We start from the raw sequence: 825,772 nt of genomic DNA, 5'->3' as shown, positions 1-825,772 counted from the left end.
GAAGTCTATTCCATGAACCGTCAAAAGCCCGAAAGCTCTCTCAGATCCGCGCAACATCCGCCGCCCACGTTTCTCTTTCTCATCTTCAATTGTCAAAAAACCGACACAACCCATCAGGTCCGTCACAGCGCGAAATGATCAAAGCTTGAAGCCAAAATCACCGCAAAATCTTCCCCACAAGAGCCTCAAGCTGTTTTGCCTGAGACCGCCAAGTCGCTACAAAGTCAAGAAACTTCAGAGCGAGTTCGTCGGTCGCCAGCAGCGCCGCCGCCCTCGTTGGTGTGCGGTTTATAGATCCGGGGAAGAGCGTTCGTCAACAGCCCCCGTTCGAAAAACTTCATAAAAGTGACAAGTCACTGTTATGTTTAGCAAATTCTGACCGCAGGCCATCCCGGCCCGATTCCGTAAACGAAAACGACGCCCGGAGCAGCGGCTCGGGCGTCGTCGAAGGCATATGCGATAACGGCATCGGGCAGCGGCGCCCGGAACGAAAACGGCGCGGCTGCGATCGTGTCGCGGCCGCGCCGATGGGGAGAGCCTTGCCGGTCTCAGGCCGCCTGTTTGGTGGCGTCCAGCGGGATCTCGACGTCGATCTCCAGGATCGACATATGTTCGTCGCGGTCCATCTTCACATGGACCTTGTCGCTGTCGATCTGCACGTGCTTGGCGATGACCGCGAGGATTTCCTCGCGCAGGATGGCGACGAGGTCGGAGCCGGCGGCACCGCGTTCATGCGCCAGCAGAACCTGCAGCCGCTCGCGCGCCATCGGCGCGGACCTCTGTTTGGTGAAAAGGCGGAAAATGCTCATGCAGCCCTCCGTGCGAAGATCTTGCCGAACAGGCTGCGCTTTTCGCCGGGGATCGTGACCGGCAGGGTTTCGCCGGCGAGGCGACGGGCAGCGTCGAAATAGGCCATGGCGGGCGGGCAACGCACGTCTGCGAGCGTGACCGGTGCACCGATGTTGGAGGCGCGAAGCACATCCATGCTTTCCGGGATGATGCCGAGCAGCGGGATGGACAGGATTTCCAGCACGTCCTCGACCTTCAGCATGTCGCCACGCTCGGCGCGGATCGGGTCGTAGCGGGTCAGCAGCAGGTGCTTTTCCATGCGCTCGCCGTTTTCGGCCTTCAGCGTCTTGGAATCGAGCAGGCCGATGATGCGATCGCTGTCCCGCACGGAGGAGACTTCCGGATTGGTGACGACGACGGCGACGTCGGCATGGCGCATGGCGAGCGTTGCGCCACGCTCGATGCCGGCAGGGCTGTCGCAGATGATCCAGTCGAAATGCTGCTTCAGCTCGGCGATGACGCGCTCGACGCCCTCTTCCGTCAAGTTGTCCTTGTCGCGGGTCTGCGACGCGGGCAGCAGGAACAGGGTTTCGAGCCGCTTGTCGCGGATCAGCGCCTGCGGCAGCTTGGCGTCGCCCTGGATGACATTGATCAGATCGTAGACGACGCGGCGTTCCGCCCCCATCACCAGATCGAGATTGCGCAGCCCGACATCGAAATCGACCACGACGACCTTTTCATTCCTCTGAGCCAGGGCGGCACCGAGGGCGGCCGTGGACGTGGTCTTGCCGACCCCACCCTTGCCTGACGTAACGACGATGACTTTCCCCATCTTGCTCTCCTGTTTTGGCCGTGTCCGGCTCACTTGAGTTTCTCTGCCATGATCGCATCGTCCTCCAGCCACAGCTGGACGGGTTGTCCGCGGAGGCCGGGGGCCATGTCTTCGGCCATTTTGTAGACGCCATCGATCGCGACCAGTTCGGCCTCGAGCTTCCGGCAGAAGATTCGTGCGGTGGCGTTGCCGACGGCGCCCGCCATGGCGCGGCCGCGCAGCGCGCCGTAGATGTGGATCGACCCGCCCGCGATGATCTCGGCGCCCGAGGCGACCGAGCCGACCACGGTGACGTCGCCTTCCGTAAAGACGACGGATTGCCCGGACCTGACCGGCTCGCGGATGACGAGCGACTGGAGCGCCGGGCGGGGTTCTTCCGCGCGGACCGCGCCGGCCTCGGGGGCCGCATCGGTCGCCGTCGCCGCATCCGCCGGATCGCTGGTCGTCACCTCGAAATCGGAGGCCGGACGCCCACCCTTCAGCGCCGGGGGCATTCCGGGCGCGATCGCGGAGGGACGCGCGCCCTCGATGCCCATGATGCTGACATTGCGGCGGGTCAGTTCGTCGACCAGTTCCTTCAGCTGCGTCCGGTCGAGCTTCAGGTCGGCGACGTCCAGAACGGCCGGGCGGCCGAAGAAGAAGCCGGCCGAGCGCGCGGCGAGATCGTCCAGCCGGATCAGCCACGCATCGAGCGGCAGGTCCGGCGAGAGAACGACCGCGAGAAAGGAGCGGCCCTTGATACGGATCGAGCGGGCGTCTGTTGTCACTTTGTTCATCGAGGTTAAGGATTCGTTTACAATATCTATCGCGAGGACGGTTAACGAAAGGTTAACAGGAACGGCCTTGCCCAAGGCTTGCGAAACCGTCGAAAGAGGCCATTTTCCTGCCATTTCCGGGGTTTCCTTGGCAGCCGGCAACGGCCGGCTGGAACATCCGCGACAGCGATACGTTGCCAACCCACTGCAGATGAAGGGATCGATGATTGATGGCTACGTCAAAGACTGCGACACAGGATCAGGCGGCCGGGCCCCTGACGAACGGAGCCCTCGACCTACCAGCCCTCATCATCGACGATTACAACATCGAGATCCGCGACAAGGACGGCTTCATCGGCGACAAGGCCACGAAGGGAGAGTTCCGCGAGAAGCTGCAGCACTGGCGCAAGGTCATGCGCGAGGTGGATATCGATCCGATCGGCAAGGTGCCGACCGCCGATCTTCCCAAGCGCGACATCGATGCCCTGCTGAAGAGCAAGGATGCGCAGGCGGCCGCTCTCGTGTGGAGCGCGATCGAGGATTTTTCCCAGGAGTTCGCCGATGTGGTCGCGCGTTTCCTGAAGCAGAAGCACTGGGCCGGCACGGAGCGGATCGCGGTCGGCGGCGGCTTTCGCCAGAGCCGGTCCGGCGAACTCACCATCGCGCGCACGGAGATGCTGCTGGCCGAGCGGGGCGTGCGCGTCCATCTGGTCCCGGTCGTTCACCACCCTGATGATGCCGGGCTGATCGGCTCGGTACACCTGATGCCCGCATGGATGCTGAAGGGGCACAAGGCGATCTTCGCCGTCGATATCGGCGGCACGAACATTCGCGCCGGCGTCGTGGATCTCGGCAAGGCGAAGAGCGACGACAAGCATTATCTGGAGGAGGCCGCCGTCTGGCAGTCGGAGATCTGGCGGCATTCCGACGATCGACCGAGCCGCGGCGCCGCCGTCGAGCGCATGATCGCGATGCTGAAAGACCTGATCGCCCGCGCTGAGAAGGAGAAGCTCGCGCCCGCGCCGCTGATCGGAATCGGCTGCCCGGGCATCATCCAGGCGGACGGCTCGATCGAACGCGGCGGGCAGAATCTCCCCGGCGGCAACTGGGAAAGCGACAGCTTCAACCTGCCGGCCGCCATCAAGAAGGCCATCCCCGAGATCGGCGGGCACGAGACCTTCGTGATGATGCACAATGATGCCGTCGTGCAGGGGCTGTCGCAGATCCCCTTCATGCACGACGTCTCGAAATGGGCGGTGCTGACCATCGGCACCGGCCTCGGCAATGCCCATTTCGTCAACAAGGAGAAGACGCAGGCATAAGGACCGCGCCTGACGGTGCCGGACTTGTGAAGCGACGTTCGTCCCGTTCCGCTCTACCTTCGGCCGCGACAGGATGAGAGGAGAGTGTGCGATGACGCGTCTGACGGCTCGGGATTTCCACCCGGAACTGCTCGAACTCTACGATTATTATGCCCATGGAAAGATCTCCAAGCGCGAGTTCCTCGACCGGGCGGGCAAGTTTGCCATCGGCGGACTGACGGCGGCGGCGATCCTGTCGTCCATGAGCCCCGATTATGCCTTGGCGCAGCAGGTCGCCTTCACCGATCCCGACATCGTCGCGGAGTACATCACCTACCCCTCCCCCAAGGGCCACGGCGAGGTCCGCGGCTATCTCGTGCGCCCGGCAAAGGCACAGGGCAAGACGGCCGCCGTGGTGGTCGTGCATGAGAATCGCGGTCTCAATCCCTATATCGAAGACGTCGCACGCCGCGTGGCGAAGGCCGGCTTCATTGCGCTCGCGCCCGATGGGCTGAGCTCCGTCGGCGGCTATCCGGGCAATGACGAGAAAGGGCGCGAACTCCAGAAAAGCGTCGATCCGACGAAGCTGATGAACGACTTCTTCGCCGCCGTCGAATTCATGATGGCGCATGACGCCGCAACCGGGAAGGTCGGCATGACCGGCTTCTGCTACGGCGGCGGAGTCTCCAATGCGACGGCGGTCGCCTATCCGGAGCTTGCGGCCGCCGTGCCCTTCTACGGCCGGCAGCCGAAGGCCGAGGATGTGCCGCGCATCAAGGCGCCGTTGCTGCTGCATTACGGCGAGCTGGACACAGGGGTCAACGAGGGCTGGCCGGCGTACGAAACGGCCCTGAAGGCGGCGGGGACGACCTATGAGGCCTATATCTACCCCGGCGCCAATCACGGCTTCCACAACGACTCGACCCCGCGCTATGACGAGGCTGCGGCCAAGCTCGCCTGGGACCGGACGATCGCCTGGTTCAACAGATATCTGGCGTGACACGCTGACGCCGGCGCCAGGACGCCGGCGTCCTGCCGACGGCCCCGATCGTCAGGCACCCTCGGCAGCCGGCGCCTGCAGGCGGCGGTAGCGGCTGTCGGGCGTCGCGAGCAGCTGGGCATGCGTGCCCTGTTCGGCGATCCGTCCATCCTCCACCACCATGATGCGGTCTGCATTGGCGATCGTCGCCAGCCGATGCGCGATCACGAGGGTCGTGCGCCCTTCCGCAAGCTCGCTGAGGGACTGCTGGATGGCACGCTCGGTTTCCGTGTCGAGCGCGGATGTGGCCTCGTCGAGAATGAGGATCGGCGGGTTCTTGAGAAAGATGCGCGCGATCGCGAGCCGCTGTTTCTGCCCGCCGGACAGTTTCACGCCGCGTTCCCCGATGACCGTCTCCAGCCCCTCCGGCAGTGCCGCGATGACCGCGTCGAGCCGGGCTCGCCGGGCGGCGGCGAGAATGTCCGCCTCCGAGGCCCCCAGGCGCCCATAGGCGATGTTCTCCCGGATCGTTCCGGCAAAGAGGAAGACATCCTGCTGGACGATGCCGATATTGGAGCGCAGCGATTTCAGCGTCATGTCGCGAATGTCCATGCCGTCGATGGTGATCGTCCCCTCGGTGACGTCGTAGAACCGCGGCAGCAGCGAACAGATGGTGGTCTTGCCGGCGCCGGACGGCCCGACGAAGGCGACGGTCTCGCCGGCGCGCACCGAGAGGTCGAGATCGCGCAGGATCGGACGGCCGCCCTGATAGCCGAAGCCGGCACCGCGATAGACGATATCGCCTCTCAGACGATCAACCGGCACCGCATCGGCGCGGTCGGCAATGTCAGGTTCGGTCTGCAGGAACTGCTGGTAGCGCTGGAAGCCGGCGATACCTTTGGGATAGGTCTCGATGACGGAGTTGATCTTGTCGATCGGCCGGAAGAACACGCCGACGAGGAGCAGGAAACCGACGAAGCCGCCGGCCGTGAGCTCCCCGCGCACGACGAACCAGGCGCCTGCCAGCATCACCGCCACCTGCACGAGGCGCATCGAGAGATAGGAGAGCGAGGTCGATGCCGCCATGAACTTGTAGGCTTCGAGCTTGGTGCGCTGGTATCCGGCATTGTTCTGGGCAAACAGCGCGCGCTCGTGATCCTCGTTGGCAAAGGCCTGGACGACGCGGATGCCGCCGACATTCTCCTCGATGCGCGCGTTGAACTCGGCGACCTTGCCATAGAGCGCATGCGAGTTGACCGTCATCCGCGTTCCATAGCGTGTGGTGACGAAAGCGGCGAGCGGCACGATGAGCGCGGTGATCAGCGCAAGCGGCACATGCACGAACATCATCAGGACGAAAGCGCCGACGAGCGTCATGACGGCGATGAAGACGTCCTCGGGCCCGTGATGGGCCACCTCGCCGATCTCGTCGAGATCCTTCGTCAGCCGCGCGACGAGATGGCCGGTCTTCTGGTTGTCGAAATAGCCGAAGGACAGTTTCTGCAGATGGTCGAAGGCCTTGCGCCGCATCTCCGTCTCGATGCGGATGCCCAACATATGTCCCCAATAGGTGACCACGACCTGAAGGCCGGCATTGACGACGTAGATGACGAGCAGGCCGAGCGCGGCGAGACCGATCAGGCCGAACTGGTTGGTCGGCAGCAGCCGGTCGATGAAGAGCTTGACGGCAAGGGGAAAGACCAGTTCGAGCAGACCGGCCGAGATGGCGCAGGAGAAATCCAGCAGGAACAAGCGGCGGTGCGGGCGGTAGTAGGCGGCAAACCGCCTGAGAAGATCATTCATGCCGTGGCTCTTGATATGCGGGGCGGCTCGACCGGATGCCGATGCGGCCTTCGGGCGCAGCCGCCCGAAACTGTGCTGCGGATGTTCATGCCCGCCATGCGTCGCCCGAAACCTAGAGCAAAGATGCCACAAGCTGAAAACGATATGCGGGCAAGCTGGTGGCTTGCCCGCATCTTGGCTCTCCATTGTGACATCGAAGGCACGCCGGAAACGAGGATGGACGGTCCGAACCTTCGGCTCAGAACTTCTGCGTCAGGGAAATCTTGAAGGTGCGTCCGGCTTCCGAATAAAGCTCGGAGGCATTGGCGATATCCTTGACCTCGAGCGCGTCGAAATAGGTCTTGTCGAAGAGGTTGTAGACGCCGCCCTGGATGCGCAGGCCCTTGGCCTGTTCCGGCTCCCACCAGCCGGTGAGGTTGACGATGCCATAGCCGCCGGGCTTGGTTCCCGCGATGGAATCGTCGTCCACGGCCGCCGCGGTGACGAGGCTGAGATCCGTTCCCCAGACCTCGGTGTTGTAGCCGACGCCGACGATCGCCTTCAGCGGTGCGACGGATGCGAGCAGTTCATCCGTGTCGAGATCGGTGCCGCGGGCATAGGCCAGCGAGCCATGCAGGTCGATACCGGACGAGAAGGTCTTCTGCGCGCGGGCCTCGATGCCGGAAATCCGGACGCGGTCACGGTTGAAGTATTCGATCGTCCCCAGTCGGTAGCCTGCCTCGGGCGTCGTTTCGCTGTCGATGAAGTTCTTGTAGCGCGTCGTATAGGCCGCAATCCGCCCGCCGAAGTCCTCGTCGCCGAAGTTCGCGCCCGCCTCGAAGCCGTAGCTCGTTTCCGGGTCGAGATCCGGATTGCCGATGGACCGGTAGAGCGGCGCGTTGTCATAATTGGTATAGAGCTGCGTCACGTTCGGCGCCTTGAAGCCGGTGGTGACCTGCGCGAACAGCTCGACATCCGAATGAATTTGCCAGGCGGCGCGGAGCTTTGGAGAAAGCCGGACATCGCTTTGCCCTTCGGGAAGATCCGGGCTGTTGCCGATGCTGGTATAGGTCGAGGTTTCCTGCGGATCGTGGCGGTACCAGTCGAGGCGCAGGCCGGGGGTCAGGGACACCCCGCTATTGCCGAACCCGATCTTGTTCTCCGCAAAGAGGCCGACCATCAGGCTGTCGGTGTCGGGCATGTCGGATCGGTTGTTGTGGTAGTTGGCGCAGGTCGGAACGTAGAATTCGTCGCAGCTGTCGTCACCCTTCTGGTACTGGCTCGTCCGGGTAAAGTCGATATTGCCGCCAAACGTGACCTGATGATGGAGCAGGCCGGTGTCGAAGCTGGAATTGGCATAGCCGCTTGCGCCGTAGGAACGGGCTTCGTTATCGCTGGAACGCATGTAGTAGCCCCGCGGCGGCGTCAGGCGCGTGCCGTGCGTGCCTTCGATGCGCTCGGCCCTCTGGAAATAGACGGTCGCAAAGGCGCTGTCGATCCAGCTGTCGCCGCTCGTCGCATCAAAGAAGTAATCCAGCGACACGCGGTCGCGCTTCTTGTCGGAATCCCGGTCGTAATCGTCGGGCTGATAGGTCAAACCCTGCGTCGCGCGCAGGTCGGTGGTCGTGTTCTGGCCGTAATGCTCGGCGGTCAGGCCGATCGTGTGGCCGCCCTCCAGCGACTGGCGCACCTTGAAGAGGATGTTGCGGCGGTTGAGATCCATCGGCTCGGCCTCCGTGCGCGTCGCACCGTAACCACCGACATCCCCGCCCGTCTCGTCTTCATGTCCGTATTTGTAGGAGCTCTGGAAGAGCACGGAGGTGTTGTCAAAGCGCTTGGCGATGGCCGCGGCACCGGTCAGCGAGCGGTCGGAGCCGTCATAGCCGAGCTTGGCGACGCCGCCGACCGTTGCACCGTCCGCAATCAGGTCGTCCGGCTCCAGCGTGCGCAGGATGATGGCGCCGCCGAGAGCGCCCGAACCCGCACGGCTGGAATCCGCGCCCCGCAGGATATCGACCGTGCCGAGGGACGCAAAATCATAGGTGTCGACGCCGCCCTGCGAGTTGCGCACGCCGTCCGACAGGTACGGGATCGGAATGCCGTCGATCGTCGTCAGCACGCGGTCGGCTTCCAGGCCACGGATGTTGACGCTCTTCGTGGCGGAGACGAAGCTGACGCCGGGCTCCGTCGTGTCGCCCAGGTCGTCGAGATCGTCGATGTCCTTCTCGGCGATCTGTTCGGCGGTGGTGCGGGTGGCAAGCGGCGTATCCTCCGGCGCGCCCTGCCGGACGCGATTGCCCTTGACGATGATCGTCGGCAGCGCCGTCTGCTCCTGGGTCGAAGCGGTGCCCTGCGCGGGCGGTGTTTCCTGCGCAAAGGCCGGCAACGTCACGGGCGCGAACGCGCCGACGACCATGAGAGATGAGCAGGCAAGGAGGATGGACCGCAAGCCCCGGGATACCATGTTGTTTCCTTTCAGCGGGCACACGAAAGCCTTTCGCCGCAGGGTCCCGCGGAGATGACATGACGTGGCCGACACAATGAACTGACAGACGAATGCCTGCCCCCGACACGACAGCTATAAAACATGAGTATTTGTGTCAATATTAAAAATCGGCGTTTCGGAGGATCCGTCGCGCGGCGTCGCGGCGACGAAAACCGGCGACGACATGGACAAGATTGCGGCCGCTTCTAGTTGGTACGGGATGCGCATCCGCAATCGCCGGAGCACGCCGGACAGGACGACGAGGAAGGACCGATCGTGGAAAAGACCGTGATCTCGAAAATCACCTGGAGACTGATGCCGTTCCTCGGCATCCTCTACCTGATCGCCTATATCGACCGTCAGAACGTGAGTTATGCCAAGCTCGACATGGTCGGCGCGCTCGGCATGAGCGAATATGCCTATGGCCTCGGCGCCTCGCTGTTCTTCATCGGCTATTTCCTGTTCGAGGTGCCGAGCAACCTCTTCCTGGAACGGTTCGGCGCGCGAAAATGGTTCGCGCGCATCCTCGTCACCTGGGGGATGGTCACGGTCGCGCTCGCCTATACGACTGGCCCGACGATGTTCTACATCCTGCGCTTCCTGCTCGGCGTCTGCGAGGCGGGCTTCTTCCCGGGCGTGCTCTACCTGCTGACGCTCTGGTTTCCGTCATCCTACCGCGCCCGCATGGTCGGCCTGTTCATGATCTTCAGCGCCATCGCCAATGCCATCGGCGCGCCGCTCGGGGGCATCCTGCTCGATCTCGACGGCATGCTCGGCTATGCCGGCTGGGAATGGGTCTTCCTTGCTACCGGCATCCCTGCCATCATCGCCGGCGTCGTCACGCTGTTCTATCTGGTCGATCGCCCGGAAAAGGCGACCTTCCTCTCCGCGGAGGAAAAGGCGTGGCTGCGCGATACGCTGGCCGCGGAAAATGCGGGGATGTCCGATCAAGCCGGCAACGGGTTCAAGGCGCTGGTCAATCCGCAGGTTCTGCTGATGGCCCTCTGCTACATCGGCTTTCCGCTCGCCGCCTATGGCCTCAGCTACTGGCTGCCGACCATCGTGCGGGAGTTCGGCGTCAGCAACACGGTCAACGGCTTCATCAACATCATCCCGTGGCTGCTCGTCGCCATCTCGCTCTGGGCGGTGCCGGCCATGGCCGACAAGGCGGCGTCCAAGACGCCCTATATCGTCATTCCCGCCTTCGTCGGCGCGGCCTGCCTTGTCCTCTCCGCCGTCGTTCCCAATCACGCCTTGCAGTTCGCCTTCCTCTGCGTCGCCGCGGCCGGCATTTTCTCCGGCCAGCCCGTCTTCTGGAGCCTGCCGTCACGGTTTCTCAAAGGTGCCGGCGCGGCCGCCGGTCTCGCCGCGATCAACTCGGTCGGCAATCTCGGCGGGTTCATCGCCCAGAACGTCGTGCCCTGGATCAAGGATGCGACCGGCAGCACCATCGCGCCGATGTTCTTTCTGGCGGCCTGCCTGACCGCGGCGGGCCTGCTCGTCATCATGACCGCGCGGATCACGGCCCGGCGCATCGCCCGGGACGGAACGAGCCTCGCATGAGCAGGACGCGGTCAGACACGTCGATCGGATGGTCATGCTCCTCACTCTAGACGACGTGTCGAAGAGCTACCGGACGGCGGAAGGGCCGCTGGCCGTCCTGCAGGGCATCGACCTTTCCCTCGGTGCCGGCGAGAGTCTGGCGCTGACCGGCGAATCCGGCAGCGGCAAGAGCACGCTCCTCCATCTGGTCGCGGGTCTCGATCATCCCGATGGCGGACGGATCACGGTCGACGGGCGGGAGATCGGCGGGCTTGACGACAAAGGGCGAGCCGCCCTCCGTCGCTCGACGGTGGGGCTGATCTTCCAGCAGTTCAACCTCATTCCCTCGCTGACCGTGGCGGCCAACCTTGCCTTCCACGCACGCCTTGCCGGTCGTCTCGATGCCGACTGGCAGCAGCAGCTGACCGCAAGGCTCGGGCTCGACCCGCTGCTCGCCCGGTATCCCGAGCAGTTGTCGGGCGGTCAGCAGCAGCGTGTCGCCATCGGGCGGACGCTGGCCGCGCGGCCGAAACTCGTGCTGGCGGACGAGCCGACGGGCAATCTGGACGAGGCCACGGGCGATGCCGTGATGGCGCTGATGCTCTCGCTCGTCGCGGAAACCGGATCCTCGCTGCTGATGGTCACGCACTCCCAGCGCCTTGCCGGGCAACTCGACCGCCGCATCCATCTGCGCTCGGGCCGGATCGACCGGACCGTGGACCGGCCCGCATGATGCGCCGCACGGCGATGACCGCGCTCCTGTCGCACTGGCGGCGCCGACCGCTGCAGCTGGTCATGCTGCTCCTCGGCCTGTCCCTGGCGACGGCCCTCTGGTCCGGCGTGCAGGCGATCAATGCCGAGGCGCGCGCGAGCTACGATCGCGCCGCCGCGACGCTCGGGCAGGACCGCCTCGACCGCATCGTCAGCGGCACCGGCGCGCCGGTCGCGCAATCCGACTACGTCGCGCTCCGCCGGGCCGGCTGGCTGGTTTCCCCGGTCATCGAGGGAACGCTGCGCCGCGGCCCGACGCGCCTGCACCTCATCGGCATCGATCCTCTGACCATGCCGGACGAGGGGCGGGCGGGCGATATCGGTGCGACAGGCGATCTCCTCGCCTTCCTCACACCGCCCGGCCTGCTCTACGTGTCCGCGGAGACGGCGGAGAAGCTGTCCGGACAATCCCTGCCACCGCTGAAGGTCGCCTCGTCGCTCCTTGCCGGCATCGGCATGACGGATATCGGCACCGCCCAGCAGCTCCTCGGCAAGCCCGGGGAGATCAGCCAGCTGATCGTGGCGCCCGGGCAGCGGCAGGGCCTTGCCCCCGTCGAGCAGATCGCTCCGGGGCTGGTCGTCAAGGCGCCGGATGCGCAGGGCGATCTGGCGCGCCTCACCGACAGCTTCCATCTCAACCTCACCGCCTTCGGGTTTCTCGCCTTCGCCGTCGGTCTCTTCATCGTCTATTCCGCCATCGGGCTCGCCTTCGAGCAGCGTCGGGCCACCTTTCGCACGCTGCGCTCGCTCGGCCTGCCGGCCACGACGCTGACCGGCCTGCTTCTCGCGGAGCTCGTCGGCTTCGCGATCATCGCCGGCATCGCGGGGGTCCTGCTCGGCTATCTCGTGGGATCGGTGCTCCTGCCCGGCGTCGCCGCAACCCTGCAGGGGCTCTACGGGGCCAGCGTTCCCGGCACTCTCACGCTGCGGCCGCAATGGTGGGCGTCCGGTCTGGCGATCGCGCTTTTCGGAACGCTGGCCGCAGCCGCGCAGAGCCTCTGGCGGGTCTGGCGCATGCCGCTTCTGGCACCGGCCCAGCCGCGGGCCTGGGCGCGGTCCTCGGAGTCCGGGCTTCGGCTGCAGGCGGCCGTGGCCGTTGCGCTGTTTGCCGCGACGATCGCGCTTGCCGCTTTCGGCTCGGGCCTCGTCGTCGGCTTCTCGGTCCTGGGCGGCCTGCTTCTCGGGGCCGCGCTGCTGCTGCCGGTGCTTCTCGCGCTGTTCCTCGCGCTCATGCAGCGCCTGACGCGACGGCCGGTCGCCGAATGGTTCTGGGCGGATACCCGCCAGCAACTGCCGGGCCTGTCGCTCGCCCTGATGGCCCTGCTGCTTGCCCTCTCCGCCAATATCGGCGTGGGCACCATGGTCTCCAGCTTCCGCCTGACCTTCACCGGCTGGCTCGACCAGAGGCTCGCCGCCGAACTCTACGTCACCGCCCGCGACGAGGCCCAGGCTGCGGATCTGCGGGCCTGGCTGCCCGGCCGTGTCGATGCCGTCCTGCCGATCTGGAGCGTTTCCGGAGACGTGCGGGGCGCGCCGGCGGAGATCTTCGGCGTCGCCGACGATCCGACCTACCGCGACAACTGGCCTCTGCTCGCAAGGACATCGGACACCTGGGATCAGGTGGCGGCAGGAACCGGTGCGCTGATCAACGAGCAATTGTCGCGACGCGATCGGCTCGTCATCGGCGACAGGCTCGACCTTCCCGGGGGATGGACGACCACGGTGGCCGGCGTCTACTCGGATTACGGCAACCCCCTCCCCCAGGTGATGATCGGCCTCGACGCGCTGACGACGCACTATCCGGATGTCGCCCGCCTGCGCTACGGTCTGCGCCTGCCGCCCACGCACGTCGCCGCGCTCTCCGAGGCGCTGCGCGCACGCTTCGATCTGCCGCCGGAAAATCTCATCGATCAGGCGAGCCTCAAACGCCGGTCGCTCGACATCTTCGAGCAGACCTTTTCGGTCACCGCCGCGCTCAACGTCCTCACCCTCGGCGTCGCCGGCCTCGCCATGTTCGCCAGCCTCATGACGCTGTCCGCCATGCGCCTGCCGCAACTCGCGCCGATCTGGGCCATGGGTCTGACCCGTCGCCAGCTCGTTCTTCTGGAGCTCGCCAGGACCCTCGTGCTGGCCGCCATCACGCTGCTTGCGGCCCTTCCCGTCGGGCTCGGACTTGCCTGGGTGCTGCTCTCCGTCGTCAATGTCGAGGCTTTCGGCTGGCAGCTTCCCATGCATGTTTTCCCCGCCGACTGGCTGCGTCTCGCAGCGCTCGCCCTCGGCGCCAGCCTGCTCTCCGCATTCATCCCCCTGCGCCAGCTTGCAGCGGTCGCACCGTCGGATCTCCTGAAAGTCTTTGCCAATGAACGGTAGGCCCATGACCGCTCGCCCCCTCCTGTCGCTGCTCCTGTGGCTCCTTGTCGGCCTGTGCCAGCCGCTGGCCGCAGCGGCGCAGGGCTTTGCAGGGCTCGGCACGACCGCGGAGGGGTTCGCCGTGCCGCAGCCCGGCAGAGCCTTCGCCTTTCCGCGCGATCACGGCGCCCATCCCGACTTCCGCATCGAGTGGTGGTACATCACGGCCAATCTCACCGGCGCCGACGGCAAGGCCTATGGCGTTCAATGGACGCTCTTCCGCTCGGCCCTCCAGCCGGGCGAGCGCGCAGGCTGGAGCAGCCCGCAGATCTGGATGGGGCACGCGGCCGTGACGACACCGGAGCGGCATTTCGTGGCCGAACGCCTCGCCCGCGGCGGCATCGGGCAGGCCGGCGTGACGGCGGAGCCGTTCGATGCCTGGATCGACGACTGGCGGATGCAGGCGACGGCGCCGACGGCAGGTCGCGACGCGGTGGCCGAGGTGCAGCTGACGGCATCGGGGCAGGATTTCCGCTATGCGCTCGACCTCACGGCCAAGGGCCCGATCGTCCGTCAGGGGCAAGAGGGCTACTCGGTCAAATCGGCGGCCGGGCAGGCGAGCTATTACTATTCGCAGCCCTTCTACGACGTGCGGGGCACGCTCTCCCTTCCCGGCGGCGAGGTCGCCGTTACCGGACAGGCCTGGCTCGATCGCGAATGGTCCTCGCAGCCGCTGGCGGCCGACCAGACCGGCTGGGACTGGTTTTCGCTGCATTTCGACAGTGGCGAAAAGCTGATGGGCTTTCGCCTGCGCGACAGCGGCGCGGGCTACACGTCGGCGACCTGGATCGCGGCCGACGGCACCCCCTCCCCTCTGGCGCCGGGCGCGCTGTCCGTCTCACCCTTGGCGACGGCCGCGGTCGCCAGGCGAACGGTGCCGGTCGGCTGGCACCTTACCCTCCCCGCCCGCGGTCTCGACATCACCACGACGGCCATCAATCCGCGGGCCTGGATGGCGACCCGAACGCCCTATTGGGAGGGCCCGATCACCTTCGGCGGCAGTCATGCCGGACGCGGCTATCTGGAGATGACGGGGTATTGATGGCGGATGTTTCGGACTTTGATAGAAGAGCGTATTCGGAGCGGCCTTGACGCTGATTTGACCGCCGCTTTCCACGAATAGGATTAGACGTTTCACAACGTAAGAGATAATTTGCAGACAACGACCGCAGCGATTTCCGTCGAAAACAGAGCAGAGCCGAATTTTCGTTCTCAGGACGCAGCAGATAAAATAGACGACGGTGCGTGCGCCGCCGAGGAACGGAAAAGACGATGACCAAAGACTTGGGTTCGATGGCCCTGATCGGTGTGAAAGGCCTCGATGACGTGCTGGCCGGCGGATTGTCCCGCCGCCACGTGTTTCTGCTGGAGGGGTCGCCCGGCACCGGCAAGACGACGATCTCCCTGCAATTTCTGCTGGAAGGTGCTGCGAACGGCGAACGGTGCCTGTACATCACCCTGTCCGAAACGGAAGACGAACTGCGCAACAGCGCCGCGTCGCACGGCATGGTGATCGGCGACGACATCACCATCTTCGAACTGGTGCCGCCGGAAAGCCTGCTGGATTCCGAGCAGCAGCAGAGCCTGCTCTATTCGTCCGACCTCGAACTGGGCGAAACCACCAAGCTGATCTTCGAGGCGTTCGAGCGCGTCCGCCCCAGCCGCGTCGTCATCGACAGCCTGTCGGAAATCCGCCTTCTGGCGCAGAGTTCGCTGCGGTACCGGCGCCAGATCCTGGCGATGAAGCACTATTTCTCGAAATCCGGCGCGACCGTCCTCCTTCTCGACGACCTCACGGCCGACGTTCTCGACAAGACCGTCCACAGCGTCGTGCACGGCGTCATCCATCTCGAGGAACTGGCGCCGAACTACGGTGCCGAGCGCCGTCGCATGCGCGTCATCAAATATCGCGGCAAGGCTTATCGCGGCGGGTATCATGATTACATCATCGAGACCGGCGGCGTGGTGGTCTTCCCGCGTCTGCGCGCCACCGAGCATCGTACGGATTTCGATCGGGCGGTGCTGAGCAGCGGCATCCCCGCGCTCGACGGTCTTCTGGGCGGCGGCATCTCGCGCGGATCGAGCACGCTCCTCATCGGCCCCGCCGGCACCGGCAAGAGCCTGTTCGGGCTCCAGTTCGTCGCCGCGGCCGTCAAGCGCGGCGAAACCGCGGCCATCTTCGTCTTCGACGAGGAACTGGGCCTTCTCTTCGCCCGCACCAAGAGCATGGGCATGGACCTCGAGGCCATGCGCGATGCGGGACGACTGTATATCGAGCAGCTGGATGCGGCCGAACTCTCCCCCGGCGAGTTCGCCCAGCGCGTCCGCGAGAGCGTGACCCGCTCCAATGCGAAGACGGTTCTGATCGACAGTGTCAACGGCTATCAGGCCGCGATGCCCGAGGAAAACGCACTGATCCTCCACATCCACGAGCTGCTGCAATACCTCAACCGGCAGGGGGCCAATACCTTCCTGACCGTTGCCCAGCACGGCCTTGTGGGCGACATGAAATCGCCGGTCGACGTTACCTATCTCGCCGACACGGTCATTCTGCTGCGCTATTTCGAAGCCATGGGCACCGTGCGGCGGGCCGTCTCCGTCATCAAGAAGCGGACGGGGCGGCATGAGGATACGATTCGCGAATACCGCATCGGCTCCGACGGCCTCAACCTCGGCGAGCCGCTTGCCGGCTTCCAGGGCGTGCTTCGCGGCGTACCGGTGCTCACCTCCAGCGCCCAGACGCTGATGCCGCTTGCCGATGGGAGTGGCGACAATTTCTGATCGCGTTGCGACCGTTCTCGTTCTCGCCCCGGCCGGGCGCGATGCCCAGATTGCCGCCGCCCTGCTTGTCGAAGCCGGGATGGCATCCGTGTCGGCGGAAACCATGGTCCAGTTCGTCGAGAAGCTCGGCGAGGAGGTGGCATTCGGCGTCATCACCGAAGAGGCGCTTCGCTCCGCCGATCTGAAGGCCCTCTCCGGCTGGATCTCCACGCAGCCGAGCTGGTCGGACCTGCCCTTCATCGTGCTGACGCAGCGCGGCGGCGGGCCCGAACGCAACCCCGCGGCCGCGCGTCTCTCGGAAGTGCTCGGAAACGTCAGCTTCATCGAGCGGCCCTTCCATGCCACGACCTTCGTCAGCGTCGCGCGCACGGCCATGCGCGGCAGACGACGCCAGTTCGAGGCCCGGCTGCGCATGCAGGCGCTGGACGATGGCGAACGGCGGCTGGCGACGGCGCTCGAAGCCGGACGGCTGGGCGCCTGGGAACTCGACCTCGAGACGAAGACGCTGACCACCTCGGTCATGTGCCGCTCCATCTTCGGCCGCGGCGCGTCGGAAACGCTGAGCTATGAGGAGCTGATCGCGAGTATTCACCCCGAAGATCGGGCGCGGATGCTGGACGCCGTCGGCAAGACCATCGAGACGGGGCAGGACTATTCGATCGAATACAAGGTCGTCTGGCCGGATGGAACGCTGCACTGGGCCGAGATCCGCGCGCAGGTCTATCGGGACCGGACCGGACGCCCGGTGAAGCTGGTCGGCGTCTCCGCCGACATCACCGAGCGCCGCCGGGTGGAGGATCAGCAGCGGCAGATCAACGAGACGCTGGAAGAGCGCGTGACGAAGCGCACGGCCGAGCTGGAGGAGGCCCACGCCGTCGTCATGAGCGAGGTCGCCCAGCGCGAAAAGGCCGAGGAACAGCTGCGCCAGGCCCTGAAAATGGAGGCCATCGGGCAGCTCACCGGCGGTGTGGCGCACGATTTCAACAACCTCCTGATGGCCGTGCTCGGCAATCTGGAACTGCTGCGCAAGCATGTCGACGGCGATGCCAAGGCGGTCCGGCTGATCGACGGCGCCGTTCAGGGCGCGCGTCGCGGCGCCTCGCTGACCCAGCGGTTGCTCGCCTTTGCCCGCCGGCAGGATCTTCAGGTCGGTCCCGTCGATCTGCGCAAGCTGGTGAGCGAGATGGAGGACCTGCTGCGCCGCTCGGTCGGTTCCGCCATCACCCTGCAGAGCGAGATCGCCGACGACCTGCCGCCGGCAGAAGCCGACAGCAACCAGCTGGAACTGGCGCTGCTCAACCTCGTCGTCAACGCGCGCGACGCGATGCCCGACGGCGGAACGATCACCATTCGCCTCGACGTGGAAGACCGCCCCACAGCCACGGACGTGCTGTCCGCCGGTCGTTACCTCATGCTTTCGGTCACCGATACCGGCATCGGCATGGAGCCGGAAACGCTGCGGAAGGCCATCGATCCCTTCTTTTCGACCAAGGAGCTGGGCAAGGGGACCGGTCTCGGACTGTCGATGATCCACGGGCTCGCCATTCAGCTGAAGGGCGCATTGCAGCTGTCGAGCCGCCCGGGACACGGCACCACAGCGGTGCTGCGCCTGCCCGTCGCGCGCGCGAGCGATATCGCCGAAAAGGCGCCCCCGCCGGAGGTTCCGACCATCGAAAAATCGGAAAGATCCGAAGCCCTTCGCATTCTCATGGTCGATGACGACGCCCTGATCGCGATGAGCACCGTGGATATGCTGGAGGATCTCGGTCACAGCGTCGTGGAGGCCAATTCCGGACGGCAAGCCCTGGGCGTGCTGGAAGGTGGCGATGCCTTCGATCTCATGATCACAGACTTTTCCATGCCCGGCATGAACGGAGCGGAACTCGCCCGGCAGGCGCTTGCCCTGCGGCCCGATCTCAGGATCCTGATCGCAACCGGCTATGCCGAGCTGCCGGCCGGCACCGAGTTGAACATTCCAAGGCTCGGCAAACCCTATTCGCAGGACCAATTGGCAACCGAGATCGCCAAGATCGTCTGCCAGCCCTGAACCCGGCCCCTCATCAGCGCTTGATCCGGAGGATCGTCTCGATCTCGACCGTCATGCCGTTGGGGAGGGACCCCATGCCGATGGCGGAGCGCGCATGGCGGCCGTCTTCGCCCATGACCTCGATCAGGAGGTCCGAGAAACCATTGATGACGAACGGGTGCTCGGTGAAGTCCGGCACGGCATTGACCATGCCGAACACCTTGACGACATCGACGGCATCGAGATCGCCCACCGCATGCTGCACGGTCGACAAGACCTGCAGCGCAACGATGCGGGCATGAGCGCGCGCCTCCTCGATCGAGACATCCCGGCCGACCTTGCCCGTATGCCATCCCCCCTCCGCACGCGCCGCGCCCTGCCCTGCCAGATAGAGCATGTCACCGGCTCTCTTAGCCGGCACATAGTTGCCGCCGGGTGCCAGTGGCACCGGCAGGACCAGACCCAGTTCCTCGAGCCGCCGATAGACGCTCATCGCTTCCCCTCCCCTCTCCTAAACGCTGCTGAGAAGCAGGCTTGTCTCGCTGTTGGCGACGCCCTCGATCGTCCGCACCTCGCGCAGCACACGGTCGAAATCGGACAATGTCGCCGAGCGCATGTTGGCGACGAGGTCCCAATTGCCGTTGGTCGTATGGAGCGCATAGATCTCGGGAATGCCGCGCAGGCGGCGAATGACCTGCGTCGTCGATTTCCCCACGACCTCGATCATCATGACCGCGTGAATGGTCTGCGCATCGAAATCCTCGCGCACCCGCACCGTAAAGCCGAGCAGCGTTCCCGTTTCCAGAAGGCGATCGAGACGATTCTGCACGGTGCCGCGGGCCACGCCCAGCGCGTCCGAAAGCTTCGACAGCGACGCTCGGCCATCGACCCGGAGATGGGCGATGATGCGCCTGTCGAGGTCATCGGGGACATAGGTCGCGGATGTGGCATTTCGGGTATATTTCACAGCGCAGCATTCCGTTTGTCCCATCGTCTGACGGATTTAACACTGCTTCTTGCAGTTTGTCATCTCGGTGGCGGAACGGGACATGCCAATGCCGCCGAACCTGACGTTCGGCGGCATGCTGTCGCGGACGTGTCTGCGATCCGCTACTCCGCCGGCACCAGATGCGTCTCGTGCGCGTCCGCGGAGATCTTCAGCGGCCGGTTTCCGGCCAGCTTGCGCACCAGCACGTAGAAGACCGGCGTCATGAAGATGCCGAAGAAGGTCACCCCGATCATGCCGGAGAAGACGGCGATTCCCATGGCGGCGCGCATCTCGGCCCCTGCCCCGGTCGAGATGACCAACGGCACGACGCCCATGATGAAGGCCATCGAGGTCATCAGGATCGGGCGCAGACGCAGCCGGCTCGCCTCGACGGCCGCCTGAACCGGCGTGCGCCCGTCGAACTCAAGCTCGCGGGCGAACTCCACGATCAGGATCGCGTTCTTCGCCGACAACCCGACAAGGACTACGAGGCCGATCTGGGTAAAGATGTTGTTGTCGCCCCCCGTCAGCCAGACCCCGGTCAGGGCCGCGAGCACGCCCATCGGCACGATCATGATGATGGCGATCGGCAGCGTCAGGCTCTCATACTGTGCCGCAAGCACGAGATAGACGAGCAGCAAGGCGAGCGGAAAGACGAGGAAGCCGGAGCTTCCCGCCAGGATCTGCTGATAGGTCAGATCCGTCCATTCGAAGTCGATGCCCGACGGCAGGGTCTCCCGGGCGATCTGCTCGATGGCGGCCTGGGCCTGGCCGGACGAGAAGCCCGGTGCCGGTGCGCCGTTCACATCGGCCGCAAGGAAGCCGTTGTAGCGTGTCGTGCGCTCGGGCCCTGTGGTCGCATCCACCTTCAGGAGCGCCGAGAGCGGGATCATCTGACCCGTCTGCGAGCGAACCTTCAGCTGTCCGATATCCTCGGGCTTTGCCCGATACTTCGCATCCGCCTGCACCCGGACACTGTAGGTGCGGCCGAAGGCATTGAAATCGTTGACATAGAGCGAGCCGAGATAGATCTGCAACGCATCGAAGACATCGGTGACGGACACGCCGAGCTGTTCGGCCTTGGTCCGGTCGAGGTCGGCGAAGAGCTGCGGCACGTTGATCTGGAAGCTCGAGAAGATGCCCGCGAGTTCCGGCGTCTGGTAGGCCTTGGCGATGAACGCCTTCGTCGCTTCATCCAGGGCCTGATAGCCGAAACCGGCCCGATCCTCGATCTGCAGCTTGAAGCCGCCCGTGGACCCGAGACCGTTGACCGGCGGCGGCGGGAACATGGCGATGAAGGCATCCTGAATGCCGGCATATTTCTGGTTCAGCTGCATGGCGATGGCGCCGCCCGACAGCTCGGGCGTCGTGCGCTTCTCGAAATCGTCGAGGATGGCGAAGACGATGCCGGCGTTCGAGCCGATCGTGAAACCGTTGATCGACAGGCCGGGGAAGGCGATCGCGTTCTTCACGCCCGGCTGCTGCAGGGCGATATCGCTCATCCGTTTGATGACGCTTTCCGTCCGATCGAGCGTCGCACCGTCCGGAAGCTGTGCAAAACCAATGAGATACTGCTTGTCCTGCGCTGGCACGAAGCCGCCCGGTACCGCATTGAACATGCCGTAGGTGGCGCCAGCGAGCGCGAGATAGACCACCATCACCACGCTCTTGCGCGACAGGAGCCCGCCAATGCTGCGACCGTAGCCGTTGGACGCGGCTCCGAAGGCGCGGTTGAACCCACGGAAGAACCAGCCCAAGGCCTTATCCATGACGATCGTCAGCCTGTCCTTCTTGGCGTGGTGGCCCTTGAGCAGAAGGGCTGCCAGCGCCGGCGACAGCGTCAGCGAATTGATCGCGGAAATGACGGTGGAAATCGCGATGGTCAGGGCAAACTGCCGATAGAACTGCCCGGAAAGCCCGGTGATGAACGCCAGCGGCACGAACACGGCGACGAGAACCAGCGCGATCGCGATGATCGGCCCGGAGACCTCCTGCATCGCGCGATAGGTCGCCTCGCGGGGCGCAAGCCCGTTCTCGATGTTGCGCTCCACATTCTCCACCACCACGATCGCGTCGTCCACGACGATACCGATCGCAAGGACGAGACCGAACAGCGTCAGCGCGTTCACCGAGAAGCCGAAGACATACATGACGGCGAAGGTGCCGATGATCGAGACGGGAACCGCGATCAGGGGAATGATCGACGCCCGCCAGGTTTGCAGGAACACGATGACCACGATCACGACCAGCGCGATCGCTTCCAGCAGCGTATCGATGACCTTCTCGATGGAGGCCCGAACGAATTCGGTGGTGTCGTAGACGATCTCGAAGGTGACACCTTCCGGCATGGCTTTCGACAGTTCCGCCATGGTGGCGCGCACATCGTCGGAGATCGCGATGGCATTGGAGCCCGGCGCCTGGAAGACGGGCACGGCCACGGCCGGCTCGCCATCGAGAAGGGAGCGCAGCGTGTAGTCGGCGGCCCCCATTTCGATGCTCGCGACGTCGCGTAGCCGGGTTATCTCGCCGTTCGCACCGCTCTTCACGATGATATTGCCGAACTCTTCCGGCGTCTGCAGGCGGCCTTGCGCGTTGACCGAGAGTTGCAGATCGACGCCGGGCAGTGTCGGCGACGCGCCGATGATGCCGGCGGCAGCCTGGACGTTTTGCTGGCGAATGGCCGTGGTGATATCGCTCGCGGCGAGCGCATATTCCGCAGCTTTCTGGGGGTCGATCCAGACGCGCATGGAATAATCCCCGGCGCCGAAGACCTGCACCTGGCCGACACCTTCGATGCGCGCCAGCCGGTCCTTGATGTTCAGAACGGCATAGTTGCGCAGATAGGTCAGATCGTAACGCCCGCCGGCAGAAACGAGGTTGACGACCATCATCAGGTCGGGGGAGCTTTTGACTGTGGTCACCCCGAGCGCCCGCACCTCCGCCGGCAGACGCGGCTCGGCTTGCGATACGCGGTTCTGGACGAGCTGCTGGGCCTTGTCGGGGTCCGTTCCCAGCTTGAACGTCACCGTCAGCGTCAGCACGCCATCGGCCGTCGCCTGGCTCGACATATAGAGCATGTCCTCGACGCCGTTGATGGACTCCTCGAGCGGTGTTGCCACCGTTTCCGCGATGACCTTCGGGTTGGCGCCCGGGTAGGTGCCGCGCACGACGATGGATGGCGGCACGACATCGGGATATTCGGAAATCGGCAAAGCGCGCATGCCGATCAGGCCGGCAACGACGATTAGGACCGACAGGACGCCGGCAAAGACCGGCCTGTCGATGAAGAATCGGGAAATATTCATGTCATAACCCCTCTCCGGGAATGATCAGAAGACGAAAGGCCACGGCGCGCGGCGGTTCGACCGCGCGTTCCGGCATATGGATGGATGCGAGTGCGGCGCAGGTCCCGGGTCGGACCGACGCTGTGATGGTCTTTGCGCGGAAGAGAGGTGCCTCGGTCTCGTGAGGCACCCACTGATCGTGGCTATTCCGGTCCGACGCCTACTGTTGCGCGACCTTGGCTTCCGTCTGCGGATCGACCAGCGCGCCGGGACGAATGCGCTGCAAGCCGTTGACGACGATGCGATCGCCGGCGTTCAGACCCTTTTCGACGATCCGCAGGCCATCGACGGCGCTGCCGAGCTGGATCTGCCGATAGGCGACCGTGTTCTGGGGATCGACGACGAAGACGAATTTCTTGTCCTGATCGGTCCCGACGGCCTTTTCGCTGATCATCAGGTGGTTTTCGGCCGTCGGGTCGCCCATGCGAATGCGCACGAACTGGCCCGGAAGCAGATGCCCGCCCGGATTGTCGAAGACGGCGCGAACCCGCACCGTGCCGCTCTGCCCGTTGACCTCGTTATCGATCAACTGCAGCTTTCCGCGAATGGCCGCCCCCTCCCCTGCCCCGGTCGCGAGTTCCACCGGCACGAGAGCCAGATCCGGCGCGTCCGTTCCGCTTCCGCCGAGCTGCGCGAGTGTCCGGCCGATGAGATCCTCGTTGACGTCGAAGCTGGCATAGATCGGATCGACCGACACCAGGGTCGTCAACACAGGCGAGCCGGACCCTGCGGCGACGAGATTGCCCTCGGTGATCTCACGGCGACCGACCCGGCCCGAAATGGGTGCGCGAACCTCGGTGTAGCCGAGGTCCAGCCCCGCGACACGCAGGGCAGCTCTGGCGGATTGCACGGCGGCGACAGCTTCCGCCTTGGCGCTGCGCCGCTGGGCAAGGTCGCTGTCGGAAAGGACGTTCTTGGAGGTGAGCCGCTCGCCGCGTTCAAGCTCGGTGCAGGCATAATCCAGGCGCGCCTCGGCGGATGCGACCTGCCCTTCCGCCTGGGCCACGGCCGCCTTGAAAGGCTCGGGATCGATCGTGACGAGAAGATCGCCCGCCTTGACCAGCGCACCCTCGCGAAATTCGATCGACTGGATCGCGCCGGCGACCCGCGGACGGATCTGCACCCGGCCGACCGCCTCCAGGCGACCGGAAAACGCCTGCCAGGTCGCAACGTTTCGTGTTTCCACGGCCGCGACGGTCACGGGAATAGCCTGTGGCGCGGCCGCCGCGGCCGGTTCGGCCGCCACTGCCCCTTCCGTTCTCTCGAAGTAGAACGCTGCCCCCGCAACGGACGCAGCAATGCTCAGGCCGGCGCCCATCAGGGCCCAGCGGTTGGTCTTTGCTGTCATGGTCAACTCCTTGGCTCTCAGCGAGCCGATGTTTAAGCTCTTGCCCGATCTCCCGATCGGAGTTCATCGACAAAGGCCGAGAATCCGGCGCCGATCGCCTCGATCCACGGACCCATGTGGTCCCTGTAGATGCCCGTCCATCCGAAGCTCGCGGGCAGGATCTGTTCCCGGACACGAACGCCGGCCTCCCGGAGGCGCACGGCATAGGACTGTGCTTCGTCCCGCAGAGGATCGTCGTCCGACGTCACCAGAAGCGCCGGCGCAACCCCGGTCAGGCGCGAGCATTCGCAGGGCGCCGCATAGGGATGCTGTCCGCCGCAAACCGCCCGCATATAGTGCCGCCAACCGTCGGCCCAGCGCTCGCGCAGACGGATGTCGGCCTCGCGCATCGAGATCGAGGACATGCGCGGGTCGATCAGCGGTGACAGAAGCATCTGCCCGGACAAACGACCGGGAAACCGGTCGCGTGCCTTGAGAGCGACGCCGGCTGCGATATTGCCGCCAGCCTCGTTGCCGACCACGAAAATCGGGGATTTCGCCGTTCCGCCCAGGTGCTTGCGCTGCTCGTCGACAAAACGAAGCGCGCAAGAGGCATGGTCGAGAACCTGAGGGAAGCAGAAATCCGAGAGTGCGCCGTAGTCCGCTTCCACCACCACGGCACCGGCATCCGCGATTGCCCTTGGAATAGGGCGATCAGCCTCCGGACGCGCGGCACCGAGAAAAGCACCGCCATGAAGATAGAGAACGAGCGGGACGGGCCGTTGCGCCGTCTTGCCTTTGTAGACGCGGACAGCCAAAGTCCGGGCGGGCTCTGCCGAGATATCGATTGTCTGCCAAACCGCATTCATGTCGATCGTTCCGTGTGTCGAGCGCCTTGCTCATCGTTGCTGTTATCTAGTATTATTCCTGCCAGCTTCACAAGCGCGCGGTATTCGGGATCAATGTTCCGAAAATTCGAACAATCGGCGCTAAGCGTAGGGATAGGCCGGATGGATCAGCTTTCCGCCATGCGTGTTTTCGTCCGTGTCGTGGAAACCGGCAATTTCACCCGCGCTGCCGCGACATTGGGAATGCCCAAGACAACGGTGACCAACCTCGTGCAAAGCCTTGAGGCGCGCCTGAAGACGACGCTTTTGAACCGTACGACGCGGCGGGTGATCGTGACGACCGACGGCGCTCTTTACTACGAGCGTGCGATCCAGATCCTGTCCGAGTTGGATGAACTCGACAACAGCCTGAGCAATTCCCAATCCCAACCGAGCGGACGACTGCGGGTCGAAATGGCTGGCGCTTTTGCCGATCTTATCGTCATCCCTGCCCTGTGCGACTTCTACCAGCGTTATCCGCAGATCAAACTCGATATCGGTGTTGGAGACAGGCTTGTCGATTACGTCGCGGAGAATGTCGATTGCGCCCTTCGCGGCGGTACGCCGACCGACCAGACGCTCATTGCACGCAAGGTCGGCGAGATGTCTATGAAAGCGTGTGCCGCCCCGTTTTACATCGAGAAGTACGGTGTGCCGGGCGAGCCCGAGGATCTTGCGCGCGATCATGTCGCCGTGGGCTATCTGATGGCGCAATCCGGCCGCGTTCTCGACCTGGCGTTCACACATGGCGCCCGAAGAGCCGAGGTCATTCCGAACTACATTCTTTCCGTCAATGATGCCCGCTCTTATGTGAACGCTGCAATCGGCGGTCTCGGCATCGCGGTCGCACCCGGTTTCATGATCAATGGCGCTCTCGAACGTGGTGCCCTCATCGAGGTCCTGCCCGGCTGGACGGTCGAACCGGTTCCGCTCTACATCGTCTATCCGCAGCGCCGGCACTTGAGCAACAAGGTCCGCGTCTTTGTCGATTGGCTCGCCAAGCTCATGCAAACCTTGCCAGCTGACAGGGTTTGAGGTCCATCGCCGGGTATGAGGCTCGAAACGCCGCCATCGCATATCAATGCCGCACTCGGGTGGTTTCGGTCTCACCCCGCGTCTTCATCAGCCCCATCAACATTTGAGCCGCCGAAAACGAGCCGGCCTGAGATTGCCGGGTGAGGTGCCTCAGATAGCCTCCTGGTGATTGGATATGCTCACTACGCTCGAGAATGCAGCTGACGGCAACGGCGGTGGGAATGATGCCCATGGTCGCGCAGGCCGCTTGATAGGCCGATGGGCTGATGCCGAACATCCGACCGACGACATTCGCCGCCGCCGCTAAATCCCGCCAATCGCGAATGGCTTGAGCTGGCGCATAGTCCGCGATCGCCGGGCAGACGGTCAGAACGAGGGAGAGCGTTACAGCTGGTTCCCGTGTCGAGACCGCTGCACTCTCCTCCCCACGATGATCCGCGATGTTCGATGTGGGTTCCGGTTCAGAATCAAAGGAAGAATGGGATTCTGATTTCTGTATGTGCCGCTCATTCTGGGAGGGATTGGCGCTCGGATTTTGTGAATCTCTCCAATTTTCCAGCATGTTGATGATGAGACCGCGAAGCGCGCGAAGGTCGTGCAGGGCCGCCGTCACGATCGCGATATCGGGGTTGCGCGGAATGCCGTCGATGATGTCGCGAAAGGTCGCGTAATGGTCCCGCCACGCGCCCGGAGCCTTTTCGGTCTCGGCCATCGCGATAAACTTGGCGATATCCCGGCGGCAGATGGTGAGGCTTTCGCGCACATTTTGCAGATGGATGCGCTCGGCGATGACATCGCGGGCCATCGCTTCGATTTCGCACGAACGCGCGAGCAGTGGTGCAAGCGAGAAACCGAAGGCTTCACGAACCGCGCCATCACCGTGACGACGGCTGTAACGCTTGCCGTTGGCGCTGTCCTTGCGGGCAATCAGCCCCGCATTCACGAGCAGCGCGAGGTGTCGGCGAATGGTCTGCTCGGCCATGCCATTCGCGCGGAGGGAAAGCTGCTGGTTGGACGGAAATACGACGAGGCCGGTCTCGGAGGAGAGTTCCGTCTTCGGGTAGAAAGAGAGAAGGGCGTTGAGCAACGCCAATGTGCGGTCCGAAATGCCAAGGCGCCCCCGCGCTTCGCACAGTGCGCGGTAGAGCTTCCATTTATCGATCGACTGCGTTGCGTCGACGTCGCGTGCCTTGCTCTGTCCCGTGAGCATGGCAGGCGTCATCGGCCGCCGCCCAAAGGGCGTCGTCACAAAATCCGTGTCCATTTTCGTTGCCTCCAAGCGTAGGGCAAACGATTCCGGTCACCAAAGCGGCGTTCTCACGTTGACAAGTGATTCGAAGGGAGCTATTCGTTTCTCTGCTACAAGACAACAAAGGCTCTCAGGTGGTCCGCCGCTTGGGGGCCTTTCGTTTAACCGATACAGCATCCTTTCCTGTTCATCGTTTCATGGGCCCCTAAAACGGGGAAACCCTGTCATTTGACAGGGTTTTTAGTCGTCCGCGTCATCCCGGCGCTCGAATTTCTCCACCAATCGCGGCATTTCAGCCTGCAGAAAAGCGGAAAAGGCAGCGCCTTTCGGTCCGACATGGACAATGCGTAATTCTTTCGACGATACCTTCACCCGGGCGATATCCTGCCCGTCCGGGTCCCGGAGAGCCAGAATATCAGCCTCGGTATCGTCCGGGCGTGATTTCGGGGCCTTCAGCGCGGCGAGAGCCAGCCGAAAACGATCGTCCGAGCCCGCCGCAGATTTGCCGTCGCCCTGAAGTGTCTTGCTCAGGATTGCCGACGCATCGTGCGCGGCCGAGAAGAGCTTTGCAAAATCGCCCCAACGCGGACGGCCGACCTTCGGGGCCCGCCCGATCGCTTCGATGACATCCAGCGGCACGGCCCGATAGACACCCCGCATGCGGGCAAGCTCCGCGTCGTCGATGGCGAGCGCCGCCTTGATGTCGCGCGGCTTGATCTGCGCCTCGTCCATCCGGGCAGCAAAGAGCGCGCGTTCGATCCAGGTGAGGTCCTGACGCGCTGCATTCTCGATGCCTTGCGAGACGACGAGGTCCCGATCCGACATTTCCACCACCAGCGCGCGCACCGGCAGACCGAGTTCCTTAGCCGCCTTAAGACGACGGTGCCCGTAGATCACCTGATACCGGCCGATATGGTCCGGATGCGGCCGGACCTGTATCGGAATCTTTTGGCCTTCGGCCTCGAAGGTCGCTTTGAAAGCCGCAAAATCGGCATCATTGTCGTCGGCTAGGCGATCGGGAAAGGGAGAGGGGTCGATGAGGGCCGCTTCGAGTTCCAGGCTCGCGCCGGAGCCCGACTCGACAAGCGCCTTCAGGCGGTCACGCTCGTCCCGCAGCTCGCCGATCGAGCGCTGCGCCGCCCCGATGACGCCGGCGCCGACGCGCGGCAGGGCAGGCGTCGCCGGCGGTGGTGCGCCGGTCGCTTGCTCGATCGGTCGCGGATCGGCATCGACGGCCGCGGAGAGAAGACCGAAATTGGCGATGATGGATTTTTTCGTCTTGCTCATGTCCTGCCCCAACTGTCGCGGACGAGCTCCAGAATGCTCTCGTTGACGGCATCCATCGCCTCGCGCGCGCGTCGATGCGTGTCGCGCCCCACCTGCCCGATTTCAAGCTCGTAGAGACTGCGTTTCGCAAGCCCGGCCGCTTCCACCGCCGTGCTTTCCACGGCGGTCGCAAGCAGAACGTCCGATCCGAAAAGATGCCGGAGCATCGCGACGACCTGTGATTGCGGCTGGTCGTTCGGGTCGTGCCGCGTGATCAGGTAGCGGAAGAAATCTTGGTTCAGCTCGGCACCGTTTTCGTTGAGAACCTGGATCAAATCGCCCATCATCAGGAGAAACTGGCTCATGGACGCGACATCCAGCATGGCCGGATGCACCGTCACGATCATGCCTGTCGCGGCATAGATGGCGCCGAGCGTGAGAAAGCCGAGCGACGGCGGCGTATCGAGGACGACGACGTCGTAATCGGCCTCGACTTCAAGAAGCGCCATTTTCAGCCGCTCGAAGAAGATCCCGCCCGTACCGCCACCGCGCTGCGCCAGCACGCGGGGCGTATCGTGCTCGTATTCCATGACCTCGAGATTGCCCGGAATGAGGTCGATCCCGTCGAAATAGGTTTTGCGGATGATGTCGCGGATCGGCCGGCGCTGCTCGTCGTAGCGCAGCGCCGCATAGATCGTTTCGTTCGGACCGACATCCACTTCGGGCTGCGCGCCGAACATGGCGGACAGCGACGCCTGGGGGTCGAGATCGATCGCCAGAACGCGGTAGCCGTGCAGCGCCAGAAAATGGGCGAGATGCACGCTGGTCGTCGTCTTGGCGCTTCCGCCCTTGAAGTTCGAGATCGCGAGGACCTGCAGATGCTCTCTCCCGCGCCGATGCGGCAGGAAGCGCTGTGCCTCTGCGGGCTTTTGCTCCGCGAAGAAATTGCGCAACTCGTTGATCTGGTTCAAGGTATAGGCGCGATGGTTGTTTTCGAGACGGCTCGGCACCGGACCGCGGCCTTCGATCGACAGCAGCTTCAGCGTCGAATCGGGAATGGATGTGAGCTTGGAGACCTCGTTGGTCAGAAAGAAACGCAGGTTCTTCTCGGCCTTCGGCGGATACATGCGTGCGCGCAACTGCTGCAGCTGGTTGGACAGCATTCCGGCGTGCCGCATGATCTTCGCGGCGGCATCTTCTTGCCCGGCGGTGTCCCGCCGCAGGTCATCTCTTAGCGCCATTTATCCCTCTTGTCGGCCAGCATGCGTTTTAGCGGCCATTCATCGCTAAGCTACGCCACGATTCTCGCGCGGCGTCCAGCAAAATAGCGAGATCGCCTCCACGCCGGCTAAGGAAAACCTCCGATGCCATCGGCGATAGTCTATCGTTAACAACGCGTTAACGTGAAACGCGGTGAAATGCGCCTCTGCCCTCGTTCCGCCTTGATCATGCCGCGAAGGAAGGCCGCGGACGGCGCGGTTTCGGGGTGTGCCCGGTCGTCGTGAGAATCGCGCCCGGTCGCTGCCCGATTCTGAGCGGTGAGAATCCAGGCGTCCCCCATATCCATTTCATGGTAGCTAACATAAAACGACGCTGTCGACCTGAACGCCTTTCTCGCCGAGCTTCCTATGCAATGGACATGATATCGATGAGCCACGCGACCGTCTCTCCCGCCGTCCTCCAGATGAACCGCGAACTCGCCGCTGCCGACCCGGCCCTCGTCGGCAATGCCGATCTCCTCGCGGCCGTGTTCTCCGGCTCCGGAGACTGCATCAAGATCCTCGATCTCGACGGGCATCTCCAGTTCATGAGCGATGGCGGCAAGCGGGTCATGGAGGTGGACGACTTCAGCCGCGTCCAAGGCTGCCCCTGGCCGGATTTCTGGCAAGGGGAGGGGAACGAGGTTGCCAAAGCCGCGATCCTTTCGGCAAAGGCGGGCATTGCCGCACGGTTTTCCGGCTCCGCGGTCACTTTGAAGGGCAATCCGCGATACTGGGATGTGCAGGTCCTCCCCGTTCCCGGCCCCGACGGCAAGCCGACGCATCTCCTGTCGATCTCCAGGGATATCACGGAGTCGAAGCTTGCCCGGGAAGAGGCGAAACAGCTGGCGATCGACCTTCGGAATGCGGCCCTGCGGGAGGCCGACACCATGCGCCGCCTGTTCGAGAGCGCACCGAGCTTTCTCTGCACGCTGGAGGGGCCGCATCACGTCGTCACGATCGCCAACACCGCCTTCTCGCACCTCATCGGCCCGCGCGCGATGGTCGGTCGTCCGTTTCGGTCCGTTCTCCCGGAGCTCGAGCGCCAGCAGGTCCTCACGCTTCTCGATCGCGTCTACGCCACGGGCGAGGCGCTGACGGGTCGCGGCGCGTTGATCCGGCTGACGCGCGTCGAGGGGGAAGGGGAGGAGGATGTCTTTCTCAACTTCGTCATCCAGCCTGTTCGCGACCGTCAAGGCCGGGTGACCGGCCTCTTCATCGAAGGGCATGACGTGACCGACCTGAAGCGCGCCGAAATCGCGCTGCGCCGCAGGGAATTGCAGCTGCAGCTGGCGCTCGACTCGGCTGAAATGGGCGTCTGGGAGGCCGTTCTGGTGCATGGACGCGTCGTCTCGACGTCGGAGGATGCGCGGACGTCGTTCCTGCTCGGCCGCCCGGCCGATCAGCAGCCCTCCTTCGAAACCTTCGTCAGCCGCGTGCATCCGGATGATCGACCCGCGATCGGCCGCGCCGTCGAGCAGGCCATGGATCCGCTCGGCGAAGGACATCTCGATGTCGAATATCGGGTTCTGTCCGGCGAGAACAGGCCGGAGCGCTGGATTCATGCGAGAGCCCGCGTCGTGGAAGGTGCGGATGACACGCGTCTCGTCGGCACCGTCCGCGATATCACAGCCATCAAGGATGCCGAGAGCCAGTATGCCCTGTTGAATGGCGAGCTGCAGCACCGGATCAAGAACACGCTCGCCATGGTCAGTGCCATCGCCTCCCAGACGCTGAAGGGCGAAGCGATCGTGAAGCAGCGCGACATCTTCAATGCCCGCCTCCACACACTGGCGCATGCGCACGATCTTCTGATGGGGGAGGCGCAGGAGAAGGGCAGCATTCGCGAGGTCATCGAAACGGCCCTCGCACCGCATCGCGCCGGTGCAGCGCAGTTCGATATTTCCGGTCCCGACCTCCCGCTCTCGCCGAAACAGACGCTGTCGCTCGCCCTTGCCATGCATGAGCTTGCCACCAATGCCGCGAAATACGGTGCGCTCTCGTCTCCGAGCGGGAAGATCGCGATCCGCTGGGATCAGAACGCCAATGGTTCTGCGGCGCAGGCCTTCGCGCTGCGGTGGGAGGAGAAGAACGGTCCGCCCGTCGTCGAGCCGACCCGGTCGGGGTTCGGCTCCCGGCTGATCACGCGCGTTCTGGCGGCCGATTTCAGGGGGCAGGTGAAGCTCGACTATGTCCCGGGTGGACTCGTTTGCACGCTCGTGTCGCGCTTTCCGGTCGAGGTCGGCGGGTAGCGGACGCGGAAAAGCCGCCAGACAGTCGTCTGGCGGCCTCCATGTCTGGATATCGTTAGCCGGATTTAGACGGTGCGGACGTCGTCCAGATCGCGCTTGGTGCCGGCAACGCCGCCGAACCAGGCCGCAATCGCGCCGAGAACGAGAGCGATGAAGCCGAGGATCGCGCCGGTGGAGACGGCAGCGGTTGCGGTCTGTGCGGCTTCGATGGTCTTCTGCTTGGCAGCTTCCATATTCTGGCGATAGGTCTGCTCGTACTGCTGAACCTGCGTGCGAGCCTGATCGACCGGAATGTTCTGGGCGCGGGCCAGAGCTTCGGCGGCACGGGTGCGGGCTTCTTCGGCGCTGGCTTCGTCACCGGTCACGACGGCCTGGATAGCGGAGACGGCGGCGTTCTGCAGGGCCTGCGGGTCATTGCCCGTGGTGTTGCGGATCTGCTGCTCGATGCCGGCCATCGGGTTGGTGACGTCGGCAAGAGCCGGCGCTGCCGTGGTGGCCGCCGTGGCGGCCGTGCGGCCGACACCACCGACAACGCTCGAGATGCCGCTGAAGGCACCGCCGACGATCGCGCCGACCGAGGTGGTCAGGAGATAGAGAACGACGAGGGCGGTCACGGCCCAGGCGGTCACGCCATGATAGCCACCGGTGGACTTGCTCGCGCGGCCCGAGAGACGGCTTGCGACATAGCCGCCGACAAAGGAGGCGATGATGCCGGAGACCACGAACCAGGCGCCACCGGCGATCGAGAACGTGCTGGCCTCGGGATTATCGTATTGTGCCGGATCGATCACGGCAGCGCCGATGCCGACGCCGAGGAGATTGAGGAGAAACTGGACGGCGAGAGCGAGCGCAACGCCGGCGAAGATGGAACCCCAGGATACTTTGTGCAATGACGCAGTGACTGAAGGCACGCCACCGTAGACGGTTTCGGTCGGACGATAGGAAGAAGCTGGGATTGTCATGATGATCGGGTCCTTTAGATCATATCGCATACGTGCGAGCGGTCTGAGAACGCAAGATTTCGCAACAAGTTCCAGACATTAGAAAAACATGAAGCTATGTTGCGTTTTTGACCGTGCCGGAGACGCAGGTCGGCGCGATCGACACCATCCAGCGACCCGGAGTGACGGTATGCGCACTTTTCGATCCGGCAGGCTTTTTCTGTCCGCACTGTGCCTGATCGCGGCGTCTGCCGCGCATGCCGAGGACATCGATCACGGCCGCCGGATCTTCCAGACCTGTGCCTCCTGTCACGTGCCGGATGCCGAGACGAACAAGTATGGCCCGTACCTGAAGGGCGTCTTCGGGCGAAAGGCGGGCACGGTGCCGGAGTTCCGGTATTCGCAGGCGATGACGGAGGCCGGTGGCGCAGGTCTCGTCTGGGACGACGAGACGCTGGCCGCCTTTCTCTATAGCCCGAAGAAGAAGGTGCCGGGCACGACCATGCGCTTCTGGGGCCTGTGGAGCGAGGCGGAGATCCGCGACGTCATCGCCTATCTGAAGACCTTTCCCTGACGAACGCGGCCGCTCCAGGCCGCCGCGTTTGCTTCGTCACTCCGCCGCAAGGGCGGGCATGTCCTTGTGATCGTCCGGGCTTTCTTCGGCCGTGTCGTCGGGGGCCGGCCTGGCCTGCTTCGGATCGCGGCCGAAGAACAGGGCATAGGCGGCCGGCAGCACGAAGATGGTCAGAACCGTCGCGACGAGGATCCCGCCCATCATGGCGTAAGCGAGGGGGCCCCAGAACACACCGCGCGAGATCGGGATCAGCGCGAGAACCGCCGTCAGCGCCGTCAGCATGATCGGCCGGAAACGCAGCACGGCACCGCCGATGATCGCATCCGTCCGGTTCACGCCCGCCGCGATGTCCTGATCGATCTGGTCGATCAGGATGATCGAGTTTCGGATGATGATACCGAGCAGCGCGATGACGCCGAGAATGGCGACGAAGCCGAAGGGCGCGCCGCTGATCAGCAGCGCCGCGCTGGCGCCGATGATGCCGAGCGGGCCCGTTGCGAGCACCAGCATGGCCTTGCCGAAGTGCTGCAGCTGGATCATCAGCAGGATGACGATGATCATCAGCATGATCGGCGCCTTGGCCGCGATCGAGGCCTGGCTTTCCGCCGCATCCTCGGCACCGCCCTGGATCTCCACCTTGTAGCCGGGCGCAAGGCCGTCGCGCAGATCCTGCATGCCGGCATACATCTGCATCACCGCATCGTTCGGCTGCACGCCGTCGGGCAGGGTGCCGCGCACGGTGATGGTGGGCAGCCGGTCGCGCCGCCAGACGACGCCCTGTTCAAGCACCGGCACGACCTTGGCGATCTGCGAGAGCGGGATGAAGCCGCCGAAATCGGTCGGGATATAGACGGAGTTCACGGCCGACAGCAGTTTCCGGTTCTCGTCCGGTTCGCGCGCGACGATGGAAATGGTTTCCTCGCCGTCGCGGAAATCGCCGAGCGGTGCGCCATTCGTGGTCGTCTGCAACATCTGGCGGATGCGCTGGGAGGTGACGCCAAGGGCGCGGGCGCGATCCTGATCGACGATCAGGCGCATGGCGGGCACGGGCTCCAGCCAGTCGTCATGCACGGCACCCAGCATCGGATTGTTCTGGAACCGCGCCTTCACCTCGTCCGCGATGCGGCGCACCTCGGCCCGGTCCGAGCCGCTGACGCGCATCTGAACGGGCCATCCGGTCGGTGGGCCGAGGAACAGACGGTCGACCTTGGAGCGGATTGCGGGGAAGTCGCTGGCCAGAATGTCGCGCAGCTTCAGGATCAGGCGTTCGCGCGCCGGCTCGTCCTTGGCCATGACGAGGAGCTGGGCGAAGTTCGGATTGCGCAGCTGCTGGTCGAGCGGCAGGAAGAAGCGTGGCGCACCTTCCCCGATATAGCTTGCCACGAACCGCTTGTCCGGATCGTCCATGATGCGGGCTTCCAGCGCTTTTGTCTGGGCCTCGACATCCTTGATGCTCGTGCCTTCCGGCAGCCAGAGATCGACCATGATTTCCGGGCGGGAGGATTGCGGAAAGAAGTTCTGCGGGATGAACTGGAACGCCCACAGGCTTGTCACGAAGGTGCCGAGCGTGAGCGCGATGACGATCAGGCGATGGCGGACGCTCCAGCCGACGGTGGCGCGCAGGCGCCGGTAGAACCGCGTATCGAAGACGTCGTGATGCCCGCCGGCGTGGCTTCGCTGCTTGAGGATCATGTAGCCGAGCCAGGGCGTGAAATAGACCGCCACGAACCAGGACACCACCAGCGCGATGCCGACGACATAGAAGAGCGAACGGACGTATTCGCCGGCCGTCGAGGCGGCAAACCCGACAGGAATGAAGCCTGCCGTGGTGATCAGCGTGCCCGTCAGCATGGGAAAGGCGGTCGAGGAATAGGCGAAGCTTGCCGCCTCGATCTTGACGAGCCCCTCGTCCAGCTTGCGTTCCATCAGCTCGACGACGATCATGGCGTCGTCCACCAGCAGCCCGAGGGCAATGATGAGGGCGCCCAGCGAGATGCGCTGCAGATCGATGCCGATCTCGTACATGATGGCAAAGGTGGCGGCGAGGACAAGCGGAATGGCGATGGCGATGACCAGGCCCGAGCGCCAGCCGATGGAGAGGAACGACACCACGAGGACGATGATCAGGGCTTCCGCCAGCGCCTTCATGAACTCTCCGACGGCCTCGTTCACGACCTCCGGCTGGTTGGAAATCTGCTCGATCTCGACGCCGTAGGGCAGCGACGACTCGAAGCGCGCATAGGTCGCCTCCACGGCCTTGCCGACGTCGATGACGTTGAAGCCCTTGGCCATGACCACGCCCAGCTGAACGCTGTCCTGCCCGTTGACGCGGTACTTGCGGGCGAAGGGGTCCTCCAGACCCGACGTCACCGTGGCGATATCGCCCAGACGCGTGACCTGATCGCCGGACCGCAGGCGCAGGTTCTGGATATCCTCAACCTTGCGAACGTCGCCCTCGACGGAAATGCGCACGGAGCGGTCGCCGGTATCGACGTTTCCGGCCGGATCGATCGCGTTTTGTCCCGCCAGCGTATCCCGCAGGTCGTTCAGCGTCAGCCCGCGTTCGGCCAGCGCCTTGGACGAGACGTCGATGAAGATCTTTTCCGGCTGGTCGCCGATGATGACGGCCTTCTCGACGCCCGGCGTGGAGAGAAGCATGTCGCGCGCCTTGATGGCGTAGCTCTTCAGCTCGGGAAAGCTGTAGCCATTGCCCATCAGGGCATGAAGCGTGATGAAGGTGTCGCCGAACTCGTCGTTGAAGAAGGGGCCGACGATGCCGGACGGCAGTTCGGAGCGGATGTCGCCGACCTTCTTGCGCACCTGATAGAACGCGTCGGCAACCTGCTGGGCATTCGTGTCACCCTTCACCTGCAGCGTGATGATGGTGCTGCCCGCACGGCTGTAGGAGCGCACGAAGTCGAGATGCGGGGTTTCCTGCAGCTTGCGCTCGATCTTGTTGACCACCTGGTCCTGCATGTCCTCGATCGAAGCGCCGGGCCACAGGGCCTGGATGACCATGACGCGGAAGGTGAAATCCGGGTCTTCCTTCTGGCCCATGTTCATCAGGCCGAACACGCCGGAGAGGATGATCAGCCCGAACAGGAAGCGGGCGATGCTCGGATGGCCGATGGCCCAGCGCGAGAGATTGAACCGTTGGCGACCGGTCGCACCGGACGAAAGCGGGTCGTCGGAAACGCTCGGGGAGCCGTTCTTCGGGCCGGAGAAGGGACCTTTGGACATCATGACGTCGTTCCGTTGTCGGTTGCCAGCGCGCAGGGGGAGGCGAGGCCAGGCGTTTCGGCTGGGTGTGTGAGGCTCGATGCGGTCGTGCGAAGGCGATTAGCGGGTGGCCGATGCCTCGGCACGGGCCTGATGGGGGAATGCGTCGTCGGGCAGTTTCACCTTCAGATCCTCGCGCATGAACTGCGTGCCGGCCGTCACCACGATATCGCCCGGTTTCAGCCCATCGGCGATGCGGACGGAAACGCCACTGTAATCGGCGACCGAGACCGGTCGTGCATGCACCGTTTCCTTCTGCGCATCCACCATCCAGACGAGCGTCCGCTCGCCGTCCTTGGCGAGCGTGCTCAACGGAACGGAGACGAGGGCAGGGCCGTTTTCCTGTGTCGCCGTTACGGATGCGGTCATGCCGAGGCGGACGCGCTCGTTTTCCGGCAGGCTGACGCGGACCGCGAAGGTGCGCGAACGGGCATCGGCGCTGCCGGCGACCTCGCGGACCTTGCCCGGCAGCGTCAGGCCGGCGCTTGACCACAGGGTGACGTCGACCGTCTTGCCCGGCGTGAAGGCGAAGATGTCCGTCTCGGGCACGCCGACCAGAACCTCCTTCTCGCCATCGGCCGCAACGGTCAGGACCGGCGTTCCCGCCGCAACCACCTGTCCGACCTCGGCGCTGACCGCCGTGACGATGCCGTCGCGGTCGGCCGGCAGGGCGCCGTAGGACACCTGATTTTGCGCCTGCTCAAGCGCCGAGCGCGCGGAATCGCGGGTGGAAACCGCCTGATTGTAGCTCAGCTGCGCCTGTTCCAGCTGCGACTTGGGCGCGACCTGCGCTGCAAACAGGTCCTCTGCGCGCTTGCGCGAGAGCTGCGCGGTCTCGACTTGCCGTTCGGCGGCCGAGAGATTGGCTTCGGCCGCGCGCACGGAGAGGGCGTAATCCGTCGTGTCGAGGCGGGCGAGGATCTCGCCCTTCCGGACGTGGTCGCCGATATCCACGAGGCGCTCCGTCACCTTGCCGGCCACGCGGAAGCCCAGGGCGGTTTCGGTGCGGGCGCGGACCGAGCCGGAATAGTCCAGCGTCCGGCTGGTCTGGTTCTGTGCGACCGTCATCACCCGCACCGGCCGCACGACCTCCGGCTTCACCTCCGCCTTCTCCTCGGAACATCCCGCAAGAAGCAGACCCGTCGCTGCGAACAGAGCGATCAAGGCCGCGGGGCGGGCTGCGGGGGCGAATGGTTTCGACATGGCCGTAATCCTGTTGCGTGTGGCGCGCGCGGTCGGGTGTTCCGCGGCGGCGTGGTCCTGAGTAGTGCTCATGCTTTCAGCGCCTGGATGGCGAAATCGACCAGATCTTCCGGCTGGGCGCGATTTTCCTTGGCGGCGCATTGCGCGACCATCTGCGGATGACAGAGCGTCACGGTGGCGGCGCTGAAGCACTTCGCGGCGACGAGCGGGTCCTGATTGCGGAATTCGCCGGCTGCGATGCCTTCGGCGATGATCTGCGTGATCAGATCGTTGACGCGGTCGATGTGGCGTTCGATGACATGCCAGTCCCGCTCGATGGCCACGACGACCATTTCATGGACCTTCTCCTCGTCCAGCATCGTGTCCACCGTGAGGCCAAACTGTTCGAGCGTGTAGCGGCGCAGCCGCTCGCCGGCGCTCAGCGGCAGGGCGGCGATGCGCTGGGCCAGATCGTAGCTGGCCCCCAGCATGCGACTGCAGAGCGCCTGATGGATTTCCACTTTCGACGCGAAGAAGCGATAGATATTGGCCGTGGACATGCCGAGCTCGCGGGCGATGTCGGCGACGTTGGTTTTGCCATAGCCGTAATGCCGGAATAGCTTCTCGGCGGCATCGAGAATGCGCATGACGGTCTCCTGCCGCGCGCTGTCGATCTCGATCGTTTCCGTGCTCATGTTGGTGAAACCTTACGACTGACGAATTTTGTATTTCGTCAGTCGTAAGACATAATTCCGCAACCGTCAAGCCTCAGCGCGATCGCGCGCCGGGCACCGCGGGCGGTTCCGTCAACAATGGAGGCGTCGATGTTGCCCGTCGATGAACCGTGACGGCGTGGAGGTACGGCGAAGGCGCGCGTGTCTCACCGCCGTCCGAAGGCCATCAACGGGCGTGGTCAGTCGATCGAGCCGATGGCGGTGCCGGCGTTCAGATACGTACCCTGTTCGACGGTGATCCGCAGACGGCCCGCGCGATGGGCGGTGACCTGGGTTTCCATCTTCATGGCCTCGAGAACGGCGATCAACTCGCCCTCCTCGACTTGCGCGCCGTCGGCGGCCTTCCACACCTGCAAGGTTCCGGAGATCGGGGCGGCGACGGTTGCGAGGTCGGTTTCGGCCGGTGCCGTCGCCGGGCTGCCTCCGGTCGCGCCGATGCCCGGGCCGAAGCTTGCCAGCAGCGTCATGGGCAGGCCGACGGCGTGAAGGCGGCCGTCGATCTCGATCTGCGTGCGGACCAGCCCCGCCGGTACAGGCGGGAGAGGGCGGGGGGCGGCGGGAAGGGCGGCGAAATCCGTTTCGATCCAGCGGGTATGCACCTTGAAACCGTCGTCGCCCCGGAAGTCGGCGGTATCGATGGCGGCGCGATGGAAGGGGAGGACGGTCGCGATGCCTTCGATGCGGAACTCCGCCAGTGCCCGCCGGGCGCGCGCCAGCGCCTGCTCGCGCGTGGCGCCGGTCACGATCAGCTTCGACGTCAGGGAATCGAAGGTGCCGGGCACGGTCGAGCCCGTGACGACGCCGCTGTCGAGACGGATGCCGGGGCCGGAGGGCGCGTCGAACAGGGTGATGACGCCCGGGGTCGGCAGAAAGCCGCGGCCGGGGTCTTCCGCGTTGATGCGGAACTCGATCGAATGGCCCCGCGGCTCCGGCGTTTCGGTAAATGCAAGGGGCAGGCCGTCGGCGATCCGCAGCTGTTCGACGACGAGGTCGATGCCGGTCGTCTCCTCCGTCACCGGATGCTCGACCTGCAGGCGCGTGTTGACCTCCAGAAACGAGATCGTGCCATCGACACCCAGCAGGAACTCGACGGTGCCCGCACCGGTATAGCCGGCAGCCTTGCAGATCTTGGCCGCAGACTGGTGGATCTCGGCGCGCTGCGCCTCGCTGAGGAAGGGGGCCGGGGCCTCTTCGACCAGTTTCTGGTTGCGGCGCTGAAGCGAGCAGTCGCGGGTGCCGAGCACGACGACATGGCCGTGGCGGTCGGCGAGCACCTGCGCCTCGATGTGGCGCGGCCGGTCGAGGAAGCGCTCCAGAAAACATTCGCCGCGTCCGAAGGCGGCGGTCGCTTCGCGCACGGCGGAGTCGTAGAGATCGGCGATCTCCTCGCGTTTCCAGGCGACCTTGAGCCCGCGCCCGCCGCCGCCATGGGCTGCCTTGATCGCGACCGGAAGACCGTGCGCATCGGCAAAGGCGATGACCTCGGCCGCGGTTTCCACCGGGCCGTCGCTGCCGGCCACGAGCGGCGCGCCGACGCTGGTCGCAATGCGCCGCGCCTCGACCTTGTCGCCCAGCGCCTCGATGACCGCCGGATCGGGGCCGATCCAGATGAGGCCGGCCTGCTGAACGGCGCGCGCGAACTCGGCGCGTTCCGAGAGGAAGCCGTAGCCCGGATGCACGGCGTCCGCGCCCGAGCGCTCGGCGATCGCGATCAGCTTGTCGATGTCGAGATAGCTGTCGGCAGGGCGATCGCCGTCGAGGCCATAGGCCTCGTCTGCGAGACGCACATGCAGCGCATCGATATCGCAATCGGCATAGACGGCGACGGAGCCGACGCCGTAGTCGCGGCAGGCGCGGATGATCCGGACGGCGATTTCGCCACGGTTGGCGATCAGAACTTTTTTCATGACAATCCTCCCTCTGAGGTGGGCCTTGCCCGTTGCACAAACAGGCGCATCAGGCCTTGGCCGGCACGATGTCTGCGAACGGCGCGATCGGCCGGAAACGGATGTGAGCGTTGACCGGGATCTGTCCGGCGAGATCGAGGTGATAGTCTGCGACCGTCGCGATGACGGGGTAGCCGCCCGTCAGCGGGTGGTCGGCCAGGAACAGCACCGGCTGGCCGCTGTGCGGCACCTGTATCGCGCCGGTCGCCGTGCCTTCGCTCGGCAGTTCCGCCTTGTCCCTGCGTTCCAGCGGGATGTCGCCGGCAAGGCGGATGCCGACCCTGTTGGATTGCGGCGTCATCCGGAAAAGCTGGGACGACAGCGTGTCGAGGCCCGCCTGCGTGAACCAGTCGCTGCGCGGCCCCATGACGACGTCCAGCGTCACGATGTCGTCGGCACCGGGATGCGCGAAGGCCGGCGTCTCCGCGAGCGATACGGCCGTCAGGCCGTGGGCCTCGGAATGGACTTCGAGCACGGCACCCTTGGTGACGGGATCGGGCCCGACCACGGCCAGCGTGTCGGTGGAGGTGCTGCCGAGAACGGGTGCGACATCGAAGCCGCCGCGCACGGCGAGATAGCTGCGCATGCCTTTCGGGGCCTGACCCAGCGTGACGACATCGCCGGGCTCGAGCGATATCGGCCGGTAGGTTTCGGCTTTCTCGACGCGGCCCTGGGCATCGCGGATCTCGAGGGGGCAGGGCGCGCCGGTGACGCCGATGACCGTGCGGCCGGACGCTGCGACCGAGAAGCCGCCAAGCGTGATCTCGAGACAGGTGGCACCCGGCGGGTTGCCGACGATGCGGTTGGCCGCATGGAACGCACCCTGGTCGAGCGCGCCCGCCGAGGAGACGCCCTGACCGGTCTGGCCGAAGCGGCCTGCATCCTGAAACAGAGCGGGCATGGGGGCGGCCAGAACGGTGAAGGAGACGCCGCCCGATGCCTGCGCCGGTGCGACGCCGGTTGCCGGTGAGACCGGTGCGGCGGCGGCGGCGGCGGCGGCGCGCTTTGCCAGATCGTAGAAGCGCACCCGGTATCCCGGCTGAAAGAGGGCCGGCGGATCGCGGGAGAGGTCCCACATCTTCTCCGGCGTCACGCCGATGATCTGCCAGCCGCCGGGACTTTCCTGCGGATAGACGCCGCTGAAGGCGCCGGCGAGCGCCACGGCGCCCGCCGGGATGCGGGTGCGCGGGCTCTGGCGGCGCGGCACCTGCAAGGCGGGGTCTCCGCCCACGAGGTAGCCGAAGCCGGGCGCAAAGCCGCAGAAGGCCACAGTGAACTCGCTCTCCACATGCCGGCGCACGACCTCCTCGACCGACAGGCCGGTGAGGGCCGCGACGTCGGCGAGATCCTCGCCGTCATAGCGCACGGGGATCTCGACCAGCTTGTCGGACGGCGCGATCCGCGCGGACAGGTCGCGCGTCGCCACCTCGCGCGCCAGGGCCTCCGGCGTCGTCGCGCCGGCATGAAAGCGGATCATCAGCGTGCGCGCAGCCGGCACCATGTCGGCAATGCCGGGCACCGGATCGACCTCCAGCGAGGCGAACAGCGCCAGCGTTTCCTGGAGGTCGGCAAGCTCGACGAGCAGTGTGGTCAGGCTGACGGGGAGAAAGCGCATCGTGAACCTCAGGCGTGGTAGGCCGAATCCGGAATGTCGGTGATGAACATGTGCCCCGGCGCGTGGGTGATGGCAAAGGGGACGCCGGATGCCATGACGGCGGCCTGCGGGGTGACGCCACAGGCCCAGAAGACGGGCACTTCGCCCGGCTCGATCCGCACCGCATCGCCGAAGTCCGGCTTCCCGAGATCGGCGATACCGATCTCGTCGGGCGCGCCGATATGGACGGGGGCGCCGTGGACAGCCGGAAAACGACCGGAAATGGTCGCTGCGTCCGCCACGCGGCCGGGCGCGATGGGGCGCATGGACACGACGAGATTGCCGTGCAGGCGCCCGGCCGGGCGGCAGGGCCTGTCGGTCAGGTACATCGGCACGTTGGACCCGTCGGTGATGTGGCGGATCTCGATGCCGGCTTCGGCCATCGGCGTCTCGAAGGTGAAGCTGCAGCCGATGAGGAAGCTTACGAGATCGGGATGTTCGGCCCAGGCGGCCCGGGCATCGGCGGTCTCTTCGGCCAGCTTTCCCTCCCGCCAGATGCGGTAGAGCGGCAGGTCGGTGCGCAGATCGGCGCCGGGTGCGAGCAGCGTCGCGTGGGAACCGGGGTCCGACACGTCGAGAACCGGGCAAGCCTTCGGGTTGCGCTGGGCGTAAAGCAGAAAGTCGAACGCCCAGTCGCGCGGCAGGACGATCATGTTGGCCTGTGTGAAGCCGGGTGCGACGCCGGACGTCGGCGCGACGCTGCCGGCGCGATACCGCTCGCGTGCCGCTCGCGCAGGCGCGGCGTCGACATGGCGGAGATGCTCGATGGCGATCATGACAGTCCCCTTGCGATTATCGGTTGTCGAGGAAGGACGCGACGCGCAATCCGTCCGCTTCGAAGGCGCGCCGGATTTCGCGGGCGATCGACACGGCACCCGGGCTGTCGCCGTGGACGCAGATCGACTGGGCCGCAATGCGGATGGTGGAGCCGTCGATGGCCGTGAGCGTGCCGTCGCGGGCGAGCTGGACCATGCGCTGTGCGATGGCTTGCGGATCGTGCAGAACGGCGCCCGCTTCGCGGCGGGAGACGAGCTGGCCGTCCGGCGTGTAGGCGCGATCGGCAAACGCCTCGGCGACGACGGCAAGGCCGGCGCGCCGGGCAAGATCGAGGATCGGGGTGCCGGCAAGGCCCATCAGCACCAGCGACGCATCGACCGCCTTGATGCCGTCGATGACGGCCTGACCCTGTTTCGGATCGTTGGCGATCCGGTTGTAGAGGGCACCGTGCGGCTTGACGTAGCGCACCGTGGTGCCTGCGGCCGCGGCAATGCCCTTCACCGCGCCGATCTGGTAGATGACATCGGCGATCAGCTCGTCCGGGGTCACGTCCATGTCGCGCCGGCCGAAGCCGACGCGGTCGGGATAGGAGACATGGGCACCGATCGCGACGTTCTTCTCGGCGGCGGCCCTGACGGTTTTCAGGATGCCGGCGGGGTCGCCGGCATGAAAGCCGCAGGCGACGTTGGCACTGGAGACGATGGCCAGCATCGCCGTATCGTCGCCCATGCCCCAGGCGCCGTAGCTTTCGCCGAGGTCGCTGTTGAGATCGATGGCTTTCATGTCCGTCTCTCCCTTTCCCGGATCAGGCCGTCAGCATCGCGAAGATCGCGCCGACCGACTTGTACGCCATAAACCACGTCAGGCCGCAGGTCAGCACGCCGAGGCCGATCAGCCAGCGCGGGTAGTGATAGCCGTGCATCAGGTCGGCGCGCTTCCAGGCGGCATACATGAAGATCGACAGGCCGATGGGCAGTACCAGGCCGTTGAGCCCGCCGACGAAGACCAGCATGGCGGCCGGCGGCGTCGTGATGAGCATGTAGGCGAAGAGCGAGAAGGCGATGAAGCCGACGGTCGCATTGTTGCGCTGCCGCTCTGTCATGTCCGGCTTGAAGGCGGTGAGGAACGAGACCGAGGTATAGGCCGCGCCGATGATGCTGGTCATGGCGGAGGCGAGGAAGACCGCGCCGAACAGGCGGTAGCCGATATCGCCGGCCGCGGCATGGAACGCCTGGCCCGCCGGGTTCGCGCCCTTGCCGGAGAGATCGATGACGACGCCGCTCGCCACGACACCGAGGATGGCAAGGAACAGGATGTAGCGCAGGACGCCGGTGATCGCGATGCCGCTGAGTGCCGCACGGTTGACCGCGCCGATGTTCTCGACGCCGACCGTTCCCTTGTCCAGCAGGCGGTGTGCGCCGGCATAGGTGATGTAGCCGCCGACCGTTCCGCCGACGATGGTGGTGATGGTGAAGAAGTCGATGTTGGATGGCAGCACGGTCTCGTAAAGCGCCTGTGCGACCGGAGGACCGGACACGAATGCCGCGTAGAGGATCAGCGCCAGCTTGATGAAGGCGGCGACGTACACCACGCGGTCCATGGCGACGCCGGCGCGGCGCGACAGGAAGATGGCGATGGCGGCAATGGCCGCGGCGGCGCCGCCGATCTTCGGATCGAGATCGATCATGGCGTTGAGGCCGAGGCCGGCGCCACCGATATTGCCGATGTTGAAGAACAGGCCGCCGATGATGACGAGGACGGCGAGCAGATAGCCCGAACCGGGAATGGCGGCATTGGCAATAGCCGGAGCGCGCATGCGCGTCACGGTGACGATCCGCCAGACATTGGCCTGCACGACGAAATCGATGATGACCGAGGCGAGGATGGCGAACGCGAAGGCTGCGCCATGCTTGACGGTGAAGGTCGCGGTCTGGGTGATGAAGCCGGGACCGACGGCCGACATCGACATCAGGAAGATGGCGGCGATGAGCGCTGCCCGGCGCGATTTGGCCGACATGCGTTCGGGTGCTGGACTGCCTTGGGACGTCGATGCGGGGGATGCCGATGTATCTGCCATGTTGCCCTCTTTGTTGGCCGCGCCGGCTGCACATCCGGCAGTGGGCGGTTGTTATGCGGGCAGCGTCTCCCTGTTTCACAATCCTGTCAATATCGTTCAACGATTTTAATGTATCGTTCTACCAGTCTGTTCAAACCTGCGGCAGCCTGCTGTGAGAACGAGCAGAAAATCGGCGCTTTCGCGCATCTTTTAGGCGATCCAGAACGGCATTCCGGGGCCGGACGACGGCCTGCTTCCGCCGGCATTCCGGACCCTGTTGCCGGACGCGGTCGAAAACGACGGCAAGGCGCCTCGCAAATGTCATGGGGAGGTTTCCCTCCCGCGTGATCCGCGATATCGCTGCGGCCTTGGCGCGCCCGAACGGAGGGGCGCTTGGGGGGCCGAGTTTTTCGATGGCAGAACAGGACACGATATCGGCGCTGGCGCCACGTCTGGCGGAGGAGATCCGGGGTCGGGTGATCGCCGGCGAGCTGAAGCCGGGGCAGAGGTTGTCGGAAGCGGCGCTCAGCACGGATTTTTCCGTGTCGCGCAATTCGCTGCGGGAGGCCTTCCGGCTCCTGACGAAGGAAGGCCTGCTGCGCCACGAGCCCAATCGGGGCATGTTCGTCGCCACGCCGAGCATGGCCTCGATCATCGATATCTACCGTGTCCGGCGGATCATCGAATGTCAGGCGCTGGCCAAGGCCTATCCGCACCACCCCGCCGTCGCCCGCATGCGGAGCGCGGTGGAAGCTGCGCGCACCGCGCGCGCGGGAAAGCACTGGGGCTTGGTCGGCAGCCAGAACATGGTGTTCCATGCCGCCATCGTCGAGCTGGCCGACAGCCAGCGGCTGAACGCCTTCTATGCCCAGATCGCCGCCGAACTGCGGTTGAGCTTCGGCCTGCTGGCCGATCCCGAGCTTCTGCACGCGCCCTATGTGGATCTGAACGCCGCCATTCTGGAACATCTGGAAGCCGGCCGGCCGCAGGAGGCCGCAACCATGCTGGAGGGCTACCTGACGCAGTCGGAGCGAACCGTCCTCGCCGCCTTCTCCCGGATCGGCTGAGACGGGTCAGCCGTCCGTGCGGCGGCCGGCGGCGTCGAACAGATGCAGCGCCTGCCGGCTGGCGGCGACGGGCACGATATCGTCCATGAGGATGCGGGAGCGCCCGGCGACGCGAAAGATGATCGGCTGACCATCGGCGAGATGGCCATGGACATAGCTTTCCGCACCGACCAGCTCGACGGCGGCGACCTTCACGTCGGCCCGGAACGCGGCCGCGGTCTCGCGGCCCTCCGCCGGGTGCAGGTCCTCCGGACGGATGCCGAGCGTGGCGGTTTCCCGCGGCAGGGCCGCATCCGGCGCGAGGCTCCAGGCAGCGCTTGACAGACCGGGCAGGAGGTTCATGGAGGGCGAGCCGATGAAGGTCGCGACGAAGGTGGTCGCGGGCTTTTCGTAGAGCTCGATCGGCGTGCCCACCTGCTCGATGACGCCGCCGTTCAGAACGACGAGCCGGTCCGCGAGCGTCATCGCCTCCATCTGGTCGTGCGTGACATAGACGCTCGTCGTCTGCAGCGATTTCTGCAGCCGCTTGATCTCGACGCGCATCTGCACGCGCAGCTTGGCATCGAGGTTGGAGAGCGGCTCGTCGAACAGGAAGGCAGCAGGTTCGCGCACGATGGCCCGGCCCATGGCGACGCGCTGACGCTGCCCGCCGGACAGCTGGCGGGGCTTGCGCTCCAGAAAGGTCTCGATCTCCAGCGCCGTCGCGGCCTCCGAAATCCGCCGGTCGATCTCGGCTTGCGGCGTGTTGCGGTTCTTCAGGCCGTAGGCGAGGTTCTGGCGCACCGTCATATGCGGATAGAGCGCGTAGTTCTGGAACACCATGGCGATGTCGCGCTCGGACGGCTCCAGCGTGTTGACGACGCGGCCGCCGATGGAGATCTCGCCGCCGGTGATGCTTTCGAGCCCAGCGATCATGCGCAGCAGCGTCGATTTTCCGCAGCCCGAGGGGCCGACGAGGACGAGGAATTCGCCGTCGGCGATATCGAGCGAGATGCCCTTGATGGCATCGACCGTGCCGTATTTCTTGCGGACGTCGTTGAGGACGATGTTGGCCATTATTTCTCCGTCTCCACGAGACCTTTGACGAACCAGCGCTGCATGAGCACCACGACGAGGATGGGGGGAATGATCGCGAGGATCGCCGTGACCATGACATAGTTCCACGGCGTCGAGGCATCGGTGAAATCCACCATGCGCCGCAGCCCGATGATGATGGTGTTCATCTTCGCGTCATTGGTGACGAGCAGGGGCCAGAGATATTGCGTCCAGCCGTAGATGAACAGGATGACGAACAGGGCGGCGATGTTGGTGCTCGACAGCGGCAGCAGGATATCGCGCATGAAGCGGAACGGGCCGGCATTGTCGATACGCGCGGCCTCCACCAGCTCGCCGGGAATGGTCAGGAAGAACTGGCGGAAGAGGAAGGTGGCCGTCGCCGAGGCCATCAGCGGCAGGGTCAGCCCGGCATAGGTATCGATCAGGCCGAGATCGACGATGACCTTGTAGGTCGGCAGGATGCGGACCTCGACCGGCAGCATCAGGGTGACGAAGATCATCCAGAAGAAGGCCATGCGGAACGGAAAGCGGAAGAAGACGATGGCGAAGGCCGACAGGAACGAGATGACGATCTTGCCGACCGCGATCGCCACGGCGACGACGAAGGAGTTGAACAGCAGCCGCTCCAGGCTGACGCCGACGACGCGCTCGACGCCGCCGGTCATGGCCTGCGTGTAGTTCTCGACGAAATGACCGCCGGGCAGCAGCGACATGGGCGGCCGGATGATCGCCTCCGACGTCGCCGTGGAGGCGATGAACGTGTAATAGATCGGGAAGGCGACGACGATGATCCCGAGGATCAGGATAAAGTGGCCGACGAGATTGGCGACGGGGCGTTTTTCGATCATCTCCGGGCCTCAACCATAATGCACGCGCTTCTCGACGAAGCGGAACTGGAACGCCGTGAGCGCGATCACGATGACCATGAGGATGACGGACTGGGCGGCCGAGGAGCCGAGGTTGAGATTGACGAAGCCGTCATTGTAGACCTTGTAGACCAGTGTTTCCGTGGCCTTCGCCGGTCCGCCGCCGGTGACGGAATGGATGATGCCGAACGTATCGAAGAAGGCGTAGACGGTGTTGACGACCAGCAGGAAGAAGGTCGTCGGCGCCAGCAGCGGGAAGACGATCGTCCAGAACCGCCGCGCGCCGCGCGCCCCGTCGATGGACGCCGCTTCGATCAGCGATTTCGGAATGGCCTGAAGGCCCGCGACGAAGAACAGGAAATTGTAGCTGATCTGCTTCCAGGCGGCCGCGACGACGACGAGCCCCATGGCCTGATCGCCGTTCAACAGCGGATCCCATCCGAAGCCGTTCCGGCGCAGCAGATAGGCGAAGGTGCCCATGGCCGGGTTGAACATGAAGAGCCAGAGCATGCCGGCCACCGCCGGCGCCACGGCATAAGGCCAGATCAGCAGGGTGCGATAGAAGGTCTGTCCGCGCACCACCTTGTCGGCCGCCGTCGCCAGCAGCAGCGCCACGCCCATGGAGACGAGCGCCGTGAGGATGCTGAAGACCACGGTGACCTGCAGCGCGTGGATATAGTTCGGATCCGACAGAACGGCGCGGAAATTGGCAAGGCCGACGAAGCCGCTCTTCAGGCCGAACGGGTCCTCGCGCATGACGGACTGGTAGAGCGCCTGGCTGGCCGGCCAGAAAAAGAAGATGACCGTCAGGACGATCTGCGGGGCGACCAGCAGATAGGGCAATATCTTGTTGGGAAAGGCAACGTTGTGCACCGGGGGCTCCTCGGGACGGCAGGCAGGCGTATCGCCGACCCGTGGATCGGGGCCGGCGATACGGTCAGCTGCGGATCAGTTGCCGATGGCTTCCGCGATCGCCGCATTGCCGCGCTCGACGGCCTTGTCGAGGGCAGCCTTCGCGTCCTGCTTGCCGGCGAGCATCGACTCGAACTCCTCGTTCATGATGTCGCGAACCTGCGGCAGGTTGACGAGGCGGACACCCTTGGAGTTCTCGGTCGGCGCCTTGCCCATCATCTGCAGGATCGGGGTCTCCCGGCCCGGATTCCTGTCGTAGAAGCCGGATGCCTTGGTATCCTCGTAGGCCGCGTTGGTCACCGGCATATAGCCGGACACCTGATGCAGCCGCGCCTGGATCTTGGTCTGCGACAGGAAGTTGAAGAACTGGGCGATGCCCGCATATTCCGCATCGCTCTTGCCGCCGAAGACCCAGAGGCTCGCGCCGCCGGGGATCGTGTTCTGCGGCCCGTGGCCCTCGTAATAGGGCAATTGTCCGATGCCGTATTTCACGCCCGACTTGACGATATCGCCGAGACCGCCGGAGGACTCCGTCAGGATCGCGCATTCGCCCGACATGAACAGCTGCTTGGCTTCGGAGGTGCGACCGCCATAGCGGAAGGTGCCGTCCTTCGCGAGGTCGGCAATGGCCTGGAAATGCTCGACGAAGAGCGGCGCGTTGAATTCCAGCTTCACGTCGCTGCCGCCGAGGCCGTTTTCGTTGGTGCCATAGGCGACGTTGTTCCAGGCCGCGAGATTTTCGGTCTGGATCCAGGTGAGCCAGGTCGAGGTGAAGCCGCAGGATGCGGCGCCGCTCGCCTTGATCTTCTTTGCGGCCTCGAAGACGTCGGGCCAGGTCTTCGGCGGCGCCTCGGCGTCGAGGCCGGCTTTGGCGAACAGGTCCTTGTTGTAGTAGAGGATCGGCGAGGACGAGTTGTAGGGGAAGGACAGCATCGTGCCGTCGGGCTTGGAGTAATACGCCACGATGCCGGCGAGATACTGCGACTTGTCGAAGGTGAATCCGCCCTTCTGCAACACCTCCGCTGCCGGCATGATCGCGCCTTCGGCGCCCATCATCACGCCGCTGCCGGCGTCGAAGACCTGAATGATCGCGGGCGGCTGCTTGGAGCGGAAGGCAGCGATGCCGGCGTTCAGCGTTTCCGGATAGGTGCCCTTGAAGACGGGCGTGATGGTGTATTCGCTCTGGCTTTCGTTGAATTCCTTGGCGAGCTGGTTGACGACCTCGTTGTTCGCGCCGGTCATCGCATGCCACCACTGCAGATCGGTCGCCGCGGAGGCGGCCAGAGGTCCGGTAGCCGACAAAGCAAGCGCGGCGGCCGTCGCCCGCAGGGTCGATGCCTTCAGGATTGTCTTGAACATGAACGTCCTCCCGGTTTGGCGAAGCCGGACAGGCCGCTTCGCGCGATCAGAGCGACGATCCTCCTCGATCGTCACAAGACGGCTACATATGCCGGGCTTTTCTCCGCGCGGCAACCGCCAATCGCCCCTCTCTCACAGCCATGTGACAGCGCCGGCATGTAGTACAATTTGCGGAGCGTAAGTCATTCTCTCAATTAATACTTTGTTAACGAATAGGATATTGTTCGACTTTGAATAAAATCCGGAACAAAAATGCGCGTTCGCCATTTCATCTGCAGTCTCAACGTCGAATGGGTATAGCGTCATGACCGAGAACACAGTCCGCCGGTGGCAGAGCCGTCCGATCATCGACTATCCCGTCGTGATCATTGAGGATCACCTCCTCCTCGCGCTCGACCTCGAAGATGCCGTTTCGGCTGCCGGGCTGAATGCCGGCGTCGTCGGCTTCGCCAGCCGCAAGAAGCACGCGCTGCAGATCGGCAGCCTTGCCGCCATCGCCTTCGTCGATGTGAACCTCGCCGACGGGCCGAGCGGTCCGGAAATCGGGCGCATCCTGGCCGAAGAGCACGACGTCACCGTCATCTTCACAACGTCGGATCCCGATCTGCTCGGAACCGGCGTACCCGGCACCCTGGGCGTCATCCGCAAGCCCGTCAGCCCGGATGCCGTGCGCGGCGCACTGACCTACGCGATTGCCCGCAGGCGCGGCGATCTGGCGATCGTGCCGCCTGAACTGACGCTTTTTGCCGGCTGAAGACTTAACGTCTCCGCGCTATCCTTCCGACGACGGTCGAGCTTTTCGAAGCCCGGCCTTTGTCGAATCCGTCTCTCCGCCCTCCGTTCCATCGATGTCACCTCAGACAGAGGCGCCCTGCGCCTGTCCAACTTCAAGGCTCCCTCCACGATGACGACCATCGTTTCGCTTTCGCGCCGGCGCTTTCTCGGATGCGCGGGTGTCGCTTCCGCGGCCTTTCTCACAGGATGTTCCACGCAGGGCATCGGCACGTTCTTCGAACCCGTCGTCAACGTGATCGCGCCGAAGACCTATGACGGCGAACAGCCCGATCCCGCCGTCATCTACGCGGCCAGGACGGATGAAGGCTTCAGCCTGCCGGCCATCCCCTACAAGAACATCCCGCAGCGTTTCTACCGTCAGCGCGTCATCGATCCCACGGGCGAAACGCCCGGCACCGTCGTCGTCGATACCAAGGCGCGTTATCTCTATCTGGTGGAGAAGGGCGGGACCGCGATGCGCTACGGCGTCAGCATCGGCAAGGACGGCTTTGCGTGGCAGGGCGAGGGCGTCATCCAGTGGCGGAAGAAATGGCCACGCTGGACGCCGCCCGACGAGATGGTCGCCCGTCAGCCGAAGCTTGCCCGCTATTCCATCGGCAATGGCGGTCAGGCGCCGGGGATCACCAATCCGCTGGGTGCCCGCGCGCTCTACATCTTCCAGAACGGTCAGGATACGCTTTACCGGCTGCACGGAAATCCGGACTGGCGCTCGATCGGCAAGGCGCAATCCTCCGGCTGCGTGCGCTTCATCAATCAGGATATCATCGATCTCTACGACCGCGTGCCGGAAGGTGCCCGGATCGTCGTCCGGCAATAAGACAGGGATCTGCTGCATCGTCTCGATGCAGGAATCGCCGAAGGCCTCGGGACTGTGCCCCGAGGCCTTCGGTGAAACGCGTCACGTTTCTGCCGCGCCCCCTCAGTCCTTCGTCGCGATGGCGGACGGCGTGGCCGCCCGTGCGTTGGCGAGACCGCGAATGGCGTCCTGATTGCCCGTTGCCGCCAGCGTCTCGAAAGTGCGGATCGCCTGACCGTAACGGTTGAGCCCGAGAAGGGCGTAACCGCGCAGCACCATCAGGTCGATGCGTTCGGGCGCCAGCTGGGCGCGGCGATCGAGGAGGATCAGGGCCTCGGAGAACCGCTTCTGGTCGAAAGCGATCAAGGCGCGGTTGGAGAGGAGAGCGATCTGCAGTTCCGTCGCCTTCTGCGCATCCATCGGTCCACGCGTCGCGGCAACGGAGGCCTTGTCGGTCAGACCCTGGCGGAGATAGGCAAGGCTCTGACCATAGGCAGCTTCGCTGCGGATGCGCGTGTCGCCGGTGCGGATGGCAGCGTCGAAATGGCGAACGGCTTCGAGCGGACGGTTCAGCTCCATCAGGCACCAGCCGCGCCGCAGCGCCTCGCCGGATGACAGGCCCGACGGGTCGGTGGAGGTGCTGCAGCCGCGGGTGGAGGCCGGCGCGGCATTGCGACCGGCCGCGGCAACACGCGGCGCGCGCTGGCGGACGGGGGCTGCGGGCTCCGCGCTCATCTGCGCCGACATGGTGCGCGAGGGCCGGCGTGCGATCGACCTCGATGGCTCGCGAACCGGTCGGTCGGCCAGCATTCCGGCCTCTGCCATGCGCTGCGACGGGTCGAGGTTTTCCTCCTCGCCGAGCATGGCGATCCGGGCGGAGCGTCCTGCCCATTGTCTCTGGATCCGGGCGACATCGTTCGCCATGCCGAGCTGGTTCGCGGTGATCGCAAGACCATAGGCCGAGGCTTCGGTGTCGGGCTTCCAGGTGAGCGAGGTCGAGAACCATTGCAGCGCGAGCTGCGGCTGCTCGAACGCGCGGGCATACCAGCCGAACTGCTGGGCGACATCGGCATTGCGGGCGCGCATCGCCTCCTGCGCCATGCGTTGCAGCACGTCCGCTGCGATGACGATGGGCGGGTCGAGGGCCAGAAGGTTGGAGGCGGCCGCGAGATAGGTATCGCGCGTGTCGTCGGACGTATCCCGCCAGGGGTAGAGAACGGCTTCGGCTTCGCCCGGATTTTTCCGCGCGATCAGCGTCAGAGCGAGGCCCTGCGAGGCCGCTGCGGAATCTTCCTCCGTCCGTGCGCGGCGAAACCAGGCCTCGGCCTGTTCGGCACCGTTGCGGCGCACATAGTACCAGCCGAGCAACAGGGCGTCGGAGGCCTTGCCGCCCGCCTCGGCAACGCGCTCGAGCCGGGTCAGATAGGCAGGGGGAACGGTGAGCTTCGGGTCTTCACCGGCGGCGGCGACGAACTGGCGGGCCAGATCGTCCTTCACGGGCTCGAATTCGCCCTTGCCGGACGGGTCGGTCTTTTCCTGCGTCAGCAGCTGCTCGACCATCGGGCGCGGCAGGAGGGACGCCGCCTTCTGCAGGGTCGCCAGCCGGTCCGGCCCCTCGGTGCAGTTGGAGAGGATATAGCTATAGGCATCCAGCGCCCGCTGCTGCCGGTCGGTTTTCGCGAAGGCCTCGGCGAGACGCCAGAGAATGTCGATCTCGCTGCAAACGAGCAGCTGCGGCGTCTCCGCGGCGACATCGACGACGGTGGGAAACTGCTGAAGGTTGGAGGCGTTGACGAGACGCTGGCGGGCTTCACCGAGCGCCAGCATCGACAGAAGGTTTTCCGGCGGCTGCCAGCCGGGTTCGCGCGCCTGTCGGTCGGCGATGGCCTTGCGCACTTCCACATAGCGGGTCTGCCCATAGAGCGCCCACATGGCTTCCAGCTGCGTATCGACATTCTGCGGCACGGCGAGCGGATCGGCCGGCGGTTCCCAGTCGGGATAAAGCGTGCGCAGGCGCGCGATTTCGGCCTGCAGGCGCACGGTATCGCCCAGGCGCGCGAAGTAGCGGAGCGCGCCCTCGTCGACGGTCGGCTTCGGCGGAGCGGCCGCTGCAGGCGGCGTGGGCGGGCTCTGTGCGGGAGCGGGTGACGACGCCGGCGGCGGCGCCTGCAACTGCGCCTTGATCACCGGTTCCGCGTCTTGCGGCTCCGGCGCCTCGCCGGATGCCGCAGGTGCGGCGGGCTCGGTGCCGCTCGCGGTCTCCGCGGCGGGAATTTCGGGCGGCAGCGCCTGCGACAGATCGGCCGGACGCCGGTCGCCTCGGCGCACGGTGGGGCTCGGCGGAATCAGGCTCAGCCGGTTGCCCTTCTCGTCGACGGCGGGCGGGGCGGCGATCGTACCGGTCGTCAGCTCTCTCTCGGGCAACAGAGCGGGGCCGTAGTAGACCGCCGTTGCGGTTGCTGCGGCCAGCGTCGAGATCAGCAGGATGCGGGCGGTTGTCATGGGAACTCCCGGTAAACAGTCCGAGGAAGAGAGGACGCCCGGGGGGCGCGCGTCGAGAGAGAGCCCGGCAGGGCGTGCGTGCGCGGGCTCCGGCCGCGCGCCGTCCTCATCGGCTGCGTCCCAGAAGGCGCAGCATCAGCGTGGTGATGATGCCGAGAAGGGCGAAGCCGGCGATGAACATCACGGCGAAGAAGAGGATGTTGGTCGACAGCCAGTTGGCCGCGATCAGGCGCCAGTTGGCAATCGAGAAGGGTTGCGTCGGGTTCAGATGCAGGTCGTGCACCGGCACCATCGCGACGTTTCCGGTCGTCTCCTCGAACGTCGTGATCCGGCCCTCGATGCCATTCCAGCGGGCTTCCTGCACCATGGCGCTCATGCCGGTCTGGAGACTTGCCGGCGTCGGGCCGGTCGCGAGCGTCCATGTCCCGGCACCGGACGGACTGCGCCCCTGGGCAATCATGAAGCTGACGTCGTCCGCCGGGGAGAAGTCCTCCTCCTTGCCGGGCAGGAAGCGCAGCGAGTCCATCGACAGGTCGAGATCGCTCTTCAGCCAGGCTTCGAGGCGGGATCCCTGGCCGAGCCAGCTGCCGCCGGACACCTTGTGCCGCCATTCCTCGAACAGCGTGCCGCTGTCGCCGTTCGGCGGGCCGCCGGCATGGTGCGTTCCCCAGTTTGCGGGGGCTGCACCGATCTGCATCTGGGTCAGGAGGGGTGGGGGAAGCTGCGACAGCGTGCCGACGATCAGCGCGTTGCGGTCGCCGAGAGCGGCCGGAGAGGCCACGGTGTCCAGGGCCAGCGGGTTGCCGGCGGCAACCGCAAGGCGCCCGACGAGGGTGGCCGCGGCCGAGAGCGTCTCCGGATCGAGGCGGTCGAGATAGATCGCTGTCGGCTGTTCGGCCCGACGATAGGGCTGGCCGGTCGAGGATGTCGCCGCAAGGCTGGGGCTGCTGTCGATCCGCGCGAAATCCGGCATGTGGAATTCGGTGGTGTCGAAGAGTGCGAAGCGCGGCGTGGTCTGCGCCGGCGTGCCCGTCGCGCAGGCTTCGTCGTCGTTCGTCAGGAGCACGGCCTCGATCGAGATGCGATTCACCCCGGGCACGAAGTGGCGCAGCGTCACGGTGATGGGAAGGTGGCTGAGAATGCCGCCGCCGGACGTGGAGAGCGGCGTGGTCGTGGCGATATTGCCGTTGACATAGACGTCGATGCGGCTGCCCGGCAGGACGGAGGCGGCATAGCCGGCGTCAAGCAGGATGACCGCGTCGCCATAGGCGCTGGCGTAGAAATCCGCGGGAACGCCGAGCATGAACTCCGTGCGGAACCGGCGACCGGCAAATTCGCTGGTGGTGATGCCGAGCTGCGAAAGCGGCATGCGTGTGTCGCCGACCAGGATGGGCGCGTCGGGCGTATTCCACGCCTTGGTGGAGAAGGTGGTGCGCGACGTGCCCGGCGCGGCATCGAGCGGGCCGGCAAGGGTTTCCACCGCCTGCCGGAGCGCTTCCGCCGTGGGGCCGGTGACGACGAGGGTGCTCAGGCCGGGTATCGCGGCCGGCGCGAAGGTCACGGTCGGACCGACCGCCGTGCCGGCCGGCAGGGCCGGGATCAGGCCCTCGATCTCGAGCTGCGTGCCGACCAGCACCGTCAGCGTGCCGGCGACCGGTGCCGCGGGCATGGTCGCGTGAAAGGCAACCGTCTGGTTCGGCATCTGGACGCGCAGGGCCAGCGCCTGCGCGAGACGCAGCAGCATGTTCGACCGGCTCGGGTTCGTCAGAGCCGGTGCGACGATGTCGATGGTCGTCGCCCCCGTGGCGTCGAGGCCGACGGCCGGGATGTCGTCGATGCTGGAGAAGCGATTGCCGACCGGCGCGTTGAAGCTCAGATAGGTCCGGCTCGGGTCGATATTGGTCCAGAGGTCGTAGGTCGACTGGATGCTGCAATCGGTGCGGTGGCGCTGCTGGGTGGCGAGGCGCACGACATTGGCGCCGGCCTGCAGCGCGCCGGCCGGAAGGGGCAGCACGAGATCGCTGACCGCATCCGCCGAGGCGACGGGGACCTGCCCGATGACGCTGCCGTTGAGCTCCACGGAGAAGGTGGAGGCTTCCGGCGCGACGACGATGGAGTTCTGGTAACCGATGGTGATGGCCGTGGCGGCACTCGCCTGCTCGGGCGTCACATAGATCGTCCAGGTCCGCCGGTCGGCTTCGCCCGACAGGCTGAGCTTGCCGAATGGCAGGATGTAGCGGCGGCGCGCGTCCGTGTCGGACGGTGCCTGGGCGCGGGGCTTTGCCACGGCCGGCGGGACCGCAGGCTGGGTGGCCGGCGTCGCTTGTGCCGGCGGTGCTGCCGGGCGTGCCGGCGCGCCGGGCGAGACCTCGAAGGGTGCCGGCTGGGTCGCGGGTTGCTGCGCGCGTGGCTCCGGCGACACGGCCGGTGGCTGTGCCTGCGGCGGCATCGGGGCCGAGGGCTGGGCCGGGACGGGCGACGGTGCCTGCGGGGCAGGCGCTGCCGGACGCTCGCGCGACATGTCGAAGGGGGTGGCCTGGGCGAGGAGCTGCGACGGTGCGAGGAGAGCCAGCGTGCAGACGATGACGAAGGGCTTCATGGTCTCGCTGCCTCCTTCTTGACGGGGGCCGCTGCTTCCTTCGCACCGCCAAGGCTGCGGAAGAAGTAGAAGAGGCCGCGATTGGTCTGGTAGAGCGCGATGGCGAAGAAGCTGATCGTGCCACGGATGAGGCCGGGATTGCGGCGTCGTCCCATCTGGAACTCCGTCCACTGCGCGGAATTCGCGAAGATGATATCGGCAAGCAGCCGCCGCTCCTGCGGTTCGCGCGGGGCGAAGGTGCAGCCGACGAGCACGAAGCCATCGCCTCGGCCGCTGCGCACGATCTTGACCGGGATGGACGACGGCGCGCCGGGGCTGAACGTCTCCACGCGGATCTCCTCCATCGCGCCCACTGTCAGCGGCTGCATGGAGCGATCGTAGACGTGAACGAGCAGACCGTTGACCGAGACGTTTTCGATGACGCCCGGGAACCACTGGTCGCCCACCCGGAATTCGCACCGCCGCTTGACGTTGACCCGCCGGGACGACGACTTCTCGCGCCGTTCCGACACCACGCCCAGCGCGCAGCCGGCGAAGAGCAGGTTGAGCAGGTTCCAGCCGGCGACGACCAGCGTCACGTCGGATTTGTAGGGCTCGGCATAGATCTTGTAGAACGACATGGCGGTGGCGATGAGCAGCACGCCGAAGATGACGAAGAACGGCCGGCTGATCTCCGAAAGCCGGTTGTCGCTGATCGACTCGTCCTTCGCCGTCACCTTGAAGGTCGGCTTCGACGGGTTGAAGATGACGGAGATGACGGCGGGCAGCAGGTGCACCGTCTGCACATATTCGTAGAGCTCCGAGATCCACGGCCAGCGGAAGCGGCCGTAGAGATAGTTCTGCATCAGCAGGTTCACGAGCATGTAGGTGGTCGTGTAGGCGAGGAACTCGCCGCCCGAGCCGACGAAGATTTCGAGATCGAAGAAGATGTAAAACAGCGGCGCGAACAGGAACACCGTGCGCGGGAACGGGAACAGCCAGAAGAGCGTCGAGGACATATAGCAAAGACGCTGCGGCATGCTCAGTCCGCGCTTGAACAGCGGCATGCGGAACATGAGGATCTGCATCATGCCCTGCGCCCATCGGCTGCGCTGGCCGATGAAGCTGGCGAAGGTGGCGGGCTGGAGCCCGGCGATCAGCGGCTTGTCCACATAGACGCTGTTCCAGCCGCGCGCGTGCAGCGCCAGCGCCGTCTCGCAGTCCTCGGTGATGCTGATGCCGCTGAAGCCGTTGGTGTCCTCGAGCGCGCGCCGATTCAGCACCGCGGCCGAACCGCAGAAGAACGCGGCGTTCCACTTGTCGAGGCCGCGCTGGATGATGCCGTAGAACATCTCGTTCTCGCTCGGCATCTTGTTGAAGGTCTTCAGATTGCGCTCGATCGGGTCGGGATTGAGGAAGAAGTGCGGCGTCTGCACGAGGAAGAGGCGCGGATCCTCCTCGAAATACCCGACGGTCTCGCGCAGGAAGTCGCGGGCCGGCGCATGGTCCGCGTCGAAGACAGTGATGAGGTCGCCCTGGGACTGGCGCATGCCGTTGTTCAGGTTGCCGGCCTTGGCGTGTTCGTTGCGGTCGCGCGTGAGATAATTGGCATCGAGGTTGCGGCAGAGCTCCTTCAGCTCCTCGTGGCGGCGCTGGGCGACCTGCGCGTCGGGAATGCTGGCCGCGTTCCGCTTCTGCAGGGTGCCGCCATCGTCCAGAAGCCACACGGTCAGCTTTTCCGGGGGATAGTCCATGTTCTTGGCGGCGGCGAGCGTGTTGGCCAGCATGTCCGCGTCTTCGTTGTACGTCGGGATGAAGACGTCGACCGTCGGCGCGTAATCCGCCGAGCCCGGGCGGGGCCGGTTCGGCGGAAGCGGCATGGAGACGATGAAGAGGCTGAGCGCCAGCATGGCGACGCTGTACATTTCCGCGAGATAGAGCAGGAAGCCGGGAATGAAGTTCTCGAGCTGGTTGACCGGCGGCAGCGTGCTGGTGGTCCGCCAGTAGACATAGCGCAGAACGATGGCCGTGCCGAAGCCGAGCCCGATCAGACGCCAGTTGCCTTCCGCCTTCAGCACCTTCAACACGGCCAGCAGCGCCATGCAGAGGAAGGCGGCAACCAGATGCGTCTGGAGGCTGACCGGCAGGGTCGTGATCGCCACGATGACGATCGACATGCAGATCCATGCAATGACGATGAGCGCCTTGACCATGATCCTAGTTTCCTTGTCCGAAATGCAGCTGGATACGGCTCATGGTTAAAGGTCTCCCGCGCAGGAACTGGTGGGCGAGATCGTGCAGGGGACGGCCGGAATGATGGGGCGGGCCTGCAGCGGGGAAGCGCTGGACATACGGGTCAGGCCCTGCTGCTGCAGCTGGCTCGTCGGCCTTGGTGCCTGCGGCGTTTCCGATCCGCCTGCCGGCGGCATCGCCGGCGTCGCGGTCGGTCCCGGCAATTGCGGCGCGCGTGGGGGCGTCTGCGGTTCCGGTTCAGCCGCTGCCGGCAGGCCGGTTCTTGCCAGAGGCGAGCGCGTGACCATGCTCGGCGCGGGGATGGCGACGGCGGGCACGATCGGCCTCACGGGCTCGATGCGCCGGACCGCGGGCCGCGTGTTCTGGCTTTCGAGGCTGCGAAGGACGGGGCGAACCGGTGTTGCGACCGGAGCGGGCATCGGCGGCTGAAGACGGGCACCGGCGCCGGCGGCATAGATCGGCCGGCCGAGCTGCCCGACGGCGGGGTCGAGAGGCGGAATGTTGCCATAGGGGTTCCAGCCGACGCTGTCGAAGGCGCCTGTCAGCGTGTAGTGATACATCATCGACAGAAGCGCATCGCGAGACGCACCGGTCTGGCAGAAGCGGACGCGGGTCTGGATTCTGCCGAGATAGTGGAAGGTGCGCACCGCGTTGTCCGGCGCCTTGATCTGCTGCCAACCGTAGAGGCAGGCGTCTCCCGATCCCGGATTGGTCCCGTAGGCATAGGCGAAGGCGCCGTAATTGTTCTGGACGAAGCTCGGCGAGATGCTCATGCGGATGGTCGGAAATTCCGATCGCATCTCGCCGACCGCCTGCGCCGTGGTCATCATTCCCGTCGAAAGGCGCGATGCGCCGGCAAAGGGTGTGGACGCGGGGCCGAAATAGCGCACCTGGATATAGTTCTGGCCGCGGCTGCGGGCATCGGTGCTCAGAATGATATCCTGCTGGACCGCGTTGGAGAAGGTACGCTCGATCACGCTGACGATGGCGGGTCCGCCCGGCGGCGGGAAGGCCAGCGCCTTTTCGGCCGCGACTTCCGTCGGCGCCGAGGTCAGTTTCAGACCGCCCGTCTGCGTGCAACCGGAGAGGGCCGAGGCACCCAAAGCCAGAAACGCGCCCTGCATGGCCGTTCGTCCTGCAATTGCGAGAGCTGTATGAAACATGGGCGGCGTGCATCCGGTGATGGAATCAGGGTTCTTCCACCTCATTTCTCGCTCGCATGGTTAACGGACGGTTAATCTTCGCTAACACTTTCCTATTCGTGCGCTGGAGTTGACGATTTACGCCATTTTCGTGGCTCCGACGACGCGCTCGGCGTTCGTTGCCGCTGGCAAAAGCCCACCCGGACGCGTCAGCCGTCGCGAATCACTTTCGCAGATCGCCGGCGCGCTGGCGACCGCTCCAGGCTTTGGGGACTAACGCGCCGCGCTGCGCTGGATCGGACAGTGGCGACTGTCTGCATGAGGACGCGTTACGGCGTACCTGTCGTCGGTCCGGGATTGTTCGGCGTCACCGGCGTCTGCACGGGTGCCGTGCCCGCCGTCCCTCCGGCCGGGTCGTTCTGCGACGGGCTCATCACCAGCCAGCCAATCGCGAACATGATGACGAGAAGGATGGCGATGCTCAGGGCTGTGCGGTTCAACGCCATGGACTCTCACTCTCTTTCAGCTTTTGCCGGGCGCCAGCATGCTCGCCTTCGGATCGATCCGGCCCGATTCATCCTCGACGCGCGTCGATGCCGCATAGACGAACAGGACGCAGAGAAGGGAGACGATAACGACCACGATGACGGATTGGTTTCCGGTGCGAACTTTCATGTCGCCTAAAGACGTCTGCGGGTTGTAAGTTCCGCTCAACCCTCGAGTTTGGCCGGGGCGGCAGCCTTCGTGCGTTAAGCATGTTGCGCATTTATCGCAGAACGGAGGACATCGGGCTCCTCGCAGATGCATCGCGGGTCGATTTCCGCATCCTTTTCGTGTAAGAGGAGATCAACCCACAGCAGTGATAGCGCGCCGCCCATGGCCATGACGTTTCTGACCAAGAACACGAAGACGAGTGTCGGCTTTACGGACGCCGACACCACGCTGGTGCTCGTCAAGGACGTGACAATCTCCACAACCGAAAGCGGTATCGTTGCGTCCGGGCTCGCGGCGGGCCGCGCCGTCGTGGTCGATGGAACGATCTCGGCCGGTGCGTCTGGTGTGACGTTCGGAGCGGCCAATGCCGGCGATCTCGACGGGTCCGTCGTCGTTTCCGAAACCGGATCGATCGTCGCGGGTGCGTCCGGCATATCGGCGACGGCCGTCGACATGGATATCGTCAATCGCGGTGGTGTTTCCGGCAAGCAGGCCGGCATCTCCGTGGTCGGCGCCCGGGCGAATGTCGCCAATGAGGGCACGGTCTCGTCCTCTCTCGGCAGCGCCGTCTCGGTGACGGGTGCGGCGGGCATGGTGGTCAACAATGGCCGGATGGCCGGACAGACGGATGCCGTGAAGCTTTCCGGCGACCGCATGGCCATGACGAACAACAAGGACGTCTCGTCGGCCACGGCCGCCGGCATCGTGATCGATGGTCTTGGCGCGACCGTGACCAACAATGGCTCGATCGGCGCCCGCGGCAACGGCATCGTTGCAAACGGCATCTCCGAGATCATCACCAATAACGGCACGGTCGGCAGCGGCGCCAGCGCCATCGTCGCCAAGGGCAAGGGCGCCATCGTCACGAACTCCGGCGCGCTGCAGGCGAGCGTCGACGGCATCGCGCTCTCCGGCGCCAACGGCACGGTGACGAACAGCAAGACGATCGCGGTCGGCGGCACGGCCATCAACGTCATGGCCGGTGGCGCGATCGTCAACAATCTGGGCACGATGAGCGGTGCGATCGGGATCGCGGTCGCCGGCGACGCGGCCCGAGGCGCCAATAGCGGGACCATTTCCGCCTCAAAGGGCGCGGCGGTGGATTTCACCAAGGCGGATCACGCCAGCCTCAACAATAGCGGCCTGCTGTCTTCGGCATCCGGCATTGCCGTCCAGGGCGGCGATGGCCAGCAGTCGCTGACGAACAGCGGCACGATCAAGGGCGACGTGCTGCTGGGCGGCGGCGACGACTATTTCGATGGTCGTGGCGGGACCGTCATGGGCAAGGTCGCGGGTGGCGCGGGCCACGACACGTATGTCATCGACAACGCCCGTACGTTGCTGGTCGAGGGCAAGAATGCCGGAAACGATCTCGTCATTTCCAGCGTCAGCTATACGCTCGCGGACAATTTCGAGTTTCTGACGCTGGGTGGCACGGCGGCGGCGAATGCGACCGGCAATGCGCTCGCCAACAAGATTCACGGCAATGGCGCCGACAACCGGATCGACGGCAAGGCCGGCAACGACATGCTCTGGGGGCATGGTGGCGCGGATATCCTGACGGGCGGTGCCGGCATCGACCAGTTCGTCTTTGCCACCGGCGACGGCCGCGACGTCATCACGGATTTCGTCGCCAGCGGCAAGGCCCACGATATCCTCGACCTGACCGGCGTGAAGGCGATCACCAGCTTCACCGATCTGATGGCAAACCATGCCCGGCAGGTCGGCAGCGACGTCCTGATCGATGCCACGGGCGGCGACAGCATCCTGCTCAAGGGCGTGAAGCTCGCCCATCTCGACAAGGGCGACTTCTTCTTCTGACGTCCGGGCGCGGTGCCGACCGTTCAGGCTGCGGCGCGCTGGAGCATGCCGAAAAGGTCGCGCGGATCGTCGGGGTCGGCGATGATGTCGATCTGCTGAAAGAAATCCGTCCCCGCCAGCGCCGCGCGCACATAGCGAAGAGCCGAAAAATCCTCCACCGCGAAGCCGACGCTGTCGAACAGCGTGATCTGCCGCGCGTCGCGCCGGCCGAGTTTCTCGCCGCGCACGACCTTCCAGAGCTCCGTGACCGGGTAATCCGGCGCCATCTGCTGGATCTCGCCCTCGATGCGGGTCTGCGGCGGGTATTCGACAAAAGTGTCGGCGCGCAGCAGGATATCGCGGTGCAGCTCCGTCTTTCCCGGGCAATCCCCGCCGATCGCGTTGATATGGACGCCGCTGCCGATCATGTTGTCGGTCAGGATCGTTGCATATTGCTTGTCCGCCGTGCAGGTGGTGATGATACCGGCGCCCTCGATCGCCTGTTCGGCGCTTTCGCAGGCCTGCAGGGCAAGGCCGCAGCCGGCGAGATTGCGGAGGGTCTTTTCGGTCGCGCGGCGGTCGATGTCGTAGAGCCGGATTTCCGTGATGCCGAGAACGGCCTTCATCGCCAAGGCCTGGAACTCGGCCTGCGCGCCGTTGCCGATCATGGCCATGACGCGCGTCCCTTCCGGCGCCAGATGGCGGGCCGCCATGGCGGATGTCGCGGCCGTGCGCAGCGCCGTCAGCAGCGTCATTTCCGTCAGCAGCACGGGATAGCCCGTCGCGACATCGGCCAGAAGCCCGAAGGCGGTTACCGTCTGGAGGCCGGCCGCCATGTTCTTCGGGTGGCCGTTCACATATTTGAAGCCGTAGATCTCGCCGTCCGAGGTCGGCATCAGCTCGATCACGCCGTCGCGCGAATGCGAGGCGATCCGGGACGTCTTGTCGAAGCTCTCCCAGCGCCGGAAGTCATCCTCGATCGTGTCCGTCAGCTCGGAGAGGACGCGCTCGATGCCCAGATGATGCACGAGCCGCATCATATTCTCGACGCTGACGAAGGGGATCAGGGCCTTTGCGGATGGCAGGGCGGACATGGGGAGGTTCCTCGTTGCAGAGGCGGATGGTAGCAATCGGACATGTTCACCGAAACGGCAGATGATTGCCATATCCCGTGCCGAATCGAGCAGATTGGCAGGCCGATTGCGCAAACTGCGGGATTAGCGCGAGAGGAGATATTGGCGCGGCGGGCTGCCCATCATGCGGCGGAACATGGTGGTGAAGGCGGCGATGTTCTCGTAGCCCGCATCGAGCGCGACGCTGGTGATCGAATGCCCGGCGGCAAGCCGCGGCAGCGACGCGAAAAGGCAGGCCTGCTGTCGCCATGTCACGAAGCTCACGCCGGTCTGCGCGCGAAAGAAGCGCGTGAAGCTGCGCCGGCTCATGGCGAGCGTCGCCGCCCAATCGTCGATGCTCGCAACCGCGCGCGGCGCCTCCAGAAAGGCCCGGCAGGCCGCGGCAAGCCGCGGATCGTTCGGAAACGGCAGGCCGAGCGGGACTTCGGGCAATTGCTGCATCTCGTCCAGCAGCAGATCCATGATCAGCTCCCGCCGCCGCGGATTGGGGAAGGGCGGCGCATCGCGCACCAGCTCGTCCATCAGGTTCGCGGCCAGCGTGGTGACATTGACCACTTTCGGCCGCTCGACCAGGGCCAGCTGCGTATCGACATAGACCGACAGCATTTCGACCGGGCTCATCGTCTCCGATGCGTGCTCCAGCCCGGCGGGAATGATGAGGCCGTGGCCGGGCGGGATCATCCAGCGACGATCGGTCGTGCCGACCACGACCACACCGCGCCGGGCGTGCCAGAGCTGCGTCTTGCGGTGCGAATGCAGGGGGCTGCGCATGCCGGCCTTGTAGGTCCGGCCGATCGCGTAGAGCGGCTCCTGCGCCGCATCGATCCGGTTCAGGCTCTTGCGATGTTCGTCGAGATCGACATCCCTGGTCGGAAAATCCACAATACGCATTTGGCCCACTCACGAAAGAAGTGGACCAGAGCGCAAAGGCAGGCCAGCGTCAAGGCCTGTAGGAGGAGCGAACGGCGCGTATCGTGCCGAAACGGAGGGGGAGGCCGATCATGGCGAGCGTAACCACACCAGGCGGGGTCCGGGCGGACACCATGGCCTTTTCGATCATCGCAGCGGCCAGCTTCTGCCACATGCTCAACGACATCATGCAGTCGCTGCTGACCTCGCTCTATCCCCTGATCAAGGCGAATTATGCGCTGGACTTCGTCCAGATCGGGCTTCTGACCTTCGCATTCCAGGTCACGGCATCGCTGCTGCAGCCGGTGGTGGGCGTGGTGACGGATCGCTGGCCGATGCCCTTCTCGCTGCCGGCGGCAATGCTCGCCACCTGCGCCGGGCTGTTCACACTGGCATTCGCGCACAGTTTCGAGGTGCTGGTCGTCGGCGCCTGCCTCATCGGCGTCGGTTCCGCCGTCTTCCATCCGGAAGCCTCGCGCGTCGCGCGGCTCGCCTCCGGCGGGCGGCACGGGCTTGCGCAATCCTTCTTCCAGGTCGGCGGCAATGCCGGAACGGCCATCGGGCCGCTGCTGGCGGCGTTCGTGGTCATTCCACGCGGACAGCAGACGCTTGGCTGGTTCTCGATCATCGCGATCGTCGGCTTCATCGTGCTGTCCTTCGTCAGCACATGGTATCTGCGCCACCGCCGTGCGACGGCGGGCCGGCCGATGCTCGATCGTGCCCTGCCGCTGCCGCGCAATCAGGTGCTGTGGACGCTGGCGGTCCTGACGGTGCTGACCGCCACGAAGAATGCCTATCTCGCGAGCCTCTCCAGCTACTTCACCTTCTTCGCGATCGAGAAGTTCGGCGTCGGCGTGCAGGATGCGCAGGTCATGCTGTTCCTGTTTCTGGGCGCGTCCGCGGCCGGCGTGTTCTTCGGCGGGCCGATCGGCGACCGCTTCGGTGCGCGGGTCGTCATCTGGTTCTCGATCCTCGGCGTCATCCCGTTCGCGCTGATGCTGCCCTATGCCAATCTGTTCTGGACCTCGGCGCTGGTCATCATCATCGGCTTCATCTTCTCCTCCGCGTTCTCCGCCATCGTGGTCTTCGCGCAGGAGCTGGTGCCGGGCCGGGTGGGGCTGATCGCCGGCATGTTCTTCGGCTTCGCCTTCGGGTTCGGCGGCATCGGCGCGGCCGTCCTCGGCCTCTTTGCCGACCGCTACGGCATCGAGTTCGTCTACCGCCTCTGCTCGTATCTGCCGCTGCTCGGCCTGCTCACGGTCCTGCTGCCGAAACTGCCCGGGCGCAAGCGCGCCTGAGCCAGCCGTCTGCGGCTCAGTCGCAGACGGCCTCGGCCTCGATCTCGACCGCGTAGTCGCCGATCAGATCGCCCGCCTCCACCATCGTGTTGGCGGGCAGGACGGTGCCGAACACGCGGCCGTGGGCGCGGGAGACCGGCTCCCACTGGCTGGCGTCACGCAGATAGACCCGTGTCCGCACGACATCCTCCATCGACCCGCCAAGCGCGGTGATCGACGCGGCGATCTTGTCGAGAATATAGGTGGCCTGCGCCCCCGCATCGCCCGGCGCGACACAGCGGTCGGCCGCATGCGTGGCCGTCGTGCCGGAGACGTGGATGCGGTCGCCCACCCGGACGGCGCGGCTGTAGCCGGCGATCGGCTCCCAGATGCTGCCGGAGGAGACGCGGCTGCGTCCCGGCCGGCCCGGCACCGGCTCGGCGGTATAGACCGAGGGAATGGCGCTCAGGTGGTGGCTGAGATCGCCGGATGCGGTGAGGAACGGCGGCTTGCGATATTCATCGCCGCAATCGCCGGGAATGGGCTGCGTCGCGGCGAAGGCCGCATCGAGATCCGCATGGTCCTGCGCGTCGAGCGAAAAACCGAAGACCTTCAGATTGTCGCCGCGATGCTCGTTTTCGCCGAGCCGGGCGCCGATGATGGTGGCGGCGACGGCCGGATGCTCCAGCACCCAGCGGCTGGCGACGTTCGACAGCGAGACCTGGTGGCGCCTGGCGATCCGCGATGCGGCTTCGAGGATGCCCTGAAACGCGGCCCAGCCGCCGGCCGTGTCGATGAAGCGCTTGTATTTCGAGCGGCTCCAGTCGGGGATTGCGTCCGGTTCCGGTTTGCCGCGCCATGTCTCCGACAGAAACCCGCCGCACAGCGTCCCGTAGGCGAGCAGCTTGACGCCGCGCCTGGCGCACAGGTCCGACAGCGCGCCGGCGGCGCGGCGATCGACCAGCGAAAACGACACCTGATTGGTCGCGATCTCGATGCCGTCGGACAGCGCCAGCCCCAGATGGCCTGCGTCGAAATTCGTCAGGCCCAGTGCGCCGATCAGGCCTTCGTCCTTCAGCCGCTGCATCTCGTGCAGCGCATCCAGCCAGGCCGGGTGCTCGAACGTCCACCAATGGAACTGCAGAAGGTCGATCCGCTCGACGCCGAGACGCGTCAGGCGCTCCTCGATGCCGCGCCGCACGATTTCCCGCGTCATCGGCCCCGGTTCCGGGCACCACTTCGTGAAGGCGACGGGGCGCGGCTCATGGCGGTACCGCGACAGGAGGCGGCCGGTGATCAGCTCGGCCGAGCCGTAGTGATCGGCCATGTCGAACGTGTCGAAGCCGTCACGGGCATAGGCCTGCAGGGCATCGGCGCCCTTGTCCGGGTCGATCGTGGTGCCATTCTTCTCGATATCGGCGACCTGCCAGAGGCCGCAGACAAGACGGCTGATCTCCAGCTCCGGGGTGAGGCGAATACGGTCAGGGCGCTCGGTCATCAGGACGTCTCCCGGGCCTGCGCCCGTGTTTTCCGCGGGGGCCGAGCGCGCTGCGCTCGCCCAGAATGCCGCGGGGCCGAAGAAGAAGGATGGCGCACAGGCCGACGCCGATCGCGACGATCTGCAGCGCGGCGGCGCGCGCCTGCTGTTCCGGCGGAACGAAGGCGGACACGGCTGCGGCCGAGAGAGCCCACAGGCCCCAGACGAGGATCGCCCCGAGAATGGCGCCGCGATTGTTGCCCGAGCCGCCGACGATCAGCATGGCCCAGACCTGAAAGGTCAGCACCGGCAGATAGTTGTCGGGCGCGATGAAGCCGATGAAATGGCCTTGGGCCGCGCCCGCGAGCCCCATGATGGCGCCGCCGATGGTGAAGGCCTGCAGCCGGAAGCGGATCGGCCGCTTGCCGAGCGCCTGCGCCGCCGTCTCGTCCTCGCGGATCGCCCGGAGCACGCGGCCCCAGGGGCTTCGCGCCAGATGCTCGAGGGCGAGATAGAGAACCGCCACGAGGCCCGCCATCAAGGCGAGATTGGCAAGGCCGAAGGCGAGCGCATTGCCCGCGAGCGGCGAGAAGGGGCGGGGAATGAAGCCGATGCCGAAGGCGCCGCCGGTCAGGCTCTGCAGATTGAGCACGCAGAGCTGCACGCAGACGGCCACGCCGAAGGTCGCGATGGCGAGATAATCGGATCGCAACCGGATGGTGAGCGCGCCGACGAGCCATGCGGCAAGGCCGGCCGCCGCCGCACCCCCCAGCCAGCCGATAAGGATCGGCAGGTCGAAGCCGCCGAACCGGTCCGGCGTGGGCGGCGTGGTCAGGAGCGCCGAGACATAGGCGCCGATGGCGACGAACGCGGCGATGCCGACATTGAAGAGGCCCGTCTGCCCCCATTGCAGGTTCAGCCCGAGGCACATGACGGCATAGGTCAGCGCCATCGTCAGGAAGAAGGCGGCGTAGGCGAGGAGATCGAGGCTCATGCCGACCTCCCGAACAGGCCGCGCGGGCGAATGAGGAGCACCGCGACCAGAATGACGAAGGAGACGGCCGCGCGCCATTCGGCGCCGACGAGCTGCACCGCTGCGGCTTCCGACAGGCCGACGATGAGGCCGGCGAGCATGGCGCCGGGCACGCTGCCGATGCCGCCGAGGATGGCGGCGGCAAACAGCGGCAGCAGCAGGTCGTGGCCGAGATAGGGCCGGATCTGCACGAGCAGGCCGGTCATGATGCCGGCAAGGCAGGCAAGGCCCGCGCCGAGCATCCAGACCACGCGAATGACGCGGCGCACATCGACACCGGCAATGCCGGCCAGGGCCGGATTCTCGCTGACGGCCCGCATGGAGCGACCGATATCCGTCCGCGTCATCAGAAGGTGCACGGCGAGCACGGCGAGAAGGCCGACGCCGAGCGACAGGAGCTGGTCCGGCGTTGCCCGCAGTCCCGCGCCCACGGGCATGGCGATCTGCAGCGCTTTGGTGAAGTAAGCGGGTTTCGAGGTGAACAGGAATTCAAGGAGACTGCGGAGGGCCAGCGATGCGCCGAAACTCGCCATAACGAGAATGATCACCGCACTTCCCCGCGCCCGAAGCCGGCCGAACAGAACGGCATCCACCGCGAGCGCCAGAAGGCCGGTCAGGAGAATGGCGACGACCGCGGCGAGCGGCAGCGACCAGCCGAAGGAGAACGGGCCGATCGGCCGGGTGAGCGATGCCGAGACGAAACCCAGCCCGCCACTCACGGCGAGCGCGAGGTAGGCGCCCCAGGACAGGAGTTCGCCATGGCCGAAATTGGCAAAGCGGAGAATGGAATAGGTCAGCGTCACGCCGATGGCGCCGAGGCCGATCATCGCGCCGGCGATGAGGCCGTCCATGAGAAATTGCGGGTTCATGGCGCTCCAGTCTCTCCTGCGTGGGATCCGCCGAGATAAAGGCGGGCGAGCAGGGGGTCGCCGAACAGCCCGTCCGCCGGGCCCTCGTGCCGGATCCGCCCCTCGACCAGAACGACCGCACGCCGCGCAATCGCGAGTGCCGCCTTCACATTCTGCTCCACGAGCACGATGGTGATGCCATCGGCATTGATGTCCTGCAGCATGGCGAAGACCTCCCCGACGATCTTCGGCGACAGGCCGGCCGAGGGCTCGTCGAGGATGAGGACGGAGGGATCGACGATCAGGGCGCGGGCGACGGCGAGCATCTGCCGCTGCCCGCCCGAAAGGGCGCCGGCCATCCGCGAGGGCTGGCGGGCAAGGTCGGGAAAGCGCCGGTAAAGCCCGTCGATCCGGCCGGCACGATCGCGCTTCGGCAGGATGGCGGCGGCGAGCTGCAGGTTCTCGTGGATGGACAGCGTCGCGAAGATATTTTCGGTCTGCGGCACGAAGGCGAGGCCGCGCGCGATCTTGCGATGCGCGGGAACGCTGGTGATATCCTGGCCTGCGAGCAACACCGCCCCGGCATGGATCGGCACCACGCCGGCGATCGCCTTGACCAGTGTCGATTTTCCTGCCCCGTTCGGGCCGAGCAGTACGACGAAATCGCCTTCGGGAATGACGAGGTCGACGCCCCGGACGATCGGCAGGTCCGGCTCGTAGCCGGCGACGAGCGCGTGAAGATCGAGCGCCGGACGGAGCGGCGACGCGGGGACGTCGCTCATGCCATGGCTCCGAGATAGGCTTCGATCACGGCGGGGTCGCGCGCGACCTCGGCCGGCGTGCCCTCGGCGAGCGGCTTGCCCAGCGCCATGGCGACGACCCGCGAGCAGAGGCGCGAGACCATGTCCATGTTGTGTTCGATCAGGAGGATGGAGGTGCCCTCGGCGTTCAGGTGCGTCACGCGCTCGATGATCGTTTCCAGCAGCGCCGGATTGACGCCGGCGGCGGGTTCGTCGAGCAGGATGGCGGTCGGATCCGCCATCAGGATGCGCGCCAGCTCCAGCAGCTTGCGCTGCCCGCCGGAGAGAACCCGTGCCGGCTGGTGCTCGAGATCGGACAGGGTGACAAAGGCCAGCAGGGCGCGCGCCTTCTCGATCGCTGCCTTTTCCTGCCGGCGAACATGGGCGAGGCGCAGGAAGTTGGCGAGCAGGCTCTCGCCATCCTGATGCTGCGCCCCCGCGAGCACATTCTCGAGCACGGTCATTTCGAGGAAGGGCTTGGGGATCTGGAACGTCCGACCGATGCCGAGCCCGATCCGTTGTTCGGGCCGGTCCTGCGACGCGTCGCGCCCGCCGATCCGGATCTCGCCCGAGGTCGGCTTCAGCGTTCCTGCAATGAGATTGAACAGTGTCGTCTTGCCGGCCCCGTTCGGCCCGATCAGCCCGACCATCTCGCCCCGGGCCAGCCGCAGCGACATCCCGTCGACCGCCGTCATGCCGTCGAACCGCTTGACGAGATCGCGCGCATCGATAACGGGGCTTTCGGTCGTCTGCGTCGTCGAGGCGATCTGGAATGGCAAGCGAACGGTTCCAAGGCTGCAATGAATTCAGTGGCTTACGCGTGGTAAACGGTTTCCGAACGGCCAGAAACGCTTTTCAGAATGCCGGGTTACCCCAACATGCTGATAACACTTAAAAAATTTTGCAGCTAGGTCGGCCCGCACGGGTGTGCCGGAACGTCGGTTTTACACTGACGGTGTTGCAGACTTTCGACAGTTCGAGCGGCATCCCCGCCCAAGGGCGGGAACGTCGCTACACGAGCCGGTGCAGCGGAATTATGCCGCGAACAGCAATTCCGCTTCGCTTCTGTTGAACATCCGATCGAGGTTCAGGAAGCAGATCATGCCGGTCGGCTGGACGATGATGCCGTCGGAGAAGGCCGTTGCGCCGGACGACGTGATGTCCGGAACGGGCTGGAGAAGGTCGGCCGGGACCATGAGGATATCCGAGACCTGATCCACGAGAAGGCCCATGACCATGCCGTGAACCTCCGTGACGACGATCGCGCTGCGCTCGGTCGGCTCGGCGCCATACATGCCGAGCTTGAGCGCGAGGTTGATCACCGGAATGACCGTGCCGCGAAGGTTCATGACGCCGAGAACGTCCGGCGGCGCCTGGGGAATGGGCGTCACGGGCGCCCATCCGCGAATTTCGCGGATGGTCACGGTGCGGACGCAGAACTCCTGATCGTGGAGCCGAAAGGCGATAATTTCCAGCATTGCCGAGTTTGCCGCATGGTGCATCAGAATTCCCTCCATCCGTCGTTGACTGCGGTGTTTCCGCCCGATGCTCCGGCGACCTTGCGGGGACGCGCGGCCGGCTGTGCAGGGGTATATCGGGGCGCGTTCGCGGCCTTCATGGTGGCAGCCGCCTGACGCAGTGCCGAGGATTGCGTGCCGGTGTCGCCGAGCACGAACTGCCCGATCAGGTGACGCAGATTGCTGCTTTCACTGGCAAGGGTCACGCCGGCGGCACTGGTTTCCTCCACCATCGCCGCGTTCTGCTGGGTTACCTGATCCATCTGGTTGACGGCGATGTTGACTTCGCTGAGGCCGACGGACTGCTCCCGGGCGGAGGTGGCGATGGAGTCCATGTGCTGGTTGATGGTGATGATGTAGCCCTCGATCGTCTGCAGGGCCACGCCGGTTTCGCTGACCAGCTGAACGCCGTTCTGGACCTCGACGGAGGAGTTGCGAATAAGCTCCTTGATTTCCTTGGCCGCCTTGGCGGAGCGCTGCGCCAGTTCGCGGACTTCCTGGGCAACGACCGCAAAGCCCTTGCCAGCATCGCCCGCACGCGCCGCCTCGACTCCGGCGTTGAGCGCCAGAAGGTTGGTCTGGAACGCGATCTCGTCGATGACGCCGATGATGTTCGTGACCTCGTTCGAGGAGGCCTCGATCTTGCCCATGGCTTCGACGGCCTGGGCGACCACCTTGCCCGACTGGCTGGCGCTCGCATTGGCCTGCACGGCGACCGCGCGCGCTTCATCGGCCCGCTTGGACGAGTTCGAGACGTTGGCCGTGATCTGGTCGAGGGCGGCGGCGGTCTCTTCGAGCGATGCGGCCTGCTGTTCCGTGCGCTTGGACAGGTCGTCGGCACCGCGGCTGATTTCCTGCGAGCCGCCGTCGATCGAACCCGCGGCCTGCGCCACGGAGCGAAGCGTCTGGCCGAGCTGGCTTACGGCATTGTTGAGATCGTGGCGCAGAGCCTCGAAATCGGGCGAGAACGGCTCGTTCAGCTGGAAGGTCAGGTCGCCGGCGGCCAGGCGCTTCAGGCCGCTCGCAAGGCCGGATGTCGCCTCGTTCAGACGCTGCTGGGCGGCTGCTTCGGCTTCCGCCGTCAGGCGAACGCGGTCGGCTTCGGCCTGCCGACGGGCGGCTTCCGCTTCCTGTTCCAGCTGGTGGTTGACGATGGCGGCCTGACGGAACACCTCGACGGCGCCGGACATCTCGCCGACTTCATCGGCACGCCCGCTGCCCGGGATCGTGATGTCGGTTCGTCCCGCGGCCAGATGGCGCATGGCATCGTTCATGCCGCGCACGGGACGAACGAGAGCGACGTTCAAAACGATCAGAGCGAGAAGGGAGACCAGCAGCATGGCGGCGCCGCCGGCGATATTGTTGAAGCGGCCGGATGCGGCTGCAGCTTCGGCCGCCTCGGCACGAACGCCCAGCAGGCCGGCCTCGACCTCGATCATTTCCGCAACCGTCGCGCGGATGCCATCCATCGCGGCCTTGCCGCTCCCGCTGATCTCGATGGCGCGCGCCTGATCGCGCGTCGCCGGGTTTGCCATGAAGGCGAGCTCCGGCTTGGAGACCTTCTCGTGCCAGGTTGCGACGAAGGCTTCCAGGGCATCCAGACGTTTCTGTTGCGCCGGATTGTCGGAGGTGAGGGTTCGAACGTTCTTGAGATCCGCTTCATAGGCGGCGACACCGGCCTTCTGCGGCGCGAGGAAGGCCTCGTCGGCCGATACGAGATAGCCGCGCATGCCGGTTTCCTGATCGACCATGCCGGCGGTGATGCCGTTCAGGGCGTTGATGACTTTATACGTATGGTCCGTCATCGCCGCCGTCTGCTCAAGCTTGGAGAGGGACGCATAGCTGGAGTAGCTGACTCCCATGCTGATCAGGATCAGCATGCCGAGGGTCGCGGCGATCTTTGTGAGAATGTGGAGGTTGTTGAGGAAGGACATCATGGGCTCGCTGATTTTTATGTCTTGCCGGAGACGGTTATTGAGACAGACGATTGAGCAACTTCGCGGGAGAACACCATCAGGCAGAGGGGAGGAATGGCCTGCTGTTCGCGCCGAATATTCTAAATGACGAAAACAGAATAAGAATGGGTAAAGAATACGATAGGGAAAACGGGGGGCCGGCTGTGCGCGCCGGTCGAGACCAGGCGCCCGACGCGAGAAAGCGTGCCGTCTGTGCCGGAGAGACGGCTGTCTTCCCTGTCACGATGTCGTGAGGCCGGTGTGAGCGGTGACCGCGCAGGGTCGATGGTCGCTTAGAGACGCGTGAGCGGGACCGGACGGATCTCGCGGCGCGCGTCTATCCTCGGGCAGGTCGGGACGCGCGATTCCCCGAATATCGCTTGTCTCTTCGGGATAACCGGAGTCCGTGTATCCCTGACAAGCTTCAGAACGCCGCCTTCAGCTGCGCACCGACGTTCCATTCCGGGTCGTCATACTGGCGGATGGTGGCGGCGACGGAGGTGTCGAGGCGCCAGACATCATCGAGACGAACGCCGATACGGCCGCCGGCGGAGGCGAAGGTCTGGTCGCGGGCGCGGCCGGAGACATCGCCGACCCAATCGACGGATGCACGGACGGCCTTGTCGTCGGCGAAGATGCGGCCGACGGCGCCGGACAGCGTGTAGTCCAGCCGGCCTTCGGTCTGGTGGCTCCAGGCGACCTCGGCGCTGACGATGTTCTCGCTCGACGTGCCGCCGTGGACGGTTGCCGCGAAGAGATTGCGATCCGTTGCCGTCTCGCTATAGCCGTCGAGGTCGAGCCAGGCCTTGGTAAAGCGTGCCGAAAGCACGATCTCGTTGGCCTGGTCGGGCGCAAAGACCGCGCCGATCCGTCCGTAGGAGCTGAGAAGCGAACCGTCCGCCGTGCCGCCGGCCGAAACGATGTTGTCGACGTTCAGATAGCTGCGCGAGAGGTTCGCCGTCACGTTCGGCGAGCCCCAGACGCCCGCTTCGCCGAAGGCGCGCCAAGTCGCCTGCGGCGTCGTGTAGCGCAGCGCGCCGGCAAGCAGCGCCAGCGTATCGACCGAGACATTGTCGTCGTCGGGATGGACGATCGCCGCACCGCCGAGGACGGTGATGCCGCTTCCGGCTTCCCAGCGGCCCTTGAAGCCGGCGGCAGCGCTCGATGTTCCGAAGAGGCTGATCGCGCTGCCGGCATCGAAGCGTTCGCCCTCGCCCAGAAGCCCCTGCGCCGTGCCGATGAGGTTTGCCGCAATGGCCTGTCGCTGGCGCGCCAGCTGGTCCGCCGAGGCCGTGACCGATGACAGCGTGGTGAATCCGAGGCGGGTGATATCGACCGTGTCGAGGAGCAGGCTGGCGTCGGGCATGTCGGGGTCGACCGGCGCCGTCGCCTCGACGACGACCGTCAGGCCGAGCGTGTCGGAGCCGGAAACGCCGACCTTGCCGCCCGTGGCGACATCGTCCTCAAGCGGTCCCGCGACCTCGTATTTCAAAACCTGCCGCCCGTCCTGCAGGGTGACGATCCGAGCCGTCTGTCCGTCTTGCGTCGTGACGAAGCCGCGATAGTCGACGCCGTAGACGCTGAAGCCGTCGGGTCGGGTCACGGGGATGGCCAGCTGGCAGGTGCTCGTTGCGCGCGCTGTGCCGGCACCGCCGCCGGCGCTTGCCGAAAAGTCGTCGAAGAGCACGCTGGTCGCGTTGCCGTCCGGCGAGGTGACGCTGGAGACCGTCCCGTCCGCACATCCGTCGGCGGCGTCGGCCCGGCCGGGCGCCGTTGCCGCGATGCTCAGGAGACAGAGGGCGAACGATGTGCTGTGGCGCATGGACGGTTCTCACGGGCAGGGAGGCAGGCGATCAACGGGCGGTCGTCAGCGCGGGCGGCAGTCTCCTGCCACCCGCGCCGGTTTCTGTTAGCGGCAGGTCTTCCACTGCAGCTGATAGACGATCGCGGCCTTCACGTCCTGCGTGTCGACGGTCGCCATGGCCTCCTGGCCGCGCGTCGTGTTCACGCGGATGCTGGAGTTGGTCCGCAGGTTGACGTCTTCGCCGCAGGCCGACCAGATCATCGAGTCCGCAACGATCTTGTTGGAGATCAGGTAGTCCTGTTCGCTGGGGCCGGAGAAGGTCTTGACGAAGGTCGGTCCGCGCGTTCCCGCGAAGAAGTATTCGACGTTGAACTGCGAGCGCGCGCCGCGCGGCAGCTGGTTGAAGCCGCGATAGTCGACCGCCAGAACCGAAACGCTGCGGCCCTGGGGCACGTGCACCGGAATGGCCACGTTGCAGGTCTTGCGGTCCATGTTCTTGCCGGTGTCGCCGCCGGCCTGCACGATATAGTTGTCAAACAGCAGGCTGAGCGCCTTGCCGTCCGGGCTGATCGTGGCGGAGACGCTGTCCGACGGGCAGCCGCTACCGCCATAGCCGGGAACGCCGAGGGAAATGTCGTCGGCATAGGCCGCGGACGAGATGAACAGCGACGCCAGCAGGAGACCAAATCTCTTCATTGAACTTCCTCGTTTAGATGTGAGCATCAAGCCCTGGCAGGAAAATAGATGTGCCAATATGAACCGCTGCTGACCAATCCGTTCGGCTGCAATTCACATCGGAAGGTGTTAGAACTAGAACGGCGTGATTAAGGGAGTTTTAATCAAACGCGTTCGAAATCGCGCCATTTAGTGGCAGCATCATGTCCGTCGGCGCGCACCGTGCCGAAACTGCCTGCTTACGAGGACAAAGGCCCGATGCGGACGGGAGTGGGAGACCTGCGGTGAAAACACGAACGTTCCGGGCAAGCACGACCATCCTCCTGGCTGTCGGCGCCCTGCTGTGCGGCTGCGCGACGCCGCAGCCGGCAGCGACGGTCCCGGCCGGCCAAACCCGGTCCGCGCAGGCTCTGGAGGATCACCAGCGAAGGCAGGCGATCCGCGCCCGGGAGGGCGGTTACGAACGTCTCTACCGGCCCAGGGTCTGCCGTTCGATTGTCGGTCCCTGCGCGCGCTGACGCAGGACATTGTCCGACATGAATCCGTGACGGCTGAGGGCGTTTAACGCAGGTCGTCGATCGCCTTCAGCACGTCTTGCGGAATGTCGATGCCCTGTTCGGCCGCCTGACGGCGGAGACCGAGGCCGCGGCGGCCGGGCAGGCGGACGCCGTCCTCGCGGCCCATCTCCTGCGCCAGTTGCGCGATCCGGCCGGAGGTGCCGCCGCCGGTCGCGCCGTCGGGATCGATGGCGATGATCATGTGGCCGAGCGCGGGCGGCGGGCCTTTCTCATCGAAGAGCGAGCTTGCCTGGTAGGAGAAGGTGGCGCCGGTCAGGCCGGCGGCGAGCACTTCGACCATCAGCGCGAGGGCGGCGCCCTTCGCGTCGCCGGCGGGCGCCATCGTGCCCTTCATGGCTGCGTCGGCATCGGTCGTCGGCCGGCCCTCGACATCGAACGCCCAGTCGGCCGGGATATCGACATTCTTCTGCGCCGCCGCCATCACCTTGCCGCGCGCGACCTTGGACAGCGCGAGGTCGATGACGAGAGGATCGCCGCCAGCCACCGGTACGGCAAAGGCAATCGGATTGGTGCCGTACAGCGGCTTGCGCCCGCCCCAGGGCGCCATCGCGGCCGGCGCATTGGCAAACATCATCGCGACGAGGCCCTGTTCCGCGAAGCGCTCGACCGTCAGTGCCATGACGCCGGCATGATGCGAGCGGTGGATGGCGGCCAGCGCGATGCCCTGCGTGCGAACAATCTCCGGCAGCCGTTCCACGGTGAGATCGAGCGCGGGATAGGCGAACCCATGGCGGGCGTCGATCGCCAGGACGCCGGGCTTTGCCAGCGTCGCCACGGGTTTCGCGCGTCCATCGACCTTGCCGGTCCGCACCTGCTTGACATAGGCCGGAACCCGCCGCAGGCCGTGACCGGATTGCCCGGCGGCTTCCGCCTGCACCAGCGCATGGGCAACGGACGCGGCGACGGCGGCATCGACCCCGTTGTCCGCAAAGGTCGAGGCGACGAGGTGTTCGGCATCCGCCAGAGAAAGGATCATCGGCTCATCCTGTTTCGATGCGCCGAGGGTTAGCAAGTGCGGCGCGCGGGCGCCAGCACCCTGCCGAGATTTCCGGCGATCAGCGTCTCACGTCGGCGCCACCGAAGACCACCTGGTTGCGCACTGCCGGCTGGAAGAGCTGGTAGAGGAACGGCGCTCCGCCGCTGACCTCCTCCAGCGCGGCCAGATGGTCGGGCGCGATCGCGAGGTCAAGCGCACCGACATTGTCGCGCACCTGCTCCGCACGGCTGACGCCCATCAGCGTGGAGGCGACGCCGGGGCGGCCGACCACCCAGGCAAGGGCGATGCGGGCCGGGGTCTCGCCGGCCTCGTGTGCAACGCGTTTCAGGACATCGACGATCGCCCAGTTGCGCTCCGTGAAGAGCGTGTCGCCGAACGGGTTGTTGCCGTCGAGGCGCTTGTCCTCGTCCGGCCGTGCCGCCTCGGTGGACCCGCCCTCGTTCGGCACGCCACCCGTTCGCGCCGGTGCGGCCTCCACCGTCGCGCGATCGTATTTTCCGGTCAGAAGCCCATAGGCAAGCGGGCTCCACGGCACGAGGCCCATGCCGAAGGCCTGCGCGAGCGGAACATGCTCGGCCTCGACGCCGCGTTCGACAAGCGCGTAGAAATATTGAAGGCCGATGGGTGCCGGCAGACCGCGGGCGGATGCGAGCGTCGCGAGTTCCGCAGCATACCAGGCCGGCGTGTTGGACAGTCCCCAATAGCGGATCTTTCCGGATTGGACGAGCGCGGCCATCGTCTGCAGCAGCTCCGCCGCGGGCGTGATGCCGTCCCAGATGTGGATCCAGTAGAGGTCGATGACATCCGTCTGCAGGCGCCGCAGCGACGCCTCCACGGACGTCCGGATATGGCGCGACCCGTTGCCGCCGCCATGAACGCCGCGGCCGTTGGAAAAGCCCGACTTCGTCGCGATCACCATGCGGTCGCGAAGGCCATGATCCCGCACGAAGGCGCCGACCATCTCTTCCGAACGCCCGCCGGAATAGACGTCCGCTGTATCGATGAAATTGCCGCCGAGGTCGACATAGCGGTCGAACACGGCGCGGCTTCCCGCCTCGCCGGAGCCCCAGCGGGGCGTGCCGAAGGTCATGGTGCCGAGCGCCAGCGGGCTGACGAGAAGGCCCGAGCGGCCGAGCGGACGATAGGTTTCAAGATTCATGATGCGGCGTTCCTGTTGGATCATGCTTCGTCATATGGACGGCGACGGCAGGGCGGACTAGACCTCTGTTTCGGCACGGGTTGCTGAAAGGAATTCATCAATGGACCGCGATCTCTGGTCCGGACTTGCGGTCTTCGCCGACATCGCAGAGGCCGGCAGCTTCACCAAGGCGGCCGCGCGGCTCGGGCAATCCCCGTCGTCGCTCAGTCATGCCATGCGCGTGCTCGAAACCCGTCTCGGAATCCGCCTTCTCGACCGGACGACGCGCTCGGTCGCGCCGACGAGCGCCGGGGAGGCCCTTCTCGAACGGCTCCGCCCGGCCCTGGATTCGGTCGATCTGGCGCTCGGTGCGCTGGATACGGCACGCGACCGTCCGGCGGGACGCATCCGGATCAACGCCCACAGGACGGCGGCGTTGCACGTCGTGCTGCCGAAGCTTGCCGGTTTCGCGCGGGATTGTCCGGAGGTCGCGGTGGAGCTCGTCGTCAATGACGGGCTTGTCGATATCGTCGCGGAGCGCTTCGACTGCGGCGTGCGCCACGAGGGCGAGCTGCAACGTGACATGATCTCGGTGGCGATCAGCCCGCCCGTGCCGCTCGTCTTCGCGGCGACGAAGACTTATGTCGCGGCGCACGGTCTGCCGGAGACGCCGGACGATCTCGGTCGGCACCGGTGCATCTGTTATCGCTACACGTCTTCCGGCACCATCCATGTCTGGGAATTCGAGAGGGATGGCCGGCGCATCGAGCGGGCGATCCCCGGCTCGTTCGTGACCAACGATGTCGATGTCATGCGCGACGCGGCCCTGAACGGCCTGGGTGTGGTCTGCCTGCCCCGCGCGCATGCCGATCCGCATCTCGCATCCGGGACGCTGGTTGAGGTGCTCGACGGCTGGGCGCCGACCCTGCCGCCCAACCATCTCTACTACCCCAGCCGCCGGCAGCCGAGTGCTGCCTTCCGGGCGTTTCTCGATGCGATGCGCGGCGACAGCATCTCCAGCCGAAGCGGGATCACTCCGGCGTCGGACAACTAACGGATCGTCCTGTCGGCGATCTCACCGAAACAGGGACTTGAGGACATTCCCGCCCTTCAGCAGATCGATGATCTCGTCGCCGCGTCCGTTCAGCACGGCCTGCATGCCCCAGAGGCCGAAGCCCTTGACCTCGTCGGCGGTGACGACCGGCGGCATGGAAAGTTCCTGCGGGTTGGTGACGACATCGAGCAGGGCCGGGCCGGGATGGGCCAGCACGCTGGCGACGGCGTCTTCGAGCTGCGCCGGATCCTCCACGCGGATCGCGTGAATGCCCATGGCCTGCGCCATCAGGGCAAAGTTCGGATTCTTCAGATCGGTTCCGAACTCGAGGAAGCCGCCGCCCTTCATCTCCAGCGCCACGAAGCCGAGCGAGCCATTGTTGTAGATCACGACCTTGACCGGCAGGTTCTGCTGCGCGAGCGTGAGGAAATCGCCCATCAGCATCGTGAAACCGCCGTCGCCGGAAAGACTGATGACCTGCCGGCCGGGGAAGGCCGCCTGCGCGCCGATCGCCTGCGGCATCGCGTTGGCCATCGATCCATGGGCGAGAGAACTAAGCAGGCGCCGGCGCCCGTTCATCTTGAGGTATCGCGCCGCCCAGACCGTGACGGTGCCGACGTCGAAGGTGAAGACCGCATCGTCCGATGCCTGCTCGCTGATGACCTTGGTGAGGTATTGCGGATGGATCGGCTTGCGCCCCGGCGTTCCGGTTGCCAGATCATCGAGCCCCTTGCGCGCCTTCTTGTAGTTGGCAAGGCTCTTGCTCAGAAAGCTGTCGTCTGTCTTGCGGGTCAGCCGGGGCAGAAGTCCCTCGATCGTCGCGCCGATATCGCCGACGACGCCCAGCGCCAGCGGCGTCCGCCGACCGATATTTTCCGGGCGAAGATCGACCTGCGCGATCGTCGCGGTCTTGGGGAAGAACTGGCGATAGGGAAAGTCCGTACCGAGCATCAGCAACGTGTCGCAGTCCATCAGCGCCTGATAGCCGGACTTGAAACCGATGAGACCGGTCATGCCGACGTCGTAGGGGTTGTCCCACTCCACATGTTCCTTGCCGCCCAGCGCATGGACGACCGGCGCCTTCAGGGCTTCGGCAAGCTGCACGACGCGATCATGCGCGCCGGCGCAGCCGCGGCCGCAGAAGAGCGTCACCCGCTCGCCCTTGTTCAGAAGGTCGGCAAGTGCCCCGAGCTCGCTGGCGCCGGGCGTGACCACGGGGGCTGCAAGCCGCAGGCCGGCGGCGGCGGAGATCGGAGCCTTGTAGGCCGAAAGCGCGATGTCGCCCGGGATGACCACCACCGAGACGCTGCGGTTTCCCAGCGCGCTGCGGATGGCGGTTTCGAGGATGCCGGGCAGCTGCTCGGGATGGGAGACCAGCTCGCAATAATCCGAGCAGGCGCGAAACAGCTCTTCGGGCCTCGTCTCCTGAAAATAGTTGCGGCCGATTTCCTGCGAGGGGATCTGCGCGGCGATGGCGAGCACCGGAACGCGGCTGCGATGGCAGTCGAACAGCCCGTTGATCAGATGGGTGTTGCCCGGCCCGCAGGAGCCGGCGCAGACGGCGAGGTCGCCGGTGAGCGCGGCTTCCGCCCCCGCGGCGAAGGCTGCCACCTCCTCGTGGCGAACATGGACCCAGTCTATATCGCCGCGCTTGCGCAGCGATTCCGTCATGGCGTTCAGGCTGTCGCCGACAAGCCCGTAGATGCGGCGGACGCCGGCCTGATGAAGAACCTCTGTCACGAGATCGGCTGCGGTCTTTGCCATGGCGGGGGCTCCTAAAGGCTGTGTAACGGGGGCGATCGCAAGGCGGATCGCCCGCGGGGTCCTGCCGGGAGATCTATGGCGGCGCGCTCCACAGTCGAGGTGACCGCGGCGCATCGGAGACCGTGCGCCCCAAAAAAAGGGTGTGCGCTGCACTCGACCTTGCTGCATCGCATCTTATATGCCGAGAAGCTGACGTTCAGCAGGTCTCAAAGGAGCACCCGAATGGTTCTGCCGGAATCGGCTCGTTTCCACCAGATGCTCGGCTATATCGGCTGGCCGCTCGCCTTGCTGTTCGTCTGGGACATCATCGTGACGCTCGCCTATGTCTATCTGCCGCATCCCTGGCTCGATCTTCCGACCTTGCCGATGGCGCTGCTCGGCTCGGCGCTGGCGCTGTTTCTCGGGTTCCGCAACAACAATGCCTATCACCGCTGGTGGGAGGCGCGCACGCTCTGGGGCTCGATGGTCAATGCATCCCGATCCTTCGGGCGCGAGGTCTGGCATCTGATCGACAGCCGCGACGGCAGCGAGGCGTTTCGCCGCGAACTCGTGCGCCGGCAGATCGCCTATGTCCACGCCCTGCGATGCCACCTGCGCCGTCAGCCCAATGCCGACGAGATCCGGCCGTATCTGGGCGAGGCGGAGATCCAGTCGCTGCAAAATGTCGGCAATGCGCCGAACGCCATTCTGAACCGGACGGCGGGCATGGTGGCGGAGGCGCGCCGCAACGGATGGACGGACTCCATTCGCAATGTGCAGATCGAGACGCTGCTGGTGGACATGAGCAATGCGCAGGGCGGTATGGAGCGGATCAAGAACACGCCGTTGCCGCGCGAATATGATTATTATCCGACGCTGTTCGTGCACATCTTCTGCATCCTGCTGCCCGTCGGGCTGGTGGACAGCCTCACGATCTACACCCCGCTCGCCTCGACCATCGTCGGCTTCATGCTGCTCGCCATGGATCGCATCGGCGCCGATCTGCAGGATCCGTTCGAAAACCGCGAACACGACGTGCCGCTCACGTCGATCTGCCGGACGATCCAGATCGATCTCGAACATCTGTCCGGTGCCGGCGGTCGATCCAAGCCCGTCCAGCCCGTCGAGCACGTTCTCTGGTAGGCAGAGGCGCTACAACGTCTTCAACAGGCGCAGAAGCGCGAGGATTTCGAGCGGGGTGCGGCGCTTGAAGCCGATGTAAGTGGGGATTTCCTCGCCATGGAAGCGCCGCTTGAAGGCGGCCTGGCCTTGCAGGTTGAAGATCCGCGCGTTGATCCTCTTCGATCGATAGGCGCGCTCGAACAGGTTTCGCCAGATCCGGCTTTCCGCAAAACCGCTTTCGGCGATCGCTGCGAGCGGCGACAGGCCGAAGGTGACGATGTCGCGGCCTTCGGCCGTGAAGCGGTCCGTTGCGAACTTGGTGAGGCCGATCTCGGCGTGGGGCGTCGTTCCCGCCAGCTTGCGCTTGAACGCCACGGTGTAGCCGACGACATCGCCTGCCCGGAAGATCGGGTCGAAATCGAGCACGGCAACCGGATGGCCGGCGGGATCGATGATGAGGAACCGGCGCATGTGCGGCGCCAGTTCGACGCTGAAGGGGCGGTTGAGAAACCGCATCTCCCGGCGGCTGACGATGCGGCCGCTGCGCCAGTTCGACGAGATTTCCCGCACCTTCTGCGCGTCGGCAATGCTGCCGTCGCATTCGATCAGCCGGTAGTTCTTCTTCAGGAGCCAGCGCTCGGAATAGCGGACCGTCTCGTTTCGCTTGCCCGCGAAGGAATGGGTGTCGAGCGTCAGCCGGGTATCGACGCCCATATGGTTGATGCGATAGCCGAGCGTTTGGAGGACGGCCGCGGTCTCACGCGAGGTCTGCACGAAGCAGGGCGCATTCGAGGCTGCGACGAAGCGCCGGATATAATCGGCCCGGCGTGCGGGATCGGCAACCGGATCGCCCAGCACGAAGGTGTGCCCCATCTTGGTCGCATAGGCGATATAGCCGTCCGCATCACCGAAATACTGCAGATCGGGCTGGGCATAGGTCGAATAGGCCAGCGAGAAATCACCATGTTTCTGCAGGAGGTCGAGACGTGCCCGTGTATCGAGCCCGGCAGCGGGCAGCTTGGGAAGGCGCGCATCCAGAAACGCGTCCATCCTCTTGCGTAGGCTTGGCATTCGGCTTGGCTCCGGAACCGCTATCGGGCAAATGAGAAGACGGTCATGCCAGACGCAAATCTGCGCTTACCTAACCGCTTCGGACATTGCCAGCTTGTCGCCGCCGCGCACAGTCCCTAGACTAACGAAAGCGTTGGAAAGAAGCTGATTTTGTCGACAAATGTCCATGACGTGGTGATCATCGGCGCGGGGCTTGCAGGCCTCACCGCCGCCTATGTTCTGCGCCGGCACGGGATCTCCGCCGTCATCCTCGAGCGGGAGCCCGAGATCGGCGCTTCCTGGCTGCGCCGTCACCCGCAATTGACGCTCAACACTCACCGCGATCTCTCCGCGCTTCCCGGCGCCCGGTACCCCGAGGGAACCGGTGCCTTTCCCAAGCGCGATGCCGTCGTGCGGCACCTTCAGGCGTTTGCGCAGGAGCACGCCTTCGACATTCGGCATGGCGTCACGGTGTCTTCTGTCACGCGGGACGACGGCGGCTCTTTCAGGATCGTCTCCGAGGACGGCGTGCTGCACGCCGCGCATGTCATCATGGCGGTGGGGCGCGACACGGAGAGGCGGCTTCCGGCCTGGGCGGGGCTGGAGGACTATGAGGGCGACATTCGGCATGCCGCCGATTTCGGGCACGCGTCGGACTATGCCGGGCGATCCGTGCTGGTCGTCGGCGGCGGAAACTCAGGCTTCGACATCCTCAATCATATTAGCCGGATAAAGACCGGACCGGTCTGGTTTTCCGTGCGGCGCGGCCCTTCGGTTCTGCCGAAGCGACTGTTTCGCTTTGCCGTGCATCGTCTGTCTCCCGTCATGCAGGCGCTTCCGACGCCGCTTGTCGATCGCATGATCGCGGCGACGCAGTATCTGGCGTTCGGCCATCTGTCTCGACTGGGATTTCCCGAGGGGGCGCACGATGCCGCCACGCGGCTCGTCCGCGACAAGATCGCCATTCCCGTGGATGACGGCGCGATGGCCGCGATCCGGAGCGAGCAGATCCGGGTCGTTCGCGGCGTGCGCGCCTTCGAACGCAACGCTGTCCTCCTGGAGGATGACAGCCGCCTGACGCCGGACAGTGTGATCGTTGCGACCGGCTACGGCACGTCCGCCCTGGCGGATGATGAGGGGCGCGGCACTCCCGGTCTATGGCACATGGGTCTGACCCCCAGCCTGACTTCCTTCTTTCGCCAGACCGAGCGCGAAGCGACGGACATCGCGCGCGCGATCGCGGCCACACCGGGCCGGTCACCGGTCAACTCAGGCGCGAGCGAGCACTGAAAGGTCAGTTGCAGTTTTGTGTCGTTAAACGGTACATAATCTAACAAACCGCGCAAATTTGAAATATTTTTTACGAATTTGCCGCTTCACAATATCTAATCAATATACAATATTCATATTCTGCAACTTGAGGCGTCTCATTGCGGTTATTTCGCCGATAAAAAGGCGATGTCGGACGAGAGTGGTCTCTCTGGAATCGTAGCGTTCGAGACCACGCCGGAATGGCCGTGCACATATGTCCTGCAATCCTGCCGTTTCGTCGCGCTCAACGCGGTCGGCCGGGGTTTGCCAGACAGGGCGCCGTTTTGAGGAGAGGCGCAATCGAGCAGGAAATGCCGAACGGCAGAAGCGCTCGACGCCAAAGATTTCGAGATGGAAACGTGTTTAGACATATCGGCATATTGAACGATGGGAACCAGGGCACGGGTTTGCCCGGAGACAATTCCCCAAAGCTGCCCTTGCTCGCTTTCTCGGGAGACGCGGTCTCGGTGTCGGGATATCGTCTGGATATCGATGACATCCTGATCGAATGTCGCAGCCTTCAGGGTCATCTCGAGATTACGGCTCATCCGCAGTCCGAAAGGAAGATCTTTCTTTTTTGCTACACCGACAGCTTCGTGCGGCTGGTGCCCGACGGCACGGACGAAGCCTACAGCTTCGTCGCTCTGCCGGGGGAGCAGCCGGAAACATTGCGGATCGACGATCCCTGCGAATATGTCTCGGTCAGCATCCCCACCGCCCTCTTTCAGAAGCGTCTTTCCGTCCTCCTGGACAGGCCGGTGGAGCGCAGCCTCGAATTCGTCAGCTTTCCGGACGGCAAACTGGAGATTCTCGACATCCTGCGCGACCAGTTGCAGGTTCTGCCGGCGACGCCGATCCTGCGGACGAAAATGCTCGTCGCCTCGCGCAACGAGAGCCTCAGAAACCTGCTGGTCGATTGTTTTCTTCAGCTTTTTCCCAACAATTACCTGGGCGTGCTCAGCGACGACCTGCCGACGATCGCCCCGCGGCACGTCAAGCGGGCCCTCAGCCATATTCACGGAAACCCGCATCGCCACATCGCGCCGCAAGTGCTCGCGGACCTCAGCTCCGTCAGCAAACGAACGCTCCAATATGCCTTCCAGTCGGTCACCGGACAGACCATCACGGACTATCAGCGGCTGCTTCGCCTGAGCGGCGCGCACGAGATGGTGGTTTCCCAGGTCGAAATTCCCCTCAAGGCCGTTGCCGAAATATGGGGTTTCGGGTCGTATGCGGCCTTCGGCCAGAGCTTCAAGAAAGCCTACGGCGTCTCGCCTGCCGAGGCGCGGCGTGGCCGGGAACTCGGGGTAAAAGGCTCTCATCGCGAGCCGCCGGCGTCGGGCGGGACCCAGCCCTGAGGCAAGCGGCTGCCTCGTAGCCTGTCGGAGTGAGTCGGCACCGTACCCGGCTGCTTACCGGCAGGGCATTTCGGCCGGTTCGGTCACATGCCCGTGCGCAACAATACATCGCAAGTGCAGGAAACCCATCCGCAGGCTGCGAATATAAGCAATCATCAATCATTGAAACGCATCACTGGCTATCATTCGCCGGCGGTTGTGCCGGTTGGCACGGGCTCCACCTCGCATCTGCGGATCTGCTGGAGAGCCGTTCCGTGCTCAGAGACGAGATCGACCAGGAGACGACCCGATGAAGCCTATTCTGCTTGTTGACGATTCAACCACGATGCTTGCCAGCCTTTCCAGCATTCTGACGAAAGCGGGTCTTGCCTTCAAAACGGCGGCGCATGGTCAGGAAGCGATCGACAGCGTCACGCGCGGGCTGGCGCCTTCGCTGATCATCACCGACTACCATATGCCGGGCATGCACGGTGTCGAGCTCATCTCCCGCCTGCGCAAACTCCCCGCGACCCGCTTCACGCCCATGCTCGTTCTGACCACGGATTCCCAGCAGGACAAGCGGGCGGCCGCGAAGGCGGCGGGCGCGACCGGCTGGCTGGTCAAGCCCGTCGATCCGGCTGCCCTGCTGCAGGTCGTTCGTCAGGTCATGGTTGCCTGAGGCCGCGCCTCGCCCGTCGCCGCGTTCACGCCAGCCGGAAGTTTTCCCGAATGATGCCCTTTCGATCAAAACGCAGAACAGCGGTTCTCGCAGCGCTTGCCGCAACGCTTGCCGCGAGCGTCTCCCTGTCTGCGCAGACGCCTCTGCCCCTGCTGGCCTTCGCCATCGGCCTCTTCTTCGTCGCAGCCTTCCGTCTCGGCCATGTGGCCGGAGGTCGCGCCGCATGGGCGAAGGGAAGCGCGGATGCCGCCGCCTCACGCGCGCCGGACGAGAGTGCGGAGGACGGCGAGATGCATCGGGTTCAGGCGCTGCAGGCGCGGGATGATGACGCCGGCAATGTGATCGATTTCGAAAAGGCCGTGGCCGGGCGGCGCGGCATCGTGGAGCCGTCGGCGGACGACATCCGTCGGCTCGTCGCACAGCTCAGCGAGTACCCCGCTTATGTCGATCTGCTCAAGCGGCAGCTTCATTCCGTCACGACCGTCAGCCAGGACGCCGCGGAAAGCCTTCTGAAAAGCCTCCTCGACGTCGACCAGCGTGTGACCACGCTGATGGGATTTCTGCAGAGTGCGGGGTCGAGCGACAGTTCTGAACGCATTCTCGGGCGCATCGAGGATCAGCTGTCCGGCTGTCGACAGCATCTGGTCAATCTCGGCGAAGAGCAGAAACAGTCCTCGCTGGATGCCGTCGCGTTCCAGGCCAAGCTCGCTGCGGAGACAGACAGCGTTCTGAAAGTCCTCGACGGCGTGCAGCAGATCGCGCGCCAGACGACCATGCTGTCTCTCAACGTCTCGATCGAGGCGGCACGCGTCGGCGATCTCGGCAAGGGCTTTTCGGTCATCGCCCATGAAATCCGGTCTCTGGCCAGCGAGGTGCAGCATCTCGCCGACAACGTCCATGAACGTGTTTCCGGGCTGATGCTGTCCGTCGGCGCGGATCTGAAGGAACAGTCCCAGAAGCGGCAGGATACCGAGACGCTCGCCATGAGCAAGGTTACGGATGCGCTGGGTCTGCTCACCACCAATCTCGTGCTCCTGCTGCAGCACCAGCGCGAGGTGCTCTGCCGGGTGAAGTCCGAGAACGAGGACATCGCCCAGCCGATCCTCTCGATGATGGGAAACATCCAGTTCCAGGATATCGTGCGCCAGCAGATCGAGCAGATCACGTCGATGGCGCAGGAGGTCGATGCGCATATCGGCGATGTGCGCGACAGTCTGGCAACGCCGGCGACCATCCTGCAGATGGACATGCTGACGGACAGGCTCGACAGGCTTTCCTCGTCCTATGTCATGCGGGCGCAGCGCGACATCCACAGCACCGTGCTCGGAAACGGCGGCCCGGCGGCAGACCCTGTCGACAGCATCGAACTCTTCTGATCGACGACGAACGTTCGTCCGCAGCCGCAGCCACCTTTCTCCGAGGGAAAAGCCTCGAAAGTGGCGGCGGGCTATTCCTCAGGTGAACATGTATTGCCAGAACGCAAGATAAGAACAGCGGCCCGCGCGAGGGGGGTCTAAATCCAATCTCGCGCAAGCTCTAATATAAAACCTCCGCCTGCCTTTGATAGATTTACACCGGCGGAGATTTTTATGACACTCGTTAAGAAATACCAGAAGCAGATCAGCGATGCGATGGCCGGCCCGGCGCCGACGCGCGCCGGCAGCGCCTCCACCTCCCGCGATGCGGACCAGCAGCGCAAGCGCGCCCGCACCCTTGCCAAGCAGCAGCAGGCGGCGGAGCGCATCGCCGCGGCGACGGCCGAGATCGCGGCCGGCATCAATGAAGCGGCGTCCGCTGCCGAAGAGCTCAAGCGGGCGTCCGACCAGATCGCGGCCGGCGCCACCGAAGCCTCCAATGCGGCGCAGGAATCGCTCGTTGCCTGCCGCCAGATGGGCGACTCCATCACGCGTCAGATGCGCGCCTCCGAAGTCGGCCAGACCAAGATGGAGAGCACGCAGGCGATCGTCCAGCGGACGAGCAACGAGGTCGGCGCGCTGATCGCCAATGTCGGCGTCGCCGCCACGCGGCAGAAGGCGTCCGTCGAACTGATCGCCGAGCTTGAGAAGCAGGCGGCCAACATCGGCGATATCGTCAAGGCCGTCGGTCGCATCGCCGACCAGACCAACCTTCTCGCCCTCAACGCCGCCATCGAGGCCGCCCGCGCCGGCAAGCATGGCAAGGGCTTCGCGGTCGTCGCAGACGAAGTCCGCACGCTCGCCGAAACGTCCGAGAAGTCGGCCAAGCAGATCGCCGATCTCGTCGGCCAGATCCAGGTCGATGTGAAGAGCATCACCGCCGGCATCAACGCGTCCGCCGAGGCGATCAACGACGAAATCGAGAAGAGCAAGCTCGTGACCGAACAGCTGGAACAGATCCGGCTCGACGCGGTCCAGGTCGTCACCGGCATCCGCGAGATCGCAGCCGGCGCCGTCCAGTCGAACGCCGCCGCCCTGCAGGCACTCAAGGGCTCCGAAGAGATCGCCGCCGCCGCCGAGGAACAGTCGGCCGCCGCCGAGGAATCGGCAAAATCGGTGCAGGAACAGTCGCAGGCGCTGGCGCAGTGCGAGCAGACCGCACAGGTTCTGACCGAGCTGGCCGAGGACCTGAAAAACTCGACCGATATTTCCAAGAGCTCGGAAGAAATGGCCTCGTCGTCCGAGGAACTGTCCTCCGCCATCCAGGAGATCAACCGCTCCGCAAGCCAGGTGCAGACCGCGCTGGACGAGATCCGCCGCGGCTCGCAGGCTTCGGCATCGGCGACCGCCGAGTCGGCCGCGGCCATGGGCCAGATCGAGCGCGGGCTCGAAATCGCACAGGGGCGCGCGACGGAAAGCGTCGACCGGCTGACGGCCATGAAGACCCTGCTCGAGCGCAACAAGACCTCGGTCGACGCGCTCATCGGCGGCATCCAGAACTCGGCCACATCGACCCGCATCAGCATCGGTCAGGTCAAGGACCTCGCCGTCGTCTCCCGCCGCATCGACAAGATCGTCGAAGCGATCGCCACCGTCTCGGTGCAGACGAACATGCTGGCCGTCAACGGTTCGATCGAAGCCGCGCGGGCCGGCGAGTTCGGCAAGGGCTTTGCCGTCGTCGCCACCGACATCCGCAATCTCGCCCGTGACTCGGCCGAGAATGCCGACCGGATCAAGGACCTCGTCAAGGCGGTGCAGGACCAGATCCACGCCGTGAGCCGCGATCTGGACGAGATGGTCGAGGCCGCGCTCGGCGAGGTCGAGAAGGCCAAGACCACGACGGCCAACCTGATCACCATCGAGGTCGAGGTCGCGGACGTGCAGAACGGCGCAACGGAAATTCTCGCCAGCGCCAACGAGATCGCCGCCGCCATCGCCCAGACCAAGCTGGGGATCGACCAGATTTCGGCCGCTGCCCAGCAGTCCGAACGGGCGGCCGACGAGGCATCGACGGCGGCACGCCAGCAGTCCCAGGGTGCGGAAGAACTCGTCCGGGCCGTCGAGGAAATCGCCTCGCTCGCCGACGAACTTCAGACCGCAGCCTGATCGGATCGCACGATGTCATTCGATCAAGCCGTCTCGGACATGGAAGACACGCCCGAGATCGAGACGAACAGCAATCAGTTCGTCACGTTCTCGGTGGAAGGAGAGATCTTCGCGGCGCCCATGGCGCCCGTGCAGGAGATCATCCGCGTGCCCACTCTGGCGCAGGTTCCCCTTGCGCCCCCTTCGCTGCTCGGTCTCGCAAATCTGCGCGGTCGAATTCTGCCGATCGTCAATCTCCGCCGGATCTTCGGACTGCCGGATATCGGCGACACGGATGCCACGCGCGCGCTCGTCATCAATCTCGGCACGCCGCTCGGCTTCGTGGTCGATCGGGTCGCGAGCGTGATCGCGGTCGATGAGGCCGACATCGAGCCGGCCGCCTCGATCGGCGCCAGCGTGGATGCCCGTCTCCTGACCGGGGTCGTCAAGATGGCGAGCGGCGAGATCGTCATGATCCTCGACTTCGCCCAGCTGATCGCCCGGGAATTCGTGGGAACGCCGATGGACGGCCGCAAGGCGGATCTGGCCATTGCGGGCGACGTGGCGGCGACGGCCATCGACGACGAGGACGAGGTCGATGCCGACGAGATCCAGCTCGTGTCCTTCACGGTCGAGGGACAGGAATATGCGGCCGATATCGCCACGGTTCAGGAAATCGTCCAGATGCCGGAACGGGTGGTGGCGATTCCCAACGCGCCGTTGCATGTGCTCGGCCTGATGACGCTGCGGGAGAGGCTTCTGCCGCTCGTGTCGCTGCGGGTCCTGCTCGGTCTTCCGGAAAAGCACGAGGACGAGGCCCAGCGCATCATCGTGCTCGGCCTCGGCGAAGGCCAGGCCGTGGGTGTCGTCGCCGACAGCGTGGACGAGGTTCTGCGCGTGCCGCGCGGTCAGGCCGAAACGCTTCCCGCCATCCTTTCCAGCCGCGGCGGGCTCGAAGAAATCTCGGCTGTCTGCCGTCTCGACGGTGGCAAGCGGCTGGTCTCGATCCTCGATACCGACCGGATGTTCGCCAATGCGGCGATGAGATCGGCACTGGCCAAGGCAAGCGCGATGGAGACGGACATGACCGATGCCGACAGCGATATGGACGAGCATGACATCGCCGAGGACGAGGAACAGGTCGTCGTGTTCCGCCTCGGCAGCGAGGAGTTCGGGGTTCCGATCGCCGCCGTGCACGAGATCGTGCGGATTCCCGAAAGCCTGACGCGGGTTCCCACGGCACCCGCCTTCGTGGAAGGCGTCATCAACCTTCGCGGTGCCGTTCTCCCGGTCATCGACCAGCGTCGGCGGCTGAACCTCGAGGACATCGAGCGGAACGACCGCCAGCGCATCATGGTCTATGCGCTGAACGGACGGCGGACCGGTTTCATCGTCGATAGCGTGACGGAGGTCCTGAAGATCCCCAGAAACGCGATCGAACGCTCGCCCCGGCTCTCGTCCGACCAGCACCGCATCCTCGGACGCGTGGCCAATCTCGAGAAGCAGAAGCGCATGATCATGCTGATGGATCCCGATGCTCTCCTGTCGGAGACGGAACGCGCGGATCTGGAGGCATAGTCGAGCAGATGCCATTGAAGGTTCTTGTCGTGGATGATTCCGCGCTGATGCGAAAGCATCTGACGACGCTGCTCAAAGCGGAAGGTTTCGAGGTGCAGATCGCCCGGACCGGGCGGGAGGCCTTGACGGAATTGTCCTTCTTCAAGCCCGATGTCGTGACGCTCGATATCAACATGCCGGAAATGGACGGGCTGACGGCGCTTGCGCACATCATGACGGAACGGCCGACGCCGACCGTCATGGTGTCGTCCCTGACGGAACGGGGTGCGCTGGCAACGCTGGAGGCTCTGGCCCTCGGCGCCGTCGATTACATCGCCAAGCCCGGCGGAACGATCTCGCTGTCGATCGACGCGATCTCCAGCAGTATCGTCCAGAAGGTGAGGGCGGCGTCCGAGGCGCGTATCCGGGGACGTGCGGGGCGGGGCGACCGCGCGGCGGCGGCAATGCCGGCCGCTCTGTCGGCCTCGGCCTCGGCAGCGGCTTCCGCGCGGGCGTCTCTCGTCAGGGAGGCGGCACCGCGCAGGCGGACCTATCCGGTCAGCGGCAGTCCGTTCGGCCTCGTCCTGATCGGCGTATCCACCGGCGGCCCCCGCACGCTCGAGGAGGTGCTGCCGTTTCTGCCGGCAAACCTGCCTTGGCCCGTTCTGGTCGCCCAGCACATGCCACCTTCGTTCACCGCATCGCTGGCCGCGCGGCTGAACGGGCTCTGCCCGCTCGAGGTTCGCGAAGGGGCGAGCATGGAAGAGCTGCAGCCCGGACGCATCTACATCGCGCGGGGCGGCTGCGACATGGTCGTCGCGCAGCGCGGCAGCAAGCTGGTGATCGTCAACCGGCCAGAGTCTCCGGCCCACACCTGGCATCCCTCCGTGGAGCTGCTGGTGCAATCGGCGGCCGAGCTGGTTCCGGCGGAAAAGCTCATCGCGGTCCAGCTCACCGGCATGGGGCACGACGGCGCGCAGGCGATGACGGAGCTGCGGAAGGCCGGCGGACGGACGATCGCCGAAAGCGACGAGACCGCCGTCATCTTCGGCATGCCGGCGGAGCTGATCAAGCGCGGCGGTGCCGAATGCATCCTGCCCAGCGGAAAGATCGCACAACAGATACGGCAATGGATCGGCCGAGCCTCATGAACCGGAAAGGATAGATCGCCATGCCGATCATGAAACCGAAGACACGCGACCTGGCCGAGACCGACGCGCCCCTGAACGGGCAGCGCCCCTTCGCGGAGCTGGTCGATGCGCTGGCGAGCCGCGATCACGCCACGCGCCTGAGCGCGATCCGCAGCCTCGGCACCCAGGGCGGCGCGCCGGCCATCGATGTTCTGTGCCGGCATCTTATCGCCGACGACGATCGCGCGACCCGGGACGTCATCGCCGTCGAACTCGCCCGTCTCGGGGGAGAGGCGGTCGTGGAGGGGCTGATGCCGCTGCTGCGGTCCGACGATGCCGCCTTGCGCAACATCGCCATCGACATTCTGAAGGAACTGCCGACGGACGTCGCCCCGCGCATGGAAGCGCTGCTCGACGATCCCGACCCGGATGTCCGCATCTTCCTGGTCAACGTGCTGGAAGCCCTGCGCCATCCGGCCGTCGAGGACTGGCTCGTTGCCGTCATCACCATGGACGCCAATGTCAACGTGGTCGGCACGGCGCTCGATCTCCTCAACGAGGTCGGTTCCGCCGCATGCGTTCCAGCCCTTCGCGCGGCCATCGCCCGGTTCCCGGACGAGCCTTTCGTCACGTTCTCGGCCGAAAACGCCCTGCGTCGGATCGGATCTGCTTCATGAGTGCGGTCAAAGCCATCACCTCCGACGATTTCGCGCGCTTCTCAGAATATTTCTATCGGAAGACGGGCATCCATTTCGACGACAGCAAGCGCTACTTCGTCGATCGTCGGCTGACGGACCGGATCTCGGCCACCGACAGCCACGATTTCAACACCTATTTCCGTCTGCTCCGCCTCAATCCGTCCGGCAGCGAGACGCAGGTGCTGACCAATCTCATGACGGTCAACGAGACCTATTTCTTTCGCGAGGCCTACCAGTTCGATTGCCTGACGGACTTCATCCTGGCGGAAGTTGTGCGTTACAAGCGGGCGGGCGACCCGATCCGCGTCTGGTCCATGCCGTGCTCCTCGGGCGAGGAGCCGTATTCCATCGCCATCCATCTGATGGAGAAGTGGGCGCAGATCGACCGCTACGAGGTCGAGATCTTCGGGTCCGACATCGATACGACCATCCTCGCCAGCGCGCAGACGGGCATCTATTCGCCGCGCTCGGTGCAGGGCGTCCCGCCGAACCAGATGAAGAAGTACTTCACCAAGCTCAGGGACGGAAACTGGCAGATCTGCCAGGACCTGCGGGACTCCGTCGAGTTCGTGCGCACCAATCTCAACGAGCCCGCCGACCTGTCGCGGTTCAGCCGGATTGACGTCATCTTCTGCCGCAACTTGCTGATCTACTTCGACGACATGTCGCGGCGCGCGGCGGCCGAAGCCTTCTATGAAACGATGAGCCCCGGGGCCTTCATCTGCCTCGGGCACTCGGAATCGATGAGCCGCATTTCCAGCCTGTTCAAGGTGCGCCGCTTCGGCAGCACCATCGTCTACCAAAAGCCGTTGCCGGGAGAAGCCTCCGCATGAAACACGTCCTGATCATCGATGATGCGACGACGGTGCGCATGTACCACCGCCAGATCCTGTCGGAGGCCGGCTTTGCGGTCGACGAGAGCATCAATGGCGTCGAGGCGCTCGAGAAGGCGCTGACGAAGCGCTACGACCTCTTCGTCGTGGACGTCAACATGCCGAAGATGGACGGTTACCGGTTTCTGCGCGAACTGCGCTCGAACGCCGACCTCCACCAGGCGCCGGCCGTCATGGTCTCGACCGAGGCCGAGGCCAAGGATCGCGATGCCGCCTGGGCCGCGGGCGCCAACTACTACATGACGAAGCCGACCAAGCCGGGTGCGCTGACGCGTGTCGCCCAGCTTCTGACAGGAGAAGCCCGATGAGCCCTCTTCTCGAACAATTCCTGATCGAAGGCCGCGATTTCCTCGAGCAGATCGGCCAGAAGCTCCTGTCGCTGGAGGAGGACCCCGGCAACGAGGACATCATCGGCGAGATCTTCCGGGCCGTTCACACGCTGAAGGGCAATTCCGGGCTGTTCGACATGCCGAGCCTGACGAGCGTCGTGCACGCCGCCGAGGATCTTCTGGACCGGGTGCGCGACCGCACGATGGAGATGACGCCGGAGCTGACGGACGCGCTTCTCGACGCCATGGACTTCGTCAATCGCCTCTTCGAGGATGTGGAAAGCCGGGGCGCGATCCGGCCGGACTATTCGGCCCAGTCGGCCGACATCGCCGTGCGGCTGCGCAATCTGCTGCCGCCTCGCGCGCCGCAGGCCGTCGGCCTGTTCGAGGAGGAGGAAGCGTCCCGTGTCGAGCCGCCGGCCGACTGGTCCTGGCTCGGCCGCGTTCCCGACGCGGAGCGGCTTGCCGCCTTCGCGTCCCTCTCGGCGGCAGCTTCCGTTTTCGTCGTTCGCTACAGGCCGGAGGCGGAATGCTTCTTCAAGGGCGAGGACCCGATGCTTCTCGTGCGAACGGCTCCCGGCATTCTTCTGTTCGACATCACCACGCCGGAGCCGTGGCCCGAGGCGGCTTCGCTGGACGTCTACCGCTGCAATCTGCAATTCGATCTCGTCAGTTCGGCGAGCGCCGAGGAGGTCGAGCACCATTTCCGCTATGTCCGGGATCAGGCCGCGTTCTACACGGTCCCGGCGGTCGCACTTGCTCTGCCGTCCGGCGAAAGCGGGGCGAAGGCAGGCGGCGCGGTGGATGATGCCATGATCGCGCCGATCTTTCTGGAACAGGCGCGCGACAGGCTGGAAGCGGGTGATCTGGACGGCCTGCTCGCCGTTACCGGCACCGCGCTCGACATGATCAACCCCGCACTCCAGGTCGCGTCCGCCCTTCGCTGGGTGAAACGGCTCGTGGAGGCGGGGGCCGGCATCGGGCCCGTGACCTTCCTGATCGATGCCCTCTCCCGCAACGCACGGCCGGACTGGTCGTCCTATGCCGGCCCGATGGAGGGTCCGCAGGCTGTCGCGACCGCCCCGTCCCGGCCGGAATCCGTCGCGGAGCCGGCATTCGCGCTGCCGATCGGCGATCCGGAACAGGCACGCGTTTCGGATGATCTCGTCCGAACCCAGATCGTCATGCTCCAGCAGCCGAGCCGCCCGGTCGAGCTTGCCGGACGTATCCGCTCGGTGCGCAACGTCGTCGCCAACCTCCTGGGTGCGATGGGCGAAACCTATGCCCTCGTCGCGCTCGAGGAAGCCACGCGCACCGCACTCGACGGTGCCGACGCCGCCCCGCTGATCGCTTTCCTCGACACGATCGCTTTCTCCGGAGAGATGGCCCGCGACCGTATCGAGGTTCCTGCCCTGGAGCCGCCTCTGGCCCTGATGGAAATCGCACCCCGCGAAACCGTTCTCGAAGGTGCGTCGCGTTCGGCCATGCCTGCCGCTCCACCACCACCGCCGCCGGCGCCGCGCGCCGCGCTGCCGGATCCCGAGGCCGGCGATCCGGGCAGGCGGGCGGGCGAGGCGCCCGGCGCCGACCGCGGCGTCCGGGTTCTCAAAGTGTCGCAGGAAAAGGTCGATCGCCTCATGGATCTCATCGGCGAGATGGTCGTTGCCAAGAACGCGCTGCCCTATCTTGCCGCCCGGGCGGAGGATCATTTCGGCTCGCGGGATCTCAGCCGCGAGATCAAGTCGCAATATGCGATCATCAACCGGATCGCGGAGGAAATGCAGGACGGCATCATGCAGGTGCGCATGCTGCCGGTCGGGGCCGTCTTCCAGCGCTTCCCGCGGCTCGTGCGCGACGTGTCCCGCCAGCTCGGTAAGCTGGTGCGGCTGGTGGTCGAGGGCGAGGACACCGAGGCCGACAAGAACATCGTGGAATCGCTGGCCGATCCGATGATCCATATCCTGCGCAATAGCCTCGATCACGGGCTGGAAACGCCGGACGTGCGCAGGGCCCAGAACAAGCCGGAAGAGGGGCGCCTGACCGTGCGCGCCAGCCAGGAAGGCGACCGGGTTCTGATCGAGATCGAGGATGACGGCAAGGGAATCGATCCCGACGTCATCAAGCGCAAGGCCTTCGAAAAGGGCCTGATCGACGAGCAGCGGCTGGAAACGCTGAGCGATGCCGAAGCGGTGCAGCTCGTCTTTGCCGCCGGCTTTTCGACCGCGGACCAGATCTCCAACCTGTCCGGTCGGGGCGTCGGCATGGATGTCGTCAAGTCGAGCCTCGAGAAGGTCGGCGGACAAGTGCAGCTGACCAGCGTCAAGGGCAAGGGAACGCGCATTCTCCTGTCGCTGCCGCTGTCGATGAGCGTGTCCAACGTGATGATGGTGCACATCGCCGGCCAGCAATACGGCGTGCCGATGGAAAACGTGGTGGAAACGGTGCGCGTCGCCGGCAAGGACATTCACGTCTTCAAGGAGCAGAGAACCGCGGTTCTGCGAGGCCGGATCGTGCCTCTTTACGATGCCAATCGCCTGCTTTCCCGCGACAGCGCGCCCCAGCCGAACGCCGACGGCGAATATGCCGTTCTCGTCGTGCGCATCGGCGGCCAGACCGTCGGCATCATCGTCGACGGCTTCGCCCAGACGATCGACGTCATTCTCAAGCCCCTCGAGGGACCGCTGGCCTGCATCTCCGGCTTCAGCGGCAGTGCCCTGCTCGGCGACGGCAGCGTCCTGCTCGTGCTCAATCTGAAGGAACTCCTCTGATGACCATCCGATTTCTGAAGACGAAGGCCGTTCTGTCGGGCAACTGCACGGTGGAAGAAGCCGAGGACCTCGTGCAATGGCTCGTCAACCATCCGAAGGCCGAGGTGAACATGCGCGAGGTGACGCATCTGCACACGGCGTCGCTGCAGGCCATCGCCGCGGCGGGCAATCGCATCTCGGCATTGCCGGACGATCCGTTCTGCGCGCAGGCGCTGCAACGTCTCGGGCGTGCCTGATGCCGGAGAGAACCATCATGACCTGCGGACGCGGCAGATGAGCGAGGTCAGGGACGGGCCGAAGGTCGAGGCCAGAGACGAGGACACGTCGGGCCCCTTCGTCATTGCCGTCGCCAACCGGAAGGGCGGCACGGGAAAGACGACGACGGCAGTCAATCTGGCCGCCGGCCTTGCCCGTCGCGGCCTGCGCACGCTGCTGATCGATTTCGACAGCCAGGGCCATGCCGGGCTGGCATTCGGCGCTGTCGCGGGACGGGACGAGCCGACGGCGCATGCGGTGTTTTCGCATGGCCCGGAGGCGCTCGAACGCGCCATCATCCCGGCGGCGGAGAAGACGGGGTGGCCGGACCTCGCGCTGGCGGACACGAGGTCGCCGCACCCCGGCGGGATCGTGGCACCGGACCTGCTGGTGCGCGCGCTCGACGGACAGGGCATCCGCCAGCGCTACGACGTCGTGGTGATCGACACGCCGCCCTCGCTCGATGCGCTGATGGTGACCGCGCTGACGGCGGCCCACGCGGCGCTCGTGCCCTTCGTGCCGCACCCGCTGTCCATCGAAGGCGTGCGGCAGTTCAGTCGCGTCTTTTTCTCCGTGCGGCTGGGCACAAAGCCGCGTCTGCGGCATGTCGCCCTGCTGCCGGTCATGGCCAGTCCGCATGTTCTCGTGCACCGGCGGATGATCGAGTCCCTCCGCCTGGAGTTCGGCGATGACCGCATTCTCGATCCGATCCGGTCGGACATCCGCCTTGCCGAAGCCTTCGCAGCCCATCAGCCGATTTTCGGCTACATGCCGTCCGGGCGTGGCGCGCATGATTATGCGGCGCTGACAGCCTCCATCGCGACGCGCTGGAAACTCGGATCGTGATTTTCCTCGTTCACCGGACGCTCCGTTCTTTCAAATCGAAATCTAAATTAGTAGATAAAAACGAGTTCTGTTAGAACCGGGCGTCGTCCGTGTCGCCGGTCCCGGGAAGTCCTCGCGGTTCCGCGCATCGGGGCGGCATACCTCTCATCGTTCCCCCGCGGCATTCGCCCCGGCCACGATCGAATAGAAACGAGAACGGCATGACCCAACACTCCAAAGGCGCCTCCGGCAAGGCGGCGACGGGCATCATAGGCCTCGACGAGGTGATGCAAGGCGGCCTTCCGAAAGGGCGGACGACCCTGATCGAGGGCGGACCCGGCTGCGGCAAGACGGTCCTTGCCCTGCAGATGCTGGTCAATGGCGCCAAGCTGTCCGGCGAGCCCGGAATCTTCGTCGCCTTCGAGGAAAGTTCGCAGCGCATCGTCCAGAATGCGGGCACGTTCGGCTGGGATCTCGAAAGCCTGCAGCGCGACAACCTGTTCTTCATCGATGCTCAGCCGAGCTACGATCTGCTCCAGTCCGGCCCGTTCGACCTCGGCGGCATGCTTGCGGCCCTCGATGTCAAGGTCAAGGAGATGGGCGCCAAGCGCGTCGTCTTCGACGCGCTCGACATGGTCCTCGATCTCTTCGATCACCGCCGGGCCGCCCGGAACGAGACCTACCGGCTGCACCAGTGGCTGACCGAGCGCGGGCTGACGGCGGTGATCACGGCCAAGGCCAGCCCGCTGCTCAACGGCGGAACGTCGGAGGCGCTGGAGTTTCTGCAGTTCATGGTCGATTGCTCGATCTTCCTGCGCCATGACATGGTCGAGGGCACGTCCCAGAGAAGCGTCCGCGTCGGCAAGTTCCGAGGCTCGCCCTTCGAGGAGAACGCGACGCCCTTCGGGATCGGGCCGCGCGGAATCGAGGTCGCCTATGGCCGCAATGCCGACGATACGAAGCGCAAGGCATCGACCGAACGTCTGTCGAGCGGCGTCCGACGGCTGGATACGATGCTCGACGGTGGCTACTACCGGGGTGCCGGCATCCTGTTGACCGGCTCGCCCGGCACGGCGAAGACGACGCTGGCCGGCGCGTTCGCGGTCGCCTCCTGCGAGCGCGGCGACAGGACGCTGTTTGTCACGCTGGATTCCCCGGAAGAGGAAATTCTGCGCAATCTCAAGGTCGTCGGCGTCGATCTCGCGCCGCATGTGGCATCCGGCAAGCTGCTCTTCAAGACGATCCGATCGACGACGGCGAGTGCCGAAATTCATCTGATGCGGATCCGCGATATCGCCCGGTCTCACGGTGCGCGCTGTCTCGTCATCGACCCGGTCTCGGCGCTGTCGAAGTCCGGCAACCTCGGCACCGCACGGAACGTGGTCGAGCGCTTGATCGACTGGTCGAAGGCGCAGGAGATCACACTGCTCTGCACGAGCCTTCTGGAGGGGGACAATCCGCTCGCCGAGAGCACGGCCGTGCAGATCTCGACGCTCGCCGACACGTGGATCCACCTCAATTATCTCGTCCATGCCGGCGAACGCAATCGCGCGATCTCGATCATCAAGTCGCGTGGCAGCAACCATTCCAATCAGGTCCGCGAGCTGATCCTCAGTGCTTCGGGCATCTCGCTTGCCGACGTCTTCACCGCGGGCGGCGAGGTTCTCATGGGCGCCATGCGCTGGGAAAGGGAGCGGGCTGCGCAGCAGGAGCAGGCCGAGCGCGAGGCGCAACTGAAGCGCCGGCGGACGGAGCTTTCGGCGGAGGCCACGGCGCTTCAGGGCCGCATCGACGCCTTGCAGCAGGAGCTTTCCGAAAAGCGCAAGGATGTCGATCGCCTGAGCGCCGGCATCGCCGAGAGCGGTGCGGCCGCGATCGACAGTCTGGCCACGTTGCGCGAATTGCGCCGGGGAGACGTCAACGACACCGTATCGCAAGGCGAGCCCTGATGTCCGCGCCTGTGCATTTTCGTCTTTATGTCGCAGGCACCGCCCCGCACTCGCAGCGGGCCGCAGCCAATCTGCGCGCGTTCTGCGCGGCGCATCTCGGCGATCGCCATGAGATCGAGGTCATCGATCTCTTCGGCGATCCGCTCCGCGCTCTGACCGACAAGGTTCTCCTGACGCCGACGCTCGTCGTCAACAATGCCGGGTCGATCCGGCGGATCGTCGGCGATCTCAGCGAAACCTCCATGTTGCTGGACTTCGTCGGGGGCGGAGCGACGTGAGCCCGCGGGAGGCGGTCGTCGAAAGTGGAACAGACGAGCTCACGCTGCTGATCGAGCTGTTGCAGGAGACGCAGCAGCGCATCATGACCCTGACGGACGGCCTGGTCGATGCCGTCGTGCCCGCCTCCGGACACCTTCTGCTCCTGCCGGAAACCCAGACCCACTTCCGCGATCAGGCGATCGTCTATCAGGCCTTCGCCGCCGAGCGCACCGCCATTCTCGATGCCCTGCCGGCCCATGTCGCGCTTCTGAGCGCCACCGGCGAAATCCGCACGGTCAACGCCGTCTGGCTGGACTTCGCCGAACGGATTTCGACCATGCCGGGACTGGCCGTCGGCACGGCCTATGCCGATTTCTGGCGCGTGCCCGATGCCTTCGGCACCCTCGACACGCAGGCTGTCCGCGCATCCGTCGCCGCGGTTCTCGGCCGGGAGCGCAGGCTTTACGATGTCGAATATTGCCTGCACCTTTCCCCGTCGAAGCCGTGGTTCCGGCTCGTCGTCGCCTCGCTCGCCGATGATGCGGAACGGGGCGCCGTCGTCATGCACATCGACATCACCGAGCAGAAGGCGAACGAGGAAAAGGTGCGGCAGATGCAGCGGCTCGACGCGCTCGGCCAGCTGACGGGCGGCGTCGCGCATGATTTCAACAATCTGCTGATGGTCATCATGGGAAACGGCGAGGCGCTTCTCAACAGTCTTTCGGACGACGAACAGCGACGCGACTGGGCCGAACTGATCGTCCTTGCCTCCGAGAAAGGCGCAGCACTGACCAATCGCCTGCTGGCGTTCGCACGGCGTCAAGCGCTCGTGCCGGAAACGATCGACCTTTCGGCCCTGCTCGCGGGCATCGTCCAGCTCCTCCACCGCACGATCGGGGAGCATATCGCGATCACGGTTCCCACCATCGACGGACCCCGTCACGTTGACGCGGACCGGTCCCAGCTCGAAAACGCGGTCATCAATCTTTGCCTCAATGCCCGGGACGCCATGCCGCAAGGCGGCGCCATCACGCTGAGCCTGACGGACCGCGCCATCCATCCCGGCGACAGACCGCCTGCGGTCGACCTGCCTCCGGGTTCCTACGTTATGCTGACGGTGTCCGACACGGGTTGCGGCATGGATGCCGCAACCTTGATGCGCTCCTGCGAACCCTTTTTCACGACGAAGGCGATGGGAAAGGGCACCGGGCTCGGTCTCAGCGTCGTCTACGGCTTCATCAAGCAGTCGAACGGCGCGATCTCCATCGACTCGACCGTGGGAGCGGGCACCGACGTTCACCTCTGGCTGCCGCGGGTGTCGCAACCGGCTGCCAGGGCGGATGTCGGCGCGATGGTGACGGACGCGGCCAAGGGCCGGCGCATCCTGCTTGCGGAGGACGATCCTCTGGTCGCCCGCTCCGTTCGCCAGCAGCTCATCGGCTTCGGCTACGAGGTCGTGAGCGTTTCGAACGGTCACGAGGCGCTCGGCTATCTGGCGCGGGACGCGGCATTCGACCTCGTCTTTACCGACATCGTGATGTCGGGTGGCGTCAGCGGGCTGGAGCTGGTCCGCGATGCCGGGCGCCTCTATCCGCATCTCAAATTCCTGCTGACGTCAGGCTATGCCGATGCGCTGGACGATGCCTTGCGGGCGCGTCTCGCCGGCAACCTTCTCGCCAAACCCTACAAGCGATCCGCCCTGGCGGAAAAACTCGACGCCGTGCTCCGGCCATGACCGGCAGGGCGCCGGGCCGTCGACGCCGATGCGCATGCACGACACCCGACCGCAGAGAGAAAGCAGCATGACCTGATATGGATATTCTGATCATCGAAGACGACATCCTCATTGCAAAGACAATGAAAAGCACGTGGCCGGTCGCCGGCGACACGCTGCAGGTCGTCTCGACCTATGCGCAGTCCCTCAGCCTGATCACCGGGCCGGAACTGATGCTGTTCGATGCCGTCGTGCTCGACATTCATCTTCCGGATGGCGACGGCCTCGGCATCCTGCGCACGATCCGCACGCATTCGACGGTGCCGATCGTGATGATCTCGGGCACGGGCACGCCGGATACGCGCGCCGGTGTGTTCGACGTCGGGGCGGACGACTACCTGATGAAGCCCTTTTCCGTGCGCGAGCTTCAGGCGCGGGTGGCGCGGCTCGTGACGGTGCGCAGGGCGGCCCGGCCGGAGGCACCCGCGGCGAGCTTCCTGGTCGATCGGGTCGCGTGCGATCTCCAGGTCCGGCACCTCAGTCTCGGGGCGGCCGTCGCGCCGTTGACGGATGCGGAGGCGCGCATCCTCGGCTACCTCTACGCCAATGCCGGCCGGACCTGCAGCAAGTCCGCCATCTACAAGCACGCCTTCTTCCGCGCCTACAATCCTGCGGACAAGACGCTCGACGTCTATGTCGGACGGATCCGGCGGAAACTGTCCACGCTCGATGCGCAGAGCGCACTGCAATTGCAGACGGCGCGCGGTATCGGCTACCGGCTGGAGGTCTCGCAACGCTGACAGCGGGTCGTGACAGACCGTGTTGTGCGGACTATGCAGCGGCGTATGCCGGGAAAGCCGACGCCGAGGTCATCGACGGGGGAAGGCGCCTTTCGATTCGGATGTCGGCTTCGGCCCGGGGCGCGCCCGACGACCGGCGGACCTGAAGGCGCAGGCCGAGCGCTTCGAGCGCCTTGAGCTGCCCGATCTGATCGGGCGACAGGCCTGCATGATGATCTTCCGAATGCGTGACCTGAATGCGCTCGAACAGGTCCGGCGTGTGCTGCGCGATGATGCGCAATTCGCCGCCCAGCGTCGCCAGCGCACCGGCGTTCACCGGGATATTGAACCGCACGCTCGGCCCCTCAGACGACATGTCCCGCAGCTTTTCCTGAACCAGAGAGAGATTGCAGAGGAACAGCGTCCGCGCCTGTTCGATGTTCAGCGCGGCCATAAGATCGGCCGGGGCGACGGTTCCCAGACTGCGATGCTGCAGAGTGTTGACCAGCCGCAGCGAGGCCGGGCTGGCGCCGCTGGCGCTCTGGGGCGCAAAGGACATGGACAGGGCGCCGCTCCAGACAGCGTCGAAAATATCGATCCGCTGCAGCGTGATCATGGCATCCCGATCCAGCCGCGCGGGAAGGCCCCGGTGGGGCATGCCTGCCGTCACGTCGCGACTCCGGGAAAGATCGATCTCTGATGCGATAGCCTGGCCAATCATTGTCATGCTCCATGTGCAACGTGGCGTGATCATGCAGCGGGCGGCTTAACCGACTCTCTTGGAATCGTAAAAAACAGTAAACCGGTGCCGGGCGCGCCGGCCCGAAGCCCGGGTCTTCGGTCGCCAGCGGCGGTCACGCAGATCTGAACGGCGTGATCCCGAAGGCTTGGTCTGCGTATAACATATTTGAAAGACGGGCATCTCTCGTCCTTCGAATATTGGCGGTTGCCGATCGAGCGAGGGAATGCAAGATGCGGCGCGAGACTGGAGGTTGCATATGCGCAAGCGATCATGCACCTGCGGACGTTGCAAGACGAAGAGGGTTCGGCGGTGCTGATCCGCGCGGACAATGAGGAGAGAGAGATGGCTGACGGACGCAAGGCAGGGCCGCAACAACCACCGGCCGGCGGGTGGGGCGCACTGAATGCGGTCGAGCAGCATCTGAGCAAGCAGCAGATTCTCCTGAAGGGCAATCGCGCGCTTTTGTCGATGAACAAGCCCGGCGGCTTCGATTGCCCGAGCTGCGCCTGGCCGGATCCGGAAAAGCCGCATTTTGCCGAATATTGCGAGAATGGCGCCAAGGCCGTCGCCTGGGAGGCGACGAAGAAGCGGACGGGACCGGATTTCTTCGCCGCGAACCGGGTCGAGGACCTGAAGGCCTGGAGCGATCACGAGCTGGAGGCGCATGGCCGCCTGACACATCCGATGCGCTACGACGCCGCGACGGACACCTACCAACCGGTGGACTGGTCGGTTGCCCTCGCCGAAATCGGAGCCACGCTGCGCAACCTCGATCCGAAGCGCGTCGCGTTCTACACATCCGGGCGGGCCTCCAACGAGGCGGCCTTCCTCTGGCAGCTGCACGGCCGGCTGTTCGGCACGAACAATTTTCCCGATTGCTCGGATATGTGCCATGCGACGACGACGGTCGCGCTGCCGGAGAGCATCGGCATCGGCAAGGGCACGGTGACGCTGGAGGACTGGGAGCACTGCGACGCGCTCTTCATCATCGGCCAGAACCCCGGCACGAACAGCCCGCGGATGATGACCTATCTGCACGACATGGCCAAGCGCGGCGTGCCGATCGTCACCTTCAATCCGCTGAAGGAGCGGGCGCTTCTCCGGTTTACCGACCCGCAGAGCCCGGTTGAGATGTTGACGGGCCGGGGGCAGACGATCAGCTCGAACTATTTCCAGCTGCGCACCGGCGGCGACATCATGGCCATGCAGGGCATCTGCAAGGCGGTGATCGCGGCCGACGATGCGGCGCTTGCGTCGGGTGCCCCGCGCATTCTCGATACAGCGTTTCTGGACGAGCATACGGCGGGCTTTGCCGCTTTCGCCGCCTTCATCCGGGGCCTTGGCTGGGATGAGATCGAGCACTACACCGCTCTGCGGCGCGACCAGCTCGAGCAAGCCGCAGAGATCTATATGAAGGCCGAGCGGGTCATCGCCTGCTGGGGCATGGGCATCACCCAGCACAAGCACGGCGGCGATGCCCTGCAGCAGATCCTCAACCTGTTGTTCCTGCGCGGCAATATCGGCCGTCTCGGCGCCGGCGCGTGCCCGATCCGCGGGCATTCGAACGTTCAGGGCGACCGCACGGTCGGGATCAACAAGACGCCGACGGAGGATTTTCTCGCCCAGCTGGATGCGGCCTTCGGTTTTGTCAGCCCGCGCGAGCACGGTCACGATACGGCCGAGTGCTGCGAGGCGATCCTTGACGGCGAGGTCGATGCGTTTCTGGCGCTGGGCGGAAATTTCTTCCGCGCGATCCCGGATATCGAGCGGATCGCGGAGAAGGTGCCGGCGATCGGCCTGACGGTGCAGATCGCGACCAAGCTCAACCGCAGCCACCTCATCCACGGTAAGCAGGCCTATATTCTGCCGGCTCTCGGGCGGACGGAGCTCGATCTCCAGCACGGTGTCGCCCAGACGGTGACGGTCGAGGACAGTTTTTCGATGGTGCATGGCTCCACGGGGCGTCTGGCGCCGGCCAGCGAACACTGCCGCTCGGAGCCATGGATCGTCGCCAACCTTGCCAAGGCCACCGTCGCGGATCGCGCCGCCATCGACTGGGACGGCCTCGTTGCCGATTACGACCGTATCCGCGACAAGATCGAAGAGGTCCTGCCCGAGCAGTTCCGCGATTACAACATCCGCATCGGCAAGCCCGGCGGCTTCCGCCTGCCGAACGGCGCGAGCGAGCGGCGCTGGGCGACGCCGACCGGCAAGGCGAACTTTCTCTTCAATCCCGACCTGAAGGACCAGAAGGACGAGGCGCCGCAAAAGCCGCATCTCCAGCTGATGACGCTGCGCAGCCACGACCAGTTCAACACGACGATCTACTCCAACAACGACCGCTACCGCGGCATATCCGGAGACCGCATGGTGGTCTTCATGAACGAGACCGATATGGCGGCGCTCGGTGTGCCGGAAGGAACGGTCGTCGATTTCGCGGCCGTGGCTGCCGATGGCATCGAGCGGCGGGCCGGCGGCTTCAAGGTCGTGGCCTACGACGTGCCGCAGGGCTGCTGTGCCGCCTACTATCCCGAGACGAACGGCCTTCTGTCCCTGGCGCATCGCGACACGCGCAGCAACACGCCGGCGGCCAAATCCGTGCCCGTGGTCATCACCCGCACGCAGCCGGCCATGCCCGCCTGATCCCTCTTGCACCGGTGCCGCCGCTCCCGCGCACAGGCTGCGAAGCCGGTTGGAGCCATGCTTGCCGGGAAGGGCGGGTGCATGTTGTTCGAGACACCGTCGACCAGGGCGGGCGCGGTCAATGACCGCGCCGACCAAGTTTCGATCATCGAAACCTGCTATTAATCTCGCCTCGGTAGTTTCCATCTCCGAAGAGCAACCGCGTCTCTTGCCCGGCCGCATGATGCGTGCCGGCATTCGCCGGAAACGGCATGTCCCATCTCTGCAGCCGGAAGCCCCGTCACGCCCGTCGCCACATCGACAGGTTGCGTCGGCGCCCGCACTGCCCGAAAATTCTGCCTCGCGATTGCGCCTGACGATCTAGGAAATCCTCCCGTGACCAAGACATCCAACCTCATGACGCGCATTCTGGTGGCTGCGTCGGTGGTCGTTGCCGCCGCCTTTGCCGGCTTCTCCTTCTATATCGACACACTGCAGCGGAACACGACGACGCATGCCGTCGAGGAGAATATCGCCTTCTCCGGCAAGCAGGCCGCGCAGAGCGTGGCGAACTGGCTGAACGGCCGCGTGACCCTGACGGCGATGGTGGCCGATGCCGCCGCCAATGCCCCCGACAAGGACGCTCTCCTGACCGTTCTCAAGAACGATGTCCTCGTGAAGGAGTTCATGAGCACCTATATCGGCGACCAGGCCGGCACCTTCACCTCATGGCCCGTTACCAACCTGCCGGCCGGTTACGATCCGCGCCAGCGTCCCTGGTACCAGGATGCGGTGAAGGCGAAGGGCGACGTTCTTACCGACCCCTATATTGACGCCTCCACCGGCGACCTGATCATCAGCGCGGCCGTGCCGGTGATGAAGAACGGGACCCTCATGGGCGTTGCCGGCAGCGATTTCACGCTGAAGACACTGGTTTCGATGATCCGCTCGATCGATGCCGGGGCCGGCGGCTTTGCCTTCCTCGTCAACAAGTCGGGCCAGATCCTCGTGCATCCCGATGCGAAGCTCGTGACGAAGACGCTGGCTGACGCCTTTCCGGCCGCGACACCCACGATCGGCAGCGGCATCATGGAGACGGAAACGAACGGCAAGCCGATGCTCGTGAGCTTCGTGCCCGTCGCAGGCCTGCCCACGGTCGAGTGGTATGTCGGCTTTGCCGTCGATGCCGATCAGGTCTATTCCGCCATCGGGCATTTCCGCATCGCCGCGACCATCGCCACGCTTCTGGCCGTCGGCGCCATGATCGTCTTCCTGGCGAGCCTTCTCAGCCGCCTCGTCATCCGTCCGGTCACCGACATGACCCGCGCCATGGAAAAGCTGGCGTCGGGCGATCTGAAGACCGAGATTCCGGGACAGGAGCGCCGCGACCAGATCGGTTCCATGGCCGCGGCCGTCGCCGTGTTCCGCACCAATGCCATCGACCGGATCCGCCTGGAAACCGAAGCCGAGAGCGGGCGTTCGCTGTCGGAGCGCGAGCAGCGCGAACGCGAGGCCGCCAAGGCCCGTGAGACGGCGGACATCCAGCATGCCGTCGAGGCGCTCGCCACCGGCCTCGGCCGTCTTGCGGACGGTGACCTCGGTTACCGCATCTCCACACCCTTCGTCCTCGATCTCGACCGGCTGCGCGCCGACTTCAACCATGCGGTTTCCAGGCTGCATGACGCGATGCGGGCCGTGGGCAGCAATGCGCGCGCCATCGATGCCGGTGCCAGCGAAATCCGCCACGCGGCGGACGATCTTGCCCGTCGCACGGAGCAGCAGGCGGCCTCCGTCGAGGAAACCGCGGCAGCGCTGGAAGAGATTACCACCACGGTGCGCGACAGTGCGCGCCGGGCCGAGGAAGTCGGCCAGCTCGTCGCCCGCGCCCGTGCCGGTGCGGAAACCTCCGGCGAGATCGTCGGCAAGGCCGTCAGCGCCATGCAGGGCATCGAGACATCCTCCAACGAGATCGGCAACATCATCGGCGTGATCGACGACATCGCCTTCCAGACGAACCTGCTCGCCCTCAACGCAGGCGTCGAGGCGGCGCGTGCCGGCGAGGCGGGCAAGGGCTTTGCCGTGGTGGCGCAGGAAGTGCGCGAACTGGCACAGCGCTCCGCGAAGGCGGCCAAGGAGATCAAGGCGCTCATCAACACCTCCAGCGGGCAGGTCCGTGCCGGCGTGTCGCTGGTCGGCGAAACCGGCCAGTCGCTTCAGGCGATCGCCGGGCAGGTGCAGGAGATCAACGCGCATATCGCGGCGATCGTCACGGCAAGCCGCGAGCAATCGACCGGCCTTCAGGAGATCAACACGGCCGTCAATACCATGGACCAGGGCACGCAGCAGAACGCCGCCATGGTCGAGGAGCAGACGGCGGCGAGCCATGGCCTTGCCGGCGAAGCGGCCGCGCTGAACGCGCTGCTCGCGCAGTTCGATCTGGGTGAAGGCAGCGGCGCGGCGCGGTACCAGCCGGCCTCGCGCCGGGCTGCCTGATCAGACGCAGACGGTCGCAGCGCGCGCCCGGAGCGGATGCGCGCTGCGAAGACCTTGTCGGCTCCGTCGATCTATCGCCGGACGATCACGCTGCCGGGGTCGCCGCGCTGCTCCCAACCCGCCCGCTCCAGGGCCGGCGTGTCGTCCTCGGCGGTGGGGTAGCCGAGGCAGAAGTAGCCGATGAAGTGCCAGCTTTCGGGCACGGCAAGCGCGGCCACGACCTCGGCCGGATCGAGGATCGACAGCCAGCCGAGCCCGAGACCTTCGGCACGGGCGGCCAGCCACAGCGTGTGGACCGCGAGCACCACGGAATAATCGAGCGTTTCCGGCATGGTCGCGCGCCCGAGCCCGTGACCCTGCAGAACCGAGCGATCGCAAAAGACCGCGAACTGGCAGGGGGCCGCGTCGAGGCCCGCGAGCTTCAACCGTGCATACCGCTCGGCCCTTTCACCGGAATAGCCGGCAAGCGCCGTGGCATTGCACGCCTCGAACACCTGGCGCACCGTCGCCCGTCGCCCGGCATCCTCCACGAAGACGAAGCGCCAAGGCTGGCTGAGGCCGACGGAGGGGGCAAGGCCGGCCGCTTGCACCAGCCGCTCGATCGTCCCCGCCGGGAGCGGATCGGTGCGAAACTGGCGCACGTCGCGGCGCCAGGTCAGAAGCTGCGTCAGCTCCGCGCGGAAAGCGGCGTCGAATGTCTTCTTCGGCGGCATCGGCCACATTCCTTCGGCTTGGCGCGGGCATGGGCACGCGGCGGACTGCCGGCTGCATAGCAGGCGACGGGCAGCGAGCGCCAGACGATGAGTTCCGTCTTTCTGAGGAAACGCTTATGGGCGGTGCGATGCGCCGTCCGCCGGTGTCGGGGACATGCCGCTACCCCGCAGGCGCTCGCCCGTGCGGCGTGCGCGATACGGGATAGAGTGCGGTGAACCGCGTTCCGGGTACGGGCAGGGGATGACAGTCCACGCCATAGACCTCCGAGATCGTTGCGGGGTCCATGACCGTCTCCGTCGGGCCCGATATGTGCACGCGGCCGTCTTTCAGCAGGAGAACCTCGTCGGCATAGCGTGTGGCGAGGTTGAGGTCGTGCAGCACGGCGAGGGTCACCACCGCGTGGCTGCGCGTGTGCTCGGCCACGGCATCGAGGATCTGCAGCTGATTGGACAGATCGAGCGCGGAGGTCGGCTCGTCGAGGAGAAGCAGGCGCGGCCGGCGCACGAGCGCCAGCGCGAGACCGATCATCTGCCGTTCTCCGCCGGAAAGCTGGCCGGGGCGGCAGCGGGCAAAGCGCGACAGGCCGAGCGTCTCCAGCGTCTCCTCCGCGCGGCGAAACGCTTCGGGCGGTGCTCGCCAGGAGCGTCGTCCCCCGCTCTGGGCGAGAAGCAGCAGTTCGAACACATCCAGGGCGACATCGAGCTGCGCCAGATCCTGAGCGACATAGCCGACCTGTCGCGCCCGGTCGAGCGGGCGCATGGCGAGGAGATCGGCCTGATCGAGCCGGACGCGGCCGTCGCCGCGCCGCATGCCGCAGAAGCCCTTCAGCAGCGTCGATTTGCCGGCGCCGTTCGGCCCGAGGACGGCGAGCATCCGGCCGGGTCTGGCGTCGAAGGACACGGTCTGCACCACGCGCCGCGCGCCGATGGTGACGCTGTAGTTTTCGACGGAGAAGCTCATGCGCCCGGGCTCCGCGACTGACGCAGCACGAGAAAGATGAAGAAGGGCAGGCCGGTCAGCGACGTCACCATGCTGAGCGGGAGCACCGCGCCCGGCACGATGACCTTGGTCGCGAGAGAGGCGAGAACGGCAAAGACGCCGCCGACGGCCACCGTCGCGGCAATCGTGAAGCGATGATCCTCGCCCACCAGCAGCCTTGCCACATGCGGGCCGACGAGCCCGATGAAGCCGATGATGCCGACGACGGCGGTGACGGCACCGGCAAGCAGCGCCGAGATGGTCAGCATGAGGATCCTCAGCGCCCGGACGCGCACGCCGAAGACGATCGCCTCTTCGCCGAAGGAACGGATGGTCGTCAGCGCCCAGGCGTTCAGAAGGACGATGGGCAGCGCTACGGCGCAGAGCCCGCCCGCGATCGAAACCTTCAGCCAGGTCGCGCGCTGCAGGGAGCCCATCAGCCAGAAGACGATGCTCTGCAGCTGATCGACGCTCGCCATGTACTGGACGAGCGACAGGAGCGAGGAAAAGACGAAGTGGAGGGCGATGCCGAGCAGCGTGATCGCCTGAACGCTCGTGCCGCCGCGCGTGAGGGCAAGGACGAGCCCGGTTGCCAGAAGCCCGAACAGGAAGGCGTTTGCGGCCGTCAGCAGTTCGGGCGGCATCCACGGCATGGCGGAGGTCAGCGAAACGGAAAAGCCGAGCGACAACGCCGCGCCGAAACCGGCGGCGGAGGACACGCCGAGCGTGAAGGGCTCTGCCAGCGGATTGTCGAGAATCGTCTGCATCAGAAGCCCGGAGAGCGACAGCGCGATCCCCGTCACCAGCGCCATGAGGGTCATCGGCATGCGCAGTTCCCAGACGACGAACAGATGGCTGGCATCCGCCGTCGATGGCGACAGCAGCACGGCCGCGACCTCGGCAGGCGAGAGCGTGCCCGAGCCGATGGCGATATCGGCGATGAAGGCGCAGGCGAGCACGACGAGGAGCGCGGCGATGATCAGCACGCGCCGCATCACCGAAGCGTCGTAATGCGCCTCGGCGCTCGCCGGCGCTGTGGTTTCCGTCAGGGGTAATGCCAAATCGTTCTCTGCCTATCTCGGCCCGTGCGCCCGTCGACCCATGGACCGTCTCACATGATGACGGGCCGCGTGGGCGGCCCGTCGGCAATGATGATGTTTCGCAGCCGGTTACTTGGCCGGCGCGGCTTTTGCCCCATAGACCGTCGTCAGGCCCTTGGGAAGACCCGTGAAGCTGCCGATGATGGTCGCGAGATCGGCATCGGGGTCGAGTTCGGCAAAGCGTTCGGGATAGAAGGCCTTGGCGAGATATTCGACGGCGTAGATATTCCAGGCGCTGGCATAGAGCTGGTGGTAGAGGCCGACGACGCGGTTCTCTTCGACGGCCTTGATGTAGGAGAAGCCCTTGCGCGCCGACAGCGTGCGAAGCGAGGCCTCGACGGCAGCCTTGTCGGCATTCAGGCCGAAGGCGGGGGAGACCGAGCCTTCGTTCGAGAACGGCGAGCCCGTCATCACGAAGACATCCGGCTTTTCGGCCATCAGCGTTTCCGTCGTCACGTCTCCGGTGCGGCCCTTGACCAGCTGGGTGCCGATGTTGATGCCGCCGGCATCCGCGACCAGCTTGCCCCAGTAGACATCGCCATGCGTGAAGCAGCAGGAGTCGAGACCCTTCTGCCCGGCCTTGGCTTCCACGAAGACCTTCGGCTTTTCGGCACCGGCAAAGCCGGCCTGCACCTTGGCAAGGCGTTCGGCATAGAAATCGGTGAATGCCTTGGCTTCCGTCTCGCGGTTCAGCACCTTGCCGAGGAGGTTGACGGTCTTGGGAGCGTTGACGGTCGGTTCGAGCTCGGTATCGATGAGGACGATCGGAATGCCGAGCTTTGCCAGCCGGTTGAAGAGATCCGCATCGTCGAGCGCCTGCCGCACACGCGTCTGGAAGACGAGCAGGTCGGGCTTGGTGGCGGCGACCTGTTCGAGATTGACCTGGCCTTCGTCATCGAACTTCATGTCGATCGGCTTGGCCGAGCTTTCCGGCCATTGCTTCTGGAAGACGGCCCAGGATGCCGGGTCGGAGCGGGAGAGAATGTTGTTCCAGGCGACGACGCGTGCGAAGGGATCGGCACGATCGAGCAGCGCCAGCGCAAAGAGATCGCGGCCATCCTGCACGACGATGCGCTTCGGCTCCGCCGGAATCGTGATCTCGCGGCCCGAGAGGTCCTTGATGACGAGGGGATAATCGGTGGCGCCGGCCGTGCCGGCGGAAAGGAGCGTCCAGGCGGATGCGACAAAGGCCGCCGTCAAAACGGCTGATCTGAGGAGGCGCATGGGTATGAATTCCTTCGAAAAACGGTTGCTCTAGCCGCCTTCCTCCCGCATGCACTCCCTGCCACGCCCCGACCAATTGGCTGTTCATGGTCGATGCGCAGTTGCTAAAGGATAAAGATGAGCGCGTCAATCAAGTATGATCACGTTTTCGTCTTGTCGATGTGCTGATCAGGTGCGAGCCGAGGCGCGGGCAGCCGTTTCGCCGGTCCACAGCGGGATCTTCAGATCGCGCGATACCTGAGGATCGGCGGTGAAAAGCGGCCGACCTTCGGCGAGCAGCTGCTCGATGATCGTCTTGTCCATCTGCACATGCGCGCGGGCGAGACCGGTCTGGTTGTAGGAATGGCCGGTGGAATTCGGGTTGATCCCCGTGATGATGACCTGCGGCGCGCCGTGATAGAGCGCGAACAGCACCGCATTGACCCCGTTCGAACACTTGTCCTCGGTTCGCACTTCGGTGTTCCTGCGTCCGGTCATGTGCTCGAGCAGGGACATGCGCTCGTAACGATCGACGATGACGAGGTCGTCATAGCCGTAACCGAAAGCCTTCAGCCCATCCACAAGACGCTGCCGCGCGTTCTTGCGCCAGAGCAGGACGTAGAGGCTGCGAACCCGCTGCCCGGACAGCACGCGGCGCACCTCCACGGCGTTGGTGTTGGTACCCTCGACCTGATTGAACATCATGAAGGCGATATCGGGCACATCGACGCCCCAGGCACGAATGGCCGATTGCGATCCGTTGATCGTGATGACGCTGACATCCGCGCTCCATCCCTCCGGCTTATGGATGACAGGTGCGGATCCGACGACGACGACCGGCCCCTTGAACACATGGGTGCAGGCCGGCGGCAGGGGGCGGTTCAGCCGGTACTTCAACGATCTGTGCAGCCGCTGGCGCGTCTGGGTCAGCCACTTGCGTACGGTCGTCATCGGAGCGCCTTCCTGCTGCTGGCCACGGGCAGATGCGTTATCGCTTCTTCAGGAAGCTGGGGCGGAGATTGCGCAGGAACAGGTCGGCCGACTTCAAAACACCGGTGAGGGAAATGAGCTTGTCCACCTGCGCATCGGTATTCCCGAGGCGTTGGGACAGAACGTCGGCAACCGTGAAGGAAATATCGCCGGGCGGGATCTCCGGAAAACGCGCGGCGAGCTTCGCATAGGGATTGGCGAGGCCCGCCTCATGAAGCGAGAGTTTGCCGGCCTGCGCGAAGACCTTCAGGCAGACCTGCTCGAACGTCCAGTCGTGCACCGCCACGACCCGCCATGTCTCGCTTCTCTTGGCGGAAAAACCCGCAAGCACGACCTCGACCGGCACGCGTTGTTCCAGCAGCCAGTAAGCCAGCGCGAAACCGGAGGTCGGGAGCTTGTCGGCGGGATAGATATCCCGGCAAAGTTCGGTGAGATCCAGATGACCGGTCGCGGCGCCACCGTAGTCGGCTTGCGTGTTCGGCGTTTCGGTATCGGCAAGGCGAATGTTGGCGATGCCGCAGAACGTCGACGGAGCGAAAAGCCCGAGGACCTGATCGACCTCGCCGCGATAGACGATGTTCGCGCCACGCGGCTGTGCCCGCGACACGAGTATGCAATGACCGGTGAACGGTTGCCGCAGAATTTTGTAAGCCTTGTTGAAGAAGACGAAGAGAGAGTCCGCCGGATAGGCGCGCTGCAGCGCGGGCACATCGACCTGTTCGCTGTTGGCGACCAGGATGATGCGGGGAAACCGCGAGAAGAATGCGCGCCAGTCCTGTTCGGATGTCAGGCCCGATGTCGTGGCGGCGACAGACGCTGCATCATGATCCCCGGGAAAATCCATAAAATCAGCCACTTTCAGACGATGTCCGGTGAAACTTGGTTCATCGGAACGGACGCTGTTGAATTACGGCCCGCGATGATAGTAAGGCCATGTGAACGGGGTCGGCGCAAGTTTCGGCCCGGTCCTGTTGTTGTCGGGTTCTTACAATATGTTCGGATGGAAGAGCAAACGGAGTTTCACGCGGGAACTCGTCATCGTGCCACCGGTGCCGCATGCCGATCGGCGCGGCATCGCCATCATGGCCTGCGTCAAGAACGAGGCACCTTATATCGAGGAGTGGGTCCGTTTCCACCGGGCGATCGGCGTGCGGCATTTTCACATTTACGACGACGGCTCGACGGACGGGACGATGGACATCCTCCGCGCGCTCTTGCCTGCAAAGGTCCTGACGATCGTTCCCTGGATCATGCGCATGCGCGACGAGGGGACGTCGGTGGTGCTGAACGGCCAGGCCATCGCCTTCGCCCATGCCCTGCTCAACTTCGGCGGGCGCTACGACTGGATGGCCTTCATCGATGTCGATGAATTTCTCCTGCCGCGGCGGGACAAGACGCTCGAAGACGCGTTGCGGCACGCCAAGGGCTTTCCGAATATCTCGCTGCCCTGGCATATGTTCGGGCATGGTGGGCACCGTGCGAGACCCAACAGGCCGGTTTGCCTCAGCTACACGGCGCGGGTTGCACACCCGGAGCGGCAGGACGCGAATGCGAGCAATTTCAAATGCATCGTCGATCCGACGCGCGTGACCGGCGTCGGCGTCCACCGCTTTCGGACGAAAGAGTTTGGCGACCGGACAGCCAATGATGCCGGATGGGTCTCCTCCGTGCGCGACCGAAAGGCGGAGGCCTTCTATTCGGCGGACTACCTGCAGCTCAACCACTATTATCTGAAGTCGGAAGAGGAGCTTGCCGAAAAGGTGGCGCGCGGCTGGTCGTTCGACGACACCACGGAGAAATACATCCGCAAGGTCGCGCAGACCGCGCGCTACATCGAGGGCGATGTGATCGAGGACCGCAGCATGGTCGCCTTCGTCGAGCAGAACAGGATCGATCTCGGGCCGTCTGCGACCCCGATCGGCGGAGCAGACGCATGAGCGACCATCCCGAGCGCGCGCGAAATGCGCAAGGCGTGCCCAAGGCCTGGGCCGTCACGGAGGAGAAGGCGGGCACGCTGACGCAGTGCCTTGGTATCGCCAAGCAGATCGACCCCGGTCCCGTCGTCAAGATCGTGACGCGACCGCGCGGCTGGCGCAAGTGGTTTCGCCCGCGCCTCTTCTCGGTGCGGGAGAGCGAGCCTGCCTTCATGGTCTCCTGTGGCTTTCGGGCGGAAGAGCCCGTGCTCGCCATCAAGCGTGCCTTCGGCGGCCGGCCGTTCGCCGTGCATCTGCAGCGCCCGCGCGTGGATGGCTACGATCTCGTCTTCGTCTCGCGCCATGACTGGGTCCCCGAACTCGACGGTATCGACCATGTGCACAAGATGGTCGGCGTTCCGCATCAGATCACGCCGGACAGACTGGCAGAGCATGCCGGGAGGAGGGCGAGGTACGCCGACCCCGAGGATCGGGTCGCCGCCGTTTTCCTCGGTGGCTCCAACGGCGCCTATCTCTATGACGACCGATGCCATCTGGCGATCGGAGAGGCCGTGCGGGGTCTGGAGGCTGCGGGTTGGAAGATCGTGATCTCCGTATCGCGACGATCGAGCGATGAGACGCTGCAGGCGGCCTTGACGTTGCGCTCCGCGAACGTCACGGTCTGGGACCGGACGGGGGACAATCCTTACCTCGCCTTCATGGCCGCTGCGGACGCGTTCCTGATCGGCAAGGATTCGATCACCATGCCCTGTGAGGCGCTGGTGACGGGAAAGCCCGTCTATACGCTCGATCTCACGCCTATTCCCGGCGAGCGGCTCTCGAAATTCGAGACCTATCATCGCGACCTTCGCGAGACCCTGACGCTCACCCGGGCCTTTGCAGGCGATCTCGCACCCTATGCCTACGAACCGCTGAACGAGACGAAGCGCATCGGCAGCATCGTGGCCGAGGCCCTGTCAGACCGGCAGACCCATGGCGTGCGCCGTCCGATCGTCAGCGTGAAGCGGACGATCTGAAGGGTCGCGGTTTCAAGCTCTTCGGAGGGATCGGGATGCCTATTCCCGCCAATGGTCGCCGACCCACAGGGCGGGCTTGATATAGTGTCGCAGGTCGCTGAAGAGGGAGTGCCGGCGTATTTTGCCCGTCACGACCGCCTTGAAATAGGCGGCCGGCTTCATCTTCGGCTGCTTTTCCCCATATTTGCCTTCGAAAGCGTGCTGGGGAAGCAGGCCGCGCGGAAAGATCACGACGCGGGCCGAGGTCGGCAGCTTTGGCGGCAGGACATAATTCAGCGGAAACGGTCGCCGGCAATCCTGGCGGAAGTGGAGCACCCAGCGTCTCGGGAAAAATTTGACGCCGCCCGGCGCGTTTTTGGTGACAAAGCGCTGTTCATAACGATATTCGTCGGCCACCTTCTGCGGGTTCGCGCGAAACGTGTCCTGGATCGGCAACAGCTTGCCGACGGGATAGCGAAACAGGGAGGTCTGTCCCAGCCGCTCGAAGGGCGTGGTCTGGTTCTTCGCCATCACGATATCGTCGGGTCCTCCGACCGTGAAGAAATCGTCGAGCGACGACACGATGACGAGATCGAGATCGAGGAACAGCACCGCGCCCTTCAGGTTGCCGAGCGTCTTGCTCCACAGCCGCGCCTTCGGCCAGATCCCGCGCGAATTGACCGGCATCACGACGTCGAGCTCGGGAAGATCCTCGCAGGCGACTTCCGGGCGGATGCCGTCACGGCTGTCGGTGAAACAGGTGAAGGTGAAGGGCGGGGTGATGTTGCGCTCCACCATGGCATAGAGCCGGTTGATGAAGGGCGGGCCGTACTTCGTGCCCCAATTGATGCAGATGATCTGCTTCACGCCACCGCTGGCTTCCAGAACTTTCGACGTCATATTTCGACCCCTTGCGGACCCTGCAGCGCGGCGACCTTGCGTCCGTCGAGCGGCTCATGCGCCACTCCCTACAGCAATCGCGGCCTATCTTTAAGGGGGGTGCGGAAATGACCTGCATCGCGGCCGATGTCGGGTCCGGCAGGCCACATGCGCGGCCTGCCGGATGAACGGATCAGCGCTGCTGGACGTGAAGCATGCGTTCGCGTGTCGCAAACCACTCTTCCGCGTAGTCGTCGTTCTTGTACTCCTCGAAGTAGGGGCCACCATCGGTGAAGTGGACGAGAGAGGCATCGTCGCTGTGCTCGTACTCGTTGACCAGCCAGTTCCAGGCCGGCGGCAGTTCGCCGATGAGCTCTTCGGACTCCAGCCACTTGAACTGGTGCAGCTCCAGCCCCGTCGCCGTGTTGACGTAGTCGAGATCCAGTTTGCGGCACTTCGCGTTGTTGAACAGGATGACGCTCGACCAGTTCTTCTTCTCGTATTTCGTCTGGACCTGACCGAGGAACTTCGTCTCGACCTTCGGCACGTAGTCGTGCTTGACGCACATGGCCGCGTAACGGTCGTCCTTCAGTTCCCACAGCTTGGCGATGTCGGTGCGCATCAGCATGTCGCAATCGGCAAAGAGCGACCAACCTTCGAAATTGCTGAGGTACGGCACGAGGAAGCGCGAGAACGAGAATTCGGTCGATTGCAGCGCGTTGCGCTCACGCGTGAAAATGTTGCCGACATTGCTCAGCACGATCGGCGTGAATGCGACGGGGATCGAGCTCTTCTCCAGAATGCTCTGGCAAAGCACGTGATACGCGGCAACTTCCTTGGTGTCGAAACCGATGAAGACATTGGCAATTTCGGTCATATCTCTCTCATTCCTCAGGTGGGTTTCCCATCACGCTGCAGGACGTGGCGCCCGGACGATGCCGGCGATCCTGCGGCGTATTCCCTGCACACCGTCGGTCCCCTTCTGGGGTTTCGCCGGGCGGCACGGTTCGTCTTGTCCGTCGGGATGGGATAGCAGCGGCTTTGTTAAGTCGCAACCCTGTGACGGTCTTCGACATCAAAGCCTTCCGGTCAGCACCTATGAACTGTCAGCGCCCGGTGTTTTCAAGAATGTCCTCGAGGCGCGACACGTGGCGGATGCCGGTGGAGTCCGACAGGCCCTGTTCCGTCGTGAAGACATCGGCACGGTCGCGAAGTTTCGACAGAACATAGGCGTCTTCGGCGATCTGGCGCCGCGTGCTGCCCTTCTCGTTGTAGGAGTGGCCCATGACCGTGAGCGAGAAGCCGGCGAGCGTCACGGAGGGCGCGCCCACGAAAAGCGCGTAGCAGAGGGCGGCGACGCCGTTCGTCACATGCCCGGTTTCACCGATATCCGCCGGCAGGCCGCCGCACATATGCTCGACGATCGCCTCGCGCTCCTCCTTGGTCGCCCGCATCAGGCTGCGATAGCGAACGCTGGGTTTCATCAGCAATTTCAGGCGCATGACCCAGAGCGGTCGCGTGTGCAGCCACAAAAGGCCGCGCGTGCGCACGTCGGGATGTTCTTCCCAGGACTTCTTGCGCTTGCGGAAGGTGACGTCCGCCGCGGGGAGTCCGAGCATGTTTGCCGTCTTGCCCGCATTGTTCACGTCCATGCGGGCACACTGCGCGACGATGTCTTGCGGCAGCGTCGGATGGGGCGCGGATCCGAGAACCAGCCAGGGCTTGTCGAGAATCTTGAGCTTTGCGAGCCAGCGACGATGGGTTTCTCTCAGTGCCTGCAGCTGTTCGGTGTCCATCGTGCCTTACCCGGGAAGCCGTGGTCCATTCGAGCCGCACCACGATAAAGTCTCATTTTGCCGCTCTTCCCTCTGCGGGAACATTCGTCGGCATCCGTTATGGCGAGGGAACATAGCACACGGATGCGCCTTGGACAGAGCCGGAGGTCAGGCTGTTTTTTTGTAAGCAGGTATCGACAGCAAAGTGCGGGGGCCGCTATGGGGCGGCTCGAAAGATGACGATGGGCTCGGTAGGGGCCGGTTTCTCTCGTCGTTTCGTGCAGGAAGCGCGGACGGCGTGGCAAGGGACAAGACCATGACCGCGTCGGTCGGATCGGAACGTGTAATGAGTACCAGGCATCTCGACTATCGGCCCGACCTCGACGGTCTGCGCGCCCTCGCCATCCTGCCCGTTCTGTTTTTCCACGCCGATGTGTCCGTCTTCCGCGGTGGCTTCGTCGGGGTGGACGTGTTCTTCGTCCTCTCCGGTTACTTCATGGCGAGGATCATCCTGTCCGATCTCGTCGCAGGCACGTTCTCCTTCCCCGCCTTCTACATTCGCCGCATCCGGCGGATTCTCCCGGCCCTCTTCACGATGATGGCCGTCACATCCGTCGTCGCATGGTTCCGGCTGATGCCGGAGGAGTTCCGCTATTTCGGCGACAGCGTGCGGGCCGCCGCCCTCTTCACGGCCAATATCCTCTTCCGGCAGGAGAGTGGCTATTTCGATATCTCCGCCGAGATGAAGCCGCTGCTGCACACATGGTCTCTGTCCATGGAGGAGCAGTTCTACATCCTCTTCCCGATCTCGCTGTTTCTCGCCTTCACCTTCGCCCGCCGGTTCATCCTCCACATCACCGGTGGCCTCATCGTCGTCTCGTTCGTGGCCTGCCTGTGGGCGACCGGCCATTCGCCCGAAAAAGCCTTCTTCCTCCTGCATTTCCGCGTCTGGGAATTGCTGATCGGTGCGCTGGTCGCTTTCGCTCCCCGGCCGAACTACAGAGCGGGAATGTCCGCCACGCTCGGCACCGTCGGGCTTGCCGCCATTCTCGCCGCGATCTTTCTCTATTCCGATTCCACGCCGTTTCCCGGACCTTTTGCCGCCGTTCCCGTGCTCGGTGCAGCCCTCGTCATCCATGCAGGTTCGCAAAGCCGGTTTCCCGCGCGTTTGCTGACGAATGGCCTGTCGGTTTTCATCGGCCGCATCTCCTATTCGCTCTATCTCTGGCACTGGCCGGTCATCGTCTTCTACCGGTACGAGACCGGGCATGGTCTGACGCTGGCCGACACCCTCATCGTCATCGCCCTGTCCTTCGTCTGCGCCATCCTGTCATGGCGCGTCATCGAGCAGCCCGCCCGCTATGCCGCCGCCTTCCGGTCACGTCGGCTCGTTCTGTCGTTGATGGCGGGCTCGATGGCTGCGGCGGCGGTGTTCGGTTTTGTCGTCACGCGCTATGACGGGCTGCCGCAGCGTCTGCCGGACGACGTCTACGCCGTTTATGCCGCAACCTACGACCAGAGCCCGTTCTTCTCGCCGAAGTGCTTTACCGATACCAATGGCGAGGGATTGCAGGCGCAATCCATCCGGGACGGTGCCGTCTGCCCGATGGGCGGTCCTGCGGCCGGGGCGCCTCGCTTTATCGTCTGGGGGGATTCCCATGCGGCGGCGATGGCGCCGGCGATCGACGCCGCGGCGCGCGAGGCCGGTGTCTCCGGTCTCTTCGTCGCGCGCGCATCCTGCCCGCCGATCCCCGACGCCGTGTTCGGGCCGGAGCATATTGTTACCCGCTGCCGCGAAACGCTGGCGGCAGCCGTTGATCTGATCGAGCGCCAGAAGATCCCCTATGTCTTCATGGTCGGCTACTGGCCGAAATATGTACACCGCGCCGAACTGCCGGGAGAAGGCGTGTTCTTCAACACATCCGAAGCGCTCGTTCTGCCCGACTGGTCCGCACCGGTGCGCGACAGCCTGAAGGCGACGATCGGCGCGTTCGCAAAACAGGGAACCCGCGTCGTTCTCGTTCAGGACGTGCCGGAAATGGGCGTGAAGGTGCCGGAGGCGCTGGCACGGGCGAAGATGACAGGAGAAAACGAGGATCCGGGCCTGCCGCTTGGCTACACGATGCAGCGGCAGAAACTCGCCCGGGACACGCTGTTCACCGTTGCTCGGGAAACCGGCGCCACGACCGTCGATCCGTTGACCGCACTCTGCGACCAGACGCGCTGCCATCCTGTCTCCAGCGCTGGCATCCTCTACCGCGACAGCGATCATCTCACGCTCACAGGGGCAAACTCTCTCGCGCCGCTTTTCAAGGACGCGATGGCGATGATCGCGAGGTCTCGTAGCGACACGTCCCAGTCTTCCACCGATCGATGGAGTATGGCGCTGCCGCGCCAATAAACACCGCGCAAACCTGCGCCATGGATGTCAGGTCGGGAAGACGGCAGACAGGAGCTCGACGCGGGACGCGCGTTTCTGAACGAGCGGCACGCTCGATATGGCGTGCCGTCGCCGGTCGCTCAGGCGACCTTGTTCAGCGCTGCCGTTTCGGGCTGGCTCGGCGTTGCCTGCTGCGCGGTTGCGGTGCCGCCATGGGCGGCATTGAGGCAGCGGGCGACGAGATCGTGGTGGATCCAGCGAACCGGACCCGACGGTGCCGAGGTCGCTCCGAAGATGAGCCGGCCGGTCGCCTCGACCACCAGCGTGCTCAGAAGGTCGCTGATCAGCGCCTTGCCGTCGCGATGCATCGCGGTGATATCGTTGGATGTGCCGATGGTAAGGTCTGCCTGGGCCTGGCTGTTGGGCATCGGCCAGGCGTTGAAGTCGTAGAACGGCACCATGACGTCGCTTGCCTGAAGGGCTGTGATCCGGCGCAGGACATCCGTCACCGTGTGGCCGTCCGCAAGCAGGGCCTCGCACGCCGCCCACTGTTCGTCCGCCCACTGTCCGCCATTCTCTTTCTTGAGCGCGAGCAGAAGCGGGATCAGCGGAAGCTCGATGCCGGTGAAGACGTCGGAGGAATTGGTGCGAATTTCCGGGCAGTTGTAGACGGTCGCCGTCACGCCGGCATCCCAGGCTTCGGAGGCGATGGCCTCGAGCCGCATCTTGGCGTAGCCCTGCGTGTAATTCGTATAGGTCTGCCAGCGATATGCGTCGCCGATCAGAATGCCGGTGCCGTGATAGCCATAGGCTGTGTAGCGCACCGCGCTGCCGGATGCCTCGACCCGCGCGCGGATCTCGGCACTGGCGTCGATGAGATGGCGGAAGGTGTTGGCCGAGACTTCGTCGAAGTTCTGGAGAATCAGCTTGCCCATGTCGCTGTCGAGCAGTGTCTGCGACGACATATGGCGGGTGCCGGTGCCCTTGTAGATGCGGTTGGCGACGACCAGCAGGACCTTCGCCTTGGGAATGCCGCCAGCCATCGTGTGTGCGAAGAACACGTTGCGACCGTCGGGGATCATGCCGTCCAGCGTTGCCATGACCTGCGCCAGCGCGGTCTTGAACCGGTCCGTCGCAATGGTCTTGCAGGTCTCGATATGGTCCCAGTCGATCCTGGCATCCTGCCAGGTCTGAAGCGTCAGCTCGGCCAGCAGGTCCGTCGGCGTCGGGCCGCCCTCCGGGCCGTCGAGGTCGAAGCCCGCCATTAGCGGTACATTGATGATCCTGCCCCCGAGACGCTCTTCGGCGGCCGAAAGCTCTTCCTGCGTCAGAGGCCGCAGTGCGTTGTTCTCGTCCCGCCGGCCGACGGTGATGCCGACGATCTGCATGCCGGCTTTGCGTGCCTGATCCAGAAGCCCGGTCGCATAGCCGCGCCCGAACAGCTCTCCGAAGAGAACGAAGATATCGCCCTTCCGAAACAGCGTGTTCTCGGCGATGCTTTCCAGTGCGATCGGCTTTTCCATGGTCATGTCTTCAGGTCGTGGGTCGTCGCGCGCAGGTCGCAACAGTCGTTGATGATCCCATGAACGGAGTTGGCGGCAATGGAAAGTCATTTAACGTGACGGATTATATCGAAACGTGAACCGAAGGCGCCATTGACGACCGATCCGGTGGGGCCGTGCGCCTGCCAACGGGCGAGATCCGGCTTCAGACGGATGACCAGCCTGTCAATTCCGGTGTCCAGACCCGGTGCGGATGCCATGTGAGATCGCAATTCGATAGAATATCAAAGCAGTGACCTCCAGAAATCGGGTATCTCCTAAAAATAAAGAATTGGAATATCTGAATATTCATCATTTCGAATAGAGATGATATCTTATATGCCGAATTTCCTGGAAATATTTCTTTTGGTTTTTGCGCGATATCCGTCGCGGTAGACTTTGGATAACTTGATTTTTCGCATCCGAGGCCGATCTCATTCTTTATGACGACGGAGGTCGATATGGATGACATGACGAAGACGCGCCGCACGCGGGGATCAGGTGCTCTCGGCGATATCACGGCAACGAAACAGGCGGTGATGGAAATGCAGCGCCGACAGGATGAAGCGCGGCGACAGAAGACGGAGCGGCTGCGCGCGCAGCGACTTGGCGTCGCCGATATCGAGCGTTTCGACGCTGACGGCTCATGACCTGCTTGATCGTCTCCGCCCGGCCTCATGTCCGCGCAGCTCTGCGTCTGAGATCACGAAGCGAGACACGGTGATGGACGCTTCGGAGGAAAATGCGGAGTCTCGCCTTGCCCTGTTCGATTTCGCCTTTCGCCATGCGCCCATCGGCATGGCGCTGGTGGATCGGCAGGGCCGTATTGTGCGGGGAAACAGGGCGTTCTCCCGGATGATCGGGATATCGCCCGAGAATTTAGGCGGCGTCGCGTTCGCGGATTTCACCCATCCCGACGATCTCGACGCCGATATGCGGCTTTTCAACGAGGTCCTCGCCCGGCGCCGCGACGGCTATACGATCGAGAAACGATACATCCGGCCGGACCGGGCACCGCTCCATGTCCGCATCCACGTCGCCGCCATGCGCGACGGCAAGGGAGAGGTCGTCCGGTTCATCACGCAGGTGGAGGACATCACGGCGGCGAAGGATGCGGAGCGGCAGCTTGCCGAGCGGGCTGCCCAGCTGGAGCTGGCGCTGGAGGCCATCAGGGGCGGGTTCTGGCAGCTCGATATCCCCGCGCGGACCTTCGAAACGTCCGAGCGCCTTGCGCAGTATATCGACGGCCCGGATGCCGTGCAGCTCGATCTCGATGCGTATCTCGGCAAGATCAGTCTTGCGGACAGGTCCGCCGCCGACCTGACGCCCTTGATTCGCGGTGCGATCGACCAGAACGTCGCCGAATACCGGCTGGAGACCATCGCCGGTGAACGGTGGATGCGCTGCGACCGTCGCCTGTTGCGGGACGCGGATGGCCGGCCGCTGAAGATCGTGGGCATGGCGATCGATTTTACCGAGGAACATCGCCAGATCGAACGCCTGCAGCGCAACGCGCAGACGGACAGTCTGACGGGGCTGTTGAATCGTCGCGGTCTGGAGGCCCGCTTTCCGCAGATGACCTCCGCGTCCGGCTATGCCGTGCTGGTCATCGACCTCGATGGCTTCAAGCAGGTGAACGACCGGTACCACCATGCGGCCGGCGACGCCATTCTGCAGGAGGCCGCGAACCGGCTGACGTCCTGCGTGCGGGGCGAGGACCTCGTCTGCCGGGTCGGCGGGGACGAATTCGTCGTCGTCGTCGCCGGCAACAGGGAAACCGGCGTCGCGGTCGCCAACCGCATGGTGGGCATGATGCGGACACCCTTTTCCGTGCGCGACCCCGGCACAGACGCGGATGTTCTGGTCGATGTGCGCGCCAGCGTCGGCGGCGTATGGGCGGTGGCCAACACCGAACTCGACGGCATGATCGCGCATGCGGATACGTTTCTGTACCGCGTCAAAGCATCGGGAAAGGACGGGGTCGGATTCGACCGCCAGGCCTTCTCCCTGCAGGTGCCCCTTAACGAAAGCGCCGCGCGTCGGGACTGACGCACGGCGCTTTAGGATCGGCCGGATGTCGGACGGTCTCGGTCAGGCCAGAACGGGCAACGTTCCCACGATGCGCAGCGCCAGGCCCTCATAGGGCTCCAGATTGATCGTCAGCGCGCCGTCTTCCTGAAGGTCGCCCTCGATCGTTTCGCCGATCATGTCGACCACCGGCCCGGGTGTGACGTTGGGCAGCACGATCACCTCTTCCAGCGCCGTGTCGCCGAAATTCAGCGCGGTCACCTGCGTGCCGCGGCCGTCGGGCAGCTCGTGAACCATGACGAGGAGTCCCGGCGTGGTCGTATCGGGGATCATCACCTGGCGGCTGGCGGCAAAGCCGTAGGCTTCCCGGACGGCAAGGAGCCGCTTCAGCTGGCTGGCAAAGGAGTCCGGTTGGGTCAGCTGCTCCGTCACCGGGCCGTAGAGCGCCCGGGCGCGCGGAACGCCTTCGGCCGATTGCCCGGCATCCGACTGGCCCGTGAGGTCGTAGGCGCCGCGCTCGATCCACCGTGTGTCGCCATCGCCCATGAGATGTTGCACGGCGTCCGCGCTGACCGGCAGCGCGCCGACCAGATCCCAGCCGGACAGCGCGAAGATGCCGGGCTGGAACGCATTGTACATGACCAGCAGCAGATGGATCTTGCGGATGAGCTTCACCGTCTCGTCATCGATCGCGTCGAGATCGGCGATGCCGAGGGCGGCGGTGATGACGCTGGCCGTGGTGCAGGCGATGCCGTTGGTGACGAAGGGCAGATTGTAGGGCGCATTGGCGCCGGACAGGCGCTCGCGGATCACATCGCGAAGATGCATGCGCAGCGTCCGGCCCTGCCAGGTCTGGCCGCTGAAACTGTAGATGTCGTCCGCATGCAGCGTCCAGAAATGCACGAGTTCCGTCGTCAGTTCGTCGTGATTCTGGAGCGCGTGGATCAGCGATGCGGGATCGATGCCGAACTCGTGCACGGTGCGCAGCATCATGCGCAGCCACTCGGTGTTTCCGGTCAGAAGCGCATGGTGATAGGCCGGGCGGGTGATGAAGTCGTAGGAGAGATCGGCGCCGCCCTTCGACATCGCGGCGATATCGTCGACCGTCAGGTTCAGCTCCTGAAAGGAGAAGCCGCCGGCCTTTCGCACCATGCCGGCAAGCAGCGCATTGCCGGTCAGCGACAGCGGATGGCTCTCCGACCAGGCCGGGCCTTCCAGCCGGCGCTCGACGCCGAGGAAGCCGTTGGCATCCAGACGGAGACCGCGGGCGCCAAGCTGGTCGATGGAGTGCAGGGCGTCGCCGATGATCATCTGCTGGGCTGCGAAGGTCGGATCGAGCCAGTTAAGGCTCGGCTGCCCCTCCTTGAAATAATGCAGGTAGACCCAGCGGCGCAGCTTCCCGTCCACGCCCTCGACCGGTGCCGTGGCGCTCCAGTCGGTCTCCTTCACGCCCGGCTCGAAGAAGATGACGCGCTGGAGCTGGCCGACGATGAAGCCCTTTTCCTTGAGATAGTCGACCGCCTCCGTGCCCAGGTTCACAGCGTCGCGGCCCTCCGGCACGTCGGGCAGATGCGGCCACTCCTCCTCGGGGATCTCCACCATGTGGTAAAGGCCGGGATACGAACCAACCTTCATCTCGGCAAGGCGAAAATCCGCACCCTTGCCGGTATGCGAGGGGATGACGTCGTCGATGACGATGGCGTTGAAGGCGGCGGCCATGCGGCTGATCGCGACGAATTCTTCGGTCGTTCCGAAGGCCGGGTCGATGTCGAAGCCGATGCGGTCGAAATTGCCGTCGATGGTGGGCGTGTAGGCGCCGTCCTTCAGGCCACCCGATCGCTTCGTCGGGCCGACATGGATGCCGCGCACGCCGATGGAGGAGAGCGCCGACCAGAGCTGCGGGTCGCCCAGCGTTTTCAGCACCGAGTCGCCGTCCCGCGTGATGACGGAAGGCGGGTAGGCGGTAAACCAGACCGAGGCGATGGCAGAGGCCGAGCGGGGCCGCGGCTCGGCGTAAGGCCGCTGCCAGAAACGTCCCTGCCCACCGTAATTCTCGGCAAACTGTCGCGCCTGGTGCAGCATGGACGAGGACACGAGGTCCTCGATGTGGTCTTTTGTCGGTGATGTCATTTCAGGTTCTGATCCCGCGCCGGTTCCAGAGCATTTCCGGCGAACACGGGTTCACCGGAAATGCTCTCGTCTATTGTTTTGCCGCATTCTCCGACGCCGAAGCGATTCCGCTTCGGCTGGAAAGGCTCTGGTCGTGCCTCTGGTCCACGCTCTTCGATGTAGGCGCCGCGCGGCGAAAGGGAACCGCAGGGCCGAACTTCCGTCGAGGGTGAGGCGCCGGTAAGGATGACGATGTTGTGCGTGAAGAGCGGAGATGGCGCCGCAAAGGCGATGTGCGGGCAGCGCCGAGGCGTCCGGCCCGGAGATGGCGCCACGGGCGGAAACGCCCTGACATGCCGGACGCCGGTCTTGCGAGGTTCTGATGCCTCGATCGCAACCGGCGTGGCAAGATGGTAAGCGGCCGCTTGCGAGTGAAGCGGCCGCTCTGAAAGATCAGTTTGCCGGCGGCGTTGCGGGTGCCGGAGCCGGCGTGGTGGTGGCCGGCGGTGTCGTGGTCGGGGCGGGAGCCGGGGTCGAGGCAGCCGGCGGCGTGGCGGGCGGGACCGGTGCCGGCTCAGGCGTGCGCAGAACGCTCCAGAGAACGATGACGACGATGACAGCGACGACGGCTGCGATAATGGTGTTGCGGTTCAATTTTGCCTCCTTGGTTAGCCAGACTAACCTATCCGCGAAAGCAGAATTGTCCAAGCTTTTCATAAAAGAAGCCGATTGCCGCAGCCGTCGTGCCCAGACGACGCCCGCTTGCCTATGCCGCGAGGAAGGCCAGCGCGCGTGCAACGAACGCTTCGTGATACTGGAAAATGCCGCCATGCCCGGCATCGTCATAGATCACGAGGTCGGCCTTGGGGATGCGCCGAGCGAGGTCGGTGGAGTTGACGGTGGGCACCATCTTGTCCTGATCGCCATTGGCGACGAGCACGGGCTGGTGGATCGCGCCGAGATTCTGCGGTGCCTGCAGGCCCCATGCCTTGATCGCCTTCAGTTGGCGCAGAAACGCACCCATGGCGATCGGCTTGTCGCGATCCGCCTTGCGCTCCTTCAGCCGGCCGAGAAACGCGCGTGCCGCGCTGCGGCCGTTCGCGGTCGAGGTGAAGAACAGATAGTATTTCGGATCGCGAAACGTCAGCAGCCCCTTCAATATCGGGATCCGCGAGACGGCGCCGACCTTGCTGATACCTACTCCGCCGGCCGGGCCCGTGCCGGTCAGAATGAGCTTGCGGACGAGATGCGGCGCCTTCAGTGTCAGGTCCTGCGCGACGAAGCCGCCGAGCGAGAAGCCGAGAACATCGACGGTGCCGAGACCCAGCGCGCGGATGAAGGCGATGCCATCGTCCGCCATCTCGCCGACCGTCAGCGGCGCCTTGCCGCCGGAAGCGCCGACGCCACGGTAGTTATAGGCGATCACGGTGCGCGTCGCGGCAAGGCCATCGACGATGCGGGGATCGAAATTGTCGAGGGTCGCACCCCAGTGATTGAACATGACCAGGGGCACCTCGCTTCCGCCCCCGAGCTGCCGGTAGACGAAGCTGGTGCCCGCGATATCGACGCTCTTTGTCGGTGCGTCCTTCCAGGAGGTCTTGATCATGCGTAACGGGCGGGCTTCGGTCATGTGCGGCTCTCGACTTCTGATCGGTGGCGTTCGCGACGGCGGAGACATCCCCGTCGATGATGCTGACATAAACATGATGCTCATCATGATTTAAGTTTTTATATTACGATCGTAATCTAAATGTCAATCCGCGTGTGCGAATATTCAGGACGACGGCTGGCGGGCACGACGCTTGTCTTGTTCGTTTAAATCTGACAAAAACCGTCAGCTTAACGTCCGGTCCGGTGGCGTGGCGCGTTCTGCGATCCGCGCGTCGATAAGCGGGCTCAAGCAAGCGGGCATGTCATCATGGGCTTCTGGCATACGATGTCGTGGAGGACGGACGGGATCACCGTGTCTGCGCCGGTTCAGTGGCGGCAGCTGGATGGCATGGTGACGGTGCTCTGGGAGGCGGAAAGCCAGGCCGGGGCCAGCGGATATTATCTCGCGGACGATCCGCGCATCATGTTCTTCTTCAACGACGTTTCGCCGAATGTGCGCATTTCCAATCGCAGCGACGATTTCACCCGCAATGCACGCGCGATGCCGCGCGCGGTCTATGTGCCCGCCGGCATGCCGATGTGGACCACGAGCCGGAGCGCCCACCGCTTCAGCCATCTCAATCTTCACCTTCACAAGGACCGGATTCTGCGCTACCTCGCGCCGTCGGTCGGCAGTTCCTGCGCGCAGGCGGCGCTGCGCCGCCCCGCAGAATTGCACGACATCGCGGGGATCGACGCGCTCGCACGCTTGCTTGCGACCGAGATCCGGTCGCCGACCAAACACGCCGTCTATGCCGAGAGCCTCGTCGGCAGCATCGTGTCGGGGCTGCTCGATATTCCACCCGAACCCGACCCGCGGGCCGGGGGCAGGCTGACGCAGGCGCAGATGAACAAGCTGCTCGTGCATATCGACAGGGTCGGCGGTTACCGCATGTCGGTGGCCGATATGGCCGCAGCCGTCGGGCTCTCGGAAAGCTGGTTCTCGACCGTCTTCAAGACGACGACCGGCCAGACGCCGCTGCAATGGCAGCTTTGCAAGCGCATCGAACAGGCCAAGCAGATGCTCGGCCAGGGCGACCTGCCGGTCGCCAGTATTGCCGCCCAGCTCGGGTTTTCCGATCAGGCGCATCTGACGAAGGTGTTCCGGCAGGTGGAGGGCGAGACGCCGGCGGCGTGGCGGCGTCTGCAACGGGTTCGCGCCTCGTAACGCCCGCCCCCGTGCCTGGGGCGGGTTTCGGTGTGCGGGTCATCAGCTCACCATGTCTGGCGAAGCGTCGCCATCAGCTTTCGGCCGGGATTGTAATAGACGGCGCCTGAATCCGTGCTCGCGATGTGCTTCTCGTCGAAGACATTGTTGACGTTCAGCTGGAATGTCGTGTTTTCCTGGATCTTGTAGGTGTAGGCCACGTCGAACACGACGGCACTTTCCGACGACTTCGTGTTGCCGATGTCGGTATAGTAGGAATCGAGATAGCGGGCGCCCACGCCGAAGGTCATGTCGCCGCGCGCGCCTTGGCCCGCCAGCGTGTAGGTGCCCCAGATCGAGGCGAGGTGCTTGGGCACGCGCATCAGCCGGTTGCCGTCATTGGCGCCGTCCGGCTCGTCGATCTTGGAGTCGATATAGCTGTAGGCCGCGATGATATCGATCTGGTCCGTCACCTCCGCCTTGGCTTCCAGCTCGAAGCCACGATGCCGCACCTTCTCCACCGACTGCGGCAGGTAGGTCACCTGATCGTAGACGGTGATGTTGCCCTTGGTCAGGTCGTAGACGGATGCGGTGATGAGGGCGGGAAAGGCTTCGGGACGGTATTTGATGCCGAGTTCGTACTGCTTGCCGGTCGTCGGATCGGCGCCGGAGGCCGGCGGTGCCGCGGATTCCGCGTAGCTGATGTACGGCGCCAGTTCCTCGGTGATCTTGTAGCTCGCACCGATGCGCTTGGTGAATTCGCTATGGTTGCCTGACGCCGTGGAGCCGGCGAGGCGATCCGTTTCGCTGAGATCCAGCCAGTCGTTGCGCAGACCGACGCTAACGGTCAGCTTGTCGAAGAAGGTGAGGTCCTGCTGCAGATAGACGGCGGCCGTCTTCTGGTCGTTGTTGACGCTGGAATAAGGCGAGAGGCTGCCCGGGCCGCCGGAATAGATCGGGTTCTCCCAGTCGATCGACGGCGCCGATGTGTAGCAATTGTCGGTGTCGGACTCGAATTTATTATACTCGGTGCCCAACAGCGTCCGGCTCTCGACCGTGTCGGTGCGGGTTTCGTAGACGAGGTTCGCGTCGATGATGAACTGCTCGGACGACTTGTCGCTGCCGAAGAAGTAGCGGCTCGCCGTGGTCGAGCCGTCGGTCGGCGTTCCCCCGATATAGGCGCTGCCGAATCCGTCATTGAGGTTGCTGTAGCGCGCGTTGGAGCCGAAGCTCAGCCCGTTGCCGAAGTCATGGTCGAACATGACGCTGGTGCTGTTGCGGTTCGTTTCGCTGAAATAATAATCCGGCTCGCCGAAGAACGTGTCCCGGTCGAAATTCGTCCCCAGCGGATGGCCGCCGCTGCCGGGAACGCCATCCTTGTCGAGATGGTCGAACACGACGGTCAGGTTCGTGGCCGCATCCGGGCGCCACGTTACGCCGCCCATGAGGAAGTTCTCGTCGTCCTGCGAATAGTCATACTCGGCATCAGCGCGCTGGAACTTGCCCGTGAGGCGGTAGGACAGGGTGTCGTCGCCGGTCAGATTGTCGCCGAAGTCAAAGCCGAGTTCCTTGTGGGCGAACGAGCCGCCCGTGCCGTAAACCTCGCCGAAGCGCTCGCGCTTGGGGGTCTTCGTCACGTAATTAACCGATCCGCCCGGCTCGGCCGCGCCGAAGCCGGAGGAACTGGCACCCTTCAGCACCTCGATCCGCTCGTAGGCGTAAGGTTCCTCCCGCGTGCCGGCGAAGGTCCGGCCGATCGCCAGGCCATCGCGGTAGGTGTAGGGTGTGAAGCCGCGTATGTCGAAATAGTCGTAGCGGTCGTCCGAGCCGTAAAAATCGGTGACCACGCCGGCCGTGTACTGCACCACCTGCTCGACCGTATCGGCGGCGCGCTGCTCGATCTCCTTGGAGGTGATGACGGAGACAGCGGCCGGCGCCTTGAGAATGTCGGTCGGCAGCTTGCCGGTGGCGGTCGTTTCCGTGGCGACGATGGACTGCGAATCATTGTCCGTATCGAGCACGGTTCCGCTCGGTCCGCCCCGGACGACGATGGTTTCGAGCGCCGTCGCGCCCGCTGCCGCATCCTGGGCAGATGCGATCGCCGGTGACAGGGCCGCCAGCGCGGTGCAGCCGAGGAGGATGGCGCTCCGGCGGGAAAGCGGCGCGAGCCTCCGGTGGGGGCGTGTTCTATCGATGATCATAGGCAGTATCCAGATTGGCGTGACGCAAGGGCGGCCGGCAGGCCCGGTCGGTATGTCCTGAGTGGGTTCGCACCGCGCGTCTGCGTGATGTCCCGGCGTCCATGTCGCCCGACTGCGTGTTCGTCCCCGCTTTTCGTATAACTGGAGCCATTTTATCGAGTATTGTCGAATCCACCGGTTTTGTAGAATCCGATGGCTAACTATCCCCACTTTCCGGACTGCCGCGCCTTTGCCGTTGACGCCACAAGATGAAGCTGAGAGGGAAACTCAACTTATGTCTATCGAAGGGATCGGGAGATGAGATTTTTCCGCTTCGCCACGCAGATCGCCATGGCTGTCTGGCTGCTCGCGCAGGGTCCTGCGCTGGCGGCCGAAGGCGATGCCTATCCGATCACCCTCCATCATGCCTTCGGCACGACCGTCATTGCGAAGAAGCCGGAGCGTGTGGCGGCCGTCGCCTGGGCGAACCATGAAGTCCCGCTCGCGCTCGGCATCGTCCCCGTCGGCATGGCGCGCGCCAATTTCGGCGACGACGACGGCGACGGCATCCTTCCCTGGGTGAAGGCACGTCTGGACGAACTGGGTGGCGAGACGCCGGTGCTCTTCGACGAAGGCGACGGCATCGATTTCGAATCGGTCGCGGCGACCCGTCCGGATGTAATCCTTGCGGCCTATTCCGGCATCAGCCAGTCCGACTACGACACGCTGAGCCAGATCGCGCCCGTCGTCGCCTATCCGCAGGCGCCCTGGTCCACCGACTGGCGCGAGACGATCCGGCTCGACAGCGCGGGGCTCGGCATGGCGACGGAGGGCGAGGCGCTGATCGCCGGAATCGAGGCCGACATCGCCGGTACACTCGCCGGGCATCCGGAGCTGACCGGCAAATCGGCGATGTTCATCACGCATCTGAGCGCGTCAGACCTCAGCATCATCAATTTCTACACGACCAACGACACGCGCGTGAAGTTCTTCGGCGATCTCGGGCTGGCCTCGCCGAAGAGCGTTCTCAAGGCCTCGCAGCCGGGGAAATATTCCGGGTCCATAAGCGCCGAGCAGATCGATGCCTTCGACGATGTCGATATTCTCGTGACATACGGGGATCAGGCGCTGTTCGATTCGCTGAAGGCCAATCCGCTGACGCGGCACATGCCGGCGGTGGCGAACGGAGCGCTTGTCATGCTCGGCAACGATCCTGTCGGCAACGCCGCCAACCCGACGCCGCTTTCGATCCGCTGGGTGCTGAAGGACTATGTGGCCCGGCTCGGCGCGGCGGCCAAGACGCAGAAATGACGGCGACTTCGATCCAATCTCCCGTGCGCGCCCACAGCGTTGCCGCCCGCTCCAACCGGACGCGCGGCCTCTGGCTTCTCGCGCTCGTCGGCATGCTCGGCCTGCTCGCGGCGCTGTCGGTCACCACCGGCACGCGCGATGTCGCCTGGGGCGAGATCGCGGCAGCGCTTGGCGGCGGGCAGGAGACGATCGGGCAGGCGGCCGTCGCGCTGCGCATGCCCCGCACGCTGCTCGCCGTGCTTTCGGGGGCGGCACTCGGGCTTGCCGGTGCGATCATGCAGGGCGTCACGCGCAATCCGCTCGCCGATCCCGGCATTCTCGGTGTCAATATGGGAGCTTCGCTGGCCGTCGTCATCGGCGTCGCCTGGTTCGGAATCACCTCGGCACAGGCCTATATCTGGACGGCGATCCTCGGTGCGGGCGGGGCTGCGGTCTTCGTCTATACGATCGGGTCGCTCGGCCGGGGCGGGGCGACGCCGCTGAAGCTGGCGCTGGCGGGCGCCGCCACCTCCGTCGCCTTCGCCTCGCTCGTCATCGCGATCGTTCTGCCCCGTGGCGATATCGCGGGCGGCATCCAGGCCTGGCAGATCGGCGGCGTCGGCGGCGCGACCTACGATCGCGTCGTTCCCGTTCTGCCGTTTCTGGGCGTCGGCTTTGCCATCAGCCTTCTTTCCGCGCGCAAGCTCAATTCGCTGGCTCTTGGCGACGATGTGGCGGCCGGTCTCGGCGAGCATGTGGCGACTGCCCGCGCCGTCGCCTCGCTCGGCGCGATCCTGCTGTGCGGCGCGACCACGGCCGTCTGCGGCCCCATCGGCTTTCTCGGCCTCGTGGTGCCGCATCTCTGCCGCACGCTGATCGGCGTCGATCACCGCTGGCAGCTGCCGTTTGCGGCCGTCGGCGGCGCGGCCCTGCTGCTCGCCGCCGATATTCTCGGGCGCATCGTCGCGCGGCCGGGCGAAATCGATGTCGGCATCATTACCGCGCTTATCGGCGCGCCGTTCTTCATCTGGATCGTGCGGCGGCAGCGGGTGCGGGAACTGTGAGCGTGCCGTCGCCGACCATCGATCGCCTCGCCGTCAATCGCCGGCGCCGGGCGCGCCGCCATTCGATTGCGCTCGGGCTCCTGCTCGCGCTGGTCGTCCTCGTCTTCGGCTTCACCCTTTCCGTCGGCCAGAGCATCGTCGCGCCGATGGAGGTCCTCCGGGTGCTGTCGGGCGAGCCCATTCCCGGCACGGCCTTCACTGTTAACCAATTGCGCCTGCCGCGTGCGGTGCTGTCGGTTCTCGCAGGGGTCTGCTTCGGCCTCGGCGGCGTCGCCTTCCAGATCATGCTGCGCAATCCGCTGGCGAGCCCCGATATCATCGGGATTACGTCCGGTGCGGGTGCGGCCGCCGTGTTCGCCATCGTCGTTCTTCAGATGTCGGGGCCGGTGGTGTCGCTTCTGGCGGTCGGCGCCGGGCTCGGGGTCGCGCTGCTGGTCTACGGCCTGTCGTTCCGCAACGGCGTCGGCGGCACGCGCCTGATCCTGGTCGGCATCGGCGTTTCCGCCATGCTGCAAAGCGTTATCGCCTACATCCTTTCCACCGCACCCTCCTGGAGCCTGCAGGAGGCGATGCGCTGGCTGACGGGCAGCGTCAACGGCGCGCAGCTGCCGCAGGCGCTGCCGCTTCTTCTCGCGCTCGCCGTCTTCGGCGGTGTTCTCCTTAGCCGCACGCGGGATCTCGAAGCGCTCAGGCTGGGCGACGACATGGCGTCGGCCCTTGGCGTTCGCGTGGCGCAAACGCGCATGCTGGTCATCGTTTCGGCCGTCGGCATGATCGCGGCGGCGACCGCCGTCACCGGGCCCATCGCCTTCGTCGCCTTCCTCGCGGGGCCGATCGCGGCGCGCATCGTGCGTTCGAACGGATCGCTGCTTCTCCCCGCGGCGCTCGTCGGGGCCTTGCTCGTGCTTCTCGGCGATTATGTCGGACAGGTGCTGCTCCCCAGCCGCTACCCTGTCGGCGTCATCACCGGCGCGCTCGGCGCGCCCTACCTGATTTTCCTGATCGTCCGCGTCAACCGGACCGGAGGCGCGCTGTGACCGATCATTCTCTCGTCGCGACCGAACTTTCCGCCGGCTATGACGGCAAGGCGATCCTCGACGGGCTGGACCTGGCGATCCCCTCCGGCCGGATCACCGCGATCGTCGGCGCCAATGCCTGCGGAAAGTCCACGTTCCTGCGCACGCTGTCGCGGCTGCTGACGCCGACGAAAGGCCATGTCCTGCTCGACGGCACATCGATCCATCGTATGCCGGCGCGCGAGCTTGCCCGGACGCTCGGCCTGCTGCCGCAGGCGCCGATCGCGCCGGAGGGCATTACCGTTGCCGATCTCGTCAGCCGCGGCCGTCATCCGCACAAGAGCCTGTTCTCCCGCTGGACGCGCAAGGACGACGAGGCCGTGGACGGCGCGCTGGCCGCAACGAAAACGTTCGATCTTGCCGAAAGGCCCGTCGACGAGCTTTCCGGCGGCCAGCGCCAGCGCGTCTGGATCGCCATGGCACTGGCGCAGGAAACCGACATCCTGCTGCTGGACGAACCCACGACCTTCCTCGACATCAACCACCAGATCGAGGTGCTCGATCTTCTGACCGACCTCAACCGCGCGCGCGGCACGACGGTGGTGATGGTGCTGCACGATCTCAATCTCGCGGCCCGCTATGCCGACGATCTCGTGGCGATGGCCGGGGGAAAGATCCATGCGTTCGGCGCCCCGGACGCGGTGCTGACGGACGAGATGGTGCGCGAGGTCTTCGGCCTTGAGAGCCGCATCATCGAAGATCCTGTGTCGGGGCGTCCGATGATGCTGCCGATCGGACGTCACGGATCGGCTGGTGCGGGGGCGAACCGCCGCTGAACGGCCCGATGTCGTCCACGCTCGCGTGTTGATCTCTAGCGGGGCTCGGTGCTAGGCCGGATGGCATTCGCGCATCTTGAAGGAGACGGGCCCATGACCACCACGGATTACACGGCATTCGTATCCGCGCTCGCCGGCGAGGGGCAGCCGATGGCGGCCTATGCGGCGCTGGAAGCGCTGACGCAGGCACTGGTCGGGGTGAAGCTTTTCACCATCATGACGAGCGACACGACGACCCGCGTGGCCGAGCGGGTCTATTCCAATATGCCGGAGCAATATCCGGTCTCCGGCACGAAGCCCTATAACGAGACGCACTGGTCCGACATCACGCTGACGCAGCAGAAGACCTTCGTGGCGAATACGATCGAGGAGATCGCTGAGGTGTTCGGCGACTACGAACTCATCGATTCCCTCGGCTGCCAGTCGGTGATCAACGTGCCGATCGTCGTCGGGGGAACCGTGATCGGCACCATCAATTGCCTGCACGAGGCGGGTTTCTATACGCCCGAACGCGTTGCGGCCGCCGAGGCGCTGAAGATGCCCGGCGCCGTCTGCATGCTGCTCGCCGCGGGCGGGGGAAGCGACAGCGAGAACATCGCGGTCGTTTGAGCCGGGCGTTACCCTGTTCTCCGTTCAGGCGTCCGGCTGCTGGATCGATTGCAGCAGCGTCTCGCGCGCCGAGCGCAGGTGCTGCCGGCAGGCGTGCGCGACCGTTGCGGGGTCGCGGGTTTTCAGTGCCGCGATGTAGTCCAGATGTTCTTCCACCGCCCGTGCATTGCGCTCGCGGTCATTGGCCTTGTTCCACTGGTAGTGATAGTGGAAGACGATGGTGATGATGTCGTAGAAATCGATGATGAAGCGATTGCTCGACGAGCGATGCACCAGAAGATGGAAGCGTTCGTCGAGCTCGGAGAAATCGCGATAGCGCGTGTCGATGTTCGCCAGCATGTCGCGATGAAGCACCTCCATCTCGTCGAGATCCCGCCAGGCCGGATGATCCCCGGGCAAGGCCGCGAAGCCGGCGGCGGAGCGAAGCTCGAACATCTCGCGGATCTCGGTCAGTTCCAGCGCGAAGTCGCGGGTGAAGCCTTTCAGCACCCAATGGCTGTTCGGCCGCTTTTCGATCAGCCCGAAACGGCTGAAGCGGATGAGGAATTCGCGCACGCTGGTCGTACCCGTGCCGATGTCGCGGGCAAGCTCCAGCTCGTTGATCTGCATGCCGGGCTCGGCACCACCGGCCAGAATCCGCCGCATGAAGCTCCGCTCGATGATCTCCGCGAGTGAACTCGTTTCTTCCGCGGAGAAGAAATCGGACGGCTGCGGCGCGCGCAGCATGGCCTTGGTGCGTTTGTCCCAGGCGATGATCTCCAGCTCTTTCAGGCGCGCGAGAATGGCCCGCACGGTCGTGCGGCTGACGCCCAGCGACGTGCCGAGTTCGAGCTCCGAGGGCAGCGCCTCTGTCTCCGCGATGAGGGTCAGACACCGGTTGAAGGCGTCCTTGAAGACGGTATTCTGTTTCGCCATTCGCATCCCCGGGGACGCTGGGCAGGCCTGTCCCTGCCGGCCGTCGCCCTGTCCTCCCGCTCGCATAATACAAGTTGACGGAAAACTGTCTATTGTAGATAAAATGACAAACAGCGGATCCGATAGACGCGTAATCACATTACCGGAACGGCGCGGTCTCGATCCCGACAGCAGACAGTCAGACGGAAGATGATGCGATGAAGACGCGTAAGATCGGCACGACAGACCTCGCCGTCACGGAATACAGCTTCGGCACCGCGCCGCTGGGCGGAATGTATCGCACCTGCCCGCGCGAGACGGCGATGGAGACGCTGGAAGCGGCCTGGGATTCCGGCATGCGCTTTTTCGATACGGCACCCTGGTACGGCTTTGGCCTGGCCGAGCGGCGGGTCGGCGATTTCCTGCGCGACAAGCCGTCCGGCAGCTATGTCCTGTCCACCAAGGTCGGCCGGCTGCTGCGTCCGGTCGCCGACGACAAGGTTCCCGATTTCGGCTTCATCGATCCACTGCCCTTCGAGACGGATTACGACTATTCCTATGACGGCATCATGCGCTCGGTGGAGTTCAGCTACGCCCGAACCGGCCTCAACCGGCTCGATATCCTGTTCGTTCACGATATCGGCGTTTACACCCACGGTGCGGAACGCAACGCGGTCTACCTCCGGCAATTGCTCGATAGCGGCCTGAAAGCGCTGGATGCGTTGAAATCGAGCGGCGCCATCACCGCCTATGGTCTCGGGGTCAACGAGGTTCCCGTCTGCCTCGACGTGATGCGTGCGGCAGACCTCGACTGCATTCTCCTGGCCGGGCGCTATACGCTGCTCGACCGGACGGCCGTTTCCGAGCTGCTGCCGCTGTGCGCCGAGAAAAAGACATCGCTGGTCGTGGGCGGCGTCTTCAACTCCGGCATCCTCGCGACGGGGGCCGTCGAGGGCGCGCATTTCGATTACGGGCCGGCATCGCCGGAGGTCCTCGAAAAGGTGGCAGCCATGGAGACGATCGCCGCATCGCAAGGTGTGCCGATCGCGGCGCCGGCCATGCAGTTTCCGCTGCAGAACCCTCTGGTCGCCTCCGTGCTGCTCGGTACCGCCAAGCCTTCCAGCCTGACGCGCAACATGGCACTGGAAGCCCACCGGTTGCAGCCCGAGGACTTCGCGCCCTACGACGCGCAGACGCTCGTCGCACCGCCGCTGGGCACGGAAGCCGTTCGCGTTTGATGGGCGATCGACAGGGCTGGGGAGGGCTCCGTCTGCCGTGAGGATGCCGGTTGCAACTTGATCGGTCTTGGGTTAGCGTCCAGACCATAATATGTTTTTTATAGATAAAGATCGTATCGCCGCGTCTTCGGTACGGTTGGAGGAGAACGGAACAAGACGTTGTTGGAGGAGAACAACACCATGACACTGCTGAACCATATTCTGTCGCGTCGCGCCTTTGCGCGCCGGTCGCTGGCAAGCGTTGCCGGCGCGGCCGTCATCGCCACGATGATGCCGATGGGCGCCTTTGCCCAGGATGTCACCATTCCGATCATCGTCAAGGACACGACCTCGTTCTACTGGCAGATCGTTCTCGCCGGCGCGCGTGCTGCCGGCAAGGACCTCGGCGTCAACGTGCCCGAGCTCGGCGCACAGGCCGAGACCGACGTGAACGGCCAGATCAGCATTCTGGAGAATGCCGTTGCCGGCAGCCCCGCTGCGATCGTCATTTCGCCGACGGAGTTCAAGGCGCTCGGTAAGCCGGTCGACGAGGCCGCCAAGGCGGTTCCGATCATCGGCATCGATTCCGGCGCGGATTCCAAGGCCTTCAGCTCGTTCCTGACCACCGACAACGTTCAGGGCGGGCGGATCGCCGCCGATGGCCTGGCGGCGGCCATCAAGGAAGCGACCGGCAAGGACGAGGGCGAGATCGCCATCATCACCAACACGCCCGGCGCCGGCTCGCTGGAGCAGCGCAAGGAAGGCTTCCTCGACCAGATCAAGTCCAAATATCCGGGCCTCAAGGTCGTTGCCGACAAATATGCCGACGGGCAGGCCTCGACCGGTCTCAACATCATGACCGACCTCATCACCGCCAATCCGAACCTCGTCGGCGTCTTCGCCTCCAACCTGATCATGGCGCAGGGCGTCGGCCAGGCGATTGCCGAAAACAAGCTGGGCGAGAAGGTGAAGGTCATCGGCTTCGACAGCGACGAGAAGACCGTCGGCTTCCTGAAGGAAGGCGTGCTTGCCGGTCTGGTGGTTCAGGACCCCTATCGCATGGGCTATGACGGCATCAAGACCGCGCTCGCCGTCTCCAAGAAGGAGAAGGTCGAGGCGACTGTCGATACCGGCGCGAACCTCGTCACCAAGGCCAACATGGCCGATCCGAAGATCGACGCCCTTCTCAATCCCAAGATCAACTGACGATCAGGGGCGGCAGGTCGCGGCGAAAGCGGAACCCTGCCGTCCATCGACCGACATGGTCGCGGCGCTCCTCGTTTGCGCGAGGGCGCCGCGCCCCTGCGCGACCTTTGGAGGAAAGCCGAATGACCGGATTGAACGATGTGAGCCACCGGCATGACGCGGAGGTCGAGGCGCTTTCGGGCGGGCCGGTCGCCAAGGGCGCACCCATCCTCGAACTGCGCGGCCTGCACAAGCGGTATGGGACGGTGGAAGCGCTGCGGCCGGCATCCATCACCTTTCTGTCCGGCGAAATTCACGCCATCGTCGGCGAGAACGGCGCCGGCAAATCGACGCTGATCAAGCTCCTGACCGGCGTCATCCGGCGCACGTCCGGCGACATCGTGTGGTGCGGCCAGCCCGTGCCGCTGTCCGACCCGAACGAAGCCATTTCGCGCGGCATCAATGCCGTGCACCAGGAGGTCGTGCTCTGCCCGCATCTGACGGTCGCGGCCAATATGTTCCTCGGCGACGAGATGAACCGGCGCGGTCTGATGCGCAAGCGCGCGATGACGGATGCCGCCCAGGCGGTGCTAAACGATCTCGGCTTCAACCTGCCGGCCGGCGCGCTGCTCTCGGATCTCACGATCGGCCAGCAGCAGCTGGTCGCCACCGCCCGCGCCGCCATGCGGGGGACCCAATTCCTCATCTTCGACGAGCCGACCGCCTATCTCACGCGCCAGGAATCGGCGCAGCTCTTCCGACTGATCCGCCGCCTGCAGGCGCAGGGCGTCACCATCGTCTATATCAGCCACCGCATGGAGGAAGTGTTCGAGCTGGCCGACCGCGTATCGGTGCTGCGCGACGGCACCCATGTCGGCACGCGCCTGATCGGCGAGACGAACGATGCCGAGCTGATCTCCATGATGATCAACCGCTCGATCGAGCAGATCTACCACAAGGAAACGCTGCCGATCGGCAAGCCGATCGTGGAAACGCGCGGCCTGTCCGGCCCGGGCTTCCAGGATATCTCGCTGACGGTGCGCGCCGGCGAAATCGTCGGTCTCTACGGGCTGATCGGCGCCGGGCGCAGCGAGTTCGCGCTCGGTCTCTACGGGCGCGAGAAGGTCACGGCCGGCGAGATCCTGTTCGAGGGGAAGACGGTCGATATCCGCAACGAGCGCGTCGCGATGGATCTCGGCATCGCGCTCGCGCCCGAAAGCCGCCGCGACCAGGGCCTCTGCCTCAACCTGCCGATCGGCCTCAACATCAACCTGCCGGTGTTCGACCGGCTGTCGAGCGGCCTGACGATCAATCGCAAACGCGAGATCGCCAATGCCGACAAGCAGATCGGCGACCTGAAGATCAAGACGCCGACGCGGCGGGTTCTCGCATCGGCCATGTCCGGCGGCAACCAGCAGAAGATCGTCATTGGCAAGTGGCTGAGCCATGGGGCCAAGCTGTTCATCTTCGATGAACCGACCGTCGGCGTGGATGTCGGCACGAAGGCCGAGATCTACCGGCTGTTTTCGAAGCTTCTGGAAGAGGGCGCGGGCATCATCCTGATCTCGTCCTATTTGCCGGAAGTCTACGAACTCGCCGATACGCTGCACGTGTTCCGACAGGGCCGGCTGGTGGCGAGCCACGCCTATCGCACCGCGTCCCACGAGGATGTGCTGACGCAGGCGATCGGCGTCTAACCAAGATAAGGACCGGAAATGACGATGGGTGGAGGACAATCATGAGCGTAGAGACCACGACCGAGGCGGCACCGGTGCCGAAGAAGGGCATGAACATCCTGTTCGGCCTGACGCTTCTCGGGCTCCTCCTGTTTCTCTGGCTTCTTCTGGGCCTGTCGACCAACAGCTTCTGGACATCCAACAATATTAGCAACCTGCTGCGGCAGGGTGCCATGACGGCCATTCTCGCGGTCGGGCAGACCTTCGTCATCATCACCGCCGGCATCGATCTCTCGGTCGGCGCGGTTGTCGGCTTTTCCAGCGTGACCATTGCGTGGCTGTTGGCGCATGGCGTGCCGCTCTGGCCCGCGATCGGTATCACGCTTCTCGTCGGCGTTTTCATCGGTGCCTTCCACGCCTTCGGCATCGTGCGCATGGGCCTGCCCGCTTTCATCATCACGCTCGCGACCCTGACGTCGCTGCGCGGCATCGGCCTGCTGATCACCAACGGCTCGACCATCTCCATCACGGACGAGAGCTTCGCCAACTTCTCCCGTGCGGATTTTCTCGGCGTGCCCAGTCTCTTCTGGATGGTGATCGTAGTGGCGATCCCGGCCTTCGTCTTCCTGCATCTCAGCCGCTGGGGGCGCTATCTCTTCGCCGTCGGGTCCAACCGGGAAGCGGCCCGCCTCTCGGGCGTCAATGTCGAGCGCACGATCTACCTCGCCTATATCCTGTCTTCGACCTGCGCGGCCTTCGTCGGCATTCTGCTCGCCTCACGCATCGGCATCGGCAATGCCACGCAGGCGGAGGGCTGGGAGCTGCAGGCGATCGCCTCCTCCGTCATCGGCGGCACCAGCCTTTTCGGGGCGGTCGGTTCCGTCCACGGGCCGCTGCTCGGCGCCTTCATTCTGGCGACCATCAACAATGGCGCGAACCTGTTGAACCTCAATTCGTTCTGGCAGCGGATCATCACCGGCGCCCTGATCATCATCATCGTCTATTTCGACCAGTTGCGCCGCTGCGGCTCGCGTTGAGCCACGCCGGCCTGTTACCTCTCCGCCTCCGCGATTCGCGCGAGCAGCATGGCGGCGGCGGACGCGATGGGGGCGATGACCGGCGCCGAGACGTGCCGCTGCAGCGCGGAGGCCGCGCGGCCGAGGGGACCGCCACCGATGATGACGGCCTCCGCGCCGTCCTGATCCAGCGACTGGCGGACCGCAATCGCCAGCGCCGCGTATAGTCGGTCCGGATCGCTGGTGAGATGCAGCGGATCCCCGGGCGTCAGCCGCGTCCCCGTGAAGCGATCGGCCAGGCCGAGCGCTGCGGCCTTGTCCGCGAAGCTCCCGACGAGATCGGGCGTCACCGTGGCGATACCGAACCTGCGGCCGCCGGCTGCGGCCTCCAGCATGCTCGCCTCGCAGATACCGACCACGGGAATGTCGATCCGGGAGCGCAGCGCGTCGAGACCGGGATCGCCGAAAGCGCAGACGATCAGGCCATCCGCGGTCTTAGCCGCTGATAGGCCCATCTCCACGACACCGGCGACCGAGGCTTCGAGCTGCACCGGATCGACGATCATCGGCACGCCAATGCTCGCGGTGATGCCTTCCACGCTCACATGAGATGGAAGCGCGGCGCGAACGAGATCCGTCATCATGACCGTGGTGGCGGCCGACGTGTTGGGATTGATGACGACGATATGCTTCATGCTTGGGTCGATCGTCTCTATTCTGTTGTCGCCTCAATCATAGAGCAGGCAGGCAACCTGCCCGGCACGTTCGGACGTTCCCGCGGCCCCGACCAGCGGCGGCACCACGGCTCGACAGGGCGCCATGACATCTGCGCAGCGCGGCGCAAACGCGCAGCCCGGGGGCATGTCGGCGAGATCCGGCGGTGCGCCGGGGATGGTGATCAGCCGGTCGCGGCCATCGGCAAGCTCGACGCGCGCACCGAGCAGGCCTTTCGTATAGGGATGCTTCGGGTTGCGGATGATATCGCTCGCCGTGCCTTCCTCGACGATACGCCCGGCATACATGACCGCGATCCGGTCCGCGACCTCGGCGGCAACGCCGATATCGTGGGTGACGAAGATCACCGACAGGCCGTATTCCTTCTGCAACTCGCGGATCAGCAGCAGGATCTGGATCTGTACGGTCGCGTCCAGCGCCGTCGTCGGCTCGTCGGCCAGCAGCACCTTCGGATTGCAGGCGAGCGCCATGGCGATCATCGCGCGCTGCAGCATGCCGCCGGACATTTCGTGCGGATAGTTCTGCAGGCGTCGCTGCGGCGAGGGAATGCGGACCTTCTCGAACAGCGCCAGCGCCCGTGCGGCGGCTTGCGCTCTCGAAACCCGCTCGTGGCGCATGATCGTCTCCTCGATCTGGCGGCCGAGCGTGTAGACCGGATCGAGTGCCAGGCGCGGTTCCTGAAACACCATGGACACGACGACGCCCCGCAGATTGCCGAGGTCCCGCGTCGAGAGCCCCGTCACATCGCGACCGGCCACCGACATCGAGCCTTCGATGGTGGTGCCCTTGGGGTGCATGCGCAGCAGCGAGCGCATGGTCACGCTCTTGCCGGAACCGGACTCGCCGAGCAGGGCCACCACCTCGCCGGCCCGGACCTTCAGGCTCACGCCGTTCACGGCCTTGACCGGCTTGCGGCCACGATGGAACGTGACGGAAAGATTGTCGATGTCGATCATGGTGTCGGGCATCGTATCGGTCATGCCAATGTCTCCCCGAGGCTGGGCGCACGGCTGTGGCCGGAGCCGGGAACGGCCATGAGACAGGCCGCGGATTGCTCGGCGGACAGGCTGGCGAGCGGCGGCATCGTGCGGCTGCAGACGTCTTCCACGAACTGGCAGCGCGTGTGGAACCGACAGCCGCTCGGCGGGTCGATCGGGTTTGGCGGATCGCCGGACAGCGGTGGTTCCGTCGTCCGCTCGGACGGGTCCATCTTCGGCATGGAGGCGAGAAGCGCTGCGGAATAGGGATGGCGCGCCTCGCCGAAAATGGCCGCGCGCGTGCCGATCTCCGCCACCTTGCCGAGATACATCACCATCACCCGGTCGCACATGAACTTCACGACGTTGAGGTCGTGGGAGATGAAGAGATAGGTCAGCCCGAAATCCCGCTTCAGGTCGAGCAGCAGGTTGAGAACCTGCGCCTCCACCGATTTGTCGAGCGCCGAAACGGCCTCGTCGAGAATGATCAGCCGCGGCTCGAGCGCGAGCGCGCGGGCGATGTTCACGCGCTGGCGCTGGCCGCCGGACAGCTCGTGCGGATAGCGGCCGGCAAAGCGGCCGGGCTCAAGCCCCACGCGGAACAGAAGGTCGTGGGCGCGGGCGATCGCCTTGGCCGCGGGCACGCCGTGCACCTGCGGAGCGAAGGCGATCGATTCCTCGATCGTCAGGCGCGGATTGAGCGAGGCATAGCTGTCCTGAAACACCATCTGCACCTGCCGGCGATATTGCGCGAGCGGCAGGGTTTCGCCCACCGTCTCGCCGTCGAACAGGAGATCGCCCTTGTCCCGGACGATGAGGTTCATGAGCAGGCGCGCCGTGGTGGACTTGCCGCAGCCGCTTTCGCCGACGACGCCCAGCGTCTCGCCCTTCAGAATGTCGAAATCGACGCCATCGACGGCCCGCACGACCTTCTTCGGCCCGAAGAAGCCGCTGCTCTTCACCGGGAAATGCTTCAGCAGGCCGCGCGCCGAGATCAGCGGCTGGGCCGGCCCGCCGCGCTCGCCGACGCCCGGATCCTGATTGTAGGGGGATACGACGGCACTCATGATTTCACATCCATGGCGGTGCGCAGACCGTCCGAGAAGAGGTTGAAGCAGACCGAGGTGATGAAGATCATCAGGCCCGGCAGGGCCGCGACGAGGGGATTGTTGTAGATCGCGGTTCTCAGCGTGTTCAGCATCAGGCCCCATTCCGCATCCGGCGGGCGCACGCCGAGGCCGAGGAAGGAAAGACCGGAGGCGAGGATCATGGAGACGGAAATGAGGCTGGTGGCAAAGACGAAGATGGGGCTGAGCACGTTGCCGAGGATGTGCACCCGGATGATCGTGCGCGCGGGCGCGCCGGAGGCGCGGGCGGCATCGACATAGTCGAGCTTGCGCACCTGCGTCGTCACGCTTTCGGCGACGCGCGCGATCTGCGGGATGAAGACGACGGTGAGCGACACCAGTGCATTGGTGAGCCCGGAGCCGAGCGCGCCGGACAGGGCGACCGCGAGGAGGACAGAGGGGAAGGCGTAGAACACGTCGATCGTGCGCATGATCAGCGTGTTCACGATGCCGCCGGCGTAACCGGCGATGATGCCGATGGCCGAGCCGATGACGAAGGCGATGGGTACCGGGATGACGCCCATGGTCAGCGACAGGCGCGCGCCATAGATCAGCCGGGAGAGCATGTCCCGTCCGAGTTCGTCCGTGCCGAGGATATAGCCGGGCGTGCCGATCGGCTTCAGGCGGCGGATGACGCTGCCTTTCGAGGGATCGTACGGCGCGATATAGGGCGCAAAGATCGCGATCAGCACGAGAAGGAGGACGACGGCCAGGGCCGTGAGCGCCACGGGATCACGACAGAGCCGGCGGACGACGCCGCTCCAGAAGCCGGGCGATTTGAGAATGAGCGACGCGGGCGCGACCATGTCTGCGGTGATGACGGCCATGGATCAGCTCCTCTGGATGCGCGGATCGATCGCGCTTTGCAGCACGTCCACGATGAGGTTGAGGAAGACGAAGAACAAGGCGAGCACCAGGATCGTGCCCTGCAGGATGGGCAGGTCACGGGTGAAGATCGCGCCGTTGAGGAGAAAGCCGGTGCCGGGCCAGGAAAACACCGTCTCGATCAGGATCGAGCCGCCGAGGAGATAGCCGAGCTGCAGGCCCATGACCGAGATGGCGGTGGGCGCGGCATTGCGGATGACGTGGCGCAGGATCTGTCCCGACATCAGGCCCTTGGCGGCCAGTGCCTGGGTGAAATCCTGCGACAGGATGTCGGCCACAAGCGAGCGGATGGTGCGCGCGATGATGCCCATAGGGATGACCGACATGGTGACCGCCGGCAGGATGAGATACTGCACATAGTCCCAGCTGAAGGCCCGCCCGTCGGAGCCGCCGGGGCCGCCGCCCATCGCCGGCAGCCAGCCGAGCGTGACCGAGAAGGCGATGACGAGCACCATCCCGAGCCAGTAGTGGGGAACGCTGACGCCGAGCATGGCGATCGCGGAGGCCAGCCGGTCGATCCAGCCGCCCCGGAAGACGCCGGCGACGAAGCCGAGCACCGAGCCGATGGTAAAGCCGATCAGCGTCGCGGCGACCGCGAGGATGATCGAATTGACAGAGGCATCGAGGATCTCGCTGAGGACCGGCCGGCCCGTGGCAATGGAGACGCCGAGGTCGCCATGCAGCGTGCGCCAGGCCCAGAGCCCGTATTGTACCGGCAGGGGTTGGTCGAGCCCGTAGAAGACGCGCATCTGCATCTGCTGTTCGGCCGAGGCGTCAGACGGCAGAATGGCGGCCAGCGGATCGCCCGGCGCGATATGGATCAGGAGGAAGCAGACGATACTCACGCCGATCGCAACGGGAATGACGTGCAGCAGTCTCTTCAGGGCATAAGCCAGCATGCTGTTCTCGATATGCTAAGGTCTCGTGATATCCGGCTGCGCGAGCCGACCGGTCGCGCAGCCGTGTTCAGATGACGGGTGTCAGGGATCGACGCTGATGGTCGAGAAATCCTGGAACCAGTTCTGCGCCTGCACGAAACCCTTGACCTTCTCCGTCATCGCCCGCGGATTGACGTCGTGCGTGACCATCAGGAACAGGGCTTCGTTGACGTATTTCTCGTGGATCTGCTGCAGCACCTTGTTCTGTTCGGCGGGATCGAACGTGGTGCGCACCTTGGCGAACAGGTCGTCCATCTCGGGATCGCAATAATAGCCCCAGTTGGTGCCGGCCGGCGGCGCGAGGTTGCACTGCGACTGGCGGATGAGCGCCGTGAAGGGGTCCTGAATGAAGTAGCTGTAGTTGACCGCGGTCGCGCCCTTGGCGCTCGGATCCTTGGCGCCGGCGCGCCAGATGTTGATGACCGTGTTCCAGTCGGCGACTTCGAACTCAATATTGATGCCGATCTCGGCGAGCGTCTGCTGGATGTATTCGTTCATCTGCAGCGGCAGCATCTGTCCGGAGCCGGACGAGGAGATGACGACCTTGGTCGTGATCGGCTTGTCGGGACCGTAGCCCGCTTCCGCCATCAGCTTCTTGGCTTCCTCGACATTGTAGCTCAGCTTGAAGGTCGGATTGCCGAACCAGGGGCTGCCGGGCGGCAGGTAGCCCTGCGCCGGGATCGACAGGCCGCCCAGAAGCTCGTTCAGGCCCTCGCGATCGACGGCAAGGTTTGCCGCCTTGCGCACGCGGATGTCATTCCAGGGGGAGCCCTCGACGCGCGAAAGGTGCCAGGTCCAGTTGTGCGGATAGGAGTTCGTGACGATCTTGAAGCCGGCATCCCGCAGGGATGCGACGGAGTCGGGCGCCGGCGCCTCGATCCAGTCGACTTGGCCCGAGCGCAGCGCCGCCACGCGGGTGTTGGGCTCGGGCAGCGGGATCAGCACGAGCTTGTCGAGCTTGGGAATTCGCGCCTTGTCCCAGTAGGCGGCATTCGGCGTCAGCTCGGCGCGCTCGCGCGGCGTGAAGCCGTTTTCGAGCTTCCAGGGGCCGGTGCCGGACGGCTTCTGCGCCACCGCATCCCAGTTCTTGCCCTGCGCTTCCCAGTTGGCGGGCGAGGACATCAGGATCCAGCTGATCTGGTAGGGAAGCGTCGCATCCGGCGTCTTGGTGACGATCTCGACGGTCAGGGGATCGATCACCTTGTAGGAAGCGACGGCCGGGATGCGCGACTTGCCCTGCGCGGACTGGCGCTTGTCGAACTGCGGCGCATCCGTCTTCAGAAGCTTGTCAAGGTTCCAGACGACGGCGTCGGCATCGAAGCTGCTGCCATCGTGGAATTTCACGCCGTCGCGCAGCTTGAACGTCCACTTGGTCTTGTCGTTCGCATCGACGTCCCAGGAGGTCGCAAGGCTCGGAATAAGCGTCGCAGCCTTGTCGGCGCTCGAAAGGTCCCATTCGATCAACGCGTTGTAGAGCGTGTAGCCCATGACGCGCTGGCCTTCGCCGCCCTGGTCCGTCTGCCCCGTCGTCAGCGGAATGTCCGACGCGGTCATGCCGATGCGCAGGGTACCGGCGGCCCAGGCGCTGCCGGCCGATGCGGCTGCCAGCGCCAGTGCGGCGGACCCGGCGATCATCGCGCTCCGGACGCTTTCAAGGATCGGACGGCTGCGGAAGATGGATCTGGAATTCGACGTCATTCTGTTCCCTCATTTGCGATTCCGAGCATTTGCTCAGTCGAGGGAGGTAAAGCAGGTTTCGTGCCAGATACGCTGACGCGTCCGTCTTCCCGTCATCCGTGAGCAGGTTTGGACGAGGAGCGGGGGGTCGGCTCTGACGGGATGGAATCTCCGCGCGCATCGCGATCCGAAGCGTGCCGCCGTGCGGGACGGTTCGTCATGATGAATTAAGAGGCAACTGCACGGCGAGACAACCCCGCTGTGGCTGCGGCGGGGTTGTCTCGTCTTTGCTCATCCGTGCGATGTCTTCAGGAGGCCGAGCGCAGATAGTCCACCAGTGTCCTCGGCTTGCTCGAGACCGACTTGTCGCGCATCTTGGGGGTGCGCTTGGCGACGTAGCGGGGGCGGTAGACCTTGAAATCCTGCAGGGCGGTGAAGGTCTTGCCGTAGTTGACCTTCAGCGCGCTCAGCGCGCGACCGTTCTTCGCGCGGGCTGCGAGAACGGCAAGCCCGACCACACCGCCTTCCGTCGGCTGCCACTCGACCGAGTCCGCAAACCATGTCTTCGCCGCCGCCTTGTCATTGCCGGCAAGGTACTTCCAGCCGAGCGCCTGCGCGCCGAGCGCGGACTTCTGCGACGTCACCGTCTCCTCAAACAGGGCATTCTCGGTTTCGCCGAGCGCGAGGGCCGGCTTGTCGGCGGTCAGGACGCTCGACACGATCTCGATATACTGGCGCGCGACATCCGGCGACATCTTGATGTAGTGGCGGGCAAGCTTCAGGGCATCCTCGGTCTTGTCCATCTGCCGCAGTGTCAGGATCAGGCCTTCGATGCTCTTCGGGTCGCGCTTGAACTTGGTTGCCTGCAGGAACCAGGCATTCGCCGTCGTCCATTCCTTCTGCGAATAGAAGTACCAGCCGACGAGGTTCGCGTCCTCGACGGAGGCATTGCGCTGGATGAAATCGACGAAGCGCGTGATTTCCTCGTTTGCCGGCATCTCGGAGAAGTCGCCATGCTCGATGAACGCGCCGATCTGGCGGCGGATGCCGTCGAAGCCGAGGTTCTCGAACTCGGGATGGCCATCCTGCGTGGTGCGCCCGAGGGCCAGAAGCGAGGTGAAGCCGACCGGCGGGATGAGGAGGGATGCCTTCTGCACCGTGGACAGGCGCATGATGGGGTCGTCGCAGCTCGACAGGATGTAGCGGTAAACGTCGAAGGCGTCGGCGTAGTTGCGCAGGCGCGCAAAGGCTTCCGCGACGTTCCACTGCACCTGCATCTCGCCGCAGACCATGAGGGAGGGCAGGCCCTGCGCGGTCGAGATCACATCCTTCCAACGGCTCTGCGCCATGGCGCTGTCGATGAGGCTGCGCGCTTCGCCCAGTTGCAGCTTGGTCATCAGGTCTTCGGACGGCTGCCATTTCGGATTGACGCTCTGGGCGCGGGCGATGCCGGCGCGCACGGCGGCATAGTTGCCGGTGGCGTAGATGTTCCACAATGGCTGCTCATCCACCTGGGAGACCGGCGTGAACAGGTCCTTCGGCGGCTGCCAGTCGGGATAGAGATCCTTCAGACGGCGCAGCTCGGCACCGACGCGCTTCAGGTCGCGCGTCGAGGCGTAGTAGCGCAGGGCGGAGATATCCACCGATGTGGCGGAGGCCGGCTGTGCCGACGCCGCTTCGGCTGCAGGCCCGGTAGCGGCCGCGAAGGGATTTGCGACCGCCGGGGTGGACGCGCCGCGGGGCTCGGCAGCCGGCAGAGCGGCGGGGAGCGCGACGGCGACGCTTGTCGCCACCGGCGCAGACGCGGCCTGACGCAGGAACGGGTTGTCGCCGGGCGCAGCCTGAGGGTTGACGGCCACACGGTCGGCGGCCGGTGCGATGCTCGCCGCCGGCGGCGCGAAAGCTGCGTTTGCAGCCGATACGGCGGAAGACGAGACCGCGCCCGGAACCGGCGCCAGCAGCGGATCGCTCGCATCGCGTTTCGACGCGTCGTTTGCGGGTGCCGTCAGCGCCCACGACATTTCCTGCGCCTGCAGCTCCGAATCGCCGTTCTGGAACGTCTTCGAAACGAGGCCGGGGTTCAGCAGGAGCACGGCGGTTGCTGCGAGCAGCGAGAACTTCAGTTTTGACTTGGAAGACATGATGCATACCTCTCGGAGATGGCGATGATGCTCAGGAGATGGAGCGTGGATGGGTAATATTCGGTCGGCTCGAAGGGCGGCAGGCTGAAAGCCGGGCCCGCTCTGCCGAGACCGCAGGACAGAAGCGCGCTGACGGCGCGGTAACCGGGGTCCGGCATGGCCGTCATGGCGGTGGCCGTTGCCAGATCCATGACATGCATGACGTTCTCGCCGTTCTCGTTCCAGCGCTGCTGCACGCCCGTCAGGAGCGACAGCGGCGCGCCGCCGGACCAGGCCGTGTAGAGCGGAACCCGAACCGCCTCGTAGCCGAAGGTGGCGGCGAAGGCCGGCGCCGGCTGCGGGTGCTCCCCCCGGAGCGAGAGCCAGTCGGCGGGCAGATGACTGCTGCCGAAGCGGCCCTTTTCGAGCAGCGCCCTGCCGCTGGCGACGAGGTCTGTCGCCGGGAACGACGGATCGATGCGCCCCAGCTCCTCGATCGCAGGGAAGATCCAGTAGGACAGGTTGACGACGATGCCCGGCTGCTCGGTGCTGCCGCCAAAGCCCTGTGCGGCGGGAAGCAGAAGCGTTCCGTAGGTCGAATCCGTGACCGTCGCCTTTCTGGTCAGATCCTTCAGGATCCGGCGCGCATCGACGGCAAAGGCCGGCTCGCGCCACCGCGTGGCGGCCCGCGACAGCGCCCAGGCGATCAGCAGGTCGCCGTCGGAGGCATTGTTCGTATCGGCGACCGGCAATGCCGTGTCCGGGCTCCAGCGCCAGGCCGAGAGCGCATCGCCGCGGACCTGCAGGTGTTCCTTCGTCCAGGCCCAGAGCGCGTCGAAGGCTTCGCGGTCGTCCGCGGCGACGGCGATCAGCATGCCGTAGCCCTGGCCTTCGCTGTGCGAGACGTTGCCGTTCGACCGATCGATGACGCGCCCGTTTTCCACGAAGACGGATTTGTAGAGCCACCAGGCGCCGGCGATGTAGTCGGCGGGGAGGATGGCTGTCGCCGCTTTGATGCGGCTGGTCTTGCCCGCCGCCAGGCCGCTCGATGGCAGCAGGGCGGAGAGCAGGACGGTCATGGCGGCCGTCAGGCTCCATGTGACCAGGGCGAGCGGCTTAGCCATGATTGCGGCGTCCGGTCGTCAGAACCATGTAGGTGCCGAGGCCGAGAAGGATGGCCGCCGTCAGCAGCGCGAAGATGTAGACGGTGGCATTGTTGGCCAGCCAGCTCGCCGTCACCAGGCGCATGTTGGACAAGCTGAACGGCTGCGTCTGGTAGAGCGTCTGGTTGGTTGCCAGCTGCTGGTCGAGCCTGATCCCCGTTTCGGAAAACGCCTGGACCGATCCGCCGAGCGTATTCCAGACGTTCAGATCCGTCAGCACGTCCGTGCCCGCCACGATGCCGCTCGCACTCTTGGACGCGACCACCGTCCACAGCCCGCCGTTGCCGCCGGCATTCTGCGCGATCACCAGCGTGGTCTGCGCCGTGGGGGCAAACGCTTCCGGCTTGATCTCGTCACCCAGAATGGCGCGCAGCGGCGCGAGGTTTAGCTTGGAAAGCTCGGAGGCGGCCTTGCTGCGGATGGCCTGCAGCATCTCCGCCGAGCGTTCGACCGGGGCGGCAAGGAAGCTGCCGGCCGTCTGCGAGAGGTCTACCGCCGTGCCGACGACGCTCGTCGTCATCTGGCGCTGCATGTCGCTCTGCGGCCCGAAATTCTCCAGCGCCGCGACTTCGTATGGCGAGGCTGCCGCCCCTGCCATGTTGCGGATGTTGACGAAATCGAGGTTCATGCGGCTGACGAGTTCGGAAGGCAGCGTGTCGTATCCGCCGAACGCGATGAGGTTGGCCGTGTCCATGGCCGGCAGCAGCGAGGTGTACTGCATCGGCTTCACCTGGCCGGATGCGTAGGCCATCTTGGCGACGAAGGTCGCTGCGGCATCCATGCTCTGGGCATTGTAGTTCGGCACGAGCAGCGTGGTCGCAGCGCCCGTATCGCCTTCCACCGGGGCGGGAAGGCCCGAGGTCAGGGCGGCGATATCCGGATAGCGGCCGACGCGGGCATAGTTCGGAATATCGAGGTAGGAATTGCCGTCGAGGGAGAGGCGCGCCGTCGATGTTGCCTTGTCGACGGACTCGCAGGCGGCGTCCAGCTTGGAGGGCAGGCGCGCCTCGATCTGCAGCGTGTTCTGGCCCGGACGCAGCGCCGTGAACGGGATCGGCAGGCGCTGGTCGCGAATGGCGCCGCCGAGCGGCGAGCTCAGCGGGATATTGGCCACGACCTTGTCGTTCGCCTTGACGGTCAGCACCGCATCCGGCGACAGCCCGCCGACATAGAGCGCATTGAGGTGGAAGCTCATGCTCGAATAGGCGCCGGGATAGAAGTCCGACGGCATGGTGAAATTGACCTTCGACTGCATGAACCGGCCGTCGAACGGCTTGGCCGTCAGGCCGAGATCCGACAGTGTGACCTTTTCACCGGGAACGAGAAGCCGGCCTTTCATATTCGTCAGCGCGGCCAGCCCCTCGGGTGTGCCGACGGGACGTTCGCGTGTCGCCTGCTGGACGAACTGCTGCGTCTTCGCGTCGAGATCGGCAGTGTCGAGGCCGGAAATGATCAGGCGCTTGCGCTCGGGCGTCGCACCGGCCGCGACGATGGCCGCCTCGCCGGAGGTGAGACCCTGTGCGCCGGCGCCGAGCAGGGCGGCGATATCCTTGAAGACGCCGACATAGATGTCGATGCCGGCACCCGTGCCGGGCGTTGCGCCGAATTCGACCTGGGGATGATTGAGGTTGCCGGCGATGGCGAGCGCCTGCACCACGTTCAGCGCGCGGTCATAGTCCGCCATCTGCGCGCCCTTGGGCAGGATGACGCGCAGGTTGGTGCGGCCTTCCCGGGTGCCGGCAAGCGGCATCAGGTCGATCATGGTGAGGTTGCCCGCCTCGGACGAGGGGAAGACGAAGCCGCTCTGCGCCGGATCAATCTTGGTCCAGAGCTCGTAGGTCGCCTCGACGCTGCAATCGACACGATGCCGGTGGCTGGCGGCGATGGCGACCGCATTGTAGCCCGGCTGGATGATGCCGGCCGGTATGTCGAAGGTGACCCGGCGCGGATCCCCGGCCGTGAGGCTTGTGGCACCGATCTCCCGGCCATTGATCTGGATGGTGAGGTTCGACCGCTCCGGCGCGGCGGAAATGGCGGTCTGGAGCGTCAGCACCAGGCGCGATGCGCTCGACGCCTCGTCGGGCCGGGCGAAGAAGGAAAGCTTGCGGCTCGCAAATTCGCCGTCGAAGAACAGGTCGTAGGGGCTCGCCGCAATCTTGCGCAGCGTGCCGCCGACATCGGCAAGCGGCGCCGGCGCTGTGGCCGTTGACGGCGTGTTGAAGCGGAAGGGCGCAGGTGCCGCCGCCGGCTGGCCCGGTGCCTGCCCGAGCGTCTGGGCAAGGGCCGTGCTGGAGAGGCCGGCCAGGAGAAGGGACGGAAGGAGCGCGAGGGCGAGCGTGGATGACTTGAACATGATGTTTTCCTCTGGCTTTCCGGTCACGCGGCTTCGACGACAGGTTGCGGCTTTTCGGCAGTCGGACGGCGGCGGCGGCTTGTCCTCTCCGACGTCGATTTCGACGACAGACCGGCCGTGATGGCGAGGAAGGGGCTGAAGATGGCCCAGCGGATCAGCGTCAGCAGAGCGACGGGGTAGGACCGGCGCTTCTGGCGCCCGTCGCGCAGGGCGCGCGGCAGGTCGAGATCGGCGAGCATGAGGCTGGCAATGGCCGGGAAGTGGCAGGCTTCCGCGTCGAGTTCGATCACGAAGCTGCGGTGATCGCTGCCGGACGGCTTGCCGATGAAGACGGGCACCGAGGGCAGGATGACGTGTGCAGGGGGATCGACGAGAAGCAGGCGACCATAGTCTCCGGCCCGCAGCGGGGTCGACATGCTCTTCTTCAGTTCGACGATCGCCTTTTCCGAGGAGATCTGGCGGATGGTGACGGGCACGGTCTGGTTGCCCACTTCCAGCTCCGCGGTCCGGGCCGAGGGAAGGCTGATGCCGTCCGCGTCGTTCGGCTGTTCGGTGACGATGCCGAGGGCAGCGCCGGCGATGATCAGGTTGAGCAGGTTCCAGGCGCCGGTGATGATGATCAGGTCGCCGAGCGCCGGCTCCGTCTGGTAGCGGTAGATCGCATAGGACAGGACCATGCCGAGACCGGCGAAGATGGCGAAGAACGGCCAGGCGAGGTTGGACAGCTGGCGCTGGTTCAGCGACACGCCCTTGTCGGTCACGTTGAAGGTCGGCTTGCGCGGATTGAAGATGACGCTGACGATGGCCCGGACCAGGAAGACGGACTGGACATATTCGTAGAGCTCGGAAATCCAGGGCCAACGCATCTGGCCGTAGAGGTAGTTGCGCAGGATCTCGGACGCGATCAGGTAGGTGACCGTATAGGCCAGGAAGTCTTCGGCCGACGCGTTAAAGATCTTCAGGTTGAACAGGATGAAGAGAATGGGTGCGACGAGGAAGGCGGTGCGCACGAAGGGGAAGAGCCAGAAGAAACAGCTCGACATGTAGCTCAGGCGCTGGGGAAGCGTCAGTCCCTGCTTGAAGAGCGGATTCTTCAGGATGAGGATCTGGATCATGCCCCGGCACCAGCGCGAGCGCTGTCCGATGAAGCTGGCGAAGGTCTCCGGCTGCAGCCCGGTGATGAGCGGCTTGTCGACATAGAGGCTGTTCCAGCCGCGCGAGTGCAGCTCCAGCGCCGTCTCGCAATCCTCGGTGATCGTGATCCCGGAGAAGCCGCCGACCTCATCGAGCGCTTCGCGCCGAAGGACGGCTGCGGAGCCGCAGAAGAAGGAGGCGTTCCAGCGATCCAGACCCTTCTGGATCATGGTGTAGAACATCTCGTTCTCGGCCGGCATGTGCTTGTAGGTGCCGAGATTGCGCTCGACCGGGTCCGGATTGGCGAAGAAATGCGGTGTCTGGACCAGGAAGAGATCCGGATCGTCGCTGAAATGGCCGACGGTTTCGCGCAGGAAGGCACGTTCGGGTGCGTGGTCGGCATCGAAGACGGCGATCAGATCGCCGGAGGTGCGTTCCATCCCGGCATTCAGGTTGCCGGCCTTGGCATGCACGTTCTGGGCCCGCGTCATGTAGTGAACGCCGAGATCGAGACAGAGCGTCCGCAGCGCCTGACCGCGGTCGATGGCGGCCTGGGCGGTTTCCGGATCGCTGCTGTTGCGCTTCTGGTCGGTGCCGCCGTCGTCGAGCAGGTAGACGGTGAACTTGTCGGACGGGTAATCCATGCCTGCGGCTGCAGCGAGCGTCAGCGAGAGGATCTCGGCGCTTTCGTTGTAGGAGGGCACGAACACGTCGACGGTCGGGAGTTCCTCGTCTGACAGCTGGCGAGCGCGGGGGCGCTCGACCGGATCGGCGACGACGAACACGCTGATGAAGAACATGAAGATGCAGAACATCTCGGCGACGTAAAGCAGCATTCCGGGAATGAACGACATCAGGTCGTCGATCGGCGGAAGCGTGCTGGTCGTGCGCCAGTATGCGTAACGCAGGACGATGATGCTTGCGGTCGCCAGCGCAATATAGCGCAGCGGCCCTGCTTTATTGAAGCGCGTAATAACGAATAGAAAGCCGATCGTCAGGGCGGAGACAAGCAATTGTACGTCAGCGCCGACTGGCTGAAGCACAAATGCAAATATTGCCGCCGCGGACGTGATCCATATGAAGAGAGATAATATACGCATGACAATAACATCCTCTGGTTTACAAATTAGTAAGTAAGTTATGACTAAAAACGGGTCAATATTTAAAAATTGATTCAATGTTTCATCTGTGACAACTTTAGTAAGTAAACTGAACATTAATTGTCTGTTTACCCTCGATTTTCGTGGTTATCCGAGAGATGCAGCATTTTATGGTTGTGTTTCGTTATTACAATCCCGCAAAGCGGGAGAATGAATGTTAGAGTTCAGTAAATATGCATGGTTAAAAACAGCGGGATTTCGGCACGATTTCCCGTTTCCAGGCCGCTGAACGGCGCGTCGGGAAAGGCTTGGCCGATGACGGCGTTCTTGGCCGCAGGACGGGGTGTGTTGCCGGCGGTTTCGCGGGCACTCTTGCAAGCCGTAGCGCGCGCGGAGAGAGGCGGCGTATCCCTGGCTTGAGGCGGTTCGTTTTACGGCAGCAGCATCCGCTGACCGCATTGGGATGGATGTCGCCCGAGGGCGATGCCCAGACAGCATCGTGCAACCGCATCGCTCGGTTCGAACGGACCCTGTGCGACTGACGGCTTCCCTGTCAAAACATGTGACGCCCCACTCATGGCGGGGCGCTCCGGGCCGGTGGCGGCCTGATCGGGTCGATGCGGGCCGGGCGCTGCGCCCGGCCGGTCGCTCAGCCGTGTGCGATCATGATGTGGCGCACGGCGGTGTAATCTTCGAGCGCATAGACCGAGAGATCCTTGCCATAGCCCGACTGCTTGAGGCCGCCATGCGGCATCTCGTTGACGAGTGCGAAGTGGGTATTGATCCAGGTGCAGCCGTATTGCAGCCGGCCGGCGGTCTGCATCGCGCGCGAAATATCCTTCGACCAGACGGAGGAGGCGAGGCCGTAATCGCTGTCGTTCGCCCAGGTCACCGCCTGTTCGGGCTCCTTGAAGCGGGTGACGGAGACGACCGGGCCGAACACCTCGCGACGAACGATCTCGTCGTCCTGCAGCGCCCCTGCGATGACGGTCGGCTGGAAGAAGAAGCCGTCGCCCGGTCCGCGCCCGCCGCCGGTCGTGACCTCCATATGCCGTGCCTCGTTGGTGCGCTCGACGAAGCTCGACACACGGTCGCGCTGGCGGGCGGAAATCAGCGGGCCGATCTCGTTGTCCGCATCTGTTTCCGAGCCGAAGGTGATGCTGGAGACGGCGGCGGTGAGGTCGGCGACCAGCTTGTCGTAAATGCCGTCCTGCGCATAGATGCGGCAGGCGGCCGTGCAGTCCTGCCCGGCATTGTAGAAGCCGAAGGTGCGGATACCGGCGACGACGGCCTCGAGGTCCGCATCGTCATAGACGATGACGGGCGCCTTGCCGCCGAGTTCCAGATGCGTCCGCTTGACGGTCTTGGCCGCCGCGGTCAGCACTTTCTTGCCGGTCGCGATATCGCCGGTGATCGAGACCATCGCGATCTTCGGATGGTTGATCAGCGCATTGCCGACGGTGTCGCCGCGGCCGAGGATGATGTTGACGACGCCTTCCGGCAGGATGTCGGCCAGCAGCCGCGCCATCTTCAGCGCGGTCAGCGGCGTCTGTTCGGAGGGCTTGAAGACGACGGTGTTGCCGCCTGCCAGCGCCGGCGCGAGCTTCCAGGCCATCATCATCAGCGGGTAGTTCCAGGGTGCGATGGAGCCGACGACGCCGATCGCATCGCGCCGGATCATCGAGGTGTGACCGGGCAGATATTCGCCGGCCACGGGGCCGTTGAGCATACGGATGGCGCCGGCGAAGAAGCGCCAGCAGTCCACGATCGCCGGGATCTCGTCGTTGCGCACGGCGTGCAGCGGCTTGCCGCAGTTCAGCGCTTCGAGGCTTGCGAAACCGTCCGCGTCCCGCTCGATCGCATCGGCAATGCGCAGCAGATAGGTCGAGCGCTCGGCCGGCGTCGTGCGCGACCATGTGGCGAAGGCGCGTTCGGCGGCCTCCACGGCCGCATCGATCTGCCCGTGCGACGCCTCGGCGAGCCCGAGGATCTTCGCCCCGGTCTTCGGGTTGAGGATCTGCTCTTCCGCCTCGGTGCCGGGCTCGAAGCGGGCGCCGATCAAAAGGTCCGTGTCCATGGTCGATCTCCTGTTCAGGTTCGGGTCATTTGCCGGCGCCGGCGATACGGTCGCCGTCGCGGGTGAGGAAGTATGCGGCAAGGATCGGCAGAAGCGTCACCAGCACGACGACCATGGCGACCACATTGGTCACCGGCCGCTGCCGCGGGCGGATCAGCTCCTCCAGCATCCAGATCGGCAAGGTGGACTGCTGGCCGGCGGTGAAGGTCGTGACGATCACCTCGTCGAAGGACAGCGCGAAGGCGAGCATGCCGCCGGCCAGAAGCGCCGTCGCGATGTTCGGCAGGATGACGTAGCGAAACGTCTGGAAACCATCCGCCCCGAGATCCATCGAGGCCTCCACGAGCGAGCCGGACAGGCGGCGGAAGCGGGCGACCGCATTGTTGTAAACGACGACGATGCAGAAGGTGGCATGGCCGAGCACGATGGTGAAGAACGAGAAGGGGATATCCGCCATCGAGAAGGCCGACCGCAGCGCGATGCCGGTGATGATGCCGGGGAGCGCGATGGGCAGGATGACGAGCAGCGACACCGCCTCGCGTCCGAAGAAGGCCGAGCGGGAGACGGCGGCGGCACAGAGCGTGCCGAGCACGAGGGCGATGGCGGTCGAAAGGCTCGCGACCTTCACCGACAGCGTCAGCGCCGCCCAGACGTCCGGCCGGTTCCAGGTGACGGCGAACCATTGCAGCGTCAGCCCGGGCGGCGGAAAGCGGTAGCTCTTTTCTTCAGTCGTGAAGGCATAGAGGAAGATGAGCAGGATCGGCAGATGCAGGAACAACAGGCCGAGACAGGCGGAGATCTTCAGGGGCAGCGGCGCCCGGTCGAGACGGTCAGAGCGCATCGAAAGCTCCCATGCGACGGGCGGCCCAGAGGTAGACGCCCATGATGACGATGGGCACCAGCGTGAAGGCGGCGGCGAGCGGCAGATTGCCGGCGGTGCCCTGCTGCGCATAGACGGCCTGCCCGATGAACAGGCGCGAGGAGCCGATGATCTGCGGAATGATGTAGTCTCCGAGCGTCAGCGAAAAGGTGAAGATGGAGCCGGCAACGATGCCCGGCAGGGCGAGCGGCAACAGCACATGGCGGAAGGTCTGGCGCGGATGGGCGCCGAGATCGGCCGAGGCCTCGACAAGGCTGCCGGACACGCGTTCGAGCGCTGCCTGGATCGGCAGGATCATGAAGGGCAGCCATACATAGACGAAGACGAGGAAGGTGCCGGTGTAGCTGACCGACAGCGAGTTGCCGCCGATGACCGGGATCGCGAGCCAGGCATCGAGCAGCCACAGGAGATGCAACTGGCTGAACAGCCAGGTGAGAATGCCCTCCTTCGCGAGGATCAGCTTCCAGGCGTAGATCTTGACGAGGTAGCTCGACCAGAGCGGCAGCATCACCCCGAGATAGAACACCGCCTTCCAGACCCCTTGGGCATAGCGCGCGGCGTAATAGGCGATGGGAAAGGCGATGACGATCGACGCCAGCGTCACGCTCGCGGCCATCAGCACGGTGCGCAGGATGATGTCGAAATTCGCATCCGAGAACAGCTGCCGGTAGGTGGCCAGCGTCGGCTCGTAGGTCACGAGACCGGAGAAATCGTCAATGGCGAACAGGCTCTGGGCGAGGAAGACCGCAAGCGAACCGAGATAGACGACGCCGAGCCAGAGGAGCGGCAGACCGAGAAGCAGCGCCAGAAACAGCTTCGGATTCCGCCAGAAGACGTCCGAGAGGCGAGCCGAGCACGTCCCGGCCGGGGGCACCGTTGCATTTTCCCGGTGAGCCTGCGTCACGGTCGCCATCAGGCCTCCTCCATCACGTGGAGATCCTGCCGGTTGAAGGCGAAGGTGACGGGCTCGCCGGCGGCGGGCACGGGCGTGCCGGCCGGAAGCGCGGCGACGATGCGTTCGCCGCCGCAGTCGAGCGTCAGCCGGTTGATCGGTCCGAGGAAACTCGCGGCGATCGGCACGCCGGTGAGGCCGAGTTGACCGTCGGCGGGTGTGCCGAGCAGGATCGATTCCGGGCGCAGGCTCGCCGCGGGGGCGTCAAAGCCGAGCCGCGCGCATTGTTCGCGGGAGAGAACATTGGAGGAGCCGACGAAATCCGCGACGAAACGCGTCTTCGGACGGCGGTAGATCTCCTCCGGCGTGCCCACCTGCCGCACCTTGCCCTCATGGAACACGGCGACCCGGTCGGCCATGGACAGGGCTTCGCTCTGGTCGTGGGTGACGAAGATGAAGGTGAGGCCGAGCGTCTTCTGCAGGGTCTTCAGCTCGTCCTGCATCTGCTCGCGCAGCTTCAGGTCCAGCGCGCCCAGGGGTTCGTCGAGCAGCAGCACGCGGGGCCGGTTGACGAGCGCGCGGGCGAGGGCGACGCGCTGGCGTTGACCGCCGGAGAGCTGGCCGGGCTTGCGCGCGCCGTAGCCGGGCAGGGCGACCATCGCCAGCGCCTCTTCCGCCGCCCGCCGCCGCGCGGTTTTGCCCATGCCCTTGACCATCAGCCCGTAGGCGACATTGTCGAGGATCGAGAGATGCGGAAACAGCGCGTAGTCCTGGAACACCGTGTTGACGTTGCGCCGGTAGGGCGGCACGCCTTCCGCGGTCTCGCCGAAGATTTCGATATGGCCGGATGTCGGCTGTTCGAAGCCCGCGACGAGCCGCAGGCAGGTCGTCTTGCCGGAGCCGGAGGGGCCGAGCATGGCGAAGAACTCGCCTTCCGCAACCGCGAGATCGACGCCATCGACGGCGCGAACGCTGCCGAAATGGCGCGAGACGTTTTCGAAGAGGATGGCGGTCATAGGAAGTCCTGTTGGGGCTGGGAATGTCAGCTCGTACCCGGAGGCGCCCCTCATCCGGCTGCCGCCACCTTCTCCCCGCCCGCGGGGAGAAGGAACTTGTGGCACCGCTTTCGCCAAACATTACAGCGTCGGGCAGGCCACGTCCCCTCTCCCCGCGAGCGGGGAGAGGGTTAGGGTGAGGGGCTAGGGAACCCGCTCAGGCTTATGGAAACAGTGTTTGAAAACGCCGCGACCTACCGCCCGCCGATGACGCCGATATAGTCCGAGACCCAGCGGTGATAGGGCACGCACTCGCTCTGGCTGGCGCATTTGGCAACCGGCGTCTTCCAGAACTTCACCTTCTCGAAATTCTCGTAGCCATTGGTCTTGCAGCCTTCGTCCGTCAGCAGCGCATTGCCCTTGCAGGCTGCGCCGACGGAGGGGTTGGCGCCGAACCAGGCGGACACGTCGCCCTGCACCTTGGGCGAAAGCGAATGCTCCATCCACAGATAGGCGCAGTTCGGGTGGGCGCTTTCGGACGAGAGCATCGTCGTGTCGGCCCAGCCGGTCGTGCCTTCCTCGGGGAAGACGGCGGCGATCGGCTGTTTTTCCGCGGTGAGCAGGTTCACCTGGAACGGCCAGGAACCCGAGGCGACGACGCCTTCGTTTTTGAAGTCGTCGATCTGGATCATGGCATCGTGCCAGTAGCGGCCGACCAAGGTGCGCTGGACCCGCAGGATGTCGAGGGCCGCCTTGTACTGCGCCTCGTTGAGCTCGTAAGGGTCCTTGATGCCGAGTTCCGGCTTGTGCGCCATCAGATAGTTGGCGGCGTCCGCCACATGGATCGGCCCGTCATAGGCCTGAACCCGGCCCTTGTTGGACTTGCCGTCGGGCAGGGTCATCTCCTCGAAGACGACCTTCCAGCTCTTCGGCGCCTCGCCCTTGAAGGCTTCGGTGTTGTACATCAGCACGTTCGGCCCCCAGACATACGGCGTGCCGTAGTGGACGCCCTTGACCGTGTGCCACGGGGCATCCTGCATGCGTGCGTCCAGCGTCTTCCAGCTGGGAATGAGGTCGGTGTTGATCGGCTGCACGCGCTTGCCGGCCACGAGCCGGAGCGACGCGTCGCCCGATGCGGTGACGAGGTCGAAGCCGCCCTCGTTCATCAGCGCGACCATCTCATCGGACGTCGCGGCAGTCTTTACCGAGACCTTGCAGCCGCTCGACTTTTCGAAGTCGGTGACCCAGTCATAGGCCTTGTCGGTCTCGCCCCGCTCGATATAGCCGGCCCAGGCCACGATCGACAATTCGCCCTCGCCCGTGCCGAGCGCCTTCAACGGCTCCTGTGCAATGGCGGAGGTGGCGACGGCAAGCGAGAGGGCGAGGGTGGTGCAGGACTTCAGAATCTTGATCATCTGTGGTCTCCCGGTTCGGCCGTTGTTCGGCTCGTCTGTTCCCGCAGAGAAAGGTGCCGCGCTTCCGCCGCATTCGCAAATTCATTAAACAGATAGCCGGTATCGGTTTTTCCGAACGCTAGCTCCGCCCGCGGCTGCTGCGCAGGGTTTCCACCACGCCGATGAAATCGCGCGCCGATTGCGGCAGGCTGGAGCCCTTGCGCCAGACCATGCCGACCTGCACCACCGGCAGGGCGCCGGATACGTCGCGGCTCTCGATCCGGTCGCCTTCCAGCGACCAGGGCCGGTAGACGAGATCGGGCAGGAGGGCGATGCCGGCGCCGGTCGCAACGAGGCTGCGCACGGCTTCCACCGAGCGGGTGCGAAAGGCGACATGCGGGCGCGCGCCGAGGGCGGCGAGCAGCTTGCCCGTGTTTTCCTCGATCTCGTCCACCGTCAGCATGATCAGCGGCTCCTGCGCCACATCCGATATGGAAATGATGTCCGCCGAGACGAGCCGGTGGCCGAGCGGCAGCCACAGCCGGTAGGGCGACGTCTCGATGATCTCCGCTTGCAGCGCCATGCGATCGCGCAGGTTGGAAATGACCATGACGGCGACATCGAGTTCGCCGCCGACGAGAAGGTGCTCGAGATAGGAGCCGTTGTCCTCGATGGCGCTGACGTCGACCGAGGGGAAGGCCCGCCGATACCGCGCCAGAAGATCCGACAGGACATAGCCCGCCACCAGCGACGTGACGCCGAGATTGAGCTTGCCGCTGCCGGTTTCCGGCGCATGGGCGAAAGAGCGGCGGGCATCCTGAACGCCGGCCAGGATCTTGGTCGCATGGCGCAGGAACTGGTGTCCGTTATGGGTGATGTGCAGGCCGCGCGGATGCCGGTCGAAGAGCGCGACGCCGAGATCGCTTTCGAGCTCCTTGATCGCTTCGGTGATCGACGATTGCGAGATCGACAGGTTCTGCGCCGCCCGGGTGACGGATCCCTGTTCGGCAACGGCGACGAAGAACTGAAGCTGGCGGAGCGTGAAGGCCATGCTGTTCTTATCCGGATGTGGCTGCGGGTTGGCAAGTCCCGCAATGGCCGGGACGCCTGCCGCGCACCGGCCTCACGGCGGGCCGCTTGACAGGGCGCATCCGCGCCACAGGTTCCCGCTTATGAAGGAACCGCGCTACACAAAATCCAACCTTCCGACGAAGATCTGTGCCGCCTGCGGCAGGCCGTTTGCGTGGCGGAAGAAGTGGGTGCGGGACTGGGAGAACGTCAAGACATGCTCCGAACGGTGCAAGGGTGACGTGCGACGAAAGGCATCGACGGGGCCGGAAAATCGGTAAAAGCGGCGCTTGAGAGAAAGAAGTCGCCGTGTCGAATGCCTGACGAGACATGGAGACGGTAAGAGGAAAGCATCGTTTCGTCTTGTCTTTGTTGCGATGCACAAGGAAAATTCGGAGCGCCAAGGGCGCGGATGATGAAAATTTCCGCCGTTCCATTAGCGCCATGTTCAGGATTTTCGGACAGACTGTAAGAGCTCCTGCACAGACAGTAGAAACGATATCCGGATTGCCAGCGTGATTTTCGCAGAAAGTAAAAATTCTGATATCGCCAGGAATATCCATGCACTGGATGAGGCGTGGCAGCTCGGATGCTCGGGACGATCCAGCAGTGCTCTCGAGATATCGCTCTCCGTTCATGAACTGTCTTTGCAGCGGGGCAATTCACCGGAGACGGCACGCAGCGCGCAGGACACCGCCTGGTACTGCTTCCAGCTCGGCAAGCCCGAAATGGGCCTTCGCTACGTCGCGCAGGCGGTGGCGATCTGGCACGATCTCGATCAGCCGGCCTTCGAGGCGCAGGCCTTGAGCATTCAAGCCTGGCTCCATCTGGAGTTGGGCCAGCTGGAGGAGGCCGTCGCGCTGGCGGCGGAGGCGCTCGACATTGCCGATCAGAGCGGCGATCCGCGCACGCGCTCGCTGGCTATCAATGTCACCGGCGTCATCTTCTGGATGTCCCGGCAACCGCCGTTGGCCATCGACTATTGCGGCCGGGCCGTGGCGCTGGCGCGGGAGGCCGGCGATGCGAGCTTCGAGTGCTGGTGGCTGATCAATCTCGGCGGCTCGCATGCCGAGGCCGCCTATCTCGCTCTGGACGCGGGCGACCGCGCATCTTTCGATGCCGCCATGGGACCGGCGATCGACGTAACCCGGAGCGCCTATGCCCTTGCCCAGTCCCTCGGAGACGGGTGGGCCGAGCGTCTCTGTCTCGGCAATCTCGCCGAATATTTCAACGCGGCCGAGGACTTCATCGGCGCGGAGCAGTTTCTTGCCCGTTTTCGCGCCATCACCAGCGAGGACGATGCGCGCGGCGAGGGGCACTATCTCGATATTCTCGGGCGGACGCTCGTTTCGCTGAAGCGCTATGAGGAAGCGCTGGTGCCGCTGCAGCATGCCCATGCGCTGGCGAGCATCAACGGCAATGTCGAGACGCTGATGTTCGCCTGCCTGTACCTTTCCAAGGCGCACGAGCATCTTCGCGCCTTCGAACCGGCGCTCGACTTCCACAAGCGCTATCACAGTCTTCACCAGCAGTTCACGGCCGAGCGCGCCCAGCGCAATGCGCGCCTTGCCGATATCCGCTACGAGACCAAGAAGCTGAGGATGTTGCTCGACACGGAAGCCGTGCGGACGGCCGAGATCGCCCGGTCGTTCGAGGCGCTCCAACAGCAGACGACCCTGCTGACGGAGGCGGCGAACACCGATCCGCTCACCGGCCTTGGCAATCGCCGCCGTCTGGAAGCCGTGCTGGACGCGGTGGATGCCGCCGGCGAAGGCTATGCGCTGGCGGTGCTCGACGTCGATCATTTCAAGGCGATCAACGACACCCATTCGCACATCATCGGCGATCGCGTCTTGATCGGGCTCGGCGGGTTGATCAAAGGCTCCTTGCGGGGGGCGGACCTTGCCGTTCGCTTCGGCGGCGAGGAGTTCGTGGTGCTGATGGCCGGCGTCACCTGCGCGCAGGCCAAACGCGCCTGCGAGCGCATGCGCCTGACGGTCGCCCGGCATGACTGGTCGGCGGTGGCAGCCGGGCTTACGGTGACCGTCAGCATCGGCATCGGCGTGTCCGTCGAAGGCCCTGACGCACGCGACATCCTCGAGATCGCCGATCGCAATCTCTATCGCGCCAAGCAGGGCGGCCGCAACAGGGTCATCGTCTCTCCCCGGCCCGCGCCCCCGCGCCTACGCTGATCGGTCCGCGACCTCAGAATGCGTCTGCAGAGGGCTTCCTCGCACTATACTCCCCGGCTGTCTCGTCTATAGAGTCCATGATGAAGGCGCTTCTGTTCGCGCCGGCACGGGAATGACACGGCGGGGATGGCAAGATGACGGCGATGACGATGGACGAGGCTCTGGATCGCGCCGGCACGGGCCGGTTCCAGCGCAGGCTGCTCGGTGTGTTCGGTCTCGTGTGGACGGCCGACGCCATGCAGGTGCTGGCCGTCGGTTTCACCGCCGCCTCCATCGCGGCAAGCTTCGGGCTAACCGTGCCCCAGGCATTGCAGACGGGGACCTTGTTCTTCCTCGGAATGTTGATCGGCGCCGTCGTCTTCGGGCGGCTCGCGGACCGCTGGGGCCGCCGGCGCGTGCTTCTGCTCACCGTCGCCTGCGATGCGGTCTTCGGGGCGCTGTCGGTTTTTGCGCCGGATTTCACCAGCCTGCTCGCCTTGCGCTTTCTCACCGGCATTGCCGTCGGGGGCACGCTGCCGGTCGATTACGCCATGATGGCGGAGTTTCTGCCGGCGCGAAACCGCGGCCGCTGGCTCGTCATGCTCGAAGGGTTCTGGGCCGTGGGCACGCTGGCGATCGCGCTTGCCGCCTGGGCGGCAAGCGTCGCCGGCGTGGCGGATGCGTGGCGCTACATCTTCGCCGTCACGGCGCTGCCGGCGATCATCGGCATCGGCCTGCGCGTCTTCGTGCCGGAGTCACCCTATTATCTTCTGCGCGCAGGTCGCGGCGAGGAAGCCAAAGCCATCGTCAACCGCATGCTGGTCATGCACGGCAAGCCGGCTCTGACGGCCGGCGAACCTCTGGTCGCGGCGCCGAGAACGGCGGGCGAAGGCGTGTTCTCGCCGGCTTTGCGCCGCCGCAGCCTGCTGATCCTGACCGTCTGGTTTCTGGTGTCCGTCTCCTATTACGGCATCTTCACCTGGATGCCGGCGCGTCTCGCGAGCGAGGGTTTCGGCTTCGTGCGCGGCTATGGCTTTCTGGTGTTCGTGGCGCTGGCGCAGATCCCCGGCTACGCGCTTGCCGCCTTCGGCGTGGAGCGGTGGGGACGCCGCCCGACGCTGATCGGCTTCTGCCTTCTCTCTGCGCTCGGCTGCCTGCTCTTCGTCCTGTCTCCGGACGACCTGCTGATCGGCGCGTCGCTGCTCTTGATGAGCTTCGCGCTGTTGGGAACATGGGGTGCGCTCTATGCCTTCACGCCCGAACTCTACCCTACGGCCTCCCGCGCGACCGGCATGGGGGCCGCAGGCGCGGTCGCGCGGCTTGGCGGGCTCATCGCCCCGACGCTGATGACGGTCGTCGTGACCTTCGGCGTCGGAGTGGCGGTCGGGCTGTTTGCAGCCCTTCTCGTCTGCGCCGCGTTTGCCGCCCGCATGATCGACGCGGAAACGCGGCAGGCATCCCTCGCCTGAGGCGAATTCGGCGAAGCGCTGCCGTCAGGATGCCGCGGGTTCGGCGCTCCCTTCGCTCTCTCCCCTGATCCAGGCGCGGGTTTCCCGCAGCACCTCGTCGGACAGGTCGGGATCGACGATGGCGCGGGAGAGGATAATGGCGCCGACCATGGCAGCCCAGCTGCCGATGACGGCCCGCCGCATCTCAGGGCTCGTGTCGCCATCCGGCGTCCGGCTCATGCGCGCGATCTGCGTCTGCAGGCCTTGCGTAATGGCGGCCCGCGCGGCTTCGCCCTGATGGCGGCTTTCGGCGCTGAGGCCGGCGATGGGGCAGCCATTGCCCGGATTGTCGCGATGACGCGGGGTGAGATACTGGTCGAGATAGGCGGCGATGTCCTGCGTATCCTCCGCCCGCGCCCGGAACGTGCTGGCCAGGGCCTGTGCCACCAGATCGTCCTTCGACGTGAAGTGCCCGTAGAAGCCGCCATGGGTGAGGCCTGCGGCCTTCATCACCTCGGAAACCGTCACCGCTTCGAACCCTTTCTCGCGAAACAGCCTGCTGGCCGCATCCAGAATACGGAGACGGTTTTCCGCCATCTGTTCCCGACTGACTTTCATGCCGATCGTCTCCCAAGCCTTCGCCGCACAGGACAGTGCCGGCGACATTCATGATCACGGTCATCATTGTAGAGGGTGCAACCTGCCAAGGCAATGGCTGGCCGACGATGCGTTCTGCCGCGGGCCCGGCCGTGCTCGCTGTCCGCCCGGTTGCCGCCGAAAGATTTGCCGAACAAAGCCATTGACAGTTTCATGATAGTCATCATAAATATAGCAATGATGATAGTCGTCATCATTAGAATCTGTTCGTAAAGCGAGAGTGCATCGTGTCCAAACTCCCAGCAGTTCTCATCACCGGTGCGTCGACCGGTATCGGCGAAGTCTATGCCGAGCGTTTTGCCCGCCGCGGGCATGACCTCGTTCTCGTCGCCCGCAACAAGGCCCGGCTCGATGCCGTCGCGGCGCGGCTGATCCAGGAAACCGGTGTCTCCATCGACATCATCCAGGCCGACCTCACCCGCGTCGCCGATCTCGACATCGTCGAAGCGCGCCTGCGCGAGGATGCGGCGATCGGCGTGCTGATCAACAATGCCGGCGGCAATCTGCGCGGCGGCTTCCTCACCCAGACGCCCGACGACGTGGCCCGTCTGGTCGCCCTGAACACCACCGCCGTCGTGCGTCTTGCCAGCGCCGTCGCACCGCGCTTTGCCGAAGCCGGCACCGGTGCCATCGTCAACATCTCGTCGGTCGTCGGTCTCGCGCCCGAATTCGCCCTGTCCGTCTATGGCGCCACCAAGGCTTTCGTCACCTTCCTCTCGCAGAGCCTCAGCGTCGAGCTCGGTCCGAAGGGCGTGTATGTCCAGGCCGTGCTTCCCGCCGCCACCCGAACCGAGATCTGGGAACACTCCGGCATCGACGTCAACACGATGAGCGGCGTCATGGAGGTTGCCGAACTGGTCGATGCCGCGCTTGTCGGCTATGATCGCCGCGAAGCCGTGACGATCCCGCCGCTGCCCGATGCGGCCCAGTGGGAAACCTATCAGGCGGCACGCCAGGCGATGCTTCCGAACACCCGGCAGGAGCACGCCGCCGAGCGCTACCGCACGGCCGGATAAGACGCGCGCCGCCCTTGTCTTCAACAGGAAAACCAGAATGACGTTCAAAGCCCTGCTCACCGCCAAGGATGGCGATGCGTTTTCCACGAAGCTCGTCGACCTGACCGAAGCCGACCTGATGGACGGCAACGTGACGGTGGACGTGGATTACTCCACCGTGAACTACAAGGACGGGATGGCCATCACCGGTCGCGTCCCGGTCATCGAGCGCTTTCCGCTCGTGCCGGGCATCGACCTTGCCGGAACGGTCTCGGCGTCCTCGCATCCCGATTTTAAGGTCGGCGATCGCGTGGTCGCCAATGGCTGGGGCCTGAGCCAGAGCCATCATGGCGGTTTTGCCCAGAAAGCCCGGCTGAGCGGCGACTGGCTCGTCAAGCTTCCCGACACGCTGTCAACAAAGGACGCGATGGCCATCGGCACGGCGGGCTACACGGCCATGCTCTCCGTGCTCGCGCTCGAACATGGCGGGATCACGCCCGACAAGGGCGATATCCTCGTGACCGGCGCCAATGGCGGCGTCGGATCGGTGGCCATCTCGCTTCTCTCCGGCCTCGGTTATCGCGTCGTCGCCTCGACCGGACGTCTCGGGGAGGCAGCCTATCTCCGCGAGCTCGGTGCGGCCGATGTCATCGACCGCAAGACGCTGTCGGAGCCGGGTGCGCCCATCACGACGCCGCGCTGGGCCGGGGCGATCGACAGTGTCGGCAGCCATACGCTCGTGAACGTGCTGGCGCAGACCCGGTACCGTGGCGTCGTCACCGCATGTGGCCTCGCCCAGGGGCGCGACCTTCCGGCGACGGTGCTGCCGTTCATCCTGCGCAACATCACGCTGGCCGGCATCGACTCGGTCAACGCCCCGCAGGCCGTGCGCCTTCAGGCGTGGGCGTGTCTCGGGCGCGATCTTGATCTGAAGAAGCTTGCGCGGACGACGACGGTCATCGGCCTCGAGCAGGTGCCGGCGGTGGCCGAGAGCATTCTGGGCGGGCATGTTCAGGGCCGGACGGTCGTGGACGTCAATCTCTGAAGGCGACCGCCGGCCTTTTGCAGGCCGGTACCCCGAAAGCCGAAGGCCGCGTGTCCATGACGACGCGCGGCCTTTGTTCGTACAGGGGCGTTCGGCGATTTCACGGCATCGGGCGCCCGCCTTCTGTTCAGCGGGCGCAGAGCGTGCGTCCTGCCGAAGATGATGGCGACGACATCCGGCAGATCCATCTTGGGGGAGATGAGCCGCTCCGCCGGAGGCCGGGCTCGTTGTGCCCGTCTGCAGCGTTCATCCCGCTGTCTTGCGATGAGCGCTCGAGACTATTGCACTATCCGAATTTAATGATATTATGACCGTAATTCAAAAGAGAGAGATCACGCGTCATGCGCTACGAAAAAGGCCGGAAGGATGCCTCGCGGCGCCGGATCATGGATGTCGCCGTCGAGCGGTTCCGTACGGACGGGATCGCCGCTTCCGGTCTCGCCACGATCATGAAAGATGCGGGGATGACGAACGGAGCGTTCTATCCGCACTTTCCCTCCAAGGCCGATCTGGTGCGGGAGACCGTTTCGGATGCCCTGAGCCAGCAGGCGACCTGGCTGCGGGGTGTGCTGGACGAGGGCGGGCTTCAGCGGATCGTCGATATCTATCTTTCGCCCGACCACCGCGACGAGCCGGGCAAGGGCTGCGCCTCCGCGGCCCTTCTTCCGGAGCTTTCCCGTCAGCCGCCGGAGACGCGCGGCATGTATGCCGCGCAGTCCCGCGTGCTGGTGCTGCAGCTTGCTGCGGCGCTTCCGGCCGCTGTCGAGAACAGGGAGGATGTGGCGACGGCGATCTTCGCCATGATGATCGGCACCCTGCAACTCTCACGCGCCGTCGATGCCGACGTCTCGGATCGTATCCTGCAGGCTGGAAAGGACGCGATCGACGTTCTGGCCCGCCGTTCCCGCAACCCCGCCACCAAGGCGGACTGACCCGCAAACCCCTCATCCGAACCAGGTGCAACAGCGCCCCCAGCTATGTCGAATGCCCCGTTTCAAGGGCGCAGCAGACCGGAGATCCCTCGTGAAAGCCTTTGTCGTCGAGAAATACAGGAAGAATGCCCCGTTGCGCCTTGCGGATCGGCCGAATCCGCAGGTTCAGGACAGGGATGTGCTCGTTCGCATCGAAGCGACGGCCGTCAACGTGCTGGATGCCAAGATCCGCAACGGCGAGTTCAAGATGTTCCTGCCCTACCGTCCGCCCTTCGTGCTCGGCCATGACGTGGCCGGTACCGTCGTGGACGTCGGCCCCGGTGTCAGCCGCTTCCAGATCGGCGACGAGATTTATGCCCGCCCGAGGGATAACCGGGTCGGAACGTTCGCCGAGTTCATCGCCGTCGATGAGGCCGATGTCGCCCTGAAGCCCCGCACCCTGACGATGGACGAGGCAGCCTCGCTCCCGCTCGTCGCCCTGACCGCTTGGCAGGCGCTGGTCGATGTCGCCCGGGTCAAGCCGGGCCAGAAGGTCTTCATCCAGGCCGGGTCGGGCGGCGTCGGCACGATCGCGATCCAGCTTGCCAAGCATCTGGGCGCAACCGTCGCGACGACGACCAGCGCGAAGAATGCGCCGCTCGTCAAAAGCCTCGGTGCCGATGTCGTCATCGACTACAAGACGGAGGACTTCGAGAAGGTGCTCTCGGGCTACGATGTGGTGCTGAACAGCCAGGACCCGAAGACGCTGGCGAAATCGCTGAAGGTGCTGAAGCCCGGCGGCCATCTCGTTTCGATCTCGGGCCCGCCGGATCCGGGCTTTGCCGACGCGCTGAAGCTGAACGGCCTGCTGAAGCTCGTCATCCGGCTCATCAGCCGCAGCGTGCGCAAGCAGGCAAAGAGCCTCGGCGTGCACTATTCCTTCCTGTTCATGCGCGCCGATGGACGGCAGCTGGAACAGATCGCCGGGCTGGTCGACAAGGGCGTTCTCAGCGCCGTCGTGGACAAAGTCTTCCCCTTCGCCCAGACGCCCGAGGCTCTGGCCTATGTCGAGACGGGACGCGCCAAGGGCAAGGTCGTGATCAAGGTCGCCTAAGACCCGTGAAGGTCCATGGCGGGCGAGTGCGCCTGCCCGCCATGGACGGTATCGATGACGATCAGCTCTTCGGCTTTTCGTGGTGGCCGCCGAAGGCGAAGCGCATGGCGGAGAGCAGCTTGTCGCCGAACTCGGCCTCGCCCTGCGAGGTGAAGCGCTGGTAGAGCGCCGACGACAGAACGGGCACCGGCACACCGGTGTCGATCGCCGCCTTGACGGTCCACCGGCCTTCGCCGGAATCCGACACCCGGCCGCTGAAGCCGGCAAGGTCCGGATCGGTCTTCAGGGCGCCGGCTGTGAGATCGAGCAGCCAGGAGCTGACGACGCTGCCATGGCGCCAGACTTCGGCGATGGCGGCGAGATCGAGATCGAACTGATAATATTTCGGCTGCTGCAGCGGGCTCGTTTCCGCATCGGCGGCGCGATCGGCCTTCCCGGCATTGGCGGCCTTCAGAAGGTTCATGCCTTCCGCATAGGCGGCCATCATGCCGTACTCGATGCCGTTATGCACCATCTTGACGAAGTGGCCGGAGCCGCTCGGTCCGCAGTGCAGATAGCCGCGATCCGCGGTCTTCATGTTTTCGCTCATGTCGGCGGGATCGATATCGCCGCCCGGGGCGAGCGTTGCGAAGATGGGGTCGAGATGGCGCACGGCATCGTCCGGCCCGCCGATCATCAGGCAATAGCCGCGATCGAGACCCCAGACGCCGCCGCTCGTTCCCACGTCCACATAGTTCAGCGACCGGGCCGAGAGGCGTTCGGCGCGATCGACGTCGTCATGGTAGAACGAGTTGCCGCCGTCGATGATGATATCGCCCGGCACCATATGGGCGGCCACGCGCTCGAGGTTCTCGTCGGTGATCGCCGCCGGCAGCATCAGCCAGACGGCCGCCGGCTTTGCGAGCTTCGACACCAGCTCCTCCACCGAGGCGGCACCTACGGCACCTTCCGCAACCAGGGCTGCGACGCTTGCCGGGTTGATGTCGTAGACGACGCATTCGTGGCCCCCGCGCAGCAGGCGGCGCACCATGTTGGCGCCCATCCTGCCCAGTCCCATCATTCCGATCTGCATTGGATTGAAACCTTCCTGCTTCTGTCGCCGGTTGGTGGCGGCAGCCTTTATGTAGGCCGGTTCGAGCCCGAGGGAACCTCCTGCCGGCGCTGTCGGCGTGTTGCGCTCATGTCGGCGAACTCAGGCGCGCCTCGGTCAGGTCGATCTCGCGCACAAGGCGGCGCGCCATCTCGTCGGGCAGTTTGCGCGCACGCGCCATCTTGAGGATCTGGTCGCGCTCGGCGCGGGCGCCGGCAAGCCGCAGGATCCGCTCGATCTCCTCGACCTTGCGGATCTGGTCGTTCTCGTCGCCCGACCGCGACCGCCCGTCGATGCGCTGGCGATAGACCTCCATCAGGCGCGTGCCGACATCGGCATAGAGATCGGCATCGTTCCGGCCGTTGCCGAGGCGATGCTGCGTGGCTTCTATGGCCTTGATCGCGGCTTCCGCGGCAGCGATGCGGGCATCGTCCTCCTCGCGCTGGTGGGAGGGCTCGGGCGGCAGTTCGAGATCCTGCAAAAGGGCGGGCAGCGCGATGCTCGCGGTTACGAGGGAGACGATGATGACGCCGGCGGCGAGGAAGATCACGAGATCGCGGGCCGGGAAGGGCGTACCGTCGTTCATGACCAGCGGCAGGGTGAGAATGCCGGCCAGCGTGATCGCCCCGCGCACACCCGCGACCGAGATCGCGACGACGAGACGCCAGCTCGGCTTGTGGATCACCTCTCCACGACGGGCCGCCTTGAACAGGGTGAAGCGCAGGGACACCCAGACCCAGGCCAGTCTGAGACCTGCGAGCGCCAGCATGATGGCGACGACGTAATAGCCGAGCCAGATCGGATGCAGGTGTCCGGTGTCGCTGACGATGCGCGCCGCACCGGAGGCGATGCCGGGAAGCTGTTCGCCGAGCAGCACGAAGATGATGCCGTTCATGGTGAACTGCACCGTATCCCACACGGCGGCGCGGCGCACGCGGGTTACGGCGAGCACCTTGCCGCGCTGCTCCTCGTAGCTCATGGCGATGCCGGCTGCGACCGCCGCGAGAATGCCGGAGCAATGCAGGTGTTCGGCCAGCAGATAGGCACCGAACGGAATGAGGATGCTGATGAGGATCTGCGAGCCGGTCTCCTCGCCCAGCTTGCGCGAGACGATGTCCTTAGCGCGCGTCACCAGCCACGTCACCCCGAGCCCCACGGCAATGCCGCCGATCGCAAGCCACAGAAAGGTGAGTACCGCTTCGCCGGCCGAAAACGTGCCGGTGAGCGTGGCCGCCACGGCAAAGCGCATGCAGACGAGGCCGGAGGCATCGTTGAGCAGCGACTCCCCTTCCAGAATGTGCATCACGCGCTTGGGGATGGGGACCCGGGCCGTGATGGCCGAGACGGCGATCGGGTCCGTTGGCGACAGGATGGCGGCAAGGGCGAAGGCGACGGGCAGCGGGATTGCCGGCACCATCCAGTGGATGAAGAACCCGATGCCGAGAACCGTGAAGATGACGAGCCCGAGCGCGAGTTCCAGAATGGTGCCCTTGTCGTGAAACAAGCCTTCCTTCGGGATCCGCCACCCGTCGAGAAACAGCAAAGGCGGGAGGAAGAGGAGGAAGAACAGCGTCGGCTCCAGCGTGATCGCGGAACCGGTCGCGGTCGCGAGAAGCGCGCCGAGTCCGATCTGCACGAGCGGCACCGGCACGGCGATCGGCGACATCCGCGCCAGCATGCCGCTGACCACCACGGCCAAAAGCAGGAACAGGGAAATCGTCACGCCTTCCATGATGGTCCTTTCATCCGTCGCAAGGTTTTGCCGTCCGTCACGGTCGGGCGGGCCATGCCCGTCACGCCAGTCTTGCCAACGGCCCGCGCGGTGACACCGCTAAAGCATCGAAGCGGCGCGGTCGAGCGTCCCGCGTGTCGCGCAGGCGGGAAAGCCTGCCTCCGCCGTTTCCGCCGACATTGCCATTCTCGCGCGATTGCCGTATATGTAGGTATGTTTCTACATCGAGGTCTCCATGACGCATGTCCGCCTTTCGAGCCGCGAACTCAATCACGATGTGAGCAGCGCCAAGAAGGCAGCGCTGAAGGGCCCGGTCGTCATCACCGACCGGGGGCGGCCGTCGCATGTTCTGATGACCTACGAAGCCTATGAACGGCTGACCGGCAAGCGCCGCAGCCTTGTCGAAGTGCTCTCGATGCCCGGCCTGTCGGACATTGGTTTCGACACGCCACGCGCCGCCATCGCCAGTCGCGACGTGGATCTGTCGTGAAATATCTCCTCGACACCAACGTCATTTCGGAACTGCGGAAACTCGGGGATGGCAAGGCGGATGACAACGTGGCGGATTGGGTTCGCGGGCAGGACCCTGACGATCTGTATCTCTCCACCATCAGCATTCTGGAGCTGGAACGCGGCGTGCTCGGCGTCCAGCGCCGCGATGCGGCACAGGGCGCGCGGCTGCGCGCGTGGCTCGATCGTCACGTGCGGCCGGCCTTCTCCGGGAGGATCCTTGCCGTCGACGATGCGATCGCGACCCGCTGCGCCCATCTGCACATTCCCGACCGGCGCAACGAGGCGGACGCCCTGATCGCGGCCACGGGGCTCGTCTATGGTCTCGCCGTGGTCACGCGCAACGTCCGCGACTTCGATGGCACCGGCGTCGTCGTGATCGATCCCTGGCGGGGCTGAAACATCGCGGAAACGTCAGTAGTTGCCGCCATCTCCGCCATCCGGCTGGTGGCCCGGCAAGGCGGGCTCCGGATCGATGGTCGGTTGAAGATCGCGCAGAAGATCCGCCGCATGGCGAAGCGCGCGCTGCCAGTCGTCCGCCGTCAGCTGCGCCGCTCCGGAAGATACGCGCTCCAGCGCGGTCGCATCGCCGTCACCGGCAAGGCCCTGCTGCGCCCGAAGATCGCGGATCTGGCGTAAAGCCGCATCGATCAAGCGTGTGACGTCCTGGTGCTCCAGGGTCTCCACATCGTTCGACGCCGTGACCAGCGCAACGATCCGTTCGTTCACCGTCTCCATCCCATCGTCCTTTCCGGGGCGCACCCCGCTCACTATCTTGCCGTTTGCCTGCCCAGTCGAAGCGCCGCGGCTCAGGCCTTGCGGCACCGGCAGGCGTCGTATCCTCCGGCAAACAGCCGGCCGGCCTGCATGCCGATCATCAGCGGCACATCCCTCACATGGGCAACCTGCAGCGCGCTTGCCATGGCGATCGACGCTTCCGCGCAGATCGCGGCATCTTCCGCGGCGTTGTGGTGCCGGAAGGTCAGGCCGAGGTGGCCCGCCAGAATGTTCAGGCGATGGGAGCCGAGATGCGGCCAGACCCGCTGCGCCATCTTGACCGAACAGAGATAGGAGAGATCGGGATAGCTCTGCCGGTAGAGATCGAGGCAGGCGCGCCAGACGCTGAAGTCGAAGGAAGCGTTGTGCGCGATCATCGTCGCGCCCCTGAACTCGTCGGCGAACTCGTCCATGACCTCGGGAAATTCTCCCGCGTCCTCCACATGCTCCGGCCGGATGCCGTGAATGGCGACGTTGAAAGAGGAGAAGCGCATGTCCCGCGGGCGGATGAGACGTTCCTCGACCCGCACGACCCGGCCATCCTCGATCCACGCGAGCCCGACAGAGCAGGCGCTGCCACGCTGCTCGTTGGCGGTTTCGAAATCGATGGCGATCGTCTTCACGTCCGGTATCCGTTTGCCGTTTCCCGCCCGGCATACGGGCTGGAGACTGATTTGGCAAAGGGAGAGACCATGGTGCGCGGCAGCGCAAGCCCTATCTAAGCGACGAGACATCACCGAAAGGACCGCCGCGCCATGAAACCCCACATCATTTGCCTGATGATCACCTCGCCGGACGGGAGCCTGCATCCGAGCCGCTGGACGAAAAGCCCGGATGGCGAGCGGTCGGACTGGACGGCGCTTTACGAGAAGATCCACGCCGAACATGCCGGCAATGCCTGGATGGTCGGACGGGTGACCATGGCGGAGATGTCGAAGGCCAAGGCGCATCCGCCGACCGGCACCGTGAAGGTCGCGCGTCCGCACCATTTCGCCCGGCCGGGCGCGTCGACCTTCGCGATCGCGCTCGACCCCGGCGGCAAGCTGCATTTCGCAGGCGACGCGCTTTTCGGCGATCATATCGTCGTCCTGCTCGGTCCCGACGTGCCCGACAGCCATCTGGCGGAACTGGCCGGCGACGGCGTTTCCTATGTCGTTTCGGAGACGAAGGAACTCGACCTGCGCGCCATGCTGACGCTGCTCGGACAGGAACTCGGCATTACCCGCATCCTGCTGGAGGGCGGGGCAAGCGTGAACGGGTCGATGCTTGCGGCCGGGCTCGTCGACGAGATCAGCCTCGTCATCGCGCCGGCGCTCGAAGGCCGGGTGAACAGCGATCGGGTCATCGCCTTCGGAGACGAGGGGCTCGCGGGCAAGGTCGAGCTGTCTCTCAAGTCCTGCGACGTCCTCGACCATGGCGCCCTCCACGTCCGCTACACCGTCCGCGCGCCGCGCTGAGGCGACAGGAGAGGGCATGGGAACGTTGCTAGGAAACGCGCCGCAGGAGAGCGAAGCGGACGACGAAGCCGCGCCCGGCAGCGTGGTCGCGTTTCCCTACGACCGGATGACGGTCGATCAGTTCCGGCATCGTTTTCCGCGCGCCCGCTGGCGCGACGACATCAAGGCCTGGTGGGTTCCGGGAAAGACCGCGTCGCGCCGGATCGGGCGGTGGCTGGCGGAACAGGAGGCGGAAGCGGATGCGCATGCCGATGCGCGGGGACGCGACGCCTTCGCCTTCGAGCCGATCGTCAGCCCCTATCTCGAGATCGGTCGCGCCGGCTTCCAGATCCGCACGCCCTATTCGAAGACGGTTGTCGAGGAATTGCGGGAGATCCGCTTCGCGCGCTGGGATGGGGACCTGCGCCTCTGGCATGTCCCCTTCCGTTCGTTCGAAGACCTGCGCAGCCACTGGACGGCTATCGAGGCGGCCGCGCGCCGGAACGAGCCGGCCGAGCGGGCGCGGCGCGCAGAGGCGCGGAAAGGCTCGGAAGACGAGCTGAAAGCGAAGGCCCGCTCCACCGAGCGCCGCAAGCGCCGTTATCCCGTGCTGCCGGACGCGCTGCCGCCACCCGGCGTGCCGGTGGCCATCTCCTACGGCATCGTTGTTTTTACCGAGATCACCGGCGAACTGGTCGATCCCGCTGCTGTCTCCGATTTGTATCCGGGCGCGACGGAAAACCATGTCTGGGGTCTCTGGCGCGCACCCTCCCTCAAAGAGCTCCTTTCCACATGGCCGGCAAAGGCGGTTCCCGACCCGCCGGGCGACTGGTGGTTGCCGACGATCGAGGAACTGAGGCCGGCGCGACGCGCCGCGCGGGTTCGCGAGGGGACCGACACGGTGCGCAGAGGATGAATCCGGACAAGGTGGCCGATGCAGGGGCGGCATTCGAACAAGCGCTTGCGCGACTGCCGGCCGGCTACGCCGAAGGCGCATTCGAAGGCCGACCGTGGGGCGCGACCGTTCGGCGATCCATCGATCATCGTCGCGTCTGGCTGTTTGCACGGGACCTCGGGGGCAATGACATCGTCAGCTTCAACCTCTACCGAACGATGTCCGGCGGCCCCGTTCTGAAGCCCTGCGAAATGTCCTCGGACAAGGTTGTCGCCTTCGTCCTCGGCTTCGAACCCGTCGCGGACCGGACGGCCCCGGTGGAACAAACATTGCAAGCAAGAGGTTACACTCAGGCAACAATAAAGGAGGACCACACAATGGATCATACCAATCACGTTCGCCTGTCGCCCACCGAGCTGACCCCGGCTGTCCTCGAAGGCGCGACGATTTACGGCGCCGATGACCACAAGGTCGGCAAGCTCGATCATGTCCACGGCACGGGTGCCGGCGGCAAGGCCATCATCGACGTCGGCGGTTTTCTCGGCATCGGCGCGAAGCCGGTCGGCGTGCCGCTGAACGATCTCCAGTTCATGCGCGACGAAGACGGTGACGTCCACGCCGTGACGACCTGGACGAAGGATCAGCTGAAGGCGATGCCCGAGCATCGCGACTGAGTGCGACGAGCATTCGATTGCGCGAGCCCGGCCATCGTGTCGGGCTTTTGCATGTCCGCAGACACTCCGACAGGTCTACACGTCGAGGACGTCGACGAAAGCTTCGGGAAAGTTCTTGCGCGCGAGCGGTTCGTTGAGTTTCAGCAGCGCCTGATAGGACGCGGGATCGAAATCGCGTTCGGCCGGCAGGATCTCGCGACCGAACAGGCGGGACAGACGTTCACCATCCAAATTTCCGCGCTCGAAGGGCTCCGTGCCGAAATAGTGCCAGAGCGAATGCACGAAGGCGGTATCGGCAAGCCCGACGGTCTTGTCCAGCGTCGGATGCCGACGCCATTGCCCGAGAACCGTCACTTTCGAATTGGCCCTGCGAAGCGTGAACTGCCACTGCGTTCCCGACAGTCCGGCCGGAAAGCCGCGGTGTTTCGTCATTTCCGGAACTTTTGCCATGCGTCCATCTCTTCCGGCGCGAAGGCCGGTTTCCCGTCACATTTGAAGATTTGCAGTCTGCCACCGATCCGGCATCCGGATCCGTCGGCAAACGCCCTTTTGTCGGTCCATAGCACAAGGCATGCCCGCGGGAAAACGCGTTCTTCCAGGCTGATTGCCGGAAAGCGCCCCCTTGAGCCGGGCGTGACTCTTGGCGCAAGCTCCATCTCACCGACGGGCTTTGACGGAGCGGCTGCCCTGCCGTTTATGGAGCGTGACCGCCACAGGACGTCTTGGTAAGAGTTGACAGGTGGCAGGATGTGCCGTCTGCGCGGATTTTTCAGGCAGGACCGTCGAGGACGATATTCGGTGTGCGATCGAAACATGGATGAAGGTGGTCAAGATGACGAGGCGGTGCCGTCTCCTGTTCCGACACCGCGCATGCTGTCCTGGGCCCGCAACTCGGCCGCCTATCGGCTGGGCAAGCGGATGCATACCGAGAAGCAATTGTCCGACGCGATCGCCCGCAAGGCGCGCGAAAAATTCGAGGGCATCAGCGACGAGCAGGTGACGGCTCTTTCCGCCTTTGCCGTCGCTTTCGGCTACGACAACAAAGCGCTCGACGACGTGGCCTATGCGGATGTTGCGACACGATCTGGCCAGCAGAGCGGGCGCTCCGGACGGGCGATCTCGCAGCGGCTGGTGGTCAAGGGCATCGATCGCGAGACGGCAACGGCCGCCGTCGCCGATGTCGATGATCTCAGAGCCGCGATCATCCTTGCGCGCAAGCGGGCGTTCGGGCCGTTCCGTAAGGAGCCGCCGGACGAGAAACGTAAGATGAAGGAGCTTTCCGCCTTTGCCCGCGGCGGCTTCGGCTTCGAGATCGGCCGCAGGGTCTACGACATGACTCGCGACGAGGCGGAGGAGATCCTGACCGGCGAACCGTCTTAAGCGACGGACCGCGCCGTGATCGCGAGAGCGTGTCTTTAGGTCGGGGAGAGGCAAACCATGCGCGGCGCTGATGCAATCGCTATCCGGTCATTTGCCGGGGAAGTCCATGCCAGCGCCGCGCCTATGGTCTGCAGGGAGAATGTCTGGCGGCTTTCTCTGTTCCATTCGGCAGCTTGCCTTTCGGGCGTCAGGTATCCGACATGGAGGGCAGATGAAGCTCGACCTCGCGGCGCTCCTTGTCGCTCATCGGTTCGACCTTTTCCTTCCAGAAGGCCGCCGCCTCCGGCGCGTCGTCTTCCCAGGCCCGCGTGCTGACGATGTTGTCGTCCACCTTCGCCTTGCGGCGGCCGCCGAGTGCCAGATAGTCTTCCGCGATCTTCTTGGACGGTGTCGTGGTGTCGTCTTGCATGATGCGATCCTTTCGAGGTTTCGCGCCGATCGGGTCCGCTCGGGGTCTCTCGCGCAAACGACCGGTAGGACCCCGCAGGAGAAGCCGGTAACGGACATGGCTGTGGTGATAACAGGCGGCCTGTCGATTCGTTCCGCACCGCGGGGGTGTCGCAGGATGGGGGAAACGCGCGCATGAGGAGAGAAATGTGATCGTCAGGGAGATCAGCAGCGAGGTGGACGGCCGCTACGCCCGCATCGATGGCGACCTCGTGCCGCTCGTTTCCAAGGTCTGGGTGACCGGCACGACCTATGCCAACCCGTTCGTGCCGCCTCTTCACAACGTGCGCGACCCGAAGGACCGGGAATTCCTGGTGGTCGTCCTGCAGAAGCATCGGGTCGTTCTCACCGATGACCGCGTGGACCGGGATGCGGATGGTCTGGTCGTCTCCCTGACGCGAGGCAGATACATCGGTCTCTACGCCATCGAGAACCCGTCTTACGCGCCAGGGGCGGGGCTTTCCTTCGCGCTCGGGCCATTGATCGCGCATCTCACGCTGTCGTCATAAGCCGACATCCTTGCCTTCCCGCGGGCAAGATCCATATCCGCGGGCGTTGATCACGGAACGCGTTGTGCAGCGATCGTCTGCGATGTTACAGCGCGTTGCGCGACAGCTCCGTCACTACCCGCTTCCGCACCGTCGCCGCTCCCACCTTGCCGAGATCCCGATGACAGCTATCCACCAGCCCAGAACATCGAGCCTCAAGCTCGGTCTCGATCCGGTCGTCGCCTTCAGCCTCGCCGGAGCGTTGGCCTTCTTCCTGATCAGCGGCGCCGTGGCCTATCTCAATCTGCACACCTTGCGCGTCAACAACGACAAGATCGTCCATACCCACGAGGTCATCGTGGCACTCGGCAAGCTCCTGTCGAGCGCGCAGGATGCGGAAACCGGGCAGCGCGGCTTTCTGCTGACGGACAATGCCCGCTATCTCGATCCCTACAATGTCGCCGTCCTCGCCGTACCCCGCCATCTCAACGATATCGCCCGTCTGGTGAAGAATAATCCGGCGCAAGGGCGCCGCATCGAGGCGGTCCGCCTCAGCGTCGATGCGAAGTTCGCCGAATTGCGGGAAACCATCGAGCTGCGGCGGACGCAAGGCTTGCCGGCAGCGCTTGCCGTCGTCAATTCGGATCGCGGCAAGGCAGCCATGGACGCCATCCGCTCTCAGCTTTCCGAGATGGGGCAGGAGGAAACGCGTCAGCGACAGCAATGGCTGGGCGAGATGGACGACGCCTATGGCACGGCGCTTGTCAGCAGCATCTTTTCCGGCATTCTCGGGCTTCTGCTCACGGTCGCCATCGGCGTGCTCATCCGCCGGGCCACGCTCGCGCGCCGTCGGGAGGACTGGTTGCAGGCGGGCCAGGTCGGGCTCAGCACCGCCGTCATGGGCGACCAGCGCACCGAGCAGCTCGGCGACGGCATCCTCACCTTTCTTGCAGACTATGCCGGAGCGGTGGCTGGCGCGATCTTCGTCGGCGACAAGGGCATCTTCCAGCGGTCCTCGACCTATGGCGTTCCCGATGGCGCGGATATTCCGCGACAGTTCAAGCTGCGGGAAGGCTTGCTCGGCCAGGCGGCGGCCGGCGAAAAGGCCGTGCTGGTCGGCGACATACCCGACGGGTACCTCTCTTTCGGCTCGGCGCTCGGGCGCGACAAGCCGCGGCATCTCGTCATCTCCCCTGCCATCATCGATGGCGAGGTCAACGCGGTGATCGAGCTCGGCTTCCTCCGCCCGATCGACGAAAGCGTTCTCGCGCTGCTGGAGCAGGCAGCCGCCACGATCGCGACCGCCGTCCGGTCTGCGAACTACCGCACCGATCTCCAGAACCTTCTAGCCGAAACGCAGCGCCAGTCCGAGGAGCTGCAGGTCCAGAGCGAGGAGCTTCGGGTTTCCAACGAGGAGCTGGAGGAGCAGGGCCGGGCGTTGAAGGAATCCCAGGCGCGGCTCGAGCAGCAGCAGGTGGAGCTCGAGCAGACGAATTCGCAGCTGGAGGAGCAGACGCGACAGCTGGAAACGCAGCGCGACGATCTGGAGCGCGTCAACGGCGCCGTGCAGCTGAAGGCGCGCGAGCTGGAGCAGGCAAGCCGCTACAAGTCCGACTTCCTCGCCAACATGTCGCACGAGCTGCGCACGCCGCTGAACTCGCTGCTCATTCTCGCCAAGCTGCTCGCCGACAATTCCGATGACAATCTGACCGGCGAACAGGTGAAATATGCCCAGACGATCGAATCCTCGGGCAACGACCTTCTCACGCTGATCAACGATATCCTCGACCTCTCCAAGATCGAGGCGGGGCACATCGACATTCGTCCGGAGGCGGTTTCCGTCGAGCGGCTTGCCAACAATCTGCGTCAGGTGTTCGATCCCGTGGCGAAGAACAAGCAGCTCGATTTCACGGTGGAGATCGCGCCGGAATGCCCCCCTGTGATCGAGACCGATCTGCAGCGGCTCGAGCAGGTTCTGAAGAACCTCCTGTCCAACGCCTTCAAGTTCACGGCGGCCGGCACGGTCTCGGTCGCCATCCGTCGCTCGGGAACGGCGCTCGGCGGCGGCGAGGGGCAGATCGCGCTCGCCGTCACCGACAGCGGCATCGGCATCGCCGAGGACCAGCAGCGCAACATCTTCGAGGCCTTCCATCAGGCCGACGGCACGATCAGCCGCCGCTACGGCGGAACCGGCCTTGGCCTGTCGATCTCCCGCGAGCTCGTGCGCCTGCTGGGCGGAGCGATCCATCTGGAGAGCCAGCCGGGGCAGGGCAGCACCTTTACGATCACCATCCCGGAAACCTACGACGCGACGCGGGTCGCCGCCCGGCAGCCGCGCGAAAGCGCTGCGGCAGCACCTGCCGCACCCGCACCGCTGCGGCCCCCGGTCAGCGTTCCCGCGATCGAGCAGCGCGAGACGCCGGCCGTGTCCAGGGCGCGCCTCGTCAACGACGACCGCGCTGCGCCCTCCGACAACAAGCGCGTGCTCCTGATCATCGAGGACGACGTGACCTTCGCCGCGATCCTGCGGGACCTCTCGCGCGAGATGGGCTTCCGCACACTGGTCGCCGGCACGGCGCAGGAGGCTCTGGAGCTCGCCCGGCAGTTCATGCCGAGTGCCATCGTGCTCGATGTCGGCCTGCCGGATCAGTCCGGGCTCTCGGTCCTCGACCGGCTGAAGCGCGACGTGCAGACGCGCCACATCCCGATCCACATGGTCTCCGGCGACGACCATGCGGAGACGGCACTCTCGCTCGGCGCCGTCGGCTACATGCTGAAGCCGGTCAAGCGCGAGCAGCTGGTCGAGGTGCTGCAGAAGCTCGAGGCGAAGCTGTCGCAGCGGGTCCATCGCGTGCTGATCGTCGAGGACAACGACGTCCAGCGCGAGGCGGTGGCGCGCCTCCTCACCTCCCACGACGTCGAGACGGTGACGGCGGGAACGGCGGCCGAATGCCTGAAGCTCCTGCAGGAGCAGACCTTCGACTGCATCGTCCTCGACCTCTCGCTGCCCGACGCTTCGGGCTATTCGCTGCTGGAGACACTGAGCCAGGACAGCGAGCGGGCCTTCCCGCCCGTCATCGTCTATACCGGCCGCGTCTTGTCGGCCGACGACGAGCTGCAGCTGCGCCGTTACTCCAAGTCGATCATCATCAAGGGTGCGAAATCCCCGGAGCGGCTGCTGGACGAGGTCAGTCTGTTCCTGCATCAGGTTGTGTCCGACCTGCCCGCCGAGCAGCAGAAGATGATCCGCAAGGCCCGCAGCCGCGACGCGCTTCTGGAAGGCCGCCGCATCCTTGTCGTCGAGGACGACGTGCGCAACGTCTATGCGCTGACCAACATTCTCGAGCCGCGCGGCGCCGTGATCGAGATCGCGCGCAACGGGCAGGAAGCGCTCGACGCACTGGCAAAATCGGCAGGCCAGCCGGGTGCGGGAATCGACCTCGTGCTGATGGACGTGATGATGCCGGTCATGGACGGCCTGACGGCGACGCGGGAGATCCGGAAGAACAGCCAGTGGAAGAAGCTGCCGATCATCACGCTGACGGCCAAGGCCATGCCCGACGACCAGCAGCGCTGCATCGAGGCCGGCGCGAACGACTACATGGCAAAACCGCTCGACGTCGAGAAACTCCTGTCCCTCGTTCGCGTCTGGATGCCGCGATGAGCGATCTTGCCACGGTCGAAAAGGTCGAGGACATCGAGATCCGGCTGCTGCTGGAGGCTCTCTACGCCCGCTATCACTATGATTTCCGCGGCTACGCCATGGCGTCGGTCAAACGGCGTCTGCGCCAGGCGCTGGAGCAGCTCCACATTTCCACCATCTCCGGCCTGCAGGAGCGCCTGCTGCACGACCGGGACATGCTGCCGCAGCTGCTGGGCTACCTGACCGTTCAGGTCAGCGAGATGTTCCGCGATCCCGAGTATTTCCGCGCGATTCGCGAACAGGTCATCCCGCATCTGCGGACCTACCCCTCGCTGAAAGTCTGGGTGGCCGGCTGCAGCCATGGCGAGGAGCTCTATTCCCTCGTCATCCTCTTTCGCGAGGAGGGTCTCGAAGATCGCACGCTGTTCTACGCGACCGACATCAGCCAGGAGGCGCTGCAGATCGCCGAAGCCGGCGTCTACCCGCTCGACCGCATGCAGCTCTTCACGGAAAATCATCGCAAAGCGGGCGGCAAGTCGTCGCTGTCGGATTACTATCAGGCGGCCTATGGGCGGGTATCCTTCGACCGGACGCTGCGGCGCAACGTCGTGTTTTCCGACCACAGCCTCGTCACCGATGCCGTCTTCGGCGAGATGAACCTGATCTCCTGCCGCAACGTGCTGATCTATTTCGATCGTTCCCTGCAGGATCGTGCGCTCGGTCTCTTCAAGGACTCGCTGCCGCGAAAGGGCTTTCTGGGCCTCGGCGCAAAGGAAAGCATCCGCTTTTCCGATCACGCCGGCGCGTTTCGCGACTTCGTGCGGGAGGAGAAGATCTATCAGAGGATCGGCGAATGAACGACGTTCGACCGCAGGCGGTCGTCATCGGGGCCTCGGCCGGTGCCCTGGAGGCCCTGACGATCATCCTGCCGGCCCTCCCAGCGGATTTTCCCGTGCCGATCATGCTCGTCGTCCATATTCCCGGCGACAAGCGCAGCGTGCTGGCCGAGCTGTTTCAGGCGAAATGCCGGATCCGGGTGGTGGAAGGGGAGGACAAGGAGCCGCTCGCCGGCGGTACGGCCTATGTCGCGCCGCCCAACTATCATCTGCTCGTCGAAGCCCATAAAACCCTCTCTCTCTCCAGCGACGAACCCGTGATGTTCTCTCGACCCTCCATCGATGTTCTCTTCGAAAGCGCTGCCGATGCATTCGGGTCGGCGCTGGTCGGTATCGTGCTGACGGGCGCCAATCACGACGGTGCCCGGGGCCTGCGCGCCATCTGTGACGCCGGCGGCCGTGCCGTCGTTCAGGATCCGGCAACGGCGTTTGCCGCCGCAATGCCCGAAGGTGCAATCGCACGGTGTCCCGACGCCCGGGTGTTGCCGCTTGACGCGATCGCGGCGTACCTTCAGAAGGTCGTATGCGCATGACCCCCGTTACCTTTCTGCTGGTCGACGACCTGGAGGAAAACCTCCTCTCGCTGGAAGCGCTTCTGCGCCGCGACGGCCTGACGCTTCTCAAGGCGCGCTCCGGCGATCAGGCACTGGAACTCCTGCTGCAGCACGACGTGGCGCTGGCGCTGATCGATGTGCAGATGCCCGGCCTGAACGGCTTCGAACTGGCCGAGCTGATGCGCGGCAACGAGCGCACCCGGCGCGTACCCATCATTTTCGTGACCGCCGGCAGCACGGATGGCCAGCGCCGGTTTCGCGGCTACGAGGCGGGTGCGGTGGATTTTATCCAGAAGCCGATCGAAACAGATGTTCTGCGCAGCAAGGCGGACGTCTTCTTCGAGCTCTACCGCCAGCGCCAGCAGATCGCCGAGCAGCGCGACGAACTGGAAGCGCAGGCGCAGGCGCTGCGCGAAGCCGATCGCCGCAAGGACGAGTTTCTGGCCACGCTCGCGCACGAACTGCGCAATCCGCTGGCACCGCTGCGCCACGGGCTCGACGTGTTGCGCCGGAACCCGACGGGAGAAGCGGCCGAGGGCATTCGCGACATGATGGACCGGCAGATGGTGCATCTGGTGCGGCTGATCGATGACCTGCTCGACGTGTCCCGCGTCAGCCAGGGCAAGATCGGACTGCGCAAGGAGCGCATCGCGGTCGAAGCCATCATCCGGTCCGCGATCGAGGCGAGCCGACCGCTGATCGACGCCTCCGGTCACACGCTGACCGTGGATCTGCCTTCCGAACCGCTGTGGCTGGATGCCGACCCGACCCGCATGGCGCAGGTCGTCGCCAACCTTCTCAACAATGCTGCGAAATATACACCCGCCGGCGGGCAGATCGGGATTGCCGTCCGCGCGCTCGGCGGCAGCGCTGTCATCGACGTCTCCGACAACGGCATCGGGATCCCCGAGACGCTGCAGTCCGGCGTGTTCCAGCTGTTCGCGCAGGTCGATGGTCATCTGGAGCGCGCGCAGGGCGGCCTCGGCATCGGGCTTGCGCTCGTGCGCCAGCTGGTGGTTCTCCACGGCGGCACGGTCGAGGTGACGAGCGCCGGCACCGGCAAGGGCAGCCTTTTCACCGTGCGCCTGCCGCTCGGAGAAGCGCCGGCGGAGGCTTCCGCACCGGCATCGCCCGTTGTCGCAGCCCCGACGACAGACGATCGGCCGGTCGTGGCGACACCCACGCCGCGCGCACTGAAGGTGCTGATTGTTGACGACAATGTCATCGTCGCGGATGCGCTCGGCTGGATGCTGGAGGAGATCGGTCATCACTGCGAGGCCATCCATGACGGGCGCGAGGCGCTCGACGTCGCAACGCGCTTCCAGCCGGATGTGATCCTCCTCGATATTGGCCTGCCGGGCATGGACGGCTACGAGGTCTGCCGTGCCTTCCGCAGGCAGGATGCGTTCAAGGCGACAACCATCATCGCCCAGACGGGGTGGGGGCAGGACAAGGACAAGGCGAAGGCCCTGGAAGCTGGCTTCACCCATCACTTGACGAAGCCCGTGCTCATCGACGACCTCGAGCGCCTGCTGACCGACATCCCCGCAGCCTGACAACCTTCTCTCTGCAAGTTTCTCAGTGAGAAAACGTTTTCTCATTTGACGAAGCGCGTGAGAAAAGCTTTTCTCTGTTCCGAGAGCAACAGGGAGGTTGCGAGATATCATGCGCGGAAAGGGAGGACGGCAGACGATCCGCAATCTTGCGGCCATGGCAGGGGTCAGCATTTCCACCGCGTCGAAGGCGCTCAACGACACGGGCCGCATGGGCGAGGAGACACGCCAGCGGGTCAAGCGCGTCGCACGCGAAATCGGCTTCCGGCCGAACGCACTGGCGCAGGGACTGTTGTCGAAGCGCAGCTTCACCATCGGCCTTCTGACGAACGACACCTACGGTCGCTTTACATTGCCGGTCATGGCGGGCGTTTCCGAAGCCCTGGTCGATCGCGGCGTCTCCGTCTTTCTCTGTGCCATCGAGGATGATCCGGCGCTCGGCCAGGTGCATGTGGATGCGATGCTCGACAAGCAGGTGGACGGCATCATCGCCACGGGAAAGCGCGTCGATCGCCGCCTGCCGATCGACCTGTCGGATGTGCCGGTCCCCGTGGTCTACGCCTTTACCGAGGGCGGACCGGACAGCGTGTCCTTCCGCTCGGACGATGCGCAGGGCGCAAAGTTCGCGGTGGAGTGGCTGAAGGCGAGCGGGCGGCAGCGGATCGTGCATGTGACCGGCCCGCAGGACTTCTTCTCGGTTCGCGAGCGCAGCGGTGCGTTCCGCGCTGTGGTCGGGGAGGGAGCAACCGTTCTCTTCGGCGAATGGTCGGAGACCTGGGGGCGGGATGCCGTGGACGGCCTTTGGTCTGCGCCCGGCGAAAAGCCGGATGCGCTGTTCTGCGGCAACGACCAGATCGCCCGCGGGGCCGTGGACGCTCTGCGGGAGCGCGGCATTCGCGTGCCCGAGGATGTCGCGATCGTCGGCTTCGACAATTGGGAGATTGTCGCTGCCCAGATGCGTCCGCCACTGACATCGGTGGACATGGACCTCAAGGAACTCGGGCGTCAGGCGGGCCTGACCATCCTCGCGCTGGCGGAAGGCCAGACCGTGGAGCCGGGCGTGAGAACATTGCCGTGCCGCCTCGTGGTTCGGCAATCATGCGGGGTCGGGAGCCCCGAGACGGAGAAATGGCGCTGAGGAGCGCCACAAGGGAGGAATGACCATGATGACGAAGCTTCTCGCGGCGACGAGCCTGCTCGCGCTGTCCCTGAGCCCGGGCCTCGCCTCGGCCGAAACCATCAATATGTGGGTCCGCACCGGCGTCGGCGACGCCTTCAAGAACGTCGTCGCCGCCTATAATGCCGGCCATGAGGACAAAGTCGCGCTGACCGAAGTTCCCTTCTCGGAACTCGTGCAGAAATATGCGACGTCGATTGCAGGCGGTCAGGCGCCGGACGCGCTGTCGATGGACCTGATCTACACCCCGGCCTTCGCCGCTGCGGGGCAGCTCGAGGATTTGACCGACTGGGCAAGAAGCCTGCCCTACTTCAATGCCCTCTCGCCGTCCCATGTCCGCCTCGGCACCTATGAGGACAGGATCTACGGCCTGCCGCTGTCCGTCGAAACCTCCGTTTTCGCCTGGAACAAGGACCTCTACCGCAAGGCGGGCCTCGACCCGGAAAAGGCGCCCGCCAACTGGGACGAGATCACCGCCAATGCCCAAAAGATCCGCGCGCTCGGCGACGACACCTACGGCTTCTACTTTTCGGGCGGTGGCTGCGGCGGCTGCATGATCTTCACCTACACCCCGCTCGTCTGGGGTGCGGGTGCCGATATTCTTTCGGCCGACGGCAAGACCGCGACCCTCGATACGCCGGAGATGCGCAAGGCGGTCGATATCTACCGCAACATGGTCAAGAAGGACCTCGTGCCGTCGGGCGCGGCCAGCGACAACGGCACGAACTTCCTGTCCTTCACCAATGGCAAGATCGGCCAGCAGAGCCTCGGTGCCTTCGCCATCGGCACGCTCGTCACCGAGCATCCAACGATCGACTTCGGCGTCACGCTCATTCCCGGCGTCAACGGGCAACCCTCGTCCTTTGCCGGCGGCGACAATGTGGTGGTGACCAAGGGCACGACCAAGCTCGCGCCGGTCAAGGCCTTCATCCAGTACATCTATTCGGAGGAAGGCCAGAAGATCATGGCGAAGTATGGCAGCCTGCCGACCCGCAGCGATATCGCCGAAGAGGTACTGAAGGGTCTGGATCCGCGCATGGAGGTGGGCATGAAGGCGATCGCGGTCGCAAAAACGCCCTATACCCTGCAGTTCAACGACCTGATCAACAGTGCCAACGGCCCCTGGGCCACCTTCATCAACGCCGCGATCTTCGGAGACGACGTCGATGGCGCGTTCTCTTCGGCCCAGTCCGAGATGCAGTCGATCATCGAAAGCGGCCAGTGATCCTCCCAGTGGTCGCCCGCGGGCGGAGGGGGAACCGATCCCCTCCGCCCGATCCCTTCAGCGACCGCGCCCGATGTCGATCGGGTCGTCGGCCGGACCGTGAAGTGCGAGATTGCTCATGACCCTCGTTTCCAACCTGTCGCGCGCCGCGGGACGCCCGAGGCCGAGGTCGTCGGCCTGGCGCGGCCTTCTGTATATCGCGCCCGCCATGGCGCTCGCCCTCCTGTTCTTCGTCATTCCGGTGATTATGACTGCCTGGATGAGCCTGCATGCCTGGCCGCTGATGGGCGCCCAGCGCTGGATCGGCATCAACAACTATATCCGCATGATCAACGACACCCGGTTCCTGTCGGCCCTGCGGTTCACGGCGCTCTACACGGTCGTCGCCACCATCGCGATTTTCGCCGTCGCCTTTCCGCTGGCGCTCTTCGTGGAAAAGCAGCGGCGTTTCGTGGGCGCCTATCGCACCGTCATCTTTCTGCCCGTCGTCGTCGGGCTGGCGACCGCATCGCTCCTCTGGGTTTGGCTTGCCAATGTGGACAGCGGCTTCATCGGACCTCTTCTCCGGCAACTCGGCATCGTGGAGCGAAGCCCCAACCTGCTTGCGAGCTTCGACAGCGCCTTCCTTACCATCATCGTCATGGTCGTCTGGAAGATCGCCGGCTTCACCATGATCATCCTGCTCACCGGGCTGCAGGCCATTCCGGCCGATATCGTCGAGGCGGCGCGCATCGACGGGGCGAAACGCTGGCAACGGTTTCGCTACCTCACGCTTCCCCTGATGCGCCGCACGATCGCACTGGCGCTGATCATCTCCGTGACCGGTTCGATCCTCGCCTTCGACCAGTTCTACATCATGACGGCAGGGGGGCCGCAGAACCGGATGATCTCGGTCGTCTACTACATCTTCAACCAGTCCTTCGTGTCCTTCAACCTCGGCTACGGCGCTTCGCTTTCGATCGTGCTGCTCGCCATCCTCGTTGCCATCAGCATCGTGCAGCTCTGGCTGCTGAAGGTCGGAGACGACAAGGCATGACCATGACGCAGACAGCGCTCTCCTCGACCATGACAACGGCCGGACACATCACGGAGGTAGGACCGAACCCGGCGAACGAGGCGGCGAAGCTCGCCCGTGCCCGCCGCAAGCGCAAGGATGCGGTCGCCTACCACACGGCCGGCGTCGCCATCGTCCTCTTCTTCCTCGCACCCTTCGCCATCGCCTTCCTCGCCTCGTTCCGCGGCGGTGCGGAAGGCATGACCCCGCCCTTGCCGCCCTGGCCGACGACGGGTTTCAGCCTCGACTCGTATCGGTCCCTCGATACGTTCGGTGCCGGCGTCTGGCAGCATACGCTCAACTCGCTGATCGTCTCGCTCGCCACCGTCGTGCTCACCGTCGCCATCAGCCTGCTCGCGGGCTACGGTTTCTCGCGCTATCGGTTTCCGCTGAAGAACACGCTGTTCGTGCTGATCATCGCGACGCTGATGATCCCGTTCCAGTCGATCCTGACGCCGCTGTTCATTATCCTCGCGAAGCTCGGGCTCAACAATTCGCTGTTCGGGCTGGTGCTGGTCTATGTCACGCTGCAGCTGCCCTTCTCCGTGTTCATGATGCGCAACGCCTTCGACGCGGTGCCGAAGGAGATCGAGGAAGCCGCGCGGATCGACGGGGCACGGGATCTGAAGCTGCTCGTCCGCGTGCTTTTGCCGCTCGTCCTGCCCGGCGCCGCCACTGTCGCGATCTTCGCTTTCCTCAATGCCTGGAACGAGTTTCTCGCGGCGCTCGTGCTTCTCTCCAGCAACGAGAACTACACCATGCCCGTCCTCATGATGGCGGTGCGGGCCGGCCGTCTCGGTGCGATCAACTGGGGCGCGGTTCAGGCCGGGGTGGTCGTCATGACGATCCCGTGCCTCATCATCTTCCTCCTCCTTCAACGCTACTACATGCGCGGCCTCATGGCCGGCGCCGTCAAGTGATGCCTCCTCCTTCGAAAGAAAAAGCCATGGATAGCAACGTGCACACCGAGACCCAGACCCGCCCCCACGCCCGCAAGGACCGCAAGTTCCGGCCGCTGCCGGTGCCGAGCGTCACGCTCGGCGGCCTGTTCGGCGAGCGACAGGATGCCATCTGCGCGACGACGGCACAGACGCTGCTCGACCGTTGCGTCGAGGCCGGCATGCTTACCGCGATCGATGTCAGCCTGCCGAGCCCGGGCGTCGTGCTGCCGATCCAGCCCTGGGACGGCTCCACCCAGATGTTCTGGGACAGCGATCTGGGCAAGTCGATCGAGACGGTCGCCTATTCGCTGTTCCGCTCGCCCAACCCCGCACTCGAAGCCCGCGTCGACCAGATCGCCGATCTCTATGAAAAGCTGCAGGACGAGGATGGCTATCTGAACGCCTGGTTCCAGCGCGTGCAGCCCGGCCGCCGGTGGACGAACCTGCGGGATTTTCACGAACTCTACTGCGCCGGCCATCTGATCGAAGGCGCCGTCGCCTATTACCAGGCAACGGGCAAGCGCAAGCTTCTCGACGTCATGGCCCGCTTCGCGGACTATATGATCACCGTCTTCGGCCATGGCGAAGGCCAGATTTCCGGCTATGACGGGCATGAGGAAATCGAGCTGGCGCTGGTCAAGCTCGCCCGCGCGACCGGCGAGCAGAAGTATCTCGACCTCTCCAAATACTTCATCGACGAACGCGGCACCGAGCCGCACTTTTTCATCGAGGAGGCGAAACGCGACGGTCGCGAGGCGAAGAAGTTCGTCTTTCACAGCTTCGAATACAACCAGTCGCATCAGCCGGTGCGCGCGCAGACCCGGGTCGTCGGCCATGCCGTGCGGGCCATGTACCTCTATTCCGGCATGGCCGACATCGCGACGGAATATAGCGACGACAGCCTGACGGGCGCGCTCGAAACGCTCTGGAGCGATCTCGTCACCCGGCAGATGTACGTCACCGGCGGCATCGGTCCGTCGGCGGCGAACGAGGGCTTCACCGACCCGTACGATATGCCGAATGAAAGCGCCTATAACGAAACCTGCGCCTCGGTCGGCATCGTCTTCTGGGCCGCGCGCATGCTCGGCCGGGGCCCTGACCGGCGCTATGCCGACATCATGGAGCAGGCGCTCTACAACGGTGCGATGGTGGGTCTCTCGCTCGATGGAACGCGCTTCTTCTACGACAACCCGCTGGAAAGCGCCGGCAAGCACCATCGCTGGACGTGGCATCCGTGCCCGTGCTGCCCGCCGAACATCGCCCGGCTGCTCGCGTCCATCGGCTCCTATATGTATGCCGTTTCGGACGACGAGATCGCGGTTCACCTCTATGGAGAAGGCAAGGCGCAGTTCGAGTTATCCGGTGAAGCGGTCTCGCTGTCGCAGGAAACGCGCTATCCCTGGGATGGGGCCATCCGTTTCGATGTCGGTCTCGCCAAGCCTGCCCGCTTCACGCTGTCGCTGCGCATTCCTGCATGGTGCAAGGGAGCGATGCTCTCGATCAACGGCGTGCCGGTCGAACTCGACCAGGTGATGATCGACGGCTATGCCCGGATCGAGCGCGAATGGTCCGACAAGGACGAGATCGCACTCGACCTGCCGCTCGCACCGCGGCTTCTCAGGGCCAATCCGCTGATCCGGCAGGACGCCGGTCGCGTCGCGCTGGTCCGCGGACCGCTGGTCTACTGCACCGAAGAGACCGATAACGGCAGCGGCCTGCAACGGCTGACGATCACCGGCGAGCCGGCATCCGCGACCGAGCGGCCGATGCCCGGACTGAACGATGCGGTCGCGCTCGAGATCGCTGCGGAGCGGGACGAGGCCGACTGGGGTGAAACGCTCTATCGCGAGACGCCGCCGCAGGCCACGAAAGTGACCGCGCGTTTCGTCCCCTATCATCTCTGGGACAACCGGGAGCCGGGCGAAATGCTGGTGTGGATGCGCGACGGCAAGGGAGGGGTGAAATGAGCCTCGCTCAGGACACCGGTTCGCCCGCATGGGCCGGCGGCGCGGCCGCCGCGCCGCCGGGCGACGACGGCGCTGCAACCGGTGGCGTTCGCCTGTCGGGGGTCCGGAAATCCTTCGGCCACCTCGACATCATCCACGGGATCGACCTGTCGATCCCGGAGGGTGCCTTCACCGTCTTCGTCGGCCCGTCCGGCTGCGGCAAATCCACATTGCTGCGGATGATCGCGGGGCTCGAGGAGGTTTCCGACGGGCTGATCGCCATCAAGGGGCGCGACGTGACCGATCTCGATCCGTCGGATCGCGGCATTGCGATGGTCTTCCAGTCCTATGCGCTCTATCCCCATATGAGCGTTCGCGACAACCTCGCTTTCGGCCTGAAGATGGCCAACACGCCGAAGGCGGAGATCGACCGCCGCGTCGCGGCGGCTTCCGCCATCCTCAAGACCGACCATCTTCTCGACCGGCGTCCGGGACAGCTTTCCGGCGGCCAGCGCCAGCGCGTTGCCATCGGCCGCGCCATCGTGCGCAAGCCGGACGTCTTTCTGTTCGACGAGCCGTTGTCGAACCTCGACGCCGAGCTTCGCGTCTCCATGCGCATCGAGATTGCCAGGCTTCACCGCGAGCTCGGCAATACGATGATCTACGTGACGCACGACCAGACGGAAGCGATGACGCTGGCGGACATGATCGTGGTTCTGCGCGAAGGGCGGATCGAGCAGGTCGGCAGCCCGCGCGAGATCTACGAAGACCCGGCCAACAGCTTCGTCGCCGGCTTCATCGGCTCGCCGCGGATGAACCTCCTGAACGCGCGGCGCACCGGTCGGGACAGCCTGACGCTGGCCGATGCGACGCTGGCGGCGCCGTTCCCGACCGCATTGAGGGAAAGCGGGGCGGACGTCACCTTCGGCATCCGGCCCGAACATCTGACGGTCGGCCAAGCGTTCGTCGATGGCCGCTCGCTGACGGCAAACGTCGATTTCTCGGAGTATCTCGGCGGGACGCAATATCTCTATTGCCAGCTTGCCGATGGCCAGACGGTCACCGTCGAGTACCGATCACCCGTTGCGGTCAGGCCCGGCGAGCGGATCGTGCTGTCCTGGTCGACAGAGACGATCCGCCTGTTCGATGACGGCGGCCTGCGCCTGCGGCAGGGCATGTGAGGGCGCGTCGGCGCTGCGCGGTCATCGCCGCGGCGGTTCGAAGCGCTCGAGACGTTTGGCGACCTGGGTTTCCAGGAACGAGAATTCGCCTGCGATGACCTTTGCGTCGTCGCTCGGCGCCATCGCCAGATGCACGATGCCGTCGAGCTTGTGGATCAGACGACCGGCGAGGTGTCGTTCCTTGTAGCTGAAGATATCGCCGCCATGGACGAGCAGACACAGGCTATAGATGTGCCTCAGGGAGTGCCGTTCCGACGCCAGACTGAGCCACTGCGCTCTCGTGATATGCATTTTTCCTCCGGACCAAGTGGAGGAAGACGAAGGCGGATCGGAAAGAGTTTCAGGGCAACCCATCTTTTTGCGTCCGCAATTGTATCGCAAGTTCGGCCGCCTGAGCGGCCGAAGGAGATGCGCCTCGGGGGCGCTTAGGACGGCTTGCGGATGGTGCCGTAGATGATGTTGCGGTTGGCACCGAAGAAGACGCTCTTCTCCGCCTGCTGCCCGTCGAGGCTCGCCTCGATGATCGACCACATTTCCGATTGCGACCGCAGGAGAAGCGTCCAGTTCATCATCGTCTCCATGTAGCCGTCGTCGGGAACCTCGGTGGAGAAGTTGGCAAACAGGAACGTTCCCCCGGGCTTCAGCATCGACAGGCAGGTCTGCGTCAGCTTCACGGCCACCTTGTCGGCCAGATAATCGTAGAGGCCGGCCGCATAGATCAGGTCGAACTGCCCGAGACGATAGTCGTTCTTCAAAAGCCCGCGAACCGAGCCATCCATCGCGTCGATCGGCGTTCCATTGAAATCGCGCATGGTGCGGCCCACGCTCAGGGGGTCCTGATCGAGCGCCACCCAACGTTTGATTCCGCGCTCCCGCACGGCGCGGGATGTCTCCGCCTCGCGCAGATGCCCCGCCGCGACGGCGAGCACTTCCGTTTCCGGGCCGAGCCTTGCCGCCGTTTCATCCACGGTGCGCGTCAGCAGATCGCGACGTTCCCGCACCGCCACGGCGGACGGGGCGTTGCGCGTGTATTCGTAGAGCGTGCGCCCGAGCGGCGAGGCGCGCTCGACATCGGCAGCGATATCCGGGTGTCCGTAAATGAAGTCGATCAGGCTGGCATCCCCGGAATAGCCGCGCGGCTTTTCGAAGGACCAGCGGGTGAACGGGTCGTTGTGGAAATAGACGGCCACCGGATGGTCCTGGACCATGGGAATGAGGTCCGGCCATACGGCCCGGTACTTTTCGCGGCTCTCGTGAAGGGAGCGGATCAGGCGATCGATGATGAGATCGGGACTGCGATCGGCCTGAATCTGTTGCGAGGCAACCTGCAAAATCAGCGTCAATTCGTCCCTGGCGATCCGGAGTTGCCGTTCGTCGGCCGGCGCGCCGGCCGGAAAAACCTCCCGCTTCACAGCGGTCGGGGTGATCAGGCTTTGCCCGTCAAAAGCGGCGAGTGGGTTCTTCACGCTACGTCCTTTGGTTACCGTTGGGTTAACAAGACGCGTAAGAGATGACTCAAATTGTCTGGAAATGCATGAACGTTCCGATTTGTTGGTTAATGGCACAGCTGCGCCGTTGCGGCACAGGGGTTCGAACCTGTGGAAAGGAAGTGTTAAGCCGTTTTCGCTAATGTTTACCGCAACATTCGTAAGCGTGATAAAACATTGAAACCGGCTGTCGTGACCGTCCGTTCAGGGGCTCGATCGCACGGCACCGGTGCTTAACTTCGGCACAGCAATGAAAGCGGTGGAGAGTGCATGACGCACAAGTCGACCGACACCATCGAGTTCGGCGCATCGAGAGATCCGCTGCAGCAGCCGAAGGTTACCCTTCGCGAGCTCTACAAGCGGCACGGCGAGAACGCGCACAAGCAGTCCACGCGCCGCGGGCTCTGGGCTGCCGTGCTCGTTTATCTCGTCTTCTCGATCAGCGATATCCTGCTGATCGGCGACGTCGCGCCGTATGTCGTCGGCGCGCGCTTCACGATTTCCATCATCATGCTGATCGCGCTGGAATGGCAGATGCGGCGGGCATCGACGGCCGATGCCGTCGATAGCACGGCCGCACTCGCGCTGATCTTCGCCTATGCCGGCTGGCTCGTGCCGAGCATGATGAGCGAACATGCGGTCGTCATGTCCTACTACATGGTGTTCGGCGCCATCTTCATGATGAGCGTGAACCTCTTCTTCAATTTCCCGTTCCGCATCTCCGTCGTCGCCTCAGGCATCATCGTGCTGATCTTCCTGGCCGGGCTCGTCTGGTTTCCCAATGTGGGATACAGCTACAAGTTCACGTTCGGGCTCTTCTGTCTCTCCTGCTTCATCTTCACCTCCTATGTGAACTGGAAGCTCAATCTGGAGCGCTACAACGTCTTTCTGAACGCATTGGAGGCCAAAGCCCAGCATCGCCAGGCGGCTGAGCGCGGCGAGGCCCTGTTGCGGCTGTCCCATACGGATCCGCTCACGGGCCTTGCCAACCGGCGCGCGATCGACAACCGTCTGCGCGACGTCTGGCGGGACTGGCAGCAGGCTGGGCGCACCTTCGCCGTCATCCTGGTCGATGTGGATTTCTTCAAACGATACAATGACTATTACGGCCATCTCGAAGGCGACAAGTGTCTTGTGCTCGTCGCGCAGGCGCTGCGCGCGCTTGCCGAGGAGCATAAGGCCTCCGTCGGCCGGTTCGGCGGCGAAGAGTTCATCCTGCTGGCCTATGCGGTCTCCGAGCAGCAGACGGCCGCGCTCTGTGAAGCCATTCGCAAGACGGTCGAGGATCTCGGTCTGCTGCACGAGCAGCGGCGCGACGGGACATCGAAGGTCACGGTCAGCGTCGGAGCGGCCTTTACCGCGGATCGCACCCTTTCGAAGGTCGAGAAGGTGATCCACCAGGCGGACCGCGCGCTCTACAGCGCCAAGGCGTCGGGTCGCAATTGCGTCAAGCTGTTCCATGCCAACGATCCGAACAACCGTGACGACGGCGAAAACATCGCTGCCCTTCTCAAGATCGCCGTACCGCAGGGCCTCGTGTCGATGGTCTACCAGCCGCTGCAGGATGTGGCGACGGGCAAGACCTATGCCTATGAAGCGCTGATGCGGCTGAAAATGTCGGATGGCGCCTTCATTTCCCCGTCGCTGTTCATCCCGGCGGCCGAGCGGTCCGGTGCGATCGTCAATCTCGGGCAGTGGGCGCTGCGTCGCGTCTGCGAGGAGCTGCTGGTCACCAATCTCGCGCCCGTCGCCAGTGTCAACGTCTCGCCGCTGCAGCTGAAGACGCCCGGTTTCGTGTCCTTCGTGGCGAGGACGCTCGACGAGTTCTGCATCACCGGGGATCGCCTCGCCTTCGAAATTACCGAAGGGCAGGACATGGAGATCCATTCGAGCCTGCTGCGCTGCATCAGCGACCTGCGCGCCCTCGGCATCAAGATCTGGCTTGATGATTTCGGCACCGGCTTTGCCGGCCTCTCCTGGCTTCGCCTCATCGATTTCGACTGCATCAAGATCGACAAGTCCTTCCTGCACGACTGCGACACCCAGCGCGGCTGCGCCATGCTCGACGATATCCTGCGTCTCGCGCGCAATCGCGGCGCGACGATCCTTGTCGAAGGTGTGGAAACGGAAGAGCATTTCTCGCTCATGCACCGGCTGAAGATCGACCTGATGCAGGGTTACTATGTCGGCCGCCCCGCACCCGCCTCCAGCCTACGCCCCATCCGGCAGCTTCCAAAGCTCGTCGTCGTCTCGCGATAGCCTCAACGTAGATCCAGGCGCACGAGGGCCCGCCATCGGACGACGGCGCGGCGCGCATGCGGGGACGATCCGATAAAAGCGTCGGTCCGGCTCATCCCGTTCCATCCATGAAAGAAAGCTTGGATGAATAGAAAATGAGCAGAAATGGAATTGACCGAAATCCGTCCTTATCGTAGCGTGAGACCAACACATGGCGTTGGACGCCGATGGCAATCGAGCCCCGAACACCGCTTCACGCGGTTCGGGGCTTTTTTGTTTTCGGCGACCGCGATGCCGGTGGCGAAGCCTGAACCGGACGATCGACGGCGCGTGCCCTCGGGAAAGATGTTGTTCGAAATGACGCTCAAGACGGTGCCCGTCTCCATCCTCTATTCGACCACGGGCCCCTATGCGGCGCTGGGTCGCGAAGCGGTGAGCGGTGCCCTGGCAGCCGTCGCGGAGATCAATGCGGATCCCGCCTATGGCTTCGGCATCGCTGCCAAGATCGACGATCCCTGCGGTCGGGCGGAGGCCTATGCGGGGCTTGCGCAGTCCGCGATCCGCGATGTCGGCTGCCGCCATATCATCGGGACACTGACCTCGTGGAGCCGCAAGGACGTGCTGCCGGTCGTGGAGCGCCATGGCGCGCTTCTCTGGTACGCCTTCCCCTACGAGGGCTACGAGGCGAGCGACAGCGCCGTCTATCTCGGTCCCTGTCCGAACCAGCACCTGCTGCCGTTGTTCGATTACGTCCTGCCGCGCTACGGTCGCCGCGCCTTCATCGTCGGCTCGAACTACATTTGGGGTTGGGAGATCAGCCGCATCGCGCGGGAGGTCACCGAGGCATCCGGAGGCCAGGTGGTCTCGGATCGCTACGTGCCGCTCGGCGCCACGGAGGTGGATCATCTCGTGACCGAGATCCGGCAGAAGAAGCCGGACTTCATTCTCAGCAATCTCGTCGGCCAGTCGGCAACGGCCTTCATCGAGGCCTATGGCGCGTTTCGCAAGAGCCATCCCGATGCGCCGCCGATCGTCGCCTGCAACCTGTCGGAGAGCGATCTGGAGGGGCTGAGCCCCGAGGCGCGGCGCGGCCACATTGCGACGGCGATCTATTTCGACCGGCTGGACACGCCCCACAACCACGCCTTCAAGGCGCGGATGGCTGCGCGCCAGGGCGCCGGCCGGCGGATCTCGACACCTTTCACGGCGGCCTACACGGCAATGTCGATCCTCGCCCGGTCGATCGCCGATGCCGGGACGGATGCACCGGAGGCCGTGCGCAAAGTCGCGACATCCAGGCTGTTTGACACGCCTGCAGGCCCAATCGGGATCGATCCGCGTACCCATCATGCGGCATTCCGGCCGCATCTCGGTCTTTCGGACGAGGAGGGCGGGTTCACCCTGCTCCAGAGCGCCGAGGAGACGATCGAGGCCGATCCCTATCTCGTCCGCTCGATGCTGAAGAGGGCTGCGGCCCCGCATCCGGCAGCCCTGAAGGTGGTCAAATGACGCGTCGCAACAGACCGCTTCTCGCGCAGTGGCATGCCGTGATCCTGCATCGCGACCATCCGTCTGTCGATGCGCTGCGCCGACAGCTCGAACTCCTGCAGATCCGCGTCACGCTCTGCTGGCCGCATTTGGATGAAAGCCAGGCGCAGGCCGATGTGATTTTCTTCGACGCGGACATGGGACATGACGGCCAGTTTCCCTGGCCGCGGGGATTTGCGCCGATGCCGATGATCGCCCTGATCGGCTCGGAAGCGCCGGGGCGGATCGAGTGGGCGCTGGATCAGGGCTCCAACGCCCATCTCCTCAAGCCGATCGGATCCACCGGTGCCTATAGCGCCCTTCTCATCGCTGCGGATGCCTATGAGAAGGTTCGCGCGCAGGCCGACGATATTCGCGCGCTCGAGAACCGCCTGCGCCAGCGGCCGATCGTCGTGCATGCGGTCTTGCACCTGATGCAGAACGAGGGCGGCGACGAGACGGCGGCCTGGAAGCGGCTGCGCTCCGTGGCCATGGACTGGGGCATGACCATCGAAGATGCCGCGGAAGCAATCTGCCGCGACGACAAACGCACCCGAAGCGGTGCCTGAACAGGAGGGGATGAACCCATGAAGATCACCGAAGGATTCGCGCCCTATGGGGAGTATCGGACGTGGTACCGCGTCACGGGCGATCTCTCGTCGCCCAAGCCGCCGCTGATCGTCGCGCATGGCGGTCCCGGCTGCACCCATGACTATGTCGACAGCTTCAAGGCTATCGCCGCCACCGGCCGGGCGGTCATTCACTACGATCAGGTGGGCAATGGTCAATCGACGCACCTGCCCGAAAAAGGCGGGGACTTCTGGACGGTCGCCTTCTTCAAGGCTGAACTGCACAACCTGATCGACCATCTGGGCATCCGTGACGCCTATTGCCTGCTGGGCCAGTCCTGGGGCGGGATGCTCGGTGCCGAGTTCGCCGTCGATCGTCCGGCCGGCCTGAAGGCGCTGGTGATCGCCAATTCGCCGGCTGCCATGCACACCTGGATTTCCGAGGCGAACCGCCTGCGCCGCGAGCTTCCGCAGGACGTGCAGGAAACGCTTCTCAAGCACGAGCATGCGGAAACGACGGACAGCGCGGAATATGCCGCGGCAACGGACGTCTTCAACCAGCGCCATGTCTGCCGCATCGTGCCGATGCCGCCGGAGGTGCAGCGCACCTTCGATGCGATCGCTGGGGACCCGACGGTCTACCACACGATGAACGGCCCGAACGAATTCCATGTGATCGGCACCATGAAGGACTGGTCGATCGTCGGCCGTCTCTCGACCATCTCGGTGCCGACGCTTCTGATCTCCGGCCGCTTCGACGAGGCGACGGAGGCCTGCGTCCAGCCGTATGCCGACGAGATCCCGGACGTGCGGTGGACGATCTTCGAACAGTCCAGCCACATGCCGCATGTGGAAGAACGGGAGGACTGCATGGCCGTCGTCGGAGCCTTTCTCGAGGAGACGGCCGCCTGACGGGAGCGCGACACGCCGAAGAACGCATGACAAAGCCAAAGCCATAATAACAAGGGAACGACGATCATGACCATTCGCCTGAAACATCTGACACGACATGCGGGCGCACTGCTCGTAACGGGCCTTCTCGCCCAGACGGCGCTCGTCGGTGCCGCGCAGGCCGAGGACCGCGCAGCGCTGATGAGCCAGCATCGCGGCGGTACCATCACGCTTGCCGCCGTCTCGGCCGCGGGCACCGTCGATCCGATGATCAACTACACCGCCCAGTTCTGGCAGATCTTCCAGATGACCTATGACGGTCTGGTCAAGTTCAAGCAGGCCGGCGGCACCGAGGGCTTCGAAATCGTGCCGTCCATCGCCGAGGCGCTGCCGGAGCCGACCAATGACGGCAAGACCTACGTCTTCAAGATCCGCAAGGGCATCAAATTCTCGAACGGCAAGGACGTCACGCCCGCCGACGTCGTTGCGTCGTTCCAGCGCATCTTCAAGATCAAGGGGCCGACCACGGGCAGCTTCTACAACGGCATCGTCGGTGCCGACAAATGCATCGCGACGCCGGAAAGCTGCACGCTCGAAGGCGGCGTCACGGGTGACGACGCTGCGGGAACGGTGACGATCAACCTCGTTGCGCCGGACGCCGAAATCTTCTCGAAGCTCGCCGTGCCGCACGCCTCGATTTTGCCGGCCGACGCACCGCTCTCCGATGCCGGCACCACGCCGATCCCGGGCACCGGCGCCTATATGATCGCGAGCTACGATCCGAACGCCGAGATGGTGCTGAAGCGCAACCCGACCTTCAAGGAATGGAGCGTCGATGCGCAGCCGGACGGCTATGCCGACGAGGTGGTCTACAAGTTCGGCCTGACCGAAGAGGCGGCCATCAACGCCATCATCAACGGCCAGGTCGACTGGCTGTTCGACACGCCGCCGGCCGACCGCCTGCCGGAAATCGGCACGAAGTATGCCAGCCAGGTGCACATCGATCCGCTGGCGGCCTTCTGGTATGCCCCGATGAACACCAACCTCGCCCCCTTCGACAATGTGAAGGTGCGTCAGGCGCTGAACTATGCGGTCGACCGCGATGCCGTCGTCGGTCTCTTCGGCGGCGAGGTACTTGGTCAGCCGGTGTGCCAGATCCTGCCGCCGGACTTTCCCGGTCATGTCGATAATTGCATCTACACAAAGGAGCCCGGCGCGACCTGGAGCGAGCCGGACATGGAGAAGGCGCAGGCGCTGGTGGATGAAAGCGGCACCAAGGGCCAGAAGGTCACTGTCGTCGCGGAAGACAACGCCGTCGCTCGCGGCATCGGCACCTATATCGCCAGCGTGCTGACGGAACTCGGCTACGACGCCTCGATGAAGGCGCTTTCGCCGAACATCCAGTTTACCTACATCCAGAACACCAACAACAACGTCCAGATCAGCGTCAGCCAGTGGTATCAGGATTATCCTGCCGCCTCGAACTTCCTGAACGTTCTGCTCTCCTGCGGATCCTTCAACAAGGGTAGCGATTCCTCGGTCAACATTGCCGGCTACTGCAACAAGGAGCTGGATGCCCAGATGAAGCAGGCGATGACCACGGCACTGACCGACCAGGACGCCGCCAATGCAATCTGGGCCAAGGTGGATCAGGGCTTCATGGAGCAGGCGCCCATGGTTCCGTTGATCACGCCGAAAATCGTCAACTTCACTTCCGCTCGCCTCGGGAACTACGTGTTCAACAAGCAGAACCGCTGGATCATTTCCCACGCCTGGGTGAAGTAATCCGCATCAGGTGCGAAAAGACGGCGGCGTGGGGCCTTGAGGGGTTCCCGCCGCCGGTCCATCCCTCATTCCTGAATGGTCCCTGACCGTCAGACGCCTGCAGGAGGTGCCATGAGCATCCCGTCCGATATCGCTTCCCCCGACGCCTTCATCCCCGACGTACCGGACGAGACCGCGGGCAAGCGGACGGGTGCAAGCCCGTGGCGCCGCGCGTGGCTCCTGATGCGGCGCGACAAGCCGACGGTGATCGCCGCCATCGTGCTCGTGCTCATCGTCCTCTCCAGCCTGTCGGCGCCGCTCTACGCAGGCTACGTCGCCGCGACCGATCCGTTCCGCTCGAACCTGTCGGCGCGCATCACGGTCGATGGCAAGCGGGTCAAGGTCATGCAGGCGTCCACCGAGGGCCTCGGCCTCGGCGTCACCCCCATCGGCCCGACCTACGGGCCGCAATATTTCCTCGGCGCGGACACGCAAGGCCGCGACGTCGCGGCACGGCTTCTGTATGGCGGGCGGAATTCTCTGCTGATCGCCACCTCCGCGACCATCATCTGTCTCGTGCTGGCGGCGGTCATCGGCATCACCGCCGGCTTCTTCGGCGGCGTCACCGACCAGATCCTCTCGCGCATCCTCGATATTCTCTGGGCGTTTCCGGTCTATCTCCTCGCCATCTCGCTCTCCATCGTGCTTCTGTCGCACGGCATCGTCATCGGGCCGATCGAGATCACCGGCGACAGTCTTCTGCTGCCCATCGTCATCATCGGCATCATCTACGTGCCCTATGTCGCGCGCCCCGTGCGCGGCCGCGTCATGGCCCTGAAGAAGAGCGAGTTCGTGCTGGCGGCCACCGGCCTCGGCATTCCCGCCTGGCGCATTCTCCTCAACGACATCCTGCCCAACGTCTCCACCATGCTGATCGTCTTCGTGCCGCTGATGATGGCGCTGAACATCATCACGGAGTCCTCGCTCTCCTTTCTGTCGATCGGCGTTCAGGCGCCGGACGCGAGCTGGGGCACGATCATCCAGGATGGCCAGACGCTGCTCTACACCCGCCCCGCCGTGGCGCTGGCGCCAGGCATCGCCATCGCGCTCACCGTCCTGTCGCTGAACGTACTCGGCGACAGCATTCGCGATGCGCTCGATCCGCGCACGAAACTGGTGTGAGGGAACACCGATGATCTTTGCCGTTCTCCAGCGCCTCGGCCAGATGCTCTTCGTCATGATCGGCATCTCCGCGCTCGTCTTTCTCATCTTCTTCGCCACGCCGGGCTCCGATCCCGCCGCGCGGCTCGCCGGGCGCAACGCGTCTCCCGAAACGGTTGAGGCGATCCGCAAGGATTTCGGCTTCGACCGGCCGCTGCCCGTGCAGTACGTCATTATGATGAACCGCCTGTTCGTCACGCAGGATCTGACGTCCTTCGTCAATCGCGGCCTGCGCATCGTGCCGGCCGTCGCCCAGGCCGCGCCCGTCACCCTGTCGCTCGTGGCCGGTGCCGCCGTGCTCTGGGTCATCGGCGGCATCTTCGTCGGCGTGGTGGCCGCTCTGTCGCGCGATACGCTGCTCGACCGCGGACTGATGGTGCTGGCGCTGATCGGGGTGTCTATGCCGGTCTACTGGCTGGGCGAGGTCATGAACCTCGTCACCCAGAGCCGCTTTCACGACACGGTGTTCTTCTCCTGGGTTCCCTCGCTCGGCTACAAGCCGCTGCTGACCGATCCCTGGGGCTGGTTCAAGACGCTGATCATTCCCTGGTTCACGCTCGCGGCCCTCTATATCGGCATCTACGGCCGTGTGCTGCGCGCCAACCTTGTCGAGGCCTACCAGGAGGACTTCATCCGCACCGCGCGCGCCAAGGGACTGAGCCCCGCGCGGGTCATGGTCCGGCATGCGCTGCGCACCTCGCTCATTCCTTTCGTCACCATGTTCGGTCTCGATTTCGGCGTGCTCGTCGGCGGCTCGGCACTCTTGACGGAGGTCGTCTTCGGACTGAACGGCGTCGGGCGGCTGACCTATCAGGCGCTTCTCAACCTCGACCTGCCCATGGTGCTCGGCACCGTCATGTATGCCTCCTTCTTCGTGGTGGTGGCCAATGCCCTGGTCGATGTCGTCTACGTCCTCATCGATCCGCGCGTGCGGGAGAGCTGAAGCATGACCCTCGCGGAAAAACCCATCCTTCTCGACGTCAACGGCCTGACCGTCTCGTTCGCCACCGACCGCGGCATGGTCAAGGCCGTGCGCGACGTCTCCTTCTCGGTGCGCGAGGGCGAGATTCTCTCGATCGTCGGCGAATCCGGCTCCGGCAAGTCGGTGACGCTGCTCTCGTTGCTCGGCCTCCACGACCGCAAGACCACCCGCGTCGACGGTATGGTGTCGTTCCGCGGGCGGAGCATGCTCGATCTCAGCCCCGGCGACCTGCGCCGCATCCGTGGCCGGGAGATCGGCCTGATCTCTCAGGACCCGATGACGGCGCTGACGCCGGTCTACACGATCGGCTGGCAGATCGCGGAACAGATCCGCGCCCACGAGGCGATCTCCGCCCGCGCCGCACGGAAGCGGGCGGTCGAGCTTCTGGCCGAGGTCGGTCTCTCCAATCCGCAGGAAGCCGTAAATCGCTATCCCCACCAGCTGTCAGGCGGCATGCGCCAGCGTGCCGTCATCGCCATGGCGCTTTCCTGCAATCCCGCACTTCTGGTCGCGGACGAGCCGACCACGGCGCTCGACGTGACGGTGCAGGCGCAGGTGCTCGATCTTCTGCTGCGGCTTCGCAAGGATTTCGGCTCCGCCATCATCCTCATCACGCACGATATGGGCGTCGTCTCGGAGGTCGCCGACCGCGTCGCCGTCATGTATGCCGGACGCATCGTCGAGCGCGGCGAAACGGAGGCGATGTTCGCAAGCCCGCTCCACCCCTATAGCTGGGGACTGATGGGTTCGATCCCGCCCTTGACGGGTCCGCGCCTCGCACGGCTGAAATCCATTCCCGGCATGCCGCCGACGCCCGACCGGATCGGCGAGGGCTGCGGATTCGCACCGCGATGCGCCTTTGCCAGGTCGGCCTGTCTGGAGCGCCCGCCGCTGCGCAAGATCGGCACGCAGGCCGCCCTTTGCGTTCTGGAGGAGCCGGAGAGAAGCACGCTCCGCCGCACCGTCCTGTCTCCCGAGGAATTCGCATGACGCCGTCCATCCCTTCGAACCGCGTGCCGGGACCCCTGGAACCCGAGGCCCTGCAGCCATCCAGCGCGCCCGGCATCCCGCTGATGTCGGCCCGGTCGCTGGTCAAGACCTTCACCGTCGGGCGAACCTGGAAGCCCGGTTCGGGGCGCACGCTCCATGCCGTCGACGGCATCAGCCTCGACGTCTTTCCCGCCGAGACGCTCGGCCTCGTCGGCGAGTCCGGCAGCGGAAAATCGACGCTCGGGCGCTGTCTCACCCGGCTCTACGACATCGACGGGGGCACGCTCAGCTTCGAGGGGGCCGATATCACCGCGGCGCAGACACGGGCGCTGAAGCCGGTGCGGCGCAAGGTCCAGATGATCTTCCAGGATCCCTCGGCCTCGCTCAATCCGCGCCGCCGGGTGCGCGACGTGCTTGCCGAAGTGCTCAAGGTCCATCGCATCCGCGAGGGTGCCGGCATCGAGGAGCGGCTGGGCGAACTCATGGACCTCGTCGGCCTGCGCCGGGAATACCTCGATCGTTACCCACACGAGTTTTCGGGCGGCCAGCGCCAGCGGATCGGCATCGCCCGGGCACTTGCGGTGGAGCCGACGCTGATCGTGGCCGACGAGCCTGTCTCCGCGCTCGACGTCTCGGTACAGGCACAGATCGTCAATCTTTTCAGCGATCTGCGGGAAAAGCTCGACCTTACCTATGTCTTCATCGCCCATGATCTCGCCGTCGTGCGGCAGGTGTCTACCCGCGTGGCCGTCATGTATCTGGGCTCCATCGTCGAAACCGGCGAGACCGATGCGCTCTATGCGCGCCCGAGCCATCCCTATACGCAGGCCCTGCTGTCGGCGATCCCGCAGCCGCACAATCGCGGCCGCCGCGAGCGTATCCTGCTCTCGGGCGAAATCCCCAGCCCGCTGAACCCGCCGAGCGGCTGCAAGTTTTCCACCCGCTGCCCGCAGGCGCAGGAGATCTGCCGGCAGGTCCGGCCAGTGCTCGCACCCATCTCGACGGAGCGTCAGGTCGCCTGCCATTTTCCGCTGGCATGACGCCCTTCGGGATGGGCCGGCGGTTTCAGACTGCCGGTGGCGTGTCTCTACGTGGTCTCCTGTCGCCGGAGACGCAGCGCGATGTCTTCGCGATTTTCGTGCACGTAACCTACTGAGCCAGCCGTTCGTCAGCCGCCGGCAGGTCGACAACGACTTCGAGTCCTGGCGCGGCGTTGCGAAGCACGATAGAGCCGTCGGCGGCCTCGACGATGTTCTGGGCGATGGAAAAGCCAAGGCCGGCGCCGGTGCTGTTCGTATCCAGCCGTTCTCCACGGCGCAGGACGTGGGAGAGCTTGTCGTCCGGGATGCCCGGCCCGTCGTCGCGAATGGACAGGCGGATCCGGTCGCCCGTCCGCTCGGCCCGGAGCGTCACGCTCTCCTGCGCATATCGCGCCGCGTTCTCCAGGATGGTCCCCAGCAGTTCGGCGAGGTCGCCGGCGTCCAGGCGGACACAGTCGGCCGCCGTCAGGCCGTTGTGCCAGTCGATGGCGTCGCCGTGCGGCGTGCGGCTGAGAACGGCGATGACGCGGTCGGCGACGTCGGCGAGACTCGCACGCGCGGTGACGTCGCGGCCGGCCATTCTCGCGCGCACCATCTCCTGGTCCACCAGCCGGCGCATGCCGATGATCACGCCCTCGATGTCGTCGGCGGCTCTCGTCATGCCGGCCTCGCGCAGCTGAAGCACATCGCCTGTCAGCGCCTGAAGCGGCGTCTTGAAGCCGTGGGCGAGATCGGCGGCACGCGCGCGGGCCTTTTCCAGTTGCTCTTCCCGCGAGGCGAGCAGCCCGTCGACCTCCGCCGTCAGCGGCAGGACCTCATCGGGAAAGCCGCTGCCGAGGCGCTTCGCGTCCCCGCTGCGGATGGCGGCGATGCGGTCGCGCAACAGCTTCAACGGTCTGAGGCCCACGACGATCTGCGCGAAGCTGGCAAGACAGAGAAGACCGGCGAGGATCGCGAGCAGGGGCGCAAGGTCCCGGCGGAAGTCCGCCGTGGCGCGCTCGATCTCCTGCCGGTCGATCGCGACGGCGGCAAGGACCGATCGAGCGCCGAGATTCGGACCGGTGACGATCCGGCGCGCCAGCATCAGAAGCCGGGTATCGGCCGGGCCCTGAACGAGCGACTGCTTCGGCTCTCCCGGCGCCAGTGCGGGAAGGACCAGCGTCTGGTCCCAGAGGGAGCGGGATTGGCGACGCGTGCCGTCATGCTCGATGGCCCAGTAGAGACCCGACAGCGGTCGCTGGAAGCGCGGATCCGCCGGTGGTCGCATCACGTCGAGCCGACCGGCGGGATCACGATCGAGCCCGGCGAAGACCTGGTCGAGGTGAAGCCTGAGTTCCTCCACGATCCGGCGCTCGACATGCCGCTCGAACAGCAGCGACAGACCGAGAAAGGCGACGACGAGCGCGAGCGCCACGGAAGCCGCACCCGCGAGCGCAAGGCGCAGGCGCAGCGAATGCCGCGTCATTCCGCATCTCCGCCCATCATGTAGCCGAAGCCGCGCCGGGTCGTGATCGCTTCGCTGCCGAGCTTCTTGCGCAGACGGGCCACGACAGCCTCCAGCGCGTTGGCATCGCGGGAGAAATCGTCGCCATAGACATGATCCTGAAGCTCCATGATCGGCACCGTCCGGCCTTTGTGATGGGCGAGGTAGCTGACGAGACGGTATTCCAGCGGCGTCAGCCGGGCGGGTTTATTGGAGACGAGGACCCGCATGGTGCGGGTGTCGATCGTCAGCGCGCCGATGTCGAGGGTCGCCGCGCCATGGCCGACCGAGCGGCGGATCAGCGCGCGAACCCGCGCCAGCAGCTCCTCGAACTGGAAGGGCTTGGGCAGGTAGTCGTCGGCTCCGGCATCGATCCCCTCGACCCGCTCCGCCCAGCTTCCCCGCGCGGTCAGAACGAGGACCGGCATGTGGCGGCCATTGGCGCGCCACCGCTTCAACACGCTGATGCCGTCGAGCTTGGGCAAGCCGAGGTCGAGCACGACCATGCCGTAATCCTCGGTGTCGCCCTTGAACCAGGCATCCTCGCCGTCATGGGCGAGATCGACGACGAAGCCGGCGCCCGTGAGGACGGCGACCAGATCTTCGCAGATCCGCCTGTCATCTTCCACGACAAGCAGCCGCATCAGTCCCGCCGATCCGTACGCATGAGAGGTCTCCGATCGTATCCAGAGGCTTTCGCCCGCTTTCCGGTCATCTAGGGCAGAATGTCCATCGTGCGGGCATCGACGACGATTTCGAGGAGATGGCCTGTTTCCTGCAGAATTTCCAGCTCGTAGACGAAGCGACCATTGTCACGCTCGAACTCGATCTCGATGATGTCGCCTTTGATCGTCTGCCGCACATGCGCAATAATGTCTTCCAGCGGACGGACGCGGCCTTCGGCGAGTGCCTGGCGTGCGGCTTCCTGGTCCAGCCGATCGTCGCCATCATCCGAGATCGCAGGCGCTGCGAGACAGAGGACGGACACAGTGGCGACCGCGGCGAAGCGGGACAGTCGGTGACATCGGAACATCCCGCGCCCTACCATATCCAAGCTGACAGAATGTTGACAAAGCCTGTCAGGGCACGAAAGGCGGCCTCGTGCATTATTGCCCCGTACCAACGACACCGGCAGCCGCCATCGGCTGGATAGACCGTGTCGGACAGAGCCAAGGGAGACGATCATGGTCACGCGCAAAGGCACCGGCAAGGCCGACCTCATCAACGGCACGAATACGAGCGACAAGCTCTACGGCCTCGACGGAAACGATCAGCTGTTCGGCAGGAACGGCAATGACGACCTGTTTGGCGGAAATGGCAATGACAAACTCTATGGCGGAAACGGCCACGACGAGATCGACGGCGGCGCGGGTAACGACCGTCTCTTCGGAGAGGCCGGCAATGACGATCTGGAGGGCGGCGCCGGGAACGATATTCTCGATGGCGGAGCCGGAAACGACGAGATCGAAGGCGGGACCGGCAACGACATCCTCGACGGCGGCGCAGGCTTCAACGAACTCAGCGGCGGGCGTGGCGCGGACACCTTCATCTTCAAGTCGGGCATCACCGAGATCGAGGATTTTCAGTCGGGGACGGATCGGCTGCAGATCTCCACGTCGCTCGGCGTCTCCAGCTTCGAAGACATTCTCGCGCTGGCACGCTCCACCGATGGCGGCGACGATCTCGTCATCGATTTCGGCCGGCACGAGCTTCACCTCGAAGACACGCGGCTCGCCGACCTGAAGGCCAGCGATTTTCTCCTCGTCTGAAACGCGCACGCAATTTTCCGCCCGGTTGTCGGCCGGGACCCTGACATGAATGGAGTGAAGATATGATCCGATTGACCACGCTGGTCGCAGCGACCGCCCTCATTGCTTCGACGGCCACGGCGGCGCTCGCGCAGACGCCCGCTTTCGTCAAAGTCGCCGACGCGACGGTGCTGCCTGGACTGAACGTCACCGCCGACGATCTCGAGGGCATGCATGTCTACAACGCAGCAGGCCAGAGGATCGGCGAGATCGAAGATGTCGTCGGGTCCGAGGCGACGGTCGCCACGGGCGTCGCGATCGACTTCGACAAAACGTCAGGCCTCGGCCGTGAACATCGCGTCGTGCCGCTCTCCGGCCTCAAGCAGGACGGCCTGCGTCTGGTCGTTGATCTCGATGCGGCGAAGGCCGCCGCACTGCCCGTCTTCGACGATTGATCCGAGGAGCCGCTGGCCGCGTGACGCGGCGGCGTCGCAATGTTTCGGCACCGTGCGTCAGCGATGATGCGCGGTGCCGAAGCGTGATCGCCGCGCGGTCGATGATATCAGCTGGCGTTCGCTGGCGTGGGAAGATCTTCGAAGTCGAAATCGAACAGGGCGTTCCCGAGGACGGCGTCGATGATCGCCTGCGCCAGAGGAAATTCGACGGCGTCCCGGCCATTCGCCTGCAGCCTCACGGCCCCCAGCAAGGACGCGACGACGCGGGCTGTATCGATGCCTTCCACCGTCTCGTTGGCGAGGTCCTGCGCCATGGCTTCTTCGACTGTCCGGTCTCGGCCCAGGCTGTGGCCAAGCCGGCTGTTGCGGCCGCCGCCGACGGTGACGTGCAGATCGCCGAGGCCGGCAAGGTCGAAGGCGGTGGAGCGCGCTCCCCCGATTCTCTCGCACAGCGTTGCCATCTCGTGGACGGCCTGGGTGAAGGCGGCCGCGGTCGGGTTCTTGGACTGCCCGTCGGCGCGGCGTGCGTCGGGATAGCGGGTCTGCATGGCGCTGACGCCGATGGCGAAGAAGTTCTTCAGCGCGGCGCAGGCCTCCACGCCGGTCAGGTCGTCGCTGGCGGCGAGGCGGTAATAGGGCGTGCGGAAGAGCGTTGCCGCGCGTTCCGCATCGGCTTTGTCCCGCGCGGCATAGACGCTCGCCGTGGGAAGGCGAAGGGCAAGCTCGCGCGCGATGCAGGGTCCGCCGATCCCGATGAAGGTGCCGAGACGGCTTACGCGCTCGGGCACGGTTTCGGCGAAGGTCACGACGGCGCCATCCTTGCGGTCGAGGCCCTTGGTGACGAAGGCGACGGTCGTCTCCCGGCGCAGCAACCCGTTCAGCCTGTCGACCGCCCAGGCGATGCCGGGGCTGCTGACGCCGACGACGATCAGGTCGGCCCGGTCGGTGTCCTGCGCCGTCATCTCCGCATCCGCGATGACGCGCACGGTGCCGGGCAGGGGCGCATCCAGCTTGGGATGCGTGCCGCCCGATGCCTGCATGTGTGCGACGACGGCGTCATCGAGCGGCGTCCCCGCCAGAACGACAGCATGGCCGTTGTCGCTGGCGGGTACGGCCAGCGCCGTCCCCATGACGCCGGCCCCCAAAATCAGAATATTGGCCATGGACCTCTCCTCCTGCGACGGGTCGGCTGCGTCAGCGCATCATGGCGGCGACGTTGCCGCCGTCGACCGTGATGACGGCGCCGCTCGATGTCCGCGCCTTGGCAAGGTGCACGAAGGCGGCGGCGACATCGGCGGCGGTCACCTCGCGGCGCACGAGGTTGGCCGAGAGATAGGCTTCCGGCGTGACGCCACGCGCCTTGCTGCGGGCCGCCACCATCTCGTCGGTCATCAGGCCGGTGCGGATCCGGTCCGCGTTGACGGCATTGGACGTGATGCCGGACGCGCCGTGCTCCACCGCATATTGCCGCATCAGCGCCATCAGCGCCGCCTTCGACGTGCCGTAGGGACCGAAATCCGCGCCGGGGTTGACGGCCTGCTTGGAGACGTTGAAGACGAGCGCACCGCCGGTCTTCTGCTGTTCCATCACCCGCACCACGGCCCGCGCCATATAGTGATGTCCCCAGAAGTTGAGATCGAAGGCTTTGCGGAACGTGTCTTCCGGCACGGTGAGAAGGCTGCCCTGGAAGGCGGCGCCGGCATTGGAAATCAGGATATCGACACCGCCGAAATGCTCGGCGACGGAAGCGACCGCCGCATTGACCCCTTGCGGATCGGTGACGTCGCAGACGACCGGAAACGCGCCGATGCGCTTGGCCTCCCGCGCCACGCCGTCCGGCGAAATGTCGAACAGCGCGATCTCCGCCCCCTCCGCCTTCAGGGCTTCGGCCACGGCGAGACCAAGGCCGCTCGCGCCGCCGGTGACGATCGCGACCTGACGGGTCAGCGGCTTTTCGACCGATTTGGCGAGCTTCACCTGTTCCAGCGACCAGTATTCGATATCGAAGAGGTCGGCCTCCGAGAGCGCCTCGAACGCGTCGATGCCCTCGGCATTCGTGATGACGGCGATGGTCGCCTCGGCGACATCGGCGCCCACCAGCGCGTTCTTGCGGGCGGCCCCCGCTGCAAAGAGGCCGACGCCCGCGACGTAGAACACGCGCGGCATCGGGTCGAGCATGCGCTTGCCGCCGCCGACGCGGGCGTTGTTGCGCTCGAAATAGGCTTTATACTCCGCCTGATAGGCCTCGACCGCCTGCGCCACGGTCGCAGCCCACGCCTCCAGCTTTCCCGTTTCGGGCGCCGGCAGCGCGACGCCGAAGCGCTTGATGTGGATGACGTGCTCGGGCGTCGCGTTTCCGCGCGTGACCAGCGAGGAAACGGTTTCCGCATTGCAGAAGTCGAGGATCTTGTCGCTTGCGCGATGTTCGAGCACGAACCGGCGCGGCGCACCCTCCACATCCGTGGGGAGTGCGATCGCGCCGCGCAGGATGGGCGCGATCTCGGCCGCGGTGGCGATTTTCTGCGGCAGCGTCACGCCCCGGAACGGCCTCGGGTTCCCCTCGGCGATGCGTTTTTCCGCGGCATCGATCTTGGCGATCATGTCTTCGTAGCTCGCGCGCGGATCTTCCGACCAGGTGAAGATGCCGTGCTTGAGCAGGATCATGCCGTCGCCACTGGGATTGGCCTTGAAGGCGGCATCGCAGGCTTTCGCAAGGTCGAAGCCGGGCATGACATAGGGGACGATGATGGCATTGGGAAACAGCTCCCGCACCAGATCCTCGCCATGCGGCTGGTTGGTCAGGGAGACGATGGCGTTGGCATGGGTGTGGTCGATATGCTTGAACGGCAGGAGACCGTGCAGGATCGCCTCGACGGAAGGGTTCGGGGCCGAGGGATCGAGCAGCAGGCGACGCTGCAGCATGACCATGTCGTCGTCCGACAGGGTATCGAAGGCAACCATGGCCTTCAGCGGCTCCAGCCGCACGGCGGGCAGGCCCTGGGGCTCGATCGTGCCCATGTCCCAGCCGCTGCCCTTTACACAGAGCACCTCGACATCCGTTCCGTCCATCTCCGTGAACACTGTCTTGACCGAGGTATTCCCGCCGCCATGCAGCACCAGTTCCGGGTCCCGCCCCAGAAGACGCGTCGTATAGGTGCGGATGGCGAGGTCGCGGTTGATGCCCTTTGCGACATAGGCATCGACGACGGATGTGAATTCGGTATCCGACCAGCGGGATTTCATGGTGGCGGTCCTTTCTGTGCCGGCGCGTTCGGGCAGGCCGGCAGTCGGTAGAGTGAGGAGGAGAATGGATCGCGCGGCCTAGAGGCGCGCTTCCGTTTCGGCGTTGAAGACGTGAACCTTGGACGGCGGAATGGAGAAGCGGACCTCGCTGCCTTCGGCAAAGCGGGCGGTCTTGTCCACCGACACGGTGAAGCGACCGTCGGCGCCGTCGCAGAACAGCTGGGCATCGTGGCCAAGCCGCTCGACCAGCACGGATTTCGCCGAAAGCGCGCCTTGTCCATCGACCACGACATCCGTCGGGCGCAGGCCGATGACGACCTTTTCGCCGGGCTTTGCCGTCGTCGTCGTTTCCAGGGCCACCCGTCCGGTCGCCGTATCGACGGCAGGCGTGCCGTCGGACACGACGACCGTTCCGGGGAGGAAATTGATGGCGGATGCGCCGATGAAGTCGGCGACGTATTTGCTGGCCGGCCGGTCGTAGACCTCGTCCGGAGAGCCGATCTGCTCGATCTTGCCGGCGCGCATCACGACGATCTTGTCGGCCATGGTCATGGCTTCGATCTGGTCGTGCGTCACGTAGACGGTGGTGGTCTTCAGCCTGTTGTGCAGCTGTCGGATCTCGGTGCGCATATGGGCGCGCAGCTTGGCGTCGAGGTTGGAAAGCGGTTCGTCGAACAGGAACACGGCTGCCTCGCGCACCATGGCCCGCCCCATGGCGACGCGCTGGCGCTGCCCGCCGGAGAGTTCCTTCGGGTAGCGGTCGAGATAGGGCGTGAGGTTCAGCGTCTCGGCCGCCCATGCCACCCGGCGCTTGATCTCGGCCGGCGGCACCTTGGCGACCTCGAGGCTGAAGGCGATATTGTCGTAGACCTTCATGGTGGGATAGAGCGCGTAGTTCTGGAACACCATGGCGATGTTGCGGTCGCGCGGGTGCAGCGTGTTGACGCGGTTTCCGTCGATGAGAAGGTCGCCCTCGCTGACGCTTTCCAGCCCCGCCGTCATGCGCAGCAGGGTGGTCTTGCCGCAGCCCGACGGGCCGAGCAGGACGACGAAATCCTGGTCCGCGATCTTGAAGGAGATATCGCGCATGATGGTGAAGGCGCCGAAGGACTTGCCTATGCGCTGATATTCGACGGTCGCCATTGACTGTGCTCCATTGTATCGGGGTGCCGTCTGTGGACGGCGTCGTTTCAGTAGGTCTGCTGCGTCGGCGTGATGACGATTTCCTGTACGATGGCGCGCTGCGGCAGCGCATAGGCGTCCAGGATCAGCCCGGCGACGATATCGGCGGAGATGCCGCCGCCGATCGCGGCCTTGTTCGACTTGTAGTTTTCGAGCGTCCGGGAATCGTTGACGTGGTCGAGGACCTCGGTATCGACGATGCCGGGCGACACGACGACGACGCGGACATTGTGGGGCGCGAGATAGGCGCGCAGACTTTCCGACACCGCGTGGACGAAAAACTTCGTGCCGCAATAGACGGTGTGGTCGGGATAGACCTTCCGCCCGGCGATCGAACTCATCATCACCAGCGTGCCCTGCCGGCGCGCCACCATGCCCGTCAGCACCGCATGGACGCTGTTCATGACGCCCTTGGTGTTGATGTCGATCATCTCGTCCCACTCTTCGGGCGGCTGCGTGGCGATATCGCCGAGCCGTGCGATGCCGGCATTGGCGAACATCAGATCGACCGGGCCGTAGTCTGCCTCGGCATCGCGGACGGCGGCGGCAAGGCTTGCACGGTCGCGCACATCCACCTTGCGCAGCACGGTGCGGGGAAGGGCGAGCGCCTCGAGACGGTCGAGCCGGCGCGCCATCAGCAGAAGCGGATGGCCGGCGGCCGAGAAGGCGCGGGCCACGGCCTCGCCGATCCCGGAACTGGCGCCGGTAATGGCGATCAGGGGTTTGTGGTCCATCGTTTCCTCCGTTTGTCCTGCTGTCGGCATCCTGCTGTCCGGAAGAGGTCGCGGGCTCGCCGCGACCTCCGGGTTTGGTGGCTGGTGCTCAGCCCTTCAGGACGGCCGTGATCTGCGTGCCGATATCGTCGAGCGCTTCCTTGGACGAGCCGTAGCTGCCCGAGAAATACTTGCCGAGCGCCACGGGGATCGTGTCGGAAGAGATCTGCGCCCATTCCGGCAGATCCGGCTCCGAGCCCATATATTTGGCGATGGTCTCGCGCACGACCGGCAGGTGCCGGGTGGTTCCGGCGCCCACGCGGGCATGGCTCTTGACGCGCGGATCGTCGTAGACGCTCGCCCGGGTCGGGCCGGTGCCGCCGCCCAGCGTCGTCACCAGCGCCTGCGTGTCGGCGCAGGTCGCCCACTGCATGAACAGCCAGGCGGCATCCGGGTTCTTGGAGTAGCGCGAAACCGCCAGCGACGAGCCTCCCTGATGTCCGACGCCGGGGATTTCGCCGTAGCCGCATTCCTCGGGCTTGCGCAGCGCGATCGGCTGCGGCGGGATGACCGCTTCGCAGAGGCCTGAGACCTTTGTCTGGGTCGGATCGTCGAAGAAGGGGAAGAACTCGCCCCAGGACAGCATGGAGGCCGCGACCCCTTGAGCGACCGCCTGGCCCTGTCCGTCCCATGTCCACTGGTTGACGCCCGGCGGCATGATGTCCTTGAGCTTCGTATAGTAGTCGAGCGCGGCGATGCCGCGTTCGTCATTGCCGGTAAAGGCCTTGTCCGCATTGAAGATCGACCCGCCATGGCCCCACAGCATCGAGGTCCACTCGCATTCCAGCGCATAGTGGCCGGACTTCATCTGCCCGGCATAGCCGAACGTGTTCGGACCCATCTCCTTCGTGATGGCGGCCGAGTTTGTGTACAGCTCCTCGAAGGTCGCCGGCGCCTTCAGGCCGAGCTTCTCGTAGATGTCCTTCCGATAGATCATGATGAAGATCGGAATGTCATAGGGAACGCCGACCCAGCGGTCCTGATATTTCGAGATGCCATCGACCAGCGCCGGCAGGAAATCGTCGATATTGTAGTTCGGCATGGCAAGGTCGGCCTTGGCCTTGATCTGCTCGCGCGGATCGAAGACGTCCTGGCTGAAGGATGCGGCCCAGCTCTGGTCGATGTAATAGAGGTCGTAGGTGCCGAGCGAGGACGCGACGTCGAGCGTCATCTTCTGCAGAACCTGCTCGAGCGGCAGGACTTCGATCTCGACCTTGATGCCGGTGGCCTCCTCGAAGTATTTTTTCAGCTGCGAATTGATCGCGTTCGACGGCGGCGTGGATTCCGTCGCGAATTTCAGCGTCGTGCCGGCAAAGGGCTTGCCGACGTCCTTCAGCCAGGCCATCACCTCGGCCGAGGGCTGCAGCTCTTCCTGGGCGACGGCCTTGTTGAGCATGAAGGGGCGGCTTCCCATGCCCATTCCGAGCGCCGCGGCCCCCAGCCCCAGCTTGCTGGTGGCGCGCAGGAAGGCGCGCCGGTCCATCTGGCCCCGCACGAAGCGGTCGGTGACGGATGCGAGGTATGATTTTCTATCGCTGTCTTTCACGGTTCTCTCCTCCAGTTTCCGCTGCCGAGATTGACGGCGGAAGATCGTTGATCGAACGGCAGGCCCTCCCGGCCCGCCGCAGTCATTGCTTCAGCGAGCCCATGGTCAGGCCCCGCACCAGATGGCGCTGGACCAGAAGGACGACGAAGAAGGCAGGCACGATCGCAGCAGCACCCAGGGCGGCCATGTTGCCCCAGGCGGTTCCGATCGAAGTCACGAAGGTGGACGACACGACGGGCACGGTCTTGAGGCCCGTCTGGGTGAGCGTGAGGACGAACAGGAACTCCGTCCACGAGAAGATGAAGCAGAGGACGGCGGTGGCCGCGATCCCGCCCTTGGCCATCGGCAGGACGACGCGCCGGAAGATGGTCCAGCGGGACGCGCCGTCGAGCAAAGCGCTCTCGTCGATCTCGGCGGGGATGTCGTCGAAGAAGCTCTTGAGCAGCAGCACCGCCAGCGGCAGGTTCATCAGCCCGTGGATGAGGATCACGCCGATATAGGTGTCGAGCAGGTTGAACTGCTTGAAGATGAAGAACATCGGGATGGCGACGGCCACCGGCGGCATCATGCGCGTGGACAGCACCCAGTTGACGAACTGGTGGCGGCCGCGAAAATTCATCCGGGAGAGTGCATAGGAGGCGAAGGTCGCCACCGTGATGGCAAGCACCGTCGACAGCGATGCGACCACGATGGAATCCCACAGGCGTGGCGCCATGTAGAAGTTGCCGCCGCCGGGGGCCACAGCATCCTGCCGGGCAAAGCCGAAGGAAATGCCGAAGACCTGTTCGAAATTGCGCATCGTCGGCTGGAAGTTAAAGATAATCGGCGGCCAGTTGAAGATGTCCTTGGAGTCGCGGAAGGCCACCGAGGTCCAGAAATAGATCGGGAAGAAGAAGGCGCCGACCACCAGCCAGCCGGCAATGGTGCGAACGGTGCGGGCGAGTTTGCTCTGGTGCATGTTACCACCTGACCTTGGCGACGCGGATGAAAAGGTTGGCCATGACCATGACGATCACGAGGCTCGTCAGGCTCAGCGTCGCGCCATAGCCCCATTTCAGGAACGAGAATGTCTGCTGCCAGGCATAGAGGCTGACCGTATAGGTCGCGGTTCCCGGCCCGCCCGAGGTCATGACGAAGACGTAGTCGAACACCCGGAACAGATCGATGCCACGCAAGAGGACGGCGACCGCGATGACCCGCGACATCATCGGCAGGGTCAGCCGGCGGAACATCTGGAACGAGGACGCCCCGTCGATCGATGCGGCCTCGTAGGGCTCGGCCGGCAGCGAGCGCAGGCCCGCCATGAAGATCAGCACCATGAAGGGCGTCCACTGCCAGATTTCCGCCACGAGCACGCCGAGAAGGGCAAGGGACGACGTGCCGAGGATCGGCGTCGATTTGTCGAGCAGGCCGAGCTGGCCGAGGAAATAGGAGAGCACGCCGAACTGGGAGTCTTCCATCAGCAGGAACATCATGCCGGCGATGGCGGGCGGGATGACCAGCGTCATCGACAGGATGGCGCGGAGTGCCGCAAATCCGGGCAGTTCGGCATCCAGCAGCATCGCGACGGACATGCCGAGGATGATCTCGACCGTGAGCGCGATGAAGAAATAGAGAAAGGTGACGCCGAGCGCGCCCCAGAACCGGCCGTCATTGACCAGCTGCACCCAGTTGGCCATGCCGACATATTTCAGCACTCTCTGCTTGGGCACGAATTCGTGGAAGCTGAGCCAGATGTTGTAGATCAGCGGATAGACGGTGAAGACCACCAGCAGCGCGACGAGCGGCAGCAGCCATGGCCACGGCGAATCCGAGATCGCGATGCGTTTCACCTGTGCAATGGACATTGCGCTTCATTCCTCCCAGATTTCCGGACGCAAACCGCGCCGCAGGCTCGTCCCGTGTCCGGCACCGCTCTCTCCCAACGGTGCCTGACGCTGCCTTCCGACCGGCCGAGGCCGATCGCCGTTTACGCTAGCCGCTGGCCGCAGCCTTCGGAGCTCCTGTCTGCCGGCGCCTTTCCGCCATGAAGCTGTCGAGCGCATCGATTTCGCCTAGCGTCATGCGCAGCCCGGATTTCGTGCGCCGCCAGACGATGTCGGCCGCAGCCCGCGCATATTCCCGGTCCATCAGAAACATCACCTCGCGTTCCGTCAGGGAGCCGCCGAAGTCGCGGCCGAGATCCTCGCGGCGGCGCGCCGTGCCGAGAATGTCGCGCGCCTCCAGCCCGTAATGCCGCACGAGACGCTGCGCCTCGCGTTCCGACAGGAAGCCGTATGTCTGCCGCAGATCGCGCGCCACGTCGCCGGCCGTGCCGACGGGAAAATCGCCGCCCGGCAGCGCCCGCGTCGCCGTCCAGCCGCGCCTGGTCACCGTATCGGGAAACAGGACGGCGAGCTTGTCCAGCGCGTCTTCGGCAAGGCAGCGATAGGTGGTGATCTTGCCGCCGAAGACGGACAGGAGCGGTGCCCGGCCGGGGCCGTGGTCGAGCGACAACACGTAATCGCGCGTCGTTTCCTGGGCATTTGCCGCCCCGTCGTCATAGAGCGAGCGCACGCCGGAATAGGTCCAGACGACGTCGTCCTCGGTCACAGCGCGTTGGAAATAGGACGAGATCGCCTTGACGAGATAGGTGATCTCCGCCGGCGTGGCCTTCACGTCTTTCGGGTCGCCGCGATAGTCTTGGTCGGTCGTGCCAATCAGTGTGAAATCGTCTTCATAGGGAATGGCGAAGATGATACGGCCGTCCGGGTTCTGGAAGATGTAGCAGCGGTCGTGGTCGTAGAGCTTCGGCACGACGATGTGCGAGCCCTGCACCAGCCGCGCCCGCCCGGCGGCGTTGACGCCGGCGACGCCGGAGAGAAAGCTGTCGACCCAGGGGCCGGCGGCATTGACTACGGCACGGGCGCGCACCTCGCTGCGATAGCCGGTCTCCTCGTCCTGAAGCGTCAGGTGCCACTGATCGGCCTTCCGCCGCGCCGCGGTGCAGGACGTCCGCACGCGGATATCGGCGCCGTTTGCCGCGGCGTCCCGGGCGTTCAGCACGACGAGACGATTGTCCTGCACCCAGCAATCCGAATATTCGAACCCGATGCCGGAGACGTCGCGCAAGGGACGCCCGACCGGATCGCTGCGCAGGCGGCGCGTGACCGTCGCCGGCAGGCGCTTGCGGCCGCCGAGATGATCATAGAGGAAGAGCCCGAGCCGCAGCAGCCAGGCCGGCCGCAGGCCCTTGCGGTGCGGTAGCACGAAGCGGAGCGGCCAGATAATGTGCGGCGCGATCGCCCACAGACGCTCGCGTTCGGCCAGCGCATGGCGCACCAGCCTGAATTCGTAATGTTCCAGATAGCGAAGACCGCCATGGATGAGCTTGGTCGAGGCCGACGATGTCGCCGCGCCGAGGTCCGACCGCTCGACCAGCAGCACCTTGAGGCCCCGGCCGGCCGCATCCCGCGCGATGCCGGCCCCGTTGATGCCGCCGCCGACGACGACGAGATCGAACAGCGGGGCGCTCATGCCGCATCCCTCCGGGGGCCGGCGTTCAGAAGATGGTTGGCCACTTCGACGAAGCCGTAGCCGCCACGCGCCGCCGTGACATAGGTCGGGTTCGCCTCCATGCGGCCTTCGAACTGCAGTACGTTGGCGACCCCGCAGGCATGCGGGAAGAAGCCGAACATCGGAGCGTCGTTCGGGCTGTCGCCGACGAAAACGATTGCCTCCTGCTCCCGGTCGATATCGATGCCGAGAATGTCGGTTGCGAAACGACGGGCCATGGTCAGCTTGTCGTAGCTGCCGTACCAGCCGTTCACATGGATCGAGGACACCTTGGCGACGGCGCCTTCCTCCTCGAAGATGCTCTTGATCCGGTCCACATCCGACACGGCGAGCGCCGGGATGTCCTCGCAGAAATCGATGGCGAGGTCAGCCTCGCGGTAGAGCTGATCGGCGGACAGGGCCGACCCCGGCACCTCGCGCAGGATCCGCTGCTTGATGTGCTGCAGTCTTTCCCGGTCGCTCGCGCGCTGCTGGTCGGCGACGGCGAAAACGCGGTGCATCCGCCGCAACGCCTCGTCATAGGCGAAATAGAAGGCCCCGTTCTCCCCGACCACCCCGGCGACGGGCCACATCCGGGCGATCATGTCGCACCATCCGGCCGGCCGGCCGGTGATGGGGGCGACCGCGATGCCGGCTGCCGTCAGCCGCTCCAGCGCCTCATAGGCGCAGGCGGGCAGCCGGCCCTCGTTCGTCAGCGTGTCGTCGATATCGGCAAACAGCACCTTGATCCGTGCAGCCGCCTCGATGGGCATGTCCAGGATCGGTCGCATCGGCTCATGCCTCCCCGGCCGCAAAGTCCTCGAGAATGCCGGCATCCGCCGCCACGTCGAGAAAGGAGTAGCGGTTGCGCATTTCGCGGCTGTGGATCACGGCCTCGCGATAGCGGGCAACGGGAAGGCCGAGATCCCGAGACGTCATCGGGCCGCCGGCATCCGACAGCAGCTTCTCCATGTCCGCGACCGGCAGCGCGAAGGCGTTGAGTTCGGCCCGCAGGGTCGGCCAGATCTCGGCGAACGTCTCGTTGATGCGCGCCGCACCGCGCTCGTCGAAGATCTTGCCCTTCAACTCCTCGAAACACTGTGCGGCGATGTCCGGCCCCATGCGCCGGGCCATGTCGATCGGGTTGATCCGCGTCGGGTGGATGAACGGTGCCGTCTCGCTGTCGAGGAAATGCCGCTGCAGACGGGCCATCGTCAGCGTGGCGACGCCGACCTGCTGCCCGTGCAGCGTGCCGGGATGATCGGCACCGGCAAAGCAGTCGATGTAGTGGGAGATCTGGTGCTCGCCCATGGAGCCGTGGTTGGACATGCCGGTGAACGAGACGCCGAGGCCGCAGAGCGTGAGAACGCGGTGGAGATAGCCGTTCGCGGCGATATCGCCGGTGGCGATCCCCGCCGCACGCGCGTTCAGCTCCACCTCGTCCTCCTCCTGGATGATGTACGGGACGGCGGAATAGAGCGTGGAGAGCAGCCGGTGCGACATCCACCAGTCGACCTGCGCGACCGAGCGTACCAGGCAATCGGCGAAGCCCGAGGCCGAGAGGTGCCGCGGCGCGCGGGCGCTGACGCCGAGATCGACGAAGAAGCCGGCCGGTCCCTGCGAGGGCAGGGAGACCTTGAGGCCGCTGTCGAGCGTCATCGATGCCGTGGTCGAGGTGTAGCCGTTCATCGAGGCGGCCGTGCCGAACACGGCATAGCGCTTTCCGGCCTTGGCCGTGACGAACTTGCAGAGATCGTTGATCGTGCCCGACCCGACCGCGATGACGGCATCCGCGCCGTGCAGTGTCCGGCCCAGATCTTCCGCATTCGCCATGTCCGCATGGGGGTGGTCGAGCACCACGGTCTCCACCGGCCCGAGAGACCGCAGCGCTCCCGCCACGCGGGCCCCCATCGCATCCCATGTGTTCGTATCGGCCACCACCGTGAAGCGCTCGCCGAGCCCGAGACCGGCGACGAGATCGGCTTCCTGACCGTCGAGACTCTCCTCGATGACGATGGACTCGTAGGGAACGCGGGCGAGCTTGCCCGTCTCGGGGTTCGTCCACTTGCCCTCGACGATCTCGTCGATCAGCGCGGTCCAGTTCGGGCGCGTCGTCTGCGCCGTTCGCGTCGCTTCAAGTTCCATGACTGTCGGGGCCTCCTCGCCTTTCGGTCAAATGACAACAGGATGTGGCATATGTCAATACACAAGACAGAGGAAGTTGACAAATGACAGGAACGGCGTCAGATAACCCCATGGCCAAGGCAAAGACGTCAGAACGGATCGATCTGGAAAAGGGGGCGCTCGTCCCCACGGAATTCGACGACTCCATCATGTGGGCGGCCTGGCTCTACTATGCCGACCAGATGACGCAGAGCGAGATCGCCAAGCGGCTGAACGTCTCCCGCGCGACGATCGTCAACTATCTGCAGGAGGCCCGCGAGCGCGGCATCGTCTCCGTCAACATCCATCCGAAGGCAGGCAACCGCACGAGCATCGCCCGCGCCTTGATGGAGACGTTCGATCTCGCCGGGGCTTTCGTCATTCCGGATGGCGACGATCTGGCGCTCACGCGGCGTCTGGGCGATGCCGGGGCGCGCGTTCTGGCAGATCAGGTGGAAGACGGCGACACGATCGGCGTTGCCTGGGGGCGCACGGTGCTGGCCGTGGCCGACCAGATCTCGCTGACCCGGCCGGTGCGCGATCTCACGGTCGTGCAGGTCTCGGGAAGCTCCACCGGCGAGGCCGATTTTTCGCCGGAACTGTGTACGTCGCTGCTGTCCAACCGCATCCACGCCCGCTGCGTCAACCTGCTGGCGCCGGCCGTGTTGTCGACCAAGGCGCTGAAGGCCATGCTTCTGGCCGAGCCCGTGCTGCGCAAGCAGATGGACCTCGTGCACTCGGCCAACCGGATCCTCTTCGGCGTCGGCGATATCGGGCCGAAGAGCACGGTGCGCCAGGCGGGCATCGCCGAGCCGGAGGAGATCGACGATTATGTGGCGCGGGGGGCGACGGCCGTGATCATCGGCCGCTTCATCGACGCCCATGGCGGGGCGGTCGGCGGTCCGCATGAAGAGCGCATCGTCGGCATCACGCTGGACGAACTGAAGAACGTGCCGAGCCGCATCTGCGTGGCGGGCGGTCCCTCGAAGATCAGGGCGATCACTGCCACGCTGGAGGCGGGATACGTTACCCATTTCATCACCGACATGGCGACCGCCGAGGCGCTGATCGCTGCGGCCGCCCCCGATTGAGCGCGAGGCCGACCGGATGGCCGGATCGGGACGATTGAAAATGTAAGTGAGGACTCATACAAGGGATGTGCGCAGGCCGGTGGAGGAGCTCCGGTGTGCGCAGGTGCGCTCGATCCCGTCGAGCCCCGGCATCCCGCTGCACAGGGAGGAGCAGTGCATGCACGACCGCGAGCGTTTCGTCATCGGAATCGATTCGTCCACCCAGTCCGTCAAGGCGATGGCCTGGACGTCCGACGGGCGCTGCCACGCGGAAGGTCGCGCGCCGCTGGCGATCAGCACGCCGGATTCCCTGCGCGCCGAACAGAATGCCGACGACTGGTGGACGGCGGCCTGCACCGCCCTGCAATCCCTGATGCGGCAGGTGAACCCGGACCTCATCGACGGCATCGCCATCTCCAACCAGCGCGAGACCATGGTTCTGCTCGATGCCGACGACCGGCCGCTGGCGCCGGCGACCCTCTGGCTCGACCGGCGCGCCCACGAACTCGTGTCGGTGCTGGCGGACGAGCTCGGTACCGGCAGGCTGCATGCGATTTCCGGCAAGCCGGTCGACGTCATCCCCTGCGTCTACCGGCTGCGCTATCTGCGCGAACACGATCCGGCGCTTCTCGATCGAGCCGCCCGCATTCTCAGCGTCCATGATTTCCTGACGCTGAAGCTGACCGGCACGGCCTCGGCCAGCTGGACGAGCGCCGATCCGTTCGGCATCCTCGACATCGCGCGCAAGACCTGGTCGCGCGAGATCCTCGATCACCTGGAGATTCCCGTCGAGAAGCTGCCGTCCCTCCACGCCCCGGGGTCGGCGATCGGTCAGATCACCGCATCGGCGGCGGCCGTCACGGGTCTGCGGCCGGGAACGCCGGTCTTTGCCGGCGGCGGCGATGGCAACTGCGCGGGCCTCGGGGTCAACGCGATCCAGCAGGGCGCGGTCTATCTCAATCTCGGCACGGCCGTCGTCGGCGGTCTGTGGTCGCCCACGCCCGAACTCAGCAATTACTGGCGCACGCTGGTCTCGCCGAGCGGCGAGGGCTATCTGCTCGAAAGCTGCCAGCGCGGCGGCGCCTATTTCTTCAACTGGCTGCTGGATGCGTTCGCCGGCGGGCGCGGCGATCCCGGCGTGTTCGAGCGGCTCGAATCCGAAGCGATCCGGCTGCCGGTCGGCTCAAACGGCGTGACCGTCTGCTCCTATCTCGTCGGCTGCATGGACCCGCACTGGGACGATACGGCGCGCGCGACCTTTTCCGGCATGGGACCGGACACGGGGATCGGCCATCTCTACCGCGCCTCGATGGAGGCGATCACGCTCGAATTCGCGCGCTCGCTCGCCAAGATGCGGGAAAGCGGCGCAAAGGCCGACCGCCTCTTCGTCATCGGCGGCGGTGCCGAAAGCCGGCTCTGGCGCAAGATGGTGGCCGATGCCACCGGCCTGCCCGTCATCCGCAGCCTTTCCAACGAGGCCTCGGCGCTCGGCGCCGGCATGTCGGCGGCCGTCGGCGCCGGCTGGTACGACGGCTTCAAGGGCGCCGCCGACGCCATGACCCGGCTTGCCGAGGAAATCCCGCCCGATCCGACGGCCCGGCCTCTCTGGGACGATCTATCGGAGCGGCAGGGACGGCTCTATCGCGCGACGCGGCAGGAGACGGCACCGGTTCCGGCCTAGCGGGGAAGAGGGAACGCCAGGGTTTCGCCGGAGGTGACGGGGGACGAGGACCTCGCCGCCGCCAGACGCGGCGTCATCTCCGTCAGGACAGGCGCCGCTTGCCCAGAAGATTGTACAGTGCCAGTGCCGCGACGGTGAGGACCGAGACGATGAAGATGGCGCCGGACATGGCATAGATGACGGGGGAGGCGCCGGAGTTCATCTTGCTGAAGAGCACGACGGGAAGGGTGTTCTGCCGTCCGGCGAGATAGAAGGCACGCGTGAACTCGTTCAGCGACAGCAGGAACGAGAAGATGAAGGCACTGACGAGGCCGGGGCGGATGAGCGGCAGCGTGATATCGACGAACTGCCGCCACCGGCTGGCGCCGAGATCGGCCGCCGCGAGCAGGGCGGTCTGCCGCACCGCCGCAAAGCTTGTCAGGATGACGATGAAGGCGAATGGCATGGCCCAGAGCAGGTGGCCCGATATGACCGTGATCATCGAGGCCTTTACGCCGAGCCGGGTGAAGACGGCCGAGAGTGCCAGCCCCTGGACCACGCCGGGCACGAACATGGGCAGGAGGACCGCAAGAAACCACGTTGTTCGCCCGAGCCGCAGCTCGACATAGCCGAGCGCGGCCAGAAGCGACAGAAAGGTTGCGAGGACGGCCGTCACGAACGCGATCAGAAACGATTGCTGGAGCGCGCCGATCAGGGCCTTTTCCTGTGGCAGCGCCATGTACCAGTCGAGGCTGAGCGCCGACAGGCTGGGCAGGCCCGGCTGAAGTGCCGGGTTGAACGAGATCGCGAGCAGATAGAGCGGCGGCGCGTAGATCACCAGCAGGCCGAGAACGGCGATGACCCAGAGGACGATGCGGTTGCCGAGACCTTCGTGAACGGTCATCGTTCCTCCTCCCCGAACAGGGATGCGAGCCCGAAGGCGGCGTTGCCGATCAGCACGAGCGCGAAAATGACGACGAGGACGATCGTGGAGATCGCAAAGGCGAGCGGGTAGTTCGCCACCCGCATGACGTCGTTGATCATGACGGAGACGATGGAGGCGCCGGCGCCGCCCAGCATCTGCACCTCGGTGGACGAGCCGGCGGCCATGACGAAGACGAACAGGAAGCCGGCAAAGACGCCGGACATGGTCAGAGGCACGAGAACCGTGACGACGGCACGCCAGAAACCGGCGCCGAGATCCTGCGCGGCGGCCAACAGGTCGGGCGAGACGCGCTTGAAGGCGAGGACGAGCGGGAAGACGGCGAAGGGAAGGTAGGAGGCGACCAGGCCGACCACGACGGCGAAGTTGCTGAACAGCAGCCAGTCCACCGGGGCCTGCGTCAGGCCGAGCTGCTGGAGCGTCGTGTTGACGATGCCGGTTCGCCCGAGGACCAGCCGCCAGGAAAAGGCGCGTATCAGGTAGGACGTGAAGAAGGGGATGGTGATGAGCGCCAGAAGCACGGTCTGCAGGCGCGGCCCGCTGAGGAAATGAACGGCATAGGCAATGGGAAAGGCGAGCACCACGCACAAGGCGGCCGTTCCCGCGGCCTTGAGCAGGGTCGAGACGATCACCGTCCAGCGACCCGCCTCGAGGATCGCGCCGTATCCGGCAAGGCTCAGATCCGGCTTGATCCAGTAGGTGGCAGGATCCCAGGTCCAGAAACTCCAGACGAGCACCAGCGCCAGCGGCACGACGCCGAGCAGGAGGATGGCAAGGAGCGGCGACGCGATGAGGGCGAGGGGGCGACGGTTCATGGACAGGATCCGGTTGACGGCGCCGGCGGCAAGGATTGCCGCTGGCCTTCTTTCAAGATCTGGAAGCCCGGCTTCACACGATCAGGCATTCCGCAGCTTCTGCCACCATTCCTCGTAAAGCTGGAAATTGTCCGGCCGAGCGTTCTGCCAGAAGACCTTGCCGGCAAACTTCGCCTTGACGTGCTCGGCCAGCTTTTCGACCTCTTCGGGTGCATATTCCGTCGGGTGGGCCTTCGCGTAGTCGAGGTTCTTGTCGGTCGGCACGATATAGCCGCGGGCCTTGCCGAGTTCGCAACCGTAGAAACCGCCGAGCAGCCCGTCGACGAAGCGGTGCGCCGACTCGGCGGTTCCCCGGTCTTCGGCGCCCTTCAGCAGCACTGTGTTGTTGCCCCAGCCCTCATAGCCTTCGACGGGCGCGGCATATTCCACCTGAAGGCCCCGCTTGCGGCCTTCGTAGACGATCGGTTCCCAGCCGGTCATGGCATCGACTTCCTCGTCGGCGACGAGCTGCACGCCCTGTTCCCAGCCGTTCCAGAAAGTGCGGAACTGTCCGTCGGTTTTGTGCTTGATCAGGAATTCCATGACGAGGCCGAGTTCGGACTCCGACAGGTTTCCCGGGTCCTTGATCGGCTGGTTCTCGCTTTCCTTCAGATACATGGCGGTGAAGATGGCGCTGTTGATCCAGGCATCCTCCATGGCCACGCGGCCCTTCAGCTTCGGGTCGAAGATAGCGCCGTAGCTGTCGATCTTGCCGAGCTTGTCGGGCCGGTAGATGATCGAGTCTGCATTGATGACGGTGGGAATGCCGTACTGTTTGCCGTCCTGCTTGAGATAGGCTATGTCCTTGGCCCAGGACCACACGCTGTCGTAGTTCGGAATCTTCGAGAGGTCCCACGGAACGATGGCACCCTGACGGGCGAGTTCCTTTTCCGCGCCGCCCTGGAAACCGCCGACGTCGAAGAGATCGTTGGCGTTCCCCGCGGCAAGGCGGGCGATGACGGGGCCGAGATCGTTGCCGTTGTCGGTGAACTCGGGTGCGATGCCGGCCTGGATCGCGAACTCCGGCCACTTGTCGGCGATATCGAGCGTCGCGGTTGCCCAGAAGGCGACGGTTCCCGCCTCCTGTGCAAAGGCGCGCTGCCCAAGCCCGAGGCCGCCGGCTGCCAGAGCCGTGCCCCCGAGGCCCATGAGTTTCAGGATCTGGCGCCGGCCGATATTGCTGGCGCATGCGGAAGGCACTGGACGTCTCGTCATAGTCTTTCCCCTTTTGTTGACCCCCGGCGCGTTACGCGGCCGGCGGCATTCCCGAACCCGATAGAAGCATGGCGGCATCCGGAAGAAGCGAGAGCGGGACGGGCGTGCCCGTGGTCACCCTCGCCGCAGGACTGTCGCTGGAGACGACGGCCACAAGGCTCTGACCGTCTGCGAATGCGAGGCGCACATCCGTCTGCAGCCCGCGAAACGTGGTCTCCGTCACCGTCAGGACGAGATCCGCGGTGTCGATCGTCTCCGCAATGCACAGCCTGTCCGGCCGAATGGCGACGAGGCTGTCGGCGTCGGCGCTTGCCACCGGCGAGCGGAGCCGCAGGGACTGGCCGCCGACGATGGCGTGGGGACCGTCCTCCCGCATCTCGATGCGCTCCGGCCTGAGCAGCGTCTCGATGCCGACGAAGCGGGCCACGAAGCTGTTGGCGGGACGCTCGAAAAATTGCGCCGGCGCGTCCAGCTGCTCGATCCGGCCCTTGTGCATGATGGCCATGCGATCCGACAGGCTCAGCGCCTCGTCCTGATTGTGCGTCACGAGAATGAAGGTGGCGCCGGTTCGCCGGTGGAGGCGGCCGAACTCGTCGCGCATCTGCTGGCGCAGGCGCTCGTCGAGGCCTGTCAGCGGCTCGTCAAGCAGGAGGATGCCCGGTTCCATGACCAGAGCGCGCGCAAGCGCCACCCGCTGGCGCTGGCCACCCGACATCATGCCGATCGCGCGCGGGCCGAAACCGGGAAGCTCGACCAGATCCAGCGCATCCTCGACCTTCGCCTTGAGCGCGGCTCCGGAGAGACCGCGCAGCTTCAGGCCGTAACCGACGTTCTGCGCCACCGTCATGTGCGGGAAGAGCGCGAGACTTTGAAAGACGGTGTTCACGGGCCGCTTGTTGGCGGGCACGTCGATCACGTCGCGGCCGTCGAAGAGGATACGGCCTTGGGTCGGGCGATCGAACCCGCCGATGAGCTTCAGCAGCGTGCTCTTTCCGCAGCCGGAGGAGCCGAGAAGCGTGAAGAATTCGCCCGCCTTGATGGAGAGATCGATGCCGTCCAGCGCCTTGATGGGGCCGTAGGCGCGGGTCACGGACTGTATGTCGATTGCGATCGCCATCTAGCGGGCTCCCCGGTCGGCTTCGCGAATGACCATGATGCCGTTTTCGGTCAGGCTCAGCAGCTGGCCGGGCTGAACGAGGCTGGTGGTCGTCGCCTCCTCGACCAGAAGCGGCCCCAAGATATCCTGCGCGATCGGCAGGGCGAGGCGATCGCAGACGGGGCAGGGCAGCCACCCGGTCTCCTTGCCGAAATAGACCCGGCGTTCGCCCTTCGCCGCCGCATCGAGCGTTCGCCCGGCCGGGCTCTGCACGGGCAGCGTGATGACCGGGCCTTCGAGGACGGCTTCGAGATGCATCGTCGTGATCTCCACCGGCGTCGTCGTCAGACGGAAGGCATAGGCGCGTTCATGCGCTGCATGCAGCCGTTCGGAGAAGCTTTCCACCGTGTCCCTGGCGGAAAAGCCCACGAACACGCCGTGTTCCTGACCGCGATAGCGCGCCTCGACCTGATAGAGAAAGCGGATCGGGACGTCCTCGTCCTTGGCGAAGTAGGTCGCAGCTTCCTTTTCGAGGCCGGAGAAGCGCTCTGCGAGGGCTGCAAGAGCCTCGTGCGACAGCGGCGCGAACCAGGTCGACCGGAAATCCGCCCGCGGCTCGGCGGCCAGCATGCCCCAGGCGGAGAAGATGCCGGAATGCGGCGGTACGATCGTCGCTTTGACGGCGAGATCCCGGCCGAGGCGGCTGGCCAAGGCCGGGCCGGCGCCGCCGCTGATGATGAAGACGGAATCGCGCGGGTCGTGGCCGCGCTGGACCGTGACCAGCTTCAGGGCATTGATCATGCTGGCATGCGCGATCTCGATGATGGCCAGTGCGGCATCCTCGATCGACATGGCGAGCGGCCCGGCGATGGATGCGATCGCCTCTGACGCCTTGGCGACGTCGAGGCGCATCGTCCCGCCGGCAAAACTGTCCGGGTCGAAGATGCCGATGGCAACGAGCGCATCGGTCAGCGTCGGCCGGGCGCCGCCACGGCCGTAACAGGCGGGGCCCGGGGAAGAGCCGGCGCTTTCCGGGCCCACGCGCAGGCGCCCCTGTGTGTCGATGCGGGCAATGGAGCCGCCGCCCGATCCGATCTCCACGATATCGACCACCGGCACCTGCACCGGATGTCCGGGGGCGATGCGGGTATGTTCGAGCTTGTAATCGACGTTCAGCGTCGGGCGCCCCTCATGGATCAGCGAGCACTTCGCCGTCGTGCCGCCGACATCGAGGTGCAGCACCTCGCTCTCGCCCAAGATGCGCCCGATGCAGGCCGCCCCCGCCACGCCGCCGGCCGGTCCGGATTCGACCAGCGTCAGCGGGCGGGCGGTCGCCTGATCGAATGTGGAGATGCCGCCGTTCGACTGCATGGCGTAATAGGGACAGGTCAGATCGCGTGCCATCAGGGCGCGCTCCAGCCGCTCGAAATAGCGCTGAATGATCGGCTGAACATAGGCGTTGAGCACGACGGTGTTTGACCGCTCGTATTCGCGCCACTGCCGCGACACGGCGTGGCTTGCGCACACCGTCGCCTCCGGCAGGGCCGCGGCCAGAAGGCGGGCGCAGATCTCCTCATGGAGAGGGTTCGCATAGCTGTGGAGGAAGAGGATGGCGACGGCCTCGATCCGCTCGGCCCTGCAGGCCGCGATGATTGGCGCAAGGTCCGCTTCCTCGAAGGGCAGAACCACGGTCCCGCCGGCGTCCATCCGTTCGCGGACCTCGAAACGCAGGTGACGCGGGACGAAGGGCTCGGGGCTCTTGAACTGGAGGTTATAGAGGTCCGGCCGGTTGCCGCGCCCGATCTCCAGCACGTCGCGAAACCCGGCGGTGGTGACCAGCGCGGTTCGCACGCCCTTGCGTTCCGTGATCGCGTTGATCACGGTGGTGCCGCCATGGGCGAAGAACGTGACGTCGCGGGTGGCAAGCCCGTCGGCGGCCTCGGATGCGGAGATCGCGTTGAGAACACCTTCCGATTGATCGTGCGTCGTCGTCAGGCTCTTGGCGGTGAAAAGCCGGCCGTTGCGCTCGTCGTATCCGACCAGATCGGTGAAGGTCCCGCCGACATCCGTTGCCAGTCTGATCATGATGCCGTTTCCTCGTAGCCGTACACGTCCAGCGCGACCGCGCGCGCCACCAGTCCGTCGCGCACGTCCTGCGCGATCCTCGATGCTTCGCGCCGTTTCGGATCTCCCCAGCCGCCGCCGCCGCCGGTGACGATCCGCACGATATCGTGGCGCGCGAGATCGAGATGCGCGACGCGGCCGTGGACGTCGAGGCCTCCGGCGTGCCGTTCGATCTCGAGCCGGTTCGCGGTTCCCGCTGCACCGCCATCGACGCCCCAGGGGAGGGTTTTCGTCCGGCCGAAACTGGCATAGGCGGAGGCTTCCGTCGAAAGCACCTCGTATTCCCGGATGATGCCGAAACCGCCGCGCCGTCGCCCGGCGCCGGTGCCGCCCTCGACGTTCAGTGCGTAGCGCCGGACCCGCAGCGGAAAGCGGGCCTCGATGACCTCGACGGAATAATTGTAGGTGTCGCCATCCGTCAGCGCGATCAGCGCGCCGGCGCCGTCCTCGTCCGGCGTCGCGCCCCATCCGCCATGTTGCGGCTCGATGTGGATGAAGGGCGCGCCGGTGTCGTCCCGGCCGGAAATGTAGACGACGCAGAGGCTGGAATAGGACCCGGCGGAGAACCGCCCGGGCTTGAGCGGCGCCAGCGCCTTCCAGAGCAGCTCCGACGCGTGCACCGAACCCTCGTAGTACCAGCCGGTCGGCGAGGGCTTTTCCGCGGTGAACACCGTGCCCGGCGGACAGAGGACGTCGAGGGGGCGGAACCATCCTTCGTTGGACGGCGCCTGAGGGTCTATGAGGGCCTTGACGATGGTCTTGACGGCGGATTGCAGGGCGCCGCGCGCGCAGTTGATCGGTCCGGCAACGGCAGGCGGGCAGCCGGTGAAATCGGCGATGATGCGATCGGCCGCAATGGTGATCGTGACCGTGACATCGATCGGTGCATCGGTGACGCCATCGCCGTCGATCACGTCCGTTGCCGTGTACACGCCGTCGGGCAGGGCGAGGATCGCCGCGCGCGCACTGGCTTCGCTGGTGGCCAGAAGATGCGCGAACGCGGCCTTGACCACGTCGGCGCCATACTTGGCCGCAAGCTCCGCCATCCGACGACCGGCGACACGAACGGTGGCGATCTGCGCGTTGAGATCGCCAAGGGCAATCTGCGGCATGCGGACATTGGCGGCGAGGATGTGCAGGATCTCGTCGCAGAACGCATCGGCCCGCATCACTTTCACGCCGGGAAGCCGCAGGCCCTCCTGAAAGACCGAGGTGGCATCGGGTGCAAGGCTGCCGGGAACGGAGCCGCCGACATCGAGATAGTGCGCGACGTTGATCGCATAGGCCAGGATCTCCCCATCGACGAAGAGCGGCTTGACGATCGCGAAGTCGCAGGCATGCGTGCCCCCGGCATAGGGATCGTTCGTCAGAAGCACGTCGCCATCGGCAAGACGCCCGCCGAACTGCGCGATCAGCGCCTTGACCTGCACGCCGAACGTGCCCGTGAAGAGCGTGATGCCGTTCATCTGCGCCACGAGTTCGCCATCGGCGGTCAGAAGACCGCAGGCGAAATCAAGCACTTCGTAGATGACGGGGCTCATGCTCGTGCGGGCCATGACGATGCCCATCTCATCCACGGTGGCAACGAGCTTGCCCTCGATGATTTCCTGCGTCACCGGATCGATGATGGTCTGCCCGGACGGCATGTGGACCCCCTTGGTTCGTCAAAGGCAGCGTAGGAGAGGAGCGCGGCGTGGCATAGCCTGCCAGACGGGTGGGGTGGGGCCGGCGATACCTGCCCGAACGGGTGGGAAGCCCTGAGTGTCAGGGCAGCAGGCCGGCCGTCCGCGCGGCTGCCGCTGCCGCCGTGCGGGTCGTCACGCCGAACTTGGCGTAGATGTTTCGCAGGTGAAACTTGACCGTATTGTCGCTGAGGGATAGTCGCCGGCCAATATCCTTGTTCCCGAGGCCTTCGCTCAGAAGCTGCATCACCGCCTGCTCGCGCTCCGTCAGGCCACCTGTCTTCGGGACGATCGCGGACGGCGAGCCGGCCGTCTGCAACAGGCGCTGCAGCACGACCTGCGGCACGGGTGCCGCGTGGGCAAGCGCGAGGATCCCGTCCATGAAAGCGGGTCCCTCAGACAGGAGGACGGCGCGATAGTCCGTCACGGGCAGGCCGAGCACGAGATCCGACAGCCGGCTGGCGGCCATCGCGGTATCGCCGGCGGCCATGGCCAGCCGGATGCCGAGGAGACGCAGCTCGATCTGCCGGACAACATGCGGCTTGCGGGCCTGGCTCGTCTCCAGCCTTGAGAGGAGATCGCGCGCGACCTCCAGCCGCCCCTCTGCCAGATGCATCCGCACCCAGAGAAGCGCGGGCACCGTTCCCCGAAGCCGCAGGGAGAGGTCGTTCACCTGGTCCGCCCGGGCCGCTTTCTCGCCGAACCCGGTTGCCTCGGCATAGCGCGCGGCCTCCGCAAGGTCGCCCGAGGCGATGAGCAGTGCGACGCGCTCCCCGTCGATCATGCGGACGAGACGGTCGAAGCCGCGTCGCCCCGCGGTCGCCCGCGCCCGGTCCATGGCGGCATGCGCACCGATCCTGTCGCCGGACAGGATGAGAACGCGCTGCTGCGCCAGCAGTCCGGCGGCCAGCGGGTCGAGCCAGGTATCATGGCGTTCGACATGCGGCAGCGCCCAGGCAAGCGCTTGACCCGCCTCGGCGATATCGCCCCGCATCGACAGGACCTCGCATTTCAGCACATGGCCGACCGCATCGAAATCGCTGCCGCGGCCGATATGTGCGGCCACCTCGGCGATCAGCCGGTCATAGGCCTCCTCCGCCGAGGTCATGTCGCCGCGGAAGAAGGATGCCTGGCCGATATGGGTGTAGAGGTGCAGGGCTCCGAAATCCGCACCGCCATCCCGAAACGCCTGCATGGCCAGATTGCCGTAATGCAACGCGCGATCGAGATCCGTGCGGATCAGGAAATTGTAGGACAGCATGTTGAGCGACAGCGCACGATGCACGAGCTCCCGACCGGAGGCGCGGCCAAGATCGCGCTCGAGTTCGCCGAGGTCCGCGCTGCTGACCCAGCGGTCGGTGTAGAGGGAAACGAGCACCCGGACGACCCGAAGCGCACTCGACAGCGCCTCGTCCGCGGCGTCGGCGCTCCGGGAGGCGATCTCGAGATAATAGTCCGCCGCGTCGAGCTGCGCCGCCTTGGCGCTGACGACGGCCAGACCGAGCGTGGTCAGGGGATAGGCCGCAAGATCGATCTGCGCGGCTTCGTCCGACAGCTTGCGGAACAGGGCGGCACCGCCGCGGCTGGTCGTGTAGACCCGCCGCCAGCCTCCGGCCGCCTCGATGATCTCGGCCGCAAGCGCCGGCGCTCGGGCGGCGAAGGCATGCTCGACGGCGGCCTCCAGATCACCTTCTCCGGCAAACCAGCGCGCGGCGCGGGCGAGGATCGCGGCACTGTCGATGCCGAGACGCGCGGCCTCTTCCTTCAGGAACGCCGTGAGCACCGGATGCAGGCGGAGCCAGCGTCCCTCGTCATCGAGCACCGCGATGGGCAGGGCCTGATCGCGTAGGGACGCGAAAGCGCCGGCGGTCGTCTCGTCGCACAGCGTCGAAACAAGGTCGCGGTGTATGGCGGGCAGGGAGGAGGTTTCGAGGAGCAGCCGCTGAAGCGGAGTCGAGAGGCCGGAAAAGACCTGCTCCGACAGATAGAGCCCCATATCGCCGCTGCGGTCCTTGAACGCGGACAGGATCGCCGGACTGTCGGCGCCGGTCTCCTCCAGAAGCATCCGCATCATCTGCAGGGCGACCGGCCAGCCTTCCGCCCGCTGGTTGAGGCTCTTCAGCTGCGGGACGCTCAGCGCGGCATCGCTGCCGCCGAAGAAGGCCTGCGCCTCGTCGTCGGAAAATCCAAGCTCGGCAAGCCCGATCTGCCGGACATCCCCGGCAAGGCGCAGTGCGGATGTGGGAAACCGCGGCGCGCTGCGGGACACGAGCACGAACCGGATATGCCCGATATCGTCATGCGACAGCAGCCGCGCGATCAGCGCCTCTGTGCCATCGGTCTGGGACGCATGATAATCGTCGAGAAACAGGGTCGTTTCCGGCGGAACGCGCTGCAGGCGCGTGACGAGCACGGAGAGAAGCGTGGCGACGGACATGGAGCCGGCATCGACCGGCTTTGCCGGATGGTCGAGCGCATGGTCCAGCGCCTCGATCAGGGCCAGCAGAAACCGGCTCTGGTCGCCATCATCCGGCCCGAGCGAAACCCATGCCGCGTTTACGCCCTGCGCCAGAAGCGCGTGATACCATTGTGCGGCCAGCGACGTCTTGCCGTATCCGGCCGGTGCCAGAAGGACCGTCAACCGTCGCTGGCCGGGCAGTGACAGAAGATCGAGAAGCCGGGGGCGTGCGACCTTCCCCGCGATCGACGGCGGTCGAAAACGGGCTTGCCGGCGAAGCGACGATGGTGGCAGCACGGCTCTCGGCATTTTTCCCAGGCATGAGCGACGGCTCGCAACAGGTGCGAGCCGAACGATCTTATGGCCTTGAAGCCCGTTTGGAAACCCGGCCGGTTGCGGCCGACGGTACGGTCATGACCCTGTCATCCGCTCAATGTGCGTCGCACGGAATGTAATCCGTATCATAGCCGAAATAGCGGGGACCGACGAGGGCGATGCCGGCGTCTGTCTTCCACTGCGGGTTGCAGGGAAAGGCGAGGGCGACGAGGCGCAGGCCGTAGCGCAGCGAGTCGGCCGTGACCGGATTGCCGCTTTCGGCCTCCAGCAGCGTGATGAGATCCGGGGTGGTGCAGACAATCTCGCCGTTGCGCTCGGCCATCAGAAACTCGTTCTGGAAGTCGAGGCGGAACGTCTGCCCCTTCCAGTCCTCCACGCCGTCGAACCGCGCCGTCCCCCGGGCAAAGCCGCCGATCGTGCGGCGGTCGATGTCGGTCAGGCGGCCATGGAAGAGGACGGATGCGCCGAGCTTTCCGGCGATCGCGCCCACCGGATCGCCATTCGAAAGCCGGCTTTCCCGCAGCTCAAGGCCAAGATTGGCGCAGAGCGACAGCGTGCCGCGAACGACGCAGGCCTTGGCTTGTGCGCCGCTCATCGGGTAGAAGGCGAGAAGTGCCGATCCGCCCATCTCGACGGTCGCGGCGCGCGCCAGCCGCTCCGTCCAGGCATTGCTGACCGTCTCGAGCACGAGGGCGTTGCCCTTGTCGTCGCAGAGAACCATGGGTGTGGCGGAGATGCCGTGCAGGGTGAAGGTCACCATCTGCAGCTCCGGATAGGCTCGTCCCATGCCATCGCCATCGACCAGCGGCAGGCCCGCGGCGGCGGCCACCACAAAGGGCGTCGTGGAATTGACGCCGCCCGCTTCGCCGCACAGCACGGCATCGATCTTGCGGCCGAGGAGCTGTTCCAGCTTGCGAAAGGCGGTGAGAAGCTCGTCACCCTGCGGCAGCTTTTCCGTCATCACGGTCGGTGCGCCCATCATGCAGACGGGAACGACGAGGGCGTCGTCGGCAAGCTCGCCGACGTCGATCAGCTCGACCGGGCCGTGCTTGCGAATGGCTTCCTTCGCCATCAGCTTGCCCACATAGGGATCGCCGCCGCCGCCCGTGCCGAGAATGGCGCCGCCGATGGCGATGTCATCGAGATCTTCGGCATAGATCGTTCTCAGGATATTCATGCACGCCGCTCCCCGCCTTGCGCGTTGCTGTAGACCATCGGCTCGAAGGTCAGTTCCGGATAGCCGAAGGCCTTGGGACCGACGATCTCCAGCGCGCGTGGCGTCTTCATGAGGTCGTGCACCGGCAGGCCGATGACCGCGATGCGCTGGCCGTAGCGCAGGACTTCGGTGGTCAGGGGCTCGCCGGTGTCGAGTTCCAGATTGATGATGAGGTCCGGCACCATGGCGACGGCGACGCCGTCCACCCAGAGGACGAGGTTTTCATTCTGGATCGCGATCCGTGCCTCGGAGCCCGTCCAGGTTCCGATGCCTGCCAGCAGCGCCTCGCCCCTGGCGAAACCGCCGGCCAGTTCGCGGCGGATGTCAGTGATCTTGCCGGTGAAGAACAGCGTTGCGCCCGTCGCCTCGACAACGCGCTCCACGACGTTCTGACGCCTGGAGCGGGCATCCAGAATGGTGCGCCCGATCTCCAGCGCCTGTGTGACGGTTCCGGGCACGGAGGTCTGCTTGACGAAATCTCCGCGCATCGGGGCGACCGCGAAGCCGGCGCCGGCCCCCATGGCGACGGAGGCGTCGCGCGCGAAGCGCTCCAGCCAGAACATGTCGACCATCTGGCGGAAGACGACGACATTGCCCTTGTCGTCGGCGATGGCCGCCGGTGCCGCGGGTGCGCCATAGATCATATAGGTGGTCATCTGCACCTCCGGGAAGGCCCGGCCCATGCCGTCGCCATCGACGACGGGAAGCCCGGCCATGGCCGCTGCGATGATCGGCTCGATAGCGTTCGCACCGCCGATTTCGGCCGAGATCATTGCCGAGACGGTGACGCCTGCCGCTTCTTCGACGGCGCGCACCGCACGGTAGCACTCGCCGCCTTCCTCGATCTTCTCGACGCCGACGACCGGCGCGCCGATGCCGCCGCACTCCGCCACCCAAGCATCATCCGCCAGCGCTTCCAGCGGCAGCACGCGGACCTCTGCGCCCTTGCGCATCAGTTCGCGGGCACGCAGCATGCCGATATAGGGGTTGCCCCCGCCGCCGGTACCGAGCAGGGCGGCGCCCATGGACAGCGGCACGAGGTCCTCTTCCCTGAGGAGGTAGCCTTCAACCGGCATGGAGCTCTCCCACGGCCTTGACGCGGATACGCGTGGCATTGCCCGGCAGGTAGGCGAGGGGCACGTCCTCGACATCGACGATCTCGATGCTGTCGGGGGCGGCACCGGCGGCAATCGCCGCATCGACCGCCCGCTGCTTCGCGTCTTCGAGCGCCTTGTCGCGGCCAAGTTCGGCCAGCGCATAGACGCGGTCGATCTCGCCGGAGACCTGCGCAATCGCGGCACCGACGGCGTTTGCGACGCCGAAATGTGCGGGCTTGATGACCTCGAGGCCGCTGAGCGGACCGTCGACCAGAATGGAGCCGCCACCGACCACGATGACGGGCAGCGGATCCGGCGACAGGCGGGATTTCTCGACGCAGTCCTCCAGCATCGCGTGGATTTTTGTCTGCACGCGACCGATGAGATCCGGGGTGAGGTGGGCGACCTTGGCGGCATCGCCGAGCGAGGCACGGCCCGCCGCCACGGCCACATCCGTGGTGGTGAGCGTTTGCCCACCGAAGATCAGCGCCTCGGTCTTGATCCGGTAGCCGACGGACACCGGGCCGACCTTGATGCCGCTGTCCGTGTCCACGACATGCGACCCGCCGCCGAGTCCGATCGAGAACACGTCGGGCATGCGGAAATTGGTGCGTACGCCGCCGACCTCGACGGCGATCGTTGCCTGACGGGGAAAGCCCTTGTGCAGCGATCCGACATCCGAAGTCGTGCCGCCGATATCGACCACGATGGCGTCGCTGACACCGGAGAGAAACGCCGCGCCGCGCATGGAGTTCGTCGGTCCCGAAGCAAACGTCAGAACCGGGAATTTCTCGGCGAAGCTTGCATCCATCAGGGTGCCGTCGTTCTGTGTCAGGAAGAACTTTCCGGTGATGCCGGCCTCGCGGATGGCGTTGCGGAAGGCCTCGATGACATGGGCGGAGAGGTCGCGCAGGCAGGCATTCATGATGGCCGCATTTTCGCGCTCCAGAAGCCCGATGCGGCCGATATCACTCGAGAGCGTGATATGCACGCCGGGGATTTCCGCTTCGAAGATGGCGCCGGCACGGCGTTCGAAGTCGCTGGACACCGGCGAGAACACCGAGGTGATCGCGATGCTGCGAATGCCCTTGGAAGCGATATCGCGGGCGATGCCCTTCAGCTCATCCTCGTCGAGCGGCGAGATGACGCGGCCGTCGAACTCGTTGCCGCCATGGGCGAGATAGGTGTGGTTGCCGATCGACTGCTTCAGATCCTCCGGCCAGTCGACCATCGGCGGCAGCGAGGCCGTGGCGGGCAGGCCGAGGCGCACGGCCGCGGTCTGCGCGAGGTCGCGGCGCTGGACGACGGCATTGGTGAAATGGGTCGTGCCGATCATGACAAAATCGACGGCGGATGCCTCCATTCCGGACGCTGCCAGCACGTCGCGCAGCGCATTGACGACGCCGCTCATCACGTCGGCGGTCGTTGCGGATTTGACGCCGGCGATCACCTCCGGTCCGTTCATGACCACGGCGTCCGTATTGGTGCCGCCGACATCGATGCCTATCCTAATCATGGGCTTGAAACCTCATTGCTATGCCTGCCGATCCGCCGCTTGCCGCAGCGCGATCAGGTGTTCGGGTGTGGGGAGTTCGCCGTCGATCAGCGGGATGACGGGCCGGAGCGCTGCTTCCTCCGCCGAGATGACCGGCACGGAGGCGATCAGGAGACGCGTATAGTCGTGGGTCGGGTTCCCGAAGACGGCGTCCGACGTACCGCGTTCCACGACGGCGCCGCGATAAAGGATGCTGACCTCGCGTGCAAAATTGCGCATCAGGCTCAGATCGTGGGAAATGAACAGATAGGTCAGGCCCATCTGCCGGCCGAGATCGGCAAGCAGGTCCATGACCTTCGCCTGCACCGAGACGTCGAGCGCGGAGGTCGGTTCGTCCAGCACCAGCAGCTTCGGCTCGACGGCCAGCGCCCGGGCGATCGCCACGCGCTGCTTCTGCCCGCCGGAAAGCTCGTGCGGATATCGCTCGGCAAAGGCCGCGGGCAGCTGCACCATGTCGAGCAGCTTCGCGACACGGGCGCGGCGTTCGCCGCGCGGAAAGCCGTGCGCGTCCAGCGGGACCGCGATGGACTGGCCGACGGTGCGGCGGGGGTTGAGCGAGGAGCCGGGGTTCTGGAACACCATTTGCACGCGGCGGCCATGCGCCACGCCGTCCGAACGATCGTGAAGGCTGCGCCCGTCGATCAGGATCTCGCCGCTGTCGGGCGTTTCCAGCCCCATGATCATGCGGGCGATCGTGGATTTGCCCGATCCGCTCTCGCCGGCAAGGCCATAGACGTCGCCGGGTGCAATCGCCATCGAGACGTTGTCGACCGCCTGCAGCGCGCCGGTCTTGCGGCCGAAGGCGTTGCGGATCGGGAAGGCCTTGCAGAGGTTATTCAGCTCCAGCATCGGTCCGCTCATGATTGCACCTCGGCAGTTCCGAAGCGTCGTCCGCCGGTGAGGCGCGGAACGGCATCGATGAGGCTGCGGGTGTAGTCGTGCGCCGGAGTTTCGAAGATCGCAGCAGTCTCGCCCTTCTCGACGATGACACCCTTCTGCATGACGTAGACGGTGTTGCAGGTCTCGCGCACCACGCCCAGATTGTGGGTGATCATCAGGAGTGCGAGGCCCCGTGCCTCGACCAGGTCCCTTAAGAGTTTCAGGATCTGCGCCTGCGTGGTCACGTCCAGCGCCGTTCCCGGCTCGTCGGCGATCAAAAGGTCGGTCTCGCTCAGCAGCGCCATGGCGATCAGCACGCGCTGGCGCATGCCGCCGGAAAGCTCGATCGGATAGGCGCGCGCCACCCGCTCGGGGTCTCGCATGCGCACCTGTGCCAGCGTATCGTAGACCCTCTGCATCCGGTCTCTGGACGAGCGGGCGCGGCCGAGGCGCCGGTCGGCATATTTCAGGATCGTCGCCATCTGGTCGGCAATGGTGAAGACCGGATTGAGCGAACTCATCGGGTCCTGGAACACCATCGACATCGCCGTGCCACGCAGCTTGAGCCGATCCTTTTCCGGCATGGTCAGAAGATCCGCGCCGTCATAATAGATCGCGCCGGAGGTGATGCGGGCCGGCGGCTGGCGCAGGAGGCCCATGATGGCCTTCATCGTGACCGTCTTGCCGGATCCGCTTTCACCGACCAGCGCCACCTGCGAGCGCGCAGGCACATCGAGACTGACGCCGTGCAGCACGGGTACGGTCTGGCCATAGGTGGTGAAGGAGACCGAGAGGTTTTCGACGCGCAGGAGAGGGAAGCTCATCGGACCTCCTGCACGTCGAAGAGGTCGCGCAAGCCATCGCCAAGCAGGTTGAAGCCGAGCGCGACGAAGAGGATGGCAAGGCCCGGAAGCACCGACTCCCACCAGAAATCCGGCAGGAAGCCCGCGCCCTGCGCCACCATCGTGCCGAGATCGGGCGTGGGCGGCTGGATTCCGAGGCCGAGGAAGGAGAGCGACGCGCCGACCAGAATGACGAAGCCGCAATCGAGCGAGGTCTTGACGGCAATGGCGGACACGCAGTTCGGCAGGATCTCGCGGAAGAGAATGTGGAACTTGCTGGCGCCGAGCGTTTCCGCGGCCTCGATGAATTCCTGCGTGCGGATCTGTTTGGTGATCGCGTAGATCAGCCGCGTGTGCCAGGTCCACCAGAGCGCGGCGATGGCAAGCAGGGAATTGACGAGGTCGGGCGACAGAACGGCGGCGACGGCGAGCGCCATGACGAGCGGGGGAAGCGCCAGCGCGATGTCCGTTATGCGCATGATGACGGTCTCGACCCAGCCACCGAAATAGCCGGCGAGAAGGCCGAGGATCGTGCCGATGGGCACGGCGGTGCCGAGCACGACGAAGGCAAGCAGCAGCGAGATGCGCATGCCATAGATCGTGCGGGTGAAGATGTCGCGCCCGACATTGTCGGTGCCGAACCAGAAGGCAAGCGACGGCGGCTGGTGGCGGGCCCGGAAATTGACAACGGCGCCGACATGCTCCGGATAGGGCGTTATAAAGGGGGCGAGCAGCGCGGCAAAAATGCAGGTGAGGACGATGACGGCGCCGATCACGGCCGTCGGATTGCGCGAGAAGCGATACCAGTTCTGATAGGCATTCGAGAGGCGGCGTGCCTCTTCGGGAGCGATGGGCACTTGCGTCATCAGCGGCGCCCCCGGATGCGGATGCGTGGATCGACGATGCCGGTGAGAACGTCAATGACGAGGTTGGCGAGCACGAAGAATACGCCGGAGACGATGACGACGCCCATGATGGCGTTGAGATCTTTCTGCAGGATGGTGCGCACCCCGTAGGCGGCCATTCCGGGCCAGGAGAAGACCAGTTCCACCACGAAGGCGTTGCCGATCAGCGAGGCGAACTCGAGGCCGAGAATGGTCAGGGGCGGCACGAAGCTCGGGCGCAGCATGTATTTGAACACTCTGACACGCTCGGGGATGCCGAAGGCGCGACCGGCCTCCGCATAATCCTGGCTGGAGACGTCGATCATGGACGAGCGGGTGATGCGGGCGATCTGGCCCATCGTGGCGGCGGCCAGTGCGATCGACGGCAGCAGCAGATAGCGAAGCGCTTCGAGGAATACGTCCAACCGGCCGTGCAACAGCGCGTCGATGGTGATCAGGCCCGTGACGTCGGCCGAAAAAGCTAGTCCCGGCGGCAGGCGGCCGGTGGTGGGCAGGATATGCAGAACGTAACCGGCGAGAATTTGGAGGAGCAAAGCCAGAAAGAAGCTCGGCGTCACGGCGGAAAAGATCGCGATGATCCGCACCACATTATCCGGCCATCGGTCCTTGTAGCGCGCAGCGGCGACGCCCAGGGGCACGCCGAGCACGAAGGCGATGGTGATGGTCGAAAGCACGAGCTCGAAGGTCGCGGCGAAGGTCTGGCGGATATCGTTGGCCACCGGCTGCTCCGTCAGCAGCGACCGCCCGAGATCGCCGCGTGCGAGGCCCGCGACATAGATACCGTATTGCTGAACGAGCGGCTGGTTATACCCCAGCGTCTCGCGCAGCTGCTCGACCTGCTCGACGCTGGCTCGTGGTCCGAGCGCAAGCCGCACGGGGTCGCCCGGCATGGCGCGCGCGATGACGAAGATCACCACCGAGAGCCCGAGAAGGACCAGCAGCGACCATGCGACACGCCTGAGAAGGAAGAGCAGGAATTCCAAGCGTCCAGCCTTTTCGAAGGATTAAAGTGACAAGGGCGGTGAGGCGAGCAGCGGAAACCATGTCCCGGTCCGTCTTGGGAGGGTATCGGACCGGGACAGGGGGAAACCGAGATGCCAGATCCTCGATCAGGACGGGCGCCGGTCTCGCTGAAGGGCGATCAGTTGCAGGTCCAGCTGTAGCGCGTGAAGTCGTAGTCGAAGGACTGCATGGGGACGGCCTTGAAGCCGGTCAGGCATTTGTCCATCGCGTGCTGGACAGTCTGGGTCATGAGGAAGACATCCGGCTGGATCTCGACCAGCTTGCGCTGCAGATCCTTGTAGATCACGGCCTGCTTCGCGACGTCGGCGGTCGAGCGGGCCTCGTCGATCAGGGCGTCGATCGCCGGATCCTGCAGCCACTCCACCGACGCCCAGGTGCCGGCGGCCTTGGAGTGATACTGGGTGAAGAACATGGAGTCAGGCGAGGGGTAGGTCGGCGAGAAGAAGATCTGATTGACGGCGGGCGTCGTCTCGACCTTGGTCGCGATCTCCGTGATCCGGTTCCAGGGGTCTGCCTGCTGCGTCACCTTGAAGCCGAGCTGCTCGAGGTTCGACTGCATCAGCAGGCTGATCTCTTCCTCGAACTTCGTGCCCGCGACATAGCCGAGCGTGATCGGGATCTCGGAGCCGGCATATTTCGACTGGGCGATCTCGGCCTTGGCCGCTTCCAGATCGTACTTCGGTGCCGGTACGTCACCGGCGTGAAACTCGGCAAAGCCGGACGGCAGCGGGGTCGTCAGCTCGCCACCGGGGAGAATGACATCGCGGATGGTCTGATAGTCGGTGGCCAGCGCCAGCGCGCGGCGGATGTGCACGTCGTCGGTTGGGGGCACCTTGGTGTTGAGCTTGAGGTAGAAGGCGGTCGTCGTAGGTTCGCTGACGACGGTGAAGCGGCCCATATCGGCGAGTGCCTTGTAGGTCTCGGGCGACTGGTACTGGCTGGTCATGGTCAGTTCGCCGGAGGCCGCGAGCGACCGCACCGTCGCCTCGTCATTGGTGATGATCCAGCGCACCTCGTCGATCGCGCCCTTGCCGAAGCCCTTGTAGTAATTGGGATCACGCTCGATCGTCATCCGTGCGCCGCGGTCCCACTCGACCAGCTTGTAGGCGCCGGCGCCGGCAACCGTGCTGCCGAGATAGGTCTGCGCGTCATCGCTGCCCTTGTTGGCCTCGACCACGTCCGAATTGACGATGAAGACGGCGGGAACGGTGGTCAGGAAGGGCGCAAAGGTCTTCGACAGCGTGAACTTGACCGTCTTGTCATCGATGGCGACGATCGAGCCGGGCTTCAGGACGTCGGTAAAGAGGTTGGCCGGGCCCTGGTTGATGCGGAAGAGCCGCTCGAAGGAGTAGACCACATCCTTCGCCTCGACGGGCGTGCCATCCGAGAACCTAGCGTCGGCCCGGATCTTGTAGGTGACCTCCTTGGCGTCGTCCGACACGGTCCAGCTTTCCGCCAGCTCGGGGATGATCTTGCCGGTGGGATCGACCGTGGTCAGGCCGTCATAGAGGTTCACAGCGGACATATAGTCCGTGTAGTCCGAAATCTTGGCGGGATCGATCGTGCCGAAGATCTGGACGGTGTTCATGGTCACCACGGTCTTGGCCGCAGCCGATCCGGCAAAGCCGGCAACCAGGGCAAGGGCGGCGGTGGAGGCGAGGGTGCAAAGCGTACGCATTGTGTCTCCCGTGTTGTCGAAGGTTCCCGGCGCGGCCATTTCATCGACCGTCATCTCGTTCTTGAACGCGAGGATGCATCGCGAGCCGGAGCACCTCAAGCGGCGTCACGTCTAGGTTTTCGTTTAAATGGTCTAGGTTTTGTGCGGTTGGGTCAGTCGAGGCTAGCCGAGAAGCCCCAGCGCCCGAGCGGACAGGATCGCTTCCTGGCGGCTGCGGCAGCCCAGTTTCCGGTAGACATTGCCGAGATGAAATTTCACCGTCGCTTCGCTGAGGCCCAGCGTGTTGGCCACGTCCTTGTTTGCGGCGCCCTCGGAGATCATCAACAGGATCTTGCTTTCGCGCCGCGACAGCGTGTTGCCCATCCGCGTCGACGGGGTGTCGAGGCGGCCGGAATCCCGCAGCTTGCGAAGAATTTGTCGGTTCCCGGTGACGGTGGACAGGAAGCCGCCGATGCGCTGGTTGTCAATCAGTTCCTGCAGGAAGACGCGCTCCTCGGCGAGCGGCGCGATGGTGCCGAGCCTGGCACAGTCGCCGAAGGTCTTCTGCAGCACGGCGCGTGCCTGCGTCGCATTGCGCTGACGCTTGGCGACATAGGCGAGCCAGATCTCGGCGCTCATCCGCTGGCGATCCGTGAGATTCATGTTGCCGATGATGGTGGTCACGAGCCCGTCGAGGCCGGGCCGCTGCGGCGCCTCGTAGACGATTTGGCGCAGCCAGATGAGCGCCAGCGCCAGTTCGTCGCGCTCCTGTACGCGTGCCAAGAGTTCGCCGCCCGCCAGAACGAAGGCGCGATCGACCCGGCCTTCCATCGCCGCCAGCGTGTCGGCCGCTTCCTGCCAGCGGTTCGCGTTTTGAAGGACGGCGGCCTCGCGGATCGAGATCATCGCCTGAAACTGCCCGTTCGACGTCTGGTAGACGCGCCAGCGATCAAGAAAGCTTCGGGCCGCCATGGTGGAGAAGTGCTCGCCCAGAGCCTGGCTGCCGTAGTGAAGCGCGAATTCGAGGAGACTGGGCCAGATCTCGCCATGGGCAAAGCCGTCGATCTCGAGATTGAGGAACCGTGCCAGCGGCTCGGCGCGTCCGCCTTCGTATTCGACGCACGCATCCATCAGCACCTGAAGCCGCACATCGTTGGGACTTTCGAACGGCAGCTCCGCAATGAACGCGGCCGATTGCGTCGCGTGGCGGCGCGCGGCCAGCGCATCGCCCATCATCAGCCGGATCAGCGTCTGGTGAAGGCTGATGTAGAAGGCAAGGAGTGGTGCGCGGGCGGCGCGATAATGAAACATGGCCCGCTGCGCCACCTCTTCGGCCGCAGCAAACTGTCGATTGCGAATGTAGAATTCGAGCACTGAGTTGTAGAAGCTGCCGCGCGACAGATGGTCATCCGTCGGAAACTCCGCAATCAGCGCATAGGCCCGCTCCAGCAGTTCCTCGGAGAAGAAGTAGTCCTCGTAAAGCAACATCACGAGCCGGAACGCCCGGAACGGACGCGAGAAGACCGAGCGGCTGGAAAACACCTGCGTGTAGTCGTTGGCAATGTCGCCGAAACGGTCGATGAGCAGGCGGCGGGCGCGCGCGATATCGCCGAGCTTGAGCGATTGCAGCGCTTTGGCGAGAACGAGGACCTCTGTCTGGATCGAAAAGGTCAGCGGAAACCCGGCAAGGACGGTGTCGAAAGCCTTTGGCCCAAAATAGTAGAGAAAGAAGGGGCCGCCGGCATCCTGAAAGATGCGCAGCGCATTGTCGAAGAGGCCGGCTTTCTGGAAGGCGCAGATTGCCTCGACCACGAGACCTCTCGCCCGGTAGGCTTCGGCGATGGCTCTGGCGCTCCCGGCTTTGCGCAGTCGCCGCTCCATCGCATCGTCGATCGCCTCGCGCAGGACCTGGCGGACGCCTGCCACGGCCAGTGTTGGCCGACCCGCGGCGTCGGGGCGCATCAGGAACGGCGCCACGGGCGGCGCAGGGGATGAAGCGGAGACGCCAGACGCGGAGAAGGCGGGGTGCGGTATCGCGACCCCCGCCCGCTTGGGCGTCTCCAACAGCATCAGCCGCAGGACGACGAGCTCCTCGTCGGGCATCGTCGCCAGCACCTCGGCATCGAGAAAAGCACGCAGAATATCCGGAGGGCCTTCGAAGAGGCCGGCATTGAACACGGCGAGCGGCCATCCCCCGCTCCTGGCGGCCACATCGTCGCACGCGGTCCCGAACAGCCTTGCAAGCTCTCTCTGCGCCATCATCAGGTCGTTGCTGCCGATCAGCATCGCCTGTGCGTAAGCAAGGGCCCGTGCCTGTCCCGGAAGAACCGTGTCCGGACGCTTCGCGATGATCAGCCTGCGCGTGCCGGAGACGCAGGCCTCGGGGATGGGGCGGGGCGTCGTGTAGGGCGGTATATCCCACAGGTCGGGCACGGTATCCGCTGCCGTGCCGCTCGCGGGATGAACGGGCGGCTGGGGCGAAAGAACCACGTTGCCGCCCGTCTGCTGCGCAATCAAGGCCAGAACGGAGGATTTACCCATGCCGGCAGGTGCTTCCAGTATGACGATCGGTGTCCCGGCATCCAAGATGCGGGCCATCAGTTCGGGCCGGTCGATCAGAGCGCCCACCGCAGTCCTCCCCGAAGATTTACGCTCCGCCTCGGTAGCAACTGCCACGGCATTCCGCCAGACCTTTGCGCCGGTCTTGCCGCTCGCCAATCCCGTCGGAGCGCTCTTGCTAACGCTCGGGATTAGGCGCAGTACGGGTCTTCTGCAGCAAATTTGGCGGGCGCTGCCGCTTAAGGGCTGAATGCCTTGGCCTGAAATTGAGGAGGACATCATGTCTTCCAAGAAGCTTTCGATCAAACCGACATCCGTCTTCGCAACCGATGAGTGGGAAGGGAAGGCGGCCTATCGGAGTCTGCCCTTGCGGAGTCATGCCGCGTTCGACCGCGATCTGTCGCCGCTTTCCGGGCAACGCTCGTCCCTCGTGCGCCGGGTGCTGCTCGTCACCGTCGAATGCACCCTGATCCTCGGCCTGGTGGTCGCCTTGCTTCTCGCGGTTGTGCCAGGTGCTTCCTCCTGACGTAAACCATCCCGGGCAGTCGGATTTTTTCCGAGAAACTTGGATGCAGCCGTGGATATCTCGGTCCGCATGGCGTCAAGCGAGCTGCGCAGGATGCGGATGTCGGCGCTAAGGGCAGGGGCCGTGTCCTGCTCTTCCCAGTAGAGAAGCGTGTCGTGCCACCCGGTGGTCGACATGGCGATATCAAAATATTAATCCTGTAATGAATCGGGAATTGCCAGTTCATATTCAAAATTTATTTGCACGATAACGAGTAAAACAGTCACTATGAGCAATAGATTTGGATTATCACCACGATTACTTCCGATAATCGTCTGTGAAACATCCTGAGGGCTTGTTTTCAGCCGTGCGAATGGACAAGTGTCCGGCGAAGGCCTTGCGCCGGCAAGCATTGTAACCGCACCCACCCGGACATCTGCACTGGAAAAGACATGACGAAGCCGATCGACGAACGCCTGAACAAGGTTCTGGTGATGGGAAGCCGCATCGAAGGGGACGCCCGGCGAAAGCAGGAAGAGGTGGACCTGATCAAGTCGCGCAAAGCCGAGCGGAAGCAGTGGGTCGAGACGCATTGGGTGCAGACATTCCGCCCGAAGATCGAAAGCGCGATCGAGGCGCTGAACCAAAAGCTCCAGATGGCCGACATGCCGAAGATGCGGTTGACGGAACCCTCGGCGGGAACGTCATCCAAGGTCGAGATGGAACTCACGAGCGCGGTTTCGGGCCGCTCCATTCGCAGCGCGGTCAGCCTGACGGACGATCATATCCAGTTTCAGCATTACAGCCGCTCATCTGCACAGAGCGTTGCTGTCGGCCATAGTATCATCGCGCTGAATGATTTTACCGCCGAGGCGGTGCAGGCCGTGCTGATCGACGTTCTCGAAGCCTTCACGGCTGATCTGCCTCGCTAAAGGCCGAATGGCGGCTCCTTGGCATTCGCCCGGGAGCCGCCCTGTCGCTCAGCGATGAACGGCGGCGCGGCGCTCGAGATGCTGCTGCCAGGTGGTCGTCGCATCGTCCGCGGTCTGTTTGTCACGGAAGTCGAACGTGTGCTGGCCGCGGGCTCGCGTCGCCGGATCGAAGGGCACCTCGTGATAGGCGGTCCCCTCGGCGATGCCGACGGAGGCAAGGACGCTGTGTATCTCGTGGACATAGTGTCCGGTGATATCGAAATGAACGTTCATGGGCGTCTTCCAGTTCTGGCTGTCGCGGAAACGTCGTCCCGCGGGATCTCGGGACGACGGGGATTTCGGGGCAAAGGCGACGGGCGTCAGGGTGTCTCGACGGTCTCGTCTGCGCTTTCGTTGCGCTTTTTGACTGCGGGGGCGGGTGCCTTCACGGCGGCCGCGCGCTGGGCGCTATCGGCGTCGCGTTTGATTTCGGCAGGTGTCTTCGGGCGAAATTCAATCATTGTCTCATCCTTCAAAGCCGCGCGTTCGGCGGCATCCGGTTTCGGATTCAGTGGTATCGGCTTGAGGCTCGACATCGGATCGTCGGGTGCGACGGGTCCTATCGGAGGTCCTCAAGGCCGAGCCCGATCATGTTGCCGCGCTTCTTCGTATAGGCGGCCTCGGCGGCCTTCAGGATCGCGCCACGCAACTCGTCGAAGGATGCGAGGTAATCATCCTCGCTGGTGTTGCGGTGCGATTTTTCCGACTGCAGCGCGTCGAGCGCAACGAAGAAGCGGATTTCCGACATGCCGTCATACCCGACGAAGCGAACGCACTGGTTCCTGTCGTCAAAGCTGCGGGATACGTTGGGAAAGCTAAGCGACATCGCGAAAGACCCTCCCGGACTGCGGCCACGCCACAGCGGCGCGTGTCCGCGGACGCGATGACCGGATGGTCCGTGGAGAGGCCATATCGAAAGGAGCGTGAACGTTCTGGCTGGAAGACAAGCTGTCCTCCTTTGTTGGGGCAAGGTTCCTTTGCCTCGATGCCAGCGCCCGTTCCGTGAGCTGTCACTCTCCGTCAAGTGGCGCTGAATCTTTCCGTTACAAGGGGCTCCGTCGATTATTGCGGGACGCCTACCGCGCGATGGGAAACGGCACGACGTTCGAGGGCTGCAGGGCCTGCTTCATGAGGTATTGCCCATAGGCGCCCTTGCCGAGTTCGCGTGCCAGCTCAAGCAGTTGCTCGCTCGAAATGAAGCCCTTCTGAAAGGCGATCTCCTCCGGGCAGGAAATCTTGAAGCCCTGCCGGCGCTCGAGGATGGCGACGAATTCGCCGGCGTCGAGCTGGCTGTCGGGCGTGCCCGTGTCGAGCCAGGCATAGCCGCGGCCCATCAGCTCGACATTCAGTTGACCGCGTTCCAGATAGACGCGATTGACGTCGGTGATCTCGAGTTCTCCGCGCGGCGAGGGTTCGAGGCTCGCGGCGATGTCCACAACGCTGCTGTCGTAGAAATAGAGGCCCGTCACGGCCCAGTTGGATCGGGGCACGAGAGGCTTCTCCTCGATGGAAACCGCCTTCATCCGGACATCGAAGTCGACCACGCCGTAGCGTTCGGGATCGTTGACGTAATAGGCGAACACGGTCGCGCCCGTCTTGCGCATTCTGGCGCGTGCGAAGAGCTCCGCGATGCCGTGACCGTAGAAGATGTTGTCGCCCAGGATGAGGCAGGAAGGGCTGGAGCCGACGAAATCCGCGCCGATGATATAGGCCTGCGCGAGGCCGCCGGGAGACGGCTGCTCGGCATAGGTAAGCTTCAGTCCCCACTTGCTGCCGTCACCGAGAAGTCGCCGGAAATTCGGGAGGTCGTGCGGCGTGGAGATGATGAGAATGTCGCGAATGCCGGCCAGCATGAGCGTGGACAGCGGGTAGTAGATCATCGGCTTGTCGTAGACCGGCATCAGTTGCTTGGATGTGACCAGCGTCATCGGATGCAGGCGCGTCCCGCTGCCACCTGCCAGAATAATACCCTTCATGAATGCCTCTCCTTCATCGGCGTTGCCTCTTTCATCGTGTCGAAAAGTCGCTCGATCACCCGTTCCGTCGCGGGCCGCCAGCCCGGCATGGCGATGCCGTGCTCGGCTTTCAGCTTGCGGCAGTCGAGTTCCGCATTCGCCGGTCGCTCGACGGCGCTCGAATAGGTGTGCGAGGGGATCGGGTTGACGGCGGCGAAGGGACCGCCGCGCGCCCGCGACGCCCGGAAGATCTCCTCGGCGAAACCGGCCCAGCTCGTCCGTCCGCTGCCGCTCAGGTGAAATGTCCCGCGCAGGCCGGGATCGTCGCTCGCCATCAGGTTCCGCGCGACCGCGAGGATGGCGTCCGCGATGTCGAAGGCGGATGTGGGCGTGCCGAACTCGTCGGCGATGACATTGACGCAGTCGCGATCCTCGGCGATCCGCAGCATCGTCTTCAGGAAGTTCGAGCCGAAGGGGCTGAACACCCAGGCTGTGCGCAGAATCACATGATCGGCAGTCGAATCTGCGATGGCCCGCTCGCCGCCAAGCTTCGATCGGCCATAGACGCCGAGAGGGCCCACGGGGTCGGCCTCCGCATAGGCGCCGGCGGTCGCGCCATCGAAGACGCAGGCGGTCGAGAGATGGATGATCGGGACACCGAGCGTGGCTGCAACCTGCCCGAGGATGCCGGCGGACGTCTGGTTGACGAGAATTGCGAGACCCTCGTCGGCCTCCGCCTGTTCGATGGATGTATAGGCCGCCGCAGACACGATGACGTCGGGCCTTGCCGCCGTCAGGGACGGGGCGATCGAGTGGACGTCCGACAGGTCCAGCCCGGGGCGACCGAGGGGGATGATGTCGAGATCGGCGTTGACGGCTGCCCGATCGCGAAGCGCGCTGACGACTTGTCCCTGTCGTCCCGTGACGACGATACGGCGGCGCGGCTCCGTCATCGCCGCATCCCGCGCAGACCCGCCCATCCCCAGGCGTTGGCAACGGAAAATATCATGTCCTCGTTCCCCCGTTGAGAAACTGAATGTGAAAGAGCCCCATCACGATGCCGCCCGGCGTAACCCTGCAGGCGCGGCGATCTCATCTGCACCAGGTGCCGCCTATGGCTGTCCGGAGGGCTCCGCCCGCGCGGGAGCCTGCTCGCAGCCGGACGTCTGGTTGTTCGCGATCATGTTGCCCGACGGGCGCCCGTTTCCGGCAAGCGTGCGGACATGCGTCCAGGCGATCCGGCCGTCCGTGACGACGCCCCCGCCCGAGGGTGTCACGGTGCCGGAGGTGCCGGCGTTCTCCGTCTGATAGATCTCGCCATCCGCATAGATGAAGCGTCTTGCCGCATAGTCCGTCGCGGCCTTCCAGCGGCCATAGCCCTGCCCGACCATGACACAGCGCAGCTGCGTCGGTTGCGCCTGATCGTCGGCGATGATGTTGCCGACGATCACATTGTTCCGCCCACCGCCCCCGAACGCGCCGTTGGCAAGGATGCCGGCATAGATGCTCGTGTCCTGCGGATTGTGCAGCGGGGAATGCGGGTTGAGGTTCTGCCCGTTGCCGATGGCGACATTGCCCATGACCGTGTTTTCGTCGCCATAGATGGCGATGCCGTTCAGCGCGTTGCCGGAGACGTGGTTGCCGAGCACCACATTGCGGTCGCCGGTCACGGAGATCCCGTTGTCACCCGTGCCTTCCGCTCTATTGTAGGCGATCACGTTGCCGAAGGCGTTGTAGCGAATGCCGACAAGCTCGATGCCGTTTCCCTGCGTCGCATTGTTGGAAATGTCGTTGCCGTTCGCACCATTGTCGATCTGGATGCCGAAGCCGGCATTGCCTTCGAATTCATTGCCTTGGATGGCAATCCCGGAGGAGGCGTTGGTGATGGCGATCGCATTGGCGGCCACACCGTTCTCGAAGCGCGCGCGTTCGACGCGTCCGTTGCGGGCATTGGAGAAGACCAGAGTTCCCGCATCGACAGCACCCCCACCCGTCAGGCGAAAATTATCGGCACGAACGGCGCCGAGGGTTCGGCTCCGGCCGTTCTGGCGAAAGATTATGTTTTCGATCGCGACATGCGTCGCGCCGGGCGGAACGTCGAAGGCGGCACCATCGCCGTCGGAGAGGAGAACCGTTCCGGTCGCACCGCGGAGACTGGCATTGCGGGCAAAGACCAGCGTCCCGTCGATCCTGTAGGGGCGGCCGCGATTCTCCAGAAACACGGACTGCCCCTTGGAAAGGCGGCCCCGGATCTGCGCGAACGCCGCCCCGTCCTCGACGGCCGTGCTCCGGGAGCCCGTGTCCTGCAAGGCCGAGGCCTTGATCGGGAGGAGCAGGCAGATCGTGGCCGCAAAGCCAAGCGCGATGCGCCGCACGGCCCCGCTGCCGTGCCGGCGCGCCGCCATTTTCACACCTTCGAAACCCATATGGCCGCGATCCTGTTCTCGAACCCCCGGAGCCCGGCCGGACGACGCGCCTGCGCGCCCCGCGCCGAGCGAAACGATGCGACGTGGCCTCAGGCCGCCATGAATTCCTGCTCCTCGCGCATCTCCAGTCCGTTGCTCTTGAAGAATGCCGTGAAGGTCCTGAGATAGGCGCCGTACCGTGCCTCGAAACGGCTGAAATCGGCCTGCTCGACCAGAGACGGCAGGTCGAGGCTTCGTGTCATGTCGACGCTCTCGGCGGGCACGAAGGGAATGTTCAGCGTCTGGGCGAGCTCGACCGTTCTCGCGTCATGTGTCATCAGGATGCCGGGCGTTCCTGCCAGCAGGGCCGCGACGGTTCCGTGGATGCGCGTTCCCACGAAGAGGTCCTGCGTCTGGGCGTAGTCGGTCCACTTCTCGAGGTCGTAGAACACCTTGCCGTGCAGCCGGAGATACCGCCCGACCGCCTCCGCATCGCTGTCGCCGTAGGATTTGCAGACGATGGGATCGACCTTTGCCATGATCTCCTTGTTCACGGTGCGGCCCAGCGCATAATAGAAATCCGCGAGCTCGGACTGCAGGACGATATCGTAGCGCTGGCGGTAGGCCTCCTTGTAGAAGTAGTCCTGCAGGGGGCTGGTATTGTGCATGAGGTGCCGCGTGGAGTGGAACGCCACGCGCTGCGGATTTCTCGGCACCTTCGACAGCGGCCCGCGCGCATAGCTGGCAAGGAGCAGCGACGGGCACCCGGTTACCTCGACGTTCTTCACGCCAAAGCCGTTGAGAACTTCGGCCGAGAACGGCCCGCGCACGGAAATCATCTTCGAGCTGTCGGCCGCCAGCCTTACCAGCCGTTCCGTCCCCGGTTTCAGGGTCGGATGCTCCCGGCCCCTGCTTGGCTGCGCGCCGAGGCCGACCAGGATGACCGGAAGTTTCAAGGCCTCCAGCCGCTCGGCCAGCACGCCGAAATCGCTATGCGGGTTCAGCCAGTTGGCCGCAGCGACCACCACGGCGTCCCGGCCTTTGGCGACCTCCGGCGTGAAGTGATAGGAAGAGATCACGCCGTTGCGGATTACCCGGAAGAGCGATTCCGAAAAGATGAGATTGCCCGTGTTGTTGCCGGCGACGCTCAGGCATTTTTCGACCGTGAAGCCGTTGTTGAGGACGCCGCGAACGTTGATTCCAAGGACGAGAGGAGATTTGAACAAGAGACATTCCTTTGCTTTATCTGGAGCCATAGCGGCAACGCTTTGCACGATCGTCGCTCCGAGCCGGACGCTTCGGTGACGTCGCGGGTCGGGTTACTTCAGGTATTTTTTGTAGATTTCCGTGTATTTCTTCGCGACCGCCTCGATCGTGTAGGACGATCCGACGGACAGCGAGGCATTGGAGAAGCGGTCACGCACGTCCCTCCGGGTCATTTCGATCATTGCGTTGGAAAATTCGGTGGTGAAGATGTCGTCCGCCGCGGTGTTCGGCACGAGAATGCCCGCCGTTTTCTCTCCGGCCGTCAGCATCTTGCGGATCTCACCGATATCCGTGGCGATGATGGGTGCGCCCATGTGCATCGCCTGAATGAGCGTGAGGGGGAAGGATTCACCCTCGAAGCGGGACGGCAGGATGGCGACGTCGGAGATGGCGTAGGCGCCGTTGATGCACTCCTGGTAACCGACGAAATGGACGCCCTCTTCCTCCGAAAACTCCTCCTGCAGGACCGCAAGTTCCGGCCCGGAACCGCAGAGCATCAGATGCAAGGGCACTTCGGAATGCCGCTGGGCGATGCGCTTGGCCTCGATGGCGACGCGCCAGCCCTTTTCTTTGATGGCGCGGGAGGCGAGCGTGAAAAGCACGCCTCCTTCGGGCACGCCGAGCTCCGCCCGCGAGATCGGGAACGGCCGGTCGTCGGAGGGCATGCCGTTCGGAATGAAGGTCACCCGGTTCGGATCGAGCGGCACGCCGTCGAGATGGGCGAGATTCTTCGCGCTTAGATAGGTCCAGTGGTCTACGCCGCGAATGAGCCGGAACAGCATGTCCTCGCCCATCGGCGTGACTTCGTAGGAGCCGTGCAGCGTCACGATGTAGCGCACTTTGCGGTCGCAGCGGTTCCGGGCACCGAAGAAGAAATACTCGACCGATGCGACATGGGAGTGCACGAGATCGATGCCGGCCGTTTCGATGAAGTGATCGATGCCGACTTCGGTGACCCAGTGCGCGTCGTAGACGGCGACCCGCCGGTCGAGCAGGTTGCGCACGGTGGCATTCTGCTTCCACCCGTCGGTGATGAGGAACGATACGAGATACCCCATTTCCACCAGCGTATTGGCAAGATGGATGGGGAAGATCTCGCCGCCGCCGAGGTGGAAGCCGAGCGTGGCGACGAGAACGTGCTTGGTGGAGCGCCGGGTCCTCAGCACCTTTTCGTTGTGATAGTGCATCGTCAGCGCGCCGATGTGCTTCTCGGCCCCGGAATAGACGAACTGGCGGTAGACGTTGAAGTAGAACTCCAGGGCGATATCGTCGGGCGTGCCCCAGCGCTCGCGAAGCGACACCATGATCTTCTGGTGCTCCGCATAATACTTCGGCTGAATGAAGCCCTTGACCGAGGTGTTCTTGCCGTGCTGGCGGAAATAGGCCACGGCGTCCGGCGCATAGGCCATCTGGCCGCCGCCGGCCAGGATCGAGTAGAGATACCAGTCGCCGCAGATCTTGTAGGAGACAAGCTCGTCCCACACCTCTTCCGGTATGCTCTGGTTGCGGAAGACGCAGCCGCCGACGTTCGGAATGAGGTTGGACTTTCCGAAGCCGCCACGAAAGAACTGGTGGGCCGGACGCTTGAACGGTTGGCTCCAGATCCCGGCTGAGGCGCGTTCGCGGTACTCGTCGAGACCCGGGCTCATGTTGCCCACGGCATCGGAGAACTGGATGCGCCCGAAGGCGACCATGACGCTTTCGTCCACCAGCGGCCGCACGCAGTGCTCGAGGAAGTCCAGTTCGCAGAAGTCGTCGCTCTCGCAGATCCAGATGACCTCGCCTGCCGCGCTTTCGATTCCCTTGCGCCACTGCTTGAAGACGCCGCCCGAATTCACGGTGTTCAGGATCGTCCGGATCTGCGGATAGCGCGCGGCATAATCCGCAATGACCGTCCGGCTGTCATCCGTGGAGCAGTCGTCGAGGATGATCACCTCGAGGTTTTCGTAGGTCTGGTTCAGGATGCAGTCGAGACGCTTCTGAAGAAACCGCGCATGGTTGAAATTGGGAACGATGGCGGTGACGAGAGGGGCGTAGTCCTTGAGCGCCAGATGCGTTTCGTATGGGATCGCGCGACGGCCCTCGCTGATGCCGTGCAGGATGAAGTGCTTGAACGGGTTGCCGCCGCCGTTCTTGATGTCCTCGTTCTTCTCCAGATAGTAGCGCGTATTGAAGGTCGGGCTCGGATCGCGAAGCTCGCGCCAGCCATGGTTCATGTAGTGCTCGAAGAGATCGAGGCCCGAGCCCTGCAGGTCCGTCGATGATGCGAGATAGTAATCCTCGTCGAAGGCGGCCCGCACGCGCTCGTCCTCCCGCTCTCCCGCAGGGGCGACGTCCGAGAAGCTGCGCCCTTCCGCCCGTCCCCATCGGAGATAGTGGACGAAGGGGTTCCAGGCGCTATCGCCGACATCGGGATTGGCCTCGAGATAGGCGCTGAGCGAAAAGGATGCGGACGGATCCCAGCCGTCGGACCAGCCCTTCGACAGGAAGTGCTCGATGAGATCGATATCCTCGCCCGGATGATCGGAGAAATGGCGGAGATAGAAGGCGTCGTCGAATTCGAGCGCAACGAGTTCGTAGTCGCTCAGGTCGAAGGTTCGTAGGTCCTGTTCCCCGGCTTTGACCGGTCTTGCGAGGTCTCGGCCCTCGCGCCGTCCCCATCGGATGTAGTGGACGAAAGGATTGAAGCCGGACGTGCGCACGTCCGCATTGGCATCGAGATAGGCCGAAACGGAGAAGGTGGGGGACGGATCGAAGCCGGCGAGATGACCCTTGGACAGGAAATGCTCGATGAGGTCGATCTCGCTTCCCGGCGGCTCGGGAAAATGCCGCAGGTAGAAGGCGCTGTCGAATTCCGGTGCGACCCATTCGTAGTCGCTGAGCTCGATATTGGCGATGTCGCTGTCGCGGCCCGCGGCGGTCGGCGCGAAGCGACGTCCCTCCAGTCGTCCGCGCTGCAGATAGTGGACGAAGGGATTCACGCCCTTGCTGCGCACATCCGGGTTCGCCTCGAGATAGGCGGAGACGGAAAATGCCGGGCTCGGGTCGTAACCGTCGATCCAGCCCCTGGACAGGAAATGCTCGATCAGGTCGATCTCGGGGCCCGGTGGCGTCAGAAAGTAGGTCAGGTAGAAGGCAGGATCGAATTCCTCGGCCACGCATTCATAGTCGCTGGGCGCGACGGCCAAGATCGTCTCTTCCGGGGTGCCTTCCGCTTCCGCCGGCGGTTCGCCGATGTCGGGCATGAGCGGTGCCGGTCGTCCCTCGTCCCGCCCCCAGCGCAGATAGTGCACGAACGGGTTGTGTCCGGCCTCGCGGACGTCGGGATTTGCGTGGAGATAGGCCTTGACGGAAAAGGCGGGAGACGGGTCGTAGCCCTCTTTCCACCCCGTCGACAGAAAATGTTCGATGAGGTCGATCTCGGGGCCGATCGGGGCGAGAACCTGGCTCTGGTAGAAGCTTTCGTCGAATTCGGGGGCGACCTGTTCATAATCGCTGAGCGCGATCTCGGGATAGGGCTCGCGGAAGATCCGGCGATCGAACGGGACCGGGGCGCCGACGGGTTCGCTTCGTACGCGTTCCAAGATATTCACGTAGTGGACCATTTCCCCAAACTCCAAACCGGTTCATGTTCACGTCGGCACGGAAGGCGCCAAACAAACGACAGGCAGGCAGATGAATGCGGGGAACCGGCTGGCTCAGCCGATGAAAGGTCCGTGAACCCAGCGCGCTCCCGCTGACAGCACCTCCGCAAAATCCGTCTCGTTCTCCACATTCGCAGCCACCACCGCCGCCTTTAGATGGCCTGCCTGCCTGATCAGTGCGCACACCTCGGCCCGTCGCATTGCAGGCTGGGCGTGTGCATCGCGTCCCGCATCGATCTTGATGAGATCGACGACGCCATCGCGCGCGAGCGCCAGTGCTGCGCCGGCGCCGTCGAATTCGCCGATCGCCACCCTGCACCCGCGCGCGCGGAGCGCCGCGGCGAAGAGCGCGACCGGCTCCGGATGGGCCAGGAGATGAAGGCGCTCGATTTCGAGGATGAGGCGGGCCGCGATGGACGGTTGCGCGGACAGGGTGACCAGCGTGGAATGCCACCACACGTCGTCGATCGCCGACAGAGCGGAAATGCTGCAGCCGAGCGTTTCCTCGGGGCGATGCCGCAGGCGGTCGATGGCCGCGAGAACGACCATCCGGTCGAACACGCGCGTAAGCCCGACGCGCTCCAGCGCCCCCATGACGTTCCGGGCGTCGACCTGCTGCGCGGAGACCTCGCAGCCGTCTCCGTAGACCACGTGCGCCGACAGCGGCCTGTAGAGATCGGGTCCGCCATCGCTCGCCGCCACGCGATCTTCCGAGAAATAGATGCCCGAACGCGCCAGTGCCCGATAGACCGATGCCGCGACGCACATGTCGCCGCGAAATTCGAAGGCATTGACCATGCGCCCTCTGGGCCGCGACGTGGCGAGATGGGCAATCGTAGACATTTCGAGGAGGGTCAGGGAGACGAAAACGTCGTGCCCGGCGACGACGATGGCATCGCCGCAAATCTTGACAAGGCTCGTCTCCAGCATGGTCCAGTCATCGATGCCGTCATCGAAATCATAGCAGACGAGGGTGACGCCCCAGGCTTCGATGACGGCCGGCCATGACCGGTTCGCAAAGGCGAGATCCGCCCGGGCGGCCACCTCCACGAGGACGCGTCCCGCCAGCCCATGGCCATAGACGGAGGCGATATCGTCAATGTTCTGAACGATATAGTGGAAGGTTCTGGTGTCTCTGGCCGGTGGCGGAGGCCTGTCGCCGGTCATCAGCGCAAGGGGCTGGGTCATTGCGCAGCCCCCGTTGCAGATCGCGTACGGTAGCACGCGGAAACGCGGGAGCGGGCATTCGAACGGGCGGGTGCGGCAAGGGCGGCTGTGCGGGTGCCGACCGTCTTGACGGCGCGGGCGGAAACCCAGATCGGATCGGAGATCGCACAGCTTCGCTGCATAAAGGGGTCCGTTCTGGTATCCCCTCATAACAAGGCGTTTCTGTGATGAAAACGACGATTATTCAATGTTTCGGTCATGAAGCATGGCCGAAAAGCGGGCGGACAGAAGGGACCCTTTATTGTCAACTTTAAGTCGGCAATCCTTCGCCGTGCATGCAAAAAAATCGAGCCCGGCGGGTGAAGGGGGGAAAAAGACCACGTCGGAGAAAACACGCAGTCATGAGAATTGGTTATGCACGGGTTTCAACAGAGGATCAGAAGCTCGATCTTCAAACACAGGTTCTGAACAAATCGGGATGCGACATTATCTTTACGGATCACGGGTTTTCCGGAGGATCCTTCGAGCGGCCAGGGCTCGCGCAGGCCTTGAGCAGGCTGAAGGAAGGCGACACCCTCGTCGTCTGGCGGCTGGATCGTCTCGGCCGGTCGCTCGTCAAACTGGTCCAGGTGATGGACGAGTTCCGACAGAGGGGGGTTCATTTTCACTCGTTGACCGAGAATATCGATACGAGCTCCTCGGGCGGCAAGTTGATGTTCCACATGATCGCCGCCCTTTCGGAGTTCGAGCGGACGCTGATCAGCGAACGGACGCGCGCCGGCATGGCGGCCGCCCGCAACAACGGTCAACGCCTCGGTCGCCCGCCGTCCCTGACGGACGAGGAACTGGATGCCATCGTCAGGGCGATCAACGAACGCGGGGAAAGCCTGCGTGACGCGGCGATCAGAAACAACGTCTCGCTCCGCTCCCTGCGACGGATGATGGCTAAGGCGCGCGACTTCGGCACGGCCTCGCTACAGGCCAATTGCGGGCCGGATCTCTGTCCGATGTGACGGCTGGACATATCACGGCGAACGTCGCGCTGTGCGCTGACCCATTGCAGGATCGTCCCGCAATGGGTCATTCGGCGACCGACGGGTGTGCTTTTCGGGTGGTGCAAGGCTTGGATGGTAAAATCTGACGTATTGACAGTGCGAAAAACCGGACTGTAAGTTTCGACTTATAAAAAAGTTAAACGCTGTAGAAAGCGACAAAAAACTAAATTAGGGGGGTATTCTATAAGATAAATCTGTTGCTAGTATCAACGCACGTCTAGGGGAACTGCAGGTGATCGGGTATGCGCGCGTATCGACGGACGATCAAAATCTCGACCTGCAGATCAATGCTCTCCGAAAGGCGGGCTGCAGCAAGATATTCTATGACAGGGGCATATCGGGCAGAGTTTTCGAGCGACCGGGACTTGGTGCTGCGATGTCGAGCCTGCGCCCTGGCAAGATGTTCGTCGTCTGGCGTCTGGATAGGCTCGGTCGATCTCTGCCGAATCTCATCGACTTTATCGATCAGCTGGGCAAGCAGAACATCGCCTTTCTGTCGCTGACCGAGAACATCGACACAAAATCCTCCGGCGGGCGCCTCATCTTTCACATCATGGGCGCGCTGGCGGAATTCGAGCGAACGCTGATCAGCGAGCGAACGAAAGCCGGCATGGAGGCGGCCCGCCTGAAGGGCACGCATCTCGGACGCCATCCGTCCATGAGTGCCAATGACGTGCAGCAGGCCCTGAAAGCGATGAATGCCGGCGAACCCATCGACGTGGTCGCGCGGCAATACGATATCTCGACGCGCACGCTCCGGCGGCACATCATGAAAATGAATGCGCTTTGACCGCGAAGACATCCGGTTCCGGTCGATCGTGAATCGGTGTTAACAATCCGTAACCGGGCATGATCCGTTGCGCATTCCTCTCGATACCGCGCATTGCGGAAGATAACGGCAAGCGTGGGCGTTCGCCGACTACATCTCCAGCAGGCGTTCCGCCGTGAATTTGTCGGTGACGAGAATGTCGATGACGCCGACCTTCAGGGCTCCGGCAATGGCAGCGGTTTTCTTTGCACCGCCGGCCAGCGCGATCACGCGGTCGACGCCGGCAAGGTCTTCGAGGGGAAGCCCGATGACCCGGTCGTCGAGCGGCGTTTTCACCGGACGTCCGTGTTTGTCGAAGAAGCGCAGCGAGATGTCGCCGACGGCGCCGGCCTCCGCAAGGTCGGCGAGTTCCCGTGCGGAAAAAATGTTGCCCGAGCGTGCCAGAAGCTCCGACGGCTCCACGGCGCCGATCCCGACGATGGCGAGCGTGATGCTTCCGAAAAGATCGACCGTCTCGCGCACGAAGGGGTCGGCCATCATCAGGAGCCTTGCCTCGCGCGAGGAGGTGACGCCCTGCACCGGCAGCAGTTTCGGCTCGGCGCCCGTGAGGCCGGCAAGCCGCGTCGTCAGCTGGGTCGCATGGGTCTGCACCGAGGGGTCGCCCATGCCGCCCAGCGTCTGCACCACGAATTTCGCGCGCGCACTCTTCTGCGGGTGAATGTTCTCGACCATCTTGAAGATCGTCTGGCTCCAGCTGGAGACGCCGATGGTCTCGCCCGGCGCGAGCGTGATTTCGAGAAGATGGGCCGCGGCCTCGCCGATCCGCGCCATGATGGCGCCGTCACGATCCTCCGTGCACTCGACGACGACGGCTTCCGGCAGGTCGAAACGCTCGCGGAGCGCGCTTTCGAGATCGCCATAGGTGCCGACCGGGGGAATGACGCTGGTGCGGACGATGCCTTCGGTTTCCGCGCGCTTGAGCATGCGCGAGACGGTCGCCTGACTCAGCCTCAGGTGATCCGCGATCTCCGCCTGCCGACGCCGCTCGATGTGATACATCTGGGCGACCCGCGAGATCAGGCGGAGTTCGTTGAGGCGTCCCATGGGCGTTCCCGTCGTGAATTTTTATTCACTCTTAGCGGTTGCCGGGTCGAGCGTCGAGCGGGCGAGCGCGTCATTCCACGTTTTGAGCCGCTCGGCGCCGTCATAAGCAAGCGGCGCGATCGGCGTCGTCTGTCGGGGCAGGGCGGAAATGGCGGCAAGATCCGGGAAGATGCCGAGCGAAAGGCCGGCGAGATAGGCGGCCCCGAGTGCCGAGGCCTCGGGCGCCTCGCACTGGATGACGGTGTGGCGAAGCGTATCGGCGACGCACTGCATGAGAAACCGGTTCTGGCTCGGGCCGCCATCGACGTAGAGCGCGCCAATGACGCCGCCGCTCTGCGTCTTCATGGCCGAGACCACGTCATGCACCTGAAAGGCGATGGAATCGGTCACGGCGCGGGCCATCTGCGCCCGACTGGTGTTGAAATTGATCTGCGAAAACAGCGCGCGCGCATTCGAATCCCAATAGGGGGCGCCGAGGCCGACGAAGGCCGGCACGAAGCCGGGGACGCCCGGCCCGGCGGTGGCGGCGAGATCGATGAGGGCCGCGACGTCGGCAAGACCGAGAATGCCGGCCATCCAGGGAAGGCTCGCCGCGGAGACGAGGATATTGCCTTCGAACGCAAAGGTCGGACGGCCGGCAATCCGCCAGGCGACCGTCGTCGTGATGCCGTTGCGCGGCGCGATATAGTCGGCGAGCGTCGTCATGATGGACGATCCCGTGCCGAACGTCACCTTGCCGTCGCCCGGCTGGAACGCGCCATGGCCGAAAAGGGCGGCATGACTGTCGCCGATCGCCGCGCGAATCGGCGTGCCGTCGGCAATGCCGGGCACGCCCGACGTCGTGCCGAAATCGGCGGCGCTGTCGCGCACCTCCGGCAGGACGCCGGGATCGACGCCGAAGATGCTGCAGAGTTCCGCGCTCCAGACCTGGGCATTGAGGTCGAAGAGCTGGCTGCGCGCGGCATTCGATGCGTCGCAGGCATGTGTTCGCCCACCCGTCATGCAGTGGATGAGCCAGCTCTCGATGGTGCCGGCCCGCACGCGACGGCCTTGCGGCACGCGATCGAGCAGCCAGCGGAATTTCGCGCCGGGAAACATCGGGTCGAGCGGCAGGCCGGTGATCGTCTGCACGCGGTCGAGATGCCCTTCGCGCGTCAGCCGCTCGCAGTCGGGCGCCGTGCGCCGGCATTGCCAGCTGAGGACGGGCCCCAGCGGCGCGCCGGTCTCGGCATCCCAGACGGTCACGGATTCGCGCTGGTTGGAAATGGCGATCGCCTCGACGGTGGTGTCGGGCGCGGCGCTCAGGCAGGCGGCGATCGCCTCGCAGACCGAGGCCCAGAGCCGTGCCGGATCCTGCTCGACCCAGCCGGGCTTCGGATAGGTGATGCCGACCGGGGCGGACCCGCGGGCGAGAACCTCGCCCTTCAAAGACACGAGCACCGCTTTCGAATTGGTGGTGCCCTGGTCGATCGCCAGTATCGCCTGCATTCTTCTTCTCCTCACCCTTAAGAAAATGCCGGGGCGGCGATGAAGGCGCACCCCGGCCGGAAGGTCGTCCCCGCTTATTTGCGCTTGATCACGGCTTCCGCGGCATCGGCGATCGCCTCCGGCGCCATGCCGAATTCGTTCAGCAGGAATTCTGCCGAGCCCGTGGGCGCGAAGATGCCGGGCACGCCGAGACGCTTCATCGGCACCGGGGCGAGATCGACGACGACTTCGGCCACAGCCGAGCCGAGGCCGCCGAAGGTCGAATGCTCCTCGGCCGTGACGATCGCGCCCGTTTCGCGCGCCGCCGAAACGATCGCGTCTTCGTCCATCGGGCGAACGGTCGCAACGTTGAGGACGCGGGCGCTGATGCCGCGGGCCGCAAGAATCTCGGCCGCCTTGACCATGCGGTGCGTCAGCGTGCCGTTGGCAATCAGCGTCACGTCGGAGCCTTCCCGCAGCAGATTGGCCTTGCCCACCTCGAAGATGTGATCTTCGGGAAGGAGATCGGGAACGCCGACGCGCGACAGGCGCAGGAAGCAGGGACCCTGATACTGCGCCGCCCATTCGACGGCGGCGGCCGTTTCGATATGGTCGCACGGAGCGATGACGGGGAGATTGGGGAGGACGCGCGTCCAGGCGAAATCCTCGATCGAGTGATGCGTCGGGCCGAGGTCGCCATAGGCCATGCCGGAGGAGATGCCGACGAGCTTCACATTGGCATTCGAATAGGCGATGTCGGCCTTGATCTGCTCCAGGGCGCGGCCCGTGAGAAAGGGTGCGGCGGCGCAGACATAGGGGATGCGCCCGCCATTGGCGAGGCCGGCGGCCACGCCGATCATGTTCTGCTCGGCGATGCCGACATTGATCAGCCGCTCGGGAAACTTCGCCTTGAAGCCGCCGAGCTTTGAGGAGCCGACGGAGTCGTTGCAGACGACCACGATCGTCTCGTCTTCCGCCGCGAGGCGCTCCAGCGTGGCGGCGAAGGCGTCGCGGCAGTCGTGGAGCTTCTGGGATGGGACGTGCGCGTTCATCAGAGGGCCTCCGACAGTTCTTTTACGGCGATCTCGTACTGTTCCTTGTTCGGAACCTTGTGGTGCCAATCGACGGTGTCCTGCATGAACGAGATCCCGTGACCCTTGTTGGTGTGCGCCACGATGCAGTGCGGCCGCGTTCCGCGGTGTTCGAGGGCCGTAACGACCTCGCTCATCGCATTGCCGTTGATCTCGGTGACCTCCCAGCCGAAGGCCTCGACCTTCGGGCGGAGAGGCGCAAGCCCGTTGGTGTCGGCAATGGAGGCGCCCTGCTGAAAGCGGTTGTGGTCGATGAGGAGCGTGAGATTGTCGAGACCGAAATGGGCGGCCGCCATGATGGCCTCCCAGTTCGAGCCTTCCTGCATCTCGCCGTCGCCGGTAACGACATAGGTGTGGTAGGCGGCGCCCGAGAGCTTCGCGGCCTTCGCCATGCCGACCGCGACCGGCAGGCCATGGCCGAGCGGACCCGTATTGGTCTCGACGCCGGGCACCTTGTTGCAGTTCGGATGGCCGTTCAGGCGGGAGTAGGGCTTGAGGAAGGTCGAGACCTCGTCTTCCGGGATGAAGCCACGCTTGGCGAGCGTCACATAGAGGGCACAGGCCGTATGTCCCTTGGACAGGACGAAACGATCGCGGTCCGGGTGCTTCGGCTGATCGGGCCAGACCTTTAGCACGCGGAAGTACAGCGCGGTCAGAACGTCGATCACCGACATTTCCCCGCCGATATGTCCGGCACCTGCTTCGAACACCGCTTGCAGGTCCCGCAGCCGGATTTGGCGCGCGACGCGCTCAAGATCTCTAATATCCATCATTTCCTCGCGTGAATAAATATGCATGTAGTGATATTCTTGCACAGATGGTCGATTAGTCAACCCCCGTTCCTGCAGCGCTGATGTTGCAGCGCAACGACAAATCCGGTTGACACCTGTTCATCCACTTGATAGTGAATTTTCCGGCAGGAGTGAATATTTATTCTAGTTTGGTTGCGGGCTTTGCCTGTAACCCTCGCGAGGAGGTATGATGGTGGCGCTCGACATCAACGGACAGGCTCGGCCGTCCGGCACGTGGCGGAAGAAACTCAGCGGCGCGACGGGGCCTCTCGTCGGCCTTCTCGCCCTCTGCATTTTCCTCGGCTTCAGCACGGATGCCTTCTTCTCGCTGCGCAACGGCCTCAACATTCTTGACCAGATCACCGTCATCGGTATCATGGCCGTCGGTATGACCTTCGTCATCCTCATCGGCGGCATCGATCTGTCGGTCGGCTCTGTTCTGGCACTGTCCATGATGGTCATGGGCTGGACGGCCAATATCGCCGGCCTTCCCTTGAGCCTTGCCATCGTCGTTGCCCTCGTTGCCTCCGCCGTCAGCGGACTCATCGTCGGGCTTCTGGTGACCGTCTTCCGCGTGCCTGCCTTCATTGCTACGCTCGCGATGATGTCGGCCGCCCGCGGCGTCGCCAACATGATCACCGACGGCCAGCAGATCGTCGGCTTCCCCGACTGGTTCATGATGCTCGCGATCGACCGCCATTTCGGCGTTCTCACGGCCACCGTGTTCCTGATGCTCTTCGTGGTGCTGATCGCCTGGCTGTTCCTGCATTATCGCGCCGAAGGCCGCATGCTCTATGCCGTCGGCGGCAACCCGGAGGTCGCGCGCCTGGCCGGCATCAATGTCCAGCTGGTCACGATCACGGTCTATGTGGTGAGCGCGGTGCTGGCGGGCCTTGCCGGCATCGTTCTGGCCGCCCGGCTCGACTCGGTCCAGCCCTCCAGCGGCTTCGGCTACGAGCTCGACACGATCGCCGCGGTCGTCATCGGCGGTACCTCGCTTTCGGGCGGCGCCGGCGGCATCGGCGGCACGCTGATCGGCGTCCTCATCATCGGCGTCCTGCGCAACGGTCTCAACCTGCTCAACGTCTCGCCCTTCCTGCAGCAGGTCATCATCGGCGTCGTCATCGTGCTCGCGGTGGGTGCCGAAACCATGCGCCGGCGGCGCGCCTAGCCGCCTTGCCCGGCGCACAGGCCACAGAATTCCCCTCCGAGAGGTTTGGAGCGGAGCATATGCCCCAGGGGAGGAGGATTGCCCCCCGGGTTCTATCAACAACGGAGGAACGACCATGACATTCGTACGCACCCTTCTGACATCGGCGGCCATTCTCGGCCTGACGCTCGGCTCGGCCAACGCCGCAGAGGTCAAGAAGATCGGCCTCGCCGTCGCCAATCTGCAGGCGAACTTCTTCAACCAGATCAAGCAGTCCGTCGAAGCCGAAGCCAAGAAGCGCGGCATCGAGGTCGTGACGGTGGATGCCAAGGGCGATGGCCCGACCCAGATCAACCAGATCCAGGACCTGCTGACGCAGAACATCGACGCGCTCATCTACATTCCCGCAGGTGCGGCCGCCGCCACCGTTCCGGTCAAGCTTGCCAAGGCTGCCGGCGTGCCGGTCATCAACGTCGACCGCAATGCCGAAGGCGCGCCGGGCGATACCTTCCTGGCAACCGACTCCGTCTCTTCGGCCAAGGGTGTTTGCGACTACATCCTCAAGGAAGCCGGCGGCAAGGGCGACATGGTCATCATCCACGGCCAGAAGGGCACGACGCCGGAAGTCGATCGCTCCAAGGGCTGCGCCGAAGCGCTGAAGGCCTATCCGGAAGTCAAGATCGTCGCCGAGCAGTATTCCAACATGTGGGCCCAGGACGAGGGCTTCCAGATCATGCAGAACATGCTGCAGGCCAATCCGAACATCTCGATCGTCTTTGCCCAGGCGGACGGCCTTGCGCTTGGCGCAGCGCAGGCGATCAAGGTTGCCAACCCCTCGCAGAAGGTCGTCGTCGGCGGCTTCGACGGCGACACGGCAGCCCTCGAAGCGCTCGGCAAGGGCGTGTTCAACGTCACGGCCACGCAGCAGACCCAGAAGATGGGCCGCGAAGCCGTCGAGAACGCGGTGAAGATCGTGGCCGGCGAAAAAGTGCCGCCGGTGCAGCTGCTCGATGCGACGCTCACCACCAAGGACAATGTTGCCGAGTTTATCGCCAACCATCCCTGATAGCGTCGCGACGGTAGAGGAAGTGCGCCATGACCCAACCGGTTCTGTCCCTCAGAGGCATCTCGAAACACTACGGACCGCTCCAGGTGCTCAAATCCGTGAGCCTGGACGTTCATCCGGGGGAGGTCGTGGCACTTCTCGGTGAGAACGGAGCCGGAAAGTCGACGCTGTCGGGCATCATTGCCGGATCGCGGGCGCCTTCCGAGGGAACGATGACGTGGCTGGGGCAGCCTTATGCCCCGGCCACGCCACGCGAGGCGATCGACAAGGGCGTCGTCCTGATCCATCAGGAGCTGAAACTTCTGCCGCAGCTCTCCATCGCGGAAAACGTCTTCATCGGGCGCTGGCCGACACGCAATGGCGTCGTCGATCGTGCGCAGATGGAGCGCCGCGCGCAGGAGCAGCTCTCCCGCCTCAACCTGCATATCCCGGCCTCCCGCAAGGTGGCCGGGCTGTCCACCGCCAACCAGCAGCTGATCGAGATCGCGAAAGCCCTGGCGCTGGACGCGAAACTCCTGATCCTCGACGAGCCGACGGCGGCCCTCGGCGGCGCCGAGACCGAGGCCCTGTTCGAGCAGGTCCGCAAGCTGCGCGCCGAGGGCGTCGGCATCATCTACATTTCCCACCGCATGGAAGAGATCAAGCAGATCACCGACCGCATCGTCGTCCTTCGCGACGGCGAGCGCGTGCAGGAATTCGCCGACAGCGCGACGCCGGTGCGTACCGTGGTGGAAAGCATGGTCGGGCGCTCGCTCGATCGGCTGTTTCCGCCCGTGCCGACGCCGACCGAGCGCCCGGTGCTGCAGGTGTCGAACCTGACCTCGGCCGTCAACGCCTTCCGCGACGTCAGCTTCGAGGTGCATGCCGGCGAAATTCTCGGGATCGCCGGCCTCGTCGGCGCCGGCCGGACCGAACTCGTGCGGGCGATTGCCGGCGCGGACCCGGTGAAGGCGGGCACGATCCGGCTGAATGGCGACGTTCTGAAACTGCGCGATCCGGCCGATGCGATCGCCAAGGGCATCGTGCTCGTGCCGGAGGATCGCAAGGACCAGGGTCTGGTCGTTGCCCACAAGATCAGCGAGAACCTGATCTACGCCAATCTCGACAAGCTCGGCGGGCGCTGGATCACGGCCGGGGTCAAGAAAGCCTTTGCCGAGAAGGCGATCGCGAAATTCAACGTCAAAGGCCGCGCCGAGCAGCATGCGTCCGATCTCTCGGGTGGCAACCAGCAGAAGATCGTCATCGCCAAATGGCTGATGCGGGATCCCAAGGTCGTCGTCCTCGACGAGCCGACGCGCGGCATCGACGTCGGCGCGCGCGCCGGCATCTACGACATCATCGTCAACCTCGCCCGCCAGGGCGTCGCGGTCATCGTCGTCAGCTCGGATCTCGAGGAGGTGCTCGGCGTCTCCAACCGCATTCTCGTTCTTGCCCAGGGCAACCAGGCCGGCATTCTCAACCGCGAACAGGCCAATGACGTCTCCGTCATGGAACTCGCAACGATCTGATGAACCATAGAAAGGAAGAGCGGTGTCCGACATCACTCTGAACGCCCCCAAGCTGTTCGATCTCACCGGCCACGTCGCCCTCGTCACGGGTGCGGGAAGCGGCATCGGCCAGCGCATCGCCATCGGCCTTGCCCAGTGCGGCGCCGATGTCGCGCTGCTCGACCGGCGCACCGACGACGGCCTCGCCATGACGGCGCGTCATATCCAGGCGGCGGGCCGCCGCGCGATCGAGATCGCGGCGGATGTCACCAGCAAGACCTCGCTCGCCGACGCGGTGGCGCGAACGGAGGCCGAACTCGGCAACCTGTCGCTCGCCGTGAACGCCGCCGGCATTGCCAATGCCAACCCGGCCGAGGACATGGACGAGGACCAGTACCAGACCCTGATGGACATCAACCTCAAGGGCGTCTTCCTTTCCTCCCAGGCCGAGGCGCGCGCGATGCTGAAGCATGGCCGCGGCGCGATCGTCAACATCGCCTCCATGTCGGGCGTCATCGTCAATCGCGGCCTGAGTCAGGCGCATTACAACGCCTCCAAGGCCGGCGTCATCCATATGTCGAAGTCGATGGCCATGGAGTGGGTCGATCGCGGTATCCGCGTCAACACGATCTCGCCGGGCTACACCGCGACGCCGATGAACACGCGGCCGGAAATGGTGCACCAGACGAAGCTGTTCGAAGAGCAGACCCCGATGCAGCGCATGGCCAAGGTCGACGAGATGGTCGGCCCCGCCGTCTTCCTCCTGTCGGACGCGGCGAGCTTCGTCACGGGCGTTGACTTGCTCGTGGATGGCGGCTTCTGCTGCTGGTAGCCGTCAAAACACACACACTGCGGTCTCGGCACCTCCCTGACGCGACCGCGGACGGATCGCGCGGCACAACGCTGCTGCGCGATCCGCTCCCTTGCGATTGCGTCGCAAGGTTCGGGGAGGGAACGCGCGCGGACGGCCGTGCGCCAGCAGACGGAGGAGGATGTCATGAAGCGTTTCGACAACAAGACGGTGGTCATAACCGGCGCGAGCCGCGGCATCGGTGCGGCGATCGCCGCACGTTTTGCCCGCGAGGGCGCCAATCTCGTCGTTTCGGCGAATGAAGATCGCGTGCACGGCGTCGCCGAGGCCATCGTCAAGGATGGCGGCAAGGCCATCGCCTTCGTCGGCGACGTCACCAGCAAGACAAGCGTCATTGCCCTCTACGATGCGGCCGAGGCGGCATTCGGGTCGGTCGATGTCTCGATCCAGAATGCCGGCGTGATCACGATCGCCCGTGTCGAGGACCTTTCGGAAGGCGACTGGGACAAGGTGATGGACGTCAACACCAAGGGCGTTTTTCTCTGCGCCCAGGAAGCCATCGCCCGCATGCGCCGGCACGGCCGCGGCGGCCGCATCATCAACACGGCCTCCGGCCAGGCACGCGACGGTTTCATCTACACGCCGCACTATGCCGCCTCCAAGATGGGCGTCGTCGGCATTACCCAGAGCCTTGCCAAGGAGGTCGCGACCGATGGCATCACCGTCAACGCGTTCTGCCCCGGCATCATCGAGACCGATATGTGGGCCTATAACGACGAGGCCTGGGGCAAGCTGCTCGGCACCTACGCGCCCGGAGAGCTGATGAAGGAATGGGTCGCGGGCATTCCCATGAAGCGCGCCGGCTCCGGCGAGGATGTCGCCGGCCTCGTCACCTTCCTGGCGAGCGACGACGCCGCCTACATTACCGGGCAGACCATCAACGTGGACGGCGGCCTCATCATGTCCTGACGCCGCCGGCGCAGGGGGGCGATGTGCGTGACCCCGTCATGGCGTCGGCTTCCAGGACACATATGTCGGGTCATACCCGGCGGGGAAAAGCCTCGGCATCCGGGGCGTTGGCCCAGCTCTGCAGGGTCTGCCCTCCGTCGATCAGCCAATCGACCCCGGTGACGTGACGCGCGTCGTCGGACGCGAGAAAGGCAACCGTGGCGGCCACGTCCTCCGGCTGGCCGATGCGTCGCAGCGGGATACGATCGGAAAACCGGCGGATGCCGGCCTCATAGGCGGCATCGTCGCCGGCGGGGACGCCGAGCCGTGTCTCGATCACGCCGGGGCAGACGGCGTTGACACGGATACCATAGGGTGCGGCATCCAACGCGGCGATGCGGGTGAGGCCGACGACGGCGTGCTTGGTCGATGCGTAGCCCGCCCCGCCCGCCAGAACGTCCCAGCCAGCCATGGACGACCCCATATTCACCACCGCGCCCTGGATCTTGCGCTCGATCATGACGGCGAGCGTGGCGCGCAGCACGTAGAAAATCCCGTTGAGATTGATGCCGACGATGCGCTGCCAGTCTTCGATGGCAAGCGCGTGGACAGGCGCGACCTTGCCCGAAATGCCGGCATTGTTGAACAGAACGTCGATGCCGCCGAAATGGGCGGCGACATCGCCCACCATCGCGGCGACCGATGCGGGGTCCGCGACATCCACGGCAAAGGCTCTCGCGTTCTCGCCGTATGCGGCGGCAAGCACTTCGGCCTTGTCGCGATCGATATCGGCGACGGCGACGCGGGCACCCTCGTCGAGAAATCGGCGCACGGCCGCGCTCCCGATGGCCCCGGCAGCACCGGTGACCAGAACGACCTTGTCAGCAAACCGCATCATCGCACTCCTCTTGCAGGCTCAATTTTCGCAGACCGGATAATCCCGCCATGAATGGCGCGGCGCAAAACCGAGCTGCTGCTGCGCGGCGGAGGTGTCGATCAGTGCGGCAGATCCGGCGATCGGCGTGTGAACCGGCGTGCCCGGATAGGCTTTCGCGATGAGATCTGCACTGGCGCAATCCATGTAGCTGTCGGCGGCGCTGAGAAACAGCCGCACGTGTCCGGTCACCGGCCGCTCGACGGCCGCCACGAAGGCCGCGGCCGCATCCCGCGCATCGAGATAGGCCCAGAGGTCGCGCGCGGCATCGGCATGCAAGCGCCGCGGGCCGATGGCCGCGTGAAAGGTGTCCGGCGTCTGGATCCACGGCATGCGCAGGCTAACGGCGGAAAAGGCGCCGCGTCGAACCATCGTCTCGACCAGCTCTTCGCCGAGCCACTTGGTGGTCGCGTAGACATCTTGCGCGCCGATCGGATGCGCTTCGTCGATCGGCAGATAAGCGGGTACGACCGGCGTCTCGAAAAAGGGAAAGCCGAGCACGCTGAAGGACGAGGCATAGACGAAGCGCGGAACGCCGCAAAGGCGCGCAGCTTCGACGGCGGCGTACATCGCCGCCATGTTGATGCGGAACACGTCGGCCGCCGCCCGGCCCGTTGGGCGGGGAATGGCGGCGATATGGACGAGGGCATCCATGTCTTTGGCCAGCGGGGCCACCACGGCAAGATCGCCGGCCTCGCCGGTGACATGAGACCAGCCTGCGCCGTCCGGTGGCGCGCCGATGTCCAGGCCGGTGACGGAATGACCGGCATTGACGAGGCTCGCAGCGACATGACGACCGAGCAAGCCGCTCGAACCGGTCACCAGAATACGGCTCATCGGGCCACCCCCTGTCGATCGACGCCGAAGCCAGAACCGGGCTCCCGGGAATGCGAACAGGATGTCATGGAAAGGCCAGCTCCCGATGTCGGACACGGACCCGGCGAGCAAAAAAGCGGCGGGCCATATCGTTGATGGTCAAACGATTAGGTCTGATCGTGTGATGGATGTCAAGACGGCTGTGCAGCGCAGATCTCCATGGGTATTCAAGGCTGACCGATCTCCCCGTCACCAGCCGTCACATGAAATACCCAAGCGAGCTCCGATAAACCGCTTGACTTCATCCGCCTTCGATTGCTTGTTTGATCATCAATGAGTTTTACCATTGCTGCTCCCTCCCGAACCATGGAGACGCCCATGTCGCTCGATGTCTTTTCCGCGCATCTCGAACAGCAGGACATTCACCTGGATGGAACGCGCAGCGCTCTGATCGTCATCGACATGATCAACGAGTTCTGCAAGCCGGGCGGCCGGATGGTGCTGCCGGGCTACGAATCTCTGGTCGGACCGCAACTGGCGCTGGTGGAAGCTGCACGCGCGGCCGGAGCGCCGGTCATCTGGGTGCACGATGCGCATCGCCCCGGGATGCGCCATGAGCGCGAATGGGCAAAGCGCACGCCGCACGGACTGGAGAATACCTGGGCGACGGAGATCATCGAGGATCTGGGCGCCCGGCCTGACGACATCCACGTCACCAAGCGCCGTTACTCCGCCTTCTTCCAGACGGATCTCGATCTGACGTTGAAGGACATGCAGATCGACCAGCTCGTCGTCTGCGGGGTCGTCACCAATATTTGCGTCCGTTCCACCGTGCATGACGCGTTTTTCAACGGATACGAGGTGGTCGTGCCGGCGGATGCCTGCGCGGCGACCGGTCCGCGCGAACAGGAAAGCTCGCTCTACGACATCGCCACGCATTTCGGCATCGTTTCGGATACGCAATCCGTCGTCGCCGCCTTCAGCAAGGGCGCAGCGCTCACCAATATGATTGCGGCCTGAGCGCCAGCGCACGCCGGAACGAGACCTCGCTCGCTTGCCGCAGGACCTGCCCATCGAATGGAAGACCTCTTGAAGACGATTGATCCTATCTCCGCCGATCTCACATCGCCGGCCCCGAGCGACGAGGCCACCGCCGTCGCGCTTCCCGAACTGGGCCATGATGAGATCCAGGCCTATTACGCCCGGACCGGATATTCTCTGGAGCATCACGCGGCGCACCTGCTGCGGCGCGCGCACCAGCGCGCGACCGCCTGCTTTCAGGCGGTCATGCCCGGAGACGACCTGACGCCGACGCAGCTCGCCGCTCTGGCGACGCTGCTGAAGCATGGCGAACTCTCCCAGAACCATCTTGGCCGCATGACGCAGATGGACCCGTCCACGATCAGTCTTGTCGTCAAGGCGCTGATGAAGCGCGGACTGATCGCGCGCAAGCGCTCGGATACCGACCAGCGCATGACGATGATCACGCTGACCAATGCCGGCGTGCATTATACCTTGCCGCTGCTCGACCGCTCCATGCAGGTGGCGCGCCGGCTGCTGTCGCCGCTCTCGCCCGGCGAGCAGGCAACACTGCTCGACCTCCTGAACAAGGTCGGCGAGCCGGAAACGGACTGACGCCAGCCGTGACCGAGGCCGGCCTCGACGATCGGGACCGCGGCCTCGCCGTTGCCCACCCCCTTGCCAAGCCCTGAGGACATCCGACGATGCAGCCAACCTTCGACCGCCTTCTCATCCGGAACCTCGGTCTCGTGCTCACCGGCGATCTTGCCGCGCCGATCGCGGATGCCGACGCCATTCTCGTCGAAGGCGGGCGGATCGCTCGGATCGGCCGCGCGTCCTCCATGACGTTCCCGGGCGACGTCACGGTGATCGATGCCAAGGGCTCTGCCATCATGCCGGGCATGATCGACAATCATTCGCACCCTGTCATGGGCGACTGGACACCGCGGCAGAACCAGCTCGGCTGGATCGATTCCACCTTGCATGGCGGTGTGACGACGCTGGTCTCGGCCGGCGAGGTGCATGTGCCCGGCCGTCCGAGGGATGTGATCGGGGTCAAGGCGCTTGCCATCACGGCCCAGCGCGCCTTCAGCGCGTTTTCCCCGACCGGCATGAAGGTGCTCGCGGGCGCCCTCATTCTGGAACACGGGCTGACCGAAGCGGATTTCGTGGAGCTCGCGGCTGCCGGCATCACGCTCGTTGGCGAGGTCGGACTCGGGTCGGTCAAGGATGGCGCCACCGGTCGGCAGATGATCGCCTGGGCACGGCAGAACGGCATGACCTCCATGACCCATGTCGGGGGTCACTCCATTCCCGGCTCGTCGCGCATCGGGGCGGAGACGGTGCTGGAGGTCGATGCCGATGTCGCCGCGCATCTCAACGGCGGCCCGACCTCCCTTCCGGAAGCCGAGCTGCGCCTTATCTGCGAGACGAGCACGCGCGGGCTCGAAATCGTTCACAACGGAAACATGCGGGCCGGCCTTTTCGTGCTCGATACCGTGCGCGCGGTCGGGGCGCTCGATCGTCTGGTGCTCGGCACGGACGGGCCCGCCGGATCGGGCGTCCAGCCGCTCGGCATGTTGCGGCTCGTCACCATGCTGGCGTCGCTCGGCAATCTCGCGCCGGAAGTCGCGATCTGCCTCGCCACGGGCAATGTCGCGCGCCTGCGTGGCTTGACGGATCGCGGACGGATCGCGGTGGGCCTTGCCGCCGATCTCGTCTTCATCGATCAGGCCATGGGCGGCGCGGGTGACGGGGTTCTCGACAGCATGACGCTCGGCAACATGCCGGGCATCGGCATGATCCTGGTCGATGGCATTCCCCGCATCACCCGCAGCCGCAATACGCCGCCATCCATTCTGGTGCCGGAGCTTCTGGCCGGCTGAAGCCATCCCGACATGCAGAGGCCGCGCTCCTGTCGGGGCGCGGCCTCTGCATGTCGGCGATATCGAACGTTCAGACGACGCCGTCCTTGCCGATGATCCTGTCCACCGTCAGGCCGCCGACGCGCGGGTGCGGGCGGCCGCTGTCGGTGATGGCGATCGCCACTGCGATCTCGTCGGCGCGGGGGGCGTCAGCCACGCGGACCTCCATACCATCGAAATGGCTCCGCACCCGGGCTGCATCCTTGTGGCCGAGCGGGATGTCGAAGGTTGCACCGGGCGCGCCGCGTTTCTTGGAGGAGGGGATAAGGGCAGCGCCGCCGCCCAGAATCGCACGAAACGGCGCGCCGAGCTCGGGATGGATCAGGGCCGCCGCATGTTCCAGCTCGCCATCCTCGCCGACCAGCACGGCCTTGCCGAAGCTTTCGATCTTCGACCCCTCGATGCCCAGAGCGGCCACGGCCCGCTCCGGCAGAATGTGGCCGAGCACCCGGCCGATGGTTTCGAGGGGTGAGAGATCCTCGACATAGCGACCGGCGAACGGGTTGCGGATGACGGCGACGGAGGCCGCCCGCCGGGTCGGCTTTTCGAGCTTTCGCCCGCCCTCGACCAGCGTTTCCTCGACCACGGTCAGGATGCGGCGCAGTCCGATGGTCTCGTTCGGGCCGATGGTGTCGTTCTCGCTCATCGCAGGCCATCCTCGCCCTTGATCTCGCCGGCCTTCAGGCCGCCCACCCGGGCATGGATGCGCGGACCCGTGGTCATCGCCAGGGCGAGCACCATCTCGTTTGCACGCGGCGCGTCGCCGATACCCACCTCGACCGCATCGAAATGGCTGCGGACGTAGGATGCGTTGACATGGGTGATCGGCACGTCGAGGTGCGTGCCCGGTCCGCCGACCTTCTTGGCCGAGGGAACGATGGCCCGGGCATCGCCCAGCAGTTCGCGCATGGAGTAGCCGCCCGGATTATGCCAGAGGGCGGCATGTTCCAGCTCTCCGGCCGATCCGACGATCGCGCCCTTGCCGTAGCCTTCGACGACGGCGGGGTCGCCGCCGAGCGCATCGATCAGCCGGCGCGCCATCTCAAGCCCCAGCGGCTTCAGATCGTCCATGAAGAAGGCGATGTCCTCGACATAGGCGCCCGCAAACGGGTTCTCGATGACGGCCAGCACGGCAGCGCGCCGCAGCGGCGTGCCGGCGACCGGGCCTCCCTCATGGAAGATCTCATCCACGGAAACGACGAATTTGCGTACGACCACGTCTGCCATGCACCTCTCCATATTTGTTAGAGTAGTAACAATCCACCGTGCTTGGTCGTTGTCAAGTGAGGTCCGGGAGAAACCCGATCGCACACGCCTTTCGAAGTTGCGGAGCGATGCGATTCACTGATTCTGGCGTGCAATGCAGCAAGATGAAAAAAGCGTCAGAAAGCGATTGACAAGATTTGGAAGTCGACACAGTATTCGTATGACCATCAACTAATGCGGCATCAAGACCGGGTGATGGAACTGCCGAGAAGGCTACCAGAGGGAAAGAACCACAATGAAGATTTTTGCCCGCTTCTTAGCGGCCGGCGTCGTGCTGGCTGCATCCGCCCTGCCGTCCGTCGCTGCCGAGAAGGTGCATATCGCCGCGATCTCCGGCTATTTCGCACAAGGGTTCGGCATTTCCATCGTCAATGGTCTGAACAAGGCCAAGGACGATTTCGGCATCGACCTCAAGCTTGTCGATACCGGCAACCGCGCCCTCGATTATGAGGAGCAGTTCGCCAACCTCGCAAAGAGCGGCCAGTACGACCTGATCTTCGTCATGGGCTGGGAACTCGTGGATGCGTTGCAGAAGGTCGGCGCCCAGTATCCCAACCAGCGCTTCGTCTTCATCGACGGCGTGCTCGACGCCAAGACGATGGTCTATGCCAACTTCGCCGAAGAACAGGGCTCCTTCATCGCCGGTGCGCTCGCAGGCCTCGTCGAGGATATGGGGCCGGAATTCGACAAGATCAGCGACGGCAAGGCGATCGGCTTCGTCGGCGGCCGCGACATTCCCGTCATCCGCAACTTCCTGGGCGGCTACGAGCAGGGCGCGAAATATGCAGCACCCGACGTCAAGGTGAATTCGGTCTTCGCCGGCACCTTCGACGACCCGGCAAAGGGCAGCGAACTGGCCATGGCGCTGTACGGGCAAGGCGCCGACATCGTCTACAACGTCGCCGGACCGACGGGCGAGGGTGTGATGCAGGCAAGTGCCGCCGCCGACAAATATTCTTTGGGCGTCGATATCGACATGTGCTCCAGTGCGCCCGGCAACGTGCTGGCCAGCATGCTGAAGCGCGGCGACGTCGCCGTCTACGCGATCATCAAGGACGAGGTCGAAGGCCGCAAGGTCATGCCGGGCACGCGCACCTTCGATCTTGCCTCGGGCGGGGTCGAGGTGAAGGTCTGCGACGATGTCGCGGCAAAACTCCCGGCCGCGATCAAGGACAAGCTGGAAGCCATCCGCACGGATGTGATCGCCGGCAAGATCCAGATCGCCCGCGCGAAGTAAGACGGTCCGGCGGGCGGCGGATCGTATCTGCCGTCCGCGCCGGCACGGATGCCTTAACCGGCGGCGCGTGGTTGCGACGCCGGTTCGGGCAGAGAGGCGTTCACAGCTATCGACGCAGGTTTCCCGTTCGTCTGTTCCGCGCCAACCTTTGCATCTTTCTCTCCTGCCTCGGTATGCCTCATGGACCTTGCCGTCGATCTTTCCGGTATCACCAAGCGCTTCGGCGCCTTCACCGCCAATGACGGCATCGATCTCGCCGTCCGTCGCGGCGAAATCCATGCGATCATCGGCGAGAACGGCGCCGGCAAGACGACGCTCATGAACATCCTGTTCGGTCTGCTGCAGCCGGATGCGGGCACCATCTCGATCGGCGGCAAGACCATGCTGGTCGACAGCCCGGCCGTCGCGATCAACGAGGGGCTCGGCATGGTGCACCAGCACTTCAAGCTGGTGCCGTCGCTGACGGTGGCCGACAATATCTTTCTCGGCATGGAAATCCGCAGGAACGGGCTCATCGACCGTGCGGCCCAGGTGGAGCGCACCCGTAGTCTCTCGGAAAAGTTCGGCCTGCGGGTCGATCCGCAGGAGCGGGTGGCGGGGCTTTCGGTCGGCATCGAGCAGCGCATCGAAATTCTCAAAGTGCTGGCGCGCAACGCCCGCACCATCATTCTCGACGAGCCCACGGCCGTTCTCACCCCGCAGGAAAGCCGCGACCTGTTCCAGACGCTGCGCAGTTTCGTGGACGACGGCATGACGGTGATCTTCATCTCGCATCATCTCGAAGAGGTGATGGCGGTGTCGGACACCGTCACGGTGCTGCGCGACGGCCGCGTCGTCGCCACGAAGCCGAAGAGCGCGCTGACCAAGCGCGAACTCGTCCGGCTCATGGTCGGCCGCGACGTCAGCTTCGACCGGCGCCCCCGAACCCGTACCGACGGCGCCGTGGCGCTTGAGGTCAACGATCTCTGGGCGCGGGACGACCGGCGGCTGACGGCCCTGAAATCCGTGGATCTGACGGTCCGTGCCGGCGAGATCGTCGGTATCGCGGGCGTCGCCGGCAACGGTCAGACGGAACTCGCGGAGGTGCTCTCCGGGCTCCGGCCTGCAAGCCATGGCAGCGCGAAGCTACACGGACACGACATTCTCGACCGGACGCCGGCCGAAATCCGCAATCGCGGGCTGGCCCATGTTCCCGGTGACCGCATGGTGCGCGGTGTCGATCGCAACGCCTCGCTGTCGGCCAACATGCTGATGGGGCGGCAGACGAAAAGACCCTTCGCCCGCCTCGGCGTGATCGACTGGTCGGCGGTGCATGGCACGATGCGCGCTCTGATAGAGCGTTTCGACATCCGCGCCCGCGGGCCGAAGGATCCGGCGCGCAGCCTGTCCGGCGGCAACATCCAGAAGGTTGTACTGGCGCGGGAGTTCACGGCCGGCGGAGACGTGCTTCTCATCGACCAGCCGACCCGCGGCGTGGATATCGGCGCGCAGGAGGCGATCCACGACGAGATCATGCGCCAGCGTGCCGACGGCCGTGCGATCCTCCTCATCTCGACCCAGCTCGACGAACTGAAAGCCTTGGCCGACCGGATCCTCGTCATGTTCGACGGCGGGATCATGGGCGAGGTCGATGGCGCCGCGATGGATGAAGACGCAATCGGACTGATGATGGCCGGGATCGACCCGGCAGACATGACGGAGGCTTCATGACGAACCGCCTGCTCTTCCGGGGACTCTTCTCAAAAGGGCTGGCGCGAACGCTGGCGGGCCAGGCGCTCGCCTTCGCCATCGCGCTGGCGCTCGGCGCCGTCATCATTCTCATGATCGAAGAAAGCCCGGTCGCCGTCCTCATGACGCTCATGCGCGGCGCCTTCGGCGATGCCGAGAAGATCGCGGGAACCCTGCTGCAGACGACACCCATTCTTATCTGCGGTATTGCGGCCTGCATCGCTCTTCGCGGCGGCATGTTCAATGTCGGCATCGAGGGGCAGCTCTTCCTCGGCGGGTTCGCTGCCGCCTGGGTCGGCTTTGCCTTTGCGCTGCCGCCCGTGCTGCATGTGCTTGCCGCGATGACGCTTGCGGTGGTCGCGGGTGCGCTGTGGATCGCGATCCCCGCCTTCTTCCGCGTCCGCTTCGGCACCAACGAGGTGGTGTCCACCATCCTTGCCAACTATATCGCGACGCTGCTCACCTCCTATTTCACCATCTTCCTGTTCAAGCGTCCGGGCGGATGGTCGGAAACGCCGCCGATTCTGACGAGCGCCTATCTGCCCGAGCTCTTCTCCTTCTCGCGGCTGAACATTGGGCTGCTCATCGGCCTGGCGCTGGCCGTCGGCGTCGCCGCCTTCTTCCGCTGGACGTCGGCCGGCTACGCCGTGACCATGGTCGGCTCCGCGCCCAAATTCGCCGAGTATGGCGGCGTCAGCGTGCGCCGCGTCGGCTTCGGCGTGCTTCTCGTCTCCGGCGCCGTCGGCGGCCTTGCAGGCGGCGTCGAGACGCTCGGCGTGCACCACCGGTTCATGGAAGGCTTTGCGCCGGGTTTCGGCTTCGATGGGCTCATCGCGGCCTTGCTTGCCAACGGCTCGCCCATCGGCACCATCTTCACCGCGCTGTTTTTCGGCGCGCTGCGGGCTGGTTCGCTGCTGCTTGAGGTGGATACGACAGCCTCGCGCGAGATCATCACGGTCATCCAGGCGCTGATCATCCTGGCGGTCTCCGCCGATCTCATGATGCGCCGACGCGGCGACCGCACGGGAGAGCGCCGATGGAAATTCTGAGCAACCTGTTCAACGTCGCGCTCCTGGTCGCGACGATCCGCACCACGACGCCGATCCTGCTCGTGGCGCTCGGCGGCTCGTTCACCACCAAGGCCGGCATCTTCAACATCGGTCTGGAAGGCCAGATGTTGATCGCCGCCTTCTTCGCCGTGGTCGGTTCCATCTGGACGGGCTCGTCGCTGGGCGGCATGGTCATCGGCGTTTCCGCCGCCCTCGTCTTCGCCCTCATCTATGCGGTCCTTGTCGTCAGTTTTCGCGCCAACGAGGTCGTGGTGGGGCTGGCGCTCAATATTCTGGCCGGCGGCATGACCGTTTCGCTCCTGAAGGCGATCTTCGGCACGCGCGGCTCCGTAGTCGGACGCGGCATCGTCGGCCTGCCCAAGGTGCAGATCCCCGGTGCCCGCGACCTGTTGGGTCCGTCCACCGCGCAGCTGATCTCCGGTTATACGCCGCTGGTCTATGTTGCCTTTCTCGCCGTGCTACTGATGATCCTCTTCTACAACCGCACCCGGCTCGGGCTTTATATCCGCGTCGTCGGCGAAAAGCCGGAAGCGGCGGAGGCACTCGGTATTTCGATCGCGCGGATCCGATACACGGCTGCGCTGCTCTGCGGCCTGCTGGCGGGACTGGCCGGCGCGCATATGTCGCTCGGTTACATCACGATGTTCACCGAAAATATGTCGTCCGGTCGCGGATTCATGGCGGTGGCGATCCTGATCTTCTCGGGCGGCGACCCTCTGAAGGTGCTGGCCGGCTGCCTGCTGTTCGGCTTTGCCGATGCCTTCTCGCTCCGGCTCCAGACCTTCGGCTTCCCCTCCTATCTGGTTCTGGCCGTGCCCTATGCCGTGGCGCTCGTCGCCCTGTTCGCGCTCTCCTGGCGCGCTCGGCCGAAGCGCATCCGCGAGACGGTCGAGACCATCCGCCGCGCGTTATCTGTCCATCCCTCGAGGGAAGCTGGCCGCGACGCGCCGCTTCCCCGTTCCTGAAAACCCGAGACCTCGAAGGCTTCCCATGCAGCGCATCATCCTCGACGTGGACTCCGCCGGCGACGACATTCTCGCCGTGCTGTTTGCCGCCGCCCATCCGGATATCAAACTGGAGGGCGTCACCACCGTGACCGGCGCCGCCGGTCCGATCAAACAGGTCACCGACGTCGTGCTGAACACGCTGTCACTGGCCGGTCGCAACGATATCCCGGTCCATGCCGGTGCCTGGCGGCCGATCGTCGGGCATGCCAAGGCCGCGATGGAGGCGCCCGTTCATTTTGAAAAGCGGCTGACGGCACGCTTCGGCGATCGGCTGAAGACGTTCAACCCGCCCGCACCGGAGCCGAGCCGTCAGGCCAATCCGGGGCATGCCGTTGATTTCATCATCGACACGGTCAGGGCCAATCCCGGCGAGATCACGCTGGTGACGACGGGGCCGACGACCAACGCGGCGCTTGCCATCCTGCAGGAGCCGGCTCTGCCGTCGCTTCTGAAGAACATGCTGGTGCTCGGCGGCAACTTTACGACGCCCGGCAACATGACGCCGTTGTCGGAGTACAATATCTGGGCCGATCCGGAGGCCTCGCGCATCGTCCTGAACGCCGATGTCGACAAGATCCTCGTGCCGCTGGACATCTGCGAGGACAATCGCGTGGCCGACAGCATGCTGACGCGCGACGACATCGCGGACATGGTCTCGCTCGGGGCGAACAATGCCGTCGTCGACATGATCGGCGAGGTTTTCCCGATCTATATCGATATCTGGCGCGAATTCTTCGGCCTCGTGGGTTTCCCCATGGACGACGTGATCACCGTCGCGCTCGCCTTCGCGCCGGACCTCGTCACGACGACCGCGCCGCTCTTTGCCGATGTCGTCATCGAGAAGGGCGTCGCGCGGGGGCAGGTGGTGGCCTATCGCGGCCACCAGATCCTGCCCGGCGGTGACGGCCCCAAGACGACCCGTATCGCCACCGGTCTCGATGGCCGCCGCTTCCTCTCGATCTTCAAGGCCACCATGGCGCGCCACGCACGCGCCGGCGGCCTTCGCACCGCAGCCTGAAGGACCGTTCCGATGCCGACACCCATTCTCTACGACTGCGATCCCGGTCACGATGACGCGATCGCCCTCGTCATGGCGCATCGCTCGCCGGATATCGAACTTCTGGGCGTGACCACCACCTGTGGCAATGCCGAGCTCGACAAGACCACGTCGAACGCCATTCGCATCCTCGACTTTATCGGCGCGGGCGACGTGCCCGTCGCGGCCGGCTGCATTCGTCCGCTCGCCCGTCCGCTGGTGCTGGGAACGGCGGATGGCCCGAGCGGCCTCGAGGGCTCACCCTACCTGCCCATGCCGCAACGCGAACCCTTGGCGCAGCATGCCGTCGATTTCCTCGCCGCACGGCTTGCGGCGGCGCCCGAACCCATCATCGTCGTGGCGACCGGGCCGCTCAGCAATATCGGCCTCCTCGTGCTCAAGCACCCGCAGGTGCTGGGCAAGATCAAGGAGCTGATCTGGATGGGTGGCGTGTTCTATCGCAAGAGCGAGATCATCACGCCCACCGAATTCAACGCCTTCTGCGACCCCGAAGCCGTCCGGCTCGTGCTCGACAGCGGCGTGCCCATCACCATGGTCGGCCTGGACGTGACCATGCAGGTGCTGGTCGAGGCGGAGCAATATGCGGAGCTTGCGACCATCGATACCGAGCTCGGCAGGCTCGTCATGGACTGGCTGCGTTTTTACGAGAAGCTGCATCGCAACTCCATGGGCGTCGGCGGCGCGATGCACGATCCGCTGGCGCTGGCGCTGGTGATCGATCCGACACTGGTGCGCACCCGGCCAGCGCACATCGCCGTCGATCTCGACGGAACCTTCGCCTTCGGCGCCACGGTCGCCGATTTCTGGAAGGAGCGCGGCGAGCCCGACAATGCGCGCATCGCCTACGAGGTGGACAGCGACCGCTTCTTCAAGCTTATGTTCGACCTTTTGCGCGATGCACCCCTGGATCCGTGATCCCTGTCGGTGCATCCTTTCAAGGGCGCGATAGGGCGGAGCGGGGGCGGCAACAGTGGCTTATGATCTTGCCATCATCGGCGGCGGCATCGTCGGGCTGTCCGCCGCCCTGGAAATCTCGACCCGCTGGCCCGGGCTCTCCATCGTCGTGCTGGAGAAGGAGGCCGAGGTCGCCACGCACCAGACGGGACGCAACAGCGGCGTCATCCATGCCGGGGTCTATTATCAGCCGGGAAGCCTGAAGGCGCGTTTCTGCAAGGAAGGCGTCGCAGCGACGATCGGTTTCTGCCGCGAGCACGGCATTCCGTTCGAGCAATGCGGGAAAATGCTCGTGGCGACCGCCGCCGACGAGATGCCGCGTCTTGCCGCGCTGGAAGACCGGTGCCGACAGAACGGCCTGCCGGTGGAGCGGCTGGATGCCGCGGAACTCGTCCGTCGCGAACCGCATATCCGCGGCGTCGGCGCGCTGTTTGTGCCGACCAGCGGCATCGTCGACTACGGGCTGATCGCCCGGACGATGGCGGCCATCCTGGCCGAGAGAGGTGTCGAGATTCGCACCCGCGCCACCGTAGAGACCCTGCGCGAGGAAGCGGACGGCGTTCGCATCCAGCTGCCGCAGGCGGAGATCCGCGCCCGGCACGTCATCGCCTGCGCCGGCATCATGGCCGACAGACTGGCGCGGCTCTGCGGTCTCGCGCTCGACTTCCGCATCGTGCCCTTCCGCGGCGAGTATTTTAGGTTGGGGTCCGACAAGGACCGCATCGTCAATCACCTGATCTACCCGATCCCGGACCCCGCGCTGCCGTTTCTGGGCGTCCATCTCACGAGGATGATCGGCGGCTACGTGACGGTAGGCCCGAATGCGGTTCTCGCCTTCGCGCGGGAGGGTTATCGGTTTTCCGATGTCGATCTCGGCGACCTCAAGGACATGATCGCCTATCCCGGCTTTCGCCGCCTGGTGCGCAACCACGTCCGGTCCGGACTGTCGGAAATGGCGAATTCCCTTAGCAAGCGCCGCTATCTCGCGCTTTGCCGCAGATATTGCCCCGAGCTGCAGCTCGCCGACCTAAAGCCCTACCGGCCGGGGATTCGCGCCCAGGCGGTGCTTGCCGATGGCACGCTCGTGCACGATTTCCTGATCCGCGAAACCCATCGGACCATTCACGTCTGCAACGCACCGTCTCCGGCCGCAACATCGGCGATGCCGATCGCGCGCGATCTTGCGGATCGCGCTGCGGCCCTGTTCGGGTGGCCGGCGCCCGGAAGGAGCGCCTAGGAGCGGATCGGCGTCAGCTCAACACGATCCCGCCATCGACATTGAGGGTCTGTCCGGTGATGAAGGCTGCATCGTCGGAGGCGAAGAACGCGACCGCGCCCACAACGTCTTCGGGCTCGCCGATCCGGCGCAGGGCGGTTTTTTCCTGCCAGCCTTTCCGCACGGCGGGATCATCGAGATTGACGCGGCCCATGTCGGTCATGATGATGCCGGGGCAGACGCAATTGGCCGTGATGCCATCGACGCCGACTTCCTGCGCCAGAACCCGGGTGAAGCCCATGACCGCGGCTTTCGATGCGGAATAATGCGCCTGCTCGGGTGCGCCGTGCTTGCCGCCGATAGACGCGATATTGACGATGCGGCCGTATTTGCGGGCCTTCATCATCGGCAAGACCGACTGGATGACGAGGAACGTGCCCTTGGCGTTCACGTCCATGACGCTGTCCCAGTACTCTTCCTTCAGCCCCTCGACATCGCCGGAAATCAGAATGCCGGCATTGTTGACCACCGCATCGAGATGACCGAAGGCTGCCTCGATCTCGCCGGCCATGCGGCCGACATCCGTCTTGCTGCTGACATCGGCGAACACGATCAGCGCGCGGCGGCCAAGCGCTTCGATCTCGCGTGCGACCTCCGACAGCACGTCCTTCTGCCGCGCAATATCGTTGATCGCGACATCATAGCCGCGCCTGGCCAGGCCGACGGCGATCGCCTTGCCGATGCCGCGGCTGGCGCCGGTTACCAGCGCCATTCTCGTCTGTTCACCCATCTTTCAACCTCCTCAAGATTACAGTGCCGTATAGCCGCCATCGACCGTCAGCACCGTGCCGGTGATATAGCTCGATGCGTCGGCGGCGAGAAAAAGAACCGCATTGGCGATCTCCCGTGGTTCGCCAAGCCGACCCATCGGCGTCATGCGCATCCACGTGCCGAACCAGTCCGCGTTGCTGCGGCCCCGCAGCGTCAGTTCGGTGCCGACATAGCCGGGTGCGACCGCATTGACGCGCACGCCCTGTTTCGCCCACTCCACGGCCAGCGACTTGGTCAGAAGGTTCACCCCGGCCTTTGCCGCATTGTAGGACACCTGCGGCTGCGGATAGACCGCGACCTCGCCGCAGATGGACGAAATGTTGACGATCGCGCCGCCGCCATCTGCGATCATGCGCCGGCCGAACGCCTGCGAACAATGGAAGACGCCGCCCAGATCGATGTCGATGACGGACTGCCAGTCGTCGGGACTCATCTCGATGGCGGGTGCATTGCGCACGATGCCCGCATTGTTGACGAGAACGTCGATCCGGCCATGCGTGGCGGCAAGATGCTCGACCGCCGCGGCGATCTGGTCGCGATCGGTGACATCGAGCGGGAGGGCGCTTGCCGTGCCGCCCGATCGTACGATGGCCGCGCTGGTCAGAGCCGCTTCCGCATCGTCGCGGTCGGCGATCACCACATGCGCACCGGCCGCCGCCAGACGTTCGGCCACCGCCCGGCCGATGCCGCGGGCCGCACCCGTGACCACCGCCACCTTGCTGTCCAGCCTGAAATCGGCGTCGCCCGTCATGCCGTGGTTCCTCTCATCTCGCGAATGGATTTCAAGGCGGGATAGAGCGCCCGGTATTGCTGGTAGATCTCGTTGTAACGGGCGGCCTCGCGCGGGCGGGGCTCGATGCGCTTTCCGGGCCTGACCATGGCGGCGATGCCGTCGTCGATGGTGGCGAAATGACCGGCGCCATGGGCGGCGAGCACGGCCGACCCGACGGAGGGTGCGTCGCGGGATGCAGGCACGCAGACCGGCAGGTTCGCCGTGTCGGCATGGATCTGCAACCAGAGATCCGAGGCTCCCGCCCCGCCGCCGACGGTGATTTCCCGGCCGCTATAGCCGGCCGCCGCCATGGCGTCGAGAATGGCGCGGGTGCCGAACCCGATGCCTTCCATGATGGCCCGGAAGATATGATGCGGCTCGTGCGCCAGCGTCAGGCCGACGATGGCGCCGCGCGACAGCGGATCGGTGTAGGGGGTGCGATTCCCCTGGAAATGATCCTGCACGATGAGCCCGTCGCAGCCGGGCTCCAGCGCGACGGCCTTGCGGTTCAGTTCGTCGAGATTCATCGTGCCGTTCATCAGGCGGCCGAGCCAGGCGATGATCGAGCCCGTGGAGGTCTGCCCGCCTTCGACGATATAGCGCTTGGGGTAGACGCAATCGGGATAGCTGCCCCAGATGCCCGGCGCGTTGAGCGGCGTCTCCGAGACGCCGAATTGCAGATGCGAGGAGCCGGTGATCAGCGCCAGCTGCCCCGGCCGCGCCACGCCGAGACCGATCATGCCGATCAGCGCATCCGCGCCGCCCTGCACCAGCTTGACCGTGGCGGGAAGTCCCAGCGCATCGGCGGCTTTGGCGCTCAGCGTTCCCACGACCTCGCCGGGAGCGACCACGCGCTGCGGCCATTTCTGCATCAGTTCGGGAATGCCCAGCGTCTCGACCAGCGATGTCGCCCATCCGCCTCGATCCGTCTGGTAGTGCCAGCGCAGCGCCACGTTGTTGAGGCTGGCGGCCCGCTCACCCGTCAGCCGCAGCGTCATGAAATCCTGATACTCGCAGATCGTGTGCGCCGCTTTGAAGATCTCCGGCTCGTTGCGGGCGATCCACAAGGCCTTCGGGATCATCCATTCGGCCGAGACGGGCCCCTGGCCGCCGCCATTGGTGATCAGCGCGCCATCGCCGGTCGCCAGCACCGCATCGGCTTCCGCATGGGCGCGGACATCCATCCAGATGATGGCGGGACGCAACGCCCGGCCGTCACGGTCCAGCGCCACCACCGTGCAACTGGTCGTCGCCAGGCAGATGGATTCGATCGCGGCCGGATCGACCCGGCTTTCGGCGATGGCCTGCCGGGATGCGGCCACGAAGGCACGCCACCAGTCCTCCGGGTTCTGCTCGGCGCGCGCGCCGCTCGAAAACGTCGTCTCGTAGGGAACGGCAACACTGCCGAGGCAGGTGCCGGACAGATCGTAGATGCGGGCGCGCAGGCTTTCCGTGCCGCCGTCTGCCGTCAGAAAATAGGCCATCGATGTTCTCCTCCCTGCCGATCCCTCCAGAGCGGCAGACCTTTTCCGTTACTGCAGCGCCCTGAGGATTTCCAGCGCCTTCGCGCCATACATCACCGCAGGGCCGCCCCCCATTTCCACAGCGACCTCAAGCGCTTCCACCAGCTCCGCCTCGGTGGCCCCATGTCGTATCGCGGCATCGACGTGATAGACGATGCAGTCCTCGCATCCCTTGGATACGGCGATGGCGACCGCGATCAGCTCGCGCTGCGCTGGCGAGAACGCGCCGGCCGTCGTCGCCACCTTGCTGATGCGGGCAAAGCCGGCGAACAGATCGGGGCTGGCTTTGGCGAAGGTGCCGATCCGCCGCTGGGCGTCCTTCAGAGTGTCCTTTGCAGTGCTCATCGACTGACCTCATGCTTTCTTGGAAAGAAGGATATCGAGCACATCCTTCGGCTGGTCCCATTGCGGCATATGGCCGGAGCGGGACAGGAAATGGACGGCGACACGCGGCGAGACGGATGTCACATGCCGCCAGGGAATGATGCGATCGTCCAAGCCGACGATTACGCGTGTCTCGACGCTGGCCGCAACCGTCTCGAGCTTGCCAAGACTGTCCACCTTCTGACCGGATGGACCGGCGATCGCGCTGGCAAGCGCTGCCAGACGCCCCCGGCCGAGATCTGCCGCCAAGGCGGCAAGCGCGCCGTCCGAGAGCTGGACGGGGCTGACCGACAGCCGCCGCAGGAGATGCGACACTTCGCCCGCCACTGTCGCCCGCGCCATGCCATGGACGAAATCGCCGTCGATCTCGGGTCCGAGACCCGCAGGAGCCAGAAGCGTCAGCGACCCCAGGCGATCCGTTGCCGTCACCGCGAAATTCACGGCGGCCACGCAGCCGAGCGAATGCGCGACGATATCGACCGGCCCGGACGGGGCGACGCGCTGCAGAAATGCGGCGAGATCGGCGGACAGATCGGCCGCGCTGGACGCCGCGATCTCCGTCAGTCCGTGGCCGGGGAGATCGGGGACGAGCACGCGATGTCCGGCCCGCTTCAGCCCGGAGGCGATGGCCGCCCAAGTGGTGCGGTCGCCCGCAAATCCATGCAACAGAAGCAGCGTGCGGCCCGCGGATGCGCCGGTGTCGAGATAGGCCATGCGGCCACTGGGCAGGTCTGCGAACAGCACACCGTCCGGGGTGGTGCCACCTGGCCGCGGTGTGTCGGACAGGGCGGCAAGCACATCGGCTTTTTCCACACGCGCCCGACGCCCGGTGCCTGAAACGGTCTGAAGATCCACACTGTGCTGGCGTGCCAGACGACGCGCCACGGGGGTGGCGCGAACCGGTCCGTCCGTAGAGATGCGCGCCCGGACGTCCGTGCGAGCCGGGGGAGCAGACGGCGCCGCCGCGGGTGCTGGCGTTTCGGCCGCCTTCGTGACCGACGCGTCCGATCCCGCAATGGCAATGCGGGCAATGGGCTCGCCCACCGTAACCGTCTCGCCATCGCCCCGCAGGATGGAGACCAGCGTTCCGTCCATCAGCGCGGGAAACTCGGCAATGGTCTTGTCCGTCTCGATCTCGATGATCGCTTCGCCGCGCACGAAGCTGTCTCCCGGCGCTTTCAGCCATTTCGCGACGCGCCCCTCTTCCATGGTCTCGCCAAGACGCGGCATGTCGAGATCGGTTTCCACCAGACCTGAAGCGGATGCTGGAGCCGCGGGGTCTTCGGCGGGCGCCTCGCCCTCCTCGGCGGTCCAGTCCGGGCCGATGCCGATATCGATGCGGGCGAGGGGCTGGCCGACCTCCACCGTCTCGCCGACGACGGCGATGATGTCGTGCAGCGTGCCGTCGCCGAGCGCCGGAAATTCGGCGATGGTCTTGTCGGTCTCGATTTCGATGATCGGATCGCCACGCTTGAAGGCGTCGCCGGGCTGGATCAGCCAGCCGACGACCTTACCCTCGTCCATGGTCTCGCCGAGGCGCGGCATCTTCAGAATGCGTTCTGTCATCGCACCATTCTCTCGGCAGTGTCGGCGATCAGCGCGGCGGTGGGAACGCTGTTGGTCTCCAGATCCTGCGATACGGAGATCGGGATGTCCTCGCCCGCCACGCGCACGACCGGCTGTTCGAGGAAGTCGAAGCATTCTTCCGTGATACGGGCGGACAGCTCGGCGGCGACGCCGGATGTCATGACCGCCTCCGTCACCACCATCGCCTTGCCGACGCGTTCCACATGCGTGCGTACCGTATCGAAATCGAGCGGATTGAGCGTGCGAAGATCGATCACGGTCGCTTCGATGCCCTTCTTCGAAAGGGCTTCGGCAGCCTCCATCGCGTAATGCACCTGACGCGAATAGGTGATGATGACGAGGTCCTTGCCATCGCGGCGAACGGCCGCCTTGCCCCACGGCAGAGGTTCGGCGTCGAGATCCACCTCTTCCTTGCGGGTGTAGAGCGCCTTGTGCTCGATGAACACGACCGGATCGGGCTTGGTCAGGCTCTGGAGCAGCAGGTGATAGGCGTCCGCCACGGTTGCCGGCATGGCCAGACGCAGGCCCGGCGTGTGCATCACCCAGGCTTCGAGGCTCTGCGAATGTTGCGCGCCCGCGGAGCGGCCCGTGCCGCCCTGCGTGCGCAGCACCATCGGCACGCCGATCTGGCCGCCGAACATGTAGCGGATCTTTGCCGCCTGATTGGCGAGCTGGTCCATGGTCATGCCGAGAAAGTCGATATACATCAGCTCGGCCACGGGCCGCAGGCCCGTCATGGCCGCGCCGACGGCCGTGCCGATGATGGCCGGCTCCGAGATCGGCGTGTCGATCAGCCGGTCCGCGCCATGCGTTTTGATCAGATCCTTGGTCACGCCGTAAGCCCCGCCATAGCGGCCGACTTCCTCGCCGATGACGACGATGGATGCGTCCTGCGTCATGGCGTCGTCCAGCGCCTTGCGCAGCGCATCTCTGTAGGTCATGGCGGTCATCATGCTTCATCCCTGGCAAGTACGCGGTCGATGCGGGTTCTGACGGGTTCGGGCTCCGGCTCGCCGGCCGCATAGACGTCGCGGAACATGGAGCTGAGCGGCGGCGCGGTGGACTCGACGGAGAAATCGATGGTGGCGTCCATTTCGGCGGCGATGGTCTTGTCGAGATCGTCGAGCGCGGCTTCCTTCTCCAGACCGGTCTCGATCAGGCGCTCGCGGGCAAAGCGCACCGGGTCCTTCTTGCGGCCTTCCAGCTCTTCGTCCTCCAGCCGGTAGGGGCTCTTGTCCATGCGGGCATGGCCGAAGAAGCGGTACACATCGATGGAGAGAAAGCCGGGCTTGCCCGCGCGCGCGTCGTCCACCAGCCAGCGGGCGGCCGACTGCACGGCCTCGACGTCGAGACCGTCCACGACCGCGCCGTTCAGCCCGAAGGCCCTCGCACGCTCGTCGAATGCCGTGTTGCGGGTGGCCTGATCGACGCGGGTGCCCATGCCGTACTGATTGTTGATACAGACGAACAGCACCGGCAGATCCCAGAGCGCAGCCATGTTCATGCTCTCGTAGAGAATGCCCTGCTGCATCGCGCCGTCACCGAAGAAGGCGATGGAGACGGATCCCTTCTTGAAATATTTGGACGACAGGCCGGCTCCGACCACGGCCGGAATGCCCCCGCCGACGATGGCGTTCGCACCCAGATGCCCGAGCGCCATATCGGCGATGTGCATCGATCCGCCCTTGCCCTTGCAATAGCCGGTTTCCTTGCCGCCGATTTCCGCCATCATCTGTTTCGGATCGGCGCCGCGCGCCAGAAAGATGCCGTGGCCGCGGTGATGGGTGGTGAAGGTGTCCTGGGGCTGCATGGCGTCGCAGACGCCGGCGGCGGTGGATTCCTCGCCGATCGACAGATGCAGCATGGAGCCGGCCGACTGGCCGCGAATGAAGAGTTCGCCGACGCGCTCCTCGAAGGTGCGGATGCGCCGCATGGTGCGGTAGAGATCCAGCAGATTGGAGTTTGCGGGCGCGGGCGCGGCACTGCCGCCGCCTTGCCGTTCGGTTTCGATGGTCATGGATATGCCGTCCTCGATCTCAGAGAAGCTTGAGCTTGGTGGTGCGGGAAACGATGGCCACCGCAATCAGGATGATGAGGCCCTTCACGATGCTCTGGATGTAGGTGTCCATGCCGATGAGGTTGAGCCCGTTGTTGATGACGCCGATGAACAGCGCTCCGAAGAAGGTGCCGGTGATCGTCGCCGTGCCCGGCCGAAACATGGTCATGCCGATGAACACGGTGGCGAGACCGTCGAGCAGGTACCGTTCGCCCGCATTGGGCTGGCCGGAGCCGAGACGGGCGGCCAGCAGCGCGCCGGCAATGCCCGCAAACACGCTGCAGACGATCATCGCCGCGGCGCGGTAGAAGCGGCCGTTGACGCCCGAAAGTTCGGCAGCCTTGAGATTGCCGCCCACCGCATAGATGTAGCGGCCGAAAATGGTGCGCTCCATCAGGAACCAGGCCAGCACCACGAAGGCCACCATGAAATAGGCAAGCACGGGAATGCCGAGCAACTGTCCCTGGCCGAGGAAGAGATAGGTATCGGGCAAGCCGCCATAGATGGCGCGACCGCCGGTCATCAGAAAGTTGATGCCGTAAAGGATCGAGCCGGTGGCAAGCGTCGCAATCAGCGACGGCACGCCGACCAGTGTCACCAGCGCCGAATTGACCGCGCCGACCGCAAGGCCCGCGCCGATACCGGCCAGAAGCGCCAAAGGCAGCGACACGCCGGCGATCAGCAGCAGCGGCACCAGAATACCGGCGAGACCGACCATGTAGCCGACGGACAGGTCCATCTCGCGGGCGGCGAAGCCGAAGGTGAGGCCAGCGCCGACGATGGTCAGCATCGAGATCTGCTGGATGATGTTGAGCAGATTGGAGGTGGTGAGAAACCGGTCCACCGTCAGCGCGAAGCCGACAAAGAGCAGAATGAGCGCAAACAGCGTGCTGTATTTCAGCATCCAGTCGCGGCGCACGGTGCCGGAAGCGGCAGCACCCGGACGCACGGCCTTGGGCGAGACGGGGGATTCGGCGATCATGGGGAAACTCCTGCCATGGCGGAAATGAAACGGGCTTCGGAAAAATCCGGGCGAGCGAGGCCGGGGGACGCCTCGCCATTGACGAAGGGGACGACACGGTCGGCAATATCGGCGATTTCCAGCAGGTCCGACGAGGCGACGACGATGGCCGCCCCCTGGCTCGCAAGCCGGCGCAGATGGGCGTGGATCTCGCGTTTGGCACCGATATCGACGCCTTCGGTCGGTTCGACGAAGATCATCAGGCGATAGCGGTCACCGGCGCCGTAGAGCCATTTGCCGATGGACACCTTCTGCTTGTTGCCGCCGCTCAGATCCTTGATCATCTGGCTGTGCGAATGCGCCTTCACGTTGAGAAGCTTCATGATGGCATTGGCCTCGCGGCCTTCGCGCGCCGGCGAAATCACGCCCGTGGAGCCGAAGGCACCGTGGTCGGGATGCACCATGGCGAGGTTTTCGCGCACGTCCCAGTCGCCGATCAGTGCGTTCTCCATGCGCTGGTCGGGAATGAAGGCGACGCCCTTGCGCTGCAGGGTGCGCGCATTCACCGTCTTCAGATCCTCGCCGCACAGCCGGTAGGTCTCGGCTACGGCGCCCGTTCCGGTATAAAGGGCGCGGGCGAAACCGAAATGTCCAGCGCCGGTGAGCCCGATAAGCCCGACGATTTCGCCGGCGCGGACCGAGAAGTCCTTCACCCGCACATTGCCGGCCCTCCAGTCGCGGATGTCGAGCACCGTCTCGTCCGACATCCGCGGCTTTTCGGGAGCGGCGGCCGTCGACGCTGTCTTGCTGGAGCGCTGCAGCATCATGTCGATCAGTTGCGCCTCGCTGGTGTCGTCCGCCGCAAGGGTGGCGATGTGCCGCCCGTCGCGCAGCACAGTGACGCGGTCGCTGAGCGCCTTGATTTCCGAGAGAAAGTGGCTGATCAGAACGATGCCGACGCCTTTCGAGGGCAGCGTCCGGATGATGCCCCAGAGGCTCTCCTTTTCGCGGGCGGGAAGGGTCGCGGTCGGTTCGTCCAGAATGAGCAGGCGGATATCGCCCCGCAGCGCCCGGACGATCTCGATCACCTTCTGGTCGGCCATGGGCAGGCTCTCGACGGAAGCGTCGAGGTCGATTTCCAGCTGCGGAAACCAGCGGGTCACAAGATCCCGGGCGCGCTGGCGCAATTTCGCCTTGCGGATGATGCCGAAACCCAGTTTCGGCTCGTCGCCCAGCAGAATGTTCTGCGCGCCGCTCAGGCCCGGCACGAGGCTACCCTCCTGCGAGACATGGGCGATGCCCTTGCGCAGAGCGTCGCCCGGGTTGTGCAGCGTGACAGGCTGGCTGTCGATGGATATGGCGCCGCCCGTCGGCTGCTTGCTGCCGCCCAATATGCTGACGAGCGTCGTCTTGCCCGCACCGTTTTCGCCGATCAGCCCATGGACCTCCGTAAACCGGAAATCGACGGAGACATTGTCGAGCGCGCGCGTGCCGGGATATTGCATGACAATTCCGGATAGACTGACGGACATGGGCCCTTCTCCTTGGCGTCTTCGGGTGACGGCCGGTCCCGGCCTCATGCCGGGACCGGCCGTGCGGTCACTTCGGGAGGAAGTCCTTGCAGTTCTGCTTGGTCACGAGCGGCGCATCGAGATAGACGGTCTTCGACGGAATGACCTTTGCCGGGTCTTCCTTCTTCTCGACGATGGCCTCGATCCAGTCGCCGACCTGCGCGCCCATCTTCTCGAAGGGCTGGCTGACGGTGGCGATCATCAGACTGTCCGGCTTGCACACTTCGGCGACAGCCTGCGGATGTCCGTCGATGCCGATGACCTTGACGTTTTTCAGGCCGGCCGCCGTCAATGCGTTGATGGCCGCCTGTGCCGGCTCGTCCCAGGGCGCCCAGACGGCATTGATCTGATCGCCGAAGCGGGCGGCATAGTCCTGCATCGTCGATGTCGTGTCTTCGAAGAAGGCGGTGTAGTCGATGTTATGTTCGGCCAGAACCTTGATGTCGGGATATTCCTTGAGGATCGTCGCCATCACGTCGCCGCGCTTGCGGGTGCCGTGATGCTCGGCCATGCGCAGGAAGATGATGTTGCCCTTGCCGCCCAGTTCGTTGAGAAGATAAGGCGATACGCTGGAGGACATGGCCCAGTTGTTGGTGGTGATATCGACCATCACGCCGGTGATATAGCCGCTATCGACCGTGAAGACCGGGATCTTGGCGGCAATGGCGGCATCGAGCGCCGCGCGCGATGCGCGCAGGTCGGCCATGGTGATGACGATCGCATCGACGCCGCGCGAGGCCGCGTCCTGCAGGTTGGAGGCCGTGCGCTCGCCCGAGCCGCCGCTGTCGAGCAGGCTGATCTTCCAGTCCTTGCCCTTTTCCTTCAGCCAGCTGTCGAAACCGGCCTTCACGCGCTGCTCGGACTGGGCCGCCGCATTGGCATGCACCCAGGCGATATCCGTCGCGCCTGCGCTGACGGCGCCCAGCGAAAGTGTCATAACGGTGGCCGCAGCCATCCGCTTCAAGGATTTCATCATTGCGTTCTCCTCCGCATACGGGCCCTCCACTTCGACCCGCTTCTCCATCCGCAGTCAGTCAACAGCGAATGACCGAAATCTAAATTGACGGGAATACAAATGTCAAACAAAATTACATTTGTATTCGAGAGGAGCAGACATGGCCGATAGCGAGGAAGCCCTGATGGTGCGAGCCGCGTGGTTCTATTACATCGGCGGTCTCAATCAGGAGCAGACCGCCACACGCCTCGGAATCACCCGGGCCCGCGTGAACAAGATGCTGTCGGAGGCGCGCGACAGCGGACTGGTGAGTATCTCCATCGATCACCAAAGGGTCGGCATGTTGCCCGTTGAGGACAGCCTCCGGCTGCGCTTCGGCCTGGATTTCTGCATCTCCACGCCGGCCTTCGGCTTTGCGGACGCCAAGGACACCGAGATCGAGGTGCGCAAGCAGATCGCATTTCGCGCCGTCGGGGTCGCTGCCGCCAACCATCTGAAATCACTTCTATCGGAAAGCGAGCCGATCACCATCGGCACGGGCTGGGGGCGCACGATCGAGCAGATGACGCTGCAACTGGCCGGCGTTCGCGCGCCGCATGCGCGGTTCATTTCCATCATGGGATCGCTGACGGCCAACAACGCCTACAACCCGTTCGAGGTTGTGCATGCTCTGGCGCGCAGGACGGGCGGTGAAGGCTTCTTCCTGCCTGTGCCCTTCATTGCGGATTCGATCGACGACCGCAAAGTGCTCCTGTCCCAGCGCTCCGTCGTCAAGGGCATGGAGATCGCCCGGTCGGCGGCGGTGTGCTTCATCAGCGTCGGCGAGCTGACGGAAAGCTCGCTCCTCCGCCGTCAGGGCATGATCTCGCGTGCCGAGCTGGAGAGTTTGAGAAAGTGCGGCGCCGTCGGCGATACCAACGGCATCTTCTTCGACAGCGACGGTCGGCAGGTCGATCACGAGCTCAATATGCGGACGATCGCGCTCGGATTTGCGGAGCTGATGAACATTCCCGTCATCCTGCTGATCGCGGGTCAGGAAAAATCGATCGCGGCGAAAGGCCTGCTGAAGAGCGGTGTCGTCAACGGCCTGATCATCGACGGAGACGCCGCCGAGGCGCTCGCTGCCCTCGACTGACGAGAGCGAGCGGCCTTCCGGTAGCAAGGCCGCGACCTCGCGCGTCCGCGCAAACTGTTACCCGGCGTCTCGGACGATACGGTGGTATCCGCGCCGGTAGTAGATCAGCGGGATGTCGCTCTCCGTGTCGCGAAGGCCGAGCACCCTGCAGAACAGCACCTGGTGGGTGCCGATGTCGACGCTTTCGCTGACCGAGCAATCGAAGGAGACGATGGCGTCGGCGAGGATCGGAGCGCCTGTTTCGCCCTTCTGCCACGTGGCAGCGGCAAAGCGCTCATCGACGGGGGTCTTTCCGCCGAAAAGGGCGGACAGCGGTTCATGATGGCTGGCCAGCGTATTGACGCAGAGGGTGCGATTGGCGGTGAAAGTCGTAAAGACCGAGCTCGACCGGTTGAGGCAAACGAGAAGCGTCGGCGGCGTATCGGTCACGCTGCAGACGGCCGACGCCGCGAAACCGGCTTTGCCGGCCGGTCCATCCGTGGTGATGATGTTGACGGCGGCCCCGAGCCTCGACATCGCGTTGCGAAAGGCATCGCGATCGACGGGTGCGGGCTCGCTTAGGGGCTCATCGACAAAGGGCCTTGCAGACATGGACATTCCTTTCGCCGGATCTCAGGCAGCCTCGGACCGGGCGAACCCGGCCGTAAACGGTCCGAGGGCCAGTGCCTGCTCGATATGCAGGGCCAGCGCGGCGGCGCGCTGCTCCTGCCAGGGCGGCGCGACGATCTGCAGTCCGACGGGCAAGCCCTCGCGGCTGCGGGCGACGGGCAGCGTCACGACGGGCAGGCCGAGAAAGGAAAAGGCGCGCGTGAAGGCCGTGATGGCGCTGACGATGCTGTTCATGGCCGCACCCGCACCGACGTCCACATCGCTCGCCAGAGGCGGCAGGAACGGCATGGCCGGCACGATCAGGAGGTCGCATGCGGAAAAGACCGTGCGCAGCATTTCCTCCAGCATGATGACGCGGATCTGCAGCGCCCTGAGATAGATGGGGGCGGGAATCGCCAGCGCCTGGGAAAGCCGCATCCGCACCTGCGGACCGAAATCCTCCGGCCGGCTGCGCAGGGCGTCGAAATGGACGGCGCCGGCCTCGCTCATCGCGACGACATTGGCGAGCTCCGCAACGGCCGAGAAATCGGGCGGCTGGACGGGCTCGACGGAGCGGCAGGCGGGACGAAGAAGACGCGCCATATCCTCCATCGCGGTTGCGACCTCTCCGGAGAGAGCCTCCGAAAAGAGGCCGCCGCCGATGCCGACGCGCAGCGTGCCGATCTCGGGTGTCAGCGCCGCAGGTGGAGGGATATCGCAGCAGGTCGGGTCGAGACCATCGGCGCCGCTGATCAGCTGCAGCAGGAGATAGGCATCCTCGACCGAGCGGGCGAGCGGGCCGATGCAATCCTGCGAGAAGGACAGCGGCATGGCGCCATGACGACTGACGCGCCCCTGCGTCGGCTTGATGCCGACGACGCCGCAGCAGGCGGCGGGCAGGCGGATGGAACCGCCCGTATCGGAGCCGAGTGCGGCGAGAACCACGCCGCCACCGACGGCCGCGCCGGAGCCGCTGGACGAGCCGGCCGTGATACGGGCGGAATCGATGGGATTGATCGCGCGGCCATGATGCGCATTGTGGCCGGTCGGCCCCATGGCGAATTCCGACATGTTGAGACGGCCGATGTGCAGGGCGCCGGCGCGCTCCAGCCGCTGCATGACCGTGGAGGTTTCCCCTGCGACGTGATCGGCGCGGATTTTCGAGCCGCAGCCGGTGATCCTGCCTGCGCGATCGAACATGTCCTTGTGCGCCAGGGGAACGCCGTGCAGGACGCCGAGCGGCAGGCCGCGGGCACGCGCGGCGTCCGCGGCGGTCGCCGCTTCGAGGGCCGCATCCTGCTCGATGGCGATGAAGGCGTTCAGACGCGGCTGTGCCTGTTTCGCGCGGTCAAGGGCGTCCGTGGTCATTTCGAGGGAGGAGATCCGGCCGGTCGCGATCGCTTCGGCCGCTTCGCGGAGGTTTCCGGGATCAGCGCGGCTCATCATAGGCCTCCTTCAAGGTCCGTTCGAAATGCGCCGGCTCGACGGCAAAGAGCGCGCCGCCATGACCGGCCGGATGGGCGGCGACATGCGCAGCGCCACGCTCGACCTGTCCGGTCATCGCCGTCAGTTCGGCCTCGTTCGCGTCGCGATCGAGAAACTGGCGGGCAAGGGCTGCGAAGACACCGTAATCCATGGAAAGTTCCTCAGCTGAAATCTTGCGGCTGGCGATTGCGCACCAGCTGCGACAGGGCGACGGCGATGACGAGCGCGCCGCCGTAAAACAGGTTCTGCACATAGGCGTCGGCGCCCAGCATGGTGAGACCGGTGATCCCCGTCACCAGGAAATAGACCGCGATGACGGCGCCGAAGGCGTTGAAACGGCCGGGCGAGATGGTGGTCGCGCCCAGGAATGCGGCGGCAAACGCCGGCAGCAGCAGGCTGAGGCCCGAGAGCGGATCGGCCGAACCGGTCATGCCGGCATAGAGCACGCCGGCGAAGGCGGAGATCAGGCCGGATACGATGAAGGAGACCGCCCGCACGCGATCGACCGCGATGCCGTTCAGGCGCGACACCTCGCGGCCGCGGCCGACGAACAGGAGCTTGCGACCGGGAATGGTAAATTCCAGCACGTACCAGAGGATGCCGGCGAGGAGGAGCGCGTAGAAGAAGGCGAGGGGGATGCCGAGAAAGCGGTTGATGATCACCCAGCCGACGAGATCCATCGAGATGCCCGAGATCGTCTGCGACTGGCTGATCCAGAGGATCAGACCGTTGACGAAGGTGCCGATCCCCAGCGTGACGATGAGCGAATGGATGCGGAAATAGAGGACGAAGACGGCATTCACCGCCCCGATGACCGCGCCGCTGGCAAGGGCGATCAGGATGACCGGCGCGATGGGCCAGCCCTCCCGCACGTTGAGGACGGCAATCAGCATCGAGCTCATGGTGAGAACCGAGGCGCCGGAGAGATCGAAATCGCCGGAGGTGAGGGGAACCAGTAGCGCCAGGGTGAGGACGACGAGGACGGCCTGCGAGCCGAACATGGTGGAGAAATTGCGCCAGCTGAGAAAGGAGTCCGGCATCAGCATACCGAAGATGGCGATGAGCAGCATCCAGGCGCCGAGAAGTGCGAAACGCTCGGTCTCGGCCTTCCAGTCGAGCGCGCGGCGCTGCGGACGGGCCGGGACGGCCTTGGCAGGCGGCTCGGACGTTGAGAGGTCGATGGTCGTCATTGCGCGGCCTCCGCTGCGGTTGTCTCGCCGTGGAAGCAGGCTTCGGCGATGGATTTCCGGGTGATGTCTGTGCCGACGAGCTCTGCGACCGGTCGCCCGCGGGCAAAGACGATGATGCGATCGCAGATCTGCTCGAGCTGTTCGGTGTCGGTGGAGGCGCAGAGAACGGCCGTGCCCTGTTCGCTCGCGCGGTGCAGCGCCTCGAAGATCTGCTGGCGCGCGCCGAAATCCACGCCCTGCGTGGGCTCGTCCAGCATCAGCAGCGTCGGCTTCGTCTGCAGCCATTTGGCGAGCAGAACCTTCTGCTGGTTGCCACCGGAAAGCGCGCCCAGATTGAGATCGGGCCTTGCCGGGCGCACGTCGTAATCCGTCGAAAGCGCGGCGGCCTGCCGGCGCATGCCGCGCCGGTCGAGCCCGAGGCCGAGCGCCGAGAGGTGATCGGCGAGCACCGGCAGGGTGATGTTGTCGGTGACGGGCAGCGATCCGATGCCGGCAGCCCCCAGCCGGTCGCCGGGCAGAAAGGCGATGCCGAGGGACTGGGCGCGTTGCGGCGTCATGCGCGCGAGATCGACCTCGGTCCCGCCGATCCGGATGCGACCGGCACCGCGACGGGCACCGTAGAGCATGTAGGGAACGGCGGCGAAGCCCGAGCCGATCAGGCCGGTCACGCCCAGGATCTCGCCCGGGCGAATGTCCACATCGAAGCCCGGGCGACGGCCGTCCGTCAGGTCGCGCACGGCGACGGCCGGTGCAGAAAGGCTCGTTTTGCGGCTCTTTTCGAAGGCGTCGATCCGCAGGCCGACGATCGTGTCGAGAATGGCCTGCCGGCCGGTCGTCCGCGTGTCGAGAATGGAAACCAGCTTGCCGTCGCGCAGGATGGCGACGCGGTCGGTGATATCCCGGACCTCGTCGATATCATGGGTGACGATGACGACGGAGGCCCCTGTGCGCACGATGGAGCGGATGAGGGAAAAGAGGCGTTCGACATCCTGTGCCGGCAGGAAAGGCGTGGGTTCGTCGAGCACGAGAATGCCTTCGCCGCCATAGCCGGCATCGGAAGCGCGCAGGTCGTCGAAGGCGCGCACGATCGCGACGAAGGCCCGCTCCACCGGCGGCAGGCTGGCGACCGTCGCGAGCGGATCGATGGCGAGGCCGAACTCGGAAAATAGTGCGCCGACGCGGGCGGCCTCCGCCTTCCAGGATACGCGCCACGGCGTCTTCTGGCCCAGTGCCGTCACCCGCATGTTCTCCACCACGGTCAGCGACGGCACAAGGCTGAGATGCTGGTGAACAAAGGCGACGCCCCGCTTCTTGATGGCCATCGGATCGAGCGGCAGCGGCATCGTCTCGCCCCACAGCACGATCTCGCTGCCGGCCTCCGGCTGGTGGAAACCGGCCAGCACCTTGATCAGCGTCGACTTGCCGGAGCCGTTCTGACCGAGCAGGCCGAAGACTTCGCCGCGGCGGATCGACAGCGTGACGCCATCCAGCGCATAGTGGCTGCCGAACCGCATGCGGATATCCGACATACGCAGGACATCCTTTCCCGTCCTTGCGTCAGGTGCGGGCAGGTCGGAAGAGGTCACGTCGGGCGGGATCACGTCGGTTACGGGCATGGCGACGTCCTGGCTTTCACGGTCCGGGCGAACGGTTCTTTTTCAGTTCAGCTTCCAGAGCTTGCGGAAGCCTCCGAGATAGGCGTCGCCATAGCCGTCGTTGAAGTTGGCGGGGATACCGGCGGTCTTCACGTTCTTCTCGTCGAAAATGAGCAGCGGCACGTTGAGCTTGGCGACGCTCGGCAGCCCGCAGATCATGCGCATGATGTTGTCGATGGCGGCGTAGCCGGCCCAGCCGAGGCTTTCGCCGATGTCCATGTCCACCTGGCCCTCGCGCAGCATGTCGAGCACGAAGGGCGTGCCGTTGAAGCTCGCGATCTTGACCGCGCCTTCCGACCCGGTGATGCGCAGCGCCGGGAAGACGAACTGCGACATGGAGTCGTAGATCGGCAGGACGAAATTGATGCCGGGATCGGAGATCAGCGCCGATTGCACGCCGGGCTGGATCTTCGTCGCCCACTCGGACACCGGCACGTCGAGATGCTTCTGCTTGCACTCCGGGCAGAGCGCCGTCAGTTCGGCCTGGATGGCCTTGACGAAGGGAATGGAAGGAAGCACATCGGACGAGCCGACGATCAGCACATTCGGCTTGCCTTCGGTCTTCACATAGGCCCAGGCGGCCAGCAGCTTGCCGGCGCCGGAGAAATCGACCTTGGCGGAATAGTCCACGCCACCGAACTGCGTCTGCGTGACGTCGTAAAGATGCGTCGTGCTGATCTTGAGGCCGGCCCCGCGCGCTTCGGACAATTGCGGGCCGAGCACTTCGGGATTGAGGCCGCCGGCAATGTCGAGCGCGTCGTATTTCTGGCTGATGGCCTGGGAAACGCCCTGGATCCACTGGTCCACTTTCAGCTGGTTGTCCCAGGTCGTGTAGGTGAAGCCGATCTCGGCCGCAGCCGAGGCCATCGCCTTCTGCAGCTCGACATTGAACGGAATGGTCATCGAAATTGGGATCGACAGGACCTTCTTGTCCTTCATGCAGGCCTTGGCGTCGAAGGCGTCTCCCGGAGCCTCGAACACGGGCATCTTCTCATGCTCGGCAATGATGGCTTTCGCATCCGCCATCGGGTCTGCCATCGCCGGCGCGGTCATTCCGTAGGTGCAAACGGCCAGAAAAGCGCCGGTGAGAAGCTTCTGCATATTTCCCCTTTTCCGGCTCGTGCGTCTGAGCCCATCATTTTCGGAACCCCAGTCTGAGAGATAATGTACGTACTTATTCGACCCAACGTCAACTGTATTTGCCTAAAAAAGTTTCTTGCACATAAATAGTGCAAACGTTGATCGCGATGGGGCAAGCCGCACTTTCGTTGGTCAACGGCAGGGATCACAAGGGATGCGGACGGCATGGACGTGCGCGGCTCTCGCACGAGGCGAAGGCCGTTTTGTCCGTACTTTTCAGATGGTTTCGTCAGGCCGATGCGCGATGCGCCTGCCAGGCGACCAGCATGCCGCCGAAGCCGAACAGCGAGAAGGCAAGGAAGCTCGCGCCGTAGTGGCCGATGAGGGTGTAGAGCATGGCAAAGCTCGACGGGCCGACGATGACGCCGATGAAGGTGTAGACGAGAACGCCCCCGGTGATGGCGCCGACGCGCGCATCCGGCGCATTGCGGGCGACTTCCGCCAGAAGCACGCCGTTCCAGCCGATGGTCACGCCTCCCATGGCAACGAACAGGACGATTTGCGCGATGACCGGCAGATCCTGCAGCCAGAAGAGGCCGGCATAGCCGAGCCCGCCGAGCAGGCCAAGCAGCGCCAGCGTGAGAAAGCCGCCACCGATCCGGTCGGCGACGACGCCCCAGAAGATCCGGCCGAACGCGCCGGCAAACTGCATGGCCGCGGCCACCGAGCCGGCCGCGAGCACGGACCATCCGGCATCGTGGACGAGCGTCACCACGGCAAAGGCGGAGACCGAGAGCTGCATGGCGGAATAGGCAAAGCCGAGCGCGCTCAGCGCGCGCAATTTCGGGCTTCTCCAGATGATCGACTGCTCGTCCAGAAAGCCGCGGCGAAACGAGGTTGGCTTGCGGGATGTGACGGGTTCCGCCGCATGGGTGGCCATCATCAGCAGGGAGACGAGAAACGGGAGCGCCGCACCGACGAGAAGCGCGGCATGCCAGCCGAGCCGGGCCGAGAGATAGGGAAAAAGGAAGCTCGCGAGGATGCCGCCGAGCGGGACGCCGCTCTGTTTCAGCGAAAAGACGATGTTTCGCCGCGCCGGCGGAGTAACACGGCTCAGCATTTCGGATGCCGCGGGATTGTTGAGCCCGTAGCCGATGCCGATCAGCAGTGAGGCGATCACGATCGGCGCGATCATCGCCGTGGCGATGCCCATGCAGCCGAGGATGAAGCAGCCGAGGGCCGCCTGCTCGATCCGCACAGGCCCGAAGCGCTGCACCAGCGTGCCGGCGACGGCCGACGAGATCATGCCGGAGGCATAGATGAGGCTGATCTGGTACCCGATCCAGTGGGCGCCGATACCGAGATCGAGCGCCACGAGCGGCGCGATCGCGGTGAGGGCGAGAACGCTGGCCGTGGCAACGATCTGGACCAGCGTGGCGACGGTGAGGGTTTGGAGGAGAGACGAGGCGCGCGGCGCCTCGGCCGCTTCTGCCAGCATGTCGGACATGGAAGGACTTTCGACAGGACGACGAGGGATGTAGATTGTATATGTCCGTACTAATTGATTTCCGCCGCGTCGGCAACGCGATCTCAGCCTTTTTCCTCTCGCAGGATTTCGTTTGCCTCCGATGGTGAAAACGGGTGAAGAAGACGGCGAGCGGGGGCGAGCGAGACGGATGGACAAAGCGCCGATAGCGACACGGGATGCAGGTGAACTGGCCAAGGATGCGGTCGATGATGCCGTAGACTGGAGACCCGAACTCGTCACGGCGCCGCTCTATATGCAGGTGGCTCACCATCTCGAGGCGCGCATCCGGCGGGGCGAATTTGCGGTCGGTTCTCTTCTGCCGACGGAAAACGAACTGGCCGCCGCGCTGGGCGTCAGCCGGCAAACGGTCCGTCAGGCCATCGGCACCTTGCGCGCGAGCGGGCAGTTGTCGGCCCGCAAGGGTGTCGGCACACGCGTCGAGGCGGGATCCAACTTCGACGGGAAGCGCTTCATCGCGCATTCGCGCTCCGAGCTGTTCGAAATCGCCAGCCAGACGGAATTCGTGATCACCCACAAGCAGGAGATTTCGGCGCAGGGCCGTCTGGCCGTCGAGCTCGGCTGCCGGCCCGGCCGCAAGTTCCTGCATATGAGCGGGGTGCGCTACCCGGCAACGCGGCACAAGCCGTATTCCTGGAACGAAGTCTACATAGATGCGCGGCTGGCGCCTGCCGTGCGCGATCTCGAGGTCGCCAAATCCGCGATCTTCCATCTGATCGAGGATTATACGGGCGAGAAGATTCAGGAAATCCAGCAGGACATCAAGCCGCTCATCCTGACAGCCGAGATCGCGGCGCAGATCGACAGCAAGGCCGGCGATCTCGCGCTGCAGGTGACCCGCCGCTATTTCAGCGCCGGCCGCCGCCTCATCGAATACGCCTTCCAGATCCTGCCCGCCGACCGGTTCACCTATTCGACGACGCTGCGCGCCGGAAGCTGATCGGCCGCGGCAGACCGCCGGCCTTCGCCATTCCCTGAGCAAAATTTCGCCATTCGCCGCGCGGTGCGCTGTGTCGCGCCAGCGAATCCTGCCGCGATGATCAGCGTGGCGGCAGGGCGGAAATGCATCTGCCTGAAAAATAGTCACGCATAAAGATAGGGCAAAATTGCGCTGGACAGGGTGCGAGAATTTTGCATTAGTTCGTACATACTACGCGTCTCAAGCCTTCTCTTGATCCTGCAAAGGAGTATCCTCATGGACATTGGCGTCTTCATTCCGATCGGAAACAACGGCTGGCTGATCTCTACGGAATCGCCGCAATACATGCCGAGCTTCGAGCTCAACAAGCAGGTGGTGCAGAAGGCGGAAGCCTACGGGCTGGATTTCGCCCTGTCGATGATCAAGCTGCGCGGTTTCGGCGGCAAGGCCGAGTTCTGGGACTACAATCTCGAGTCCTTCACGCTGATGGCAAGCCTTGCCGCCGTCACCAGCAAGATCAAGCTCTTCGCGTCGACAGCCGTCCTGACACTGCCGCCCGCGCTCGTCGCCCGCATGGCAAGCACCATCGACAGCGTCGCGCCGGGCCGCTTCGGCATCAACATCGTTTCCGGCTGGCAGATGGCCGAATACGACCAGATGGGTATGTGGCCGGGGGACGCCTATTTCGGCTATCGCTACGACTATGCCAGCGAATATGTGCACATCATGAAAGAGCTGTGGGAGACGGGCGAGTGCACCTTCTCCGGCACGCATTTCACCATGAACGACTGCCGGATGAAGCCGTCGCCGCAGGGTAAGATCGAGATCGTCGCCGCCGGCCAGAGCCCGCGCGGCATGGCCTTTGCCGCCGAATACGCCGATTACAACTTCGTCATGGGTTCCGGGATCAACACGCCCAAAGCCTATGCGCCGAACAACACCACTCTGGTGGACGCCGCGGCAAAGACCGGTCGTGACGTCGGCGCCTATGTGCTCTTCATGGTGATCGCCGACGAAACGGACGAACTCGCCAAGGCGAAGTGGGAAAAATACCGGGCCGGTGCCGATGTGGACGCCCTTGCCTGGATGGCGGACCAGGGCGGGCGGGACCAGACGGCGGACGCGACATCGACGGCCAAACACATCAACCTTCCCGAAGGCGCGGTCAACTTCAACATGGGCACCCTCGTTGGTTCCTATGCGAACGTGGCGCGAATGCTGGACGAGGCCGGCGATGTGCCCGGCACCAAGGGCATCATGCTGACCTTCGATGACTTCCTCGTGGGCCTCGACCAGTTCGGTCAGCGTATCCAGCCGCTGATGCAGACCCGCGCAACCGCCACGGCCATCGCCGCGGAATGAGCCGCGTGGCCGCGCCGCAACCGGTAACAACGGCGTCGGAGATGCTCGATCCCGCAGGTCTGCGGGATCCGACGCTTGCCGATGCGCCCTTCCGGCCAAGGGCCGCTGCCTCTTCCCTACCGGGAGAGGCGCACTTCATCCTCCCGAACGGGCCTGAGGGCTCCCTCGACGGTGATCCGTCGCGCGATCCGGTTTCCGTCCGTCATGCGGGTGTCGGTGACCTGCTGCGCGCTTTCGCCGAAGGCACGACGACGCCGTCCGACGTCATGGCGGCGCTCCGTATCGCGATCGACAAGGATGCATGCGGACGCGATGCGATCCTTGCCGGCGTGCCGGGAGCGGACGAGGCCGCAGCGGAGAGTACCCGGCGTTGGCAGGCGGGCAAAGCGCGACCGCTCGAAGGTATCCCGTTCGGCATCAAGGACATCATCGACGTAGCGGGCACCATGGTGACATCCGGCTCGCTCTTCACCGGCGACAGGATCGCGCAAAGCGATGCCGCGGCTGTGGTGTCGCTGCGCGCGGCCGGCGCCATTCCCTTCGTCATGACGGCGACGACGGAATTCGCCGCGGGCTCGCCCTTCAATCCGCGCTACGGCGTGGTCGCCAATCCCTGGGATGCCACCCGCTGGACAGGTGGTTCCTCGACCGGCTCCGGGGCCGCCCTTGCCGCACGGCTTCTGCCGCTGGCGCTCGGAACCGATACGGGCGGCTCGATCCGCGTTCCCTCCTGCTGGTGCGGCACGACGGGCCTGAAGCCGAGCCGCGAGCGCGTGTCCCGCGCGGGCGTCGCATCGCTCTCCTGGACGCTCGACCATGTCGGCCCCATGGCGAGAAACGCTGCGGACATCGCGGCGAGCTTTCCCTTCATGACCGCCCTGTGCGACGTAGGCCTCGCCGCGGACTGCGCGGCGTTGCGCGACGGTCGGGCCGATATCGCCGGCCTGCGGATCGGCGTGCCCGGCGGCTGGTTCACGGATCAGCTCTCGTCGGACGTTCTTACCAACTGGCGGGCGGCGCTGGCCGTCTTCGAGGCGCTTGGTTGCGCGCTGGTGCCCGTGCCGCAGATCGACGTCGCGCCTTTGCACGCGGCGGGTTGGACGATCCTTTTGTCGGAACTTGCGACCTATCACGAAGTGCGGATCGACCGTGCCGCGCTGTTCGATGCGGGCCTCTTGCACCGGTTGCGGCAGGGCATCGACATCCGCGCCTCGGACTACGGGCGCGCGCTGCAGGTGCGGCTTCAGGCGCAGGAGACGGTTCTCGCGGCGATGGCCGGCGTCGACCTGATGATCACGCCGGGGCTGGGCGGGGAAGCGGGGCGGCTCGACAGCATGACGGTGGACGTCGATGGCCGGGCCGTTCCATTTCAGGACATCATCTCCCGCAACACCATGCTGTTCGATCTGACCGGGTTTCCGGCGCTGATGCTGCCCTCCGGCCTCGGATCGTCCGGGCTTCCCACGGGCATCCAGATCGTCGGCCGGCCGATGGACGACGCCCTTTGCCTGCGTGCCGGCGTCGCCTTCCAGGCGGCAACCGGCCACCACACGGCGCTGCCGCCACGACTGGCCGCGCACAAAGCTGGCCAGTGAGCAACGAAACGGTGGCGAACATACCCGCCGGGTAGGGAGAACGCGATGTCAACCAACGAACTGCTCGACAACTACCGCAAGGCCTACGACAACCGGATCGGCTTCGGACGAAAGCCCGCACTGGTGCTGGTCGATTTCGTCCAGGCCTATTTTGAGCCGGACAGTCCGCTCTATGCCGGTGTCGATGCGGCGCTCGCGAGTGCGCTGCGCATTCGCGCCCGCGCCCGGTCGAAAGGCATTCCCGTCATTCTGACCGGCGTGGTCCTGCATCCGAGCGGTGCGGATGGCGGCCGGTTCTTCCAGAAGGCCAAGCCGCTCGCCTGCTTCACCGCCGGCAACCCCCTCGGCCGCTGGCCGGAAGGCCTCGCGCCGGAAAGCGACGAATTCGTCGTCACCAAGCAATATCCGAGCGCCTTCTTCGGCACGTCGCTCGCCCCGCTTCTCACATCCATGGGTGTCGATCATGTCGTCCTCACCGGTCTGACGACCAGCGGCTGCGTGCGCGCATCCTGCGTCGATGCGATGTCGCACGGCTTCATCACGACCGTGGTCCGCGACGCCTGCGGCGACCGCCATCCGGCACCTCACGAGGCAAACCTGTTCGACATGAACGCAAAATATGCCGATGTCGTCTCCGAAGCCGACATTCTCGCGCATTTCGACAGTCTCTGATCGTCTTGCTGCCGGCCGGGCCGGCCGGCCGGCGCCATTCCTGCCATCCCGAAGGCTAGAGGCGCGGTCGGCACCATTCTTGCATCGCGTCCAGCGACAGTCGTAACCAGAAGAGGGATCGGTCATGCTGAAGACGGAAACTGTAGGAACGAAAGACGCCGATGGCGTCGCTTTGTCCGTTCGGGACCTGACCGTCAGCCTGCCCAGAAACATGGAGCGGGCGCACGCCGTCAGCAATATCTCCTTCGATCTGCAATCGGGCGAGATTCTCTGCATCATCGGCGAGTCCGGTTCGGGAAAATCCGTGACCGCCAACGCCATCATGGGGCTTCTGTCGCCAGCGATCGAAGTCACCCACGGAAGCATCTGGTTCAAGGGCATCGACCTGATCCAGGCGAACGAGCAGGCCTTGCGCGCGCTCCGTGGCCGTACCGTATCGATCATCTTCCAGGATCCGCTTTCGGCGCTGAACCCGCTGATAACGATTGGCGATCAGATCGCCGAAGTGATGGAGGCGCACGCCGTGGGCACGCCTGAAAGCCGTGCCGCCAAGGTCCTCGAACTGCTGGACGAGGTCGGCCTGCCCGATCCCGCGCTGCTGCAGCATCAGTATCCGTTCCGTCTCTCGGGCGGCCAGCGACAGCGCGTCATGATCGCCATGGCGCTTGCGCTCGATCCGGACATTCTGATTGCCGATGAACCGACGACGGCGCTGGACGTTACGACCCAGGCGCAGATCCTCGACCTGATCCGCAAGATCCAGCGGCGCAAGAAGATGAGCGTCATGTTCATCACCCACGATTTCGGCGTCGTCGCTGAGATTGCCGATCGCGTCATCGTCATGGAAAAGGGAAATCTCGTGGAACAGGGACCGGCGGAGGTGGTGCTGAACACGCCGGCACATCCTTATACGAAACGTCTGATCGCCGCCGTTCCGCGCATGAGGGCGCAGGATCGCGAAGGGGCGGCCGATACGCCCGTGGTGCTGGAGGTTTCCAATCTCAGCAAGACCTATCGCGCCGCCGGTGGGCTTTTCTCCAAGGGACGGACGGTGCGGGCGGTCAACGATGTCAGCTTCTCCATCCGAAAGGGCCGAACGCTGGGCGTCGTCGGCGAATCGGGCTCCGGAAAGTCCTCGCTCGGCCGCGTGCTCCTGAAGCTGATGGATTCGGACGGGGGAAAGATCCTGTTTGACGGGCGCGATATCGCGCCGATGTCCAACGACGCGTTTCGCGCACTGCGGCCCTATATCCAGATGATTTTTCAGGATCCCTTCGCCTCGCTCAACCCGCGCCATACGATCGGCAAGGTGTTGACGGTCGGCCCGGTCGCACATGGCGTGTCGGTCCACGAGGCACGGGCAAAGGCGCTGCGCACGCTGAAACTCGTGGGGCTGGACGAGGGCGCCTTCGATCGCTTTCCCCACGAGTTTTCGGGTGGTCAGCGCCAGCGCATCGGCATTGCCCGGGCGCTGATGTTCGATCCTGTTTTGCTGGTTGCCGATGAAGCGGTATCGGCGCTCGATGTGTCGATCCAGGCGCAGATTCTGGAGTTGCTGACGCGGATCCAGAAGGAGACCAAGGTGGCGATGATCTTCATCACCCACGATCTGCGCGTCGCCAGCCAGATCTGCGACGAGATCGCCGTGATGTACAAGGGCGAGATCGTCGAGTACGGCCCCCCGTCGCAGATCTTTCGCGCGCCCGGTCATGACTATACACGCAAGCTCGTGTCGGCGATCCCCGGCAACGAGTGGGAACCGGCTGCCTGACCGCCTGAAAATCTTGGCATGCATCGCAAACCGTCCCGGTGAGAACCGGGGCGGTTTTTGTCATTCTGCTCTCATCGCAAGCACAGTATGCCTGCATAAAAGGCAATTATGCCGTTGAATAAAGAATCGCCATTTCTTCCGAAAAATTAGTTGCAATTATCCACTATCTGGCAAATCATCACACGCGAAAGACCGCCTGGCATCGCGCGCAAAGACGAAGATCCTTCTGTTCTTCCGAGAAGAACGGACGCGCTAATCCTTTGACTTCAAGGAGAATTTCTCTGTGCTCGAGCGAAGAAAGTCTCCGCCTGTTTCCATCAGCGACATCGATCTCGATGTGCTGGAGGATACGCTCAGCTTCTACATCCGAACCGTCAATCTCGGCGTTTCGCGCGATCTCGACGAGCGCCTGGAAGGCTGCGACGTCGCGAAAGGGACCGGGAAGATCACCACGCTGCTGATGGTGGACAGCCATCCGGGAATTCGCCCGTCCGTCATTGCCCAGCTCATTCTCAAGGACCGTTCCGCCATGGGCCGTCTGGTCGATCAGATGGAGGGTCACGGGTTGTTGATGCGCGAGACGTCGGCGGACGATAACCGCGCCCAGGAGCTTTACATCACCGAGAAGGGCGCGGCCCTGGCGGTGCAGGTGCGTGCCATCGTCAGCCAGCAATCGAAGGACTTCTTCGATTTCATTCCTCAGGACGAGCAGCAGCTGCTGATGGATATCCTGCGCCGAGCCTATCGGCGCATCGCCGGCCTGTCCTGAACCGTGTATTCCGGAGACCATGCCATGACGGCAGAGCGTGTAGCGTTGATATCGGGTGCCAGTCGCGGCATCGGCCTTGAGATCGCCAGGGTTCTCTACGGAGAAGGCTGGCGCCTGTCGCTCGGCATGCGCCGACCGGTCCTGCCGGCCTGGGCAGATCCCGGCCGGGTGACGCTTTTCGCCTATGACGCCGAAGACCCTCGGAGCGAGGCCGCGTGGGTCGCGGACGCGGTTACAGCGCATGGCCGGATCGACGCTATCGTCGCCAATGCCGGAATCATGATCCCGAAGACGGTCATCGAGGCCGAAGAAGACGAGCTTGAGCAGACGATGGCCGTCAACGTCAAGGCCCCGCGCAGGCTTGCCAAAGCGGCCTGGCCACAGCTCGGCGCGAGCGGCCGCGGCCGGGTGATCATTCTGGGTTCGCTGTCCGGCAAGCGGGTGAAGAGTGCGGGTGCAGGTCTCTACTCGCTCTCCAAATTCGCAGCCGTGGCGCTCGCCCATGGCATTCGCCATGCGGGCTGGGATCTCGGCATTCGTGCCACGGCCGTATGCCCGGGCTTCGTCGCCACCGATATGGCGCGCGGCCTGACGGCGCGCAGCGACGACCAGTTGACCGATCCGCGCGATCTCGCCCGCATCATCGCCCTGCTGCTGGACCTGCCGAATGAGGCGAGCGTGGCGGAATTCACCATCAATTGCCAACTTGAGGAATCCTACTGAGATGCCCGGACCCTATGTCGTTCCCGTCCACGGCGATGCCGATCTTCCGACGCAGGTGGATGTCGTCGTCATCGGCGGTGGTATCATCGGCACCTCGACGGCGCTGGAACTGGCCGAACGCGGCCTGCGGGTGGCGCTCTGCGAGAAGGGCGGCATCGGGCACGAGCAATCGAGCCGCAACTGGGGCTGGGTTCGCATCTCCCGGCGCGACCCGCGCGAAGTGCCCCTGATGGCGGAGGCTCTGCGGCTCTGGAGCAATCTCGACCAGCGCACGGGCCGCGCCACGGGCTACAAGCGCGCCGGCATCATGTTCACCTGTGCCAATGATGCCGAATTCGCCGACCACGAGCGCTGGATGCGCAATCTCGAAGGCTATCAGCTGGACACGCGCATGCTGAGCGGGGCCGAGTTCAAGGCCATGTTTCCCAACACGACCATGGATATCAAAGGCGCGCTCTTTACGACGGCCGATGGGCGGGCCGAGCCGCAAAGGGCAGCACCGGCCGTGGCCGAAGCGGCCCGCGATACGGGGGCTGCGATCCTCACGGAATGTGCGGTGCGCGGGATCGAAACCTCCGGCGGCCGGATTTCGGGTGTCGTCACAGAGCGCGGACCGATTGCCTGCTCCGCCGTGGTGCTGGCCGGCGGCGCATGGTCCAGTCTGTTCTCGGGCAATTTCGGCATCGAGCTGCCGCAGTTGAAGGTGATGAATTCGGTCCTCAGAACGAAGCCTCTCGAGGGCGGGCCGGAGCAGGCCCTCTGGTCGATGGGGTTTGCCGTGCGCAAGCGGCAGGATGGTGGTTACACGATCGCCTCCGGCCACGAGAACATCGTCGATATCGTTCCGAAATCCTTCCGCTATGCCAAAGACTTCATGCCGGCGCTGAGCAAGGAATGGCGGTCGCTGCGGTTTCGGCTCGGTGGCCGGTTCCTCGACGAGGCGCGCATCCCCAGCCGCTGGTCAATGGATGAGGCAAGCCCGTTCGAATACAATCGCGTGCTCGATCCGAAGCCTTCGGCCAAACTGACGGACCAGGCGCTTGCCAATCTGAAGAAAGCCTTTCCAGTGTTCGAGAGGGCGGAGATCGCCCAGCGCTGGGCCGGTTACATCGACGTGACGCCGGATGCCGTTCCGGTCATCTCCGCGGTCGATCAGATTCCGGGCTTCCACATCGCCACAGGCTTTTCGGGCCACGGTTTCGGCATCGGTCCTGCCGCCGGCAAGCTGATGGCCGACATCGTCACGGGACGGCCGCCGGTCGTCGATCCCGGCAATTTCCGTTTCTCCCGTTTCTCCGACGGCTCGAAGATCGAGCTGATCAGCGGGTTCTAACGTCTGCCCGCATCACACGGCAGATCGCATGACGTGCAGAAAAAACATGGAACAGTGACTGAGCAACAGCAAAGGGGAAAGACCGATGTCCGACGAAACCAAGCATGCCCTTCTCAAGCCGACACGCCGTCAGGCGCTGACCATGATGGCGCTGGCCGGCGCGTCCGGACTGATCATGCCCGGTCTTCTTGGCCGCGATCGGGCGTTGGCGGCAACGCCGCCTGCAAAGCCGACCGGGCAGATGATCGTCGGGTTTTCGCAGGAGCCGACCGTCTTCAACCCGCATCTGCTGCATATCGAAGTCGATGAAGGCATTCACTTCAGCCTGTTCGACCCGCTGTTCGCCATCGATCCCGACGGCAAGTTCGTTCCGGCACTGGCCGTCGAGGTGCCGACCGTCGAGAACGGCGGCATCTCCGCCGACGGCCTCTCCTGGAAGGTCAAGCTGCGCGACGATGTGAAATGGCATGACGGCACGCCGTTCACTGCCGAAGACGTCAAATTCACGCTCGAACTGATGGTCGATCCCGAATTCCTCAGCTGGCGCAAGACCGGCCACGAATTCGTGCGCGAGCTGACCGTGGTATCGCCGACCGAGATCACCTGGAAGATGGACAAGCCGTTCGCGCCCTATCCGTCGATCCTTGCCTCCACCTTCATCGTGCCCAAACACGTGCTGGGCGCCGAGAAGGACAAGAACACAGCCCCCTTCAACAACGCGCCTGTCGGGACAGGGCCGTTCAAATGGGTGGAGCGGGTCGCGGGCGACCACATCACGCTGGAAGCCAATGCCGATTACTTCGGTGATGGCCCCTATCTCGAACGCATCATCTTCAAATACATCCCGGACCTGACGGTGCTCTACACCCAGTTCAAGACCGGCGATATCGACGTGGCCGGCCTGCAGTGGATCACGCCCGATCACTACGAGGAGGCCAAGGCGCTGGACGGCAAGACCGTTCTCGTCGTGCCGGGCTCGACGGTGGAATCGGTCACGTTCAACATGGAGAAGCCGCAGTTCAGAGACCTCGCCGTCCGTCAGGCGCTCTATCTTGCGCTGGACAAGGCGACGATCATCGACGCCCTGTACTACGGTCTGCCGACGCCGACCGAAAGCTATATGCCGCAGCAATCCTTCTACGCCAATCCGGATCTGCCCAAGCATGAATACGATCCGGAGAAGGCGAAGAAGGTTCTGGACGATGCGGGCTGGGTCCCCGGCAGCGACGGGATCCGTGCCAAAAACGGCGTCCGGCTGTCCTTTTCCAATTCGACGACGGCGGGCAATCACATCCGCGAACAGGTGCAGCAGTTCATGCAGCAGTCGTTCAAGGATATCGGCGTCGAGATGACGATCTCCAACCTGCCGCCCGCCGTCATGTGGGGCGAGTACTGGATGAAGTCGCAGTTCGATAGCGTCGTCGTCGGTCTCGATTTCCTCACCGGTGCGGATCCCGATACGTCGGACTACTTCAAATCGACGTCGATCGGGGCCAAAGGCGGCTCCGGCCAGAACAACTGGCAATATGCCAATCCCGAAGTCGACAAGCTGCTCGTCGAGGGCGGCCAGACCTTCGTGCCGGAAGAGCGCAAGACGATCTACCTGAAGATCCAGGAGATCATGCGCGCCGATCTGCCCTTCCTGCCTATCTTCCAGTACGCCACCGTGCGCGGCTACAAGAAAGGCGCCGAAGGCATTGCCTACAATGTCAACGTGCGCATCGACAGCTGGAATCCCGGCAGCTGGTACTGGGCGTCCTGACGCCAATCCTCCTTCGCCCTTTCCGGTCTTCGGGGGAGGGCGAAGGAGGCATTCGACGTCCGGACCTTCTCATCCCGAAACCCCTCGGAGAGACTGCGATGCTGCGCTATCTACTCGGCCGCCTCTGGCAAAGCCTGATCCTTCTGCTTCTGGTGTCGATGATCGGCTTTGCCGTTCTCAATCTGGCGCCCGGCGGGCCGCTGTCGCAATATGCGCTGACGCCCGGCATGACGCAGGAAACGCTCGACCGCATCTCCGAGCAGATGGGCCTGAACCGGCCGCTGCCGATCCAGTATCTCGATTGGCTCTGGCGTCTCCTGCAGGGGGATTGGGGACGCTCCTATCGTGATGGCCAGCCGGTCTTGAACATCATCACCGGACATCTCTTCGCGACATTGCTGCTGATGGGCTCGTCGACCGTGCTGTCGATCGCCGTCGGCACCTGGGTCGGCATCAAGGGGGCGACGAAGCGCTATTCGATCTTCGACTATTCCGCGACCATCGGCGCCATGGTGGCCCTGTCCATTCCGACCTTCTGGTTCGGTCTCGTCGCCATCTACCTGTTCTCGCTCAAGCTGAAATGGCTCCCGGCGGGGAACATGTACACGATCGGCAATGGTTCGATCTCCGATTACGCCATCCATCTGATCATGCCGACCGTCGTTCTCGCGCTCGTCAACGTCGCGGTCTGGAGCCGGTACATGCGCACCGCCACGCTGGACGTCATCCATCAGGATTTCGTGCGCACGGCCAAGGCCAAGGGTCTGTCCGAGCGGCGGGTTCTGATGAAGCATGTGGTCGGCAATGCGCTGCTGCCGATGATCACGCTGGCCGGCCTGCAGCTGCCGACCATTCTCGGTGGCGCTCTGGTGACCGAGACCGTCTTCACCTGGCCGGGCATGGGGCGACTGTTTCTCGACAGCCTCGGTTACAGCGACTATCCGGTGGTCATGGGGCTCCTGATGTTCTCCGCCATCCTCGTTCTGTTCGGCAGTCTCGTCGCCGACCTTCTCGTCGCCTTCGTCGATCCGCGCATCCGGCTGAGCTAGGAAGAGAAATCATGTCCGCAACCGTTTCCCTGCCCGGTTCCGTCAAGTCCCATTGGTGGCACAACCGCACCTTCCGCCGTTTCGCCCGTCACCGGCTTGCCATGGTCGGGCTGATCATGATCACCGTGCTGGCGCTTGCCTGCCTCATCGGGCCCTATCTGCTGCCGTTCGACGAGCTGTTCATCGATGTTCGAGCGCGTTTCGCACCGCCGCTGACCGGCTACCACATCCTCGGAACGGATCCGCTCGGCCGCGACCTTGCGGCGCGCCTGTTCATGGCCGGGCGCATTTCGCTCCTCGTCGGCTTCTTCGCCATGCTTCTGAGCACGATCATCGGAACCGTTATCGGCGTCTGCGCCGGGTATTATGGCGGGCGCACGGGGGTGCTGCTGATGCGCTTCGTCGATGCCTTCCTGTCCTTCCCCAGCATCTTTCTGCTTCTGGCGCTTGCGGCTTTTATCAAACCGAGTCCGTTCATGATCACCGTCATCATCGCGGTCACCAGCTGGATGGAGATCGCCCGCATCGTCGAAGCCGAGGTTCGCTCGCTGCGGGAACGGGATTTCGTTCTGGCGGCGCGAATGCTCGGTCTTTCCAACAGATGGATCATGTTTCGCGAGTTGCTGCCGAACGCCATCGGCCCGATCATCGTTGCCGCGACGCTCACCGTCGCCCGCGCCATCCTTCTCGAGGCCTATGTCAGCTTTCTCGGCTACGGCATTCAGCCGCCGCTGCCGAGCTGGGGCAATATGCTGAACGGCGCACAGCAATATCTCGACCGCGCGCCCTGGCTGGCGATCGTGCCCGGTGTGGCGATTACGCTCGCCGTCACCAGCTTCAACTTCATCGGAGACGGCCTGCGCGATGCACTCGACGCGCGCAGCGACATGAACTGACGGGACGCCGCATGACCCGATTTTCACCCTTCGATACGACCCTCTGGTACGCGACGGCCACCCCGCCCGTGGAGACCACGGCGCTGCAGGGCGCTGTCAAAGCCGATGTGTGCATCGTCGGCGGCGGTTATACCGGGCTCACCACAGCCCTGGACCTTGCCCGCGCCGGTGTCAGCGTCGTGCTCCTGGAAAGGGAGGAGATCGGCTTCGGCGGGTCCGGTCGCAATGCCGGCCATTGCACGCCGACCTTCACCCATTACAGCCTGCCCCAACTGCGCACGATGCTGGGCGAGCCCTGGGCCGAACGACTGATCGCCCGACAGACCCGTGCCAACGACCGGGTTTCCAGCATGATCGAGCAGTATCAGATCCCGTGCGAATGGCAGCAGAACGGCTATGTCATGGGCGCACCCTATCCCGGAATGATGAAGACGATCGAGGAGAAGGTCCGCACCTACAACGCTGTCGGCGCGAGAACACGTGTGCTCGACCGGCAGGAGGTGGAAAGGGTCACGGGAAGCCCCCGCTTTTACGGCGGCTGGCTGCACGAGGAGGCGGGTCATCTCAACCCGCTCGGCTATTCCCGCGGTCTTGCCCGCGCGGTCATCCAGGAAGGTGGTGCCGTTTACACCCATTCGCCGGTCAAGGCATGCGACCGCGCGGGGGCGGGATGGGCCGTCAGCACGCCCGAGGGCAAGGTGCTGGCGGACAAGGTCATTTTTGCAACCGGAGCCTATACGGTCGGCGGTTGGCCGAAGCTCGACCGGACCTTCAAGATCCAGAAAGTCTTCGTGGCCGCCACGCAGCCGCTATCGGATGAGGAGCGTCGCTCGGTCCTGCCGCAAAACACCACCATCCATGATGGGCGCGGCGATATCTACGTCTACAAATACAATGCGGAGGGACGGATCGTCGTGTCGATGTTCCCCATGGGACGGCGCGGGCGCGATATGGGCTATACGCGAACCGTGATGAGCGACCGGCTGAAATGGCTGCATCCGCAAATCCGGAGCGAGATTCGGTGGGACTATTTCTGGTTCGGCGAGCTGGACATGCAATATCGCACCGTGCCGCGTCTCTACGACCTAGCGCCGGGTGTCGTTGCCCTGACGGGGCTGTCGGGCCGTGGTGTGCCGACGGGTAGCATGCTGGGTGGGATCCTGTCGGAATGGGCGAAGGGCATACCACCGGCGGAGCTCTCGCTGAAACTCGAGCCGTTGACGGCCGCACCCTTCTATATGAATTATGGACCGCAGCTGACCCTGCGGTACTACCGCGTCTCCGACTGGGTCAAAACCAAGCTCGCCGGCGCGGCCGTGCCACCGCACGCCTGACGATCGCGACCTCCTCAAGTGCTTCCCGGAAGCGACTATGCGCATGCGGAGGGCGGCGCGCAGGAGGTGCCGACGACCAGCCTGGGGATGGCGATGTGGGTGCGTGGCGGAAGGGCGACGCCGCCGCGCAGCGTCATGCGCTCGATGAGGAAGTTGGCGGCGACACGCGCCAGTTCCTCGACCGGTTGCGCGGCGATGGTCAGTCGCGGCTTGAGGACGGTGCTCCAGGGCACGTCATCGACGCCGGTCAGGGAAATCTCCTGCGGGCAACTGAAGCCGAGATCGTTGATGGCCTGTAGCGCGCCCAGCGCCATGAGGTTGCTCGCGGTGACCAGCGCCGTCGGGCGCTGCGGCATCGACAACAGGCGCACGACCTGGTCGTAGGCCTTCTCGCCGCTGAAATCCGCGACGATCTCCATGGCGGGTTCGACAGGCAGGTTTGAGGCCGCCATGGCATCGCGAAAGCCCTTGCGCCGCAAGGCTGCCGTCCACTGGCCGGGATCGCCGCCGATGAAGGCGATGCGTCGATGCCCCATGCGCAGGAGATATTCCGTCAGCATGGTCGTCGCCAGCGCATTGTCCGAGCTGACGAAATCGAGGTTCGCCCCGTCCACGTTCTGGTCGATGAGGACGACCGGGATATCGAGCCTTGAGAGAAACGCCGCGAAACCCGGGTCGTTGGTCATCGGCGCCATCAGAATGCCGCCGACCCGGTGGTGGCGGAGCTGATCGAGGGTCCTGCGTTCCCGCTCGGCATGGGATGCGGTTTCCACCACGATCACCATGTGGTCGGTTTCCGAGAGAATGCTGTCGACCACGCGCAGCAGGCGGCTGAAGAACGGGTTGCCGATATCGCCGAGGACGAGACCGATCAGCTTGCTGTGTCCGCGCTTCAAGCTCTGTGCCAGGACGTTGGGTCTGTAGCCGACGGCTTCGCTCGCTTCCAGCACGCGCTTCAGCGTTTCCGGGCTGACCGGGCCGGTACCATTCATGGCAAGCGATACCGTCGAAATGGCCACGCCCGCCTTTTTTGCCACATCCCGTATGGTTGCCATGCGTCCCCTCCTCGAGAGTGTCCTGCGTTCCAGTGGTCCGAGAGGCTCTGGAACCACGGTCCGGCAGTTTTGTCTGTTCGATCCGTTTTGACCGATGTTCGATGCTTGCGCCTTTAATTTAGGCATGATTAATTCGTAGTCGAAACGGTTCGATCAATCAAGTGAGACCGCAGTCCCGGCCATGGAGCGAGCATGAAGACCTTTTTGCAAAGACCCGTGCACATCATGGCACTCGCCCTGGGCTTGCTCGGCGCCGTGCCCGCCGCCCTCGCGCAGGACGTCAGGCTGAAGATGTGGACGCTCGATAACCCCGGCTACCCGGAATTCATCGCGCAGGCGGCCGAGGCGTTCAAGAAGACGCATCCGGACGTCACCATCGAGCACCAGACCTTTCCGGGCGACGCCTACAAGACGAGCCTGCCCGTGGCGCTGGTGGGTTCGGACGCGCCGGATGTGTTTTTCAACTGGTCGGGCGATGCCGCCAAACGGCTGGTGCGCGACGGTCTGGCGCTCGACATCACCGATGCCGCCATGGCCAAGGGCGGATTCGGGACCGAGCTGGGTGCGGGGCTGCTGGATGCCTTCCGCTATGACGGCAGGCTCTATGGGGCGGCGGCCGATGCGGTGAGCAAATACGTGTTCTACAACAAGGACTATTTCGCCACGAACAAGATCTCCCTGCCGAAGACGATGGCCGAGCTTGCCGGCGTCTGCAAGGCGGTGCGGGCGATCGATCCCGATACGGTGCCGATGCCGCTCGGCAACAAGACGCGCTGGAAGGCCATCCACTGGATGACCATGCTGAACGAGCGGGTCATGGGCATCGACGGCACGGCGGCCGATTACGATCTCGCTCGTCCGGCGGATGCGCTGTTCACGGATCCGGGCTATGCGCAGGCCTTTGACGAGCTCCTCAAGCTGCAGGATGCCGGTTGCTTCGAGGAGGCGCCGAACGCCACCGAATATACCGTCGCGGACGCGATGTTCGCCACGCAGGACTCGCCGATGGAGTTCTGCGGCACCTGGTGCACGGCGGGGCTCGATGCGGCCGGCTTCACGGATTACGGCTTCTTCCGCCTGCCGCTCGTCGAAGGCGGCAAGGGTGAGGCCGGCGCCAACTTCCTGGTGCCCGAAGGTTTCCAGGTGTCGAGCAAGACGCAGCATGCGAAGGAGGCGGTCGAATGGATCAGCTTCCTCGTATCCCCCGGGCAGGGTGCGAAGTTTGCAGAGCTGACGAAATTCCTGCCGTCCAACCCGAAGATGATCGACAGCGTGCCGAATGCCACGCCGCAATTCCGGGAGATCGTCGCCGACATGGGGACCTTCACCCGCGGCATCAACGTGCTCGACGTGCTCCTCGAGGCCAGCGTGGCCGATGCCTATCTCAACGCCACGGTCGAGGTTCTCAACCGCACCGTGACGCCGGCGGAGGCCGTGGCGCAGATCCGCCAGTCTGCTCTCGCCGCCCAAGCGAAGCTGGCGGCGAAGTAAAGCATGCGGCGAAAAGTGAGCCCGATGACAGATGTAACGCAACAGGGGCGTTCCTCCCCGCGCGGACGGCGGGACGTGCTGAGCGGGGCCATGCTTCTTCCGGCGCTCGTTCTGGTCGGTCTCTTCATTCTCGCGCCGGCGGTCTATGCGATCGTCGGGTCCTTCTTCGAATTCACGATCACCTCGCGCAACTGGGTGTTCGTCGGCATGGGGAACTATCTGCGGGCGGCCGGCGATCCGGTGTTCTGGACGGCGCTTCGCAACAATGCTTTCCTGATCGTCGGTTCGGCGATCACGCAGGTGGGTCTGGGCACGATTCTCGCCGCCATTCTCGATCGGGGCGTCCGGCGCGGCAACGCGATCTACCGCACGATCATCTTCATGCCGGTCGTGGTCTCGTCCATCGCCGTCGCCTTCGTCTGGATCCTCATCCTCGACCCGAATGTCGGGCCGCTGAACGGCATCGTCAAATCGCTGGGCTTTCGTCCGCCGAAGCTCGGCTGGCTTGGCGATCCGCAGATTTCGCTCTGGATGTTGCTGGTGATTGCCGCCTGGCAGAATGTCGGCTTCCAGATGATCCTCGTTCTCGCCGGTCTTCAGAGCATTCCCAAGGAGCTTTACGAGGCTGCCGCCCTCGATGGCGCCAAGGGGTTTCGCGCCTTTCGCTACATCACCCTGCCGGGCATCCGCAACGTGTTGATCGTCGGCACGCTGATCACCGTGGTCGGGGGCCTGAAAGTGTTCGATCTCGTCTTCGTCACCACCGGCGGCGGCCCGGCGAATGCCACGCAGGTGCTGGGCACCTACAGCTACCTGCAGGCGTTCCGGCTCGGCAATATGGGTTACGCCAATGCCATGTCGGTGGTGCTTCTGGCCATCGCGGTCCTCTTCGGCTGGCTGCAACTGCGCCTGTCGCGCAAAGCCTGAGGGAGATGCATCCATGACCTCCCGCTATCGTCTCGTGTCGATCGGCCTTCACCTCGTCATGACCGTCTGGACGCTGTTCGTGCTTGCGCCGCTCTGCCTGATGTTCGTCGCCGCCTTCAAGTCGCAGGCAGACATCTTCACCAGGCCGCTCGGCCTGCCGAAGACCCTGAGTTTTGCCGCCTTCGAGCGGGCCTGGGGCATCGGCATCGGCGGGTTCCTGTTCAATTCTGTCGTCGTCACCGCGCTGTCCGTCACGCTGATCGTCGTGGTCAGCGCGCTGGCGGCCTACGTGCTTGCGCGCGCGTCGTCGCGGCGGATGCAGGTTCTCTACCTCCTGATTGTCGCGGGCTTTGCCGTGCCGGTGCAAAGCGTTCTGGTGCCGCTCTACCAGCTCGTCTCCGCGGCCGGGCTGCTGAATTCGCAGATCGCCATCGTCATCCCCTATGCCGCCTACGGCATCCCGTTCACCACCATGCTGTTCTACGCGTTCTTTCTGGAGTTCCCCCGTGAACTGGAGGAAGCGGCGCGCCTCGACGGCTGCAGCCGGTTCCAGGTGTTCTGGCGCATCGTGCTGCCCCTGTCGGGTCCGGTCGTCGCCAGTGCCGCGATTTTTCAGGCGGTCTTCAACTGGAACGAATTCATTCTCGCCCTGATGCTCTTGACCGAAACGCGGGTCCGCACACTGCCCGTCGGCATCTACGGGCTGATCGGCCAGTACAGCGCGGACTGGCCGGCCCTGATGGCGGGTCTCGCCATCGCCACCCTTCCGCTGCTGGTCGTCTTCGTCGCTGCCCAGCGTCATTTCGTCCGCTCGATGTCCGGTCTCGGAAAATAGGATCGCCGCATGCCAAGTCTCCAGATCGACAGCGTCGTGAAGTCCTACGACAGTTTTGCCGCCATCAAGGGCGTGAGCTTCACCGCGGAGCCCGGCGAGTTCGTCGTCATGGTGGGCCCGTCGGGCTGCGGTAAGTCCACTCTGCTGCGCTCCATCGCCGGGCTTGAGACGATCACCTCTGGCGCGATCCGCATCGACGGACGCGACATCACCCATGCCGAACCGTCGGACCGTGGCGTCGCCATGGTGTTTCAGAACTACGCGCTCTACCCGCATATGACGGTGGCCGAGAACATGGGGTTCGCGCTGAAGATGGCCGGCCGGCCGAAGGCGGAGATCGCTGCCGCCGTGGCGAAAGCCGCAAACATCCTGCGGATCGAGGAGCACCTGCACAAGACCCCGAAACAGCTGTCGGGCGGGCAGAAGCAGCGCGTCGCCATCGGCCGTGCCATCACCCGCGCGCCCCACGTGTTCCTGTTCGACGAACCCCTGTCCAATCTCGATGCGGCACTTCGTTCGCAGATGCGCGTCGAGCTGGGCCGGCTGCATGCCGAGCTCAGGGCGACGATGGTCTATGTGACCCACGACCAGACCGAGGCCATGACCATGGCGACACGGATCGTGGTGATGAATGCCGGCCGGATCGAACAGGTCGGCGCGCCGCTCGATCTCTACAACCGACCGCTCAACCGGTTCGTGGCCGGTTTTCTCGGCTCGCCGCGCATGAATTTTATGAAAGGCCGGATCGTCTCGGCCGGCGCAAGGAGCGTGACGGTTCTGGCCGGGGGGCTGCCGATGCCGATCCAGCTCGAGATCGAGCCGGATGCGGATCTGCCGGCCATCGGCGACGTGGTCACGCTGGGCCTGCGGGCCGAGATGTTCGGTCAAGGCGCGCCCGGCGAGATCGCCATTCCCGCCCGCGTGGCGGTGGTCGAAAGCCTTGGCCGGGAAACGCTGCTCTATGCGGATGCGGGAGACGTCAGAACCTTCGATTCCGAATCGCAGGACGGCTATCTCGCCGCCCATCGCGCGAGCCAGGTGATGCTGCGGCCGGGCGATCCCCTGATACTGTCGATCGATCCTGCCGCCTTCTACCTGTTCGATGCCAACGACCGCACGCTGCGGTTCCCCGCCATGTCCGCCTGAATACGCGCAGTCCGACGCCATCTCCCAGAAACTTACGCTCTCGAGGCCCTATGCGCTTTCGCCAGATCCATCTCGACTTCCACACCTCCCCCCTCATCGACGGCGTCGGATCCCGCTTCGATGCGGCGACCTTTGCCAGCACGTACCGGGCGGCGCATGTGGATTCGGTCACGCTGTTTTCGAAGTGCCATCACGGCCTGTCCTATCACCCGACCGATGTCGGCCGCATGCATCCGGGCCTCGGCTTCGACCTCCTGCGTGGGCAGATCGACGCGCTGCATTCGGTCGGCATCAGGGCGCCGGTCTATCTCTCCGCCGCCTGGGACGAGCATGCCGCGCAGACGCATCCCGAATGGCGCATCGTCTCGCCGGACGGCACGCTGCCGCAGTCGCGCAACGAGCCGACCGGCTGGGCCTTTCTCGATTTCTCCACGCCCTATCTCGATTATCTCTGCCGGCAGGTGGACGAGGTCATGCGCACCTATGGCGACGGCGACGGCATCTTTCTCGATATCTCGTTCCAGATGCCGACCGTCTCCACCGCGGCCCGCGCGAAGATGGATGCGCTGGGGCTCGACTGGACCCGCCCCGCCGACCGGGAAACCTTTCTCGACCGCTCGACGGAGGCCTATTACGAGGCCGTAAAGGCGGCCGTGCGCCGGCACGATCCGGTCATGCCGCTGTTCTTCAACTCCGGCCATGTCCGGCGCGGCCAGCGCGCGCATTACCGCCGGTACTACAGCCATCTGGAGCTGGAATCCCTGCCGACGGCCGGCTGGGGCTACGATCATTTTCCCTTGAGCGCCCGGTATGTCGATCCCATCGGCTTCGACTTTCTCGGCATGACGGGCAAGTTCCATTTCACCTGGGGCGAGGTCGGCGGGTACAAGCGGCCCGAGGCCCTGGTCTATGAATGCGGCGCGATGCTCGCGCATGGCGCGCGGTGCTCGATCGGCGATCATCTCCACCCGACCGGCGCGCTCGATCCGTCGACCATGGCGATCATCGCACCGGCTTATCGTTATGTGGACGAGTGCGAGCCTTGGTGCCTCGGTTCGATCAACCGCGCGGATATCGGTCTGCTGTCGCTCCAATCGGTGGAGACACCGGCTGCCGGTGGCGGGTCGGATCGCGACAGCGTCGCGGATGACGGCGCGTCCCGCATCCTGCTGGAGGCGGGGCTCACCTTCGACGTGCTCGATCTCGACAGCGATTTTTCGCCCTACCGCCTCCTCATTCTGCCCGATGCGGTGCCGGTGGACGATGCTCTGCGGGTACGAATCGAGCATTATGCCGCGAGCGGCGGCAAGGTGCTCCTGACCGGGCGCAGCGGCATCGATCCCGAACGCGGCTTCGTGTTCGATCTCGGCGCCCGCTGGCACGGGACATCGCCGATGACGGGCGGCGATTATCTTCTGCCGATCGCGCCGCTGCAGGCCGACGGTATCGACCAGCCGATGTTCATGTACCAGCCGTCCGAGCGGATCACGGTCACCGACGGCCTGTCGCTCGGCGCCGTCCACGAGCCCTATTTCGACCGCACGCCGCGTCATTTTTCAGGCCACATCCATGCGCCGAGCCGCCCGGAAGCCTCCGCCTATCAGGCGGGTGTGCAGAAAGGCAATTTCGTCTATCTCGCCCATCCGGTCTTCAGCATCTACCATCAGGTGGGTGCGGTGCGTATGCTGGAGATGGCCGAGCGCGCCATCGCCTTTGCGCTGGGCGGCACCAAGCTGATCTCGACCAGCCTGCCGCGTGCCGGCCGGGTGACCGTGCGCAGCCAGCCGGAACAGGGGCGCGACGTCATCCACCTCCTGCACGCGACGCCGGCGCTGCGCGGCCAGCTCTGGGAGGCCAATATCCAGCCCATCCAGGACATCACGCCCCTGTTCGATATCGCCGTCTCTCTGAAGACCGCAGGCCCGGTGCACGCCATCCGCAGCGTCCCGTCCGGCGACGACCTGCCCTTCATCGAAGGGGACGGCATCGTCGGCTTCACACTGCCCCGCATGGCGGGGCATGCGATGATCGAGGTGTCCTACCGCCGGTGAGAGGGGTCGGGTAAGGCCACGACCGAACGCCGCAAATTGCGTGCAGATCAGCGGCTGTTTCCCGGTTGCCTCGGAACCGGCAAGGACTTGCCCTCTCTGGTGGCAAGTCCTCTGAGCTCGTCAGATCGCGTATCGGCGCGTGACGAACTTGTCCTGGAGATAGGCCCGAAGGCCCTCCATGCCGCCTTCGCTGCCATGGCCGCTGTCCTTGATGCCGCCGAACGGCGTTTCGGGCAAGGCGAGGCCGGCATGGTTGATCGAGACCATTCCGGCCTCGATGCCCGACGACAGGCGCTCGGCTTCGTCCAGGCTGTTCGTCATGGCATAGGCCGCGAGACCGAAGGGCAGGCGGTTCGCCTCGGAGATGGCGTCGTCGAGGGAGCCGAACGGGTTGACCGCGGCGACCGGACCGAAGGCCTCCTCGTTCATGACGCGCGCCGCGCGGGAGACGTTCGCCAGGATCGTCGGCTCGAAGAAGAAACCCTGATTGTGGGCGCGATGGCCGCCTGTCCGGATATCGGCGCCGCGGTCCGCCGCGTCCTGAACGAGCGCTTCCACGGCATCCACGCGGCGGGCCTGTGCAAGCGGACCCATCCGGCTGGCTGCGTCCATGCCGGGCCCGAGCGTCAGCGTGGCGGCTTCGGCCGCAAAGACTTCCACGAAAGTGTCGAACACGGATTCGTGGACGATGAAGCGTGTCGGCGAGACGCAGACCTGTCCTGCATTGCGAAACTTCATCCGCACCGCCGCCTCGGCGACGCGTGCCGGATCGACACCCGCACCGACGATGAAGGGGGCATGCCCGCCAAGCTCCATCGTCACCCGCTTCAGATGCAGGCCGGCCAGCTGGCTGAGATGGCGGCCGACCGGCACCGAGCCGGTGAAGGAGACCTTGCGGATCACCGGCGAGGCGATGAGATGTTCGGAAATCTCCGCGGGTACGCCGAAGACGAGATTGAGAACGCCGGCGGGCAGCCCGGCCTCCTCGAAGCAGCGCACCGTCAGGATGGCGGATGTGGGCGTCTCCTCGGGTGCCTTGGCGATCATCGAGCACCCCGCCGCAAGGGCACCGGCGATCTTGCGCACGAGTTGGCTTACCGGGAAGTTCCAGGGACTGAAGGCCGCGACCGGACCGACCGGCTCCTGAACGACCGATTGCGTCACATCGCGGTCGCGCGCCGGGATGACCCGGCCGTAGGCCCGGCGACCTTCCTCGGCGGCCCAATCGACATGGTCGGCTGAGCCGAGCACTTCGATCTTGGCCTCGCTCAGGGGTTTGCCCTGTTCGCGTGTGATCGCCTCGGCGATGGTTGCGTGCCGCTCGCGCAGCAGCGTGGCCGCCTGCCGCAGAACGGCAGAGCGCGCGAAGGCGCTCGTCGTCCGCCAGACGGCGAAGCCGCGAGCCGCCGCGTCCAGCGCCGCATCGAGGTCGGCGGGTTCGGCGAAGGGCACGCGGCCGATCTCCTCGCCCGTCGAAGGGTCGAGAACGGGGCCGGATCGAGAGCCGGAACCGGTTGTCCAGCGACCGGCAATGAAGAGGGAAGGCGTCATGGTGCGTCCAATCATGAAGGTGGGAGGTGGAGGGAGCGTAGTGCGGATCGGCTTTCGTCCCCGCGCAGGAACAGATCGGGTTCGATCATGCGCTAGTAGCCAAGGCCGTAGAGGGTGGCGACGACCGCCATGGAGAGGATCATCAGCATCGCCGCGAAACCGAGATTCCAGCGGAGGCTGACGACGTATGGCGGGGTGCGGGTCAGTGCGCCCGTCATCAGCGACATGGCGCTGATCGGCGACAGGGCGATGGCGATCGCCCAGGCGCACATCAGGGCAAGTGCGAGGGACATCGGGTGCTGGAGGCCGAGGGCGCTCGTGCCCAGAAGCTGCGCCAGAAGGATGACCAGAACCGAATGGGGCAGGAACGCCGCGCCCGCCATCGGTATCGCAAGGAGGCAGACGAAGAGGACGGCAAGGCCGGGCGGCGCAAGCGTCTGCAGGTCCTGCCAGACGCCCTGCTCGCGGATCGCAAGCGAGATCGCGGTGCCGATGACGGCGGCCGAGAGATAGATCGCCGCTTCCGTCCGCATGTCGTTCATGCCGGCCAGCATGTCGGCGAGGTCTCGCCGCAGGGGCGCGGGCGTCGGCTCCGCCAACAGCCAGAACAGCGCGAAGACGGGGAGGACGAAGACGGTCGCCAGGATGAAGCTCAGGCCGGAGATTTCATGCAGACCGACGGCAAGCGCGAGGAGGGCGAGGGTTGCGAGGAGAACGAGCACGAGCGGCTGCGGCAGGACCGCCGCGTTCGGGGCGCGTCCCTCGTCCGATGTGCCGGGGGCCGCGGCCGTTCCCGCCATGCAGGTCGCGGCGAGAAAGACCATGGAGGTTGCAAAGGCCAGCGCCATGAAAGGGACGGGATCGAGCGTCGGGATGGATGTCGTCACGATCGCGAAGCCGACGCCCATCGGCGACCACAGGGTCATCAGCACGGTTCCGCGCATGCCCGCCAGCAGAAGATGGCGCCTCCGCACCGGGTCCGGCCGACGATCGTCCTCATGCGCGAGAAGGTCGTCGAGCAGGGGAATGATGCCGACGTTGAAGAGAAGGCTGAGGACGTGACCGCCCACATTCACGGCGGCATAGCGCCTTCGGGTGGGAACGCGCAGCAGGCAATGCGCCGCCTTCAGCATGAGGGGCGAGCGCCGGACGGGGTGGCGCAGCATCCCCAGCACCGACAGGAGCGCGGCAAACGCAACGCCCTGCCGCAGCGCGTCGCGCAGCTGGCCGACCTGGTCTGGCCGCAGGATCGCGACGCCAAGAGCGCAGGCGATGCCGATGCCGACGAAGATGCGCGGCAGAGGTCCGAGATGCCGCCACTGCAGGGCGACCGCCGCTAGGGCGAATCCCGCCGCCGCGTCGAGGAGCAGGGACTGCGACAGAAGCGTGCCGGCGAGCAGACACACCACCATAGCGGCCTGTGCGCACAGAAGCACGGTTCGCATCATCGGCTGTCCGACGAGGGTCCGATTCCGCACGGGTGCCCCGGCGCAATCCTCAATGGCGGTTTCCTGAGCGACGATATGCACGCTATTTGGGCACATGCGGATTCTGCCTGTTCATTCGACAAATTGAATTGACAAGCAAGCCGGCTTGTCTCATATACCGATATATCGCCAATATAGAGACGATATCAATAGTACATTCTACTGAAATTCGGAGACTGTATAGATTTCATCCGACGCGATGAAGCGTAACGTCTGGAATTTGAAATGATGTACGTGCGATAACGTCGTTCACATTAGATAAACTGCCGAGACTATGGAGAACTTTATGAAATCTTTTCTTCTGACCGCTCTGGCGGTTTCTCTGCTGTCCTCGACGGTCGTCGTGGCCGCGCAACCGGTGGCCGGCGGCCGGGCCGATCTGATCGTCCAGCCCGAGCCGTCCAATCTCATGCTCGGGCTCGTCACCAACGTGCCGACGCAGCTCGTTTCCGGTCAGATCTACGAGGGTCTGCTGCGCTATGACGAAAAGCTCCAGCCGATGCCATCGCTGGCCAAGGCCTGGGAGATCTCGCCGGACGGCCTGACCTATACGTTCCATCTCCATGACGGCGTGACCTGGCATGACGGCGTGCCTTTCGGCACCGCCGACGTGCTCTTCAGCGTCAACGAGTTCCTGCTGAAGACGCAGCCGCGCCACCGCAACACCATGTCGCGCGTCGCCAAGGTGGAAGCACCGAACGACACGACCGTCGTCTTCACGCTGAAGCAGCCTTTCGAGCCCTTCATCCGGTCGTTCGCCTTCTGGAGCATGCCGATGGTGCCCAAGCACCTCTATCAGGGCACCGATTATGCCACCAATCCCGCGAACGAGAAGCCGATCGGCACGGGCCCGTTCAAATTCGCCAGCTGGACCAAGGGCAGCGACATCCATCTCGTGAAGAACGCGCAATACTACCTGGCCGGAAAGCCCTATCTCGACGATGTCTACTATCATGTGGTGCCGGATGGCGCATCGCGGGCCGTCGCCTACGAGACGGGCACCGTCGGGATCCTGCCGGGCGGCGCGGTCGAGAACTTCGATACGCCGCGCCTGTCAGCGCTGGAGAATACCTGCACGACCTCGAAGGGCCGTGAGTTCGATGCACCGCTCTCCTTCATCTGGATGAACAACCGCAAGCCGCCCATGGACGACAAGCGTTTCCGGCAGGCGGTGATGTATGCCATGGACCGCGAATTTGCCCGCGAGGTGCTCTGGAACGGGCTGGGTCGCGTCGCCACCGGCCCGATCGCCGGCACCATTCCCTTCAGCTCCAAGGTCGAGCCGCAATATGCCCACGATCCGGAAAAGGCGAAGGCTCTGCTTGCGGAGATGGGCTATGACGGCAAGCCGCTCAAGCTTCTGCCTCTGCCCTATGGCGAGACCTGGCAGCGTTGGGCCGAGGCCGTGAAGCAGAATCTGGGTGAGGTCGGCATTCCGGTCGAGATCGAGGCCGTGGACGTTGCAGGCTGGAACCAGCGCCTGTCCGACTGGAACTACGATCTCGCCTTCACCTACATGTTCCAGAACGGCGATCCGGCGCTCGGCGTCGAGCGCAACTACGTGACCTCGCAGATCTCCAAGGGAAGCCCCTGGAACAACGTCGAGGGCTATTCCAACCCGAAGGCGGATGCGCTCTTCGCCGAGGCTGCGACGGCGTTCCCCGCCGAGAAACGCCAGGCGCTCTACGATCAGGTTCAGGCCGTGGTTCAGGAAGACGTGCCTGTTGCCTGGCTCCTCGATCTCGAATGGCCGACCATCTACAATTGCAAGTACCAGGATCTCGTCACCACCGCGAACGGATTGAACGACTCGCTGCGCGATACCTGGATCAAGCCCTGATCTGTTCCTGCAGGTGGCGGCCTCGCGCCGCCGCCTGCCGCCGCCGCGGCCTTCCGTCCGGAGGCCGCTCCGCGTCTCGCGCCTGGAGGGTTCCATGCTGCGCATGATCATCGAACGCCTGCTGAAAATAGCGGTCATCCTCGTCGGGATCACCATCGTCAACTTCGTGCTGATCCACGCCGCGCCCGGCGATCCGGCCGCCGTCATGGCGGGGGAGGCCGGCGAGACGGATGCGATCTTCCTGGCGCAGTTGCGCGAACGCTTCGGGCTCGACAAGCCGTTCATCGTCCAGCTCGGCATCTATGTCGCCGATATCGTGCGGTTCGATTTCGGCTATTCTTACCGTCAAGGCATGCCGGTGATCGACCTCATTCTCGACCGCCTTCCCGCGACTCTGATCTTGTCCGGCACGGCGTTCGCCATTTCGCTCGGGCTCGGCGTTCTGGCCGGCGTTCTGGCCGCGTCGCGTCAGGGTCGGTTGTCCGACAGCGTGATCTCGACGCTGGCGCTCCTCTTCTATGCGACGCCCCTCTTCTGGCTCGCCCTCATGGCGGTGCTTCTCTTCTCGGTGCAGCTCGGCTGGTTCCCCGCTTTCGGTTACCAGACGGTGGGTGCGGACCATCAGGGCCTCGCGCGCGCCTTCGACATCCTCCAGCATCTCGTCCTTCCGGCGACGACCCTCGGCCTGTTTTTCATGGCCGTCTATGTGCGGATGACGCGGGCCTCCATGCTGGAGGTCAGCCAGCTCGACTTCGTGCGCACCGCCAAGGCGAAGGGGCTGAAGCAATCCACGATCCTGCGCCGCCACGTTCTGCGCAACGCTCTCTTGCCGGTCGTCACGCTCGCCGGTCTCCAGGCGGGACAACTCGTCGGCGGCGCCATTCTCATCGAGACCGTCTTTTCCTGGCCGGGCATCGGGCGCCTGATGTTCGAGGCGCTCGGTCAGCGTGACTACAACCTCCTTCTCGGCGTCTTCGTCATCTCCGCCGCGATGGTCCTCATCTTCAACCTGATCACCGACATTCTCTATCGTCTGGTCGATCCGCGCATCCGGGTGTCGGCATGAAAGAATTCTGGAAACGTTTCGCGCGTCATCGCGGCGCCGTCGTCGGCGTCCTGGTTCTGCTTTTTGTGATTGGCCTGCTGTCGTCCGCTAGCTTTCTCTTTCCGCGCTCGCCCTGGGCGATGGTCCAGCGGCCGTTCCTGCCGCCCTTCGTCAACATGGCGTATCCTCTGGGCACCGACACGATGGGCCGCGACATCGCCTCCGCGCTGGCACACGGCGCGGGTACCTCGCTGCTGGTCGGTCTCGTCTCCACGCTGGTTTCTCTCCTGATCGGCATTCCGATCGGCGCGGCGGCGGGCTATTTCGGCGGGATCGTCGATGACCTGTTGATGCGTTTCACCGAATTCTTCCAGAGCGTGCCGAGCTTCGCCTTCGCCATCGTGCTCGTCGCGATCTTCCAGCCGAGCCTGACGTCGATCGTCGTTGCCATCGCGCTGGTGAGCTGGCCGCCGGTGGCGCGGCTTCTGCGGGGCGAGGTGATGGCGCTGCGCTCGCGCGAATATGTCGAGGCGGCGGTCCTGTCCGGTCAGCGCAGCGCGACGATCATCTGGCGGCAGATCCTGCCCAATACCCTGTCCCCGATCATCGTCCTCGCCACGATGATGGTGGCCGCGGCCATCCTGATCGAGAGCGCACTCTCCTTCATGGGCCTCGGTGACCCCAACATCATGTCCTGGGGCTACGTCATCGGCGCGGGGCGCACCGTGATCCGGCAGGCCTGGTGGGTGAGCTTCTTTCCCGGCGTCATGATCCTCCTCACCGTGCTTGCGCTGAATCTCATCGGCGAGGGACTGAATGACGCTTTGAACCCGCGGCTTGCCCGCAAGGGACGATGAGGAGACATGCCATGACCGAACATGCCCGGGCTCCCGCTCTTGTCGTTGAGCGCCTTGCCATTGCCCTGCCACAGGGCGCCGACCGCCCCTACGCCGTAGACCGCGTCAGCTTCGCGCTGATGCCGGGAGAAATCCTCTGCATCGTCGGCGAGAGCGGCTCGGGAAAATCCATGTCGGCCAATGCCGCAATGGGTCTTCTTCCGGACACCGTGCGCGCGGTCGGCGGCCGTATCCTGATGGACGGCGAGGATATCCTCACCTTCGACGAGACGCGGATGCGCGCCCTGCGCGGCCGGGGGATCGCCATGATCTTCCAAGAGCCGATGACCGCGCTCAACCCGCTCATGCGGATCGAGGACCAGATCTGCGAAATGTTCGAGGCCCATGGCCTGCTGACGCCGAAGGAGCGGCGGGCCCGCGCGCTCGATCTCCTTGTCGAAGTCGGCTTGCCCGACCCGGCGCAGGCGGCGCGCGCCTATCCGTTCCAGCTCTCCGGCGGGCAGCGCCAGCGCGTGATGATCGCGATGGCGCTCGCGCTGGAGCCGCGGGTGCTGATCGCCGACGAGCCGACCACGGCCCTCGACGTGACGACGCAGGCCCAGATCCTGCGCCTCGTGCGCGATCTCCAGGAGCGGCGGGGCATGGCCGTCATGTTCATCACGCACGACTTCGGCGTCGTCGCGGAGATCGCCGATACGGTGCTGGTCATGGAAAAAGGGCGCGTGGTCGAGGAAGGACCGACCGAGGCGGTGCTGAAGCGGCCGCAGCATCCGTATACGCGCAAGCTCATCGCCGCGATCCCCGGCATGGGCGGCGGCCGGGCGAGCGCGGCCGGGCGAGAAACCATCCTCGCCGTCGAAGGGCTGACGAAGACCTATCGATCCGGCGGCGGTCTCTTCTCGTCGCCGCGCATCGTCCACGCCGTGCGCGACGTCTCCTTCACGCTCGACCGCGGCGAGACGCTCGGCATCGTCGGCGAGAGCGGCTCGGGCAAATCCTCGGTCGGGCGTTGCCTCGTTCGGCTCCAGGATCCCGATGGCGGCCGTGTGCTGTTCAGCGGCGCCGATATGGCGCTCCTGAAGGGCGAGGCGCTTCGTCAGGTTCGCAAGCGCATCCAGATGGTGTTCCAGGATCCCTATGCCTCGCTCAATCCGCGGATCAAGGTCGGGCGTGCCATCGCGGATGGGCCGATCGCCTACGGCGCGGACGCGCGGCAGGCGTTGAAAGAGGCGCAGGCTCTGCTGGAGCGTGTCGGTCTCGATGCCTCCGCCGCCAGCCGCTTTCCGCACGAATTTTCCGGCGGCCAGCGCCAGCGCATCGGCATCGCCCGCGCGCTCGCCCTCAAGCCGGAGATCATCGTCGCCGACGAGGCCGTTTCCGCCCTCGACGTGTCCATCCAGGCGCAGGTGCTCGAACTTCTGTCCGAGCTCAAGCGCGAACTGGACCTCTCCCTTGTCTTCATCACACATGATCTGCGTGTCGCGGCCGAGATCTGCGACCGGGTTATGGTGATGCAGAAAGGTGCGGTGGTGGAGCTGGGCTCCGGCGCCGACATCTTCACCCGGCCGCGCGAAGCCTACACGCAAAGTCTGATCGCGGCCATTCCCGGCCGAACGACCATCGCCGCCTGATCCCGTTCCCTCTTATTGCGGACTGACCATCATGACCTTCCTGCCCAATTCCATCGAGGCACGCGACATCGCCTACCAGATGCATCCGTTGGTCGACCTCAAGAACTATGAGAAGACCGGCGCGCTCGTCATCGAGCGCGGCGAAGGCATCTATGTCTTCGACAATAACGGCAAGCGCTACATCGAAGGGCTGGCCGGCCTCTGGTCCGTGGCGGTCGGCTTCGGCGAAAAGCGGTTGTCGGACGTGGCCAAGGCGCAGATGGACAAGCTGCCCTACTACCACATCTTCTCCCACAAGACCCACGGCCCCTCGGTGGACCTTGCCGAGAAGCTGATCCAGATGGCGCCGGTGCCGATGTCGAAGGTGCATTTCACCTCGTCCGGCTCGGAGGCGAACGACCTCGTCGTCAAGATGATGTGGTATCGGTCCAACGCCCTGGGAAAGCCGGAGAAGAAGAAGATCATCGGCCGGGTGAAGGGCTATCACGGCGTGACCATCGCCGCGGGCTCGATCACCGGCCTGCCGCGTAACCATGCGAGCTTCGACCTGCCGCTCGACCGGATGCGTCATGTCTCGTGCCCGGATTATGCCGGCACCGCTCTGCCCGGCGAAAGCGAGATCGCCTTCTCGCGCCGCATGGCCGGCGAACTGGAGGACCTCATTCTTGCGGAAGGGCCGGACACGGTCGCCGCCTTCTTCGGCGAGCCCGTCATGGCGTCGGGTGGTGTCTACGTGCCGCCCGAGGGCTACTGGCAGGAGATCCAGGCGGTGTTGCGAAAATACGAGGTGATGCTCGTCGTCGACGAGGTCATCTGCGGTTTCGGCCGCACCGGCGAGATGTTCGGCTGCCAGACCTTCGGCATCGAGCCGGATGTCATGGTGCTGTCCAAGCAGATTTCCTCGTCCTACCTGCCGCTCTCGGCCATCCTGATGACGGAAGACTTCTACGGGCCGATCGCCGAGGAATCCGCGCGGGTCGGCACGTTCGGTCATGGCTACACGGCTTCCGGCCATCCGGTCGCGACGGCCGTCGGGCTCGAGAACATCCGCATCATCGAAGAACGCGACCTCGTCGGCAATTGCCGGCGGTTGAGCCCGCTGTTCCTCGCCCGGCTCGCGGACCTTGCCCGCCATCCCAGGGCGAAGTCCTCGCGAGGCGTCGGCCTTATCGGCGCCCTCGAATTGAAGCCTTTTGCCGAAGGCGGCAAGGCCGGCGCCGCCCTGCAGGCCCGCGCGATGGAAGAGGGCGTCATCGCCCGCGCCATCGGCGACACGTTGTGCTTCTGCCCACCTCTCATCATCACGGCCGAACAGATCGAGACGATGTTCGACGCCATCGCCCGTGCGCTCGATACGATTTCAGAGTAAGATTCATGACCATACCCACCAAGACCGATCTCGGCGAAATGACCGCCGCCGAACTTTCCGCGCTCTTTTCGACCGGCAAGGCTTCGCCCGTCGAGGCGGCGCGGGCCGCGCTCGATCGCATCGAACGCTTCAACCCGGCGGTCAACGCATTCGCTCATGTCGTGCCGGAGAGCGCCATGGCGGAGGCCCGCGCCTCGGAGACCCGCTGGGCCAAAGGCGAGGCACTCGGGCCGCTCGACGGTGCGCCGACGACGATCAAGGAACTGACCGCGGTCGTCGGTATTCCCTGGCGGCGCGGCTCGAACCTGACGGACACCGCACCCGCGCAGCACGAAATTCTCGTCGTCAAGCGGCTGCGCGCTGCCGGCGCGGTGCTTCTCGGCACCACGACCTCGCCGGAATTCGGCTGGAAGGGCGTGACGCACGGGCCGGCTTTCGGAAACACGCTCAATCCGTGGCGCACCGATCGTGCCTCGGGCGGCTCGTCGGGCGGCGCGGCCGTGGCGGCCGCGCTGAATATGGGTGTCCTGCACGAGGGATCGGACGGGGCGGGTTCCATCCGCATTCCCGGCTCCTGGAGCGGCGTCTTCGGCATCAAGCCGACCTTCGGCTGGTTGCCGGCCGATGCGGCGAGCCCCTTGATGCAACTTGCACATCGCGGACCACTGACGCGCACGGTCGAGGACTCCGCTCTGTTCCTCAATGCCGTGACCGGCCCCTCGCCGGATGCGCTGTATGGAGACTGCCCGGCGCCCGTGCCGGATTGGCTGGAAGCGACGAAGGGCGGCGTGAAGGGGCTTCGCATCGGTTACAGCCGTACCTTCGGCTATGCCAGCGTCGCGCCCGACGTGGCGGCGGCGGTCGAGCGCGCAGCGGACCGCCTCGCCGGAATGGGCGCAATCGTCGAGGAGGTCCATCCCGGCTTCGCCTCGCCGCTGGAGGCGCTGCGCGTCCTCTGGTTTGCGGCCGAATCCGTCATCGTCGATCGCTTCGCCCGGGATGATGCGCACCGCGCCCGGATGGACCCGGGCCTCGTCGCGATTGCCGAGATCGGCCGGCGCTTCTCCGCGCAGGAATTTCTTGCCGCCGAGCATGTCCGGGCCGAGCTGAAGGTGACGATGGCGCGCTTCCACGAGCGTTATGACGCGCTCCTGTCCCCGACCATGCCGATCACGGCGCTTGAAGCCGGCATCGACTTTCCCGAGGGCGAGGGCATGACCGACTGGACCGACTGGAGTCCTTTCACCTACCCGTTCAACATGACGGGTCAGCCTGCGGTCTCCGTTCCCTGCGGCTTCGATGGCGGTGGTCTGCCGATCGGCGTCCAGTTCGTCGCAGCGCGTTTTCGCGACGACATCGTCCTGCGTCTCTCGTCCGCCTACCAGGCGGCCTATCCCGAAGCTTTCCCGGCCGCGCCCGTGATCGTTTGACGTTCGTGCGGCGGCCTTGGGGCCGCCGATCCTGCCTTTCTTTCCACGGAGCGATCATGTTCCCCGCATCCATTCGAGACGAGACCACCGGCATCGGCGCCGGACTTTCCGTCGTCGCCCCGCAGATCGACCAGAGGACGGCCGAGCGGATCGCGCGCGAACACTACGGCATCGAGGCCCGCGCGACCCCGCTGCTCGGGGAGAAGGATTCCAACTTTCGTCTCGATACGGAAGGCGGCCCGTCTTCTTTCCTGAAGGTGCTCAGCCCCGGCGAGAATGCCGCGGTCTCCAGCATGCACACGCAGGCCCTTCTCCATACGGAAAGACGAGCGCCGTCCCTGCCGCTGCCGCGCATCCTGCCCACGCTGGACGGTCTGGCGGACTTTCGCCTCGGCGTCGGCGCGGGCGACGAGCGGACGGTGCGTCTGACCAGTTTCTCCTATGGCCGGGCGCAGTCGGGCGGCGAGCGCACGGTGGCACAGCGCCGGGGCACGGGTGTTCTGATGGCGCACCTCCAGGACGCCCTTGCCGATTTCGAACATCCGGCCGCCGACCACGAGACCTCCTGGGACCTTCGCGGTGTCGCCGGCCTGCGCCCGGCACTCGCGGCCCTCCGCGATGCGGCGCAGCGGCGGCGGGTCGAGCAGAGTCTCGACCGTTTCGAGACCTGGCTTGCGCCGCGCCTGACCACCTTGCCGTTCCAGGTCGTGCACAACGATTTCGGCGGCGACAATATTCTCGTCGATCCCGACGAGCCGGATCGCATCACCGCCCTCATCGACTTCGGTGACATGGTCCGCACGGCCCGCCTCTTCGACGTTGCGATCGGTGCGGCCTACCAACTCGGTGCCGACGAGGACCCGCTGGCCGGCGGCCTCGATGTCCTCGCCGGCTATGCGAGCGTCAAGCGCCTGTCGGAGGCGGAGGTCGCGCTCCTGCCGATTGCGATCGAGACGCGCATGGCCATGCGCGTCCTCATCCCCGAATGGCGTGCCGAGCGCTTTCCCGAGCGCCGCGCCTACATCACCCGCAACAGCGCCACGGTCTGGCATCAGTTCGACCGGCTGGATCGCGGCAGCCGGGACGAGATCGCCACCCGCATCGCCAACGCCTGCAACGCTTGAGGTCACCATGTCCGCTGGTCTGTCTCCGTCTGCTCCCCTCTCGCCCGACGAGGGCACTGCCGGCATGATCGCGCGCCGCCAAGCCCTGCTCGGCGCCTCCTATCGCCTGTTCTACGACCGGCCCGTGCATCTCGTCCGGGGCGAGAATGTCTGGCTGTTCGATGCCGACGGCCGACGCTATCTCGACGCCTACAACAACGTGCCCTGCGTCGGGCATGCCCATCCGCGCGTGGTCGAGGCCGTGGCGCGCCAGATGGCGACGCTGAATACCCATACGCGTTACCTGCACGGGACGATCCTCGACTATACCGAGCGGCTGCTGGCGACCTATCCGTCCGAATTCGGCCATGTCATGTACACCTGCACGGGCTCGGAAGCGGTGGACCTCGCCCTTCGCATCGCCCGGCACGAAACCGGCGGCACGGGGGTGGTCATCACCCGAAACGCCTATCACGGCACCACGGCGGTGACGGCGGGACTTTCACCGTTGCTCGGCCCCGCCGTGCCACTCGGACGGGACGTCTGGACCGTTCCGGCACCCGATGGGCGCCCGGATGCCGGTGAGACCTTCGCATCCGATATCCGCGCCGCCTTCGCCGACATGCGCCGGCACGGCGTGCGGCCCGCGGCCTTCCTTGCGGACAGCATCTTTTCGACGGACGGAACGCGTCCCGGTCCGGTGGGCTTCCTCAAAGCCGCGATCGACGCCGTTCACGCGGAAAACGCACTCTACATCGCCGACGAGGTCCAGCCCGGCTTCGGCCGTACGGGAACGCATATGTGGGGTTTCGCCCGCCACGGCATCGTTCCCGACATGGCCGTGATGGGCAAGCCGATGGGCAACGGGCTTCCGATTGCCGGTGTCGCGCTGCGGCCGGAGGTTGCGGAACGATTCGGCCGCGAGGTCCGTTATTTCAATACGTTCGGGGCCAACACCGTGTCGATCGCCGCCGCCACGGCCGTTCTCGACGTGATCGAGGAAGAGGGTATTCTCGGGCGCGCGACGGCGAGCGGAGAGCATCTCCTGCAGGGACTGCACCTTCTGTCGCAGCGCTTCGCGGAGATCGGTGACATCCGTGGCGCCGGGCTCTATATCGGCGTCGAGCTGGTTCGCGACGGCGAGCCGGATGCGGCCCGCGCCAAGCAGATCGTCAACCGCATGCGGGAGGACGGTGTTCTGATCGGGGCCTCGGGGCCGGCGGACAATGTGCTGAAGATCCGTCCGCCCCTGACCTTTTCACAGGGGCACGCCGATCTGCTTCTGGATACGCTGGCATCCGCATTGCAGGCCGGTTCCTGACGCGTCCTTCGTCCAAAGGGGCTCGCGGAACGAAGTGAGGGAAGAGATGGGGGAACGATGCGGCAGGATGTGATTTCAGGCAGGAAGACGGCGGCTCCCGAACTGGCCCGTGTCGAAGGCTCCAAAGCGGCGCGCGTCTATGCGGAGCTGCGCGATGCGATCATCTCGATGCGCCTGCGTCCCGGGGAACGCCTTCTGGAGAAAGAGCTGTGCGAGACGCTCGGCGTGTCGCGCACCCCGCTTCGCGATGCGATCCTGCGCCTTGCGCAGGAACGGCTCGTAACGGTGGTGCCGAGCGACGCCACCTTCGTCAACAAGATCGTGGTCGATACCGTCGTCGAGGGGCAGATCGTGCGCGAAAGCCTCGAACTGCGCATGGTGGCACTGGCGGCCGAATTCTTCGATCCCGCCCTCGCTGCCGATTTCGAGCTCGTCCTCTTTCGCGAACGCAAGGCAGCGGAACGGCACGACAATGAAGAGTCCTTCATGCTCGACAACAGCTTCCACCGCCTTCTCTGCGAATGCGCCGGCTTCCCGCATGTCTGGGAAACGATCCGCAACGCCACGGGTCAGCTCGACCGGGTTCGCCGGCAATCCTTTCCACTGCAGGATTTCCATATGCAGGTTCTGGAAGAGCACCAGGCGATCTTCGAAGCGATCGCCGGCCGCGATCCCGATGCCGCGGTCCGGATCCTGAAGACGCATCTCAACGGCAATCTTCGCTCGCTTCGCGTGCTTCTGGATCGCCAGCCCGATCTCGTGGAACTCGATCCGCGCTCGGCGGCAGCGACGTTGATCCCGGCAACCTGAACCGATCCGGAGCATTCATGCCCAAACCCATTCCGGTCGTTCTGAAATCGATCCCCGCCCATGCCGCCGTCTGGCACGAGGTGTTTCTGCGCGAAGCGCCCGACATGGTGCTGCGCGACTGGGACGCGGAGACCGGGTTCAGCGGTATCACGTATTTCGCGGGCTGGATGCCGCCGGCGGATCTGGCGGTCCGCATGCCGGATCTGGCTCTGGTGTTTTCCGTCGGAGCCGGCATCGATCACCTGCCGCTTGCCGACATTCCGGCGCATGTCGCGATCGTTCGCATGATCGCCCCCGACGTCACGCGCTCCATGACGGAATATGTTCTCTTCGGGGTGCTCGCGTTGCATCGGGATATCGTGCCTTATGTCCTGGAGACGCGGGAAGGGGTCTGGAATCCCCGGCCCATCCGCCCGGCCCGGTCGCGCACGATCGGCATCATGGGCCTCGGCGTTCTCGGGCGTGCAGCGGCCAAGGCGTTGGTGGCGCTCGGCTTTCGCGTGAGAGGCTGGTCGCAGTCCGCTAAAGACATGCCCGGAGTCGAAACTTTCGCAGGGCGGGCGACGCTCGACACGTTCCTCGCCGAAACCGACATACTCGTCTGTCTCCTGCCGCTCACCGGGGAGACGCGGCACATCCTCGACGACCGTCTGTTCCGCACGCTGCCCCGCGGCGCGGCGGTCCTGAACGTCGGGCGCGGCGGCCATCTCGTGGAGCCGGATCTTCTGCGCGCGCTGGACGACGGTCACATTTCGGCGGCCATCCTCGATGTCCTCTCCGAGGAGCCGCCCCCGGCCGATTGCCCTTTGCTGGGCCACCCCCGCGTGCTGATCACGCCCCACAGCGCGAGTGCCAGCCAGCCGGAAGAGGCCGCGCGGCAGATGATCACGATCGTCCGCCAGCATGGATCAGGCGCACCGATCGACCATCTGGTGGACCGCGGGAAAGGGTTCTGAGCGCTCTCCGATCTCAAGACATCCGGCGGTCAAACTGCATGCCGTTTTCGGGTGTCTTGCTCGTCTTTTCAGCAGCGGAATCCTGATGTCACCACGGGTCGTGCGATAGGGAAACTGGCTCGGTACGGTGCCTCATGCGTCGTCGGCCATGGCATTGTAGCGATAGGATCTGTGGCTCTCGCCGAGGCCGGATGCCCGCAATCGCGCTTCGAGATGCGGCATCATCGCTTCCACGGCGGCGCGGGCGGCGGCTTCCGCCGGTGTATCCGCGCGCTCGAGGATGGCGGCGATCTCCGAGAGGACGGCGTCGCGATCGATCGTGACGACCTTGCCGCCGTCGACGACGAGGCGTCCGCCGACGAAGACCTGGTCAATGGCATGGCGGCCGCCGCGGTGGAGGAGCGCCTCGGCGACCGGGGTGCGGGGATGGAGTGCCGGCCGGGCGATCTTTCGGCGGTCCATCAGCACGATATCGGCCTGCTGGCCGGGGACGAGCCGGCCGGTAAAGCCGCCGAAGCCGACAGACCGGGTGCCGTGCTCGGTCGCCATCTGCAGCACGGCGGCCGCATCCGGCCGCGCGTTGAAGAGACCGGTCTCGCGGTGCAGCGCCCAGACCAGCTTCATTTCCAGCGTCATGTCGCGATCATCCGCAATGTTTGACTGGTCGATGCCAAGCGAGACGGGAATGCCGCGGCGGCGCATCTCGTTGACAGGCGCGATGCCGCTGCCGAGCCGCAAGCCCGAGGAGGCGTTATGGCACATCGTGCAGCCGCAGCCTGCGATCAGGTCGAGATCGCTGTGGCTCATCCAGTTGCCATGGCCGAGCGAGAGTTCCGGCCCGAGGCATTCGATGGCCTGGAGGTGCTCGACCGCGCTGTGGCCGTAGCGCCGATGCGCGAAATTCCGTTGCCGCTCGGTCTCCAGCAGGTGCATGTGGACGCTGCCGCCGGTTGCGCGTGCCGTCTCCACGATCGTTTGCAGGCATGCGTCGCTGCACCAGTGGAGGTTGGCGGGTGCGAGATTGATGCGGACGTGATCGCCATTGGCGGGGAGCCAGCGGTCGCGCAGCGCCGTGTAGAACGCCATCAGGTCGGGAACGGGAACGGCGGCGGCAGCGAGCTTCGGGGCGATCCAGTCGCGAACATCCGCGGGAAGTCCGGCCAGCACCTCGGCATCGTCGTCATAGCCGAGAATGTTGCGATCGCGGATCATGAAGCAGAAACCGGCCCGCATGCCGATCTCGCCATAGGCCGACAGCGTGGCGTCGGCCGTCGCCATCCAGCCGTCCGGCGCGCCGGAAAGGCCGCTGTTGATGTGCTGCACGGTCGTCGTGCCGCTTTCCAGCATTTCGATGGCCGAATAGAGCGTGTCGAGCCGCGTCTCCACCGGCCGCATGGCACGGAACTGCGGCAGCCACAGTTCGAGCGGCGCGAAGGGAATGCCCTGCATCAGCGGCGTCACGCCGAAATGGTGGTGGGCGTTGACGAGGCCCGGCATGGCGATCATATCGCGCGAGCCGAAACGCGGCAGGTGGTCCTGCCCGTAGCCCACGGCCTCCAGCGGCCCGATCTGGGCGATGACGCCGCGATCGACGCGAATGCCGACATCGTGGCGCAACCCCATGTCACCATGGGCGTCGAGCCCGGTCAGGACCGTGCCCGCTTCGATGATGCAATCGGAAACGGGCGATCTCGCGGGCATGGTCATCGATAGTCTCCGATCATCCCGAGACGCCGGGCGGCGGCCACCCTGTAGAGCGGGTCGCCATAGGCATTCATTTCCGCAAACGCGGAAAAGGCAAGGCTGATATCGTGTTCGTCGAAGCTTTCGGCGGCGGCGGCGTGGATGTCGGCCCAGCCGGGGGCGGGCAGGTGGCGCCAGCGGTCGAGGGCGGATGCCTCCGGCAGGGCGGGAAAGCCGAGTTCGCCCATCAGCGCGGCGATGCCCTGCCAGAAGACGCGCAGCATGGTCGCCGTCGTCGTGGCATCGCAATGCGCGGAGACGAGACGGATCCAGTGCAGCCCGGTGAGGGCGTGCAGCGCTGCGAAATGCTGGGTTCCGGCAAAGAGCGCGAGCGCCGTGGCGGCCATGCGCCGCATCGTGTCCGGCCCGATCTCCAGCCAGTCGACCACTGGGCGGAAGCCGGGGATGGCGGCGGCGTCGCGCATGTTCTGCCAGAGGAGATCGTGGAGCGGCAGCCCGTGCAGCGCGGGGATTGTCGCCGTCAGCGCCAGCACCTCCGCCGGGTCGTCGGTGCGCGGTTCCGCTCCGGTCGCCGCGGGAAGCGCCAGATAAGTCGCGGCCCAGTAGCCGAGCGCGATGGCGACGGCATCGGGATCCTGCTCGAGGACGCCATAGGCCATGCGCATCAGCGCGTGGAACGCGCTCGCCGCGATGCCGGGGGCAAGGACGGGGAGATAGTGCCGCACCGCGCCGTCGAGCCCCAGGCGCGAGACTTCGCCCGCAAAGAACAGGCGCAGCTCCGGCTCGCTCTGCCGATGCCCGATCGATGCTCTCCAGGTCTCGGCCGAGAGCGGCGATCGCGCCTGCGCAAAGGGCAGGAGCCTCTTCGTATCGCGATAATAGGCGAAGAACCGGCGCAGCTGATGCGGTTTTCCGCCGATGCGGGCGAGCGCCACCAGCACCATCGGCGCGTGGTTGGCGAAGGTGCGTTCAAACTCAGAGCCCCAATGCGGCATCTCCGCCATGAGAGCCGCGATATCGTCCCCGGCGGCGCCCGGCCGGGCCATCCCCTCGTCTTCGCTCGTCGTCCGGTGTTCGTCGGTGAAACGCGGCGGCATCGTCAGGCCTTTCCCGAAAAGCGCGTGTCCGGCGTCAGGCGGGCAAGGTCGAACGTCGCGGTGGCGGACACGAGCCCCGCGAGGGCCTCCGCCGCGCGGCGCAGCACGAGCTCGCCCTTTGCCGCCGTGGCATTGGCCGCATTGCCGCAGACGCCGGCCGCGTGCAGATCCTGCGCCTGCCAGCCGAAGCCGACCGCGCCTTCGGCCGTCAGCAGGCTGCCGGAGCGCTCGATTTCCACCGTCAGCGGCACGAAGTCCTCCGCACGATCCATCGCGACCCGCCCGGGCGCGATCGCCAGCATCATGCTGGTCTCGATATCGCCGCCATGAATGCCGTGCGCGATTTCGGCGGGCGAGAACAGATCGTCGATGGTGGTGATGCGGAACCACGAGCATCCGACGGCCAGCATGCCCAGCTCGCGCCGGATGTCGCGGCAGGCGATGTCCATCAGCGCCATCTGTCCGCCATGGGAATTGAAGAACAGGATGCGGCGAACCCCGGCGCGATGCACGCCTGCTGCCAGATCCATCCAGACCCTTCGCAGCGTTTCGCCGGAAATGGCGAGCGTTCCGGGAAAGGCGATGTGCTCGTCCGATTTCCCCACGGTCATGGCCGGCAGGATCAGCACGTCGGCGTCGTCATCCAGAAGGTCCGCGAAGCGCGAGAGGATCGCGGCATTGATGGCGGCATCGACATGGACGGGAAGATGCGGCCCATGCTGCTCGATCGCCGCGATCGGCAGGATCGCCACTGTGTTTGTGACGTCACGCGTGGCGAACTCCGCCGTCGCGAGGTCCTGCCAGAGGAAAGACCGGGTCATTGTGCCGCCTCCGTTCCCAGCGTGGCCAGACGGGCTTCGAAGTCGTCGGCCACGGGAAGATCGATCGAGGCGTAGCGCTCGAGCGCCGGCAGGATCGTGTGTTCCTGATCGAGAAGCAGGCGGCGCAGCACGCCGCGCACCAGACGGGGAACGGCGTGGCGGTGACCGCTGATCGAGGTGGAATGCGGTCCCTGGCTGACGAAGCTCGCGCTGTTGAAGGCAAAGACGCGACCGACCCAGGCATCGTCCGCGTGCCTTGGCACGAAGCCGTAGAACGCATCGAGATAGGGGAGGCGCGCCAGGCGTTCGTCCCCATCGTCGTCCGGCGGCCGGTAGCGTTCGCCCCAGAGCGCGATCCGCCCGGCGAGGGTCTTCAGTTCGGACCGGGCCGACAGATCGACGGCCATGCCGGTCGCGAGCAGCAGGTGATCAAATTCAAGGACGCCGCCTGGCGTGGTCACGCGGATCGCGCCATCGCTGTCCGTCACCTCGAGCCACGGCGTGGCCGGGCGCAGGCGAAATCCGGGCAGGGCCATCGCGGTCTCGAAGCTGCGCACCGGCGGCGGCTGGTCGTTCCTGCGGAAGAACCGGGCGATCTGCCAGCGTGTGGCGTCGGACAGATCGGGATATTGCGTCATCATCCCCGGCGTTTCGATGGCGCGGTGCGGGTTGGTGCGCGGCAGTCGGGCACGGCGGAAGCAGAGATCGGCGGAGGCGGCGCCGGCCGAAAGCGCCTTGATGGCGTTGTCGAAGGCGGAGGCGCCGTGGCCGAGCAGGCCGACGCGCTTGCCCTTCAGCCGCGCGAAATCCACCGGCCCGTTGGTATGATCGTAGCGGCGCCTGTCCAGACCGTCGGAGATGAAGGCCGGAACCCGCCAGGCCCCGGCGCCGTCGAACCCGGTCGCCAGCACGACGGCGCGCGCCAGCGTCCGCGTGACCGATCCCCGGCAGAGGCTGGTCACCACGATCAGGTCGCCGTCCGCCGCCACATCCAGCACGTGGGTGTCATTGGTGATGGCGATGTCGAACACGCCGGCATACCAGTCGAGGTAGGCCTTCCAGTCGGTCCTCGGAATGCGCGGCAGCTCCGCCCAGGCGGCAAGGCCATAGCGCGTTTCGAACCAGCGGCGCACCGAGAGGTTGGGCACGTTGAACTCGTTGCCGACCTGGGTTTTCGGTGTGCGAAGCTCTTCCATCCGGGCGAAGGTCAGCCACGGGCCTTCCGAGCCGGCCGGCGCGCTGTCGAGAACCCGCACGTCGGCAAGGCCCTCCCATTTCAGCCCGGCCGCTATCGTGACGCCCGACTGGCCGCCGCCGATGATGACGACGTCGGCGACGGAGCCGGCCGGATGACCCTCGAGAGGCGCCAGCCAGGAAGGTGCGGGATATCCCAGCGCCGCGAGATCCGCGCGCGCGGCCTGTTCGAGGTCGTTGAGGGTCGCAGGCGTGGCGGTGATGGGGGAGATGATCATTCTGGGTCTCGCATGGGAGAGGCACGGCGGCGAAGGCGGCGGCGGTTGAGTTCGCTGAGGGCGACGATGATGGCGGTCAGAGCGAGGACGGAGACCTGCATGGCGTTGAGGTCGGGCTTCAGCTCCCGCCGGAATTCGGAGGCGACCACCAGCGAGAGCGGTTGCGTCCGGCCGGCGATAAACATCGCGATCGTGAGGTCGGCGAGCGACAGGATGACGCTGATGGAATAGGCGGCTCCGAGCGCACCGCTCAATTGCGGCAGGAGCACGCGGCGAAAGCTCTGCCATGGCGTCGCGCCGAGATCGCGCGCCGCTTCCTCCAGCCGCGGATCGAGGCGGATGAGGACGGCGGCGATGATGGTCGTGGCGAAGGGAACGGCCACCAGCGTCTGCGCTGCGATCAGGGCCGTCGCGCCCCGCCCGAGCCCGACCCAGTTGAGCAGCATCGCCTGCGCGATGGAGAGCACCGTCTTCGGCACGAGGAAGGGAAGGATGACGAGGACGACGAAGACCGTGCGGAAGCGCAGGCCCGGCGCCGTCAGCGTAAGGGCCGCCATCAGCCCGATGAGGGCGCCGAGAAGGCCGACCGGCTGCGCGATGAGGAAGCTGGTGAGGAACCCTTCGAGAAAGGCCCGGTTGCCGAAGAGGTCTGCATACCAGGCAAGCGTGAAGCCGCTCAAGGGAAAGGCCATGAGGCTGGAGGCGTTGAACGAGAAGACCGCGAGCACGACGATCGGCAGGTAGAAGAAGCCGACGCCGAGCGCCAGCACGAGGGTGACGGTGCGGTTCATGTCCGGCGTCCCGCAAAGACGGCCCGCGCACCCCGCAGGCGCAGGAGAAGACCCGCCATCAGCACAGCGCAGCCGAAGAGCACGACGAGAAGGGCGAGCGCCAGAGCCGAGGCGAGCGGCCAGTCGAAGGCGGTTCCAAAGAGATTGTCGATCATCGCCATGGGGGTCGCGCCGGACGTGCCGCCGAGCAGGCTCGGCGTCAGCATGTCGCCGGCGGCCAGCGCGAAGACGGCGAAGAGCCCGACGGCAAGCCCCGGCGTCGTCAGCGGCAGGATCACCTTGGTGAAGGCCTCGACCGGACGGGCGCCAAGGTCGCGCGCCGCCTCGATCAGCCTGAGATCCACCAGTTCCACCGAGATCCAGATCGCCAAGACCATGAAGGGCAGATTGTTGTAGAGCAGCACGAGATGGGTGGTGAAGGGGGAAAACAGGAGGAACTTCAGCGGCGCGTCGATCAGGCCGAGCCCCTTGAGGAAGGCATTCACGAGACCTTCCGAACCGAGCACGATCCGCCATGCATAGATGCGGACGATCTCGCCGGTGTAGAGCGGTGTGAGGAGGACGATGTTGGCAATGCCCTTCCAGACGAGCGGCAGGCGCGCCATGGCCAGCGCCAGGGGATAGCCGACGATGGCCGCAAGCGTTGCTGTGACGAAGCCGGAGACGACGGCCTTGCCGATGAGGAAGGCAAAGACGGGATTGGACAGGATCTGGCCCCAGCTATGGCCGGAAAGGTCCGGCACCATCTCGAAGGCATCCATGTCCACCGTGAAGACGCTGAAGACGAGAAGCAGACCGAGCGGCAGGACGCAGCCGAGCACGAGCGCGAGCGCGACGGGAAAAGCGAGATGAACGCGGGAGAACGGCATGTTCATCCCTCCAGCCGCGTGATGAAGGCACGGGCCCGATCAAGGTCGAGCCCGATAGCCGTGCCGGGATCAAGCGCCGTGTCGCTCATGACGCGCAGCAAGCAGCCATGGCTTTCCGCTTCGATCAGGAACCGGTCGCCCCGGAACACCACGTGCTGCACCTGCGCCCGCAGGGCCGAGGGGGCGGCGGAAACCTGCAGATGTTCCGGACGGAAGACGAGCATGGCCGCCGCTCCGGTCTCCAGCCCTTCGGCGACAGGCGCCTCGACGATGCCGAGTGGTGTGTCGAGCGTCGCGGTGGCCGACAGTGCCGCCCGGCGCGTTGCCACGATCTTTCCGGGCACGAGGCTTGCCGCGCCGATGAAGTCGGCGACGAAGGCGCTCGCCGGCCGTGCATACAGCGTCAGCGGATCGGCCTTCTGGACGATGCGGCCCTTGTTCATGACCACGACGATATCCGACAGCGCGAAGGCCTCGTCCTGATCGTGCGTGACGTAGACGAAGGCGATGCCGAGCCGGCGTTGCAGGTCCTTCAGCTCGATCTGCAGATGGCCGCGCATCTTCCGGTCGAGCGCCGACAGCGGCTCGTCGAGGAGGAGCATGTGCGGCTCGGCGACGATGGCGCGGGCCACGGCCACGCGCTGCTGCTGCCCGCCGGACAGCTGGTGGGGGTAGCGCGCGCCGAAATCGCCCATGTGAACGGCGTCGAGCGCGCGTTTCACCCGCGGAGACGGGTCGCCCGATCCGCGCCGGAGCGTGAGCGAGAAGGCGACGTTCTCGAACACGGTCAGGTGCGGGAACAAGGCGTAGCTCTGGAAGACCGTGTTGACGGGCCTGCGCTCCGGCGGCACGCCCTTGAGCGGGCGCCCGTCGAGGACGAGCGATCCCGCGTCCGGCGTCTCGAAGCCGGCGATCATCCGCAGGATCGTCGTCTTGCCGCATCCCGATGGGCCGAGCAGCGTGGTGAAGGCCCGCTCCGGGATGTCGAGATCGACCCCATCGACGGCGCGGCCCTTGCCGTAGGATTTGACGAGGCCGCGGGCCGACAGGATCAGGCCGGCATCGGGCGCATGGACAGCATGCTCCGACATGGTCAGCTTGCCTTGACCTCGTTCCAGATCTTCAGCCAGTCCGAGTAGTTGTCGGGTGCGACCGGCCACATGAAGGACTTCATCACCTCCATGTCGTCGACGAAGATGGCCGCCTGCTGCTCCTTCGACAGATCGTCGCGGATGATCGAGGAGGTCGTCGCGTAATTGCCGATCCGGGCGATTTCGGTCGCATATTGCGCGCCGAGCAGGTAGTCCGCGAATTTCAGGGCAAGCTCGGTCTTTTCGGGCGACAGCGAGGCGGGAATGCCGAAGCAATCGCACCATCCCATGATGCCGGCTTTCGGCTTGGCCATGCCCATGGGAAGCTTCGCCTTCAGTTCGTCATAGGGCACGCGCCAGGAGAAGGCGCAGGAGACCTCGCCGGTGGCAAAGAGGTTGGTGAGGTCGCCGATCGTCTGCCAGTAGGTCCGCAGCAGCGGCTTCTGTGCGACGAGCAGCTTCTTGGCCTCCGCCAGCTCCTTCGCATCCATCACGAAGACCCTGTCGCGCGGCACGCCAGCCACGAGCCCGGCGATGGCGATGGATTCCAGCGCATAGTCGCGCATGGCGAGCTGGCCGGAATATTTCGGATCGAAGAGGGTCGTGTAGTCCGGCTCGTGATCGAACGTGTCGGTGCGGTAGACGAGCGGATTGAGGCCCCAGAGATAGGGAACGGCGAAGAGCTTGCCGCTGTCGTCGAGCACCTTCGGCGTCGTCTTGAAGACGTCGTACATGTGGGCGGCATTGGGGAGCTTGGAGATGTCGATCTCCTTCAGAAGACCGGCCTTGATGTAGCGCCAGCTTCCGTTCAGCGACGGGTTGATCATGTCCCAGTCGGCCGCCGAGCCCGTCTTCAGGGCGGCGAACTGTGCGTCTTCGCTGGAAAGGAAGGAGAGCTTGATCCGGGTGCCGGTCTCCTTCTCGAAGGCGGCGACATATTCCGGATGCGCGTTGGATTCCCATGTCGCCCAGACGAGCTCGGACACGGCAGCGCGCGCTGCGCTGGTCGATCCGAGAATGCCGGCCGCGGTTCCCGCAGCAAAACCTGCCAGTATCTCCCGTCGTGTCAGTCCCTGCTGCATCGTCCCACCTCTTGCCGGTTGCTTTTGCGCTGCAGCAAGTGTGCGTTTTTTGAGCACGAACGCCTATAACCGGATCGCAATAGACATTATTGCAGCGCCGGCGGTCAGCCGGGGACGAGGCACGTTTCCGCCGCGCCCGTGCGATCCAGCGCGCGCACGTCCGCCGCCACCGACTTGATCATCTGCCGCAGCCAGGCATGATCCGGCGAATGGTGCTTGCAGTCGTGCCAGAGCATGTAGAACTTCATCTGCCCGAGCTCCCGCGGGGCATCCAGCACCGCGAACGGAAAGGCCTGGGCGATCTGCTCGGCGAAATGCCGGCCCGTCGTGAAGACGAGATCGGACTGGGCGACGACATAGGGGGCAATGGCATATTCCGGCACGGTCACGCCGATCCGCCGCTTCAGACCCAGCTCGATCAGCCGGCCGTCGATGGGGCTCAGATGCGCACGCTTGTCGGAGGTCGGCGAAAGATGGTTCTCCCGAAGATAGGCTTCCATCCCGATGCGGTCGTGCCGGCCGGCCAGAGGGTGGCTCGCTCGCACCACGCAGACGATGTCGGTCGTCAGCAGCGTCGACATTCTCAAATGTTCGGGCGGGTGCGGCCAGTTTCCGATCACGGCATCGACGGTGCCGTCGGCGAGTTGTGCCAGGAAATCCTCGTAGCTCGGCATCGGGCAGACGTCGATATTCACCTGGGGAGCGATGCGGGCGATGCGGCCGACGAGCGGCGGCAGAAAGACGGTGCCGAGGCAATTGGCGGCCACGATACGGAAGGTCCGCTTCGACGTTGCGGGGTCGAAGGTGGGATGCGGCGCGAGCTGCGCATCGATATGCGCCAGGATATCGCGAATGGATTCCCGCATCGCCAGTCCCCGCTCGGTCGGCACCAGCGTGCTGCCCGAGCGCACGAGAAGGGGGTCGTCGAGAAGCTCGCGCAGCTTGCGTAATGTCAGGCTGACGGTAGGCTGCGCCTGTCCCAGAAGCTCGGCCGTTCTGGAAACGCTGCATTCGGTCAGAAGCAACAACAAGGTCCGCATCAGCCGGACATCGAGCGATCCACTTGCCTGTGCCGTCATGGCTGTCGCTTTCCTTGGTGGGACATGGTGTCGAGACGCATTTATCGTGCCACGTCTCACAGCAGGCACCACTTCGGCACCGGTTTTGGTGGCGCGTCGGGGGAGGGTGGCCTATAGGACGTTGCCGCCCCGGATGGCGTTGCTTCGTCTCGCCCTCGTCCACGGTCCGGCGCCCTGCAAATGGCAGGGTGATGTCACGCAACCCGGATTTCGAGCAGGCAAAAGAGTGATGACGACAGACAGCCGACCCTCCCATATCTATGCGATCGCCGATATCCACGGGCGCGCCGATCTCCTCGAAGTCATGCTGGCCCGGATCGCGGACGATGCGGCGGCCCAAGGTTCGGCGCCGCTCGTGATCTTTCTCGGAGACCTGATCGATCGCGGGCCCGAGAGCCCCAAGGTCATCGATCTGGTCCGCGCGACACTGGACCTCTATCCGGGCTCCCGGCTGATCCTTGGCAACCATGATTTCTTCCTGCGCGAGCTTCTGCGCGGCACCCTCACGGCCGAGGATGCCGTCAACTGGCTGGACTGGGGCGGCGTCGCCACGCTGAGCGCCTATTCCCACCGACCGGTGCCCGATCTCGACAATATCGCTGCCGATATCCGCCGGGACTTTCCCCACCATGTGGACGTGCTCGAAAATGCCCTGACCTACAAGGAGATCGGCTGCTTCTGCTTCGTTCATGCAGGAATACGCCCCGGCGTGGAGCTGATCGATCAGGACGAGTACGACTTGCGCTGGATCAGGGCCGGCTTTCTCGACCATCTGGACGTGTTTCGCCACATCGTCCTGCACGGCCACACCATCACGGCGTCGCTGCGACCGGAAATCCATTCCAATCGCATCGCATTGGACACGGGCGCCTACCGGACCGGCCGGCTGAGCGCCGCGGTGATCCGGGACGACGCGCTTTCGCACTTTCTCTGCACCGAACTGAGCGAGACCGGCGGCATCCGCATCGGCGTCTGGCAGCCCGAGGAACGGATGGGTTCTGGGCAGGCGTCTGTTCATCGGACGTGACATTCAAGGCCTGCCGGAAAGCAGGCCTCCGATATCCGTCTTGTCCGGGCGCTAATGCGTCGCGCCGGAGCCGCCGGCGGCCACCACGGCGAAGGGCTGTCCTTCGACCGGGATCGTGCGGACCTCCTTCAGCGTCTTCGCGTCGATCATCCGCACGAGGCTGTGGCGCGGGTCGGTGATCGCGATGTGGTCGCCGGCCACTGCGAGCCGCGGCCGCGCGTCGCGCCAGTGACCGTCCTTGCTGTAGGGTTCGGTGACCGGCGCCGACAGGGTGATCGCACCATCGATCACATCGAGGAGATGCAGCGTGCCGTCTTCCGTCAGAATGTAGGCGTTGCGCGGATGGGCAGGGTCGAGCGCGAAATCGATGCGCCGAAGCGGAAGCTCGATCAGACGATAGGGCGTCTCGGCCTCGGGCTCGATCAGCACCACCTTGTCCTCGCCGTAGTTGCCGAGAAAGAACTGCATCGAGGTGCCCCCGAGCAAGGTGGACACCTTGCCCGCCGGCAGATCCTCGCCATAGGCCACCATGTCGAGTTTCGGCCCGTCCATGCCGCCCGGCCGGGCGATCAGCACGCCCTCCGCGCAACCGAAGGCGACGAGGCGGCCCGATGTCGCCTCTCCGTGCAGGCCTGTGCACGGCGCGACGTCGCCGACCTGTCGGCCGGTTTCGTCGAGCACGCGCAAGCCGAGGCGCGGCGGCAGCTCGCCCGCCTTCACGGTTGCCGTCGTGTCCGGCACCGAGACGAGTATGTGAGGGCCCATGGGCACGGCGACGCCGTGATGCGCGGCCGTCGTGTCGAATGCCTTCGGATCGACCCTGCCCTCCAGCAGTCCGCTCTCGGCAACGAGATCGGCCTTGCCGCCCCGATCGTAGAACACCGCAACCAGATCGCCATGCGTCACGACATGGCCGGGTTTCTCGCCGGCGATCGCGGCGCTCAGAAGTTTCGTGTCGCCGACCGCGATATCGCGATGCTCGCCATGGTCGGAAAGCGCGATGCCGGTATCGATGACGTTGACGATGTTCTGGTCGCCCTGAATGGCAAAGACGGTGCGTCCGGTATCGCTGAGCGACAGTGCGGCATAGCCCTTCAGATCGAAGCGGCCGATTTCCTTGTCGGTGCCCAGATCGATTGCGCGGACGATCGGCTGCGTGTGATCGGCGACGAACAGCCGCCAGCTCTCGTTTCTCTCGTCCTCGGCATGAAGCGCGAGCGGCGTGGCCAGAAGGGCGAGAATGCTGGTGGCCGGAAGCACGGATGTGCGGGAGCGGAACATCGGATATCTCCTGTGGTGCGAAGGGGTCTCTGCGAGGTCTCAGGGCCGGGTGAGTGCAGGCGTCGTCTTGCTCACGAGGCCTTGCGTTCCCAGGGCGTGAAGGGGTCTGCCAGCGTTTGCCAGACGCCCGGACAGAAGGTCTGCGCATCGACCAGGCAGGCATCGAGATCGGCGCGGATCGTCGCCTCGTTCATCGGATCCGCGCCGATGAAGACGATCTCCTGGCGCCGGTCGCCCCAGGTCGGGTCGAGATACGGCGCCATCATTTGCAGGAAGCCGGGGTCGCGCGGCCATTGTGCCTTGGGCACGGCGGACCACCACGCCCCCATCCGGTTCGTTCGCACGAGTGCGCCGGCCTGGCTGATCTCGCCGACATGATCGGGACGCGTTGCAAGCCAGAAGAAGCCCTTCGCCCGGACCACACCCGGCCAAGGGCGATCGATGAAGCGCTGGAAGCGCGTGGGATCGAACGGACGGCGCGCGCGGTAGACGAACGAGCGGATGCCGTATTCCTCCGTCTCCGGCACATGGTCCTTGAAACCGTGCAGTTCCTTGAACCAGAGCGGATGCTGTTCGGCCTTCTCCAGGTCGAAGCGACCCGTGCCCAGCACGTCGTTCAGATCGACCTGGCCGAAATCGGTCTCGATCAGTTTCGCATCCGGGTTGAGGGCGGTGATGATCTTGCGGGCCGCATCGCGGTCCTCGGCGGTGGCGGCACTCACCTTGTTCAGCACCACCACGTCGGCAAATTCGATCTGTTCGACCAGAAGATCGATGACGGTGCGGTCGTCGCCTTCGCCCGCCGTGTCGCCGCGATCGGCCAGGAAATCGGCGGAGCTGTAGTCGGCCAGCAGACTTGCGGCACTGACGACCGTCACCATGGTGTCGAGCTGCGCCACATCCGACAGGCTGCGGCCGTCCTCGTCGCGAAAGTCGAAGGTGGTGGCCACGGGCAGGGGCTCGGCAATGCCGGTGGATTCGATCAGCAGATAGTCGAACCGCCCTTGTTCGGCGAGCGCCCGGACTTCTTTCAACAGGTCGTCGCGAAGCGTGCAGCAAATGCAGCCATTGGTCATTTCCACCAGCTGCTCCTCGGTGCGCGACAGGTTGGCACCGCCGTCGCGCACCAGCGCGGCATCGATGTTGACTTCGCTCATATCGTTGACGATCAGCGCGACGCGCAGACCCTGACGGTTGGACAGGATGTGGTTCAGCAATGTCGTCTTCCCGGCTCCAAGAAAGCCGGAGAGAACCGTGACGGGAAGTTTCTGGGCCATGATCGCGTTTATCCAGTGAAGTAACGTTATACAGTTACATATGCACGGGAACGCGTCCGGGGGTCAAGCCGATCCGCGCGAGTTTTTTGCGCTTCTTTATGGTGGATGCGGACGCTGTCTCATCCGCAATGCCTTCGCTCTGGGCAGGATATCGGCGAGCGCGGGCGTCCGGGTGTCGAGCCGACGGCTCGCCGCACGCGACGAATCCATCTATAGGACAGACGCGAACCTGATGGTCGGGGGCGGGTGGATGACACGATCGCTCGACGACGTCAGGCGATCGTCCGCCGAGGACGAGCCTTGCCAACCCGATAGAAAGTCCATCATGCGCTCACTGTTTCATCTGGCCTACCACGTGAACGACCTCGATGATTGCCGTCGCTTCTACGGGGACATCCTCGGCTGTACCGAAGGTCGCAGCACCGAGACCTGGGTCGATTTCGACTTCTTCGGGCATCAAATCTCGCTGCATCTCGGCACGCCCTTCGAGACCACCCGAACCGGGAAGGTCGGCGATCATCTCGTGCTGATGCCGCATCTGGGCGTCGTCCTGCCTCTGGAGGATTGGCTGGCTCTCGCCGATCGCCTGCAGAATGCGGGTGTCGCGTTCGACATTCCGCCCGTCGTCCGCTTCGAAGGCAAGCCGGGCGAGCAGAGGACGATGTTCTTCCTCGACCCGAGCGGCAACCCCATCGAGGTCAAAGGCTTCAAGGATTTCGACGGCGTTTTCGCACGCTAGCGTTCGGGCGATGGTCCCCGTCGAGCATTGCGGAGACGGAGCATCCTTGCGACCGGTGCCTCGAATCTGCGGAAAACGCACCGGCGCACTCTTCTCAACATGGCGGAGCCGGTCCATCATGCTTTTCTCATCCGTGATGGACGGGGTTTGTCCCAGCCTGCGAACCTTGAGAGGTCACGGGTAGCCACCGCTCTCCGGCGTCGCGGCAGGTGATGTCGGTTCCGAGAGGCGCCCTGTGTGAAAGGCGACGCATGCCCGTCATCGGCAATTCCGGGGAGGTTCCGCAAGACGGGGATGCGCCATGCCCGACCTAGCCTCGTGGGATCTCGTTCGCGTTTTCCTCGCCTTGTCGCGGCTGCAGAAGTTCGAGGCTGCGGCACACCAGCTGGGTCTGGATTCCACGACCGTGCGGCGAAAGCTGCAGAAGCTCGAAAAGATCGTCGGCGGGCCGCTGTTCGATAGCGATGGCGGCGTCCTCACCGTTCGCGGCGATCATCAGCTGCTGTTCGAAACGGCCAAAGAGATGGAGTCGGCAGCGCGGCGGTTTGCCAACAGTGCCGTGCATTCGGCGAGCGCCGGGTCGATCCGCCTGTCGGTCATCGACATCATCGGACGGCTGCTCACGCCGGAATTCGCCGGCTTCACGGCGGCGCATCCCGGAATCTCGCTGGATGTCACGACGGAGACGCATTTCGTCGATCTCGATGCCGACCGGGTCGATATCGCCATCCGCATGGCGCGGCCGGAACGCGGGCGGCATGGGTTGCGCAAGGTCGCGGATGTCGACTTTGCCGTCTATGGGTCGCGCGCCTATCTGTCGTCGCTCGCGCAGGATGCCGCCAGGCCGCTCGATCTGGTGGTTCTGAAGCCGCATTTTCCCCATCGCGATCACGATTTCAGCCTGGCGGAGGACCGGTGGTTTCTCTCCATGGAGCGGCCGCTGGTCTTTGCCGGCTCCACGGACAACTACCCGATGCTGCATGCCATGTGCCGCGAGGGAATGGGGCTTGCGCTTCTGCCACGGTTTCTCGGCGCCGGCGATCCGCAGCTGGGGGAGTACCGGGCCGCCGAAGACCCCTACAGGATCCCCCTCTGGATCGTGATCCGGGAAGATTCGGCCCAGGCCCCCAAGGTCCGCAGGCTGGTCGATTACCTCGTGGACCGCTTCAAGGACTATCGGCCGTTGCTCAATGGCAAGCGCAATGCCGGGGACGACGGCGAGAGCGACGATGCCGAGCCGCGCGGTTGAGACGGCCAGGGGACGTTGGCACTGCGGGAAATGCGGACGCAGATCCGGCGAGCATGCGAAGCGGTTTGCATCCGCATTTGCGGTAATAGCGCGCTCCTGCGGCTTGCGGAAAAGCAGTCGTCGCTAGAGCTCCAGAACCAATCGCGGCGAACGGCTTCTGGAACAGCAGACGGCGATGCGTCGGTTCGACGTTTTTTCCGCATCGGTCTGGTAGATATCGCGATGGTCCGGCTCGCCGTCGAGCACGTCGACAAGACAGGTGCCGCACATGCCCTGCTCGCACGAAAGCTCGAGATCGAGGCCGGCATCGACCAGAACCCGGGCAATGCTCCGTCCTGCGGGGACGCGATATTCCTGTCCGGTTGCCGCGTCCACCACCGTGAATTCGTGTTCGGGTTCGTCTCCGGCAAGGCCCGGCGCCCGGAAATGCTCCTGATGGATGGTGTGGTCCCGATAACCTCGGGCTCTCGCGCCATCCGTCACCGCCGTCATGAAGCCTTCCGGCCCGCAGGTGTAAAGATGCAGCCCGTCGGCAGGCGCCGGCAGGTCGCGTTGCGCGTCGAACATGGCCGAGGGAACCTCGTCGCAAATGTGGAAGGTGACGCTCGCCGCGAAAGGCGCGTCTTCGATCAGCCGGCGGAATGCGGTCGAGAGACGGTTCCGCGTGAAGTAGTGCAGAGCGAACGGCGTGCCTTGCGCCTGAAGAGCGTAGGCCATCGACAGAAGAGGGGTGATGCCGATCCCGCCCGCAAGCAGGACCGCTCCGTCCATCTTGCGAACCAGCGGAAACAGGTTGCGAGGGGCGCTGCGCCTGTTCGCGCTTGCGGGCGCCCTCGTGGCGGGGCTCGGCCTTTCGGCCCTTGCGCTCATTCTCGCCGGCGTGCCGGCAGAGAGCCTGGCGGACGAATTCATCATGGCGACGATCTTCGATCCGATGAACTTCAAGGCCGTGTTGGTGCAGGCCGCCCCGCTGATGCTCGTCGGGCTCTGCGCCGCCATGGCGTTCCGCGTCCGCTTCTGGAACCTCGGCATAGAAGGCCAGATGATCTTCGGCGGGATCGGAGCGACCCTCGTCTCGCTGCTTCATCTCGGGCCCGAATGGGCACGCCTGCCTCTGATGGGGCTTGCCGCCATGGTCTGCGGCGCGCTGTGGGCCTTGATCCCGGCACTCCTCAAGCTGCGGCTTGCGGTCAACGAGATCATCTCGACGCTTCTGCTCAACTACATCGCTTACTATTTTCTGCTGCATCTCCTGTATGGCGCCTGGAAGGATCAGGACGGCTTTCCGCATTCGCCGGCCTATGCGCCCTTCGAGCTCCTGCCCGACCTGTCATCCGGTATCGGCGTCTCTCTGGTCATCGCCTGCACGGCAGCGGCCGTCATGGCCTATATCGCCGCACGCAGCCGTGCCGGCATCTACATGCGCTTTGTCAGCGCCAATCCGGGCGTCGCGCGGGCACTGGGCGTGCCCGTGGCTCGGATGGTGCTCTCCATCGTCCTGGTCTCGGGTTGCCTTGCCGCCCTTGCGGGCTTCGTCGTCACGAGCGGGCAGGAGGGGCGGCTGACGCAATCCTTCTTCCCCGGCTACCGCGTCTCCGGCGTCCTGATCGGATTTCTCGCCCGCAACAATCCGATCGCCGCGGCGATCGTCGCTCTGCTGATGTCGGTGCTGTTCGTCGCCGGCCAGAACCTGCAGGTCTTCTATTCCATCCCGCCGTCGATGGTTCAGCTCATTCAGGCCGTCGTGGTCATGAGTGTCGCGGCGTCGGATTTTCTCGTCATCCATCGTGTCCACTGGATCAGGTAACGCACGTGACCACATTTCTCATGACGTGGCTTGCCACCATTCCCCAGCTGGCCGTGCCCTATGCGCTTGCGGCTCTGGGACTGATCCTGTCCGAGCGTGCGGGCATTCTCAACCTCACCGCCGAAGGACTGATGCTCGTCGGGGCCCTGGCCTCGGTGGCCATCCTCCTGACGCTGCAGGTCGATCCGCTGCTCGCAATGGCGGCCGGCATGCTTGCCGCTGCCGCGGTCTCGGTTCTCTTCTCGTTTCTGGTCATCGTGCTCCGTGTCAATCAGGTGATTGCCGGCCTTGTCATCGTGTTCTTCTGCCAGGGATTGACGAGCCTGCTTGGAAATCTCTTCGGCTGGACCAGCAAGGCCTTCTCGGGGCTCGCCCCGGTTTCGCTCGGGGCGCTCGCGGACATTCCCGTGTTCGGGCCGGTCCTCTTCCGACAGGACGTGATCGTCTATCTGATGATCCCGATCCTCTTCGGGGTGTCCTATCTCCTGCGGCGCACGCGTTTCGGCTTGCGTCTTCGCGCGGTCGGCGAAAACCCGGAAGCCGCCGATGCGATGGGCGTTCCGGTCTCGATGACCCGCTTTCTGGCCGTGACGGCGGGCAGTGCGCTGGTCGGTCTTGCCGGTGCCTACATCGCCGTTGCGAACGTCAAGGTCTGGATCGACGACATGACCTCCGGTCGCGGCTGGATCGCCATCGCTCTGGTGATCTTCGCGCGCTGGGACCCGTGGCGAGCGGCCGCCGGTGCCCTCCTGTTCGGGTCGATCCAGGCTGTAATCCCGAAGCTTGCCGCCGCCGGTGTCGTCCTGCCGCAATATCTGCTGATGACCACACCCTATCTGGCCACGCTCGGCGTCATGATCTGGGTCTCGGTCCGGCATCTGAACCGGCCGAGTGACGAGCCGGGAGCGCTGGGCCAGCCCTATGTCCGCGAGGAGCGGCGCTGAGACGCCGCGATCGGATTTCACGGAACCTTCGAAAGAGAACCCTATGAAAGCAACAGTCTATGGCAAGCGGATGGAGCTGCCCGACAGCTTCCGCGAATTCACGGAGCGAGCGGGAACCGTCGCCATCTCCATCGATCTGCATCAGGGACATCTGTCGGACGATCCGGACTGCCCGTGTCCGGCACCCCGGGCGCGCGACGTCGTGGCCGGCGTCGATCGTTTCCACGACCGGGCCCGCAAGCTGGGTGTCCCCGTCATCCATGTGCGCAGCACGTTGCGGCCCGGAGGTGCGGACGACGTCAAGGGTATCCCCGCCGCCTGGCGCATGACGTTTCCGCTCTTCGTCGGGGACATTCCCAATGCGGATGCCCATGCGATCGCCGGAAGCCGCTGGACGGAGTTCGTCACGCGCGTGGAACCCTCCGACCTGATCGTCGACAGCAAGAAGCGCCTGTCCGCCTTCTACCCCACGGACCTCGACTTCCTGCTCCGCAACATGGGCGCCCGGCGGGTCGTCCTGACCGGTTGCATGGCCGACTGCTGCGTGTTGAACACGGCATTCGACGCGTCCAATCTCGGATACCGCGTGACGGTTCTCGAAGATCTGGTCCGCGGCACGGACGAGCCTCTGGAGAAGGCGGCGCTGGCGATGATCTCGCTGCATCTCGGCGTCGTGACCGACAGCGAAACCCTGCTCCGTGTGTGGGAGACGCCGGCCGACGCACGATGAGCGAGAGGTAGCTGTCGCTCGTCTCACGCCGTCCGCACGGTGATCGCCTTGACGGCGGTATATTCGAGGATGCCGTCGAGCGCATTCTCGACGCCCACGCCCGATTGCTTGCGGCCGCCGAAGGGCACGAAGGGCGATAGCGCGGAGGCTTCGTTGATCCAGACGTTGCCGGACTGCAGCCGTTGCGCGACACGGCGGGCGCGCGCCATGTCCTGCGTCCAGACGGTGGCCGTCAGTCCCATCGGGCTGTCATTGGCAAGCGCGATGGCCTCGTCTTCGGTGGAGAATCGGACGATCGGGAGAATGGGGCCGAACTGCTCTTCCCGAACGATACGGCTGTCATGGGGCGGGTTCTCGACGAGCGTCGCGGGGATGAAGTAACCGTTGCCGTCCGGGGCCGTGCCCTGGTGGAGTTTGTACGCATTCGCCCGGCAATCCGCCAGAAGCGACTGGAGACGCTGGAACTGAGGGGCATTCTGGATCGGGCCGAGCATCGCGCCGGGCTGGCCGCCCGGTCCCATCGTCGTCGCGTCGATCTGAAGCCGCATCGCCCGGATAAAATCGTCGTAAATGTCGTCGTGCACATAAATGCGTTTGGTGGCGATGCAGACCTGGCCCGAATTGCCCATGGCGGACCAGAACAGGGCCGGTGCCACGGCGTCCAGCGACACGTCGGGAAAGACCAGGGCGGCGTCGTTGCCGCCCAGCTCCAGCGTCAGCCGCTTCAGGGTCGGCGCGGCGCTTTCCATGACCTTGCGCCCCGTCGCCGTCGAGCCGGTGAAGGAAATCTTGTCGAACCCCTCATGCGCGGTCATCAATGGCCCGAGCGCATCGTCGCCCGACAGCACGTTGACGACCCCTTTCGGGAACTGATCGCGGATCAGGGATCCCATCCGCAAGACGGCAAGCGGTGCCAGCGGCGAGGGTTTGAGCACGACGGTGCAGCCTGCGATCAACGCCGAGGCCAGCTTCCACACCGAGAGGAAGACCGGGAAATTCCAGGGCGCGATGGCGCCGACGACCCCGAGGGGCTCGTGGTGCACTTCGACCCGCCTGTCCGGATTGTCGTCCAGCACGCGGACGGGAATCTCCAGCGTCGCGAGCGCCTTGACCCACTGGACGGCGAGGTCGAGCACCGGCGCGGCGACCGCATGCGGCTTTCCGCCTTCCAGAATATCGAGCGCGACGAGCTCTTCGGCATGGGCGGCGAGGATGTCTCCCAGCCCGCCGACAAGCCGGCGGCGCTCGTCCGGCGGCGTCTCGCGCCAGGCCGGAAAGGCGCGCCGGGCGGCCGCGACGGCCCGGTCCAGCTCTGCTGCACCCGCACAGGGCGCCCTTGCGGTCACCGCCCCGGTGGAGGGATCCACGATGTCGATAAAGGTCGCGGTCGTCTCGCCGGCGCCGTCGATGGTCAGTTCGAACGTCATCTCTCTCCCCTTTTTCCGTCTCGCGTCGAAGACCTCCCCGGCACGCCGATCGACATCGGCTCCTCCTCCGGAACCGGTAATAGCGGTGGTCGTCAAGGCCCGCATCAAACGATGGGAGCGCCGTCCTTGCGAAGCTCGACGCCTTCCATGGTGCCGTCCTCGCGCCATCTGTCGATGATGCCGAAGAACATCATGGGGCCAAGACCATAACCGTAGCCCTTGATGCTTTCGGAATCGATCTTGCCCTCGGCATTGTAGTAGCCCGGCGTGCAAGTCTTGAGAAAGTCCATCATCAGCCCGCTGACGCCGGCGCAATGCTCGACCCATTCGGTCTCGGCAGCCTTGCTGACCTCGACCTCGGACGCGCCGGCAGCCTCCGTCCGGGCGATCACGTAGCTCATATGCCGGGACATCTCGTCCAGCCCGTGGCAGAAGTTCGCGGCAAGCGCCCCCTGCGCCGTCTGGTGGATGAAGAAATTGGGAAATCCGTTGATCAGCATGCCGTGAAAGGTGCTGATGCCATGGCGCGACCAGGTGTCCGACAGATCGAGGCCACCCTTGCCGATGACACTGAAGCCGTTGCGGACGACGGAATCGGCGCCGATCTCGAAACCGGAGGCGAAAATGATACAGTCCACCGGATAGGCCGCCCCGTTGACGACGATCGCGTCTTCGGTGATCTCGTCGATGCCTTTTCCGTCCGTGTCGAGCAGCGTGACATTGTTGCGGTTGAAGGTCTCCAGAAAGCCGTCATGGAAGACCGGCCGTTTGCAGAAGCGCCTGTACCAGGGCTTCAGCCGCTCGGCGACCTCGGGGTCGCGGACGGCGACGTCGATCCGTGCGCGGATCTCGGTCATCTTCTCCGCATCGGCAAGCTCGGCCGCCAGAAGCAGGTCGTCCAGCGTGAAATTGCCGTCCGGCGCCGCGCTCGCAGCCGCGAGGATACGGGTGAAGAGAAAGGTCCAGCCGTCCTGTATGAGGTCCTGTTCCGCCCCGGCGCCGGAGGTCAGCGACGTGAAGTTCTCGATCAGGCGCTTTTGCCAGCCGGGTTCGAGCGAGGCCACCCATTCCGGGTCGAGCGGCTCCTCTGCGCGTGCATCGACCCCGGACGGCGTCCGCTGGACGACGTAGAGATGGCCGGCATGTTCCGCGAGATGCGGAATCAGCTGCACCGAGGTCGCGCCTGTGCCGATGATGGCGACACGTTTGCCCTGCAGGCCAGTCAGCCCGCCATCCGGGCTCCCGCCGGTATAAGCGTAGTCCCAGCGGCTGCTGTGGAACGTGTGCCCCTTGTAGCGATCGACGCCGCGGATGCCCGGAAGCTTGGGGCGTGAAAACGAGCCTGTGGCGGTCAGCACGTATTTGGCGCGGATCCGGTCGCCCTGCACCGTCGAGACGAGCCAGCACGACTCGTCTTCCAGCCAGCGCAGTTCACGGACTTCCGTCTGGAACAGACCGTGCGGCTGAAGCCCGAAATGCGCGACCAGACGCTTTGCGTGCTGGTGAATTTCCTGGCCGCTCGCATAATTGCGCGGCGGCATGTAGCCGACCTCTTCCAGGAGCGGCAGGTAGACATAGGACTTCATGTCGCAGGCCAGGCCCGGATATCTGTTCCAGTACCACGTGCCGCCGAAGTCGCCGCCCTTTTCGATGATCATGATGTCGTCGATACCGGCTTTCTTGAGCCGGATCGCAGTGAGAATGCCGCCGAACCCGCCGCCGATCACCACGGCCTGCCGGGTGGTCTCGATCGGTTGCCGTTCGACACGTTCGACATAGGGATCATCGACGAAATAGGAAAAATCGCCCTTGGTCTGCAGATATTGCTGGTTGCCTTCCTCGCGAAGCCGCTTGTCACGCTCCTCGGCGTAACGGCGACGCAAGGCCTCCAGATCGATGTCGGAAGTCCGGCCGACATCGGCCCGATCTTGCACGGTCACAGTCATGATTGCTCCTCCCATCGCGCGGGGATCTCCCGAACGATATATTCCTCGAGGGAAACGCTAATTAATCAACATAGACTAGTCAACACGTATTAGTTCGGTATATGAATATAAATCGGAGGGGCACGGCGGAGGGAACCGATCGCCGTGGTGGCTGCCTTGGTGGCCAATATCAAACTGGGAGGACCACACGTGATCACTGTCCTGCTTATCGCACTTGCCGGCATCGTATCCGTCTTTATTGCGACGATTGCCATTCTCGCCGTCCGCTCGGCGCCCGAAGACCTTCGCTCGTACGACGTGCCGTCGGGCACGCTGGTGATGACGGATCAAGCGTCGCTCGCCGCCTATACGGAGATGGCGACGGCGTTTGCCGACATGGGCAAGGCATTCGACGCCATGCCGGAAGCCGAACGTCTTGCGACCGTGCGGGCGGCGCTCGACGGCATGGGGGAGGCCAAGAGCTTGGAGGAGACCGTCGTGCCGGTGGATGCCGAAGGCGTTTCCGGCGAATGGGTGCTTCCGGCGCATGGCCGGGTCCTGCGGAAGATCCTCTATATTCATGGCGGCTTCTTCAGCATGGGAAGTCCGGTCAGCCATCGTGCGATGACGACGCGTCTGGCGCGTGAGTGCGATGCGGCGGTTTTCGCCCCGCGCTACGCGCTGCTGCCCGAGAACCCGCGCAAGCGAATGGTTGGCGATTGCCGGCGCGCCTATGCGTGGCTGGCGGCCGCTCCCGTGCCGGGCTGGCCGACGATGCTGCCCATCACCGTGGCCGGCGATTCCGCCGGCGGCAATCTCGCTCTGGTCACCGCACGCTGGGCATCGCGACAGACCGGTCTCGATCATCCGGCGTCCGTTGTGGCCCTGTCGCCGGCCACCGACGCCACCATGTCGTCCCTGACGCGCGCCAACCGCAAGGACGATATTCTCGTGGGGCCGACCCTCGATCCGGTGCTGAAGTTGGCGCCGCTCGTCTGGCGCCTTGCCATTCTGGCAAAATTCAAGGTCTGGCCGAACGATCCCGAGATCTCGCCGCTCTTCGGAGACCTGTCGCGGCTGCCGCCGACCTTCATCCAGGTGGGGAGTTCCGAGCTGATGCTCGGTGATTCGCTGCGATATGCGAACAAGGCACGCGCGCAAGGATCCGACGTGCGGCTGCAGCGCTGGACCGGACTGCCCCATGTCTGGCACCTGATGGATCTGGATGCGGAGGCTGCACGGCAGTCCTGGCAGGCCATCGCCGCCTTCATCTCCGATCCCGCCGGAGCGTCGTCCGGGCCGCGCGACGATGATCGGGATGCGGTCGCGCCCTTTCCAGACCGCACGACCGCGTCCTCGACCCAGACGCCATTGCCGAAAGCGCTGCCGTAGACGGCGGCACCCGTCCCGGTCGGTTCGCCCGCCCGCCCGCCACGTCACTGACAGACCTATCATCGACCGCAAGGGGTCGCCGTGCCGCGACATCGGCTGGCGCGTCCGGTGCGCGCCCGCGCTCGTGCGGAACATCAGCAGGAGAAACATCATGACACCCGCAGACAACATGCCGGCACAGGCTGGACCGGGACTCGACATCGCCGCTCTCGAACGCTACCTGATCGCCGCCGTTCCCGGATTTTCCGGGCCGGTCGTTGCGGAGCCCATCGCCGGCGGGCAATCCAATCCCACCTTTTTCCTCACGAGCCCGAGCCATCGGCTGGTCCTGCGCAAGCAGCCCGGCGGTTCCGTGCTGCCTTCGGCCCACGCCGTTGATCGGGAGCACCGTATCCAGCACGCCTTGTGGGACAGCCGCGTACCGGTTCCGCGCATGGTGCATTTCTGCGGCGACCGCTCGGTCATCGGCACGCCGTTCTATGTCATGGAGCGGATCGAGGGGCGCATCTTCGGCGATTGCCTGCTCGAGGCGGTGTCGCCCGCGCAACGCAAGGATCTTTACAGGTCCGCAGCCGAAATGATGGCGCACCTGCACGCCGTCGACTGGCAGGGGGCGGGCCTCGGTGACTACGGCCGGCCCGGCGCCTATTTCGAGCGGCAGGTGGCGCGCTGGACCAAGCAGTGGCAACAGGCGCGCACCCGCGATCTCGAGGAGATCGACGCTCTGATCGACTGGCTGCCGCGCCACTTTCCGGCATCGCAGGCGAGCACCATCGTCCACGGCGACTTTCGCATCGGCAATCTCATGTACCATCCGACGGAGCCGAGGGTCATCGCCGTTCTCGACTGGGAGCTGTCGACCATCGGCGATCCGATGGCCGATCTGGCGCATTTCGGCATCGCCTGGGATGCCTCGCCGGAGGAATATTGCGGCCTGAAGGGCGTCGATCTCGCCGCAGCCTCTCTGCCCGACCGGCAGGAATTTCTCGGCTGGTACGGCGACGCCGGCGGACGGGCGGAGGACTTCACCAGCTTCCACCGGATTTTCGCCCTCTTCCGCTTCGCCGTCATCATGGAAGGCATCGCGGTGCGCGCCCAGAACGGCAATGCCGCCTCCGAAAGCGCGGAACGCGTCGGCCGTCTTTCGGAAAATTTCGCCCGTCGGGCCGTGGACATCATGACGCAGGCCGCCGCCTGAGACGGTATCGCCCGACAAGATTGCCAGACAACAGGGAATTCGAGACATGGATTTTGGGTATTCGGACAAGGTCGAGCAACTCTGCACGCGCCTGCGCGATTTCATGGAAGCGCACGTTCTGCCGGCAAATGTTGCCTGGCATCGTGTCTGCGAGGAGGGGCGTTATCCCCTCGAACTGATGGACCGCCTCAAGGCCAAGGCCTTTTCCGAAGGGCTCTGGAACCTCTTCTTGCCGCATCTGAAGGAGGGCGAGCCCGGGACGCGGCTGAGCAATCTCGAATATGCACCGCTTGCCGAGATCATGGGCCGTGTGCCCTGGTCGCCGGAAGTGTTCAATTGCAGTGCGCCGGATACCGGCAATATGGAACTGCTGCATATGTTCGCGACGCCGGAGCAGCGCGAGCGGTGGCTGATCCCGCTGCTCGACGGGCGCATCCGCTCCTGTTTTGCCATTACCGAGCCGGACACCGCGTCTTCCGATCCCACCAATCTCCAGACCACGGTGCTGCGCGACGGCGACGACTATGTGATCAACGGGCGCAAATGGTTTACGACCGGCGCGCGCCATCCCAACAGACAGGTCGTCATCGTCATGGGCCTGTCCGACGCGAGCCCGGACGCGGACCGGCATGCGCGCCACTCGATGGTTCTCGTGCCGTTCGACGCACCGGGTCTGCAGATCGTGCGCGACGTCCCCATCATGAACCATCATGCGCCGGAAGGGCATTGCGAGATCGTGTTCCGGAATGTCCGCGTCCCCGCCTCCAGCCTTCTCGGGGAGGAAGGCAAGGGCTTCGCGCTGGCGCAGGCGCGGCTTGGTCCGGGCCGCGTCCACCACTGCATGCGCATCATCGGGCAGTGCGAACTGGCGCTCGACCTCATGCTGGAGCGGGCCATGTCGCGGCGCACCTTCGGCCGCGCCCTCTCGGACTATTCCAACATTCAGGACTGGATCGCCGAATCGCGCATCGAGATCGATCAGCTGCGTCTGCACGTGCTGCGCGCCGCCTGGCTCATCGACAAGCACGGCAATCAGGCGGCGCGCGTCGATGTTTCCGCCATCAAGGTGTCGGCCGCGCGCGTCCAGCTGAAGGTGGTCGATCGCGCCATTCAGGTGTTCGGCGCCATGGGCCTGACACCGGACACGCCGCTCGCCGACCTGTGGACCTGGGGTCGCGCCATGCGGTTTGTCGACGGGCCGGACGAGGTGCATCTGCGCACCATCGCGCGGGACGAACTCAAACGGGCCAAATCCCGGATCGGTGCTGCCGCGGATTATCTCGTGCCGCCGCGCGCCGACGAGGCGTAAGGGGCCAGATGGGCCGGCACGGCGCGCTGCAAGTTTTGTTCGATTTAGACTAGTCATGAAGGACTAATAATGCGATGCTTGAGAGGGCCGGACGGAAGATCGCCACAAGCGATACGACGTTCGGGAGGAGCCTGGGAGGGCACATGGAACTGACCGGAAAGACCGCCTTCATCACCGGAGGCGCCAGCGGGATCGGCCTTGCCTTTGCACGGCAATGTGCCGGATACGGCGCGACCGTGCTGCTGGCGGATATCGAGGACGCGGCCCTTCAGGCGGCAGCCTCCGGCCTGCGCGACATGGGCGCGAAGGTCGGCACCTATCGCCTCGACGTATCCGACCGCGTCAATTACGAGGCCGTCGTCGATGCCGTCATCGTGGAGTATGGTGCGCCCTATCTGCTCTTTAACAATGCCGGCGTCGCCTGGAAAGCGCCGGCGTCCATCGCGACGCCCAGCGACTGGGAATGGCTCGTCAAGGTCAACATCCTCGGTCTCGGCTACGGCATTTCTCTGATCGTTCCCAAGATGGTGGATGCCGGGGTCGGTGGCTACGTGGTGAACACCGGGTCGATCTCCGGCCTCCTGACGCCCGTCGGCACGGCATCGGTCTATGCGATGACCAAGCATGCCGTGGTGGCGATTTCCGAGGCGCTCGCGCATGAACTGCGCGGCTGCGGCATCCATGTGGCGGTGGTCTGCCCGGGGCAGGTGGCGACCAACATCATCAATTCGGACCGCAATCTGGCAAGCGGCGTTGCCGGCGCGTCCATCAGCCAGGCCGGCCCCGAAGAGCGGGCCTTTTCCAGCAGCATGGTCGCCAGGGGTCTGTCCCCGGACGAGGTCGCCATCCGCACCTTCAAGGCGCTGGAGGAGAGGCGGACCTATGTCATCACCCATCCGGAATACAAGGACGACATCATTGTCCGGCACCGGCAGATCGAGAACGCCATCACCGGTGCGCCGGAGACGGATGTCGATCTGCTCGCCCTCGTCAAGTCGATGATAACACTGGAGCCGCTGACCTGAACCGTCGCGTGAAAAAAGAGGTGTAAAATGATGGATTCCAATTCGCCAGACCTTCCGCGCGGGCTCGAACTGACCTCGCTGTCTCCGACCTTCCGCGACGATCCCTTCTCCGTGCTGAACGGGCTGCGCGATTCCGTCGCCGTGCTAGAGGACGGCCAGCTTCGCGATCATGTCGTCTTCCGTGCCGATCTGGTGCAGAAAGTTCTCACCGACCAGACATTGCTGGTCGATCCCCGCGCCCTCGCGCAGACATCGACGCGCATCATGCGCGGCGAGGATATGTCGGTCGAGACATCCATGCTGCATGCGGACGGCGCGCGGCACAAGCGGTTGCGCACCCTGATGCTGAAGGCCTTCAACAACCGTCGTCTCGAAGCCTTCCGCGAGCGGGCGCGGGAAATCTGCAACGAACTGCTGGATGCGGCCGGCGCGGAATTCGACTTCGTCCAGCAGATCGCGCGGCCGATGCCGACGAAGGTCATCATCGAGCTGCTCGGGGTCGATCGATCGCTGGGCGAAGAGTTCAAGGTCTGGTCCGATCAGGCCATTGCCTTCAAGCTGAACCCCTTGGCCGACGAGGAAACCCGCACGATCGGCGCCGAGGGCCTCGCAGCGATCGACAGGACGGTTGCCGACGAGGTGAACCGCCGCCTGTCGTCCGGCGACCGGCCCGACGACCTGATTTCCGGGATGATGGATGCCCAGACGAGCACGGGCGAGACGTTCTCCGTCGCGGAAATCTCCCAGCATGCCCAGCTTCTGCTGATCGCCGGCAATCAGACGACGACCGATCTGATGGGGACCATGGTCAAGAGCCTGATGGAGCAGGGAACGAGCTATGCCGATCTGGTGCGCGACCCGGCTCTCATCCCGAGCGCCGTCGAGGAGGCCATCCGCTTCGAGCCGCCGATCTTTGGAACCGAACGCATCACGCAGGAAGAGGTCGTCATCGAGGGGGTTTCGATACCGAAAGGTCACGTGATCACCGCGCTGTTGACCGCCGCCAACCGCGATCCGAAAATGGTCGAGCGCCCCGACGAATTCGATATCCACCGCAGCCAGATCAAGCATGTCTCTTTCGGGGGCGGGGCCCATCGGTGCATCGGCGCGCCGCTGGCCAAGCTGGAATGCGAGGTTCTGCTGCAGGAGATGGTTCGCCGTTTTCCCGCGATGAAACGGGCCGACCGCGCCTATGCCTACGATCCGAATCCGGGTTTCCGGGGGCTGGAGTTCTACTGGCTCTGCAAGAACTGATGCCCGACCCCGGAGACCGTCGGGGCAGGGGCTGGAAGGGCGACGGAGAGGGGAGTCCGTGCCTGCAGGGTCGTCCGTCCGCGCCTGCACGCAAATGTGTTGGCCATCTTGCGAACCTCGATTAAAACCTCCGTTCTACGCAAGACGGAGGTGCGCGTGACAGGAGAAAAGCAGAAGAAGGGCTCGATGAGACGGGGCGACATCACGCGTCAGAAAATCCTGGATAGCGCGATCGATCTCGTTGCCGAGGCCGGCTACACGAACACGACGACGCAGGCCGTTCTGGATCGGTCGCACCTCAGCCGCGGTTCGCTGTTGCATCAGTTCGGGACGCGGCACGAATTGATGGTGACGACGGGGCAGGAGGCGATCCGCCGGATGCTCGGATCGATCGAGGTGCGGATGTCGCAGGCGGGGGGCGCGCTCGAGGGCTTGTTCCGCTTCCCGGACATTCTCTGGGAGGTGGTGATCGAGCCTCCGGCGCTGGCGCTTCACGAGATCCAGATGGCATCGCGCTGGGACCGGGATCTGTTCGAAGGGCTCAAGGAACAGATTCTTCTCGGCGAAATCTACGTCGAAAAGAGCATTCGGGCGATCGCCATGCGCTATTCGATGGTGGATGTGGAAGGGTATATGATCGATCTGGCGATCATCAGCGATGCGATGCCCGGGCTCGCCGCACGCCGGTCGCTCGCCAGCGATCCGGCCCGTATCGCCACCGAACTTCAAGTGCTGAAGGCCTGGCACTTCGATGGACTGAACAGGCGGCTGCCGGAGACACATCGCCGGACCGCCGAACAGATGAACGGTGCCTCCCCGGCGACTGTCGCCTGACGGCAGACCGGATGGCCCTCCATCCGGCGCCGGCCTGGGCGGAGCCGGCCGGCAGCTCGAGCATGTCCGGTGAATGCCGGATCACCGAAACACTCTCTGTCGTTGTCATCGGCGCATAGCCTGACGGCAACCTGAACGCGCTTTGCCTGGAAATGCCTTGGCCGCATCGGTCAGGGCCGGCCCCGCGCGTCACCCGATCTATGGTTCAAGGAGGACTTCAATCATGTTGCGCATCACCGTGTCCTATACCATCGGCCCTGCCGGCCGCTTCGATCTCGATTACTACACGACCCGGCATGCCCAACTGGTGCATCGCCTGTGCGACCCCGTCGGGCTGCAGCGTTTCGAAGTCGACCATGACAGGGGCGCCGGCATCGTCTCCGCACAGCTCACCTTCGGTGCGAGCGACACGGTCATGACCGATCTGGCCGCCGTATCGGCAGAATTGGCCGCCGATGGCGCGAACTTCACCGATATCACGCCGACGATGACGACCGCCGCCATCGTTCACCAGAGCTGATGAAAGGGCATAGGATGACCGCCATGCCCATCGAACGTTCTTTCGAACCGCCACGCCCGTGGGAAGCGATCCACCATGCGCTCGGGGTGAGCGCGCCTGCGCCGGAAACCACGCCGCTCGGCCTGCGCGTCAGCGAGGCGGCGGCCAGGATCCCCGACCATTCGGCGCTGTTTTTCGAAGGACGGCGGATCAGCTATGCCGAACTCGACCGCAGTGCCAACCGGCTCGCCAATGCCCTGGCCGCACGCGGCGTCGGCAAGGGCGATGTCATCGCCCTGCATCTGCCGAACACGCCGCAATTCGTCATCGGCCTCGTGGCGGCGTCCAAACTCGGGGCCATCGCCTCCGGCGTCTCGACGCTGCTCGCGCCGGGCGAACTGGCGTTCCAGCTCGCCGATTCCGGCGCAAAGGTCCTTTTGACGCTCGATACGCTGGCGGCGGCGCGGCTCGCGGCCATCGACCGGCTTCCCGCATCGCTTTCCACGGTCGTCGTCACCTCCGCGATGGAGTTCTTCACATCCGCACCGGTCGATCTTCCAACGCTCGCCGTCGAAACGGTCGTATCCTTCACCGGTCTGCTGGAAGGCTGCAGCGCGGATTTCCGGCAGGTTCCCGTGTCCGGCGACGATATCTTTCTCCTGCAATATACCGGCGGGACCACGGGGAGGCCCAAGGGGGCGATGCTGTCGGTCGCCGCGGTCATGACCAACCCGGTCACGGCCAATATCTATGAGCCCTATGTCTATGGCGCCGAACGGATGGCGGCGCCCTTTCCGTTCTTCCATATCGGCGGCGTCGCCGGGCTCATCGGCGCGCTGGCCGCCGGCGGAGAGTTCCTCGTGGTCCTCAATCCGCGCGACCTCGAAAAGTTCGTGGACGAGGTCATCCGCATGCGACCGACACGCCTGGGCGCCATCCCGACATTCTACCAGATGCTGTTGAACTTCCCCCGGTCGGACGAGATCGATTTCAACGAGCTGAAGATCGCTGTCACGGGTGGCGCGCCGATTACCGGGCAGGACCGCCAGCGCCTCGATCACCGGTTGGGAGCCGGCAAGCTGTCGGATTGTTTCGGTATGACCGAGACGTCGTCCGTCTATGTCGGCAATCCGCCGCTGCGCTGCAAGCCGGCAGCGCTCGGCATCCCCGTTCCGGGCGCGGACGTGCGGATCGTCGATGTCGAGACCGGCCTGCAGACGTTGCCGCCCTTCGAGCGGGGGGAGATCATCACCTCCGGCGTTCACGTGATGGCTGGATACTGGGGCATGCCCGAGGAGACGGCGCATGCGCTGCGGCCGCTGGACGGCAAGACCTGGATGTACACCGGCGATGTCGGCTACATGGACGAGGAGGGGTATGTCTATATCGCCGACCGCGCCAAGGACATGCTGATCGTCGGCGGCTTCAAGGTGTTCTCGCTCGAGGTCGAGGACGTCGTTCGCCGGCTGCCCTTCGTCGCGTCGGCTGCCGCGATCGGCACACCGGATCTGGAACGAGCCGGCAACGATATCGTCAATCTCGTCGTCCAGCGCAACGAGGCCGGCCGGGTCCAAACCGAAGACGCGCTGATCGAGGCCATTGTCCGGCATTGCCGGCACGAACTCGCACCCTACAAGATCCCCAAGCACGTGTCTTTCGTCGACGCCATCCCGCTGACATCCATCGGCAAGATCGACAAGAAGGCGCTGCGCGCCACCCTCGGCCGGTAGAAGCGTCCCGGTCCCCTGCGGGCCGGGAGCGGATGCTTACGCGAGCAATTGCCGGAGATCCTCGATCGTCTCGAACCGCGCGGGATCGGCCGGTTTTCCGGCCTCGATCAGCCGTGTGCCAACCATATAGGCGCGGGCATCGTTGATGGCGTCCACCGCCAGAAGCCGGCTGCCGGCGAAGTACCAGACGCTGGCGGGCCCGCTCTCCGGCCCCATTTCTTTTCCGGCCGCAGAACCGCGCGTGACGATCCTGTCATATCCGGCGCCGAGCCCCGCGATCTGCAGTTTGCGATCGTACTGATCGGACCAGAACCACGGTTTCGGACGGTAGGCCTTGCCCGCACCCAGCATGTTTTCGGCGACGGTTTCGGCATGGGCGACGGCATTGCCGACCGATTCCAGACGCAGGCGAATGGCTCCGTGCGGAAAGGAGGCGCAATCGCCCGCGGCCCAGAGGTGCGGCACGCTGGTTTCGCCGAATGCGTCGGTGCGAATACCGTTTTCGATCACGCATCCCGCCTGGACCGCCAGCTCGGTGGCGGGCAGGACGCCGATACCGACGATGACGAAATCGGCCGGCACTTCCTCGCCGTCCGTCAGCCGCGCGGCCCTGACCGCACCGTCGCCCACCAGTCTGTCCAGCCCGACGCCTTCGACGATCCTGACGCCGTGTGCGGCGTGAAGCGCGCGGAAATAGTCCGATGTTTCCGGCGCGGCGACGCGATGCAGAATGCGCGGCGCCATCTCGACCACGGTGACTGCGAGCCCGCGCTTTGCCGCCACGGCCGCCGCCTCCAGCCCGATATATCCTCCGCCGACGATGACGAGCCTTTGCCCGGCGACGAAGCGGTGGCGCATGGCATTGACGTCATCCAGTCCGCGCAGCGTGTAGACGCCCGACAGGTCGCCGCCGACCGTGGCCGGCAGCCTGCGCGGCGCAGCCCCGGTCGTGAAGGCGAGTTGGTCAAAACGCAGCCTGTCGCCACCGACGGTCAGAATGTGCGCTTCGGCATCGACCGAGGCGACCCGTTGCCCCAGTCTCAGGGTGATCCGGTTGTCCCGAAAAAAGTCCGGCGCCCGCAACCAGAGCCGGGAGGCCTCGATCTCTCCCAGAAGATAGGCCTTCGACAGCGGCGGCCGCTGATAGGGCGGACTGTTCTCCTCGCCGATCAGCGTGATCTCGCCATCGAACCCCGCGCTGCGCAGCCTGGCGACCAGAGTAGCGCCCGCCTGTCCGGCGCCAACCACCACGAAATGTGCCATAGACGGTCTCCCTTTGATGATGGTCCGCACCTGCCGAGACGGGTCAGGGGCGCAACGCGACCAGAATCCGCTTCTGTTCGGCGGACTGCAGCGCAAGCTTTTCCGCAAGCTCTCCGTAGACGGTTTCCACCCTGTCCCGTTTCAGCTTCAGCGTGGTGGTGAGAAAGCCGTTGTCGATCGCCCATTCCTCATCGGCGACGATGACGGCGCCGATCCGTGCATGTTTCTCGACCCCGGCGTTGATGGCCTCGGCCCGCTGGCTCAACCGTTGCGACAGGTCTTCCGGCGCGGCGTTGCGGCCGGCCTGGGAAAGCGTGCAGATCATCACCGTCTTGGAATAGCCACGCCCGAGCAGACAGCGTTGATCCACTTCGGCCTGCTTGGCGAAGGCGTCCTCCATCGGCAGCGGCGCCACGTATTTTCCGTGTATCGTCTTGAAGTAATCCCGGATGCGGCCGGTGATGTAATAGAAGCCGTCCTCATCGACGCGGGCGCGATCGCCGGTATGGACCCAGCCGTCCACGAAGGTTTCGGCTGTCTTCTCCGGATCCTTGAAATAGCCGGGCGAGAAGCCGTCACCTTTCACGAGAAGTTCGCCCTCATGCGAAAGCCGGGCCTCGATCCCGTCGACCGGCTTGCCGATCGAGCCGAGGCGCATGACGTCGCGGCGGGTGCACATCAGGCCCATGGCCTCGGTCTGCCCGAACCCTTCCAGAAGCGTGAAGCCGAGCGATTCGTAGAATTCCAGCAGCGATCTGGAAATGGGCGCGGAGCCGGACAACAGCACCTTGACGTCCTCGAAACCCAGAAAGGCCCGTGCCGTCTGCGCCGTCGTGGCGGCATCGGCCGCATAGGCGGCCTCGAATGCGGCGCGGCCGCCGAACGACGCCAGGATCTCCTGCTGGAATTGCTCCCAGACGCGCGGCGCGCCGAAGAAAAATGTCGGCCGTGCCTGTCGCATGTCGCGCAGCAGCGTCGTGCGCTTTTCCATGAAGCTGATGCTGCCGCACTGAACCAGGCTCATTGCGAAAATCTGTTCGCGTTCGGCCAGATGCGACAAAGGCAGATAGGAGAGAAAGCGGGGGAATCGTTCGATTTCCAGAGGCTCGGTCGAGCGCAGCATGGGGGCGATGAGAGAGTGGTGCGTGTGCATGACGCCCTTCGGCACACCGGTCGTCCCGGACGTGTAGACGATCGTCACGACATCGTCGCTCCGCCCGGCATAGGCGGGCTGCCGGCCATGATACTTCTGCAACAGATCGGACCAGTCATGATCGGCATCGACGTCCGGCGTCTGCGGCAGACGCACGATCGTCACATGATCGGGGATCACGTCGCGCACTTTCTGCCAGTTCTCGGCTTCGCCGACGAACAGGATATCGATCTCGGAAAATTCGACGATGTAGCGGGTGATGTCAGCTGACTGTGTCGTGAAGATCGGCACCGTGACATTGCCCGAGGCCATGATCGCGAGATCCGCGAGGATCCAGTGGGCACGGTTGCGCGACAGGATCGAGATGTTGCGCCCGCGTGCCGGAAGCGTCTCCTCGATCCAGGAGGCCAGCGCCAGCGCTTCCGCCGCCGCCTGCGCCCAGGTCCATGCGCCATTGTCTCCATCCGGCCGGCCGGCCGGCCCGGGCCATGGCTCGAAAAGCCAGACACGGTCCGGGTAGCGACGGCTCCAGTCCTTCATCAGAGCGACCAGATCGTGAATTTGCTCTTCGGCGCACCACGATTCGTCGCGTTCGGGCGCACCCGCACCATCCGTCGGCCGGGCGTTGGCTTCGGTCATCGTTCTCTCCTCCCATCGCTGCCGGCACGGCACAGAGCCACCCACTCTGTCTCCGCGCCGGACGAACGGCCCGCAAGCACCACGGACCGCACGATCATCGATGTTACCGTTTTCCGGAAACCTGCAGGCTGTTTCTTTACATGGGCTCCGGTGGATCCGTCGCCCCGTTTCGGCGGTTCAGCCGTGTCAGATCAGCTTTCCCGTCATCGCCGCATTGCCGAACGGGCCGAGCTTGACGTTCCCCGTCAGGCTGTTGTCCTCCTGAATATGCGCAGTGAACTCCAGAAGTGCCGGAACGGGCTTCGTGACGTTGTTGGTCCAGGTGACGGTCGTTCCCTGAACCTTCGGATTGTCGATCGGGCCGGTCGCGGTCGCATCCGACATGCTGCCCGTGATCGTATCCCCGTCCTGATGAAGTTCGACCATCGGCGTCTGGACCCCCATCGGCGTTTTGATCGACAGCTGCCACTTTCCATGAATTGCCATTTTATGTCCTCCTCCTCATTCGCCAGAGAGCCATGCGGCCTGACGTAAACTAGTCATGCACGACTACTTATCTCTGTCAAGCATCATGGCAGCGCCTGGAACGAGGGCCCGGGCCGGCACGGGAAAGCGACGCGGACGCGAATTAAAAGTGTTTGACTAGTCATCATAGACTATTTATGGTCCAGTGACGATCGTGGACAGCGGACGCCGGAACAGGCGCGCCGGCCTTGCCATTCGATCAGGGAGACTGCGACCGGGAGGGCGCAACACCGACAGCACCGGACTCTGACCACGCGGCCCCTGAGGCAGCGAGCGCGGGTGCATGTCTGGAGCTGCCGATGTGGTTGCGAACGAGGGCTTTGAAGGGAGGCTGAGCATGGCGGAAGCTGCGTTTATTTACGAGGCGATACGGACGCCGCGATCCAGGGGCAAGCCGAATGGCGGCCTCAACGAGGTCAAGCCGATCAATCTGGTGGCCGGTCTCCTCAGAGAGATGCAGGTGCGGCACGATCTGGATACGTCACGGGTGGACGATCTGGTCATGGGCTGCGTCAGCCCGACGCTCGAGCAGGGCGGCAACCTGCCGAAGGTCGCGCTTCAGAGGGCAGGGTGGAGCGAGAAGGTTCCGGCCGCACAGGTGAACCGGTTCTGCGCATCCGGGCTCGATACGTTCAACACCGCCGCCGCGCGCGTCGCGTCGGGCTGGGAAGACCTGATTTGCGCCGGCGGCTTCGAAAGCATGAGCCGCGTGGCGATGGGGTCCGATGGCGGACCGATCGCCGAGGACCCCGAGACCGGTTTCGCGACGCGTTTCGTGCCCCAGGGCATCGGCGCGGATCTCATCGCGACGATCGACGGCAATGATCGCGAGCGGGTGGATCAGGTGGCGCTGGCCAGCCAGCGCAAGGCGGCTCATGCGCAGACCAGCGGCTGGTTCGACCGCTCGGTCGTTCCCGTGCGCGACGATTCCGGTGTCGTCATTCTGGAGCGTGACGATTTCCTCCGTCCGGAAACGGACATGCGCGCCCTGGCGTCGCTGAAGCCGAGCTTCGAGGGCATGGGGCGGATGGGTTTCGATGCGGTGGCCCTGTCGAAATACCGGCATGTGGAGCGGATCGACCATGTCCACACCCCCGGCAACTCGTCCGGCATCGTCGATGGCGCATCGCTGGTGCTGGTCGGAAACGAACGGATCGGGCGGGCCCTCGGTCTCACGCCAAGGGGCCGGATCCTCTCGGTCGCGGTCACGGCCACCGAACCGACGATCATGCTGACCGGTCCGGGGCCGGCTGCCACAAAGGCGCTGGAGAAGGCCGGGCTGACGGCCGAGGACATGGACCTCGTCGAAATCAACGAGGCGTTCGCGGCCGTCGTGCTGCGGCTTCAGAGCGACCTGAACGTTCCCGATGAAAAGCTGAACGTCGTCGGCGGCGCCATCGCCATGGGCCACCCTCTCGGCGCGACGGGGTCCATGCTCGTCGGCACCGTTCTGGACGAGCTGGAACGGCGCAAGGCCCGGCGGGCTCTGATCTGCCTGTGCGTCGGCGGCGGCATCGGCATCGCCTCGATCATCGAACGCGTCTAAGGAGAGCACTGTGACGGAATATCACTGGAATCTGGATACGGACGGCATTGCGACGATCACGTTCGACGCATCCGGCAAATCGGCCAATACGATGACGGCGGCCTGGGTCGCGGCGATGGAAGAGATCATCGCGCGCCTCGGCGCCACGAAGGACCTTTCCGGCGTCGTGCTCGCATCCGCCAAAAGCACCTTTTTTGCCGGCGGCGATCTTCAGGACATTCTCGGCAATGTCATGGGGGCGGACGATCTGTTCGCGATGATCGAGCGCAACAAGGCGCCCTTCCGCGCGCTGGAGAAACTGCCGGTTCCCGTCGTGGCCGCGATCAACGGGGCGGCTTTCGGCGGTGGCTACGAAATGTGCCTTGCCGCCAACCGCCGGATCATCGTGGCCTCCCCGAAGGCGGTCGTCGGCCTGCCCGAGGTGACGCTCGGCCTTCTGCCGGGGGCGGGCGGCATCGTCCGGCTGACGGCCCTGCTCGGGCTCAAGGCGGCACTGCCGCTGCTGACCGAAGGCACGATGCTCCCGCCGCAAACGGCGCTTTCGCTCGGCCTGGTCGACGAGATCGTCGAGGGGGTGGAGGATCTGATTCCCGCCGCAAAGGACTGGATCCGCGCCAATCCGAAGGCCGCGACCCAGCCGTGGGATAGCCGGGGCTTCCGCTATCCCGGCGGAGATGCCGATGCGCCGAAGATTCGCCAGCTGGCCATGGTGGCGCCGCCGATGCTGTTTGCCAAGACACGCGGACTGATGAAGGCACCCGAGCGCATCCTCGACATTGCCGTGAATTCGATGCGCATGGGCTTCGAAAGCGCCTTGCGGGCGGAGACACGGGGCCTCTGCGCTCTCATTCCCTCGGTCGAGGCGAAGGCGGCGATCAGCTTCTCCTTCTTCGGCATGCAGGACATTCGGTCGGGCCGGTTCCGGCCGGAAGGCGCGCCTGTGACCTTCACGAAATCTGCGGTCATCGGCGCCGGCATGATGGGCGCCGGCATCGCCTGGGCGCATGCCAGCCGAAAGCTCCCCGTCGCCCTGAAGGACGTTTCCCTGGAGGCGGCCGAAAAAGGCAAGGCCTATTCCGAGAAGCTGGTCGCGAAGGCGTCCGGGCGCGGCCACATGAGCGCGGAGCAGGCCGCCGGGCTGCTGGCGTTGATCGAGCCCACGGCCACGGACAGCCCGCTTCGAGGGGCGGATCTCATCGTCGAGGCCGTCTTCGAGGACATCGATCTGAAACGCCGGGTCATTCAGGAAAGCTTTCCGCTGCTGGCCGATGGGGGCATCTACGGCTCGAACACCTCGACCCTGCCGATCTCCGTTCTTGCGGAGTCCTGCCCGGATCCGACCCGTTTCATCGGGCTGCATTTCTTCAGCCCCGTGGACCGGATGAAGATCGTGGAAATCATCGTCGGTGCCAAGACGAGCCAGGACACAGTGCGAAAGGCCTATGATTACGCCCGCCAGATCGGCTACCTGCCGATCGTCGTCAACGATTCCCGCGGCTTCTTCACGAGCCGGGTCTTCGGCACCTTTCTCGACGAGGGAATGCAGCTGCTGCAGGACGGCGTCGATCCGGTGGTGATCGAGCGTTCCGCCTGGAATGCGGGCATGCCTGTCGGTCCCTTCGCGGTTCAGGATGAGATTTCGCTGAGCCTGTCGAAAATGGCGATGGTGACCCACAAGACCCTGGACGGCATGCTGGGCGTCGTCTCTGGTTTTGGCCGTCAGAACACGGCCACCAACCGGATCGTGCCGGCCATGTGCGATCTCGGACGGGGCGGCCGGGCCAGGGACAAGGCGGGCTTCTATGATTATCTCGAAGATGGCACCAAGAGGCTCTGGCCGGGCCTTGCCGATTTCGTCATCGAAAATCGCCACGTTCCGGACCAAGACGTGTCGGACCGCCTGATCTACCGTCAGGCCCTGGAAACGCTGCGCTGCCTTGACGAAGGCGTTCTGCGCACGGAGGTTGAAGGCAATATCGGTTCGGTCATCGCCATCGGCTTTCCGCGTCACACCGGCGGGGCGCTCCAGTTCATCCGATCGACCGGCATCGACGCTTTCAAGACCCGCTGCGACCAGCTTTCGAGCGCCTATGGCGAACGCTTCAAGGTTACGGCGCAGCAGCTGGAAAAGCTCGATGGCTATCGTCTCGCAGCCTGATCGGCACAGCGCGCTGGCACGTCGGAACAGGAGACCATCATGAAACTGACCGAAACCGTGGCCGTCGTGACGGGCGGCGCCTCCGGCCTTGGCGAAGCCTGCGTGCGCAATCTCGTCGTCGGCGGTGCCCGGGTCGCGATCCTGGATCTCGATGCGGACCGCGGCGAGAGGCTGGCGCGCGATCTGAACGGCGCGGCCCATTTCGCAAGGGCCGATGCCACCAGCGAAAGCGACGTCTCGGCGGCGCTCGACGCCTGCCAGTCTGCTTTCGGCAAGGTCACCGCCGCGATCAACTGCGCCGGCATCGCCGTGGCCGTAAAGACCATCGGCAAGGCCGGGGCGCATCCGCTGGCGCTCTACAGGAAGGTCCTCGACGTCAATCTCGCGGGCACCTTCAACGTCTGCCGGCTTGCAGCCGAGCGGATGCAGGCCAATCTGCCCGACGAGAACGGCGAACGGGGCGCCATCGTTCTGACGGCATCGGTCGCCGCCTTCGATGGCCAGAAGGGGCAGGCCGCCTATGCCTCCTCGAAGGGCGGGATCGTCGCTTTGACGTTGCCGATGGCGCGAGACCTCGCCGATGTGGGCATCCGGGTCAACACCGTGGCGCCGGGACTGTTTCTGACACCGATGATGGAAGGTCTGCCCCAGCCGGCGCAGGACGCGCTGGCGCATCAGCCTCTCTTTCCCAAGCGCCTCGGCAAACCATCGGAACTGGCCTCGCTCGTCCGGTTCCTGGTCGAGTGCCCCTACATCAACGCGGAGACCATCCGGCTCGACGGCGGCGCCCGGCTGCCCTGACGTCAGCCGCATCGCGCCGTCTCATAAGGAAACAGGAATCATGCAGCAGAGAAACTTTACCGAGGAACAGGACCTCTTCCGGCAGTCCTACAGGAAGTTCCTGGACGCCGAGGTCAAGCCGTATATGCCGCAATGGCGCAAGGACGGGATCGTCCCGCGCGAGATTTTCCGTAAGGCGGGCGATCTCGGCATGCTGATGATCTGGCCCGAGGAGAAATATGGCGGGCTGGGCGAAAGCGATTTCCGCTTCGAGCAGGTGATCATCGAGGAGACGGCGCGCGCCGGCTGCAGCGAATGGTACAACACGCTCCACAGCCGGCTCGTCGGCCCCTACTTCAAGAATTTGGGCACGGAGGAACAGCGCGAGCGCTTCTTGCCCAAATGCGTCACCGGTGAAACCATCCTCGCCGTGGCGATGACGGAAGCCGGGGCCGGCAGCGACCTTGCCGGCATGAAGTCCACCGCAAAGGACATGGGCGACCATTTCCTCCTCAACGGCTCGAAAACCTACATCTCGAACGGCATCAATGCCGACGTGGTGATCACGGCGGCCAAGCTCCACGGCGCGGAGGGTCGCCATGCGATGGTTCTCCTCATCGTCGAGCGCGACATGGAAGGGTTCACCCGCGGGAGAAACCTCGACAAGATCGGTCTTCACGCACAGGACACGGCCGAATTCTTCTTCGACAACGTCAAGGTGCCGAAGGAGAATGTGCTCGGAACGCCGGGCAAGGGCTTCTACCATCTGATGGAGGGGCTGGCCGAGGAACGCCTGATCGCCTCCTGCGGCTATCTTGCCGTCGGCCGGCGCGCCTTCGACATCACGCGCGACTATGTCATGCAGCGCGAGGTCTTCGGAAAGCCGCTGTCGCAGCAGCAGAACACGCAGTTCCGCATGGCCGAGATGGATGCGGAGCTCGATATCTACCAGGTCTATGTCGATCACTGCGTGGCCGAGCACAATGCCGGGCGGCTGACCGCCAACCTCGCTGCCAAGGCCAAAATGGTCGGAAGCGAGCTGGAATGGCGCATGGCCGATCTCGGCCTGCAGATGCATGGCGGCGCCGGCTATATGGAAGAATACGAGATCTCGTCGATCTTCACCGCCTCGCGGATGAGCCGGATCTACGCCGGAAGCGCGGAGGTGATGCGGTACATCATCGGCCGCGACGTCTTTTCCCAGAATTATCAAAGCATCCTGAACTGAGGGGGATCACATGAATCTCAATGGAATCACGGCCGTCATCACCGGCGGCGCGTCCGGTCTCGGGGCCGCCACCGCCAGACTTCTCGCGTCGCGCGGCGCACGGGTCGGCATTTTCGATCTCAACGACACATTGGGCACAGCGCTCGCGAAAGAGCTCGGCGGCGCCTATGCCAAGGTTAACGTGTCGTCCGAGACCGACGTCGACCAGGGTTTCGCCACGATAAGGCAAGCCCTCGGGCAAGAGCGCATCCTCATCAATTGCGCCGGTATCGGCAATGCCATCAAGACGATTTCCCGTGACCGGGACAGCGGCGCGATCACGCATTTCCCCCTGGCCGACTTCGAGAAAATCATTCAGGTCAACCTGATCGGCACCTTCCGCTGCATCGCCAAATCGGCGGCCGGCATGGCGCTCCTGCCGCCGATCGACGGGGAACGCGGGGCGATCGTCAATACGGCATCCGTGGCGGCGGAAGACGGACAGATCGGCCAGGCCGCCTATTCCGCCTCGAAGGGCGGCGTCGTCGGTATGACACTTCCCATCGCCCGCGATCTCGCCCGCGAGCTGATCCGCGTGAACACCATCCTGCCGGGCATCTTCGACACGCCCCTGCTGCAGTCGGCGCCCGAGACCGTCAAGCAGGCGCTCGCGGCCCAGGTCCCCAACCCGTCGCGCCTGGGCGATCCGGCCGACTATGCCGCGCTTGCCGTTCACATGTGCGAAAATTCCTATTTCAACGGCGAAGACGTGCGTCTCGACGGCGCGATCCGCATGGCGCCGCGCTGAGCAGGCACGGCAACGCGACGCGCGACACATTCAGGGAGATAGACAATGTCTGACGCCTATATCATCGATGCCTGCCGGACCCCGCGCGGCATCGGAAAAGCCGGAAAAGGGGCCTTGGCGCATCTGCATCCGAGCTATCTCGGATCGACCGTGCTGCGAGCACTTGCGCGCCGCAACGATCTCGATACCGGGGAGGTGGACGACGTGATCTGGGGCACGTCCGCTCAGGTCGACAAACAGTCCTGCGATCTCGGCCGGATGGCAGCCCTGAATGCGGGTTATGACGTGGCGGCGAGCGGCGTCACCCTCGACCGCTTCTGTGGCTCGGGCATCACCGCTGTCAGCCTTGCCGCCGCGCAGGTCCGCTCCGGTTTCGAGGATTGCGTCGTCGCCGGCGGCAGCGAGATGATGAGCTTCACCGCCACCGCGGGCCTGTCTCCGATCGTGGATGCGGGGAACACCGATCTGCGGGCCTTGCATCCGCAATCGCAGCAGGGCGTCTGCGCCGATGCGATCGCGACGCTTGAGGGGATCACGCGCGCCGACGTCGATGCTCTCGCGGTGGAAAGCCAGAGACGCGCCGCCGCCGCCATCGAAGACCGGCGGTTCGACCGCTCGCTGATCGCCGTCCATAACCCCGACGGGTCGCTGGCGCTCGATCGCGAGGAATTTCCGCGGCCGGGCACCACGCTCGAAACGCTGGCGGGCCTGAAGACGTCCTTCGACAAGATCCGGGACATCGTGGCGGACGAACGCACCGGGGAAACCTATGGCATGCTGATTCAGCGCCGCTATCCGCAGATCGATCGCTTCGACCATGTGCATCACGCCGGCAACTCCTCGGGCGTCGTCGATGGCGCGGCCGCTCTCCTGCTGGCATCGAAGGCCTTCGCCGCGAAACGCAGATGGAAGCCCCGCGCCCGGATCGTCGCCACCGCCAATATGGGCGACGATCCGACCCTGATGCTCAACGCGCCGGTGCCTGCCGCGCGCAAGGTGCTGGAGAAAGCCGGGCTGACCATCGCGGATATCGATCTCTTCGAGATCAACGAAGCCTTTGCCGTCGTCACCGAGAAATTCATCCGGGATCTTCGGCTCGACCGGGAGAAGGTCAACGTCAATGGCGGCGCGATCGCGCTTGGCCACCCGATCGGCGCGACCGGCGCGATCCTCATCGGTACGCTCCTCGACGAACTCGAGCGTCAGGACAAGCGTTATGGTCTCGTCACCATGTGCGCCGCCGGCGGGCAGGCGCCTGCGATCATCATCGAACGGCTGGGCGGTTGAACCATGGATGTCCAGCCGAAGCCTCTCACCGGATATCGCGTCGTGGAACTGGGCGCGATCGGACCGGGCCCCTATTGCGGCCAGCTTCTGGCCGATCTCGGCGCCGATGTCATCGTCGTCCACCGGCCCGGCCCGGACCTGCCGAGCGTCGATGCGCGGGGCAAGCGCTCCATCGTGGTCGATCTGCGCAAGGCCGGCGCGGCGGACATCGTGCTCGATCTTGTCGAGACGGCCGATGTGCTGATCGAGGGCAACAGGCCGGGTGTCGCCGAACGGCTGGGTGTCGGGCCGCTGGCCTGCCTTGAGCGCAACCCCGCACTGATCTACGGGCGGATGACCGGCTGGGGGCAGACAGGACCTTGGGCCGGCATGGCCGGACACGACATCAACTATATCGCGCTCACGGGCGCGCTGCTCGCACTCGGCAAGGACGGCGAGCCGCCACCGCCGCCGCTCAACCTCGTGGGCGATTTCGGCGGGGGATCGCTGTTTCTCGCGCTCGGCATCGTTTCGGCCCTGCTGCGCGCACAGAAAACCGGGACGGGCGATATTATCGATGCCTCCATCCTCGATGGCACATCGTCGATGATGGGCGTGGTGCATTCGCTGACCGCGAATGGCCAATGGACGGCGGCGCGCGGTGCGAACCTGCTGGACGGCGGAGCCCCGTTCTACCGCTGCTACCGCACCAGCGACCACAAGTTCATGGCCGCCGGCGCGATCGAGCCGCAGTTCTTCGCCAGGATGCTGGGTGTCCTCGGAATCGATCCTGTGGACTTCGGTCCTCAGAACGATCCTGCCGCCTGGCCAGCCCAGCATCGGATCCTCGAAAAGGTCTTCGCATCGCGGAACCGCGACGATTGGGCCGCGCTCTTCGACGGGGTCGATGCCTGCGTCACGCCCGTGCTAGACTATCTGGAGGCGCCGTCTCACCCGCAGAACAGGGCACGGCGCTCGCACCTGCGCGCTGGCGACCTCGTGCATCCGCATGAAGCGCCGCGCTTTGCCGGTTCCTCCGCCGACTGGACGCCCCCGGCGGTTCGTCCGCGCGGGGCCGATACGGCTCAGATCGTGCCGCAAGCCGCAGGCGGCGGGGACTATCGTCGCGAAACGGCCGATCGCGAGGCCATCGCGGCCGAAAGGGAGTAGCGCCATGACCGCAGAGAACGAGACCGTCATCTACGCCGAATTCGCGCATGTGGCCCTCATCAGTTTCAACCGGCCCGATGTGATGAACGCATCGAGCTATGCGCTGCGCGCGAGCCTGTCCGAGGCCATGGACAAGGCGGAGGCCAATCGCGAGATTCGCGTCGTCGTCCTGACGGGGGAGGGGCGCAGCTTCGGGGCCGGCGCGGACCTGACGGAAGGCTTCACCGAGCGCCGTGGCACGATCAACGAGCATATCCTCAAGGATCACGCACGGCTGATCGACAATATCGCGCAATCCGACAAGACCTATATCGCCGCCCTGCCGGGTGCGACGGCCGGCGTCTCGCTCGCCTATGCCCTGTCGTGCGACATGATCATCATGGCCGAGAACGCCTTTCTCTACTCGCCTTTCGCAGGCATCGGCCTCGTGCCGGACGGCGGCACGTCATGGATGCTGTTGCGCGCTTTCGGCTATCACAAGGCCTTCGAAATCATCGCCGACCAGCGCCGCGTCACGGCAGCGGAATGCTTGGAGGCCGGGCTTGCCAATCAGGTGGTCCCAGCGGACACCTTGCGGCAGACGGCTCTTGCGCGGGCGGAAAAACTGGCGACGCAAGGGGCGCCTTTGAGCCTGAAATATACGAAGAAGATCCTGCGGCATGCGATGGATGCCGGACGCGAGGCCACCACCCGGCTGGAGGCCGACTTCCAGTTCATCTGCAATGCCAGCAAGGACAAGGCCGAGGGGATAGAGGCGTTCCTGCAGAAGCGTAAGCCGAATTTCAGCGGATCGTGACGGTCGCAGGCCGTCGTCGCGCGCGCGTTTGGAAGGTCGGAGCAAGACTTGATGCTAAGAGCCGCGGCGGTCACGCCGCGGCTCTCGTCGTTTCAGAACTTCACGATGACGTTGAGGCGGCTGCTCCAGGCGTTGTTGCCGCTGTAGTTCGCCTGGGCGAAGCCGAGATTTTCTGCCGCGCCGGATGTGCTTCCGACCGCGGTATAGCCGACCGTGCCCGTGATCTGGTATTTGTCGTCCAGATAGGTCAGGCCGGCGGCATAGGTGGTCAGATGGCTGAAGACCGTATCCAGGCCGGGCTCCTCATGGCTGCCGGTATCGTAGGTCACCGATCCGGACACGATCCAGTGCTCGGTGAGGAACTGGGCAAGCCCCGCCTCGAACACCCAGTTGTTGTCGTAGTTGGTGGCGGAGAAACCGCTGTTGCCGCTATTCTGGGCGGGCCTCAGCTTCATGGCGGACCATTCGTTCCAGGTGATCGAGCCGAGAAAGAAAGTTGTCGGCAGGATGGGCACGCGGACGTCGAGGATCACGCTTTGCGGCAATTGGACATCGATGTCGCCGATAACAGGGTAGAAGCCGCCACCGGGCGTCACGGCCAGACCGCTTCCCGCAGAATCGAATTTCAGGGGAGACTTATAGGCCAGCCGCGCGAGCGTTCCGGTGTCGGCGATCTCGTAGGCGACGCCGGCCGTGTAGCCCCATGCCGTGGAACGATCGAGATTGTACTTGATGCCGAAGGTGTTGACGTCCGCCTCGAAGGTTCCGAGCCGCGGTCCGCCGAAGACGCTCCACCGATCATCGAATTTGTAGCGCAGCAGGGCCGTGAATTCGAGCGTCTTGTAAACCGTCGTCACGGGCCCGATCGGAAAGTCGGTGAACTCCAGATCCGCATAATAGGGCTGATCGCCGATTACGGCCAGGGACAGGTCGCTGGTCAGATCCGTCTTCACACCCAGTCCGCCGATCCAGAAATTCGGAGCGACATCGCCCGTATCGCCGAAGCCGGGTGCCGCGATATTGCCTTTGATGCTCGGTGCGATGAACGCGGTGTCGCTTTCGATCACCGTCCCCTGTTCGAACAGCACGCCGTAGTCCTGACGTAATACATCCAGTGCACCCGCTGCAGCCGGTGCCGGCAAAACGCCACAAGCTGCCGTGCCGGCAAGTGCCAGCAGTGTCTTGTGAAACATAGATTCCTCCCAGTTGTCCCGCCTCCCCGAGGCTGTCGCATCGCGACAAGGAATGCTAGCATAAAATAGTCGTAAAATACTAGGACTAATTGACTAGTTTGTGTCTGTCGTGTGATGATTATGCCGGGTCGCAGGGAGGATGTGGCGACGGGGAGGTCCTTGCCCGCGTAATGACATGCCGCTCCCGCGGCCGATCCCCATCGGCTGTCAGGACAGATCGGAAGAATCCGTAATATGCCTAAAATAACATATATTGAATGTAATGGAACCGCTCATGTCATCGACGTCGCTTGCGGCTCCACGGTCATGGAGGGTGCGCGGCAGAACGATATTCCGGGGATCGACGCCAATTGCGGCGGCGCATGCGCCTGTTCCACCTGCCACGCCTATATCGATCCGGCATGGTTCGGCGCATTGCCGCCGATGGACGACATGGAGGAGGAGATGCTGAGCTTCGCCTATGAGCAGGAGCCCGGACGTTCCCGTCTGACCTGTCAGCTGCGCGTAACGGACGAGATGGACGGCCTCGTCGTCAATCTTCCTCTTCGGCAGGCCTGACGCCACATCGCGTCGATCTTCAAAATAGTACGCCTTGACTATTTTTGCCCAACGGGTATTTTCGATCGGCCGGGTGGTGGGAGACCGCCTGACGCGAGTGCGAGGTTTCGCACGGGGGACGCCAAGCGCGTCGGAGGAGGAAAAATGGTGCGAACACTGATGTTAACGGCGGCAACGGTCCTGGGCCTTGCGGCGCACGGCATTGCGGCGGATGCCATCGTCGGCGAATGGAAAGCGACGAGCGGCGAGACGGTGGCGATTTCGCCCTGCGGCGGCGCTTACTGCTATGTCGTCAAGACCGGAAAACACGCGGGCAAGACCATCGGCAAGGTGCATTCGACCGGCGCCAGCTACGAGGGTGAAATTTCCGATCCCGACAACGGCAATGTCTACGGCGCCTTTGCGTCCGTCAGCGGCCCATCCCTGAAGATGAAGGGATGCTATATGAAAGTTCTCTGCAAGACGCAGACGTGGTCGCGTCTCTAGGGAGAGGACTCCGACGGTTGCGTTCGATGTCAGCACCTTCGCGCGCGCATGTCGGAATCTTGAGAACCAAAAGCACGTTCATGTTTGCGTGACGCTCTTGAATTCGACATCTGACCGCGAAGGGTGCCGCGGGCGGACCGCGGATGTCGAATTCATGTCACGACGCCCCCCAGAACATCCCGATCCCTTACGACTGGCCAATCTCGTCGATCCAACCGGATCGAGGGCGCGCTGTCGTGGGCGATATGATGCTGTCGCCGGAAGCGCAGATGCGACCGCGATCGCCATCGAAAGGAACAGCCGATGCTGCTTGACGACCTGCAGGAACAGATCCGCGAGACGGCCCGCGATTTCGCCGTCCATCGTCTGGCTCCCGGCGCCGCCGCGCGGGATCGCGAGAGCACCTTTCCCCATGCCGAACTGACGGAGCTGGGCGCGCTCGGCTTTCTCGGCATGCTTGTGCCGGAAGAATATGGCGGCTCGCAGACGGGAACGGTCGCCTATGCCCTGGCGCTGGAGGAAATCGCGGCTGCGGACGGAGCCTGTTCCACGATCGTGTCGGTCCATTCCTCGGTCGGCTGCGTGCCGATCCTGCGCTTCGGGACGCCGGAGCAGAAGGCCCGCTTTCTTCCCAGAATGGCGTCCGGCAAATGGATCGGCGGTTTCGCCCTGACCGAAGCCCAGGCCGGATCCGATGCCTCCGCGCTGCGCACCCGCGCACGGCGGGAGGGGGATCATTACGTCATCGACGGCTCGAAGCAGTTCATCACCTCCGGCAAGAACGGCCAGGTGATCATCGTTTTCGCCGTGACCGATCCGGAGGCCGGCAAGAAGGGCATATCGGCCTTCATCGTTCCCACCGATACGCCGGGCTACAATGTCGTTTCGGTCGAACACAAGCTTGGGCTGCACAGCTCCGACACCTGCGCGCTGGCTTTCGACGGCATGCGCATTCCGGCGGAGAACCGGCTCGGCGCGGAAGGCGATGGTTATCGGATCGCGCTGGCCAATCTCGAGGGCGGACGTATCGGCATCGCGGCGCAGGCCGTGGGCATGGCGCGGGCGGCGTTCGAGGCGGCAACGGCCTATGCCAAGGAGCGCCGCAGCTTCGGCAAGGCGATCATCGAACACCAGGCCGTCGGCTTCAGCCTCGCAGACATGGCGACGCAGATCGAAGCGGCGCGGCAGCTGGTGCTGCATGCGGCAAGCCTGCGCGATGCGGGAAAGCCGTGCCTGACGGAAGCCTCCATGGCCAAGCTGTTCGCATCCGAGATGGCCGAAAAGGTCTGTTCGGCGGCCATCCAGGTGCATGGCGGTTACGGCTATCTGGCCGACTATCCGGTCGAGCGGATTTACCGCGACGTGCGGATTTGCCAGATCTACGAAGGCACCAGCGAAGTGCAGCGCCTCGTCATCGCGCGTCAGCTTTAGATTTTGTCCGGCAGAGGTGTGAGGCGGCTTACATTCGGACATATGGGAACACGCAAGGGGAGAAGACCATGCCAAACGCGATAGAGGCCAGCAGGGACGGCCGGGTGGCGCTGATCCGGCTCAACCGTCCGGCACAGCTCAACGCATTGAATTCGCAGATCGCGGCCGAGATGGTCGCGGCCGTGGAAGCGCTGGAGCAGGACAGGGACGTCGGCGCGCTCGTGATCACGGGCTCGGACCGCGCCTTTGCGGCCGGTGCCGATATCGCGGAGATGGCGGGCAAGAGCGCCGAAGAGATGATCGAGGAGAATTTTTTCGGAATCTGGGATCGCTTCGCAGACAGTCGGCTGCCGAAGATCGCGGCCGTCAACGGCTATGCGCTGGGCGGCGGCTGCGAACTGATGATGATGTGCGATTTCGCCATTGCCGGCGAAAGTGCGAAATTCGGACAGCCGGAGATCAAGCTCGGCGTGATCGCCGGCATGGGCGGCACACAGCGCATGACAAAGCGGATCGGCCGGGCCCTGTCGATGGACCTGCATCTGACGGGGCGGACGATGGCGGCGGACGAGGCGCTGCGCGCCGGTCTGGTGTCGCGCGTCGTGCCCGATGCCGAGGTGGTCGCGACCGCTATGGCCGCCGCCGCGCAGATCGCCGCCTATTCGCGCCCGGCGGCCCGCCTTGCCCGGGACGCCGTGATGAAAGCGGAGGAGCTGTCCCTGCGCGAAGGCATTCTGTACGAGCGGGCTCTGTTCCACCGCCTGTTCGGCACCCCCGACCAGCGCGAGGGCATGGCGGCCTTCGTCGAGAAGCGTCAGCCCGACTTTCGAAGGGAACGATAGGATGTCGGAGGCCATTCCAAAGGATATCATCGCCGAGGACACGGTTCTCATGGGCGTGGAGGGCGCATTGGGACGCCTTCATCTCAACCGCCCGGACGCCCTGAACAGCCTCGATCTCGACATGGTTCGCAAGATCGCCTGGGAAATCGAAGCGCTGGAGAGCAATCCCGCCGTCCGCGCGATCGCGCTCACCGGCGAGGGCCGGGCGCTGTGCGCAGGCGGCGATATCAAGATGATCTGGCAGACGGGGCGAAGCGCACCGGAGAAAGCTCTGGCATTCTGGGCGGAAGAATACCGTCTGAACGCCCGGATCAGCCACATGGGCAAGCCCTGGCTCGCCGTGATGGACGGCATTTGCATGGGCGGCGGCGTCGGCCTGTCGGTCCATGGCAGTCATCGCGTCGTGACGGAACGCACGACGTTCGCCATGCCGGAAACCGGCATCGGCTACTTCCCCGATGTCGGCGGCACCTGGGCGCTGGCGCGTGCGCCGCGGCGTCTGGGCTTCTGGATCGGCCTCACCGGCGCCAGCATCGGCGCGGCCGACACGATCGCCGCCGGTCTCGCCGATGCCATGGTTCCCTCGAACGCCCTTCCCGCGCTGTTGTCGGATCTCGAATCGGGCCGGAGCGTGAATGCCGCCCTCAAGGCTTACGCCGCCGATCCCGGCCCTTCGGTGCTCAAGGAGAATGCCGGGCTGATCGAGACCATCTTCGGCCTTCCGGACATGGCGGGCATCTTTGCGGCCCTGCGCGCCGACGGCTCGGATTTTGCCACGAAGACGCTGTCCCAGCTCGAGCGGAAATCCCCCACGAGCCTGGTTCTGACGCTGCATCTGCTGCGCGCGGCAGAGACCTCGACCTCGCTCGAAATGTGCCTCGACCGCGAATACGCCGCCGATGCGGCAATCCTCGCCGGTCACGATTTCTACGAAGGCGTCCGCGCGGCCGTCATCGACAAGGATCACAATCCCGTCTGGTCTCCGGCAAGACTGGAAGAGATTGATCAGCCGGCTCTTCTCGCTACGATCAAACCTCTGCCCTCCCTGTTTCCCGCAGCGGTATCGGAGAGCGCCCGATGGAAGGAAAAGTGACATGATCCGCTCGATCGCCTTCATAGGCCTGGGAAACATGGGTGCGCCGATGGCGGGCAATCTCGTCAAGGCGGGTTTTGCCGTGACCGGTTTCGATGTCGCGCCGGCCGCGCGGGATCACGCGAGGGAGCGCGGCGTGCGGATCGCCGACACCATCGGGTCGGCGGTCGATGGCGCCGATGCCGTGATCACCATGCTGCCGAATTCCGCACTCGTGCTCGAGGTCTGGACACGGCTTGCCGCCATCGTGCGGCCGGGCACCCTTGTCATCGACAGCTCGACGATCGATGTCGAAGGCGCCCGCGCCGCGCACGGACTTCTGCCCGGCTGCATCACCATCGATGCTCCGGTTTCGGGCGGAACCAGCGGTGCGGAGGCGGGAACGCTGAGCTTCATGCTGGGTGGCGATGCCGCCGCGATCGAGGCCGCGCGTCCGGTGCTCGAACCGATGGCCGGCCGCATCATCCCCTGCGGCTCGGCCGGTGCGGGGCAGGCGGCGAAGCTCTGCAACAACATGCTGCTCGGCATTTCGATGATCGGCGCGGCCGAAGCCTTCGTGCTGGGCGAAAAACTCGGTCTGGACCATCAGGCTTTGTTCGACGTGCTCTCGACGTCGTCGGGCCAGTGCTGGTCGGTCAATACTTATTGCCCGGTTCCGGGTCCTGTGCCCGCCTCTCCGGCAAATCGCGACTATGCGCCGGGCTTTGCGAGCGCGCTGATGCTGAAGGACCTTCGGCTGGCCAGCCAGGCCGCCACGGACTGCACGGCGTCAACGCCGCTGGGCGCGCACGCCCGGAGGCTTTACGAGGATTTCGTCGGGTCCGGACAGGGTCATAGGGATTTTTCGGCGATCATCGCGTTTTTGAGGGAAGATCATTCCGTGCAGACCGTTTGAGACTCCGCAGTAAGGTGCCAACGCGAACACGTCGTTTCTGAAACCAGAGAAAGAAAATCCTCCGATGAGGAATACCATTGAAAAGCTGCAACGGAAAAAGGACTCCGCCCGCCTCGGTGGCGGAACGCGCCGGATCGATGCCCAGCACGCCAAGGGCAAGCTGACCGCGCGCGAACGCATCGAGGTTCTTTTCGATGAAGGCTCGTTCGAGGAATACGATATGTACGTCACCCACCGCGCGGTGGACTTCGGCATGGCGGAGCAGATCGTCGCCGGCGACGGGGTCGTGACGGGCTGGGGCACGATCAACGGCCGGCAGGTCTACGCCTTCAGCCAGGATTTCACCGTTCTCGGCGGTTCGTTGTCGGAAACGCATGCGCAAAAAATCTGCAAGATCATGGATATGGCGGCACGCGTCGGCGCGCCGGTGATCGGGCTGAACGACAGCGGCGGCGCGCGCATCCAGGAAGGCGTGGCGTCCCTGGCGGGATATGCCGAAGTCTTCCGTCGCAACGCCGAAGTCTCCGGCGTCATCCCCCAGATTTCCGTCATCATGGGGCCCTGCGCGGGCGGGGCGGTCTACTCTCCGGCCATGACGGACTTCATCTTCATGGTGCGCGACACCTCCTACATGTTCGTGACCGGCCCGGATGTGGTGAAAACCGTCACCAACGAGATCGTGACGGCAGAGGAGCTTGGCGGCGCCTCGACCCACACCCGGAAATCCTCTGTGGCCGATGGCGCCTATGAAAACGATATCGACGCGCTGGAGGCCGTGCGGACCCTGTTCGATTTCCTGCCGCTCAACAACCGCGAAAAGGCTCCGACGCGTCCTTTCCACGACGACCCGGCAAGGCTGGAAATGCGTCTCGACACGCTGATCCCCGACAGTTCCAACAAGCCCTACGACATGAAAGAACTCATTCATGCGTTGGCCGACGAGGGCGATTTCTTCGAGCTTCAGGAGGCCTTTGCCAGAAACATCCTCACCGGCTTTGTACGCCTCGAGGGCCAGACGGTCGGGGTGGTCGCCAACCAGCCGATGGTGCTGGCCGGGTGCCTCGATATCGACAGCTCGCGCAAGGCCGCCCGTTTCGTGCGCTTCTGCGATGCCTTCAACATTCCCCTTCTCACTCTGGTCGATGTGCCGGGCTTTCTGCCGGGCGTCGCGCAGGAATATGGCGGCGTGATCAAGCACGGCGCGAAACTGCTGTTTGCCTATTCGCAGGCAACGGTGCCGATGGTGACGCTGATCACGCGCAAGGCGTATGGCGGCGCCTATGACGTGATGGCCTCCAAGCATATCGGCGCCGATGTCAACTATGCCTGGCCGACGGCGGAGATCGCCGTGATGGGAGCCAAGGGCGCGGCGGAGATCCTGTACCGTTCCGAACTGTCCGACCCCGACAAGATCGCCGCCCGCACCCGGGAATATGAGGAGCGTTTCGCCAATCCGTTCGTCGCCGCCGAGCGCGGCTTCATCGACGAGGTGATCATGCCGCATTCCTCCCGCCGCCGCATCGCCCGCGCCTTTGCATCGCTCCGCAACAAGCAGGCGGCGACGCATTGGAAGAAACACGATACGATTCCCCTGTGAGGATGCCCCCCATGATCTCGAAAATCCTCATTGCCAATCGCGGCGAAATCGCCTGCCGGGTCATCCGCACGGCCAAGGCCATGGGCATCGGAACGGTCGCGGTCTATTCCGACGCCGATGCCAATGCGCTGCATGTGGCGCTCGCCGACGAGGCCGTGAACATCGGCCCGGCGCCCTCGAACCAGTCCTATATCGTCATCGAGAGGATCCTCGATGCGATCCGGCAGACCGGGGCCGACGCCGTGCATCCCGGCTACGGCTTTCTGTCGGAAAACGCGGTCTTCGCCGCAGCGCTCGAAAAGGCCGGCGTCATCTTCATCGGACCGCCGGTCGGCGCGATCGAGGCGATGGGCGACAAGATCACGTCGAAGAAGCTGGCGGCGGACGCCGGTGTTTCCACCGTGCCGGGACATATGGGCCTGATCGCGGATGCCGACGAGGCGGTCAGGATCGCGTCCTCGATCGGCTACCCGGTCATGATCAAGGCGTCCGCCGGCGGCGGCGGCAAGGGCATGCGCATCGCCTGGAACGATGCCGAGGCCCGCGAAGGCTTCCAGTCCTCCAAAAACGAGGCCAGGGCCTCCTTCGGCGACGATCGCATCTTCATCGAGAAATTCGTCACGCAGCCGCGCCATATCGAAATCCAGGTGCTGGGCGACACGCACGGCACCGTGCTCTCTCTTGGCGAACGGGAATGCTCGATCCAGCGCCGCAACCAGAAGGTCATCGAGGAGGCGCCTTCGCCGTTTCTCGACGCCGCGACGCGCAAGGCCATGGGCGAACAGGCGGTCGCCCTGGCGCAGGCCGTCGGCTATCACTCGGCCGGCACGGTGGAGTTCATCGTGGACGGCGACCGCAATTTCTACTTTCTCGAGATGAACACGCGGCTGCAGGTGGAGCACCCGGTGACGGAGCTGATCACCGGCATCGATCTCGTCGAACAGATGATCCGGGTTGCCGCCGGGGAAAAGCTGTCCTTCGGTCAGGACGAGATCCGGCTGAACGGCTGGGCGATCGAAAGCCGCCTCTACGCGGAAGATCCCTACCGCAACTTCCTGCCCTCCATCGGCCGGCTGACGCGCTATCGCCCGCCGCGCGAAGGCGTCCAGCCCGACGGCACGATCGTGCGCAACGATACCGGCGTCTTCGAGGGCAGCGAAATCTCGATGTATTACGACCCCATGGTCGCCAAGCTCTGCACCTGGTCGCCGGGCGAGGCGGGCACGGCCCGGCTGGCGGCGATCGATGCCATGGGAAAAGCGCTCGACGCGTTCGAGGTGGAGGGCATCGGCCACAACCTGCCGTTCCTCTCCGCCGTGATGAGCCAGGCCCGGTTCCGGTCCGGCCACATCACCACGGCCTATATCGCCGAGGAATTTCCCGACGGATTTACGGGCGTCAGCCCCGATGCGGACTCGTCGCGAAAGCTTGCGGCGATTGCCGCCTGGATCAACCAGCGGCTTCAGGAGCGCGCCGCCCGGATCTCGGGCACGATCGGCAACCATCTTCGCATCGTCGGCAAGCAATGGGTCGTCATCCTCGCCGAATTCGAGCACGCCGTGACACTGGAAACCGACGCGGCGGCGACGTTCGCGCTGTTTGAGGACGGCGGCCGGATGGCGATTGCCAGCGACTGGCTTCCGGGCAGGAGCCTTGCGGCCTTCGATGTCGACGGAGACGTCATGGGGGTCAAGGTCGATCTCGTCGGCTCCGCCATCCGCCTGCGCTGGCGCGGCATGGATGTGACGGCACGGGTCCGCAGCCCCCGCGTTGCGGAACTGGCGCGGCTGATGCCGGTCAAGCCGCGGCCCGACACCTCGAAAATGCTGCTTTGCCCGATGCCGGGCGTCATCACCTCGGTCATGGTGGTCGCGGGCGAGCATGTGGAGGCGGGCCAGACGCTGGCCACCGTCGAGGCGATGAAGATGGAAAACGTGCTGAAGGCGGAGCGGAAAGGCGTCGTCAAGCGCGTCGCCGCCGCCACCGGACAGAGCCTTGCCGTCGATGAACTGATCATGGAATTCGAGTAGACCTGCCGGCAGCCAGCACCTGCGGGACAGACGTCCCACGGGCATGGACGGACGAAAACGGAGTTGAAGCGATGCCCGAGAAAACACTTCCAGACTGGCGGAGGCTTGCGGAAAAGGAGCTGAAGGCGTCGCCCGAAGCGCTCGTCTGGCACACGCCCGAGGGCATCGACGTCAAGCCGCTTTACACGGCCGAAGACATCGAGGGCATCGACCATCTCGACAGCCTGCCGGGCTTTGCGCCCTTCGTGCGCGGACCGCGCGCCACCATGTATGCCGGACGGCCCTGGACCATCCGCCAATATGCCGGCTTCTCGACGGCGGAGGAAAGCAACGCCTTCTACCGGCGCAACCTCGCGGCCGGTCAGAAGGGTCTCTCCGTCGCCTTCGATCTCGCCACCCATCGCGGCTATGACAGCGATCATCCGCGCGTCGAGGGCGATGTCGGCAAGGCCGGCGTGGCGATCGACAGCGTCGAGGACATGAAGATCCTGTTCGACAGGATCCCGCTCGACGAGATGTCGGTGTCCATGACCATGAACGGCGCCGTGATCCCGATTCTGGCCAACTTCATCGTCGCCGGCGAAGAGCAGGGGGTCTCGCGCGAAAAGCTGTCGGGCACCATCCAGAACGATATCCTCAAGGAGTTCATGGTCCGCAACACCTATATCTACCCGCCCGAACCCTCGATGCGGATCATCGCCGATATCATCGACTATACGGCGCGCGAGATGCCCAGGTTCAACTCCATCTCGATCTCCGGCTACCATATGCAGGAGGCCGGATCGACGCTGGTGCAGGAGCTGGCCTTCACGCTGGCCGACGGCCGCGAATATGTGCGCGCCGCACTGGCCAAGGGGCTCAACGTCGACGACTTCGCCGGCCGGCTGTCGTTCTTCTTCGCCATCGGCATGAACTTCTTCATGGAGGCGGCCAAGCTGCGCGCGGCGCGCCTTCTCTGGTCGCGCATCATGGCGGAGTTCGAGCCCGGACTGCCGTCGTCGCTGATGCTGCGCACCCATTGCCAGACCTCCGGCGTGTCGCTGCAGGAGCAGGACCCCTACAACAACATCATCCGAACGGCCTACGAGGCGATGTCGGCGGCACTCGGCGGTACCCAGTCGCTGCACACCAACGCGCTCGACGAGGCGATCGCCCTGCCGACCGAATTCTCGGCCCGCATCGCCCGCAACACCCAGCTGATCCTGCAGCACGAGACCGGTGTCACCCGCGTCGTCGATCCGCTGGCCGGCTCCTATTATGTCGAAAGCCTGACCGACGAACTCGCCACCAAGGCCTGGGCGCTGATCGAGGAGATCGAGACGCTGGGCGGCATGACCAGGGCCGTGGCCGACGGCCTGCCGAAGCGGATGATCGAGGAGGCCGCGACCCGACGGCAGGCCGCGGTCGACCGCGCCGAGGAGATCATCGTCGGCGTCAACAAGTACCGGCTGGAAAACGAGGAGCCGATCGACATCCTCTCGATCGACAACAGCGCCGTGCGCGCAAGCCAGATCAAGCGGCTGGACGCGGTGCGCCGCCGGCGCGATCCGTCCCGTGTGGCCGAAACGCTCGACGCTCTGACCAGAACGGCGCAGTCCGGCACGGGCAATCTGCTCGCGGCCGCCGTGGAGGCCGCACGCGCCCGCGCCACGGTGGGCGAGATCTCCGACGCCATGCGCGTGGTCTTCGGCGATCATTCGGCCGTGCCGGTGGTCGTGGGCAACATCTACGGCCCGGCCTATGACGGCGATCCGGAATACGACATGCTGGTGGAGCGGCTGTCGGCCTTTTCCGCCGGTACCGGCGGCAAACCGAAAATTCTGGTCGCCAAACTCGGCCAGGACGGCCACGACCGCGGCGCCAAAGTGGTGGCGTCCGGGTTCGGCGATATCGGCTTTCAGGTGCTGGCGGGGCCGCTGTTCCAGACGCCGGAGGAGGCGGCCGATCTGGCAATCGCACAGAAGGTGCAGGTGGTCGGCATGTCGTCTCTGGCCGCCGGTCACAGGACGCTGGCACCGCAGCTGGTCACGGCGCTGAAGGCGAAGGGCGGCAAGGATGTCATCGTCGTCGTCGGCGGAGTCATCCCCCGCCAGGATTACGACTTCCTGCTGGAGAACGGTGTCTCCGCCGTCTTCGGTCCGGGCACCAATGTTCTCGACGCCGCGCGCGCCGTCCTCGACCTTCTCGAAGGCAAGCGGCACAACAGGGGTTAACGTCATGATGAATGTGCTGAACCATATCGCGATCGCCGTACCGGATATGTCCACGGCGATCGCGCATTACCGGGCGCTCGGCGCCGAGGTTTCGCAGCCGCAGGATCTGCCGGATCACGGCGTGACTGTGGTTTTCATCCAGCTGCAGAACACGAAGATCGAGCTGCTGCATCCTCTGGGCGAGAATTCGCCGATCGCCGGCTTCCTCGAAAAGAACCCGACGGGCGGTCTCCATCACCTCTGCTTCGAGGTCGAGGATCTCGGCGCGGCCATCGACACGCTGTCGGATGTCGGGGCCCGCGTGCTCGGCAACGGGCAGCCGAAGATCGGCGCACACGGCAAGCCGGTTATCTTTGCGCATCCGAAAGATTTTCATGGCGTGCTCATGGAATTCGAACAGGCATAGACGAAGAGAACCATTCGTCTGGGGACGGGCTCAACGGATCTGTCGCGGCGCGCATCGGCGTTGAAAGGATCGTTCTGAACGGCGGAATGCAGGTCTCCGTCCGGCCGGTCGACCGAAGATGCGTCGTGCTGCTCTTGCGCTTCTGACCGCATGCCCCACATGCCTCCCCAAGTGCCGGCGTCTCGCCGAGCGCTTTCTGCAACGACAGGAGGATGCCCGCATGGGGACGATGATCCAGCTGACCGCCGGCGATGGCGTGACGATCGATGCCTACAAGGCCGAGCCCGAGGGGCCGCCACGGGGCGGGGTGGTCGTCCTGCAGGAGATCTTCGGGGTCAATGCCCATATCAAGCGGGTTGCGGATCGGTTTGCGCGCGAAGGTTATCTTGTGATCGCACCCGCCTTGTTCGATCGCGTCGAGCACGGCGTCGAACTCGGTTACGCCGCCGAAGAATTCCCCGCCGCCGTCGGTCTCGTCCAGCGGGTCGATCACGCCAAGACCCCGCTCGACGTCGCCGCCGCCGTGACGGCCGCCTCCGAAGGCGGAAAGGTTGCTGTGGTCGGCTATTGCTGGGGCGGTTCGCTTGCCTATCAGGCGGCATGCTCCACCGACGGCGTTGCCGCGGCCGTCGGCTATTATGGCGGCAACATCGCAAAATCGCTCGATCGGAGGCCGACAGTCCCGGTGATGCTGCATCTCGGCGAACGCGACGACCATATCCCCATGAGCGATGTCGCGGCGATCAAGGCGGCCCTGCCGGATGTCCCGATCTTCACCTATGACGCCGGCCACGGCTTCAATTGCGACGCGAGAGCTTCGTTCGACGAGCCGAGCGCTGCCAAGGCCCTGGAGCGCACACTGGCCTTCCTGTCCGAGACGGTCGGCTCTGAAAGGCCTACGTCTTCACCCTCCGGCGCCTGACCCTCACCCCTCGGATGCTGCGATGATCGTCCTGACCGAAAGGCGCACTCTGGCGATCGTCGCGACAGACGATGGAGGGGCGTTGAGAGCGCATGTGAGCGCCGCCAGCGGGCTCGTCTGCTTGGGGACAACGCTTTACGTCGTCGTGGACGATGCGTTGCATCTCGGCATCTTTTCCCTCGATTCGCCGGCGCCCGGCCGGCTGTTTCGGCTGTTCGATGGCGCATTGGCGGACGAGAAAGCCAAGCGGAAACGCCGGAAGCCGGACCTCGAAGCGCTCGTCCATATCCCGCCGTTCGATGCCTTTCCGGATGGTGCCCTGCTGGCACTCGGCTCCGGCTCCCGGGCGAACCGGCAACGCGGCGCTCTTCTGGGCCTCGATACGGCCGGCAGCATCGCCGGCGCGCCGCGCGTCATCGACCTTGCAGGCCTTTTCGGGCCGATGTCGGGCCTGTTCCCCGACCTCAATATCGAGGGGGCGGTGGTCGCGGGCGATAGGCTGCGGCTGATCCAGCGCGGCAACCGAGGCCGGCGCGACAATGCGGTTCTGTCCTATCCGCTGGCGAAAGTCCTCCCGCTCCTGCTCGGCGGCGGGCAGGAGACCCTGCCGCCCGAATCGATCCATCGGCTCGATCTCGGCGAGATCGACGGCGTGGCGCTCGGTCTGACGGACGCGACGATGCTGCCGGATGGCCGGATGGTCGTCAGCGCCGTTGCCGAAGATACCGACGATGCCTACCGGGACGGCGCTTGCGTCGGCGCGGCCCTCGGCATCGTCGATGCGGATGGGGCTCTTGTCTCTCTTGAGCGACTGGAGCGGCCCGACAAGGTCGAGGGCATCAGCCTCGGAAACCCGGGCGGACGGCCCCATCTCCTGCTGGTGACGGATGCCGACGATCCGGCCATCCCGGCCGTGCTCCTGTCGCTGCCGCTGGCGCCATTCGCCGCGGAGAGAACCGGCACCGGCGGCGAAGGTGAGATGGTGTCGCAGCCGGGTTTGGGGTCTGCGGAACAGGTGTGAACCGCTTTGTGTCACGCCGATCGATCGATCAGAGAAGTTCTATCCTAAAAATAGGGTCGAGTAACAGGCATTGCTAAAGATGTTCGTGCGGCAGAGCTGCCGGCTGTTGGAAAACGCACTGGATCGTTGTTTCGCATGTTCGAATTAAAACGAATTTTTAAGCATATTTAGTTAACGTCACCCTTCATCCGGGTCGCACTTGCTTTCCGGTGCACGACAACGGACGGACGGGGGACTTCGACGTGTTTGGGATATCCGAGCTTTCTGGCATGCAGCGCGAGGCGATGAAGGCGATTACCGCCAACATCGTGATCGCGGATGTCGGTCTCAACATTCGTTACATGAACAATGCGGTGATGGATCTGCTGAAGGAGGCCGCACCGGATCTGAAGAAGGAGCTGCCACGCTTCGACTTCGACAAGCTGATCGGCAGCAACATCGATATCTTTCATAAGAACCCGTCGCATCAGCGCAGTATGCTCGCGGCGCTTAAGACCCAGCACCGGGCAACGATCTGGATCGGCCATCGGGCATTCGATCTGATCGTCACGCCCCTGACCAAGGGTGCGAAGACGACCGGCTTCGTCGTCGAGTGGAGCGATGCCAAGGAACGGCTGCAGAATCTGGACTATCAGGCGCAGATGGTTGCCATCAGCCGCTCGCAGGGCGTCATCGAATTTACGACGCAGGGGGAGATCGTTTCGGCGAATGCCAACTTCCTGAAGGCCATCAATTACAGCATGGACGAGATCAAGGGGCGTCCGCACAGCATCCTCGTGGAGCCGGGTTACGCGCAGTCGCCGGAGTACAAGGCGTTCTGGGACGCGCTGCGGCGCGGCGAGGTGCAGGCTGCCGAGTTCACCCGATATGCCAAGAATGGCAAGGCGATCTTCATCAACGCGTCCTACAACCCGATCCTCGATGCCAAGGGCAAGGTCACCAAGGTCGTCAAGTTCGCGACGGACGTCACCGAGCGTGTGGAAGCCGTCAGCGCCATCGGCGATGCGCTGACGAAGCTTGCGAATGGCGACCTCTCGTTCAGCCTCGATCAGCCGTTCGCGCCTGATTTCGAGAGCCTCCGGAGCACGATGAACGTCGCTCTCGGCCAGATGCGGAACACACTCGGCGCCGTTGCCCGCTCGACTGCCCAGATCGATACCGGGACCCGCGAAATCAGCCAGAGCGCCGAGGACCTCTCCCGGCGCACGGAGCAGCAGGCCGCGTCCCTCGAGGAGACCGCCGCAGCACTCGATCAGATCACCGTCAACGTCTCCAATGCCGCCAAGCGCGCGGAGGAGGCCCGTCGGTCGGCGTCGACGGCCAGTCAGAATGCCGAGCGCTCGGGCAATGTGGTGGCCGATGCGGTCGGGGCCATGTCGCGCATTGAAGCGTCCTCGAACCAGATCTCCAACATCATCGGCGTCATTGATGAGATCGCCTTCCAGACCAACCTGCTGGCGCTCAATGCGGGGGTCGAGGCGGCGCGTGCGGGGGAGGCGGGCAAGGGGTTTGCCGTCGTCGCCCAGGAGGTGCGCGAACTCGCCCAGCGGTCCGCGCAGGCGGCCAAGGAAATCAAGGAGCTGATCCGCAACTCCTCGAACGAGGTCCGCACCGGCGTCAAGCTCGTCAGCGAGACGGGAGACTCGCTGCAGACGATCCGCAGCAACATCGTCGTCGTCAACGAGCACATGGAAGCCATCACCAGTTCAGCGCGCGAACAGGCGACGGGGTTGTCCGAGGTGAATGCCGCCGTCAACCAGATGGACCAGGTGACCCAGCAGAATGCGGCCATGGTCGAGGAAACCAATGCCGCCAGCGCTACGCTCGCGCAGGAGACCGCGACGCTGCGCGATCTGATCCGGCACTTCGACCTGGGTCAGGATGCACCGCGGACGACGGGTCTCTCGTCCTCCCACCAGCGCCCGGAAGCGCCCGCGCGGCGGGCGGCGATGCGATAGGCGAACGCCGGAGGCCGCAGTCGTGACGCCGTCAGCTCGGTTCCGACATGAGCTGGTGCGCTTCGGACGCGGCCTCCCGGATCGTCTGCATGAGGATCGATAGGGGCAGTGACGCCATGGTATCGGCGCGCATGGTCAGACCCACGGGGCCGCGGGTTTCCCGGGTATCGATCGGCAGTTTCGCAAGGGAGCCATTCTCGATATCGCCTGCGACGACTCCTTCGGAGATGATCCAGACGGCATCGCTCATCTGGACGAAGGCGCGTCCGAAGGCATCCGAGACCGTTTCGATCTGGTCGGGAAGGTGTCCCACCCCGTTGACGAGCAGGAGATTGTCCACGAAGGGCCGGATGATCGCGGTGCGCGTCGGCATCAGGATCGTGTAGTCGCTGAGACGCGAAAGCGGGGACCCCGTGCTTGCGAGCAGCGGATGTCCGGCGCGGACGGCGAAGACGACCTGCTCGGAATAGAGATGCTCGAAGGTCAGGCCGGTCATCTTGTCCGCGGCCGCCAGGCGTCCGATCACCAGTTCGAGATCGCCGACGCGCAATTGCTCGAGGAGCACGGCATTCTCGCCCGTGACGATCTTGACGCGGCTCCAGGTCTTCTCGTCCATGAAGAGCTGCATCGCGCGCGGCATGATATGAGTGGATACGGTGGGCAGTGCCCCGATGCGGAGGGTCGGCGCCTCGCCGGAGCGCTCGATCGAGACCGAATCGATGCCTTGCCGCAGCGCCGTCAACGCCGCGCCGGCATGGCGCAGGAACACCTCGCCCTGCCGCGTGATCCGGATGCCGCGCCCCTCGCGTTCGATGACCGCGACGCCGAGGATCTGCTCCAGTTCGCGGATGGTTTTCGTCACCGCCGGCTGGGTGATGTGCAGGCCGGCCGCCGCTTTCGCGACGCTCTTCTGCCGGGCGACCTCGACGAACATCTGCAGGTGCCGGACCTTGATGCCGGATTCACGCATGGAAACATAACTCACCGGTTATCGATATCACCTGAATTATCATTTTACAGCACCGGATCAAGGCGCCATTCTGCGCCCGGGAGGTGCGCATGCGATTTGTATCCGTCAACGGCGTCACGTTACATCACGCGATCATCGGCGATCCGGCGAGAAAGCCCGTGCTGGTCTTCGTCAATTCGCTCGGCACCGATTTTCGTATCTGGCACGATGTGGCCGACCGTCTGAAGGAGGCGGCGACCATCCTTCTCTACGACATGCGCGGACACGGCCTCTCGGCGCTGGGCGGCAAGGCTGCGCGCATCGAGGACCATGCCGCCGACCTGTCCGGTCTCCTCGATCATCTCGGCGTCGAAGATGCCGTCATCTGCGGCCTGTCGGTCGGCGGGCTGGTTGCGCAGGCGCTGTACCAGAGCCGGCCGGACCTGGTGCGGGCCCTCGCTCTCTGCGCGACGGCCCACAAGATCGGAACGCCCGAGATGTGGAACGGACGGATACGCGCTGTCGAGCAGGGCGGGATGGAGAGTATCCTCGATGCCGTCATGGAGCGCTGGTTCACGCCGGCCTTCCGAAGCTCCGACAACGCGGCCTATGCCGGCTATCGCACGATGCTCGTCCGGCAGCCGGTCGCGGGATATGTCGCCACCTGCGCCGCGATCCGCGATGCGGACTACACGGCTGCCGCCACGCGTATCGCGGTGCCCACGCTCTGCATCGTCGGCGATCACGACGGTTCCACGCCGCCGGATCTTGTGCGCTCCACCGCGGCGCTCGTCCCGGGGGCGCGGTTCGAGATGATCGCCGATGCGGGACATATCCCCTGCGTCGAGCAGCCGGAAGCGCTTTGCGCGCTCGTGCGCTCTTTCCTCCTTTGTCTTTATCAAGAGGCCTGACGATGTCCGCTTTACCGTCCGAGCGATACCGGCAGGGCATGGCCACGCGGCGTGCCGTGCTCGGTGACAGCCATGTCAATCGCGCCGAGGCCGCCGCCACGGAGATGGACCGGCCTTTTCAGGCCTTGATCACGGAGGCCGCCTGGGGCCATGTCTGGTCGCGCGATACGCTGACCAAGCGGGAACGTTCGATGATCACCATCGCGCTGCTGGCGGCGCTCGGTCAGGACGAGGAGGTTGCCATGCATGTCAGAGCGACCCTGAACACCGGAGCCTCGCGCGAGGATATCGGCGAGGCCCTGTTGCATGTGGCGATCTATGCCGGCGTTCCCGCCGCCAACCACGCCATCAAGATCGCCAAGCGGACCTATGCCGAGATGGACGCCGAAGCGGCGCAGGCGGAGGGAGGGTAGAATGTCGATGCGATCCAACGACGCGCCGGAAACCGGGGCTTTCTTCGGGCGGGACCGGACATGGCATTCGCCGGCCCTCACACCCGGCTACAAGACGTCCGTGCTGCGCGCGCCGCAGCGTGCGCTCCTGTCGCTCGATGGCACGCTGTCGGAAACGACGGGGCCGGTCTTCGGCCACGGGATGATCGGCGAGCTGGACAACGACCTGATCCACAATTTCGCCAAGCCGGGCGAGAGCGCGATCGGCGAGCGGATCGTGGTGCATGGCCGGGTGCTGGACGAGCGCGGCAGGCCGGTGCGCGGCGCCCTGCTCGAATTCTGGCAGGCCAATGCGGGCGGTCGCTACCGGCACAAGAAGGAAACCTACCTTGCGGCCCTCGATCCCAATTTCGGCGGCTGCGGCCGCACGATCTGCGACGACGAGGGGCACTATGCCTTTCGCACGGTGCGGCCCGGTGCCTATCCCTGGCCGAATGGGGTCAACGACTGGCGGCCGGCTCATATCCACTTTTCCGTGTTCGGCCATGGCTTCGCCCAGCGCCTGATCACCCAGATGTATTTCGAGGGCGACCCGATGATCTGGAAATGTCCGATCGTCAACACGATCCCCGACAAGGCCGCCATCGAGCAATTGATCGCGCTGCTCGACTGGAACAACACAATCCCGATGGACGCGCGCGCCTATCGTTTCGATATTGTCCTGCGGGGCCGCCGCTCGACGCTGTTTGAAAACCGGCTGGAGGGTAACTGATGCTCCTGTCGCTCGACGCTTTGAAGGAAACTCCCTCCCAGACGGCCGGGCCCTATGTCCATATCGGTCTCATGCCCAACAGCTGCGGCATCGAGGGCGTCTATGCGGACGATCTCGGCTCGGTCATGGTCAACGACAAGACGCTCGGGGCGCGGATCGCCATCAGCGGCCGCATCTTCGACGGCGCGCAGACGCCGGTGCGCGATGCCGTTCTCGAGATCTGGCAGGCCGACCATACGGGGCTCTACAACAGCCCGTCGGAGAGACGGGGAACCGCCGATCCGAACTTCACCGGATGGGGACGCTCGGCGACGGCTGCCGAAGACGGCGTCTTCCGCTTCGAAACGATCAAGCCCGGCCGCGTCCCCTTCAAGGACGGACGGATGATGGCGCCGCACATCACGGTGTGGATCGTCGCCCGGGGGATCAATATCGGCCTGCACACGCGGCTTTATTTCCCGGAGGAGGCGGAGGCCAATGCGGTCGATCCCCTGCTGCTGCGGATCGAACATCGCGCCCGCGTCGAGACGATGATCGCCACCCGGACCGGCCAGGACTATACGTTCGATATCCATCTGCAGGGACCGTCGGAAACGGTGTTCCTCGATATCTAGAGCGTTTCCGCGGATCCCCAACATGCTTGGAGACACGATATCGGAAACCGAGAGAGAGCCGACCCATGAGCATTGCTGCCTTCGATCATCCCTTCCTCTCCGGTCTTCTGGGCGATGACGAGGTGGCCGCTGTGCTCTCGGCGGATGCCGATATCCGGGGCATGCTGGTGTTCGAGGCGGCGCTGGCACGGGCGCAGGCGGGGCGAGGGCTCGTTCCGGTCGCCTCCGCAGACCGGATCGCCGAGGTCTGCGCGACCTTCACCCCGGATGTCGCCCGGCTGAAGCAGGCGACGGCCACAGACGGTGTCGTCGTTCCCGAGCTGGTCCGGCAATTGCGGCAGGCGGTCGGCGGTTCGGCCGCGGCCCATGTGCATGTCGGTGCGACAAGCCAGGATGTGATCGACAGCAGCCTCGTCTACCGCCTGAAGACGGTTCTCTCCCTGTTTGCCGGGCGCATCGACGTGCTTCTTCACACTCTGGACGCATTGGACGAGAGCTTCGGTTCGCGGCCTTTAATGGGGCGAACCCGTATGCAGGCGGCGATTCCGATCACGGTGGCCGACCGCGTCGCGAGCTGGCGCGCGCCCTTCGCGCGGGAGCGGGACAGGCTGGCACAACAGGCGCTTCCCCTGCAGTTCGGCGGCGCGGCGGGCACGCTCGACAAGCTCGGTGCGGAGGCGGACGCGGTGCGCAGCCTCGTTGCGCAGGAGATGGGGCTTTTGGACGCGCAGCAATGGCAGAGCCAGCGCGGGTTCATTGCCGATATCGGTCATCTCTTCTCGTTGATCACAGGGGCTGCCGGCAAGATGGGGCAGGACATCGCCTTGCTCGCACAGGGCGGTGACGAGATCGCGCTGTCCGGCGGCGGTGCCTCGTCTGCCATGCCGCACAAGCAGAACCCGGTTGCCGCGGAAACGCTCGTGACTCTCGCCCGCTTCAACGCGGTTCAGGTCTCCGCCCTACATCAGTCGCTGGTGCACGAGCAGGAGCGCTCCGGCGCCGCCTGGACGCTGGAATGGCTGATCCTCCCGCAGATGATCATGGCGACGGCCGCCTCGCTGCGTCTCTCGCGTTCGATGCTCGAGGCGATCTCGCGCCTCGGCGCAAAGGCCTGAGAGAAACGGATGCGGGACTATCCCGATGGACCCAGGCCTTCGCTTCGCGTCGAAGACCGAGGCCGTTGGCCTCAGACCGAAATCCAACGCCGCTCGCGATAGGATTGCGCCATCGCATGCACGCTGCGTTCTATTCGCAGACCGTCCTCGAAGGTGACCGCCGTCGAGGGATTGCCCGCGATGGCGTTGATGAGCTGGTGGCACTCGATGATCTTGAGATCGTTGAAGCCGAGGCCGTGGCCGGGGGCGGGGATGAAGCGATCATAAGGCGGGTGGATCGGGGCCGTGAGCACACGGGCGAAGCCGCGCGTCGCTTCCGGACCCGTGGTCGTGTAGAGCTCGAACTCGTTCATCCGCTCCTGATCATAGAGGATGGACCCCTTAGAGCCGAAGATCTGCAGCGCGATGCGACCTTTGCGACCCCAGGCGGAGCGATTGGCCATGAGCACGGCGGAGATATTGCCCTCCAGTTTCAGGAGCACGCTGGCAATGTCGTGGTTCTCGACCGCGCGACGCGCGCCGTCCTTGACCGGGCGGTCCGCATAGGGCTTGCCGAGGTCGGCGATGACCTCCTGCACATGGCCGAAAAGGTGCCAGAGCAGCGACAGCGGATGCACGGCGAAATCATCGAGCGCGCCATAGCCGGACGCCGCTTCGCTCTTCCAGTAGAACAGCGCCTCCGGATCGGCCATGAAGTCTTCGTCCATCTCGACGCGCACATGGTTGACCGTGCCGATGGTGCCGTCCTCGATCAGTCGGCGGATCTGGGCGATGGCCGGATTCTGAATGTAGTTGTAGCCGAGAATGGCGGTTCTGCCCGTCTTGCGGGCAGCCGTCAGCATGGCTTCGGCGTCGGCGAGAGCCGGTGCCATCGGCTTTTCGCACCAGACATGCTTGCCGGCTTCGAGCGCCGCGATCGCCATCTCGGGATGGAAGGCATTCGGCGTGGTGATCGAGATCACATCCACCTCGGGATCGGCCAGGAGATCACGCCAGTTGCCGGTCGATTTGCGGAAGCCGAAGGCGCTGGCGCGGCTTGCCGCCATATCGGCATCGGCTTCGGCCAGGTACACGAGCTGCGGTGCGGGCACGTCTCCGAAGATCTGCCGGACGCCGTTCCAGGCGAGCGCATGGCACTTTCCCATATAGCCGGTTCCGATCAGGCCGACGCCTAGAGCTTTCATGTTTGTCTCCGGTAGGTTGGTCGCAGCGCTGGATATGTCTGCAGAGTTCGATGGGTCTCGATCGCCGATACCTAGGCATCAGCCCTTGGCGCGCTTCTTCTGGCGATAGACATCGACGACGACGGCCGTGACGATGATGAGGCCCTTGACGATTTCCTGGTAGTAGGCGTCCACGCGGAGGAAGGTGAAGCCCGAGGTCATGACGCCGAGGATGACCGTGCCGATGACGGTGCCCGTGATGCGGCCGACGCCGCCATTCAGCGATGTGCCGCCGATGACGGTCGCGGCGATGGCGTCGAGTTCGTACATTACGCCCATGCCCGACTGCGCCGTCTGGGCCCGGGCGGCCGTAACGACACCGGCGAGACCCGCCAGCATGCCGGCAATGGCATAGACCTTGATCAGGTGGCCTTCGACATTGATGCCGGAGACGCGCGCGGCCTGCATGTTAGCGCCGATCGCATAGGTGAACTTGCCGTAGCGGGTGTAGCGCAGGGCGATGTGGAAGATGAGGGCAACGACGAGGAAGACGACGACCGGCCAGATGCCCGTGCCGATGAAGTTGAACTGGTCTGTGAGCCCCGAAACCGGCTGGCCCTTCGTGTACCATTTGGAGATGCCGCGGGCCGAGACCATCATGCCGAGCGTGGCGATGAAGGGCGGGATCTTCGTGCGGGCGATGAGCTGTCCGTTGACGAAGCCGGCAAGCAGGCCGATGCCGATGCCGAGCGCGATCGGCACGATGAAGGGCATGTCGGTCAGCGACGGGTAGACCGCGCGGGGCCAGGTGGAGGCCTGCGCGACGCTTGCCGAGATCATTGCGGTCATGCCGACGACGGATCCGGAGGAAAGATCGATGCCGCCGGTGATGATGACCTGCGTGACGCCGACGGCGATGATGCCGATGACGGAGACCTGCAGGATCATGATCGTCAGACGCTGCGTGTTCATCAGGAAGCTCTGGCCGATGAAGATCCAGCCGAGCAGTTCGTAGACGAGCGCGATGGCGATCAGCACGAGGAAGATGTTGAACTCGGACGGCAGTTTTCGCCGCGTCGGCGGCGAGATGGGCGACGTGCCGTGCACGGCTGCATTGTTGGCCATTGAATAGTCCTCCCTGACGCGATGGATAAGCGGCGTGAACGGCGCGCTCAGCGCGCTGCCAGCTCCATCACCTTGATTTGCGTGGCTTCGGCACGATCGAGAAAGCCGGTGACGCGGCCTTCGTGCATCACCATGATGCGATCGCTCATGCCGAGAACTTCGGGCATTTCCGACGAGATCATGATGATGGCGACGCCGTTGCGCGCCATTTCGCTGACCAGCCGGTGGATCTCGGCCTTGGCGCCGACATCGATGCCGCGGGTCGGCTCGTCGAGAATGAGAATGCGGGGATCGGTCAACATCCACCGCCCGATGAGCGCCTTCTGCTGGTTGCCGCCGGACAGATTTTCGATCCGTTCGTCCAGATTGGGCGTCTTGACGCGAAGCTTGCGCGCCATGTCCTCGCATTGTTCGGCAAGGGCCGCCTGTTGCACGAAACCATATTTGACGAACTTGTCCTGCAGCACGGCGATCTGCATGTTCTCCTGGACGTTGAGAATGAGCAGGCAGCCGGTGTCCTTGCGGTCTTCGGTAAGAAACGCCATGCGGTTGGCGATGGCCTTGGTCGGCGTGTCGATAACGACGTCGCGACCGTTGATGGCGATCGTGCCGGAGGTGGCCGGCGTGACGCCGAAAAGAGCTTCGGCGACATTCGAGCGGCCGGAGCCGACGAGGCCGGCAATGCCGAGGATTTCGCCCGCGCGCACCTCGAAGGAAATATCCGTGAACACGCCGCGCAGCGACAGGTTCCTGACCGACAGGACGGTCTCGCCGATCGGGACCTCTTCTTTCGGAAACATCTGGGTGATCTCGCGGCCGACCATCATGCGGATGATGTCGTCGCGCGTGACATCCGTTGATGCGTGCGTGCCGATATATTTGCCGTCGCGGAAGACCGAGAACTCGTCCGCGATCTCGAAAAGCTCGTTCATCTTGTGGGTGATGTAGACGATGCCGATGCCCTGTTCGCGCAGGCTGCGGATGATGGCGAAGAGGTGCTCCACCTCGCGCTCGGTCAGCGCCGAGGTCGGCTCGTCCATGATCAGGACGTCGGACTCGTAGGAGACGGCCTTGGCGATCTCCACCATCTGCCGGTTCGCCACCGAGAGATCCCCGACCAGCGCCTGCGGATCGAGCGCGATGTTCAGGCGTTTGAAGAGATCGGCGGTTTGCCGGTTCATGGCGCCGTGGTCGATCAGCCCGAAGCGACCCTTGGGCTCGCGGCGGATCCAGATGTTCTCCGCCACCGTCATGAACGGCATCAGGTTCAGCTCCTGATGGATCATCGCGATGCCGTTTTCCAAGGCGTCCAGCGGCGAGGACAGCTCGATATCGACGCCCTTCAGGCGGACCTGCCCGCGATCCGGCGTGTAGATGCCGGCCAGGATCTTCATCAGCGTCGATTTCCCGGCGCCGTTCTCGCCCATCAGCGCATGCACCGTGCCGCGCTTCAGCCGGAAGGTGACGTCATCGAGTGCGACGACGCCGGGAAACTCCTTGCGGACGCCCTCGGCGGTCAGCAGGAATTCGGCATTGGGAATGGCGCCGCTCTTGCGCACAGCGGCCATCGTCGACGGGCTGACCATCGTAATCCTCCTCGAAAGACCTTCCACCCGACCGGCGAACGAAAGCACCGGGCGGGCATTCTCTCCGGGTCGTTGCGTCCGGGGAGGAGGCTGTCGCCGCCGTGCCCGGACCTGCGCAGATCGGACTGCGGGTGGTGCCCGCAGTCCGCCGTCAGACCTTAGTTCTTGGCCTGGTAGTCCTTGAGATTGGCGGGGGTGACGAGCTCGAAGGGAATGTAGACCTTCTTCTCCACGGCCTCGCCCTTGACCAGCTTCAGCGCGGCATCGACGGCGCCCTTGCCCTGGCCGGCAGCGTTCTGGAAGACGGTGACGTCGAGGTCGCCGGCGGCCATGGCGGCCAGCGCGTCCTGCGTCGCATCGACGCCGGCGATCACGACCTTGTCCATCGGCCGGCCTGCGGCCTTCAGGGCCTGCATCGCGCCGATGGCCATCTCGTCGTTGTTGGCGATCACGGCGTCGAACTCGGTTCCGGCCGAAAGCCAGTTGGTGATCAGGTCGGCGCCTTCGGTGCGCTGCCAGTTGGCGGTCTGCTCCTCGACGATGGAGATGCCCTTGCAGGCATCCGTTGCCAGAACGTCATGAACGGCAGCGGTGCGCATGCGCGCGCCCTGGTTGGACAGCTCGCCCATCATGACGACGGCCTTGCCCTTGCCGCCGAGAAGGCGGCAGACTTCCTGCGCCTCGAGCGTTCCGGCCACCGTTTCCTCGGAAGCGACGAAGGCCTGCTTTTCCGGCAGCGAATCGAGGTTTGCCGGCTGGCGGTTGACGTAGACGAGCGGGATTTTGGCGTCGGAGGCGATCTTCGACATCGCGGCGGTCGCATCGGTATCGACCGGGTTGACGATGATCGCATCGACGCCTGCCGCGATGAAGTTCTGGATCTGGCTCTGCTGCTTGGCGACGTCGTTCTGCGCGTCCTCGATCTGCAGCGAAACGCCGTTCAGCGTCTGCGCGTAATCGCTCATGCCGTTACGCAGAACGGTCAGGAAGTTGTCGTCGAACTTGGCGATGGACACGCCGATGGTCTCGGCATGTGCTGCCGTCGAGAGCATCACGGCGAGTGCCGCGCTGAAAATGATCGTCTTCATGTTTCCTCCTCAGGCGGGTGTCCGGTCGCACCCCGTTATCCGGATCTCCCTCAACGGGTTCCTCTGGCTCCGTCGGCACACGGCCAAAACGGTACAAAACTAACAAAATAAATCCTCGTGGAATGTTTATTCCATTGTTTGTGTCCGTCGTCAAATTGAATCTTCCGGTTATCTTGTGGACGGCTGCGGAGGGCCTGGAGGGCAGGGACGTTACGCGAAGGCATGGAAGTCCCCAGGTTCCACGCAGGAAGGGGCGGGACCTTTCGGTCCCGCCCCTCTCCAATTCCTCGTTCTGCGTTCGCTTTTGCTGCGATCAGTTCGCGGCGCGCAGCTGCAGGCGCGAAACACCGGCGGCGACGTTGAGGCCCGTTCCGGCCTGCGTGCTCAGGGGCTGCAGACCGAAGTTCTTGGCGTTGCCGCCGACGAGGGCGTTGGCCCCGAGGCCGAGACCGACGGCGGCGCTCGCCGATGCGCCGACATAGGTGCCGGCAAGGCTACCCTGACCGATCGTGGTCGGTACCGTGTTGACGACAACCCAGCTGAGATACGACTTGCCCGTCACGCCGACGTCGATGCCGAGCTTGCCGATGGTGCCGGTATAGCGCTCGGTCCGGCCGCCGCGCTGCTTGAACGTGCAATCCACGGTCTTGCTCGAGCCGATCAGCAGGCCGACGCCGCCGGCAACCTCGCAGGACAGCGTGCCCAGACGCTCCCGGGGCTCGTCCGCGACCTGCCGGCCATGGTGCTTCCTGGACGGCGTCATGTCGGCCGCCGAGGCGGTGGTGCCGATGGCCAGCGTTGCGGCGAGGGCGAGGATAAGGGTCTTCATCATAAAATACTCCGATAGGGATTCTGGTCTTCGATGTGATGTCCGGGCGCAAAACGCGCCGGTTCAGCATGGTGCGGCGGGCGGAACGATCTCGACGTCGCTGATGACGCGGCGTGAGGAGAGGTCGGCGGCGATGCCGATGGCCATGTCGATCGCCTCGCGGCTCGGGGCCGTACCGGAAAGCAGGACGCGCTCCTCGGTGACCTCGACCGCAATCCGGCAGTCCTCCAGCCCGTAGGTGTAGGCCAGAACGCAAGCGATCGTCGCTTGGGTCGATGCCATGTCCGGGGTGAGGGCCGTGCTCGAAAGAACGGGAAACAACATGATGGCTCTGCCTTTGGGTCGCGCGCTCAAGGGGATCATTCCAGCTCCGCACCGGCTCTCCAGTCGTGGAGAGCCGGCCACCGCATCAGCCTATTTCAGGGCGCCCTTGACGGCATCCTTGGCTTTGCCGAGCGTGCTCTGCGCCTCGCCCTCCGCCTTGTCGATCTTGCCTTCGGCTTCGAGGCGCTCGTTGCCGACGAGCTTGCCGACGGCCTCCTTGACGGTTCCCTTCACTTCCTTGGCTCCGCCTTCGATACGGTTCTTGTCCATCCTGGTTCTCCTTGACAACTGATGTTCAGGTTCAGATGGCAGCGACGATCTCGCTGTCATGAGACGGGAGATAGGCGGGTCGGATGGACGATTTCAGATTGGGAAATACCAGTCGGCCTAGTAGCAATGGACCTTTTTTCAGGTCGCCGAAGAATTTTTGCTATTTTTGTCGTCCCGGCCGCTTGCTCAGCTTGGCATCCGGCAGTCCGGTGAAGCCGCGCTCCCGCGCCCAGATGACCGCGGCGGCGCGGCGGTTGACGCCGATCTTTCCGTAGAGCGATGCGATGTGGTTGCGGATCGTGTTCTTGGAGAGATGCAGGGTGTCGCTCATCTCGGCATCGCTCTGCCCGCTGCAGATGAGGCCAAGGATTTCGCGTTCCCGGTCGCTCAGGGCGACAAGCTGCGCCGTCGGCGCCGCCGTCGAGGTCTGTTTCAGCGTCGCAAGGCGATCGACGATCGAGCGGCTGAGCCACGACGTGTCGGCCATCACGCTCTCGATCGCCTCCACCAGCTGCGCCTCGCTCCGCCGACGCTCGGTCACGTCCTGCAGGGCCCAGATGACGCATTGTTCGTCGTTGATCTCGACGCGCTCCGCCGAGACCAGGCATTCGGCAAAGCTGCCATCCTTCTGCTTCATGCGCATCGGCTCGTTGCGCACGAACGTGTTGTCGCGCAGCTTCTGCTCGATGTCCCAGCGCGCCGCGACGTCGTCCCACAGACGCAACTCGCCCGCCGTCCGGCCGACGACATCCGTCAGGCCGTAGCCGGAGATCTGCAGGAAGGCGTCGTTCGCCTCGGTGAAGACGAAATCGTCCAGCCGCGAGATGGCCGCGGGCGCCGGCGAAAGGCGGAAGGACTTCGAGAATCGCTCCTCGCTCTGCCGCAGGGCATTTTGCGCTTTGCGGCGTGCATCCAGATCGGCGAAGGTGAAGAGCATGCAGGGCTCCTCCACCACGGCGATCGGCTCTCCCGCCACGATCACCAGGCGGTCGCCGCCGGCCGGCAACGGAACCAGCGCCTCGCGATGCCGGATGACGCGGCCCTCGACCAGCTTTGCCAGTGCATCCTCGCCGCTCTCGCAATTGGAAAACAGCCCGATCGCCTCCACCGTCCGGCCGATGATGTCTTCCTTCATGAAACCGGTCATCTCGAGGAACCCCTGATTGACGCGGATGAACCGGTGATCGTCCAGCCGGCAGATGAGGCCGGGTGCGGGGTTGGCGTTGAAGGAGCGCTCGAATCGCTCCTCGGCCTCGAAGCGGGGCGTCTCGTCGCGGATGACCAGCGCCAGCACCGCATCGCCCTCGTCATCGCCGGAGATCGCCATGCTCCGGTTCGTGTGTACCCAGACCAGATCGAGGTCCGTCGCCGGCGAGATCTCGACCGTGACGTCCTCGACCGTCTCGCCCGCCAGGAGACGCTCGATCGGATACTGGCCTTCCTCCAGCGGGTGGTTGTTGCGATAGCGCAACGTGAAGGCCCGTCGATACCCCTTCGCGTCGCCGCCGAGATCGCCGATCGCCTCGACGCGGTGCATCGCAAGGGCTGCCGCATTGGCCCAGGCGATCCGCCCCTTCCCGTCCAGGAAGATCACACCCTCGCTGAGGCCGTCGAAAAGAACCTGCAGGGTGGCGCGGTCGAGGGGCGGCGCTTTAAGGCGTTCGGGCATGATCTGTTTCCGGTCGGCGCGCGTGGGGTTGGTCGGTCGTGGGAAAGCGAGGCGGGACGCTATCGGTATCGGGCACGCGCGACCATCGCGGTCGCGGCGATGCCGGCCACGAGCGCCGCAAGCGCGATAAGAAGGTGAATGTGAAGGCGCAGATGGCCGAACAGCACTTCCACAGCATTGCCGAACAGGAAGCCGATGGCCGTGATGGCCGTTCCCCAGAGGGCGGCGGCAAGACCGTTCAGCACGAGGAAGCGGACGGCGGAGATGCTGGTGCGGCTGATCAGCAGCGGGCTGATGATGCGCATGCCGTAGATGAAGCGGAAAGAGAGGATAAAGCCGACAGGGTAGCGCTCCAGCAGACCGGTCGCGCGGCGCATCGCCGTCGTCGCCTCCAGCCGCTCCACGAAGCGGAAGCGCGCGGCATGCCGGCCGATGAAAAAGAAGAACTGGTCTGCCAGGAAGGAACCAAGCGCGGCCGCGGCGGCCACCTGCCAATAGACGAGAAGACCGCGATGCGCGAGCACGCCGCCGAGAAAGGCGACCGCTTCACCCTCGGCGCCGGCCCCGATCAGAACGGCCCAGATGCCGTATTCCGAGATCAGCGCTTCCAACGGACGTCCGATCCGAACCTCGACACGCCGCCTGAACTCCCCGACATCCGTCACTCTCCATCAACGATCGCTCGCGAAGATAGTCCTCGAAAGCGCTTTTTGAAGAGCCGATGATACCGGCGGAAACCGGCGTCCGATTTCGGACACCATGAGCGGACCGACGCGCCGACGCGGTCGCGTGACCTTCGCTTCTACACGCGTTCGAATGCCATCGCGACGCCCTGGCCGACGCCGATGCACATGGCCGCCAGAGCGTGCCGCCCCGTGCCCAGCGAGAGCTCGAGCGCCGCCGTTCCGGCAATGCGGGCGCCGGACATTCCGAGCGGGTGGCCGAGCGCGATGGCGCCGCCGTTGCGATTCACGTGGCCGGCATCCTCGGGAATGCCCAGTTCCCGCAGCACGGCGATGGCCTGGGAGGCAAAGGCTTCGTTGATCTCCAGAACGTCGAACTGCGCTGGCGACAGGCCGAGACGGGCGGCAAGCGTCTGCGTCGCCGGTACGGGCCCGATGCCCATCACCCGCGGTGGCACGCCGGCCGCGGCACCCCCGAGGATCCGCGCGATCGGGGTCAGGCCATGACGCTTCGCGCCCGCTTCGGATGCGATGATCAGGGCGGCGGCGCCGTCGTTCACACCGGACGCATTGCCGGCCGTCACCGTGCCGTTGCCGGTCTTGTTGACCGGCTTGAGGGCGGCGAGCGCCGCGATGCTCGTTGCGCGGGGATGCTCGTCCGTCCCGACGACAAGGGCATCGCCCTTGCGCTGGGGAACGCTGACGGGCGTGATTTCCCGGTCGAGACGGCCATTCGCCTGGGCGGCGGCGGCCTTTTCCTGCGAGCGAACCGAGAAGGCGTCCTGATCCTCGCGGGACACGTGAAAGTCGGCGGCGACATTGTCGCCCGTTTCCGGCATGGAATCGACGCCGTACAGCGCCTTCATCCGCGGATTGACGAAGCGCCAGCCGATCGTGGTGTCATGAATTTCGGCCTGCCGGGAATAGGCGGCTTCGGCTTTGGGCATGACAAAGGGGGCCCGGCTCATGCTTTCCACGCCGCCGGCGATCATCAGCTCGGCTTCGCCGGAGCGGATCGCCCGTGCCGCGGTCATCACCGCATCCATGCCGGAGCCGCAGAGACGGTTGAGCGTCGTGCCGCTGACGGAGACCGGCAGGCCGGCAAGAAGAAGCGACATGCGGGCGACGTTGCGGTTGTCCTCTCCGGCCTGATTGGCGCATCCGAAAATAACATCGTCGACCGCCTCCCAGTCGACGCCGGTGTTGCGCGCCATCAGCGCTTTCAGCGGTACGGCGCCGAGATCATCTGGGCGAACGGCGGCGAGCGCGCCGCCGAAGCGGCCGATGGGCGTGCGGATGTAATCGCAGATGAAAGCGTCCGGCATGGCTCAGTTTCCTTAAAGTTCGGGCACGAGGAGATCCACGACCGGCGCTGCGACATGCAGCGGCGCGCCGGTCATGGCCTGCAGATCGTCCATCGACACGGCTGCGAGCTTTTCGCGCACGACGAAGCGACCGTCGGTGATGTCGATGACGGCATGGCTGGTATAGACCCGCGTGATGCAGGCGACGCCGGTCAAGGGGAAGGTGCAGGCCTCGACCAGTTTCGGCTTGCCGTCCTTCGTCACATGCTCGGTGATCACGAAGACCTGTTTTGCGCCGTGCACCAGATCCATGGCCCCGCCGACGGCGGGTACACCCTTCGAGCCGACCCGCCAGTTGGCGAGATCGCCCGTCTGGGCCACCTGATAGGCACCGAGAATGGCGACATCGAGGTGTCCGCCGCGCACCATGGCGAAGCTGTCGGCATGGTGGAAGAACGCGGCGCCGGGGTTGAGGGTCACGGCACGCTTGCCGGCATTGATCAGGTCCCAGTCTTCCTCGCCCGCGGCCGGGGGCTCGCCGAAATCGAGAATGCCGTTTTCGGTGTGGAAGATCGCCCGGCGGCCGGGCGGCTGGTAGCGCGCTACCATTTCCGGGAAGCCGATGCCGAGATTGACATAGGCACCGTCTTCGATGTCCTGCGCCGCCCGCCAGGCGATCTGGGCGTTGGAAAGCTTGATGTCCGTCATCGTACCGGTGCTCATGCGTAGGATACTCCGGCTCGGATGAGCTCTTCTTCCTGTTGTGGATGGGCGACCTCGACAAGGCGATTGACGAAAATGCCGGGCGTGACGACATGCTCCGGATCGATCTCGCCCGGCGCCCCGATCCGGGAAACCTGGGCGATCGTGGTCGCCGCCGCCATGCACATCAGCGGATTGAAGTTGCGGCCGGCCTTGTTGTAGGTGAGGTTGCCGTGGCGATCGCCCAGATGCGCCTTGACGATGGCGAAGTCCGCCTTCAGCCAGCGCTCCTGCACGTAGGAACGGCCGTCGAATTCGGCGATCGGCTTGCCCTCGGCGAGGTCCGTGCCAAAGGCCGTCGGCGTGTAGAACGCGGGAATGCCGGCCCCTCCGGCGCGAATGCGCTCGGCAAGCGTGCCTTGGGGAACCAGTTCCAGTTCGATCTCGCCGGCGAGATAGCGGTCGGTGAAGGCGCGCGGATCGGACGAGCGGGGAAACGAGCAGATCATCTTGCGCACCATGCCGGCGTCGATCATGGCGGCGATGCCGATGCGGCCGTTGCCGGCATTGTTGTTGATGACCGTCAGCCCCGTCGGGCGCTTGTCGATCAGCGCATGAATGAGTTCGATCGGCGCGCCGGAACCGCCGAAACCGCCGATCATGACGGTGGCGCCGTCGCCGATGTCCTTCACGGCGTCGGCCGTGCTGGTGACCGTCTTGTCCACTGTATCCTCCGCTGAAAACGCGCCTTGGAGAGGCTGATCTTGCGAAAACGGTAACGCGAGCGGTTCTCGACGGCAATGCTATTGTGCGATATGGTGTATTTGTTGCGATATCGCACATTCGAGGGCGTTTGATGGACACGAAGCCGAGCGACATGATGGGTGGGCTGGCCAAGGGATTGCGGGTGATCGAGGCCTTTACGGTGGATACCCCGCGCCTGAGCATCTCCGAAGCGGCCGCGATCGCCGGCCTTGACCGGGCGACGACGCGGCGCTGCCTGCTGACGCTCGCGGAACACGGCTATTGCGCCTATGACGGCAAGTTCTTCACGGTGACGCCGCGCGTCCTCCGGCTCGGGACAGGTTGTCTCGCGACCATGCCGCTGCCCCGCATCGTCCAGCCTTGGCTGGACGACCTGTCCGAAACGATCGGTCAGAGCACCTCGGTCGCCATCCTCGATGAGAGCGAGATCGTTTACGTCGCACGGGCGGCGCAGCGGAAGGTGATGTCGATCGCTCTCATGCCGGGCTCGCGCCTGCCGGCCTATTGCACCTCCATGGGGCGCGTGCTGCTGGCGGCCCTCCCGGAAGAGGTGGCGCGACGCCTTCTGAGGGCTGCCCCGCTCGTCCAGCGGACGCCTCAGACGACGATCGATATCGAGAGGCTGATGGCCGAACTGGCCATGGTTCGCGGGCAGGGATATGCCGCGGTCAGCGAGGAGGTGGAACTGGGCCTCCGATCAGTCGCCGTCCCGATCGTCAACGCCCGCGGGCAGGTGGTCGCGGCGCTGAACACCGGCTTTCCCGCATCGTCGGAGGCGATGGACACCGTCATCCGGACGTTCCTGGAGCCGCTTCTGCAGGTGCGTCGGGAGTTGTCCCGCATCCTCAACTGACGACACCCGGCGCCCGCTTCGCTGTTCAGCGCGCGGTGATCAGATCGCTCACCCGTCGGGCGAAGGCATCGGCCTCGAAGGGCTTGGTGATGACCTGCATGCCGGGCTCCAGATGGCCATGGTTGAGCACGGCATTCTCGGCATAGCCGGTGATGAAGAGAACGTTGAGGTCCGGGCGCTGGGTGCGAATGGCGTCCGCCAGCTGCCGCCCGTTCATGCCGTTCGGCAGGCCCACATCGGTGATCAGCAGCTCGACGTCCGGGCGGCTGGTGAGGATCTTCAGCGCCGTTGGGCCGTCCTCCGCCTCCAGCACGGCATGGCCGAGTTCCTCCAAAATCTCGACGGCGACCATGCGGACCAGCGGCTCGTCGTCGACGACGAGGATCGTGTTGCGGTCGGTCGCAGACACGGACGGGGTCGATTCGGCCGGCGCCTCGTCGCTTTCGTCGTCGCCGACGTGGCGGGGCAGGTAGATGCAGATCATCGTGCCCTTGCCGAGTTCGGAATAGATGCGGACGGCACCACCTGATTGTCCGGCAAAGCCGTAGACCATCGACAGGCCCAGCCCAGTTCCCTGGCCGATCGGTTTCGTCGTGAAGAAGGGATCGAACGCGCGGGCGATGACGTCCGGCGACATGCCCGTGCCGGTATCGCTGACACAGAGCGACACGTATTGACCGGGCGCGAGACCGCGCTCCTTGGCAGCGCGCTCGTCGAGCCAGCGATTTCCGCTCTCGATCGTCAGTTTGCCGCCGTCGGGCATCGCGTCGCGGGCATTGATGCAGAGGTTCAGGAGCGCGTTTTCCAACTGTCCGACATCCACGAACGTCTTCCAGAGCCCACCGGCCGCCACCGCCTCGATGGCGATCGCCGGGCCGACGCTGCGGCTGATAAGATCCTGCATGTCCGCAACGATGCGGTTGATGTCGGACGTCTTGGGATCGAGCGTCTGCCGCCGCGAGAAGGCGAGGAGGCGCTGCGTCAGACCCGCGGCGCGCTTCACCGCCGACTGTGCGCCGGTGACGTAGCGGTCGATATCGCCGACCCGGCCCTGGGCGAGGCGCGTCCGCATCAGGTCGAGGCTGCCGCCGATGCCGGCGAGAATATTGTTGAAATCATGCGCCAGACCGCCGGTCAGCTGGCCAACGGCCTCCATCTTCTGGGCCTGGCGGAGCGCCTCCTCGGCCTGCAGAAGAGCGGCCGTCCGCTGCTCGACGCGCTGTTCCAGCGTTTCCGTCAGGGCGCGGAGGGCCGTGATGGCACGGTCGCGTTCGGCCTCCACGGCACGCCGGCCCTCGATATCGATGAGAACGCCGGGGAATGTGAGAGGCGTACCGTCCGGCGCGAGATCGACCCGCCCGTTCGCCTCCAGCCAGTAGTATTTCCCGTCCGTGCGCCGCGTCCGGTACTGATGCGCGTAGGACCCTCCGCGCGACAGAGCTTCAGCGATAGCCGCGGCAAGGCCCGCCTGATCGTCGGGATGCACGGTTTCCACCACCTGCGCGAGGCTGAGGCCCGACCGCCCGAGCGAGGGATCGAAGCCGAAAGCGGTCGCGAAACCTTCATCCACCGTGAACCGGTCCGTCGGCAGGTGCCACGACCAGGTTCCGATGATTGCGCCGGCGGCGAGCGCCAGCTGGACGCGCTGGATGTTCTCGCGCGAGATCGCCTCGCTTTCGCGAAGGGCCTGCTCCGCCTGCTTGCGCGCGGTCACATCGCGGAAGAGTACGGAGACCTGACGAAGGCTCTCCGGCTCGACGCGCGAGGCGGACACCTCGATATGGCGGCCGATGGCCGCGAATTCCTGCTCGAACCGGACCGTCTGCCCGGTGCGAAGCACGCCGCCATAGAGCTTCAGCCACACATCCGCATTCGCAGGCTCGATCTCCCGCAGGCGCTTTCCGACGATATCGGCGATGCCGGTCTGGCGCTCGTAGCCGGAATTGGCTTCGACATGAAGATAGTCACTCATCGGTCCGTTCGGACCGTCGATGAATTCGATGATGCAGAAGCCGTCGTCGATGGCCTCGAACAGCGCCCGCCGCCGCGCCGCACTCTGCAGCACATCGTCTCCGACGGTCTGCGATCTGAGGAGCGCCAGCTCCTTCTCAAGCTCTTCGCGCGTCAGGGACGTCGTTTCTCTGTTCAACATCATGCCCTTCCCTGGCGTTCGTCGTTCCTCGTCCAGACACGAACCCGTGCGGTGCTGACAAGGCACAAGACAGATAGGCAAGGTGTCTCCGAATGCCACTGCCCGCGGGCCGTTGAAGGGGGCGATTTCGTCATCGCGAGACAAATTTTACATTTGTCATAAAGGTCGAAAGACGAGAATCCTACCGTGAAAGTTTCATTTGAGTTTGTAGAAATTCGAGAATTTTCTCTTCGGGAACAAACCGATGAAGGCTCAGTTTGACAGGCCACCAACCTTGGAGATGTGTTGATGACCTTACGAAGCCTAACCCTTTCGACTGCCGTGGCCCTCTTGGTTCCGTTCAGCCTTGCGACCGCTTCTTTGGCGCAGGACATGGCGAAACCCACCACGGAGATGCAAGCCGTTCTCGACAAGCTGGCAGCGCTGGACGCAAAGCCTTTCTCGACCCTTTCGGTTCCCGAAGCTCGCTCACAGGCAACGCCTGCGGACGCGGCCCGTGCTATCCAGTGGGACAAGCGCCTCTCGACCAACCCCGAAGCCCAGGTCACCACGCGTGACATCGCTATCCCGTCAAAGGCCGGCGGACTTGCTGCGCGCGTCTACATTCCCGGCGGCAAGGGCCCGTTTCCCGTCGTCGTCTACTATCACGGCGGCGGCTGGGTCGTGGCTGACATCAACGTCTATGATGGCGCACCACGCGCCCTGGCGCTCGGAGCGAACGCCATCGTCGTATCCGTCGAGTATCGGCATGCACCCGAGCACAAGTTTCCCGCAGCCCACGAGGATGCCTGGACGGCCTATCAGTGGATCGTCGAGAACATCCATGAGCTGAACGGCAATGCAGATAAGATCGCGGTCGCAGGCGAGAGCGCCGGTGGCAATCTTGCAGCCAATGTCGCGCTGATGGCCAAGTCCATGAAGACGAAGCAGCCCGTGCACCAGCTTCTCGTCTATCCCGTGGCCGGCAACGATATGAACACGCCGTCCTATACGGAGAATGCCAACGCCAAGCCGCTCGGCAAGGCCGATATGGAGTGGTTCGTGAAGAACGCGTTCGCCTCCATGGATGAAACCTCGGACAAGCGCCTCAATCTGGTCGGACGGACGGATCTTGCCGGCGTTGCGCCTGCAACCCTCATCATGGCGCAGATCGATCCTCTCCGCTCGGAGGGCGAAGCCTATGCCGCGAAGCTGAAAGATGCGGGCGTGAAGGTCGAAACGAAAACCTACCCCGGGGTAACACATGAGTTCTTCGGCATGGCGAAGGTCGTTCCCGAAGCGAAGCAGGCGATGGACATGGCAATCGCCGACCTCACCGCCGCCTTTTCCAAGTAAGGAAGAATGATGATGAAAAAGACATTTACCGCCGCCTCGCTGGCACTCGCGCTCCTCGCGACACCGCTCTCGCCGGCCTTCGCGGCCATGCCCGCCAGTGCGGACACCGCGGCCGCGGCTTTCAATGTGGACAAGGCCTCCTTCGTCGAACAGGTGACGAGCTCAAACCAGTTCGAAATCGAGTCCAGCAAACTGGCCGAGGAGAAAGCCCGCGATGCCGATGTAAAGGAATTTGCCCGGCAGATGATCGCGGATCACACGAAAGCAGGCGAGGGGCTGAAGACGGCAGCCAAGCTCGATGACGCCGCACCGGCTCTATCGCCGAAGCATGCCGCGATGATCGAAACGCTGAAGGGTGCATCGGAACAGGACTTCCAGCCGCTCTACATCGAGATGCAGACGGTTGCCCATATGGAAGCCGTGACCCTCTTTGCGACCTATGCCAAGGGTGGCGATGACGCGGCGGTGAAGGCCTTTGCGGCGGAAACGCTGCCGAAGCTCGAAATGCACAAGGCGCACGTGATGAAGCTCGTCGCTGCGCATTGATCTCAAAGATCTCTCCAGCCCGGCTTCGCGCCGGGCTGGGGACACTATGCCTTGGTGGCCTGCTCGAACGCGTTTCGCGCCTCATGCACCTCCGCGAGGTTCGCTTCGGCCCAGATCCACACACCACAAAAGGCAGCACCCAGGCTTTTGCCGAGGTCGGTCAGCCGATACTCCACCTTGGGCGGCACGACGGCGTGAACGGTGCGCTTGATGAGCCCGTCGCGCTCCATCTGGCGAAGCGTCTGCGTCAGCATCTTCTGGCTGATGGTGCCGATGTTGCGGCTGAGCTGCGTGAACCGAAGCTCGCCCTTCTCCTCCAGGGTTTCCAGGATCAGCATCGTCCATTTGTCCGCCACGCGCCCGATCAGCTCGTGCACCAGCGCTTCGACCCGCGGATCGACGACGTCCGGAATCATGCGCTCCGTTTTCTCAAGCGGTGCTTCCGCGGAGCGGGTGTGCAGGCGTTGCATCCGATACTCTCCTTTTGGTGCGTATAAATCTTTCGGGTGCCTTCTGTTCTCTGGAGAGTAACAGCGTTAGCTCTGGTGGACAATCAGCGCAAACTCCATCCATCCTCGTGAGGCAGATCATGAAAACCAGCGGAAACACCATTCTCATCACCGGCGGCGCATCCGGCATCGGGCGCGAACTGGCGGAGCGCTTTCATGCGCAGGGCAACACGGTCATCATCGCCGGCCGGCGGCAGGATCGATTGGACGCGGTCGCCGCAGGCCATGAGGGCATCGTGGGCTATGCGCTCGACATTGCCAGCCCGGAGAGCATTGCGGCCTTCGCCGCCGATGTCATCCGCAACCATCCGGACCTGAACGTCCTCATCAACAATGCCGGCGTCATGATGTTCGAGGACCTCGACCGGTCGCGGGATCTGACGGATGCGGAATCGACCATCGCGACCAATCTCCTCGGGCCGATCCGATTGACCAACGCGCTGATCGACCACCTGACGACCCGGCCGGATGCCGCCATCGTCAACGTGTCCTCGGGCCTCGCCTTCGTGCCGCTCGTTTCGACGCCAACCTATTCGGCGACGAAAGCGGCCATCCACTCCTACACGGTCAGCCTGCGGGATGTGCTGAAGGGCAAGGTCGAGGTCATCGAACTGGCACCGCCGGCCGTGCAGACGGAGCTGACGCCGGGCCAATCCACACGCTCGGGCTACATGCCGCTGAACGACTTCATGGACGAGGTCATGGCGCTCTTCTCGCAGCAGCCGACACCGGCGGAGATCCTCGTCAAGGCCGTCGGCTTCCTGCGCTTCGCCGAGCAGGAGACGCGGTTCGACGAAACGCTGACCACACTCAACGACTTCGCGCGCAAGGCGCGGGAGAGCGGGCACTGAGTTCTTTATCCCAAGACCATCGCAGCGCAGGACGCAGGAACCAACCATCCCCGGGATAATTGTGATGCCGGAACGATCCGCTCCGGACCGTCCGAGCATCCAGCGTTTTGGCCCTGAAAAAGGGCAGGGGAGTGTGTGTTGCGCGTCACGGATTATACAGAAACGTCCATTCCCGTTTCTCCCGATATCGCCTCCATCCTGCCCAGACCGCCATCGGGTCTGATTGCCGCCAAGCTGATGGAAACGGTGCTGTGCACGCAGCGGTCGCTTGCCTATATCGCCCGCAGCGAGACGGCGGCGGCTGGCGTCGCGGAGGCCGTTCGGATGCTCGATCCGGAAGCGGATGTCGTCCTGCTCGCGCCTTGGGACTGTCTGCCCTATGATCGCATTTCGCCGTCCCGCCAATGCATGGGACGGCGGATGGATGCCTTGCGGGTCTGGTGTCAAACCACGCGCCCGGCGCTGTTCATTACGTCGCTGGATGCCGCCCTGCAGAGGATCCCGCCGCTCGATATCATTAAGCGCAGCTTCTTCGAGCTGACGTCGGGCACACGCTTCGATGAGGCCGCGTTCCGCGCCTTCATCGCCATGACCGGTTACATCGAGGACGGGCTGGTGGACGAGCCCGGCGAGGTCGCGTTCCGCGCCGACGTGATCGACATCTTTCCGGCCGGGCAGATGCTGCCCATGCGGATCCAGCTGGACGCCGACCACGGCATTGCCGCGTTGCGGACCTATGACCCGCTGACGCAGCGCACCGTCATCACCCGCGACAGCATGGTGTTCGGCCCGGCGAGCGAAGCGATCCCCTCCGACGAGGTGACCGGCATCGACGGCACATCCTCCTTCGACGTGACCGAGCGGGGGCTCTTCCAGCTCTATGGCGATATGCAGACCGTCTTCGACATGCTGGACGGCGTACCGGTCATTCTCGCGCCCGGCATCGATGCGCGGCTCGAAACCTATCTTGATATCATCCGCGACGCGCAGCAAGCCGAACAGGATCTGCGCGGACATCGCCGCTCGGCCGATACCTCTCTCTATCTCGATGGCAGGGAATGGGCCGACCGCGTGCAGGGCCAGCCCTCGGCAGATCTTGCGATGTCGGCGCGCGATGTGCTGCCGGACTTTCTCGGTGCGGCGAACCCCCGCCGGACATTTCTGGCTTTCCTCAAGGAGAAGCAGACGTCTGAAACCATCGTCCTTGCGGGACACGGCAAGCTGTTCGATGGCCTCTGCCGTCGGGTCGAACGCGCGCTGAATGTGGAGATCGTCCCGGTCACGCGGTGGCGCGAGGTGGCTGACGCCGAAACGGGCAGCGTGCTGAAACTCGACACAACGCTGGAGCAGGGTTTTCTCGACACGTCCGCACAGCGGATCGTGATCGCCGCGGCCGACGTGCTCGGCCGTTCCGTCTCTTCCGCTGTGATGGCAGGGCTGGAAGAGCCCGACCTGACGCTCGGCGATGTCGTCGTTCACGAGGATCACGGCATCGGCATTCTCGAGAGCCTGGAAACGGTCGAGATCGATGGCGAACGACGGGATGCGGCGCGGCTTGCCTATCGGGACGGCGCCTCGCTTCTTGTGCCGATGGACGAGTTCGGCAAGCTGTGGCGTTATGGCTCGACACCGGAAGCCGTCGCGCTCGATCGGCTGCACACGGATGCCTGGGCGAGAAAGCGCGCGGTGGTGGCACGCGATGTGCGAACGGCGGCCAAGCAGCTGAAAGCGCTCGCCCGCGAACATCAGGCGAAAGCCGGTGCCGTTCTCGTGCCCCCGCGTGCGGCCTATGGCAAGGTCTGCGCCCGCTTCCCCTACAGCCTGACCGCCGATCAGACGGCGGCCGTCGATGCTGTCCTTGCCGATCTCGCCTCGGGATCGGTCATGAAACGGCTGATCTGCGGCGATGTCGGCTTCGGCAAGACGGAGATCGCGTTGAGGGCCGCGGCAGCCGCTGCCCTCTCGGGCCGCCAGGTGGTCCTGGTTGCGCCGACGACCGTGCTCGCCCGCCAGCACTTCGGCGCTTTCGAGCGGCGTTTCGCCGGAACGGGTGTGACCGTCGCCATGCTCTCGCGCGTCATGACGCCGAAACAGGCGAAAGCCGTGAAGGCCGGCCTTGCCAAAGGTGCGATCGACATCGTCGTCGCCACCCATGCCGTCCTCGCCAAGGATGTGGCCTTTGCGGATCTGGGACTGCTGATCGTCGATGAAGAGCACCGCTTCGGCATGCGCGACAAGCAGGCGTTGAAGTCGCTGGCCCCCTTGCTTCATACGCTGACGATGTCGGCAACACCGATCCCCCGCACCCTGCAGGCCGCGCTCGTCGGGCTTCAGGATGTCAGCCTGCTGACGACTCCTCCCATGCGCCGGCGCCCCGTCAGGACCAGTCTCAGCCCGGCCGATCGCGCGACGATGCGCGTCGCCTTGATGCGGGAGCACCGCCGCGGCGGCCAGAGCTTCGTCGTGGCGCCCCGGATCGAGGATCTCCACGGCATCGAGGCCATGCTCCGCGATATCGTGCCCAAGCTTGGCATCCGCGTCGCCCATGGCAAGCTGCCGGCCGTCGAAATGGACGGGATCATGGTCGGCTTCGCGGACGGCGAGGGCGATGTGCTGCTGTCGACCAACATCATCGAGAGCGGACTCGACGTTCCCCAGGCGAACACGATCTTCATCTGGAACGCCGACCGGTTCGGTCTCGCCCAGTTGCATCAGCTGCGCGGCCGGGTGGGCCGTGGAAAGATCCAGGGAACGGCCTATCTCCTGACGGAGCCGGACCGGGAGATGGCGGAGGACACCCGGCGGCGTCTCGAGACGCTGATCGAAAACGACCGGCTGGGCTCCGGCCTTGCCATCAGCCTCGGCGACCTCGACGAACGCGGCGGCGGCGATATCGCAGGCGACGATCAATGCGGCCACATGCGCGCCATCGGCGTCAGTCTCTACCAGATGCTTCTGGAGCGGGCTCTCGGCGGCAACACAGCGAAGGCGCATCTCGACGTCGTGCTCACGCTCGGCCTTTCCGGCTCCATCCCGGAGACCTCCGTGCCTGACGCGACCGTGCGTCTCAACCTCCACGCGAAGCTCGCCCGCGCCGGCTCCATCGCGGCGATCGAGGATTTTGCCGAAGAATACGAGGATCGCTTCGGAGAGGTGCCCAACGAGGTTTCCCTTCTGCTGCGGCTTGCAAGGCTGAAGCGGATGGCCGCGCGGATCGGGGCTGCAAGGATCGATGCCGGCCCCCGCGCCATCGCGATCACCCTGAAAAAGGCGCCATCCGCGAAGCTCGTCGCCGCGCTGTCCCGACACCAGACGCCAACACTGCGCGACGATCGCCTCATCTACGAATGCCCGACAACCACCGCCCTCGAAAGGCTCAAGGCCTGCGAGACCTTGCTGAGGCTGAATTTGGTGAGAAGAAGCAGCAAGCCGGGAGCCCGAAAGCATGCGCGACAGTCCGAACCCTCAGGCGCTGATCTCGGATCTTCCGAATGACGTCGAGGCGATGCAATTCTTTCTGCGGCATGGTGATCAGACAGGACATCACAACTCCGCTCGCTGCTGGTCTCGACCAAGCTGAAGGTCGTCATCCTCGCTCCCGACGTTGACATTGACCAGACGATTGAAAGGCGAGGTGCAGCAACTCTGGAGCCCCAATTGTCGCATGAATAAATCGCTGCGTGCGTTCCGTTTGCATCTTTCTTGCGAGTGACAACCCATTGGTATCATTCGGAAGTTTCACTTCATCCTTGAACCCACCCGGCTACACGGCTTAATCACATAATCAACGTTATGGAACATAAATGCCAGCCTGAAACACCCGCTGCGCGAAATCTCGTCGCCCCCGTTTACCGTTCACCGCGCCGGTATGGCTGCATCAGCGCCTGGGGCACGCGGGCGCGGCGGGCCATGATGGCGAGGGCGGCGATGGAGAGGATGTAGGGGATCATCAGGAAGAGCTGATACGGGACCGTGCCGCCCAGAGTGGTCTGGAGGCGGAGCTGGAAGCCGTCGAAAAAGGCGAAGAGGAGCGCGCCGAGCAGCGCGCGGCCCGGGCGCCAGGAGGAGAAGACGACGAGCGCGATGCAGATCCAGCCGCGCCCCTGCACCATCGTCGGAAAAAAGCTGTTGAAGGCCGAGAGCGTCAGGAAGGCGCCGGCCATGCCCATCAGGGCGCTGCCGGCCATGACGGCGCCGTAACGCACCGTCATCGGGTTGATGCCTTGCGCTTCGGCGGCATGCGGGTTTTCCCCGGTCATGCGGATGGCGAGGCCGAGCGGGGTGCGAAACAGGCCGTAGGCCATGGTCAGCGCGATCAGGATCGCGAGATAGGTCGGCGGCGTCTGGACGAACAGCGCCGGGCCGACGAAGGGCAGATCGCTCAGACCCGGGATGGCGATCGACTGGAACGGCTCGATGGTCGGCGGCGTGCCGGCGACCGGCACCAGCAGGCGGAAGAGGAAATAGCTGAGGCTGGAGGCAAACAGGGTGACACCGAGACCGGACACATGCTGCGACAGGCCGAGCGTGACGGTGAGCAGCGCATGCAGAGCGCCGAAGACCGCACCGGCAATGGCCGCGACGAGCAGGCCCGTCCACAGGTCGGCGCCGTTGTAGACCGAGAGCCAGCCGATCATGGCGCCGAACGTCATGATGCCCTCGATCCCCAGATTGAGGACACCTGCCCTCTCGCAGAGAAGCGCGCCGAGCGTCCCGAGGATCAGCGGCGTGGCGATGCGCAGCACGGCGGCCCAGAGCCCGGCGGACGCGAGAATGTCGAGCACCGCGGTCATCGGCGGATCCTGTACTGGGTGAAGAACAAGGCGACCAGCATGGTCAGCAGCGACAGCGACACGGTGAGATCCGCGATATAGCTCGGAATGCCCATGCTGCGGCTCATGCCGTCGGCACCGACGAACATCGTCGCGGTGAACAGGGCAGCGAGCACCACGCCGAGCGGATGCAGGTTGGCCAGCATGGCGACGACGATGCCGGAATAGCCGTAGCCCGGCGAGAGGTCGGTCGTGACATAGCCCTTGACACCCATGACCTCCACGGCGCCTGCGAGGCCTGCAAGGCCGCCTGAAATACAGGCCACGGCCACGAGCGTGCGACCGAGCGGCACGCCGGCGAAGACAGCGGCCTGCGGGTTTAGGCCGGCGGCGCGCGACTGGAGGCCGAACACCGTGCGCGATTGCACGACATGCAGGAGAACGGCGAGGACGAGCGCGATGCCGAGGCCGAGATGGAGGCGGGAGCGCGACAGCAGTTTCGGCAGCATCGCGCCATCCTCCACCGATTGGGATTGCGGCCAGCCGAAGGCGGCGGGGTCCTTCAGCACCGTGTCGATCAGCATGGAGACGAAGAGGACGGCGACGAAGTTGAGCAGGAGTGTCGTCACCACTTCGTCGACCGAGAAGCGCAAGCGCAGCCAGAGCGGCACCAGCAGGAGAACCATGCCCGCAATCGCGCCGAGCGCGAGCAGCGCGGGGATCTGGACGACCGGCGGAAGACCGCCGAGGAGATGCGAACTTGCTGCGGCCACGGTGATGGCCCCGAGATAGAGCTGGCCTTCGGCGCCGATATTCCACAGCCGCGCCCGGAAGGCGACGGCCGCGGCAAGGCCGGTGAGCATCAGCGGCGTGGCGCGTGTCAGCGTTTCCGTGGCCGAAAGGCGCGAGCCGAACGCGCCCTTCAGAATGCGCCAGTAGGCCTCGAGGACGGGCGCGCCGGCAATGGCGATCAGCACGCCGGAGATGGCGAGCGCCGCGAGGATCGCAAGCATCGGCGTGGCGATGACCAGAGCGAGAGGCCGGTGTTCTCGCCGCTCAAACCGCATGGGTCACCTCCGCCTGCCATTCGCCGGCCATCATCAGGCCGAGCCTCTGCCGGTCGGCCTCCTCGTTTTGGATCGGCGGCGACAGCCGGCCACCGACAATGGCCTGGATCCGGTCGGCCAGCGCCATCACCTCGTCCAGATCCTCCGAGATCAGCAGCACGGCCGTGCCGGCCTTGCGCGCCTGGAGGATGCGTTCGTGCACGGCGGCGACCGCGCCTTCGTCGAGACCGCGCGCTGGCTGGGCGGCGAGCAGGATGCGCGGGCGTTTGATGAGGTTGCGACCGAGGATGAGCTTCTGCATGTTGCCGCCGGAGAGCAGCCGCGTGCGGGTGGCGGGCGCTCCCCCGCGCACGTCGAATTGCGCGATGATATCGCCGGCAAACCGCATGCCGCCCACGCGGTCCACGAGGCCGTATCGCGCGTAGTCGCCAAGCCGCTCGAGAATGGCGTTTTCCCAGATCGCCATTTCGCCGATCGCGCCCTCTGCGTTGCGATCCTCCGGGATGCGCCCGATGCCGGCGGCCACGACATCGGCGACGGTGAGACGATCGACGGGCTTGCCGAACAGGAGGAGGTCTCCCGCGGTGCGGGATACGGTTCCCGACAAAAGCCGGGCGAGGACGCCCTGCCCGTTTCCGGAAACGCCGACGATGCCGAGAACCTCGCCGGCCCGCAGGCGGAAATCCACCGCCTTCAGCGTATCGACGCCGTGCTGGCGTACCGTCACGGCGGCAGCCTCCAGAACCGTTTCGCCGGGTACCGCCGCCTCCCGCACGGGCCGCGCCACGCTGCGCCCGACCATGAGTTCGGCAAGCTCCGCCTTGCTGGTTTCCAAGGCCTTGCGGTCCGCGACGTGGCGGCCGCCGCGCAGCACGACGATGCGGTCGGCGGTCGCCATCACCTCGTCCAGCTTGTGCGATATGAAGATGAGCGAAAGACCCTGCCGCGCCATGACCTTCAGCGTCGAGAACAGCGTCTCGGCCTCGGCCTGTGTCAGCACCGCCGTCGGTTCGTCCAGCACGAGAATGCGGGCATCGTTGTAGAGGGCTTTGAGGATTTCCACGCGCTGCTGCTCGCCCACCGAGAGATCCCCCAGCCGGGCGTCGGGATCGACGCCAAGCCCGAAGCGTCGCGCGATGTCGGCAAGCTTCGCACGGGCCTCTGCCCGGCGGGAGCGGGGCGACCAGAGGCTTTCCGTTCCCGTCATCACGTTTTCAAGAACCGTGAGGTTCGGGGCGAGCGAGAAATGCTGGTGCACCATGCCGATGCCGGCCCGGATGGCGGCACGCGGCTTGCCCGGCGGCAAAGCCGTTCCGTCGACCAGTACCCTGCCGCTGTCGGGCACGTAATGGCCGAAGAGAATGCTCATCAGCGTCGTCTTGCCGGCGCCGTTCTCGCCGAGAAGGGCGACGATCTCCCCTTTTGCAAGCGAAAGCGAGATGCCGTCATTGGCGAGATTGGTGCCGAAACGCTTGCTGACGTCGACGATCTCGAGCACGGGCACGGCCATCGTCATGACGTCAGCCCTGCGACGGGGAACCGATGCACATACCGTTCCTCCCGCTCCAGACGCCGCGCCAGTTGCAGAAGCAGCGCCTCGCCGCCCATCGGCGCCATGATCTGAACCGGCAATGGCAGGCTGGCGGCATCGCTGCCGAACGGAAGCGTGAGGGCCGGACATCCCGAAGCATTGGCCAGCGAGACCATCGGCGCGAAAGCCGCCATGCGTCCGAAGTGCAGGTCGAGATCCGTGTGATCGCTCGGGAAGGAGCCGATGGGCAAGGGCGGGCCCGAGAGGATCGGGCAGAGCAGAACGTCGATGCCGTCGAAGAGACGCCAGAGATCGCGGCTGACGAGAACCATGGCGTTGAGATTCTTCCACAGATCGACGGCCGGGAGCGACAGGCCCCGCGCAATGACGGCCTGCGTCAGCGTCTCCGCGCGCGCGGCATCGAGGCCGAAGGTGGTGACGGCCGTGGCGAGGTTCGCGCAGACGATATCGACGAAGGCGCGGCGGCTGGCGGCGCAGGCCTCCTCGATCGCCGCGAAGGGCACGGAGACCAGCCGGTGCCCGTCCGCCGCGAGCGCCCGTCCCGCAGCCTCGACGGTCGCCATCCGGTCTGCGTCGGTCGGGTATTGCGTGCCGGTGTCGGTGAGAATGCCGATGCGAAGGGAGCCTGTGGCCTCGCAAGCCTGTGTCGCAGGCGGAAACGGGCCGCGCGCATGTCCGCTGAGTGCGGCAAAGATCCTCGACGTGTCGCGGACCGAGCGGCAGACCGCAAGCTCCGAGGCGATGCCGCCGAGATGATTGCCGAAGTTCGGGCCGGCCGGCATCGCGCCGCGGCTGGGCTTGAGGCCGACGAGGCCGCAACAGGCGGCCGGCACGCGGATCGACCCGCCCGCATCCGTCGCATGGGCGATAGCGACGATACCGGCGGCGACGGCGGCCGCGGCCCCGCCCGACGAACCGCCGGCCGTCCGCCCGGGATCGAGCGGGTTGTGGCAGACCGGGCCGATGGCCGGTTCGCTTGCCAGCGCGAGCCCGAATTCGGGGCTCGTGGTCAGCCCGAAAAGGCAGAGGCCGGCGGCACGGAAGCGTGCGGCAAGATCGGAATCCGGGCTGTCGATTTCCGCACCGGCACGGGCAAGCAAGCGGGAGCCGGCCGCGACCGGAAAGCCCGCAAAGGGCCCGCCCAAGTCCTTGGCAAGCGTCGGCACACCGGCGAACGGCATGGCGGCACGTTCCGGCGCGCCGGGAGGAAGGTCATCGATGGCGGCGGCGGCGGCAAGGCCCCTCGCCTCGTCCCGATAGGCAATGGCGCCGAGGCCCGCGAAGGTCTCGGCAGCAGCGAAGGACGCCTGCATGGCCTGCGTGCTGGTGAGGCGGCCGCTGGCGATCGCCTCGGCCAGCGCGGTCGCATCGGCCGTCACGCGCAGGCTACTTCGGCTCGTCCGCAACCCGCGGAACGTCGAACGTGCCGGCCTTGATCTCGGCGCGCTTGGCTTCCATCGCGGCTTCGGCATCCGCCGGTGCGATGCCCTTCACGAACACGATATCGCTGCCGCCTTCCTTCATCAGGCCATAGGCGGTGTAGTCGCGACCGGTCGGCTTGCCGCTCGCGACATCGGCCAGGGCGGCGTTCAGGATCGGGCGGAAGTTCCAGAGGGCGTTCGCAAACACCGTATCGGGGTAGCGCGGCGTGTAATCGACCAGCGACCCCACGGACCGGATGCCGCGCTCCTTGGCGGCATCCGCCGTGCCGATGCGCTCGCCGAACAGTATGTCCGCGCCGGCATCGATCTGCGCGAGACCGGCTTCGCGCGCCTTCGGCGGATCGAAGAACGTGCCGATAAAGGTGACGAGATGCTTGGCATCGGGGTTGACGGCCTTAACGCCCGCGGCAAATGCGTTGATCAGCATGTTGACCTCCGGGATCGGCATGGCACCGACCGAGCCGACGACGTTAGACTTGGTCATCTTGCCGGCAAGCATGCCCGCGAGATAGGCGCCATCGAAGTTCCAAGTGCCGAAGACGCCGAAGTTGTCGCCGGCTTCCTTGCCGCTGGAGCCCATGACGAAAGCCGTGTCGGGATAGTCGGCGGCAACCTCGCGCGCCTGCTTCTCGACCGGGAAGGTTTCGCCGATGATCAGCTTTGCCCCCTGCTCCGCATATTCGCGCATGGCGCGGGGATAGTCCGTGCCGGAGACGCCTTCCGAGAAGACATATTCGATGGTGCCGTCCTTGGCGGCGTCCTGAAGCGCCTTGTGAAGCACGGAGTTCCACGCATTTTCGACCGGAGACCCGTGGATGCCGGCGACTTTGACCGGCGTTGCGGCGCGTAGGGAGGGCGCAAAGGCGCTCGCGCCGAGGGCCATTCCCGATGCCAGAATGGCACGGCGCGACATCATGAATTTCTTCGTCATTTGCGTTCCCCCTTTTTACCGATTGGTTCAATTTCTATGAGGGGCCTAAAAATGTGTCAAGCGGCTTACGGGGTTATAAAATGAGCAAGGCTTGTCTACCCACAGATGCGTTCCTGTAAAAGCGTTCCGTATCGACACGCTCCCGCAACAAACTCGAGCGCTGGCGGATCGACGCGCCAGCGTCTCGGGATCGGTGCGGGAGAGATGCCGGCCGCTTATGCCGTCTGCGGGAGCGTGTGAGCGTCCCGATTCCCGAAGACGTCCTTTGCTGCAGAGAGGCCGTTGAGTGCTGCGGGGAAGCCGGCATAGACCGCCATCTGCATCATGATCTCGGTGATCTCGTCCCGCGTTATCCCGACATTCAGCCCGGCCTCGATATGGACCTTCAGCTGTGGCGCCGCCGTGCCCATGGCCGTCAAAGCCGCAATGGTCGCAATCTCCCGAGCCCGCAGATCGAGGCCCGGCCGGCTATAGATGTCGCCGAAGGGAAATTCTATGAGATAGGTCGCGAAATCCGGGGCGATATCCGCCAGAGCGGCTACGACGTTTTCCCCCGCCTGGCCGTCGATCTCAGCGAGGGCGCGCCGCCCTCTTTCCAGCCGGGTTTCGCTCGCGCGTCGGTGTTCCTGCATCATTGTGGTCTGTCCCTTGTGCTGATCCGGCATATCCGGAGATTTTCGTGTCAAGGACGAGAAGATTGGCCTGGAGATCGGCGATGTGTTGCCCGACGCGATCCCGATGCCGCTCCAGAAGGGTCCGCCGCTCCGGTTCGGTCGAAGGACCGCGGCTGCGGAGGTCCGCGTAAAGCAGCATCTCCCGGATCGGCATGCCCGTCGCCTTCAGGCGGCGCAGGAAGGCGATCCAGGTGAGGATGCCGGCATCGTAATCGCGCTGGCTCGATCCGTCGCGATCGGCATAGGGCAGCAGGCCGATACGCTCATAGTAGCGGATGGTATGCGCCGATAGCCCGGACCGTCTTGCAAGCTCACCGATCTTCATGGGCCCCCTTCTCTTCCAATGACGCTCCCGAGGCTACGGGTTCGAGTGCACTCTCAGTCAAGGATAAAATGTTGTGGCGTGTTGCCGCCGACGCGCTGGTCTCGGATCCCGTTCCGGGGACGGTCTGGCGTCGCATGTCAGCCAGAAAAGTCTTTCGCAGGGTCTTTTCAAAAGCATCCGTTTCCATACGCGTTCTATTAAGTGCATGCAGCTAGAATGGCGTCCAAGGGAGAACTGCCGTCATGAACGCATGGGTGAAACGCCGCATCCTCAGGCTGTGCGCAACCGATGCGTTTGCCACGCGTAGCGACGTCCTGTCCTTTGCCAGCCGCATCACGCTTGCGGTCGTTCTGGTCGCCGATATCCTGAACGTGGCCGCGCATCTCACGCTCGATGCTTTCGGCCTGCTCCCTTATGCCGTTGTGCCGGCGGCGACCGTCGGCGTCATCATCACGACCTTTCTTGCCAGCTCGCTGACCTTCAGCATCCTCTATATCGTCGGGCTGTCGATCCACGAACTGTCGATCTCGCGGGCGACGTTCCAGCATCTGAGCCAGACCGACCAGCTGTCCGGCCTGCTCAACCGGCGCGCCTTTCTCGAAGCCCATGCGCTCCATCGCGGCGATGCCTCTCTGGTCGTCTTCGACATCGACCGGTTCAAGGCACTGAACGACAGTTTCGGCCATGATGCCGGCGACCATGCCATCGTCTCCGTCGCCGCCGTCCTCACGGCCATGTTTCCCGCGCCCCATGTCGTCGCGCGGATCGGCGGGGAGGAATTCGCCGCTCTCGTGGTGGGCCTGCAGGCGCCGGAGCGTTTGGCGCTCGCGCAAGAGGCTCTGTCGATGGTGGGGCGCAGCCCCATCCAGCTGGGAGACCAGGTCACATCGGTGACGGTGTCCGCCGGCGTTGCGGAGTTCTCCACCTATTCCGGCTTCGGCCCCCTTTTCGCGGCGGCAGACAAGGCCCTCTACCTCGCAAAGGCGTCCGGCCGAAACTGCGTGCTACACGACGCCGATATCTCCGCGCAGATCAAGAAGAACGCCCTGAACGGCAATGCGATCCAGCCTTTGCTGCCGATCGCGAGGATCGGATAGAGCCACCCTGCGTACGGACAGGGTGGACGCTCCGAGCCCCATCCTGGATCGGCATCACATCGTCGCCCCGATCTGCCACGGAACGAACTCGTTCGCCCCATAGCCGAGCTCTTCGGACTTCGAGCGCTCGCCGGAGGCGACGCGCAGGACGGTCTGAAAGATCTCCCGGCCCTTTTCCTCGATGCTCACGCCTTCGAGGACGTCGCCGCAATTGATGTCCATGTCCTCTTCCATGCGACGGTAGAGATCGGAATTGGTGGCGAGCTTGATCGATGGCGTCGGCTTGCAGCCATAGGCCGAGCCGCGCCCCGTGGTAAACGCGATCACATTGGCACCACCGGCCACCTGGCCCGTTGCGGCAACCGGATCGTAGCCGGGCGTGTCCATGTAGACGAAGCCCTTGCGGTCGATGCGCTCGGCATAGGCATAGACACCGCGCAGGGTCGAGGTGCCGCCCTTGGCGACGGCGCCGAGCGACTTTTCGAGGATCGTCGTCAACCCGCCGGCCTTGTTGCCGGGCGACGGATTGTTGTTCAGCTCGCCGCCGGCACGCGCGGCATAGTCGGTCCACCAGTCGATCAGGTCGACGATCTTCTGCCCGACCGCCGCGCTCTCGGCCCGCCGGGTCAGCAGGTGCTCGGCCCCGAAAATCTCGGGCGTTTCCGACAGGACGGCCGTGCCGCCCTGCCGGACCAGCTGGTCCACGGCTGCGCCGAGCGCGGGGTTCGCGGTGAGGCCGGAATATCCGTCGGAGCCGCCACACTGCAGGGCCAGCGTGATTTCGGAGGCGGCAACGGTCTCACGGCGCGCCTTCGCGGCCAGCGGCAAAAGATCGCGGATGCGCTCGACGCCGGCCTCGATCGAGCGGCGCGTCCCCCCGGCTTCCTGGATCGTCAGGCTCTGGAAATGATCGCCCTCGACGATGCCATATTGCTGTTTGAGGCGCGGGATCTGGAAGACCTCGCAGCCGAGGCCGACCAGAACCACGGCGGCAAGGTTGGGATGCGTGGCGTAGCCCCACTGGGTGCGCGCCAGAATGTCGTAGCCCTCGCCCTTCGAGGCCATGCCGCAGCCCGTGCCGTGGGTGAAGGGGATAACGCCGTCGACATCGGGATAATCGTTCAGGATACCGGACCGCTCCACCGCCTCGGCAATGAAACCGGCGACAGTCGCGGAACAGTTCACCGAAGACAGGATGCCGATATAGTTGCGCGTGCCGACACGCCCGTCCGGACGGCGGAATCCCTGAAATGTCTCCGGCACCTCGCCGGCGAGGAGACCACCATCGGGGCGCGCCTCCGAGGCGAAGGCATAGTCGCGGGAGAAGTCGTGGATCGCGACATTGTGCTCGTGCACCCAGTCACCCGGCGCGATCGGAACGGCGGCAAAGCCGATGATCTGGCCGAACTTGCGGATCGGCTCGCCTTCGGCGATCCGCGCCAGCGCGATCTTATGCCCCTTACCCACCGCGCTGCGCGCCACCACGCCGTTCTGCAGACTGTCGCCGGTCGAAACGCGGTCGATGGCGATGACCACGTTGTCGGCATCGTTGAGGCGCAGGATGCGGGGCGTCGCCATGGTCAGATCTCCAGAATGGCTTTGATGGTGCCGGCGTCCGGGCGCAGCCACTGCGGAAATAGCTCCGGTCCGTCGGCGAGCGCACCGCGATGCGTGATGAGCGCATCGACGGGCACCCGGCCGGCCGCCATCTGGCGCACGACCTCGGCGAAATCGTCAGCCTGTGCGTTGCGGCTGCCAAACAGCGTCGCCTCCCGCTTGTGGAACTCCGGGTCGGAGAAGGTGATGTCGGTGCGCACCACGCTGACGAGCACATAGCGCCCGGCATGGGCGAGGAAGCCGAAGCCGCGCTGCATGGCCGCGGCATTGCCCGTCGCGTCGATGACGACGTCGAAGAAGTCGCCGCCGGTCATCCGCGAAGCCTCGGCTTCCGCCGACGCATCCGCCATGATCATCGCATCGGCGCCGAGCCTGTCGAGCGTGAAGCCCAAACGATCCTCGCGGACATCCATGACGGTCACATGCGCGCCGCGCGCCTTGGCGAAGATGATCGCCGACATGCCGATGGGGCCGGAGCCGACGACGAGGACGCGATCCTCGGCCGAAACGCTGCCGCGCTTCACGCCATGTGCGCCGATGGCCAAAAATTCGATGGTGGCTGCGGCATCGAGCGAGGCGCCGCCAGCCGACACGACGTTGCCTTCCGGCACGCAGAGATATTCCGCCATGCCGCCATCGCGGTGCACGCCGAGCACGGCGATGCTCTGGCACGCATTCGAGACACCCTTCCGGCAGGCGTGGCAGGTGCCGCAGGACAGGTAAGGCACGATATAGACCGCCTCCCCTGCCTTCAGGGCGCTGCCCTGCGGCGCGCTTTCCACCGTGCCCGAGAGCTCGTGACCCATGACCCGGGGATATTCGAGAAAGGGGTGCTTGCCCTGGAAAATGTGGTAATCCGTCCCGCAGATACCGACGCGGCGGATGCGGACCAGAACCTCGCCCGGCGCCGGCACGGGAACGGGGCGGTCGATGACCGAAAGACGGCCGGGCTCGTTGCAGATCAGGGCTCTCATAGCATCACCTTCGCAGATCGTTCGCAGTCTCGTCAGGGTGCGGAAGCCGGGATGACCGGCTTCCGCGCTTGCGCCATCGGCGGCGCGATCAAGTCTTCGGCAGGATCGCCGGCAGCGGCACGCCCGTGTAGCGATTGTAGATCTCGCTGAGCTTCCCGTTCTTCAGGTTTTCAGCGATGACCGCGTTCAGCTTGGCCTTCAGAGCGTCCTCGCCCTTCCGCAGACCGATGGCGTAGGGATTGGTCTTCAGCACGATCTTGACCGTCAGCGGGTCGGCCGCGCGGCGCTGGTTGACGGCGGTCATGATCTGCGGCGAGGACGCCATCACGTCCACCTGGCCGGAGACGAGGGCAGTCACCAGCGTCGCGTCGTCATCGTAGCGCGTCAGCTGCGCGCCCGGCAGCTTGGCCGTCGCCTCGAGGTCGTTGGTCGAGCCGCGCGTCGTGCCGACCTGCACGCCGTTCAGGTCTTCCGGCTTGGTGGCGTTCGCACCGGCGCCCGAGCCGGCTGCAACCACGATCTGGATGACGCCATAGGCATCGGTGAAATCGATCACCTTCTTGCGCTCGGCATTGACGCTGAACGAGGCCATGACGATGTCGGCCTGGCCGGTGAGGAGCGCGGGAACGCGGTTCGGACCGGTGACCTGCACCAGTTCCAGTTCGACGCCGAGGGCTTCGGCGACCAGACGCGCGCTCTCGATGTCGGAGCCCGTGGGCTGCATCTGCGCGTCCGTCATGCCGAAGGGCGGCGAGCCCAGATCGACGGCGATGCGTATCTTGCCGCGCTGCTGGATGTCGGCCAGCGTATCGGCCATGGCGTTCGAGCCGCCCAGCATCGGCAGACCGATAACGAGGGCGAAGGCCGCCGCGGAAACGGTAGCAAGCAGGTTACGTCTGTTCATGGTATTCCTCCCGGTTGAAAGACTGTAGCGCATTTGCGTGCGCTTGTTGTGAGGCACGTCGCGCGCGTCAGAGGCCGCTGCCGACGAAGTTCGCCAGTTCCGGCGTCTTCGGGGCGTCGAGCATGGAGCCGGGCCCGGTCTCCCAGACCTGGCCCTTGTGCATGTAGATGACCTGGCTTGCGACCTTTCGGGCGAATGCCATTTCATGGGTGACGAGGATCATAGTCATGCCGCCGCGCGCCAGATCCTCCATGACCTTCAGGACCTCGCCCGTCAGCTGAGGATCGAGTGCCGAGGTGACCTCGTCGAACAGCATCAGCTTCGGCTGCATGGCGAGCGACCGTGCGATGGCCACGCGCTGCTGTTGGCCGCCCGAGAGCTGCTCGGGATATTGCTGCGCCTTTTCCGACAGTCCGACCTGCGCCAGCACATCCCGCGCGAGTTCGCGCGCTTCGCTCTTGCCGATCGACTTCACACAGGTCGGCGCCAGCATGATGTTCTGCTCCACCGTCAGGTGGGGGAAGAGATTGTAGCTCTGGAACACGATGCCGACATCGCGGCGGAGCGCTCGGCGGTCGAGTTTCGGGTCGCCGACGGCATGGCCGCAGACCTCGATCGTGCCGTCCTCGATGGTCTCCAGCGCGTTGATGCAGCGCAGCGCCGTGGACTTGCCCGAACCGGACTGGCCGATGACCGCGGCCACGCCGCCGCGCTCGACCTCGAAGGATACGCCTTCCAGAACCTTGAGAGCCCCGAAATACTTGTGAACGTTGTTGAGCTTAACGACCGGCGACATTGAGCTTCCTTTCAAGCTTCCGGCTCCACATGGACAACGGGAAGCAGATCGCAAAGTAGAACGCTGCCACCACCATGAAGACGGTGAAGGGTTCGAAAATGGAGTTGTTGATGAGCTTGCCGGCCTGGGCGAGCTCGATAAAGCCGATGACCGAGGCGAGCGACGTGTTCTTCACGATCTGCACGAGGAAACCGACCGTGGGTGGCGTCGCGATGCGCAGCGCCTGCGGCAGGATGACCCGCGTCATGCGCTGCCAGCGTGTGAGCGCCAGACATTCGGCAGCCTCCCACTGGGTCTTCGGCACGGCCTCGATGCAACCGCGCCAGATTTCGGCGAGGAAGCCGGAGGCGTAGATGGTCAGGCCCGCGCCCGCCGCGAGGATGGCGGGAAAACCGGGACCGGCAAAGATGGCGATGCCGTAATATATGAGAAACAGAAGGATCAGCAGCGGCGTGCCCTGCACGATCTGGATGTAGGTGCTGGCCGCCCGCCGCAGGATGTTCGACGGCCCGATGCGGGCCAGCATGACGCCGAAGCCGAGCAGACCGCCGCCGATGAAGGCGATGGCAGAGAGGCCGAGCGTCCAGAGAGCGGCCCATGCCAGGAATTCGACGTGGAGCAGGCTGAATGTGGGGGTCGTCATCACAGGGTCGCCTCACAATGTCGTGCCGAGCTTGCGCCGGCGGGTAAAGGCTGCCTGGGCGAAGGCGGAGAAGGCACCGCGCATCACGAAGGACAGGACGAGATAGATGATACCGACGACGATGTAGGTCTCGAACGCGCGGAAGGTGCCCGACTGGATGCGGTTGGCAACGGCGGTCAGCTCTTCGGCGGAAATCTGCGAGGTGATCGAGGATGCGAGCATCAGCAGCACGTACTGGCTGGTCAGAGACGGATAGACCCGCTCGATGGCCGGGCGGACGATCACGTGCCAGTAGATCTGCGGTTTCGAGAGCCCGAGACACTCCGCCGCCTCGACCTGCGAGCGGTGGATGGACTGGAGGCCGGCGCGCACGATCTCGCAGGTATAGGCCCCGACATTGACGGTCAGCGCGATCATGGCCGCGAGATTGGCGGAGACGCGGATGCCGAGCGTGGCGATGCCGAAATAGATGATGAAGACCTGCACCAGCAGCGGCGTGTTGCGGATCACCTCGACATAGGCGGCGACGATCGCCTTGACGACCGGCGAGCCGTCGGCCCGACCGATGGCACAGAGGGTGCCGACGATGAAGCCGGCAACCGTCGCGACGGCGGACAGCTGCAGCGTCAGAACCGCGCCCCAGAGGAAATCCGGCCAATACGGCAGAAGCGCGGAGAAATCGAACGTATAGGTCATGCCTTTGCCCTCTCCGTATGAGGTGTCGCCACGGCCTGCCCGGCGATAACGCTGCGAAGGATCGGGGCCGCCGGCGTGGTACCTGTCGTGGCGACCCAGTCGAGAAACGCGGCGATCCGCCGCTCGATCTTGACGCCGTGGTTCTGGGCGATGTCTGCCACGCGGTGGTCGAGAAACGGATTGTCGAACCGCTCCAGCGTCACGTCCACATAGGCCTTCGCGTCCTCGGCCATGCCATGGGCTGCAAAGCCCGGCACGACCTCCTGCCGGTAGACGGCCAGCAGCCGCTCGCGCACGGTCGCATCCTGCAACAGGGCCCGCACCGTCTCGTTCGCGGCACGACTCTCGCGCAGCCAGATGTCGGCGAGGAGCGTGTGCCCGAGATTGAGGATGTGCAGCTTCAGCCGCTCATAGGGCTCGAGATCGTCGGTCAGGACGACGGATGGATGATCGAAGGGAAGCGCCAGCCCCGGCTTCGCCTCGATCGCCCAGAGCGCGTAGGGCTCGGCCACAGCGCCAACCGGCTCGATCGGCTCGGAGACGATGCGGTCCACGAGCGTGTTGGCGAAGAGAACCTCGGTTTCCAGATAGTGCAGGAAGGCCTCATCCGCGCCGGCCTCGGCTGCAAGCGAAAGAACGGCTTGCTGCAGAATGTCGCCGTTGCGGTTCAGAAGCTCGCAAGGCAGCACGGTCAACGGACCGCCCTGCGCCTGCCAGCGATGAAAAAGCAGGGCCGTCAGCTTGCCGACGAACGAGGACGGGACACAGCCGGAAAACAGCGCGTCGCTTCGATCGTCGTCCGAGACTTCGTATCCACGATCACCGGTATTGGAGACGACGAAACCGGTGTCGCTTGCAAACAGCGCCGTCAATCTGGCCCAATCGGCCTGCGCGGAGAGGCCGCCATCGACCGATGTCACGGCGATCCGGCGCTCGACCTGGCGACCCGCCTCGAGACCGCGAATGACCACCGGATAGCCTTGCGGATGTCCGAAGGCGGCCACGCGACCGGCGCGTTCCGCAGAGCCCGAAACCTGCACGATGGTGATGGGACCGATGGCCTGACCGGCTTCGCGCGCCTCGTGAACGAAGAGATCGACATGCGCCTGCAGGAACCGGCTGGTTCCGAACTGAAGGATGCGCGTGCTCATGCGCTAAGCTCTGGCGCGCGGGCAACCGAAGGCTTGGAGCGCGCGGTTCTCTGGCTTTTAAAATGGGTCATGCGTTCGATCCTCCTCAGCCTCTCCCTTGCGTTTTATATACAAAAAACAAACTGACCCGCAATGCTTTATTTTGTTTATTTTATGCAATAAACAGGAAGGCGCCGACATGGGGACCGGCCGGGAGGAGTTTGGAATGAAGGGGAATGCCGTCTACAAGCGGAGTTACAACGGCTGCCTCGCGATGTGCGGGAGCCTGCCGCTGGGCGCCGAAATGCCCTCCGAGAACGAGCTTTCGCAGGCCCTTGCCGTCAGCCGCACCACGATCCGCACGGTCATGGCGGGGCTGGAGACCGCAGGCATTCTGCGTCGCGAAGAAGGCGCCCGCCGTCTGGCGCGCCATCCCGAGCCGGACGATGCCTTTCCCGACATGCAGACCGTATCGACCAGCGCCACCGTCGAACGGCGTTTTCTGGAATGGATCCTCGACGGCCATATCGGCCCCGGTCATCTTCTCACGGCTGCGGAGCTGGCCCGACAGTTCGGCACCTCGACCACGATCATCCGCGAACATCTGCCGCATTTCCAGCATTTCGGCCTCATCGAGCGGCGCCCGAACAGTGCCTGGCTCTTCAAGGGCGTCACGCCGGCTTTTGCGAACGAGATCTACGAGGTGCGGGAAATGTTCGAACTGCGCGCCGCGCGCAGTTTCATCGAACTGCCCGAGGAGTCCGCGCCCTGGCGGCGCATGCGGACGATCGAGGCGGAACACCGGGCCCTGCTTGAAAGCGTCGACACCGACTACGGCCGTTTTCCCGATCTGGACGAACGCCTGCACCGCACCGTCCATGAGACGGCGGACAACCGGTTCATCAAGGATTTCTACGACATCATCTCGATGCTGTTCCACTACAACGCCCAATGGGACGCCGAAGACGAAAAACAGCGGACCTTCACCGCGCTGACCGAGCATCTCGCTTATATCGAGGCCCTGCTGCGCCGCGACGTGAGGGCGATCGATCGCGCCTGCCGCCAGCACCTCAAAACCGCGCGGTCCAACCTGTTGCGCTCGATCGACCTGCGCATGAAGGTGCCAGTGGGCCCGGATGCATCACCCGCGTGAATCGGACATCCTTGATCGATTCATAAGTTTGGTTGGACGCGTCTGTCGCCACGGGCGATTCTCGCTGCATGAACCCGCACCCCACCTATCTCTATATCGAACGGACCCAGCCATCGAAAAACATGGCCCGGTTCTACGCCCTGTCGATCGAGCCGTCTTTGTTCGGCCAGGCCTCGCTCGTCCGCCGCTGGGGGCGTATCGGCACGACAGGGCGCGAGAAAATCCACCTGTTCGAAGACGAGGCGGCGGCCCTCGCCCTTTTTCTGCAGGTCGCCCGACAGAAACGACAAAGAGGTTATCGACCGAGACCGTTCAGATCCAATCACAGTCCGGACGCGTAGAGTGCGCTGTGAGCGGTAAATACACGCAGCTCGACCGACAGGCCGCATCGCATCGGAACAAACGGCGCGATATGGCATTGTAAGTGACCGTCGTAATTGCCTCTTTTTCGGCGCCTGGAGTACGCATGAGCCAGAAAGATGATTGGCATCTGACGGAGATCCTCGATTACGAGCATGGCCGGGGTGACCCCTTCGCTGCAGCCGTTCGTGCGACCCGTATGGCAATGGTCATCACGGATCCTGCGCAACGCGACAATCCCATCGTCTTCTGTAACGAAGCCTTTCAGAACCTGACGGGCTATGACCGGGAAGAAGTCATCGGCCAAAATTGCCGGTTCCTTCAGGGCGCCGATACCGACAAGGCCAGTGTTGCGAAAATCCACACCGCCATCGAGGCGGAGGAGAGCATTCACATCGACCTTCTGAACTATCGCAAGGATGGCTCTACGTTCTGGAACGCTCTTTTCCTCAGCCCGGTCCGTGGCAAGAGCGGGGACGTTCAGTTCTTCTTCGCATCGCAGCTCGACGTGACGGATCGGGTGATGGCGCAGGAGATGATCGCTGCGCAGAAAGCGGCCGTCGACAGCGAGGTCCGCCGCCGAACGGCAGACCTGGAAAAGGCGCTGGAAGCCAAGACGCTGCTGCTTCACGAGGTCGATCACCGCGTCAAGAACAACCTCACCATGATCGGCGCCCTGTTGCGGCTGCAGGTCCGCGCGATCGACGATGCCGACATTCGGGTGAAGCTGGAAACGATGATGGAGCGGATCGACGCGCTCGCAACCGTTCATCGTCGGCTCTATCAGGCAGACGACGTGACGCGCTTCGACGTTGCAGCCTTTGCCGCAAATCTTGCGTCGGACGTAATCGGCGCCAGCGGGCGCAGCAATATCCGGCTGAAATGCGATATCGAGCCGATCGAGGTGCGCTCCGAGCACGCATCGGCCCTCGGGCTGATCCTGAACGAAGTTCTGACCAACGCCATCAAGCATGGCCTGCGCGAGAACCGCGCCGGATCGGTGTCGATCATCGCAACGCGGGAGGGTGAGGAGGCCACGCTCTCGATCGAGGATGACGGCGTGGGACTGGTGATGGACCCCGCATCCAGCGGTCTCGGCCACGCCCTGATCAAACGCCTGTCACCGCAAAGCGGCACGACCGTCGCATGGGACCGCTTGCCCACAGGCACCCGCGTGACGTTGCGCATACCCGAAATGGAGCAGACATCATGACCCCCTCCCCCTCGGTCTTCAAGGCCCTTCAGGTTCTCATCGTCGAGGACGAACCTCTGCTGGCCATGGACGTCGAAATGATGGTCGAGGAAGCTGGCCACAGCGTGGTTGGGGAAGCCGCGTCTCTCTACGAGGTCGAGGCGATGGCGACCGAACCGGTGCCGGATCTGGCATTGGTCGACATGCAGCTTGCCCGCGGCACCAACGGGCTCGACGTCTCGAAGCTGATACAGGACCGGTGGCCTTCCGCCGTGATCGTCTTCGTGACTGCTAACCCGAAGAAAATCCCGGAAGATTTCTCCGGCGCACACGGCGTCATCGCCAAGCCCTTTTCGCGCAGCGGCTTTCTGTCGGCGCTGAACTATCTTGGCGAAGGCATCGCAGACCCGCCGCCGGCATCCAGCCAGCCATCGAGTTTCGTGGCCGCGCCAGCGGTGCGTGAGATCTGGTCGTCGCGGTCTCAGATGGAACGGTAGGGATACTCACTCCCGGTCGGTTTGTGAGACGTCGTTGCCGGTGTATCGCCCGAGAAACCGTCGTGACTTTCGAAGGCACGGGTAAAACCGGCGGATCCGCTTCCGCGACATGCACCTTGCGACGCAGACGGGCGGTCTACTCCGCCTGTTGAAGCTGCGTCAGCAGGGCCTTCATCTTCACCACCAGACCGGTCGGCGCGTAGTCGACATCGACGCCGCCAGCGCCGGCGAGGCCCATACGCAGGAGCTTCGTGCCGAAACCCTTGCGCTCCGGCGGCGTGACGTGGGGCCCGTCTGTCTCCCGCCATGTCATGTGCAGAGCCCGCTCAGCGCCCTCCCCGTCGATGAACCAGTCGATCGCAACGCGGCCGTGCACGTTCGACAGCGCGCCGTATTTGACCGCATTGGTGCCGAGTTCGTGCAGCAGAAGCGCCAGTGACAGCGCGCCCTTCGGGCCGACGATCGTTCGCGGACCGCGCAGATCGACCCGGTCCGCCGGTGCAACGCTCTCGAGCGTCGTCGCCATGATCGCCTGGATCGGCGCGGCATCGTGATTGTCGTGCAGCAGGACGTCGTGCGCCCGACTGAGCGCATGGAGCCGTTTCTCGAAGGTGCGCACATGCGCCTGCTCGGTGACAGGACGCAACGTCTGCGCGGCGATGGCCTGGACCATCGCCAGCATATTCTTCAGCCGGTGCGCCATTTCCCGGTTGATGAGTTCCTTCTCGGCCTCGACCACCTTGCGGTCCGAAATGTCCGTGACCGCGACGACGGCGCCCGTAAGTTCTCCGGAACGGTCCTTGATCGCCTCGCCCACGATCGAGATCCAGGTCTTGCTGCCGTCCGGGCGGTGGTAGAGCACCTCGACCTTGGCGCTGTCGCATTCGCGGGCCATGATGCGGGCCAGTGGATAGTGGTTCGGATCGAACGGTGAGCCATCGTGATGGGTCGCCACGAAGATATCGTACTCCTCCACCGATTGTGCGGCGGTCGCGTCGTGGCCGAGCAATTGCTGCGATCGCTCGTTCTGGAGAATGATCCGGCCCGTCGGCGCCTCCGCAAGCAGCACGCCGACCGGCATGGTGTCGATGATGGTCGAGAGCTGCTGCTGCTGGTCGCGCAGCTCGGCCTCCAGCTTCAGTCGCTCGGTGACCTCCACGAAGAGAACGACAAAACGTTCTTCATCGACGGGCTGGGCATGTCCTTCGTACCACCGGCCGGTCGTGGCGACCTCCCGCACGAAAACGAGCGGCTCGTTGGCGTGGACGACATGCGCAAATGCCGAGATCCACTCGTCCTCGATGCCGCCGAAAACGTCGCGAACCGTTCGCCCGACAGCCGAGGACGGGGCCATGCCGACCAGCTCGCCCCAGGCCCGGTTGACCTCGATATAACGCCAGTCGATCACGTCCCCATCCGCATCGCGGATCAGTTCTCCGAGGATGAAACCTTCTTCGAGCTGCTCGAACAGGCCACGCCAGTGCGCCTCGCTCTTCAGCAGGCGCTCTTCCGCCAGCTTGCGTGCCGTCACGTCTGAGAAGACGGAGGCGACGCGATCGGACCCGATCCGGCGAATGCGGTTCTCGAACCATTTTCCGCCGATTTCGGTTGCCCGGTTCACGTGAACGATAGGCTCGCCGAGATCGAAGACCGAGCGATAGGCCGGCATCATGTCGTCGAGCACGCCGGGCGCGATCTGGGACAGGGTGGCCCCGAGGACCATCTCGGGTAGCATGCCGGTCAGGCGCTGGAAGGCCGGATTGACGTCCTCGAACCGGATATCGACGATGCCGCCCGCCGCATCGCGCACGGCACTTGCGACATAGTAGCCTTCCTGCATGTCGTGAAAGAGCGAGCGATACATCAGCTCGGAAACGCCGACCTCGATTTGCTTCTCGACGACCTTCGCCAGCGTTTCCAGCGCCATCCGGTTGCGCTCGGTCCAGACGCGCGGTTTGGTATCGATGGCGGCGAGAGCGCCGATCAGTTGCCCGTCCGGCAGGCGGATGGGAACGCCGAGATAGGCGACCACACCGAGATCGTCGATGGCCAGGTTGTCGCGCACCAGCGCGTGCAGGCGCGCATCCTCGATCGTCAAAACGTCGTCGGTTGCCACGACATGCCGACAGAACGAATGGGTGATGGGGGTCTCTCCGCGCGCAGCCCAAGGCTCCGGCAGGCCGCAGTGACCGGCAAAAACCTGCCGATTTTCATCCACGATGGAAATGATGGCGACGGGGACGTCGAGCGCCGCGCGAACATGCTCCGTCAGGTGCCCGAACTGTTCGTTTCCGGCCTTGTCGAGGAGTCCGCTGCGACGGATCGCAGCGATGCGCTGGGCGGCGAGTTCTTCGGCGTTCATCCTGACCTTGTCGACCTTGATACGGCCGATCTTCCCCGACCCGCGCCAGAGGGACAATCCAGTGGCCGCGATGTTCGGCTCAGACATACGAGCACAGGCCGGTATTTCAAGCCGGCTCCGACGGAAACATACGCGTTGCCGTGTCGATAACAGAAATGACGTCGGAAAATCGGTCTGTGTAACCCGCGCGGCACACAGAGGGCGCCTCTCATCGACGACCTCGCCGCGGATGGACCGGCTCCGCACGCGGGGCCGGTTCGCGACGTGAGATCAGAACTTCAGGATCTGCCCGGCCGCCGACAGCTTCTTGCGGAGATCGTTGACGTTGACCTTGCTCACATTGCCCGACGGCGCCAGAGCCGCAGCGGCGCCCGCGGCCTGGCCGAGCACCATGAAGGTCGGCTCCACCCGCACGGACGTGAAGGCAGCATGGCTCGACGAGATGGCGACGGGAACGATAAGGTTGGTCGTTTGCGACGCCTTCGGCAGCATGGCGCGATACGGTATCTCATAAGGACCGACGCTAATGCTTTCGCGCGCTTCATCGGCGACATAACCGTTCAGCACGGTGCGGATCATGCCATGCTCATCCATGGGATAGAAGCCGAGGCCGATGGTGTCCTTATACGTCGTCTTCTTGACAAGGTCCTTTTGCGTCAGAACGAATTGACCGATCAGACGCCGCGCCTGCCGCACGTACATCTGGTGGGGGAAGCCGCCATTATCGGTGAACTCGTCGGCGCAGTAGCCGAACTTCGTCATATACTGTCGCACATGCTCCGGGACGCGCGGATCCGTCTGGCCGAACCACATCAACCCGGCGATATGATTGCGAACCCTCGTGCGGATCTGCTCGCGCACGGCCTCCGTGCCCATGGTGTAGTCGTAACCGATATGCCAGACATTGGTCGAGAAGTAGCGCAACGAATTGACGTCAAGCTTGTTGCGAACGGTCAACGTTCGACCGACGAAGTAAGCCTCGTCTATACCCAGACCGGCTTTCTCCATGGCGGCGAAGAACCGTGCCGTCGTTTCATACTGCACGGGATCGTATCCGTCAGGCTTGGAGAACGGGATGCGGTTGTCGGCGGTGTCAGTGACGCAAAGCCGATAGTTGAAGGCCATCATGCTGGTGTCGGCCGAGCCAAGCGGCTTCTGACCGACCCCGATGACACCCGGCAGTAGTCCGCTTTGAGAGTTACCCGGAATGACATAGGGATCAACAAGGATCTGCTTGTTGGCAACCAGCGGACGTGCAAGTCTCTGAACGCCTGCAGCCGATTCGCCATACTTCTTGCGGCTTTCACGCCCCACCATTGTGTCGACGGCGGCTTTGAACATCAGGTCGCCTTCGTAGCTGGCGTCGATGAACACCGTCGCGCAATAGGCGTTTCCGGAGACCATCGCAATCTCGGTCAGAGCCGCCTTCACCTTTGTTGCCTTGAGAATCCGCTCGCCGAACTCGACCCTGACCTTTGCGGTGGCCAGCATGTCGGCGAATGTAGACTCGGCCCATTTCGACTCGAAATAGATCCGGATGGGGTCCGGCGTCCCGTAATAGGCCTTTGCCCTGCCCAGAAACTCAGCGGTAATGCCCCCATAGACGTTTTTGCGCGGCGATGCGTCGGTCTTCGTCAGGCCGTTGGACATCAAGCCACCGATATGCGCGGTGGGCTCAAGGAGGATGACGGTTTTCTTCAGGCGCGCCGCCTGTATCGCTGCAGCGATGCCCCCCGGCGTTCCGCCGTACACCACGACATCGGCACGCTGGCAAACAGCAGCGGCAGCCTGAGCGCTTCCGAACAAGACGCAGAGCCCAAGAGCGAAGCAGACCTGCTTTATCAGCACAACAAGACGTATCATATTTCAACAACCCCCGGTTATCTCAGGGATATCGAATGTTCGCAGAAAAGACAATTCCCGAAAGAGCGTATCGACGCCGGATTTTTTAGATCTCGGACGACTTACCCAAAGACTTCCAGGCTCCACGTCGTCTGCCCGAGCGCGATGGTCACGATCCCCGGTGCGAGAATGCCGAGACCTCCGCAGAGGGAGCCCGTGGTAACCACCATGCCCTGCCGCAACGTCCCGTCTGGACGACCGGCCTCGTTGGCGTAGGCGACAAGTGCCGCCAGAGGATTGCCGTCGGGATGTACACCCGGCGCATCGAAGAGAGACTGGTTGCCAGCGGTGACGCGAAGATCGTCCGCTGCCCGGCCTTCGTCGAGAACAGATGCTTCGAGTGCCGGCCCGACGCGATAGCCGGCATTGCTCATGAGATCCGCAACCAGCAGGGCGGTGCGCCCCTGCGGGCCGCCCGCATAGCGGCTGCGAACGAACTCGATGCCGATGTGAACGCCGGCGACGGCGTCCCGGATCTCCGGCCGGCCATAGGGCTCGGCGCGATGCGGCAGATCCCGGCCGAGAACGAGCGCGATCTCGACCTCGAGCTTCAGCCCGGGCTCATGGGAAAAGCTTGCCGCTTCGGTCACCGACAACAGCGGAGCGCGGAGCACCCCGTCGCTCCGCAGGGAAAGCTTGCATCCCTTGGGATCAATGCCCAGCCGAGCGAGAATCGTGGACTGGATCGCATAGGCCTCGACCAGATCCGGTTGCGACACGGCGTCGATATCGACGCTTCCGCCATTCCGGATAGCCTCCGCCAGAGTAATTGCCAAGTCCATGCTCACACTCCTCACGCTGCCCTGTTTCGGATCGACCTAGCAATCCCTATGGATCGGCTCTGCCACGAAAGGCCCGCCCTGGTAAAGCGATGCGGGATCGTCTTTCGGCGGCACGGGTATGGCGGCGTCGAGTTCGGCCCGGAAGATCTCGGCATTATCCTTGGGTCGCCATCCGAGATAGGCGGCTGCGCTGTTGTCCCACCACGAGCAGTCATTGTCCGAAACGCCCCAGATGATCGGGCAGCCGAGCAAGGGCGCATGAAAGACCCGGCCGATGAGCGCTTCGAAATCGTCGAAGGACATCCAGGTTGCGAGCATGCGGTGGTTGCGCGGCTTTTCAAAGCAGCTGCCGATGCGCACCAACGCCGTCTCCTGCCCGAACTTCTCGTAATACATCCGCGCCAGCGCTTCGCCGAAGCACTTGGAAACGCCATAGAGACCATCAGGACGCATCGGCGACGTCGCGTCGATGTGCTCGTCCTGCCGGTAGAAGCCGATCGTATGATTGGAGCTCGCAAAGAGAATCCGCGGCTGGCCATGCGCCTGTGCGGCTTCGTAAAGATTGTAGAGGCCTGCGATATTGGCGTTGAGGATCTTCGAAAACGTGTCCTCGACCGAGATGCCGCCGAGATGAAGGATGCCATCGCACCCGTCGACCAGCGCCATAACGGCGTCGGCATCGCCGAGATCGCACGGCATCAGCTCCTCGTTCGGCGCGGCGTCGCCAAGATCGGCAATGTCGGACAACCGGACGATGTCGGCCATCTTGCCCAGTCGCTCGCGCATCGCGCGGCCCAGCCCGCCCGCAGCGCCCGTTACCAGCAGTCGTTTCAACGGCAATTCCTCCTCTGTTGTCGAACTTATCATACAGGCTGCTGGAATCGCGTCAACAGATCGGCTATATCAGTGGCGGCGGATGCACGTATACTGCATCGAACATCAGTCGGAGACGCAAAGAATGAACAAGGCCCGCGCCACGGGAGGCACCTTGACGGCAAGGCTCGGAGAAAGCTTGCGCACGGCCATCGTGGACGGTCGCTTTCCCCCGGGGACCAAGCTTCCGAGCGAGGCACAGCTGGGAAAATCGCATGGCGTCAGCCGCACGGTGGTGCGCGAGGCCATCGCCAGCCTGCGGGCCGACCGGCTGGTCGACACGCGCCAGGGCGCCGGCGTCTTCGTGCTGGAGCCGCCGCAACCGATGGTGCCGGCGGCCCTCTCGCTGCAGACGATCGACCCGGCGCGGGTCTCCTCCATGATCGAGGTTCTGGAGCTTCGGACCGCCGTCGAGGTCGAATCCGCCGGTCTTGCAGCGCTTCGGCGCTCTCCGCTGCAGGAGGAAGTGATTCTCGAGCGGCATTATGCGGTTCGCGCCTGTCTTGAAGCGGGAACATCGAGCTCGGAGGCGGACTTCGCGCTGCACCTCGCCATTGCGGAAGCGACGAACAATCCGCGGTTCCGCGATTTCCTCTCGATGATCGGCGCCAACGTCATCCCGCGAGCGGCCTTGCGCACGGGCGATGAGGAGACCGACCCCACAGCCTATCTCAAGCTGATCGACGAGGAGCATCGCGCCATCGTGTTCGCCATCTCCAATGGCGACGACGACGGTGCGCGCGAGGCCATGCGCCGACACCTGCGCGGCAGCCAGACTCGGTATCGGGCACTGCTGCGCGAGAACCGAAAAGCTGTATGACAGGTTGTTGACACCCGTCTGATGAACTTGTAGACCTCGGATTGCCGGAGGAGGCAAAGAGGACATCCCGATGAACCCGCAAGACGTAAAGGTCGCGCTTGGCGCCGGCCTGTTGTCATTTCCCGTGACCCATTTTGATGGGAAAGGCGTTTTCGAGGCCGAGAGCTATCGCCGGCATGTCGAGTGGCTGGCCGGTTTCCCGGCGCCCGTTCTGTTTGCGGCCGGGGGCACCGGCGAGTTCTTCTCGCTGGCGCCGCGCGAAATTCCCGACATCATCCGCGCCGCCAAGGAAGCGGCCGGCAAGACCGCCATCGTATCCGGCTGTGGCTATGGCACGGAGATCGCGATCGAGATTGCGCGCAGCGCGGAAAAGGCAGGCGCCGACGGCATCCTGCTGCTGCCCCACTACCTGATCGATGCGCCGCAAGAGGGCATCTTCGAGCATGTCCGCCGCGTCTGCCAGGCGGTCGGCATCGGCGTCATGGTCTACAACCGCGACAATTCGGTCATACAGGTCGATACGCTGCAGAAGCTCTGCGATGCCTGTCCCAACCTGATCGGCTTCAAGGATGGCACCGGTGATATCGGCCTCATCCGCCAGATCTCCGCCACCATGGGCGACCGGCTGACCTATCTCGGCGGCATGCCGACGGCGGAGCTGTTTGCGGAAGCCTATCTAGCGGCGGGCTTCACCACCTATTCCTCGGCCGTCTTCAACTTCGTGCCGAAGCTTGCCGTGGAATTCTATGACGCCCTGCGCGGCGGCGATCGTTCCCGCTGCGAAACCATCCTGAAGGACTTCTTCTATCCGTTCATGGCGCTCCGTAGTCGCCGGAAGGGTTATGCCGTCGCCGCCGTCAAGGCGGGCGTCCGGCTGCAGGGCTTCGCGGCCGGCCCCGTTCGTCCGCCGCTTTCGGACCTGACGGCAGAGGAAGAAGGCATTCTCGACAGGCTGATCGACCCCTGGAGGCGTTGAGATGAAGATCGCGGCGGTCCACACCCATCTGCTGGAATACCGGCTGCCGACGCCATTCGAAAGCGCGTCCATGCGCTTCGACCGGCGGGCGCATATCCTGGTCGAGGTGGTCTGCGACAACGGCCTCGTCGGCTGGGGCGAATGCCTCGGCCCGGCCCGGCCAAACGCCGCCGTGGTCAAGGCCTATACTCCATGGCTGATCGGCGCCGATCCGCTGGAGACCGAAAAGATCTGGGCGGTGCTCTACAATGCCCTGCGCGATCAGGGCCAGCGCGGGCTGGCGATAACGGCACTTTCGGGCATCGACATCGCGCTCTGGGATATCAAGGGCAAGCATTTCGGCGTGCCCGTCTCGACCCTGCTCGGCGGTCGGTTCCGCGAGAGCGTCAAGGCCTATGCCACCGGCAGTTTCAAGCGTGACGGCGTCAACCGTCTCGACGACAATGTCGCCGATATCACCCGCTACCAGCGCGAGGGCTTTCACGCCAGCAAGATCAAGATCGGCTTCGGCGTTGCCGAGGATCTCGCGATCGTGCGGGCCGTGCGCGATGCCGTCGGCCCGGATTTCCGCATCATGGTCGATGCCAATCACGGCTATGACGCGCTGGACGCCATCCGCTTCGGCAAGGCCGCAGCCGAACTCGATATCGACTGGTTCGAGGAGCCTGTCGTGCCCGAGCAACTGGCCGCTTATCGCGAGGTGCGCGATCGCCAGCCGATCCCGGTTGCGGGCGGAGAGACCTGGCACAGCCGCTGGGGCATGCGCGAACCCATCGAAACCCGCGCCGTCGATATCCTCCAGCCCGATCTGGCGGGCACCGGCGGCTTTACCGAAGCGCGACGGATCGCCGATCTCGCAGCCCTTCACGGCGTGCGCGTCGTGCCGCATGTCTGGGGAACGGCCGTGCATATCGCCGCGGCCCTGCAGTTCATGGCGGCGATGGTGCCGAGCCCGGTGCGCGTCAACCCGGTGGAGCCGATTCTGGAGTTCGACCGAACCGAAAACCCGTTCCGCCAGGCCGTGGTGAAGACACCGATCGATCATGTCGGCGGTATCGTCGCGATCCCGGATGGCCCGGGCCTCGGTATCGAGATCGATCGCGATGCGCTCGTCGAATACCGCATGCCCGACGCAGGAAAGGACATCTAATGCTCGTCAGACCGCTTTCCGGACCAGCACCGAGGATCGCCTTTCCCGCCGGCGCCGTCGATTCGCAGATGCATATGTATCTGCCGGGATATCCGGCGCAGCCGGGCGGTCCCGACCTCCCTGCGGGCAGCCTCCCCGACGCCGATCAGTATCGCGCCTTCATGCGCTGGCTCGGCATCGACCGCGTCATGATCACCCAGGGCAATGCGCACCAGCGCGACAACGGCAATCTCATCGCCTGCCTGACCGAGATGGGCGACATTGCCCGGGGCGTCGCGGTCATCGATGCCGAGACGAGCGAAGGCGAGCTTGATCGTCTTTCGGCCGCAGGCGTCGTCGGCGTGCGCATCATGGATCTCCCGGGCGGCGCCGTCGGCCTCGATGCGCTGGAAGCCGTCGATGCCAAGGCCACCAGCCGTGGCTGGATGGTCGCCATCCAGTTCGACGGCAACCGGATCCTCGATCATGTCGATCGGCTGAAGGCGCTGAAATCGCGCTGGGTCTTCGATCATCACGGCAAGTTCTTTGCCGGCGCCGCGCCGGATGGCGCCGAGATCACGGCGCTGCGAGGGCTGATAGATGGCGGCCGGTGCTGGTTCAAATTCGCCGGCGTCTACGAGTCGTCCCGTTCCGGCGGACCTGACTTTGCCGATGTCGCCGCCTTCTCGCGCGTGCTCGCCGCGCATGCGCCGGATCGCATCGTCTGGGGCAGCAACTGGCCGCACAATCTGGCGAAGACTCAGGACGCCTATCCCGACGATATCGCTCTCGCGAACACGGTTCTCGGCTGGATTGGCGACGAAGCGGCCATCCGTCAGGCGCTGGTCGACAATCCGGAGGAACTGTTCGGCCTTCCCGCATGGCAGGCGGCCGAAAAGAAAGTCTGACGCGACCCGGCAGAGGAGAGCCGGATTTCTTGAAAAGGTGGAGGAAACACATGAACATTGCAGGCAAGCTGATCATGGCGCTGGGCATTGCCCTCGCCGCATCGACCGCGCAGGCGCAGGAGATCACCCTGCGGTCCGCGGATATTCATCCCGATGGCTATCCGACCGTCGAGGCGGTCAAATATATGGGCCAGTTGCTCTCGGAACGGACGAACGGCCGGATCAAGATCGAGGTCTCCAACAATGCCGTCCTCGGCAACGAGAAGGACACGATCGAGCAGACGCGCTTCGGCGTCATCGACATGAACCGCGTCAATGCCGCGCCGTTCAACAATCTCGTGCCGGAAACCACGGTTCTCGGCCTGCCCTTCCTGTTCCGCTCCACCGAGCACATGCACCACACGGTGGATGGACCGATCGGCGATGAGGTGCTCAAGGCGTTCGAGCCGCATGGTCTCGTCGGTCTTGCCTTCTATGACAGCGGCGCCCGCTCCTTCTACACGACCAAGAAGCCGATCGAGACGCTGGACGATCTCAAGGGCATGAAGATCCGCGTCCAGCAGTCCGACCTCTGGATCGCCATGATGCAGGCCTTCGGCGCCAACCCGACGCCCATGCCAATGGGTGAAGTGTATTCGTCGCTCGAAACCGGCGTCGTGGATGGCGCCGAGAACAACTGGCCCTCCTACGAGTCCGCCCGCCACTTCGAAGTCGCGAAGAACTATACGCTGACCGAGCATTCCCTGAACCCGGAGATCCTCGTCATTTCCAAGATCTCCTGGGACAAGCTGACGCCCGAAGACCAAACGCTGCTGCGGCAGGCCGCCAAGGATTCCGTCGGCAAGATGCGGGAGCTTTGGACCGCGCGCGAAAAAGCGTCCGAGGAGAAGGTTCGTGCGGCCGGCAACAACATCATCAAGGTCGACAAAAAGCCCTTCGCCGACGCGATGAAGCCTGTCTATGACCGCTTCGTCACGGACCCCGCCATGAAGGACCTGCTCGAGCGCGTTCAGGCCGTTCAGTAACATCCGCATCCGGCAGGCCCGTCTCGGGCCTGCCGTCGCACGTGCCGGCGCGGGCATTTCACCGGCTCTTTGGGAGGACTCTGCAATGCGGCATTTCATGTCGACCGTGCGGCCGATTCTGGCCGTGCTCAACCGGACGGCGCTCTATCTCGCCGGCCTCGGGATCGTCGCGATGACGCTGATCATCGGCTGGCAGGTGTTCGGCCGCTATGTGCTGAACGATACGCCGAGCTGGTCGGAGCCGCTGTCGCTGCATCTCATGTCCTGGTTCATTCTTCTCGGCGCCGCCGTCGGCGTTCGCGAAAGCGTGCACCTCGGTCTCGATCTCGTGCACCACATGGTCTCGCCTGCCGTCCAGCGGCTGATGGACCAGATCAGCCTCGGCCTCATCACCCTCTTCGGCATCGCCATGACCTATTACGCCATCCTCCTGGCAGCCGGCACGTGGAGCGCACGCATTCCGGTGCTCGGCTGGCCGGGCGGCGTCGATTTCATCCCCATGATCGTCGGTGGCGTGCTGATCGCGCTGTTTGCAGCCGAACGCTTCGTCGATGTGTCCCTCGGCCAGGAAGTCACCGACGTCGTCGTGCTGACGGAGATTGCGTAATGGCTTACACCATCCTTTTCGGCACGTTCACCACGCTGATGTTCATCGGTATGCCGATCGCCTTCTGCCTCGGCATCGCGTCGGTCGCCACCGTGCTCTATATGGGCCTGCCGCCGATCGTCGTGTTCCAGCAGATGAACTCCGGCATGAACGTCTTTGCCATGATGGCGATTCCGTTCTTCATCTTTGCCGGCGACCTCATGGTGCGGGGCGGCATCGCCACCCGGCTGATCCGCTTTGCCGCCGGCCTCGTTGGTCACCTCAAGGGCGGTCTGGGGCAGGTCAATATCGTTGCATCGACCCTTTTCGGCGGCATCTCCGGCTCGGCCGTCGCCGATGCCTCGGCCGTCGGCGGGCTGATGATCCCGCAGATGGCCGCGCGCGGCTATGACCGGGGCTATGCCGTCAACGTTACGGTCAACGCCGCGATCATCGCACTTCTGATCCCACCCTCGCACAATATGATCCTCTATTCGATCGCCGCCGGCGGGAATGTTTCGGTCGCCGATCTCTTCACCGCCGGCATCGTTCCCGGCTTCATGCTGGCCGGCGCCCTGATGATCACGGCCTATATCGTCGCCCGCAGGCGCGGCTATCCCGCGGAACCCTTCCCCGGTTTCTCGAAGGTCGGCTACTACCTGCTGGCATCGTTTCCCGGCCTGCTCCTGATCGGCATCATCTTCGGCGGCGTCCGGTCCGGCATCTTCACGGCCACGGAAAGCTCCTGCATCGCGGTGCTCTATGCCTTCCTCGTCGCCACCCTCGTCTATCGCGAACTCGACTGGTCCGGCTTCGTGGAGGCGGTGCTTGGGGCGGCCCGCACGACCTCCATGGTCCTGCTCGTCATCGGCACGGCGGCGGCGTTCGGCTGGCTGATGGCTTTCCTGCAGGTGCAGACTTTGATGATCGCGGCGATCAGCGCCATTTCCGACAATCCGCTGATCGTTCTCCTCGTCATCAACATCATTCTGCTGCTGCTCGGCACCTTCATGGACATGGCGCCGATGGTGATCATCGCAACGCCGGTTCTGTTGCCCGTCGTCAAGGCATTCGGTGTCGATCCGGTCCATTTCGGCGTGGTGATGATCCTCAATGCCGGGATCGGGCTGAACACGCCGCCGGTCGGCACGGTCCTCTTCGTCGGCTGCGCCGTGGGCGGCATCTCGATCCGGGAGGCGATGAAAACGATCTGGCCGTTCTTCGGCGCAAGTATCGCGGTGTTGCTGCTGGTCACCTACATCCCCGCGCTCTCGCTCTGGCTACCGTCCGTCTTCCGATAGACGCCCGGCGCATCCACAGGTCTCGCAACGCCCTGCATCATTCCGATGCGGGGCGTTTTTGCGTCCCGGAGCAACGTGCGGCGGCTGACGCAGCGCAGACCCGCGCCTCGTCATGGCGGATACCGGTCCGCCGCAGACACACAGCATCGATCATGGAAGATCTCCAGAAACGGAAAAGCCTGCCGCGGGAGGAGGTGCGGCAGGCTTTCCGAAAAAACCGAACATGGGCTGGGAGGAGGAGTGCCGATGTTCGAACAGACGTCCCTGGGAGGAGGAGTAGGACATCTGTGGAACGAAGCTTTGCGGGAGGAGGTGCATCGCTTCGTTAGATCTGAGTATACGGATTTTGGCGATCGATCCCAGAGACGTCTTTGCACTGCAGCCATGCGGTAGGAGCAGGACTGAAGCGCTGGGAACCGACCACGTCCGATCAGGCGCGAAACCGGTCGAAGGCCGTCAGTCGCCGTTTGGGCGGATCCGCCTCGGGATAGCGGTAGATCTCGCTGCGCAGGAAGCGCAGTTCCTCATCCACAGCCTCCTCCGCGATCTCGATCCACCAGGATTTCGGCCGCCCGTCGCTGCCGTCCGCCCAGCGATAGCCCCGCGCCTTCAGGTGGTCCTTCATGTCGAAGGGACTGTGCTCGGCATAGATGCGCACACGGCTGGCCTGGCTCGCCCGATGCAGTTCGGCAAAGGCCGTGGGAACGCCGTCGACGGCTCGGTTCAGCACTTCCAGAAGCGCGAAGCAATCGTCGACCGCCCGGTGACCGTCATGGAAGAAGCCTGCCTGACCGATGAGATAGCCGAGCTTGGTGCCTTCATAGTCGAGTGCCGACCAGTCGATCTCCGCATTCGAACACGCCCATGCCTTGCGTTCGAAGACGGGGTGAAATGTCTCGCAGAAAGGCCGGTCGAAGGCCGCGTTGTGGGCGATGACGAGGTCCGCCGGTGCCACCATGGCGTCCAGCGCCGCGACGTCGATCTCCTGCCCCGCCACCATCTCGTCTGTGATCCCCGTCAGGCGCGTGATCTCCGGCGGAATGGGTGCGACGGGCTGCCGCAAGCCGCCGAAGACGCCGGTGATATCCCCGATGTCGCCGCTGGCATTATAGGTAAACGCGATGGCGCCGATCTCGATGATCTCGTTGCGGCGATGATCGAGGCCCGTGGTTTCCGTATCCAGAATGATCCCGCGCAACGGAAAACCGGGCCGAGGCTCCGCCGTGACCGCGCGTGGCTCCAGCTTGCGCAGGATCCGGTAGCGGCCGGTACCGGTCAATTGGGCGACGAGGCTTGCTTCCGCGGCCGGGCCGGATGGCGAAGGCGCGGGCCGCGCGCGGCGTGTCGCTGGTCGGGATGTCTCGCGCGCCTCCGGCGCAAACATGTCGAACTGCATTGCCATCGCCTGCCTCTTCCGCCCGTCCTGTGCTTTGAGTCTATCGGGACTCGTCTGGATCAGTATAACCCGGTGCCAGGTCAACGTCAGGAGCAAGCCCTTGGAAACCACTGAAATCGGCAGCCGCAGCGACTTTGCGCTTTGGGCGATCCAGCGCGCGCAGGAGATCGTCACGAGCGAGGGGGCCGCCTTTGCGATCGCCGCACGCGACATGAACGAGGATGCTCTGGCCGCCACCGCCGCCGCCCTCGGCACGGCCATTTCCGAAGCGATGCTCGAAGTCTTCGACGGGCTGATCGGCGACTGAACGGAACCGCCAATGGTCATCGTCAAGTTTCCATCAATTTCAGACGGATACGCCCTTCCCTTCACAGGGAACCGCCATATCTCCTTCTTCAGCGTCCTGGAGGCATTTCCCGGAGGCCTTGAATGTAAGGAGTTGGGGTTATGGGAAGTTCTGCACTGATCAGCATCCTGATCACGTTTCTCGTCGTTGTTCTGGTTCTCTATCTCGTCGCACGCCTGCCGATCGACGGCCGTGCCAAGCAGATCGTCCAGATCATCGTCATTATCATCGGCATCATCTCGCTGCTGAAGTATCTCGCCGTCTTCTAGGCGAGGCATGATCGACAGACGGAACAGGTCCGGCCGCCCGCCGGGCCTGTTTTCGTTTGTGCTGCTGGCGTCTTTCAGTCGAATTTTTCATGAGCGTCCGCCTTCCCCATGACCCAGTAGCCGGCCGCCTTCAGCCAGCCCTGCGGCAGGCCCCGCCGTTCGACCTCCGCGCGCAAGGCGCGGGTGACGGAGGCTTCCGCCGCGATCCAGACGAAGGTTTCCGGCTCGATCGTGACGGTCTTCAACAGGTCGAGAAGCGGGCCTGCATCGCTCGCGAACGCAAGCGAGCGGTAGGCCCAGAGCGCATTCAGCGATGCCTTGGTCTCGAAGACTTGTTTTTCCCCGGCGTCGGCGACAGCCACGAGGCTGGTGACGACGTGATCGGGGGCGGCCTCCTCGATCCGGCGGCCGATCGCCGGAAGGGCCGTCTCGTCTCCGATCAGCAACCAACGCTTCACCGTCGCGGGCATGACGGCCGAACCGCGCGGTCCGCCGATCTGCAGTTCGTCGCCGACCTTGGCATTCATCGCCCACTGGGTTGCCGGGCCGGCCTCGTGCAGCGCGAAGTCGATGGCGAGGCTGCCGGTTTCGGCATCATACCGGCGCGGTGTGTAGTCGCGGCGCTCCTCCTCGCCTGTGGCGGAGGGCAGCAGGATCTTTACATGATCGTCGGGCGACAGACTCGTGAAGCCGGCAAGGTCTTCGCCACGAAGTGTGATCCGCACCATCGCGGGCGTCACGCGTTCGATGGCGGAAACCGTCAGCGTTCGCCGGGTGAGCACATGGCGAACACGCTCGATGCGCGGTGGCTGGTTTTCGGATGAGATCATGGAGGGGGTCGTGGAGAGGTTCATGGTCGGGCGTCCTTTCAGAAGACACGGATACGAGATGTCGGTACGTCGAAGCCCACCAATCAGGCGTCAGCTTGACATTCCGATATATCGTGATATATCCGCGATATGACAAAAGATCAACAGACACCCCTTCCTGAAACGACCGATATGCCGTCTCCAGAGAAACGCGCAGATCATGGTGAAGCGAAAACCTCGCCTGCAGAGCACCCACGTGCGGAACGACACGGGCATAACGGAAAACATGAGCGACACGGCCACGGTCCCCGTGGCGGACCGCGCGGGGACCATGGAGAGCATGGCGAACGCCATGGTCGGCATGGTGGACATGAGGGCGAGCGCCGCGGCGGGCGACACCGCCTGTTCGACTATGGCGAGTTCCGACTGCTTCTCCTCGCGATGATCGCCGACCGCCCGAGCCACGGCTACGAGCTGATCAAGGCCGTCGAAGAACGGTCGGGCGGCAATTACGTCCCCAGCCCGGGCGTCGCCTACCCCACCCTCGCCTGGCTCGACGATATGGGCTACGCGGTGATCGAGCCGGAAGAAAAGGGCCGGAAGCTCTACCGCATCACGCAGGAGGGCCAGGCCTTCCTGACGGAGAACCGGGAGATGGCGGATGTCCTGCTCGCCCGTCTCTCGCCCTCGGCCCGCGGCCACATCCCGCCGCCCGTTCTGCGCGCCATGGAGAACGTCAAATTCGCCCTGCGCCTCCGGCTGAAGCAGGAGACGGTCGATGCCGAGACCATCGAGGCGATCGCCTCGGCACTCGATGCGGCCGCGAAAGCCATCGAGCGGAGCTGATCCCTTTCCACCGTCTCGTGACGCGAGACGGTTGCCAGACTCGACCATCCTGGTTTACCCCTGACGATACATACGCCGCGCCTAATGCGCGGCGATCGGTTTCGGATGGACGCGCCGCATAGTTCGCAGGTGCCGCGACGCAAGCAGGATCGCGCGGCGTGTCGATTTCTGGTTTTCGAGGATGAGGACAATCCCATGACGAACGCAGCGCCCGGCCATCTTGGCCTCCTCGGCAGGATCTGGCTGATCATCCTGGGTGTCGTGCTCGCTCTGGTCGGCCTGTTTCTTGCCATCGCCGGCGGACGGCTGGCACTTCTCGGCGGCAGCCTCTATTTCGTCGTGACCGGTGTCCTCGTGATCCTCTCCGGCGCGCTGGTTCTCGCCCGTCGGCCGGCCGGCGCCATTCTGTTCCTCGTCGTCTCGGCGCTGACGGTGGTGTGGGCGGTCTGGGAGGTCGGGTTCGACTTCTGGCCGCTCGTTTCGCGCCTGCTCGCATTCGGCGTCGGCGCGACCGTCGTTACGCTGAGCCTGCCGCTTCTTCGGCGTGCGCGGGGCTTGCGCCCCGCCACCCTGCCCTCGCTCGGCCTTGCACTCGTGCTGGCGGTCGCGTCCGGCGCCGGCTTTGCCGGCATGTTCGTGCCGCATCCGCCGGTGCCCTTTGCCGGAACCGCCGCTCCGCTCGTGCCGGTCGATCCGGAGCGGGAGCAGAAGGACTGGGCGCATTACGGCAACGACCAGGCCGGGCGCCGCTTCGCCGCGCTCGACCAGATCAACCGCGACAATGTCGGCCAGCTGAAGGTCGCATGGACGTACAGGACCGGCGACGTCGCCGAGAGCCCGACCGGCAACGAGGCCGAGGACCAGCAGACACCTCTGCAAATCGGCGACCGCGTCTTCCTCTGCACGCCGCACAACAATGTCGTCGCGCTCGAGGCGGATACCGGCAAGGAAATCTGGAAGGCCGAGATCAACGCGAAGGCCTCCGTCTGGAACCGATGCCGCGGCCTTGGCTATTTCGACGCCGCCGCACCGCTGCAACAACCGACGGCGGCGGGGGCAACGCCGGTCACCGCGGTTGCCGTTGTGCCGGGCGCCCTGTGCCAGCGCCGTATTCTCATGAACACCATCAATGCCGAACTCATCGCGCTCGATGCCGATACAGGCGCCTTCTGCCCGGATTTCGGCACGGCCGGCCGGGTGGATCTGAAGGTCGGCCTCGGCGCCGCGCCGGATCCGGACTACCAGCTGACCTCGCCGCCGACCATCGCCGGCACGACGGTCGTCGTCGGCGGGCGCATCGCGGATAACGTCCAGGTGGATATGCCGGGTGGCGTCATGCGCGGTTTCGACGTCATCACCGGCGCCCTGCGCTGGGCCTTCGATCCCGGCAATCCCGCGATCACCGGCCTTCCGCCGGAAGGACAGACCTACACGCGCTCGACGCCGAACGTCTGGGCGCCCATGACCTACGATGCTGCGTCGAACACCGTGTTCATGCCCGTCGGCAGCCCCTCCGTCGATCTCTGGGGCGGCTCGCGCACAGCCCTCGATCATCGCTACGGCGCGTCCGTTCTCGCGCTCGACGCGACGACCGGACGGGAGAGATGGGTCTACCAGACCGTCCACAACGACCTCTGGGACTTCGACGTGCCGATGCAGCCGACCTTGATCGACTTTCCGCGCGAAGACGGCAGCAGCGTCCCCGCCGTCATGTTCGGCACGAAGGCAGGTCAGGTCTATGTGCTCGACCGGGCGACGGGCAAGCCGTTGACGGAGGTTGTGGAGCAGCCGGTAAAGCCCGGCACGATCCGGCAGGAGCAATATGCGCCGACCCAGCCCCGATCTGTCGGCATGCCGCAGATCGGTGCGGCGACGCTGACCGAAGCCGACATGTGGGGCGCAACGCCGTTCGACCAGCTTCTTTGCCGGATCCAGTTCAAGTCCATGCGCTATGACGGCCTCTACACCGTGCCCGGCACGGATGTGGCGCTCAGCTTTCCCGGCTCGCTCGGCGGCATGAACTGGGGCGGCCTGTCCGTCGATCCCGAGGCAGGTCTCGCCTTCTTCAACGACATGCGCCTCGGCCTCTGGATCCAGATGTTCCCGCAGCCGGTCGAGCAGAGCGCGCAGCGCGATGCCGCCCAGCCGAAATCGGGACCGAACCAGGGCGATGTCGACGGCAAGGTCGCCGTCAATGCCGGCGGCGAGACGCCGAACACGGGGATGGGCGCCGTTCCGCTGAAGGGCACGCCCTATTCGGTCAACAAGAACCGTTTCCTCTCGCAGCTGCAGATCCCCTGCCAGAAGCCGCCCTTCGGCTCGCTGACGGCGATCGACCTGAAGACCCGCAAGATCGTCTGGCAGGTTCCTGTGGGCACGGTGCAGGATACGGGCCCCTTCGGCATCAAGATGATGCTGCCTATCCCGGTCGGCATGCCGACGCTCGGCGGCACGCTCGCGACCCAGGGCGGTCTCGTCTTCATTGCCGGCACGCAGGATTATTACCTCCGGGCGTTCGACAGCCGCACCGGTGCCGAGGTCTGGAAGGGCCGCCTGCCGGTCGGCAGCCAGGGCGGGCCGATGACCTACAAGTCGCAGAAGACCGGCAAGCAGTATATCGTGATCTCCGCCGGCGGCGCCCGGCAGTCGAAGGACCGCGGCGATTATGTCATCGCCTATGCGCTGGACGACCGGTAGGAGCGAGCGGCCCTACCCGCTCATCCTCAAACGAAAACCGGCCTCGCGATGAGGCCGGTTCTGTTGCGTTCGTCACCCGAAACGTCTCTTCCGGTCAATCGTCGTAGACGGGCAGCTGTGCTGCTGTCGCGGCATCGATATCCACGACGAGGCGCAGGCCGTCCTGCTTGATCTTGTCGAGAGCGACCACGCGATGTTCGCGTCCGAGATTGGCGTCGCGCTCGAAATCGATCGCCACGCCCGTCGGCGTCGTCTTGTCGCTGCCCACGACATCCTCGATCTCGCCGATCTTCTGGCCGGTCGCGTTATAGACGTGCATGCTTTCCAGATCGTCCGCCGTGACGTTGAAGCCCGGAACCATCGTCTTTCCCGACACATCCACCATTGCGGTCGCCGGCGCCTGGGCGAAGGAGGCTCCGGCGCCCGAGAGAAGCGCGAGGGTCGCGGTGGTGATGAGGGTCTTGAGCTTTGTCATAGAGAACTCCGTCTTTATGGGATGATGACGCAGACCACGGTCGGCGTCGTCTGCAGCCCGGAAAGGCGGAAACCACCCGTTCGGTTCCCCGAAAGATGTCGCTCGACGATCACGACGCCGTCAGCGACAAAGGCATGCTGCCGTCCGGCGTGGCGAGCGCGATCCGGCGACCGTCCGGGCCGAACAGATGCAGACGCTCAGCGGGAAAGCCGACGGTAAGGTTCGTTCCCGGCGCGAGGAGCGCACGGTCGCTAGTGAAGATCTTGAACGGCAGCCCGTGTACGGTGAGGTGGAGGATGATGCCAAGCCCGGTCGGCTCGATCAGTTCGACGGACGCCGCAACGCCTCCGGTCACTGGGCGAATGGCGACATGCTCGGGACGGATGCCGAGCGTAACGGATGTTCCCTCGGGCAGATCGACCGCCTGCCCCAGCGCGATCGTCGTTCCGTTCGTCAGGCGCACGAGGCTTGTCCCGTTGTCGGAGACCATCGTGCCGTCCAGCATGTTCATGCCCGGCGAGCCGATGAAGCCGGCGACGAAGAGGTTGGCAGGCCGGTCGTAGAGCTCGAGCGGCGCGCCGATTTGCTGCACCGCGCCGGCATTCATCGCGACGATGCGCGATGCGAGCGTCATGGCCTCGATCTGGTCGTGGGTGACGTAGACGGAGGTCGCACCGAATTCGGCATGCATGCGCTTGATCTCGGCCCGCATCTGCTCGCGCAGGCGCGCATCGAGATTGGAGAGCGGCTCGTCGAACAGGAAGGCCTTCGGCTGCCGCACGATGGCGCGGCCCATGGCGACGCGCTGCCGCTGCCCGCCGGAGAGGGCCTTGGGGCGCCGGGCGAGGAACGGATCGAGGCCGAGCTTCGCGGAGGCGGCGGCAACGGCGGCGGCGATCTTCTCCTTCGCCGTGCGGCGCAAGCGCAGGCTGTAGCTCATATTGTCGGCGACGGTCATATGCGGATAGAGCGCATAGGACTGGAACACCATGGCGATGTCGCGGTCCTTGGGCTTGAGATCGTTGACCTCGCGCCCGTCGATCGACATCGTTCCGGACGAGATCGATTCCAGACCCGCGATCATCCGCAGCAAAGTGGACTTGCCGCAGCCGGAGGGACCGACGAGAACGATGAACTCGCCGTCCGCAATCGACAGATCGACCCCGTGGAGCACCGGGTGGTCTCCATAGGTCTTGACGATATCACGCATTTCGATGGAGGCCATGAGTTACCCTTTCACCGCGCCGGCCGTCAGGCCCTGCACGAGATACCGCTGGATCAGGAGGAAGAAGAGGCAGGCCGGCACCAGCGCCATGACGCCCGCCGCCATCATCTGCCCGAAATCGACGGAGAATTTCGACACGAAGGTGAGCAGCCCGACCGGGAATGTCGCGCTGTCGTTGCCCGAGATCAGCATGAGCGCAAAGAGCAGCTCGCTCCATGCGGCGGTGAAGACGAAGCCGAGCGTGGCGGCGATGCCCGGCAGCGTCAGCGGCAGGATGATCTGGCGGAAGGCGGTGAACCGGCTCGCCCCGTCGATCATCGCCGCATCCTCCAGATCCCTCGGAATGCCGTCGAAGAAGGACTGCATGAGGAAGGTGGCGAACGGCACGTTGAATGCGGTGTAGACGATGACGAGGCCCGTCAGGCTGTTGGTCAGCCCGAGGGGCGACAGCATCTTGAAGATCGGCGCGACCAGCATGACCAGCGGAAACATCTGGGTGATCAGCATCAGCGCCACGACGGCATACTTGCCCCGGAAGACGAAGCGGGAGAGCGCATAGCCCGAGAGCGACGAGATCAGCGTAACCGCCAGCGCCGTGGAGCCGGCGACGATCAGGCTGTTGCGGAAGAAGGTGGGAAAGGCGCTGTTCTCGATGACGTAGCGATAATGCTCGAGCGTCGCATGCGACGGCCACATGCGCACGCCCTCGCTGTAGAGCAGGTCGTTCGGCGTCACCGACACCTTGAGCAGCCAGTAGAGCGGAAACAGGGCGAAGACGACATAGGCGAGAATGGCCAGACGGTGCGCGATGGTGAGAAGGATGTTCATGCTCAATCCTTCTCGATCAGGCGCTGGCGGATGACGACGATCACCATGGAGTAGGCGAGCAGCAGCACGAGGAGGACCAGCGCGATGGCCGAGGCATAGCCGAAATCGAGCCGCTTGAAGGCTTGGGTGAAAATGTAGCTGGCGACGATCTGGGTGCGATCGGCGGGGCCGCCATTGGTCATGACGATGATGAGATCGGCGAAGTTGGCGATCCAGACCGTGCGCAGGAGGACCGTGATGGCGATGGTCGGCGCGAGAAAGGGCAGCGTGATCGAGGTGAAGCGCTGCAACGGATTGGCACCGTCGATCGCAGCCGCCTCGTAGAGATCGCGCGGGATGGCCTGAAGCGCCGCGAGAAGCGTGATCGCGAAGAACGGAATACCCCACCAGACATTGGCGATGATCGGACCCCACATGGCGAGCTGCGGATCGGCGAGGATGTTGTTCGGTGCCGACAGGATGCCGAGCGAGACCATCCAGTGCGGCAGCGGGCCGATGACCGGGTTGAACATCCACGCCCAGTTGAGCCCGGCAAGAAAGGTCGGGACGGCCCAGGGCAGGAACACCAGCGCCTGCGCGAGGCCGCGTCCGGCAAACGGCTTGTCGAGGAGAAGCGCCAGGATGAGCCCAAAGAAGAACTGGAGAAAGACGGATGCGCCGGTCCACCAGAGCGTGTTGCGCAGCGCGCGGTAGAACGCCGCATCCTGCGAAAGCTCGCGGAAATGGTCGAGCCCGACGAACCCGCCGGAGAACGGATTGAGCAGCTGGATATCGCGGAACGCGTAGGACAGGCCGAGCACGAGCGGCACCAACATGACGGCGACGATCAGCACGAGAACGGGTGCCGTGTAGAGCCATGGCTCTGCGGCATCGGCAAGCCGGCGGGCGAAAGGCTTGCGCGGGCGGCTGCCGGTCGAGGAAGAGGTCATGGTGTCGTCACCTGAGGGTCCGGCGCTGTCATGAGGGCGGAGACCGGCGCGCAACGGCATGGCTGCGCGCCGGGATCTCGACGAGGGTTACTTCGCGGCGAGGAACTTCTTCTGCGCCTTGGTCATGTAGTCCGCCCACTGCTTGGCAAGCTCTTCCGGCGTGATGTCGCCCAGCAGCGCTTCCTGCGAGGTCTTGATGACCAGCGAGTCCTTGAAGAAGGCGAACTCTTCCAGATAGGTCGGCATGGTCGTCGGCACGGCGTTGGTGTCGGCAAGCTCCGCAAACCAGCCCTTGAACTGTTCGCTCTGGTAGAACGGGTCCTTCTCGGCCGTCGTCAGAGCCGGCAGGGCGCCGGTCTTCTTGTTCCACGCGATGTTGCCTTCCGGCCCTTCGAGCGTCGAGATCAACTTCCAGGAGAGGTCCTTGTTGGCCGACGATGCCATCATCGACCAGCCCGCAAAGCCGATGGTGGGGAAGGTCTTGCCATCCGGGCCCTTCGGCATGGTCATGACGCCGAAGTCCTCGGCCTTCATGCGCTGCGCGATCGCGATCAAGGCGTCCGGGTCCTGATCGAGGAAGGCGCAGGTGCCGGAGTAGAAACCGGCGACGATCTCGTTGAAGCCCCAGTTGACGCTGTCCTTCGGGGCGTAGCCGTTCTTGTAGAGATCGACCACATAGGTCAGACCCTTGATCCAGCCGGGGCTGTCGAAGGTCGAGGTGCCGTCTTCGTTGAAGAAGCTGTTAGAGCCCGCCATGCTGGCGCCGAACATGACCCAGCCGTTCAGGCCCCCCGGGCCGCCGCGCAGGCAATAGCCGTACTTGCCGGGAATGGCGGACACTTTCTTGGAGGCCTCGGCGAACGCTTCCAGCGTTTTCGGCGGTTCAGTGACGCCGGCCCGTTCGAGGAGCTTCTTGTTGTAGAACATCGCCCGGAGATAGAACCCGTAGGGCAGCATATAGGCCGTGTCCTTGACGTCGCGGCCGAGTTCCAGCGTGCGGGCGCTGAGGTCCTTGGTGTGTTCCCACTCTTTCAGATAGGGCTCCAGGCTCTCCAGCATGCCGTTATTGGCATAGAGCGAGAGCCATGTGTCCGGCATTTCGATAACGTCGGGCACGTCGCCGGCCGAGACCATGGTCGCGAACTTCTGGAAAGCGTCGCTCCAGGGCAGCGAGACGATTTCGACCTTCGTGCCCGGATTGGCGCTTTCGAAGGTGGAGACGATGCTCTTCAGCGTCTCGGTGCGCTCCGGGCTGGTGATGACCTCGACAAGCTTCAGGGTGGTGTCGGCCAGCGCGGTGCCGGCCATCAGGGCGGTAAAGAGTGTGGCTGCGATCAGGCGTTTCATGCTGTTCTCCCTTTTTTGATTGGAATGTCGGTCTCAGGCCGCCGCCGCGGATGTCGCGGCGTGGATGGCAGGTTCCAGATCGGCCCAGAGCGCCTCGGTCCCCTCCAGCCCCACATGCAGGCGGACGGACCGGGCGCTGATGCCGAAGGTATGGGCGGAATTCGGCTGTGCCTTCTGCTCCAGCACGACCTCGCCGGGAACGATCAGGCTTTCATGCCCGCCCCAGGACACGCCGAGCTTGAAGAGGCGAAGTTTGTCGGCAAAGGCCCGGACGTCGACACCCTCGCGGAAGATGAAGGAGAAGAGGCCCGATGTGCCGTTTAGTCCCGGTGGCAGGCGGTTGGCGAGGCCCGGGTGGCACACGGTCTCCACCGCATCCATCGCCTGCAGACGCGTGGCGATCTCCAAAGCGGACGCCTGATGCTGCTTCATGCGGATCGGCAGGGTACGCAGGCCCCGCACGATGAGCCAGGCGTCGAACGGCGACAGCTTGCCGCCGAGATAGGGATAGGCCTCGCCGCGGATACGGTCGATCAGCGCCTTCGGCCCCGCGACGACGCCGGCGACGACATCGCTATGGCCGCCGAGATATTTCGAGGCGGAATGCAGCACGAGATCGCAGCCGAGCGAGAGAGGCTGCTGGAAGATCGGGCTTGCCCAGGAGTTGTCGATGACAGAGATCGCGCCGTGACGGCGGGCGATGGTCGCAAGTGCGCCAACGTCATGCGCCTCCATGACCCAGCTCGTCGGGCTTTCCATATAGAAGAGCTTGGCGCCGGGCATGGCCGCCTCGACGGCCGCCTCGTCGCGACCGTCGACATAGGTCACAGCGATGTTCATGCGCTTGAAGAAGGTGCCGAACAGGCGGAATGCGTCGGGATAGAGATGCCGGACGGCGACGATCCGGTCGCCGGGCTCGACAAAGGACAGCACCGTCGAGGAGATCGCCGCCATGCCGCTTGCAAAGCCCAGCGCATCTTCCGCGCCTTCGAGCTTTGCCAGCATTTCCTCGAACAGGCGCACAGTCGGGTTGAGGCCACGGGTATAGACCGGGCGGCTGCGCTCGCCGCGATAGGTCGCGACCATCTCGTCATAGCTCGAAAAGGTGAAGAGCGAAGTCTGCACGATCGGCGGCACGACAGCCTCGAACGCGTGGGTCTCGTCATGAGCGACGATCAGCGAGGCGGGATCGAAGAGATCGTGGCCTTGGGTCATTTCGACATGTCCTTGATATCTTCCTCGACGATGGCGAGGATTTTCAGCGTTTCCGTCCGCGCAGCCTCCGCGTCGCCTGCAGCGATCGCATCGAAGAGCGTCCGGTGGAAAGGAAAGGAGCGCGCCGCGAAATCCGGCCGGTCGAAGGGCTTCGACCAGAAGCGCTCGAAACCGCCCCGCATCTGTTCGAGCAATTGCCCAAACAGCGGGTTGTGGGTGGCGTCGTAGATCGACAGATGAAACGCGAGATCGGCCTTGCCCGACGTGCCCTCGGCAAGGTGCACCGCCTCCATCTCGTCGAGGCGGGCTTCGATGATCTGGAGATCCGCTTCCGTCCGGCGGCGGGCGGCGGCCATGGAGGCCTCGACCTCGATGCCGCGGCGAACCTCGAGCGTCATCAACAGGGCGTCGCGAAGACCGACGGATTCGAACGAGAGCGGCATATGGACCGTGCCGGCGGAAATCGGCTTCAGCAGGTAGTTGCCACTGCCCTTACGGCTTTCGACCACGCCCAGCGCCTGAAACTTGCCGATCGCTTCGCGGATGGTCGAGCGGCCGACGCCGAGCGCCAGCATCAGCTCACGCTCGGCCGGCAACCGATCCCCGGCCTTGAGGCCGGCATGCTCCACATACTGCACCAGCGCCGTCTCTACCTGCTGCGCCCTGTTTATGGGTGGCAAGGGCTCGATGTGGGTCGGTGCACGGGGCGATACGCTCACGATCAGGACTCGTTGAAGAAAAATTGGTCTGACATCCTGCCAATTGAGAATGCCTTGCCGATTTTGTCAAGCGGCCATCGCCGCTTCTTCATGCCCTCGCGCTAATGAACCTTTAAAGATGAACCTTCGCCATGCAGTGGGCGCACAAAATCAGCCCCGTGCCGCATGATCGCTCAGCGGCACGAGGTGAAGGTCGACCGTCCAGTTACCGGCGGCCGACGTCGGCGATGGTGGAATGGCTGCGCGCTACGCGCCTGCCGGTGGGATGACGCCCTTGGTCAACAGGAAGCAGCCGTAGAACCGCGTCTCCCCCGTCGAGATGACGCAATAGGCTTTCTTCGCCAGATCGTAGAAAGCGAAGCGTTCGATGCCGTACATCGGGCACGGCTTGCCCTCCGCGCGGTCGATCTCCGCCTGAACCTCGCACTGCACGTCTGGCGCCTCGTCCGGTGCGCCCATCACTTCCATGCGGCACGCCGAATTCTGCAGCGGCGTGTCCAGCGGCAGAACGGAGAGGATCGCCGCGATCGCCTGCGGTGCGCTCAGATTGGCCATCGACAGCGGCCGGCCGATGACCGTCTGCCGTCCGACGCTATCGGTGGGGAAATTGGTGTCCGACACCACGAGCGTATCGCCATGTCCCATGGACCGCAGGGCATGCAGCACGTCGGCACCGAGTGCCGGATGAATGTTCTTCAGCAAGATTACCTCCCATTACGTCTTCGTCGCGGCGCCCGCCGCTCGTCCCGAAGGCCTCCGTCACGGCTTCTGCCGGGAAGCCCCTGACGATGTACCGCTCCGGGTCGATCGAGACCAGACCAAAGGCGTGATCGAGCGCTAACATTTGAGCGGATAAGCCTCGGCGTCTCGCAGGCCCTCTGTTCAAGCGTTTCCCCGGCTGATATGTTCGTTATTTGTTCCCAAGCCCCCGGCGCGACGATTCCGTGAAGGGGTGCGGAACATGCAGGCAGCACGGGGAAGACGGCATGGCGGCGGTAGCCTATCTGGAGACGTTGAACGAGCGACAGCGCCAGGCCGTCGAACATGGCATCGTTTCCAACGGAACGACATCCGACACCGTCGCAGGTCCGCTCCTGATCATCGCCGGGGCGGGATCGGGCAAGACCAACACGCTCGCGCACCGCGTCGCCCATCTCATCGTCCATGGAGCCGATCCCCGGCGCATCCTTCTCATGACATTTTCGCGCCGCGCGGCGTCGGACATGGCGCGACGGGTCGAGCGGATCTGCCGGAAGGTGCTCGGCGCCAATGCCGGCGTTCTCACCGACGCCCTTGCCTGGTCCGGCACGTTTCACGGCATCGGCGCGCGGCTGTTGCGGATCTATGCCGAGCAGATCGGTCTCGATATCGACTTCACCATTCACGACCGCGAGGACAGCGCCGACCTCATGAACCTCGTGCGGCACGAGCTCGGTTTCTCCAAGATGGAAAGCCGGTTTCCGACCAAGGGCACCTGCCTTTCCATCTATTCGAGGGTGGTGAATTCGCAGACGCCGCTCGCCGATGTGCTCCGCCTGCATTTTCCCTGGGTCGCCGGCTGGGAAGCACAGCTGAAGAGCCTGTTCGCCGCGTATGTCGCCGCCAAACAGGCCCAGAACGTGCTCGATTACGACGACCTCCTGCTCTACTGGGCGCAGATAGTGTCCGATCCCGGCCTCGCGCAGGATATCGGGGACCGTTTCGACCATGTGATGGTGGACGAGTATCAGGATACGAACCGGCTGCAGGCTTCGGTTCTGATGGCCCTGAAGCCCGGCGGTCGCGGCCTGACCGTGGTCGGCGACGACGCACAGTCCATCTATGCCTTTCGCGCCGCTACCGTCCGCAATATTCTCGATTTCCCCGGCGCCTTCAGCCCGGCGGCCGACGTCATCACGCTCGACCGCAATTACCGTTCGACCCAGACCATCCTCGCCGCCGCCAATGGCGTCATCGATCTCGCGCGCGAGCGGTTCACCAAGAACCTGTGGACGGAGCGCCAGTCGGCGGAGCGGCCGAAGCTGGTGACGGTGAAGGACGAGACCGATCAGGCCGCCTTCATCGTCGAGCAGGTTCTGGCCAACCGCGAAACAGGCATGACGCTGAAGCAGCAGGCCGTGCTCTTCCGCTCGTCCAACCACAGCGGGCCGCTGGAAGTCGAACTGACGCGGCGTAATATTCCCTTCGTGAAGTTCGGCGGGCTGAAGTTTCTCGACAGCGCGCATGTCAAGGACATGCTGGCCGTGCTGCGGTTCGCGCAGAACCCGCGCGATCGGGTGGCCGGGTTCCGGCTGCTGCAGATGCTGCCGGGTGTGGGGCCTCAGACGGCCGGCAAGATCCTCGATGCGATCGCTGCCGATCCCGAGCCGCTTGCGGCTCTTGCCGAAATACCAGCCCCGCCCCGCGCCGGCGACGACTGGAGCCGCTTCGTCACTCTGCTGGAAAGCCTGCGAAAGGCCGGCCCCGGCTGGCCGGCGGAGATCGGTCTCGCGCGGATGTGGTACGAGCCGCATCTCGACCGCATCCATGAGGATGCCGACACGCGCAAGGCCGACCTCCTGCAGCTGGAGCAGATCGCCACCGGCTATGCCTCGCGCGAGCGCTTCCTGACGGAGCTGACGCTCGATCCGCCGGATGCGACGAGCGACCAGGCCGGCGTGCCGCTGCTGGACGAGGATTACCTCATCCTCTCCACCATCCACTCCGCCAAGGGGCAGGAATGGCGATCCGTCTTCATGCTCAACGTGGTCGATGGCTGCATCCCCTCGGATCTTGGAACCGGGACGACGCAGGAGATCGAGGAGGAGCGCCGTCTTCTCTATGTCGGCATGACACGGGCGAAAGACAGCCTGTCGCTGATCACGCCGCAGCGCTTTTTCACCCATGGGCAGAACCCGCAGGGCGATCGGCATGTCTATGCCGCGCGCACGCGCTTCATTCCCGCAACGCTGCTGCAGTTCTTCGAGAGTGCCACCTGGCCGCTGGTTTCGGCCTCCGCCTCCGAGCGCAGTGCCCGCGAGATCCGCATCGACGTCGCCGCCCGCATGCGCGGCATGTGGAGCTAGGCCATGCAGACGGGTGCTCCGACCCTGCCGGAAACGGCAGCAGACGCAGCAGCCCGCGAGGCGGCGGATCTGGCAGACGCGCTGGCGTCTCCCCCTGCAGACGCCGCACCGGTGGCCACGCTTCAGCCCGGCGATGGGCCGGTGCGCAAGATCATCCATGTCGATATGGATGCCTTTTATGCCTCGGTCGAGCAGCGGGACAATCCCGAGCTTCGCGGCAAGCCCGTCGCCGTCGGCGGATCGGCCGCGCGCGGCGTGGTGGCGGCAGCGAGCTACGAAGCCCGAGTGTTCGGTGTGCACTCCGCCATGGCATCGGTCACGGCCAAGCGCAAATGCCCGGACCTGATCTTCGTCAAACCGCGCTTCGAGGTCTACCGCGCCGTGTCGCAGCAGATCCGGGAGATCTTTGCGGACTATACGCCCCTGATCGAGCCGTTATCGCTGGACGAGGCCTATCTCGACGTCACGGAAAACCTGAAGGGCATGGAGATCGCGACCGAGATCGCCGCAGAGATCCGTGCCCGGATCTTTGCCGCCACCGGGCTCACGGCCTCGGCCGGCATCAGCTACAACAAGTTTCTGGCAAAGATGGCGTCCGACCAGCGCAAGCCCAATGGTCAGTTCGTGATCACGCCCAGGAACGGCCCGGCCTTCGTGGAGGCCCTGCCCGTGAAGAAATTCCACGGCGTCGGCCCGGCCACGGCAGAGCGGATGAAAAAGCACGGGATCGAGACGGGCCTCGATCTCAAGATGAAGCCGCTCGCCTATCTCCAGCAGCATTTCGGCAAGTCCGGCGCGTATTTCCACGGGATCGCGCGCGGCATCGACGAGCGCCGCGTGCGGTCGGACCGCATCCGCAAGTCGGTCGGCGCCGAGGACACGTTCAGCGAGGACATCTCAGACCTCGCCCTCGCCGAGGCCGAGCTGCGCCCGCTGGCGGAAAAGGTCTGGCGGTACTGCGAGGCGCACGACATCGCCGGCAAGACGGTGACGGTGAAAATCAAATATGCGGATTTCACGCAGGCGACGCGTGCGAGAACGGTGGCGTCGACCTTTGCCCGGATCGAGGAGGTTCTCGATGTCGCCGACCAGCTGCTGGCGACGGTTCATCCCTTTCGCCGGCCCGTGCGGCTTCTCGGCGTGACGCTATCCTCGCTGACGACGAGTGGGGCAGATGCCGACGCGGGCGCGGAACCGCAACTGGATCTCGGCCTGTAGGTCTCGGCGCCTGCGGACGCCGCCAGAGAAATGGATAAGCTCAAAACGAAAAAGCCTGCCGCGGGAGGAGGTGCGGCAGGCTTTTCGATAAGAACCGAACGGCGACTGGGAGGAGGATGTCGCCATTCCTTCGAACGGGCCTGGGAGGAGGAGGGGAGCGTTCGAAACACGAAGGGATGCGGGAGGAGGTGCATCGCTTCGTCGGGATCATATGTACCCGGACATCCCTGCCCTTACGAGAGGCAATGTTGCAGTGCAGCTATGCAGAAAACGGAGAGCAAGATCGGACCCCCGAAGCTGCGCGGACAGACCTCCGATACCGCCGCCCTTGTTTACAATGTCAGTCCGTGATTGCATTGGACATGCCGATCCGGCCCTGGAGGTTTCATGCTCTTGCTTCTCGCATTTCTGATCGGCGTCATCGCCGGCCTGCGCGCCATGACCGCACCGGCGGCCATCGCCTGGGCCGCAACGCTCGGATGGATCGATCTCTCCGGGTCCTGGGCATCCTTCATGGGCTCGATCTGGGCGGCCGGCATCCTCACCGTTCTCGCACTCGGCGAATATGTCACCGACCAGCTGCCGACAACGCCGAGCCGCAAGGTGCCGGTGCAGTTCGCCATCCGCGTCGTCGTCGGCGCGCTGTGCGGCGCGGTCATCGGAACGCCCTCCGGCGGCTGGCTGATCTGCCTCTTTGCCGGTCTTCTCGGCGCCATCGCCGGCACCCTCGGTGGGGCCGCGCTCCGGGGCCGTCTCGCGGCCAGCTTCGGCCGCGATCGGCCGGCAGCCTTTGTCGAGGACGCCATCGCCATCATCGGCGCATTTCTCATCATGAGCGCCCTGCCCGTCTCCGCCTCCATGCCGATTCCCGCATGAGGACGTTCGACGCGCTCATCATCGGTGCCGGTCAGGCCGGCCCGTCGCTCGCCGCCCGCCTGTCCGCCGCCGGCCGCACCGTCGCCATCATCGAGCGCAAGCATGTGGGCGGCACCTGCGTCAACACCGGCTGCAAGCCGACCAAGGCGCTCGTCGCCAGCGCGCACGCCGCCCATATCGCCCGGCGGGCTGCGGATTTCGGGGTTGTCGTCGGCGGCGGCGTGACGATCGACATGCCCTCCGTGTTTCGCCGGTCGCACAGGATCACGCTCGACAGCCGCGAGAGCAACGAGCGATGGCTGGAGGGGCTTGAAAACGTCACGCTGATCCGTGGCCATGCGCGCTTCGAGGACCGCACGACGGTACGTGTCGGCGAGGAGCGTCTGTCCGCGCCGCAGATCTTCATCAATGTCGGCGGCCGCGCCGCCATCCCGGATTTTCCTGGCATTCATGACGTCCCCGCCATGACCAACAGCGACATCGTCATGCTCGATCGGGTGCCGAAACACCTCGTCATCGTCGGCGGCAGCTATATCGGCCTGGAATTCGCGCAGATGTATCGCCGGTTCGGCGCCGCGGTCACCATTGTCGAGAAAGGGCCGCGACTCGTCGCGCGGGAAGACGAGGAGATATCGGACGCGATCCGAGCGGTGCTGGAGGGCGAGGGTATTGCGGTTCGGACGGCGGCGGAGTGCATCCGCTTCTCGCGCGACGGCGACGACGTGATCGTCGGCGTCAGCTGCACGAAGGGCGAGCCCGCCATTCGCGGCTCCGACATCCTGCTTGCGACCGGGCGCAAGCCCAATACGGACGATCTCGGGCTCGAAAGCGCAGGCGTCGCGCGGGATGAACGCGGCTACATCGTCGTGGATGACGCGCTTGCCACGACGGCACCCGGTATCTGGGCGATGGGCGACTGCAACGGCCGCGGCGCCTTCACCCATACCGCCTACAACGATTTCGAGATCATCGCGGCGAACCTGCTGGATGGCGAGGCCCGCAAGGTTTCCGACCGCGTGCCCGGTTACGCGCTCTACATCGACCCGCCGCTCGGCCGCGTCGGCATGAGCGAACGGGAGGCCCGCGCCTCCGGCAGGCGGATCCTCGTCGGACGTCTGCCGATGACGCGCGTCGGTCGGGCCGTCGAGAAAGGCGAAACGCAGGGGCTGATGAAGATCGTCGCCGATGCGGACACGCGCGAGATCATCGGCGCGGCCATTCTCGGCACGGGTGGCGACGAGGCCATTCATGGCGTGCTCGCCATGATGAATGTCGGCGCCCGGTACGACGATCTGCGCTGGGCCGTGCCAATCCATCCCACCGTTTCGGAATTCTGGCCGACCCTCGTTCTCGGCATGACGCCCGTCGATGCCGCCTCATAGAAAAAGGCCCCCGGCTTTATCCGGGGACCTTTCTTCATGATTTGGCAGAAGCGATTCGCTTGTCAGAACTCTTCCCAGTTGTCCTGTGCCGCGGCGGCGGCAGGTGCGGCGCTGGCGGACCCGCCGGAGAAGGCACGAGCGAGCGTGTTCGCCATCTTTCGGGCCGGTGACGCAACGGGCGCGGCCCGCGTGACGGAAGCCAGTGCGGGCCGGCTCGGCGTCTTGACGCGGGGGGCCGGATTCGACGGCGCTGCCGGCGCGTAGGATGCCGCAGGCGCGTAGCTGGCCGCGGAGGCACCGCCGAACTGGAAGCGGGCCACGAGATCCTTCAGCCGGGCAGCTTCGGCGGCAAGCGTGGCACCGGCCGCATTGGCTTCTTCCACCATCGCCGCATTCTGCTGCGTCACCTGATCCATCTGGTTGACGGCCGTGTTCACCTCGGCAAGGCCGACCGACTGTTCGCGCGAGGACGTCGCGATGGCGTCCATGTGCTGGTTGATGGTGACGATGTAGGTTTCGATCGTCTTCAGCGCCTCGCCCGTCTGGCTGACGAGCTGGACGCCGCTTTGCACTTCACCTGAGGAATTGCGGATCAGGTCCTTGATTTCCTTCGCAGCCTTGGCCGAGCGCTGGGCGAGTTCACGCACTTCCTGGGCGACCACGGCGAAACCCTTGCCGGCTTCGCCGGCACGCGCCGCTTCCACGCCGGCATTGAGCGCCAGCAGGTTGGTCTGGAAGGCGATCTCGTCGATCACGCCGATGATGGAGGAGATCTGGTTGGACGACTGCTCGATCTTGCTCATCGCATCAACCGCGCTGGTCACGACCGCGCCGGACTGGCGGGCGCTGTCATTGGCCTGCACGGCGACTGTGCGGGCTTCTTCGGCACGCTTCGAGGAACTCGCGACATTGGCGGTGATTTCATCGAGGGCGGCGGCGGTCTCCTCGAGCGAGGCTGCCTGCTGCTCCGTCCGGCGCGACAGGTCGTCGGCGCTCTGGCTGATCTCGCGCGATCCGCTGTCGATCGAGCCCGTGGCGTCCGCGACCGCGCTCAGCGTGTCGCGCAGCTGCTCGACGGCGCGGTTGAAGTCCGTGCGCAGCGTTTCGAAATCATCGGCAAAGCGCTCGGTGAGCTGGAAGCTCAGATCGCCGGAGGCCAGATGCGTCAGACCCTTGGCGAGACCGCTGGTCGCCTGCGCCATCGCTTCGGCACGCTCGTGCTCCCGTTCCGCCTGGCGGCGACGCTCGCCTTCGCTCATCGAGCGCTGCTCGACGGCCTCCGCCTCCAGCGTCCGCGCCTTCAGGCCGTTCTCCTTGAACACCTCGACAGCACGCGCCATGCCACCCACTTCGTCGCGGCGATCCGTGCCGATGATTTCGGCGTCGAGGTCGCCGGTCGCCAGCCGCTGCATGACGCTGCCGAGCGCATCGATCGGCTGGACGAGCCAGGCGCGGATGGCGAAAAATGCCGCGAAGATGACGGCCAGCGTTCCCATCACGACCAGCGCAATCGTCAGCCAGTAGGTTTGGATGGATTCGGTCGTCAACACGTCGCTTTTGGTATTCGCGATGACAAGGAGCTCGTTCGTTTCCTCCGCCATGGCCTGACTCATCGGGGCGAACTGCATTTCGCATTCCCGCAGGAAGGCGCCCTGCGCGCTCAGGCGCTCCTGGGAGCCCCGTGCGGCCGTGGCGCGCGTAAACGCGTTGCCGCAGGCTTCGTTGAGGACGGCAAGACCCTGGGTCTTCAGTTCGGTGATGCGCGTATTGTCGGGCGTCGCAGCCAATGCTGCATCCATTTCCGTGGCGAACTGTGTCTTGGCAGCCTGAAGCTCGGCCGATGCGCTCGCCTTGGCCGCCTCGCTGGTGACGATCATCAACGTGCCGGCCGCAGCCCGCGCGCTCTGGAATGCCTGATTGGCCAGAGCCAGTTCCGTCGCGGCCTTCGACTGCTGCATCAGCAGCGCCGAGTAGGCATCATCCGTCTTCATGATCCGATCGCCGGAATAGAACGCGACGCCCAGGGAAAAGAGCGCGAAAACGCCCATCAGGCTCAGGAATTTACCAATGATCGGAATGTGTTTCACGAGATGCCTCATACCGTACGCAACAACGAATGGCGGCACCATAAGGCGGGAATTTTAAGTGATGGTTTACGGGGGCGGTCGCATTCGCAATTGCGAAAAGAAAACCGCCGCAGCCGCGATCAGGGCGGCCGACGGTTCCCCTTTGAGCGGCCTCATGCGGCGAGCGGCTTTGCCTCCGTCTTCTCCTTCAGGCGCGCGGCATATTTCTGAGCGATCACCGCGCAGGCCATGAGCTGGACCTGGTGGAACAGCATCAGCGGCAGCACGATGGCGCCGACGGACGACGAGGCATTGCCGAAAATGGCATTGGCCATGGGCACGCCGCTGGCGAGCGACTTCTTCGATCCGCAGAAGGTGATGGTGATCTCGTCCTCTTTGGAAAAGCCGAGAAGGCGGCTGCCGAACATGGTGATGCAGAGAACGGTGGCCAGAAGCATCATGTCGACGAGGATGACGGCCGCGATGTCGCCGAGCGAGAAGGTGTGCCACAGCCCCTCCATCACGGCCTCGGAGAATGCGAGGTAGACGACCATCAGGATGGAGCCGCGATCGACGGGCATCAGCAGCTTCTTGCGCGAACGGATCCAGTTGCCGATCCAAGGCTGCAGGATCTGCCCGACGACGAAGGGCAGCATCAGCTGCAGAAGAATGCTCTGCAGCGCATCCCAGGAGAACCCGCCGCCGCCCGTGGTGGACAGCACGAGACCCGTCAGCAACGGGGTCAGGAACATGCCGAAAATATTGGAGCCGGAGGCAGAGACGATGGCTGCGGGAACGTTTCCCCCGGCCATCGATGTGAAGGCGATCGAGGACTGCACCGTCGAAGGCAGCACGCAGAGGAACAGGATGCCCGTATAGAGCGGCGCTGCGAGAACCGATGTCGGGATGAGGCCGATGGCGAGACCCAGAAGCGGGAAGATGCAGAACGTCGTCAGAAGGATCGTCAGGTGTAGCCGCCAGTGCAGCGCGCCTGCCACCACGGTATCGCGCGACAGGCGCGCGCCATGGAGGAAAAACAGAAGCCCGATCGCAATGTCCGTCGCGATGCCGAACACATCGGCATATGCGCCGTGGATCGGCAGGAACGACGCGAGAATGACGGTGCAGACGAGGAGGAGGGTGAAGGTATCGGGCAGATAGCGGCGCATGGTTGCGATCCCGTGGTAGCTCTTGGCGGCAGGTCTTGCCTTGAAGTTGGCTTGCGTCATCGCTTATCATGTTTCCAGATGCAAACACTAACAGTCATTATAAAACGAGATAACCGTGCTGAACCTGACACATCTCGCCAGCTTCGTCATGCTGGAGCAGACCGGCAGCTTTACGGAGACGGCGGTGCGTCTCGGTATCGGCCAATCCACGGTCACGCAGCATATCCAGAGGCTGGAAAAGGCGCTTGGGCGACAACTGGTGTTCCGCGACACGCATCAGGTGCGGCTGACCGCGGAGGGTGAAGCGCTCCTCGGCCACGCCCGTGGCATGCTCGACCTGAATGGCAAGGTGGCCGCCCTCTTCGGCGAGAACCGGTTGCGCGGCCGCCTGCGGCTCGGCGTGTCCGAGGATGTCGTGGCCAGCCGTCTGACGGCGATCCTTGCGGACTTCATCCGGCTCTATCCGCTGGTGGATCTGGAAATGACGGTCGCCCTCAGCGCGGTCCTGAACCAGATGCAGGATGCCGGCGATCTCGATCTGGTGCTTGCCAAACGGCATATCGGGGAGACGCACGGGCGGCTGCTCTACCGCGAACCGCTCGTCTGGCTCGCGCAGGATCCCGATCTGCTGCTCTCGCGCGGGAACGCCCTGCCTCTCATCGCCTTCCCCCCGCCCTCGATCACGCGTCGCATCGCGCAGGAAGCGCTCGACGCGGCGCACATGCCGTGGCGGATCGTCTGCACCTGCGGCAGCCTGAGCGGGCTGACCGCAGCGGCGCGCGCGGGCATGGGGTTTCTGGTCCAGCCGCGCAGCATGGCGCCGAGCGGCCTGCGCGAGGTCTCGGCAGACCGTTTGCCACCGCTTGCGGATGTCGAATTCGTGCTGGTGCAGAGACGTGGTGCAGACGCCGCGCTGGTCGATGCGCTGTCGACCCTCATCGTCGCACAGATCGCGCCGCACCATGCGTAAGTCATCTCACGCGCCGCCGCAGAGCGCGCAAAACGCAAAACGCCCGCGGCAATCGCGGGCGTGAGGCAGATCGTTGGCCGTTGTTCCGTGCAGCGTCCGCTGGCGCGGCAAGCCGAGACCGGAATTAGCGGACGGCAGCGCGGGCGACGCTGGTGATCTCGGAGCGGGAGATGCCGAGGTCGTTGAGTTCGCGCGTCGACATGCGGCCGAGTTCGGTCACCGTCTGACGGTACTTGCGCCAATTGTTGAAAGAGCGTGCTACGTTCATGATGATCCCCTTTCCAAGGTCTACAGCGCTGGCGAAACCCTTGTTTCGTCTCATCCGCTGTGTTGAGATCTTTATACGCGTGCACCGCAGCGTCGACCAGCGCGAAAGCCTCAGGTGACATATGCATGAGCCGCATGCCTCGGAGTCGCGCGGCATAACGGATCTGTAAGACTTATCTGATCTTGGCGCTCTCTTCCGACAGTTTGCGCGGCTCGACAACGCTCGCATACATGCCCGTCGTCCTGAATTCGGTCGGACTGGCACCGAAATGCCGGCGGAAGACCTTGGCGAAATAGTTCGGCTCCTCGAAACCCGACATCAGCGAAATCTCCTTTACCGAGAGATTGGCAGCCTGCGTCAGCAGCTTGGCGGCGCGCTGCAGCCGCTTGCGCAGCACGAACTCCGCTGGCGGCATGCCCTCGGTCGCGCTGAAGACGCGGGAGAAATGCGCCCGGCTCAGACCCGAAACACGCGCGAGGTCTTCCACCGGAAGCGGCTTCTCCAGATTGTCGGAGATGTGGGTCAGGACATGCTGCATGGTGCGATATTCCTGCCCGAACACCGGATGCGCCCCGAAGACGTCGTCATAAAGCGCCATCGCCGCCTCGTAGGCGATGGCCGAGGCCCGTCCCGGCATCTCGCCGCCGCCATGGATCAGCCGGTAGCTGCAGTCTGCAAGGTGCTCGATCGTTTCCGGCTGGAGCGAGAGGATCGGCCCATTGGCGGAGAGAATGGCCTGGTGCAGGCGCATCGCCTCCTCACCATTCATGGAAATCCAGAAAAACTCCCACCGCCCGCCCGGCTCCAGCCAGTAGCGATGATTGTCCGGCACGGTCACCAGCAGCGTTTCCCCGGGCATGACGCGGTAGGCTCGCCCGTCATAGCGCAGGTTGCCGGCGCCGGAGATGGTGTGCTGGAGGACGGTGAACGGCGTCTGTCCCCTCTTGCGCCCGTCCCAGTCGTAGTTGGGTTTTTCGCGGATCTCGTAGCCGGTGCTCGTCGGCATGGTGTGCAGCCGATGCCGCCCGCGCGGCAGGGAAACCGTCTTCATGCAGGGTCCGCTGGCCATCAGTCTTTGCAGCATAGAATTACCCATGAAAGCACAATCCCTCTCTATCACGTCTCGGTATTATACGCATAATGCCGTCCAAGGGAGCAATACCGGGAGAGTACAGAGCGCATCATGACAGCCGCACGCGGAGCCGGAAGGGCCTCCTGCATCGCCTGGACCGCGCGATTTTACCCGGCTCAACGACAAGACCCATTCGGAGGACACAGACCGCCATGAGCAGCTTCAAGATCGCCATCATCGGCGCTGGCAGCGTCGGCTTCACCAAGAAGCTTTTCACGGACATCCTGTCCGTACCGGAATTCGCCGAGATCGAGGTCGCGCTGACCGACATCAGCGAGCAGAACCTCTCGATGATCAAGACGATTCTTGACCGCATCGTCGAGTCCAATCGTCTGCCGACCAGGGTGACCGCGACGACCGATCGCCGCAAGGCGATCGAAGGCGCGCGCTATGTCATCAGCTGCGTCCGCGTCGGCGGGCTCGGCGCCTATGCGGACGATATCCGCATTCCGCTGAAATATGGCGTCGACCAGTGCGTCGGCGACACGATCTGCGCCGGCGGCATTCTCTACGGCCAGCGCAACATTCCCGTCATCCTCGACTTCTGCAAGGACATCCGCGCGCTTGCGGAGCCGGGCGCGAAATTCCTGAACTACGCCAACCCCATGGCCATGAACACTTGGGCGGCGATCGAATATGGCAAGGTGGACACGATCGGCCTCTGCCATGGCGTCCAGCATGGCGGCGAGCAGATCGCCGAGATCCTCGGCGCGAAAGACGGCGACCTCGACTTCATCTGCTCGGGCATCAACCACCAGACCTGGTTCACGGACGTTCGCCTGAAGGGCCGCAGGATCGGCAAGGACGAGCTGGTCGCCGCCTTCGAGGCGCATCCGGTGTTCTCGCAGCAGGAGAAGCTGCGCATCGACGTCCTCAAGCGCTTCGGCGTCTATTCCACCGAGAGCAACGGTCACCTGTCCGAATACCTGCCCTGGTATCGCAAGCGGCCGGAGGAAATCACCCGCTGGATCGACATGTCGGACTGGATCCATGGCGAGACCGGCGGCTATCTCCGCTATTCCACGGAAACGCGCAACTGGTTCGAAACGGAGTTTCCGCAGTTCCTGGAAAGCGCCGGCAAGCCGCTCGATCCGTCCCGGCGTTCAAACGAACATGCCAGCCACATTCTCGAAGCGCTGGAGACGGGCCGTGTCTATCGCGGGCATTTCAACGTCAAGAACAACGGCGTCATCACCAATCTTCCGGCCGATGCCATCATCGAATCCCCCGGCTTCGTCGATCGCTTCGGCGTCAACATGGTCGCCGGCATCACGTTGCCGGAGGCCTGCGCGGCAACCTGCATCGCGTCGATCAACGTCCAGCGCATGTCGGTCCACGCCGCGATCTCCGGCGACATCGACCTTCTGAAGCTTGCCGTTCTGCACGATCCGCTGGTCGGCGCGATCTGCACGCCGGACGAGGTCTGGCAGATGGTGGACGAGATGGTCGTCGCCCAGGCCGAATGGCTGCCGCAATATGCGCATGCCGTCCCGGAAGCCAGCGAACGCTTGAAACACGCCACTGTGAAGACCCGCGACTGGAAGGGCGTCGCCCGGCGCGAGGTTCGCTCCATCGAGGAGCTAAGAGCCGAGAAGGCCGACTTGCGCGCTGCGAGCTGAGACCGGCTCGAATCATCGGCCGGCCCGCATCTGGAGGAGAGGCGGACCGGCATGTTTCCGGAGGAGTGCCGCAGCCGGGGAAACCGGACGGCAAAGATTGAGGGAGAGACAGGACCATGACATCGAACCGCCATCTGAGGGCCGTTGCCGCGCTGATGCTCGGCGTATCCGCCTTCGCGATGACCGCCTCGGCCTCCGAGCCGACCGTCGCGCCGGAAGCGCCGCCCTTCCCCGGGCAAGGCAAAATCACCTATGTTCCGCGCGACTCGATCCTCGAGTTCAAGGCACTGCCGAAATACAGCGAGCCGGACTGGGTGACGGAAAAGTTCGTCGCGACAGGCAAGCTGCCGCCGGTGGAACAGCGCCTGCCGAAGGAGCCGCTGGTCTACAAGACGGGCAACATGCCGGACGGCATCGGCGTTTATGGCGATACGCTTCGCCACGTCATCGGCGGACGGCCGGAAGGCTGGAACTATTCCGCCGGGCAGACGCAGGGCTGGGGCGGCATCGACATCGCCATGTCGGAGTGCCTGACGCGCACTGCGCCGCTCTTTCAGGTCAAGGCTGATGACGTCGAGCCGTTGCCGAACCTCGCGCGGAGCTGGGAGTGGTCGCAGGACGGCCACAAGCTCACCATGCATCTGGTCGAGGGTGCGAAATGGTCGGACGGCGTCAATTTCACCTCCGACGACGTCATGTTTTATTGGAACGACAATGTGGTCGATCCGAATGTGACGCCGCTCAACGGCGCTTCGCCCGAGACGTTCGGCGAGGGCACGACGCTCAAAGCCGTCGATGCCTACACGGTCGAATGGACCTTCAAGGATGCCTTCCCGCGCCAGCACCTCTTCGCCATGGCCTATGGCACCTTCTGCCCGGGGCCGGCGCATATCCTGAAAACCAAGCATCCGAAATACAACAAGGACGTCACCTACGACCAGTACAAGAACGGCTTTCCCGCCCAGTACATGAACATCCCGGTCATGGGGGCCTGGGTTCCCGTTTCCTACCGGCCGGACGACATGATCGTGCTGCGCCGCAATCCGTATTACTGGAAGGTCGACGAAGCCGGTCACCAGCTGCCTTATGTCAACGAGCTGCACTACAAGCTTTCGACCTGGGCCGATCGCGACGTGCAGGCGATTGCCGGCTCCGGCGACTTCTCGAACCTCGAGCAGCCGGAGAACTTCGTCGAGAGCCTGAAGCGTGCCGCGCAGGAAAGCGCCCCTGCCCGCCTCGCTTTCGGCGCGCGCCTCATCGGCTACAATCTTCACATGAACTTCTCGGCCAATGGCTGGGGCGAGCCCGACGAGCGGGCCAAGGCCGTGCGTGCGCTCAACCGCAATCGCGACTTCCGCAAGGCGATCACCATGGCGGTCGATCGCAAGAAGATCGGCGACAGCCTCGTGAAGGGTCCTTTTACCTCGATCTATCCCGGCGGCATCTCCTCCGGCACGAGCTTCTACGACCGCCAGTCGACCGTCTACTATCCTTTCGACCTTGAGGGCGCCAAGGCACTTCTGGAGAAGATCGGCCTGAAGGACACGGACGGCAACGGCTTCGTCAATTTTCCCGCAGGAACGGCCGGTGGCGACGATGTGCAGATCGTGCTGCTCTCGACCTCCGATTACGGCACGGACCGCAATCTGGCCGAAGGCGTGATCGGGCAGATGGAGCAGCTGGGAATCAAGGTGACGCTCAACTCGCTCGACGGCGTCAAGCGCGATGCGGCCCGCGATGCCGGACGGTTCGACTGGACGCTCCTGCGGCACGGATCGGAGATCTCCTCCGTCGTCCAGAACACGCCGCAGCTCGCCCCGACCGGGCCGCGCACCAGCTGGCACCATCGTGCCGGGCCTGACGGCACGATGGACCTGATGCCGTTCGAGACGGAGATGGTCGCGACCGTCAACAGCTTCATCGCATCCAACGACAATGCCGAGCGGCAGGACCTGATGAAGAAATACCAGAAGATCGCGACCGAGAACGTCGATACGGTCGGCCTGACCGAGTATCCGGGCGCGCTCATCATCAATAAGCGCTTTTCCAACATTCCCCCGGGCGCGCCGATCTACATGTTCAACTGGGCAGAGGACACGATCCTGCGCGAACGCGTTTTCGTCAGCGCCGACAAGCAGGGCGATTACGAGCTCTTTAAGCAGCAGCTGCCCGGCAAGCCCGGAGACCCCGGCCCGATCAACTGATCGTGGTCCGGCCCGATCAGCGGATCGGGGCGGGGCCTTTTGACATCACCGCCGCCGGGCGTTCCGGCGGCAGAGAAAAATGACCGACCGGGCGCATGGCAGGGTCGCGCCCGGCGGCCGGTTTTCCAAAGGATACGACATGCTCAGGTTTTTGCTTGTGCGGATCGCCTCCGCGCTGCCGGTGCTCTTCGTCCTGAGCGTCGTCACCTTCGCCATCATCCAGGCGCCACCCGGCGACTACAGCGACTATATCCGTTCGCAGGCGATCAATCAGGGCGGCGCCTCCTTCGAGGAGGCCGACGCGCAGGCGCAGGCCTACAAGATCGCGAACGGCCTCGATAAACCGCTGCCCCTTCAATACGTCAACTGGATCACGGGCATCGTCACGCGCGGCGATTTCGGCCACAGCCTGTTCTACAACAAGCCGGTGTCCGAGGTGGTGGGCGAACGCCTGCCCCGCACGCTGGCGCTGGCACTCGTCTGCCACATCCTCGCATCCGTCATCGGCATCACCTTCGGCATCCTCGCGGCGACCCGGCAATATACCTGGGTGGATACGCTGCTCTCCGGCATCTCGTTTCTCGGCATGACCGTGCCGCGCTTCCTGATGGCGCTGATCATCGTCTATATCATGGTGTTTCACTTCAATGTCAGCGACATCGGCTCGTTCCAGTCGGCCCGCTACGGCGGCGCGCCCTGGTCCTGGGACAAGTTCGTCGACCTCCTGAAGCACGTCTGGCCGGTCATCGCCATCGCGACCTTCGGGGGCCTTGCCTATAATATGCGGGTCATGCGCGGCAATCTGCTCGATACGCTGAATGCGCAATATGTCGAGACCGCCCGCGCCAAGGGCCTGTCGGAGCGCAAGGTGATCCTGCGCCATGCCGTGCCGAACGCGTTGCATCCGCTGGTCATGTATCAGGGCGTCGTCCTGCCCTACATGCTGACCGGCGAGATCGAGACGGCCATCATCTTCGCTCTGCCGACCGTCGGTCCGGCCATCGTCGGCTCCATGGCCGTCGGCGACGTCTACGTCACCGCCACCTTCATGCTCGTGCTCTCGGCCACCCTGATCGTCGGCAATATCATCGCCGATCTCCTGCTCGCAGCCCTCGACCCCCGCGTCCGCCAGATGGGAGGGGCCACCGCATGAGTTTCGAAACCCAGGCCACCCTGCCGATCGCGACCTCCGCCGCGGAACAGCACCAGACCGAACCCCGGATGAGCGAACGCCATCGCAACGAGAGCTATCTGTCGCTCGTCTGGCGGCGGCTGAAGAAATCCTGGACGGGCATGCTCGGTCTGATCCTCGTCTGCCTGCTGCTCGTCTCGGCGGTCTTTGCGGATTTCCTGTCGCCGGTCGATCCCAAGGCGACGAATATCGGCTTCTCGCCGCCGCAACTGCCGAGCTTCACCGACAAAGACGGCAACTTCGTCTTCCCCCCGCGGGTCTACCCGGTGCGGGAAACAGCGGACCTCGATCCGGTCACGTTCCAGCCGATCATCGGCCCGGATTACGACAACCCGCAGATCATCGGGCTCTTCGTCAAGGGCGCGCCGTACCGCCTGCTCGGCCTCATTCCGCTCGATCGGCACCTGATCGGGACGCAGGACGGCTCGCCGATCCATTTTCTGGGAACCGACAAGTTCGGGCGGGACGTCCTCTCCCGCATGCTCTACGGCTCCCGCATCTCGCTGTCCATTGCGCTAACGGTCGTGTTCATCGTCACCGTCGTGGGCACCACGGTCGGCATGGTCTCGGGTTATTTCGGCGGCCGCTTCGATGCCTGGACGCAGCGCTTCGTCGAACTGGTGCTCGCCTTTCCGCAGCTGCCGCTCTACCTCGCGCTGACCTCGCTGATCCCGGTCACAGCGCCCACGCATGTGTTCCTCGTCTTCGTGGTCGGCGTCATATCGGCACTCGGCTGGGCGCAGATGTCGCGGGAAGTGCGGGGCAAGACGCTGGCGCTGGCGCGGATCGACTATGTCCGTGCCGCCATCGCCGTCGGTGCCAGCGACCGGCGCATCATCCTGCAGCACATCTTTCCCAACGTCATGAGTCATGTGATCGTCGCGGTCACGCTGGCCATTCCGAGCGTGGTGCTTCTGGAGTCCTTCCTCGGGTTCCTCGGTTTCGCGGTCAAGCCGCCGCTGATCTCTTGGGGGCTGATGCTGCAGGATACCTCGACCTATTCCGTCATCGGGTCCTATCCCTGGATCCTGTCGCCCGTCGGCATCGTCCTCATCACCGTCTTCGCGTTCAATGCGCTCGGAGACGGCTTGCGCGATGCCATCGACCCCTATTGAGAGGAGCGAGACCATGACGACCTCAGACATCTCCGTCACGGCCCCCGTCGAGCGCTGCGACCTTGCGCAGCACACGGACGCGCCGATCATCGATGCCCGCAACGTTGCCGTCGATTTCAAGGTGGAACACGGCATCGTCAGCGCCGTAAAGGACGTGTCCTTCCAGCTCCACCGTGGCGAGACCATCGCCATCGTCGGGGAGAGCGGGTCCGGCAAGTCCGTCACCGCCCGCACCATCATGGGTCTGCTTTCGAAACGCGCGGTGACCAGCCCTCGCTCCACCATCGCCTACAAGGGCGAAGACGTGCTGAAATTCTCGGAAAACCGCCGGCGGAAACTGCGCGGCGACCGGATCTCCATGATCTTCCAGGAGCCGATGAGCTCGCTCAATCCGGTCTACACGATCGGCGCCCAGATTGCCGAAGCCATCCTCGTCCACCGCCGCATGAGCCGGAAGGCGGCCATGGCGGAAGCACTCGACCTTCTGCGCCACGTCCAGATCCCCGAGCCGGAAGCGCGGCTGAACCAGTATCCGCACCAGCTTTCCGGAGGTCAGCGCCAGCGCGTCATGATCGCCATGGCCCTCTCCAACAAGCCGGACGTGCTGATCGCCGACGAACCGACGACGGCGCTCGACGTGACAGTGCAGGCGCAGATCCTCAACCTGATCCGCTCTTTGCAGCGCGAAATGAACATGGCCGTGATCCTGATCACCCACGACCTCACCGTCGTCAGGCAGTTTTCGGACTATGTCTACGTGATGAGCGCCGGCCAGGTTCGAGAGCACAACACCACCGAGGCCTTGTTCGCGGATCCGCGCCATCCCTATACCGCCAAATTGCTCGCCTCCGAGCCGCGCGGCACGGTCAAGCCCATCGCCGAGACTGCGCCCGTGATCCTCGAAGGCCGCAACGTTCGCGTCGCCTTCACGCTCAAATCCGGCGGTTTCTTCAAGCCGGTCTTCAGCGAGCTTCTCGCCGTCAACGATCTGAGCCTCACGCTGAAACGCGGCGAGACGCTGGGCATCGTCGGCGAAAGCGGCTCCGGCAAAACGACCTTCGGGCAGGCGCTCATCCGGCTCCTGAACCCCGAGAGCGGCGAGATCACGTTCGACGGCGAGGCGATCCAGTCCTACGGCCGCACCGAGATGCGGCCGCTGCGCGCCCGCATGCAGATCGTCTTCCAAGACCCGTTCTCCTCGCTCAACCCGCGCATGTCGGTCGGCCAGATCATCGAGGAAGGCCTGATCGTCAACCGTCTCGGCGCCACGCGCGACGAGCGGCTGGGGCGGATCTACGACGCGCTGGCCAGCGCCGGCATGCCGGGCAATATCCTCGGGCGGTTCCCACACGAGTTCTCCGGCGGCCAGCGCCAGCGCATCGCGATCGCCCGCGCCATCGCGCTGGAGCCGGAGTTCATTCTTCTCGACGAGCCGACCTCGGCGCTCGATCTCTCGGTCCAGGCCCAGATCATCGACCTCCTGCGCAAGCTGCAGGACGAGCGCGGCCTGTCCTATCTCTTCATTTCCCACGACCTGAAGGTGGTGCGCGCGCTCTGCCACCGGGTCGCGGTGATGCAGAGAGGAAAGATCGTCGAGGAAGGCCCCGTCGCCGATGTCCTGTCCAACCCCAAGACCGACTACACCGAACGGCTCGTCCGAGCCGCCTTCAACGTTGCAGCCTGAGCAGAAAGAGGCCCCCATGACCAGACAACCCAAGATCACCTTCATCGGCGCGGGATCGACCACGTTCATGAAGAACATCATCGGCGACATCCTTCAGCGCCCGGCTCTCTCCGGCGCGAAGATCGCGCTGATGGATATCAACGCGGAACGGCTGGCAGAAAGCGAGGTCATCGTCCGCAAGCTGATCTCGTCGCTCGGCGCGAAGGCCACCATCGAGATGCATTCGAGCCAGAAGCGCGCGCTCGACGGTGCCAACTTCGTGGTTGTCGCCTTTCAGATCGGCGGTTACGAGCCCTGCACGGTCACCGATTTCGAGGTGCCGAAGAAATACGGCCTGCGTCAGACGATCGCCGACACGCTCGGCGTCGGCGGGATCATGCGGGGCCTGCGCACCGTGCCGCATCTCTGGTCGATCTGCGAGGACATGATGCAGGTCTGCCCGGAGGCGATCCTGCTGCAATACGTCAACCCGATGGCCATCAACACGTGGGCGATCGCCGAGAAATATCCGAAGATCAAGCAGGTCGGCCTGTGCCACTCCGTGCAGGGGACCGCAATGGAACTCGCAGAGGATCTCGATATCCCCTACGAGGAGATCCGCTACACCTCGGCCGGCATCAATCACATGGCCTTCTACCTGAAGTTCGAGCACAGGCAGTCCGACGGCTCCTACAAGGATCTCTACCCGGACCTCCTGCGCGGCTACCGCGAAGGCCGTGCACCCAAGCCGACCTGGAACCCGCGCTGCCCGAATAAGGTGCGCTACGAAATGCTCACGCGTCTCGGCTACTTCGTCACAGAGAGCTCGGAACACTTCGCCGAATACACGCCCTACTTCATCAAGGAGGGTCGCGAGGACCTGATCGAAAAGTTCGGCATCCCGCTCGATGAGTACCCCAAGCGGTGCGTCGAGCAGATCGAGCGCTGGAAGGGCCAAGCCGCGGCCTACATCTCCGCCGACAAGATCGAGGTGAAGAAATCCAAGGAATATGCGTCTTCGATCGTCAATTCCGTCTGGACCGGCGAGCCGTCGGTGATCTACGGCAACCAGCGCAACAATGGCTGCATCACCTCGCTGCCCGACAATTGCGCCGCCGAGGTGCCCTGCCTGGTCGATGAGAACGGCATCCACCCGACCTTCGTCGGGGCGCTGCCGCCGCAGCTGACCGCCCTGATGCGCACCAACATCAATGTGCAGGAACTCACCGTTCAAGCGCTGATGACGGAGAACCGCGAACATCTCTATCACGCCGCCATGATGGATCCGCACACGGCTGCCGAGCTCGATCTCGACCAGATCTGGTCTCTCGTGGACGATCTGCTGATCGCGCATGACACGTGGATTCCGCAGTGGGCGCGCATCGAAAAGAAGGTCCGCGCCGCTTGACCGGACAGACATCGCGCGCGACCTGCCTCCCGGGTCGAGACGACATCGTCGCCGCCGCGCGGACGGACCGGATGGCCTCCTGCCATTCGGTCCGTTGAAGGAGAGAGAGGCCGCTGACAACCGCCTCCGTCCCAAAAGAAGAAGCACCGGAGCCTCGCCACGGGCTCCGGCGCTTCGACATTCGACGTTTCTGGTCGTTATCGGATACGCTTGCCGTCTTCCGCAAACAGCAGCGCCCGCGTCGGGTCGAAGCCCGCCTTCAGCACATGGCCCGCCGAAAGGCTGCGGCCGTTGCGGGTGGTGACGACGATGGTTTCGCCGGAGGTCGAGCGTCCATAGGCGAAGGTCTCGCCGCCCAGATGCTCGAACATGTCGATGGTGATCGACAGGCTGTCCTCGCCGGTATCGGTGAAATGCTCCGGCCGGATACCGAGGCGGATCGGTGTGCCGGCAGACGGCAACGGACCCTGCAGGGGCACGGCGATTTCCTTGTCGGCGAAGCCGTCGAGCGTGACGACGGCGGAGGTGCCGCTGGCGCCGATCACCCGGCCGGCAAAGACGTTCATGCGTGGGGAGCCGATGAAGCCGGCAACGAAGAGGTTTGCGGGATCGTCATAGAGATCGAGCGGCGCGCCGACCTGCTCCACGATGCCGGCCCGCAGGACCACGATCTTGTCGGCGAGCGTCATCGCTTCGACCTGATCGTGGGTGACGTAGACGATGGTGGCGTTCAGCTCCTTGTGCAGCCGGGCGATCTCGACACGCATATGGACACGCAATTCCGCATCGAGGTTCGACAGGGGCTCGTCAAAGAGGAAGACGTCCGGCTCGCGCACGATGGCGCGGCCGATGGCGACGCGTTGCCGCTGCCCGCCGGAGAGCGCCTTCGGCTTGCGGTCCATTAGAGGTCCAAGTTCGAGAATCTTTGCGGCCGCGTCCACGCGGCGCGCGATTTCCGCCTTGTCTTGGCCCGCAAACCGCAGGGCGAAGCCCATGTTCTCGCGCACCGTCATATGCGGATAGAGCGCGTAGGACTGGAACACCATGGCGATTCCGCGCTTCGAGGGATCGACATCGTTCATCACCTGCCCGCCAATTTCCAGCGTGCCGGAGGTGATGTCCTCCAGCCCGGCGATCATGCGCAGCAGCGTGGACTTGCCGCAGCCGGACGGTCCGACGAAAACGACGAACTCGCCCGATTTGATGTCGAGATCGACACCCTTGATGACGTCGAGCGCGCCGAAGGTCTTGCGGATGTCGGTGAGGGTGACGTCGGCCATTCCGGCTCCTATGCGCTGACGGTGAAGGTGACGGTCTGGGCGGCGAACAGGCCGCACTCCGCCGAGAGCGTGATGGTGCCTGCGGTGTCGCCCGCCTCCAGCCAGAAGCCGGTTACGCCGCCCTTGAAGCTCTGCAGCAACGGGCCGATGATGCGGCCGGGTCCCGCCACGGTAAAGCGGATCGGCTCCTCGAAGAAGGGCAGGATGTTGCCGCCCTGATCGAGCACGCGGACGATGACGCGAACGGCGTCCTTCTCGCCGGCCCGCAACTGCGTGTCATCCGGCGCGATCTGCAGCGTCGTCGGCAGCGGATCAGCCGGCAGCACCACGGTCTTGACCGCCTTGCCGCCGACATAGCCGGTGATCACGCCGTCGCGCCAGATCCGGCCCCAGGTGCCGAATTCGGACGGCGTGACATTGCGCATGTCGAGAACGACGGGCGGATGGGCGAGATGGGGATAGGTTTCCCGGTCCGGCTCGACGCGCTTGGGTTCAAAATCGCCGAACTTGATCTCCAGATAGTCGCAGTTCGTCAGGATGATCAGCGGCAGAACGCCGCCGATATTGCGTTCGCCGCGCGCCCAGTAGGTCACGGGCTGCAGCACGACGCCGCCTTCCGGCTCGCCCTGCGATGCGTAGGCATAGGCCGCGAGCTTCGGTTCGCGGAACGTATCGAGCACACCGTGATAGCAGACGCGGTCGCCCGAACCGAAATCCTTGTGGGTGTTGTAGTCGAACATGCACCAGCCGGTAGAACCGGAGATGTCGTCGCGGCCGGCGACCGCGTCGAGGATCAGCAGGTGACGCGTCACGTGCTCGGCCTGCCGCTGCTCCTGGTCGAAGCGCTTGGTCGGGTACATATGGCCGTTATATTCGGTGATCATATAGGGGATCGGCCGGGTGATGCCCGTCGTCTCGATCCGGTCGCGCAACACCACGCGGCCGCGATTGTTGCCCGGCATCTCCTCCTGGCCGAGGATGAAGTCGTTCATGGTGTAGACGTCTTCCAGCAGCTCGGAATTGGTGATGAACCGCACGCCGCCGGTCTGGCGCGTCGTGTCGAGTTCGCGCGCCAGACGGTTCGTCTCGGCGTAGAAATCGTGGTCGTCCTGGCTCTCGTTGATGCGCACGCCCCAGATGATGATGGACGGGTGGTTCCAGTCCCGCTCGATCATGCGACGCACGTTCTCGATCGATTCCGCCTTCCAGGTCTCGCCGCCGATATGCTGCCAGCCCGGAATTTCCTCGAACACGAGAAGGCCGATATTGTCGCAGCGCTCGATGAAGCTTTTCGCCTGCGGATAATGCGAGGTGCGCACGATGTTGCAGCGCAGGTCGAATTTCAGGATATCCGCATCCTTCTCCTGCGCGCGCCGGCCCATGGCATAGCCGGAATAGGGCCAGGCCTGATGCCGGTTGAGCCCGCGCAGCTTGAGCGGCTTGCCGTTCAGCAGGAAGCCGTCCGGCGTGAAGGCGGCCGTGCGGAAGCCGAACCGGCTCGACAGGGCATCAGTGCCGGATGCGGTCTCGAGCGTCGCCGTCAGCGTGTAGAGCACGGGATTATCGATCTCCCAGAGGGCGAGACCCGTGAGGCCGTCGATGAAGAGCATCGTGCTGTCGCTCGCGACGTCCGCCCTGCCCTTGCCGACCACGGTGCCCGCCTTGTCGGCGATCGAAATGTGAATCGTGCCTGCCGTCGGCAGGTTCTGCGGGTTGGCGAGATCGACGCGCACCGACACCTTGCTGGCCGACAGCGCCTCGGGCGTTTCGATCTTCATGTTGCGGATCGAGACCGGACTTGCGACCTTCAGCCAGACATCGCGATAGATGCCGGCATAGCAGAGATAATCGATCATGCCGCCGAAGGGCGGGATCTCGGGGTTCTCGGACCCGTCGATCTTGACGGTGACGATATTGTCGCCCGGCCTCAGTCCGGCGGTCAGCCGCGCTTCGAAGGGCGTGTATCCGTCGCGGTGGAAGGCGATTTTCTCGCCGTTCAGATAGACCTCGCTGTCGGCCATGGCGCCGTCGAAAACGAGCGAGACCTCGCGACCCTCGAAGCCGGCCTCCCAGGTGATGACCTTCTGGTAGGTGAAAGCCTTCTGATAGCTGGTTTCGTCGAAATAATTATAGGGCAGCTCCACGGCGGTGTGCGGCAGGCGCACGGTTTCCCCGCTCAGCGGCTCGCCGGCCTTGGTCGCGTCGAAGCCTTCGCTGAAGGTCCAGTTGCCGTTGAAGCTTTCATATTGACGCATTGTCGACATCCTATTTCACAGAACCGAGCATGCCGGCCACGAACTGGCGCTGCATGACGAAGAAGACGAGAAGGGTTGGGAGCGTGGCGAGGATCGTGCCGATCATGACCACGCCGAAATCGGGGTAGTAGGCCGAGGCCAGCGACGAGACGACGAGGGTGATCGTCTTGGTGTCGTTCGACTGGAGAACGATCAGCGGCCAGAGATAGTTGTTCCAGTTCATCATGAAGACGATGACGAAGGCCGCGGCGTAGGTGGAGCGCATCACGGGAACGTAGATGTAGAGGAAGATCTGCCACTCCTTCAGCCCGTCCACCTTGGCGGCATCCCGAAGTTCGGTCGGAAAGGCCTTCGTCGCCTGTCGGAAGTAGAAGATGATGAAGGCGGAAGCGATCGTCGGCAGCAGGATGGCGATGTGCGTGTTGATCAGCCCCGCCTTGCCCATCATCATGAACAGCGGGATCATAAGCGCCGCGAACGGCACCATCAGCGTCAGCAGAACCAGCGAATAGATGCGGTCGCGCATCTTCGAGCGGAACATCTCGAAGCCGTAGCCGGCAAGCGAGGATACGGCGATGGTCAGCAGCGTGGCGAGGATCGCCACCTTGGCCGAATTCCAGAACACCAAGGGGACATCGACCTGCGCGAAGAAGTTCGCGACATTGGTGGAGAAGGCGCTGCCGAAGGTCGCCTTGCCCTTGATGATGTCGATCGACGTATTGGTCGAGGAGATCATCATCCAGATGAAGGGAAAGACCGAAACGAAGGCGGCGACCGACAGGGCGACGTAGGTCGCGGCGCGCGGCAGGAGACGGCCTGCCCGGGAGGCCGGAACGGTCTGGTTGGCGGAGACGGCGGTCATGAACGCTCCCGTGCGGCGTAGAATTGCAGGAAGGACAGCACCGCCACCATGACGACGATCACGTAGGAAATCGTGGCCGCATAGCCGAAGCTCGGCATGTAGCGGAAGGTGAGATTGTAGATGTAGAGCGACAGCGTGATCGTCGCATCCGCCGGCCCGCCCTTGCCTTCCGTGAGGTTGTAGACCTCGTCGAACAGCTGGATCGTGCCGATGGTGGAGATGATGGTGGTGAACAGGATCACCGGCTTCAGCATGGGAATGGTGAGGTGAACGAAGCGCGCCCAGGCGGGCACACCGTCGATGCGGGCGGCCTCGTAGATCGAGCGGTCGATGTTCTGCAGGGCAGCGAGGTAGAAGATCATGTTATAGCCGGTCCACCGCCAGGTGATGGCGAGGATGACGAGGACTTTGGCCCAGAAGGGCTCGGTCAGCCAGCCGATCGGCGATCCGATGATGCCGACCGCCAGCAGCACCTGATTGATGATGCCGTCGATCGAGAACATGCTCTTGAAGAGGATCGAGTAGGCGACCAGCGAGGCGACGCAGGGCAGGAAGATGGCGGTGCGGAAGACGCCGGCGAACTTGAGCCGGTCCGTGTTGAGCAGCGAGGCGAGCATCAGCGCCAGCACGATCATGATCGGCACCTGCACCACGAAGAAGATCGTCGTGTTGGTCAGCGCCTTCAGAAACACTGGATCTCCGCTCAGCCGCGTGATGTTTCCGAAGCCCGCGAACTTCATCATCATGCCCCTGCCGGAGAAGAAGGAGAGGTAGAGCGAACGGAAGATCGGATAGATGAGAAACAGGCCGATCAGGCCGATGGCGGGCGCGATGAACAGCCAACCGTTGACGTCGTAATAGCGCTTGAGCCCGCGCGTTCGCGCGCCACCTGTTTTCGCGTGAGCCATGGTTTCGACCGGGACCTGTTGCATGGAAAGTGCGCTCGAGCACCAGACCCAGGGGGCCGGGGCGAGAAGCGGGTGCCGCGCCGGGAGGGAGGCGCGACACCGCTGCGCGGTCGGGAGGAACCGCTTACTGGATCTGGCCTTCGGCCTGCGACTGGATTTCCTTCAGCACCGTGGCAATGTCGGCGCCTTGGGCGAGCGACGGCAGATGCGCCGTCACGGCGGTATCGACCTCGTTGGTGAAGACGCCGTAATTGACCGGCGGCACCTTGGAAAGCCAGTCCGAGAAGTTCTGCCACACCTTCTCGCCGCCGAAGAACGGATCGGCCAGCATATAGGCATCGCCCGTGCGGGCCGCCATCAAGGAGCCCACGGCGCCGCGCGTCGTCAGGATGTCCTGATAGAACGAGACATCCTTGGCATAGACCTCATTCAGGAAGTCGATGGCTTCCTTCTTCTCGGGCGAACTTTCGACCACGTACCAGCTGGAGCCGCCAAGGTTGGAGGCATGTGTCGCGCCCTCGATGCCGAGGCTCGGCAGCGGCGCGACGCCCCATTTGCCGGACTGATCGGCCTGCGCTTTCACCGTTCCGGTGATCCAGACGCCGGTGGTCACCGTCGCGACATCGCCGGAGGTAAAGGTGCCGACCCAGTCCGTCCAGCCGGCGGCCGGCTTGTGAATGTTGGCTTTGAGGATCTTCTGCTGCGTCTCCAGCGCCGCCTTCAGCGCCGTGTTGTTCTCGATGCTGAGATTGCCTTCGGCATCGAAGTACCACTGCCCGGCCGACTGCATGAGGATGCGGGTGAAGCCGGCATCGGTGATGTCGAGACCGAGCATCTTCTTGCCGGTCTTTTCCTCGACCACCTTGCCGATCTCGATGAAGCGATCCCAGGTGATATCCTGCATGTCGGCTGGCTTGAAGCCGGCCTGCTCCAGGTAGTCCTTGCGGTAGTAGAGGCCCGTCACGCCGCTGTCGAACGGCATGCCGTAGACCTGATCGTCCACCGTCATCAGCTTGACCTTGTACGGCGCAAAGCCCGCGTAATCAACCGTATCGGACATCGGCGCGAAGGCACCGGGGAAGGACTGCAGGTATTTCTGCGCACCGTAGTCCTCGATGAGGACGATATCGGGAAGCGCATCCGTCGTGCCGGAGGTCAGGGCCGTCTGCAGCTTCTGCTCGACGTCGGCCTTGGCGAAGTCAACGATGTTGAACGTCGTTTCCGGGTGCTTGGCGGTATAGCGCGCACCGGCTTCCTTCATGATCGCGACGTTGAAATTGGGGTCCCAGCACCAGACGGTGATCTCGCCGGCAAAGGCCGCGGTGGTGGCGAAGACGCTCGTGCCCGCCAGAGCGATGGCCGCGAAGGTCTTGGAAATACGCTGAAAATGCATGGTCTTCCTCCCTGAAGTCCCGATAATGAGACAGCTCCACCTGTCTTGGGAGAGAGTATTTCCTAAACTTTGCCGGAGGGCAACAGAAATTTAGTAAATATTTATCGCGCTGCGAAAACGTCGTGCTGCACCTGCGATCTCGCGCTGTCGGGATTGCGGCAGCTGCCGCGCCAGATCGTCTCGGTGGGGATCGTCACCATCTTGGCATAGCTCCGACCGCCCAGCCGCTCGAGCAGCAGGTTCACCGCCGTCTCGCCGATGTGCTCCCCGTGGATCTTCACGGTCGAGAGCGGCGGCGTCAGGAACTGCGCCACGGGGATATCGTTGAACGAGACGAGCGCCACGTCGTCGGGAATGGACAGGCCCGCCTCCCGCGCGGCGCGATAGGTGCCGATCGCCATATTGTCGTTCGCGGTCAGGATGATATCCGGCAGCGGACGCCGCGACAGAAGCTGACGGGCAAGCTCGTAGCCGGTTTCAAGCCGGAGGTTCTGCCCGGAATCGCAGCTTTCGCCAAGCACCAGCAGATCCGCGTCGAAGGTGCCGCGCGCCGTCTGCCAGTCGATATAGGCCTTGCAGCGCCGCTCGCCAAAGCGTTGGGTTTCCCCATTCAGATGCTCGTAGCTGCCGATGAAGGCGATCCGGTCGTAATCGAGATCCTGTAGCGTATCCAATACCTTGTGCGTCGCCGCGACGAGATCGCTGTGAACGCAGTCGAACCGATCGGACGACGGCACGAAATCGGCGAAGACGATGTGGCGACAATGTTCGTCGAGCCAGGCGATCTCGTTGTCGGAATGCTTGCCGATGACGATGACACCGGCCACCTCCGCCAGAAGCGCAGCGTCGGGCAGGGTGTCGGAGTGGAACACCTTGACGATATCGGTGCGCAACTCGCGACACCGGTTCTCGATGCCGAGACGAACGCCGACGTAATACGGGTCGGCCACCTCGTCGGACGGCTCCAGAAAATGGACGATGGCGAGCCTCTGAAGGAGGCTCGGCCCGGCGCCACTGTGATGACCGGCTCCGTTCTGCGAGGCCTCCTGCTGCAAGGCTTCGCTCTGGCGGGCGCGGTTGCGGGGCGTGGCATAGTTCAGCGCTTCCGCCGTCTCGATGATCGCCTGCCGCTTGGCCGCGGAAATTGAGAGAGCGGGATCGTAGTTGAGGACGCGGGAAACCGTCGCGGACGATACGCCGACAGCTTTCGCGATTTCCTTGATGGTGACCATGTTATGCTGAAGCTCGATGCGGAACGCCGGTGACGGGACGGCGCAATTTGCCTCATTGCCGACCGGCTGTCAGTAAATATTTACCTGTTTAGAGGTCAGAATCGGAGATTTTTACCCGGATGCCGCTTCGCCCGGTCATTCCGTCGCGACGTCTGCGCATCGCACTGCTCTACGCGATGGCGACGATCTCCAGTTCCTGACCGTTGACGCTGACGACATCGCCAACGCTCTTGCCGATCAGAACGGCCGCAACCGGCGAGACATGCGAGATCGTCCCGGCCTTTGGGTCCGCCTCGTCCTCGCCGACGATCCGGTAGGTCTGAACCCGGCCGTCATCGCGGGAAAACGTCACGGTGCTGCCGAAGGCGACGGCTGCAGCGGATGCCGGCTCAGGCATGACCTGCGCGGAGCGGAGACGGGCCTGGAGATAGCGCAGGTCCCGCAGCGGTGTGGCCGCCTGCCGGCGCTTCTCGTTGACGTCTTCGATCAGGTTCGCCGCGGCATAGGCGGTTCGGGCCAGCTCCAGCTGCGCCTCCAGCGCCGCGAAACCCTCATGCGTCACGAGGTTCGGATGCTCCGAGATCGGACGGTCCGGAACGAGCGTTTCCGATGCCGTCTCGAAGCTTTCTTCCTTGGTAAAGGCGACACTCATTCCGAACCTCCCTGAACCGCGCCGCCATCAGGCGACGGCGGCGACGCCTGCCTGCTCGGCCAAGGCTTCGGCAACGGCGATCTGCGCCAGGGCAAGAGCCGCCTCGCGCGTCCGGGCGGCCGCGATGAAGCGGCCCTTGTGGCAGAAGCTCGCGCCCGCCACGCCGCTTGCGGCTTCGAGGTCGGCATTCGTCAGCCCGGCCCAGGCGGCCGGCAGATCGGCACGAAGCTCGAACCCCTCGTCCGCGCGGCGAATGCCCGTGACGCACCAGTCCTTGTCGCGCGGATGCACGACGAAGAGCAGCTGATCGGCCCCGGCCTTGACCACCGCCGACCGGAAGGGCATGCCGAGCGGAAGCTCCAGAATATGCCCCTGCCCTGCGGCCTCGATCGCGCTCATGACCAGAGCCTCTGCCCGAAGCTTGGCCGCCGCCTTGCCGACGGCCGCCTCCATGAAGCTGCGCGCGATGGCGAGCGCGGCATGAAAGCTCCGGGTTTCCGCGTCCGGGTCGGCCTCGTCGAAGACCGGCTTCAGCGTTTCGAGCAGGGCCGGAAGCGTCAGTCCGGCGAGAAGGCCTGCCGTCGAAGGGCTGAGGGCGCCGTTGTCGACCAGATCGACCGGCAGGACGAAGCTGCCGTCGAAGGCGGCGTGGATCGCCGCCACATGCGCCTCGGGAACACCGAACGCATGGAGATAGGCCTGCCCGAAATGGCGCCAGACCAGACCGAAGGAGCTGTAGGGCTGGCCATCGTCGCGAACCGGTGCGCCGCGCTGGTGGTGGTCGAATATTCGTGTTTCCGCGTCATAAGCGCCGCCGACATCGTAGACGATCCGGTCCGCGCCGGCGGTGATCCACTCCGGCGCCCGGCTGCGAACGATCTTCGCCTCCGGGTAAAGCCGGGTCAGGATGACACTCGACAGAAGCTCGTCGGCATGGAAGCCACCGGAATGGGTGACGAGATAGGTAGGGGTCATGCCGGATGCCTTGTTCTGTCAGGAGGGTCGCGCCTGCGCGTGTCCATCAGATAGCCGCTCGCCCCCCTAATCTCAACCCGTTTAACGGCGTCGCCCTCAGGCCGCCGCTTTGTCACCGGACGTCGCCGCGGACGTGTCGGTGACCTTCGGCTTGCCATAGAGGCCGAGATTGGCGTCTCCCCACAGCTTCAGCGCCAGCAGCACCGGCTCCATCGACCGGCCGAGCGGCGACAGGCTGTACTCCACCTTCGGCGGAACCTGTGCGTAGACCTTGCGCGCGATCAGGCCGTCCTCCTCCATCTCGCGCAGCTGGTTGGTCAACATGCGCTGCGTCACGTTGGGGATGGTCTTGCGAATCTCGTTGAACCGTCGCGTGCCCGACAGGAGGTGAAACAGAATGACGGATTTCCACTTGCCGTCGATCAGCCCGATCGCCGCTTCGACGGAGCAACCCGGGCTGCAATCGAACCGGGAATGCCGGATCTTCGCCATGACGGTATCCTTTTCGACACTATGTACGCTCTTTGTGCGTATTCCATTTCGTCAAGCGTATGCGCATATCCAGAGAGAAGCAACCGGACAGGCCGGTGGCAAGGACACGAGGACCCCGATCATGAAAGCAGTTGCCTATACCGAAGCCGGCACCATCGAGCGCGACGACGCGCTCATCGACATCGATATTCCCAAGCCGACGCCGGGGCCCCGCGATCTTCTGGTTGCCGTGGATGCGATCTCCGTGAACCCGGTGGATACCAAGATCCGGAAAAACGTGGCTCCGGACGCAGGCGCGCAGAAAGTGCTCGGCTGGGATGCCGTCGGTCGGGTCGTGGAGGTCGGCAGCGCTGTCACGGCGTTCGCGCCCGGCGACGTGGTCTACTATGCCGGCTCGCTGCTGCGCCCAGGTGCAAACAGCGAATTCCATCTGGTCGATGAGCGGCTCGTGGCCAGCAAGCCGTCGTCGCTGTCGAATGCCGAAGCGGCCGCTCTGCCGCTGACGGCCATCACGGCGTGGGAGATGCTGTTCGACCGTCTCGACGTGCGCAAACCGGTTGCGGGCGCGGCAAACGCCATTCTCATCATCGGCGGCGCCGGCGGCGTCGGATCGATCACCATACAGCTCGCCCGCGCCCTCACGGACCTGACCGTCATCGCGACGGCGTCCCGCCCGGAGACGCGGGATTGGGTCGGCGAACTCGGCGCGCATCACGTCATCGATCACAGCAAGCCGCTCGCAGACCAGATCGCGGCCCTCGGCATCGGCGCCCCGGCCTTCGTGTTTTCCACCACGGAAACACACCGACACCTCGCCGAGATTGCCAGCCTCATCGCCCCCCAAGGCCGCTTCGGCCTGATCGACGATCCCCAAACCCTCGACGTCACCGGCTTCAAGCGCAAGGCCGTGTCCATCCACTGGGAGCTGATGTTCACCCGCTCGATCTTCGAGACGCCCGACATGGACGAGCAGGGCAAGCTTCTGGCCGAGGTCGCCGCCCTAATCGACGCCGGCAGGATCCGCACGACCGTGACGAACGTGCTGCGACCGATCGATGCGAAGAACCTGAAACAGGCGCATGCGCTCATCGAAAGCGGCAGGGCGCGCGGCAAGATCGTGCTCGAAGGTTTCTGATCCCAAGCCCCTGCCGGCCAGCCGCAGGGGCTCGTCACACATCCCGCTTGACAATCGGTCGCGTGCTCGTATTTTCATCATGCAACACGATTAAGCATTCCTCGTCTTCACATGACCTTCTGTGGTCTCTGGGCAGTTTGGCCTCATGACGTCCCGTCTCACGACGGGAACTCCGTCATGGGGTTTTTGGTATGGGCAGATTCATGCGCGACGCGATCAAGATCGGCATTCTCTACTCCACCACCGGGCCATATGGGTCGATGGGGCGAGATGCCTGGGACGGCGCCGTCCTCGCGATCGAGGAGCTGCAGCACGCCTATGCGGGCCGTATCGAACCGGAGTTCATCGACCCGAATGCCAATATTCCGGACTATCTCGACGGCGCGCGCCGCCTGCTGCGCGATCGGGGATGCCGGCACATCGTCGGTACGATTACGTCGCTGGCGCGCAAGGAAGTGCTTCCGCTGGTCGAAAAGCACGACGGGCTCTTGTGGTACATGTGCCCCTACGAAGGCTTCGAGGCCAACGAGAACGTCGTCTATATCGGCGGCTGTCCCAACCAGCATCTCCTGCCGGTCTTCGATTACCTGCTGCCACGTTATGGCAACCGGCCCTATCTCGTCGGCGCGAACTATGTCTGGGGCTGGGAAATGAACCGGCTGGCACGCGAGCTGATCGGAGCCGCCGGCGGCGAGGTGCTTGGCGAGCGATATCTGCCGTTCGAGGAAACAGCGGTCGAGCGCATCGTCGCCGACATCGAGCAGCGGCGGCCGAGCTTCATTCTGAACAATCTGGTCGGCCCGTCGAGCTATGCCTTTCTGGCCGCGATCAAGGCGCTGGGTGCGCGCGATCCCGCCTTCAGGCCCGAAAACTGCCCGGTCGTCAGCTGCGATCTGACCGAATGCGAACTGTCCGATATCGGCACGGGGGTGGCGACGGGCCAGCTTTGTGCCGCTGCCTATTTCGACAGCCTCGGCACGGCCGAAAACCTCGACTTCAAGCAGCGAGTGGCGGCCCGCTTCGGCGCGAGCCGGCGAATTTCGAGCGTCTTCGCCTGTGCCTACACATCTTTGAAGCTCTGCGCGGACGCCATCATTGCCGCGGGCACCGACGAACCTCTCGCCGTCCGGCGGATCCTCTCGGCGGCGCCGGCGCGCACCGTCCTCGGCCCGATCCTGATCGACCCGGAGACCCATCACGCCGCCCTGCCATTCCATCTCGGACGCATCAACGACGACAACGGTTTCGAGATCCTGACGTCACAGGCTGCCATCGCCGCCGATCCCTACCTCGCCGGACGCCACCGACGCACGTCGCCGCAGCTGCGGGTCGTTTCATGAGGGAGACACCGAACTTCACAGGCTGGCAGGCCACGATCCTGCATCGCGAGGACTCCATGACGGATCGTCTGGTGCGCCAGCTCAGGCTGTTCGGCTGCCAGGTGACGCGCCAGTGGCACCCGCTTGCCGCGGATGCGCTGCCCGACATCATTCTGGTCGATGCCGATCAGGGCTGGGACGGGCTTCTGCCCTGGACCGGCGCGGTCGCGCCGCGCCCGCTGGTGGCCCTTCTCGGGTCGGAAGCACCGGGCCGTATCGCCTGGGCGATGCAGCAGGGCGCCGGTGCCATCATCGCAAAGCCGCTCTCCGTTTCGGCGGTCTACCCAGCGCTCGTCATGGCGCTCGCCATACACCGGGAGCGCAGTGCCGTCGCGGAGAAGATCGAGCATCTGGAGGAGCGCGTCCGCTTGCGACCGCTGGTGCACGCCGCGGTGCAGCAGATCATGGCGGCACGCAGAGTTGACGAGCACCATGCCTACACCACCCTGCGCAACTGCGCCATGAAACGGCGGATGCCCGTGGAGCAGATGGCAGCGTCCATCGTCGGCGGCGCCGAACCGATGCCGGAGGCCCTGTGATGCGTGTGCTGAAAACGATGATGCGCCAGCCCGCCGCCCTCTTCGGCCTCTTCATCGTCGTGCTCGTCATGGCTCTGGCCGTCGCCGCGCCGCTGATTGCGCCCTACAGCCCCGACGAACAGATGTTCGACGGCCTGACGCTCGAGGGCGCACCCATGCCGCCCGGCGGGCAATTCCTTCTGGGAACCGACACGCTCGGCCGCGACCTGTTTTCAAGACTTCTCTACGGTGCCCGGACGTCTCTGGTGATCGGCCTCGTCGCCAACGGCATCGCCGTTTCCATCGGCCTGCTGATCGGCATCCTCGCGGGCTATCTGCGCGGCATTTTCGGCAACATACTGATGCGTTTCACGGATTTGATGATGGCATTTCCGGCCCTTCTGCTTGCCATCGTCCTCGCAGCGCTTCTGCGGCCCAGTCTCTGGATCGTCGCGATGGTGATCGCTCTGGTCAATTGGGTCCAGGTGGCGCGGATCGTCTATACGGAAACGCGCGGCCTCGTGGAGCGCGATTTCATTCTGGCCGAGCGCTCGCTCGGGGCCGGGCATGTCCGCATCCTCTTTCACCACATCCTGCCGCATCTCACGCCCACGGCGATCGTCTGGGGCACGCTCGGCATCGCAACGACCGTGCTTCTGGAGGCAACGTTGTCGTTTCTCGGCATCGGCGTCCAGCCGCCTCAGCCCTCTTGGGGCAACATCATCTTCGAAAGCCAGAGCTACTTTCAGGCAGCGCCATGGCTGGTCTTCATCCCCGGCGCGATCATCCTTTTGACGGCCCTCTCCTTCAATCTTGTCGGCGACGCGCTCCGCGACATTCTCGATCCGACCCAGCGGGGGAGAGGCTGACATGATGATTCTGCTGGCCCGCCGCCTTGTCCAGACCGCCTTCATTCTGCTTGGCGTCGCCGCGATCACCTTTCTACTCCTCTATGCCCTGCCGGCCGATCCGGCCCGCATGATTGCCGGCCGCAGCGCGACGGCACAAACCGTCGCCAACATCCGTCACGAACTCGGGCTGGATCAGCCCCTGCCCGTCCAGTTCTGGACATATCTGCGCGGTATCGTGGAGGGAGATCTCGGCCGGTCCTACGCCCAGAAGACGGATGTCGGCACTCTCATTGCGGCACGGCTTCCGGCCACGCTGGTGCTCATGGCTGCCGGCATCTTCGTCGAGGTGCTGCTCGGCGTCTTCTTCGGGGCCTTCGCCGCGCTCCGCCGTGGCGGAACGGCAGACCGGATCGTCATGATGATGTCCTTCGTGGGGGTTTCCGCACCGCAATTCGTGGCGGCCCTGCTGCTGCTCTATGTCTTCGCCGTCACGCTCGGCTGGTTTCCGATGAGCGGATTCGGCACGTTCGCCCATGTCGTCCTGCCGGCCGCCACGCTCGGCATTCTCGGTGCCGGCTGGTATGCACGCATGGTCCGCTCCGCGATGATCGACGTGCTCAATCAGGACTATGTGCGCACCGCGCGGGCCAAGGGCCTGTCGTCCGCCCGCATCGTGCTGCGCCATGCGCTGCCCAACGCGCTTTTGCCCATCATCGCCATGATCGGCATCGATATCGGCCAGTTCATGGGCGGTGTCGTCGTCGTCGAGGCCGTCTACGGATGGCCGGGTATCGGCCAGCTCGCCTGGCAGGCCATCCAGCAGGTCGATATCCCCATCATCATGGGCGTGACGCTGGTCTCCGCGCTCGCCATCGTTCTCGGCAACCTCGTTGCCGACATCATCGCACCACTCGTCGATCCGCGCATCCGCGCGCGCTGATCCCGAACCGCAACGGCCACCAAAAAAGGGGAACTGACAATGTTCAAACGCTGGCTTCGAAACACGACGGTCGCGGCGGCACTTGCCATCGCACCGCTTCCCGCCTTCGCACAGGACGCACCCAAACAGGGCGGTGACATCGTCATCACCTACAAGGACGACATCGCGACGCTCGATCCCGCAATCGGCTACGACTGGGTCAACTGGTCGATGATCAAGAGCCTTTACTCCCGGCTGATGGACTACACGCCGGGCACGCCGGATCTCGTTCCGTCGCTGGCGGAAAGCTTCGACGTCGCCCCGGATGGTCTGACCTACACGTTCAAGCTTCGCAAAGGCGTCAAGTTCTCGAATGGCCGCACCGTCGTTGCTTCAGATGTCAAATACTCGATAGAGCGCGCCGTGAATCCGAAGACGCAGGGACCGGGCGCCGGCTTCTTCGGCGCGATCAAGGGCTTCGACGCGCTTTCGGGCGGCACGTCGCAAACCCTGGACGGCATCGAGGCTCCCGATGATTCAACCATCGTCTTCCACCTGTCGCGTCCCGATGCGACCTTCCTGCATGTCCTGGCCATCAATTTCGCATCGGTCGTTCCGAAGGAAGCCGTCGAGGCCGCAGGCGGCGACTTCGGCAAGAATCCGGTCGGCTCCGGCACCTTCGTCCTGAAAGAGTGGACCATCGGGCAGCGCCTCGTGTTCGCTCGCAATCCGGATTATTTCGTCGAGAACATGCCGCATGTCGACACGTTCACGGTCGAGGTCGGTCAGGAGCCGCTCGTCGCCCTCCTCCGACTGCAGAAGGGCGAGGTCGATATCGCCGGAGACGGAATTCCCCCGGCAAAGTTTCTCGAGATCAAGAATTCGCCGGACGGCGCGCAGATGATCGTCGACGGCGAACAGCTGCACACCGGCTACGTGACGCTCAACACCAAGGTGAAACCGTTCGACGACCTGAAGGTTCGCCAGGCCGTCAATATGGCGATCAACAAGGAACGCATCACCCGCATCCTCAACGGTCGCGCGACGGCCGCCAACCAGGTCTTGCCGCCACTGATGCCCGGTTACGACAAGGCCTATACCGGCTATGCCTACGACGTCGCGAAAGCGAAGGCGCTGCTGGCGGAAGCCGGGCTTGCCGACGGTTTCGAAACGATCCTCTACTCGACCAACACCGACCCGCAGCCGCGCATCGCCCAGGCCATCCAGCAGGATCTCGCCGCCATCGGCGTCAAGGCCGAGGTGCGCGCCCTGGCGCAGTCGAACGTCATCGCGGCCGGCGGCACGGAAGGCGAAGCGCCCATGATCTGGTCCGGCGGCATGGCCTGGATCGCCGACTTCCCGGATCCGTCCAACTTCTATGGCCCCATTCTCGGTTGCGCGGGCGCGGTACCCGGCGGATGGAACTGGTCGTGGTACTGCAACAAGGATCTGGATGCGCGGGCCGTCGCGGCCGATTCGATGTCCGATCCGGCCAAGGCAGCCGAGCGCACAGCCGCATGGGATAAGATCTTCGTCGATATCATGGCCGATGCACCCTGGATCCCGGTGACCAACGAACGCCGCGTCGTCGCCAAGTCGCCCCGCATGGGCGGCGAAGGCAATATCTACATCGATCCCACCCGCGTGATCAATTACGACGCCATCTTCGTGAAGGAGTAGGCCCTTCCGGGCGTCAGGCTCGCAGCCCGCCCTTCCCCTTCACCCTCTTCTTACGGGAGGAGGGTGAGGGCAACGTTTCCGTCAAAAGCCAATCCGGGAAAACACCATGTGCGTCGCCTGCACCTATACCATTCACCGTGCCCAGCACAATTTCGGCTGGAACAAGGACTTCGAGCCGGCTGTGGTCGCCAAGCCGGGCGAGACCATCCACTTCGAATGCCTGGATTCCTCCGGCGGCCAGCTCGGCGCGGGCTCGACGCTGGAGAGCCTGGCCGCGCTCGATTTCGGCAGGATCAATCCGGTCACGGGCCCTGTCTATGTCGAGGGCGCAGCCCCCGGCGACGCGCTGAAGGTCACCATTCGCCGCTTCATTCCTTCCGGCGTCGGCTGGACGGCGAATATTCCGGGCTTCGGGCTTCTCGCCGATCAGTTCAAGGACCCGGCCCTGCACGTCTGGACCTATGACGCCAACACCATGGCGCCGTCCCTCTTCGGACCCGGCGGCAGAGTGCCGCTGAAACCCTTCGCCGGCACCATCGGCCTTGCGCCGGCCGAGCCGGGCCTTCATTCCGTGGTGCCACCACGCCGCGTCGGCGGCAATCTCGACATTCGCGACCTGACCGCGGGCGTCACGCTCTATCTGCCGGTCGAAGTCGAAGGCGCGCTTTTCTCGATCGGCGATACGCACGCCGCCCAGGGGGATGGCGAAGTCTGCGGCACGGCCATCGAGAGCCAGATGAACGTCGAGGCGACCATCGAACTCGTCAAGGATGCCCGCCTCCAAAGCCCGCGCTTCACCACGACGGAGCCTGTAACCCGCCATCTCGACGGCATGGGGTACGAGGTGACAACCGGAATCGGTCCTGACCTGATGACGGGCGCGCGCGAAAGCGTGATGCGCATGATCGACCTTCTGGTCGCCGAACATGGCATGAACCCGGTCGATGCCTATATGCTCTGCTCGGTCTGCGGGGATCTCCGGATCAGCGAAATCGTGGACATGCCGAACTGGGTCGTGTCCTTCTACTTCCCAAGGATCGTGTTTTCGTGACGGTCTCTGCCTTGGTCACTCCGCCGGTCCTCACCGTCGACCGGCTATGCGTCGATGCGCGAACGCCGGAAGGTTTGCGGCGGGTGATCGACGACATCAGCTTTGCCCTGGCCGTCGGGGAAACGCTGTGCATCGCGGGCGAGAGCGGATCGGGCAAATCCGTGACATCGCTCGCGATCATGGGTCTTCTGCCAAAAGCCTCGCTGCAGATTGCCGGCGGCAGCATCGCGCTGCAGGGTCGGGAGCTCTCGCGCCTGTCCAACAGCGCCATGCGCAGCGTGCGTGGCGGCGATATCGCGATGGTGTTTCAGGAACCGATGACATCGCTGAACCCGGTCATGTCGATCGGTGCGCAACTGACCGAAGCGATCCGCGAACATCAGGGCTCCGAGGGAAAAAGCGCCGAAGCCGTCGCCTTGCGAATGCTCGACGCCGTCGAGATGACCGAACCCGCCAGGCGGCTCAAGCAGTTTCCCCACGAATTGTCCGGCGGCATGCGCCAGCGGGTGATGATCGCCATGGCGCTGTCATGCCGGCCGAAAGTGCTGATCGCCGACGAGCCGACGACGGCGCTCGATGTCACCGTGCAGGCTCAGATCCTCAAGCTGATCAACGGGTTGAAGCGCGAGTTCGGCGCCTCGATCATCCTGATCACGCATGACATGGGCGTCGTCGCCCAGATGGCCGACCGTGTCGTCATCATGCAATCCGGCCGGATCATCGAGCAGGGCGACATCGTGCCGCTTTTCAACGCGCCACGCGAGCGCTACACGCGCGAGCTTCTGGCAGCCGTGCCGCGGCTCGGCGCTCATGCCGGAACCGACGGCCCGCCGCGGGTCAGCCCGCAGACCGCAGAAAATCCCCCGTTCGATCCCCAGCCCATCCTGACCGTCCAGAAACTTTTAGTCACTTATGGCAGCAGATCAACGGGTTGGCCGTTCGGCACAACGCCGTCTCTGCCGGTCGTCAACGATGTGTCCTTCGAGATCCTTCCCGGCCAGACGCTCGGCCTTGTCGGCGAAAGCGGGTCCGGCAAGTCCACGACCGGCAAGGCCGTGCTCGGCCTCATTCCCTTCGACGGCAACGTGGTCATCGACGGCCGGAATATCGGCGGCCTGAGCCAGCGCCAGATGCGGCCGGTGCGACGCAGCGCGCAGATGATCTTTCAGGACCCCTATGCCTCGCTCGACCCGCGCATGGCCGTCGGGGCGGCCATTGCCGAACCCTTGATCATCCATGGCCTGGCCAACAAGGGCGAAAGGGAAGACCGGGTCGCGGAGCTGCTGCGTCGCGTCGGACTGCCGCCGGAGGCGGCCAGCCGCTATCCACACGAGTTCTCCGGCGGCCAGCGCCAGCGGATCTGCATCGCCCGCGCCTTGACCCTGGGTCCGAAACTGATCGTTGCGGATGAAAGCGTGGCAGCGCTCGATGTCTCCGTTCGCGGCCGCGTGCTCGATCTCATGCTGGAGCTGCAGGAAACGATGGGGCTCGCCTATCTCTTGATCTCGCACGACATGGCGGTGATCGAGCGAATGTCGCACAACGTCGCGGTCATGCGGTCCGGACGCATCGTCGAAATGGGCGCGCGCCGCGCCGTGTTCGAAGACCCACAGGATGCGTACACGCGGGCATTGATGAAAGCCGTTCCCGTTCCGGATCCGGAGCGCCGTCAAGCGTCCTGATGGAGCATGGAGCGGATGGCGAACATGCGTCTCGTCACGGAACGGCGGCCGCTGCCGGCCACCGTTCCGCTGGCGGTCACGTCACCGCCTTTGGCCGCGTCCTCGATGACCTTGGCAACGGCCTCGGCCTGCGAGATACGCCTTCAAGGTTTCGTTCGGGGTCAATGGTGCGTTGTTGCTCGCACGGAGGGATCGCCGCTCTACAGCAGCCATCCACCCGTCGTCTGGCCGTTCCGCACGCCGGGCGGCAACTTAGTGTCGGATCGTGAAATCGACGTCGACGCTGGCCTTGATGGCGTTCGAGTAGGGGCAGATGCCGTGGGTGACCTCGACCAGCGTCTGCGCGTCGGCATCGTCCAGTCCCGGCAGGTAGACATCGAGGGCTGCCGTGATCCCGAACCCGCCTTCCGACCGCGGTCCGATGCCGATGGTAGCTGCGACGGTCGAGCCGTCGGGAACCTTGGTCTTGAGCTGCGAGGCAGCGACGCGCATCGCACCGAGGAAGCAGGCGGAGTAGCCGAGCGCGAAGAGCTTTTCCGGGTTAGCGCCGTCACCGCCAGGGCCGCCGAGTTCCTTGGGAACAACGAGCTGCAGGTCGAGCGTGCCATCGGAAAGCGCGGTTTTGCCGTCACGGCCGCCGCCGGACGCCGTGGCGCTGGTCTTGTACTTTGCATCGACAGACATGGTCTTCTCCTCAGATAAAATTCGTTGGCTGGCAATTCGATTGCGCACACTCCATACAGCTGTCATCTTATGTATGTCAATTACCGTCAATTGATTTGTGCACAATTTACTTGATCGTCGGAGGATGGACGCTTGAGGCGAACCCGGCCCGCTCGTTTGCTCGCCGTCATCTCGACAATGCACGTTCGCCCTCTCCATCAATGTCTTGTTAAGTCTTCGTTGACCATAATATCGGCCAAACGAACGGGCCGGCGCCGAACGCCGGTCTTCCATGTGTCTCGCAGAGATTGGAATTGCCGTGTTTGACCGTCCCGTGGCCGCCTGTGTTGTTGGCCTGCTACCGCCCGGCGCCCGCAGGGCTCTCGAAGCCGCGGCACAATCCGCTGCGCGCGTATCGGCCATCGTCGCCATCGCGTTATCGGCGCTGACGCTCGGCGCCTTCGAGGCGATGGCCGAGGATCGCGCTCTGAAACTGTTCTTCACCCACACAGGCGAGCGGGCGACGATCACCTTCAAGCGGAACGGGCAATACGATGCGAAGGGGCTTGCGCAGGTCAACCGGCTGTTGCGCGACTGGCGCCGCAACGAGCCCGCCCGCATGGACCCCCGTCTGCTCGACCTCGTCTGGGAGATCTATGCGCGCAGCGGTGCCAAAAGCCACATCAACATCGTTTCGGCCTATCGTTCGCCCGCCACCAACAGCATGCTTCGCGGCCGGTCCCGCAGCTCCGGCGTCGCCAAGAACAGCCAGCATACACTGGGCAAGGCCATGGACTTCTTCATTCCCGGCGTGAGCCTGGCGAAGCTCCGTGCGATCGCCATGCAGCTGCAGGCCGGCGGTGTCGGTTACTACCCGACATCCGGCTCGCCCTTCGTTCATCTCGATGTCGGCAATGTGCGTGCATGGCCGCGGATGTCGCGCCAGGAGCTCGTTCGCATCTTCCCGGACGGCAAGACCCTGCATCTGCCCTCGGACGGGCGAGCCTTGCCGGGCTACGACAGCGCCATGACGGACTACAAGCGCCGGGTCTCCGCCACGTCGATCGTCGTGACGACACGTGCGGAGGCACGCCCACCATCCGGGACGACGTCGAAAACCGGCGCGGGCCTCGTTACGGCCCTGCTGCCGACACACAGAAGCCGAGCCCAGGAAGCGCTCGATCTCCAGACGCGGCCGGTACCGGACACCCGGCCGGCCGTCTTTGCCGATCTCGCAGCGCTCAGCGTGCCCGTTCCCACGTTCCGCGCCCCCCTGGTGCAAGAACAGACCGCGACGGGGGCACAGGGTGAACGGAGCGCCACGCCCCCGAGCACGTCCGCTTTCGTGCCCTCCCCTCTGTTCACGGCCCGCGCGGGGCTCGCGCTCGCCGGGCGCACCCTGCGACAGCCGACACCCGCGGAGACAACCCTTGCTGCTGGACGGCAGACCGCGCCGCCTGCATGGACCGTCTCGGGCCGGTCGTTGCTCGGCTGGGCGCTGGCCCGTACCGATACGCTCCACCGCCTCGCGCTTCCGGGATACCTGCGGCGAGGCGTTGCGGCGGCCGCCGCCAGCGTCGCTGTCGGCGCCGACGAGATCTCCGGACATCGCCGCGGTGCATCCGTTCCGTCGGTCCCGTTTCGTACGGATCGCTTCGCGCGGGACGGCTGACGCCGCCTGCCATCACGCCAGATGCGCGCGCACCGGGTGATCCCGGCCGCGGATCTCCACCGTCAGCGTGCGGGTGAAGCTGCGACCGGGCGGAAGCCCTCCTGCAGCCTGCAGGCAGGCGTCCGATACCACAAGCCGACCCTCCAGATCCCGCGTGGCGCGCTCCAGCCGGCTTGCCACATTGACGACGTCGCCGATGACGGTGAATTCCCGGCGTTCGCTCGTCCCCACATTGCCGACGATCACCTCGCCGAAGTGCAGACCGATCGCCACCCGAACCGGCTCGGCGCCACGCAACAGCCGCTTGGCATTCCATGCCGCATAGGCGTCCAGAAGATCGAAGGCGCAGGAAAGCGCGCGCCCGCCCGCATCGGTCTGCGGCTCGACCCCACCAAAGGTCGCCATGAAGCCATCGCCCAGGAACTTGTCGAGCGTGCCGTCGCAGGCAAAAAGCACATCGCATCCGCGTTTCTGAAAACTCCGCAGAAGCGCCAGCGCCTGCTCGGGCGAACGCTTTTCCGCCATGCGCGTAAAGCCGACGATATCCACGAACATCACCGCGACCGCGCGCTTGGAAGGCGCGCCGAAGCTCGAAACACCGTCTCCCATGGCGTGCGCGACATCGGGCGACACATAGCGTGCGAGAGATTCGCGGACGGCATTGTCCTTGATCTGGGCGATCAGCGTGTTGCGGCTGCGCAGAACCGCAATGGCGAGGAACAGCGTGAAGAGGCCGGTCGTCACCACCTGCACCCACATCTGGGTAAGCCCCACGAAATAGGGATCGAGGAAACGGTCCAGCGCCTGCATCTCCGTCAGGTCGCCGGCATCCGTGAACCGCACGGTATCCACCCTGTCGTAGATCGTGTTGATGCCGAAAGACCAGACCGCAATGATGATACCCCCGGTCCAGACAACGAGGATCGGCGAATAGGTCAGCGCGGATTCGGCGAGCAGCAGAAGCACATAGGAAAATTCCGGACCCCGCGTCCGCGTCTGGATCGGCCAGTCGGACGCAAAGTCGCCGAAGGGCGGAAGAAGGATGGTGGACGTGATGAGGGCGACGTCGAGGATGGTGCAGGCGAGCTTGATCGTCCAGGCGGCCGGGTGACGCCGGGTTGCGTAGGGAATATAGCTGAGAGCAAGGAAGGCGAGACTGACGGAGAGATAGTACATATTGCGCGGCCAGGCGGTGCTGACCAGCAGCCACAGCGCGATGACGGCCACGGCACAGAGCCGGACGCGGAACGCGGTCGCCAGACCCGCAAGTTCCGCATCGTGCAGCCGCCGCGACTGCTCGTCGGATGTCGAGCGCCCCGGCAATGCGGCAGACAGTTGAAGCTGAAGCCATTCGAGCATCGGATGAAGTCACTCCCTGCAGCTGCCGTATGCCGCCCTCCGGAGATATTGCTACATCAGCTGCGTGCTCTTTGACATCCGTAAGATCTCGCGAAGGTTTGCGAGACATGAGATGCGCGACGGGGCGAGACGATCCGGCCCGCACGGATCGATAGGCGCGAGAGAGCGCAGCCGATCTCGCCGGGTATTTGGCCACGATAGCGCGCGGTCCGTGCAAGGCGAATGAAGCGCGCCCGGCTGTCCTCGCGCGCCGTCATCAGAGAACGGCAGCCCGAACAGCTTGACCCGAAAAATATGCTAGCACCCCGCGCACTGGCGCAGGGCGCTGATTTCCCGGGAGAGGTCCCGGATGCGGACTTTCAGGTCCTGCCCAGTACCGTCGTCCACCTCTTCATCGCCGAGACAGCGACGTTCCTCGTGGAGAAACAGGCGGGTTTCCAGATCGTCGCGCAGACTTTCCAGCCGCAGGACATGCCGTACGCCTGCCATATCGTTCCTCCTTCGAGGTTGCGTCGCCGTCCCGCCGTCGATTGCGGGTCAGAAGGCCGGAGCGGGGATCCAGTCGGCCGTCACGGCTGCACTGGTCGAGAAGGCCGGGATCTTCCGGGCGAGGTCCTCGATCGTCTGGACGCCGGCTGTGCGAAGCTCGTCCTGCGTGATCAGCAGGGGCTCCACGACGATCCGCGGCGGCACGGGCTGGCCGGCGATCTGCAGCGCCGCCGCGCGGATCGAAACCGCGCCGACGACGGCCGGGTTGGTCGCAGCCGTCGCGACCCAGGGGCTGCCGGTCTCGGTGATCTCCTGGATATCGGCGGTGGAGACATCCGCCGAATAGATCTTCACCGCATCGGACCGGCCGAGATCGGCAAGCGCCAGCTTCACACCCCGCGCAAACTCGTCATAGGGCGCAAAGACAACGGTGATATCCGGGTTTGCCTGCAGCGCCGCCTTGGCCTGATCGGCCGTCGTCGCGGCGCTGGTGTCGCTGACGCTGCCGAAATGCGCCTTCTGCTCGATGCCGGGATGCGCGGCCTTCACCTTTTCCCAGACCTCGTTGCGGCGGTCGAGCGGCGCGAAGCCGGCGACATAGACATAGCCCGCCTTGAAGGCCGTGCCATTGTCCTTGATGGCCTTGTCGAGAGCGAGTTCCGCGAGCCAGTGGTCGGATTGCTCCACCTGCGGGATCTTCGGATTGTCCAGATTGACGTCGAAGGCGACCACCTTGATGTTTTTGCTCAAGGCCTGTTCGACCACGTCGCCGAGCGATTCCGGCAGGCCGTGATCGATCACGATGCCATCGACGCCGAGATTGATGGCCTGCAGAATCTGCTCGCGCTGTTCGCTCGCATTCTGCCGGCCGGGAAACACCCGGAGATCGACGCCGAGCGCCTTGGCCTGCGCCTCCGCTCCCGCCTGATAGGCCTGGAAGAAGTCGCCGGCAGAAATGTAGCTGATCAGAGCAATCTTTGCGCCGCCCTTGTCGAACGGTGCCGGCGCGCCGGGAAGTCCCGCGGCCTGCGCGGGCAGCGCGAGGAAGAGAGGGAGCGTGGCGGTGGAAAGAGCAAGACGGAGGAAGGGCTTCATGGTCGTGGGTTCCCGTTGAACGACGCCGGATCGAGCGTTTACCTATCAGGCCATGTTGTCTATTAATTTGGTAGAGAATAAATATCGCCATTCTCCGCGTTTGCGGATGCATTTTACAAATGCCGCGCCGGGCGTAGAACGTCGCGCGCCGAGGCCCACTCCCTCTGTGGCTTCAGCAAAGGCGACCGCCGCCGTGGCCACGCAATAATATTCTACAAATGCACTCGACAATGACCGGAGCCCGCCTTGCCGCAGGTCCATCGGTGCGGCACGCCTTGCCGAACATCCGGAGACCCCGCCATGCCGCTTCTCGACATTCGTTCGCTTTCCCTCTCCTTCGGCTCCACGCGTGCGCTGGATGCGGCGTCGCTCCGTGTCGAGGCGGGAGAAATCGTCGCCCTGATGGGCGCAAACGGCGCGGGCAAATCGACGCTCGTGAAGATCCTCTCCGGCGTTCAGAGTGCCGATAGCGGCGAGATTCTCTGGAAAGGGTCGCCTTACGCCCCGGCGAGCCCAGCGGAAGCGGCGCGTGCCGGAGTGGTCACCGTACACCAGTCGACGGATGTCGTCGGCATTCCCGATCTCACCGTCGCCGATGCGTTGCTGCTCGACCGCTTCATCGACGGCCGTCAGCCCTTCTTTCTCTCCTCGGCCTCGGTTCGCCGATCGGCTGCCCGCCTTCTGACGGGAACGGGCATCGACCTGCCGCTCGATCGCCGCTTCGGCGATCTCGGCACGGCCGATCGGCAGTTGGTGGCCATCGCCCGCGCGCTTTCCAACAAGGCCGAACTGCTGATCCTCGACGAGCCCACCGCGAGTCTTTCGTCGCTGGAAAGCCATCGGCTCTATGCGCTTCTGCAGGGACTAAAGGCGCAAGGCCTGGCCATTCTCTACATCTCCCATCGCACGGCCGATCTTCAGGCCCTGGCCGATCGCGTCGTCGTCCTGCGCAACGGACGCGATGTCGGGTGCTTCGCGCGACCGATCGATTTCGACGTCGCCATCGAGGCGATGATTGGGCGGGCGCTGCCCACGACCGAAGCACGGGCGGCGGCCGCACCCGGCACACCTCTCCTGCAGCTTCGCGGCGTTACGCTCCGGCCCGACGGGGTACCGTTCGACCTGACCCTTCACGCGGGCGAGATCGTCGCTATCACGGGCGTCCTTGGTGCGGGCAAGAGCCGGCTCCTGTCGACGCTGTTCGGCGTCTATCCCTTGCCGTCCGGCACCATGACGCTCGCCGGCCTGCCCTACCGTCCGAGAGGACCGGCCGACGCCATCGCCGCCGGCGTCTTCATGGCTGCCGAGGATCGCCATCGCTCCTCCTTCATGCCGCCGGGCTGGCCGGGCGCGAGCATCGCCGAAACGATCAGCCTGCCGCATCTTTCCCGCTGGTATCCCTCTGGCTTCATCGACGCACGACGGGAAAACCGCGAGGCCACGAAGGCCATCGAGCGGCTGGGCATCAAGGCCCGCGGTCCGAATGCCTCGGTCTGGTCGCTCTCCGGCGGCAACCAGCAGAAAGTGGTGCTCGCCCGTTGGGATGCCGCCGACAGCCGCATTCTGCTGCTCGACGAACCCTTCCAGGGGGTCGATGTCGGCGCCCGCCAGGATATCATCGACGCGCTGCGCTGCCAGCGGGGACGCGCCACGCTCATTGCAACGTCCGATCCGGACGAGGCCCACGCCGTCGCCGACCGCGTCCTCACCCTCTCCCGCCACACGATCGAGACCGTCACGCACCGCGACACCCGGGCGCTGCCGGCGCTCGGCGACCAAAAGGAAGACGCATGACCTCGCAGGACACCGCACACGCCGCCCCTCCCCTCGATCCGCACGGGGCTGCCTCGTCCCGCCGTCCCGGATGGGATGCCATCCGCGAGGCGGTCCGCACCAGCGCCGTCTTCCTGTTGCTCGCCGGCCTGCTGGTCGTCTTTGCCTTCGCGCAGCCAGCCTTTCTGACGGTCGGAAACCTGATGAGCATCCTGCAAGGCGTTTCCGTCGTCGCCATCATCGGTGCGGGGGTGACCGTGACGCTTGCCATCGGCGGTTTCGACCTGTCGGTCGGCGCCGTCGCGGCCTCCAGCGTCATGGCCGCGAGCTATGCGATGATCGTGCTCGGCCTCGATGCGACGGAAACGGTGCTGCTCGTGATCGCCTTCGGCGCCCTCGTCGGCTTGTTCAACGCGCTGCTCATCGTCCGCCTGGGGGTGCCCGATCTGCTCGCCACGCTTTCGACGATGTTCCTTCTCACGGGCTTGCAACTGATCCCGACCGCGGGTCGCTCGATCTCGGCCGGCCTCATCCTGCCGGACGGCACGACGGCCACAGGAAGGGTCGATCCGGCCTTCCTGCTGATCGGCCGGTCCAGCCTCTGGGGAACCATCCCCGTTCCCGTGGTTCTCATGGCGGCTTTTGCCGTCGTGCTCTTCGTTCTCACCGAAAAGACCCGCTTCGGCCGCGTTCTCTTCGCCACGGGCGGCAACGAGATCGCTGCGCGGCTCGCAGGCGCGAACACCGCCCGCATCAAGATCATCGCCTATGGTCTCTCCGGCGCCCTGGCCTCCGTCGGCGGCATCATTGTCGCGGCCCGCGTCGGCCGTGGCGATGTTTCCTCGGGGGCATCCCTTCTCATGGATTCGGTCGCCGCGTCGCTGATCGGCTTTGCCGTGCTAGGCCTGCGGCGTCCGAATGTCTTTGGCACCATCATCGGTGCCGTGTTCGTCGGCGTGCTGCTGAACGGGCTGACCATGCTGAACGCCCCCTACTACACCCAGGACTTCATCAAGGGCGCCGTGCTCGTCGGAGCGCTGGCGCTGACCTACGGTGTCGCGAGAAACCGGGCGTAATCCAGAACGAAATTCGCCGGCCGACGCGTATGCGTCGGCCGGCGAGTTCTCGATATCAAGGGCCACCGCCATCCGGGACAGGCCCGATGGCGGTGGGTGTCTTAGATCGACTGGTAGGCCAGAATGATCGCGTTCGTCTGCTCGGTGTTGAACGCAGCGATCTGGGTCGAGGTGAAGGCCACCTGCTGTGCGGTTGTCAGGCTGCCGATATCCGCCGTCGAGAGGCCTGCGAGCGCCTTGACGTTGATGGCGGCGATGTCACCCGTCGAGAAGGCCAGGAGATCCTGCGAAGACAGGGCGGCAATCGCTGCCGAGCCAAGCGCTGCAACCTGGGTGGAGGTCAGGGCGCCGATCTGATCCGACGACATGGCATCCAGCTGGGCGGTCGAGAGTGCGGCGACGGCTGCCGTGCTCAAGGCCGAGACCTGCGAGGTCGAGAGCGAAGCCACACCCTCCGTGGTGAGAGCACCGACCTGTGCCGAGCTCAGGGCGCCGGTCTGCGCGGTCGTCAGACCGTCGATCTGGGCGGTCGAGAGCACCTTGATCTGCGCCGTGGAGAGCGCACCGGCCTGGGCCGTCGTCAGTGCACCGAGCTGGGTGGAGGTCAGAGCGGCGACGTTTGCCGTGGACAGGCTGGCGACCACCTTGGCGCTGAGGGCAGCGATTTCCGTCGAGGAGATCGTCGCGATGTCAGCGGTGTCGAGGCCGGCAACGGCTGCGGACGACAGGGCCGCCAGCTGCTTGGTGCTGAAGGCGTCGAGCTGCGCGGTGCTGAGCGCACCGAGCTGGGCAGACGACAGAGCGCCGATGGCAGCCGAGCTGAGCGCTGCGACCTGTTCGGTCGAGAGCGAGGCAAGGCCATCCGTGGTCAGGGCACCCACCTGCGCCGAGGTCAGCACGCCGACCTGGGCCGTCGTCAGACCGTCGATCTGGGCGGTCGAAAGCACCTTGATCTGCGCCGTCGAAAGGGCACCGGCCTGGGCCGTCGTCAGACCACCGAGCTGGGTGGAGGTCAGGGCGGCGACGTTTGCCGTGGACAGGCTGGCGACGACCTTGGCGCTGAGGGCAGCGATGTCCGTCGAGGAGATCGTCGCGATGTCGGCGGTATCAAGGCCGGCAACGGCTGCGGACGACAGGGCCGCCAGCTGCTTGGTGCTGAAGGCGTCGAGCTGCGCGGTGCTGAGCGCACCGAGCTGGGCAGACGACAGAGCGCCGATGGCAGCCGAGCTGAGCGCTGCGACCTGTTCGGTCGAGAGCGAGGCAAGGCCATCCGTGGTGAGGGCACCGACCTGCGCCGAGGTCAGGACGCCGACCTGGGCCGTCGTCAGACCGTCGATCTGGGCGGTCGAGAGCGTCTTGATCTGCGCCGTGGAGAGCGCACCGGTCTGGGCCGTCGTCAGGCCACCGAGCTGGGTGGAGGTCAGAGCGGCGACGTTTGCCGTGGACAGGCTGGCGACCACCTTGGCGCTGAGGGCAGCGATGTCCGTCGAGGAGATCGTCGCGATGTCGGCGGTATCAAGGCCGGCAACGGCTGCGGACGACAGGGCCGCCAGCTGCTTGGTGCTGAAGGCATCGAGCTGCGCGGTGCTGAGCGCACCGAGCTGGGCAGACGACAGAGCTCCGATGGCGGCCGAGCTGAGCGCTGCGACCTGTTCGGTCGAGAGCGAGGCAAGGCCGTCCGTGGAAAGAGCACCGATCTGAGCGGAGCTCAAAGCGCCGATCTGGGCCGTCGTCAGACCGTCGATCTGGGCGGTCGAGAGCACCTTGATCTGCGCCGTCGAAAGGGCACCGGCCTGGGCCGTCGTCAGACCACCGAGCTGGGTGGAGGTGAGGACCGCGAAGTTCGCCGTCGACAGGCTGGCGACCGCCTTGGCGTTGAGCGCGGAAATTTCGGACGACGAGATGGTCGCCATGTCTTCGGTCGCAAAGCCTGCGAGCGCACCCGAGCTGAGCGCACCGAGCTGGATGGTCGTCAGGCCGTCGAGCTGGCCGGATGAAAGTGCAGCGACCTGAGCGGAGGTCAGCGATGCAACCTGGCTGGATACCAGCGCGGAGAGCTTGCTGCTGTCGAGCACTGCAAGCTGCCCGGCCGTCAGGCCCGTTACGGCTGCAGCGGAAAACGCGCGAAGCTGTGTCGAGTTGAACGCTGCCAGGTCTTCCGTGTTGAAGGCGGCAATCTGTTGCGAGGAGAATGCTGCGATCTGCAGCGAGGTCAGTGCACTCACATCGCTGGTCGTGAACGACGCGATCGTGGAGGTGTTGAGAGACTGGATCTGTTTAACGCTGAGAGAAGATACAATCGAGGTCATGGGTGCGCGCCTTCATCGTTCAAGGATTAATATTCTTTCCTCTCCGATGCTTGCGGCGGAAGGCGTAGCCTCGCGTCACAGAGCCTATGATGCGCCGGGCATCTTCAAACGATCGCCATGGCTGCTGCCTGCTCCATCGGGCAAGGCACAGGGTGGCGCTCATTCGAGCGGAAAGAATATCTGGAACATGGCTCACGAGAGCCTGACGTGGGGGCGGCATCATGCATGCAGAGTTAAAGACCCTGCTTCCCACACCTGGATGTATGAATAAATTCGAAGTCTGTGAAGTCCCCTGCGGACGCCCCCGTATCCCGCTCAAGGGGATACCGATCTGTCCACGTCATGATTTGTATCGCGCCACCTTCTAATTTTCGGTTAAAACGCAACCTTAAGAAATACTCTAGGCCTCCGCTCCCTCCCTACATTGGATAACTTGTGCGGAGGTGGCGCTTTTCGCATCGAGAGAGATCCGTGCCCCGCAACGGGGCCGGCGCGCAAGAACATCGGGATGGTTAAGCTGTTTGCTTGCCGTGGTGCACTGCGGCCGCAAGCTCAAGGCAAGGCAACACCACTAAGGGTCGAGGTCGTACCGTCTCTCCAATGCGGCCGTCAGGCCCACGATCAATGTGATGTCCATGGTTATTCATAATACCTTTGCCTCGGCACACCAATCGATGCTTGCCGCCGCGCTGGAACGTGCCCGCCAACAACAACTCTCTCTTCTGGAGCTGTTCCAGATCGCCGAAGAGCTGAACACGAGCCAGCAGAAGGCCGCGGCCGCGAAGCTCTACAGCACGTGGATCGCGTTCAACGACAACAGCCCCGTCCTGCATCTCGCCTACTTCAACTATTCGGTGACCCTGCGCGGCCTGGACGACATGCCCGGCGCCATCAACGCGCTTCAGGCCAGCCTCAAGATCTCGCCGCAGATGGGCCAGGCGCGCATCAATCTCGGCCGGACGTTCGAGGACAGCGGCCTGAATGCGCAGGCCGTGCAGCAATGGCAGCAATATGTCGCCGCGACGCAGGATATCACGCCGGAGAAAATCGGCTATCGCCTGATGGCGCTCCAGCATATCGGCCGCGTCATGGAGAGTGTCGGCCTGCTCGCGGATGCCGAAGCGATCCTGTGGCAGGCGATCGAGCTACGTCCGGACCGCACCGAGGCGGCACAGCATTGGCTGTCGACGCGCCAGCACCAGTGCAAGTGGCCGATCATCACCGCGTCGGAATACGTCACGAGCCGACAGCTGCTGGAAGCCTTCTCGCCGCTGCCCCTCGCCTGCTACACGGACGATCCCATGTTCCAGATGGCGAAGGCCTATCGCTACAACCAGCACCTCGTCGGCCGGATCAATGCCCGCGACATTCTGCGCCCGGCCCCCGCCAGGAAGACCGGCACGACGGAACGCCTGCGGATCGGCTATGTGTCTTCCGACCTGCGCGACCACGCCGTCGGCTTCGCGCTCAGCGAAGTGCTGGAACTGCACGACAAGACGCGCGTCGAGGTCTTCGCCTACTATTGCGGCGAAGCGCGCACGGACGACGCGACCCAGACCCGTATCCGGACGGCCGTCGATCACTGGCACGATATTGCCGCACTCAGCGACCTCGATGCCGCCAGGCAGATCCTTGCCGACGGGATCGACATCCTCGTCGACGTCAACGGCTATACGAAGCATGCGCGCACCAAGATCTTCGCCTACCGCCCGGCGCCGGTGATCGTGAACTTCTGCGGCTATCCGGGAACGATGGCGAGCCCTGTCCATCAGTACATCATCGCCGACGCGCAGATCATTCCGCCGGAAAACGAGCTTTACTACACCGAAAAGGTCCTGCGCATTCCCTGCAACCAGCCGGTCGACCGGAAGCGCAAGATCGCGGCCGGGCCGACACGCGAGGCGGCCGGACTGCCGGACGATGCCTTCGTCTTCGCCTGCTTCAACGGCTCGCAGAAGACCACCGCAGCCTGCTTCTCGCGCTGGATGGCCATCCTGGCCGCCGTGCCCGGCAGCGTGCTCTGGCTGCTCGCCGCGTCGGAGCCCGTCAACGAGCGGCTTCGTCAGCTGGCGACCGACCATGGCGTCGAGCCGGATCGCCTGATCTTCGCACCCAAGGCTCCCAACGCCTTCCACCTCGCGCGCATCGGCGTGGCGGATCTCTTCCTCGATACGTTCCCCTATGGCGCGCATTCGACCGCCGCCGACGCCGTCACCATGGGCCTGCCCGTCCTCACGCTGCGCGGCAAGGGCTTTGCGTCCCGCTTCTGCAGCAGCATTCTGTCGGCCGCCGGCATTCCGGAGATGATCTGCGAAACGCCGGATGCCTATGTCGCCAAGGCCATCGCATACGCCCGCAATCCCGAGAGCCTGCTGGCGGTGCGCCAGTCGCTGCAGGCGCAGCGGGAGACCTGCGCGCTGCGCGACATCCCGGCCCTCGTGCGCCGTCTCGAGGAGCTCTACTGGCAGATGCAAGGCGAAGGCGAGCGCGGCGAGATTCCCGTGCCGCGCCTCGACAATCTCGACATCTATTACGAGGTCGGCGTCGATTTCCTGTCAGATCCGGTCGAGTTCGAGACGGATGCGAGCTACCGCGAGCGCTATCGCCAGGAACTCGCGCAGCGGCATGCCTATGCGCCGATCGCGAAGGACACGCGCTTCTGGACCAATATCGACTGATCCGGCGCGCTGCCGGGGGGCAAACGCGCTCAAACGCAGGCGATCGGAGCAGGTCTTCGGGGCGCTGCGTCGCAACCAGACGAACGACGACATCGACGAGAGGGCAGGACGATATGAACCCCGTGATTTTGGTCACTTTTGCCGGCCGCCAGCAGCGGATGGAAATCCTTACCCAGTATATCCGCAAGGCCATGGAAGCCGGGATCATCGACGAATGGCATATCTGGGATTTCACCCGTTCGGCCGAGGATCGCGCCTGGGTGACGAAAGAATTCGGCCCCGTCCGCTTCATGGGTCCGAACGCTTCCTACCAGAACAAGGGTTCGCTCAGCCGTCTCTCGTCGTTCCGCACCACGGCGAAGATCCATAGCGACCTGCATATCGCGATCATTCCGAACGATCCGTCAAGCGATGCCTACGAACTCGTTATCGGCGGCTGGAACAACACCCACTCCGCTCTCCGCCGCATCACCAAGGGCGACCTGACCAGCTTCGCGCGCGAAACGCATCCGCTGATCTGGACCCGCTCGACCCCCGGTATCCTGTCGCCGGGGCTTGCCAACCACGTCGTTCTCAGCCTCGATGCCGCCGACGTTCCGACCCTGCACGTCAACGGCGTGATGGTGGGCACGTGGCCCGACATCCAGCTGCCGGGCGGCGCGTCGATCATGGTTCGCGGCGGCTGGGGCTCGGACCTCGAGCTCTGCGACGTCCAGAGCCCGGTTCGCCGCTATGTCGGCAACGAGAACGAGATCGCGCCCTACTGGCAGGCCTACAGCTATTACACCAAGCGCCTCAGCGCGTTTTCGGACGCCGTGTTCCTGAAATGCGACGACGACGTCGTCTATCTCGACCTCGACAATCTCAGCAACTTCATCGCCTTTCGCCGCGACAATCCCCATTACTTCATCGTCTCGGCGAATGTCGTCAACAATGGCGTCTGCGCCTACTGGCAGCAGGAGGCCGGCTCCTTGCCCGCCACGCTCGGCCAGTTCGAGCGCCCGCCGGGCGGCTTCGGCGGCACCCTGTGGCAGAGCGCCGAGCGCGCCACGCAGCTTCACGAGTATTTCCTCAACAAGGCGGAGAAATCTCTGCCGCTGCCGAGCCCCGTCATCGACTGGCACGAACGCCAGTCGATCAACTTCATCGCATGGCTCGGCAAGGACCTCGTCCACATGGCGCTGCCGAAGTGCGACGACGAATATGCCCTGACGGTCGATCTGCCCAACTACCTGAACCGCCCCACGGCGATCTATTCCGACTTTACAGTGAGCCATCTGAGCTTCGGGCCACAGGAAGACGGCCTGGCGCTCGACCGGCTGATCGACGGTTACGATGCGCTGATGCGCTCGAACCTTGCAGCCGCCTGACGTGACGACATATCCATGCCGGACCGGCATGGGTCAAAAACGATAAAAGACGAGGAAGCGACATGGGCGGGAACGGAAAAATCGCGGTGGTCGGCGCCGGCCTTTCGGGCGCCGTCATCGGGCGCGAACTGGCGCTCGCAGGCTATAGCGTCGAGATTTTCGACGTCCGCGAGCATATCGCCGGCAATTGCTACAGCGAGCGCGATGTGGATACCGGCGTGATGGTCCACGTCTACGGTCCGCACATCTTCCATACGGACGACGAGGAGGTCTGGAACTACGTCAACCGCTTCCAGACCTTCATGCCCTACAAGAACCGCGTGAAGACGACCGTGGACGCGCAGGTCTTCTCGCTTCCGGTCAACCTGCACACGATCAACCAGTTCTTCGGCAAAACCTTCCGGCCCGACGAGGCCCGGGCCTTCATCGAGGAGAAGGCCGACAAGACCATCGCCGATCCCCAGACGTTCGAGGAGCAGGCGCTGCGTTTCGTCGGACGCGAACTCTACGAGGCCTTCTTCAAGGGCTACACGGAAAAGCAGTGGGGCTGCTCGCCCACCCAGCTGCCGGCTTCCATCCTGAAGCGCCTGCCGGTGCGCTTCAACTATGACGACAACTACTTCTTCCATCGTTTCCAGGGCATGCCCGAAAACGGCTATACCGACATGGTGGCAGGCATTCTCGACCATCCCGGCATCACCGTCCATCTCGGCACGCGCTTCGACAAGTCGCAGAACGACGCTTACGACCACGTCTTCTATTCCGGCCCGCTCGATGGTTATTTCAACTATGAATTCGGCCGGCTGGGATATCGCACGCTCGATTTCGAGCGCTTCACCTATGAGGGCGATTATCAGGGCTGCGCTGTGATGAACTATGGCGATCCCGACGTTCCCTACACCCGCATCACCGAGCACAAGCACTTCTCGCCATGGGAAAGCGTGGCCGGATCGGTCTGCTACCGCGAATTCTCCCGCCTCTGCGGCGAAGACGACGTGCCGTTCTATCCCATCCGGCTGGTCGAGGAGAAGCAGCTGCTGGCGTCCTACGTCGCGCGCGCCGAGGCGGAAACCGCCGTCACCTTCGTCGGCCGCCTCGGCACCTATCGTTATCTCGACATGGATGTGACCATTCGCGAAGCGCTGGATACGGCAGCGCTTTTCAGAGCGAAGACGGCCGAGAACGCTCCCGTCCCGGCCTTCCTGCATTCGCCGCTCTGAGCGTTCGCAGGAGCGTCTTCAGGCCTTGGCTTCGGCAGCCTCCACTGGCTGATCCTGGTCGAGAAGCTTCGGCACGAAGAGGCAGACGGGGACGATAAGCACCGTCATGACGAACATGACCAGAAACGTGACGTGGAGCGCGGCCTGCAGGGCCATGCGGACCGAGGCTGCATCGATTGCCGCCGCACCCGTGCCGTCGAGCAGGCCGCGCAGCTGTTCGGGCGAGATCGCCCCGATGCCGCCGGCATGTGCGAGGCCGTAGCTGAGCACCGCACCGAGAATCGAGGCACCGAGCGTGCTGCCGAGGTTGCGGGAGAACACGTTCGACGCCGTGGCGCTGCCGCGCTGCGACCAGCCGACGCTTTCCTGGGTGATGACCAGCGCACAGATGTTGAGCAGGCCCATGCCGACCCCCATGATCAGCGATCCCGCGCCGGCCTGCGCCGGCGAGCTCTCCGGCGTCAGCAGCACCAGAAGGAAGGCGCCGGTGGGGATGACGAGGCTCGCGACGAGCATGATCGGCCGCAGCCCGAAGCGCGGGAACATGCGCGAGGCGAACGTGGCGCCGGCCGGCCAGCCGATCAGCAGCATGGTGAGCGCGAAACCCGCGACCAGCGGCGAACGGTCGAGCACCGTCTGAACATACATCGGCAGGAAGGTTGTCAGTCCCATGATGGCCATGCTGGCAAAGAAGATGGCGATGTTGGAGGCCGCGATTGGCCGGCGCAGCCAGAGATCGGGCGCAACCATCGGTGCCTCGGCACGCCGTTCCTGCCAGAGAAACAGGCCGAGACTGACGACGAACACCAGCACGGCGCCGACGGTGTAGAGCGGCGTCGCGGCCTCCACCTCGGTCAGCGCCACCATGAGCGCGGAGATGGAAACGGCAAAGAGCGCGGCGCCGAGAATGTCGATGGATGCCGTGCGCGTCTGCTTTTCCTCGTGCAGGAAGCGGATGAAGCCGAAGGCCGCGAGGATGCCGACGGGAATGTTGATCCAGAAGACCCAGGCCCAGGGCAGGCTGTGGATAATGAAGCTGCCGAGCAGCGGGCCGACGACCGCCGATAGCGCCCAGACGCTGGCCAGATAGCCCTGCACCTTGCCGCGTTCACGCCCCGGGAAGAGGTCGCCGACGATGGTCATGGCGACCGGCTGTATGGCGCCGGCGCCGACGCCCTGCAGCAGGCGGAACGCGATCATCGACGGCATGGACCAGGCAAAGCCCGCAAGCAGCGAGGACGCGAGAAAGACGGCGATGCCGAAGAGCACGACCGGCTTGCGACCGTAGATATCCGAAAGCTTGCCGAAGACGACGGTGGTTGCCGTCTGCGTCAGCAGGAAGGAGGAGAACACCCAGCTGTAAAGGTTGAGCTGGCCCAGTTGTGCTGCGATTTGCGGCATGGCGGTCGAAACGATCGTCGCCTCGATGGCGATCATCGCCATGCTTGCCATGATCGCGGCAACGACGAGGCCGCGATGAACACGTTTTTCAGTCATGGATCGGTTCCGGAACGCCGTGCTGGCGCATAGGGGGACATTTCGGCGGTCGGACGGCCGTCAGTATCCGACGGAACGCGCCGGAGCGCCCTTGCAGGCGCCGACGCTGCGTCGGTGGAGATCAAATCTCGCTTCCCTGAACTGGACCCATCACCCTTAAGCGTCAAGTCCGATCATCTGTAAAACTTACGGTCTTGGCCGAAGACGCAGCTGAAGGCGAAGCCGGTGTCGAGATGCGACCTCTCCTCGAGCAGCGACGCGTCGGTTTCGCGCGACCGCACCGCGAACAGACCGGCGATTGCAATCCGCTCGGAGCCCGCACTTCAGGTTCATGCAAGCCAGAGACAATACTCAGGACCGTAACCAGCCGTTCGATGGGACCTCCTCCCGTGCTCGTTCGGCGGGAGAGCCTTGCCCGTCGGCAGGGCTCGGCGCCAGCTATGTGTGGGCCGGTTCAGTGTGGGGATTGATGGCATGACGACAATTGCTTCCGGCCTGAGCGTCACGCAGATCCGGTCCATGTCCGCGCCGGCCATCGCGGCCTGGACGACCGAAGACGTCAGCTCTCTTTCCACGCTCCAGATCAGGGCCCTCTCCTCCTCGCAGATCGCGGCCCTCGACGTCGAGGATGTGGAGGTTCTCAGCACCGAGCAGCTCAACGCCATTTCCCGCGCGGCGATCGTAGGCCTGACGCTCGATCAGCTCAGCGCCTTGCACAAGCCCGGCATCGAGGCCCTCTCCGCCACGCAGGTCAGCGGGATGACGACGTCGCAGATCGGCGCATTGACGTCCGAACAGGCGGAGGCCCTGACGCCGGCCCAGATCAAGGCGATGACCAGCGCCCAGATCGCGGCCCTCAGTGCGGAAGACCTTGCGACCTTTTCGACGGACGACATGAATGCGATCGCGGGCACCGCCATTCGCGGACTCCAGCTCGATGTTCTCGCCTCGCTGACGACCGACCAGATTTCGGCGCTGAACACCGGCGCCGTCTCGAACCTGTCGAGCGGCCAGATCGTCGCCTTGAGCAGCCATCAGGTCGAATCGTTCACCTCGACCCAGGTTTCGGCCCTCGGCTCGCTCCAGCTGGCGGCGTTCGAACCAGGAGATGTCGAGGCGCTGTCCATCGATGACGTCAAGGCGATCTCCGCCCGGGCGATCGCCGGTCTGGGCATTGCCAGCCTGTCGAATGAAAAACTGTCCGCCCTTTCGCCCACGCAGGTCGCCGCTCTGACGTCCGCACAGATATCGGCCTTGAGCACCGGGCAGCTGGAAGCCTTTTCCAGCGAACAGATCGTAGCCCTCGCCCCGAGGTCCGTCGCCTCTCTGTCCGCGGGCCAGATCGCCGCCCTCAGTCCGGAACAGATCGGAGCAATGTCCTTTGCGCAGGTGCGGGTTCTCACCTCCCAACAGGTCGCCGCTCTCTCGTCAGACAAGATCGCCGCCGTGTCCACGACCGCCCTGGCGGCCATGACGCCGCAGGCATTTTCCGGCGTTCAGCCGGAGGCCATTACCGGCTTGACGACCGGCCAGGTGGCGGCGCTCACCACCGGCGTCGTCGCCAACCTCAGCAGCCGACAGATCGACGCACTGGACGAGGCGCAGCTGGCAGCCTTCACACCCGTGCAGGTCAGGGCGTTCGGCACGACCCAGCTCGCCGCCCTCGATGCTGGCGACATCACCCATTTCTCCACCACGGATATCGCCGCCATCAACGGCCAGGTCGTGCGCGGGCTGAAGACCGACGTCGTTGCGGCCTTGTCGACCGCCCAGCTCGCCGCGCTCAGCACCGCGACGGTGGCCGCCCTGACGAGCACCCAGATCAACGCCCTGGCGACCGATTCCCTTCCGGCGCTGCTGCCGGCGCAAGTCGCGGCTCTCAGTGCCTCGCAGATCAGCGGTTGGGGTGCAGACCAGTTCGGGGCGCTTTCCGGTGAGCAGATCGCCAGGCTCAGTGCGCAGACGGTTGCAGGTCTCACCACGGTGCAGATCGGCAGCCTGAACGCCGAGGAGACAGCGGCCCTGACAGCGCAGCAAGCCCGCGCACTGACCTCGACGCAGGTTGCAGCCCTCGGGCTGAGCGCACTCGACGCCTTCTCCTCTGCGGCCATCGCGGCCATTTCGGCGGTCGCCATCAAGGGCCTGGGCACCGAGGCCATCGGCCACCTGTCCACCGACCATATCGCGGCGCTCACCTCCGGCCAGACCAGCGCCCTGACGACCCTGCAGCTGGCGGCCATGAGCAGTGCCCAGGTCGAGGCCCTCTCGCCCGTGCAGATCCGCGCCTTCTCCGCAACGCAGCTTGCCGTGCTGGACACAGCGGCCGTCAACACCTTCTCGACCGAGGACATGGCCGCCATCACCAACCGGGCGGTCTGGGGCCTCCAGACGGACATTCTCGCAGCGCAGTCGAACGACCGGATCGCCGCCCTCAGCACGAGCGCCGTCGCCAGCCTGACCTCGGCGCAGATTGCGGCCCTGCACACGGATCAGGTCGCCGCGCTCTCGACCGACCAGATCAAAGCTTTGACCGCAGCCCAGCTGGCGGCCTTCAGCACCGATGATCTCGCATCCCTGTCGACCGTCACCATCGGTGCGATCTCCCGGACATCCCTGTCGGGACTGGCGACAGAGGTCGCGGCGACGCTGTCGACGGCACAGCTGGCCGCCTTCACGACGACCCAGATTGCCGGCCTGACCAAGGGACAGCTGGCAGCGATGGGCACCGCGCAGATCGAGGTTCTGTCGCCGGCGCAGATGGCAGCCCTTACCGCCGTGCAGATCTCGGGCTTGAGCCAAGACGCCATCGCCACCCTTTCGACGGACGATGTCGCGGCGCTCACCACGGCGGCCGTGCAGGGCCTCGACATCGCGGCCCTCTCGACGAACCAGCGTGCCGCGCTGACGACCGCGCAGGTCGCGGCCTTGCGGACAACGCAGGTTACGGCGCTGTCCGCCGATCAGGTGGGCGCCCTCTCGACGGCCCAGATCGCGGCCGTGAACGCAAGCGCGGTGGCGGTGCTCTCGACGGCGCACATGGCGGCCCTCAGCACGGCGCATCTTGCCGCTCTGAACACCACGCAGGTCGCGCGCCTGACCGCGCAGCAGCTCACGGTGCTCGACGGGAGCGATCTCGCGGCATTCCCGACAGCCAATATCGCCGCGATCAACAGTCGCGCCCTCTCCGGCCTCAGCGCCGATGTCATTGGGACGCTGGGCACCGCCCAGATCGCGGCACTGGGCACATCGGCCGTCGCCAGCCTGACGACGGCCCAGATCGAGGCTCTGGGGACGGAACAGGCCGAGGCGCTGTCCGCGACGCAGATCCGCGCGCTGACGGCGACGCAGCTCGCCGCCTTCGGCGCCGATGACATCGCCACCTTCTCCACGGCGGAATTCGCAGCCATCAGCACCGCCGCCATAACCGGCCTCAGCGGCGACGTGATGGAAAGTCTCTCCACGGGCAAGATCGGCGCCTTGAGCACGGACGTGATCGCGCGTCTGACGGCCGCGCAGATCTCGGCGATGGGTCCGAACCAGATCGGTTCGCTTTCGGTGGCTCAGGTTAGGGCATTGAGCGCCACGCAGACGGCCGCGATCGAGGTCGCGGATATCGCCGCCTTCCCGACCGCAAACATCGCTGCGCTGAACAGTCAGGCACTATCCGGCCTCGACAAGGATGTCGTCGCAGCCCTTTCCACCGCCCAGGTGGCAGCGCTCGGCACGGCTGCCCTTGGCGGTCTCTCGACCCTGCAGGCATCGGCGTTCTCCACGGCGCAGCTGGCCGCCCTTTCCGCTCTGCAGGTCCGGCAGCTGACCTCGGGCCAGTTGGCCGCACTTTCGGAGAAGATCTCGGCCTTCTCCACCGAACAGGTCGCCGCCATGACATCGCTTGCGGTCGGCGCGCTCGGCACGGACCAGATCGCAGCCCTCAGCGACGCGCAGCTTGCCGCGCTGACCACCGCACAGCTGGCCGGAATGACGTCGCAGCAGATGGCCGGGCTGAGCACGGCGGACGTCGCGGCCTTCTCCTCGCCGCGCATCGCATCGCTCAGCAGCAGCGCGATCGGCGGACTTTCGACCGCCCAAATCAAGGCGCTGGGCACCGACCAGGTCGCCAGCCTCTCCATCCGACAGGTCGCAGCCCTGAGCGCGGCTCAGATCGGCGCCGCCTCGACCGCCCATGTCGCCGCCCTCTCGACGGAGCAGATCGCAGCGCTTTCGAGCACGGCGGTTTCCGGCTTCACCTCGCAACACATCGCCGTCCTGACGACGGCCCAGGCAGAGGCGCTCACCAGCGCGCAGGTGGGAAGCCTGAGCTCGGGTCAGATCTCGGCGCTGCCGTCGGAGGACATCTCCACCTTCTCGACGAAGGATATCGCCGCCATCACATCGGGCGCGATCCCCGGCCTGACCACTGCCGCCATCTCGACCCTCTCCACAAGCCAGGTGGCGGCCCTCAGCGCATCCGCCGTGCGGGGCCTGACAACCCGCCAGCTGGCGGCGCTGCAGACCGCGCAGGTGGAAGCCCTGACCGCCGTCCAGATCGCGGCCCTCGGCTCGTCCCAGCTGGCCGCACTGTCTTCCAGCGCGGTCGCCACCTTCACCACGCGTGAAGTCGCCGCGATCGATCCCGCCGCCATCGCCGGCCTGTCGTCCGACACCATCGCCTCGCTCGACACGGCCAAGATCGCCGCCTTGAGCACCCTGGCCGTCGCAGCCCTCGGCTCGCGACAGATCGACGCCTTGACGCACGACCAGATCGCAGCGCTGACACGCGCGCAGCTCGGCGCCCTCACCTCGCGTCAGACCTCCGTGCTGACCTCCAGCGATATCCAGGCCATCCTGCCGAAGAACGTCGGCGCCCTGTCGGCCGACGCGATGGCGGGCCTGACCTCGCAGGCGGTCACCGGGCTCTCGAACGAGCAGATCGCCGCCATCAGCGCGAGCGGCATCAGCGGGCTCAGCACATCGCTGATCGCGCGTCTGAGCAGTGCGCAGGTGCAGGCGCTGGGCACCACCCAGATCGCCGCGCTGAGTTCACGGCAGGTGGCGGTTCTCGCCACCAGCGACATCGCGGCGCTGACGACGACCCAGATTGCGGCGCTCAGTGCCGCCGGCGTCGCCGGCCTGTCCACCCAGCAGATCGGCGTGCTCAGTGCCGATCAGGCGGAGGCTCTCAACGGCACCCAGATTGCAGCCCTCGGCTCGCGGCAGCTGGCAGCGCTCGGCACGGCGGCGCTGGCCCGCTTCAGCCTTACCGACATCGCCGCCATTTCCCCCACGGCCATTGCCGGCCTCTCGACGGCGATGATCGCAACGCTTTCGCCCGAGGGCGTCGCTGCGCTCAGCACCGGCAGCATTGCCGGCCTCGGCAGCACACAGATCGCGGCCCTCTCGAGCGATCAGATCGACGGCCTGACGACCGCCCAGGTCGCGGCCTTGACCTCCAAACAGGTGGCGGCACTGGGCACGGCAGCCCTCGCAACCCTGACGATCCAGCAGATCGCCGCTCTGAGCGCCGACGGCGTGGCGGGCTTCACGGCAACACAGATCGCCGCTTTGACCACGGACCAGACGGCGGCCTTCACCCCGACGCAGGTCGCGGCCCTCAGCTCCACGCAGGCCGCAGCGCTCGCCATCGAGGATCTCGGCGGCTTCTCGACGGCGGATATCGCCGCCTTCGGCTCTGCGGCCGTGGCCGGCCTGTCGACGACGGCGATCGCCTCGCTGTCGCCCGAACAGGTCGCAGCCCTCAGCGTTTCCGGCGTGGCCGGGCTCGGCACGAACCAGATCGCCGCCCTGAACGGCGACCAGATCGAGGTGCTGACGGCCGCTCAGCTCGGCGCCTTCTCCTCCAAGCAGGCTTCCGCTCTGGGAACCGAGGATATCGCCCGCCTGTCTCCCGCCCAGATCGGCGCATTGGGAATGAGCGGGGTCGCGGGTCTCTCGACACGGGCGATCGCCACCCTCACGATCGATCAGGCCAAGGCCCTGACGGCCGCTCAGGTGGGCACGTTCTCCTCGCAACAGCTGTCCGTGCTGAGCACCGATGCCCTCGAAAATTTTGGCCCGGCACAGCTCGCGGCCATCAGCTCGCTGGCCATTCCCGGCCTGTCCACGGCGATGCTTGCCTCGCTCTCCACGAGCCAGATCGCAGCCCTCGGCACCGCCGCCATCGCCGGTCTCGGCACGGCGCAGATTGCCGCCCTCAACGTCGATCAGGCCGAAGCGCTGACGGCGTCGCAGATCGCGGTGCTTGATTCCCGTCAACTGTCGGCCCTCGGCGCGGACGATATCGACAGCTTCACCACCAGCGAGATCGCCGCCATCAGTTCGGCCGCTATCGCCGGTCTCTCGTCGTCCATGCTCTCCACCCTGACGCCGCAGCAGATCGCGGCCTTGAGCACGGGCGGCATTTCGGGGCTCGCCTCGACGCAGATCGAGGCCCTGACCTCCAGCCAGATCGAAGCCCTGACCCTCGCGCAGGTCGGAGCGCTGACCTCCAGCCAGATCGGCGCCCTGAAGACGACCGGCATCGCGGGTCTCTCGGACAGCCAGCTCGCCGCCCTGAGCATCAAGGGGCTTGCCGGTATCGGCAGCGCGCAGGCCGCCGCGCTCAGCGCCGCGCAAATGCACGTCCTGTCGACCAGCCAGATCGCGGCCCTGAGTTCCGAGGCCATTTCGGGGCTGACGACCGATAGCCTCGCAACGCTGAAGCCTACCAAGATCGGTGCTCTCGGCTCGACAGCGGTCAAGGGCCTTCCGACCGCCTTCATCGCCGCCCTGTCTCCCACCGAGATCGCAAGCCTTGGCACAGGCACCGTTGCCGGGCTGACGAGCGCGCAGGTCGGCGTCCTGAGCGCCGAACAGGTGAATCAGCTCACGAGCAGCCAGATCGCCGCGCTCAGCCAGGGCGGCCTCGCCGGCCTGACCACGATGCAGCTTGCGACCTTCTCGACTCAGGAGATCGCCGCCATCGCACCGGGTTCGATCAAGGGATTGGGCACGGCGATCGTTTCCGGGCTTACATCGACCAGTATCGCGGCCTTGACGACGAGCCAGGTCGCGGCCCTCGGATACAGCCAGGTGAGCGCCCTCACACCGGCGCAGATCGGCATGCTCTCGACGTCGCAGGTCGGTGCCTTCGGCCTGATGCAGGCCGCGGCCCTCGGCTCGGACGATCTGGTTCAGCTGACGCCGGAACACATCATCGCGCTCGGCACCGGCGCCATCTCCGGCTTGAGCACGCGGGCCATTTCGGGCCTGACGGTCGCGCAGGCGGAGGCCTTCACGCCGGCACAGATCAACGGCATGACCTCCGCGCAGCTGCAGGCTCTCACGGACGTGGCGATCAACGCCCAGACGACGTCGAGCGCCTCCAGCGCCCGGGTCGCTTCGGGTCCGGAGACGTCCAGCGCGGAAAGCGGGTCGTCCGCCGCATCCGAACAGCCGAGCGAAAGCAGTGCCTCGATGATCATGTCGATGCTCAGCGTCTAAAGCGCCGGCAGGCATGCCGCCGGACGGACCGGCAGACAGGCACGCGCCTGGCCTGCCCAACCGGCCACACAGGACAGACCGGTCGGGCAACCGATCGGATTTGTCCTGACATCGGAGCGTCCGCGATCCGCGGGCCAGCGCCGACGCGCATCTTTCTGCACTCTCTGTGATCACAGGTTCATCGCAGCCTCCAGCCGCGTAAGAAGCTACCTGCGCGCAGCCCTCGCCCGCCCTTCCAAATCCGATTGACAGTTAAGGTAAGACATCATATCTCTTGTCTCGGAGTTGAGGAATGGAATGCTGCTGGGGAGCAGCATGTGGAGGAAACGATGCATCGCATGATCACAGCACTGTCGACGATTTTGGTCGGCTCCACCCTGATGACCAGCCCGACCTGGGCTGAAACGCCGCCGAACATGCTGGTTGTCGGCTTTTCCATGAGCAATATTCTGACGCTGGATCCCGCCGCCATCACCGGCAAGGAGACGGTACAAGTTCTCGCCAACATATATGATAACCTTGTCGGCCTCGACGCCGTCAATCGCGCACAGGTCAATCCGCAGCTCGCCGAGAGCTGGAGCGTCAGCCCCGACAATACGGCGATCACCTTCAAGCTGAGGTCCGGCGCGACCTTCGCCTCCGGCAATCCCGTGACATCGGCCGATGTCGTCTGGTCGCTGAAGCGCCTCTTGACGCTGAACCTCGCGCAGGCCTCCTTCCTCAAGACACACGGCTTCACCGCCGCCAACGCCGAACAGAGCTTCGCCGCCCCCGACGAGACGACGGTCGTCATCACCCTGCCGAAGAAGGTCGATCCCGAGATCATCGTCCAGACGCTGGGCATCGTCGGCCCGGGCTCGGTGCTCGACAGCAAGACAGTGATGGAACACGACAAGGCCGGCGATCTCGGTTCCGCCTGGCTCACCAACAATTCCGCAGGCTCCGGCCCCTACACGCTCGGCCAGTGGCGCTCCAACGAGCGGGTCATTCTCGACCGCAATGAGAGCTACTGGGGCGAGGCGCCCGGCATGAAGCGCATCATGATGCGGCATCTGGCGGAGTCCCAGAGCCAGCGGCTGATGCTCGAAAAGGGCGACATCGACATCGCTTATTCCATGTCGGCCGCCGATCTGAAGGCGCTGGAAACGAGCGACGCTGTCAAGGTGCAGACCAATGGCGGCAGCGGGTTCTACTATCTCGCCGTCTCCATGAAGGACGAGAAGTTCCAGAAGCCGAAGGTGCGCGAGGCGCTACGCTACCTGATCGACTATCAGGGTCTGAACGACACCGTCCTGCCCTATTTCGGACGCCTGCGGGATCGCCCGATCCAGACCGGCCTTTTCGGCGCCCTGCCGAATGCGGGCTACAAGCTGGACGTGGAGAAGGCGAAGGCCCTGCTGGCGGAAGCCGGCTATCCCGACGGTTTCTCGACCACGCTGCGCGCGATCTCCGACGCGCCCTTCATGAATGCGGCGACCGCCATCCAGGCGACGCTGGCGCAGGGTGGCATCAAGGCGGAGATCATCACCGGCAGCGGCGACCAGATCTATGGCGCGATGCGCGAGCGGAAGTACGAACTCCTCGTCGGCCGTGGCGGCGGTGGACAGCTGCCGCATCCCGACAGCAACCTGCGCGCCATCGTCTACAATCCCGACAATGCCGACGAAGCCAAGCTGACCAACTTCCAGGGCTGGCGCACCGCCTTCTACGACGAAAAGATCAACAGCATGGTCGATGCGGCGCTGGTGGAAACGGACAAGGCCAAGCAGGTCAGGGATTATGAAGCGATCCAGACCTACTACGCCGATGTCGTCCCCGCCATCCAGCCCTTCGCCGAAGTGGTCGACAGCGTCGGATATCGTGCGGACATCAAGGGACTTGCGCTCAATCCGTCCTGGTCCACGCGGCTGCGCACGGTGACGAAGGAGCGCTAGCGCGCTCTGGCCGGCGTGCCCGCGCGCCGGCTCCCTCCCCTTCGACCTTTCGCATCCAAGGACGCCGCCATGAACACTGCACGCTTTTCAGCTTTCGGCAGGCAGGCAGGGACCATCATGGTCACCCTCATCGGCCTTCTGATCCTCACCTTCTGCATCGGCCGCCTGATGCCGGTCGATCCCGTGCGCGCGATCGTCGGGGAAGAGGCCGACCGGGCGACCTACGAGATGGTTGCCGAGCGGATCGGGGCAAACCTGCCACTCTACCAGCAGTTCTTCAAATATGTGAGCGACCTGCTTCATGGCGATTTCGGCGTCTCGATCCGCACCGGACAGCCCGTCATCAACGATATCCTGCACGTCATGCCGGCAACCATCGAGCTGGCGACCTTCGCCATCATCGTCGGCGCCGGGCTCGGCATTCCCCTGGGCATTCTGGCGGCCGTGCGCCGCAACAAGCCGGTCGATCACGTCATCCGGTTCCTGACGCTCATCGGCCATTCCATGCCGATCTTCTGGACCGGCATGATCGGCCTCATCGTCTTCTACGCGGCCCTCGATCTGGTGGGCGGCGGTGGCCGCCTGTCGGATTACTACATCGGCCTCGTGCCGGAGACGACCGGTTTCCTTCTGATCGACTCCATGCTGGCCGGCGACTGGGAGGTCTTCGGGGACGCGGTCAACCACCTGCTTCTGCCGGCCAGCATTCTCGGCTATTCCTCCATGGCCTACATCACCCGCATGACGCGCAGCTTCATGCTGGACCAGCTGAACCAGGAATATGTGACCACGGCCCGGGTGAAGGGTCTCTCTAAGAGCCGGACGATCTGGCACCATGCCTTCGCCAATATCCGCGTCCAGCTCGTCACCATTGTCGCGCTCGCCTATGGCAGCCTGCTCGAAGGCGCCGTGCTGATCGAGACCGTGTTCTCCTGGCCCGGTTTCGGCCAGTACATCACCAACAACATGCTGGTCGGCGACATGAACGCGGTGATGACCTGCGTCCTGCTCGTCGGCGTCATCTTCATCGGGCTCAATCTCCTGTCCGATGCGCTCTACAAGATCTTCGACCCGAGGACGCGCTAACATGACGACGAAAACCATCGACATCGGGACCGCAGCCATGACCGCTTCCAGCGAGAAGACCTACACGGCCTGGAGCCGCCTCGTCCGGGTTCTGAAGGACCTGCTCGGCAATCCGTCCTCCGGTTTCGGCCTCGTGGTGATTGCGATCCTGCTCTTTACCGCGCTCGTCGCACCCTGGATTGCGCCTTACGAGCCGAACATGATTAACCTCGCAGAGGCCCTGCAGCCGCCGTCCGCCGCGCATCTGTTCGGCACCGACGAACTCGGGCGCGATGTGCTCAGCCGCATCATCCACGGGTCGCGCATCAGCCTGACGATCATCACCATCGTCTCCGTCATCGTCGGCCCGCTCGGGCTTCTGGTCGGCACGACCGCGGGCTATTTCGGCGGCTGGTACGATACGGTGATGATGCGCATCACCGACATCTTCCTGTCCTTCCCGAGCCTCATCCTGTCGCTTGCCTTCGTGGCGGCGCTGGGCGCAAGCCTCGAAAATGCGATCATCGCCATCGGCCTCACCGCCTGGCCGCCGATCGCGCGGCTGGCGCGCGCGGAAACGCTGACCTTCCGCAATGCGGACTATATCTCAGCGTCGCGCATGCAGGGCGCCTCCAAGCTGCGCATCATCGTCAAGTCGATCATGCCGATGTGCCTGCCCTCCGTGCTCGTCCGCGTCACGCTCAGCATGGCAACGGTGATCCTGACGGCGGCGGGCCTCGGCTTTCTCGGCCTCGGCGCGCAGCCGCCGCTGCCGGAATGGGGCGCGATGATCGCCACGGGCCGGCGCTACATGCTCGACAACTGGTGGCTGGTCGCCTTCCCCGGCGGCGCCATCCTTCTCGTCAGCCTCGCCTTCAACCTGCTTGGCGATGGCCTGCGCGATGCGCTCGATCCGAAACAGGGCCACTAGGAGGCGATGATGGAACCGCAGATGGACAACACCACGCCGCTTCTCCGCGTCGCAGGCCTGCGCGTCAGCTACCGCAACGGCAAAGCCTTTACGCCCGTCGTCAAGGGCGTCTCGTTCGACCTCGGCCGCGAGCGGCTCGGCATCGTCGGCGAGTCCGGATCGGGCAAATCGACCATCGGACGTGCGCTCCTCAAGCTCCTGCCGACGGCCCGGATCCAGGCGGACCGGATGGATTTCGAGGGCACCGATCTTCTGGCGGCCACCGAACGCCAGATGCTTTCGATCCGGGGCCGGCGGATCTCGATGATCCTGCAGGATCCGAAGTTCTCGCTGAACCCGGTGCACCGCGTCGGCGACCAGATCGCCGAGGCCTATCGCGTCCACAACAAGGCCTCCGCCCAGGTCGCGCGCGACAAGACGCTCGCCATGCTTGAAGCGGTGAAGATCCGCGATCCCGAACGGGTCTACGGGCTCTATCCGCACGAGGTCTCCGGCGGCATGGGCCAGCGCATCATGATCGCGATGATGCTGATCCCCGAGCCGCAGATCATCATCGCCGACGAGCCGACCTCGGCACTGGATGTGACGGTGCGCATGCAGGTGCTCAACATCCTCAACGAGCTGGTGACGAACAAGGGCATCGGCCTGATCATGATCAGCCACGACCTGAACCTCGTGCGCAATTTCTGCGACCGGGTGCTCGTCATGCGCCACGGCGAAGTGGTGGAGGAGCGCGCCGCGCGCGACATGCAGAATTGCGTCCACCCCTACACCCGCGGCCTTCTCGCCGCCCAGCCGCATATCGGCGGAAGCCGGCGCTCGTTGCCGGTGCTCAACCGCGAGCTGATGGTCCGCAGCACGTGGGAGGTGCAGCCATGAACGCCATCGATGTCCGCAACGTCTCGATCGACCTCGGCTCCGGCGCCGCGAAGCGGCGGATCCTCGGAGACGTCGCCTTCTCCGTCAAACCGGGCGAATCCTTCGGGCTCGTGGGCGAATCCGGCTCCGGCAAATCGACCATCCTGCGCTGCATCGCCCGTCTGCTGACGCTCTGGGACGGCGCGATCGAGATGGAAGGCACATCGATCAAGGACATGCCCTTCGCCGATTATTGCCGCATGGTGCAGATGGTGTTTCAGGACCCCTACGGTTCCCTCCACCCGCGCCAGTCGATCCGCACCGCCCTGCAGGAGCCTCTGCGCATCCACCGCATGGACCGGCAACGGGAGCGGATGGAGCGGGCACTGACCGATGTCGGGCTCGATCCCGCCTTCCTCGCCCGCTATCCGCACGAACTGTCCGGCGGACAGCGCCAGCGCGTGGCGATTGCGCGCGCGCTCATTCTCGAGCCGCGCATCCTGCTGCTGGACGAGCCGACGTCGGCGCTCGACGTCTCCGTTCAGGCCGAGGTTCTGAACCTGCTGGCGGACCTGCGGACCCGTCGCAACCTCACCTATCTCTTCGTCAGCCACGATCTGGCGGTGATCGACCATATGTGCGAACGACTGGCGGTGATGCAACATGGGCGCGTGGTGGAGATCATGGATCGCTCCGTTCTCTCCACCGGCAAAGCCAAGGACCCTTATGCCCGCGAGCTGATCGAAGCGAGCCTTGCCTACGACCAGGCCGTTTGACGGTCGACCGCCCGCTGGAGGGGCTCTGCGCCATGACGACCGATGCCGACAATGCCGCGCCGCTTCCCGCGAGCGGGCGGAGACGCGAAACGCTGAGTTCACAGGTCATCCGCACCCTTGCGGACCGCATCCGGCAGGGCGAGTATTCCCGCGGCTCGCAGCTGCCGACGGAGAAGGTGCTGATCGACGAGCTGGGCGTCAGCCGCACCGTGGTGCGCGAGGCGATCGCCAATCTGCGGGCGAGCGGTCTCGTCTCGATCCAGCACGGGGTCGGCGCATTCGTCCGCGACGATGCGGGTATTCCACCCTTCCGGCTTGCCCCGGAAAGGCTGACCATGGTGGAGAACCAGCTGAAAGGCCTCGAACTGCGCATTGGCATCGAGTCCGAAGCCGCGGCTCTGGCGGCCGAGCGCCGCACGCAGGCCGATCTCGACGCGATGGCCTCCGTCTGCGACGCGATGGACGACGCGATCCGGACCGTCATCCGCGACAGCCAGACGGATTTCGAGTTTCACTGCGCGGTGGCCAAGGCCAGCCACAACGAGCATTTCTTCGGCATCTTCAATTATCTGGGTGAAACGCTGATGCCGCGCATGCGGCTGCAGACCAGCGGCGTGGAGGACACGGTGTTTCAGGCGAATCTCGCGCGGGTCAACACCGAGCACCGCCTGGTCCTTGGCGCCATCGCCGAGCGCAACATCGACGGCGCCCGGCTGGCGATGCGCCAACACCTGACGGTCAGCCGCGACCGGATGATCGAGCGCATGCGCAGCGGCGGGTGATCGACCGCGAGAACATGCCGGGTCTCGCAAAGCGCCTGCGGGATCGGAACGCCTTCGCCTGGAATTTCGACCCGGCCGCGTCCGATGTTGCGACATGGCAAAGGACGACGCTTGCCGCGATGCGCCGTGCGCTCGGTATCGAGACGATCGCCACGCCCTTGGCGACACACCTTGGCGAATGGGACGATGGCGGACTTCTCGGCCAGCATCTGCAGCTTAATTACTCGAATGGCGAGACGGCCGACGCCTATCTGCTCCGCCCTGCCACCGAGCATCCCACGCCCGGCATTCTGCTCCTCCACGATCACGGCGCCTTCTTTTCCATCGGCCGGCAGAAGCTGATCCGGCGGCCCGACGAGCCGCGCGAAACGGCGGCGCCGTCGGACGACTGGGCGACCCGTCTCTATGGTGGCAGGCACCTCGGCAATGCGCTGGCGCGGCGCGGTTACAGCGTGCTCTGCGTCGATGCGCTGGGATGGGGCGGCCGGGCCGGCACGGGGTATGAGGGCCAGCAGGCGCTCGCGGCGAACCTCATGCAGTTCGGCCAGTCGCTTGCCGGCATCGTCCTGCGGGAAGATCTCGAAGCGCTCGCATTCCTGAAACGGCTCGAAGGTATCGACCCGGAGTGCGTGGCAAGCTTCGGCTTTTCAATGGGCGGCGCGCGGGCCTGGCAGATGGCCGCCCTGTCGCCGGACGTGAAGGCCTGTGTGTCCGTGGGGTGGATGGGCACCCTGTCGGGGCTGATGCAGTCGGGCAGCAACCAGCTGCGCGGCCAGTCCGCCTTCTACCTGCTGCATCCCGGCATCGCCGGACGGATCGACTATCCCCATTTTGCCGCGCTCGCCGCGCCCAAACCCGCGCTTTTTCTCAGCGGCCGGGAGGACCGGCATTTCCCCGAGGCCGATGCCGCCGAAGCCTTTCGGCAGATGCAAATCATCTGGGATGCGTCTGGCGCACCGGATGCGCTCCAGACCCGGATGGCCCCGGACGGCCATGTCTTTCCGGTGCAGCAGCAGGACGACGCGATCGACTGGCTCGACCGCGTCCTGTGAGCCTCAGGCGACGAGGTTGGCGTCGATGAAGTCGAAGTTGATATCTTCGCCAAGGCCGGGCTTGTCGGAGATATGGACATAGCCATCGGCGTCCATCGGATCGACGAGGCCGTGCAGATACTCAAAGCCGTCGTCATATTCGAGGAAGGGGTGCAGCAGCCCGCGCTCATACCAGTTGGCGTTCTTCGAGCAGGCAGCGACGATCAGGTTCGGAGCGCCGTTTCCATGGATCTCGCAATTCATGCCGAAGGATTCGGCCAGATGCATGCACTTCATGGCCGGGCTGATGCCGCCGACATCGTGAACGCCGGTGCGCAGGATGTCGCAGGCCTTGGTGGCGATCCATTCGGCACGGCTGAAGTGCTTGCCGCCGGCACTCTCCGGCCCGAGAACCGGGATATCGAGGTTTTCAGACAGCCATGCGTAGGACATGGAGCTTTGCTCGTCCATCGGCTCCTCGATCCAGTCGAAGCCGAGCGCCTCGAGCCCGCGGCCGAGCTTCAGGGCATCCGTGCGGGTGTACCAGTGAAACGCATCGATCATCAGGTGGATATCCGGGCCAACGGCTTCGCGCACGGCCGCGCAGGCCTTGAGGTCCATGCTGACATCCGGCGCCCAGGAGACCGGCGGCATCCAGGTGTGCAGCTTGATGCCCTTGTAGCCGCGCGCGACGAGTTTTTCGGCGAACCCGCCGTAATCCTCCGGCGTCGCGAGACCGTTCTCCAGCTCGTCGCCGCACATGATCGAACCATAGGCAAGCATCTTCTCGCGGTAGGTGCCGATCAGCTTGTGCACCGGCATGTTCAGCTTGCGTCCGGCGAGGTCCCACAGGGCGCAATCGACGATCGCCAGCGTTCTGTCGGTCAGCTGCGCCGCGCTGCCGCGCTGCCAGTGCGCCAGCTCCTGCCAGAGCCGCTCGCGCGCGAAGGGATCGGCGCCGATCAGCACCTTCTTCACGAACTTCTCGATGACATGCGGCCGCACGACCTCAGGCGCTGCGAAACAATGGCCTTCGCCACCTTCGTCATCGACGATGGTCAGGAGCGCGAGGTGCACCTTGTGCGCCGGCCCCGGATGGGCGTGGCCGGCCGTGTCCTGATGGCGATAGGTGGTGTGGGCAAAGACGCGCACATTGACGTCGACGATTTTCACGGAAAGTCCTCCTGGGATGGTCGCGGCGAACGCCGCTGCCGGTCATTGCGAAAAAGAGAGGGCCGACGCCTCAGGCCAGCGTGTAGGCGGTCTTCACCACGGTGAAGAACTCGGCGGCATAGCGGCCCTGCTCGCGCGGACCGAACGAGGAGGCCTTGCGACCACCGAACGGCACATGGAAATCCACGCCGGCCGTGGGCAGATTGACCATGACCATGCCGGCCTCCGCGTTGCGCTTGAAATGGGTGGCGTGCTTCAGGCTGGTGGTGGCGATGCCTGCCGACAGACCGAAGGGCGTGTCATTGGATATCGCGAGCGCCTCGTCATAATCCTTGGCCCGGATGACGCTGACCACCGGCCCGAAGATTTCCTCGCGCGAGATGCGCATCTGGTTGGTCGCCTCGGTAAAGAGCGTCGGCTGAAGGTAGAAGCCGGGCGTCTCGCGCGTCAGAACCTCGCCGCCGAAGGCCAGCTTTGCGCCTTCCGCCTTGCCGATATCGATATAGTCGGTGTCTTGGCGCAGCTGCCGTTCATCGACGACCGGGCCGATATGCGTGCCGGGCTTCATGGCGTTGTCCACCGTCAGCGCTTTCAGCCGCTCGGTCAGCGCCGCGACGAAGCGGTCGTGAATGCCTTCGGTGACGATGAGCCGCGACGACGCGGTGCAGCGCTGGCCGGTGGAAAAGAAGCCGGAATTGGCGGCCGCCTCGACCGCGACGGCGAGGTCCGCATCGTCCAGAACCACCATAGGATTCTTGCCGCCCATTTCCAGCTGGAACTTGCGGTTATGCTCGATCGAGGCGAGAGCGACCCGCTTGCCGGTGCCGGTCGAGCCCGTAAAGGTGAGCCCGCCGAGATCCGGGCTATCGAGCAGCGCCTGACCGACGACCGAGCCACGCCCCATGACGAGGTTCAGAACCCCCTTGGGAAGGCCGGCGCGGTGGAGAATGTCCACGATCGCCCAGGCGCAACCGGGCACGAGATCCGCCGGCTTGAAGACGACGGTATTGCCATAGCAAAGCGCCGGCGCGATCTTCCAGGCGGGAATGGCGATTGGAAAATTCCAGGGCGTGATGATGCCGATGACGCCGAGTGGTTCACGCGTCACCTCGACGCCGATCCCCGGCCGGGCGGATGGCAGTGTCTCGCCGGCCAGCCGCAGCGCCTCGCCTGCAAAGAAGTCGAAGATCTGCGCGGCACGCGTGACCTCGCCGATGGCCTCGGGAAGCACCTTGCCCTCCTCCCGCGCCAGAAGCGTGCCGAGTTCGTCCTTCCGGGCGAGAATTTCGTCGGAGGCTTTGCGCAGGATGGCGTGCCGCTCCAGAATGCCGGAGCGCGACCATGCCGGAAACGCGGCCTTGGCCGCGGCGATGGCGTCTCGCGCATCGTCCGCACTCGCCTGCGCATAGAGACCGACGAGATCGTTCGTATCTGATGGGCTCAGGTTTCGGGAGGTCTCCGATCCGACCCACGCGCCGGCAATCAGGTTCTGGTAAATGGTCATGGTGGTCTCCTCCACATATGCGCCCGGATCCGGCTCATTCCGCCGGCGATCGATCGTTCTCGCCCAAGCGTCCCGCCTCCAGCACGTCTGCTTGTTATCATATAACTGACGTATGTCATCCTATAAGACTATCTGCCAAGGTCAATTAATTTCTTCCCGCAGGTCTGTCTCTTGGTCTATCCTTGCCGGAAAAGCAGACCAAACATGGCATTCGCAGAGCGGGGACACGTGATGAGATCGGACCACGACACACAGGCGGCACCGGCGCGCAAAGGGAGAAACCTCGTGGCCACCGTCAGCCAGAGGCTGCGTGCCGCCATTGCCGACGGCACGCTGAAGCCGGGCGAGAAACTGGCGAGCGAGAGTGGCCTGACGGAGGAGCACCAGGTCAGCCGGACCGTCATCCGGGAAGCGATCGCGTCCCTGCGGGCCGACGGGCTGGTGGAGGTGCGCCACGGTGTCGGCGTCTTCGTTCTGGCGACGCAACCCAAGCCGCAGGGCGGCCTGCAGAGCGTCGATCCCAATCGCGTTTCGTCCATCATCGAGATGCTGGAGGTCCGCGCCGCCATCGAGATCGAGGCCGCGGGGCTTGCTGCCGGACGCTGTTCCCCCGCGCAGCAGGAGCTCGTGTTCGAGGCGCTGCACGTGATGAACAATCAGATCGCATCGGGCACGGCCACGGTGGAGAGCGACCGCGCCTTCCACCTCGCCATCGCCGACAGCACCAACAATCCGCGCTTCCGCGAACTGCTGCAGGCCATCGGCGAGCAGATGATCCCGCGCTCTCTCCTGGGGGACGACAGGCCAGAGGCCACGCCGCCCGACTACCTGTCGCAGATCCAGCAGGAGCACGAAACCATCGCCCGCGCGATCGCCGATCGCGACGAGACTGCTGCGCGGGATGCGATGCGCAATCATCTCAAGGGCAGCCAGCAGCGTTACCGGGCTCTGATGCGCAACACGCGCGGCCCTGCGATGACATAGATCATACAACTGTTGACAGAGATAATATCTCTAGCTATCGTTCTCCGGAATGCAACGTCTGGAGAACTTCGCCCATGTCCATGGACCCCATCGAACTGAAGCACGCGCTCGGCGCCGGCCTCCTGTCCTTCCCCGTCACGCCCTTCGGTGCCGACGGGCTGTTCCATCGCAAGGCCTATGAGGCGCATGTCGGCTGGCTGGCCGGCTTCGACGCGACGGTTCTGTTCGCCGCTGGCGGAACCGGGGAGTTCTTCTCGCTGGAGCCTTCGGAAATCCCCGAGATCGTCGCCGCCGCCAAGGCCTCGGCCGGCGCGACGCCGATCGTTGCGGGGTGCGGCTATGGCACGCGCATGGCGGTTTCCATCGCGACATCCGCGGAAAAGGCCGGCGCCGACGGCATCCTGCTCCTGCCGCACTACCTGATGGATGCGAGCCAGGAAGGCCTTTACCAGCACATCAAGACCGTCTGCCAGTCGGTGTCGATCGGCGTCATGGTCTATAACCGCGACAACTCGATCCTCACGGCCGACACGCTGTCGCGCCTCTGCGACGCCTGCCCGAACCTCGTCGGCTTCAAGGACGGCTCCGGCGACATCGCGCTGGTGCGCCGCATCACGGCGACCATGGGCGACCGCCTGACCTATCTCGGCGGCATGCCGACGGCGGAGCTCTTTGCCGATGCCTATCTCGGCGCCGGCGTGACGACCTATTCCTCGGCCGTCTTCAATTTCGTGCCCGCGCTCGCCCAGCAGTTCTATACGGCGCTTCGGGCCGGCGACACCGCGACCACCAACCGCATCCTGATCGACTTCTTCTATCCGTTCATGGACATCCGCAACCGCCAGAAGGGCTATGCCGTGTCCGCCATCAAGGCCGGCGTCCGGCTGATGGGCTTCGATGCCGGCCCGGTGCGCGCGCCGCTGACCGACCTGACGGCCGAAGAGGTGCGGATGATGGAAGCGCTCTGCGAGCCCTATCGAAACCTGACACCGGTATCGCAGGCCGCCGAGTAACGGCCACAACGCGCATATCTGAAGGCCCGGCGGTGTCGGGCCTTTTGCGTCGGTGCCGGTGACGGATCAGCGCGGTGGCCTGTTGCGAAAGACGACGCAGGCGCCGCCGGTTTTCCGCACGATGGCGCAGAGGGCGTCTGCCTGCTGCCGGTTTTCGCGCCCGATGCGCGCGGCATAGCGCGGCCGGTAGCCGAAATTGCCGCCGCGCTGGCGGACGAGAAGGGCACGCTCGGCATTGTAAGGCGCGGGAAGCCGGGCGACGGCCAGCGTGAAAAGCTTCATCGCGGTGGCGGGATTGTAGTGCCCGGCCAGTTGCACGCCCCAGGGCGCCCAGTCGGCCGAGCCGGTGAGAACGGGATCGCGGATGATGCGGCTGGTTGCGAGTGCCGTGCAGGCATCGAAAAACGGCTTGGCCGGATCGAGCATCGGGGCGGCACGCGCGGGCGGGCTGGTCTTCCAGGTCTCTACCGGATGCCCGGTGATGGCGAACACATAATCCTGCGTCTCCAGCGGCAGCCGTCCCGTCGAGAGAAAGCGCGACAGCCCGCCCTCTCCCGCATTATAGGCCGCAGCGGCAAGACCGAAATTGCCGAACCGTATGCGAAGCTCCTGCAGATAGGCCGAGGCGGCATCGAGCGACTGAATGACATCGAACGTGTTGCCGAGGCCGCGTTCGCGCGCCGTGCCCGGCATGAACTGCGCGATACCCTCCGCACCCTTGGGGCTGACGGCCTCCGGCCGGAACAGGCTTTCGCGCCAGAGCAACCGCGCAAAATAGTCGGGCGGCAGATCCGACCGTCTCGCGAAATGCTCGATCGCCCGGCAGAGATCGCCGTTGAAGCTCCCCTTGCGAATACAGAGAGCCGGTGACGCCGCACCGCTGTCGTAGAGGCAGCCGGCGTCCCGCTCCTCCTTGGTCCGGGCCGCCGCCTCCGGCGCAGGTGACAGGCATGCGGCGAGAAGCGCGACGCAAAGCGCGGCGACGGCCGTGCGGCTTCGACGCCGGGACGTTTCCGTCCCATTCCGGCCAAGCGAGGCCCGCGGTCTTGCCTCAATCCCGCGCGTCAACGGGTGACGAGATCGTGCCAGGCGAGACCATCGCGGGCGAGCAGATCTGCCGCCGCATCCGGCCCAAGCGAGCCGGGCGCGTAAGGCTCAGGTGACCCGCCTTCCGCCCAGCGGTCGAGAAACGGCTGGACGGCCCGCCAGCCTGCTTCCACCGCATCCGCCCGCTGGAACAGGGTCTGGTCGCCGGTCAGGATGTCGTAAATCAGGGTTTCGTAGCCGTTCAGCCGGCCAATATCGAACAGGCCGGCATAGCGGAAATCCATCACCGCCGGCTCCACCGCCACGCCGATGCCGGGTCGCTTGATGAGCATGTCGAGGCTGATACCCTCATCCGGTTGGATCTGGATGACGATGCGGTTCGGTGGCAGGTGCGCGTTTCGCAGGCGCGGAAACTGCGCGAACGGCACGGGCTTGAACGTGACGATGACCTCCGTATCCCGCACGGTCAGCGCCTTGCCGGTGCGCAGGTAGAAGGGCACCCCGGCCCAGCGCCAGGTGTCGATCATCAGCTTCAGCGCGACATAGGTCTCCGTCGTGCTGTCGGGCTTCACATCCGCCGTTTCCGTGTAAGCGGGGATCGTCCGGTCGCCGATGGTTCCGGCCGTGTAGACGCCGCGCACGCTGTTGGCAGCCGCCTCTTCCGGCTCGTAGATCCGGATCGCGCGCAAGACCTTCGCCTTCTCGTCCCGCACGGCCTCGGCGTCGAAGCTGATCGGCGGTTCCATCGCCACCATGGACAGAAGCTGGAAGAGATGGTTCGGAACCATGTCTCTCAAGGCGCCGGTCCCGTCGTAGAAACTGCCGCGCGTTCCGACATCCACGGTTTCCGCCGCCGTGATCTGGATATGGTCGATGCTGTCGCTGTTCCACAGCTTCTCGATCATCATATTGGCGAACCGCAGCGTCATGATGTTCTGAACCGTCTCCTTGCCGAGGAAATGGTCGATCCGGTAGACCTGCGTCTCCGCCACGCGCGACAGGATGCGCGTGTTCAGAGCTTTCGCGGATGCCGCATCGTGCCCGAACGGCTTCTCGATCGCGATACGGCGAAAGGCGCCGTCGGCTTCCGTCGTCAGCCCGTGATCGGCGAGCTTTTCCACGATATCGCCGAAGAAGCGCGGCGGTACGGCGAGGTAGAAGACGGCGTTGCCGGTGAGTTCCGCGGCAATCTGCGTGTAGATCTCGTCTGCCGTAAAGTCTCCGGCGCGGTAGCGCAGTCTCGGGCGCAGGCGCGCCCAGGCCTCGCCACGCTGCGCATCTCCCTCACCGAAATGCCCGGCGCTGAAGCTTTCCAGGCCCGCCCGGAGCATCTCGTCGTCGCCCGCATCCTTGCCGATGCCGAGCACGGTCGAGGACGGGTGGATGAGCCCTTCCCGCTCCATGTTGATCAGCGCGGGCACGAGCAGGCGGCGGGTGAGATCCCCGGTCGCGCCGAAGATCACCAGCGTGGCGGGCGGTGCGGGGTCGAGATTGCCGAGGGCTGCGCCCGAGGTGGCGTCGGCGGTCTGCTGCACGCGGGCTGTCGGTGTCGTCACGCGGGTCTCCTTCGCGGGTCTTCGTCCCGCCGGCATCGTCGTCGGCCGCGCGAGAGGTTTCGCGGTAGATAGGGCGGGGAAAGCAAGGTTCACCGGCCAATCAGGCGCAAATGCGGTTGTTGACTGGATCAGCATTATCGATATGAATGGCCGATCTCAGGCCAAGCTCGGAGTGCCAGATCGTGAGCCGAAATTTTCTTGTCGTCGATCCCGAAGAAAACCAGGCCGTGTTGAAAGGTCTGGCGTCGCCGGCGCGCATTTCGATCCTGAAACTGCTGCAAAGCAAGGGGCCGATGAATGTCAACGACATCGCAGAGGTCCTCGGATCGCCGCAATCCAGCGTGTCGATCAATATTCAGGTGCTGCAGGAAGCCGGGCTGATCCGGACGGAGACGATCAAGGCACGCAAGGGAAACCAGAAGATTTGTCACACGCTTTACGATGAAATCCTGATCGTTCTTAAGAACGATATCAAGGAAACGGAACCGGACGCGATCGACGTGTCGATGCCACTTGGCCTCTACACGAGCTTCGAGGTCTCGGCACCCTGCGGCCTCTGTTCGGTCGATGGCATCATCGGACTGCTCGATGTGCCAAGCACGTTTCTCGATCCCGACCGCATGAAGACCGGGCTGATCTGGTTCACCCGCGGCCATGTCGAATACCAGTTTCCCAACAATGCCCGCCTTGCCAACGCACAGATCCGCGAGCTGGAATTCGTGCTGGAACTGTCCTCCGAGGTCCCCGGCACCAGCGCCGACTGGCCTTCCGACATCACGCTTGGCGTCAATGGCGTAGAGGTGGGGACATGGACATCCCCTGGGGATTTCGGTGATAAAAGAGGGGTTTACACGCCGGACTGGTGGAAATTGAAGGGCTCGCAATATGGGAAGCTCAAGAGCTTTCGGGTCAATGACGAAGGCTCCTATGTCGATGGCCTGCGGATATCCGACATTCGCCTCGACGATCTGAAACTGGACGTCCACCATTCCATCCGCCTGCGGATCGGCGTGCGCGACGATGCCAAGCATCCCGGCGGCATCAACATTTTCGGGCGCGGTTTCGGCAACTACGATCAGGATATAGTGCTGCGGCTGCGCACCCGAACGTAGGCTGCCGGTATCGCACTGCACAACATTTTCCGCTTGACGCTTCTCCCTGCCTCCGCTCTATTCATCTTAAATCATGATATAAATCATGAAATATGATTGACTCGGGAGGACGGCATGAAGGCGACGGTTATCGCCCATAGCAAATTCACGATCTCGGAGATCGACCCGCGACTCTACGGCTCGTTCATCGAGCATCTGGGCCGCGCCGTCTACACCGGGATCTATGAGCCGGACCACCCGACGGCCGACGCCGATGGCATGCGCCGGGATGTCATCGATCTCGTCAAAGAGCTGCAGGTGCCGATCGTGCGCTATCCCGGCGGCAATTTCGTGTCCGCCTACAATTGGGAGGACGGGATCGGCCCGCGCGAAGAGCGTCCCGTTCGTCTCGATCTCGCCTGGCATACCTCGGAGAGCAATCAGGTCGGCATTCACGAATTCGCCGACTGGTGCGAGACGGTCGGCACCGAGATGATGCTTGCGGTCAATCTCGGCTCGCGCGGGCTCGACGAAGCCCGAAATTTCCTCGAATATGTCAATCACGAGGGCGGCAGCACCTGGAGCGACAAGCGCCGTGCCAATGGCCGCGAAGCGCCCTTCGACGTGCGCCTCTGGTGCCTCGGAAACGAGATGGACGGACCCTGGCAGATCGGCCACAAGACGGCCGACGAATACGGGCGGCTTGCGCACGAGACGGCAAAGGCCATGCGCGCCTTCGACAGCCGGCTCGAACTCGTCGTCTGCGGCTCCTCCAACGCCCACATGCCGACCTACCCGCAATGGGAAGCGACGGTGCTGGAGCACACCTACAACGAAGTCGACCACATCTCGCTGCACATGTATTTCGAGAACCGGGCCAGGGACACGGCGAGCTATCTGGCCCGCAGCCTGGAACTCGACACCTATATCGGCACGGTCGCGGGCGTCATCGCCTATGTGAAATCGAAGAAGCGGTCCAAGAAGGACGTCTACATCTCCTTCGACGAATGGAACGTCTGGTACCACTCCAAGGAACGGGACAAGGCGATCCTCGAAGGCCACAATGGCTGGCCGGAGGCGCCGCCCCTGCTCGAGGACGACTACAATTTCGAGGATGTGCTGCAGGTCGGCTGCATTCTCAACACGTTCATCAACCGAGCCGACGTGGTGAAGATCGCCTGCCTTGCGCAGTTGGTCAACGTTATCGCGCCGATCATGACGGTGCCGGGCGGCCCGGCATGGCGCCAGACGATCTTCTATCCCTATTATTACGCCTCGGTCTATGGCCGTGGCACGGCGCTGAAACTGATGGTGGACAGCCCGACCTATAGCGTCGAGGACATCGGCACGGTTCCCTATCTCGACGTCTCAGCCGTGCACGACGCGACCTCGGGCCATCTCACCTTCTTCCTCGTCAACCGGCATCAGAGCGAGGCACTCGATCTCGATGTCGGCCTGCTCGAATTCGGCGCCCTGACTATCGTCGAGGATCAGGTCATCGCCCATTCCGACCTGCGCATCACCAACACAGCGGAGACGCCCGACAATGTCGTGCCGGTGAAGGGCGACGGCGCCCTGTTGGCGGACGGTCGCCTCACGGCGTCCATCGCGCCGCTGAGCTACCGGATGATCCGGCTGAAGGCCTGAGACGGCTCGAAAGCGAGCATGCGAACCGGCAGAGGATACCCGGTTCGGCGATAGGGAATGGCGGCAAGGATGGCGGATCGCCGGGCGGTCACCCGCTCCCCCGCCGGGAGGATAGGATGCGGACCTGTGTTTTGAACGACACCGGCAGGAGGCTTGCATGACCGCGCAGATCGAGATCGACAGCGTCACGAAGCGCTACGGCGCCATGACGGTGCTGGAGAACCTCTCGCTGTCCGTCAAGGCCAACGAGTTCATGGTGTTCCTCGGCCCCTCCGGCTGCGGAAAATCGACGCTGCTGCGCATGATCGCCGGGCTCGAAAGCGTGGACGAAGGCTCGATCTTGATCAATGGCGAACGGATCGACACGCTGCCACCCGGCCAGCGCGGCATCGCCATGGTGTTCCAGTCCTACGCGCTCTATCCGCACATGACGGTCGCCGACAACATGGCGTTCGGGCTTGAGAACATCGCCGTGCCCAAGGACGTGATCGCGGCGCGTCTGGCGGAAGCCGCCCGCATGCTGGAGATCGGGCATCTCATGGACCGCAAGCCCGGCCAGCTTTCCGGCGGCCAGCGCCAGCGCGTCGCCATCGGCCGCGCCATCGTCAAGGAACCCAAGGCCTTTCTGTTCGACGAGCCGCTGTCCAACCTCGACGCCGCGCTTCGGGTGCGAACCCGCGTGGAACTCGCGCAACTGCGCAATCGCGTGAAATCCACCATGATCTTCGTCACCCACGACCAGATCGAGGCGATGACGCTGGCCGATCGGGTCGTCGTCATGAACAATCGGCAGATCGAGCAGATCGGCACGCCGATGGATATCTATCTGCGGCCCGCAAGCCGGTTCGTCGCGACCTTCGTCGGGTCGCCCACCATGAACTTCCTGCCGGTCACGCTGTCGGAACGCGGCGGCTTCCTCGTGGCGACGCTGCCGAACGGCGCGCACCTCACCACCACCATCCGGGCCGATGGCATGACCGGCGGCGAGCAGACGCTCGGCATCCGCGCCGAAGCCGTGCGTCGGGCCGAGCCCGGCGCCAGCGACACCATTCCCGGCCGGGTCGAGGTGCTCGAAAGGCTCGGCGACCGCACCCTCCTCTACATCCGCCTGAAGGATGGCAGCATGATCGTCGCCGAGGATATCGGCATGAGCCGCGTTGCCATCGGCGACGAGATCGCGCTCACCCTCGACGGCACGCGGACGCATCTGTTCGACGCGGAAGGCCGGGCCCGCCATGCGGAGGAGATCGGCCATGGCTGACCTCACGCTTTCCCGCGCCGCCCCGGCGCAACCCGCTGCACCGTCCCGGCGACGGGTCCAGAACGTCAACGCTCCCCTCTGGCGCAACGCGCTCTTCGTTGCGCCCTATCTCGTCTTCTTCGTGCTGCTGCTCATCGTGCCGCTGTTCTGGGGCATGTGGATGAGCCTGCACAAGGCGGATGCCTTTTCCACCGGCCGCTTCGTCGGGCTGGCCAATTATATCAGGCTCTTCAACGACCGGATCTTCCTGCAGGCCATCGGCAACACCTTCTATTTTGTCCTCCTCACCGTTCCCGCGCTGGCCCTGATCGGCCTTTTACTGGCGCTGGCGCTCAACCGGCAGACGCGCACGGCAGCGGTGCTGCGCACGATCTTCTTCGCGTCGTCCGTCCTCTCCGTCACCATCGTCACGCTGATCTGGCGCATCGTCTTCGTGCCGGGCTTCGGCCTCCTGTCCACCGTCTACGGCTGGTTCGGCGCGACGGCCCCGGCCTTTTTGTCCGACCCAAAGCTCGTGATGATCGCCATCGCGATTGCGACGATCTGGTGGTGCATCGGCCTGCCGATGATGCTGTTTCTCTCCGCGCTCCAGCAGATCCCCGGCGACATCTACGAGGCCGCCGCGCTCGACAATGCGGGGCGCTGGCGCACGTTCCGCTCCATCACCTTCCCGTCCATCAAGCGCACCTTCGTGCTGGTCGTCGTCATCCAGATCGTGCTGCAGTTCCAGCTCTTCGGGCAGGCGCGGCTGATGACGAATGGCGGTCCCAACAACGTATCCACCCCGCTCGTCCTCTATATCTACGACGCCGCGTTCAAGCGGTGGGATCTGGGCCTGGGCGCCGCCGCCTCCGAGGTGCTGTTCGCGCTGATCCTCGTGGCCGCGATGATCCAGTATCTCGTTTCCCGGCGAAGGGGAGAAGACGCATGAGCACGATGACCGCGCCATCCGCGCCGACGCGTGCGGCACCCTCGGGCATGGTCGGCCGCAGCACCGGCGACCGCATCATTCTGGCCCTCACGATCGCGACAGCCGTGATCATGATGGCGCCGCTGGTCTGGGTCGTCGCTCTGTCGCTGAAGGACAACAAGGAGCTGATGGCGAGCATGAACGCCGTCTTCCATGCGCCCTACACGCTCCAGAACTATCTCAACATCCTGACGACCTCGTCGGTCTTCCGGTGGATCCTCAACAGCCTCATCGTCTCCGGCGGGGTAACGCTCGGCACGCTGGTGCTCTGCTCGCTCGCCGGCTACGGCTTCGCCCGCCTCAATTTTCCCTTCCGCAACGTCCTCTTCGTGATCGTGCTCATCGGCCTCGCCATTCCCGAGCAGGCCGTTCTGATCGCCCGTCACCAGCTCTTTTCCTGGTTGAAGCTGCACAATACCTATCCGGGGCTGATCCTGCCCTGGCTTTCGGCGCCCTTCGGCGTGTTCCTGATGACGCAGTATTTTCGCGCCATCCCCAAGGAGCTGGACGAGGCCGCGCTTCTCGACAATGCCAGCCGATTCAAGATCTTCTGGAAGGTGCTGCTGCCGCTGACGGTGCCGGCACAGGCGACGCTGGGCATCTTCACCTTCCTCAGCGTCTGGAACGATTACTTCTGGCCGCTGATCTCCGGCACGAAGAAGGAAATGTACACGCTGACGGTCGGCATCGCCTCGACGCAGACGAATTTCGCGCAGTCCGAAGGTCTCGGCTTTCTCATGTCGCAGGCGGTCTTCGCCAGCGCGCCGATCCTGATCCTGTACCTGTTCTTCCAGAAATACATCGTTACCGCCGTATCCGGCGCTGCCGTGCGGTGAGAAGACTGCCCGGCCCGCAGGCCGGTGAACGCAATCATGACATGGAGGAGACACGCATGATGCATGTATGGAGGACGTCTATTCTGGCCGCGGCCTCGGCCCTTGCCGTGATGGCGGCGACGCCGTCGTTCGCGGCAACGGAGCTCAGCCTGCAGCGCTTTTTCGGCGCCTGCGACGCGGATTTCGGCAGCAATACCGATGTGGCCAAGGCCGTGGGCGAATGCGGGATCATCACCTCGATGATCAACAAGTTCAACGCCGACAATCCCGATATCCATATCTCGGTGACGACGGTGGAGTGGCCGGGCTATGACCAGCTGACCGCGCAGTTTGCGGCCGGCGATCCGCCCGACATCGTCTCGATCCACCACTCCGCCCTGTCGGACTACCAGTCCAAGGGCCTGCTGATGCCGCTCGACGAGGTTCTCGCCTCCGTGGGCGTGAAACCGGACGACTTTACCGATGCGGCCCGCAACGGCGTGACCAAGGACGGCCAGATCTATGGCCTGCCCATCGACAACTGGACCATGCTCTACCACATCAACATGGACCTGTTTAAGCAGGCCGACCTCGTCAACGCCGATGGCACGCCGAAACTGCCGACCAGCGTCGACGAACTTCTGGCACAGGCCAAGCAGTTCCGCGAGAAGACCGGCAAGCCCTACTTCGTCCAGAACCTCGCCAACGAGACGGCGCTCTACACCCGCAATTTCTACACCTATCTGTTCCAGCAGGATTCCGACTTCTTCGCCGATCCGCTGAAGGTCAAGCTGAAGACGCCAGAGGCCAAGAAGGTCCTCGAAATGTACAAGGCGATCTTCGATCAGGGCGACACCACGAAGGACATGGATTACGCCGCCAGCATCAACGCCTTCCTCGCCGGCGAAGGGGGTGTGCATCTCAACGGCACCTGGGTCATCGGCGATTACAATGCGTCGTCGCAAACCGCGGGGACCGCGCTCAACAAGGGCGGCTATGCCGTCTATCCCTATCCGCAGCTCTTCCCCGGCAAGAAGGCGCAATATGCCGACGGCCATGCCTGGGGCATTTCGCAGAAGGACCGCTCGGCCGAAGAGACGGCGGCCATCGGCAAGTTCCTGAAGTTCTTCAAGGACAACGACTTCGAATGGTCGCGCACCGGCCATCTGCCGGCCGTCAAAGCCGTGTTCGAAACGCCGGCGTTCAAGGCTCTCCCGCACCGTGACACGGTGGCACCGATCGCCACGCTCGGCACGGCCCTGCCCTCCACCGTCCAGCGCCAGTTCGCGATTCAGGACATCATCGGCCAGGAAATGAACGCCGCGATGACCGGCCAGAAAGAGGTCGATGCCGCGCTGGCAGACATGGAGAACCGCATCAACGATCTCCTGGCCAACCTGTAGAACCGGCTGGCGCTCGCCGTATCTCCCTCGACCTCGGGGCGTTACTCCCTGCCTTCGAGGTCAAGGCCCGTCGCTTTCCCTGAAGCGGCGGGTCGCTCGCATCAGGGTGTTGGATGCAGTGAACATCGCGTAAAGCTGCAGGCCGCCACAGGACGACGAACACACCATGATCGAAGCAGCGCGCAGCGACGAACGGCATACCGGGCTGCGCATCGGGCTCTCCCTGTTCTACGGGGCCGCTGGCCTCCTGCATCTCGCCTGGCCAGCACCCTTCCTGACGATCACGCCCGGCTGGGTGCCTGATCCGGCAATGGTCATCGCCCTGACGGGTGTCTGCGAGCTTCTCGGCGCGATCGGCCTCTGGCTGCGCGGCGCCAAGCGGCCGGCGGCGATCGGTCTCGCGCTGTATGCCGTCTGCGTCTACCCCGCCAACATCAAGCACGCCATCGACAGCCTGACCGCCATCGATGCGGGCGTTCTGCCCTGGCTCTATCACCTCCCGCGTCTGGCGCTCCAGCCGGTGCTCGTCTGGCTGCCGCTCTATGCCACGGGCATCCTGCGCTGGCCGCGTCGCAAACGGTAGACCATGATCACGGCTTCAGCGACGGGCTGAAGGAGAGCAGGCTCAGGATCTCGAACAGCATCTGGGCGCCGGCCTGGGCCGTATTGGTCGTGCTGTCATATTGCGGCGCGACCTCGACGACATCTCCGCCGACGAAATTGAGGCCCTTCAGCCCGCGGAGCAGCTCCAGCGCCTCGCGCGTCGTCAGGCCGCCGATCTCCGGCGTTCCCGTCCCGGGCGCGAAGGCCGGGTCGAGGCTGTCGATATCGAAGGAGAGATAGGTCGGCCCATCGCCGACGATCGCGCGCGCCGTTTCGACGATCGCAGCGATGCCCAGCCCCGTCACCTCCTCGGCATGGATGACCGTCATCCCGGAATCGTAGGAGAACTCCCAGAGATATTCGGACGAGCCGCGAATGCCGATCTGAATCACCCGCGTCGGATCGAGAACGCCATCGAGCACCGCGTTGCGGAAGGGGCCGCCATGGTGGAACTTGGTCAGATCATACGCACCGCCCGTGTCGCAATGCGCATCGATATGGATCATGCCGACAGGCCGCTCCCGCCCGACGGAGCGCAGGATGGGATGCGTGAGCGAATGGTCGCCGCCGACCGACAGCGGCAGGATGCCCTTTGCGACGATCCGGTCCACATGCTGCTCGATATCTTCGTGGCTCATCTCCAGCCGGTAGCGGCTGCGAAAGGGAACGTCACCGATATCCGCGACGCGGAGCTCGTGCACCGGCGCGACCTCGAGCACATGGTTATAGGGCCCGATCCGCTCGATCGTCCGCAGCGCGCGCGGGCCGAAGCGGGATCCGGTCCGGTTGGTCACCCCAAGATCCATGGGAATGCCGAGAAGCGCGACCTGCAGCGCATCGAAGGCGTCGGCATCGCCCGGCTCGACAAGAGGCGCCGACAGCAGCGTCGGAATGCCGGAATAAGGTGCGGCCCGCGTCCCGCTTTCGGAAAAGATATGCGCGGCCACGCGGCGAAAGCCGGGATGGCTGATCTCGCCGCCATGCCCGGTCGCGTACTTCTCGCGCAGGTCGCGCAGTTTCTGGTCGGTCAACGTCATCGAGGAGGCTCCGGTGATCTGGGAGCCTGACGCTACCGTGGTCTCCCCGCAATTCAACCGAATTCGCAGAGATCTGCCTCAAAGGCCGGTCAAGCGGCCCGTGCGTGCCGCACGTCGTCCGCTTCCAGCAGACGAAAGCGGGCGACGAGGCCTGCGAGCATGTCGATATCCTCGGCAAGCTGCAGGGTCGCGGCATTGGTCTCTTCCACCATCGCCGCGTTCTGCTGCGTCATGTGGTCGATCTGGTTGACGGAGCCGTTGACGGATTCGAGCGAGGTCGACTGGTCGCGGCTGGAGGTGGCGAGATGATCGACATGGCCGGCGATATCGACGATCTGGTGCGCGATCTCCATGAGCGCGCTGCCGGTCTGCTCGACATATTGCGAGCCCGTCGCAACCTCTGCGGACGATTTCGCGATCAGCCCGCCGATCTCCTTGGCGGCCTGCGCCGAACGCTGTGCGAGATCGCGCACCTCCTGGGCGACGACGGCGAAGCCCTTGCCGGCCTCGCCCGCCCGCGCCGCTTCGACGCCGGCGTTGAGCGCGAGGAGATTGGTCTGGAAGGCGATCGCGTCGATGGCGCCGACGATCTGCCCGATCTTGTCGGAGGCCTCGCGGATGCGCAGCATGGCCGAAATGGCGTTCTGCACGATGCCGGAGGAGTTGTCGGCATTGCGCTTGGCGCGCTGGACGATGCCCTGCACCTCGTTCGCGCGGCCAGCCGCCGTGCGGACGGTGGAGGAGACTTCGTCGACCGCGGCCGAGGTTTCCTCCAGCGCCGCCGCCTGCTGTTCGGTGCGTTTGGCGAGATCGCCGACGGCGTCGGCCATTTGCTGACCATTGTGGTGGATGGCGCTGGAGATGGTGCGGATTTCCGACAGCGTCTCGCGCAGGCCGCCGACCGAGGCGTTGAAGTCGCTGCGCAGACGATCGAGATGCGTGGCAAAGGGCGTGTCGATGGTGAAGCTCATGTCGCCCCGCGCGAGGCGCGACAGGCCCTGCGCCAGCGTGTCCACGGCAAACTGAACCTGCTGCGCGGCCTCCTGGCGGTCCGCATCGTTGCGCAGGCGCTGGGTCTCCGTCTCGCGGCGTGTCGCCTCGGCCTGCTCTTCCATGGAGACCTTGGTCAGCGCATTGCCCTTGAAGACGGAAAGCGCGCGCGCCATGTCGCCGATTTCGTCGGACCGGTTTTCACCCGTGATCGACGTATCGAGCGCACCGTCGGCAAGGCGACGCATGGCGGCCGTGATCTGGCCGATCGGGCCCTTCAGCGTCATGACCAGCGCGGTGCCGGCCAGAAGGGCGATGAGGATGCCGGCAAGCGTCGCACCGAGCGAAATGGTGTTCGCCTGCTCGCGTTCCGTGCCGGCACTCTGCTTCTGGCTTTCCGCAAACTGCGTCAGCAGCGTCCACGTTCCGTCGATCTGTGCGGCCGCGGCGTCGAATTCCGAGCGCTGCTTTTCCGACAGGGCGACAAGCGCGAGAGCATTGGCCTCCAGCGACGCAAGGGCCGGCTTCGCCTTTGCCGGCAGTGCGGCCAGAACCGTATCGCCGGGAACGGCGGTCGCGAGACCCTCCATCTCCTTGCCATAGGCATAGAGCGCCTGCTGCACCTTCTTCACGCCGCCCTCGTCCGGAACGGCCGCGAGTTCGGCGAAGACGACGCGGATCTGGTTGGCATTTCCGACGATGGCACGCAGCTTGTTGCCGACACGATCGGCCTTGGCGATTTCGCCTTCGGCAGCAGCAAGCGCCGAGACGGCGTTGCGCAGGGCCTCGTCGGATGCCGCCTTGATCGCCGCCGCGGCGCGGTCGAGCGACGCGAGCGCGGTGACGAGCGTGCCGGCGGCGAAGGGATCGGCACCCGCCTTGGCAGCGGTATCGCCAACGGCCGCCATCTCGGGCTTCAGCGCATCGACGGCCGGAAGCGAGACCTTGCCGAGCGCCTTCAGCGTTGTTTCAAGTGCGGCGGATACGGCAAGCAGGCCCGTCTTGATCGCCGTGATCCGGTCCGCGTCACTGGCCGCCGCGGTTGCCTGCGCCGCAAACGTCTGCGCCGCGGAGCCGAGCGCGCCGACCTGCAGCGCCGTCTTCAGGTCCGACTTTGCCGATTTTTCCAAGGTCTTGGCCGAGGCGAGGAGAACGAAGGCCTGTTTTCCCGCGGCGGCCTGCACGGCCAGCAGTTCCTCGGTGCTCGCACCGACTGCGGCGGCGATCCGCTCGCGGTCGGTCTGCAGCGCCCAGAGGGTTTCGATGTTGGCGGCGATGGTCGCGGACTGGGCAAGCGCCTCGTCGAGGCTTGTGACATCTGTTTCCGCCCGCAGCCCGTCCGCCATCGTCTTCAGGTTGGCGATCTCGTCGCTCAGCTCCTTGCGCGCGGCATCGTGGGTCTCGGCCGACGGCTGCATCAGGAAGCGCGACATCGCGGAAAAGACCTCCTTGAAGCCGCTCAGCGATTGGAGGACGCTGTTGGAGATTTCCATGCGGCCCTGCAACAGGCCGGAGGTGTAGAGACCGGTGATGCCGACGGCCGTGATGCTGAGCACGAACGGCGTGACGAGCACCAGCACCTTGGTCTGGATTCGTATCCGAGACATCAAACGATCGATCATGAAAGGCTCCCCCACCTCATAAAGGGCTGCAGCGGAGTGATCCGCGCAGCGCGTGGGGCATTCTGTCAGATGCAGATTAAAACATAATAAAACCCTTACGATTCTGGCGGGTCCGGCCGTGCGCCCCGGGCGTTTGGAGTTCTCCGTGCCTTCCGCCTGACTTTGACATTGCGGCGCAGCCCGGTTCCTGCCATTGCGGCGCTGTCGATGGCGCGCCCCCGCTCCGTATGTTTGCGGGCCGGAGGGTGCGCGGCTGGAGGACCACATGGTTTCGCAGATCAAGGACAAGGGTCCGCTGACGGGCATCGCGCTGGCCACGGCGGGCTATGCCTGCTTCGCCCTGCAGGATGCGATCGTCAAATGGCTGGTGACGGACTACGCGGTGCCGCAGATCCTATTCTTCCGCAGCCTCGTGATCGTCGCCATCGCCGGTGTGCTCGTCCGCGTTCGCAAGCACCCCTCCGCCTGGCAGAGCCCTTACCGGAAAACGCTGGTGCTGCGCGCCGCCCTGATGCTCATCGCCTGGCTGCTCTTCTACAATGCCGCCCGCGCGCTCGGGCTGGCGGAACTGACGACGCTCTATTTCTCGGCGCCGATCATGGTCATGTTTCTGTCGATCCTCGTGCTGAAGGAAACGATCGGCACGGGACGCTGGATCGCCTGTATCGGCGGGTTCATCGGCGTGGTCGTGGCCGCAAACCCCACCCACTCTCCAAATCTCGTGCCCGCCGCCATGTGCGTCGTCGCGGGCTTCTGCTGGGCCTGGAGCACCATTCTCGTGCGCCTCGTCAGCCGCAGCGAATCCACGCTGACGCAGATGTATGCGACGAGCCTTCTCTTCGGCCTTGCCTGCGCGCTGTCGCTGCCCTGGGTCTGGACGACCCCGGATCTGGCGGGCTGGGGCCTCCTGCTGGCGCTCGGCCTCATCTCCACCATCGGGCAATACCTGCTTTATGACGGCTTCCGCTACGCCCCGGCCTCCGCCATCGCGCCGATCGAATATACCGGCCTCATGTGGGCCTTCCTCTACGGCTACCTCATCTGGGCGGAGGTGCCGGCCGTGAACGTGTTCGTCGGCGCCCTGATGATCGTCGCCTCGAGCATCCTGCTCGTCGTCTGGGAGCGGCGGGGGCGAGGCCCGCGCCGCAAGGGCTCGCCCGCCTAACCTTTCTTGGCCAGCTGCATCAGCGCCACCTGCTGCTGCAACCGGCGCTGGGCCTGATCGACGACAACGGCGACGATGATGACGATGCCCTTGATGACCATCTGCCAGAAGGAGGAGACGCCCATCATCACCAGCCCGTCCGACAGGATGCCGATGACGAAGGCGCCGATGATGGTGCCCCCGATCGTGCCCCGCCCGCCGGACATGGAGGTGCCGCCGAGAACCGCTGCCGCGATGGCGTTGAGTTCGAACGAGTTGCCGGTGGCCGGATGCGCGGCCATGAGTTCGGAGGAGATGACGATGCCGACGATGGCGGCGCAGAAGCCGGAGAACATGTAGACGAACATCTTCACCCGGTTGACCCGGATGCCCGACATGCGCGCCGCCCGCTCGTTGCCGCCGACCGCGAAGATCTGCCGGCCGAGCGGCACATAGCGCGCGAAATAGGCGGCAGCGAGCGCGACGACGATGAGAATCCAGATCGACACCGGCAGGCCGACGATGCGGCCAGACCCCAGAAAGCCGAAGCCCGTGGTGGCGAGTTCCGGCTTGCCGATAAGATTCGGAAAGGTCTGCCCGTCCGAGGAGAGAAGTGCGAGCCCGCGGGCCACATAGAGCGTGCCGAGCGTCGCGATGAAGGGCGCGACGTTCAGCCGCGTGATCAGCAGTCCGTTGACGGCGCCGATCAGGATGCCGACCGCCAGCGTGATCAGGCAGACCTCGACGATGTTGAAATAGATCGTATAGCCGATCTGCAGGTCGATGCCGTTGAGGATCAACCCGCCGGCCACCATGCCACACAGCCCGACGATGGAGCCGACCGAAAGGTCGATGCCGCCGGTGATGATGACGAAGGTCATGCCCATGGCGAGAAACGCGTTCAGCGCCACGTGCTTCGACATCAGGATGATATTGGCGGTCGAGAGGAAATTCGGCGCGAAGGCCGAGAAGAAGGCGATGACGGCGAACAGCGCGATGAAGGTCCGCAGCTTCATCAGCGTCAGCAGAAGCGAGCCGCCGTCCGCCGCGGCTGCCGGTGTGGTCGTGGTGGCCGTCGTCATGGCGCGATATCCCCGCTGGTCTGTGTCGATTTGTGCCCGATCGATGCCGCCCGCACGATCTCTTCCTCGCTCGCCTCCGCCCGGTCGAGAATGGTGGTGATGCGGCCGTTGCTCATCACGGCGATCCGGTCGGAGAGCGCCATCACCTCTTCGAGGTCGGAGGTGGAGAACAGGATGGCGAGCCCCTCCCCCGCCAGCCGGCGCATGGTGCGGAAGACGTCCGCCTTCGCGCCGACATCGATGCCGCGGCTCGGTTCGTCCATCAGCAGAACCTTCGGCCTCGTCATCAGCGCCTTGCCGATGACCACCTTCTGCTGGTTGCCGCCCGACATGGAGGTGACGTCGAAATCCGGGTTCGGCGCCTTGATCGCAAGATCCGCGATAGCGGCCGTGATGGCGGAACGCTCGCGCTCGCCGGCGATGTGGAACTTGAAGCGCACGAACCGGTCGAGGCTGGCGAGCGTCAGGTTCGCCGCGATCGACAACACCTGCACCAGGCCTTCGCGTTGCCGGTCCTCCGGGATCAGCGCCAGCCCGCGCTTGATGCGCGTCGGCGTGTCGCGCGCGAGGATCTCCTCGCCGTCCACGAAGATGCGGCCGGTCGCGTGGGCATGCTGTCCCATGACGCATTCGAAGAACTCGCTGCGCCCGGCGCCCATCAGCCCGTAGATGCCGAGTACTTCGCCGGCCCGCACGGAGAGGGAGAGATGATCGACCGCAAGGCCGCCGGTTCGCCGCGCGAGCGAAATCTCCTTGGCGCGGAAGGCTTCGCGACCCAGCGTGTGATCGATGGATTTCGCGAAATCCTTGGCATCCGAGCCGATCATCGAGCGAACGATCCAGCGGGTGTCGATGTCCTTGACGAGGGCCTGGCCGGTAATCTGCCCGTCCCGCAACACGGTGATGTGGTCGCCGATGCGCATCAGCTCTTCCAGCCGGTGCGAGATATAAACGATCGCCACGCCTTGCGCCTTCAGCTCGGCGATGACCTTGAACAGGATATCGACCTCGGCGGCCGACAGGGCCGAGGTCGGCTCGTCGAGAATGAGAATGCGCGTGTCGAGCGAAAGCGCCTTGGCGATCTCGACCAGCTGCTGTTGGCCGATCGGCAGGTCCTCGACCATCGTCTCGGCACTGATGCCCGCATCGAGGCGGTCGAGGAAGATGTTGGCCTTCTCGACCTGGGCCTTGTGATCGATGCCGGCGAAGCCGCGAACGATCTCGCGGGTGGCGAAGATGTTCTCGGCGACCGACAGATTGCCGAAGAGGTTGAGCTCCTGAAACACCATGCCGATGCCGTGTTTCTGCGCGTCCGCCGGCGAGTGGAACTCGACCGGCTTGCCGTCGAGGAGAATCCGGCCGAGCGACGGACGCTCGACGCCGGCGATCATCCGCATCAGCGTGGATTTTCCCGCACCGTTCTCCCCGACGAGCACGTTGACCGCGCCGCGGTGGAGCGACAGGTTGGCGTTCTTCACCGCGACGATGCCGGAATAGACCTTCGTCACGTCCTCGAGCTGAAGGATGATGTCGTCTTCCCCTGTCATGGTCAGCCGCCGACGACCAGGTTGACAGGTGTCAACAATGGCAGCTGCCCCGGACCAGGCAGCGGATAGGCGCCCACAGCCTCGATTGTCTTGCCCTCCAGCCCTTCGCGCGGCACGGCTTGCAGCACCTGAGAATTCAGGTGCGCATTGAAGGCCTTGCCGAATTCGGCCCACTGGATCTGGTTCTTGAACTGGTTGAAGCTGACGAAATCGAGGCTGTCGCGGATCGCGGTCCCCTTGATGACCGGTCCGATCTGGACGCGCACATCTGCCTTGCCGTCGCCGTCGATATCCGTGTCGAGATAGCCGGCGCGCGACGTGGTCTCGGCCTTGATCACGGTGCCCGAGACTTTGGCGGCATAGGTCCAGGGGGCATTGCCCTCCTTTTCCTTGTGGCCGTATTTGGCAGCCGCCGCTGCGGGATCGGACGCGATCAGCGCGGCGACGTCGGTGTAAGGGCCGGCCTTCGCGGTGAGATAGGGCACCACCTTCGGCGTCCACAACTCCGTTGCCTGCCGTTCGGGGTTGAAACCGCCGCTGGCGGCCTCCGCAGCCTCTTCCGCCGTCGGCGTCTTGATGATCTTGCAGCCGGCCAGGACCAAGAGCGTGGCCGAGGCGAGGCACAGCGCGGCAGCGGCGGGAAAACGCGGCATTTCCGTCAACTCCGGATGGGAAAAGGCGCGGGCGGCGGCTTTGAACGCGCCGCCCGCTTCAAGAGACTGCAATCAATCCTTGAGCGCGAAGGTCTCGAGCTTGTCGGCATTGTCGGCAGTGATCAGCACGCAGTCCATCAGCTGCTTTTCTTCCGCCGGCGCCTTGCCCGTCTTGATGTAGGCATCCGCCTGCTCGACGGCCATCTGCGCCTGCGCGTAAGCCGGCTGCATCACGGTCGCCTTGATCCCGCCCGCCTTGATGCTGTCGCGGACATCGTTGGAGCCGTCGAAGCCGACGACGATGACGTCCTTGCGGCCGGCGGCCTGCAGGGCGGCGATCGCGCCCATCGCCATCGTGTCGTTGCCGGCGATGACGCCCTTAATATCCGGATTGGCCTGCAGGATGGTCTCCATCTTGGAGTAGCCTTCCGTCTGGCTCCAGTTGGCCGACTGCTGCGCCACCATCTTCAAGTCCGGATATTCGTCGATGATGTCGTGGTAGCCCTTGGAGCGGATACCGGCATTCAGATCAGCCTCGCGGCCGAGCAACTCGACATAGTTGCCCTTTTCGCCCATCAGCTTGACGAATTCCTCGGCGCCGAGCTGGGCGCCCTGGTAATTGTTGGAGACGATCTGGGACACGGCAACGCCGGTCGCGTTGATTTCGCGGTCGATCAGGAAGGACGGGATCTTCGCGTCCTTGGCCTTCTGCACGGCCGCGATCGAAGCTTCCGAACCGGCATTGTCGAGAATGATGGCCTTCGCGCCGCGGCCGATGGCCGTGTCGATCAGCTGCGACTGCTTGTTGGCGTCGTCGTCATGCACGAGAACCAGCGTCTCATAGCCGAGTTCCTTCGCCTTCGCCTCGGCACCCACGGCTTCGGCCTTGAAGAACGGGTTGTCGTGGCTCGGCGTGATGATCGCGATGAGATCGGCCGCATAGGACGGCATGGCGGTGGAAAGCGCCAGAACGCCGGCAAAGGCGGCAAGGGTCAGTCTGCGTGCGAGTTTCATGTGGTTCCTCCCAGGTTTTGTCGTTCGGTTGACGCACCCGCCTCCCTGCGGGTCCGTGTCTGGCCGTCGGACGGCCCGCTCATGAGCAGGACCGTCGTGGCCGCGTGCGGATCAGGTGATCCGGCGAATGCTCTCGGCGATTTCCTGCGGCTCGAAGACATTCTTCCAGTCGTCGCGCATCAGTGCGGGGATGCCGAACTCGATCGCCTTGTTGCAGGCATCCGAGAAGACGCCCTCGACTTCCTTGAAGATGACGGCGCCGAGCACGTTCATGTGGCCGAGCAGAAAGTCGCGCGCCGCCTGCTCCGGCACGCCGCGCTTCACGCATTCGTCGAGCGCCTGGCTCATGACGACGAGCAGCGAGGCGCAGACCGTTTCCGACAGGCCGGGCTCGAGGATCGCCATCTGTTCGACCGTCACCCGGTGCGAGCGCATCACCGGCGCCCAGATGGTCTTGGCGACCTCTTCGCCCAGCGCGTAATGCTCTTCCGGCCCCTGCATCAGCGCGGAGACGATATGCTGCTTGGCGGCGATGCCGCCGAAATGGTCCTTCTTCGCCGCCATCTCGGTCTCGTCGTTGAAGATCGGGGGATGGCAGGGATGCGTCACGAAATAGGTGATGTCGGCGCGTTCCGGCAGATGGCCGGCAAAGGGTGCTGCCGCGTCGAGCACGACGACCATGGTGCCGGGTGCGAGCTTGTCCACGATCCCGGACGCGACCTTGCCGATGGCCGTATCCGGCACGGCGAGAACGACGACATCGGCGCCGTCGAGCGCATCCTCCACCGAGAAGCAGGTCAGCCCGAGGTCTGCCTGAAGCCTCGCCCGCCCGGCGTCGCTCACCTCCACGGGGCGAATGTCGAAGCGCGAGCCGATAAGGTTGCGCGCCAGCCGCGTGCCCATTTTTCCGCCGGCGCCGAAAAGTGCGATCGATGTCATGTGTCTTGATCCCGTTCTGTCACCGCATCTAACGACAACTGGTATAATGAGTCAATGATCATTTCACATGATCTCAAAGGAGGTTTTGCTGAACGCGGTCCTCGTCGTTGCATGCCTTTCGCTCTCGCTTTACCCCATCACGCAATCCGGCTAGATCGCGCGGACGCATCGGAACGGCCGACTGTCGCGGCGGCCTCTATCGTGCGCCTCATTCCCCACCTCGTCCCGGATCGGTGCCATGCTCGTGTTTCTCGATTTCGAAGCGTCTTCCCTCGGCAAGAACAGCTATCCGGTCGAGGTCGCCTGGGTTTTCGAGGATGGAACGTCGCGCGCCCACCTGATCCGCCCGACGCCCGACTGGACGGACTGGTCGGTGAAGGCCGAGCGGATCCATGGCCTCTCCCGCCGGCGTCTCCACCAGGAGGGCACGCCCGCTGCGGAGGTCGCGCGCGATATGCTGGACGCGCTGGAGGGCCATGCGTTTTACGCCAGCGCCCCTTCGTGGGACGGGAAATGGCTGAGCGTGCTGCTGCGCGCCGGCGGCCTGCCACGCCATGCCCTGAGACTCGGCAAATCCGACGATGTCTTTCTGGCGCATGCCCGGACCATCATGGACGGCACATTCACCCGCCGCGAGATCGCCGATTTCGTGAAGAGCATGATCGAGAGCACCGAACCCGCGCAACCCGTACACCGGGCTTTGGGCGATGCGACGCTGGAGCATGCGCGATGGCTTGCCATCCGAAAGGCCGCGGCACAGGCCGTCACGGAGCGTCGGAACGCCCCGACCGTTCCGCTGTGATCAGGCGACGGCCCGTGCCGGCGCCGGGCGCGGCCCGGCCGCCCTCTCGCCTTCTGTAAAGACACGATTTCTGCCGGCCGTCTTGGCGGCATAGAGCGCGCGATCCGCACGGGCCATGACCTCGTAGATGCTGAGATCGCCACTGCGGGATGCCGAAACGCCGAAACTGGCGGTGACGGCGCCGACGCCGATCCGCGTCCAGTCGGTCGATCCGATGCGGGCATGCATCGCATGAGCCACGGCACGCGCGGCCTCGCAGGCGACACCCGGCAGGAACAGCACGAATTCCTCGCCGCCGAACCGGGCAAGCACCGCACCATCCACCGGCTCCAGCGTCAGAATGCGTGCAAGCTCGGCGATCACGGCATCGCCGGCAGCATGGCCATACTGGTCGTTTACGCGCTTGAAATGGTCGATGTCGCACACGATCACGGCGCCGGCGATCGTTTTCTGGCCGGACAGCCTGTCGAAGCCGCGCCGGTTGAGGAGGCCCGTCAGCGGATCGCGCTCGGCCACGTCCTTGTAGCGGTCGATGACCTCAAGCGTCACGCAGGCGAGCGCCGCAAGCGCCATGAGGATGCCGATCACGGTGCTCGTCGTCTGCATCAGGAACGCATAGGGCGACAGCAGGAAGGTCTCGAAGTCGCTCGGATTGCGGTTGAGCACGGTCATGACGATGTTGCGGACGAGCGAGTCCGCGACGACCAGAAAAACGATGGCGACCAGCACGCGCTCCGCGGCACCCCGGGCATGCCGCATGACGGCAAGGGCGGGGACGACGAAGCAGAGCGACGTCAGGAGGTCGTTCGCCGCCAGCGCCAGCGTCGGGTTTTCGAGGATGAACGTCGAGACGACGGAGGCGAGGATGCCGACCGCGACGAGCAGCGCCCGCGGCCAGACCGGCAGATGCCGGCGGAACTGCGCCAACAGGCCCTGCCCATTGAAGCTCAGTGCCAGCAGGAAAAGCGTATCCGCCGTGAGCGAACGGAACGGTCCGGGAAAGGTCTCCGGGAGGATCGGCATGATGAAGCCGAGCGCGGCGCAGAGATAGCCGATGCCCCACCAGGGCGCCGATCGCCGTTCGTGACGTCCGACGAAGAGGAAGGTCAGTCCGAAGGCGCAAAAGATGACCGGCAAAAGAAATGCGAAATTTTCCATGCCACCCTCGTTGCCGGTGCCGCCCCGGCGCCGGCTGTATCGCGACGCCGAACGACCCGTGGGCGGAGCCTGCATCGCAGCGACCCCGCAGGACGATGTCCGGTGCGTCGATGCGAACGTTAATTCCCACGCTTTAACAGCGGGTAAACATCGTCTCCCGTCCCCAGATTCCGCGACATGCGCCCATCTTGCTACACGAGCATGTCGCGGACGAGGCGGCGCAGCCAGGCGTTGAAGGTCGAATGATGGGCCCGCTCGTGCCAGAACAGGAAGACGGACATGGCGCCGAACTCCTCGGGCGCATCCACCACGGCGATATCCGACAGCGCCGCGAAATGATCCGCGAACGGCTTCGACGTCGTGAAGACGAGATCGCTGCCGGCGAGCACCATGGGGACGAGCGCATATTCCGAAAGGCTCGCACGGATGCGGCGCTGCAGGCCGAGTTCGGCGAGATGTCCGTCGATGGGACTGACGGAGGCGCCGTGCGGGGGGTTGGGCGACAGGTGCTCAAGCTCCAGATAGTCGTCCATCGATATGGCGGACGCCGCCGCAAGCGGATGATGCCGGTCGAGCATGCAGACGGTCCGGCATTCGGTGACCGTTTCGCCCCGCAGGTTGCGCGAGGCAGGCTGGCGGTGCGCGAGGACCAGATCGACCTCGCCCGCCTCCAATAATTGCTGAAGCGCCGCCATGCTCGGCATCGGCAGCATTTCCAGCATCATGTGCGGCGCGACCTGCCGCAGATGACGGATGAGACGGGGAACGAGAAAGGGGCCGAAGCTGGTCGCCGCGACGATGCGCACCCGCCGCTGCGACGTCGCCGGATCGAAGTCGGCCTCGCGCCCGGCGAGATGGTCGATGTCATCGAGGATGCGATCGACGAGCGTGACGAGATCCTGCGCCCGCGGCGTCGGAGCAAGGCCGGTGCCGCTGCGCACCAGCAGCGGATCGCCGGTCATCGCCCGAAACCGCCGAAGGGTGAGACTGACCGCCGGCTGGCTGAGGCCATGGATCGCCGCCGTGCGGGAAACGCTGCTTTCCGACAGCAGGGTCTTCAGCACGCGCAGCTGGCGGATGTCGAGTTCGCCGCGCGTGCGCTCGCCGACCTCCAGCGTGTCGGTCGCCGTCTTGATACCGCCTGCCAAGCTGTCTCCTCCTCCGGCAGGTGAATGCCGGCATGTATCGTCCCGAACAGTCTAGATCGCCGCCATCGCCTTTGCCACCTTCGCCTTGAAGGCCTCGAGCTCGGCCGGGCCGTTGCCGTTCATATTATAGAGTGCGAGATAGCGCACCGGCCGTTTCGGGCGGAAGATCGCCCACAGCACGCGGCGCGCCACCTTGCGCGGCGGGTCGCCGACGAGCATGGCGCGAAAGCGCGGGCCGCCATAGGTGGTGATCACGGCGACCGTTTTCACATTGTGCAGGATGCGCACGAGCTTGCCCTTGTCGCCCGCCGCCATTCTGAAGGCGACGCCGGGCACGAACACGCGGTCGAAGAAGCCTTTCAGGATCGCCGGGAGGCCGAAATTCCACACCGGGTGCACGAGCACCACCGCATCGGCCGCCCGGATGCGCGCCACATAGGGCGCGATCTCGGGCGTGATGTTGATGGCCTCGTCGTGGTAGTTCAGCCGTTCCTCGCGCGAAAGAACGGCATCGAACCCTTCGTCGTAGAGCGAGAGCAGATCGACCGCGTGTCCCCGCGCCTCCAACGCCTGCCGGGCGACATCGCGCAATTGCGCGCTGTAGCTGGTTTCCACCGGATGCGCGTGGATGAGCAGGATACGCGCCATGGCTCACGCCGCATCCATGCTTTGCAGACCGGCAAAGACCCAGCTGCGCTTCTGGTTGAAGTCGTAGTCCGGATTTTCCCAGGCGACCATCTTGCCGGGGTTGAGCAACCCCTTCGGATCGGCCTCGCCCTTGAAGGCGAGCTGGCCGGCATCCGTCTGCTTCATGCCGCCCTCCTCCAGCGTGTAGCGATGCGGGTTGAAGACGAGGCAGCCATTGTTCTCGTGGATGGCGATGATCTCCTCCAGCCGCTCCTCGCTGGTGAAGCGAACGATCGGCAGGCCGGAAAAGACGATGCGGCCGTCGAAGCGGATCATCTCCAGATGCAGCGGCATCTCGTCGCCGAGCATCTCGTGGATGCGACGGACATGCTCGAAATCGGGATATTGCGTCTGGAGATAGGTGATCGACGGATCGACCTTGAGCCCACGCATCGTCGTATGGTTCCAGCACAGCTCGTAGACCGGCGGAAACTGGCGCTTCTCCTCCGGCGGCACAGTATCCGAGCGGTAGACGAGATCGCCCCTGTGATGCGCGGCGAGAAGCGCCAGCGCATCCATGGCGTGGGGTGCGGCGATGACGACGACGAGCGACGTCTCGCGCTCGAAGAAGCGGCGATAGTGGGGAAAATAGTCGTGCGCCACGGGTGCGGCGACCACCGCGATCTCCTTGGTCAGAATGCCGTCCTGCCGTGCCAGCGCCTCGGCGAAACGCGTCGCCGCCATGACGTCGGGGAAGCCGACGAGGCCGTCGATCCAGTCGTAGGCCGCGGTCAGCGGCAGGGTGACATCGGTGATGATGCCGTTGGTGCCGTAGGCATGCGCGACCTTGAGAATGTCGGCGCCCTCGATCTTCAGCACGCGCGGCACCGCCTCGCAGGTGACGACCGTGAGCCCGAGAATATTGCCGAGCGCCCGCAGCCCGCCCCAGCGGATGGACCCGACACCGCCGGACCCGCCCGCGACGAAGCCACCGACCGTGGCGGTGCGGTAGGTCGAGGGGAAGAACCGGATTTCGCTGCCATGCGCGGCCCGTGTCTGCTGGTCGATCTTTTCGAGGATGGCGCCGGTTTCCGCCTTCACATGCACCGGGCTCGTCTCGATGATGCGGTTCATCTCGGCAAGGTTCAGCACCACGCCGCCTGCCAGCGGCATGGCCTGTCCGTAATTGCCGGTGCCCGCACCGCGCGGCGTGATGGCGATGCCGTGCCGGTGGGCGGCCGCGAGAACCTCGACCACCTCCCCTTCGGATTTCGGGCTGACGATGAGATCGGCGGTGACGTGATCGAGCTGGCGCTTCAGCACCGGCGAATACCAGTAGAAGTCCCGGCTTTTCTTCTGCACAAGCTTCGGATTGTCTTCGACCGCGATGGAGCCGATGTCGTTGCGGAAAGCGTCGAGCGTCATGATGTCACTCCGAGAAGGGTGTCGAGGTCGCGATAATCGGGAAGCCGGGCTGCGACGACCGTGCCGGCGCGGATGACCGTGCGGTCGGACTGGGGCCGCGAGAAGAGTTCGCCGGGGGTGCGCGCCCGCACGACGACGAGATCGGCCGGTGCGCCCACCGCAAGCGTCGCGCCATAGGCAAAGCCGGCGGTGGACGCCGGAACAGCGGCGACCGCGGAAAACCAATCGGCAAGCTTCTCCTCCGGATGGTCCAGATGGCCGATGCGCACGCTTTCGCGCAGCACTTCCAGCATGTCGAGGTCGCCATAGGCGTAGAACGGATCGCGCGTATTGTCGGAGGCAAGAGAGACCGCGACGCCCGCCGCCTTCAGCTCGCGCAGCAGCGTCACCCCGCGCCAGCGCGGCGTCTCCTCCGCTCGGCGGTCCTGAAGGTAGAGATTGCACATGGGCAGCGACACCACGGCGATCCCGGCTTCGGCCACGCGGTCGATGGTCGCCTTCGCATCCTCACGGGCAAGAATTGCGAGCGAGCAGCAATGTCCCGCCAGGACGCGACCGGAAAAGCCGGTCTCGATGATGCGATCGGCCAGCAGCGACAGGCTGCGCGAGGCGGTGTCGCCGCTTTCGTCGATATGGAGGTCGAGATCGAGGCCATGGCGACCGGCGGCCTCCACGAGATTGGCGATCGCTTCCCCGGCCCGGTCGAACACGGAAATCGCGCCGCCGAGCGATCCGCCATAGGTCTTGACCGTGCGCGCCAGTTCTTCGACCAGCGCCGTGTCGAGCGCGTGGTCCGGCCCGCAGAGCGCCGTCGCCTGAAGCTCGACGCGTCCGGCCCATTCCTCCCGCTTCCGCGCGAAGACCGGCCATGAGATCCCGTTTTGCGGCGGGGCGGAATCGAGATGCGTGCGGATGGCCGCCGTGCCATGCGCATAGGCGCAGCGCAGGGCGAACTCCATACGCGCCTCGACGTCGGCAGCGTTCCAGTTCGCCACGCGATCGGCGGTCACTGCGGTAAGCGCGCCCATGAACGAGCCGTCCGGATTGGACCTGCGCGGCGTGATGTGGCCCTTGTCGAGATGGGTGTGCAGGTCCACGAAGGCGGGGAGAACGATGCCGTCATCCGCGTCCAGCACCGTTTCGCCACCCGCCGGCATCAGCGAGCCGGACGGGCCGATGGCCGCGATCCGTCCATCGGCAAGCCGGATATCCGCGCCGGGAAAACCGCTTCGGCCGGGAATGCGGCCTTTCCGGATGAGAATGTCGGTCGAAGGTGTTGCGATCGTCATGTCGTCAATTCTCCCGCGCAAGCGCGCTTTCGTGCCAGCGGCGCAGCGACAGCCAGGCGACGACCGATGTGAGGGCGAAGATGGCGACGCCGGTTGCCGAGAGGAGGACCAGCGCTGCGAAGAGCCGGGGAATGTTGAGGCGGTACTGCGCTTCCAGCAGCCGGAAGGCGAGGCCCGAACCGGCGCCGGCCGACCCCGCCGCGAACTCCGCGACGACCGCTGCGATCAGCGACAGACCGCCGCCGATCTTCAGCCCCGTCATGAAATACGGCAGGGCGGCCGGCAGTTTCAGAAGGCGCAGCTGCTGCCAGCGGCTCGCGCCATAGAGATCGTAGAGATTGAGGAGGTTGTGATCGACGCTTTTCAGGCCCTGCACCATGTTGGACAGGATGGGGAAGAAGGCGACGAGGAAGGCGCAGATCATGATCGCGGCCTGCGTCGAGGAGACGTAGACGAGGATCAACGGCGCGATCGCGACGATCGGCGTGACCTGCAGGATGACGGCATAGGGATAAAGCGCGAGCTCCACCCATTTCGACTGGACGAGCAGAACCGCGAGCAAGGTGCCGCCGATGAGCGCGAGGATCAGCGCCGAGAACGTGATGCGCAGCGTAACGAGCAGAGCCGGATAAAGCGTACCCCAGTCCTTGACCAACGTCTGCGCGACGAGGCTCGGCGCCGGCAGGATGTAGGGCGGCACGGCGTTGACGCGGACGTAGACCTCCCAGGCCAGAAGCGTAAGCCCCAGCATGACGGCGGGAACCACGACCCGCAGCAGCCGGCTTCGGCCGAGGCCGGGCGTTTCGTCGGAGGATGCGGGCTCGATCGCCATGTCCATCTCAGGCGTCCTCGCCGGCGGGTGCCGCGATGGCGTGCACGAGCGCCCGCGACACCGTGCGGCAGAGATCGGCATAGGTGTCGGACGCGCGGAAGCCCTCGTCCTTCTCGCGACCTTCGGGGCGCGGCAGCATCATATCCGCGACGACCCGGCCGGGCCGGGCGCCCATGACCGCGATGCGGCTGGAGAGATAGGCAGCCTCAAAAACGGAATGCGTGACGAACACCACGGTCAGATCCTTCTCGCTCCAGAGACGCAGCACATCGTCGTTCAGTTTCTGCCGGGTGATCTCGTCGAGCGCTCCGAAGGGCTCGTCCATCAGGAGGAGCTTCGGGTCGGTCACGAGCGCCCGGGCGATCGACACCCGCATGCGCATGCCGCCCGAGAGCTCCCTCGGATAGGCCCTGGCGAAATCCTTGAGGCCCACGGTTTCCAGCGCCCCCATCACGCGGTCGCGGACCTCGCCCTTGCCCATGCCCTTCAGGCGAAGCGGAAGATAGGCGTTCTCGAACACCGGCTTCCACGGCATCAGCGTCGGCTCCTGAAACACGAAGCCGATATCGGCATCCGGCCGCCCGTCCCGCCCGATCCGCGAGGCCGGCCAGTCGACCATGCCCTGCGAGGCACGCCCGAGCCCCGCGATGATCCGCAGCGCGGTCGACTTGCCGCAGCCGGACGCCCCGAGAAGGCTGACGAACTCGCCCTTGCGGATGTCCATCGTCATGCGCGAGAGCGCGATCGTGCCGTTGGAAAAGCGCTTGGTGACGTCGCGGAGCGACACCACGCTGCGGGGCGATGCCGGGACCGGCACCGCCTCGGCGCCGTCCGGCGTGCCGGAGGAAACGGCCTGCATCATCGGCTCAGGATTTCTTCAGGTCCATGCCCACCTTCTTGCATGTGAACTGCAGCGTGTAGGACTTCGCAATGTCGAGGTCCTTCTTGACGACGTCGATCGCGGCCATCTTGTCATAGAAGGCCTTGTAGTGCGCATCCGACATGCATCCGATTCCACCTTCCTTCGCATCGCCGGATTCCAGAACGTCGAATTCCTTCATCTTGGCAAGCGAGAAGGCCAGCTGCTCGTCGGTCATCTCCGGATTGTCGGTCTTGATCAGGGCGTTGGCGGCCTTGTTGTCACCATAGATGTAATTGTACCAGCCGATGGCCGTCGCATCGACGAAGCGCTGGACGAGGTCCGGGTTCTTTTCCACCAGCGCCGTCTGCGTCTCGATCGTCGTGGAATAGGGATCGTAGCCGGCATCCGCGAGCAGGAAGACCTTCGGCTTGAAGCCGGCCTGCCGCTCGATCTCGAACGGCTCTGACGTGATGTAGCCCTGCTGGGCGGAGCCCTTGTCGGCGAGGAAGGGGCCGGGATTGAACTGGTAGGGCTTGAACTGCTCGTCCGAGAAGCCCTTGAAGTTGGCCTTCATCCAGGTGAAGTAGGTGGTGAAACCTTCCTTGCCCATGAAGATCGTCTTGGCCTTGGCCAGGTCCTCGAAGCTCTCGATGCCGGCATCGGGATGCGCGAGAATGCCCTGCGGATCCTTCTGAAAGATGGCGGCGACCGTCACCAGCGGAATGCCCTGCGCCACGGCGTCAAACGAGCCGAGCGTGCCGCCCATGTAGAAATCGATCTGCCCGGCGATCAGAAGATTGCGATTGGCAGCCTGCGGCCCGCCCTGCCGTATGGACACGTCGAGCCCGTATTTCGCATAGGTGCCGTCGGCAACGGCCTGATAATAGCCGCCGTGCTCGGCCTGCGCGAGCCAGTTCGTGCCGAAGGTCACCTTATCGGCCGAGAGCGCCGGCGTGGCGGCGAAAACGGCCAGGGAGAGAAGGAATGCAGAGACGGGCAGGTTCGGCATGGGCAGAGATCCTTCGGGGGGACGGGAGTGGCGGAATAAGTTGAGCTGATGAAAGGAGTGGTAATCGTCTTTCTAATGTGTACTGTATCAGCGGAATGCGATGATACTAAAAGAGGCATGCACAATTGCAAGGCATTTTTTCGGAAATCTCCACATCCTCATCCACGATGAAACCAGCGCATCGTCCGGTCCCCGTTTCGGGCATCGCGCCGCCTTTCGCGGCCTACAGCCATGGGGTCGAGGTGGCGCCCGGCGCACGGCTCGTCTTCTGCTCCGGGCAGCTGGGTCTCGGCGCCGACGACACGGTGCCGGCCGATTGCGAGGGGCAGGCGGAGATCTGCTTTGCCAATGTGAAGGCAATCCTCGAAGGGGTCGGCATGAGCCTTGCCCATGTCGTGCGGATCAATGCCTATGTGACCGGCCGTGAACACATGGCGCCCTATATGCGCGTGCGCGACCGGCTGTTTGCCGGACATCCCCCGGCATCGACCCTGATGATCGTCAGCGGCTTCACACGCGCGGAGTTCGTGGTGGAGATCGAGGTCGTCGCCGCGGCGATCGAGACGCCTTTGGCAGAAGAGGAGCCGAGATCATGACCGGTCAGCGCAAGATTTGGTGGGGCGATTTCGCGACCACGGACTTTCAAGATATCGGTCCCATGGAAACGATCGCGCTCCTGCCCATCGCGGCAACGGAGCAGCACGGCCCCCATCTCGGCTGCGGCACGGACGCGACGATCGCCCGCGGCATGCTGAAGACGATGATCCCGCTCCTGCCCGGAGACCTCGACCTGCGCATCCTGCCGATCCAGTCGGTCGGAAAATCGAACGAACACCTGCACGCGCCGGGCACGCTGACCATACCGGCAACCGTGCTCATCGACCATTGGATCGCCCTTGGTCAGTCGGTCGCCCGCGCCGGCATTCGCAAGCTGGTGATCGTCAATTCCCATGGTGGCAACGAGGAGGTCATGGGCATCGTCGCGCGGGAGCTCCGGGTGACCGAGGGCATGCTGGTCGCGAAAACCTCGTGGTCCCGTTTCGGCAAACCGGACGGGCTGTTCTCGGATGTGGAAAACCGCTTCGGCATTCACGGCGGCGATGCCGAGACGTCCCTGATCCTGCACTTCCGGCCGCACGCCGTCGATATGGAGAAGGCCGAGGATTTTCCCTCCGTCGTCGCTCGGGACGAGGAGACTTTCGCGCTGCTGCGTGCCACCGGCACCCACGCCTATGCCTGGATCGCCAGCGATCTCAACCCCGGCGGCGCGGTCGGCGAGGCGGCGCAGGCGACGATGGAGAAAGGCAAGGCCCTGGCCGAGCATCAGGCGCGCGGCCTGGTCACGCTTCTCAACGACATGCGGAAGGCGCCATTGCCGGGCGCGCGATAATCGAGGCACGTCCTGTCGAAAACGAAAGACACCGGCGGGGATCGCTCCCGGCCGGCGTCTTGCATTGCATCTGTGCGATTGTTCGCGCTGCGATCAGTCGCGGGCGATGCCGAGCTTGTCGATGGTCGACATCAGGAGATCGGCGCAAGCCTTTGCGGGCTCGTCGTCGGCGCATTTCAGATCGATCTTCACCTCGTCCGTCTCCACGCGGTAATGCGCGGCCTTCGAGGGCGGCGGCGGCGGGCGATGACCCTCGGGGCCGCGCGGGCCCTTGTCGCCCTTCCGGGCCTCTTCCGGACCACGCGGTCCACCCGGCGGGGGCGGGGGCGGCGGGGTCATGGCATCGGTTGCAGCGGGCGGTGCCGGCGGCGGCGGAGGTGTCTCCTGGGCGACCGCTGCGCCTGCAGCGAGCGACAGGGAAAGACCGGCGAGAAGAAGAAGGCGCTTCATAGGAAATCCTATTGTTGAGTGGCCCCCATCAACGCCTCTTTCGCAGCTTTGTTCATGTACCATACGCTGATTTAGGCATGATTTTCCGACGCGCTGCCGCCGCCGGTCCGCTGCGTCGCGCGGGCCGGCGGCAAGAGCGTCACGCCTGCAAAGCGCGCTCGAACACCCGCGTCAGGCGCTCCGCAAAGGCACGGGGGTCGGCCGGCTTGTCGCCATCGAGCACGCGCGCCTGATCGAGAAGGAGGAGGGCGGCATCCTCCTTCAACGCAGTTCCGTCCGCCTTGGCGGCAATCGCCTTGACCAGCGGATGCGCCGGGTTGATCTCGAGAATCGGCTTTGCCGAAAGCTCCAGCCGGCCGGCACCCTGCAGGATCTTTTCCATCTGCCGGTCATAGCCACCCTCGGCGGCAACGAGGCAGACGGCACTTTCCGTCAGGCGGTCGGAGGCACGAACGTCGGAAACCTCGCCCGCGAGCTTCTCCTTGGCGTAGGCGATGAAGGTCGCGACGTCGGCGGAGGGCGCGCTGTCCTGTTCGGCCTCGCCCTCCGGCTTGGCGAACTGGGCGAGATCGGCGGCACCCTGCGTGATCGACTTGAAGGCCTTGCCCTCGAACTCGCCGGCCGTCATGACCCAGAAGCTGTCGATCTGATCCGTCAGAAGCAGAACCTCAATCCCGCGCGCGCGGAAACCTTCCAGCTGCGGCGACGCCTTCAGCTGTTCGACACTGTTGCCGGTGAGATAATAGATCGCCGACTGCTCCGGCTTGGCGTCTTCGACATACTGCTTGAGCGAGCGGCTCTCCGCGCCGCCTGCCGTCGTCTTGAAGCAGGCCAGCGACAGAAGCTGCGTGCGCCGTTCGCCATCCTCGTAGATGCCTTCCTTCAGCACCGCGCCGAAATTCTCCCACACCTTCGCAAAAGCCTCGGCGTCATTCTCCGCCAGCTTCTCGATGGCCGTGATGATGCGGCTCGTCACGCCCTTGCGGATGGCCGAGAGGATCGGGCTTTCCTGGATCATCTCGCGCGAGACGTTCAGCGGAAGGTCGGCGGTATCGACGAGACCGCGGACGAAGCGGAGATAGCGCGGCAGCACGTCGGCTTCATCGGTGATGAAGATGCGCTTCACGTAGAGCTTCATCCGGCCCTTGCGGTCCGGATCGAACATATCGAACGGCTGCGCTCCCGGAATATAGGCAAGCGTCGTATATTCGTGGCGTCCTTCGGCACGGAAATGCACGGTCAGGGCCGGTTCGTCGTACTGGCCAGACAGGCTGCGATAGAAATCGGCGTGATCTTCCTTGGAGACCTCGTTCTTCGCGCGCGTCCAGAGCGCCGTGCCGTCCGTCAGCGGCACAGGCTCGGCACCGGGCTTCTCCACAATGGCGATCGGCACCGGCACGTGGCCGGACTGCTCCTTGACGATCCGCTCGACGGACCAGCGCGCGGCATAGCTCTTGGCGTCTTCCATCAGGTTGAGCGTGATGCGCGTCCCGCGCGCCGGGGCATCCGCGAGGTGGACCGGGCTGACGGTATAGGCGCCCTGCCCGTCCGACGACCAGAGCCAGGCCTCTTCCGAACCGGCACGCCGCGAGACCACATCCACCCGGTCCGCGACCATGAAGCAGGAATAGAAACCGACGCCGAACTGGCCGATCAGTTGTGCGCCCTCGCCCGCCTTATTAGCCTCGATCCGCTCCATGAAGGCACGCGTGCCGGAGCGTGCGATCGTGCCCAGCGCTTCGATCAGCTCCTCGCGGCTCATGCCGATACCGTTGTCCTCGACGACGAGGCGACGATTGTCCTCGTCGAGCGTCAGCGTGATCCGGCTGTCGGCATCGCTGCCCAGAAGGTTCGGCGCGGCGATCGCCTCGAAACGCAGCTTCTCGCAGGCGTCGGCCGCGTTCGAGATCAGCTCGCGCAGGAACACGTCCTTGTCCGAATAGACCGAGTGCACCATCATGTGCAGCAGACGCGACACGTCGGCTTCGAAAACATGGCTCTCGGCGGGGCGGTCCGCATCAAGGTTCGTCATCTGTCGTCTTCTCCGTCATGGTCGAATGTCGAACGACCAGTTGGCGAAGATTTCGTGCGGATTCAAGAGGCTCGGGGCGGTCCCTGTCAAGTTGTCGGGGAAAAAACATGCGGACGTTGCCCCGGGGCGGATACCCCGGGACGCCGTTCCATCATCGGCCGGCAGGATGCCTTACGGCCGCAGCGCCTCTTCGCCAGCGGCAGGAGCGCCGGCACCCTGGTCGGGCGCAGGGCCCGTACCCGGTGCCGGACCATCCTCAGGGCCGTCTGCAGGGCCGGGAGCGCCATCGGCGACAGGGCCTGCGGCCGGGCCGGGACCAACATCGGATCGGGCATCGGATCGGGCATCGGGCCCGCCCTTCGGGCCGCCTTTCGGCCCCTTCGGGCCATCGGGACCGGGACGCGGTCCGAGGCCGTGATGCGGCGGCTTGCCCGCCGGGCCGAGCGCTTCGATCTTGCCGTCGGGATGGACGAGGAAGCTCGCATGCAGGAAGCCGTCATCGAAGCGGCCCTGAATGCTGATCTCCTCGTTGACCGTCACGAGCTTGCCGTCCTCGCCGGAGGGGCCGGTCTCGACCAGAGCGCGGCCGCTGGCATCCTGAAGGACGAACTTGTTGCCGAAGACCTCGGCCACCTTGCCCTTGATGGTGACGAGGTCGCCATCCGGCAGGGTGGCGATGGCGACGGGCGCCATCGGCGCCATCTCGACGCTCGGCTTGGCGAGCTTCATCGCACCGGCGCCGCCGGCGACGCCGAGGGCGAGCAGGGCAATGGCCGCGACGCCGGTAAACGCCAGCCGCGACGGGCGCCTGCGGTGGGGCGGCGCGGGGCGGTCCGTTGCGACATGCGGGACGGCCTGTTCTGCGCCGGTGTGGGTTTCTTCGTTGGACATCGTGTTCTCCTGTCGTGTTGACCGGACCTTTCTAGCAAGACCCTGCCACCGGCAGCCTGAACCCCGCGGTTCAGTTTGCGTTAAGCCGCCGCGCCCTATGTCATCCTCCACGATCAGCGGGAAACGGCATGCCATGAGAGTTCTTCTAGTCGAGGACGACGCCGATCTCTCCCGGCGCATCGCCACCAGCCTGCGTGCGGAAAGCTTCGTCGTCGACATCGCCACCAATGGGGAGGATGCGGAACATGCCGGCCTCACCGAGATCTTCGACGTCGCCGTGCTCGATCTCGGCCTGCCTCGCAAGGACGGCATCTCCGTGCTCAAGGCCTGGCGGGAAGCGGAGCGGCTCTTCCCGGTCATGATCCTGACGGCGCGCGACGGGTGGCCGGACAAGGTCGCCGGCTTCAAGGCCGGTGCCGACGACTTCATGACCAAACCGTTCAAGGTGGAGGAACTCGTCCTGCGCCTGCGCGCGCTCGTGCGCCGCGCCACGGGCCACGCCGCGTCGCTCGTCACCTGCGGTCCGCTCGTGTTCGACGCGCAGCTCGGCACCTTCGAGCTGGAGGGCCTGCCGCTGAAACTGACGGCGCTCGAATGGCGCGTGCTCTCCTGCCTGATCCTGCGCAGGGAGGTGATCGTCGATCGTCGCGAGCTGATCGAGCGGGTCTATGAGGGCGACGCGGAGGTCGATTCCAACTCGATCGAGGTCATCATCGCGCGGCTGCGCCGCAAGATCGGCGCGGAGCGGATCGAGACGGTTCGCGGCCGGGGCTACATGCTGACGGCCGCGCCATGAAGCTCCTCGCCCTCCCGTCGCGATCGACCATCTCCGCCCGGCTCCTGATCTTCTCGACGCTGTTCGTCACGGCAGCCGTGATCGTCGCCGCCGTCATCCTCTGGCTGATCGTGGCCGGCGTCGTGCGCGAGCAGATCGACCAGCGGCTCGACACCCAGATCGACGCGCTGCGCGGCACGCTGGTGGTCCAACCGGATGGTTCGCTGGCGCTCGGCGCCGCGCTCGATGGCCCGCCGTTCGACCGCATCGGCTCCGGCTGGTACTGGCAGGTGACGGGAGACGGCGCGCCGATCACCTCCTTGTCCCTCGGCCGCCGCACGATCGAAAGCCCGCCGCGCCCGATGCCCGGCCGGCATCGGGCCGGCGCGGGCGATCCGCAGACACGGGCCGAGGCTGCCGACGATGGCGGCAGGGATCTGCACATCCGCACGGTCGAGACCCGCATCGGCGACCGAACGCTCGACATCTCCGCGACGGCGCCGCAGGCGGCGCTGAACGATCCGGCACGGCGGGCCCTCCTCTGGCTGGTGCCGGCCATGGCGGTTCTCGGGATCAGCCTCGTCCTCGGCACCCTGCTGCAGGTGCGCTACGGTCTGCGCCCCTTGAAGAGGCTCACGCGGGATATTGCCGACGTCGCGGAAGGGTCGCGCGAAACGCTGCCCGACGCCCAGGCCGAAGAGCTGCGGCCGGTGGCAGGTGAGATCAACCGGCTCATCGCCACGAACGTCCAGCGCCTCGCCGACACCCGGTTGCACTTCGCCAACCTCGCCCACGGCCTGAAGACGCCCGTGGCAAGCCTGTCGCTCGCGCTCGACGATCGCAACGACCCGGACGGCGAGATGCGCCGGCTGGTGGAGCGGATCGACGAGCGCATTCGCCATCATCTCGCGCGCGCTCGCAAGACGATGTCCGGCGCAGGCATGGGGGCCGCGACCGACCTTCATGCGAGCCTTGCCGATCTCGTGCAGATCCTTTCGCGCATCCATGCAGACCGGGGGTTGGCCATCGACTGCGCCGTCCACGCCGACATCGCGGTCGCCTGCGCGGCCGACGATCTCGACGAGATTCTCGGCAACCTGATCGACAATGCCTGCAAATGGGCCCGAACCGCCGTCGGCATTACGGCAGTCGTCGAAGGCCGCACGGTCGTTATCAGCATCGAGGATGACGGGCCGGGGATCGCCGAGGACCGGATCGCCAACGCGTTTCTGCCCGGAACGCGCATGGACGAGACCGTTCAGGGCGACGGGTTCGGGCTGACGATCGCGCGTGAGGTCGCCGAACTCTACGGCGGCAGCATCGTCCTGGCCAACCGCCCCGCAGGTGGCCTGACGGTCCGCCTCACCCTGCCCCGCGCCACGGCACAGACAGCGGCGGCGATACCGCGCGCAGATCGTGCCGACGGCTGACGCAGGAGCGCCGTCCGGATACCGCCCGCCGCGTGGAACTTCGCCCGCAACTGCCCGTTAACGCGCATATCGAACCGAAGGAGTGACCATGGCAAACCAGAACAATATTTCCCCGGCTGTACGGTCTTTGCAGAACGAGCAGGGCGACCGCGAGCGTCGCGGCACGGAAAGCGATCTCGACAAGGCGCTGGAAGATACGTTCCCCGCCTCGGATCCGGTTGCCGTTTCCTCCACCACCGGCGACACCGGCAAAAGCCGCTTCCGCAACCGCCCGTCCGCCTCGTCCGACGTGAAGGGTTCGATCGACGGCTATCTGGCCGACATCGAAGGCCGCATTCGCGAGAAGCCGCTTGCCGCCGCCGCCATCGTTGCCGGACTGGCCTGGCTCTACGGCCGTACGCGCTGAACTTAAAGTCCGGTAAGACATTGCACAGGCAGGCTCAGGCCTGCCTGTTTCGTTTCGGGATATCCCGGGGTCCGGAAAGATCGGCGAAGCCGACGCGGTTTCGGCCTTCGCGCTTGGCCTGATAGAGCGCAGAGTCCGCCTCGGAAACCAGGCGATGGACGCCATCGAGCGGCCGTCCGGCCATGTGGGACACACCGATACTTGTGGTCAGCGCGATCCGCCCGCCCTCCTCGCTGCGCACGTCCAGCGCCATGATCTCCGCGCGGATGCGCTCGGCGATCCCGGCGAGAGCTGCACGACCCTGCCCGGACAGGACGGCCACGAATTCTTCCCCGCCATAGCGGCCGACGCGAACCCCGGCGTCCTCCTCGAACCGCTGCAGGGCGGCAGCCACCGCCACGAGACAGGCATCGCCGGCATGATGGCCATAGGTATCGTTGATCGCCTTGAAGTGGTCGAGGTCAATCATCATCACGCCGACATCCGGACCGCCGGCTGTCGCGGCCTGGAACGCGGCATCCAGAACAGCCTGCAGCGAGCGGCGGTTGGCAAGGCCCGTCAGTCCGTCGCGGTCGGAGAGGATCTTCAGGAGCGTGTTGGTGCGTGAGAGATCGCTCGACAGCGCGCCATAGGCTTCAACCGCACCGGCGATGGTTGCGAGCTCATGGAAGACCGGCGTCCGCGGTGCGTCGCCCTCGGCATTGCCGCTGCCGATCGCTTCGAGCCGCGCCACCGCCGCGCCGATCGGCGCCATGACATGGCGGCTGACCACCCAAAGCGTCACGACGAGAAACAACACCGGCAGCGTGAGGATCAGCGTCCAGCCGAGCTTGACCTCGCGCGCGGCACTGCCGATGGTGGAGGCCATGCTGTCGGCCAGCGCCACCGCGTCCGTTGCCAGCGTCTCGCTCAGACGGTCGGCCGTGCGGATGGCATGCTGGTAGGCCTCAGCACTCGCCGCGTCCGTATTCTTGATCTGCGTTGCGGTCTCCGCCGTCATCTCGGCATCGCCCAGATCGCGCAGCTTCCGGGCAGCCTCGCGGGTCGACACGATCACCTTGACGGAGGCGGCGATATCGCGCGCGCCGGCGATCAGCGTCTGGTTTTCATCGAGCGTAAAACTCTGGCAGAGCGTTTGCAGCTGCAGCTGGATCTGTCGCTCGATCTTGCGGTCATGGGCAAGGTAGACCGACCGGATGAGCGATGCGGCCCGTTCGATCTTCAGCGCGTTCCGGTTCTGGGACAGGATGAGCGGAATCTGCTCGTCGCGGGCCGTCTGCGCGTCCCGCTCGATCCCGTTCAGAAACCGCACGGAGTAGGTTGCGGCAATCCCGGCATAAAGGCAGACCAGCAGCAGGGCGACCCTGCCGACGATCCGCATCGAAATGCCATGCCGGGGTTTACGCAGAAAGGTCATGGATCAATAGATACTGAAGGGGAAGTAGATGTCGTTGATCCGCTCGTAGCTGCCGTCGAGACGGGTTTTCTTGATGGCCGCGTTGACCTGCTCCAGCAGTGCCGTATCGCTCTTGCGCGCCGTCACATGCGCCGTGCTCTGGAGAAAATCGTTGGTGACGGGATCGCCGATGAACTCGAAGGCGGACCCTTCGGCGCTTTCGAGAAAGCTCATCAGTTCGATCGCATCGCCAAGCATCAGATCCGCCTTGCCCTGCTCGAGAAATGACTGGGCTTGCGGCTGGTCCTCGCCGAAGACGAGCGTGCTCTTGGCATAGACCTTGGACAGATATTGCGATTGCATCGTCCCCTTTCCCGCCGTGATGCGCGCGCCGGCAAGGCCCTCCGGGCTGATGTCCTGATACTTCTTCGCATCGCCGATGAACACGGCATGCGAGCGGTAGTAGGGATCGGAATAGGCGATGCGCTTCGCCCGCTCCTCGGTGAAGGCCATGCTGGAGACCATGAGGTCGTATTTGTTCTGCTCCAGCCCCTCGATGATCTCCGCCCAGGGCGTGACGACGAAGGTGCAGGTCCGCTGCATCTCCTTGCAGAGTGCCTTGGCGATATCGACGTCGAAACCGGCGAGTTCGCCCTTCTCGTTGATGAAGTTGAACGGGGGATACGCCCCCTCCGTGCCGATCCGCAGGACCGGATCCTCCGCCAGCGTCGGACTGGCGGAGACGAGCGTCAGAAGGAGCGCTGCAAGCGTGCGTCTGGATATCATGGTGGATCTCCGGTTTCGGAGCGCATGATGGCCGAGGGCTGTTAACGGCGGGTCCAGAAATTAGGTAAACTTATTCTTACTCTCATCGATTTGAGGGGTATTCGATCGGAACACGCAACGGCAACGGGCGCTTAGCTATAGTCGATACCGGTCGCGTGGGCCGCCGTAAGCATGCCCTTGTAGATGCCCTCTTCCGAACCGGCGATCACGACGGCGCCGACGGCACGCTTGTAGAAACCGGTCGGTCCCGCGCCGCCGATGACGCCATAGCCGTAGCCCTGATCGTACATGGCCAGCAAGGTCTTCAGAAGCAGCGCGTGACCGATACCCTTGCCGCGCATGGCCTCGTCCACACCGGTCGGCCCGAAGAATCCGCGTGCGGTCGCGTCGTAGCAGGCAAAGCCGACGACCTCGCCTTGTCTGACGGCGACGAGCAGCGAGACCGGCTGTCGCATCATCGCCACGGTCGCCTCGCTGACCCAACCCTGCCCGAAGCGCGGGCCGATCCAGGCCGCAATCGTATGCAGCTCCGGCGGCAGGGCGCGGCGGATGACGACGCCTTCGGTGGCCACCTTTTCATCCAGTGCCGCATCCGGCTTCAGGTCGTAAAGGTTGACGAGCATGTCCATGGCAGAATTCCCTATCCCTTGACCGCGCCGGCGGTGAGACCGGCCACGATGCGCCGCTGGAAGATCAGAACGACGATGATCAGCGGCAGTGTAACGGTGACCGAAGCGGCCATGATCTGGCCGAACGGATATTCATAGCGCGTCGTGCCCCCGATGAGGCCGATCGCGACCGGAACGGTCTTATTCTCGTCCGTCAGCATGAAGGTGAGCGCGAACAGGAACTCGTTCCAGGCGAGAATGAAGGCGAGAATACCGGTGCTGGCCAGAGACGGCCCCATCAGCGGCAGCAGGATCCGGGTGAGAATCCGGAAATGCGAGCACCCGTCGATCAGCGCCGCCTCCTCCAGCTCCCGCGGAAACTCGCGAATGAAGGTCGTGAGGATCCAGGTGGTGAAGGGAACGGTGGAGAGCAGGTAGGTGACGATCAGCGCACTCGGGCGATTGTAGAGTCCGAGCGCGTTGATGAGCTCGAACATGCCGGAGAGGACCGCGACTTGCGGGAAGATCGAGATCATCAGGATCGCCATGAGCACGAGCCGCTTCTGCGGAAACTCCAGGCGGCCGAGAGCGTAGGCCGAGACGATGCCGAGCGCGAGCGACACGACCGTCGTGCCCGTTGCCACGAAGACAGAATTGAGGAGCGAACCCATGAAGACCGGGTTGTCGAACAGCTGACGGTAATAGCTAAAGTTCAGCGCCGGCAGGAAAGCGGTCGTGTAGAGCTCCGCCCCCTGCTTGGTGGAGGAGACGATCGCCCAATAGTAGGGAAACAGCGTGTAGGCGAGGACGAGAAGGATGAGCACGCCGAGAGCGCCCTTCCGGACCCGCCGCCGCAGGCGGTAATGCGCCGACGACCGGCGCTTGATGCGAAGGGGCGCAGCGGTGGAAGCCGTCGTGGCCATGTTCATTCTCCCGCCGACCGATCGAGGCGCAGCGCGCCAATAAGGATGATGGCGACCAGAGCGACCAGCAGGAACACCCATGTGGAGGCCGCCGAACCGACGCCCAGTTCCTGAAAGCTGATCAACCGGTCCCGCGCATAGATCGACACCGTCATGACGTTCTGGTTGCTGGCGGCGAGCACATAGGCGAGGTCGAACATGCGGATCGCATCGAGCGACCGGAAGAGCACGGCAACGCCGATGGCCGGTTTCAGCAAGGGCAGCGTGATCGACCAGAACCGTTTCCATGCGGGGATGCCGTCGACCTCGGCCGCCTCCATCATCTCGCCGGGAATCGTCTGGAGGCCGGCGAGGATCAGGAGCACCATGAAGGGCGTCGTCATCCAGACGTCGATGAAGATCACCACACCCATGATCAGCGAACTGCTGGCCGTCCAGGCGATGCCGTGGTCGATCAGCCCGAGGGAGATCAGGATGCGGTTGAAGACGCCAAACTGATCGTTCAGCATCCATTCCCAAATCTTGGTGGCGACGACGACGGGGATCGCCCAGGGAACGAGGATCGCCGCGCGCAGAAGTCCGCGCCCGGGAATCGCCTCGTTGAGCAGCAGGGCGATGCCGAGACCGAGCAGCGTCTCGATCGCTACCGAAATGACGGCGAAGGTCAGCGTATTGCGGACCGCCGACCACCAGGCGGGATCGTTGATGACCTCGATGAAATTCGAAATGCCGACCATGCCGTACACGGTGGGATCGTCGAGATAGGCATCCGTGAAGCTGAAGAAGAACGTGCGGCCGAGCGGCCAGACCGCAACCATCAGCATGACGACAACCAGCGGCGTCAGGAACAGCCACGCCGTCCTGTGCTCCCGGCGGGCGAGCTTAGCGCTCATGGCGCAATCCCCCCTCGGCTGGAACGCCTTCGTGCACCGCGCTCGAAGATCGGTGGGCGATCCTCTGGCCCTCCCCATCGAAGACGAAGATGTCGGCATCCGCAAAGGAAAGCCCGACCGGCTGATTGCGTCGCTCGGCGGGGGGACGGCCGGCGACGCGCACGACCCAGATCGTCTCGTCGGACAGGCGGATATAGGCGAAATGCTCGTGGCCGAGGTCCTCGACGCGCTCCAGAATGCCGTCCATCCGGCCGGCGCCAGCCGCAACGATCGTCAGCGCTTCGGGCCGAACGCCGATGGAGGCGGGCGGACTGCCATCGGCCAGAAGGCCGGGCGGCAAGGCGAACCCGTTTGTCCCGGAGCCTGCTGCCAAGTTGGCGAAATTCATTCGGGGACTGCCGATGAAGCCCGCGACGAAGCGGTTGACCGGTGTTTGGTAGAGTTCCAGCGGTGTACCGACCTGCTCGATGGAGCCCTGGTTGAGCACGACGATCCGGTCGGCAAGCGTCATCGCCTCGGCCTGATCGTGGGTCACGTAGACCATGGTGGTCTTGATGTCCTCGTGCAGGCGCGCGATTTCGATGCGCATTTCCATTCGGAGGTCGGAATCGAGGTTGGACAGCGGCTCGTCGAAGAGGAAGATTTCCGGCTCGCGTACGAGCGCCCGGCCGATCGCCACGCGCTGGCGCTGACCACCGGAGAGTTCCCGCGGACGTCGCGCGAGCAGGTGATCGACCTTCAGCATCCGGGCGACCGTCTCGACCTTGCGGCGGATCGCATCCTTGCCGAGGCGCATGGTTTCCAGTGCGAAGCCGATGTTTCGCTCGACGCTCATATGGGGATAGAGCGCATAGGACTGGAAGACGAAAGCGACGCCGCGTTTGGACGCGGGCACGTCCGTGACCTCCTCGCCATCGATGAGCACCTGACCGCTGGTGGCGGGAACGAGGCCGGCGACGATGCGCAGCAGAGTCGATTTCCCGCAGCCCGAGGGGCCGACGAACACCACGAACTCGCCGTCCGCGATGTGAAGATCGACGCCGCGGATGACGGCGTGCGTGCCGTACGCTTTGGTGACGGAGGAAAGGGCGATGGATGCCATGGCAGATCCGATCAGGAAGACAAGAGAACGCCGCCGCACCTGCGGCGCGGCCGGTGCGTGGTCATGCGGAAAGGGGAGGATGAGACGAGAGAGCGTCCCGAAGCCACATCGCGCCGCCGTTTCCGACCCTTCACGGGACGGAAACGGCGGACAGCCTTGGGAGGGCTCAGCGACTTTCTTTCAGCTTCTCCAGCCGGGCGGCCAGATCCTTGAGGCCGCTCTCGACCTCCTTGCTGCCCGACAGCATGTCGTGGACGCTGCGGTAGAAGGCCTGCGACACGCGGTTGTAGCTGGTGCCGGTATAGCCGGACGGGCGGCTGGCGCTGTCGGCGAAGGCCTGCTGGTTGTCCTTGAGGAAGGGGATCTTCGCCAGCACGTCGGGATCGGTATAGAGGGCCGTGATGGACGGGTTGAAGGCGGCATCGACGGCGCGCATCTTCTGCATTTCCGGCCCCGTGATGAAATCGACGAAGTTCGCCGCGACATCCGGCTTGGTCGAAAACTTGGAGACGCCGTAATACATCGGGCCGAGGCAGCCGGACGATTTCTCGCCGGCCTTGCCGACCGGAAGCGGCATCATGCCGACCTTGTCGATGACGGCGCTGCCCTTGGTCTGCGACGTGCCCCAGACATAGGGCCAGTTGCGGTGGAAGACAGCGTTGCCGGACTCGAAGACGGCGCGCGAGGCTTCCTCGTCGTAGTTGAGCACGCCTTCGGGGCTGATCGTGCCGATCCAGCTTTTCGCGAGCGTCAGAGCGCCGACAGCGGCGGGATTGTCGATCGTGACCTTGCCGTCGTCGGAAATGATGTTGCCGCCGCCGCTGGAGCTGATCAGCTCGATCGCGTCGCAGGTCAGACCTTCAAAGCTCTTGGCCTGCCAGGCATAGCCCCACATGTCGGCCTTGCCGTCGGCGCGTTCCTTGTCCTGGATCTCCTTGGCGGTGGCCGTCAGCTCTTCCCAGGTCTTGGGTGCGGGCTTGCCGTATTTTTCGAGGAGATCCTTCCGGTAGAACATCAGGCCGACGTCCATATAGGCCGGCATGGCGACCAGCTTGCCGTCGAGCTTGGCGGCGTTCAGCGTCGAGGCGAAGTGCTGGTCCTGATCGGCCTTGGGCACGAGCGTGGAGATGTCGAGCAGGTTGTTCTTGAACATGCCGAGCCAGATCACGTCGAGGAAGAGAACGTCGACATCGGTGGATTTGGCGGCGAGCAGCTGCTGGTAGAGCGGGATCGCGTCATCCAGAAGCGCCGGCATCTTGTTGATCTTCGCTTCGTTCCCGGTCTTCTCCTTCCAGGCGGCGGCGGCCTTGGTGCAGAGCTCGAACTCGGTCGATGCGCAGAAGACCGACACGGTTTCGGCGTGTGCCGCGCCGGCGCCCAGAAGGGCGAGAAGCGGAAGGCTGAAGGCAAGCTTTCGATTGAACATGACGGTCGTTCCCCTGTTCGATTTTTTCCTCTGACGGCGTCTTCGTTTTGATTTTTTCGGCCGTTGATGACGATTGGACTGGATATGACCAGTTATGTCAATCGCCCTTCAATTTTATATTTCAGGCTTGTGACAAGATCTGTAATGATGGCACGAGCAGGAAAGGAATCCGGTTGGGCGACGGTGCGGCAGCAGACATCTTTGTGGACGGGACGCACAGCGCACACGTCGATGCGCCGCTTGCCACCGTGGTGCGTCACGACGATCCGCGGCCGCTTCACCAGCAGGTGAAGGAGGCGCTGCTGCGCGCCATCGAAGACGGGCGCCTGCCGCACAACGGAAAGCTGCCGTCCGAGCGCAAGCTCGTCGAATCCTTCGGCGTCAGCCGCATCACGGTGCGCCACGCGATCCAGGACCTGATCCGCCAGGGCATGGTGAAAAGCCAGCCGGGCAAGGGCCTCTACGTCACGCTGCGCCCGCGCGGCTATGAGCTGCAGGTGCTGGAGAGCTTCACGGCGACCGCCCTTTCCACCAACCGGCAGCCGGGCAGCATGCTGGTGGAGGTGCAGGCCTACAGGCCGGCCGCCGACATCACCCGGCCCCTGTTCCTGCCGGAAGGGGCCGAGGTGGTCATCCTCAAGCGGATCCGGATGATCGACGGCGTGCCCGTCGCCATCCAGACGGACTGGCTGCCGGCATCCCAGGTGCCGGGACTGGCCGATCTCGACTGGACCGGGGCCAACCGCTCGCTCTATGCCGAACTGCGCGATCGCTACCACATCCAGCCCGGTCGCGGCCATACGACGCTCAGCGCCCGCATCGCTACGCCGTGGGAGGCCGAACGTCTGGAGCTCGCCCATCCGGCTGCGGTTCTCACCGTCGACCAAATCGTGTTCGATCGCCGCAACCGGCCGATCAATATGACGACGCTCGTCCACCACCCCGAGCGATATCCGCTGACGCTGACGCAGTCATAGCGCGCGCTTTCCGGGGGTCGCTCCTGAGGACGAACTGCGGTAGAAGCCGGCCGTTGCACCGGAAGCGCTCGTGGAAACCACTCTCTATCTGCCCGTGAAGACATTTCTGGAAAGCTTCGGCTTCGAGGTCAAAGGCGAGGTCGCGAGCTGCGATCTCGTCGGCGTGCGCGCGGGCGAGCCCGACATCGTCGTCGTCTGCGAGCTGAAGCTGACCTTCAATCTGGAGCTGATCCTGCAGGCCGTGGACCGGGCGAGCCTCTGCGACGAGGTCTGGATCGCCGCGCGGGTGTCGGCGAAGGGACGCGGGCGCGAGGCGGACAAGCGCTATCGCGACCTCTGCCGCAGGCTCGGCATCGGCATGCTGGGCGTTGCGGATACCGGCGCCGTCAGCGTCATCGTCAGCGCCGTCTCACCCATGCCGCGCACAAACCCGAAGCGCCGGGCGCGCCTCGTCAAGGAACACCGCGCGCGCCAGGGCGACCCGACCGCCGGTGGCGGCGCGCGCGCACCGATCATGACCGCCTACCGCCAGCAGGCGCTTCTCTGCGCCGCCGCGATCAGGGCAGGCCGGGTGCGCCCTGTGGAGATGCGGCCGAAGGCGCCCAAGGCGGCTGCGATCTTGCAGGACAATGTCTATGGCTGGTTCGAACGCGTCGAACGCGGGGTCTACCGCCTGACCGAAACCGGCATGAAGGCGCTGGAGCGCTGGCCGCAGATCGACGACGCGGCGGAGGCATGACCGCTGGCTCGTACCGGCCGAAAACTGTCATAAAACGGTGATAGACGATCAGCGACAGCACAGGGGGAGAGACCATGACGACCATCCGCACGATCGAGCAGCTTGCCGACATTTATGACGGCGTCTCGGAGGCGTCCACGGCGAAAGTCACCTCGGCCCTGACGCCGGGATACCGGGCGATGATCGAGGCTTCGCCGTTTCTGGCGCTTGCGACCATCGGGCCGGAGGGCATGGATTGCTCACCACGCGGCGATGCGGCCAGCATCGTGCGCGTGCGCGACGAGAAGACGGTGCTCCTGCCGGACTGGCGCGGCAACAACCGCATCGATTCGCTGCGAAACATCGTCCGCGATCCGCGGGTCGCCCTCATGCTGCTCGTCCCGGGCTCCAACACGACGATGCGGATCAACGGCGCGGCGACGGTCTCGATCGAGCCCGACCTGCTCGAAAGCTTCGAGATGGACGGCAAGCACCCGCGCAGCGTCATCGTGGTCGAGATCCGCGAGGTCTATTTCCAGTGCGCCCGCGCGCTCATCCGCTCCGAACTCTGGAACCCCGCCCGCTTCCAAGACCCGGCCACTCTGCCAACGGCCGGGGAACTGCTGAAGCAGGCAAAGGCGAGCTTCGATAAGGAAACCTACGATCGCGAATGGGCGGACCGCGCCGCCCGGACGATGTGGTAGCGCGCCTCAGAGCGACCGCGTAATGCCGCCATCCACGCGGATGCTCTGCCCGGTAATGTAGCCCGCGCCAGCGGAGGCCAGGAACGAGACCGTGGCCGAGATCTCCTCGCTCCTGCCGTAGCGGCCCATGGGAACGCGATCGCGAAACGCATCCTTCTCCGGCAGGCTGTCGATGAAGCCGGGGAGCACATTGTTCATCCGCACGTTGTCGGCGGCGAACTGGTCGGCGAACAGCTTGGTGTAAGCGGCCAGACCCGCGCGGAAGACAGACGAGGTCGGGAAGACAGGATCGGGCTCGACCGCACTGAAACTCGAAATATTGATGATGACGCCGGCTTTCTGCGCGCGCATGATCGGTGCGACCAGCCGCACCGGGCGCACCACATTCATGAAATAGACGTCCATGCCGCGCACCCAGTCCTCGTCTGTGATGTCGGCGACGGGCGCACGGGGTCCGTGGCCGGCGCTGTTGACGAGAACATCGATGCGGCCCCAGCGCGCCATGGTGCGATCGACCAGCGTCTTCAAATCCTCGTTCGACTGGTTGGAGCCGGTCACGCCCAGACCGCCGAGCTCTTCCGCCAGCGCCTCGCCCTTGCCGGACGACGAGAGGATCGCGACCTTGAAGCCGTCGGCGGAAAGCCTTCGGGCGGCATCCGCGCCCATGCCGCTTCCACCGGCGGTGATGATGGCGATCTTGTCTGTCATGGCGTCTGCCTTTCGCGTGCCGGGATGATGGGAGATTTATGCCACCGCCCGCGACGGGAGCGAAGCGGTTTTTCCGGCGATCGGCGTGGCGCCGACATGCGAACGGCGGCCGTGCGGCCGCCATTCGGTTCGTGCTTCGGATCAGGCCGGCTGGAGGCGGGCCCGCCCGGCGAAGACGATGACGACCACGCCGAGAAGGGCGGAAATGCTGGTAAACCCGAAGACCGCAGCCGCGCCGTGGGTGTCGACAAGCAGTCCGCCGAGCACGGCACCGCTCGAAATCGCGATCTGGAACGTGCTGAGCATCAGGGCGCCCGCACTTTCGGCCTCGTCGCCGGCGGCACGCGTCACATAGCTCTGGACGCTGACCGGCAGGGCACCGAAGGCAAAGCCCCAGAGCGCTGTGGTGACGGCTGCGATCGCCGGCGAGGCCCCGAGGAGTGCCAGAACCAGCGCCGTCGCGGCGACGCCGCCGGCGGCAAGCGCGATCGAGAGCGACGTGTTGCGCTCCGAGACAAAGCCACCGAAGATATTGCCGAGGAAGCCGCCGATGCCATAAGCGAGCAGGATGCCCGAGAGGGCCTCCACGCCGAAGCCGGGCACGGTTTCGAGATAGTAGCGGATGAAGGTGAACCCGGCAAAGTGACCGGCCACCACGAGAAGCACGGTCAGCAGACCGACGCGGATGGCCGGCCGGCGCAGGACGCCGAGCAGCGTCGAGAGGCCCGCGGCACCCTTTGACGGCATGGCGGGAAGGCTTGTGGCCTGCATGACGAAGGCGACGATGCCGAGGGCGGCGGCGATGCCGAAGGCCGTGCGCCAGCCATAGGCCTCGCCGATCCAGGCGCCGAGGGGCGCGGCGCAGACGGTGGCGAGCGACACGCCCGTCATGATGATCGCCATGGCGCGCGGCATCAGGCGACCGGGGACGAGCCGCATGGCGAGCGCCAGCGACATGGCCCAGAAGCCGCCGAGGCCGATGCCGAGCAGCGCGCGCGACAGAAGCAGCATGGGAAGACCGCTGGCAAAGGCAGCCATGAGGCTCGACACGACGAGAAGGGCCGTCAGCACCAGAAGCGTCGCGCGACGGTCCCACCGGCTGGTTCCGATCACGACGGCGGGGCCGGCAATCGCCCCGACGATGGCCGTCATGGTCACGGATTGTCCGGCCGCGCCGACACTGACGCCGAGATCCTGCGACATGGGCGTCAGCAGGCTTGCCGGCAGGAACTCGGCCGTTACCAGGGCGAAAACGCCGAGAGACAGCGATGCGACACCGGCCCATGCCGCCGTTTTGACGTCGTCGGGTGCCGGCACCTGGGCGACGTCGTCGTCGATGAGCGTGTTCATAAGCAGGTTCTCCAATACGATCTGTCCCTATGGTTAGGCGCGACAAGCTGGAGAATCTATGCTAGAAAATCCATATCGCATGACCATTCGTCCAAACTGGGAGCCGGTGCCGTGAACGATCCGCTGACGGAAATGCTCAAAGGACTGCGCCTCGATGGCGTGGATTACAGCCGCTGCCAGCCGACGGCGCCCTGGGCGACGGCCTTTCCGAAACAGAAGGCGGCGCAGTTCCACTTCCTCGCAGCCGGCTCCGCCTTCTTCCAGAGCCCGTCCGGCGCCTGGAGCGAGCTGCATCCGGGCGACGCCCTGCTTCTGCCGCGCGGCGATGCCCATCTCATCGCCAGCGGACCGGACGTGCCGGCCACTCCGCTCGCGGCCTTGCCGCGCAAGCCGCTCTGCGACGGCATCGTCGAGCTGGAATGCCGCGGCGCGAGCAGTGGCAACGTCCTCTTCTACGCGCTGATGCGCTTCAATGTCGATACGCTGCATCCCCTGCTGCAACTGATGCCGGATGTGATGCGCGCCAGCGACCTCGCCGCCAGCGAGCCGTCCATCCGGCCGCTGCTCGATGCCATGCAGCGCGAGGTCGAGATGAACCGCGTCGGTGCCGGCGGCATTCTCTCGCGTCTCGCCGACGTGCTGACGGCCACGCTGATCCGCACCTGGGTGGAGCATGGCTGCGGCGATTCCACCGGATGGCTGGCGGCCTTGCGCAATCCCGAGATCGGCCGCGTGCTGGCGGCGATCCACCTCGATCCCGCGCACGACTGGAGCGTCGACGAACTCGCCCGCCATATGGGCGCCTCCCGCTCGGGCTTTGCCCAGCGCTTTGCGGACGTGGTCGGCGAGACGCCTGCCCGTTACGTCGCCCGCATGCGGATGCATCAGGCCCACCAATGGCTTGGCGAAGGCCAGCGCGTCGCCGCAGTGGCGGAACGGCTCGGCTACGAGTCCGAAGCCTCCTTCAGCCGCGCCTTCAAGCGCATCACCGGCAGCCCGCCGAGCCACGTGCGGGATGTGGCGAAACGCCAGCCGCGGGCGCCCGCGATGGAGATGCTCGGGGTGGCCCAGGAGGCTTGACATCGCGGAGCGGCAACGCGCAAGCAGTTTCGTCCCGCTAATCTCCCAGCATCGCAACCACGGTTTCCGCGCAGAGCGCCAGCGACACGGCACCGGCATCGCGGTGGCCGACGCTGCGTTCGGCGAGCGGTCGCGCTCGACCGAGGCGGGGCGTCAGCGCACGGGTCGCTTCGGCGGCCGCGGTCGCGGCTGAGGCGGCGCGGGTCCAGGCTGCCTTCAACGAGCGTGTTTCCGCAAACGCCGTCTCCAGCGTCTTGACGAAAGGCACGAGCGCATCGACCAGCGTCTTGTCGCCGACCTTCGCGCCGCCGAGCCGTGTGACGCCGTCGAGCGCCAGCCCCGCGCCGGCCACGACGTCTGCATCCTTCCTTGCCGCGCTGTCGGAAAGCGCCGTGCTCCAGGCGCGGAGCAGTACGCCCCAGATCACGCCCGAGGTGCCGCCTGCGCGATCCGCCCAGGCATCGGCTGCGGCCGCAAGAACGCTGCGGGCCCCCGCCCCGGCAGCGACGGCTTCATCCGCGGCGACCCGGGCGGCCGTGGCACCGCGGGTCATGCCCTGTCCGTGGTCGCCATCGCCCGCCTGCGCGTCGATCCGGCCAAGCTCGGCCTCCGCACCGTGAAGCACGTCGGCGAGCCTGGCGATGATGCCGGCGATGCAACGGCCGGTTTCGCGTGCGGCATCGGAGGCAGCCGGAAAGGTCGGCACTTCCGCCGTCTCCTCGGGGATCGCTTCCGCAAGATTGGGTTCGTCGCGCCGGACGAGAACGGCCGTTTCGCACGGCGCGCTCCAGAGGCGTTCGAGATCGGCATCCAGCCACAGCAGGCTGAGCGAGCAGCCGCGCATGTCGAGGCTCGTCACGAACTCGCCGACCTCGGGACGCACGACCTCAAGGCCCGCCGCCGCGAGCCGCGTCGCGACCTGCGGCCAGAGGACGAAGAGTTCCTCGTATTTGGTGGCGCCGAGGCCGTTCAGGAGGGCGGCAACCCGCGTGCAATCGGCGGGGCGCTCGGCCAGAAGACGGTGCGTCAGGAGGTCGGCAAGCGCCGCTGCCGGAAGAATCGCGGTCTCGCTGATCCCCGGCTCGCCGTGAATGCCGAGGCCGAGCGCCATCTGGCCCTTGGGAACCGTGAACAGCGGCTCGGCCGACCCCGGCAGGGTGCAGCCGGCAAACGCGACGCCGAAGGAGACCGTGCGGGCATTGGCATGCTTCGCCACAGCCTCGACGTCGTCCAGCGAACGGCCCTCCTCTGCGGCCGCGCCGGCGACCTTGAAGACGATGAGATCGCCGGCAATTCCCCGACGGCTCAGGTGATTATCGGCCGGGCCGCTCGCCACGTCGTCTGTGACCGGAAGCACGCGGACATCGAGACCTTCGGCCCGGAGACGCTCGGCCGCAGCGCCGAAGTTCAAGACGTCGCCGGCATAGTTACCATAGCCGAGCAGAACGCCGCCGCCCCGATCCGCCAGCCGGCAGACCCGCGCGACGGCGGCTGTCGAGGGCGACGCGAAGACATCTCCGGCCACGGCGGCATCCGCAAGACCGGGTCCGACATAACCGGCAAAGGCCGGATAATGCCCCGACCCACCACCGACGACGACCGCGACTTTGCCCGCAACGCGCGGGGTGGATCTCACGACACCACCCTTCACTGCGCAAACGAAGCGACCGTAAACGGCGGCGTAGCCCTTCAGGGCGCTCGTGGCGAAGTCTTCCGGTTCGTCGTAGATCGTCGTCATTGGCATCGTCTCCTCAGCGAAGCTTTGTGGCGCTGAACCTTAACCGCAGATGACGGCCGCCAACACGGACAATCGCCGGCGCCGGCAATTTTGTCCAATGCGCCATCATCCCACCCATCACCATCTGCGTCGGCAACCGCGCGGTTCAAGCGGCACTGCGACAGGCTTCGCGTTGAAAAAATGATCAATCTATCGTGATTGTTCGCAAACGGTGAACAGTATGTCTGCATTTGGCCGGGTTCTTTTGTAAGGAACGATATGCTCTGACAGGGCACGACATCGGAGATGCCCGCGTGCAGCAGAACAGTTCGACGGCTTACGGAAGCGTGTCCCGCTTCTTCCATTGGGCGACCGCTCTCGTCATCGGCCTGAACATCGCGATGGGCTTCATCGCGAACCGATCCTCCATGGACGCGGTCGATGCCAAGGTTCTCTATTTCTCGATCCACAAGACGCTTGGCGTTCTCGCCTTCGCGCTGGCCCTCGCCCGCATCTGCTGGACGCTCGTCCAGCGGCATCCGGCGCCCGTCCACCCGGAGCGGCGTCTGGAGACTTTCGCGGCCGCGACGGTTCACTGGATGCTCTACGGTTCGATGCTGCTGGTTCCGCTGACGGGCTGGATCGAGCATGCCGCGACAACGGGATATGCGCCGATCCTCTGGCCGTTCGGCCAGGATCTGCCGCTCGTGCCGAAGTCGGAAGAGCTGGCGCAGCGCCTGGCGGCCACGCATCAGCTGTTCGCCTGGACGCTCTGTCTCGCCATCGCGCTGCACGTGGCAGGCGCTTTGAAGCACGCCCTGATCGATCGCGACGGGGTTCTCCAGCGCATGACGCGCGGAACGAACGCCGGCAAGGCAACGGAGACCGGGCGCGCCGGCTGGACGCCCGCCGCGACCTTCGCCCTGGCGGCGGTGGGCTTTGCGGGCGTGGCCTTCGCGTCGCAGATCGGCCTTCGCGCCGCGCCGGCGCCGGCCACATCCCGCCAGGCCGCAGCATCCGAGTGGCAGGTGATCCAGGGCACGCTCGGCTTCAAGGTCAACCAGATGGGAACGCCCGTTGCCGGTACCTTTTCGGACTGGACAGCCTCCATCGCCTTCGACGAAGCGACCGGCACGGGTCATGTCGAGGCCGTCATCAACCCCGCAAGCGTCACGCTGGGCAGCGTCAGCGATCAGGTAAAGGGCCCCGGATTTCTGGATGCGGCACAGCATCCGCAGGCCCGGTTCACCGCGACGATCCAGCCGGAGGGCAAAAACTTCCTCGCGGCCGGCACCTTGAATCTCAGGGGCATCGAAATCCCCATCCGCCTGCCATTCACGATGACGATCAAGGACGGCGTTGCGGACATGTCCGGCCAGACGGTGCTGGACCGCCGCGACTTCAAGATCGGTGAAACCTATGCGGACGAGAAGACGGTCGGCTTTTCGGTCGAGGTCGATATCGCCCTGCAGGCGAAGCGCTGAGGCCCTTTCTCACATCTCCATTTCCGTCTGCATTCCGCAGGCGGCATGAACGAAGGACAAGATCATGATCTCCAGAACCACCTATGCACTGTTCGCGTCGGCAATGCTTCTCGCCGGCGCCGCTCATGCCGAGCCCAAGGCCTACACCTTCGATGCCGGCCACAGCCAGGTCGTCTTCTCCTACCAGCATCTGAGCTTCTCGACCACGAGCGGCATGTTCAGCGGCATCACGGGCACGATCAACTTCGATGAAGCCAAGCCCGAGACCTCGACCGTCACGGTCGAATTCCCGATCTCCTCGCTCCAGACCGGCGACGTCGGCCGCAACAAGCACTTCCAGTCCGCCGACTTTTTCGGCGGTGAAGGCAAGGCACCGAATGTCAGCTTCAAATCGACCTCGATCAAAGTCACGGGCGAGAAGACCGCGCTGATCACCGGCGACCTGACGCTGAACGGCGTGACCAAGCCGGTCGTGCTCGATACCGTCCTCAACCAGCAGGGCCAGCATCCGATGGAAAACAAGCCGTGGATCGGCTTCAACGCCACCACCACGGTCAAGCGCACCGACTTCAATCTCGGCATGTTCGCTCCGGCCGTCTCCGACGACGTTGCCGTGAACATCTCCGTCGAAGCCAGCGCGGCGAAGTAAAAGCAAGAAGGGCGCAGACCTTTCGATCTGCGCCCTTCTTGTATGTGAGACGCCGGAGGCGCCTTCGGACCCTTAGCGGCAAACGCGGCGCGGGCCGGAATTGGGCTGGTACGTATTGTCCGACGCACGATAGGACCGGTAGCGCGACGCACAGCTGCTGCGGTTCTGCGAGGCGATCGCGCCGCCGATGATGGCGCCTGCGGCCAGACCGCCGATGATCGCGCCATTGTTGCGATGGCGACGGTCGTAACGCCGGCCATCGCGGCGGTCGTAGCGGCGATGGTCGCTGTAGCGGTCGCGACGATCATAGCGGCCGTTGTAGCGATGGCCGTTGCGCTGGTTGTGGCGGCGGATGATCCGCCTGTCTTCCCGATACTGCACCTGCTGAACGTCCGTCGTGCCCGGCGCTGCGGAACCTGCCGATGGCGCGGCGGGCCGGGCCGGGAATGCCTGTGCCGGCACGAAGCTTGTCAGCGCGGTCACGAGGGAAATCAGGATAATTGCGAGTTTTTTCATCATGCCTTTTCCATTGGTTATGGAGAGCACATAGCGCGCCGGGAGCGCGGGGTAAGGCGCAGGACAGCAATCGCCTGACGGCGGCCTCGGCCATAATCCCTCCCGCAATCCGATATAGCCTTCTCCGGCCGCGATGAAGCGGGATCGGTAAGGACTTGAGGATTTCGATGAAGACGTTCCTGCTTCGCTCGGCTGCGGCCACCATGGCCATCCTGGCGGCCTTCACGACCGCCGCACACGCCCAAGGCTTCGGCCCCATTGCCGACTTCATGGTGATGGACGTGTGCACGGGACCTGACGGACAGGCGGTCTCCGGCATTCCTGGAGACAAGGGCTGTCAGCGCCACCGGGATATCGCACCGGGCGAAACCCCGCCCTACACGCTGCAGAATTTTCCCGCCCCTACCTCCGGCTGCGCGGCGGGGCCTGTGTCGAAGATCAACGTTCCCGTCTCCCGCTTCAACGAAACGCGCATTATCAGCTCCACGCTTCGCCAGATTCCCTGCGGCGCGACGGACCCCGACAGCGACGACGACCTGGAGCGGAACGGCGCCTCGATCCAGTGGCATGACGACGCGTACGGGTTCATCATGGGCAGTTACAGCCCGGTGTCGCTATCCTCCTTCGAAAGCGATCTCTGCGGGGCGAACAGGGAGACCTCGCGCCGCTTCTTCCGCGGCTGGGTCATCGGCCCGGCCGACGTTCCCGCGCTCGGGGCGACGGGCTATGGCGTGTTCCAGACGAAGCTGCAGAAAGGTGCGGCGTCCGCCAACATGGGTGCGTGCGCGCTCCGCTACACCCGGGCCCTGACGACCTGGGCCGTCGAAAAGATCAGCTACACATCCGGGCGGGCGCTGGTCTCGGTCGTCTCCAGCCACTATTCCCGCGGGGCGCCGGACGGGGAGAGCCCCGGCGATGCCATGCAGATGGAGCAGACCTTCTGGACGCGGGAATTCGGACTGTCGCGCTGGGAGAAATGGGCCCGGGAGGACTGGGTCCATCCCCGCTCCGGCAAGTCCGCGCGCGATCTTGCCGCACAGCTGGTTGCCGCCGGCCGGTGCAGCCCGCCGGTCCATGCACCGCTCACCTTCACGCCGGCCATGCAGATGAGTGGAACGGAGAATGGTGCGGATCTCTACAGCCGGGTCATCAGCAATCCCCTCACGGGCGAACAGCACACATGGGTGATGACGCTCTGCGAGGACTATACCAACATCTCCCCCCTCGCCGACGGCGGCAAGGTGCTGGCCCGCGTTTCGACGCTCGCCGATGACGGCTACTGGGAATAGGCTCCGCAGACACGGCGCCGTCGATCAGGAAGGGCCGCTCTCTCATGGGGCGGACCTGCGACGCGCCGGCATCGTCATCGCAACGACGCTCGCCACCACCAGGACGAGGCCCAGCAGGGCGTTCGGGCTGGGCGTTTCGCCAAGAAACAGAACCCCGATACCGACGCCGATCGGCACCCGCAGATAGGCCTGCGCCGTGGTGCCGACCGAGCCCAGCCTCTGCAGCAGCGTGAAATAGAGCACGAAAGCAAGCGCCGTCGAGAAGACGGACAAGGCGAGAAGCGCTGCGAGCGATGACGGGGCGGGTGCAAGCGTCCATGGCTGGTCGACGAGGAGACTGAACGGCAACAGGATCACGCCGCCCCAGATAAGCGAGCCCGCTGCCGGCATCATCGGGTCGAGATCGCGGAAGGTCCGGCCGAAGGTTACGGCTCCGCCATAGGCGACAGCCGCGAGGATGATGGCGAGCTGCGCAATCACGCCGGTGCCGAATCCGCCAAGAACGGACGGGCCGACCACGAGGCAGATCCCGAGAAGCCCGAAGGCGACGCCGAACAGCTTCGGTGCCGTCACCGCTTCATGACGCGTTATGCAGGCGTTGATGAGGAACGCGAAGACGGGCGTCAGCGAATTCAGGATGACGGCCAGTCCTGCATCGACATGCTGCTCGCCCCAGGCAACCAGCGTGAAGGGAAGAACGGAGTTGAGAACGGCCTGGATGACGAAACGCTGCGCATTGCGGCGATCCCTCGGGAGCCCCAGCCCGCGCAGACGAAGAACAACGAGAAGCAGACCCCCGGCAATGATCGTCCGCGCGGCGATCAGCGTGATGGGCGGGATCGTGGCGACGCCGATTTTGATGAAGGTATAGGACGCGCCCCAGAGGGTGGCGAGAGCCAGCAGCATCAGAAGGCTCATGGCAAGGCGAGGCGGTTGTTCGGGCATGTCCGGTCCAGGTCGTTGATGTCGATGCGGCAGCCTTACAGCTTTCCAGCCGCCGACGCTTCGGCCATCGCCGAAGCATTCGCGCCTGACATGCGGGCGGCGAACCGATAGCCTGCGGCCATGACAGACCTTCCCACCGGCAACATGATCGCTCAGGCAGCCCATCTCATGGGCGACCCCGCACGTGCCAACATGCTCGCCGCCCTGATCGGCGGCGAAGCGTTGACGGCGGGGGAGCTCGCATCTCATGCAGGCATCACGCCGCAAACGGCGAGCGGGCATCTGGCGAAGCTTCTCGACGGGCGGCTCGTCGCGGCCGAGCGGCAGGGCCGCCATCGCTATTTCCGGCTCGCCTCCCCCTCCGTCGCACAGGCGCTGGAAGGCCTGATGGCGCTCTCGCAGATTCCGCTGGCCGCGTCGGCCAAGCGCCGTGGGCCACGCGACGAAGCGATGCGTCGGGCGCGAACCTGCTACGACCACATGGCCGGCCACATCGCCGTCGAAGTCACCGCCATGCTGGAGCAGCGGGGGCTTCTGCACCGGTCGGAGGGCGTCGGCGTTCTCTCGGACGAGGGATATCGCTTCTTCTGCGACTTCGGGATCGACCTCGCGACGACCGACCGGCCGAAGCGTCCGGTCTGCCGCATGTGCCTCGACTGGAGCGAGCGCCGGCCGCATATGGCGGGACGGCTCGGTTCGGCGCTGCTGGCGCGAACGATCGAGCTCAAATGGGTGCTGCGGACACCGAGCAGCAGGACGCTGACGATCACCCCCGCCGGCGATCGCGGCTTTGCGGACATGCTTGGCCGGCCGCTCACGCCGTCGTAGAGCCCGAAACACCGTCCGACCGCCGATCGGGAAAGGTGAGCGTCACGCGGGTGCCCTCGCCCAGCCGCGACTGGATGGCCGCATCTCCGCCGGACTGGCGAACGAAGCCGTAGACGGTTGCAAGACCGAGCCCCGCACTGCCGCCTTTCATGCGCGTCGTGAAATAGGGCTCGAAGGCCTTGTCGATCGCCTCCGGCGTCATGCCGACGCCCTCGTCGGACACCGAAACCACGACCGATGAACCGTCATGGGTGGCCGAAATGTTGATCTCCCCACCCTTCGGCATGGCTGCCGCCGCGTTCAGGCAGAGGTTGAGCACCGATTGCTCGAAGAGCGAGGGGTCGAGATAGACCGGCGGCAGATCCACGGCCGTCGACAGCCTCACCCGGCAGGTCTCGCCGACCGCGATTTCGAGAACGTCGATCATGCCGGTCAGCACGGATCGAAGATCGATCGAGACGGGAAAGATCTGTTGCTGGCTTGCGACCGACAGCATGCTGGAGGACAGCGCACGGCCGCGGTCGGCCGCCTTGCGGATGCGGTTGAGATGCCGTCTCTGCCGGTCGGTGACGACGTCCTCGCGCTCCAGAAGCCCGAGACTGCCGGTGACGATGCCGATCATGTTCCCGACCTCGTGGGCGAGCTGGTGCGTCATGCGCATGATGCCGTCGAGCCGCAGGGCCTTCGCCGCCTCGGCTTCCTGCCGGTCGGCCTCGGTCACGTCGCGTGCGAGAAGAACGAAACCGCCATCCTTCTGGCGCGAAAGCGACACCTCCACCACCTGCCCGTCCTCCTGACGAAGGCGGAAGACGAAAGGCCTGCCCGGACGCTCCGTGTCCTCGAGCGCGGCCTGCAGACCCTGGGTATCGAGATCGGGCAATCCCTCGAGGAAGCGCCGCAACGGCAGCTTTCGCGAGGCGCCGCCGCGGCCGACAAGCTCGATCACCCGGCGGTTCATGGCAAGCGGTTGGCCGGCGGCGTCGAACAGGGCGATGCCCTCGTTCATGCTGCGAAAGATCGCCCGGATCGTCTTGGCCGCCGCCTCCGCCTTGCGGCGCATACGGCTGACGCGGTCGACACTCTCGCGGAAGGCGCTGAAGGCCTGCACCAGCCGGATCAGCTCCGTCTCGTCGCCGCGGTAATGCGGCACGGCGATCTGCTTCTGCCCGCCGGCGAGCGCATTCATGCCGGTCGAGAGATCGACGATCCCGCGCGAGACCCGGATGACGGACCGGATGGCGAACGCCGCGATGATCAGCATGAGGAGCGCGGTGACGAAGACGATACTGAGCAGTCTTTGCAGCATCTGCGAGATCGCCCGGACATCGTCGCCAAGCTTGCCCACCACGCCGTCATTCTGCGCCTCGACGGCAAGCGACAGTTCGCGCGAGACAGCGTGCAGGCGCGTGATCGCGGCGCGGATGGAAAACATCTCCCGCAGATAGCGGGTCTGCGCCGCGAAGATGCGGCGATGGGCGTCGAGCGCGGCCTGGTCCATGCGCACCGGCGCGGCCTCGGCGATCGACAGTTCCCGGACATAGCGCCGCTGGAGCTCGCCCAGCTGGAACAGGCTGTCGGATGTCGAGGCCGATTGCGCGATGGCGTTGAGGCTTGGTGGCAGGTTGCGAACCGTCGTCATGTCCCGCGTCGCGATCTGGCTCAGTGCCGTCGCGGCATTCGACTTGTGCGTCTGTGCCGCTTCGGCATCGTCCAGCATGGTCAGCGTCTGCTGCCGGATCGCGCCCAGAAGCGCGAGCACCCGTCCATCGGCAGGCGCTGCGGTCCGCTCCTGCTGCGGCTGCATCATGCGCATCAGGGCCTCCACCTGGGCCAGCACGGCGCGGCTTTCGCTGGAAATACGGTAAGGCGAGGTCGCGTTCATCAGAAAGGGTGCGCTGGAAACGAGGTCGGAGACCTGCTTGGAGACGAGCGCGGACTTGCCGAGGCTGACGAAGGCCTGCGTGCCATAGGTGGCCATCTCGTTGCGGGCCTTCAACAGCCCGAAGATGGCGACGGTGGAGATGGCAAGCACCAGCGCACCGATGAGGAGGATAGCCGCAGGAAGACGAAAGGCGATCGAGGAAAAGAAGGCGCGAGAGGTCATCGCTCCGTCTCGCGGCGCGCAACCTCCAGCACATAGCCCCGGCCGCGACGCGTCTTGATGTAGCGCGGCAGTTCCGGGTTCTGCTCGATCTTGCGGCGCAGCCGGAGAACCAGCACATCGACATTGCGATCCACGTAGCGGTCGGTACCGCTGCCCAGCCGCTCGAGAATTTGCGCGCGCGTGACCGGAAGGTTCGGCGTTTCGGCAAGGAGTTCCAGAAGCGCGAACTCGGCACCCGTCAGCGTCTTGCCCGGCTGCCCTTCGCACACCGCCAGCCTGCGCTTCAGGTCGATCGTCCAGTCTGCGAGCGCAAGCGACGAGGCCGGGGGCGCAAGATCGGGGGACGGCTCCGGCATGCGCTCGGGCTTCGACATCGGGACCGAGCGGCGCAGCACCGCTTTCATGCGGGCGGCAAGCTCGATCGGCTCGAACGGTTTGACGATGTAGTCGTCGGCGGCGGTCTCCAGGCCCAGCACGCGCTCGGCCGAACTGCCGGCTGCCGTCACCATGATGATACCGACATCCATGCTGCTGCGGATGCGCTGCGCGAATGTGCGCCCCGACGCACCGGGCAGGTTATGATCCAGCAGGATGAGGTGCACGGTCTCGCGCGACAGAAAGGCCGTCGCCTCCTCGGCAGAACCCGCCACGAACGGTGTCCAGCCCTCCGCCTCCACGAGATCGAACAACATCTCCGCCATATCCGGATCGTCCTCCACGATCAGAATCCTTGCCTGCATATCGAACGTCCTCCCGCCGCATCATAGGCTGCGGGACGCAATGTTCAAATCCTTGCCGATGACGGGATCTGTCACAAATGTAACATTTGAAAGGTTCGCAACTCTCGCTCATCGCGGCTGTAACAAGCGTAACCACTCCGTCCTTGAAGCGTGCGTCGTATCTGCCATTCTGGCCGCGGAGGTCGGGACATGCTTGTTTCCGCGTGGAGGTTTCGGTGAGGACGTTCATCTGTCTGGCAGCGACGGCATGCCTGTCGTTCGGCGCGACCGCGCATGCGGAGCCCATGGCGCGGCTCAACGTGCTGTGCGGCGTCGACGAAGCCTGGTGCTCCGCGATGAAGGAGGCCGTGCGGATACGCTTGCGGATCGACGCGACCGTGACGCGCGAAAGCACCGGAGACATCCTCGATCAGGTGCGCCGCGAGAAGGCCGATCCGCAGACGGATGTCTGGTGGGGCGGCACGGGCGACGCCCAGTTGCAGGCGGCCGACGAGGGCCTGCTGCAAGCCTACCAGCCCCCCTCGTCCGCCGCGATGCTGCCCTGGGCCGACAATTTCTTCGATCTCTCGGGCGGGCATTCCGCCGGCATCTATGCCGGAGCGCTCGGCTTTGCCTACAACACCGATCTCCTGAAGCAGAGAGGCCTGAAGCCTCCTGCATGTTGGAAGGACCTGCTCGACGGGACCTATGCCGGGGCGATCGAGCTTGCCGATCCGAATTCTTCGGGAACGGCCTATACCGCACTTGCGACCCTGGTTCAGCTCTTCGGCGAGGACGAGGCGTTCAAGTATCTCGGCCGGCTGGGCGCCAATATCCGCGCCTATCCGTCGTCGGGCTCGGCCCCGGTCAAGGATGCGGCCCATGGCGAAACACTGATCGGCATTTCCTTCATTCACGACGCGGTCACGCTGCGGCAGGCAGGCTACCCGCTCGAGATCGTCGCGCCCTGCGAGGGGACGGGCTACGAGATCGGCGCCGTCAGCATCGTCAAGGGCGCGAAGAACCCGGAGGCGGCGCGCGCCTTCGTCGACTTCGTGCTGAGCGCCGAGGGTCAGGCGACGGGGGCCGGCGCCGGGCAGAACCAGGTGCCGTCCAATGCCGGCGCATCGCTGCCGCCCGGCGCCCCTGATATTTCGATGATCCGGATGGTCGACTACGACTTTGCGACCTTCGGCTCGGCGGACGAGCGCAGCCGGCTGCTCAAACGTTTCGACAGCGAGATCCGCGGCATCCCCTGATCGCTGACATCGGGGGAGCCGCACTCAGCTCTCCTCCCGGCAACGACCGGCGCCTGCGCGAAGTCCGCCGGCGCCGAGGCATCACACCGGACGGACCATGTCAGCCCGCTTGCAGAGGCAAACGGGCAAGGCACGGCCATGCCGCGACGACCGTTCAACCAAGGAGGAAACATCATGAAAACCACCACAGCCGGCATTCTCTTGATGGCCGCGACCGCACTTACCGCCACATCGGCAAAGGCCGCGGGCACGCTCAACCTCATCTGCTCGGCAGACGTCGTCATCTGCGAGCAGATGAAGGGCGACTTCGAGAAGGACCACGACATCAAGGTCAACATGGTGCGCCTGTCGTCCGGCGAAACCTATGCCAAGATCCGGGCGGAGGCCCGCAATCCGAAGACGGATCTCTGGTGGGCCGGCACCGGCGACCCCCATATGCAGGCCGCCTCCGACGGGCTGACGCAGGAATACAAGTCGCCGCTGCTCGACCAGCTGCAGGATTGGGCGCAGAAACAGGCCGAGGGCTCCGGCTTCAAGACGGTCGGGGTCTATGCCGGCGCGCTCGGCTGGGGCTACAACACCGAGATCTTCAAGACGAAGGGCTTCACCGAGCCGAAGTGCTGGGCTGACCTTCTCAATCCCGCCTTCAAGGGCGAGATTCAGATCGCCAATCCGAACTCGTCGGGCACCGCCTACACCGCGCTCGCCTCGCTGGTCCAGATCATGGGCGAGGATCAGGCGTTCGATTACCTGAAGAAGCTCAATGCCAACATCTCGCAATACACCAAATCGGGCTCCGCACCCGTGAAGGCGGCGGCCCGCGGCGAAACGGCCATCGGCATCGTCTTCATGCACGACGCCGTGGCCCAGACGGCCGAAGGCTTCCCGGTCAAGTCGGTCGCGCCATGCGAAGGCACGGGCTACGAGATCGGCTCCATGTCGATCGTCAAGGGCGCGAAGAACCTCGACAATGCCAAGATCTGGTACGACTGGGCGCTTTCCCCCGCCGTCCAGTCGCGCATGAAGGACGCCAAGTCGTTCCAGCTGCCGTCCAACAAAGCGGCCGAGATCCCGAAGGAAGCACCGCGCTTCGAGGACATCAAGCTGATCGACTACGACTTCAAGACCTATGGCGACCCCGCCAAGCGCAAGGAACTGCTGGAGCGCTGGGACCGCGAGATCAGCGCCAACGCGAACTGATGCGCAGCGCGTGCCGGCTGCACCGCATGCGGCCGGCACGCGGTTCTTGAAACAGGACATGGCTTGCAGAGGGGATCGGCATGGATACCGGCAAAGACAATCGTAACCGCAGACTGGATATCACGCTCGGTCTTGGCATTCTGGCCCTTCTGCTCGTCCCCTGGTACCGGATCGAGGGCGGGTTTCTCGGGCTCGGCTGGTTGTCGGGCTTCCCCGGCGAAGCTTCGGTGTCGCCCGGCCTGTTGCAGATTTTTCTTCATGGCCGCTGGTGGCTCGCCATCGCCGCGCTGATGCTGGTGGTCGCCGGCATTGCCCGCTTCACGCGGGATCCGAAACGGCGCGGCGCGCTCCTTGCCCTGTCCGGTGCCGTCGGCGTCGCCTTTCTGACGCTGCAGGGGCTGGCCATCGGCTATTCCGGCTGGTCGTGGACGATCAGCGAAACGCTGTTCGGAGCGTTGTCGGATGGGCAACCCTCCATGGGGGCGGGCGCTATGCTTTCGGCGCTGGTCTTCGTGCTCCTTTTCTCCTTCGGCCTTGCCGAGCGCGGCGCCATGAAGGGCGATGCCTTCGTCGTCGCTTCCATCGCGCTTCTCGTCTTTCTGGTGGCGATCTTCGTGTTCTACCCGGTCGGCAGCATGCTGGTCGGCGCGTTTCAGGATGTCGACGGCTCGCTCAATCCGGACGGCTTCACCCGCAACATTCAGGACCCCGCCATCTGGAGCCTCGGCTGTGTCATCGGCGGCGAGCGGTGCGGCGTGGCATGGCGCACGCTGTGGCTGGCGATCATGACCGCCGGCGGCTCCACCATCATGGGGCTGGCCTTCGCGCTGGTCGCCACGCGCACGCGCTTTCCCTTCAAGAAGGGCCTGCGCCTCCTCACCGTCCTGCCCATCATCACGCCGCCCTTCGTCATCGGCCTCGCGCTGACGCTGCTTTTCGGCCGCGCCGGCGTCGTCACCGAAGCGCTCTCCAGCCTGTTCGGCATCGAGCCCGGCCGCTGGCTCTACGGCATGACCGGCATCTGGATCGCGCAGGTCCTGTCCTTTACGCCCATCTCCTTCCTCGTGCTCATCGGCGTGGTCGAAGGCGTCAGCCCCTCCATGGAAGAGGCGTCGCAGACGCTGCGCGCCGATCGCTGGCGCACCTTCTGGCGGGTCTCGTTGCCGCTGATGAAGCCGGGTATCGCCAATGCGTTCCTGATCGGCTTCATCGAGAGCATGGCCGATTTCGGCAATCCGCTGGTGCTCGGCGGCAGCCACGGGGTGCTTTCGACCGAGATCTTCTTTGCCGTCGTCGGCTCGCAGAACGATCCCTCGCGCGCCGCCGTGCTCGCCATCATCCTGCTCTGCTTCACGCTCACCGCCTTCCTCGCCCAGCGCTATTGGCTGGCCGGCAAGAACTTCGCGACCGTCACCGGCAAGGGCGACAGCGGCTCCCACATCGCCCTGCCGCGCCCGCTGTCCATCGGCGTGCATGCCCTGGTCGTTCCGTGGATGCTCTTCACGGTCGTCATCTACGGCATGATCCTCTTCGGCGGCTTCGTCAAAACCTGGGGCCTCGACAATTCCCTGACGCTCGATCACTACGTCAGAGCCTTCTCGGTCGAGATGCGCGACGGCGTGCTCGCCTGGACCGGCGTTGCCTGGAACTCCTTCTGGACGACCATGGAGATCGCGCTGATCTCGGCGCCGCTGACGGCGGCGGTCGGGCTGCTCACGGCCTACATCATCGTCCGTCAGAAATTCGTCGGCCGCAACGTGTTCGAATTCGCGCTGATGATGAGCTTCGCCATTCCCGGTACCGTCATCGGCATCAGCTACATCATGGCGTTCAACCTGCCGCCGCTGGAGATGACGGGCACCGCGCTCATCCTCATCGCCTGCTTCGTCTTCCGCAACATGCCGGTCGGCGTGCGCGGCGGGGTGGCGGCCATGAGCCAGCTCGACAAGAGCCTCGACGAGGCGTCGCTGACGCTGCGGGCCACGAGCTTGCGCACCGTGCGCAAGGTCATCCTGCCCCTCCTGCGCCCGGCGATCACGGCAGCATTGGTCTACTCCTTCGTACGGGCCATCACCTCCATCAGCGCCGTCATCTTCCTCGTCAGCGCCGAATACAACATGGCGACTTCCTACATCGTCGGCCTCGTCGAGAACGGCGAGTATGGCGTGGCGATCGCCTATTCCTCCATGCTGATCGTCGTGATGATCCTCATCATCGCGGGCTTCCAGCTTCTCGTCGGCGAACGCCGGCTGCGACGCGAAAATCGCGTCGCCGGCCTTCGCGCTGCACCGTCATCCCTTCTCGCTCAGGAGAAAACAGTATGATCCATCCCCGCGCCGGTTCCGTCGTCTTCCAGCACGTCAAGAAGCAGTTTGGTGCCTTCACCGCCATTCACGACCTGTCCATCACCATCGAGCCCGGCCAGCTCGTGACCCTGCTCGGGCCCTCGGGCTGCGGCAAGACCACGACGCTGCGCATGCTGGCGGGCCTGGAACATCCGACCTCCGGCCAGATCCTCATCGGCGGCAAGGACGTGACAATGCTGCCGGCGAACGAGCGTGACGTGTCGATGGTGTTCCAGTCCTACGCCTTGTTTCCGCATATGAGCTCGCTCGACAACGTGGCCTACGGGCTGGAATCCTCCGGCATGAAGCGCAAGGACGCGCGCGCGCGCGCGGAAGAGGGCCTGAAACTCGTCGGCCTTGCCGGCATGGGCGCGCGGCTTCCCGCCGAACTCTCCGGCGGCCAGCAGCAACGCGTGGCCGTCGCCCGGGCCCTCGTGCTCGAGCCGCAGGTGCTTCTGCTCGACGAGCCGCTCTCCAACCTCGACGCGCGCCTGCGCCGGCAGGTGCGCACCGAGATCCGCGACCTGCAGCAGCGGCTCGGCTTTACCGCCGTCTACGTGACGCACGATCAGGACGAGGCGCTGGCCGTCTCCGACCGCATCATCATCATGAAGGATGGCGTGATCGCGCAGGAAGGCGCGCCGCGCGATCTCTACGAGGCTCCGGCCTCCGCCTTCATCGCCGACTTCATGGGCGAGGCCAATGTCGTCGCCTGCGACGTCATCCGCGTCGAGGGGGCGGACGCGACCATCCGCATCGGCGCGCTCGAACATCGCGTGCCCAGCCGCAATGCGCGGCCGGGCCCTGCCAAGCTGGCCGTGCGCCCGAACGCGATCACGCTGGAGCCGGCGTCGGGCGCCGCCTTCCCGGGCCGCATAACGCATGCCGCCTACCTCGGCGACCACGTGGAATATGAGGTGGAGACGGGCACCGGCCGGCTGTTCGTCGTCGATCCCGCCGTGGAACGCGCACTGCCACCGGCAACGGATGTCGCTGTCGGCTTCAAAGGACGCGGTATTGCCATTATCAACGACTGAGCCGCTTTCATCACAAGGACTTCCCATGACGCATGATCTCGACACCCGCTTTGCCCTGGCGCAAACGATCGCCCGCACTGCCGGCGCTGTCGCACGCGACTATTTCGACCGCCGCGAGACGCTGGTCATCGAAACCAAGCGCGACGCGCAGGACGTGGTCTCGATCGCCGACCGTGAGGTGGAAAACCTGATCCGCGCCGCGGTGGCCGACGCCCACCCGGACGACGGGTTTCTCGGCGAGGAATACGGCCTCGCCGCGGGGAACTCCGGCTATACCTGGGTGGTCGATCCGATCGACGGCACCAGCCCCTTCGTCAACGGCATGCCGAACTGGTGTGTGTCCATCGCGGTGCTCTTCGACAGCAAGCCTGTGATCGGCGTGATCTACGCGCCCTGCTTCGAGGAACTCTACGCCGCGGCCGCGGGTCGCGGTGCCGTCCTCAACGGCCGGGTGCTGACGCTCGACCCCTCGCGCACCATCCGCAACGCCGTCACCGGCATCGGGGCCAACAATTACGTCACGCCGGCCTTCGTCGGAAAGATGGTCGAGACGCTGATGGACGCCGGCGGCAATTTCATTCGCAACGGGTCCGGCGCGCTGATGCTCGCCTATGTCGCGGCCGGCCGGCTGGTCGGCTACTACGAGCCCTATATGCACGCCTGGGATTGCCTTGCCGGCTACTGCCTCGTGACGGAGGCCGGCGGGTGGCATCATCCCTTCCCCGTCGAAGGCGAGCAGCTGACCCGCGGTGCGCCCGTGCTGGCCGCAGCGCCCGGCGCCGTGGACGATCTGCGGCGCATCGCCGGGATTTAGCACCGTCTCAACCGCGGGCCGCACGCGCCATCCTGCCGCCCGCAGACGACGCCCTGTCGGTTCGGTGCCCTGCCGATCCGCCACGGGCAGGGCGGCGGGGTCGCGTTGGCGGAGCCGCCGCCGATGATTGATACGGTCCTCGCGGAACCGGGCCCGGCGCCCGCTTCCGCTCGCCAGACGCCAGACCTCAAGCGCGGGTGCCCGCCTCCAGCATGTGGATCAGGTCCGGATGGTGCCTGGCAGCGACATCCGGGTGCGAGCGCAGGCGGCTTTTCAGGTGGTTGATGCCGACCTCGCGGAAGATCGGGTTGAGGGGATCGGCGGTGATGCCGCGTTCGCCGCGCTTCAGCTCTTCCGGCAGCGGAATGACGGGGATCTTCGCGTCGTAGCGGGCGCCGAGAAAGAAGGCGACCGAGAAGCGTTCTGTGCCTTCCGGCGGCGTGACGACGCCATGCACGTCGGCGCGCACGAAGCCGTTGGTCGCCAGTTCCAGAAGCTCCCCGCTGTTGATGATGAAGGTTCCCGGCACAGGCGGGGCCTCGATCCAGACGCCCTCCTCGGTGCGGATGCGCAGGCCCGGCGTCGTGTCCTGCAGAAGCACGGTCACGAAGCCGCCATCCTTGTGGGCGCCAACGCCCTGATCGCTGCCCGCCGCATCCCGGCCCGGATAGCGGATGATCTTCAGAAGTTGCGAGGGCGAGGGTTCGTAGATCTCGGCAAAGGCGTTTTCCGGCTGACCGAGCGACAGGGCGATCGCCTTGAGAACATCGATGCCGATGCGGGTGACCTCCGCTTGGTAGCGCAGCAGCAGCGGCTTCAGGTCCGGCAGAGCCTCCGGCCACTGATTCGGGCCGTAAAGCCGGTTCCAGGGCGTCTGCGGACCCGCCTCTACCGGCTGACCCTCGGTATTGATATCGAGCTGCTCGCGCCAGTCCTGCTCGCCGCGCGTCCGCTCGTATCCGGCGCGATTGTATCCGCGAAAATGCGGCGACTTCACCATTTCGATCGCCAGCTTGTCCGCTTCCGGCAGCGCGAAGAAGCGCTTGGACGCCAACAGCACCTCGTCGATCAGGCTCTGCGGCACGCCATGCCCGGTCAGATAGAAGAAACCGTGGTCGTGCAAAACGCGCGTCAGATCACGAACGAAGCTCTCCCGCTCGGACGGCGTCCCGTAGAACCTCGAAAAGTCGATCGTCGGCAGGTGAACGGGCGTGGTGTGGATGGTCATGGTCTACTCCTCATAGAACGGGATCGGGCGCACGCGCGGCTGCGGGAGACGCCCTGAAGACCGCTGTGGGACGACCATTCAACGGCCAGCGGGGGCGTGAAGGCCGCCGCGAGGGGCGAGCGCGATCTGCGAACGGGCAAACCGCATCCGATGACGACAAGCGTATTGTCTACCCATTCGATAGCAAAGAAATTTATCCCATTCTTTCGCGCCGATCGGGAAAAGGTCGGCGCCGGAGAAAGGATGTTGCGTGCAGGGCGACGTGCATCGTCCGTTCTGCCGAAGGGCGAGAAACGAAAAAGACTTGTTTCGTTCAATCCCGAATAATTGGAATATTTTATCTATAGAAATTATAGATTATCTTGTTTCATCGGTCATCGACGTCGAGCGATGAGACGTTCAGTGCCCCGCTTTACCGCTGGGGCGGACGCGATGTGCTGTCCTTTACCCAGATCAACAGGAGTGATTTCATGAGCAATCCAGTCCTTGTCAACCAGACCATTCCGACCGCCGACATCCTGCCTCTCACCGGCCGCGTCGGCGCCGAAATCCGGGGTATCCGTCTCGGCGGAGACCTGTCGGATGCAACGGTCGCCGCCATCAACCAGCTTCTCCTGAAGCACAAGGTCATCTTCTTCCGCGGTCAGGATCATCTCGACGACCAGGAGCAGGAACTCTTCGCCCGCCGTCTGGGCGACCTCGTGCCCCATCCGACGCAGGGACCGGTGGCCGGCACAGCCTCGATCCTCAATCTCGATTCCAGCCGTGGTGGCGGCCGGGCGGACCAGTGGCACACGGACGTGACGTTCGTCGATGCCTATCCGAAGATCTCGGTCCTGCGCGGCGTGGTCATTCCGGCGGCGGGCGGCGATACGATCTGGTCCAACACGCATGCGGCCTATGAAAGCCTGCCGGCACCGCTGAAGTCGCTGGCCGATACGCTGTGGGCGGTTCACAGCAATGCCTACGACTATGCGGCCGTTCGCCCCCGCGCGACCGCCGACGAGAGGAAGCATTTCGAGGAGGTCTTCACCTCCACCGTCTACGAGACCGAACACCCCGTCGTGCGCGTCCATCCGGAGACCGGCGAGCGCTCGCTGTTGCTCGGCAATTTCGTCCAGCGCCTCGTCGGCCTGTCCAAGAGCGATTCCGCAAAGCTCTACGAGGTGTTCCAGTCCTATGTCACCGCGCCGGAAAACACCGTGCGCTGGCACTGGCAGGCCGGAGACGTCGCCATCTGGGACAATCGCGCCACCCAGCACTACGCCGTCAACGATTATGGCGACCAGCACCGCGTCGTGCGCCGCGCCACGGTCGATGGCGACATTCCGGCCAGCGTCGATGGCCGCCGCAGCGTGACGCATGTGAAGGCCGCCAAGCCTCCGGCGAAAGCCGCGTGAGCGCCGGGAGAGGGACCAGATCCATGAAACGTCTCATCGTAGCGGCGCTCGCCGCACTCGTCGCCACCGCCGCCTTTGCCGAGGACGTGACCATCCGCTTCGGCTATCCCGGCATCGGACTCGACAACCGGCAGTATTCGCAAGGGGACGCGACCTCCTACGGGCGGGCCCGCGCGTACATCGAAAAGGAGTTCGCCGCCGACAAGAACATCAAGATCGAGTGGACCTTCTTTCGCGGCGCAGGCCCCGCGCTCAACGAAGCGGTCGCAGCCAACCAGCTCGACTTCTTCCTTCTCGGCGACCTCCCGGCCATCGTCGGCCGTTCGCGGGGTCTCGACCACAAGTTTCTGTTCACGACGGGCCGGCACCAGCCGATCTATCTCGCCGTCCCCGCCGACAGCACCATCGCCTCCATCGACGACGTGAAGGGCAAGAAGGTCGCGCTGTTCAAGGGGACCAACCTGCAGCTGGCCACGGACCGCGTTCTCTCCACCCATGGCCTGACGGAAAAAGACGTCCGCTTCATCAATCTGGACACCAACGCGGCGGTGCCGGCGCTGACCTCCGGCAATGTGGACGCCGTCTTCGGCGGCCCGGAATATCTGGCGCTGGCCAAGAAGGGGATCGTCAAGATCGTCTACACCACCAAGGGCGACGATCCGACGCTCGGGCGAAACTCGTCCTATCTCGTGACGACCGCCTTCGAACAGGCGCATCCGGACCTGACGCAGCGCGTCGTCACCACTTTCGTCAAGGCGGCCGCCTTCGCCTCCGATCCCGCCAACACCGATGAGGTGTTCGAGGGCTGGTCTCTGTCGGGCTTCCCCAAGGAGACCTTCGTGGCCGATCTGCAAGGCGATACGCTCGCCAACCGGCTCAATCCGCTCATCGATGACTTCGTCGTCGCCCGCTACAAGGATCAGGCGGCCCGCGCGAAAGCCTATGGCCTGATCAAGGCCGACGTCGATGTCGATACGTGGCTGGAACCAAAATATCTGCAGCAGGCCCTGAAGGACCTGAAGCTCGAGACCTACTGGTCCAGCTTCGGCGCCGCCGGCGAGATCGTCAAGGCCGGCGATCTCGACCGGAAGCAGACCAACTGACGCGCATGGCCGGCCCGTGTCGCGACCGACACCGGCCGGCCCCTCTCTCACCGGGATGCCAAAGATGACCCTGACTGTTTCCGCCGCTCCCCCGACCGAGCGACGACCTTTCGCCGTGCTGGCCGTGCTCACCGACATCGCCTACGGCGTTTCGCTGCCGCTCGTTCTGCTGCTCGCCTGGGAAAGCTCGTCGCGCTTCGGCTGGCTGCCGCAGCAGATCCTGCCCGCGCCGCAGGTGGTCTGGGCCACCCTCGTCGACCTGTGGAGCGACGGATCGCTCGCCGATCACACGCTCCAGAGCCTGAAGCGCGTCGCCATCGGCTTTGCGACCGGTGCGCTTCTCGGTCTCCTCGCCGGTGCGGCGCTCGGTCTCCTGCCCCGCGTCCGGGCCTTCGTCTGGCCGGTCTTCTCCGCGATCGCGCAGGTGAACATGCTCGCCTGGCTGCCGCTGCTCGTTCTCTTCATCGGCATCGACGAGGAGCTGAAATATGTCAGCATCGCCTGGGCGACCGCGATACCGGTGATCCTTGCGACCACCCGCGCCATCACCGACGTGTCGCCGAAACTGCTGGAGCTTGGCCGCGTGCTCGATTTCACGCCGCTTCAGCGCGTCTCGAGCATCGTGCTGCCGGCTGCCCTGCCGTCGCTCTTCACCGGCCTTCGCGAGGGCTTGGCGTCGGCCTGGCAGAACATGGTGATCGTGGAACTGTTCGCCTCCTTCGAAGGGCTCGGTTACCTGATGGTCTGGGGACGCCAGCTGTTCCAGCTGGAAATCGTCATTGCCGCCATGATCGTCATCGCCGCGATCGGCCTCGCTCTCAACGCCTCGCTGGAATATCTCGAACGGTTCGTGCAGCCGTGGAAGACGGAGGCCGACCGTGAGCACTGAGACCTTGCCCCTGCAGCGCCTCACCCTTGTGACGCGGCATTGGCGTCCTGCCGCCGCCTTCGGCGCCCTTTTCCTCCTGTGGCTCGCCGCGTCGCGGTTCGCATGGATCGATCCGCACTTCCTGCCCTCGCCGCTTGCGGTCGCCACCCGGGCCGCAACGGAACTGACCGCCGGCACGCTGGCGCACGACCTCACCGAGAGCCTGCGCCGGAACCTCACGGGCTTTGCGCTCGGCACGGCGGCCGGCCTCTCTCTCGGGCTTGTGCTCGGCTTTTCCCGCACGGCCGAGCGGATCGTCGGCCCGACGCTTCTCGCCTTCCGCCAGATCGCGCTCTTTGCCTGGGTGCCGCTCCTGTCCGTCTGGTTCGGCGGGGCGGATGCCGGAAAGATCGCCTTCATTGCCGTCGCCGCCTTCCAGCCCGTCGTCATCAACACCTGGCGCGGCGTGCGCGCGCTGCACCCGGCCTACCGCGAACTGTCCGACGTGCTCCTGTTCAGCCGGCTCGATTTCGCCCGTCTGGTGGCCCTGCCCGGCGCCCTGCCGGCGATCTTCACCGGCCTTCATTCCGGCCTCATCTATGCCTGGCTCGCCACGCTCGGCTCGGAACTGTTCCTCAACGTCACGCCCGGCATCGGCGGACGCCTCAACGAGGCCAGCCAGCTGTTCGACATGGACCTCCTGGTCCTCGGCATCATCGTGCTGGCCGGGATCGGTCTTTTCTACAACACCTCCGCCCAATGGCTGGAGACTTGGCTTCTCAGGAGACGAACGCGATGAACCAGATCACTCCCGCATCCGCATTCCAGACGGCACCGCCCGCCCTTCAGATCCGCGGGCTCGACAAGAGTTTCACGGTCGCGGGCCGAACGCTGAAAGTGCTTGAAGACATCGACCTGTCCGTCCGCTCCGGCGAATTCGTCACGATCGTCGGCGCGTCCGGCTGCGGCAAATCCACCCTGCTGCGCCTGATCCTCGGTCTCGATCTCGATTATCAGGGCGCTGTTCTCGTCGATGGCGCACCGGTCCAGCGGCCGGGTCTCGACCGGTCGATCGTCTTTCAGGATCACCGCTTGCTGCCCTGGCTCACCGTCGAGGCGAATGTCGCGGCCGCGCTCCGGCGCAGTTCGCTGTCGCGGGCGCAGAAGCAGGCGGCGGTGCGCGAGCATCTCGACCTCGTGGGGCTGACGCCGTTCGCCCGGGCGTATCCCGCCCAGCTCTCGGGCGGCATGGCCCAGCGTGTCGCCATCGCCCGAGCGCTCGTCAACCGCCCGCGCTTCCTGCTTCTCGACGAACCGCTCGGCGCGCTCGATGCGCTGACGCGCCTCCGGCTGCAGGACGAACTGAAACGGATCGTCGAGCACGAGAAGACGACGGCCCTGCTCGTGACCCACGATGTCGACGAAGCCGTCCATCTCGGCCACCGGATCGTCGTGATGCAGCCCCATCCGGGCCGCATCGCCACCGTGCTCGCCATTCCGGAAGCGGCCCGACGGGACCGCTCGAGCCGGGCGTTCATCGCGCTGCGCGACGAGGTTCTCCGCCTTCTCGGCGTGAATACCGGCACCGGCGCGGAACCGCGACCCACAGGCGCGCCCGGAACGTTCGAAAAACGCGACCATCAGGAGAGGCAAGACGCATGACACACCGTTCCCAGCTGAAACTCGGCGCCTTTCTCATGTCGCCCGGCCACCATGTGGCAGCGTGGCGGCACGCGGACGCCACCGCCGATCTCGGCTCGAATTTCCGCGCCTATGCCGACATCGCCCGCAAGGCCGAGGCGGCGAAATTCGACCTCCTGTTCCTGGACGACAATCTGGCGGTCAAGGACCTCGATCCGGAGACCGGCGCGCGCTCGGCCCGGTCGGCCTTCTTCGAGCCGATCACTCTGCTCGCCGGTCTCGCCGCCCTGACGGAGCGCATCGGCCTGACGGCGACCGTTTCGACCACCTTCAACGAACCCTACACGCTCGCGCGCAAATTCGCCTCGCTGGACGTGCTGAGCGAGGGCCGTGCGGCCTGGAACCTCGTGACCTCCAATCTGGAGGTCGAGGCGCGCAATTACGGCACGGCGCCGCACCTGCTGCACGCGAAACGCTATGATCGCGCCGAGGAGTTCATCGACCTCGTCGTCACGCTCTGGAACAGCTTCGAGGACGATGCCTTCCGGCACGACAAGGCAAGCGGCATTTTCTACGATCCGGACAAGCTCCACGCCGCCAACCACACCGGCGCCCATTTCTCCGTTGCGGGTCCGCTCAATGTCCGCCGGTCGCCGCAGGGACAGCCCGTCATCGTGCAGGCCGGCTCCTCGGAGCCGGGCAAGGAGCTCGCGGCGCGCACGGCGGAGGTGGTCTTCACCGCGCAGAACACGCTGGAAGAGGCGCAGGCCTTCTACGCCGACCTCAAGGGCCGCATGGCCAAGTACGGGCGGGAACCGGACGAACTGAAGGTCATGCCCGGCATCTTCCCCGTCGTCGGCCGCAGCCGTGCGGAGGCGCAGGAGAAATTCGAGGAACTGCAGGACCTGATCCATCCGGCCGTCGGCATCCGCCTGCTCTCCGACATGATCGGCGGTTTCGACCTCTCGGCCTATCCCTCAACGGTCCGGTGCCCGACCTGCCGGAAACCAACGGCGGCAAAAGCCGCCAGCACCTGCTGTTCGAGATCGCCCGGCGCGACAAGCTGACGATCAACCAGCTTGCCAAGCGTATCGCCGGCGCGCGCGGCCACTGGCAGGTGGTGGGCACGGCCGAAGACATCGCCGACCAGCTCGAGGATCGCTTCGTCAACGGCGGCGCGGACGGTTTCAACATCATGCCGCCGACGCTGCCTGGCGGGCTCGATGATTTCATCGCATTTGTCGTGCCGGAACTGCGCAGGCGGGGACTGTTTCGCACCGAATATGAAGGCCGGACACTGCGCGAGAATCTCGGCCTTCCCAAAGCGAGACAATCGACGGCGCGGCTCGACCGCGGGCTGCAGGCCGCGGAATAGGCGGCCCGATCGTCTCCCCGTCGGAGAAGCAATCGCCGTCAGGAAAGGTAGCAGACCATGGTCGATCTGATCGCCGGCATCATCGATGTCTTTGCGGACGCGCCCTTGACGGGCAACCCGCTCGCCGTGGTGCAGGGCGCCGACGAGCTGAGCGACGAGACGATGCGACGGATCGCCGGCGAGTTCCAGCAGGCCGAGACGACCTTCATTCTGACGAGCACGCGCGCCGACCGGAAACTGCGATCCTTCACCGCCAGCGGTGCGGAAGTCTACGGCGCCGGGCACAATGCGTTCGGGGCATGGCTCTGGCTCGGCGCGCATGGCGATCTCGGATCGCTGGCGACCAAGCGGGTCTTTCATCAGGAAATCGGTCCGGAGGTGCTTCCCATCGAACTCGCGTCGATCGGCGGACGCGTCCACGGGTGGATGCGCCAGGGGCCGTTGCGCCTGTCGGAGCCGCTGAAGGACGTCGGGCCGCTGGCCGCTGCGCTCGGCCTCGAACAGGATGATTTTCTTCCCGAGCCGCCGCCCCGCCCTGCCGATACCGGAGCGGCCCATCTCATGGTGCGTGTCCGCAACGCGAAAACCGTCGACGCGGCGCGACCGGACGCCCGCGCATTGCTGGCCGTCCTCAAGGACACCGCTGCCGAGGGATGCTACATCTATGCGTTCGATCCCGCCGGTGCCGGAACGGCCTATGCCCGCTTCTTCAACCCGACCGTCGGCCTGTGGGAGGATGCCGCAACGGGAACGGCCGCCGGGCTCCTGGCAGCCTATCTCGCCACGACCGGCACACTGAAGACCGATGAACTGGCGATCGAACAGGGCACAAAAATGGGCCGCCGAAGCATTCTCAAGGTCCGGCTGACGCCGGTGCCGAACCTCTCCGGAACTGGCGTCGTGGTGCTGAAAGGCGTGCTGCGGGTCTAAGGCTGGGCGCATTTGCGGCAAGAGGGTAAGCCGTTATCCTTTTTTCCGACCGGATTGCACCAGCCTGCGGGCGCATTTCCGGACAAAAGCGTCCTGATCTCTTGCCGGGCGGCTTAGAACGTTGCAGGTTCGTGACGGGAGAAACGATCGGGTTTCGAACGACCGCTGCGTTGTTTGCGCAGAGGACGGATATCGGCACACGTAAAGAGACATGGATGAAATGCCCAACCAGGCGATTGGCAGAGGTCTCGCGGCGAGATCGCGGTGTCACTCGGCATCCTTGCCTGCCGGTGGAAGTCAAGGCGCATGAGGCGGGGCCCTAGGCTTGCGCGGCCGGAGACGAAAGCGCCGTCGGCGGGTGCGTCCGGCCCCGGCATGAGCCCGGGCGATATCGCAGACCATAATTCCCGGGTCGTCCTCAGCCTGCTCAGGACCTTCGGACCGCTGACGCGGCAGGAGCTTTCGGCGCGCCTTGGCCTGACCGAGCCGGCGGTGACCGGCATCATGAGCCGGCTCGATGCCCAAGGCTTGGTGCTGAAACGCAAGCGCGCCAGCAGCGCCCGCTACCATGCCGCAGAATTCGCGCTGCGACCGGGAGGCGCACTGGGTTTGGGGATTAGCCTGTCGGCAGACAAGCTCGATATGGCGCTGATCGATCTCTACGGCACGGTCGTTGCCGAGCAGGAGCTCAGCGGTGCGGATCTTGAAGCATGTCTTCCGGATGCCCTGTCATCCCTGCTTGACGCCAGCGATCACCGCGTACCGCTCGGCGTCGGGATCGCCGTCGCACCGGGATGCGCGCCACAGAGCGACAGCATCAGGCACCTGTTGACCGGCCGGACGACCTTCGTCATGCCGGATACGGAGGCATGCCTGACCGGCGAGCGCCTGCTGGGACTCGGCGAACCCGAAGGCGGGCTTGTGGTGGTGCTGATCGACGACACCGTGCGCGCCGGGCTCTTCATTGGCGGCAAGACCTTTCGCGGCATGAGCGGACGCGCGGGACAGATCGGCGAAATGCGGCCCGGCCGCCTGCATCCGAGCCTGACCGATGTCGCCAACCGCAGCGCCTATCTCCGGGCGCTTGAGGCGGGCCCCTCGGCCGTTGCCGCCTGGACCGAGACCGCGGCCAGCCGCCTGCTGGACGCCGTCGTCGCGATTGCGGGTTTTGTGTCGCCCGGCGCCCTCCTGCTCGGCGGTGCGCTGCCCGAGCCCGTGCTCGACAGTCTCATCGACCGCATGCAGGAACACCGCAACGAACAGGCAAGCACCTTCGTCGCCGCTCCGTGGATCCCGCCGATCCGGCGCGTTACGCTGGGCGGTCGCGGTGCCGTCATCGGCGCGGCGATGACGCCTATGATGGAATTGCTGCTCCCGCGAGCGGGCTGACGACGCCGTCGCGGGCTGACAAAGGCACGCGTTCCCGCTGGGCGGCCTCGGCCGTCGGCAGGGACAGTCTGTGGGCGAGCGGCATGGTCGCTGCCCCCAGTGCTGCGGCATCCTCCGAGCCTGCCGCGCGGTGCAAAGACGGCGGAGTGACACCGCGGCAGATAATCTCCTCGCGCGTGAACACCAGCAGTTCATCGATCATCCGCACAGGCAGGCGTCCCCCGATCAGAACGCCGTCTGGATCCACGACCATGCCGATATCGATGATGGCTTCGGCGAGCGTGATGCTGATCGCCCGCAGCCAAGCGCTGACGATCCTACGCGGCGCGCCGGTCAGCGCCGCCAGCTCGGCAGGGGTCGAAACATGAATGCCGTGCTGCTTTAGGTGGTCATAGAGGATGAACAGCGAGAACATCTCGCCGAGCGGCTGCGTCTTGCCGGCGCCCGGCCCCTCCTCAATCACGACCGGAAGCCAGCCGATTTCGCCGCCGAGGCCGCTCGCGCCCTTGTGGCGCATACCGTCGATGACGAGGCTGCCGCCTAGACACGCATTGACGAAGATGTAGAAGAAGCTGCTGATCTCCGTTCCGAAGCCGTATTCGATCTCGCCGAGGGCCGCGGCATTGGCATCGTTATCGATGAAGACAGGATGGCTAGTGACCCCGGCAAGCGCGCCGCGCACGTCGAAGCCACTCCAGCGGCCGTATGTGTCGGGACGGCCGATCACGGGAACCTCGCCCAGCCAGTCGGGGATGGCAAGACCGATGCCGGCAAGACGTGGCTCCTGGATGACCTTGCGCCGGAGAAAGGCAGAGACGGCATCCCCCATCAGCGTGACGAAGGTCTCCGGCATGAGAAACCGTTCCTCGTGATGGATGCGCCCGCGGACGGCGCCGGTTGCATCCACGGCAACGACGGTCAGGTGGTCGCGATCGATATTGGCGCCGATCGAAAAAACGCCCTCGGGGTCGATTTCCAGCTCGATGGCCGGCTGGCCGCGCAGCCCCTGCCGTCGGCGCGCCTCCATGACGAGGCCTTCGTCGAGAAGACGATCGACGATGCGGGTCACGGTCTGCTTGGTCAGCCGCGCGCGCTGCGCAAGTTCCGTGCGCGAGATCGGCGCCTCGCGATAGATGTCGCTGAGGATGGTGGCGCGGTTCTGGGCTGCCGCCTGTTCGCCGTTGGAGCCGGCAAAAGTCACGCAACGTCTCCCGTCATGTTGGACCGGCCGCGCCGGATGAAAAAGGCCTGCACATTTGACGATGCGCAGGCCAAGGTAGGCCAAAGTGGCCGGGGGAGGAAGGGTTGAGAGATCAGGTCCTTGTGAGGCGCCAGCTTTTGACTTCGAAGGGAAGAAGTCCGGCAGCCGCAACGCCCTCCATCGGCTCCTCAAGGATGGTCACCGGTCCACTCGTTGCCCAGCCCTCAGGCAGCGCAACGGCGAAGTCGCCGCGACGACCGGCCGGCTCGAAAACGCGCAGAACGAGATCGTCACCATCTTCGCTGGGCTTCAGGCCGGAGATTGCCGCATCGATGCCCTTGGGGGCAAGCGGCTGCCAGGAACCAACGGCCCGATCCGTGACGGGCAGAACCACGAGCGGCTGGTTCAGATCCTCGGCCTCCTCGCGCACGCCGCCTTCGTACCATGTGCCGGCATGCGGCATGAGCGCATAGGTAAAGGCCTGATGGCCTTCGTCCGCCATCGGGTCCGGGTAGATCGGCGAGCGCAGCAGCGAGAGGCCGAGCACGCTGCCGCGCATGCTGTGGCCGTACTTCGCGTCGTTGAGCAGGGCGACGCCAAAGTCCGGCTCCGACAGATCGACGAAACGGTGCGCGGGCGCCTCGAACATGGCCTCGTCCCAGGACGTGTTGGAGCCCGTCGGCCGTTCGAGCACGCCATAGGCGCATTCGCAGGTCGCATGCTTGCTCTTCACGGCAAGTTCGCTGAGGCTGCGCAGCATGACGCGCCGGTCGTGCCAGTCGATCTCCGTGTGGATATCCAGCCGGCGCGCATTGGCGCCGAGGCTCAATGTCTGGACGATGCGGGAATGGCGCCAGGTGCGCGCAATCCGGATTGCCACACGATGAGGACCTGTCTCGACGATCTCGATCGCATCGAAACCAGTGATCTCCTCGGCCTTCTCGATGTAGTCGTTCTCGACATCCCAGGCATCCCAGTTGCGCGGCTTGTCGGCCGTGTAGGCATAGAGCCGGTTGCCGCGCCCGTCGATCGCCTCGCGGCCGGTCGGCTTGTGGAGAATGCTGGCAATCGATCCGTCTTCGGCGAGCGTCACCCTGATTGTCGCATTCTCAAGGCTGTTTTTCGTGACCGTGAGGCCCGGTGCAGGCGCGAGTGCCGAGGCCGGTAGAACGGCGATACCAAGCGGCGGCAACATGCCGTCTGCCGAGACTGGGCCGTCAGGCAGGTCGAGACGGATCGCGCGTGGCGAAAGCGACGGATTGACGACGAGAACCGCTCCCGTTTCTGCGCCCGACGCGGCCGGCAGGCGGCCCGCAAGGGCGGCCATTGCCTGATCGAGCGCGGTCGTTCCATCGGCAATCGCGCCTTCGAGTTCGCGCACCGCATCGACATAAACCTCTGCGATGGAGGAGCCGGGCAGAATGTCGTGGAACTCGTTCTTAAGAACGACCCGCCATGTCGGCTCCAGGGAGGCCGGACGCGCCGCGCCCATCAGATGGGCAAGGCCGGCCACCGTTTCCGCCGTGATCAGCGTGCGCTCCGCTTTGCGATGCAAGCGCTTAACCGCGCTCTGGCTCGTCAGCGTCGCGCGATGAAGCTCCAGATAGATTTCGCCCTGCCAGACATGTAGCGCCTTTTCCTCAGCCGTCTCGTGCGCGCCGTCGAAGAAGTCTTCGACACGCATCCATTCCGCCTGCGGGATCGCCGGGAAGACGCGAAGCTGCTCCTCGCGCAGGACCATTTCGGGCGTCACGCCGCCGCCGCCATCGCCATATCCGACGCAGAGAAGCGTCGTCTCGTGCTTGTCCTTCTGGCGAAAATTCTTCCACGTCGGCACGAAGCAGTCAGGCCGCACGAAGCCGTTATAGCCCTGCATCGGGTTGTCGAAGGTGTGCGCCAGCACGCGGCTGCCGTCGATGCCTTCCCACCAGAAGAGATCCGCCGGAAAGCGGTTGGTCTCCGACCAGTTGACCTTGATCGTGAAGAAGCTGGTCATGCCGCCTTGTCGCAGGATCTGTGGCAGGGCACCGGTGAAGCCGAAGCAGTCGGGCAGCCAGCAGACGGTATGGCGCAGGCCGAAAGTCTTTTCGAAATAACGCTGGCCATAGAGCACCTGCCGCGACAGGCTTTCGCCGGTCGGCATGTTCGTGTCCGGCTCGATCCAGAGGCCGCCGACGGTCTCCCACTTGCCGGCTTTTACCTGCGCCTTCACGCGCTCTAGAAGATCCGGATCATCCTCCGCGATCTGTGCGTAATAATGCGCCGTGGACTGGTTGAAGCGGAAATCTTCCGATCCCTCCATCAGCGACAGGGCCGTGTGAAAAGTCCGGCGCATTTTGCGACGTGTTTCGTCGTAGGGCCACAGCCAGGCGAGGTCGATATGGGCGTGACCCGTGAGCGCGATCCTGCCCTGCGGCGGAAAGCGTTCGCGGAGGCCGGCAAGCCGTGCCATCAGTGCATCATAAGCCTCGATGACGCTGGCGCGATGATGGTCTTCCAAACCGTCGGGCTCGGCCTTCAGATCCGGCAGTTGCCAGATCTTTTGCTGCATCGGCGCTGCGGATGTGCGTGAAACGTAGTCGGCGGTGGCTGAAGGCCAGTCGAGCGAGCGTAACGCGTCTTCGCCTGCATCCAGCAGATGCGGCACGACGTCGTGACCTTCGAGAACTGTGATGGCTTCCGAGATCTGGCGGACGAGCAGCCAGAGCTTGTCCACGGATGGCTCCAGCCAGAGAAGTTCAGCGCGTTCCAGATGCGGCTTGCGCACGGGCTCGCCGAACGGCAGGCGGGCGACGGTTTCCGAGGTCACCGTGAATCGCGCGGCGGGAACGCCGAACTCGCGGTGGTAAGGGTCGAGACCGACTGTCTTCGACACGCCATCGCCCGAAGCGATGGTGATAAGGCTCTCGCCACCGAGGTCGAGATAAAGACGCGTGTCCTCTAGCGGCCAGCCTTCGGGCACGTCGGCTGCGCCCGAGAAGCGCTGCGCCTCCTGTATCTGCGGCCAGGCCGCGCCAAGGGCGATCGGCGTGTCGTTGAAGCGCCAGCCATCGATCTGCGCGGTCTTGCGGACGCGCCAGAATTCCAGCTCGGCCATGCGCACCTGGAAGCGCTCGAGACGTTGGGCAAGTGTGAGTGTCATGATCTTCAAGTCCTGGTCTGTGTCATGAAAGGATCAACCCTTGACCGCGCCGGCGGTCATCGCGCCGAGAATGAGGCGCTGGAGGGAAAGGAAGGCGATGATCGCCGGCACCACGGAGACGAGGCAGGCAGCGGCGAGCAACTGGATGGAACTGTCGTTCTGGGTACCGGCATACTGGAAGATGCCGACCCCGATGGGCGTAAGCGCTTCGCGGGTGATGAGCAGGAAGGGCACGAGGAACTGCGACCAGCCGGCAATGACCGAGATGATGAAGGCTGAGGCGATGCCGGGCGTCGACAGCGGCAGGATGACCCGCAAGAACACGCCCCACCGGTTGCACCCGTCGATCAGCGCCGCCTCATCAAGGCTTCTGGGGATGCCGTCGATGGAGCCCTTGAGGATCCACGTCACCGTGGGGACGGCGAGCGCGATATAGACCATGACGACGCCGAAATGGCTGTCGGTCAGGCCGATCCCCGCCATGTAGCGATAAAGCGGCACCATGATCACCAGCGGCGAGATCATCTGGACCGACAGGAGGGCCATCATCCAGCCGCCCTTGCCGCGAAACCTGAAGCGCGAGAAGGCATAGGCCGCGGGCAGCGCGACGAGGAGGCAGCCAATGGCGCTGAGGGACGACAGCTTCAGGGCATTCCAGAGATAGCCGAGGAACTTGTCGGAGGAGAGAATCATGGCAAAGTTGTCGAGCGTCGGCGCTTTCGGAATGAACCGGCTGACACCAAGAAAGACCTCCTTGCGGGTGCGCAGCGCCAGCGACAGGAGCCAGAGCAGCGGCCATGCGAAGAAGACGAAGATCACCAGCATGAACAGGTAACTGAGCGCGTCGCCCAGTCTCTCGCGGGATGCGGCGGACATCATTCCTCTCCCTTCGGCAGAAATACGGCATAGACCAATGCCAGGCCGAGGCTGATGGCCAGCATCAGGATCGACAGCACGGCGCCGACCGACAGGTCGTAGTTCCGGAAGACGATGTTGAACGTGTAGAGCGAGAGGACCTCGGTCGCCCGGCCGGGACCGCCGCCTGTCAGCGAGATGATCGCGTCGAACGTGTTCAGAGTCTGGATGGTGATCAGGATCATGTTGACGAGGATGGCGGCGCGAAGCTGTGGCAGCGTCACGTAGAACAGCCGCTGGCGGGCATTCGCGCCATCGACCGACGCCGCCTCATAGAGTACGGGATCGATCGCCTTCAGCGCGGCATACATGACGACCATGGAGAAGGCGGTGCCGCGCCAGACGTTGGAGAGGACCACCGACCACATGACGAGGTCGGGATCCGACAGCCATTGCACGGGGGCCGCCCCCACCAAGCGCAGGATGCTGTTCAGACCACCGAAGGGCGCTTCGTTGAAGAGCATTTTCCAGATAATGCCGCCCGCGATGCCCGGCACCACCCAGGCGACGAGCGCCGTGGTGCGCACGATCGTCGTTCCGAACAGGCCGCGCCCCTCCCCGCGCACCACCACGAGAGCGATGACGAGGCCGAGCAGCTGCTGGGCGACGACGCTCGAGCCGGTAAAGACGAAGGTGACCCAAAGGATCTGCCCGAGTTCCGGCCGCAACAGCGTGTCGATCAGTGTCGAAAGGGTATAAGTCCCGTCATTTGCCAAAAGCGTCGCTCGCATGAAGGCGAGCCGCATCACGTCGAAGACGGGGTAGAGGTAGAACAGCCCAAGCACAAGAATCAGCGGCAGCACCCAGGGCACCACACGCGGAGCAACGTGCCGGGTGCCGCGCGCAAGGCGCGCAGCCACATGCTGTTCGAAGGTTGCGTTCCGTACTGTCATGATCAAGCCGGCCTTTTGCGGGATGTGCGCGGCGCGGGGACCGACCCGCGCCGAACCGGGGTGCTAGAGGCGGCTGAACGCCGCGGTCGCTGCCTTGAAGGCTTCGTCCACCGCCGCATCCGTCGTCTCAGCGCCGGTGAGCACCTTGCCCATCATGATCTGGATCTGGTTGGAGATCTCGGGATAGACGGGCGCACCGGGACGCGCCTGCCCGACCTTCAGGGCCTCGCCAAACGCCTTGTTGGCGTCGCTCGAGAAGATCTTGTAGGTCGAATAGAAGTCGGCCCGCGTCGGCAGCTGTTCCTGCAGCTCGTTGGCTGGTCCCATGTAGATCTCGCGGGCAAGGTTTGCGCACATCTCAACCTTGGCCGGATCCTTGGAGAAGGCCGCGACCGTCCAGCCGCCGGTGCCGGTGGACCGCTCGTCCTTGGTCGGACCCGGCAGCCGCGAAAAGGTCCATTTGGCGAGCTCTTCCGGCTCCAGAACCGTCTTCAGCTGGCTGTACTGCCAGTTGCCGCCGACGAACAGGGCGGAGGTGCCGGCCGCGGCTGCCGCGTTGAAGTCGTCGTAATTACCGATCGTCGCCACGCGCTTGGGTGCCGCACCGGATTCGACGAGGTCGCGATAGTAGTTCACGGCCTTCACAAATTTCTCGCGGTTCTCGCCTTCGCCGAAGATTGGCTTGCCGGCATCGTCCACGAGCTTGCCGCCCTGACCCCAGAAGTTCGCCAGCCAATCGAAGGTCGTGCCCTCGTAGCGGCCGCCATTGAAAAGAATACCTTCCATGCCCTTCTCAACGGAGGCGAGCGCGGCCTTCTTCGTGTCGTCCCAGGTTTCGGGCGCATCCGGAATGACCTCGGTATTGCGATAGAGAACACGCAGGTCGGTCGACCACCACCAGGCATAGATCTGACCGTCGGCGCCGGTCACGCCTTCGCGGATGAACGGGAACAGCTGGTCGATCTCTTCTTTTTTGAAATAAGGCGAGAGCGACTGCAACACACCGGACTTCTTGAAGAGCGGCAGCACGAAGCTGTCGACGGCCGCGCAATCCGGCGCGTTGCCGGACTTGGCCTGTTCGAGCATGCGGGCCTGCTCCTGACTGATATCGCCGGACATCATCTGCAACTCGACCTGCCATCCTGCATGGTTAGCGACGAAGGCGTTGAAGAGCTTGCTGTAGCCTTCGGCCAGAACCGGATCGGTGTTACGTGGACCGTCGGAGGTCATGCGGAAGACGAGCTTGTTCGGCGCGTCCGCCGGACCGACGGTGTCGCCGGTGATCGTATCCTGCGCGAAAGCCGCAACCGGCAGCGCCATGGCGACGGCCGACAGGAGCATGAGAATTCTGGCGTTCATTGCGAATGTCCTCCCAAAGTTTTTGCACAGCCGCACCTCGTCTCGCCCCTGGCGATGCCGAGCGTGCGGCGACCTTCACATTCTCGTCTCGTGGCTGTCGTATGCCGCAGGCTTATCGCCCACCGCCTCCGCTCCCCCAATCGACCCTCCTCGCCTCCAACAACGATCTTCCCAGGTCGTGGAAATTAGATTAAATCACTTTTGTTTTGTGTCAAGCCACTGTGTCGGGAGGATGAGATGGCGCGTTTGGAACTGGAGGAGATCCGCAAGTCCTATGGGGCTCTGGAGGTGCTGCACGGCATTTCCGTTGCGGCGGAGGATGGTGAGTTTCTCGCTCTCGTCGGCCCGTCCGGCTGCGGGAAATCGACTTTGCTGCGCACGATCGCCGGGCTCGAAGCGATCACCTCTGGCGATATCCGCATCGAGGGCTTACGGGTCAACGACCTCGCACCGCGCGACCGCGATATCGCGATGGTGTTCCAGAACTATGCGCTCTATCCGCACATGACGGTCGAGTCCAACATGGGTTTCGCGCTGCGGCTTGCCGGTCTTGCCAAGGATGAGATCGGCAAGCGGGTGGCGTCGGCGGCCGAGATTCTGGATCTCACGCGCTATCTCGACCGCAAGCCCGTCGCGCTGTCCGGCGGTCAACGTCAGCGTGTCGCCATGGGTCGAGCCATCGTGCGCGCGCCAAAAATCTTCCTGTTCGACGAACCGCTGTCCAACCTCGACGCCAAGCTGCGCGTGCAAATGCGCGGGGAAATCCGCGAGCTGCAGCAAAGGCTTGCGACGACCACGGTCTATGTCACCCATGATCAGGTCGAGGCGATGACCATGGCCGACAAGATCGTCGTGATGAACGGCGGCAAGGTCGAACAGGTCGGGCATCCGCTCGACCTCTACCGCAAGCCCGCCAATATTTTCGTCGCGACCTTTATCGGTTCGCCGCAAATGAACCTGGTAACGGGACCCTTGGCAGATCGATACGGTTCAGAGACCATCGGCGTTCGGCCGGAGTACCTCGGCGTTCGCGCCGTGACCGATGCGGCTGGCGAAACGGGCGAAGACGGCTGGCGGGGGCGGGTCGCGGCCGCCGAATATCTCGGCAGCGACACGTTTCTCGTCGTGGAGATCGAAGGTGCCGGGCGCCTGCAGATCCGCACGCATGGCGGCCTTGTGCTGCCGGTCGGCCAGACGGTGATCGTGACGCCGGACGCGGCGTTTCTCTATCGCTTCGATCGCCAGGGTGTGGCGCTCTAGCCATTTCTCCGCCGCAGCGCTCCCCTCTCCGTCAGGTGCTTCCTGCCTAACCGCTATCGCCGTCGATCAGCGTCATCGGCCAGAGCTGGCGATGCGCGGCATTCGGGTAGAGGGCCGCATAGGCCGGCATGCTGGCGAGCAGCGTTTCGGCGAGCGCGATGCCGAGGTCCCGGAGCGACAGATCGAAACAGGTCAGTCGCGGCGAGAGATATCGGGCCTGCGGGCTGTGGAGGCCGATGACGGCGATGTCCTTGCCCGGCGTCAGGCCGGCGGCTTCCAGACCGTGGAACAGGCCGGTGACGCTGCCGTCGTTCAGCACCACGATGGCCGAGGGGCGATTGGAATGGCGCGCGAGATCCTGCCCGATGCGGTAGCCGCCCGCCTCGTTCGGCGCGGCGTTGAAGATCAGATCGTCCTCGAGCACCAGCCCGTGCTCTGCCAGCACGGCCCGGCAGCGTTCCAGAAAGACGTGACCGAGATTGAGATCGTCATGCGGGCGCAGAACCGCGATGCGGCGATGGCCGCGGGTCGCGAGCCGCGTCATCACCCTCGTCGCCATCCCCTCGAAGTCGAGATCGATGAAGGGTTGGCCGACATCCGTCAGGCTGCGGCCGAGGGACACGAACGGGATCTTGCGCCGGTCGAGCAGCGTGAAGCGATGATCGACCCGCCGCGTGGCCGACAGCATGATGCCATCGGCAAAACCGCGCGCCACGACCCGCTCCAGATAGGCATCCGGATCCTCTTCGGAGGAGCAGAGCAGGGCGACAAGGTCCAGCCCGTGCCGCGCGAAGACGGTCTGTACGCCGTCGAACACGCTCATGAAGAACGTATCCCCCTGCCCCGTGATCTCGTGGCCGGTCTGCATCATAAAGCCGATCACGCCGGTGGAGCCCTTCCGCAGCGCCCGGCCGGACTGGTTGGCGACGTAACCCAGCCGCTCGGCCGCCTCCAGAACCCGCCGTCGCGTGTCTTCGTTGACGTCCTTCTTCCCGTTCAGCGCGCGCGAAACCGTGCCGATCGAAATATCCAGATGCTCGGCCAGCTGCCGTATGCCCTTCACCACCACCGATGCCCCACCCTTCTCGTCCGACAAATCCTATTGACACGAACCACCGCCTGTCCATAGTATCGTAAACGTTTACGGAGATCGAAAGAGGAGTTTCGATCCCGTTCGGGAGGACTTCAGTGACAGCATACAAAGCCGTTTTATGCGGGTGCGGAGCTATGGCCAAAGGCTGGCTGCGCGCACTGGCCGCAGACCCGCTGCTCAAGGACCGGATCGAGATCGTCGGCCTCGTGGACCTTGACCGCGCCACGGCGGAAGCGCTGGCCGAGGCCTTCGGACTGACCGATGTCCCGATCGGAACGGACCTTCCCGCCATGCTGGAGGCAACGCGGCCGCAGCTCGTCTTCGACGTCGTCATACCCGTTGCCCGCCGCGCGGTCGTTTCGGCGGCTCTCGCGCACGGGTGCCATGTGCTCAGCGAGAAGCCGATGGCCACCTCGCTCGATGAGGCTCGGGATCTTCTGGATCTCGCCCGCAAGGCCGGCCGCATCCATGCCGTCGTGCAGAACCGCCGCTTCATTTCCGGTGTGCGCCGGATGAGGCGGCTGGTCGAGAGCGGGGCGATCGGCGAACTGACCGCCATCCATTGCGACTTTTTTCTCGCGCCGCATTTCGGCGGCTTCCGCGACGCGATGCACAATGTGCTGCTGCTCGACATGGCGATCCACACCTTCGACGCCGCCCGCTTCGTCTCCGGCAAGGTGCCGCTGTCGGTCTACTGCGTGGAAACCAACCCTGCAGGGTCCTGGTATGCGCATGGTGCCGCAGCCAATGCGATCTTCAAGCTCTCCGACGATGCCGTCTTCACCTATCGCGGCTCGTGGTGCGCGGAAGGCCGCCGCACGAGTTGGGAGAGCGAATGGCGGCTGGTCGGCGCGAAGGGCATGGCGACCTGGGACGGCGAGGAGGCGTTCGAGGTCACGGTCTCCGGCGACGAACCGGGCCTCCTGCACGGCGCGCGGTCACTGTCGATGCCGGAGGCGGCCGACGCGGCGGAAACGCAAGGGCATACCAGCGTCCTCCTCGACTTCATCCGTGCGATCGACACCGGCGGCGAGCCGGAGACGATCGGTCACGACAATATCAACAGCCTTTCCATGGTGTTCGGCGCCATCGAAAGCGCCCGGACCGGCCTTGCCGTCGATCTTTCAGCACAAGGACAGAACCTGTGACCAACCCCGCAAACGCCATCCGCGTCGGCACCATGATCAGTGCGAGCGCCGGCCAGGCGGCCACCCGCATCGGGCAGATCGCGGATCTCGGCTTCGAGAGCTTCGAACCCTTCTTCTGGCAGACGACCAACGGGCAGGATCTAACCGATCTCGGCAAGCGCTGCCGGGAGGCGATCGGCGATCGCGACATCACCATCTCCACGATCGGCATGTTCGGCAACCCTCTGGAGGAGGAGGAGCTCGACCTGCAGACGCTGCAGGGCTGGAAGGACTGCATCGACAACGCCCATCACTTCGGCGCCACCTGCGTCGCCGGTTTCACCGGCCGGGTTCGCGGCAAGCCGCTGCCCGAAAGCCTGCCCCGCTACAGGCACATCTGGAGCGAGCTTGGCCGGCGCGCCGCCGACAAGGGCGTGAAGATCGCCTTCGAGAACTGCGCCATGGATGGCAACTGGCAGACCGGCGACTGGAACATCGCACACAATCCGGATGCCTGGGAGCTGATGTTCAACGAGACGCCGGACGATCATATCGGGCTCGAATGGGAGCCCTGCCACCAGATGGTCTACCTGATCGACCCGCTGCCGCAGATCCGCAAATGGGCGTCCAAGATCTTCCATGTCCACGGCAAGGACGCGACGATCCGCTGGGACGTCATCCGGGAGCACGGCATCTTCGGCAAGGAAAAATTCGTGCTGATGCGCACGCCGGGCTTCGGCGACAGCAACTGGACCGACATCATCTCGGAGCTGCGCCTGGCCGGCTGGTCCGGCTCGATCGACATCGAAGGCTGGCACGATCCCGTCTATCGCGATGCGCTGGAGATGACCGGACAGGTGCACGGCCTGAACTATCTGAAACGGTGCCGGGGCGGAACCTTCGTCACCGACCCGCAGTGAGACGGCCGGGCGCCATGGAGGTTGGTGCCCGGAGGAAGACCCGTAAACACAAGGAGGAGAACATGACCATGAAAACCTGGCTTGCCGCCGGTGCTCTCGCACTGGCCACCGCATTCATGTCCGTTCCGGCCGCGCAGGCCGAGGACGTGAAGATCACCGTCTGGTCGCTCGACCGCGACATCCAGCCGGCGCCGAACCTGATCAAGGACTTCAATGCCTTGAAGAACGGCATCACGGTCGAATACCGCCAGATCCAGTTCGATGATGTCGTCAGCGAGGCCATGCGCGCCTATTCGACCGGTCAGGCGCCCGACATCATCGCGATCGACAATCCGGAACATGCTCTCTTCTCGTCGCGCGGCGCCTTCCTCGATCTCAGCGACAGGATCGCGGCATCGAGCGTGGTGAAGACCGCGAACTACTTCCCGGGCCCCCTTGCCTCCGTCATGTGGGACGGCAAGTCTTTCGGCATCCCCAAGGCCACCAACACGATCGCGCTCTACTACAACAAGGACATGTTCAAGGCGAAGGGGCTCGACCCGGACAAGCCGCCGCAGACATGGGCGGAGCTGCTGGATGCCGCGCGCAAGCTAAACGACCCGGCCAAGAACGTCTACGGTCTCGCCTTCTCGGCCAAGGCCAGCGAAGAGGGCACCTTCCAGTTCCTGCCCTGGGCGCAGATGGGTGGCGCATCCTACGAGGCGATCAACGCGCCGGGTGCCGTGAAGGCGCTCGATACCTGGAAGACCATCATGGACGAGAAGCTTGCGTCGCCCGATACGCTGACGCGTGGCCAGTGGGATTCGACCGGCACGTTCAACTCCGGCAATGCCGCCATGGTCATCTCGGGCCCGTGGGAGCTCGACCGGATGAGCACGGAGGCGAAATTCGACTGGGCGGTGACGCTCTTGCCCGTGCCGGAAGCGGGCGCCGAGCGCTCGTCCGCCATGGGCGACTTCAACTGGGCGATCTTCTCGACGACGCAGCACCCCGACGAAGCCTTCAAGGTGCTCGAGTATTTCGCCTCGCAGGACGATCGGATGTTCAAGGATTTCGGCCAGCTTCCAGCCCGCTCCGACATCGCCATTCCCCCGACGGGCAATGAGAAGAAGGATGCCGCACTGAAGGTGTTCGTCGAGCAGCTGAAATACGCCAAGCCGCGCGGCCCCCATCCGGAATGGCCAAAGATTTCCAAGGCCATCCAGGACGCCATCCAGGGCGCGCTGACCGGTCAGATGACGGCGCAGGACGCCCTCGATCAGGCGGCCGCGAAGATCAAGTCGGTTCTCGGCTAAGGGCTTCCTCCCGGAGAGCATGGTGCCCGGAGGAGGATCAAGGTCCGCTTGCCTCCTCCGGTGCCGTGTTCATGGGTCGGCCACGACCTGCCCATCCCCGCCACGAACCCCTGTTCCGACGGACGATCACCGCAGGGCGTTCGCGCGCCATTGCCCGGAAAAGCTCTGATGGGAGCGACGATGAAACGCATCTTCTCCAGCCTGGCGGACGGAAAAGGCTTCGATATCGCCTTGATCGTCTTCCCCCTCGCCTTCCTGTTCGTAATGGCCGGCCTGCCGCTGGTCTACAATGTGGTGATGAGCTTCCAGGAGGTCGATATGTTCAGCCTCGGCACCTTTGCGCGCCCTTTCGTGGGTTTCAAGAACTATGTGACGCTGTTCTCGCAGCCGGAAACCTGGCCGATCCTGAAGAACACCGCAATCTTCGTCGTCGCGTCGATCGCCGGCCAGTTCATCGCCGGCTTCGCGCTCGCTCTGTTCTTCTGGACCAATTTTCCCGGCGCATCATGGCTGCGCGGCCTGTTTCTCGTCTCCTGGGTCATGCCCGGCCTCGTGGTCGGCGCCATCTGGAACTGGATCCTCTCGGGCGATTTCGGTGTCCTCAATTACCTGCTGACGGCGCTCGGCATCATCGACGGCAACATCTTCTGGCGCTCCGACCCGAATTTCTCACTCTGGGCGGTCATCATCGCCAATATCTGGCTCGGCACCTCGTTCAACATGATCCTCCTCTCGGTCGGCCTGTCCGCCATTCCGAAGGACCTGTTCGAAGCGGCCGAACTCGACGGCGCCAATGCCTTCCAGCGGTTCTGGACCATCACCTTGCCGATGATGCGCTCGACCATCGGCGCCATCATCTCGCTCGGGCTCATCTTCACCCTTCAGCAGTTCGATCTGTTTGCGGCCATCACGTCCGGCGGGCCGAACAACTCCTCCAACGTCACCCAGTACTGGGCGTGGGACCTGTCGTTCCGCCAGTATGATTTTGCACAGGGCGCGACCATCTCGGTCGTCATGATCGTGTTCGTGATGATGGCCTCGATCGTCTATGTCCGCTCGACACGGCATGAGGTGCGCGGATGAGCGAAACGACGAAACACCGCCTGATGCTGGCGATCGCCTGTGTTCTCGCGGCGATCTATCTCTTCCCGCTCTACTGGATGTACGTGACCTCGCTGAAAAGCGGATCGGCGATGTTCGCGACGCCGCCCGGTCTCTTTCCCAGCGATCCGCAATGGAGCGTCTACACCTATGTCTGGGAAACCCGGGACATGGGCCGCTATATGTGGAATTCGCTGATGATCGCAGCCGGATCCGTCGCTCTCATCGTGCTTCTCGGCACAGGCTGCGCCTATGTGCTCGCCCGCTACCGAAACCGCTGGGTCGATGTCGGCCTGTTTCTGATCCTCATGCTGCAGGTCCTGCCCGCCTCGCTTCTGATCACGCCCATCTTCGTCGGCTTCTCGCAGCTCGGCCTTCTCGCAACGCCGCGTGTGGCCGTCATCATCGCGATCGCGGCGAAAAGCATGCCCTTCTACGTGGTGCTCGTGCGCTCCACCTTTATGAGCGTCCCGATGGAACTGGAAGAGGCCGCGCTGGTCGACGGAAATTCGCGCGTCGGCGCATTCTTCAACATCGTGCTGCCGCTCGCCCGCAACGGCATCCTCGTCAGCGGTATCCTCATCTTCATGCAGGCCTTCGGCGAGTTCGTCTATTCCAAGTCGATAATCCAGAACATCGAGCTGCAGCCGGCCAGCGTCGGGCTCAATTCCTTCATGGGGCCGAACACCAACGAGTGGAACAACATCCTCGCCTATGCCTCGATGTATGTGACGCCGATCCTCGCCATCTTCGTCCTGCTTCAGCGCCGCATCGTCTCCGGCCTCACCTCGGGAGCCCTCAAATGAGCAACCAGACCGAACTGCAGATCGCGTTGACAGGTGTCAACAAGCATTACGGCGCCTACCACGCTCTGAAGAACATCGACCTGCGCATAGCGAAAGGGTCGTTCGTCGCGCTGGTCGGCCCCTCCGGCTGCGGCAAGTCCACCCTTCTGCGCTCGATGGCCGGGCTGGAGACGATCACCAGCGGCGACCTCGTCATCGCCGGCGAGCGGATGAACGCCGTGCCGCCGCGCAAGCGCGATCTCGCCATGGTGTTCCAGTCCTACGCGCTCTATCCGCACATGACGGTGGAGGAGAACCTGACCTACAGCCTGCGCATCCGCGGCGTGAAGAAGCCGGAGGCGAAGAAGGCCGCCGAGGAGGTGGCGGCGACGACCGGCCTTTCCGGGCTGATGGGTCGCTATCCGCGTGAGCTCTCCGGCGGCCAGCGCCAGCGCGTCGCCATGAGCCGCGCCATCATCCGACACCCCAAGGCGTTTCTCTTCGACGAGCCGCTCTCCAATCTGGATGCCGCCCTGCGCGTTCATATGCGCAAGGAAATCCGCGCGCTGCACGACAGGCTGGGCGCCACCTCCGTCTATGTGACGCACGACCAGATCGAGGCGATGACCATGGCCGACCACGTGGTCGTGATGCGTCAGGGGGTCATCGAGCAACAGGGTGCGCCGCTCGATCTCTACGACCGTCCGGTCAACCGTTTCGTCGCCGGCTTCATCGGCTCGCCCGCCATGAACTTCGTGCCGGCCGTTGCGGGGGATGACGGGCGGTCGATCATTCTTCCCTTCGGCGCGGGACAGTGCGTCCCGGTCGATCGCCCCGTGCCCCGCGGGCGCTCGCTGATCGCGGGCCTGAGACCCGAGCATCTCGTCATCGATCCCACCGGTGCAGGGCCGATCCACCTCGATGTCGCAACGGTCGAAAGCACGGGGTCGAACAGCTATATCGCCACCGCCAGCAAGCCGGACATCGTTCTGGTCACGAATGGACGCAGTCCCGTCAGTGTCGGCAGCCGGATTTCGATCGGCATCGCCCCCGAACACGTCCACCTCTTCAACGCCGAGACCGAAGCGAGGATCGCGGTCGAGGGCTGACGTCTCCCTCTCATGGTCGCGTCGCACGAGCCAGGCTTCAGGCTGCGCTTTCGATCCGCGCCCCGCTGGGCGCGTGGGCGTCCGTTCTCAGGAAGACGAAGACCACGAGGGCGGTCAGGAGGGTGATGGCGGTCAGCAGCAGCAGCAGGCTGGCGAAGGCGTCCGCGTAGAGAGACGTCAACACCGATCGATCCAGTCCCTGCAGCGCACTCCCGGCGGCGCCGAGATCGCCCGCCGCAAGCCTTTGGGCGCCCGTTGCGATGGTCGAAGGCACGGCGTGCCCCTTCAGGCCGTCGGCCACCAGCCGTGACAGGATCGCGCTGACGACCGCGAGCGCCACGCCTTCCCCGGCCACCCTCGTGGTGCTGAAAATGCCCGTCGCCATCCCGGCGCGCTCCGTGGGCACGACGCTGACCGCGAGACCGTCCATCAGCCCCCAGGGAAAACTAATGCCCGTCCCGATCGCCAGCATGGGCAGAGCGAGGGCAAGCACCGGTGCCCCGATCGGGACCCGCGACAGCCAGAACAGACCAGCGGCAGAGACCAGCAAGCCGATGCCGCAGATCGTGGCCGGGCGGAACCAGCGCGTCAGACGTCCGGCGACGATCGGCAGGATCAGGAGCGGCGCGGACAGCGCGATCATCAATGTTCCCGCTGCCGCTTCGCCCATACCCTCGACGCCGATGAAGCGACCGGGCAGCAGGACCAGGAGAACGACGAAGCCATAGGCCGGCGCTGCCGCCAGCAATTGGACGCCGACGAAGCGGGGATAAGCGAACAAGGAGAGATCGAGCATGGGCCGGGGGACCGTCCGCTCCACAGCGACGAAGAGAAAAAGGAGGAGCAACGCCCCCGCCAGCAGGCCAAGGACCAGGGCATCGCTCCAGCCGCGCGCGGGGGCGAGCAGAATGCCGTAGGTGAAGAGGCCGAGCGCCGCGGTGAAGCTGAGGGCCCCGCCCCAGTCGAGCCCGCGCGACGCCGGATCGCGGCTTTCCCTGAGGGCGCGCCAGCCAAGCAGGAAAGCGAGGACCGCGAAGACGACGACAGCCAGAAAGATGCTGCGCCAGCCGAGCGCCTCGATCATCAGGCCCGAGGCGACAGGGCCGAGCGACAGGCCGACGCCGAAGCTGGTGCCGACGATGCTGAAGGCGCGAAGGCGCGCCGGGCCTTCGAATTCCTGCGCTAACGCCGCCATGCCACCCGAAAACGCCGCTGCCGCGGCAAAACCCTGGGCCGCGCGCAAGAGATCGAACATCAGGATATCCGCCGCGAAGACGAGCGCGAGCGACACCAATGCGAACGACCCGACGCCTGCGAGAAAGATCCGCTTGCGGCCATAGCTGTCCGCCAGAGCACCCGCCGCCATCAGGGTCGATCCGAAGGTGAGCATGAAGGCGTTCGTCACCCAGGCGATGGCAACGGGACCGCCGCCCAGCGCCCGGCCGATGGACGGCAGCGCCACCGCGGTGCCCGTGAAGGTGAGGGGCATGGCCGCAGCGGCAAGGCAGACGGCCAGCAGAGCCGGCCAGGGTCGAGATCCGCGGGACGCGATGGAGGGAGATGCCATGGGTCTTTCCTTCAATCAGGAGAGTGGTGCGGCGATAGGCGACCGCTTTCCGCTCAAGTATATTGGTGCTTGAATATTCGGATATGGCGCCGCCATTCCGGTCATAACGGACAGATGCGCTCGAATGGCGCGAAACGGGAGCATATGCGATGGACCGCCTGACCGGCCTCGGGGCCTTCGTCCGCACGGCCGACCTCGGCAGCTTCGTTGCCGCGGGACGGGTTCTCGGCCTGTCCCCTTCCGCGGTCGGCAAGGCCGTGACACGGCTGGAAAGCCAGCTGGGCGTGCGGCTCTTTCAGCGCTCGACCCGAAGCCTGCGGCTGACCGAGGAAGGTCGTGCGTTTCACGAACGCTGCCGCCACATTCTCGACGATCTCGACGACGCGCAGGAGACCCTGCTGCGAACGCGGGAAACCCCGCGCGGGCGGGTCAAGGTCAGCGCGCCCATCGTCGCCTATCACCTGCTCCTGCCCGTGCTTGCGGAGTTTCTGTCGCTTTATCCGGAGATCGAGCTCGACCTCGATTTCACCGACCGCATCGTCGATCTCATCGATGAAGGCGTCGATGTGGCCATCCGGAGCGGGCAATTGCCCGACAGCCGCATCATGGTGCGCAGGCTCCGGCCGTTCCGCCTGCTGCTCTGCGCGTCACCGGCCTATCTGGAACGACAGGGCGTGCCGGCCTGCCCGCGCGACCTGTCCACCCATGTCGGGATCGGCTTCCGCTACCCCAACAGCGGCAAGATCCAGGACTGGCCGCTGGTGCGCCCAGCGGGAGAGCCGGATGTCAGGATCCGGCACGTCCTCACATGCAACAATATGGAGGCTTTGCACGGCGCCGTCCTGCGCGGGCTCGGCATCGGCTGCATGCCGGATTTTCTGGCCGCTGCCGCGCTGAGAAACGGAGAGCTGACGCCGCTCCTGATGGATCATCTCGACGCGCCCGGCCAGTTCCACCTCATCTGGCCGTCGAGCCGGCATCTGTCGCCCAAAGTCCGGGTCATCGTCGACTTCATCAGCAAGAGACTGTTCTCCAGCGACGGCCAGCTCCCGCCGACGCCACCTGATCCCTGAAGGATGCGCCTCCATCCTCGTGGCACGCGCAGCTCAGCCCGCAAGGCCGCACCATCGAAATCCCTATGAGATCTTTATATCTTCGCCGTTTCTCCCGTCTCGAATTCCTACGTGGATCGGTCGCATAGATCCGTCAGGCCCGGCGCTTTCGCCATGCCGGGCTTCGACAGACAGGACAGGTGCGACATGACATTCGACTATATCCTCAGCGGAGGCGTGACCGTCTTCGTCACGGCCTATCTCGCCTATGCGCTCTGGCGGCCGGAGCGCTTCTGACGCCCCGTAAAGGCATTGCGGCGTCAGCGGCACGGGTCCCGTTCGCCCGTCTCACCGCGTCCGGCCGATCCATTTCACCAAACAACCATCATTCGGGGTCTCTCATGAGCAAACCCACATCCGCGAGCATTCTCGATGCCCGCATCCTCGTGCCCGCCCTCGGCGGCGCAGTCCGGAAGCTCGATCCGCGAACCCTGGCCCGGAACCCGGTCATGTTCGTGGTCGCCGTCGTTTCGGTGCTCACCACCGTTCTGTTCTTCAAGGACCTTGCAACAGGCGCGGACGGGCTGGGCTTCTCGTTCCAGATCATCCTCTGGCTCTGGTTCACGGTGCTGTTCGCGAACTTCGCCGAAGCCGTGGCCGAGGGTCGTGGCAAGGCGCAGGCCGAGTCGCTGCGCCGTACCCGGTCCGAAACCCAGGCCAAGCTGCTGGTGTCCGCCGACAGCCGGACGTGGAACGACGTGCCCGGCGCGTCGCTCAAGGTCAACGACGTCGTGCTGGTGGAGGCAGGCGACATCATTCCCTCCGATGGCGAGATCGTCGAGGGCATCGCCTCCGTCAACGAAGCGGCGATCACCGGCGAATCCGCGCCCGTCATCCGCGAGTCCGGCGGCGACCGCTCGGCCGTGACGGGCGGAACGCAGGTGCTGTCCGACTGGATCAAGGTGCGCATCACCGCAGCCGCCGGCTCCACCTTCATCGACCGGATGATCGCGCTGGTCGAGGGTGCCGAGCGTCAGAAGACGCCGAACGAGATCGCGCTCAACATCCTGCTTGCGGCGATGACGCTCATCTTCGTCATGGCGACGGCGACCATTCCGGCCTTTGCCAGCTATGCCGGCGGCTCCATCCCGATCGTCGTGCTCGTGGCGCTGTTCGTCACGCTCATTCCGACCACCATCGGCGCATTGCTGTCGGCCATCGGCATTGCCGGCATGGACCGTCTGGTGCGCTTCAACGTGCTGGCCATGTCCGGCCGAGCCGTGGAGGCGGCGGGCGACATCGATACGCTGCTGCTCGACAAGACGGGAACGATCACGCTCGGCAACCGTCAGGCGACAGAGTTCCATCCCGTCACCGGCGTGACGGAGCAGGATCTCGCCGACGCATCGCAGCTCGCGTCGCTTGCCGACGAAACGCCCGAGGGACGCTCCGTCGTCGTGCTGGCCAAGGAGAAATACGGCATTCGCGCGCGCGACATGAAGGACCTCAACGCGACCTTCGTCGCCTTCACCGCGCAGAGCCGGATGTCCGGCGTGGACCTTGAGGGAACCTCGATCCGAAAGGGCGCGGTCGACTCGGTTCTGAAATATCTGCAATCTCCCGCCGCGTCCGGCGGTAGCGCGGCGACCGACGCCGTCGCTGCCCAGGGACAGGCGATCGCCGACGCGATCTCGAAGGCGGGCGGCACGCCGCTTGCCGTCGCCCGCGACGGAAAACTGCTCGGCATCATCCACCTCAAGGACATCGTCAAGGGCGGCATTCGCGAGCGCTTCGCGGAGCTGCGGCGCATGGGCATCCGCACCGTCATGATCACCGGCGACAACCCGATGACGGCCGCGGCCATCGCCGCGGAAGCGGGCGTGGACGATTTTCTGGCCCAGGCGACGCCCGAGAACAAGCTGCAGCTGATCCGCGACGAGCAGGCGAAGGGCAAGCTGGTCGCCATGTGCGGCGACGGCACCAACGACGCGCCGGCGCTCGCCCAGGCGGATGTGGGCGTGGCCATGAACACCGGCACGGTTGCCGCGCGCGAGGCCGGCAATATGGTGGATCTCGACAGCGATCCGACCAAGCTCATCGAGATCGTCGAGATCGGCAAGCAACTGCTCATGACCCGGGGATCGCTGACCACCTTCTCGATCGCGAACGACGTCGCCAAATACTTCGCGATCCTCCCGGCGATGTTCGTCACGCTCTATCCGCAGCTGGATGCGCTGAACGTCATGGGCCTCGCCACGCCGCAGAGCGCGATCCTGTCGGCGATCATCTTCAACGCCCTGATCATCATCGCGCTCATTCCGCTGGCGCTGAAAGGCGTGGCCTACAAGGCGATCGGTGCGGGTCCGCTTCTGCGGCGTAACCTGCTCATCTACGGCCTCGGCGGCCTCGTCGTGCCGTTCGTCGGCATCAAGCTCATCGACATGATCGTGTCGGCCCTCAACCTCGCATGACCGGAGCAGATCATGACCTTCCTCACCTTCCTCCTCGGCATGGTCCTGTTCGGACTTCTCTTCGCCTTGGCATCCGCCCTCGACAAAGCCTGAGTACCGACCCGTTGACGGGCCTGATGCTGGAGACATCACGATGATACAAGCCATTCTCTTCGTAATTCTGATCATCGGGGGCACCGCCCTCCTCTCGTGGCCGCTCGGCCGCTACATGGCCTGGGCGATGGACCCGGGTGCCGGTCAGGGGAAACCCGATGTCGTCACCGCGATGTTTCGGTCCATCGGCGGACCGGCGACGCGACAGACGCAGGACTGGAAGCGCTACGTGCTCTCCCTGCTCGGCTTCAATGCCGTCATTTTCGTCGTCTGCTTCGCCATCCTGGCGCTGCAGCAGCATCTCCCGCTCAATCCCGACGGAAAGGGCGCGCTGGAGGGCAGCCTGATCTTCAACACGACCAGCTCCTTCGTCGCGAACACCAATCTCCAGCACTATTCGGGCGAGGTGGCGATGAGCTACCTGTCGCAGCTGGCGGCGCTGATGTGGCTTCAGTTCGTCTCGGCGGCCGTCGGCCTTGCAGCGCTCGCGGCGCTGGCCCGCGGACTTGCCGGACGCACGCTCGGCAATTTTTTCGTCGATGTGCAGCGCGCGACGTTCCTTGTGCTCCTGCCGCTCGCTCTGGTCGTCGCCATTTTCCTGCTCTTCACCGGCGTGCCGATGACCTTCCACGGCTCGGCGGTCGCGACCACGCTGGAGGGCGTGCAGCAGACCATCGCGCGCGGACCGGTTGCCGCCTTCGTCGCCATCAAGCAGCTCGGCACCAATGGCGGCGGCTTCTTCGGCCCGAACAGCACGCATCCGCTCGAAAACCCGACCTTCTGGTCAAACGTGCTGCAGACCGTCTCGATCATCATCATTCCCATGGGCTGCGTCTGGATGTTCGGCCGCATCCTCGGGCGGATGAAACATGCCGCGGTGCTCTTTGCGGTGATGCTCATTCTCATGGGCGCCCGCATCACCGGCGCGATCGGCTTCGAAGCCGTGCCGACCCACGCCTTCGCATCGCTGCCGATCACGCAGGACGTCGGCAATCTCGAAGGCAAGGAGCTGCGCTTCGGTGCGGCGGCGGGCCCGGTCTGGGCGGTCGTGACCACCTCCACCAGCAACGGCTCCGTCAATGCCATGCATGACAGCCTCAACCCGCTCACCGGCCTGATGCCGATGATCGGCATGTGGCTCAACGAAGACTTCGGCGGCGTCGGCGTCGGCATGATCAATATGTTCCTCTACATCGTCGTCGGCGTCTTCATCGCGGGCATGATGATCGGCCGCACGCCGGAATATCTCGGCTGGCGTATCGAGGCGAAGGAGGTGAAGTTCGCCATGATGGGCCTGCTCAGCCACGGCTTCTTCATTCTCGTGGGCACGGCGATCTTCGCGGTCACGCCGTGGGGTGCGGCAACGCTCAACAATATCGGTCCGCACGGCTTCAGCGAAATCCTCTACGAGTTCTCCTCGGCGGCCGCCAACAACGGCTCGGGTTTCGAAGGGCTGGGCGACAACACGGTCGCCTGGAACATCGCCACGGGCACCGTCATGCTGCTGGCCCGGTTCATTCCGATCATCCTGCCGCTTGCCATCGTCGGCTCGCTGTCCACCAAGCGCCGCGCCACCGAATCCAGCGGCACGCTGTCCGTCGAAGACGGCACCTTCGCCGGCATGCTGACCGTCACCGTCGTCATCGTCGGCGCGCTGACCTTCTTGCCCGCCGCCACCCTCGGCCCCATCGCCGAGCACGTCATGTTCATGAAGTGAGAACAGCCATCATGGAAACCCTTCTCTCCAGTCTCCGCATCACCGTTGCCACCATGGTCATCTGCGTCGGCGGCTATACCGGCGTCGTCTGGGCCGTCGGTCAGGCGGCCGCTCCTGACCTTGCCGACGGTTCGCTGATCACCGCGCCGGACGGCACGATCATCGGAAGCCGCCAGGTTGCGCAGGCCTTTACACAGCCGCGATATTTCTGGTCACGTCCGTCTGCCGTGGATTACAATGCAGCAGGCGCCGGCGGCTCGAACAAATCGCCGACGAGCACGGACCTGACGGACCGTGCCAAGGAAACCGTCGCCGCCTACGGAGCGACGCCTGAGAACCCCCTGCCGGCGGAACTGGCCGCCGCCTCGGGTGCAGGTCTCGACCCTCATATCACCGAGCGCGCCGCACGCTATCAGGCCGAGCGTATCGCCCGAGCGCGTCAACTTCCGGTCGATCGCATCAACCAGCTGATCGATCGCAGCGCGTTTTCGCCGGGCGGCGTGCTGACGCCGGACAGGCTGGTGAACGTGCTGGAGATGAACCTTGCGCTGGACAATGCCGCGGCGCCCTGAAACTGAGAGACAGCCGGCAGCGCTTACCGAAGGGCTGCCGGGAAACCACGGAGCGGGCGATGGCCAACGACAAGAACGGCGGACAGGAACGGCGGCCGTCGCCGGAAGCGCTCCTCGCCCGGGCCGACCGCGAAGATCGGGGCAAGCTGAAGATCTTCCTGGGTGCTGCACCCGGTGTCGGCAAGACCTTTGAGATGCTGATGTCGGCCCGCGCGCGACAGGCCGACGGCACCGATGTCGTCATCGGCGTCGTGGAAACGCACGGGCGCAACGAGACGGAGGCGCTGGTCTACGGGCTCGAGGCCGTCGCGCGGCAATCCATCGATTACAAGGGACAGGTGCTGGACGAGATGGACATCGATGCCATCCTCGAACGCCGTCCGGCGCTCGCGCTCGTGGACGAACTGGCCCACACCAACGCGCCCGGCAGCCGCCACCCGAAGCGCTACCTCGATGTGCTGGAACTGCTGGCCCATGGCATCGACGTCTATACGACGCTCAACATCCAGCACGTCGAAAGCCTGAACGACATCGTCGCGCAGATCACCCGCATCCGGGTGCGCGAGACCGTTCCGGACTCCATCATCGATCGCGCCGACGACATCGAGATCATCGACATCACGCCGCAGGACCTCATCAAGCGGATGGAGGACGGCAAGGTCTATGTTCCCAAGACCGCGCGACGTGCCATCGGGAACTATTTTTCGCCGGGCAACCTGACGGCGCTGCGCGAGCTTGCGCTCCGACGTACAGCGCAGCGGGTGGACGACCAGCTTCTCCATCACATGCAGGCCCACGCGATTTCGGGTCCCTGGGCTGCGGGCGAGCGCATTCTCGTCTGCCTCGATCACGGACGCAACGGGGCAGCGCTGGTTCGCTATGCCCGCCGGCAGGCGGACAGGCTGCGGGCGCCCTGGACGGTCATCCATATGGAGACCGCCCGTTCGGCTTCTCTCGCGGATGCGGACAAGGACCGCCTCGCGGCCTGCATGCGGCTTGCCGAGCAGCTGGGGGCGGAGACGGTGACCCTGCCTGCGTCGAACGTGTCCCGCGACCTCATTGCCTACGCCGCCGCCACCAACGTCAACCACCTCATCGTCGGCAAGTCCGACAGGCCCCGCTGGCGGGAATGGTACGAGGGCTCGATCACCCACGACCTCATCCGCAACGCCGGCACCATCAGCGTGCACGTCATGTCGGGCGGGGGCGAGGAGGTTGCGCCGAGAGGTGTCCGGACGGCGAGCACCGGGAGCCGGATCAAGCCGAGGGACTATGCCTTCAGCCTCGCCTTCGTCTCGCTGGCCGTCGTCACCGGCATCCTCCTCGACCAGACGCTCAACGTGCAGAACCTTGCGCTCGTGTTCCTCATGGGCGTTCTCGCATCGGCCGTCAGGGGCGGCCTCGGCCCCGGGCTCTTTGCCTCCGTCCTCGGCGCGTTCGCCTTCAATTTCTTTTTCCTGGAACCGCGCTACACGCTGACGATCCGCGATCCCGAAAGTGTCGTCGCCCTGCTCTTCTTCCTCGGCACAGCACTCGTGGCGAGCAATCTCGCGGCGGCCGTCCAGAGGCAGGCAACGGCGGCGCGGCAACGGGCGCGCACGACGGAGGACCTCTACCTGTTCTCCCGCAAGCTCGCCGGCACGGGCACGCTCGACGACGTTCTCTGGGCGACCGCCTACCAGATCGCCTCGATGCTCAAGGTCCGCGTCGTCATCCTGCTGCCGGAGGACGGCACCATCGCCGTCAGGGCCGGCTATCCGCCCGACGACACGCTGATCGACGCCGACATCGCGGCCGCGCGATGGGCCTGGGAGCATGATCGGCCCGCAGGCCGCGCGGCCGATACGCTGCCGGGCGCCAAGCGTCTCTACCTGCCGCTTCGCACGGGCCGGGGCGCCATCGGCGTGATCGGGCTCGACAACGACAGACAGGGACCGCTCCTGAACTCCGACCAGCAGCGCCTGTTCGACGCGCTCGCCGATCAGGCGGCGCTCGCCATCGAGCGGATCCAGCTCGTGGCCGACGTGGACAAGGCGAAGCTCGCCGCCGAAACGGACCGGCTGAGAACGGCCCTGCTCACCTCCATTTCCCACGATCTGAAGACCCCGCTCGCGGCGATCATCGGATCGGCCGGAACGATCAAGGACTTCGGTGCCGGCCTGTCGGAAGACGCCAAGGACGACCTGCTGACGACCGTGATCGAGGAATCCGAGCGGCTCAACCGTTTCATCGCCAACCTGCTCGACATGACCCGCATCGGGTCCGGCGCCATGGTGCCGAACACTGCGCCGCATTTCGTCGGCGATATCGTCGGCTCGGCCCTTGCACGCGCGTCCAAGATCACGGCGGGGCATCGCGTGGAGACGGCGATCCCCGACGACCTCCCCATGGTGAACGTCGATCCGGTCCTCTTCGAACAGGTTCTCTTCAACCTGATCGACAACGCCGCAAAGTATGCCCCGGGCCGTACGACGATCCGGATCGAGGCTGTTGGCGAGGCCGGTCTCGTCCGGCTTCGTGTTCTGGACGAAGGACCGGGCCTGCCGCCCGGCGATCTGGAGCGCATCTTCGACAGCTTCTACCGGGTGCGCAAGATCGACCATGTCACGGCCGGCACGGGCCTCGGCCTTTCGATCTGCCGGGGGTTCGTCGAGGCAATGGGCGGTAGCATCACCGCTGGAAACAGGCTGGACGGGGCCGGCGCCGTGTTCCAGATAGTACTGCCGAAGGCGGCGACGTCGAAAGCGGAGGGAACGACAGCATGACCCACGCCACCGTCAGGATCCTTGTCGTGGACGACGAGCCGCCGATCCGCAAGCTGCTCGACGTCGGTCTCTCGTCCCAGGGCTTTGCCGTCCGCGGAGCGCCGAACGCCCGTTCCGCCATCGAAATGGTGCAAGCCGACGTTCCCGATCTCGTTCTGCTCGACCTCGGGCTTCCCGACATGCGCGGGCACGATCTCCTGGCCCTCTGGCGCTCGGAAAACGTCGCCTTTCCCGTCATCATCCTGTCGAGCCGCACCGACGAAGCCGGCATCGTCCAGGCGCTGGAGCGCGGCGCCGATGACTATGTCACCAAACCCTTCGGGATGAACGAACTCGTCGCCCGCATCCGCGTCGCCCTGCGCCACCGTCTCCAGAGCCAGGGCGAGGCTCCCGTCTTCGAAACGGGCGACCTCTCGGTCGATCTCGTGAAGCGCATCGTGAAGGTTCGTGGGACCGAGGTGAAGATGACGCCGAAGGAATACGATATCCTGCGGCTGCTGGTCCAGCATTCCGGCCGCGTCCTGACCCATCGTTTCATTCTTGAAAAGGTCTGGGGCGAGATGAGCGACGTCCAGTACCTGAGGGTCTACGTCCGGCAGCTCCGCCAGAAGATCGAGCAAAGCCCCGACCAGCCGCGCTATATCCTGACGGAGACCGGTGTCGGCTACAGGCTTGCGGAACCTGCGTGACGCGCGTCTTCCGTCGCCATACCGGGCGGGCGTCGCTGCGGCTTTCCGGTCGAGCGGCCAGCCGCATCCGAGCGTTGGATCACATTCGCGTTCCGCCGGACGATGGAAACACCCTTGCCAAAGAGCTCCGCTTTTAGGCAATGCTGATGTCTGCAGCGACAATGCGACAGGCGAGCGATATCGTCGCGGTCTGTCGTCCGAACGCTGGGTCGGCCGGGTGGCACCCGTCCATGAGCAGGAACTGGGTTCACATGCAGCACTTCGATACAGATGCGCTTGCGACCTTCGTGGCCGTGGCAGACGCCGGCGGGTTTACCGCAGCCGGCACGCGGATCGGCAAATCCCAGGCGGCGGTGAGCCTGCTCATCGCCCGCTTCGAAAGTCAGATCGGCCGGAAACTGTTCGACAGAACCCGACGCGGCGTGCACCTGACGGAGACCGGGGAGATCCTGATCGGCTATGCCCGCCGCATCATCGCCATTGAGGACGAGGCTCTGGCCGCCCTGGATCCCGGCGCGATGCGCGGATATGTGCGGCTGGGAATGCCGGACGATTATATCGAGCTGTTCGGGAAGCCTCTGATCGAGGAGTTTTCACGCGCCAACCCGCGCATCCAGGTCGAGATCCAGTGCGATTTTTCCCGCTCGCTGGAATCGATGGTCGAGCATGGCACGATCAACCTCGCCATCATCACGCGTGCGCCGGATTCGGTGGTCGGCGAGTTGCTGCGTCGGGAAAAGCTGATCTGGTGCGGGCCCGCGGAGGGGGATACGCAAAGCCAGCGCCCCCTGCCTCTCGCCTTGTTTCCCGAGAAGGATTGCCGTGCACGACCGCATATCGTGCACGCGCTGACGGAAGCCGGAATTCCGTGGCGTGCGGCGTGGACCTCGTCGCATCTCCCCTCGATACAGGCAGCGCTCGATGCCGGGGCAGCCGTGACGGCCTTGCCGGCCTCCGTGGTGGCCGCGAGACATCGCCGTCTCGACGCGCAAGGTGATGGTCTGCCGACGCTGAAGCCACTGGAGATCGCGCTGCTCGTCCCCCACGGCGCGCGCGCCGCGGTCCGCACGGTCGCAAGCTTCGTTCGCTCGCATTTCCAGCAGCTTTGACCGGACCACCGCCCGCGCATTCGGTCCGACCTGGGCCGGCGGCCTTTAAGCGGCCATGTCGCGCGCCGCATCCCGGAAGATGCCGACCATATCCGCGATGACGGCATCGTCATGGGCATCGGACAAATAGAGCCGCCCGAAGGCGAACGGCATGATCAACAGTCCGCGACGGCGCAACATCTCGTGGAGCCTGAGGGTCAGGGCGGCGCTCGCCTTGGCCTTGGCCTGCGCATAGGTCGAGGGCGCGCTGTCGGAAAACCAGATCGTGAAGACGGAGCCTTCCCCGGACGTCGTGACCGGCAGGCCATGATCGGAAAAGGCCGCCCCGATCTCCTGCCGCAAGCCATGACCCCGCGCCCGAAGCGCGGCGTAGTCCAGATCCTTGAGGACCCGGAACGTCGCCGTCACGGCCGCCGTGGCAACGGGATTGCCGCTATAGGTGCCTGCCCGCGTGACGCCGCCCCCTTCGGCCAGCGCCATGAGGTCGGGCCGGCCGACGACGGCGGCAACGGCAATGCCGCTGCCGATGGCCTTGCCGACCGTGGCGATGTCGCCTTCGATGCCGAGGCCGTGGCCGGCCAGCCCGAAGCCCGTGCGGAAGCCCATCAGCACTTCGTCAAGAATGACCAGTGCCCCGTGGCGTCGGGCCGTCGCTTCGAGATGCGCGAGATAGCCGGGTGCGGCCGGGATGCACCCGGCATTGGCCAGCATGGGCTCGACAATGACGGCGGCGATATCGTCATTCTCCGCAAACAGGCGGTCGACATCATCGATGTCGTTGAAGCGGAGCAGTGTGGTCCGCTCGCGCGTCGGCCTGACATTTGCAAGCATTTCCGCATCGAGCGAGCCTGCCTGTCCGAGCGTCACGTCGTCATACCAACCATCATAGCCGGCGGCCATCTTGGCGATCTGGGTGCGCCCCGTGGCCGCGCGCGCGATCCGGCAGGCCAGGTGGACCGCCTCGCTGCCGGTGTTCGTGAAGATCGCCCGCGAGAGATGTCGGGTGGCCGAGGTCAACACGGCGGCGGCCTCTTCCTCTCCGTCATGGGCGAAAGCGGGCATCGGCCCGTTGCGCACGGCAGCCGTCACCGCGTCCACGATGGCCGGATGAGCGTGACCGACCACGGTGGCGCCGAAACCGAGCGCCGTGTCGATGTAACGGCGCTGTGCATCGTCCCAGACATAGGCGCCTTCGGACCGGCCGGCGAGAAAGGGTACGCCGTCGAGACAAGGCAAGGCGCGGCCGGCGCTGGAGATGCCTCCAACCAGATGTTTGGTCATTGTGATGTGTCCATATGTTGTGCCGCTTCGGGCCCTAGAATCCGAAGTAGCGCGGCAGCCATTCGGTCGTCTCGGGAATGAAGGCGACGAGCAGAAGGCAGATATTGCTGGTGATGAAGAACGGGATGAGCCGGCGCGTGACCGCGTTCACCCCCACTTTGGCGACGTTGCAGACGACGAAGATGTTGGTGCCGACGGGCGGCGTGAACAGGCCGATGCCGAGTGCCATGGTGAAGATCAGCCCGAGCTGGTACGGCTGGAGCCCCGCTTCGACGCCGATCGGATGGACGATCGGTGCCAGGATGATCAGCGACGGCCCCAGATCGGCCCAGGTTCCGACGAAGGTCAGAAGGGCGAGGATCAGGAGGATCGTGATGGTCGGACCGGCACCCCAGGCGTGGAGCAGCCCTGCCGTCCATTGCGGGATCTGCTCGACGGTGAGGATCCAGGAAAACGGCACGGAGACGGCCATGATGATCATGATCGCACCGGTCATGCGCACCGTCTCGACCCCGATCTTCCAGAGACCGGCCCAGGTGATCTCGCGGTAGAGCACGCCGCCCACCAGCAGCGCCCAGACGACGGCGACGAAGGCGGCTTCCGTGGTCGTTGCCAGTCCGCTCAGCATGGAACTCAGCACCGCGATCGGCATCATCAGGGCCGGAAGGGCGCGCAGAAGATGCCGGCCGAAGCTCGACACCGTCGGACGGGTCTCCGATTTCGGGAAGTTCTCCCTGACGCCGACCCACCAGGCGGTCAGCCCGAAGGTGATCGCCAGCATCAAGCCGGGGATGATGCCGGCGGCGAACAGGCCGCCGATGGAGGTGTCGGTGATGACGCCGTACATGATCATCACGACGCTGGGCGGCAGAATGATGCCGAGCGTGCCGGCGGCGGCGGTCACGGCGGCCGAGAAGTCCCGGGGATAGCCGCGTTCGGCCATCGCCGGGATCATGATGGCGCCGACGGCGCCGGTATCGGCCGTCGCGGATCCGGTGATACCGCCATAGATCATGCAGGTGGCGACGTTGACGACGCCGAGCCCGCCCCTGACCCAGCCGAACATGTCATTGGCAAGGTCGATGATCCGGCGTGTCAGGCCACCCTCGTTCATGATGCCGCCAGCGACGAGAAACAGGGGAATGGAGGCAAGCGATATCGAATCCGCACCCATGTAAACCTGCTGGGCGAACCAGGACGGGGGTAGCGGAACCAGACCGCTGAAGATCACGACGAGCGTGGAGAACGCGATCGACCAGGCGACCGGCACGCCGGTGTAGAGCGTCACGGCGAAGACGCCGAAAAGGACGAGAAGGGTCATCGGGCGCGCTCCCGGAAGGCTGGGACGATCCGTGCCAGGGCGATGACGGCCAGGGCCGCTCCCATGAAGACGATAATGCTCTGAACGGTCCAGCTGGGCGCGCGCATGACCGGCGTGGGCACGAAAGCCGTGCGGGCGAGCATTGCCCGGCCGCTCCAGAGAAAGGCCGCGGCCACGCTGAGTAGAATGACATTGTGATAGATGCGGAACCAGCGATTGCGGCCGCTTGTCGAGGTGTTGCCGTCGATGGAGACGTTCTCGCCGGCGACCTCCGAGAGCACGGCACCGATGGCCGTGGTCCACAGGAACAGGATGCCGACCATTTCGAACGACCATGTGATGCCGGACAAGCCGAGGTATCGGCCGACGGCGCCAAGACCCGTGGACAGGATCAGACCGACGACGACCAGGACGCCAATGACCGTCATCACCAGAACCGCTGAGGAAGCGAGGTGTTTCATGGGGTTTCCAGGATAGGAGGGAGGACTTCGCAATCAGACGATGCCGTCCCCCCGGACGATCGTTCGGGGGGACGGCCGGCTTTGATTACTGGCCGGCGGCCGCCTTGCGGACGGACGAGACGAAGTCTGCACCCCACTCCGCGCCGAACTTCTCATAGACGGGATCGACCATGGACCGGAACGGTCCTGCGTCCACCGTGGTCACCGTCACGCCCTTGGACTTCAAATCCTCGATGACCTTGGCGTAGACGTCGTCCAGCCTGCCGCGATACCAGGCGGTCGTCGCATCGACGGCCTTGAGGACGGCGGCCTGGTTCTCCGGGCTCAGGCTGTCGAAACGCTCCTTGTTCATGAACCAGTAGTTCGGCGTCCAGATGTAGTTCGAGACGGACAGGAACTTCGCGCTCTCATACCATTTCTGGTCCGCGAAATCGCGGATCTCCGGCTCGACGCCGTCCACGACATGCGACTGCAGCGATGTGTAGACTTCGCCGAACGGCAGGGACTGCGGCAAGGCGCCCAACTGTTCGATCGTCGCGAGAATGACCGGGTTCGGCGGCGTGCGCAGCTTCAGGCCCTTCATGTCCGCCGGCGTGGCGATGGAGGTGCTGACGGTCGCGAACTGGCGGAAGCCGGAATCGAGCGCGCCGAGCATCTTGAAGCCGTTGTCCGCGCCGGTGTCGAACACCTTCTTGCCCACCGGCCCATCGAGAAAGGCATGCGCCGCCTTGGCGTCCGAGAACAGGAACGGCAGGGTGACGACGTTCAGTTTGGGATCGATCGCATCGGCCACCCCACCGAGGCCGATATCGATCGAACCGGAGCCGACGCCATCCGCGATCGGCCCTTCGTCTCCCAGCTGGCCGTCCGGGAAAATCTGCACCGTCAGCCCGTCTTTCGTCTCCTTGGCCAGCGTGTCGGCGAACATGACGACGGCTTCTTGAATCAGGCTCTTCGAGCTCGACGCATGGGCAAGACGCAGCGTTTCGGCATGGGCGGATCCCGCGCAAAGGACAAGAAGCCCCGCGATGGCGGACGCGGACAATCGGCTGGCGTGCGCCAGAATAACGTTAGATTTGAACATGTTGCCCTCTTTGTCATTGTTATGACATCGAGTATGTGAGGCCTTTGTCGAGGGTTCAATCGGTAAAGCAAAAAAGTCGATTGTGAAGTGTTATTTCAGTATATCAAAACGTTATGGCGTCACACTTCGCCGCTGAAACGGCCGATGCCAACGTGGTCACGCGCTCGGATGCAGCAGCGAGCGCCTTCACAGAGACGGATGGGTTGACAGACGGAGGCGGCGATTGCATCGGTCAGCGCAGGCGCCATCCGTCAACCCGGCGCCGGCAAGGACACCGATCGTGAACAGGATCGTCTATCTCGACGGCGCTTGGCTTGCCGAGACCGAGGCCAAGGTTTCGGTTTTCGACCGCGGCTTTCTCTTTGCGGATGCCGTCTACGAGGTCACGGCCGTCATCGGCGGCCGGCTGATCGACTATGCCGGCCATGCCGCGCGGCTGCAGCGTTCGCTGAGCGAGCTATCCCTCGCCTGTCCGCTCGGCCCGGACGCCCTTCTCTCCGTCCATCGCGAGATCGTGGCGCGCAACGCGCTCAAGGAAGGGCTGATCTACCTGCAGATTTCCCGCGGCGCGGCAGACCGGGACTTCGTCTTTCCGAAAGCGGCGCGCCCGACGCTCGTGCTGTTCACGCAGGCCAAGGCCGTTCTCGACAATCCCTCCAACGCGACCGGCATTGCGGTCGTCACCCTGCCCGACCAGCGCTGGGCGCGCCGCGATATCAAGACGGTGCAGCTTCTCTATCCCTCCATGGCCAAGATGGAAGCCGTGCGACAGGGAGCCGACGATGCGTGGCTGGTGGAGGACGGCTTCGTGACGGAGGCGACGTCCGCCAATGCGCATATCGTGACCAGGGGCGGCACGCTCGTCACCCGTCCGCTGTCGCATGCCATCCTGCCCGGCATCACCCGCGCGAGCATCGTGTCGCTTGCGCGCGGTGCCGGCATTCCGGTCGAGGAGCGCGCCTTTACGCCCGAGGAGGCGAAAGAGGCGCAGGAAGCCTTCGTCACCTCGGCCACGAACTTTGCCCTGCCGGTCACGACCATCGACGGGACGCCGGTCGGCGACGGCCGGCCGGGGCCCTTAACGGCGCGCATGCGCGCCCTTTATATCGCCGATCGGTTGACGCTCACCGAACCTGTCACCTGACAGGGAAAGCGCACGTCACGCGGCGGAGCGATTCGTCAGGCAGCGCGCAACGCAGTCCTTCCAGCCGTCGATGCCGGCCTGGCGCGCGCCGTCGTCATCTTCGGGCGCGAAGCGGCGGTCGCATTGCCAGGCTTCGGCGAATCCGGCCTGGTCGGGCCAGAGGCCGGCGCGCGAGCCGGCAAGCCAAGCCGCACCAAGAACGGTGGTCTCCAGCACGACGGGGCGATCGACGGGGGCTGCAAGAATGTCGGCGAGGCGCTGCATCGTCCAGTCGGAGGCGACCATGCCGCCATCGACCCGCAAGACCGTCCGCTCGCGCTTGTCGCCCCAGTCCTTTTTCATCGCGTCCAGAAGGTCGTGCGTCTGGTAGGCCACGCTTTCCAACGCCGCACGCGCGAATTCGGCAGGGCCGGTGGCTCGCGTCAGGCCGAAGACCGCGCCGCGCGCGTCAGGGTCCCAGTGCGGCGCGCCGAGGCCGGTGAAGGCCGGCACGAGATAGACATGCTGGTTCGGGTCCGCGGTCTTTGCCAGGTCCTCCGCTTCCGACGACTTGGCGATGAAGCCCATCTCGTCGCGCAGCCATTGCACGGCCGCCCCGGCGATGAAGATCGAACCTTCCAACGCATAGGTCGTCTTGCCGTCGAGGCGGTAGGCGATGGTCGTCAGGAGGCGGTTCGAGGACACCACACGGTCCTCGCCGGTGTTGAGCAGCGCAAAGCAGCCCGTGCCATAGGTCGATTTCAGCATGCCGGGCGCAAAGCAGGCATTGCCGATCACGGCGGCCTGCTGGTCGCCGGCCACGCCGAGGATCGGGATTTCCGCGCCGAAGATTTCGGGAACGGTCACGCCGAAATCGGCCGCGCAATCCTTCACCTCCGGCAGCATGGCGCGGGGAACGGACAGGATGTCGAGTAGCGCGTCGTCGAAGCGGTTCTCGGAAATATCGTAGAGCAGCGTGCGCGATGCATTGGTGGCGTCGGTCACGTGCACCCGGCCGCCGGTCAGCTTGTAGATGAGCCAGCTGTCGATGGTGCCGAAGCAGACCTCGCCGGCCTCGGCGCGCGCGCGCAGGCCGTCCACGCTGTCGAGCAGCCAGGCGAGCTTGGTACCGGAGAAATAGGGGTCGATCAGAAGGCCGGTCTTCTCGGTGAACAGCGGCTCCAAGCCCCGCGCCTTCAGCTCGTCGCAGAAGCGCGCGGTGCGCCGATCCTGCCAGACGATGGCGCGGTGCACGGGCTTACCCGTCTCGCGGTCCCAGACGACGATGGTCTCGCGCTGGTTGGTGATGCCGATGGCAACGATATCGGTGGCCGCGATGCCGGCCTTCTCGATCGCCTTGCGGCTGGTGGAGAGCACGCTCTCCCAGATCTCGTCGGCATCATGCTCGACCCAGCCGGAGTCCGGAAAAAACTGCTGGAACTCCTGGCCCGAAACGCCGGCAATGGTCATGTTCGCGTCGAAGATCATCGACCGAGTGGATGTCGTTCCCTGATCGATCGCCAGAATGTAACCGCTCATTCGTCCTCGTCTCCCCATCGACCGAGCCCACGCCGGTCCGGCGCGCGCATTGCCTTGTCATTCCGCCCGCCCCACGGCCATGTCGCCGTTCGGACGCGCGGTCGTCAATAAGAGGCCGGGGCACGTTTCGCGCCCCGGCCGTTGTCTAGCGGGTCGGGCTTACTTCTGCCAGCTCTTCACGAGCTCGTCGTAGTTGACCGTGACCGGCTTCTCCTTCTCGTTCTCGATCTTCAGCTGCGGCGCGATGTTGCCCTTTTCGGCTGCATCCTTGCTCCAGTATTCGATATCGTGCTCCTCGGCGAGGTTCGGACCGATATCGCCCTGGACGCCGGCACGCTGCAGGCGCTGGAGCACCTTTTCCTGTTCGGCGCACAGCGAATCCATCGCTTCCTGCGGCGTCTTGTTGCCGGCGGCGGCATCGCCGATCGCCTGCCACCAGAGCTGAGCCAGCTTCGGATAGTCGGGAACGTTGGTGCCGGTCGGCGACCACTGGACACGGGCCGGCGAGCGATAGAATTCGACGAGACCGCCGAGTTCGGGCGCACGCTTGGTGAAGCTCTTGTCCTGGATGGTCGATTCGCGGATGAAGGTCAGGCCGACATGGCTCTTCTTCACGTCCACGGTCTTGGAGGTCACGAACTGTGCGTAGAGCCAGGCGGCCTGCGCGTTCTTCTCCGGCGTCGACTTCATCAGGGTCCAGGAACCGACGTCCTGATAGCCGAGCTTCATGCCCTCCTTCCAGTAGACGCCATGCGGCGACGGCGCCATGCGCCACTTCGGCGTGCCGTCCTCGTTGACGACCGGCAGGCCCTTCTTGACGGCATCGGCGGTGAAGGCCGTGTACCAGAAGATCTGCTGGGCGACGTTGCCCTGTGCGGGAACCGGGCCGGCTTCGCCGAAGGTCATCCCCTGGGCTTCCGGCGGTGCGTAGGCCTTCAACCAGTCGAGATACTTGACGATCGAGTAGACGGCGGCCGGGCCGTTGGTATCGCCGCCGCGGGCAACGCAGGAGCCGACCGGCTGGGACTTCTCGTTGACCTTGATGCCCCATTCGTCGACGGGCAGACCGTTCGGCAGGCCCTTGTCGCCGTTGCCGGCCATCGACAGCCAGGCGTCGGTGAAGCGCCAGCCGAGCGACGGGTCCTTCTTGCCGTAGTCCATGTGGCCATAGACCTTCTTGCCGTCGATCTCGCGGCCGGTGAAGAACTCAGCGATGTCCTCATAGGCAGACCAGTTGACGGGAACGCCCAGGTCGTAGCCGTATTTCGCCTTGAAGTCGGCCTTGTTCTTCTCGTCGTTGAACCAGTCGTACCGGAACCAGTAGAGGTTCGCGAACTGCTGGGTCGGCAGCTGGTAGAGCTTCTTGTCCGGCGCGGTCGTGAACGACGTGCCGATGAAGTCCTTGATGTCGAGCGTGGGCGAGGTCACGTCCTTGCCTTCGCCGGCCATCCAGTCGGTCAGGTTGCGCACCTGCTGGTAGCGCCAGTGCGTGCCGATCAGGTCGGAGTCGTTGACATAGGCGTCGTAGATGTTCTCGCCCGACTGCATCTGCGTCTGCAGCTTCTCGACGACATCGCCTTCGCCGATGAGGTCGTGCGTGACCTTGATTCCGGTGATGTCGGTAAAGGCCTTGGCCAGAACCTTGGATTCGTATTCATGCGTGGTCAGCGTCTCGGAGACGACCTTGATCTCCATGCCGGCAAAGGGCTTTGCCGCATCGATATACCACTGCATTTCCTTTTCCTGGTCGGCGCGCGAAAGCGTCGAGAGATCGCCGATCTCCTTGTCCAGGAACGTCTTTGCCTCGTCCATGCCGGCGAATGCCGACCCGGTAAAGGCGAGCAGCATGGCTGCCGTCGTTGTCAGAAGATGCCGTCGCATGAGTAGTCCTCCTCTTAAGGTTTCTGCGATTGCTGTCACGAGCGCCATGGACCCTCCCCTGGCAGACCCCGTGTCGTTCAGATGCCTCAGACCAGTTTGAAGACGCCGATGGCGTAGACAACGGACAGGGCAAGAGCCCACCACACGTTGGGGCCGATCAGCCCCAGCCATGCAAGGTGAATGAAGGCGCTGCCGAGCAGCGACACGAAGAGGCGATCCCCCCGTGTCGTCTCGAAGCGCAGGATGCCGACGCGCGGATGGCCGCCGGGCGAAAGGAATTCCCAGATCCCCATGCCGATCAGCAAGGCGAGAATCGTCACGAAGAACAGGACCGTCGGCAGCGTCCACGCCATCCAGGAGAAGTTCATGTCGGTCTCCTTACACGCGGCCGAGGGCGAAGCCCTTGGCGATGTAGTTGCGGACGAAATAGATGACGATGGCGCCGGGGATGATGGTGAGCACGCCGGCCGCCGCCAGCACGCCCCAGTCCATGCCCGATGCCGAGACGGTGCGCGTCATGATGGCGGCAATGGGCTTGGCATCCGTCGTCGTCAGCGTCCGGGCGATCAGAAGCTCGACCCAGGAGAACATGAAGCAGAAGAAGGCAGCGACACCGATGCCGGATGCGATCAGGGGAATGTAGATCTTCACGAAGAAGCGCGGGAAGGAATAGCCGTCGATATAGGCGGTCTCGTCGATCTCCTTCGGCACGCCGGACATGAAGCCCTCCAGGATCCAGACGGCGAGCGGCACGTTGAACAGGCAGTGGGCCAGTGCCACCGCGATGTGCGTGTCGATCAGGCCGAAGGCCGAGTAGAGCTGGAAGAACGGCAGGGCGAAGACGGCCGGCGGCGCCATGCGGTTGGTCAAGAGCCAGAAGAACAGGTGCTTGTCGCCGAGGAACCGGTAGCGCGAGAAGGCGTAGGCTGCGGGAAGCGCGGCCAGCACCGAGATCACCGTGTTCATCACCACATAGATGATCGAGTTGATATAGCCCTTGTACCAGGACGGATCGGTGAAGATCACCGCATAGTTTCGCAGTGTCGGCTGGTGCGGATAGAGCGAAAAGGTGCTGGTGATCTCCATGTTCGTCTTGAAGCTCATATTGACGAGCCAGTAGATCGGCAGGAGCAGGAAGACGATGTAGAGCGTCGGAACCAGCCAGGACAGGCTGACGCCCGTCGATGGGGCTGCTGCGCGGCTTGTGGTCGTCGATGTCGGCGTCTCGATCGCCGGATGGGACATTGCGGTGGTCATGGTTCTCCTCCCTCCCCGGATCAGTTCTGTGCGTCGCTGGTGGTCATCACGGTGTAGAAGATCCATGAGAGCAGCAGGATGATGAGGAAGTAGATGAGCGAGAGGGCGGCGGCCGGCCCGAGGTCGAACTGCCCGATGGCGGTCTTGACGAGGTCGATCGACAGGAAGGTCGTGGAGTTGCCGGGGCCGCCGCCGGTGATGACGAAAGGCTCGGTGTAGATCATGAAGCTATCCATGAAACGCAGCAGGAAGGCGATCAGCAACACGCGCTTCATCTTCGGCAGCTGGATATAGCGGAACACGGACCAGCGCGACGCGCCATCGATCTTGGCAGCCTGATAATAAGCGTCGGGGATCGAGACGAGACCGGCATAGCAGAGGAGAACGACGAGGCTCGTCCAGTGCCAGACGTCCATGACGATCAGCGTGATCCAGGCGTCGAAGACATTGTTGACGTAGTTGTAGGGAATGCCGAGCGCGGCCAGCGTGTAACCCAACAGGCCGATATCGACGCGGCCGAAGACCTGCCAGATCGTGCCGACGACGTTCCACGGGATCAGCAGCGGCAGCGACATCAGGATGAGGCAGACCGGCACGCCGAAACCTTTCTTCGGCATGTTCAGCGCGATCAGGATGCCGAGCGGGATCTCGATCGAGAGAATGATGACCGAGAACAGCAGGTTGCGCTGCAGCGCATCCCAGAAGCGCGACGAATGCAGCACCTGGATGAACCAGTCGGTGCCGGCCCAGAAGAACTCGTTGTTGCCGAACGTATCCTGAACCGAATAGTTGACGACCGTCATCAGCGGGATGACGGCGGAGAAGGCGACCAGCACCAGCACCGGCAGCACCATGAACCAGGCTTTGTTGTTCCAGGTCTTTTCCACGGCTCAGGCCCTCCCGTTCGCAGCGGTCGACGGATCGGAGACCCGCCAGCTGTCGGCATAGATGTTGACGGCGGCGGGATCGAAGGTGATGCGCGGCTCCGACGGGATCTCGCCGTTTTCGCCGAGAACGATCGCCATCGGCCGGTCGGCGAACAGTGCGCGCACGATCTTGTGGCGACCGATATCCTCGACCTTGGAGATCGTCACCGGCATGCCCTCGCGGCCGAGCCGCACGAATTCCGGGCGGATGCCGAGTTCCACCTTGGCGCCGCTGGCAATCTCCGGCCTGAAGCCGAGCGCCACCTGTCCGCCGCCGAGATCGGCTGTCGTGCCGTCGATGCGGGCCGGGATGACGTTCATGCCCGGCGAGCCGATAAAATAGCCGACAAAGGTGTGCTTCGGCTTTTCGAACAGTTCGGCCGGCGTGCCGATCTGCACGATCTCGCCGTCATACATCACCACCACCTTGTCGGCGAAGGTCAGCGCCTCCGTCTGGTCGTGCGTGACGTAGACCATGGTGAAGCCGAACTGCTTGTGCAGCCGCTTCAGCTGCGAGCGCAGCACCCATTTCATGTGCGGATCGATGACGGTCAGCGGCTCGTCGAACAGGATGGCGCTGACATCGTTGCGCACGAGACCGCGGCCAAGCGAAATCTTCTGCTTCTGGTCGGCCGTCAGACCGCGCGCGGTCTTCTTCGCCCAGGACGAGAGATCGATCATCTCCAGGATGTCCTTGACGCGGCGATCGACCTCGGCTTCCGGAACGCGGCGATTGCGCAAGGGGAAGGCCAGATTGTCGTAGACCGTCATCGTGTCGTAGATCACCGGGAACTGGAACACCTGCGCGATGTTGCGGTCCTGCGTCGGCAGATTGGTGACGTCGCGCCCGTCGAACAGGATGCGGCCTTCCGACGGCGAGACGAGGCCGGAAATGATGTTGAGCAGCGTGGTCTTGCCACAGCCGGAGGGGCCGAGCAGCGCATAGGCGCCGCCATCGTCCCAGTCATGGTGGACCTCCTTCAGCGAATAGTCGGCCGGCGATTTCGGGTTCGGGCCATAGGCGTGGCGGATATGATCGAGGCTGATGCGGGCCATGTCTGTCTCCTCACGCCGCTTGGTCGAGACGGCCGGAAATGGCCCGCCCGTCGGTGGAAAAGGCCATGAGATGGCGGGTGTCGAGTGTCAGGTTCACGGCGGTGTCGGGCTCGATGTTCAAGATGCCGGGCGACAGCATCACCCAGCGTGCGCCGGCGCTCTGGACGTGCACGAAGCTTTCCGATCCGGCGATTTCGCTGATAATGATCTGCGCCGGGAGCACCGCCGCCGTGTCCGAGGCCCCGTCGAGCGACAGGTGATAGGGGTGGAATCCGATGGTGCAGGGACCGTCGGCGATGTCGGCGAGGTGCGTCGGAACCGGCAGAAGCGGTGCGCCATCCTGCAGGAAGCTGCCGCCGGACTTCACCACCGCGAGCGTATTCAACGGCGGATCGGCAAAGGTCCTCGCCGTCACCAGATCGATCGGACGGCGGTAGACGTCGATCGTCGGGCCGAACTGGCTGATGCTGCCGTGATGCATGGTCGCGGTATGGCCGCCGAGGAGCAGGGCTTCGCCCGGCTCGGTCGTCGCGTAGACGAAGATGGCGCCGGAGGCTGCGAAGATCTTCGGCAGTTCCTCGCGCAGTTCCTCGCGCAGCTTGTAGTCGAGGTTGGCGAGCGGCTCGTCGAGCAGCACGAGGCTTGCATTCTTGACGATCGCACGCGCCAGCGCCGTACGCTGCTGCTGGCCGCCCGAGAGATTGAGCGGTGTGCGGGCGAGATAGGGCGTCAGCTTCATCAGCTCGGCCGCCCGCCTCACTTCGCGATCGATGGTGGCGGCATCCTTGCCGGCGATCCGCATGGGCGAGGCGATGTTCTCGTACACCGTCATGGCGGGGTAGTTGATGAACTGCTGGTAGACCATGGCAACCGAGCGATCCTGCACGCGCACGCCGGTCACGTCCTTGCCGTCGAACCGGATCGTGCCGGAGGTCGGCTTGTCCAACCCGGCCATCAGCCGCATCAGCGAGGTCTTGCCGGACAAGGTCGGCCCGAGAAGCACGTTGAGCGAGCCCCGCTGCAACACGAGGTTCGTCGGATGGATATGCGTATCCGCCCCTACGACCTTGGTGATATTCGTCAGTTCCAGCATGTCTTTCCTCCCAGCCCGCGGCGCTCCCTCCTTGGAGCAGCCTCAGGCGACGCAGCGCGCCGTCAAATCCTGCATGTCTTCCGCGAGCGCGCTCGCCTCGGTTCCCGAAAGGTTCAGTCCGAGTTTCGTGCGACGCCAGAGGATATCCTCCGCCGTGCGCGCCCACTCGTCCTCGATCAGATAGCGAACCTCGGCCTCGTAAAGATCCGCGCCATAATGCCGTCCAAGAGCCTCGATCGTCTGCGCATCGCCGACGATCTTGCGGGCCAGCGTTCCATAGAGCCGCACCAGACGGCGCGCATGGCGATCGCTGAGAAACCCGTACCGGTTCTTCAGCGCAGCCACCTCGGCCTCGTAGCCTGTCGGGGCGAAGTCGCCGCCCGGAAGCGTGCTCCGGCCCGTCCACGGCGCGCCCTTGTTGCCGATCGCTTCGCCGATCTTTTCCAGCGCGTGCTCGGCAAGACGGCGATAGGTCGTGAGCTTGCCGCCGAAGACGTTGAGCAGCGGCGCGGCACCATCCTCCGCTTCGACCTTCAGCACGTAATCGCGGGTCGCCTCCTGCGCCTTGGATGCGCCGTCGTCGAACAGCGGCCGGACGCCGGAATAGCTCCAGACGATATCCTCGCGGCGCACGGGTTCCGCGAAATACTCGCTGGCCGCCTTGCAGAGATAGTCGGTTTCCGCGTCCGTGATGCGAATATCCTTGGGATCTCCGGTAAAATCCTGGTCCGTCGTGCCGATCAGCGTGAAATCGCGCTCGTAGGGAATGGCGAAAATGATGCGGCCATCCGGGTTCTGGAAGAAGTAGGCCCTGGGATCATTGAATTTCTGGCGGATAACGATGTGGCTGCCCTGCACGAGGCGGACATTGTGAACCTGGTTCTTGCCGACCGCATTGGAGAGCACGCGGTCGACCCACGGACCCGCCGCATTGATCAGCATCCGCGCCGTGACGCGCCGGACCGGACCGCCCTTGCCTTCCTGGATATCGACCGCCCACAGCTTGCCCTCGCGCCGGGCGGAAATCACACGGCTGCGCGACAGGATCTCCGCACCGCGATTGGCGGCATCGCGGGCGTTCAGCACCACGAGGCGTGCATCATCCACCCAGCCGTCCGAATATTCGAAGGCCTTGGTAAAGAGCGGCTTCAGCGGCTTGCCGGCGGGATCGCGCCGCATGTCGAGCGTCTTCGTCGCCGGCAGAAGCTTGCGGCCGCCGATGTGGTCGTAGAGAAAGAGTCCAAGGCGGATGAGCCAGGCCGGGCGAATACCGCCCTTGTGAAACGGCAGCACAAAGCGCATCGGCCAGATGATGTGCGGCGCCATGGCCCAGAGCACTTCGCGCTCCATCAGCGATTCGCGCACCAGCCGAAACTCGTAATGCTCGAGATAGCGCAGGCCGCCATGGATGAGCTTGGTGGCGCCGGACGAGGTGCCGGACGCGAAATCGTTCATTTCGGCAAGGCCGACAGAGTATCCGCGGCCGACGGCGTCGCGCGCGATGCCGCAGCCGTTGATTCCGCCACCGATGACGAAAATATCGAAAGGTTCCTGCCCTGCCATGTCCCCCACCCCTTTCGCAATGCAACATAAATGCGCGCCTGCGAAACAGGGACATCTAAAGCGAAATAAAAACGAATGTCAAATGAAAGTGATTGCAAAACGACGTTTCGGGGCTGGGAAGTGATCAGGCCGTTTCCAGCAGCTCCACTTTGTGCTCGCGGCAGATGGCGCGAACGCTCTCGGACGGACACCGGTCGGTGATGAACGTATCGACCTGGGAGATGTGGGCGATGCGGACCGGCGCCGTACGATCGAACTTCGACGAGTCCGAGACCAGAATGACGTGACGGGCATTGGCGATGATGGCCTGGGCAACCTTCACCTCACGAAAATCATAGTCGAGCAGGGCTCCATCCTCATCGATGGCGGAGACGCCGATGATGGCGAAATCGACTTTGAACTGGCGGATGAAATCGACCGCCGCTTCCCCGACGATGCCGCCGTCGGACCCGCGCACGACACCGCCGGCAATGACGACCTCGAACTGCGGATAGACCCTCAAACGGTTAGCAACATTGATATTGTTGGTGATGACCATCAGCGACGTATGATCGACGAGCGCGTCGCCCACCGTTTCCGTGGTGGTGCCGATATTGATGAAGAGCGACGCATTGTCCGGAATGAGCGCGGCTGCGGCCCGCCCGATCGCCTGCTTCTCCACGGCCGCCATCGAGCGGCGCTCCTCATACTCCACATTCTCGTTGCCGCGCGGAAAGAGCGCACCGCCATGGATGCGGCTGAGCGCGCGAGCGTCGCAGAGGTCGTTCAGGTCCTTGCGGATCGTCTGCGGCGAGACGGAAAAACGGAGCGCGAGGTCCTCGACCAGCACACGGCCCTGCTCCCGCGCGATCGATACGATCTCGCGCTGACGCGATGATAGCAGCACGGTCACCTCCCCTTTCGTTTTCTTCAATCTAGGCAGAAAACGAAAGGAGCACAATCGACCTTAGCGCGTACCGGCAAGAACGGCCTCGATCTCGGCGACCGAGGGCATGGCGGGCGCCGTTCCGCGGCGGGTGACGGAGATGCCGGCGGTCGCGCAGCCGAATCGGACGGCCTCCAGCGGATCCCGCCCTGCGGAAAGGGCCGCGGAGAAACCTCCGACAAACGCATCGCCCGCGCCCGTCGTGTCAATCACCGGCCCGACGCTGAAGACCGGCAGGTGATGGGACTGCGCCGATGTGTGGAGAAGAACGCCACGACCGCCGAGCGTGATAACGGCCGCACCGGCGCCGCGCTTCAACAGAGCATCGCCGGCACACCGCGCATCGTCCAGCGTCTCGATGCCGAAGCCGACGAGAGCGGCCGCCTCGGTCTCGTTCGGAATGATATAGTCGCTCAAGCCGTACAGTGCGTCGGGGAAGGGCTCGGCCGGGGCTGGGTTGAACACGGTGACGACGCCGGCATTTCGCGCGATTTCGAGCGCATGCTGCGCTGCTGCCACCGGCTGTTCCAGCTGGGTGACGAAGATGGCGGATTGCTCGATCGTCGCGCGGGCAGCCTCGACATCCTCGACGCCGATCGTGCCGGCCGCGCCGGGATAGACGATAATGGCGTTGTCGCCATTGCTCTCGTTGACGTAGATGAAGGCCGCGCCGGTCGGCTCCGTCTCCATGACGGTGAGAACCGGCGTGACGCTGGCGTCCCGATAGGTCTTCTGCGCGAGATCGCCGAACGTGTCGCGGCCGATCTTCGAAATGAAGGAGACGGCAGCACCGGCGCGCGCCGCGGCGACCGCTTGATTCGACCCCTTGCCGCCCGGCCCGACCGCAAACCCGCTGCCACGGATCGTTTCGCCGACCACCGGCATGCGCGCTGCAAGATAGGCCGTGTCGGCCACGAAAATCCCGAGAATGGATACGCCGTTCTTCACGTGTCTTCTCCTCCCGTCCTCATGTCATCGTCGGAATTGACCGGCCGCCTCGGGCTGCGACCGGTCTCTCCTCCCCGATCGCCCGTGCATCGCCTTGCAAGCCAAGCAGCCCTTGGCGGGCTGCCGCGCGCTTAGCCCTTGTCGTTCATCGCGGCGCGCAGCGTCGCGTTCACCCGCTCCTGCCAGCCGGGCCCGCCGGACTGGAAATGCGCCAGCACGTCGCTGTCGATCTTCAGCGTCACCATTTCGCGAGTCTTGGGAACGACCTGACGCTCCACAGCAGGCGCGACGGGCTTCTTGACGGGTTTGAACAGCGCTTCGGCTGCATCCTTGGCGCTCATGGGCCTGCGGGGGGTGATCGCCATCGATCGTATCCTCATGTCGAGTGGAAAATCAGACTCTATCAGCAATTCCGATCGGACGTGACGGAATCCGCGTTGTTTTGAAAGCGTCCACAAGCGAATTTTCAGAAAAGCCGGATTGTGCGAAGGAAGCGCCCGGAAACAGGTCGGCACAGGGCCTCAGGGTGGATATTTTCCAGATCTACGACAGTATTTCGATGCGTTCTCCCCGATGATCCGCCATATCGGCGCAGCTAGCGGGCCACAAGCGTTTGACAAAGAGTGTTCCGTGCCGTACAAGATGTTCATCGATACTTTGTTTGCCGATCGTTTTTTTGCTGCGCCTTGCGCCACGTGATAAAATCCCCTCTCAAAAGTCGACAAAAATCCTGCCATGCGTCGTATGGCGGGCAACGAATATTGCACTGAAAGGGTTTATTATGACCACAGGCACCGTAAAATGGTTCAACGCTACCAAGGGCTTCGGCTTCATTCAGCCGGACGACGGCTCGGCTGACGTTTTCGTTCACATCTCGGCCGTCGAACGCGCCGGAATGCGCGAAATCGTCGAAGGCCAGAAGCTCGGCTTCGAGCTCGAGAAGGACCGCAAGTCGGGCAAGATGTCCGCCGGTTCGCTCCAGGCGGCTTAAGTCTTTCGCTCCCCTTGACCGCGGATGTACCGGCATGGGAAGCATGAGATGGTGAAAGGTCAGGCGGATGCCTGGCCTTTTTGCGTCGGCTGACAATCACGATCGGCAGCGTTTGCGGGTTTTGCCGGAGACGCATGGTCTTTCGGCCGGCGCGGATGTGAGGCATGATGCGACGGCAGGCCCCGATGGTCCTGCACGCTCGCCGACCCGCCCTGGTGGGCTGCCGCGGATCCGGTCCGTGCAGAAAGACGCGGCAGCATCGCTGCCATCGAGAAAGTAGAACAAGGAAGACACGTTGAGACACCCGAACGACAATGGCTTCAACGAGCGCCGCAAGACGGCGATCGAAGCCAAGAAGCAGCTTCTCGCCAAATTTGCCGCAGCCCCCAAGCCGACCGATCCGGAAATGCAGGCTCAGCTTGCGGCCCGCGAAGCGACCGCCAAGGCCCGTGAGGAGCGCCGCGCAGAACGCGAAGCCCTGAAGAAGGCCGAGAACGAACGCCAGATGGCCGAGGCTGCCGAGGCCGCCGCCGCTGCCGAAGCCAATGAGCGTGCCGAAGCCGAAGCCCGCCAGGCCGAAGTCAACGATCGCGTCGCCCGCGTCGTGGCCGACGAGGCCGCGCGCAAGGCCGAACGCGACCGCCGTTATGCGGCCCGCAAAGCCCGCCAGGGCTGATATTTTCCGGCGATCGGACGATGGCGGTGCCCTGCGCCGCCATCCCGCGGTCAGCCGGTTTTCCTATGCCGTGCCGAACATCGGTGTCGATGCGCCTCTTCTCCCTTGATCGAGCGCGGTTGCCGGAGCCCTGCAGCGCCCGACCGGCGAACTGGAAACAGCGCCATGCGTCCAGCAAGACGCGCTCCGGCCCGCTGTCATGCGCACGACCTGCTGCATCGTTTGCCCCGAGATCGACCCGATCGACGGAACCCTGCAGCAGTCACGACCGCCGAACTTAATGATCGGCGCTGACAAGCGACAGATCGGCCCGCGTTTCGCAAGGCCCGTCTGCCGTAGCATTCTCTTCGGCGGGCAACCGCTTGCAGCCTGCCGTGCCCGTGAGATCGTGAGATCGTGGCCCATGTGAATGTGGGAGGGCGCATATCCCACGTGAAGGACCCGAAATGACCACTCTAACACTGACGCCGACGCAGATCCGCGGATTGAAGCTCGCCAAGGACGGCAATCTCTTCCCGCAGGAGGCCAAGAAGTGGACGCACGAAAACGCCACCATCACCTATGCGAAGACCGACCGTTTCAAGGAACGCCCGCAGAAGATCAAGTTCGTGACGACCACGACGCTCGACGAACTGCGCGGCATGGGCCTGCTGCGCGCCATCGAGGCTGACAGCGCCCCGCTGGAAACGCCGCACGAAATCACGATGGCCGGCAAGATCTGGCTGCTCCAGAACAAATAGGCGATCCCCGGCCAATGCTCCGCAGCGGTGCTCCCATCGACGTCTTCTAGGCATCGATGGACGGCGTGCGTTTGCCAGGCAGTTCCGTTTCGGCGTTTCGGACGCTATCGCGGCCTGAATGCGCCGCGCAGGCCGTTCCGGCCTTGCCGACGGGCGTCGTTCGTCCCTATAGATAGGACATGCGGCTGTCACCGCGCGTCCATCCGATGGGCGAAAACGAAACCAGCATGCAAGGCCCGGACATGATCTCGCTCACGCATCTTCGGACACGGCTTTGACGGGGTCCGACGGGACGGATCGGCTCTGCCGCCTCGGCTGGTCGGACGTGTTCGCCGAGCAACTGGCGCCGGACGAAAGCGACCTCGACATTCTGCGCGTCTCCTCTGTCCATCGCTCGCGCATCGACGTGATCGATGTGGACGGCACGGCCGAGGTGATTTTGCCGGCCAATACCAACACGGCGGATTTCGCCGTCGGTGACTGGGTGCTGGCATCGCCGGTGACCGGCGATTTCGTCCGGCGTCTCAATCGCAAGACGGTGCTCCAGCGGCGCACTGAAGGCAGCCATGGGCAACAGCTTGCGGCCGCCAATGTCGATACGCTCTTCATCGTCACATCCTGCAATGCCGATTTCAATCCGGCACGGCTCGAACGCTACCTCATCATGGCGAACCAGGCCGGGACCCGGCCGGTCATCGTGCTGACGAAGGGCGATACGGTCGAGGACGCCGCATCCTACGAAACGCAGGCGCAGGCGCTGCAGCGCGACCTGCCGGTCGTGGTGCTCAACGCGCGCTCGCCCGACGCGCTTTCGAAACTCGCCCCCTGGTGCGGCCCGGGCGAAACGGTCGCCCTCGTCGGATCGTCGGGCGTCGGCAAGTCGACGCTGGTCAACACGCTCGCCGGGTCCGGTGCGGAAGCACAGCAGAAGACCAGCGAGATCCGCCAGCACGATGCCAAGGGTCGCCACACGACCACCGCCCGCTCGCTGCATTCCATCGCAGGCGGCGGCTGGGTCATCGACACGCCGGGCATCCGGACGCTCTATGTCAGCGACGTCACCGATGGTATCGACACCCTGTTTGCCGAGATCACCGAACTGGCTCCGCTGTGCCGCTTCCGCGACTGCACTCACCAGCACGAGCCGGGCTGCGCCGTCCAGGCGGCCATCGCCGGCGGCACGCTCGACGCCGCACGCCTCGAGCGCTGGCGCGGCCTGCTGGCCGAAAACCGAGAAAAGACGCCGGTTTCGAGCGGCCCGAAGGGCAACAAGATCTTCCGGAAGAAGAAGTACTAGCGGGCCGTCCGCGCCGTGCGGTCAAAGCCCGTCCGGCACGCCGGCGCAGCTGCGCAACCCATTGCCAACTCACCGATATGGGCGCAAGATGATGCCTTCGGCAGCACATGATGCGGGCGCTGCCGTTCGGGGTGATGAAGCCCCGGCCCCAAAGCGAAGGAGGACATCATGTCTTCCACACCGACCGCATTCGTTCCGACCGTCGCGTCCCAGACGGCGCTCGTCCTCGTGAAGGCGACGCCCGTTCTGTCGATGATCTTCATCACATACTGCACGCTCACGGGCTTCGTCTGGTAGACCGGTCGACCCCACAAACACTTTCGGAGGATATCATGGCCAAAGGTCAAGTTCGCGGCAACAAGGAAACCCGCAAGCCCAAGAAGGAAAAGGCCGCCGCAACCCCCGCACCCGCGCTCGGTTCGCAGGTCAAGGCCGCAGCCTCGGGCAAGAAGGGCTGATCCGCTTCCGCCCGTGCCGGTTGCGCCAACGCGCAACGGCACGGCCATTCCTGCCCGGTCTTCGTGACCAACGCTTCACCGTCGTCGGGCCGACGTTCAAGCAAACCATGTCCGTGCGTGAGGCCATTGCGCCGTCATCGGCCACGCCATCGCGAGCGCCCTGTTCCGACAACAGAGTCACAGGCACACCCCTCCTCTCCTTTCGTGCACCCAGCCCCTCAGCGGCCGCAAGTCGAACCTTCCCAGGCCAGCCCGTCTCGAATCGCACCGGCAGAGCGGGCACGCCCCATCCCAGCCCCCGGATTGCCCACGAAATATGCTTTAGCGGATGAAAGTTTTGGCATGCCGCCGAGATGTTCGGCAGGTTTTTACCGGACGGTAAATTTTTGACCTTTTGATAAATTTTCTTCTGGTGCATTCCCGTTTTTCGGTGCAGGTTTGCCGTCAAGCAGCGCCCGAGAGGCGCGGTTCAGGCGGACAAAAGAGGGGATCGCACCGTGGAAATTGGCATCTTCATCCCGATCGGCAACAATGGCTGGCTGCTTTCGGAGAACGCACCGCAGTACAAGCCGACCTTCGACCTGAACAAGGAGATCACGCTGAAGGCCGAGAAATACGGCCTCGATTTCGTGCTGTCCATGATCAAGCTGCGCGGCTTCGGCGGCAAGACGGAGTTCTGGGATCACAATCTCGAATCCTTCACGCTGATGGCGGGCCTTGCCGCCGTCACCACCCGCATCAAGCTTTTCGCCACCGCCGCCAGCCTCGTCATGCCGCCCGCCATCGTGGCGCGCATGGCGTCCACCATCGACAGCATTTCCAACGGCCGCTTCGGGCTGAACCTCGTCACCGGCTGGCAGCGGCCGGAATATTCCCAGATGGGCCTGTGGCCGGGCGACGAGTATTTCTCCAAGCGCTACGAATATCTCGCGGAATATGCGACGGTGCTCCGGGATCTCTGGGAGACGGGAAGCAGCGACCTGAAGGGCGAATTCTTCCAGATGGACGATTGCCGCCTCTCCCCTCGCCCGCAGGCCGACATGAAGATCATCTGCGCCGGGTCCTCGACCGCCGGCATGGATTTCTCGGCACAGTATGCGGACTATAATTTCTGCTTCGGCGTCGGCGTCAACACGCCGAAGGCCTTCGCACCGGCCGCCGAACGGCTGATCGCCGCGACGGAAAGGACCGGGCGCGACGTCTCGTCCTTCGTCCTCTTCATGATCATTGCCGACGAAACCGACGAGGCGGCCCGCGCGAAGTGGGAACACTACAAGGCGGGTGCGGACCAGGAGGCGATCCAGTGGCTCGGCATTCAGGGCGCAGCCGACACGCGCTCCGGCACGGACACCAATGTCCGGCAGATGGCCGATCCCGTCTCTGCCGTGAACATCAACATGGGAACGCTGGTCGGCTCTTACGAGACGGTCGCCCGGTTGCTCGACGAAGTGCCGACCGTGCCCGGCACGGGCGGCGTCCTGTTGACGTTCGACGATTTTCTCAAGGGAGTCGAGGATTTCGGAACGCGCATTCAGCCGCTGATGGCCTGCCGCCAGCACGTGAAGACGATGACCCTGGAGGCCGCACAATGAGCGAGACCGTCACCGCCGGCTACCAGCTGCCCCGCCGCCACGTCCAGAGCGTGACCGTGCCCGCGCGGCCGGAGCCGATCAGCCTCAAGCCGAACGAAACGGCCGTGGTCGTCGTGGATATGCAGAACGCCTATTCGACCGAGGGCGGCTATGTCGACCTCGCCGGTTTCGACATTGCTGGCGCCAAGGGCACGATCGCCAACATCAAGAAAACCCTGGATGCCGCCCGCGCGGCCGGCGTGCTCGTCGTCTATTTCCAGAACGGCTGGGACAAGGACTATGTGGAGGCCGGCGGACCGGGGTCGCCGAACTGGCACAAGTCCAACGCGCTGAAGACCATGCGCGCACGGCCGGAGCTGCAGGGCCAGCTTCTTGCCAAGGGCACCTGGGATTACGCGATCGTCGATGAACTGCAGCCGCAGCCGGGCGACATTCTCGTGCCGAAGACGCGCTACAGCGGCTTCTTCAACACGAACATGGACAGCGTGCTGCGCGCCCGCGGCATCCGCAACCTCGTCTTCGTCGGCATCGCCACCAATGTCTGCGTGGAAAGCTCGCTGCGCGACGCCTTCCATCTCGAATATTTCGGCGTCATGCTGGAAGATGCGACGCATCATCTCGGACCGGAGTTCATCCAGCAGGCGACGGTCTACAATGTCGAGAAGTTCTTCGGCTGGGTTTCCACCGTCAGCGATTTCTGCGGCGCAATCTCGCAGGTCGCGCCCGATCAGGCCTGAACCGGACACGCATAACCGACCCCATTCGATCAAGGAGACACCATGCCCAAGTCCATCATCGTCCCCGAAGGCACGCACAAGCCGATCGCCCCGTTTTCCCCCGGCACGCTCGCCGATGGCGTCGTCTACGTCTCGGGAACACTCCCCTTCGACAAGAACAATGACGTGGTCCATGTCGGCGACGCCGGCGCGCAGACCCGCCATGTGCTCGAAACCATCAAGTCGGTGATCGAGACTGCCGGCGGCACGATGGACGACGTGACCATGAACCACATTTTCATCACCGACTGGGCGAACTATCAGGCCGTGAACGCCGTCTATGCCGAGTATTTTCCCGGCGACAAGCCCGCCCGGTTCTGCATCCAATGCGGCCTCGTCAAGCCGGACGCGCTGATCGAGATCGCGACCATCGCCCATATCGGCTGACACAGGTCGCCGCCCGTCACCTGCGGGCCGGCATCGACAAAGGCGGACCCATGCATTTCGATCTTCACGGCCGTACGGATGCGGGTGCCCGCACCGTTCTGCTCTCGTCCGGCCTCGGCGGCTCGGGCGCATACTGGGCCGATCAGATCTCGGCGCTCGCGACCGATTTCCGCGTCGTCACCTATGATCACCGGGGTACCGGCCGCACGGGCGGCGCGGTGCCCGAGGGCGGTGGAATCCCGGCGATGGCGGATGACGTTCTGGAGATCCTGGACGCACTGGCGATCGAGCAGGTCGATTTCGTCGGCCACGCCCTCGGCGGCCTGATCGGGCTCGATATCGCGCTCCGCGCGCCAAGCCGCATCGGTCGTCTCGTGCTGGTCAATGCCTGGAGCAAGGCGGACCCGCATTCGGGCCGCTGCTTCGATATCCGCATCGAACTTCTGGAGAAATCCGGCATTCCCGCCTTCATCAAGGCGCAACCGCTGTTTCTCTATCCGGCCGTGTGGATGGCGGAGAACCCCGAGCGGATGGCCGCCGACGAAGCCCATGGCCTCGCGCATTTTCAGGGCCGCACGAACCTTCTGGCCCGCATCGCCGCGCTGCGCGCCTTCGACGTCGATGGCCGGCTGGCCGAAATCGATCACGAGACGCTGGTGATGGCGACGAAGGACGATCTTCTCGTTCCCTGGACCCGCTCGCGCCGACTGGTCGAAGGGCTTGCGAACGGCGTTCTGGATCTCGTCGATCATGGCGGCCATGCGGTCAACGTGGTCGATCCCGGCCCGTTCAATCAACGGCTGCTCGACTTTCTCAAAAGCCCGAACCACAGGAAAGCCACCGCCTCATGAGCATTGCCGTTTCCACCCGGACGGATCTCTCCGAGATCACCGACAACGAGATGCGGCGCGCAGCGTTCCGCAGTGCGATGGCGAAGCTCGGCGCGGCCGTCAACATCATCACGACGGATGGACCGGGCGGGCGCACCGGCTTCGCGGCAACCGCCGTCTGCAGCGTGACCGACGATCCGCCGACGCTGCTCGTCTGCCTCAACCGCTCGGCTTCGGTCTATGATGCGGTCACGACCAACCGGGCTCTCTGCGTCAACACGCTGAGCGCCGGTCACCAGACACTCTCGCAGCTTTTCGGCGGCAAGACGCCGGCCGCCGAGCGCTTCGCCACGGCAGACTGGTCGGTTCTGACGACCGGCGCGCCGGCGCTCGACGACGCACTGGTGTCGTTCGATTGCGTGATCGAAAACACCGTCTCGCAGGGCACGCATGACGTGCTCTTCTGCCGCGTGGTGTCCACCGCCACCCGCACGGAGGGGCCGGCGCTGTTCTATTTCGACCGGGCCTATCACGCGGTTTCCGGCTGATCGCTGCGCGCGCCGGAAGCCTTGACCAGCGAAAGTCTCTGGCTGTGAGGGCGGATTTTCTCCGGGCAAGAGAGAGTTTCCGGTCTGATCGACCGGAAACCGGGTCAGAGACCTACCATTCCGCGACGCTGCCGTCGGAATGACGCCAGAGCGGATTGCGCCAGCGGTGGCCTTCCGCAGCGCGGGCGATCACATAGTCCTCGTCCACTTCGATGCCGAGGCCCGGACCCTGCGGGATGGACACGAAGCCGTCCTCGTAGTGGAAAACCTCCTTATTGGAGATGTAATCGAGGATATCGTTGCCTGTGTTGTAGTGAATGCCGAGGCTCTGCTCCTGGATGAAGGCATTGTAGCTGACGGCGTCCACCTGCAGGCAGGCGGCGAGCGCGATGGGGCCGAGCGGGCAATGCGGCGCCAGCGCCACGTCGTAGGCTTCGGCCATCGCCGCGATCTTGCGGCACTCGGTGATCCCGCCGGCATGCGAAAGGTCCGGCTGGAGGATGTCGACGTAGCCGTCGGAGAGCACCTGCTTGAAGTCCCAGCGCGAGTAGAGCCGCTCGCCGAGCGCGATCGGCGTCGAGCAATGATTGGCGATTTCCTTCAGCGCCTCGCGGTTTTCCGACAGCACCGGCTCTTCGATGAACATCAGATTGTAGGGCTGCAGCTCCTTGGCCAGCACCTTGGCCATCGGACGATGCACACGGCCGTGGAAATCGACGCCGATGCCGATATGCGGGCCGATGGCTTCGCGGATGACGGCGATGGTCTCGACGGCGCGCTCCACCTTGTCCCAGCTATCGACGATCTGCATTTCCTCGCAGCCGTTCAGCTTGATGGCCTTGAAGCCGCGGGCGACGACCTCGCGCGCATTGTTGGCGACGTCGCTCGGACGGTCGCCGCCGATCCAGGAGTAAACCTTGATCTTGTCGCGAACCTGCCCGCCCAGCAGCGAGTGGATCGGCTGGCCGAGCGCCTTGCCCTTGATGTCCCACAGCGCCTGGTCGATGCCGGCAATCGCGCTCATGTGGATGGCGCCGCCACGGTAGAAGCCGCCGCGATACATCACGTTCCAATGGTCCTCGATCAGGAAGGGATCCTTGCCGATCAGGTAGTCCTCAAGCTCGTGGACGGCGGCCTGCACGGTCAGCGCCCGACCTTCGACCACGGGCTCACCCCAGCCGGTAATGCCCTCGTCGGTCTCGATCTTGAGGAACATCCAGCGCGGGGGGACGATGTAGGTGGTCAGTTTCGTGATTTTCATAGGATCTGTCTCGGAAGTGACGGGGGGTTCGAAGGGATGGAGGTGATCAGGACGACGGCGTTCGCGGATACTTTCGCAGCGCGGTGGCCAGATCGCGGGCCGCAAGGTCAAGCATGCGCATCGAACAGTCCCGGGCGGCGGCCTTGTCCCGCACCCTCAGGGCCTCGATCAGCGCGCGGTGGATATCCACGGCTTCGCCCCGGGCGTCAACGGCCTCGTTGGAGGCATGAAGCGCAAATTCGAGGGCCGCCTGGATGATACTGGAAAGCTGCATGAAGACCTGATTGTGGCTGGCCTTCATGAGATTGGTGTGAAAGGCGACGTCGGCCGCCGTGAAGGCTTCTACATCGCCTTCGGCGTCCTGCATGCGCTGCCAAGCGCTCTCGATCTCGGCGATCTCCTGCACGGTGGCGCGTTCGGCGGCAAGTTCCGCCGCGAAGGGCTCCGTCGCCCGGCGCGCATCCAGAATGCTTTGCAGCAGGTCGAGATCGAAGATGCGCGGGCCGATCCATTCCAGCACTTGCCGATCCAGGAGGTTCCACGCCTCGCGCGGGCGGATCTGGGTGCCGATCCGCGAACGGCCGCGCACCATGCCCTTGGATTCCAGGATCTTCAGGGATTCGCGGATCACCGTCCGGCTGACGCCGTAGCGGATGCAGAGATCGTTCTCGGTCGGCAGCATACCGTTTGGCGGAAAGAGATCGGCGCAGATATCGGAGGCGAGCGAGCGCGTCACGTTCTTCTGCACCCGGGGACGCTTCACCGATATGTCGGCGCCGGCGGCGGCCGGCAAGGAAGCGATGCGTTCACGCGGTCTTCTCATCGACGCCTCCCTTGCCTGCCCATCGGGTTCCCACGTTCCGCTTCGCCGATGGCAGGCGCGCGACGTGGTCGGTAACCCCATCCGCAGCCCGGTCCATCACCAAAGCTGTCGAAGCATTACACCAGATTCCCAATCATCATACAATATGTTTCATGGATATGATGAAGGAGGCGTTTCCATGCGGGTTCGACGCGGATCGTCATGCACCGACTCACCATTCCGGCCGGCCTGGATCATGGGGCCGCGACCTCAACCGTCTCCGCCCCGGTGATCTGTACCCTCCCCGGCTGGTTCGGCGCGCATAAATTTTACGTTTACCCATAAAATTTTTGTCGACCGTAAGACCTCACGCCATGCCGTCCGGGTGAAGCATACCTTCGGTGCACGACGGCACCTGGATAGCTATATGCATGCGCGCTGAAATTGCAGACCGGATACGGCAACCTCTCACAACCCATTACCACTTTGCAAACACACGCGCATTAGCGCGGTCAATTGAAGACGATGCGCAAATGCCGTCGCCAGAGGGATCCGCGCCGTCCGCCCTAAATAAAGGGTTGTACCCCCGATTTTAGGATGATTACCCCAGATAGAGAGATCCGGGCTGTGCGCGGATGTTGGGGAGACCCTGTTAACCTCTCGTTAGTTTTTTAAGTGCAACCTTACGGAGAACCAAGGGGGCTTGGATTCACGATAAATCAGAGGTCTCGTGATGTCGATCATGTCACGTTTTACGCGTGACGCCTCTGGCGTCGCCGCGATCGAGTTCGCCATCATTGCACCGCTGTTTCTGGCGGTCATGTTCACGATGGTTGCCTGGGGCCTCTACCTCGGTGCAACCCACTCCGTCCAGCAGATTGCAGCCGACACGGCACGCGCCGCCGTCGCCGGTCTTTCGGCCAGCGAGCGCAATGCCTTGGCCTCCGCTCATATCGACGCGATGAAGCCGGGCGAGTTTGCGCTGATCAACCAGAAGAAGCTGAACGTCCTCGTCGAAGACGACAAGGTTCGCCCCAATCAGTTCACCGTCAAGCTCACCTATGACGCAAGCGATCTGCCGATCTGGAACCTGATGACCTTCGCCCTGCCCGATACCATCATCGCGCGCTCCGCGACGATCCGGATCGGCGGTGCGTGATGACCTCGATCGTCAACCGGAAGATGCAGGCTTTGAGATCCCGCCGCGACGGCAATGTCGCCGTCATGACGGCGCTCGTCCTGCCCGCCTGCATCAGCGTGATCGCCATCGGTGTGGATTATGGCCACCTGACACTGGAGCGCCGGGCGATGCAGGTGGCGGCGGACCTGACCGCCATCGCCGTCGCCTCCGATATGGCGCATGCGGAAACGGCCGCCTTGTCGCACATCGAGAACAATCGTCTGAACCTCGTGCTGAAGACGCCGCAAGGGTGGAAGGCGCCGAGTGGCGCTCTCGTTCCGGAGGCGTCCATCATCGGCACGACCGGCCGGGTGACCCTTGAGAAGGGGCGCTATGTCGCCAACGCAGCGCTCGGCGTCGATCAGCGGTTCCAGGCAGGTGTTGCCCCGAGCGATGCCGTGCGCGTCACCGTCGAACAGCCGGGAACGCTGTTCTTCGCCTCGATGTTCACGACCCCGCCGGTGATGTCGGCCGTCGGCACGGCCGCCATGACCAAGACCGCCGCCTTTTCCATCGGATCGCGCCTCGCAAGCCTCGAAGGCGGACTGTTGAACGCGATTCTCGGCAAGATGCTCGGCACCACGCTCGATCTGAAAGCTCTGGATTACCGCGCTCTGGCCACGGCCGATCTCGACCTTTTCCAGCTGACGCGCGGTCTTGCATCCGATCTCAACCTGACGGCCGTCACCTACGACGAGATCCTCGCGACCGAGATCACCGTGCCACAGCTCCTTACCGCGATCCTGCGGCACGGCGGCCTTTCGTCCAGCACGACGACGCTCGTTTCGAAGATCCGACAGTCTTTACCGGCAAGCGGCAAGCGCCTGTCGCTCGCCCGCCTCATCGATCTCGGCACCAAGGGCCATCTGCGCATCGATGCGCCCACGGGGCTCGGCATCAAGGTCGGTGTGCTCGATCTGCTCCAGTCGAGCGCGGCGCTCGCCAACGGCACGGACTTGGTCAAGGTCGATACGAAGCTGGACCTGCCTGGCCTTGGCTCGGTCGATCTGGCGCTGGCCATCGGCGAGCCGCCGGTCGGAACACCGCTGCACCGTGTCGGAGAACCCGGGCAGGCCGTTCGCACCGCACAGGTCCGCGTCGCCCTCGCCATCAAGATCGACGGTCTGGCGGACCTGCTCGGCATCAGAATCAGTCTTCCGCTCTACATCGAGGTTGCTCATGCCGAAGCGAAGCTGGCGGGCATCCAGTGTCATGGTGGCAAGGCGAGCCATGCGACGGTCACGATCGACACGGTTCCGGGCGTGGCGGAGGTGTCGATCGGCCAGGTCGATGCCGCCGCTCTGAAGAATTTCGGATCGTCGCCGCGCGTGACCAAGGCGAAGCTGGTCGAGTCCGGCCTCCTCACCGTCGAGGGTCTGGCATCCGTCGATATCGGCAGCGCGCAGGTGCGCAAGCTGACCTTCACGCCGGGAGACATCGCGGTGGGAACGACGAAGAACGTTTCGTCGAGCGGTCTCCTGACCTCGGTGACCCAGTCCCTTCTCGCCAATCTCGAAGCGGAGATCCGTCTGCCGCTGCTCTCTCTGATGACGGACAAGGTGGTGCAGGCCGCGCTGGCGAAAACGCTGGGCGCCGTCACACCCAGCATCGATGCGCTTCTCGAACGGATCCTCGCCGTTGCCGGCATGCGCATCGGCGAAGCGGATGTCCGTGTGACCCAAGTTGACTGCGCAAATCCCGTGCTCGTCCAATAGGCCGGGCAAGAGCCAAGACGTTCTGATTTCGACCAAGGAAACCGGTGCAGATGTTCACTGTCCTCGAATGCGTCACGGATCGGCATGACCGGTCGATCACGGTCATCTCCGGCTCGATCGCGCTTCTTGGCATGCTCGCCTTCTATCACCTCATCCAGCGCGCGGAGGAGAGCACGGCCAGCCGACGCCGAAACTGGCGGCTGGTCGCGGCCTTCTCCGCCGGTCTCAGCGTCTGGGCCACGCATTTCGTGGCCATGCTGGCCTATGAGGGAACGGTCGCGCTGCGGTTCGACCTGGTGTTCACGACGCTCTCCGCCGCCATCGCCGTCGTCGGTTTCTGGCTGGCGATCCGCTATGGCCTCCTCGGCGCGGGGTCGATGGTCGCCTCCGCCGGGCTGATCACCCTCACCGTCGCCGCCATGCATTTCGTCGGCATGGCGGGGCTGCGCGCGGAGGCGCATCTCCACTTCGCCTGGGCGCCGATCGCCACCGGTGCCGTCGTGGCATTCGCGCTCTTTACCCTGTCGCTCCTGCTCTTTTCCCGCCTGCGCGGTCGTTCCCGAATCGCTGCCCCGGCGCTCTGCGCCGTCTTCGGCATCTGCACGCTGCATTTCGTCACGATGTCGGCAACGATCATCACGCCCGACCCCTCCCTTCCGGCCGTCGTCATCGACATGGCGGACAATGTCTGGCTGACGAGCGCGATCACGGGCGTGACGCTGCTGATCCTCGTCTCCTCCGCCATCGGCGTCATCATCGACCGGCATCTGGTCGACCTGAAGGGCTTTGCCAACTCCACGCTCGATGGCCTCGCCGTCGTGCGAGATGGCGTCATTCTCGAGGTCAACGCCAAGTTCTCCGCGCTGCTCGATCGCGAGGACGGCGACCTCGTCGGCCGGCGGGCGGATCAGTTTCTGGTCGCGATCGACGATCAGCCGATCGACCAGCCGCGCCGTTCGGCCGTCGAGGCATCGCCACGCAGCGGGGATCACGCCCGCATCTTCGAGGTCGCCGTGCACACCATCGAATATGGCGGCCGGCCGTCGGAGGTCATCGCGGTGCGCGACCTGACCGAGCGGCGCGCGGTGCAGAAGAAGGTGGAATACCTCGCCCGCCACGACATGCTCACGGGGCTGACCAACCGCTCCATCTTTCAGGAAAGCCTGCAGACGCAGCTGGAACGCAGCGCCGTGACCGGCAAGCCCTTCGGGCTACTCGCGCTCGATCTCGATCGCTTCAAGGCGGTGAATGATCTTTTCGGGCATGCGGAAGGCGACCGGGTGCTGCGCGACGTCGCCGGCATCCTGCGCGCCAGCTGCCGCGGCGGCGACACCGTCGCGCGGATCGGCGGCGACGAGTTCGTCATCCTGACGGCGGAGGGCGTCGATACGGAGGGTGCAGGGGCGCTGGCCGCGCGCATCCGCTCCACCTTCCGCGAGCGCATGAACATCGCGCTCGACCCGACCGCCGTCGGCGTCAGCATCGGCATCGCCGTTTTCCCGAAGGATGGTGCCGATGCCGACGCGCTGACGCAGGCGGCCGATGTCGCGCTCTACCGGGCAAAAGCGAGCGGCCGCGGCATGCATGCCTTCTACGATCTTGCCATGGACCAGGAACGGCGCGACCGGCGCCAGCTCGAAAGCGATCTGCGTCAGGCGATTTCCCGCAACGAACTGCACCTCCTGTTCCAGCCGATCCAGTCGGTCGATCAGGCCGCCATCCTCGGCTACGAAGCGCTGCTCCGCTGGTCGCATCCGGTTCGCGGCAACGTACCCCCGGACGTCTTCATTCCGATCGCGGAGGAAAGCGGCATCATCCTGTCGATCGGCGAATGGGTGTTGCGCGAGGCCTGCCGGCAGGCCGCCGGGTGGGACCCTGCGCTGAAAGTCGCCGTCAACATGTCGGCCGTCCAGTTCCGACTGGCGAATCTGGCCGGCGCGATCGCCAGCGTCCTCGACGCGACCGGTCTTCCGCCGGCGCGGCTCGAACTCGAGATCACCGAAACGGCGCTGCTGAAGGATCGCGTCGCGACGCTCGACATCCTTCGTCAGATCAAGGCGCTCGGCGTGAAGGTCGTGATGGACGATTTCGGCACCGGCTATTCGTCGCTGAGCAACCTCCAGTCCTTCCCCTTCGACGGGCTGAAGATCGACCGCAGCTTCATCGCGGGTATGGATCACGACGCCAATGCGCGCGCCATCGTGCGTGCCGTCGTCAGCCTCGGCCGAAGCCTCAATCTTCCGGTGACCGCGGAGGGCATCGAGACGCAAGCCCAGTACCGCATGATCGTCGACGAAGGGTGCGCACACGCCCAGGGCTACCTGTTCGGCAGGCCGGACACGGGGCCGGAAACAGTCATCGGCGCGCGGGAGCATCGCGTCGAGCTGAAGACAACGAAGCCAAGAAAAGAGCGGAACACATGTTTGGATTGAACAAAGGCGCGGGATGGGGATCCGATATTTCGGATGCGCTTTCCAGATCGCAGGCGATCATCGAGTTCGACCTGGAGGGAAACATCCTCAGGGCGAACGAGAATTTCTGCCGGGCGCTCGGCTACACGATCGAAGAGATCGTCGGGAAGCATCACAGTCTCTTTTGCGCGCCCGAGACGGTCGCGTCTGCGGACTACGCCGCGTTCTGGAAGCGGCTGGCGGCAGGCACGTTCGATGCCGGCGCCTACAAGCGCATCGGCAAGGGCGGACGCGAGATCTGGATCCAGGCGACCTACAACCCCGTGATGAAGGGCGGCAAGCCCTACAAGGTGGTGAAACTGGCCGCCGACATCACCGCCGCCAGGGAAAAGGCGATCGAGGATGCCGGAAAGCTGGAGGCCATTTCCCGCTCGCAGGCGGTTATCGAGTTCTACCCGACGGGTGAAATCATCACGGCGAACGATAATTTCTGCAAGACGCTGGGCTATGCGCTGAGCGAGATCACCGGCCGGCATCACAGCCTGTTCTGCCGCAAGGATTATGCCGCATCGCCGGAATACAAGGATTTCTGGGCGCGACTGGCGGGCGGCGCGTTCATCGCAAACGAGTTCGTGCGCGTCGGCAAGGGCGGCAAGGAGGTCTGGATCCAGGCCGCCTACAACCCGATCCTCGATTCCAGCGGCAAGGTCTGCAAGGTCGTGAAGTTCGCGACCGACGTCACCGAGCGCATGAGCGCCATCACCGAGATCGGCACGGCCATGAAGGCGATGTCGAACGGCGACCTCACTCTGTCCCTCGACCGGCCCTTCGTGCCCTCGATGGAGGACTTGCGGCATCACTTCAACGCGACGCTGGCGCAGCTGCGCAGCACGATGGAGAACATCGGCATCAGCGTCGCGGCCATTGCCGACGGTTCGCGCGAGATCAGCCAGAATGCCGGCAGCCTGTCGCGCCGCACGGAGCAGAATGCGGCGAGCCTGGAGGAGACCGCCGCCGCGCTCGAGGAGATCACCACCACCGTCAACGACACCAGTGCCCGTGCGCAGGAAGCCGGCAGCCTCGTCACCGAGACCCGCAGCGGCGCCGAGCGGTCCGGCGCCGTGGTCGAGCGGGCCGTCTCCGCCATGGCCGAGATCGCGGCATCGTCGCAATCGATCACCAGCATCATCGACGTCATCGACGAGATCGCGTTTCAGACAAACCTGCTTGCGCTCAATGCCGGCATCGAAGCGGCACGGGCCGGAGACGCGGGCCGCGGCTTTGCGGTCGTCGCGCAGGAGGTCCGGGAGCTGGCGCAGCGCTCGGCGGAGGCCGCCAAGGAGATCGGCGCCCTGATCGCCGCCTCGAACCGCATCGTGCGCAACGGCGTGGACCTCGTGGGCGAAACCGGGCGCGCGCTGGAGGAGATCGTCGGCAAGGTGACCCGGATCGACGTCAATATCGCCGCGATCGTCCAGGCCGGCCGCGAGCAGGCCGTCGGTCTGCGCGAGGTCAATATCGCGGTCAACGCCATGGACCAGGCGACCCAGCAGAATGCGGCGATGGCAGAGGAGAGCACGGCGGCAAGCGTGGAACTGGCCGCGCAGACGACGGCCCTGCGTCAGCTCCTGTCCGCCTTCACCTATCGCGAGACCCGGCTGCGCATCGTCGCCTGACGTCCGCGGCCGGACTGGACGGCAGCAGCCCGGACAGGGGCTGTCGCATGCCTGGAGGAAAGCTGCCGGCTCCGGCGCGGTCGTGGCGGAAAGACGCTATTGAACGGCGGCGGTTCCGTAGATGAGGTTCGGCAGCCAGAGCGAAAGCTGCGGGAAGAGGCTGAGCACGCCGAGCAACACCATCATCATGGCGAGGTACGGCAAAACCTCCCGCGCATAGGCCATCATCGAAACTTTCATCACCATGGACGAGATATACATCAGTCCGCCGACGGGCGGGGTGATGCCGGCAATGGTGAGGTTGGTGATGAAGATGATGCCGAAATGGACGCGATCGATATGGACGCCGTCGATGATCGGGATGAGCATCGGCGTCAGAATGATGAGCGCCGCCGAGCCCTCGATCGCCGTGCCGATGACGAGCAGCATGAGATTGATGAGGAGCAGCATGACGAGCGGATTGCTCGTCGCACCGCCGAGCCAGCCCGACATCGCCTGCGGCACCTGCTCCCAGGCGAGGTAGAAGCCGAAGGCGGCAGCCGCGCAGATCATCACCATGACGACGGCGGAATCCCGCACGGCCTCCGCCAGCACCTCGGGGATCTGGCGCACGGTGAATTCGCGGTAGCCGAAGATCGCAACGAAAAGGACATAGACGACGACCACGGCGCCGGCTTCCGTCGTCGTGAACAGGCCGTAGCGCGTGCCCGCGAAGATGACGACGGGAATGGAAAGGGCCCAGAGCCCATCGATCAGCGCGGTGCGCATCTCCGCGCCGGTGGCGCGCCTGTCGCGCAGAGAGCGATAGCCGCGCTTGCGGGCGATAAAATGCGTCGTGATCATCAGCCCGAGCGCCAGCACGAGACCCGGGATGACGCCGGCCGCAAACAGCCGCCCGATCGATGTTTCCGCGAGAAAGCCGTAGACGATCAGGCCGATCGACGGCGGGATGAGGCTGGTGATGATGGCGGCGGACGAGGTGATGACGGCAGCGAAGGCCCGGCTGTAGCCACGCTCGGCCATCTGGATGCCGAGCGTCTTCGCCAGCATCGCGGCATCCGCATTGGCCGACGCGGTCAGGCCGCCGAGTAGCGTGGCGAGCACGGTGCACATCTGCGCCAGCGCGCCCGTCATGTGCCCGACCAGCACGTCGGCGAGCGTCAGGAGCCGTCGCGTGATGCCAGACGCATTCATGATGCAGCCGGCCAGCACGAAGAGCGGCAGCGCCAGCAAGGACACGGACTGGCTGCCTTCCGCCATCTCCTGCGCGAAATTGGACAGGGGGATCATGTCCATGTTCAGGAAGAAGAAGGTCAGTGCGCCGATCGCCAGCGCCCAGGTGATCGGCGTCGATAACAGAAACAGGACGACGACGACGAGCGACGGGCCGGCCAAATGGAAGAATGTCATATGATCGAATCCACGATGCGGTGCGTGCGCGGCCGCCAGGGCCGCTCGACGATGAGGTGTTGCAACAGCATGCCGGCAGAGGCGATGGCCAGCGGCGCATAGGCAATGCTGCGGGACAGATCGAGCGCGATGGTGTGCACATTGCGCGAGGTCCAGGCCTGCCAGACGAACAGGCCGGTCATCAGGACGAAGAAGGCGGTCAGGAGCCCATAGTTGAACCAGCGGATTCCGTCCTGCCAGCGCTCCGGCAATGCGGCGACCAGGACGTCGATCGCGGCGTGGGTGCCGAGACGCACGCCGGCAACCGCTCCGAAGAAGACGAGATAGGAGAAGGCGAGGATCGCAAGCTCGTAGGTCCAGGCGGCCGGCTGCGGAAAGATGTAGCGGCTGACGATGCCCCAGAGGATGGAGACGACGATGACCAGTAGGGCAACGACGCCCACGGCCTCATCGAAACGTCGAAGTCTCCAGAGCGGCGGCTCGATCGAGATTTGGTCAGGAATGTCCATGAAAGCTCCCGGCAGGGGACAGCCCGGCCTGTGTCCGGCCGGGCCCTCGCCCTTACTGCATGGTGGCCTGAATGCGCTCGAACATGCCCGGCGTCAGGTTCGGCACCTTGCCATAGGCGGATTTCGAGGCCTCGATGAAGGCGGGGACGTCCACATCCGAGACGATCTCGACACCGCTGTCGGCCAGCTGCTTGGCATAGCCATCGTCGGTCTCGATCGTCATCTTCGTCAGATCGACGGCGATCCTCTGGCCTTCCTCCGTCAGCACTTTCTGCAGGTCTTCCGGCAGGCTGTTGTAGAAGCTGGCCGAGGCAACCCAGGCGGTGAACATGACTTGATGGCCGGTCTTGGAGATGACCTTGCGCGTCTCGTTCAGCTTCGCGCCGGCGATGGAACCGAACGGGCCTTCCGCGGCATCGACCACGCCCGTCTGCAGCGCATTGTAGACGTCGCCCCAGGGAAGCTCCGTCGGGCGGGCACCGTATGTGGCGAATGTCGCCATCATGATCGGCGAAGACGGCACGCGCACAGTGACGCCGGCGAGATCGGCCGGGGTGCGCACCGCCTTGTCGGCGATGATGTGTCTGTATCCGAACAAGCCATTCGGCATGATGATCTTCAGGCCCTTGGCCTCGAGCTTTGCCGAGAGCTCCGTGAACACGTCGGAGGCAAACAGCTTGTCGCTCGCTTCGATGCTCGGGTAGACATAGGGGCCGGCGAGGATCGACATATCCGGCTCGAACTGCCCGAGCTGACCGTAATCCGTGGCGCTGAGCAGGCTTGCGCCGCTCATGACCATCTCGTTGACCTTCTTCTGCGCACCCAGCTGGTCGCCCGTCATGACGGTGATGGCGATGCGGCCACCGGAACGCTCGCCGACGCGCTCGGCATAGAGCTTCATCGCCTTGACGATCGGTTCGTTCGGATTGACCTGCGAGGTTGAGAACCGCAGGCTGTATTCCTGCGCCTGCGCCACACCACAAAAGGATAGCGCCGCCAGTGCGGACGCGACGAGCATGCTCTTCATGAGACCCTCCACTGCCCGGGCTCCTCCCCTGGCATCATTCATATACGAATAGATCTGTTATGAAAGAATATTCACTGGCGGTCAAGGCGTAAGTACCGACCTCCTTTTCAGACGCAAAAAGCCGGGCTGCGAACAGCCCGGCTTCTGTGTTAACGCAGTCGTCGATCCGCCGCGTTCAGCCCTTGAACGTATAATCCGCGATCGATTGCGCCTTCATCTCGATGGAGAAACCCGGACGGGTCGGCGGCATGTAGGCCGCGTTCTCGATGATGCAGGGCTCAAGAAAATGCTCGTGCAGATGGTCGACATATTCGATGACGCGATCCGTCTTCGTGCCGGAAACGGCCACATAGTCGATCATCGAGAGATGCTGCACATATTCGCAGAGACCGACGCCGCCGGCATGCGGCCAGACCGGCAGCTGGTACTTCGCGGCGACGAGAAGCACGGCCAGAACCTCGTTCAGCCCGCCCATGCGGCAGCTGTCGATCTGCACGATATCGATCGCGCCTTCGGCGATGAACTGCTTGAACATGATGCGGTTCTGGCACATCTCGCCGGTGGCGACCTTCACGGGGGATATCGCCTGGCGGATCTTGCGGTGGCCGGCGACGTCATCCGGGCTCGTCGGCTCCTCAATGAAGAAGGGCTTGCAGAAAGCGAGCTGTTTGACCCAGTCGATGGCTTCGCCGACTTCCCAGACCTGGTTGGCGTCGATCATCAGATAGCGATCGGGGCCGATGACCTCGCGGGCGATCGTGAGGCGGCGGATGTCGTCCTCGAGATCGCGTCCAACCTTCATCTTGACGTGGTTGAACCCCTCGTCGATGGCCTCCTGGCAGAGGCGGCGCAGCTTCTCGTCGTCATAGCCGAGCCAGCCGGCGGACGTGGTGTAGCAGGTATAGCCCTCTGCCCGCAGCACCGCCATGCGCTCGGCCTTGCCGGGCTCGGCGCGCTTCAGGATGTCGATCGCCTCGTCGCGCGTCAGCACGTCGGTCAAGTAGCGATAGTCGACAATGTCGGCGATCTGCTCGGGCGACATCTCGCTGACCATCTGCCAGACCGGCTTTCCCGCCTGCTTGGCGAGCAGGTCCCAGACCGCGTTGACGACGGCGCCGGTCGCCAGATGCATCGCGCCCTTTTCCGGCCCGATCCAGCGCAGCTGACTGTCGCTCGTCAGGTGTCGCCAGTAGCGGCCGGGGTTTTCCAGCACCGTCGAAAGCTCCGTGCCCACGACGAGATGCCGCATCGCCTGGATGGCCATGCAGCAGATCTCGTTGCCGCGACCGATGGTGAAGGTCAGGCCATGACCGCCAAGACCGGGCGTGTCCGTGTCGAGAATGACATAGGCTGCCGAGTAATCCGGATCGGGATTCATGGCATCCGAGCCGTCGAGGCTCTGGGACGTCGGAAAGCGCAGGTCGAACACGCGCAGATCTGTAATGCGGGTCATGGGGGCTCCGGAGAGAGAGGCGATGAGATTCAGGCGTCGGCGCGGGCGGTCTGGCGCTGCGAACCGAGACCGTCGATCCCCAGCTCGATGACGTCGCCGGGCTTGAGGTAGCGCGGCGGCTTCATGCCCATGCCGACACCCGGAGGTGTGCCCGTGGAGATGATGTCGCCCGGCTGCAGCGACATGAACTGCGAGAGGTAGGAAACGAGATAGGCCGCGCCGTAGACCATGGTCTTGGTCGTGCCGTCCTGCATGGTCTCGCCATTGACCTTGAGCCAGAGGCGCAGGTTCTGCGGATCGGGAACCTCGTCCTTCGTCACCAGCCACGGACCGGTCGGCCCGAACGTGTCGCACGACTTGCCCTTGGTCCACTGGCCCGAGCGCTCGGTCTGGAAGGCGCGTTCGCTGACGTCGTGGATCGTGCAATAGCCGGCGACATAATCGAGCGCTTCGTCTTCGCTGACATATTTCGCCTTGCGGCCGATGACGATGCCGAGTTCGACCTCCCAGTCGGTCTTTTCCGAGCCGCGCGGGATGAGAAGATCGTCGTTCGGGCCCGAAATGGCCGACGTCGCCTTCATGAAGATGATCGGCTCCGGCGGCACGGTCGCGCCGGTCTCCGCGGCGTGGTCGGAATAATTGAGGCCGATGCAGATGAACTTGCCGGTGCCGGCAACGCAGGCGCCGAGGCGCTCCTCTGCGGAGACCAGCGGCAGCGAGGCCGGATCGACGGCGCCGAGCTTCGCCAGGGCATCGGGATCGATGGATCCGCCGGAGAGATCGGAGATGTGACCGGAAAGGTCGCGAATGGCACCGGTTGCGTCGACGAGACCGGGCTTCTCGGCGCCCTCGGCACCGTAACGAACGAATTTCATGGCAGTATCCTTGCGGTTTTCAGCTGAGAGGCGAGCGGTCGGTCAAATCGACCAGCCACCGTCGATGGCATAGGCCTGGCCCGTGGTATACGTGGCGCCGGCGAGATGGACGGCAAGATCGGCGATTTCCTCTGCCGTTCCAAGCCGGCCCATCGGCTGGCGGGCGATGAAGGCGGCGCGCGCCGTCTCGTAGTCGCCCTGGGCACGCATGCGCCCTTCGAGCGAGGGGCTCTCGACCGTGCCGGGGCAAATCGCGTTGCACCGGATGCCGGCGGCAACGTAATCGGCGGCGACCGCCTTGGTGAGGCCGATGACGGCAGCCTTGGTCGTGCCATAGGCGAAGCGGTTCGGCACACCCTTGATGCTGGAAGCGACAGAGGCCATGTTGATGATGGCGCCATCCTTGCGCTCGATCATGCCGGGCAGCACCGCGCGAATGGTTCGGATCATCGCCTTGACGTTGAGGTCGAAGGCGAACTCCAGGTCCTTGTCGGCCATCTCAAGGATCGAGCCGGAATGGACGACGCCGGCGCAATTGAAGAGCACATCCACCGCGCCGACCTCCTCGACCAGCGCCGTCACGGCAGCGGCGTCGAGCACATCGAGCCTGTGCGTCAGGATGCCGGGCTCGCCGGCGATTTCGGAGAGAATGTCGAGGTTGATGTCGGTTGCGTGCACGGTAGCACCCGCCTTGGCAAAGGCGAGAGCGGTCGCGCGCCCGATTCCCTGGGCCGCGGCTGTGATCAGCACCGTCCTGCCCGTCATTGTCGTCGTCATGGTTTCGTCCTCACTTCTGTTTTCGTTCGACGAGCAGAATGTGGTCTGCCGCCAGCACGACCTCGTCGCGCTGGTTCAGCACCTCGCACCGCTCGATCACCCGGCCCCTGTCGGCGCGCTTGGGATCATCCTCCCTGGCGGAGATCGTCACCCGCGTCCTGATCGTATCGCCGATATGAACCGGGCGCACGAATCTCAACCTATCGTAACCGTAGGAAAAGGCGACAGGATTGATGAGCGATGCGGTCATTCCGATGCCGATCGAGAAGATCATGGTGCCATGCGCGATCCGTTGCCCGCCGGGCAGGGTCCGTGCGAATTCGCTGTCCATATGGTGCGGAAAGAAGTCGCCGGTATGACCTGCATGGACGACGAAATCCGTCTCCGTCATGGTTCGTCCCGTCGTCAGCCGCTGGTGGCCGAGCTCGTAGTCTTCGAAATAGAGCGTCTGCTCGATCATCTCATGTCTCCGGCAGCGCGCGCACCGGCGTCGCGGGCTGGGCGCTGGATTGATAGGCGGCTTCGACCAAGGCCATGGTCCGCCAGGCGTCGTCCACGGTGCCGACGAGCGTCTCGTCCTCGCCGCTCGCAAAGCGCTGGAGGTTTGCCATGCGGCCGATGAAGGCGTCCGGAAACCATGTGCCTTCCAGCGGAATCTCGACCCAGCCGTCACCGCCTGCGGGAGAGATCCACAGTTCGTCCGGCTCGCCCTTGGGATAGTCGAGATTGACGCCAAGCTTGACGTAGGCCGCCCCTTTGGTGCCGCAGATGCGGAATTCGCAGGCCTGGAATTTTCGGCCGAAATCATGGTCGTGATTGATCGACAGCGCGCAACGCACGCTGTCGCCATAGTCGAGAATCGCGCTCGTTCGCGTCTGCGCGACAGCGTGCCCGGGGTGTCCGATGGTCTTTGCGTGAACGCCCAGCGGTTCGCCCAGCAGGCTGCGCACGAGATCGAGATAGTGGATCGAGTGCATGGCGATCTCGATCCGCGGCAGCCCTTTCAGGAAAGGCCACAGGCCCCAGGGCGTCGCCAGTGCGACGTGAGCGTCGACATCCACGACATCGCCGAGCAGCCCGCGCCGGATGGCATCCTTGAGCGCCAGCATCATCGGCGCAAAGCGAAGCTGGAAGTTCACGGCAGCATGGAGCTTGCGCTTCCGGCAGAGGTCGAGGATCTTGGTCGCCGCATCGAGATCGGCCCCCATCGGCTTCTGGATCAGAGCGTAGGAACCCTGTGGAATCGCCCCGAGAATATGGGCATGCGCCGCGGGCGGCGTCGCCAGATCGAAGATCGCGCCGTCGACCGCCGCGGCCTCCTCCATGGACGCATAGGCCTCGACACCCCAGCGCGCCGCCATCGCGTGCGCCTTCTCCCGATCCGGGTCGTAAAGCCCCGCCACCGGGAAGCCGGCTTTCCTGTAGGCGGGAAAATGTGCGTCGCCGACAATACTGCCCGCGCCGAAGATGACGATCGGGCGCGGACGGCCCGGCTTCGGCCACCATTGCTGCAGGCTCGCGGGATCGAAAGGCGCGTTGCCTTCGCGTGTGTCAGTCAAGCGGGTGTCAGTCATGATGGAAAACCTCCTCCATCATCGCCCACCATTCCCCCTCTTTGCGTGTTTCCAGCGGCTTCTGGCAGGGCATGCAGACGGCCCACCAGTCCTGATTGCGCGGATCGGCCGCCATCTTCGCCATATCCGCCGCGAAATCAGTGCCGATATAGGTCCAGGTGCCGAACAACAAGTTCTCCGGCTCTTTCAGAAAGATCGAATAGTCTGTGATGTTGCAGGCCGAAATGAGCGCCAGGATCTCCGGCCACACCGCCGCATGTAGCGCCTTGTATTCTGCTATCTTGTCCGGCTGCAGCCCGATGACCATTCCCATCCGTTGCATCGCGACCTCCTATTGCGCCGTGATATCGCGTGTGAACTCGGAAACGCTCTGCGCCTTGACCGCCTCCCAATCCCAGGCGATGCCGAGGCCCGGCTCGCTCGGCGCGATCGCCCGGCCGCCGCGGATCTCCATGCCCTTCGTCGTGAGGTCGTCGAGCTGCGGGATATATTCGACATAGCGCCCGTTCGGCACGGCGCAGACGAGGCTGACATGCAGCTCCATCAGGAAATGCGGGCAGACCGGGATGTCGAAGGCTTCGGCGGCATGCGCGACCTTCAGCCACGGCGTGATGCCGCCGATGCGGGCGACGTCCACCTGCACGATCGAGCAGGCGCCCTTCTGCATATATTCGCGGAAGTGGCGGATGGAGTAGATGGATTCGCCGACCGCGATCGGCGTCGACGTCGCGCGCGTCAGGCGGATGTGCCCATCGAGATCGTCGGCCGGCAGCGGCTCCTCGATCCAGGCGAGATCGAACTCCTTCAGCCGCTCGGCCCGCCGGATGGCTTCGTCCACCGTAAAGCCCTGATTGCAATCCGTCATGATCTCGAAGCCGTCGCCCAGGGCCTTGCGCATCGCGGAAAGGCGGGCGACATCCTCCGAACCATGCGGCTTGCCGATCTTCACTTTCGAGCCGGCGAAACCTTTCTCCTTGGCCTGCAGCGCATCGTCCACCAGTGCGCCCGCCTCGATGTGCAGCCAGCCGCCTTCGGTGGTGTAGAGCGGGCAGCTTTCGCGTGCACCGCCGGCAAGCTTCCAGAGCGGCAGGGTCTGCTTGCGGGCGCGCAAGTCCCACAGCGCCGCATCGATGGCCGCCAGCGCCAGGGCGCTGATGGCGCCGATGGTGGTGGCGTGGGTGTGGAACTCGAGCGTGTGCCAGATCGCCTCGATCCGGTCGGCGTCTTCGCCGATCAGGACGGGCGCCAGATGATCGGCCAGCAGCCGCATGACGGAGGAACCGCCGGTGCCGATCGTGTAGGAATAGCCGGTGCCCGTCGCGCCATCGCTGTCGGTGATGGTGACGATGGGTGTTTCCTGGCTGACAAAGCTCTGGATCGCATCCGTCCGCTTGACCTTCGGCTTCAGGTCCACCATGCGCAGTTCGACACGCTCGATCCGGGCCATGTCAGATCTCCCGGGCTGCGGCCAGGCTGCGCCCGGTGTCGGCCGAAAACAGATGCGCCTGCGAGAAGTCGAAGCTCATGGCGATCCGTTCGCCGGATTTGAGCGTTCGGGGATTGAGCATCCGCGACACCCATTCGCGTCCCGCAAACTCCACGAAGACGAGCGTTTCGTTGCCAAGCGGCTCGGTGATCGAGACAGGCAGCGTCACCTCGTGGACAGCGCCGTCGGTTCCGGAACTGAGGCCGTGACCGCTCGGGAATATATCGTCCGGACGTAGGCCGAAGACCACCTTTTCGCCCTCCGTCACGCGATCCGCGAACTGGTGGGGCAAAGGAAGGCGGTCGCCGTTGGCAAAGACCAGTTGGCCCGACGCCACCCGCGCTTCCTCCATGTTCATCGGCGGCGAGCCGATGAAGCCCGCGACGAAGCGGCTAGCCGGTCGCTTGAACACTTCGTCGGGCGTGCCGACCTGCTCGATGTAGCCATCGCGCATGATGACGATCCGGTCGGCGAGCGTCATTGCCTCCACCTGATCGTGCGTCACGTAGACGACGGTGGACTGCACCTTCGCATGCAGCTTCTTGATCTCGGTGCGCATCTGCGTGCGCAGCTTGGCATCGAGGTTGGAAAGCGGTTCGTCGAACAGGAAGACTTCCGGGTGCCGGACGATGGCGCGGCCCATCGCCACGCGCTGGCGCTGGCCGCCGGAGAGCTGTGCCGGCCGCCGTTCCATCAGCGCGTCCAGCCCGAGAATCGCGGCGGCCTCGTTGACCTGCCGGTCGATCTCGCTCTGCGGCTGTTTGGCGATCTTGAGCGAGAAGCCCATGTTCTCGCGCACGGTCATGTGCGGGTAGAGCGCATAAGACTGAAACACCATGGAGATATTGCGGTCGCGCGGCGGCAGGTCGTTGACGACGACGCCGCCGATCTCGATCGCCCCGCCCGACACGCTTTCGAGCCCGGCGATCATGCGCAGCGTCGTCGATTTTCCGCAGCCCGAGGGTCCGACGAGCGCGACGAACTCGCCGTCCGCGACATCGAGATCGATGCCGTGGACGACCTGCAGGGCGCCGTAGGATTTGACCAGTTTCTTGAGAGAGACCTGAGCCATGCAATTAGCCTTTGACAGCGCCGAATGTCAGACCTGACACAAGGTGCTTTTGAATGGCGAAGGTCAGAGCCAGCGCCGGGAGGATCATGATCACCGCCAGCGCGCACATGCCGCGCCAGTCGATGGTGAATTCGGAGGTGTAATCGAGCAAGCCGACGGGCAGCGTCTTGGAGGTGACCGATCGGGTCAGCTGCGAGGCGAGCGCATATTCGTTCCAGCAGGTGAGAAACGAGAAGATGCCGGCGGATGCGATGCCGGGGCCGGCCAGCGGAAACTCCACCTGCCAGAAGGCCTGCCACCGCGTGCAGCCGTCGATCTGGGCGGCTTCCGCCAGATCCCGCGGCACCTGCCGGAAGAACCCGTCGATCAGCCAGATCGTGAACGGCACATTGAGCGCGACATAGGTCAGGATGAGCCCGAAATGCGTATCGATGATGCCGATGCGGGAATAGACGATGAAGAGCGGCAGCGACAGGGCGATGCCGGGCACGGAGCGCGTCAGCATCAGGCCGAGAAACGCGCCGGACTTGCCGCTAAAGCGGAAACGCGCGAAGGCATAGCCGCCGGACATGCCGATGGCGAGCGCGATGACGGTGGAGGTGATCGACACGATCAGCGAATTGCGGAAGTAATCCCAGATCGGAATGCCGCCCTGCCCCACGCCGCCGAACATGGCGCGATACGCATCGAGCGTGATCTCCTGCGGGATCCAGACCGGCGGCTTCGCCATGATCTCGACCGTCGGGCGCAGCGAACTGAGCACGATCCAAAGGCCCGGCAGGCAGATGACGAGCATCGCCAGGAAAAGCCCGATCAGATAGGCGACGTTGAGAACGCGGCGTTTGAGGCGCTGTTTGGAGTTACGATCCATCTTACCACTCCGCTCCGATCTGGGTCCGGGCGGCGGCGAGCTTCCGGAAGAAATAGACGGTGAACAGGATCGACAGGAGGATCGAGACGTAGGCCATGGCGTTGGCGAGGCCCATCTGCGCATCCGAATAGGCGGTGCGGCCGACGAGCGTCCAGATCAGCTCGGTCCGTCGCGCCGGCCCGCCATCCGTCATGATCTTCACGATGTCGTAGGCGCGTGCAATGTCGAGCGAGCGGATGGTCATGGCGATGTAGGCGAACGGCATGACGAAGGGCAGCGTGACATAGCGGAAGGTCTGCCAGGCCGTGCAGCCATCGACCTTCGCCGCTTCCACCGGCTCCTGCGGCATGGCGAGAAGGCCTGCGAGAATGAGGATGGCGAAGACGGAGGTGGAGGACCAGACCTCGGCGGCGACGATGGCAAACAGCGCCAGATTGCCGTCGATCAGCCACGGGATCGCCTGGTCCGTCAGGCCGAGCGACTGCAGCGCGTTGTTCACGAGGCCGACATTGTCGTTGAACATGAACTTGAACTGGAAGCCGACCAGAACCGGAGAAAACATCATCGGGAACATCATGATCGTGCGCAGCACGCGCTTGCCGCGCGTCGCCTTGTTGACGAGCAGCGCTAGGCCGAGGCCGAGGAGCATTTCCAGATTGAGCGCGATGGTGAGCAGGACGATCGTGCGCACGAACGCCGCCCAGAAGACGCCGTCCGAGAGAATGCGCTCGTAATTGCGAAAGCCGGCCCAGACCCAGAGGGTGGCCGGGCGCGTCAGTCGGAACGGCGTGAAGCTGGAATAAAGCGACAAGAGCAGCGGCAGCAGCACGACAGCCGCGAGCACGACGAAGGCCGGCAGCAGAAGAAGAACCGGCGTTGAGAGTTTTCGAGACATGCTGTGGCACCTGACGGCCGGCGACATTGCGCGCCTGGCCGATCGAGAAAAGAGCGCGGCGACATGCGCCACCGGATCCTTCGCCCGCAGGCACTGCTGCGGGCGAAGGCGAGGCGGCGTCAGAGGGCGCCGGCATCCTTGAGGATGGTGGTCGCTTTTTCGGCGGCCGCGTCCAGCGCTTCCTTCGACGTCTTGTCGCCGAGGATGGCGGCCTGAAGCTCGGGATAGACCGTGTTCGAGATCTCGATCCATTCCGGCGTCTGCGGCACGGCAAAGGCACCCTTCGCCGTCTCCTGGAAGGTGCTCAGCACCTCTTTCTTGTAGGGGTCGGAGGCGGCCTGCTCGATATCCCAGGCCCAGACGGCGGTGCGGGTCGGCAGGGTGCCGTTTGCGGCCTCCAGCTTCTGCGAGTCCTCATTGGTCAGGAACCAGACGAGCGAGGCGGCCGCTTCCTTGCTGGCGCAAGCCTCGGTGATGGAGAAGCCATGATGGCCGGACCAGCCCGTTCGCTTGCCGGAGGAGCCCTTCGGCGCCACGGTGACGCCGACATTGCCAGCGACCTTGGACGACTTCGGGTCATTGAAATACGTCGCCCATCCGGGCCAGTCGAGGTTGAGCCCGACCGTGCCCGAGGCAAAGCCCGCGCCAAGCTCGTCCCAGAGATAGTTGGTCGTGCCGGCGGGAACCGCCTTTGCCTTGTAGAGATCGACGAACCAATCAAGCGCCCGGACACCGGCCTCCGAATTGAAGGCAGGCTTGCCCTCCTCATCCAGATAGGCACCACCCTCGGCAATCAGCATTTCATAGAAACGGCCGTTGATCGCCTCTTCCTTGCCGGCAAACTGCGTGCCGTAGAAGTTCGGCGGGGCGGCGAAGAACTTTGCCTGATCCGATACTTGGCTCCACGTGTCCGGCGGCGCGAGATCGTAGCCGTACTTTCCCTTGAACGCCGCCTTCTTGGCATCATCCGTATAGAGGCTCTTCTGGTAGTAGAGCGCCGACACGTCGAACTGCGCGCGCGGCAGCATCACCAGCTTGTCGTCGATGGTGGAGGCCTTGATGACGGTGTCGACATATTCGCCGACGATCTCCTTCGGCACCAGCGTGTTCAGATCGACATAGAGATCGGGATATTGCGGGGCGAAGGACGAATGGTTCGAGCCGACGCACCAGGAAATCGACCCCGAGGCGATGTCGGACTTGATCTCCTTGTCGAGCTCGAAATGGTTCTTCTTGGAGAGCACGTTGACCTTCGCACCCGTCGCCTTCTCCCATTCCGCGATCCGCGCATAGAGCGGCTCGTATTGCTGACCACCGATCAGCTTGGCGTCGATCGTGACGCCATCGAATTTGCCCATCAGTTCGGCCGCACCGGCTGCGCCGTGCGCCAGAACGAATGCCACGACGCCGGATGCGGCGCCACACAGCAGCTTGTTCATCAGGTTCCCTCCTCCGGGTGCACTCCTCCTCAGGAGCACGATCTCTCATCTGCGAGAAACTCATTCATATACAAACAACATTCTCGCGCATCGTCAAGCGACAACTTTGCTTTGTCGGTCCATCGTTCTTCGTATATGGAAATGCGTATTCACAGGGGGTCCCGCATGTCGGACGGAGAAGACGATCGCTACCGCGCACCGGCGCTGGACAAGGGGCTCGATATTCTGGAGCTTTTGGCCGGTGTGGATGGCGGCCTGACGCAGGCGGAGATTTCCAAGAAGCTCAATCGCAGCCCGAACGAGTTCTACCGGATGCTCGACCGCCTCGTCCGGCGCGGCTACATCACCCGCATCGACGGCGACCGCTACTCCCTGACGCTCAAGCTCTTCGGTCTCGCGCAGCTGCATGCCCCGACGCGGCGCCTGGCGGCCTATGCGACGCCGCTGATGCGCGACCTTGCGCAGCGGACCCGGCAGGCCAACCAGCTCGCCGTGTTCGACCGCGGCTCCGCCGTCGTCATCGCCCAGCAGGAAGCGCCGGATTACTGGGGCATTTCCATTCGCGTCGGCTCGCATATCAGCCTGTTCGACACCGGCTCCGGTCATGTCCTCCTTGCCTTCCGCCCGCCGGAGGAGCGGGAGATGATGATCTCCGAGCACGTGAAGAGCCGGAAGGACATCACCCTGACACCGGAGTTCTATGCGCGCCTCGACGAGATCCGCGCGCGCGGCTACGAGATGATGGCGAGCGCCCAGACGGCCGGGGTGTTCAACCTCTCGGCCCCGATTCTCGGTCCGGACCGTCGCGGTATCGCGGCCCTCACCGTGCCCTATATCAGCCTCGTCAACGCGCCGTCGGCGCCCGATATCTCCACGACGATCTCGCTGCTGCAGAAGACCGCCGAGCAGCTTTCGCTTCTCGCCGGCTCCGACGTCCAGCACGACGGGCCGGCGGAAACGTAAGCCTCTTCTTAGCCTGCGACGCGACATTCTTATTTGAAACCTCTGCTTCCCTATGAGAGTGTCGCCGAAGGCGCATGGCGCGGGAGGAGCAGCGATGATCATCGACACCCATCTTCACCTGATCGACAGGACGGCCCTCACCTATCCATGGCTTTCATCGGTGCCTGCGCTCGACCGCGACTACCTTTATGAGACCTATCGTCAGGAGGCCCTGCGTTGCGGCATCGCCGCCAGCCTGCACATGGAGGTCGATGTCGCGGCCGAGGAGATCGAGGCGGAAACGCTGCATGTGGGGCAGCTCGCAGCGCTCCCCGAAAGCCTCCTCGTCGGCGCCATCGCTGCTTGCCGGCCGGAAGACCAGAGCTTTCCCGCGATGCTCGAGCGTCAGCGCGAGAACCCGCTGGTCAAGGGTTTTCGCCGCGTCCTCCACGTCATGCCGGACGACCTGTCGGAAAGCGCGGTCTTTCGCGACAACATCAAGCGCCTCGCGGGCACGGGTCTCACCTTCGATCTCTGCGTACTGCCGCGCCAGCTGGGTCACGCGGCGGCCCTTGCCGACCTCGCGCCGGATGTGACCTTCATCCTCGACCATTGCGGCGTTCCCGATATCAAGGCGGGCGATATCTCGCTGTGGCGGGACGAGCTGAAGGATGTCGCACGCCGGCCGAACGTGGTCTGCAAGATATCCGGGCTCATCGCCTATACCGATCCCGACAGCTGGAGCGTGGACAAGATCCGTCCCTATGCGGAAACCGCCATCCTGCAATTTGGATGGGACAGGGTGGTGTGGGGCAGCGACTGGCCCGTCTGCACGCTCGCCGGCAGCCTCTCCACCTGGGTTGCAGCTACGCATGCGCTGCTTGCGGGCAGCAGCGATTCCGAGCGCCACGCCCTGCTGGCCGGCAATGCGCTGAAGCTCTGGAGCCTCGATCTCCCGATCGGAGCCTGACGCGCCTCAGATCGTCATGCTGACATGCCGCTCCCGGCCGTAGATCGAGACGAGCAGGATGATGACGGCGCCGAGCGACGCCTGCACGGCGGCGGGCTGGAAGCCGAGGCCGATCAGCAAGGTGTTGATCTCGGTGAGAACCAGCACGCCGGCGATCGTGCCGAGATAGCTGCCGCGCCCGCCGACCAGCGCCGCGCCGCCCACGACCACGGCCGCAATCGTCTGGAACAGATAGGGCTGGCCGACATCGCCATAGGCCGAGCCGGTGAAGCCGAGGAGCAGAATGCCGGTGACGGCGGCAAACATGGCGCTGAGCGAGAAGGTCAGCATCCACATACGCACAGGGTCGATCAGCGCGAGGATGGCAGCGCCGGGATTGCTGCCGAGCGCGTAAAGCCGCCGCCCGTAGGGCGTGCGGGCAAGCACGAGCACGATGAGCGTCGCGAGCACGGCCAGCGCCGGCACCACCCAGGGAAAGGGCAGCGGGCCCGCCGAACCGCCGATGGAAACGAAGGCGGAGACGTAGGGTGGCGCGGAGCCGGACGGAAACCCCGCCGTCCAGAGCAGAACGGACCCCTGCACGATCATGCCGATCCCCAGGGTCACGATCAGCGGATGGATATCGAGCCGCCGGGAGATATAGCCGTTCAGCGCACCGATCAGCATGGCGACCACGATCACGAAGAGACAGACGAGCGCGAAATTCCATTTGTCGCCATAGAGCTGTGCGGCCACCACATTGGCAAAGCCAATGATGAAGGGAATGGACAGATCGATGCCACCCAGGATGACCACGAGTGTCTGCCCGATGGAGGCGACGGCGAGGAGCGCGGCGATGACCAGCAGCGCGCGGATGGCGAACGGCGAGGAATAGCCCGGGATGGCGAGCGTGCCGACCAGATGCAGCACGCCCGCGATGAGAAAGGCCATGAGGATGCGGCCGTTCGTGCCGGCAAGGCCCGAGCGGATGCGCAGCGCAAGGCTTGACCGTGCCGCGCCGGTGCGACCTGTTTCGACGACAGCCATGTCAGACCTCCCGGCCACGGGCCGCCCGCTCTTGCACGGCCGTCAGAATGACGGCGGCAACGAGAATGGCGCCATAGGCGATTTGCAGCACATAGGTGGAAACGTTGAAGGCGGTGAGTACGCTCTGCAGCAGGAAGATGTCGATCGCGCCGATGGAGGCGCCGACCAGCCCGCCACGCCCGCCGGCAAGGCTGACGCCGCCGAGCGCCACGGCCGCAATCGAGATCAGCGTATAGGCCTGCCCGATGTTCGGGTCGGCCGAGCCGATCAGCGCGGTCAGCATCAGCCCCGCGACGGCGGCGAACACGCCCGTGATAACATAGGCGATGAAGCGGACGCGGGTGACATCGACGCCGGCGGTATAGGCCGCGCGGTCGTCGCTGCCGATCGCCATCAGCTGGTCGTAATAGGGCAGCCGGCGGATGATCCACCAGGCGGCAAAGAGCGCGATCAGCGGCAGGGCCGACCAGGGGCCGGCCAGCGCCTTCAGCCAGCCCGGCGCCGGCCCGATCGGCGCGGGCAGGATGGTCAGGGTCACGCCGGTGAGGACGAGATAGGTTCCGAGCGTCGCCACGATCGGCTGGATCCGCACCAGTGTCGTCAGCGCCCCGTTAATGGCGCCGATGGCAGCGCCGATCAGGAGGGCTGCGGGAATGATGACGAGCGGCGAGGAAATGCCGGCCTTCAGAAACAGAAGCTGGATGACGATGGCATTGACGAAGCCCATCAGCGGCCCGACCGAAATATCGATGCCGCCGCGTCCCGCGAGAATGACAGGCGCGGAGGCCACCGCCGCACCGATGAGCGGCGCGGCAAGCCCGATGAGCGACCCCCAGGCCGATGGCTGGAAGCGTGCCGGGTTGAGGACGAGGTTCACGACAAGCAGGATGACGAGAAGCACGAGCGCAAAGCCCGTATCGCGCCGGAGCCCGTGCAGTGTCCGCAGGTACGCCTTCGTCATGCCGCGCGTCCGAACATGGCGGCGATGACGGCATCGGTGGTCATGGCAGGCCCCTGCAGGTTGGCGACGATATCATGGTCGCGGAAAACGACAACGCGGTGGCACAAGAGCAGGATCTCCTCGATCTCGCTGGAGAGAACCACCAGCGCCATGCCGTCCCGCGCGAGATCGCGGAAGACGTCGTAAAGCACATGACGGGTGGCGACATCGACGCCGCGGGTGGGGTCGTTGAGCAACAGCACATCCGGCTTCAAGGCGAGAGCGCGCGCCAGCAGCACCTTCTGCTGATTGCCGCCCGAGAGCGTGGTGATCGCCGCATCCGGCCGCGGTGCTGCGATGGACAGCCGGTCGCGATAGACCTCGTAGCGCCGCGCGCGCTGGCCGGCGCTGATGACGCCGAAGCGGGCATCCTCCGACACCGTGGATATGGCGAAGTTGTCGAGGACCGACTGGGTGGGGAAGATGCCTGTCGCCCGCCGATCGCGCGGGAGGTAGGCGACATGAGCGGCGACGGCCTTGCGGAAATCGGTGATCCGCGTTTCCGCGCCGCCCCGTTCCAGAGACACGGCTCCGGCAAGCGGCTTTTGCAGGCCGGCGAGCGTTTCGAGAAAGCGCTCCTGTCCATGTCCGTCCAGGCCGGCGAGACCGACGATCTCGCCGGAGCGGATCTCCTCGACGATCGGGGTCGCGCCGCGCCGGATGACGAGATCACGGGCATGAAGGCGTGCGGAATCAGACATGCAGCAACTCCGCGGCCGTTTGTGGCGCCATGGCTTTCAGAAGCTCCGCGGGCGTCGAGAGCCCGCGCTCCTCGGTCGTCACGACCTTGCCGCTGCGCAGAATGGAGATCCTGTCGGAGAGGCTCATGACCTCGTCCATGCGGTGGGTGATGAAAAGCAGCAGCGAACCTTCCGCCGCCAGCTGGCGCATCAGGGAGAAGACGGACTCGCGGTCGGCATAATCGAGCGCGGCCGTCACTTCGTCGAGGATGAGAACGCGCGGACGGCGGACGACCGCACGCGCCAGAACGATCAACTGTTGTGCCGCAAGCGGCAGAGAGCCGGCTTTGACATCGAGCGGCACGGGCGTAACGGCAAAGCGGGCCAGCGCATCCGCCGCCGTCTGCCGCCGCCGGTCGCGCGGGATCCTGCGGTGCACGAGCCCGTCGAGCCCGAGCAGGATATTGTCTTCAACGCTCCTGTCCGGCGCGATCAGCACTTCCTGGAACACCGTGGCAAAGCCCGCAGCCTGGAATTCGGCGGGCCTGCGTCCCGAAAACGGCGTCCCGTCCAGCAGCATCGTGCCGCCATCCGGCTGGACGATGCCGGACAGCAATTTCACCAGCGTGCTCTTGCCGGAGCCGTTCTCGCCGAGGATCGTGTGGATGGTGCCGGCGCGGAACGCGATACTGGCGCCGGCAAGAGCCACCGTCTCGCCGTATCGTTTCGACAGAGTATGGATTTCGAGCATCATGCCGTCCGCCTGTGGCGGCGGGCCATCCCGATGGAACGCGCCCGCCTTTCCTTCATCTTGTCGCTACTTCGCACAGGCATCGGGCGTGGACGCATAGTCCCAGCCGGGTGTGGGCTTGGCGCCGGTGAAATAGGCGTCGAGCAGCGGTTCCGGCATCGGATCCTGCGGCGGAACCGGGAAGACGGACACGGAGTCCGGCATCATGCAGTCCTTGTACCAGCTCGCCAGATCGGCATTGTGGATGGCGGGGATGGGGATCATCAGCGTGTTCAGCTTCGGCTTCTGCCCGTCCAGCATGCGCGCTCCGACGCGAAACAGCGTCTGCGCCGTCCAATGCGGCAGAAGCGCATGGCCCTCGAAACGGAACTTGTCGGGATTGGCCTTCCAGTAACCGAGTGCGTCGCCGGTGAGCGAACCGGTGATCAGCGGCGCCGGGCGTCCGGCTTCGGCAAAGGCCTCGGCGACGACGCGGCTCTCGCTCCCGGTGGTCCAGACCGCATCGATCGGCGCCGGATTGGTGGCGATCGCCTGGAAGACGACCGTCTTCGTGACGTTGGCCGTCCAGTTGCCGTTGACGCTGCGCGCGACCTTCAGCCTGGTGTTCTCGGCAAGCGCCTTGTCGCCACCCTGCCGTTCCTGCACCACGATCGGATGGCCGGCGATGCCCTCGACGAGGAGAACGCTGCCGCCGTCCGGCAGAGCCTTGCCGACCGCGCTCATCATGTCGTAGCCCCAGCGCGCATAGTTGGAATCGACATTGATCGCGTTCGGGCTGGTGACGGATCCGGCAGCCGTCACGAACGGAATGCCGGCCTTGGCTGCTGCGTCGATCGCATCGTCCAGCGCCGTCGCCGAGCCGGGGATGGAGGTGATGATCGAGCAGCCCTTGTCGACGAAGGCGCGGATCTGGTTGATCTGCTGGCTGACGTCATTGTTGCTGTCGGAGACTTCGAAGCTTGCGACGGTACCGTTCGCGATCAACCCTTCGACCAGACGCTGCAGTTCCTTCGTCACGGTCACCCGCCACGGATTGCCCTGATAGGATTCCGAATGGCACCATTTCCAGGGCTTTGCCGGCGCCGTAAAGCCATCCCAGGCCGACGGCAGAACCGCTTGCGGCGCACCCTCGTACTGCGCCTTCAGGGGCTCGGGCAGAGCGCCGATGACGGTTGCGACGGTATCCTGCGCCTGAACGGCGTGCGTGGACAGGATGAGCGCCGTTGCGGCCAGAAGGCCGTTGATCCTCATTGTCATTTCTATATCTCCTCCCGAATGCCCGGCTCCTCCGCCGGGATGCTAGATCGTCTTGAAACTCTCGCGGAACAGGCGGTTGAGGTCGGCGACGACCTCTGCCGCCGGATGCTTTTCCAGAAGGCCGCGATTGATCCGGTCGGATGCCGCCTGCTGGAACGGCATGTAGCCGTCGTGCCGCGGGCGGACCCAGGCGGCCTCGAGCGTGGCCCGCGTGGCGCGGTAAAAATCGGCCGTTGAGGCGTTCACCGCCCCGTCTTCCCAGGCCGCCGCATGTCCCGGCTGTCCGCCGGATGCGGCATAGAGGCCCTTCTGGACATCGCCGCTGGCGATCCAGTAGGCAAAATCGATCGCGTCCCGGGGCGACGACGAGAAGGCGGAAACCGCGATGCCGGTGCCACCCAGCGCAGACCCGACAGGGCCGTTCTTGCCCGCGGAGGGTATGTCGCAAAAATGGACGGGCTTCTCCCGAAACCCGGCCATGGCATAGCTGACATAGCCGTAGATCAGGGGTGCCAAGACATAGGCCGAGCCGGTCTCCGCCATGGCTTCGAGAACGGCAATCGGGTCCATCTCGAAGCACATCGAGGGGACGAGGGCCGCGAGTTCCCGCAACGCCTCGAACGCGCCCGCACCGGCCTCCGTCGCTATGAATTCCGCGCCATCGACGGCGCAGGGCGTGCCCAGATTGGCGGCCAGCGTGTAGAAGCACATGAGGCTGTGTGGCGGGCGAAGCGGCAGCAGCACGCGGCCTTCGCGTGCCAGATCGATCACCGCGTCCCAACGCTGCGGCGGTGCAGACAGAAGATCCGGGCGGACGGCCTGGACCTGGGTTGCCGCGTCGATGGGCAGGCCCCACTGCCGGCCCTGCCAGTGGTAGCTCGGAAAGGATGCGCCGACGCTGCCGGCGCGAAGCGCCTCTGCTTCCGCCGCCTTCTCCGGCACGTCGAGCGGCGCGAGGCAGGTCTCCCGCGTGATCTGGCCGACATGCGGATGGTCGATGACGATGAGGTCGTAGGCGCGCGCCAGGTCCTCGACGGGATAGGTCTCGAAATCCTGCAGGGAGCGTTTGTCCCAGGTGATGGTGACGCCGGTCCGCTCCTCCCAGAGACGCGAGCAGGCGACCATCGGATCGTAGCCGCGCGGATGGTTCCAGGTCATGCCCTTGAGGGTGATACCTTGCGTGCTCACAGGCCAAACTCCTGCCGGATGGCCGCGCTCTGCTCACCGATCCGGGGCGCTGCCCGATCGAACGTGGGCCGCACGCCGTCGATCCGCAGCGGCGAGCGCGTGGTGTGGATGGACACGCCATCGTCGCGCGACACCGTCTGCAGCATATCGAGATGCTGGAAGCCGTCGCTGTCCATCAGCTCCTTCCAGTCCAGCACCTTGGCGCACCAGATGTCGGCCGGCTCCAGGATCGCCAGCCATTCGTCGATGGTCTTTTCCGAGACGCGCTTGGCAATGAGCGCCTTGATCGCATCGCGCGCGGTAAACCAGCTCGACGGGTCGTCCCGAAACAGGGCGAGCTCGTCCATCTCCAGAAGGTCCGCCAGTTTCGGGATCGGCGTCATCGCGATGGCGAGGTATCCGTCGGCTGCGGGATAGACGCCGTAGGGGGCCGAGAGATAGGCGTGGGCGCTGCGGAAATCCGAACGCTTCGGCAGGCGCAAGCCGTCGTTGAGATGGGTGGTCAACACCTCGAACTGCAGATCGACCAGGGCTTCGAGCAGGCTGGTTTCCACATGGCTGCCCTTGCCCGTCACGCCGCGCCGCACGAGCGCTGCAAGAATCCCTTGCGCCGCAGCTGCACCGGCCAGCATGTCGCCGATGGCGAGCCCGAAGGGCACCGGGCCCTGCCCCTCGTCGCCATTCAGCCACATCACGCCGGAGCGCGACTGCGCCAGAAGATCCTGCCCCGGCCGCGAGACCCAGGGACCCGCATTGCCGTAGCCGCTGATCGAGCAGAAGACGATGCGCGGATTGATCGCCTTTACGTTCGCATAGTCGAGCCCCAGCCGCTCGATGACGCCGGGGCGGAAGTTCTGGATGACGACGTCGGCGCTTTCCAGAAGCTTGCGCAGCGCCGCGAGGTCGTCCGCATTCTTCAGGTCGATCGCCAGGCTCTCCTTGGCGCGGTTGATGGCGTGGAAGATCGTGGAGTCGCCGCCGATTTCCGTATCACTCAAGTAGAGCCGCCGTGACAGGTCGCCGCCATCGGGCCGCTCGATCTTGATCACGCGGGCGCCGAGATCCATCAGACGGAGCGAACAATAGGGGCCGGACAGGAACTGGCTCATATCCACGACCAGAAGGCCGCTTAAAGGAAGTTCGGCGTCATTCGTTGCGGCTGGGGTCGTGAGGGTCGGGATATCGGAGATCGGCATAACGGCTTACTTTTCGGTGGCGGCGACAGCGCCGGGGTTCTTGTAGCGGACGGTCTGGAGATGCTCGCAGTAGAGCACCAGCTCGCCTTCGCCCTTGAAGATCTCGTAGCTGGCCCGGATCAGGCCGAGATCCGCCGTGCGCGGCGTCTTCTCCATATTGGTCCGGATCGTGTAGATCGTGTCGCCGATAAAGACCGGCTTGATGAAGCGCAGCCTGTCGTAGCCGTAGGAAAAGGCGTTGACGCAGTTGGTGGCGACGAGGCCGAGGCCTGCGGAAAAGACGAAGGCACCGGCAACGAGCCGACGGCCGAAGACACCCTCCCGCCGGGCGAACATCTCGTCCTGAACGTAAGGATGGATGTCGGTCACGAGCGTGTTGAAGAGGTGGCTGTCGGACTCCCCGATGGTACGGCGCAGCGACCGGATTTTCTGGCCGACCGGCCAATCCTCGTAGAACCAGTTCTCCGCATTCCAAACCGGAAGGCCCGCATGATCTGCCGGCATGTCCGAGGGAAATGTGCTTTCCACACCCACAGTCGGCTGAAACGTCTCCACGAAGCTCCTCCTCCGTATTTTCTTATGTGAAGATAGTGTTCACATATGGATTGCATTTGCAAGGGGCATCGATCATTCTCCTGGCGGGAAAAGGCGCCGTTGGTTGACGGCAACGACGGGAGGAAGAGACATGGCGGAGCCCTGCCTGATATTTGTCGGATCGCTCAATCGGGAGGCGCCGTATTTCCAAGGCGCGCGCGGGACGGGACTGACGGTCTACAGCTTTGACGAGGACACGCTGGAAGTAGCGCCGCTTGCCGGCTTTTCCGGCATCGACAACCCGACGTTCCTTTCGGTGACGTCGGGCGGGCACCGGGTCTATGCCAATTCCGAGATTTTCGGCTGGTCGGAAGGTCTGGTCTCGGCGCTATCCTTCGACCGGGCAAGGGGAACCCTCGCGCCGATCGGCATGCAGCCGACGCTCGGCAGCATCACGGCCCACAATATGATTTCGGACGACGGCAGATGGCTGTTTGTCGTGAATTACGGCATGGGTGCGGGCGGACCGGATCAATCGCTGGTGGTCTACGGCATTCGGGAGGACGGAAGCTTGACGCCGCCGGTCTCCAGCGTGCAGCAGGCGGGAACCGGGCCGGATGCCGACCGGCAGGAGCGCAGCCACGCCCATAGCGTCACCCGTATCGGCCCGAACCTGCTGCTGATCGCGGATCTCGGAACCGACACGCTGACCACCTATGCCGTCGATGACGACGGCGGCCTGTCACGCCGCCATGTCTGCCCGACCGCGCCCGGTGCCGGTCCCCGGCATGCCGTCCTTCATCCCGGCGGCGGCTGGATCTTCGTGATGAACGAGCTGGATTCGACCGTTGCAAGCTATGCCGTCAGCGCCGACGGCCGGCTGACGCCCGTCGATGCGAAATCCGCCGTGCCCGAGACGGCCCGCGCAGACAACCACTGCGCCGATATCCAGATCTCGCCGGACGGGCGTTTCGTCTACGGCTCGAACCGCGGGCACGACAGCATCGTCACCTTTGCCGTCGACGACGCCACCGGCCAGCTGACGCATGTCGCGCACACGCCCTGCGGTGGTGCAACGCCGCGAAACCTCGCGATCTCCCCCTCCGGTCGTCATCTTCTCTGCGCCAACCAGAACGCCGACGTCATCACCATCTTCGCACGGGATGCGCAGAGCGGAAGTCTGACAGCGACCGGTGCGACGATCGCCGTGGGCACGCCCATGTGTATCCGCTTCGCGTGATCGGCCGAAAGGCCGGCAGGGACTGCCCCACCGGCCGAAGACGGCCTACTTGCCGTCCTTCAGCTTGCCGACCTCCTCGGCGCTCAGTTCGCCGACGGTCGTCACCTCGCCGTTGGTGATCTTCCACAAACGGAACGGACCGGTGATATCACCATACTGGTCGAAGCTCACCGGGCCGATGACGCCCTCGTACTTGACCGGCTTGCCCTCCTTGATCAGCGCCAGAGCCTTGACGAACTCTTGCTTGCCGGCATGGATCTGCGTGCCGCCCTCGGCCACGACCTCCCGCATCGCGGTCTTGATGGCCGCTGCATCCGACGTGCCGGCCTTGGCGATGGCGAGCCCGACGATGGCGCCGGCATCGTAGGAACGGTCGGCGGCCGGCGCCGACGGCGCGATGCCGCCGGAGAAGGCTTCGTAATTGGCGTTGAAATATTCGGTCGAGGCGGTCGGGCTCGTGCCGGACGACGTGCCGTAGGCGTTTTCGAGATATTGCGCGCCGACGCTCTCGATGAAGTCCTTGGAGTTCATGCCGTCGTTCAGGAGGAACGTCTGCTTGCCGCCGCCGGAAATCCAGGCGCGCGCGATCGTCGCACCGTCCACCGGCGTGCTGACGAGGTAGAGCGCGTCCGGCTCTCCGGCCATGGCGGCACTTGCCTCCGACGCATAGCTCGACTGCTTCTCGTTATAGGGCGTCGTGGTGGTGATGGTGCCGCCGAGCTTCTCGTATGCCGTCTTGAACTCGCGCACCATGTTGACGCCGAAGTCGTTGTTGACGTTGATGATGGCGATCTTCTTCAAACCCTGGTCGATCGCGTATTTCGCCGCCGCCGTTCCCTGCAGCGCATCCGAGGTGATGGTGCGGAAGAACACGCCGTTCGTCTTGCCGTCGCGACCGAGCGCGGTCAGCGTCGGCGACGAGGAAGCCGGCGAGACCTGAACGACGCCCGCCGGCGCCGTGACCGAGGTCAGGATCGGAATGGACACGGAGGAGATGATGCCGCCGATGATGACCGGCACCTTCTTGATGTTGACGAGCTGCGTTGCCTGATCGACGGCGACATTGCCCTGGCTCTGGCTGTCGCGGGTATCGGCCACGACCTTGCAGCCGCCGACGCCTCCGGCGTCATTGATGTCGCGGAAGGCCATCTCGACGGATTTCGCCCCCGCCTGGCCGTATTCGCCGGCGGGCCCCGTCAGTTCCATCACGAGGCCGACGGTGATGTCGCAATCAGCCGAAAGAGCCGGTGACGTAGAGGCGGCCAGCGTGGCGAAGAGCGCTGCGAGCAGATGTGACGGTCTCATTTTATTCCCCTTTGTTGAGATTGTATTTCATGATGGCGCCGTGCCGGCCCGTGCGGTCGCGCTCCAGCGCGTAGACATCGCCGTCCAGCGGCCGGGCTTCGGCAAGGACCGCTGCCAGCGCCGCATGATCTGCGTCATCAAGTGCGATATCGGAAATGGCGAGATTGGCCGGCAGGTGGGCGCGGTTGCGTGCACCGACGATGACGGCGGCAACGGCAGGCTTCGTCAGCATGGCCGCACTTGCAACCGTCGCGATATCGGTGCCGTGGCGGTCGGCAATGCGCCGCAATGTGCCCAGCAGCGACTGGAACAGATCCCATCCGCCGATATCGTCGATGACCAGCTTGTACTTGGTCAGCGACCGGTTTTCGAGCGGGTTCTCCGGTTCCGCCTGCCCCAGCCAGCGATCGCCGAGGAAGCCACCGGCAACGGTTCCATAGCAGAACAGGGCGAACCCTTTGGCCTGCGCGAGATCGACCATGCGCTTTTCCGGCCGCCGGTCGAGCAGCGAATATTGCAGCTGGAGGGAGGCGACGGGAACGCCGGCATCGATGATGGCCGCCACGTGATCGGTGTCGAAGTTGGTAAGGCTCACCTTTCCGATCTTACCCTCGTCGGACAGTTCCTTCAGCCATCCCGCCGTCTCCAGCCAGCCAGGCACGTCGAGCGCCCACCAGTGAAACTGGACGAGATCGAGCGTCTCAAGCTTCAGCCTCTGGCGCGATGTGTCGATCACGCCCTCGACATACGCCTTGTCGATGGTCGGCAGGACGGCAAGATCGGGCACGAACTTCGTATGGACCCGGATGCGGGACAGCGCCTCTGCCCCGCGCAGGTTGCCGTAGGCAAGCCGGAAGCGGCCGATCAGGTCCTCGACACCCGTATAGATGTCGGCACAGTCGAAGGTGGTGATGCCGGCATCCGCGAAAGCGATCATGTCCTCCACCGCCGTGTCCCCATCGACGGTGCCATGGCCACCGGCAAGCTGCCAGCCGCCGCGGATGACGCGGGAGATCTCGTAACCGGGAGCAAGGGCGATGCGTTGCATGTCGTCAGGCCTGTGTTTCGTCGTTCAGGGGGACTGCGGTGGTCGCCGCGTGGCTGAAACGCCGGTGGCGCAGCCGCGTGATGCGCAGCCGCGTCGAGCAGTTCGGGTCGGGACACGCAATCTCCGCATCCGTCGTCATCCAGTCGTTGCGGTGGGTGGGCCGCTGCTTGGCGGCCAGCAGCGGCAGCACGGAAGCGAGCGAATAGATCGACAGGCCCTGCCCCTCCGGCAGGTGCAGCATTTCGCCGCGCAGCTCGAAATGGTCGCCCGGCTTCGCGCCGCAATAGACCGCGCCACCCTCGGGAATGATCACGTCCACCCGCAGATCGAACAGCTCGAAGCCGTCATCGGCAGCCTCAACCATAGCGCACCTCCCGGCCGTCCTGCGCATCGAGCCGCCCCCGGATGAGGTCGAAGGATCGGCTGATGTCGTTGGTCAGTGCCCGAAGCGCCGCGTCCTCGTCGCCTGCCTCGAGCGCGGCAATCAGCGCCCAGTGATGGTCGGTCGCCGCAAGCCCGCCCTGCGCGTCGTGGATCTGCGCCGCCTGTCGGATGATGGCGCCGGATTGCAGCCAGAGGCTTTCCACGATCGACAGCAGAACGGGCGAGCGGGCAACGCTGTAGAGATGAAAATGGAAACGCTGGTTCAGCGCGGAGGTGACATGGCCAATGTCCTTGCCATGCGTTTCGAAGGCGGCATCGCACGCCGCATTGGCCTGCGTCAGGATCGCGAGATCCTCGCGCGTCAGGTGCGGCAGCGCGAGCGAGACCATCCGCCCTTCGATGAGGATCCGGGCGCGGGCAAGATCGTCGAGCCGGGCGCGGGTGATGAGCGGCACGCGGACGGAGCGGTTCGGCAGAGACTCCAGCGCCTTTTCCGATACGAGGCGGCCCAGCGCCTCGCGCACCGGCATGGTGCTGGTCTGCAGGCGCTCGGCCAGATCGACGATGCGCAGCACGTCGCCGGCATCGAACATGCCGCTGATGAGAGAATGGCGCAGCTGGGCATAGACGCGATCCTGCACCGTCTCGCGCCCGACCGGCGAAAGCGCAGACGCCTCGACGCCAGCGGTCGCGGGTTCGTCTCGCAAACCGCCTTCCTTGCCTTTCGTCATCGCCCTCTCCCGTTGCCGCTGGTCTGCACGACCAACCGAGTTTGATCAAACATCACAGATCAAATCAAGCGGCTTCCGGACACCCCACAACGATCTCCCGGCCTTGAGGGTGAGGATGCACTTCGCGCGACAGCGCAGAATATGGATGAGAAAACCTGCGATCAGCGTTAAAATTAACCGTATAAATCGGTCAAATTTTAGCAATCCCGCATTTTGCTTCTTATTTAAGGAGTTTAGGCAATACTGTTGTTCAATATTCAGCGCGTTATACTGACGAGGACAATATGATCCATCATTCCGAAAAGCAGGCTGCCTTCATTATGGGTGTTGCCGGTCTCGGCGTCATGCTGGCGACGGCAGGTGTGGCAAGGATCGCCGCCCATCTGCAGACGACAGAGGCCTTCCTCGGCGCGATCTGCGGCGGTTCGGCCGATGCTTCGGGCTCGATACTGGCCAACGCGGTCCATTGCTGGGGCTGCCCGGCCGCCGCTCTCGGCCTCGGCCTCATGGTGTCTGCCATTGTTGCCGCAGGGCAGCGTCCGGCTGGTGCACGTCTGCTGCAAGCGGCGCGCTGACGCAGGCTTTCGACCGCATTTTCATCTTTGACCGTTTCGGGACACTGCAGGCTGAACGCCTTGGCAGTCTGTTCATCACATGGAGTATGACCAATGGCCAACCCGACCTCCAAGGACATGAATGGCAACGGCGAATGGGGTGCCGTCATCAAGGACGCCCTCATTCCGCTGCATTCCATCGTCCTTCCCGACGGCAAGGTCCTCGCCTTCGGCACGGATGGCGTGGCCGGAGATTACGACGCGCGGTTCGTCTATTCCATCTACGATCCGGTCACGGGCGTGCTCAAGGTCCTGCCCAACACCACCGGCACCAACATTTTCTGCTCGCAGATGTCGATCGACCCGACCACGGGCAACGTCATCATCATGGGTGGCGATAACCACAATACGGGCGAAGCCGGCGGCACCTGGACCGGCCGGCACGATGTCGTGGTGTTCGACTACACCACTCAGTCGATCCGCAACATCTCGCAGGAGGATTCGAGCTTCGCCCTGCACCAGGCCCGCTGGTACGGAACCACGGTCACGCTGAGCAACGGCGAAATCCTGATGGTCGGCGGGCGCGACGAGAACTCCAACGGCTCGACCTTCGCCGAGATCTACAACAGCGAAACGGGCATGCGCCAGCTGTCCGGCACCTATATGGGCGACATGAAGGATGGCGAGGGCACGCTGACCGGCACCTATTACTATCCGCATGCCTGGCAGGTCACGGATGGGTCGGTGATCATCATCGAGGCCGGCGGCACCAGCAATGCCGGCCATGACGTCTACCGCATGGACGTACACGGCGAAGGCTCTGTGCAGAAGATCGGCAAGCTGCCCTTCGACACCCGCAACCTCACCGGCTCCATGATGTACGAGACCGACAAGGTCATCGTCGCCTCGAGCACCGGTCAGGTCTGGAAGGCCGATCTGTCGCAACCGACGATCAAGTGGGAACTCGCCTTCTCGATCGCGGACGAGAATGGCGGCGGCCTGGTCGCCCGCACCAACGGCACCTTCATCATGATGCCCGACGGCAAGGTCGCCATGGTTGGCGGCGCCTCCAGCGCCGGCCTCCTGGCCGATAATATCGGGACGGCGCAGCACTCCGTCCTGTTCTGGGATCCCGCAACGGGGGCGGTCACCTATTCCGAGAAGCAGGATCTCGCCCGGATGTACCATTCGAGCGCACTTCTCCTCCCCGACGGCACGATCTATTCCGGCGGCAGCGGCTCGCCGGGGCCGGAAGAGAACGCGAACTTCCAGATCCTCAACCCGTCCTATCTCTTCGACGCCAACGGCAATCCGACCTCCGATCGCCCCTCGATCGTGTCCGCGCCGACCAATATCGATACGGACAGCGTCATCCGCATCACCGTGGACGACACCTCCGACATCGGCAAGATCACCTTCATCAAGTCCGGCGCCAACACCCATGCGCGCAATGCCGACGTGCGGTTCGTGGAGCTCGACCACAAGATCATCGACGGCAACACGGTCGAGATCACCATCCCGAAGGCCAATGTCGCCATTCCCGGCGCCTGGATGATGTTCGTCGTGGACAAAAACGGCGTGCCGTCCGTCGCCAAGATGGTCGGCGTCGACATGGTCGATCTCAAGCAGACCGACAATCTCCAGGGGGGTGGCGCGACCATCTATGCCATCGACAACGAGCAGATCGACGGCGCCTTCGCGCTGGCCGTGAGCGCACGCTTCGACGATCTGGCGGGCGGCAGGAACCAGAAGATCTTCGACCTCGGCAACGGCCCGGATGCGCAGAATATCTGGCTCGGTCAGGTCGGTGAGACCCATGACATCGAGTTCGTGATCAAGCAGAGCGGAGAAACCTACCGGATCGTCGCGACCAACGCGATCGTGGAAGGCGAGACCGCGACATGGCGCGTCGGCGTCGATCCGAACGGCGTGATGCGCATCATCAAGAATTCCGAGGTTCTGAAAGAGGGCCAGGGCGTCGTGCCCGCCGACGTCGATCGTGCGCATTACCTCATCGGCGAATCCAGCGTCTCCGGCGACGCGCATTTCGTCGGCCTGATCCGCGACCTGAAGATCGCCAATTACGGCAATTTCGCCGATCTCGATCCGTCCGCACCGAGCAGCCCCTGCGCCACGACCGGCGAGGCCGTCTGCCTTTGCGGCCTGCTCGTGCCGGATGTGGACGATACGGCCGGCAACGACGCGCCGAAGGTATTCACGAAATACTCGACGCTGGCCGGAGATGTCACCGAACTGAAGAACGGCACGCCGGGCGAGAACAAGACCGAACTGACCACGAGCGGCATCATCGCCTTTGCCGATGCGGACGCGGAAGCCCACACCGCACGCATCACGCCGAAGGGCGCCGACTATCTCGGCCAGCTGACGATCGGCAACCCGACGACCGGCGTCGGCGTGAAGACCGGCTCGATCACCTGGACCTACAAGGTCAACGACGTGGCCCTCGACACGCTGTCGGAGAGCCAGGAGGTCGTGCAGACCTATGACGTCGCCATCGACGACGGCCATGGCGGCATCACCGTGCAGACGATCTCCGTCACGCTGCGCGGCTCGGACGATCCGGGCTTCCCGACGGACAGCCAGGTCACCGTCGTCTCCCGCCTTGCAACCACGAAGGCCGACGACACCGTCGTCTTCGGTGACAATGTTCGACTGATGACCGGCGGCGACTTCGGCGGCGGCTCGAACCGGCTGGAAGCCGGCACCTTCTTCGAGTTGAAGGCCGGTAATCTCGACTTCGGCAACAGCCTGCATTCCGCCTCTCTTTCCACCGGCATGGGTGCCCGCCTGAATGGCGGCGACATTCTCATGGGCAAGGGCGGCATCAAGAACACGGTCGTCCTCGGCGACGAAACGACCTTCAGCCTCATCCGGGCCGATGGCTCGGGTGCCGGCACCGTCAACACGGTGACGATCGGCGACCGGTCGAAATCGGACGCCGCCATCGACATGGATGGTGCCGGCACGGCTGCAAACTTCGCTACGATGAAGATCAAGCTCGGCGACGGCGTCAGCATCGGTGGCGGCATCGATGCCGACGGCGCCTATTCCACCAAGACCTTCGACTTCGGATCCGGCGTGACCGTGGGCGGCGCGATGACGCTGAACGGCGTGCAGAACATCAACACCCTCACGGCCGGCGACACCTTCACCCTGCGTGGCGGACTGACCGGCAGCGCCACCGGCGTCGATACGATCACGCTCGGCAAGAACTGGAACATCGATGGCCGCGTCAGCCTGGGCGGTGGCGATGACCGGCTGAGCCTCGGCCTCTCCACCGTCGACACGACGCCGACGACGTTTGACGGCGGTGCCGGCAGGGACGCGCTCTCCCTCAGCATCGACGCGGGCGATCTCGCCAGCTTCGAAGCAGCGGCGAGGGCAGCAGGCTGGGTCGCGCTGGGCGGCGATGTCTGGACGCCCCGCGGCAACCTCACCTGGCGCGGCATGACGTTTACCAATTTCGAAAGCGCCGAACTGAAGGTCGCGGGTCGCAACGACGCGCCGGAGGTGGTGGCCTCCGGCACGACGAAGACCGGCGCCGTCGGCGAGCTTGCCGATGGACGGATCGGCGAGAACAGCACGAGCCTGAAGGCCAACGGCACGATCGAGTTCAGCGACAAGAACCTCGGCGACACGCACAGCGTGACGATCACGCCGCGCGACGGCGGCTATCTCGGGACCGTGGAGTACAAGCAGCCGACCTCCGCACAGTTCGGCCTGCTGCCCTGGGTCTATTCCGTCAGCAGCGGTGCGCTCGACTGGCTTGCCGAAGGACAGGTACGCACGCAGCTCTATGACGTCCGGATCACGGACAGCAAGGGCGCGAGCACGACCGAGACCATCACCGTCACGATCACCGGGGCCAACGACGCGCCTGTCATCACGGCGGCGACATCCACGCTGTCGGGCACGGTCACCGAGCTTGCCGACGGTGCTCCGCAGGAGAACCAGGCAACCCATACGGCAACCGGAGTGATCAGCATCGCCGATGCCGATATCACCGACAAGCATGCGACGAGCTACATCGCCGGCGGCGCGAATTATCTCGGGACATTCAGCCTCGGCACCGTGTCCGGCGGCAAGCTCGGCTGGACATTCCAGGTCGGAGATGCCGCGCTCGACAGGCTCGAAGCCGGCGAGGTGCTGACCCAGTCCTATCAGGTGACTGTGGACGACGGCCATGGCGGCAAGGCGACGGAGACCGTCTCCGTCACCATTCGCGGCGCGCACGACGACTTCAGGGTCAATGTCGCGCCGGTCATCGACGTCGCGCACTCGACGCTCGCCGGGGTCGTGGCCGAGCCGGCAGGCCAGGAAAGCTCCGTTCTGAACGCCAGCGGCGCCCTCACCTTCTTTGATGCCGACGCGGCCGGCAGCGTGCCCACCATCACGGTCGCCGCGCGCGGCGCGGACTATCTGGGTGCGCTCGTTCTCGGAACGGCGTCGGGCAGCCAGGTGGGCTGGACGTTCTCCGTTGCCCCGAGCGCCGTCGACATGCTTGCCGCCGGCGAGACGCGCGTCCAGATCTACGACCTTACCGTCGATGACGGGCGCGGCGGAAAGGCGACGCAGCCGATCAGCGTTACGATCACGGGAACCAACGACGCACCGGTCATTCTCACAAGCGCCTCCATCCTTGCCGGCGGCGTCACGGAACTGGCGGACGGCTCGGCCGGGGAGAACAGGACGAGCCTGACGACGGCGGGATCGGTCCGCTATTCCGACGCGGACCTCAGCGACAGCCATACCGCGACGTTTGCGGCGAAGGGCGCCGGCTATCTCGGTACCTTCAGCCTCATTCCGGGAGAAAACGGCAGGATCGGCTGGACCTTTACCGCGGAGGACAGCGCCCTCGACACGCTCAAGGCGGGAGAGGTTCTCACCCAGTCCTACGACATCGCCATCGATGACGGTCATGGCGGCCGGACGACCCAGACGGCGGTCGTGACGATCACCGGTGCCGCCGACGCGGACGCCGGCCCGACGATCGTCTCCGCCCTCAAGGCCGGGGCCGGCACTGACGCCATCGTGTTCGGCGACAACACCACCCTCACCCAGGGCGGCGGCTTCGGCGCGGGTGCCAACAGCCTGACGGCCGGCGACAATTTCGTGCTCAAGGCCGGCGCGCTCAATTTCGATGCGAGCACGGGTGCGGCAAAGCTGGCCCTCGGAAAGAACGCCGATCTGAACGGCGGCGACATTCTGATGAGCAATGCCGGCGCTGCAAACGCGGTAACCGTCGGCGACGGATCGAAGATCAGCTACGTGCTGATGAACGGCGGCGGGGCCAATGCGTCGCAGACGCTGACGCTCGGGCAGAAGGTGACGACGGATTACGCGATCGTCCTCAACGGCAGCGGTACGACGGCGGACGCGATGGAACTCGATGTCAGGATCGGCACCGGCTCCGTGGTCGGCGGCGCTCTGACCGCGAACGGCAACAACGCCACGAAGACGGTCACGCTCGGCGACGCGGTCACGATCGCCGGCGCGCTCTCCCTCCAGGGTGCGAACAACACGACGACGGTGAAGATCGGCGACGATCTCACGCTCAAGGGCGCCTTCACCGGTGCGGGCTCCGGTACCGAAACGGTCGAGATCGGCCGCAACTGGCAGATCGACGGCCAGGTCGATCTGGGGGCCGGCAACGACACGCTGCGGATCGGCACCACGACCCGCGACGGCGCAGGCACCATCTCCGGCGGTGCCGGCAATGACAGCCTCGACATCGTCATGACGGCCGACCTGCGCGCCTCGTTCGAAAGCGCGGCCTCGGCGGCGAACTGGGTTCGCAAGACGGACGGCAGCTGGGATCCACAGGGCCGCGCCCTGAGCTGGCAGGGCAACACCTATACGAGCTTCGAAGCCGTGAAGACCACCATCGTCGCCGGCACCTCGGCGGCGCCCGTGAAGACGGCCATCGACAGCCTGCAGGCAACAGCCGGCGCGGATGCCTTCATCCTCACATCGGACGTCACCCTGCAGAACGGCACCTATTTCGCCGGCGGCGCCAACAGCCTGACGGCCGGCGACAATTTCCTCTTGAAGGCCGGCACGCTGAACTTCGACGGCAGTTCGGGCGCCTCCAACCTGACGCTCGGCAGGAATGCGAACCTCAACGGCGGCGATATCCTGATGAGCAATGCCGGTGCTGCAAACGCGGTGACCATCGGCGACGGCTCAAAGATCAGCTACGTGCTGATGAACGGCGGCGGCGCGAAGGCATCGCAGACCTTGACGCTGGGCGAGAAGGTCACCACCGACTATGCCGTGGTGATCGACGGCAGCGGCACGTCCGCCGACGCTATGGAGATCGACGTCACAATCGGCAGCGGGTCCTCGATCGGCGGCGTTCTCTACGCCAACGGCAACAATGCCACGAAGACCGTGACGCTCGGAAACAACGTCACCATCGACGGCGCCCTGTCGCTGCAGGGCACCAACAACACGACCACAGTCCGGATCGGCGACGATCTCACGCTCAAGGGCGCCTTTATCGGCGCGGGGTCCGGATCGGAAACGGTCGAGATCGGCCGGAACTGGCAGATCGACGGCGCCGTGGACCTTGGAGCCGGCAACGACAAGCTGCGCATCGGCAGCACCAACCGCGACAGCGCGGGCACCATCGCTGGTGGCGCCGGCACCGACAGCCTCGAGCTGGTCCTTGCCAGCACGGCCGAGAAGACCGCCTTTGCAGCCGTTGCCAAGGCGGCGGGCTGGCAGATGCTCGACGACGGCAGCTGGAACACGCTCGGTCGCGCCGTGACATGGCATGGCGTGACCTACACGACCTTCGAGACGGCCAAGGCCATCGTCGAGCCGGTGGCGGTGATCGCCGCGAATGCCGGTGACGGGCATATCCAGGGCATCGCCGCCTCAGCCGTGGAGACGGGCATGGCGAGAGCGGTCACGCTCGATACCGCCACCTTCTACGGCACCGACGGCGACGACTTCATCCTCGGCAATGCCGGCGACAACATCCTCGAGCCGCGCGGCGGCAACGATACCGTCGACGCCGGACAGGGCTACGATGTGCTCCGTCTTTCCGGGAATGCCGCCGACTACAGCTTCGTCAAGGAAGCGGATGGCACGATCCTCATGTCCAGCGCTCTTGAGGGCCACGACGTCCTGCACAATGTCGAAGCCGTCTGGTTCCACGACTCCGCCCATCCGACGGTAATCGACCACCTGACGAACTGATCGGCAGACGACCGGCTACCGGGCGACGACCACGCCCGGGAGCGATAGAGGCCGTTCGCCCGCGCCGGGGTTCCCCGTGCCGCGTTCGTGGACGCCCCTGCCGCCTCCCGCGCCGACGATCTCGGCAAGCAACCCGGAGGCTGCGGCGAGGCGTGTGATGGCAGCGAAGCGGCTGACGACGGCTTCCAGCTCCTCGCTGGTCGCCATCGTCAGCTGGCGTCGTGTGAGCAGAACGTCGTCTATGGGGATGAGGCCTGCATGGTACTGGTCCACCTTGGCCGCATAGGCCGTGCGCAGCGCCGCGATCTTGCGGCGGGACAGCTCCGCCTGCCGGGTCGCGGACTGGACCTCGATCCAGTCGACGCGCAACTGCGTCTCGGCCTTCCGGTCTTCCGAAAGCGCACGATGCATCGCCGCATTGGCAAGCTCGTCGGCCTCGCGCACATCGGCCGTGGTCGTGAGATCGACCAGGGGCACGGTCAGCTGCAGCCCGACGCTCCAGCCGTCCGCGTTGCGGCTGGTGCGGGTCGTGCGTGAGGTCCTGTAGTCCGTCTTCAGGTCGAGACGCGGGAGGTAGCGGCCCTTGGCCACCTTGCGCCCGTTTTCCGCGGCATCGAAGCGGTGCCAGTTGGCTTCGAGCCCGGAATTGCGCGAATGCGTCAGATCCACCAGCGCATCCAGACCCCGGCGCGGCACGGCTTCGAGATCGGGAAGCTTGAACCCGCCGGGTGCAGTCTGCCGCAGCTGGGAAGAGAGGATCGCCCGCGATTTCGCAGCCGAACTGCCGGCGACCACCAGGGTGCGGGCGACGTCGCTCAGTTCCGCTTCCAGTTCCGCGACATCGCCTTCGCTGGCGTGCCCGGCCTCGACGCGACCGCGTACGGCCTTCCGCAAGGTGCCGAGATCTCGCAGAGTGTCTTCCAGCACCTTGGCCTGCCGGGTCGCGAGGTTCAGGTCGATCGCGGCATTGATGGTTTCGAGCGCCACGCTCTCCGTGACGCTGCGCAATTCGGCAGCCGCCGCCAGCGCCCGGCTCTCCGCACTGCGCTTCGTGTACAGGCGTTGCCCGCCATCGAGCAGCGGCAGGGCGATGGAGATGCCGGCATTCATGCCGGCATCGCTGAAGGAAAGGGACGAGTCCCGGTCGTCGCCGATCCAGGCATTGCCGGAAACGGTCGGCAGAAACGCCGCACCGGCCCGGCTGACGCCGGCCTGCGCAGCCCGTTTCTCGGCCGACAGGCTGCGGACGAGATCGCTTTCCTCGATCGCCACCGAAACGGCATCCATCAGATCCGCCGATACGCTGCCGATTCCCTCGCGCAGCAGCAGGGACGGCGCGTTCGCGATGTCTCGCGCCGCCGGAGGGCGGCGAATGGGCAGGGATGCGGCACCCAGCTGGTCCATCATCGTCAGACGCAGATCGAGGCCGGACGGTGTACCCCCCGTCTGGATCGGATCGATCGTCATCAGCCGCAAGCCCTGATCGCCGGCCGGACGACGGTCGTCGGCAAAGCCGGTGCCCGCCATGAGGCAGGTGCAGGCGAGCGCAAGCCAAGAACGCGTCATCATCAAGGCTCCCGGAAGCTGCGGGAGAGACTGTCGGTAAACGGCGCCAAGACATAGTCGGCAAAGGTCCGGCTTTCGCCTTCGATATAGACCTGCGCCGTCATGCCCGGACCAAGCAGCGCCTGTTCGGCGGGGGCGGCCTGCGTCAACAGGAGATCGACCTCGAAATAGTGCTGCCCGGTCTTCTCGTCCGCCGTGGAGTCCGCGGCAACCCGCGTAACGCGGGCGTCGATGTCGTCGAAAATCCGGGCGTTCAGCGCCGCGATCTTGACGCGGGCCGTCTGCCCGGTGCGCACATGGGTGATGTCGTGCGGCGCGATGCGCGCCTTGACGGCGAAGTCGCTGCCGGACGGCACGATTTCGGCCAGCACCTCGCCGGGCGCGATGACGGCACCGATCGTCGTATGCTTGGAATGGACCACCGTGCCGGTGACCGGCGCGCGGAGGTCCGCGGAGCTCACCGCTGCCTCTGCGGCCTGCATCTGCCCGGAAATCTGCCGCATCTCCGCCAGAACCTCCGTCAGCTTCATGGAGGTCTCGCGCTGGTCGGTAAGCCGCGCCTGCCGGATACGGGAGTCGATCTCGCCCGCATCGTCTTCCAGCGCGTCGTTCTCGGCCTTCAGGTTGGAAAGGTCCGAGGTCCGTGCCAGCAGCTGGTCCTCCGCGTCCCAAAGCACCTTGCGGGCAATATGCCCCCTGTCGACGGCCGGTTGCAGCGCGCCGGCCTGACGCTTGAGGGAAGCGACCTGCGTTTCCATCACGCCCAGCCGCTCCCTGACGCCCTCGCGCCGGCGGATCAGCGCATCCTTGCGCGCAAGCATCGCCTCGATCTCGGCATCCGCGGCCCCACGGCCGCGCGCGAACTGGCGCTGCTGTTCGGCGACAAGCGGATCGCCCGCACCCGTCGCGCCGGTCTGAAGAGAGTCGAGCGGAGCCGGCGTGGTATCGAAGCCCTGGCGCATCTCCATCAGCCCGAAATCATCCGTCGGCGCGCGACCGGCGTTCGCCGCAACCGCATTCTCCGCCTCGAGCCGGCGCCGCATCGCATCGAGCACGGCAAAGCGCGCCTTGAAGCGGATGAGATCCGCCTGGTTGTTGACCGGATCGAGACGCAGGACGGGCGCACCGGCCTGCACCACCTCGCCGTCGCGCGCGGCGATGTCGGTCACCACGCCGCCGGTGCGGTGCTGCAGCACCTTGTTGCGACCGCTGGAGACAAGCACGCCTTCGGCAACCACGGCCGAGCTGATCGGAAACAGCAGAGACCAGAGGAGGAAAAGACCGGCGCCGGCCAGCAGGCCGCGGCTCGACAGAGAGAGAATGTCGCGCGTTTCCGTCTTCACCCCGTCGGCCCAGCGACCCTGCATGTCGTCCGGCACCTTTGCGTCCGCGACGCCAACGGGTGTCGCGGGACGGAAAAGGTCCGACCACAATCCATCGTCGGACGGTCCGGGGCTTAGGCCCTGACCGCCGCCGGCAGGCGGCATCTGTACAGGTCGGTCGTGTGTCATCCTGCGTCAGGCCACCTGTGTCTGGTCGTGTCGGGGTGCCGCTGGCGCTGCGGGCTGCTCGGCAAGGAGGGTCAGCGGCTGGAGCGTGCCGTCGGCGATCGTGAACGCCCGGTCCACCACGCGGAGAATGGAGGTGCGATGGGCGGCGATGACGACGGCCGCCTTGCGGTGCCGGGCCTCCGCGACCGCCACCAGAAGCGCGCGTTCGCCCTTCTGGTCGAGGCTCGCATTCGGCTCGTCGAGCACGAGGATCTTCGGATCGCCATAAAGCGCGCGCGCCAGCGCGATCCGCTGCTTCTGCCCGGTGGACAGGAGGAACGAGCGGTTGCCGGCCAGCGTGCGGTAGCCCTCGGGCAGGCCGACGATCAGGTCATGGACGCTCGCGCCCTTGGCCGCGGCGATGATCCTGTCCTCGGTCGCATCCGGGTCGAACCGGGCGATATTGGCGGCGATCGTGCCGGGGAAGAACTCGATGTCCTGCGAGACATAACCGATCGTGCGGCCCCACTGGGCCGACGGCCAGACGTCCTGCGCGATATCATCCACGGAAACCGCGCCGCCCGTCGGCGCGATGGCGCCGACCATGATCTGGATGAGCGTCGATTTGCCCGCCCCGGTCGCGCCGGTGATCAGCACGACCTCGCCCGGCATGACCTGCAGGTCGACGTCCTTCAAGAGGTACCGGTCGGGCTTGTTCGGATCGGGCGCGAAGCTCACGCCGTGGAGGGCGAGTCTGCCCTCCGGCGCAGGCAGCGTCATGCGCGCCTGGATCGACTTGTCGGGACCGATCATCTCCTCGATGTCGCGGATGGAGGCCGCGCCGCGCGAGATCTGCTCCCAGCCGCCGATGACCTGGTCGATCGGCGCGAAGGCCTTGCCGGAGATCATCGAGGACATGAAGATCATGCCGGCCGACATTTCGTTGCTGAGCACGAGGAACGCGCCCCAGCCCATCATCAGCACCTGCAGCATCTGGCGGAAAGCCTTGCTGATCGCCTGATAGCGCGCGGAGGTGGCACCCGCCGCCTCGCTTTCCCGAAGGCCGAGCGCCGTCTTGCGTCCCCAGATGGTGAGAAACGTCGAGAGCATGCCATGGGCGCGCAGGTCCTCGATGCGGTTGAAAGCGCTCTGGGCGAAGCTGATCGCATCGTTCTCCGCCTGCCGGCTGCGCTCCCGCTCCTTTTCGGTCGCGGCCATGTTGAGCCAGGAAAGCGCGGCGAGGACGAGAATGCCGACGACGGTCAGGAGGCCGAGGCTCCAGTGGAGCACCGTCATGATCAGCACGTAAAGGGGAATGAACGGCACATCGAACAGGGAGGCGAAGGTGCGCCCGCCGATGAAGGCGCGGGCGGCGGAAAAATCGCGCAGCATCTTGCCGGCTTTCGGGCCTGCCTTCTGGTCCGCCGCAAGCCGCGCGAAAAGCTTCGGTGCAACCGTTACGGTATATTTCGCCGCCGCCCGGACGGCGAGATGGCTGCGCACCGCATCGGCCAGCCCCCAGACCACCAGAGCGACGAGAACGATCAGGGTAAGGTAGACCAGCGTCCCGATCGACCGCGAGCCGAGCACGCGATCGTACACCTGCAGCATATGGATGGAGGGCGCGATGACCAGCAGGTTTGCGATGATGGAATAGACGAATATGCCGCGCATATGGGTCGCCGTTATTCCAGCCAATGTCCGTAACGGTGCCAACATGATCCGCAGCCCTCTTTCGGCGACCCTAAATCAGTCATGGTTAATTTTCGTTGAAGTCATTGATGAGGGCCGCAGGGCGCGGTTGCATCGATCGGTCACGCCACTGAACCGGCGCAGCTTCGCTTCCGTACCTCTCCCACACCGTCACCATCCGTTTCTTGTCGGGGGTCACGGGTCTTCGGAGGGATGTCCATGGTCGAGAAAGTCACCGTCTGGTTCGATAGCGGATGCCCGCTTTGCCAGCGCGAAATCGCGCTCATGCGGCGGCTCGACCGGCGTCAGGCGATCCGGTTCGTGGATGCCTGCGACCCCGCATCCTCCTGTCCGATCGACCGGGGCGATATTCTTGCGCGGTTCCATGCCGAAGAGAAAGGGCGGCTTCTCTCGGGCGCTGCCGCCTTCGCTGCGATGTGGCGCGCCATTCCGCTGTTGCGCCCGCTCGGCCTTCTGGCCGGATGGGGGCCGGTGACACCGCTCTTCGATACCGCCTATCGCGGTTTCCTGCGGGTGCGCCCGCGTCTGCAGCGCCTGTTTCGATGAACGGTCGCTCGACCGTTGCCGTCGCGCGCAGCGGCGTTAGATCCTCGATCAGCCGCTGCAATGGGGCATGTCGGCGACAGGAACGATCGGGAGACGCATGAGCGATCCGAAACGCGTGGCCATCATCGGTGCGGGAATGGCGGGGTTGACGCTCGCCCGCGCCCTCGCCGGTCACGCCGCCATCCGCATCTTCGAAAAAAGCCGGGGCATCGGCGGCAGGATGGCCACGCGCCGGATCGAGGACAGGGCGTTCGATCACGGCGCCCAGTATATCACGATCCGCGAGCCGCGCTTCCGCGACCTGCTGGACGCGGCCGCAGCCGACGGCGCCGTGGAACGCTGGAACCGGGACATCGTCTCCCTGCCGGCGGCACGGCAGGACGGCCCGCGCGCCGATGCGCCACGATATGTCGGCAAGCCGGCGATGAATGCGCTGCCGAAATGGATGGCGAGGGATTGCGATATCGCTTTCGACACCGAGATTTCTTCCGTGTCCGGAACACCCGGACACTGGACCCTGACGGCGGGCGCCGGCGAGGACGGCCCCTTCGACTGGATCGTCGCAACGGCGCCGGCGCCGCAGTCGGCAGCCCTGCTCCCGCCCGCCTTTGCCCATCACGCAGCCATGCAGACGACCCGCATGCATGCCTGCTTCACCCTGATGGTCCCATTGAAGCCCGGTGCGGCAACACCGTTTGCAGCCGCGCGCCTCGATGATCCGGTCATCAGCTGGATCTCTCGCAACGATACCAAGCCCGGCCGCGACGATGCGCCATGCCTCGTCGTTAACGCCGGCCCGGAATGGTCCGACCGGCATATCGAGGCACCGCTCGAAAGCCTGCGGGTCCAGATCATCGAGGCGGTTCGCCGGTACGTCCCCTTGGACAGCACCGAAGCGGATAGCGCCGTCATCAAGCGCTGGCGATACGCGAACGTCGCACGACCTGCCGGCCAGCCGTTCCTGCTCGATCCGGCGCAACAGCTGGCCAGTTGCGGCGACTGGTGCATTGCCGGCCGCGTCGAAGCAGCGTTCGAGAGCGCGAGCCGGCTCGCAGACGCACTTCTCCCCGCCTTACGGGAAACACCGCCATGACGACACGATCCAAAACCGCCTCGACACTGCTGACATATTCCGGCGCCCTGCCGTTCTGGCTGCTGGTGGTCGCACCCGTCACCGTGCTCGGCATCGATACAAGCCAGGCGTTCCTCGCCTACGGCGCCGTCATCTCGGCCTTCATGGCCGGCACGCTCTGGGGCGCGGCGCAGATGGGGAAGGCAGGCCTCGCGGTGGTCGTCGCCAGCAATGTCTTCGCGCTGCTGTCCTTCGCGACGCTGCTCGTCCGCCAGCCCACCTTCTCCGCGGGCCTGCAACTGATCGTTTTCGCGCTGCTGCTTCTGGCCGACCGGATCATCTTTGCCAACGACCTCGAACACCGGTGGTATGTCAGGTTGCGGACGCGGATCACCGTCATCGTCGCGCTGGCCTATGTTGCGATGCTCTACCGACTGGCATAGACCCGCAACGAACAACGACAGGAGCGAAACGACATGCTGCTACTGAACAAGCCGCGCGGATCCGGCCCGTACCCGGACCGCGACATCGCCTGCCAGGAGGCCGTCGAGCAGACGTTTCTCGATATCGCCAAAGGGCTGACGCCGGAAAACATCGTGGAGACCGCTTCCGGCCGCCTTCCACCGCCGTTTCAACGTCTGGCGAAGGAAGCGGAAAAGGTCGGCTGGGGACTGGAGGAGGCCGAGGTCGCGATCAGCGAACTCGCCCAGAACCTGCTGGACGATATGTCGGCCATGTAGGCGGCCCGACGTCTCGGCGGAAAATGCCGAGACGAAGCGGACGTCGCAGGGAACCGTCAGGACCTGTGAAACCGTCGCTTCAGGAAGCTGGATGTCCGGTATTTGACGCCGGCCGGGCGTTCGGGGTCGGCCATGTCCGATTCCGCCATCATCTCTTCGGCTGCGGTGAGCTCGCGCATTGCCACGGGCACCAGCCGGCGCCCTGTCTGCGCGGTCAGCGCCCCGATGGCTTTGACGAGCGACCCATGCTCGGCGATCGCGGCGGCCACGCCGTCCACACCGTGCCCCAGATGTTCGCCGATGAGCGCGTTGCGGCATGCGGCGATCTTCTGCGCCATCTCCGGCTCATCGGGGCGCGCTTCGATCAGCACGTCGCATTCCGTATCGTAGCCCATCGACCGGTTGTTGAGGTTGGCGGAGCCGAGCTTCAGGATCCGGTCGTCGGCGATCATGATTTTGGCATGCACGTAGATCGGCGTGTCCGCATCGTTGACCGGATAGAGAATGCGGAACCGGTCGAACCGGTCGGCATCGCGAACGATCTTCATGAGCCGGATACGGGCGGAGTCCATGGCCTTGGCTTCCAGCCAGCCGTTCGCCCCTTGCGGGTTGACGACGACGATTTCCGGTCCGTCCGGTTCCTCCAGGCGTTTCGCCAAGGCCTCGGCGATCCGACGCGAGGCGAAATACTGGCTTTCGATATAGAGCGTCTCGCGCGCGGCGGCGATGATGGCGAGCGTCGCGGTTTCGATCTCCACCACTTGCTGGCGTTCGTCATATTGCGGCAGCGTGCGGGCGATGCCGACGTCGATATCGCGGAAATCGACGGCGAGATCGTCCGGCCAGGCGTCCGATGCGCTTTCGACCGGCTCCAGCGTATCGCCCGTCGCTTCCTGCCAGCGCGTGCGCGCGAGTTCGGCCAGGGCTGCAGCGGCCTTGCCGGAAAAGCACGTCGTCGCGTCGTGCCAGGGCTCCTGCGCAAATCCCAGCGGCGAACGGCGACGCTTGTCCTTTTCCAGATGCTCCGACGTATCCCAGCGGCCGACCGTCATGTCGATGCCGCCGCAGAACGCGACCTCGTCATCGATGACGAGCAGCTTCATATGATGCGCCGACAGCGGCGGATGTGCGCTGTCGAGCTTCAGACTGACGCGGTCGGAAAACAGCCAGCCGAGCATGTAGACCGGCGTTTCGCCGCGGACGAGCGAGGCGAACAGGCCCATATCCCATTTGAGGATGCGGATGTTGAGCGCCTCGTTGCGCTCCGCCAGCCAGTTCAGAAAGCGTCCGAGCTTGTCGGGCGAACCATCCGTGCTCTTGCCGGGCACGAGATCGATGCGCGTGTCGAAATCCCAGCCGATCAGCACGATCGACCTTTTCGCCTTCATCATCGCCTGCCGGGCATGGCGGAAGAAGGCCTCGGCATCGACAATGACCGAAAGCCGGTCCGCACGCGCGACCCGCCAACAGGTCTGCTGTTCCACCAGAAGTGTCTGCATCGCCTCTTACATTCCCTACACCGTCGGAGCAGCGGAGATAGGGCCCGATCGCCGCCCGGCCATCTCCAGTCGCGAAGATGTTCGCGCTGGAAGACGCGCCGTTGCCGATGCAAAGCGATGCCAAGGTCCCGAATGCTTACGCGCCGCTCTTCCGGACGTGGCGGGGCGCCCCGGCGTCGGGCGTGCCGTAGACATCCGGCACGTACATGTCCGCCGGCACCGGCTTGCGGTAGTAATCGGCGTTGCGGGCGCGGTCCGGCAGCTGGACGGACGGCTTGGGAACATCCTCGTAGGGGATCTGCTGCAGGAGATGCGAAATGCAGTTCAGGCGCGCCTTGCGCTTGTCCACGGCATCGACCACCCACCAGGGCGTTTCCGGGCGGTGCGTGCGCTCCAGCATGTCTTCCTTGGCCTTGGTATAGGCTTCCCAGTGTATGCGGCTCTCCAGATCCATCGGAGACAGCTTCCACTGCTTCAGCGGATCCCGGATCCGCATGTTGAAGCGGAAGGCCTGTTCGTCATCCGTGATCGAGAACCAGTATTTGATCAGAATGATGCCGGAGCGCACGAGCATGTTTTCGAACTGCGGAACGGACTGGAAGAACTCCTCCAGCTCGTCCGGCGTGCAGAACCCCATCACCCGCTCGACGCCGGCGCGGTTGTACCAGCTGCGATCGAACAGAACGATCTCGCCGGCCGTCGGCAGGTGCTGGACGTAACGCTGGAAATACCACTGGTGGCGTTCGCGCTCGGAGGGCGCCGGCAGCGCGACCACGCGGCAGACGCGCGGATTGAGCCGCTGGGTCACGCGCTTGATGGCACCGCCCTTGCCGGCGGAGTCGCGCCCCTCGAACAGCACGACGACCTTGAGCTTTTTGTGCTGCACCCAATCCTGCAGGCGCACGAGTTCGTGCTGAAGACGAAAAAGCTCCTGAAAATAGACCTTGCGATCGAGAAGCGGTTCGGCCGTCGGGTCGGTGGCCTCTTCGAAGAGGTCGTCGAGGCGATCCTCCTCCATCTGCATTTCCAGTTCCTCGTCGAAACTGTCGACAATCTCCGCCTTGATGCGCGCGAGCTGGGCCGGGTCGTTGATGTTCATGGAAGCTCCGTGACGGACAGAAGGGATGTGGCAAAAGCGCATGCTACCGTCTTTCCTGTGTCAGCTGAATGACGCTCGTCGCGCATTGACTTGGGCGCGATCTTGCGGCCCTGTCTCCCGTGCGCAGCCGTCGACGCTGCGCGACGAGGTGACAACAGGACCATTGCGATGCGACGGCTTGCCCGGCATCGGACCCGGAAAGGACGTTGTATTGGCGACAGGCTTGATAGCGCTACTGGATGACATCGCCGCCATTGCGAAGCTGGCGGCCGCATCCCTCGACGATGTGGGCGCGCAAACGGCAAAGGCCAGCATCAAGGCCGCGGGTGTCGTCATCGACGACACGGCGGTGACGCCGACCTATGTCGTCGGCCTGTCCCCGAGCCGGGAACTGCCGATCATCTGGCGGATCGCCAAGGGGTCGCTGCGCAACAAGCTCGTCTTCCTGCTGCCTGCCTGCCTTCTCCTGGGCGCCTTCGTGCCGTGGCTGATCACGCCCCTGCTGATGATCGGCGGCACCTATCTCTGCTTCGAGGGCGCCGAGAAGATCCACTCCGCCCTGTCGGGCCATGGACATGCCGATGCAGAGGCGGCAGCGACCGTCGATCCCGCCACACTCGAAGAGCAGAAGGTCTCGGGCGCCATCCGCACGGACTTCATTCTTTCGGCCGAGATCATGGCGCTGACGCTTGCCGGCGTCTCCACCTCGAATTTTGCAACGCAGGTCGCAGTCCTTGCCGCCGTCGGCATTCTCATCACGGTTGCCGTCTATGGCGTCGTGGCGTTCATCGTGAAGGCCGACGATATCGGCCTCCATCTGGTGGCGACGGGCGGGGGCATCGGCAAGACGATCGGGCATGGTCTCGTCAAGGGCGTTCCGGTCTTCCTGCAGATCCTCGCGATCGTGGGAACCGCCGCCATGCTCTGGGTGGGCGGCAGCATCGTCAATCACGGCCTCGCCGAGTTCGGGCTGCACCTGCCGGAACATGTCGTTGAAGGTACCGCGGCCTTGGCGGTCACGGCCATCCCCGTCCTGCCGCAGGTCGTCCACTGGCTGCTGGCGACCCTGATGCAGGCGATCTTCGGCGCCATTCTCGGCGGTATCGTCATCCTGCTCGTTCAGGTCTTCAAACCGATTTTCGCGGGAAGCCGGACATAGGCGGGAATGGCCGGCGTCCGATCGCCGGCCATTCCCTGCCATCTGAGGCCAGTCTCATACACAGAATGATCGTCACCGTGCAAAGCGGTCTTGCGAGATCGCGCGTCTGATCGCATAAGCCGTGCATGTCTGATTCACGTATTTTCGTTGGCCTCAAGTCTGCCAAGAAGAAGTCCAAGGCCGCAGAGGTCCCTACGGGGCCGCAGTGTCAATGGCACGGGTGCGAGAAGGTCGGCACCCATCGCGCACCGGTCGGTGCCGGAGGCGAAGGCCTGTTCCTGATGTTCTGTCTCGACCACATCAAGGAATACAACAAGGGCTACAACTTTTCACCGGATCTGTCCGACCCGGTCGTTGCGCGCTACCAGCGCGATGCGATCAGCGGTGCGCGACCGAGCTTCGGCAAGCCGATCGTGGAAGCGACCGAACTGCCCATGCCGTTCACCGTGCGCTCAGGCTCGGCGAAGTCGCTGAACGCCCGCAAGAGCGCGGCCGAACGGCTGATGCAGAAGCGGGAGGCGCAGGCGCGCAAGCTGAAGGTGCTCGAGGCGAAGGCCTTCGAAACCCTGGGCCTGCCGCACGATGCCACGCCGGACCAGATCAACCGGCGCTACAAGGAGCGCATCAAGCTGCACCATCCGGATTCGAACGCCGGAAACCGGGCGTCGGAGGCCGAGCTGCAGGCAACGATCGAGGCGCACAAGATCCTGAAGCTCAACGGATTCTGTGGATAGGCCATCGGCCTCGTTCAGTTTTGCGCAGGTAACGGATCGCCGGCGGCATCCTGTCGCGCGGTCGTACCGGCCGCCCGGTAGGCCATGACCACGGCGAAAAGCGCCTGGGTCATGCGCTCGCGAACGCTGTCGTCGCCGAACAGCACGGCCTGTATGCCCTGGAAGAAAATGCCGTCGAGCGCGACATAGGCAAGGTCCCGGAACGGTTCGGGGTCCCGCGCCGGATCGATCAGCCGGAGAACGGTTCCGGTCATGGCCTTCAGCTCGTGTTCGATCTCGGACACGACATCCCTGTACTTCGGCTCGAAGAGGGCCTGATTGCGCAGATCGTACCAGAAGCGGTGCAGGGCAGTGGATGTCATGGCGCTCTCCACCAGCGCCTCGATCGCCTCCTCCACCGAACGCCTTTCAACGATGATCTCGGCAAGCCGGGCGATGAAGGTCTGCTTGAACCGCCGGACGGTGAAGACGATCAGCTCGCTCTTGTCGCCAAAATAATAGTGGAGACGACCGAGATTGATATCGGCCGCAGCCGCGATATCGCGCAGCGACGTGCGCGCATAGCTCTGCGCAGACAGGCTTCGCAAGGCCTGATCGGCAAGCTCCGTCTTGCGCTGCAGCCCTTTCGCCGTCTTGTGTCCGCTCTGCGGCGGGTCGGTTTTCGTGCGTGTCATGCGGTTAGCTGTAATCCCAACCGTCTCCTCCGTCGAGGCGGTGCTTGACAAGAATGGGACGCTCGTCCAACTTATGGATTCCGCTAAATAAGCGGTCACGAATGGGAGGTCGTGATGGGAGGGTTTCACGGAGGCGCGGCGCGTGCAGCCGTCGTGCGCGGCAAGGCGCATGGCCGGACCGATGCCGTACCGGTCACGGCATGAGCGCGGATCTGTTCGATATCATCGTCATCGGCGCCGGTCCGGGAGGCTGCGCGACGGCGGCCCGGATCTCCGAGGCGCGGCCCGACTGGCGTGTCGCGCTGGTCGAGACGGGGCCGGCGAAAGGAAATGCGCTGGTTTCCGCTCCGGCCGGCATCGTCGGTCTCGTCGGCCGCCGCAATCGCCACAACTACGCTTACGAGACGGTTCCGCAGCGGGACCTCAACGATCGCCGCGGCTTCCAGCCCCGCGGTCGCGGCGTCGGCGGCAGCAGCCTCATCAATGCGATGATCTACATCCGCGGGCAGCCCGAGGATTATGATGGCTGGGCGGCTGCCGGCTGTACCGGCTGGGGCTGGGACGATGTCCTGCCGCTGTTCCTGCGCGCGGAGGACAACCACCGTGGCGCGGATGCCTTTCACGGCACGGGCGGGCCGCTGCATGTGGACGACCTCTGGACCGACGTCGCGCTGACCGGAGATTTCCTCACCGCGGCGAAGCAGGCCGGCTATCCGCCCAACGGCGATTTCAACGGGCGGACGCAGGAAGGGTTCGGCACCTACCAGCTCTTTCAGAAAGGCGGGCGCCGCTTCGATGCCGGCACCGCCTATATCCATACGCGGCGTGGCCCCAACCTCCGGCTTCTTCCCGAGACGCAGGCGCTCCGCCTGACCTTCGAGAACGGCCGGGTGACCGGCGTGGAGGTGCGTCATCGCGGGCAGACGCACATGATCTTCGCACGACGCGAGGTGGTGCTGGCCGGTGGCGCCTTCGGCACCCCGCAGCTTCTCATGCTTTCGGGCATCGGCCCCGAGGAGCACCTGCGCCAGCACGGCATCGCCGTCGTGGCGGACCGGCAGGCGGTGGGCGCCAATCTTCAGGATCACCTCGACCATATCAGCAGCCGGCTCGTTCGCGGCGGCGGCGTCATCGGAACGACCCCCGTCGGCGCGATCCCGCTCCTTCGCGGGCTGCTGCCGTATCTGCAGGGCAAGCGCGGAAACCTGTCCAGCAATTTCGCCGAGGCCGGCGGCTTCGTGCGGTCCTCGCCCGCCGTCGATCGCCCCGATCTGCAGTTCCACTTCACCATCGGCCTCGTCGAAAACCATGCCCGCCGCATCATCCTGAAGACGGGCATCTCCCTTCACGTCTGCGTTCTGCGTCCCGCCAGCCGCGGCACCGTGCGGCTGGCGACGGCCGATCCCACGGGCGCGCTTCTCATCGATCCGTGCTATCTCTCGGATGCCGGGGACCTGCAGACGCTGGTCAAAGGCGTGCGCATCGCCGAGCACATTCTCCGCCAGCCCGCTCTGGAGCAGCACAAGGGCCGCCCCTTCCGCGCCCTCGACCCGCAGGACGATGCGGCGATCGAAGCGAGCATCCGGGCGCATGCCGACACGATCTACCATCCCGTCGGCACGTGCCGGATGGGCAGCGATGCGGCCTCCGTGGTCGATCCGGAGCTGCGCGTGCGCGGGGTCACCGGCCTGCGCATCGCCGACGCCTCGATCATGCCGACGATCGTCAGCGGCAATACCCAGGCCCCGAGCGCCATGATCGGCGAGCGCGCCGCAGACCTGATCCTGCGAAGCGCGAGAAAACAGGACGCGGCATGACCGATCTCGACGCCCTTCTCTCGGTCCAGCGCCGGGCCTTCACGGCCGCGCTGCCCGAGCCGCCCGCGGTCCGCATCGACCGGCTGAGGCGCGCCGCAGCGATGATCCGCGACAATGCCAAAACCTTCTGCGCGGCGCTTTCGCAGGATTTCGGGCATCGGAGCCTCGCCCAATCCATGCTGACCGATATCGCCGTTCCGATCGGGGCGCTCGATCACGCCGCGAAGAACCTGCGCGCCTGGTCGAGGCCCGAGCGCCGGCCCCTGCCCTTTCCGCTCGCGCTGCTCGGCGCACGGGCGCATGTCGAGTATCAGCCGAAGGGTGTCGTCGGGATCATTGCGCCCTGGAACTTTCCGATCAACCTCATCATGACGCCGATGGCCGGCGTGCTGGCGGCCGGCAACCGTGCGATGGTCAAGACCAGCGAATATACGCCGGCGACAAACGCCGTCTTCGAGGCCGTGGTCGGGCACTATTTCGCAGAGGACGAAGTCCGCTTCGTCAGCGGCGGCCCGGAGGTCGGGCAGGCCTTTGCCGGCCTCCCCTTCGACCATCTGATCTTCACCGGCGCGACCGGCATCGCCCGCCACATCCTGCACGCGGCCGCCGACAATCTCGTGCCCGTCACGCTGGAACTCGGCGGCAAGTCGCCCGTGATCGTCGGTCGCGGTGCCGACATCGCGCGCACGACCGCACGCGTGGCGCTCGGCAAGATGCTCAATGCGGGACAGGTCTGCCTTGCGCCGGACTACATGCTGGTGCGCGATGCGGACGAGGAGGCGGTCGTTGCCGGGCTGAAAGCGGCCGTTGCGCGGATGTATCCGACCCTCCTCGACAATCCGGACTACACGTCGATCATCAGCGACCGGCATATCGCCCGGCTGGCGGGCCTTCTGGAGGACGCCCGCGCGAAAGGCGCGCGCGTCGAGGTCGTCAATCCTGCCGATGAGGACTTTTCCGCCGGAAACGGTCGCAAGATGCCGCTGCACATCATCCGCGGCGCGACCGACGACATGCGCGTGATGCAGGAAGAGATCTTTGGCCCCATCCTGCCGATCCGCCGCTTCGAAGACATGGCGGACGCGATCGCCCAGGTCCACCGCCGGGGCCATCCGCTTGCGCTCTACTATTTCGGTGCGGATGCACGCGAGCAGCGGTACGTCATCGATCGCACCCTCTCCGGCGGCGTCACGATCAACGACGTCCTCTTTCACGCCCTGCCGGACGACCTGCCCTTCGGCGGCATCGGTCCGTCGGGAACGGGCACCTATCACGGACGCGACGGGTTCAGGACATTCAGCCATTTCAGGGCGATCTATTCCCAGCCACGGCTCGACATCGCGAGCCTCGCCGGCATGATGCCGCCCTATGGCGTGTTCTCGCGTCTGTCGGCCCGGCAGAAGATCGGTCGCGCGAGAAGGAGAAAGGGTGGCGGGCAGGACACGGACCGCTGATGCGGCCGGTTCTTTTCGCCCGCTCGCCGCAATTCCGCTCGCGCGGATCCCGAAGATGCCTATAATCCCCCATCGATGCGAGGAGCATGATCCACGGGGAGGAGAGACCGTGTCGCACACCATAGCCTTCCTGCCGCCGCGGGCCGACGTGCTGGCGCAGCGGGCGCGAATTATCGCGGATCTCGGTGCCCTTCTGCCGCAAGGCGGGCTGGTGCATGAGGCGCGCGAACTGGTGCCGTTCGAGACGGACGCCTATGTCGCCTACCGGCAGCTGCCGCTGGCCGTTGCCCTGCCCCGCACGACGCAGGAGGTTTCCGCGGTCCTTGCCTATTGCAACCGTCACGGCATTCCCGTCGTGCCGCGCGGGGCGGGAACCTCGCTTTGCGGCGGCGCCATTCCCCAGCCGGATGCGGTGGTGCTGGGCCTGTCGCGCATGTCCGCCATCCTCGAGGTCGATCTGGAGAACCGCGTGGCGCGGGTGCAGGCCGGCGTGACGAACCTGTCGATCTCCGAGACCGTCGGCCCGGAGGGCTTCTTCTACGCGCCGGATCCAAGCTCGCAACTTGCCTGCACCATCGGCGGCAATATCGGCATGAACTCGGGCGGCGCGCATTGTCTCAAATATGGCGTGACCACGAACAACCTTCTGGGCGTAACCCTGGTGCTGATGGACGGCACGGTCATCACACTCGGCGGCAGCCATCTCGATGCCGCGGGCTACGATCTCCTCGGCCTCGTCTGCGGCTCGGAAGGGCAGCTCGGCGTGGTGACGGAGGCGACGGTCCGGATCCTTGCGAAGGCGGAAGGCGCCCGCCCCGTCCTCTTCGGCTTTGCCACATCGCGCGAGGCGGGCGCCTGCGTGGCCGACGTCATCGCGGCCGGCATCATTCCGGTCGCCATCGAGTTCATGGACAAACAGGCGATCGAGATCTGCGAGGCTTTCGCCAAGGCCGGCTATCCCCTGCATGTCGGCGCGCTGCTGATCGTCGAGGTCGAGGGGTCGGAGGCCGAGATGGAGGCGATGCTGGCTGCCATCGTCGCGATCGCCCGCCGTCACGGCGTGATGACGGTGCGCGAGAGCCAGTCGGCGACGGAAGCCGCCCTGATCTGGAAAGGCCGCAAGTCCGCCTTCGGCGCCACGGGCCGCATCGCCGATTATATCTGCATGGACGGCACGGTGCCGCTCGGCAAGCTCTCTCATGTGCTGCAACGCACGGAGGAAATCTGCACCGGGCTTGGCCTGCGCGTCGCCAACGTCTTCCATGCCGGCGACGGCAACATGCATCCGCTGATCCTGTTCAACGCCAACGATCCGGCGGAGGCCGCAAAGGCCGAGGTGGCCGGCAATGAGATCCTGAAGGTCTGCGTGGAAGCCGGCGGCTGCCTGACCGGAGAACACGGCGTCGGCATCGAGAAGCGCGACCTGATGCGGTTCCAGTTCTCCGATGCCGACCTCGCCCAGCAGATGGCCGTGCGCTACGCCTTCGACGCCGACTGGCTGCTGAACCCGTCCAAGGTCTTCCCGCTCGACGGACGGCCCGCCGCATGAACCAAGTTTATCGTCCCCAGAGCGAAGCGGAAGCCTGCGACCTGATCCGGCAGGCGGCGGAGGCGGGAACGGCGCTCTCCCTCATGGGCGGCAATACCCGCTCGGGTCTCGGCAACCGGGTTGCGGCCGATGCCGTTCTCTGTTCCACCGGCCTTGCCGGCATCGTGGACTACGAGCCCGGCGAGATGGTGATGACGGCGCGGGCGGGCACGCCGCTCGGCGCGATCGAGGCGGCCCTGTCCGCCAACGACCAGATGCTTGCCTTCGAGCCGACCGATCACCGCGGCATGATGGGCACGCAGGGAGAGCCGACCATCGGCGGCGTGTTCCTCTCCAACGCATCCGGCCCGCGTCGCCTGTCTGCCGGTGCGGCGCGCGACAGCCTGCTCGGCCTGCGCTTCGTCAACGGGCGCGGCGTGGCGATCCGGGCCGGAGGGCGGGTGATGAAGAACGTGACGGGTCTCGATCTCGTCAAGCTGCTCGCAGGCTCGCACGGCACGCTCGGCTTCGTAACGGAGGTCACCTTTCGCGTGCTGCCGCGGCCGGAGAGCGAGGCGACCATCGTGCTGCGCGGCCTCGACGAGGCCACGGCCACGAAGGCGATGGCGGCCGCCATGGCGCAGCCGGCCGATGTCTCGGCTGCGGCGCATGTCCCGCAGGCCGTGGCGCGAACGCTGCCGGACGCGGCCGGGCAGGCCGGAGCGCTGACGGCCCTGCGACTGGAGGGCCTCTCGGCGTCCGTTACCGTGCGGTCCGCCGCGCTCGCCGCACGGCTGTCGGATTTTGCGCCGGTCGATACGCTGGACGCGGCGGCCAGCGCCGGGCTCTGGCGCACGATCCGCGACGTCACGCCCCTGCAGGCGCATCAAGAGCGGCCGCTCTGGCGGGTGTCCGTCGCGCCGGCGGCCGGTCATCGGCTGATCGCGGAACTCCGGCAGCATGCCGAGGTCGACGCGCTCTGCGACTGGCAGGGCGGACTCGTCTGGCTGCAGATGGGCGGCGCGCCGCAGGCGGACCTGCTGCGCCGGACCGTTGCGGCCCTGGGCGGCGGACACGCCACGCTGATGCGGGCATCCGACGATGCGCGCGCCGGCCTCTCCGCCTTCGAGCCGCAACCCGCACCGATCGCGGCCTTGTCGGCGCGTATCAAAGCCAAGCTCGACCCGGCCGGCATCTTCTCGCCGGGCCGGATGGCACCGGTCTTGCGACCCGGTGTCGGGACGACAGGCAGGACGGGATAGCGGCAGATGCAGACCTCTTTCACACCCGAACAGCTGGCCGATCCGCATGTGGCGGAGTCCGAAAAGATCCTGCGGCGCTGCGTCCATTGCGGCTTCTGCACGGCCACCTGTCCGACCTATGTGACGCTCGGCAACGAGCTCGACAGCCCGCGCGGGCGCATCTACCTCATCAAGGACATGCTCGAAAACGATCGCCCCGCCGACCGCGAGGTCGTGACGCATATCGATCGCTGTCTCTCCTGCCTTGCCTGCACGACCACCTGTCCCTCGGGGGTCGATTACATGCATCTCATCGACCATGCCCGCGTTCACATCGAGCAGACCTATAGGCGTCCGCTCGCAGACCGGATGATCCGCGACCTGCTCGCCGCCATTCTGCCCTACCCTGCGCGATTCCGCGCCGCGCTGGCGCTCGCCCGGGTCGCCCGGCCGCTCGCCCCGCTCCTGCGCCGCCTGGCACCCTTGGCTCCGCTCGCCGCCATGCTCGACCTCACACCGCGACGGGCCGCGAAGAGAACTGCACGGCCCGCTCCGGCTGCCCCCGTGCCCGACCGCGGCCGCGTCATCCTCCTCGACGGCTGCGCCCAGCCGACGCTCGATCCCGGCATCAACGCGGCCTCGCTGCGGCTGCTCACGCGTCTCGGCATCGCCGTGGCCGACCCCAAAGGCGAAGGCTGTTGCGGTGCGCTGGTGCACCATATGGGCCGCGAGGCCCAGGCGCTCGATTTCGCACGTCGCAACATCGACGTCTGGATGCGCGAGGTCGATGCGGGCGGGCTTGACGCCATCCTCGTCACGGCATCGGGCTGCGGCACGACGATCAAGGATTACGGCCACATGCTGCGCCTCGATCCGCTCTACGCCGAAAAGGCCGCGACGATCTCTGCGCTGGCAAAAGACATCACGGAATATCTCTCCACGCTCGACCTCGAAACCCTGCCGAAACGCGATCTCGTGGTCGCGTATCACTCCGCCTGCTCGCTGCAGCACGGGCAGAAGATCACGGCCCTGCCCAAACGCCTGCTGCAAGCCGCGGGCTTCACCGTGCGCGACCCCGCGGAGGGGCATCTCTGCTGCGGCTCGGCTGGAACCTACAATATCCTCCAGCCCGAGATCTCCGCCACGCTCAAGCGACGGAAGGTGAAGAACCTCGAAGCGACGAGGCCGGACGTGATCGCCGCCGGAAACATCGGCTGCCTCACCCAGATCGCCTCGGGAACCGCCATCCCCATCGTCCATACCGTCGAACTGCTCGACTGGGCCTATGGCGGACCGAAGCCCGTCAAACTGACCGGTTAATGCCGCCGGATATTTCCCCCCAAGCTTCGGATCATTCCCGCCCTCGATGCCTCGGCCGTCCGGCTTGCATCGCGCTTGACGCGCCAGCCGGGCGGACGTAGGGGGTGCCGACCTCGAACAGGCGGGAACGATGACCGACGCAAAACCCGGTACGGCTGACGGCAGCTCGATCCACTGGAAGCGAAACCTCGCGGTTTCGCTTGCCGGCTCGTTCACCACGATCGTCGCCATGACGCTGCTTCTGCCCTTCCTGCCGCTCTACGTCGAGGAGCTTGGCGTGAACGATCATGCGGCCATCGTGCAGTGGTCGGGGATCGCCTATGGCGCCACGTTCTTCGCGGCGGCGCTGGTCGCGCCGCTCTGGGGTCGTCTGGGCGATATCTACGGGCGGAAACTGATGCTGGTGCGGGCGAGCCTCGGCATGACGGTCGCCATCGCGTTGATGGGAGTTGCCGAAAACGTCTGGCAGCTCGTCGCCCTGCGGCTCTTCGTCGGGCTGGCCGGTGGCTATTCCTCGGGCTCCATGGTGCTCGTCGCCACGCAGACGCCGCGGGATCGTTCGGCCTGGGCGCTCGGCATGCTTTCCGCCGGCATCATGGCCGGCAATCTCGTGGGGCCGCTGATCGGCGGCCTGCTGCCACCGCTGATCGGCATTCGCAACACGTTTCTGGCCGCCGGCGGGCTTATCTTTCTGGCGTTCCTCGCCACCACATTCCTCATCAAGGAAGAGACCGTACCCGGGCGCCGGCAGGCGGCGAAAGCCGGCGGTGGCTGGGCGGCGATACCGGACAAGGCGCCGGTCATCGCCATGCTTGCCACCGGCATGCTGCTGATGCTGGCCAGTATGTCGATCGAGCCGATCATCACGGTCTATGTCGCCCAGCTGGTCGACAGGCCCGACACGGTGACCCTGTGGGCCGGGCTCGTCATGTCCGCGGCCGCCCTCGGCAGTATCCTGTCGGCCTCCCGGCTCGGGCGGCTCGCCGACCGCATCGGCCACTGGCCCGTCATCGCCGGCGCGCTCGTCGCGGCGGGCGTCCTGCTCGTGCCGCAGGCCTTCGTGACCAGCGCCTGGCAGCTGATCCTCCTACGCTTCCTCATGGGCGTGGCGCTCGGTGGCCTTCTCCCCTGCATCGCCGCCGTCATCCGGCACAGCGTGCCGGATCGCTCCGCCGGCACCGCACTCGGCCTTTCCGTGTCCGCGCAATATGTCGGCCAGGTCGCAGGCCCGCTGCTCGGCGGCTTCATCGGCGGCCATATCGGCATGCCCGTCGTCTTCATCGGCACGAGCATCCTGCTCCTTGCAGGCGCGGCTTTCGTCTGGATGGCAAAGCCGCGATCGCGGGCTAGGTTCCGTCAGGGATGACTGACGAAAGCCCTGCTGACCATCTTCCAGTCCCCCTCGATACGGCGAACGGGACCCTTGACCTCGATCTGGCTGCGCAGGTGGATGGCCGCGCTCGATGAGCCGATCATCAGCTCGAACATGCCCGGCTCGACGATCCGGAAACCGTCCTGCCCCGTGAACGAGAACATGTCGGTCGGGATGCGGAAGGTGACGCAGGCGCTTTCGCCGGCCTCGAGGAAAACGCGCCGGAAGGCCTTCAGCTCCTTGATCGGGCGGACGACCGAACAGACGAGATCGCGGACGTAAAGCTGGGGCACCTCCGTTCCCCCGCGTGCGCCCACATTGCGCAGCGTGAAGGAGACGCCGATGCTTCCCTCGTCGCTCTGCACCGAGGACCGGTCGAGCGTGATGTCCTCGTACACGAAGCGCGTATAGGAGAGGCCGTGCCCGAAGGGGTAGCGGCTTCCGAAATGGCGGGCGACCGGCGTTCCCGCGCTTTTGAATTTGTGATTGTAGAAATAGGGCGATGCGCCGGCGCTGCGCGGCACCGATATGGACAGGCGACCGGAGGGCTCGACGACACCGGTCAGCACATCGGCCAGAGCCGCCCCGCCCTCCTGCCCGCCGAAGAAGGCCATGACCTGGGCGGCGACATGGTCTTCCAGGCCGCCGAGCGTATAGGGCCGGCCGGAGGTGATGACCACGATGACGGGTGTTCCCGTCTCCACGACCGCCTCCAGCAAGGCCTGCTGCACGCCGGGCAGCGCCAGCGTATCGGTATCCGACCCCTCGCCCACCGTGCCCGTCTGGAAGATGCCGGAGAGATCGCCGACGCAGACGACCGCCACATCGGCCTGCCGCGCGGCCTCGACGGCCGCCGGAATGAGGTCGAGACTCGTGGAGACAGGCGAGGTTTGCGACAGCGTCGTCATATCGGGAACGTCGCCGGGAAACACCGGCGCACCCGACTGCCGGGCCTCCAGAATGTGGCAGCCCTTGGCGTAGCGGACACGCTCCGTGCCGAACCGCGCCTCGAAGGCGGCGCGCGGCGTGATCACGGACGACGCGGTGTCGGCGAGATCGCTGACGATCAGGTGCACGGGGAAGGAATAATCGCCGAGCAGCGCCAGCGGATCGTCGGCCGTGGGCCCGATCAGGGCGATGGTCTTTTCCTCCGCCAGCGGGAGAATGCCGTCATTGGCGAGGATGACGACCGACTTCTGGGCGACCCGACGGGCGACATCGATCGCCTCCGGGGTCTGCAGCGCGATGCCGGCTTCATCCGTATAGGGATGTTCGAACAGGCCGAGGCGCATCTTCTCGGTCAGGATCCGGCGCACGATCGCGTCGATCATGTCCATCCCGATCAGGCCGCGGGCCAGTGCTGCCTTCAGATGCGCGGCGCAGTCGTCGCCCGGAAGCTCGACATCGAGGCCTGCCTTGAAAGCGAGTGCGGCGGCTTCCGCCGCATCCGCCGCCACGCCGTGATGCTTGTAGAGCAGGCTGATGCCGATATAGTCGGCGACGACGAGGCCGTCGAAGCCCCAGTCCTCCCGCAGCACCTTCGTCAACAGATGATGCGAGGCATGGCACGGCTCCCCGTCGATGTCGTGATAGGCCGGCATGACCGAGCCCGCATCCGAAAGCCGAACCGCCATTTCGAACGGCAGGAGGAAGGTGTCGTTCAGCTCCCGCCAGCCGAGATTGACCGGCGCATGGTTGCGCGCACCTTCCGACAGGGAATGCCCCGCATAATGTTTCAGCGTCGCCAGGAAGTCGCGATCCCGCCCCTGCAGGCCGCGAACATAGCGCGAGGCGAGCAGCCCGACGTGATAGGGATCCTCGCCGAACGTTTCTTCCGTACGGCCCCAACGCGCATCGCGGGCGACATCCAGAACGGGGGCAAGCCCCTGCCGACAGCCGATGGAGCGGGCCTCCTGCCCGATGACGCGGCCCACCTCCTCGATGAGCGCAGGATCGAACGTCGCGCCGAAGGCGAGCGAGGAGGGAAACAGCGTGCCGCCCTGCGCCATGATACCGGACAGGCATTCCTCATGCGCAATGACGGGAATGCCGAGCCGGGTTTCCTCCACCAGGAATTTCTGCAGCCGGTTCAAAGCGCGAACGCCGGCAGCGGGGTCAACCGGGCGGCTGCCGAGAGGGCGCGTGATCTGGCCGAGACCGGAGGACAGCTTCTCCTTCAGCCGATCCCCGTCATCGGCGCCGGTGAACGTATCTTCGCGCACTTGGTGACGGCCGTCGTCCGACAGGAGCAGCCAGAAGGCGTGCATCTGCGCGATCTTTTCCTCGACGCTCATGCGGGCGAGCAGATCCGCAACGCGGTTTTCGATCGACTGGGCAGGGTTCTTGTAGATATCCGTCATGGCTGCATTTTCCAGAAATAGAAGCGACGACACTGCGTCCGGTGTCGCAAGCGTTAGCGTAAGCAATCGTTAAAGTCAATCTACCATGGTAGTGTTGCACTATCATAACAATGGCTTGAGGGGTATTCGCATCGTACCGGAGACCGAGTTTTACCCTAATAAAGGGGTCGCTTGAGCCACGGGACGGGCGGATGGACGTATTTATTCTTTAAAGTGTCAGAAAACGGACGCGATCTCCGTCCGCAATCGTACGGTTCCTGCGCCATCGTTGCTCACTCCGCTGCCGGCGATCGAGACCTTGTTTAATGATAAGCGTCATATTAAAGTCCTCGCACCTTTAGGAGGAGGTGAAACAAGAGGACCCATCCGTCTATCGTGAGCAAGAGCGCCGAACCGCCCTCAGCGGAGTGTCTCCGTCTTGGCGTCCCGGGTCCGTTGGTCCTTCCGAAGAACAAGATCACCTTGCCCTACTCCGACATCCCTCGACAGACAGGAAGAAGCATGGACGTCCTCAGGAATAACCAAGCCGGCCTGACCGGTCTTGCCCAGCTGCAGGCCTTGATGGCGGCCAACAGCCTGCCGCCGATCAACGAGACGATGGGGTTCGTCCTGATCGAGATCGAGGAGGGTCGGGCCGTGTTCGAAGGCAATCCCGGCCGCAGCGTCTACAACCCGATCGGGTCGGTGCATGGCGGTTATGCCGCGACGCTGCTCGACAGTGCCTGCGGCTGCGCCGTCCATTCGAAGCTGACGGCCGAGCAGGGCTATACGACGCTGGAGCTCAAGATCGCCTATCACCGTCCGCTGACGGAGGCGAGCGGGCCCGTTCGCGCCGAGGGGCGCATTCTCTCGATGGGACGGCGCGCGGCTTTCGCGGAAGCGACGCTCAAGGATCGCGACGGGCGGCTCTGTGCCAGCGCGACATCGACCCTGCTCGTCTTTCCGCTCGATCACCCCAAAGCCATCGCCTGACGGCGAGCAACACCACCTCTTTCACGAACCGGAGGGACGCCCCTTGAGCCAGCCCGACATCATCCTCGCTTTCCCCGTGCGAACCGCCATCGGCGGCTATAACGGCACCTTGAAGAACACGCCCGCAACCGAGCTCGGCGCGATCGCGATCGCCGAGACCCTGCGCCGGTCCGGGCTGTCGGGCGACGATATCGACACCGTCGGTATGGGCAACGTCGTCCAGGCCGGCAACCGCATGAACCCGGCGCGACAGGTCGCGATCGGCGGCGGCTTGCCGGTGACCGTACCGGCGCTGACGGTCAACCGCGTCTGCGGTTCGGGCGCGCAGGCGATCCTGTCGGCGGCGATGGAGATCATGGCCGGTGGCGCATCGGCGGCGATCGCCGGCGGCATGGAGAATATGGACCGGGCGCCCTACATGATGGACGGCGGGCGCTGGGGATATCGCATGGGCCCGGCCCAGATCCTCGACAGCATGCTGACCGATGGCCTGAACGACGCCTTCTCGGGCCAGCATTCCGGCTGGCACACGGAGGACCTCGTCGAAAAGGCGCAGATGACCCGGCAGGATCAGGACGCCTTCGCCGCCCGGTCCCAGCAGCGTTTCGCAGCCGCGCAGGCAAGCGGCGCGTTTGCCGAAGAGATCGTGTCGGTCGAGGTAAAGGGCCGCAAAGGTAACGAGAGCTTTGCCCGCGACGAAGCGCCACGACCGGAGACGACCATCGAGACGCTCGCGCGGCTGAAGCCCGCCTTCCGCCCGGAGGGGACGATCACGGCCGGCAATGCGCCGGGGCTGAACAGTGCCGCGGCGGCTGTCATCGTTGCGGACCGCGGCTTTGCGGAGAGGAAAGGCCTCGTGCCGATGGCGCGGCTGGCCGGCTACGGTGTGGCCGGCGTGGAGCCCGGTCTCTTCGGACTCGGTCCGGTGCCCGCCGTGACGCTGGCCCTCGCCCGCGCCGGCTGGCAGCTGGGCGATGTCGAGCGCATCGAGATCAACGAGGCCTTTGCCGCCGTCCCGATCGCCGTGATGCGCGAACTCGGGCTGCCGGAGGACATCGTCAATGTCGAGGGCGGCGCCATCGCCCATGGCCATCCGATCGGTGCTACAGGCGCCATCCTTGTCACGCGCCTGCTGCACGGCATGAAGCGGGATGGGCTTTCCAGGGGGATCGTCACGCTCTGCATCGGTGGCGGACAGGGGATCGCGCTCGCGCTCGAGACGGTCTGATCCGCCGCGCGCCTCCGATGTCCGGCGGCGGCGCAGGCGCTTGGCCGGTCTCAGCCCTTGAGGGCTGCGGCCGGCGACTGGCGGTAGGCGAGCACGGCCGGCACGATGGCAAGGGCCGCGGCGAAGGCCGAAACCGACGCTGCGAAGACGAGGTCTCCCCGGTCGAAGGCGACAGGCATCGTAAAACCGTTCTGCCGAGACACAATGCCGCCGATGACCTCCGAGACGAGGTAGCCGAGGCCGAAACCGAGGAGGATGCCGGCGAGGCTGATGGCGAAGAGCTGTAACCAGACGATGCGGAACACGACGGTGCGCGATGCACCGAAGGCACGCAGCGCGCCGATCTGCCGCCGGCGCTGGCCCACATGCATGATGGTGACGAGCAGAAGGGCTGCCGCGATGAGAAGCTGCGTGCCGATCGCCACAGCCATCAAAAGAACCTTGGCATCCCCGAGCGTCGCATAGAGCCGCGTCAGCACCTCGCCGGGAAAGACGCCGAGCGTCGTACCGCTGCGATATTCCTGGCGAAGCTTGTAGGCGTCGGCAATCGTCTTCGGCTTGACCAGAACCGCCGGGACGCCGGCGGCATGCTTCGCCCAGTCTTCATCGATCGGCGCCGCGGCATCGGCGCTGTGCTCCTGCGCGCCGCCCGCGTGGCCCGCCTCCTCGTGGCCTTCCTCTTCATGGCCGGCCTCCTCATGCCCCATCCCGTGCAGCTCCCACACCGCCTGGATGGGCACGAGGATCGCCCGGTCCCAGGGCGTGCCGGTCGGTTTCATCCGTCCGGCGACGGCATAGGCGAGGCCGGTATGGGTATGGCCGCCCTCTTCCGCCGTGCCGTGCATGGGCTTGATCACCGCGCCCATGGAGAGATCGACCGCCGCGCCGATGACCGCATCGCCCTCTCGCCGGAAGCCCGCACCCTCCTGCAGGTCCGGTGAAAGATGCGTCACGAGAGCGGTCGAAGTGCCCACCAGCGGATAGCCGGCAAAAGAATCCCCGAAGCCGATGGGGGCGGCGAAGGCGATGCGCGGATCGGCTGAGAGGCGCTGAAGCACGGCACCCTCCATCAGCGGCAGGGGGGCGGCCTGAAGGAAGACGGAGGAGAGGACCAGCTGCGTTTCGCTGCCCGCGGCCCCGACGACCAGATCGAACGCATTGGCCGCGCGGGCGCTGCCGAGCCGAAGCGCCCGTTCCTGCAGCGTCACGGACACGGCGAGCGCCACGGCGAAGGCGACCAGCAGCAGGATGGCGATCGTCCCGCCCTTGTGGCGGCGGATGTCCGCGAGGATGAAGCCGATCATATCGCCGCTGCCTTGCTGTCATGAGAGATCCGGCCGCGATCGAGCGTGATCCGTCGCGGCAGGCGCGAAATGAGCGCGGGATCGTGTGACACGACGATGAGCGTCGCGCCGGCCGCACCCGAAAGGCCGATCAGCAGGTCGGCGATGACTTGGCCGCTGTCCGCATCCAGGCTGGCGGTCGGCTCGTCGGCGATGACGACGCCCGGCGCGCGCACGAGCGCGCGGGCTATGGCGACGCGCTGCATTTCACCCCGTGACATCGTCTCGACCGGCTGTTCTGGCCGGTCGAGCCCCGTGCCGGCAAGGAGGTCGCGTGCGCGGCGCTTGACGGCGGCGGATGCCGCCGAGGCAAGCCGTGCGGGCAGCAGCACGTTCTCGAGCGCCGACAGACCGGGGAAAAGGTGGAAATCCTGCATGACGAGGCCGACATGTGCGGCCCGCCAGCGGTCGCGCCGGTGCTCGGCAAGACGGGCGAGATCGGTCCCGCTCCAGTCGACCTGGCCTTCGCGCACGTGTTCGAGCCCGGAGACGACATTGACGAAGGTGCTTTTGCCCGAGCCCGAGGCGCCGGTGACAGCGATGTTTTCACCCGCCGCGAAATCGAGGGCGGGAACGGACAGGACGGGGGCGGCGAGGCCGGCATAGGAGACGGCGATATTCTTCAGGGTCAGCGACAGCATGGTTCAGACGGACCAGTAATGCGCATTGCGCAGGCGCAGGCGGCTCACGAAGCCGGTTTCGGGATCCGTCCACGTGCCGACCTCCAGCGTCCCCGATACGGCAATGCGCGTTCCCGGCTGGACGAAGGTCTGCGCCGCATCGAGATAGACGACGACGATATTGTCAGGCCAGTCCGAGTCGGACGAGCAGAAGGGGCAGATCGACATGGGAATTTCGGTCAGCACGAAGAAGACGGCCTCGGCCTTCAGCGGCGGCGCCATGAAGCCGCTCATCGTCACGCCCTTGCCGTTCAGCGCCTTCACGGTTTCGGAGAAGTTGAGACCGAGCACGCCTACGCTGCCATAGAGATCGTCGAAGCCGATCTCGGTGTCTGCAGCGAAAGCCCGCGGCACAAGGACCGCCGCCGGCAGCGACGCGAGCAGGCCAAGCAGCGTTCGACGGCGCAGGGCGTCAGGTTTCGTCATGTCGTCTCCTCGAACGCCGCCGGGCGATCACCCGGCGGCCTGCCGATCGTTACTTCGCAGCGATCTTGTCCGGCGCGCCGAGGGCGAGACTGTCGGCGAGCACACGGTAGATGTCGCTCTCTTCCATATAGCCCTTGAAGCCTTCCGAACCGGGGCCGCTTGCCTGCAGCACGACGTCGTCGACCGCATGAACGGCGCTTTCGGACGTCTTCGGCAGGTTGCCTTCGCGCAGAACGGCACCGGGCACGTCCTTATAGGCAGGGTTCGCGACATATTCCTTGTTCTCGTTCTGCACCGTCGGCTCGAACGGGCCATCGAGCTTCGGGCGGAATGTCTCGTAATAATCCGGGAAGTTGCTCGCGAAGACGGCGAGGCGACGTGTCGGATCGACCTTATCGGGATAGCCGTCGCCGTTCTTGTCCTCGTAATTCGGGAAGCCGGCATCGGCGTAGACGCCGACCTTCTGGCGCATCTCGGTGCCCGGCTTCTCGTCGTCGATGGTGCCGATGACGGAAACGCCGTGGGTATGGTCGCCGGTGACGACGATCAGCGTATCCGGGTTTTTGGCGGCGAAGTCGCGCGCGACGCCGACGGCCTTGTCGAATTCGATCGTCTCATACAGCGCCCGGTCCCAGTCCATCGGGTGGGACATCTTGTCGATCGAGGCGCCCTCGACCATCAGAAAGAAGCCGTCCTCGTTCTTCGACAGCTGCGTCAGCGCGGCGTGGGTCATGTCGACCAGGCCCGGCTGATTCGGAAACTTCGCAACCGTGCCCTTCTTCAGGATATCGCGGTCGAGGACCGTGTCCATGTTGCCGGTGTGAAACAGGCCGAGCAGCTTGGCGGCATTGGTGCCGGAAGAGGCTTCGAGTTCGCTCCTGTCGGTCGCCAGCGCGTAGCCGGCATCCTTGAACAGCTGGATATAGTCCTTGTCGTCCTTGCGCTTGGAGCCGGGCGTTGCCTGCGGCAGGAAGTAGGCGGAGCCGCCACCGAGAATGACCTCGGGCTGGACGGTGTAGAACATGCCGACGATGTCGGCCTTGTCGGCGCGCTTGCGGGTGTGGGCGACGACGGCTGCCGGCGTGGCATCCTCGATTTCGGCCGTGGAAACGACGCCGATGGCCTTCTTGGTGGTGCGGCGCAGCGCTTCCGCAATGGTTTCGACCTTGGGGTCGTCAAGGCTTGCCGGGGTGCGGTCGGCATAAACGCCGAGCGCGTTGACCGCCGTCTTGTGGCCCGTCATGTAGGCCGACATCGTGTTGGCGCTGTCGGTGGCGATCGCGTCCGTCGCCGAGGTGCCGACGAAAGCCATGTGGTCGAGATCGTCCATGGCGAGACGGCCGTTGGCCTTGCCCTCCGTCATGCCCTTGGACATGATGCGGGCGCCGGTGCGGTGTGCGACGGAGAGGCCGTCGCCGAGCAGGAAGATCACGTTCTTCGCCTTCGGCTGCGCGGCGGTCTCGTAGACCTCCCACGTCACCGACTTGGTCTCGCCACCGGCCGTCACGTCGACCTTGTAGCTGCCGGCCTTGAGAATTCGCGCGCCGCGCAGGATCAGGGCGGAGCCGAGAACCTTGTCGTCCTTGCCCTTCTCCTCGGCCACGAATTCGGCCGCCGAGCCGAGCGCCGCGGCGTAATCTTCGCCGTTGACGGTCACCTTGACGTCCTCGGCCTTCACCACGCCGGGCAGCTCGATCTTGACGTCGAACGGCGATCCGGCAAGGATCGTCGCGCGCGACAGCGGGTAGACGGTCGTGGCCTGGGCGGCGCCGGCAAGAATGGTGGTGGCGACAAGCGCAGCGAGAAGAGTCCGCATGAGAACCTCGTTCGGTAGGGAGGAGACTGTATGCGCGCAGGCTTAACCGCCCTGTGTGACGGTTGGATGATGGTCATCACGCTGGTTGCAGAATGACGACATCTTGCCGCGCCGGCAACAGCCTTCGACCATGGCGGCGTGGAGAGAAAGGCGCTATGCCTCGTCCTCGTCCTCGTTATCATCGTCATCGTCATCGACGAGGCCGGTGAGCCGCATGCCCTCGATCCATGTCGCGCCGCCCTTGCGGATGACGCGTTTCGGCCGGGTTCCGCAGCGCTCGGCAACGGCGGCAGCCAGTGCTTGCGAATGGGTGACGATCCAGATCTGGCTGGTGGCGGCGGCCGTCGCGATGAGGTCGGCGAGCGGCGGCAGCATGTCGGGGTGCAGGCTCGCCTCGGGCTCGTTGAGCGCGATCAGCGGCGGCTGGCGATAGGACATCAGCGCGGCGGCCAGGCCGAGAAAGCGGATCTGCCCGTCGGAGAGTTCGCGCGGCTGGAAGACGCGTTGCGGAAAGTCGGGAAAGATCAGGCCGAATTCCGCAAACTCTCCCGGTTGCGGCACATGCAGCCGCGCACCGCCCAGGGCCGCCGCGATCGCGCGGTCGAGATCGACGGTGTCGCCACGGGTATGGACCAGCGTCGCAAAGACCGCCGCCATATTGCCGCCGTCCTCGTCGAGAAGCGGCGCCGTGACCGCGAGACAGGGTTGGCGGAGCGCCGCATCCCGGTCGGTGCGAAAGCCGTGGAAGAAGCGCCAGCCATCGACCAGGCGGCGGAACGTTCCGATTTCCGGATAGTGTCCGGCATCGCCGAGCATGGCGATCGCCGTCTCGGAGGTCATGGCGGGTTGCGGATACTCTTCCATCCGCCCACGCTCGCCGCGCACCATCACGCCCGGCCCCGCGCGTTTCATCATCGTCACCGGCCGCGCGCCCGTTTCGACGGACAGCACCTCTTCCTTGACCTGCGGCTCGAAGGCGAAGCCGGCTGCGGCCTTCGGCGGCCGCAATCCCGCCTCCACGCGGTAGCGGAACGTCACCGCCCGCTCCTCGTCGAGCACCTCGACCTCGAGCTTGATGCGGACATTCTTCTCGATGCGTCTCGGGCCCGACCAGAGCGCGGACGCCATGCCTCCTTCCGCCGCGATCTCGTAGGCGAGCGAGCCCGTCACGGCGGCCTGCACGAGTTGCAGGGCCCGGTAGAGGTTGGACTTGCCGACGCCGTTCTCGCCGATGAACACGTTGACGCCGCCCAGATCCATGCGGATCGAGCGCAGCGAACGGTAGTTCCGGGCGGACATGGAGCGCAGCATCATCGATGCCTATCTACACCCGGGATACGGCGCGATAAAAGCACCGGCATGACCAAATCCCCGTGATCCCGTCGCCTATCCGCATCCTCGATCAGGCCCCGTCCGGCCCATTCCCGGCCGGTTGCGGGTCCCGCAACAATGCGATCACGGCGTCCTGCAACAGGATGCGATGGCGGCTGCGCATCGTGGCTTCGCCGAGATCGCGGCCGAAGATATGGCCGAAGGTGTGGCGATTGGAAACCCGGAAGAAACAGAAGGAGGAGATCAGCATATGCAGGTCGATCGGATCGACCTCGCGGCGGAACGCACCGGTTTCCTGTCCGCGCCGGAGGATCGCGGCGATCGTGTCGATGATCGACACGTTGAGCCGTCCGAGGCTGGAGGACTGGCGCATGTGGCTCGCGCGGTGGATGTTCTCGATCGTCACCAGACGGATGAAATCCGGATTGGCCTCGTCATAGTCGAAGGTGAAGCCGATCAGGCGGCGCATGGCATCCACCGGATCGCCGTCGGCCAGCCGGAGTTCCGCCTCCACCTTGCGGATGCCGGTATAGGCGTGTTCGAGCACGGCGAGGTAGAGACCCTCCTTGGAGCCGAAATGATAGTAGATCATGCGTTTGGATGTCCGCGTGCGCTCGGCAATGGCATCGACACGGGCACCCGAAAGACCGTTCGCCGCGAATTCCTCGCGCGCGACCAGCAGGATGTCGTCCCGCGTTTTCGTCGTGCGGTCGCGTTGCGTCACGCGGCGCCGGGTGGGCCGCACGTCGTCGTCAGGACCCTCGGGCGCGTCAACACCGTCTGTGTCGGCCATATTCCTCATCATCCTCCCCCATGCCCCTGTCGGGCACGACCGGTCGCAAGCACCGGTGCGGCCATTCTGCACGTTCCCGGACGGCGCGTCATTGCGCGAATGTCAAAGCCACATAATTTTCACGTTGACCAAACGAACCGGTTCGTACATTTTTATGTCAGGATGCTCCGGGCGGAAAGAGGCGATACGGTCGGTCGCCCCGACGCAGGACGGTACCGGGTCACAAAATCCTGTGGGCCGGGATGAACGGACTACAGGACATCACGGCGATGCCTTAGGATCTGGAGGGATCTCCGCATCGACGGACGGGAGAAGACGATCCGGCAGGGAGTGCCGGTCGCACGGGAGGACTTTTATGAGACGGATCGTCGATCTGTATTTTGCGTTTCTGCGCGTCTCCATCGCCCTGCTCCTCGCAGCGATGGTCATTCTCGTTTTCACCAATGTCGTGATGCGCTATGCGCTCAACAGTGGCTTGACGATCTCCGAAGAGATGTCGCGGCTGGCCTTCGTCTGGCTGATCTTCCTCGGCGCGGCCGTCGCGCTGCGCGAACACGCCCATATCGGCATCGACACGATGATCCGGGCCCTGCCGCCGAAGCTCGCCAAGGCCTGCGTCCTTCTCGGCTATCTTCTGATGCTGCTGGCCTGCGTGCTGCTGCTCCAGGGCGCCTGGGCGCAATCCGTGCTGACCTGGGGGGCGATCACGCCGGCGGCCGGCATCTCGATGGCGTGGTTCATGATCCCCGCCGTCATCTTCGCGGTGACCGCCCTTCTGCATCTGGGCAGCGAGACGCTCGCGATCCTCACCGGTCGTCTCGATATCGCAAACATCGTGCTCGTGCAGGAATCGGAAGATCTGCCACCGCCGCCCGCTTCGCCCGTACCGCCGCTGCCCGCGGCGTCCGGCTTCGGTCGCTGAGGGAGAACGACGATGGTCATCGCGGTTTTCCTCGGCTCGCTTCTCGGTACCATGGCATTGGGCATGCCGATCGCCTTCGCGCTGATCCTGTCCGGGATCGCGCTCATGGTTCACATGGACCTCTTCGACGGGCAGATCGTCGCGCAGACGATCCTGCAGGGCGCCGACAGCTTCACGCTGATCGCCGTGCCCTTCTTCATGCTGGCCGGCGAGGTCATGAACCAGGGCGGTCTGTCCAAGCGCATCGTCAATCTCGCGATCGCCCTTGTCGGGCACAAGCGGGGCGGTCTCGGCTTCGTCTGCATTCTCGCCGCGTGCGTCCTCTCCAGCCTCTCCGGCTCGGCCGTGGCGGATGCGGCGGCGCTGGCCGCCCTTCTGATGCCGATGATGATCAAGTCCGGCCATGATCCGGCCCGCTCGGGCGGCCTCATCGCCTCCTCCGCCATCATCGGGCCGATCATCCCGCCCTCCATCGGCTTCATCCTCTACGGCGTGGTCGGCGGCGTCTCCATCACCAAGCTCTTCCTCGCCGGCATCGCGCCGGGCCTGATGATCGGTGCGGCGCTCTGCGTCGCCTGGCTGGTGGTCATCCGCAAGGAAACCTTCGCCATGCCGGCGAAATCCTCCTGGGCGGAGCGCCGGCACGCGCTCGTCGCGAGCCTCTGGGCGCTGATGCTGCCGGTCATCATCATCTTCGGGCTGAAGTTCGGCGTGTTCACGCCCACCGAAGCGGGCGTGGTCGCGGCCGTCTACTCCCTGTTCGTCGCCATGGTCGTCTACCGCGAACTGACGCCCGGCATGCTGCTCGACGTCTTCACCTCGGCGGCGAAAACCACCGCGATCGTCATGTTCCTGGTCGCCGCCGCGTCGGTTTCCGCCTGGCTGATCACAATCGCCGACCTGCCGGGTGCCATGGTTGCGCTGCTGGAGCCGCTGATGGGCAACCAGACGCTGCTGCTGATCGCCATCATGGTGCTGATCGTCGCCGTCGGCACCGCCATGGACATGACGCCGACCATCCTCATTCTCACGCCGGTGCTGCTGCCCGTCATCAAGCAGGCCGGCATCGATCCCGTCTATTTCGGCGTGCTGTTCATCATCAACAACTCCATCGGCCTCATCACGCCGCCGGTCGGCACCGTGCTCAACGTCGTCTGCGGCGTCGGCAAGATCTCGATGGAGAAGCTCATCCGGGGCGTCTGGCCGTTCATGATCGCGCAGCTGATCGTGCTCGTCCTGCTCGTCCTCTTCCCCGTTCTCGTCACCGGCCCGGCGGCCTTCTTCGCCGGGCGCTGACCGCGCCCCTTGCCGCGCCGGTGTCCAAGGGAGGGGCCGGCGGGGAAACCAGAAACAACCCAGGCGTCGGGAGGCGCCGTTATCCCGGAGGATACCATGAGACTGACCCAATCCATCGCGGCCCTGCTGGCCGCAGCCTCGCTCCTCGGCGCCGCCGGTGCCCATGCCGAGATCAGCGAGCGGACGATCAAGTTCGCCGCCCAGAACTCCAAGGGCCATCCCCAGGTCATGGGCATGGAGCGCTTCGCCGAGATCGTGAAGGAAAAGAGTGGCGGCAAGATCGAGGTCAAGCTGTTCCCGGGCGGCACGCTGGGCGGCGACGTCCAGACGCTTGCCTCCGTGCAGGGCGGCATCGTCGAGATGAGCGTGATGAATGCCGGCATTCTCTCCGGCACCATCAAGGAATTCGGCGTCGTCGATCTGCCCTTCCTGTTCGGAACGCCGGAAGAGGCCGACGCCGTCATGGACGGCCCCGTCGGCACGGAGCTTGCCGCTCGCCTGCCCGCCCAGCGCCTCGTCGGCCTCGGCTTCTGGGAGCTCGGCTTCCGCCACCTCACCAACAACCGCCATGCGGTCAACACGGTCGAGGACGTGAAGGGCCTGAAGATCCGCACCGTGCAATCGGCCGTGCCGCTCGCCACCTTCAACGCGCTCGGCGCCAATGCCATCCCGCTGCCCTATCCGGAGCTTTACAGCGCGCTGGAAACCGGCACCGTCGACGGGCAGGAAAACCCGCTCGCCAACATCGTCAACGCCAAGTTCACCGAAGTGCAGAAGTACCTGACGCTGACGGGCCACCAGTACAACCCGCAGATCGTCATCGTCTCCAAGGTGTTCTGGGACAAGCTCGACCCGCAAGAGCAGGCTCTGCTGCAGGATGCCGCCACGCAGGCGCGCGACTACCAGCGCAAGGCCTCCCGCGACGCCAACGCCGGCTTCCTGGAGGAGATCAAGAAGAGCGGCATGGAGGTCGTCGAACCGAATGCCGAACAGCTTGCCGCCTTCCGCAAGGCCGTCGAACCGGTCGTCACCCAGTTCCGCGACACGATCGGCGCGGAAACCGTCGATGCCGTGTTCTCGCAGCTGAAGACGATCCGCGGTCAGTAACACGACCAGCGGCAAGGCGGGACGATCCGCCTTGCCGCTCCCCATCCACTAGCCGAAGGACGGCATATGCTCGATCGATCCACCCGCACGATACAGGTCGGCCTCATCGGCAGCGGTATCCAGCTCTCACGCTCCCCCGCTCTGCACGAGGCGGAAGGCAAGGCGAACGGGCTGGCGCTCTCCTATGAGCTGATCGACCTCGACCGGCTGGGCACGGGCGCGAAAGACGGGCACGGCCCGGGCGTCGGCATCGAGGCGCTCGGCGACATCCTGCGCGATGTCGAGGACCGCGGCTTTGCCGGCGTCAACGTCACGCATCCGGCAAAACAGGCCGTCATTCCCCATCTCCACGCGCTTTCGCCGGAGGCCGAAGCGCTCGGTGCCGTCAATACGGTCGTCCTCAGGGATGGTCGCCGGATCGGTCACAATACGGACTGCTCGGGATTCGCGGAGGGCTTTCGCCGCGCATTGCCGCAGGCCGACCTCTCCTCTGCCGTCCAGCTCGGCGCCGGGGGTGCGGGTGCGGCCGTCGCCCATGCCATGCTGCAGCTCGGCACGAAGCAGCTGACGATTTTCGACAACGACACCACGCGCGCGCAAGCGCTGACGCAGCGCCTCTCCCCGCTGTTTCCGCAGGCGCGCATCCGGACGGGTGACGACCTGGCCGCCGCCATGGCGGGCGCAAGCGGCCTCGTGCATGCGACGCCCACGGGCATGGCGGCGCATCCCGGCCTGCCGCTGCCGGACGACCTTCTCCGCCCCCATCATTTCGTCGCCGAGATCGTCTACTTCCCGCTCGAGACCGAGCTTCTGCGCGTCGCCCGCGCCACGGGCTGCGCCACCGTCGATGGCGGCGGCATGGCCGTGTTTCAGGCGGTCGGCGCCTTCCGTCTCTTCACCGGCGTCGAGCCCGATGCCGCGCGCATGCTCGCCCATTTCGCGGACATGGGCACCATCAGCAGCTGAAGACGCGCCAACCCATGATGCCGATCGTTGAACAGGGAACACGCCGATGAAAACCTCGATTGCCACCGTGTCCATCTCCGGCGACCTGTCGGAAAAGCTTGCTGCCATCGCCGCCGCCGGCTTCGGCGCCGTCGAGATCTTCGAGAACGATTTTCTCGCCTCCAACCACGGGCCGACGGATGTCGGCCGGATGGTGCGCGATGCCGGACTGGAGATCTGCCTGTTCCAGCCCTTCCGCGACTTCGAGGGCCTGCCGGAGCCGCAGCGCAGCCGCGCCTTTGAGCGCGCGAAGCGCAAGTTCGAGACGATGAACGAGCTCGGCACCGACCTCATCCTCATCTGCTCCAACGTCTCGCCGCTCGCGCTCGGCGGCATCGACCGCGCGGCGGACGATCTACGCGCACTGGGCGACATCGCCCGAGAGCACGGGGTCCGTGTCGGATACGAGGCGCTGGCCTGGGGCCGCTATGTCAACGACCATCGGGATGCCTGGGAGATCGTGCGGCGGGCCGACCACAGCCAAGTGGGCCTGATCCTCGACAGCTTCCACTCGCTGGCCCGCGGCATCGACAGCGCCTCGATCCGCTCGATCCCCAAGGACAAGATCTTCATCGTCCAGATGGCGGATGCGCCGAAGCTCGATCTCGACCTCCTCTCCTGGAGCCGCCACTATCGCAACATGCCCGGCCAGGGCGACCTTCCCGTCGCGGACTTCATGGCTGCCATCGAGGCGACCGGCTACGACGGCTACTACTCGCTCGAAATCTTCAACGACCAGTTCCGCGCGGGCTCGGCGCAGCAGACGGCCGTCGATGGGCGGCGCTCGCTGATCTACATGATGGACCGGCTGAAGGCCGAGGGCCGCGCGGTCAAGGGTCCGTCGGAGCCCGATCCGCTGCCGCCGCCAGCGCGCACCGCGGGCATCTCCTTCGTCGAATTCGCCACCGACATGCAGTCGGCCGTGCCCCTGTCCGCCCTGCTCCAGTCCATCGGCTTCCGCCATGCCGGCCGTCATCGCTCGAAGGATGTGGATCTCTACACGCAGAACGATCTGCGCGTCGTCATCAACACCGAAACCGAGGGCATGGCGCATTCCGCCTACGTCGTCCACGGCACCAATGTCTCGGCACTGGGGCTGCGCATGGCGGACGTCCAGCAGGGCATGGCGCGCGCGGCCGGCCTGCTGGCCACCCCGTACAAGCAGCCTGTCGGGCCCGGCGAACTGGAGTTGCCGGCCCTGTTCGGCATGGGCGGCAGCCTCCTGCATCTCGTTCCCGAGGATGCGGCGCTCGACCGGCAATGGGAAACCGATTTCGCGCTCGAACCCGGCTGGAACCGGCATGCGGGCGCCGGCCTGAAGGCGGTCGACCACATCGCCCAGACGGTGCGCTACGAGGATATTCTCTCCTGGACGCTGTTCTACCGCTCGATCTTCGATCTGAAACCGCTGCCGCCGGTCGAGGTGCCCGATCCCGGTGGCCTCGTCCTCAGCCAGGTCCTGCAAAACGACGACGCCAGCCTGCGCATCGTGCTCAACGGCTCGCAATCCATGCGCACGCTCTCCTCGCGCTTCGTGTCGCAATTCGTCGGGCCGGGCGTCCAGCACGTGGCCTTCGCGACGACGGATATCTTCGCGACGGTCGCGGCCCTGCGCGCCGGCGGCGTCGCACTGCTGCCGATTTCGGGCAATTATTACGACGATCTCGACGCCAAGTTCGACATTACGCCCGAGACGCTTGCGGCGATGCGGACGGGGAATATCCTCTACGACCGGGACGAGAACGGCGAATATTTCCAGATCTATCTCGGCACGCTGGAAGGCGGCTTCTTCTTCGAGATCGTCGAGCGGCGCGGCTATCGCGGGCTCGGTGCAGCCAATGCCGCGATCCGCCTGACCACGCAGGCCCGCCAGGCGCCGCTTCCGGCTGTCTGACGGGTCTGGCGACCGCGGACACCCGACGCCAGGGGCCCGCTCGGGAGAGCGAGCCCCTTTCCCGTCATGCAAACGCCCGCTTCAGAGCCGGGACACGGCGGATGAGGAGCACGTCGAGGGCGATCATCGCGACGATCAGCAGGCCGGTCAGCGGAAACAGCACACCGAAGGCGACCGCCATGCCCCACAGTACGCCATAGACCCTGCGGCTTGTGGGATAGGGGGGAACTCCGAGGCGGCCGGACGGTCGACGCTTGAGCCACATGACGACCGCGGCAACCGACGAGAGGATGATCGCGAGGCAGGTCGCAAGCATCAGAAGCTGGTTCGCCAGGCCGAATTCCTGCCCCATATGAACATTGATCGCGAATTCGGTCACCTTGGCGACAGGGCCGTAATCCGCATAGCCGATATCGACCAGCGGCTGGCCGCTGAACTGATCGATATGGATCGTGCGGACCTGCGCGAGATCGTCGGGATAGACGGCCGCGGTGAAGACGCCCGTGGCGTCGCCGGGGAAGGTGACCTCGTATCCCGGCGCCATGCCCCGCGCCCGCGCGATCTCGACGATCCTGTCGATGCCGAGCGGCGCGTCCATCGCGTCATGCGACATCGGCATCGGCATCGGCGAGGCTTCCATCGTCCAGCCGACCGTCTGCATCGCGTGCTGGGCATGCTCGCTCGATGTGGGCACGTTGTCCCACAGGGCGGCGGGATAGCCGGTGCCGGTCGCCACCGTCAGCTCCGTCAGCTTGCCGCCCCAGAAGGAGGACCAGGGCAGGCCCGACAGGGCGAGAAAGGCAATGAAGCCGCCCGCGATGGCCCCGGTCACCGCATGCGTATCGCGCCAGAACACCCGGCGCGACGGCGTTCCCCGCACGGTCAAGACACCGCCGGTCTGCCGGCGCGGCCACCAGAGATAGAGACCGGAGACCACGAGGATGATCGCGAACCCCGCCATGGCCTCGATCACGCGGTTGGCATAGGCGCCGAAATATTCCAGGCTGTGGAGCTTGCGCACCACCTCGTTGAACTCCTGCGTCTTCAGCATCGTGTCGAGAACGGCACCCGTATAGGGGTTGACGAACACATAGGCCGCGCCCGCATCCGTCGCGAACGTTACCCGTGCCGAGGCCGTAGGGCCAATGGGCGGCCGATAGGCCTTGACCCGCGCATCGGGGTAGAGCGTCTGCGCCCGGGCGATCAGGGCGCTGGGTGCCTGCTGCGGCGTGGCCTCCTCGGTGACCACCGTGCGCGACGCAAAGGCGGTGTGGTCGATTTCGTCGCGGAACAGGTAGAGCGAGCCGGTGACGGCAAGCAGGATCATGAAGGGCACGGCGAGGAGGCCGGCATAGAAGTGCCATCGCCAGATGGCGCGGTAGGTATCGACAGCAAGCGCGGAAGCGCGTTCCTGCCGGGATGCGGTAAGGTCTGTCATCGTCGATCCTGGGAACGAGCCGCGTGCCGGCGCCGGAAGACGCACGGGAACGGCCGGAAAAGCGTGAGGCTTCGACATGCTCGTCCGCGCGAAGCGCACAGATGTCGTTGCCGTCGATGGCGGGCACACGCGCCCGCTTGACGCCTCTCAGACCGGCGGTCCCTGCGCGTCATAGCGCCGGACATCCGTCGCGGCGGACGGGACGACGGCGTCGTCGGCGCGCGCCTCCACGGCGATGGAAAAACGGATGGGCAGGCCGGCATCGTCCGACGGCGCCATCGCCGTCTGCGCCTGCACGCCCGCATGGCAGAGCGTGCTGCAGGGACAATCCCGATGCCCATGGTCGTCGGCCGGGCGATGCGCGCCATGATCTGCAGCGCATAGGACGGAGAGGGGATCCGGCGCCGCCATCGCGGCACTGGACCATCCCGTCACCAGCGTCTGGATCGCAAAGGACAGCGCCAGGAGAACGCCCAGTAGGCCCCCCGATTGTCTGTCTGCGATGATGCGGCGCCAGAACGTCATGCCACTCGCATGCCACAGTTCGTTTCGTCTGTCATCGCGACATCTTGTGCCACGCTCGTTCGGGACAGCCGGCTTCCGCGTTCTGTCGCGGACGCGAGGCGACCAATTCCCGCGCGACCCCGTTGACAGGATGTCGATTCGTAATGTTATTACATTTGCATCAATCCTCACGCGTCTCGGGCGACGCTCGGGATTTTACCTCAAGGGAAAAGACGGCTAGATGATCCGCATATCGCTCCCGGCACGCCCTCTTTCGGGTGACGCCACACCGCCGGCCGAAGAAGAAGGACGCCGCGTGCACGATGTGACGCTGTCAGCCAGCGGTCTCGGATGGTCGATCCGGGATGCGCAGATCCTGCGGGATGTTTCGCTGAACCTCGGCCGGGGCGACCGGCTGGCGATCGTCGGCCCGAACGGCGCCGGCAAGACGACGCTGCTCCAGCTTCTCTCCGGCATGCTGCAGCCGACGACGGGGTCGGTCTCGCTGGTCGGGCGGCCGCTGGCCTCCATGACCCCGCAGGAGCGCGCCCGGCTGACGGCCGTGGTCGGACAGTCCGATCAGCCCGACCACCGCATCGCCGTGCGCGATTATGTCCAGCTCGGCCGCATACCCCACACGCTGCGGGCAACGCGCGCGCAGGAACGACGGCTGGTGGACGACGCGCTGGAGCGGACCGGCCTTGCCGCCCTCGCGGCGCGGGCCATGGGGTCGCTGTCCGGCGGCGAGCGGCAGAGGGCGCAGATCGCCCGGGCGCTGGCGCAGGCGCCCCGTATCCTGTTCCTCGACGAGCCGACCAATCATCTCGACCCGCTCGCCCGCCGAACGCTTTTGTCTCTGGTCGCGCAACTGGACGTCACGGTCGTCGCCGTCCTCCACGACCTGCATCTCGTTCCCGATTTCGCGACCCATGTCGTCGTGCTGAAAGACGGCCGGCCCGTGGCCAGCGGGCCCGTCGCCGCCGCGCTGTCGAAGACCGTCGTCCGCGACGTCTTCGGCATCGACCTCCTGCGACTGCCGCATCCGCATGAAGACCGCGAACTCACCGTCTTCGATATCGCAGCCCCTCTCTGAACCCGGAACCGTCTCCTATGAACCGCCTTCTCCTTGCCGCTCTCTTCTCTCTTGCTGCCTCTGCGGCTTCTGCCTTTCCCGTCACGGTCGACAGCTGCGGGCAGGCGCTGACATTCGATGCGGCACCGAAGCGCGCGGTCGTGCACGATATCAACATGGCGAAAATGGCCTTCGCGCTCGGCCTCCAGCCGCAGATGGTCGGCGTCACCGGCATCAGCGGCTGGTACAAGCTCGACGACGCCTTCCGCAAGGAACAGGGCGCTATCCCCGAACTCGCGCCGAAATATCCGACGCTGGAGAACCTCGTCGCCGTCGAACCCGATTTCTTCTTCGCAGGCTGGTATTACGGCATGAAGCCCGGCGGCGACGTGACGCCGGACACGCTGGCGCCGCACGGCATCAAGACGCTCGTGCTGACGGAAAGCTGCGTCCACCTCGACAAGGCGCGCCCCGCCGCCTCCATGAACCTGCTGTATGGCGACATGGAAAAGCTGGGCGCGATCTTCGACCGGAAGACGGAAGCCGATACCCTGATCCAGGGCTGGAAGGTCGAGCTTGCCGACATCGAGGCAAAGGTCGCGGCCAATGGCGGAACGCGCGTGTTTCTCTACGACAGCGGCGAGGACAAGCCGTTCACGGCCGGCAAGTTCGCCATTCCCACCGCGATGATCTCGGCCGCCGGCGGCGTCAACATCATGGCCGACATGGAAACGAGCTGGGGCACGACGGACTGGGAAACTGTCGCCATGCGCAATCCGCAGTTTCTTGTGCTTCTCGATTACCAGACCGATACCGGCTACCGGAAGCTTCTCGACTTCCTGAAGAGCCATCCCGCGATGAAGGAGACGGACGCAGTGAAGAACGAGCGCTTCGTGGCGCTGCGCTACGAGGAGCTGACGCCCGGCCCGGATAACATCGCGGCCATCGGCAAGATCGCCCGGGCGCTGCACCCAGAAGCCTTCTGACGGTGCGAGCCGCATTTCCCTTGGGCGTCGTGGCGGCCTGCCTGGCTGTTGCGGCACTTGCCTGCATCTCCATCGCCTATGGCTCCACCGTCATCCCCATGCCGCAGGTTCTCACAGCACTTGCTCGTGCGGCCGGGATCGTCCAGACGGACCCGGCCGGTGTGGTGGACCGGATCATCGTCGATCTCCGGCTGCCCCGGGCCATCCTCGCGATTGCAGTGGGCGCGGGCCTCGGCGTCATCGGGCTGCTGTTGCAGACAGTGACGCGCAACGATCTGGCCGATCCCTTCCTGTTCGGCCTGTCGGCGGGTGCGGCGGCCGGTGCGGTCATCGTCATCACCCGTCTCGGAGACCGGCTCGGCGTCCTCACGCTGCCGATTGCGGCCTTCGTCGGGGGAATGTGCGCGACCGGCATCGTGCTGATGCTCATCCGCCGTGCGCAGGGTTTCGGCCCGGAGCGGCTGATCCTCGCCGGCCTCGCCGTCTCCTTCCTGTTCACGGCGCTGACCAATTACCTGGTCTTTTCCGGCGACCAGCGTGCGGCGCATTCCGTCCTGTTCTGGACCATGGGCGGCCTCGGGCTTGCGAGCTGGCAGAACATCGGCATCGGCATCACGGGTGCCGCCGTCGCTATCGTCTATGCGATGGCCCGCCACCGGCACCTCGACGCCCTGCTGGGCGGGGAGCAGACGGCCGAAAGCCTGGGGATCTCCGTGCGCCGGCTGCGGCGGGAAACGTTTCTGGCGGCCAGCTTCGCCACCGCCCTTCTCGTCTCGATCACGGGCGTCATCGGCTTCATCGGGCTCATGATCCCCCATGTCGCCCGCACGCTGGTCGGCCCGCTGCACAAGCGGCTGACGATCCTCTGCGCGCTTCTGGGTTCGGCCCTGCTTCTCGGCAGCGATCTCATCGCCCGCACGCTCCTGCCGCCGCAGGAACTCCCGGTCGGCATCGTCACGAGCTCGATCGGCGCCGCCTTCGTGGTGATCGTGATCCTGCAGAAAGGTCGCGCGGCCTGACGGTTATCAGGCCGGGCCGACCTCAGCTTCTGGGCTTCAGGTTTTCCGGATCGTAGAGCGGCTTGTAGCCGACGGCGGCGATCTCGACCGGAAAGCTCTCGTTGAAATACTCGACCACCAGTTTTCGTCCGACCTCGCAATGCGACTGCGGGATATAGGCGAGCGCGATATTCTTGCCGATGGTCGGGCCATAGGCGATCGAGGTCGTGTAGGACCGGCGACCGAGGTCGTCGATCAGCACCGCGCCCGTGTCCGGATCGATCACCGGCAACGATCCCACGGGATAGCGCTTCACGCCGCTGGCGTCCGTATTGTCGGTCATCACGAGCGTGCAAAGCATGGCCGGCTGGTGGGCGCGCGCCTTGTATTCGAGATGCTTCGCCTTGCCCCGGAAATCGGCTTCCTTGACCTTGGGGCGGGCAAGATCCGCCTCGATCAGATTGTATTGGGTCAAGAGGTCGCCGTTCTGCAGGCGCAGGCTCTTTTCCATGCGGCGGGAATTGGCATAGGTTTCCACGCCGAACGCCATGACGCCGGTCGCCCGCAGCGCATCCCAGACGGCAAGGCCGTCCTCGTATCGCATATGCAGTTCCCAGCCCTGCTCGCCGACATAGGAAATGCGGAAGGCGGTGACGGTCACGCCGGCGATCTCGATCGGCTTGATCGCCGCGAAAGCGAAGGCGTCAGCGTCGAGCGCCGCGGGGTCGGCCACCACCTTCTTCAGCGTCTCGCGGGCGTTGGGACCCCAGATGCCAATGGTGGTGAACCTTTCCGAGACGTCGGTGATGACGACGTCGAGGCCGCGGTCTTCCGCCACGCGCTTCATGTAGTGGAAGTCGCGGGGGCCGGCATCCGCGCCGTTGATCAGGCGGCAGCGGTCGGCCATGCGGATGACGGTGAAATCGGCCCGCACCATGCCTTCGTCATCGAGGAAGTGCGTGTAGATACCCTTGCCGATATTGCCGTCGCCCCCGATCTTGGCGGCACAGAGCCATTCGAGCAGGTCGACATGGTCGGGGCCCTCGATATCCACCATGTGGAAGTGCGAGAGATTGACGATGCCGCAATCCTCGCTCATCGCCAGATGTTCGGCGTTGGAGACGCGCCAGAAATGGCGGTTGTCCCACTCGTTCTCGCGCACCGGCACGCGGTCGCCATAGGTCTCGAGCAAGTGCTCGTTGGCCTTGTAGCCATGCGCGCGTTCCCAGCCGCCCAGTTCCATGAAGTACCCGCCGAGTTCCTTTTCGCGCTCGTGGAAAGGCGAGCGCTTGGCGCCGCGGCCCGAGGCATAGGGCTCGCGGGGATGGATTGCAGGGAAATAGATCTTCTGCGCCGCCTCGTAGCTGCGGCCTTCGATGAAGGCTTCCGTCAGCTGATGCGGGTAGAAACGCGCATAGTCGATGGAGTTATGGTCGATCTCGGTGCGTCCGTCCGTCATCCAGTCGGCGATCAGCTTGCCATAGCCCGGGCCGTCCTTGACCCAGATGGCAACGCAGTACCAGAGGCCGCGCACCTTCTGGCTCTCCCCGCAGGAGGGACCGCCGGCAGCCGAGACCTGCAGGAGACCGTTGAACGAGTGGCCTTCGTTGTAGCCGAGTTCGCCGAGGATCGGGGTCAGTTCCATCGCCCGTTCCAGCGGCTCCAGAATCTGCTCCATGTCGAGGTCGCGCTGCGAGGGCGACAGGCGCGCCTGGTGCTTTTCGAGGATCTCGCGCGGGTGGCAGAGGCGCGGGTTCTCGGCCTCGTAATAGCCCCACTCGATCTGCCCGCCTTCCGTCGTGTTCGGATCGCCGGTGTCGCGCATATAGGCGGAGTTGCCCTGGTCGCGCAGCAGGGGATAGCCGATCTCCTTGCCGGTGCCGGCGAATTCGTTATAGAGGCCGAAGAAGGTCAGCGGATGATCGACCGGCATGACGGGCAGGTCTTCGCCGACCATTTCGGCAATCAGCCGGCCCCAGATGCCGGCGCAGACGATGACATGATCCGCCAGAATCGTGCCGCGATGCGTGACGACGCCCTTGATGCGGCCCTTCTCGACGATCAGCGAGGTCGCGGGCGTATTGCCGAAGACCTTCAGCTTGCCGGATGTCTCAGCGGCGTCCACGAGCTTGCCGGCGACGGTCTGCGAGCGCGGAATGACGAGGCCGGCATCCGGATCGAACAGACCGCCCTGAACCTGATCCTCCTCGATCAGCGGGAACATCTGCTTGATCTCGGCGGGGCTCACGGAATGCGCGCGCGTGCCGAAGGCCTTGGCGGAGGTGAGCTTGCGCTTGATCTCCTCCATCCAGCTGTCGTCGCCCGTGCGTGCCACTTCCAGACCGCCGATGCGGGCGTAGTGGCCCATCTTCTCGTAGAAATCGATCGAATACTGGGTCGTCCAGACCGAGAGGTAATCATGGCTGGTCGTGTAGCAGAAGTCCGAGGCATGCGCGGTCGAGCCGATATCGGTCGGGATGCCGGACTTGTCGATGCCGACGATATCGTCCCAGCCGCGCTCGATCAGGTGATGCGCGATGGACGCGCCGACGATGCCGCCGAGCCCGATGATGACGACCTTTGCTCTGCTTGGAAACTCTGCCATTGCCTGCCTCGTATCTCCGATATCGGGTGGATTGTAGAGCGTACGCCGCGGAACGCCTGATCTGAAAGCGACAAGGACTGGCCGCGAACACGGTCGTTCCCGGCGCAAATCCGACATCGGGCTGTCATGAAGGCTCTAATGAAAGCGGGCGGTTAATTAAACCTGCCCTTGATGAGAAACCTTTGATCACCTTGCGCGTTCTGCAGCGAATTTCCGATCCGATTCCACACCCAGAACAGGACCTCCTTGATGAGTACAATGGCGGCAAGCGCACATGCGGCGCCTGTAGAACCCCGGTCGCGGTCGGTCAAAGCCCTCAGCGCCGTCAATTTCTTTCTTGCCGACGTGCGGGACGGGCTCGGTCCTTTCCTTGGCATCTTCCTTATCGGGCAGGGCTGGAGCACGGCAACCATCGGCGTCGTCATGACGATCGGCGGGATCGCCGGCATGCTGGCGACCACCCCGCTCGGCGCTCTGGCAGACGCTTCCAAGGCCAAGCGCTTCATGGTCGGCTTCTGTGCGGCGCTGGTCATCGTGGCCTCGCTGGCCATCCTGTTCGTTCCCACCGTGACCTTCGTGGCCGCCTCCCAGATTGCGACCGGCATCGCCGGTGCGGCGATCGGCCCGGCCGTCGCCGGCCTGACGCTTGGCCTCGTCGGGCAGAAGGGGCTTGCCCCGCAGCTCGGGCGAAACGAGGCCTGGAACCACGGCGGCAATGTCTTTGCGGCGGCCGGCGCCGGCTTCTTCGGCTATGAATTCGGCCTGACCGCCGTCTTCATCCTCATGACGGCCATGGCCGTCGGCTCGATCATCGCCGTCATGATGATCAGCCCCGAAGACATAGACCACGATGCCGCGCGCGGCATCGAGAAGAAGGAAGGCAAGGACGCCGAAGCCCCCTCCGGCTTCAGCGTGCTGTGGAAGTCCACGCCGCTGCTGATCCTCGCGGCCACCCTCATGCTGTTCCATTTCGGCAACGGCGCCATGCTCCCTCTGCTTGGCCAGCAGGTCGCGACACAGGCTGAAAGCACGGGCGCACCGACCGATGGCGGCACGGCGGCCGCAACCACGACACAGGACGACGGCACAACGACCGCGCTGCCGCCCGGACAGAGCAAGCCTGGGCAGCCGGCGGCCCGGCCGGTCAACCAGCCCTCGTCGCTGCAGAGCCTGCTGTCGGATCCCGTTTCCTACACGGCCGCCACCGTCATCATCGCCCAGCTGACGATGATCCCGATCGCGCTTCTCGCGGCCGGCTTCGCCGGACGGCGCGGCTACTTCCTGCTGCTCGTCGCAGCCCTCGTCGCCCTGCCCGTCCGCGGGCTGATCGCCGGCCTGTGGCCGAGCCCCTATGCGCTCATTCCGGTCCAGATGCTCGATGGCGTCGGTGCCGGTCTCCTCGGCGTGGCCGTGCCCGGTCTCGTCGCGCGGATGCTGAAGGGGACCGGCCACATCAATGCCGGCCTTGGTGCCGTGATGACGGTGCAGGGTGTCGGTGCCTCGCTCAGCCCCGCGATCGCCGGCGTCATCGTGTCGCATTACGGCTTTTCCGCCGCCTACCTTACCCTCGCCGGCTTCGCCGTCTGCGGTCTGGTCATCTGGCTGGTCTCGATGAAGAAGGTGGCCGCGGCCTGCGCCGGCGACTGATCGCCCAAAAATCGTCGCCTCCAGGAGCGCCCCTGTCGGCCGACCGGGGCGCTCAGCTGTTGCGCCGCTGCGGTCCGGCCCCGCCCATGCCGTTCCTTGCAAGGTAAAGCTCGATCGCGGCCCGCGTCAGGAACGAGGCGAGACCGACGAGGATTGCCACGATGCGGATCCGCGTCTCGTCCCGATCGACCTCCGATTGCCGTGCGGACAAGAGCGCCTTCTCGCTTTCCGTGATTGCCCCGATCACCCGTCGGATCCCATCCATCGTGGCGCGCTCCATCATCGCGATCTCGAGGCGTCGCGCCGCGTCGAAACCGTCGCTGTCATGGACCGCGATCGCCTGCCGGAGCTCGCCGAGCTTGTCGTCGATCATCGCGTCCAGCGTCGCCACCCGCGCGATCTGCTCGCGATTGTCGGACACATGCGCCTTCAGCGTGCCGCGCAGATCGGCTAGGCGCGTCAGAGCCTTGTTATAGGGGTCGAGGTAACGCCGATCGCCGCTGAGCAGATATCCCCGCTGGCCCGTCTCCGCATCGTCGAGGCCGATCAGCACATCCTTGGTCGTGTCGATCGCCTCATAGGTGTGAACGACCAGATCCTGGTGATCGCTGAGCAGCGTATGCGTCCAGCTGGTTGCGACCACACCCGCGGCAATGACGATGCCGACCGGGATCGACCGCAACAGCACCGGCGTCGTCAGATAGGTGCTGCGCAGCCACCGCCAGGAGAGGTCCCGCATTCTCAATCCCCCAACCACCTTCCGGTCACGCCACGCCCGATGCGTCTCAGCAGGCTACAAACGGTTCGCAGACCGCCGCGGTGGAACGAGACTTGGGACAGCGCGGGAGCGGGACAAGGCCGTCTCGTGTGCAGACGGAAAATTTCGTGTGCGGCGCGCGTGCCCGCCCGGAAGCCCGCATGAACACGACCCACACAGCATAACCTCAGGTTTGGCAGAGGCGCATTTTTTTCACGCTGCTCAGCCGGCGACCCAGTGCTAACATTCCCTAAAATAAGAATGGGAACGAGGCCGATACGGAAAATCCGAGGGCCGATGAAGAGCAGCATTTCCGGCGAAAGACCCGACTGTCTCGAGGGCGTGTCGATCGCTGTTGCATGGGGGCCAAAATGATATGGACGGAACCGCTTTCCACCGCGAAAGAGATGATCGGCTGCGACTCCGTGGCGCGGCCCAGCCAGCGATGACGGCGGCTGCGGACAATGTGCTCATTCGCCTGGCGTCGCTGAGCAAGCATTACGGCACCCATACGGTTCTCGATGGAATCGATCTGGAGGTGTGTTCGGGCGAGGTGCTCGCGATCATCGGGCCGAGCGGATCGGGCAAGAGCACGCTGCTGCGCTGTATCAACTATCTCGAACCGCCGGACGGCGGCACGATCACCATCGGATCGGCCAACATCGATGCCTCGCGACCTGCCACCGCCGCAGAGCTTTCCAGGCTGCGCCGGCGCATCGGGATGGTATTTCAATCCTTCAATCTGTTTCCGCACATGTCCGTTCTGCGCAATGTCAGCCTGGCGCAGGAACGCGTGCTCGGCCGCAGCCGCAAGGACGCCGACGAGCGCTCGATGCAGCTTCTCAAGCGCGTTGGCCTGGCCGACAAGGCATCGCAATACCCCGTCCGCTGCTCCGGCGGCCAGCAACAGCGCATTGCCATCGCCCGCTCGCTCGCCCTCGATCCGGAGATCATGCTGTTCGACGAACCGACCTCGGCGCTCGACCCGGAACTCGGTCTCGAGGTTCTCGCCGTCATGCGCGAGCTGGCCGAAAGCGGCATGACGATGATCGTCGTCACCCACGAGATGGGCTTTGCCGAAAACGTCTCGGACAATGTCATGATCATGGCGGACGGCCATATCGTGGAAAAAGGTCCGTCGAAGGCGATCATGCGCGATCCGCAACAGGAGCGCACGAAGCGGTTTCTTCGCGCGGTGCACGAGCGATGAGCGCCGCGGACCTGCTTCCCCTTCTGCGCGGGCTGGTCTGGACGATCGCCTTGACGGCCGGCGCTTTCCTCATCGGCGCCATTCTGGGCGTGCCCCTGCTCGTCGCACGGCGAAGCCGCTTCTGGCCCGTGTCCACGCTCGCCATGGTGCTCATCCAGATCGTCCGTTCCATTCCGCCTATCCTGTGGCTCTTCCTGATCTTCTTCGGCCTCGGCATGGGCCTGATGCCGATCAGCCCATTCCATGCCGCCCTTCTCGGGCTGGGAATGATCGCCGCCGCCAACATGGCGGAGATTTACCGCGGGGCGGTCGCCTCCATTCACCACGGCCAGTGGGAAGCCGCCATCGCCCTCGACCTCAGCCGCTGGTCCGTGTCGCGCGACATCGTCGCGCCGCAGGCCTTCCGCGTCGCCCTGCCCTCCGCGGCGAGCTATCTCATCGGCCTCATGAAAGAGACGGCCGTCGCATCGACGATCGGGGTTTCGGAGCTCGCCTATCAGGGCAACCAGCTCTCGCAGTTGTCCTATCGCGGTCTTGAGGTGTTTGCGCTGGTTGGCCTCTTCTACGTGCTCCTGAGCCTTCCGATCGCCTGGCTCTCGCGCCTGGCCGACAGCTATCTCCTGGCAAAGGTGGCGCGCTGATGTTTCCCACATATGACGAGGTCGCGACATGGCTGCCGGATCTCCTGAGCGGGCTCTGGGTGAGCGTGCAGGTGACGGCCTTGAGCCTGTTGATCGGCATTCCCTTCGGTCTCGTTCTGGCGCTGGGCGTGCTGTCGAAGCGTCGCGCGGTGAAGGCTCTCAGCCTATTCATGGTCGAGATCGGTCGCGGGGCACCGGCCCTCGTCCTGCTCCAGTTCATCTATTTCGGCCTGCCCTCGACAGGCCTGATGCTGGGGTCCTTCACGGCTGCGGTGATCGCGCTGGCGTGGAACACCGGCGCCTATACCAGCGAGATCATTCGCGCGAGCCTCCAGTCCGTCGCCCATGGCCAGCGTGAGGCGGCGGTCGCGCTGGGCCTCAACCGGATGGATGAACTGCGCTACGTCATTCTGCCGCAGGGCCTTCGTGTCGCTCTCCCGGCATTGCTCGGCTTCTCGATCCTGATTTTCCAAGGGACGTCGCTCTGCTTCACCATCGCCCTGCCCGAGCTGGTAAGCCGCGCCTACGAGATCGGCTCCACGACGTTCCGCTATCTCCCCGCACTGCTGTCTGCCGGCGTTCTCTACGCCGGTATCTCCATCCCCGCCGCTCTGCTCGTCAGTTACGTCGAGAAGCGCGCCGGACTCTACGCCCACCGTTGAACCTCAGTTGAAAGGATGCCTGCATGACCAGACGATCCACCCCGCAGTTTCTTCTTGCCGGCATCGCCGGTGTGCTGTTCTCCGCGCAGCTTGCCGCGGCGCAGGATTGCACGCCCAAGCATAGCTTCACCACGGTCGAAGCAGGGACGTTGACGGTCGCCGTGACGACCTACGCCCCGCATTCCTATATCGACGATAGCGGCACCATGAAGGGCATCGACGGCGACATCGCGGCCGCATTCGCCGCGCGCGAATGCCTGAAGGTCAAGGCGGTCGCCGTCGATCCGGCTGCCGCCATTCAATATGTGCTCTCGGGACAGGCCGACATCACCACGGGCGACTGGTACCGGACGGCCGAGCGCGCAAAGGTCATGAACCTTTCCGCACCGCTCTATACCGACCAGATGGGTATCTACTCCAAGGACGGCTTCACGAAGGTCTCCGACCTCGAAGGCAAGCAGGTGGGCACCGTACAGGGCTATCTCTGGGTCGCGGACCTCAAGGCGCTGCTTGGCAGCGCGCTGAAGCTCTACCCCAACTCCGTCAACATGCAGCAGGATCTGAAATCGGGCCGGATCGACATCGCCGTCGATGGCTATTCGACGGGGGTCGTTGCCGCAGGCAAGGGTGCGCTCGGCGATATCAAGGTCACCGTCGCCGCCCCGGACGAACGCGTCAAGGCGACCAAGGAAGCCGCGCAGGCTGCCTTCCCCTACGCGCTCAAGGCCACGGAGCTGGGCGTCGCGCTGGATGCCGGGATCACCGAGATGCATGCAGACGGCACGATCGTCAAGATCCTGAAATCCTACGGCCTCGACGGCACGGCCGCAGAGACGGGCGCACCACGCCTCGTGCAGTAGGCATCGATCGCGGGGGGCACGATCCCCCCGCGCACTGACACAGACATCGGAGACGACAATGACTGTCTACACGGTCACGCGCAAAACACAGTCATGGTACGGCGAACAGATCGGCGTCCTCATTCTGGACGCGGCCTATCCTTGCGTGCCGGGCAATGTCGGCAATGCGAGCACCTACGATTATCCCGTACGCTTTCAGGAGGTGCGCGGCGCATCCATCGACCGGCTGCTCAACCAGCGCGACCCGGCGCTCAAGGACGTGTTCATCGAGTCGGCGGTCGAGCTGCAGAACCGGGGCGTCAAGGCGATTACCGGCGCCTGCGGCTTCATGGCCTACTTCCAGCAGGAGGTCGCGGCCGCCGTGAATATTCCCGTCTTCCTGTCCAGCCTGATGCAGATCCCCTTCATGCATGCGGCGTGCGGCGGCCGGGTCGGCGTCATCACGGCGAATGCCGCGCGGCTGACGCCGCGCCACTTCGCGGCCTGCAACATCGGCGACCACGTTCCCCTGGCCGTGGCGGGCATGGAGGGTCAGACGGAATTCCGCGAAGCCATTCTCGAAGAGCGCGGCACGCTCGATTCCGCCGCCATCGAGCGGGAGGTGACGGAGGTCGCGCGCCGCTTGGTCACGGACAATCCCGACGTCGGATCGATCCTGCTGGAATGCAGCGATCTGCCCCCCTATGCCCATGCGGTGCAGGCCGCGACCGGTCGTCCGGTCTTCGATTTCATCACGATGATCAACTACGTCCAGCAGAGCGTGACGCGCCGCCCCTACACCGGCAGCATGTAAGCGAAGCGGCCGGGCAGCGCATTTCAGATCGGGATCATCCATGTCGCTTGACCACTATTTTCTTCTGGGCCGGTCCGGGCTGAGGGTCAGTCGCCTGGCGCTGGGCACCATGACTTTCGGCGATGGCGGCATTCGCGGGATTGGCGGACGGTGGGGCAGCGACGAGGAGACGGCACGCGCGATCTTCCGCCGCTATGTCGAGGCGGGCGGAAATTTCATCGATACGGCCGATTCCTATGCCGCCGGAGCGAGCGAGAGCCTCGTCGGAACCTTCGTCACCGAGATGAAGCTGCGCGACCAGTTGGTCATCGCCACGAAGTTCTCCAACAATGTGTCGCCCGGCAATCCGAATGCGGGCGGCAACGGGCGCAAGAATATCATGCGCGCCGTCGATGCCTCGCTCAAGCGGCTGAAAACCGACTATATCGACCTTTACTGGCTGCACACCTGGGATCGGATGACGCCGGTGGAGGAGGTCGTGCGCACACTGGACGATCTCGTGCGGGCCGGGAAGATCCTCCATGCCGGGCTGTCCGACGTGCCGGGCTGGTATGCCGCGCGGGCACAGACCTGGGCGGAGGCCCATGGCCTGTCACAGCCGATCGCCCTGCAACTTCCCTATTCGCTGGTCGAGCGCAGCATCGAACAGGAATTCGTACCGCTGTCGCAGGCGTGCGGCCTCGGGATCACGGCCTGGAGCCCACTCGCCATGGGGCTGCTGTCCGGAAAATATCGCCCTGGCGAGATGCCTGCGGGACGGCTGTCGCTCGACGCGTCGGGAAGCGGCCTCGGACTGTTTACGGATCGCAATATCCGCATCGTGTCGGCTCTCGAAAAGGTTGCGTCGGAGGTCGGCAAGAGCATGGCCCAGGTCGCCCTCAGCTGGGTCACGGATCGACCGGGCGTTGCCGCCGCCATCATCGGGGCCAGCCGTCTGGCGCAGCTGGAGGAAAATCTGGCAGCGCTCAGTGTCGCATTGCCGGCCGAGCAACGGGCCGCGCTGGATGCCGCCAGTGCCATTGATGTCCCCTACCCCTACAGCCTCTTTGCCGACGATTATCAGGCGGGTATCCTGAACACCGGCAGTACGGTGGGCGACAAGCCGAAGCACTATTACGCTCGCACCTTTCTGCCAGACGTCAAGGACTACACGTTCGGGCAGCCGAAGGATTGAGCTCGGGTCATTCCAGCAGACGCGCACAGCGGTTTTGCGTCCGGAATGGCGTTGAAACCTCTGGACGGCGGCGCGGATCACCCGCTTCGCCGGCGAACGGCTTCAATCCATCAGGGCCTGTTGTTCGATCAACCAGTCGCGAAACATCTCGGCACCGTGTTTGGCCGGGCGCTGTGCCGGCATGACCAGGTAGATCGACTGGCCGGACTGGTAGATCTCGTCGAGCGGCGCGACCAACCGCCCGGTCTTCAGATGCTCGTTCACCAGATGCTTCCAGCCGAGCGCCACGCCCTGACCCCGGACGGCGGCCTCGATGGAGCCGAGGGCATCGGTAAAGACGAAATCCTGCTTGAGCCGGGTGACGGGAACGGAATGACGGTCGAGCCATTCGCGCCATGCCAGCCGCGTGCGGTGCCGCTCTTCGAAATTCAGAAGCGTATGTCGCAGGAGATCGGCGGGCCGCTCGATCGCCCCATACTCGTTCAGATAGTCTGGGCTGCACACGGGCAGCACCTGTTCCGTGACGAAATGCCAGGAAAGAATCCCGGGCCATTCGCCGTTCCCGAGCCGGGCGGAGAGGTCGATATCCTCCTCGATCAGATCCTGATCGTCCCGGCTGCTCTCCTCGATCCGCAGCGACACGTCGGGATGCTTGGCCTTGAAGTCCTTCAGCCGCGGCAACAGCCAGAGCTGCACGAAGGAGGACGAAAAGGACACCCGCACCACGTCGGTCGAGTGCTTTTTCTGCAGCGAGGTTATGACCATGTGCAGGTGATCGAACGCCTCCTGCGTTTCCTTGTAGAGCCGCAGCCCCTCGGCCGTCAGCTCCAATCGGGTGTGATCGCGTCGAAAAAGCTTCAGACCCGTCGCTTCCTCGAGCAGCCGGATCGTCTTGCTCACCGCCGGCTGACTGACGTTCAATTCCTGCGCGGCGGCCGTGAAGCTGCGGCGACGGGCGGCGGCCTCGAAGCAGAACAGATAATTGGCGGACGGGATGAGAGATCGAAGCCGGTGCATAATCTCAGGTTATGCCCCAAGGCATTTTTTTGCAAGATTACAGTTGGGTGGACCCTTTGTACGGTGGCTGAAATCAATGCGGGGAACACGTCATGCAAACTCATGCTCGAGCCGTCGTGATCGGCGGCGGTTGTGTCGGCGCTGCCATCCTGTATGGCCTCACCAAGCGCGGCTGGACCGATGTCGCGCTTCTCGAGCGGACACAGCTGACGGCCGGGTCGACATGGCATGCTGCAGGGCTCATTCCCTCCTACGCGCGCAGCATCAATATCGGCCGCATGATCGCCAAAACGATCGAGATCTACGAAGGCCTCGAGAAGGAAACCGGCCAGCATGTCGGCTGGCACAAATGCGGCCAGCTGCGCATTGCCAACACGCACGACCGTCTCGACGAATACAAGAGCTATATGAGCGTGGCGGCCGTGCAGGGCATTCGCGCGGAGCTGGTGACGCCACAGGAGGCGCGCGACCTCTGGCCGCTTCTCGAAAACAACAAGGACATGCTGGCCGCCCTCTACCACCCGGACGACGGCCACATCGCCCCCGCCGACGTGACGCAGGCCATGGCGAAAGGCGCGCGCGACCGCGGCGCGAAGATCCACCTCAACACCGAAGTGAAGGGGTTCGAACGTCTTCCCGGCGGCGAGTGGAAGATCATCACCAACAACGGCGAGATCATCTGCGAGCATATCATTTCCGCGACCGGCAACTATGCACGCCAGACCGGCGCGATGCTGGGCCTCGAAATCCCGGCCATTCCCATCCTCCACCAGTACTGGATCACCGACGCCGTACCGGAGATCGTCGAGCGCAAGCGTCAGGGCCTGCCGGAAATGCCGATCCTGCGCGACGAAGGGTTCGAGGGATATCTCCGCGAGGAGGGCGACGGCCTGATGTTCGGACCGTATGAGAAGACCGAGCATCTGAAGCTGTTCGCCGAGAACGGCGTTCCCGAGTGGTTCGGTGCCGACCTTGTCGAGGAGGACTTCGACGCGGTTGCCTGGAACTGGGAGACGGCGACGGAGATGGTTCCGGCGCTCGGTCGCGTCGGCATCAAGGCGAATGTACGCGGCCCCTTCCAGATGACGGCTGACGAACTGCCGCTGGTCGGGCCTGCCTGGGGGCTTGAGAATGTCTGGATCGCCGAAGGCGTACCGGGCGGCATTCTCTGGGGCGGGGCGATCGGCTATTATCTGTCCGAGCGCATCGTCGAGGGCGCAAACAGCCTCGACACGTCGGAACTCGATCCACGCCGCTTCGGCGACCATGCCAACAAGGAATGGACGCGCCGAAAGGTCAAGGAAAGCTGGGGCACCCACGCGGAACTTCATTACCCCGGTCAGGACATGCCGGCCGCGCGTCCGCAAAAGACGGCACCGTCCTACGATCTGCTCTCGAGACGGGGTGCAGTCTGGGGCGTTCTCGATGGCTGGGAAGTTCCCAACTGGTTTGCGCCGGAGGGCGTCGAGGCGAAGAACCAGAACAGCTGGCGCTGGACCCGCAAGGGCGCGTACGTCGCCGAGGAGGTGCACGCGGTACGCACCGCCGTCGGCCTCGTCGAAATGACGCCGATGACGAAGTTCGAGGTGTCCGGCCCCGGCGCGGAAGCCTGGCTCGACGGCATTCTCGCCAACCGCCTGCCGAAGACGGGCCGCGTAAACCTCAGCCATCACCTGACGAAGAATGGCGGCGTGCAGGCGGAATATGTGGTCGCCCGGCTCGATGACGGCAGTTTCTACATGATCTCCACACCCCGCGCCGAACGATGGAACTTCGATGATCTCTCGAAGCTCCTGCCGGAAGACGGCAGCGTTCATCTGCGCAATGTCAGCAACGAGCGCGGCTGCTTCACGGTGGTCGGACCGAAAGCGCGCGACGTTCTGCAAAGCCTGACGGAGCTGGATCTCTCCAACGAAGCCTTCCCGTGGTTCGGCGTGAAATCGGCAACGGTGGGGCTGGCGACCGACGTGCGGATGCTGCGCGTCAACTACGAGGGCGAGCTCGGATGGGAACTCTACCATCCGCTTCCCTACCAGCGCCACCTTCTGGAGGCGATCCTGGCAGCCGGCGAACCCCATGGCCTGCGCCTGATCGGATATCACGCGCTGGAACCGCTCCGGCTGGAGAAATCCTATCGCGCCATGTATCGCGACATGAATCCCGAACTCTCAGCCTGGGAAAGCGGCCTCGATCGCTTCATCCGTCTCGACAAGGGCGACTTTATCGGCAGGGCAGCGTTGCTGCGCCAGAAGGAAGAGGGCGTGAAGCAGCGCTCCGTGACGATCGCCATCGATACGGACGGCGCCAGTTCGCTGATCCATGAAGGCGTCTACCATGACGGCAAGCTGGTGGGGCGCATCACGTCGGGAACCTATGCCTATACGCTCGGCCACGACGTCGCTCTCGCGCTTCTTCCCGTCGAGCTCGGGACGCCGGGAACCGAACTCGAGGTCCCGATCCTCGGGGACATGCGCAAAGCCAGAGTGATCCCGGAATCGCCGTACGATCCGGACGCCCTGCGCGGTCGCATGTGACGACATCAGAAGGAAGAATGCCATGAAGGTTCTGGTCACCGTCAAGCGCGTCGTCGATTACAACGTGAAGATCCGGGTGAAGGCGGATGGGTCGGGCGTCGAGCTCGCCAATGTGAAGATGTCGATGAACCCGTTCGACGAAATCTCCGTGGAAGAAGCGCTGCGGCTGAAGGAAGCCGGCAAGGCGACTGAAGTGGTCGTCGTCTCGATCGGCCCGGCGAAGGCGGAAGAGACGCTGCGCACGGCGCTCGCCATGGGCGCGGATCGCGCCATTCTGGTCGAGACCGACGATGCGGTCGAGCCGCTGGCGGTCGCCAAGATCGTCAAGGGTGTGGTCGAGGCCGAACAGCCAGGCCTCGTCATCGTCGGCAAGCAGGCGATCGACGACGATTCGAACCAGACCGGCCAGATGCTGTCGGCCCTGCTCGGCTGGGGACAGGGCACCTTTGCCTCCAAAGTCGAGATCGCCGACGGCGCGGCCCGGGTCACCCGCGAAGTCGATGGCGGCCTTCAGACGGTGGAGCTGAAGCTTCCCGCCGTGGTGACAAGCGACCTGCGCCTCAACGAGCCGCGCTATGCCTCGCTGCCCAACATCATGAAGGCGAAGAAGAAACCGCTCGAGAAGAAAACCCCGGCCGATTTCGGCGTCGACATGACGCCGCGCCTCACGATTCTGAAAACCGAGGAGCCGGGCGGCCGCAAGGCCGGCATCAAGGTCACGTCGGTGGCGGAGCTGGTCGACAAACTGAAAAACGAAGCCGGCGTTCTGTAAGGTTCCGGGAAGGGATAGACCAATGACCATTCTTCTTCTGGCGGATCACGACACCGCAACCCTGTCGGACCAGACCGCCAAGACCCTGACGGCGGCTCTGCGGATCGGTGGCGACATCCATGTGCTGGTTGCCGGCAAGGATGCGCAGCCCGCTGCCGATGCCGCCGCCAAGCTCTCGGGTGTCACCAAGGTGCTGATCGCTGACAGCGACGATCTCGCCAACGATCTGGCCGAACCGCTGGCGGCGCTGATCGTCTCGCTGGCGCCGTCCTATGACACGATCCTCACGGCAGCCACCTCGGTCGGCAAGAACGTCGCACCGCGGGTGGCGGCCCTGCTCGACGTGGCGCAGATCTCGGACATCATCGAAGTGGTCTCGGTCGATACCTTCAAGCGGCCGATCTATGCCGGCAACGCCATCCAGACCGTGCAGTCGGGCGATGCCAGGAAGGTCGTCACCGTGCGTACGGCAAGCTTCGCCTCGGCCGGTGAAGGCGGCTGCGCGCCGATCGAAACCGTTCCGGCAGCAGCCAATCCCGGCCTGTCGTCCTTCGTCAGCGATGCGCTGTCGTCGTCCGACCGTCCGGAACTCACCTCGGCGAAGATCATCCTCTCTGGCGGTCGCGCGCTCGGCTCGTCGGAGAAATTCCGGGAGGTCATCCTGCCGGTGGCCGACAGGCTGGGTGCGGCGGTCGGCGCAAGCCGCGCCGCCGTCGATGCCGGCTATGCGCCGAACGACTGGCAGGTCGGCCAGACCGGCAAGGTCGTCGCGCCGCAGCTCTACATCGCCGTCGGCATTTCCGGCGCGATCCAGCATCTGGCCGGCATGAAGGACTCCAAGGTCATCGTCGCCATCAACAAGGACGCGGACGCCCCGATCTTCCAGATCGCCGATTACGGCCTTGTCGGGGATCTTTTCGACCTGCTGCCGGAACTGCAGACGGCCTTGTGATCCCGTACAGGGCGATGTCCGACGGCATGTCGCCGAAGCAAATCTCGGGCGGCATCGCGCTGCTGCCTGAACACCACGGAAGCCACGATGAAAAGCTACGTCCTGACCGTCACCTGCCCATCGACACGCGGTATCGTTGCGGCCGTCACCGGCTACCTCTCCGAGAAAGCCTGCAACATCACGGACAGCTCGCAGTTCGACGATCAGAAAACCGGACTGTTCTTCATGCGTCTGACCTTTGTCAGCGAAGAGGGCGAGGATCGGCTCGAACTGGCAAGAGACATGGAACCGATCGCCACCCGCTTCGGCATGACGGCGACGTTCCACGACAGCGACGAGCGGATGAAAGTGCTGCTGCTGGTCTCACGCTTCGGCCACTGCCTGAACGATCTTCTCTATCGCTGGAAGATCGGCGCGCTGCCGGTGGAGATCGTCGGCGTGGTGTCCAACCACTTCGCGTACCAGAAGGTGATCGTCAATCACGACATTCCCTTTCATCACATCAAAGTGACGAAGGAGAACAAGATCGAGGCCGAGACGCGGCTGATGGAGATCGTCGAACAGTCCAATGCCGAGCTGATCGTGCTGGCCCGCTACATGCAGGTGCTTTCGGATGCCGTCTGCAAGAAGATGTCGGGCCGGATCATCAACATCCACCATTCCTTCCTGCCGAGCTTCAAGGGTGCAAACCCTTACAAGCAGGCCTATGAGCGCGGCGTGAAGCTCATCGGCGCCACGGCGCATTACGTCACCGCGGACCTCGATGAAGGCCCGATCATCGAGCAGGACGTCGCCCGAATCACCCACGCCCAGTCGCCGGACGACTATGTCTCCATCGGACGCGACGTGGAGAGCCAGGTTCTCGCGCGCGCCGTTCACGCCCACATTCACCATCGCGTGTTCATGAACGGCAACAAGACCATCGTCTTTCCGCCCAGCCCGGGCTCCTACAAATCCGAGCGCATGGGCTGACGCTGGCGACCAGATCGAGGCAAGCCGGTCGCACCACCGTTCCGGGTGGGCGCGAAACTGGTCTGCAGCCCATTCATCGCCCTTTCACGGCCCTGCCGTCGCGGCGTCAGACAACGCGTGGGCGAGATCCTGTTCCGTCACATCCTTCATCGCCATGTGGAGGGAGACCTGCAGCATGTCCGTGCCTTGCATCACCAGGACGACCGTCTCCTTCGGCGGGCAGCCGGGCACGTGGCAGGCAAGTTCGCTGACGGTGACGACCGCCTCGTCCGGCAGTGCCAGCAGCTGGCGCGCCCAGGATTTGATCGAACGTGCGCTGTTGATGACCGAGGCTCCGTTTCGGGCCAGCGGGTTGAGGAAGGCCGCACTCATTTCGCGCCGCCCTTGCGTCTTGGCACTCGGGGCGCCAGCACCTCGAAGAGATCGCGGATCGGCTTGACGGGCATGTTCCGGCCGATGAGCACCACGCGGCTGCCGCGATCGTGGTCCGGCCAGCGATCCAGACGCTGGAGCGGCGAAAGACGATGCTGCACGGCGTGCGCGACCAGCGGCCGGTCCGGGTCGTCCGAAAGCGCAAACAGACCCTTCAGCCGCAGCAGGCCGGAGCCGATATTGGTCGTCACGATGTGCAGGAAGGTCTCGACTGCCTGGGGCGAAAGCGCCACGTCATGGCGCAGGCTGATCGCTTCGATGTCATCCCCGTGCCGGTTGGGATCGTGGGCATGATCGCCGTGCGCCGCCAGCCGCTCCATCGCCAGCCAGCCGGGCACGTCCTCGGTCTTGCCACCGACGGAATAGACCCCCTCGCCGAAGAGTTCGCAGAGCGCGATCCCCTGCCGGTGGCGGTCGTGATAGACAGCGGCCGGATTGAGCGCGCTCAGTTCGCCCGGCCAGTCGTGATCGGCCCCGGCGAGATCGGTCTTGGTCAGCACCACGTGATCGGCGAAGGCCAGTTGCTTCCATCCCTCAAGAAAACTGTCGAGTGTCGCGCGACCGCTCAGCACATCGAATGTCGTCACGACACGGGCGAGGTGGAAATGCCGGGCGACGACATGATCCCGGAGCCCGAGCGCCGGCGATCCCCCGGGAATGACGCTGTTGATGATCGGCGCGGGGTCGGCAAGTCCGGTCGTCTCGATCACCACCCGCGCGACCGGCGGTATGTCGCCGCGCATGCGGGCATCGTGAAGCTCCGACAGGGAGCTCCGGATGTCGCTTGTCGCCGTGCAGCAGATGCAGCCTGTGGTCGTTCGGACATAGGTTTCGGAGCCCTTGGGGACCAGATCGTGATCGATCGGGACGGTGCCGAACTCGTTGACGATCACGGCCGTGTCCTGCATGCGCGGATCGGCCAGAATATCGTTGAGCAGCGTCGTCTTGCCCGATCCGAGAAAGCCGGTCAGAAGCGTGACCGGCACGGAATCGTAGAGCCGTCTCACCCCATCCTCCGAGGCGCCCGCCGCCTTGCGCCATCGCTTGAACACGCTGCCCATCATCGTCCCGGGACTCCCTGCGGTTTGAGGTCGGGGAGGACCTGTCCGGCGAAGCCGGACAGGTCCCTTGCGGATCAGCTGCCGAGAATGGCGGCCGCCATCGTCTTCACGTTGTGGTGGAACATATCGATATAGGTGGAGGCCGGGCCGTCCTTGGCCGAGAGCGCGTCGGAATAGAGCGTGCCGCCGATCTTCAGGCCGGTCTCGCGGGCGATCTGTTCGGCAAGCCGCGGATTGGTGATGTTTTCGACGAAGATCGCAGAGGCCTTGTCCTGCTTCACCTGATCGACGAGCTTGGCGACATCGGCGGCAGACGCTTCCGCTTCCGTGGAGATGCCTTCCGGCGCGATGAAGTTGAGGCCGTAGGCGTGCGCGAAGTAGCCGAAAGCATCATGGGAGGTGATGATGGTGCGCTTGTCCTGCGGGATGCCGGCAATCGCCGCCTTCACCTCCGTATCCAGCGCCGTGAGCTTTGCCAGATAGGCAGTGGCATTGGCCGTGTAGGTCGCGCAACCCGCCTTGTCGGCCGCGCAGAAGGCGTCGGCGATGTTCTTCACATAGATCTCGCCATTGGCGATCGACTGCCAGGCATGGGGATCGAACGCGCCATGATCATGACCCGCATGACCGGCCTCGGCCGTCTTGCCGGCCTCGTCATGGTGCCCTTCCGCCTCGTCCGTCTTCAACGGCTCGACGCCCTTGCTGACCTCGATAACGGGCGCCTTGGTGCCGCTGGTCTCGATCAGCCGGGACATGAAGCCTTCGAGATGGAGGCCGTTGACCAGAACGACCTGCGCCTTCTTGAGCGCTGCGGCATCGGCCGGGCGCGGCTCGTAGACATGGGCGTCGCCATCCACGGGCACGAGGGTCGAGATCTGGACGCGGCTTCCTCCGACGTTCTTCGCGAGATCCGCGATGATGGAGAAGCTGGCCACGACCTTGAGGTCGGCGGCCGAGGCGCCGGACGCGAAGCCGCCCAGGGCAAGAAGGCTGGCGCAGGTGATGAAACGGACTGTCCTGAACATGGAAATCTCCTTTTTGGTGATCAGGCGGACGTATGCCGGCGCGAGGGAAGCGCGCTGGCAAGCACGCCCCTTCGGCCGAAAAGAGCGGAGAACAGGTAGGCGACGCCCGCGACCATGATGATGGCCGGGCCGGACGGCATGGAGGCGTGATAGGACAGAAGCAGGCCGCCGAGCGACGAGACGATGGCGATGGCAATTGCGATCCCGCAAAGCGCCCGCACATCGTTCGACCAGAAGCGCGAGGCCACGGCCGGCAACATCATCAGCCCGACCGACAGCAGCGTGCCGAGCGCCTGGAAGCCGCCGACCAGATTGAGAACGACGAGCACCAGAAACAGCACGTGCGTCGGCCCGCCGATGCGGCTGACGGAGCGCAGGAAGAGCGGGTCGAGGCATTCGGCGACCAGCGCGCGCCAGAAAATGCCCAACGCCAGAAACGTGACGACGGCAATGCCGAGGATCAACGCCAGCGCTTCGTCGTTGAGCGCAAGGACGGAGCCGAACAGCACATGCATCAGATCGACGCTCGAGCCGCGCCAGGAGACCAGCAGCACCCCGACGGCCAGCGAGATCAGATAGAAAGCCGCCATGGAAGCATCCTCCTTCTGCACCGTGAAGCGCGACACGAAGCCGGAGCCGAGCGCCACCAGCAGGCCGACGACCAGCCCGCCGATCGTCATCGGCATGATCTCGAGCCCGAAGAGAAGGAACCCGATAGCCGCACCCGGCAGGATGGCATGGGACATGGCATCGCCCGTCAGGCTCATGCGGCGCAGCATCAGGAAGACGCCGACGGGCGCGCAGGAGACGGAGAGCACCAGCGAGCCGAGGAGCGCCCGCTGCATGAAGCCGTATTCGAGGAAGGGAGACACCAGCCATTCAAACATGCGCGGCCCTCCGCGCCACATCCCGGCCCTGCAGGAGATCGTCGGCGGGCTGAGGCAGAAGTGTCGGGCCGGGCTCCTCGCACCAGCCGGCGTTCTCGTCCCAGGCCTCCTGAAATGTGCGGGCCTTGGAAAGATGGTCCGGCGTCATGACATCGGCCGTCATTCCCCAGGCTACGGGCTTGCGGGCCATCAGCAATGTCTGCGGAAAATGGCTTTTCACCAGCGCATGATCGTGAAGGACGCACAGGAGGGTCCGCCCTTCGTCCGCCCACTGCCGGATCAGCGCGAGCAGGTCGCGGATCGTCCGCTCGTCCACCGCGTTGAAGGGTTCGTCGAGCAGGATCAGATCGGCATCCTGCAGCATGGTGCGGGCAAAGAGCGCCCTCTGCATCTGCCCGCCGGACAGACTGTCGAGCGATCGCGTCTCGAAACCCGAGAGGCCGACGGCCGCAAGACAGGCGAGAAGCCGCGTCTTGTCGCTGCGGGTGATGCGACCGAGGAGCCCCCGTTCCTGCCAGAAACCGAGCGACACGAGATCGATCACCCGCGCCGGAAAGGACCGGTCGATGTCGGATTGCTGCGGAAGATAGGCGAGCCGCCTGTAAGCGGCGTCGATGCTGCCGCTGATCGGTTTCAGGATGCCGGCCACGCCCTTCATCAGCGTGGACTTGCCGGATCCGTTGGCCCCCACGACGGCCGTCAGCGACCCCCGCGCGACCACGCCCGAAAGGTGGTGAACCGCGGCGTGGCGCTGATAGCCGAGCGTCAGATCTTTGAATTCCAGACAGGTGCTGCTCATCGCGTCCTCGGGGATTGGCAGCCGCGGTATAGGTAATGTTATTACATCCGTCAAACAAATTGTAACGTAATAACATAAGTTCGGCGGCCCGAGGACGGCTCGGTTCCGGGAAGACAACGCCCTTGCAGGCGACGAATCGACCTCAGGTGAGCGGCGTGATCGCGATGAAAAGGGGAATCGTCTCCGACGATTTACGTCAACCGCTCATGATGTCTCGGCATCAAGCCGACGGCGCCCATGCCACTGTCGTGGTTGGGGACGCGGTTTGTGACGAAGGCGGGGTTGGCGCCTTCGCCGTCACCGGGCTTGACCAGTGTATGCTTGGCGTAAGCAGAGCGGATGGGCGACAGCAGCATGTCGCCCGAAGCGGCCATTCCGCCACGGATGACGAGAAGGCCGGATGCGTATGGTTCCGACAGTCGCCAGCCTGCGCCATCGTCACGAATTCTTCCATGCCGATGCTGTGCGAGAGGCGCCTCTCGGCATGTTGAGAGCGGCCGTTCCGCTCCAGAAAATCCCCGTACAGCCGCGATTGCCGCAGGTGCAAAGGCGCGGCCTGTTCGACGCGCCGCTGTCCATCTCTTCGACGCTGCAACGAAGCAGCGTCTCAAGGACGAAGAGCGCACAAGGCCGTCTTTTGCGCTATGCCAGTCCGAACTGCTTGTGCAGCACCTTGTCGAACAGGGCGCGGGGAAGGAACCTGCGTGCAAATGCGCCTTGCTTCGCATCCTTGCCGGAGGGGTAGCGTAGCTTGGGGTTCTTGGCGCGAGCGGCAAGAGCGATAGTTTCCGCGACGCCTTGCGCCGTACCGGCCGTCGCAATCGCCTGCTCGTAGGCCACGAGATATTTCGCGCGGATCGCATCGTAGTCGGCGAGTTGCCGGTCAGACGCGACGGTGCTTGTCTCGAACGAGGTGCGCGTCGCGCCGGGCTCGATGACCACGACCCGCACGCCGAACCCCCGCACTTCATGGTCGAGGGACTCCGAATACCCTTCCAGCGCATGCTTGGTTGCCGAATAATAGGCATTGAACGGCGCCGGAATGAGGCCGAGGCCGGAGCCGATGTTCAGAATGCGTCCGCTCCCCTGCTTGCGCATGATGGGCAGAACCGCGTTGGTCACGCGGACCACGCCGTGAAAATTGGTCTCGAACAAGGCATGGACCTGCTCGATCGAACTCTCTTCGGCCGCACCCGTGACGCCGACACCGGCATTGTTGACCAAGAGGTCGATGCGTCCTTCGCGCTGCAGCAATTGTGCGATCGCGGCTTCGACCGACAGGTCGTCGGTCACATCGAGAGCGATCAGCGGAAACGACCGCTCGCCCGCTTCGGCGCCGCGCCGGCTGGTGCCGTAAACCGTATAGCCAAGGGTCAGGAGTTGCTTGGCCGCTGCCTCGCCGATCCCCGACGACGCGCCGGTGACAAGCGCCACTTTCTTCTGGGTGTTCATGTGAGTTTCCTTTGGAGCCTCGAGGACAGATCGCCATCTCTTCCGAAATCGCCGTAATTTATGATGCTGGATATAATCAAAAACGTCAAGCACTTTGATTATGGTCAACATCAATGTATGCTGTCGGCCTATGCAGGAAGCGAGGTCCAGGATGAAGATCACAAAGGCGCAATCGCAGGAGAACAGGGCGCGCATCGTTCAAACGGCGTCGGCCTTGTTCCGCGAGCGGGGCTATGACGGTGTCAGCGTAGCCGATCTGATGGCGGCCGCCGGGCTGACCCATGGCGGATTTTACAAGCACTTCGGTTCCAAGGCCGAGCTGATGGCGGAGACGGCCGCAAGCAGTATTTCGCAGATCATCCGGCAGGCCGGCGGAAGCGATATCCGCCAGTTCGTGGACTTCTACACATCCAGAGAGCATCGGGACGGCCGGGGTGACGGCTGCACGTTTGCGGCCCTTGCGGGGGATGCCACGCGTCAATCCTCGGATATCCGGGCGACTTTCGCGGACGGACTTGAGAGTATTCTGGCGGCGGTCGAACGTGGAGGCGTCTTGGGCGCCGGCGACCAGCAGACAGCCCGCGCGAAAGCGATCGACGTGTTCGCGCATTTGCTGGGGGCGGTCGTCTTGTCGCGTGCGTGTCCGGATGACTCGCCTCTGGCGGAGGAAATTCTGACCGTATGCCGTGCTCAGATCCTTGCGCCATCGAACGCGTGAACGAAGCTCGATCGCCGCCATCGGCAAATCGTCTGCGGCCCGCTGGCAAGCCTCCGGGATCGCGCCGGCGGAGCAGCCAGGCAAATTCAACGCGCGTTGTCAGGCGCGTTCGCGCTTGATAACGATGCGGCGGGGACGAAGCTGTCGCGGACGACAAGGGGGGCTGCGATCCGGACGCGGACCGGTGGGCGATGAGGCTCGGCCTGACGTCGATCGATAAGCGTCACCGCAGTGTCGGCCATCTCCGTCGGGTCCTGGCGAAAGGTCGTCAGGCGGTAGCTGAGCCAGCCGGCTTCCGGCAGATCGTCGAAGCCGATGACGGAGAGGTCTTGCGGAACACGAAGCCCGGCTTCGCGCCGGGCGTGGTCGATGACGCCGAGGGCAAGCAGGTCGTTGATACAGAAGATGCCCTGTGGTCTTTCCGGGACATCCAGCAGCTGGCGACCGGCATCCCGCCCGCCCGCGTAATCGGAATCACCGCCGCGTACCGCCAGGACCTGCGCGCCAAGGCGCCGGGCTTCCACGCGGAAGGCGTCTTCGCGTTCCACGACGCTGGGCGTGGCGGATTGCGAGCCGACAAGACCGAGACGCGTGAACGCGCGAGCGACGAAAAGCGCCGCCGCCTGCCGTGCGGCCGACTCATTGTCGATCTCGACATGATCCGCGTCGGGCTCGGAGCGGCCGATGACAACCAGCGGCTGACCGTTACGCCGCGCAAGATCGACGAAGGAGGCGGGCGGGGAGCCCGAGAGGATGATCGTCGCCTCCGCCCGATGGCCGAACAAGGCGCGCTGGGCGGCCAGCCGTTCCGCATCGGTCTGCCCGGTGTTGATCATCAGGGGGATACTGCCCCGCGCGATTAGCGCCTTGGTCAGGGCGGCGGCAAGGTGGGTGCGGAAGCCGAGCTCCGGCTTGGTCGCCACCAGTCCGACGAGGCGGCTTCTGTTGGCCAGCAGGCCGCGAGCAAGGTCGTTGACCTGATATCCCAGCGTCTCCGCCGCCGCCATCACCTTGCGCCGCGTCTCCTCTGCGATGCTTGCGCCGGGTGTGAACGCACGCGACACGGCCGAGCGCGAGACACCGGCAAGTCTTGCCACGTGCTGCGCGCTGACGAAGTCCTGTGTCGGCGACGGCTTGGACGGGCGCGTGGAATTCATGGTGTCAGTGCCCCACTTTCGACAGGACATCGGATTTCAGGAAGCGCTCGACCACCAGCATGAAGCCGATCGAGGGCACCAGCAGCACGAGTGCGGTGATGGAGGCGATCTGGTAATTGCCGCCGCCGCTCGCGGTGTAGAGCAGCAAAGGCAGCATGTTGACGTCCGGCGCCCCGACGAAATAGCTGCCGGCGAATTCGTCGAGCGATTCCAGAAAGACGAAGATGGCACTTGCCATCAGCCCCGGCATGGCGAGCGGCAGGGTGATGTCGCGAAAGGTGCGAATGGCGGATGCGCCGACCGAACGGGCAGCCTGTTCCAGCTCGACATCGACGGCCGAAAACGCGGCCGTCGCGATCCAAACGGCAAAGACCAGACCGTGCGTCATGTGGACGAGAACGACGCCCAGAATGGTTCCGTTGAGCCCGAGCTGGTAGAAGACGCGGGCGATGTTGACGTAGACCGGCAGGTTGGGAAAGGCTTGCGGCAACAGGAAGGCGAGCAGGACGAGACCACGAAAGGGCAACCTCAGGCGGGCGAGCGCAAAGCCGGCGGGAATGGCCAGCGCCAGCGCCAGGATCACCGTCAGCATGGCGACGAGCACGCTGTTGCCAAGCGCTTCCATGGCGTTGCCGCGGGGCGAGAAGACCCGGGCCCAGAAACCGAAGCCGTAGCTCATCGGCAGGGCGTTCGGGAAATACCAGCGTTCCGCGACGGTCCAGAGCACGAGATTGGTCAAAGGACCGAAGATCACGAAGGCGAGCAGGCCCAGCACGAGCGCGCGCGGCAGCCACCAGAGATCGATCATCGGCACGCGCGTTAAAGAGGCGCGTGGCACCGGCATGGCGTCGTTGGTGGTGCTCACAGGCTTTTCCTCACGCCGTGACGAAGATAGATCCAGGCGACGACCGATGTGATGAGCAGCGAGACGAGGCCGAGCGCGTTCGCCACCCCGTAATCGCCATAGGCATTGATGCGGAAGGCGATATCCGTCGTCAGCATGGTGGGGGATTGCGCATTGATCATCAGCGGCACCGAGAGCACCGACATCATCGTGACGAAGGACAGGATCAGCCCGACGAGCAGCGTGGTCGCCACCTGCGGCACGACGATCTCCAACAGGATCCGCAGCCGCGCGGCGCCGAGATTGCGCGCGGCCTCGATGGTCGAGCGATCGAGCGAGGCCATGGCACCGGCGAGCAGCAATGTGACGAACGGCGTCTGCTTCCAGACGAAGGCGATGACGATGCCGCGCCAGTCGAGGAAGCTTTCGGCCTGGAGTGGCGTGAGAATGCCGAGGCTGATGAGGACGTTGTTGAACAGGCCGTTCTTAGCGAGAAACGTTCGCAGGACCTGCCCTGTGACGATGAACGGAATGAACATCGGCCAGCGATAGAGCCAGCGAAGGATCGCCACCGTCCGTGGGTTTTCCCCGAGGGTGAGATATCCTGCAATCGCGATGGAGAAAAGCCCGATCAGGACGGTCGACAGGCTGACGATCACCACCGTGAAGATGGCGTCCTGCGTGTAGAGCTCGGTGGCTTTGACGAAATTGCCAAACCCGAAACCGTCACCGACCTCGAAGGCACCGACCACCGACGCCACCAGCGGCACGACGAAGAGCAGCAGGATGACGGCGAGCGCCGGCGCGACGAGAAGCAGGCTCAAAGGTCGGTGGGACATGATCACCAGGGCATCGGAGATAAGAACATCGAGGGTGAGGAGCCGGCTCCGGCCGGCTCCTCGTATCGAATGCGTTCAGATACGGCGCGGGATCAGTTGCTGACCTGCTTCTCATAGGCTTCCAAGATCGCGTTGTTGTAGGGCGCGATCGGGAACGGCTTGCCCTTGGTGGCGATGTCCTCGGGCGAGATGTCGGTGAAGAGCTTGTCCCAGGTCTTCTTGTCGAGTTCGGCCTGCACGTATTTCGCGTCGATGCCGGGATACCAGTTGAAGCGCGTGACGATGCCGTCGGCCTGAACCTTGGGGCTCGTCGCGAGCTGCACGAACTTCTCGGCAAGCGTCACGTTCGCGCTCTTTGCCGGGATCACGTAGTGCATCGGCTGGCCGGGCATGCCGGGCGCCGGCAGCACGAGCTTGAAGTCCGGCGGCAGCTGGCCATTGGCCTGCCAGGAATAGAACATATCAACCCAGACGGGACCCATGGCGATTTCGCCACGGCTGAGCAGGTCCAGCGTGCCGGCGTTGCCGGGCGTCAATGTCGCATTCCTGGTGAAGTCCTTGAGACTGGCCAGCGCCGAACCCCATTTCTGCGTCTCGCTCTCCTCGAACGGGCCGGTCATGAGGGTCTTCGCATCGCCCTCCCCGAAGGCATAGATCCAGCCCGTGACGAAGCTGACGCCGGAAGCGCCACCCTTGATGCCGTTATAGCCGAACATCTTGGGATGCTCCTTGGCCCAGGACACGATCTCCGGATAGCTCTTCGGCGGGTTTTCCACGAGAGCCGGATTGTAGGCGAGTGCGGCTTGGCTGTTGTACATGGGCATGACGTAGCCGCTGACATCGCTGCCGAGCGCCATGTCGGCATTCGCCCGCGTGACGAGCGCGCCGGTGTCGATCTTGGAGCGGTAGGATTCCAGATAGCCGGCCTTGACCATCGGCCCGGTGAACTTTTCATGCACCACCGCGACATCGGCATCCCATGTTGCCGTGCCGGCCTTGGACTGCGCCTCGAAACGCTCGACGATCTTCTGCGAGCCCGCATCCCCCGGACCGGTGCCGACCACGCGCACCGTGTTGCCCGGGTTCTGCTCTTCGAACAGCGGCCCGAGATAGTCGTTGACGTAGTCGACCATGTTCTGGTCGCCGGCCGTCATGACGGTGAGTTCCGCGGCCGAGGCCGATGGTGCTGCCAGACTGACGAGCAGCGCGGCCTTGAGGATCGTTTTCATGGAAATGCTCCGGTGAAGGGTCGGTTAATGCGGTGAGGCTTCCAGCACGCGAGCCTCGTTCGGGGCCGCTGCAGGATGAGGGAGCGGGGCCGGGAGGGTTCCGGGCGGCGCGGCGAACAGAAAGAGCTTGTCGGGTGCGATGGTGACGTAAACCGCGGTGCCGGGCGCGCAGGCATGCGGCGCATCGACCTGGATCATCGCGCCCCCGACACGCACGGTGTGGCGCCAGAGACCGCCGGGATAGCTGACATCGACGATGTCGCCGGCAAGCACCAGGCCTTCGCCGTGGCGAACACCGGCGGGCGAACGTGCCTCGAGCGTGGCGGCCTCCGGCCTGAACCGCGCCTCGAGATGGCCGGAGGTCAGCAGACGTCCGTCTCTCGGCACGCTGCAGGCTGCATTCGATGCGCCGGCGGCTATGGCGATGGTCTCGCCATCCGTGCCGCCCGGAAGGATCAACTGGTTCTCCGCGCCCATGAAGGCCGCGACGAAGGCCGTCTCCGGCCGATTGTAGACCGCCTCCGGACGACCTGCCTGCGCAATCCGCCCGCCATTCAGAATAACGATGCGGTCCGCCATGACCATCGCCTCTTCCCGGTCGTGCGTGACATGGACCGTGGTGATGCCAAGCTTCTGCTGCAGGGTGCGGATCTCGTGGCGCACCTGCAGGCGAATCCGCGCATCGAGGTTCGACATCGGCTCGTCGAGAAGCAGGATCTCCGGGTCGATCGCGAGCGCGCGACCGAGCGCCACCCGCTGGCGCTGCCCGCCGGAAAGCTCGGCAGGCTTGCGCGCAGACAGGCCCGTCAGGCCAAGCAGGCGCTCCATCTCGCTGACGACGCGGGCGATGTCCGCAGGAGACCGGCGGCGCAGCTTCAGACCATAGCCGATATTCTGGGCAACCGTCATGTGCGGCCAGAGCGCGTAGGACTGGAAGACCAGTGCCATGCCGCGCTTGTCCGGCGGCAACGTCGTCACATCGCGCGATCCCACGCGAATGGCGCCGGCATCCGGCTGGGCGAAGCCGGCGATCGTGCGCAGCAGCGTGGTCTTGCCGCAGCCGGACGAGCCGAGGAGAGCGACGAATTCACCCTTGGCGATCCGCAGATCGATGCCGTCGAGGATACGGTTCGCTCCGTAGCTGACGCTGATATTGTCGATCTCAAGACGTGTTTCCGGCACTGACGCGATCCTCTGCACAGCTGTGCACGATAGGGTCGTTCCGCAACACTTTGATGACGCTTCACCGGCATGCGGCACAGCATCAGGCCCCGCCCTGCATCAGTTCCCCACATAGACGAACCGTACGGAGGACGTCTTGTCGTTGAACCCGACCGCGTTCAGGTTCTGCTCTCCGGTGCCGGTGAATTCCTTGTAGCGGTCGCGGAAACCGTCATCGTCATAGAGCCGGACGCGCCAGCCCGCGGGGATGCACCAGCGCACCGCCGACGTCTTGTCGCCGAAGCCCTCGACGTTCTTGAGGTTGTCGTATCGTCGGAGACTGTAGTCGGCGTAGTCGATCATCAGCCCGCGATCGCTGAAGTCGGAGTCGTCATAGAGTTCGGCCCAGGCGGACTGGATATCGGTCAGGCACTTCTGCTGCGGCACCGGAAAGATCGAGCGGAACTCCATCATCTTCACGCTGTTGCCGGGCCCGCTGTTGTCGTGTTCGGAGGCGTAGACGAGGAGCTGGCCCGCGGCGTCGACGAACACGCCGCCCGCAGCATCCATGTTGCAGTGCGTATTGGCACCCGTTCCGTAATTCGGCGACGGATAGCCGCAATAGAGATGCTTCTTGGCAACCTTCGTCAGCCCGACCTGACCGTTCGCATCGGTGACGCGGAAGAGGTCCAGCCAGTCCTCTCCGATGCCGACGACGACGGAGGTGTTCATGTGGGTCCCTGCAAGGAAGAGACTGCCGTCGCATTGGGTGATGAAGTGCAGGGACTGGTAGTCGCCGAATTCGCTGTCGCCGATGGTCGTCTGCAGGGCGCTTTCGTGCCATGTGCCGACAAGGGAAAATGTCGTTCCCGATTGGCCGAGATCGCTCGCCGTCGATCGGTAGAATTCGAGCGTGTTGGCGGCGTTGCGGGCTGTGGCTGCAAGGAAGGTTCCGTCCCCGAGCTGCGCCAGCGACACGGAGCCCGCCTCCCCCGTCATCGTCGTAATGCGCGGCGGCAGAAGCGTGATGTTGGCAAGGTCGGACATGTCGTAGAACAGCACCTGCCCCATGCCGCCGCTCAGCGATCCGTCGAGCGCGACCGCAAGGATGTTGCCGCTCGACTGCAGCCCGCCCGAATGCGCGTAGTTGGAGAGGTAAGCCGGCATCGGCTGGTCGCCGACCATCTGCGCATTCGTCGGCGCGGTCGCCGGATACGGGCTGGCGGACAACCGGTTCGATCGCCAGCGCTCGGCCACGCTGCGCGGCTGCGTCATGCGCACAAGCGAAAAGGGCACCGTTCCCCGGCCGTTGTCGGATTTGGATATGACGAGATAGTTCTCGCCGCTGCCCGACAGTCGCTGCAGCCCCTGCCAATGGTGAGAGGACGCCGCATTGCCGACGGGGTCGCCGACAACGCTAAACCCCATGGGGTCGCCATGATCCCGCAGGCTGTTGACGGCGTCCGCAACGTTGGAAATGCAGCGGTTGCAGGATGGCGATGCGCCGGTGCAAACCGCGCCGGTGGTCAGCGGCGAGGCCATTGCCGGCGCCGAGGGCACCAGGATCTGCGTGAGACACAGGGGAATGCACAGCAGTGCAACGGCCGAATATCGTCTTGTCACCATCATGATCGGTCTCGGTATCTGGAAGAGGGATGCATCCAGCTTACACTTCGATCATGACATTCAGGCTACGGCTTCATCCTGACGCATGTCGCGCCGCGGCTGACGTGCCATTCATCGATCAGGCTGCCATCGACCGTATCCCGATCGACAACCCCGGACCTCTTTTGCCAGCGCCTGCTAGCATCGCAAACCGCCCGGGAGTTCCCCCTGTCCAAATCCAAAGTCCTTCACGCAGGCGTGCCACAATGGAAGCTGTCTGACCGTATGCCTCTGATCTGCATTCCAAAACCCCGCCGACGTCAGGCTCCCCCCTGCGCCGCGCGCCGCCTGATGCCCGAGTAGACGAGCGCGGCGACCACCACCAGAATTCCCTGGAAGAAATACTGGTAGGTCTGTGTGAGGCCGAGAAAAGTCACGGCGTTCAGGACCTCGGTCAAGAGGATCGCGCCGAGCAGGGTCCCGATGAACGTTCCCCGGCCGCCGGACAGGCTGGTGCCGCCGAGAACGACCGCGGTGATGCTGGCCAGCGTATAATTGACGCCCTGACGCGGATCACCGACGCCGATCTGGGTCATCAGCATGATGGCGCCCAGTCCGGTGAGCAGCGAGCACAGAATATAGCCGGCGACATATGTCCGGTTGACCTGGATCCCGGCGCGGCGGGCGGAATGCTCGTCCGATCCGACCGCCCGCAGGCGCCAGCCCATCCTGCTTCGGCGCAGCAGATATTCTCCTCCGAGCGTGAAGGCCACGAGCACGAGGAAGGCCACCGGGAAGGGTCCCCACTGCCAGTTGATCCAGTCCGTCACGGTCGTGTTGATGTAGCCGTCCGGATTGTCGCGCAACAGAAAGCTGAATCCCTGGATCGCGATGTACATCGCGAGCGTCGCCGCGATCGGCGTAAAATTGGCAAAACGAATGAGAAGGCCGTTCACGGCACCGGTCACGACGGCGCCGGCGAACATCAGCAGGAAGCCTGCCAGCATGACCCCTGTCGATTGATCGTCGTTGATGAAAAAGGAGGCGACGACCACCAGAAACCCGGCCAGCGGCCCGACAGAGAGATCGATGCCGCCCATCAGGAGCGCGACCGTCTGTCCCATCGCGATAAACCCCAGCGCCGTCGCGAGGAGGAAGATGTTGTAGATGTTGTAGACCGAGAAGAAATTCTCGTTCTGGCTATAGACATAGAGGCCGAGAAGGATCGTGACGATGGCGAGCGGGATCGCCGGCGCATTGTCCGATTGCAGCAGATGCCGGAAAGTGCCGGCGGTCGATGCCGGCGCCTTCGGGGCCTCGCCGACATGGGTCGTCGCGTTGACGGCGGCCGCGACGATCCGACCTTCCGTGACCTCGCTGCCGACCAAGGTCTCGACGATCTGCCCCCGCGACAGGACGATGACCTTGTCGCACAGCCCCTCCAGTTCGACCGCATCGGAGGAATTGACGACGACGGGGGTTCCGGCATCCGACACTTCCCGAAGGATACGGTAGATTTCGAAGCGGGCACCGACATCGACGCCCTGGGTCGGCTCGTCGGCGACGATCAGGCCCGGGTCCGACAACAGTGCCCGCGACATGACGACCTTCTGCTGGTTTCCGCCGGACAGGGCGAGGATCGGCGCCTCGAGCCCCGGCGTCTTCACCGCAAGATCCGCGAAGATCGATCGAACCTGATCGAGCTCCCTGGTCCGGCTCATGATACCGCCGACCGCGAATTTCTCCAGCGCCGAATAGGTGGCGTTCTCGCGAACCGTCAGGCCGCTGGCGACGCCTTCGACATGACGATCCGACGGCATGAAGGCCGCCGCACGCAGCAGCGCGCGCTGATCGAGCGACTGGCCGCGCAGCGTGATCGTGCCGGCGGCCGGCACCAGTCCGGCCAGCACCCGCATGAGTTCGGGCTGCCCATTTCCGGCAACGCCGGCGATGCCGACGATTTCGCCGCGCTGGACATCGAAGCTGATGTCTTTCAGGTCGCCGGTGGTGATGCCCGCGACGGATAATCCGGTCTCCGCCGATGCGGCTTGTGCCTTTGGCGGAAAGGCCGCCTTGAGCGTGCGCCCGACGATCATGTTGACGAGCTCGGTATCGCTGACGTCCCGCACCATTGCGCCGCCACGAACGCGTCCGTCGCGCAGGACCGTCACGCGCTGTGCGATCTGGCGAAGCTCGGCGAGCCGGTGCGTGATGTAGATGACGGAGGTCCCCGCCGCCGCGACCTCGCGGATGCGGTCGAACAGCATGTCGGTCGATTCTTGGTCGAGCGACGCCGTCGGCTCGTCGAGAATGAGCACCTTCGGCTTCAGCGCGAGCGCTTTCGCGATCTCGAACAAATGCTTTTGCGCGACCGTCAGACCATCGGCGCGCATACGCAGCGGCACTTTCAGCCCCATGGTCGCAAGAATGTCGCTGGCGACGCCGTGCGCCTCGCGTCCTGCAAAGAGGGAAGACGGCAAGGCCACGCGCAGGTTCTCGAGAATGGAGAGATCTTCGAGAATGGCCGGATGCTGGAAGCAGATGCCGATGCCGCGCGCCTTGGCCATGTCCGGCGTCATCTGGCTGATCGGCTCGCCGTCAAAGCTGATCTCCCCATCCGTCGGCCGGAGCGTGCCGGAAATGATGTTCATCAGCGTCGATTTGCCGGCGCCGTTCTCGCCGAGAATGGCGTGCACCTCACCGGCATGGAAATCGACAGTCACATCGGTGAGCGCAGGAACGACCGAGAAATACTTCGAAATGCCTGCCAGGCGAATGACGACGTCGCCCGCCGGTTCCTCGATATCCTTGAGCTTTGCTTCCGCCATGTTCTGTCACCCATCTCGCGTTTCAGGCCCGGAGGGAGGTCCCTCCGGGCGTTATCAGGACGGCCTGTCGATCAGCGGCCGACAGCTTTGGCCTGGTCTTCCGGAGACAGCTCGGACGACATGTAGATCGCGCCCGGCAGGTCCTTGCGGCACTGGACGGCGTTCGGTTTGCCGGACACGGAGTCCTCGTAGGCCGGAGCCTCGAAGATGTCCGCCGTCGGCTTTTCGCCGCCCGTGGCGAGAGCCACGGCCCACTGCACGGCGAGCCGGACATTGTCATTGCCGGTCGCGACGGTGAACAGCTTGAAGTCCGGGTTGCTGGCCTGGCTTTCCTGCCAGAAGCAACCGAGCGAGTTGCCGTCCGAGGTCGCGATCGCCGGAATCGACCGGCCCTGCTTCGTGAAGGCCGCCAAGGCGCCGACCAGAGACGGGCCGAAGTCGGAGACGATCACGTCGATCTTCGGATTCTTGGCGATCTCGGCGGTCAGCACCTTCTGCGTCAGGGCCGGATCCCAGTTCGTGACGCCGAAGGGTTCCGGGTTCACAAACACATATTCGGCGCCCAGCACGCTCTTCAGGCCCTTCAGCTCGTCCAGACCCTGGCTGTTGCCGGCCGGGCCACTGAGAAACAGGACATTTCCGCCTTTGGGCAGAACGCTCTTGATCCATTTGCCCCAGGTCACGCCATCGTTTTCGAAGGAGGAGCCGATGAACTTGGCGTAGTTCTTCCCTTCCTTGCCGCCGACGGCGACGCGGTAGGGGACGATGACCTTGCCGGCCTTGTGGACGCTGGTGATCGCGGGCAGCACGGCCGGTCCGGCATCGCCGAAGACGACGAGCGCATCAATTCCCTTGGCAGCCATGCCCTTGATGTCAGAGATCGCCTTCTGCGTATCGCCCTGACCGTCGGCATATTCATATTTCGTGATGCTGGGGCAGAGATCGACCACCTGCTTGCCCGACGCGGTCGTCACCTGTCGCCAGCTGTTGCCGCCGTAGCCATCCAGCAAAGCGAGGGTCGCCTTCTTCGGCCCGCACCAGGCGGGCGGGGCGGCCTTGGCGATGCTAACGCTCCCCATCCCCGCAATGATGGCCCCGGCAGAAACAGTCAACATCTTGGCAATCGTCGAATACGTCATGTTCTCTCCTCCACAGATTATGTTCCAGCCGTTTTTTTGAAGCTTACCGTCCAGCGGAGCGAGTAAACACCGATGCCAAAACCCAGGGCCAGAGCCTGGATGATGGTTTGAGCCGAGTAGGGCACGCCGACTGAGAGTGCGAACTGGCTCAATTGGTTCAGGAAAAAAGCAGCGATAACCGTCGAAATGGGATAGCCGCGACCGCCCAGCAGCGATGTACCGCCAAGGACGACGACCGCGACGGACGGCAACAGGAGACTGTCGCCCTGAAAGGCCGTTGGCTCGCGCGTGATGCCGGCGATGAGAATGCCGGCGAGGCAATAGAGAAGCTGGGCATAGACGTAGGCCATCATCTGATGGGTGCGCACGTTGAGCCCCGCCGCACGACCCGCCGGCGGGCTCGCGCCGATCGCCTCGAACCGCCGGCCGGCGACGGTCTTCTTCAGGATGAACGAGACGAGGGCGGTGGCGGCAACGGTGAAGAGCACCGCATTCGGTAGGCCCAGCGTCTCCCCGCCTGCGATCTCGGCCAGAAGATTGGTGGTGATCGAGGGAACGCCGCCCGAGGTTGCGAACACCGCACCGTAGAGAAGGGCATTGACGCCGATCGTCGCGATGATCGCGTTCAACCGGAAGACACTGACGAGAAGGCCGTTGAGGAAGCCGGCGGCAAGCGCGAAGGCGAGCGCCAGAAGAACCGCCTGATAGAGCAGACCGTCATCCTGTTGCGGATAGTGGGTCGATACGACCACGGCCAGCGACACGGCACCCGGCAGGGAAAGATCGAAGCCACCGTGCTGAACGACGAGGAGCTGCCCGAGCCCGACGATGGCGATGATGGCGGCGAATGGGAGGCTTCCGGAGAGGGCTCCCCAGGAAACGCTCGATGGTGCCAGGATGCGGCAGAGGACCAGAAGCACCAGCGTCGAGAAGACGACGGTGACGAAACTGCGCGCCAGAGGCATGGCAAACAGGGCCTCGCCGTCCGGCTTTGTCGGCGCGTTCGTCCGCGCGCTCATGCTGCGCAACCCTGCGAGTTCATCATGTCGTTCCTCCTCCTGCGTTCTGACGGCTTCGGCTTGATCGCCCGGATCCGGTGTGTCGGCCCTCGACGAAAGTCGTCCAGGGATCCCTCGCCCGTATTTTCAAGAAACCCCGTCGATTTCTTCGTATCGAGAGCTACTGTTCGCCTCCTCCAAGGCTTCGGCCGACGTCTGTCCAAGTACGAAAACACAACCTAATTTAAGTGCGCAGTCGTTCTGCACCACGTGCAACCACGTCGCACTGGCTCTCGCAGACCATTACTTGTAGGCTTTCGTATCGTAGAGAGAGCGGTTCCTCCTAAACCGCTATCCGGCAGCTTCATGCATTTCCGCGCGTGTGGAAAGAATGAAAATATCCGGTTTGGATAACTGTCAAAACGTGCTGTGGCGGAACGCTTCCGGCTGCCCGAATGTGTCTTGATGGCGGGTTCATGCGCGCGAAGGTTTGTCGCAGGCGCGACCGAAACCGCGTCCGCCATTGCCTGTTGACCGGGGTCGTGACGGGCCAAATCACCCGCTCACGCATCAAGACCCTGCGGCTATGCTTCCTCGCGCACGCCCGGCAGCCTCGCTCGCCTCGATCAGACCTTTTGCGTTGTCGGGCCCGGCCTTCAGCTTGCCGCTCTCGATTTCGAAAGCGATCTCCACGACGCGCTGGTTAACCGGGGCTGGCTGTCCGTGCGCCTTGAGGATGTCCACGACCCAGCCGTTGACCTCCTGGATCTCGGCCCGCCGGCCCTTGCGCCAGTCCTGCAGCGAGGTCGTCAAGGTATCGGCCTGCGAAAAAACCGTCAGCACCTTCTCGAAGATCTGATCGACATAGCGCTCGGGGTGGTTGGTGGTGACGGGCGGCATGCCGATGATCGGAACGATCGTCGCACCATCGGCGAGGGCTGCATGGATGGCTTCGTATCCGGCCGCGCGCATGACCTCGAGCATGCCGGGCGCGCGGGCAGCGTCGCCGAGCGGCATGTCGATGATCGCCGAGGGGATCAGCTCGGCGGCGTTCACCACCAGCTTCATCCACTTGGCCGAGCGGATATCGTCGAAGACTTCCACCGTGCCCGAGTGGCGCAGCAGCTCCGCCACGGCCTCCACGCGCGGCTGGGTCTTAGGGTCAGCGCGCCAAGGGCGAACCACGACGTATCGTGGTCGTTCTGGCGATTGGTGATGCCGGGCTTCCACATGTTGGAGGCTATCTCGATCACGGCGCCGATGGTTCGCTCGCGCCCGACGATAGCCGCGATGTCCTCATGCGTCATGCCGTTCTGGAGACCGATAATGAGGCCGTCCTTGGCCAGAACCGGCTCGATCAGCTGGCAGGCCCACTTGGTGTCGTAGGCCTTCACGACGAGGAACACGAGATCGAACGGCTCCTTGACTTCCGCCACCTCGCAAAGATGGAGGGCCGGCACCTGTGCGTTGATCGTTCGCGACGGCAAATGGACCGTGATGCCCTTCTCGCGGATGGCGGTGACGTGATCCGGCCACTGCTCGATGAAGGTGACGTCGAGCCCGGCCAAGGCGAAGTCCGCGCCGATCGATGCGCCCTGCGCACCGGTTCCCAGAAAGGCGATCCGTGGTCCGGCGTCTGTGTCCCAAGTCATGCTCGGTCTCCGTGTGCGCGCGGCAGAGCGGCGTTGAGCGCTCGGCCAGTGTTTCGTTCGGCGCGTCGGGCGGACGGCCGGACACGGCGGCGGGTTTCGTCGCGTCTAGTCTTCCGTGGAAGCTCGCATCGCTCCGGCGGGATAATCGACTTGATGTCGTGCAATGCGCAGGCCTTCCAATTCCGCCTTCACACGATGATGCGCCGGGTGATCGGCATAGGCATCGAGCGCCTCGATGCTGTCGAACTCGGAGTAGAGGACGACATCGCAGGCATAGGAAATACGGCTGATATCGATGCCGATCTCCAGCAGTCGCAAGCCGGGGATATTTCCGGCGAGAGCTTCGAACTTGGACTTGATGATGCGGGCTGTCGCCTGCTTTTCCGCAGGCGTTTCGCCCCGCACGTCCCACATGACGATATGCTTGATCATTGGCGATCTCCTCTTTCCCTCGATCGCGTGAACGTCATCCCTCGACGGTGATCGGGCGGCCGGTTGTGATCTCTTCAGGAGCGCGCATCCGGGTTCCGAGAAGGTTTCCGATCAGGATGCGATGTCGGCAGCCTTTTCGCCGCCCGATCGTTCCGCCCCGTGCCGACGTGATCGGCGATGTGCGACGCGCCGGCGGCGGAGAGGCAGGTCACCGTCGCCTCCCACAGAGCTGCGACCTTCCTCATGATGTGCTTTTCTCCCATCGTGCAGCCTCCCGAGCAGCAGCCTTTCCTTACTTGACGATCTGGTCCAGCCGCCCACGTTTGGTGGTGACGAGAACCGCCAGAATGACCACGGCGCCGCGAATCCCGATCTGGTAGAACGAGTCCACCTGCAGCAGAGTCATTCCGTTGGCGAGAATGACGATGACCAGAACCCCCAGCACGGTGCGAAGCGGTCCGCCGACACCGCCCGTCAGCGAGGTTCCGCCCAGGACAACGGCGGCAATGGTGTCGAGGAGGAAGGGGTCCCCCATGCCCGGGGCCGCGGAAAACGTCCGGATTCCCAGGAGGATGCCGGCAAGTCCCGAAATCAGTCCCGCAACCGTGAAGACCAGAACCTTCAGCTTGACCGTCGAGATGCCGGACATGCGCGTCGTCCGCTCGTTATCGCCCATGGCGTAGATGTACTGGCCGAACCGCGTGTATTTGGCCACGAAAGCGCAGACGACCAGGATCGCGATCGCCCAGAGACCGATTTTCGGAAAGGTTCCGAAGACCACGCCGCCCGCCAGAGCGCTCGACACCGGCGTCGTCCAGGGCAGAGGCCGTCCTCCCGACACGATCAAGGCGAGACTCTGGAAGATGAACAGGGCACCGAGCGTCACCAGAAAACTCGGCAGCTTCAGCACGGCGTTGAGGATGCCGTTGAAGGCACCGCACAAGGCCCCGACCAGCAGCCCTGCGACGATGCCGGCCTCTCCGACGACCGGTACGAGCGTGATCGCGCAGACGGCTGCCAGCGTCATGACCGCGCCGACCGAAAGATCGATGGATCCGATCAGGATCACGAACGTCACGCCCATGGAGGCCACCAGAAGCACGGACGACTGGCGAATGATGTTCCAGAGATTGGGCCAGGTCAGGAAGGCCGGCTGCATCAGCGAAAAGAAAATGATCAGCGCCAGAGCGGCCAGAAACGGGGTCAGCTTGCCCAATTTGTTGATGTCGTACATGAAAATCCTCGGGTCTCGCGTTGCGGCGGGTTGTTCAGAACATCATCGCGATGACGTCCTGCTCCTTGGGTTTGTGATCCGCCGGCGCCGGCACCGGGCTCGATATGCGGCCGCTCGAAAGGAAGTGGATGGTGTTGGACATTTCGATGAGTTCAACGAGATCGTCCGAGATCAGCAGGATGGCGCACCCCTTGTCGGCGACGTCGCGAAGCAGTCTGTAGATCTCCTCTTTGGCCCCGGCATCGACGCCACGCGTCGGATTGTCGATGATCAGAAGGCGCGGATTGCGGGCGAGCCATTTGGCGAGAACGACCTTTTGCTGATTGCCGCCGCTGAGCGCTCCGACCAGCGTGTTTGCGCTGGGTGCCTTGACGCGCAGCTCCGTCATCCGCTCGGCGACGAAGGCGTCGGCCTTGCCGTAGGCCACCACGCCGTTGCGGGTGAATTCGTCCAGCGACGGCAGGACGATGTTGTCCCGGATCGATCGACCGAGCATCACGCCATCGAGATGCCGGTGCAGCGGAACATAGCCTACACCCCGCTGGATACGGTCCGACGGCGAGGAGGCGATCACGTTCTCGCCGAAGATCGTCACGCCACCGCGGGCACGCTCGACACCGAGGATCGCTCGGCCAAGCTCCGTCTTGCCCGATTGCACGAGACCGCCGATGCCGAGGATTTCGCCCTCCCGGACCGTCAGCGAGACATCCTCGAACTGATCCGACGAAAAATGGGAAAGCGTCAGAACCGGGGCTCCGAACGTGGTGCGCTGCCGGTCGGTCGCGTAGAAATCCGTCAGGCGGGCCCGTCCCACCATCAATCCGTGAAGTTTGGCCTCGGTCGGCTCCCGAACATGGTCATCCACCACGCGTCCGTCCTTGAGGACGAGAACGCGGTCGCTGAGCTTCAGCACCTCTTCCAGACGATGGGAGATGAACACGATGGAGGCGCGATAGGTCGATTTCAGCCGTGCGACGATGTGATAGAAAAGCTCAAGCTCCGAACCCGAGAGGGACGCCGTCGGCTCGTCCAGAAGGACCAGCGGATGATCGATCTTCAGGATTTCCGACTGAGCGACGACCCGCGCGATTTCGATCAACTGGCGCGTCCCGAAATTCAGGTCCCCCGTGATCGCCGCCGCATCCAGACGAATTCCGAGACCCGCGAGAATGCGCGTCGCCTCGGTCTGCATCTTCTTGAACTGGACGATCCCGAAACGGGTGAAATGCTCCTCGAGGCCGAGAAACAGGTTCTGGTACACGGGATAGACAAGGATGAGCGACTGTTCCTGGTGCACGCGGGACACGCCGGACAGCGTCGCCTGGCGCGGCGTATCGAAGACAACCGTCTCGCCATGCAGGGACAAAGACCCTGCGTTCGGCTGCTGCAGACCGCAGAGAATGTCCAGAAGCGTGCTCTTGCCGGCACCGTTTTCGCCCACCAGACCAAGGGTTTCGCCGTAATCGATGGAAAAGGAGACGTCGCTGAGTGCGGCGACGCCCGGATAGGTTTTCGTTACGTTGCGAAGTTCGAGATGCATGATCGTCCGCTTTCGTCCCGGAGGGAGACAGACCGGGTCGCTGTGCCAGCAACCCGGTCATCGGCTCAGGAGAACCCGAGAACCGTCTTCTTCGCGCGGGTAAGCCCGGTCACCGCGCTCAAGGGACCGGGCGCGGAATGTGCCTTGTACATCGCATTGAGCTTGTCGACGTTTCCGGCCTGGATCGACGCCGCGACCTTCTCCGGCAGCGTCCAATCCGCGGGCTTCAGCGACGTCATGGACTCGATCTTTCCCCAGAAGTTCGAGGGATCGATGACCTCCATCCCCCATTGAACCTTCCAGTTGTCGCCGTTGGCGTGGCGCGACATGCCCTTGAAGTCGAAATCGATCCGGCCGCTCGGGTCCATGGCTGCGAGGTATTTCTCGGCAGCTTCGGGCGAGTCCAGGAAGAGTGAGTCGAAGTAGCGCATCTTCTCAAGGGGATCGTAGTTGACGCCTTCGAGCGCATCGTAAAGCGTCACGACGGAATAGCCGGTCATGAAGGGGGCGTTGATCGACACGGTGCCGAGCGCACTCTCGTCCTCGCGCATCCGGTTGAGCATTTCGCGCGTGGCGTCGTTGCCGGCCGTCACGATCGAACCCGTCAGTCCGCGCTCCCGAAGGACGTCGAGAACGGCAATCGCCGTGTCGTCATTGTAGGAGATGATGGCTTTGACGTCGGGATGCGCCGTCAGCAGGTTCTCGACCACCGGTCGCGCTGCGACTCGGTTCTCACCGCCGGGTTCGTTGGCAACCAGCGTGATATCCGGATTTTTGCCGAGAGCGAGCTGGACCCCGGCCATGCGGGAATCCGCCGAGAAGTTGCCGGGCAGTCCCCCGACATAGAGAACCTTGCCCGTGTTGCCGATCTTGTCGAACAGCGCCTGCGCCATCGCCGCGATGCCACGGATATTGTCCGGCTGGCTGTAGAGAAGGTAAGCGTCGCCATAGGCGGCATCGTCGGCGTGCAGCCAGGCAGCTGTCGAGTGCGCATTTGCCAGCTTGATCCCGACCTGACTGGCCGTGGCCGCGAGGGCCTTGATGACCTCGGCGTTCTGAGCGAAGGTGACGACCGCGTTGACACCCAGAGACGGCGCCTGTTCGATCTGGGAAATCTGCTTCTCGATCGAGTCCTCGAAGGTCTGGGACATGTATTTCAAACCGAGCTGCTCGGTGGCGAGTTTGCAGCCCGCGTCCCATCCCTGCCAGTATTCGTTGGCCATCGTCGGGAACGTGTTAAGAATCGTGATGGTCTCGTCCGACGCTCGCGCCGTCTTCCGCAATAATGCAGGCGCAAAAAGTGCGGACCCTGCAAAGACGGCAGTATTTTTAAGCACAGAACGACGGCTTAAGCCGCCACTGTCGTGGCTTCCCATGGTATTCTCCTCCCGTAGACGCCTCTCCACCAGGCGTTTTCTCTGACTGACTATGAGAAATTCAGGACGTCATTTGAAGCGCGTTTTTATCCATTCTGGACTTTCAGACCGTGATGAGGACGACGAAGCGATCCGCCCGAGCAGCCTTGCGGCTAGGCGCGGCTTGGCCGGACGCCGTCGGTGGCGTCCGTGAGCAGGGCGCGAAGTCCGTCCCGGTTCAGCGGCCGTGGATTCCAGTAGGCGTTCGTCAGGGCCTGATCGACGGCCTCGTCGATGCCCGTTCTCGGCATTCCCAGGGATGCAAGGTCCATCGTGGCGCCAAGGCCCGAGGCCAAATCGAAGAGACCGGTTGCTGCCTCCTCGGCGCCCAGGGCCTTTGCCACCCGCGCCATCGCCTCCGGCGCGTCCGATCGATTGTAAGCCACAGCATGCGGCAGAACCGCGGTGTGCATCGGCGCATGCGGGAGGTTGAACATGCCGCCAAGCGTGTGACAGAGCTTGTGATGCAGGGCCATGCCCACGGACCCGAGACAGACGCCGCACAGCCACGCACCATAAAGCGCATCCGCGCGCGCCGCGCGATCGTCAGGCTGTGCGGCAATGGCGGGGAGCGATCGCGCGAAGGCGGAGATGCCCTCTTCGGCGAGAAGGGAGATGATCGGGTTCGCCTCGCGCGCATAGAGCGCTTCGACGGCATGGGCGATGGCGTTGAGCCCGCTGGTCACCGACATCGACACGGGCAGCGTCACCGTCAGGTCGACGTCGTAGACGATGACCTCGGGAAGAATGCGGGCATTGGATGTGGTGACTTTCCGGCCGTTCTCCGTCTCACCCAGGATCGGCGTGGCCTCGGATCCAGCATAGGTGGTGGGAACGACGATCTGCGGCAGATCGGTGCGAAAGGCGATGGCCTTGCCCAGACCGGTCGTCGAGCCGCCACCGATCGAAACGACCGCATCGGCACCGAGCCTCTCGACCATGCCCATCGCGTCGGCGGTCACCTCGACCGGCGTATGCATGGTCGCCTTCGAATAGACCCCGGCGACACGCGCGCCAAGGTGACGCGCAATCTCCTCCGCCTGCCCGACCTGCTCCGGCGTCGAGAGCACGAGCAGACGCGTGACGCCCAGGCGGTCGGCCTCGTCTCCGAGACGCGCGACCGTTCCGCTGCCGAAAATGACCCGGCCGGGATGTCCCGTATAGATGAAGTCTTGCATGGCTAGCTCCCGTCGCTGTTGGTCAAGGGTACGAGGAGGAAGTCGAAGTCGGACCGCCAAAGCGTCTCGCCGTCCTCCACCCGCGCAAAGGGCGCAACGAGCGTCTTCTTCACGCCGAAGACGGCATCGGACGTCAGATAGGGATCGCCGCCGACGAAGGTGTGCGTGACCAGCTTCTGGAAGCCGTCGGCGCGGATCATGTAGTGCATATGGGCCGGGCGGTAGGGATGGCGCCCGAGATGGGCCAGCATCTGGCCGACAGGGCCGTCATCCGGAATGGGGTAGGAGACCGGCTTGATCCCGACGAAGCTGTAGGCGCCATCCGGGCCCGTGATGAAGACCCCGCGATTGTTCCACTTCGGCTGCGTCTCGGGCTGCTGCACATCGTAATAGCCCTCCGCATTGTCGGACCACACATCGATGCGTGCCCCTGCGACCGGACGGCCCTCGAGATCCAGAACCCGCCCGACGAAAAGGCAGCTCTCACCCTTCCCGTCGAGACAGATCCGGTCGCCCATGTCCCGAACGGGCGCGCCCTCGACATGGAAGGGTCCGAAGACCGTGTTTTCGGTCGCACCCTCCGGCCGGCGGTTGTTGATCGCATCGACCAGCATGGACAGCCCGAGCGTGTCCGACAACAGAATGAACTCCTGTCGCTCGCCGCTGCAGATCTGCCCCGTCCTCGTCAGGAAGCCGACGGCATATTCCCATTCCGCGGAGGTCAGCTCGATGTCGCGCGCGAACTGGTGAAGGTGCTTCACGAGGCTCGCCATGACGATCGCCAACCGCGGCTCCACATCCGCCCCCATACGGGCATTGACGGTGGCCACCGAGTTCTCCTCGGTGAAATAGCCGATGGCCGGCGGTTGCGTGTCGGTGTCGGTCATGGCGTCTCTCCTCGATTACGGAATGATGCGGTCGGCACGAAGCCGATCGAAGGCATCCGTGAAAGACTCGGTGGTGTCCTGGTAATCGAGAAAGCCGAGCTTTCTGCTGCGCGCCATGTCGTTGAACGTCTCGACCTGACGCCCGAGATCGGCGTCCGTATGCCAGAACGAGGCGACCCTGGAGAGCGGAATTGCCTTCAGATCGTGCCGGGCAACGATGCGTTCCCAGATTGGGCCCGCATCCGCCATTTTCGACTCGAGCGGCTCCGTCGCACCGGAATAGGGTGCTGCCTCGATCCCGAAATAGGCGGCGATACGGGGCCACAGCCATTTCCAGCGGAAGATGTCGCCGTTGACGATGTTGAAGGCCAGATCCGCCGCCTCCGGCGTGGTGGCGGCCCAGGCCAGTTGCCGGGCGAGAATGCGGGCGTCGGTCACGTCGGTGGCCGCCTGCCACTGTTCCGGAGAGCCGGGGAAGCTGAACGGCATCCCGGTTTCCTTGCAGATCGACGCGTAGATCCCGAGCGTCGCGGCCATGTTCATCGCGTTGCCCACCGCATAGCCGATCAGCGTATGGGGCCGATGCACCGACCAGGTGAACCCTTCCCGCGCAGCGGCGCTGAAGATCTCGTCCTCCTGCACGTAGTAGAAATTCTGATTGGGAAGCCGGGCCTGCTCTTCGCGGAAGGGGGTTTCCGGCGCAACCTTCGCATAGGACTCGAAGGGGCCGAGATAGTGCTTGGTCCCGGTGACGAGCGCGACATGGCGAAGGCCGCGTCCGCGAAGCGCGTCGAGCACGTTGCGCACGATCCCACCATTGACCTTGCAGTTCTCGTCCTCGGTTTCCTGACGCGACCAGGCGGTGATGAAGACATGCGTGGGATGGACGCCTTCGAGCGCGCGGCTGACGGACTGGGCGTCCGTCAGGTCGCATTTCAGGGTGCGGACGCCCGCAAGCGGGCTCTCGGAGCGCGAAAGCCCCGAGATGGTCCAGCCCCCCTGTTCCAGCAGATGCTCGGCAAGATTGCTTCCGGCAATGCCCGTGGCACCGACGATGAGCGCGTGATTTTCCATGAGGTCAACCGTTCAAAAGAGTGATCTTGATGCTCTTGGTCGCGTCCTTGCCGAAGCCGAAGGCCGCAACCGCATCGGTCAGCGCATAGTCGTGGGTCTGGATCGGCGAGAGATCGATGCCGGTTCTCTCCAGGAAGCGGATTGCGGCGGGCCAGACGCCGGGGGAGCCGATGCAACCCTTCACCGTCAGGTTCTTCATCTGAATCTGCCCGATGACGACGGGAACCTGCCGGCCGATATTGATGCCGACCATCGACATGCGACCATCTTCCCGCGCGTAGTCGAAGGCCGCCGCGAGCGAGGCATCGTGTCCGGATGCCTCGATGACGAGATCGGCCCCGTGGCCACCGGTCATTTCGCGAATGCGGTCGGCCGCGCCGCCGTCGGATGGGTCGATCGCGGCATCGGCACCCAGTCTGAGCGCCACGTCGCGACGCGCGGCCAACGGATCGACGACGATGACGCGCGCTCCCATGCCGATGGCGGCTGCCGCCGAAACCAGCCCGATCGTGCCGCCGCCGGAGACGACCACCGTTTCACTCGCATTGGTGCCGCCGGACCGCAGGACGGCATAGTAGCCGCAGGTGAAAGGCTCGATCAGAGCGGCCTTCTTGTCATCCACGGCGTCCGGTAGTTTGTGCAGCCATTCCGGGTTGACGTTGAAGAACTCCCGATCGGCACCGCTCAGCGAAAAGCCGAAATGATGAAGTCGCTCCGGCGTGCGCACCACGCACTCGCCGACGACGCGATCGCCGACCTTGAAGCCCGTGACGTTGCGCCCGACATCGACGATCTCGCCGCTCCATTCGTGTCCCGGGGTAACGGGATAGGAGATGGGAATGATGTAGCGTCCGGCGAGAAGCTCGTAGTCGGAATGGCAGATGCCGACGGCGCGGGTCCGCACGAGCACCTCGTTGGGGGATATATCCGGCATCGCCGCGTCGATGATGACGGGCTTGTCCGGCGCTTCGAATACCAGAGCCTTCATGCTGATCTCCCTGTCAGAGGTTCTCGACGGCGCCGGAGCGCGCGGACCGGATGATCGCTTCGAGAAGCGCGATGTTGTTGATCATGTCCTCCCCGGTGATGGGGTAGGTTTCGGTGCCCCGCACGGCACGGGCAAAGGCGCGCAGGTTGTCACGGACGGGCTCGGCCGGCGCGACCTCGCGCACCGTGATCGGCTTGCCCTTCCAGCCCTCGGTGACGATCCAGCCGTCCGGCGATTCCACGTGGGCCTTGTCGCGGACCTCGATCCAGCCGAGCGTGCCGAACACGGCAAAGCGCGAGACGAAGGGCGTCGCCAGCGTCGCCGAAACATAGGAGGAGCCGCCATTCTCGAAGCGGATATGGGCGCTCATGGTGTCGCCCTGCGGAATGCTCGACGCCAGATTTTCGCAGACGACGCGCACGTCCCTGGCCGGCCCCATCAGCTTGACCGAGAGATCGGTCAGATGGATGCCCGTGGCCGTCATGCCGCCGGCCGGTGCCTGTTCGGCGTTCAGCCGCCAGTTGGACGGGTCGAGACCCAGAAACTTGTCATGGCTGAAGTTCGCCTCGATCTGAAGCAGCCGGCCGAGCTTTCCGCTTTCCGCGGCCTCCAGAATCTCGGCGATCGGCGGCTCGAAGCGGCGTTCATGCCCCATGCCGAGCACGAGTCCCGCCTGCTCGCAAAGGGCCACAGAAGCCTCTGCGTCGCGTCGCGTCATCGCCAGAGGCTTCTCGCAGAAAACATGCTTGCCGGCTGCGACCGCCTGGGCGATCTGGCTCTGATGCAGCGAATGGGGCGTTGCAAGGATCACCGCCTCGATCAGGGGATCGTTGAGCGCATCCGCCAGATCGGACGAAAAGCGGATCCCGAGATTCTCGGCGAATGCGGACGCCGCGGGATCGGGATCGATCCCGCGCACGAAGTGCATCTCCGCGCCGCCGGCGTTGACCAGCGTCGCCATCTTCTTGCCCCACCAGCCGAGCCCGACGATGGCGGCAACCACGGGCTCCTTCTCGATCATGGTCATCGGTTGTCCACCCGCTTGCTGAACGGATGAATATTGACGGACTTCCAGACGCCGGCGGATGTGAAGGGATCGGCCTTGTTGAAAGCGACGATCTCCTCACGGGTGTCGGCTTCGAAGAGGAAGAGCGAGCCGATCATGGTTTCATGGTCGTCGGCCAGAAGCGGACCGGAGATGACGGTCTTGGTCTTTCCCGCTCCGAGATAGGCCTTGTGGGCATCGTAGTTGGCGAGCCGCTTTTCAACGGCGTCGGGATGGTCGAGGCAGTGAACGATGAAGTGCATGGAAAGACCCTCGGGGTTTGATCAGGAAATCGAATAGCCGCCATCGACCATCAACAGCTGGCCGGTAATGCCGCTCGACGCGTCGGACAGGAGGAAGGCAACGCCGGAAGCAATCTCGTCCGGCCGGATGAGACGGCCGATCGGCGTGTCGTCGAGCCACTGCTTCATGACGGCAGGCTGGGTGCGACCGACCTCGGCCAGCATGACGGTATCGGTGTAGCCGGGACCAACGGCATTGACGCGGACGCCGGTCTTTGCCCATTCGGCGGCGAGGACGCGACACATATGGGCGACGCCCGCCTTCGAGACGTCGTAGCCGACATGCAGCTCCGGCCGGACGGACTTCACGCCCGCGATCGACGCCGTCATCACGATGGCGCCCCTGCCCGCCTCGATCATCGACCGGCCGAACGACTTGACCGTCCAGAAGACGCCGTCGAGGTTGACGCCCATGACGGTTCGCCAATCCGCTTCGGTGTGATCGATGGCCGTCCGCTCGTAGGACATGCCGGCATTGGCGAAGATGCCATCGAGCGTCCCGTGCTTTTCCTCGACCGATCGGGCCGCCGCCGTCACGGAGGACAGGTCCGCGACATCGAATGTCACGGCATCGGCCTTTCCGCCGGCGTTAAGGATCGCGTCGCGTGTCGCCTCGACGGCCGCGTCGCGATCGGCTGCGATGACCGTGGCACCGAGGGCTGCAAGATGCCGTGACGTCGCGCTGCCGATGCCGCCTGCGGCGCCCGTGACGAGAATCGTCCGGCCGGTGAGATCCATGGGGTTCTTCATCGCTCAGCCCTTCATGTTCACGAGAATTTTCATGTGCGACGCGTTCGGATCGATGAGGGCCTCGAACCCTTTCTCGACCACGTCGTCGGGAGAGATCTGCGCGGTGACGATCTGCTCGACCGGGAAGATGCCGGCGCCGATCATCTGGGCGATCCGCGGCCAGATCGTCACCGGGTAGCACCAGACGGCCTCGACCGTGATGTCCTTGAGCGCCCAGAGCATCGCGTCGATCGACGCCGGACGGACATGGAGCCCGACCTGTACGACCGTGCCCTGCCGTTTGACCGCCTGGGCGCAGAGATTGAGAGAGGCTTCGGCGCCCACGCATTCCAGCGCCACATCGACGCCCACGCCCTCCTCGGTGTGGTCGCGAAAGAGCGCTCCCGCATCCGTTTCCCGCGGATCGAAAACGATGGCTTCGGGCACCAGCTTCTTGGCGAGCGCCCGCCGGTTGGCGTTGGGTTCGGAGACGAAGATCGTCGTGGCGCCGGCCGCCCGCGTGGCCAGCAGAACGAGCGCGCCGATCGGGCCGACGCCGGAGACGAGAACCGCGCTCCCCGCCTCCACGCCGCCGCGGTCCACACCATAAACCGCCACGGCTGCCGGCTCGATCATCGCCGCCTGAACGTCGCTGACGCTGTCGGGAACGGGGAACACATTATAGCCGTTGACAACCGCGCGTTCCGCCATGCCGCCCCATTCCCAGGACAGGCCGAAACAGGCCATCTTCTCGCTGAGGTGGTAAAGTCCGCGGCGACCGTAGTAATCGTCGCGCGGGGAGATGAGCGGCTGAATGGAGACGCGGGATCCGGGCGACACATGGGTTATGTTCTTGCCGACCGCGACGACGCGCGCCGACAGCTCATGTCCGAGAATTTGCGGCAGCACCGCGCCGGAATAGACATGCGGCGCGCTCGGCGTCACGATGGGACCGGCGATGTACTCGTGAATATCCGTCCCGCAGATGCCGCAGACCAGCGGCTCGATCAGGACCATGTCGTCTCCGAGCGGCCCCGACGGGGCCGGAACGTCTTCGACGCGGATATCCTTCTTGGTGTAGTATCGAACCGCCTTCATGGTCATTCCTCCAGTATGGTATGATCTGTCGGGCCCTCAGATGAGGACCATGCCGCCATCGACCATCACGGTCTGGCCTGTGATGTAGTCGGACGCGGGCGATGCCAGGAACGTGGTCACGCCGGTGATGTCCTTGGGCAAGGAAACCCGGCCAAGCAGAATGGACTGCGCGAATTCGTTGATGGCCTGCTCCGGTCTGGCGGTCAGCCCGTGCTCCATGAATTCGCGATCGAGTTGCTGCCAGAGCTCCGTCGCCACGACCCCCGGGCCGAAGCAGTTGACGGTGATCTTGTGCTCCGCCAATGCGCGGGCCGCCGCCTGCGTGATCGCAACCACGGCGAATTTCGAAGCGCAATAATGCGCAAAAAGCGGATAGCCCTGTTTTCCGGCAATCGAGGCGGTGTTGATGATCTTTCCGCCCCCGCCCTGCGCGATCATCTGTTTGGCGGCCTCCTGCGTGCCGATCAGCACGCCCAGCCCGTTGATCGTCATGATGCGGTTGAAATCCTCCTCGGTGACATCGAGGAAAGGGCATGTCTGGCTGATCCCGGCATTGTTGAACATCACGTCGAGCCGACCGAAACGCGAGACCGTCTCGGCGATGAGCGCCCTGACGCTCGCACGATCGGAAACATCGGCATGTGCCGCGTGCGCCTCGCCACCCTCCGCGACGATGGCCGATGCCACAGTGCGAGCGGCGTCGCCGTTCACGTCGGCGATCACGAGTTTCGCGCCCTTCGACGCAAGGTCGCTGGCGATGCCCGCCCCGATGCCGCGTCCGGAACCGGTCACGATGACGACCTTTCCCTTCACCGATTCCGTCATGACTCCTCCTTTTCCGTCTCGACACGTGTCCACCCGATCGTCGCCCCGAACAGCCGTCTCAAACCGATCCCGCTCTTCATCCCGCGATGACGGCTGGCCGGTGCTCACACACAGGACGGGCGACGGCTGCCCGAGACGATGTCTCGGCGCGGGCGCCACGGGAATGACGGTCCATCGATGCTCCTCCTGCGTCGCGGTCAGCGGCAAGATGCACGTCCGCCGAAGACCCGAGTTCCTTCGGAATCGAGATCTTCAACATCGGTGCGGTGCCGTGACGCTGCATTCCTCCAACGCAACGTCTTGCGAACGCTTACGAAGGCTAGTTGATAAATATCCCGGGCCACAAACCCAATATTGTCCGAAATGGATATTTTAAGCCGAGCATTCTCCTTCCAGCTGCTCATAGTGCAGACGTGGAGGCCCCACCGAAATCGGAGAAAACACGTGTTTCGTGGGGCAATGGGTTTCTCATAATGGACGGTCGACAAGCGCTTTGGACGGCCATCCGGAAAGACGGGAGGACAGAATGAGCGAAGAATTCTCGGTCGGTTGGGCGGGAATCGGCAAGATGGGCGGCCCGATGAGCCGCCGTGTCCTCGATGCCGGTTTTGCGCTGCACGTCTACGAGCCCTTGCCCGAGAACCGAGCGACGATCGTTGCGGAAGGTGCGAATGTGGCGCATTCGCTCGAGGATCTCTGTGCAGCCTCCGACGTCATCGTTCTCACGATCCCGAACGACGCCGTCCTGCGGGATCTCGTCTTTTCCCCCGGCGGTCTCGCGAGCGTCATGACGGCCGGTCAGACGCTCGTCGAGATGAGCACGGTCTCGCCCGCGATCTCGGCCGAGGTCGATGCGGCCATGACGGCCCGGGGTGTCGCCTATCTGCGCGCGCCTGTCTCGGGAAGCACGGCCAGCGCGTCATCGGGCACGCTCTCTGTGCTTGCCTCCGGCCCGGAGAAGACCTTCCAGCGCGTCGAACCGATGTTTCAATGTTTCGCGTCCCGCTGTTTCTATGTCGGGCTGGCGGAGGAAGCCCGTTACCTGAAGCTGGTCCTGAACGCCCTGGTCGGCGCGACGTCCGCCATCCTCGGGGAAGCTCTGACGCTGGGTCTCAAGGGCAACCTGACCGTCGAGACAATGCTCGCCGTCATCTGTGAAAGCGCCGTCGCCTCGCCGCTGATCTCCTACAAGCGCGATCTCTTGGTCGATCGCAACTTCGATCCGGCCTTCTCCGTGTCGCAGATGATGAAGGATTTCGACCTGATCCTCGGCGCCGCCCGGTCCGACCATGTGCCGATGTATCTCGCCTCGATGATCCGGCAGCAATACGAGGCCGCCTATACCGACGGTCTGGCGGAGAAGGACTTCTTCGTGCTGTTCGAGCAGGCCGAGCGCCTGGCCGGCCTGACCCCTCCCGCCGCCGCGGAATGATCGTTCCACGATCGTCCGACAGAGGCCTTGCGCGTTTGCCAGCGTGACCGCACAAGGGGAACGAACGTCAAACGGGTTTGACACGACGGGCGGGAGGCCGACGTGAACGAATATGAAATGCTGCGGGTGATCGAGTTCCTGGAGAGGACGCGACGGCCTTTCCAGGATGTGGTCGGTGTTTTCGACGAGGATCCCGTCTGGCGGATCGTGACCTTCCTCATCAAGTCGCACATCCACAGCCAGACGGTCTCGATCTCCACGCTCGGACAGGAGTCCGGCCTTCCCTATGCCACCTCGATGCGGCTGATCAACCGGCTGATCGACGGCGGCTATATCATCCGGGTGGCAAAGGGGCAGACCGGAAAAAGCTTCGCCCTGCAGCCCAGCGAAGCGCTGCTCAAATCCTTCCAGGCCTATGCCGGCAAGACGAAATCCTTGCTCGCCCAGACGCTCGGGCTGCGCAGCGGCGAGCAGGAGGACGACTATTACTTCGGCGGAACGCCGCTCGGCTCGCATATCATCCCGCCGATGCGGCTCGTGCAGAAGCGGGCGGAATCCCAGATCGAACTGCGCTTTCTTCTCAACAACGACAATTATTTTTCGGCCATGCGCAATATGTGGGCCGACTTCCGCAACAATCTCGCGTCGCGCAAGAATTTCGATCTTCTGCCACTGCCGGATCTCTATCGCCGGGTGCTCGAAAACCGCGAGAACGCCGTCTCCAACTATGACGTCATCGCGATCAACATCCCCTGGCTCGGCGAGTTCGTCGAGAAGGACGTCATCCGACCGATCGATGCGCTGATCCAGAAGACGGGCATCAACCCGCTGGACTTTCATCCCTCCATCTGGTCGACGGCCAAGTGGGATGGCAAGGATTACGGCGTTCCCGGATATTGTACGGTGGAAATCCTTGCCGCCCGGCGCGATCTCTTCACCGAAGCCGGCCTCGACTTCCCGCGCACCTTCGACGACGTGATCGCCGCCGGCCGGCATTTCCACGCGCCTCAACATGGCATGTACGGGGCGGTGTGGGACGGCGCACGCGGCATGCCCATCGCCTCAAGCTTCATGTTCTTTCTGGGCGCGTGCGGCCAGCCGGCAATTTCGCTGCGGAAGACCCGGGCGGGCTTCACGCTCGAAGGGGTGGATATCGAACAGCTGCACTGCACCATCGCGTCCGACGCCGGCCTTGCGGCGCTCGATTTCATGCGCCGCCTGATCGAGATCTCGCCGCCGGATATTCTGGACATGGCCTGGGACCGCGCCCTCGACGTCTTCATGAAGGGGCGGGCAAGTCTCGGCTACTTCTGGACCATGCGGACGGCCCGTTTCGAATATGACGTCCAGTCCGTGGTCAAGCGTCGCGTGGAATATCTGCCACAGCCCTCCGGCCCCGGCGGCACGCGCGCCTCGCCGATCGGCGGCTTCCTGTTCTGCATTCCCACGAACCTGCCGGAGGACAGGGTGGAACTCGCCGCCGACGCGATCGCCTGGATGGCCTCGCGCGAGGCCATGAAGGCGCATGTGAAAAACGGCTTCCCGATCGCCCCCAGATTTTCCGTCAGCGCCGATCCCGAAGCCGCGGCAAGCTCCCCCATCGTGCGTTTCGTCGACCAGCTTGCCAAGAAGAACCTGCTGCACACCTGGCAACGTCCCAACATTCCCCAATACACTGCCATCGAACGGATCCTCGGCGAGGAAGTCCACAACGCCCTCTCCGGCGCCAAACCCGACAAAGACGCCCTCCTCGACGCCGCCCGAGACATCGACCGCCATCTGCGCCGGGGCGGTGCCGGGTAGCCCGACCCGGAACACCCTGCATCCATTCGCGTGATAGCCTGCTGTTTTGAAGACGTTGCGGTATTCCGTGACGGAGAAAGTGCACCCTGCGCGGTTCGGCGACGGCTGATGCATATGGCTTGATGCGTTTGGTTGCCGAGCCCTGAACACGCCGAGACATGCAAAATTGCTGCCTCTATTGTATTTCGAGCCACACACGCCCAGCGCGTCCGCTTGGACTGCATCCATTGATTTCCATGCGAGATCAAATCGGCGCTTCGGTAAGGATTGGCGCAGCGCACTGATCGATAGGTCTCACCATAGTCGTCAAGTAGCCGAGTTATCAAAAACAACGGCGAGATGCTGGCGTACCGCGGCCCAGGAACGCTGATCGGCCATATGATCGTAGACGACGCCGCGTAGGCCGGAGATAACGCCGGCCGCGAGCTTCTCGGCACTATCAGGTTTCAGACCGGGAAGAGCGGCGACGACGCCGGACAGATCGTCTGAAGCGGACATGCTCTCTCCTCGGGCGAAAGGGTAACTGCGATGACTTTAGCAAGAGTCGATCGGCTGCAGCAAGCCAGTGGTTCATCCATCTCCGGAAACGATGTTCTCCGCCCGTTTCTCCAAAGCTTGCACACGCTCCACAAGGGCGGCAGGCGGCGTTTGACGGACTGACCCTTGATCACCGCCGTGCTGGTGACGGCATGGTCGGACAAACCTTCCAACACCGCGTCCATCTCCTCCACAGAGCGCACGACCCGTCGTGCCAGAAACGGATCCTCGCCGGTGATCCGGTCGCATTCGACGATCTCAGGCGTTTCCTGAATGAGCTTTTCCACCAGATGCAGCTTGCCCGGCAGCGGCCGGATGTGCACCAGCGCCTGGATCGCATAGCCGAGCGCGCGCGGATCTGTCTCCACCGTGAAGCCTGCCAAGATCGTGTCCCAGCGAGTGGTGTAGCTGGATTTCGTAGCCATCGGTAATTTCCGGTAGGGTCGGGTTGCTTAGAACCAACCTGAAGGACACCACCGATGACCGACGATATGATGAACCTGCGTTCGC

The 825,772-nt window shown here is 64.8% G+C and carries 710 protein-coding genes and 2 pseudogenes; 340 read left to right on the top strand and 372 right to left on the bottom strand.

Annotation, left to right across the window (positions count from 1 at the left end):
- Positions 1 to 548: 548 nt before the first annotated feature.
- Genes minE through minC form a run of 3 tightly spaced genes read right to left on the bottom strand, consistent with a single transcriptional unit; the run spans position 549 to position 2,397 of the window.
- A complete protein-coding gene (gene minE / locus LRX75_RS03555; protein WP_092937262.1) occupies positions 549 to 809 on the bottom strand; it encodes a cell division topological specificity factor MinE in 261 nt (86 codons plus the stop codon).
- Positions 806 to 1,621 (bottom strand): septum site-determining protein MinD, encoded by an 816-nt coding sequence (gene minD, locus LRX75_RS03550; protein ID WP_092989048.1) that lies wholly within the window; start codon positions 1,619 to 1,621, stop codon positions 806 to 808. Before minD ends, minE begins: the two co-directional genes overlap by 4 nt.
- A 29-nt stretch (positions 1,622 to 1,650) precedes the next feature.
- Positions 1,651 to 2,397 (bottom strand): septum site-determining protein MinC, encoded by a 747-nt coding sequence (gene minC, locus LRX75_RS03545; protein ID WP_231811926.1) that lies wholly within the window; start codon positions 2,395 to 2,397, stop codon positions 1,651 to 1,653.
- Positions 2,398 to 2,606: 209 nt separating this feature from the next.
- Between minC and LRX75_RS03540 the strand changes: the two genes are divergently transcribed.
- Positions 2,607 to 3,698 (top strand): ROK family protein, encoded by a 1,092-nt coding sequence (locus LRX75_RS03540; protein WP_231811924.1) that lies wholly within the window; start codon positions 2,607 to 2,609, stop codon positions 3,696 to 3,698.
- A 91-nt stretch (positions 3,699 to 3,789) separates the two neighbouring features.
- The gene (gene yghX, locus LRX75_RS03535) at positions 3,790 to 4,677 is read left to right on the top strand and encodes a YghX family hydrolase (protein ID WP_231811922.1); all 888 of its coding nucleotides are present in this window, start codon (positions 3,790 to 3,792) and stop codon (positions 4,675 to 4,677) included.
- 51 nt (positions 4,678 to 4,728) lie between these two features.
- Here yghX and LRX75_RS03530 read toward each other — a convergent pair whose 3' ends face one another.
- Entirely contained in the window at positions 4,729 to 6,459 is a 1,731-nt protein-coding gene (locus LRX75_RS03530) for an ABC transporter ATP-binding protein (RefSeq protein ID WP_231811921.1), read from the bottom strand.
- A gap of 238 nt (positions 6,460 to 6,697) precedes the next feature.
- Positions 6,698 to 8,902: a TonB-dependent hemoglobin/transferrin/lactoferrin family receptor gene (locus LRX75_RS03525; protein ID WP_231811919.1), complete on the bottom strand. Its 2,205-nt coding sequence runs from the start codon at positions 8,900 to 8,902 to the stop codon at positions 6,698 to 6,700.
- A 336-nt stretch (positions 8,903 to 9,238) separates the two neighbouring features.
- Between LRX75_RS03525 and LRX75_RS03520 the strand changes: the two genes are divergently transcribed.
- The 6 genes from LRX75_RS03520 (at position 9,239) to LRX75_RS03495 (ending at position 18,473) form a co-directional block, all read left to right on the top strand.
- The gene (locus tag LRX75_RS03520) at positions 9,239 to 10,486 is read left to right on the top strand and encodes an MFS transporter (protein ID WP_231811998.1); all 1,248 of its coding nucleotides are present in this window, start codon (positions 9,239 to 9,241) and stop codon (positions 10,484 to 10,486) included.
- 34 nt (positions 10,487 to 10,520) lie between these two features.
- Positions 10,521 to 11,198, top strand: coding sequence for an ABC transporter ATP-binding protein (locus tag LRX75_RS03515; protein WP_231811917.1), 678 nt, complete (start codon positions 10,521 to 10,523; stop codon positions 11,196 to 11,198).
- Entirely contained in the window at positions 11,198 to 13,606 is a 2,409-nt protein-coding gene (locus tag LRX75_RS03510) for an ABC transporter permease (RefSeq protein WP_231811996.1), read from the top strand. Before LRX75_RS03515 ends, LRX75_RS03510 begins: the two co-directional genes overlap by 1 nt.
- 4 nt (positions 13,607 to 13,610) lie before the next feature.
- Complete coding sequence (locus tag LRX75_RS03505; RefSeq protein WP_231811915.1) at positions 13,611 to 14,687, top strand: lipocalin-like domain-containing protein; 1,077 nt, start codon at positions 13,611 to 13,613, stop codon at positions 14,685 to 14,687.
- Between the two features lie 230 nt (positions 14,688 to 14,917).
- Positions 14,918 to 16,426, top strand: a complete 1,509-nt coding sequence (locus LRX75_RS03500) for an ATPase domain-containing protein (RefSeq protein WP_231811913.1) — start codon at positions 14,918 to 14,920, stop codon at positions 16,424 to 16,426.
- Complete coding sequence (locus LRX75_RS03495) at positions 16,404 to 18,473, top strand: hybrid sensor histidine kinase/response regulator (protein ID WP_420851134.1); 2,070 nt, start codon at positions 16,404 to 16,406, stop codon at positions 18,471 to 18,473. The genes LRX75_RS03500 and LRX75_RS03495 overlap by 23 nt, the downstream gene beginning before the upstream one ends.
- A gap of 13 nt (positions 18,474 to 18,486) precedes the next feature.
- On the opposite strand, the gene LRX75_RS03490 is transcribed toward LRX75_RS03495, so the two are convergent.
- The 5 genes from LRX75_RS03490 to LRX75_RS03470 form a co-directional block, all read right to left on the bottom strand.
- Positions 18,487 to 18,945: a RidA family protein gene (locus LRX75_RS03490; protein WP_231811909.1), complete on the bottom strand. Its 459-nt coding sequence runs from the start codon at positions 18,943 to 18,945 to the stop codon at positions 18,487 to 18,489.
- An 18-nt stretch (positions 18,946 to 18,963) separates the two neighbouring features.
- Positions 18,964 to 19,419 (bottom strand): Lrp/AsnC family transcriptional regulator, encoded by a 456-nt coding sequence (locus LRX75_RS03485; protein ID WP_231811907.1) that lies wholly within the window; start codon positions 19,417 to 19,419, stop codon positions 18,964 to 18,966.
- Positions 19,420 to 19,562: 143 nt separating this feature from the next.
- On the bottom strand, positions 19,563 to 22,745 hold the full coding sequence (locus LRX75_RS03480) for an efflux RND transporter permease subunit (RefSeq protein ID WP_231811905.1): 3,183 nt from the start codon (positions 22,743 to 22,745) through the stop codon (positions 19,563 to 19,565).
- Between the two features lie 199 nt (positions 22,746 to 22,944).
- Complete coding sequence (locus LRX75_RS03475) at positions 22,945 to 24,132, bottom strand: efflux RND transporter periplasmic adaptor subunit (protein ID WP_231811903.1); 1,188 nt, start codon at positions 24,130 to 24,132, stop codon at positions 22,945 to 22,947.
- Positions 24,133 to 24,164: 32 nt separating this feature from the next.
- Positions 24,165 to 24,980 carry an alpha/beta hydrolase fold domain-containing protein gene (locus LRX75_RS03470; protein ID WP_231811901.1) on the bottom strand — a complete coding sequence of 272 codons (816 nt, stop codon included), beginning with the start codon at positions 24,978 to 24,980 and terminating at the stop codon, positions 24,165 to 24,167.
- Positions 24,981 to 25,121: 141 nt separating this feature from the next.
- Here LRX75_RS03470 and LRX75_RS03465 point away from each other — a divergent pair, with 141 nt between their 5' ends.
- Positions 25,122 to 26,033: a LysR family transcriptional regulator gene (locus tag LRX75_RS03465; RefSeq protein ID WP_231811899.1), complete on the top strand. Its 912-nt coding sequence runs from the start codon at positions 25,122 to 25,124 to the stop codon at positions 26,031 to 26,033.
- A gap of 43 nt (positions 26,034 to 26,076) precedes the next feature.
- Here the strand turns inward: LRX75_RS03465 and repC are convergent, their stop codons facing one another.
- The 3 genes from repC to repA form a co-directional block, all read right to left on the bottom strand.
- Positions 26,077 to 27,297 carry a plasmid replication protein RepC gene (gene repC / locus LRX75_RS03460; protein WP_231811897.1) on the bottom strand — a complete coding sequence of 407 codons (1,221 nt, stop codon included), beginning with the start codon at positions 27,295 to 27,297 and terminating at the stop codon, positions 26,077 to 26,079.
- A gap of 225 nt (positions 27,298 to 27,522) precedes the next feature.
- On the bottom strand, positions 27,523 to 28,569 hold the full coding sequence (repB, locus tag LRX75_RS03455) for a plasmid partitioning protein RepB (protein ID WP_231811896.1): 1,047 nt from the start codon (positions 28,567 to 28,569) through the stop codon (positions 27,523 to 27,525).
- Positions 28,566 to 29,789, bottom strand: coding sequence for a plasmid partitioning protein RepA (gene repA / locus LRX75_RS03450; protein WP_231811894.1), 1,224 nt, complete (start codon positions 29,787 to 29,789; stop codon positions 28,566 to 28,568). The genes repB and repA overlap by 4 nt, the downstream gene beginning before the upstream one ends.
- 407 nt (positions 29,790 to 30,196) lie before the next feature.
- Between repA and LRX75_RS03445 the strand changes: the two genes are divergently transcribed.
- Positions 30,197 to 32,059, top strand: a complete 1,863-nt coding sequence (locus LRX75_RS03445; protein WP_231811892.1) for a PAS domain-containing protein — start codon at positions 30,197 to 30,199, stop codon at positions 32,057 to 32,059.
- Between the two features lie 65 nt (positions 32,060 to 32,124).
- Here LRX75_RS03445 and LRX75_RS03440 read toward each other — a convergent pair whose 3' ends face one another.
- Positions 32,125 to 33,021 carry a PspA/IM30 family protein gene (locus LRX75_RS03440; protein ID WP_231811890.1) on the bottom strand — a complete coding sequence of 299 codons (897 nt, stop codon included), beginning with the start codon at positions 33,019 to 33,021 and terminating at the stop codon, positions 32,125 to 32,127.
- A gap of 169 nt (positions 33,022 to 33,190) precedes the next feature.
- Here LRX75_RS03440 and LRX75_RS03435 point away from each other — a divergent pair, with 169 nt between their 5' ends.
- Positions 33,191 to 33,574 carry a c-type cytochrome gene (locus tag LRX75_RS03435; protein ID WP_231811888.1) on the top strand — a complete coding sequence of 128 codons (384 nt, stop codon included), beginning with the start codon at positions 33,191 to 33,193 and terminating at the stop codon, positions 33,572 to 33,574.
- Positions 33,575 to 33,610: 36 nt separating this feature from the next.
- On the opposite strand, the gene LRX75_RS03430 is transcribed toward LRX75_RS03435, so the two are convergent.
- From LRX75_RS03430 to LRX75_RS03395, 8 genes are all read right to left on the bottom strand, one after another.
- The gene (locus tag LRX75_RS03430; RefSeq protein WP_231811994.1) at positions 33,611 to 36,814 is read right to left on the bottom strand and encodes an efflux RND transporter permease subunit; all 3,204 of its coding nucleotides are present in this window, start codon (positions 36,812 to 36,814) and stop codon (positions 33,611 to 33,613) included.
- Between the two features lie 99 nt (positions 36,815 to 36,913).
- Positions 36,914 to 38,056: an efflux RND transporter periplasmic adaptor subunit gene (locus LRX75_RS03425; protein WP_231811886.1), complete on the bottom strand. Its 1,143-nt coding sequence runs from the start codon at positions 38,054 to 38,056 to the stop codon at positions 36,914 to 36,916.
- Between the two features lie 68 nt (positions 38,057 to 38,124).
- The gene (locus LRX75_RS03420; protein WP_231811884.1) at positions 38,125 to 38,730 is read right to left on the bottom strand and encodes a TetR/AcrR family transcriptional regulator; all 606 of its coding nucleotides are present in this window, start codon (positions 38,728 to 38,730) and stop codon (positions 38,125 to 38,127) included.
- Positions 38,731 to 38,948: 218 nt separating this feature from the next.
- Positions 38,949 to 40,676 carry an acetyl/propionyl/methylcrotonyl-CoA carboxylase subunit alpha gene (locus LRX75_RS03415; RefSeq protein WP_231811882.1) on the bottom strand — a complete coding sequence of 576 codons (1,728 nt, stop codon included), beginning with the start codon at positions 40,674 to 40,676 and terminating at the stop codon, positions 38,949 to 38,951.
- A gap of 49 nt (positions 40,677 to 40,725) precedes the next feature.
- Positions 40,726 to 42,330, bottom strand: a complete 1,605-nt coding sequence (locus tag LRX75_RS03410; RefSeq protein ID WP_231811880.1) for a 5-oxoprolinase subunit B/C family protein — start codon at positions 42,328 to 42,330, stop codon at positions 40,726 to 40,728.
- 8 nt (positions 42,331 to 42,338) lie between these two features.
- Positions 42,339 to 43,145, bottom strand: coding sequence for a putative hydro-lyase (locus LRX75_RS03405; RefSeq protein ID WP_231811878.1), 807 nt, complete (start codon positions 43,143 to 43,145; stop codon positions 42,339 to 42,341).
- Positions 43,146 to 43,161: 16 nt separating this feature from the next.
- Positions 43,162 to 43,929: a LamB/YcsF family protein gene (locus LRX75_RS03400; protein ID WP_231811876.1), complete on the bottom strand. Its 768-nt coding sequence runs from the start codon at positions 43,927 to 43,929 to the stop codon at positions 43,162 to 43,164.
- Positions 43,930 to 43,951: 22 nt separating this feature from the next.
- Positions 43,952 to 45,163 carry an NRAMP family divalent metal transporter gene (locus LRX75_RS03395; protein WP_231811992.1) on the bottom strand — a complete coding sequence of 404 codons (1,212 nt, stop codon included), beginning with the start codon at positions 45,161 to 45,163 and terminating at the stop codon, positions 43,952 to 43,954.
- 452 nt (positions 45,164 to 45,615) lie between these two features.
- Here LRX75_RS03395 and LRX75_RS03390 point away from each other — a divergent pair, with 452 nt between their 5' ends.
- Positions 45,616 to 46,269: a GntR family transcriptional regulator gene (locus tag LRX75_RS03390; RefSeq protein WP_231811874.1), complete on the top strand. Its 654-nt coding sequence runs from the start codon at positions 45,616 to 45,618 to the stop codon at positions 46,267 to 46,269.
- A 6-nt stretch (positions 46,270 to 46,275) separates the two neighbouring features.
- On the opposite strand, the gene LRX75_RS03385 is transcribed toward LRX75_RS03390, so the two are convergent.
- The 4 genes from LRX75_RS03385 to ugpB form a co-directional block, all read right to left on the bottom strand.
- Positions 46,276 to 47,325 carry a sn-glycerol-3-phosphate import ATP-binding protein UgpC gene (locus LRX75_RS03385; RefSeq protein ID WP_231811872.1) on the bottom strand — a complete coding sequence of 350 codons (1,050 nt, stop codon included), beginning with the start codon at positions 47,323 to 47,325 and terminating at the stop codon, positions 46,276 to 46,278.
- Positions 47,325 to 48,173, bottom strand: coding sequence for a sn-glycerol-3-phosphate ABC transporter permease UgpE (gene ugpE, locus LRX75_RS03380; RefSeq protein ID WP_231811870.1), 849 nt, complete (start codon positions 48,171 to 48,173; stop codon positions 47,325 to 47,327). The genes LRX75_RS03385 and ugpE overlap by 1 nt, the downstream gene beginning before the upstream one ends.
- Positions 48,174 to 48,182: 9 nt before the next feature.
- Positions 48,183 to 49,064: a sn-glycerol-3-phosphate ABC transporter permease UgpA gene (gene ugpA / locus LRX75_RS03375; protein ID WP_113151421.1), complete on the bottom strand. Its 882-nt coding sequence runs from the start codon at positions 49,062 to 49,064 to the stop codon at positions 48,183 to 48,185.
- 75 nt (positions 49,065 to 49,139) lie between these two features.
- Positions 49,140 to 50,462 (bottom strand): sn-glycerol-3-phosphate ABC transporter substrate-binding protein UgpB, encoded by a 1,323-nt coding sequence (ugpB, locus tag LRX75_RS03370; RefSeq protein ID WP_231811868.1) that lies wholly within the window; start codon positions 50,460 to 50,462, stop codon positions 49,140 to 49,142.
- Positions 50,463 to 50,766: 304 nt separating this feature from the next.
- Between ugpB and LRX75_RS03365 the strand changes: the two genes are divergently transcribed.
- Together LRX75_RS03365 and LRX75_RS03360 are read left to right on the top strand one after the other, a co-directional pair.
- Complete coding sequence (locus LRX75_RS03365; protein WP_231811866.1) at positions 50,767 to 51,216, top strand: response regulator; 450 nt, start codon at positions 50,767 to 50,769, stop codon at positions 51,214 to 51,216.
- 150 nt (positions 51,217 to 51,366) lie between these two features.
- A complete protein-coding gene (locus LRX75_RS03360; protein WP_231811864.1) occupies positions 51,367 to 52,074 on the top strand; it encodes a L,D-transpeptidase in 708 nt (235 codons plus the stop codon).
- A 102-nt stretch (positions 52,075 to 52,176) separates the two neighbouring features.
- On the opposite strand, the gene LRX75_RS03355 is transcribed toward LRX75_RS03360, so the two are convergent.
- From LRX75_RS03355 to LRX75_RS03330, 6 genes are all read right to left on the bottom strand, one after another.
- On the bottom strand, positions 52,177 to 54,555 hold the full coding sequence (locus LRX75_RS03355; protein WP_231811862.1) for a tetratricopeptide repeat protein: 2,379 nt from the start codon (positions 54,553 to 54,555) through the stop codon (positions 52,177 to 52,179).
- Between the two features lie 106 nt (positions 54,556 to 54,661).
- Positions 54,662 to 57,154 carry a cellulose biosynthesis cyclic di-GMP-binding regulatory protein BcsB gene (locus LRX75_RS03350; protein WP_231811860.1) on the bottom strand — a complete coding sequence of 831 codons (2,493 nt, stop codon included), beginning with the start codon at positions 57,152 to 57,154 and terminating at the stop codon, positions 54,662 to 54,664.
- Positions 57,151 to 59,346: a UDP-forming cellulose synthase catalytic subunit gene (gene bcsA / locus LRX75_RS03345; protein WP_231811858.1), complete on the bottom strand. Its 2,196-nt coding sequence runs from the start codon at positions 59,344 to 59,346 to the stop codon at positions 57,151 to 57,153. The genes LRX75_RS03350 and bcsA (LRX75_RS03345) overlap by 4 nt, the downstream gene beginning before the upstream one ends.
- A 45-nt stretch (positions 59,347 to 59,391) precedes the next feature.
- Positions 59,392 to 60,510, bottom strand: a complete 1,119-nt coding sequence (gene bcsN / locus LRX75_RS03340) for a cellulose biosynthesis protein BcsN (protein ID WP_231811856.1) — start codon at positions 60,508 to 60,510, stop codon at positions 59,392 to 59,394.
- 347 nt (positions 60,511 to 60,857) lie between these two features.
- Positions 60,858 to 61,034 carry a hypothetical protein gene (locus LRX75_RS03335; RefSeq protein WP_162743051.1) on the bottom strand — a complete coding sequence of 59 codons (177 nt, stop codon included), beginning with the start codon at positions 61,032 to 61,034 and terminating at the stop codon, positions 60,858 to 60,860.
- A 16-nt stretch (positions 61,035 to 61,050) separates the two neighbouring features.
- Positions 61,051 to 61,203, bottom strand: a complete 153-nt coding sequence (locus tag LRX75_RS03330; RefSeq protein ID WP_231811854.1) for a hypothetical protein — start codon at positions 61,201 to 61,203, stop codon at positions 61,051 to 61,053.
- Positions 61,204 to 61,404: 201 nt separating this feature from the next.
- On the opposite strand from LRX75_RS03330, the gene LRX75_RS03325 reads away from it, so the two are divergent.
- The gene (locus LRX75_RS03325) at positions 61,405 to 63,063 is read left to right on the top strand and encodes a calcium-binding protein (protein ID WP_231811852.1); all 1,659 of its coding nucleotides are present in this window, start codon (positions 61,405 to 61,407) and stop codon (positions 63,061 to 63,063) included.
- 23 nt (positions 63,064 to 63,086) lie between these two features.
- On the opposite strand, the gene LRX75_RS03320 is transcribed toward LRX75_RS03325, so the two are convergent.
- Positions 63,087 to 64,136, bottom strand: a complete 1,050-nt coding sequence (locus LRX75_RS03320; protein ID WP_231811850.1) for an ornithine cyclodeaminase — start codon at positions 64,134 to 64,136, stop codon at positions 63,087 to 63,089.
- A 123-nt stretch (positions 64,137 to 64,259) separates the two neighbouring features.
- The gene (locus LRX75_RS03315) at positions 64,260 to 65,066 is read right to left on the bottom strand and encodes an AraC family transcriptional regulator (protein ID WP_231811848.1); all 807 of its coding nucleotides are present in this window, start codon (positions 65,064 to 65,066) and stop codon (positions 64,260 to 64,262) included.
- Between the two features lie 110 nt (positions 65,067 to 65,176).
- On the opposite strand from LRX75_RS03315, the gene LRX75_RS03310 reads away from it, so the two are divergent.
- Positions 65,177 to 66,382: an MFS transporter gene (locus tag LRX75_RS03310; protein WP_113151411.1), complete on the top strand. Its 1,206-nt coding sequence runs from the start codon at positions 65,177 to 65,179 to the stop codon at positions 66,380 to 66,382.
- 16 nt (positions 66,383 to 66,398) lie between these two features.
- On the opposite strand, the gene LRX75_RS03305 is transcribed toward LRX75_RS03310, so the two are convergent.
- The 11 genes from LRX75_RS03305 to LRX75_RS03255 form a co-directional block, all read right to left on the bottom strand.
- Positions 66,399 to 67,859, bottom strand: a complete 1,461-nt coding sequence (locus LRX75_RS03305) for an aldo/keto reductase (protein WP_231811846.1) — start codon at positions 67,857 to 67,859, stop codon at positions 66,399 to 66,401.
- The gene (locus LRX75_RS03300) at positions 67,843 to 68,832 is read right to left on the bottom strand and encodes a branched-chain amino acid ABC transporter permease (RefSeq protein ID WP_231811844.1); all 990 of its coding nucleotides are present in this window, start codon (positions 68,830 to 68,832) and stop codon (positions 67,843 to 67,845) included. Before LRX75_RS03300 ends, LRX75_RS03305 begins: the two co-directional genes overlap by 17 nt.
- The gene (locus LRX75_RS03295; protein ID WP_231811842.1) at positions 68,829 to 69,740 is read right to left on the bottom strand and encodes a branched-chain amino acid ABC transporter permease; all 912 of its coding nucleotides are present in this window, start codon (positions 69,738 to 69,740) and stop codon (positions 68,829 to 68,831) included. The genes LRX75_RS03300 and LRX75_RS03295 overlap by 4 nt, the downstream gene beginning before the upstream one ends.
- Positions 69,737 to 70,501: an ABC transporter ATP-binding protein gene (locus LRX75_RS03290; protein ID WP_231811840.1), complete on the bottom strand. Its 765-nt coding sequence runs from the start codon at positions 70,499 to 70,501 to the stop codon at positions 69,737 to 69,739. The genes LRX75_RS03295 and LRX75_RS03290 overlap by 4 nt, the downstream gene beginning before the upstream one ends.
- On the bottom strand, positions 70,498 to 71,298 hold the full coding sequence (locus LRX75_RS03285) for an ABC transporter ATP-binding protein (RefSeq protein WP_420851133.1): 801 nt from the start codon (positions 71,296 to 71,298) through the stop codon (positions 70,498 to 70,500). The genes LRX75_RS03290 and LRX75_RS03285 overlap by 4 nt, the downstream gene beginning before the upstream one ends.
- A 255-nt stretch (positions 71,299 to 71,553) precedes the next feature.
- The gene (locus LRX75_RS03280) at positions 71,554 to 72,021 is read right to left on the bottom strand and encodes a chemotaxis protein CheW (RefSeq protein WP_231811838.1); all 468 of its coding nucleotides are present in this window, start codon (positions 72,019 to 72,021) and stop codon (positions 71,554 to 71,556) included.
- The gene (locus tag LRX75_RS03275) at positions 72,021 to 73,973 is read right to left on the bottom strand and encodes a methyl-accepting chemotaxis protein (RefSeq protein WP_231811836.1); all 1,953 of its coding nucleotides are present in this window, start codon (positions 73,971 to 73,973) and stop codon (positions 72,021 to 72,023) included. The genes LRX75_RS03280 and LRX75_RS03275 overlap by 1 nt, the downstream gene beginning before the upstream one ends.
- Before the next feature lie 442 nt (positions 73,974 to 74,415).
- Positions 74,416 to 75,813, bottom strand: a complete 1,398-nt coding sequence (locus LRX75_RS03270) for a DUF4360 domain-containing protein (protein ID WP_231811834.1) — start codon at positions 75,811 to 75,813, stop codon at positions 74,416 to 74,418.
- Positions 75,814 to 75,900: 87 nt separating this feature from the next.
- Entirely contained in the window at positions 75,901 to 76,491 is a 591-nt protein-coding gene (locus LRX75_RS03265) for a DUF4360 domain-containing protein (protein ID WP_110729340.1), read from the bottom strand.
- A 540-nt stretch (positions 76,492 to 77,031) separates the two neighbouring features.
- Positions 77,032 to 78,024 (bottom strand): Ldh family oxidoreductase, encoded by a 993-nt coding sequence (locus tag LRX75_RS03260; protein WP_231811832.1) that lies wholly within the window; start codon positions 78,022 to 78,024, stop codon positions 77,032 to 77,034.
- A 79-nt stretch (positions 78,025 to 78,103) separates the two neighbouring features.
- Positions 78,104 to 79,204, bottom strand: a complete 1,101-nt coding sequence (locus LRX75_RS03255; protein ID WP_231811830.1) for an aldo/keto reductase — start codon at positions 79,202 to 79,204, stop codon at positions 78,104 to 78,106.
- A gap of 100 nt (positions 79,205 to 79,304) precedes the next feature.
- Between LRX75_RS03255 and LRX75_RS03250 the strand changes: the two genes are divergently transcribed.
- Positions 79,305 to 80,237: a LysR family transcriptional regulator gene (locus LRX75_RS03250; RefSeq protein WP_231811828.1), complete on the top strand. Its 933-nt coding sequence runs from the start codon at positions 79,305 to 79,307 to the stop codon at positions 80,235 to 80,237.
- A gap of 21 nt (positions 80,238 to 80,258) precedes the next feature.
- Here LRX75_RS03250 and poxB read toward each other — a convergent pair whose 3' ends face one another.
- Entirely contained in the window at positions 80,259 to 82,001 is a 1,743-nt protein-coding gene (poxB, locus tag LRX75_RS03245; protein ID WP_231811826.1) for a ubiquinone-dependent pyruvate dehydrogenase, read from the bottom strand.
- A 222-nt stretch (positions 82,002 to 82,223) separates the two neighbouring features.
- Between poxB and LRX75_RS03240 the strand changes: the two genes are divergently transcribed.
- Positions 82,224 to 83,123 (top strand): bestrophin family protein, encoded by a 900-nt coding sequence (locus LRX75_RS03240; RefSeq protein ID WP_231811824.1) that lies wholly within the window; start codon positions 82,224 to 82,226, stop codon positions 83,121 to 83,123.
- A gap of 9 nt (positions 83,124 to 83,132) precedes the next feature.
- Here LRX75_RS03240 and LRX75_RS03235 read toward each other — a convergent pair whose 3' ends face one another.
- The gene (locus LRX75_RS03235) at positions 83,133 to 84,173 is read right to left on the bottom strand and encodes a phosphatidylglycerol lysyltransferase domain-containing protein (protein ID WP_231811822.1); all 1,041 of its coding nucleotides are present in this window, start codon (positions 84,171 to 84,173) and stop codon (positions 83,133 to 83,135) included.
- Positions 84,174 to 84,323: 150 nt separating this feature from the next.
- Between LRX75_RS03235 and LRX75_RS03230 the strand changes: the two genes are divergently transcribed.
- From LRX75_RS03230 to LRX75_RS03150, 17 genes are all read left to right on the top strand, one after another.
- Complete coding sequence (locus tag LRX75_RS03230) at positions 84,324 to 85,442, top strand: flavin-containing monooxygenase (RefSeq protein ID WP_269456018.1); 1,119 nt, start codon at positions 84,324 to 84,326, stop codon at positions 85,440 to 85,442.
- Positions 85,443 to 85,774: 332 nt separating this feature from the next.
- Positions 85,775 to 86,821 carry a helix-turn-helix domain-containing protein gene (locus LRX75_RS03225; protein WP_231811820.1) on the top strand — a complete coding sequence of 349 codons (1,047 nt, stop codon included), beginning with the start codon at positions 85,775 to 85,777 and terminating at the stop codon, positions 86,819 to 86,821.
- Positions 86,822 to 87,110: 289 nt separating this feature from the next.
- The gene (locus LRX75_RS03220; RefSeq protein ID WP_231811818.1) at positions 87,111 to 87,479 is read left to right on the top strand and encodes a response regulator; all 369 of its coding nucleotides are present in this window, start codon (positions 87,111 to 87,113) and stop codon (positions 87,477 to 87,479) included.
- 50 nt (positions 87,480 to 87,529) lie between these two features.
- Positions 87,530 to 88,855: a methyl-accepting chemotaxis protein gene (locus LRX75_RS03215; protein WP_231811816.1), complete on the top strand. Its 1,326-nt coding sequence runs from the start codon at positions 87,530 to 87,532 to the stop codon at positions 88,853 to 88,855.
- A 213-nt stretch (positions 88,856 to 89,068) separates the two neighbouring features.
- Positions 89,069 to 91,000 carry a methyl-accepting chemotaxis protein gene (locus LRX75_RS03210; protein ID WP_231811814.1) on the top strand — a complete coding sequence of 644 codons (1,932 nt, stop codon included), beginning with the start codon at positions 89,069 to 89,071 and terminating at the stop codon, positions 90,998 to 91,000.
- Between the two features lie 12 nt (positions 91,001 to 91,012).
- Entirely contained in the window at positions 91,013 to 92,557 is a 1,545-nt protein-coding gene (locus LRX75_RS03205) for a chemotaxis protein CheW (protein WP_231811812.1), read from the top strand.
- 8 nt (positions 92,558 to 92,565) lie between these two features.
- Positions 92,566 to 93,687 carry a chemotaxis-specific protein-glutamate methyltransferase CheB gene (gene cheB / locus LRX75_RS03200; RefSeq protein WP_231811810.1) on the top strand — a complete coding sequence of 374 codons (1,122 nt, stop codon included), beginning with the start codon at positions 92,566 to 92,568 and terminating at the stop codon, positions 93,685 to 93,687.
- Positions 93,688 to 93,707: 20 nt separating this feature from the next.
- Complete coding sequence (locus LRX75_RS03195) at positions 93,708 to 94,343, top strand: HEAT repeat domain-containing protein (RefSeq protein WP_231811808.1); 636 nt, start codon at positions 93,708 to 93,710, stop codon at positions 94,341 to 94,343.
- Entirely contained in the window at positions 94,340 to 95,197 is an 858-nt protein-coding gene (locus LRX75_RS03190) for a CheR family methyltransferase (RefSeq protein WP_231811806.1), read from the top strand. The genes LRX75_RS03195 and LRX75_RS03190 overlap by 4 nt, the downstream gene beginning before the upstream one ends.
- Complete coding sequence (locus LRX75_RS03185; RefSeq protein WP_231811804.1) at positions 95,194 to 95,565, top strand: response regulator; 372 nt, start codon at positions 95,194 to 95,196, stop codon at positions 95,563 to 95,565. Before LRX75_RS03190 ends, LRX75_RS03185 begins: the two co-directional genes overlap by 4 nt.
- On the top strand, positions 95,562 to 98,354 hold the full coding sequence (locus LRX75_RS03180) for a chemotaxis protein CheA (RefSeq protein ID WP_231811802.1): 2,793 nt from the start codon (positions 95,562 to 95,564) through the stop codon (positions 98,352 to 98,354). Before LRX75_RS03185 ends, LRX75_RS03180 begins: the two co-directional genes overlap by 4 nt.
- Positions 98,354 to 98,590: a hypothetical protein gene (locus LRX75_RS03175; RefSeq protein ID WP_231811800.1), complete on the top strand. Its 237-nt coding sequence runs from the start codon at positions 98,354 to 98,356 to the stop codon at positions 98,588 to 98,590. Before LRX75_RS03180 ends, LRX75_RS03175 begins: the two co-directional genes overlap by 1 nt.
- Positions 98,591 to 98,627: 37 nt before the next feature.
- On the top strand, positions 98,628 to 99,455 hold the full coding sequence (locus LRX75_RS03170; RefSeq protein ID WP_231811798.1) for a ParA family protein: 828 nt from the start codon (positions 98,628 to 98,630) through the stop codon (positions 99,453 to 99,455).
- Positions 99,456 to 99,655: 200 nt separating this feature from the next.
- Positions 99,656 to 101,383 carry a circadian clock protein KaiC gene (kaiC, locus tag LRX75_RS03165; RefSeq protein WP_231811796.1) on the top strand — a complete coding sequence of 576 codons (1,728 nt, stop codon included), beginning with the start codon at positions 99,656 to 99,658 and terminating at the stop codon, positions 101,381 to 101,383.
- The gene (locus LRX75_RS03160) at positions 101,383 to 101,661 is read left to right on the top strand and encodes a circadian clock KaiB family protein (protein ID WP_231811794.1); all 279 of its coding nucleotides are present in this window, start codon (positions 101,383 to 101,385) and stop codon (positions 101,659 to 101,661) included. Before kaiC ends, LRX75_RS03160 begins: the two co-directional genes overlap by 1 nt.
- The gene (locus tag LRX75_RS03155) at positions 101,658 to 103,376 is read left to right on the top strand and encodes an ATP-binding protein (protein ID WP_231811791.1); all 1,719 of its coding nucleotides are present in this window, start codon (positions 101,658 to 101,660) and stop codon (positions 103,374 to 103,376) included. The genes LRX75_RS03160 and LRX75_RS03155 overlap by 4 nt, the downstream gene beginning before the upstream one ends.
- Before the next feature lie 77 nt (positions 103,377 to 103,453).
- Complete coding sequence (locus tag LRX75_RS03150; RefSeq protein WP_231811788.1) at positions 103,454 to 104,155, top strand: response regulator transcription factor; 702 nt, start codon at positions 103,454 to 103,456, stop codon at positions 104,153 to 104,155.
- A gap of 31 nt (positions 104,156 to 104,186) precedes the next feature.
- On the opposite strand, the gene LRX75_RS03145 is transcribed toward LRX75_RS03150, so the two are convergent.
- A complete protein-coding gene (locus LRX75_RS03145; RefSeq protein ID WP_231811785.1) occupies positions 104,187 to 104,804 on the bottom strand; it encodes a hypothetical protein in 618 nt (205 codons plus the stop codon).
- 414 nt (positions 104,805 to 105,218) lie between these two features.
- On the opposite strand from LRX75_RS03145, the gene LRX75_RS03140 reads away from it, so the two are divergent.
- Together LRX75_RS03140 and mcpU are read left to right on the top strand one after the other, a co-directional pair.
- Positions 105,219 to 107,519, top strand: a complete 2,301-nt coding sequence (locus tag LRX75_RS03140; RefSeq protein WP_231811782.1) for an FdhF/YdeP family oxidoreductase — start codon at positions 105,219 to 105,221, stop codon at positions 107,517 to 107,519.
- Between the two features lie 375 nt (positions 107,520 to 107,894).
- Complete coding sequence (gene mcpU / locus LRX75_RS03135; protein ID WP_476748526.1) at positions 107,895 to 109,991, top strand: methyl-accepting chemotaxis protein McpU; 2,097 nt, start codon at positions 107,895 to 107,897, stop codon at positions 109,989 to 109,991.
- Positions 109,992 to 110,062: 71 nt separating this feature from the next.
- Here mcpU and bluB read toward each other — a convergent pair whose 3' ends face one another.
- The 6 genes from bluB to LRX75_RS03105 all read right to left on the bottom strand — a co-directional run bounded on the left by bluB (position 110,063) and on the right by LRX75_RS03105 (position 115,820).
- Positions 110,063 to 110,704 (bottom strand): 5,6-dimethylbenzimidazole synthase, encoded by a 642-nt coding sequence (gene bluB, locus LRX75_RS03130; RefSeq protein ID WP_231811779.1) that lies wholly within the window; start codon positions 110,702 to 110,704, stop codon positions 110,063 to 110,065.
- A 160-nt stretch (positions 110,705 to 110,864) separates the two neighbouring features.
- Complete coding sequence (locus LRX75_RS03125) at positions 110,865 to 111,665, bottom strand: ABC transporter ATP-binding protein (RefSeq protein WP_231811777.1); 801 nt, start codon at positions 111,663 to 111,665, stop codon at positions 110,865 to 110,867.
- Complete coding sequence (locus LRX75_RS03120) at positions 111,662 to 112,744, bottom strand: FecCD family ABC transporter permease (RefSeq protein WP_231811775.1); 1,083 nt, start codon at positions 112,742 to 112,744, stop codon at positions 111,662 to 111,664. The genes LRX75_RS03125 and LRX75_RS03120 overlap by 4 nt, the downstream gene beginning before the upstream one ends.
- A 108-nt stretch (positions 112,745 to 112,852) precedes the next feature.
- Entirely contained in the window at positions 112,853 to 114,007 is a 1,155-nt protein-coding gene (locus LRX75_RS03115; protein ID WP_231811773.1) for an ABC transporter substrate-binding protein, read from the bottom strand.
- Between the two features lie 168 nt (positions 114,008 to 114,175).
- Positions 114,176 to 114,937, bottom strand: coding sequence for a membrane-anchored protein (locus LRX75_RS03110; RefSeq protein ID WP_231811771.1), 762 nt, complete (start codon positions 114,935 to 114,937; stop codon positions 114,176 to 114,178).
- Between the two features lie 37 nt (positions 114,938 to 114,974).
- Positions 114,975 to 115,820, bottom strand: a complete 846-nt coding sequence (locus LRX75_RS03105) for a 3-deoxy-manno-octulosonate cytidylyltransferase (protein WP_269456051.1) — start codon at positions 115,818 to 115,820, stop codon at positions 114,975 to 114,977.
- 148 nt (positions 115,821 to 115,968) lie between these two features.
- Here LRX75_RS03105 and LRX75_RS03100 point away from each other — a divergent pair, with 148 nt between their 5' ends.
- Together LRX75_RS03100 and LRX75_RS03095 are read left to right on the top strand one after the other, a co-directional pair.
- Positions 115,969 to 116,913 carry a glycosyltransferase family 92 protein gene (locus tag LRX75_RS03100; protein WP_231811767.1) on the top strand — a complete coding sequence of 315 codons (945 nt, stop codon included), beginning with the start codon at positions 115,969 to 115,971 and terminating at the stop codon, positions 116,911 to 116,913.
- Entirely contained in the window at positions 116,910 to 117,926 is a 1,017-nt protein-coding gene (locus tag LRX75_RS03095; protein ID WP_231811765.1) for a mitochondrial fission ELM1 family protein, read from the top strand. Before LRX75_RS03100 ends, LRX75_RS03095 begins: the two co-directional genes overlap by 4 nt.
- Before the next feature lie 39 nt (positions 117,927 to 117,965).
- On the opposite strand, the gene LRX75_RS03090 is transcribed toward LRX75_RS03095, so the two are convergent.
- The 3 genes from LRX75_RS03090 to LRX75_RS03080 form a co-directional block, all read right to left on the bottom strand.
- Positions 117,966 to 118,805 (bottom strand): glycosyl transferase, encoded by an 840-nt coding sequence (locus LRX75_RS03090; protein WP_231811763.1) that lies wholly within the window; start codon positions 118,803 to 118,805, stop codon positions 117,966 to 117,968.
- A 172-nt stretch (positions 118,806 to 118,977) separates the two neighbouring features.
- Positions 118,978 to 119,661: a glycosyltransferase family protein gene (locus LRX75_RS03085; protein ID WP_231811761.1), complete on the bottom strand. Its 684-nt coding sequence runs from the start codon at positions 119,659 to 119,661 to the stop codon at positions 118,978 to 118,980.
- Positions 119,662 to 119,890: 229 nt separating this feature from the next.
- On the bottom strand, positions 119,891 to 120,580 hold the full coding sequence (locus LRX75_RS03080) for a hypothetical protein (protein ID WP_231811759.1): 690 nt from the start codon (positions 120,578 to 120,580) through the stop codon (positions 119,891 to 119,893).
- Between the two features lie 325 nt (positions 120,581 to 120,905).
- Between LRX75_RS03080 and LRX75_RS03075 the strand changes: the two genes are divergently transcribed.
- Positions 120,906 to 122,960 carry an acyltransferase family protein gene (locus tag LRX75_RS03075; RefSeq protein ID WP_231811757.1) on the top strand — a complete coding sequence of 685 codons (2,055 nt, stop codon included), beginning with the start codon at positions 120,906 to 120,908 and terminating at the stop codon, positions 122,958 to 122,960.
- Between the two features lie 119 nt (positions 122,961 to 123,079).
- On the opposite strand, the gene LRX75_RS03070 is transcribed toward LRX75_RS03075, so the two are convergent.
- The gene (locus tag LRX75_RS03070; protein ID WP_231811756.1) at positions 123,080 to 124,462 is read right to left on the bottom strand and encodes an enoyl ACP reductase FabMG family protein; all 1,383 of its coding nucleotides are present in this window, start codon (positions 124,460 to 124,462) and stop codon (positions 123,080 to 123,082) included.
- 479 nt (positions 124,463 to 124,941) lie between these two features.
- Between LRX75_RS03070 and LRX75_RS03065 the strand changes: the two genes are divergently transcribed.
- Positions 124,942 to 125,130 carry a hypothetical protein gene (locus tag LRX75_RS03065; RefSeq protein WP_231811755.1) on the top strand — a complete coding sequence of 63 codons (189 nt, stop codon included), beginning with the start codon at positions 124,942 to 124,944 and terminating at the stop codon, positions 125,128 to 125,130.
- Between the two features lie 73 nt (positions 125,131 to 125,203).
- Positions 125,204 to 126,529: a diguanylate cyclase gene (locus LRX75_RS03060; RefSeq protein WP_231811753.1), complete on the top strand. Its 1,326-nt coding sequence runs from the start codon at positions 125,204 to 125,206 to the stop codon at positions 126,527 to 126,529.
- Between the two features lie 42 nt (positions 126,530 to 126,571).
- Here the strand turns inward: LRX75_RS03060 and treS are convergent, their stop codons facing one another.
- From treS to LRX75_RS03045, 3 genes are all read right to left on the bottom strand, one after another.
- Positions 126,572 to 128,638 carry a maltose alpha-D-glucosyltransferase gene (gene treS / locus LRX75_RS03055; RefSeq protein WP_231811751.1) on the bottom strand — a complete coding sequence of 689 codons (2,067 nt, stop codon included), beginning with the start codon at positions 128,636 to 128,638 and terminating at the stop codon, positions 126,572 to 126,574.
- A gap of 432 nt (positions 128,639 to 129,070) precedes the next feature.
- Positions 129,071 to 129,271, bottom strand: a complete 201-nt coding sequence (locus LRX75_RS03050) for a dynamin (protein WP_113151376.1) — start codon at positions 129,269 to 129,271, stop codon at positions 129,071 to 129,073.
- A 112-nt stretch (positions 129,272 to 129,383) separates the two neighbouring features.
- The gene (locus LRX75_RS03045) at positions 129,384 to 130,247 is read right to left on the bottom strand and encodes an alpha/beta fold hydrolase (RefSeq protein WP_420851132.1); all 864 of its coding nucleotides are present in this window, start codon (positions 130,245 to 130,247) and stop codon (positions 129,384 to 129,386) included.
- 288 nt (positions 130,248 to 130,535) lie between these two features.
- On the opposite strand from LRX75_RS03045, the gene LRX75_RS03040 reads away from it, so the two are divergent.
- A complete protein-coding gene (locus LRX75_RS03040) occupies positions 130,536 to 131,435 on the top strand; it encodes a helix-turn-helix domain-containing protein (RefSeq protein WP_231811749.1) in 900 nt (299 codons plus the stop codon).
- A gap of 47 nt (positions 131,436 to 131,482) precedes the next feature.
- Here the strand turns inward: LRX75_RS03040 and LRX75_RS03035 are convergent, their stop codons facing one another.
- On the bottom strand, positions 131,483 to 133,615 hold the full coding sequence (locus LRX75_RS03035; protein ID WP_231811747.1) for a TonB-dependent siderophore receptor: 2,133 nt from the start codon (positions 133,613 to 133,615) through the stop codon (positions 131,483 to 131,485).
- 297 nt (positions 133,616 to 133,912) lie between these two features.
- Between LRX75_RS03035 and LRX75_RS03030 the strand changes: the two genes are divergently transcribed.
- The 5 genes from LRX75_RS03030 (at position 133,913) to LRX75_RS03010 (ending at position 138,409) form a co-directional block, all read left to right on the top strand.
- Positions 133,913 to 134,905 (top strand): iron-siderophore ABC transporter substrate-binding protein, encoded by a 993-nt coding sequence (locus LRX75_RS03030; RefSeq protein WP_231811745.1) that lies wholly within the window; start codon positions 133,913 to 133,915, stop codon positions 134,903 to 134,905.
- Complete coding sequence (locus LRX75_RS03025; RefSeq protein ID WP_231811743.1) at positions 134,902 to 135,948, top strand: FecCD family ABC transporter permease; 1,047 nt, start codon at positions 134,902 to 134,904, stop codon at positions 135,946 to 135,948. The genes LRX75_RS03030 and LRX75_RS03025 overlap by 4 nt, the downstream gene beginning before the upstream one ends.
- The gene (locus LRX75_RS03020) at positions 135,945 to 136,985 is read left to right on the top strand and encodes a FecCD family ABC transporter permease (RefSeq protein ID WP_231811741.1); all 1,041 of its coding nucleotides are present in this window, start codon (positions 135,945 to 135,947) and stop codon (positions 136,983 to 136,985) included. Before LRX75_RS03025 ends, LRX75_RS03020 begins: the two co-directional genes overlap by 4 nt.
- Positions 136,982 to 137,800 (top strand): ABC transporter ATP-binding protein, encoded by an 819-nt coding sequence (locus LRX75_RS03015; protein WP_231811739.1) that lies wholly within the window; start codon positions 136,982 to 136,984, stop codon positions 137,798 to 137,800. Before LRX75_RS03020 ends, LRX75_RS03015 begins: the two co-directional genes overlap by 4 nt.
- Before the next feature lie 93 nt (positions 137,801 to 137,893).
- Entirely contained in the window at positions 137,894 to 138,409 is a 516-nt protein-coding gene (locus LRX75_RS03010; RefSeq protein WP_231811737.1) for a GAF domain-containing protein, read from the top strand.
- A 24-nt stretch (positions 138,410 to 138,433) separates the two neighbouring features.
- Here LRX75_RS03010 and LRX75_RS03005 read toward each other — a convergent pair whose 3' ends face one another.
- A complete protein-coding gene (locus LRX75_RS03005) occupies positions 138,434 to 139,324 on the bottom strand; it encodes a GntR family transcriptional regulator (RefSeq protein ID WP_231811735.1) in 891 nt (296 codons plus the stop codon).
- 197 nt (positions 139,325 to 139,521) lie between these two features.
- On the opposite strand from LRX75_RS03005, the gene LRX75_RS03000 reads away from it, so the two are divergent.
- From LRX75_RS03000 to LRX75_RS02985, 4 genes are all read left to right on the top strand, one after another.
- A complete protein-coding gene (locus LRX75_RS03000) occupies positions 139,522 to 140,541 on the top strand; it encodes an aldo/keto reductase (RefSeq protein WP_231811733.1) in 1,020 nt (339 codons plus the stop codon).
- A gap of 180 nt (positions 140,542 to 140,721) precedes the next feature.
- On the top strand, positions 140,722 to 141,726 hold the full coding sequence (locus tag LRX75_RS02995) for an ABC transporter substrate-binding protein (protein ID WP_110737295.1): 1,005 nt from the start codon (positions 140,722 to 140,724) through the stop codon (positions 141,724 to 141,726).
- Positions 141,727 to 141,848: 122 nt separating this feature from the next.
- Entirely contained in the window at positions 141,849 to 143,402 is a 1,554-nt protein-coding gene (locus LRX75_RS02990) for a sugar ABC transporter ATP-binding protein (protein WP_113151367.1), read from the top strand.
- A 41-nt stretch (positions 143,403 to 143,443) separates the two neighbouring features.
- Positions 143,444 to 144,418, top strand: coding sequence for an ABC transporter permease (locus LRX75_RS02985; protein WP_231811732.1), 975 nt, complete (start codon positions 143,444 to 143,446; stop codon positions 144,416 to 144,418).
- 14 nt (positions 144,419 to 144,432) lie between these two features.
- Here the strand turns inward: LRX75_RS02985 and LRX75_RS02980 are convergent, their stop codons facing one another.
- The 16 genes from LRX75_RS02980 to LRX75_RS02905 form a co-directional block, all read right to left on the bottom strand.
- Entirely contained in the window at positions 144,433 to 145,092 is a 660-nt protein-coding gene (locus LRX75_RS02980) for an aspartate/glutamate racemase family protein (protein WP_231811730.1), read from the bottom strand.
- Positions 145,093 to 145,125: 33 nt separating this feature from the next.
- Entirely contained in the window at positions 145,126 to 146,112 is a 987-nt protein-coding gene (locus tag LRX75_RS02975; RefSeq protein WP_231811728.1) for an ABC transporter ATP-binding protein, read from the bottom strand.
- The gene (locus LRX75_RS02970; protein WP_231811726.1) at positions 146,109 to 147,176 is read right to left on the bottom strand and encodes an ABC transporter ATP-binding protein; all 1,068 of its coding nucleotides are present in this window, start codon (positions 147,174 to 147,176) and stop codon (positions 146,109 to 146,111) included. The genes LRX75_RS02975 and LRX75_RS02970 overlap by 4 nt, the downstream gene beginning before the upstream one ends.
- On the bottom strand, positions 147,173 to 148,063 hold the full coding sequence (locus LRX75_RS02965; protein WP_231811725.1) for an ABC transporter permease: 891 nt from the start codon (positions 148,061 to 148,063) through the stop codon (positions 147,173 to 147,175). The genes LRX75_RS02970 and LRX75_RS02965 overlap by 4 nt, the downstream gene beginning before the upstream one ends.
- Before the next feature lie 3 nt (positions 148,064 to 148,066).
- Positions 148,067 to 149,020 (bottom strand): ABC transporter permease, encoded by a 954-nt coding sequence (locus LRX75_RS02960; RefSeq protein ID WP_231811724.1) that lies wholly within the window; start codon positions 149,018 to 149,020, stop codon positions 148,067 to 148,069.
- A gap of 81 nt (positions 149,021 to 149,101) precedes the next feature.
- Complete coding sequence (locus LRX75_RS02955; protein ID WP_231811982.1) at positions 149,102 to 150,694, bottom strand: ABC transporter substrate-binding protein; 1,593 nt, start codon at positions 150,692 to 150,694, stop codon at positions 149,102 to 149,104.
- A 350-nt stretch (positions 150,695 to 151,044) separates the two neighbouring features.
- Positions 151,045 to 152,877: a hypothetical protein gene (locus LRX75_RS02950; RefSeq protein ID WP_231811723.1), complete on the bottom strand. Its 1,833-nt coding sequence runs from the start codon at positions 152,875 to 152,877 to the stop codon at positions 151,045 to 151,047.
- Positions 152,856 to 153,980, bottom strand: a complete 1,125-nt coding sequence (locus LRX75_RS02945; RefSeq protein WP_231811722.1) for a family 8 glycosyl hydrolase — start codon at positions 153,978 to 153,980, stop codon at positions 152,856 to 152,858. The genes LRX75_RS02950 and LRX75_RS02945 overlap by 22 nt, the downstream gene beginning before the upstream one ends.
- Positions 153,973 to 156,372: a cellulose biosynthesis cyclic di-GMP-binding regulatory protein BcsB gene (locus LRX75_RS02940; RefSeq protein ID WP_231811721.1), complete on the bottom strand. Its 2,400-nt coding sequence runs from the start codon at positions 156,370 to 156,372 to the stop codon at positions 153,973 to 153,975. The genes LRX75_RS02945 and LRX75_RS02940 overlap by 8 nt, the downstream gene beginning before the upstream one ends.
- A gap of 23 nt (positions 156,373 to 156,395) precedes the next feature.
- A complete protein-coding gene (gene bcsA, locus LRX75_RS02935; RefSeq protein ID WP_231811720.1) occupies positions 156,396 to 158,606 on the bottom strand; it encodes a UDP-forming cellulose synthase catalytic subunit in 2,211 nt (736 codons plus the stop codon).
- A gap of 649 nt (positions 158,607 to 159,255) precedes the next feature.
- The gene (locus LRX75_RS02930) at positions 159,256 to 160,683 is read right to left on the bottom strand and encodes a gamma-aminobutyraldehyde dehydrogenase (RefSeq protein WP_231811719.1); all 1,428 of its coding nucleotides are present in this window, start codon (positions 160,681 to 160,683) and stop codon (positions 159,256 to 159,258) included.
- Positions 160,684 to 160,708: 25 nt separating this feature from the next.
- On the bottom strand, positions 160,709 to 161,524 hold the full coding sequence (locus LRX75_RS02925; protein ID WP_231811718.1) for an ABC transporter permease: 816 nt from the start codon (positions 161,522 to 161,524) through the stop codon (positions 160,709 to 160,711).
- Entirely contained in the window at positions 161,514 to 162,476 is a 963-nt protein-coding gene (locus LRX75_RS02920) for an ABC transporter permease (RefSeq protein WP_231811717.1), read from the bottom strand. The genes LRX75_RS02925 and LRX75_RS02920 overlap by 11 nt, the downstream gene beginning before the upstream one ends.
- Positions 162,476 to 163,471, bottom strand: coding sequence for an ABC transporter ATP-binding protein (locus LRX75_RS02915; protein ID WP_231811716.1), 996 nt, complete (start codon positions 163,469 to 163,471; stop codon positions 162,476 to 162,478). Before LRX75_RS02915 ends, LRX75_RS02920 begins: the two co-directional genes overlap by 1 nt.
- A gap of 233 nt (positions 163,472 to 163,704) precedes the next feature.
- Positions 163,705 to 164,865, bottom strand: a complete 1,161-nt coding sequence (locus tag LRX75_RS02910) for an ABC transporter substrate-binding protein (RefSeq protein ID WP_231811715.1) — start codon at positions 164,863 to 164,865, stop codon at positions 163,705 to 163,707.
- Positions 164,866 to 164,983: 118 nt separating this feature from the next.
- Positions 164,984 to 165,895 carry a LysR family transcriptional regulator gene (locus LRX75_RS02905; RefSeq protein WP_231811714.1) on the bottom strand — a complete coding sequence of 304 codons (912 nt, stop codon included), beginning with the start codon at positions 165,893 to 165,895 and terminating at the stop codon, positions 164,984 to 164,986.
- Here LRX75_RS02905 and LRX75_RS23380 point away from each other — a divergent pair.
- The 3 genes from LRX75_RS23380 (at position 165,894) to LRX75_RS02890 (ending at position 169,552) form a co-directional block, all read left to right on the top strand.
- The gene (locus tag LRX75_RS23380) at positions 165,894 to 166,193 is read left to right on the top strand and encodes a DUF2256 domain-containing protein (protein ID WP_420851131.1); all 300 of its coding nucleotides are present in this window, start codon (positions 165,894 to 165,896) and stop codon (positions 166,191 to 166,193) included. The two genes, LRX75_RS02905 and LRX75_RS23380, sit on opposite strands and share 2 nt — an antisense overlap.
- A 366-nt stretch (positions 166,194 to 166,559) precedes the next feature.
- Positions 166,560 to 168,104, top strand: coding sequence for a GGDEF domain-containing protein (locus LRX75_RS02895; RefSeq protein WP_231811710.1), 1,545 nt, complete (start codon positions 166,560 to 166,562; stop codon positions 168,102 to 168,104).
- Between the two features lie 134 nt (positions 168,105 to 168,238).
- The gene (locus tag LRX75_RS02890; RefSeq protein WP_231811708.1) at positions 168,239 to 169,552 is read left to right on the top strand and encodes an MFS transporter; all 1,314 of its coding nucleotides are present in this window, start codon (positions 168,239 to 168,241) and stop codon (positions 169,550 to 169,552) included.
- 24 nt (positions 169,553 to 169,576) lie between these two features.
- Here LRX75_RS02890 and LRX75_RS02885 read toward each other — a convergent pair whose 3' ends face one another.
- On the bottom strand, positions 169,577 to 170,149 hold the full coding sequence (locus LRX75_RS02885; protein WP_231811707.1) for a TetR/AcrR family transcriptional regulator: 573 nt from the start codon (positions 170,147 to 170,149) through the stop codon (positions 169,577 to 169,579).
- Between the two features lie 266 nt (positions 170,150 to 170,415).
- Between LRX75_RS02885 and LRX75_RS02880 the strand changes: the two genes are divergently transcribed.
- The 4 genes from LRX75_RS02880 (at position 170,416) to LRX75_RS02865 (ending at position 174,253) form a co-directional block, all read left to right on the top strand.
- Positions 170,416 to 171,204, top strand: coding sequence for an SDR family NAD(P)-dependent oxidoreductase (locus LRX75_RS02880; protein ID WP_231811706.1), 789 nt, complete (start codon positions 170,416 to 170,418; stop codon positions 171,202 to 171,204).
- Positions 171,205 to 171,241: 37 nt separating this feature from the next.
- On the top strand, positions 171,242 to 172,228 hold the full coding sequence (gene acuI, locus LRX75_RS02875) for an acrylyl-CoA reductase (NADPH) (protein ID WP_231811705.1): 987 nt from the start codon (positions 171,242 to 171,244) through the stop codon (positions 172,226 to 172,228).
- Between the two features lie 341 nt (positions 172,229 to 172,569).
- On the top strand, positions 172,570 to 173,160 hold the full coding sequence (locus tag LRX75_RS02870) for a TetR/AcrR family transcriptional regulator (protein ID WP_231811704.1): 591 nt from the start codon (positions 172,570 to 172,572) through the stop codon (positions 173,158 to 173,160).
- 91 nt (positions 173,161 to 173,251) lie between these two features.
- Positions 173,252 to 174,253: an NADP-dependent oxidoreductase gene (locus LRX75_RS02865; RefSeq protein WP_231811703.1), complete on the top strand. Its 1,002-nt coding sequence runs from the start codon at positions 173,252 to 173,254 to the stop codon at positions 174,251 to 174,253.
- 61 nt (positions 174,254 to 174,314) lie between these two features.
- Here the strand turns inward: LRX75_RS02865 and gnd are convergent, their stop codons facing one another.
- Positions 174,315 to 175,325 (bottom strand): phosphogluconate dehydrogenase (NAD(+)-dependent, decarboxylating), encoded by a 1,011-nt coding sequence (gene gnd / locus LRX75_RS02860; protein ID WP_231811702.1) that lies wholly within the window; start codon positions 175,323 to 175,325, stop codon positions 174,315 to 174,317.
- A 106-nt stretch (positions 175,326 to 175,431) separates the two neighbouring features.
- Positions 175,432 to 177,075 (bottom strand): Na+/H+ antiporter, encoded by a 1,644-nt coding sequence (locus LRX75_RS02855; RefSeq protein WP_231811701.1) that lies wholly within the window; start codon positions 177,073 to 177,075, stop codon positions 175,432 to 175,434.
- A gap of 235 nt (positions 177,076 to 177,310) precedes the next feature.
- Between LRX75_RS02855 and LRX75_RS02850 the strand changes: the two genes are divergently transcribed.
- Complete coding sequence (locus tag LRX75_RS02850) at positions 177,311 to 177,565, top strand: type II toxin-antitoxin system prevent-host-death family antitoxin (RefSeq protein ID WP_231811700.1); 255 nt, start codon at positions 177,311 to 177,313, stop codon at positions 177,563 to 177,565.
- Positions 177,562 to 177,984, top strand: a complete 423-nt coding sequence (locus LRX75_RS02845; RefSeq protein ID WP_231811699.1) for a type II toxin-antitoxin system VapC family toxin — start codon at positions 177,562 to 177,564, stop codon at positions 177,982 to 177,984. The genes LRX75_RS02850 and LRX75_RS02845 overlap by 4 nt, the downstream gene beginning before the upstream one ends.
- A gap of 15 nt (positions 177,985 to 177,999) precedes the next feature.
- Here LRX75_RS02845 and LRX75_RS02840 read toward each other — a convergent pair whose 3' ends face one another.
- Together LRX75_RS02840 and LRX75_RS02835 are read right to left on the bottom strand one after the other, a co-directional pair.
- Positions 178,000 to 178,323 (bottom strand): hypothetical protein, encoded by a 324-nt coding sequence (locus LRX75_RS02840; protein ID WP_231811698.1) that lies wholly within the window; start codon positions 178,321 to 178,323, stop codon positions 178,000 to 178,002.
- Between the two features lie 71 nt (positions 178,324 to 178,394).
- The gene (locus LRX75_RS02835; RefSeq protein WP_231811697.1) at positions 178,395 to 178,985 is read right to left on the bottom strand and encodes a 3'-5' exonuclease; all 591 of its coding nucleotides are present in this window, start codon (positions 178,983 to 178,985) and stop codon (positions 178,395 to 178,397) included.
- A 132-nt stretch (positions 178,986 to 179,117) separates the two neighbouring features.
- Here LRX75_RS02835 and LRX75_RS02830 point away from each other — a divergent pair, with 132 nt between their 5' ends.
- The 3 genes from LRX75_RS02830 to LRX75_RS02815 all read left to right on the top strand — a co-directional run bounded on the left by LRX75_RS02830 (position 179,118) and on the right by LRX75_RS02815 (position 181,367).
- Positions 179,118 to 179,819 (top strand): RibD family protein, encoded by a 702-nt coding sequence (locus LRX75_RS02830; protein WP_231811696.1) that lies wholly within the window; start codon positions 179,118 to 179,120, stop codon positions 179,817 to 179,819.
- A 16-nt stretch (positions 179,820 to 179,835) separates the two neighbouring features.
- Positions 179,836 to 180,714, top strand: a complete 879-nt coding sequence (locus LRX75_RS02825; RefSeq protein WP_231811694.1) for a hypothetical protein — start codon at positions 179,836 to 179,838, stop codon at positions 180,712 to 180,714.
- Between the two features lie 356 nt (positions 180,715 to 181,070).
- Entirely contained in the window at positions 181,071 to 181,367 is a 297-nt protein-coding gene (locus LRX75_RS02815; protein ID WP_113151331.1) for a PRC-barrel domain-containing protein, read from the top strand.
- 75 nt (positions 181,368 to 181,442) lie between these two features.
- On the opposite strand, the gene LRX75_RS02810 is transcribed toward LRX75_RS02815, so the two are convergent.
- On the bottom strand, positions 181,443 to 181,817 hold the full coding sequence (locus LRX75_RS02810) for a hypothetical protein (protein WP_113151330.1): 375 nt from the start codon (positions 181,815 to 181,817) through the stop codon (positions 181,443 to 181,445).
- A gap of 363 nt (positions 181,818 to 182,180) precedes the next feature.
- Here LRX75_RS02810 and recX point away from each other — a divergent pair, with 363 nt between their 5' ends.
- Positions 182,181 to 182,747, top strand: a complete 567-nt coding sequence (recX, locus tag LRX75_RS02805; RefSeq protein ID WP_231811693.1) for a recombination regulator RecX — start codon at positions 182,181 to 182,183, stop codon at positions 182,745 to 182,747.
- A gap of 187 nt (positions 182,748 to 182,934) precedes the next feature.
- Here the strand turns inward: recX and LRX75_RS02800 are convergent, their stop codons facing one another.
- Positions 182,935 to 183,156, bottom strand: coding sequence for a hypothetical protein (locus LRX75_RS02800; protein WP_113151328.1), 222 nt, complete (start codon positions 183,154 to 183,156; stop codon positions 182,935 to 182,937).
- Positions 183,157 to 183,343: 187 nt separating this feature from the next.
- On the opposite strand from LRX75_RS02800, the gene LRX75_RS02795 reads away from it, so the two are divergent.
- The 11 genes from LRX75_RS02795 (at position 183,344) to LRX75_RS02745 (ending at position 197,852) form a co-directional block, all read left to right on the top strand.
- On the top strand, positions 183,344 to 183,703 hold the full coding sequence (locus LRX75_RS02795; RefSeq protein ID WP_231811692.1) for a hypothetical protein: 360 nt from the start codon (positions 183,344 to 183,346) through the stop codon (positions 183,701 to 183,703).
- Positions 183,704 to 183,863: 160 nt separating this feature from the next.
- Positions 183,864 to 187,346, top strand: coding sequence for a response regulator (locus LRX75_RS02790; RefSeq protein ID WP_231811691.1), 3,483 nt, complete (start codon positions 183,864 to 183,866; stop codon positions 187,344 to 187,346).
- Positions 187,343 to 188,182 carry a CheR family methyltransferase gene (locus LRX75_RS02785; protein ID WP_231811689.1) on the top strand — a complete coding sequence of 280 codons (840 nt, stop codon included), beginning with the start codon at positions 187,343 to 187,345 and terminating at the stop codon, positions 188,180 to 188,182. The genes LRX75_RS02790 and LRX75_RS02785 overlap by 4 nt, the downstream gene beginning before the upstream one ends.
- A complete protein-coding gene (locus LRX75_RS02780) occupies positions 188,179 to 188,754 on the top strand; it encodes a chemotaxis protein CheB (RefSeq protein ID WP_231811688.1) in 576 nt (191 codons plus the stop codon). Before LRX75_RS02785 ends, LRX75_RS02780 begins: the two co-directional genes overlap by 4 nt.
- On the top strand, positions 188,751 to 190,331 hold the full coding sequence (locus LRX75_RS02775; RefSeq protein ID WP_231811686.1) for a response regulator: 1,581 nt from the start codon (positions 188,751 to 188,753) through the stop codon (positions 190,329 to 190,331). The genes LRX75_RS02780 and LRX75_RS02775 overlap by 4 nt, the downstream gene beginning before the upstream one ends.
- Before the next feature lie 109 nt (positions 190,332 to 190,440).
- Entirely contained in the window at positions 190,441 to 191,466 is a 1,026-nt protein-coding gene (locus LRX75_RS02770; protein ID WP_231811684.1) for a LacI family DNA-binding transcriptional regulator, read from the top strand.
- A gap of 25 nt (positions 191,467 to 191,491) precedes the next feature.
- Positions 191,492 to 192,730 carry an ABC transporter substrate-binding protein gene (locus tag LRX75_RS02765; protein WP_231811683.1) on the top strand — a complete coding sequence of 413 codons (1,239 nt, stop codon included), beginning with the start codon at positions 191,492 to 191,494 and terminating at the stop codon, positions 192,728 to 192,730.
- Between the two features lie 118 nt (positions 192,731 to 192,848).
- Positions 192,849 to 193,766: a carbohydrate ABC transporter permease gene (locus LRX75_RS02760; protein WP_231811681.1), complete on the top strand. Its 918-nt coding sequence runs from the start codon at positions 192,849 to 192,851 to the stop codon at positions 193,764 to 193,766.
- 29 nt (positions 193,767 to 193,795) lie between these two features.
- Complete coding sequence (locus tag LRX75_RS02755) at positions 193,796 to 194,704, top strand: carbohydrate ABC transporter permease (RefSeq protein WP_231811980.1); 909 nt, start codon at positions 193,796 to 193,798, stop codon at positions 194,702 to 194,704.
- A gap of 26 nt (positions 194,705 to 194,730) precedes the next feature.
- The gene (locus tag LRX75_RS02750) at positions 194,731 to 196,692 is read left to right on the top strand and encodes a glycoside hydrolase family 127 protein (RefSeq protein WP_231811680.1); all 1,962 of its coding nucleotides are present in this window, start codon (positions 194,731 to 194,733) and stop codon (positions 196,690 to 196,692) included.
- Complete coding sequence (locus LRX75_RS02745) at positions 196,689 to 197,852, top strand: ABC transporter ATP-binding protein (protein ID WP_231811679.1); 1,164 nt, start codon at positions 196,689 to 196,691, stop codon at positions 197,850 to 197,852. The genes LRX75_RS02750 and LRX75_RS02745 overlap by 4 nt, the downstream gene beginning before the upstream one ends.
- A 21-nt stretch (positions 197,853 to 197,873) precedes the next feature.
- Here the strand turns inward: LRX75_RS02745 and LRX75_RS02740 are convergent, their stop codons facing one another.
- Together LRX75_RS02740 and LRX75_RS02735 are read right to left on the bottom strand one after the other, a co-directional pair.
- Complete coding sequence (locus tag LRX75_RS02740) at positions 197,874 to 198,143, bottom strand: hypothetical protein (RefSeq protein ID WP_231811677.1); 270 nt, start codon at positions 198,141 to 198,143, stop codon at positions 197,874 to 197,876.
- A gap of 134 nt (positions 198,144 to 198,277) precedes the next feature.
- Positions 198,278 to 199,318: a class I SAM-dependent methyltransferase gene (locus tag LRX75_RS02735; RefSeq protein ID WP_420851130.1), complete on the bottom strand. Its 1,041-nt coding sequence runs from the start codon at positions 199,316 to 199,318 to the stop codon at positions 198,278 to 198,280.
- 291 nt (positions 199,319 to 199,609) lie between these two features.
- Here LRX75_RS02735 and LRX75_RS02730 point away from each other — a divergent pair, with 291 nt between their 5' ends.
- From LRX75_RS02730 to LRX75_RS02690, 9 genes are all read left to right on the top strand, one after another.
- Positions 199,610 to 201,598: a putative bifunctional diguanylate cyclase/phosphodiesterase gene (locus LRX75_RS02730; protein WP_231811675.1), complete on the top strand. Its 1,989-nt coding sequence runs from the start codon at positions 199,610 to 199,612 to the stop codon at positions 201,596 to 201,598.
- A gap of 336 nt (positions 201,599 to 201,934) precedes the next feature.
- Positions 201,935 to 203,086 (top strand): transporter substrate-binding protein, encoded by a 1,152-nt coding sequence (locus tag LRX75_RS02725; protein ID WP_231811674.1) that lies wholly within the window; start codon positions 201,935 to 201,937, stop codon positions 203,084 to 203,086.
- Positions 203,083 to 203,673 (top strand): ANTAR domain-containing response regulator, encoded by a 591-nt coding sequence (locus tag LRX75_RS02720; protein WP_231811672.1) that lies wholly within the window; start codon positions 203,083 to 203,085, stop codon positions 203,671 to 203,673. The genes LRX75_RS02725 and LRX75_RS02720 overlap by 4 nt, the downstream gene beginning before the upstream one ends.
- Before the next feature lie 18 nt (positions 203,674 to 203,691).
- Complete coding sequence (locus LRX75_RS02715) at positions 203,692 to 204,585, top strand: proline iminopeptidase-family hydrolase (RefSeq protein WP_231811670.1); 894 nt, start codon at positions 203,692 to 203,694, stop codon at positions 204,583 to 204,585.
- 66 nt (positions 204,586 to 204,651) lie between these two features.
- Positions 204,652 to 206,349, top strand: coding sequence for an ABC transporter substrate-binding protein (locus LRX75_RS02710; RefSeq protein WP_231811669.1), 1,698 nt, complete (start codon positions 204,652 to 204,654; stop codon positions 206,347 to 206,349).
- A gap of 111 nt (positions 206,350 to 206,460) precedes the next feature.
- Positions 206,461 to 207,510 carry an ABC transporter permease gene (locus tag LRX75_RS02705; protein ID WP_231811667.1) on the top strand — a complete coding sequence of 350 codons (1,050 nt, stop codon included), beginning with the start codon at positions 206,461 to 206,463 and terminating at the stop codon, positions 207,508 to 207,510.
- A 10-nt stretch (positions 207,511 to 207,520) separates the two neighbouring features.
- Positions 207,521 to 208,492 carry an ABC transporter permease gene (locus LRX75_RS02700; protein WP_113151310.1) on the top strand — a complete coding sequence of 324 codons (972 nt, stop codon included), beginning with the start codon at positions 207,521 to 207,523 and terminating at the stop codon, positions 208,490 to 208,492.
- A 3-nt stretch (positions 208,493 to 208,495) separates the two neighbouring features.
- Positions 208,496 to 209,521, top strand: a complete 1,026-nt coding sequence (locus tag LRX75_RS02695) for an ABC transporter ATP-binding protein (RefSeq protein ID WP_231811666.1) — start codon at positions 208,496 to 208,498, stop codon at positions 209,519 to 209,521.
- Between the two features lie 83 nt (positions 209,522 to 209,604).
- A complete protein-coding gene (locus LRX75_RS02690) occupies positions 209,605 to 210,561 on the top strand; it encodes an ABC transporter ATP-binding protein (RefSeq protein WP_231811976.1) in 957 nt (318 codons plus the stop codon).
- 109 nt (positions 210,562 to 210,670) lie between these two features.
- Here LRX75_RS02690 and LRX75_RS02685 read toward each other — a convergent pair whose 3' ends face one another.
- The 3 genes from LRX75_RS02685 to LRX75_RS02675 form a co-directional block, all read right to left on the bottom strand.
- A complete protein-coding gene (locus tag LRX75_RS02685) occupies positions 210,671 to 212,026 on the bottom strand; it encodes a sensor histidine kinase (RefSeq protein WP_231811665.1) in 1,356 nt (451 codons plus the stop codon).
- Positions 212,023 to 212,688: a response regulator transcription factor gene (locus tag LRX75_RS02680; protein ID WP_231811663.1), complete on the bottom strand. Its 666-nt coding sequence runs from the start codon at positions 212,686 to 212,688 to the stop codon at positions 212,023 to 212,025. Before LRX75_RS02680 ends, LRX75_RS02685 begins: the two co-directional genes overlap by 4 nt.
- A 71-nt stretch (positions 212,689 to 212,759) precedes the next feature.
- Positions 212,760 to 213,077, bottom strand: coding sequence for a PepSY domain-containing protein (locus LRX75_RS02675; RefSeq protein WP_231811661.1), 318 nt, complete (start codon positions 213,075 to 213,077; stop codon positions 212,760 to 212,762).
- A 151-nt stretch (positions 213,078 to 213,228) separates the two neighbouring features.
- Between LRX75_RS02675 and LRX75_RS02670 the strand changes: the two genes are divergently transcribed.
- Both LRX75_RS02670 and LRX75_RS02665 read left to right on the top strand, forming a co-directional pair.
- On the top strand, positions 213,229 to 213,813 hold the full coding sequence (locus LRX75_RS02670) for a calcium-binding protein (protein WP_231811659.1): 585 nt from the start codon (positions 213,229 to 213,231) through the stop codon (positions 213,811 to 213,813).
- Between the two features lie 62 nt (positions 213,814 to 213,875).
- Positions 213,876 to 214,247, top strand: coding sequence for a PRC-barrel domain-containing protein (locus LRX75_RS02665; protein ID WP_231811658.1), 372 nt, complete (start codon positions 213,876 to 213,878; stop codon positions 214,245 to 214,247).
- A 107-nt stretch (positions 214,248 to 214,354) separates the two neighbouring features.
- On the opposite strand, the gene LRX75_RS02660 is transcribed toward LRX75_RS02665, so the two are convergent.
- From LRX75_RS02660 to LRX75_RS02615, 10 genes are all read right to left on the bottom strand, one after another.
- Positions 214,355 to 215,410 carry an NAD(P)H-dependent glycerol-3-phosphate dehydrogenase gene (locus LRX75_RS02660; RefSeq protein ID WP_231811656.1) on the bottom strand — a complete coding sequence of 352 codons (1,056 nt, stop codon included), beginning with the start codon at positions 215,408 to 215,410 and terminating at the stop codon, positions 214,355 to 214,357.
- 31 nt (positions 215,411 to 215,441) lie between these two features.
- Positions 215,442 to 217,490: a bifunctional aldolase/short-chain dehydrogenase gene (locus LRX75_RS02655; protein ID WP_231811655.1), complete on the bottom strand. Its 2,049-nt coding sequence runs from the start codon at positions 217,488 to 217,490 to the stop codon at positions 215,442 to 215,444.
- A 78-nt stretch (positions 217,491 to 217,568) separates the two neighbouring features.
- Complete coding sequence (locus LRX75_RS02650; RefSeq protein ID WP_231811654.1) at positions 217,569 to 218,633, bottom strand: ABC transporter ATP-binding protein; 1,065 nt, start codon at positions 218,631 to 218,633, stop codon at positions 217,569 to 217,571.
- A 47-nt stretch (positions 218,634 to 218,680) separates the two neighbouring features.
- Complete coding sequence (locus LRX75_RS02645) at positions 218,681 to 219,406, bottom strand: SDR family oxidoreductase (protein WP_231811653.1); 726 nt, start codon at positions 219,404 to 219,406, stop codon at positions 218,681 to 218,683.
- Positions 219,407 to 219,494: 88 nt separating this feature from the next.
- Positions 219,495 to 220,991: an ABC transporter substrate-binding protein gene (locus LRX75_RS02640; RefSeq protein WP_231811651.1), complete on the bottom strand. Its 1,497-nt coding sequence runs from the start codon at positions 220,989 to 220,991 to the stop codon at positions 219,495 to 219,497.
- A gap of 82 nt (positions 220,992 to 221,073) precedes the next feature.
- Entirely contained in the window at positions 221,074 to 221,949 is an 876-nt protein-coding gene (locus tag LRX75_RS02635) for a carbohydrate ABC transporter permease (RefSeq protein WP_113151299.1), read from the bottom strand.
- Position 221,950: 1 nt separating this feature from the next.
- Positions 221,951 to 222,838, bottom strand: a complete 888-nt coding sequence (locus LRX75_RS02630; protein ID WP_231811649.1) for a carbohydrate ABC transporter permease — start codon at positions 222,836 to 222,838, stop codon at positions 221,951 to 221,953.
- Between the two features lie 127 nt (positions 222,839 to 222,965).
- Entirely contained in the window at positions 222,966 to 224,507 is a 1,542-nt protein-coding gene (glpD, locus tag LRX75_RS02625; protein ID WP_231811647.1) for a glycerol-3-phosphate dehydrogenase, read from the bottom strand.
- Positions 224,504 to 225,316: an HAD family hydrolase gene (locus tag LRX75_RS02620; RefSeq protein ID WP_231811645.1), complete on the bottom strand. Its 813-nt coding sequence runs from the start codon at positions 225,314 to 225,316 to the stop codon at positions 224,504 to 224,506. Before LRX75_RS02620 ends, glpD begins: the two co-directional genes overlap by 4 nt.
- 4 nt (positions 225,317 to 225,320) lie before the next feature.
- Positions 225,321 to 226,670, bottom strand: coding sequence for a sn-glycerol-1-phosphate dehydrogenase (locus LRX75_RS02615; RefSeq protein ID WP_231811643.1), 1,350 nt, complete (start codon positions 226,668 to 226,670; stop codon positions 225,321 to 225,323).
- A gap of 110 nt (positions 226,671 to 226,780) precedes the next feature.
- Here LRX75_RS02615 and LRX75_RS02610 point away from each other — a divergent pair, with 110 nt between their 5' ends.
- Together LRX75_RS02610 and LRX75_RS02605 are read left to right on the top strand one after the other, a co-directional pair.
- Positions 226,781 to 227,779 carry a sugar-binding transcriptional regulator gene (locus tag LRX75_RS02610; protein ID WP_231811642.1) on the top strand — a complete coding sequence of 333 codons (999 nt, stop codon included), beginning with the start codon at positions 226,781 to 226,783 and terminating at the stop codon, positions 227,777 to 227,779.
- Between the two features lie 157 nt (positions 227,780 to 227,936).
- Positions 227,937 to 229,439 carry a xylulokinase gene (locus LRX75_RS02605; RefSeq protein WP_231811641.1) on the top strand — a complete coding sequence of 501 codons (1,503 nt, stop codon included), beginning with the start codon at positions 227,937 to 227,939 and terminating at the stop codon, positions 229,437 to 229,439.
- Positions 229,440 to 229,521: 82 nt separating this feature from the next.
- On the opposite strand, the gene LRX75_RS02600 is transcribed toward LRX75_RS02605, so the two are convergent.
- The 16 genes from LRX75_RS02600 to LRX75_RS02525 all read right to left on the bottom strand — a co-directional run bounded on the left by LRX75_RS02600 (position 229,522) and on the right by LRX75_RS02525 (position 251,928).
- A complete protein-coding gene (locus tag LRX75_RS02600) occupies positions 229,522 to 230,322 on the bottom strand; it encodes an ABC transporter permease (protein ID WP_231811639.1) in 801 nt (266 codons plus the stop codon).
- Entirely contained in the window at positions 230,319 to 231,176 is an 858-nt protein-coding gene (locus tag LRX75_RS02595; protein ID WP_231811638.1) for an ABC transporter permease, read from the bottom strand. Before LRX75_RS02595 ends, LRX75_RS02600 begins: the two co-directional genes overlap by 4 nt.
- A gap of 81 nt (positions 231,177 to 231,257) precedes the next feature.
- On the bottom strand, positions 231,258 to 232,430 hold the full coding sequence (locus tag LRX75_RS02590; RefSeq protein WP_231811636.1) for an ABC transporter substrate-binding protein: 1,173 nt from the start codon (positions 232,428 to 232,430) through the stop codon (positions 231,258 to 231,260).
- Positions 232,431 to 232,461: 31 nt separating this feature from the next.
- On the bottom strand, positions 232,462 to 233,547 hold the full coding sequence (locus tag LRX75_RS02585; protein WP_231811635.1) for an ABC transporter ATP-binding protein: 1,086 nt from the start codon (positions 233,545 to 233,547) through the stop codon (positions 232,462 to 232,464).
- Positions 233,548 to 235,611 carry a hydantoinase/oxoprolinase family protein gene (locus LRX75_RS02580; RefSeq protein ID WP_231811634.1) on the bottom strand — a complete coding sequence of 688 codons (2,064 nt, stop codon included), beginning with the start codon at positions 235,609 to 235,611 and terminating at the stop codon, positions 233,548 to 233,550.
- On the bottom strand, positions 235,608 to 237,296 hold the full coding sequence (locus LRX75_RS02575) for a hydantoinase B/oxoprolinase family protein (protein ID WP_231811633.1): 1,689 nt from the start codon (positions 237,294 to 237,296) through the stop codon (positions 235,608 to 235,610). The genes LRX75_RS02580 and LRX75_RS02575 overlap by 4 nt, the downstream gene beginning before the upstream one ends.
- Before the next feature lie 118 nt (positions 237,297 to 237,414).
- The gene (locus tag LRX75_RS02570; RefSeq protein ID WP_231811632.1) at positions 237,415 to 239,973 is read right to left on the bottom strand and encodes a LuxR C-terminal-related transcriptional regulator; all 2,559 of its coding nucleotides are present in this window, start codon (positions 239,971 to 239,973) and stop codon (positions 237,415 to 237,417) included.
- Between the two features lie 247 nt (positions 239,974 to 240,220).
- Complete coding sequence (locus tag LRX75_RS02565; RefSeq protein ID WP_231811631.1) at positions 240,221 to 241,303, bottom strand: DUF917 domain-containing protein; 1,083 nt, start codon at positions 241,301 to 241,303, stop codon at positions 240,221 to 240,223.
- Complete coding sequence (locus LRX75_RS02560) at positions 241,300 to 242,418, bottom strand: DUF917 domain-containing protein (protein ID WP_231811630.1); 1,119 nt, start codon at positions 242,416 to 242,418, stop codon at positions 241,300 to 241,302. Before LRX75_RS02560 ends, LRX75_RS02565 begins: the two co-directional genes overlap by 4 nt.
- Entirely contained in the window at positions 242,408 to 243,955 is a 1,548-nt protein-coding gene (locus LRX75_RS02555; RefSeq protein WP_231811629.1) for a hydantoinase/oxoprolinase family protein, read from the bottom strand. Before LRX75_RS02555 ends, LRX75_RS02560 begins: the two co-directional genes overlap by 11 nt.
- An 18-nt stretch (positions 243,956 to 243,973) precedes the next feature.
- Complete coding sequence (locus LRX75_RS02550; protein WP_231811628.1) at positions 243,974 to 244,855, bottom strand: ATP-binding cassette domain-containing protein; 882 nt, start codon at positions 244,853 to 244,855, stop codon at positions 243,974 to 243,976.
- On the bottom strand, positions 244,852 to 245,697 hold the full coding sequence (locus tag LRX75_RS02545) for an ABC transporter ATP-binding protein (protein ID WP_231811627.1): 846 nt from the start codon (positions 245,695 to 245,697) through the stop codon (positions 244,852 to 244,854). Before LRX75_RS02545 ends, LRX75_RS02550 begins: the two co-directional genes overlap by 4 nt.
- The gene (locus LRX75_RS02540) at positions 245,694 to 246,581 is read right to left on the bottom strand and encodes an ABC transporter permease (RefSeq protein WP_231811626.1); all 888 of its coding nucleotides are present in this window, start codon (positions 246,579 to 246,581) and stop codon (positions 245,694 to 245,696) included. Before LRX75_RS02540 ends, LRX75_RS02545 begins: the two co-directional genes overlap by 4 nt.
- Positions 246,581 to 247,603: an ABC transporter permease gene (locus LRX75_RS02535; RefSeq protein ID WP_231811625.1), complete on the bottom strand. Its 1,023-nt coding sequence runs from the start codon at positions 247,601 to 247,603 to the stop codon at positions 246,581 to 246,583. The genes LRX75_RS02540 and LRX75_RS02535 overlap by 1 nt, the downstream gene beginning before the upstream one ends.
- Before the next feature lie 158 nt (positions 247,604 to 247,761).
- The gene (locus LRX75_RS02530) at positions 247,762 to 249,321 is read right to left on the bottom strand and encodes an ABC transporter substrate-binding protein (RefSeq protein ID WP_231811624.1); all 1,560 of its coding nucleotides are present in this window, start codon (positions 249,319 to 249,321) and stop codon (positions 247,762 to 247,764) included.
- A 162-nt stretch (positions 249,322 to 249,483) separates the two neighbouring features.
- A complete protein-coding gene (locus tag LRX75_RS02525) occupies positions 249,484 to 251,928 on the bottom strand; it encodes a helix-turn-helix transcriptional regulator (protein ID WP_231811623.1) in 2,445 nt (814 codons plus the stop codon).
- A 211-nt stretch (positions 251,929 to 252,139) separates the two neighbouring features.
- Between LRX75_RS02525 and LRX75_RS02520 the strand changes: the two genes are divergently transcribed.
- Positions 252,140 to 252,385, top strand: coding sequence for a hypothetical protein (locus LRX75_RS02520; protein ID WP_231811622.1), 246 nt, complete (start codon positions 252,140 to 252,142; stop codon positions 252,383 to 252,385).
- Positions 252,386 to 252,816: 431 nt separating this feature from the next.
- Positions 252,817 to 253,296: a hypothetical protein gene (locus LRX75_RS02515; RefSeq protein ID WP_231811621.1), complete on the top strand. Its 480-nt coding sequence runs from the start codon at positions 252,817 to 252,819 to the stop codon at positions 253,294 to 253,296.
- 48 nt (positions 253,297 to 253,344) lie between these two features.
- On the opposite strand, the gene LRX75_RS02510 is transcribed toward LRX75_RS02515, so the two are convergent.
- From LRX75_RS02510 to LRX75_RS02470, 9 genes are all read right to left on the bottom strand, one after another.
- Positions 253,345 to 253,569: a hypothetical protein gene (locus tag LRX75_RS02510; RefSeq protein ID WP_231811620.1), complete on the bottom strand. Its 225-nt coding sequence runs from the start codon at positions 253,567 to 253,569 to the stop codon at positions 253,345 to 253,347.
- A gap of 86 nt (positions 253,570 to 253,655) precedes the next feature.
- On the bottom strand, positions 253,656 to 253,871 hold the full coding sequence (locus LRX75_RS02505) for a hypothetical protein (protein ID WP_231811619.1): 216 nt from the start codon (positions 253,869 to 253,871) through the stop codon (positions 253,656 to 253,658).
- Positions 253,872 to 253,894: 23 nt separating this feature from the next.
- The gene (locus tag LRX75_RS02500; protein ID WP_231811618.1) at positions 253,895 to 254,161 is read right to left on the bottom strand and encodes a DUF1488 family protein; all 267 of its coding nucleotides are present in this window, start codon (positions 254,159 to 254,161) and stop codon (positions 253,895 to 253,897) included.
- Between the two features lie 250 nt (positions 254,162 to 254,411).
- A complete protein-coding gene (rfbA, locus tag LRX75_RS02495; RefSeq protein ID WP_231811617.1) occupies positions 254,412 to 255,311 on the bottom strand; it encodes a glucose-1-phosphate thymidylyltransferase RfbA in 900 nt (299 codons plus the stop codon).
- The gene (rfbD, locus tag LRX75_RS02490; RefSeq protein ID WP_231811616.1) at positions 255,308 to 256,243 is read right to left on the bottom strand and encodes a dTDP-4-dehydrorhamnose reductase; all 936 of its coding nucleotides are present in this window, start codon (positions 256,241 to 256,243) and stop codon (positions 255,308 to 255,310) included. Before rfbD ends, rfbA begins: the two co-directional genes overlap by 4 nt.
- 159 nt (positions 256,244 to 256,402) lie before the next feature.
- Complete coding sequence (locus LRX75_RS02485) at positions 256,403 to 257,716, bottom strand: right-handed parallel beta-helix repeat-containing protein (RefSeq protein WP_231811615.1); 1,314 nt, start codon at positions 257,714 to 257,716, stop codon at positions 256,403 to 256,405.
- A gap of 89 nt (positions 257,717 to 257,805) precedes the next feature.
- Positions 257,806 to 258,921 (bottom strand): polysaccharide pyruvyl transferase family protein, encoded by a 1,116-nt coding sequence (locus LRX75_RS02480; RefSeq protein WP_231811614.1) that lies wholly within the window; start codon positions 258,919 to 258,921, stop codon positions 257,806 to 257,808.
- 93 nt (positions 258,922 to 259,014) lie between these two features.
- Entirely contained in the window at positions 259,015 to 262,545 is a 3,531-nt protein-coding gene (locus LRX75_RS02475; RefSeq protein WP_231811613.1) for a glycosyltransferase, read from the bottom strand.
- 114 nt (positions 262,546 to 262,659) lie between these two features.
- The gene (locus LRX75_RS02470; RefSeq protein ID WP_231811612.1) at positions 262,660 to 263,793 is read right to left on the bottom strand and encodes an EAL domain-containing protein; all 1,134 of its coding nucleotides are present in this window, start codon (positions 263,791 to 263,793) and stop codon (positions 262,660 to 262,662) included.
- A gap of 314 nt (positions 263,794 to 264,107) precedes the next feature.
- Between LRX75_RS02470 and LRX75_RS02465 the strand changes: the two genes are divergently transcribed.
- Both LRX75_RS02465 and LRX75_RS02460 read left to right on the top strand, forming a co-directional pair.
- A complete protein-coding gene (locus LRX75_RS02465; protein ID WP_338110267.1) occupies positions 264,108 to 264,785 on the top strand; it encodes a recombinase family protein in 678 nt (225 codons plus the stop codon).
- A gap of 274 nt (positions 264,786 to 265,059) precedes the next feature.
- Entirely contained in the window at positions 265,060 to 265,617 is a 558-nt protein-coding gene (locus LRX75_RS02460) for a recombinase family protein (protein WP_338110266.1), read from the top strand.
- Positions 265,618 to 265,746: 129 nt separating this feature from the next.
- Here LRX75_RS02460 and LRX75_RS02455 read toward each other — a convergent pair whose 3' ends face one another.
- From LRX75_RS02455 to LRX75_RS02440, 4 genes are all read right to left on the bottom strand, one after another.
- Positions 265,747 to 266,700 (bottom strand): sugar-binding transcriptional regulator, encoded by a 954-nt coding sequence (locus LRX75_RS02455; protein ID WP_231811611.1) that lies wholly within the window; start codon positions 266,698 to 266,700, stop codon positions 265,747 to 265,749.
- 21 nt (positions 266,701 to 266,721) lie between these two features.
- Positions 266,722 to 268,188, bottom strand: a complete 1,467-nt coding sequence (locus LRX75_RS02450; protein ID WP_231811610.1) for an FGGY family carbohydrate kinase — start codon at positions 268,186 to 268,188, stop codon at positions 266,722 to 266,724.
- A 74-nt stretch (positions 268,189 to 268,262) separates the two neighbouring features.
- The gene (locus tag LRX75_RS02445; protein WP_231811609.1) at positions 268,263 to 269,219 is read right to left on the bottom strand and encodes a transketolase family protein; all 957 of its coding nucleotides are present in this window, start codon (positions 269,217 to 269,219) and stop codon (positions 268,263 to 268,265) included.
- Positions 269,219 to 270,028, bottom strand: a complete 810-nt coding sequence (locus tag LRX75_RS02440; protein WP_231811972.1) for a transketolase — start codon at positions 270,026 to 270,028, stop codon at positions 269,219 to 269,221. The genes LRX75_RS02445 and LRX75_RS02440 overlap by 1 nt, the downstream gene beginning before the upstream one ends.
- Positions 270,029 to 270,239: 211 nt before the next feature.
- Between LRX75_RS02440 and LRX75_RS02435 the strand changes: the two genes are divergently transcribed.
- The 5 genes from LRX75_RS02435 to LRX75_RS02415 all read left to right on the top strand — a co-directional run bounded on the left by LRX75_RS02435 (position 270,240) and on the right by LRX75_RS02415 (position 275,532).
- Positions 270,240 to 271,220 (top strand): ABC transporter permease, encoded by a 981-nt coding sequence (locus LRX75_RS02435; protein WP_231811608.1) that lies wholly within the window; start codon positions 270,240 to 270,242, stop codon positions 271,218 to 271,220.
- Between the two features lie 115 nt (positions 271,221 to 271,335).
- The gene (locus tag LRX75_RS02430) at positions 271,336 to 272,265 is read left to right on the top strand and encodes a sugar ABC transporter substrate-binding protein (protein WP_231811607.1); all 930 of its coding nucleotides are present in this window, start codon (positions 271,336 to 271,338) and stop codon (positions 272,263 to 272,265) included.
- 29 nt (positions 272,266 to 272,294) lie between these two features.
- Positions 272,295 to 273,773, top strand: coding sequence for a sugar ABC transporter ATP-binding protein (locus LRX75_RS02425; RefSeq protein ID WP_231811606.1), 1,479 nt, complete (start codon positions 272,295 to 272,297; stop codon positions 273,771 to 273,773).
- A 22-nt stretch (positions 273,774 to 273,795) separates the two neighbouring features.
- Positions 273,796 to 274,584: an SDR family oxidoreductase gene (locus LRX75_RS02420; RefSeq protein WP_231811605.1), complete on the top strand. Its 789-nt coding sequence runs from the start codon at positions 273,796 to 273,798 to the stop codon at positions 274,582 to 274,584.
- Positions 274,585 to 274,749: 165 nt separating this feature from the next.
- Entirely contained in the window at positions 274,750 to 275,532 is a 783-nt protein-coding gene (locus LRX75_RS02415; protein WP_231811604.1) for an SDR family oxidoreductase, read from the top strand.
- A gap of 70 nt (positions 275,533 to 275,602) precedes the next feature.
- Here LRX75_RS02415 and LRX75_RS02410 read toward each other — a convergent pair whose 3' ends face one another.
- A complete protein-coding gene (locus LRX75_RS02410) occupies positions 275,603 to 276,409 on the bottom strand; it encodes an SDR family NAD(P)-dependent oxidoreductase (RefSeq protein ID WP_231811603.1) in 807 nt (268 codons plus the stop codon).
- Between the two features lie 18 nt (positions 276,410 to 276,427).
- Positions 276,428 to 277,282 carry an NAD-dependent epimerase/dehydratase family protein gene (locus tag LRX75_RS02405; RefSeq protein ID WP_231811602.1) on the bottom strand — a complete coding sequence of 285 codons (855 nt, stop codon included), beginning with the start codon at positions 277,280 to 277,282 and terminating at the stop codon, positions 276,428 to 276,430.
- Positions 277,283 to 277,639: 357 nt separating this feature from the next.
- On the opposite strand from LRX75_RS02405, the gene LRX75_RS02400 reads away from it, so the two are divergent.
- The 3 genes from LRX75_RS02400 (at position 277,640) to LRX75_RS02390 (ending at position 280,167) form a co-directional block, all read left to right on the top strand.
- Positions 277,640 to 278,281, top strand: a complete 642-nt coding sequence (locus tag LRX75_RS02400; RefSeq protein WP_231811601.1) for a cysteine hydrolase family protein — start codon at positions 277,640 to 277,642, stop codon at positions 278,279 to 278,281.
- A gap of 69 nt (positions 278,282 to 278,350) precedes the next feature.
- Positions 278,351 to 278,896: a MarR family winged helix-turn-helix transcriptional regulator gene (locus LRX75_RS02395; protein ID WP_231811600.1), complete on the top strand. Its 546-nt coding sequence runs from the start codon at positions 278,351 to 278,353 to the stop codon at positions 278,894 to 278,896.
- 89 nt (positions 278,897 to 278,985) lie between these two features.
- Positions 278,986 to 280,167, top strand: a complete 1,182-nt coding sequence (locus LRX75_RS02390; protein ID WP_231811599.1) for an amidohydrolase family protein — start codon at positions 278,986 to 278,988, stop codon at positions 280,165 to 280,167.
- Between the two features lie 70 nt (positions 280,168 to 280,237).
- Here the strand turns inward: LRX75_RS02390 and LRX75_RS02385 are convergent, their stop codons facing one another.
- A complete protein-coding gene (locus tag LRX75_RS02385) occupies positions 280,238 to 280,852 on the bottom strand; it encodes an amino acid synthesis family protein (protein ID WP_231811598.1) in 615 nt (204 codons plus the stop codon).
- Entirely contained in the window at positions 280,849 to 281,433 is a 585-nt protein-coding gene (locus LRX75_RS02380) for an amino acid synthesis family protein (protein ID WP_231811597.1), read from the bottom strand. The genes LRX75_RS02385 and LRX75_RS02380 overlap by 4 nt, the downstream gene beginning before the upstream one ends.
- 274 nt (positions 281,434 to 281,707) lie before the next feature.
- Between LRX75_RS02380 and LRX75_RS02375 the strand changes: the two genes are divergently transcribed.
- The 7 genes from LRX75_RS02375 (at position 281,708) to lhgO (ending at position 289,762) form a co-directional block, all read left to right on the top strand.
- Positions 281,708 to 282,709 (top strand): BMP family lipoprotein, encoded by a 1,002-nt coding sequence (locus LRX75_RS02375; RefSeq protein ID WP_231811596.1) that lies wholly within the window; start codon positions 281,708 to 281,710, stop codon positions 282,707 to 282,709.
- 180 nt (positions 282,710 to 282,889) lie between these two features.
- Positions 282,890 to 284,419, top strand: a complete 1,530-nt coding sequence (locus tag LRX75_RS02370; protein WP_231811595.1) for an ABC transporter ATP-binding protein — start codon at positions 282,890 to 282,892, stop codon at positions 284,417 to 284,419.
- Complete coding sequence (locus tag LRX75_RS02365; protein WP_231811594.1) at positions 284,416 to 285,486, top strand: ABC transporter permease; 1,071 nt, start codon at positions 284,416 to 284,418, stop codon at positions 285,484 to 285,486. The genes LRX75_RS02370 and LRX75_RS02365 overlap by 4 nt, the downstream gene beginning before the upstream one ends.
- The gene (locus LRX75_RS02360; RefSeq protein WP_231811593.1) at positions 285,474 to 286,472 is read left to right on the top strand and encodes an ABC transporter permease; all 999 of its coding nucleotides are present in this window, start codon (positions 285,474 to 285,476) and stop codon (positions 286,470 to 286,472) included. Before LRX75_RS02365 ends, LRX75_RS02360 begins: the two co-directional genes overlap by 13 nt.
- A 25-nt stretch (positions 286,473 to 286,497) precedes the next feature.
- Complete coding sequence (locus tag LRX75_RS02355; RefSeq protein WP_231811592.1) at positions 286,498 to 287,532, top strand: nucleoside hydrolase; 1,035 nt, start codon at positions 286,498 to 286,500, stop codon at positions 287,530 to 287,532.
- A gap of 12 nt (positions 287,533 to 287,544) precedes the next feature.
- A complete protein-coding gene (locus LRX75_RS02350) occupies positions 287,545 to 288,486 on the top strand; it encodes a nucleoside hydrolase (protein ID WP_231811591.1) in 942 nt (313 codons plus the stop codon).
- Between the two features lie 55 nt (positions 288,487 to 288,541).
- The gene (gene lhgO, locus LRX75_RS02345) at positions 288,542 to 289,762 is read left to right on the top strand and encodes an L-2-hydroxyglutarate oxidase (protein WP_231811590.1); all 1,221 of its coding nucleotides are present in this window, start codon (positions 288,542 to 288,544) and stop codon (positions 289,760 to 289,762) included.
- A gap of 13 nt (positions 289,763 to 289,775) precedes the next feature.
- On the opposite strand, the gene LRX75_RS02340 is transcribed toward lhgO, so the two are convergent.
- From LRX75_RS02340 to LRX75_RS02295, 10 genes are all read right to left on the bottom strand, one after another.
- A complete protein-coding gene (locus LRX75_RS02340) occupies positions 289,776 to 290,531 on the bottom strand; it encodes an SDR family NAD(P)-dependent oxidoreductase (protein WP_231811589.1) in 756 nt (251 codons plus the stop codon).
- A gap of 18 nt (positions 290,532 to 290,549) precedes the next feature.
- Complete coding sequence (locus LRX75_RS02335) at positions 290,550 to 291,323, bottom strand: SDR family NAD(P)-dependent oxidoreductase (protein WP_231811588.1); 774 nt, start codon at positions 291,321 to 291,323, stop codon at positions 290,550 to 290,552.
- The gene (locus LRX75_RS02330; RefSeq protein WP_231811587.1) at positions 291,320 to 292,828 is read right to left on the bottom strand and encodes an FGGY-family carbohydrate kinase; all 1,509 of its coding nucleotides are present in this window, start codon (positions 292,826 to 292,828) and stop codon (positions 291,320 to 291,322) included. The genes LRX75_RS02335 and LRX75_RS02330 overlap by 4 nt, the downstream gene beginning before the upstream one ends.
- 48 nt (positions 292,829 to 292,876) lie before the next feature.
- On the bottom strand, positions 292,877 to 293,212 hold the full coding sequence (locus tag LRX75_RS02325) for a carboxymuconolactone decarboxylase family protein (RefSeq protein ID WP_231811586.1): 336 nt from the start codon (positions 293,210 to 293,212) through the stop codon (positions 292,877 to 292,879).
- 9 nt (positions 293,213 to 293,221) lie between these two features.
- The gene (locus LRX75_RS02320; RefSeq protein ID WP_231811585.1) at positions 293,222 to 294,817 is read right to left on the bottom strand and encodes an acetoin dehydrogenase dihydrolipoyllysine-residue acetyltransferase subunit; all 1,596 of its coding nucleotides are present in this window, start codon (positions 294,815 to 294,817) and stop codon (positions 293,222 to 293,224) included.
- The gene (locus tag LRX75_RS02315; protein WP_231811584.1) at positions 294,814 to 295,779 is read right to left on the bottom strand and encodes an alpha-ketoacid dehydrogenase subunit beta; all 966 of its coding nucleotides are present in this window, start codon (positions 295,777 to 295,779) and stop codon (positions 294,814 to 294,816) included. Before LRX75_RS02315 ends, LRX75_RS02320 begins: the two co-directional genes overlap by 4 nt.
- Positions 295,780 to 295,787: 8 nt before the next feature.
- Positions 295,788 to 296,855, bottom strand: a complete 1,068-nt coding sequence (locus LRX75_RS02310; protein WP_231811583.1) for a thiamine pyrophosphate-dependent dehydrogenase E1 component subunit alpha — start codon at positions 296,853 to 296,855, stop codon at positions 295,788 to 295,790.
- Between the two features lie 19 nt (positions 296,856 to 296,874).
- On the bottom strand, positions 296,875 to 297,876 hold the full coding sequence (locus LRX75_RS02305) for an ABC transporter permease (RefSeq protein WP_231811582.1): 1,002 nt from the start codon (positions 297,874 to 297,876) through the stop codon (positions 296,875 to 296,877).
- Entirely contained in the window at positions 297,873 to 299,387 is a 1,515-nt protein-coding gene (locus LRX75_RS02300) for a sugar ABC transporter ATP-binding protein (protein WP_231811581.1), read from the bottom strand. Before LRX75_RS02300 ends, LRX75_RS02305 begins: the two co-directional genes overlap by 4 nt.
- A gap of 67 nt (positions 299,388 to 299,454) precedes the next feature.
- On the bottom strand, positions 299,455 to 300,402 hold the full coding sequence (locus tag LRX75_RS02295; RefSeq protein ID WP_113151234.1) for a sugar ABC transporter substrate-binding protein: 948 nt from the start codon (positions 300,400 to 300,402) through the stop codon (positions 299,455 to 299,457).
- A gap of 139 nt (positions 300,403 to 300,541) precedes the next feature.
- Between LRX75_RS02295 and LRX75_RS02290 the strand changes: the two genes are divergently transcribed.
- Positions 300,542 to 301,516: a sugar-binding transcriptional regulator gene (locus LRX75_RS02290; protein ID WP_231811580.1), complete on the top strand. Its 975-nt coding sequence runs from the start codon at positions 300,542 to 300,544 to the stop codon at positions 301,514 to 301,516.
- Between the two features lie 57 nt (positions 301,517 to 301,573).
- Here LRX75_RS02290 and rutF read toward each other — a convergent pair whose 3' ends face one another.
- From rutF to LRX75_RS02255, 7 genes are all read right to left on the bottom strand, one after another.
- Entirely contained in the window at positions 301,574 to 302,113 is a 540-nt protein-coding gene (gene rutF, locus LRX75_RS02285; RefSeq protein ID WP_420851129.1) for an NADH-dependent FMN reductase RutF, read from the bottom strand.
- 15 nt (positions 302,114 to 302,128) lie between these two features.
- Positions 302,129 to 303,550 (bottom strand): amidase, encoded by a 1,422-nt coding sequence (locus LRX75_RS02280; protein WP_231811579.1) that lies wholly within the window; start codon positions 303,548 to 303,550, stop codon positions 302,129 to 302,131.
- Positions 303,534 to 303,740 (bottom strand): hypothetical protein, encoded by a 207-nt coding sequence (locus LRX75_RS02275; RefSeq protein ID WP_231811578.1) that lies wholly within the window; start codon positions 303,738 to 303,740, stop codon positions 303,534 to 303,536. Before LRX75_RS02275 ends, LRX75_RS02280 begins: the two co-directional genes overlap by 17 nt.
- 10 nt (positions 303,741 to 303,750) lie before the next feature.
- A complete protein-coding gene (locus LRX75_RS02270) occupies positions 303,751 to 304,779 on the bottom strand; it encodes an ABC transporter permease (RefSeq protein ID WP_231811577.1) in 1,029 nt (342 codons plus the stop codon).
- Entirely contained in the window at positions 304,776 to 306,395 is a 1,620-nt protein-coding gene (locus tag LRX75_RS02265; RefSeq protein ID WP_231811576.1) for a sugar ABC transporter ATP-binding protein, read from the bottom strand. The genes LRX75_RS02270 and LRX75_RS02265 overlap by 4 nt, the downstream gene beginning before the upstream one ends.
- A 42-nt stretch (positions 306,396 to 306,437) precedes the next feature.
- Positions 306,438 to 307,535 (bottom strand): sugar ABC transporter substrate-binding protein, encoded by a 1,098-nt coding sequence (locus LRX75_RS02260; protein WP_231811575.1) that lies wholly within the window; start codon positions 307,533 to 307,535, stop codon positions 306,438 to 306,440.
- 268 nt (positions 307,536 to 307,803) lie between these two features.
- Entirely contained in the window at positions 307,804 to 309,021 is a 1,218-nt protein-coding gene (locus tag LRX75_RS02255; protein WP_231811574.1) for an MFS transporter, read from the bottom strand.
- Between the two features lie 169 nt (positions 309,022 to 309,190).
- On the opposite strand from LRX75_RS02255, the gene LRX75_RS02250 reads away from it, so the two are divergent.
- The 12 genes from LRX75_RS02250 (at position 309,191) to LRX75_RS02195 (ending at position 323,245) form a co-directional block, all read left to right on the top strand.
- Positions 309,191 to 310,000, top strand: coding sequence for a GntR family transcriptional regulator (locus LRX75_RS02250; protein WP_231811573.1), 810 nt, complete (start codon positions 309,191 to 309,193; stop codon positions 309,998 to 310,000).
- Positions 310,001 to 310,255: 255 nt separating this feature from the next.
- The gene (rutA, locus tag LRX75_RS02245) at positions 310,256 to 311,341 is read left to right on the top strand and encodes a pyrimidine utilization protein A (protein WP_231811572.1); all 1,086 of its coding nucleotides are present in this window, start codon (positions 310,256 to 310,258) and stop codon (positions 311,339 to 311,341) included.
- A gap of 41 nt (positions 311,342 to 311,382) precedes the next feature.
- A complete protein-coding gene (locus LRX75_RS02240; RefSeq protein WP_231811571.1) occupies positions 311,383 to 312,936 on the top strand; it encodes an amidase in 1,554 nt (517 codons plus the stop codon).
- 45 nt (positions 312,937 to 312,981) lie between these two features.
- On the top strand, positions 312,982 to 313,608 hold the full coding sequence (locus LRX75_RS02235) for an isochorismatase family protein (protein ID WP_231811570.1): 627 nt from the start codon (positions 312,982 to 312,984) through the stop codon (positions 313,606 to 313,608).
- A 124-nt stretch (positions 313,609 to 313,732) separates the two neighbouring features.
- Positions 313,733 to 315,379 carry an ABC transporter ATP-binding protein gene (locus LRX75_RS02230; RefSeq protein WP_231811569.1) on the top strand — a complete coding sequence of 549 codons (1,647 nt, stop codon included), beginning with the start codon at positions 313,733 to 313,735 and terminating at the stop codon, positions 315,377 to 315,379.
- 283 nt (positions 315,380 to 315,662) lie between these two features.
- Complete coding sequence (locus LRX75_RS02225; RefSeq protein WP_231811568.1) at positions 315,663 to 316,148, top strand: MarR family winged helix-turn-helix transcriptional regulator; 486 nt, start codon at positions 315,663 to 315,665, stop codon at positions 316,146 to 316,148.
- Between the two features lie 24 nt (positions 316,149 to 316,172).
- Positions 316,173 to 316,871, top strand: coding sequence for an SDR family NAD(P)-dependent oxidoreductase (locus LRX75_RS02220; RefSeq protein WP_231811567.1), 699 nt, complete (start codon positions 316,173 to 316,175; stop codon positions 316,869 to 316,871).
- A 1-nt stretch (position 316,872) separates the two neighbouring features.
- Positions 316,873 to 318,204, top strand: a complete 1,332-nt coding sequence (locus tag LRX75_RS02215; RefSeq protein WP_231811566.1) for an NAD(P)/FAD-dependent oxidoreductase — start codon at positions 316,873 to 316,875, stop codon at positions 318,202 to 318,204.
- 85 nt (positions 318,205 to 318,289) lie between these two features.
- Entirely contained in the window at positions 318,290 to 319,966 is a 1,677-nt protein-coding gene (locus tag LRX75_RS02210; RefSeq protein WP_231811565.1) for a peptide ABC transporter substrate-binding protein, read from the top strand.
- A 98-nt stretch (positions 319,967 to 320,064) separates the two neighbouring features.
- Positions 320,065 to 321,015 carry an ABC transporter permease gene (locus LRX75_RS02205; protein ID WP_231811564.1) on the top strand — a complete coding sequence of 317 codons (951 nt, stop codon included), beginning with the start codon at positions 320,065 to 320,067 and terminating at the stop codon, positions 321,013 to 321,015.
- 11 nt (positions 321,016 to 321,026) lie between these two features.
- The gene (locus tag LRX75_RS02200; RefSeq protein ID WP_231811563.1) at positions 321,027 to 321,911 is read left to right on the top strand and encodes an ABC transporter permease; all 885 of its coding nucleotides are present in this window, start codon (positions 321,027 to 321,029) and stop codon (positions 321,909 to 321,911) included.
- 11 nt (positions 321,912 to 321,922) lie between these two features.
- Positions 321,923 to 323,245, top strand: a complete 1,323-nt coding sequence (locus LRX75_RS02195) for an NAD(P)/FAD-dependent oxidoreductase (protein WP_231811562.1) — start codon at positions 321,923 to 321,925, stop codon at positions 323,243 to 323,245.
- Between the two features lie 35 nt (positions 323,246 to 323,280).
- Here LRX75_RS02195 and LRX75_RS02190 read toward each other — a convergent pair whose 3' ends face one another.
- Positions 323,281 to 324,300 carry a LacI family DNA-binding transcriptional regulator gene (locus LRX75_RS02190; protein WP_231811561.1) on the bottom strand — a complete coding sequence of 340 codons (1,020 nt, stop codon included), beginning with the start codon at positions 324,298 to 324,300 and terminating at the stop codon, positions 323,281 to 323,283.
- A 192-nt stretch (positions 324,301 to 324,492) separates the two neighbouring features.
- Here LRX75_RS02190 and LRX75_RS02185 point away from each other — a divergent pair, with 192 nt between their 5' ends.
- From LRX75_RS02185 to LRX75_RS02165, 5 genes are all read left to right on the top strand, one after another.
- Complete coding sequence (locus LRX75_RS02185; protein ID WP_231811560.1) at positions 324,493 to 325,791, top strand: ABC transporter substrate-binding protein; 1,299 nt, start codon at positions 324,493 to 324,495, stop codon at positions 325,789 to 325,791.
- Positions 325,792 to 325,881: 90 nt separating this feature from the next.
- On the top strand, positions 325,882 to 326,718 hold the full coding sequence (locus LRX75_RS02180) for a carbohydrate ABC transporter permease (RefSeq protein WP_231811559.1): 837 nt from the start codon (positions 325,882 to 325,884) through the stop codon (positions 326,716 to 326,718).
- A 13-nt stretch (positions 326,719 to 326,731) separates the two neighbouring features.
- Positions 326,732 to 327,553 carry a carbohydrate ABC transporter permease gene (locus tag LRX75_RS02175; RefSeq protein ID WP_231811558.1) on the top strand — a complete coding sequence of 274 codons (822 nt, stop codon included), beginning with the start codon at positions 326,732 to 326,734 and terminating at the stop codon, positions 327,551 to 327,553.
- A gap of 9 nt (positions 327,554 to 327,562) precedes the next feature.
- Entirely contained in the window at positions 327,563 to 328,699 is a 1,137-nt protein-coding gene (locus tag LRX75_RS02170) for an ABC transporter ATP-binding protein (RefSeq protein ID WP_231811557.1), read from the top strand.
- 50 nt (positions 328,700 to 328,749) lie between these two features.
- Positions 328,750 to 330,750, top strand: a complete 2,001-nt coding sequence (locus LRX75_RS02165; RefSeq protein ID WP_231811556.1) for a beta-galactosidase trimerization domain-containing protein — start codon at positions 328,750 to 328,752, stop codon at positions 330,748 to 330,750.
- Positions 330,751 to 330,870: 120 nt separating this feature from the next.
- Here LRX75_RS02165 and LRX75_RS02160 read toward each other — a convergent pair whose 3' ends face one another.
- A complete protein-coding gene (locus LRX75_RS02160; RefSeq protein WP_231811555.1) occupies positions 330,871 to 332,301 on the bottom strand; it encodes an NAD-dependent succinate-semialdehyde dehydrogenase in 1,431 nt (476 codons plus the stop codon).
- 92 nt (positions 332,302 to 332,393) lie between these two features.
- The gene (locus LRX75_RS02155; protein WP_231811554.1) at positions 332,394 to 333,749 is read right to left on the bottom strand and encodes a hypothetical protein; all 1,356 of its coding nucleotides are present in this window, start codon (positions 333,747 to 333,749) and stop codon (positions 332,394 to 332,396) included.
- Between the two features lie 325 nt (positions 333,750 to 334,074).
- On the opposite strand from LRX75_RS02155, the gene LRX75_RS02150 reads away from it, so the two are divergent.
- The 10 genes from LRX75_RS02150 to LRX75_RS02105 all read left to right on the top strand — a co-directional run bounded on the left by LRX75_RS02150 (position 334,075) and on the right by LRX75_RS02105 (position 346,150).
- Positions 334,075 to 335,628 carry an ABC transporter substrate-binding protein gene (locus LRX75_RS02150; RefSeq protein ID WP_231811553.1) on the top strand — a complete coding sequence of 518 codons (1,554 nt, stop codon included), beginning with the start codon at positions 334,075 to 334,077 and terminating at the stop codon, positions 335,626 to 335,628.
- Positions 335,629 to 335,722: 94 nt separating this feature from the next.
- Positions 335,723 to 336,694 (top strand): ABC transporter permease, encoded by a 972-nt coding sequence (locus LRX75_RS02145; protein ID WP_231811552.1) that lies wholly within the window; start codon positions 335,723 to 335,725, stop codon positions 336,692 to 336,694.
- A complete protein-coding gene (locus LRX75_RS02140) occupies positions 336,691 to 337,530 on the top strand; it encodes an ABC transporter permease (RefSeq protein ID WP_231811551.1) in 840 nt (279 codons plus the stop codon). The genes LRX75_RS02145 and LRX75_RS02140 overlap by 4 nt, the downstream gene beginning before the upstream one ends.
- A gap of 11 nt (positions 337,531 to 337,541) precedes the next feature.
- Positions 337,542 to 339,161: an ABC transporter ATP-binding protein gene (locus LRX75_RS02135; protein WP_231811550.1), complete on the top strand. Its 1,620-nt coding sequence runs from the start codon at positions 337,542 to 337,544 to the stop codon at positions 339,159 to 339,161.
- Positions 339,162 to 339,192: 31 nt separating this feature from the next.
- Positions 339,193 to 340,530, top strand: a complete 1,338-nt coding sequence (locus LRX75_RS02130) for an aspartate aminotransferase family protein (protein WP_231811549.1) — start codon at positions 339,193 to 339,195, stop codon at positions 340,528 to 340,530.
- 5 nt (positions 340,531 to 340,535) lie between these two features.
- On the top strand, positions 340,536 to 341,960 hold the full coding sequence (locus LRX75_RS02125; RefSeq protein WP_231811548.1) for an amidase: 1,425 nt from the start codon (positions 340,536 to 340,538) through the stop codon (positions 341,958 to 341,960).
- A 56-nt stretch (positions 341,961 to 342,016) separates the two neighbouring features.
- Positions 342,017 to 343,084 (top strand): phosphotransferase, encoded by a 1,068-nt coding sequence (locus tag LRX75_RS02120; protein WP_231811547.1) that lies wholly within the window; start codon positions 342,017 to 342,019, stop codon positions 343,082 to 343,084.
- Between the two features lie 7 nt (positions 343,085 to 343,091).
- The gene (locus LRX75_RS02115; protein ID WP_231811546.1) at positions 343,092 to 344,384 is read left to right on the top strand and encodes an aspartate aminotransferase family protein; all 1,293 of its coding nucleotides are present in this window, start codon (positions 343,092 to 343,094) and stop codon (positions 344,382 to 344,384) included.
- A 57-nt stretch (positions 344,385 to 344,441) separates the two neighbouring features.
- Positions 344,442 to 345,194 (top strand): GntR family transcriptional regulator, encoded by a 753-nt coding sequence (locus LRX75_RS02110; RefSeq protein WP_231811545.1) that lies wholly within the window; start codon positions 344,442 to 344,444, stop codon positions 345,192 to 345,194.
- A 17-nt stretch (positions 345,195 to 345,211) separates the two neighbouring features.
- Positions 345,212 to 346,150, top strand: coding sequence for a 2-hydroxyacid dehydrogenase (locus tag LRX75_RS02105; protein WP_231811544.1), 939 nt, complete (start codon positions 345,212 to 345,214; stop codon positions 346,148 to 346,150).
- 132 nt (positions 346,151 to 346,282) lie between these two features.
- On the opposite strand, the gene LRX75_RS02100 is transcribed toward LRX75_RS02105, so the two are convergent.
- From LRX75_RS02100 to LRX75_RS02060, 9 genes are all read right to left on the bottom strand, one after another.
- Positions 346,283 to 347,857 carry an amidohydrolase family protein gene (locus tag LRX75_RS02100; RefSeq protein WP_231811543.1) on the bottom strand — a complete coding sequence of 525 codons (1,575 nt, stop codon included), beginning with the start codon at positions 347,855 to 347,857 and terminating at the stop codon, positions 346,283 to 346,285.
- Complete coding sequence (locus tag LRX75_RS02095) at positions 347,854 to 348,849, bottom strand: questin oxidase family protein (protein WP_420851141.1); 996 nt, start codon at positions 348,847 to 348,849, stop codon at positions 347,854 to 347,856. Before LRX75_RS02095 ends, LRX75_RS02100 begins: the two co-directional genes overlap by 4 nt.
- A gap of 104 nt (positions 348,850 to 348,953) precedes the next feature.
- Positions 348,954 to 349,772 carry a creatininase family protein gene (locus tag LRX75_RS02090; protein WP_231811541.1) on the bottom strand — a complete coding sequence of 273 codons (819 nt, stop codon included), beginning with the start codon at positions 349,770 to 349,772 and terminating at the stop codon, positions 348,954 to 348,956.
- Entirely contained in the window at positions 349,769 to 351,244 is a 1,476-nt protein-coding gene (locus LRX75_RS02085) for an NAD(P)-binding domain-containing protein (protein WP_231811540.1), read from the bottom strand. Before LRX75_RS02085 ends, LRX75_RS02090 begins: the two co-directional genes overlap by 4 nt.
- Positions 351,241 to 352,035: an ABC transporter permease gene (locus tag LRX75_RS02080; RefSeq protein ID WP_231811539.1), complete on the bottom strand. Its 795-nt coding sequence runs from the start codon at positions 352,033 to 352,035 to the stop codon at positions 351,241 to 351,243. Before LRX75_RS02080 ends, LRX75_RS02085 begins: the two co-directional genes overlap by 4 nt.
- Complete coding sequence (locus LRX75_RS02075) at positions 352,032 to 352,904, bottom strand: ABC transporter permease (RefSeq protein WP_231811538.1); 873 nt, start codon at positions 352,902 to 352,904, stop codon at positions 352,032 to 352,034. The genes LRX75_RS02080 and LRX75_RS02075 overlap by 4 nt, the downstream gene beginning before the upstream one ends.
- Positions 352,905 to 352,906: 2 nt before the next feature.
- Positions 352,907 to 353,995: an ABC transporter ATP-binding protein gene (locus LRX75_RS02070; protein ID WP_231811537.1), complete on the bottom strand. Its 1,089-nt coding sequence runs from the start codon at positions 353,993 to 353,995 to the stop codon at positions 352,907 to 352,909.
- A 2-nt stretch (positions 353,996 to 353,997) separates the two neighbouring features.
- Positions 353,998 to 355,077: an ABC transporter substrate-binding protein gene (locus LRX75_RS02065; RefSeq protein WP_231811536.1), complete on the bottom strand. Its 1,080-nt coding sequence runs from the start codon at positions 355,075 to 355,077 to the stop codon at positions 353,998 to 354,000.
- Between the two features lie 104 nt (positions 355,078 to 355,181).
- Positions 355,182 to 356,156 (bottom strand): LysR family transcriptional regulator, encoded by a 975-nt coding sequence (locus tag LRX75_RS02060; protein WP_231811535.1) that lies wholly within the window; start codon positions 356,154 to 356,156, stop codon positions 355,182 to 355,184.
- A gap of 229 nt (positions 356,157 to 356,385) precedes the next feature.
- On the opposite strand from LRX75_RS02060, the gene LRX75_RS02055 reads away from it, so the two are divergent.
- The gene (locus LRX75_RS02055; RefSeq protein WP_231811534.1) at positions 356,386 to 357,183 is read left to right on the top strand and encodes a metallophosphoesterase; all 798 of its coding nucleotides are present in this window, start codon (positions 356,386 to 356,388) and stop codon (positions 357,181 to 357,183) included.
- A 51-nt stretch (positions 357,184 to 357,234) separates the two neighbouring features.
- On the opposite strand, the gene LRX75_RS02050 is transcribed toward LRX75_RS02055, so the two are convergent.
- Complete coding sequence (locus LRX75_RS02050) at positions 357,235 to 358,464, bottom strand: metallochaperone AztD (protein ID WP_231811533.1); 1,230 nt, start codon at positions 358,462 to 358,464, stop codon at positions 357,235 to 357,237.
- A 71-nt stretch (positions 358,465 to 358,535) separates the two neighbouring features.
- On the bottom strand, positions 358,536 to 359,741 hold the full coding sequence (zigA, locus tag LRX75_RS02045) for a zinc metallochaperone GTPase ZigA (protein ID WP_231811532.1): 1,206 nt from the start codon (positions 359,739 to 359,741) through the stop codon (positions 358,536 to 358,538).
- A gap of 325 nt (positions 359,742 to 360,066) precedes the next feature.
- Between zigA and LRX75_RS02040 the strand changes: the two genes are divergently transcribed.
- Entirely contained in the window at positions 360,067 to 360,480 is a 414-nt protein-coding gene (locus LRX75_RS02040; RefSeq protein ID WP_231811531.1) for a VOC family protein, read from the top strand.
- Positions 360,481 to 360,781: 301 nt separating this feature from the next.
- Complete coding sequence (locus tag LRX75_RS02035; RefSeq protein ID WP_231811530.1) at positions 360,782 to 361,729, top strand: LysR family transcriptional regulator; 948 nt, start codon at positions 360,782 to 360,784, stop codon at positions 361,727 to 361,729.
- Positions 361,730 to 361,852: 123 nt separating this feature from the next.
- On the opposite strand, the gene LRX75_RS02030 is transcribed toward LRX75_RS02035, so the two are convergent.
- Positions 361,853 to 362,500, bottom strand: coding sequence for a flavin reductase family protein (locus LRX75_RS02030; RefSeq protein ID WP_231811529.1), 648 nt, complete (start codon positions 362,498 to 362,500; stop codon positions 361,853 to 361,855).
- A gap of 22 nt (positions 362,501 to 362,522) precedes the next feature.
- Here LRX75_RS02030 and LRX75_RS02025 point away from each other — a divergent pair, with 22 nt between their 5' ends.
- Genes LRX75_RS02025 through LRX75_RS02015 form a run of 3 tightly spaced genes read left to right on the top strand, consistent with a single transcriptional unit; the run spans position 362,523 to position 365,210 of the window.
- Positions 362,523 to 363,536, top strand: coding sequence for an ABC transporter permease (locus LRX75_RS02025; RefSeq protein WP_231811528.1), 1,014 nt, complete (start codon positions 362,523 to 362,525; stop codon positions 363,534 to 363,536).
- Positions 363,537 to 363,541: 5 nt separating this feature from the next.
- Complete coding sequence (locus LRX75_RS02020; RefSeq protein WP_231811527.1) at positions 363,542 to 364,480, top strand: ABC transporter permease; 939 nt, start codon at positions 363,542 to 363,544, stop codon at positions 364,478 to 364,480.
- Positions 364,481 to 364,523: 43 nt separating this feature from the next.
- On the top strand, positions 364,524 to 365,210 hold the full coding sequence (locus LRX75_RS02015) for a cysteine hydrolase family protein (protein ID WP_231811526.1): 687 nt from the start codon (positions 364,524 to 364,526) through the stop codon (positions 365,208 to 365,210).
- 23 nt (positions 365,211 to 365,233) lie between these two features.
- On the opposite strand, the gene LRX75_RS02010 is transcribed toward LRX75_RS02015, so the two are convergent.
- Positions 365,234 to 366,637 (bottom strand): aldehyde dehydrogenase family protein, encoded by a 1,404-nt coding sequence (locus tag LRX75_RS02010; RefSeq protein ID WP_231811525.1) that lies wholly within the window; start codon positions 366,635 to 366,637, stop codon positions 365,234 to 365,236.
- Between the two features lie 104 nt (positions 366,638 to 366,741).
- A complete protein-coding gene (locus LRX75_RS02005; RefSeq protein ID WP_231811524.1) occupies positions 366,742 to 368,583 on the bottom strand; it encodes a flavin-containing monooxygenase in 1,842 nt (613 codons plus the stop codon).
- 189 nt (positions 368,584 to 368,772) lie between these two features.
- Between LRX75_RS02005 and LRX75_RS02000 the strand changes: the two genes are divergently transcribed.
- The 8 genes from LRX75_RS02000 to LRX75_RS01965 all read left to right on the top strand — a co-directional run bounded on the left by LRX75_RS02000 (position 368,773) and on the right by LRX75_RS01965 (position 377,803).
- Positions 368,773 to 369,954, top strand: coding sequence for an alpha/beta hydrolase (locus LRX75_RS02000; protein ID WP_231811523.1), 1,182 nt, complete (start codon positions 368,773 to 368,775; stop codon positions 369,952 to 369,954).
- Positions 369,955 to 370,105: 151 nt separating this feature from the next.
- Entirely contained in the window at positions 370,106 to 371,152 is a 1,047-nt protein-coding gene (locus LRX75_RS01995; protein WP_231811522.1) for a phosphotransferase family protein, read from the top strand.
- Positions 371,153 to 371,198: 46 nt separating this feature from the next.
- The gene (locus LRX75_RS01990) at positions 371,199 to 372,461 is read left to right on the top strand and encodes an acyl-CoA dehydrogenase family protein (protein ID WP_231811521.1); all 1,263 of its coding nucleotides are present in this window, start codon (positions 371,199 to 371,201) and stop codon (positions 372,459 to 372,461) included.
- A gap of 143 nt (positions 372,462 to 372,604) precedes the next feature.
- Positions 372,605 to 373,486, top strand: a complete 882-nt coding sequence (locus LRX75_RS01985) for an SDR family NAD(P)-dependent oxidoreductase (RefSeq protein WP_231811520.1) — start codon at positions 372,605 to 372,607, stop codon at positions 373,484 to 373,486.
- Positions 373,487 to 373,513: 27 nt separating this feature from the next.
- Positions 373,514 to 374,740 carry a cytochrome P450 gene (locus tag LRX75_RS01980; RefSeq protein ID WP_231811519.1) on the top strand — a complete coding sequence of 409 codons (1,227 nt, stop codon included), beginning with the start codon at positions 373,514 to 373,516 and terminating at the stop codon, positions 374,738 to 374,740.
- Between the two features lie 156 nt (positions 374,741 to 374,896).
- The gene (locus tag LRX75_RS01975) at positions 374,897 to 375,574 is read left to right on the top strand and encodes a TetR/AcrR family transcriptional regulator (protein WP_231811518.1); all 678 of its coding nucleotides are present in this window, start codon (positions 374,897 to 374,899) and stop codon (positions 375,572 to 375,574) included.
- 223 nt (positions 375,575 to 375,797) lie between these two features.
- Complete coding sequence (locus LRX75_RS01970) at positions 375,798 to 376,094, top strand: EthD domain-containing protein (protein WP_231811517.1); 297 nt, start codon at positions 375,798 to 375,800, stop codon at positions 376,092 to 376,094.
- 23 nt (positions 376,095 to 376,117) lie between these two features.
- Positions 376,118 to 377,803: an AMP-binding protein gene (locus tag LRX75_RS01965; RefSeq protein WP_231811516.1), complete on the top strand. Its 1,686-nt coding sequence runs from the start codon at positions 376,118 to 376,120 to the stop codon at positions 377,801 to 377,803.
- Between the two features lie 36 nt (positions 377,804 to 377,839).
- On the opposite strand, the gene LRX75_RS01960 is transcribed toward LRX75_RS01965, so the two are convergent.
- The 3 genes from LRX75_RS01960 to LRX75_RS01950 all read right to left on the bottom strand — a co-directional run bounded on the left by LRX75_RS01960 (position 377,840) and on the right by LRX75_RS01950 (position 381,344).
- Entirely contained in the window at positions 377,840 to 379,066 is a 1,227-nt protein-coding gene (locus tag LRX75_RS01960) for an NAD(P)/FAD-dependent oxidoreductase (RefSeq protein ID WP_231811515.1), read from the bottom strand.
- Positions 379,067 to 379,109: 43 nt separating this feature from the next.
- Positions 379,110 to 380,858, bottom strand: coding sequence for an AMP-binding protein (locus LRX75_RS01955; protein ID WP_231811514.1), 1,749 nt, complete (start codon positions 380,856 to 380,858; stop codon positions 379,110 to 379,112).
- 186 nt (positions 380,859 to 381,044) lie between these two features.
- Complete coding sequence (locus tag LRX75_RS01950; RefSeq protein ID WP_231811513.1) at positions 381,045 to 381,344, bottom strand: hypothetical protein; 300 nt, start codon at positions 381,342 to 381,344, stop codon at positions 381,045 to 381,047.
- 376 nt (positions 381,345 to 381,720) lie between these two features.
- On the opposite strand from LRX75_RS01950, the gene LRX75_RS01945 reads away from it, so the two are divergent.
- Genes LRX75_RS01945 through LRX75_RS01910 form a run of 8 tightly spaced genes read left to right on the top strand, consistent with a single transcriptional unit; the run spans position 381,721 to position 391,114 of the window.
- Positions 381,721 to 382,929 (top strand): acetyl-CoA C-acetyltransferase, encoded by a 1,209-nt coding sequence (locus LRX75_RS01945; RefSeq protein ID WP_231811512.1) that lies wholly within the window; start codon positions 381,721 to 381,723, stop codon positions 382,927 to 382,929.
- A gap of 10 nt (positions 382,930 to 382,939) precedes the next feature.
- On the top strand, positions 382,940 to 385,087 hold the full coding sequence (locus LRX75_RS01940; RefSeq protein WP_231811511.1) for a 3-hydroxyacyl-CoA dehydrogenase NAD-binding domain-containing protein: 2,148 nt from the start codon (positions 382,940 to 382,942) through the stop codon (positions 385,085 to 385,087).
- Between the two features lie 39 nt (positions 385,088 to 385,126).
- A complete protein-coding gene (locus LRX75_RS01935) occupies positions 385,127 to 385,888 on the top strand; it encodes an SDR family NAD(P)-dependent oxidoreductase (RefSeq protein ID WP_231811510.1) in 762 nt (253 codons plus the stop codon).
- A gap of 40 nt (positions 385,889 to 385,928) precedes the next feature.
- Positions 385,929 to 387,095, top strand: a complete 1,167-nt coding sequence (locus LRX75_RS01930; protein WP_231811509.1) for an acyl-CoA dehydrogenase family protein — start codon at positions 385,929 to 385,931, stop codon at positions 387,093 to 387,095.
- Positions 387,096 to 387,105: 10 nt separating this feature from the next.
- Positions 387,106 to 387,882, top strand: coding sequence for an SDR family NAD(P)-dependent oxidoreductase (locus LRX75_RS01925; RefSeq protein WP_231811508.1), 777 nt, complete (start codon positions 387,106 to 387,108; stop codon positions 387,880 to 387,882).
- Between the two features lie 45 nt (positions 387,883 to 387,927).
- Positions 387,928 to 389,169, top strand: a complete 1,242-nt coding sequence (locus LRX75_RS01920) for an acetyl-CoA C-acetyltransferase (protein WP_231811507.1) — start codon at positions 387,928 to 387,930, stop codon at positions 389,167 to 389,169.
- 3 nt (positions 389,170 to 389,172) lie between these two features.
- On the top strand, positions 389,173 to 390,318 hold the full coding sequence (locus LRX75_RS01915) for a CaiB/BaiF CoA transferase family protein (RefSeq protein WP_231811506.1): 1,146 nt from the start codon (positions 389,173 to 389,175) through the stop codon (positions 390,316 to 390,318).
- Between the two features lie 4 nt (positions 390,319 to 390,322).
- Positions 390,323 to 391,114, top strand: a complete 792-nt coding sequence (locus LRX75_RS01910; protein ID WP_231811505.1) for an enoyl-CoA hydratase/isomerase family protein — start codon at positions 390,323 to 390,325, stop codon at positions 391,112 to 391,114.
- A gap of 92 nt (positions 391,115 to 391,206) precedes the next feature.
- Here the strand turns inward: LRX75_RS01910 and LRX75_RS01905 are convergent, their stop codons facing one another.
- Positions 391,207 to 392,307, bottom strand: coding sequence for an OmpP1/FadL family transporter (locus LRX75_RS01905; RefSeq protein WP_231811504.1), 1,101 nt, complete (start codon positions 392,305 to 392,307; stop codon positions 391,207 to 391,209).
- A gap of 234 nt (positions 392,308 to 392,541) precedes the next feature.
- Here LRX75_RS01905 and LRX75_RS01900 point away from each other — a divergent pair, with 234 nt between their 5' ends.
- The 13 genes from LRX75_RS01900 (at position 392,542) to LRX75_RS01840 (ending at position 407,759) form a co-directional block, all read left to right on the top strand.
- A complete protein-coding gene (locus LRX75_RS01900; protein ID WP_231811503.1) occupies positions 392,542 to 392,865 on the top strand; it encodes a 2Fe-2S iron-sulfur cluster-binding protein in 324 nt (107 codons plus the stop codon).
- A gap of 144 nt (positions 392,866 to 393,009) precedes the next feature.
- Positions 393,010 to 393,351 (top strand): DUF2147 domain-containing protein, encoded by a 342-nt coding sequence (locus LRX75_RS01895; RefSeq protein WP_231811502.1) that lies wholly within the window; start codon positions 393,010 to 393,012, stop codon positions 393,349 to 393,351.
- A gap of 303 nt (positions 393,352 to 393,654) precedes the next feature.
- On the top strand, positions 393,655 to 394,782 hold the full coding sequence (locus LRX75_RS01890; protein ID WP_231811501.1) for an acyl-CoA dehydrogenase family protein: 1,128 nt from the start codon (positions 393,655 to 393,657) through the stop codon (positions 394,780 to 394,782).
- A gap of 68 nt (positions 394,783 to 394,850) precedes the next feature.
- On the top strand, positions 394,851 to 395,624 hold the full coding sequence (locus LRX75_RS01885) for an enoyl-CoA hydratase-related protein (RefSeq protein WP_231811500.1): 774 nt from the start codon (positions 394,851 to 394,853) through the stop codon (positions 395,622 to 395,624).
- Between the two features lies 1 nt (position 395,625).
- Entirely contained in the window at positions 395,626 to 396,717 is a 1,092-nt protein-coding gene (locus LRX75_RS01880) for an enoyl-CoA hydratase/isomerase family protein (protein WP_231811499.1), read from the top strand.
- Position 396,718: 1 nt separating this feature from the next.
- Positions 396,719 to 397,612: a 3-hydroxyisobutyrate dehydrogenase gene (gene mmsB / locus LRX75_RS01875; protein ID WP_231811498.1), complete on the top strand. Its 894-nt coding sequence runs from the start codon at positions 396,719 to 396,721 to the stop codon at positions 397,610 to 397,612.
- 64 nt (positions 397,613 to 397,676) lie between these two features.
- A complete protein-coding gene (locus LRX75_RS01870; RefSeq protein WP_231811497.1) occupies positions 397,677 to 399,209 on the top strand; it encodes an acyl-CoA carboxylase subunit beta in 1,533 nt (510 codons plus the stop codon).
- 11 nt (positions 399,210 to 399,220) lie between these two features.
- A complete protein-coding gene (locus LRX75_RS01865) occupies positions 399,221 to 401,239 on the top strand; it encodes an acetyl-CoA carboxylase biotin carboxylase subunit (RefSeq protein WP_231811496.1) in 2,019 nt (672 codons plus the stop codon).
- Between the two features lie 71 nt (positions 401,240 to 401,310).
- Complete coding sequence (gene scpA / locus LRX75_RS01860; protein ID WP_231811495.1) at positions 401,311 to 403,452, top strand: methylmalonyl-CoA mutase; 2,142 nt, start codon at positions 401,311 to 401,313, stop codon at positions 403,450 to 403,452.
- A gap of 4 nt (positions 403,453 to 403,456) precedes the next feature.
- The gene (gene mce, locus LRX75_RS01855; RefSeq protein ID WP_231811494.1) at positions 403,457 to 403,858 is read left to right on the top strand and encodes a methylmalonyl-CoA epimerase; all 402 of its coding nucleotides are present in this window, start codon (positions 403,457 to 403,459) and stop codon (positions 403,856 to 403,858) included.
- A gap of 220 nt (positions 403,859 to 404,078) precedes the next feature.
- Positions 404,079 to 404,780, top strand: coding sequence for a dienelactone hydrolase family protein (locus LRX75_RS01850; protein WP_231811493.1), 702 nt, complete (start codon positions 404,079 to 404,081; stop codon positions 404,778 to 404,780).
- 22 nt (positions 404,781 to 404,802) lie between these two features.
- On the top strand, positions 404,803 to 405,801 hold the full coding sequence (locus LRX75_RS01845; protein WP_231811492.1) for a DUF6929 family protein: 999 nt from the start codon (positions 404,803 to 404,805) through the stop codon (positions 405,799 to 405,801).
- A 242-nt stretch (positions 405,802 to 406,043) separates the two neighbouring features.
- Positions 406,044 to 407,759 carry a methyl-accepting chemotaxis protein gene (locus LRX75_RS01840; protein WP_231811491.1) on the top strand — a complete coding sequence of 572 codons (1,716 nt, stop codon included), beginning with the start codon at positions 406,044 to 406,046 and terminating at the stop codon, positions 407,757 to 407,759.
- Positions 407,760 to 407,790: 31 nt separating this feature from the next.
- Here LRX75_RS01840 and pcaQ read toward each other — a convergent pair whose 3' ends face one another.
- Positions 407,791 to 408,729 carry a pca operon transcription factor PcaQ gene (gene pcaQ, locus LRX75_RS01835; protein ID WP_231811490.1) on the bottom strand — a complete coding sequence of 313 codons (939 nt, stop codon included), beginning with the start codon at positions 408,727 to 408,729 and terminating at the stop codon, positions 407,791 to 407,793.
- A gap of 89 nt (positions 408,730 to 408,818) precedes the next feature.
- Here pcaQ and pcaD point away from each other — a divergent pair, with 89 nt between their 5' ends.
- From pcaD to LRX75_RS01810, 5 genes are all read left to right on the top strand, one after another.
- The gene (pcaD, locus tag LRX75_RS01830; protein WP_231811489.1) at positions 408,819 to 409,619 is read left to right on the top strand and encodes a 3-oxoadipate enol-lactonase; all 801 of its coding nucleotides are present in this window, start codon (positions 408,819 to 408,821) and stop codon (positions 409,617 to 409,619) included.
- A 2-nt stretch (positions 409,620 to 409,621) separates the two neighbouring features.
- Positions 409,622 to 410,032, top strand: coding sequence for a 4-carboxymuconolactone decarboxylase (gene pcaC, locus LRX75_RS01825; protein WP_231811488.1), 411 nt, complete (start codon positions 409,622 to 409,624; stop codon positions 410,030 to 410,032).
- Position 410,033: 1 nt separating this feature from the next.
- Positions 410,034 to 410,783 carry a protocatechuate 3,4-dioxygenase subunit beta gene (gene pcaH, locus LRX75_RS01820; RefSeq protein ID WP_231811487.1) on the top strand — a complete coding sequence of 250 codons (750 nt, stop codon included), beginning with the start codon at positions 410,034 to 410,036 and terminating at the stop codon, positions 410,781 to 410,783.
- The gene (pcaG, locus tag LRX75_RS01815) at positions 410,783 to 411,397 is read left to right on the top strand and encodes a protocatechuate 3,4-dioxygenase subunit alpha (protein ID WP_231811486.1); all 615 of its coding nucleotides are present in this window, start codon (positions 410,783 to 410,785) and stop codon (positions 411,395 to 411,397) included. Before pcaH ends, pcaG begins: the two co-directional genes overlap by 1 nt.
- A 65-nt stretch (positions 411,398 to 411,462) precedes the next feature.
- Positions 411,463 to 412,512, top strand: coding sequence for a 3-carboxy-cis,cis-muconate cycloisomerase (locus tag LRX75_RS01810; protein WP_231811485.1), 1,050 nt, complete (start codon positions 411,463 to 411,465; stop codon positions 412,510 to 412,512).
- Between the two features lie 71 nt (positions 412,513 to 412,583).
- On the opposite strand, the gene LRX75_RS01805 is transcribed toward LRX75_RS01810, so the two are convergent.
- The 12 genes from LRX75_RS01805 to LRX75_RS01750 all read right to left on the bottom strand — a co-directional run bounded on the left by LRX75_RS01805 (position 412,584) and on the right by LRX75_RS01750 (position 423,980).
- Positions 412,584 to 413,696 (bottom strand): Gfo/Idh/MocA family protein, encoded by a 1,113-nt coding sequence (locus LRX75_RS01805; RefSeq protein ID WP_231811484.1) that lies wholly within the window; start codon positions 413,694 to 413,696, stop codon positions 412,584 to 412,586.
- Between the two features lie 78 nt (positions 413,697 to 413,774).
- On the bottom strand, positions 413,775 to 414,800 hold the full coding sequence (locus LRX75_RS01800; protein WP_113151186.1) for an ABC transporter permease: 1,026 nt from the start codon (positions 414,798 to 414,800) through the stop codon (positions 413,775 to 413,777).
- Between the two features lie 47 nt (positions 414,801 to 414,847).
- Entirely contained in the window at positions 414,848 to 416,386 is a 1,539-nt protein-coding gene (locus tag LRX75_RS01795; protein WP_231811483.1) for a sugar ABC transporter ATP-binding protein, read from the bottom strand.
- 158 nt (positions 416,387 to 416,544) lie between these two features.
- Positions 416,545 to 417,474, bottom strand: coding sequence for a sugar ABC transporter substrate-binding protein (locus LRX75_RS01790; RefSeq protein WP_231811482.1), 930 nt, complete (start codon positions 417,472 to 417,474; stop codon positions 416,545 to 416,547).
- A gap of 313 nt (positions 417,475 to 417,787) precedes the next feature.
- On the bottom strand, positions 417,788 to 418,306 hold the full coding sequence (locus tag LRX75_RS01785) for a DUF992 domain-containing protein (RefSeq protein ID WP_420851128.1): 519 nt from the start codon (positions 418,304 to 418,306) through the stop codon (positions 417,788 to 417,790).
- A 60-nt stretch (positions 418,307 to 418,366) separates the two neighbouring features.
- Entirely contained in the window at positions 418,367 to 418,627 is a 261-nt protein-coding gene (locus LRX75_RS01780) for a BON domain-containing protein (protein WP_231811481.1), read from the bottom strand.
- Between the two features lie 90 nt (positions 418,628 to 418,717).
- The gene (locus LRX75_RS01775) at positions 418,718 to 418,897 is read right to left on the bottom strand and encodes a CsbD family protein (protein WP_231811480.1); all 180 of its coding nucleotides are present in this window, start codon (positions 418,895 to 418,897) and stop codon (positions 418,718 to 418,720) included.
- 160 nt (positions 418,898 to 419,057) lie between these two features.
- Positions 419,058 to 420,566, bottom strand: coding sequence for a helix-turn-helix transcriptional regulator (locus tag LRX75_RS01770; protein ID WP_231811479.1), 1,509 nt, complete (start codon positions 420,564 to 420,566; stop codon positions 419,058 to 419,060).
- A gap of 59 nt (positions 420,567 to 420,625) precedes the next feature.
- Entirely contained in the window at positions 420,626 to 421,177 is a 552-nt protein-coding gene (locus LRX75_RS01765; protein WP_231811478.1) for a DedA family protein, read from the bottom strand.
- A gap of 191 nt (positions 421,178 to 421,368) precedes the next feature.
- The gene (pcaF, locus tag LRX75_RS01760) at positions 421,369 to 422,574 is read right to left on the bottom strand and encodes a 3-oxoadipyl-CoA thiolase (RefSeq protein ID WP_231811477.1); all 1,206 of its coding nucleotides are present in this window, start codon (positions 422,572 to 422,574) and stop codon (positions 421,369 to 421,371) included.
- Between the two features lie 12 nt (positions 422,575 to 422,586).
- Entirely contained in the window at positions 422,587 to 423,276 is a 690-nt protein-coding gene (locus LRX75_RS01755; protein WP_269456015.1) for a 3-oxoacid CoA-transferase subunit B, read from the bottom strand.
- The gene (locus LRX75_RS01750) at positions 423,273 to 423,980 is read right to left on the bottom strand and encodes a 3-oxoacid CoA-transferase subunit A (protein WP_231811476.1); all 708 of its coding nucleotides are present in this window, start codon (positions 423,978 to 423,980) and stop codon (positions 423,273 to 423,275) included. Before LRX75_RS01750 ends, LRX75_RS01755 begins: the two co-directional genes overlap by 4 nt.
- Positions 423,981 to 424,111: 131 nt before the next feature.
- Between LRX75_RS01750 and LRX75_RS01745 the strand changes: the two genes are divergently transcribed.
- Positions 424,112 to 424,873 carry an IclR family transcriptional regulator domain-containing protein gene (locus tag LRX75_RS01745; RefSeq protein WP_231811475.1) on the top strand — a complete coding sequence of 254 codons (762 nt, stop codon included), beginning with the start codon at positions 424,112 to 424,114 and terminating at the stop codon, positions 424,871 to 424,873.
- Between the two features lie 25 nt (positions 424,874 to 424,898).
- Here LRX75_RS01745 and LRX75_RS01740 read toward each other — a convergent pair whose 3' ends face one another.
- Positions 424,899 to 427,025: a response regulator gene (locus LRX75_RS01740; RefSeq protein ID WP_231811964.1), complete on the bottom strand. Its 2,127-nt coding sequence runs from the start codon at positions 427,023 to 427,025 to the stop codon at positions 424,899 to 424,901.
- Positions 427,026 to 427,397: 372 nt separating this feature from the next.
- Between LRX75_RS01740 and LRX75_RS01735 the strand changes: the two genes are divergently transcribed.
- Both LRX75_RS01735 and LRX75_RS01730 read left to right on the top strand, forming a co-directional pair.
- Positions 427,398 to 428,360 (top strand): alpha/beta hydrolase, encoded by a 963-nt coding sequence (locus LRX75_RS01735; RefSeq protein WP_231811474.1) that lies wholly within the window; start codon positions 427,398 to 427,400, stop codon positions 428,358 to 428,360.
- 12 nt (positions 428,361 to 428,372) lie between these two features.
- Positions 428,373 to 428,906 carry a DUF4142 domain-containing protein gene (locus tag LRX75_RS01730; protein ID WP_231811473.1) on the top strand — a complete coding sequence of 178 codons (534 nt, stop codon included), beginning with the start codon at positions 428,373 to 428,375 and terminating at the stop codon, positions 428,904 to 428,906.
- A 44-nt stretch (positions 428,907 to 428,950) separates the two neighbouring features.
- Here the strand turns inward: LRX75_RS01730 and LRX75_RS01725 are convergent, their stop codons facing one another.
- Positions 428,951 to 429,376 carry a winged helix-turn-helix transcriptional regulator gene (locus LRX75_RS01725; protein WP_420851127.1) on the bottom strand — a complete coding sequence of 142 codons (426 nt, stop codon included), beginning with the start codon at positions 429,374 to 429,376 and terminating at the stop codon, positions 428,951 to 428,953.
- Positions 429,377 to 429,495: 119 nt separating this feature from the next.
- Here LRX75_RS01725 and LRX75_RS01720 point away from each other — a divergent pair, with 119 nt between their 5' ends.
- Both LRX75_RS01720 and LRX75_RS01715 read left to right on the top strand, forming a co-directional pair.
- Positions 429,496 to 430,266, top strand: coding sequence for an SDR family oxidoreductase (locus LRX75_RS01720; protein WP_231811472.1), 771 nt, complete (start codon positions 429,496 to 429,498; stop codon positions 430,264 to 430,266).
- Positions 430,267 to 430,401: 135 nt separating this feature from the next.
- Entirely contained in the window at positions 430,402 to 433,761 is a 3,360-nt protein-coding gene (locus LRX75_RS01715) for a DEAD/DEAH box helicase (protein ID WP_420851126.1), read from the top strand.
- A 353-nt stretch (positions 433,762 to 434,114) separates the two neighbouring features.
- On the opposite strand, the gene LRX75_RS01710 is transcribed toward LRX75_RS01715, so the two are convergent.
- From LRX75_RS01710 to LRX75_RS01680, 7 genes are all read right to left on the bottom strand, one after another.
- Entirely contained in the window at positions 434,115 to 435,059 is a 945-nt protein-coding gene (locus LRX75_RS01710; RefSeq protein WP_231811471.1) for an ABC transporter permease, read from the bottom strand.
- Complete coding sequence (locus LRX75_RS01705) at positions 435,056 to 436,105, bottom strand: ABC transporter permease (protein WP_231811470.1); 1,050 nt, start codon at positions 436,103 to 436,105, stop codon at positions 435,056 to 435,058. The genes LRX75_RS01710 and LRX75_RS01705 overlap by 4 nt, the downstream gene beginning before the upstream one ends.
- The gene (locus LRX75_RS01700) at positions 436,095 to 437,615 is read right to left on the bottom strand and encodes an ABC transporter ATP-binding protein (protein WP_231811958.1); all 1,521 of its coding nucleotides are present in this window, start codon (positions 437,613 to 437,615) and stop codon (positions 436,095 to 436,097) included. Before LRX75_RS01700 ends, LRX75_RS01705 begins: the two co-directional genes overlap by 11 nt.
- A gap of 2 nt (positions 437,616 to 437,617) precedes the next feature.
- On the bottom strand, positions 437,618 to 439,036 hold the full coding sequence (locus LRX75_RS01695) for an amidase (RefSeq protein ID WP_231811469.1): 1,419 nt from the start codon (positions 439,034 to 439,036) through the stop codon (positions 437,618 to 437,620).
- Positions 439,037 to 439,043: 7 nt separating this feature from the next.
- The gene (locus LRX75_RS01690; protein WP_231811468.1) at positions 439,044 to 440,030 is read right to left on the bottom strand and encodes a BMP family protein; all 987 of its coding nucleotides are present in this window, start codon (positions 440,028 to 440,030) and stop codon (positions 439,044 to 439,046) included.
- A gap of 215 nt (positions 440,031 to 440,245) precedes the next feature.
- The gene (locus LRX75_RS01685) at positions 440,246 to 440,662 is read right to left on the bottom strand and encodes a carboxymuconolactone decarboxylase family protein (protein WP_420851140.1); all 417 of its coding nucleotides are present in this window, start codon (positions 440,660 to 440,662) and stop codon (positions 440,246 to 440,248) included.
- The gene (locus tag LRX75_RS01680) at positions 440,601 to 441,029 is read right to left on the bottom strand and encodes a MerR family transcriptional regulator (protein ID WP_231811466.1); all 429 of its coding nucleotides are present in this window, start codon (positions 441,027 to 441,029) and stop codon (positions 440,601 to 440,603) included. The genes LRX75_RS01685 and LRX75_RS01680 overlap by 62 nt, the downstream gene beginning before the upstream one ends.
- A gap of 242 nt (positions 441,030 to 441,271) precedes the next feature.
- Between LRX75_RS01680 and LRX75_RS01675 the strand changes: the two genes are divergently transcribed.
- The gene (locus LRX75_RS01675) at positions 441,272 to 442,126 is read left to right on the top strand and encodes a GGDEF domain-containing protein (RefSeq protein ID WP_231811465.1); all 855 of its coding nucleotides are present in this window, start codon (positions 441,272 to 441,274) and stop codon (positions 442,124 to 442,126) included.
- Between the two features lie 54 nt (positions 442,127 to 442,180).
- Here the strand turns inward: LRX75_RS01675 and LRX75_RS01670 are convergent, their stop codons facing one another.
- The 7 genes from LRX75_RS01670 to LRX75_RS01640 all read right to left on the bottom strand — a co-directional run bounded on the left by LRX75_RS01670 (position 442,181) and on the right by LRX75_RS01640 (position 448,907).
- Positions 442,181 to 443,704, bottom strand: a complete 1,524-nt coding sequence (locus tag LRX75_RS01670; RefSeq protein WP_231811464.1) for a UxaA family hydrolase — start codon at positions 443,702 to 443,704, stop codon at positions 442,181 to 442,183.
- A 2-nt stretch (positions 443,705 to 443,706) separates the two neighbouring features.
- Positions 443,707 to 444,717, bottom strand: a complete 1,011-nt coding sequence (locus LRX75_RS01665; RefSeq protein WP_231811463.1) for a zinc-binding alcohol dehydrogenase family protein — start codon at positions 444,715 to 444,717, stop codon at positions 443,707 to 443,709.
- 88 nt (positions 444,718 to 444,805) lie between these two features.
- Entirely contained in the window at positions 444,806 to 445,621 is an 816-nt protein-coding gene (locus LRX75_RS01660; RefSeq protein WP_231811462.1) for a transporter substrate-binding domain-containing protein, read from the bottom strand.
- Between the two features lie 67 nt (positions 445,622 to 445,688).
- On the bottom strand, positions 445,689 to 446,417 hold the full coding sequence (locus LRX75_RS01655; protein WP_231811461.1) for an amino acid ABC transporter ATP-binding protein: 729 nt from the start codon (positions 446,415 to 446,417) through the stop codon (positions 445,689 to 445,691).
- Positions 446,401 to 447,060: an amino acid ABC transporter permease gene (locus LRX75_RS01650; RefSeq protein WP_231811460.1), complete on the bottom strand. Its 660-nt coding sequence runs from the start codon at positions 447,058 to 447,060 to the stop codon at positions 446,401 to 446,403. Before LRX75_RS01650 ends, LRX75_RS01655 begins: the two co-directional genes overlap by 17 nt.
- Before the next feature lie 12 nt (positions 447,061 to 447,072).
- Positions 447,073 to 447,756 carry an amino acid ABC transporter permease gene (locus tag LRX75_RS01645; protein ID WP_231811459.1) on the bottom strand — a complete coding sequence of 228 codons (684 nt, stop codon included), beginning with the start codon at positions 447,754 to 447,756 and terminating at the stop codon, positions 447,073 to 447,075.
- Positions 447,753 to 448,907, bottom strand: a complete 1,155-nt coding sequence (locus LRX75_RS01640) for a mannitol dehydrogenase family protein (RefSeq protein ID WP_231811458.1) — start codon at positions 448,905 to 448,907, stop codon at positions 447,753 to 447,755. Before LRX75_RS01640 ends, LRX75_RS01645 begins: the two co-directional genes overlap by 4 nt.
- A 97-nt stretch (positions 448,908 to 449,004) precedes the next feature.
- Between LRX75_RS01640 and LRX75_RS01635 the strand changes: the two genes are divergently transcribed.
- From LRX75_RS01635 to LRX75_RS01620, 4 genes are all read left to right on the top strand, one after another.
- A complete protein-coding gene (locus LRX75_RS01635) occupies positions 449,005 to 450,039 on the top strand; it encodes a GntR family transcriptional regulator (RefSeq protein WP_231811457.1) in 1,035 nt (344 codons plus the stop codon).
- 68 nt (positions 450,040 to 450,107) lie between these two features.
- Positions 450,108 to 450,380, top strand: coding sequence for a WGR domain-containing protein (locus tag LRX75_RS01630; RefSeq protein ID WP_231811456.1), 273 nt, complete (start codon positions 450,108 to 450,110; stop codon positions 450,378 to 450,380).
- Between the two features lie 125 nt (positions 450,381 to 450,505).
- Positions 450,506 to 451,612: a PAS domain-containing protein gene (locus tag LRX75_RS01625; protein WP_231811455.1), complete on the top strand. Its 1,107-nt coding sequence runs from the start codon at positions 450,506 to 450,508 to the stop codon at positions 451,610 to 451,612.
- The gene (locus tag LRX75_RS01620; RefSeq protein WP_113151497.1) at positions 451,609 to 452,088 is read left to right on the top strand and encodes a response regulator; all 480 of its coding nucleotides are present in this window, start codon (positions 451,609 to 451,611) and stop codon (positions 452,086 to 452,088) included. The genes LRX75_RS01625 and LRX75_RS01620 overlap by 4 nt, the downstream gene beginning before the upstream one ends.
- 136 nt (positions 452,089 to 452,224) lie before the next feature.
- Here LRX75_RS01620 and LRX75_RS01615 read toward each other — a convergent pair whose 3' ends face one another.
- The 4 genes from LRX75_RS01615 to LRX75_RS01600 all read right to left on the bottom strand — a co-directional run bounded on the left by LRX75_RS01615 (position 452,225) and on the right by LRX75_RS01600 (position 457,968).
- Positions 452,225 to 454,450, bottom strand: coding sequence for a PAS domain S-box protein (locus LRX75_RS01615; protein WP_231811454.1), 2,226 nt, complete (start codon positions 454,448 to 454,450; stop codon positions 452,225 to 452,227).
- Positions 454,451 to 454,720: 270 nt separating this feature from the next.
- Positions 454,721 to 456,313, bottom strand: a complete 1,593-nt coding sequence (locus LRX75_RS01610) for an FAD-dependent oxidoreductase (RefSeq protein ID WP_231811453.1) — start codon at positions 456,311 to 456,313, stop codon at positions 454,721 to 454,723.
- A gap of 101 nt (positions 456,314 to 456,414) precedes the next feature.
- Positions 456,415 to 457,134 (bottom strand): hypothetical protein, encoded by a 720-nt coding sequence (locus LRX75_RS01605; protein WP_231811452.1) that lies wholly within the window; start codon positions 457,132 to 457,134, stop codon positions 456,415 to 456,417.
- Positions 457,135 to 457,170: 36 nt separating this feature from the next.
- Positions 457,171 to 457,968 (bottom strand): NAD-dependent epimerase/dehydratase family protein, encoded by a 798-nt coding sequence (locus tag LRX75_RS01600; RefSeq protein ID WP_231811451.1) that lies wholly within the window; start codon positions 457,966 to 457,968, stop codon positions 457,171 to 457,173.
- A gap of 124 nt (positions 457,969 to 458,092) precedes the next feature.
- Here LRX75_RS01600 and LRX75_RS01595 point away from each other — a divergent pair, with 124 nt between their 5' ends.
- From LRX75_RS01595 to LRX75_RS01565, 7 genes are all read left to right on the top strand, one after another.
- Positions 458,093 to 458,827, top strand: a complete 735-nt coding sequence (locus tag LRX75_RS01595) for a FadR/GntR family transcriptional regulator (protein ID WP_231811450.1) — start codon at positions 458,093 to 458,095, stop codon at positions 458,825 to 458,827.
- A gap of 70 nt (positions 458,828 to 458,897) precedes the next feature.
- Complete coding sequence (kdgD, locus tag LRX75_RS01590; RefSeq protein WP_231811449.1) at positions 458,898 to 459,803, top strand: 5-dehydro-4-deoxyglucarate dehydratase; 906 nt, start codon at positions 458,898 to 458,900, stop codon at positions 459,801 to 459,803.
- A gap of 1 nt (position 459,804) precedes the next feature.
- Positions 459,805 to 460,953, top strand: coding sequence for a mandelate racemase/muconate lactonizing enzyme family protein (locus tag LRX75_RS01585; RefSeq protein WP_231811448.1), 1,149 nt, complete (start codon positions 459,805 to 459,807; stop codon positions 460,951 to 460,953).
- On the top strand, positions 460,953 to 461,840 hold the full coding sequence (locus LRX75_RS01580) for an amidohydrolase family protein (protein ID WP_231811447.1): 888 nt from the start codon (positions 460,953 to 460,955) through the stop codon (positions 461,838 to 461,840). The genes LRX75_RS01585 and LRX75_RS01580 overlap by 1 nt, the downstream gene beginning before the upstream one ends.
- A 50-nt stretch (positions 461,841 to 461,890) precedes the next feature.
- Complete coding sequence (locus LRX75_RS01575) at positions 461,891 to 462,865, top strand: TRAP transporter substrate-binding protein (protein ID WP_231811446.1); 975 nt, start codon at positions 461,891 to 461,893, stop codon at positions 462,863 to 462,865.
- An 85-nt stretch (positions 462,866 to 462,950) separates the two neighbouring features.
- Positions 462,951 to 463,472 carry a TRAP transporter small permease gene (locus LRX75_RS01570; protein WP_113151507.1) on the top strand — a complete coding sequence of 174 codons (522 nt, stop codon included), beginning with the start codon at positions 462,951 to 462,953 and terminating at the stop codon, positions 463,470 to 463,472.
- Positions 463,472 to 464,752 carry a TRAP transporter large permease gene (locus LRX75_RS01565; RefSeq protein ID WP_113151508.1) on the top strand — a complete coding sequence of 427 codons (1,281 nt, stop codon included), beginning with the start codon at positions 463,472 to 463,474 and terminating at the stop codon, positions 464,750 to 464,752. Before LRX75_RS01570 ends, LRX75_RS01565 begins: the two co-directional genes overlap by 1 nt.
- Positions 464,753 to 465,182: 430 nt before the next feature.
- Here LRX75_RS01565 and LRX75_RS01560 read toward each other — a convergent pair whose 3' ends face one another.
- A complete protein-coding gene (locus LRX75_RS01560; RefSeq protein ID WP_231811445.1) occupies positions 465,183 to 466,154 on the bottom strand; it encodes a 3'-5' exonuclease in 972 nt (323 codons plus the stop codon).
- Between the two features lie 94 nt (positions 466,155 to 466,248).
- Between LRX75_RS01560 and LRX75_RS01555 the strand changes: the two genes are divergently transcribed.
- Positions 466,249 to 466,455 (top strand): hypothetical protein, encoded by a 207-nt coding sequence (locus LRX75_RS01555; RefSeq protein ID WP_113151510.1) that lies wholly within the window; start codon positions 466,249 to 466,251, stop codon positions 466,453 to 466,455.
- Between the two features lie 140 nt (positions 466,456 to 466,595).
- Complete coding sequence (locus tag LRX75_RS01550) at positions 466,596 to 466,763, top strand: Thivi_2564 family membrane protein (protein WP_092936807.1); 168 nt, start codon at positions 466,596 to 466,598, stop codon at positions 466,761 to 466,763.
- A gap of 74 nt (positions 466,764 to 466,837) precedes the next feature.
- Here the strand turns inward: LRX75_RS01550 and LRX75_RS01545 are convergent, their stop codons facing one another.
- Complete coding sequence (locus tag LRX75_RS01545; protein ID WP_231811444.1) at positions 466,838 to 467,617, bottom strand: siderophore-interacting protein; 780 nt, start codon at positions 467,615 to 467,617, stop codon at positions 466,838 to 466,840.
- 241 nt (positions 467,618 to 467,858) lie between these two features.
- Here LRX75_RS01545 and LRX75_RS01540 point away from each other — a divergent pair, with 241 nt between their 5' ends.
- The 3 genes from LRX75_RS01540 to LRX75_RS01530 all read left to right on the top strand — a co-directional run bounded on the left by LRX75_RS01540 (position 467,859) and on the right by LRX75_RS01530 (position 471,115).
- Positions 467,859 to 468,017, top strand: a complete 159-nt coding sequence (locus LRX75_RS01540) for a hypothetical protein (RefSeq protein ID WP_231811443.1) — start codon at positions 467,859 to 467,861, stop codon at positions 468,015 to 468,017.
- Complete coding sequence (locus LRX75_RS01535; protein ID WP_231811442.1) at positions 468,014 to 468,418, top strand: PadR family transcriptional regulator; 405 nt, start codon at positions 468,014 to 468,016, stop codon at positions 468,416 to 468,418. The genes LRX75_RS01540 and LRX75_RS01535 overlap by 4 nt, the downstream gene beginning before the upstream one ends.
- Before the next feature lie 195 nt (positions 468,419 to 468,613).
- Positions 468,614 to 471,115, top strand: a complete 2,502-nt coding sequence (locus LRX75_RS01530; RefSeq protein WP_231811441.1) for a glucose/quinate/shikimate family membrane-bound PQQ-dependent dehydrogenase — start codon at positions 468,614 to 468,616, stop codon at positions 471,113 to 471,115.
- Between the two features lie 94 nt (positions 471,116 to 471,209).
- Here LRX75_RS01530 and LRX75_RS01525 read toward each other — a convergent pair whose 3' ends face one another.
- The 8 genes from LRX75_RS01525 to LRX75_RS01490 form a co-directional block, all read right to left on the bottom strand.
- A complete protein-coding gene (locus LRX75_RS01525) occupies positions 471,210 to 471,590 on the bottom strand; it encodes a PRC-barrel domain-containing protein (RefSeq protein WP_231811440.1) in 381 nt (126 codons plus the stop codon).
- Between the two features lie 109 nt (positions 471,591 to 471,699).
- The gene (locus LRX75_RS01520) at positions 471,700 to 472,815 is read right to left on the bottom strand and encodes an ABC transporter ATP-binding protein (protein ID WP_231811439.1); all 1,116 of its coding nucleotides are present in this window, start codon (positions 472,813 to 472,815) and stop codon (positions 471,700 to 471,702) included.
- 3 nt (positions 472,816 to 472,818) lie between these two features.
- The gene (locus LRX75_RS01515; protein WP_420851125.1) at positions 472,819 to 473,643 is read right to left on the bottom strand and encodes a carbohydrate ABC transporter permease; all 825 of its coding nucleotides are present in this window, start codon (positions 473,641 to 473,643) and stop codon (positions 472,819 to 472,821) included.
- Between the two features lie 2 nt (positions 473,644 to 473,645).
- The gene (locus tag LRX75_RS01510) at positions 473,646 to 474,572 is read right to left on the bottom strand and encodes a carbohydrate ABC transporter permease (protein ID WP_231811437.1); all 927 of its coding nucleotides are present in this window, start codon (positions 474,570 to 474,572) and stop codon (positions 473,646 to 473,648) included.
- Positions 474,573 to 474,659: 87 nt separating this feature from the next.
- Complete coding sequence (locus LRX75_RS01505; RefSeq protein WP_231811436.1) at positions 474,660 to 475,919, bottom strand: ABC transporter substrate-binding protein; 1,260 nt, start codon at positions 475,917 to 475,919, stop codon at positions 474,660 to 474,662.
- A gap of 33 nt (positions 475,920 to 475,952) precedes the next feature.
- Positions 475,953 to 477,134: a PLP-dependent transferase gene (locus LRX75_RS01500; protein ID WP_231811435.1), complete on the bottom strand. Its 1,182-nt coding sequence runs from the start codon at positions 477,132 to 477,134 to the stop codon at positions 475,953 to 475,955.
- Complete coding sequence (locus LRX75_RS01495) at positions 477,131 to 477,823, bottom strand: FadR/GntR family transcriptional regulator (RefSeq protein ID WP_231811956.1); 693 nt, start codon at positions 477,821 to 477,823, stop codon at positions 477,131 to 477,133. Before LRX75_RS01495 ends, LRX75_RS01500 begins: the two co-directional genes overlap by 4 nt.
- Positions 477,824 to 478,099: 276 nt before the next feature.
- Positions 478,100 to 478,555 (bottom strand): RbsD/FucU family protein, encoded by a 456-nt coding sequence (locus LRX75_RS01490; RefSeq protein WP_231811434.1) that lies wholly within the window; start codon positions 478,553 to 478,555, stop codon positions 478,100 to 478,102.
- A 284-nt stretch (positions 478,556 to 478,839) separates the two neighbouring features.
- Here LRX75_RS01490 and LRX75_RS01485 point away from each other — a divergent pair, with 284 nt between their 5' ends.
- The 4 genes from LRX75_RS01485 to LRX75_RS01470 all read left to right on the top strand — a co-directional run bounded on the left by LRX75_RS01485 (position 478,840) and on the right by LRX75_RS01470 (position 484,394).
- On the top strand, positions 478,840 to 480,918 hold the full coding sequence (locus LRX75_RS01485) for an ATP-dependent helicase (protein ID WP_231811433.1): 2,079 nt from the start codon (positions 478,840 to 478,842) through the stop codon (positions 480,916 to 480,918).
- A gap of 3 nt (positions 480,919 to 480,921) precedes the next feature.
- On the top strand, positions 480,922 to 482,136 hold the full coding sequence (gene dinB / locus LRX75_RS01480) for a DNA polymerase IV (protein WP_476748525.1): 1,215 nt from the start codon (positions 480,922 to 480,924) through the stop codon (positions 482,134 to 482,136).
- Positions 482,137 to 482,523: 387 nt separating this feature from the next.
- Positions 482,524 to 483,012 carry a DUF4126 family protein gene (locus LRX75_RS01475; RefSeq protein WP_231811432.1) on the top strand — a complete coding sequence of 163 codons (489 nt, stop codon included), beginning with the start codon at positions 482,524 to 482,526 and terminating at the stop codon, positions 483,010 to 483,012.
- The gene (locus LRX75_RS01470) at positions 483,009 to 484,394 is read left to right on the top strand and encodes an FAD-containing oxidoreductase (RefSeq protein WP_231811431.1); all 1,386 of its coding nucleotides are present in this window, start codon (positions 483,009 to 483,011) and stop codon (positions 484,392 to 484,394) included. The genes LRX75_RS01475 and LRX75_RS01470 overlap by 4 nt, the downstream gene beginning before the upstream one ends.
- Before the next feature lie 62 nt (positions 484,395 to 484,456).
- On the opposite strand, the gene LRX75_RS01465 is transcribed toward LRX75_RS01470, so the two are convergent.
- Both LRX75_RS01465 and LRX75_RS01460 read right to left on the bottom strand, forming a co-directional pair.
- Positions 484,457 to 486,481 carry a methyl-accepting chemotaxis protein gene (locus tag LRX75_RS01465; RefSeq protein WP_231811430.1) on the bottom strand — a complete coding sequence of 675 codons (2,025 nt, stop codon included), beginning with the start codon at positions 486,479 to 486,481 and terminating at the stop codon, positions 484,457 to 484,459.
- A gap of 152 nt (positions 486,482 to 486,633) precedes the next feature.
- Positions 486,634 to 487,689, bottom strand: coding sequence for a bile acid:sodium symporter family protein (locus LRX75_RS01460; RefSeq protein ID WP_231811429.1), 1,056 nt, complete (start codon positions 487,687 to 487,689; stop codon positions 486,634 to 486,636).
- A gap of 55 nt (positions 487,690 to 487,744) precedes the next feature.
- Between LRX75_RS01460 and LRX75_RS01455 the strand changes: the two genes are divergently transcribed.
- A complete protein-coding gene (locus tag LRX75_RS01455) occupies positions 487,745 to 488,599 on the top strand; it encodes a LysR substrate-binding domain-containing protein (protein WP_231811428.1) in 855 nt (284 codons plus the stop codon).
- Between the two features lie 124 nt (positions 488,600 to 488,723).
- Here LRX75_RS01455 and LRX75_RS01450 read toward each other — a convergent pair whose 3' ends face one another.
- Together LRX75_RS01450 and LRX75_RS01445 are read right to left on the bottom strand one after the other, a co-directional pair.
- Complete coding sequence (locus LRX75_RS01450) at positions 488,724 to 488,867, bottom strand: DUF1127 domain-containing protein (RefSeq protein WP_113151528.1); 144 nt, start codon at positions 488,865 to 488,867, stop codon at positions 488,724 to 488,726.
- A 172-nt stretch (positions 488,868 to 489,039) separates the two neighbouring features.
- Positions 489,040 to 489,963: an AraC family transcriptional regulator gene (locus LRX75_RS01445; RefSeq protein ID WP_231811427.1), complete on the bottom strand. Its 924-nt coding sequence runs from the start codon at positions 489,961 to 489,963 to the stop codon at positions 489,040 to 489,042.
- Positions 489,964 to 490,151: 188 nt separating this feature from the next.
- On the opposite strand from LRX75_RS01445, the gene melA (LRX75_RS01440) reads away from it, so the two are divergent.
- From melA (LRX75_RS01440) to melA (LRX75_RS01415), 6 genes are all read left to right on the top strand, one after another.
- Complete coding sequence (melA, locus tag LRX75_RS01440) at positions 490,152 to 491,618, top strand: alpha-glucosidase/alpha-galactosidase (protein WP_231811426.1); 1,467 nt, start codon at positions 490,152 to 490,154, stop codon at positions 491,616 to 491,618.
- 116 nt (positions 491,619 to 491,734) lie between these two features.
- Positions 491,735 to 493,822: an ABC transporter substrate-binding protein gene (locus LRX75_RS01435; protein WP_231811425.1), complete on the top strand. Its 2,088-nt coding sequence runs from the start codon at positions 491,735 to 491,737 to the stop codon at positions 493,820 to 493,822.
- Between the two features lie 139 nt (positions 493,823 to 493,961).
- Positions 493,962 to 494,975, top strand: a complete 1,014-nt coding sequence (locus tag LRX75_RS01430) for an ABC transporter permease (protein WP_231811424.1) — start codon at positions 493,962 to 493,964, stop codon at positions 494,973 to 494,975.
- Between the two features lie 68 nt (positions 494,976 to 495,043).
- Positions 495,044 to 496,129: an ABC transporter permease gene (locus LRX75_RS01425; protein WP_420851139.1), complete on the top strand. Its 1,086-nt coding sequence runs from the start codon at positions 495,044 to 495,046 to the stop codon at positions 496,127 to 496,129.
- Positions 496,130 to 496,142: 13 nt separating this feature from the next.
- Entirely contained in the window at positions 496,143 to 497,813 is a 1,671-nt protein-coding gene (locus LRX75_RS01420) for an ABC transporter ATP-binding protein (RefSeq protein ID WP_231811422.1), read from the top strand.
- 16 nt (positions 497,814 to 497,829) lie between these two features.
- Positions 497,830 to 499,200, top strand: coding sequence for an alpha-glucosidase/alpha-galactosidase (gene melA, locus LRX75_RS01415; protein WP_231811421.1), 1,371 nt, complete (start codon positions 497,830 to 497,832; stop codon positions 499,198 to 499,200).
- A gap of 197 nt (positions 499,201 to 499,397) precedes the next feature.
- Here the strand turns inward: melA (LRX75_RS01415) and LRX75_RS01410 are convergent, their stop codons facing one another.
- The 9 genes from LRX75_RS01410 to LRX75_RS01370 form a co-directional block, all read right to left on the bottom strand.
- Positions 499,398 to 500,480 carry an ABC transporter ATP-binding protein gene (locus LRX75_RS01410; protein WP_231811420.1) on the bottom strand — a complete coding sequence of 361 codons (1,083 nt, stop codon included), beginning with the start codon at positions 500,478 to 500,480 and terminating at the stop codon, positions 499,398 to 499,400.
- Positions 500,481 to 500,488: 8 nt separating this feature from the next.
- On the bottom strand, positions 500,489 to 502,735 hold the full coding sequence (locus LRX75_RS01405) for a glycoside hydrolase family 2 protein (protein WP_231811419.1): 2,247 nt from the start codon (positions 502,733 to 502,735) through the stop codon (positions 500,489 to 500,491).
- A 10-nt stretch (positions 502,736 to 502,745) separates the two neighbouring features.
- Complete coding sequence (locus tag LRX75_RS01400; RefSeq protein ID WP_231811418.1) at positions 502,746 to 503,597, bottom strand: carbohydrate ABC transporter permease; 852 nt, start codon at positions 503,595 to 503,597, stop codon at positions 502,746 to 502,748.
- Entirely contained in the window at positions 503,594 to 504,505 is a 912-nt protein-coding gene (locus LRX75_RS01395; RefSeq protein ID WP_231811417.1) for a carbohydrate ABC transporter permease, read from the bottom strand. The genes LRX75_RS01400 and LRX75_RS01395 overlap by 4 nt, the downstream gene beginning before the upstream one ends.
- 124 nt (positions 504,506 to 504,629) lie before the next feature.
- Positions 504,630 to 505,898 (bottom strand): ABC transporter substrate-binding protein, encoded by a 1,269-nt coding sequence (locus tag LRX75_RS01390; RefSeq protein WP_231811416.1) that lies wholly within the window; start codon positions 505,896 to 505,898, stop codon positions 504,630 to 504,632.
- A 101-nt stretch (positions 505,899 to 505,999) separates the two neighbouring features.
- Entirely contained in the window at positions 506,000 to 507,130 is a 1,131-nt protein-coding gene (locus LRX75_RS01385; RefSeq protein ID WP_231811415.1) for a LacI family DNA-binding transcriptional regulator, read from the bottom strand.
- A 169-nt stretch (positions 507,131 to 507,299) separates the two neighbouring features.
- Positions 507,300 to 507,782, bottom strand: a complete 483-nt coding sequence (gene greA / locus LRX75_RS01380; RefSeq protein ID WP_231811414.1) for a transcription elongation factor GreA — start codon at positions 507,780 to 507,782, stop codon at positions 507,300 to 507,302.
- Positions 507,783 to 507,809: 27 nt separating this feature from the next.
- Positions 507,810 to 508,757: an MYG1 family protein gene (locus LRX75_RS01375; protein WP_231811413.1), complete on the bottom strand. Its 948-nt coding sequence runs from the start codon at positions 508,755 to 508,757 to the stop codon at positions 507,810 to 507,812.
- Between the two features lie 96 nt (positions 508,758 to 508,853).
- Positions 508,854 to 509,249 (bottom strand): winged helix-turn-helix transcriptional regulator, encoded by a 396-nt coding sequence (locus LRX75_RS01370; RefSeq protein ID WP_231811412.1) that lies wholly within the window; start codon positions 509,247 to 509,249, stop codon positions 508,854 to 508,856.
- A gap of 121 nt (positions 509,250 to 509,370) precedes the next feature.
- On the opposite strand from LRX75_RS01370, the gene LRX75_RS01365 reads away from it, so the two are divergent.
- The 8 genes from LRX75_RS01365 (at position 509,371) to LRX75_RS01330 (ending at position 518,464) form a co-directional block, all read left to right on the top strand.
- Positions 509,371 to 510,384, top strand: a complete 1,014-nt coding sequence (locus LRX75_RS01365) for a zinc-binding alcohol dehydrogenase family protein (protein ID WP_231811411.1) — start codon at positions 509,371 to 509,373, stop codon at positions 510,382 to 510,384.
- A gap of 203 nt (positions 510,385 to 510,587) precedes the next feature.
- Positions 510,588 to 511,724: a transporter substrate-binding protein gene (locus LRX75_RS01360; RefSeq protein WP_231811410.1), complete on the top strand. Its 1,137-nt coding sequence runs from the start codon at positions 510,588 to 510,590 to the stop codon at positions 511,722 to 511,724.
- A complete protein-coding gene (locus LRX75_RS01355; protein WP_231811409.1) occupies positions 511,721 to 512,302 on the top strand; it encodes an ANTAR domain-containing response regulator in 582 nt (193 codons plus the stop codon). Before LRX75_RS01360 ends, LRX75_RS01355 begins: the two co-directional genes overlap by 4 nt.
- Positions 512,302 to 513,150, top strand: a complete 849-nt coding sequence (locus tag LRX75_RS01350; protein ID WP_231811408.1) for an ABC transporter permease — start codon at positions 512,302 to 512,304, stop codon at positions 513,148 to 513,150. The genes LRX75_RS01355 and LRX75_RS01350 overlap by 1 nt, the downstream gene beginning before the upstream one ends.
- A 1-nt stretch (position 513,151) precedes the next feature.
- Positions 513,152 to 514,072, top strand: a complete 921-nt coding sequence (locus tag LRX75_RS01345) for an ABC transporter permease (protein ID WP_231811407.1) — start codon at positions 513,152 to 513,154, stop codon at positions 514,070 to 514,072.
- A gap of 39 nt (positions 514,073 to 514,111) precedes the next feature.
- On the top strand, positions 514,112 to 515,731 hold the full coding sequence (locus tag LRX75_RS01340; protein WP_231811406.1) for an ABC transporter substrate-binding protein: 1,620 nt from the start codon (positions 514,112 to 514,114) through the stop codon (positions 515,729 to 515,731).
- 106 nt (positions 515,732 to 515,837) lie between these two features.
- Entirely contained in the window at positions 515,838 to 516,782 is a 945-nt protein-coding gene (locus LRX75_RS01335; protein WP_231811405.1) for an acetamidase/formamidase family protein, read from the top strand.
- Positions 516,779 to 518,464, top strand: a complete 1,686-nt coding sequence (locus LRX75_RS01330; protein ID WP_231811404.1) for an ABC transporter ATP-binding protein — start codon at positions 516,779 to 516,781, stop codon at positions 518,462 to 518,464. Before LRX75_RS01335 ends, LRX75_RS01330 begins: the two co-directional genes overlap by 4 nt.
- 252 nt (positions 518,465 to 518,716) lie before the next feature.
- Here the strand turns inward: LRX75_RS01330 and LRX75_RS01325 are convergent, their stop codons facing one another.
- Positions 518,717 to 519,148 carry an organic hydroperoxide resistance protein gene (locus LRX75_RS01325; RefSeq protein WP_231811403.1) on the bottom strand — a complete coding sequence of 144 codons (432 nt, stop codon included), beginning with the start codon at positions 519,146 to 519,148 and terminating at the stop codon, positions 518,717 to 518,719.
- A gap of 292 nt (positions 519,149 to 519,440) precedes the next feature.
- On the opposite strand from LRX75_RS01325, the gene LRX75_RS01320 reads away from it, so the two are divergent.
- Entirely contained in the window at positions 519,441 to 520,799 is a 1,359-nt protein-coding gene (locus LRX75_RS01320; protein ID WP_420851138.1) for a peptidoglycan L,D-endopeptidase MepK, read from the top strand.
- A gap of 12 nt (positions 520,800 to 520,811) precedes the next feature.
- On the opposite strand, the gene LRX75_RS01315 is transcribed toward LRX75_RS01320, so the two are convergent.
- The 3 genes from LRX75_RS01315 to LRX75_RS01305 form a co-directional block, all read right to left on the bottom strand.
- Complete coding sequence (locus LRX75_RS01315) at positions 520,812 to 522,158, bottom strand: adenylate/guanylate cyclase domain-containing protein (RefSeq protein WP_231811402.1); 1,347 nt, start codon at positions 522,156 to 522,158, stop codon at positions 520,812 to 520,814.
- 297 nt (positions 522,159 to 522,455) lie between these two features.
- A complete protein-coding gene (locus tag LRX75_RS01310; protein ID WP_231811401.1) occupies positions 522,456 to 522,647 on the bottom strand; it encodes a hypothetical protein in 192 nt (63 codons plus the stop codon).
- A gap of 48 nt (positions 522,648 to 522,695) precedes the next feature.
- Positions 522,696 to 523,742, bottom strand: a complete 1,047-nt coding sequence (locus tag LRX75_RS01305) for a substrate-binding domain-containing protein (protein WP_231811400.1) — start codon at positions 523,740 to 523,742, stop codon at positions 522,696 to 522,698.
- Between the two features lie 300 nt (positions 523,743 to 524,042).
- Between LRX75_RS01305 and LRX75_RS01300 the strand changes: the two genes are divergently transcribed.
- A complete protein-coding gene (locus tag LRX75_RS01300) occupies positions 524,043 to 525,536 on the top strand; it encodes a sugar ABC transporter ATP-binding protein (protein WP_231811399.1) in 1,494 nt (497 codons plus the stop codon).
- Positions 525,533 to 526,591 (top strand): ABC transporter permease, encoded by a 1,059-nt coding sequence (locus tag LRX75_RS01295; RefSeq protein WP_231811398.1) that lies wholly within the window; start codon positions 525,533 to 525,535, stop codon positions 526,589 to 526,591. Before LRX75_RS01300 ends, LRX75_RS01295 begins: the two co-directional genes overlap by 4 nt.
- Positions 526,592 to 526,692: 101 nt before the next feature.
- On the opposite strand, the gene LRX75_RS01290 is transcribed toward LRX75_RS01295, so the two are convergent.
- A complete protein-coding gene (locus LRX75_RS01290) occupies positions 526,693 to 528,900 on the bottom strand; it encodes a beta strand repeat-containing protein (protein WP_231811397.1) in 2,208 nt (735 codons plus the stop codon).
- A gap of 635 nt (positions 528,901 to 529,535) precedes the next feature.
- Here LRX75_RS01290 and LRX75_RS01285 point away from each other — a divergent pair.
- From LRX75_RS01285 to glf, 3 genes are all read left to right on the top strand, one after another.
- Positions 529,536 to 531,578, top strand: a complete 2,043-nt coding sequence (locus LRX75_RS01285) for an O-linked N-acetylglucosamine transferase, SPINDLY family protein (RefSeq protein ID WP_231811396.1) — start codon at positions 529,536 to 529,538, stop codon at positions 531,576 to 531,578.
- Positions 531,579 to 531,691: 113 nt separating this feature from the next.
- On the top strand, positions 531,692 to 532,948 hold the full coding sequence (locus LRX75_RS01280) for a DUF6250 domain-containing protein (RefSeq protein ID WP_231811395.1): 1,257 nt from the start codon (positions 531,692 to 531,694) through the stop codon (positions 532,946 to 532,948).
- A gap of 62 nt (positions 532,949 to 533,010) precedes the next feature.
- On the top strand, positions 533,011 to 534,168 hold the full coding sequence (gene glf / locus LRX75_RS01275) for a UDP-galactopyranose mutase (protein WP_231811394.1): 1,158 nt from the start codon (positions 533,011 to 533,013) through the stop codon (positions 534,166 to 534,168).
- An 18-nt stretch (positions 534,169 to 534,186) separates the two neighbouring features.
- Here the strand turns inward: glf and LRX75_RS01270 are convergent, their stop codons facing one another.
- The gene (locus LRX75_RS01270) at positions 534,187 to 535,665 is read right to left on the bottom strand and encodes an MDR family MFS transporter (RefSeq protein WP_231811393.1); all 1,479 of its coding nucleotides are present in this window, start codon (positions 535,663 to 535,665) and stop codon (positions 534,187 to 534,189) included.
- A 474-nt stretch (positions 535,666 to 536,139) separates the two neighbouring features.
- Between LRX75_RS01270 and LRX75_RS01265 the strand changes: the two genes are divergently transcribed.
- The 8 genes from LRX75_RS01265 (at position 536,140) to LRX75_RS01230 (ending at position 550,563) form a co-directional block, all read left to right on the top strand.
- Positions 536,140 to 543,165, top strand: coding sequence for a beta strand repeat-containing protein (locus LRX75_RS01265; protein WP_231811392.1), 7,026 nt, complete (start codon positions 536,140 to 536,142; stop codon positions 543,163 to 543,165).
- A 329-nt stretch (positions 543,166 to 543,494) separates the two neighbouring features.
- Positions 543,495 to 545,099: an ABC transporter substrate-binding protein gene (locus LRX75_RS01260; protein ID WP_231811391.1), complete on the top strand. Its 1,605-nt coding sequence runs from the start codon at positions 543,495 to 543,497 to the stop codon at positions 545,097 to 545,099.
- Between the two features lie 69 nt (positions 545,100 to 545,168).
- A complete protein-coding gene (locus LRX75_RS01255; RefSeq protein ID WP_231811390.1) occupies positions 545,169 to 546,185 on the top strand; it encodes an ABC transporter permease in 1,017 nt (338 codons plus the stop codon).
- Between the two features lie 37 nt (positions 546,186 to 546,222).
- Positions 546,223 to 547,095, top strand: coding sequence for an ABC transporter permease (locus LRX75_RS01250; protein WP_231811950.1), 873 nt, complete (start codon positions 546,223 to 546,225; stop codon positions 547,093 to 547,095).
- A gap of 6 nt (positions 547,096 to 547,101) precedes the next feature.
- Positions 547,102 to 547,974: an ABC transporter ATP-binding protein gene (locus LRX75_RS01245; RefSeq protein WP_231811389.1), complete on the top strand. Its 873-nt coding sequence runs from the start codon at positions 547,102 to 547,104 to the stop codon at positions 547,972 to 547,974.
- The gene (locus LRX75_RS01240; protein WP_231811388.1) at positions 547,971 to 548,729 is read left to right on the top strand and encodes an ABC transporter ATP-binding protein; all 759 of its coding nucleotides are present in this window, start codon (positions 547,971 to 547,973) and stop codon (positions 548,727 to 548,729) included. The genes LRX75_RS01245 and LRX75_RS01240 overlap by 4 nt, the downstream gene beginning before the upstream one ends.
- Entirely contained in the window at positions 548,726 to 549,511 is a 786-nt protein-coding gene (locus LRX75_RS01235; protein WP_231811387.1) for a FadR/GntR family transcriptional regulator, read from the top strand. The genes LRX75_RS01240 and LRX75_RS01235 overlap by 4 nt, the downstream gene beginning before the upstream one ends.
- 14 nt (positions 549,512 to 549,525) lie before the next feature.
- Positions 549,526 to 550,563 (top strand): dienelactone hydrolase family protein, encoded by a 1,038-nt coding sequence (locus tag LRX75_RS01230; protein ID WP_231811386.1) that lies wholly within the window; start codon positions 549,526 to 549,528, stop codon positions 550,561 to 550,563.
- Between the two features lie 3 nt (positions 550,564 to 550,566).
- Here LRX75_RS01230 and LRX75_RS01225 read toward each other — a convergent pair whose 3' ends face one another.
- Positions 550,567 to 551,715 (bottom strand): mandelate racemase family protein, encoded by a 1,149-nt coding sequence (locus LRX75_RS01225; RefSeq protein WP_231811385.1) that lies wholly within the window; start codon positions 551,713 to 551,715, stop codon positions 550,567 to 550,569.
- Between the two features lie 70 nt (positions 551,716 to 551,785).
- Positions 551,786 to 553,219 (bottom strand): aldehyde dehydrogenase family protein, encoded by a 1,434-nt coding sequence (locus LRX75_RS01220; RefSeq protein WP_231811384.1) that lies wholly within the window; start codon positions 553,217 to 553,219, stop codon positions 551,786 to 551,788.
- 228 nt (positions 553,220 to 553,447) lie between these two features.
- Between LRX75_RS01220 and LRX75_RS01215 the strand changes: the two genes are divergently transcribed.
- Entirely contained in the window at positions 553,448 to 554,203 is a 756-nt protein-coding gene (locus tag LRX75_RS01215; protein WP_420851124.1) for a FadR/GntR family transcriptional regulator, read from the top strand.
- A gap of 80 nt (positions 554,204 to 554,283) precedes the next feature.
- Positions 554,284 to 555,216 carry a 5-dehydro-4-deoxyglucarate dehydratase gene (kdgD, locus tag LRX75_RS01210; RefSeq protein WP_231811948.1) on the top strand — a complete coding sequence of 311 codons (933 nt, stop codon included), beginning with the start codon at positions 554,284 to 554,286 and terminating at the stop codon, positions 555,214 to 555,216.
- A 66-nt stretch (positions 555,217 to 555,282) separates the two neighbouring features.
- On the opposite strand, the gene LRX75_RS01205 is transcribed toward kdgD (LRX75_RS01210), so the two are convergent.
- Both LRX75_RS01205 and zwf read right to left on the bottom strand, forming a co-directional pair.
- Entirely contained in the window at positions 555,283 to 556,164 is an 882-nt protein-coding gene (locus LRX75_RS01205) for a transglycosylase SLT domain-containing protein (protein ID WP_420851137.1), read from the bottom strand.
- Positions 556,165 to 556,280: 116 nt separating this feature from the next.
- On the bottom strand, positions 556,281 to 557,798 hold the full coding sequence (zwf, locus tag LRX75_RS01200) for a glucose-6-phosphate dehydrogenase (protein WP_338110270.1): 1,518 nt from the start codon (positions 557,796 to 557,798) through the stop codon (positions 556,281 to 556,283).
- A 203-nt stretch (positions 557,799 to 558,001) separates the two neighbouring features.
- On the opposite strand from zwf, the gene LRX75_RS01195 reads away from it, so the two are divergent.
- From LRX75_RS01195 to LRX75_RS01165, 7 genes are all read left to right on the top strand, one after another.
- Complete coding sequence (locus LRX75_RS01195) at positions 558,002 to 558,931, top strand: ArsR/SmtB family transcription factor (RefSeq protein WP_231811381.1); 930 nt, start codon at positions 558,002 to 558,004, stop codon at positions 558,929 to 558,931.
- 114 nt (positions 558,932 to 559,045) lie between these two features.
- Entirely contained in the window at positions 559,046 to 560,557 is a 1,512-nt protein-coding gene (arfA, locus tag LRX75_RS01190; protein WP_231811380.1) for an arabinosylfuranosidase ArfA, read from the top strand.
- A 157-nt stretch (positions 560,558 to 560,714) separates the two neighbouring features.
- Positions 560,715 to 561,818 carry an ABC transporter ATP-binding protein gene (locus LRX75_RS01185; RefSeq protein ID WP_231811379.1) on the top strand — a complete coding sequence of 368 codons (1,104 nt, stop codon included), beginning with the start codon at positions 560,715 to 560,717 and terminating at the stop codon, positions 561,816 to 561,818.
- A complete protein-coding gene (locus LRX75_RS01180; RefSeq protein ID WP_231811378.1) occupies positions 561,811 to 562,749 on the top strand; it encodes a carbohydrate ABC transporter permease in 939 nt (312 codons plus the stop codon). Before LRX75_RS01185 ends, LRX75_RS01180 begins: the two co-directional genes overlap by 8 nt.
- Positions 562,750 to 562,754: 5 nt before the next feature.
- Positions 562,755 to 563,624: a carbohydrate ABC transporter permease gene (locus LRX75_RS01175; protein ID WP_231811945.1), complete on the top strand. Its 870-nt coding sequence runs from the start codon at positions 562,755 to 562,757 to the stop codon at positions 563,622 to 563,624.
- Between the two features lie 59 nt (positions 563,625 to 563,683).
- Entirely contained in the window at positions 563,684 to 565,006 is a 1,323-nt protein-coding gene (locus LRX75_RS01170; protein ID WP_420851136.1) for an extracellular solute-binding protein, read from the top strand.
- 166 nt (positions 565,007 to 565,172) lie between these two features.
- On the top strand, positions 565,173 to 565,589 hold the full coding sequence (locus LRX75_RS01165) for a DoxX family protein (protein WP_231811376.1): 417 nt from the start codon (positions 565,173 to 565,175) through the stop codon (positions 565,587 to 565,589).
- A 7-nt stretch (positions 565,590 to 565,596) separates the two neighbouring features.
- Here LRX75_RS01165 and speB read toward each other — a convergent pair whose 3' ends face one another.
- Together speB and LRX75_RS01155 are read right to left on the bottom strand one after the other, a co-directional pair.
- Positions 565,597 to 566,646: an agmatinase gene (speB, locus tag LRX75_RS01160; RefSeq protein ID WP_231811375.1), complete on the bottom strand. Its 1,050-nt coding sequence runs from the start codon at positions 566,644 to 566,646 to the stop codon at positions 565,597 to 565,599.
- A gap of 89 nt (positions 566,647 to 566,735) precedes the next feature.
- On the bottom strand, positions 566,736 to 569,258 hold the full coding sequence (locus LRX75_RS01155; protein ID WP_231811374.1) for a methyl-accepting chemotaxis protein: 2,523 nt from the start codon (positions 569,256 to 569,258) through the stop codon (positions 566,736 to 566,738).
- A 265-nt stretch (positions 569,259 to 569,523) separates the two neighbouring features.
- Here LRX75_RS01155 and LRX75_RS01150 point away from each other — a divergent pair, with 265 nt between their 5' ends.
- Positions 569,524 to 570,423 carry a DMT family transporter gene (locus tag LRX75_RS01150; RefSeq protein WP_231811373.1) on the top strand — a complete coding sequence of 300 codons (900 nt, stop codon included), beginning with the start codon at positions 569,524 to 569,526 and terminating at the stop codon, positions 570,421 to 570,423.
- Here the strand turns inward: LRX75_RS01150 and LRX75_RS01145 are convergent.
- The 5 genes from LRX75_RS01145 to LRX75_RS01125 all read right to left on the bottom strand — a co-directional run bounded on the left by LRX75_RS01145 (position 570,420) and on the right by LRX75_RS01125 (position 575,637).
- On the bottom strand, positions 570,420 to 571,484 hold the full coding sequence (locus LRX75_RS01145) for an ABC transporter permease (protein WP_113148786.1): 1,065 nt from the start codon (positions 571,482 to 571,484) through the stop codon (positions 570,420 to 570,422). The two genes, LRX75_RS01150 and LRX75_RS01145, sit on opposite strands and share 4 nt — an antisense overlap.
- Positions 571,481 to 573,031 carry a sugar ABC transporter ATP-binding protein gene (locus LRX75_RS01140; RefSeq protein WP_231811372.1) on the bottom strand — a complete coding sequence of 517 codons (1,551 nt, stop codon included), beginning with the start codon at positions 573,029 to 573,031 and terminating at the stop codon, positions 571,481 to 571,483. The genes LRX75_RS01145 and LRX75_RS01140 overlap by 4 nt, the downstream gene beginning before the upstream one ends.
- A 2-nt stretch (positions 573,032 to 573,033) precedes the next feature.
- Positions 573,034 to 573,684, bottom strand: a complete 651-nt coding sequence (locus LRX75_RS01135) for a DUF2291 family protein (protein WP_231811371.1) — start codon at positions 573,682 to 573,684, stop codon at positions 573,034 to 573,036.
- A 72-nt stretch (positions 573,685 to 573,756) separates the two neighbouring features.
- Positions 573,757 to 574,698, bottom strand: a complete 942-nt coding sequence (locus tag LRX75_RS01130; protein ID WP_231811370.1) for a D-ribose ABC transporter substrate-binding protein — start codon at positions 574,696 to 574,698, stop codon at positions 573,757 to 573,759.
- A gap of 111 nt (positions 574,699 to 574,809) precedes the next feature.
- The gene (locus LRX75_RS01125; RefSeq protein WP_231811369.1) at positions 574,810 to 575,637 is read right to left on the bottom strand and encodes a phosphogluconate dehydrogenase C-terminal domain-containing protein; all 828 of its coding nucleotides are present in this window, start codon (positions 575,635 to 575,637) and stop codon (positions 574,810 to 574,812) included.
- A gap of 238 nt (positions 575,638 to 575,875) precedes the next feature.
- Between LRX75_RS01125 and LRX75_RS01120 the strand changes: the two genes are divergently transcribed.
- A complete protein-coding gene (locus tag LRX75_RS01120) occupies positions 575,876 to 576,439 on the top strand; it encodes a 3'-5' exonuclease family protein (protein WP_231811368.1) in 564 nt (187 codons plus the stop codon).
- Here LRX75_RS01120 and LRX75_RS01115 read toward each other — a convergent pair whose 3' ends face one another.
- The 8 genes from LRX75_RS01115 to LRX75_RS01080 all read right to left on the bottom strand — a co-directional run bounded on the left by LRX75_RS01115 (position 576,440) and on the right by LRX75_RS01080 (position 584,789).
- Complete coding sequence (locus LRX75_RS01115) at positions 576,440 to 577,597, bottom strand: GGDEF domain-containing protein (protein ID WP_231811367.1); 1,158 nt, start codon at positions 577,595 to 577,597, stop codon at positions 576,440 to 576,442.
- Between the two features lie 191 nt (positions 577,598 to 577,788).
- Complete coding sequence (locus LRX75_RS01110; RefSeq protein WP_231811366.1) at positions 577,789 to 578,745, bottom strand: LysR family transcriptional regulator; 957 nt, start codon at positions 578,743 to 578,745, stop codon at positions 577,789 to 577,791.
- A gap of 51 nt (positions 578,746 to 578,796) precedes the next feature.
- Positions 578,797 to 579,393, bottom strand: a complete 597-nt coding sequence (locus LRX75_RS01105; protein WP_231811365.1) for an NAD(P)H-dependent oxidoreductase — start codon at positions 579,391 to 579,393, stop codon at positions 578,797 to 578,799.
- A gap of 3 nt (positions 579,394 to 579,396) precedes the next feature.
- Positions 579,397 to 580,797 carry an FAD-binding oxidoreductase gene (locus tag LRX75_RS01100; protein ID WP_231811364.1) on the bottom strand — a complete coding sequence of 467 codons (1,401 nt, stop codon included), beginning with the start codon at positions 580,795 to 580,797 and terminating at the stop codon, positions 579,397 to 579,399.
- Positions 580,794 to 582,086 (bottom strand): cytosine deaminase, encoded by a 1,293-nt coding sequence (locus tag LRX75_RS01095; RefSeq protein ID WP_231811363.1) that lies wholly within the window; start codon positions 582,084 to 582,086, stop codon positions 580,794 to 580,796. Before LRX75_RS01095 ends, LRX75_RS01100 begins: the two co-directional genes overlap by 4 nt.
- A gap of 4 nt (positions 582,087 to 582,090) precedes the next feature.
- A complete protein-coding gene (locus LRX75_RS01090) occupies positions 582,091 to 582,924 on the bottom strand; it encodes an ABC transporter permease (RefSeq protein WP_420851123.1) in 834 nt (277 codons plus the stop codon).
- Position 582,925: 1 nt separating this feature from the next.
- The gene (locus tag LRX75_RS01085; protein WP_231811362.1) at positions 582,926 to 583,780 is read right to left on the bottom strand and encodes an ABC transporter ATP-binding protein; all 855 of its coding nucleotides are present in this window, start codon (positions 583,778 to 583,780) and stop codon (positions 582,926 to 582,928) included.
- 4 nt (positions 583,781 to 583,784) lie between these two features.
- Entirely contained in the window at positions 583,785 to 584,789 is a 1,005-nt protein-coding gene (locus tag LRX75_RS01080) for an ABC transporter substrate-binding protein (protein WP_231811361.1), read from the bottom strand.
- A gap of 167 nt (positions 584,790 to 584,956) precedes the next feature.
- Between LRX75_RS01080 and LRX75_RS01075 the strand changes: the two genes are divergently transcribed.
- Positions 584,957 to 585,385 (top strand): RidA family protein, encoded by a 429-nt coding sequence (locus tag LRX75_RS01075; protein WP_231811360.1) that lies wholly within the window; start codon positions 584,957 to 584,959, stop codon positions 585,383 to 585,385.
- Positions 585,382 to 586,179 carry a creatininase family protein gene (locus LRX75_RS01070; protein ID WP_269456012.1) on the top strand — a complete coding sequence of 266 codons (798 nt, stop codon included), beginning with the start codon at positions 585,382 to 585,384 and terminating at the stop codon, positions 586,177 to 586,179. Before LRX75_RS01075 ends, LRX75_RS01070 begins: the two co-directional genes overlap by 4 nt.
- Positions 586,180 to 586,272: 93 nt before the next feature.
- Here LRX75_RS01070 and LRX75_RS01065 read toward each other — a convergent pair whose 3' ends face one another.
- From LRX75_RS01065 to LRX75_RS01055, 3 genes and pseudogenes are all read right to left on the bottom strand, one after another.
- A complete protein-coding gene (locus LRX75_RS01065) occupies positions 586,273 to 586,629 on the bottom strand; it encodes a hypothetical protein (RefSeq protein WP_231811359.1) in 357 nt (118 codons plus the stop codon).
- A gap of 139 nt (positions 586,630 to 586,768) precedes the next feature.
- Entirely contained in the window at positions 586,769 to 588,661 is a 1,893-nt protein-coding gene (htpG, locus tag LRX75_RS01060; RefSeq protein ID WP_231811358.1) for a molecular chaperone HtpG, read from the bottom strand.
- A 417-nt stretch (positions 588,662 to 589,078) separates the two neighbouring features.
- Positions 589,079 to 589,552: pseudogene (locus LRX75_RS01055) on the bottom strand (hypothetical protein); the annotation flags it as partial.
- Between the two features lie 133 nt (positions 589,553 to 589,685).
- Here LRX75_RS01055 and LRX75_RS01050 point away from each other — a divergent pair.
- The 3 genes from LRX75_RS01050 to LRX75_RS01040 all read left to right on the top strand — a co-directional run bounded on the left by LRX75_RS01050 (position 589,686) and on the right by LRX75_RS01040 (position 592,163).
- A complete protein-coding gene (locus tag LRX75_RS01050; RefSeq protein ID WP_231811357.1) occupies positions 589,686 to 590,348 on the top strand; it encodes a response regulator transcription factor in 663 nt (220 codons plus the stop codon).
- The gene (locus LRX75_RS01045) at positions 590,345 to 591,757 is read left to right on the top strand and encodes a sensor histidine kinase (protein WP_231811356.1); all 1,413 of its coding nucleotides are present in this window, start codon (positions 590,345 to 590,347) and stop codon (positions 591,755 to 591,757) included. Before LRX75_RS01050 ends, LRX75_RS01045 begins: the two co-directional genes overlap by 4 nt.
- Positions 591,758 to 591,845: 88 nt before the next feature.
- Entirely contained in the window at positions 591,846 to 592,163 is a 318-nt protein-coding gene (locus LRX75_RS01040) for a hypothetical protein (protein ID WP_231811355.1), read from the top strand.
- A 34-nt stretch (positions 592,164 to 592,197) separates the two neighbouring features.
- Here the strand turns inward: LRX75_RS01040 and LRX75_RS01035 are convergent, their stop codons facing one another.
- From LRX75_RS01035 to LRX75_RS01005, 7 genes are all read right to left on the bottom strand, one after another.
- Entirely contained in the window at positions 592,198 to 593,580 is a 1,383-nt protein-coding gene (locus LRX75_RS01035) for a GGDEF domain-containing protein (protein ID WP_231811354.1), read from the bottom strand.
- A gap of 3 nt (positions 593,581 to 593,583) precedes the next feature.
- Positions 593,584 to 594,345, bottom strand: coding sequence for a transporter substrate-binding domain-containing protein (locus LRX75_RS01030; RefSeq protein WP_231811353.1), 762 nt, complete (start codon positions 594,343 to 594,345; stop codon positions 593,584 to 593,586).
- A 131-nt stretch (positions 594,346 to 594,476) separates the two neighbouring features.
- Positions 594,477 to 594,974, bottom strand: coding sequence for a GNAT family N-acetyltransferase (locus LRX75_RS01025; RefSeq protein WP_231811352.1), 498 nt, complete (start codon positions 594,972 to 594,974; stop codon positions 594,477 to 594,479).
- A gap of 11 nt (positions 594,975 to 594,985) precedes the next feature.
- Positions 594,986 to 595,876, bottom strand: coding sequence for a carbohydrate ABC transporter permease (locus tag LRX75_RS01020; RefSeq protein WP_231811351.1), 891 nt, complete (start codon positions 595,874 to 595,876; stop codon positions 594,986 to 594,988).
- Between the two features lie 2 nt (positions 595,877 to 595,878).
- Positions 595,879 to 596,769, bottom strand: a complete 891-nt coding sequence (locus tag LRX75_RS01015; RefSeq protein ID WP_231811350.1) for a carbohydrate ABC transporter permease — start codon at positions 596,767 to 596,769, stop codon at positions 595,879 to 595,881.
- Complete coding sequence (locus LRX75_RS01010) at positions 596,759 to 597,871, bottom strand: ABC transporter ATP-binding protein (RefSeq protein ID WP_231811349.1); 1,113 nt, start codon at positions 597,869 to 597,871, stop codon at positions 596,759 to 596,761. The genes LRX75_RS01015 and LRX75_RS01010 overlap by 11 nt, the downstream gene beginning before the upstream one ends.
- A 166-nt stretch (positions 597,872 to 598,037) precedes the next feature.
- Entirely contained in the window at positions 598,038 to 599,297 is a 1,260-nt protein-coding gene (locus LRX75_RS01005) for an ABC transporter substrate-binding protein (protein WP_231811348.1), read from the bottom strand.
- 173 nt (positions 599,298 to 599,470) lie between these two features.
- Here LRX75_RS01005 and LRX75_RS01000 point away from each other — a divergent pair, with 173 nt between their 5' ends.
- The 3 genes from LRX75_RS01000 to LRX75_RS00990 all read left to right on the top strand — a co-directional run bounded on the left by LRX75_RS01000 (position 599,471) and on the right by LRX75_RS00990 (position 601,696).
- On the top strand, positions 599,471 to 600,274 hold the full coding sequence (locus LRX75_RS01000; protein ID WP_231811347.1) for a GntR family transcriptional regulator: 804 nt from the start codon (positions 599,471 to 599,473) through the stop codon (positions 600,272 to 600,274).
- A 70-nt stretch (positions 600,275 to 600,344) separates the two neighbouring features.
- Positions 600,345 to 601,013: a DUF2161 domain-containing phosphodiesterase gene (locus LRX75_RS00995; RefSeq protein WP_231811346.1), complete on the top strand. Its 669-nt coding sequence runs from the start codon at positions 600,345 to 600,347 to the stop codon at positions 601,011 to 601,013.
- Positions 601,014 to 601,087: 74 nt separating this feature from the next.
- Positions 601,088 to 601,696 carry a pyridoxamine 5'-phosphate oxidase family protein gene (locus LRX75_RS00990; RefSeq protein WP_231811345.1) on the top strand — a complete coding sequence of 203 codons (609 nt, stop codon included), beginning with the start codon at positions 601,088 to 601,090 and terminating at the stop codon, positions 601,694 to 601,696.
- Positions 601,697 to 601,702: 6 nt separating this feature from the next.
- Here LRX75_RS00990 and LRX75_RS00985 read toward each other — a convergent pair whose 3' ends face one another.
- The gene (locus tag LRX75_RS00985; RefSeq protein WP_231811344.1) at positions 601,703 to 602,404 is read right to left on the bottom strand and encodes an SDR family oxidoreductase; all 702 of its coding nucleotides are present in this window, start codon (positions 602,402 to 602,404) and stop codon (positions 601,703 to 601,705) included.
- 141 nt (positions 602,405 to 602,545) lie between these two features.
- Positions 602,546 to 603,754 carry an MFS transporter gene (locus LRX75_RS00980; protein ID WP_231811343.1) on the bottom strand — a complete coding sequence of 403 codons (1,209 nt, stop codon included), beginning with the start codon at positions 603,752 to 603,754 and terminating at the stop codon, positions 602,546 to 602,548.
- A 111-nt stretch (positions 603,755 to 603,865) separates the two neighbouring features.
- Here LRX75_RS00980 and LRX75_RS00975 point away from each other — a divergent pair, with 111 nt between their 5' ends.
- Entirely contained in the window at positions 603,866 to 604,834 is a 969-nt protein-coding gene (locus tag LRX75_RS00975) for an AraC family transcriptional regulator (protein ID WP_231811342.1), read from the top strand.
- Between the two features lie 37 nt (positions 604,835 to 604,871).
- Here the strand turns inward: LRX75_RS00975 and LRX75_RS00970 are convergent, their stop codons facing one another.
- A complete protein-coding gene (locus LRX75_RS00970) occupies positions 604,872 to 606,572 on the bottom strand; it encodes a dihydroxyacetone kinase family protein (protein WP_231811341.1) in 1,701 nt (566 codons plus the stop codon).
- Between the two features lie 293 nt (positions 606,573 to 606,865).
- On the opposite strand from LRX75_RS00970, the gene LRX75_RS00965 reads away from it, so the two are divergent.
- Both LRX75_RS00965 and LRX75_RS00960 read left to right on the top strand, forming a co-directional pair.
- Positions 606,866 to 608,035, top strand: coding sequence for a cytochrome b/b6 domain-containing protein (locus LRX75_RS00965; protein WP_231811340.1), 1,170 nt, complete (start codon positions 606,866 to 606,868; stop codon positions 608,033 to 608,035).
- Between the two features lie 64 nt (positions 608,036 to 608,099).
- Positions 608,100 to 608,684, top strand: coding sequence for a YceI family protein (locus tag LRX75_RS00960; RefSeq protein WP_231811339.1), 585 nt, complete (start codon positions 608,100 to 608,102; stop codon positions 608,682 to 608,684).
- A gap of 72 nt (positions 608,685 to 608,756) precedes the next feature.
- Here the strand turns inward: LRX75_RS00960 and LRX75_RS00955 are convergent, their stop codons facing one another.
- Complete coding sequence (locus LRX75_RS00955) at positions 608,757 to 609,200, bottom strand: BA14K family protein (protein WP_231811939.1); 444 nt, start codon at positions 609,198 to 609,200, stop codon at positions 608,757 to 608,759.
- 167 nt (positions 609,201 to 609,367) lie between these two features.
- Between LRX75_RS00955 and LRX75_RS00950 the strand changes: the two genes are divergently transcribed.
- Positions 609,368 to 610,489 (top strand): hypothetical protein, encoded by a 1,122-nt coding sequence (locus LRX75_RS00950; protein ID WP_231811338.1) that lies wholly within the window; start codon positions 609,368 to 609,370, stop codon positions 610,487 to 610,489.
- Positions 610,490 to 610,531: 42 nt separating this feature from the next.
- Here the strand turns inward: LRX75_RS00950 and LRX75_RS00945 are convergent, their stop codons facing one another.
- Positions 610,532 to 611,434 (bottom strand): DMT family transporter, encoded by a 903-nt coding sequence (locus LRX75_RS00945; protein WP_231811337.1) that lies wholly within the window; start codon positions 611,432 to 611,434, stop codon positions 610,532 to 610,534.
- Between the two features lie 120 nt (positions 611,435 to 611,554).
- Between LRX75_RS00945 and LRX75_RS00940 the strand changes: the two genes are divergently transcribed.
- A complete protein-coding gene (locus LRX75_RS00940) occupies positions 611,555 to 612,262 on the top strand; it encodes an ArsR/SmtB family transcription factor (protein ID WP_231811336.1) in 708 nt (235 codons plus the stop codon).
- Here the strand turns inward: LRX75_RS00940 and LRX75_RS00935 are convergent.
- Both LRX75_RS00935 and LRX75_RS00930 read right to left on the bottom strand, forming a co-directional pair.
- The gene (locus LRX75_RS00935; RefSeq protein WP_231811335.1) at positions 612,249 to 614,366 is read right to left on the bottom strand and encodes an ATP-binding protein; all 2,118 of its coding nucleotides are present in this window, start codon (positions 614,364 to 614,366) and stop codon (positions 612,249 to 612,251) included. The two genes, LRX75_RS00940 and LRX75_RS00935, sit on opposite strands and share 14 nt — an antisense overlap.
- Positions 614,363 to 615,106, bottom strand: coding sequence for a response regulator transcription factor (locus tag LRX75_RS00930; protein WP_231811334.1), 744 nt, complete (start codon positions 615,104 to 615,106; stop codon positions 614,363 to 614,365). The genes LRX75_RS00935 and LRX75_RS00930 overlap by 4 nt, the downstream gene beginning before the upstream one ends.
- 215 nt (positions 615,107 to 615,321) lie before the next feature.
- Here LRX75_RS00930 and LRX75_RS00925 point away from each other — a divergent pair, with 215 nt between their 5' ends.
- The 5 genes from LRX75_RS00925 (at position 615,322) to LRX75_RS00905 (ending at position 621,740) form a co-directional block, all read left to right on the top strand.
- Complete coding sequence (locus tag LRX75_RS00925) at positions 615,322 to 616,344, top strand: ABC transporter substrate-binding protein (protein WP_420851120.1); 1,023 nt, start codon at positions 615,322 to 615,324, stop codon at positions 616,342 to 616,344.
- A 174-nt stretch (positions 616,345 to 616,518) separates the two neighbouring features.
- On the top strand, positions 616,519 to 617,544 hold the full coding sequence (locus LRX75_RS00920) for an ABC transporter substrate-binding protein (RefSeq protein ID WP_231811333.1): 1,026 nt from the start codon (positions 616,519 to 616,521) through the stop codon (positions 617,542 to 617,544).
- 80 nt (positions 617,545 to 617,624) lie between these two features.
- Complete coding sequence (locus LRX75_RS00915; RefSeq protein WP_231811332.1) at positions 617,625 to 619,868, top strand: ABC transporter permease; 2,244 nt, start codon at positions 617,625 to 617,627, stop codon at positions 619,866 to 619,868.
- Positions 619,865 to 620,926: an ABC transporter ATP-binding protein gene (locus tag LRX75_RS00910; protein ID WP_231811331.1), complete on the top strand. Its 1,062-nt coding sequence runs from the start codon at positions 619,865 to 619,867 to the stop codon at positions 620,924 to 620,926. Before LRX75_RS00915 ends, LRX75_RS00910 begins: the two co-directional genes overlap by 4 nt.
- A 25-nt stretch (positions 620,927 to 620,951) precedes the next feature.
- Positions 620,952 to 621,740: an inositol monophosphatase family protein gene (locus LRX75_RS00905; RefSeq protein WP_231811330.1), complete on the top strand. Its 789-nt coding sequence runs from the start codon at positions 620,952 to 620,954 to the stop codon at positions 621,738 to 621,740.
- Positions 621,741 to 621,927: 187 nt separating this feature from the next.
- Here LRX75_RS00905 and LRX75_RS00900 read toward each other — a convergent pair whose 3' ends face one another.
- Entirely contained in the window at positions 621,928 to 622,968 is a 1,041-nt protein-coding gene (locus LRX75_RS00900; RefSeq protein ID WP_231811329.1) for an isopenicillin N synthase family dioxygenase, read from the bottom strand.
- Positions 622,969 to 623,438: 470 nt separating this feature from the next.
- Here LRX75_RS00900 and LRX75_RS00895 point away from each other — a divergent pair, with 470 nt between their 5' ends.
- The 8 genes and pseudogenes from LRX75_RS00895 (at position 623,439) to LRX75_RS00860 (ending at position 631,674) form a co-directional block, all read left to right on the top strand.
- On the top strand, positions 623,439 to 624,368 hold the full coding sequence (locus LRX75_RS00895) for a TauD/TfdA dioxygenase family protein (protein ID WP_231811328.1): 930 nt from the start codon (positions 623,439 to 623,441) through the stop codon (positions 624,366 to 624,368).
- Between the two features lie 23 nt (positions 624,369 to 624,391).
- Entirely contained in the window at positions 624,392 to 625,471 is a 1,080-nt protein-coding gene (locus LRX75_RS00890; RefSeq protein WP_231811327.1) for an ABC transporter substrate-binding protein, read from the top strand.
- A 64-nt stretch (positions 625,472 to 625,535) separates the two neighbouring features.
- Complete coding sequence (locus tag LRX75_RS00885) at positions 625,536 to 626,360, top strand: ABC transporter permease (RefSeq protein ID WP_231811326.1); 825 nt, start codon at positions 625,536 to 625,538, stop codon at positions 626,358 to 626,360.
- Entirely contained in the window at positions 626,350 to 627,138 is a 789-nt protein-coding gene (locus tag LRX75_RS00880; RefSeq protein WP_231811325.1) for an ABC transporter permease, read from the top strand. Before LRX75_RS00885 ends, LRX75_RS00880 begins: the two co-directional genes overlap by 11 nt.
- Positions 627,135 to 628,001, top strand: coding sequence for an ABC transporter ATP-binding protein (locus LRX75_RS00875; protein ID WP_231811324.1), 867 nt, complete (start codon positions 627,135 to 627,137; stop codon positions 627,999 to 628,001). Before LRX75_RS00880 ends, LRX75_RS00875 begins: the two co-directional genes overlap by 4 nt.
- A pseudogene (locus LRX75_RS00870) lies at positions 627,998 to 629,355 on the top strand (LLM class flavin-dependent oxidoreductase). The gene LRX75_RS00875 and the pseudogene LRX75_RS00870 overlap by 4 nt, the downstream one beginning before the upstream one ends.
- A gap of 57 nt (positions 629,356 to 629,412) precedes the next feature.
- Positions 629,413 to 630,285: a PhzF family phenazine biosynthesis protein gene (locus LRX75_RS00865; protein WP_231811323.1), complete on the top strand. Its 873-nt coding sequence runs from the start codon at positions 629,413 to 629,415 to the stop codon at positions 630,283 to 630,285.
- 306 nt (positions 630,286 to 630,591) lie between these two features.
- Positions 630,592 to 631,674 (top strand): ROK family transcriptional regulator, encoded by a 1,083-nt coding sequence (locus tag LRX75_RS00860; protein ID WP_231811322.1) that lies wholly within the window; start codon positions 630,592 to 630,594, stop codon positions 631,672 to 631,674.
- Here LRX75_RS00860 and LRX75_RS00855 read toward each other — a convergent pair.
- The 5 genes from LRX75_RS00855 to LRX75_RS00835 form a co-directional block, all read right to left on the bottom strand.
- Positions 631,640 to 632,875, bottom strand: a complete 1,236-nt coding sequence (locus tag LRX75_RS00855; protein WP_231811321.1) for an ROK family transcriptional regulator — start codon at positions 632,873 to 632,875, stop codon at positions 631,640 to 631,642. The two genes, LRX75_RS00860 and LRX75_RS00855, sit on opposite strands and share 35 nt — an antisense overlap.
- Positions 632,876 to 632,987: 112 nt before the next feature.
- The gene (locus tag LRX75_RS00850) at positions 632,988 to 636,017 is read right to left on the bottom strand and encodes an alpha-mannosidase (protein ID WP_231811320.1); all 3,030 of its coding nucleotides are present in this window, start codon (positions 636,015 to 636,017) and stop codon (positions 632,988 to 632,990) included.
- A 33-nt stretch (positions 636,018 to 636,050) separates the two neighbouring features.
- Positions 636,051 to 636,893, bottom strand: a complete 843-nt coding sequence (locus LRX75_RS00845) for a carbohydrate ABC transporter permease (RefSeq protein WP_231811319.1) — start codon at positions 636,891 to 636,893, stop codon at positions 636,051 to 636,053.
- A complete protein-coding gene (locus LRX75_RS00840; protein ID WP_231811318.1) occupies positions 636,893 to 637,825 on the bottom strand; it encodes a carbohydrate ABC transporter permease in 933 nt (310 codons plus the stop codon). The genes LRX75_RS00845 and LRX75_RS00840 overlap by 1 nt, the downstream gene beginning before the upstream one ends.
- A 63-nt stretch (positions 637,826 to 637,888) precedes the next feature.
- Positions 637,889 to 639,184 (bottom strand): extracellular solute-binding protein, encoded by a 1,296-nt coding sequence (locus LRX75_RS00835; RefSeq protein WP_231811317.1) that lies wholly within the window; start codon positions 639,182 to 639,184, stop codon positions 637,889 to 637,891.
- A gap of 237 nt (positions 639,185 to 639,421) precedes the next feature.
- On the opposite strand from LRX75_RS00835, the gene LRX75_RS00830 reads away from it, so the two are divergent.
- Positions 639,422 to 640,444, top strand: a complete 1,023-nt coding sequence (locus LRX75_RS00830) for an ABC transporter ATP-binding protein (RefSeq protein ID WP_231811316.1) — start codon at positions 639,422 to 639,424, stop codon at positions 640,442 to 640,444.
- 46 nt (positions 640,445 to 640,490) lie between these two features.
- Here the strand turns inward: LRX75_RS00830 and LRX75_RS00825 are convergent, their stop codons facing one another.
- Entirely contained in the window at positions 640,491 to 641,507 is a 1,017-nt protein-coding gene (locus tag LRX75_RS00825) for a LacI family DNA-binding transcriptional regulator (protein WP_231811935.1), read from the bottom strand.
- Positions 641,508 to 641,632: 125 nt separating this feature from the next.
- Here LRX75_RS00825 and LRX75_RS00820 point away from each other — a divergent pair, with 125 nt between their 5' ends.
- From LRX75_RS00820 to LRX75_RS00795, 6 genes are all read left to right on the top strand, one after another.
- Positions 641,633 to 642,685, top strand: coding sequence for a Gfo/Idh/MocA family protein (locus LRX75_RS00820; protein WP_338110264.1), 1,053 nt, complete (start codon positions 641,633 to 641,635; stop codon positions 642,683 to 642,685).
- Complete coding sequence (locus tag LRX75_RS00815) at positions 642,682 to 643,584, top strand: sugar phosphate isomerase/epimerase family protein (RefSeq protein WP_231811314.1); 903 nt, start codon at positions 642,682 to 642,684, stop codon at positions 643,582 to 643,584. Before LRX75_RS00820 ends, LRX75_RS00815 begins: the two co-directional genes overlap by 4 nt.
- Before the next feature lie 62 nt (positions 643,585 to 643,646).
- A complete protein-coding gene (locus tag LRX75_RS00810) occupies positions 643,647 to 644,879 on the top strand; it encodes an ABC transporter substrate-binding protein (RefSeq protein WP_231811313.1) in 1,233 nt (410 codons plus the stop codon).
- A gap of 180 nt (positions 644,880 to 645,059) precedes the next feature.
- Complete coding sequence (locus LRX75_RS00805) at positions 645,060 to 645,962, top strand: carbohydrate ABC transporter permease (protein WP_231811312.1); 903 nt, start codon at positions 645,060 to 645,062, stop codon at positions 645,960 to 645,962.
- Positions 645,959 to 646,786, top strand: coding sequence for a carbohydrate ABC transporter permease (locus tag LRX75_RS00800; RefSeq protein WP_231811311.1), 828 nt, complete (start codon positions 645,959 to 645,961; stop codon positions 646,784 to 646,786). Before LRX75_RS00805 ends, LRX75_RS00800 begins: the two co-directional genes overlap by 4 nt.
- Positions 646,783 to 647,874, top strand: coding sequence for an ABC transporter ATP-binding protein (locus LRX75_RS00795; RefSeq protein WP_231811310.1), 1,092 nt, complete (start codon positions 646,783 to 646,785; stop codon positions 647,872 to 647,874). The genes LRX75_RS00800 and LRX75_RS00795 overlap by 4 nt, the downstream gene beginning before the upstream one ends.
- Before the next feature lie 37 nt (positions 647,875 to 647,911).
- Here LRX75_RS00795 and LRX75_RS00790 read toward each other — a convergent pair whose 3' ends face one another.
- Positions 647,912 to 649,441 carry an MFS transporter gene (locus LRX75_RS00790; RefSeq protein ID WP_231811309.1) on the bottom strand — a complete coding sequence of 510 codons (1,530 nt, stop codon included), beginning with the start codon at positions 649,439 to 649,441 and terminating at the stop codon, positions 647,912 to 647,914.
- Between the two features lie 149 nt (positions 649,442 to 649,590).
- Here LRX75_RS00790 and LRX75_RS00785 point away from each other — a divergent pair, with 149 nt between their 5' ends.
- The 8 genes from LRX75_RS00785 to LRX75_RS00750 all read left to right on the top strand — a co-directional run bounded on the left by LRX75_RS00785 (position 649,591) and on the right by LRX75_RS00750 (position 659,909).
- Entirely contained in the window at positions 649,591 to 650,514 is a 924-nt protein-coding gene (locus LRX75_RS00785; RefSeq protein ID WP_231811308.1) for a LysR family transcriptional regulator, read from the top strand.
- A gap of 186 nt (positions 650,515 to 650,700) precedes the next feature.
- Positions 650,701 to 650,790: a potassium-transporting ATPase subunit F gene (locus LRX75_RS00780; protein WP_092938237.1), complete on the top strand. Its 90-nt coding sequence runs from the start codon at positions 650,701 to 650,703 to the stop codon at positions 650,788 to 650,790.
- Positions 650,791 to 650,894: 104 nt separating this feature from the next.
- The gene (gene kdpB, locus LRX75_RS00775; RefSeq protein ID WP_231811307.1) at positions 650,895 to 652,964 is read left to right on the top strand and encodes a potassium-transporting ATPase subunit KdpB; all 2,070 of its coding nucleotides are present in this window, start codon (positions 650,895 to 650,897) and stop codon (positions 652,962 to 652,964) included.
- A 133-nt stretch (positions 652,965 to 653,097) separates the two neighbouring features.
- On the top strand, positions 653,098 to 654,774 hold the full coding sequence (kdpA, locus tag LRX75_RS00770) for a potassium-transporting ATPase subunit KdpA (RefSeq protein WP_231811306.1): 1,677 nt from the start codon (positions 653,098 to 653,100) through the stop codon (positions 654,772 to 654,774).
- Between the two features lie 11 nt (positions 654,775 to 654,785).
- Positions 654,786 to 655,346, top strand: coding sequence for a potassium-transporting ATPase subunit C (locus tag LRX75_RS00765; RefSeq protein WP_231811305.1), 561 nt, complete (start codon positions 654,786 to 654,788; stop codon positions 655,344 to 655,346).
- A gap of 59 nt (positions 655,347 to 655,405) precedes the next feature.
- A complete protein-coding gene (locus LRX75_RS00760) occupies positions 655,406 to 658,111 on the top strand; it encodes a sensor histidine kinase (RefSeq protein ID WP_231811304.1) in 2,706 nt (901 codons plus the stop codon).
- Positions 658,108 to 658,800 (top strand): response regulator transcription factor, encoded by a 693-nt coding sequence (locus LRX75_RS00755; protein ID WP_231811303.1) that lies wholly within the window; start codon positions 658,108 to 658,110, stop codon positions 658,798 to 658,800. Before LRX75_RS00760 ends, LRX75_RS00755 begins: the two co-directional genes overlap by 4 nt.
- Positions 658,801 to 659,051: 251 nt before the next feature.
- Entirely contained in the window at positions 659,052 to 659,909 is an 858-nt protein-coding gene (locus LRX75_RS00750; RefSeq protein WP_231811302.1) for a LysR substrate-binding domain-containing protein, read from the top strand.
- Positions 659,910 to 659,954: 45 nt separating this feature from the next.
- Here LRX75_RS00750 and LRX75_RS00745 read toward each other — a convergent pair whose 3' ends face one another.
- From LRX75_RS00745 to LRX75_RS00730, 4 genes are all read right to left on the bottom strand, one after another.
- Entirely contained in the window at positions 659,955 to 661,190 is a 1,236-nt protein-coding gene (locus tag LRX75_RS00745) for an aspartate aminotransferase family protein (RefSeq protein ID WP_231811301.1), read from the bottom strand.
- Positions 661,191 to 661,224: 34 nt separating this feature from the next.
- Positions 661,225 to 662,511 carry a TRAP transporter large permease gene (locus tag LRX75_RS00740; RefSeq protein WP_231811300.1) on the bottom strand — a complete coding sequence of 429 codons (1,287 nt, stop codon included), beginning with the start codon at positions 662,509 to 662,511 and terminating at the stop codon, positions 661,225 to 661,227.
- Complete coding sequence (locus LRX75_RS00735; RefSeq protein WP_231811299.1) at positions 662,508 to 662,972, bottom strand: TRAP transporter small permease; 465 nt, start codon at positions 662,970 to 662,972, stop codon at positions 662,508 to 662,510. Before LRX75_RS00735 ends, LRX75_RS00740 begins: the two co-directional genes overlap by 4 nt.
- An 85-nt stretch (positions 662,973 to 663,057) precedes the next feature.
- Positions 663,058 to 664,056, bottom strand: coding sequence for a TRAP transporter substrate-binding protein (locus LRX75_RS00730; RefSeq protein WP_231811298.1), 999 nt, complete (start codon positions 664,054 to 664,056; stop codon positions 663,058 to 663,060).
- 280 nt (positions 664,057 to 664,336) lie between these two features.
- On the opposite strand from LRX75_RS00730, the gene LRX75_RS00725 reads away from it, so the two are divergent.
- Positions 664,337 to 665,200 carry a D-amino-acid transaminase gene (locus LRX75_RS00725; RefSeq protein ID WP_231811297.1) on the top strand — a complete coding sequence of 288 codons (864 nt, stop codon included), beginning with the start codon at positions 664,337 to 664,339 and terminating at the stop codon, positions 665,198 to 665,200.
- Positions 665,201 to 665,215: 15 nt separating this feature from the next.
- Here the strand turns inward: LRX75_RS00725 and glpK are convergent, their stop codons facing one another.
- From glpK to LRX75_RS00670, 11 genes are all read right to left on the bottom strand, one after another.
- Positions 665,216 to 666,718, bottom strand: coding sequence for a glycerol kinase GlpK (gene glpK, locus LRX75_RS00720; RefSeq protein WP_231811296.1), 1,503 nt, complete (start codon positions 666,716 to 666,718; stop codon positions 665,216 to 665,218).
- 159 nt (positions 666,719 to 666,877) lie between these two features.
- Positions 666,878 to 668,599 (bottom strand): ABC transporter substrate-binding protein, encoded by a 1,722-nt coding sequence (locus tag LRX75_RS00715; RefSeq protein WP_231811295.1) that lies wholly within the window; start codon positions 668,597 to 668,599, stop codon positions 666,878 to 666,880.
- 86 nt (positions 668,600 to 668,685) lie between these two features.
- On the bottom strand, positions 668,686 to 668,967 hold the full coding sequence (locus tag LRX75_RS00710) for a DUF2160 domain-containing protein (protein ID WP_231811294.1): 282 nt from the start codon (positions 668,965 to 668,967) through the stop codon (positions 668,686 to 668,688).
- A 10-nt stretch (positions 668,968 to 668,977) separates the two neighbouring features.
- Positions 668,978 to 669,856 (bottom strand): carbohydrate ABC transporter permease, encoded by an 879-nt coding sequence (locus tag LRX75_RS00705; protein WP_231811293.1) that lies wholly within the window; start codon positions 669,854 to 669,856, stop codon positions 668,978 to 668,980.
- A gap of 20 nt (positions 669,857 to 669,876) precedes the next feature.
- Complete coding sequence (locus tag LRX75_RS00700) at positions 669,877 to 670,743, bottom strand: carbohydrate ABC transporter permease (protein ID WP_110728802.1); 867 nt, start codon at positions 670,741 to 670,743, stop codon at positions 669,877 to 669,879.
- A 3-nt stretch (positions 670,744 to 670,746) separates the two neighbouring features.
- On the bottom strand, positions 670,747 to 671,838 hold the full coding sequence (locus LRX75_RS00695) for an ABC transporter ATP-binding protein (protein WP_231811292.1): 1,092 nt from the start codon (positions 671,836 to 671,838) through the stop codon (positions 670,747 to 670,749).
- A 10-nt stretch (positions 671,839 to 671,848) separates the two neighbouring features.
- On the bottom strand, positions 671,849 to 672,931 hold the full coding sequence (locus LRX75_RS00690) for an ABC transporter ATP-binding protein (protein ID WP_231811291.1): 1,083 nt from the start codon (positions 672,929 to 672,931) through the stop codon (positions 671,849 to 671,851).
- 42 nt (positions 672,932 to 672,973) lie between these two features.
- A complete protein-coding gene (locus tag LRX75_RS00685) occupies positions 672,974 to 674,494 on the bottom strand; it encodes a glycerol-3-phosphate dehydrogenase (RefSeq protein WP_231811290.1) in 1,521 nt (506 codons plus the stop codon).
- 124 nt (positions 674,495 to 674,618) lie between these two features.
- Positions 674,619 to 675,380, bottom strand: a complete 762-nt coding sequence (locus tag LRX75_RS00680) for a DeoR family transcriptional regulator (RefSeq protein WP_113148810.1) — start codon at positions 675,378 to 675,380, stop codon at positions 674,619 to 674,621.
- Between the two features lie 60 nt (positions 675,381 to 675,440).
- Positions 675,441 to 676,367 (bottom strand): ribokinase, encoded by a 927-nt coding sequence (locus LRX75_RS00675; RefSeq protein ID WP_231811289.1) that lies wholly within the window; start codon positions 676,365 to 676,367, stop codon positions 675,441 to 675,443.
- Between the two features lie 131 nt (positions 676,368 to 676,498).
- Positions 676,499 to 676,732, bottom strand: coding sequence for a BrnA antitoxin family protein (locus tag LRX75_RS00670; protein ID WP_110728796.1), 234 nt, complete (start codon positions 676,730 to 676,732; stop codon positions 676,499 to 676,501).
- Positions 676,733 to 677,148: 416 nt separating this feature from the next.
- On the opposite strand from LRX75_RS00670, the gene LRX75_RS00665 reads away from it, so the two are divergent.
- The 11 genes from LRX75_RS00665 (at position 677,149) to LRX75_RS00625 (ending at position 684,662) form a co-directional block, all read left to right on the top strand.
- Complete coding sequence (locus LRX75_RS00665) at positions 677,149 to 677,358, top strand: cold-shock protein (RefSeq protein WP_062478651.1); 210 nt, start codon at positions 677,149 to 677,151, stop codon at positions 677,356 to 677,358.
- Between the two features lie 295 nt (positions 677,359 to 677,653).
- Positions 677,654 to 678,034, top strand: a complete 381-nt coding sequence (locus LRX75_RS00660; protein WP_113148706.1) for a DUF6481 family protein — start codon at positions 677,654 to 677,656, stop codon at positions 678,032 to 678,034.
- A gap of 446 nt (positions 678,035 to 678,480) precedes the next feature.
- Complete coding sequence (locus LRX75_RS00655; RefSeq protein WP_062596980.1) at positions 678,481 to 678,774, top strand: hypothetical protein; 294 nt, start codon at positions 678,481 to 678,483, stop codon at positions 678,772 to 678,774.
- Positions 678,775 to 679,048: 274 nt separating this feature from the next.
- Positions 679,049 to 680,071, top strand: a complete 1,023-nt coding sequence (rsgA, locus tag LRX75_RS00650; RefSeq protein ID WP_231811288.1) for a ribosome small subunit-dependent GTPase A — start codon at positions 679,049 to 679,051, stop codon at positions 680,069 to 680,071.
- Positions 680,072 to 680,239: 168 nt separating this feature from the next.
- Positions 680,240 to 680,368, top strand: coding sequence for a hypothetical protein (locus LRX75_RS23245; RefSeq protein ID WP_269456008.1), 129 nt, complete (start codon positions 680,240 to 680,242; stop codon positions 680,366 to 680,368).
- A 35-nt stretch (positions 680,369 to 680,403) separates the two neighbouring features.
- Positions 680,404 to 680,529 carry a hypothetical protein gene (locus tag LRX75_RS23240; protein ID WP_269456007.1) on the top strand — a complete coding sequence of 42 codons (126 nt, stop codon included), beginning with the start codon at positions 680,404 to 680,406 and terminating at the stop codon, positions 680,527 to 680,529.
- 497 nt (positions 680,530 to 681,026) lie between these two features.
- A complete protein-coding gene (rutA, locus tag LRX75_RS00645; protein ID WP_231811287.1) occupies positions 681,027 to 682,121 on the top strand; it encodes a pyrimidine utilization protein A in 1,095 nt (364 codons plus the stop codon).
- The gene (gene rutB, locus LRX75_RS00640) at positions 682,118 to 682,858 is read left to right on the top strand and encodes a pyrimidine utilization protein B (protein ID WP_231811286.1); all 741 of its coding nucleotides are present in this window, start codon (positions 682,118 to 682,120) and stop codon (positions 682,856 to 682,858) included. The genes rutA (LRX75_RS00645) and rutB overlap by 4 nt, the downstream gene beginning before the upstream one ends.
- Positions 682,859 to 682,900: 42 nt before the next feature.
- Positions 682,901 to 683,284, top strand: coding sequence for a pyrimidine utilization protein C (gene rutC / locus LRX75_RS00635; RefSeq protein WP_062478621.1), 384 nt, complete (start codon positions 682,901 to 682,903; stop codon positions 683,282 to 683,284).
- A 50-nt stretch (positions 683,285 to 683,334) separates the two neighbouring features.
- Positions 683,335 to 684,135 (top strand): pyrimidine utilization protein D, encoded by an 801-nt coding sequence (rutD, locus tag LRX75_RS00630; protein ID WP_231811285.1) that lies wholly within the window; start codon positions 683,335 to 683,337, stop codon positions 684,133 to 684,135.
- Positions 684,132 to 684,662, top strand: coding sequence for a flavin reductase (locus LRX75_RS00625; protein WP_420851117.1), 531 nt, complete (start codon positions 684,132 to 684,134; stop codon positions 684,660 to 684,662). The genes rutD and LRX75_RS00625 overlap by 4 nt, the downstream gene beginning before the upstream one ends.
- A gap of 112 nt (positions 684,663 to 684,774) precedes the next feature.
- On the opposite strand, the gene dgoD is transcribed toward LRX75_RS00625, so the two are convergent.
- Together dgoD and LRX75_RS00615 are read right to left on the bottom strand one after the other, a co-directional pair.
- Positions 684,775 to 685,923, bottom strand: a complete 1,149-nt coding sequence (gene dgoD, locus LRX75_RS00620) for a galactonate dehydratase (protein ID WP_113148698.1) — start codon at positions 685,921 to 685,923, stop codon at positions 684,775 to 684,777.
- Positions 685,924 to 685,969: 46 nt separating this feature from the next.
- A complete protein-coding gene (locus LRX75_RS00615) occupies positions 685,970 to 686,746 on the bottom strand; it encodes a FadR/GntR family transcriptional regulator (RefSeq protein ID WP_231811284.1) in 777 nt (258 codons plus the stop codon).
- Positions 686,747 to 687,458: 712 nt separating this feature from the next.
- Here LRX75_RS00615 and LRX75_RS00610 point away from each other — a divergent pair.
- Genes LRX75_RS00610 through LRX75_RS00595 form a run of 4 tightly spaced genes read left to right on the top strand, consistent with a single transcriptional unit; the run spans position 687,459 to position 693,707 of the window.
- Positions 687,459 to 687,884, top strand: coding sequence for a TadE family protein (locus LRX75_RS00610; RefSeq protein ID WP_231811283.1), 426 nt, complete (start codon positions 687,459 to 687,461; stop codon positions 687,882 to 687,884).
- Positions 687,884 to 689,620, top strand: a complete 1,737-nt coding sequence (locus LRX75_RS00605; RefSeq protein WP_231811282.1) for a pilus assembly protein TadG-related protein — start codon at positions 687,884 to 687,886, stop codon at positions 689,618 to 689,620. Before LRX75_RS00610 ends, LRX75_RS00605 begins: the two co-directional genes overlap by 1 nt.
- A gap of 50 nt (positions 689,621 to 689,670) precedes the next feature.
- Positions 689,671 to 692,052 (top strand): bifunctional diguanylate cyclase/phosphodiesterase, encoded by a 2,382-nt coding sequence (locus tag LRX75_RS00600; protein WP_231811281.1) that lies wholly within the window; start codon positions 689,671 to 689,673, stop codon positions 692,050 to 692,052.
- The gene (locus LRX75_RS00595) at positions 692,040 to 693,707 is read left to right on the top strand and encodes a methyl-accepting chemotaxis protein (RefSeq protein WP_231811280.1); all 1,668 of its coding nucleotides are present in this window, start codon (positions 692,040 to 692,042) and stop codon (positions 693,705 to 693,707) included. Before LRX75_RS00600 ends, LRX75_RS00595 begins: the two co-directional genes overlap by 13 nt.
- A gap of 96 nt (positions 693,708 to 693,803) precedes the next feature.
- On the opposite strand, the gene LRX75_RS00590 is transcribed toward LRX75_RS00595, so the two are convergent.
- The 14 genes from LRX75_RS00590 to LRX75_RS00525 form a co-directional block, all read right to left on the bottom strand.
- Positions 693,804 to 695,117: a TRAP transporter large permease gene (locus tag LRX75_RS00590; RefSeq protein ID WP_231811279.1), complete on the bottom strand. Its 1,314-nt coding sequence runs from the start codon at positions 695,115 to 695,117 to the stop codon at positions 693,804 to 693,806.
- A complete protein-coding gene (locus LRX75_RS00585) occupies positions 695,114 to 695,626 on the bottom strand; it encodes a TRAP transporter small permease (RefSeq protein ID WP_231811278.1) in 513 nt (170 codons plus the stop codon). Before LRX75_RS00585 ends, LRX75_RS00590 begins: the two co-directional genes overlap by 4 nt.
- 52 nt (positions 695,627 to 695,678) lie before the next feature.
- Positions 695,679 to 696,653, bottom strand: coding sequence for a C4-dicarboxylate TRAP transporter substrate-binding protein (locus LRX75_RS00580; protein ID WP_231811277.1), 975 nt, complete (start codon positions 696,651 to 696,653; stop codon positions 695,679 to 695,681).
- A gap of 175 nt (positions 696,654 to 696,828) precedes the next feature.
- Positions 696,829 to 698,106: an L-fuconate dehydratase gene (locus tag LRX75_RS00575; RefSeq protein WP_231811276.1), complete on the bottom strand. Its 1,278-nt coding sequence runs from the start codon at positions 698,104 to 698,106 to the stop codon at positions 696,829 to 696,831.
- A 29-nt stretch (positions 698,107 to 698,135) separates the two neighbouring features.
- The gene (locus LRX75_RS00570) at positions 698,136 to 698,981 is read right to left on the bottom strand and encodes a fumarylacetoacetate hydrolase family protein (RefSeq protein WP_231811275.1); all 846 of its coding nucleotides are present in this window, start codon (positions 698,979 to 698,981) and stop codon (positions 698,136 to 698,138) included.
- A 42-nt stretch (positions 698,982 to 699,023) separates the two neighbouring features.
- A complete protein-coding gene (locus tag LRX75_RS00565; protein ID WP_231811274.1) occupies positions 699,024 to 699,758 on the bottom strand; it encodes an SDR family oxidoreductase in 735 nt (244 codons plus the stop codon).
- A 10-nt stretch (positions 699,759 to 699,768) separates the two neighbouring features.
- Positions 699,769 to 700,218: a MaoC/PaaZ C-terminal domain-containing protein gene (locus tag LRX75_RS00560; RefSeq protein WP_113148686.1), complete on the bottom strand. Its 450-nt coding sequence runs from the start codon at positions 700,216 to 700,218 to the stop codon at positions 699,769 to 699,771.
- Between the two features lies 1 nt (position 700,219).
- Entirely contained in the window at positions 700,220 to 701,332 is a 1,113-nt protein-coding gene (locus LRX75_RS00555) for a Gfo/Idh/MocA family protein (RefSeq protein ID WP_231811273.1), read from the bottom strand.
- On the bottom strand, positions 701,325 to 701,654 hold the full coding sequence (locus LRX75_RS00550; protein WP_113148684.1) for an L-rhamnose mutarotase: 330 nt from the start codon (positions 701,652 to 701,654) through the stop codon (positions 701,325 to 701,327). The genes LRX75_RS00555 and LRX75_RS00550 overlap by 8 nt, the downstream gene beginning before the upstream one ends.
- 9 nt (positions 701,655 to 701,663) lie before the next feature.
- On the bottom strand, positions 701,664 to 702,779 hold the full coding sequence (locus LRX75_RS00545; RefSeq protein ID WP_231811272.1) for a mandelate racemase/muconate lactonizing enzyme family protein: 1,116 nt from the start codon (positions 702,777 to 702,779) through the stop codon (positions 701,664 to 701,666).
- Between the two features lies 1 nt (position 702,780).
- Positions 702,781 to 703,890: an ABC transporter ATP-binding protein gene (locus LRX75_RS00540; RefSeq protein ID WP_231811271.1), complete on the bottom strand. Its 1,110-nt coding sequence runs from the start codon at positions 703,888 to 703,890 to the stop codon at positions 702,781 to 702,783.
- 4 nt (positions 703,891 to 703,894) lie between these two features.
- Complete coding sequence (locus LRX75_RS00535) at positions 703,895 to 704,761, bottom strand: carbohydrate ABC transporter permease (RefSeq protein WP_231811270.1); 867 nt, start codon at positions 704,759 to 704,761, stop codon at positions 703,895 to 703,897.
- A 1-nt stretch (position 704,762) separates the two neighbouring features.
- Positions 704,763 to 705,656 carry a carbohydrate ABC transporter permease gene (locus tag LRX75_RS00530; RefSeq protein WP_231811269.1) on the bottom strand — a complete coding sequence of 298 codons (894 nt, stop codon included), beginning with the start codon at positions 705,654 to 705,656 and terminating at the stop codon, positions 704,763 to 704,765.
- 119 nt (positions 705,657 to 705,775) lie between these two features.
- Complete coding sequence (locus LRX75_RS00525) at positions 705,776 to 707,014, bottom strand: type 2 periplasmic-binding domain-containing protein (protein ID WP_231811931.1); 1,239 nt, start codon at positions 707,012 to 707,014, stop codon at positions 705,776 to 705,778.
- Between the two features lie 246 nt (positions 707,015 to 707,260).
- Here LRX75_RS00525 and LRX75_RS00520 point away from each other — a divergent pair, with 246 nt between their 5' ends.
- Complete coding sequence (locus LRX75_RS00520) at positions 707,261 to 708,058, top strand: IclR family transcriptional regulator (RefSeq protein WP_231811268.1); 798 nt, start codon at positions 707,261 to 707,263, stop codon at positions 708,056 to 708,058.
- A gap of 94 nt (positions 708,059 to 708,152) precedes the next feature.
- A complete protein-coding gene (locus LRX75_RS00515) occupies positions 708,153 to 709,007 on the top strand; it encodes an amidohydrolase family protein (RefSeq protein WP_231811267.1) in 855 nt (284 codons plus the stop codon).
- Between the two features lie 6 nt (positions 709,008 to 709,013).
- Here LRX75_RS00515 and LRX75_RS00510 read toward each other — a convergent pair whose 3' ends face one another.
- The 8 genes from LRX75_RS00510 to LRX75_RS00475 form a co-directional block, all read right to left on the bottom strand.
- Entirely contained in the window at positions 709,014 to 710,033 is a 1,020-nt protein-coding gene (locus LRX75_RS00510; protein ID WP_231811266.1) for an ABC transporter permease, read from the bottom strand.
- Position 710,034: 1 nt separating this feature from the next.
- Positions 710,035 to 710,994, bottom strand: coding sequence for an ABC transporter permease (locus LRX75_RS00505; protein ID WP_231811265.1), 960 nt, complete (start codon positions 710,992 to 710,994; stop codon positions 710,035 to 710,037).
- Positions 710,991 to 711,734 (bottom strand): ATP-binding cassette domain-containing protein, encoded by a 744-nt coding sequence (locus LRX75_RS00500; RefSeq protein ID WP_231811264.1) that lies wholly within the window; start codon positions 711,732 to 711,734, stop codon positions 710,991 to 710,993. The genes LRX75_RS00505 and LRX75_RS00500 overlap by 4 nt, the downstream gene beginning before the upstream one ends.
- Complete coding sequence (locus LRX75_RS00495) at positions 711,727 to 712,467, bottom strand: ATP-binding cassette domain-containing protein (RefSeq protein WP_231811263.1); 741 nt, start codon at positions 712,465 to 712,467, stop codon at positions 711,727 to 711,729. The genes LRX75_RS00500 and LRX75_RS00495 overlap by 8 nt, the downstream gene beginning before the upstream one ends.
- A 63-nt stretch (positions 712,468 to 712,530) precedes the next feature.
- Positions 712,531 to 713,721: a substrate-binding domain-containing protein gene (locus tag LRX75_RS00490; RefSeq protein WP_231811262.1), complete on the bottom strand. Its 1,191-nt coding sequence runs from the start codon at positions 713,719 to 713,721 to the stop codon at positions 712,531 to 712,533.
- A gap of 42 nt (positions 713,722 to 713,763) precedes the next feature.
- Entirely contained in the window at positions 713,764 to 714,879 is a 1,116-nt protein-coding gene (locus LRX75_RS00485; RefSeq protein ID WP_269456025.1) for an extracellular solute-binding protein, read from the bottom strand.
- Between the two features lie 26 nt (positions 714,880 to 714,905).
- The gene (locus LRX75_RS00480; RefSeq protein WP_231811260.1) at positions 714,906 to 716,105 is read right to left on the bottom strand and encodes a CaiB/BaiF CoA transferase family protein; all 1,200 of its coding nucleotides are present in this window, start codon (positions 716,103 to 716,105) and stop codon (positions 714,906 to 714,908) included.
- A gap of 6 nt (positions 716,106 to 716,111) precedes the next feature.
- The gene (locus LRX75_RS00475; RefSeq protein ID WP_113148671.1) at positions 716,112 to 716,660 is read right to left on the bottom strand and encodes a MaoC/PaaZ C-terminal domain-containing protein; all 549 of its coding nucleotides are present in this window, start codon (positions 716,658 to 716,660) and stop codon (positions 716,112 to 716,114) included.
- A 130-nt stretch (positions 716,661 to 716,790) separates the two neighbouring features.
- On the opposite strand from LRX75_RS00475, the gene LRX75_RS00470 reads away from it, so the two are divergent.
- On the top strand, positions 716,791 to 717,879 hold the full coding sequence (locus tag LRX75_RS00470) for a lactonase family protein (RefSeq protein WP_231811259.1): 1,089 nt from the start codon (positions 716,791 to 716,793) through the stop codon (positions 717,877 to 717,879).
- A 45-nt stretch (positions 717,880 to 717,924) separates the two neighbouring features.
- Here LRX75_RS00470 and LRX75_RS00465 read toward each other — a convergent pair whose 3' ends face one another.
- Genes LRX75_RS00465 through LRX75_RS00450 form a run of 4 tightly spaced genes read right to left on the bottom strand, consistent with a single transcriptional unit; the run spans position 717,925 to position 721,347 of the window.
- A complete protein-coding gene (locus tag LRX75_RS00465) occupies positions 717,925 to 719,184 on the bottom strand; it encodes an ABC transporter substrate-binding protein (RefSeq protein ID WP_231811258.1) in 1,260 nt (419 codons plus the stop codon).
- A gap of 1 nt (position 719,185) precedes the next feature.
- Positions 719,186 to 720,232, bottom strand: a complete 1,047-nt coding sequence (locus LRX75_RS00460; protein ID WP_231811257.1) for an aldo/keto reductase — start codon at positions 720,230 to 720,232, stop codon at positions 719,186 to 719,188.
- 4 nt (positions 720,233 to 720,236) lie between these two features.
- Entirely contained in the window at positions 720,237 to 720,596 is a 360-nt protein-coding gene (locus LRX75_RS00455; RefSeq protein ID WP_231811256.1) for a TIGR04076 family protein, read from the bottom strand.
- Positions 720,589 to 721,347 carry a GntR family transcriptional regulator gene (locus tag LRX75_RS00450; protein WP_231811255.1) on the bottom strand — a complete coding sequence of 253 codons (759 nt, stop codon included), beginning with the start codon at positions 721,345 to 721,347 and terminating at the stop codon, positions 720,589 to 720,591. The genes LRX75_RS00455 and LRX75_RS00450 overlap by 8 nt, the downstream gene beginning before the upstream one ends.
- A gap of 284 nt (positions 721,348 to 721,631) precedes the next feature.
- Here LRX75_RS00450 and LRX75_RS00445 point away from each other — a divergent pair, with 284 nt between their 5' ends.
- Positions 721,632 to 721,922, top strand: a complete 291-nt coding sequence (locus LRX75_RS00445; protein ID WP_231811254.1) for a hypothetical protein — start codon at positions 721,632 to 721,634, stop codon at positions 721,920 to 721,922.
- A 93-nt stretch (positions 721,923 to 722,015) separates the two neighbouring features.
- Positions 722,016 to 729,125 (top strand): VCBS domain-containing protein, encoded by a 7,110-nt coding sequence (locus LRX75_RS00440; protein ID WP_231811253.1) that lies wholly within the window; start codon positions 722,016 to 722,018, stop codon positions 729,123 to 729,125.
- A gap of 15 nt (positions 729,126 to 729,140) precedes the next feature.
- Here the strand turns inward: LRX75_RS00440 and LRX75_RS00435 are convergent, their stop codons facing one another.
- The 3 genes from LRX75_RS00435 to LRX75_RS00425 form a co-directional block, all read right to left on the bottom strand.
- Positions 729,141 to 730,694 carry a TolC family protein gene (locus LRX75_RS00435; RefSeq protein ID WP_231811252.1) on the bottom strand — a complete coding sequence of 518 codons (1,554 nt, stop codon included), beginning with the start codon at positions 730,692 to 730,694 and terminating at the stop codon, positions 729,141 to 729,143.
- A complete protein-coding gene (locus LRX75_RS00430) occupies positions 730,694 to 732,070 on the bottom strand; it encodes an HlyD family type I secretion periplasmic adaptor subunit (protein WP_231811251.1) in 1,377 nt (458 codons plus the stop codon). Before LRX75_RS00430 ends, LRX75_RS00435 begins: the two co-directional genes overlap by 1 nt.
- A gap of 138 nt (positions 732,071 to 732,208) precedes the next feature.
- Positions 732,209 to 733,855: a type I secretion system permease/ATPase gene (locus LRX75_RS00425; protein WP_231811250.1), complete on the bottom strand. Its 1,647-nt coding sequence runs from the start codon at positions 733,853 to 733,855 to the stop codon at positions 732,209 to 732,211.
- Positions 733,856 to 734,092: 237 nt separating this feature from the next.
- On the opposite strand from LRX75_RS00425, the gene LRX75_RS00420 reads away from it, so the two are divergent.
- The 4 genes from LRX75_RS00420 to LRX75_RS00405 all read left to right on the top strand — a co-directional run bounded on the left by LRX75_RS00420 (position 734,093) and on the right by LRX75_RS00405 (position 736,252).
- Entirely contained in the window at positions 734,093 to 734,440 is a 348-nt protein-coding gene (locus LRX75_RS00420; protein WP_231811249.1) for a thiol-disulfide oxidoreductase DCC family protein, read from the top strand.
- A 97-nt stretch (positions 734,441 to 734,537) separates the two neighbouring features.
- Positions 734,538 to 735,533, top strand: a complete 996-nt coding sequence (locus tag LRX75_RS00415) for an NAD(P)/FAD-dependent oxidoreductase (RefSeq protein ID WP_231811248.1) — start codon at positions 734,538 to 734,540, stop codon at positions 735,531 to 735,533.
- A complete protein-coding gene (locus tag LRX75_RS00410; RefSeq protein ID WP_231811247.1) occupies positions 735,530 to 735,955 on the top strand; it encodes a DUF3429 domain-containing protein in 426 nt (141 codons plus the stop codon). Before LRX75_RS00415 ends, LRX75_RS00410 begins: the two co-directional genes overlap by 4 nt.
- 33 nt (positions 735,956 to 735,988) lie before the next feature.
- The gene (locus tag LRX75_RS00405; protein WP_113148656.1) at positions 735,989 to 736,252 is read left to right on the top strand and encodes a hypothetical protein; all 264 of its coding nucleotides are present in this window, start codon (positions 735,989 to 735,991) and stop codon (positions 736,250 to 736,252) included.
- Between the two features lie 56 nt (positions 736,253 to 736,308).
- On the opposite strand, the gene LRX75_RS00400 is transcribed toward LRX75_RS00405, so the two are convergent.
- Positions 736,309 to 737,751 carry a phospholipase D-like domain-containing protein gene (locus tag LRX75_RS00400; protein ID WP_231811246.1) on the bottom strand — a complete coding sequence of 481 codons (1,443 nt, stop codon included), beginning with the start codon at positions 737,749 to 737,751 and terminating at the stop codon, positions 736,309 to 736,311.
- Between the two features lie 136 nt (positions 737,752 to 737,887).
- A complete protein-coding gene (ppk2, locus tag LRX75_RS00395) occupies positions 737,888 to 738,850 on the bottom strand; it encodes a polyphosphate kinase 2 (protein WP_231811245.1) in 963 nt (320 codons plus the stop codon).
- A gap of 211 nt (positions 738,851 to 739,061) precedes the next feature.
- Here ppk2 and LRX75_RS00390 point away from each other — a divergent pair, with 211 nt between their 5' ends.
- Both LRX75_RS00390 and LRX75_RS00385 read left to right on the top strand, forming a co-directional pair.
- On the top strand, positions 739,062 to 740,009 hold the full coding sequence (locus LRX75_RS00390) for a DUF808 domain-containing protein (protein ID WP_231811244.1): 948 nt from the start codon (positions 739,062 to 739,064) through the stop codon (positions 740,007 to 740,009).
- A gap of 125 nt (positions 740,010 to 740,134) precedes the next feature.
- Complete coding sequence (locus LRX75_RS00385) at positions 740,135 to 740,743, top strand: J domain-containing protein (RefSeq protein WP_231811243.1); 609 nt, start codon at positions 740,135 to 740,137, stop codon at positions 740,741 to 740,743.
- A 14-nt stretch (positions 740,744 to 740,757) separates the two neighbouring features.
- Here the strand turns inward: LRX75_RS00385 and LRX75_RS00380 are convergent, their stop codons facing one another.
- Positions 740,758 to 741,417, bottom strand: coding sequence for a TetR/AcrR family transcriptional regulator (locus LRX75_RS00380; protein WP_231811242.1), 660 nt, complete (start codon positions 741,415 to 741,417; stop codon positions 740,758 to 740,760).
- Between the two features lie 200 nt (positions 741,418 to 741,617).
- Here LRX75_RS00380 and LRX75_RS00375 point away from each other — a divergent pair, with 200 nt between their 5' ends.
- From LRX75_RS00375 to LRX75_RS00350, 6 genes are all read left to right on the top strand, one after another.
- Entirely contained in the window at positions 741,618 to 743,234 is a 1,617-nt protein-coding gene (locus tag LRX75_RS00375; protein WP_231811241.1) for a GMC family oxidoreductase, read from the top strand.
- On the top strand, positions 743,231 to 744,688 hold the full coding sequence (locus LRX75_RS00370; protein ID WP_231811240.1) for a coniferyl aldehyde dehydrogenase: 1,458 nt from the start codon (positions 743,231 to 743,233) through the stop codon (positions 744,686 to 744,688). Before LRX75_RS00375 ends, LRX75_RS00370 begins: the two co-directional genes overlap by 4 nt.
- A gap of 109 nt (positions 744,689 to 744,797) precedes the next feature.
- Positions 744,798 to 746,237 carry an FAD-linked oxidase C-terminal domain-containing protein gene (locus LRX75_RS00365; RefSeq protein ID WP_231811239.1) on the top strand — a complete coding sequence of 480 codons (1,440 nt, stop codon included), beginning with the start codon at positions 744,798 to 744,800 and terminating at the stop codon, positions 746,235 to 746,237.
- Positions 746,234 to 747,478 (top strand): glycolate oxidase subunit GlcE, encoded by a 1,245-nt coding sequence (gene glcE, locus LRX75_RS00360; protein WP_231811238.1) that lies wholly within the window; start codon positions 746,234 to 746,236, stop codon positions 747,476 to 747,478. Before LRX75_RS00365 ends, glcE begins: the two co-directional genes overlap by 4 nt.
- Positions 747,479 to 747,484: 6 nt before the next feature.
- Positions 747,485 to 748,777, top strand: coding sequence for a glycolate oxidase subunit GlcF (gene glcF, locus LRX75_RS00355; protein WP_231811237.1), 1,293 nt, complete (start codon positions 747,485 to 747,487; stop codon positions 748,775 to 748,777).
- A 130-nt stretch (positions 748,778 to 748,907) separates the two neighbouring features.
- Positions 748,908 to 750,143 (top strand): MFS transporter, encoded by a 1,236-nt coding sequence (locus LRX75_RS00350; protein WP_231811236.1) that lies wholly within the window; start codon positions 748,908 to 748,910, stop codon positions 750,141 to 750,143.
- Here LRX75_RS00350 and LRX75_RS00345 read toward each other — a convergent pair.
- Entirely contained in the window at positions 750,134 to 752,509 is a 2,376-nt protein-coding gene (locus LRX75_RS00345) for a glycoside hydrolase family 3 N-terminal domain-containing protein (protein ID WP_231811235.1), read from the bottom strand. The two genes, LRX75_RS00350 and LRX75_RS00345, sit on opposite strands and share 10 nt — an antisense overlap.
- Positions 752,510 to 753,010: 501 nt before the next feature.
- Between LRX75_RS00345 and LRX75_RS00340 the strand changes: the two genes are divergently transcribed.
- Positions 753,011 to 753,481, top strand: a complete 471-nt coding sequence (locus LRX75_RS00340) for a PaaI family thioesterase (protein ID WP_231811234.1) — start codon at positions 753,011 to 753,013, stop codon at positions 753,479 to 753,481.
- 43 nt (positions 753,482 to 753,524) lie between these two features.
- Positions 753,525 to 754,709 (top strand): thiolase family protein, encoded by a 1,185-nt coding sequence (locus tag LRX75_RS00335; RefSeq protein ID WP_231811233.1) that lies wholly within the window; start codon positions 753,525 to 753,527, stop codon positions 754,707 to 754,709.
- Positions 754,710 to 754,759: 50 nt separating this feature from the next.
- Here LRX75_RS00335 and LRX75_RS00330 read toward each other — a convergent pair whose 3' ends face one another.
- From LRX75_RS00330 to LRX75_RS00305, 6 genes are all read right to left on the bottom strand, one after another.
- Positions 754,760 to 756,013, bottom strand: a complete 1,254-nt coding sequence (locus LRX75_RS00330) for an ABC transporter permease (protein ID WP_231811232.1) — start codon at positions 756,011 to 756,013, stop codon at positions 754,760 to 754,762.
- A complete protein-coding gene (locus LRX75_RS00325; protein WP_231811231.1) occupies positions 756,010 to 756,693 on the bottom strand; it encodes an ABC transporter ATP-binding protein in 684 nt (227 codons plus the stop codon). The genes LRX75_RS00330 and LRX75_RS00325 overlap by 4 nt, the downstream gene beginning before the upstream one ends.
- A 3-nt stretch (positions 756,694 to 756,696) precedes the next feature.
- Positions 756,697 to 757,158: a hypothetical protein gene (locus tag LRX75_RS00320; RefSeq protein WP_231811230.1), complete on the bottom strand. Its 462-nt coding sequence runs from the start codon at positions 757,156 to 757,158 to the stop codon at positions 756,697 to 756,699.
- A 49-nt stretch (positions 757,159 to 757,207) separates the two neighbouring features.
- Entirely contained in the window at positions 757,208 to 758,974 is a 1,767-nt protein-coding gene (locus tag LRX75_RS00315; protein ID WP_231811229.1) for an alkaline phosphatase, read from the bottom strand.
- Between the two features lie 153 nt (positions 758,975 to 759,127).
- On the bottom strand, positions 759,128 to 760,288 hold the full coding sequence (locus LRX75_RS00310) for an AAA family ATPase (RefSeq protein WP_231811228.1): 1,161 nt from the start codon (positions 760,286 to 760,288) through the stop codon (positions 759,128 to 759,130).
- A gap of 88 nt (positions 760,289 to 760,376) precedes the next feature.
- Complete coding sequence (locus LRX75_RS00305) at positions 760,377 to 761,099, bottom strand: TetR/AcrR family transcriptional regulator (protein ID WP_231811227.1); 723 nt, start codon at positions 761,097 to 761,099, stop codon at positions 760,377 to 760,379.
- Positions 761,100 to 761,454: 355 nt separating this feature from the next.
- On the opposite strand from LRX75_RS00305, the gene LRX75_RS00300 reads away from it, so the two are divergent.
- From LRX75_RS00300 to LRX75_RS00280, 5 genes are all read left to right on the top strand, one after another.
- On the top strand, positions 761,455 to 762,021 hold the full coding sequence (locus tag LRX75_RS00300) for a TRAP transporter small permease (protein ID WP_231811226.1): 567 nt from the start codon (positions 761,455 to 761,457) through the stop codon (positions 762,019 to 762,021).
- 12 nt (positions 762,022 to 762,033) lie between these two features.
- On the top strand, positions 762,034 to 763,317 hold the full coding sequence (locus LRX75_RS00295; protein ID WP_231811225.1) for a TRAP transporter large permease subunit: 1,284 nt from the start codon (positions 762,034 to 762,036) through the stop codon (positions 763,315 to 763,317).
- Positions 763,318 to 763,413: 96 nt separating this feature from the next.
- Entirely contained in the window at positions 763,414 to 764,424 is a 1,011-nt protein-coding gene (locus LRX75_RS00290) for a TRAP transporter substrate-binding protein (RefSeq protein WP_231811224.1), read from the top strand.
- Positions 764,425 to 764,490: 66 nt separating this feature from the next.
- Positions 764,491 to 765,390, top strand: a complete 900-nt coding sequence (locus LRX75_RS00285; protein ID WP_231811223.1) for a shikimate dehydrogenase — start codon at positions 764,491 to 764,493, stop codon at positions 765,388 to 765,390.
- Between the two features lie 46 nt (positions 765,391 to 765,436).
- Complete coding sequence (locus tag LRX75_RS00280; protein WP_231811222.1) at positions 765,437 to 767,323, top strand: bifunctional sugar phosphate isomerase/epimerase/4-hydroxyphenylpyruvate dioxygenase family protein; 1,887 nt, start codon at positions 765,437 to 765,439, stop codon at positions 767,321 to 767,323.
- A gap of 64 nt (positions 767,324 to 767,387) precedes the next feature.
- Here the strand turns inward: LRX75_RS00280 and LRX75_RS00275 are convergent, their stop codons facing one another.
- Positions 767,388 to 768,761: a PepSY-associated TM helix domain-containing protein gene (locus LRX75_RS00275; RefSeq protein WP_231811221.1), complete on the bottom strand. Its 1,374-nt coding sequence runs from the start codon at positions 768,759 to 768,761 to the stop codon at positions 767,388 to 767,390.
- 147 nt (positions 768,762 to 768,908) lie between these two features.
- A complete protein-coding gene (locus LRX75_RS00270) occupies positions 768,909 to 769,286 on the bottom strand; it encodes a hypothetical protein (RefSeq protein WP_231811220.1) in 378 nt (125 codons plus the stop codon).
- A gap of 295 nt (positions 769,287 to 769,581) precedes the next feature.
- On the opposite strand from LRX75_RS00270, the gene LRX75_RS00265 reads away from it, so the two are divergent.
- Genes LRX75_RS00265 through LRX75_RS00255 form a run of 3 tightly spaced genes read left to right on the top strand, consistent with a single transcriptional unit; the run spans position 769,582 to position 772,342 of the window.
- Complete coding sequence (locus LRX75_RS00265) at positions 769,582 to 770,358, top strand: ABC transporter ATP-binding protein (protein WP_231811219.1); 777 nt, start codon at positions 769,582 to 769,584, stop codon at positions 770,356 to 770,358.
- A 17-nt stretch (positions 770,359 to 770,375) separates the two neighbouring features.
- Positions 770,376 to 771,323 (top strand): ABC transporter substrate-binding protein, encoded by a 948-nt coding sequence (locus tag LRX75_RS00260; protein WP_231811218.1) that lies wholly within the window; start codon positions 770,376 to 770,378, stop codon positions 771,321 to 771,323.
- A complete protein-coding gene (locus LRX75_RS00255; protein ID WP_420851135.1) occupies positions 771,320 to 772,342 on the top strand; it encodes a FecCD family ABC transporter permease in 1,023 nt (340 codons plus the stop codon). Before LRX75_RS00260 ends, LRX75_RS00255 begins: the two co-directional genes overlap by 4 nt.
- 22 nt (positions 772,343 to 772,364) lie before the next feature.
- Here the strand turns inward: LRX75_RS00255 and LRX75_RS00250 are convergent, their stop codons facing one another.
- The gene (locus LRX75_RS00250) at positions 772,365 to 774,926 is read right to left on the bottom strand and encodes a GcvT family protein (protein ID WP_231811216.1); all 2,562 of its coding nucleotides are present in this window, start codon (positions 774,924 to 774,926) and stop codon (positions 772,365 to 772,367) included.
- Between the two features lie 249 nt (positions 774,927 to 775,175).
- On the opposite strand from LRX75_RS00250, the gene LRX75_RS00245 reads away from it, so the two are divergent.
- The gene (locus tag LRX75_RS00245) at positions 775,176 to 776,573 is read left to right on the top strand and encodes an MFS transporter (protein WP_231811930.1); all 1,398 of its coding nucleotides are present in this window, start codon (positions 775,176 to 775,178) and stop codon (positions 776,571 to 776,573) included.
- 52 nt (positions 776,574 to 776,625) lie between these two features.
- On the opposite strand, the gene LRX75_RS00240 is transcribed toward LRX75_RS00245, so the two are convergent.
- Positions 776,626 to 777,312 carry a CHASE3 domain-containing protein gene (locus LRX75_RS00240; protein ID WP_231811215.1) on the bottom strand — a complete coding sequence of 229 codons (687 nt, stop codon included), beginning with the start codon at positions 777,310 to 777,312 and terminating at the stop codon, positions 776,626 to 776,628.
- 463 nt (positions 777,313 to 777,775) lie between these two features.
- Between LRX75_RS00240 and LRX75_RS00235 the strand changes: the two genes are divergently transcribed.
- Genes LRX75_RS00235 through LRX75_RS00210 form a run of 6 tightly spaced genes read left to right on the top strand, consistent with a single transcriptional unit; the run spans position 777,776 to position 782,670 of the window.
- Entirely contained in the window at positions 777,776 to 778,540 is a 765-nt protein-coding gene (locus LRX75_RS00235) for an amino acid ABC transporter ATP-binding protein (protein ID WP_231811214.1), read from the top strand.
- On the top strand, positions 778,537 to 779,181 hold the full coding sequence (locus LRX75_RS00230; RefSeq protein ID WP_231811213.1) for an amino acid ABC transporter permease: 645 nt from the start codon (positions 778,537 to 778,539) through the stop codon (positions 779,179 to 779,181). The genes LRX75_RS00235 and LRX75_RS00230 overlap by 4 nt, the downstream gene beginning before the upstream one ends.
- Positions 779,181 to 779,843 carry an amino acid ABC transporter permease gene (locus tag LRX75_RS00225; RefSeq protein ID WP_231811212.1) on the top strand — a complete coding sequence of 221 codons (663 nt, stop codon included), beginning with the start codon at positions 779,181 to 779,183 and terminating at the stop codon, positions 779,841 to 779,843. The genes LRX75_RS00230 and LRX75_RS00225 overlap by 1 nt, the downstream gene beginning before the upstream one ends.
- Before the next feature lie 23 nt (positions 779,844 to 779,866).
- On the top strand, positions 779,867 to 780,703 hold the full coding sequence (locus tag LRX75_RS00220) for a substrate-binding periplasmic protein (protein WP_231811211.1): 837 nt from the start codon (positions 779,867 to 779,869) through the stop codon (positions 780,701 to 780,703).
- A gap of 58 nt (positions 780,704 to 780,761) precedes the next feature.
- Positions 780,762 to 781,496 (top strand): aspartate/glutamate racemase family protein, encoded by a 735-nt coding sequence (locus LRX75_RS00215; RefSeq protein WP_231811210.1) that lies wholly within the window; start codon positions 780,762 to 780,764, stop codon positions 781,494 to 781,496.
- Between the two features lie 40 nt (positions 781,497 to 781,536).
- Entirely contained in the window at positions 781,537 to 782,670 is a 1,134-nt protein-coding gene (locus LRX75_RS00210) for an aldo/keto reductase (RefSeq protein ID WP_231811209.1), read from the top strand.
- Positions 782,671 to 782,772: 102 nt separating this feature from the next.
- On the opposite strand, the gene LRX75_RS00205 is transcribed toward LRX75_RS00210, so the two are convergent.
- The gene (locus LRX75_RS00205) at positions 782,773 to 783,687 is read right to left on the bottom strand and encodes a LysR substrate-binding domain-containing protein (protein WP_231811208.1); all 915 of its coding nucleotides are present in this window, start codon (positions 783,685 to 783,687) and stop codon (positions 782,773 to 782,775) included.
- A gap of 92 nt (positions 783,688 to 783,779) precedes the next feature.
- Here LRX75_RS00205 and LRX75_RS00200 point away from each other — a divergent pair, with 92 nt between their 5' ends.
- From LRX75_RS00200 to purU, 4 genes are all read left to right on the top strand, one after another.
- Positions 783,780 to 786,221: a GcvT family protein gene (locus LRX75_RS00200; protein WP_231811207.1), complete on the top strand. Its 2,442-nt coding sequence runs from the start codon at positions 783,780 to 783,782 to the stop codon at positions 786,219 to 786,221.
- Between the two features lie 22 nt (positions 786,222 to 786,243).
- Positions 786,244 to 786,993, top strand: coding sequence for an electron transfer flavoprotein subunit beta/FixA family protein (locus LRX75_RS00195; RefSeq protein WP_231811206.1), 750 nt, complete (start codon positions 786,244 to 786,246; stop codon positions 786,991 to 786,993).
- A 22-nt stretch (positions 786,994 to 787,015) separates the two neighbouring features.
- Positions 787,016 to 787,945, top strand: coding sequence for an electron transfer flavoprotein subunit alpha/FixB family protein (locus LRX75_RS00190; RefSeq protein WP_231811205.1), 930 nt, complete (start codon positions 787,016 to 787,018; stop codon positions 787,943 to 787,945).
- A gap of 87 nt (positions 787,946 to 788,032) precedes the next feature.
- A complete protein-coding gene (gene purU / locus LRX75_RS00185; RefSeq protein ID WP_231811204.1) occupies positions 788,033 to 788,917 on the top strand; it encodes a formyltetrahydrofolate deformylase in 885 nt (294 codons plus the stop codon).
- An 84-nt stretch (positions 788,918 to 789,001) separates the two neighbouring features.
- On the opposite strand, the gene LRX75_RS00180 is transcribed toward purU, so the two are convergent.
- The 7 genes from LRX75_RS00180 to LRX75_RS00150 all read right to left on the bottom strand — a co-directional run bounded on the left by LRX75_RS00180 (position 789,002) and on the right by LRX75_RS00150 (position 794,573).
- Positions 789,002 to 789,289 carry a hypothetical protein gene (locus tag LRX75_RS00180; protein ID WP_231811203.1) on the bottom strand — a complete coding sequence of 96 codons (288 nt, stop codon included), beginning with the start codon at positions 789,287 to 789,289 and terminating at the stop codon, positions 789,002 to 789,004.
- On the bottom strand, positions 789,286 to 790,413 hold the full coding sequence (locus LRX75_RS00175; RefSeq protein WP_231811202.1) for a CobW family GTP-binding protein: 1,128 nt from the start codon (positions 790,411 to 790,413) through the stop codon (positions 789,286 to 789,288). The genes LRX75_RS00180 and LRX75_RS00175 overlap by 4 nt, the downstream gene beginning before the upstream one ends.
- A gap of 71 nt (positions 790,414 to 790,484) precedes the next feature.
- Complete coding sequence (gene aztC, locus LRX75_RS00170) at positions 790,485 to 791,435, bottom strand: zinc ABC transporter substrate-binding protein AztC (protein WP_231811201.1); 951 nt, start codon at positions 791,433 to 791,435, stop codon at positions 790,485 to 790,487.
- A gap of 20 nt (positions 791,436 to 791,455) precedes the next feature.
- Complete coding sequence (gene aztB / locus LRX75_RS00165; RefSeq protein WP_231811200.1) at positions 791,456 to 792,322, bottom strand: zinc ABC transporter permease AztB; 867 nt, start codon at positions 792,320 to 792,322, stop codon at positions 791,456 to 791,458.
- Positions 792,315 to 793,121 carry a zinc ABC transporter ATP-binding protein AztA gene (gene aztA, locus LRX75_RS00160; RefSeq protein ID WP_231811199.1) on the bottom strand — a complete coding sequence of 269 codons (807 nt, stop codon included), beginning with the start codon at positions 793,119 to 793,121 and terminating at the stop codon, positions 792,315 to 792,317. Before aztA ends, aztB begins: the two co-directional genes overlap by 8 nt.
- Before the next feature lie 191 nt (positions 793,122 to 793,312).
- Positions 793,313 to 793,495 (bottom strand): hypothetical protein, encoded by a 183-nt coding sequence (locus LRX75_RS00155; protein ID WP_231811198.1) that lies wholly within the window; start codon positions 793,493 to 793,495, stop codon positions 793,313 to 793,315.
- A gap of 268 nt (positions 793,496 to 793,763) precedes the next feature.
- The gene (locus tag LRX75_RS00150) at positions 793,764 to 794,573 is read right to left on the bottom strand and encodes an oxidoreductase (protein ID WP_231811197.1); all 810 of its coding nucleotides are present in this window, start codon (positions 794,571 to 794,573) and stop codon (positions 793,764 to 793,766) included.
- Positions 794,574 to 794,724: 151 nt separating this feature from the next.
- On the opposite strand from LRX75_RS00150, the gene LRX75_RS00145 reads away from it, so the two are divergent.
- The gene (locus tag LRX75_RS00145; RefSeq protein ID WP_231811196.1) at positions 794,725 to 795,291 is read left to right on the top strand and encodes a TetR/AcrR family transcriptional regulator; all 567 of its coding nucleotides are present in this window, start codon (positions 794,725 to 794,727) and stop codon (positions 795,289 to 795,291) included.
- Between the two features lie 86 nt (positions 795,292 to 795,377).
- Here LRX75_RS00145 and LRX75_RS00140 read toward each other — a convergent pair whose 3' ends face one another.
- The 24 genes from LRX75_RS00140 to LRX75_RS00025 all read right to left on the bottom strand — a co-directional run bounded on the left by LRX75_RS00140 (position 795,378) and on the right by LRX75_RS00025 (position 821,490).
- A complete protein-coding gene (locus LRX75_RS00140; RefSeq protein WP_231811195.1) occupies positions 795,378 to 796,448 on the bottom strand; it encodes a LacI family DNA-binding transcriptional regulator in 1,071 nt (356 codons plus the stop codon).
- Between the two features lie 4 nt (positions 796,449 to 796,452).
- Positions 796,453 to 797,256 (bottom strand): ABC transporter permease, encoded by an 804-nt coding sequence (locus tag LRX75_RS00135; protein WP_231811928.1) that lies wholly within the window; start codon positions 797,254 to 797,256, stop codon positions 796,453 to 796,455.
- Between the two features lie 53 nt (positions 797,257 to 797,309).
- Complete coding sequence (locus LRX75_RS00130) at positions 797,310 to 798,131, bottom strand: ABC transporter permease (protein ID WP_231811194.1); 822 nt, start codon at positions 798,129 to 798,131, stop codon at positions 797,310 to 797,312.
- 92 nt (positions 798,132 to 798,223) lie between these two features.
- Complete coding sequence (locus LRX75_RS00125; RefSeq protein WP_231811193.1) at positions 798,224 to 799,360, bottom strand: ABC transporter substrate-binding protein; 1,137 nt, start codon at positions 799,358 to 799,360, stop codon at positions 798,224 to 798,226.
- 24 nt (positions 799,361 to 799,384) lie between these two features.
- On the bottom strand, positions 799,385 to 800,542 hold the full coding sequence (locus tag LRX75_RS00120; protein WP_231811192.1) for an ABC transporter ATP-binding protein: 1,158 nt from the start codon (positions 800,540 to 800,542) through the stop codon (positions 799,385 to 799,387).
- 99 nt (positions 800,543 to 800,641) lie between these two features.
- Entirely contained in the window at positions 800,642 to 802,150 is a 1,509-nt protein-coding gene (locus LRX75_RS00115) for a hypothetical protein (protein WP_231811191.1), read from the bottom strand.
- 296 nt (positions 802,151 to 802,446) lie between these two features.
- The gene (locus LRX75_RS00110; protein WP_231811190.1) at positions 802,447 to 804,954 is read right to left on the bottom strand and encodes an ATP-binding cassette domain-containing protein; all 2,508 of its coding nucleotides are present in this window, start codon (positions 804,952 to 804,954) and stop codon (positions 802,447 to 802,449) included.
- 71 nt (positions 804,955 to 805,025) lie between these two features.
- Positions 805,026 to 806,093 carry a substrate-binding domain-containing protein gene (locus LRX75_RS00105; protein WP_231811189.1) on the bottom strand — a complete coding sequence of 356 codons (1,068 nt, stop codon included), beginning with the start codon at positions 806,091 to 806,093 and terminating at the stop codon, positions 805,026 to 805,028.
- 17 nt (positions 806,094 to 806,110) lie between these two features.
- On the bottom strand, positions 806,111 to 807,112 hold the full coding sequence (locus LRX75_RS00100) for an ABC transporter permease (protein ID WP_231811188.1): 1,002 nt from the start codon (positions 807,110 to 807,112) through the stop codon (positions 806,111 to 806,113).
- A gap of 549 nt (positions 807,113 to 807,661) precedes the next feature.
- Positions 807,662 to 808,225: a ketopantoate reductase family protein gene (locus tag LRX75_RS00095; protein WP_231811187.1), complete on the bottom strand. Its 564-nt coding sequence runs from the start codon at positions 808,223 to 808,225 to the stop codon at positions 807,662 to 807,664.
- Entirely contained in the window at positions 808,156 to 808,743 is a 588-nt protein-coding gene (locus LRX75_RS00090; RefSeq protein ID WP_231811186.1) for a ketopantoate reductase family protein, read from the bottom strand. The genes LRX75_RS00095 and LRX75_RS00090 overlap by 70 nt, the downstream gene beginning before the upstream one ends.
- Positions 808,744 to 808,848: 105 nt before the next feature.
- Entirely contained in the window at positions 808,849 to 809,175 is a 327-nt protein-coding gene (locus tag LRX75_RS00085; RefSeq protein ID WP_231811185.1) for a Dabb family protein, read from the bottom strand.
- A gap of 292 nt (positions 809,176 to 809,467) precedes the next feature.
- Positions 809,468 to 810,409, bottom strand: a complete 942-nt coding sequence (locus tag LRX75_RS00080; protein WP_231811184.1) for an ABC transporter permease — start codon at positions 810,407 to 810,409, stop codon at positions 809,468 to 809,470.
- A gap of 34 nt (positions 810,410 to 810,443) precedes the next feature.
- Entirely contained in the window at positions 810,444 to 811,949 is a 1,506-nt protein-coding gene (locus LRX75_RS00075; protein WP_231811183.1) for a sugar ABC transporter ATP-binding protein, read from the bottom strand.
- Between the two features lie 65 nt (positions 811,950 to 812,014).
- On the bottom strand, positions 812,015 to 813,172 hold the full coding sequence (locus LRX75_RS00070; RefSeq protein WP_231811182.1) for a sugar ABC transporter substrate-binding protein: 1,158 nt from the start codon (positions 813,170 to 813,172) through the stop codon (positions 812,015 to 812,017).
- A gap of 305 nt (positions 813,173 to 813,477) precedes the next feature.
- Positions 813,478 to 814,542 (bottom strand): maleylacetate reductase, encoded by a 1,065-nt coding sequence (locus tag LRX75_RS00065; protein WP_231811181.1) that lies wholly within the window; start codon positions 814,540 to 814,542, stop codon positions 813,478 to 813,480.
- A 2-nt stretch (positions 814,543 to 814,544) separates the two neighbouring features.
- Positions 814,545 to 815,429: a dioxygenase family protein gene (locus LRX75_RS00060; protein ID WP_231811180.1), complete on the bottom strand. Its 885-nt coding sequence runs from the start codon at positions 815,427 to 815,429 to the stop codon at positions 814,545 to 814,547.
- Between the two features lie 15 nt (positions 815,430 to 815,444).
- Positions 815,445 to 816,503: an SDR family oxidoreductase gene (locus LRX75_RS00055; RefSeq protein ID WP_231811179.1), complete on the bottom strand. Its 1,059-nt coding sequence runs from the start codon at positions 816,501 to 816,503 to the stop codon at positions 815,445 to 815,447.
- A gap of 4 nt (positions 816,504 to 816,507) precedes the next feature.
- Positions 816,508 to 817,491 (bottom strand): zinc-dependent alcohol dehydrogenase, encoded by a 984-nt coding sequence (locus LRX75_RS00050; RefSeq protein ID WP_231811178.1) that lies wholly within the window; start codon positions 817,489 to 817,491, stop codon positions 816,508 to 816,510.
- Positions 817,492 to 817,504: 13 nt separating this feature from the next.
- Entirely contained in the window at positions 817,505 to 818,518 is a 1,014-nt protein-coding gene (locus tag LRX75_RS00045; RefSeq protein ID WP_231811177.1) for a Gfo/Idh/MocA family protein, read from the bottom strand.
- Complete coding sequence (locus tag LRX75_RS00040) at positions 818,515 to 818,799, bottom strand: YciI family protein (protein WP_231811176.1); 285 nt, start codon at positions 818,797 to 818,799, stop codon at positions 818,515 to 818,517. The genes LRX75_RS00045 and LRX75_RS00040 overlap by 4 nt, the downstream gene beginning before the upstream one ends.
- 21 nt (positions 818,800 to 818,820) lie before the next feature.
- The gene (locus tag LRX75_RS00035) at positions 818,821 to 819,588 is read right to left on the bottom strand and encodes an SDR family NAD(P)-dependent oxidoreductase (RefSeq protein ID WP_231811175.1); all 768 of its coding nucleotides are present in this window, start codon (positions 819,586 to 819,588) and stop codon (positions 818,821 to 818,823) included.
- 3 nt (positions 819,589 to 819,591) lie between these two features.
- Positions 819,592 to 820,665 (bottom strand): 2,3-butanediol dehydrogenase, encoded by a 1,074-nt coding sequence (locus tag LRX75_RS00030; RefSeq protein ID WP_231811174.1) that lies wholly within the window; start codon positions 820,663 to 820,665, stop codon positions 819,592 to 819,594.
- A gap of 36 nt (positions 820,666 to 820,701) precedes the next feature.
- Complete coding sequence (locus LRX75_RS00025; protein WP_231811173.1) at positions 820,702 to 821,490, bottom strand: glucose 1-dehydrogenase; 789 nt, start codon at positions 821,488 to 821,490, stop codon at positions 820,702 to 820,704.
- Positions 821,491 to 822,016: 526 nt separating this feature from the next.
- Between LRX75_RS00025 and LRX75_RS00020 the strand changes: the two genes are divergently transcribed.
- The gene (locus LRX75_RS00020; protein ID WP_231811172.1) at positions 822,017 to 822,922 is read left to right on the top strand and encodes an NAD(P)-dependent oxidoreductase; all 906 of its coding nucleotides are present in this window, start codon (positions 822,017 to 822,019) and stop codon (positions 822,920 to 822,922) included.
- A gap of 102 nt (positions 822,923 to 823,024) precedes the next feature.
- Positions 823,025 to 824,725: an extracellular solute-binding protein gene (locus LRX75_RS00015; RefSeq protein ID WP_231811171.1), complete on the top strand. Its 1,701-nt coding sequence runs from the start codon at positions 823,025 to 823,027 to the stop codon at positions 824,723 to 824,725.
- Positions 824,726 to 825,031: 306 nt separating this feature from the next.
- Here LRX75_RS00015 and LRX75_RS00010 read toward each other — a convergent pair whose 3' ends face one another.
- Entirely contained in the window at positions 825,032 to 825,223 is a 192-nt protein-coding gene (locus tag LRX75_RS00010; protein ID WP_231811170.1) for a hypothetical protein, read from the bottom strand.
- Positions 825,172 to 825,687: an Lrp/AsnC family transcriptional regulator gene (locus LRX75_RS23375; protein WP_420851114.1), complete on the bottom strand. Its 516-nt coding sequence runs from the start codon at positions 825,685 to 825,687 to the stop codon at positions 825,172 to 825,174. The genes LRX75_RS00010 and LRX75_RS23375 overlap by 52 nt, the downstream gene beginning before the upstream one ends.
- Positions 825,688 to 825,772: the final 85 nt, after the last annotated feature.

Source organism: Rhizobium quercicola (assembly GCF_021168455.1).
GTDB lineage: Bacteria > Pseudomonadota > Alphaproteobacteria > Rhizobiales > Rhizobiaceae > Ferranicluibacter > Ferranicluibacter quercicola.
The sequence above is the reverse complement of the archived record's forward strand: the minus strand, read 5'-3'. Positions and strand labels throughout refer to the sequence as shown.

Bases quoted from the DNA above. Each gene is read 5' to 3' on its own strand.
- LRX75_RS03150 (WP_231811788.1), top strand. From the start codon at position 103,454: ATGGATATTCTGATCATCGAAGACGACATCCTCATTGCAAAGACAATG.
- LRX75_RS01920 (WP_231811507.1), top strand. From the start codon at position 387,928: ATGTCTGACGCCTATATCATCGATGCCTGCCGGACCCCGCGCGGCATC.
- LRX75_RS01850 (WP_231811493.1), top strand. From the start codon at position 404,079: ATGGGGACGATGATCCAGCTGACCGCCGGCGATGGCGTGACGATCGAT.
- LRX75_RS01145 (WP_113148786.1), bottom strand. From the start codon at position 571,484: ATGACGACGGCCACCACGACCACACCGGCAGCCGCGGCGGACGGCGGC.
- LRX75_RS02690 (WP_231811976.1), top strand. From the start codon at position 209,605: ATGTCGGCCCGGTCGCTGGTCAAGACCTTCACCGTCGGGCGAACCTGG.
- LRX75_RS01620 (WP_113151497.1), top strand. From the start codon at position 451,609: ATGACCCCCTCCCCCTCGGTCTTCAAGGCCCTTCAGGTTCTCATCGTC.
- LRX75_RS00410 (WP_231811247.1), top strand. From the start codon at position 735,530: ATGACGACACGATCCAAAACCGCCTCGACACTGCTGACATATTCCGGC.
- LRX75_RS00840 (WP_231811318.1), bottom strand. From the start codon at position 637,825: ATGACAGTACGGAACGCAACCTTCGAACAGCATGTGGCTGCGCGCCTT.
- LRX75_RS02210 (WP_231811565.1), top strand. From the start codon at position 318,290: ATGTCCGACGAAACCAAGCATGCCCTTCTCAAGCCGACACGCCGTCAG.
- LRX75_RS01155 (WP_231811374.1), bottom strand. From the start codon at position 569,258: ATGATCGATCGTTTGATGTCTCGGATACGAATCCAGACCAAGGTGCTG.
- LRX75_RS01665 (WP_231811463.1), bottom strand. From the start codon at position 444,717: ATGAGAGCCCTGATCTGCAACGAGCCCGGCCGTCTTTCGGTCATCGAC.
- LRX75_RS00445 (WP_231811254.1), top strand. From the start codon at position 721,632: ATGATCCATCATTCCGAAAAGCAGGCTGCCTTCATTATGGGTGTTGCC.
- LRX75_RS01105 (WP_231811365.1), bottom strand. From the start codon at position 579,393: ATGGCGCGTATCCTGCTCATCCACGCGCATCCGGTGGAAACCAGCTAC.
- LRX75_RS01845 (WP_231811492.1), top strand. From the start codon at position 404,803: ATGATCGTCCTGACCGAAAGGCGCACTCTGGCGATCGTCGCGACAGAC.
- LRX75_RS03035 (WP_231811747.1), bottom strand. From the start codon at position 133,615: ATGATCATCGATAGAACACGCCCCCACCGGAGGCTCGCGCCGCTTTCC.
- LRX75_RS01905 (WP_231811504.1), bottom strand. From the start codon at position 392,307: ATGTTTCACAAGACACTGCTGGCACTTGCCGGCACGGCAGCTTGTGGC.
- LRX75_RS01130 (WP_231811370.1), bottom strand. From the start codon at position 574,698: ATGAAACTCGCACGCAGACTGACCCTTGCCGCCTTTGCCGGCGTTCTG.
- repB (WP_231811896.1), bottom strand. From the start codon at position 28,569: ATGAGCAAGACGAAAAAATCCATCATCGCCAATTTCGGTCTTCTCTCC.
- rutA (WP_231811572.1), top strand. From the start codon at position 310,256: ATGGACATTGGCGTCTTCATTCCGATCGGAAACAACGGCTGGCTGATC.
- LRX75_RS01980 (WP_231811519.1), top strand. From the start codon at position 373,514: ATGATGGATTCCAATTCGCCAGACCTTCCGCGCGGGCTCGAACTGACC.
- LRX75_RS00350 (WP_231811236.1), top strand. From the start codon at position 748,908: ATGACCGACGCAAAACCCGGTACGGCTGACGGCAGCTCGATCCACTGG.
- LRX75_RS02990 (WP_113151367.1), top strand. From the start codon at position 141,849: ATGACCGGATTGAACGATGTGAGCCACCGGCATGACGCGGAGGTCGAG.
- LRX75_RS01230 (WP_231811386.1), top strand. From the start codon at position 549,526: ATGCCGGGTCTCGCAAAGCGCCTGCGGGATCGGAACGCCTTCGCCTGG.
- LRX75_RS02760 (WP_231811681.1), top strand. From the start codon at position 192,849: ATGACCCTCGTTTCCAACCTGTCGCGCGCCGCGGGACGCCCGAGGCCG.
- LRX75_RS02870 (WP_231811704.1), top strand. From the start codon at position 172,570: ATGCGCTACGAAAAAGGCCGGAAGGATGCCTCGCGGCGCCGGATCATG.
- LRX75_RS01755 (WP_269456015.1), bottom strand. From the start codon at position 423,276: ATGAGCACCGGTACGATGACGGACATCAAGCTTTCCAACGCCCAGATC.
- LRX75_RS00600 (WP_231811281.1), top strand. From the start codon at position 689,671: ATGTTCACTGTCCTCGAATGCGTCACGGATCGGCATGACCGGTCGATC.
- pcaQ (WP_231811490.1), bottom strand. From the start codon at position 408,729: ATGCGTGAATCCGGCATCAAGGTCCGGCACCTGCAGATGTTCGTCGAG.
- LRX75_RS01890 (WP_231811501.1), top strand. From the start codon at position 393,655: ATGCTGCTTGACGACCTGCAGGAACAGATCCGCGAGACGGCCCGCGAT.
- LRX75_RS00490 (WP_231811262.1), bottom strand. From the start codon at position 713,721: ATGACAATGAGGATCAACGGCCTTCTGGCCGCAACGGCGCTCATCCTG.
- LRX75_RS02695 (WP_231811666.1), top strand. From the start codon at position 208,496: ATGACCCTCGCGGAAAAACCCATCCTTCTCGACGTCAACGGCCTGACC.
- LRX75_RS03110 (WP_231811771.1), bottom strand. From the start codon at position 114,937: ATGACGACCGTACGCAAGTGGCTGACCCAGACGCGCCAGCGGCTGCAC.
- poxB (WP_231811826.1), bottom strand. From the start codon at position 82,001: ATGGCAAAGACCGCAGCCGATCTCGTGACAGAGGTTCTTCATCAGGCC.
- LRX75_RS01095 (WP_231811363.1), bottom strand. From the start codon at position 582,086: ATGACGATCGCAACACCTTCGACCGACATTCTCATCCGGAAAGGCCGC.
- LRX75_RS03480 (WP_231811905.1), bottom strand. From the start codon at position 22,745: ATGAATATTTCCCGATTCTTCATCGACAGGCCGGTCTTTGCCGGCGTC.
- LRX75_RS00845 (WP_231811319.1), bottom strand. From the start codon at position 636,893: ATGTCCGCCGCATCCCGCGAGAGACTGGGCGACGCGCTCAGTTACCTG.
- LRX75_RS00510 (WP_231811266.1), bottom strand. From the start codon at position 710,033: ATGGCTGTCGTCGAAACAGGTCGCACCGGCGCGGCACGGTCAAGCCTT.
- LRX75_RS00285 (WP_231811223.1), top strand. From the start codon at position 764,491: ATGCTCGATCGATCCACCCGCACGATACAGGTCGGCCTCATCGGCAGC.
- LRX75_RS03260 (WP_231811832.1), bottom strand. From the start codon at position 78,024: ATGATCCTTTCTCTGGCGGATGCCGAACACCTCGTCGCCTCGACCTTT.
- LRX75_RS00465 (WP_231811258.1), bottom strand. From the start codon at position 719,184: ATGAGACCGTCACATCTGCTCGCAGCGCTCTTCGCCACGCTGGCCGCC.
- LRX75_RS00070 (WP_231811182.1), bottom strand. From the start codon at position 813,172: ATGGCCAACGAATACTGGCAGGGATGGGACGCGGGCTGCAAACTCGCC.
- LRX75_RS01535 (WP_231811442.1), top strand. From the start codon at position 468,014: ATGATCGCCGACCGCCCGAGCCACGGCTACGAGCTGATCAAGGCCGTC.
- LRX75_RS02565 (WP_231811631.1), bottom strand. From the start codon at position 241,303: ATGAATATCCTGAGAACGATCTATGCCGAAGATCTCGATGACATCGCC.
- LRX75_RS00325 (WP_231811231.1), bottom strand. From the start codon at position 756,693: ATGCTGTCGCTGACCCTGAAGAATATCGCCGTCTCCTATGCCGGCCTC.
- LRX75_RS02065 (WP_231811536.1), bottom strand. From the start codon at position 355,077: ATGCAGCAGGGACTGACACGACGGGAGATACTGGCAGGTTTTGCTGCG.
- LRX75_RS01185 (WP_231811379.1), top strand. From the start codon at position 560,715: ATGACCGCGCAGATCGAGATCGACAGCGTCACGAAGCGCTACGGCGCC.
- LRX75_RS03405 (WP_231811878.1), bottom strand. From the start codon at position 43,145: ATGATCGCCATCGAGCATCTCCGCCATGTCGACGCCGCGCCTGCGCGA.
- LRX75_RS01945 (WP_231811512.1), top strand. From the start codon at position 381,721: ATGGCGGAAGCTGCGTTTATTTACGAGGCGATACGGACGCCGCGATCC.
- LRX75_RS03220 (WP_231811818.1), top strand. From the start codon at position 87,111: ATGAAGCCTATTCTGCTTGTTGACGATTCAACCACGATGCTTGCCAGC.
- bcsA (WP_231811858.1), bottom strand. From the start codon at position 59,346: ATGGTCAAGGCGCTCATCGTCATTGCATGGATCTGCATGTCGATCGTC.
- LRX75_RS02975 (WP_231811728.1), bottom strand. From the start codon at position 146,112: ATGACCGATACGATGCCCGACACCATGATCGACATCGACAATCTTTCC.
- LRX75_RS01265 (WP_231811392.1), top strand. From the start codon at position 536,140: ATGACGACAATTGCTTCCGGCCTGAGCGTCACGCAGATCCGGTCCATG.
- LRX75_RS02925 (WP_231811718.1), bottom strand. From the start codon at position 161,524: ATGCGCTCTGACCGTCTCGACCGGGCGCCGCTGCCCCTGAAGATCTCC.
- LRX75_RS02800 (WP_113151328.1), bottom strand. From the start codon at position 183,156: ATGCAAGACGACACCACGACACCGTCCAAGAAGATCGCGGAAGACTAT.
- LRX75_RS02335 (WP_231811588.1), bottom strand. From the start codon at position 291,323: ATGACGGGCGACGCCGATTTCAGGCTGGACAGCAAGGTGGCGGTGGTC.
- LRX75_RS00010 (WP_231811170.1), bottom strand. From the start codon at position 825,223: ATGTCCGCTTCAGACGATCTGTCCGGCGTCGTCGCCGCTCTTCCCGGT.
- LRX75_RS00420 (WP_231811249.1), top strand. From the start codon at position 734,093: ATGGTCGAGAAAGTCACCGTCTGGTTCGATAGCGGATGCCCGCTTTGC.
- LRX75_RS00240 (WP_231811215.1), bottom strand. From the start codon at position 777,312: ATGCGGGACCTCTCCTGGCGGTGGCTGCGCAGCACCTATCTGACGACG.
- LRX75_RS00075 (WP_231811183.1), bottom strand. From the start codon at position 811,949: ATGCATCTCGAACTTCGCAACGTAACGAAAACCTATCCGGGCGTCGCC.
- LRX75_RS01595 (WP_231811450.1), top strand. From the start codon at position 458,093: ATGAACAAGGCCCGCGCCACGGGAGGCACCTTGACGGCAAGGCTCGGA.
- LRX75_RS01045 (WP_231811356.1), top strand. From the start codon at position 590,345: ATGAAGCTCCTCGCCCTCCCGTCGCGATCGACCATCTCCGCCCGGCTC.
- LRX75_RS03060 (WP_231811753.1), top strand. From the start codon at position 125,204: ATGGACGCTTCGGAGGAAAATGCGGAGTCTCGCCTTGCCCTGTTCGAT.
- LRX75_RS03465 (WP_231811899.1), top strand. From the start codon at position 25,122: ATGGATCAGCTTTCCGCCATGCGTGTTTTCGTCCGTGTCGTGGAAACC.
- LRX75_RS00835 (WP_231811317.1), bottom strand. From the start codon at position 639,184: ATGAACGCCAGAATTCTCATGCTCCTGTCGGCCGTCGCCATGGCGCTG.
- LRX75_RS03255 (WP_231811830.1), bottom strand. From the start codon at position 79,204: ATGAATCTTGAAACCTATCGTCCGCTCGGCCGCTCGGGCCTTCTCGTC.
- LRX75_RS00980 (WP_231811343.1), bottom strand. From the start codon at position 603,754: ATGAACACGCTCATCGACGACGACGTCGCCCAGGTGCCGGCACCCGAC.
- pcaG (WP_231811486.1), top strand. From the start codon at position 410,783: ATGCTCCTGTCGCTCGACGCTTTGAAGGAAACTCCCTCCCAGACGGCC.
- LRX75_RS01410 (WP_231811420.1), bottom strand. From the start codon at position 500,480: ATGGCCGACGTCACCCTCACCGACATCCGCAAGACCTTCGGCGCGCTC.
- LRX75_RS00585 (WP_231811278.1), bottom strand. From the start codon at position 695,626: ATGGACATTCCTGACCAAATCTCGATCGAGCCGCCGCTCTGGAGACTT.
- LRX75_RS00480 (WP_231811260.1), bottom strand. From the start codon at position 716,105: ATGCCGATCTCCGATATCCCGACCCTCACGACCCCAGCCGCAACGAAT.
- LRX75_RS00050 (WP_231811178.1), bottom strand. From the start codon at position 817,491: ATGAAGGCTCTGGTATTCGAAGCGCCGGACAAGCCCGTCATCATCGAC.
- LRX75_RS01625 (WP_231811455.1), top strand. From the start codon at position 450,506: ATGAGCCAGAAAGATGATTGGCATCTGACGGAGATCCTCGATTACGAG.
- LRX75_RS02215 (WP_231811566.1), top strand. From the start codon at position 316,873: ATGCCCGGACCCTATGTCGTTCCCGTCCACGGCGATGCCGATCTTCCG.
- LRX75_RS02645 (WP_231811653.1), bottom strand. From the start codon at position 219,406: ATGGACCACAAACCCCTGATCGCCATTACCGGCGCCAGTTCCGGGATC.
- LRX75_RS00685 (WP_231811290.1), bottom strand. From the start codon at position 674,494: ATGGCAGGGCAGGAACCTTTCGATATTTTCGTCATCGGTGGCGGAATC.
- LRX75_RS03225 (WP_231811820.1), top strand. From the start codon at position 85,775: ATGCCGAACGGCAGAAGCGCTCGACGCCAAAGATTTCGAGATGGAAAC.
- LRX75_RS00875 (WP_231811324.1), top strand. From the start codon at position 627,135: ATGAACCAGATCACTCCCGCATCCGCATTCCAGACGGCACCGCCCGCC.
- LRX75_RS01675 (WP_231811465.1), top strand. From the start codon at position 441,272: ATGAACGCATGGGTGAAACGCCGCATCCTCAGGCTGTGCGCAACCGAT.
- LRX75_RS01870 (WP_231811497.1), top strand. From the start codon at position 397,677: ATGAGGAATACCATTGAAAAGCTGCAACGGAAAAAGGACTCCGCCCGC.
- LRX75_RS01530 (WP_231811441.1), top strand. From the start codon at position 468,614: ATGACGAACGCAGCGCCCGGCCATCTTGGCCTCCTCGGCAGGATCTGG.
- LRX75_RS01220 (WP_231811384.1), bottom strand. From the start codon at position 553,219: ATGACCATTTACCAGAACCTGATTGCCGGCGCGTGGGTCGGATCGGAG.
- LRX75_RS00435 (WP_231811252.1), bottom strand. From the start codon at position 730,694: ATGATGACGCGTTCTTGGCTTGCGCTCGCCTGCACCTGCCTCATGGCG.
- LRX75_RS03335 (WP_162743051.1), bottom strand. From the start codon at position 61,034: ATGGCGTTGAACCGCACAGCCCTGAGCATCGCCATCCTTCTCGTCATC.
- LRX75_RS01050 (WP_231811357.1), top strand. From the start codon at position 589,686: ATGAGAGTTCTTCTAGTCGAGGACGACGCCGATCTCTCCCGGCGCATC.
- LRX75_RS02405 (WP_231811602.1), bottom strand. From the start codon at position 277,282: ATGAGCCGTATTCTGGTGACCGGTTCGAGCGGCTTGCTCGGTCGTCAT.
- LRX75_RS01745 (WP_231811475.1), top strand. From the start codon at position 424,112: ATGGACACGAAGCCGAGCGACATGATGGGTGGGCTGGCCAAGGGATTG.
- LRX75_RS02390 (WP_231811599.1), top strand. From the start codon at position 278,986: ATGCAGCCAACCTTCGACCGCCTTCTCATCCGGAACCTCGGTCTCGTG.
- LRX75_RS02955 (WP_231811982.1), bottom strand. From the start codon at position 150,694: ATGATCGCCGGGTCCGCCGCACTGGCGCTGGCAGCCGCATCGGCCGGC.
- kaiC (WP_231811796.1), top strand. From the start codon at position 99,656: ATGACCCAACACTCCAAAGGCGCCTCCGGCAAGGCGGCGACGGGCATC.
- LRX75_RS02180 (WP_231811559.1), top strand. From the start codon at position 325,882: ATGCTTCTTCCGGCGCTCGTTCTGGTCGGTCTCTTCATTCTCGCGCCG.
- LRX75_RS02365 (WP_231811594.1), top strand. From the start codon at position 284,416: ATGACGAACCGCCTGCTCTTCCGGGGACTCTTCTCAAAAGGGCTGGCG.
- LRX75_RS01990 (WP_231811521.1), top strand. From the start codon at position 371,199: ATGGATTTTGGGTATTCGGACAAGGTCGAGCAACTCTGCACGCGCCTG.
- LRX75_RS02555 (WP_231811629.1), bottom strand. From the start codon at position 243,955: ATGATTAGGATAGGCATCGATGTCGGCGGCACCAATACGGACGCCGTG.
- LRX75_RS00560 (WP_113148686.1), bottom strand. From the start codon at position 700,218: ATGATCGAGCAGACGCTCTATTTCGAAGACTACGAGCTCGGCCACCAG.
- LRX75_RS00550 (WP_113148684.1), bottom strand. From the start codon at position 701,654: ATGCAACGGATGGGAATGGTCATCGGGCTGCAGCCGGACAAGATAGCA.
- LRX75_RS03430 (WP_231811994.1), bottom strand. From the start codon at position 36,814: ATGTCCAAAGGTCCCTTCTCCGGCCCGAAGAACGGCTCCCCGAGCGTT.
- dinB (WP_476748525.1), top strand. From the start codon at position 480,922: ATGCAGACGGGTGCTCCGACCCTGCCGGAAACGGCAGCAGACGCAGCA.
- LRX75_RS00055 (WP_231811179.1), bottom strand. From the start codon at position 816,503: ATGGAAAATCACGCGCTCATCGTCGGTGCCACGGGCATTGCCGGAAGC.
- htpG (WP_231811358.1), bottom strand. From the start codon at position 588,661: ATGACGAACCTTGATGCGGACCGCCCCGCCGAGAGCCATGTTTTCGAA.
- LRX75_RS01540 (WP_231811443.1), top strand. From the start codon at position 467,859: ATGAGCGACACGGCCACGGTCCCCGTGGCGGACCGCGCGGGGACCATG.
- LRX75_RS02260 (WP_231811575.1), bottom strand. From the start codon at position 307,535: ATGCAGAAGCTTCTCACCGGCGCTTTTCTGGCCGTTTGCACCTACGGA.
- LRX75_RS02015 (WP_231811526.1), top strand. From the start codon at position 364,524: ATGAAAGCAACAGTCTATGGCAAGCGGATGGAGCTGCCCGACAGCTTC.
- LRX75_RS02380 (WP_231811597.1), bottom strand. From the start codon at position 281,433: ATGGCAGACGTGGTCGTACGCAAATTCGTCGTTTCCGTGGATGAGATC.
- LRX75_RS01475 (WP_231811432.1), top strand. From the start codon at position 482,524: ATGCTCTTGCTTCTCGCATTTCTGATCGGCGTCATCGCCGGCCTGCGC.
- LRX75_RS00215 (WP_231811210.1), top strand. From the start codon at position 780,762: ATGACTGTCTACACGGTCACGCGCAAAACACAGTCATGGTACGGCGAA.
- LRX75_RS02295 (WP_113151234.1), bottom strand. From the start codon at position 300,402: ATGATGAAATCCTTGAAGCGGATGGCTGCGGCCACCGTTATGACACTT.
- gnd (WP_231811702.1), bottom strand. From the start codon at position 175,325: ATGCAGATCGGAATGATGGGACTGGGCAGGATGGGCGCCAACATGGTG.
- LRX75_RS00810 (WP_231811313.1), top strand. From the start codon at position 643,647: ATGACCATGAAAACCTGGCTTGCCGCCGGTGCTCTCGCACTGGCCACC.
- LRX75_RS01325 (WP_231811403.1), bottom strand. From the start codon at position 519,148: ATGTCTGTCGATGCAAAGTACAAGACCAGCGCCACGGCGTCCGGCGGC.
- LRX75_RS01310 (WP_231811401.1), bottom strand. From the start codon at position 522,647: ATGGCAGGCGTACGGCATGTCCTGCGGCTGGAAAGTCTGCGCGACGAT.
- LRX75_RS02155 (WP_231811554.1), bottom strand. From the start codon at position 333,749: ATGATGCGAACCGTGCTTCTGTGCGCACAGGCCGCTATGGTGGTGTGT.
- LRX75_RS00380 (WP_231811242.1), bottom strand. From the start codon at position 741,417: ATGACACGCACGAAAACCGACCCGCCGCAGAGCGGACACAAGACGGCG.
- LRX75_RS03500 (WP_231811913.1), top strand. From the start codon at position 14,918: ATGACCAAAGACTTGGGTTCGATGGCCCTGATCGGTGTGAAAGGCCTC.
- LRX75_RS02680 (WP_231811663.1), bottom strand. From the start codon at position 212,688: ATGCGGCTGCTTGTCGTGGAAGATGACAGGCGGATCTGCGAAGATCTG.
- minD (WP_092989048.1), bottom strand. From the start codon at position 1,621: ATGGGGAAAGTCATCGTCGTTACGTCAGGCAAGGGTGGGGTCGGCAAG.
- LRX75_RS00785 (WP_231811308.1), top strand. From the start codon at position 649,591: ATGGACCGCCTGACCGGCCTCGGGGCCTTCGTCCGCACGGCCGACCTC.
- LRX75_RS02200 (WP_231811563.1), top strand. From the start codon at position 321,027: ATGTCCGCAACCGTTTCCCTGCCCGGTTCCGTCAAGTCCCATTGGTGG.
- LRX75_RS00405 (WP_113148656.1), top strand. From the start codon at position 735,989: ATGCTGCTACTGAACAAGCCGCGCGGATCCGGCCCGTACCCGGACCGC.
- LRX75_RS01140 (WP_231811372.1), bottom strand. From the start codon at position 573,031: ATGACAGGGGAAGACGACATCATCCTTCAGCTCGAGGACGTGACGAAG.
- LRX75_RS00200 (WP_231811207.1), top strand. From the start codon at position 783,780: ATGCAAACTCATGCTCGAGCCGTCGTGATCGGCGGCGGTTGTGTCGGC.
- glcE (WP_231811238.1), top strand. From the start codon at position 746,234: ATGAACCAAGTTTATCGTCCCCAGAGCGAAGCGGAAGCCTGCGACCTG.
- LRX75_RS02075 (WP_231811538.1), bottom strand. From the start codon at position 352,904: ATGCCGTTCTCCCGCGTTCATCTCGCTTTTCCCGTCGCGCTCGCGCTC.
- LRX75_RS00030 (WP_231811174.1), bottom strand. From the start codon at position 820,665: ATGAAGGCGGTTCGATACTACACCAAGAAGGATATCCGCGTCGAAGAC.
- LRX75_RS00455 (WP_231811256.1), bottom strand. From the start codon at position 720,596: ATGGTTGAGGCTGCCGATGACGGCTTCGAGCTGTTCGATCTGCGGGTG.
- LRX75_RS02090 (WP_231811541.1), bottom strand. From the start codon at position 349,772: ATGACCCGGTCTTTCCTCTGGCAGGACCTCGCGACGGCGGAGTTCGCC.
- LRX75_RS00515 (WP_231811267.1), top strand. From the start codon at position 708,153: ATGATCATCGACACCCATCTTCACCTGATCGACAGGACGGCCCTCACC.
- LRX75_RS02810 (WP_113151330.1), bottom strand. From the start codon at position 181,817: ATGGCAAAAGTTCCGGAAATGACGAAACACCGCGGCTTTCCGGCCGGA.
- LRX75_RS02140 (WP_231811551.1), top strand. From the start codon at position 336,691: ATGAAAGAATTCTGGAAACGTTTCGCGCGTCATCGCGGCGCCGTCGTC.
- LRX75_RS01775 (WP_231811480.1), bottom strand. From the start codon at position 418,897: ATGGACAAGAACCGTATCGAAGGCGGAGCCAAGGAAGTGAAGGGAACC.
- LRX75_RS03170 (WP_231811798.1), top strand. From the start codon at position 98,628: ATGAGCGAGGTCAGGGACGGGCCGAAGGTCGAGGCCAGAGACGAGGAC.
- LRX75_RS02125 (WP_231811548.1), top strand. From the start codon at position 340,536: ATGACCATACCCACCAAGACCGATCTCGGCGAAATGACCGCCGCCGAA.
- rutC (WP_062478621.1), top strand. From the start codon at position 682,901: ATGCCCAAGTCCATCATCGTCCCCGAAGGCACGCACAAGCCGATCGCC.
- LRX75_RS03310 (WP_113151411.1), top strand. From the start codon at position 65,177: ATGGCGAGCGTAACCACACCAGGCGGGGTCCGGGCGGACACCATGGCC.
- LRX75_RS00040 (WP_231811176.1), bottom strand. From the start codon at position 818,799: ATGCACTTCATCGTTCACTGCCTCGACCATCCCGACGCCGTTGAAAAG.
- LRX75_RS02950 (WP_231811723.1), bottom strand. From the start codon at position 152,877: ATGTCTTCCAAGTCAAAACTGAAGTTCTCGCTGCTCGCAGCAACCGCC.
- LRX75_RS02580 (WP_231811634.1), bottom strand. From the start codon at position 235,611: ATGATCAGACTGGCAACGGATGTCGGCGGGACCTTCACCGATCTGGTC.
- LRX75_RS03470 (WP_231811901.1), bottom strand. From the start codon at position 24,980: ATGAATGCGGTTTGGCAGACAATCGATATCTCGGCAGAGCCCGCCCGG.
- LRX75_RS00615 (WP_231811284.1), bottom strand. From the start codon at position 686,746: ATGAGAAGACCGCGTGAACGCATCGCTTCCTTGCCGGCCGCCGCCGGC.
- LRX75_RS02035 (WP_231811530.1), top strand. From the start codon at position 360,782: ATGCCCGACCTAGCCTCGTGGGATCTCGTTCGCGTTTTCCTCGCCTTG.
- rfbD (WP_231811616.1), bottom strand. From the start codon at position 256,243: ATGACGGAGCCGCGCCGCCGTATCGTCGTCACGGGACGACAGGGACAA.
- LRX75_RS00315 (WP_231811229.1), bottom strand. From the start codon at position 758,974: ATGCGGACTCTTCTCGCTGCGCTTGTCGCCACCACCATTCTTGCCGGC.
- LRX75_RS02615 (WP_231811643.1), bottom strand. From the start codon at position 226,670: ATGGAACTTGAAGCGACGCGAACGGCGCAGACGACGCGCCCGAACTGG.
- LRX75_RS01810 (WP_231811485.1), top strand. From the start codon at position 411,463: ATGAGCATTGCTGCCTTCGATCATCCCTTCCTCTCCGGTCTTCTGGGC.
- LRX75_RS01020 (WP_231811351.1), bottom strand. From the start codon at position 595,876: ATGGCCACGACGGCTTCCACCGCTGCGCCCCTTCGCATCAAGCGCCGG.
- LRX75_RS03290 (WP_231811840.1), bottom strand. From the start codon at position 70,501: ATGAGCGACGTCCCCGCGTCGCCGCTCCGTCCGGCGCTCGATCTTCAC.
- LRX75_RS02945 (WP_231811722.1), bottom strand. From the start codon at position 153,980: ATGGCTAAGCCGCTCGCCCTGGTCACATGGAGCCTGACGGCCGCCATG.
- LRX75_RS01650 (WP_231811460.1), bottom strand. From the start codon at position 447,060: ATGACGACCCCCACATTCAGCCTGCTCCACGTCGAATTCCTGGCATGG.
- LRX75_RS01390 (WP_231811416.1), bottom strand. From the start codon at position 505,898: ATGCATTTTCAGCGTATTTCCAAGACCTTCGCGGCCATCGCTCTGGCG.
- LRX75_RS02530 (WP_231811624.1), bottom strand. From the start codon at position 249,321: ATGCGTACGCTTTGCACCCTCGCCTCCACCGCCGCCCTTGCCCTGGTT.
- bcsN (WP_231811856.1), bottom strand. From the start codon at position 60,510: ATGCAGGGCGCGTTTCTGGCTTTGGGTGCCTCGGCCCTCTCCGGTTGC.
- LRX75_RS03395 (WP_231811992.1), bottom strand. From the start codon at position 45,163: ATGTCGGCCAAATCGCGCCGGGCAGCGCTCATCGCCGCCATCTTCCTG.
- LRX75_RS03515 (WP_231811917.1), top strand. From the start codon at position 10,521: ATGCTCCTCACTCTAGACGACGTGTCGAAGAGCTACCGGACGGCGGAA.
- LRX75_RS02520 (WP_231811622.1), top strand. From the start codon at position 252,140: ATGTCTTCCAAGAAGCTTTCGATCAAACCGACATCCGTCTTCGCAACC.
- LRX75_RS02165 (WP_231811556.1), top strand. From the start codon at position 328,750: ATGCGCTTTCGCCAGATCCATCTCGACTTCCACACCTCCCCCCTCATC.
- LRX75_RS00275 (WP_231811221.1), bottom strand. From the start codon at position 768,761: ATGACAGACCTTACCGCATCCCGGCAGGAACGCGCTTCCGCGCTTGCT.
- LRX75_RS00890 (WP_231811327.1), top strand. From the start codon at position 624,392: ATGAAACGTCTCATCGTAGCGGCGCTCGCCGCACTCGTCGCCACCGCC.
- LRX75_RS01965 (WP_231811516.1), top strand. From the start codon at position 376,118: ATGCCCATCGAACGTTCTTTCGAACCGCCACGCCCGTGGGAAGCGATC.
- LRX75_RS00440 (WP_231811253.1), top strand. From the start codon at position 722,016: ATGGCCAACCCGACCTCCAAGGACATGAATGGCAACGGCGAATGGGGT.
- LRX75_RS01170 (WP_420851136.1), top strand. From the start codon at position 563,684: ATGCATGTATGGAGGACGTCTATTCTGGCCGCGGCCTCGGCCCTTGCC.
- LRX75_RS00990 (WP_231811345.1), top strand. From the start codon at position 601,088: ATGACGACCATCCGCACGATCGAGCAGCTTGCCGACATTTATGACGGC.
- LRX75_RS01010 (WP_231811349.1), bottom strand. From the start codon at position 597,871: ATGGCATCCATCGCCCTTTCCTCCGTCACCAAAGCGTACGGCACGCAC.
- LRX75_RS00695 (WP_231811292.1), bottom strand. From the start codon at position 671,838: ATGGCCCGCATCAGCCTCGATCATATCCGCCACGCCTATGGCCCGAAC.
- LRX75_RS01090 (WP_420851123.1), bottom strand. From the start codon at position 582,924: ATGGACATGGCGATCGAGCCCGCATCCTCCGACGAAACGCCCGGCCTC.
- LRX75_RS03030 (WP_231811745.1), top strand. From the start codon at position 133,913: ATGAGATTTTTCCGCTTCGCCACGCAGATCGCCATGGCTGTCTGGCTG.
- LRX75_RS00780 (WP_092938237.1), top strand. From the start codon at position 650,701: ATGACATTCGACTATATCCTCAGCGGAGGCGTGACCGTCTTCGTCACG.
- LRX75_RS01370 (WP_231811412.1), bottom strand. From the start codon at position 509,249: ATGGCGAAGATCCGGCATTCCCGGTTCGATTGCAGCCCGGGTTGCTCC.
- LRX75_RS03125 (WP_231811777.1), bottom strand. From the start codon at position 111,665: ATGAGCTTCTCCGTCGAAAACTACAGCGTCACCATCGGCGCGCGGCGC.
- LRX75_RS03075 (WP_231811757.1), top strand. From the start codon at position 120,906: ATGAGTACCAGGCATCTCGACTATCGGCCCGACCTCGACGGTCTGCGC.
- LRX75_RS00045 (WP_231811177.1), bottom strand. From the start codon at position 818,518: ATGACCATGATCGAGAAGGAGCCCGTGGTTGCCGCCATCGTCGGGCTC.
- LRX75_RS00320 (WP_231811230.1), bottom strand. From the start codon at position 757,158: ATGACGAAACCTGACGCCCTGCGCCGTCGAACGCTGCTTGGCCTGCTC.
- LRX75_RS02370 (WP_231811595.1), top strand. From the start codon at position 282,890: ATGGACCTTGCCGTCGATCTTTCCGGTATCACCAAGCGCTTCGGCGCC.
- LRX75_RS01520 (WP_231811439.1), bottom strand. From the start codon at position 472,815: ATGGCCTCCATCGAAATGCGTGATATCGTCAAGACCTATGGAGACCAC.
- LRX75_RS01795 (WP_231811483.1), bottom strand. From the start codon at position 416,386: ATGGTCAGCCCGTCGACGATGGCCGCTGTGCGCAAGAGCGGCGCCATT.
- LRX75_RS01375 (WP_231811413.1), bottom strand. From the start codon at position 508,757: ATGACCCCTACCTATCTCGTCACCCATTCCGGTGGCTTCCATGCCGAC.
- LRX75_RS03530 (WP_231811921.1), bottom strand. From the start codon at position 6,459: ATGAATGATCTTCTCAGGCGGTTTGCCGCCTACTACCGCCCGCACCGC.
- LRX75_RS03100 (WP_231811767.1), top strand. From the start codon at position 115,969: ATGTTCGGATGGAAGAGCAAACGGAGTTTCACGCGGGAACTCGTCATC.
- LRX75_RS01865 (WP_231811496.1), top strand. From the start codon at position 399,221: ATGATCTCGAAAATCCTCATTGCCAATCGCGGCGAAATCGCCTGCCGG.
- LRX75_RS02765 (WP_231811683.1), top strand. From the start codon at position 191,492: ATGATGACGAAGCTTCTCGCGGCGACGAGCCTGCTCGCGCTGTCCCTG.
- LRX75_RS03270 (WP_231811834.1), bottom strand. From the start codon at position 75,813: ATGCGCCACAGCACATCGTTCGCCCTCTGTCTCCTGAGCATCGCGGCA.
- LRX75_RS02705 (WP_231811667.1), top strand. From the start codon at position 206,461: ATGAGCATCCCGTCCGATATCGCTTCCCCCGACGCCTTCATCCCCGAC.
- LRX75_RS02630 (WP_231811649.1), bottom strand. From the start codon at position 222,838: ATGTCCATTGCACAGGTGAAACGCATCGCGATCTCGGATTCGCCGTGG.
- melA (WP_231811421.1), top strand. From the start codon at position 497,830: ATGACCAGACAACCCAAGATCACCTTCATCGGCGCGGGATCGACCACG.
- LRX75_RS01680 (WP_231811466.1), bottom strand. From the start codon at position 441,029: ATGAAGATCGGTGAGCTTGCAAGACGGTCCGGGCTATCGGCGCATACC.
- LRX75_RS03280 (WP_231811838.1), bottom strand. From the start codon at position 72,021: ATGCACCATGCGGCAAACTCGGCAATGCTGGAAATTATCGCCTTTCGG.
- LRX75_RS00245 (WP_231811930.1), top strand. From the start codon at position 775,176: ATGAGTACAATGGCGGCAAGCGCACATGCGGCGCCTGTAGAACCCCGG.
- LRX75_RS01015 (WP_231811350.1), bottom strand. From the start codon at position 596,769: ATGAGCGCTAAGCTCGCCCGCCGGGAGCACAGGACGGCGTGGCTGTTC.
- LRX75_RS01175 (WP_231811945.1), top strand. From the start codon at position 562,755: ATGACCGCGCCATCCGCGCCGACGCGTGCGGCACCCTCGGGCATGGTC.
- LRX75_RS03105 (WP_269456051.1), bottom strand. From the start codon at position 115,820: ATGGATTTTCCCGGGGATCATGATGCAGCGTCTGTCGCCGCCACGACA.
- LRX75_RS03160 (WP_231811794.1), top strand. From the start codon at position 101,383: ATGTCCGCGCCTGTGCATTTTCGTCTTTATGTCGCAGGCACCGCCCCG.
- LRX75_RS01295 (WP_231811398.1), top strand. From the start codon at position 525,533: ATGACCTCGCAGGACACCGCACACGCCGCCCCTCCCCTCGATCCGCAC.
- LRX75_RS02995 (WP_110737295.1), top strand. From the start codon at position 140,722: ATGACACTGCTGAACCATATTCTGTCGCGTCGCGCCTTTGCGCGCCGG.
- LRX75_RS00670 (WP_110728796.1), bottom strand. From the start codon at position 676,732: ATGGCGATCACCCCCCGCAGGCCCATGAGCGCCAAGGATGCAGCCGAA.
- LRX75_RS03320 (WP_231811850.1), bottom strand. From the start codon at position 64,136: ATGTCCGCCCTGCCATCCGCAAAGGCCCTGATCCCCTTCGTCAGCGTC.
- LRX75_RS02670 (WP_231811659.1), top strand. From the start codon at position 213,229: ATGGTCACGCGCAAAGGCACCGGCAAGGCCGACCTCATCAACGGCACG.
- LRX75_RS01485 (WP_231811433.1), top strand. From the start codon at position 478,840: ATGGCGGCGGTAGCCTATCTGGAGACGTTGAACGAGCGACAGCGCCAG.
- LRX75_RS01560 (WP_231811445.1), bottom strand. From the start codon at position 466,154: ATGGCAATGCAGTTCGACATGTTTGCGCCGGAGGCGCGCGAGACATCC.
- LRX75_RS03520 (WP_231811998.1), top strand. From the start codon at position 9,239: ATGCCGTTCCTCGGCATCCTCTACCTGATCGCCTATATCGACCGTCAG.
- LRX75_RS01685 (WP_420851140.1), bottom strand. From the start codon at position 440,662: ATGCAGGAACACCGACGCGCGAGCGAAACCCGGCTGGAAAGAGGGCGG.
- LRX75_RS23240 (WP_269456007.1), top strand. From the start codon at position 680,404: ATGGCCAAAGGTCAAGTTCGCGGCAACAAGGAAACCCGCAAGCCCAAG.
- LRX75_RS01935 (WP_231811510.1), top strand. From the start codon at position 385,127: ATGAAACTGACCGAAACCGTGGCCGTCGTGACGGGCGGCGCCTCCGGC.
- LRX75_RS02515 (WP_231811621.1), top strand. From the start codon at position 252,817: ATGACGAAGCCGATCGACGAACGCCTGAACAAGGTTCTGGTGATGGGA.
- LRX75_RS01645 (WP_231811459.1), bottom strand. From the start codon at position 447,756: ATGACCTATACGTTCGATTTCTCCGCGCTTCTGCCGTATTGGCCGGAT.
- LRX75_RS00230 (WP_231811213.1), top strand. From the start codon at position 778,537: ATGAGCGCCGCGGACCTGCTTCCCCTTCTGCGCGGGCTGGTCTGGACG.
- LRX75_RS00220 (WP_231811211.1), top strand. From the start codon at position 779,867: ATGACCAGACGATCCACCCCGCAGTTTCTTCTTGCCGGCATCGCCGGT.
- LRX75_RS03510 (WP_231811996.1), top strand. From the start codon at position 11,198: ATGCGCCGCACGGCGATGACCGCGCTCCTGTCGCACTGGCGGCGCCGA.
- cheB (WP_231811810.1), top strand. From the start codon at position 92,566: ATGCCATTGAAGGTTCTTGTCGTGGATGATTCCGCGCTGATGCGAAAG.
- LRX75_RS01545 (WP_231811444.1), bottom strand. From the start codon at position 467,617: ATGAACCTCTCCACGACCCCCTCCATGATCTCATCCGAAAACCAGCCA.
- LRX75_RS00525 (WP_231811931.1), bottom strand. From the start codon at position 707,014: ATGGGCAAATTCGATGGCGTCACGATCGACGCCAAGCTGATCGGTGGT.
- mce (WP_231811494.1), top strand. From the start codon at position 403,457: ATGATGAATGTGCTGAACCATATCGCGATCGCCGTACCGGATATGTCC.
- LRX75_RS00080 (WP_231811184.1), bottom strand. From the start codon at position 810,409: ATGTACGACATCAACAAATTGGGCAAGCTGACCCCGTTTCTGGCCGCT.
- LRX75_RS01315 (WP_231811402.1), bottom strand. From the start codon at position 522,158: ATGCTCGAATGGCTTCAGCTTCAACTGTCTGCCGCATTGCCGGGGCGC.
- LRX75_RS02635 (WP_113151299.1), bottom strand. From the start codon at position 221,949: ATGCACCAGAGCAAACTCGCCCGCACCGTTCGCACCATTGCCGGCTGG.
- LRX75_RS00955 (WP_231811939.1), bottom strand. From the start codon at position 609,200: ATGAAAAAACTCGCAATTATCCTGATTTCCCTCGTGACCGCGCTGACA.
- LRX75_RS00830 (WP_231811316.1), top strand. From the start codon at position 639,422: ATGGCGCGTTTGGAACTGGAGGAGATCCGCAAGTCCTATGGGGCTCTG.
- LRX75_RS01985 (WP_231811520.1), top strand. From the start codon at position 372,605: ATGGAACTGACCGGAAAGACCGCCTTCATCACCGGAGGCGCCAGCGGG.
- rfbA (WP_231811617.1), bottom strand. From the start codon at position 255,311: ATGAAGGGTATTATTCTGGCAGGTGGCAGCGGGACGCGCCTGCATCCG.
- scpA (WP_231811495.1), top strand. From the start codon at position 401,311: ATGCCCGAGAAAACACTTCCAGACTGGCGGAGGCTTGCGGAAAAGGAG.
- LRX75_RS03240 (WP_231811824.1), top strand. From the start codon at position 82,224: ATGGTTCTGCCGGAATCGGCTCGTTTCCACCAGATGCTCGGCTATATC.
- LRX75_RS02425 (WP_231811606.1), top strand. From the start codon at position 272,295: ATGACCCAACCGGTTCTGTCCCTCAGAGGCATCTCGAAACACTACGGA.
- LRX75_RS00730 (WP_231811298.1), bottom strand. From the start codon at position 664,056: ATGTTCAAATCTAACGTTATTCTGGCGCACGCCAGCCGATTGTCCGCG.
- LRX75_RS01500 (WP_231811435.1), bottom strand. From the start codon at position 477,134: ATGACCCAAGGCCACGATCTCTTCGATCCCGCCTCGCTGATCGTCGCT.
- LRX75_RS02715 (WP_231811670.1), top strand. From the start codon at position 203,692: ATGAAGATCACCGAAGGATTCGCGCCCTATGGGGAGTATCGGACGTGG.
- LRX75_RS01640 (WP_231811458.1), bottom strand. From the start codon at position 448,907: ATGAGCACGCGCATCCTTCAGTTCGGAACCAGCCGGTTCCTGCAGGCG.
- LRX75_RS02435 (WP_231811608.1), top strand. From the start codon at position 270,240: ATGGTGGCGCTCGACATCAACGGACAGGCTCGGCCGTCCGGCACGTGG.
- LRX75_RS00100 (WP_231811188.1), bottom strand. From the start codon at position 807,112: ATGAGCGCGCGGACGAACGCGCCGACAAAGCCGGACGGCGAGGCCCTG.
- LRX75_RS01180 (WP_231811378.1), top strand. From the start codon at position 561,811: ATGGCTGACCTCACGCTTTCCCGCGCCGCCCCGGCGCAACCCGCTGCA.
- LRX75_RS03040 (WP_231811749.1), top strand. From the start codon at position 130,536: ATGGGCTTCTGGCATACGATGTCGTGGAGGACGGACGGGATCACCGTG.
- LRX75_RS01425 (WP_420851139.1), top strand. From the start codon at position 495,044: ATGAGCGAACGCCATCGCAACGAGAGCTATCTGTCGCTCGTCTGGCGG.
- speB (WP_231811375.1), bottom strand. From the start codon at position 566,646: ATGACGTTGACCGACCAGAAACTGCGCGACCTGCGCGAGAAGTACGCG.
- LRX75_RS01040 (WP_231811355.1), top strand. From the start codon at position 591,846: ATGGCAAACCAGAACAATATTTCCCCGGCTGTACGGTCTTTGCAGAAC.
- LRX75_RS03115 (WP_231811773.1), bottom strand. From the start codon at position 114,007: ATGCGCCTCCTCAGATCAGCCGTTTTGACGGCGGCCTTTGTCGCATCC.
- LRX75_RS00190 (WP_231811205.1), top strand. From the start codon at position 787,016: ATGACCATTCTTCTTCTGGCGGATCACGACACCGCAACCCTGTCGGAC.
- LRX75_RS02320 (WP_231811585.1), bottom strand. From the start codon at position 294,817: ATGACAGAACGCATTCTGAAGATGCCGCGCCTCGGCGAGACCATGGAC.
- LRX75_RS00125 (WP_231811193.1), bottom strand. From the start codon at position 799,360: ATGAAAACGATCCTCAAGGCCGCGCTGCTCGTCAGTCTGGCAGCACCA.
- LRX75_RS00305 (WP_231811227.1), bottom strand. From the start codon at position 761,099: ATGGCCGACACAGACGGTGTTGACGCGCCCGAGGGTCCTGACGACGAC.
- LRX75_RS01345 (WP_231811407.1), top strand. From the start codon at position 513,152: ATGATGATTCTGCTGGCCCGCCGCCTTGTCCAGACCGCCTTCATTCTG.
- LRX75_RS01395 (WP_231811417.1), bottom strand. From the start codon at position 504,505: ATGGCTCACGCGAAAACAGGTGGCGCGCGAACGCGCGGGCTCAAGCGC.
- bluB (WP_231811779.1), bottom strand. From the start codon at position 110,704: ATGCCGCCGAAGAAGACATTCGACGCCGCTTTCCGCGCGGAGCTGACG.
- LRX75_RS01305 (WP_231811400.1), bottom strand. From the start codon at position 523,742: ATGAAGCCCTTCCTCCGTCTTGCTCTTTCCACCGCCACGCTCCCTCTC.
- LRX75_RS02300 (WP_231811581.1), bottom strand. From the start codon at position 299,387: ATGTCCGTCAGTCTATCCGGAATTGTCATGCAATATCCCGGCACGCGC.
- repC (WP_231811897.1), bottom strand. From the start codon at position 27,297: ATGGACACGGATTTTGTGACGACGCCCTTTGGGCGGCGGCCGATGACG.
- LRX75_RS01335 (WP_231811405.1), top strand. From the start codon at position 515,838: ATGTGCGTCGCCTGCACCTATACCATTCACCGTGCCCAGCACAATTTC.
- LRX75_RS02010 (WP_231811525.1), bottom strand. From the start codon at position 366,637: ATGACGTTCGAACTGACCATCGACGGCGCCGGCGAGACGACCGCGACC.
- LRX75_RS01355 (WP_231811409.1), top strand. From the start codon at position 511,721: ATGAGGGAGACACCGAACTTCACAGGCTGGCAGGCCACGATCCTGCAT.
- LRX75_RS02985 (WP_231811732.1), top strand. From the start codon at position 143,444: ATGAGCGTAGAGACCACGACCGAGGCGGCACCGGTGCCGAAGAAGGGC.
- LRX75_RS00375 (WP_231811241.1), top strand. From the start codon at position 741,618: ATGAGCGCGGATCTGTTCGATATCATCGTCATCGGCGCCGGTCCGGGA.
- LRX75_RS03305 (WP_231811846.1), bottom strand. From the start codon at position 67,859: ATGACCGAGCGCCCTGACCGTATTCGCCTCACCCCGGAGCTGGAGATC.
- LRX75_RS03490 (WP_231811909.1), bottom strand. From the start codon at position 18,945: ATGAGCGTCTATCGGCGGCTCGAGGAACTGGGTCTGGTCCTGCCGGTG.
- LRX75_RS02255 (WP_231811574.1), bottom strand. From the start codon at position 309,021: ATGTCCGACATGCTGGCAGAAGCGGCCGAGGCGCCGCGCGCCTCGTCT.
- LRX75_RS02910 (WP_231811715.1), bottom strand. From the start codon at position 164,865: ATGATCAAGATTCTGAAGTCCTGCACCACCCTCGCCCTCTCGCTTGCC.
- LRX75_RS02275 (WP_231811578.1), bottom strand. From the start codon at position 303,740: ATGGATTACGGTGTCTTCGCAGCCCTTGCCCGCCAGTTTCTCGATCGC.
- LRX75_RS01470 (WP_231811431.1), top strand. From the start codon at position 483,009: ATGAGGACGTTCGACGCGCTCATCATCGGTGCCGGTCAGGCCGGCCCG.
- LRX75_RS01660 (WP_231811462.1), bottom strand. From the start codon at position 445,621: ATGAACAGACGTAACCTGCTTGCTACCGTTTCCGCGGCGGCCTTCGCC.
- LRX75_RS02745 (WP_231811679.1), top strand. From the start codon at position 196,689: ATGAGCCTCGCTCAGGACACCGGTTCGCCCGCATGGGCCGGCGGCGCG.
- LRX75_RS02755 (WP_231811980.1), top strand. From the start codon at position 193,796: ATGACAACGGCCGGACACATCACGGAGGTAGGACCGAACCCGGCGAAC.
- LRX75_RS02145 (WP_231811552.1), top strand. From the start codon at position 335,723: ATGCTGCGCATGATCATCGAACGCCTGCTGAAAATAGCGGTCATCCTC.
- LRX75_RS00535 (WP_231811270.1), bottom strand. From the start codon at position 704,761: ATGGATCGTAACTCCAAACAGCGCCTCAAACGCCGCGTTCTCAACGTC.
- LRX75_RS03400 (WP_231811876.1), bottom strand. From the start codon at position 43,929: ATGAAAGCCATCGATCTCAACAGCGACCTCGGCGAAAGCTACGGCGCC.
- LRX75_RS00180 (WP_231811203.1), bottom strand. From the start codon at position 789,289: ATGAGTGCGGCCTTCCTCAACCCGCTGGCCCGAAACGGAGCCTCGGTC.
- LRX75_RS01165 (WP_231811376.1), top strand. From the start codon at position 565,173: ATGATCGAAGCAGCGCGCAGCGACGAACGGCATACCGGGCTGCGCATC.
- LRX75_RS00605 (WP_231811282.1), top strand. From the start codon at position 687,884: ATGACCTCGATCGTCAACCGGAAGATGCAGGCTTTGAGATCCCGCCGC.
- LRX75_RS01005 (WP_231811348.1), bottom strand. From the start codon at position 599,297: ATGTTCAATCGAAAGCTTGCCTTCAGCCTTCCGCTTCTCGCCCTTCTG.
- LRX75_RS02305 (WP_231811582.1), bottom strand. From the start codon at position 297,876: ATGATCGCCGAATCCCCCGTCTCGCCCAAGGCCGTGCGTCCGGGTGCT.
- LRX75_RS02230 (WP_231811569.1), top strand. From the start codon at position 313,733: ATGCTGAAGACGGAAACTGTAGGAACGAAAGACGCCGATGGCGTCGCT.
- LRX75_RS00715 (WP_231811295.1), bottom strand. From the start codon at position 668,599: ATGCGACGGCATCTTCTGACAACGACGGCAGCCATGCTGCTCGCCTTT.
- LRX75_RS23245 (WP_269456008.1), top strand. From the start codon at position 680,240: ATGTCTTCCACACCGACCGCATTCGTTCCGACCGTCGCGTCCCAGACG.
- LRX75_RS00885 (WP_231811326.1), top strand. From the start codon at position 625,536: ATGACCCTGACTGTTTCCGCCGCTCCCCCGACCGAGCGACGACCTTTC.
- LRX75_RS02655 (WP_231811655.1), bottom strand. From the start codon at position 217,490: ATGAAATCCCGCTGGTCGGATACCGAATTCACATCCGTCGTCGATGCC.
- LRX75_RS02720 (WP_231811672.1), top strand. From the start codon at position 203,083: ATGACGCGTCGCAACAGACCGCTTCTCGCGCAGTGGCATGCCGTGATC.
- LRX75_RS01895 (WP_231811502.1), top strand. From the start codon at position 393,010: ATGGTGCGAACACTGATGTTAACGGCGGCAACGGTCCTGGGCCTTGCG.
- LRX75_RS01670 (WP_231811464.1), bottom strand. From the start codon at position 443,704: ATGGCGACGCCCCGCATCCTGCGCCTCAACGATGCCGACAACGTGGTC.
- LRX75_RS01360 (WP_231811410.1), top strand. From the start codon at position 510,588: ATGCGCGACGCGATCAAGATCGGCATTCTCTACTCCACCACCGGGCCA.
- LRX75_RS01575 (WP_231811446.1), top strand. From the start codon at position 461,891: ATGAACATTGCAGGCAAGCTGATCATGGCGCTGGGCATTGCCCTCGCC.
- LRX75_RS02170 (WP_231811557.1), top strand. From the start codon at position 327,563: ATGCCAAGTCTCCAGATCGACAGCGTCGTGAAGTCCTACGACAGTTTT.
- LRX75_RS01030 (WP_231811353.1), bottom strand. From the start codon at position 594,345: ATGATATCCAGACGCACGCTTGCAGCGCTCCTTCTGACGCTCGTCTCC.
- LRX75_RS02070 (WP_231811537.1), bottom strand. From the start codon at position 353,995: ATGTCGGAGCATGCTGTCCATGCGCCCGATGCCGGCCTGATCCTGTCG.
- ppk2 (WP_231811245.1), bottom strand. From the start codon at position 738,850: ATGAACATCAACGACCCGGCCCAGCTCGCGCGCATCAAGGCGGAGATT.
- LRX75_RS02940 (WP_231811721.1), bottom strand. From the start codon at position 156,372: ATGTTCAAGTCATCCACGCTCGCCCTCGCGCTCCTTCCGTCCCTTCTC.
- LRX75_RS02430 (WP_231811607.1), top strand. From the start codon at position 271,336: ATGACATTCGTACGCACCCTTCTGACATCGGCGGCCATTCTCGGCCTG.
- LRX75_RS01120 (WP_231811368.1), top strand. From the start codon at position 575,876: ATGCTCGTGTTTCTCGATTTCGAAGCGTCTTCCCTCGGCAAGAACAGC.
- LRX75_RS01135 (WP_231811371.1), bottom strand. From the start codon at position 573,684: ATGCCGCGTTTTCCCGCCGCTGCCGCGCTGTGCCTCGCCTCGGCCACG.
- LRX75_RS03205 (WP_231811812.1), top strand. From the start codon at position 91,013: ATGTCATTCGATCAAGCCGTCTCGGACATGGAAGACACGCCCGAGATC.
- yghX (WP_231811922.1), top strand. From the start codon at position 3,790: ATGACGCGTCTGACGGCTCGGGATTTCCACCCGGAACTGCTCGAACTC.
- LRX75_RS01970 (WP_231811517.1), top strand. From the start codon at position 375,798: ATGTTGCGCATCACCGTGTCCTATACCATCGGCCCTGCCGGCCGCTTC.
- LRX75_RS00945 (WP_231811337.1), bottom strand. From the start codon at position 611,434: ATGCCCGAACAACCGCCTCGCCTTGCCATGAGCCTTCTGATGCTGCTG.
- LRX75_RS03005 (WP_231811735.1), bottom strand. From the start codon at position 139,324: ATGGCGAAACAGAATACCGTCTTCAAGGACGCCTTCAACCGGTGTCTG.
- zigA (WP_231811532.1), bottom strand. From the start codon at position 359,741: ATGGCCCAGAAACTTCCCGTCACGGTTCTCTCCGGCTTTCTTGGAGCC.
- LRX75_RS02750 (WP_231811680.1), top strand. From the start codon at position 194,731: ATGGATAGCAACGTGCACACCGAGACCCAGACCCGCCCCCACGCCCGC.
- LRX75_RS01080 (WP_231811361.1), bottom strand. From the start codon at position 584,789: ATGCCGAACCTGCCCGTCTCTGCATTCCTTCTCTCCCTGGCCGTTTTC.
- LRX75_RS02785 (WP_231811689.1), top strand. From the start codon at position 187,343: ATGAGCGATCTTGCCACGGTCGAAAAGGTCGAGGACATCGAGATCCGG.
- LRX75_RS01770 (WP_231811479.1), bottom strand. From the start codon at position 420,566: ATGCCCGAACGCCTTAAAGCGCCGCCCCTCGACCGCGCCACCCTGCAG.
- LRX75_RS00310 (WP_231811228.1), bottom strand. From the start codon at position 760,288: ATGATGCTGCGCTCCATGTCCGCCCGGAACTACCGTTCGCTGCGCTCG.
- LRX75_RS00495 (WP_231811263.1), bottom strand. From the start codon at position 712,467: ATGATGCTCGAAATCCATACTCTGTCGAAACGATACGGCGAGACGGTG.
- LRX75_RS01280 (WP_231811395.1), top strand. From the start codon at position 531,692: ATGAACCCCGTGATTTTGGTCACTTTTGCCGGCCGCCAGCAGCGGATG.
- bcsA (WP_231811720.1), bottom strand. From the start codon at position 158,606: ATGCGTATATTATCTCTCTTCATATGGATCACGTCCGCGGCGGCAATA.
- LRX75_RS02445 (WP_231811609.1), bottom strand. From the start codon at position 269,219: ATGAACGCGCACGTCCCATCCCAGAAGCTCCACGACTGCCGCGACGCC.
- LRX75_RS00970 (WP_231811341.1), bottom strand. From the start codon at position 606,572: ATGACGACGATCTACGACGAACCGGAAGACTTCGCCACGAGCGCCCTG.
- LRX75_RS00500 (WP_231811264.1), bottom strand. From the start codon at position 711,734: ATGTCTGATTCCGCACGCCTTCATGCCCGTGATCTCGTCATCCGGCGC.
- LRX75_RS03045 (WP_420851132.1), bottom strand. From the start codon at position 130,247: ATGACCGAAGCCCGCCCGTTACGCATGATCAAGACCTCCTGGAAGGAC.
- LRX75_RS02400 (WP_231811601.1), top strand. From the start codon at position 277,640: ATGTCGCTCGATGTCTTTTCCGCGCATCTCGAACAGCAGGACATTCAC.
- LRX75_RS02790 (WP_231811691.1), top strand. From the start codon at position 183,864: ATGACAGCTATCCACCAGCCCAGAACATCGAGCCTCAAGCTCGGTCTC.
- LRX75_RS00540 (WP_231811271.1), bottom strand. From the start codon at position 703,890: ATGGCTCAGGTCTCTCTCAAGAAACTGGTCAAATCCTACGGCGCCCTG.
- treS (WP_231811751.1), bottom strand. From the start codon at position 128,638: ATGACATCACCGACAAAAGACCACATCGAGGACCTCGTGTCCTCGTCC.
- LRX75_RS02665 (WP_231811658.1), top strand. From the start codon at position 213,876: ATGATCCGATTGACCACGCTGGTCGCAGCGACCGCCCTCATTGCTTCG.
- LRX75_RS03505 (WP_231811915.1), top strand. From the start codon at position 13,611: ATGACCGCTCGCCCCCTCCTGTCGCTGCTCCTGTGGCTCCTTGTCGGC.
- LRX75_RS00690 (WP_231811291.1), bottom strand. From the start codon at position 672,931: ATGCTGGAACTGACGAATATCACCAAGGTCGTAGGGGCGGATACGCAT.
- LRX75_RS01900 (WP_231811503.1), top strand. From the start codon at position 392,542: ATGCCTAAAATAACATATATTGAATGTAATGGAACCGCTCATGTCATC.
- LRX75_RS01365 (WP_231811411.1), top strand. From the start codon at position 509,371: ATGAAAGCAGTTGCCTATACCGAAGCCGGCACCATCGAGCGCGACGAC.
- LRX75_RS03445 (WP_231811892.1), top strand. From the start codon at position 30,197: ATGAGCCACGCGACCGTCTCTCCCGCCGTCCTCCAGATGAACCGCGAA.
- LRX75_RS03325 (WP_231811852.1), top strand. From the start codon at position 61,405: ATGGCCATGACGTTTCTGACCAAGAACACGAAGACGAGTGTCGGCTTT.
- LRX75_RS02830 (WP_231811696.1), top strand. From the start codon at position 179,118: ATGAAACCCCACATCATTTGCCTGATGATCACCTCGCCGGACGGGAGC.
- LRX75_RS03010 (WP_231811737.1), top strand. From the start codon at position 137,894: ATGACCACCACGGATTACACGGCATTCGTATCCGCGCTCGCCGGCGAG.
- LRX75_RS02340 (WP_231811589.1), bottom strand. From the start codon at position 290,531: ATGGGTGAACAGACGAGAATGGCGCTGGTAACCGGCGCCAGCCGCGGC.
- LRX75_RS00175 (WP_231811202.1), bottom strand. From the start codon at position 790,413: ATGATGGGCAGCGTGTTCAAGCGATGGCGCAAGGCGGCGGGCGCCTCG.
- LRX75_RS01995 (WP_231811522.1), top strand. From the start codon at position 370,106: ATGACACCCGCAGACAACATGCCGGCACAGGCTGGACCGGGACTCGAC.
- LRX75_RS01725 (WP_420851127.1), bottom strand. From the start codon at position 429,376: ATGCAACGCCTGCACACCCGCTCCGCGGAAGCACCGCTTGAGAAAACG.
- LRX75_RS00425 (WP_231811250.1), bottom strand. From the start codon at position 733,855: ATGCGCGGCATATTCGTCTATTCCATCATCGCAAACCTGCTGGTCATC.
- LRX75_RS02960 (WP_231811724.1), bottom strand. From the start codon at position 149,020: ATGCTGGCTTATGCCCTGAAGAGACTGCTGCACGTCATTCCCGTTGCG.
- LRX75_RS02905 (WP_231811714.1), bottom strand. From the start codon at position 165,895: ATGGCCTTCACGCTCCGCCAGCTTCAGTTCTTCGTCGCCGTTGCCGAA.
- repA (WP_231811894.1), bottom strand. From the start codon at position 29,789: ATGGCGCTAAGAGATGACCTGCGGCGGGACACCGCCGGGCAAGAAGAT.
- LRX75_RS02840 (WP_231811698.1), bottom strand. From the start codon at position 178,323: ATGGAGACGGTGAACGAACGGATCGTTGCGCTGGTCACGGCGTCGAAC.
- LRX75_RS01925 (WP_231811508.1), top strand. From the start codon at position 387,106: ATGAATCTCAATGGAATCACGGCCGTCATCACCGGCGGCGCGTCCGGT.
- LRX75_RS02650 (WP_231811654.1), bottom strand. From the start codon at position 218,633: ATGGCGACCGTCGAATATCAGCGCATAGGCAAGTCCTTCGGCGCCTTC.
- kdpA (WP_231811306.1), top strand. From the start codon at position 653,098: ATGATACAAGCCATTCTCTTCGTAATTCTGATCATCGGGGGCACCGCC.
- LRX75_RS03390 (WP_231811874.1), top strand. From the start codon at position 45,616: ATGGCAGAACAGGACACGATATCGGCGCTGGCGCCACGTCTGGCGGAG.
- LRX75_RS03085 (WP_231811761.1), bottom strand. From the start codon at position 119,661: ATGACCGAAATTGCCAATGTCTTCATCGGTTTCGACACCAAGGAAGTT.
- LRX75_RS00195 (WP_231811206.1), top strand. From the start codon at position 786,244: ATGAAGGTTCTGGTCACCGTCAAGCGCGTCGTCGATTACAACGTGAAG.
- LRX75_RS00150 (WP_231811197.1), bottom strand. From the start codon at position 794,573: ATGAACACCCAGAAGAAAGTGGCGCTTGTCACCGGCGCGTCGTCGGGG.
- LRX75_RS02325 (WP_231811586.1), bottom strand. From the start codon at position 293,212: ATGAGCACTGCAAAGGACACTCTGAAGGACGCCCAGCGGCGGATCGGC.
- recX (WP_231811693.1), top strand. From the start codon at position 182,181: ATGGATGAAGGTGGTCAAGATGACGAGGCGGTGCCGTCTCCTGTTCCG.
- LRX75_RS03435 (WP_231811888.1), top strand. From the start codon at position 33,191: ATGCGCACTTTTCGATCCGGCAGGCTTTTTCTGTCCGCACTGTGCCTG.
- LRX75_RS00895 (WP_231811328.1), top strand. From the start codon at position 623,439: ATGAGCAATCCAGTCCTTGTCAACCAGACCATTCCGACCGCCGACATC.
- LRX75_RS00235 (WP_231811214.1), top strand. From the start codon at position 777,776: ATGACGGCGGCTGCGGACAATGTGCTCATTCGCCTGGCGTCGCTGAGC.
- LRX75_RS03250 (WP_231811828.1), top strand. From the start codon at position 79,305: ATGGACCGCGATCTCTGGTCCGGACTTGCGGTCTTCGCCGACATCGCA.
- LRX75_RS02220 (WP_231811567.1), top strand. From the start codon at position 316,173: ATGACGGCAGAGCGTGTAGCGTTGATATCGGGTGCCAGTCGCGGCATC.
- LRX75_RS00415 (WP_231811248.1), top strand. From the start codon at position 734,538: ATGAGCGATCCGAAACGCGTGGCCATCATCGGTGCGGGAATGGCGGGG.
- LRX75_RS03025 (WP_231811743.1), top strand. From the start codon at position 134,902: ATGACGGCGACTTCGATCCAATCTCCCGTGCGCGCCCACAGCGTTGCC.
- LRX75_RS02310 (WP_231811583.1), bottom strand. From the start codon at position 296,855: ATGACCATCGAAACCGAACGGCAAGGCGGCGGCAGTGCCGCGCCCGCG.
- LRX75_RS02550 (WP_231811628.1), bottom strand. From the start codon at position 244,855: ATGAGCGGACCGATGCTGGAGCTGAATAACCTCTGCAAGGCCTTCCCG.
- LRX75_RS02455 (WP_231811611.1), bottom strand. From the start codon at position 266,700: ATGGGACGCCTCAACGAACTCCGCCTGATCTCGCGGGTCGCCCAGATG.
- LRX75_RS01735 (WP_231811474.1), top strand. From the start codon at position 427,398: ATGGCGAAACCCACCACGGAGATGCAAGCCGTTCTCGACAAGCTGGCA.
- LRX75_RS01065 (WP_231811359.1), bottom strand. From the start codon at position 586,629: ATGAAGCGCCTTCTTCTTCTCGCCGGTCTTTCCCTGTCGCTCGCTGCA.
- LRX75_RS01505 (WP_231811436.1), bottom strand. From the start codon at position 475,919: ATGAAACGCCTGATCGCAGCCACACTCTTTACCGCCCTGATGGCCGGC.
- LRX75_RS02700 (WP_113151310.1), top strand. From the start codon at position 207,521: ATGATCTTTGCCGTTCTCCAGCGCCTCGGCCAGATGCTCTTCGTCATG.
- LRX75_RS02355 (WP_231811592.1), top strand. From the start codon at position 286,498: ATGCAGCGCATCATCCTCGACGTGGACTCCGCCGGCGACGACATTCTC.
- LRX75_RS02450 (WP_231811610.1), bottom strand. From the start codon at position 268,188: ATGCAGGCGATACTGGCGATCGACCAGGGCACCACCAATTCGAAAGCG.
- LRX75_RS02050 (WP_231811533.1), bottom strand. From the start codon at position 358,464: ATGTTCCGCTCCCGCACATCCGTGCTTCCGGCCACCAGCATTCTCGCC.
- LRX75_RS00850 (WP_231811320.1), bottom strand. From the start codon at position 636,017: ATGACACTCACACTTGCCCAACGTCTCGAGCGCTTCCAGGTGCGCATG.
- LRX75_RS00110 (WP_231811190.1), bottom strand. From the start codon at position 804,954: ATGGCGGAAGCAAAGCTCAAGGATATCGAGGAACCGGCGGGCGACGTC.
- kdgD (WP_231811948.1), top strand. From the start codon at position 554,284: ATGGACCCCATCGAACTGAAGCACGCGCTCGGCGCCGGCCTCCTGTCC.
- LRX75_RS02375 (WP_231811596.1), top strand. From the start codon at position 281,708: ATGAAGATTTTTGCCCGCTTCTTAGCGGCCGGCGTCGTGCTGGCTGCA.
- aztB (WP_231811200.1), bottom strand. From the start codon at position 792,322: ATGTTTGAATGGCTGGTGTCTCCCTTCCTCGAATACGGCTTCATGCAG.
- greA (WP_231811414.1), bottom strand. From the start codon at position 507,782: ATGAGTGTCGCCTTTACCAAGGAAGAAAGCTTCGAGACGGCATCGGAA.
- LRX75_RS02560 (WP_231811630.1), bottom strand. From the start codon at position 242,418: ATGCCGGTTGAAGGCTACCTCCTCAGGGAAGAGGACCTCGTGCCGCTG.
- LRX75_RS00580 (WP_231811277.1), bottom strand. From the start codon at position 696,653: ATGAAGAGCATGCTCGTCGCGTCCGCACTGGCGGCGCTATCCTTTTGT.
- purU (WP_231811204.1), top strand. From the start codon at position 788,033: ATGAAAAGCTACGTCCTGACCGTCACCTGCCCATCGACACGCGGTATC.
- LRX75_RS02485 (WP_231811615.1), bottom strand. From the start codon at position 257,716: ATGGGTTTCGAAGGTGTGAAAATGGCGGCGCGCCGGCACGGCAGCGGG.
- LRX75_RS01385 (WP_231811415.1), bottom strand. From the start codon at position 507,130: ATGGTCACCATCAAGGAAATCGCGAAAGCTGTCGGCGTATCGTCCGCG.
- LRX75_RS01720 (WP_231811472.1), top strand. From the start codon at position 429,496: ATGAAAACCAGCGGAAACACCATTCTCATCACCGGCGGCGCATCCGGC.
- LRX75_RS01955 (WP_231811514.1), bottom strand. From the start codon at position 380,858: ATGACCGAAGCCAACGCCCGGCCGACGGATGGTGCGGGTGCGCCCGAA.
- LRX75_RS01800 (WP_113151186.1), bottom strand. From the start codon at position 414,800: ATGGCCAACAATGCAGCCGTGCACGGCACGTCGCCCATCTCGCCGCCG.
- LRX75_RS01245 (WP_231811389.1), top strand. From the start codon at position 547,102: ATGATGGAACCGCAGATGGACAACACCACGCCGCTTCTCCGCGTCGCA.
- LRX75_RS00735 (WP_231811299.1), bottom strand. From the start codon at position 662,972: ATGAAACACCTCGCTTCCTCAGCGGTTCTGGTGATGACGGTCATTGGC.
- LRX75_RS02030 (WP_231811529.1), bottom strand. From the start codon at position 362,500: ATGGACGGAGCGGTCCTGCTTGCGGGCGGGATCGGCATCACCCCTCTT.
- LRX75_RS00530 (WP_231811269.1), bottom strand. From the start codon at position 705,656: ATGTCTCGAAAACTCTCAACGCCGGTTCTTCTTCTGCTGCCGGCCTTC.
- LRX75_RS03540 (WP_231811924.1), top strand. From the start codon at position 2,607: ATGGCTACGTCAAAGACTGCGACACAGGATCAGGCGGCCGGGCCCCTG.
- LRX75_RS01740 (WP_231811964.1), bottom strand. From the start codon at position 427,025: ATGTTGAACAGAGAAACGACGTCCCTGACGCGCGAAGAGCTTGAGAAG.
- LRX75_RS00930 (WP_231811334.1), bottom strand. From the start codon at position 615,106: ATGCAGGCAAGGATTCTGATCGTGGAGGACGATCCGGATATGGCGGAG.
- LRX75_RS00280 (WP_231811222.1), top strand. From the start codon at position 765,437: ATGAAAACCTCGATTGCCACCGTGTCCATCTCCGGCGACCTGTCGGAA.
- LRX75_RS02510 (WP_231811620.1), bottom strand. From the start codon at position 253,569: ATGAACGTTCATTTCGATATCACCGGACACTATGTCCACGAGATACAC.
- LRX75_RS02855 (WP_231811701.1), bottom strand. From the start codon at position 177,075: ATGGAAGGCGTGACGATTTCCCTGTTCCTGCTTTTGGCCGTGGTGGTC.
- LRX75_RS02235 (WP_231811570.1), top strand. From the start codon at position 312,982: ATGTCAACCAACGAACTGCTCGACAACTACCGCAAGGCCTACGACAAC.
- LRX75_RS03475 (WP_231811903.1), bottom strand. From the start codon at position 24,132: ATGACAGCAAAGACCAACCGCTGGGCCCTGATGGGCGCCGGCCTGAGC.
- LRX75_RS02850 (WP_231811700.1), top strand. From the start codon at position 177,311: ATGACGCATGTCCGCCTTTCGAGCCGCGAACTCAATCACGATGTGAGC.
- LRX75_RS02890 (WP_231811708.1), top strand. From the start codon at position 168,239: ATGACGGCGATGACGATGGACGAGGCTCTGGATCGCGCCGGCACGGGC.
- LRX75_RS03090 (WP_231811763.1), bottom strand. From the start codon at position 118,805: ATGACGTCGAAAGTTCTGGAAGCCAGCGGTGGCGTGAAGCAGATCATC.
- LRX75_RS00800 (WP_231811311.1), top strand. From the start codon at position 645,959: ATGAGCGAAACGACGAAACACCGCCTGATGCTGGCGATCGCCTGTGTT.
- pcaF (WP_231811477.1), bottom strand. From the start codon at position 422,574: ATGCCGGACGCTTTCATCTGCGATTACATCCGCACGCCCATCGGCCGC.
- LRX75_RS00025 (WP_231811173.1), bottom strand. From the start codon at position 821,490: ATGACGGAATCGGTGAAGGGAAAGGTCGTCATCGTGACCGGTTCCGGA.
- LRX75_RS01450 (WP_113151528.1), bottom strand. From the start codon at position 488,867: ATGAACGTAGCACGCTCTTTCAACAATTGGCGCAAGTACCGTCAGACG.
- LRX75_RS23380 (WP_420851131.1), top strand. From the start codon at position 165,894: ATGCTGTTCTTATCCGGATGTGGCTGCGGGTTGGCAAGTCCCGCAATG.
- LRX75_RS02620 (WP_231811645.1), bottom strand. From the start codon at position 225,316: ATGCGACCGATCCTGGACATGCCCATCGAGGCGGCTGCACGGATCAAG.
- pcaH (WP_231811487.1), top strand. From the start codon at position 410,034: ATGTCGATGCGATCCAACGACGCGCCGGAAACCGGGGCTTTCTTCGGG.
- LRX75_RS01255 (WP_231811390.1), top strand. From the start codon at position 545,169: ATGAACACTGCACGCTTTTCAGCTTTCGGCAGGCAGGCAGGGACCATC.
- LRX75_RS02115 (WP_231811546.1), top strand. From the start codon at position 343,092: ATGTCCGCTGGTCTGTCTCCGTCTGCTCCCCTCTCGCCCGACGAGGGC.
- LRX75_RS01950 (WP_231811513.1), bottom strand. From the start codon at position 381,344: ATGGCAATTCATGGAAAGTGGCAGCTGTCGATCAAAACGCCGATGGGG.
- LRX75_RS00935 (WP_231811335.1), bottom strand. From the start codon at position 614,366: ATGACCTCTCGCGCCTTCTTTTCCTCGATCGCCTTTCGTCTTCCTGCG.
- LRX75_RS01285 (WP_231811396.1), top strand. From the start codon at position 529,536: ATGGTTATTCATAATACCTTTGCCTCGGCACACCAATCGATGCTTGCC.
- LRX75_RS00130 (WP_231811194.1), bottom strand. From the start codon at position 798,131: ATGTCCCACCGACCTTTGAGCCTGCTTCTCGTCGCGCCGGCGCTCGCC.
- melA (WP_231811426.1), top strand. From the start codon at position 490,152: ATGAGCAGCTTCAAGATCGCCATCATCGGCGCTGGCAGCGTCGGCTTC.
- aztA (WP_231811199.1), bottom strand. From the start codon at position 793,121: ATGAGCAGCACCTGTCTGGAATTCAAAGATCTGACGCTCGGCTATCAG.
- LRX75_RS02730 (WP_231811675.1), top strand. From the start codon at position 199,610: ATGACGCACAAGTCGACCGACACCATCGAGTTCGGCGCATCGAGAGAT.
- LRX75_RS02135 (WP_231811550.1), top strand. From the start codon at position 337,542: ATGACCGAACATGCCCGGGCTCCCGCTCTTGTCGTTGAGCGCCTTGCC.
- LRX75_RS00565 (WP_231811274.1), bottom strand. From the start codon at position 699,758: ATGACGACGACAATGACGGGCAGGACGGTGCTGATCACAGCCGCGGCC.
- LRX75_RS03000 (WP_231811733.1), top strand. From the start codon at position 139,522: ATGAAGACGCGTAAGATCGGCACGACAGACCTCGCCGTCACGGAATAC.
- LRX75_RS02120 (WP_231811547.1), top strand. From the start codon at position 342,017: ATGTTCCCCGCATCCATTCGAGACGAGACCACCGGCATCGGCGCCGGA.
- LRX75_RS01340 (WP_231811406.1), top strand. From the start codon at position 514,112: ATGTTCAAACGCTGGCTTCGAAACACGACGGTCGCGGCGGCACTTGCC.
- glf (WP_231811394.1), top strand. From the start codon at position 533,011: ATGGGCGGGAACGGAAAAATCGCGGTGGTCGGCGCCGGCCTTTCGGGC.
- LRX75_RS02610 (WP_231811642.1), top strand. From the start codon at position 226,781: ATGGCCAAGGCAAAGACGTCAGAACGGATCGATCTGGAAAAGGGGGCG.
- LRX75_RS02920 (WP_231811717.1), bottom strand. From the start codon at position 162,476: ATGGCGACCGTGACGCAGGCTCACCGGGAAAATGCAACGGTGCCCCCG.
- LRX75_RS00210 (WP_231811209.1), top strand. From the start codon at position 781,537: ATGTCGCTTGACCACTATTTTCTTCTGGGCCGGTCCGGGCTGAGGGTC.
- LRX75_RS02500 (WP_231811618.1), bottom strand. From the start codon at position 254,161: ATGTCGCTTAGCTTTCCCAACGTATCCCGCAGCTTTGACGACAGGAAC.
- LRX75_RS02600 (WP_231811639.1), bottom strand. From the start codon at position 230,322: ATGACCGTTCACGAAGGTCTCGGCAACCGCATCGTCCTCTGGGTCATC.
- LRX75_RS03180 (WP_231811802.1), top strand. From the start codon at position 95,562: ATGAGCCCTCTTCTCGAACAATTCCTGATCGAAGGCCGCGATTTCCTC.
- LRX75_RS00105 (WP_231811189.1), bottom strand. From the start codon at position 806,093: ATGACGTATTCGACGATTGCCAAGATGTTGACTGTTTCTGCCGGGGCC.
- LRX75_RS03175 (WP_231811800.1), top strand. From the start codon at position 98,354: ATGACCATCCGATTTCTGAAGACGAAGGCCGTTCTGTCGGGCAACTGC.
- LRX75_RS03360 (WP_231811864.1), top strand. From the start codon at position 51,367: ATGACGACCATCGTTTCGCTTTCGCGCCGGCGCTTTCTCGGATGCGCG.
- LRX75_RS02980 (WP_231811730.1), bottom strand. From the start codon at position 145,092: ATGAAGCATATCGTCGTCATCAATCCCAACACGTCGGCCGCCACCACG.
- LRX75_RS00940 (WP_231811336.1), top strand. From the start codon at position 611,555: ATGACAGACCTTCCCACCGGCAACATGATCGCTCAGGCAGCCCATCTC.
- LRX75_RS00060 (WP_231811180.1), bottom strand. From the start codon at position 815,429: ATGACCGACACCGACACGCAACCGCCGGCCATCGGCTATTTCACCGAG.
- LRX75_RS00900 (WP_231811329.1), bottom strand. From the start codon at position 622,968: ATGACCATCCACACCACGCCCGTTCACCTGCCGACGATCGACTTTTCG.
- LRX75_RS03330 (WP_231811854.1), bottom strand. From the start codon at position 61,203: ATGAAAGTTCGCACCGGAAACCAATCCGTCATCGTGGTCGTTATCGTC.
- LRX75_RS02775 (WP_231811686.1), top strand. From the start codon at position 188,751: ATGACCCCCGTTACCTTTCTGCTGGTCGACGACCTGGAGGAAAACCTC.
- LRX75_RS00760 (WP_231811304.1), top strand. From the start codon at position 655,406: ATGGCCAACGACAAGAACGGCGGACAGGAACGGCGGCCGTCGCCGGAA.
- LRX75_RS02415 (WP_231811604.1), top strand. From the start codon at position 274,750: ATGAAGCGTTTCGACAACAAGACGGTGGTCATAACCGGCGCGAGCCGC.
- LRX75_RS01290 (WP_231811397.1), bottom strand. From the start codon at position 528,900: ATGACCTCGATTGTATCTTCTCTCAGCGTTAAACAGATCCAGTCTCTC.
- LRX75_RS03185 (WP_231811804.1), top strand. From the start codon at position 95,194: ATGAAACACGTCCTGATCATCGATGATGCGACGACGGTGCGCATGTAC.
- LRX75_RS01700 (WP_231811958.1), bottom strand. From the start codon at position 437,615: ATGGCCGTGCCCGTGCTCGAGATCGTCGACGTCAGCAAGCGTTTCGGC.
- kdgD (WP_231811449.1), top strand. From the start codon at position 458,898: ATGAACCCGCAAGACGTAAAGGTCGCGCTTGGCGCCGGCCTGTTGTCA.
- LRX75_RS02410 (WP_231811603.1), bottom strand. From the start codon at position 276,409: ATGATGCGGTTTGCTGACAAGGTCGTTCTGGTCACCGGTGCTGCCGGG.
- LRX75_RS01785 (WP_420851128.1), bottom strand. From the start codon at position 418,306: ATGATGAAGACCCTTATCCTCGCCCTCGCCGCAACGCTGGCCATCGGC.
- LRX75_RS03235 (WP_231811822.1), bottom strand. From the start codon at position 84,173: ATGCCAAGCCTACGCAAGAGGATGGACGCGTTTCTGGATGCGCGCCTT.
- LRX75_RS00290 (WP_231811224.1), top strand. From the start codon at position 763,414: ATGAGACTGACCCAATCCATCGCGGCCCTGCTGGCCGCAGCCTCGCTC.
- LRX75_RS02060 (WP_231811535.1), bottom strand. From the start codon at position 356,156: ATGACGGCACAGGCAAGTGGATCGCTCGATGTCCGGCTGATGCGGACC.
- LRX75_RS01610 (WP_231811453.1), bottom strand. From the start codon at position 456,313: ATGATACGTCTTGTTGTGCTGATAAAGCAGGTCTGCTTCGCTCTTGGG.
- LRX75_RS00750 (WP_231811302.1), top strand. From the start codon at position 659,052: ATGCAGCACTTCGATACAGATGCGCTTGCGACCTTCGTGGCCGTGGCA.
- LRX75_RS01565 (WP_113151508.1), top strand. From the start codon at position 463,472: ATGGCTTACACCATCCTTTTCGGCACGTTCACCACGCTGATGTTCATC.
- LRX75_RS02205 (WP_231811564.1), top strand. From the start codon at position 320,065: ATGCTGCGCTATCTACTCGGCCGCCTCTGGCAAAGCCTGATCCTTCTG.
- mmsB (WP_231811498.1), top strand. From the start codon at position 396,719: ATGATCCGCTCGATCGCCTTCATAGGCCTGGGAAACATGGGTGCGCCG.
- LRX75_RS01300 (WP_231811399.1), top strand. From the start codon at position 524,043: ATGCCGCTTCTCGACATTCGTTCGCTTTCCCTCTCCTTCGGCTCCACG.
- LRX75_RS01150 (WP_231811373.1), top strand. From the start codon at position 569,524: ATGGTTTCGCAGATCAAGGACAAGGGTCCGCTGACGGGCATCGCGCTG.
- LRX75_RS02965 (WP_231811725.1), bottom strand. From the start codon at position 148,063: ATGGCCGTCATCACCGCAGACATGGTCGCGCCCGCGTCGCTCATTCTC.
- LRX75_RS02575 (WP_231811633.1), bottom strand. From the start codon at position 237,296: ATGCCGTCCGGGCAGACCATCATCGATCCGGTGACGCAGGAAATCATC.
- LRX75_RS02270 (WP_231811577.1), bottom strand. From the start codon at position 304,779: ATGACGACCATCGACCTCTCAACGTCCGAGCCGCCTGCCAAGGCCGTC.
- LRX75_RS03065 (WP_231811755.1), top strand. From the start codon at position 124,942: ATGGATGACATGACGAAGACGCGCCGCACGCGGGGATCAGGTGCTCTC.
- LRX75_RS00135 (WP_231811928.1), bottom strand. From the start codon at position 797,256: ATGATCGATCTCTGGTGGCTGCCGCGCGCGCTCGTGCTGGGCCTGCTC.
- LRX75_RS01915 (WP_231811506.1), top strand. From the start codon at position 389,173: ATGGATGTCCAGCCGAAGCCTCTCACCGGATATCGCGTCGTGGAACTG.
- LRX75_RS03095 (WP_231811765.1), top strand. From the start codon at position 116,910: ATGAGCGACCATCCCGAGCGCGCGCGAAATGCGCAAGGCGTGCCCAAG.
- kdpB (WP_231811307.1), top strand. From the start codon at position 650,895: ATGAGCAAACCCACATCCGCGAGCATTCTCGATGCCCGCATCCTCGTG.
- LRX75_RS01880 (WP_231811499.1), top strand. From the start codon at position 395,626: ATGTCGGAGGCCATTCCAAAGGATATCATCGCCGAGGACACGGTTCTC.
- LRX75_RS00460 (WP_231811257.1), bottom strand. From the start codon at position 720,232: ATGCAACGCATCGCCCTTGCTCCCGGTTACGAGATCTCCCGCGTCATC.
- LRX75_RS03365 (WP_231811866.1), top strand. From the start codon at position 50,767: ATGACCGAGAACACAGTCCGCCGGTGGCAGAGCCGTCCGATCATCGAC.
- LRX75_RS00805 (WP_231811312.1), top strand. From the start codon at position 645,060: ATGAAACGCATCTTCTCCAGCCTGGCGGACGGAAAAGGCTTCGATATC.
- LRX75_RS03195 (WP_231811808.1), top strand. From the start codon at position 93,708: ATGCCGATCATGAAACCGAAGACACGCGACCTGGCCGAGACCGACGCG.
- LRX75_RS02280 (WP_231811579.1), bottom strand. From the start codon at position 303,550: ATGATGAGCCGCGCTGATCCCGGAAACCTCCGCGAAGCGGCCGAAGCG.
- LRX75_RS00115 (WP_231811191.1), bottom strand. From the start codon at position 802,150: ATGATGGTGACAAGACGATATTCGGCCGTTGCACTGCTGTGCATTCCC.
- LRX75_RS00545 (WP_231811272.1), bottom strand. From the start codon at position 702,779: ATGGCCCGGATCGAGCGTGTCGAACTGCGCATGGTGGACCTGAAGCCG.
- LRX75_RS00950 (WP_231811338.1), top strand. From the start codon at position 609,368: ATGAAGACGTTCCTGCTTCGCTCGGCTGCGGCCACCATGGCCATCCTG.
- LRX75_RS00765 (WP_231811305.1), top strand. From the start codon at position 654,786: ATGGAAACCCTTCTCTCCAGTCTCCGCATCACCGTTGCCACCATGGTC.
- LRX75_RS00665 (WP_062478651.1), top strand. From the start codon at position 677,149: ATGACCACAGGCACCGTAAAATGGTTCAACGCTACCAAGGGCTTCGGC.
- LRX75_RS02110 (WP_231811545.1), top strand. From the start codon at position 344,442: ATGCGGCAGGATGTGATTTCAGGCAGGAAGACGGCGGCTCCCGAACTG.
- LRX75_RS02265 (WP_231811576.1), bottom strand. From the start codon at position 306,395: ATGCCCGTAACCGACGTGATCCCGCCCGACGTGACCTCTTCCGACCTG.
- LRX75_RS01125 (WP_231811369.1), bottom strand. From the start codon at position 575,637: ATGACATCGATCGCACTTTTCGGCGCCGGCGGAAAAATGGGCACGCGG.
- LRX75_RS00035 (WP_231811175.1), bottom strand. From the start codon at position 819,588: ATGAAGAACCCCATGGATCTCACCGGCCGGACGATTCTCGTCACGGGC.
- LRX75_RS02080 (WP_231811539.1), bottom strand. From the start codon at position 352,035: ATGAACCGCACCGTCACCCTCGTGCTGGCGCTCGGCGTCGGCTTCTTC.
- LRX75_RS00595 (WP_231811280.1), top strand. From the start codon at position 692,040: ATGTTTGGATTGAACAAAGGCGCGGGATGGGGATCCGATATTTCGGAT.
- LRX75_RS02330 (WP_231811587.1), bottom strand. From the start codon at position 292,828: ATGGCCTATTTTCTGACGGCAGACGGCGGCACGGAAAGCCTGCGCGCC.
- glpD (WP_231811647.1), bottom strand. From the start codon at position 224,507: ATGAGCGCCCCGCTGTTCGATCTCGTCGTCGTCGGCGGCGGCATCAAC.
- LRX75_RS00065 (WP_231811181.1), bottom strand. From the start codon at position 814,542: ATGCAAGACTTCATCTATACGGGACATCCCGGCCGGGTCATTTTCGGC.
- ugpB (WP_231811868.1), bottom strand. From the start codon at position 50,462: ATGTTCAAGACAATCCTGAAGGCATCGACCCTGCGGGCGACGGCCGCC.
- LRX75_RS02240 (WP_231811571.1), top strand. From the start codon at position 311,383: ATGCTCGATCCCGCAGGTCTGCGGGATCCGACGCTTGCCGATGCGCCC.
- LRX75_RS03420 (WP_231811884.1), bottom strand. From the start codon at position 38,730: ATGAGCACGGAAACGATCGAGATCGACAGCGCGCGGCAGGAGACCGTC.
- LRX75_RS01960 (WP_231811515.1), bottom strand. From the start codon at position 379,066: ATGGCACATTTCGTGGTGGTTGGCGCCGGACAGGCGGGCGCTACTCTG.
- LRX75_RS00085 (WP_231811185.1), bottom strand. From the start codon at position 809,175: ATGATCAAGCATATCGTCATGTGGGACGTGCGGGGCGAAACGCCTGCG.
- LRX75_RS01690 (WP_231811468.1), bottom strand. From the start codon at position 440,030: ATGACGAAGAAATTCATGATGTCGCGCCGTGCCATTCTGGCATCGGGA.
- LRX75_RS02040 (WP_231811531.1), top strand. From the start codon at position 360,067: ATGCGCTCACTGTTTCATCTGGCCTACCACGTGAACGACCTCGATGAT.
- LRX75_RS00795 (WP_231811310.1), top strand. From the start codon at position 646,783: ATGAGCAACCAGACCGAACTGCAGATCGCGTTGACAGGTGTCAACAAG.
- LRX75_RS02005 (WP_231811524.1), bottom strand. From the start codon at position 368,583: ATGACTGTGACCGTGCAAGATCGGGCCGATGTCGGCCGGACTTCCGAC.
- LRX75_RS02915 (WP_231811716.1), bottom strand. From the start codon at position 163,471: ATGACCGCCATCCTCTTCGAAAACGTCTCGCGCCATTTCGGCAGCGTT.
- LRX75_RS03525 (WP_231811919.1), bottom strand. From the start codon at position 8,902: ATGGTATCCCGGGGCTTGCGGTCCATCCTCCTTGCCTGCTCATCTCTC.
- LRX75_RS00155 (WP_231811198.1), bottom strand. From the start codon at position 793,495: ATGGCCGCTTCGGGCGACATGCTGCTGTCGCCCATCCGCTCTGCTTAC.
- LRX75_RS00090 (WP_231811186.1), bottom strand. From the start codon at position 808,743: ATGACTTGGGACACAGACGCCGGACCACGGATCGCCTTTCTGGGAACC.
- dgoD (WP_113148698.1), bottom strand. From the start codon at position 685,923: ATGAAAATCACGAAACTGACCACCTACATCGTCCCCCCGCGCTGGATG.
- LRX75_RS01910 (WP_231811505.1), top strand. From the start codon at position 390,323: ATGACCGCAGAGAACGAGACCGTCATCTACGCCGAATTCGCGCATGTG.
- LRX75_RS00330 (WP_231811232.1), bottom strand. From the start codon at position 756,013: ATGATCGGCTTCATCCTCGCGGACATCCGCCGCCACAAGGGCGGGACG.
- LRX75_RS01655 (WP_231811461.1), bottom strand. From the start codon at position 446,417: ATGTCGCCGGTCGTTAAGCTCAACAACGTTCACAAGTATTTCGGGGCT.
- LRX75_RS02770 (WP_231811684.1), top strand. From the start codon at position 190,441: ATGCGCGGAAAGGGAGGACGGCAGACGATCCGCAATCTTGCGGCCATG.
- LRX75_RS01445 (WP_231811427.1), bottom strand. From the start codon at position 489,963: ATGGGTAATTCTATGCTGCAAAGACTGATGGCCAGCGGACCCTGCATG.
- LRX75_RS00450 (WP_231811255.1), bottom strand. From the start codon at position 721,347: ATGACGAAAGGCAAGGAAGGCGGTTTGCGAGACGAACCCGCGACCGCT.
- LRX75_RS02585 (WP_231811635.1), bottom strand. From the start codon at position 233,547: ATGGCGATCGCAATCGACATACAGTCCGTGACCCGCGCCTACGGCCCC.
- LRX75_RS01270 (WP_231811393.1), bottom strand. From the start codon at position 535,665: ATGACTGAAAAACGTGTTCATCGCGGCCTCGTCGTTGCCGCGATCATG.
- LRX75_RS00590 (WP_231811279.1), bottom strand. From the start codon at position 695,117: ATGACATTCTTCCATTTGGCCGGCCCGTCGCTCGTCGTCGTCGTCCTG.
- LRX75_RS01550 (WP_092936807.1), top strand. From the start codon at position 466,596: ATGGGAAGTTCTGCACTGATCAGCATCCTGATCACGTTTCTCGTCGTT.
- LRX75_RS02660 (WP_231811656.1), bottom strand. From the start codon at position 215,410: ATGGCCAATATTCTGATTTTGGGGGCCGGCGTCATGGGGACGGCGCTG.
- LRX75_RS02605 (WP_231811641.1), top strand. From the start codon at position 227,937: ATGCACGACCGCGAGCGTTTCGTCATCGGAATCGATTCGTCCACCCAG.
- LRX75_RS03385 (WP_231811872.1), bottom strand. From the start codon at position 47,325: ATGGCCAACATCGTCCTCAACGACGTCCGCAAGAAATACGGCACGGTC.
- LRX75_RS01730 (WP_231811473.1), top strand. From the start codon at position 428,373: ATGAAAAAGACATTTACCGCCGCCTCGCTGGCACTCGCGCTCCTCGCG.
- LRX75_RS01260 (WP_231811391.1), top strand. From the start codon at position 543,495: ATGCATCGCATGATCACAGCACTGTCGACGATTTTGGTCGGCTCCACC.
- LRX75_RS03440 (WP_231811890.1), bottom strand. From the start codon at position 33,021: ATGACAATCCCAGCTTCTTCCTATCGTCCGACCGAAACCGTCTACGGT.
- LRX75_RS02160 (WP_231811555.1), bottom strand. From the start codon at position 332,301: ATGACGCCTTCCCTCTTCATTGCCGGTCGCTGGACAACCGGTTCCGGC.
- LRX75_RS00270 (WP_231811220.1), bottom strand. From the start codon at position 769,286: ATGACGTTCTGGCGCCGCATCATCGCAGACAGACAATCGGGGGGCCTA.
- LRX75_RS01035 (WP_231811354.1), bottom strand. From the start codon at position 593,580: ATGACCTTTCTGCGTAAACCCCGGCATGGCATTTCGATGCGGATCGTC.
- LRX75_RS01070 (WP_269456012.1), top strand. From the start codon at position 585,382: ATGACCGGTCAGCGCAAGATTTGGTGGGGCGATTTCGCGACCACGGAC.
- LRX75_RS01250 (WP_231811950.1), top strand. From the start codon at position 546,223: ATGACCGCTTCCAGCGAGAAGACCTACACGGCCTGGAGCCGCCTCGTC.
- LRX75_RS03275 (WP_231811836.1), bottom strand. From the start codon at position 73,973: ATGATGTCCTTCCTCAACAACCTCCACATTCTCACAAAGATCGCCGCG.
- LRX75_RS00910 (WP_231811331.1), top strand. From the start codon at position 619,865: ATGATCCATCCCCGCGCCGGTTCCGTCGTCTTCCAGCACGTCAAGAAG.
- LRX75_RS01460 (WP_231811429.1), bottom strand. From the start codon at position 487,689: ATGACGCAAGCCAACTTCAAGGCAAGACCTGCCGCCAAGAGCTACCAC.
- LRX75_RS00205 (WP_231811208.1), bottom strand. From the start codon at position 783,687: ATGCACCGGCTTCGATCTCTCATCCCGTCCGCCAATTATCTGTTCTGC.
- LRX75_RS00905 (WP_231811330.1), top strand. From the start codon at position 620,952: ATGACGCATGATCTCGACACCCGCTTTGCCCTGGCGCAAACGATCGCC.
- LRX75_RS02105 (WP_231811544.1), top strand. From the start codon at position 345,212: ATGCCCAAACCCATTCCGGTCGTTCTGAAATCGATCCCCGCCCATGCC.
- LRX75_RS00400 (WP_231811246.1), bottom strand. From the start codon at position 737,751: ATGCAGACACTTCTGGTGGAACAGCAGACCTGTTGGCGGGTCGCGCGT.
- LRX75_RS00860 (WP_231811322.1), top strand. From the start codon at position 630,592: ATGAGGCGGGGCCCTAGGCTTGCGCGGCCGGAGACGAAAGCGCCGTCG.
- LRX75_RS02465 (WP_338110267.1), top strand. From the start codon at position 264,108: ATGCAAAAAAATCGAGCCCGGCGGGTGAAGGGGGGAAAAAGACCACGT.
- LRX75_RS03190 (WP_231811806.1), top strand. From the start codon at position 94,340: ATGAGTGCGGTCAAAGCCATCACCTCCGACGATTTCGCGCGCTTCTCA.
- LRX75_RS00625 (WP_420851117.1), top strand. From the start codon at position 684,132: ATGAGCATTGCCGTTTCCACCCGGACGGATCTCTCCGAGATCACCGAC.
- LRX75_RS02440 (WP_231811972.1), bottom strand. From the start codon at position 270,028: ATGGATATTAGAGATCTTGAGCGCGTCGCGCGCCAAATCCGGCTGCGG.
- LRX75_RS00790 (WP_231811309.1), bottom strand. From the start codon at position 649,441: ATGGCATCTCCCTCCATCGCGTCCCGCGGATCTCGACCCTGGCCGGCT.
- LRX75_RS00385 (WP_231811243.1), top strand. From the start codon at position 740,135: ATGTCTGATTCACGTATTTTCGTTGGCCTCAAGTCTGCCAAGAAGAAG.
- LRX75_RS03355 (WP_231811862.1), bottom strand. From the start codon at position 54,555: ATGACAACCGCCCGCATCCTGCTGATCTCGACGCTGGCCGCAGCAACC.
- LRX75_RS02350 (WP_231811591.1), top strand. From the start codon at position 287,545: ATGCCGACACCCATTCTCTACGACTGCGATCCCGGTCACGATGACGCG.
- LRX75_RS02540 (WP_231811626.1), bottom strand. From the start codon at position 246,581: ATGACGCAAGTGCCCATCGCTCCCGAAGAGGCACGCCGCCTCTCGAAT.
- LRX75_RS01510 (WP_231811437.1), bottom strand. From the start codon at position 474,572: ATGACCTCTTCCTCGACCGGCAGCCGCCCGCGCAAGCCTTTCGCCCGC.
- LRX75_RS01605 (WP_231811452.1), bottom strand. From the start codon at position 457,134: ATGGACTTGGCAATTACTCTGGCGGAGGCTATCCGGAATGGCGGAAGC.
- LRX75_RS01420 (WP_231811422.1), top strand. From the start codon at position 496,143: ATGACGACCTCAGACATCTCCGTCACGGCCCCCGTCGAGCGCTGCGAC.
- LRX75_RS00655 (WP_062596980.1), top strand. From the start codon at position 678,481: ATGACCACTCTAACACTGACGCCGACGCAGATCCGCGGATTGAAGCTC.
- LRX75_RS02740 (WP_231811677.1), bottom strand. From the start codon at position 198,143: ATGCATATCACGAGAGCGCAGTGGCTCAGTCTGGCGTCGGAACGGCAC.
- LRX75_RS01025 (WP_231811352.1), bottom strand. From the start codon at position 594,974: ATGGACATGCTCGTCAACCTTTACGACCTGAAGCCGGATGCGGCACTG.
- LRX75_RS00710 (WP_231811294.1), bottom strand. From the start codon at position 668,967: ATGAACTTCTCCTGGATGGCGTGGACGCTGCCGACGGTCCTGTTCTTC.
- LRX75_RS02385 (WP_231811598.1), bottom strand. From the start codon at position 280,852: ATGAGCGAGAACGACACCATCGGCCCGAACGAGACCATCGGACTGCGC.
- LRX75_RS02710 (WP_231811669.1), top strand. From the start codon at position 204,652: ATGACCATTCGCCTGAAACATCTGACACGACATGCGGGCGCACTGCTC.
- LRX75_RS00505 (WP_231811265.1), bottom strand. From the start codon at position 710,994: ATGACGAAGGCGTACCTGCGGACACTGCACGGGCTCCGGCGCGATACG.
- LRX75_RS00755 (WP_231811303.1), top strand. From the start codon at position 658,108: ATGACCCACGCCACCGTCAGGATCCTTGTCGTGGACGACGAGCCGCCG.
- LRX75_RS02130 (WP_231811549.1), top strand. From the start codon at position 339,193: ATGACCTTCCTGCCCAATTCCATCGAGGCACGCGACATCGCCTACCAG.
- LRX75_RS02470 (WP_231811612.1), bottom strand. From the start codon at position 263,793: ATGACCCAGCCCCTTGCGCTGATGACCGGCGACAGGCCTCCGCCACCG.
- LRX75_RS02085 (WP_231811540.1), bottom strand. From the start codon at position 351,244: ATGATCATCTCCCCCATCACCGCCACGCCTGCGACCCTCAACGACCTC.
- LRX75_RS00145 (WP_231811196.1), top strand. From the start codon at position 794,725: ATGAAGATCACAAAGGCGCAATCGCAGGAGAACAGGGCGCGCATCGTT.
- LRX75_RS02545 (WP_231811627.1), bottom strand. From the start codon at position 245,697: ATGAGCTTCCCTCTCCTGCGCGTCGAAAACCTCTCGGTCTCCTTCACC.
- LRX75_RS00370 (WP_231811240.1), top strand. From the start codon at position 743,231: ATGACCGATCTCGACGCCCTTCTCTCGGTCCAGCGCCGGGCCTTCACG.
- LRX75_RS00260 (WP_231811218.1), top strand. From the start codon at position 770,376: ATGAACCGCCTTCTCCTTGCCGCTCTCTTCTCTCTTGCTGCCTCTGCG.
- LRX75_RS01525 (WP_231811440.1), bottom strand. From the start codon at position 471,590: ATGACAAAGCTCAAGACCCTCATCACCACCGCGACCCTCGCGCTTCTC.
- LRX75_RS01430 (WP_231811424.1), top strand. From the start codon at position 493,962: ATGCTCAGGTTTTTGCTTGTGCGGATCGCCTCCGCGCTGCCGGTGCTC.
- LRX75_RS03215 (WP_231811816.1), top strand. From the start codon at position 87,530: ATGATGCCCTTTCGATCAAAACGCAGAACAGCGGTTCTCGCAGCGCTT.
- minE (WP_092937262.1), bottom strand. From the start codon at position 809: ATGAGCATTTTCCGCCTTTTCACCAAACAGAGGTCCGCGCCGATGGCG.
- LRX75_RS03495 (WP_420851134.1), top strand. From the start codon at position 16,404: ATGGGAGTGGCGACAATTTCTGATCGCGTTGCGACCGTTCTCGTTCTC.
- minC (WP_231811926.1), bottom strand. From the start codon at position 2,397: ATGAACAAAGTGACAACAGACGCCCGCTCGATCCGTATCAAGGGCCGC.
- glcF (WP_231811237.1), top strand. From the start codon at position 747,485: ATGCAGACCTCTTTCACACCCGAACAGCTGGCCGATCCGCATGTGGCG.
- LRX75_RS03425 (WP_231811886.1), bottom strand. From the start codon at position 38,056: ATGTCGAAACCATTCGCCCCCGCAGCCCGCCCCGCGGCCTTGATCGCT.
- LRX75_RS00520 (WP_231811268.1), top strand. From the start codon at position 707,261: ATGTCGGACGGAGAAGACGATCGCTACCGCGCACCGGCGCTGGACAAG.
- LRX75_RS01630 (WP_231811456.1), top strand. From the start codon at position 450,108: ATGAACCCGCACCCCACCTATCTCTATATCGAACGGACCCAGCCATCG.
- LRX75_RS01710 (WP_231811471.1), bottom strand. From the start codon at position 435,059: ATGACCGCGGTGCTCGACATTCTCGCGTCCGCCGGGCTCTGGGCCGCC.
- LRX75_RS01615 (WP_231811454.1), bottom strand. From the start codon at position 454,450: ATGAACGCCGAAGAACTCGCCGCCCAGCGCATCGCTGCGATCCGTCGC.
- LRX75_RS02175 (WP_231811558.1), top strand. From the start codon at position 326,732: ATGACCTCCCGCTATCGTCTCGTGTCGATCGGCCTTCACCTCGTCATG.
- glpK (WP_231811296.1), bottom strand. From the start codon at position 666,718: ATGAGCGGTTACATTCTGGCGATCGATCAGGGAACGACATCCACTCGG.
- arfA (WP_231811380.1), top strand. From the start codon at position 559,046: ATGAAGGCGACGGTTATCGCCCATAGCAAATTCACGATCTCGGAGATC.
- LRX75_RS03300 (WP_231811844.1), bottom strand. From the start codon at position 68,832: ATGAGCCTCGATCTCCTCGCCTACGCCGCCTTCTTCCTGACGATGGCG.
- LRX75_RS03315 (WP_231811848.1), bottom strand. From the start codon at position 65,066: ATGCGTATTGTGGATTTTCCGACCAGGGATGTCGATCTCGACGAACAT.
- LRX75_RS01930 (WP_231811509.1), top strand. From the start codon at position 385,929: ATGCAGCAGAGAAACTTTACCGAGGAACAGGACCTCTTCCGGCAGTCC.
- LRX75_RS03415 (WP_231811882.1), bottom strand. From the start codon at position 40,676: ATGAAAAAAGTTCTGATCGCCAACCGTGGCGAAATCGCCGTCCGGATC.
- LRX75_RS00485 (WP_269456025.1), bottom strand. From the start codon at position 714,879: ATGACCTGGAACCATCCGCGCGGCTACGATCCGATGGTCGCCTGCTCG.
- LRX75_RS02290 (WP_231811580.1), top strand. From the start codon at position 300,542: ATGGCCGATAGCGAGGAAGCCCTGATGGTGCGAGCCGCGTGGTTCTAT.
- LRX75_RS00225 (WP_231811212.1), top strand. From the start codon at position 779,181: ATGTTTCCCACATATGACGAGGTCGCGACATGGCTGCCGGATCTCCTG.
- LRX75_RS00610 (WP_231811283.1), top strand. From the start codon at position 687,459: ATGTCGATCATGTCACGTTTTACGCGTGACGCCTCTGGCGTCGCCGCG.
- pcaC (WP_231811488.1), top strand. From the start codon at position 409,622: ATGTCCGCTTTACCGTCCGAGCGATACCGGCAGGGCATGGCCACGCGG.
- LRX75_RS02930 (WP_231811719.1), bottom strand. From the start codon at position 160,683: ATGGACACGGACCTTTTGATCGGCGCCCGCTTCGAGCCCGGCACCGAG.
- LRX75_RS23375 (WP_420851114.1), bottom strand. From the start codon at position 825,687: ATGGCTACGAAATCCAGCTACACCACTCGCTGGGACACGATCTTGGCA.
- pcaD (WP_231811489.1), top strand. From the start codon at position 408,819: ATGCGATTTGTATCCGTCAACGGCGTCACGTTACATCACGCGATCATC.
- LRX75_RS02095 (WP_420851141.1), bottom strand. From the start codon at position 348,849: ATGCCGCATTGGGGCTCTGAGTTTGAACGCACCTTCGCCAACCACGCG.
- LRX75_RS01805 (WP_231811484.1), bottom strand. From the start codon at position 413,696: ATGAAAGCTCTAGGCGTCGGCCTGATCGGAACCGGCTATATGGGAAAG.
- LRX75_RS00865 (WP_231811323.1), top strand. From the start codon at position 629,413: ATGGTCGATCTGATCGCCGGCATCATCGATGTCTTTGCGGACGCGCCC.
- LRX75_RS02885 (WP_231811707.1), bottom strand. From the start codon at position 170,149: ATGAAAGTCAGTCGGGAACAGATGGCGGAAAACCGTCTCCGTATTCTG.
- LRX75_RS00740 (WP_231811300.1), bottom strand. From the start codon at position 662,511: ATGACCCTTCTCGTCCTTTTCGGCGTCTTCGCCGTGACGCTCTACACC.
- LRX75_RS02195 (WP_231811562.1), top strand. From the start codon at position 321,923: ATGACCCGATTTTCACCCTTCGATACGACCCTCTGGTACGCGACGGCC.
- LRX75_RS01780 (WP_231811481.1), bottom strand. From the start codon at position 418,627: ATGTTGTTTCCCGTTCTTTCGAGCACGGCCCTCACCCCGGACATGGCA.
- LRX75_RS01240 (WP_231811388.1), top strand. From the start codon at position 547,971: ATGAACGCCATCGATGTCCGCAACGTCTCGATCGACCTCGGCTCCGGC.
- LRX75_RS01885 (WP_231811500.1), top strand. From the start codon at position 394,851: ATGCCAAACGCGATAGAGGCCAGCAGGGACGGCCGGGTGGCGCTGATC.
- LRX75_RS00570 (WP_231811275.1), bottom strand. From the start codon at position 698,981: ATGAAATTCGTTCGTTACGGTGCCGAGGGCGCCGAGAAGCCCGGTCTC.
- LRX75_RS03295 (WP_231811842.1), bottom strand. From the start codon at position 69,740: ATGAACCCGCAATTTCTCATGGACGGCCTCATCGCCGGCGCGATGATC.
- LRX75_RS02150 (WP_231811553.1), top strand. From the start codon at position 334,075: ATGAAATCTTTTCTTCTGACCGCTCTGGCGGTTTCTCTGCTGTCCTCG.
- ugpE (WP_231811870.1), bottom strand. From the start codon at position 48,173: ATGATCGAAAAACGCCCCGTCGCCAATCTCGTCGGCCACTTTATCCTG.
- LRX75_RS02595 (WP_231811638.1), bottom strand. From the start codon at position 231,176: ATGAACCGTCGCCCCCTCGCCCTCATCGCGTCGCCGCTCCTTGCCATC.
- LRX75_RS00920 (WP_231811333.1), top strand. From the start codon at position 616,519: ATGAAAACCACCACAGCCGGCATTCTCTTGATGGCCGCGACCGCACTT.
- LRX75_RS00705 (WP_231811293.1), bottom strand. From the start codon at position 669,856: ATGACCACCGCAATGTCCCATCCGGCGATCGAGACGCCGACATCGACG.
- LRX75_RS02825 (WP_231811694.1), top strand. From the start codon at position 179,836: ATGGGAACGTTGCTAGGAAACGCGCCGCAGGAGAGCGAAGCGGACGAC.
- LRX75_RS02505 (WP_231811619.1), bottom strand. From the start codon at position 253,871: ATGTCGAGCCTCAAGCCGATACCACTGAATCCGAAACCGGATGCCGCC.
- LRX75_RS02685 (WP_231811665.1), bottom strand. From the start codon at position 212,026: ATGACGCGGCATTCGCTGCGCCTGCGCCTTGCGCTCGCGGGTGCGGCT.
- LRX75_RS01400 (WP_231811418.1), bottom strand. From the start codon at position 503,597: ATGACCGCCGTCTCCGCCAACCAGACCGTTCCGGCCTCCCGGGCAGGC.
- LRX75_RS03080 (WP_231811759.1), bottom strand. From the start codon at position 120,580: ATGGACACCGAACAGCTGCAGGCACTGAGAGAAACCCATCGTCGCTGG.
- LRX75_RS02725 (WP_231811674.1), top strand. From the start codon at position 201,935: ATGACGCTCAAGACGGTGCCCGTCTCCATCCTCTATTCGACCACGGGC.
- LRX75_RS00345 (WP_231811235.1), bottom strand. From the start codon at position 752,509: ATGACGGATATCTACAAGAACCCTGCCCAGTCGATCGAAAACCGCGTT.
- LRX75_RS03265 (WP_110729340.1), bottom strand. From the start codon at position 76,491: ATGAAGAGATTTGGTCTCCTGCTGGCGTCGCTGTTCATCTCGTCCGCG.
- LRX75_RS01115 (WP_231811367.1), bottom strand. From the start codon at position 577,597: ATGGAAAATTTCGCATTTCTTTTGCCGGTCATCTTTTGCGCCTTCGGA.
- LRX75_RS00250 (WP_231811216.1), bottom strand. From the start codon at position 774,926: ATGGCAGAGTTTCCAAGCAGAGCAAAGGTCGTCATCATCGGGCTCGGC.
- rutF (WP_420851129.1), bottom strand. From the start codon at position 302,113: ATGTCCATGTCTGCAAGGCCCTTTGTCGATGAGCCCCTAAGCGAGCCC.
- LRX75_RS00960 (WP_231811339.1), top strand. From the start codon at position 608,100: ATGATCTCCAGAACCACCTATGCACTGTTCGCGTCGGCAATGCTTCTC.
- LRX75_RS03070 (WP_231811756.1), bottom strand. From the start codon at position 124,462: ATGGAAAAGCCGATCGCACTGGAAAGCATCGCCGAGAACACGCTGTTT.
- LRX75_RS00020 (WP_231811172.1), top strand. From the start codon at position 822,017: ATGAGCGAAGAATTCTCGGTCGGTTGGGCGGGAATCGGCAAGATGGGC.
- LRX75_RS00745 (WP_231811301.1), bottom strand. From the start codon at position 661,190: ATGACCAAACATCTGGTTGGAGGCATCTCCAGCGCCGGCCGCGCCTTG.
- LRX75_RS01435 (WP_231811425.1), top strand. From the start codon at position 491,735: ATGACATCGAACCGCCATCTGAGGGCCGTTGCCGCGCTGATGCTCGGC.
- LRX75_RS03210 (WP_231811814.1), top strand. From the start codon at position 89,069: ATGACACTCGTTAAGAAATACCAGAAGCAGATCAGCGATGCGATGGCC.
- LRX75_RS00470 (WP_231811259.1), top strand. From the start codon at position 716,791: ATGGCGGAGCCCTGCCTGATATTTGTCGGATCGCTCAATCGGGAGGCG.
- LRX75_RS01075 (WP_231811360.1), top strand. From the start codon at position 584,957: ATGAAACCAGCGCATCGTCCGGTCCCCGTTTCGGGCATCGCGCCGCCT.
- acuI (WP_231811705.1), top strand. From the start codon at position 171,242: ATGACGTTCAAAGCCCTGCTCACCGCCAAGGATGGCGATGCGTTTTCC.
- rutB (WP_231811286.1), top strand. From the start codon at position 682,118: ATGAGCGAGACCGTCACCGCCGGCTACCAGCTGCCCCGCCGCCACGTC.
- LRX75_RS00575 (WP_231811276.1), bottom strand. From the start codon at position 698,106: ATGACCCGCATTACAGATCTGCGCGTGTTCGACCTGCGCTTTCCGACG.
- LRX75_RS02315 (WP_231811584.1), bottom strand. From the start codon at position 295,779: ATGACCTACAGAGATGCGCTGCGCAAGGCGCTGGACGACGCCATGACG.
- LRX75_RS00295 (WP_231811225.1), top strand. From the start codon at position 762,034: ATGGTCATCGCGGTTTTCCTCGGCTCGCTTCTCGGTACCATGGCATTG.
- aztC (WP_231811201.1), bottom strand. From the start codon at position 791,435: ATGTTCAGGACAGTCCGTTTCATCACCTGCGCCAGCCTTCTTGCCCTG.
- LRX75_RS00140 (WP_231811195.1), bottom strand. From the start codon at position 796,448: ATGAATTCCACGCGCCCGTCCAAGCCGTCGCCGACACAGGACTTCGTC.
- LRX75_RS01350 (WP_231811408.1), top strand. From the start codon at position 512,302: ATGCGTGTGCTGAAAACGATGATGCGCCAGCCCGCCGCCCTCTTCGGC.
- LRX75_RS02250 (WP_231811573.1), top strand. From the start codon at position 309,191: ATGGACAAAGCGCCGATAGCGACACGGGATGCAGGTGAACTGGCCAAG.
- LRX75_RS02185 (WP_231811560.1), top strand. From the start codon at position 324,493: ATGAAGACCTTTTTGCAAAGACCCGTGCACATCATGGCACTCGCCCTG.
- LRX75_RS01705 (WP_231811470.1), bottom strand. From the start codon at position 436,105: ATGCGGTTTGAGCGGCGAGAACACCGGCCTCTCGCTCTGGTCATCGCC.
- LRX75_RS01580 (WP_231811447.1), top strand. From the start codon at position 460,953: ATGCTCGTCAGACCGCTTTCCGGACCAGCACCGAGGATCGCCTTTCCC.
- rutD (WP_231811285.1), top strand. From the start codon at position 683,335: ATGCATTTCGATCTTCACGGCCGTACGGATGCGGGTGCCCGCACCGTT.
- LRX75_RS02815 (WP_113151331.1), top strand. From the start codon at position 181,071: ATGGATCATACCAATCACGTTCGCCTGTCGCCCACCGAGCTGACCCCG.
- LRX75_RS01790 (WP_231811482.1), bottom strand. From the start codon at position 417,474: ATGAAGACGATCATTTTCAGCGCGGCACTCGCCGTGATGCTCTCGACG.
- LRX75_RS01570 (WP_113151507.1), top strand. From the start codon at position 462,951: ATGCGGCATTTCATGTCGACCGTGCGGCCGATTCTGGCCGTGCTCAAC.
- LRX75_RS02190 (WP_231811561.1), bottom strand. From the start codon at position 324,300: ATGGCAACCATACGGGATGTGGCAAAAAAGGCGGGCGTGGCCATTTCG.
- LRX75_RS01100 (WP_231811364.1), bottom strand. From the start codon at position 580,797: ATGACGCTCGACGCTTTCCGCAACGACATCGGCTCCATCGCGGTCGAA.
- LRX75_RS02675 (WP_231811661.1), bottom strand. From the start codon at position 213,077: ATGTTCCGATGTCACCGACTGTCCCGCTTCGCCGCGGTCGCCACTGTG.
- LRX75_RS02970 (WP_231811726.1), bottom strand. From the start codon at position 147,176: ATGAGTGCCGTCGTATCCCCCTACAATCAGGATCCGGGCGTCGGCGAG.
- LRX75_RS00985 (WP_231811344.1), bottom strand. From the start codon at position 602,404: ATGACAGACAAGATCGCCATCATCACCGCCGGTGGAAGCGGCATGGGC.
- LRX75_RS02100 (WP_231811543.1), bottom strand. From the start codon at position 347,857: ATGACCATGCCCGCGAGATCGCCCGTTTCCGATTGCATCATCGAAGCG.
- LRX75_RS01085 (WP_231811362.1), bottom strand. From the start codon at position 583,780: ATGATGCAGGCCGTTTCCTCCGGCACGCCGGACGGCGCCGAGGCGGTG.
- LRX75_RS00300 (WP_231811226.1), top strand. From the start codon at position 761,455: ATGAGACGGATCGTCGATCTGTATTTTGCGTTTCTGCGCGTCTCCATC.
- LRX75_RS02360 (WP_231811593.1), top strand. From the start codon at position 285,474: ATGGAAATTCTGAGCAACCTGTTCAACGTCGCGCTCCTGGTCGCGACG.
- LRX75_RS02780 (WP_231811688.1), top strand. From the start codon at position 188,179: ATGAACGACGTTCGACCGCAGGCGGTCGTCATCGGGGCCTCGGCCGGT.
- LRX75_RS02055 (WP_231811534.1), top strand. From the start codon at position 356,386: ATGACGACAGACAGCCGACCCTCCCATATCTATGCGATCGCCGATATC.
- LRX75_RS00555 (WP_231811273.1), bottom strand. From the start codon at position 701,332: ATGACTGACACCCGCTTGACTGACACACGCGAAGGCAACGCGCCTTTC.
- LRX75_RS01515 (WP_420851125.1), bottom strand. From the start codon at position 473,643: ATGAACATCCTTCTCACCATCGCGCACCGTCTGGCCATTCTCGCCTAT.
- LRX75_RS00340 (WP_231811234.1), top strand. From the start codon at position 753,011: ATGGACGTCCTCAGGAATAACCAAGCCGGCCTGACCGGTCTTGCCCAG.
- LRX75_RS03140 (WP_231811782.1), top strand. From the start codon at position 105,219: ATGGCTGACGGACGCAAGGCAGGGCCGCAACAACCACCGGCCGGCGGG.
- LRX75_RS02590 (WP_231811636.1), bottom strand. From the start codon at position 232,430: ATGACGAGACGTCCAGTGCCTTCCGCATGCGCCAGCAATATCGGCCGG.
- LRX75_RS03350 (WP_231811860.1), bottom strand. From the start codon at position 57,154: ATGAAGCCCTTCGTCATCGTCTGCACGCTGGCTCTCCTCGCACCGTCG.
- LRX75_RS03410 (WP_231811880.1), bottom strand. From the start codon at position 42,330: ATGCGCTTTCTCCCCGTCAGCCTGACCACACTGCTCGTCGAGCTTGCC.
- LRX75_RS01405 (WP_231811419.1), bottom strand. From the start codon at position 502,735: ATGCGTCAATATGAAAGCTTCAACGGCAACTGGACCTTCAGCGAAGGC.
- LRX75_RS00915 (WP_231811332.1), top strand. From the start codon at position 617,625: ATGGATACCGGCAAAGACAATCGTAACCGCAGACTGGATATCACGCTC.
- LRX75_RS01585 (WP_231811448.1), top strand. From the start codon at position 459,805: ATGAAGATCGCGGCGGTCCACACCCATCTGCTGGAATACCGGCTGCCG.